The sequence below is a fragment of the Streptomyces manipurensis genome, assembly GCF_049570255.1.
GTDB classification, from domain to species: domain Bacteria; phylum Actinomycetota; class Actinomycetes; order Streptomycetales; family Streptomycetaceae; genus Streptomyces; species Streptomyces manipurensis.
In genome coordinates, this window is sequence record NZ_CP186950.1 from 3,262,827 (window position 1) to 4,163,462 (window position 900,636).

Below are 900,636 nucleotides of genomic sequence, written 5' to 3' on the forward strand. Positions count from 1 at the left end.
TCCGGCGGGTTGTCCGGGTCGGGGCCGCCGCAGTCGCCGACCTTCCAGGAGCTGGAGGTGTCGGAGGAGGACTCGGGGTTGCCGGGGTCCTTGGACGCCTTCGCCGAGGGCGAGGTGCCGGCGGAGACCGAGGAACCCTTGCCGTTGTCCTGGTCGTTCTTGTCGAGGATCCGGTAGGCGCCGACGATGCCGATGACGACCAGGACGACGACCAGGATGATGGGGAACTTGCCGCCGCTGCGCTGCGGGGGTGGCGGAGGCGTCACCTGGTACGGGTTTGCCATGCGCTTCTCTCCTGAAGGTGAGGGTGTGACGGGGGACGTGCGGGGGGGGCGGATCCGACGCGGGAACGGTGACGCGTCATGGACACCTCATGGTTCCACCCGGGACTGACACGCGGGGGGCGGTTCCGCCCGCCCGGCACGGGAGCGGCCGCGGCCCGGCAGTGCCTCCCCGCCGGGCCCGCCGACGGCCGACACGCCCAACCTCCGTGAACCCTGGCACGGTTGGCCGCCCGCGGCACTACCGTTCCGGGAGACCGGTGCCCACGCGGAGGGGGAAGCGTCATGGCCGTCCGATTCACGGGGAACTTCGCGACCGACGGGGTCTGGGACCGCGCGCGCCGGCAGCTGCGGGCGGTCGACCGGGCCGCGAACGAGTCCGACGCGCGCTGGCACCTGTGGCAGCAACCGGACTGGGCCCGCCTGGAACCCCTCCCCCAGGACGAGCTGGTCTCACCCCTGCTGGAGAAACTGGCCGCCGTCCCCCGCACCGACGTGGTCGTCACCGGGACCCACACGGGCCCGGCCGGCGGCGCCACCGCGCTCCTGGGGACCGCGGAGCCCGGCGCCGGACCCGAGGACATGACCCACTGGCCGGCCGACGACGTACGCGCCTGGTCGGCCCGGCACCCCGCGCGGCGGTTCACCCTCGCGGTCACCGTCGCCCTCGGCAAGGACCTGAGCCGGCCCGGCCGCATCGTGGAGATCCTGGTCCACGAGCTGGCGGCGCACGCCGAGCCCCTCGCCGACTTCCTGCGCGTGGAGGACGAGGTCCCGGGCCTGGGCGTGCTGACCACCGAAGCCGAACGGAACCGGCGGCTGCACACCGGCACCCCGCGCTACCAGCTGCTGGGGGCCTGCTACCTGGAGCAGTTCCCGCAGGAGGGCAACGGCCCGGAGTTCAGCGACCGGGCCGTCACCGACGCGGCGGCCGTCACCGACACGGCGGCCGACGCGGGACCGCCCTCCAACGTCGTCCGCCTCACCCCGGAACGCCACCGCAGGTACGACGAAAGCTGAGGGTGGCGGCGGCGCGCATGCACGCCCCGAGCGCGGCACGGCAGCCGCCACCCTGCGACCCGCACTCGTCAAGGCCTGCCTTGGCGTCCCCTCGCGTCGAATCGCTCCACACCAGGGTGATCAACTCGTGACGAACCGTCAACACCTCGTTAGAGGTACACGCGCGGTTCCCGCCCCGGAGTGTGAACTTCGGACGAGCAGCCCGGGGGGTCCGCGCAGGCGCCGCCCGTCGCGGCGTCCGAGGCCGCCTTCCGCTCACGGTCGATCTCGCACCAGATCCGTTTGCCCGCGCCCTCGCGCTGCCAGCCCCAGCGGTCCGCCAGACCGTCGACCAGCTCCAGACCGCGGCCGCCGGTGTCCTCGCCGCAGGCCTGCCGCCGGGCCGGAGCCCGGTCGCTCGCGTCGGCCACCTCGACCCGCACCCCGGGCCCGCCGAACAGCATCCGCAGCACGGCCGGACAGCCCGTGTGCACGACCGCGTTCGTGACGAGCTCCGAGATCAGCAGGATCAGCGTCTCGGCGAGCGGCTCGTCGTCTCCTATACCCGACCCCGCCAGCCTCGACCGGGCCCATCGGCGGGCCCGCCCGACCTCGGCGGGATCCGCGCCTACCTCCAGCTGAACCTGAAGCACCTGCACCGCTCACACCATCCGAACCGGCGGACACTTCGCCTCGCGACCGACGGGATCACCTGGGGGTACCACCGGGCCGTGACCCAGGGGCCGTGATCCCCTTCCGGAGCAGCATGGTTGACGTACAGTCACCACAACAAGCGCTTCGGGCATATTCCCGCGCGAAGGAGTAGGCGTGGTGCATACTGTGCGACGCTCACGCCGCTCAACCTCTCGCATTCCTCGGAGCGTACCGGAGTAGCCCCCCGACTCCGGGCTGTAACGAGGTGACCGTAGGACACAAACCGATATCAACTCTCCGTAATCGGACATGCGTCCCGCGCCGTTCCCGCCGTGCCCCCAGCACGTCCTCCCGCACCCGGCCGCAACCCGCCGGGACACCTCCCGCCCGACCGGGAGGCATCCCCTCGACGGTCACAGCCAGCCACCGGCCACCCGGCGCTCCCGCCACCCGCCGCGGCGGCCAGGACCCTCCCACCGGGCGGCTAGGACCCTCCCACCGGGCCGGGCCCCGCCGTCCGATCCGGCCCCGCGCCCCCCTCCGCAGCCACCGCGCCCTCCAGCAGGTCCCGCGCGAGCGACTCCTCCGCCTGCGCCGCCGTCCGCCACTGCTCGGCCCGCACCCAGGCCCGCTTCAGGTGCAGGTGCACGTCCGCCTCCCACGTGAAACCCATGCCGCCGTGCACCTGGAGGCAGTCCCGCGCATTGCCCACCGCCGCCCCGTCCGCCAGCAGCTTGGCCGCGACCGCCTCCCCCGCGTCCCCCGTCACCGCCGCCGCGCAGACCGCCGTACGGGCCACCTCCGCCCGCACCAGCATCTCCGCGCACAGGTGCGCCACCGCCTGGAACGCACCGACCGGCCGCCCGAACTGCTCGCGCTCCGCGGCGTACCGCACCGCCAGCTCCACCGTCCGCAGCGCACTGCCCACCTGCAGCGCCGCCGTCAGCAGCGCACCCTCCTTGCGGTGGCGCGCGGCGTCCCCGCGCTCCGCCACCCGGTGCAGCGGGGTCAGCGGGTCCACCGAGCGCACCGGGACCCCGGCCGGCAGCCCTCGCGCCCCCAGCACCGCGTCTGCACCGCCCAGGTGCGCCACCAGCGGGCCGTCCAGGTCGAACGCCGTCACCACCGCCGTCCCGTCCGCCGCTCCCGGCACGATCCCGGCCGCCAGGTGCGTCGCCACCAGCGGCCCCGGCACCAGGGCCCGCCCGGCCTCCTCGAAGACGAGCACCGCCTCCGGCAGCCCCAGCCCCACCCCGCCCTCGGACTCCGGGAGCCGCAGCGCGAAGAAGCCCGCCTCCCCCAGCTCCCGCCACAGCCCGCGGTCCACGGGGTCCCCGCCCGCGTCCACCGCGGCCCGCAGCGCCTCCCGCCCGAAACGGCCCGCCAGCAGGCCCCGTACCCCCGCCCGCAGATCGTGCTGCTCCTGCGTCGGCTGGAAGTCCACGCCCCTCACCGGCCCTTCGGGAGGCCGAGGATGCGCTCGGCGACGATGGTGCGCTGGATCTGGGAGGTGCCCGCCGCGATGGTGTACGAGAGGGACGAAAGCCGGTCCAGGGTCCACTCCTCCTCCAGCGACAGCGACGCGGAGCCCAGGACATCCGCGGCCGTGTCGTAGAGCTCCTGGCGGGCGTGCGAGTACGCCAGCTTGAAGACGGAACCGCCGGTCCCGGGCACTCCCCCGGACCGCTCCGACTCGCTGACGTTCCACTGGGTGAGCCGCCACAGCGCCCCGAACTCGCCGTGGAGCCGGCCCAGCCTGCGCCGCAGCACCGGATCGTCCCAGCGGCCGTTCGCCTTCGCCGCGCGCGCCAGCTCGCCCAGGGTGCGGCGGCAGGCGACCACCTCACCCACGAAGGCGGTGCCGCGCTCGAAGGACAGGGTGACCATCGTGACCCGCCAGCCGTCGTTCTCGGCCCCCACCCGGTGGGTGACCGGGACCCGCACCTCGTCGAGGAACACCTCGGCGAACTCGGTGGACCCGGCGAGGGTCCGCAGCGGCCGCACCGTCACCCCGGGCGCGTCCATCGGCATGGCCAGCCAGCTGATCCCGCGGTGCTTGGGCGCCCCGGGGTCCGTCCGTACGAGCAGCTCGCACCAGTCGGCGACCTCCGCGTGCGAGGTCCAGATCTTCGACCCGGTGACCACGTAGTCGTCGCCGTCGCGGACCGCGCGCGTGCGCAGGGAGGCCAGGTCGGAGCCGGCGCCGGGCTCGCTGAAGCCCTGGCACCACACCTCCTCGCCCCGCAGGACGGGCGGCAGCCAGCGCGCCCGCTGTTCGGCCGTGCCCTCGGCGGCGATGGTCGGACCGGCGTGCAGCAGCCCGACGAAGTTCGCGCCGACGTACGGGGCACCGGCCCGCTCGGTCTCCTCCAGGAAGATCAGGTGCTGGGTGGGGGTGGCGCCGCGGCCCCCCGCGTCGAGCGGCCAGTGCAGGCCCGCGTACCCGGCGTCGTGGAGGCGCCGTTGCCAGCCCAGGTCGTAGGCGCGGCGGCCCGGCCAGTCGGCCGGTGAGGGCTTGGCGGGCAGCCCGGGCAGGACCTTGGCGAGCCAGTCGCGCAGCCCGGCCCGGAACTCCTCCTCCTCCGGCGTGTACGTCAGGTCCATCAGCGGCCTTCGCGCGGGGCGGGGCCCGGGGCGGGGTTCCGGCGGAAGCCCAGGTCCCGGTCGAGGTCCCGGTCGAGGTCCAGGCCGAGCATGCGGATGGCGTTGCCGCGCATCAGCTTGTACACCGTCTCGTCGTCCAGGTCCCGTACGTGGTCGAGGGCGACCTCCTTGGTGCGCGGGAAGGTCGAGTCGACGTGCGGGTAGTCGGTCTCGAAGGTGGCGTTGTCCCGGCCGACGACGTCGAGCGAGGCGATGCCGTGCTTGTCGCGGAAGAAGCAGCAGTACATCTGCCGGTAGTAGTAGGTGGACGGCGGCTCGGGGATCAGCCCGCGCACCCCGCCCCAGGCCCGGTGCTCCCGCCATACGTCGTCGGCGCGTTCCAGGGCGTACGGGATCCAGCCCATCTGGCCCTCGCTGTAGGCGAGCTTCAGCGTCGGGAACTTCACGAGCACCCCGCTGAAGAGGAAGTCCATCATCGAGGCCATGGCGTTGTTGAAGCTGAGGGAGGCCTGGACGGCGGGCGGCGCGTCCGGGGAGGCGGCGGGCATCTGGGAGCTGGACCCGATGTGCATGTTGACCACCGTGCCGGTCTCCTGGCACACGGCGAAGAAGGGGTCCCAGTAGCCGGAGTGGATCGACGGGAGCCCCAGGTAGGTCGGGATCTCGGAGAAGGTCACGGCGCGCACGCCGCGGGCCGCGTTGCGCCGGATCTCCGCCACCGCGAGGTCGATGTCCCAGAGCGGGATGATGCACAACGGGATCAGCCGGCCGCCGCTGTCTCCGCACCACTCCTCGACCATCCAGTCGTTGTAGGCGCGCACGCAGGCGAGGGCCACCTCCTTGTCGTGGGCCTCGGCGAAGGTCTGACCGCAGAAGCGCGGGAAGGTGGGGAAGCAGAGGGACGCCTCGACGTGGTTGAGGTCCATGTCGGCGAGCCGCGCCTTGGGGTCCCAGCAGCCCTGGCGCATCTCCTCGCGGGTGATGCCCTCCAGGGTCATGTCGTCGCGGTCGAAGCCGACGGCCGCGATGTTGCGCTTGTACGGGAACTTCAGGTCCTCGTAGATCCACCAGTCGGTCGGGGGACCGTCGGGGTCCATGGAGATCACGTACTTGCCGCCGGTGTACTGCAGCTCGCCGATGCCGGCGGTGAGCGCCCTGGGCCCGCGGTCGCGGTACTTGGCGGGCAGCCAGACGTCGAACAGGTGCGCGGGCTCGATCACATGGTCGTCCACGCTGATGATCCGCGGCAGGTCCCGGTCCATGACAGCCTCCCCAATCTGATGGATCGTCAGAAACAAGCTAGCGGCGCCACCCCTGGACCGACAAGCGTCGGCGCCCTACGCTCTCCGCTTGATCTGACTAACCGTCAGTTGTCGGCTATGGGGAGGCCCGGGATGACGGACACCGCAACCGCGACAGAACTGAGCCGGTCCCGGACCCTCTGGGAACTCGTCGCCCGCCGGGCCGCACTCACCCCCGACACCACCGTCCTCCTCGAAGCCGCCGAAGACCCCGCCGCCGACCGCCGCCTCACCTTCCGCGAACTCCACGACCGCGCCGAACGCGTCGCAGCCGGCCTCCACGACATGGGCGTCCGCCCCGGCACCGTCGTCGCCTGGCAGCTCCCCACCCGCATCGAGACCGTGCTGCTCTCCATCGCCCTCGCCCGGCTCGGCGCCGTCCAGACCCCCGTCATCCCCTTCTACCGCGACCGCGAGGTCGGCTTCGCCCTGCGCGAGTCCAAGGCCGAGTTCTTCGCGACACCCGGAGTGTGGCGGGGCCACGACTATCCCGCCATGGCCCGCCGGCTCGGCGCCCGAGGCCTCTTCGACGCCTACGAGGACCTCCCCGACGGCGACCCCGGCACCCTCCCCCCACCGCCCGCCGACGGCACCGACGTGCGGTGGATCTACTGGACCTCCGGCACCACCTCCGACCCCAAGGGCGTCCTGCACACCGACCGGTCCCTGATCGCCGGCGGCTCCTGCCTCGCCCACGCCCTCCACCTCACCCCGGCCGACGTCGGCTCGATGGCCTTCCCCTTCGCGCACATCGCCGGCCCCGACTACACGGTGATGCTGCTGCTCTACGGCTTCCCCGCCGTCCTCTTCGAGAAGTTCGCCCTGCCCGACGCACTCGACGGCTACCGCCGCCACGGCGTCACCGTCGCCGGCGGATCGACGGCCTTCTACTCCATGTTCCTGACCGAGCAGCGCAAGGACCCCGCCACACCCCTCATCCCCACCCTCCGCCTCCTCGCGGGCGGCGGCGCCCCCAAACCGCCGGAGATCTACCACGCGGTCGTCCGCGAGATGGGCTGCCGGCTCACCCACGGCTACGGCATGACCGAGGTGCCCATGATCACCATGGGCGCCCCCGACGACACCGACGACCACCTCGCCACCACCGAGGGCCGCCCCCCGGAAGGCATGTCCATCCGCATCACCACCGCCGACGGCACCCCACTCCCGCCCGGCACGGACGGAGAGGTCCGGCTGCGCGGCGAAGCGGTCTGCCGGGGCTACCTCGACGCCGAACAGTCACGTGAAGCCTTCGACGCCGACGGCTACCTCATCACCGGCGACCTCGGCCACCTCACCCACGACGGCTACCTCGTCCTGACCGGCCGCAGCAAGGACGTCATCATCCGCAAGGGCGAGAACATCTCCGCCAAGGAGATCGAGAACCTCCTCCACCGCCTCCCCGGCATCGCGGACGTGGCCGTCATAGGCCTGCCCGACCCGGCCCGCGGCGAACGCGTCTGCGCGGTGGTCGAGCAACCCCCCGGAGCCACCCCCCTGACCCTCCCCCGGCTGACCGCCTACCTCCGCGCCGAAGGCCTGGCCACCCACAAACTCCCCGAACAACTGGAACTCCTGGACTCCCTCCCCCGCAACGAAGCCCTCCGCAAGGTCCTCAAATACAAACTCCGCGAACGCTTCGCGTAGCGGGGCGGGGGGTTCGGCGGGGCGTGGCGGGGCGGGGGCGAGGACGGGAGCCACCGGAACGGCATCAGGGCTGTCCTGGGGGTTTCCCGTCAGTCCCATCGTCTCTCCGTGTCGGGCCGGCCCCTCAAGGGCGCTCGTTCCTCGCGTCGCTTCGCGATGGCCTGCGGCCACCCTTGACCGACCGTCCCGCCCCGGAAAAACGAGGACAGCCGGGAAACCCCCAAAGGAACGGGCCGGGCGACAGGACCGAAGACGGGGAGTCGGAGAAGGCCGGGCCGAGCCCGGGGAACGCCCCGGATAGCTACGCGCTTCTCACGTCTCAGCGTCCGCAGGCCGTCTGTGGCGGGTGGACGCCCTCTCATCCGCAGGAGTGCGCGCCTTGTGCGACTGCGACCTCCGATGGCCGGGCACAAGCCGCCCACAACCGCTACGCGCTCCTCGGGGACGGCGACTGCGAGCCTCTTGGGCTCCCATTCCCGGGCGATGGGGTAAGTCGGGGGGATTGTTCGTGTCAGCCGAACTCAATCCAGGTCAGCGCGAGTCCGGCATCCCACCCACTTCCAGCCATCATTCGACTTCCGCAGCCAGCCTGCACGCGCCCGAAAGGGGGGTTCGGGAATTCCTGGGCTCCTGACTGCCCGCAGTCGCCGTCCCTGCGCCCACCCGACACTCATTGGCGGCCTGTACCTCAAAGCCAACGAGGTCAGCCCCCGACAACGACCCCACGCACGTGCGTCCGCGCCCGTCGCCCCGCCGACAGTTCCCGTCTCTGAGGAGCACTTGGCAATGCGTGACGGCCCCTGGGCAACCCAAGAGGCCCGCAGCCGCCATCGCAGGGGAGCGCGTAGCGATTGGTGGCGGCTTATGTCCAGCCCATGGGGCTCGCAGTCGCACAAGGCGGGCGACCCAGCGAGTGAGAGGGCGTCCACCGGCCACAGACGGGGGGCGGACGCTGAAACGTGAGGAGCGCGTAGCGATCTGGCGCGTTGCCGGGCCGGGGTCCGCCCGGACAGGACGCTCCCTCGCCTCTTGATGGAAGGTCGGGCCCGTTCCTTTGGGGGTTTCCCGGCTGTCCTCGTGTTTCCGTGGCGGGACGGTCGGTCAAGGGTGGCCGCAGGCCATCGCGAAGCGACGCGAGGAACGAGCGCCCTTGAGGGGCCGGCCCGACACGGAGAGACGATGGGACTGACGGGAAACCCCCAGAACGTCTCTGACCACCGGGTCCGCGGCTCCCGACGCCCCCACACCACCCCGACGCAGGGAGGTGGGTGGGCAGCCGCCGGCGCGGGGTGGTGGGGTCGCGGGGGTGAGTACGCCCCGTCGCCCCCGCCCCGTACCCCCTACAGCCGGCTCAGCGAAGCCGCCGCGAACAGGACGTCGCGGATGGCCTCGCGGTCACCGTGCTGGCCCACGGCCGCCTCCTCCGGGGAGATGTGCCCGGCGGCCAGCTGGCAGAACTCGATCCCGTCCAGGGCGATCTCCGCGACCGTGCGTTCCGGGGACGGCTTGGCTCCCGGCGAGTCCAGCGCGATGTCCCAGCCGCCGCCACCCGCACCCTCGATCTCCAGGTGCAGGGTCCGTCCCGGGGCTCCGGCCGCGACGAGGCCGCGGGCGGGAGCGGCGAGGCCCGCGCGGCGGCGCTGGGCCAAGGCGCCCGGCAGGAGTCGTGCCGCCAGGTCGATCATCCCGTGCAGGTGCGGGCCGGACGGCGGCTCGTACGGGTAGTCCACCGCGTCCGCGATGTCCCACGCGTGCACCCAGCACTCGAAGGCGCGCTCCAGGAAGGCGTCACCGAGCGGCAGGGCGAAGCCGCCGTAGTCCACAGTGAGCTCGGCGACGCCGCGGCCGGCGAAGGACACCGTACGGACGAGGGTGTGGGTCTGTTCCCGCCACGGATCGCGCACCTGACGCGTCGGCGGGTACGGGGAGGACTTCCAGTAGTACTCCGTCCGCGCGGTCGGGTCGCCGGGCGGCGCGTCCGGGCCCAGCGGGTCGTCGAGCCCCAGGGCGGTGGCGATCAGCCCGTCGACCGTCATCAGGTGCCCGATGACGCCCGCGACGGTGCTCCGCTGCGTGCGCAGCCGCTCCTCCTCGAACCACTTCAGCCGCACCGGGGTGTGCCACTCCGAGGCCCCGAAGTCCTGGAGCAGCGCGTCGAGCCGCGCGGTCTCGGTGTCGTACGGGCTCGCCCACGCGGGCACCGGGATCCGCGCGGGCCGCTTGCCCAGGCAGTCCTCCAGCACCCGGGAGCGCAGCAGCGGCTTGAGGTCGAGGGTCTCCTCGGGGTGCAGCAGTCCGACGGCGTCGCGCAGCCGCAGCGCCTCCTCCGCGCAGGGCGCGCACTCGGTGAGGTGGTCCTCGACGGCCCGGGTCTCCTCGGCGGAGCAGGCGGCCAGCGCCCACGCTCCCAGCAGGGACTTCAGCACGGCGTGCGAGGGCGGCGGGGTCGGTTCCGGCAGCACACGGGGCTTGGGCGGCACGGTCGGCTGCGGCGGCAGGTCGGACTGCGGCTGCGCGTCGGGTCCGGCGGGCGGCTGGGGGCGCGGGGCGTGCGAGGGGTCCAGGTCGTCGGCGGCGCCGCGGGGGCCCGGTATCCGCGCCTGGCCGCCGGGACGCTCGTATCCGTCGTCGGGCGACTGGGCAGGGCCGTTCATCGAGGTGTTCCGTATTCGCGCGGGCCGTAGCCGGACTGGGCGGTGTCCTCCTGCGGGAGGGTGTTGGCGGTCGACAGCAGCTGGAGTCCGAGCCTCAGCCGACGGCGTGCCTCGTCCTCGCTGATCTGGAGGTCCGCGGCGGCCTGCCGGTAGTCGCGGCGTTTGAAGTAGGCGAGTTCCAGTGCGGCGCGCAGCGGTGCGGGCATGGAGGTGACGATGTAGTCCGCGCGGGCGGCGGCGTTGGCGGTGCGCACCTTCTGCTCCAGCTCCTCGCGGGAGCCCCGCCCCAGCTCGGCCTGGCGCAGCCGGGCGACGGCCTGACCCTGGGTGATGCGGGCGACCCAGGAGCGCAGGGAGCCCTGTTTGGGGTCGTAGGCGTCCGGGTTCTCCCAGATGTAGCCGAAGACTTCGCGGGTGATGCGGTCCGCCGCCTTCTCGTCGCCCAGGACGCGGTGCGCCAGGCTGTGCACGAGCGAGGCGAAGCGGTCGTACAGCTCGCCGAGCGCGGCGGCCTCGCCGCGGGCCAGGCGCTGCTGCATGCGGCGGTCCCAGCGCGGTGGTACGTCCTTCGGCATAAGTGCCCCCAGCCGTGTGTCGACCCAACGAATGTAGTGGGCACTTGGCGTTTCGCGCCTGTTTTGGCAGAACCGGACTCCGTACGTGCATCCTCCGTGATAGGGGCGTCGCAGGGCGTGAACGGTGGTGAGGCGGAGGGCACATGAGCACACGTGTACGCGCCCCACCGCGCTCCCCGTGCGCGGGTTCGATGCGGCCGCCTCCTTGACCGCTTCGCTTAACGTGCAGGCCACATAGGGCTTACGCTCCTGCCTTGTCTTGAACTGAACCCCACGCACACGTGAAGGCGGAACGTCGCATATGGACAGCGCAGAATACGAGCGCAAGATCGCCGCCCGGTTCGCCACGTTCGACCAGGACGGGTCCGGGTACATCGACCGGGAGGACTTCAGCGCGGCCGCGAAGGCCGTCCTGGCCGAATTCGGCACCACGGCCCGGTCGGACAAGGGCCAGGCCGTCTTCGGCGGCGCCGAGGCCTTCTGGCAGGGCATGGCCGGCATCGCGGACGTCGACGGCGACCAGCGGGTGTCCCGCGACGAGTTCATCACGGGCGCGGCGAAGCGGCTGCGGGACAACCCGGACCGGTTCGCGGAGATCGCGCGGCCGTTCCTGCGGGCCGTGATCGCGGTGGCGGACGAGGACGGCGCGGGCGCGACGCCGACGGCCGCGGCCCGGGTGCTGCGCGTGCTGGGCACGGCTCCGGAGCTGGCCACGCAGGTGGCGCAGGCCCTGGACACGGACGGCGACGGCCGCATCTCGGAGGAGGAGATCCTCGCGGCGTTCGCGGGCTACTGCGGGGTGGAGGCCCCGGACGCGTGACGCGTCCGGCGAGCGCGTACGCCACGGTCCGGCCGTCCGGAGCCCCGCCGCCCGCACAGCGGTGACGGGCCGGTACGGCCGGTGACCGGCCGGGCGGCGGGACAGGGCCCCGGGCGGCGCGGCCCGCCCGGGCGGGCACTGCCGCGTCCCGGTCGCCGATCGGCCGGTGCGCCGTGGGAGGGTGCCGTCAGGCGAAGACCACCGTGCGGGAGCCGTTCAGCAGGACGCGGTGCTCGCTGTGCCACTTCACCGCGCGGGCCAGCGCCTGGCACTCCACGTCCCGGCCGACCGCCACCAGCTGGTCGGGGGTGAGGTCGTGGCCCACCCGCTCGACCTCCTGCTCGATGATCGGGCCTTCGTCGAGGTCGGCGGTCACGTAGTGCGCGGTGGCCCCGATCAGCTTCACGCCGCGCGCGTGCGCCTGGTGGTACGGCTTCGCGCCCTTGAAGCTGGGCAGGAAGGAGTGGTGGATGTTGATGATCCGCCCGCTCAGTTCCTTGCACAGGGTGTCCGACAGCACCTGCATGTACCGGGCCAGCACCACGAGCTCGACGTTCTCGGCGCGGACGAGCTCCAGCAGCTGCGCCTCCGCCGCGGCCTTGGTCTCCTTGGTCACGGGGATGTGGACGAAGGGGACGTCGTACGAGGCGACGAGTTCGGCGAAGTCGGTGTGGTTGGAGACCACGGCCGCGATCTCGACGGGCAGGGCGCCGATCCGCGACCGGAACAGCAGGTCGTTGAGGCAGTGCCCGAACTTCGAGACCATCAGGACGATCCGCATGCGCTCCTCGGAGCGGTGGATCTGCCAGTCCATCCTGAACGACTCGCCGATCGCGGCGAAGCTCGCGCGCAGCTTCTCCACGGTCACGGCCGGCTCGGCCTCGAAGTGCACCCGCATGAAGAAGAGGCCGGTCTCCCGGTCTCCGAACTGCTGGCTGTCCACGATGTTGCAGCCGGTCATGAACAGGTAGCTCGAAACAGCGTGCACGATGCCCTGCTTGTCGGGGCAGGACACGGTCAGGACGTACTGGGGCTGCTGCTGGGCCTGGGCCTCGTTGTGCGGGTCGCTCATGACCGCACAGCCTTTCACACCGCGCGGGTCAGGATCCTCAGCACTTCGAGCGAGGTCGGCCGCACGTCGGGGTCGTCGCCGTCGGCCTGTGCCATCCGTACGTGTGCGTCGCGTGCGGCGCGTACGGCCTCGGGCCAGGCGTGGTGCTCCAGGTAGGCGGAGACGGGGGCGTCGGGGCCGATCTGGTGGAGGATGCGCAGCACCCTGAGCACGGCGAGGTCGACGAGGGTGGCCTCCTGCGAGTCGCGGAAGATCGTGCCGACGTACTTCTCCGCCGACCAGCTGTCGAGCCAGGTGTCCTCGACGAGGCGGTACACGGCGTCGGTGACGTCCCCGTACCCCGCGGCGCCGGTCAGCCACGTGTCCTCGTGGAAGACCGGGTCGGAAAGCATGTGCAGCGCCGAGCGCACGTTGCTGCGCCAGCGCCACCACGGCATGTCGTTCAGGGGCATGCCGCCCATGGTGGAGGAGCGGCCGCCGCGTTTGGAAGAGTTCTTCGAACCTTGGGCGAATGTCACGCTTGCGATCGTACGTTCCTGTACGGGGCGATCTTGAAGGGCCCGTGGGTCGCTCCACCCCCGCAATTCACCTCGGTGTCACCGAATGTTGTGCCCATCTCGCTCGACAGTTACCTGGGGAGCGGAATGGTGCGTGGACATGACCAACTCGCGACGCGTCGCTCCGCTCTCCCGTACCTTCGTCGCCACCGCGATGGGTGCCTGTCTCGTCGCCGGCTGCGGGACGCTGCCCGGGGGCTCGGCGGGTTCCGGGGGGACCGTCACCGTCATGACGTTCGCCCCGGAGGGTACGAAAGCCACCAACATGCCCGGAATGACCGGGATGGCGAAGGCCTACGAGCGCTGGGTCAACGCCCAGGGAGGCCTCGGCGGGCGCCGGCTCAGGGTGCTGACCTGCAACGAGAAGAACACGCCGAGCGGTGCCGCGGACTGCGCCCGCAAGGCCGTCGCCGAGAAGGCCGTGGCCGTCGTCGGCTCCTACAGCCAGCACGGCCGCGCCTTCATGGCCCCGCTGGAGGTGGAGGGCATCCCCTTCATCGGCGGGTACGGGGTCTCCTCGGAGGAGTTCCAGTCGCCGCTGTCCTACCCGGTCAACGGCGGCCAGCCGGTGCTGATAGCGGGCGCCGGCCACCAGCTCAGCCGGGCCTGCGACCAGGTGGCGCTGGTCCGCCCGGACACCATCGCCGGGGACACCCTGCCGGTGCTGCTCAATGCGGGGCTGCGCGCCAACAAGATGGCCGACGCCTCCGACATCCGGGCCGCCGAGGACTCCGCGGACTTCAAGCCGCAGGCGAGCGAGGCCCTGGCGCACACCATCGGCAGCGGGAAGGAGAAGGAGAAGGAGAAGGGCTGCGTGACGGCGGTCCTCGGCGAGCGCACGGAGACGTTCTTCGACGCCTTCCGGCGGACCGACCCGCAGCGCAGGAAGCCGCAGATCTCGTCGGTGCTGGGCAGTGTCAGCCAGTCGCTGGTGGACCGTACGGGCGGGCGGGAGAGCCCCTTCGAGGGCGCCTACCTGACCAGCTGGTACCCGGTGTCCTCCGATCCGCTCTGGGAGCCGATGCGCAAGGTCGTCGCCGAGCACGCCTTCGGCGACGACACCGTCGACCCCGACGACAGCGGTGCGCAGACGACCTGGATCGCGTACACGGTGCTGAGCGAGGTCGTGAAGGGGTTCAAGGACGGCGAGCGCGTCGACGCCCGCACGGTGAAGCGGGCGCTGAACGAGTCCCGGCCGGTGAAGACCGGCGGCCTCACCCCGGACCTGAGCTGGCGCTACCAGGACATGCGGGCCATCGCCGGCTTCCCGCGCATCGTCAACGGCCGGGTGACCTTCCAGATCGTCCAGTCGGGCCGTCTCGTGGCGCAGCCGGGCGAGCAGTCCGTGGACATCACCGCGACGCTGGAGTCGGCCCCGCGCACGGCGTGACCCGGGGCCGGGTCAGAGCTGGGACTTGTCGCGCTTGGTGAGTCCGTACTTGGCCGCGATCGTGTTCCACAGGGTCGCGGCCGACTCCTTGGCCTTCGTCGCCTCGCCGCTGGACTTGTTGCCGTCGGCGGCGTTCTTGGTGTTCTTGGCCTTGCCGTCCTTGCACTTGTCGTCGTCGACGTCGTCGGCCCAGGCGGCGTAGCTGTTGTCGGCGTCGGCGGAGGCCTGCCAGGCCTTGGTCAGGGCCGCGGACAGCTTGGCGTGGTCCGGGAGCTTGTCCACCTTCAGCTCCTGCAGCCGGGTGATCAGCTCCTCGCGCTGGCGGGCGGCGTCGCGCAGGTCCGAGGCGGCCTGGTCGAGGTTGGAGCAGCCCTTGATGTCGTCGACGGCCTTGATCACCGAGGCGCGGCTGTCGTTGCTGTCGGCGAGGAGCTTGTCGAGCTGGACGGCCTGCGGGCGCGCCGGGTCGACGGGGGCCTCGCCGCCGGGCGCGGCGCTGGCGCCGCTCGCGGCGGGCGTTCCGGCGACGGCGCCGGGGTCGTTGTTCTGCGGCTTGCCGTCACCGAGCAGCGAGCCGACGCCGAGGCCGACGACGACCAGGCCGATGACGACGGCGGCGATGATCGCGGGCGAGACCTTCCGGGGGGCTTCCGGCGGGGGCGGGGGCGCGTACTGGTGCTGCTGCGGGTGCGGGTACTGCTGGTGCTGGGGATGCTGCGGGTGCTGCTGGGGCGCGCGCGGCGGGCGGGCGCGCGGGGGCTGCTGTCGCAGTACGGGCTCCTGGACGGGCGGCAGGTGCTGGGTGTGCCCGGCGGAGTCGTCCCCGCGGAACAGCCCGTCGAAGCCCTCGACGGGGGAGCCGGCCGCGGGGACCGGCGGGATGTACTGGGTGGCCGCCTCCTCGTGCGCGGGAACGGCCGGCCCGCCCGGCACGGGCGGGAGGTACTGCGTCGCCGCCTCCTCGTGCCCCGGACCCGCGGGAACCGGCGGGATGTACTGGGTGGCCGCCTCCTCGTGCGCGGGAGCGACCGGCCCGCCCGGCACGGGCGGGAGGTACTGCGTCGCCGCCTCCTCGTGCCCCGGACCCGCGGGAACCGGCGGGATGTACTGCGTGGCCGCCTCGGGCAGCGGCGGATAGCCGTAGCCGTGCGGCTGGCCCGGCCCGTCGTAGCCCGGCCCGACCACGTGCCCGGGCTCCGGGTAGGCCTGCGGATACCCGTAGGCGGCTCCGGGCTGGGCCTGCTGCGGCTGTTCGACCTGCTCGGGGTACACCGGATACCCGGACGCCGGGTCCGGACCCCACGGGCCACCCGGCTGGGGGGCGCCCCCCTGTCCGTTCTGCGTCACCGGGACTCCTCCTCCGACTCGCCCGCACGTACGGAACCGCCGGGCCACGCTACCCCGTCCCGCACCGCCGCCCCAGCCCCGCCCGATCCCCGCCGGCTCCCCCGCCGCCGGGCGGGGCGACCGGCAGCGGGGACCGGGAGGACACCGCGCCGCCGCTCCTACGCGACCCGCGCCTCCAGCCGGGCCCCGAACTCCCGTACCGACGCCTCCTCCCGGAACGGCTCCAGGCGCGTACGGAAGTCCTCCAGGTACTCCGCGCCGCGGTTCGACCTGAGCCCCTGCAGCAGTTCCGCCGCCCGCGTCGCCGTCAGGCAGGCCTGCTCCACCTCCCGCTGCTGCACCTGCGCCGCCGCCAGCAGCAGCAGCCCGATGGCCCGGCGGCGCGCCTTGCCCTCCGGGAGTCCCGCCAGCGCCTCCTCCGCCTGCCGGGCCGCCGCGTCCGCCTGCCCCAGGTCGCGGTGGCAGTGGGCCAGCTCGTCCGCGAGGTAGGCCGCGTCGAAGTGCCGGATCCACACCGGGTCGTCGCCGGACTCCGGCTCCGCCCGTTCCAGCGCGCTCACCGCCCGCGAGGACAGCACCGCCGTCGCCCGGGCGTCCCCGAGCAGCGCGTGCCCGCGCGCCTCGGCCGCGTAGTACATGGCCTCCACCCGCGGTGTGACCTGCCCCCGCGTTCCCTCCTGCGCGGCCCGCGCCAGCTGCGCGATCTCCCTCGGGTTCCCGAGCTCGGCCGCGAGGTGGCTCATGGACGCCGCCAGCACGTACCCGCCGTACGCCCGGTCGCCCGCCGCCTGCGCCAGCCGCAGCGCCTGGATGTAGTACCGCTGCGCGAGGCCCGGCTGGCCGGTGTCCACCGCCATGTAGCCCGCCAGCTCCGTCAGCCGGGCGACGGACGCGAACAGGGCCCGCCCGACCGGCTCCCGGTAGGAACCGCCGATCAGCCCCGAGACCACCGAGTTCAGGTAGTGCACCACCACCGGGCGGACATGACCGCTGCCGAAGCGGTGGTCGAGGTCCTTGAGGGCCTCGGTGGTCGCCCGTACGGCTTCCACGTCCGACATCCCGACCCGGGAGCCGCCGCTGCGCGCGACCTGGGAGTCCGCGCCCGTGATCAGCCAGTCCCGGCTCGGTTCGACGAGGGCCGAGGCGGCGACGCTGGAACCCGACAGGAAGTCCCGGCGGCCGACGTCGCTGCGCCACAGCTCGCAGACCTGCTCGATGGCGCCGACGACGGTCGGGGAGAACTGCAGGCCGACGCCGGAGGCGAGGTTCTTGCCGTTGGCCATGCCGATCTCGTCGATGGTGACGGTCCGGCCCAGTTTCCGCCCGAGCGCCTCGGCGATGATCCCGGGCGCGCGGCCGCGCGGCTGCTGCCCACGCAGCCACCGGGCCACGGAGGTCTTGTCGTAGCGCAGATCGAGGCCGTGTTCGGCCCCGCACATGTTCACGCGCCGGGCGAGCCCGGCATTGGAGCACCCGGCTTCCTGGATGAGCGCCTGCAGCCGTTCGTTCGGCTGGCGGGCGACGAGAGGCCTGGCTGCCATGAAAACCCCCTGCTGACCGCGGGTGATCCGTTGGAATGATCACTTCCCGCCTGATGTGCGGAGAATCTTCCGCTCTGCGTCGTGTCGCTACCCACCGACAGCGCCCCGGCCTCCTACGCGCCCCCGCACATGCATCAGTGCGCCCCGCGTGCAGGATCGATGCTCCGGGCGCCCGGGGGTTCACGCCCGTAACTCCGCCTGATCCGGGCAGTTGTGATGGGCGTGGAAGAGACCATCGGAGTCACGGAGACCGCACCCATCCCCAAGCAGCGCGGCGAGCAGCTGCTGGACCATGCCGTGCGGTACGCGGAAGAACGGCACTGGGATGTCTTCGCCGGCACCTGGCTGGAGCCCAAGGACGGCCGGGAACTGTGCTCCTGCGGCGCCGAAGACTGCCCCGCGCCCGGCGCGCACGCGGCCGTGAAGGACTGGGCGTCGCACGCCACCGGCAGCGCGGTGCAGGTCCGCCGCGTCTGGGCGCGGCAGCCGCAGGCCTCGATCCTGCTGCCGACCGGGCGGACCTTCGACGCCCTCGACGTGCCCGACTCCGCGGGCTTCCTGGCCCTGGCACGGCTGGAGCGCATGCAGCGCACCCTCGGGCCGGTCACGCTGACGCCCGACCACCGGATGCTGTTCTTCGTCCTGCCGGGCGCGGGCGTGAAGATGGCGGACCTGGTGCGCAAGCTCGGCTGGTCCCCGTCCTCGATCGACCTCGTCGCCCGGGGCGAGGGCGAGTACGTGGCCGCACCGCCCACCCGCTACGGCGGCCGGGGCTCCGTGCAGTGGGCGCGCCGCCCCACCCCCGCGAACCGGTGGTTGCCCGACACCGAGGAGCTCATCGACGCGCTCGCGTACGCGTGCGGCAGCGAGGCGGCGGCGGAGCGCCGGCGGCGCCAGAGCTGACCTCGGGCGGCACCGCCCGCCCCGCATCCCCCTCCAGGCACCCGCGCACCCCCGTCCCGCTCCGTCCGGCGGGTCGGCCCCGAAGTCATGACATAAGTAACTGCCGGTGCCGGTCGCCCTCCTCCTACGCTGAAGGAGGAACGACCAAGGGGGACGTGATGAGAGGCAACATGCCGGACCAGGGCGACGCAACGGGTGGAACGCAGGCGACGGACGGCGCGCGACCCGCGCCGCCCGCCGTGCGCATCGAAGGACTGTGGAAGCGCTTCGGCGACCAGGTGGCCGTCGGCGGGATCGATCTGGAGCTGCCCGCCGGCCAGTTCATCGGTCTCGTCGGCCCCAACGGCGCGGGCAAGACGACCACGCTGTCGATGGTGACCGGGCTGCTGCGCCCGGACATGGGACGGGTCGTCGTCGCCGGGCACGACGTGTGGGCGGACCCCACCGAGGTGAAGGCCCGGATCGGCGTCCTGCCCGAGGGGCTGCGGCTCTTCGAGCGGCTCTCCGGCCGCGAACTCCTCGGCTACATGGGCCGCATGCGCGGACTGCCGGGCGAGGAGACCGACAAGCGGGCCACGCAGCTGCTGGACGTCCTCGACCTGGCCGGCGCGCAGCACAAGCTCGTCGTCGACTACTCGACCGGCATGCGCAAGAAGATCGGCCTCGCCGCCGCCCTGCTGCACAACCCCGAGGTGCTCTTCCTCGACGAGCCCTTCGAGGGCGTCGACCCGGTGTCCGCCCAGACCATCCGCGGAGTGCTGGAGCGCTACACGGCGTCCGGTGCCACGGTCGTCTTCTCCTCCCACGTCATGGAGCTCGTCGAGTCGCTGTGCGACTGGGTGGCCGTCATGGCCGCCGGCCGCATCCGCGCCGCGGGCCCCCTGGCCGACGTACGGGGCTCCGCGCCCTCCCTCCAGGCCGCCTTCCTCGAACTCGTCGGCGCGCAGGGCCGCGGCGCGGCCGGGGACTCGCTGGACTGGCTCGGCGGCAACTCCGGGACGGTCGGGCGATGAGCGCGCCCGCCGCCCCCGTCGGCGCGGCAGGGGTCGCCGTGCACGGCACGGCCGCCGCACCGCCCTCGCTGACGACCGTCTTCGTCCGCCTCAAGCTGTCGCTGATGCGCAACGGGCTGAAGGGCTCCTCGAAGCGCAAGGCCGCCTACTTCTCCACGCTGGCCTTCGCGCTCGTCGTCGCCTTCTTCATGACCCTCGGCCTGGCCGTGCTGCACGGCAATGCGCACGCCGGCACCGTCGTCGTGCTGCTCGCCGGGATCCTCGCCGTCAGCTGGGCCTTCATGCCGCTGTTCTTCCCCACCGGCGACGAAACCCTCGACCCGAGCCGGCTGGTGATGCTGCCGCTGCGCCCGCGTCCCCTCGTACGGGCCCTGCTGGCGTCCTCGCTCGTCGGCATCGGGCCCCTGTTCACCCTGTGCCTGGCGATCGGCTCGGTGATCGCCGTCGCACGCGGCGCCGCCGGCGCCGTGGCCGCGGTGATCGGCGCGCCGCTCCTGCTGCTGGGCTGCGTGGCCCTCGCGCGGGCCGTGGCCACGGCCAACGTACGGCTCCTGACCAGCCGCAAGGGCCGTGACCTGGCGCTGCTCAGCGGTCTGCTGATCGCGGTGGGCGCGCAGCTGGCGAACTTCGCCAGCCAGCGGCTCTTCGAGGCGGGCGGCCTGGCCACCCTGGAACCCGTCGAAGCGGTCGTGCGCTGGCTGCCCCCGGCGACCGCCGTCGGCATGGTCGACTCGGTCGGCGAGGGCGCGTACCTGCGGGCCACCGCCCAACTCGCCCTCACCCTGGCGGCGCTGGCAGGCCTGCTGTGGTTCTGGGAGCGGAGCCTGACGAAGCTGATGGTCACCCCGGACGGGTCGACCATCGCCGCCTCCGGCCCGGCCAAGCAGCGCGGCGCGGGCGGCCTGTGGGCGCTGCTGCCGGAGGGGCGGACGGGCGCCGCGATGCAGCGCACGCTGCGCTACGCGGTGCGCGACCCGAAGACGAAGGCCTCGTTCGTGACCGCGCTGGCCGTCGGCCTGATCGTCCCCGTGTTCAACGCCCTCCAGGGCACCGGCTCGGTGTACCTCGCCTGTTTCGGCGCGGGCATGCTCGGCGTGCAGATGTACAACCAGTTCGGGCAGGACACCTCGGCGTTCTGGATGGTCGCGCAGACCATCTCGACCCCGCACGACGCCTATGTGGAACTGCGGGCCCGGGCCGCGGCGCTGGCCCTGGTCACCGTCCCGTACACGGTCCTGGTCACCGCGGTCACGGCGGCCCTGCTGGACGACTGGCGGGCCTTCCCGGCCGGTCTGGGCCTGTCGCTGGCCCTGGTGGGCTCGATGCTCTGCACGGGCGCCCTGGCCTCGGCCCGCTTCCCGTACTCCATCCCGACGGACGGCGCCTTCAAGAACGTCGCCCCGGGGCAGGGCGGCCTCGCCTGGGGCGGCATCCTCGGCGGCATGCTGGCGTCGGCCGTGGTCTCCGCCCCGGTCATCGCCCTGACCGTCTGGATCAAGGTGGCGGACCGGTACGACATGGCGTGGTTCGTGCTGCCGGTGGGCGTGGTCTGGGGTGCGCTCGCCACCTGGGCCGGTCTGCGGCTGGCGGCCCCCACGGTCGCCCGGAAGCTGCCGGAGATCCTGTGGGCGGTCAGCAAGGGCTGACCGCGGGAGGAACGCCGGGGCGGGTGCCCGTACGTCGTGGACGTACGGGCACCCGCCCCTTTTTCTCCGTCTGTCGCGCGGCCCCGGTGGCGGGGTGGGGTTCAGCGGGTGGCGAGGAGGACGAGGACGGCGGCGGAACCGGTGAACACCACGGCGTGGCGGAGGTTCTGGAGGTAGGGCATGACCCAGCGGGGGAAGCCCCGTTCGGCGGCACGGAGCATGGACCGGACGTCGATGCGGTGCAGTTCGGCGTCCTCGGACCGGGCGAAGGCGGCGGTGACGGAGGGCACGGCGGTCAGGTTCGAGTAGAGGATCACGCAGTTCACGAGGAGGACGAGGGGCTGGACGATCCAGGTGAGCGTGCCGGCCGAGGCGTTGCCGGTGAGGGCGAGGACGGCCGGGACCGCCAGGGCGGTCGCGATGCCGACCGGCGCCCAGGTCTCGTGACCGCCGGCGTCCAGGCGCATGCCGTTCTCGGCCATGACGGTGGTGCGCACGCCCTGGCGTCCGAGCTCGGCCTCGACGGCCGCCTGGGCGCGCCCGCCGTAGCGGGCGCGGACCAGCGGGATGCTCAGGAAGGCGGCGGCGATCAGGAGTTGCAGGGCGGCGACGGCGTTCATCGGGTCCTCGATTCTCGGGGCGGTGTCCTGGCGACGTCGAAACCATCGCCCCTGCCCCTGACACCCCCCGGACGCCCTGCTGACAAACCGCTGACAGCCCCTGAACCCCGCGTGCGCAGCCCCGCCGGGCGGCCTGGCCCCGCAGGGCAGCCTAGGACGCGTCCGCCAGGACGTCGTCCAGGAAGGGCTCCAGGACGTCGCGCCAGGCAGTCGGCTGGTCGTAGTGGAGGTAGTGGCCGGCGTCGGGGATCTCGGCGTAGCGGCCGGCCGGGAGGACGCGGACCATCTCCTGGGCCTCCGCCCGGCCCAGCTCGCCGTCGAGGCCGCGGACGACCAGGGTGGGGCAGCCGACCTGGGCCAGCTCCTCCCAGTGGGCGTCGTGGACCCAGGTCTCGCGGGCCGTCAGCATCTGGCGGCGGGAGAAGAGGGGGCGCCAGCCGTCCGGGGCCTCGTGCATGACCTCGGCGAAGAAGGCGCCGCGGCCGGGGTCGGGGCGCTCCACCCGCGGATCGTCCTCGCCGAACCAGCGGCGGGCCGCGTCCTGGGTGGGGAAGGGCAGCGGCCAATGGTGGAACCAGTCCTCCCAGTCGCGCTGGGAGGCCGCTCCGAGCGCGGAGGCGCGCATGTCGCAGATGACGAGGGCCGCGACCAGGTCCGGGCGGCGGGCCGCGAGCTGCCAGGCGGTCAGGGCGCCCATGGAATGGCCGATGAGGGTCACGGGCGCGAGGCCGAGCTGCTCGACGGCGGCCTCGGCGTCGGCCACGAAGGCCTCACGGCCGAGGGAGGCGTGCGGGGCGGGGGCGGCGGGGCCCGCGGGCGGGCGGGCGCTGTGGCCGTGACCCCGCTGGTCGAGGGCCACCACGCGGTGGCGCTCGCGCAGCCAGCGGGCGGTGCCGGCCCAGTGGGAGGCGCGGCCCATCAGGCCGTGCAGTAACAGCACGCCGGGGCCGCCGCGGCGGGAGGGTGTCTCGGCGGGGGTGTCGTGGAACTCCCAGGCGGCCAGGCGGACGCCTCCGGCCCCCGTCACATCGATGCGCTGTACCACCGCAGATGCACCCCCTTCGCTCCCCGCAAGACTATCGAACCCTCATTCGAAAACGGGGTTCTGGCCCACAACACCGCTCTTTCGAGTGACCTTGCTCAAGGATTGGCCGCCGCTGCCGATGGAGATCCTTTCCACAGGGAGGCGGGCCGATCGGGGAAGACGGTCCGAGGGGAAGACCTTGAGAGCTCGGGGCTCCAGGTCGCAAGGGGAGGATCGGTCCCGGCGCCGGGAGGCGCCGGGACCGCCCGACACCACGAGACCGATCCGCAGGGGTCCTACGGACACCGCGGACGCATCCGCACCGGCCCGGGGGCCGGCACGCACAGCACCGCGGCCACGGCGGCCGGCACGGCCACCGCGGGCGGGATCAGCGCTTCGCCACGAACACGTGGGAGGCGATCTCCGCCTCCAGCTCGGCGGCCTCGCCGCCGCTGCCGACCAGCACACCGCCCGGGGACTCGGTCACGCTCACCACCGAGCCGGGCTGCACGCCCGCCCGCCGCAGCGTGTACATCAGCTGGGCGTCCGTCTGGATCGGCTCCCCGATCCGGCGCACGACCACGGTCTTGCCCTCCGTACCCGGGTCGAGCTCGGACAGGCTGATCATCCCGTCCTCCAGGAACTGCTCCGCCTCGGCCTTCTCGCCCAGCTCCTCCAGCCCCGGGATCGGATTCCCGTACGGCGACTCCGTCGGGTGGCGCAGCAGCTCCAGCACCCGCCGTTCCACCGCCTCGCTCATCACGTGCTCCCACCGGCAGGCCTCGGCGTGGACCTGCTCCCACTCCAGGCCGATGACGTCGACGAGCAGACACTCCGCGAGCCGGTGCTTGCGCATCACGCGCGTCGCCAGCCGCCGGCCCTCCTCCGTCAGCTCCAGGTGCCGGTCGGTGGCCACGGCCACAAGCCCGTCCCGCTCCATCCGCGCCACCGTCTGGCTCACCGTCGGACCGCTCTGGTCGAGCCGTTCGGCGATGCGGGCGCGCATGGGGACCACACCTTCTTCTTCCAGCTCAAGGATGGTGCGGAGATACATCTCCGTGGTGTCGATCAGTCCGGACATTCGTGCCCCTCGGATTGCGTGCGCTGGCCCTGTCCCCAATTCTGACGCATCGGGCCGACAACCGTCCCGTGCCGACGGTCAAGAGCGCTCCCGGACATCTCCCGGACGCCCCTGCACGCACCCCCGCCCCTGCCGTCGCGCCGGCACCGCCCCGGCCGCGGCACGACCGCCCGTACGGGCTCCCGTACGGCTGCCCGTACGACCGCCCGCCGGGCCGCCGCCGCACGGCTCGGCCCGCCCCCGCGCACGGACCCCCGTACGGCTCCGGACGGATCTCCCGGCACGGTATTGACGCCCGTATTGACAGGCCCTTGGTCCAGACCGCACGGTGAGCGGCGGACACGGACGCACCCCATCTCTGGAAGGGCCATCGGCGTATGAGCGAGAGCAAGCTGGCCGGGCAGTTCTTCGACGCCGCCATCGGCCTGCTGGAGCGGGTGCGCGACGAGGAGGCCCCTCGCATCGCCGAGGCCGGCGCCCTCATCGCCGACGCCGTCGCCGCCGGAAACCGGCTCTTCGCCTTCGGCGCCGGACACTCCTCCCTGCCCGCCCAGGACGTCGTCTACCGCGCCGGCGGCCTGGCCCTCATGAACTTCCTCGCCGTCCCCGGCACCGCCGGAGTGGACGTCATGCCCGCCACCCTCGGCAGCGCCCTGGAACGGGTCGACGGCCTCGCCGGCGCCGTCCTCGACAGCAGCCCCGCCTCCGACGGCGACGTCCTCGTGATCATCTCCCTCTCCGGCCGCAACGCCCTGCCGGTCGAGATGGCCATGAACGCCCGCGCCATCGGCCTCAAGGTCATCGGCGTCACCTCGGTCGCCTACGCCACCGGCACCCGCTCGCGGCACGTCTCCGGCACCTTCCTCAAGGACCACTGCGACATCGTCCTCGACAGCAAGATCGCGGTCGGCGACGCCGAACTGAGCCTCGACGGCATCGACGCCCCCTTCGCCCCCGCCTCCACCGTCGTCACCAGCGCCGTCATGCAGGCCGTCATGGCCACCGCCGCCGGCGAGCTCGCCGCCCGCGGCCTGGAACCGCCCCTGCTGCGCTCCGGCAACGTCGACGGCGGCCACGAGTGGAACGGCCGCGTGATGCAGGAGTACGGCGACCGCATCTTCTTCCGTCACTGACCGGCCCCCGGGCGCGCCGCCAGATCCAGATCGGCGGCCACCCGCGCCGCCACCTCCTCCGCGTACGCGGCGTCCACCCGCTCGAACGCCGGCCGCGACGGCCCGCGCAGGAACGTCAGCGCGCCCAGCGTCCGCCCCCGGCTGCGCAGCACCGTGCACAGCACGTGCGCCGCGCTCTCCGGCCACTGGCGGACCCGCGCCCACTCGGCGTCTGCCTCCCCGCGCGGCGCGCTCGTCCGCACCGAGCCGATCCGGTCCAGGGCCTGGAGGACCGGATGCCCGTCCGGGTAGCGCATCGGGATCGAGCCGGGCCCCGGCAGCACCGGCGGCGACGCCGCGCACCGCACGAGCCTGCGCCGATCGGGGCCCGCCGCCGGATCCACCACGTCGAGCAGCGCCTGCTCGGCGAAGCCGGCCAGGGCGAAGTCCAGGCGTACGGAGGCCGCCTCGGCCGGGTCCTCGCACTCGGCGGCGGCCCGCCCCGCCCGGTGCAGCTGATGGGACCGGAACCGGGCCTGCGCGGTGTCCAGCTGCTCCTGGCGGGCGTCGGTGACGTCCTGGAGCAGCCAGCCCACCCCCAGCGGCACCGGTTCCTCCGCGAGCGGCGACGCCAGCCGCAGGAAACCGCACCGCCAGCATCTGCGCCGCACCCCCTCGGCCGTGCGCACCGACACCCACATCTCCACGGGCGCGGGCGGCGCCCCCTCGGCGAGCACGTGCTGGAGGGCGCCCTCCAGCTCCTCCACTCCCTGGGCCAGCAGCTCCCCGAGCGGGCGGCCCAGGAGCGCGGTGCGGCCGGTCCCGAAGGCCCGCGCGGCGTGCGCGTTGACCACGGCGGGCCGCAGGTCGACGTCGACGAGGACGACCCCCCACGAGGCGTCCTCCATCAGGGCCTCGCTGAGCGCGATGGACCGCTCCAGGTCGATCTGGGCGTGCACCTCGCTGAAGGCGCAGTACACGCCGGCGGGCTTCCCGTCGGCGCCCGGCACCCCGGCCGACTGCGTCCGCACCAGCACGCGCCCGCCGTCCTTGGTGAGCAGCGCGAACTCGTGCACGTGGCGGCCGGGCACCTGCTGGGCCGACAGCAGTCTGTCCTGCACGTCCTGCGCGTCGGCGGCGCGCACCGCCCACCCCTCGAACCCCTTGCGCCCCACCGCCTCGGCCGCGGACCAGCCGAGGATCCGCTCGGCCTCACGGTTCCAGTGGGTGATCACGCCGTCGGAGTCGAACGCGCACAGGGCGGCGTCCATCCCGTCCAGCAGGGCTGCGAGCAGATCGTCGGTGGTCTCGTTACGCCCGGAAGCAGTCACCTGGAACCCCCAGCAGGTGTTCGCGTATGCGGCACGTCAGATCATTGAACTCGAACGTGACGCAGCCCACACCGCTTTCGCCGGATTGGACCCGCGAAATCCGTCCGCCCGCCACGCCGCCCCGCCGGCTCGGGCCCCCGGGAGGACGCGAAAATAATCGGTTGTGGCCACCGGGGCGGATGCCTAGGCTCGGACGTACACGAGAAGGGAGGTGGTTCCCGCAATGTACGGAAACCGGACGCGTGAGGTGACTGCGGGCTAGGGCCCGTCGTCAGCAGCGCACCCAGTGCGGTGCCCGGCGGAATCGCCCGGCGCCAATCCCAAGCAGTCACCCGACCCGCGGGCTCGCCGGCACGTCCGGCCGGCTCCTCTCACTGCAGGAGAGGACCCGAGCCCGCGGGTCGTCTGCGTTCCGGCGGCCCCCGGCGCCGTTACGGGGCGAGGCGCTCCAGGCGCCAGGCGCCGCCGTCCAGGACGTAGCGCAGGCGGTCGTGGAGACGGTTCTCGTGGCCCTGCCAGAACTCCACCGCCTCCGGCACGACCCGGTAGCCGCCCCACTCCGGCGGGACCGGCACCTGCTCGCCCTCCGGGTGGCGCTCCTCCAGCTCCGCGTAGCGGCGGTCCAGCTCCGCGCGGGATCCGATCACCGTGGACTGCTCGCTCGCCCAGGCGCCCAGCTGCGAACCGTGCGGCCGGGAACGGAAGTACGCCGCCGTCTCGTCGCGGCCGATCCGGGCCGCCGTGCCGGTGACGATCACCTGGCGGGCGATGGGGTGCCAGGGGAACAGCAGCGCCACGTGCGGGTTCGCGCCGATCTCCCGGCCCTTGCGGGAGCCGTAGTTGGTGAAGAAGACGAAGCCCCGGCCGTCGAACTGCTTGAGCAGCACCGTGCGCGAACTGGGCCGTCCGTCGGGGGTCGCCGTCGAGACGACCATGGCGTTCGGTTCGAAGAGATGCGAGTCGGCGGCCTGCTGGAACCACCGGGCGAACTGCTCCATCGGGTCCTCGGCGAGGCTCTCCGCGTGGACGATCTCCGAGCGGTACTGCTTGCGCATCTGGGCGGGGTCAATGTCCTGATCGGTCACACCGGCCATCCTGCCGCAGCCGTACCGGCGATGGTGTGCCGTATGTCACGCTTCCGCAGTCGGGGCGGAGCGGCCAAAATCTTGGGGCCGGTCCGAAGGTCCCCGTACGGGTGACCGTCAGCCGTGCCGGGCATCAACGGGGATGACCGCGCCGGACCGCGAGTCACGCCGGGAGCCGCGCGTGTTCGCACTATCTGAGGAGCCGCCTGATGTCCGACTTCGTACCCGGGCTCGAAGGGGTCGTCGCGTTCGAGACCGAGATCGCCGAACCGGACAAGGAAGGCGGATCGCTCCGCTACCGGGGCGTCGACATCGAAGACCTCGTCGGCCACGTCTCCTTCGGGAACGTGTGGGGCCTGCTGGTCGACGGTGCCTTCAACCCCGGCCTGCCGGCCGCCGAGCCCTTCCCCATCCCCGTGCACTCCGGCGACATCCGCGTGGACGTGCAGTCCGCGCTCGCGATGCTCGCCCCGGTCTGGGGCCTGAAGCCGCTGCTCGACATCGACGTCGCGACCGCCCGCGACGACCTGGCGCGCGCGGCCGTGATGGCGCTGTCGTACGTCGCCCAGTCCGCCCGCGGCCAGGGCCTGCCCATGGTGCCGCAGCGGGAGATCGACAAGGCCGAGTCCGTCGTCGAACGGTTCATGATCCGCTGGCGCGGCGAGCCGGACCCCAAGCACGTCAAGGCCGTCGACGCCTACTGGACCTCCGCCGCCGAGCACGGCATGAACGCCTCCACCTTCACCGCCCGCGTGATCGCCTCCACCGGGGCCGACGTCGCCGCCGCCCTGTCCGGGGCCGTCGGCGCCATGTCGGGCCCGCTGCACGGCGGTGCGCCGTCCCGCGTGCTCGGCATGATCGAGGAGATCGAGCGCACCGGCGACGCCGTGGCGTACGTGAAGAAGGCCCTCGACAAGGGCGAACGGCTCATGGGCTTCGGGCACCGCGTCTACCGCGCCGAGGACCCGCGCGCCCGCGTCCTGCGCCGCACCGCCAAGGAGCTCGACGCCCCGCGCTACGAGGTGGCCGCCGCGCTGGAGAAGGCCGCCCTGGAGGAGCTGCACGCCCGCCGCCCCGACCGCGTCCTCGCCACCAACGTGGAGTTCTGGGCCGCGATCATGCTGGACTTCGCGGAGGTCCCGGCGCACATGTTCACCTCGATGTTCAGCTGCGCCCGCACCGCCGGCTGGTCCGCGCACATCCTGGAGCAGAAGCGCACCGGCCGCCTCGTGCGCCCGTCCGCCCGCTACACGGGACCGGGCCGGCGCAACCCGCAGGAGATCGAGGGCTACGCGGACATCGCCGCGACCGCGTGACGCGGTGATGTCGTGACGCCGTGACAGCAGTGGGCGCCGTACTCCCGGCCGGGGGTGCGGCGCCCGCTCGCTGTTCAGGCCAGGGTCGCGTCCAGGATCCGCGACCACTGCGCGACGACCCGGGCCCGGCGGGCCGCGTCGTCCGTGAGCACGTTCGCCAGCCCCAGACCCCGGGCCATGTCCAGGAGCCCCTGCACGGTCTCCCGTACGCCCGCGACGGACTCGTCGGCGCCCAGCAGCTCCACCGCGATGCGGTGGGTCTCCCGGCCGACGCGGGCCTCCAGCTCCGTCACCCGGGGGCGCAGCTGCTCCTCGTTCGAGGCGGCCACCCACAACTGCAGGGCGGCACGGAAGAGCGTGCCCGTGTAGAGGTCCACCAGGGCCTCGACGACCACCGGACGGGCGGCCGGCCCGGCCTGGAAGAGCTCGCGCAGGGCCGTGGAACGCTCCTCGGCGACGAACTCCACGGCCGCGGTGAACAGGTCCTCACGGGTCGGGAAGTGGTGCTGGGCGGCACCTCGCGAGACACCGGCCCGCTCGGCGACGACGGCGACGGTCGAACCGGCCCAGCCGTGCTCCGCCAGGCAGGCCACGGCCGCCTCCAGCAGGTGGCGGCGGGTCACCCGGCTGCGCGCCTGCTTGGGTCCGGTCACAGCGACCATGAGGGGTCCCTGCGCTCGAAGCGGGCGGTGATCCCCTCACGGGCCTCGGCGGAGGCGAAGTGTCGCGCGGACAGCTCCGTCAGCGCGGAACCGTCCTGCGCGAGCGCGGCCCGCACCGGGGCGCTCACCAGGCGCTTCGTCGCGGCCAGCGCCTCCGGACCGGCCTTGCGCAGGCCCGCGAGCACGGGGGCGAGGGCCTCGTCGACGTCGTCCCCGTGCAGGGTGAGCAGGCCGATCCGGGCGGCCTCGGCGGCGTCGAAGGCCTCGGCGGTCAGGAAGTACCGGGCCGCGGCGCGCGGGTCCAGGCGGGGCAGGAGCGGGGCGGAGATGACGGCCGGGACGACGCCGAGGTGGGTCTCGGTGAAGGCGTACGAGGACTTCGGCCCGGCGGCGGCGATGTCGCAGACCCCGAGCAGGCCGAGGCCTCCGGCCCGGACGTGGCCGGTGACCCGGGCGACGACGGGCTTGGACAGCCCGGCGATCTCCGCGAGCAGGGCCAGGAAGTCGGCCGGGTCGCACGGGGACTTGAGGTCGGCGCCGGAGCAGAACGTACTGCCGGTGTGGGTGAGGACCACGGCCCGCGCGGGGCCGTCCGCCGCGGCGGAGGCGAGGGCCTCGCGGAGCGCGGCGACGAGACCGGCGGAGAGTGCGTTGCGGTTGGCCGGGGAGTCGAGGGTGAGGGTGGTGACTCCGGACGCCGTTGTGGCGTGGACGGGTGTGGCCATGTCTCCTCCGGAGGGGTGCGCGGGATGGCGTGGGGTGTCCCTCGGGGGAGGGTATGCGGGTCCCCTGCGGGGTTGCTCCGCGGGTGGGGCGGCGGTTGCTGTGACGTGGGGTGACGCGGGGCGGGGTGTCGCGGGTGCGGGTCCCCTGCGGGGTTGCTCCGCGGGTGGGGCGGCGGTTGCTGTGACGTGGGGTGACGCGGGGCGGGGTGTCGCGGGTGCGGGTCCCCTGCGGGGTTGCTCCGCGGGTGGGGCGGCGGTTGCTGTGACGTGGGGTGACGCGGGGCGGGGTGTCGCGGGTGCGGTTCCGCTGCGGGGTTGCTCCGCGGGTGGGGCGGCGGTTGCTGTGACGTGGGGTGACGCGGGGCGGGGTGTCGCGGGTGCGGGGGCCCCTGCGGGGTTGCTCCGCGGGTGACGGCGGTTGCTGTGACGGTGGTGACGCGGGGCGGGGGTGTGGGGTGGGGACCCGGAGGAGGGTCTCCTCGGCTCGGCGCGTGCGGGTGTGTCGCGGCCAGGCGGCCTGGGTCGCGCGCTCGTCCTGCGGGGACCCTCCTCCGTGTCCCCACCCCACGGCCGACTCCGACCAGCCCGCACCCGCGGCCCAGTTGCCCCGCCGAGGCCCGCTGCCTTGCCATCCGGCAGAGCGGGAACGCGTCCGGCCGGGCGGGGAACACGGCTGCTGAGCGGGTCGGGCCGAGGGGGGCGGGGACGTGGCGGGGTGTCCCCGCAGGACGAGGCGCGACCACCGGGTGCCGCCGAGACGTGCCCGCACGCGCCGAGCCGAGGAGACACCCCGGCACGGCACCGACCCCCGACCCCTGACCGCCACCGCCCCGCCGACTCGCACCCGGACCAGCCGAGCAAGCCCGCAGGGCACCCCGCAGGGCACTAGTAGGACTTGGGGAGGCCCAGGGTTTGGTGGGAGACGAAGTTGAGGATCATTTCGCGGCTGACCGGGGCGATGCGGGCCACGCGGGCCGCGGTGATGAGGGAGGCCAGGCCGTATTCGCGGGTGAGGCCGTTGCCGCCGAGGGTGTGGACGGACTGGTCCACGGCCCGTACGCAGGCCTCCCCCGCCGCGTACTTGGCCATGTTCGCCGCCTCGCCCGCTCCCATGTCGTCGCCCGCGTCGTACAGGTGTGCCGCCTTCTGCATCATCAGGCGGGCCAGTTCGAGTTCGATGTGGGCCTGGGCCAGGGGGTGGGCGACCGCCTGGTGGCCGCCGATGGGCTCCTTCCACACCTGGCGGGACTTCGCGTAGTCGACGGCCTTGGCGAGGGCGTGGCGGCCCATTCCGATGGCGAAGGCGGCGGTCATGATGCGCTCGGGGTTGAGACCGGCGAAGAGCTGGAGCAGGCCGGCGTCCTCGTCGCCGACCAGGGCGGAGGAGGGGAGGCGGACGTCGTCCAGGGTGAGTTCGAACTGCTTCTCCGCGGCATGGAGTTCCATGTCCATGACCGTGCGGCCGAAGCCGGGGGCGTCGCGCGGGACGATGAACAGGCAGGGCTTGAGGCGTCCCGTACGGGCGTCCTCGGTGCGGCCGACGATCAGGGTGGCGTCGGCGATGTCGACGCCGGAGATGAAGACCTTGCGGCCGGTGAGGATCCAGTCGTCGCCGTCCCGGCGGGCGGTGGTGGTGATGCGGTGGGAGTTGGATCCGGCGTCGGGTTCGGTGATGCCGAAGGCCATGGTGCGGCTGCCGTCGGCGAGGCCGGGAAGCCAGGTCCGCTTCTGTTCGTCGGTGCCGAAGCGGGCGATGACCGTGCCGCAGATGGCGGGTGAGACGACCATCATGAGCAGGGGGCAGCCCGCGGCGCCGAGTTCTTCGAGGACGATGGAGAGTTCGGCGATGCCGCCGCCTCCGCCGCCGTACTCCTCGGGGAGGTTGACGCCGAGGTAGCCGAGTTTCGCGGCGTCGGCCCACAGCTCGTCGGGGTGGCCGCCCTCGCGGGCGACGCGGGCGAGGTAGTCGCGGCCGTAGCGTGCTCCCAGGGCGGCGACGGCCGCGCGCAGGGCCTGGTGTTCTTCGGTTTCGATGACGGGGCTCATGCGGGCTTTTCCTCCTGGACGACGGCGAGCAGGGCGCCGAATTCGACCTGTTGGCCGGTGGCGGCGTGGAGCGCGGTGAGCGTGCCGGAGGCCGGGGCGAGGATGCGGTGCTCCATCTTCATGGCTTCCAGCCAGAGCAGGGGCTGCCCGGCGGTGACGCGGCTGCCGGGGGCGAGGCCCTCGGCGACGCGGACGACGGTGCCGGGCATGGGGGCGAGCAGGGAGCCCGGTTCGGTCCGGTCCTGGGGGTCCGGGAAGCGGGGGACGGGGGTGAGGGTGTGGGATCCGAGGGCGGAGTCCACGTAGACCTCGGTCCCGTTGTGTTTCACGTGGAACATCCGCCGGATCCCGTCGACTTCGAGGGTGACGCGGTCGGGGGCGGCGGCCAGGACCACGATGCCGGGGTGGTCGACGAGCCGGGTGGTGCCGGTGCCGGTGGTGTAGCGGACCTCGTGCTCGGTGCCGCCCGCGGTGTAGCGGCGGGTCTGGGGCTGTGAGCGGAGGTTGCGCCAGCCGCCGATGCGGGCCGCGAGGGGTGCGCCGGGGGCGGGGGCCGCTGCGGCGAGGGCGGCCGCGACGGCGGCGGTGGTGGCGTCCGGGGTGTCCTCGGTGAGGGCGGTGAGGTGGCGGTCGTAGAAGCCGGTGTCGGGCTGCCCGGTGGCGAACTGCGGGTGCAGGAGGGACCGTACGAGGAGCTCGCGGTTGGTGGTGAGACCGTGGATGCGCGCTCCGGCGAGGGCGTGGGCGAGGACGCGGACGGCTTCGGCGCGGGTGGGGGCGTGGGCGACGACCTTGGCGAGCATGGGGTCGTAGTGGATGCCGACGGTGTCGCCGTCGGTGAAGCCGGTGTCGACGCGGACGGCTCCGGGGACGTGCAGGGTGTGCAGGACGCCGGTCTGCGGGCGCCAGTCCTGGGCGGGGTCCTCGGCGTAGAGGCGGGCCTCGACGGCGTGGCCGGTGGGCTCGGGGGGCGCCGGGGGCAGAGCCTCGCCCTCGGCGACGCGCAGTTGGAGGGCGACGAGGTCAAGGCCGAAGACGGCTTCGGTGACGGGGTGCTCGACCTGGAGGCGGGTGTTCATCTCCAGGAAGTAGGGGCGGCCGTCGGTGGTGACGAGGAATTCGACGGTGCCGGCTCCCCGGTAGGAGACGGCCCGGGCCGCGGCGACGGCGGCCGTGTGGAGGCTTTCGCGCAGGGTGTCCGACAGGCCCGGTGCGGGTGCCTCCTCGATGACCTTCTGGTGGCGGCGCTGGAGGGAGCAGTCGCGGGTGCCGAGCGCCCAGACGGTGCCGTGGGCGTCGGCGAGGATCTGCACCTCGACGTGGCGGCCGCGCTCCACGTAGGGCTCGGCGAAGACCTCGCCGTCCCCGAAGGCGGAGGCCGCTTCGGCGGAGGCGGCGCGCAGGGCTTCTCCGAGGGCGTCCAGGTCGCGGACCACCCGCATGCCGCGGCCGCCTCCGCCGGCGGCCGCCTTGAGCAGCAGGGGCAGGTCGGCGGGGGTGGCGGTGGCCGGGTCGACGGGGTCGAGGAGGGGGACGCCGGCGGCGCGCATCAGTTCCTTGGCCCGGGTCTTGGAGGCCATGGCCTCGATGGCCTCGGGGGGCGGGCCGATCCAGGTCAGGCCGGAGTCCTGGACCTGGCGGGCGAAGTCGGCGTTCTCGGAGAGGAAGCCGTAGCCGGGGTGGACGGCGTCGGCTCCGGCGGCGAGGGCGGCCTTGATGACCAGGTCGCCGCGCAGGTAGGTGTCGGCGGGGGTGGCGCCCGGCAGGCGTACGGCCGCGTCGGCGGAGCGGACGTGGAGGGCGTCGGCGTCCGGGTCGGAGTGGACGGCGACAGTGGCCAGGCCCAGGTCACGGGCGGTGCGGAAGATCCGTACAGCGATCTCGCCGCGGTTGGCGACGAGGAGGGAGGTCAGGTTCGTCATGTGCGGGCTCACATCCGGAAGACGCCGAAGCCGCCACGGGCGCCCTCGACGGGGGCGTTGTGGACGGCCGACAGGCACAGGCCGAGGACGGTGCGGGTGTCGCGCGGGTCGATGACGCCGTCGTCGTACAGCCGCCCGGACAGGAACATCGGGAGGGATTCGGACTCGATCTGCGCCTCCACGAAGGCGCGCATGCCGGCGTCCTGTTCCTCGTCGTACGGGAGGCCCTTCGCGGCGGCGGACTGCCGGGACACGATGGAGAGGACGCCGGCGAGCTGCTGGGGGCCCATGACGGCGGATTTGGCGCTGGGCCAGGCGAAGAGGAAGCGGGGCTCGTAGGCGCGGCCGCACATGCCGTAGTGACCGGCGCCGTAGCTCGCGCCGATGAGCACGGACAGGTGCGGGACCTTCGAGTTGGAGACGGCGTTGATCATCATCGAGCCGTGTTTGATGATGCCGCCCTGTTCGTACTCCTTGCCGACCATGTAGCCGGTGGTGTTGTGGAGGAAGAGGAGCGGGATGTCGCGCTGGTTGGCGAGCTGGATGAACTGCGCGGCCTTCTGGGACTCGGCGCTGAAGAGCACGCCCTGGGCGTTGGCGAGGATGCCGACCGGGTAGCCGTGGAGGGTGGCCCATCCGGTGACGAGGCTGGTGCCGTAGAGCGGTTTGAACTCGTCGAACGCGGAGCCGTCGACGATCCGGGCGACGACCTCGCGGGGGTCGAAGGGGGTCTTCAGGTCGGGCGGGACGATGCCGAGCAGTTCCTCCGGGTCGTGGAGGGGTTCCGCTGCCTGCGGCGGGTCCGCGTGCGGCTTGCGGTGGTTCAGGCGGGCCACGATGCGGCGGGCCTGGCGGAGGGCGTCGTGCTCGTCGAGGGCGTAGTGGTCGGCGAGGCCGGAGGTGCGGGCGTGCATGTCGGCGCCGCCTAGGGACTCGTCGTCGCTCTCCTCGCCGGTGGCCATCTTCACCAGGGGCGGTCCGCCGAGGAACACCTTGGACCGGTCCTTGATCATGACCGTGTGGTCGGACATGCCGGGGACGTACGCGCCTCCGGCGGTGGAGTTGCCGAAGACGACCGCGATGGTCGGGATGCCCTCGGCGGACAGCCGGGTGAGGTCGCGGAAGAGCGCGCCGCCCGGGATGAAGATCTCCTTCTGGGAGGGCAGGTCGGCGCCGCCGGACTCCACGAGGCTGATGACGGGCAGGCGGTTCTGCCGGGCGATCTCGTTGGCGCGCAGCGCCTTCTTCAGCGTCCACGGGTTGCTGGCCCCGCCGCGGACGGTGGGGTCGTTGGCGGTGATCAGGCATTCGACGCCCTCGACCGTGCCGATGCCGGTGACCATGGAGGCGCCCACGGGGTAGTCGCTTCCCCATCCGGCGAGCGGGGACAGCTCCAGGAACGGGGTGTCGGGGTCGAGGAGCAGCTCGACGCGTTCGCGGGCCAGCAGCTTGCCGCGCCCGCGGTGCCGGGCCGTGTACTTCTCCCCGCCGCCCTCGAGGGCCTTGGCGTGCTCGGCGTCGAGGGCGGCGAGGCGTTCCAGGGCGGCCGTACGGGCGCTGGTGTGCTCGGGGGCGTGCGGGTCGACGGTGGTGCGCAGGCGGGTCATGTGCCGGTCCCCTCCGGGGGCGGGAGCAGGTGGACGGGGATGTCGAGGTGCCGGGCGCGGAGCCATTCGCCGAGGGCCTTGGCCTGGGGGTCGAAGCGGTGGCCGGAGGCGACGCCGTCGCCGAGGATGCCGGTGACGGTGAAGTTCAGGGCGCGGAGGCCGGGGAGTTCGTGCCGGAGCACGGTGAGGCCGCGGGTCTCGGGGAGCAGGGACCGGAACAGCTCGACGGTGAGGGTGTCGCGCAGCCAGTCCCAGGCGGGGCCGGTGGCGACCCAGACGCCGACGTTGGCGTCGCCGCCCTTGTCGCCGCTGCGGGCCCCGGCGAGCAACCCGAGGGGGGCGCGGACGGTCTCCCGGGGGCCCGCCCCGGACACGGCGGGGGCTGCGCCCCCGACCCCTTCGGGGGCTCCGCCCCCGGACCCCCGCGCCTCAAACGCCGGCGAGGCTGAAGGCGCGGTGGGCTCCGCCGGACCGGCTGAAGGTGCGGCCGGCTCGCCCGGCCCGGTTGAAGGTGCGGTGGGCGGGGCGGGGATCTGGAGGTGGGTGCCGTCCGGGAGGACCGCGGTGTGGGGGACCTGCGTGGCCGGGACGGAGGTGGAGGCGAAGACCCCGTAGGGCTGGGCCGGGCCGGGTGGGGCGGTGACGTGGAAGCCGGGGTAGCTGCCGAGGGCCAGCTCGACCGCGGCCGAGGTGAGCGCCCGGCCGACCCGGTCCGCGGAGGGGTCGCGGAGCACGAGGCGCAGCAGGGCGCTCGCCGTCTCCTCCGTGTCGGCGTCCGCGTGGTCGGTGCGGGCCAGGGTCCAGCGTGCGTCGGCGACGCCTTCCAGGGCGTCGGCGAGCTGGGCGCGTACGAGTTCGGCCTTGGCCTCGACGTCCAGGCCCGTCAGGACGAAGACGACCTCGTTGCGCCAGCCGCCGATGCGGGTGACGCCCACCTTGAGGGTCGGCGGTGGTGCCTCGCCCCGCACTCCGCTGATGCGGACGCGGTCGGGGCCGTCGTCGGTGAGCCGGACGGTGTCCAGCCGGGCCGTGACGTCGGGGCCGAGGTAGCGGGGGCCCTGGGTCTCGTAGAGGAGCTGGGCGGTGACCGTGCCGGCCGAGACCACGCCGCCCGTCCCCGGGTGCTTGGTGATGACCGCCGAACCGTCCGGGGAGATCTCCGCGAGCGGGAAGCCGGGGCGGCGCACGTCGTGGGCGGTGAAGAAGGAGTAGTTCCCGCCGGTGGCCTGGGTGCCGCATTCCAGGACGTGGCCCGCGACCACCGCGCCCGCGAGCCGGTCGTGGTCCTCGGGGGACCAGTCGAACCACCAGGCCGCCGGACCGCTGACCAGCGCGGCGTCGGTGACCCTGCCGGTGACGACCACGTCCGCGCCGGCCCGCAGGCAGGCGGTGATGCCGGCGCCGCCGAGGTAGGCGTTGGCGGTGAGGGCTCCCTCGTGGCGGGCGGTGAGGTCGTCGCCCTCGACGTGGGCCACGGTGACGGGCACGCCCACCTTGGCCGCCAGCGCCCGAACGGCCGCGGCGAGTCCGGCCGGGTGCAGGCCGCCCGCGTTCGTGACGATCCGTACGCCCCGCTCGTGGGCCAGCCCGAGGCCTTCCTCCAGTTGGCGCAGGAAGGTTCTGGCGTAGCCGAGGTCCGGGTCCTTCAGCCGGTCGCGGCCGAGGATCAGCATGGTCAGTTCGGCGAGGTAGTCGCCGGTCAGCACGTCGAGCGGGCCGCCGGTGAGCATCTCGCGGACGGCGTCGGAGCGGTCCCCGTAGAAGCCGGACGCGTTGCCGATGCGCAGCGGGCGCCGGCTCACCGACCGGCCCCCGGGCCCCGGTCCCCCGCCGGCCCGGTGGGGCGCTCCCCCGAAGCCGGCTCCGGGGCCGCGGCCGGCCCGGACGCGCCGGCCTGTCCGGGCTGCCGTCCCTGGCCCGCCGGGCCGGCGAAGGCCTGGGCGATGTCCAGCCAGCGGTCGGCGTCGGGGCCGGTCGCATGCAGGGCCAGGTCGGCGCGGTGGGCGCGCTGGGTCACCAGGAGGCAGAAGTCGAACGCCGGGCCGGTGATCCGCTGCGCCGCGCCGGGCGGCCCGTACTCCCAGGTCCCGGATCCGTCGGGGGCGCTCAGCTCCACCCGGAACTCCTCGGCGGGTGCGGGCAGTCCGCGTACGGCGTGGGCGTAGTCCCTGGCCCGGACGCCGATCCGCGCCACGTGCCGCAGCCGCGCGGTCGGGGCGCGGCGCACTCCGAGGGCGTCCGCGACGTCCTGGCCGTGGGCCCAGGTCTCCATCAGGCGGGCGCTCGCCATCGAGGCGGCCTTCATCGCGGGCCCGTACCAGGGGAAGCGGGCGTCGGGCGAGGCCGCGGCCAGTGCCTCGTCGAGGGCGTGCCGGGTCGCGCGCCAGCGGGCGAGCAGTTCGGCCGGGTCCAGCCCGGCGCCCTCCTCGGCGCCCTCGTCCACGAAGGTGTCGGGGGCCTTGAGCGCCGCCTCGACCATGTGCCCGAAGCCCTCGGCGTCGGTGAGCGACAACAGCGAGGCCCGGTCCGTCCAGTGCAGGTGGGCGATCTGGTGGGCGATGCGCCAGCCGGGGGCGGGGGTGGGCCTGGCCCAGTCCGGTCCCTCCAACTCGGCCACGAGTCTGTCGAGTTCAGCACCCTCTTCCCTCAGATCGGCGAAGACGGTGACGGCGGACGGATCGGGCACGGTGCGCTCCCCTCTCGGCGTGAGGGGAAGACTGGCAGCCGCCAGGAAAACAATCAAGCACGCTTGCATGATTTTCTCGGGAGGCGACACCTTCCCGCCACCCGTACCAAACCGGCACAACAGAAGGGATGTTGTGCCCCGGCCGTCCGGGCCGCAGGTCTCGGGGCACACCCCGGCCGGAGCGCGCGGGAGGCGATTCAGGCCGTACGCCGGAAACCGGCAGAACATCACCGGATTGTCCCGTCGATACTGGGCGTTCCGCTCCGGGCCCGGGACGGGCGCACCACGTTCGTGTCACTCGACGACGAGGAGAACTGACGTGACCACAGCCGCCCGAACCCCCTCCTCCCTCTACCCCGAACTCGACGCGACCGCCCTCGGCGCCTTCGTCACCGCCCTGGAGAGCGGCGACGTCACCGGCCTCGCCCCCGCCCGCGCCGCCGAGATCGCCGAGCTGCGCTCCGTCGCCGCCTTCACCCGCGGCAAGGTGACCGGCGCCGACGGCGACCTGCTCGACGCCGCACTGTGGCGGCACCTCGGGACACGGCCGCGCCCCGTGATCGTCATGCCGTCCCCCTGGACCGGCCTGGGCTGGCTCGCGTACGCCGTCCAGGCCACCCTCTTCGCGGCGCGCGGCTACGACGTCCTCGCCTACTCCGCCCGCGGGTTCGCCGGCTCCGAGGGCCGGGTGGACGTCGCCGGGCCGCTGGACGTCGCCGACGGCAGCCGCGCCCTGGACCACCTCATCGAGCGCAGCACCGGCCCCGTGACACGGATCGGCTTCCTCGGGGACTCCTACGGCTCGGGCATCGCCCAGCTGGTCGCCGCGCACGACACGCGCGTCGACGCCGTCGTCGCGCTCAGCACCTGGGGCGACCTCGGGGAGGCCTTCTACGAGAACTCCACCCGCCACGTCGCCGCCGTACGGGCGCTGCTCGGCGCGGCCTCGAAGGCGCGGCTGAGCCCGCAGACGCAGAGCGTCTTCGACAACGTCCTCTCCGGCGGCGACGTCCGGGGCGCGCTGCGCTGGGCGGAGGTGCGCTCGCCGTTCACCCACATCAAGGAACTCAACCGCCGCCAGGTGCCCGTCTTCTTCGCGCACGCCTGGCACGAGACGCTCTTCCCGCCCAACCAGACGCTCCGGATGTTCAACGAGCTGACCGGCCCCAAACGCATCGTCCTCTCCGTCGGAGACCACTCGGGGCCCGAGATGTCCGGCATCCTCGGCCTGCCGAACCGGATCTGGACCGACGCCCACCGTTGGTTCGACCACCACCTGATGGGCGTCGACAACGGCATCGACACCGAGGACCAGGTGCTGTCCGAGGTCATGTGGAGCAAGACCCTCGAACCCCGCCCCACCTGGCCCTCCGTGACCGAACACGTGCAGCGGCTGCACCTGGCGGACGACGGGGAGCTCGGCGACGAACCGCGCACCGGCTGGACCTCGACCGTGCTGTGCGGAATGGACACCCCGGCCACCGTCGCCGACCGCATCGTGGAATCCGGCTACGCGGAGATCGCGGGCCGCCCGAAGGTCTACCCGACGGACGACATCGACCGGACCGTCGCGGCCGTGTGGACCGCCGACCCGGTGGCGGAGACCCTGCGGCTGCGCGGCACGCCGCGGCTGCGCGTGACGTACCGCGCGGCGAACCCCGGGTCCGCCTTCGTCGCCTACCTGCTGGACACGGCCCCGGACGGCTCCGCGCACATCGTCACGCACGCGCCGTTCACCGACCTCGGCTCGCCGCCGGACAGTCTCATCAGCGCGGACATCGAGCTCCAGGCGACGGCGTACGACGTCCCGCGCGGCCACCGCCTGATGCTGGTCGTCGACGCCCGCGACCCCTTCTACGCCGACGGGAACCTCCCCCGCGCCACGCTGGACTTCACCTCCCCGGAGTCCACACCGTCCTACCTGGACCTGCCGCTGGGGTGAGGCGGTACGCCCGCCCGGCCGGTCCCCCGCGGCCGGCCGGGCGGGCGCACGCTCCAGGAAGGACGCGGGGGGCGCGGCTGCGGTTTCGGGGGCGGAGCGGGGGTTTTTGTGGGGCGGGGGTAGGGGGCGGGAGCCGCTGGGGCCGCATCAGGGCTGTCCTGGGCAGCCGATGACGCGTACGTCCACACCTTCTACGCGTCGTGTGGCTTTTAGAGCCGCGCAGAAGGCTTCCGTCACTACATCGAACGCTGACCAGTGCCCGCTTCCACCGCGCCTTCAGGAGCGTTGGCATCGGCCCGGCCGAAGGGATCCCCACCTACCGACGAGGGCCGGACGCGGTCGCAGAGGAGCGCGTAGCGGTTGTGGGCGGCTTGTGCCCGGCCCACGAGGCTCGCGGACGCCGTCGGACAGGAGCGCGTAGCGATTCGTGGCGGCTTATGCCCAGCCAGTGGAGGTCACAGCCGCTCTGCTGGAGGAGCGCGTAGCGATCTGGGGCGCCCCGGGCCGGGCTCCGCCCGGCCCTCTCCGACTCCCCGTCTTCGGTCCTGTCGCCCGGCCCGTTCCTTTGGGGGTTTCCCGGCTGTCCTCGTTTTTCCGGGGCGGGACGGTCGGTCAAGGGTGGCCGCAGGCCATCGCGAAGCGACGCGAGGAACGAGCGCCCTTGAGGGGCCGGCCCGACACGGAGAGACGATGGGACTGACGGGAAACCCCCAGGACAGCCCTGATGCCGCTCCGGTGGCTCCCGCCCTCGCCCCCGCCCTTCAGCAGATCGGGCCCGGCGGTGCCTTGGCCGTGGCCTGGAGGAGGTCGCGCAGGAGGGGGAAGTCGATGCGGTCCGGGTGGCGGAAGCGCAGGCAGGCCTTGCCCATGTCGTGGGCGGCCAGGCGGTCCGCGAAGGCTTCCCGGACGTCCGTGCGCATCAGGTAGAACGAGATGTACTGCTTCTGGCTCGCCCAGGCGATCTCGCCCTCGGCCGCGCCCTGGCGTACGTACACCGGCATCCCGTACGCGATGCGTTCCTCGAAGTCCGGGAGCTCGGTCAGGCAGAGCTCGCGCAGGCGGGTGAGGGCCGGCCTGCGGGCCTCGGGCACGCCTTCGAGGTAGGCGGAGACGTCCATCAGCCGGCCTTCTTCCCGATCTGTGAGCGGACCGCGCCCATGCTGGCGGCGATCACGAGGGCGATGGCGAGCGCGTCCAGCGCGGACAGGGCCTGGTTCAGGACGAGGAATCCGGCGGTGGCCGCGATGGCCGGCTCCAGGCTCATCAGGATCGCGAAGGTGGGCGCCGGCATGCGCCGGAGGGCGAGCAGTTCGAGCGTGTACGGAAGGACGGAGGACAGCACGGCGACGCCGAGGCCCAGGGCGAGGGTGCTGGGGACGAGCAGGTCCGAGCCGGCCTCGACGATGCCGAGGGGCAGGGAGAGGACGGCGGCCGCGGCCATCGCGAGGGCCAGGCCGTCGGCCTGCGGGAAGCGGCGGCCGGTGCGCGCGCTGAACACGATGTACGCGGCCCACATCGCGCCCGCGCCGAGGGCGTAGGCGGCGCCCAGCGGATCGAGGGAGCCGAAGCCGAGGCCTCCGCCGCCGTGGCCGGACAGCAGGACGACACCGCCGAGGGCCAGTCCGGCCCAGAGGAGGTTGACCAGGCGCCGGGAGACGATGACGGACAGGGCGAGCGGTCCGAGGACTTCCAGGGTGACGGCCGGGCCGAGCGGGATGCGGTCGATGGCCTGGTAGAAGAGGCCGTTCATGCCCGCCATGGCGATGCCGAAGGCGGCGACGGTGCCCCAGTCGGAGCGGGTGTAGCCCCTCACCTTGGGCCGGCAGAGCAGGAGCAGCACGATCGCGGCGGCCGCGAGGCGCAGGGTGACCACGCCGGCGGCGCCCGCCCTCGGCATGATCATGACCGCGAGTGCGGCGCCGAACTGCACCGAGACGCCGGCCGAGATCACCAGCGCGACGGGCCCGAACCGGGAGCGGGTCCCCTCGGTGGGGAGGGGGGTGGCGGGGGTGGCCGTCGGGGACGCGTTCGGCGCGGCGGTTGGTGCGGGCATTTCTCCAGATTACGGGGTCGTAAGGAGTGATTCCACGTATGTCGCCTTACAGGTTCGCTACGGAAACGTGTCGTCACCGGTCGTCGGTCCCCGCCCCATCGGCCCGCGGCCCTTCCGGCCGTTCCATCCCCTCCACTCCTTCCAGCCCCTCCAGCCCCTCCAGCCCTTCCAGCCCCTCCAGCCCTTCCGCCAGGAGTTCCACCAGGTGGCGGGCCCTGGTCCCGGCGAGCTGGGCGATCTGTGTGCGGCAGGAGAACCCGTCGGCCTGGACGAGGGTGCCCTGCGGGGCCCCGCGCAGCGCCGGGAGGAGTTGTTCCTCCGCGCAGGCCACGGACACCTCGTGGTGTCCGGGCTCGAAGCCGAAGTTCCCGGCGAGGCCGCAGCAGCCTCCGCTGAGCTCGCCGGTGAGTCCGGCGCGTTCGCGCAGGCGGCGGTCCGCCGCGTCGCCGAGCACCGCGTGCTGGTGGCAGTGGGTCTGCCCGGCGACCGTGCGGTCGAGGCGGGGCGGCGCCCAGTGCGGGGCGTGCTGTTCCAGGGTTTCGGCGACGGTGCGGACGGCTGCCGCGAGCCGGGCGGCGCGCGGGTCGTCGGGGAGGAGGGCGGGGAGGTCGGTGCGCAGGGCCGCGGCGCAGCTGGGTTCGAGGACGGTGAGGGTGTGCGGCTGCCCGCTGCGCTCGACGGTGTCCAGCGTCCGCCGGAGCACGCTGCGGGCGCGGTCGAGGCGGCCGGTGGAGAGGTGGGTCAGGCCGCAGCACACCGGGCCGGCGGGGAGGCTCACCTGCAGCCCGGCGGCTTCGAGTACCGCGGTCGCGGCCCGGCCGACCTCGGGGGCGAGGTACTGCGTGAACGTGTCGGGCCACAGGGTCACGGGGGTCCCACCCACGGGCGGTGGGATCGCCCCTGCGGTCGCCCCTGCGGCCGCCCCCGCCGTCGTCCGGCCGCTCCGCTCCCACCAGCGCGTGAAGGGTTCGGCGGCGAGCGGGGGCAGCGGACGTTCGCGGGTCAGTCCCGGTACGGGCAGCAGGCGCGCGGCGGCGTTCACGGCGCGGGCGGCCCGCAGCCGGGCGATGAGGCGCAGCCACTGCGGGAGGCCGCCGAGCGTGTAGTGGGAGAGGGGCCGGATGCGGCCCTTCCAGTGCTGGTGGAGGAACTGGGACTTGTAGGTGGCCATGTCCACGCCGACCGGGCAGTCGCTGAGGCAGCCCTTGCAGCCGAGGCAGAGGTCGAGGGCTTCGGCGACCTCGGCGGAGCGCCAGCCGTCGGTGATCACTTCGCCCGCGAGCATTTCGTGGAGGAGCCGGGCGCGGCCGCGCGTGGAGTGCCGTTCCTCGCCGGTGACCCGGTAGGACGGGCACATCACCCCGGCGTCGGGTGCACCGGCCGCGCCCACCGTCGCGCCCACCGTCCCGGCCGCGCCCACCGTCCCGGCCGGGGCCGTGGTGCGGCATTTGGCGACGCCGACGCAGCGGGCGGCCTCGCGGGCGAGCGGCAGGTCGGGCAGGACGGCGAAGCGCAGGTTCTCGTCGATCCGGGCGGGCCGGACGAGCATGTCGGGGTTCATCCCGCCGGCCGGGTCCCACAGGTCCTTGTAGGCGCCGAACAGCCGGATGACGTCGGGTCCGTACATGCGCGGGAGCAGTTCGGCGCGGGCCTGCCCGTCGCCGTGTTCGCCGGACAGGGAGCCTCCGTGGGCGACGACGAGGTCGGCGAGGTCGCGGGAGAAGTCCCGGTAGCGGGCCACTCCGACGGGGGAGGCCAGGTCGAAGTCGATCCGTACGTGGACGCAGCCCTCGCCGAAGTGGCCGTACGGGGTGCCGCGCAGCCCATGGGAGGCGAGCAGCGCGCGGAACTCCCGCAGGTAGGCGCCGAGCCGGGCGGGCGGTACGGCGCAGTCCTCCCAGCCCGGCCAGGCCATGGTGCCGTCGGCGGCGCGGGTGGCGGTGCCGGCGGCGTCCTCGCGGATCCGCCACAGGGCGCGTTGGCCGGCGGGGTCGGTGACGACGAGGGCGTCGAGGGGGTCCGCGGCCCGGACGAGCGCGCGGGCGGCGGAGGCGTCGGGCATTTCCGCGAACAGCCAGGCCCGGCCGCGCGGCAGTGCGGCGGCGGCCGGGCCGGGGACGAGGTCCTCGGCCATGCCCTCGACGGTCAGCGGGCCGTGGCCGAGGAGTCCGGCGGCGGCGTCGGCCGCCGCGCTCTCGTCGGCGTAGCCGAGGACGGCGAGGGCGGGGGCGCGGGGCGGTTCGACGAGGCGGACGACGGCTTCGGTGACGACGGCGAGGGTGCCTTCGCTGCCGCAGAAGGCGCGGGCGACCTGGGTGCCGTGTTCGGGGAGCAGGGCGTCGAGGCCGCCGTAGCCGGAGATGCGGCGGGAGAAGCCGCCGGACATACCGGTGCGCAGTGTCGCCAGGTTGGCTTCGACGAGGCCGCGCAGGCCCGGTGGTGCTCCGGTCCAGCCGGTGCCGATCCGGTGGGGGGTGCCTCCGTAGGTGGTGACGGCCAGTTCGGTGACGTTGTCGGCGGTGGTGCCCCAGGCGACGGAGTGGGCGCCGCAGGCGTTGTTGCCGATCATGCCGCCGAGGGTGCAGCGGGAGTGGGTGGAGGGGTCGGGGCCGAAGGTCAGTCCGTGGGGGCGGGCGGCGTCGCGGAGCCGGTCGAGGACGAGGCCGGGCTGGACGACGGCGGTGCGGGTGGCGGGGTCGAGGGCGAGGAGGCGGTTCATGTGGCGGGTGAGGTCGAGGACGACGCCGGTGCCGGTGGCCTGTCCGGCGATGGAGGTGCCGCCGCCGCGCGGGACGACGGGGACGCCCGCGTCGGCGCAGATGCGCAGGGCCGCGGCCACGTCGTGGGCGTCGCGCGGGGTGACGACGCCGACGGGGACGCGGCGGTAGTTGGAGGCGTCCATGGTCATGAGGGCGCGGGCCGTCGCGCCGAAATCCACCTCGCCGCGCAGTTCCGCCCGCAGTGTCCGTTCGAGTTCGCTCGTGGTCTTCCCGGATGCCGTCACGGCGACCAGCCTCGCATCGGGACGGACCGTCTCACCGGGTGGACGCGCGTCCGGGGCGCGGACCGGGACCCGATACGCTCCGCTCGTGGCTGAGATCCAGATTCCCGCTGACATCAAGCCCGCCGACGGACGCTTCGGCGCGGGCCCCTCCAAGGTGCGGACCGAGGCGCTGGACGCCCTCGCCGCCACCGGTACCTCCCTGCTCGGAACCTCACACCGCCAGGCCCCGGTCAAGAACCTGGTCGGCTCGGTGCGCCAGGGCCTCCGGGACCTCTTCTCCCTCCCCGAGGGGTACGAGGTGATCCTGGGCAACGGCGGCTCCACCGCCTTCTGGGACATCGCGACCGCCGGTCTGATCGAGCGGAAGTCCCAGCACCTGACGTTCGGCGAGTTCTCGTCGAAGTTCGCCAAGGCCGCGAAGCTCGCGCCGTGGCTGGACGAGCCGTCGGTGATCTCCTCCGAGCCGGGCACGCACCCCGAGCCGGTGGCCGAGGCGGGCGTGGACGTGTACGCGTACACCCACAACGAGACCTCCACGGGTGTGGCGGCGCCGATCCGGCGCGTCGCGGGCGCGGACGCCGGTTCGCTCGTTCTGGTGGACGCGACCTCGGGTGCCGGCGGTCTGCCGGTGGACATCACCGAGACGGACGTCTACTACTTCGCGCCGCAGAAGTCCTTCGCCTCGGACGGCGGTCTGTGGCTGGCGGCGTTCTCCCCGGCGGCCCTGGAGCGCGCGGCGCGCGTCCACGCGTCCGGCCGGCACATCCCGGAGTTCTTCTCGCTGCCGACGGCGATCGACAACTCGCTGAAGAACCAGACGTACAACACCCCGGCGCTCGCGACGCTGTTCCTGCTGGACCAGCAGCTGGAGTGGATGAACGGCCAGGGCGGCCTGGAGTTCACCACGGGCCGTACGGCGGCCAGCGCGCGGAACCTGTACGGCTGGGCGGAGGCGTCGAAGTACGCCACCCCCTTCGTCCAGGACGCCGACAAGCGCTCCTCGGTCATCGGCACCATCGACTTCTCGGACGACATCGACGCGGCGGCCGTCGCGAAGGTGCTGCGCGCCAACGGGATCGTGGACACCGAGCCGTACCGCAAGCTCGGCCGCAACCAGCTGCGCATCGCGATGTTCCCGGCGATCGACCCGGCGGACGTGCAGGCGCTGACGGCCTGCGTCGACTACGTGATCGAGAAGCTGTAGCCGCCCCTGTCCCGGCATTACCGCGGGCCCCCGGTGACGTGTCGTCACCGGGGGCCCGTCGTGTTCGCGCACCTCACGGCCGGGGCGCGGCCCGGCACGCGATACCTTCAGGAGTTCCGGCGGCGAATTGTGGAGGCAGCGGCGTGAGCGTGCGAGTGACGGCGGCCCAGAGCGGTGTGGACCCCTTCGGCACGGCCCGGCTGCGGCGCGGGGTGCTGGACGCATGGGGCGCAGGCCCCGCCCGGTTCCGTGAGGACGCCAACGCCGAGGAGGACCTCGCGCTCGGCGGCTACCGGGACCGGCTGGTGGTGGAACTGGCGCAGAACGCCGCCGACGCGGCGGCCCGTGCCGGGGTCCCCGGCCGGCTGCGGCTGACCCTGCACGAGAACGCGGACGGGCCCGCCCTGCTGGCCGTCTCCAACACCGGCGCCCCGCTGGACGCGACGGGCGTGGAGTCGCTGAGCACCCTGCGCGCCTCCGCGAAGCGCGAGCCCTCCGGGGACAGCGTGGGCCGTTTCGGTGTCGGTTTCGCCGCCGTCCTGGCCGTCTCCGACGAGCCGGCGGTGCTGGGCCGCCACGGCGGCGTGCGCTGGTCCCTCGCCGAGGCCCGCGAGCTGGCCCGGGAGGCCGCCGTCGGCAGTCCCGGCCTCGGCGACGAGCTGCGCCGGCGGGACGGTCACGTGCCGCTGCTGCGCCTGCCGCTGCCCGCCGAGGGCACCGCGCCCGAGGGCTACGACACGGTGGTGGTGCTGCCGTTGCGCGACGCCGCCGCTGAGGACCTGGCGCAGCGGCTGCTGGCGGGCATCGACGACGCGCTGCTGCTGACGCTGCCCGGGCTGCGCGAGGTGGTCGTGGAGACCCCGGGCGCCTCCCGCACCCTGTACCGGCGCGAGGAGGGCCCGTACACGGTCGTCGAGGACACCACGGCCGCCGGTACGCGCACCAACCGCTGGCGCACCGTCCGTCACGGCGGCCCCATCGAGCGGGCGCTGCTCGCCGACCGGCCCGTCGAGGAACGGCTGCGGCCCGCCTGGACGGTGTCCTGGGCCGTGCCCGTCGACGCCGAGGGCTCCCCGCTGCGTCCGGACACCGCCCCGGTGGTGCACGCGCCGACCCCCACCGACGAGCCGCTGGGCATTCCCGCCCTGCTCATCGCGACGCTGCCGCTGGACACCACCCGGCGCCACCCGGCGCCGGGTCCGCTGCTCGACTTCCTCGTGGAGCGCGCGGCCGACGCGTACGCCGAACTCCTCGGCACCTGGGACCCGGTGGGCACGGGCCTGGTCGACCTGGTGCCCGGCCCGCTCGGCAAGGGCGAGCTGGACGGCGCCCTGCGCGCCGCCGTGCTGCGCCGGCTGCCCCGTACGGCCTTCCTGGCGCCCGCGGCCCCGCCCGAGCACGCGGAGGAGCGCGCCGCGCTGCGCCCCTTCGAGGCCGAGGTGGTGGAGGGCGCGGGCGCCGAGACCGTGCGCGTCCTCGCCGAGGTGCTGCCGACCCTGCTGCCGGCCGGCCTGGAGCGGCGTTCCGAGCTGCGCGCGCTGGGGGTGGGCCGGCTGCCGCTGGGCGACGCCATCGAGCGGATCGCGGGCATCGAGCGGACCCCGGAGTGGTGGCACCGGCTCTACGACAGCCTGGCCGGGGTGGACCCGGACCGGCTGTCCGGGCTGCCGGTGCCGCTCGCGGACGGCCGTACGACCATCGGCCCCCGCCACGTCCTGCTCCCGTACGAGGACACGCCCGCGGACCTGGCCCGGCTGGGGCTGAAGGTGGCGCATCCGGAGGCGGCGCACCCGCTGCTGGAGAAGCTGGGGGCGCTCCCGGCGACGGCGCGCGCGGTCCTGACGACCCCGCAGGTGCGGGCGGCGGTCGCCGCTTCCCTGGACGCCGGGGAGGTGTGGGACGAGGACGCGGACGCCCTGGACGCCGAGGAGCTGGCCGAGGTGGTGCTGGGGCTGGTCCGGGACGCGGAGCTGGCTCCGGGCGACGAGCCCTGGCTGGGTGCGCTGGCCCTCCCGGACGAGGACGGCGAGCCGACCCCGGCGGGTGAACTGCTGCTGCCCGGTTCGCCGCTGGCCTCGGTGATCCGCGAGGACGAGGTGCCGTACGTGGACGCCGAGCTGGCCGAGCGGTGGGGCGAGGGCCCGCTGACGGCCTGCGGGGTGCTGGCCACGTTCCAGCTGGTGCGTGCCGCGGACGTGGTGCTCGACCCGGACGAACTGGAGCCGCGGGACGGTGACTTCGCCGAGCCCGACGACGCGGGGCTGCTGGACGCCGTCGACGTGTGGTGCGAGGACCTGCTGGACCGGCTGCCGGAGCTGCCCGTGCCGCCGGTGGCCACCGAGCTGGTCGCGGTCCGCGATCTGGACCTCGTCGACGACGACTGCTGGCCGCAGGCCCTGGCCATGCTGGCACAGCCGCCGCTGCGGGACGCGCTGACGCAGCCGGTGCGGGTCCTGCTGCCGGACGGCACCACGCAGTCGGTGCGCCCGTACACGGCCTGGTGGCTGCGCGACCACCCGGTGCTGGAGGGGCGCCGTCCGGCGGGTCTGCGGGCGGCGGGCGGCGATCCGCTGCTGGAGGGGCTGTACACCCCGGCGGACGCGACCGGCTTCGAGGACGAGCAGGTGCTGCGGGCGCTCGGCGTCCGGACGTCCGTACCGGCGCTGCTGGACGAGCCGGGCGGCGCGGCCGAGCTGCTGGGCCGGCTCGCGGATCCGGAGCGGGAGGTGACGGACCGGCAGCTGTACGGCCTGTACGGGGCGCTGGCCGATCTCGACCCGGAGCAGGTGACCCTGCCGGACGAGCTGCGGGCGGTGGTGGACGGCGAGGTGGTCGTGGTGGACGCGGCCGACGCGGTCATCGCGGACGCCCCGGACCTGCTGCCTCTGGCGGCGGGCCTGCCGCTGCTGCCGGTGACCCCGTCGCGGGCGGCGGACCTCGCGGACCTGCTGCAGGTGCGGCGGCTGTCGGAGACGGTGCCGGCGGAGGTGACCACACCGGGCGAGGTGCACGAGGTCCCCGATGCGGTGCGGGTGCTGCTGGGCCCGGCGACACCGGTGACGTACGTGGAGCACGAGGAGCTGGTCGCGGGCGGTACGGAGCTGGACTGGCGGCTCACCGCGGACGGCACCCTGCACGCGTCGACGCTGGAGGGCGTGGCGGCGGGCCTGGCCTGGTCGGCGGGCCAGTGGCCGCGCCGCTTCGAGGTGGCGGCCCTCCTGGAGGACCCGTCCCGCACGGCGGAACTGGCCCGCGACCGCTGGTTCGACTAGGACCCGGTCGGCGGATCGGGGCCGGTGGGACCGCGGGCACGCGGCCGGGGTGCCCGCGGCCGGGGTGCCCGCGGCGGTCGGGCTCAGGGGCCGGCGGGGCCGGGGGCTGTGAGGGGGAGCAGGTCGGGGCGTTTGGCGGTCCGGCCGTCGCCGGAGGAGCGGCCGCGCAGGCGGCGGCCCAGCCAGGGGCCGAGGAACGCGGCCGCCCAGCGCAGCTCGGCCGCGACGGCCGCTCCGGGCGTGGCGACGGCCCGCGGCGGCAGCGGGTGCGTCCAGGTGTCGTCGCTGCCCGGCAGGCCGACGGCGTGGGCGAGGGCGGCGGCGATGCGTTCGTGTCCGAGGGAGCTGGCGTGGAGCCGGTCGTCGGTCCACATGCGCGGGTCGGCCACGGCCTCCGGCAGGGCGGTCTCGGCGACGGTGACCCCGTGCCGGGCGGCCGCGGCCCGGACGAGCCCGTTGAGTTCGGTCAGGCGGGGCGCGAGGGGCCGGGCGAGGGGCACGACCTTGCCGAGGTCGGGGAAGGTCACGGTCGCCACGTGCGTTCCGGCGTCCGTGAGGGCGGCGAAGACGGCCTCCAGGTGCCCGGCGACCTCTGCCGGGTCGAAGCGGGGCCGCAGCACGTCGTTGACGCCCGCGACGACGGTGGCGATGTCGGGGCGCAGGGCGAGGGCGGGGGCCAGCTGTTCGGCGCGGACCTGGGAGGCCAGCCGTCCCCGTACGGCGAGGTTGGCGTAGAGCAGGCCCGGGCGGGCGGCCTCCAGGTGGTCGGCGAACCGGTCGGCGAAGCCGCGCAGTCCGCGGACGTCGTCCCCGTCGCCGAGGCCTTCGGTCTGGCTGTCGCCGAGGGCGACGTAGCGCCGGTAGTCAGTGCTCTGCACGGGTGGTCGGCCTCTCTCGCAGGATGTCCGCGCTGCGGCGGCACCAGTCGCGGTGCCCTTCCTCGAAGGCGATGCCGCGCAGACCGGTCAGGTAGGCGCCGATGGCGTCGCCGTGGCGCAGGAAGTCCTCCTCGTCGAGGTCGCCGCGCATCTTGCGCAGCACCCGGCGGAGGAGGTCGATCTTGGCGTCGGCGGCGGTGGCGCGTTCCTCCAGCTGCCGGATCACCGGGGCGGTGCCGATCCGGTCGGCGTTCTGGACCTTGACGAGGAGGTCGTCGCGGATGACGGAGGGCTTGCAGGCGGCGGCCGCGAAGGCCTCCAGCTCGTCGCGGCCGGCGCCGGTGACCCGGAAGAGGCGTTTGTTGGGCCGGGTCTCCTGGACCACCTGCCGGCCTTCGACCAGGCCTTCCTTCTCCAGCCTGGCCAGCTCGGTGTAGAGCTGCTGGGGGGAGGCGTGCCAGAAGTTCGCGACGCCGATGTCGAAGGACTTCGCCAGTTCGTAGCCGCTGTACTCGCCGTCCAGCAGCGCCGCCAGTACGGCATGTCGCAAGGCCATCGCGGCTGCCCCTTCCCTTTTCCCGGTACTCCCCCGCATGATACGCACGAATCTGAGTAGTCAATTCCTTGAGTATGAGTCCAGGAGGAACCGTGGAGTCCGTCATGGAGACCGCCGAACGCTTCCGCACGGCCGTGGAGAAGCGCGACCTGTCCGCGCTGGAGGACCTGTTCACCGAGGACATCCGGTTCTACAGCCCCGTGAAGTTCCGCCCCTTCGAGGGCCGGCCGATGGTGCTGGGGCTCTTCGGGGTCCTGGTGCGGGTCCTCGGGGACCTTCGCTACGTCGGCCACTTCGAGGGCGCGGCCGGGACGAGCGCGGACGGCACGCAGGCCCCGGCGGCGGTCCTGCCGTTCCGGGCCACCGTGGACGGCAAGGACATTCACGGCATCGACATGCTGCACTTCGACGAGGCCGGCCGGATCAAGGAGTTCACGGTCATGCTCCGCCCCGCGTCCGCGGTGCACACCGTGGGCCAGGCCGTCCTGGAGGGACTCCGGGCGGACGGCCTGGCCTAGGCTCGTGTCGTCGAAGTCCCTTCGGATCAGGGCCCCGCGCCGAACCCCGTCACCCCCGGGTACGGCGCGGCCCTCAGGCCGGGAACCTGCGGTCGACCCAGCGAAAGGTGAACTCGATCAGGACCGCGGCGGCCGCCGCGATCGCCACCGCGATCCACGGCATGGTGGTGCCGACCAGCTTGAGCTGGAAGAACTCCTGGAGCCACGGCACGACCAGAACGATCAGGAAGGCCAGGCCCATCGCGCCCACCAGGGCGACCCGCCACCACGTGTACGGGCGGGCGATGATCGCCAGGACCCACATCGAGGTCAGGAACAGGGTGAGCGTGGCCGCGCTGGTCTCGGCGTTCAGGGCTTCCGGGCCGGTGTAGTGGTGGCGGGCGACCAGGTAGCTCACGAAGGTCGCCGTGGCCGCGACGACACCGCCGGGGATGGCGTACCGCATCACGCGTTTGACGAAGTGCGGCTTGGCCCGCTCCTTGTTCGGGGCCAGGGCCAGGAAGAAGGCCGGGATGCCGATGGTGAGGGTGGACAGCAGCGTCAGGTGGCGGGGCAGGAAGGGGTATTCGACCTGGGAGCAGACCACCAGGATGGCCAGCAGCACCGAGTAGACCGTCTTCGTGAGGAAGAGGGTGGCCACGCGCGTGATGTTGCCGATGACCCGGCGGCCCTCGGCGACCACGGACGGGAGCGTCGCGAAGCTGTTGTTCAGCAGGACGATCTGCGCGACGGCGCGGGTGGCCTCGGAGCCGGAGCCCATGCTGACGCCGATGTCGGCGTCCTTGAGGGCGAGCACGTCGTTGACGCCGTCGCCGGTCATCGCGACGGTGTGGCCCCGGGACTGGAGGGCGCCGACCATGTCCCGCTTCTGCTGCGGGGTGACCCGTCCGAAGACGGAGTTCGCGTCGAGGACCTCCGCCATCTCCTCCTGCCCGGTGGGCAGCTTGCGGGCGTCGACGGTGTTCTCGGCGCCGGGCAGGCCCAGTTTGCCGGCGACCGCGCCGACGGAGACGGCGTTGTCGCCGGAGATGACCTTGGCCTTGACGTTCTGGTCCTCGAAGTAGAGCAGCGTGTCGGCGGCGTCGGGGCGCAGCCGCTGCTCCAGGACGACCAGGGCGGTGGGTTTGACCCCGGTGGCCACGTCCTCGTCGTCCAGCTCGCGGGCGGAGCGGGCGAGCAGCAGGACCCGCAGGCCCTGTTCGTTGAGGTCGTTGATCTCGTCGAGGGCCGGGTCCCCGGCGGGCAGCAGCACGTCGGGGGCGCCGAGCAGCCAGGTGTTGTTCTCGCCGTCGCCCTCGCTGAAGCTGGCGCCGCTGTACTTGCGGGCGGAGGAGAAGGGCAGGGACTCGGTGCAGCGCCATTCGGCGCTGTCGGGGTAGGCGTCGATGATCGCCTGGAGGCTGGCGTTGGGCCGCGGGTCGGACTCGCCGAGGGCGCCGAGCACCTTCTTGACGTACGAGGGGTCCGCGCCGCCGAGCGGCCGCAGCTCGGTGACGTCCATGCCGCCCTCGGTGAGGGTGCCGGTCTTGTCCAGGCAGACGACGTCGACGCGGGCGAGGCCCTCGATGGCGGGGAGTTCCTGCACCAGGCACTGCTGGCGGCCGAGCCGGATCACGCCGATCGCGAAGGCGACGGAGGTGAGCAGGACGAGGCCCTCGGGGATCATCGGGACGATGCCGCCGACGGTGCGGGCGACGGAGTCCTTGAAGTTGTTCTCCTTGACGACGAGCTGGCTGATGATGAGCCCGATGGAGGTGGGGATCATCATCCAGGTGACGTACTTGAGGATCGTGGAGATGCCGGAGCGCAGCTCGGAGTGGACGAGCGTGAAGCGGGAGGCCTCCTCGGCCAGCTGGGCGGCGTAGGCCTCGCGGCCGACCTTGGTGGCGGTGAAGGCGCCGCCGCCGGCGACGACGAACGAGCCGGACATGACGGGGTCGCCGGGCTTCTTCAGGACGGGGTCGGCCTCGCCGGTGAGCAGGGACTCGTCGATCTCCAGGCCGTCGGCCTCGCCGACGGATCCGTCGACGACGACCTTGTCGCCGGGGCCGAGTTCGATGACGTCGCCGAGGACGATCTCGGAGGTGGAGATCTCCGCGGTGCGGCCGTCGCGGCGGACGCTCGGTTTGGCCTCGCCGATGACGGCGAGGCCGTCGAGGGTCTTCTTGGCGCGCAGTTCCTGGATGATGCCGATGCCGGTGTTCGCGATGATCACGAAGCCGAAGAGGCTGTCCTGGATCGGCGCGACGATCAGCATGATCAGCCACAGCACGCCGATGATCGCGTTGAAGCGGGTGAAGACGTTGGCGCGGACGATGTCGGCGGTCGAGCGCGAGGAGCGCACGGGGACGTCGTTGACGTCGCCGCGCGCGACGCGTTCGGCGACCTCGGCGGTGGTGAGCCCGCCCGGTTTGAACCGGGGCGCCGGCGGCCGTACCGGGTGTACCGGGTCCAGCTCCGCCCCGGCGTCGATGGCCGTGCCGGGACCGCCGGCCGGCTCCCGCCCGTCATGGTCGATCCTCGCCCGCTCCGTCATGGTTCCGACGGTAAGCGGGGTTGTCGGGCTTCACCCGCCGAGAAGTCGGAAGATGCGACTTCGGGATGACCCGAATCGTCCCCTGGTAGGGCCGGTGCCGGTGGGTCGGCCGTCGGCGGAGGGTCAGGCGGTGCCGGGCCGTCCGTCGCGCACGTCGGGTCCGTCGCCCCGCGCCTCGCCGTCGCCCTGCGCGGCCCGGGCCGCGGCGTGGCGCTTGAGGGCGGCGTCGCGGCCGCGGACGTACCAGATGCCGATGAGGCCGAGGAATCCGCCGGCCGCGCAGGTCCAGACCCACCACAGCTGGCCGCGGTCGGCGAACCACGAGTAGAAGGGCAGCTGGACCAGGAAGAGGGCGAACCACAGGATCGTGCCACCGGTGACGGTCGCGACGACGGGGCCCTCAAGGGGCTCGGGCGCCTCGTGCTTCGGAGTCCATTTGGCCATGCGGCAAGTTTAAGCGGGCCCCCGCGGGCGGGGTCGGCGCCCCGGCCTCCTGCTGTCTACGCGCGGAGATGGACGCCCTTTCTCTTATGTGTTCATACTGAAACGGTTTTGGGCGCGGCCCATTTTCTTCGTATGAACCACCCAATGAGGACCGTATGAGCACCCCGGCCCCCGCCCCCGCATCCCTCACCCCGGAGCCTTCCCCACAGGGGCCCTCCGGCGGACTGGACCGCTACTTCAAGATCTCCGAGCGCGGCTCGACCATCGCCCGCGAGGTCCGCGGCGGTTTCGCGACCTTCTTCGCGATGGCCTACATCATCGTGCTGAACCCGATCATCCTGGGCAGCGCGAAGGACATGTACGGCCACCAGCTGGACGGCGGCCAGCTCGTGACGGCCACCGTCCTGACGGCGGCCTTCACCACCCTCCTCATGGGCGTCATCGGCAACGTCCCGATCGCGCTCGCCGCCGGACTCGGCGTGAACACCGTCGTGGCCCTCCAGCTCGCCCCCCGCATGAGCTGGGCCGACGCGATGGGCATGGTGGTCCTGGCCGGCTTCGTGGTGATGCTGCTGGTGGCCACCGGGCTGCGCGAGCGCGTCATGAACGCCGTCCCGCTGGGGCTGCGCAAGGGCATCGCCATCGGCATCGGCCTGTTCATCATGCTGATCGGGCTGGTCGACTCCGGCTTCGTCTCGCGCATCCCGGACGCCGCGCACACCACGGTCCCGCTCCAGCTCGGCGGCACCGGTCACCTCGACGGCTGGCCGGTCCTGGTCTTCGTGGTGGGCGTGCTGCTCACGCTCGCGCTGCTGATCCGCAAGGTGCCGGGCGCGATCCTGATCTCCATCGTGGCGATGACCCTCGTCGCGGTCGTGGTGCAGCTCGTCGCCGACCTGCCCGACTCGGGCTGGGGCCTCACCGTCCCCGCCTGGCCGGGCAACCCGGTCGCGATGCCCGACTTCGGGCTCGTCGGCCAGGTCAGCCTCTTCGGCGGCTTCGGCAAGGTGGGGATGCTGACCGGCGTCCTGTTCGTGTTCACGGTCCTGCTGTCCTGCTTCTTCGACGCCATGGGCACCATCCTCGGCGTCGGCGACGAGGCGAAGCTGATCGACCGGACCACCGGCGAGTTCCCCGGCATCAACAAGGTCCTGCTGATCGACGGCCTGGCCGTCGCCTCGGGCGGCGCGACGTCCTCCTCGGCCACCACCTGCTTCGTGGAGTCCACGGCCGGCGTGGGCGAGGGCGCCCGTACGGGCCTGGCGAACGTCGTGACCGGCGGTCTCTTCGCCGTGGCGCTGTTCCTGACCCCGCTGGCCACCATGGTCCCGTCCCAGGCGGCCACGCCCGCCCTGGTGGCGGTCGGCTTCCTGATCCTGGCGGGCTCGATCCGGGACATCGACTGGAGCGACTTCACCATCGCCGTCCCGGCCTTCCTGGCCATGGTGATGATGCCCTTCACCTACTCGATCACCAACGGCATCGGCATCGGCTTCGTGAGCTTCTGCGCGCTGCGCCTGGCGACCGGCCGGGGACGCGAGGTCCCCACCGCCCTGTACGTGGTGTCGGCGGTGTTCGTCTTCTACTACGCGATGCCCGCCCTCGGCCTCGCGTAGGCACTGCCCGGAGAACGGGCCCGAGCCACCGGCTCAGGTCAGCCCGTAGAACTTCTCCGTCTCGTCGACGGCCGCCTTGAAGCGCTCGTCGAAGTCGTCGCGAATGAGCGTCCGGACCACATAGTCCTGGACGCTCATTCCGCGTTTGGCGGCATGGATCCGGAGCCTCTCGAGGAGCTCCCCGTCTATGCGCATGCTGAGCACATGTGTCCCCATGGCGAAAGAGTCGGGGCACGGGGTGCGCACGCGGGTCACTTTCGGCCGCCGACTCACCCGTACGAGTGATCTGGCACCTACCGCGTGCATGACCGCGGGCACGGCCGGGAAAACCCGGTGTTCTTTAGAGAGAGTAATGAGTTATTCTAAATACATGCCTGACCTCTCCCATGGCGACGATGCTGCCGCCGTGAACGACCTCCGCTCCGCCGTCATGCGGCTGGGGCGGCGCCTGAAGCACCAGCGCGTCGACGAGTCGCTGAGCCCGACCGAGATGTCGGTCCTCGGCACCCTGGCCCGCTGCGGCCAGGCCACCCCCGGCGAACTGGCCCGGCGCGAGCACGTCCAGCCGCCGTCGATGACCCGCATCGTCGCGTTGCTGGAGGCCAAGGGACTGGTCACGCTGGAACCGCACCCCGACGACCGCCGCCAGAAGGTGGTCCGCCAGACGGAGGAGGCCGAAGCGATGCTCGAGGAGAGTCGCCGCAAGCGCAACGCCTTCCTGGCCGGGCTCGCGGCCGAGCTGACCGAGGACGAATGGGCCAAGCTGCGCGCGGCCGCACCCGTCCTGGAGAAGCTCGCGCACCTGTAGGAACGACGCCAGGAGGCGAACGCTTTTGAGTACGGGAAACGGAGCAGACTCCGCACCCGGCCACATATCCACCACCACCAGCGCCGCGCACCCCGCGGCACGGGCGGGCAAGAACCTCGGGGCACCCCCCGGCGCGGGCCGGGGCGGGATGTTCAGCTCGCTGAGGATCCGGAACTACCGGCTCTTCGCCACCGGCCAGGTCGTGTCGAACACCGGTACCTGGATGCAGCGCATCGCCCAGGACTGGCTGGTCCTGTCCCTGACCGGCTCCGCCTCCGCCGTCGGCATCACCATCGCCCTGCAGTTCCTGCCGATGCTGATGTTCGGCCTCTACGGCGGCGTACTCGCCGACCGGCTGCCCAAGCGGCCGCTGCTCCTCGCCACCCAGAGCGCGATGGGCCTGACCGGCCTCGCGCTCGCCGCCCTCACCCTGGCCGGACAGGTCCAGGTGTGGCACGTCTACCTGGCCGCCTTCGCCCTCGGCCTCGTCACGGTCGTGGACAACCCCGCCCGGCAGACGTTCGTCCCCGAGATGGTCGGCAAGGACCAGGTCGCCAACGCGGTCAGCCTGAACTCGGCCAACTTCCAGTCCGCACGGCTCGTCGGCCCCGCCATCGCCGGTGTGCTGATCACCGCCGTCGGCTCCGGCTGGGCCTTCCTGCTCAACGGCCTGTCCTTCGCCGCGCCCATCGCCGGGCTGCTACTGATGCGGACCCACGAGCTGCACCCGGTCGAGCCCCGGCCCCGCGCCAAGGGCCAGCTGCGCGAGGGCCTGCGCTACGTCGCCGGCCGGCCCGAGCTGGTCTGGCCGATCGTCCTCGTCGGCTTCATCGGCACCTTCGGCTTCAACTTCCCGATCTGGCTGTCGGCCTTCGTCAGCGACGTCTTCCACGGCGACGCGGGCACCTACGGGCTCTTCAACACCCTGATCGCGGCCGGATCCCTCGCGGGCGCCCTGCTCGCCGCCCGCCGCGGCCAGTCCCGTCTGCGGGTGCTGGTGGCCGCCGCCGCCCTGTTCTCGGTGCTGCTGCTCGTGACGGCCTTCGCGCCCGGCTTCTGGCTGTTCGCCGCGCTGCTCGTGCCCATCGGCGTCTTCGGGCTGACCGTCAACGTCACCGCGAACTCCAGCGTGCAGATGGCCACCGCCCCCGAGATGCGGGGACGGGTCATGGCCCTGTTCATGATGGTGTTCACGGGCGGCACCCCGCTCGGCGCCCCGCTGCTGGGCTGGATCACCGACACCTACGGCGCCCGCATCGGCATGGCCTCCGGCGCCCTGATCTCCCTGGCCGCCTCCGTGGCGATCGCGGTGGTCCTCGCCCGGGTCGGGAACCTGCGGCTGCGCCTGGACCGCCGCGGCCTGACCTTCGTACCGGCCGTCGCGCACCGCCCCGAGCTGGTCAAGGTGGCCTGAAGCCCGCCGCCCCGGGGCGTGGAGCCCCGGGGCGCGGCGCGGCACCCGGCTACGCTCCCCGCATGAGACTGTTCGCCGCCGTCCTGCCGCCCGAGACGGCCGTCGCCGAGCTGGCCGCCGCCGTCGACCCCGTCCACGACGACCGGCTGACCTGGACCGCGCGGGCCGGCTGGCACTTCACCCTCGCCTTCATGGGCGAGGTACGGGAGGAGCTGCTCCCCGATCTGCACGCCCGCCTGGAGCGCGCCGCCCACCGTACGGCGCCCTTCGTGCTGCGCGTGCACGGCAGCGGCCACTTCGGGGACCGGGCCCTGTGGGCGGGCGCCGCCGGCGAGCTCCCGGCCCTGCGGATGCTCGCCGAGCGCGCCGACGCCGCCGCCCGGCGGGCCGGCGTCCCCATGGAGCAGCACCACCGGTACACCCCGCACCTCACCCTGGCCCGCAGCCGGCACGGCGCGACACCGCTGGAGCCGTACGTGGACGCCCTCGCCGGGTTCGAGGGCACGCCCTGGCAGGTGGACACCCTCAGCCTGGTCCGCAGCAACCTGCCGGTCGGCGGGGTGCGGGGCGAGCAGCCGCGGTACGAGACGGTGGGGGCCTGGCCGCTGACCGGCTGACCCGCCGGGGCCGCCGGGGCCGCCGGGGCCGCCGGGGCCGACAACGCCCGAAGCGGCCCGTCCTGACGGGGACGGGCCGCTTCACGGTGTCATGCCTTCACGATGTCGTACGGGTACGGCCGCGGGGGCCGGTGCGGGTGCCTACCAGCCGCCGGTGCCGATCTCCTTGCGGGCGCCCAGGCCGCCCGAGCCGGTGCCCGGGTAGAGGAAGAGCTTGCCGGTGGAGTTCTGGACGGCGATCAGGTCGTCCGACAGCTGCGAGTTCAGCAGGTCGCCGCCGATGAGGTCGGACATGCCGTTCCAGCCGCCCGAGCCGATCTCGATGCGCGGGCTCAGGTAGCCGCGGTCACCGGGGTACATGAACAGCTTGCCCGTGGACTTCTCCACCGCGACCAGGTCCTGCCGGCCTGAGTTGTTGAGGTCCATGCCGGTGAGGTTGGACATGCCGTTCCAGCCGCCGGAGCCGATCTCCTTGCGGGCGCCGAGGGCGCCGGTGGACGTGCCCGGGTAGAGGTACAGCTTGCCGGTGGCCTTCTCCACGCCCGCCAGGTCGGCGATCTTGTCGCCGTTGAGGTTGAGCGCGGTCAGGCTCTCCATGCCGTTCCAGCCACCGCTGCCGATCATGACGCGGGTGCTGCCCGAGGCGATCGTCGAGTTGTCGCCGCCCTTGTAGAGCCACAGCTTGCCGGTGGACTCCTCCACCGCGACGATGTCGTCCTTGCCGTCGCCGTTGAAGTCGCCGCCGGTCAGGTTGGTCATGCCGTTCCAGCCGCCCGCGCCGAGCAGGACGCGGTTGCCGCCGGAGGCGATCGTGCCGTTGGACGCGCCCTTGTAGAGCCACAGCTTGCCGGTCGCCACTTCCACCGCGGCGACGTCGACCACGTTGTCGCCGTTGAGGTCGGCGGAGGCCAGGTCGGTCATGCCGATCGGGTCCTCGGGGCCCGGCCCGGGGCCGATGGGCAGGGGCTCCGGCGTCTTGGTGGCGCAGTTCTTGCTGGTCAGCGACTTGGACCAGCGGCCGGATCCGTAGAAGGCGCTGCCGTTGAAGACCGTGCGCTGGTCGTCGCCCCAGTAGCGCTGCTCGTAGTGGAGGTGGGCGCCGGTGGAGTTGCCGGTGCTGCCGACGACGCCGATCTGCTGGCCGGCCTTGACGGTCGCGCCGTTGGAGATGTTGAAGCCGTTGAGGTGGGCGTAGACGGTGGTCCAGCCGCCGCCGTGGTTGATGGCGACGTACTTGCCGTAGCTGCGGTTGCCGAGGTCGACGACCTTGGCGACACCGTCGGCGCTGGCCACGACGGGCGAGTTGGCCGTCGAGCCGCCCTGGGTCCAGTCGAGGGCGTGGCGGCTGGGGCTGTGGCCGTCACGGGAGGCGCCCTGCCAGGTCTCGCCGCACTTGAACGGCATCTGGAAGTCGGGGCGCCCGTCGCCGCCCGCGGCCGCCATGGCCGACGGCTGCGGGCCCTCGGGCAGGCCGAGGTCGGTCGCCGTCAGCTCGGTCATGTCACCGTGCGGGTCCTCCGGGCCGCCGTCGGCGTTCGCACCGCCGGCCGAGAGGGCCACGGCGGCGACCGTGGCGCAGACCAGGCCGGTGGCGATGCGGACCCGGCGGGACATGAAGCGGGAGAGGGACGAGGTGGTCTCGACAGACATGGGAGTGCTTCCAAACCGGCACGAGCGTGCCAAAGAGGTGTCAGGGAAGGGGTGGTGCGAAGGAGAGCGGGGAGAGGTGGAGCAGCCGGGGCGGACGGGACGCAGGTCCCGTCCCCGCCGCGTGCTCCGGTCCGGCCGGGGCTACCAGCCGCCGGAGCCGATCTCCTTGCGCGCCCCCAGACCCGTGCCGGTGCCCGGGTAGAGGTAGAGCTTTCCGGTGGCGGTCTCGACGCCGACGAGGTCGTCGTTCGCGTTCGAGGTGAAGTCGCCGCCGGTGAGGTCGGTCATGCCGTTCCAGCCGCCCGAGCCGATCTCCGTACGGGAGTTCAGGCCGGTGCCGTCGCTGGTGTAGAGGAAGAGCTTGCCGGTGGAGCGCTCGACGCCGACGACGTCGGTCCGGCGGTCGTTGTTGATGTCCATGCCGACCAGGTCGTGCATGCCGTTCCAGCCGCCGCTGCCGATCATGACGCGGCTGCTGCCGCCGCCGACGGATCCGGCGCCGTTGCCCTTGTAGAGCCAGAGCTTGCCCGTGGACTTCTCGACGCCGACGACGTCGGCCTTGCCGTCGCCGTTGACGTCACCGCCCATGAGGTCGGTCATGCCGTTCCAGCCGCCCGAGCCGATCTCCTTGCGGGAGTTCAGGCCGCTGCCGTTGCCCGGGTAGAGGTACAGCTTCCCGCTGGCCTCCTCGACCGCGACGATGTCGTCCTTGCCGTCGCCGGTGTAGTCACCGCCGGCCAGGTTCGACATGCCGTTCCAGCCGCCGGAGCCGATCTCGACGCGGTTGCCGCCGGAGGCGATGGTGCCGTTGGATGCGCCCTTGTAGAGCCACAGCTTGCCGGTGGAGGCCTCGACGCCGACCACGTCGTCCACGGCGTCGCCGTTGAGGTTGACCGCGACGAGGTCGGTCATGCCGGGCGCGGGGGCCGGCGGGGTGGTCACGTCGTCGGCGATGTTCTTGTAGCGGACGGGCTGGTAGGGGCCGTAGCCCGGGTAGTACGGGTAGTCGTAGACGCGGTGGTGGACGCCGCTGGGGGTGAAGTCGAAGCCCCAGTACTGGGTGCGGTCGGAGTTGGCCCACTTCTCGAAGAGGACGATGTGGCCGCCCGCACCCGCGTCGTCGTCCAGGAGGGCGTCGCCCGGCTTGAGTTCGGACTTGGTGATCGACTCGGTGACGCCGCGGGAGGCGAAGGTGTTGGTGGCCGGCTGGAAGTCCAGGTCCCACGCCATGGAGACGAAGCCCGAGCAGTCCGTGCGGTATCCGCGGTGGTGGCCGTCCCAGTCGTAGTCGAGGCCTATCCCGACCCAGCTCTTGGCCCGGGCGATGACCGAACTCCGGCTGATCTTCGCGGAGGCGGCGGCGGCGAAGCCCGTGGCCCGGACCTCCTCGTCGACCGGTTGCTCGGGGCCCTGGCCGGGGCTGCCGAAGTCGGGGTTCGCGGCGGGCGTGGCGGTGACGGCCGCGGGGGCCGCGACGGCCGCGGAGTCGACGGCGACCACGGTGCCGGCGGCGACGGCTCCGGCGATCAGGGCGGCGACGGCCGCGTGGCGGGTCCTGGGCAGGGTTCGGGACATGGCGGTGCTCCGGTTCTGGTGGGTCGTGAGGTCTGGTGGCCGGGAGCGCGGGCTCGACCGGCGGTGGTGCGGGGTGCTGCGTGACGTTCGGGGTGGCGCGGACGGACAGCTGTCCTGCAGGTACAGCGGTCCCGGGGTACGGCGTCGGTACGGGGCGGCAGTGGTGCCGGGAGGCGGCGGGCGGGTCCCGGGTCACGGGTCCTCGCGGCGCGGCCGGAAAGGTCAGCGGGGGTTCGGCACCGCGGTGAGCGGGGGGCCCGCCGGACCGGCCGGGCCCGCCGTTCCGGCCACCGGTACGGGGTGGGCGGGGGCGTGGGCGGAGGCCATCGGTGCGACGGAGGTGATCCCGAGGGTGAGGGCGACGACCGCGGTGGCCCGGAGGATTCCAGTACGCATGGGAGTGGTTGTTCCTTCCGAATCGAAGAGGTGGGGTGGCTGTCCCCCGTCACCCGTGGACGTCCCGCGGTGGCGTCCGTTCTGGGCTTTCAGGGCTTGTCCCCGGCGGGCTTTCCCGGCGACAGGCAATAGATTCGCCGCTGGTCGGGGCGGGTGGAAGGGGTATCCGTTGGCCCGAAACGGACATGGCCGGTCCTGGCCACGGTGGCCCGATCCGGCCCTTGTCCCGAACCTCGTTCCGGCCCTTGTCCCGAACTTCGCCGCGGCCCTCGTCGCGGACCTCGTCGCGGACCGCCCACGAAAAAGGCCGCCCGGTGCGACCACTGTCGTGATCGCACCGGGCGGCCGTGTCCCCGTGACGGGACGCCGCGGGCGGCGCCTACGGGCGGGCGGGGAGCCAGCCCTCCTGGACCGCCCGCACGCCGGCCTCGAAGCGGCTGCGCGCCCCGAGGCGTTCCATCAGCTCGTTCGCGATGCGCCGGGCCGTGCGCGAGGACACCCCGAGCCGCTTGGCGATCGCCTCGTCCGTGTGACCCTCCGCCAGGAGCCGTACGGCGGTCGTCTGTTGCGCGGTCAGGCCGTCCGGCCCCAGGACGGCCACCTCGGCGAGCGGCTGCGCCGTCGCCCACGTCGACTCGAAGAGCGCGCACAGGGCGACGAGCATGCCGTGGCCCGTGAGGACGACGGCTCCCGCCGAGGAGTCGTCGCTCACCGGGATCAGCGCCGTGGAACGGTCCACGATGAGCATCCGCGTCGGGAGCGAGGCCACCGTACGGACCTGGCCGCCGAGCTCCGTCAGCCAGTTGGCGTGCTCGACGGAGGGGCGGCTGTTGCGCACGCTGTCCAGGTAGACCGTGCGCATCCGCACCCCGCGTTCGAGCAGCGTCCTGTTCAGCGGGCGGGAGGCGGTCAGAGCGGATTCGCTCAGCGTGGCGTCCGGGGAGAAGGCGAGCAGCTCGTCCTTCGTGTCCCGGGTGAGCGCGACGAGCCGGTCCCGGACGGCGTCGAGGCCGATGAGCTGCTCGACGCCGGGGTGCCGGTCGGCCGGGCGCAGCTGCGAGTACTCGGAGATCAGCCGGGCCGCGGCGGCCCGGGAGGCCTCCAGCCGCTGCTGCTGGGCGGCCAGCTCCGCCTGGCCCCGGGCCATGAGGATCTCCATCCCGATGTCCGGGGAGACCGCGCGCAGCCGGCCGCTGTCGTCGGCGGACGGCTGGACGAGCGCGAGTTCGCTGAGCAGGTCGAGGGCCTCGCGCACCTCGTCCTCCCCGACACCGAGGGTCGCGGCGAGGGCCGCGACTCCCGATCCGGGATCGATGAGCATGGCCCGGTAGACGTTTTCGGCTCTGGCATCGAGTCCGAGTTCGGTCAACATGTGGTTCCCCCCACCCCGTTGGTACTTCGATGGGAAAGATCATCTCAGAGACGGGCCCGGCTGGCCCGTTGTGTCCACGACCACAAACGGCCAGCGCGTCCGGTTTCCCGCCGGGGCCCGGAGGGGCCACGGTGGACCCATGTACCTCGTCCATGCCCGTCTGCGGACGGTCCCTCCGACGGAAGTCCCCGACGACCTGCGCGAAACGGCCCGCGCGGGCCTGAGCCCGGGGGACCGGGTCGAGCACCTCGCGGTGCATCCGCAGTCCGCCGAGCACTTCACGCTCGGCTTCTACCTGCTGTCCGATTCCCTGGAGGAGGCCGAGCTGCGGGCCGAGGCGGTGTGCCGCCGGATGCTCGGCGCGCGCGTGCTGCCGCGGGCGCGGCTGCTGGACGTCGGTGTGCCGCTGATGCCGCTGTCGCTGCTGGAGCAGCGCACGGGCTGACGGCTCGCCGGTGGACGCCCGTGCCGGACGTCCGGGAGACGGAGGGAGGCGTCGGAGAAGCGGACGGGAAGCGGGCGGGAGGCGGACGGAAAGGCTCCGGCCTCCGGCCGCCGGGACGGGTCCCTGTCCTCAACCGGACACGACCGGTTTGGGCCAGCCGAGACCCCTTCACCCCCCGCTGAGCTGCGGCTTAGCTATGTCTCACCGGAACGGGACAGCGCCACCGCGGGACGCTGGACCGACCGGGAACCCACCTCCAGCCTCAGGGCTCTCCGAAGGGAAACCGGACATCATGAGCATCACCCGTATCTTCCAGGCCGCCGCGGTCGTCGCCCTCACCGTCGTCCTCGGTGCCCCCGCCGTCGCCTCCGCGGCACCCCTGACCGCCGTCAAGCCGCCGGTCGCCGCCCAGAACGGCGACATGAGCTGGCAGTGACCGCTCCGCGCCGCCGCCCCCGGGCGGTGCGCCGTGACCCACGCCACGGCCCGTAGCGCACCCGAGCACGGCAACAGCCCCTGCGTCCACGATGCAGGGGCTGCCGCGTTAGGCTCGACGGGTGGATCCCAAGACCAGAAACCGTGTGATGGCCGGTGTGCTCGTGCTGATGTTCCTCGTCGTGGCCGTGGCGGCCGCCGTGGGCCAGTAGGACCCGCCGGCGGCCGGCCGGCTACCAGGCGAACGCCTCCGGGGACGCCCCCGGCCCGGGGAAGATCTCGTCGAGGCCCGTCAGGACCTCCTCGCCCAGCTCCAGCTCCACGGCGCGCAGCGCGCTGTCGAGCTGCTCCTGCGTACGCGGGCCCACGATCGGGCCGGTGACCCCGGGGCGGGTCAGGAGCCAGGCCAGCCCGGCCTCGCCCGGCTCCAGGCCGTGCTTGTCGAGCAGGTCCTCGTACGCCTGCACCTGCGCGCGGACGGTGCTGTTGGCGAGGGCGTCGGCGGACCGGCCGGAGGCCCGTCGCCCGCCCTCGACCTCCTTCTTGATGACCCCGCCCAGCAGGCCGCCGTGCAGCGGGGACCACGGGATGACGCCGAGCCCGTACTCCTGGGCGGCCGGGATGACCTCCATCTCGGCGCGCCGCTCGGCGAGGTTGTAGAGGCACTGCTCGCTGACCAGGCCGAGGCGGCCGTTACGGGCGGCGGTCTCGTTGGCCTGGGCGATCTTCCAGCCGGGGAAGTTGGAGGAGCCGGCGTAGAGGATCTTGCCCTGCTGGATCAGGACCTCGACGGCCTGCCAGATCTCCTCGAACGGGGTGTGCCGGTCGATGTGGTGGAACTGGTAGAGGTCGATGTAGTCGGTCTGGAGGCGCCGGAGGCTGGCGTCGACGGCCCGCCGGATGTTCAGCGCCGACAGGCGGTCGTAGTTGGGCCAGGTCTCCCCCTCGGGGGCCATGCTCGCGTAGACCTTGGTGGCGAGCACCGTCTTCTCGCGGCGGCGGCCGCCCTGGGCGAACCAGGTTCCGATGATCTCCTCGGTGCGGCCCTTGTTCTCGCCCCACCCGTACACGTTCGCGGTGTCGACGAAATTCAGGCCCGCGTCGAGGGCGGCGTCCAGGATGCCGTGGCTGGTCGGTTCGTCCGTCTGCGGGCCGAAGTTCATCGTGCCGAGCACGAGTCGGCTGACCTTGAGACCGGTGCGTCCGAGCTGTGTGTACTTCATGGGTCACCAGCCAACTGCTTCGAGGGGACTCCAGGCAAGACCCGTCCGTGAAGGTGGTGTTACGTGTCGCGGGCGGGGCGGTAGGGACCCGCGATGCCCCAGGCCTGGTGGAGGACCGCCGCGAACTCCCCCGCCAGCCGGTGTTCGCCGGAGGCGTTGGGGTGGGTGCCGTCGTAGGTGTCCCGGTGGATGTCGTACGCCTCCGGGCGCGCGGCCAGCAGGATCGGCGAGGCGTCGGTGGTGAGGTCGGCGACGGTCTTCGCGAGGAGCTCGTTGAAGCGGGCCACCTCGGCCGCGAAGGGTGCGTCCTCCTCGGCCCGGCTGTTGGGTATGACGGGCAGCAGCACCATGCGCAGGGCCGGTCCGGCCGCGCGGGCCGCCGCGACGAAGGCGCGGACGTTGGCGGCGGTCTGGTCGGCGTCGGTGTAGAAGCCGAGGTCGATCAGGCCCAGGGAGACCAGAAGGACGTCCGGGCGGTGGGCGGCGACGGCGTCGCCGATGACCGGGGCCATGTGCTGCCAGCCCTCGCCCCAGCCGGCCAGATGGCGGCGGGCGTGGCCGGGGAAACGGGGGTCGGCGTACGCGTGGCTGACGGCCGCGTCGGCGGCGGTGTCGTAGAGCTCGTGGCGCGGGCCGACGATCCGGTGGGGGCCGTCGGGGGCCGCGTCGAGGTGCTGCCACATCCGGTGGCGCCAGGTGTAGTCGCCGGCGCGTCCGATGGTCATGGAGTCGCCGACGAACATGAAACGCATCCGGTCATCATCGCGGATGGCACGACCGAAGCCCCTGTGACGCCGGACACGCGGCACGTACTGGCAGGCTGGGAGGATGCGCCTGCCCCTGCCGTCCGCCACCGCCGTCGCGGTCGCCGTCGTCCTCGCCGCGTCCGCCGGGCCGGCGGCCTTCGCCGCCGGGCCGCCCGCGCCGTCCTCGTTCACCCTCTCCGACCCGAGGATCAAGGAGTCGAGCGGGCTGGCGGCCAGCCGGATCCATCCGGGGGTCTACTGGACGCACAACGACAGCGAGGACGGCCCGTACGTCTACGCGGTGGACTCGGCGACGGGCCGGACGGTGGCCCGGGTGACGATGACCGGGGCGGGCACGCCGCGCGACGTCGAGGCGATCTCGCTGGGGCCGGACGGGCAGCTCTACGTCGGCGACATCGGGGACAACCGCGGCGGGACCTGGGACCACGTGTGGATCTACCGCTTCCAGGAGCCGAAGGAGCTGCGCGATGTCACGGTCAGGGCAACGCAGTTCACGGTCCGGTACGAGGACGGGCCGCGGGACGCCGAGTCCCTGATGGTCCATCCGGTGACCGGGCGGGTGTACATCGCGAGCAAGCACGAGAGCCGGGGCGGCCTGTACGAGGGTCCGGCCGAGCTGTCCACGGGCGCGGCGAACGTCTTCCGGCGGGTCGCCGACGTGCCCTGGGTGACGGACGGGGCGTTCTCGCCCGACGGCACCCGGCTGACCCTGCGGGGCTACTTCACGGCCCGGACCTGGCCGTGGAAGGACGGCCGTCCGGTGGGTGAGGGCGAGCGGGTGGACGCGCCCTGGCAGGGGCAGGCGGAGTCGGTGACGTACACCCCGGACGGCTCCACACTGATGTTCGGTTCGGAGGGTGCGAACAGCCGGGTCGTCGCCGTCCCGGTGCCCGCCGCCACGCCCCCGCCGGGGGCCGGCTCCCCGTCCGCGCAGCCGGGCGCGCCCGCGCAGGCCGACCCCGCGCCGGAACCGACGGGCGGCTTCGGCAAGGGCGCCCTGGTCCTGGCCGGGGGCCTGGTGCTGGTCCTCGGGGCGAAGCGGCTCCTGCGCCGCCGCGCCCGGGACTGACCGCGCGGCCCCGGCCCGGAAGGGGACCCTAGGAGTGGCCGAGGTCCGCGGCCTGGACGTCCGAGGCGGGGACGGAGCCGCTGTCGGCGGCCGGCCGCAGCACGAACTCGTCGGTCGCCATGGAGTCGAGGACCGGCGGGGCCGGGCGCGGCGGCGCCGGGACGACCGCGGCTTCCGAGTGGCCGCCGCAGCCGTAGGACAGCGACACCAGCCGCCCGTCGGCAGGGCTGAACTCGTTGGCGCAGACGCCGAAGGCCTGCCCGAGGGAGCCGCCGATGGCGACGAGGAACCCGCAGGAGACGCAGGAGGCCGGGGCGGCCTGCGCCATCGGGGTCTTGGCGCCGAAGGACTCGTCCCAGCGGTCGGCCGCGCCGTGCAGCCCGTACCGGGAGAGCACGCGCGCCCGGCGCATGCCGAGCTCCTCGGCGACCGAGGTGATGGAGCCGCGGGCGGGGACCGTCACCCGGTCGGTGACGTCGGCGTCCTCGGCCTCGACGAGTTCGGCCATCTCGGTGGAGACCGCGGAGTTCGGCGGCGGGGCGTCCTCGCCGGACCAGCCCGGCTCCAGGCGCAGGTCGTCGGCCTCGGTGGGCAGCAGGTCGCCGGGGCCCATGTCGCCGGGGCGCAGCCGCTCGCTCCACGGCACCCACTCGGGGGCGAGCAGCGCGTCCTCGCCGGGGAGCAGCACCGTTTCGTCGAGGGTGACGTTCTTCGCGCGGGAGGCGCGGGTCACGGTGACGGCCCAGCGCCAGCCGCGGTAGCCCGGTTCCTTGGACTCGAAGAAGTGGGTGACGACCCGGTCGCCCTCCGACACGGCGGAGACGTGCGCGCCCACCACTCCGGGGAAGGCGGCCTCCTCGGCTGCCGCGCGGGCGAGTTCCACCGCCTCGACGCACAGGCGGTCCGGGGTACGCGGGGTACGGCTTCGCGTCGTCGCAGCACTCACTGGTCTCGTTCTCTCCTACGCCGTCTCACGTGTGCGCCGTCCGTACTGTCGTCCACAACGACCCGTCGGTGCTGTCCGTACGTGGCGCGGGCGGAGCGGACCTGAGGGCCGCGTCGACGTCCGCACCCGATCGGACTCCGGGCGCACCCCACTGCGACCCATTCTGCGGGATCACGAAGAGGCGCGCGGCCAGGAGCAACCGCCGGTGGCGCGCTACGCACGCTACCTCCTCTCAAGCCCTGGGCACACATGCAAGGTCCGATTCGCGGACAAGCGGGCGGGTTCACCCGGGGCGGGCGACGCGCCGGGAGGCCCCGGCGGGCGGCCGGGTGGGGCACTATGTCGAGTGTGGCACCCGTACGGTCGTCCGACGACGGCTCGGGACCGGCCAGGCGGGCCGGCCGGGCTGTCGGCCGTGCCCTGCACCGTCCGATCACCGCTCCGGCGAAGGGGATCCGGCGGGCCACGCACGCGCACGGGGCGGGCGAGTCGGGCCTGGGCAGGCTGATCGAGCTCCACGCGATCAACGGCGCGGGCGACATGATGATCACGGTGGCGCTGGCGTCGACGGTGTTCTTCTCCGTGCCGACGGACGAGGCGCGGGGCCGGGTGGCCCTGTACCTGGCGATCACGATGGCGCCGTTCACGGTGCTGGCCCCGGTGATCGGGCCGCTCCTGGACCGGCTGCCGCACGGGCGGCGGGCCTCGATGGCCGCGGCGATGCTGGCGCGGGCGTTCCTCGCGGTGCTGATGTCGGGTGCGGTGGCCACGGGGGGACTGGAGCTGTATCCGGCGGCGCTCGGCGTGCTGGTGGCGTCCAAGTCGTACGGGGTGGTACGCAGTGCGGTGGTGCCCCGGCTGCTGCCGCCGAAGTTCTCACTCGTCAAGGCGAACTCGCGGGTCACGCTGGCCGGTCTGCTGGCGACGGGACTGGCGGCGCCACTGGCGGCCGGGCTCCACACGATCGGGCCCCAGTGGCCGCTGTACGGGGCCTGCGTCATCTTCCTGTGCGGGACGTTCGCGGCGTTCACGCTCCCGCACAAGGTGGACGACGCGAAGGGCGAGAGCCGGGCCCGGCTGTCCACGCACGAGGCGCACTCGAAGCGGCCGGGGCTGCGGACGGTGAGCCGTTCGGTGCTGTGCGGGCTGCTGGCGAACGCCGCGATGCGCGGGCTGTCCGGGTTCCTGATCTTCTTCCTGGCGTTCCTGCTGCGGGAGCATCCGCTGGCGGGGCAGAGCGCGGCGGTGTCGCTGGGGATCGTGGGCGTGTCGGCGGGTGCGGGCAATGCCTGCGGTACGGCGGTGGGGGCGTGGCTGCGCGCCCGCGCCCCGGAGGTGATCATCGCGTCGGTGCTGTGCCTGACGCTGGCCGTCGCGGTGCTGGCGGCGGTGTTCTTCAGCGGGCTGATGGTGGCGGTGCTGGGGGCCACGGCGGGCTTCTGCCAGGCGCTGGCGAAGCTGTCGCTGGACGCGACGATCCAGCGGGACGTGCCGGAGGCGGTGCGCACGTCGGCGTTCGCCCGTTCGGAGACCCTGTTGCAGGTGGCGTGGGTGATGGGCGGGGCGATCGGGATCGTGCTGCCGCTGAACGGGGTGCTGGGGATGTCGGTGGCGGCGCTGATCGTCGCGTCGGGTGCGGTGATGGGCGTCCGCGGCGCGCTCACGGCCCCGCGCCGGCAGCAGCAGCCGTCGTCCCGTCCCCGGGTGGCCTGACCTCCGCCCGTCCGGGGGAATCGGCGGGAGCGGGGCGGCGCGCCGCAGGTCGGCGGGACCCCGTGCGGCGGCGCGGCCCACCGGCCCGATAGCCTTCGGCTCATGACCGCACCGCTTTTCTCGGGTAGGGCCCGCCGCAGCGTCGCGGCCCTCGGAGCCGTGTCCGCCGGCCTCCTCCTCCTCTCCGCCTGCGACAAGCCGACACCGCTGGCCACCGTGACGGTCGGCACCTCGTCGGTGTCCGCCGAAGCCTCCTGCCAGAACGACGGCAAGGAGCTCTCCATGGACCAGGTCCAGGAGTGCCTCACCAACCTCAAGAACCCCAAGACCATCGAGTACGGGCGTGGCGAAACGCTGCGCCTCGGTGTCGAGCCGGACGTCGTCGAGGACGGCAAGCGCTGGTCGGCGGTCCTCGACGGGCAGCCGATCACCGAGCCGTCGTCGAACACGTACCGCAGCTTCCCGGGTGCCGACGTCTTCGCGACCGGCGGCCAGGGCGAGGCGCCCTCCTCGAAGAAGCTCGCGTTCCTGCAGACGAGCGAGGACGGCAAGCCGCTCGCCGTCTGGTCCTTCAACCTCAAGCTGAAGTAACCGGGCGGCACCCGTGCGCGCGCTCGTCGTGACCGCGGTGGCGGCGGAGGCCGACTCCGTCCTCGCCGGTCTGGCCGGTCCGGTCCCTCATCCGGATCCCGGTCCCGGGCCGCGCACCCTTCCCGGGGGGTACCAGGTCACCCGCCGGGACCTTCCGGGCATCGCCCTCGACGTGCTCGTCGGCGGTGTCGGCCCGGCGGCGGCCGCCGCGGCCACCGCCACCGCGCTGGCGCTCGGGGAGTACACGCTCGTGGTGTCCGCGGGCATCGGCGGCGGGTTCGCGCCCGCCGCCCCGCTCGGCTCCCTCGTCGTGGCCGACGCGATCGTCGCCGCCGACCTGGGCGCGCAGACACCGGAGGGCTTCGTCGACGTGGGCGCGCTCGGCTTCGGGCGCGCCGTCCACCTGCCCCCCGCCGAGCTGGCGGCCCGGGCGGCCGAGGCGACCGGGGCGCTGCTGGCGCCGGTGCTGACGGTGTCCACCGTCACCGGGACCGCCGAGCGGGCCGGCGAGCTGTCCGCGCGGCATCCGCTGGCGGGGTCCGAGGCCATGGAGGGTTTCGGCGTCGCGGAGGCGGCCGCCGGTCACGGGCTGCCCGTGCTGGAGGTCCGTGCCGTGTCCAACGCCGTGGGCCCGCGCGACCGTGACGCCTGGCGGATCGGGGACGCGCTGGCCGCGCTCACCGCGGGCTTCCGGGTGCTGGGGCCCGTACTCGCGAACTGGGGAGAACGCCATGAGCACGCACACCGGTGAACCGCTGAGGATCGCCTATTCGCCGTGCCCGAACGACACCTTCGTGTTCGACGCGTGGGCGCACGGCCGGGTCCCGGGCGCGCCCGCGCTCGACGTCACCTTCGCGGACATCGACGTCACCAACGGCATGGCCGAGCGCGGCGAACTGGACGTGCTGAAGGTGTCGTACGCGGTGCTGCCATGGGTGCTGGAGGAGTACGCCCTGCTGCCGTGCGGCGGGGCACTGGGCCGGGGCTGCGGGCCGCTGGTCCTGACCCGGGAGCCGGGCCTGGACCTCGCGGGGCGGACGGTGGCCGTGCCGAGCGAGCGTTCCACCGCCTACCTGCTGTTCCGGCTGTGGGCGGCGGACGTGCTGCCGGACGGCGTCGGCAAGGTGGTCGTGCTGCCGTTCCACGAGATCATGCCGGCGGTGCGGGACGGCCGGGTCGACGCCGGGCTGGTCATCCACGAGGCCCGGTTCACCTATCAGGACTACGGGCTGCACTGCCTGGCGGACATGGGCGAGCACTGGGAGTCCACGACCGGCCTGCCGATCCCGCTCGGCGCGATCATCGCGAGGCGCTCGCTGGGCGCGGAGCGGCTGCGCGCCCTGGCCGCGTCGGCCCATGCGTCGGTGCGGATGGCGTGGGACGACCCGCAGGCGTCCCGCCCGTACGTGCGCGCCCACGCGCAGGAACTGGACCCGGCCGTCGCCGACCAGCACATCGGGCTGTACGTCAACGAGTTCACGGCGGACCTCGGAGAGGCCGGCTACGCGGCGGTGCGCGGCCTGCTGACGCGCGCGGCGGCCGAGGGCCTGGTGCCGGCCGTCGCTCCGGGCGCGCTCGACTTCCCGTAGCGCGGCCCGCCGCGCACACGGCTGCGCCCCGCCGCTCTTTCGAGTGACGGGGCGCGGGCGCGGGTGTGCGCGGGGGCGTGCGGCGTACGGGAGTGCGGGTGTGCGGGCGGCTGATCAGACGTCGAGCTGGTCGGCCACCGCGCGCAGCAGCCCGGCGATCTTCGTGCCGTGGACCTTGTCGGGGTAGCGGCCGCGCTCCAGCATCGGGGTGATGTTCTCCAGCAGGGTCGTCAGGTCCTGCACGATCGACGCGAGCTCGTCGGGCTTGCGCCGCTGCGCCGCCGCGACGGAGGGCGCGGGATCCAGTACCGTCACGGAAAGCGCCTGGTCACCGCGCTGGCCGGCGACGACACCGAACTCGACCCGCTGGCCGGGCTTGAGGGAGTCGACCCCGGCAGGGAGCACCGACGAGTGGACGAAGACGTCGCCGCCGTCGTCGCGGGAGAGAAAGCCGAAGCCCTTCTCACTGTTGAACCACTTGACCTTGCCGGTAGGCACGTCCGTCCTCTGTCCTTGCTCGTCGGGGGTCCGGAGGGCCGTGGAACGGCTCCGGACAACAGCGCAGCGGGCCATGTGTGACCCGCCGCCTCAAGGCTAATGCTCAGGGGCCGGGTGACAAGACGTTCCCCGGTCCTTCGCCGTCGGCTGCCTTCGGCCAGGGAACTACCCTGGTGGGGTGACTGTTACTCCTCACTCCGACGAAGCGCGGCCCGGCGACGGACTGGTCAAGGCCGGCGGCATCGTGTTCATCGCGGGCGCCGTCGCCACCCTGGCCACGATGGCCCCGCTGTTCCTCGACATCGACCCGTTCCCCTCGTACGCGTGGGCCGTGTGCATGCTCATGGGCGTCGGCTTCGCGATCTCCGCGGCGGGCGTGCTCCGCTCGGCGGCGGCCCAGCGCCGCGCCGCCCGCGCCTCGCAGGCCTCCTAGCGCGCCGCCGGACCGGCGGCGGCGGACCTCAGGCGGTGGCCGGTTCGGCCGCCACGTACGCGGCCAGCCACCGGGGCAGGGCCGTGAGGTCCGGCAGGACCACTTCCGCGCCCGCCGCGCGCAGCTCCTCCTCCGGGCACGGGCCGGTCGGCACCGCCACGGACAGCGCGCCGGCCGTGCGGGCCCCGCGCACGTCGCCGACGTGGTCGCCGACGTAGACCTGCGCCCCGTACTCGCGCAGCGCGCCGGCCTTGGCCTCCGCCCAGAGCCAGCCGACGACCGCGTCCGGCTCGATGCCCAGGTGCTCCAGGTGCAGGCGGGCGTTGGGCTCGTGCTTGGCGGTGACGACGATCGCGCGCCCGCCGAGCGCCCGGACCGCCTCGACGGCCTCGCGGGCGCCGGGCATCGCCGGGGTGGGCGCGATGGCGTACGCGGGGTAGAGCTCGCGGTAACGGTCCGCCATGGCGGGGATCGCGGCCGCCGGGAACCAGTGCGCGAGCTCCTCCTCCAGCGGGGGTCCGAGCCGGGTGACGGCCGCGTCGGCGTCGATGTACGTGCCCGTCTCCGCCGACAGGGCCCGGTAGGCGGCGTGGATGCCGGGCCGGGAGTCGATGAGGGTCATGTCGAGGTCGAAGCCGACGGTGAGGTCCATGGGGGCCATTGTGCCGAAGCCGGGAGGACGGCCGCCGTCGGCGGGGGGAACCCCGGGGGACCGGACGCCGAACCCGGTGCGCGGGCGGGCGCGGCGGTGTCGGCGGGCGCGTCAGGTGCGGCGGGCCCGCCAGACCAGGTAGAGCACGGAGGCCAGTGCGGCGCCCCGCAGGAGCCACGGCCACATGCCCTGCACGGCGCCGCCGACCTGGTCGCCGGCCAGGCTCTCGCCCCACCGGCCGTCCGTGCGGCCCCACAGCCACACCGCCGCCCCGGCCAGGACGGCGCCGGGCGGGCCGAAGACGGCCCACTTGCGTTCGGCGGGCCGCAGCACCCGCGAGGCGTACGGCAGGAGCCAGCCGATGACCAGCAGCAGCCAGTAACCGCTCACCACGCCCGCGACGAGCACGGCGGCGGCCAGCAGCAGGAGGGCGTTGGGGCGCGGCCTGGCCGCCGCGGCCGGTGCGGCCCCGGGCTCCGCGGCGGCCGCCTTCGCGGCCTTCGCCGCGTCGGCCCGGGCACGCCGCCGCTCGCGCAGGAACCGTACGAGGGTCTGCTGCTCGCGTTCCGGGTCCGCGGCGGTACCGGCCGCCGCGGCCTTGGCCCGGGCCCCGTCCGCACCCACGTCCTCGTCCGGGTCCTCGCCGAAGCCCTCCGGGAACTCGATGCCGCCCGCGAACCCCTCGACCTGCGGGCCGCGCCCGTGGCCGCCGGGCGCCATGCGCCACCAGTCCGGTTCGACCCCGCCGGAGGGCCCCAGCTCGTCCAGTCCCGCCAGGTGCGGGGGGACGTTCTGCGGTTCGGCCGGCGGCCGCGGTGCGGGCGCGGCCGGGCGGCGCAGGCGGCCGGGCGCCCGCTGCACCGGCACCGACGCCCCGGTGTCCGCGGGCTGCGCCGGACCGGGGCGGGCGCCGAGGCCGTCCAGGACCTCCTCCGGCGTGCCGATGCGTTCCAGGATGCGGCGCACGGCCGCCGGGGTGTCCGGGTCGTACTTGGCGCGCCGACGGTCGATCTCGTCCCGCAGCCCCGCCACCAGCCGCATCCGGTCGCCCGAGGAGAGCTGCCTGCTCTGCGCCAAGTCCCCTACGCGGCTCAGATATTCGTAGACCAGGTGGTCGCTTTCGATCCCCACGCCCCGGCTCCTCCCGTCCGTCTCTCCCGAAGGTAGCGCGTGCGCCCGTGGAGCTGTCCGGGGCGCAGCGGATACCGTTGACCGGATGGGGACCGGCCGACGCGACCGGCCGACGCGACCGGGAGGCGACTGTGCCCGAGCCAAGCACTGCTGCGGGAGCTCCGGAGAACGGGGCCGGGGCGGGCGCTCCGCGTTCCCTCGCCGAGGCGCTGCGCGCCCGCGACGACGCCGCGCTCTCCACGCTGCTGCACGCCCGCCCGGACCTGCTCGGTCCGGTGCCCGGCGATCTGACCCAGCTGGCCACCCGGGCCGGGACGCGGGCGTCGGTGGTGCGGGCGCTGGAGCGGCTGGACCGGTTCACGCTGCAGACGGCCGAGGCCCTCGCCGTCGCCCCGGACCCGTGCCCGTACCCGGAGCTGGAGTCGCTGCTGACCGGCGGCGAGGACGAGCGGGCCCGCGCCGCGCTCCCCGGGGCCCTGGCCACCCTGCGCGACCAGGCCCTGGTGTGGGGCGGTGACGACCGGCTGCGACTGGTGCGCACCGCCCGCGAGTTGCTCGCGCCGACCGCGCAGCGGCCGTCGCCGACCGGGCTCGGGCCCACCGTGGCCGAGGCCACGGCCGGGATGTCGCCGACCCGGATCCAGGAGATCGTGGCGGCGGCCGGGCTGCCCGCCACGCACGACCCGGTGTCCGCGGTCGCGGCGCTGACCGCGCTGTTCACCGACCCGGAGCGGATGTCCGCGCTGCTGGACGAGGCGCCGGCCGAGGCCCACCAGGTGCTGGGGCGGCTGGTGTGGGGGCCGCCGTACGGGGAGGTGACCCCCCATCCGGCCCCGCCGGTGCGCTGGCTGCGCGACCGGGGGCTGCTGCTGCCCGCGACGGCCCGGACCGTGGTGCTGCCCCGGGAGGTGGCCCTGCACCTGCGCGGCGGGTTCGCGCACCGGGACACCGCGCCGGTGGCTCCGCCGGTGTCCGTGCAGCGCGAACACCGTCCACAGCTTGTGGACGCGAACGCGGCCGGGCAGGCGCTGGCCGCGCTGGCCACCGTCGAGGAGCTGGTGAAGTCCTGGGAGCACACCGGCCCGCTGGTGCTGCGGGCGGGCGGGCTGGCCGTACGGGACCTGAAGCGGACGGCCGCCGCCCTGGACACCACCGAGGCGTCGGCGGCGTTCTGGATCGAACTGGCCTACGCGGCGGGCCTGCTGGCCACGGACGGCGAGGCCGACGAGCGCTACGCGCCCACCCCCGCCTTCGACGACTGGCTCGAACTGCCGCCCGCCGAGCGGTGGTCGGCGCTGGCCACCGCCTGGCTGCCGGCCACCCGCACGCCCGGTCTGGTCGGCGAGCAGGACGCCAAGGCGCGCACGCTGTCGGCGCTCGGCCCCGACCTGGACCGCTCCCCCGCCCCCGAGGTGCGCCGGCGCGTCCTGGAGCTGCTGGCCGCCCTGCCCGAGGGCGGCTCCGGCGATCCGGAGGCGCTGCTGGCCCGGCTCGCGTGGGAGCGGCCCGTGCGCGGGGCGAGCGACCTGCGGGCCCGCCTCGCGCGCTGGGCGCTGACCGAGGCCGAGGTGCTGGGGGTGACCGGCCGGGGCGCCCTGTCCGGGCCCGGCCGGGCCCTGCTGGAGCACCGCGACCCGGCGCCGCTGCTGGCGCCGCTGCTGCCGGAGCCGGTGGACCACGTCCTGCTGCAGGCGGACCTGACAGCGGTGGCCCCGGGTCCGCTGCGCCGCCCGCTGGGGGACACCCTGGCGGTGCTGGCGGACGTGGAGTCCAAGGGCGGGGCGACGGTGTACCGCTTCACGCCCGGTTCGGTGCGCCGCGCCCTGGACGCCGGGCACGCCGCCGCCGACCTGCACGCGTTCCTGAAGGAGCACAGCCGTACGCCGGTGCCGCAGCCGCTGGCGTACCTGATCGACGACGTCGCCCGCCGGCACGGGCACCTGCGGGTGGGCGCGGCCTCCTCGTACGTGCGCTGCGACGACGACGCGATGCTGGGCGAGATCCTCGCCGACAAGCGTTCCGCCGGTCTGGGGCTGCGCCGGCTGGCGCCGACGGTGCTGGCCGCGCGGGCGGAACCGGGCGCGCTGCTGGAGGGGCTGCGGGCGATGGGGTACGCGCCGGCCGCGGAGTCGGGCAGCGGGGACGTCGTGGTGGCGCGGGCCGACGCGCACCGCACCCCGCCGCGTTCGGCGCCCGTGCCGGTTCCGGACGGTCCTCCGGTGCCGGACGCGACCCTGCTGGCGGCGGCCGTACGGGCGATCCGCGCGGGCGATCTGGCGGCGACGGCGGTGCGCAAGGAGCCCGCGCCGTCCGCCGGGGTGCCGGGCGACCTGCCGCGCACGAGTGCGGCGGAGACGCTGGCGACCGTGCAGGCGGCGGCGCTGACGGGGTCGGCGGTGTGGATCGGGTACGTGAACGCGGACGGGGCGGCGAGTCAGCGGGTCATCGCCCCGGTGCGGGTGGAGGGCGGCTTCGTCACCGGCTACGACCACACGGCGGACGAGGTGCGCACGTACGCCCTGCACCGGGTCACGGGGGTCGCGGAGCTGGCCGAGGACCAGGTGTAGCCGCCCGCCGAAAACGGCTGGCGGCGGCCAGGGCCGTTCCCGCAGGCTGAGGGGCATGTCCGAGGTACCCACGCGCCAGATCCGGGCGGCGCACACCCACAGCACGATCACCGTCTACCAGGCGTACGCGCCGCACCTGGGGCTCCCGGCGGCCCGTGACGGGCGCTTCCCGCCGGACTGGAAGCGGGAGCGGATGACGTGGGTCAAGCCGTCGTTCCTGTGGATGATGTACCGCTGCGGCTGGGCCACCAAGGCCGGCCAGGAGACCGTGCTGGCCGTCGAGATCGACCGGGCCGGCTTCGACGGGGCGCTGCGCGGGGCCTGCCTGTCGCACTACGCGTCCGGGGTGCACGCCGACCGGGCGTCGTGGAAGCGGTCCCTGGCGCGGTCCCCGGCCCGGGTCCAGTGGGACCCGGAGCGGGACCTGCACCTGAACCCGCTGCCGTACCGCTCGCTCCAGCTCGGGCTGTCGGGGACGGCCTCGGCCGCCTACGCGGACGAGTGGACGGTCTCCATCCGGGACGTGACGCCGCTGGTGCGGGAGATCCACGGCCTGGTGCGGTCGGGCGCGACGGAGGCGGCGCGGGCCCTGCTGCCCGTGGAGACCGTCTATCCGGCGGGGCCGCTGGACCACCTGCGGGCCTGACCCGCCCCGCCGCCGTATCCCGTGCCGCGCGGGATGCGGCCGCGCCGGGCCGGAACGGCCGCCCGGGAGGGGTCAGTCCCGGACGAGGAGCATGACGATCAGTCCGGCCAGCACGCCCGCCACGACCGCGAGCAGGGAGTACCGGGGCCGCGATTCGCGCAGCACCGGCAGGTGGTGGTCGACGGAGAACCGGCCCGGGCCGGTGAGGGTCAGCGCGACGACGGAAGCGAAGAGCACCGTCTCCAGTTCGACGCCCCGGGGCCCGAAGTAGACCTCCAGGCCGCGCACGTCGAGGATGTTGACGAAGACGCCGATCAGGGCGGCCCCGGCCAGCGGGGTCAGCAGGCCGAGGGCCAGGCCGAGACCGCCCAGGGTCTCGGAGAGTCCGGCGATGACGGCCATGGCGTCCCCGGCCGGGTAGCCGGCCATGGTGAAGCCCTTGCCGGTCGCGTCGAGTCCGGGGCCGCCGAACCAGCCGAAGAGCTTCATCGCGCCGTGGCAGGCCATGCTGAGGCCGACGACGAGCCGCAGCAGGAGCAGCCCGGCGTCGTGGGTGGTGGTCGCGGTGGGAGTGGGAACCGAGAGGGCACTGAAGAGCGCGCGGTCCCGTCGGTCTTGCGTCATGGGCATCCGTCCGTACGTCGCCTGCGAGCGACGGCCACCCTATGACGCGGGCCCGCGCCGGTCCGGCCGCAACGACGGCGGGGCCGGCCCTCGACCCGTTCGGCTCACCGGGCCGCCTAGTCGACCCGGTCGTCGTCGGCGCCGGGGGCGATGCTGCCGCTCCGGGCGGCGTGTTCCGTGCCCGCGCCCCGTACGGCACACTGGAGGTTTGACCTGAGTGAAACGGGGCGCCGCGCGTGAATGGTCCACTAATCGTCCAGAGCGACAAGACCCTCCTGCTCGAGGTCGACCACGAGCTCGCCGGAGCCGCGCGCCGCGCCATCGCTCCGTTCGCCGAGCTGGAACGGGCGCCCGAGCACATCCACACCTACCGCATCACCCCGCTCGGCCTGTGGAACGCCCGTGCCGCCGGGCACGACGCCGAGCAGGTCGTCGACGCGCTCGTCGAGTACTCCCGCTACCCGGTGCCGCACGCCCTGCTGGTCGACGTCGCCGAGACCATGGCCCGCTACGGCCGGCTCACCCTCTCCAAGCACCCCGTGCACGGGCTGGTCCTCACCAGCACCGACCGGCCCGTGCTGGAGGAGATCCTGCGCTCCAAGAAGATCGCCCCGCTGGTCGGGGCGCGGCTCGACCCCGACACCGTGGCCGTGCACCCCTCCGAGCGCGGGCAGATCAAGCAGACCCTGCTCAAGCTGGGCTGGCCCGCCGAGGACCTCGCCGGGTACGTCGACGGCGAGGCCCACCCGATCGACCTGGCCGAGGACGGCTGGGCCCTGCGCCCCTACCAGCAGCAGGCCGTCGAGGGCTTCTGGCACGGCGGCTCCGGCGTGGTCGTGCTGCCCTGCGGCGCCGGCAAGACCCTGGTCGGCGCGGGCGCGATGGCGAAGGCGAAGGCGACCACGCTGATCCTGGTGACCAACACCGTCTCGGCCCGCCAGTGGAAGCACGAGCTGGTCCGGCGGACCTCGCTGACCGAGGACGAGATCGGCGAGTACTCCGGCACCCGCAAGGAGATCCGGCCCGTCACGATCGCCACCTACCAGGTCCTGACGACGAAGCGGAAGGGCGTCTACCCGCACCTGGAGCTGTTCGACTCCCGGGACTGGGGCCTGATCGTCTACGACGAGGTGCACCTGCTGCCCGCGCCGGTCTTCAAGTTCACCGCCGACCTCCAGGCGCGGCGCCGGCTCGGCCTGACCGCGACGCTGGTGCGCGAGGACGGGCGGGAGTCGGACGTCTTCTCGCTCATCGGGCCCAAGCGCTTCGACGCCCCGTGGAAGGAGATCGAGGCGCAGGGCTACATCGCGCCCGCCGACTGTGTGGAGGTGCGCGTCAACCTGACCGAGTCGGAGCGGCTCGCCTACGCGACCGCCGAGACCGAGGAGAAGTACCGCTTCTGCGCGACGACCGCGACGAAGCGCAAGGTCACCGAGGCGCTGGTGCGCAAGCACCAGGGCGAGCAGACCCTCGTCATCGGCCAGTACATCGACCAGCTCGACGAGCTCGGCGAGCACCTCGACGCCCCCGTCATCAAGGGCGAGACCTCCAACGCGCAGCGCGAGAAGCTCTTCGACGCCTTCCGCGAGGGCGAGATCAGCGTGCTGGTCGTCTCGAAGGTCGCGAACTTCTCCATCGACCTGCCCGAGGCGACCGTCGCCATCCAGGTGTCGGGCACCTTCGGATCGCGCCAGGAGGAGGCACAGCGCCTGGGCCGGGTGCTGCGTCCGAAGGCGGACGGCCACGAGGCCCGCTTCTACTCGGTCGTCGCGCGCGACACCATCGACCAGGACTTCGCGGCGCACCGCCAGCGGTTCCTCGCCGAGCAGGGCTACGCCTACCGGATCATGGACGCCGACGAGCTGCTGGCGGGCGACTGACCCGGCGCTCGCGCAGCCGGGCGAGGAGCACGGCCAGGACCGGTACGCACCAGACCCACAGGCCGGGCCGGTCCGGCAGCAGGGCCGGCCCGGCGGCGGCCGGGTCCCCGGACCAGAAGGCGGCCGACTCCGCGGGCAGGACCAGCAGGCCGAGGAGGGTGGTGGCGCAGAAGGCGGCCAGGGCCGTCAGCGCCGCCGCCACCCGGCGGGTCGCCAGCAGGTACGGGACGAACAGCACCGGCGTGAGGGTGGCGCCGGCGGCGATGCCCAGCGCGAAGCCCTTGCCGAGGGCTGCGCCGGGCCGGCCGAGGTCCCACAGGACCAGGCAGGCGAGGGCGAGGGCGATCCGGCCGGGCAGGGGTGTCCGGAACAGCGGCTCCAGCCACATCCCGGCGATGGTGGCGGCGAGGACGGGCCCGGCCCGCACCGGCAGCCCGGCGACGCGGCAGGACAGGGTGATCAGCAGGGCGAGCAGGCCGGCGTTGCCGAGGACGAGCACGGCCTTGAGGGCGCCGGGCGGCAGCCAGGCGGCGGGCGTGAAGAGGATCGCCGCGAACGGCGGGTACGAGGCGGGCGGCCGCCAGTCGGCGGCGGAGAATCCGTCGAGCAGCGCATCGGCCATCGGGATGCGCAGGGCGATGCACAGGACGCCCAGCACGAGGAGCGAGCCCGTCGCCAGCGCACCGGCCGGGAACGACGGTGTGCGGCCGGGTGTGGGGCTCAGGGTCACGGCGCGACCCTAGTGGATCAGTGCGTCCGTCGCGCGGGGCGTCCGCTCCGCGTACGGCGGGCGGACGGTCAGCGGCGTATGACGCCCGCGTCCTCGGCGTACTCACCGAGGACGACGACGCTGACGGCGGCCGCGGCGAAGACCTTCGCGGCGTGCAGCACGTCGCCGAGGCGGTGGCGCGGAGGGGAGTCGGACAGGGCGGTGGCGCCGCTGGGGCGGCGTCCCCGGGTCGGGGTGAAGGTTGCGGTGCTCATGAATCCATGGTGCGTCCGCTGCGCCGTCCGCACATCGCCCCGGAGAGCGAACCGCCGGGGCTCCGGGGTCCTCCTCGCGTCTGATGCCGCCCCCCGCCCGTACTGCCTCAGGTCTGACACTCCCCGGTACGACACCCGTACGGGGGCACCCCGGGAGGCCCTTTTATCCGTTCGCGCCGCCCTGCTGCGGTGACTACAATCTCCGCTCTTGCCGCCTCCCACCGCCTCACCGGGGAGAGCCGCCCTCCGGCCGGAAACCGGCGGGCTTCTGTTCCGTACCAGCAGCTGGAGGCAGTCCCGTGCCCGCGCACGCCCCCGAGATCCCGTCCCCCGACGCGCCCGCGCCCGACCCGGCCGACCCGGCCGGCCCGCTCGGCCGTGAACGCGCCCACCTCGCTGCCTCCCGGTCCGCGCTGCGGGCCATGCGCGAGGACGCCGAGGCCCTCGACATCCGCGACGTCACCGCGAACTGGGTCAACGCGATCGTGCTGCGCGCCCAGATCGACGACCGCATCAAGGCCCTCGCCGACCTCGCCCACACCCCGCTGTTCTTCGGCCGGCTGGACTACCTGCACGCGCCCGGCGCCGACCTCGCCGAGGGGGCGGGCGGCGAGCAGTTCTACATCGGCCGCCGTCACGTGCACGACGCCGAGGGCGACCCGATGGTCATCGACTGGCGTGCGCCGGTCTCCCAGCCGTTCTACCGGGCCTCCAAGAAGGACCCGCAGGACATCGCCCTGCGCCGGCGCTTCGGCTACACCGGCGGCGAGCTGACCGCGTACGAGGACGAGCACCTGTCCGACCCGGCCGAGGCGGCAGCCGTCAGCAAGCTGCTCCAGCAGGAGATCGAGCGCCCGCGCGTCGGCCCCATGCGGGACATCGTGGCGACGATCCAGCCCGAGCAGGACGAGATCGTCCGCTCCGGCCTGTCCGGCTCCGTCTGCGTGCAGGGCGGCCCCGGCACCGGGAAGACGGCCGTCGGCCTGCACCGGGTGGCCTACCTGCTGTACGCCCACCGCGAGCGGCTCGCTCGCACCGGCACGCTCGTGATCGGGCCGAACCGCTCCTTCCTGCACTACATCGAGCAGGTGCTGCCGGCCCTGGGCGAGCTGGAGGTCAAGCAGGCCACCGTCGACGACCTGGTCGCCCGCGAGGGCCTGGAGGTGCGCGCCACCGAGCCGGCCGCGACCGCCGTCGTCAAGGGCGACGCCCGGATGGCGGAGGTGCTGCGCCGCGCGGTCCGCTCGCACGTGACGAAGCCCGCCGAGGCGCTGATGGTGGTGCGCGGCTCCCGCCGCTGGCGGGTGCCGGCGTACGAGCTGGAGGAGATGGTCGAGGAGCTGCAGAACCGCGACATCCGCTACGGCGCCGCCCGCGAGGCCCTCCCGCAGCGCATCGCGCACGCCGTCCTGGTCCGGATGGAGCAGGCGGGCGAGGCCCCGGACGACCGCGTCCAGGACGCGGTGGCCCGCAACGCGGCGGTGAAGGCCGCGGTCAAGGAGATCTGGCCGCCGGTCGAACCGGCGAAGCTGGTCCTGCGGCTGCTCTCCGACCCCGGCTTCCTGGCCGAGCACGCGCGGGACGTCCTGACGGCGGACGAGCAGAAGCTGCTGCTGTGGCCCAAGCCGTTCCGGAGCGTGAAGTCGGCGAAGTGGTCGGCGGCGGACCTGGTCCTGATCGACGAGGCGTCCGACCTGGTGGAGCGCACGCATTCGCTCGGCCACGTGGTCCTCGACGAGGCGCAGGACCTGTCGCCCATGCAGTACCGGGCGGTGGGCCGGCGCTGCACGACGGGCTCGGCGACGGTCCTGGGCGACCTCGCGCAGGGCACCACCCCGTGGGCCACCCGCAGCTGGGACGAGGCCCTGGAGCACCTGGGCAAGCCGCAGGCGGTGCTGGAGGAGCTGACGGCGGGCTTCCGCGTGCCGCGCGAGGTGATCGCGTACGCCTCCCGGCTGCTGCCGGAGATCTCCCCGGGCCTGGCCCCGGTCTCCTCGGTCCGGGAGACGCCGGGGTCCCTGCGGATCGCGGAGGTCGCGGAGGCGGCGGACCTCGACGCGGCGGTGCTGGAGGCCTGCCGTGCGTCCCTGGCGCACGAGGGCTCGACCGGCCTGATCGCGGCGGACGCCCGGATCCCGGTCCTGGCCGAGGCCCTGCTGGCGGCGGGCCTGCCGTACCTGTCCCCCGGCGAGGAGACGACCGCGCAGTCCCGCCTGACCCTCGTTCCGGCGTCGCTGGCGAAGGGCCTGGAGTACGACTACGTGGTCCTGGACGAGCCGGCGGCGATCGTGGACGGCGAACCGGACGAGCGGACCGGCCTGCGCCGCCTGTACGTGTGCCTCACCCGTGCCGTCTCGGGCCTGACGGCCCTCCACGCGTCCCCGCTGCCCGCCTCCCTGGCCTGACCGCGACGCCGGGCCCGCGGCACCGGCCCCCGCGGCCCGGACGCCGGCGGGGCCGGGGTGCCCGGCCCGTCCGGCGTCCGGGGGCGGTCAGTCCAGGGCGGCGCGCCACTCGGCGACGGCCGCCGCCGAGACGGGGCGGCCCCAGCCCTCGGGGCGGGCGGCCCCGCCGATGTGGAAGGCGTCGAGGCCGCCGGCGCGCAGGACGGGCACGTGGGCGAGGGTCAGCCCGCCGCCGACGAGGATCCGCGGCCCGTAGCCGGGCTCGCCGCCGCGGGCGGCCTCCGCGAGGAGCACCGGCAGGCCGTCGTCGACCCCGGCGGCGGACCCGGCCGTCAGGTAGGTGTCCAGGCCGGGCAGGTCGGCGAGGGTCTTGCGCAGCTGGTCCCGGTCCGCGGCGCGGTCGATCGCCCGGTGGAAGGTCCAGGCGCAGCCGTCGAGCTCGGCCACGACCGCCTCGACCGCGGCGAGGTCGGGGGTGCCGTCCGCGTGCAGGAAGCCGAGGACGAACGCGCGCGCGCCCTCCGCCCGCAGCTCCCGCGCGGTCGCGGCGAGGACGGCGACATCGCCGGCGTCGAAGCCCTCCGCCTTGCGGATCATCACGCGCAGCGGGATGTCCACCGCGTCCCTGATCGCGGCGAAGGTCGCGCGCGCCGGGGTGAGCCCGTCGGCGGCCATGTCGGTGACCAGCTCCAGTCGGTCGGCCCCACCGGCCTGGGCCGCGATCGCGTCCTCCGCGTCGAGGGCGATCACCTCCAGGAGCGCACGGTTGCTCATTCGATCCCATCCTTCGAGAAGGCACGCACAAATAGGTCTAGTCCAATATCCAGGGTACGGGCCCCCGGCCGCGCTCCACCAGCACAATCACGCCACCCCCACAATGTGCGCATGGACACAGGCACCCCGCACAGCGACACCACCGATCTCCGGGCCCGCTGGCACGCCGCGGTGACCGCCGCCGGCGCCCCCGCCGACCGCGATCCCGCCCCCTACGCCGACCGGCTCCTCGCCGCCTGGGCGGAGCCGGCCCGCCGCTACCACACCACCGCGCACCTGGCCGCCGTACTCGCGCACATCGACGTCCTCGCGCCGCACGCCGCCGACCCCGCCGCCGTGCGCCTCGCCGCCTGGTTCCACGACGCCGTCTACCGGCCCGACCGCTCCGAGAACGAGGAGCGCAGCGCCGCGATGGCCGAGCGGGCCCTGCCGGAGCTGGGCATATCCGAGGCCCGCACGGCCGAGGTGGCCCGGCTGGTCCGGCTCACCGTCACCCACGACCCGGCTCCCGGCGACACCGACGGCGAGGTGCTCTGCGACGCCGACCTGGCGGTCCTCGCCGGCCCTCCGCAGGCGTACGCGGCCTACACCGCCGCCGTCCGCGCCGAATACGCCTTCGTCCCCGACGACGCCTTCCGCACCGGCCGCGCCGCGGTGCTGCGCCGGCTCCTCGCCCTGCCCCGGCTCTTCCGCACCCCCCACGGCACGGCGCACTGGGAGGCGCCGGCGCGCGCGAACCTCGCGGCGGAGCTGGCCGCCCTGACCTCGGAGCCTTCACGGGAATGACACACGGGCGGGGAATTTGATCGCGTTCGCTCCGGTTGGTGACTGTCATGCCCGCAGAAGCCGCCCGCACCCGCATGCCCGTCGCCGTCTACGTCCTCGGACTCTCCGTCTTCGCGCTCGGCACCAGTGAGTTCATGCTCTCCGGGCTGCTGCCGCCCATCGCCGAGGACATGGGCGTCAGCATCCCGCAGGCCGGACTGCTCATATCCGCCTTCGCCATCGGCATGGTCGTCGGCGCGCCGCTGCTGGCCGTCGCCACCCTGCGCCTCCCGCGCCGCACCACCCTCGTCTCCCTCATCAGCCTCTTCGGGCTCGGGCAGGTCGCCGGCGCCCTCGCCCCCACCTACGAGCTCCTCTTCGCCTCCCGCGTGGTCTCCGCGCTCGCCTGCGCCGGCTTCTGGGCGGTCGGCGCTGCCGTCGCCATCGCGATGGTCGACAAGGACCAGCGGGCCCGCGCCATGGCCGTCATGATCGGCGGCCTGTCCATCGCCAACGTCCTCGGCGTCCCCGCCGGCGCCTTCCTGGGCGAGCACCTGGGCTGGCGCTCCGCCTTCTGGGCGGTCGGACTGGCCTCCGCGATCGCCCTCGCCGGCATCCTCGCGCTGATCCCCCGGATCCCGCTGCCCGCCGAGAAGCCGACGCTCCGGCGCGAGCTGCGCATCTACGGCGACCGCCAGGTGTGGCTCGCCATCGGCATCACCGCGCTCGGCGCCGGCGGTGTCTTCTGCGCCTTCAGCTACCTGTCCCCGCTGCTCACGGACGTGGCCGGACTGGACTCGCAGTGGGTCCCGTGGATCCTCGGCCTCTTCGGCATCGGCGCGCTGGTCGGCACCACCATCGGCGGCCGGGTAGCCGACGCGCACCTGTTCGGCGTGATGATCTGGGGCATCACCGCCTCCACCGTCTTCCTGACCGCCCTCGCCCTGCTGGCCTCGGCCGCGGCCGCCGCCATCGCGCTGTCCTTCCTGCTGGGCGTCTCGGCCTTCTTCACCGCCCCGGCGCTCAACGCCCGCATGTTCAACGTGGCCGGAGCCGCCCCGACCCTGGCCGGAGCCACCACCACGGCCGCGTTCAACCTCGGCAACACCGGCGGCCCCTGGCTCGGCGGCACCGTCATCGACGCGGGCCTGGGCTTCTCCGCCACCGCCTGGGCGGGCGCGGCCATGACCGTCACGGCGATCGCCCTCGCCCTCGTCGCCCTGCGCCTGGACCGCCGTACGCCGCCCGCGCCGGCCCGGGTCGTCGCCTCCGGCAGCCCGGCCGCGGCGCACACCGGGGAGCGGGCCGCGGCGCCCGCGCGCGCCTGAGCACTGCCGCGCACCGGACCGGGGGGTCCCCGGCCCGGTCGCCGCCCCGGAACCGGCTTCCTACGATGGGAAGGTCCGCTCGGGGACCTGAGGACCGCTCGGGGAACGCGTCAGAGGTGATCCTCCATGACCCGGTACCGGACGTCCGCCGTCCTGGCCGCAGCCACCCTGCTGCTGACCGCGCTGTGCGCCGGACAGGCCCCGGCGGCCGCCCCGCCAGGCCGGGTGGACATCGACCCCGCGATCGCCGAGGAACTCGACGACGCGATCACCGCCGCCATGCGCGAGGCCGCCATCCCCGGCGTCGGCATCGGCCTGTGGATCGACGGCGACGACTCCTACGTGCGCTCCTTCGGCACCTCCGACAAGACCACCGGCACGCCCATCAAGACCGACATGCACACCCGGATCGGCAGCGTCACCAAGACCTTCACCGTCACCGGGGTCCTCCAGCTCGTCGACGACGGCAAGGTGCGCCTCGACGCGCCGATATCGACCTACCTCGACGGGGTGCCCGGCGGCGGGAAGATCACCGTCCGGCAGCTCGCCGACATGCGCAGCGGTCTGTACAACTACACCGAGGACCCGCGCTGGCTGGCCACCTTCCAGGCCGACCCGTACCGCGCCTGGACCCCGCAGGAGCTGCTCGACATCGCCTTCCGGCACCCGGCCGACTTCCCGCCGGGCGCGCGCTGGGAGTACTCCAACACCAACACCGTGCTGCTCGGCCTCCTCGTGGAGAAGGTCAGCGGGCAGCCGCTGCACACCTACCTGGAGCAGAACGTCCTCGAACCGGCCGGCCTGGACGCGAGCTCGCTGCCGACCGGCGCCGAGATCACCAGCCCGTACGTGCACGGCTACACGAACTTCACGCAGGACGGGGCGACCGTGGACGCCTCCGGCTGGAACCCCTCCTGGGGCTGGGCGGCCGGCGCGATGATCTCCACCATCGACGACCTGCACGCCTGGGTGCCCACCCTGGTCGACGGCAGGCTGCCCGACGGCGAGCGCATGCTGGAGCCCGGCACCCAGGCCCAGCGGCTGCGGATGCTGCCCACCGGCCACGCCGAGGTGGACTACGGGCTCGGCATCGCCGAGATCGACGGCTGGATCGGCCACAACGGCGAGCTGCCCGGCTACGAGACCATCGCCGTCCGGCTGCCGCAGGCCCGCGCCACCCTGGTGATCGTGGTGAACTCCGACGTCGACGGGAAGTTCGGCAGCCTCAGCTCGCTCATCGCCAACAGGGTCACGAAGATCGTGACCCCGGAGCACGTCTGGTCGCTCCCGCCCGCGGCCCAGCCCAATGCCGTCCCGGAGTCGTCCGCACCGCCCGCGTCGCCGAAGCCCACGCCCTCCGGATAGGCAAGGCCCGGAGGGCCGTCCGCCGCCGCCCTTCGGCCCTGTCACGCGTGACCTGCGCGTTCCTAGGATCGGGGCATGATCATCAACAAGCCCCGCTTAGCGCGCACCCTGTCCGCCGCCACCGCCTGCCTGACGCTCGGCGCGCCGGCGCTGCTGCCGTCCGCCGCCCACGCCGCGCCGACGGCCTCCGCCACGACCGTGCTCTCCCCCGCCGGACACCGCTTCGCCGCCGTCGCCGAGGGGGCCGTCGTCCTCGAAGCCGGGCCGATCGTCGTCACCTGCACGACCTCCTCCACCCTCCCGGGCGCCGAAGGACGCAACACCCTTCCCGACGCCCCCGGACCGGCCGGCCCCGCGAGCGTCCGCATCAGCCCGCCCGTCTTCAAGGACTGCACCACCGACGCACCCGGCCTGCGCATCGCCGTGGACACCAACGAGCAGGCGGGCCCCTGGCAGGTCGTCCTGCGGCACGGCTCCCCCACCACGGCCCGGCTGTCCATCCCCACCGGCGGCTTCGTGCTGCGCACCAGCGGCCTGCTGGCCTGCACCGCGCTCGCCGCCCCCACCGCACCGGCCACCGCCGACGGCACCTGGGACGACCGGGCGGCCCCCGCGGACCCCGCGCTGGTCCTGGACCGGGCCCCGATCCCGGTGAAGGTGACGGGCTCCTTCTTCTGCGGCACCTCGGTCACCACCGCCACGATCACCGCGCACTACGCGGTCCACGACACCACCGACCCGGCCCGGCGCATCACGGTCACCGGATCCTGAGACCCGGACCGCTCCGGGGCCGGACGGACCCTGGCTCGTATCCCTAGGCGGCGGGCGCCGGACGGCCCTTCGGGCGGCGCAGCCCCGCCGCCGTGAGTCGGCGCACCAGCTCCTTGCTGCCGACCTCCACCGCGCCCGCCCCGACGGCGTCCGCGTACCGGTACGAGGGCACGTCGTAGTGGTCCCGCTCGAAGGCCCGCGCCGGGCATCCGATGGACGCCGCGAAGGCGTGCAGCTCCTCGTACGAGACGTCGCTGACCAGGTGCGACCACATGCGGCCGTGGCCGGGCCAGGTCGGCGGGTCGATGTAGACGGTCACCGGCCGCTCACCGCGCGCCGAGGACCGGGCCGAGCCCGCCGACCGCGGCCACTCTCACGCCCGCCTCCGAGCACACCCAGTGCGGGTCGGGTCCGAGCTCCGGCTCCACGTCCAGGGCGTGCGGATCGCCGTGGCTGCAGACCGGGCACAACGGCCAGCGGCCGTACTTCTCCAGCAGCGCGTCCTGCACGTCCTGGGCGACGAGCCCGGGCAGGTAGTCGACACCCTCGGGCCACTGCTCCACCCACCACCGGCGGTGCGTGACCGAGTCCTCGACGAGGGAGACGACGTCGGCATCCGCGACCTGACCGGCGGCGAGATCGGCGAGCACGAGTGCACGGGCGACGTGCAGCGCCTGTTCCAGGGGGGTCGTAGGGTCCATGGGGCCATTGTGGACCTGCCCGGCGCCGCTGACGAAGGCCCTCCTTCCCCGGGAACCCCGCCGGCCCCTCGTGAACCTTGTGGCGGATTGACCACCACCCCGCCCGAAAATAGCTTTTCAGGCGTGACCGAGGAGCCGAGGGAGACGTCCGGCCGCCCGGGCCGCCGTCCGCCCGGCGGCCCGCCCGCGACCCGCCGGAGGCACCGTCCATGACCGCGTACGCCGAACTCCGCGCCCAGCTCGACACCCTCACCACCGAGGCCTTCCGCCCCGAACTCGCCGAGATCGACCGGCTGTCCACGCTCGACCTCGCCCGCACCATGAACGCCGAGGACGCCACCGTCCCCGCCGCCGTCGCCGCGCAGCTCCCCCGCATCGCCGACGCGATCGACGCGATCGCCGCACGCATGGCCCGCGGCGGCCGGCTCGTCCACGCGGGCGCCGGCACCGCCGGCCGGATGGGCGTCCTCGACGCCAGCGAGTGCCCGCCCACCTTCAACACCGACCCGGCCGACGTCGTCGGCCTGATCGCGGGCGGCCCCTCCGCCATGTTCCGGGCCGTCGAAGGCGCCGAGGACTCCACCGAGCTGGCCCGCGAGGACCTCACCGCGCTGGCGATCGGCCCGGACGACACCGTGATCGGCATCTCCGCCTCCGGCCGCACCCCGTACGCCGTCGGCGCCGTCGCCTTCGCCCGCAGCCGCGGGGCGCTCACCGTCGGGCTGGCCTGCAACGCCGGATCCGCACTGGCCGCCGCGGCCGACCACGGCATCGAGGTCGTCGTCGGCCCCGAGCTGCTCACCGGATCCACCCGGCTGAAGGCCGGCACCGCGCAGAAGCTCGTCCTCAACCTCATCTCGACGATCACGATGATCCGCCTGGGCAAGACCTACGGGAACCTCATGGTCGACATGCGCTCCACCAACGACAAGCTGCGCGCCCGCGCCCGCCGCATCGTGGCCCTGGCCACCGGAGCCCCCGACGAGGAGATCGAGGCGGCGCTGGCCGCCACCGGCGGCGAGGTGAAGAACGCCATCCTCGTCGTCCTCGGCGGGGTCGACGGCCCCGAGGCCGCCCGGCTCCTCGCCGCCTCGCAGGGCCACCTGCGCCCGGCCCTCGCCGACGCCCGGACCCGCTGACCCCCACCCCCTACGGCAAGGCGACCCCATGTCCACTGACAAGCACCGCGCCACGGCCGCCGCGATCCTCCCCCTGGTCGGCGGTCCGGACAACATCGACTCCGTCACGCACTGCATGACCCGGCTGCGCATCGCGCTGCGCGACCGCTCGCTCGTCCGGGACGAGGCCCTCAGGGCCGTGCCGGGCGTCCTCGGCACCGTCGAGGACGACACCTACCAGATCGTGCTGGGGCCGGGCACGGTCGCCCGGGTGACCCCGGAGTTCGAGGCGCTGGTGGAGGAGGGCCGCACGGCCGCACGGGCCGCCGCCGGACCCGGTTCCGCAGCCGGACCCGCTCCCGCCGACGCCGACCCCGCCGGGCCGCGCCCCGCCGTCACCGCCGACGAACTGGCGGCGCAGGGAGCGGCGATGAAGGAGGCCCGCAAGGAACGCAACGCGACCCCCTTCAAACTCCTGCTGCGCCGGATCGCGAACGTCTTCGTCCCCCTGATCCCGGCGCTCATCGGCTGCGGCATCATCGCGGGCCTGAACGGCCTGCTGGCCAACCTGGGCTGGCTCCCCTCCGTCGTCCCCGCGCTCGCCGCGATCGCCTCCGGCTTCATGTCGCTGATCGCCGTGTTCGTCGGCCACAACACCGCCAAGGAGTTCGGCGGGACGCCGGTCATCGGCGGCGCGGTCGCCGCGATCATCGTCTTCCCCGGCGTTGCGAAGCTCACCGTCTTCGGGACGGAGCTCAGGCCCGGCCAGGGCGGCGTACTGGGCGCGCTGGCCGCCGCCCTGCTCGCCGTGTACGTGGAGAAGTGGTGCCGCACCTGGGTCCCCGAAGCCCTCGACGTCCTGGTCACCCCCACCCTGACCGTGCTCGTATCGGGCCTCGCGACCCTCTACGGGCTGATGTTCCTCGCCGGTGAGGCCTCCGCCGCCATCGGCACCTTCGCCGACGGGCTGCTTTCCACCGGCGGGGCCTTCGCCGGCCTGGTCCTCGGCGGGCTCTTCCTGCCGCTGGTGATGCTCGGCCTGCACCAGGCCCTGATCCCCATCCACACCACCCTCATCGAGCAGTCCGGCCACACCGTCCTGCTGCCCATCCTCGCCATGGCCGGCGCGGGCCAGGTCGGTGCGGCCATCGCCGTCTACTGCCGCCTCCCGCGCAACGGATCGCTGCGCGCCACCATCAGGTCGGCGCTCCCGGCCGGATTCCTCGGCATCGGCGAACCACTGATCTACGGCGTCTCCCTGCCCCTGGGCCGCCCGTTCGTCACCGCCTGCGTCGGCGGGGCGGCCGGCGGGGCCTTCGTCGGCCTCTTCAACCAGCTCGGCGTCTCCTTCGGCTCGACCGCCATCGGCCCGTCCGGCTGGGCCCTCTTCCCGCTCCTGGACGGCACCTCGGGCCTGGGCACCACCGTCGCGATCTACGCGGGCGGGCTGCTGGTCGGCTACCTCGCCGGCTTCGCCGCCACCTACTTCTTCGGCTTCACGCAGCTTCTCTGCACTTCACTCAATCAGCCTAGTGAAGAGGAGCAGTCCACTTCTGATGACCAGGTAACGAGTACAACAGCGGAAGAGGAAACAGTTCCCACGCGCTGAGCAAGTGGTGGCTGAGGCCGCCGGAGCATCGGCGCTGCGGCGGCCTCAGCCAGTAGATCCCCAGTTGCGCCGCTTCTTGACCTTCGGCACAGGCATGTCAGGATCCGTGAAGAGAGGCCCTTGCATGGTCTGCAGAATGATCACAGCATCGCTGGCGATGTCGGCGCGCGCATAGCCCGTAGCGGCGTCCAGGTGCAAAGTCGTTGCTCCCCGCACCGGCTCTTCTGCCTCCCGTACTTGCATCCGGCTCCAGTGAACCTGCGGCAGCCTCTCGGAGTCGGGCGTGAACTCGTAGACAGCGTGATCAAAGATCAGCAGTCCGTCGATCAGGGGCTCCCCCTCCTTGATCGGGTGCAGGATGCAGGCGAAGGCGATGGGCCGCTCCTGCCACCACCCGATGACGGTGCTGGATCGCTCCCAGCCTGAAGCGATGCGCTCATTCAGCAGTTTCGCAGTCCCCCATGCCCGGACCAGGCTGCCCCGAACACCATGCTGGGCCGCGAACTGATCGAGTGCCGTGCGGATCGCCTCCTGAATCTCGGCATCAAGCAGGTCAACCCCGCCGGCGTTGCGGCCAGCAATCGGCACAGAGTTGTTGTGAACAATCGCTACGTAGGCCACCTGCTCCCACGTCGCCGCAGGGGCGATCTGCGTAGTACGCAAGACGTCCAGGTGGCGACGTACCAGTGCCTGATAGAACCGCCTGGTTGTCCTCCTCCTGCCCGGCAGATCCGTGATCCAGTCCGGTCCAGTGCTCTTGCGTCGGCTAAACAAGGCCACGCTCGATCGCCTCCCCAGCTCTCAGCCCCACCCCCAGAGGCGTGTCGGCTGATTATGATCCTCTCGTTCACCGGCCCACAGAGCGGGGGCGCGGCAAGCCGAGATCCACCACGGTCCGCTGAGCAGTCCGAGCCGCCTCGGCCTGCTTGGTCCGCAGGAACATCAGCGTCATGTCGATTCCGTCGATCTCGCCGAGCCACTGCTCCTCTTCCGCCCTCTTACGGCGCAGAAGGAGGTCCTTCTCCAGCTCCACGAGCCGTGGCAGCATCTTGGGATTGATCTGGAGCATGGGGCAGCGGATGCAGGCGTGCTCGTGCTGGCAGGGCGTCCCGTAGGGACGCGCGCAGTTGCCCAGCTCGACCTTGCGCTTGTCGAAGTGCTCCTCGAACTCGTCCCATTCCTGTGGTGTGACCTCGCCGTATTCCGCCTCTGGCCTCAGAGATCGCCGGTGGTTCAGGAAGGCCTGGTAGTGGCCGACAACGTCCTCTGCGAACACCGCGACGTAACCCTGAGTCGTCTGCAGATTGAGGTGTCCGAGCAGGGCTGCGCCGATGTGGATCGGCAGGCCCCCGTTGACAACCTCGGTAGCGAACAGCCGACGGAAGTCATGCGGGGTGAACTTCAAGCCCTCGAAGGCCAGGTTGGTCTCGGCCAGCTCTTTGCAGCTGCGGCCAAGCATGTTCAGCACCGTTGCGCCAGACATGACTCCCATCGCGGTCCCTAGGTGTCGCTGCATGAGGAAGGGCATCGGTTCCGACCACGTCCGTTCGTGCGGGTCGTACCGGGTCACCAGGGGGACGATCCTGCCATTGCGTGTATGGCGGCGAAGGATTTGTGCAACAGCGTGGAACAGCTCGGCCGACATCGGAATCACCCGCTCACGCTCGCTCTTCGACGGCGCGACCACCAACAGGGCGATGACCTCGCCGTTCGGCCTTTGGTACTGCCGGATGCTCAGGTGCGTGAGCTCGCAGAGCTCCTCGACCCGGATGCCACTGTGTCGCAGCACCTCAACCGCTGCCCACTCCCAGAAGGCGGAGTCCTCAGCAACGGTCACGTTGATCCGCTCACCCGACTCTTCGTCCGTGATCCGCACAGCTGGCTCCGCCTCCATCGCGGCCATGCGCCGGTCATAGTCAGAATTTCGGCGCAGGTAGCGGCGCCCTTGGTGGATGAACTCCTCACCGAGCGCGATCGGGCGAGCGGCGTGCAGCAGGCCGGCGTAGAACTCGTGTCGTGCTTCGACGTGGGCCACCAGCGCGGGCAGCAGGGGCTGGCGGACCCTGACTCGGTCCGCCATTCGCCGGTTGATCTCCCGCCTGCGCTTCCCGAACCCCTTCAGATCCTGCGGACGGATGGGGCACGGAACGACCCACTGCGCCCACCGCTCCGGCTCTTCGACCGCCCAGCTGTGCAAGTCAACGTAGAGTCCGCGAACGGCAAGGAGGATGGACTCCGGATCCATACGCTTCCTCAGCTCCTGGCCACGACCCGTGGTGCACGTCTGCAGTTCAGCTCGCCACTGGTCGTAGAGGTCCGGGCCGAGGAGCAGGTCAGGGTGGCCGGGGCTTAGCTCCTCGATCTTGGCCCAGAAATGCTTCGCCAGATTCCGGGCGAGGCCCTCGATGGTGATGTAGTCCGTCTCCGCCCTCCTGCGGGTCAAATAGTCGATCAACAACTGCCGGACCGCGAGGCTTTGGATCGCGTAACGGTCCACCAGTTCCTCGATCGTCCGCTGGCCGCTGTACACAAACGTCCTGAGCGTCGGTGGCGTCTCAGCCGGGAAGTGCCCCATGGCGTGGAGCATCTGCCAGGCACCGAGGGCAGCGAAACGGTTGTGGTTCTTGTTGGCCCCGTGGGTCAGCCCGAGACGCTTCGACTCCAGCGAGTAGTGCAGCAGAGCCGCGGGCGTCAGATGTTGGAGTGCGATGCCCTGAGTCGTCAGCGCGCAGGTGAGATCGAACTTCGCACGTGCCTTGTGGACGTGTCCCATCGTGGGGTGTCCGTCAACGGCCTCGAAGAACCGGTCGAGGAGTGGGTCGTTCTGGATCTCCCGGAAGGGCTCGGCGTATCGCGTGAACTTGTTGGCTCGGAAGCCGGAGACCGACGGCTGGATCACCCGAAGACAGAAGGTCATCTTGGCGGCCGTGATCAGGTCAAAGCCGTCAAACTTAGATCCCTCGCGCGCGAGAATGTTGACCGAAGGTGCGTTCTCGCCGTCAAAGCCGCTGGCCTCCCACCGCTGCTGCCAGGTCTCCCCTGGCAGCGTCTCCAGGTGAGCGAGCAACATGCTCATCCCGCGCCGCCGCTTGTTCGCGTGGGAACGGTCCGAGCGGCCCTTGAGCGCTCCCGTCGCGATCTCCCGGACCTCCTCCAGCGTCGCCCGGGAGAGATCTCCGAACGGCGCCGGCGGGACCTCCGGCCTCGGTGCCGGTGCGGCCTTCACCGACGCGGTGGAGAAACGGCTCCTCGGTGCCTCCGGTCGTGCATCGTCTCGGTAAGTGGCGACTCGGCGATTGCGCGCCGTGTAGGTATCGGGAGTGTGACGGTTAGGCACCGAACACCGCCTTGAAGTCGTCCGCGTCGTATCCGGGCGCGATGCTGCGGACGACCTTGGGCCGGTTGTAATGCTCTTGCAGGGCATCGAAGAGGTCCTCGACGCGGGCGTTCAGGTAGCGGCCGGTGGTGGCCAGGTCCGCGTGTCGGAGGATCGCCCGCACCTCGGTCAAGGTCAGGTTGGGGTCGTTGGCCATGCGGCTGGCCGCCGTGTGGCGCAGATCGTGCAGCGTCCAGTTCGTGCCGATCTTCGTGTTCGCCCGCTGGATGACCCGCCGCATCGCCCAGTAGCTCAGTGGCTTGTCGGGGCCTCGGCGCGTCCGCAGCACGGGCTCGTGGGCGGCAGGCAGGCCGATGGAGTCGAGGTAGGCCGCGAGCACGATCAGGGCCTGCGGGCTGGCCGGTACTGGCTCCCGCTCCTTCGTCCCCTTTGAGATCACGTGGAAGACCTGCCCTGACCAGTCGATGTCAGCCGGAGTGACCCCTAGAAGCTCTTCGGCCCGAGCGCCACTGGAGACGTAGAGCAGGACGGCGGCCCGGTCCCGGTCATGGGTCATCGCTTCGAAGAACTCGTCCCACAGAGCATCCGGAATCGCCCTCGGATCGGTCTTCGGCACTCGCTGCCGCAGCCGTGCCCGCCGGAACGGCTGCGCCGGCTCGATCGGGCTTCGGTGTGCCAGCGCCCTGCGGCGCGCGAGGGACTCCGGAACGGGGTTCGTCAGCGGGCCGCGTCCGTAGTGGCGGTGGAAGGCGTAGAAGCTGCTGACCACGGTCAGGGCATGGTTGATTGTGCTCGGCGCATAGCCAGCCTGGAGGTACCGCTTACCCGTACGCGGGTTCGCCGACCCTGGCGGGGGCGATGCCGGGTTGGTCCGTCGCCGCTGCGGATTGGGCGCCGTACGGAGCCAGCCCACCAGGGCAGCGGCCTCCGCCTCGGACGCCTTGTCCCACGGCAGGTCGAGGAACCACAGCAGCCGGAACCAACGCAGCAGGTCATGCGCGTAGCTGCGGCCGGTCAGCGGGCTGTTGTCGCTGAGAGCCAGGTCGCGGAGGTACGAGAGCGCGGGCTCGACCACCTCCCCGGACGCGGTCAGGACGGCGTACGGCGGGTGCTGGGTCTCCAGCTTGGCCACCGACCCGAGGCGAGGCACATCGGCCCGGCCTTCGATCAGGTCGTGGTGGGGGTTCGGTTTCACGCGGGCTCTCCTTGAGCGGGGACACGTCGCCCTGCCCAACGAGCCGGAGAAGGTGCAGTTAACACACCAGATGCTGGCCGACCTCGACACCGGCCCGGACCCGACGCCACCCGCCCCGGCCACCCCCACGGACCCCGCCGACCCGGCGAAGACACCGGCCCTCACCTGAACCCCACCCGGCCGCCCGGGCCCGGACACCCGGTACCCGAGGCTGCATCTCCGTGAGGCCGCGGGCATGATCCACGGATGACCGACCCGATACCCGACGTGGTCCCCGCCGGGCGGATGTGCTCCGCCCCGCAGCCCGAACTCCCGCTCCCGGACGACACGGACGGCTGGCACGACGAGCACCTGCACGCCCGGCTCCGCACGGACTGACCCGCGGTCCGCGCACGGGGCGGGCCGCACCCTCAGGCGCCGTCCGCCCCCGCCCCCGCCGCCGTCCGCAGGACGGCGGTCAGGTCCTCCACCGAGTAGCCCACCTTCGGCCCGCGCTCCGCCGCCATCAGCAGCAACTGCCCGACGATCTCGGCACCCCAGCCGTCCGTACCGTCCGCCGACCACTCCCACAGCTCTTCCACGCACAGGTCGTTCATCAGCAGCCCGTGCTCCCCGCGCACCTCCGCGCACGTGGCGGCGACCGCGTCCAGCAGCCGCTCCCCCGGACGCTCGCAGCGCAGCCCGAAGCAGCCGTCGACGTCGTCGGCCACGCATCCCCGGGGCGGCCGCGCCCGGAGCGCCGCGTACCGCGGGTCCTCCCCGCCGGGCGGCCTGCCGTCCACAGGGTTGTGGACGAGGGTGAAGCGGTGCCACCCCGGCGGCGGAGGCGGCTGCGGCCGCCACCCCTTCACCCCGAACGCCTCCTGCACCAGCGCCGTCGCCTCGTCCGCCGTCTCCGCGGTCTCCCGCACCCGGGCCGTGCCGTCGTCACCGACCGCGTCCCACAGCCCGCTGCGCCCGTCCCGCGCCACCCGCACCGCCAGCCCCGCGCCGGGACGCCGCCACCCGGGCCGGACGAGCTCCTTCTCCAGCAGGCACAGCTTCCAGGCCAGCTCGAACTCCCAGCTGCGCGCCGCCTCGAAGAACCCCTCCAGCGCGGCCCCGACCCGGGGCCGGTCGCACTCGCTCACGGGCGGGCCCGCTCGTGCAGCACGGCGGCCAGCCGGAGGGCGGTGTCCAGGTTGCAGCGACCCAGGTCGACCAGCGGGAGGCCGTAGGTGCCGGCCGCGGAGACCCGTTCCACCCCCAGGGACGGGAAGGTCACGCCCACCCCGTCGAGCGCCGCCTTCAACTCCCGTACCGCCTCCTCGGCCGCCTGCATCCGTTCCGTGGGCGTGAGCACCATGACATGTCACCTTTCTACTCTGAGTGGTCGCGTTCTGCACACAGAGTGGCGAGGCGCTGGTTAGCCTTTCAAGGAAGCACCGAGAACAACCCCACCTGTTGGCCTTGGAGTTGCCGTGGCAGGTAAGAGCCTTGATCCCTCCTCCTCACCCCGCGCCCTCCTCGGCGCCGAACTGCGCGTCGCCCGCGAACGGGCCGGGCTGAGCCAGGCCGAACTCGGCGAACCGCTCTTCGTCAGCGGCTCGTTCATCGGCCAACTCGAAGCGGGCACCCGCCGGATGCACATCGAGTTCGCCCGCCAGATCGACGAGATCCTCGGCACGAACGGCTTCTTCGTCCGCAACTGCGGCGCGGCGGCCAAGTCGAAGTACCCGGACCACTTCGCGGCCGCGGCGGAGGCGGAGGCCCTCGCCACGGCGATCCGCGAGTACGCGCCCCAGCTGATCCCTGGGCTGCTGCAGACCGAGGCGTACGCGCGTGCCGTCTTCCGCGCCTACCAACCCACTGCACCGGCTCAGGTCATTGATGAGCTGGTCAAGAACCGGCTTGAGCGAGCGGCGCTGCTACTTGATCCAACAACCCCACTGTTTTGGTGTGTCCTGGACGAGGCGGTTCTCCGGAGGGCTGGGGGCGACAAAGCAGTGCTGGCGGAGGCCCTCCGACACGTTTCGTCCCTGATCCGCTCGCACCGGGTCATCGTGCAGGTGCTGTCCTTTCACGCAGGCCCACACGCCGCGATGGAAGGTTCGCTCAAGCTGATGTCCTTCCTTGATGCGCCCGCACTCGCCTACGTCCAAGGCATCGGAATGGGGCAGCTGTTCGACGATCCGGCCACGGTCGCTCACCACACGCTGGCCTACGATCTGCTCACAGCCAGCGCGCTCTCTCCACGCGAGTCGCTGTCCCTGATCGAGTCGGTGGCGGAGGAGTACGAGCATGACCAGCACGCCTGAATACGACCTGTCGACAGCCGTTTGGCACAAGTCCAGCTACAGCGGCGGTAGCGGCGGGGACTGCCTGGAGATGGCGACTTGGCGCAAGTCAACCTATAGCGGCGGAGACGGCGGCAACTGCGTCGAGGTGGCCGACGGGCGCCCCGGGGTCGTTCCCGTCCGGGACTCCAAGGTGCCGGACGGGCCCCACCTCGTCTTCGGCGGACCCGCCTGGACGGCGTTCCTCACCAGCCTCTGACCCGCGTCAGCGCCACGTACGACGGCAGTTCGCCCGCCGGGTCCAGGTTCACGAAGGTGTAGCCCTCCGTCCCGTCCGGGTAGATCTCGAACCGCCTGCCCAGCGGGACGTCCCGCAGGATCGTCGGCTCGGCCTTCGGCCTGCCCGTGTCCCCGGCCAGGTGCCACAGGTGCGTCCGTGCGGCGGTCGACGTCACGACGTCGACCCCGCCCGCGGCGCGGCCGCGCGCCAGGCCCAGGACGGTGGCCCCGTCGAGCGCGGCGTGCCACACCCGGCGGCCGTCCGTCAGGGAGTACGCGGAGACCCCCGGCACCTTCGACTTCACCGGGACGACCAGCAGGTCCCCGGCGACCACCGGTCCGGGGTCCGTCAGCAGGTCCTCCCGCGGGCCCGCCACCGGCACGGCCCCCCGTTCGCGTCCCGCGTCGTCGAACAGCAGCACCGACTCCCCCGCCCACAGCGCGAGCGGCCGTGCGGACAGCATCCGCAGGTCCGCCGACGGGCCCGTACGGAGCGGGGTGCGCCAGGCCGGGGTGCCGGTCCGGGCGTCCAGGGCGGTCAGGTGCGCCGACGGGCCGCCCGGGCAGTGCTCCACGTACAGGACGCGGTCGTCCGACGTGTCGAGGGCGTGGGCCCGGCAGCCGGCCGGCAGGGGGACCCGCCAGCGGTCGGCTCCGTCGCGCAGGCCGAGGCCGAGCAGGGCCCCGTCCGTGACGACCACGGCCGTGTCGGCGGCCACGGCGACGGGCGGGCTGCCGTCGACGGGAGCGGGAGCCGACGGGAACTCCTTGGCCCACAGCTCCTCGTTCTCCCGCGGGTCCACGGCCGACACCCGTGTCCCGCAGCCGCCCGGGGTGCGGGCGGCGGCCAGCAGGCCGGTGCCGTGGGAGAGGGTGCGGCTGAGCGCGCAGACGGCGGTGCCCTCGGCGGCCGCGATACCACCGGCCGTGCGGCCCTCGCCGTTGAAGCGGTACAGGCCGTCCGTGCGGGCCCGCACGAGGCCCGCACCCGGCAGCTGCCAGGCGCCGACGGGCCGGGCCGACTCCGGGTCCTCGCGCTGCCACCAGGTCCACGCGTACGCCTGCGGTCCGCGCATCGCCTCGTACGCCTGCCAGGCCGGCCACAGCGCGGCCAGCGCGAGGACGGCGGCCAGCCAGCCGGACAGCGCGCCCCGCGCGGCCCGGCGGCCGCGGGCCAGCAGGACGTACGCGAGCGGGACGAGGACGAGGGTGGCCGGCAGCAGCCGGTCCACCCCCCGGGTCCACTCGACGAACGCCATCCTGCCCAGCAGGACGAGGTACAGCGCGGCGACGGCGGCGACCGCGGCACCGCAGACGAACAGGGCGCGCGGCAGCCACCGGGCCCGCCCGGACGTGGAGTTGTGCATGATCGCCTCCTCGGGCGCAGCCTATGCGGCGCGCCCGAGGAGGGGCCGGCCGGTCAGAGGCCGCCGGTGAAGAGGAGCTTGTCGGGGCCGTTGTCGCTGAGGTTCTGGACGACGTCCTCCGTGGCCTCGTTCTTCAGGAAGTTCGCCACCTCGGCCGGACGGGCGCTGGGGTGCGCGGCCTTGTAGAGGGCGGCCACTCCGGTGACGTGCGGTGCGGCCATGGACGTGCCGTCGAGCGAGACGAGACCGCCGCCCAGCCGGGCGGAGACGATGTCCTGGCCGGGGGCGTAGAGGTCGAGCGCCTCGCCCCAGTTGGAGAAGTCGGTCTCCTGGTCGAAGCGGTTGGTGGCGCCGACCGTCACCGCGTTCGGGGTGGAGGCGGGCGAGACCAGGCGGGCGTCGCGGTTCTCGTTGCCGGCGGCGACGACCGGCAGCACGCCCCGGTCGAAGACGGCGGCGGTCGCGTTGTTGACCGCCTCGATGCGGTCACCGCCCAGGGAGGCGTTCAGCACGGCCGGCTGCCGGGCGTTCGTGGCCACCCAGTCCAGGCCCGCGATGATCCCCGACCAGGAGCCCCGGTTGTCGCAGCCCAGGACGCGGACGCTGACCAGGGTCACCTTGTGGGCGACACCGACGTTCGTGCCGCCGACCGTCCCGGCGACGTGCGTGCCGTGGCCGTGGCAGTCCTGGCCGTTGCGGCCGTCCCCGATGGCGTCGAAGCCGCGCAGGGCCCGGCCCGCGAACTCGGGGTGTGTGAAGTCGATGCCGCTGTCGACGATGAACGCCGCCACGCCCTGCCCGTTGGTGTTCGGGCTGTAGGCGTTGTCCAGGGGCAGCAGCCGCTGGTCGATGCGGTCCAGCCCCCAGGTGGTGGCGGGAGCCTTCGTCATGACCCCGTTCGCGGGGGCCGGCGGGCCGGTCACCATGGCGTCCTGCGTGACGGACTGCACGCCGCGGGTCTCCCGGACGGCCTTCAGCTGCCGGTCGGTGAGGGTGGCGGCGAAGCCGTTCAGGGCCGTCTCGTAGGTGAACTTCGCCCGCACCCCGACCGACTCCGCGATCTCCGCGGGGTCGGCCGACGCGGCCAGGGTGACGATGTAGCTGCCGGGAATGGCGTTGGCCGTGGTGACCAGCGGTGCCGGGGTCGGCTCCGGGGCGGCCGCGGCGGCCGTGCCGGCCGCGACCGGCGGGACGGTGAGCAGGGCCGCGGTGGCCAGGCGTGCGAGCAGGCGCATGGGGGAACTCCCTGACGGGCTTCGGACGATCGGTGGGGGGCGGCCGCACCCGCGGGGCGCCTTGGCGGGTGCGGCCTCTCCGTTCATCGGGGCGCCCTCCGGCGCGGCTTGAACGGACACCCCCGCCTGGCGGACCGTCGGGCACCCGGGCCGGTACGGCGTGGCGCACCACCGCAGAAAGGGTTGTCCCCCTGCACCGCCCGGCCCCGGCCCCGGCGGCGGGGGCGCCCGGAACCCGGACGAAGATCACCCGTACGGGCCCGGCCCGCCCCGGGGGCGCGCGGCGCAGTGCGCCCCCCGCGCCCCCGCCACACCCCCGGACCTCGTTGACCGGCACCCCGGCGCGTGATCACCTCCGGCCATGCGCACCCTTCCGACCAGGGCCCTTCCCTCGTCCCCCGTGTCCGTGGCCGTGGCCGCACTCGTCGCCGCCGCAGTCGTCGCCGTCCTGCCCGCGCCCGCCGCCACTGCCGCTGACGCTGACGCGCCGGAGCCCGTACGGCACGCGGCCCCCGCCGACCACGCCTCGTACATCGTCACCGTGCGCCGGGACCTCGACCCGGCCGCCGTGGCCCGCATGGTCGGCGCCGCCCCGCAGTACGTCTACCGGACCGCGCTGCACGGCTTCAGCGCCCGCCTCTCCCCCGGGCAGGTGGCGGCCCTGCGGGCGATGCCGGGCGTGGAGGCCGTCCGGGCGGACGGCCAGGTGTCCGGGTTCGGCACTTAGGGTGGTGCGGATCGGCTTGTCGGCCGGTGGTGGGGTGTGGTGGGGATCGGGTGGGTGTGGTGGGGGGCGTGTCCGGGGTGTTCGCGGGTGGGGTGTTCGAGCCGTTGCAGGGGGACGATCCTGCGGTGGTGGGGGGTTTCCGGCTGGTGGCGCGGCTGGGTGCGGGTGGTATGGGGCGGGTGTATCTGTCGCATACGGCCGGTGGGCGTCCGGTGGCGTTGAAGGTGGTGCGGGCGGAGCTGGCGGAGGACGTGTCGTTCCGGCGGCGGTTCCGGCGGGAGGTGGAGGCGGCGCGGCGGGTGCGGGGGGCGTACACGGCGGAGCTGATCGACGCGGACGCGGAGGGGGTGCCGCCGTGGCTGGCGACGGTGTACGTGCCGGGGCCGTCGTTGTCGGACGCGGTGGAGCGGCGGGGGCCGTTGCCGGTGGCGGCGGTGCTGTGGCTGATGGCGGGGGTGGCCGAGGCGTTGCAGGTGATCCATCGGGCGGGGGTGGTGCACCGGGATCTGAAGCCGTCGAACGTGCTGCTGGCGGCGGACGGGCCGCGGGTGATCGATTTCGGGATCTCGCTGGCGTCGGGGACGACGGCGGCGACCGCGACAGGTGATGCGATCGGCACGCCGCAGTACATGGCTCCGGAGCAGGCGCTGGCCGGGGAGACCTCGGCGGCCACGGACGTGTTCGCGCTGGGTCAGACGGCGGCGTACGCGTTGCTGGGGGAGGCGTTGTACGGGGGCGGGCCGGCGGTGGCGGTGCTGTTCCGGATCGTTCACGAGAGCCCGGACCTGACCCGGCTGCCCGCGCAGGTACGGCCGTTGATCGCCCGCTGCCTGGCCGCCGACCCCGCCGACCGGGCCACCCCCGCCGAGATCATCCGCTGGTGCCGACAGCAACTCGGCGAGGAGGTCCGCGCGGACGGCGGTCCGGCGGTGTGGCGGGAGGTGGCCGGACCCGAGGTGACCGTCCCGGCACCCCTCCCCGAACCCACCGCCGTCCACACGGTGTCCGTGCCCGCGCTGCCGGACTCCCCACGGGCCGCGGCGCCGTCGGCCCCAGCGCCGTCGGCCCCTGCGCGGCGGCGCGGGCGGCGCACCGCGCTGATCGCCGCGGCGGCGGTGGCCGTCGCCGCCCTCACCACGGCCGGACTCGTCCGCCACTTCGGCGGCTCCGGAGACGGCGGCGCGCAGGGCGGGCCCGCCGCGGCCTCGGCGCGGACCCCGGCCGCGTCGGCTCCGGGAACCACCGGCGCGGTGCGGGACGGGACCCGGCCCCAGGACGCCGCGGCCGCGCCCACCCCGGCCCCCACGGAGCCCAAGGCCGAACCGCAGCCCGGGCAGCGGCTGGACGAGGAGAACTCGATCGGTGTGACGGAGCCGGCCCTCCGCCGGGACCGCAGCGGCGAAGTGCTCATGGACTGCTCCGACCCCGGCTGCGCCCTGGTGAGCGAGACGAGCGTGATCACCCGGCTGAAGGGCGGCCCGCACGGCACCCTCGACGCCTGCCGGGCCTCCCTGGCCGGGGCCACCGCGCGGCGCGCCTCCCTGGCCACGGCCGAGGAGGGCAGCGAGTTCTGCGTCCGCACCCCGGCCGGGGACGTCGCCCTGCTCGCCGTCCAGGTCAAGGCGATCGTGAACCTGGCCGGCTGGCCCGACCGGGTCACCATGGACATGACCGTCTGGCGGAAGGCGGCCGCACCCCTGTGACGCCCCGGATCCGGGCCGCGGGACGCGGGCGCGGCCGATTCCGCGGCCGCCGCCCGTGAGCACGGAAAAACCGCTGGGAGCAAGGGCGTTCGCGACCCGGCATGGCCCGCCGTGCCTCACAACGAAGAGATCATCGAACAGGCCCTGGGTCACATCGACGCGGGCTACGTCTTCCCCGAACGGACCCCGGAGATCGGCTCCGCCCTCCGCGGCCACCTCGCCTCCGGCGCGTACGACGGCCTGAGCGGACCGGACCTGTGCCGGACCGTCACCGCGCACCTCCAGGAGGTGTGCCCGGACAAGCACCTGCGCCTCCTGTGGGTCGACGAGCCCCTCTCCCTGGAACCGGAGGACCAGGACGCCGGCCGGGCCGCGTTCCTCGCCCTGCTCCGCGAGGAGAACCAGGGCGTACGCCGCGTGGAACGCCTCGACGGCGGCGTGGCCCTCGTCGAGATCACCCGCATATCCACCGCGGACGAGGGCGCGGCGGCCGTCGGCGCCGCCATGCAGCTCGCCGTCAACAGCTCGGCCCTGGTGCTGGACCTGCGCTCCTGCCTCGGCGGGGCACCGGAGGGCGCCGCCATGTGGTGCAGCTACTTCTTCCCCGACGACCAGGTCCACCTCAACGACATCCACGACCGGACGACCGGGACCACCCGCCAGTACTGGACCTCGGCCCACCTGCCCGCGCCCCGCTACCTGGGCCGCCCCGTGTACCTGCTGACCGGCCCCACCACCTTCTCCGGGGGCGAGGACGTCGCCTACACCCTCCAGGCGCACGGCCGGGCCACCGTCGTCGGCGAGACCACCCGCGGCGGCGCCCACCCCACCATCCGGCACACCGTCACCGAGCACATCCAGGTGACCGTGCCGATCGCCCGCAGCATCAACACCGTGACCGGCGGCAACTGGGAAGGCGTCGGCGTCCTCCCCGACCTCCCCGTCCCCGCCGACCAGGCCCTCGAAGCGGCCCTGAAGGCACTGCGCAGCGCCGTCTGGCCCCTGTCCGGAACGCCTAGGCCGAGCGCGCCGCCTCGACGAAGGCGCGGATCAGCTCGGGGGACTTGATCCCGCGCTCCCGCTCGACACCGCTGGAGACGTCCACGCCCCAGGCGCCGGTCGTCTCCAGCGCCTCGCGCACATTGCCCGGATGCAGCCCGCCGGCCAGCAGCCACCGGCCCTCGGGCGCGGTGAACCCGGCCGCTCCCCAGTTCCAGGGCTTCCCCGAACCCGGGTCGGGAGCGTCCAGCAGCAGCAGGTCCTCGCCGTACTCGCCGCAGCGCTCCACCTGCCGCGCGGTGGCCCGCAGCAGGACCCGGCCCCCGGCACGCAGCGCGGCGAAGTCCTCGGGGCCCTCCTCACCGTGCAGCTGCACGGCCCGCACACCGCTCTCCTCCGCGAACCGGCGGACCTCCTCGACGGACTGCCCGCGGAACACCCCGACGGTCAGCACCGCCTGAGGCACCCGGGCCGCCAGCTCGCGCGCCGTGGCGGCGTCGACCGTACGGGGACTGCCGGGCGCGAACACGAACCCCACGGCATCGGCCCCGGCCGCCACCGCGGCGTCGACGTCGGGCGCGGTCCGCAGCCCGCAGATCTTGACGAAGGTATCGGCCATGCGACCAGCCTATGCGGCCGCGCCCGCGCACCCGCCCTCAGCGGCCGACCTGTACGGGCCCCAGCACCGCCCCGCCGACGACCGCGGCGAGATGCGCCGCACCGGCCTCGTCGTCGTACCGGAGGTGCACGTACACCGTGTGCCGGCCGTCGGGATGCTCCCCGTTCACGTCCAGCTCCACGCGCTGGTCGGTCGGGTCGCCGTTCGGCGAGTGCGACGGTATCCCGGGGACGTACGGCCAGGCCCCGTACCAGAGCAGCGTGGCCGCGCCCTCGCCCAGCGCCCGCAGGAGCGCCCCCTCCACCGGGCCCGGAGCCGCGTACGAGTCCACGGTCAGCGGCAGCACCGCCGCCAGCTCCCGGTCGTCGCCCGGCAGCGCGGCCCCCAGGTACCAGGTGTCCGCCGCCCAGTCGTACGACGGCTCGAACATGCCGGTCGGCAGGAGCACCCCGAGCGACCGCGCCTCCGCGACGGTGGTCGCCTGCGCGCACAGCCACATCTCCGGTTCGAGCGGCCGCATCCGCCCGCACAGCACCCGGGCCCGCCGGTACGCCTCGTCGAGGTCGTCCGTCCGGTACACCGGGTACGCCCGCGAACCCCCCACCCTCAGCAGCCCTGCTCCGGTCCGCCGAGCACGGCCCCGCCGATCGCGGCGGCGAGCCGCTCGGCCCGGCCGGGGTCGCCGTGCTTGGTGACGTGGACGTAGAGCGTGTGGACCCCGGTGACCGGCTCGTACCACTCGCACGAGTCGCTGTTCAGGACCAGCTGCACTCCGTCGTACGCGGGCGAGGGAAACGATCCCTGCTCGGGCTCGTCGGGCCAGCACCCCGACCACCTCACCGACGCCGGCCCGGCGCCCACGGCCCGTACGAAGTCCTCGTCCCCGGCCCCGTCCGGCAGTTGCTCCTGGTGGAACCAGAGCGGCATCTCCGCCGCCAGCTCCGCGTCGGAGGCCGTCCGCACGTCCAGGTCGAAGTGGCCGCCGCGGCTCTCCGCGTGGTCATGGAGCGCCCCCGGCACCACGACGGCCATCCGCCGCAGGTCCGCGACCGTCAGCAGCACGGCCCCGACGTACACGTCCGCGTACCGCGTGGCCAGCAGCCCGCACAGATGTCGCGCCTTCGCGTACGCCTCGGCGGGATCGGTGGTGCGCAGCACGGGATAAGCGACGGAGGTGCCCATAGCCGTACGTTCACACGCCCCCACCCACCCCGGCCAGCGGTTTTCCCCGGCCCGGGAACGCCCGAGGGCGGCACCCCCGTCGGGGTGCCGCCCTCGGTCGAGAACAGCCGATCAGCCAGGGGCCGATCAGAAGTCCATGTCACCGCCCGGCATGCCGCCCGGAGCGGCCGCGGCCTTCTCCGGCTTGTCGGCGATGACGGCCTCGGTGGTCAGGAACAGCGCGGCGATCGACGCGGCGTTCTGCAGCGCGGAGCGCGTGACCTTCGCCGGGTCGATGATGCCCTCGGCGATCATGTCGACGTACTCGCCGGACGCGGCGTTCAGGCCGTGGCCGATCGGAAGGTTGCGCACCTTCTCCACGACGACGCCACCCTCGAGACCACCGTTGACGGCGATCTGCTTGAGCGGGGCCTCCAGGGCGAGCTTCACGGCGTTGGCGCCGGTCGCCTCGTCACCCTCGAGCTCCAGCTTGTCGAAGACCGCGGAGGCCTGCAGCAGGGCCACGCCACCACCGGCGACGATGCCCTCCTCGACGGCCGCCTTCGCGTTGCGGACGGCGTCCTCGATGCGGTGCTTGCGCTCCTTGAGCTCGACCTCGGTCGCGGCGCCGGCCTTGATGACGGCCACGCCGCCGGCCAGCTTCGCGAGGCGCTCCTGGAGCTTCTCGCGGTCGTAGTCCGAGTCGGAGTTCTCGATCTCGGCGCGGATCTGGTTCACGCGGCCCTGGACCTGGTCGCTGTCACCGGCACCGTCGACGATGGTCGTCTCGTCCTTGGTGATGACGACCTTGCGGGCGCGGCCGAGCAGGTCGAGACCGGCGTTCTCCAGCTTGAGGCCGACCTCCTCGGAGATGACGGTGCCACCGGTGAGGATGGCGATGTCGCCGAGCATGGCCTTGCGGCGGTCACCGAAGCCCGGGGCCTTGACGGCGACGGACTTGAAGGTGCCACGGATCTTGTTGACGACCAGGGTCGACAGGGCCTCGCCCTCGACGTCCTCGGCGATGATCAGCAGCGGCTTGCCGGACTGCATGACCTTCTCCAGGAGCGGCAGCAGGTCCTTGACCGAGCCGATCTTGGAGTTGACGATCAGGATGTACGGGTCGTCGAGAGCCGACTCCATACGCTCCATGTCGGTGGCGAAGTACGCCGAGATGTAGCCCTTGTCGAAGCGCATGCCCTCGGTGAGCTCGAGCTCCAGACCGAAGGTCTGGGACTCCTCGACGGTGATGACGCCTTCCTTGCCGACCTTGTCCATGGCCTCGGCGATGAGCTCGCCGATCTGGGTGTCGGCGGCGGAGATGGAGGCCGTGGAAGCGATCTGCTCCTTGGTCTCGACATCCTTGGCCTGGGCGAGCAGGGCGGCGGAGACGGCCTCGACGGCCTTCTCGATACCACGCTTGAGGGCCATCGGGTTGGCACCGGCGGCCACGTTGCGCAGGCCCTCGCGGACGAGCGCCTGGGCGAGCACGGTGGCGGTGGTCGTACCGTCGCCGGCGACGTCGTCCGTCTTCTTGGCGACTTCCTTGACCAGCTCGGCGCCGATCTTCTCGTACGGGTCCTCGAGCTCGATCTCCTTGGCGATGGAGACACCGTCGTTGGTGATCGTGGGCGCGCCCCACTTCTTCTCAAGGACGACGTTGCGACCCTTGGGGCCAAGGGTGACCTTGACGGCGTCGGCGAGCTGGTTCATGCCACGCTCGAGACCGCGCCGGGCCTCCTCGTCGAACGCAATGATCTTGGCCATCTGAAGTGGTCCTCCCGGACAGCGGTGGATTGCTCCCAGGACCGCGCCCGCGCCCGCGACGGACGGCCTGCGTGCCCGGCGGTTCCTTCCCGCCGGACCCTGCGGGCCTCACCGACCCGGTCCTCGTTCAGTAGCACTCTCACTCGGAGAGTGCTAACGCCAATGATTAGCACTCGACCCCTCCGAGTGCAAGCGGCTCGGGGGAACGGCCCGGCGGTACCGGGCGCACGCACGAGGGGCCCACACCCTGTGTCCAGGATGTGGGCCCCTCGAAGGTCTTCCAGGTCTGTGGTGAAGACCGTGCGTCGGTGGTCGATGCTCCCAGGACTAGCCGAGCGCGAGCTTGACCATGTCCGCCTGCGGACCCTTCTGGCCCTGCGAGATCTCGAACTCGACCCGCTGACCCTCTTCAAGGGTGCGGTACCCGTCCATCTGGATGGCGCTGTAGTGGACGAACACATCCGCACCACCGTCGACCGCGATGAAGCCGTAGCCCTTCTCCGCGTTGAACCACTTGACGGTGCCCTGAGCCATGCCTAACTCCCCTATTACTGGCCCTTGCGCGGGAACGCACTTCGCGTTCCCGGGTCAGAACTTGCGTCGGAACGCTTCGACCGAGGCTGAATGTATCTGCGCGAGTGCTGTCTGCAACAGGTCAATCCGACGAGAAATCTGGACACCGAGAAACATTGAAATAGAGTGAAAATTTGGCATATTGGCGGGCAACTCGGGCCCGGCATATCTCGCCAAAGCCCCATACCGCGCCTGCACATTGACCCGATGTCGACCCTCACGCGACCCGTTCATATGCGGCGGGCAAGTCCAGCGGAGGGGACTTCCCCAACTCTACCGTGCCCAATCAAGCAGAATCGCCCCCTCCGCTTTTAGCGGAGGGGGCGATTCTGGTTTGCGCGTGTCACCCGTCGGGTGAAACGGAAAGGGTCAGCAGCCGCCCGCGACGGCCGGAATGATCGAAACTCCGGCGCCGTCCGGCGTCACCGTCTGCAGCCCGCCCTCGAAACGCACGTCGTCGTCGTTGACGTACACGTTCACGAAACGGCGCAGTTTGCCCTGGTCGTCCAGGACGCGCGCGGCGATGCCCGGGTGGTTCTTCTCCAGGGACTCGATGACCTCGGCGAGGGTCGCGCCCTCGGCCGGGACCTCGGCCTGACCGCCGGTGTAGGTGCGCAGGATGGTGGGAATGCGGACGTTGACGCTCATGGCGCTACTGCCTTTCCGGTAGTGAGGAGAAGAGGTCAGGCCAGGCCGGCGGCGCGGAACGCGTCCAGGCTGGGGCGGATGGTGGCGGTCTGCCCGCTGTCCGCGGCCACCGCCTCCAGGGTCTTGAGGCCGTCGCCGGTGTTGAGGACGACGGTGGTCAGGGTCGGGTCGAGCTGCCCGTTCTCGATGAGCTTCTTCGTCACGCCGACGGTCACGCCGCCCGCGGTCTCGGCGAAGATGCCCTCGGTCTGCGCGAGGATCTTGATGGCCTCGACGACCTGCTCGTCGTTCACGTCCTCGACGAAGCCGCCGGTGCGGCGCGCGATGTCCAGGACGTACGGGCCGTCCGCCGGGTTGCCGATCGCGAGGGACTTGGCGATGGTGTTCGGCTTCTGCGGGCGGACCACGTCGTGACCGGCCTTGAAGGCGGTCGACACCGGGGAGCAGCCCTCGGCCTGGGCACCGAAGATCTTGTACGGCTTGTCCTCGACCAGGCCGAGCCGGATCAGCTCCTGCAGACCCTTGTCGATCTTCGTCAGCTGCGAGCCGGACGCGATCGGGATGACGAGCTGGTCGGGCAGCTGCCAGCCGAGCTGCTCGCAGATCTCGTACGCCAGGGTCTTGGAGCCCTCGCCGTAGTAGGGGCGGAGGTTGACGTTGACGAAGCCCCAGCCCTCGCCCAGCGGGTCGCCGATGAGCTCGGAGCAGAAGCGGTTGACGTCGTCGTAGTTGCCCTCGATGCCGACGAGGTCACCGCCGTAGACGCCGGCCATGACGACCTTGCCCTGCTCCAGGTCGTGCGGGATGAACACGCAGGAGCGGAAGCCGGCCCGGGCGGCCGCGGCGCCGACGGCGCCGGCCAGGTTGCCGGTGGAGGAGCAGGACAGGGTGGTGAAGCCGAAGGCGCGGGCGGCCTCGACGGCGATGGCCACGACGCGGTCCTTGAAGGAGTGCGTCGGGTTGCCGGAGTCGTCCTTGACGTACAGCTTGCCGGTGACGCCCAGCTCCTTGGCCAGGTTGGCGGCGTCGACGAGCTTGGTGAAGCCCGGGTTCAGGCTCGGCTTGGAGGCCACGTCGGCGGGGACGGGCAGCAGCGGCGCGTAGCGCCAGATGTTGTTCGGTCCGGCCTCGATCGCGGCGCGCAGGGCTTCGGGGTCGCCGGCGGGGAGGTCGTACGCGACTTCCAGGGGTCCGAAGCACTCGGCGCACGCGAAGATGGGACCGAGCTCGAAGCGGGTACCGCACTCGCGACAGGAGAGTCCGGCGGCAGGTCCGAGATCGACAGAGGTGGCGACAGTCTGTGCAGCCATGATGGCGAGGCCCTTTCTCCTCATCTTCCCCATGGCGCGTTTCGCCATGAGACGGAATTGGCACCTTCCCTAGCCGGGGACCTCGTCGACGAGCGCTGCTGCGCGATCGCGAGAACCGACTGGAGGGTTGCCGGGGCTTCAACGGGCCGTGTCCCTCTGCCCCTCTGGATGAGCGGTATGGCACCGGCACACGCGCTCTGTGGCGCGCCGGTGCGTTTGTACGCGGGGACCCCGGCATGCGGTGGTCCTTCGCGTTGTTCAAGACTGTAACCGAAGGGCCGGGCGGTTGAGACAGCTGTCCGAACCGCGAGATGGATCATATAAGCGGCAATACCGCCGACACGCAGGGAGTGCTGAGGGTGCTGGAAGAGGTGGAGCGCTGGCTGGCCGACCGCTCCTGGTCCGCCGCCGACCGACCGCTCGACCAGCTGCTCGACCGGAAACGGGCGGCAGGGACCACGGTCAGCGTGGTGCTGCCCGCGCTGGACGAGGAGGCGACGGTCGGCGCGATCGTCGAGACGATCCGGCGGGAGCTGATGGAGGACCTGCCGGTCCCCCTCGTGGACGAGCTGGTGGTGGTCGACTCGGGCTCCGGCGACCGGACCGCCGAGGTCGCGGCGAAGGCCGGCGCGCGCGTGGTGCACCGCGACGAGATCCTGCCGCGGATCCCGGCCGTGCCCGGCAAGGGCGAGGTGCTGTGGCGGTCGCTGCTGGTCACCGGCGGGGACGTCGTCTGCTTCGTCGACGCCGACCTGCGGGACTTCTCCGCCTCCTTCGTCTCCGGCATCGTCGGCCCGCTGCTGACCGACCCGGACGTGCAGTTCGTGAAGGCCATGTACGACCGGCCGCTGGGGGACGCCCCCGGACAGGGCGGCCGGGTCACCGAACTCGTCGCCCGCCCGCTGCTGAACCTGCACTGGCCGCAGCTGGCCGGCTTCGTGCAGCCGCTCGGCGGCGAGTACGCCGTGCGCCGCTCCCTGCTGGAGCGGCTGCCGTTCCCCGTGGGCTACGGGGTGGAGCTGGGGCTGCTGGTGGACGCGCTGCACACGGTCGGACTGGACGCGCTCGCCCAGGTGGACGTGGGCGTGCGGCTCCACCGCCATCAGGGTGGTCAGGCGCTCGGCCGGATGGCCGCGGCGATCTACCGGACCGCGCAGGTGCGGCTCTCGCGCGGGCATCTCGTACGCCCGGAGCTGACCCAGTTCGAGCGGGGCCCGGAGGGGTTCGTGCCGCGGACGTACCCCGTGGACACCGAGGAGCGGCCGCCGATGGCGGACGTCGAGGAGTACGCCCTGCGCGACGTGGCGTGACGGCGGCCATGGTTTGAGGGTGAGCAGGCCGGGCTAGGTTCGCCGCATGGCTTCCCAGGTACTCGTAGCAGCTAACCGCGGCCCCCTCTCCTACGTCCTCGCCGATGACGGCACGCTCGGCGCACGGCGCGGCGGGGGCGGTCTGGTCTCCGGCCTGTCGGCGGCCCTCGCCGAGCAGCCGGGGGCGCTGTGGATCTGCGCGGCGCTGTCGGACGCGGACCGGGAGGCCGTGCGGCGCGGGGTGTCCGAGCCAGGGGTCCGGATGCTGGACATCGATCCCACGATGTACGACGACGCGTACAACGGCATCGCGAACTCGGTGCTGTGGTTCACCCACCACCACCTGTACGACGTGCCGCGCGAGCCGGTCTTCGACGCGGAGTTCCGGCGCCGCTGGGACTCCTACACGGCCTACAACGCGGCCTTCGCGCACGCCCTCGCCGAGGAGGCGGAGCAGGGCGCCCGGGTGCTGGTGCAGGACTACCACCTGGCCCTGGTCCCGGGGCAGCTGCGGGAGCTGCGGCCGGATCTGCGGATCGCCCACTTCACGCACACGCCCTGGGCCTCGCGGGAGTTCATGGGGATGCTCCCGGACGACATCGTGAGCCGGCTGACCTGGGGGATGCTGGGGGCGGACCGGCTGGGGTTCCACACGTGGGAGTGGGCCTCCCACTTCGCGGGCGGCGCCACCCGCGACGACGCTGCCGGCATCGCGGACTCCTTCTTCCCCCGCGACGGGGCGCCCGGGGTGAACCACCGGCGGCTGACCGGGGGCCGGTACGGGGAGAAGCGGTTCACGGAGGTGGCGCGGTACCCCCTGGGCGTGGACGCGGAGGAGCTGCGGGCGCTCGCGCACCGGCCCGAGGTGGACGAGAAGCTGGCCGAGCTGCGGGCGGAGGTCGCGGGCCGCCTGACGATCGCCCGGGTGGACCGGACCGAGCTGTCGAAGAACATCCTGCGCGGCCTGCTGGCCTACCGGGAGCTGCTGACGGTCCACCCCGAGTGGCGCGGCCGGGTGGTGCACCTGGCCTCGGCGTACCCGTCGCGGCAGGACCTGAAGGTGTACCGGGACTACACGGCCTCCGTGGCGGAGCTGGCCGCGGAGATCAACGCCGAGTTCGGCACCGACGACTGGCAGCCGGTGCTGGTGTCGGTGAAGGACGACTTCGCGCGGTCGCTGGCGGTCTACCGGATGGCGGACGTGGCGCTGGTGAACCCGGTGCGGGACGGGATGAACCTGGTCGCCAAGGAGATCCCGGTGGTGTCGGAGGCGGGCTGCGCGGTGGTGCTGTCGACGGGGGCGGGGGCGTACGAGGAGCTCCGCGGGGACGCGCTGACGGTGAACCCGTACGACGTGTCGGAGACGGCGGAGGCGCTGCACACGGCGCTCTCGATGCCGGCGGAGGAGCGCGCGGAGCGCACCAAGCGCCTGGCGGCGGCCGCGACGGCCCTTCCCCCGGCCCAGTGGTTCAGGGCCCAGCTCGAAGACCTGGGCTGACCCGCCGCCGGGGGCGGCGCCCCCGGCGGCGCGGGGTCAGCTCCGGAGGGCCCCGGCCAGGGCGGCCAGGAAGGCGGCCACGGAGCCCGGTCCGGGCAGGACCAGGTCGGCGCGGGCGGCCAGCTCGGGGACCTCCGCCGAGCCGCTGCACACCAGCAGCCCGGGCAGCCCGTCGGCCCGGCGCTTCTCGACGGCCGAGTAGGCGGCGAGGTCGCCCAGGTCGTCCCCGGCGTACAGCACCGTCTCCGCGTCCCGCTCCGCCAGGAACTCCGTCAGGGCGACGCCCTTGTCCATGCCCGGCGGCCGCAGTTCCAGGACGGCCCGTCCCGGCTCCACCATCAGCCCGTGCCGGGCGGCCAGGTCGGCCAGCGGCTCCCGCAGCGCGGCGAAGGCCGCCGCCGGGTCCTCGGCGCGCCGGGTGTGCACGGCCAGCGCCCGGCCCTTCTCCTCGATCCAGGTGCCCTGCCAGGCCCCGATGGAGTCCAGGAATCCCGGCAGCTCGGCCCGGACCGCCGCCACCCCGGGGTGTTCGGCGGGGGCGTGGACGGTCCCGGTCACGGCGTCCCAGCGTTCGGCCCCGTAGTGGCCGAGGACCACCAGGTGCTCCAGGCCGGGTGCGCCCGCGAAGCCGCCGTAGCGCACGGCGACGCCCGCGGGCCGTCCGGTGATCACCGCGACCGAGTCCACCCGGGGCGCGAGCGCCGACAGGGCGGGCAGGGCGTCGGGGTGGGCGCGGGCCTGGTCCGGGTCCGGGACGATGTCGGCGAGGGTGCCGTCGAAGTCGAGGGCGACCACGGAGCGGCGCGGCGCGCGCAGCAGGGCTTCGAGCCCCTCGCGTCCGGCTGCGGTGACGGGCATCGGCAGGTCGTGCGGATGGCTCCCCATACGCACGACCCTAACGGCCCTGCGCGGCGACGGCTATCGCCTGGCCCGCTGCGCTTCGCGGATGCGGCGCAGGCGGTTCACCGTGCCCGGGGCGTGCTCCAGTGCCCGCGGGTCGTCCATCAGCGCGTTGAGCAGCTGGTAGTAGCGGACGGGGGTCATCCCCAGCCCTTCCCTTATGGCCCGTTCCTTGGCGCCGGGCCCGGGCCAGGTGCGCGCCTCGTACGCGAGCACCGCGGCCTCCGTGGCCGTCAGCCGCCCCTCGTCCGTCATACCGCCAGATTAACGCCGTGGTCCGACAGCCGGCCGCGCCCGGCCGCCGCACGGGCGTCCGGGCGCGCGGCGGCCGGCGGCCGGGCCGGTCAGTGCTGGTCCGCGGCGCGGGCGCCCGCGGCGATGTCCTCCAGGACCTTCGCCGGCTGCCCGCCGGGCTGGACGGCCCTGCCGATGTTCTGCTTGATGTCCTCGCTGACGCCCGCCCAGGACTTCTTGCCGGCCGGGTACAGGCGCGAGCCGGGCAGGGCCGTCAGGAAGGGCTTGAGCTGCGCGGACGAGCCGCCGGTGGCGGCCTGCTTGGCCTGGTAGCCGGAGGTGGTCGCGGGCAGCAGGTCGTACTTGTCGGTGAAGGCCGTCACGTTCTTCGGCTGGTAGAGGAAGTCGAGGAACTTGCCGGACTGCTCGCGGTGGCCGTTCTTGAAGGCCATGATCCAGTCCGCGACGCCCATCGCGGGCTGCGGGGAGCCGTCGGAGGTGGGCAGCTGCACCATGCCGAACTTCACGCCCTTGGCCTCGGCCTGCTTCATCAGCGTGGGGTGGCCGTTGAGCATGCCTACCTCGCCCTTGGCGAAGGCGTCGAAGGCGGCCTGCCGGTCCAGCTTCCCCGGCTCGACGGGGCCGGTCAGACCCTGTCCGACCATCTTGTCGCGGAGGAACTCCAGCGTCTTGACGTTGTCGGCGGAGTCGAGGGACCAGCCCTCCTCGTTGTCGGTGTAGCCGCCGCCGCCCGCGAGCATCCACATCATCGTCTCGGCCTGGGCCTCCTCGCGGCCGAGCGGCAGCGCGAAGGGGGTGGCGACGCCCGCGCCCTTGAGCTTCTTGGCCGCGGCCTCCAGGTCCGCCCAGCTCTTGGGCTGCCAGCCCTTGGAGTCCTTGGGGATCACGCCCGCGTCGCCGAGGAGCTTCTCGTTGTAGAAGAGCAGCCGGGTGCTGGAGACGAAGGGCATGCCGAACTGGGTCTGCTTGACCTTGCCGGCGTCCGCGAGCGGGGCCAGGAAGTCGGCCTCGGTCTTCACGGAGAGCAGTTCGGCGGTGGAGTACAGCTTCCCGGCGGCGGCGTAGTCGGCGTAGGCGCCGATCTGCGCGATGTCGGGGGCCTTGCCGGCCTTGACCATCTCGGCGACCTTGGCGTCGACCTCGGACCAGGAGTAGACGCCGACCTCGACCTTGGTGCCCGGGTTCTCCTTCTGGAAGGCCTCTGCGAGGTCCTTCCAGTAGGCCGCGGAGGAGTTCTGCGGATTGTCCCCGTAGTCGGCCGCCACGACCCGCAGGGTCACCTCGTTGTCTCCGGTGAGTCCCTCGACGGCTCCGCAGCCCGTCAGCGTCACAGCGGTCAGGCACAGCGCGGCGCCGGACGCGGCCAGGCTCAGGTAACGGCCCTTCACAGGTATCGATCCACCCCTAGTTGTACGTACGATCCACGTAAGGTCTACACCACTTTGGCGGCTCGTCCACATCGGGCCCCCGACCGGGTGCCCGATTTTGTATGGCCACTCAACAATCCCCTCCAATGGACTAGACCTTTCCCCGCCGAGCACGCGAGACTGTCTCTGTGAAACCCGTGAAACACGTCATCGCCCTCGATGTGGGCGGCACCGGGATGAAGGCCGCCCTCGTCGCCGAGGACGGCACCCTGCTCCACGAAGCGCGCCGCGCCACCGGCCGCGAGCGGGGCCCCGACGCCGTCGTCGAGACGATCCAGGACTTCGCCGCCGAACTCCTCGCCACCGGCCGGGAGCGCTTCGGACGCGCCGCCTCGGCCGCCGGGGTCGCCGTCCCGGGCATCGTCGACGCCGACCACGGGATCGCCGTCTACGCGGCGAACCTCGGCTGGCGCGACGTACCGCTGCGCGCGCTGCTCGCCGCGCGCCTCGGCGGCATCCCCGTGGCCCTCGGCCACGACGTGCGCACGGGCGGACTCGCCGAGGGCCGCATCGGCGCCGGCCGGGGCGCCGACCGCTTCCTGTTCGTCCCGCTGGGCACCGGCATCGCCGGCGCCATCGGGATCGCCGGCCGCATCGAGGCCGGCGCCCACGGCTACGCGGGCGAGATCGGCCACATCGTGGTCCGGCCGGGCGGCCCGGCCTGCGGCTGCGGCCAGCACGGCTGCCTGGAGACCCTGGCCTCCGCCGCCGCCGTCAGCCGCGCCTGGGCGGCCGCCTCCGGGGATCCCGAGGCCGACGCCGCGGACTGCGCCAAGGCCGTCGCCTCCGGCGACGAGCGCGCCCGGGAGGTCTGGGCGGCCGCCGTCGGCGCCCTCGCCGACGGGCTGGTCACCGCGATCACCCTGCTGGACCCGCACACGCTGATCATCGGTGGTGGGCTCGCCGAGGCGGGGGAAACCTTGTTCACACCACTACGGAAGGCCGTGGAGGAGCGCGTGACGTTCCAGCGGCTCCCCCACATCGTGCCGGCGGCCCTCGGGGACACCGCCGGCTGCCTGGGCGCAGGGCTGCTCGCCTGGGACCTACTCGCCACGGAGGTACCGGCCTGATGTCCGGAAGCGCACACAGCACTGTTCTCTCCGGCGCCAGGGTGGTGCTGCCCACCGGGACCGTGGCGGGCGGCCGGGTCATCGTCGAGGGCGAACGCATCGCCGGCAGCGCGCACGAGGACGCCGCGATCACCGACCTGACCGGGCACTGGATCGTCCCCGGCTTCGTCGACATGCACAACCACGGCGGCGGCGGCGCCTCGTTCACCTCCGGCACCGCCGAGGACGTCCTGCGGGGCGTCCGCACGCACCGCGAGCACGGCACCACCACCCTGGTCGCCTCCACCGTCACCGGCGACCTGGACGAACTGGCCCGGCGGGCCGCCCTGCTCGCCGAGCTCACCCAGCAGGGCGACCTCGCCGGCATCCACTTCGAGGGGCCGTTCATCAACCCCTGCCGCAAGGGCGCCCACAAGGAGGACCTGCTCCGCGACCCCGACCCGGCCGAGGTCCGCAAGCTGGTCGACGCCGCCCACGGCACCGCCCGCATGGTCACCCTCGCCACCGAACTCCCGGGCGGCCTGGACTCCGTACGGCTGCTGGCCGAGCACGGCGTGATCGCCGCGATCGGGCACACCGACGCCTCGTACGAGCAGACGCGCGCCGCCATCGAGGCGGGCGCGACCGTGGCCACCCACCTCTTCAACGCCATGCCCGGCCTCGCCCACCGCGAGCCCGGCCCGATCGCGGCCCTGCTGGAGGACGAACGAATCACCGTCGAGCTCATCAACGACGGCACCCACCTGCACCCGGCGGCACTGGAACTGGCCTTCCACCACGCGGGCGCGCACCGCGTGGCCCTGATCACCGACGCGATGGACGCGGCCGGGTTCGGCGACGGGACCTACCACCTGGGCCCGTTGGAGGTCGAGGTCAAGGACGGCGTGGCCCGGCTCGTCGAAGGCGGCTCCATCGCGGGATCCACGCTCACCCTCGACACGGCCTTCCGGCGTTCGGTGACCCTCGACAAACTGCCGGTGGAGTCCGTGGTCCAGGCGATCTCGGCCAACCCGGCCAAACTGCTCGGCCTGTACGACGAGGTCGGCTCGCTGGAGCCGGGCAAGTACGCCGACCTGGTCGTCCTGGACGCCGGCTTCGAGGTCAAGGGCGTCATGCGGCGCGGCGAATGGATCGTCAGCCCCCTTCCCCACACGGCTTCCTGACGGCCGGGAGCCCGGCAGGAGCGAGGCGGCCGGCCCGCAGGACTGGGCCGACCGCCGTCTGTTTGGCATGATCCCGGCAGCAACAGACCCGGGGGTGCCCATGATCCTGACCGTGACGCTCAACACCGCGCTCGACGTCACCTATCGCGTGCCGCGGCTGCTCCCGCACGCCTCGCACCGGGTCTCGGCCGTCACCGAACGCGCCGGCGGCAAGGGGATCAACGTCGCCCGGGTGCTCGCGGCGCTCGGCCACGAGGTGACGGCGACCGGCTTCGCCGGCGGCCCGTCCGGCGCCCTCGTCCGCGAGCTGCTCGCGCGGACCCCCGGCGTGGTCGACGCCCTGCTCCCCTGCGCGGGCCCCACCCGCCGCACCGTCGCCGTGGTCGACGAAGCCTCCGGCGACACCACCCAGTTCAACGAACCCGGCCCGGCGATCTCCCCCGCCGAGTGGTCGCTGTTCCTCGCCCGCTACGAGGAGCTCGTCCGCGGGGCCCGCGCCGTCGCCCTGTGCGGGAGCCTCCCCCCGGGCGTACCGGTGGGCGCGTACGCGGCCCTCGTCCGGACGGCCCGGTCGGCCGGGATCCCGGTCCTGCTGGACACCGGCGGCGAGGCCCTGCGCCGCGGCGTCGCCGCCCGCCCCGAGATCATCAAGCCGAACGCCGCCGAGCTGGCCGAGCTCACCGGCTCCCGCGACCCGCTCCCCGCCACCCGCGACGCCCGCCGCCGGGGAGCCCACGCCGTGGTCACCTCCCTCGGCCCGGACGGGCTGCTCGCCGCCACCGCCGAGGGCGCCTGGCACGCCGCCCCGCCCCGCCCGTTGTCCGGCAACCCCACCGGAGCCGGCGACTCCGCCGTGGCGGGCCTGCTGTCGGCCCTCGCCGAGGGGCTGGACTGGCCGGACCGCCTCACCCGGGCCGTCGCCCTGTCGTCGGCCACGGTCCTCGCCCCGGCCGCGGGAGAGTTCGACCCCCGCACCTACGAGGAGGTACGGGGGTCGGTGACCGTGCGGCCCGCCTAGGACGGCCCGGACCGGGGAGCGGGGCCGGTCAGCCCTGCTCCAGCCAGAGCTGGTCCAGGACGACGTCGCACTGGTTGCCCGTCTCGCACGAGATCCTGATCGTGTTGGCACCCTGCTTCAGGTCGACCAGCGAGTAGGTGTTGGTCCAGCCCTTGGACCAGTCACCGGCGGGCGCCTTGGAGAAGTTCGCCATGTTGATCGGCCGGGTCTGCACCTCGCCGTTGATGGTCAGCGTGGTGTTGGCGTCCTTGCCCGGCACCCCGTAGGTCATCTTCAGCTTGTACTTGCCCGCCTTGGGCAGCTCCAGCGACCAGGTGGCGGCCGCGCCCGTCGCGTTGAGCCCGCCGACGTACTGGCCGTCCGCGCTCTTCGCCCCGGGGATGGTGTTCTGCAGGTTGGCGCCGCCGGTCAGGGACATGCCGCTGCCGCCGAAGTCGGCCTTCGGCAGCGGAGCCTCCGAGGGCTTCGTGCTCGGGGCGGGGCTCGACGGGTTCTGCGGGGCCGAGGACTGCTGGCCCGCGTTCGCCACGGGCTCCTGCTTGTCCTTGTCCTTGTCCTTGTCACCGAAGGCCAGGGCCGCGCCGATGCCGATCGCGACCGCGCCGACCACCGCGACCGCCGCGATCAGCAGACCGCGACGGCTGGAGCCGCCGCCACCGCCGTGACCGCCCGAACGCGAGATGGTCTGGGTCTGGTGCTGCGGGGGCTGCGCCTGCGGCGGCACACCGTAGCCGTTGGCCTGGAGCGCCTCGGGGGCCTGGTACTGGGCCTGGTAGCCGGGCTGCTGCCCGGGCCCCTGCTGCTGGGGAACCGGTCCGCGCTGGCCACCGCGCCGGTCGCCGACCGTGCGCACCTGGTGGTGCGAGGTACGGGGGACACCGGGCTGCGCACCGGGGTGACCGCCGGACGTGCCCCCCGGGTAGCCGTATCCACCGCCCGATGCGGGCGGTGCCGCTCCACCGGCCTGGCCGTCCGCGTAGAGATACCCGAACGGATCATCGTCCTCGGGCTTGTTCGCCCCACCGTGCGGGCCGTTGTTCGCGGGCGTCGTCATCGCAGGTCACTCCTTTCGACCCACGGGAGCCTACCCCGAACAGGTGCACCCACGGGTGGCAGACCGTCTCAGCCGGCCCTGCGGTGCGCCTTGGAGCGGGACCTCTTCTCGATGTACATCCGCTGGTCGGCGGAGCGCAGCACCTCGTCGGCGGACATCCCGCAGCTGGCCCAGCCGATGCCGAAACTGGCGCCCACCCGCACCGCACGGCCGTCCACCCGGATCGGCGGGATGATCGCGTTGCGCAGCCGGACGGCGAGGTCGGCGGCGTCCGCGGCGCCGAGCCCGTCGGCGAGAACGACGAATTCGTCACCACCCAGCCGGGCGACGGTGTCACCGTCCCTGACGCCCGTCGTCAGCCGCCGGGCGACCTCGATCAGGACCGCGTCGCCGGTGTGGTGCCCGAACCGGTCGTTGATCGACTTGAAGCCGTCGAGGTCGCAGAAGAGCACCGCGAGCCCCTTGGTCCCGTCGTCGACGTCGGCCGCGGGCGCCACGGTGTGCACGTGGTGGTCGTACGGCCCGTCGGCCGGGGCGGGCGGCGCGCCGGGGAAGTCGAAGGGGTCGGTGCCGGTGTAGCGGTCGGCGCCGTCGGGCCGGAAGCCGTGCTCGGCGCCGCCCGTCTCCGTCCGCACGGGGTGCCCGTCGCGCCCCTCGAAGGCGGCGTCGAGGGCCTCGATGGCGCTGGCCCGCGCGGACTGGGGTCTGCGGCACAGCCGCGCCCCGAGCCGGGCCTTCAGCTCGGCGCTGTTGGGCAGGCCGGTCAGCGCGTCGTGGCTGGCCCGGTGGGCGAGCTGCAGCTCGTGCCGCTTGCGCTCCTCGATGTCCTCGACGTGCGTGAGCAGGAAGCGCGGGCCGTCGGCGGCGTCGGCCACGACGGAGTTGCGCAGGGAGACCCAGACGTAGGTGCCGTCGCGGCGGCCGAGGCGCAGCTCGGCCCGGCCGCCCTCGGCGGAGGTGCGCAGCAGGGTGCCGATGTCCTCGGGGTGGACCAGGTCGGAGAAGGAGTAGCGGCGCAGCACGGAGGCGGGGCGGCCGAGCAGCCGGCACAGGGCGTCGTTGGTGCGCAGCAGCCGGCCGTGCTGGTCGCCTCCCATCTCGGCGATGGCCATGCCGCTGGGCGCGTACTCGAAGGCCTGGCGGAACGACTCTTCACTTGCGCGGAGCGCTTGTTGCTCCCTTTCCAGCCGCACCAGGGCGCGCTGCATGTTCGCCCGCAGCCTGGCATTGCTGATCGCAATGGCCGCCTGGAAGGCGTACATCTGGAGCGCTTCGCGTCCCCAGGCGCCGGGGCGGCGGCCGTTGCGCGGTCTGTCCACCGAAATGACACCCAGAAGTTCCCCGCCGGACGCATACATGGGGGCGTAGAGCCGGTCCTCGGGGTGCCACTCGTCCTCGAACCGCGGATCGGGTCCGTCGGTGTGCCACTGGGGGACGTCGTCCTCCAGGAGGACCCAGCCCTCGGTGTGCGGGATGAAGCGGAGTCCGTCCCAGCACTCGCCCATCGTCAGGCGGCGGTCCCAGGAGGCACGGGACCCCACGCGACCTGTGATGAGGGCCTCCGCGGCGGGGTCTCCGGCGAAGGCGGCGACGACCAGATCACCGTCCGGGCGAACGAGGTTGACACAGGCGAGCTCGTAGCCGAGGCCCACGACGATGCCGTCCACGACGGTCTGCAGAGTGTCCGCCAGGCTCCTGGCCGTGTTGAGATCGGCCACCACCCGGTGCAGCTGCCGCAGGGTCGCAAGACGGACGTACGGCTCCGACTCGGTCTCCATTGCTCGCTCTCCCCGAGACCTCGACAGCAACTCCAGTTTTGTCATCGGCGTTTCGTTGCGGTGTCCCGTCCACTGAATCACAGTGAGCTGTGCCGCCGGTACACAGGGTCAACAAATCTTGCCCTCTGTGACTCAAGTCACATGAGATGAATAACGGTGCACGCTGAGGCCGAAAACGACTGGGAGCGCTCCCTCGCCTTCCCGTGAGCAAACGATACGCCGGGACCTAGGACAAGGGGCGGGGGCACGACTCGGACCGGGGCCCGATGTGCGCCACGAGAGGGCGAGATTAGCGTTTCCCCGTGCTGAAGACGACCCCCGTACCCGCCCCGCACGCGGCGAGCCCGCATGCTGAAGGGGTGAGCAACGACGAGTTCCGTGCCGCCATGTCCCGGCTGGCCGCCGGCGTGTGCCTGATCACCGCGCACGAGACCCCGCTGACCGCGGACGGCCCGCGCGGCGAGGACGTGGGCATGACGGCGACCGCCTTCCTGTCCGTCTCCCTGGACCCGCCCCTGGTGCTGGTGAGCCTGCGCGAGGGCTCGCGGATGGACGACCTGCTGGCGGAACAGCCCTTGTGGGCCGTCTCGGTCCTCGCCGACCACCAGCTCCAGGTCGCGGGACGCTTCGCGATGAAGGGCCGCATCAGCGACCGGCTGCTCTTCGCGGACCTGCCGTACACCCGCGGCGAGGCCTCGGGCGCCCCCCTGCTGACCGGCGCCCTCGCCACCCTGGAATGCCGCACGGAGAACCGCGTCGAGGCCGGCGACCACACCCTGGTCGTGGGACGGGTCCTGACGGCGGCCCTGCCCGCCCCGGACGCCGCGCCGCTCACCTACTTCCGCGGCCGCTACCGGCACCTGCGCGTCTAGATCGTGTGGTCAAAGCCGTCTGGCCGGGCGTGGCTACCAGTCCCGGCCGGTACGGCCCCGCTTGGTCTCGCCCCTGGCCTTCTTCTCGCGCAGCCGCCGCTCGTTGATCCCGCGGGGGATCTTCGTCGGGCGGCGCTGCCGCGGCGGCGGAGCCGTCGCCTCGGCCAGCAGCGACGCCAGCCGGACCAGCGCCATCTCCCGGTTGCGCAGCTGGGAGCGGTGCTCGGAGGCCCGTACGGTCACCACCCCGCCCACCAGCCGGCCCGCGAGGCGCTCCAGCGCACGCTCCTTCCAGACCTCGGGCAGCGCCTTCGTCGCCGCCAGGTCGAAGAGCAGCTCCACGCGCGAGTCGGAGGTGTTCACGTGCTGGCCGCCCGGCCCGGAGGACCGCGAGAAACGCCAGGAGAGCTCTCCTTCGGGGAGCACGACCGCACCGCGGATGACATAGGGACCAGGCATGCCCCCTATGATCCGCGCCCGCCGGGCCGCCGTCACCCTCATTTGCGGCCAACCGGATTTCCTCGAGATTTCACGCCGGGAACCCGACAGGCCTCTCGGCGCGTTAGAGGGGGCAGCGGTAGTTTGACCGCCTGTACGTGCATGTTGGATGAGGAAAGGGACAATCCCATGGCTGTCAGCCTGTCCAAGGGCGGCAACGTCTCGCTCACGAAGGAGGCCCCGGGCCTCGCCGCCGTCACCGTCGGCCTCGGCTGGGACGTCCGGACCACGACCGGTGTCGACTTCGACCTCGACGCCTCCGCCATCGCCGTGAACGCGATGGGCAAGGTCGTCTCCGACAGCCACTTCGTCTTCTTCAACAACAAGTCCACCCCGGACCAGACCATCGTCCACACCGGTGACAACCGCACCGGCGAGGGCGCCGGCGACGACGAGGCCATCAACGTCAACCTCGCCGGCCTGCCGGCCGACGTGGACAAGATCGTCTTCCCGGTCTCCATCTACGACGCCGAGTCCCGCAGCCAGAACTTCGGCCAGGTCCGCAACGCCTACATCCGCGTCGTGAACCAGGCCGGCGGCACCGAGATCGCCCGCTACGACCTCTCCGAGGACGCGGCGACCGAGACCGCCATGGTCTTCGGCGAGCTCTACCGCAACGGCGCCGAGTGGAAGTTCCGCGCCGTCGGCCAGGGCTACGCCTCCGGCCTGACCGGCATCGCGCAGGACTTCGGCGTCAACGTCTGATCAGGCCGCCGGGTCCCCGCCGGGGACCCGAGCGCACGCGGGGCCCCCTCCCGGCCGTCCGGGGAGGGGGCCCCGCTCCGCTACCGTTCGCCGAGTGATCCTCCAACCGTTCGTCCCCGTGGACGGCGCCCTCCCGGGCCCGGTCCTCACCGAGATCGCCGCGCTGTACTCGACGAACCACGCGTTCTTCGAACTCAGCGGGGACTTCCCGGACCCGAACCGCATCACCGTCGAACAGGTCGCGAAGGCCCTCGCCGACGAACTCGCCCACGAGGGCGCCGAGATCCTCCTGGCCCGCTCCGCCGGACGCCTCGTCGGCCTCGCCGCCGTCCTGGACCCGGCCCCCGGCTCCGCCGACGGCCCCCAGGAGCCGTGGATCGGCCTGCTGCTCGTCGACGCCACCGCGCACCGCGCGGGACACGGCCGCGCCGTGGCCACGCTGGTCGAGGAACGGTTCCGCGCCGCCGGGCGCACCGCGGTGCAGATCGCCGTGCTCGACAACAACCCCGCCGCCTCCGCCTTCTGGCAGGCCCAGGGCTACACCCCCGTCCGGCAGGCGAAGGACCGCGAACGGGGCCGCGCCTGCACGGTGATGCGCAAGGCCCTCGCGGACGCCTGACCCCGCGCCCCTACACGGGCCGCTCCTCGCCGTACAGCCACACGTCCCACACCTTCTTCAGGTCGTGGCCCGTCCTCTCCTGCGCGTAGGCGGTGAAGTCGGCCGTGCTCGCGTTGCCGTGCCGGTGGTCGGCCGCCCAACCGCGCAGCAGCGCGAAGAACTTCGCGTCCCCCACCTCCTGGCGGATCCGGTGCAGGACCATCGCGCCGCGGTAGTACACCGGGTTCCCGGAGATGTGGTCCGGGCCGGGCGGCGCGGCGGGCGGGAAGGCGTCCCAGTCGGAGTCCGCGGCCCCGTCCACGTCCGTGTCACCGGCGAGGAACGCCCTGAACCGCTCCTCGGCCGTGGGCCCGCCGTGTTCCTCCGCCCACAGCCACTCGGCGTAGGTGGCGAACCCCTCGTTCAGCCACATGTCCTTCCAGGTCTTCGGCGACACCGAGTTGCCGAACCACTGGTGGGCCAGCTCGTGCAGGACCAGCTCCTCCGCGGGCGCGCCCGGATAGACCGGCTTGGTCTGCGTCTCCAGCGCGTAGCCGAGGGTCCCCGGGGGCAGCACCACCGCACCCGCCGTGCCGAAGGGGTACGGGCCGAACCGGCCGGCCGCCCACTCCAGCATCTCCGGCATCCTCGCGAGCGCGTCCGCGCTCCCGGCCTCCTCGCCCGGCGACACCGCGGTGTAGAGGGAGACGCCCGCCGGCGTCCGCCCCGTGCTCACCCCGTACGGGCCGATCACGGCGGTGGCCAGGTAGCTCGCCATCGGCTCGGGGCTGTGCCAGACGAACTCGGTGTGCCCGCCGGGCCGTTCGCCGCGGGAGCGCAGCTCGCCGTTCGACACGGCCTCGTAGCCCTTGGGGACGGTCAGCGTGATGTCGTAGGAGGCCTTGTCGCTCGGGTGGTGGTTGCCGGGGAACCAGGTCATGGAACCGACCGGTTCGCCGACGGCGACCGCCCCGCGCCCGGTGGTGATCCAGCCCTCCCTGGAGCCGTCCGGGTCCTCGAAGGCCTTGGGCCGGCCGCCGTACTCCACCTCGGTGCGGAAGACCTCGCCCTTCTTCAGGTCGTCGGCCGGGCGCACGGTCAGCTCGTTGCCCGTCCGGTTGAAGCGGGCGGGCTCGCCCTGCACGGTCACCCGCTCGACGTGCAGCCCGCTCAGGTCGAGGTTGAACGAGCTCAGCCCCTGCTCGGCGCGGGACGTGAGGACGGCGGTGCCCTGCAGCACCCCGTCGGCGGGGTCGTACTCCAGGTCCAGCCCGTAGTGCTCGACCTGGTAGCCGCCGTTGCCCGCCCTGGGGAAGTACGGATCGCGCAGCCCCGACGCGCCCGGCCGCCCCTGCACCGTGCTCCCCGTACACCCCGTGGTCAGGGCGAGCAGGGAGGCGACGGCGGGGGCGGCGAGGCGGGAGAGCGCGCGGAGGTCCACGTACCCGATCCTAGGTCGGGCGGCCCCGGCCCCCCGGACGTCCGGGGGGGGCGGCGCGGAGGCTACTTGCCGAGCGCGTCGACGCCGGCCTTCGCGTACTTCTCGTCCAGGTCGCCGCTCGGGGCGCCGGCCACGCCGATGCCCGCGACGGGGGCGCCGTTCGCCTGGACCGGGGTGCCGCCGCCGAGGAAGAGCGTGCCGGGGATGTCCTTCAGGTTCGGGGTCTGGGCCAGGCGGCCCGCGAGCACCGAGGTCGGGGCGTTCCAGGAGACGGCGGTGAAGGCCTTGCGCTGCGCCGACTCGTAGGACTGCGGGCCCGCGCCGTCGCCGCGCAGGGTGACGACGGTGTTGCCGTTGCGGTCCACGACGGCGACCGACACCTTCTGGTTCTCGGCGGCGGCGGCCCGCAGCGCGGCCTGGGCGGCCCGGGTGGCGGCGTCCACGGTGAGGTGCGTCGAGGTGGTGAAGTCCTTGTCGCCCGGACCGTCCTTCTTGCCCGCGACGGACGCCTGGGCGGTCTGCGCGGGGGTCGCGCTGGCGCTCACGGCACCGAAGGCTCCGGCGCCCAGGGCGACGGCGAGGGCGGTACCGGTGAGAACGCGGGTGCGGGTCTTCATCTCTGCTCCTGAGAACGGTGCCGCGGTGCGGCTGCGGATCGGTCGCTCGCTCCGGGACCGGCCGGACCGGTTCCCTTCGCTGCTCCAAGCCTCGGCCCGGACACCCCCGCCCCCGTCCCCGTACCGGCTCGGCCCGCCCACCGCACCGGCTGACCCGGGGGTCCACCGATCGGCTGATGCGCGCCGCCCGCGGCACGGGAAGCATCGGCCTGGGACGCACCCCCGCACCCCCGCAGCGGCGCCGCACCCGCAGACCCCACCGCCGCCCGGCACGGGCCCCCGCCACACCGAACGGCCCACCGCCGCCCGGCCCGGGCCACCGCCGCCCGGCGCGGGCCACGGCCGCACCGGGTGCCCCGGCCGACAATGGACGCATGCCCCCGACCGAGGAGCACCCTGTGACACCCGCCCCGCCGCGCGACGACACCCGGACGCTGGCGACGGTCGCCCACACCGCCTTCTTCCTGCTCCTCGGCGCGTCCATGGCCCGCTTCCTGCTGCGCCACCCCGGTGAACCCCGCACCCCGTGGGTCGTCGCCCTCGGCATCACCCTGGCCCTGCTCTACGTCCTCGGCCCCGCACTCGGCGCCGCCCCCACCCGCCGGCGCCTCCTCTGGCTCGGACTCGTCGTCACCACCTGGGTGGTCCTCGTCGTCCTGGCGCCCAGCTTCGCCTGGTGCGCCGTGCCCCTTTTCTTCACCGCCCTGCGCACCCTCCCCGCCCGCGCCGCCGTCGTCCTCGTCGCCCTGCTCACCGTCTTCGTGGTCACCGCCCAGCTGCAGCTGTCCTCGTCCTTCGACCCCAACCTGCTGCTGGCCCCGCCCGCCGTCGCCGCCCTCGCCACCGCCGTCTTCGTCCACATGGAACGCCAGGCGCAGGCCCAGCGGGCACTGATCGACGACCTGATCCGGACCCGCCGCGAACTGGCCGCGACGGAACGCCGCGAAGGCACCCTCGCGGAACGGCAGCGGCTCTCCATGGAGATCCACGACACCCTCGCCCAGAACCTCTCCAGCCAGCAGATGCTGCTGCAGGCCGCCGACCGCACCTGGGACACCGACCCGGCCACCGCCCGCGCGCACGTCCGTACCGCCACCGGCATCGCCGCGCACGGCCTCGCCGAGGCCCGCCGGCTCGTGCACGACCTCGCCCCCTCCGAGCTCGCCGACGGCGCCGGCCTCCCCGGGGCCCTGCGCGCCCTGGACGCCGGCCCCGACGTCGAGGTCCGCTTCCACCTCGAAGGCACCCCGTCCCCGCTCCCCGACCGCGTCCAGTCCGCGCTGCTGCGCATCGCCCAGGGCGCCCTCGCCAACGTCCGCGAACACTCCGGAGCCCGTACGGCCGCGCTCACCCTCAGCTTCCTCGGCGACCAGGTCGTCCTCGACATCGCCGACGACGGGCACGGCTTCACCGAGCCCCGCACCGGAGCCGCCGCAACCGCGGGAGCCACCGCAGGCACGGGGGCCGCCGGACGCGGTCACGGCCTCCCGGCGATGCGGGCCCGGGTCCGCCAGCTCGGCGGCGACCTGACGATCGAATCCACGCCGGGCGAGGGCACCGTCCTCTCCGCGGCCATCCCCCTGGAGCCCGCCCCATGACCACGATCCTGCTCTGCGACGACCACGTGGTGGTGCGCGCCGGACTGCTGGCCCTCCTCGGCAGCGAACCCGACATCGAGGTCCTCGGCGAGGCCGGCAGCGGCGAGGAGGCGGTCGCCCTCGCCACGAAGCTCCGCCCCGACGTGGTCCTCATGGACCTCCAGCTCGGCGAGGGCATCGACGGCGTCGAAGCCACCCGCCGCATCACCGCCCTGCCGCAGCCCCCGCACGTCCTGGTCCTGACCACCTACGACACGGACGCCGACATCACCCGGGCCATCGGCGCGGGTGCCACCGGCTACCTCCTCAAGGCCGAACGGCCCGAGGAGCTGTTCGCCGCCATCCACTCCGCCGCCCAGGGCCGCACCACCCTCTCCGCACCGGTCGCCAGCCGCGTCATGGCCCACATGCGCGGCGGCCGCCCCACCCTGACCGACCGCGAGCTCGACATCCTCGGCCAGCTGGCCCGCGGCCTGGGCAACCGCGACATCGCCCGCGCCCTGTTCATCAGCGAGGCCACCGTCAAGACCCACCTCGGCCGGATCTACGACAAGCTCGGCGTCGACACCCGCGCGGGCGCGGTGTCCGTCGCGAAGGAGCAGCGCCTCCTGCCCTCCTGACCGGCCCCGGCCACCGGTCCGGGGTGGGGGGCCCGCGGGACCCGTGACACCATCGGGTACGTGCTCGACATCGGCTACTCCCTCTCCCGGCGCTTCCCGGACCCCCCGCAGACCGACTACCGCTCGGCGGACGTCCACGCCCTGCGCCACGACCTGTTCTGCGGTGACGTCTACCTCGCCGACACCAAGGCGGACCGGGAGGTGTCCACGGCCTGGGGATGGGTGCCCGTGCTCGACTTCGCCTGGGCCCTGTGCGACATCGTCGAGCAGCTCGACCGGGACCCGCGCGGCAGCCGCTCGGCCCACCGCCAGTACGCCGAGATCGACTTCACCGAGTCCACGGACCGGATGCTGTTCGAGCGCCGCTTCGGCTGGGTCGACGTCGAGGCCGACTGGATGCCCGCCGAAGAGGCCCCGCTGACCTTCAGCCACCGCATGCTGCGCCGCGAGGCGCGCGACTTCCTGCACGACCTGATCGCGGACCTGATCGACATGCACGAGGGCCTCGGCGACAACCCGGCCGTGTGGACCCTCCAGGCCCGCTTCCCCCGCGTCCCCGCCTGACGCCCCGGGCCGGGGCCGCCGGCGTTTGAGGCGCGGGGTCCGGGGCAGCGCCCCGGCAACGGCGCCGCACGGCACCCGCAGCCCCGGCACCCGACGGCCCCGCTACGCCACCACCCGCACACCCAACTGCACCGCCAACGCCGGCGCCAGCTCGAACAGCTGGGCCGGGCTGATCACCACCCCCGCCAGGGACTCCACCCCCCGCGCGATGCCCAGCTCCGCCGCCTCCCGCAGGTCCACATCAGCCATCCGCACCCCGCTGAAGTCCACCCCGCGCAGCACGCAGTCGACGAACTGCACCCGCTCCAGCACCGCTCCCCCGAAGTCCGGCTCCACGAGCACGCACCCCTCGAAGACCACGTCCTTCAGCCGTGCCTTCCGCAGGTTCAGGAAGTCGATCTTGCCGCCGCGCACCACGACCCGTTCCAGCACGGCCCCGTGCATCTGCACCCCGCCGAGCCGCGCGTCGACCACCTCCACGTCCCGCAGCGCCGCCCCCGACAGGTCCGTCCCCACCCCGCGGACCCCCTCCAGGACCGAATCCAGGATCCGCGCCTTCGCCAGACCCGCCTCGTCCAGCGCGCAGCGCCGCACCGCGCAGTCCATGAAACGAGCCCCGAGGCCCTCCTGCCCCGCCAGGTCCAGGTCGGCGAACTCCACCCCGTCGTAGTCGCCGTCGGGCTCCAGCTCACCGCCCGCCCACGGCGCCAGCTCGGGCAGCCGCACCTCCGGCCTGCGTGCCGTCTTCACCGTCGGTCCGTTTCGCACCATGCCCCCATCGTGGCCCACCGCACCGACAACCCCGGCGGCCCCCTTGACCTCAAGTCCCCTTGAGGTCGCAGGCTCGTCCCATGACGACCCCGGACACCTCCACCACCATGAACGCCGTCCGCCTCCACGCCTTCGGCCCCGCCGAGAACCTCACCCACGAGCGCACCGCCCGCCCCGATCCGGCCCCCGGCCAGGTCCGCATCGCCGTCGCCGCCGCGGGCGTCCACCTGCTCGACACCAGCCTCCGCCGCGGCGTCGAGGGCCCGCCCGCCCCGCTGCCCGACCTCCCCACGATCCCCGGCCGCGAGGTCGCCGGCACCGTCGAGGCGCTCGGCCCCGGCACCGACCCCGCCTGGCTCGGCCGACGGGTGGTGGTCCACCTCGGTTTCGCGCCCGGCGGGTACGCCGAGTACGCCGTCGCCGACGCCGCCCGGCTGCACCCCGTACCCGACGGCCTCGACGCCGCCGAGGCCGTCGCCATGATCGGCACCGGCCGCACCACGCTGGGCATCCTCGGCTTCGCCGACCTCGGGCCGGACTCCGTCGCGCTCGTCCCCGCCGCCGCGGGAGGCATCGGCACGCTGCTCGTGCAGTACGCGAAGAACGCCGGCGCCCGTGTGGTCGCGCTCGCCGGAGGCCCCGAGAAGGCCGCCCTGGCCGCGGCGAACGGCGCCGACCTCGCCCTCGACTACACCGACCCCGGCTGGGCGGCGGCCGTACGCGCCCACCACCCGGGCGGAGCGACCGTCCTCTTCGACTCCGTCGGCGGGGACACCGCCCGCACCGCCCTCGGCCTGCTCGCCCCGGGCGGGCTCCACCTCGTCTTCGGCTGGTCCGGCGGCCCCCTCGTCCTCACCGACGCCGAACGGGCCGGCCTCGCCGCCCGGCGCATCACCACGCAGAACGTGCTCGGTCCGGCCATGCTCCGCCGGGCCGGCGGCGAGGACCCGCTGCGGCTGCTGGAGTCCCGCGCCCTCGCCGAGGCCGCCGCCCGCCGGCTGCGGCCCGCCGTGAGCCGCTACCCGCTGGCCCGGGCCGCCGCCGCCCACCGCGACCTGGAGAACAGGGCGACCACGGGCAAGGTCGTCCTGGAACCCTGACCGCCCCGGGCGGCGGCCCCCGGGCCTGGCGGCCCGCCGCCCCCGGTCAGCCCCCAGCCGACCCCCGGCCGACCCCCGGCCGACCCTCGGTCAGCCCTTGATCAGCAGCTCGGCCACCGCCAACTGCTCCTCGTCCAGCTCCCGTTCACCGTCCTCCACGTCCCACAGGCAGTTCTGCAGCACCCGGCCCAGGGTCCAGGCCCGCGCCCGCCCCCGGTCCAGCCCCGCCGCCTCCGTCAGCAGGTCGAACCGCCACAGGACGTCCTCGACGCGGAACTCGTTGATGATCGCCGGCATCAGTTCGAAGCCGGGGTCCCCGGCCAGCGGCTTCGGATCGATCGCCAGCCACGGTTCCCGGCCGCCCGCGAGGACGTTGCCGAAGTGCAGGTCCCAGTGCAGCAGCCGGTCCCCCGGCTCGTCCGCCACCTCCGCGACCGCGGCCGCGCAGTACCGCAGCAGCCGCCGGTCCCGCTCGTCCGCCAGCCGCGCCAGCGCCCGCGGTACGTCCTCCAGCATCCCGGCGGCCATCTCCCCGAGCCCCCGCAGCCCGGCCGGCGCCGGCGCCGCCGTCAGCCGGGACAACAGCTCCCCGACGACCCCGACCGCCTGCCGGGGGTCCCGCCGCGCGAGGTCCGTGAGGTCCCGGCCGCCGTCCAGCCGCTCCAGCAGCAGCGTCCCGGTGCCGGCGTCGTGCTCCAGCAGCAGGACGCAGCCCTTCCCGCCCCACGCGCGCAGCGCGTCCGGCTCTCCCGCGCACTCCTCGTCCGGCGCCACCAGCTTGAGCACGGCCGCACTGCCGTCGGCCCGCTCCACCGGCAGCACCAGTGCCGTCATCCCGTGCATCACCGGTCCGGTGCGCCGCAGTTCCCACCGCCGCAGGAACTCCGCCGCGCGGGCCGGCAGCCCCTCGATGAACGCCCGCCCCCCGGCCCCGTTGAACCCGATCTGCGCCCGGACCAACTCGTCCGGAATCTCCCCGATCTCGACCATGCCCCGACCGTATCTCCCCGGCCCGCGGCTCCCCCACGACCGCACCCCCGCACCGTCCCGCCCTACGGGCCCCGCCGGCCCTCCCGCATCGGCCACCCGGCCACCCGTACGCCCCCGAAACGCGACATCCCGTCCCTGGACACCCCCTCGGGACGAGGTGTAGCAACTCCCCCATGACGATCAACGGCGGCATCTCCTTCTGGTACGCGACCGACCGCGGCACCCCGGCCGCCCCACCCCGCGCCCCCCTCACCGCCCACGCCACGGCCGACGTCGTCATCGTCGGCGGCGGCTACACCGGCCTGTGGACGGCGTACTACCTCAAGCGGGCCGCCCCCGACCTGCGGATCACCGTCCTGGAGCAGAAGTTCTGCGGCTACGGCGCCTCCGGCCGCAACGGCGGCTGGCTCTACAACGGCATCGCCGGCCGCGACCGCTACGCCGCCGTCCACGGCCGGCAGGCCGCCCAGCGCCTCCAGCGCGCCATGAACGCGACCGTCACCGAGGTCATCGACGTCACCGCCGAGGAGGGCATCGACGCCGACGTCCGGCGCGGCGGCGTCCTGGAGGTCGCCCGCACCCCCGCCCAGCTCGCCCGGCTCAGGGCCTTCCACGCCGGTGAGCTGTCCTTCGGCGAGGACGACCGCGAGCTCCTGGACGCCACCGCCACCCGTGCCCGCCTCGACATCGCCGACGCCGTCGGCTCCAGCTGGAGCCCGCACGGCGCCCGCATCCACCCGTGGAAGCTGGTCACGGGCCTGGCCGCCGCCGTCGAGGCGCTCGGCGTTGTCATCCACGAGTCCACCCCCGTCACCGAGATCGCACCGCGCCGGGCCGTCACCCCCTACGGCACGGTTCGCGCGCCGTACGTCCTGCGCTGCACGGAGGGCTTCACCGCCGCCCTCAAGGGCCAGAAGCGCTCGTGGCTCCCCATGAACTCCTCGATGATCGTCACCGCTCCCCTGCCGGACGCGGCCTGGGACCGGCTGGGCTGGTCGGACGCCACCCTCCTGGGCGACATGGCGCACGCGTACATGTACGCCCAGCGCACCGCCGACGGCCGCATCGCGCTCGGCGGCCGCGGGATCCCGTACCGCTTCGGCTCCCGCACCGACAACGACGGCCGCACCCAGCCCGCCACCGTCGAGGCCCTGCGCGAGCTGCTCTTCTCCTTCTTCCCCGCCCTCACCGGCACGGAGATCACCCACGCCTGGTCGGGGGTGCTCGGCGTCCCGCGCGACTGGTGCGCCGGCGTCACCCTGGACCGCGCCTCGGGCCTGGGCTGGGCCGGCGGCTACGTCGGCTCGGGCGTCGCCACCGCCAACCTCGCCGCCCGCACCCTGCGCGACCTCGTCCTCGACGAGCCGACCGAGCTGACCACCCTGCCCTGGGTCGGCCACCGGGTCCGCCGCTGGGAGCCGGAACCGCTGCGCTGGCTCGGCGTCCACGCCCTCTACGCCGCCTACCGCACGGCGGACCGCCACGAGAGCACCACCCACCGCCCGACGACGACCCCCCTGGCCCACCTCGCCGACCGCATCTCCGGCCGCCACTGATCAGACGGCCGCGGTCAGCCCCTCGATCGCCGCCCGGGCCCATTCCTGCGCCCCCACCGCCGTCCCGGCCGCGACGGGCTCCAGGGCTTCCCCGAGCGCGCCCGGGGGGACGCCGAACCCTGCCCGCCTCCCCACCCGGCAGGACGGACCAGGACCCCGGACAACCCCGAAGGCCCCGCCGTCCGGGCGGACGACAGGGCCTCTGATGCACTTCTTCGGAGCCCCCTGTCGGATTCGAACCGACGACCTACGCATTACAAGTGCGTTGCTCTGGCCGGACTGAGCTAAGGAGGCGCGACCCCCACCCGCACACGGCGAGCGAAGCCGCCATCACTCTACACAGCCGTCCAGTGCGGCCGCGAAGAACTTTCGCCCCGGCCGACGGATCGCACAGAGTTCGAAGTCACGGCGGTGTGGTGCTGACAGCCGGGGCGGCTGCGGGTAGCGTCGGCCCCGGTCCGCTTTGCGGACCAGACCTTCCACTCGGATCGTCCGGCACGTTCCTGCCGGTAGAAGGGATTCATCACCATGGCTTCCGTCACCTTCGACAAGGCGACCCGCCTCTACCCGGGCGGCGACAAGCCCGCCGTCGACCAGCTGGAGCTGGAGATCGAGGACGGCGAGTTCCTCGTCCTCGTCGGCCCGTCCGGCTGCGGCAAGTCCACCTCGCTGCGCATGCTCGCCGGCCTGGAGGACGTCAACGGCGGCGCCATCCGCATCGGCGACCGCGACGTCACCCACCTGCCGCCCAAGGACCGGGACATCGCGATGGTGTTCCAGAACTACGCGCTCTACCCGCACATGACCGTCGCCGACAACATGGGCTTCGCGCTCAAGATCGCCGGTGAGGACAAGGCCACCATCCGCAGGAAGGTGGAGGACGCGGCGAAGATGCTCGACCTCACCCAGTACCTGGACCGCAAGCCGAAGGCGCTCTCCGGCGGCCAGCGCCAGCGCGTCGCCATGGGCCGCGCGATCGTGCGCAAGCCGCAGGTGTTCCTCATGGACGAGCCGCTGTCGAACCTCGACGCCAAGCTCCGCGTGTCGACGCGTACGCAGATCGCCGCCCTCCAGCGCGACCTCGGCATCACCACCGTCTACGTGACCCACGACCAGGTCGAGGCCATGACGATGGGCGACCGGGTGGCCGTGCTCAAGGACGGCCTGCTCCAGCAGGTGGACAGCCCGCGCAACATGTACGACCGCCCCGCGAACCTCTTCGTCGCCGGCTTCATCGGCTCGCCCGCCATGAACCTGGTCGAGGTCCCGATCACCGACGGCGGCGTGAAGTTCGGCGACAGTGTCGTCCCGGTGTCGCGCGAGGCGCTGTCGGCCGCGGCCGACGCGGGCGACCGCACCGTCACCGTCGGCGTGCGCCCGGAGCACTTCGACGTCGCCGAGAGCGGCGGCCTGACCATCGTCGTGAACGTCGTCGAGGAGCTCGGCGCGGACGGCTACGTCTACGGTTCCACCTCCTCCGCGGAGGGCACCCAGGACCTCGTGGTCCGCGTGGGCGGCCGCCAGGTGCCGGAGAAGGGCTCCAGCCTGCACGTGGTGCCGCGGGCCGGCGAGATCCACGTCTTCTCGACCTCCACCGGACAGCGCCTGTCCGACTGACGGCCGGGGTCGTGCGGCCCGTGCGGCCGCGGGTGTTGGAGGGGCGTCCCGTCAAGGGGCGCCCCTCCGGCGTCCGTTGCCCCTCCCCGCGTCCGTTCCACCCCCGTTCCGCACCCGCTCCGCACCCGACCGGCATCCCGGCCGACGACCCGCCCGGCGGTCCGCGCCCGCCGTCAGGAACCCCGGCAGACCCGGCCATTCGGGCGGAGCCGTCAACCCCGTATTCGAAAAACCACGTCGAACCATCCCCCGACAGAGTGACTGAATGTCTCCACATCTTCACCGAGCGCTACTCTCGCCCTCGTGACCCAATCTGCCCGCCGTATCGGCCGTTCCCTCGCCCTGGTCCTGCCCGTCGTCCTGGTCCTGTCCGGGACGCTCGCGGTCACGATGGTCCCCTGGGCGGACACTTCCTCCTCCCAGCTCGTGACCGCCTCCGCCGAGGGCGTCTCCGCCCCCGCCAAGCCGCTCGCCGCGCACGAGACGCTGCGCACGAAGCTGGTCGGCGAACTGCAGGAGGGACAGGCGCCGGACGACGTCCTGACCCACCTCCAGCAGGAGGTCAACCGCCGGCCCTCGCTCGCCGAGCACTGCGTGGGGATCGCCCGCGCCCTCGGCCGGGCCGCCGTCGAGGCCTACGGGCCCACGAAGGCACAGTCCTTCGCCCGCCCGGTCTGCGACACCTCGTACGCCTCCGGCGTCGCCTCCATGGGCTGACCCGAGCCGCGTCCCTACCCTGGCCGTCATGACCGACGACCACCGATCCGCCCCCTCCGCAGCCGCGTTCCCCGCCGCCCCCACCCAGGCAGTCGTCCTGGCGGGCGGCCAGGGTTCGCGGCTGCGTCCGTACACCGACGACCGCCCCAAGCCGATGGTCGAGATCCCGGGGACCGGGGTGCCGATCATCGGGCACCAGCTGGCCTGGCTGGCGGCCGAGGGAGTCACCGACGCGGTGGTGTCCTGCGGGCACCTGGCCGGCGTGCTCCAGGAGTGGCTGGCCGCTGCGCCGTTGCCGCTGCGCGTGACCACCGTCGTGGAGGAGGAGCCGCTGGGGCGCGGCGGCGGCCTCAAGTACGCCGCCCGCCACCTCCCGTCGCCCGGGGCGTCCTGGTACGCGACCAACGGCGACGTGTGGACCCGCTTCCCGCTCCGCGACATGGCGGCCTTCCACGCCGAACGCGGTGCGGTCGCGACGCTCGCGCTGGCCCGGCCGCGGATCCCCTGGGGGGTCGTGGAGACCAACGAGTTCGGCCAGGTGCTGGACTTCATCGAGGCCCCGCAGTCCCCCTACCCGGTCAACGCCGGAGTGTACGTCTTCGGACCCGAATTCGCGGCGATGCTGCCGGACTTCGGCGACCACGAACGCACCACCTTCCCGCGCCTCGCGCGGGAGCGCCGGCTCGCGGGCTTCCCGCTGCCCCAGGGGGCCTACTGGCGGGCCATCGACACCGCGAAGGACCTCACCGAGGCGGCGCGGGAGTTGGCCGCGCAGACGGGCGCCTGAGACCCCGAACGCCCCCGCTCCTCCGACGGCCCCGGCCGTCCCGGCCGTCCGGGAACGCCGAGGGGCCCGGTACGCCTGTGCGTACCGGGCCCCTGGGAACGGGCGGGCTCAGCCGCCGATGAGACCGCCGATCAGCCCGGGCTGCTTCGAGGCGGTGCCGCTGCCGCGGGTCCCGACGGACGAGGAGGACGGTGCCTTCGGTGCCGTGGACTGCCTCGGGGTGCTGCGGGGGGTCTGCTGGCCGCTCGTCGTGCCCCTAGTGGCCGACGGGGACTGCGACTTCGTACCGGAGGTCTCCTTCGAGGGCGATCCCGAGGCGGTCTTCCCGGACTTGGCGGCCGGCTCGGACGGGGACGCCGACGGGGAGGCCTGCCGGGTCGGCTGCTGCTGCTGGGGCTGTGCGGGCTGCTGCCGGGCGGGCGCCTGCGGCAGGGGACGGCCGGGCAGGTAGTTGCTCGGGGCCTCGCCGGGCCCGGGAACGGTGACCACGGTGCTGGAGCGGACGGCCCCGCCGAGGAGCGAGCCGACGAGCAGGGTGAGCCCGCAGACCACGGTGGCCATGACGGCCCCGCGCCGCAGCACGCGCCGCCGCAGCTCCCAGATCTCCGAACGCGGCCCGAGGGTCCGCCAGGCCTCGCCGGCGAGGCGCCCGTCCAGGGAGTAGACGGGGGCGCCCGCGATGATGAGCGGGCTCCAGGCGGCGAGGTAGATGATGTCGGGCGCGTCGTACGCCGGAACGGTCTTCCAGCTCACCGTCATCAGCAGCGCGGCGGACAGCAGCGCCCCGAAGCAGGCGGCGAACCGCTGCCACAGGCCGAACACCGTCAGCACGCCCACGATGACCTGGAGGAAGGCCACGCTCAGCCCCGCGCCCACCGGGTGCGCCAGCGCGAAGTCGCGCAGCGGCTCGGCGAGCGCCCAGGGGCTGAGGGTGTGCAGCCAGGTGACCATGGAGCCGCGCTCGCCGCCGTCGAAGTAGACGGGGTCGCACAGTTTGCCCATGCCGGCGTAGATCGAGATGAAGCCGAGGAAGACGCGCAGCGGGAGCAGCACGACGCCGAGGTTCATCCGGCGGCCGGGGTAGTAGGAGGCCTGCGCCTGCCCGCGCGGGTCGGCCCCGGGCCGCCGCGGGTCCGCGTCCGGTCCGGAACCGGGCGGTTCCTGGTACGGCAGGTCGCGTACGGCGGCCAGCGGGCGCGTCTCGGCGGGGTCGCCGTAGCTGCGCTGGCCGACGACGGTCGGCGTGGCCACGGTGTCCTCGGCGAGGTCGTGGGCCAGGTCGACGCGCGGGATGACCTGGGTGGCGCCGCCGTCGTGGGCGTCGTGGCCGCGGACGGCCTGGAGGAGGCCGCCCATGGCCGCGGCGTCGCCGGTGTCGGACTTGCCGCTCCAGACCACGGGGGCGCGGCGTCGGGTGGCCCCGGCGGCGGCCACCACGGCACCGCCCAGGACGGGCGCGCGGCCGGGGGCCTTCGCGGGCTTGGAACGCGCGCTCGGGCTCGGTGCGAGCCGCACGCGGAAGCTGGCGTGGTTGACGATGACCTGTGCGGGGTCGCACGGCACCTTGACCATGCTCAGCGCGGGCTGGTCGTCGAACCCTGACGTTCTGGTGTCCACACTCATCTAACCGAGTGATCAGTGTTTAGGACACTGCCTTGACATCAGGGATCTGTCCGAGACCCGTCAAGATCAAGCCACCCCGCCCGAAAGGGGCGGGGCAGCACGCTCACGGGTCACGTTCCGTGGGCCGTTCGGCAGAGCTCAGGTGCGCGGCTGCGCGGCCCGGCGGCGGGCCGCCTCGTACAGGACGACGCCCGCGGCGACACCGGCGTTGAGCGACTCGGCGCCGCCCGGCATCGGGATACGCACCAGGAAGTCGCAGTTCTCGCCCACGAGGCGGCCGAGGCCCTTGCCCTCGGAGCCGACGACGATGACGACCGGGCCGCCCAGCGCCTCCAGGTCCTGCACCTCGTGCGTGCCCTCGGCGGCGAGGCCGACGACGGCGATCCCGGCCTTCTTGTACTCCTGCAGGGCGCGGGTCAGGTTGGTGACGCGGGAGACCGGGGTGCGGGCGGCGGTGCCGGCCGAGGTCTTCCAGGCGCCGGCGGTCATGCCGGCGGCGCGGCGCTCGGGGATGACCACGCCGTGGCCGCCGAAGGCGGAGACGGAGCGGACGATCGCACCGAGGTTGCGCGGGTCGGTGACGCCGTCGAGGGCGACGATCAGCGGGTCCTCGCCGTTGTCGTAGGCGGCGTCGGTGAGGTCTTCGGGGTGCGCGTACTCGTACGGCGGCACCTGGAGGACCAGGCCCTGGTGGTTGAGCCCGTTGGTCATACGGTCGAGCTCGGGGCGCGGGGCCTCCATCAGGTTGATGTTGCCGCGCTCGCTCGCGAGCTGGAGGGCCTCGCGGACCCGCTCGTCGTTGTCGATGAACTGCTGCACGTAGAGGGTGGTGGCGGGCACGCCGTCGCGCAGCGCCTCGAAGACCGGGTTGCGGCCGACGACCATCTCGCTGGTGCCCTTGGGACCGCCGCGGCGCGGGGCCGGGCGGCGCTTGGCGGCCTGGCGCGCCATGGCGTTGGCGATGCGGTTCGCCTTGTGCTTCTTGCGGTCCTCCGCCTTGGGCGTGGGGCCCTTGCCTTCCAGGCCCTTGCGCCGCTGGCCACCGCTGCCGACCGTGGCGCCCTTCTTGTTGGACGTGCGGCGGTTCCTGCGCTGGCTGTTCCCGGCCATGACCTCTACCTGTTTCGTTGGTGCTGCGATATGTACGTATGAAGAGTGTGCCGCCCGGGAGGCCGGGCGGCACAGTCGGACTGCTCCGGGTGCCGGGGGCTCAGCGGGGGCCGAGCGTCCAGCGCGGCCCCGTCGGGCTGTCCTCGATGACCAGACCGGACTGCTGGAGCTGGTCGCGGATGGCGTCGGCGGTCGCCCAGTCCTTGCGGGCACGCGCGGACTCGCGCTGCTCCAGGACCAGGCGCACGAGGGTGTCCACGGCGCCGTGGAGGTCCTCGCCGCGGTCGGCCTCGCCGGCCCAGTGCGGGTCGAGCGGGTCCAGGCCGAGGACGCCCAGCATGGCGCGCACCTCGGACAGCCGGGCGATGGCCGCGTCCTTGTCGTCGGCCGCGAGCGCGCTGTTGCCCTGGCGCACCGTGGTGTGGACGATGGCGAGCGCCTGCGGGACGCCCAGGTCGTCGTCCATGGCCTCGGCGAAGGCCGGCGGGACCTCCGCGGCCGCCTCGACCGGGCCGCCCGCCTTCTCGACGACGCGCTGGCAGAAGCCCTCGATGCGGGCGAAGGCCGACTCGGCCTCGCGCAGCGCCTCCTCGCTGTACTCGATCATCGACCGGTAGTGCGGGGTGCCGAGGTAGTAGCGCAGGACGATCGGGCGCCACTGCTTGACCATCTCGGAAACGAGGACCGAGTTCCCGAGGGACTTGGACATCTTCTCGCCGGCCATGGTGACCCAGGCGTTGTGCACCCAGTAGTTCGCGAAGGCGTCCCCGAAGGCCTTGGCCTGCGCGATCTCGTTCTCGTGGTGCGGGAAGATCAGGTCCAGGCCGCCGCCGTGGATGTCGAAGGCCTCGCCGAGGTACTTGTGCGCCATGGCGGAGCATTCGAGGTGCCAGCCCGGACGGCCGCGGCCCCACGGGGTCTCCCAGGAGGGCTCGCCCGGCTTGGCGGACTTCCACATGGCGAAGTCGCGGGGGTCGCGCTTGCCCGTCTCGCCCTCGCCGGAGGGCTGGAGCAGGTTGTCGAGCTCCTGGTTGGACAGGCTCAGGTAGCCCGGGAACGAGCGCACGTCGAAGTAGACGTTCCCGTCGGACTCGTAGGCGTGGCCGCGCTCGATCAGGCCGCGCATCATCTCGATCATCTCGGGGACGTGGCCCGTGGCGCGCGGCTCGTAGGTGGGCCGCAGGCAGCCGAGGGCGTCGTACCCGTGGTTGAAGGCCTGCTCGTTGTCGTAGCCGATGGACCACCAGGGGCGGCCCTGCTCGGCCGACTTCGCGATGATCTTGTCGTCGATGTCGGTGACGTTCCGGACGAACGTGACGTCGTAGCCGCGGTACTCGAACCAGCGGCGCATCATGTCGAAGTTGAGGCCCGACCGGATGTGCCCGATGTGCGGGGCCGCCTGCACGGTGGCGCCACAGAGGTAGATCGAGACGCAGCCCGGAACGAGCGGGGTGAAGTCGCGGATCTGCCGGGCGCTGGTGTCGTACAGGCGAATAGTCACGGCATCCAGGGTAGTGGGCCCGTAGCAGTGCCCCGCGACCTTTGGCGGCGCGGGGCCGCTTTGTTCCCGAAGATGTGCCGTCCCCGGGGGCGTTCAGGCCCGGTTCGTCCGGTAGACGAGGGCCGTGGCGATCGCCGCGAGCCCCTCGGCCCGGCCGGTCAGACCCAGTCCGTCGGTGGTGGTGCCCGAGACGGAGACGGGGGCGCCCGCGGCGCCCGAGAGCGCCTTCTGCGCCTCTTCACGCCGCTTGCCGATCTTCGGGCGGACTCCGATCACCTGGATGGCGACGTTGCCGATCTCGAAGCCCTCGGCGCGGACGATACGGGCGGCCTCCGCGAGCAGGGTGGTGCCGGCGGCGCCGGACCACTCGGGGCGGGAGGTGCCGAAGTGGGCGCCGAGGTCGCCCACCCCGGCGGCGGAGAAGAGCGCGTCGCAGGCGGCGTGGGCGGCGACGTCGCCGTCGGAGTGGCCGGCGAGGCCGTCCTCCCCCTCCCACAGCAGGCCGGCGCACCACAGCTCGCGGCCGGCCTCGAAGGCGTGCACGTCGGTGCCGATGCCCACGAGCGGGATCAGCGGCGCGGCGGGGTCAGTAGGCATCGGTGGCCCTCCTGCGGGCGAGTACGGCCTCGGCGAGGACCAGGTCGAGCGGACGGGTGACCTTGAAGGCCTCTTCGTGGCCGGGGATCACCAGGACGGGCACCCCGAGACGTTCCACCATGCCCGCGTCGTCGGTCGCGCCCTCGCCGGCGACGGCGATCGCGGCGTGCGCCTCCCGCAGCGTGGCGAGGTCGAAGCCCTGCGGGGTCTGCACGGCGCGCAGCCGGGCGCGTTCGGGAGTGGCGACCACCGGCTCGGGCTCGCCGGGCCCGCCGGGCTCGACCTCCTTGACGGTGTCGGCCAGCGGGAGCGCCGGCACCACGGCGCGGGCGCCGTCACGCACGGCCTCGACGACGGAGTCCACGGTGTCGACCGGGACGAGCGGGCGGGCGGCGTCGTGGATGAGCACCGAGGTGACGTCCTGCGGCAGCGCGTCCAGTCCGGCCCGTACGGAGTCCTGGCGGGTGTCACCGCCCGGGACCACGAGCACCTCGGTCCGCTCGGGCAGCGCGTGCTCGCCCAGCAGCAGGCGTACCTCGGCCGCGTCGGCGGGCGGTGCGACGACCACGACGACGGAGACCGCCCGGGAACGGGCCATCGCGCGGACGGCGTGGACGAGCATGGGCGTGCCGCCGAGGCCGCGCAGGGCCTTGGGGGCACCGGGACCGAGGCGCACCCCCCGGCCGGCGGCCGGGATCACCGCGGCGGTGCGGTGGGGACGCGTTACGTCAGACATCAGTAGCTCCGAGCCAGGTTTGTGACTTCGGCCGACATGGGTATGGCCTGAAGGGTGCCGGGTGCGATGCCCTCGCCCCTTCCGTGACGACTGGTCGAGCAGGCGGCCCGGACCCGGCACGCCTGTAGGGCAGTGGGGTGGTTGCGCTCACGGCAGGGGGGTTACGGAGACAGACATGCCGCAGCGCCCGGCAACAGGCCTCCCGGAGAGGGAGACCGTGTCATCGGGCACCGCGGCAAGCTGTGCACATCGTGCACAAGGCCTCGCGTCAGGACGCGAGCACCTCGTCGAGGAGGGCCTCGGCCTTGTCCTCGTTCGTGTTCTCAGCGAGCGCGAGCTCGCTGACCAGGATCTGGCGCGCCTTCGCGAGCATGCGCTTCTCACCCGCGGAAAGCCCGCGCTCACGCTCACGACGCCACAGGTCACGCACCACTTCGGCGACCTTGATGACATCGCCAGAAGCGAGCTTCTCCAGATTTGCCTTGTAGCGCCGGGACCAGTTCGTCGGCTCTTCTGCATACGGTGCGCGAAGCACCTCGAAGACCCGGTCCAGCCCGTCCTGGCCGACTACGTCGCGAACGCCGACGAACTCCGCATTGTCCGCAGGCACACGAACCGTCAGGTCGCCCTGGGCGACCTTGAGCACCAAGTAGGTCTTGTCCACGCCTTTGATCTGACGAGTCTCAATGGCCTCGATCAGCGCGGCCCCGTGATGGGGATAGACCACGGTGTCGCCAACCTTGAACGTCATGTGACAGGTACCCCTTCCGTGGCTATCCAGGGTAACACGAGAACTGACTGTTATGAATGGCGTTTTCGCAGGTCAGGGCACATCTCGGGGCTTGACAACACGGACAGGAACGTGCTGCGGAAGGCTTGCGGAAGGGGGTATTCGCAGGTCGGGGGCGCTGCGCGGACCGGGCGAAAGGGCCACGCTACACCCACCCGGCTCCCCCATCGGTGTGACGTACGTCCCGTTTTGCCGGGTTGGGAGTCGCGAAACCGAACTGCTCCGTTCGGCTGGCGACCCCTCTCACGCAGCGGGTTCCGGCCCAATCCCGAATTGATCACGAAGTGGCGTTCGAGGGAATCCCGGAATTGATCAACAAGGGGCCCCGGAGACGATATGCGGGCGGCACATGATCGGCGAGGTGAACGCCGCGGGAACGGCCCGGTGGACCACCTCGCGAACCCCCTGGTGATCGCCGGCGGGGAGGACGGCCGCGACGGCGGGCCGCGGCGCGGACGGAATGCGGGATCCCAGGACGCCCCAGGGTGGCGGCAGCGCTGCGGAGGGTCGGGTGCGGGGGCGGGGCGGCGGCTCGGTAACCTAAGCCCGCTGACACACCCTTAGAGCGGCTTCACCTCGGCCGTTCCGGGGGAACCCACCCTCCCTTCCGTTCGTCCAAGGAGTTGCCGCCGCCGTGAGCCGCAGCCTTCGACGCGGCGCCCTCGCCGCCACCGCCGTCGTGTTCTCGATCGCCTCGCTGGCCGCATGCGGTGCGGGCAACGACGCGCAGACTCTCCAGATCAAGCCGGACAACGCCGCCGCCACCAAGGGCGACATCGAGATCCAGAACGCTCTGGTGATCACCCAGGGCGAGAAGGACAAGAAGGGCCCGGCCGTCGTGTCGGCGACCGTCTTCAACAACGGCAGCACGCCGCAGACCCTTGACGCCATCACCCTTGCGGATGGCAAGGGCAAGGTCCTGCTGAAGCCCGCCGAGGGCGGCTCCGGCAAGATCACCGTCCCGGCCGGCGGCTCCGTCGTCATCGGCGGCAAGGGCAACGCCTCCGCGCAGATCGAGAACGGCTCCGAGGCCGCGAAGAACGGCGACGTGCAGAAGGTCGTCTTCCAGCTGAGCAGCACCGGCGGCGTCGAGCTGCAGGCCTTCGTGGTCCCGGGCGCCGGCATGTACGCGGGCTTCGGCCCCTCCGCCGCCGCGTCCCCCGCCGTCGGCACCAGCCCCTCCGGCAGCCCGTCGGGCTCGCCGTCCGGCTCCCCGTCCGGCTCGCCCTCGGCCGGCCCCTCCGGTTCGCCCGCGGGTGCCGCCTCCGGCAGCCCCGCCGGTTCCCCGTCGGGCTCCGCCTCGCACGCCGCCGGTCACTGACCCCGGCTTCGCGGACCGTACGCGAACGCACACGGGAAGGGCCCCGTCCACAGCTGTGGACGGGGCCCTTCCCGTTGCGGCGGGCGGTGCGGCGGGCCGGCGGCCCGCCGCCGCGGGCGGCAGACGGGCCCACGGTGCCTACACGGCCTACGGCTCGAACTTGTAGCCGAGACCGCGCACCGTCACCAGGTAGCGCGGGGCTCCCGGGTCCGGCTCGATCTTGGCGCGCAGGCGCTTGACGTGGACGTCAAGGGTCTTGGTGTCACCGACGTAGTCGGCGCCCCACACCCGGTCGATCAGCTGCATGCGGGTCAGCACGCGGCCCGCGTTGCGCAGCAGCATCTCCAGCAGGTCGAACTCCTTCAGCGGGAGGTCGACCTTCCCGCCGGCGACGGTGACCACGTGCCGGTCCACGTCCATCCGTACGGGCCCTGCCTCCAGGGCCGCCGGGGTGACCTCCTCCGGCTCCCCGCGGCGGCGCAGGACCGCGCGGATGCGGGCGACCAGCTCGCGCGAGGAGAAGGGCTTCGTGACGTAGTCGTCCGCTCCTATCTCCAGCCCCACGACCTTGTCGATCTCGCTGTCCTTGGCCGTCACCATGATCACGGGGACGTTGGAGCGCCCGCGCAGCTGCCGGCAGACCTCCGTGCCGGGCAGCCCGGGGAGCATCAGGTCGAGGAGGACGAGGTCGGCGCCGTTGCGCTCGAACTCGTCCAGCCCGTCGGGCCCGGTCGCGGCGACGGCGACCTCGAAGCCCTCCTTGCGGAGCATGTAGGACAGGGCGTCGCTGAAGGATTCCTCATCCTCGACGACGAGCACTCGGGTCACGGAAGGACCTCCGGGGCAGGAATGGCTGGGGCGGTTCTGGATCAGGCGGGTGTCGGGTGGGGGCGGGAGGACGCGGTGGCACCGGGGGCGGCCGGTGCGGCGGCCTCGGGCAGCCGCAGGGTGAAGGTGGAGCCCTGGCCCTCCGAGCTCCAGACCGACACCTCCCCGCCGTGCGAGGCCGCCACGTGCTTCACGATCGCAAGGCCGAGGCCGGTGCCTCCCGTGGCGCGGGAGCGGGCCGGGTCCACGCGGTAGAAGCGCTCGAAGACGCGCTCGCGGTCCTTCTCCGGGATGCCGATGCCCTGGTCGGTCACGGCGATCTCGATCAGGTCCCCCCCGGGAGCCGTCACCCGGCGCGCGGCGATGCCGACGCGGGTGCGGGCGGGGCTGTAGTTGACGGCGTTCTCGACGAGGTTCCCGAGGGCGGCGGCGAGCTGCCCGCGGTGACCCCAGACGCGCAGGTCGGCGGTGCCGCCGGCGGCCATGGTGATCTGTTTGGCGGTGGCCGTGTGGCGGCAGCGGTCGATGGCCTCCGCCACCAGCGTGTCGACGCGCACGGGCTCGGCGTCCTCCAGCGCCTCGTCGTTCTGTACCCGGGAGAGGTCGATGAGCTCCTGCACGAGGTTGATCAGCCGGGTCGACTCGATCTGCATGCGGCCCGCGAAGCGGGTGACCGCCTCGGGGTCGTCGGCCGCGTCCATGACGGCCTCGGACAGCAGGGAGATCGCCCCGACCGGGGTCTTCAGCTCGTGGGAGACGTTGGCGACGAAGTCGCGGCGCACGGCCTCGATGCGGCGGGCCTCGGTGAGGTCCTCGACGAGGAGCAGCACCAGGCGGGAGCCGAGCGGGGCGACACGCGCGGAGACCGCGAGGGCCTCGCCGCGGCCGGTGCCGCGCCGGGGCAGGTCCAGCTCGACCTGCCGTATCTCCCCGTCGCGGCGGGTGTCGCGGGCCATGTGCAGCATGGGCTCCACCGCGAGCTTGCCGCCCCGTACGAGCCCGAGGGCGTACGCGGCGGACGAGGCCTTGACGACGGCGTCGCCCTCGTCGAGCACGACGGCGGAGGAGCGGAGCACGGACAGGACGGTGTCCACGCCGGGCGGGAGCACCGCGTTGATGTCGGGGCGCATGGAGCTCCGGGTGGGGCGGGCCTGGTCGCGCTCGCTCCAGCGGAACGCCAGCATGGCGATCACGCCGGTGCACAGACCGGCGATCGCTGCAGCTGCGGCGACCGCCGCGTTCACGTCCATGCATCCAGGTTAAGCAGGCACGACGACACTTCCACAGCCGTTCGGGTGGCACCTCGAACAGTCGTCGCCCAGAGTTCACCCTGGCGACGGGGTTGATTCACTTGTGGTGCCGGAGTCGGACGCGTTTGCGGCCGACCGTGTCACCGTGGGGCCGAAGGCCGCCCCCGGCCCGCCCCGGGCAGTACTGCACCACGTAGTAGTAGAGGTCGAGAGAGGGACACGAGACATGCGCGACGCGTACCACGAGGAACTGGACTCGATCGGAGAAGGCCTGGTCGAGATGGCCCGACTCGTCGGTTCCGCGATCGGGCGGGCCACGACGTCCATGCTCGACGCCGACCTGAAGCTCGCCGAGAGCGTCATCGCCGCCGACCAGAAGATCGACGACCTCCAGCACGACCTGGAGGCCCGCGCCATCGCGCTGCTGGCCCGCCAGCAGCCGGTCGCCACGGACCTGCGGATCGTCGTCACCTCCCTGCGAATGAGCGCCGACCTGGAGCGCAGCGGCGACCTGGCCCAGCACGTGGCGAAGCTCGCCCGGCTGCGCTTCCCGGACCGCGCCGTGCCGCGGGACCTGCACGCCACCATCCTGGAGATGGGGCAGCTGGCACAGCGCCTGATGGCGAAGGCGGCCGAGGTCATCATCACCAAGGACGTGGACCTCGCCCTGCAGCTGGAGCAGGACGACGACGAGATGGACCAGCTGCACCGCACCCTCTTCCAGCACCTGATGGACGACCGCTGGAAGCACGGCATCGAGACCGCCGTGGACGTGACGCTGCTCGGCCGCTACTACGAGCGCTTCGCCGACCACGCGGTGTCGGTCGCCAAGCGCGTGGTCTACCTGGTGACGGGCGAGCACGCGGACGACCTGCAGCAGCCGACGCAGGTCGAGGGCGTCTGACCGCGGGCGCGCCGCGGCACCGGCGGCGGCACCGGCGGCGGCACCGGCGGCGGCCGCCCGCGGCCGAGCTGCGTCGAGCTTCCGTGCGCCGTTGACGCGCCGGTGCCACTGGGCATGAATGAGGGCGAGGCGGTCCGACGTACGAGGTCCCGTATGCCGCCCACCGAGGAGGAACCATGCCCGATTCCCCCGTCCCCATCACCCCGGAGCAGGAGCAGCCACCGAAGCCGGAGCCACTGCGGCTGCCGCTGCTCGCGGCCTGCGGGTGCGGCTCCGGCTGCGGCTGCGGCTGCCAGTCCGGCGCTCCCTGCCAGTGCGGCGGCTGACCCGCGCGCACCCGGTACGAGGAGAAGCCCCCCGCCCGTGGAACTCCGCGGCGGGGGCTTCGCCAACTGGCCCCGGAGGAGGCCACGTCAAGGGTTGAATGCCCGCATGGACATAGTCGAAGGCGGCATCGCCGCCGTCGCCGCCGCCTTCAGCGGCTGGGCGGCGTACAGCGCCATGAAGGCCGCCCGATCGGCGGACCGCAACTCCCAGACCGCGAACCGGACGGCCGAACTCGCCCACCGGACCGCCGAATCCGTCGCACGCATCGAACGCGACCGCTGGCACCGCGAGCTGACCCCCGAGATCAGCTTCCGGCTCACCAAGGAACGCGGGCACGTGGAGCTCCTGGTCCGCTACGTGGGCCCGACGGCCCTGGGCCGGCTGCACCGGATGGAACTGCGCGTGCGCGACGACCGGGACCACACCAACGACCCGCTGCCGGCCGGCGGCCTGACCTCCGAGGAACACGGGCGGACGATCTGGGGCCCCTACCGCTTCGGACACCCGGCGAACGGCGCCGGGGAGACGGGCCGCGAGGTCGAACCGCTCTCGCTCCTCCCGGGCGAGGAACACCGCCTGCGCCTCGACCCGTCCCAGCCGCACCGGCTCTTCGGCGGCGGCTTCGAGCAGTGGGAGAAGGACTACCGCGAGGCGGACTTCCGCCTGTGGGTCGACTGCCACGTCGAGGGTCACCGGGACTGGAACCTCACCGCGGACGTCCCCCAGCGGCACGGGACCACCCCGTCGATCCGCGGCGTCCAGGCCCGCTGACCGCCCCGCCCGAAACGGCGACTTCCGTCCGCCGGACCCGGCGGACGGGGTCGCCCCCACGGTTGTGACCGCTCCTGGAGGCCGGTCGGCCGCCGGTCCCGGGGAGGCCGGGCCGGAAAGGCTGTCTCCGGCACCTGTAGGACCGGGCGGGCTGCCTGCCGTCGGCAAGAAGCCCAGGGGCCTCCGGGCAGAGGAACGCCCCCGCCCCGCACCGAGTGCGGGCCGGGGGCGCGATCGCTCTTCCTGCTACTTCTTGCCCTGGTTCTTGACGGCCTCGATGGCGGCCGCTGCGGCGGCGGGGTCGAGGTAGGTGCCGCCCGGGTTGAGGGGCTTGAAGTCCGCGTCCAGTTCGTAGACGAGCGGGATGCCGGTCGGGATGTTCAGGCCCGTGATGTCGGCGTCCGAGATGCTGTCGAGGTGCTTGACCAGACCGCGCAGGGAGTTGCCGTGCGCGGCCACCAGGACCGTGCGGCCCGCGAGCAGGTCCGGGACGATGCCGTCGTACCAGTACGGCAGCATGCGCTCGACGACGTCCTTGAGGCACTCGGTACGCGGACGCAGCTCGTTCGGGATCGACGCGTAGCGCGGGTCCTCGGACTGGGAGAACTCCGTGCCGTCCGCGAGGACCGGCGGCGGGGTGTCGTACGAGCGGCGCCACAGCATGAACTGCTCCTCGCCGAACTCGGCCAGGGTCTGCGCCTTGTCCTTGCCCTGGAGCGCGCCGTAGTGGCGCTCGTTCAGGCGCCAGGAGCGGTGCACCGGGATCCAGTGGCGGTCCGCGGACTCCAGCGCGAGCTGCGCGGTGCGGATGGCGCGCTTCTGCAGGGAGGTGTGCAGGACGTCGGGCAGCAGGCCGGCGTCCTTCAGCAGCTCACCGCCGCGGACCGCTTCCTTCTCGCCCTTTTCGGTGAGGTTGACGTCCACCCAGCCGGTGAACAGGTTCTTGGCGTTCCATTCGCTCTCGCCGTGGCGGAGCAGGATCAGCTTGTACGGTGCGTCGGCCATGCGTACGAGCCTAATGGACGCGCGGGCGCGCCCGCGCGCGGCGCCGGGTCCCGCGGATTGACGGCGGGCGTCAATCCGGTGGCGCGCACGACCCCCCTCCTCGTAATGTGCGGGAAGCCAGAACGACTCTTACAGCTTCGGGGGGAATTCCGTATGTCCGCTGCCAGTCTGAGACGGGCCGCACGGGAGAGCGTCTCGGGTCTGCCGCGGGCGTTCTGGTGGCTCTGGGCCAGCACCCTGGTCAACCGGCTCGGGGCCTTCGTCGCCACCTTCATGACCCTCTACCTGACCCTGGACCGCGGCTACTCCGCCTCGTTCGCGGGGCTCGTGGTGGCCCTCCACGGACTCGGCGGCGTGGTCTCCTCCCTCGTCGCGGGCGTGATGACCGACCGGCTGGGCCGGCGCCCCACCCTGCTCGCCGCGCAGGCCTCGACGGCGTTCTCGGTGGCGCTGCTCGGCTTCATGGAGCACCCGGCGGCGATCGCCGCGGTCGCGCTGCTGGTCGGCATGACCTCCAACGCCTCCCGCCCGGCGGTCGCGGCGATGATGGCGGACATCGTGCGCCCCGAGGACCGCGTACGGGCCTTCGCGCTGAACTACTGGGCCATCAACCTCGGCTTCGCGGTCAGCGCGGCCGCGGCCGGGCTGATCGCCGAGTACAGCTACCTCGCCGGCTTCCTGGGCGAAGCCGCGCTGACGCTGGCCTGCGCGGTGCTGGTGTACGTCAAGCTGCCCGAGTCCCGGCCGCAGCAGGACGGGCCGGGCACCGCGGGGGGCGCGGGATCCGGCGGGGACGCGGAGCGGACCGGGCTCGGGACCGTGCTGCGCGACGGGCGGTTCATGGGTGTGGTCGGGCTGTCGTTCCTGATCTCGCTGATCTTCACGCAGGGGTCGGTCGGGCTGCCGGTCGCGATGGGCGCCGCCGGCTTCTCGCCCGGGGACTACGGGCTGGTCATCGCCGTGAACGGGCTGCTGATCGTGGTGCTGCAGATCCCCGTCACCCGGTTCATCGAGCACCGGGACCCGCAGAAGCTGCTGGTGGTCTCGGCGCTGCTGGCCGGGTACGGCTTCGCGCTGACGGCCTTCGCCGGGCCGCTGTGGGCGTGGGCCCTGACCGTGTGCGTGTGGACGCTGGCGGAGATCGTGAACTCGCCGACGCAGATGAGCCTGGTCGTCCGGCTCTCGCCGGTGCACGGGCGCGGCCGCTACCAGGGCGTCTACTCGATGTCGTGGGCGGTGGCGGCGCTGGTGGCCCCGCTGATGGCGGGCTTCGTGATCGACCGCTTCGGGGCCGTCTGGCTGTGGGGGGCGACGGGCGTGCTGGGCACGGTGGCGGCGGTCGGCTACTGGCTGCTGATGCGGGGGCTGCCGCAGGCCGGAGGGGCTCCGGAGCCGGCCGCGTCCGGCGGCCCGGCGGCTGCCGGGAGCGCCGAGCCGGTGAAGACCGAGCCGGTGAAGACCGCCCCGGAGAAGGCCGCCCCGGAGAGGGCCGAGCCGCTCGCCGCGGGCTGACCGGCGGGGGCGGGACGGGCGCCGGACGGGCCGCGGTTCAGGCGAGGTGGCCGAAGACCGCGGCCAGGAGGACGCCCGCGGCGAGGAAGAGGAGCGTCAGGACCGCCATGGCGGTCTTCTGTTCCGCGGTCACCCCGGCCTCCGGCACGGCCGCCCCCGCGCCCCCGCCCGTCCCCATGTCCATGCCCCTGTCCGCACCCCTCCGCATGTCCGCGCCCGCGCCCCCGTGCGGGCCGGCCGCCCCCGGCAGGGGTTCGCCGCCCGCGCCCAGCGCCCGTACGGTGCCCATCCCGTGCTTGAGGTGGTTGGCGACCAGCCACACGTTGACCGGGTACGCGAAGGCCAGCCCGGCCAGCACCGCCAGCGAGAACGTCGCCCAGAAGCGGACGTCGCCCACGTCGCGGGCGCCCGGCACCTGGCTGCGGACGATGACGTTCACGGCGACCATCGCGCCCATCACGCAGTTCATCGACAGCCACTCCGCGTACACCGTCGAGCGGACGGCCCGTACGTAGCTCCCGCCGAGCATGTCGCGCATGAACAGGGCCTGGAAGACCAACAGCCCGAAGCCGAAGCCCACCGCGTACTCCAGCAGCGCGTCGGCCCACGGCGGGAGGCCGAGCAGCGAGGCGGCGACGGCCGCGACCATGATGCCGGTCGCGTCGCCGGCCACGCAGTGGATGGTCGAGCCGAGCGCCTGCTTCCACAGCGGCGCCACGAACCGCTCGTGGGTGCCCGGCCGCGGCTCCTTGCAGGACAGCACGTAGAGCGCGGCGCCGACCGGGCCGATGTAGAGGGTCACCAGCACCCAGCCCCACTTCATCACCGTGAGTTCGGGGTTGCGGGTGAAGGCGTCCCGGGCGACGTAGCCGGTGGACAGGAGGGCCAGGGCGAACCAGGCGTACATGACGGCTTCGGCCGCGGTCCCGCTCATCCCGCCACGGTGCGCCCGCGCGGGCGGTGGCAGGCGGGCCGACACGCCCGTGCGGCGGCGTTCGGTGCGGCGCGTCAGCCGATCGGACCGCCGGGACCGGACGCCGCCCCGGCCTGCCCGTCCTGTCCGGCCTGCCCGGTCTCCCCGTCCTGCCCGTTCTCCCCGTCCTGCCCGGCCTGCTCACCGCGGCCGCCGGAGGGAGCGCCGGGCCGCGTCAGGTGCTTGAACGCGTCCAGGTTGAAGGTCGGCTCGCCGCGGGAGACCCGCCACTCGTACTCGCGGCGGATGGCGCTCGCGAAGCCCAGCTCCAGCAGGGTGTTGAAGGAGCCGTCGGCGGCCTCCAGCACCGTGCCGAGCAGCCGGTCGAGCTCCTCGGGGGTGACGACGGACAGCGGCAGCCGGGCCGTCAGGTAGACGTCCCCGAGCCGGTCCACGGCGTACGCCATGCCGTACAGCTTGAGGTTGCGCTCGAGCAGCCAGCGGTGGACGCCCGCCTCGTTCTCGTCGGGGTGGCGGATCACGAAGGCGTTGACCGACAGCGAGTGCCGGCCGACCCGGATCGAGCAGGTGGTGCTCAGCTTGCGGGTGCCGGGGAGCGTGACGACGTAGGCGCCCGCCTCGGGGCTCTCCCAGCTCAGCTCGGCGCCGTCGAGCGCGCTCTCGATGATCGCTGCGGTGTCAGCCATGGTAGGAGCGTACGCGACGGCGCCTTTCCTGCACGGCGGCCGTGTACACGTCGGCCGTGGCGCTCGCCGCCGTGTCCCAGCCGAAGAACTGCGCGTGCCGCGCCGCAGCGGCGCCCATCCGCTGCGCGAGCCCGGGGTCGTCGACGAAGCGGCGCAGTTCGCGCGCGTAGTCCGCCGGGTCGTGCCCCGGTACGAGGATCCCCGTGACCCCGTCGTCGACGGCGACGGGCAGCCCGCCGACGGAGGCGGCGAGCACCGGGGTGCCGGCCGCCTGGGCCTCTATGGCGACGAGCCCGAAGGACTCGCTGTAGGAGGGCATGACCAGCACGGACGCCGCCCGGAACCAGTCCGCGAGGCCGTCCTGCGCGACGGGCGGATGGAAGTGGACGAGGTCGGCGATGCCCAGCTTCGCGGCGAGCTTCTGCAGGCCCTCCGGCTTGGCGAGACCGCTGCCGCTGGGGCCGCCGACGACGGGGACGAAGAGCCGCCTGCGCAGCGAGGGGTCCTGGTCGACGAGGACGGCGACGGCCCGCAGCAGGATGTCGGGGGCCTTCAGCGGCTGTATCCGCCCGGCGAAGAGCGGGATCACCGCATCCTGCGGGAGGCCGAGGCGGGCGCGGGCGGCGGCGCGGCCGTCGCCGACGGTGAAGCGGTCGAGGTTCACGCCGGGGTGGACGACGGCGACCTTGGCCGGATCGGCCTCGTAGTACCGCACGAGCTCGTCGGCCTCTTCGGCGGTGTTGGCGATGAGCCGGTCGGCTGCGGACACGATCTGGGTCTCGCCGATGACGCGGGCGGCGGGCTCGGGGGTGTCGCCCTCGGCCAGCGCCGCGTTCTTGACCTTGGCCATGGTGTGCATGGCGTGCACGAGCGGCACGCCCCAGCGTTCGGCGGCGAGCCAGCCCACGTGGCCGGAAAGCCAGTAGTGGGAGTGGACGAGGTCGTAGTAGCCGGGGCGGTGCCCGGCCCAGGCCTGCATCACCCCGTGGGTGAAGGCGCACAGCTGCGCCGGGAGCTCCTCCTTGGCGAGGCCCTCGTACGGGCCCGCGTCCACGTGCCGTACGAGGACGCCGGGGGCGAGCTCCACCACGGGCGGGAGGCCGCCGGTGGTGGCCCGGGTGAAGATCTCGACCTCGATGTTGATCGCGGCGAGCCGGCGGGCCAGCTCCACGATGTAGACGTTCATCCCGCCGGCGTCGCCGGTGCCGGGCTGGTGCAGCGGGGAGGTGTGGACGCTGAGCATGGCCACGCGCCGCGGCCTGCGGTGGTGGCCGGCCCCGGGCAGGCGCAGCCGGGGAGGGTCGTGGCGGGTGGCGCGGGCGGCGAGGCGCCCGCTGAGGCTGCCGCCGAGGCGGGACACGTACTGGCTCAAGGAAGCGGTTTCCTCTCGGCTCGGACGGTGCGCGGGCAACGCTCAGGCGGCACGGACGGATGGACGGCATGACGGTGAGGGCGCGGAGGGCGCCCTGCAAGGAGTGCAACCCGGATGGCCGTCCCCCGCATTCCGGGGTCTCCCGTTTTCCTGCCGGTTCCCGGGTTTCTTGGCCTTCTCTTGGGGCTTCGCCCGGGCCGGCGCCCGGATTTTCCCGCCGCGCGGGGCCTCCGCTTACTCTCGGCTCATGGCCTCCCGCACCACCCCGTCGCCCCGCCGCGCCCCCGGCCGCCCCGTGGGCACGGTGACGCGCGGCACGACGAACCCGAACCGGCTGCGCCGGATGGACCGCTGGATCGCGGCGGCCCACGGCGCCGCGCTGCGCCGTGCGGGCGATCCGGTGGCGGTGGACCTCGGCTACGGCGCGGCGCCCTGGACGGCGGTGGAGCTGCTGGCCCGGCTGCGGGAGGCGGCGCCGCGGGTGCGGGTGGTCGGCATCGAGATCGAGCCGGCCCGGGTGGCGGGCGCGAAGCCGTACGAGCGGGAGGGGCTGAGTTTCCGGCACGGCGGGTTCGAGGTGCCGCTGGACGGCGGGGAGCGGCCGGCCCTGATCCGCGCCGCGAACGTGCTGCGGCAGTACGACGAGGAGCAGGTCGCCCAGGTGTGGGAGCGGCTGTGCGCACGGCTGGCCCCGGACGGGCTGCTGGTCGAGGGGACCTGCGACGAGATCGGACGGCGGCACGTGTGGGTGGCGCTCGGGCCGGAGGGGCCGCGCTCGGTGACCTTCGCGACCCGGCTCGGTTCGCTGGAGCGGCCCTCGGACCTGGCGGAGCGGCTGCCGAAGGCGCTGATCCACCGGAACGTGCCGGGCGAACCGGTGCACGCGTTCCTGCGCGACTTCGACCGGGCGTGGGCGGCGGCGGCCCCGTACGCCTCGTACGGGGCGCGGCAGCGCTGGATCCGGACGGCGCGGGCGCTGTCCGCGGACTGGCCGCTGGCGGACGGGCCGGGCCGGTGGCGGCAGGGTGAACTGACCGTGCGCTGGGAGGCGTTGCGCCCCCTGGGGTGAAAGCCGCGCGGTGGGGAACCGGAGACGGGGGCGGACCGTTGGTCCGTGCGGGGCGGGGCACGGGGGCCGTTGGGGCGGACAAGATCCGAAAGCCATCCACAAGGGTGTCGGATTTCACGGTCTCGTGGCACCATCCCGTTGGCGGCGAGAAGTTACTGATGAATAGTCAGATCCGTTACGGGATCTGACTCGGGTGCCTGGGGGGACCATGGGGTCGGTCAAGGGACGGCGGGGCGCGAGCTCCCTCGTGCTGCTCTGCGCATTGGCGACGGTCACGACGTCCGCCCTCGCGGGCACGGCGCACGCGGCTCCGGCGGCCCCCGCGGCACCGGCCGCTCCGGGCGCGCCCGCGGCTCCCCTGCCCGAACCGGGCGGCAGATCGCTGGAGCAGGTCCGCAAGGACATCGAGGAGCTGTACCGGCAGGCCGGCGCCGCCACCGACGCCTACAACCTCGCCGAGGCCGAGACCAAGGCCCAGTCGGACAAGATCGTCGAGATCGCCAACCTGATCGTCGCCGGCAAGGAGCGGATCGCCACCCTGAAGAACCGCGCGGGCGCCGCCGCCCGCGCCCAGTACCGCTCGGGCGGCCTCCCGCCGGGCGCGCAACTGGCCCTCAGCGACGACCCGAACCAGTTCCTCGACGGCGCCGACCGGCTGCGCCAGGGCGAGAAGGCCACCTCGGACCTGATCTCCGAACTGGACCGCACCCAGACCGACTTGCAGCGCTACGCCGACGAGGCGGGCGAGCGCTGGAAGACGCTGGAGGAGAACCGGGTCAAGCAGGAGGCGGCCAAGAAGCAGGTCGAGGAGAAGATCAAGGCGGCCGAGGAGCTGGAGAGCAAGCTCGAGGCCGAGGAGAAGGCCCGGCTGATCCAGCTGGAGCAGGAGGCCCAGTACCGGGCGCAGACGGCCTGGCTGTCCTCGGGGGCGATGAAGGACGTCAACGGCAAGGCGACGGACGCCGGCAAGCGGGCCGTGCAGTTCGCCACGGCGCAGATAGGGAAGCCGTACAAGTGGGGCGCCGTGGGCCCCGACTCCTTCGACTGCTCCGGCCTCACCTCCCAGGCCTGGCGCGCGGCGGGACGCGGCATCCCGCGCACCTCGCAGGAGCAGCTGCGGCTGCTGCCGAAGATCGCGGTCAAGGACATGCGCCCGGGCGACCTGATCATCTACTTCGACGACGCGAGCCACGTCGGGATGTACGTGGGCGACGGCGCGATGGTGCACGCCCCCCGGCCCGGCCGGGACGTGACCATGGCGGGCGCGGGCTCGATGCCGATCAAGGCGGTCGTCCGCCCGGACGCCTGACCCTCACCGGGCCGGCGCGGCACACGCCCCGCCGGCCCCGCCGGTACGGCTGAGCCCGTACGGGCCCCGGGGACGGTCCACGGACCGGGACGGGGCAACCATCCGGCCGTCCCGGACGTCTCGCACACCGGGACCCACGTGGCCCCGCCGTGACCTTTGTCATCCAGCGAGGCCGCTTTTCCCCCGCGATAACGGCATATGCCCGAGGCCCCGGACCGGAACGGCATTCCATTCGCCGTGCCGGGACCGCTAGGGTCTGCCGGACGAGCGCACCCTCGGGGGGAGGGAAGGAACCGGAGACGATGCCCGTACCCGTACCGAGGCAGAGGGAGACCCCGGCCACGGAGAGCGGTCAGGCCGTTCTGCACACCGTCGCACCGCCGGCCCCCGTGGCCCTGGGTGCCGGCGTCGCACACGCGACCCCTCACGCGACCCCGCTGACCCTCCTGGTCATCGAGGACGACCCGGCCGGCGGGCTCACCGTTCCCGAGATCCTCGACGCCGACGGCCACCGCATCCGGCTGCGCACCGCCCGCAACCTCACCGAGGCCGAGCGCCTGCTCACGCCCGACGTGCACTGCATCCTCCTCGACCTGGACCTGCCGGGCAGCGGCCCGCGCACCGGCACCACCGGCGCCGGCACCGCCACCGCCGTGGAGCAGCTGTCCGCCCTCCACCAGGTGCTCCGCCTCGCCCCGCGCCACGCCGTCCTCGTCCTGACCGGGGAGGACGACGTGGAGCGCGCCGCCGAGGCCGTCCGGGTCGGCGCCCAGGACTTCCTCTTCCGCGACGAGCTGGACGGCCGGCTGCTGAGCCGGGCCATCCGCTACGCCGTGGAGAGAAAGCGGGCCGACATAGCCCAGTACAAGCTTGCAGAATCGAAACTGCGGGCCCAGGAGAACGCCCGCCTGGAGCGCGGTCTGCTCCCCACCCCCCTCCTGGAGGGCTCCGACCTCCGCTTCGCCGCCCGCTACCGCCCCGGCCGCAGCCGGGCCCTCCTCGGCGGCGACTTCTACGACGCCGTCCGCACCCCCGACGGCACCGTCCACGCGATGATCGGCGACGTCTGCGGCCACGGGCCCGACGAGGCCGCCCTCGGCGTCGAGCTGCGCATCGCCTGGCGCGCCCTCACCCTGGCCGGCCTGTGCGGCGACGACCTGCTGGCCACACTCCAGGAGGTCCTGGAGGTGGAGCGCCCCTGCGAGGAGATCTTCGCGACGCTCTGCACGGTCGACATCGCCCCGGACGGCCGCCGCGCCGGCCTCTGCCTCGCCGGCCACCCGGCCCCGCTGATCTCCCGGCCCGGCCGCCGCGCGCAGCTCCTGCCGTACGAGAACAGCGGGCCGGCCCTCGGGCTGCTGCCGCGGGCCCGGTGGCCGCGTCGGCAGGTGGAGCTCGGCGGCACCTGGAGCCTGATGCTCTACACCGACGGCCTGATCGAGGGCCGGATCGGCGAGGGCCGCGAACGGCTGGGCCAGGACGGCATGGTCGAGATGATCAACCGGCACCTGGACCGCGGGCTGAGCGGCGAGGAGCTCCTGGAGGCCTCCGTCACCGAGGCCCGCCGGCTCAACGGCGGCGAGCTCACCGACGACGTCGCCGTGGTCCTGCTCTCCCGCGCGGAGGGCTGACACGCCGATCGGCCGGTCCCGCGCGTCCGCGCGGCCGGCCGACCCCGTGAAGAGGCAGGACCTAGCGCCCGCCGTTGTACGGGCCGTAGGGTCCGTCGCTGCTGCTGCCGCCGCGGCGCCGGCCGCCGCCCGACACCTGCTTGAGCGCCGGGCGCACGTCGACGAAGAACACGATGGTCGCGACCAGGCCCGCGATCTGCAGGAACAGCATCCCGAGGAAGAAGTCCACGAGCACCGTGATGCCCAGGATGACCAGCCAGAAGGTCTTGCTCTGCTTGTCGGCCGCACGGTAGGCGTCCTCCCGCGCGAGCAGCGCGAAGACGAAGGCGACCACCGCGAGCGCCAGCATGGCGAGCCCGAGCATCGGGATCACCCCTCGATCGAACCCGTCCATCAACATCGCTTCGACCGCCTTCTCACGCTTGCGTTCCGCACTTCCGATGCCACCTCCACGCTACCGGCACACGCGCCCTCGTGAACCGCAACGGGCCGGGCACCTGAAGGGTGCCCGGCCCGACGCACGTCATGCCGTGCGGCTCAGCCCGCGTCGTCCGCGGTGACGGCGGCCTTCTTGGCCGCGGTCTTGCGCGCGCTCGTCTTGCGGGGGGCCGGCGGCTGCTCCGCGGCGGCCTCGGCCTTCACCTCGGGCTCGGGCTCCGGCTCGACGACCACGGCGATGTCGACGATCTCCTCGGAGACCTCGCCCCGCCAGGCGCGCACGGCCTGCTCGCCGTGCACGGCGACCTTGTCGTAGGTCTCCTTGGCCCGGACCGCGTACTCGGCGGCCACACCCACCCCGCGCAGCGCCAGGTCCTGGGCGGTCTCACCGATCTTCTTCGGGTCGATCGCGCCGAACACCTCGGCGACCTTGGCGGTGACGGCGTCCTGCACGGCCTTCGGGTCCGTGTTCTTCACGGCCTCGATGCGCGCGGGGGCCTCCGCCCGCAGCTGCTCGATCAGCTCCGGGACCTTCCGGGCCTGCTGGACGGCGAGATCGGCGGTGCCGGCGGCGAAGTAGAGGGGGGTGGGGTCGGTGAGGGTCTTCTTCAGGTCATCGGCGATGGCCATGGGCTGGGTCCTCCCGGATCGACATCAGTTCGTCTTCGGAGGCATCTCGTCGGCGGGCGCGTCGAGCGCGTTCTCCTTGCGGAACGACTCGTAGATCTGGAGCAGCACCTGCTTCTGCCGCTCGTTGATGGACGGGTCGGCGAGGATGACGGCGCGCGTCTCCACCTCGTCGCGGTCCCGCTCGTCCAGGATCCCGGCCTGCACGTACAGCGTCTCCGCGGAGATCCGCAGCGCCTTGGCCAGCTGCTGGAGGATTTCCGCGCTCGGCTTGCGCAGCCCGCGCTCGATCTGGCTCAGGTACGGATTCGACACTCCCGCCGCATCGGCGAGCTGCCGCAGCGAGAGCTGCGCCTGCCGCCGCTGTTCGCGGAGGTACTCGCCGAGGTTTCCGACGTTGAGCGATGCCATGCCGGGTATCCTGCCCGACCCTGCTAACTTTTGCAAGCAGACGCTTGCAGCAGCTCCCACCCCCGGTCGCGAGACGCTACGTTGGGGCCCCCGAGCAGAGGAGAGCCCCGTGGGCAAGGTGGTCATGTACGGCACGGTGTCGGTGGACGGCTTCATCGCGGACGAGGCCGACCGACCCGGACCCCTGTTCGACTGGCTGACCGGCGGCGACGTCCCGCTGGACGACAGCGGCCTGCTGAAGGTCTCGCAGGCCTCCTACGACCACACCCGCCCCTACTGGGACCGGATCGGGGTCACGATCGCCGGCCGCCACGTCTTCGACCTGACGGACGGCTGGGACGGGACGCCTCCGAGCGGGATCGACCACGTGGTCGTCGTGTCCCACCGGCCCGCGCCCGAGGGCTGGGACAAGGGCGCGCCCTTCCACTTCGTCACCGGGGTCGAGGCGGCCGTGGCCCGGGCCCAGAAGCTCGCGGGCGACCGCGTCGTCGAGGTGGCCGCCGGCGACGTCGGCGGCCAGGTGCTGGCCGCGGGCCTGGTCGACGAGGTGCGCATGGACGTCGCACCCGTCGTGCTCGGCTCCGGCAAGCGCTTCTTCGGGTCGGTCCGCGCCCAGCACCTGCTGGAGGACCCCGACGTGGTGGTCCAGGGCGACCGGGTACTCCACCTGAGCTACCGGGTGCGCCGCTGACCGCTCGCGGCAGGGACGCGAGAGGGGCCCGCCGCGGCGACCGGCGGGCCCCTCTCACCTCTGCGCGGTCACCCCCGCGGCCGGCTCACGCGGCCGTGCCGACGACCACCGTCGCGTACAGCTCCTCCGAGGTGACCGCCCGGACCGCCAGGCCCGCCGATGTCAGCGCCGAGGCCGTCGACGGGGACTGCCGGGCGCTGGTCTCGATGAGCAGCCGTCCGCCCGGCGCCAGCCAGGCCGGCGCGCCCGCCGCGACCCGCCGGTGGACGTCCAGCCCGTCCGCCCCGCCGTCGAGCGAGACCAGCGGCTCATGGTCGCGCGCCTCAGACGGCATCAGGCCGATCTCCTCCGTCGGCACGTACGGCGCGTTGACGACCAGGACGTCCACCCGCCCCCGCAGCTCGGCGGGCAGCGCCGCGTACAGGTCGCCCTCCCACACCCGGCCGCCGTACGGGGCCACGTTGCGGCGGGCGTACACCAGCGCCGCCGGATCGATGTCGGCGACGTGCAGCTCCACACCGCCCGGCGACTGCGCCGCCACCGCCGCGCCCAGCGCGCCGACCCCGCAGCACAGGTCCAGCACCACCGCCCCGGGCCGGGCCAGCGCCACCGCCTCCTGCACCAGGAACTCGGTGCGCCGGCGCGGCACGAAGGCCCCCGCGCCCACCTCCATCCGCAGCCCGCAGAACTCCGCCCAGCCCACCACGTGTTCCAGCGGTTCCCCGCCCACCCGGCGGGCCAGCAGCTCCGCCAGGTGCGCCTCGTCGCGGGCGGCGGCGCCGAGCAGCTGGGCCTCCTCCTCCGCGAACACGCAGCCGGCCGCGCGCAACGCCTCCACAAGTGACCTCACGAGCTCATTCCCCTGTCCGTACCGGTGTTCAGTGTGCCGCTCCCGCCGGTCAGAAGACGTCCGGGCACCACGGCGCGCGGGCGGTGCGGAACACCGCGTCCGCCAGCGCCGCCGCCCCGGGCCGCTCCTGCACCACCCGGCCGAGCGCGGCCAGCCGCACCGCGGAACGGCCGCCGAGGTACAGGGAGCCGAGCTCCGACACGTCCAGCCGCAGGTCGGCCGGCTCGTCCGTCCGCACGCAGACGCCGGCGCCCGCGTCCAGCCGGTAGCGGCCGGCCGCCGGACCCGTCCCGTCCACGACGTCCAGGACCAGCACCCCGGGCGTCTCGTACGTCCGCGCGCCGAGGGCCCGTTCGACGTCCAGCACCCGCACCCACAGGAAGTCGGCGGAGGTGACGACGGCGGCCGACCTCGGGTCGGGCAGCAGGTCCGGGAGCAGGTCGTCGGGCGCGCGGTAGCCGGTGCGGACCTTCAGCACCCAGTCGATGGAGCACAGGAAGTGCCACAGCGCCCGCTCCGCCTGCGGGGTGAGCGCCAGCAGGTCCCACACCTGCACGGTGTTCCGGGGGACCTTCGCGTCGGTCCAGTGGTCGTCGGCGGTGTAGACGGCCACACCGGCCACCTCGCCCTCCGCCGTCCGGTACACGGCGTGGAACTTCTCCTTGTACGGCCGGTGGGACATCTCCTCCACCCCGGTCGCCAGGTTCCACCAGCGGAGCCCCCGGTCCACGGCCCCCGGCCTGCCCGCCCGTACCCGGTCGTGCAGCACGGGACCGATCCGCCGGAACTCCGCCCGGTCCACCAGGTCGATCCGCCCGCCGTCCACGGGCGCCGGCAGCCGCCGGTCCAGCCCGGTGCGCGGTACGTCGACCTCCCATTCCGTGATCGAGGTCGCGGGCCCGAAGCCGTACCGGCCGTAGATCGGGTACTCGGCGGCAATCAGCGTCGCGAGGGCGTCGCCGCGGGCCCCGGCGGCGGCGAACTCGGCCTGCATCATGCGGGTCAGCAGGCCCTGCCGGCGGTGGGTGGGCAGCACGCCCACGTTGGAGATCGCGCTGACGGGGACGGCGGCCCCGCCGGGCACGGTCAACTGCTGCGCGAAGGAACGGAAGGCACCCACGCAGGCGCCCGTGTCGGTGTCGAAGGCGCCCTGCATCCGGGTGAGGTCGTTGTACGTGGCCCGCTGGGCGACATCGGAGTCGGTGACCCGGGTCGCGGTGAGGAAGCCGGTGTGGACGGCCCGCAGCCAGTCGGGGAGTTCGGATTCGGCGATCGGCCGGACGTCAGCACTCATGACCGGCCACGCTAATCGCCCGGCCGACGCGGGTCGCCTCAATTTCCCGGGGCCGCCCCGGCTACGCCAGCAGGTCGTCCACCTGCGCCTCGCCGTCCCGGTAGCGCCGGGTGATCTCGGCGCTGCACTCGTCGGCCGTGCGCTGGAGCTGCTGGCGGCGGCGCGAGACCTGCTGCTCGTAGCGCACCAGCCGGGCCATCGCGTCGTCCAGCTCGCCGTCCGTGCGGGCCTCCAGGTCGGACAGCTCGACGTCGGAGAGCATCTCCGCCGCCAGCAGCCGGTACTCCTCGCTCTGCGGGGTGCCGAGCGTGACGTGCCGGGCGGAGGCGCTGCGGCGGGAGGGCGCGTCGGCCAGGATCACCGAGAGCCGGTCCACCACCGGCGCCTCCGGGTCGGCCCGGCGGGCGACCTCGGCCCGCAGGATGTCGATGCGACCCTGGAGCAGCCTGCGCACGTAGCTGAGATCGGCCTCGTCGCGCTGGGCGTCGCGGCGCAGCGCCCGCAGCTCGGGCAGCCCGAGCGCCGCGCTCGGGGCCGCGACGGGCGCCGTGCCGGAGGCCGGGGGCCCGGACGTCTCGGCCGTGCGCTGCGCGGGCGGTCGTACCGCGGCAGCCGCGACGGAAGAGGGTGATGCAGGTACGGAGGTACCAGAAGTGTTCATCGTTCGGGTCCGTCCCCTCGACCGGTGCGGCGCGCCCGCACCGCCTGCGTGCATGGTGCCACTCTCCGTGGCCCCGGTGCAGTCCCACTGCACCCGATCGGCCCCGGACGGGTGCACGCCTGGTACACAGGTGGTATGCGAGCTGTGGTGCAGAGGGTGGACGGTGCGAGCGTCGTCGTCGGCGGCGAGACCGTGGGCGAGATCGTCGGCGAGGGGCTGTGCGTACTGGTGGGCGTGACCCACGACGACACGCCCGAGAAGGCGGCCCAGCTGGCCCGGAAGCTGTGGTCGGTGCGGATCCTGGAGGGCGAGAAGTCCTGCAGCGACAACGGCTCCCCGCTGCTGGTGATCTCCCAGTTCACGCTCTACGGCGACGCGCGCAAGGGCCGGCGGCCCACGTGGAACGCGGCGGCCCCCGGTCCGGTGGCCGAGCCGCTCGTCGACGAGGTCGTGGCGCAGCTGCGCGCGCTGGGCGCGACGGTGGCGACGGGCCGGTTCGGCGCGGACATGCGCGTCTCGCTCACCAACCACGGCCCGTTCACCATCGTCGTCGACGTGTAGGCCCGCGCCCGTCAGGGGGCGACGACGACCTCCTGGGCGGCGGCCGTCCCGCCCACCAGCAGCGGGGCGTCCACGGGGACGTTCCGCTTGACCAGCGCGAGGGCGATCGGGCCCAGCTCGTGGTGGCGTACGGCGGTGGTGACGAAGCCCAGCTGGCGGCCCTCCTCGCCGTCGGCGGCGAGCCGGACCGGGGCGCCGTGCGCCGGGAGGACCACCTCGGAGCCGTCCAGGTGCAGGAAGACCAGCCGGCGCGGGGGCTTGCCCAGGTTGTGGACGCGGGCCACCGTCTCCTGCCCGCGGTAGCAGCCCTTCTGCAGGTGCACCGCGACACCGATCAGCCCCAGCTCGTGCGGGATGGTGCGGTGGTCGGTCTCCAGGCCCAGCCGCGGCCGGTGCCCCTCGACGCGCAGGGCCTCGTACGCGAGGAGGCCCGCGGCCGGTCCGTGCGCGGCGGCGAAGGCCTCCAGCCCGTCGCGCGGCAGGAAGACGTCACGGCCGTGGGCGGTCTCCCGCACGACGTGCCGGTCGGCGACCTCGGCGATGGACCCGGCCGGCAGGTGCACGACCGCGAACTCCTCGGTGCGGTCGGCGACTTCGACGCGGTAGAAGAACTTCATGGACTCCAGGTAGGCGATCAGCTCGCCCTGGGTGCCCGGCTCCACGTGCACCCACGTGGTCTCACCGTCGTCGACGAGGTAGAGCGCGTGCTCGATATGGCCGTTGGCGGAGAGGATCAGCGCCTCGGTGGCCTGCCCGGCCGGCAGCCCGGTGACGTGCTGGGTGATCAGCAGGTGCAGCCAGCTCAGCCGCTCCGGGCCGGTGACGGTGACGACCCCCCGGTGGGAGAGGTCGACAAAACCACGTCCGTCCGCGAGCGCGCGCTGTTCGCCGTACAGCTCGCCGTAGTGGGCGGCGACGCCCTCGTCGCGGCCTTCGGCCTGCACGGCGCCGGGGAGATGGAGCAAGGGGCTGCTGGTCATGCGACCAAGCCTACGACCCCCCTACGCGGACGCGGCACGCTCCTTCGCCGCGCACTTCCTGCACAGCCCGAAGATCGCGAAGTGCTTCATGTCGGTCTCGAACCCGAAGGTGGTGCGGAGCTTCGCGGTGAACTCGGCCGCGATGTCCACGTCCGCCTCGATCACGTCGGCGCAGTCGCGGCACACCAGGTGGATGTGGTGGTGCCGGTCGGCGAGGTGGTAGGTCGGCGCACCGTGCCCGAGGTGGGCGTGCGAGACGAGGCCGAGCTCCTCCAGGAGCTCCAGCGTCCGGTAGACGGTGGAGATGTTCACACCGGAGGCGGTCCTGCGGACCTCGGCGAGGATCTCGTCCGGGCTGGCGTGCTCCAGCGCGTCGACGGCCTCCAGCACGAGCTGGCGCTGCGGGGTCAGCCGGTAGCCGCGCCGCCGCAGGTCGGTCTTCCAGTCGCCGCCCCCGGCGCCGCTGTCCGATCCGGCGGCGTTCCCCGTGTCATCGGTGCTCTCGGTGCTCACCACCCGGCCAGTGTAAGCGCGCGAAGGGGACCGCGGACGAGCCGCGGTCCCCTTCGTGGACGGTCCGTGGACGCGCCGGTCAGCGGAAGAAGGCGATGCCGTCGTCCGGCATGTCGGGGAGGTTGCGCGCCATCTCGGCGACCTCCTCGGGCGTGACGACCTTCTTCAGCTGGGCCGACATGTACGGGCGCAGCTCCACGTCCGGGGTGGCCTTCTCGCCGACCCACATGAGGTCGCTCTTCACGTAGCCGTAGAGCCGCTTGCCGCCGCTGTACGGGCCGGAGGCCGCGGTGCGGGCGACGGCGTCGGTCACCAGGTCGATCTGGGGCTTCTGGTCGGCGAGCTCGCCGTACCAGACCTCGACGACGCCCTGGTCGCGGACCATGACGATCTCGACCTTGCGGTCCTTGTCGATGCGCCAGTAGCCGGACTCGGACTCCAGCGGCCGCACCTTGTTGCCCTCGGCGTCGAGGACCCAGGTGTGGGAGGTGTACTCCAGGAAGTCCCGGCCGTCGTGGCTGAAGACGACCTCCTGGCCGAAGTTGCACTTCTCCTCGCCCGGGAAGTCGAAGACGCCCGCGCCCTCCCAGTTGCCGAGGAGGAAGGCGAGGGGGACGAGGCCCGGGTTCAGGTCGGACGGGATCTGGATCATGGGTGGCTGCTCAGGCGATCTGTGGGAAGGGTTCCGGGGCGGTCAGCTGGGCCGGAGCTCAGCGCTGACCCTGGTACAGCTTCTTGACGGCCAGGCCGGTGAAGGCCATGACGCCGACGCAGACCAGGACCAGCAGGGAGGTGAAGACTGCCTCAAGCACGGGGTGCTCCTCGGAATCGTTTCGGGGCTGTACGGGGCCGGTCCCCAAGCCTACTGGCCCGGGGACCGGCACACGCTGCGAGGTGGGCCGTACGGTCCGCCCGCGGGGGTCAGCCGAGCAGCTGGCTCTGCAGGATCACCGTCTGGTGGAAGGGGACGGACGGCACGTCCCCCTTGCGGGTCTGGACGACCATGCCGAGGACGTCACCCGTGCGGAGGCAGCCGACCTTGGTCTGCTCCGCGCCGGTGAGGGGCTTCATCTCGTGGTACACGCTGAGGTCGGTCCCGTCGAAGTGGGCGGCCCCCGGGAAGTCCAGCGCGGTGCTGTTCATCTGCGTGTTCTTGGCCTTGCTCCAGACGTCGTCCAGGTACAGGGCCGAGACGCCGTTCAGCTGGGCGTTGGTGTCGCAGCCCTTGAAGGCGTCGACGAAGCCCGACGAGTGGAAGCGCAGCAGGTACACGTGGGTGCGGGTGCCGTCGGACGTGGTCCAGCCGCGGCCGGCGATCTGCCGCAGCCCGTCCCATTCGAGGGACTCCTTCAGCTTCTCGCGGGCCTCGGGCGCGTACTCCTCCAGGAAGGAGTCGACCGGGACCAGGCCCTCCTTGTCCGCCTTGACGGCGGCGTCCGCCGTGGAGCCCTCGGGGGCGGGCAGGAGCAGTCCGGTGAGCGGCGCGTAGTGCGTGCCGTCCTTGTTGTCCGGCCCCTGGGCGACGGGGGCTCCCGGGGGCAGGGCGGGCGAGGACAGCTGCGGGAACGTCCAGCGGCCGTCGCCCTCGGTGGCCAGGCCGGGGACGTCGGTGCGGTCGGCCGCGGTGATCCCGTACGCGACCCCCGCGCCGACGGCGGCGAAGACGGCGACGGCCGCGGTCCAGCGCAGGGCGGCCCGCAGCACCCGCCGGTCCTTCGGCGCGACGGGCGGGGCCGTCACGGCGGCGGGTTCGGCGGCATCCGCCGCGGGGGCGGACTCCACGGAGGGAACGGGCTCCGCCGCGGGGACGGGCTCGGCGGCCGGGGCGGGCTGCGGTGCCGGTGCCGGTGCAGCCGCGGGCTCGGTGGCCGGTGCGGGCTCGGGCGCCGCGGCGGGCCCCGCCTCGGGGGCGGTGGTGGTCGGCTCGCTGCTCACGCGGACTCCCCGGGGGACTTGAGGTGGTCGAGTTGCTGCTTGAAGAGGCTCGCGGCGTCCTTCACCTCGAAGCCCTTGCTCCCGTACATGCGGAAGTTCACGAGGACGTCGCCTTCGACGGCCACGCAGTCGAGCGCCTCGATCTTCTGCTTCCCGTCCTCACCGCCGCTGATCGCGTCGACCCCGCACTTGGCCTGCGGGTATCCCTCCACCGCGGGCGCCTTGCGGCCGGCCGTGGTGAACTCCATGAACTTCTTCGCGAACTCGCCGAACTTGGCGAGCTGCTGCGGATCGGCCTGGAGCAGCGTGATCTCGGCGACCGAGGCGCCCCGGCCCTCGCCGCGGGCGTAGCTGCGCCCGGCGATGCCCTTGAGCTTCAGGTCGGCGAACATCTTGTCCCGCTCGGCGCGCTGGGAGGCGGACAGGCCCGTGCGGGCCTCCTTGAAGCTCTGCAGCGCCTTGTCCCGCGGGACGAAGAAGTCGTTCCCCTCCGCGTCGATGTCGGGGCCGGGCCAGTAGTTCGCGGGCAGCGGCATCAGCTTGCCGGTCAGCTCGTTCGGGGGAACGGACGGCGCCGGGGACGGCGAGCCCTTGGTGGTGTGGTCCTCGGCGACCCAGTACCGGGTCGGCGCGGTCCGCTCGGCACCCGCGAGCAGGGCCACGGCTCCGGCCGCGGCGCCCACGAGGACGACGGCGCCGACGGCCGCCGACACCACCTTGAGCTTCCTGCCGCCCGCGGCGCGGGCGGGGGCGTCCTGCTGCGGGGTCTGCGCCCCGGTGGCGTCCGGCGCGACGGCCGGCGCGGCCTCGGTCACGTTCTGCTGCTCGCTCACAGCCGCTCCATCTGTCGCTTCGCGAGCTCGACGAGGGCCTTCTCGTCCACGTCGCCGCGGTTGTTCGTCCACTGCACGGTCATCACGGTGTCGCCGCGGCGGACCAGCGCGTGGCCCTGCCGCACCGGCTCGTAGCCCGGCTGCCGGTGCGCCTTGGAGTCGATCCACAGGTGCCCGAAGTCCGCCGGCACACCGGGGAGCTCCTTGCCCGTGTTGCCGGCGTAGTCCTTCTCGGGCATGTACCCCTCGATGCCCGCCTGGAAGTCCTCGGCCCCGCTGCGGTCGCGGAACTGGAGCAGGTTGATCTCGATGAAGTTCCGGTCGTTCTCGGCCCAGGTCGCGGTGGCGACGTTCTTGATGCCGGACCGGATGACCTCCCCGACCGCCTCGGCGGGCTCGCGGTACCACTGCGCCGCGAAGACGTCCACGGAGACGGGCCCCGAGAAGCTGTCCCGCACGCCGCCGGGGACCTCCACCAGCTTCTTGGACAGGTCCTCGTCCGCCTTGTGCCAGCGGTTGGCGTTGATCGAGCGGCGGCTCGTCGTGTCGTTCACGGCGGCCGGCTTCGGCCCGTCCATCTTCTGCTGGGCCAGCGGCGGCAGCGGGGTGGGCTCGCGGTGGTACTGCACCGCGTAGCCGGTGACCGTGCCGGCGAGGACACCGAGCACGGCGGCGCCCGCGATCAGGAGCACGGTGCGACGGCCGCGGCGACGCGGTGCCGCCGTGTCCGAAGTGATCGGTTCCGGTGCGCTCTCCCCCTCTTTCTGCTGCTCAGGGACGGTCTGTTCGTGTTCCAAAAGGATCCCCCACAAAGCGGAAGCGCGGGCTGGTTACCCGCGCGTACCCGATGACCCGCAGCAGAGGGGAGCAGTTGTACGGAACGAGATCACGTTCTCGTCTCGCGGGGCGGTCAGTCCTCGTGGCGCCGCTTTCCGTCCAGTTCGTCCCACCATTCGTCGGACTTCGGATCACCCGAAGGGTCGTCCCACCAGCGGTCCTCCGGTCCGCGCCGGTTCGCGACCATCGCCGCGACGGGCGGGATGACCATGGCGACCACGCACATGGCCACGGCGGCCTCCACCGACCACAGGCGCACGAAGGCCCAGGCGGAGACGAAGAGGAACAGGCATCCGCCCATCATCAGGAAGTAGGCGCGCCGGCGCCGGGCGTACATGCCTCAAGCGTAGATCCGCGCGCGGACGGCGCGAAGGGCCGCACCCCGTTCCAGTGGCGTCCAACCCCCGGGGGTGCGGCCCTTCGGCCGGTCGATCAGGCGATCACATGTGCGGTGCTCAGACCGCGATCGCCACGTCCGTCACGCCGCCGGCCTCGGCGACGACGACGGCACGGTCCGCCTGGGCGCCCGGGACGAGCGCGCGCAGCGTCCAGGACCCGGTGGCGGCGTAGAAGCGGAACTGGCCGGTGGCCGAGGTCGGGACCTCGGCGGTGAACTCGCCGGTCGAGTCCAGCAGCCGCACGTAGCCGCTGACGGGCTCGCCGTCCTTGGTCACCTGGCCCTGGATCGCGGTCTCACCGGGCTTGAGCGTCGCGAGGTCGGGCCCGCCGATCTGTGCTCCACACATGTCTTTGTCCTGTCCTAGAGAGGTCGTACTACGAGGGCGTCGCGTGCCCGGGATTACTTGTTGGGGCCGAGCTCGATCGGCACGCCGACCAGCGAGCCGTACTCGGTCCACGAGCCGTCGTAGTTCTTGACGTTCTCCTGGCCCAGGAGCTCGTGCAGCACGAACCACGTGAGCGCGGAGCGCTCACCGATGCGGCAGTAGGCGATGGTGTCCTTCGCCAGGTCGACCTGCTCGGTCTCGTAGAGCGCCTTGAGCTCGTCGTCCGACTTGAAGGTGCCGTCGTCGTTGGCGTTCTTCGACCACGGGATGTTGCGGGCGCTCGGCACGTGGCCGGGACGCTGCGACTGCTCCTGGGGCAGGTGCGCCGGGGCGAGCAGCTTGCCGGAGAACTCGTCGGGGGAGCGGACGTCGACCAGGTTCAGCGAACCGATCGCGGCCACGACGTCGTCCCGGAAGGCGCGGATGGAGGTGTCCTGGGCCTTGGCCTTGTACTCGGTGGCCGGGCGGTTCGGGACGTCCTTGCCGTCGACCAGGTCGCGGGAGTCGAGCTCCCACTTCTTGCGGCCGCCGTCGAGGAGCTTGACGTCCTGGTGGCCGTAGAGCTTGAAGTACCAGTAGGCGTAGGACGCGAACCAGTTGTTGTTGCCGCCGTAGAGGACGACCGTGTCGTCGTTGGAGATGCCCTTGGCGGAGAGGAGCTTCTCGAAGCCCTCCTGGTCCACGAAGTCACGGCGGACCGGGTCCTGGAGGTCGGTCTTCCAGTCGATCCGGACCGCGTTGGTGATGTGGTTCTTGTCGTAGGCGGACGTGTCCTCGTCCACCTCGACGATGACGACGTTCGCGTCGTTCAGGTGGGCCTCGACCCAGTCGGCGTCTACGAGGACGTCGCTGCGGCTCATGGTGTTCTCCTCCGGGGCAGTGTGCGGCGGGGCGGTGCGGGTTGCGCTGTGCTGCGTGCCTGCGGGTGCGCTCGACTTCCTGCGCGGGGAGGCGTCAGGGGTCAGGAGGCGGGTGCGGTCACGCGGGGAAGGGCCGGTGGGGCCGTCGTCCGGCTGATGGAGCGGATGCGCTCACACGTCACATGGATCGACAGAGCATGGCGGCGACGCGACACAGGTCGACTGCCCGTCGCTTCGTGAGGTCCGCCTGCTGATGCTTCATAGCCATGGATCGTAGGGACGAATCGGCCGCCCTGTCACCGGTGTGTCATATTCCGAGACAGGATCGTCCGGATGCTGGGACTCAAACGCCTCCGACGGCTCCCGGAGCGGGCCGCGAAGGCGCCTTTCGGCCCGTCCTTCTGCGGATCGGACCGCACCGTCTCACGATCCGGCCAGCACCACGTCCGTGCCGTCCAGGGTGAGGTGCACGCCCGCCTCGTCCGCGGTCAGCGCCGACAGGCGCAGCCCCGTCGGCAGGCCGGTGTCCAGGCTGCGGTCGAAGTCGGTCTTGCGGCGGATCAGCTTCTCGACGCCGGGCACCCCGTCGCCCGGCACGGAGTCCGCCCGCACCCGGACGATCTTTCCGCCCTTGCCGTCCGCCGCGTCCTCCAGGGTGACCGTCGAGACCACGCTGTGCGTCAGCGTCCGGCCCAGGACGTCGATGGCCGCGGTGACCTTCACCTTGCCGGGCGCCCCGCCGTACGAGAGGGTCGCGCCGCTCTGCGAGGCCGCCGTCAGGTCCGCGTACGTGATCAGCCCGGTGCCCTCGGCCCGCCGGGCCCGGCCCCCGGTGTAGTCGCCGTTCAGCTCCACCTCGTGGAAGCTCGCGTCGAGCTCCGAGAGCCTCGTCCTGCGGCCCTCCGCGGTGAACTCGACGCCCCGGAGCCGGAGATCGACCCGTTCCAGGTCGTGGCTGAGGGCCTGGGTCAGGAACGGGAACCCGCGGATGTCCACCTCCGCGCTGCCCGCCAGGCCCTGCCGGGACTGTATTCGCTCCGCGAGCCGGTTCTCGGCGTACGAGACCGCCCACCGGTCCACGCCCGTGAACAGGACGCCCAGCACCACTCCGACGATCAGTACGACGCGCAGGATACGCACGTGCCACTCCCCCTACTTATCGGTACGTGCGGTCTAGTTGACCATGACGGCCCCCGGAGCGTCCGGCCCCGGAGACGGCAGGCGCCCGCGTCCCGCACCGGACGGCGCGGGACGCGGGCGCGGGAAAACGGACCCGGGGCGCGGATCAGCCCACCACCCGGCCGATCAGGTAGACGGCGGGCGCGGCGGCCGCGAGCGGCAGCGCGACACCGGCCGTCATGTGCACGAACTTCGACGGGTAGTCGTACGCCGCCACGCGCAGCCCGACCAGCGCGCACACCCCGGCTGCGAGCCCGACCAGCGCACCGCCGACACCGACGGAGGTCAGCCCGCCGACCGCGACGCCCGCGCCGGCGGCGGAGGCCAGCGAGACGCCCACGGAGGCGGGGGTGGGCAGCGGCAGGGCCCGGACGAAGACGGCGACCGCGACGGCGGCGGCGCCGACCGTGACCGCGGCGGAGTCGGCGGCCAGGAAGCCGGCGCAGATGATGGCGAGCGCTGCGGAGGCCACCGAGGCCATCAGCCCGTACATCCGCTCGTCGGGCTCGGCCCGGCTGCGCAGCTGGAGGACCAGGGTGATCAGCACCCAGGCGCCGAGGGTGCCGACGATCGCGCCGGCCCCGTACAGCGGGTCCACGGCGAGCACGGCCACGTCGGCGACCAGGGCTCCGGCGAAGGCGAGGGCGATGCCCTGGCGGGCCGGCCACATGCCGTTGAGCCGGAACCAGCCGGCCGCGGTGAGCGCCTGCAGGGCGATCAGCGGCACGAGCAGCGCGAACTGCCCGAGGGCGGCGGCCGCCGCGAGCAGCAGGCCGAGCGCGGCGGTCAGTATGGCCGGCTGCGGGCCGGGGTCGATGATCGGCGACCGGCCCTCGGCGCGGGCCTGGGCGGGGTCGACGGCGCGCAGGGTGTTCCCGCCGAGGGTCGGCGGCGACCAGGCGGCGTCCTCGTCGGCTGCGGGCTGCGGGGCCTGCGCGGCGGCGGAACCCTGCGGCGACTGCGCCTCCGGCCCGGGGACCGGCGGCAGGTAGGCGGTCTGCTCGGCGGCGGAACCCTGCTGCTGCGCCTCGGGACCCGGGAACGGGGGCAGGTACGCCGTCTGCTCGGCGGCGGAACCCTGCGGCTGCTGCTCAGGACCCGGGAAGGGCGGCAGGTACGCCGTCTGCTCCGCGGCGAGGTGCTGGGGCTCCTGACCCGCGGCCGGGTACGGCGCCGGACGGCCCGCCTCCGCGGCGGAACCCTGCTGCTGCGCCTCGGGACCCGGGAACGGGGGCAGGTACGCCGTCTGCTCGGCGGCGGAACCCTGCGGCTGCTGCTCAGGACCCGGGAAGGGCGGCAGGTACGCCGTCTGCTCCGCGGCGAGGTGCTGGGGCTCCTGACCCGCGGCCGGGTACGGCGCCGGACGGCCCGCCTCCGCGGCGGAACCCTGCTGCTGCGCCTCCGGGCCCGGGAACGGGGGCAGGTACGCGGTCTGCTCCGCGGCGGAACCCTGCGGCTGCTGCTCCCCCGCACCGGGGTAGGGCGGCAGGTACGCCGTCTGCTCGGCGGCGGGGGCCTGGGCCGGCTCCGCGCCGGGCCTGGGACCACCGAGCGACCAGTCCTGCGCCGGAGCCTGCGACGGCGACTGCGCCGGGACCTCGTCCCGGAACCACCCCTGCGGGGCCACAGCCTGCTGCTGCGCCTCCTGCGGGCCGGGGTAGGGCGGCAGGTAGGCCGTCTGCTCCGCGGCGGGGGCCTGGGCCGGCTCCGCGCCGGGCCCGGGAAGACCCTGACCACCGAGCGACCAGTCCTGCGCCGGAGCCTGCGACGGGACCTCGTCCCGGAACCACCCTTCCGGAGCCACGGCCTGCTGCTGCTCCTGCGCGGCCCCCCACGCGGGCTGCCCGGCCGGGGCCGCGGCCTGCGCCGGGTATCCGTAGGACGGGTAGGCCTCGGCAGCCTGCCCGGCGGCGGAGCCGTCCGGCCACGGGGCCGGCGCGCCGGCGGCCGCGGGCGCGGCGGGCGCGGCGGGCTCGTCGCGGAACCAGCCCTCGGGAGCCACCGGCTGCCCCGGAACGGCCCCCAGCGGCGGAAGGGCCGGCTGGTTGGTGGTGTCCCAGGTGTCGGCCTGCCAGGTCTGGGTCCCGTACGGGTCCACCGGCTCCTGCTGCGACTGCTGCTGCTGTTGTTGCGACTGCTGCTGGGCCGCGTACTGCCGGCGCTGCTGTTCCTCAGGCGTGCTCATCGGCTCCCGCTCACCCGCCCGCGAACGGCGGGAGCACCTCGACGGTGCCCCCCTCGGTCAGCAGCACGGAATCGTGCGGGCGCTTGCCCACAGGTTCGTCGTTCACGAGGAAGGAGCAGCGCAGCAGGACCCGGGTCAGCTCCCCGGGGTGGCGTTCCCGCACGCCGTCGAGCGCCTCGGCCAGTGTCCGCGCCGAGTACGGCTCCTCCGCCGTCTCGGCCGCGGCCTTGGCCGCCGCCCAGTAGCGGATGGTTCCGGTTGCCACTGCAGCTCCTATCGTCCGTCGGCTCTCTACCGTCGGCCTCCATGATGGCCCCTCCGGCGGGCGTCCCCCATGTGCCCCGACGCGCCGGGTGTGCGCCCCGGCCGCTCACCCCGGCCGTCCGGCGGTCCTGTGATCCGGTGAAACCGGTGCATAGACCGGGTGCGGGCGTGGCAGGAACCACAGGAAGGGAAACGGAAGAGCCTCGGCCGTGAACCGGCGGGTGGGCTATTCTGCTGGCGAGAGGATCCGGGCAATGTTGCCCCCGGGTCCTTTTGTGCTTTCAGAACGTTGAACGAACCGAGAACACCGGCAGCCGGCGGACCCGAGGGCGCGGGGACCGCGAGGAGGCCGGGACACCGTACGAAGCAGTACCGCGCATGTCCTCGACGGGACCGAGGAGGAACCGACGTGATGGACCAGCGAACCGTGCACCACCGTCCGGCCCGGGCAGGTGGTCGGTCATGAGCTCGCTCCTGCTGCTCACCAACGCCCTGCAGCCGTCCACCGAGGTGCTGCCCGCCCTCGGCCTGCTGCTCCACAGCGTCCGGGTGGCCCCGGCCGAGGGGCCCGCCCTCGTCGACACCCCGGGCGCCGACGTCATCCTGGTCGACGGCCGCCGCGACCTGCCCCAGGTGCGGTCGCTGTGCCAGCTGCTGCGCTCCACCGGGCCCGGCTGCCCGCTGATCCTCGTCGTCACCGAGGGCGGCCTGGCGGCCGTCACCGCCGACTGGGGCATCGACGACGTCCTCCTCGACACCGCAGGCCCGGCCGAGGTCGAGGCCCGCCTGCGGCTGGCCACGGGCCGCCGGCAGATCGGCGCGGACGACTCCCCCATGGAGATCCGCAACGGCGACCTGTCGGTGGACGAGGCCACGTACTCCGCCAAGCTCAAGGGCCGGGTGCTGGACCTCACCTTCAAGGAGTTCGAGCTGCTCAAGTACCTCGCGCAGCACCCGGGCCGGGTCTTCACCCGCGCCCAGCTGCTGCAGGAGGTCTGGGGCTACGACTACTTCGGCGGCACCCGCACGGTCGACGTGCACGTACGGCGGCTGCGCGCCAAGCTCGGCCCCGAGCACGAGTCGCTGATCGGCACGGTCCGCAACGTCGGCTACCGCTTCGTCACCCCGGAGAAGGTCGAGCGGGCGGCGGCGGAGGCCGCGGCCCAGGCGGCCGCCCAGGTCGCCGCGGAGGCCGCCGCGCAGCCGTCGGGGGCGTCCACCCGGACGGGCTAAGGCCCGCGGTCCGACCGGTTGGCGGGACGACCTGCCCAGACGGAGGTCACCCCGCGTAGACTGCCGCGCGTGGCCAAGGTGACGCGGGATGACGTAGCGCGACTTGCGGGTACTTCTACCGCCGTCGTGAGCTACGTCATCAACAACGGACCCCGGCCGGTCGCCCCGGCCACGCGCGAGCGTGTCCTCGCCGCGATCAAGGACCTGGGCTACCGCCCGGACCGGGTCGCCCAGGCGATGGCCTCGCGGCGCACCGACCTCATAGGCATGATCGTCCCGGACGCGCGCCAGCCCTTCTTCGCGGAGATGGCGCACGCGGTGGAGCAGGCCGCCGCCGAGCGCGGGAAGATGGTCCTGGTCGGCAACTCCGACTACCGCACCGAGCGCGAGGTCCACTACCTGCGGGCCTTCCTCGGGATGCGGGTCTCGGGCCTGATCCTGGTCAGCCAGGGCATGAGCGAGCAGGCCGCCAGCGAGATCGAGGCCTGGGACGCCCGGGTGGTGCTGCTGCACGAGCGCCCCGAGGCCATCGACGACGTCGCGGTCGTCACGGACGACATCGGCGGCGCCCAGCTCGCCACCCGCCACCTGCTGGAGCACGGGCACGAGTACGTCGCCTGCATCGGCGGCATCGAGAACACCCCGTCGGTCGGCGACCCCGTCGCCGACCACGTCGAGGGCTGGCGCCGGGCCATGGTGGAGGCCGGCCGTCCGGTCGAGGGCCGGCTCATCGAGGCCCCGTACAACCGCTACGACGCGTACACGGTGGCCCTGGAGGTCCTGGCCCGGCCGGACCGGCCCACGGCCATCTTCTGCGCCACCGACGACCAGGCGATCGGCGTGCTGCGCGCCGCGCGCGAGCTGCGCATCGACGTGCCCGGCGAGCTGGCGGTGGCCGGTTTCGACGACGTCAAGGAGGCGGCCCTCACCGACCCGCCGCTGACCACGATCGCCTCCGACCGCCCGGCGATGGCCCGTGCGGCCGTGGACCTGGTCCTGGACGACGGCCTGCGCGTGGCCGGCTCGCGCCGCGAGCGCCTCAAGCAGTTCCCCTCGGCCCTGGTGGTCCGCCGCTCCTGCGGCTGCCGCTGAGCGAGCAGCAGCCGGCGGGGCAGCGGGCGGCGCCCGGCCCGTCAGGCGTCCAGGGCGACCGGCATCAGCAGGGAGAAGACGTCCTCCACGTCGGGGTGGACGAGGACCAGCGGGGCCTTGGGGCCCAGGTACTCCAGCACCATCTCCTCGCCCGCGCCGGCGAGCGCGTCCAGCAGGTACCCCGGATTGACCCCCACCCGGTCGCCGGTGGACCCGCCGGCGGGCCCGGACGCGGCGGCCCGGTCGTCGGCCACCTCCACGGTGTCGGTGAGCACCAGCACGCACACGTCGCCGTCCTGCGCGCGCAGGGCCCGGCGCAGGACCGGAACGTCCACGGTGAGGCGGCGGCCCTCGGGCAGCCGGGTCAGGCGGCGGTGGTCGGGAAACTCCTCCCCGACCACCTGACCGGCCACCCGCCGGCCCTGCGTCTCCAGCTCCACCCCGTCCGCGCCGATCGTGAGGCGGACCGGGGCGTCGTCGGCGAGCAGGGCGCGCATGGCGTCCACGAGCGGGGTGGGCACCGTCGCCGCGGCCCGGTCGCCGTCGTGCCCGGTGGCGGCCGTGCGGGCGACGGCCATCCGGAAGCGGTCGGTGGCGACGAGGTGCAGGTCCGCCCCGTCCACGTCGAACAGGACTCCGGCAAGCACCGGGAGTTCCGGGTCGGCCGAGACGGCGAACCGTACGGCGTCCAGGGCGGCCGCGAGGTCCGCGGCGGGCAGGGTCAGCCGGGCGGCGGTGGTCGTGGCGTCGGTGGTCGTGGCGTCGGTGGTCGTGGCGGTGTTCAAGCTGTGCTCCTCGGCTCCGAGTCGGGCGCGTACCGCGGAGAGCGCGCCGCGCGCGTCGGCCAGCTCGCGTTCGAGCCGGCGCAGGTGCCCGTCCAGCAGGCGGGGCACCACACCGGTGTCCCCGGCGGACCAGCCCGCCAGGACGAGCCGGACGTCCACGAGCGGCATGCCGGCCTGCCGCAGCCGGGCCAGCAGCCGGGCCTCGTCGAGCTGTTCGGGCGCGTACCAGCGGTACCCGGTCGCCGGGTCCACCCGGGCGGGCACCAGGACGCCCGCGCGGTCGTAGAACCGCAGCGCGCTCACGCCCAGTCCGCTGTCACGGCCCATCTCGCCAATGCTGCGCATCTCGCTCTCCACACCCGTGACCCTGGGACCTCCACCAGGTCGAGGGTCAAGCGCGCCGCGGCCGGGCCGCACCCGGGGCGGCCTTACATCGGGCATACGCGGTTCTGTCGGGCTTCTCAGGTCGGACTCAGGAAGCTCTCATGATCGGGGACCACAGTCGTCACCATGACCGAGAGCTTCCGCCGCGAAGGCGGGTACCCGCAGGAGAACCACCCGACGCAGCAGACGCCCTACGGCGAGCACTGGCACCGGGGACCGGAGCGGACGGAGCAGGGGGCGGGGTCCGGGGCCTACCCGCCGCCGCCGGCCTACGAGCCCGCCGCCCCCGGCTGGTACGAGGCGCACCGGCCCGCGGTCTCCGCGGCGGAGCCGCTCCCCGGCGACGGCGAGCACGGCGGCCACGGAGGGTACGACGGTCAGGGCGGCCACGGGGGGTACGACGGCTCCGGGCCCGCGCCCGCCGCGCCCGCCCCGCGCGCCAAGCGGCCGGTGGCGCTGCTGACGGCCGTCGCGCTCGCCGCGGCCCTGGTCGGCGGCGGTACGGCGGTCGCCGTCGAGCAGCTGATGTTCCGCCAGTCCGGCGGCTTCGGCGGCGTGAACGGCACCACCGTCTCGCAGTCCAGCGCGGGCACCGTCTCCGGCATCGCCGAGCAGGTCAGCCCCTCGGTCGTCCGCATCGACGTCCGCACCGGCTCCGGCCAGGGCACCGGCTCGGGCATCGTGATCACCGCCGACGGCGAGATCGTCACCAACAACCACGTGGTCAGCGGCGCCTCGCAGATCCAGGTGACCATGAGCGACGGCAAGAAGCTCTCCGCCCGGATCGTCGGCACCGACCCGAACAAGGACCTGGCGCTGATCAAGCTCCAGGGCGCGGGAGGGCTCACGCCCGCCCGGCTCGGTGACTCCGGCGCCGTCAAGGTCGGCGACCAGGTGGTGGCCATCGGCTCGCCGGACGGTCTGACCGGCACGGTGACCAGCGGCATCGTCTCGGCGCTCAACCGCGAGGTGAACGTGCCCAAGTCGCAGTCCCGGTCCCCGCAGGGCGGCCGGCAGGGCGACGGCTGGCCGTTCTCCTTCGACGGCCGGCAGTTCAACGGGGACACCGGCTCGGACACCACCTCCTACAAGGCCATCCAGACCGACGCCTCCCTCAACCCCGGCAACTCCGGCGGCGCCCTCGTGAACATGAACGGCGAGATCGTGGGCATGCCCTCCGCGATCTACTCGCCCGCGTCCGGCGGCTCGGCCGCGGGCAGCGTCGGCCTCGGCTTCGCCATCCCGGTCAACACCGTCAAGGCCGACCTGCCCTCCCTGCGCCAGGGCGGCCCCGGCGGCAACGGCTCCTCCGGCTCTTCCGGTTCCTCCGCCGGCGGATCCACCGCGGACGGCTTCGGCACCTCCTTCTGACGCCCGCGTGCGAGGCTGGGAGGCGCCGTCATCCGCCGGCCCCCCGCGGCCGGCCACCACTTCTGGGAGAGCCATCCATGAATCCCGCCGAGGGCGAAGCCCGGATCCTCGTCGTCGACGACGAACCGGCCGTACGCGAGGCGCTGCGCCGCAGCCTCGCCTTCGAGGGGTACGCCGTGCAGACCGCCGTCGACGGGCTCGACGCCCTCGACAAGGCCGGCTCCTACGACCCCGGGCTGATCGTGCTGGACATCCAGATGCCGCGGATGGACGGCCTCACCGCCGCCCGGCGGCTGCGTGCCGCCGGCAGTGTCACCCCGATCCTGATGCTCACCGCCCGCGACACCGTCGGCGACCGGGTCACCGGCCTGGACGCGGGCGCCGACGACTACCTGGTCAAGCCCTTCGAGCTCGACGAGCTCTTCGCCCGGGTGCGCGCCCTGCTGCGGCGCAGCTCCTACGCCGCGCCGCGGCCCGGCGGCGAGGCCCCCGAGCACGCCCTGACCTTCGGCGACCTGCGCATGGACCTCGCGACCCGCGAGGTCACCCGGGGCGGGCGCCCGGTGGAGCTGACCCGTACCGAGTTCACCCTGCTGGAGATGTTCCTCGCGCATCCGCGGCAGGTCCTGACCCGCGAGCAGATCCTCAAGACCGTCTGGGGCTTCGACTTCGAGCCCAGCTCCAACTCTCTGGACGTGTACGTGATGTACCTGCGCCGCAAGACCGAGGCGGGCGGCGAGCCCCGCCTCGTGCACACCGTGCGCGGGGTGGGCTACGTCCTGCGCGCGGGAGAGGGCGGACCCGAGTGAGCCCCCTGGCCCGCTTCCGCGCCCTCCCCCTGCGCTCCCGGCTGGCCCTGCTGGTCACCGTGGCGGTGGCGGTGGCGGTGGCCACGGTGGCGGGGGTGTCCTGGGTGATGGTGCGGGCCCAACTACGCGATCAGCTCGACAGCTCGCTGCGCTCCACCAACGCGGAGGCGCAGGCCAACCAGGTCTACCGGTCGCTGGGCTGCGTGTCGGTCACCGGCACGCTGCCGGAGCGGCCCGCCAACAACCTCAGCGCACAGGTGCAGATCGTGCGCCCGGACGGCAGCCACTGCTGGGTGGACGGCCGCAGCACCCTGCGCATCAGCGACACCGACCTCGAGGTGGCCCAGCGACGGCGCGGCGCCACCCTCTACGACACGACCACCTCCGACGGCGTCGCCGTCCGGGTCTTCACGGAACCCGCGCTGCTCGACGGCCGGGCGGCCGCCCTGTCCGTGGCCAAGCCGCTCGCCGACATCGACAAGCCCCTGTCCACCCTGGCCTGGGTGTTGCTGCTGGTCTCCGGCATCGGGGTGGTGGGCGCGGGCGTGGCCGGGCTGTGGGTGGCCCGTACCGGTCTGCAGCCCGTGGACGAGCTGACCGACGCCGTCGAGCACATCGCCCGTACCGAGGACCTCACCGTGCGGATCCCCGACGAGGGCGACGACGAGATCGCCCGGCTGTCGCGGTCCTTCAACTCGATGACCGCGGCCCTCGCCTCCTCCCAGGAGCGGCAGGCCCAGCTGATCGCCGACGCCGGGCACGAGCTGCGGACACCTTTGACCTCGCTGCGGACCAACATCGAGCTGCTCGCCCGCAGCGAGGAGACCGGCCGGGCCATCCCGCCCGACGACCGCCGGGAGCTGCTGGCCTCGGTCAAGGCGCAGATGACGGAGCTGGCCGCGCTGATCGGGGACCTCCAGGAGCTGTCGCGGCCCGACGCGGCGGCCTCGGGCCGGCTCGGGGTGGTCGCCCTGCACGAGATCGCGGCGACCGCGCTGTCCCGGGCCCGGCTGCGCGGTCCGGAGCTGTCCTTCACCTCGGAGCTGGACCCCTGGTACGTCCGGGGCGAGGCGGCCGAGCTGGAGCGGGCGGTGGTCAACGTCCTGGACAACGCGGTGAAGTTCAGCCCGCCGGGCGGCGCGGTCGTCGTGACGCTGCGGGCGGGCGAGCTGACCGTACGGGACCACGGGCCGGGCATCCCCGCGGAGGACCTGCCGCACGTCTTCGAGCGGTTCTGGCGGTCCCCGTCGGCCAGGGCGCTGCCCGGCAGCGGGCTGGGCCTGTCGATCGTGGCCCGCACGGCGGCCCGGGCGGGCGGCAGCGCCGCTCTGCGGGCGGCGGCGGACGGCGGCCCGGGCACGGAGGCGGTGCTCCGCATCCCGGGGGCGCCGACCCCGCCTCCGTCGGACCCGTCAGTTGTGCCGGATCAGTGAGGCGACCAGGCCGGAGCGGGTGTTGGGAAAGTCCATCGGGACGATCCCGAGCCCGGTCCGGCCGGCCATCTCCCCGCCGTCGACGAAGCCGTGGACCTGCGGGTTGAGCCGGTCGGAGTTCCAGCGCGGCGGCATGTACGCGGCGGTGCTGACGTAGTTGACGAAGAGCTTCCCGGGCTGCTGGACGGCCTTGCGGAAGTGGTTCTCGATCCGGCCGCGCTTGGCGAAGGGCTCGGTGTTGTAGTCGTCCTGGATGTCGAAGACGTTGCCGTCGCCGTAGCGCAGGCCGGGCAGGCCGCCGTTGTCGGCGAGCAGGACCACCTTGCCGCGGGCCTGTCCGAGCGTGGGCAGGGTGTCGGCGATCCGGAAGAGGGAGCGCCAGCCGCGGTTGTTCAGGTAGTCGTCGAAGACGGCGCGGAAGGTGGCGTCGCTCTCCCCGGAGTACTCCTGCTTGACGCGCATCAGGACCGTCTCGGAGGGGTGCGCGGCGAGGAAGTTCGCGCAGGCGACGAGGACGTCGCCGAACATCAGGTCCTGGAAGAACGCCGCGTGGTGGATGGCGAAGGAGCCCCCGGTGACCCGGCAGCGGACGTCGAGGAAGCGGATGCCGGAGTCGAGCTGCTGGGCGATCGAGGTGTTCTGGCAGGCGACGTAGAGCCCGCCCTTGGTGGCGCCGGAATCGTGGGTGCCGGGGATGGTCATGCGCTGCAGGGCGGTGGTGTCCCCGAGGCCGGCCATCCAGTCCTGGGTCCCGAGGACCCGCGCCGAGGCGGGGGCGGCCCCCAGCCCAACGGCCGCTCCGAGGGCCAGCGCTCCGGCCAGGAAGCCCCGGCGGCCGAGGACCGCGGCCGTGCCGAACGCCGCGGGCGCGTCCGCCACCGCGCTTGGACCTGCCGTCGTGCCCGAACCCGTGCCCGTACCCGCGCGCCTGCCCGGTACCCCGCCCATGCCCGTCCCTTCGCCGTCCCGGTGTCGGTTGGGGATTATGGCGTGCGAACCGGCCCTTCACTACCCGTCGGTAGCGGTCACTTTTCGAGCAACTCCACCATGGAGCGCAGGCCTTGGAGGAGCTCGGCGCCGTCGGGGGCCTGCTCCGGGTCGGTCAGGGTCTGCACCATCACGCCGCTGAGCAGGGCGATGTGCAGCGATCCGAGGGCGCGTACGTCCGCCTCGGCGACCTCTTCCGGCGGCACCCCGCGCAGGGCGGCGGCAACCGTGCGCCGGTTGCGGCGCTGCCCCTCGGCGAGGATCGCCAGCAGCTCGGGCGAGGACTGCGCGTGAACGAAGGCCTCGACCGAGGCCAGCCAGAGCCAGCGCATCTCGCCGAAGTCGCGGATCTTGCGGTCCCAGGTGTCGGCGTAGCGCTCCCCCGCCGTCTCCCCCCGGCCCGCGAGCCGACCTGAGCCCGCGGCCCACTCCTCCATCGCGGCGAAGAGGGCCTGGTTGAGCAGGGCCTCGCGGGAGCCGTAGTGGTAGCCGATCGCCGCCATGCTCACGCCCGAGGCCGTGGCGATGTCGCGCACGGTCGTGCGCAGGTAGCCCTTCACCTCCAGGCAGCGCCGGGCTCCGGCCAGCAGGTCCTCGCGATTTCCCATGCCGGGATCGTATCCGCGCCCCGATTTGGGCAAGCGCGCAATACAAGCGTATTGCGCGCTTGCCCAAACACTGGCAGGGTGAGCCCATCGGCACGATCCACGGGCCCACGGGAGGCAGGAACATGCGCCACGAGCTGACGATCGACGACCGGACCCTCTCCTACCTGGACTTCGGCGGACCCGGCCGGCCGCTCCTCGCCCTGCACGGCGGCATGTCCGAGGCCCGCGCCTTCACCGGCCTCGCCGCCGCCCTCGGCGACACCTGGCGCGTCGTCGCCCCCGACCAGCGCGGCCACGGCGACTCCGGCCGGGCCCCCCACTACCGCCGCGAGGGCTACGTCGCCGACGCCGTCGCCCTCCTCGACCACCTCGGGATCGACACCCCGCCACCGCTCCTCGGCTACTCCCTCGGCGGGCTCAACGCCTACCACCTGGCCGCCGCCCACCCCGACCGGTTCTCCGCGCTCATCGGCGTCGACGCCACCGTCGAGATCCGCATCCCCGACGGCCCGAACTGGTTCGACTTCCTGGAGGGCATGCCCCACACCGCCCCCACCCGCGAGGAGCTCCTCGCCGCCGCCGGACCGGCCGCGCCCTTCGTCGCCGACGGGCTGCGCCCCCTCCCGGACGGCACCGGCTGGCGCCTGGCGTACCACCCGCAGGACATGCTCGACTCCCTCCACGCCTGCGCCGGCGACCACTGGGACACCTGGCTCGCGAGCACCTGCCCCGCCCTGCTGGTCCACGGCACCGACAGCGCGGCGCTGACCCGGAGCGTCGCCGACGCGATGGTCTCCCGGCGCCCGAAGACCGCGTACGCACCCCTGACCGGCGACCACTTCGTGCCCTTCACGGACCCGGACGGCTTCCACCGGGCGGTCGGAACCTTCCTCGCCGCCCTCTGACCCCGCCCTCCGACCCCGCGCCTCCCCGCGCCACGGGGGTGCCCGGGGAACGCCGAAGGGGCGGCGGGCCGGTGGGCCCGCCGCCCCTTCGGGCGCACTGTGCGCGGGTGTTACTTGACGATCGTGATCCGGTTCGCCGCCGGCGGGGCGATCGGCGAGGACTCCGAGGAGTTCTTCGTCAGGTACGCGTTGAAGCAGTCCAGGTCGGACACGCCGACCAGCTTGTTCTTGTGCTCCTTCAGGACGGTGAAGCCGTCACCGCCGCCCGCGAGGAACTCGTTCATCGCGACCCGGTAGGTCTTCGCGGGGTCGAGCGGGACACCGTTCAGCTTCACCGAGTCCACGACGATGCGGTCCGCACCGGCCTTCGTCATGTCGAGGGTGTACGTGAAGCCCTTCGACACCTGGAGGATCTTCGGGCTCGTGCCGTTCACCGGCCCGCTGACCTGCTGCTGGAGCGCGGTGATCAGCTGCGCGCCGGTCAGGTCCACGACGTTCATCATGTTGTTGAACGGCTGGACCGTGAAGGACTCGCCGTAGGTCACCACGCCGTCGCCCTCGGCGCCCGAGGCCTTGTACGCGAGGTCCGAGCGGATGCCGCCCGGGTTCATCAGGGCCAGCTGCGCGCCGCCCTTGTCCGCCGGGGCCAGCGCCTCCAGCTGCGCGTCGGCGATCAGGTTGCCGAGCGGCTTCTCCGGCTCCGCGGAGCCGCGGCCCGCGATGTCGGCCGAGATGAAGCCCTGCGGACGGTTGGCGATCGGGGCCGCGAGGGCGTTCCAGCGGCCGATCAGCTCGGTCATGTCCGGCGCCTTGGGCTGGTCGCGGTGGACGACCTTGTTGACCGGCTTCGGCGAGGAGACCGGCGTACGGACGATGTCCTTGGTCTGCCGGTCGTAGGTGAGGGTGGTCTCGGTGAACAGGCGGCCGATGGAGGCGGCCGAGGTCACCGCGCGCGGGTTGCCCGCCGGGTCCGGGATGTTGCAGGCGTACGCCTGGTGCGTGTGGCCGGTGACCAGCGCGTCGACCTTGGCGTCGACGTTCTTGGCGATGTCCACGATCGCGCCCGAGATGCCGGCGCCGGCGCCCGGGGTGTCGCAGTCGTAGTTGTACGCGCCGTTCGCGGGCAGGCCGCCCTCGTGGATCAGCGCCACGATCGACTTCACGCCCTGCTTGTTCAGCTCGGCCGCGTACTTGTTGATCGTCTCGATCTCGTCGCCGAACTTCAGGCCCTTGACGCCCTCGGCGGTCACGACGTCCGGAGTGCCCTCCAGGGTGACGCCGATGAAACCGATCTTCACGTCCCCCTTCTTCCAGACGTAGGTCGGCGACATCATCGGACGCTTGGTCTTCTCGTCCGTGACGTTCGCGGCCAGGTACTGGAACTGGGCGCCCGTGAAGTCCTTGCCGTACTCGAAGCAGCCCTCGACCGGGTGGCAGCCGCCGTACGCCATGCGGCGCAGCTCGGTCTTGCCCTCGTCGAACTCGTGGTTGCCGACGCTGGAGACGTTCAGGCCCAGCTTGTTCAGCGCCTCGATGCTCGGCTCGTCGTGGAAGAGCCCGGACAGCATCGGGCTGCCGCCGATCATGTCGCCGGCGGCGGCGGTGACGGAGTACTCGTGGCCCTTGCGGGCCTCGCGCAGGCTGGTCGCGAGGTACTCGACACCACCCGCGGGTATGGCCTTGGTGGTGCCGTCGGCCTGACGCTCGGTCACGGTGCCGGAGGAGCCCTGCGGGGGCTCCAGGGTGCCGTGGAAGTCGTTGAACGACAGCATCTGCACGTCGACGGTCCGGCTCTTGGCCGCACCGCCACCACTCGCGGCACCGGCCGGCAGTGCGGCCGCGACCATGGCCCCGGCGCCGGCCGTGACGGCGAGGGCGGCGAGGGTCAACCGGCGGTTTCGGCGGTGCCGTTGTGGCGTCGCTGACATTTGGTCCCCTTTGTGGACAGCGATAAAGCGTGGGAGGTCCGCCGCAGCCTATGGTCAACGCGCGTAGCTCTACCAGGGGGTAGCGGGTATCGAGCTGGTTACGCGCAGAAGACGGACCGACCCCGCGCCCGCACCCCGCCCGCCGGCCGGGACGGGTCGTAGGCTCGTTCCATGACTGACGCAGCAGCGGCCCCGGAGCCGGGACGGCAGATCCACACCCTCGACGAGCTGACGGCCGAACAGGCCGCCGCCGTCCTCGACCTCATCGAGGACGCCGCCCGCACGGACGGCACCACCGCCGTGTCCGAGCAGGGCAGGCTCCAGCTGCGCGGCGGACCGCGCGAGGGCATCCGGCACTTCCTGCTCACCGACGACGGCCGCCTCGCCGCGTACGGGCAACTGGAGGACACCGACCCGGTGGAGGCCCCCGCGGCCGAACTCCTCGTGCACCCCGCCCTGCGCGGCCGCGGCCACGGGCGCGCCATGGGCATGGCCCTGCTGGCCGCCTCCGGCAAGCGGCTGCGCGTATGGGCCCACGGCGGCAAGTCCGCCGCCCGCCACCTCGCTCAGGTCCTCGGCCTGACCCTCTTCCGCGAGCTGCGCCAGCTGCGCCGGCCGCTCGCCGACGGCACCCCGCTGCCCGACCCGGTGCTCCCGCCGGGCGTGACCGTACGGACCTTCGTGCCCGGCGCCGACGACACGGCCTGGCTCGCGGCGAACGCGGCCGCCTTCGCCCACCACCCCGAACAGGGCTCGCTCACCCAGCGCGACCTCGACGACCGCGTCGCGCAGCCCTGGTTCGACCCGAAGGGCTTCTTCCTCGCCGAACGCGACGGGGAGCTCGTCGGCTTCCACTGGACGAAGGTCCACGCGGCCGAGCAGCTCGGCGAGGTCTACGTGGTCGGCGTCCGCCCCGGCGCCCAGGGCGGCGGCCTCGGCAAGGCCCTCACCGCGATCGGCCTGCAGCACCTGGCCGCCCAGGGCCTGCCGACCGCGATGCTCTACGTCGACGCCGACAACCCGGCGGCGCTCGCCGTCTACGAGGGCCTCGGCTTCGCCACCCACGAGGTCGACCTGATGTACCGCACGGAGAGCTGACGGAACTCACCGGCGACCGGATACGCGCAACGTCCGAGGCTCCTGCCGAGTGGCACCCCGGCAGGAGCCTCGGTTCGCGTACGTCGGTCCCGACTCTCCCGCAGCCTGTCCTCCCTGGTCCTGACCACCCGCAACCGTTCCGGCCACTGCGAGGTCCACCGGTGCGTCCCGTACACCGGCCGCAGCACCCACAGGGCGCCACCGCGCACGTCCGTGACGATGCCCTGCCGGTCGGCGTCCTCGTCGTGCACCAGATCCCCGACCCACGCCCGCCGTTTCTCCCCGCCGCTCATGCGCGCCCCTTCCGGTACAGCTCCGCCCACACGCGCTTCCCCCACGGCAGCGGATCGGCTCCCCAGCACCCGGCCGCAACCACGTGGGCGCCACACGACGGAGGGATTCCAGCGTCTTGACGGCTCCGGCCGCGTCCCCGAGGTCCGTGTGCGCGCGAGCCACGTCCAGCAACAGCCAGGTGCGCCACGACGGCGGGGTGTCCTTGCCGAGCCGCATGCCCTTGGCGAGGTTCAGGGCTTCCTCGGGACGGCCGTACTGGACGGCCAGCCGCACGCGTTCGATGCGTACCGACGACGGACTGAACACGCTGACCATCCGGCTGTCGCTTCCCGCGGGCAGCTTCGCGACACGGGCCGCCTCGGCCTCGGCACCCTCCATGAGCCGGGCGGCCCGGTCGTAGTCGCCGCTCCGAGCGGCTGACGTGGCGGCACTCATCGTCAACCCGCCCCACACCTTCAAGCCGTCGGCGGTGCCGGTGTGCCCACCGTCCTCGACCGTCGCGGCGGCGTGCAGAGCCACGTGCAGCGCGTCCTGGAGCCGCCCCTGCCGCTGATAGGTCCATGCCACCGAGTTCACGATCATGGCTGGGAGCAGCGGATCGGCGGACTGCCCGGCGGCGTCCGTCGCGCGTTCCAGGGCCGTCAGGGCAAGGTCCGTCTTGCCCATGCGCACCGCGACGTGCCCGGCCAACTGGAGCGCCTTGGCCAGGGCCGCGTACCCGGCGGCGCGACGAAGCGCGGCCCGTCACTCTCGCCGGCGGTCACGGCCGGCGGGTCTCCCAGGAGGGTGGTCAGCTCGACCCCGAGACCGTTCGCCAGCGCGTGCAGCGTGGGCAGCCGCGCCGAGTGCTTCCGACGCTGTTCGAGCTGGCGGATCACGTCCACCGAAACGCCGGAGCGCTCGGCGAGCTCTTCCTGAGTGAGCGAGGCCAACCGACGCAGGCGCCGAAGGCTCTGCCCAAGATCTTGAGTAGCCACGCCGCCAAGCTACCCACCCACCCCCTGAAGGGACCCGCACCGGTCGCGAGCAGACTCACACATGCCCCGATCCCCTGTTCAATTCCGGCCCCGTGTGTCCCGCCCGGGGAAACCCCCGCACCGGGCCGCCACCGGATCCGCGCCCCCCGGGAAGGACTCGTGCGCCAGCCTGAGCCGGGATGCCATGCGTAATTCACCGGGCATTCAGACGCGCTTGCGACTCTCCCCCAATGCAGCCCCGACTCCGACTGACGGCCGACGCTTCCGACGCGCCTGTCCTGCCCCGTGCGCGGAACAATGGAGTCATGAGCCACCAGCCCAGCGCAGGCCCCACCGAGGTCCCCGCCCAGCACCCGTCTCAGAAGCCCGCCGCAGCCTCCGGCGCCACCGGCAAACCCGGGGGGAAGACCGCGGGCAGGAGTACGGACGGCAGCGGCACCCACGCCCGCATAGGCTCCATCGCGGCGCACCGCCTGCACGGCCTCGATCCCGACCTCGACGGCGACCTGGACGCCTACGAGGACAAGGACGGCGGCGAGCTGCCCCCGGACCGCTTCCTCGACCGGGAACGCAGCTGGCTCGCGTTCAACGAGCGCGTCCTGGAGCTGGCCGAGGACCCGACGACCCCGCTGCTGGAGCGCGCCAACTTCCTGGCGATCTTCGCGAGCAACCTCGACGAGTTCTTCATGGTGCGCGTCGCCGGCCTCAAACGGCGCATCGCGACGGGCGTCGCCACCCGTTCGGCCTCGGGCCTGCAGCCCCGCGAGGTGCTGGACCTCATCTGGACCCGCTCGCGCGAGCTCATGGCCCGCCACGCCGCCTGCTTCCAGCAGGACGTCTCCCCGGCCCTCGCCGAGGAGGGCATCCACCTGATCCGCTGGCCCGACCTCACCGAGAAGGAGCAGGCCCGCCTCTTCACCCTGTTCCGCAACCAGATCTTCCCGGTGCTGACCCCGCTGGCCGTGGACCCCGCGCACCCCTTCCCGTACATCTCCGGCCTCTCCCTCAACCTGGCCGTCGTCGTGCGCAACCCCGTCAGCGGCCACCGCCACTTCGCCCGGGTCAAGGTCCCGCCGCTGCTCTCCCGCTTCCTGGAGGCCTCCCCGCAGCGCTACGTCCCGCTGGAGGACGTCATCGCCGCGCACCTGGAGGAGCTGTTCCCCGGCATGGAGGTGCTCGCGCACCACATGTTCCGCGTGACCCGCAACGAGGACCTGGAGGTCGAGGAGGACGACGCCGAGAACCTCCTCCAGGCCCTGGAGAAGGAGCTCATGCGGCGCCGCTTCGGCCCGCCCGTGCGCCTGGAGGTCGAGGAGTCCATCGACCCGGGCGTCCTGGACCTGCTCGTGCAGGAGCTGAACGTCAACGCCTCCGAGGTCTACCCGCTGCCCGGTCCCCTGGACCTGACGGCCCTCTTCGGAACGGCCTCCCTGGACCGGCCCGAGCTGAAGTACCCCAAGTTCGTCGCCGGCACCCACCGCGACCTCGCCGAGGTCGAGTCCGCGCACGCCCCCGACATATTCGCCGCCCTCCGTGAGCGCGACGTCCTGCTGCACCACCCGTACGACTCCTTCTCCACCTCGGTGCAGGCCTTCCTGGAACAGGCCGCCGCCGACCCGGACGTCCTCGCGATCAAGCAGACCCTGTACCGCACCTCCGGCGACTCCCCGATCGTCGACGCCCTGATCGACGCCGCCGAGTCCGGCAAGCAGGTCCTGGTGCTCGTCGAGATCAAGGCCCGCTTCGACGAGCAGGCCAACATCAAATGGGCGCGCAAGCTGGAGGAGTCCGGCTGCCACGTCGTCTACGGCCTCGTCGGTCTCAAGACCCACTGCAAGCTGTCGCTCGTCGTCCGCCAGGAAGGCGACCAGCTGCGCCGCTACGCCCACGTCGGCACCGGCAACTACCACCCCAAGACCGCCCGGCTCTACGAGGACCTCGGCCTGCTCACCGCCGACCCGCAGGTCGGCGCCGACCTCTCCGACCTCTTCAACCGGCTGTCCGGCTACTCCCGCCGCGAGACCTACCGCCGTCTGCTGGTGGCCCCGCGCTCGCTGCGCGACGGGCTGATCGCCCGCATCGACAAGGAGGCCGCCCACCACCGGGCGGGCCGCCCCGCGTCCGTGCGCCTGAAGATGAACTCGATCGTCGACGAGGCCCTGATCGACGCGCTCTACCGGGCCTCCCAGGCCGGCGTGCCCGTCGACATCTGGGTCCGCGGCATCTGCGCGGTCCGCCCCGGCGTCCCCGGGCTCTCCGAGAACGTCCGGGTCCGCTCGATCCTCGGCCGCTTCCTCGAACACTCCCGGGTCTTCGCCTTCGGCAACGGCGGCGAGCCCGAGGTGTGGATCGGCAGCGCCGACATGATGCACCGCAACCTCGACCGCCGTATCGAGGCACTGGTCAGGGTCTCCGACCCGGCCCACCGCGCGGCACTGGACCGGCTGCTGGAAACCGGGATGTCGGACACCACCTCCTCCTGGCACCTCGGCCCGGACGGCGAATGGACCCGGCACAGCACGGACGCGGAAGGCCAGCCGCTGCGGCACGTACAGGAGATGCTCATAGACGCCCGGAGGCGCCGGCGTGGCTCAGCCAAACCTTGACCCGACGGCCGCCGACGCGGGGGACGTGCTCGGCACGTACCTCCGCGCCCAGGCCACCGCGTTCCTGCGCGCCCTGCGCCTGCACGAGGAGGGAGGGGGAACGGGCGCCGACGGCGGTGCGGCCGGCGGCGCCGCACGCACCCTGCGCGGCGCCGCGCGCCGCATCAGCGGGTCCCTGGCCACCTTCCGCGGGGTGACCGAGTCCGCGTGGGCCGACCGGCTGCGCACCGAGCTGGTGTGGCTCTCCTCGACGCTGGCAGACGAGCACGCGTACGCCGCCCGCCTGACCCGGCTCATGGACGCCCTGCACCGGCTGTCCGGCTCCCCGGAGGTCCCGGCCCCGCGCGGCACCGCCGGGGCGCTGACGGTCGGCTCGGCCCGGGCCGGGGCGCTGCTGGAGCGCCAGCTCACCCTGGCCCGGACCCGGGCCCACTCGGCCACGCTGCAGGCGCTCGGCTCGTCGCGCTTCCACGCGGTGGCCGACGCCGTCGCGGTACTGGCCTCGGAGGTCCCGCTGGACTCCGTCGCCGCCCGCGGCCGGGTCGCGGACGTCCTGGTGCCCCTGGCGGGCATGGCCGAAACCCGACTGTCGGCGGCGGTCGCCGCACTGCCCCCGATCGGCGGCCGCGAGACGGCGCCGAGCCCCTACGACGCCGACCACGACGCCCACTGGCACGAGGTGCGCCGCCTGCTGCGGGTCCACCGGTACGCGCGCGAGGCCCTCGGCGAGGACGTGTCCCGGCCCGCGGCCGCCGGTGAGGCCCTCGACCGCCACCGCGACGCCGCCGAGGCCGCGGCCGCCTCCGCCACGGCCGCCCGTACCCCCCGCATCGCCCCGGCCACGGCGTACGCCCTCGGCGTCCTGCACGCCGACCAGCGCCACGAGGTCGAGGCGGCACGGCTCGACTTCCACCGCGTCTGGCTCCGGGAGCCCGCGGTCACACCGCGATAACGACGGGATAACGGATGATGACACCTGTGTGCAGCCCGCTCGGAACGCACCGGGTCGTCCGCCACGGTTCACCGTCCGTTCACTCGGGCCGGTCGGCTGCTTCACCTGTTCTGCCTAATTTCAGTCGTGCACGGAAGAGAGCCGCTCGCGGAGCGGCTCCCCGCGCACCCGACGTAGTCCTCTTCGCACGCCGCCCCGAATCAGAAAGCGGCCGGCGGCTTCTGGAAGGAACACCCGAAAGTGAAGCTTCAGCGCAAGAGCATGCTTCGTGCCTCCGCCCTCGGGGCGCTCGTCGTGTCCGGCGCCCTGGTCCTCACGGCGTGCGGCTCGGACGACAACAGCAAGACCGGCGACGGCACCACGAAGCCCTCCGCCGCCGCCGCGGGCGACATCAAGTGCGACGGCGCCAAGGGCAAGCTGCTCGCCTCCGGCTCCTCCGCGCAGAAGAACGCGGTCGACCTGTGGGTGAAGAACTACATGGCCGCCTGCTCCGGCGTCGAGGTGAACTACAAGTCCTCCTCCTCCGGTGAGGGCATCGTCGCCTTCAACCAGGGCACCGTCGGCTTCGCCGGCTCCGACTCGGCGCTGAAGCCGGAGCAGGTCGAGGAGTCGAAGAAGATCTGCACCGGCGGCCAGGGCATCGACCTGCCCATGGTCGGCGGCCCGATCGCCCTCGGCTTCAACATCGCCGGCGTGGACAAGCTCAACCTGGACGCCCCCACGATCGCCAACATCTTCAACGACAAGATCAAGAAGTGGGACGACGAGGCGATCAAGAAGCTGAACCCCGGCGTCACGCTCCCCTCCACCGCGATCCAGCACTTCCACCGCTCCGAGGACTCGGGCACCACCGAGAACCTGGGCAAGTACCTCAAGGCCACCGCCGGTGACGCGTGGCCGCACGAGGCCGCGAAGAAGTGGCCCGCCCCGGGCGGCCTCGGCGCCTCCGGCTCCTCCGGCGTCGCGACCCAGGTCAAGCAGGTCGACGGCTCCATCGGCTACTTCGAGCTCTCGTACGCCACCTCGCAGAACATCAAGACGGTCGACCTGAACACGGGCGCCGCCGCCCCGGTCAAGGCCACCGGCGAGAACGCCTCCAAGGCCATCGCCGCCGCCAAGATCGCCGGCACCGGTTCCGACCTGGCCCTGAAGCTCGACTACACCACCAAGGCCGAGGGCGCGTACCCGATCGTCCTGGTCACCTACGAGGTCGTCTGCGACAAGGGCAACAAGCCCGAGACCCTGCCGACCGTGAAGTCCTTCCTGAACTACACCGCGTCCGACGCCGGCCAGAAGATCCTCCTGGAGAACGGCTACGCGCCGATCCCGGCCGAGATCAACGCCAAGGTCCGCGAGGTCGTCAACTCGCTGGGCTAGTCACGAACCCCGAGGTGCCGGCCACCCCCGTCCGGGACGCCGGCACCCCGGGACCCTCCCCCTCCACCCGGGGGGACATCCGGTGCACCGCCGCCAGGGGGCTCGCCCCCCACACAGACCGGAAAGACCATGGCTTCCACCACACCCACCCAGACAGTCACGCCTGCGCCTGTCTCCGCGAGCGGAAGGTCCACCGGCCGCGCCGGTGACAAGATCTTCGCCGGGCTCTCCAAGGGCTCCGGCATCCTGCTCCTGGTGATCATGGCGTCGATCGCCGTCTTCCTCACCTACCGGGCCTCGATCGCCCTGTCGAAGAACGAGGGCAACTTCCTCACCACCTTCGACTGGAACGCGTCGGCCAACCCCCCTGTCTTCGGCATAGCCGTCCTCCTCTTCGGCACCGTCGTCAGCTCGATCATCGCGATGGCCATCGCGGTCCCGATCGCCGTCGGCATCGCCCTCTTCATCTCGCACTACGCGCCGCGCAAGCTGGCCGCACCGCTCGCCTACGTCGTCGACCTGCTCGCCGCCGTGCCGTCGATCATCTACGGCATCTGGGGCGCGCTCTTCCTCGTGCCGCAGCTGAACGGGCTGAACCTCTGGCTCGACGAGTACATGGGCTGGACGTACGTCTTCGACAAGACGCAGGTCAGCGTCGCCCGCTCGCTCTTCACCGTCGGCATCCTGCTCGCGATCATGATCCTGCCGATCGTGACCAGCGTCAGCCGCGAGGTCTTCCTCCAGGTCCCGCGCATGAACGAGGAAGCCGCCCTGGCCCTCGGCGCGACCCGCTGGGAGGTCATCCGCATGTCGGTACTGCCCTTCGGCCGCTCCGGCGTCATCTCCGCCTCGATGCTCGGCCTCGGCCGCGCCCTCGGCGAGACCATGGCCGTCGCGACCGTCCTCTCCCCGAGCTTCCTCATCTCGCTGCACATCCTCGACCCGGGCGGCGGCACCTTCGCGCAGAACATCGCCGCGAAGTTCGACGAGGCCAACGAGTTCGGCCGGGACGCGCTGATCGCCTCCGGCCTGGTCCTCTTCCTGCTCACCCTGCTGGTCAACGGCGCAGCCCGCCTGATCATCGCTCGTCGCAAGGAATTCTCGGGGGCGAACGCCTGATGAGCCACGCACTCCAGGACCAGCGGCCCACCCGGGCCCCCAGGTCCACCGCATCCTCCGGCCTCACCCGGGGCGGCCTGCCCCGCTGGGCCCCCGCCGGCATCGCGGCCCTCTCCCTCGCCCTCGGCGTGGGCACCGGCCTCGCCCTCGGCCTCCAGAGCAAGGTCCAGTGGGGCCTGATCGCGGCACTGCTGTTCGTCGCCGTCACCTACACCGCCAGCGCGGTAGTCGAGAACCGCCGCCAGGCCAAGGACCGCGTCGCGACCTCCGTCGTGTGGGTCTGCTTCGTCCTCGCGGTCATCCCGCTGCTCTCGCTGATGTGGACCACCCTCAGCCGCGGCCTGGAAGTCCTCGACGGCGACTTCCTGAGCCACTCCATGAACGGCGTGACCAGCTTCGAGGAGGGCGGCGGCGTCTACCACGCACTGCTCGGCACCCTGGAGCAGGTCGCCCTGGCCACGCTGATCGCGGCCCCCATCGGCCTGCTGACCGCCGTCTACCTGGTCGAGTACGGCAAGGGCCGCCTCGCCAAGGCCGTGACCTTCTTCGTGGACGTCATGACCGGCATCCCCTCCATCGTCGCGGGCCTGTTCATCCTGACGACGTGGAACCTGATGCTCGGCTTCGGCCCCTCCGGCTTCGCCGGCGCGATGGCCCTGTCGATCCTGATGATGCCCGTCGTGGTGCGCTCCACCGAGGAGATGCTCAAGCTCGTCCCCAACGAGCTGCGCGAGGCCGCCCTGGCCCTCGGCGTGCCGAAGTGGCGCGTGATCCTCAAGGTCGTGCTCCCCACCGCCATCGGCGGCATCTCCACCGGCCTGATGCTGGCCGTCGCCCGCATCGCCGGCGAGACCGCCCCGATCATGCTGCTGGTCTTCGGCTCCCAGATGATCAACGGCAACCCCTTCGAAGGCGCCCAGTCCTCGCTCCCCCTCTACATCTGGGAGCAGTACAAGGTCGGCAGTGAAGCCTCCTACGACCGGGCCTGGGCCGCAGCGCTCGTCCTGATCGCCTTCGTCATGATCCTCAACCTGGTGGCCCGCGGCATCGCCCGCTGGAAGGCCCCGAAGACCGGTCGCTGACGCGACTGTATGAAAGCGAAGTGACCCCCATGGCGAAGCGAATCGACGTCAGCGGACTGTCCGCCTTCTACGGCACCCACAAGGCCATCGACGACATCTCGATGACCGTGGAACCCCGCTCCGTGACCGCCTTCATCGGCCCCTCCGGCTGCGGCAAGTCCACCTTCCTGCGCACCCTGAACCGCATGCACGAGGTCACCCCCGGCGGCCGCGTCGAGGGCAAGGTGCTGCTGGACGACGAGAACCTCTACGGCGCCGGCGTCGACCCGGTCGCGGTGCGCCGCACCGTCGGCATGGTCTTCCAGCGCCCGAACCCCTTCCCCACCATGTCGATCTTCGACAACGTGGCGGCGGGCCTGCGCCTGAACGGCAACGTCAAGAAGTCCGAGCTCGGCGACATCGTGGAGCGCTCCCTCAAGGGAGCCAACCTCTGGAACGAGGTCAAGGACCGCCTGAACAAGCCGGGCTCCGGCCTCTCCGGCGGCCAGCAGCAGCGCCTGTGCATCGCCCGCGCCATCGCGGTCGAGCCCGAGGTCCTGCTGATGGACGAGCCCTGCTCCGCCCTGGACCCGATCTCCACCCTGGCGATCGAGGACCTGATCGGCGAGCTGAAGGAGCGCTTCACGATCGTCATCGTGACGCACAACATGCAGCAGGCGGCCCGCGTCTCCGACCGCACCGCCTTCTTCAACCTGGCGGCCGTCGGTCAGCCCGGCAAGCTCATAGAGATCGACGACACGGACCGGATCTTCTCCAACCCCTCCGTGCAGGCGACCGAGGACTACATCTCCGGCCGCTTCGGCTAAAGAGATGTGCGAGACGTCCCCGGTGCTGCATGGCGGTGCCACCGCGGGACGGAAGAAAGAAAAGAGGGCCGGCTCCCCCTGGGTGGGGGGAGCCGGCCCGCTTTCGTACACCCGCGCCGCGGGCTTGGTCAGCCGAAGGCCAGGTGCACGACCCAGAAGCTGAGCGCCGCGACCAGCGCAGCGGCCGGCATCGTGATACTGCATCGCCCGGGGGATGACCCCCGGAACCCCCAGCAGGGAGCGGCAGCACCGTCAGCCGAAGGCCAGGTGCACGACCCAGAAGCTGAGCGCCGCGACCAGCGCAGCCGCCGGCATCGTGATACTGCATCGCCCGGGGGATGACCCCCGGAACCCCCAGCAGGGAGCGGCAGCACCGTCAGCCGAAGGCCAGGTGCACGACCCAGAAGCTGAGCGCCGCGACCAGCGCAGCCGCCGGCATCGTGATGAACCAGCCCAGGATGATGTTCTTGGCGACGCCCCAGCGGACCGCGTTGACCCGCTTCGTCGCGCCCACGCCCATGATCGCCGAGGTGATCACATGGGTGGTGGAGATCGGCGCGTGGAAGATGAACGCCGAGCCGAACATGATCGAGGCGCCGGTGGTCTCCGCCGCGAAGCCCTGCGGCGGGTCCAGCTCGATGATCTTGCGGCCGAGGGTGCGCATGATGCGCCAGCCGCCCGCGTACGTACCCAGCGACAGCATCACGGCACAGGCGATCTTGACCCAGACCGGGATCGCGTCACCCGCGGCCTGGACGTCGGCGATGACCAGCGCCATCACCACGATGCCCATCGTCTTCTGCGCGTCCTGCAGACCGTGTCCGAGCGCCATGGCGGCGGCCGACACCGTCTGCGCGATGCGGAAGCCGCGCTTGGCCTTGTGCGGGTTGGTACGGCGGAACATCCACAGGATGACCACCATCACCAGGTAGCCGGCGAGGAGGCCGACCACGGGCGAGACGAACATCGGGATGACGACCTTGTCGACCACGCCCGACCAGATCACCTCGGTCCCGCCGGCCAGCGCCGCGCCCACCATGCCGCCGAAGAGGGCGTGCGAGGAGGACGACGGGAGACCGAAGTACCAGGTGATCAGGTTCCAGACGATCGCGCCGATCAGCGCCGCGAAGAGGATCCACATCCCCGTACTGCCGTGCGGCGTCTCGATCAGGCCTTCACTGACCGTCTTGGCCACGCCGCTGCCCAGGAAGGCACCGGCGAGGTTCATCACCGCGGCCATCGCGAGGGCGGCGCGCGGGGTCAGCGCACGCGTCGAGACCGAGGTCGCGATCGCGTTCGCCGAGTCGTGGAAACCGTTCGTGTACGTGAAACCGAGCGCGACACCGATGGTCACGACCAGAGCGAAGGTGTCCACGAGGTTCAGGACTCCTTGACCGCGATGGTCTCCACCGTGTTCGCGACGTGCTCGAACGCGTCGGCCGCCTCTTCGAGCACGTCGACGATCTGCTTGAGCTTCAGCACCTCGATGGCGTCGTACTTGCCGTTGAAGAGGTGCGCGAGCAGCTTGCGGTGGATCTGGTCCGCCTGGTTCTCCAGCCGGTTGACCTCGATCCAGTACTCGGTGAGGTTGTCCATCGTCCGCAGGTGCGGCATGGCCTCGGCGGTCAGCTCGGCCGCCCGCGCCAGGACCTCGATCTGCTGCTCGACGCCCTTGGGGAGCTCTTCGACGTTGTAGAGGACGACCAGGTCGACGGCCTCCTCCATGAAGTCCATGATGTCGTCGAGCGACGACGCCAGGGAGTAGATGTCCTCGCGGTCGAACGGCGTGATGAACGAGGAGTTCAGCTGGTGGAAGATCGCGTGGGTCGCGTCGTCCCCCGCGTGCTCCGCCGCCCGCATCCGTTCCGCGATCTCGGCCCGGGCGGAGGTGTCCGCTCCGAGCAGTTCCATCAGGAGCTTGGAGCCCGTGACGATGTTGTCCGCGGATGCGGCGAACATGTCGTAGAAGCTCGTCTCCCTGGGGGTCAGACGAAATCGCACGTGAGGTCCTCGGGGTGCATCGGGTTCGGTCAGGCTGATGCTAGGCGCATCCCCCGGCCACGGCTAACCGGCCGTTCCCCAGTGTCCTCCATCAGGCAGAGTGAGGACCACGGGCCCCTGCCCCTCGGGCACGAGCCCGGTACCCTATACCCATGAGGGGTATCCAGCCCCCTCGTTCCGGACCACGGGAGGACCTATGACGACCATCGAGGCCGAGGGCTCCGGAGCCGCATCCGGCACGGCGGCCACCCCGGACACCTCCCACGCCACCGGGACCGACGCCGGGGCGGGGGCCGTCCACGGCTACCACCACCAGAAGGACGAGCACCTCAAGCGGCTGCGCCGGATCGAGGGGCAGATCCGCGGTCTCCAGCGCCTCGTCGACGAGGACGTCTACTGCATCGACATACTCACCCAGGTCTCGGCGAGCACGAAGGCACTGCAGTCCTTCGCGCTCCAGCTGCTGGAGGAGCACCTGCGGCACTGCGTCGCGGACGCCGCGGTCAAGGGCGGCGCCGAGATCGACGCCAAGGTCGAGGAGGCCACCAAGGCCATCGCGCGCCTCCTGCGCACCTGACGGCCCGGAAGCGCGCCGGCCGCCCCGGCGGCCCGCGGAGTCCTCAGCCGGACCAGATTCCCATCAGCACCTCGTCGATCCGGTCCTGGCTGAGCCGCTCCTCCGCCGCCGCGGAAGCGGCGATGATCAGCTCACCGCACAGTTCGATCTCGGCGAGTGCCACGTGGTCCTGCACCGTCGTACCGCCTGCGGGAGTCACGCGTGTCACCTCAATCTGCCACCGGCCACCGGCCGTCGTCGGTCGCGCCGCACCACCTGCCGGCGCCCGGCTCCTCAGCGTAGGGAGAGCGCCCCTCGCCCCGCATGACACGGATGGACCATTTCCGGATACCCGGCCATGGCCCGATCGCGCCGCCCTTCCCCGGCCCGCACGGCTAGTCGGCGATCTTCCCGGCGTAAATGTCCCTGCTCGCGGGGAGAACGACCGTCACCGGCGTCCCGAACCCGTACAGCAGCGTGGTCGACGAGACATCGATCACGCCATTGTTGACCCAGGTGAACCGGTGCCGGACCTTCCGCAGCCGCCCCTCCTCGTCCAGGTAGGCGTCGAAGGGCACCGTGTCCTTGCTGAACCCTTTCGCCGCCGCGGCGAGCGCTACCCGCAGCTCCGCCGAGGCGGCCTTCGCGGCCCGCCCGATGTCCGTCGTGCCCCGGTAGTGCCGCACCTTGGTGCCCGCCACGTCGGTCTCCCCCACGTACGTCACCTCCTGCGCGCCGCGCAGCAGCTCCGCCGCGACCAGCGGGTCGGTCGCCCCGCCCGTGACGAGGTTCCCGTCGGCGAGGGTCGTGGTGTCGATGCGCACCCACTTGTCGGCCGGGACGCCCGCCCCGCGGTTCTTCATGTAGAGCGCGCCCGGCACGAGCAGCTCGGTGATGGGCCGGTGCTCGTCCTCGCCCTTCACGTCCGCCGGGAGCATCACCAGGAGCTGCCCCATCCGCTTCCTGAAGTCGACGCCGCCCTCGCCGCGGATCGTGACCCGGGTCCCGCCCGTGGCCATCTCCATGGCCGTACGGGCCCGCGCGCTACCCGCCCCGGCCAGCGCGTCGGCGGCCCCGCGGACCACCGCCGCCGCGTCCGCCGCGCCCGCCGCGGACGCCGCCGCCCGGTCGTCGCTCCCGCCGTCGCCCGCGCATCCGCTCAGCGCCGTGACCGCGAGCGCGAGGCCGGCGGCGAGCGCCGCCTCACCCGCCCGCCCGAGCGGCCGCCTCTGCCGGTGACCCACCATCGCCTGCCAACCCCCAACGCATGACCGCTGCTTGCCCGAGGCCCCCACCCGCTCCGTTTAACGAGGTCCCGGGTTTCCCGTCACGGGGGCGCGGCCTCCCGGCGCGCCGCCCGCGCGGGTACCGTGGACCCGTGGAACCGCACACCGACGCGACCCAGGTCGCTCCGCTTGCCTCCGTGCCGCGGCCGCCCTCGCCGCCGCAGCCCGCCCACATCCCGTCCACCGCGGAACGCGGATCCTTCTGTCTGGCCGTCTGCTCCTGCGGCTGGAAGGGACCCGCACGCCGCTCCCGCGACCTGGCCCGCAAGGACGCCGCCCGCCACCAGTCCGAGCAGTGACCCGGGGGGCCCGGCCCACCGGCCGGGCGGACCGGCCCCGGGTGGCGTCCGCAGGGGTGTCTCGCCCGTTCGGACGGCCCGGCTGGCAGGGGGGCGCGCCAGCGGATGCCCTTGACTCATGCCAGGATCCGCAGCCCGTCTCACGGTCCTCCTCTGGGCCCTGCTCATCGCGTTCGCCCCGGCCGCCGCGGCCTGGGCCGGGCCCGTGGGCTCGGCGGACGGCCCGGCCGACGTGGCGCTGGCCATCGGCCTGACGTCCGCCGCCGCCGGGGCGACCGGCTGGTGGCTGCGCTCCCGCCACCGCCGCACAGGCGACACCGACGCGGGCGACCGCTGATGCCGCGGCCGCGCCCGCGGGCCGTCCGGCTGTGCTTCGGGGCGGCCGGGCTGTGCCTGCTGACGGCCGTCCTGCTCACCCTCTGGAACGCCTACGCGCCGCACTGAACCACCTACGGGGGCGGGGCGGGGGAGGGAGGGCACACGGGGCCGGGCCGGGGCCGCCGTCCGCGGCCTCCCGGGGGCCGTCAGGCGGCGAGGTCCTTGTCGTGCGCGGCCAGCCCGGCCGGCGGGGTCTGCGGCTGCGCGAGGCCGACGGGCCGGGCGAGGGCCCGCCCCCGGGCCCGTACGAGCCGGCCCGCGCGCGGGGAACGGGCGACCGCCCGGACCACGGGGGTCAGCAGCGCCATCGCGAGGGGCGCGAGGAGGAGGACCACCGCGGTGCCGAGGGCCAGGCCGCCGATCACGTCGGTCGGGTAGTTGACGCCCATGTAGACGCGGCAGAGGCCCTGGAGGAGGGCGAGCCCGATCCCCACGAGGCCCGCCTTGCGGCTCACGACGAACAGGCCCGCTCCCAGGGCCATCGCGAGGGTGGTGTGCCCGCTGACGAAGGAGAACTCCGCGTTCCCGAGCCCGGGCACGAATCCCGGGTCGAGCACCTGCAGTCCGTCGTGCTGGACGAACGGCCGCGGCCTGCCGACGAATTCCCGCAGGGGGACGTTCACCAGCAGCGCGAGCCCGGCGGCCAGGGGAGCCCAGACGAGCGCGGTGAACGACTCGACGGCGTCGGGCTCGTCCTGTCTGCGCGCACCGCGCCAGCACCACAGGACCAGGAGCACCAGGGCCAGCAGGATTCCGTACTCACCGGCCAGGCCGACGGCGGTGTCCACCCACTGCGGGGCCTGCCGCGCGGCTCCGTTGACCTCGTACAGCAGGCCGACGTCCACGTTCGGCCCACCCGTTGCGAGTCCAGCCATGGTGCGGCCCCTTGCCCTTGCCGTCGTTCCCCTGCCGGCGCACGCCTGTGTGCGCCTCTCGGACCCCCACTTGATCAGCTTCCGCGTTCATGGAACGCCCGTTCCGCGGTGCGGGTTCCACTCTCCACCGAATGATCACTGCAACGTTATCGAAGAGTGACTCGTCGTCGCAGCTCAGGGCCTTTGCCTCACAGGGAGTTACGAAGGCGTCCGACCTGCCCCGGAACGCTCCGGAAGCGCCTCCGCCCCATCCCTGGTCACGCGTGTCGCCCCGAAGTAGTCAGGTGTGTCGATCTTGTCGAAGCGGATGACCGCACCGGTGTACGGGGCGTTGATCATGTATCCGCCGCCGACGTACAGCCCGACGTGCCGGATTTCCCGGGAGTTCGTCAAATCATCGGAGAAGAAGACCAGATCACCGGGGAGCAGCTCGTCCCGCGACGGGTGCGAGCCCGCGTTGTACTGGTCGTTGGCCACGCGCGGCAGCGTGATCCCCACCGTCTCGTACGCGGCCTTGGTCAGTCCGGAGCAGTCGAACCGCCCGTCCTGGTCGGGCGTCCCGTTCCCGCCCCACAGGTAGGGCGTGCCCAGCTGCTTCTGCGCGAAGTAGATCGCCCCGGCCGCCTGTTGCGAGGGCGCCACCCGGCCGACCGGCCGCGCGAAGCTCTTCGCCAACGTCGTGATCGTCTTCACGTACCCCTGGGTCTCCTTGTACGGCGGCACCCCCCCGTACCTGATGACCGCGTAGGCACCCGCGTTGTAGGCGGCCAGCATGTTCGACGTCGCGTCACCGGGCACGCTCGCCACGTCCTTGGCCAGCTCGCAGTCGTACGAAGCCGCCGACGGGATGGCGTCGTTCGGGTCCCAGATGTCGCGGTCACCGTCCCGGTCCCCGTCGATGCCGTGCCCCGCCCACGTCCCCGGGATGAACTGCGCGATGCCGCGCGCGTCCGCCGGACTGACCGCGCTGGGGTTCCAGCCGCTCTCCGAGTACAGCTGCGCCGCGAGCAGCGCCGGGTTGATCGCGGGACAGAGGTTGCCCCACTTCTCCACCAGCGCCTGGTACTTCGCGGGCACGGCACCCTTCACCAGCGCCACGCGGCCGCCCGCCCCCGACCCGGCCCCCACGAGGCCGGCCGCCGCCGAGTACGTCCCCACGACGAGGAGCATGACGAAGGTCAGGCACAACCCGATCCCGATACCGCCGGCCATCCAGAATCTGCGCACCCGTCAACCCTCCCCCATCCCGGTCACTTGGACGTGCGATTCCGCCGTGTCGCATGTCCTACTACCCCACTTGGAAGCCGGAACAGGCAACTCCGGCCCGTCCCGCGCACCTCACGGCGGACCGCGGGGCGCGGCACACGGGGCTCGTGACCCCGGTGGAGCCATCCTCGGCGGGACGCGGGACCGCCGTCCAGTCCCCGGCCCCGGCGGACGGGCGCACGGCCCGCGCGCACCCCGCCGACGCCGCCCCGCACACGGAGCCGGGGAGCAGGGGAAGCCGGGGAAGCCGGGGAAGCCGGGGAAGCCGGGGAGCAGGGGAGCCAGGGAGCAGGGACGTCGGCAAGCAGGCGGGCCTGCGCCCTACCGGGGCGCGACGTACAGGCTCTGCGCGCTCCGCCCGATCGGGCCCTTCTCGTCGTGGAGCCGGGCGTCCGCCAGGCCGATCCCGGCCGCGTCCACATGCGTACGGGCCTCCACGCAGGCCCACTCGCCCACCGGATGCCGGTGCAGATGGACCGTCAGGTCGCCGTTGACGAACACGTAGCGCCCGAAGTCCATCACGGCGCTGATCCCGTTCCCCGAGTCGGCGGCGATCAGCACCCGGTCCAGCGGCCTGGTCACCTCCCCCGCGATCAGCGGCACCTTCATCCGCATCCAGCAGGTGCCCGGCCCCCGCTCCACGAACGCGCCCTCCGTGAACCGGGTCTCCATCGCCGAGTGGTAGCCCGTCTCCCACGGCACCGGGAAGAACGGCGTCACCCCCACCTCCCCGGGCGGCGGCAGCTCCGGCCCGCCCACCACCGCGGGCACCGACTCCTCCGCCACCCGGATCCGCAGCGCCCGCGCCAGCATCACGGGCGCGGCGCCGCCCGCCGGGGCGAGCGCCGCCTCGACGACCTCGGTACCGCGCCCCGCCCGCAGCACCGAGGTGGTGACCTCCAGCTCCCCGATCGGCACCGGCCGCAGGATGTCGTACGTGATCCGGGCGATCCGCATGTCCCCGCGCGCCCCCGGCCGCTCCTCGATCGCCCGGCCGAGCAGCGCGGCCGGCGGCCCGGCGTGCTGCGAGCCCGGGTCCCACGGCCCGCGCGTGCACTCCGTGGCCAGGAACCGCCCGGCACCGACCCGCTCGAAGAAGCCCTCGTACCCGTCGTGACCCTCGTACCCCTCGGCAGCGCCCATACCGCAACGCTACCGAGTGGTAACCACGGCCACCAGCCCCTGCCCGCGCCTCAGCGGGCGAAGCCCAGCCCCACCCCCAGCCCCACCAGCACCGACCCGATCGCCCGGTTCAGCGTCTTCTGCGCCCGCAGCATCCGCTCCCGCAGGCCCGACAGGGAGAAGAACACCGCCACCACCCCGAACCAGCCCAGGTGCGCCGCCGCCATGAACAGCCCGTAGCCCGCCTGCCGCCACAACGGCGTACCGGGGTCCACCACCTGCGTGAACGTCGACACCACGAACAGCGTCGTCTTCGGGTTCAGCACATTGGTCAGGAACCCCGAGCGCATCGCCCCCAGCCGGGTCAGCGCGGGCTTCGACTCCAGGTCCACGGTCACCTCCGCCCGCGCCCGGAAGGTCCGTATCCCGATCCACACCAGATACGCCGCACCCGCCAGCTTGATCACGGTGAACAGCGCGGTCGAGGAGGCGATCAGCAGACCGACCCCCAGCATCGTGTACGAAACGTGCACCAGCACCCCCGCCGCGACCCCCAGAGCGGCGAACACCCCGGTCGCCCGCCCGTACAGGTAACTGTTGCGGACGACCATGGCGAAGTCGGCTCCCGGACTGATCACGGCGAGCAGCGTGATGACGGCAACTGCGATCACTTCTGTCATGGGCCGATGTTCACTCCCCCGGCCCTCTGGTTCAACCGCCCTCCCCCTCACCACACTTGCGCCATGGACCGAACCCCCACCCCGGCACGCCTCGCCCTGCGCCCCTTCCGCCCCTCCGAGGACGCGGCCCTGCTCCGCTCCTGGGTGACCGGCCCCACCGCACTCATGACCTGGGCCGGCCCCCACCTCACCTGGCCCCTGGACGACGCCCAGCTCGCCGCCTACGCCGCCGAGCCCGGCCGCCGCACCTGGACCGCGGTGACCCCCGACGGGTGTGCCGTCGGACACGTCTCCCTCGCCGACGGCCGCCTCGGCCGCGTCCTGATCGCCCCCGCGGCCCGCGGCCGCGGCCTCGGCGAAGCCCTCGTCTCCCTCGTCGTCACCCACGCCTTCGACGAACTGGGCCTCCCCGAGATCCGCCTCGGCGTCTGGGCCCACAACACGGCCGCCCGACGCATCTACGCCCGGCTCGGCTTCCGCACCGAGCAGGTCCTCGAAGCCGTCGAGCACGTCGACGGCGAGCCCTGGAGCGTCCACCGGATGCGCCTCACCGCCCCCGGGCTGGGACAATGAGCCCGTGCCCCTGCATCTGCCCCTCCTGCAAGCCGACTGCGCGAACTGCTTCGCGCTCTGCTGCGTCGCCCTGCCCTTCGCCAAGTCCACCGACTTCGCCGTGAACAAGCCCGCCGGAACCCCCTGCAAGAACCTCCGCGAGGACTTCCGCTGCGGCATCCACACCCGGCTGCGCGACCAGGGCTTCCAGGGCTGCACCGTCTTCGACTGCTTCGGCGCCGGCCAGCAGGTCTCCCAGGTCACCTTCGAAGGCCGCGACTGGCGCGCCCACCCCGAGACCCGCGGCGAGATGTTCGACGTCTTCCCGGTGATGCGCCAGCTCCACGAACTCCTCTTCTACGTGGACCAGGCCCTCACCCTCACCGCCGCCGCACCCGTCCACGCGGACCTGCGCCGCGTCCTCGACGACACCGAACGCCACACCCGCGCCGACGCGCGGACCCTCAAGACCCTCGACGTCGGCGCGCTCCGCCAGGAGATCAACGCCCTCCTGCTGAAGACCAGCGAACTCGTCCGCGCCGAGGTCCCGGGCCGCAAGAAGAACCACCGCGGCGCCGACCTGATGGGAGCCCGCCTCTCCGGCGCCAACCTGCGCGGCGCGAACCTCCGCGGCGCCTACCTGATCGCCGCGAACCTCAGCGGCGCCGACCTGCGCACCGCGGACCTGATCGGCGCGGACCTGCGCGACACCGACCTCCGCGGAGCCGACCTGCGCGGGGCGATCTTCCTCACCCAGCCCCAGCTGAACGCGGCCCGCGGCAACCCCACCACCAAAATCCCCCCCACCCTCACCCACCCCACCCACTGGCTCTGACCCCGGGCACACGGCCACAGCACCCCCTCAACGGCAACGATCCCCCCGCGCGCGGGGGACCCGGTGCCCGAGCCACCGCAGCGCCCCGTGCCCGGCGACTTCCCCCAGCCAGCCCGCCAAGGCACGGCAGACACGACCCGCCCGACCCCTCGCCTCGGCAAAGACACCGTCCCGCGCGCGGCCCGGACCGCGGAAGCCCAGCTGCCCGGCCCGACACCGGCAGCAGGCGGGCCACCCCCGCGGACGCCGCCCAGCCGCGAGGGCCCGGAGCCCGCAGCGGCACCGCACCCGCCGGCACCCACCCCGCCCCGGGGCCCCGCCCGCGGGACGCGAGGTCCTGGGAGGCGCATCCCCCACCCGCCGACCCGCCGGGAAGGCCTCGGCTAGACCCGGGCCAGGAACGACCGCACCGCGGCGAAGTACCCCTCCGGATCCCCCATCCGCACCGCGTGCCCCGCCGGCAGCTCCACCAGCCGCACCCCGGGCCTGCGTACCGTCATCTCCCGCGCGTGCTCCGCCGACAGCACCCCGCTCCGGTCCCCCCGCACCAGCAGCGTCGGCCTCGACACCCGCAGCCAGTCCTCCCAGTGGTCGCCGTTCAGCCGCCGCTGGGACTCCACCATGTCCTCCACCTCGAACGCCGTCCCCCACCCGTCCGCACGCTCCCGTACCGCCCCCTCCAGGTACGGCGCGGCACTGCCCACCCCCGCGAGGAACGCCTCCCGCGTCGCGGCCCGCCCCGGCCACTGCCGCGCGTACGACAGGTCGCCGTCGACCACCGCCCCGATGTCCTCGACCACCACCGCCCGCACCAGGTCCGGCCGCCACGCGGCGAGCTGGTAGGCGTTCACCCCGCCCAGCGAATGCCCCAGCACCACCGCCGGCCCCAGCCCGACGTGCTCCAGCAGGGCCGCCGCGTCCCCCACGTACCCCTCGCGCGTGTACTCCCCCGCCCGGTCGGAGTCCCCGTGCCCCCGCTGGTCCAGAGTGATCACCCGCCACCGCGGGCCCACCTCCCGCGCGAGCCGTTCGAAGTCCGCCCCCTGACCGAAGTGCCCGTGCAGCGCGAGCAGCGGCGCCCCCGGCCCGCCGAAGTCCGTATGGGCCAGCCGCCGGCCGTCCCCCGTCACCAGCACCCCGGGCAGCGGTCCCAGCTTGTCGATGCCCCGCTGCCGCAGCAGCTGGTACTCCTCCCATCGCCGCTTCAGCCGCCCGCCCGGCCGCTGCACCACCCGCCCCGGCGTCACCGTCTCCCCGCGCCGGAACTGCTCCCGCGTGAGGTCGACGCGGATCCCCCCGGGCAGCTGGTTCCACCAGTGGTAGCCCTCCGGGCGGCCGCCGTGGAACACCTCGCCCAGCACCAGCTCCCCGCCCACGAGGTCCTGCACGAGCAGCGCCGTGATACCGCACTGCCCCCACGCCGGATTCTCCGCGGACCAGGACACCCCGCTGAGGCCGGCCGGCTCGCTCGTCTCGGCGGACCACCCCGCCCTGATGGCCGCCTCGAGGTCTGCGAGAGTCCAGGGATTCGTCATGCTCCCAGCCTGCCGCACCCCGCTGACAGCACCCCGGGCCGACGCCCCGCGCCGACGCCCGCGTCAACCCGGCGCCCCACTCCTCCTCCGTCCCCCCTCCGCCTCGCCGACACCACGGAGCTTCACCCGGAACCACGCCCACGAGCACGAGCACGGCACCTGACGGAATGTCCGACAAATGTAGGCGAGTCGGACCAACGACACGCCACACCACTGCTCCGAACGGCGGCGGCGCACGCCGCCCCCCGTACGCCGGGACGACAATCACCGCCCGGCGTCACCCCCCGTGATACACAGGGTGACCGCACCGTTTCCCGCCCGCGCACACCGACCCGGCCCAGGTCAGAGCACGGAGACGGGTCGCGGACCGCGAAGTCGGGTAAAGAGAGCCGACAAGTCGACGACGGCGGCGGTTTCATCAGCGAAGATAGTGCGAGACCCCTGCCGCCGGGCAGCGGGCATCCGGAACTACCCGTACAGGGGCGGTGAGTTACATGATCCTGGCAGCCGAAAAGGGCGACATCACCACCATCATCGGCGGAATCGCCCCCAACTGGGGGCCGTTCGGCAGTCTCGGCAACGAAGCGAAGGTCATGATCGAGGTGGTCATGGCCGTGGCGATCCTGCTGTGCCTCGGCATCGCCATCTGGGGCGCGGCCAAGCAGCGCATCGGCGCGACCGCCCTGCGCGACACGTTCAGCGCGGAACAGGGCAAGGGCCTGATCGTGGCCGGCCTCACGGGCGTCTTCATCATCGGCTCCCTCGGCACGCTCTTCACGATCGTCTACGGAATGGCCGTCTGACCGGACCGACCAGCGGTAGCCCCGACCTGATGAGGACTCACCACACCGCATCCACGCGGGAACCAGCGCTACCGTCGTACGACGCGGAGGGGGCGGAATCGGAATGAGCAACGACGACCAGTACGGCGGCGCCGGCTACGGCGAGGTCGGCGGCACGGGCCAGACCCGCACCCGCCTCCCCGACGCCCCCACCGACCCGTACGGCCCCACCCGCCGCACCAGCCGCACCCCCCGCAGCCTCGTCACGGTGGTCGGCGTCGTGGTCCTCCTCATCGCCGCGATCGCCTTCGCCAACCAGTCCCCGGACACCCCGGACGCCAAGCCCGCCGGCGACACCCCGTCCACCTCCACCACCGCCCCCACGGGCACCGACCCGGTCACGGGCAGAACCGCCGGCATCCCGAAGGGCTTCGCCCGCGACGAACAGGGAGCCCAGTCCGCGGCCGCCAACTACGCGGTGGCCCTCGGCTCCGACGGCATGTTCAAGAAGAGCACCCGGCACGCCCTCGTGGACGGCATCTACGCACCGGACGTCGCCGCGGGCATGAAGGGACCCCAGGACCAGGCCTACTCGCCCGAGTTCCTCGCCAAGCTGGGGCTCGACGCGAACGGAGCCCCACCGCAGGGCAGCACCTTCGTCACCCGCACCGTGCCGATCGGCACCCGTGTCGAGAGCTACACCCCGACGGCCGCCAAGGTCTCCGTCTGGTACACGGGCCTGATCGGCATGTCCGGCACCAAGTCCACCGACCCGGTCCGAACCCTCTGGAAGACCTGGACCTTCGAGCTGAGCTGGATCGGCGACGACTGGAAGGTCGTCGACGACACCCAGCAGGACGGACCCGCCCCGGTTCCCGGCGATGTCCCCGTGTCGACGTCCGACGACATGAGCAAGGCCATCAAGGAATTCGGAGGATTCACCTATGCCCGCTAGCCTCCGGCTTCCCGCCCGGCTGGGCGTGATCGCCTCCGCGCACGTAGCGCTCATGGCCCTGGCCACCCGCGCCCACGCCGCTCCCACACCCAGCCCGACGGCGACGCCATCCCCTTCGGCACCAGCAAACAAAGACTGCGATCTCCTGATCGGCTCGGCCAAGGACTACTGCCTCAGGGGCGACGGCGCAGCAACAGGTGAAACCTCCGGGAGAGGTCTCGACTCCACAAGCGGCGACGCCCTCAACCCCCTCGCCTCCCTCGCCAGAGGCTGCGCCGACGCCGCCGCCTGGATCGTCAACAAGCTCAGCGAAGCGGTCAACGGCAGCGCCGACGTCGACTTCACCAACGCCACCTTCCTCAAGCAGTACGCCGTCGTCTTCGCCGCCTCCACCATCCTCACGCTCGTCCTCTGGCTCTTCGCCGTCGCCAAGCGAGCCGTCCGCGGCGTCCCCCTCACCACCGCCCTCTCCGAAGCCATCGGCTTCCTCTGGCTCACCGTCCTCGCCTCCGCCTTCACCCCCCTGATCCTCTACACCGTCGTCTCCGCCACCGACGGCGTCACCGAGGTCATCGCCTCCGCCACCGGCGGCAAGACCGACGTCTTCTTCGGCTCCTTCTCCGAGGCCCTCAAGAAGGGCGACGACATCGGCGGCGGCCCGATCATGCTGATCGTCGTCTCCCTCGTCACCGTCCTCGCCGCCGGCATCCTCTTCCTGGAACTCTTCATCCGGGCCGCCCTCCTCTACGTCGGCGCCCTCCTCGGCGTCGTCGTCTACTCCGGGCTCGTCGACCGCAACCTCTGGGGCCACGTCCGCCGCTGGGCCGGCATCATGATCGCCGTCATCCTCGTGAAGCCGGTCATCGTGATCGTCCTCGGCCTCGCCGGCGCCCTCACCGGCGAGCAGGGCCCCAACGCCTTCTCCGCCGTCGTCACCGGCCTCTCGATCATCCTCCTGGCGATCTTCGCCTCCGCGATGATCTACCGCTTCGTACCCGGCTTCGGCGACGACATCGCCTCCGCCCGCGCAGGCCGCAGCAAGGCCACCGACGGCGCCCAGGCCGCAGCCGTCATCAGCTCCCCGGCCTCCCTCGTCTCCCAGGGCATCAAGACCCACAGCAGCCGCGGCGCCCACCGCGGAGGCGACGGCGGCAGCGCAGCGCCCCGCCCCGCCAACCCCCTCTCCGGAGGCGTGGCCGCCCACAGCAGCCGCCCCACCGGCGGCGGGGCCGGCGGTGGATCGGTCCCCTCCGCCGCACCCCCGCCCCGCACGAGCTCGAGCACGAGGAACACAGGAGGTGACGGGCGTTGACGACCCAGTCCCACCAGCTGCACCCGGTCGCGCCCCGCCGCACGTATCTCATCGGCCGCGCCCGGCCGAACGCGATCGTCGGCAAGAACCGCGAAACCGGCGAGATCGCCCTGATCATCACCGGGGCCTTCTTCGGCATGATGAGCGGACTGCTCGTCCCCGGCCTCACCCTGCGCATCGTCGCCCTCGTCGGCTTCCCCGTCCTCGCGCTCGCCGCCGTGTACGTCCCGTACAAGGGCCGCACCTTCTACCGCTGGTTCGAGATCAGCCGCAGCTACAAGCGCACCCTGCGCCGCGGCACCACCTACCGCTCCGGCGCCATGGAAGCCGGCGTCCGCGCCGCCGACGGCCGCGAGGTCGAGGTCGGCCCGCCCCCCGGCATCGGCCGCATCAGCTGGCTCGCCGCCCCCTTCGGCCCCGACGAGATCGCCGTACTCCTCCACGCCGACCGCCGCACCGTCACCGCCGCCATCGAGATCGAGGGCCCCGGCGTCGGCCTGCGCGACAGCGAGGACCAGGAAGCCCTCGTCGACCGCTTCGGCACCCTCCTCAAGCACGTCGCCAACGGCGACGGCTTCGTCACCCGCCTGCAGATGCTCGCCCGCACCCTGCCCGCCGACCCCGACGCCCACGCCAAGGACGTCGCCCAGCGCGGCGACACCCAGGCCCCCGTCTGGCTCCGCGACTCCTACGACCAGCTCCAGTCGATGGTGTCCACCTCCTCCGAGCAGCACCGCGCCTACCTCGTCGCCTGCATGCACTACACCCGCGACCTGGCCGCCGAGGCCGTCACCATCGCCCGCGCCGCCAGCCCCCGCAAGGGCCGCAAGCTCGACCGCGACTCCGGCCTCGCCATCGTCATGGCCCGCGAGCTCACCGACATCTGCGCCCGCCTCGCCGAAGCCGACATCCGCGTCCGCCAGCCCCTCGGCCAGGGCCGCCTCGCCTCCCTCGTGCACTCCATGTACGACCCGGACCACCCCATCGACCACATCCAGGCCATGACCAAGCGCAACGCCTGGCCCGCCGAACTCGACGCCGTCGAACCGACCTTCCTCCAGGCCAAGACCCGCGAGTCCTCCACCCGCGCCCCCTGGTGCCACGCCACCGCCTGGGTCAAGGAATGGCCCATGACCCCGGTCGGCGTGAACTTCCTCGCCCCCCTCCTCGTCCACACCCCCGACGTCATCCGCACCGTCGCCGTGACCATGGATCTGGAGCCCACCGAGGTCGCCATCGAGCGCATGCTCACCGAGAAGACCAACGACGAGGCCGACGCCTCCCGCGCCGCCAAGATGAACCGCACCGTCGACCCCCGCGACATCGCCGCCCACGGCCGGCTCGACCAGAGGGGTGAAGATCTCGCCAGCGGCGCTGCCGGAGTCAACCTGGTCGGGTACATCACGGTGTCCTCGCGTTCACCGGAGGCCCTCGCCCGCGACAAGCGCACCATCCGCGCCTCCGCCGGCAAGTCCTACCTGAAGCTCGAGTGGTGCGACCGCGAGCACCACCGCGCCTTCGTCAACACCCTGCCGTTCGCCACCGGCATCCGACGCTAGCTGGAGGGAAAGCCGCCCATGCGAGATCCCATGACAGCGCTGACGGACGCCTTCACCAGCTTCCTGTTCGGCAAGGTCGAAACCACGCGCCTGCCCGTCCGCACCTCCACCGGGCAGGCGCAGGCCGTCTACCTGCCCACCGCCGCCCCCGGTCTCGGCGACTCCGGCGTCATCATCGGCCGCGAGGTCTACAGCGGCAAGGGCTACATCTACGACCCCTTCCAGCTGTACGGCCAGCAGCTCCCGGCCCCCCACTGGCTCGTCCTCGGCGAATCCGGCAACGGCAAGTCCGCCCTGGAGAAGACCTACGTCCTGCGCCAGCTCCGCTTCAAGGACCGCCAGGTCGTCGTCCTCGACGCCCAGGGCGAGGACGGCGTCGGCGAATGGAACCTGATCGCCCAGCAGCTGGGGATAACCCCCATCCGCCTGGACCCGATCGCCGCCAACGACTCCGGGATCCGCCTCAACCCCCTCGACCCGGCCATCACCACCACCGGGCAGCTCGCGCTGCTCCGGACCATCATCGAAGTCGCCATGGGCCACGGCCTCGACGAACGCGCCGGCTTCGCCCTCAAGGTCGCCCACGCCTACGTCGTCGACACCATCCGGGACCGCCAGCCCGTCCTGACCGACATCGTGGAGCAGCTGCGCCACCCCGAGGCCGAATCCGCCCTCGCCATGAACGTCGACATAGACGACGTCCGGGCCTGGGGCCTCGACGTGGCGCTCGTCCTCGACCGCCTCGTCGACGGCGACCTGCGCGGCATGTTCGACGGCCCCACGACCGTCGGCATCGACCTCGACGCGCCCCTGATCGTCTTCGACCTCTCCCACATCGACCGCAACTCCATCGCCATGCCCATCCTCATGGCGATCGTCGGCGTGTGGCTGGAGCACACCTGGATCCGGCCCGACCGCAAGAAGCGCATCTTCCTCGTCGAAGAGGCCTGGCACATCATCAACAGCCCCTTCGTCGCCCAGCTCTTCCAGCGCCTCCTGAAGTTCGGCCGCCGCCTCGGCCTGTCCTTCGTCGCCGTCGTCCACCACCTCTCCGACGTCGTCGACGGCGCCGCCGCCCGCGAAGCCGCGGCCATCCTCAAGATGGCCTCCACCCGCACCATCTACGCCCAGAAGGCCGACGAGGCCCGCGCCACCGGCCGCGTACTCGGCCTGCCCCGCTGGGCGGTGGAGATCATCCCGACCCTCACCCCCGGCATCGCGGTCTGGGACGTCAACGGCAACGTCCAGGTGGTCAAACACCTGATCACCGAAGCCGAACGCCCCCTCGTCTTCACCGACCGCGCCATGACCGAGTCCTCCACCCCCAGCCGCCTCCCCGACGACCTCCTCGCCGCCGAACTCGAAGCGGAGGAACGCGCCCTGTCCATCGAACGCAGCCGCGGCAGCGGCAGCCCGGGATCCGCGACCACGGTGGCCTGACCATGCACGACGCGCCACGCGACCCGAGACGTACGCAGCCCACCGCGCAGGGAGGCGTCCCGGACGGCCTCCTGGTCGGCCTCCTGGCCTTCCTGCTCGGCGTGGCCGTCCTCGTCTGGACGGCCACCGGCCTGGCCGCCCTCTTCACCAAGGGCTCCTGGCCGGACACCGTCACCTTCACCCGCACCCCGACGGCCGTCCGCGCCCTGATAGCGCAGCCGCACGACATCCCGGGCGCCTGGCCGGACACCGCCCCCGAGGCACTCTCCGGCTGGGGACTGTTCTGGGGGCTGTTCATCGGCCAACTGCTGGTCATGTTCGTCCTGACCGTGTTCGTGATCGGCGTGGTGGCCCGCACCAAGTCCCGCCGCGCCCTCGCCAAACAGGCACCCGCCGCGGAGCCGGTCCAGCCGCACGAACCCCCGCACATCCCGGCTCCCGCACCCGTACCGGTCCCGGCCCGCCCCACCCCGCCGGCGACGGCCGATCCAGCCCCGCCGGCGTTTGAGGCGCGGCGGCCCGGGGGCAGCGCCCCCGCCACCCGCACCGGCCCGAACGACGAGGCGTACCGCTACGGCTTCGGCTACGCCCCCGGGCCGACCACCGCCACCGTCACCCCCACGCCGGCCCCGGCACCGGCCCCCGTCCACGACCCCGTCCTGCACGGAATCACGTACGCCGGCCCCGAAGACCGCCTGCGCGCCGCGGCGGCCCGCATCGCCGAGATCGAGGGGGCGGCTCTGGTCGTCACCTCCTCCCCCGCCCTCTGGGCCGAGACCAAGGACGCCCGCGCCAAGCTCGGCCCGGTCCTCCTCTACGATCCCCAGCACCTGTGCGACACCCCGGCCCGCATGCACTGGAACCCGGCCGAGGGCTGCGCCGACCGCGACACCGCCGCCACCCGCGCGATCGCCCTGCTGGCCCCCGTACGCCCCCAGGCCCGGATGGACGCGGCGGTGGCCGACACCGCCGAAACGCTCCTGCGGTCCTGGCTGCAGGCAGCCGCCCTGGACGGGCGCCCGTTCAAGCAGCTCCACCGCTGGTCCCAGGGCAACGGCGCACAGGAACCGGTACGCATCCTGCGCACCCACCCCGACGCCGCGGCGGGCGCCGCCGGCGAACTGGAGAGCGCCCTCACCGCCCACCCCGAACGCCGCGAGCTCGCCCAGAACCTGACGGCCCGTGCCCTCGGCTGCCTCAGCTCGATCCACATCCGCGAGGCCTGCAACCCGAATCGAACGGATTCGCTCACCCTGGCATCGTTCCTCGCCGAAGGGGGCAGCCTGTACGTGGTGGGTGAACCCCTGGAAGACCCCCGCACCCACCCGGGTGCCATGCCGTTGCTGACGGCACTGGCCTCACACGTGGTCGAGCACGGCCGCCGCATGGCCGCACGGTCATCCCACGGTCGGCTCGACCCACCACTGTCCCTGGTGCTGGAGGACGTGGCCGCGGTGGCCCCGGTCCCCCGGCTCCCGGACGTCCTGGACGAGGAGCTCCTGCCCGTCCTCGCCCTCTGTCGCAGCCGCGAACAGGCCCGCTCCCGCTGGCCCGACGCCCACTTCTAGGCCCCGGCGGGCCGCCTCAGGACGTACTCCAGCTCCTTCGCGTCCGTGGGCGCGCTCCCGGGGACGGGGACCACGGTGCCGCTGGCCTCGAACCCGTACCGCCGGTAGAACGCACCGGCCCGGGCATTGTCCTCGTGCACGAAGAGCCGTACGCGCTCCACCGCCGGCTCCTCGAGCCCCCACGCCCAGTCCAGCGCGGCGGCGAACAGGGCCTCGGTCAGCCCGGTCCCGCGCTGCTCGGTCCGCACGAACACCCCGACCACGTGGCCCTGCGTCCGCTCCACGGGCAGGTCGAAGAAGTCGGTGGTGCCGCCCTCCTCGACGAGCACGGTCACCGAGCCGTCCCACCGGCCGTCGGGCCCCTCCGCGACGAACTGCCGGGCGGCCCGCCCGTGCGAGGCCCCCCGGGCCCGCCCCTGCCAGAACTCGTCGGGGTGGCTCCGGGCCTGCTCCACGGTCTCCAGGAAGGCCACCGGCGCCGCCGGGTCCTCCAGGGCGGCGATCCGCAGGTCCCTGACCTTCTCCCACTCGTCACCGCGCACCGCACGTATCACGTACTGGCCTTGCTGACCTTGGCGGGCTTGCTGGACTTCGTTCATGAGCGGAGATCCTAACCAGCAGTCCGCGAGACTTCACTCATGATTCCGCACGTCAGAGCCCTCGAGCACGTCACCGCCCGGTCCTTCGGCGCCCCTTTGGACCCGGCCGTCGCGGTGACCTTGAACTTCCACCCCGACCGCTGGACCGGTGACCGCCCGATCCTCGCCGCGCTGGCCGAGGACGGGGTGTACCGCTCCCAGTTCGTCACGGGCACGAGCAACGGCGGCCTCACCGCCCGTCCGGGCGGCGCCCGCTGGCTGTGGGAGAGCCGCATATTCGGTGGGGCCTACGACGACGCCCCACCCGAAGCCCGCCCGGTGTACGGCGCCCTGAACTTCCGCGACCGCCCGGCCGGCGCGGCTCCCCGTTTCGGTTCGGCCCATTTCCGCCTCACGCCGGCCGCCCTGCGGAGAACCACCTTCTGCTACCCGGACAGCTACCTCGAACCGGAGTCGTTCGGTGTCGCGGACCGCATGTCCCTGATCGCCCTGGCCGAGGCGGACGACCAGGACGCCCTCGACGACTACATCGAAGCCCAGGTCCACACCCCGGTGCTGCTAGAACGCGATGTGGCCGCTCTCGTCCTGGACCCCAGCCACCGCGGCACTCCGGTCGAGGCCACAGCCGCCCGGCTCCCCTGCCCGACCGAATGGCACCCGGGCTTCGAGCTCACCGTCGAGGAACTCCGCCGCCACCCCGAATACCGCGGCCAGGAGTACGTCGACCTCGGCGTCGAAATCGCGGTGGCCGGCCGGCTGACGCCGCACATCCTCGGCGAAGCAGCCCGCACGGGCCGGTACGACGAACAGGCCCTCAAGCGGGTCTGGCACTACCTGGCCCGCTTCGGCATGCAACAGAAGGACCACAGGACCGCCCTGTAAACGCAGAAAAGCCCCGCACCAGAAGGTGCGGGGCTTTCCCACAATGATTGTTCGGCGGCGTCCTACTCTCCCACAGGGTCCCCCCTGCAGTACCATCGGCGCTGAAAGGCTTAGCTTCCGGGTTCGGAATGTAACCGGGCGTTTCCCTAACGCTATGACCACCGAAACACTATGAAATTTGAACGCTGGTGTTTTCACAGCCGTTCGTTATTTCAGAACTAACACAGTGGACGCGAGCAACTGAGGACAAGCCCTCGGCCTATTAGTACCAGTCAGCTTCACCCGTTACCGGGCTTCCACATCTGGCCTATCAACCCAGTCGTCTACTGGGAGCCTTACCCTCTCAAGGAGGTGGGAATACTCATCTTGAAGCAGGCTTCCCGCTTAGATGCTTTCAGCGGTTATCCCTCCCGAACGTAGCCAACCAGCCATGCCCTTGGCAGGACAACTGGCACACCAGAGGTTCGTCCGTCCCGGTCCTCTCGTACTAGGGACAGCCCTTCTCAATATTCCTACGCGCACAGCGGATAGGGACCGAACTGTCTCACGACGTTCTAAACCCAGCTCGCGTACCGCTTTAATGGGCGAACAGCCCAACCCTTGGGACCGACTCCAGCCCCAGGATGCGACGAGCCGACATCGAGGTGCCAAACCATCCCGTCGATATGGACTCTTGGGGAAGATCAGCCTGTTATCCCCGGGGTACCTTTTATCCGTTGAGCGACGGCGCTTCCACAAGCCACCGCCGGATCACTAGTCCCGACTTTCGTCCCTGCTCGACCCGTCGGTCTCACAGTCAAGCTCCCTTGTGCACTTACACTCAACACCTGATTGCCAACCAGGCTGAGGGAACCTTTGGGCGCCTCCGTTACCCTTTGGGAGGCAACCGCCCCAGTTAAACTACCCATCAGACACTGTCCCTGATCCGGATCACGGACCGAGGTTAGACATCCAGCACGACCAGAGTGGTATTTCAACGGCGACTCCACAACCACTGGCGTGGCTGCTTCAAAGTCTCCCACCTATCCTACACAAGCCGAACCGAACACCAATATCAAACTGTAGTAAAGGTCCCGGGGTCTTTCCGTCCTGCTGCGCGAAACGAGCATCTTTACTCGTAGTGCAATTTCACCGGGCCTATGGTTGAGACAGTCGAGAAGTCGTTACGCCATTCGTGCAGGTCGGAACTTACCCGACAAGGAATTTCGCTACCTTAGGATGGTTATAGTTACCACCGCCGTTTACTGGCGCTTAAGTTCTCAGCTTCGCAACCCCGAAAGGTCACTAACCGGTCCCCTTAACGTTCCAGCACCGGGCAGGCGTCAGTCCGTATACATCGCCTTACGGCTTCGCACGGACCTGTGTTTTTAGTAAACAGTCGCTTCTCGCTGGTCTCTGCGGCCACCCCCAGCTCACGGAGCAAGTCCGATCACCAGCGATGGCCCCCCTTCTCCCGAAGTTACGGGGGCATTTTGCCGAGTTCCTTAACCATAGTTCACCCGAACGCCTCGGTATTCTCTACCTGACCACCTGAGTCGGTTTAGGGTACGGGCCGCCATGAAACTCGCTAGAGGCTTTTCTCGACAGCATAGGATCATCCACTTCACCACAATCGGCTCGGCATCAGGTCTCAGCCTTGTATGAGGGACGGATTTGCCTACCCCTCGGCCTACACCCTTACCCCGGGACAACCACCGCCCGGGCTGGACTACCTTCCTGCGTCACCCCATCGCTTACCTACTACAAGTCTGGTTCGTCGGCTCCACCACTTTCCTTTCCCCGAAGGGTCCGGAACGGCTTCACGGACTTAGCATCGCCTGATTCGATATTGGGCGTTTCAAAGCGGGTACCGGAATATCAACCGGTTGTCCATCGACTACGCCTGTCGGCCTCGCCTTAGGTCCCGACTTACCCTGGGCAGATCAGCTTGACCCAGGAACCCTTAGTCAATCGGCGCACACGTTTCTCACGTGTGTATCGCTACTCATGCCTGCATTCTCACTCGTGAACCGTCCACAACTAGCTTCCGCTGCTGCTTCACCCGGCACACGACGCTCCCCTACCCATCACAGCCTCCGTTGGGAGTATTGCTGCAATGACACGACTTCGGCGGTACGCTTGAGCCCCGCTACATTGTCGGCGCGGAATCACTTGACCAGTGAGCTATTACGCACTCTTTCAAGGGTGGCTGCTTCTAAGCCAACCTCCTGGTTGTCTCTGCGACTCCACATCCTTTCCCACTTAGCGTACGCTTAGGGGCCTTAGTCGATGCTCTGGGCTGTTTCCCTCTCGACCATGGAGCTTATCCCCCACAGTCTCACTGCCGTGCTCTCACTTACCGGCATTCGGAGTTTGGCTAAGGTCAGTAACCCGGTAGGGCCCATCGCCTATCCAGTGCTCTACCTCCGGCAAGAAACACACGACGCTGCACCTAAATGCATTTCGGGGAGAACCAGCTATCACGGAGTTTGATTGGCCTTTCACCCCTAACCACAGGTCATCCCCCAGGTTTTCAACCCTGGTGGGTTCGGTCCTCCACGAAGTCTTACCTCCGCTTCAACCTGCCCATGGCTAGATCACTCCGCTTCGGGTCTAGAGCGTGCAACTCAATCGCCCTGTTCGGACTCGCTTTCGCTACGGCTTCCCCACACGGGTTAACCTCGCTACACACCGCTAACTCGCAGGCTCATTCTTCAAAAGGCACGCAGTCACGACCCATTGGGTAAACCCAATGAGCGACGCTCCCACGGCTTGTAGGCACACGGTTTCAGGTACTATTTCACTCCGCTCCCGCGGTACTTTTCACCATTCCCTCACGGTACTATCCGCTATCGGTCACCAGGGAATATTTAGGCTTAGCGGGTGGTCCCGCCAGATTCACACGGGATTTCTCGGGCCCCGTGCTACTTGGGAGATGAGCAAGCAAGCCGCTGATGTTTCGTCTACGGGGGTCTTACCCTCTACGCCGGACCTTTCGCATGTCCTTCGACTACATCAACGGTTTCTGACTCGCCCAGCCGCCGGCAGACGACTGAAGCTCATTCCCACAACCCCGCATGCGCAACCCCTGCCGGGTATCACACGCATACGGTTTGGCCTCATCCGGTTTCGCTCGCCACTACTCCCGGAATCACGGTTGTTTTCTCTTCCTGAGGGTACTGAGATGTTTCACTTCCCCTCGTTCCCTCCACACTGCCTATGTGTTCAGCAGTGGGTGACAGCCCATGACGACTGCCGGGTTTCCCCATTCGGACACCCCCGGATCAAAGCTCAGTTGGCAGCTCCCCGGGGCCTATCGCGGCCTCTCACGTCCTTCATCGGTTCCTGGTGCCAAGGCATCCACCGTGCGCCCTTAAAAACTTGGCCACAGATGCTCGCGTCCACTGTGTAGTTCTCAAACAACGACCAGCCACCCATCACCCTGCGCTCCGAAGAGCCCAAGTTCACTGGGGCCGGCACTGAAGAACAGCCATACGGCCGTACCTTCAGGACCCAACAACGTGCCAAGCACGATTCCGTCGACTTTCGCTGCGTTCCACGCCGAAGCAGTACTTGCAGGAAGTGTCAGAAACCGTGCCAACTAATCAACGTTCCACCCATGAGCTGACCGTGCAGAACGTTTGTCTGCAATCGGTACTGTGCTCCTTAGAAAGGAGGTGATCCAGCCGCACCTTCCGGTACGGCTACCTTGTTACGACTTCGTCCCAATCGCCAGTCCCACCTTCGACAGCTCCCTCCACAAGGGTTGGGCCACCGGCTTCGGGTGTTACCGACTTTCGTGACGTGACGGGCGGTGTGTACAAGGCCCGGGAACGTATTCACCGCAGCAATGCTGATCTGCGATTACTAGCGACTCCGACTTCATGGGGTCGAGTTGCAGACCCCAATCCGAACTGAGACCGGCTTTTTGAGATTCGCTCCACCTCACGGTATCGCAGCTCATTGTACCGGCCATTGTAGCACGTGTGCAGCCCAAGACATAAGGGGCATGATGACTTGACGTCGTCCCCACCTTCCTCCGAGTTGACCCCGGCGGTCTCCTGTGAGTCCCCATCACCCCGAAGGGCATGCTGGCAACACAGGACAAGGGTTGCGCTCGTTGCGGGACTTAACCCAACATCTCACGACACGAGCTGACGACAGCCATGCACCACCTGTATACCGACCACAAGGGGGGCACTATCTCTAATGCTTTCCGGTATATGTCAAGCCTTGGTAAGGTTCTTCGCGTTGCGTCGAATTAAGCCACATGCTCCGCCGCTTGTGCGGGCCCCCGTCAATTCCTTTGAGTTTTAGCCTTGCGGCCGTACTCCCCAGGCGGGGAACTTAATGCGTTAGCTGCGGCACCGACGACGTGGAATGTCGCCAACACCTAGTTCCCAACGTTTACGGCGTGGACTACCAGGGTATCTAATCCTGTTCGCTCCCCACGCTTTCGCTCCTCAGCGTCAGTAATGGCCCAGAGATCCGCCTTCGCCACCGGTGTTCCTCCTGATATCTGCGCATTTCACCGCTACACCAGGAATTCCGATCTCCCCTACCACACTCTAGCTAGCCCGTATCGAATGCAGACCCGAGGTTAAGCCTCGGGCTTTCACATCCGACGTGACAAGCCGCCTACGAGCTCTTTACGCCCAATAATTCCGGACAACGCTTGCGCCCTACGTATTACCGCGGCTGCTGGCACGTAGTTAGCCGGCGCTTCTTCTGCAGGTACCGTCACTTTCGCTTCTTCCCTGCTGAAAGAGGTTTACAACCCGAAGGCCGTCATCCCTCACGCGGCGTCGCTGCATCAGGCTTTCGCCCATTGTGCAATATTCCCCACTGCTGCCTCCCGTAGGAGTCTGGGCCGTGTCTCAGTCCCAGTGTGGCCGGTCGCCCTCTCAGGCCGGCTACCCGTCGTCGCCTTGGTGGGCCGTTACCCCACCAACAAGCTGATAGGCCGCGGGCTCATCCTTCACCGCCGGAGCTTTCAACCCCTGCCCATGCGGACAGGAGTGGTATCCGGTATTAGACCCCGTTTCCAGGGCTTGTCCCAGAGTGAAGGGCAGATTGCCCACGTGTTACTCACCCGTTCGCCACTAATCCACCCCGAAGGGCTTCATCGTTCGACTTGCATGTGTTAAGCACGCCGCCAGCGTTCGTCCTGAGCCAGGATCAAACTCTCCATGAATGTTTACCCGTAATCGGGTCCACACATCACGTTGAGCGGGCACGTCATGTCGGAATATGACCGACGTACCACTGCGTCCTCGCTGTGTTTGGTTGCCTGCAAGCATCACCCGAAGGCGACCTCACAGGTCTTTTTCAAAGGAACCTCATCCACCGAAGTGGACGGGGTATCAACTTCTGGCGTTGATTTTTGGCACGCTGTTGAGTTCTCAAGGAACGGACGCTTCCTTCGTACTCACCCTCTCGGGCTTTCCTCCGGGCTTTCGTTCTGTTGTCCTGCTGTGTTCTTGCGTTCCGACTCTATCAGACTCTTTCGTGTCCGACTTCCTCGGTGCTTTCCAGGTTTCCGCTTTCGCGTTTCCCTTTCCGGCGGTTCCGACTCTATCAGAGTTTTTCCACCGGATTTCCCCGGCTTCGAATCCCGAATGAAGAGTCGAGTGTCCCCACTCGAAAATGCATCCTTGTGGGGGTTGTCGCCGAGCGGTCTGCTCCAGGCAACTGCTCGACTCTACAACTGGGTATCTGCAGGGTCAAATCGGCGGCCAGGGTGTCGGATCGACCCGAGGTCAGTCCCTGGGCGTACCCTCCGGGATCGTCAGCACGACCGTCCGGCCGTCCGGGTCCGTCAGGGTGTGGAGACCCGGCTCCCCCACCGCCGGGACCGCGGCGGGCGCCGTCAGGCCGAGACGCAGGTAGCCCGTCGCGGGCCGGCGGGTGGCCGGGTACAGCTCGACGACGCCCCCGTCCGGGAGGGTCGCGGCGTAGTGGTCCGGCCCGGAGCCGTGCCGTTCCGGTACGAGGTCCAGGCCGAGGCCGGCGTAGAAGTCGCGGCACTCGTCGAGCCGCGTCGTGTAGATGACGAGCAGGTCCATGTTCACGAAGCCCCCTGGCAGTGCGCGCAGTACGTCGCGGTGTTCCCATCCCCGTCCCCGTCCCGGGTACGGGGACCGACGGTATGCCACAGAAGTGCATATCCGATGGGGTCGAGGAACAGGACCTCACCGACCGCAGCGAGCGGCCGGCACGGACGCGGCTCCTGCGGGGCCGCCGAGTGACGGCTCCCCGACGGCGATACTCGGTGGAGCGGGTCGGTCGAGCACCCCAGGATGTGGCCCATGAGTCTCCCGACCACCACGCACCGGGTGCAGTTCGTGCGCCACCCCCACCCCGGCTTTCCACACCTCACGGCCTGGGGCATCAGGATCGACGGCACAGACCTGCGCGCCCTGGTCGCGGAGGCGACCCGAGAGCTCTGGAGCCAGGAGCTCGACGGGGACGGAGGCAGGGACGACGACACCCAGGAGGAGCGGGAGGCGTTCCTGCTGGGACAGCACGCGCCTCTGCACCTGGACGACGACGCCGACGGCGCCCTGGTGCGCGCCCACTTCCTCGGAGACGCCCCACAGCATCTCCGCGACCACAACACCGGCGCCCTGTGCCTCCTGAGCTGCCCCTGCGGGATCGACGCCTGCTGGCCCCTGCTCGCCTCCGTCCGTGTCACGCCGACGGAAGTCACCTGGTCCGCCTTCCACCAGCCCCACCGGAAGCAGTGGGGCGAACTCCCCCTGGGCCCCTATGTGTTCTGCCGCCCTGCCTACGACGAGGCCCTGGCCACGCCGACCCACCTCGACCAGGACCCGCTCGCCGCGGTACCAGCCGAGGGCTAGGTGTATTGCCTCGGGAGGTTGTGGACGGGGTGATGCGGGTCTCGGTTCAGGTGTCTTGAACGGGTGAGGGCCTTCCGGGTTCGGTGTGGATTGCGACGTCTACACCGACCGAAAGGCCCTCGTGTCCCACCGTAATGCACCTCTGACCGAGACCGGTCGTCTGCGCCACGCCCGCTGTGTGGTCGTGGAGGGCTGGCCGCTTCGACGGGCAGCCGACCGCTTCCACGTTTCACCGACCACGGCCCAGCGGTGGGCCGACCGCTACCGCGATCACGGCGAGGCGGGCATGCGCGACAGGTCCTCGCGCCCGCATCACAGCCCACGCCGGACTCCGACCCGCACCGAGCGCCGGATCCTCAAGGTCCGCCTCGCCCGCCGGTGGGGGCCGGCCCGCATCGCCCACCTGCTTCGCCTGGTGCCCTCGACCGTGCACCGGGTCCTGACCCGCTTCGGACTGGCCCGGCTCTCCCATCTGGACCGGGCCACCGGCCGGGTCATACGCCGCTACGAACGCGACCGCCCGGGCGAACTGGTTCACGTGGACATCAAGAAGCTGGGCAACATCCCCGACCGCGGCGGCCACAAGACACTCGGCCGACAGGCCGGCCGCAAGAAGCGGCCCCGCCTGGGCTACAGCTACATCCACACCGCTGTCGACGACCACTCCCGCCTCGCCTACAGCGAGATCCTGGCCGACGAGAAGAAGGAGACCGCGACCGCCTTCTGGACCCGGGCTCAGACGTTCTTCACCAGCGCCGGGATCACCGTGGAACGGGTCCTGACCGACAACGGCGCCTGGCTACAAGCCTCACGCCTGGCGCGATGTCCTGGCGGAGGCCGGGATCACCCACAAGCGAACCCGGCCCTACCGGCCCCAGACCAACGGCAAGGCCGAACGCCTCAACCGCACCCCTGCTGGAGCAATGGGCTTACGCGAGGCCCTACCGGTCAGAGCAGGAACGACGCGATGCCTTCCCGCAGTGGCTCCATACCTACAATCACCACCGCGGCCACACCGCGCTCGCAGGCAAACCACCCGCCAGCTGCGTCCCCAACCTCACAGGGCAATACAGCTAGGACGTGCCGTTCGTCCCCCCGGTGCCGGCGGGAGCCCGGGCTCGTCCGGCGTACCCCGTCCACCCACCCGACCCGCACACCTCGGCTGAAGCGCCACCACAGCTCGGCGCGCGGATCCCGACCGTATGGGAGGCCACATGGTGCGACGGAAGAAGGAGAAGGGGCGGCGCCCCGTCTGGGGTGTCCCGAAGGGGATCGTCCTGCTGGCGACGCCGGACGGCTGGCGCACCGGCATCCTCACCATGGAGGGCGGCATGCTCTGCGGGCGCCTGGACGTACCCGTCCACACCGATCCCCAGGCCGCTCGGGCCGCAGCCGCCCGGATGGTGACCCGACTCGCGCGCGACTTCCACGACATCGACGTCGAGGTGAGCTGGGACGTGCCCGAGGAGCCCTGGTCGTGGACCGCTCGGATCACTCCGGCTCCGGACACCCGGACACCCGAGCTGCGCCACCCACCGCCGACGCATGAATGAACGGCCGGGTTCTGAGCGGTGGCACCCTGGGGTCATGCGCTCTTGGAACACGTCCGCCCAGAAGGACCTGCGCCGGCTGCTCAACGCGTGGGACCCCATCGGTGTCGCCGATGACGTCCAGGACGAGTACGACTGCCTGATCGGCCCCCTGTTCCGCATGCTCCACGAAGGCGCCGGCCAGCCGGAGATCGCTGACTTCCTCCGGCACGAGCTCGAGTCCCACCCCCTGAGGAGGTGGCCGCCCGCATCGTCACCTGGTGGACAGCACCTACTGCCGCCGACGCCACGAACCGCAGGTAGCCGTCCTCCCAACCACCCACGGTGGACTGCCCGTTCGGAGCCGGCGCACCACCCGAGGCCCGTGGTGGGGTGGAACCCCGTCAGGCAGTAGGGGTCTCACGTCCCCAGCGCACCTGCAGTACCTCGGACCAGTCTCCGTCGCCCGGAGCCGGGTCCGCCGGCGGTGGCACCGGGCCAGGAGCCGTCTCGATCAGGTGCACGAGCACCCAGGCCACCCCGTAGCAGTCATCGGGGCCGAAGCAGGTGGCCAGGGCGGCGGCCTCCTCCCGGGTGACAGGGCGGGAGATGGCCCTCAGCTGGCGTTCGCGACGGTCGATCTCCTCCTCGGTCCCGTCCCAGTCGGGGAGCGGTCCGTCGGCAACGAACGTCTGCACTTCGGTTCTCATGACCGCATGCTCACCTCCCCGCCGCTGTGGAACAAGCCGTCGGCTGCCGGCCGCCGGACAAGGCACGGTGCACACCGCGGTGGGGCCGACGTCAGAGGTTGACGCGCTTGAGGTAGACCCGGCTCCGGTGGGGGATGGTCTGGTACCAGACCATCAGGTGCTCGTCCTCGTACGTACGCAACCGCATCGGGTGCGGGTCCTCGTAGAGGCTGCCGTCCTTCGGGTCGATGGCCATGGCCGCCAGGTCGACCAGGCCGTCCATGACGGCCGCCACCAACTCCTGCTCGGCGTTCGGCATGTCCCCGAGGACCCACAGCCGGCCGGGGTCGCATTCCCAGGCCCAGCCGCTGTCGTTCTCCACGCCTTCGCCCCGAGGGGTCACTGACCGATCTCGCGCTGGGCCTCGGCGAGGATGCGGCTGCTCGTCTCCATGGCGGCGCGGAACTGCTCCTCCGTGGCACCCGGGTCTCCGGCGATGCGTTCTGCTTCGTGCAGCGCCGCCGATCGGGCCGGCCACCGGTGGATGGCCACGTGGGTGGCCCACTTGATCAGGAAGAAGCGCAGGGGGTTGATGGCCCCGGTCTCGGCGGCACGGTCGAAGGCCTCGTTGCACTCCTTGTCGAGCAGGGCCAGGCTGGCCATGTCGATCCGGCGCACGGCGTCCCGCAGGGCTTCCCGCGTCATCGCCGGCTGAGGGATGAGCGGCCCGCCGTCTTCCAACTGCTGTGCTGTCATCATGTCCTCCAGTGGAACGCGGCCCAGGATACCCAGCCGAGCGCCGAAACCTGCCCCGGAACGCAGAAAAGCCCCGCACCAGAAGGTGCGGGGCTTTCCCACAATGATTGTTCGGCGGCGTCCTACTCTCCCACAGGGTCCCCCCTGCAGTACCATCGGCGCTGAAAGGCTTAGCTTCCGGGTTCGGAATGTAACCGGGCGTTTCCCTAACGCTATGACCACCGAAACACTATGAAATTTGAACGCTGGTGTTTTCACAGCCGTTCGTTATTTCAGAACTAACACAGTGGACGCGAGCAACTGAGGACAAGCCCTCGGCCTATTAGTACCAGTCAGCTTCACCCGTTACCGGGCTTCCACATCTGGCCTATCAACCCAGTCGTCTACTGGGAGCCTTACCCTCTCAAGGAGGTGGGAATACTCATCTTGAAGCAGGCTTCCCGCTTAGATGCTTTCAGCGGTTATCCCTCCCGAACGTAGCCAACCAGCCATGCCCTTGGCAGGACAACTGGCACACCAGAGGTTCGTCCGTCCCGGTCCTCTCGTACTAGGGACAGCCCTTCTCAATATTCCTACGCGCACAGCGGATAGGGACCGAACTGTCTCACGACGTTCTAAACCCAGCTCGCGTACCGCTTTAATGGGCGAACAGCCCAACCCTTGGGACCGACTCCAGCCCCAGGATGCGACGAGCCGACATCGAGGTGCCAAACCATCCCGTCGATATGGACTCTTGGGGAAGATCAGCCTGTTATCCCCGGGGTACCTTTTATCCGTTGAGCGACGGCGCTTCCACAAGCCACCGCCGGATCACTAGTCCCGACTTTCGTCCCTGCTCGACCCGTCGGTCTCACAGTCAAGCTCCCTTGTGCACTTACACTCAACACCTGATTGCCAACCAGGCTGAGGGAACCTTTGGGCGCCTCCGTTACCCTTTGGGAGGCAACCGCCCCAGTTAAACTACCCATCAGACACTGTCCCTGATCCGGATCACGGACCGAGGTTAGACATCCAGCACGACCAGAGTGGTATTTCAACGGCGACTCCACAACCACTGGCGTGGCTGCTTCAAAGTCTCCCACCTATCCTACACAAGCCGAACCGAACACCAATATCAAACTGTAGTAAAGGTCCCGGGGTCTTTCCGTCCTGCTGCGCGAAACGAGCATCTTTACTCGTAGTGCAATTTCACCGGGCCTATGGTTGAGACAGTCGAGAAGTCGTTACGCCATTCGTGCAGGTCGGAACTTACCCGACAAGGAATTTCGCTACCTTAGGATGGTTATAGTTACCACCGCCGTTTACTGGCGCTTAAGTTCTCAGCTTCGCAACCCCGAAAGGTCACTAACCGGTCCCCTTAACGTTCCAGCACCGGGCAGGCGTCAGTCCGTATACATCGCCTTACGGCTTCGCACGGACCTGTGTTTTTAGTAAACAGTCGCTTCTCGCTGGTCTCTGCGGCCACCCCCAGCTCACGGAGCAAGTCCGATCACCAGTGATGGCCCCCCTTCTCCCGAAGTTACGGGGGCATTTTGCCGAGTTCCTTAACCATAGTTCACCCGAACGCCTCGGTATTCTCTACCTGACCACCTGAGTCGGTTTAGGGTACGGGCCGCCATGAAACTCGCTAGAGGCTTTTCTCGACAGCATAGGATCATCCACTTCACCACAATCGGCTCGGCATCAGGTCTCAGCCTTAATGAGGGACGGATTTGCCTACCCCTCGGCCTACACCCTTACCCCGGGACAACCACCGCCCGGGCTGGACTACCTTCCTGCGTCACCCCATCGCTTACCTACTACAAGTCTGGTTCGTCGGCTCCACCACTTTCCTTTCCCCGAAGGGTCCGGAACGGCTTCACGGACTTAGCATCGCCTGATTCGATATTGGGCGTTTCAAAGCGGGTACCGGAATATCAACCGGTTGTCCATCGACTACGCCTGTCGGCCTCGCCTTAGGTCCCGACTTACCCTGGGCAGATCAGCTTGACCCAGGAACCCTTAGTCAATCGGCGCACACGTTTCTCACGTGTGTATCGCTACTCATGCCTGCATTCTCACTCGTGAACCGTCCACAACTAGCTTCCGCTGCTGCTTCACCCGGCACACGACGCTCCCCTACCCATCACAGCCTCCGTTGGGAGTATTGCTGCAATGACACGACTTCGGCGGTACGCTTGAGCCCCGCTACATTGTCGGCGCGGAATCACTTGACCAGTGAGCTATTACGCACTCTTTCAAGGGTGGCTGCTTCTAAGCCAACCTCCTGGTTGTCTCTGCGACTCCACATCCTTTCCCACTTAGCGTACGCTTAGGGGCCTTAGTCGATGCTCTGGGCTGTTTCCCTCTCGACCATGGAGCTTATCCCCCACAGTCTCACTGCCGTGCTCTCACTTACCGGCATTCGGAGTTTGGCTAAGGTCAGTAACCCGGTAGGGCCCATCGCCTATCCAGTGCTCTACCTCCGGCAAGAAACACACGACGCTGCACCTAAATGCATTTCGGGGAGAACCAGCTATCACGGAGTTTGATTGGCCTTTCACCCCTAACCACAGGTCATCCCCCAGGTTTTCAACCCTGGTGGGTTCGGTCCTCCACGAAGTCTTACCTCCGCTTCAACCTGCCCATGGCTAGATCACTCCGCTTCGGGTCTAGAGCGTGCAACTCAATCGCCCTGTTCGGACTCGCTTTCGCTACGGCTTCCCCACACGGGTTAACCTCGCTACACACCGCTAACTCGCAGGCTCATTCTTCAAAAGGCACGCAGTCACGACCCATTGGGTAAACCCAATGAGCGACGCTCCCACGGCTTGTAGGCACACGGTTTCAGGTACTATTTCACTCCGCTCCCGCGGTACTTTTCACCATTCCCTCACGGTACTATCCGCTATCGGTCACCAGGGAATATTTAGGCTTAGCGGGTGGTCCCGCCAGATTCACACGGGATTTCTCGGGCCCCGTGCTACTTGGGAGATGAGCAAGCAAGCCGCTGATGTTTCGTCTACGGGGGTCTTACCCTCTACGCCGGACCTTTCGCATGTCCTTCGACTACATCAACGGTTTCTGACTCGCCCAGCCGCCGGCAGACGACTGAAGCTCATTCCCACAACCCCGCATGCGCAACCCCTGCCGGGTATCACACGCATACGGTTTGGCCTCATCCGGTTTCGCTCGCCACTACTCCCGGAATCACGGTTGTTTTCTCTTCCTGAGGGTACTGAGATGTTTCACTTCCCCTCGTTCCCTCCACACTGCCTATGTGTTCAGCAGTGGGTGACAGCCCATGACGACTGCCGGGTTTCCCCATTCGGACACCCCCGGATCAAAGCTCAGTTGGCAGCTCCCCGGGGCCTATCGCGGCCTCTCACGTCCTTCATCGGTTCCTGGTGCCAAGGCATCCACCGTGCGCCCTTAAAAACTTGGCCACAGATGCTCGCGTCCACTGTGTAGTTCTCAAACAACGACCAGCCACCCATCACCCTGCGCTCCGAAGAGCCCAAGTTCACTGGGGCCGGCACTGAAGAACAGCCATACGGCCGTACCTTCAGGACCCAACAACGTGCCAAGCACGATTCCGTCGACTCTCGCTGCGTTCCACGCCGAAGCAGTACTTGCAGGAAGTGTCAGAAACCGTGCCAACTAATCAACGTTCCACCCATGAGCTGACCGTGCAGAACGTTTGTCTGCAATCGGTACTGTGCTCCTTAGAAAGGAGGTGATCCAGCCGCACCTTCCGGTACGGCTACCTTGTTACGACTTCGTCCCAATCGCCAGTCCCACCTTCGACAGCTCCCTCCACAAGGGTTGGGCCACCGGCTTCGGGTGTTACCGACTTTCGTGACGTGACGGGCGGTGTGTACAAGGCCCGGGAACGTATTCACCGCAGCAATGCTGATCTGCGATTACTAGCGACTCCGACTTCATGGGGTCGAGTTGCAGACCCCAATCCGAACTGAGACCGGCTTTTTGAGATTCGCTCCACCTCACGGTATCGCAGCTCATTGTACCGGCCATTGTAGCACGTGTGCAGCCCAAGACATAAGGGGCATGATGACTTGACGTCGTCCCCACCTTCCTCCGAGTTGACCCCGGCGGTCTCCTGTGAGTCCCCATCACCCCGAAGGGCATGCTGGCAACACAGGACAAGGGTTGCGCTCGTTGCGGGACTTAACCCAACATCTCACGACACGAGCTGACGACAGCCATGCACCACCTGTATACCGACCACAAGGGGGGCACTATCTCTAATGCTTTCCGGTATATGTCAAGCCTTGGTAAGGTTCTTCGCGTTGCGTCGAATTAAGCCACATGCTCCGCCGCTTGTGCGGGCCCCCGTCAATTCCTTTGAGTTTTAGCCTTGCGGCCGTACTCCCCAGGCGGGGAACTTAATGCGTTAGCTGCGGCACCGACGACGTGGAATGTCGCCAACACCTAGTTCCCAACGTTTACGGCGTGGACTACCAGGGTATCTAATCCTGTTCGCTCCCCACGCTTTCGCTCCTCAGCGTCAGTAATGGCCCAGAGATCCGCCTTCGCCACCGGTGTTCCTCCTGATATCTGCGCATTTCACCGCTACACCAGGAATTCCGATCTCCCCTACCACACTCTAGCTAGCCCGTATCGAATGCAGACCCGAGGTTAAGCCTCGGGCTTTCACATCCGACGTGACAAGCCGCCTACGAGCTCTTTACGCCCAATAATTCCGGACAACGCTTGCGCCCTACGTATTACCGCGGCTGCTGGCACGTAGTTAGCCGGCGCTTCTTCTGCAGGTACCGTCACTTTCGCTTCTTCCCTGCTGAAAGAGGTTTACAACCCGAAGGCCGTCATCCCTCACGCGGCGTCGCTGCATCAGGCTTTCGCCCATTGTGCAATATTCCCCACTGCTGCCTCCCGTAGGAGTCTGGGCCGTGTCTCAGTCCCAGTGTGGCCGGTCGCCCTCTCAGGCCGGCTACCCGTCGTCGCCTTGGTGGGCCGTTACCCCACCAACAAGCTGATAGGCCGCGGGCTCATCCTTCACCGCCGGAGCTTTCAACCCCTGCCCATGCGGACAGGAGTGGTATCCGGTATTAGACCCCGTTTCCAGGGCTTGTCCCAGAGTGAAGGGCAGATTGCCCACGTGTTACTCACCCGTTCGCCACTAATCCACCCCGAAGGGCTTCATCGTTCGACTTGCATGTGTTAAGCACGCCGCCAGCGTTCGTCCTGAGCCAGGATCAAACTCTCCATGAATGTTTACCCGTAATCGGGTCCACACATCACGTTGAGCGGGCACGTCATGTCGGAATATGACCGACGTACCACTGCGTCCTCGCTGTGTTTGGTTGCCTGCAAGCATCACCCGAAGGCGACCTCACAGGTCTTTTTCAAAGGAACCTCATCCACCGAAGTGGACGGGGTATCAACTTTTGGCGTTGATTTTTGGCACGCTGTTGAGTTCTCAAGGAACGGACGCTTCCTTCGTACTCACCCTCTCGGGCTTTCCTCCGGGCTTTCGTTCTGTTGTCCTGCTGTGTTCTTGCGTTTCCGACTCTATCAGACTCTTTCGGGCCTGACCCCCAGTCAGCGGGGCTTGCCTTCCGGGCTGTTGGGCCCTTCCGACTCCCCAAACTCTAGTGGATTTCCCCGGCGATTCATAATCGGCGTTTCGGAAATGAATTCGGGCATGCCGAAATCGTTCCCGGTGGGAGATCGTGCAGAGTTGGGTGCCGCAACGAGGCGGCGGGATGTGTCGTCGCCGAAACCTTCCGGCTCCGGGGCAACTCGAAGAACCTTACGGACCCGTGGGGGATGTGTCAACCCTCTTGGTCAGCTGGGTGACTGGAGGTCTTCCACGCGGTCCAGCAGGCGCGTGAGCATCTCGCCCAGGACGCCGCGCTCCGCCGTGGAGAGGTCCTGGAGGAGCTCCTCCTCGAAGACCGTGGCAGCGCGCATCGCGTCGAGCCACTTGCTGCGGCCCTCGTCCGTGAGCTCCACGATCACGCGCACGCGGTTGGACTCGTCGCGCTCCCGGGTCACCAGACCCTCCGCCGTCATGCGGTCGATCCGGTGGGTCATCGCCGCCGGCGTGAGGCCCAGCTGCTTCGCCAGCTCGCTCGGTCCCATCCGGTACGGGGCGCCGGAGATGACGAGGGCCTTGAGGACCTCCCACTCTGCGTTGCTGATGCCCAGGGCCGCGGTCTGACGCCCGTACGCGACGTTCATGCGGCGGTTCAACCGGCTCAGGGCCGATACGACCTTCTCGACCTGGGGGTCCAGGTCTTGGAACTCGCGCTGGTAGACGGCGATCTGTTCGTCGAGGCTCGGCTCGGGGACGGACGTCGTGCCGTCGGCGGTGTCACCCATGGACCGAAGTATCGCACGGGCACGTTGGCATCTAACTCCTTCGATGTGTAGAGTTAAGCATCGAACTTTAGGCATGAAGTCTTCAGGCTTCAGTTATCTGGCAGGTGAGAAGTGACCAAGGTGATGGGCGCCGCGATGCGGCGGATCCAGGCCGGGAACGCGCTGACGGCGTTCGGCATCGGCTTCACGGTTCCGTTCCTCTACATCTACGTGGCGCAGGTGCGAGAACTGGGCTCCATGGCGGCCACGAGCGCCTTCGTGGCCTTCGCCCTGGGTGCCCTCGTCGCACTCCCCTTCACCGGACGGGTCATCGACCGGCGCGGTCCCGTGCCCGTGGTCATCGGCGCCGCCGTCGCCGCCTCCGCCGGTGCCCTCGCGCTCGGGCTCTCCACCGGAGTCGTGCCGATCCTGCTGTCGGCGCTGGCGCTCGGCGCCGGTCAGGCCGTCATGCAGCCAGCCCTGGCCACGATGATCGTGTGGTGCTCCACCCCGTCCACCCGGACGCGCGCCTTCGCCCTGCAGTTCTTCATGCAGAACCTGGGCCTCGGCATCGGCGGACTGCTGGGCGGTCAGATCGTGGACGAGAGCCGCCCCGGCAGCTTCACCCTGCTCTTCGGCATCGAGGCCGTGATGTTCCTGGTGCTGGCGGGCGTGATCGCCACCGTCCGGATGCCGCAGGCCCCGAGCATCAAGGGCGCCGTGCCCAAGGACCCGTCCCAGACGGGCGGCAGCGGCTGGAAGCGGCTGCTGCGGCACAAGGCCATGGTGCAGCTGAGCGTGCTGGGCTTCGTGGTGTTCTTCGCCTGCTACGGGCAGTTCGAGTCGGGTCTCGCCGCCTTCGGTACCGAGGCCGCCGGGATCTCCCCGTCCACGCTCGGTTTCGCGCTGGCCGCCAACACCGGTGCGATCGTCGTCGCGCAGTTCGTCGTGCTGCGGCTGGTGGAGAAGCGCCGCCGGTCCCGGGTGATCGCGCTCGTCGGGCTGATCTGGACCGCCGCGTGGCTGATCGCCGGGTTCTCGGGGCTCGGCCACGGCAGCGCGATGATGGCAGCCGCCGCGTTCATCACCACGTACGCGCTCTTCGGCATCGGCGAGGCGATGCTGTCGCCGACCCTGGCCCCGCTGGTCGCGGACCTGGCTCCCGAGGGCTCGGTCGGTCAGTACAACTCCGCCTTCGCGCTGGTCAAGCAGATGGCGCTGGCGCTCGGGCCGCTCGGGGTGCCGCTCGGTGCCGGTGTGCCGATGCTCTACATCGCGGTGTTCGTGCTCGTGTCGCTCGGGATCGCCGGCCTGGCGCTGCGGCTGGGCCGTCAGCTGACCCCGGTGCAGGACAACCCGTCGCTGGCGAGCCGGGTCGTGGCGCAGGGCGGGCCGGCCACGGCCGTCGCGGAGCGGTCCGAGGCGGCCGGCTCCGAGGCCCCCGGCGCGGAGCCCGTGCCCGTGCACGCGTAGCCCCGGAAGGTCACGACGCGGGTGGCCCCGGTCCCTTGTGGACCGGGGCCACCCGCGTCTTCGCGTGTCCTACGGCTGCTTGTCCGGGAGGGCGAACTCGCACCAGACGGCCTTGCCGCCGCCCGGCGTGCGGCGGGAGCCCCACGAGGAGGCGATGGTGGCGATGATCGAGATGCCGCGGCCCGTCTCGTCGGCCGGTTCGGCGCGGCGGCGGCGCGGCAGGTGGTCGTCCCCGTCGGTGACCTCGATGATCAGCCGGCGGTCGGTGCGGCGCAGGCGCAGCCGCATGGGCGGGGTGCCGTGCTGGAGGGAGTTCGCGACGAGCTCGCTGGCGGCGAGCACCCCGAGGTCGCAGAGCTCCACCGGGAAGCGCCAGGAGGCGAGGACCCCCTGGGCGAAGGCGCGGGCGCGCGGGGCGGCCTCGATGCCGCCGAGGAGTTCCAGGGCGGCGTTGTGGAAGAGCTCGGCGTCCGATCCGGTGCGGGCGGGCTGCTGGAGGACCATCACGGCCACGTCGTCGTCGTGGTCGGCGTCCACGCCGAGGGCGCGCATCAGGCGGTCGCAGATCACGGCCGGGGTGCCCTGGGCGCCGGCGAGGGCCCGCTCGAGGGCGGCGACGCCCTCGTCGATGTCCTCGCCGCGGCGCTCGACGAGGCCGTCGGTGTAGAGGACGGCCGTGGAGCCGGGGCCGAGCGCGATCGTGCCCGAGGTGTGCAGCCAGCCGCCGGTGCCCAGCGGCGGGCCGGTGGGGTCGGCGGCTCTGCGGACGGTGCCGTCCTCGTCGCGGACGAGGATCGGGAGGTGGCCGGCGGAGGCGTACGCGAGCAGGCCCTCGTTCGGGTCGTGGACGGCGTAGACGCAGGTGGCGATCTGGCTGGCGTCGATCTCGGCGGCGAGGCCGTCGAGCAGCTGGAGCACCTCGTGCGGGGGCAGGTCGAGGCGGGCGTAGGCGCGGACGGCGGTGCGCAGCTGGCCCATGACGGCGGCGGCGCGGACGCCGCGGCCCATGACGTCGCCGATGACGAGGGCGGTGCGTCCGGCGCCGAGGGTGATGACGTCGTACCAGTCGCCGCCGACGGCGGCTTCGGTGCCGCCGGGCTGGTAGGTGGCGGCGACGCGCAGGTCGTCGGGCTGTTCCAGTTCCTGCGGGAGGAGGGAGCGCTGGAGGGTGACGGCGGCCTCTCGCTGGCGGCGCTCACTGGCGCGGAGCCGCTCGACGGCTTCGGCGTGGTCGGTGACGTCGGCGAGGTGGATCAGGATGCCGTTGTGGGGTGCGTCGGGTGCGGGGGCGGCCGGTTCGGCGGTGCCGTCGGCGGTGGCGGGCTCGGGGAACGCCACCGGGGTGCAGGTCACCGTGTAGGAGCTGGTGCCGCCGGGCGCGGTGCGGTTCTTGGCGGTACGGGGCTTGCCGCTGCGCTGGACCTGGTCGAGGAGCGGGAGGAGGCCGAGCTCGCCCAGCTCGGGGAGGGCCTCGTGGGCGGGGCCGCCGGTGGTGCGGGCGCCGAAGCCGGCGGTGTAGGCGTCGTTGACGTAGGCGACGCGGTGCTCGGGGCCGTGGACGAGGGCGACCAGGGCCGGGAGCCGGCCGAGGACCTCGCGGGCGGAGAGCTCGTCGAGGGAGGGGACGGTGGTGAGGGTGCCCGGCTGGGTGAGGGCGGTGGCGGCGGTCCCCCGGCCGGGGCCCGTGCCCGTTCCCGTGCCGGTGACGGTGGGGTCGGCGGGGTGGCCGTCGGCGGTGGGCGTGGAGCGCTCCGCCGCGGGGTCGGTGCGGCTGCCGCGGGCTGCCGGGACCGCGCCCTCGCCGCGCTTGGCCTGGGCGGCGGCGTGTTCGTTCCGGGCTGCGGCGCGGCGCTGCGTTCCGGGGAACCGGGCGCTCCAGCGCGTGAAGTTCACTGCGTTCAAGCCTCGTGGTGTCGCGAGTGGTCGCTGTGTCGCTCGTGGGCGGTCGCGGACTGGACGATGTCACTCTGTGCAGGGGTGAGCCCACCTATGGTCACACGTCCAGTGTGGCCGACCGCACTGACAACGTCAGCCCTGGTCGTCCTTCGGGGGGTTGGGGGCGGGGGGCGGGGGTGGGGCCTTGGGCCCGCCTCCTGCCGCCAGTTCGAATTCTGCCCTGGGGTGTTCGAGGGAGCCCAGGGAGACGATCTCGCGCTTGAAGAGGCCGGACAAGGTCCATTCGGCGAGTACGCGCATTTTCCGGTTGAAGCTCGGGACGCGGCTGAGGTGGTATGCGCGGTGCATGAACCAGGCGGGGTAGCGCTTGAGCTTGCGTCCGTAGACGTGGGCGACGCCCTTGTGGAGGCCGAGGGAGGCGACGGAGCCCGCGTACTTGTGGGCGTACTCGGTCAGGACCTCTCCGCGCAGGGCGGCGACGAGGTTGTCGGCGAGGACCTTGGCCTGGCGGACGGCGTGCTGCGCGTTGGGGGCGCACTCGCGGCGGGGGCCCTCGGCGTCGGCGGGGGCGGTGATGTCGGGGACGGCCGCGGCGTCGCCGGCGGCCCAGGCGTGCTCGACCCCTTCGACGGTGAGGAAGGAGGTGCAGACGAGGCGGCCGCGCTCGTTCCTGGGGAGGTCGGTCGCGGCGAGGACCGGGTGGGGTTTGACGCCGGCGGTCCAGACGATGGTGCGGGTGGGGAAGCGGGCGCCGTCGCTGAGGACGGCCACGCGGTCCTCGCAGGAGTCGAGGCGGGTCTCCAGGCGGACGTCGATGTTGCGGCTGCGCAGTTCGCGGACGGTGTAGACGCCCATTTCGAGGCCGACCTCGGGGAGGATGCGGTCGCTGGCCTCGACGAGGACCCACTTCATGTCCTCGGGCTTGATGTTGTGGTAGTACCGCGCCGCGTAGCGGGCCATGTCCTCGAGTTCGCCGAGGGCCTCGACGCCCGCGAATCCGCCGCCGACGAAGACGAAGGTGAGGGCGGCGTCGCGGACGGCGGGGTCGCGGGTGGAGGACGCGATGTCCATCTGCTCGATGACGTGGTTGCGCAGGCCGATGGCCTCTTCGACGGTCTTGAAGCCGATGCCGTAGTCGGCGAGGCCGGGGACGGGGAGGGTGCGGGAGACGGAGCCGGGGGCGAGGACGAGTTCGTCGTACTCCATCGCGATCGGGCCGGTGCCCTCGTCGGCGGTGGCGAGGGTGGTGACGGTCGCGGTGCGCTTGGCGTGGTCGACGGCCTGGACCTGGCCGATGACGATGCGGCACTTGCCGAGGACGCGGCGCAGGGGGACCACGACGTGGCGGGGGGAGATGGCGCCCGCGGCGGCTTCCGGGAGGAAGGGCTGGTACGTCATGTAGGGCTCGGGGGTGACCACCGTGACCTCGGCCTCGTCGGCTCTCAGCTTTCGCTGGAGGCGGAGCGCCGTGTACATGCCGACGTAGCCGCCGCCGACGATCAGGATGCGCGTGCGGGGCGGGGTACCGGGGGCCGCGCCCCGGGAGTTAGCAGCCTTCACCATCCCATGACGCATCGTGGCCGGGAGTTTGTCCACAGGCCTGACAGATTGTGTGACCGGAGTGAGTACCGGGGCGGGGTGGCGCACGGGTTCCGCGAGTGGCGGAAGTTTGCAGGTCAGCGCGGCCGGAATGGCCGATTCCGGAGGTGCGGAACGGAAAAGTGGGGGTGAATGCTCCGATCGGGCGGTGGTCCGTCCGGGGCTGCCCCTTCTGAATTGAGTCTGGCTCAACTATGTTCGTTACTCGTCGAGCAGCCGGACCGTGCCTGAGACCGTGGCGCGGGCCCCTCGACGTGAAGGCGGGGAGTGTCTCCGGGGGGAGACAAATGATTACCGGGGGATACATATGAACATTTCCGATTTCCATGGTTCTGCGACCGCGCTCTCGGTCGAGAGCACCGGTCGCGCGCTCGCGGGCAGCACCACGCACGGCGTGGGGCGCTCCACGCCGCTGCGCGTCGACGCCCAGCGCAACCTGGAGCACGTGCTGCGCGCCGCCCGCGAGGTGTTCGGCGAGCTGGGCTACGGCGCTCCGATGGAGGACGTGGCCCGTCGCGCACGGGTCGGCGTCGGCACCGTGTACCGGCGGTTCCCGAGCAAGGACGTGCTGGTCCGGCGCATAGCCGAGGAGGAGACGGCCCGGCTGACCGAGCAGGCCAAGGCCGCCCTGGGCCAGGAGGAGGAGCCGTGGCAGGCGCTGTCGCGCTTCCTGCGCACCTCCGTGGCCTCGGGCGCGGGGCGGCTGCTGCCGCCGCAGGTGCTGCGGGTCGGCTCGACCGGCGAGGAGGCGGCCGAGGAGACGGAGGCGGCCCGGGTGCCGCACCAGCGCCAGGCGGCCGAGGACACCGCAGCCCCGGGGCTGCGGGTCGTGGGCGCCCGGGGCGCGGAGGACGAGCCCTCGGACGACGCGGGCGCGGGCGCGCTGCTGGAGGTCGTCGGCCGGCTGGTGCACCGTGCTCGGGAGGCCGGTGAGCTGCGCGCCGACGTCACGGTGGCCGACGTGCTGCTGGTGATAGCGACGGCCGCGCCGGCCCTGCCCGACCCGGCGCAGCAGGCGGCGGCCTCCACCCGGCTGCTGGACATCCTGCTGGAGGGGCTGCGGTCCCGGACGGCGTGACCTGCTCCGATCCGGTGCCGGCCACGTCGCCGGCCGGCACCGGACCGGCACGGTGTTCCGGCCCGTCTCGCACGGACGGGTGGAAGGCCCGGAAAGCGGTCCGGTGCCCGTCCGCCGTGTGACACGCTTGCTCGGTGTACCGGTTGAGTGTGTCGTGCGGGAGTTTCCGCGATGAGCGTTGACGGGCGTGAGGAACCGCTCGCCCGCGCCGGCAACGAGGTCGAGGCGGGCGGTCTGCCTGCCCGTCAGGTACCGGCGCAGCGCGGACCGGGTGGGTGGCACGGCCGTCCACCGGCCGGCGGGGGTGATCTCCCGCCCTCCGACGGTGAGTTGGTCGCCCGGATGCGGGGCGGTGACGACGGTGCCTACGAGGAGCTCTTCCGCCGTCACGCCGATGCCGTACGCCGCTACGCGCGGACCTGCTGCCGCGACGGGCACACCGCCGACGACCTGACCGCCGAGGTGTTCGCGCGGACGCTCCAGGCCGTACGGGGCGGGGCCGGGCCGGACCAGTCGGTGCGGGCCTATCTGCTGACCACGGTGCGCAGGGTGGCCGCGGCCTGGGCGAAGACGGCCCGGCGGGAGCACCTCGTCGAGGACTTCGCCCTGTTCGCGGAACAGGCCGCCGGGCGGGCGGACGGCGGCGGCGGCGGGATGGCCGGGCTGTCGGGGGACGACACGCTCGAACTGGGCGCGGACGTACGGGCCATGCACGTGGCCGAGCAGTCGCTGGCCCTGCAGGCCTTCCGGAGCCTGCCGGAGCGGTGGCAGGCCGTGCTGTGGCACACCACCGTCGAGGAGGAGTCTCCGAGCGCGATCGCGCCGTTGTTCGGGCTGAGCGCCAACGCGACGGCGGTGCTTGCCAGTCGTGCCCGCGAGGGGCTCAAGCAGGCCTATCTGCAGGCCCATGTGAGCTCGGCGCTGAGCGAGGGCGGCGACTGCGCGCGCCACGCGGACCGGTTGGGTGCCTACGCGCGCGGCGGCCTGCGGATGCGGGCCGAACGGGGGCTGCGCAAGCACCTGGAGGAGTGCGCGAAGTGCCGGCTGGCCGCCGGGGAGCTGCGGGACGTCAACGCGGGCATTCCCGCGCTGCTGCCGGTGGCGGTCATCGGGTGGTTCGCCGCCGGGTACGCGGCCAAGGCCGCCGGGGTGGTGGCCGGCGGGGCCGTCGCCGCGGGCGGGGCCGCCGTGGCGGCGGGGGCCGCGGGCGGGTCGGGAGCCGGGGCCGCGGGGACGGCCGGCGCCGCCGGTGGGGCCGGTGGCGGTACGGGCGGGGCCGGAGCCGGGGGCGCGCTGGCCTCCGAAGGACTGGGGCTGCCCGCCAAGGCCGCCATCGCGGCCGGCATCGCGGTGGCCGCGGCCGCCGGGGTGGTGTTCGCGCTGGCCGGTGACGATCCCGCACCGCAAGCCAGGGCCAGGCCGGCGCCCCCCGCCGTGGCGCCGGTGACCCCGGACGCCCCCGCCCCCGAACCCGCCCCGGCCGAGCCCGCTCCGCCCGCGCGGGAGCCCGCGGCCGCGCCGAGCCCCGTACCGGCGGAACCGGCTCCGGAGCCGACGCCGTCGGCGGCCGCCCCCGCGAAGCCGTCCCCCTCGCCCTCGCCCACCCCCGCGAAGCCGTCGCCCACGCCCTCCCCGAGCGCGTCCCCGGCGAAGCCGAGCCCGCCGCAGCCGACGCCCCCGCAGGCCTTCCGGCTGGCCTCGCTGCCCCACTCGGCCGGCGGGGACCACACCGGGCCCGAGCTGCAGACCTGGCGCAGCGGATGGGTGTGGCAGCGCCGGGGCCTGGAGGTGGGCGGCCTGTGGTTCGCGCACGGGATCACCGTGAACTCCCGTTCCTCGGTGGAGATCACGCTCAACCGCCGCTGCGAGTCCTTCTCGGCCCGGGCGGGGGTGGACGGCCTGTCGCTGTTCACGAACGGGCGGGTGCGGTTCTCCGTGTACGGGGACGGGGAACGGCTGTGGCGGTCCGCGTCACTCGGGCACGACGACCCGCCCGCCGCCGTCCAGGTCCCCCTTTCCGGGCGGACCTCCCTGCGGCTGGTGGTGGAGAAGGACGGGCCGGGCGCCCTGCCGACCCTGGCGAGCTGGGCGGACGCCGTGATCAGCTGCCGCTGAGCGCCTCGGCGAGCCCGGCCGGGGTGAGCGCGGCGCCCGCCGTCTCCTCCCCGGCCCGGCGGAGGGGCCCGAGCAGGGCGCCGGTCCGCTCCGGCAGCCCTTCCAGGACCCGCTGCTCGGGCACGGACCGGGGCAGGCCCGCACGCCAGGCCGTGGCCGCGGCCAGGACCCGTACGGACTCGGCGGGCCGGCCGGCGTCGGCCAGGAAGAGGGCGGCGGCCTCGGCCATGCCGGCCAGGAGCCGCTCGGCGCAGCGGGCGGTGACGGCGGCGGCGAAGGCGGGCCCGATCGTGGCCAGTGCGGCCTGCGGCCCGTGCTCGCGGGCGGTGAGGAAGGCGTCGACGGTGTCCAGTCCGGCGGTGAGCGGGGCGGGCACCGTGGTCCGTCCGGCCTGGGCGCGGGCCCGCTCGCAGGCTTCCCGGGCGCGGACCGCGTCGTCGCGTTCGAGGGCGAGGAAGGCTTCGAGGAGCCGGGCGTAGGCGCTCACGTCGTACACGCCGCCGTGCTGGTCGGCTTCCGCGTCGGCCTCGGCGAGGAGCCGTTCGGCCTCGTCGGCCTCGCCCGCGCAGTAGGCGGCCTCGGCGATCCGGGCGAGGGCGAACGGGGCCTCGACATGGGCGCCGACCTCGCGGGCCAGCCGCAGGCACTCCTCGAACGCGGTCCGGGCGTCGGCGTACCGGCCCTGGGACAGGGCGATCTCCCCGGCGGCGCTGGCCACCTGGGCGCGCGTCCAGCGGTCGCCGACACGTCGGGAGATCTCGTGCAGTTCGGCGAGGTCGGCATCGACGGTGGGCAGGCCGCCGCTGACGTCGATGGAGACGTGCGTGCGGAGCATGAGGACCACGCCCAGTTCCCAGTCCCCGGCGTGGCGGCGGCAGTTGGCGACGGAGAGGTCGAGGTCGGTGACGAAGTCGAGGGTTTCGCCGGTGAGGAAGGAGGTGGCCGGCCAGAGGAGCCCGGGGAAGGTGGCGGTCTCGGGGCGGCTCTGCCGGAAGGCCTCCTTGATGCGGCCGGCGAGCGCCCGGTGGGCGGGGGTGCGGAACTTCTCGGCGGAGTTGCTCTCCGCGAGCAGGAACATGTCGAGGACGCGCAGGCGCATGTGCCGCCAGTACGCGGGGGTGTCCGTGGGCGGTTCGGCGGGAGTGAGGGCGAGGGTGCGGGCGGTCCACAGGGCGCCCTCGGCGCGGTAGTTGCGCAGCCACCAGAACCAGCCGAGGGCGAAGACGAGGCGCTGGGCGGTCTCGGCGTCGGCTTCGGCTCCGGCCTGCGTGGTGGTGTGCAGGGCGGCGCGGAGGTTGTCGAGCTCCGTCTCGAGGCGCCGGATCCAGGGCAGCTGGGCGGCGGAGCGGATGAGCGGTTCGGCGGTCTCCGCGAAGGCGGCGTAGTGGGCGGCGTGGCGGCGGGCGGTGGCCCGGGCGTCGGCGGGGCGTTCGGCGGCCCGCTCGGCGGCGTACTCGTGGATGGTCTCGAGCATGCGGTAGCGCATGGTGCGGCCGTCGTACGGTTCGGCCAGGACGAGGGACTTGTCGACGAGGGAGCCGAGGACGTCGGCGGCGTCGAAACCGGCGCGGGCGCCCCCGTCGGCGGGGTCGGTGCAGACCGCTTCCGCGGCGGCGAGGTCACAGCCGCCCGCGAACACCGACAACCGGCCCAGGACCGTCCGCTCGGCCCCGTCCAGCAGGTCCCACGACCAGTCCACCACCGCGCGCAGCGTCTGCTGACGCGGCAGCACCGTACGGGAACCACTGGTCAGCAACCGGAACCGGTCGTCGAGCCGGTCCGCGATCTGCCGCGGGGTCAACAACCGCAACCGCGCCGCCGCCAGCTCGATCGCCAGCGGCAGCCCGTCCAGCCGCCGGCAGATCTCCGCGACGGCCGCCGGGTCCTCGTCGGGCGTGAATCCGGGGCGGGCGGCCGCCCCCCGGTCGGCGAAGAGCTGGTGGGCGGGGGCGGGCGGCAGCGGTTCCACGGGCCGGACGGTCTCGCCCGGGACGGCCAGCGGTTCGCGGCTCGTGGCCAGGATCCGTACGCCGGGGCAGTGCGTGAGGAGCCGCTCGGCCAGCTCGGCGGCGGCGCCGATGACGTGCTCGCAGTTGTCGAGGACGAGCAGCAGGGAGCGGTGCGCGCAGTACTCGACGAGCAGGGTGACGGGGTCGGTGTCCGCGGCCGGGGCGTCCCGTGCAACGAGGGAGTTCTCGCGCAGCCCGACGGCACTGAGGACGGCGCCGGGCACGGCGGAGGGGTGGTCGAGGCGGGCCAGCTCGACGAGCCGGCCGGGCTCGGGGTGGGCGGCCGCGGCCTGTTCGGCGAGGCGGGTCTTGCCGGAGCCGCCGGGGCCGGTGAGGGTGACGAGGCGGAGCCGGGCCAGGTCGTCGCGGAGCCCGGCCAGTTCGGCTTCGCGGCCGACGAAGGAGGTGAGCCGCCGGCGGAGGGTGCCGTGCGCCGCGTCGGGCAGGGGGTGCGGATCCGCTTCCCGGGCCGGGCCGGGGTCCGGAGCCCCGTGCGGCGGCGTGCCGCGGGGCGGGACCTGCGGGGCCGGCGGGTGGAGCAGCTCCGAGTGGAGGCCGGCCAGTTCGGGGCCGGGCCGGGTGCCGAGGGCCTCGGCGAGGGTACGGCGCGTGTCCTCGTACGCGGCGAGGGCGTCGGCGTGGCGGCCCGCGGCGCGCAGGGCCCGGAGCCGCTGGGCGTGCAGCGGTTCGTCGTACGGGGACTCCCGGAGCAGCGCCTCGATCTCCGGCAGGAGCGCGGCGGGGGCGGTGGCTCCGCCGCGCAGGTCGGCCTCGATGCGGTCGCGGAGGGCGGTGGCGCGACGGGCCTCGGGGGCGGCGGCGTGCGCGGTACGGGCGGGTTCGGGCAGGTCGGTGAGGGCGGGGCCGCGCCAGAGGGCGAGGGCGGCGCGCAGGGTGCGGGCGGCGGCCGCGGGGTCGGTGGCCAGCTGCCGCCCGCCTTCGGCCGCGAGCCGGGAGAAGCGGTGCAGGTCGACGTCGTCGGGGGAGGCGGCCAGGCGGTAGCCGGCGGCGGGGGCGAAGCCGACGGCCTCGTGTCCGCCGAGCGCGCGGCGCAGCCGGGCGACGAGTGCCTGGAGGGCGGCGGGGGCGTCCCGGGGCGGGTCGTCGCCCCAGACGTCGTCGACGAGTTCGGCGACGGGGACGTTCCGGCCGGCCCGCAGAGCGAGGGCGGCGAGGAGCGCGCGCAGCCGGGCGCCGCCCGTCGGGAGGGGGACACCGGCCTCGTCGCGCGCCTCGGTGACACCGAGGATCAGATACCGCACCCGGCAATTCTGCCCGGCCCGGGGGCGGGTGTTGCCGGGTGCCTTTGCGGCACCGGCCGCTGCCCCGGGGCGGCGGACCGCCGGATCCGCCCGCCCGGGCGTCGGGCGAGGGACGAGTCCCCACGGGCGTCCAGGAGGCTGTGCGGGGGCCGAACGGTCAGGACAGTGCCGGGCGGTGCACGGGCACGCCCTCCGGCACCGCGCGGCGGCGGGCCGCGGAGGTGCCCGTCCAGCACGTGCCGCGGCGCGCCAGCAGGCGGTGCAGCCAGAGCTCCATCGAGACGAGCTCCGCCAGCCCGTCCAGCGGCACCGGCCGGCCCTCCGCCGCGTCGAGCAGGGCCTGGCGCACGACGCGGGCCTCGATCAGCCCCGCGTCCGCGAGCAGCGGGGCGGCGAAGAGGTCCAGCAGCCCGTGCAGGGCGGCGCGCAGCCCCAGCCGGGTCGCGGTCTCGTTCGGCGTGTGCGCGGTGACCCCCCAGCCGGGCGGGAGTTCGCGCACTCCGGCGGAGGACAGGACGCTGCGCAGGATCGCGGCCCGGGCGCCGGGCTGGACCCGCAGGGACTCGGGCAGGGCGCGGGCGGCCCGTACGACCTGGTTGTCGAGGAACGGGGCGTGCAGGCGCTGGCTGCGGACCTCCACGGCCTGTTCGAAGACCCGGTGGTCGGCGGCGTGCCGGGCCAGCACCGAGCGGGCCCGGGCCTCGCCCGGCCGCAGCGACAGCGGCGGCCGCCCGGCGGCCGCGGCGAGCCGGATCGATACTTCCGCCAGCGCCTCTCCCGTGAGCCAGCCCGCCGCCGGACCCGGCCGCGCCCAGGTCAGCGCGGCGAGGGAGGCGTCCACCGGACCGGTCGCGCGGTCGGTGACCCCGCCCTCGCGGAGTCTGGCCGCGGCCGCCTCCATGCCGGCGCGGTAGGTCGTGCGGGCGAGTCTGCGGGCCGCCGCGTACACGGTGAGGGGGACCAGCAGGGACTCCCCGGCGGCTCCGGAGGCCGAGGCGGAACGGGCCAGCGCGGCGACCGGCCGCAGCATGTGCCGGCGGCGGCGGTCCATCAGCAGGTCGGCCAGCCGGGCCGGGTGGGCGTCGAGGACCTGGCGGGCGCCGTGGCCGGTGAAGTGGTCGGCCGAGCCCGCGGCGAGCCGGCGGCGTTCCCGGGCGGCGATCACGAGGGAGGGGCCCGGCTCGTCGGTCAGCGGGCCGTCCAGTTCGGCGTACGGCAGGGCCTCGTCGGCGGCGGCGACCACGACGTGGTGCAGGCGCGGGTCGGCCGCGATGGCGCGGGCCCGCTCCAGTTCCGGCTCGCGCCCCTGGGGGGTGGCGAGGTCGTTGAAGGTGACCGCGAGGAGTCGGGCTCCGGCCGGGCTGGTCAGGCTTCCGGGTGCGCCGGGCAGGCCGGCGGCGAGCAGCGCGAGGGTGGCGGAGGCGCTGCCGCCGGAGAGGTCGGCGCCCACTCCGGCGGCGGGGGCGCCGCGGGCGGCCCGCCGGTCGGCCGGTCCCATGCCGGGCACGGGGCCGGGATCGTACGGCGCCGGCGTCTCGGGAGCATGCCGGGGCGCCGTGAGCCGGGCGCGCACCGCGTCCACCAACGCTTCCCGCACGCCCTCCACCGCGCGCTCGGCGTCGGCCTCGGGTGCGGCCACGGCGAGCGAGGCGACCTGCTCGTAGCCGGTGATCTCGCGGGAGCCCTCGCGCAGGATCAGGGCGTGCCCGGGCGGGATCCGGCGGACGCCCGCGTACGGGGTGCCGTCGCCCAGGGCCTCCGGGCTGTCGGGGCAGGCGAGCAGGGCGGCGAGGTGGCCGATGTCGAGCTGCGCCTCGATGAGGTCGGCGAGGGGGAGGGCGGCGGTGGCGTACGCCGTGCCGCTCGCCCAGGGGGTGTAGAAGACGGGCCGGGCTCCGGCGAGGTCGCCGAGGACGGTGATGCGGCGGCCGGCCTGGACGACGGCGGTGTAGCTGCCGGACCACTGGGTGAGGTGGCGCAGCGCGCCGCCGCGGGCGGCGTAGAGGGCGCGGCGCAGTTCGGCGTCGGTGGCGCCGCAGCAGCCGAGGACGGCGAGGCGGGTGAAGGGGTCGGCGGGGTCGGCGGTGAGGGTGCGGATCTCGTCGGGGCGCCAGTCGCCGACGGCCCACAGCGGGTCGGGGTCCCCCCAGAGGAGCTGCGCGCCGACGGGGTGGACGGTCCGCTCGGCGTCCGCGCCGGGGTCGGCGGCGTGGGCGGCGTCCGCGATGCCGCCGCGCAGGTGGCCGCCCGGTCCACCGGTGCCGCCGGGTCCGGTGGAGCCGTACCCGTCGGGGCCGTGGCCGCGGCCCGGGACCCGGCCGACCGTGCCGAAGCTCGCGGCGATACTGCTCCAACCCACCAACCAGCGCACCGCCGCCTCCCCAGCCCGTGGGCACATGACCGGGGCACGGGCAGCACGGACGGCGCTGAGGGCGCGGCCGACGGAGCCCCGGTGGCTCGGGTCCATGCTGCCACGGGACAGGCGTGCGAGAGGCGTTAAAGGGGGCGCGCGGGCAAAGGAACACGCGCCGTCCACGCAGTATTTGACGTTCCGTTCCCACCGCCCCATAGGTCGCTTTCAGCCATTCTTCGGCCGCCCGGAGCGCGCTCGCGTGCCACCGGAGCACGGTGCACGGGCGCGGTCCGGGAGGCCGAATGCGCCCCCCGGACCGTTCCGCCACCCGCGGGGATTGAGGCAGCGGCATCCCCCGGCCCGCCCGTTCCGGGCAGCGGGCCGACCCACGCACGGCACATCGAATCGCCGGGTCACCGGCCCGGCCAGAGCGCACGGGCGGGCGCACGGCCACACGCACGGAGCACGCCGGGGGACGTGCGCCCCCGCCTCCGGGCCCGGGGCGGACTGTGCAAACGGACAACAATCCCGCCATAGGGAAGTAAGGGCCTTAACGCTTGGGAGGCGGGGAACTACGCTGGGTTTACGAAATGCCGGGCGCCTATGCCCCGGCGGCGTATGCGTTCCGCGTGTGACGAGGGGTGGCGCATGACCAGGGAGCTACGCGAGCCCAACGAGAAGCTCGGCGCCGTCCTCGCCCTCGCGGGCATCAGCAACGCCGGGCTGGCCCGGCGGGTCAACGACCTGGGCGCGCAGCGCGGGCTGACGCTCCGCTACGACAAGACGTCGGTGGCCCGGTGGGTGTCGAAGGGCATGGTGCCCCAGGGCGCCGCCCCGCACCTGATCGCCGCAGCCATCGGCGCGAAGTTAGGACGCCCGGTCCCGCTGCACGAGATCGGCCTGGCGGACGCGGACCCGGCGCCCGAGGTGGGCCTGGCCTTCCCGCGCGACGTGGGCGCGGCCGTGCGCTCCGCCACCGACCTCTACCGGCTGGACCTCGCCGGGCGGCGCGGCGGTGGCGGGATCTGGCAGTCCCTCGCGGGCTCCTTCTCCGTCGCGGCGTACGCGACGCCGGCGTCCCGCTGGCTGATATCTCCCGCGGACGGTTCGGTGGCGCGGGAACCGGCGGGCCCGGCCCACGACCCTCCGGCGGACCCGGGACCGGCCCGGGGCGCGACGGCACCCGGTACGGCGGCACCGGCCGCGACGGCACCCGGCGGCGCGGCAGCGGGCAGCGCGACCCCGGGCACGGCCTCGGGCGCGCCCGCACAGGGGAACGCGGCCCCCGCACCCCCCGCGGCAGGCCCGCGGACCACCCCGGACGGCCGGACGACCGGACCGGCGACCGGCCCGATGACCGGTCCGACGGCCGGACAGACGGCCGGGCAGTCGGCCCCGCCGTCCACCGTTGTGCCCGCGCAGCCCGGCACCGAAACGCCGCGCGACCACGGTCAGCGCGTCGGCCACAGCGACGTCACCAAGCTGCGCGAGGCGGCCGAGGACGCCCGCCGCTGGGACTCCAAGTACGGCGGCGGGGACTGGCGTTCGTCGATGGTGCCGGAGTGCCTGCGGGTGGACGCGGCACCGCTGCTGCTCGGCTCGTACACCGACGAGGTGGGCCGCGCCCTGTTCGGCGCGACCGCCGAACTGACCCGGCTGGCCGGGTGGATGGCCTTCGACACCGGCCAGCAGGAGGCCGCCCAGCGGTACTACATCCAGGCGCTGCGCCTGGCCCGCGCGGCCGCGGACGTACCGCTCGGCGGTTACGTCCTGGCCTCGATGTCCCTGCAGGCGACCTACCGGGACTTCCCCGACGAGGGCGTCGACCTCGCCCAGGCGGCCGTCGAGCGCAACCGCGGCCTGGCCACCTCCCGCACGATGAGCTTCTTCCGGCTGGTGGAGGCGCGGGCGCACGCGAAGGCGGGCGACTCCGCGGCGGCCGGGGCGGCGCTGCGGGCGTCGGAGGGCTGGCTGGAGCGGGCCCGCGCGGGCGACCCCGACCCGACCTGGCTGGGTTTCTACTCGTACGACCGTTTCGCGGCGGATGCGGCGGAATGCTACCGGGACCTCAAACTCCCCCGGCAGGTGCGGCGCTTCACCGAGCAGGCGCTGTCCCGGCCCACCGAGGAGTACGTGCGCTCCCACGGGCTGCGGCTGGTGGTGAGCGCGGTCGCCGAGCTGGAATCGGGAAACCTCGACGCGGCCTGCGCGGCGGGTACCCGGGCGGTGGAGGTGGCGGGCAGGATCTCCTCCGCGCGCACGACCGAATACGTACGGGACCTGCTGCACCGGCTGGAACCCTACGGGGACGAACCGCGCGTCGCGGAGCTCCGCGAACGGGCCCGGCCGCTGCTGGTGGCGCCGGCGTAGAGACCCGCGTCACCGGGCTGTCGGTGCGGGGGTGCAGTATGCAGGGGTGGGAGGTGTCAGCGTGGGCGGCGGCGTGGACTGCGATGTGCTGGTGATCGGTGGCGGGATCGTCGGCCTGTCGACGGCGCATGCCGTGTCGCGGCTGGCCCCGGGCACGCGGGTGGTGGTCCTGGAGAAGGAGTCCGGCCCGGCCCGGCACCAGACCGGGCGCAACAGCGGGGTGATCCACAGCGGGATCTACTACCGCCCGGGATCCCTCAAGGCCCGGTTCGCGGTGAGCGGCGCCGCCGAGATGGTCAAGTTCTGCGCGGAGCACGGCATCCCGCACGAGGTGACGGGCAAGCTGATCGTCGCCACCGAGCGCGAGGAGCTGCCGCGGCTGCACGCCCTGGTCCAGCGCGGCCGGGAGAACGGCATCCCGGTGCGCGAGCTGGGCCCCGCCCAGATCACGGAGTACGAGCCGCAGGTGCGGGGGCTGGCGGCGATCCACGTCGGCAGCACCGGGATCGTGGACTACGGCCGGGTGAGCTCCCAGCTCGCGGAGTCCTCGGGCGCGGAGATCGTCTACGGCGCCGAGGTGGACCTGATCTCCCGCCGGCCCTCCGCCGTGGCGGTCCGCACGACGTCCGGCCTGGTGGTCAGGGCCCGGGTCCTGGTGAACTGCGCCGGCCTGCACTGCGACCGGATCGCCCGCCTCGCCGGGGACGACCCGGGCATGCGGATCATCCCCTTCCGGGGCGAGTACTACGACCTGGCCCGCCCGGACCTGGTCCGCGGGCTGGTCTACCCGGTGCCCGACCCGGCGTTCCCCTTCCTCGGCGTGCACCTGACCCGTGGCATCGGCGGCGGCGTCCACGTCGGCCCCAACGCCGTGCCGGCCCTGGCCCGCGAGGGGTACGGCTGGTCGACGGTGCGTCCGCGCGACATCGCCGACGAGCTCGCCTGGCCGGGCGCCTGGCGGATGGCCTCCCGGCACTGGCGGTACGGCACGGGCGAGATCCACCGCTCGCTGTCGAAGCAGGCCTTCACCCGGGCGGTGCGCCGCCTCCTGCCCGCCGTCACCGCGGCGGACCTGCACCCGGCCGCGGCCGGGGTCCGCGCACAGGCCGTCCTGCGGGACGGCACCCTGGTGGACGACTTCCTGATCCGGGACGCCCCGCGCACGGTCCACGTCCTCAACGCCCCCTCCCCCGCCGCGACGGCCTCCCTGCCGATCGGCCGCGAGATCGCCACCCGGGTCCTGCGCACCCTCACCGGGGCATGAGCCCGCCGGGCGCAGCGGTGTTCCCGAGCCCGCCCGGGGCCTGAGCCGCCCGGGTCCGGATCCGGCCCCGGAGCGGCGGGACGCCGTCGGCCGTGCGGGACCGCGGGAACACCGCTGCGCCCGGCGGCGCACCGGCGGGGAGCACCGCCCCGTCGTAGAATCAGCGCATTGTGTCTGAGTCCCTGAACCCCACGCCGCCCGCCGTCCCGGACGCCGCCGTCGCCGAGCCCGTCGCCGACCCCGCGCCGGAGGCGAACTCGTACGTGCCGCCGAAGTGGCGCACCGAGCCCCGTTTCCCCGACGGACCCGCGCCCGACCCGGCCGGCTCGCACCACGAGCGGCGGATCCGGAGCTTCCAGCCGCGGCGCAGCCGTGTCACCACCGGCCAGGGCGAGGCGCTCAAGCGGCTCTGGGGCACCTGGGGCCTGGACATCGACGGCCACTCGGTCATCGACCTGAAGGAGCTCTTCGACGGCCTCCCCGTCGTCCTGGAGATCGGCTTCGGCATGGGCGAGGCCACCGCGCAGATGGCCGCCGCCGATCCCGCCATCGGCATCCTCGCCGCGGACGTGCACACTCCCGGTCAGGGCAATCTCCTCGCCCTCGCCGAGCGGGGCGGCCTCACCAACGTCCGCGTGGCCAACGGCGACGCCATCATCCTGCTCCGCGAGATGCTGCCGCCCGCCTCCCTGGACGGGATCCGGGTGTACTTCCCGGACCCCTGGCCCAAGGCCCGCCACCACAAGCGCCGGCTGATCCAGCCCGAGTTCCTCACGCTGGCCGCGACCCGCCTGGCACCCGGGGCCCTGCTGCACTGCGCGACCGACTGGGAGCCGTACGCCGAGCAGATGCTCGAAGTGCTCGGCGCCCACCCGGACTTCGAGAACACCCAGCCGGACGGCGGCTTCTCGCCCCGCCCGGACTTCCGGCCGCTCACCCGCTTCGAGGGGCAGGGGCTCGACAAGGGGCACGTCGTACACGACTTGCTGTTCCGGCGCAGGGAGAACTGACAACGTCACCGCGCGTGTCGGACCGGATCGCTAGGGTCATCATGTGTTCCGAGCGCTCCTCCCCCAGCCGGCGCCGGGCGGCACCACCGCCCGGCCCGCGCGCCCGTCCGGCACGGTCCGCACGTGTGTGCTCGTCGTCCTGCTCGCCGCCACCGGGATCGCCATCCTCGACATGGTGCGGGAGCAGACCGGCACCTCGGGTTTTTTCGTCGGCCTCGGTCTGGCCCTGCTGCCGGTGGCGCCGCTCATGGCGGCCTTCCGGTGGCTCGGCCGGGCCGCGCCCGCGCCCTGGGCGCAGCTGCTGTTCTGCTTCGCGTGGGGCGCCTGCACCGCGGCGCTGATCGCCATACTGGCCAACAACTTCGCCACCCAGTGGATAGCCGCGGCCACCGCCGACCCCTCGGACGCGGACCAGCTCGGCTCGGTCGCGATCGCCCCGGTGGTGGAGGAGAGCGCCAAGGCGGCGGCCCTGCTGATGGTGTTCGTCTTCCACAGACGTCATTTCACCGGTCCCGCCGACGGGTTCGTGGTGGCCGGCTTCACCGCCACCGGCTTCGCCTTCACCGAGAACATCCTCTACCTGGGCAACGCCTACGGGCAGGACCTCGCCTCGGACAGCGGTGTGCTGGACTCCCTGACGGCCGCGACCTTCTTCGTACGGGTCGTGCTGTCGCCGTTCGCGCACCCGCTGTTCACCGTGCTCACCGGGCTCGGTTTCGGCGCGGCCGCGCTCGCCGCGCGCCGCTCGCAGCGCGTCTGCCTGCCGCTGCTCGGCCTGGCGCTGGCGATGGGCATGCACGCGCTGTGGAACGGCTCCTCGCAGTTCGGGGACCACGGCTTCTACGCGGTCTACGGCAGCGTCATGGTCCCGTCCTTCGGGATGCTGGTGTGGCTGGCGGTGCGGATGCGGCGCAACCGTCTCCGGGCCGTCGCCGAGGAGCTGGCTCCGTACGCGGCCGCCGGGTGGTTCGGCCCCGCGGAGGTGCCCGCCCTGGCCTCCATGCCGGCCCGTGCGCTGGCCCGCGACCTGGCCCGGCACAGCGGCGGACGGGCCGCCGCCCGCGCGGTCGCCCGCTACGAGGCGGACGCGGCCGCCCTGGCCCTGCTGCGGCACCGGGCGCGGCGCGGCGGGCCGCTGCGGGAGCCGGACTTCGCCCGCCGGGAGCGGCAGTTGCTCCAGCGGCTGTGGCAGCGCCGGGCCACGGCGGCTCCGGCCCTGGCGCGCGCGGCGGTGCTGGAGGAGCTGCTGCCGCCGTCCTTCGACCCCTTGCCCGCCCCGGCCGTCCCGGTGGCCGATGCACCGGCGCCGCCCGTGGTGGCGGGGGCGGCGGCCGTGCCCGGGCCCCGGGAGGCGGGCCCCGGCCTCAGACGTTCAGGCCCTTGGACTCCAGCCAGGCCAGCGGGTCCACCGTCGAGCCGCCCTTGCGCACTTCCAGGTGGAGATGGGGGCCGGTGACGTTGCCGGTGGCGCCGACGCGGCCGATGGTGTCCCCGGCGCCGACCGATCCGGAGGTCACCGACATCGACGACAGGTGGCAGTACCAGACCTCCGTGCCGTCCTCCAGCTGAAGGACGATCCGGTAGCCGTACGCGCCGGACCAGCCCGCGGAGATGATCTTCCCGGCGGCGACGGCCTTGGCGGGCGTGCCGGTCGGGGCCGCGAAGTCGAGGCCGGTGTGGTGGCCGGAGGACCACATCGAACCGGAGACCCCGTAGTGCGAGGTGAGGGTGTAGGAGGAGGTCGGCAGGGAGTAGCCGCCCACCGAGGGGGCGGGGCGCTCCTGCGCGGCCTTGGCCTCGGCGGCCTTGCGGGCGGCCTCGGCCTCTTCGGCCGCCTTCGCCTCGGCCTGCGCCTTGGCTTCCTCCTCCGCCTTGCGGGCCGCTTCCCGCTTGTCCTTCGCCTCCTGGGCGGCGGCGTCCCGTGCGGCCTGCTCGGCCTGGGCGCGGGTCTGCGCCTCGGCGGCCTCGTGCTGGGACTCGGCCTGCTGCAGGATGCGGTTGCGCAGGACCTCGCCGGCGTCGGTGCCGCGTTCGGTCTGCTGGGCGATGATCCCGTTCGAGGCGTTCTGCGCGGAGGCCGAACCCCCGTCCTGCTGCTGCCCGTTGGCGCCGGTCACGAGGTCCGGGAGGGCCGGCATGGATATCGCGACCTGGGGGCGGTCCTGCGCCGTGGCGATGCCGCCGGCGCCGACCGCCGCGATGACGCCGACGCCGAGCACGGTCGAGCTGCGGGCGAGCCCTCCGCGCTGCTTGGCGACACGGTGCTTGCCGCGGACCGGGCGGACCGACTCCTCGGTGGGATTCCACTCGCCCCAGGCGCCGGCGGTGGGCGCCCCCTGGCTCTCGACGCCTTCGGGGGCAGGCAAGTTGGAGGCCACCGGGGCACTCTCCTCATTACGCGACCGCGCACGGCGCCGTCTCTTGCGACGACTGGGACGACCGCGCTGCGTTATCGAAAGGTAATAGACGCGGGGGAGTGATTCCAAGCTGTTGCGCTTGATCGTTCAGACCAATCGACCACGGGATGGCTTGCTTTGGCCACCCTTTACCGCAGCAAAGACACATCAACTAGGGCAAAACTCAAGCATATAGATCATCTCTTCAGCCACACCTGCCCCATGACGGGGCGTCAAGCCCTGTGCGGAGAGCACCGATGCAATGACGGAACGTCAGCACACCTCAGTGCCTCGCCACCCCGGCGGAACCCCCCGGAACCACCACCCGGCGCCGCACCGCCGGACCCGGCCGCACCGGCCGGCCGACCGCGAGCAGCGCCATGTCGTCCGCCGCACCACCGCCCGTGTGCCGGCGCACGTCGCCGCTGAGCGCGCTGAGCAGCGCCTGCGGCCCCGGCACCGGCCGCCCCCGCAGCCGCGCCGCCGGATCGTAGAAGTCGCCCGCCCGGTCCCGGGCCTCCGTCAGCCCGTCCGTGTAGAGCAGCAGCGTGGACCCGGGCGGGAAGGACCACTCCCGTACGCGGCCCTGGCGCCCGCCCAGGTCCGCCATACCGAGGGGCAGGGCCGGTTCGGCCGGGGCGAGCACCGCCAGCCGGCCGTCCCCGTGCAGCAGCAGCGGCTCCGGGTGGCCCCGGTTGAGCAGCCGCAGCAGGTCCGCGTCCGCCCGGATCTCCCCGAGCACGCACGTCGTGAACCCCTCGACCGCGTCCGGACCGGCCCGCCGCGCACCCTCGCGCTCCAGGGCCCGTTCCAGCCGCTGCGCCACCGCCTCCAGGGTCGGCTCGGTCTCCGCCGCCTCCCGGAAGGCGCCGAGGACCACCGCGACGGCCTCCACCGCGCCCAGCCCCTTGCCGCGTACGTCGCCCACCGCCAGCCGCACCCCGTACGGCGTGTCCTGGACGGCGTACAGGTCGCCGCCGATGCAGGCCCCGGCCTGGGCCGCCTCGTACCAGGCGGACACGTGCAGGCCACCGATGCGCTCGGCGGGCTTCGGGAGCACGGCCCGCTGCGCGGCCTCCGCGATCCCCCGGGCGGAGGCCAGCCGCTCACGGCTGCGCCGCACCACCCGGTTGATCAGCAGTGCCAGGCCGGCCACCGTGACGACCGTGGCCAGCTCGGTCAGGGCCCGCGCGCTCCAACCCGTCCCGTGGTGGACGTGCAGCAGGAAGACGGCGCACACCGCCAGGAGCCCGGTGAGGGCCGTGGCCCGCAGGGTGAGCAGCGGAGCCGCGATCAGCGGGGCCGCGGAGAAGCAGGGCGCTCCGGTGAAGTCCGTCGGTGCCCACAGGTCGAAGACCAGCCCGAGGGCGATCAGCGCGCCCGGCAGCGCCCGGAGCACCCGCCGGGCCCGGCCGGGCGCACCGCCCGGCGTACGTCCGGTGCCCGGCGTACGTCCGGTGCCGTGCGCGCGTCCGATGCCGTGCGCGCGTCCACCGTTGTCCTGTCGGCCCAGCCCCCACACGCGCCTCTCCCGCCACCGCCCGGTCCCGTCACCACGGGTGCGGGCCCGCCGCCGCGCCTCTCAAGGCTGGCGGTGTCCGCGGGCCCCGGCGACCCGGCGATGGCCGTACGGGTGAGGGGGAGCGGGGCGCGGGCGGCGCCGGACACGACGAAGGCCCGGTTCCCAAGGGAACCGGGCCTCGTACTGAGTAGCGGGGACAGGATTTGAACCTGCGACCTCTGGGTTATGAGCCCAGCGAGCTACCGAGCTGCTCCACCCCGCGTCGGTGAACACAACTCTACGCCATCCGGGAGGTTGCCTGCGCCAATTAACGGCCGAGCGCCTCACGAGCCCGGATCGCCGCAGGTCAAAGGCGGTATAGCGGCCAAAAGTGACCACCCTCCCCGAGGAAGATCATCTCTGTTGCCCTCCGGTGACACTGCGGGCATGGTTCCGCGATCGCATCCGGGTGAAGATTCTCCTGTCGCAGGGCGAGGGGGGACCACGCACCGGCCGGCGACACGACCACACCCACCGGCTCGGCGCTCCGCCGATGCCCCTGTGATTCCTCGGGGGGAGTCCACCATGTCCGTTCGCACCGCTGCCGCCATCGCAGTCGTCGCCGGCGTCGTCACCACTCTGCTGCCGCTCTCGGCCACTGCCGCGTCGGCCGCACCCGCCGGCGGCGACCACGCCGTACTGCGCACGGAGATGGGCACCCCGGTCCCGAACGGCCCGCTGACCCGCGGCGGCGCCACCGAGTCCTTCGACCTGACCGTGAAGAACCCGACCGGCAAGGCCGTCGAGTACAAGCCGTGGATGCTGCTCCACCCGAAGGGCCCGAGCCTGCTCCAGGAGAAGGACGTCGTCTTCAGGGTGGAGGCCGTGGACGCCCCGGCCACCACCTCCTCGGTGGGCCGCCAGGACGGCGAATGGCAGGGGACCTTCGCACCGTCGGCCGGTTCGGGCAGCTCCGCGAGCGGCTTCGACATCCCCGCGAACGGCAAGATGACCTGGAAGGTCACCATCGGTCTGGGGACGGACTACCCCACCAACAACGGGGACTTCACGCTCACCGCGACCAGCTACAACAACTCCGTGGCGGCCGGCGGATCGGACTCCCACCTCTTCACGGTCGACCCGAAGACGAAGACGGGCGAGCTGAAGACCTGGTTCAAGCAGGTCGGTTCCGGCAAGGACGGCCAGGAGCAGCGCGCCTACCTCGACCTGAACTACCAGGCGACCGGGGACGGCACGTTCGCCACCGCCCTCGCCACCAGCCTGAGCCTGTCCCACCCGGGCGAGCAGGCCGCGGACTTCCGCCTGCAGGGCCTGATCGACGGCCGCTGGCAGGACCTGCGCGCCGAGGACGGCCGCTACGAGCTGCCCCGGATCCCCAAGGGCTTCGGCGCCGCCTCCGGCGTCCACACCCTGCCGCTGCGGGTCAGCCTGGGCCTCGACACGAAGATCCCGGGGCGCACCCTCGTCACCATGACCGCCGAGGTCCGGCACGACGGGGGCAGCAGGCCGCTGCGGACCGCCACGCTGACGTTCCCGCTGGCCCCCATCGTCGAGCCGGTCACCACCCCGCCGGTCACCACGCCGACCACCCCGGTCACGCCCACCACGCCCACCACCCCGCCCGCCACCACCGCGCCGGTGCAGCAGGCCGTCGCCACCGGCACGGGCACGACCCCGGGCACGACCACGACCACCACCACGACGGGCTCCGGCGTGACCACCACGGGCTCCTCGGCCGGTTCCCTCGCCACCACCGGCGCCGGCTCCGCCACCGGCCTGTACGCCGCTCTCGCGGGCGCCCTGGTCGCGCTCGGCGCGGCCGCCGTGTGGATCGGCCGTCGCCGCCGCGTCGGAGCCTGATCCCCCGTACGCGGCGGCCGCCGGCCCCTGCTCAGCCCGCCGGGGCCGGGGCCGGCCGCACCACCCGGGTCAGGACCCGGGTGGTGCTCCCGTCGTCCTCCCGGAGGTCCCGTACGTGCGCGAAGCCGATCCGGCCCAGCAGGGCCAGGGAGGCGGTGTTCGGGGCGGCCACGGTGGCGTGCACCTCGGTCAGGCCGAGGTGTGCGGCACCGTACGCGACGAGCGCCTCCGCCAGCTCGGTGCCGAGCCCGGTTCCCCAGGCCTCGGGGGCCAGGGCGTAGACGATCTCGTGACCGCCGGTCTCCTCGGTCGGCTTGATCTCGGCGTGCCCGACGAACCGGCCGTCGCGGCGCACGGCCCACACGTCGAAGAGGTCCTGGGCGTAGACCCTGGTGAAGATCCGCTCGAACAGGGCCCGGTCCTCGGCCTCGGTGGCGGGGCCGTCCCCCATCCACCGCGACACCGCCGGGTCCTGGAAGAGGGCGACGAAGTCGTCCTCTTCGGCGGGGGTGTACGGATCGAGGTGCAGGCGTCCGGTGCGCAGAGCGGGAGTCACGCCGGCCGACGCTACCGAGTCCGGCCGGCCGGCTCATCCTCATTTCCCGGCCCCCCGACCACGAGAAGCGGCAGCACCGCAGTACACCCAGACGTCGAGGCCGCCTTCCGCCGCTTCCGCGCGCACACCGCCGCCCCGTCCTTCCGCGGCGCGCTGGCGACCGCGGCGGACGCCGGCCCCGTGGGCATCGCGTACGGGCGGCCGTCGGCGGCGGACACGAAGTGGTGGGAACCGCTCCACGACCGCACGACCGACGAGGACCGGCGCGAGGACGGCCGCCGCACCTTCGGGCTGATGGAACTGGCCGTACGGAAGGCCCACCGCAGGCGGGACGTCGCGCGCCGCCTGCACGACGCCCTGCTGTCCGGCACCGGGGCGGAGCGGGCGGTGCTGCACGTCCACGCCGCCAACACGGCGGCGGTGGCGGCGTACCGCGCCTGGGGCTACGAGGAACTCGCCACCACCCGCCCGTGGCCCGGCGCGGACCCGCACCACGTACTGCTGCTGCCCCTGCACTGACCCCACCCACGGCACCGCCGCTGCCCGGACACGGGGCGACCGGTTGCCCCGAAAACGGTGAAGCGCCCCGTCCGACGGTGTCGGACGGGGCGCTTCGGCGCAGGTCAGAGGAAGGTTCCTCCGCCTCGCGAGCGGTAGGCCATGTCGGACTCGAACCGACAACCAACGGATTAAAAGTCCGCTGCTCTGCCAATTGAGCTAATGGCCCTCCACCTGCTCACCCCAGAGCATAGCCGGACCGCGCCGGTCAGCCGATCGGGTATCGGCGGACCGGCCTGTCGTCGGCGTGCGGGGACGGTCCCGGCGCGGGTGCGCGAAGCCGTGGGCGGCCCGCCGTCTCCTCGCGCGCCGTCAACTCCCTGACCGCGCCCGGGGATCGCGCACCACGCACGACAGGGCCCCACGACCGTGGTCGTGGGGCCCTGTCGGTGGTTCGGGCTCAGCCCTGATCAGCCGTTGCGCTTCCAGCGGGGCTTGTCGTCGCGGCGGCCGCCGAAGGAACCGGTCGAGCCGGATCCGGACGGGCGGTGGTCGTCGCGGCGGCCGTACGGACGGTCACCGGCGCCGCCGGAGCGGAAGCCGCCGGAGGGACGGTCGTCGCGACGGAAACCACCACGGTCACCACCGCGGTCACCACGGTCGTCACGGTTGAAGCCACCGGACGGACGGTCGTCACGACGGAAACCACCCGACGGACGGTCATCGCGGCGGAAACCACCCGACGGACGGTCGTCACGACGGAAACCACCACGGTCACCACCGCGGTCACCACGGTCGTCACGGTTGAAGCCACCGGACGGACGGTCCTCACGACGGAAACCACCCGACGGACGGTCATCGCGGCGGAAACCACCCGACGGACGGTCGTCACGACGGAAACCACCACGGTCACCACCGCGGTCACCACGGTCGTCACGGTTGAAGCCACCGGACGGACGGTCCTCACGACGGAAACCACCCGACGGACGGTCATCGCGGCGGAAACCACCCGACGGACGGTCGTCACGACGGAAACCACCACGGTCACCACCGCGGTCACCACGGTCACCACGGTCGCCGCGGTATCCGCCACGGTCGCCACCGCGGTCACGGCGCTCGTAGTTGCCCCGCTCGTCGCGCTGCGGACGCTGCTCCTCACGGCGCTCCTGCGCGGCCAGTTCGGCGGCGGCGGCCGCTGCGGCAGCGGCGACCTCGGCCTCGGCGGCCTCCGCGACCTCGGCGACCGCGGCCTCCGGGTCCTCGCCGCGCTCGCGCGCGGAACGGGCGACCAGGCGGTCGGCCTCCTCGCGCAGCTCGGCGGCGCGGCGGGTCATGCGCTCCAGCTGCTTGGTGAGGTCGGCGACCTCGCGCTCGGCCTGCTTGGCCGCGTTGTTGGCGGAGTCGGCCTGGACCTCGGTGAGCGAGCGCGCACCGGTGATCTCGGCGACCTCCGGGTCGAACGCGCCCGCACCGCCGACGATGTGGCGCGAGGCGTCCACGCCGGCGTCCTCCATCAGGCGGAAGATCTGGCGGCGCTGGTGCGGCAGCGCCAGGGAGACCACGACACCGGACTTGCCGGCGCGTGCGGTACGGCCCGAGCGGTGCAGGTAGTCCTTGTGGTCGCCGGCCGGGTCCACGTTGAGGACCAGGTCGATGCCGTCGACGTGGATGCCGCGGGCGGCGACGTCGGTGGCGACGAGGGCGTTGACGTAGCCGTCCTTGAAGTCGGCGAGGACGCGGGTACGGGCACCCTGCGTCATGCCGCCGTGCAGCGCGTCGGCCTTCACGCCGGCCTCGACGAGCTGCTCGGCGATGCGGTCGGCGCCCAGCTGGGTGCGGACGAAGATGATGGTGCGGCCCTTGCGGGCGGCGATGGCGGCGGTGACCGGCGCCTTGTCCTTCGGCTTCACGACGAGCACGTGGTGCGTCATGGTCGTGACGTTGCCCTGCGCGCTGTCGACCTCGTGCGTGACGGGGTGGGACAGGTAGCGCTTGACCAGGGTGCCGATCTCGTTCTCCATGGTGGCGGAGAAGAGCATGCGCTGGCCGCCCTCGGGGATCTGGTCGAGCAGCTCGGTGACCTCGGGCAGGAAGCCCAGGTCGGCCATCTGGTCGGCCTCGTCGAGGACCGCGACCTGGACGTTCTCCAGGGAGCAGGCGCCGCGGTTGATGATGTCGCGCAGACGGCCGGGGGTGGCGACGAGGATGTCGACGCCGCGCTCCAGGGCGTAGATCTGGTTGCCCATGGAGGTACCGCCGCAGACGACCTTCATCTTCAGGCCGAGCACGTCGCCGTAGGGCTGGAGGGCGTCCGCGACCTGCATCGCGAGCTCACGGGTCGGCGTGAGGATGATCGCGCGGGGCTTCTTCTTCTCGGTGTGCCCGCCGGCCAGCGCGGCCAGGGTCGGGAGACCGAAGGAGAGGGTCTTGCCGGAGCCGGTGCGGCCGCGGCCGAGGATGTCCTTGCCGGCCAGGGCGTCCGGGATGGTCGCGGCCTGGATCGGGAAGGGGGTGGTGACACCGTTCTGGGCGAGCTTGCGCACGATGCCCTCGGGCAGACCGAGGTCGCCGAAGGTGATCGTGGGCTCGGCGTCGGCGCCGTCGGCGTCGAAGTCGTCGTCGGAGTCCGTGAAGGACTCGCCGTTCGTCACGTCGGCCTCGAGAGCCTCGATGATCTCGTTCGCCTCAGCGGCCTCGATGGCCTCGGTGACCACGAGGGCCTCGGCGTCGATGAGCTCGTTGGAGTCGTTCTCGGGCATGACGGAACGGTCAGAACTGGAAATGGACATGCGAAATGCGAAACCTTCCGGAGTCTCGGCACGCGCCCAAACTCCGTGAATCGCAAATCGACCGCCTCAATGCGGTCAGCCACGGCTAGGGAGAGTACGCGCCACACGGCGCTCTTCGGATTCGGCGCCGGGCAATGGGATCAAACGATCTATAACCATACGCACCCTCCCCCGGGTCTGGCAAGTCGCTCCCCCCGAATTGCCACTGACCTGCACGAACGTCCCCAGGGGCAGAGCGCGACCGGCCCGCGGGACCGGCGTGCGCGCCTACGTCTGCGGCCCCGGCTGCGTGCTGGGCTCCGGCTGCGGGATCGACGGTCCGGGCGTGGGTTCCGTCACAGGCGGCGTCGGGACGGGCGGCTCCGGCGTCGGACTGGCCGACTGCTGGCCCCCGCCCGGACCGCCGGCGCCGCCGCCCCCGGCGCTGCCCGTGCCCCCGGCCGGCGGCTGCTGCGGGCCCTGCCCGCCCGCCGCGCCGCCCGGCCCCGCCGACGGGCCGGGCGCACCGGGCCTGCCGCTCGGGGCGCCCGGGCTGGGCGAGGCCCCGGTCGCCCCGGAGGCCTTGCCGTCCTCCTTGCCCCGGCCGCCCTGGCCCGCGGCGGCGTCCTTCGCGCCCTGTCCGTTGCCGTGCACCCCGGAGCCGCGGCCGGAGACCGTCCCGGCCCCCGCCTCGGCGCCGCTGCGCCGGTCGGCCGCCGCGGAGGGGCCTGGCGTGGCCGCGTCCTCGCCGACGCTCATGCAGCCGGCCGTCGCCGCGACGGCGAGCGCGGTGACGGCGAGTCGGAGGGAAGCGGACAACTGGCGCACGGGGCACCTCCGGGAGCTGGGGATCGGTGTCCCGCAGCAGCGGGTCGATGTGCCCAACTCCCCGCGCCCCGTATGGGACACGCCCTCAGGCGAACAGGTGTCGCGCCACCTGCGAGCCCAGGTGCACGGCGCCGAGCCCGACCAGCACCGACACCGTCACGTTCGCCGCGGCGAGCAGACCCCAACCACGCTCGGCCAGCCGCAGGGTCTCGTAGGAGAACGTCGAGTAGGTGCTCAGCGCCCCGCACAGTCCGGGGCCCAGCGCCACCGCCACCCCGGCGGGCACGGCCCCGGCGAGCACCGCGCCGGTCAGCGCCCCAAGCACCAGACAGGCGGCCGTGTTCACCACGAGCGTGCCCCAGGGGAAGACCGAGTCGTGGCGCCGCTGCACCGCACGGTCCGTCAGGTAGCGCAGCGGAGCGCCCACGACGGCGCCGGCGACCACGAGGAGCCAGTTCACCGGCGCACCCCGGCGCAGCGCCGGGTGACGGCGGCGGCCAGCCACACCGCGCCCAGGGCCGCGACCACCGTCAGGGCGCCGTAGCCGAGCGCGAGGGCGGCCTCCCCCTCGTCCAGGAGGCGCGAGAAGTCCAGCGCGTAGGTGGAGAAGGTGGTGAAGCCGCCGAGCACGCCGACCCCGGCGAAGGGCCGCAGCAGCGGGTGGGGCGAGGTCCGGCCGCCCTCACCGATCAGCACCATCAGTACGCCGATCAGCGCGCACCCGGAGGCGTTGATCCACAGGGTCGCCCAGGGGAAGGCCCCGGGCGCGGCCGGCCAGAGCAGCGAGACGCCGTACCGGGCCGAGGCGCCGAGGGCGCCGCCCGCCGCGACGGCGGCCAGCACCCGGCCCTGCGGCTCGGCGGCCTGCGCGGGCACGTGCAGGTCGACGTCCGGGTCGATCGCCTCGCCGTCGGCAACCGGCTCGGTCACCCGTACCCCAGCTCGTGCAGCCGGTCGTCGTCGATCCCGAAGTGGTGGGCGATCTCGTGCACCACGGTGACCTCCGTCTCCGCGACCACGCTCTCCCGGTCCTCGCACATCCGCAAGGTGGGGTTGCGGTAGATGGTGATCCGGTCGGGCAGCACCCCGGCGTACCACTCACCGCGGTCGGTCAGCGGGGTCCCCTCGTACAGACCGAGGAGCTCGGGGTCGTCGGCGGGCGGCTCGTCCTCGACGAACACCGCCACGTTGTCCATCAGCCGCGTCAGCTCCGGCGGGATCCGGTCCAGGGCCTCTGCGACGAGCTCCTCGAACTCCTCGCGCGTCATCTCCAGCACGGGCCCATTGTCGCTCCGCCCGGGCCCGCTCCCACCTGCCGGGGGAAACCGTTTTGGCGATAGGTCCCCGCATCCCATATGCTTCTCACGTCCCCGACGCGCTGGAAAGCGCCCAGGCGGGCCATAAGCCCTCATCGTCTAGTGGCCCAGGACGCCGCCCTTTCAAGGCGGTAGCACGGGTTCGAATCCCGTTGGGGGTACGCATTACCGTGTGCAAGACTTCGGTCTCGCACACCGCAAGGTCCTGTGGAGCAGTTGGTTAGCTCGCCACCCTGTCAAGGTGGAGGTCGCGGGTTCAAGTCCCGTCAGGATCGCTGAGGCCGGAAACGGTCTCGTGGCTGGGTAGCTCAGTTGGTACGAGCGATCGCCTGAAAAGCGATAGGTCGCCGGTTCGACCCCGGCCCCAGCCACCATCAGGAAGGCCCCGTCCCTCGGACGGGGCCTTCCTCTGTTACTCCTCCTCGGCCGCCGCCCGCTCCCGGCGGCGCCACTGGGCCAGGCCGAAGGCGACCGCCGCCACGGCGACCAGCCCGAGCAGCGCCCCGTCCGGAACGGCGTCCGCCACCCCGCGCACCCACTGCTCGACCGCGTAGCTGTCGTCCACGTCCAGCAGCCCCGGCAGCGCGCTCGCGCCGTCGTAGACGAGGAACAGCACGCCCAGCGTGATGAAGAACAGCCCGGACAGCAGCGAGGTGGTGTGCAGCTCCAGGCGGCCCGCGCGCAGGACGCGGCCGCGCAGCCAGCGGCGCCGGCCCAGCTCGAACCGCTCCCACAGCAGCGCCAGCGCGAAGAGCGGTACGGCCATCCCCAGCGCGTACACGGCGAGCAGCAGCCCGCCGTAGACCGGGCTGCCGCTGACCGCCGCGACCGTCAGGACGCTCCCCAGGATCGGTCCGGCGCAGAAGCCGGCCAGCCCGTAGACCGCGCCCAGCGCGTACACCGACAGGGCCGTCGTGGGCCGGATCCTCCCGGAGAGCTCCGAGATCCGGCGGGAGGCGAAGCCGAGGCCGAGGATCTGGGCCACCCCGAGGGCGATGATCAGCCAGCCGCCGGCCAGGACGAGCTGGTCGCGGTTGCCGAGGAAGAAGCGCCCGGCGTACGAGCCAGCCGCACCCAGCGGGACGAGGGTGCTGGCGAGTCCCGCGTAGAAGATGCAGGTACGGGCCAGCAGGCGGGTGGGGGAGTCGATCGAGTACGCGAAGAAGGCCGGCAGGAGCAGCGCGCTGCAGGGGCTGAGCAGCGCGAGGAGGCCGCCCAGCAGGGCGGCCAGGTATCCGATGTCGGTCACTGCTTCGCCGCCGCCTCGGCCTGCGCGATGGCCGCGGTGAAGGCGTCGAGGGGCTGTGCGCCGGCGATCGGCTTGCCGTTGACCAGGAAGGACGGGGTGGAGGTGACGCCGATCCGGTAGCCCTCCTCCTGGTCCTTCTTCAGGGCCGCCGTCGCCTGCTCGCCGGCCATGTCGGCCTTGAAGCGCTCCAGGTCCGGGACCCCGGCCTCGCGGGCCAGCTCCAGCAGGCGCGGCTCGGCGAAGCCCTTCTCCTTGGAGCCGTCGGCGTACGCGGCCGCGTGGAAGGCCGCGAACCGGTCCTGCTGCCCGGCCGCCCAGGCGGCCCGGGCGGCCCCCTCGGACTCGGCGCCGAAGATCGGGAAGTTGCGCCACTCGATGCGCAGGGTGCCGTTCTCCACGTACTTCTTCACCAGCTCGGGCTCGGTGTCCCGGGCGAACTTGCCGCAGTAGCCGCACTTGAAGTCGGAGTACTCGATGAGTACGACGGGGGCGTCGGCGCGGCCCGCGGCCAGCTTGTCGCCGGGCTCGCGCCGGGCCAGCGCCTTCAGGGCCGCCGAGGTGTCGGTGCGGGGCGCGGCGGCCGGCAGGGAGCCGGAGGACCCCCGGTCCTCGGGGGCGGTGGCCTGCCAGGAGACCAGGCCGAGGGTGATCGCGGCGACGGCCACGCCCGCGGAGATCAGCAGGGGCTTGGCGGCGGACGTGGGGCGGCGGGTGGGAGAGGACATGCGGGTGCTCCGGTTCTGCGGGTGAGGGGTGTACGGGCCGGGCGGTTCTCGCGCGGCGGGGTGCGGCGGCGGTCCGGGCGCTCCGCGGATGCGGGGCGGGACGGGACCTTCGGGGCACCCCCTACACCCGCATCACGGACAGCTCCGACGGGCCGGGCGCGGGCCGGGCGGGGCCCCGTACGGGTGCCCGCACGGGCGGGTCGGCGTACGGGCGGGCCGCGGCGGGCGCCGTACGGCCGGGCGGGACCTGCGCGTGCTCGCCGCCGGCCCGGGACGGGGCGGCGGGCGTGCCGCCCCGGTCGGGGGCCGCGGGGGCGCAGGCGGGCCCGTCCCCGTCGGGGGCGGGGTCGGCGCGGGGCCGGTCGGGGCGCTCCGGCGCGGTCCGCGGGCCGGAGGGCGCGGTCCGCGGGGCGGGCCGGCCGGACGGCGCGGACGCCGGATGCGCGGAGTCCGACGGGAGCAGGACGGGGGCCGGACGGCCCGCCCCGTGCAGGAGCGTTACGGCAGCGGCGGGGGCCGCCGCGCCCACGAGCACCGCCAGGACCGCGAGCACGGCGCAGCCGAAGAGGCGCAGGCGGGACAAGGTGGGCTGCCTCTCACTCGTACGGCCGGGGGAGTCGTCCCGAAATGGTACGGGTCCACCCGACAAATGCGTTCGCCACCCGGAGGGCCCAGGTGAGATCCTCGATCAGGTATGTCTACTTCCTTCGCCGCCCTGCAGACGCTTCTCGGTGAGATCTCCCTCCGTGACGCGCACCGCCTCGGCCGCCGCCTCGAGGGCGCCCGCCGCATCCGCAAGCCCGAGGCCAAGCAGGCCGTGCTCGACGAGATCGCCGCGGAGGCCGCGAAGGCCGCCGAGCGACTGGCCGGCCGTGCCTCGCGGATGCCGGAGGTCACGTATCCCGAGAACCTGCCCGTCAGCCAGAAGAAGGACGAGATCGCCGAGGCGATACGCGACCACCAGGTCGTGATCGTCGCCGGTGAGACCGGTTCCGGCAAGACCACGCAGATCCCCAAGATCTGCATGGAGCTGGGCCGGGGCGTGCGGGGCATGATCGGGCACACCCAGCCCCGGCGGATCGCCGCCCGCACGGTGGCCGAGCGGATCGCCGAGGAGCTGAAGTCCGAGATCGGACAGACCGTCGGCTGGAAGGTCCGCTTCACCGACCAGGTGGACCAGGACGCCACCTTCGTGAAGCTGATGACGGACGGCATCCTGCTCGCCGAGATCCAGACGGACCGCGAGCTGCGCGCCTACGACACGATCATCATCGACGAGGCCCACGAGCGCTCGCTCAACATCGACTTCCTGCTCGGCTACCTGGCGACGCTGCTGCCGAAGCGCCCCGACCTGAAGGTCGTCATCACCTCGGCGACCATCGACCCGGAGCGCTTCTCCCGCCACTTCGGCGACGCCCCGATCGTCGAGGTCAGCGGGCGGACCTACCCGGTGGAGGTCCGCTACCGGCCGCTGCTGGAAGAGGACTCCGAGGACTCCGACCGCGACCAGATCACCGCGATCTGCGACGCCGTCGACGAGCTCCAGGCCGAGGGCCCCGGCGACATCCTGGTCTTCCTCTCCGGCGAGCGCGAGATCCGTGACACCGCGGACGCGCTGATCAAGAAGAAGCTGCGGTTCACCGAGGTCCTCCCCCTCTACGCCCGCCTCTCGCACGCGGAGCAGCACCGGGTCTTCCAGCCCCACACCGGGCGGCGGATCGTGCTCGCGACCAACGTCGCCGAGACCTCGCTGACCGTCCCCGGCATCAAGTACGTGATCGACCCGGGCACGGCCCGCATCTCCCGCTACAGCCACCGCACCAAGGTGCAGCGCCTGCCGATCGAGCGGATCTCGCAGGCCAGCGCCAACCAGCGCAAGGGCCGCTGCGGCCGTACCAGCGACGGCATCTGCATCCGGCTGTACTCCGAGGCCGACTTCGACGCCCGGCCCGAGTTCACCGACGCCGAGATCCTGCGCACGAACCTGGCCTCCGTCATCCTCCAGATGACCGCCGCCGGCCTCGGCGAGATCGAGAAGTTCCCCTTCATCGACCCGCCGGACCACCGCAACATCCGCGACGGCGTACAGCTGCTCCAGGAGCTCGGGGCGCTGGACCCGGCCGAGAAGGATCCGAAGAAGCGCCTGACGCAGATGGGCCGCCGGCTGTCCCAGCTGCCCGTCGACCCGCGGCTGGCCCGCATGGTCATCGAGGCCGACAAGAACAACTGCGTCCGCGAGGTCATGGTGATCGCGGCGGCCCTGTCCATCCAGGACCCGCGCGAGCGGCCCTCGGACAAGCAGACCCAGGCCGACCAGAACCACGCCCGGTTCAAGGACGAGACCAGCGACTTCCTGTCCTTCCTGAACATGTGGCGCTACGTCCGCGAGCAGCAGAAGGAGCGCGGTTCGTCCTCCTTCCGCCGGATGTGCAAGCAGGAGTACCTGAACTTCCTGCGGATCCGCGAGTGGCAGGACATCTACTCGCAGCTGCGCACGGTCGCCAAGACCATGGGCATCCACGTCAACGAGGCCGACGCCCCGGAGCAGGTCGTCCACGTGTCCCTGCTGGCCGGTCTGCTCTCGCACATCGGCCTCAAGGACACCGACAAGAACGAGTACCTCGGCGCGCGCAGCGCCAAGTTCGCGATCTTCCCGGGCTCGTCGCTGTTCAAGAAGCAGCCGAAGTTCGTGATGTCGGCCGAGCTGGTGGAGACCTCGCGGCTGTGGGCGCGGGTGAACGCCAAGGTGGAGCCCGAGTGGGTGGAGCCGCTGGCGCAGCACCTGGTCAAGCGCACCTACAGCGAGCCGCACTGGGAGAAGGACCAGGCCGCGGTGATGGCGTACGAGAAGGTGACGCTGTACGGCGTGCCGATCGTCGCCCAGCGGAAGATCAACTACGGCCGGATCGACCCCGAGGTCTCGCGCGAGCTGTTCATCCGCAACGCGCTGGTCGAGGGCGACTGGCGGACCCACCACAAGTTCTACGCCGACAACCGCAAGCTCCTCACCGAGGTGGAGGAGCTGGAGAACCGGGCCCGGCGCCGCGACATCGTGGTGGACGACGAGACCCTCTTCGACTTCTACGACCAGCGGATCCCCGAGCACGTGGTGTCCGGGGCGCACTTCGACTCCTGGTGGAAGCACAAGAAGCGGGACGAGCCGGAACTGCTCGACTTCGAGCGGGAGATGCTGCTCACGGAGAAGGCGGCCGGGGTCACCAAGGCCGACTATCCGGACTCCTGGCGGCAGGGGCAGCTGAAGTTCCGGGTGACCTACCAGTTCGAGCCGGGCGCGGACGCGGACGGCGTGACCGTCCACATCCCGCTCCAGGTGCTGAACCAGGTCACCGACGAGGGCTTCGACTGGCAGATCCCGGGCCTGCGCGAGGAGGTCGTCACCGAGCTGATCCGGTCGCTGCCCAAGCCGATCCGCCGGCACTACGTGCCCGCGCCGAACTACGCGGGCCGCTTCCTGGACACGGCCGTGCCGCTGCAGGAGCCGCTGCCGGTGACCCTGGCCCGCGAGCTCCAGCGGATGGTCGGCGTGCCGGTGTCGGCCGAGGACTTCGACCTGGGCCGGATCCCCGACCACCTCAAGATCACCTTCCGGATCGTCGACGAGCGGCGCCGCAAGATCGCCGAGGACAAGGACCTGGAGGCCCTGCGGCTCCGGCTGAAGCCGAAGGCCCGCCAGGCCCTCTCCAAGGCGGCCGCGGCCACCGCCGAGCGGGCGGGCGGGGAGTCGGTGGAGCGCACCGGCCTGACCGACTGGACCATCGGCACCCTCAGCAGGGTCTTCGAGACCCGGCGGGCGGGCCAGCCGGTGAAGGCCTACCCGGCGCTGGTCGACGAGGGCGCGAGCGTCTCCGTACGGCTCTTCGACACCGAGGCGGAACAGCAGCGGGCGATGTGGCTCGGCACCCGCCGGCTCATCCTGCTGAACATCCCGGTGAACCCGGCCAAGTTCGCCTCCGACCACCTCGGCAACCAGCAGAAGCTGGCCCTCTCCAGGAACCCGCACGGATCCGTCCAGGCGCTGTTCGACGACTGCGCCACCGCGGCGGCCGACAAGCTGATCGCCGACCACGGCGGCCCGGCGTGGGACGAGGCGGGCTTCCGAAAGCTCTACGAGGCCGTGCGCGCGGACCTGGTGGACACGACCGTGCGGGCCGTGAACCAGGTGCAGCAGGTGCTGGCCGCCTGGCAGGCCTGTGAGCGGCGCCTGAAGGCCACCTCCAGCCTCGCGCTGGTCGCCAACGTCCAGGACGTCAGGACGCAGCTGGCGGGCCTGGTCCCGGCCGGCTTCGTGACGCTCACCGGGCTGCGCAGACTGCCGGACCTGATGCGCTACCTGGTGGCGGCGGACCGGCGGCTCCAGCAGATGCCCACGGGTGTCCAGCGCGACACCACGCGCATGGAGAAGGTCCACGAGATGCAGGACGAATACGCCTGGCTGCTGGAGCAGCTCCCGAAGGGCCGGCCCGTCCCGTCCTCGGTGACCGACATCCGCTGGATGATCGAGGAACTGCGCGTCAGCTACTTCGCGCACGCGCTCGGGACGGCGTACCCGATCTCCGACAAGCGGATCGTGAAGGCGGTGGACGCAGCGGCCCCCTGATCGGTTCGACCGCACCCCCTGAGCTGCTGTACAGTCTGTTTCGCAGCCGCCTCCGGGGGGCCGCGAATCAAGGTCCTGTGGAGCAGTTGGTTAGCTCGCCACCCTGTCAAGGTGGAGGTCGCGGGTTCAAGTCCCGTCAGGATCGCAACAACGTCAGGGCCCGTATCCCCCAGGGGATACGGGCCCTGACGCATGAGCGGGTGCCGGCCGTGAACGGTGTTGGCGCCCCGGCGGGCGCCGCGCCGCCGTCCGCCACGTCGCGCCTCCGGCCGACCGCGCGCCTCGGGCCTCTCCGGCCGACCGCTCCGGCCGCTCCGGCGGCTCCCCGCCCCTTCGCGCCACTCCCGCGCGGCACCCGGAATCCGGCACGGAAGGCACGGGGAGCGGAATCCCCCGTTCGCATGATGCCCCGGTCGCGCACTTCCCCTTTACGGGGTGCATTACCGGATATACAAGAGTGATCATCTGTGACGGGAGTCACCGCACGAGTTTCTGAGACTCCTACTTTTATCGCATCCATACACCGGCTCGATTTAATATGTGCAATGGCACCTCCCCCGCGAGGGCCCGGCGCGACCCCGTGAACCGCCCCTGACCTGGGCATAAAAAAGATCGCGCTGGACCCGGCGGAGTCCAGCGCGATCGAAGGCCGGCGAACCTGTTGGGGCAGGTCGGGCCGATGAAGCACAGTGGGTTTTCATCGGATTGGGGGACCCGATGGAACCCGTCAAAGCGGGGTGTTAACGCGACCTCAGGCCTCGCTGCGCTGCTGCGGAATTCCCGCGAGCAGGGCGCGAACCTCGGCCTCGCGGTACCGGCGGTGTCCACCCAGGGTGCGGATGGACGTGAGCTTGCCAGCCTTGGCCCAGCGGGTGACCGTCTTCGGGTCCACGCGGAACATGGTGGCGACCTCAGCCGGGGTCAGCAGCGGCTCGGCATCAGGGGTGCGAGCGGTCATGAGCGGCCTCCTCGGGAGAACCGAACCATCTCGGTTCTTTCCTCTAAATTCTGCACCTTGGCCCGCGTTGCCCGAAATGGACATACGCGGGCCGAGTCGGTTATAGGACGAACGGCTTGTCCTCGGCACTACAACTACACCATCCGTCCAGCCTCGACGGCCAAACCGACGGAATTGCCCTCCGAGGTGTTCATCAGCGGCGGAAGCCGATGGACCGTCCCATAACGGACAGTCACCCCACTGTGACGATCAGTCACAGAGCGATCAGGAGCCGTCAGACCCCCCGTAGAGTGCAATGCCGAGCATTCCGCCCTTACTTGGACGGAAGGAACCCTCCCCGGACTCCTTGTCCTATTTTGGCACGAGGGTAGGGGAAGGGCGCAAGGGTGTGGTTAGTGCGGTCCGTCACGCTTGGGCCAATGGCCCGTATCGGGACGTAGGTCCCGGCACTACGTCCCAAATGCCACGATCAGGGCTCTGATCAGCCACTATTGACCGAACGACCGATACGCCACGGTCTGCCGGAACCCCTATCCTGCGAGATCCGGCCACACCGATCACTTTCGGCCTAATTCGCGAAAAGCCGCTCCCGGACCTCCCGCCAGCGCTCCGCAAGCCCTCCGTAGACCTCCGCCGCACCCGTCCCGTCACCCGCCCGCAGCGCCGCGAGTCCCGCCGCGAGGTCACCCGCGGACCGGTCCTCCGCCAGCCGGCCGGCCGGCAGCGCGTGCACCAGCCCGCCGTAGTCGAGCTCCACCATCGACTTCGGGTGGAACTCCTCCAGCCAGCCGCCCACCTCGACCAGGCCGTCGGCGAGCGTCACGTACCCCTCGGCGGCACGCAGCGTGCGCAGGGCCCGGGCCAGCCGCCGGCGCGCCTGGACCATCGGAGTCCGGTAGCGCAGCCGCACGCCCGGAACGTACTCCCGCTCACAGTCCTCCACCAGCACGAACCAGCGCAAGGGGATCTGCCACACACCGGTGCGGATCCACGGCCGCGCCTCCGGGTTGCGCGCGCGCCAGCGCTCGTGCTCCTGCGCCGCCCGCAGCCTCACCTCGGGCGGCAGGGCCGCGTCCAGCACCGGCCCGGGGAACTGGTCGACCAGCTCCTCCAGCGCCAGCCAGCCGCGCAGCCGGGTGCCCCACGGGCAGACCAGCAGCACCCCGTCGACCTCGGCCGTGAACGCGTCGGCGCTCTCGTCGTCGGGCACGCCCACCACGGGCACCCGCACCAAGTCCGCCAGCGAGCGGCGCAGTTCGTCCTGGGCCGTCGGGGTCCGCCCGCTCCGGGCGTAGTCGGCCCAGCGGGTGCGTTCGGGTTCGGTGAAGGCGGCCAGGGGCTCGTAGACGCGCAAGTAGGAGGCGTACGGAACGGCCGGCGCCGAGCGCGCGGAGGGCAGCAGGGGATCGGAGGATTCGGTCACCCTCTGGTCCTGCCCCTTTTCCGGCCTGCTCGCGCGCCCGCGGGGCCGCCGGTTGCGGGCCGGCGGGCGGCCCCGTGCTCCGGGAGTGTTCCGATCCACGGACAGGTCCCCTACGGACGGCCGACAGGTCTTACTCTGCTCCCAGCACGCCCTCCCCCACCCGCAGGGGGGCGTTTTCCCGCCGCATCTCTTCCATGGGAGTCACCACCGTGACCGAAATGACCGACGGCGTCCTGCACACCCTGTTCCGCACGGAGCAGGGCGGCCACGAGCAAGTCGTGCTGTGCCAGGACCGCGCCACCGGCCTGAAAGCCGTCATCGCCATCCACTCCACCGCCCTGGGCCCCGCCCTCGGCGGCACGCGCTTCCACGCCTACGCCTCCGACGAGGAGGCCGTCCAGGACGCGCTGAACCTCTCGCGCGGCATGTCCTACAAGAACGCCATGGCCGGTCTCGGCCTCGGCGGCGGCAAGGCCGTGATCATCGGCGACCCCGAGGTCATCAAGACCGAGGAACTCCTCGAGGCCTACGGCCGGTTCGTCGAGTCGCTCGGCGGCCGCTACGTGACGGCCTGCGACGTCGGCACCTACGTGGCGGACATGGACGTGGTCGCCCGCGAGACCCGCTGGGCCACCGGCCGCTCCCCGGAGAACGGCGGCGCCGGCGACTCCTCCGTCCTCACCGCCTACGGCGTCTTCCAGGGCATGCGCGCCTCCGCCCAGCACCTGTGGGGCGACCCGACCCTGCGCGGTCGCAAGGTCGGCGTGGCCGGTGTCGGCAAGGTCGGCCACTACCTGGTCGAGCACCTGCTGGAGGACGGCGCCGAGGTCGTGATCACCGACGTGCGCGCGGAGTCCGTCCAGCGGATCCTCGACAAGCACCCGGGCAAGGTCACCGCGGTCGCCGACACCGACGCGCTGATCCGCGTCGAGGGCCTGGACATCTACGCCCCCTGCGCGCTGGGCGGCGCCCTCAACGACGACACGGTGCCGGCGCTGACCGCCACGATCGTCTGCGGCGCGGCGAACAACCAGCTCGCCCACCCGGGCATCGAGAAGGACCTGCTGGACCGCGGGATCCTCTACGCCCCCGACTACGTGGTCAACGCGGGCGGGGTCATCCAGGTCGCCGACGAGCTGCACGGCTTCGACTTCGACCGGTGCAAGGTGCAGGCAACGAAGATCTTCGACACCACGCTGGAAATCTTCGCTCGTGCGAAGGCGGACGGCATTCCGCCGGCCGCCGCGGCCGACCGGATCGCCGAGCAGCGCATGGCGGACGGCCGGATCAACCTCCCGGTGACGACCGCGTAAGGCCCCCTTCGGGGCGCCCGGGTGCGCCCGCCGGGGTGCGGCGAGACGGAACTCACTGCACTTCGGCGGGTCGCCCGCTCGGAACGCGTTAAAATCGCAGCTGACCAGCCAGGACGGGGCGCCTTGCTGGTTCTGCACCGGGGCGCGTCATGCGGGCGGCGTACCGTATGGCCGCGGAAGCAGGTACCGTTAAACCCCTACGGACGGTCTCTCCACGGAGAGCCCGCTCCGAACCATGAACGCGTGTCAGACTCTGGGGCCGTCGAGCCCCGTCACCGAGGGGGTCGAGCCATGGGGCGCGGCCGGGCCAAGGCCAAGCAGACAAAGGTCGCCCGCCAGCTGAAGTACAACAGCGGCGGGACTGACCTCTCGCGTCTGGCCAATGAGCTGGGCGCATCGCCGACAGAGCCGCTGCAGATCAGCGAGCCGGTCGAAGTCGATGACGATCTGGACGACGACGACCCGTACGCCAAGTACGCGGATCTCTACAACAGCGATGACGACGACGAGGACGAAGAGTCCGGTCCGTCGACTCAGCGCCGCGGCGCTTGACGCCCTGAGGCGTCTGCACGACACAGCAAAGACCGAAACCCGGTCCAGGGCATAGCCCCGGGCCGGGTTTCGGTGCTGCTCAGCTCGCGTAGTCGCCGGTCAGGGTCGCGCCCTCGGTGCGGTCGCCGCGGTCCAGGATCTCTCCCGCGACCCAGGCGTCGACGCCCCGGTCGGCCAGCGCGGTCAGCGCCACGTCCACCGACTCGGCGGGCACGACGGCCATCATGCCGACGCCCATGTTCAGCGTCTTCTCCAGCTCCAGCCGCTCCACCTGCCCGGCCGTGCCGACCAGGTCGAAGATCGCACCGGGCGTCCAGGTCGAACGGTCGACCGTGGCGTGCAGGTGGTCCGGGATCACCCGGGCCAGGTTCGCCGCGAGGCCGCCACCGGTGATGTGCGAGTACGCGTGCACCTCGGCCGTGCGGGTGAGGGCCATGCAGTCCAGCGAGTAGATCTTGGTCGGCTCCAGGAGCTCCTCGCCGAGGGTCCGGCCGAGGTCCTCGACGTGGCGGTCCAGGGACATCCCGGCGCGGTCGAAGAGCACGTGGCGGACCAGCGAGTACCCGTTCGAGTGAAGGCCGGACGAAGCCATCGCGATGACGGCGTCACCCGTACGGATGCGATCCGCACCGAGCAGCCGGTCGTACTCCACGACACCGGTGCCGGCGCCCGCCACGTCGAAGTCGTCCGGGCCCAGCAGCCCGGGGTGCTCCGCGGTCTCCCCGCCGACCAGGGCGCAGCCGGCGAGGACACAGCCCTCGGCGATGCCCTTGACGATCGACGCGACACGCTCGGGGTGGACCTTGCCGACGCAGATGTAGTCGGTCATGAAGAGCGGCTCGGCTCCGCAGACCACGATGTCGTCCATGACCATCGCGACGAGGTCGTGGCCGATCGTGTCGTAGACGCCCATCTGGCGGGCGATGTCCACCTTGGTGCCGACACCGTCGGTGGCCGAGGCCAGCAGCGGGCGCTCGTACCGCTTGAGGGCGGAGGCGTCGAAGAGGCCGGCGAAGCCGCCGAGGCCGCCCAGGACCTCGGGGCGCTGGGTCTTCTTCACCCACTCCTTCATCAGCTCGACGGCGCGGTCCCCCGCTTCGATGTCGACGCCCGCGGCTGCGTAGCTGGCACCGGTGGTCTTCTCTGTCATGACAGGAGAGAGCTTTCGTGTCGTTACTGCGGTGGGTACGGGGCCCCGGGAAAAGCCGGAAAGACGGGGCCCGCGCAGGTCGAGCCGGGGCCCGGCGGGCCGCGGGGCCCGCCGGGGAGCGGGACCCTACGGGCGGCGGAGCGCGTCGGCGGCGTCCGTGCCGCCGGCCAGCTCGGTCTCCAGCAGCTGCTTGCCGAGGAGCTGCGGGTCGGGCAGCTCCATCGGGTACTCGCCGTCGAAGCAGGCACGGCAGAGGTTCGGCTTCTGGATGGTCGTCGCCTCGATCATCGAGTCGATCGAGATGTACGAGAGCGAGTCCGCGCCGAGGGAGGTGGCGATCTCGTCGACCGTCATCCCGTTGGCGATCAGCTCGGCCCGGGTGGCGAAGTCGATGCCGAAGAAGCACGGCCACTTCACCGGCGGCGAGGAGATCCGGATGTGGACCTCGGCCGCGCCGGCCTCGCGGAGCATCTTGACCAGGGCGCGCTGGGTGTTGCCGCGGACGATCGAGTCGTCGACGACCACCAGGCGCTTGCCGCGGATGACTTCCTTGAGCGGGTTGAGCTTCAGCCGGATGCCGAGCTGGCGGATCGTCTGCGAGGGCTGGATGAAGGTCCGGCCCACGTAGGCGTTCTTGACCAGTCCGGAGCCGTACGGGATCCCGCTGGCCTCGGCGTAGCCGACCGCGGCGGGCGTGCCGGATTCCGGCGTCGCTATCACCAGGTCGGCTTCGACCGGGGCTTCCTTGGCCAGGCGCCGGCCCATCTCGACACGCGAGAGGTAGACGTTCCGCCCGGCGATGTCGGTGTCCGGGCGCGCCAGGTAGACGTACTCGAAGACACAGCCCTTGGGCTTCGCTTCCGCGAATCGGGAGGTGCGCAGACCGTTCTCGTCGATCGCGATGAGCTCGCCCGGCTCGACCTCGCGGACGAAGCTGGCGCCGCAGATGTCGAGGGCGGCGGTCTCGCTCGCGACCACCCAGCCGCGCTCCAGGCGGCCGAGGACCAGCGGGCGGATGCCCTGCGGGTCACGGGCGGTGTAGAGGGTCCCCTCGTCCATGAACACCAGCGAGAAGGCGCCCTTGACCTGCGGGAGGACCTTGGCGGCCGACTCCTCGATCGTCAGGGGCCTGCCGTCCTCGTCGACCTGTCCGGCCAGCAGGGCCGTGACCAGGTCGGTGTCGTTGGTGGCCGCCACCTGGGTGGCACGGCCGTCCTGACGGGGGAGGTCCGCGACCATCTCGGCGAGCTCGGCGGTGTTCACCAGGTTGCCGTTGTGTCCCAGGGCCAGGGAGCCGTGGGCGGTCGCGCGGAAGGTGGGCTGCGCGTTCTCCCACACGGAGGCGCCGGTGGTCGAGTAGCGGGCGTGACCGACCGCGATATGACCTTGGAGCGAACCGAGGGAGGTTTCGTCGAAGACCTGGGAAACGAGGCCCATGTCCTTGAAGACGAGGATCTGGGAACCGTTGCTCACAGCGATTCCCGCGGACTCCTGTCCGCGGTGCTGCAATGCATACAGTCCGAAGTAGGTGAGCTTGGCGACCTCTTCACCCGGAGCCCAGACACCGAAGACGCCGCAAGCGTCCTGGGGGCCCTTCTCGCCGGGGAGCAGGTCGTGGTTGAGTCGTCCATCACCACGAGGCACGCTCCCGAGTGTAGGCGAGATCGACCACTGGTCCGAATTGGGGACGGCCGGGAAATGTCACAGCACAGAGGGTGACCGGACGCCCCCGTCTCGGTATTCGGATCACTTTGTTGACAGCTACGAGTGAATTCGTACAGGCTCTCGCTCCATGCAGCCTCTCGGTGACCGCACCGTCACCCTCGTCGAGCGCCGGCACGTGGACCTGGTCCGTGTCGCGAGCGCCATCTGTCGCTGTTTCGCGTAGCCACAACTCTTCTTCCTCCTTTCCCCTTTAGCCCCGCCCTGCCCCGACCCGCCGTGCCGCGTGCCGTCCCCGCGCGCACCGGGGACGGGGCGGCCGGGCCGCGCCCTGGAGTACCTGTGTCTTCGTCCGACAGCACCTTCTCCCGCCGTGCCTTCGCAGGCGCCGTCTCGGTCACCGCGGCGGCCGCCGCGGGCCTCGGCGCGAGCCCCGCCGCCGCCGCGGAGAGCCACGGCCGAACCCCCTCGGAACGCCCTTTCCGGGCGGCCGGGGACCGGCGCTCGCGCCGGCCGAACATCCTCTTCATCCTCGGTGACGACCTCGGCTGGGCGGATCTGTCCTCCTACGGGTCCCCGAACATCAGGACCCCGCACCTGGACGCCCTGGCCCGCCAGGGTGTCCGCTTCACCGACGCCTACTCGGGCTCGGCGACCTGCTCCCCGACCCGGTTCAGCCTCTACACCGGCCGCTACCCGGGCCGTACCCCCGGCGGCCTGGCCGAACCGATCGCGGACAGGACAGCGGGCCTGGACCCCACCCACCCGACCCTGGCCTCCCTGCTGAAGGAGGCCGGCTACGCCACCGCGCTGATCGGCAAGTGGCACGCGGGATACCTGCCCGACCACAGCCCCACCCGCTCCGGCTGGGACACCTTCTTCGGCAACTTCGGCGGCGCGCTGGAGTACTACTCCAAGCTGGGCCTGGGCGGCGAGTACGACCTCTACGAGGGCGACGCCACGTACAAGGACCTGCGCTACTACACGCGGATCATCACCGAGCGGGCGAGCGAGTACGTCACCCGCGACCACGGCGGGAAGCCCTGGCTGCTGAACCTCAACTTCACCACCCCGCACTGGCCGTGGATCGCGGACGGGGACACCGCGGAGAGCGCCGAGATCGTCCGGCGGATCAAGGCGGGCGACGGGCGCGCCCTGTGGCACCAGGACGGCGGCTCGATCGACAAGTACCGGGAGATGGTCGAGGACCTCGACCGCTCGGTCGGCGAGGTCCTCAGGGCCCTGAAGCGCTCCGGGCAGGAGAAGGACACCCTGGTGGTCTTCTCCAGCGACAACGGCGGCGAGCGCTTCTCCCACAACTGGCCGCTGTCGGGGAACAAGGCCTCCCTCCAGGAGGGCGGCATCCGCGTGCCGAACATCGTGCGCTGGCCCGCCCGGCTGGACGGCGGCCAGGTCAGCCGGGTCCCCGTGTTCAGCCCGGACTGGACGGCCACGCTCCTGGAGGTGGCCGGGACCAGGCCCCATCGCGCCTACCCGCTCGACGGGGTGAGCCTGGCCGGCTACCTGCTGCGCGGCGAGCGGCCCGCCGAGCGGGACCTGTTCTGGCGGGTCCGGGGCGAGCGGGCGCTGCGCCGCGGCAACTGGAAGTACTACCGCGGCAAGGCGGGCCGGGACCAGCTGTTCGACCTCGCCGGGGACGTCCGCGAGCAGGCCGACAAGGCGGCGGTCGAACCGGCCCGGCTGGCCGAGCTGCGGGCGGCGTGGGAGTCCGTGAACGCGGGGCTGCTGCCCTACCCGGGCTGAGCGGCGCACCCGGGGCGGGCGCGGACTACTCGACGGCGGTGGCCGCCTTCGCGGTCAGGCCCGTGCCGTCGGGGGCCTTCAGGGTGAGGTCGCGGCCCTGGATCTCCCACCGCAGCGGGGAGGCGGCGAACAGCGTGGTCAGCGCCTGCTCGACCTCGCCCACCGGCCCGGCGCAGGCCATGCGCGTGCTGGTGAGGGGGCCGAAGGTGACCTCCGCGCCGTCGCCCGTGGCCCGGGCGCTGAACCGGTTGCAGCCGAGGTTGCCGCTGACCGCGAGGTCGGCGGCGACCGTGAACCGGGCCTTGCCCGCGGCCTCCGCAGGCACCGAGGACACCGTCTCCCCGCTGATCAGCGACTCCACGATCCACTCGGTCGAGGTGAAGGGGGCGTCGGCCACCGGAGGCTTCGGGCTCATGGCGATGGTGCTCCCGTCGGAGGTCTTCAGCGTGAGCCGGTCCGGGCCCCGGTCGATCGTCAGCCGTCCCTTGAACAGCTTCGCGAAGGCCGTCTCGAACTCCATGTCCGGGCAGGCCATGGCCGTCCGCGGGCCGGGGGTGACGGTCACCGCGGCCGAACCGTCGTGGACGAGCGCCGCCTTGAGCCCGTTGCAGCCGTAGCTGCCGGTGGCCGCGGTCGCCCCGATGGTGAGGCGCGCGCTGTCGGGGGCGTGCAGGGTCCGGCCCTCGGTGGTCAGCGACTCGACGGCCCAGGAGCCCTCGACGTCGGGGAGCACGACGCTCCCGCTCTCCTGTTCCCGGCCGCAGCCGGCCAGGGCGAGTACGAGGACGAGGACCAGCCCCGCGGGGGTGTGGACGTGCCGGAAGGTACGCATGCCGGTGGGACGTACCGGACGCCTGTCCGGTTCCGCCGCGCCTGATCGCTGCCGCTGCCCCTGCCTCTGCCCCGCCGCTCAGCCCATCAGCGGGAGCAGCGCCGACAGGTCGGCCCGCTCCCCGGAGGCCCGTACCCGTGCCCCGTCCACCGCCTCGGCCCATCGCGTGCGGCCGGTCGCGAGCCGGATCCAGGTGAGCGCGTCCGTCTCGACGACGTTGGGCGGGGTGCCGCGGGTGTGGCGCGGCCCCGCGACGCACTGGACCACGGCGAACGGCGGGATCCGCACCTCGACCGAACCGCCCGGCGCCTTCAGCGCGAGCGCGTCGGCGAGCAGCCGGGTGCAGGCGGCCAGCGCCTGCCGCTCGATCGGGACGTCCAGTCCGGTGGCGCGGTTCAGGTCGTCGGTGTGGACCACCAGTTCCACGGTCCGGGTGACCAGGAAGTCGGCCAGGGTCATGTCCCCGATCCACAGGTCCAGCACCCGGTCCCCGCGGTGCTCGGCGAGCGCACCGGCCATGGCGGAGGCCGCCCGCTCGTACAGCTCGGGCAGCGGGGCCCCGGTCAGGGTCTCGCGGGCGGCCTCGGAGATCTTCCCGGCGAGGGAGGCCGTGGCGAAGGGCCATTCGACGGCCGTCAGCTCGGGAACGGCGGCCGGCGGCCGGGCGAGACACGCGGCCAGCGAATCGCCGATCCAGGCCATGTGCGCGGCGAGCTCGGCGACGCTCCACTCCCCGAGGCCGCTGGGCCGGTCCAGCTGATCCGGCGTCAGCCCGGCCACGGCGCGGGCGACGTGGCCGAACTGCGCGGTCACCGCCGCCTGGATCCGGGCGTGGTCGTACCTGCGGGTCTTGGGTGCCATGCGGGGAGTCTGCCCGATCAGTCGCCGCCCCCGCAGCCGCCCCCGCAACTGCTGCCGCAACTGCTCGAACCGCAGCCTCCGGAGGAGCCGCAGGAACTCCCCGACCCGTTCGACCGCTCGGCCGCGCGCTGCTTGCGCTGCTCCTCCTCGGCCCGCCGCCGGAGGGTGTACGAGGTGCCCGCCGGCCGCCAGGAGCGCAGCGCGTGCCGCCGGTAGGGCAGCAGGGGCGCGGCGTGGACCGCGTCCACGAGCGTGCCGCCGCGGTGGACGGCGTACCGCAGGACCACCTCGGCCCCAGCGCCGGGCGTCCTTGACGTGCCAGGGAGGGGCCGCCGCCGTCGGGTATCGCGGCGCCGGGCAGGTGCTTGACGATGCTCACGCGGTCAGTGTGCGGAGCGCCCGTGCGGGCGGGTACGGCCGTCCTGCCACGGAATCGCTACGGCCGCTTGCCGCCGCAGCGCGGCCGCCCGGCCGGCCGGCGGGCCCGACGGCCGGGGCCCCGCACGGTGGATCCGTGCGGGGCCCCGGGTCGCGCAGGGGTCGCCGATCAGGCCAGCAGGGCCGGGATCGTCGCCTCGTGGGCCTCGCGGAGCTCGGCCAGCGGGAGGGTGAACTCGCCCTGGATCTCGATCGCGTCGCCGTCCACCACGCCGATGCGGGTGGCCGGCAGGCCCCGCGCACCGCACATGTCGGTGAAGCGGAGCTCCTCGCTGCGCGGGACGGCCACGACGGCGCGGCCCGCGGACTCGGAGAAGAGGAACGTGAAGGCGTCCAGGCCCTCGGGGACCACGATCCGCGCACCGTTGCCGCCCTTGAGGCAGGACTCGGTCAGCGCCTGGATCGCTCCGCCGTCGGACAGGTCGTGCGCGGCGTCGATCATGCCGTCGCGCGACGCCGAGATCAGGATCTCGCCGAGCAGCTTCTCGCGGCCCAGGTCCACCTTGGGCGGCAGGCCGCCGAGGTGGTCGTGGACGACCTGCGACCACGCCGAGCCGCCGAACTCCTCGGCGGTGTCGCCGAGCAGGTACAGCAGCTGGCCGGCCTCCGCGAACGCCATCGGCGTACGGCGGTTGACGTCGTCGATCACGCCGAGCACGGCCACGACCGGAGTCGGGTGGATCGCGACGTCGCCGGTCTGGTTGTAGAGCGAGACGTTGCCGCCGGTCACCGGAGTGCCCAGCTCCAGGCAGCCGTCCGCGAGACCGCGGGTGGCCTCGGCGAACTGCCACATGACGCCCGGGTCCTCGGGGGAGCCGAAGTTGAGGCAGTCGGAGATCGCCAGGGGCTTGGCGCCGGTCGCGGCGACGTTGCGGTACGCCTCGGCCAGGGCCAGCTGCGCGCCCGTGTACGGGTCGAGCTTGGCGTAGCGGCCGTTGCCGTCGGTCGCCATGGCCACGCCGAGGTTGGACTCCTCGTCGATGCGGACCATGCCGGCGTCCTCGGGCTGCGCGAGGACGGTGTTGCCCTGCACGAAGCGGTCGTACTGGTCGGTGACCCAGGACTTCGAGGCCTGGTTCGGGGAGGAGACCAGGGCCAGGACCTGCGCGCGCAGCTCCTCGGAGGTCTGCGGGCGGGGCAGCTTGCCCGCGTCGTCGGCCTGGAGCGCGTCCTGCCACTCGGGGCGGGCGTAGGGGCGGTGGTAGACCGGACCCTCGTGGGCGACGGTGCCCGGGGGCACGTCCACGATCTGCTCGCCGTGCCAGAAGATCTCCAGGCGCTCGCCGTCGGTCACCTCACCGATGACGGTGGCGATGACGTCCCACTTCTCGCAGATCTCCATGAAGCGGTCGACGTGCTGCGGCTCGACGATCGCGCACATGCGCTCCTGCGACTCGCTCATGAGGATCTCCTCGGGCGAGAGCGTCGCGTCGCGCAGCGGCACGGTGTCGAGCTCGACGCGCATGCCGCCGGAGCCCGCGGAGGCCAGCTCGGAGGTGGCGCAGGACAGCCCGGCGCCGCCGAGGTCCTGGATGCCCGCGACGAGCTTCTCCTTGAAGATCTCCAGGGTGCACTCGATGAGGAGCTTCTCCTGGAAGGGGTCGCCGACCTGGACGGCGGGGCGCTTGGTGGGCTTGGTGTCGTCGAAGGTCTCGGACGCGAGGACCGAGACGCCGCCGATGCCGTCGCCGCCGGTGCGGGCGCCGTAGAGGATGACCTTGTTGCCGGGGCCGGAGGCCTTGGCGAGGTGGATGTCCTCGTGCTTCATCACGCCGATGCAGCCGGCGTTGACCAGCGGGTTGCCCTGGTAGCAGGCGTCGAAGACGACCTCGCCGCCGATGTTGGGCAGGCCCAGGCAGTTGCCGTAGCCGCCGATGCCCGCGACGACGCCCGGCAGGACGCGCTTGGTGTCGGGGTGGTCGGCCGCGCCGAAGCGCAGCGGGTCGACGACGGCGACCGGGCGGGCGCCCATGGCGAGGATGTCGCGGACGATGCCGCCGACGCCGGTGGCCGCGCCCTGGTAGGGCTCGATGTAGCTGGGGTGGTTGTGCGACTCCACCTTGAAGGTGACCGCGTAGCCCTGGCCGACGTCGACGACGCCGGCGTTCTCGCCGATGCCGACGAGCATGGCGTCGTTCTGCGGGGCCTTCTCGCCGAACTGCTTCAGGTGGACCTTGCTGCTCTTGTACGAGCAGTGCTCGGACCACATGACCGAGTACATGGCGAGCTCGGCGCCGGTCGGGCGGCGGCCGAGGATCTCCTTGATCCGGGCGTACTCGTCCTCCTTGAGGCCGAGCTCCTTCCAGGGCTGGGAGGCGTCCGGGGTTTCGGTGGCGTTCTTGACGGTGTCGAGGCTCATGCGCTGACCAGCTTCTTCAGGACCGACGTGAAGAACGGGAGGCCGTCGGTGCGGCCGGTCCCGATCAGCGGCTCGACCGCGTGCTCGGGGTGCGGCATCAGGCCGACGACGTTGCCCTCGGCGTTGGTGATGCCGGCGATGTCGCGGAGCGACCCGTTCGGGTTCACGTCCAGGTACCGGAAGGCCACTCGGCCCTCGGCCTCCAGTTCGTCGAGCGTGCGCTCGTCGGCGACGTACCGGCCGTCCATGTTCTTGAGCGGTACGGAGATCTCCTGGCCGGCGGTGTAGTCGCCGGTCCACGCGGTCTCCGCGTTCTCCACCCGCAGCTTCTGGTCGCGGCAGATGAAGTGCAGGTGGTTGTTGCGGAGCATCGCCCCCGGCAGCAGGTGGGCCTCGGTGAGGACCTGGAAGCCGTTGCAGATGCCGAGGACGGGCATGCCGGCCCTGGCCTGCTCGATGATGGTCTCCATCACCGGCGAGAAGCGGGAGATGGCCCCGGCGCGCAGGTAGTCCCCGTAGGAGAAGCCGCCCGCGAGGACGACCGCGTCGACCTGGTGCAGGTCCTTGTCGCGGTGCCAGAGCGAGACCGGCTCGGCCCCCGCGAGGCGGACGGCGCGCAGCGAGTCACGGTCGTCGAGCGTTCCGGGGAACGTGACGACACCGATGCGAGTGGTCACCGTCAGGCCTCGACCTTCACGGTGAAGTCTTCGATGACGGTGTTGGCGAGGAACGTTTCGGCCATCTTGTGGATGCGGTCGAGGGCGGCCTGGTCGACCGGACCCTCCACTTCCAGTTCGAAGCGCTTCCCCTGACGGACGTCGGCGATGCCCTCGAAGCCCAGGCGCGGCAGTGCACGCTGCACCGCCTGGCCCTGGGGGTCGAGGATCTCCGGCTTGAGCATGACGTCGACTACGACGCGTGCCACTGGCACTCCCGATGAGGTGGTTGGTGCAAGGCGGTTCCCTCAGCGTACCCGGCCGAAATTTCTACGCGGGTAGATATCGGGAGGGCGTGATCACCGACCCGTTTCGACTTCACCAACGCTTCGCAAAATCCCCAGGAAAACCACGCGCCCGGCATTGCGGCGGGACACGCGGAGAGAATTAACTGGGCTTCGCAATGCAATGGGAATCGGGGTACAAAGGAATCAACCGGGATTCCGGTCGAAAGATGCATTGCCCCTAAACATCCACACAGGCGACATCACCGCACGTCAACGCGTGGCGGCGTCGCACGAAGGGACCGATATCCGTGGCGCAGCGCGTGGTGGTCACCCTCTCCGACGACATCGACGGCGGAGAAGCGGCGGAAACGGTCGTGTTCGCTCTGGACGGTAAGTCGTACGAGATCGACCTCAATGCGGCCAACGCAAAGAAACTGCGGAAGGGGCTCGCCCCCTTCGTGGCCGCCGGCCGGCGGCAGTCGCGGTCGGGGAAGACCTTCAAGCACACCTCCGTGGCCCCCGACCCGGCGGTGGTCCGCGCCTGGGCCCGGTCCAACCAGCACGACGTCCCGCCCCGCGGCCGCATCCCCAAGCGGATCTACGAGGCCTACAACGCGGCCCACTGAGGGCCGATTTGCCATCCACCCCCTCCCTTCGGCTAATGTGTGGATCACGCCGAGGGGCGAGGCCGCAGGTCAGAGCCTCCGAGGTCGTGCGGGTGTAGTTCAGTAGCAGAACATCCCTCTTCCAGAGGGAAGGCGCAGTGTGCAATTCCTGTCACCCGCTCTGCATCGCTTACCTTCCACGTCAGTGGATCGGGTAGAGTGAGGCACGCATTGCCCCGGCAGTGCACAGCTTGCGGACGTAGCTCAGTTGGTAGAGCACCACCTTGCCAAGGTGGATGTCGCGCGTTCGAGTCGCGTCGTCCGCTCTGAAGGAGAAGGCCCCGGTCATCACGACCGGGGCCTTCTTCGTGTCCGCTCCACGGGCGGGCCTTCATTCACTCCGGGTCCGCCGACGGGCCACGGGCCGTGTGACACGGAACACCCTGACAAATGTCATCGGCGTTCACTGACGGCACGCACTGCCCGCCCGCCCCGCCGGCCGCGAGGCTCGGAACATGACTCACACCGTGATCGAGGCCCACGCACTGCGCCGCGGCTACTCCGGAGGGTTCGAAGCCGTCCGCGGCGTCTCCTTCTCCGTGGCGGAGGGCGAGGTCTTCGCCCTCCTCGGCACCAACGGCGCGGGCAAGACCTCCACCGTCGAACTGCTGGAGGGACTGGCCGCCCCGAGCGGCGGGCAGGTCCGCGTCTTCGGGCTCGATCCGTACGCGCGGCGGGCCGAGGTCCGCCCGCGCACCGGGGTGATGCTCCAGGAGGGCGGCTTCCCCTCCGACCTGTCGGTCACCGAGACCGTCCGGATGTGGGCCGGGGTCACCAGCGGGGCCCGCCCGGCGGCCGAGGTGCTGGAGCTGGTCGGCCTCGCCGCACGGGCCTCCGTACGGGTGAAGCAGCTCTCCGGCGGTGAACGCCGCCGCCTGGACCTGGCGCTGGCCCTGCTGGGCCGGCCCGAGGTGCTGTTCCTGGACGAGCCGACCACCGGCATGGACCCCGAGGGCCGCCGCGACACCTGGGCCCTGGTCCGGGAGCTGCGGGACCAGGGCACCACCGTGCTGCTGACCACGCACTACCTGGAGGAGGCCGAGGAGCTCGCCGACCGCCTCGCGATCCTCCACGAGGGCGAACTGGTCCTCTCCGGCACCCCCTCAGAGGTGACCGCCACCCGGCCGTCCCGGATCCGTTGCACCCTGCCCGACGGGGTGCCCGCCGCACGGCTGCCGCTGTCGCTGCGGGCGGCCGCCTTCGGGCAGCGCGTGGAGATCCGCACCGAACGGCTCCAGGAGGACCTCACCGGACTGCTCGGCTGGGCCCACGAGAACGGCGTGGTGCTCGACGCCCTAGACGCCCGGTCCGCCTCCCTGGAGGAGGCCTTCCTGGAGATCGCACAGGACCGGCGCGACGCCGGCGACCGCACCCACGACGACACGACGGCGGGGACCCGATGACCACGACCGCGTTCAGCCCGGGCCGGATGACCGCGCTCGGCCGCTCCGAACTCACCCTGCTGGTGCGCAACCGGGCCGCACTCGGCGTGGCCCTGCTCATGCCGCTGCTGATGGTGCTCGTCCTGCGGTCCACCCTCACCGGCAGCGAGGGCGCGGCGGCCGTCGGCGAGGCCACCCTGACCGGCGGCATCGGCATGGTGCTGCTCCTCGTCGTCTACATGAACCCGGTCTCCGCCTTCGTCGCCCGGCGCGAGGAGCTCGTCCTGAAGCGGCTGCGCACCGGCGAGGCCCGGGACCTGGAGATCCTGGCCGGGACCGCGCTGCCCGCCGCCTGCCTCGCGCTCGGGCAGGCCGCCGTCCTCGTGGTGGCCGGCGCGGCCGTCCTGGACGTGCGCACCCCGCGCGAACCGCTGCTGCTCGCGGCGGCCGTCCTCGCTGCGATCGTCCTGCTGGCCGCCCTGGCCGCGGCGACCAGCTCCGTGACCCGCACCGTGGAGACCGCGGGCCTCACCACGCTGCCGCTGTTCCTGGCGACCGCGCTCGGCTCGGGCCTGTTCGCGCCGGCGGACGCGCTGCCCGGCCCGGTCGCCGCCCTGTGCGAACTGCTCCCGCTGAGCGGTGTGATGACCCTCGTACGGGCCGGCTGGAGCGGCGGCGCCGAGGGCGGGGAGCTGCTGGGCGCGGGGCTGGGTGCGCTGGCCTGGATCGTGATCAGCGTGTTTGCTGTCCAGCGGTGGTTCCGCTGGGAACCGCGGCGCTAGGACGAGTCGGGGGACGGGAACCGTGTCGAAGCTGACCGGGTGGTGGAAGAACCGCAGCACCGCGGGGAAGGTCGAGCTGTACACCCGCGGGTCGTTCCTGCTGTTCGTGATCCTGGAGATCCTCTCCTTCGGGGCGACCCCGCTGGCCGCCGCGGGCTCCGCCGCGGCCGAGCGGAGCTCCTTCGCGGTCCCGCTCGCGCTCTTCCTGCTGATGTGCGCGCACGCGGCACTGTGCGGGGTGCTGACCTCCAAGGCCCTGCACTGGGTGGTGGGGCGGCGCGAACGCCCCACCCGGCTCGCGGTCGCCACCGCCGTCCTGACGGGGGTGTGCATCGTGGCCGTCCTCGCCCTCCGGGCGACGGGACACCTCTCCCACGCGACCGTGGCGCCGACCATCGTCGCGGGACTGGCCTGGTTCACCTCCGGATCGCTGGTGCTGTGCCTGAGGTCGGTGCGGCGGATGTGGTACGTCGCCGCGGCCGCGGCCCTCGCCACGGGGCTGTCCGCGCTCGGCCTCGGCATGTCGGGCGGCAAGGCGGTCGGGTACGGCGTGGGCGTGCTGCTCGGCGGGCTGTTCTTCGGCGCCACTTGCGGGTTCTCGGCCTGGCTGCTGAGGACCGTCTACGAGCTCGACCGCTCCCGGGAGGTCCAGGCCCGGCTGGCGGTGGCCGAGGAGCGGCTGCGCTTCGGCCGCGACCTGCACGACGTGATGGGCCGCAACCTGGCCGTGATCGCCCTCAAGAGCGAGCTGGCCGTCCAGTTGGCCCGGCGCGAACGCCCGGAAGCGGTGGAGCAGATGATCGAGGTGCAGCGGATCGCCCAAGAGTCCCAGCGGGAGGTGCGGGACGTGGTCCGCGGCTACCGCGAGGCCGACCTCGCGGTGGAGCTGGAAGGCGCGCGCGGGGTGCTGAACGCGGCCGGGATGGACTGCCGGGTCGACTTCCGGCCCGACCGCGAGCTGGCCTCCGAGGTCCAGTCGGCGCTCGGCTGGGTGGTCCGCGAGGCCACGACGAACGTGCTGCGGCACGGTGACGCCAAGCGCTGCCGGATCCGGCTGACCGCACCGGCGAGCGGCCCCGTGACGCTCGTGGTGGAGAACGACGGCGCGCCGGAGACCCCGGCCGGACAGCCCGGCTCGGGACTGGCCGGGCTGCGGGAACGGCTCGCCGTACTGGAAGGGACGCTGGAGGCGGGACTGGTCGGCGACGGCCGGTTCCGGCTGCGTGCGCAGATACCGGGCCGACGGCTCGACGGACTGGAGGTGGGGGCGTGAGCCCCGTACGCGTACTGCTCGCCGACGACGAGCACCTGATCCGCGGGGCGCTGGCCGCGCTCCTGGCACTGGAGGACGACCTGCTGGTCGTCGCGGAGGCGGCCTCCGGGCCCGAGGCCCTCGCGATGGCCCGGGCGCACCGCCCGGACGTGGCGGTGCTGGACCTGCAGATGCCGGGGGCGGACGGTGTGAGCGTCGCCACATCCCTGCGGGTCGAACTCCCCGACTGCAAGACGATGATCGTGACCAGTCACGGGCGTCCCGGACACCTGAAGCGGGCCCTGGCGGCGGGGGTGCGGGCCTTCGCGCCGAAGACCGTGTCGGCGCAGCGGCTGGCCGAGCTCATCCGCACCGTGCACGCCGGAGGCCGTTACGTGGACCCGGAGTTGGCGGCCGACGCGATCAGCGCGGGGGACTCCCCGCTGACCGCCCGGGAGGCCGAGGTGCTGGAACTGGCGGGCGACGGGGCACCGATCGCGGAGATCGCGGAGCGGGCCTCGCTGTCGCAGGGGACGGTGCGCAACTACCTCTCCTCGGCGGCCACGAAGCTGGGCGCCGAGAACCGGCACACGGCAGTGCGTCTCGCGAGGGAGCGGGGTTGGGTATAGTAGGTCTCGCCTTACGGCGCTTGCGGACATAGCTCAGTTGGTAGAGCACCACCTTGCCAAGGTGGATGTCGCGCGTTCGAGTCGCGTTGTCCGCTCTGTAGGGAAGAAGCCCCGGTCCTCGGACCGGGGCTTCTTCGTTCCCTACGACCAGTCCAGGCCGGTCAGCCGCTCGTACGCCTCGATGTACTTCGCGCGGGTCCGCTCGACGACCTCGGCGGGCAGGGCCGGCGGCGGCAGCTCGCCCTTGGGGTCCCAGCCGGAGGCCGGGGAGGCCAGCCAGTCGCGGACGTACTGCTTGTCGAACGAGGGCTGCGCACGGCCCGGCTGCCACTGGTCGGCCGGCCAGAAGCGCGAGGAGTCCGGCGTGAGCACCTCGTCCGCGGCGACGAGGGTGCCGTCCGCGGGGTCGAAGCCGAACTCGAACTTGGTGTCGGCCAGGATGATGCCGCGCTCGCGGGCGATGTCCCGGGCGCGGGAGTACACGGCGAGGGTGGTCTGGCGCAGCAGGGCGGCCGTCTCGACGCCGGTGGTGCGCGCGACCTCCTCGTAGGAGACGTTCTCGTCGTGCTCTCCGACCTCGGCCTTGGCGGCCGGGGTGAAGATCGGGCCGGGCAGCTCGGAACCGTCCACGAGGCCCTCGGGGAGCCCGAGTCCGCAGACCGTGCGGGTCTGCTTGTACTCGGCGAGGCCCGAACCGGTGAGGTAGCCGCGGGCCACGCACTCGACCGGGACCATGTCGAGGTTCTTGCAGATCAGGGTGCGGCCGGCCCAGTCGGCGGGGGCGCCGGCGGGCAGGTCGGTGGAGAGCACGTGGTTCGGGACGAGGTCCGCGAGCTGGTCGAACCACCACAGGGAGAGCTGGGTCAGGACGCGGCCCTTGTCGGGGATCTCCGTGGGCAGCACCCAGTCGAAGGCGGACATGCGGTCGCTGGCGACCATGACGAGGCGGCCGTCCTCGTCGCGGTAGAGGTCGCGCACCTTGCCGGTGTGGAGGTGGACGAGGCCCGGAACCTGAACCGGCTCGGGCTTTTCGACGAATCCGGACACGGGGTCTCCCTGTGGTTCTGTATGAAGCGCACCCCGATTCTCGCTCACCTCCGCCCGCTCCCGGGGACAGGGGGTGGGTCAGTCGCGCTTGCAGATCCGGTCGAGGAGGTTGGCTGTGGCACGCTGCACGCGCTCGTCGACGTGCCCGGGGCGGTCGAGCGCCGGGGACCACGCGAAGGTCCCGGAGGCGAACACCAGCGCCCCGCTGGGGGCCCGGTAGAGCGAGGTCTCCTGGTGGCGGCGGTGGCCCTCGGTGTCCGCGTACGGGGAGTGCGCCAGCAGGATCCGGTCCCGGTGCTCGGGGAGCTGGGTGCGCGGGAAGTACCGGTCGGCCTCGCCCGCCACCAGGCCGGGCAGTTCGTCGTTCTCGCCGGCGCCGGTCGCGTCCCACAGCCAGTGCGTGGCGTTGCGCACGATCAGCGGCGCGGGCTCGGGCACCCGGCCCGCGTACTGGATGCCGAGGAGCTGCTGTTCGGGGCGGTCGACCTCGCGCCAGAGGCTGGCCCGGCCCGGGCCGCGGCGCTTGCGGCAGGTCAGGAGCCGGTCGTCCACCCCGGACGGCGACGGCGAGAGCTCCACCTGCCAGTACATGGTGTTGGCGGAGAGGAAGACGAGGGAGGTGCCGTGGTCCCGGGCGCGCTCGACGGTGCGGCGCATCGGAGCCGACCAGTACTCGTCGTGGCCGGGGAAGACCAGGCCGCGGTAGCGGGTGGGGTCGACGCGGCCGGCGTGCAGGTCGCGGGTGTCGGCGTAGGCGAGGTCGTAGCCGTAGCGCTCGGCCCAGCGGATGAAGTCGTAGGCGTGGCCCACGTGCAGGGGCAGGCCGGCGCCCGCGTAGGGGCGGTCGAAGGAGACGGTGACCGCCGCGTCCTGCTCGCCGAGGAGCCGGCCGGCCTCGTCCCAGGCGTGGTAGAGGCTGGCGCCGGTCCGGCCGTCCTCCGGGTAGAGGTTGTACGCCTGCCAGGTGATGTCGGGCAGGAGGAGCAGGAGGTCGGCGGGGTGGTCGTCGCGGACCGTGAAGGGGATGTGCGAGCGGTAGCCGTCGGCGGTGGTCAGGACGGCGACGTAGGCGCCCACGCTCCAGTAGGACGGCACCTGGAGGCGCCAGGACATCCACCAGTGGTGGCAGGAGACGGTCCGGTCGGCGGTGAGGGGGGGCGGCTGGACGATGCCCGAGAGCCGGGGGCTGGTGGTGATCTTGGAGGCGCCGTCGCCGCCGTAGTGGCCGATCCGGTAGACGTCGACGGAGAACTGCTGGGGCGGGTCGACGGTGATGTGGAAGTCGATGGCCCCGCCGGGGGCGACGGCTCCGGTGGAGGCGAATCCCTTGATCTGGCGGTGCACGTCGTCGGCCGTGCGGGGCCCGCCGGTGCCGCGGGCGCGCGGGATCCGGCCGGAACCGGCCGTCGCGGCGGCCGGGTCCACGTACCAGGGCACCACGTGGCCGGTGTCGTCGAAGTACAGCTCGCTGCCGCGGAACCAGGGCAGGGGGCCCTGCCCGAAGGGGTCGTTCACCGCGTGCGCGAGCGCGCCCGACTCCCAACGCCGGATCTGGTCCGTACCCATGACCGCTCCCCTCCCTCGCTCCCCCGACCGGGCGTCCATCTGTGCGGTGTGCGGCGCCCTGTGCGCCGGGACGATGCTTCTCGGACATCCGCTCCCGGAACATCCAGCCGCCACCGGTCCCAGCACATCACATTACGCACGCACTCCGTCACCGTTCGTCGCGAATTGACGTGACCGGAACATTCGCATCCGCTTCCTCGGTGGTACGCCACCCCCCGCGATCCCGGCGGCGGGCCCGCTCAGACCAGCCGGACGGGCTTCTCCGGGCGGACCCCGAGCGCCGAGAGCCACTCCCGCAGGGGCGCGGGATCGCCGTCCTCGACCAGGCAGAGCACCCGGGGGGACAGATCGGCCCGGCGGTCGCCGCCGACCAGCAGGACCGGACCGTCGAGCCAGTCCATGCCCGGGGCGGCCCCCGCCGAGTCCACGGCGGCGCAGCACACCATCGCCGTCACGTGGTCGGCCAGCAGGTCCCGGGCACTGCGCGGCGGCTGGAGCGGGAACAGCGGCACGGCGTCGGCGGCGCGGGCCCTGTCCGCTCCGGCGCCGGTCCCGGCGGCCCGCTCCTCGCGGGCCACGCCGGCGCTGAGCAGTCCGGCCAGGGCCTCCCCGCGCGCGCCCTCTCCCGAGGGATCCGTGAGGTAGCCCAGCACCCGCTCCAGGGTGGGTCCGGCGAAGCCGTCGGCGGCGGGCGGGACGGAGTCGGCGGCCGCGATCGTGACGGGCCCCGCGGTGCCCGGAGCGCCGGAGGCGACCGGCCCGGAGGACGAGGCGCCGGCGGAGGCGGAGCGGGGACCGGAACCGGCTCCCGCTCCGGCGGGATGTACGGGTGCGGGGCCGTCCTCCCGGGACGGCGGGGCGGGATCGCCGCTCAGGCCCGCGGGGACGGACAGGGTGTCCAGCGCCGCGTGCAGGCGGGCCGCCTCCGACCGCCAGGTCCGGTCGACGACCTCCTCCGGATACGCCGCCCACTCCACCGGCGACCAGTCCGGCCCGGCCTCGGCCGGGCCCCCGTGGAAGAGCCGCGCGGCCAGCAGCGATGTCGCCTCGTCGACCTCTCCGGGCTGTTCCAGCAGGTCACAGGCGGGCCGCTCGCCGAGGCGCGAGGTGAAGCCCTCCGCGAGCCGGTCCCGGCGGGAGAGCTCGGTCAGGGCCGAGACCACTCCGGCGTCCAGGTGCGCCGGCCAGCGGCCCATCCGCCAGGCGGGCAGCGCGACCCGGGTCAGCAGCCGGTCCCAGCCGGCGTAGGCGAGGCCGACCTGCTCCTGGGCGACGATGCGCAGGCCGTAGTCCACACCCTGTGCACGGTCCGCCGCGGCGGCGGCCACCCCGCGCTCCATCTCGGCGGCGTCGGTCCGGCACAGCCGCAGCAGCAGCCGGGCCGGCGCGGCGATCCAGCCGAGGCCGCGGCGGCCGCCCACGGCCACGGCGGCGTCCAGGCCCCGCACGAAGCCGCGCGCGTCGGCTATGTCCGGGTGGGCAGAGGGGCCCGTACCGGCGACGACCGGCGCGAGCACGGCCCGCAGCTCCGCGACGCGCATCCACCACAGGAACGGCGAACCGATCACCAGCACGGGCGCCGCCCCGGGGGCGGACTGGGCGGATCCCGCCGCGCCCCTGCGGCGGTGCGCCGCGTGGGTGCGGTCCTCCAGCCAGCTGTCGCAGTCCGGCGTCAGGGCTATCGCGGAGGGCGCGGGGACGTCCATCCGGTCGGCCAGGTCCCGCACCAGGCGGTAGAGATCGGGAGCGGCGGCCTCCGACAGCGGCACGGTCGGCGTCACGGCGGGACCGGCCCGCAGCACCACGGCGGCGAAGGCCCCGCCGACGAGGAGCACCAGCACGGCCAGTGCGCACACGGCGATCGTCACCGCGGCCCAGGGCCCGCCCTCCAGCCGGCCGGTGGCGCGGGCGGTGACGAGCACCACCGCGAGGGCGGCGGGCAGCAGGACCACGGCCAGCGCCCGGCTGCGCACCCGCAGCACCGCCAGAGCGCGGGAACGCGCGGACGGCACACCGGCTTCCGCGATCGACACCATTCCGGACATGACCGGCCTCACCCCCTCTGCCCTGCGGCTGCGTTGCTCACTCCCCCACTGTGACACCCGCCACCGACATCGCAAGGTCGGTGGGCCAAGTGCCGGAATGCTTGCGCCGCACCCTAGTTGGGGCATGCCCGGCCGTCAGGCAGACAAGCTGACGATCACCCGATGGAATGGCTTTGGGTAAAGCTGGGTGCGTTCGAAGGAGGCCGGATGCACTCGCACGCGAACACGCCCGCGGGCCCGGGCGCACGAGGTGCGCACCGGGCCCGCGGGTCGGGGGAGCCGCTGGTCAGCCCTGCCCCGCCGCCTTGGCGGCGATGTCCGTACGGTGCTGCGAACCGTCCAGCGCGATCCGCGCGACCGCCTTATACGCCTTCTCGCGGGCCTGCGCCAGATCGGAACCGGTCGCCGTCACCGACAGCACGCGACCGCCCGCGCTGACGACCGCGTCGCCCTCGCGCCGGGTCCCCGCGTGCAGCACGTAGGCGTCGGGGCCGTCCTCGGCGGCCACCTCGGCGAGGCCCTCGATCGGGTCGCCGGTGCGGGGGGTGCCGGGGTAGTTGTGCGAGGCGATGACCACGGTCACGGCCGCATCGTCGCGCCACACGAGCGGCGGCTCGTCGGCCAGGGTGCCCCTGGCGGCATTCAGCAGCACGCTCGCGAGCGGGGTCCGCAGCCGGGCCAGGACCACCTGGGTCTCCGGGTCCCCGAAGCGGGCGTTGAACTCGATGACCCGGGTGCCGCGGCCGGTGATCGCGAGGCCGGCGTAGAGAAGTCCGGAGAAGGGGGTGCCGCGGCGGCGGAGCTCGTCGACGGTCGGCTGGAGCACGAGCTCCATGACCTCGTCCACCAGCTTCGGGTCGGCCCAGGGCAGCGGGGAGTACGCGCCCATGCCGCCGGTGTTGGGACCCTCGTCGCCGTCCAGGGCGCGCTTGAAGTCCTGCGCCGGCTGGAGCGGGACGACGGTGACGCCGTCGGTGATGGCGAAGAGGGAGACCTCGGGGCCGTCCAGGTACTCCTCGATGACCACGCGGTCGCAGCCCAGCGCGTGCGCGCGGGCCTCGGCCAGGTCACCGGTGACCACGACGCCCTTGCCCGCCGCCAGCCCGTCGTCCTTGACCACGTACGGGGCGCCGAAGGCGTCGAGGGCCGCGTCCACCTCCTCCGGGGTGGTGCAGACGTAGCTGCGGGCGGTCGGGACGCCGGCCGCGGCCATCACGTCCTTGGCGAACGCCTTGGAGCCCTCCAGCTGCGCCGCCTCGGCGGACGGGCCGAAGACGGGGATGCCCGCGGCGCGCACGGCGTCGCTGACGCCGGCGACCAGCGGGGCCTCCGGGCCGACGACGACCAGGTCGGCGCCGAGTTCCGTGGCGAGAGCGGCGACGGCCTCGCCGTCGAGGGCGTCGACCGGGCGGAGCTCGGCCACCTCGGCGATGCCGGCGTTGCCGGGGGCGCAGTAGAGCGCGGAGACGTCGGGGTCGAGGGACAGAGAGCGGCACAGGGCGTGTTCGCGGGCGCCGCCGCCGATGACGAGGACCTTCACGCTGCTCAGCCTAGCCCGGACGGCGGGCGCGGCTTCGTGCGGCCACCCAACTGCGCGCGCTCACTCGTTCGTATATTCCTCCACAACGGTGGCCCCGAGCTCCCTCACGATCAGGTCGTGGCCCGTCAGGGCGCTCTCGACCAGATCGGGGTCGTCGTCCTCGGCGAAGTCGTCCTCGGGGGCGACCGGCGGGGGCGCCTGCTGCACCGGCGGCTGCGGGGCGGGCGCGGACTGCTGGGGCGCCGGGGACTGCTGCTGCGGCTGGTACGACGGGGCGGGCGCCTGCGGAGCCGGGGCCGGCGGGGCGGCCGGCGGCGGGGTGTAGGCGGGCGCGGCGGGACCGCCGTACGGGGCCACGGGGGCCGGGGCTCCCGCGCCGACGACCGCGTCGATCTTCCAGTGGACCTGGAACTGCTCGGCGAGGACCGCCTTGAGCACGTCCTCGCTGCCGCTGCTCGCGAAGTTGTCGCGGGCGCCGACGTTGGGGAAGCCGAGCTGGAGGGTGGTCCCGTCGAAGCCGGTGACCTGCGCGTTCTGGCTGAGCAGGATCCAGGTGAAGCGGCGGCGGTTCTTGACGGCCTCCAGGACGTTCGGCCACATGGCCTGGACCTGTCCGGCACCCGCGGCCATGCCGGGGGAGGGGGCGGGCGCAGGGGCCGCGGCGGACGCGGGGGCGGAGACCGGGGCCGGGGCGGCGGGCTGGGCCGCGGGGGCGGGCACCCCCTGGCCCGGCGCGGCCGCACTGGGCCAGGCGCCGGGGGCGGGCGCGGTGGCGGCGGGCCGGGCCGCGGGGGCACCGCTGCCGGGCTGGGCGGCTCCGGGCCAGGCGCCGGGCACCGGGGCGGCCGGGGCCTGGGGCGCGGCGGGGGCGGGCGCCGCCTGGACGGGCTCGGGGGCCGCGGCCGGGGCGGGCGCCGGAGCGGACGCCGCGGGTGCGGGCGCAGGTGCGGAGGGCGCGGGCGCGGAGGGCGCCGGGGCCGGGGGCGCGGAGGGGGCGTTCACGGCGGCCCGCGCGGCGGCGGGGCCCCCGCCGGGACCGGCCGGCGCCATGGCGTGCGCCTCGGGCCCGGGGACGTAGCCCATGGCGGGGCCCGCCGGGGCCTGCGCCACGGCGGCGAAGGCCGCGGCGCCGCTGCGCTCCAGCCGGTCGAGCCGGGCCTGGACGGACCGCTCGTCGTCGAAGGCGGCGGGCAGCAGCACGCGGGCGCAGATCAGCTCCAGCTGCAGCCTCGGGGAGGTCGCGCCGCGCATCTCGGTGAGGCCCTCGTTGACCAGGTCGGCCGCGCGGGACAGCTCGGCGGCCCCGAACACCGAGGCCTGGGCCTGCATCCGCTCCACGACGTCGGCGGGGGCGTCGATCAGCCCCTTCTCCCCGGCGTCCGGGACGGCGGCCAGGATGACCAGGTCGCGCAGCCGCTCCAGCAGGTCGGCGACGAACCGGCGGGGGTCGTTGCCGCCCTCCACCACCCGGTCGACGACCCCGAAGGCGGCCGCGCCGTCCCCGGCGGCGAAGGCGTCGACGACGGAGTCGAGCAGCGAACCGTCGGTGTAGCCGAGCAGGGAGGTGGCCATGGCATACGTCACACCCTCCTCACCGGCACCGGCGAGAAGCTGGTCCATGACGGACATCGAGTCACGCACGGACCCGGCGCCGGCGCGGACGACGAGCGGCAGCACACCGTCCTCGACCCGGGCGCCCTCGCGTCCGCAGACCTCGCCCAGGTACTCCCGCAGGGTGCCGGGCGGAACCAGCCGGAAGGGGTAGTGGTGGGTCCTGGACCGGATGGTCCCGATCACCTTCTCCGGCTCGGTGGTGGCGAAGATGAACTTGAGGTGCTCCGGAGGCTCCTCGACCACCTTCAGCAGGGCGTTGAAGCCCGCCGAGGTGACCATGTGGGCCTCGTCGATGATGTAGATCTTGTAGCGGCTGGACGCGGGGCCGAAGAAGGCCTTCTCGCGCAGGTCGCGGGCGTCGTCCACACCACCGTGCGAGGCGGCGTCGATCTCGATGACGTCGATGGACCCCGGGCCGTTCCTGGCCAGGTCGCGGCAGGACTGGCACTCCCCGCAGGGCGTGGGAGTGGGACCCTGCTCACAGTTGAGGCAGCGCGCGAGGATGCGCGCGCTGGTGGTCTTTCCACACCCGCGCGGCCCGCTGAACAGGTACGCGTGATTGACCCGGTTGTTCCGCAGGGCCTGCATCAGGGGTGCAGTGACATGCTCCTGACCGATGACCTCGGCGAACGACTCGGGGCGGTAGCGGCGGTACAGCGCAAGGGACGACACGTCTACGAGGTTATCCGGGCCCGCCGACAACGGCGGCCCGCCGGCGCCACAGCACCCCGGAACGCAAAGGGCCCCCCACGCACCCGCCAGAGCCCACTTACCCTTGCTGCCTTCCGGCCCTGGGGGAGTTGGGTGAGATAGCGCCACGTGAGGGGCTGGGCTCCACCCTAGCGGATCCCGGCCCCCGGAATCGACCCCGCCCCCGCCCCGGCTCCCGCTCCGGACCCCGGCGGAACCCCTCCGGACGATCACGTTCGCGAGCACCCCTCGACGTCTTGTATTGTTTGCGGCGGAGGATTCGCCTAGAGGCCTAGGGCGCACGCTTGGAAAGCGTGTTGGGGGCAACCCCTCACGAGTTCGAATCTCGTATCCTCCGCAGCCGCCTGAACAGGCGAAACGAAGAACCCGGACCGCTTCAGCGGCCGGGTTCTTCGGCATGTTCTGCTCTCAGTTCCATTCTCGTTCATCTCGGGCATTCACGACATCTCGTACGGCGCGACAGGATCGCCCGCACTCCAGCCGCGTCGACAGCCCGCCCTCTGCGGGTGAACTCCCCACCGAGTGGCGACGATGGACCCATCGAATGCGCGAATCTTGGCTCCGCTCGGGGCCGCTCCGGTCCCCAGCCGTGCCTCCCGGCCTCGCGAGGTGTTCCCCCATGGCGTCCCGATCCACGCTGACGGCCTGGCTGGCCGGCCTCGACGCCCCACGGCTGTCGCGCGTACTCGGGATACGGAAGGACGCCGTGGCGCCACCGGAGCCACGTTCCATGGAGGAGTCGGCGGAACGTCTTCTGCGGCCCGGCTCGGTGGCGCTCGTCCTGCCACAGTTGCCGCTGCCCTGCCTCCAAGTGGCCGAGGCCCTGGCCGCCTTGGGAGCATCCCAGTCGCGCGGCGCTCTGGCGAGGGCACTGGGAGCGACGGCGCCCACTGCCGCTCGGGAACTGGACGCCGTGCTGGAGGCTCTGGCCGATCACGCACTGGTCTGGCCGGACGGCGACGGGAACCTCCACATGGCCGCCCCCTTGCGGCAGGCGTGGGACGCGCCTCTCGGGCTGGACGCACCGCTGGAGGAGCTGCTGGAAGGCGTGACCTCCGAGGAGCTGCGCGGCATGCTCGTGGCACTGGGCACCAAGCCGCCCGGCACCAGGCAGCAGCGCACGGCCGCCGTCCTGGAACACCATGGCGATCCGCAGCGCGTCGCCGCAGTGATCGCGAAGGCCCCTTCGGCCGCCCGGCAGCTGCTGGAGCGACGGGCGAAGTCCGCACCACACCACACGGAATTCGCCGTGTTCGAAGCCCCCACGGCCGATGTCCAGCCGGGTGAGCGATGGGCCCTGGACAGGGGGTTCCTGATCCGCAACCGCCACGGATACGGGCCCGCCCGCATGCCCGCCGAAGTGACGCTCGCGCTGCGCGGGCCGGACTGGCGTGCGCCGTTCGACCCCGTACCGCCGGTGGCGGAGCTGGTGCCCGTCCCCGCGGTGGAGGTGGAACGGGAAGCAGCAGCGGCGGCCACGGCGTTCGCCGCCCACGCCGCCTCGGTCCTGTCGGCCTGCTCGGCTGCTCCACCGGCCCGGCTGAAGTCCGGCGGGATCGGCGCGCGTGAACTGGGGCGGATCGGCAAAGCCGCGCAGGCCGATGACGCGGTGGTACGCATCACCCTGGAGAGCGCCCACTCGGTAGGGTTGCTGGCCGCCGACGGCGACCGCGTCGCACCCACCGCGGTATACGACACCTGGGTGGCGCAGGAACCGGCAGCGCAGTTCGCCGACCTGCTTCACGCATGGTGGAACCTGCAGTTCACTCCCTCGCAGTCCCGCGACGAGGACAACAAGTCGCTTCCTGCCGTGGCCGGAGCTCCTCGCTGCAGCGCCTGCCTGCAGGCCAGGCGCGGGCTGCTCGCAGCGGCGACCGCGCTTCCGGAGGGTCAGGGTGTGCAGGTCGGCACCGATCTGGGTCCGCTCGTCGCCTGGCACCGTCCGCTCGCTCATCTGTCCTTCCACGACAAGACGCCCTGCGCCGCAGCGGTCCGCGAGGCCGAGCTGACGGGCGTCTTCGCCCGAGGCGCACTCTCCCGGCTCGGTGCGGCCCTGGTGACCGGTGACCGGTGACCGGGAGGAACTGGCCGTCGCATGTCGACGGCTGCTGCCGGAGGCCACGAGAACGGCCCGGTTCGGTGGCGACCTCACCGCCATCGTCACCGGTACGCCCTCCGCACGCCTGGCCGAGCTCCTGGATTCGACCGCCGACCGGGAGACCAGCGGCACGGCCTCGGTATGGCGCTTCAGTGCCGACAGTGTCCGCCGCGCCCTGGACACCGGTCGCGCTTCGGACGAGATCTCGGCCGAGCTGACCGCCGTCGCCGACGGCCCCCTGCCGCAGCCCCTGTCCTATCTCATCGCCGACGCCGCCCGTCGTCACGGCCGTATGCGCATCGCCCCCGCCGCCTGCGTCATCCACAGCGCCGAGCCCGCGCTCCTGGCCGAGCTGGCCGCCCACCAGGCACTCGCGGCGCTCGGACTGCGGCAGCTCGCCCCGACGGTGCTCGTCAGCGGCAGCCCGCCCGACAAGACCCTCGCCGCGCTCCGGAACCAGGGCTATGCGCCCGTCGCCGAGGCCGCGGACGGAACCGTACGCATCGAGAAGGTGCCGCCTCGACGGGCCGCCGCCGTTCCTGCCCCTCGGAAGGCCACCACGAGGGCCGGCACCGGACGCTCAGCACACCGGACGGCGAAGGAGCCTGCCGCAGTCGGCTCGTTCGGCCTGGCGGTCCGGCTGCTGGCCACCCCGCCGACCGCTCCGAAGCCCGACCCGTCCGGCAACGGAGTCCCCTTCGGCACGGACACCGAGGAGATCGTCGCCGGATACGCAAAGCAGCTGACGTACACAGACGTCCGCCAGCTCGCCCACGCCATCGACACGGGCACGGCCATCGCCGTCGAGTACGTCGCCGCCTCGGGCAGCCGCACCGTGCGCACCCTCGGCCGCCTCGAACTCGACCCGCCCTACCTGGAAGCGTGGTGCCACCTGCGCGACGCCGAACGCGTCTTCACGCTTTCCCGTATCCACAGTGTCATGCCGGCGTAGGCAGACGACCTGGCGTACGCCCACGCCGAGGAGCGGCGGCATCACTTCCCGAGGAAAGCCGGGACACCAGTCATCCATCGAGATATATTTGATGGCACAGGTGATATCAGGAGGGATGCCCGATGAGTCGGACCGTGATCGACCTCGACGACGAGCTGCTGGCCGATGTCGCCCGAGCACTCGGCACCAGCACCAAGAAAGAGACGGTCAACACCGCGCTGCGCGAGGTACTCGAAAACCGGCGGAGGGCGCTCGCACTCGCCCGACTGCGCGCGGCCTCCGCCGACGGCGCCTTCGACCTGGAGCTCTTCCAGGAGAAGGGCGATTACCGTCGGTGAACGCCGCGCAGTTCCTGATCGACACCAGCGCCCTGGCACGCTTCATGCGCACCGACGCCGAGCAGTTCGGCTGGGACCAGGCAGCCGCCGCCGGGCTCATCGCGACGTGCCCGATCACGGAGCTCGAATTCTTCTACAGCGCCCGCTCCGCGGCAGACCGCGCCCAAGGCATCGAGGACATGCGCCTGCTGTTCGGATGGGTGCCGGTCGATGACCGCGCCTACGACCGCGCCTGGCAGGTACAGGAAGCGCTCACCAAGCGAGGACAGCACCGCAGCGCTGGAGCCGTGGATCTGGTCGTGGCCGCTACGGCGGAACTGCAAGGGCTGACGCTCCTGCACTGCGACCGCGACTTCGAATGCATCGCGGCGGTCACCGGCCAGGCCCTTCAGTGGTACGGACCGGACACCGGCAAGTAAGGCGGGAGGAGGCCGCGCTCTGCTCTGTTCGTAGTCTCACTTCTGGTCTCGTTCACACCTGTCCGGACCCGTCCGGACGGGGCTACCGCGAACGCTCCGCCGCAGTTCAGGACGTCTACGGCCCCCGCCGGACCCCCGTACGAACATGTGGAAAGCGTGTTGGGGGCAACCCCTCTGCCGGGGTCGGGCTCGGTACGCGGGTGAAGAGGCGGCCGGCCAGGTCGACGCCGGTCACCGCGCCGTCGCCGTCGCGGGTGAAGAAGCCGCGCTGCCCGCGCAGGCCGCCGCTGGTCACGATGTACTCGTCCCCGTCCCCCGGCAGCAGGCCGATGGACTCCGCCGGGTAGTCCGCGGGCATCTCGGTGTCCGAGGCCGCCCGGATCTCCGGCTTGATCCCGACCTCCAGCGTCATCCGCTCCTCGTCGGCGGCGATGACCAGCGTCAGCGCGTCGATGTCGTACCGGCCGGCGACCGCGGCGGACCGGGCCGGGTCGTGGGGCAGCGGCTCCGGGTCCCGGTCCACGAGGCCGGGACCGTGCTCCAGCGCCCAGCGGACGACCTCCTGGTTGAAGGGGCCGCCGTGCGGCGCGGAGTTGGCGAGTGTGACGACGGCGAAGTCGTGCTCCGGCACGATCAGCAGGTCGGCGAACTGCCCGTTCGCCGAACCGCCGTGCCCGACCGTCGCCGCGCCGTCCACCTCGCGCAGGAACCAGCAGATCCCGAAGGCGTCACCGAGCGCGCTCGCCCGCAGCGGGACCGTCGGCCGGCGCATCCGTTCCAGCTCTCCCGCGGGCAGGACGAGCTCGCCGCCCGGCGCGCGGCCGTCCCCGAGGTGGAAGCGGGCCCAGCGGAGCTGGTCGCGGACCGAGGACAGCAGACCGCCGCCCGGCCGGTCCCCGCGGCCGACCGCCCAGTCGTCCGCGGCGGCGGTCAGCGTGCCGTCCTCGGCCAGGTTGTGGCCGGTCGCCCGGCCGCCACCGCCCGGGCCGGCGAGGTCGAAGCCGGTGCGCGTCAGGCCCAGCGGGACGAGGACCAGCTCGGTCACCGCCTGCTCGTAGGGGAGGCCGGTCACCTTCTCGACGATCCTCCCGGCCAGGTTGAACCCCGCCTGGCTGTACGAGGCCCGGGCACCCGGCTCCCCGATCAGTGCCAGGTCCGCCATCCTCGCCACGAAGAGCGCCAGGGCGTCGTCGCCCGCGCCGGTGTCGGCGATGACGTTCCAGTCCAGGCCCGCGGTGTGGTTGAGCAGCTGCAGCACCGTGATCCCGGCCGCGGCCCGTTCGTCCGCGAGCACCAGTTCCGGCACGTAGCGGCGCACCGGCGCGTCCAGCTCCACCAGCCCGTCCGCGACCAGCTGCATCAGCGCGGTCGCCGTGTACGTCTTCGTGACGGACCCCACCTGGAACACCGTGTCCCGGTCCACCGGCCGCGGGTCGGCCCCGCCGGTCACGCCGTGGCAGGCGTGGAACTCCCGGCCGCCCGCCCACACCCCGACGGCGACCCCCGGGATCCCCAGCTCGGCGGCCCTGCCCGCGACGAACGCGGCCAGCGCCGCCTGGGTGATCCGGTTGCCGTTGCTGCTGCTCATGGGCCCCTCCTCGGGTCGTCGTCCTGCCGTCGCTCTCGACGGACAGGACGATGCCCGCACGGCCTGACACACCGCTGACACACCGCTGAGACCCGGCCCGGCATCCGGGCCGGGTCTCTGCCCCGCAGCCTCGCCGCGGCCGTGGCCGCGGCCGCGGCCGCCGTTCCTCAGCCGAAGGTCGGCATCTCGCCCGTGGTCGTCGACAGGTCGATCACCGCGAACGCCGCGCCCTGCTGGTCCGCGACCGCCGCGAAGCGGCCGAACGGGCTGTCCATCGGGCCGAAGTGCAGCTTGCCGCCGTGCTGCTGGGTCTTGGCGACCGCCTCGTCGCAGTCCGGGACCGCGAAGTAGACCTGGATGTACGGCGGCAGGTCCGGCGGGAAGTCGTCGTCCATCTTCATCCGCCCGAGCACCGGGTTGTCCGGGCCGCCGACGCTGAACACCTTGAAGTCCATGTCCGGCGCGTCCGGATCGCTGCCCGGCTCCATCTGCCGGGAGCCGTACGGGAAGACCTGCGGGAGGAAGGAGTCCGCCGCCGCCGGGTCACGGGTGAAGACCTCCGCCCAGGCGTACGCGCCGGCCTCGCCCGTCTTCTCGAAGCCCTTGTGCTCACCGGGCTGCCAGACCCCGAAGACCGCCCCGCTGGGCTCCTTCGCGATCAGCATCGTGCCGAAGGAGCCCACCTGCATCGGGCCCATCAGGACCTCGCCCCCGTGCGCGGTGACCTTGCCCGCCGTGGCCGCCGCGTCCGGCGAGGCGAAGTACAGGCACCACTGCGAGGGGGCGTCGGCCCCCGGCATCGGCGGGACGACGGCCGCGACGGCCTTGCCGTCCGAGTAGGCCTGCGTGTAGTTGCCGTACTCGCTGCTGGACTCTCCGAAGGTCCAGCCCAGCACGTCGCCGTAGAAGGTCTTGGCCGCCTCCACGTCCCGGAACATCGCGTCCACCCAGCACGGTGCGCCCTCGGGGAACTCCTGCATCGTCTATCGACTCCTCACGGCTGACCGGTTCGCACGAGTACGCGTACTCGTACTCGTACTCACGCTAGGTGCGCGGTGTGCCTCCCGCGCGGGGAGCGCACCCGCGCGGGAGGCTGGAGCCATGGACAAGGACATCACCATCCGGCTGGCCCAGCAGCCGGAGGCCGACGCTCTCCTCGGCCGGAGCCCGCTCGCCGCGCTGGTCGGGATGCTGCTGGACCAGCAGGTGCCGATGGAGTGGGCGTTCTCCGGGCCGTGGACGATCGCCCAACGGCTGGGCTCGGAGGACCTCGACGCGCACGCCATCGCCGCGTACGACCCGGAGGCCTTCGCCGCCCTGCTCTCCGAGAAGCCCGCCGTGCACCGCTATCCGGGGTCGATGGCCACCCGGATCCAGCAGCTGTGCGCCTACCTGGTGGAGCACTACGACGGCGACGCCGAGGCCGTCTGGGCCGACGCCGCGACCGGGAAGGAGCTGCTGAAGCGCCTCAAGGCACTGCCCGGCTTCGGCGAGCAGAAGGCCCAGATCTTCCTCGCCCTGCTGGGCAAGCGGTTCGGGGTGCGGCCGACGGGCTGGCGGGAGGCCGCGGGCGGCTACGGCCAGGCGAACGTCTACCGCTCGGCGGCGGACATCACCGGGCCGGAGTCCCTGGCCAAGGTGCGGGCCCACAAACAGGAGATGAAGGCGGCGGCGAAGGCCGCCAAGGCCGCGGGCAGCGGCTCCTGACCAGCGGTCCGACCGCGGATTGACCGGCCGTACCGGGCTCCGATTGACCCCTGCGACCGGTCTTTCGGGCTCCTAGGTTGGAGGACATGACAGAGATCGCGGTCCGCGCCGCCACCGCCGAAGCCGTGCAGGACGCCCCCGGCAGCCTGATCACGCTCCTCACCGACACCGCCGAGCTCACCTGCAACACCGCCGCCTTCGACGAGGGCGCGGCGGGCGCCCCGGTGCACTTCCACACCCGGGCCACCGAGTTCTTCCACGTCACCGCCGGCCGGCTCGACGTCCTCGTCGGCGACGAGATCCACACCCTGGGCACCGGCGACTTCATCGCCGTCCCGCCGGGCGTCACGCACGCCTTCGCCCCCGCGGCCGGGCACACCGCGAGCGTGTTCGTCAGCTTCACGCCCGGCATGGGCCGCTTCGACTACTACCGCCTGCTCGGCCGGGTCCACGCGGGCGAGGCCACCGTGCGGGACATCAGGGACAGCTCGGCGGCCTACGACAACCACTACGCCGAGAGCGCCGTCTGGAGCGGCCGCCGCCGCAGCGCGGAGCCGTAGACCATGTCCGCGTCCAGGCGGCGCAGCTCCTCGGCGATCAGTTCGACGCCGCTGCGGATCTTCAGGGCCACCTTGCGGTCGGGGCTGCCCGGCAGGCGCAGGGTGGCCAGCGACCCCCCGGGCCGGTCGACGCGGATCTCCCCGCCCGCGGTCTGCAGCCCCACCCCGGTGATCACGGGGCCCTCGGTCGCCACCCGGGCCACCGGGACGCCCAGCCGGTCCTCCAGCCAGCGCGCCAGCAGTTCGGCGCTGGGGTTCTCCGGCTCGCTCTCCACCGACGCCCCGGTCACCGGCAGCGGCAGCTGGTCGAGGGCCGCGGCCAGCAGCGCGCGCCACGGCGTCAGCCGGGTCCACGCCAGATCGGTGTCGCCGGGCTGGTAGCCCGCCGCCCGCTCGTCGAGGACGCCGATCGGGTCGAAGGCGGCGACCGCGTCGGTGATCCGGCGCTGCGCGAGGGCGCCCAGCGGGTCGCCCGCGAGGTCCGCGGGGGCGTCGGCCGGCCACCACGCCACGACGGGGGCGTCCGGCACCAGCAGCGGCAGGACGACCGACCCGGCCTGCTCGGTGAGCGCGCCGTGCAGGCGCAGCAGCACGAGCTCGCCGGCCCCGGCGTCCGAGCCGACCCGCAGTTCGGCGTCCACCCGGTCCTGGCGGAGCTTGTGCGGGCCGCGCGAGACCCGCTTGATGACCGCGATGATCCGGCAGGGGTGCTCGCGCGCGGCCTCGGAGGCGGCGCGCACGGCGTCGTAGGCGTTCTCCTCGTCGGTGACGACGACGAGCGTCAGGACGAGCCCCATCGTGGGGCTGCCTATGGCCCGGCGGGCTTGCAGCAGGGCCCGGTTGACCTTGCTGGACGTGGTGTCGGTGAGTTCGGTCCGCATGGGCCCGAGTCTGTCAGCGCCGCCTCCGGTCCGGGCACCCGGTGCGCTGGATTCCGCCTGGAGCGCGCGGCGTACGCGGTCCCGCGCCCCGGCACCGACCCGCGCCCCGGCACCGTCCCGCGAATCAGCGCCGCCGGCGGGCGGTACCGAAGATCGAGCGGGAGATCTCCCGGCCCAGCTGGGTCCCGATCGACCGGGCCAGCGAGCGGAACAGCCCGCTGCCCACCACCTGCTCCGCCAGCGACGGATCCGGCTTCGGGGCGCCGCGCGCCGCCCGCTCCGCCTCCTTCTGCTCCGCCTTGGCCCGCTTCTCCTCCTCGGCGGCCGCGGCGGCGGCCTCCGCCTCGGCCTCGGCCGCCGCCTGTTCGGCGCTGATCCTCTCGTACGCCGACTCGCGGTCGACCGGCTCCGCGTAGCGCGCGTACAACAGCGAGGACTTCACGGCGCGGTCCAGGTCGGGCTCCGGGATCGGCCCCATCAGCGACTGCGGGGCGCGCAGCCGGGTCGCCGCGACGGGGGTGGGGGCGCCGTTCTCGCTGAGGACGGTGACGACGGCCTCTCCGGTGCCCAGGCCGGTGAGGAGCTCCTCCAGGTCGTAGGCGGAGCGGGGGAAGGTCTTCACGGTGGCCTTCAGCGCCTTGGCGTCGTCGGGGGTGTAGGCGCGCAGCGCGTGCTGGACCCGGTTGCCGAGCTGGGCGAGCACGTCGGCGGGCACGTCCTTGGGGGTCTGCGTCACGAAGAAGACGCCGACGCCCTTGGAGCGGATCAGGCGCACGGTCTGGGTGATCGACGTGAGGAAGGCCTTGGAGGCGCCGTTGAAGAGCAGGTGGGCCTCGTCGAAGAAGAAGACGAGCTTGGGCTTGTCGAGGTCGCCGACCTCGGGCAGGTCGTTGTAGAGGTCGGCCAGCAGCCACATCAGGAAGGTGGAGAAGAGCTGCGGCTTGTCCTGCACGGCGGGCAGTTCGAGGAGGGAGACCACTCCGCGGCCGTCGGCGGCGGTCCGCAGGAACTCGCTGGTGTCGAATTCGGGCTCGCCGAAGAACTCCGCGGCCCCCTGGGTCTCGAAGGCGGTCAGCGCCCGCAGGATCACCCCGGCGGTCACGGTGGACAGCCCGCCGATGCCCTTGAGTTCGGGCTTGCCCCGGTCGGAGACGAGGAAGGCGACGACGGCCCGCAGGTCCTTGAGGTCGACCAGCTCCAGGCCCTTGGTGTCGGCGTAGTGGAAGATCAGGCCGAGGGACTGCTCCTGCGTCTGGTTGAGCTGGAGCACCTTCGACATCAGCACCGGGCCGAAGCTGGTGACGGTCGAGCGGACCGGGATGCCGGGGCCGATCCCGCCCAGCGAGTAGAACTCGCCGGGGCATCCGGCCGGCTCCCACTCCTGGGCCACGTCCCGGGCGCGCTGGGCGGTCTTCTCGCCGGGGGTGCCGGGGGCGGTGATCCCGGAGACGTCCCCCTTGACGTCGGCGAGGAAGACCGGGACGCCGTTCGCCGACAGCTGCTCGGCGATCAGCTGGAGCGTCTTGGTCTTCCCGGTGCCGGTGGCTCCGGCGACCAGTCCGTGCCGGTTCAGCATCGCGAGCGGAATGCGGATCTGACGGTCGGGCAGGCAGCTGCCGTCCCAGAGCAGGGCTCCCAGATCGAGCGCGGGGCCGGTGAAGGCGTACCCGGCGGCGATCTGCCCGGCGGGGTCCGCGGGGTCGACCGGGGCCGGGGTGGCGGTGGCGCCCGCCGCATCCGTCGCGGCCACCTCGCCCACCGTATCCGTCCGGAATGCGGCATCCGTACCGGTCTGCGGAACGGCAGGGTCCGTGCTCTCGCTCATGGATCACTCCCCAAATAGCACTGTTCGCCACTTTTGCACCGCCCGTACGAGGCTGCGCCCGCAGGCACGGGCCCGGTAGGCTTTCCGTGTGATCTTCAAGCGCATCGGAAGCGGGCGGCCGTACCCCGACCACGGCAGGGAAACCACCCGGCAGTGGGCGGACGTCGCGCCGCGCCCGGTCCGGCTCGACCAGCTCGTGACGACCAAGGGCCAGCTGGACCTCGAAACGCTGCTCGCCGAGGACTCCACCTTCTACGGCGACCTCTTCGCCCACGTCGTGAAGTGGCAGGGCGACCTCTACCTGGAGGACGGGCTGCACCGCGCCGTCCGCGCGGCCCTGCAGCAGCGCCAGGTGCTGCACGCCCGCGTCCTCGAGATGGACTGACGCTTCGCGTAGATTGCGCCTTTCGGGTCGCCATTGACCTATCAGCAGATCATTTAGTAGGCATCGCCACCGGGTCGCACTACGCTGCGCCCATGAGCATGCTCACTCCCCCCGGCATGGGCGGAAAGTACCGCGTCACGGGGACGGCCTACCCCCGCATGAGCCGTAAGCGGAGCCGGCCCCGGATCGTCCTCGCCGTGCTCGGCTCGGTCCTCGCCCTGGCCCTGGTCGGCTACGGGGCACTGCAGCTCATCGACGTGTTCCGGGGCGACGGCCCGAAACGGAACACGGCTGCGGGTGCCAAGGACTGCCCGACGAAAGCCCCCGACTCCGCCGCCAAGGGCGCCCCGGCCGCCGCCACGGCGTCCGCGGCCGCCAAACCGGCCGTGGTCCTGCCCGCGCCGGGCACGATCACGGTCAACGTCTACAACGCGACCGCCCGCGCGGGCCTGGCCAAGGCCGTCGGCGACGAGCTCGCCAAACGCGGCTTCGTCGTCGGCAAGGTCGGCAACGCGCCGCCGGACTTCGACAAGAAGGTCCCCGGCACGGGGATACTGCTGGGCTCCCCGGCCACCGACAAGGCCGCCTACGCCGTGCTCGGCACCCAGCTCCCCGGCACCACCCAGCAGACCGACACCCGCGAGACCGCGGACATCGACCTGATCCTGGGCGACGCCTTCAAGGAGCTCAGCACGAAGGAGGACGCGGACAAGGCGCTGGCCCTGCTGGCCAACCCCGCGCCCGCGCCCGCCGGCAAGTGCTGAACCCCCCGGCCTGAGCCCCCGGCCCGGCGGACGCGCCGGGCCGTCGGCGGCTACTCCGCCGAGCCGTACATCCGGTCACCCGCGTCGCCCAGGCCCGGCACGATGTAGCCGTGCTCGTTGAGCCGCTCGTCCACCGCGGCCGTCACGACCGTCACGGGCGTGCCCGCCAGGTCGCGCTCCATGACCTCGACGCCCTCGGGCGCGGCCAGCAGCACCACGGCCGTGACGTCGTCGGCGCCGCGCTTGATCAGTTCCTGGATCGCCGCGACCAGCGTGCCGCCGGTGGCGAGCATCGGGTCCACGACGTAGACCTGGCGGCCGGAGAGGTCCTCCGGCATGCGGGTCGCGTACGTGGAGGCCTCCAGGGTCTCCTCGTTGCGGACCATGCCCATGAAGCCCACCTCGGCGGTCGGCAGCAGCCGCACCATGCCGTCGAGCATGCCGAGGCCGGCCCGCAGGATCGGGACGATCAGCGGCCGGGGCGCCGAGAGCTTCACGCCCGTGGTCGGGGCCACCGGGGTCTCGATGTCGGCCTGCTCGGTGCGCACGTCCCGGGTGGCCTCGTACGCGAGCAGGGTCACCAGCTCGTCGGCCAGCCGCCGGAAGGTGGCGGAATCGGTGCGCTTGTCGCGCAGGGTGGTGAGTTTGTGCGCCACCAAGGGGTGATCGACGACCTGCAAACGCACAACATCCTCCAAAACTCAGCCTGCGACCGGCAAAAACGGCCGCACGACGCGACCTGCACCCAAAAGGCTACGCGCTGGAGCACCCCCCGCGCGTCCCCGGACCCGGCCACGCCCACGACCGTCCTGCGGATGCGCCCCGCGCGGACGCCCAGCACGCTGGACGGATGAGCCACGCACCGGTCATCGCAGCCGTCGACGGGTCCGAGCACAGCCTCAAGGCCCTGGAGTGGGCGAGCGCCGAGGCCGCACGGCACCGCACCGGACTGCTGGTCGCGCATGTGCTGCCCGACCACGCCCAGTTGTACGCGGGGCGCCGGGCCTCGTTGCACGACCGCACGGAGCCGGAGGAGATCGCCGACCCCGTGCACGCGTGGATCCGGACCGCGCTCGGCGGCGGCCGGGAACTGCCCGAGGGCGTGGTCTACGAGGCGCTGGAGGGATCGGTGCCCGAAGCCCTGCGCGTGATCGGCGCGCGCGGCCGGATGCTCGTGATGGGCTCACGGGGCCGCGGCGGCTTCAAGGCCCTGCTGCTCGGCTCGAACAGCAGGGCCGTCACGGCGACGGCGCCCTGCCCGGTGGTCGTCGTCCCGCACGCCGACCGCGGCGCCGGCGCGGACGCCGCCGAGGAGTCCGCCGGGCGCGTGGTGCTGGGGCTGCACGTCTCCGAGACCCCCGACGACGTGGTGGTCCACGCCTTCACCGAGGCGGCCGTGCGGGGGACCACCGTCCAGGTGGTGTCCGCGTACGCCGTCCCGCCCGCCCCGGCGCTGATGGTCGACACCCCCTTCGCGGTGATCCCGCCCGAGGGGCTCGCCGACGAGGGGGACGGGGTGCCCGCCGAACGGGAGATGCTGCGGGCCCAGACCCGGCGCCTGGCCCCGTTCCGCGGGCGGTATCCGGACGTGCCCGTCGAGCAGGCGGCGGTGCCCGGCGACGCGGCCGGCCGGCTGGTCACCGCCTCCGCCTCCGCGGCCCTGGTCGTCGTGGGCCGCCACCACCCCCGGCGGACCGCCATGTCGTTCCAGATCGGCTCCGTCGCCCACGCCGTCCTGCACCACGCGCACGGACCCGTGGCGATCGTCCCGACCCTGCGCGACGACGACTGACCGGCCCCGCTCGCATCCGCCCGCATCCGCCCCCGCCCGACCGCACCCGCCTGACCTGCAAGGGGGTGGCATCAAACGGTCCGTCCGAGGGAAGGTGGGTGCCAGGGGGAACGACCGACCAGCCCAGGGTGGTGGCTGATGCCCGACACGCAGCCGAGCGACGACGCTCCGGAGACTGCGGCGCAGCGCCGAGCGCGCCGCGCGCAGTTCCTCCGCGACCTGATGGAGGCGCGCGAGCTGCGCGACCGCGTACAGCCGCGCCGGGCCCGCGCGGCGCGTATGCGCCAGCAGATGCGCATGCGCACCTTCCGCTGGTGACACCTCTCTCCCCGCCGGCGGCACCCCGCCTCTCCGCCGCCCGGACCGCGCCGCGCGCGCCTCGCCGGCGGCCCGCACCACCACCCCGGCGGCACCCGTCCGCCACCGCGACACGAGCGGCCCGCAGGGCAACCGGCACGGCCCCCGCCACCGCGGAACGCCCCGTCGCCACAACCCCGTACCGGCCCCGGCGGAGGACGGCACGGCACGACGCAAGCGCGGAAGACCTCTCGCAAAGCCGCTGTTTCTGCCACGATGCCGATTGGGCGGGGCAGGGCGGCCAGCAGCACGGCCGTTCCGTCCCGACCTCCGGCCGGGGGGACCTCCAACCGGCACGCCTAAGACCAGTGGGAGAGTCACGGTGTATTTCGCCGCACTGCTCGCGCGCACCGAAGACGGGTGGGAAGCGAGCGACATGGAACTCGACGACGTCGAGTCCCTCAGTGATCTGATCGATCTCGCCCGGTCCGCCGCTGTCGACGACGACACGGTGGTCGCCCTCATCGAGCAGGAGGACGCCTGGTTCGGCGTCGTCCGCGTGGACGGCGAGGAGGACCCGCGGTACTTCGTGTCGAACGCCGCCGCGGCCGCCCGCAGCTCCTACGGCTCGATGCTGACCACAGAGCTGCTCGGCAGCGACGAGGAGGACGACGAACTCGACGAGCTGGACCTGGACGGCACCGAGGACGGCGAGGAGGAGGCCGCATCCGCCTACCACGACGAGGACGACGAGGGAGAGGGCGGGACCGGTACGGAACCGGCACCGGCCGGACCTCTCGGTGACCCCCGGCTGCTGGACGACCTCGGGGTGCCCAACCGACAACTGATGACACTGGACGGGGACGCCCTCTCGGAGATCGCCGAGTCCCTCGGCGCCACCGAGGTCCTGGAGGCCGTCCGCTAGTGCTCACCACGAACACCGGCGATCCCGTCGACCCCGTACGGGACCCGTGGCGGGACTCCATGCGCCTGGCGCTCCAGGAGGCCGCCCGGGCGGTGCCGGCCGGCGACGTGCCGGTCGGCGCCGTCGTGCTGGGCCCGGACGGGAAGCTCCTCGCCACCGGGCACAACGAACGCGAGGCGACCGGCGACCCCACCGCGCACGCCGAGGTGGTGGCACTGCGCCGGGCCGCCGCCAGGCTCGGGGAATGGCGGCTCCCGGGGTGCACCCTCGTGGTCACCCTGGAGCCGTGCGTGATGTGCGCGGGTGCGCTCGTGCAGTCACGGGTCGCGCGGGTCGTCTACGGGGCGGACGACGAGAAGGCGGGCGCGGCCGGATCGCTGTGGGACCTCGTACGGGACCGCCGGCTCAACCACCGGCCCGAGGTGGTGCGCGGCGTCCTCGGCGAGGAGTGCGCGCGGCAGCTGACGGACTTCTTCCGCGATCTCTGAGCAGGCGCCGGACGGCCGCGGGGCCTTGGGGGACACCCCTGCGGGCGCCGATTTCGGCGGATGGGGTTCCTTAGGCTAGGATCCATCTCGGTAGTGTGTCCGAGTGGCCGAAGGAGCTCGCCTCGAAAGCGAGTATGGGGCAACCCATCGGGGGTTCAAATCCCTCCACTACCGCTTCGACCGAGAGCCCCGCCCCGCAAGGGTCGGGGCTCTCGGCGTTCCCCTCGGAGGTCTCGGCTTCCCCCTCGCCTCTCCGGAGGACATCCGCGTGACCGCCCGCCCCCTCGGCCGTTGTCACGGCATGACCAAGACCCAGCGCATCCTCGCCGCCTTCGCCCTCGCGGGGGCCGCCGCGGGCCTCGCCGCGCCCGCCGCCTCGGCCGACACGGCACCGATCTCCCCGCTCACCCTCCCCGACCTGCCGGCGGCCGCGCCCGGAATGCCCGCCGGGGCCCAGCCCACCTCGGTCCAGGAGATCGGCTCGAAGCTCAGCGAGGGCGCGAACCAGCTCAACGCGCTGATGGAACTCCCCAACCAGCTGGCGCCCGTGATCGCGCCCGTACAGCCCATCGCCGACCTGGCCGGCGGCCTGGAATAGCCGAAAGGCCCCGACCGGGGTCGGAGCCTTCGAGCGTGGGGCGGGGGAAGCGACCACGGGGGGACACGGCCGCTTCCCCCGACGAGGACGGACCCGCCGGTCCGCGCCGCAGTCAGGGGGAAGCTCGCGGCCCGGACCCCGCAGTGAGGCCCTGTCCCTCACCCACCGGTTTCCTGCCAGAACCGGTGGGCTCCTCTCCATCCTGACCCCGGCCCGGCCTCCGACCGTGCGGCAAAAGGCCCGTAGGACCGGGTCATTGGTCCTTAAAGGTCAGGTGAGTGACCATTCCTGACCGGTTAGACTCACCCGACTTGCAAGGACCGGTTGGGGAGGCCGCCCGCACGTGGACACCAAGAAACTCATCACGGGTGCCCTCACCGTCTTCGCCCTCTTCGTGATCATCACCCAGCCGAAGCGGGCTGCCGAGATCGTGGAAATAGGCTTCCAGGGGATATCGGACGCGGCCTCCGGCATCGGCGAGTTCATAACCGAACTGGTGCGCTGACCCGTACGCCGAAGCGGTTCCGGACATCCGGCCCTCCACTCCGACGGGTGGGGGGCTTTTTGCGTACCCACCGCCAGGCATAATGCCCCGATATGCCCAACTTGCCCTCAACACGGAGCTATACGGTGCTTGCACACAGTGCGCATCTCTTGTGATGCTATGACCGCTTTTTACGGATGAGTTGACCGAAGGGGTGGCGTGACCGTGCCGGCCAGTACTGCACCTCAAGTGCCGCCCCAGCAGGACCCCCAGGTACCGACCCAGCAGGAGTCGCGCCAGAGCTCCCGCCGTACCTCCGGCCCGGCCGCCCGCGAGGCGTCGGACAGTGCCTCCGGCACCGGGTCCCACCCGGCGGGCGGTACGGCCGCCCGCGAGGCCCCCCTACCGGACCCCTCGCCCGCCGCACCCCATCAGGAGCCCGCCGAGCAGCCCCCCGCCGCCCCGCGACCCTCGAGCCGGGGTGCGGACACCCGGGCCCTCACGCAGGTGCTCTTCGGGCAGCTGAAGGACCTGGAGCCGGGCACCGGCGAGCACGCACGGGTGCGCGGCGCCCTCATCGAGGCCAACCTTCCCCTCGTCCGGTACGCGGCCGCCCGCTTCCGCAGCCGGAACGAGCCGATGGAGGACGTGGTCCAGGTCGGGACGATCGGCCTGATCAACGCGATCGACCGGTTCGACCCCGACCGCGGCGTGCAGTTCCCGACCTTCGCCATGCCGACCGTCGTCGGCGAGATCAAGCGGTACTTCCGCGACAACGTGCGCACCGTCCACGTGCCGCGCCGCCTGCACGAGCTGTGGGTGCAGGTCAACGCCGCCACCGAGGACCTGACCACCCTCCACGGCCGCACCCCGACCACCGCCGAGATCGCCGAGCGGCTGCGCATCACCGAGGACGAGGTGCTGTCCTGCATCGAGGCCGGGCGCAGCTACCACGCGACCTCACTGGAGGCCGCGCAGGAGGGCGACGGCATGCCCGGACTGCTGGACCGCCTCGGCTACGAGGACCCGGAGCTGGCCGGGGTCGAGCACCGCGACCTCGTGCGCCATCTCCTCGTACAACTGCCCGAGCGCGAGCAACGGATCCTGCTCCTGCGGTACTACAACAATCTGACGCAGTCGCAGATCAGCGCCGAGCTGGGGGTCTCCCAGATGCACGTCTCGCGACTCCTCGCCCGGAGCTTCGCCCGTCTGAGATCCGCAAACAGGATCGAGGCGTAACCGGATCGGGTGTAGATCAATCACGCGTTTCCCGACAGAACGGGCTGATCACGTTCTGCCCCCTTCTGTCGCCGGAGCTATATGTCGACATGGCGCTACAGCGTGTTGCCGACATGTGACATTCTGCGTGAACCGCGTTTGCCGCGGCCCCGCCTCCGGTATTCAGGTGGAAGCTGCGTTCCTCCGACGGGCGCGCCGTACGCGACCGTCCGCGACCTCAAGGGGGTGGCATGTCCGTAGACCAGGGCAGCTCCAAGGTGCTCACGCTCGTAAAGCCCGTGACGCCGCCGGCCGTGTCCGACCGCTCGGAAGCCATCGACACCCGCACCCTCTCCCGCTCGCTCTTCCAGCGACTTGCCACCCTGGACGCGGACAGCCCCGAACGGGCCTACGTACGCGACACCCTGATCGAGCTGAACCTCCCCCTCGTGCGCTACGCGGCCGCCCGCTTCCGCAGCCGCAACGAGCCCATGGAGGACATCGTCCAGGTCGGAACCATCGGCCTGATCAAGGCGATCGACCGCTTCGACTGCGAACGCGGCGTGGAGTTCCCGACGTTCGCCATGCCGACCGTCGTGGGCGAGATCAAACGATTCTTTAGGGACACCTCCTGGTCCGTGCGCGTCCCGCGCCGGCTCCAGGAACTGCGCCTGGCGCTCACCAAGGCCAGCGACGAGCTCGCCCAGAAGCTCGACCGCTCGCCGACCGTACCGGAGCTCGCCGCCGTGCTCGGGGTCTCGGAGGAGGACGTCGTCGACGGCCTCGCCGTCGGGAACGCCTACACCGCGTCCTCGCTCGACTCGCCCTCCCCCGAGGACGAGGGCGGCGAGGGCTCACTGGCGGACCGCCTCGGCTACGAGGACACCGCGCTGGAGGGCGTCGAGTACCGCGAGTCCCTGAAGCCGCTGCTCGCCAAACTCCCGCCCCGGGAGCGGCAGATCATCATGCTGCGCTTCTTCGCGAACATGACGCAGTCGCAGATCGGCGAGGAGGTCGGCATCTCCCAGATGCACGTCTCCCGGCTGCTGACCCGCACCCTGGCGCAGCTGCGCGTGGGCCTGATCGGGGACTGAGGCGGAGACCGGATCGCCCCGCCGGATCGCCCGCCGGGTCGCCCGCCGGGGCGATCCGGTGCCGGACGCTGCCGGACGCTTCCCAATTGACGGGCCGTCAGGAACACTGGCGCGATGCGAAAGGGATCGCGCGCGGCCACCGCTCTGCTCGCCCTGTGCTGCACGGCCACGGCCGGCCTCGTCGGCTGCGGCGGCCCGGCGCGCGAAGGGTACGCGGCCGCGGGAGCGGCGGCGCCCGGGCCCGAACGGGACGCGGGCGACAACGTCGCACCGCAGGCGGGCGTGGAGTTCCAGCAGCTCGGCGACCCGGCCGCGGCGGGCGGACCAGGTTCGTCCGGTACGTCGGCCGGCCCGCCGGGATCCGCACCCGCGGGCGGCCCCGCACCGGGCGGAGCGACGAGCACACCCCCCGGCGGCTCCGCGAACACCCCCGGGGCTCCGGCGGGAGCGGGCCGTACCACCCCGGGAGCACCCGGAACCCCTGGCGCTCCCGGCACTCCCGGCACACCGGGCACGTCCGGCCCGCCGACGGGCCCCACTGCCCCGGTGGACCCGACCGGACCTCCCACCGGCCCCGGCCCGGGCACGAAGCCCCCGGCCCCGCCGGCCACCCCGGCGCGGCTCACAGTGTCGGCGCCCACCCGGTCCGCCGCGGCCGACCGCTGGTGCGAGCGGGTCACCGTGACCTTCACCAACACCGGTACCACCGCGGCCCGTTCGGGCACGGTCAGCTTCGCCACCCACATCATCGGCGCCCTCGGCATCGACTGGGCGACGATCACCACGAGGCAGCCGCTCCCGGTCCCGCTCGCGGGCAGGGCCTCGAAGACGCAGACCTACACCGTGTGCGTGGAGGCCTGGCGAGTGCCGCTGGGCATGCACGTGGACACCCGCGCGGTCACCGCCACCTGGAGTTGAGGCCGCGCGGGGCGGGCCGTCAGGCGGATCGCAGGCAGGCCCGGGGCAGGCCGTCAGCGCAGGACGAGCCAGGCCGCCACGGCGATCACCAGCAGGAGCGCGACGGCCAGGCCGATCTTCGCGGCAGAGCCGGATCCCGTGGCCTGGCGCTCGGCGCGGCGCTGCTGCCGGGCCCCCGGGCCCGCCTGGCGGGCCGGCGCGGCCTCCTCGACGAACGCCCGGAACATCTGGGTGCTGCCCGCGGGGTCGTGGTTGCCCTCGGGGGTCTGTGCGTTGCGGTTGTCAGCCATGGAGCAGGACCCTAGCCGGTTTTCCGATTCCTTTACCGCCTCACCCCCTGGATTCGTTTGCCTGTAGCAACCATCGGATTCTATGGTTGCCTGAAGCAACGACATGGAGGGCTGCCCGGTGGTGCTCGCGCAGACGACTCGGACCACTCCGCACGAGGAGCTGGCCCGCCAGCTGACCGGGATCGGAGCGGTCAAGCGCGAGCTTGCCCGCCACCTCCCCCCGGAATGCCCGCCCGGCGCCGCCGCCGTCCTCACCGTGCTCGACCGGCACGGTGAGATGCGACTGAGCCGGCTGACCGAGCTGATGGCCATCGACATCTCCGTCACCAGCCGCCACGTCACGCACACCGCGGAACGCGGCTGGATCGAGCGGGAGCCCGACCCCGTCGACGGACGCTGCCGGATCCTGCGGCTCACCCCGGCCGGGCGGGCGCTGCTCGCCGAGATCGGGGCCCGCTACACGGCAGCCCTCGAAAGAGCCCTCCACGACTGGTCCGCCCAGGACGTGGACGTACTGAACACCCTGCTGGCCCGACTCCGATCGAGCTTCTAGAGGAAGGAAAGACATGGCCCAGTCGGAGACGACGAACCATGGGGCACCCCCGTCCGCGGACGGGACCGTGACCATGACCCACCCCCAGATCATGAAGGCGCTGTCCGGGCTCATGCTCGGGATGTTCGTGGCGATCCTCTCGTCCACGATCGTCTCGAACGCGCTGCCCCAGATCATCAGCGACCTCGGCGGCACGCAGTCGTCCTACACGTGGGTGGTGACCGCGGCCCTGCTGTCGATGACGGCCGCCACCCCGCTCTGGGGCAAGCTGTCCGACCTCTTCAGCAAGAAGCTGCTGGTCCAGATATCCCTGGTGATCTACGTCCTCGGCTCGGTGGTCGCGGGCCTGTCCCAGAACACCGGCACGCTCATCGCCTGCCGCGTGGTGCAGGGAATCGGCGTCGGCGGCCTCTCGGCCCTCGCCCAGATCGTCATGGCCGCGATGATCTCCCCCCGCGAGCGCGGGCGGTACAGCGGCTACCTCGGCGCCGTCTTCGCCGTCGCCACGGTCGGCGGCCCGCTGCTGGGTGGCGTCATCACCGACACCGAATGGCTGGGCTGGCGCTGGTGCTTCTACGTCGGCGTGCCGTTCGCGATCATCGCCCTGATCGTGCTCCAGCGGACCCTGCACCTGCCGGTGGTCCGGCGCGAGGTCAAGGTCGACTGGCTGGGCGCCTTCCTGATCAGCGGTGCCGTGTCCCTGCTGCTCATCTGGGTCACGCAGGCCGGCGACTCGTACGAGTGGATCTCCTGGCAGACCTGGGCCATGACGGGCGGCGCGGTCGTGCTCGGCCTGCTCTTCGTCCTCGTCGAGTCCCGCGCGAGCGACCCGATCATCCCGCTGCGCCTCTTCCGCAACAAGACCATCACCCTCGCGTCCGCCGCCTCGCTCTTCGTGGGCATCGCGATGTTCTCGGGGACCGTGTTCTTCAGCCAGTACTTCCAGCTCGCCCGCGGTGAGTCCCCCACGATGTCCGGCGTCCTCACGATCCCGATGATCGGCGGACTCTTCGTCTCCTCCACCGTTTCCGGCCAGGTCATCACCAAGACCGGCAAGTGGAAGGCCTGGCTCGTCTCCGGCGGCGTGCTGCTGACCGCCGGCATGGGCCTGCTGGGCACCCTGCGCTACGACACCCCGTACTGGCACATCGCCGTCTACATGGCGCTGACCGGCCTCGGCCTCGGCATGATGATGCAGAACCTGGTCCTCGCCACCCAGAACCAGGTGGCCCCCGAGGACCTCGGCGCGGCCAGCTCCGTCGTCACCTTCTTCCGCTCGCTCGGCGGCGCCATGGGCGTCTCGGCACTGGGCGCGGTCATGGCCCACCGGGTCACGCACTACGTCCAGGAGGGGCTCGCCGCCCTGGGCCCGAAGGCCGCGGCACTGGGCCACGGCGGCACCGCCGGGGGCGGGATCCCCGACCTGGACAAGCTGCCCGCGCCCTTCCGCGAGGTCATCGAGTCCGCGTACGGGCACGGCGTCGGCGACGTCTTCCTCTACGCCGCCCCGTTCGCCCTGCTCGGCCTTGTGCTGGTGGTGTTCATCAAGGAGGTCGCGCTGAAGTCGAAGCCCGCGGCCCACGCACCCGCCGCCGGTTCGGCCACCGCGGCGGCCCCGGCCGAGCCGTCGGCCGCCGGAGCGTCCCTGAAGGCCTGACGGCCCGATCCCCTGACGGCCTGTGCGCCGGCACCCGTCATCGCCAGAGCGCCGCGGCCCGGGCCCCTTCGGAGGTCCGGGCCGCGGCGCGTGCGGCGGTCTGCGCCCGCTCTCCGGTCAGGACACCGGGGCCGTCAGGTCGTACAGGGTGGTCCCGCCGACCGTGGACGGCATGAACGTGGCCTTGACCCAGGTCTCGATCTCCGAGCTGGTGCCTCCGCCGGGGCCCCCGCCACCGCGCGGACCGCCACCGCCCTGGCCTCCCGTGCCCTGGCCGCCGTCGCGTACGGCGCCGTCGGTGGCCTCGGGCCCGCCGGTGCCGCCGGCCCCGCCGATGAACCAGTGGATCTTCCCCTCCCGCACGTACTCCTTGAACTGTTCCAGGGTCGGCGAGGGGTCGCTGCCGTTGAAGCCGCCGATCGGCATGACGGGCGCCCCCGAGGCCAGCTGGTAACCGGCCGCGTTCTGCGATCCGACGGCCGCCGCCGCCCACGTGTACCGGTCGGCGTCGGCGGTGAGGGCCGCCTCGGCCTCGGCACTGACCTTGGCACCGTTCAGCAGCCCGCCGAACCCGCCCGGGCCTCCGCCGGCCCCGCGCTCGCCCCGGCCCTGCGGCATCCCGCCCGGGGGCATCGCGCCCGGGGGCATGCCGCCCTGCTGCCCGCCCGTGCCCCGCTGACCGAAGCCGTGCCGGAAGCCGCCCGGTGCCCCCTGACCGCCCTGGCCGTCCTGGCCGTCCGGGCCGTCCGGGCCGCCCTGGCGCATCTCACCCGCGCCGCCGGGACCCCCGGGCCCGCCCGCGATGCCGCCGGGGCCGCCCCGGCCTCCGGCCACCGCGGGCCCGGCGGTCACGATGGAACCGGTGTGCGCGGTGCTCACGGTGGTCATGCAGTAAGCGAACGGCCCGGCGAGAGCCGCGGCCACGCCCAGGGCCGCGGTGGCCCGCAGCGCCTGCCGGCCGGCCCGCGCCGCGAACGGCAGCGCGACCGCGGCGAGCAGACCGCCCACCAGCACCGCCCAGCGCAGCCACGGCAGGTACCCGGTGGCCCGGCCCAGCAGGACGAACGACCACACCGCGGTCAGGGCGAGGGTGCCGGACAGGGCGGCCGCGGCGGCCGCGGAGCCCCGCTCCTCCCACAGCACGGCGGTGCCCATGCCGATCAGCGCCGCCACGAAGGGCGCCAGCGCCACGGTGTAGTACTCGTGGAAGATGCCCTGCATGTAGCTGAAGACCAACGCGGTGATCAGGAGGGATCCGCCCCAGGCCAGGAAGGCCGCGCGCGCCATGCCCTCGACCGAGTCGGTGGCCCGGCGGGCCCGCCAGGTGATCACCAGTCCGGCGACGAGCAGGACCAGGGCGGCCGGCAGCAGCCAGGAGATCTGTCCGCCGATGTTCCCCGAGAAGAGCCGGTCGATGCCGGTCTCCCCCCAGCCGCCGCCCCCGGGACCTCCGCCACCGCCGACGCTGCCGGTCTCGTTGCCGTTGATCCGCCCGAGCCCGTTGTAGCCGAGGGTCAGTTCCAGGAAGGAGTTGTTCTGCGACCCGCCGATGTACGGGCGGGAGGACGCGGGCCACAGCTCCACCACGGCCACCCACCAGCCGCCGGACACCACCATCGCCACCCCGGCGAGCAGCAGCTGCCCCAGCCGCCTGCGCAGCCCGGTGGGCGCGCAGACCGCGTACAGCAGGGCGAGAGGCGGCAGGATCACGAAAGCCTGGAGGGTCTTGGTGAGGAAGGCCAGGCCGACCGCCGCGCCGGCCCACACCAGCCAGCGTGTGTGCGCCCCTTCGAGGGCCCGCAGCAGGCAGTACACCGTGACGGTCAGCAGCAGCGTCAGCAGCGCGTCCGGGTTGTTGAAGCGGAACATCAGCGCGGCGACGGGCGTCAGCGCGAAGGCGCCGCCGCTCAGCAGTGCGGCGCCCGGGCCGAACTGGCGGCGCACCGAGGCGTACAGCACGGCCGTGGTCGCGACGCCCATGAGGGCCTGGGGGACGAGGATCTGCCAGGCGCCCAGTCCGAAGAGCCGGACCGACAGCATCATCGGCCACAGGGAGGCCGGCGGCTTGTCGACGGTGATGGAGTTGCCGGCGTCCGAGGAGCCGAAGAAGAAGGCCTTCCAGCTCTCGCTGCCCGCCTGGACGGCCGCGGAGTAGAAGGAGTTGGCGTATCCGGAGGCGCCGAGGTCCCACAGGAGCAGGACGGCCGTGGCGACCAGCAGACCGGCGAAGGCGGGCCGCTCCCAGCGGGGGGCCGCGGTACGGGCTCCGGCCGCGGCGGCGGGGAAGAGGGGGAGTGCTGCCGTGGTCATCGGCCCTCCTTGGAGACAGGGGTCGGGGTCGGGACAGCCCGGGTGCCGCGCCGCTCGGGGAAGACCCAGGCGCGCAGCAGCAGGAAGCGCAGCACGGTGGCCGCGAGGTTGGCGGTGATCAGCACGGCAAGCTCGGTGCTGTGCGCGGGATCGGCCGTGGCCGCGCCGAGGGCGGCGAGGGAGCCGCTGGTGAGCGCCAGCCCGATGCCGAACACCACCAGCCCCTGCGCCTGGTGGCGTACGGCCCGCTCCCTGCCACGCACCCCGAAGGTGAGCCGGCGGTTCGCCGCGGTGTTGGCGACGGCCGAGAGCAGCAGGGCGGCGCCGTTGGCGAGCTGTGGGCCGGCCACGCCGCGGAACGCGGAGTACAGCAGCAGGTACAGGAGGGTGGACAGGACTCCGACGGTGCAGAAGCCGATGAGCTGGCGGGCCAGCCCGCCGTCCACGCCGGGTACGGCCGTGCGGTCGCGCGGGTCGTCGCCGAAGGGGCGGGCGAGCCGGTCGAGGGGGAGTGCTCCGACGGCCAGGGCCCGGCCCACGCGCCAGACGCCCTTCAGGTCCTCGGTGGCCGTGCGGACGATGTGCACCGTGGAGTCGGGGTCGTCGACCCAGTCCACCGGTACTTCGTGGATGCGCAGTCCGGCCCGCTCCGCGAGCACGAGCAGCTCGGTGTCGAAGAACCATCCGCTGTCCTCCACCAGCGGCAGCAGCCGCTCGGCCACCTCGCGCCGGATCGCCTTGAACCCGCACTGGGCGTCACTGAAGCGGGCGGCGAGGGAGGAACGCAGCAGGAGGTTGTAGGCGCGGGAGACGAACTCCCGCTTGGCCCCGCGCACGACCCGGGAGGAACGTGCCAGGCGGGTGCCGATGGCGAGGTCGGAGTGGCCGGAGATCAGCGGCGCGACCAGTGGCAGCAGGGCGTTGAGGTCGGTGGAGAGGTCGACGTCCATGTAGGCGAGGACGGGCGCGTCGGACCGGGACCAGACCGTGCGCAGTGCCCTGCCCCGGCCCTTCTCCTCCAGCCGGGTGCTGCGCACGCAGTCCAGTGCGGCGGCCAGGCCGGCCGCGACCTCGGGCGTGCGGTCGGTGCTCGCGTTGTCGGCGACCGTGATCCGGAAGGAGTAGGGGAAGGTGCGGCTGAGGTGTTCGTGCAGGCGCTGCACGCACGGGCCGAGGTCCTTCTCCTCGTTGAAGACCGGGATCACCACGTCGAGGACGGGCTCGCCGGGCACGGGCGCGAGGGGCGCCCGTGTCGGGAGGGCCCCGGGAGAGGTGTCGGTTGGCATGCTCCGACCTTCCCGGTGTGGCCTGTCACCTCAGTGTGGTGATCCTGTGGCCCGTCTGTGAGTCCAGCGCGGCGGACCCGGCGAACGGCAGGAGGACCTCGAAACGGGTCTGCCCCGGCTCGCTCGTCACGTCCACCCGCCCGCCGTGAGCCGTGACCAGGGCCTGGACGATGGCCAGCCCGAGGCCGGTGGAGCCCGCCGCGCGGGAGCGGGAGGCGTCGCCGCGGGCGAAGCGTTCGAAGACCCGGGGGAGCAGCTCGGGGGCGATTCCGGGCCCGTCGTCCTCGACGCGCAGCAGGACGGAGTCTGTTTCACGTGAAACATGGGCGGTGACGGTGGTGCCGGGCGGGGTGTGCGTACGGGCGTTTGCCAGCAGGTTGACCAGGATCTGCTGGATCCGGGCCGGGTCGGCGGCTACGGTCGCGGGCTCCTGGGGCAGGTTCAGCCGCCAGTGGTGCCCGGGACCGGCGGCGCGGGCGTCGCTGACGGCGTCGATGACGAGCGGCACGAGGTCGGATCCCGGACCGGGCTCGGCAGCGGCCCCCGACCGAGCACCGGATACGGCGCTGGCACCGGCACCGGCACCGGCACCGGGCGTAGTGGGCGCGAGCTGCTGCGCCGCGTCGAGCCGGGCCAGCAGGAGCAGGTCCTCCACCAGCCCGGTCATCCGGGTGGCCTCGGACTCGATGCGGGACAGCGCGTGCCGGGTGTCGGGCCCGGGCTCCTCCCGCCCGCGGCGGGTCAGCTCGGCGTACCCGCGGATGGAGGCCAGGGGGGTGCGCAGCTCGTGGCTGGCATCGGCGACGAACTGTCTGACCCTGGTCTCGCTCTGCTGGCGCGCCATGAGGGCGGAGGAGACGTGCCCGAGCATCCGGTTGAGGGCCGCGCCGACCTGACCCACCTCGGTACGGGGGTCGGCCTCGGTGTCCGGGACCCGCTCGTGCAGGGCCGGCTCGCCCTTGTGCAGGGGCAGTTCGGACACCCGGGTGGCCGTCGCGGCCACCCGGCGCAGCGGCCGCAGGGCCACCCCGACGAGGGCCTGCCCCGCGAGGGAGGCGGCGATCAGCCCGGCCAGGGTCACGCAGATCTCCACGACCACCAGGGTGCGCACGGTCGAGTCGACCTCCCGGAGGGGGAAGCCGAGGACGAGGGTGCCGTCGGGGGAGGCCCGCACCCGGTAGGCCCCGAGACCCGGGAGATCGGCGTCCACCGGGCGGGACGCGTCCCGGCCCGCCGCCCTGCCCGCCGCGGCGAGCGCCGCGGTCTGGGCCTCGGTGAGCAGCGGCAGCCGCTGCCCGGACGCCCAGCCCTCGACGGTCTCGTTGAGGGCGCTCCCGAGGACGGCGCCGTCCGCGTCCAGGTGGATCCCCGCGGCGTCCAGCGGGCTGCCGGGGGGCATGAAGAAGCCCGAGGCGTTCTCCCTGGCCTCCCTCGCTTCCCTGGCCGTCTTGCTGCCGCCGGAGAGCCGGGGGGCCGGTTTGAGGGCGCCGGTGAGCTGCTCGTCGGTCTGGGTGACCAGGTACGAGCGCAGGGCGAGGGTGGTGACCGTTCCGATGGCCGCGCCCACGACGGCGATCAGGGCCACCGCCGAGACGACGAGCCGGGTCCGCAGGGACCAGGGGCGGCGTGCGCGCGGTCGCCGCTTCCCCCGAAGGGCCACTACTCGGCCGGCTTGATCAGGTACCCGGCGCCGCGCCGGGTGTGGATCATCGGTGCCATGCCGATACCGCTCTCCAGCTTCCTGCGCAGGTAGGAGATGTAGAGCTCCACCACGTTGGCCTGCCCGCCGAAGTCGTAGGACCACACGCGGTCCAGGATCTGCGCCTTGCTCAGGACGCGCCGCGGGTTGCGCATCAGGTAGCGCAGCAGCTCGAACTCGGTGGCGGTCAGGTGGATGTCCCGGCCGCCCCGGACCACCTCGTGGCTGTCCTCGTCCAGCTGCAGGTCCCCGACGGCGAGCACCGAACCGCCGCGCGCGGCCTGGGCCGCCCCGGAACGCCGCACCAGGCCGCGCAGCCGGGCCACGACCTCCTCCAGGCTGAAGGGCTTGGTGACGTAGTCGTCGCCACCGGCCGTGAGCCCGGCGATCCGGTCCTCCACGGAGTCCTTGGCGGTCAGGAACAGCACGGGGACCTGGGGGATCTCCCGGCGCAGCCGCCCGAGGACGGCCAGGCCGTCCATGTCGGGGAGCATGACGTCGAGGACCACCACGTCGGGCCGGAACTCGCGCGCCGCCCGGACGGCCCCGGCGCCGTCACCGGCGCTGCGCACCTCGCAGCCCTCGTAGCGCAGGGCCATGGACAGCAGCTCGGAGAGCGAGGCCTCGTCGTCGACGACGAGGACCCGGCAGGGGCCGCCGTCGGGCCGGACCAGGGCGGAGGGGAGGCTGGCGGACGTGGACGCGTGAGAGGTGGTCGTCGCAGTCATACCCACCACGGTGTCCGGGGCCTCTGAGAGCGTTCTTGTCCCTCTCTGTGAATTTCCTGAGAAAGGAACGGGGTCGTCCGCCGGTCAGGTGCCGAGCCCGAACAGCCGGGCGCCGTTGTCGTGGCAGACCGCCCGCAGCCAGTCGTCGCCGAGGCCGAGGCGTTCGAGGGCGACGAGCTGGTGCTCGTAGGGGTAGGGGATGTTCGGGTAGTCGGTGCCGAGCAGGATCCGGTCGCCGAGGTCCGCGAGCCGGCCGAGATCTCCGGGCGGGAAGCCCCCGCCGAGCCGCGCCGAGAAGTCCGTGAACGCCATGGTGGTGTCCAGGCGCACCTCGGGGTGGTGGTCGGCGAGGTCGAGGAAGTCGGCGTACTCGGGCATGCCCATGTGGGCCACGATCAGCGGCAGCCTCGGATGGCGGGCCAGCAGACGGGCCACCGGGGCGGGACCGGTGTGTTTGCCGGGGGTGGGCCCCGAGCCGCAGTGGATCACGGTCGGTACGCCGGCCTCCGCGAGCAGTCCCCAGACGGCGTCGAGGCGGTCGTCGTTCGGGTCGTAGCCGCCGACCTGGAGGTGCGCCTTGAACACCCGGGCCCCGGCGGCGACGGCCTGGCCCACGTAGTCGACGGCCCCGTCCTCGGGGAAGAAGGTCGCCGTGTGCAGGCAGTCGGGCGTGCGGCCGGCGAAGTCGGCCGCCCAGGCGTTGAGCCAGGCACCCATCTGCGGTTTGTGCGGGTAGAGCATGGAGGTGAAGGCGCGGACGCCGAACTCCCGCAGGAGCGCGACGCGCTGCTCCTCCTCGTGCCGGTAGGTGATGGGCCATTCCACGCCGGTCAACGGACCGACCGCGTCGAAGTAGTCCCAGACCTTGTGCAGGACCCGCTCGGGCATGAAATGCGTGTGGACGTCGACCAGTCCGGGGATGCCGAGCCGCTCCCGGAAGGCGCGGACCGCCTCAGCCGTTGCGGACAAAGCCGTGGCTCCGCTCGACGGTGGCGACGTGCAGGGTGTAGCTCTCGTACCAGTCGGCACGGCCCTGGCCCATGGCCGCTCGGTGGTCGGCGTCCTCCCGCCACGCGGCCAGGGAGTCGTGGTCGCGGAAGTAGGCGACGGTGATGCCGAGACCGCCCGGGGTGCGCGCGGACTCGTAGCCGAGCAGCCCGGGATTGGCCCCCACGATCTCCTCCATCCGCGCGAGGGTCTCGGGGTATCCGGTCGCGTCGGCGGTCCGGACATTGCTGAAAACGGCCATGACATAGGGCGGTTCGAAGGCCGCCACCGGCTGAGTGGTCATGTCCACCACCCTCTGTGGAGCACCCCGCCGTGTCCACCGCGAACGGGCCCGGGAGCCCAAAGGGATCCAAGTCTTGACCATGGACCGCCGGGAACCGCCCCCGCGCGGCCCCCACCGCCCGCCCTTCCGCAGCCGTCCCGTCAGAACAGCCCGTCCTGTTCGGTGGCGGTACCGGCCGCGGCGGGGATCCTGACCACCGGCACGGAGGTCACCGCGTCCGGCTCGGGGACCGCGAGCTCCCAGCCGGCCAGCAGCCGGGTGTCGACCACGAGCCCGTCCGCGAGGTGGAGGTCGGGCCCCGCGGCGCCGACGAACCGCCCGACGACGGCGCCGCCCGCCACCATCTCCGCGACCACCCGCGCCGGAGCGGGCAGCCCCGCCCAGCCGTCCATCCCGAACGCCCTCGCGTGGTCGGTCACTTCGCACACGAGAGGCTCCAGCGAGTCCGGCCACCCGGCCAGCGCCGCCGCCCGGGCGTGCAACTCGGTAACCTCACGGGCCCGCTCCGGGGCGCCGGGCAGGTGCGCCCGTACGGCGCGCTTGCGGGCGTACGCGATCCGGTCGGGCACCCCGAGGGCGGCCCGCAGCAGTTCCTCGGTGCGCCGCGCGGCCATCAGCGGCCCGCGGCCCAGCCAGGCCCAGGCGACCGCGCCCTGTTCCAGCAGCCGGGCCGCACCGCGCTCCTCGGCGGTGATGCCGACCTTGACCATCCCGGGCCCGAACCAGGCCAGATAGACCCGATAGGTCCGCGGATCGGCCGCGTTGGTGTCGGCCGCCACGGAGAAGGAACGGTCGAGACGGGCGCAGGCGGGGCACTGGGCGTTGCCCGCGCGGCCGGGCACGGTGGCGGAGGTGGGGCAGGCCGTGTGCCTGCCGCCCCGCCACACGCCGAGGCAGTGCCGTTCCCCACGCGCGACGAAGGCCAGCCGCTGCCCGTGGACGAGCGCGCTCGCCCGCTCCGCCCGCCCGTCCCCGCACCATCCGATGGCGGGCCCGGCGTCCTTCCACCGCAGCCCGGTGCACCACCAGGTCACAGCGGCAGCGGCCGCTCGAAGAAGGTGTCCAGGACGACGGTGGCGTGCGTCCCGCTGACGCCGTCGATGGCGTAGAGGCGGCGCAGCACGTCCTGCAGCTGCTCCGTCGAGGCCGTGCGCACCTTGACCAGCACGGACGCGCTGCCCGCGATGATGTGCGCCTCCTGGATCTCGGGGATCGCGGCGAAGTCCCCGGCGGACTCTCCCATCCAGGCGTTGGAGTCGACCATCACGAAGGCGAGCACCCCGCTGCCGACGGCGGCCGGGTCGATGTCGACGGTTGTCCGGCGGATCACCCCGCGCTCCCGGAGTTTGCGTACGCGCTCGTGCGTGGCTCCGGCGGAAAGCCCGACGGCCGTGCCGAGAGCCGCGTACGACTGCCCGGCGTCCTGCTGCAGGCGCAGGACGAGCGCCCGGTCGATGTCGTCCACGCAATCTTCCTCTCATGGGCCTGACAACCCTTGCGAAGACGGTACCGGATCCTGCAATCTCACCATCAGACCGAAGATAATTCGGCAAGAGACTCTCAGGGAGAATCGTGTGCGGCATAGCCGACCTCGCTTTGTACGAGATCCTGGACGAGCGCTTCCGGACCGGCCGCTGTGCGAACGGCGATGCCCGGCTCGACCGCCTCTACGGCGACTGCCGCTGGGCCGAGGGCCCGCTGCACCTGCCGGCCTGGCGGCAGCTCGTGTGGAGCGACATCCCCAACGACCGGATGCTCCGCTGGGACGAGGCGACCGGCGCCGTCTCCGTCTTCCGCTCCTCGGCAGGCCACCCCAACGGCAACACCCTGGACCGGGAGGGCCGCCTGATCACCTGTGAACAGGGCACCCGCCGGGTGACCCGCACCGAACCGGACGGCCGCCTCACCGTCATCGCCGACCGCTTCGACGGCAAGCGCCTCAACAGCCCGAACGATGCCGTCGTCCGCTCGGACGGCTCCGTCTGGTTCTCCGACCCGGACTTCGGCATCACCAGCGACTACGAGGGCCACCGCGCGCCGAGCGAGATCGGCGCCTGCAACCTCTACCGGGCCGACCCCACGACCGGCACGGTCCGCCTGGTCGCCGACGGCTTCCTCGGCCCGAACGGCCTGGTCTTCTCCCCCGACGAGAGCGAGCTCTACGCGGCGGACACCAGAGCCGGCCACATCCGCGCCTTCACGGTGCGCGACGACGGCACGCTGACCGGCGACCGGGTCTTCGCCCCCTGCCCCGGCGTCGACAACATCCGCTTCGACGACGAGGGCCGGCTGTGGGCGGCCGCCCTGGAGGACGGCGTCCGGTGCCACGCTGCGGACGGCACCCTCATCGGCCGCCTCCGGGTCCCCGAACCGGTCTCGAACATCGCCTTCGGCGGCCCCAGGAACAACCGGCTCTTCATCACCGCCAGCACCTCCCTCTACTCCCTGGTGATGTCGGTGACCGGCCTCCCCCGGGTGCTCTGAGGGAGCGCAGCCCCCGCTACCGGGCGACGAACTGCGTCAGGATCGCCTGCAGCTCGTAGATGTCGACCCCCTTGGTGAAGGTCTTCTCGATCGGCGCCGGGTTCCCGGATATCCAGATCTTGAGCTCGGCGTCGAGATCGAAGTGGCCCGCGGTCTCCACGGAGAAGTGCGTGATGCTCCGGTACGGCACGGAGTGGTACTCCACCTTCTTGCCGGTGAGCCCCTGCTTGTCGACGAAGACCAGCCTCCGGTCGGTGAGCAGGATCGTGTCGCGGATCAGGACGTACGCGGCGTGCACCTGCTCCCCCGGCCCGAGCAGCCGCGCGTAGTCCCGCTGGGCCGACACGTGGTCGACGGTGTGTGCGTTCCCGAACAGTCCCATGAGTGCCCCCTTTTCCCGCTTCGGTCGATGTACAAGGACCGTAGCGAGGCGGGCGTGTGGCCGGCGTCCCCCGCAGGAGCCATCCCGCCCCTGACATCTCCCGGGGGACCCCCTCCCCACCGAGGAGGATCCGCCCACACCGGAAAACGCCAGAGGCCCCGGACTTTCGTCCGGGGCCTCTGGCCTGCTGTGCACTCGGCAGGATTCGAACCTGCAACCTTCTGATCCGTAGTCAGATGCTCTATCCGTTAAGCTACGAGTGCTTGGGCTTCCCGGGGTTTTTCGCCCCGTTGGCCTTGCGAGAACAACAATACATGGACCTCGCCGGGACGCGAAATCCATTAGCCAAACCCCTGCTGACCTGCGGAAACGCTCCGGACGTAGATCGTCCGGATGGATTCGCACAAAGGTCGGGCGGATGAGGACGCCCTCGGAACGGCGGCCTCGCGGACCGCACGTCCGGCGCCCGGAACACCCTCCGGCACGACACGGGACCCGGAACGCATCGAAGCCCCGGTCCTGACGGACCGGGGCTTCGATGAACTGCGGAGGCGGAGGGATTTGAACCCTCGATGGGGTGTAAGCCCCAAACCGCATTAGCAGTGCGGCGCCATAGACCGGACTAGGCGACGCCTCCAGCACACCCCCGCGTACGAAGGTGCGTGCAGATGATGACACAGGCGCAGGGCCCCTCACCAATCCGCTCCCACGGTACTAGGCGGGACGGGCCCAGGGCAAAGCCTTAAAGCCCCCGCCGCACGCAACATCGGCGCCCCCGCGTCGTTGGTCAGTCGTACGACGTACGGACGACCTGGAGTGCCCCATGCTGCGTCTCGCCGCCTTCGCCGTCACCTCGGCCCTGGCCACCGCGGCGGTCGGACCGCTGCCCCCGCTGCCCCTGGGACGGCTGCTGGCGACGCCCGACCGCCTCACCATGACCATGGCCGACACGGGCAACCGCCAGCTGGACCGCGAGTACCGCCTCGAGTGCGACCCGGCCGGCGGCGACCACCCCGAGGCGGAGGGCGCCTGCGCCCGGCTGGACCAGCTCGCCCGGGAGGGCCGGGACCCCTTCGCCCCCGTCCCCGCGGACCGGATCTGCACGAAGCAGTACGGAGGGCCGGCGACCGCGCGCATCACCGGAACGTGGAACGGGCAGAAGGTGAACGCCACCTTCCGCCGTACCGACGGATGCGAAATCAAGCGCTGGGACGAGTTGGAACCTCTGCTTCCGAGTGGGCGTTCCTGACCTGGGAGGATGCTCGGGAGGAGCGCGATCCGCCCCACATCGGCCACTGCGCCGCGGGGCTGTGGCCTTAGACTCCTCCCGTGACTTGCCGGTAGTCGTTGGTCAGGGAGGAAGCTCGTCGTGAGCAGCAGGCCATCCCGAGGCGCTGCTCGCCTCGCAGCAATACTCGACGCCCTTCCGGACGCGCTGTTGCTCGTCAACGCCAACGGCACGGTCGTCAACGCGAATTCGATCGCCCTCGAGGTGATGGAGAGCCCCGGCACCGGCCTCGTCGGCCGCGGCCTGCTGGACCTCCTGCCCGAGTTCGACTCCAAGCTGATCCCCGGCTCCATGCGCCGGCCCGGCGACGACGACGGCGGCCGCACCAAACCCAAACGGATGATCGCGCGCCGCACCGACGGCTCCGAGTTCCCCGTAGAGGTCACCAGCGCCCATCTCGACGGCCGCGACGCCTACCGCGAGCCGCAACCCGCCTACACCGGCGACGAGCTGCTGATGCTCGTGGTCCGGGACCTCTCGCAGACCGTGGACACCGAGGCCGAGCTGGCCCGCTCCCAGCGGCAGACCGAGATGATCCTGCGGGCCGCCGCCGAGGGCGTCGTGGGCACCGACACCGACGGCCGCGTGGTGCTGGTCAACCCGGCCGCCGCCCAGATCCTCGGCTACCGCGCCACCGACCTCGGCAACCGCGAACTGCACGGCCTGGTCCAGCACTCCCGCGCCGACGGCTCCCCCTTCCCCTTCGAGGAGTCCCCGCTCGCCGACACCCTGCGCAGCGGACGCAAGCACCGCGTCCGCAGTCAGGTGCTGTGGCACAAGTCCGGCCGGCCCGTGGCCGTCGACCTGACGACCTCCCCCGTCCGGGACGGCGAGCAGCTCGTCGGCGCCGTCATGACCTTCACCGACCGCCGGCCCTACGACGCCCTGGCCGCCCGGCACGCCCAGCTGCTGGCCGTCCTCGGCGAATCTCTGCGCGGCCCGCTGGACGAGCTGCGCGGCGAGCTGGCGACGCTGGCCGCCGACGACGCGGGACAGCTGTGGCCCGAGGCCAACCAGCTGCTGCACCACCTCGCCGCCGGGTACTCGCGGATGACCGCGCTGGTGGACAACGTGCTCGGCTTCCAGCGGCTGGACGCCGGCAGCGACAAGCTCTCCAAGAAGAAGGTGCTGATCAACGGCGTGGTCGCGGACGGCGTCGACGGCGCGGTCGAGCTGATCGGGCCGGGCCGGGCACAGTTCGCCGTCCACGCGCCCACCATCGAGGCCGAGGTGGACGCCGAGCGGATCGCGACCGCCCTCGCGCACCTGATCGCGGACGTCGCCGGGGTGGACGCCACCGGCAAGACCCGGCAGGGCAGCGGCTACAGCGACTCCACGATCGTGGTGGCCGCCGCGCAGCGCGGCGATGTCGTACGGATCGAGGTGCGCGGCCCGTACGAGGGCGGCAGCCCGGTCCACGAGCCGGTCGTACGGGGCATCGTGGCCGCGCACGGCGGCGTGCTGCAGACGGTGGAGGTGCCGGGCGCACCCGGCGGGGCCTACGTGCTGGAGCTGCCGCTCGGCTCGGGCGCGGGGACGGTGACCCTGCCCGACACGCCGGAGCCGGAACCGGCGCCGGACGGCGCGGACGGGGCCGGGACGGCTGCGGGCGCAGCGCCCGGCAAGGTGTCCGGCGGCCGCCGGGGCCGCCGCGGCGTGGACGCCTTCCTCGAGGACGAGGCCCCGGCGTCCGGGGCCGGCCAGGGCGGGGGCGCGCTGGCGCTGCCGTCCGGAAGGCGGCGCGCGGGCGAAGCCGGCCCGCCTCCCGCAGCCCCCGAACTCGCGCAGTCCCCGGTGAACCCGGCCGGGCTCGGCACCGGCCGCAGGCGCGGCCGGGCCGGCGACGGCAGCGGCGAGGGCGACCCCGAGGGCCGGGGCGCGGCCGGCCGTGCCGGGGAGCCGCAGGGCACCGCCATGCCCGCACTCCCGCCGGTCCCCGCGGTACCGGTGACCGAGCACCCCGCCGGGCGGCGGCGCGCGCTGGGCGCGGCCGGTCCGGCCCAGCCGGGCGGTCCCGTTCCGGCCACCGGGCTCGGGCCGACGCCCGTACCGGCACGGCCCGTCGCGCCCGAGGGCGGCTTCGCGCTTCCCGCGGGGCCGACTCCGGCTCCCGCAACCGCGCCGGTGCCCCCGACGGGCGGTTCCGCTTCTGCTTCTCCCGAGGCCCGGGACGAGTCCGACGCCGAGGCCGCGGCCGGGCGGCGGGGCCGCCGCGTGCTCGGAGCCCCGGGCGGCGAGCCCGAGCCGGCCGCCGCACAGCCGGACGCACCCGCCGAGAACCCGACGGGCCGCCGCCGTGCCCTGGCCGGGGCTCCGGCCTGGCCCGTGCCGGGGGCCCGTACCGCCACCGAGGACGAGGACACAGGCCAGCCCGCCGTACCCGGTGCGCGACAGCCGCAGGACCCCTCCCCGCAGGGGCAGGGGGCACAGCCGATCAGCGTGCGCGCGCTCGGCACCCTGGGTCAGGGCGTGTCGGTGGACCCGGCCGCCCAGGGCCCCGCTTCCGGTTCCGGTTCCGGCCGTCGCCGGCGGCTCGCCGAACCGGCGCCGCAGGGCCGGGCCTTCGCCATAGGGGCTCCGGAGGCCGGTGCCGACGAGGGCCCCGAGCCGCTGGACGGTCCGGGCGGCGCGGTCGAGGTGGTCAACCGGCCCGTGCCGCAGCCCGTGGACGACGAGCTCCCGCCGGAGCCCCTGGACAACCCGCGCCGGCTGCTGGTGTGGCCCGCGCCCGACGTGCAGACGCAGCAGGCGCTCAGCGACCGCGGCTACCGACCGGTGATCGTCCACTCCCGTGAGGAAGTGGACGCGCAGATCGCCGCGTTCCCCGCCGCGCTGTTCGTGGACCCGCTGACCGGGCCGATCACCCGGACCGCGCTCCAGTCCCTGCGGCAGGCCGCGGTGGCCGCGGAGGTGCCGGTGCTGGTCACGGCCGGGCTGGGGCACGCCACACGGGAGGCGGCGTACGGAGCCGACCCGGCGGTCCTGCTGAAGGCCCTGGCGCCGCGCGACAGCGAGCAGCACCCCTCCCGGGTGCTGCTGATCGAGGAACACGACGAGATCGCGACGGCGCTGACCGCCGCCCTGGAACGGCGCGGCATGCAGGTGGCCCGGGCGGGCGCGGACACCGACGCGGTGGAGCTGGCGACGCGCATGCGGCCCAACCTGGTGGTGATGGACCTGATGCAGGTGCGCCGCCGCCGGGCCGGGATCGTGGACTGGCTGCGCGCCAACGGGCAGCTGAACCGCACCCCGCTGGTCGTCTACACCGCGACCGGCATCGAAGCCGCCGAACTGCCGAAGCTGGCCTCGGGCGAGAGCGTGCTCTTCCTCGCCGAGCGGGCCACGACGGCCGATGTGCAGGGCCGCATCGTGGACCTGCTGGCCAAGATCGGAACCAACTAGTCATCCTGGCCGCATGGCCATCACCCGTACGAGCGAGCACACCGTCCCCGCCGACAACGGGGAGGTGAACCTGCTCATCGCGCGGCAGGTGGACCCGGGCCACGAGGAGACCTTCGAGGCCTGGGCCCACGGGATCCTGGAGACGGCCGCGGGTTTCCCGGACCACCTCGGCTACGGGCTCTTCCGCCCGGCGACGGAGGGCGGGCCCTGGTTCCTGGTGCACCGCTTCCGCAACCAGGCGGCCTTCCAGCGCTGGCAGGACTCCCCGGAGCGCGCGGAGTGGTTCTCCAACTGCCTCGGCCACCACCACACGGAGATAGCCCGGCGGGAACTGCACGGCATGGAGACCTGGTTCGCCAAGCCGGGGACGACCCGGCCCGCGCCGCCACGGTGGAAGATGGCGATCAGCTCGGGGCTGGCCATCTTCCCGATCTCGCTCGTGGGCAACGCGGTGCTCGGGCCGTATCTGGTGGATCTTCATTTCGTGCTCCGGACGGCGGCCTTCGCCGCCGTCTTCAGCACCCTGATGACCTACGTGGCCATGCCTGCCGTGAGCAGGCTCCTGCGGCCGTGGCTCACCCGGGGATGACGGGTCAGTCGAGCGTGGTCACGTCCAGCGCGCCGTCGGCGTACTGCCGGCGGATCACCTTCTTGTCGAACTTGCCGACGCTGGTCTTCGGGACGGCCTCGATGATCGTCCAGCGTTCCGGCAGCTGCCACTTGGCGATGGTCTGCGAGAGGAACTCGCGCAGAGCCACGTAGTCGGCGGTCGAGCCCTCCTTGAGCACGACGGTGGCCAGCGGACGTTCCCCCCACTTCTCGTCCGGGACGGCGACGACCGCCGCCTCGGCGACCTCCGGGTGCGCCATCAGGGCGTTCTCCAGCTCGACGCTGGAGATCCACTCGCCGCCGGACTTGATGACGTCCTTCGCCCGGTCGGTGAGGGTGAGGTAGCCGTCGGGGCTGATGACACCCACGTCGCCGGTCTTGAGCCAGCCGTCGGCGCTGAACTTGTCCTCGGGCGTGAAGGCTTCGCCGGACGCACCGCCGTAGTAGGCGCTCGCGATCCAGTTCCCGCGCACCTCCAGCTCACCGGCCGACTCCCCGTCCCAGGCCAGCAGGTCGCCGCCCGTTCCGACCAGACGGGCCTCGACACCGGCCGGGAAACGGCCCTGGGTGATCCGGTACGGCCACTCCTCCTCGGGGCCGAGGCCGGCGGGCGGGTGGGCCATCGTGCCCAGCGGGGAGGTCTCGGTCATGCCCCAGGCGTGACAGAGACGGACGCCGAGCTTGTCGTAGGCCTCCATGAGGGAGGGCGGACAGGCCGCGCCGCCGATGGTGACCTGCTTCATCGAGGTCAGGTCGCGGGGGTTGGCGGTGACCTCGGCCAGCAGCCCCTGCCAGATGGTCGGCACGGCAGCGGCGTGGGAGGGCTTCTCCTGCTCGATCATGTCGGCGAGCGGGGCGGGCTGCAGGAAGCGGTCCGGCATCAGCATGTTGATGCCGGTCATGAAGGTGGCGTGCGGCAGGCCCCAGGCGTTCACATGGAACTGCGGGACCACCACGAGGGTGGTGTCCTTGTCGGTCAGCCCCATCGACTCGGCCATGTTGACCTGCATGGAGTGCAGGTAGATGGAGCGGTGGGAGTAGACGACGCCCTTCGGGTCCCCGGTGGTGCCGGAGGTGTAGCACATCGCCGCGGCCTGGCGCTCGTCCAGCTCGGGCCAGTCGTAGCTGTCGGAGCGGCCTTCGAGCAGCTCCTCGTACTCGTGCACGCGCACGTTCAGGCCGTCGAGCAGCGAGCGGTCGCCGACCCCGGAGACCACGACGTGCTCGACGGTCGGGAGGTGCGGCAGCAGCGGGGCGAGCAGGGGCAGCAGGGTGCCGTTGGCCAGCACGACCCGGTCGGCGGCGTGGTTGACGATGAAGACCAGCTGCTCCGGGGGGAGCCGAAGGTTCAGCGTGTGCAGGACCGCGCCCATGGACGGGATCGCGAAGTAGGCCTCGACGTGCTCGGCGTTGTTCCACATCAGGGTGGCGACCCGCTCGTCCTGCTGTACACCGAGTTCGTCGCGCAGTGCGCCGGCGAGACGGGTGGCCCGGGTGCCGATTTCGGCGAAGCTGCGGCGGTGCGGCTCAGCCTCCCCGGTCCAGGTCGTGACCTGGGACTTCCCGTGGATCGTCATCCCGTGGCGGAGTATGCGGGTGACGAGGAGCGGTACGTCCTGCATGGTGCTGAGCAAAGCGTCCTCCCGGTGAGCGCTGCGGCGCTGCGGCGGCTACGGATGCAGCCGATTCTGCGCACGTACCGGTCGGCATGTCACTACCCGGGAGTAGAAACCACACTGCGTTTCACGTGAAACATGCTCTCGTTTCACGTGAAACAACGTGGATCTCAGCGCACGGGGGTCAGCTCCGGGTCTTCACGGAGCTTGCCGAGAGCACGGGAGACGGCGCTCTTGACCGTGCCGACCGAGACTCCCAGCAGCTCGGCCGTCTGCGCCTCGCTCAGGTCCTCGTAGTACCGCAGGACGACCATGGCCCGCTGCCGGTCGGGCAGACGGGTCACCGCGCGCCACATCGCGTCCCGGAGGGCCTGGGCCTCCGCGGGGTCGGCGGCCGGGGACTCCTCGGTCTCGGGCAGCTCGTCGCAGACGAACTCGTCGACCTTTCGCTTGCGCCACTGGGAGGTTCGGGTGTTGACGAGGGTCCGCCGGACGTAGCCGTCCAGAGCACGGTGATCCTCTATCCGGTCCCAGGCCACGTACGTCTTCGTGAGGGCGGTCTGGAGCAGGTCCTCCGCGTCGCACGGGTTGGAGGTGAGCGAGCGGGCGGTACGCAAGAGGACCGAGCCGCGGGTACGGACGTACGCCGAGAACGACGGGTACGGCGTCGGATTCGAGGCGAGCGTGCACACAGGCGGGGTCATGTCTCCACGCTAGGAGCGCCCGCTCGGCCTGGAATCGGCCGCAGGTGCCGATGGGGGATCCGTCTCAGGTTGTAGGTGTGGGGCTCTCCCCACCCCCTGAAGGTGGAGGGGTCGGACCGCGCTCTCAGCCGTCCGCGCCGAGGATCAGCCCGGAGGTCGGTACCCCGGTACCGGCCGTGACGAGAGCCCTGGCCGCCCCCGCCACCTGGTTGACCGAGGTGCCGCGCAGCTGGCGGACGGCCTCGGCGATGCCGTTCATGCCGTGCAGGTACGCCTCCCCGAGCTGGCCTCCGTGGGTGTTCAGCGGCAGGGCGTCCGCGGCGACGAAGTCGGCGGCTTCGCCGGGTCCGCAGAAGCCGAACTCCTCCAGCTGCATCAGCACGAAGGGGGTGAAGTGGTCGTAGAGGATGCCGACGTCGATGTCCGACGGGCGCAGTCCGCTGGTGCGCCAGAGCTGGCGGGCGACGACGTCCATCTCCGGCAGGCCGCTCAGGTCGTCACGGTAGAAGGAGGTCATGCCCTCCTGGCGGCGGCCGGCGCCCTGGGCGGCCGCGGTGATCACGGCGGGCGCCTGCCTCAGGTCGCGGGCGCGCTCGGTCGTGGTGACGACGATGGCCTGGCCGCCGTCGGTTTCCTGGCAGCAGTCCAGCAGTCGCAGCGGTTCGACGATCCAGCGCGAGGTCGCGTGTTCGGCGAGGGTGATGGGCCTGCCGTGGAAGTAGGCGGCCGGATTGTTCGCGGCATGGCGGCGGCCGGTGACGGCGACCTGTCCGAAGGCCTCCGGCGTGAGGCCGTGGGTGTGCAGGTAGCGCTGGGCGGCCATGGCCATCCAGGAGGCGGGGGTGAGCAGCCCCCAGGGCAGGGCCCAGCCGAGCGCCGCTCCCTCCGCCGAGGGCTCCCGCTGCTGGACCCCGGATCCGAAGCGCCGGCCGGACCGCTCGTTGAAGGCGCGGTAGCAGACGACGACCTCCGCGACACCGGTGGCCACGGCCAGGGCCGCCTGCTGGACGGTGGCGCACGCCGCACCGCCGCCGTAGTGGATGCGCGAGAAGAAGGAGAGTTCGCCGATGCCCGCCGCCTGCGCGACGGTGATCTCGGGGCTGGTGTCCATCGTGAAGGTGACCATGCCGTCCACGTCGGCCGGGGTGAGGCCGGCGTCGTCGAGAGCGGCGTGCACGGCCTCGACGGCGAGCTTGAGCTCGCTGCGGCCGGAGTCCTTGGAGAACTCGGTGGCTCCGATGCCGGCGACGGCGGCCCGCCCGCCGAGCCCGTCGCGGTTGCGGACGCTCATGCCGGGACCTCCGCGGTGACCGTGCCCGACACGTGGTGGCCCAGGCCGTTGACGCCGACGACGCGGATCTCGACCGTGGTCCCGAGCGCGGTGGTCGCGGCCACGGCGGTGACGGTGCCCGTGAGGGTCATGGTGTCCCCCGGACGGTTGGGGGCGCCCAGACGGATGGCCACCTTGCGCAGGACGGCCCGTGGCCCGAGGTGGTCGGTGACGTAGCGGCCGACCAGACCGTTGGTGGTCAGGATGTTCATGAAGATGTCCGGAGACCCCTTCTCCCGGGCGAGCACCGCGTCGTGGTGCACGTCCTGGTAGTCGCGGGAGGCGATCGCGCCCGCGACGATCAGGGTGCGGGTGACGGGGATCTCCAGCGGCGGCAGCGTGTCGCCGACGTTCATGCCTGTTCTCCCTCGGCTATCGAAGATCCGAGCTCGGCCAGCAGCTCGCTGCCGCAGCCCAGGTAGGCGTCGAGCTGGCGCCCCCACAGGAAATGCCGGTGCACCGGGTGGTCCAGGTCGGCGCCCGTGCCTCCGTGCAGGTGCTGGCCCGCGTGCACGACGCGCTTGCCGGCCTCCGAGGCCCACCAGGCCGCCGTGAGCGCGTGTTCCCGGGCCGGGAGGCCACGGTCGATGCGCCAGGCCGCTTCGTACGCGGTCACCCGGATCGCCTCGGTGTCCATGTACGCGTCGGCCGCCCGCAGCATGACCCCCTGGTTGGTGGAGAGGGGACGGCCGAACTGCTCCCGGGTGGAGGTGTGCTGCACCGCCCGGGCGAGGGAGCCCGCGCAGACCCCGGCCTGGAGACCGGCAAAGGCGGTGCGGGCGGCAGCGAGGACCTCCTCGTAGCCGCCGCCGGAACCGAGTGGTTCGGCCTCGGCCCCGGTGAGCTCCAGACGCCCCGCCGACCAGGGGGCGGTGGTCTCCACCGGGGACGTGCGGACCCCGGGCGCGTCCGTCCGTACGAGCCACAACGCCCGGTCCGTGTCCGGCACCAGCACATGGGTGGCGTCGCGCAGCCAGGGCACGGCCGCTGCGGTCCCGGTGAGACGGCCGCCGGCGGCGCCGATCCGGCCGCGCGCGGGGAAGACGCCCGTGGCCACGGCCTCACCCGAACCCAGGGGCGGAAGCAGACGGGCGCGCTGCTCGGCGCTGCCGTGCGCGGCCACGGCCAGGATCCCGTACACGCAGGTGGCGGCGTAGGGCACCTGCGCGGTGGTGCGGCCCTGCTCCTCCAGCAGGAGGACGAGCCCGAGCAGGCCGATCTCCTCGACGGCGGTGGTCAGCCCGGCCTCGGTGAGGGCCTTCCACAGTTCGGCGTCGCTGCCGGTGCCCGTGGCGACGAGGCGTTCGTGGGTGGCGAGATCGGAGAAGATCCGGGCCGCGAGACCGGCCGCGGCGGCCTGCTCCTCGGTGGGAAGGAAGTCCATCAGCCCTCGCTCCCGCGGAAGACGGGGAGTTCGAGGCCGTCGTCGACGCGCAGGAACTCCAGCCGGACGGGCATGCCGATGCGCACCTTGTCGTAGGGGACACCGGTGATGTTGCTGATCATGCGGACGCCTTCGGCGAGCTCGACGAGGGCGACGGCATAGGGCGGGTCGAAGGCCGGGAAGGGCGGGTGGTGCATGACGACGAAGCTGAACACCGTGCCGGCTCCGGAGGCCTCGACGGTGTCCCAGTCGGGCGAGGAACAGGCGTTGCAGCCCGGCAGCCAGGGGAAGCGGAGGGTGGTGCAGGCGGTGCAGCGCTGGATCAGGAGCCGGTGGTCGCGGACGCCGTCCCAGAACCCCTGGTTGTCGCGGTTGATCACGGGGCGGGGACGCAGCGGGGCGTCCTTCTTCTCGCGCCGGGTCGCGGGGGCGTACTTGAGGATGCGGAAGCGGTGGGTCCCGGCGAGCTCGCCGTCGGCGCGGACGTCCATGCGGGTGGTCACGAAGTGACCGGTGCCCAGCTTGGTGGTCTTGCGCGGCGACACGGACTCGATGACGGCGTCGAAGGTGATCGTGTCACCGGGCCGCAGGGGGCGCAGGTACTCCTGCTCGCAGTCGGTGGCCACGACGGAGGCGAATCCGGCGCCGTCGAGCAGGGAGAGCAGTTCGTCGTAGGCGGAGGAGCGGTCCGTGTGGCCGGAGAGTCCGCCCATCGTCCAGGCCTGGAGCATGGTGGGCGGGGCGACCGGGTCGGGGCCGGTGTAGGCGGGGTGGGTGTCGCCCATGGCCTCGCACCAGTGGCGGATCATCGGCTCGTTGACCGGGTCCTTGCCCCGGCCCCCGGTGGCGGCCGGACGTCCTTCGAAGGCTGCCAGCAGCCGGTGGAAGCGGGCCTCCTCCTCGGCCGCCGTGCCGGTGGCGTCCGCCGTCATCGCTTCCTCCCCTTCATGCCGAGCCGCATCATGGCGACGATCTCCCGTTGGACCTCGCTGACCCCGCCGCCGAAGGTGTTGATCTGCGCGGCCCGGTTCATCCGCTCCAGCTCGCCGCCCGCGAAGGCCCCGGGGCCCCGGACGAACGCCTCCTCGCCCACCACTTCCTGGCACATCCGGTAGACCTCGACGGCGGACTCGGTGCCGAGGAACTTCACGCCGCTGGCGTCACCGGGGGCGAGGCTCCCACTGCCCACGGCCTGGACGAGGCGCCAGTTGAGCAGCCGTACGGCGGCCAGCCGGGCGTGGGCCTCGGCGAGCCGGGAGCGCACCCAGGGCAGGTCGGCGGGGCGCTCCCCGGTGTCCGGGTCGGCGGTGCGGGCGTGGCGGAGGGCGTGCTCGTAGAAGTCCTCGGCCTGCATCCCGATGGCGGCGAGTGCCACGCGTTCGTGGTTGAGCTGGTTGGTGATCAGTCCCCAGCCGCCGTGTTCCGGGCCGACCAGGTGGCCCGCGGGCACGCGCACGGAGTCGTAGTAGGTGGCGGTGGTCGTGAGTCCGCCCACGGTGTCGATCGGTGTCCACGAGAAGCCGGGGTCGCTCGTCGGAACGAGGATGATCGAGATGCCCTTGTGCTTGGGGGCCTGCGGGTCGGTCCGGCAGGCGAGCCAGATCCAGTCTGCGTTCTGGGCGTTCGAGGTGAAGATCTTCTGTCCGTCGACGAGCCAGTCGGTGCCGTCGCGCACCGCTCGGGTGCGCAGGGAGGCCAGGTCGGTGCCGGCCTCCGGTTCGGAGTAGCCGATGGCGAAGACGATCTCCCCGCTGAGGATGCGGGGGAGGAAGTAGTCCTTCTGTTCCGCGGTGCCGTACTTCATGAGGGTGGGGCCCACGGTGTTGAGCGTGACCATCGAGACGGGGGCGCCCGCCCGGTAGGCCTCGTCGAAGAAGACGAACTGCTCGTCCGCGCCACGCCCTCGGCCGCCGTACTCCACGGGCCAGCCGAGGCCGAGGAGTCCGTCGGCGCCCATGCGGCGCAGGAGCTCGCGCTGGCGGACCGGGTCGTCGGGGACCCCGTCGGGCAGCAGGTCCTCGAAGTACGCGCGCAGTTCGGCACGGAGCCGCAGCTGGGCTTCGGTCGGGGCGAGGTGCACGGCGCAGGCCTCCCGGCATCGCATCGTCGAACTATCTGACTGTCCGTCAGATGCGCCCGCGGTGTCAAGGTCGGGAAAGGGATGGGTGGGGCACGGGGCGGGGGCACGGGGCGGCTCGCGCAGACGGGCGCACGCGCGAGGGCGCCCGCGCTACCGGACCCCAGCCGGTCCGGTCGCACGGGCACCCTCAGAGCGTCGAGCCGTTCACCCCGTCGCTACCACCAGGGGAAGAAGTTGACCGCCACGTTGGTGGTGTCCTGGTCGACGGCCGTGAAGGCCGAACCGTTCACCTGCGCGGTGTTGTTCTGATTGGACGCCCCCGGGCCGGTGGCCACCTGCTGCGAGGTGGCGGAGTTGCCGAGGTTGTCGCCGCCCACGCCGCTGCCGATGACGCCGGCGACGGTCGCGTTCGATCCGTCGATTCGCGAAGGCGTCGTTGTCTGCCGACGCCACACCGCCGAAGAGCGCGACGGCCAGCGGGAGAGCGGAGACGGCGGCGATGACGCGGGCGGTACGGATGCTTGCCATGTCTTGTGGTCCTCCGGATAACGAAGTGGGAATCGGTCCAAGGCAGTTGGCCGACCACCTCGGTCGTGGTGACGACGTCGCGAGACCAGAGTTGCCCACCGAATCCCCGGCGAACCACCCCGGAGCCACCGTTTCCCCCGCAAGCATGACCAACACCGGATAAACCCGCTTCACACCTCCTGAGCCCCAGGTCAGCGCCCCCTGCACTGCTGAAACCCGGGTCGCACAAGAGGCGAAGCGTTCCTCCAGACCGGCCTGCCGCGGACATGCCTCAAAGGGCCGCGCCTGTCCGGGAACCCCACCGTCTCCCGGCCCTGCGGCCCTGCAACGCCAAGCTCCGCGCCCTGTGCGCGCCCCCCGGCGCACGCCGGGGTGATCCGTCCGTGCCCGCTCCGGGGGCACTGCGCGGGCGCGATCCACGGTCGCGATCGACCGGGCTCCAGCGCCTGCACCCTCTTCGCCGCTCTGCCGACGGTCCCACCCGGGGTCCGCCCTGCGCGCGACCTGCTGTCCTACTTGCGGTACCGGCCTGCTGTCCGACCTGCCGTACTGGCCGGCTGTCCGACGTCCCGTACCGGCCTGCCGTGCTTCGTCGTGCGCGGCGCACCGCCGCGAGCGGATCTCGCGTCCGCTCCTGCTCCCACTGCCGCCCTGATGCCTGCCGACGACGCGTACGTCCGCGGGTACGAGGCCGGGGAGCCGTCAGGTGTACCGGCGCTATGCGGCGAGGTCGAGCGACTCGCGGGTGGTGGCTGCACGACGCGCTGCGGCGGTCTGGTGCGGAATGCGTCCCGCACGGCCCGGTACGACGACGGCTCCACCGGCTGCACCCGTACCCGAAGCCGATCCGGCACCCATGGCCGCGGCGGTGGTCGAACGGCGCACGGAGGGGGTCTTGCCATGGGCCTCGGCCCGGATCCGCTGCTTGATGGTGGGCGGGAGGGCACCTCCCCGCATCATCGCCCGCCAGCTCCGCCGTGCCGCGACGGACGGCCGGGCGGCGGGGGCCGGGGCGGCGGCCGGGGCAGCGGGAGCGGCGGCGGTCGCGACGACCGGAGCCGTCTTGCGGCCGAGGCCGAGGACGGAGAGCAGGGCCACCAGAGCGGCCAGGACCGAGGTCCAGATCGACGTGAGAACGGTGCGCTGAGCCATGACGGTTCGCCTCGATTCGTGATGTTCGGACGGACGGATCTGAATACATTCGTCATGATGTGGGGGGCAACCGCACGGCGTTCATCACACGCGCCGATCTTCCGACAAACACCACTCGGACGGAGCAGAGCGGCTGTGCGGAGCCCCCTCCCGCCTTCTCTCCCGACGCCCTCCGAGGGCCCCGGAGCCCAGGCCCCGCAAGGGTTCTGGACCCGGCACGCCCCCTCCCGGCCCGCAAGCCGAAAAATCGCGGCGCGCCTCAGCCGAGCGGGGACGCGGCGATCAGGTCCCGGATCCGGCGCCGGATCTCGTCACGGATGGGGCGGACCGCCTCGACCCCCTGGCCCGCCGGGTCCTGGAGCGTCCAGTCCAGGTGGCGCTTGCCGCAGAAGTACGGGCAGGCGTCCCCGCAGCCCATGGTGACCACCACGTCGGAGGCCCGGACGGCGTCCACGGTCAGGACCTTCGGGCTCTCTGCGGAGATGTCGACGCCGACCTCGGCCATCGCCTCGCCCACGGCCGGGTTCACCCGGTCCGCCGGGGCCGACCCGGCGGACCGGACCTCGATCCGGTCGCCGGCCAGGTGGGACAGGAACGCGGCGCCCTCGGCACCGCCGGGTTCACGCAGATCGAGATCACGCCGACCCATGCCGTCGCCGACGGCATGCACGCGGCCGTCGTCCGCGCCACCAAGCCGCCGGCGTCCGCGTCCTGCTGCGGTGTCAGCGCCTGCTGCGGCGAGGGCGACCACACGACGAAGGGTGCCTCCCGGTAAGAGGCACCCTTCCGGTCGGCATACCGGCCGACACACTGCGGTGGGTGTGGGATTTGAACCCACGGTGACATCGCTGCCACGACGGTTTTCAAGACCGTTCCCTTAGGCCGCTCGGGCAACCCACCTGGCCGGTACAGAGTACCGGCCGGGCGGGGGTGGCGGGGCGACTGGGAGGTCAGGACACCTGGGCCTTGTCGTAGGCCGCCTTCGCCTCGTTGCCGAGGTACGGGCCGAACATGCGGTTCGGGAAGAAGACGTAGCCGAAACTGTTCACCGAGACCTGCATGCCCAGGCCGGTGGCCTCGTTGAAGTCCTGGAACCAGGGGCCGCCGCTGGAGCCGCCCGTCATGTTGCAGCCCAGGCCGTGGTCCTTGGTCAGGAGGAAGTCCTTCCCACTGTTCCCGCTGCAGTAGACCAGCTTCGAGCCGTCGTACGGGGCCGCCGCGGGGAAGCCGAAGGAGTACATCTTCTTGTTGTAGCCGCCGTTGAAGAGGACTCCCTGGGCGCCGACGGCCTGGCTGAGGGTCTGCCCGTTCAGCGGGGCGACCACGGCGAGGCCGACGTCGTGGTTCATGTCCTCGCTCGCGGCCCACTGGTCGGTGGCGAAGGTCTTGGTGGCCGACCACTGGCCGTAGGGCGCGGAACCGTTGTTGTAGGCGGGGACGAAGACCCAGTTCGTGTGCCATGCGCCCTGGTACTTCACGCAGTGGCCGGCCGTCATGACCGTGCTGCCGTTGGCGCTCGTGATCGAGTTGCCGGAGCAGGAGGCGGTCCGGCCGCCCATCGTGAAGAAGACCCGGCCCGAGGTCTTCACCACCGCACCGCCGCCCGTCCAGGCACCGCCGGCCTGCGGGAAAGCGGTGGGCGACGCGGCGGCGGTGGGGGCGACGGCGGTCGGCGCCGCCGTCGTGGCCACCGGGGTACGGGAGGCACCGGGGGCGGCGGTCACGTCGAGCGGGGTGGCGCTCCGCATCCGCTCCGCGGTCCAGAAGCCCTGGGTCTGCTGCTGCCGGAAGGACGCCGGGGCGTCCGCCGCGATCGAGGGGGTGGCCGCCGTGAGGGCACCCGCCACCAGGGCACCCGCCGAGAGCAGGACGGACAAGGCCGTGCGATGACGATTCACGCATGACTCCTTCTGCCGTGCCCGGACCGGACGGAGCCGGGCAGGGTGGGGGTGAAGAGCGGTCGGTGCGGATCGGCTGTGCAGGGTGCGTCGCGCGTCGTGCGTGGTGCGCTCGCCGGGGCAGAGTGGCACGGCCCTGCGTCAATGTCAGCGGGCAGTATGAACGTTCGGTCGGTTCCGGCCAGGAATTGGCCAACTCCCGGCCGTTGCCCGGTCATACGGTCAGCATCACGCCCGCGTAGGAGGCTCCGGCCACGACCACCCACGCACCGAGGCCCAGAACGGCCGCCCGGCCGCCGGTACGGGCCAGCGAGGGCAGGTGCACCGCGCTTCCCAGCCCGAAGAGGGCGGCGGCCAGCAGCGCCTCCTGCGCGGTGTGCGCCCACTCCAGCGCCACGTCCGGCAGCACCCCGGTGGCGCGCACCGCGGCAGCGGCCAGGAACCCGGCGACGAACAGCGGAACCGGTGCCGGCCGGCGGCCCGAGGCGGTACGCACCCCGCGCCGGCGGGCCCGTACCGAGAAGGCCACGGCGGCCACCAGCGGCGCGAGCAGGGCCACCCGCATCAGCTTGACCAGGACGGCCTCACCCAGGGCGACCGGGCCGGCGGTCTGGGCCGTGGCCACCACCTGGCCGACGTCATGGACTCCGGCCCCGACCCACCGCCCGAAAGCGAGGTCGGACAGGCCCAGGGGGCCCTGCAGGAGGGGGAGCACGGCAATGGCGAGGGTTCCGCAGAGGGTGACCAGGGCCACGGAAGCGGCCACGTCCTCCTCGTCGCTGCCCGACACCTCGCTCACCGCGCCGATCGCCGACGCTCCGCAGATCGAGTAGCCGGTCGCTATCAACAGCGGCTGGTCCCGGGGCAGTCCGAGACGGCGGCCCAGCCAGACCGTGCCGAAGAAGGTGGCCGCGACCACACCGACCACCATGGCCACCGTGGCCCACCCCAGCCGGAGGACCTGGTCCAGGCCCAGGCCGAGGCCCAGCAGGACGATGCCCACGCGCATCAGCCGTCGGCCGGCCAGGGAGAGGCCCGGGCGGGCGGCTCCGCGCACGAAGGCCCGGGAGCCCGGCAGGTGCGCCACCGCGATGCCCAGCACCACCGATGCCGTCAGCATCGGCGCCGCGGGTATCAGCTGGTGGATGCCCCACGCCGCCAGTGCGCCGCCCGCGGCCATCGCCAGCCCTGGCCAGGACGTCGGTGTTCCACGTGAAACATTCCGGACGGCGGTGCTCTGGGGGCGGTGGAGGAGCGCCATCAGTCGACGGGGAGCGTGTAGACGCGGCGGATGCTGGTGCCCAGCCGGGACACGTCGGCTCCGTACACGTGGATGGATATCGCGGTGCCGCGACAGGAGTTGCGCACCTTGTGGATGTCTCCGGGCGGGGCGAATCCGCAGACCTCGCCCTGCGCGTTGACCACGTCCTCGGTCGGCACCAGGCGCGCGGGGCCGATGCCGGGGCCTCCCGGGGCGAGCCGGAAGCGGCGCTCGCTCTCCTCGCCCTGGTGCACCCCGGCCACGCACCAGGAGACGTGGTCGTGGATGCAGGTCTCCTGGCCGGGGAGCCACACCAGCGCCACCACCGAGAAGCTCCCGTCGGACTCCGCGTGCAGCACGTGCTGCCGGTAGCGCTCTGGGTCGCCCTCCTGCTGCGCCGGGGTGAGGAGGTCCGGGGCGCCCAGGTGAGGCGCGAGGCGTTCGCCCACCAGATAGGCCGTGAGGTCGGGAGCGAGCCCCCGCTCCACTACCGTGCGGATCTCACTGACGAGGGCGGCCATCCTCGTGGTGGTGCGGGCCGGCGTGGTGGTGGTCATATCGGCAGCGTGCTGCCGTCTTCCCATCACGTCCAACGACAGTTGTGACCCGAAATCCCAAGCAGAGCTTATGGATTGATCAGCAGCCGACCCGGTTCGCCGCGGCCTGCCGCAACGCGTCGAGCACCACGGCCGTCGCGGGGATGCGCAGGTGGTCGCGGTAGACGTAGGCCGCTATGTGGCGCCGGGCGGCGGGCTGGAGGGCCCGCCCGCACACCTTGCTCAGCGAGAGGGAGGGCAGGACCAGCGCGGGCATCATCGCCACGCCCAACCCCTGAGCGACCAGGCTCTGGACCACCAGGTTGTCGTCCGTCGCGAAGCGGATGTCGGGAACGAAGCCCAGCTCGGCGCATTCGTGGAGCAGGTTCGCACGGCAGCGGGGGCAGCCCGCGATCCACCGCTCCTCGGCGAGATCGGCCAGGTGGACGGCGCGGCGGCGGGCGAGCGGGTGGCCGGTCGGAAGGAGCACCGTCAGCTGGTCCTCCAGCAGCCTGATCTCGGCGACCTCCTCCGGCACCTCCTCGTGCAGGCCGGGATAGGTGAAGGCCAGCGTGATGTCGCATTCACCGCGCTCCAGGCGGCGGAGCGACTCGGGGGGCTCCCCCTCCAGCAGCTCGACCTGTATGCCCGGGTGGTCCTTGGCCAGGCTGCTGAGGGCTTCCGGGACGAGCGTGACGTTGGCGCTGGGGAAGCCGCAGAGTCTGACCCGGCCGGTCCGCAGGCGCGCGTACGCCCTCAGCTGGGCCTCGGCGGCGGAGAGGTTGCCCAGGATGGTCTCCGCGTGCCGCGAGAGGGACTCACCCGCCTCGGTGAGCTGCATCTTGCGGCCCATGCGGGTGAACAGCGGGGTGCCGACGGCCCGTTCGAGCGCCTTCATCTGCTGGGTGATGGCGGGCTGGGTGTACCCGAGCACGCGGGCGGCCGCCGAGTACGACCCGGCGGCGACGACCGCGTGAAACGTGCGTATGTGCCGAGAATCGAACACGAGCGAAGCATAAGCGGACGTTGGAGGGGCCGTAGGCGTAATCCGCCTACGGCCCCTCGCCGTCGGGCCACCGCCGTGGCCTCCGGGCTACTTGTCGCCGACCCGCGAGCCGAGCGTGATGTCCACGGTGGTCGGCTTGCCCGCGCGCAGGTAGGTGAGCTTCACGGTGTCACCGGGCTTGTACGTCCAGATCAGGCTGATCAGCGTCGGGCCGCTGTCGACCGGCTTGCCGCCGAAGTCGGTGATGATGTCGCCCGGCTTGAGGCCGGCCTTGCCGGCGGGGCCGTTCGGGTCGACGAGCTCGTTGGCCGCGGCACCCTGCTCGGAGATCTTGGCGCCCTCCGTCTTGGCCTGGAGGTCCACGGAGACCGAGATCACCGGGTAGACCGGCTTGCCCGTCTTGATCAGCGACTCGGCCACGTTCTTGGCCTGGTTGATCGGAATGGCGAAGCCGAGGCCGATGGAGCCGGCCTGGCCGCCGCCGAAGCCGCCGTTGCCCGCCGACTGGATGGCGGAGTTGATGCCGATGACCGCGCCGCGGCCGTCGAGCAGCGGGCCGCCGGAGTTGCCGGGGTTGATCGAGGCGTCCGTCTGGAGCGCGCTCATGTACGAGTTCTTGCTGCCGGTGCCGTCGCCGGAGGCCACGGGCCGGTTCTTGGCACTGATGATGCCGGTGGTCACCGTGTTCGACAGGCCGAAGGGGGCGCCGATCGCGATGGTCGAGTCGCCGACGGCGACCTTGTCGGAATCGCCGAGCGCCAGCGGCTTGAGGCCGGCCGGAGGGTTCTTCAGCTTGAGGACGGCGACGTCGTAGCCCTGGGCCCGGCCGACCACCTCCGCGTCGTACTTCTTGCCGTCGGAGAAGATCGCGAAGAGCTTGCCGCCGTTCGCGGCGGAGGCGACGACGTGGTTGTTGGTCAGGATGTGGCCCTGCTGGTCGTAGACGAACCCGGTGCCGGTACCGCCCTCGCCGTCGCCGGCCGAGGCCTCGATGGTGACCACGCTGGGCAGGGCGCCCGCGGCCAGACCCGCGATGGAGCCCGCCTCGCGCTTGAGGTCCTTCGGGGTGTTGGTGGCACTGATGGTCGTGGACCCGCTGCCGTTGTTGCTGCGTTCGGCGGCCCAGTAGCCGACGCCGCCGCCGATGCCGCCGGCCAGCAGCGCGGCCACGAGCACGGCCGCGATCAGACCGCCCTTGCCCTTCGGCTTGGGGGCGTGATGGCCGTCGCCGGCCGGGGGAGCGCCCCAGACGGGGCCGGCGGGGCCGCCCGCGCCGTACGCGGGCATCGCGGGCGGCGGCGGGGGCCAGCCCTCGGCGCCGTGGGCGGCCGGGGCGGGCGCCGTCCCGTACCCGGGGGCGGGCGCGGCCGGGGGGATCGGCTGGGTGGGCTCGGTGCCGGGCGCCGGCGGGATCTGCTGGGTCACGGCCTCACCGGCGGCGGGCGCCGGAGCAGGCGCGGAGGCCGGGGCCACCGGGGCCGGAGCGGCGTCCTGTGGGGCGCCGGCCGGCTGGGGGGCGGGCGCGGCGGCCGCCGCCTGCGTCTCGGAGGCCGGAGCAGGGGGTACGGACGGGGCCGCGGGGGGCGTGGGGGCCGCGGTGCCCTCGTTCTCGGTGCTCACAGCTCTCTCTCCTCGTCACACACGCTGCAGAAAATCTGGCGATCGGTCCGGCAGAACGTTCGACGTGCCGTACAAGTTCCTGGGCAAAGCCTTTCCCATGCCCCGTCAGAGCACTGTAAGCCGGACCTGTGCATCTCTCCCCATTCTTTATATCCGACATTTCGGTTGCACCCGCAGGCCGGACCCCGACGCCGGAGGGCCCCTCGGTGGCACCATGACCCGGTGACCCACGCAATGCCGCGCACCATCCAGGTCGTCGCCCACCGCGGCGCTTCGGAGGACGCCCCCGAGCACACCCTGGCCGCCTACCGCAAGGCCATCGAGGACGGGGCCGACGCCCTCGAATGCGATGTCCGGCTCACGGCCGACGGCCATCTGGTCCTGGTCCACGACCGCCGGGTGAACCGCACCTCGAACGGACGCGGCGCCGTCTCCGCCCTGGAGCTGGCCGACCTCGCGGCCCTCGACTTCGGCTCCTGGAAGGACCGGGAGGAGTCGCCCGACTGGGACGCCGATCCCGAACGGACCTCCGTCCTGACCCTGGAGCGCCTGCTGGAGCTGGTCGCGGACACCGGCCGGCCGGTGCAGCTGGCGATCGAGACGAAGCACCCGACGCGCTGGGCCGGACAGGTGGAGGAGCGGCTGATCCGGCTCCTCAGGCGCTTCGGCCTGGACGCGCCGCCCGCGGAGGGTCCGCATCCGATCCGGGTCATGAGCTTCTCCGCACGCTCCCTGCACCGCGTGCGGGCGGCCACCCCGACGATCCCCACGGTGTTCCTGATGCAGTTCATCTCGCCACGGATGCGCGACGGGCGGCTGCCGGCCGGTGTGACGATCGCCGGCCCCGGGATGCGGATCGTGCGCAACCACCCCGGCTACATCCGCAAGCTCCAGGGGGCGGGCCACTCCGTTCACGTATGGACAGTGAACGATCCCGAAGATGTTCAGCTCTGCGCCGATCTGGGCGTGGAAGCAATCATCACGAACAGACCCCGACAGGTTCTGTCCCAACTCGGGCGCTGACATCCCCTTTTGCACACCCGCCCCCACCACCCCTTCCGTTACGGGGTGTGCCCCGGCGCATCCGCTCCGCATTCGTTCGGCGCGAATGCGTCAGAGCGGCCCGCTTCGTCGGTTTCCGGTCCAGGCCATTGGGGCATCCAGACCATGCGTGGGGCTAAGGAGGTTCCGGGGGTGGCGTTGGTGGTGGCACAAGAAGTGCCCACGTCGTCGTGCATGGACGTACGCCATGGTCCTGCGGGCGTGGGTGAGGCGAGGCACCGCATGCGTGAACAATTGCGCATCAGCGGAGTGGCCGAAACGGTCGTGGACGATGCCGTACTGATCCTTTCCGAACTGCTCAGCAACGCTTGTCGACACGGCAGGCCACTGGGCGCTCGGGAGGTCGGGGACGGGGAGATTCGCGCCGCATGGCGCATCGACGGAACCGGGCGGCTGACGGTCGAGGTCACGGACGGGGGCGGGCCCACGCGCCCTGTTCCTTCCACGCCCTCGGTCACCGCTCGCGGCGGCCGGGGGCTGAACATCATCAGCGCCCTCGCACAGGACTGGGGTGTCCGGGACGGAGCGGCGGGTGAGGTCACCGTGTGGGTGGTCGTCGCCTGCGGGCCCCGGCACGAGGACTTCGCTACGCGCGTTGCGCCCCCGGCGATCGACTTCAGCACGGCCTTCGACGATCTGAGGCCCGGACACCGGGACTTCTGATCGCACAGGAGGTCCACCACAGCACAGCAGTACCGGTCATCCGCACAGGCGGCCGTCCGGGAGCGCACGCCGACCGTGCTCCCGGCCGCACCCCACCGGTTCCGGCGGTACGAACGGCTAGGCTCGCGCCCAGACACGACGCCGTACCGCCGCAACCGGGAGACACGCACGATGGCCAAGAAGCGCCCCGCAGCCAAGTCTGCGAAGCCGCAGCTCAACAACGGTGAGATCCCCGTTGTCGGAGCCCGCGAGCCCTGCCCCTGCGGATCCGGGCGCCGCTACAAGGCCTGCCACGGCGCGGCCGCCTCGCACGCGGTGACCCAGCACGTCCAGCGCCCGTTCGAAGGCCTGCCGGGCGAGTGCGACTGGGTCGCGCTGCGCGAGCTGGTGCCCGCGGCCACCGTTCCGCTGACCCTCAAGGGCGGCCTGCCCGAGGGCGTCCCCTCCGTCACGCTGGTGACCGTACTGCCGATGGCCTGGCCGGCGCTGCGCCGTGAGGACGGCTCCGTCCTGCTCGGCCTGCAGAACGAGACGTCCACGGGCGACCTGGGCCGCGACATGGCCGACACCCTGGAGCGTGCGCTCGCGACGGAGCCGGGCAATCCGGTGGCCGCGCGCCGGGTGCCCGCCGAGGGTCCCCGACTTCAGGATCTTCTGGACGCCGACGGCGGTTTCGAGCCGGTTGTGCACACCGGCTTCGAATTCTGGATTCCGGAATCCGAGAACGGCCAGAACGCCTCGCCGGAGATCGCCGCCTCGCTGGAGCGCGCCAACGCGGCCGCGATCCCCACCGTCAAGCTGACCGGCGTCGACGCCGCCTACTGGTGCGAGACCCCGGACAAGAACCACCTGCGCTGGGTCATGCCGCACGCCGAGGAGAAACTGCTCGACGCCCTCGCGCGCCTGCACGCGGCCGGCACCTCCTCGCTCGGCGAGGGCACGAAGCTCGTCGGCTCCTTCCGCGCCCACGGCCTGATGGTCCCGGTCTGGGACCTGCCGACCGGGGTCACGGCCGCCGATGTCGAGAAGCCCGCCGCGGAGTTCGCGGAGCGGCTCGCCAAGGCCCTGGCCACGGACGCCCCGCTCACCACGGAGGAGCGCCGGGCCCGCGGCGGACTCACCAACCGCCAGGTCACGCTGAGCTGACCCGGGCGGGACGAGCGGACGCGCGGGACCGGTGACCGGAGTCACAACTCCCGCTAATCGTCTGCAAATCGGTGTCTGAATATCAGAGATCGAATTTGCGAACAGGCGATCTCTTGTTACCGTTCTTGTAGCCCGGTCGCTGGTGCATCCCCCGTCGCCAGCGACCGGGCCCTTCCATTTAGGCGGTGATCAACCGTCACCCGGTGCCGGTGAGTTGCTCCCGGACCGGAGGAGGAGCTTCCCTTCATCATCCGGAACTGCAAACTCCGCTACGGCCGAGTAACCCTCCGGATCCCCGACCGAGTCCTCCCTCGGCGTCTCGCACAGACCCGGCTCGTCTCCTTCACCGACCGCACACCGGATCTGCACCGTGCGACCGGCCGGACCCATCGTCGTCAGCACGACGTCGAGAGCGCGACCACTCGTGTTTCTGTAGTAACTCCGGCCCCACGTCCGGCCTTCGGAGACCAGCACACAGGTCTGCGCCTCCACCCCATACGGAGCGGACAGTTCCGGCCCGCAGCGGGAGTCCGTGCGCGGCTGCTCGGCCGGACCCGGCCGCTCGCGCCCGACCACCGACTCCGGACGCGCCGGCGGCTCCGCGGGAGAGGTCCGCGGCTCCGAAAGGCCGAGCGCCGAGAACAGGCCGCCGCCTTTTCCGTCGTCGAGGCCCGCAAAGTCCGGCCCGGCGATCGCTCCGGCGAGCGGGAGCGACAAGATGACCAGCACACCGGCGCCGATACCGATCAGGCGGAGATTCATTCGCCGAAGATAGCGACGCGGGAAAGGGGCGCGGAGATCCCCGCGCCCAATTCCCTTGCAATCCGGCCCCGCTGGCACCCGTACGAGTGATCCCGCGGCACCCCACGGGGCCGTACGCGTCCCGCGGTTCCCACGCCCGCGCGGGTCAGTACGCCAGCCGGCTGCCGCCGCCCGGTGCACCACTGCTCGCCTCGACCAGTGCGTGCACGACCGCCTCGACCTCGGGCAGCCACAGCGCCGGATCCTGTGCGCCCGGCTCCCGCTCCCAGCGGACCAGGCCGCCGCTGGACGCGGCGGACGGCGGCATCAGCAGGTAGCCGCCCTCGCCGTGGAAGCGCAGCGAGGAGGGCACGTGGTCCTTGGTGTAGAGCAGTTCGCCGAGCCGCTCCAGCGAGTACGGGGCGACCAGGAACGCCCACCTCGTGGGCGTGGCCACGACCGGCCCGAGCCTCAGGCCCTGCGCGTCCAGCCGTACGAGGGCCCGTGCGGCGGCGCCGGCCGGGAGGCTCACCGCGCACGGGGCCCGCCCTCCGGTGGCCATCAGGACGGGCGCCGTGGGGCGGTTGGTCCACCACCAGGCCACCATGCGGGGGTCGGTGGTGGCCGCGAGCAGACCGGGATCGAAGGGGTGTGCGCCGGGAACGACGCAGTCGGGGTCGGGGCAGGCGCAGCGCGTGCCGTCGGTCCCGGACCGGCCGACGCCGGGCAGGACGGGCCACTGCCACGTGGTGGCACAGGTGAGCGCCGCGTCGAGGAGGGCGGAGGGGGCGCTGTTCCGTTCGGGGGCGGGGCGCAGGGACTGAAAGCGATCGCGGAGCCGCTGGAGACGCCTTCCGAGGATCTCGCGCATGAGCGCTCGTTCCTTTCCGTTGAACGCCGAGGGCCACATCACACCATGTAACCGGTGACTCACTGCACGTACGGTTCCGGCGACAGGGGCCGCCAGAGGCAGGTTCACACGGTTCGTGCAGTTCTCTTACGGGTCCATCCAACGTCCGGCGGGGGCGGAGCGCGACCCCTCGCCGACTGCCGGGACCGGTCGCCGCCACCTAGGACGACCACCCAGGACCGGGTGGTTCCCGGTACGCCAACTGCCCCCGGTCAACACCGAGTACGTACCCGACCCCCCTGCGGAGCTCGTCCAGTCGACCTCAAAAACCTACTGCTTCCAGCTTTTTCCGGCCAAGTTCTAGCCTTGGCTCGACGGTGAGTTGCCGTCTCACGGACACCAGGATTCCCACCTGGGCAATGCTGGACATGCATCCACGTGTGCGTGTAGATGTGGATTCCTTGATGGCGGCGCAGCACGATCTGGGGGTTTGCGATGCTATTCGGCGAATCGCACCAGGTGGAAAGGCGGACGCCATGAGCGCGCCGCATCTGCCGAAAGTGGCTGGAATCGATCCGGCAGTCAACGCGTCGACGCACACTGCGACGCCCACGGCTGCCCGCACCACCCCCGCTCCGGCCGCTCCGGCCGCCCCGGGCAGCGTCATCCAGGACCGGCTGGCCGGCATGGTCTCGGACCTGACCACCCTCCACGAGCTCACCGAACGGCTCGCCCGGGCCTCGGACCTCGCCTCCTCCCTCCACGAGTTCCTGCGCGCCGGCGCCGCCCTCGTCGGCGCCCGCCGCGGCCTGGTCGTCCTGGAGCCCTCCGACGGGCTCGGCCCCACCACCACGATCGGCCTCGGCCTCGGGCACGCCGAACTCGGGCACATCGAAACGGTCCCCCGCAGCGCGACCTCCTACGGGCGGATCCTCGACGGGCTGCCCGACGCCCAGGGCGGCTCCGACTTCCTCCCCGAACCGGACGCGGATCCGGGCACCGGCGGCTTCGCCGCGCCCGTCGACCCCCGCCACCGCGAGGTCGCCGCCCGCCTCGGCTACGCCGCCAGCTACGCCCTCCCGCTGACCGCCGAGGCCCCCGGCCGGCTCGGCGCGGCCGTCTGGCTCTACGACGAGCAGGCCGAGCCGAGCGACCGCCAGCGCGACCTCGTGGGCCTGTACGTACGCCACGCCGCCGAGCACCTAGCCCGGATGCTGGAGGTGGAACGGTCCCGCGCGCACCTGGCCACCGTCGCCGAGGAACTGCTGCCCAGCCGGCTCCCCCGGATCCCCGGGGTGCAGCTGGCCGCCCGCCACCACGCCGGACCGCTCGGCGGCGGCGACTGGTACGACGCCCTGCCGCTGCCCGAGGGCGCCCTCGGGCTCGCCGTCGGATCGGTGACCGGATCGGGGCCGAGCGCCGTCGCTGCCATGGGCAGACTGCGCGCGTCGCTGCGCGCCTACGCCGTCATGGAGGGCGAGGACCCGGTGGCGGTCCTGTCCGACCTCGAACTGCTGCTGCGGCTGACCGAGCCCGCACGGTCGGCCACCGCTCTCTTCGCCTTCTGCGAGCCCGCAGGGGGGCCGCAGGCCGACGGCCGGGGCCACAAGATCGTCCTGGCCGGCGCCGGGCACACCCCGCCGCTGCTCGTCGGCGAACGCCGCACCGAGTACGTGGAGACCTCCCTCTCCGCACCCCTGGGCATGCTGTCCTGCTGGGAGGCACCCAGCATGGAGATCGAACCCGCGCCCGGAGAAACGGTGCTGCTCTACACCGACGGGCTGCTGCACCACACCGGCGACCCGATGGACCGGGCCTACGCCCGGCTGCACGCGGCGGCCGCGGGAGCCCCCCGCAGCGCCCGCGAGGACCCGGCGGCCCTCTGCGACCACATCCTGCGCACCGTGCTGCCCGAGGGGAAGCCCGGCGACGCCCCGGAGGACATCGTGCTGCTGGCGGCGCGGTTCGAATGATCCACCGGGCCGGCGGCTCGGGCCCGCTCCCACGATTCCGAACACCCTGCTCCGTACACGCATACGATGGATGCGGTCCCCACCCCGGTCCGTACCGTCGTAGCTGAGGAGAAGACGTGGCTGACGAGCTCACCCCGGAGACCCCGGAAGAAGAGCAGCCCAAGAAGACGCACAAGCAGCGGAAGAACGGTCTGTACCCGGGCGTCAGCGACGAACTCGCCGAGAACATGCGCACCGGCTGGGCCGACACCGAGCTGCACGGACTGGAGCCGATCGCCCAGGCCGCGCACACCGCCGCCCGCCGTGCCGCGCTCTCCGAGCGTTTCCCCGGCGAGCGCCTGGTCGTCCCCGCGGGCCGCCTGAAGACCCGCTCCAACGACACCGAGTACCCCTTCCGCGCCTCGACCGAGTACGCGTACCTCACCGGCGACCAGACCGAGAACGGCGTCCTGGTCCTGGAGCCCACGGGGGACACCGGCCACACCGCGACCATCTATCTCCTGCCGCGCTCCGACCGTGAGAACGGCGAGTTCTGGCTGTCCGGCCAGGGCGAGCTGTGGGTGGGCCGCCGCCACTCGCTCGCCGAGGCCGAGCAGCTCCTGGGCCTGCCCGCCCAGGACGTCCGCGAGCTCGCCGCGGCCCTGACGGAGGCCGAGGGCCCCGTCCGCGCCGTGCGCGGCCACGACGCGCTGATCGAGTCCGCCCTCACCGACAAGGTGACCAAGGAGCGGGACGAGGAGCTGCGCGTCTACCTCTCCGAGGCGCGCGCGGTGAAGGACGAGTTCGAGATCGGCGAGCTACAGAAGGCCGTCGACTCCACCGTCCGCGGTTTCGAGGACGTGGTGAAGGTCCTCGACAAGGCCGAGGCCACCTCCGAGCGCTACATCGAGGGCACCTTCTTCCTGCGCGCCCGGGTCGAGGGCAACGACATCGGCTACGGCTCCATCTGCGCGGCCGGCGCCCACGCCTGCACCCTGCACTGGGTGCGCAACGACGGGGATGTCCGCTCCGGAGACCTGCTGCTGCTCGACGCCGGTGTGGAGACCCACTCCCTCTACACCGCCGACGTCACGCGCACGCTGCCGATCAGCGGCACGTACACCGACATCCAGCGCAAGATCTACGACGCCGTCTACGCGTCGCAGGAGGCCGGCATCGCCGCGGTGAAGCCGGGCGCCAAGTTCCGCGACTTCCACGACGCCTCCCAGCACGTGCTGGCCGAGAAGCTCGTCGAGTGGGGCCTGCTGGAGGGCCCGGTCGAACGTGTCCTGGAGCTGGGCCTGCAGCGCCGCTGGACCCTGCACGGCACCGGTCACATGCTCGGCATGGACGTCCACGACTGCGCCGCCGCGCGCACCGAGGCGTACGTCGAGGGGACCCTGGAGCCGGGCATGTGCCTGACCGTCGAGCCGGGGCTGTACTTCCAGGCCGACGACCTGACCGTGCCCGAGGAGTACCGCGGCATCGGCGTCCGGATCGAGGACGACATCCTCGTCACGGAGGACGGCAACCGGAACCTGTCGGCGGGGCTGCCCCGCCGCTCGACCGAGGTCGAGGCCTGGATGGCGCAGCTCAAGGGCTGACGCCCGCGGCGCCACGTGCGGATGGGCGGGATCCCCGGAGGGGTCCTGCCCATCGGCATTTCACGCCACCTCCTACGACACCTTCAACAGGGCGTCGTCGCGCCACTTCAGCACCTTGTCGAAGGTCACCACGGCTCCCCGGCCCGGCCGGTTGCGGAAGCGGACGTGGTCGGCGAGCTCCGCGATCATGTGCAGGCCCCGGCCGTGTTCGGCCAGGGAGGGTCTGCGGCGGGCCACCGTCGCGGGCGGGAAGCCCGGCCCCGAGTCGGTCACCTCGATGCGGCAGCAGTCCCCGTCCAGGTAGGCCGTGACGTGGTACGCCTCGGTCTCCTCCGGGACCCCGCCGCCCCCTCCGTGCTCCACCGCGTTCGCGCAGGCCTCGGTCAGCGCCACCGAGAGATCGAAGGAGATGTCCGGGTCCACCCCCGCGGTCTCCATCGTCCCCAGCAGCAACCGCCTGGCGAGCGACACGCTCGCGGCCTCGCGCCTCAAGTGGAGAGACCACCAGATGCTCATACCGATACCTATTGCCGTCCGCGAGCGACCGTAAGCGCGCTGCAACCGTCCGGAATGGCATTCCGTCCTTTCGGCGGACGCGGCCCGCGCGGAGCGCGGTGTAGACGTGGCCCTCCCCGCTCCGGCCGGACCGTCTTCGCAGAGTGGACTCATACGGATCTTCCGGACCTGCCGTATGGGCCGCATCAACGCAGTGCGATGATGACCCGGCCATGTCTGACCCCCACGCGACGCACGCCGGAGCCGGCCTCCGGCTGATCCGGGCCGCGGTGTTCACCGCGGTCTGCGTCGTGCTGTCCGGAGCCGGGCACGCCCTCGCTTCCTGCGCCACCGTGCCGTGGTGGTCCCTGTGCGTCGGCTTCCTGGCGGTCTTCGCCGTCGCGGCACCGCTCGCCGGACGCCGCCGGACCCTGCCCGGCCTGGCCGCCGCGCTCACCGCCGGTCAGCTCTCGCTGCACGCGCTGTTCGGCCTCGGCCAGCACAGCGACGCGGCCGCCCAGGCACCCTCGGGATCCGCCGACGGCTCGCTCGCGGATCTGGCCGCCCGGCTGGTGTGCGGGGGCAACTCCGTACCGCTGAGCCCGGCCGACGCCCGCCGCGTACTGGAGGCCGCCGGGCTGGATCCGGCAGCGCTGGCCCAGCAGGCGGCACAGGCCGGTCAGGCGGCGGCACCGGGCCACGGCACGCACGCCCACGCAGCCGGGGCCGCGCTCGCCCTGCCCGAGACCGGCCTCTTCAGCCCCGGGATGCTCGCCGGCCACCTGCTGGCCGCGCTCGCCGCGGGCTGGCTCCTGGGGCGCGGCGACGCCGCTCTCTTCCGCCTGGTCGAACTGTCCCGGCTGTCCGCAGCAGAGGCCACCGCCGTACGTCCGCTGCGCGCCGCGCTGGCCTTCGTACGCGCCCTCCGCGCCGGGCTCGGCACGCTCGTCCGGATCCCGCGGCCGGACCGCCGGACCGCGCACGACCCCGCCGCCCCCACGGGCCGGGAAGCACTCCAGCACACGGTGATCCGCCGCGGGCCGCCTGCGGCGCTCGCCCTCGCAGCCTGACGCGGCACCCCTCCCCGGGACACACCCGGAGCGGCCGGTGCCGCGAACTCCGCGCGCGCCCGTGCGCGGAGCCACCGTCACCCCTGCCTCCGTGGAGTCTCCCGCCATGAAGACCTCTCGTGTCTCCTTCGCCGCCGCCCTCGCCGCCGGCTCCGTCCTCGTCCTGTCGGGCACCGCGTTCGCGCACGTCGGCGTCCAGCCCGGCGAAGCCGCCAAGGGCGGCTACGCGACGATCAACTTCAAGGTCCCCAACGAGCGCGACAACGCGTCGACGACCCAGCTGGAGGTCAACTTCCCGACCGACCAGCCGCTCACCTCGGTCATGCCGCAGGACGTCCCCGGCTGGACCGTGACGGTCGAGAAGAGCAAGCTCGACAAGCCGCTCACCGTGCACGGCAAGCAGATCAACGAGGCCGTCACCAAGGTCACCTGGACCGGCGGCAAGATCGAGCCCGGCAAGTTCCAGCAGTTCCCGCTCTCCGTGGGCAAGCTGCCCGAGAACGCCGACCAGATGGTCTTCAAGTCCATCCAGACGTACGACAACGGCGAGGTCGTCCGCTGGATCGAGGAGCCCGTCGCAGGCACCGCCGAGCCGCAGAACCCGGCCCCCGTGCTGAAGCTGACCGCTCCGCAGGGCGACGACCACCACGGCGCCGCCAAGACCGACGAGGCGAAGAACACCGACAAGGGCGCCGAGCACGGACACGACCAGGCCGCCTCCGGCGGCTCCGACACCACCGCCCGGGCGCTCGGCATCGCCGGCATCGTCGTCGGCCTCGGCGGTGTCGCCTTCGGCATCGCCTCGCGCCGCCGCTCCGCCTGACGCACCACCGCCGACGCGCCGCGCGCCCGCGCGCGGCCGTGTCGCATTCCGCACATCCCCGATCCCAGGGACATCCCTCCATGCGCACCACACGTGTGACGGTCGCCGCGCTCCTCGCCGCGGCCGTACTCACCCTCACCGCCTGCGGCACCGAGCCCGCCAAGGACAGCGGGGTAACCCAGATCTCGGGTGGCCAGGACAAGACCCGGGCCGCGACCGTTCTGGACCGCCCCTTCCACAAGCCGGAACTCGTCCTGACGGACACCACCGGCAAGCCGTGGAACCTGCGTGAGCAGACCAAGGGCAAGCCGACGCTCGTCTACTTCGGCTACACCAACTGCCCCGACGTGTGCCCCCTGACGATGAGCAACATCGCCGTCGCCAAGAAGGCGCTCCCGGCAGCCGACCGGGACAACCTCCAGGTCGTCTTCGTCACCACGGACCCCGAACGGGACACTCCCGAATCCCTCGGCTCGTGGCTCAAGGCCCAGGACCCGGCCTTCGTGGGTCTCACCGGGGACTTCGCCACGATCCAGGCCGCGGCCCGCTCGCTGGGCATCGGCATCGACCCCGCGAAGAAGGAGGCGGACGGCAGCGTCGTCTCCATGCACGGCGCGCAGGTCATCGCGTTCTCGCCCAAGACCGACGAGGGCTACGTCCTCTACGGCGAGGGCACGACCGTCGACGACTACACCAAGGACCTGCCGAAGCTCGTCAAGGGGGAGAACCCGTGAACACCCGCACCACCCGTACCCTCGCCGCCGCCTTCTCCCTGACGGCAGCGCTCGCCATATCCGGCTGCTCCGGCGACAGCGAGCCCACGATGAGCGTCAGCGGCGCCTTCATGCCGCAGCCGGTCAGCGACAAGATGGCCGGCGGGTTCATGGTCATCAAGAACGGCTCCGGAGCTGCCGACAAGCTCACCGGTGCCACGTCCCCGCTCTCCGACGATCTCCAGATCCACGAGACCAAGGACCAGAAGATGCAGCAGGTCCCGGCGATGGACGTGCCGGCCAACGGCGAGCTCCGGCTCGAGCGCGGCGGCAACCACATCATGTTCATGGGCCTCAAGAACACGCCGAAGGTCGGTGACAAGGTCACCGTCGAGCTCCGGTTCAAGAAGGCCGGCCCGGTCAAGGTCGAGCTGGACGTGAAGGAACGCACGTACAACGCGCAGACCCCGACATCCACGGCTGGCAACGGCCACTGACGGACCGAGGAACCGACACGCCATGACGGCCACCGCCCCCGCCCCTTCCGCGGCCCGCGTCCACGCCACGGCATTCCTGCCGCGGCTCGCGCTGGTCCTCGCAGCCCTGCTGGCAACCCTGTTCGCCACGGCCGCTCCGGCCACGGCACACGCCGCACTCACCGCGAGCGACCCCTCGGACGGGGCGGTGGTCGCCACGGCGCCCGCCCAGGTCACGCTCTCCTTCTCGGAGCAGGTGGCCATGGGTGACGACTCGATCCGCGTCCTCGACCCGCAGGGCAGGCGGGTGGACACCGGCGAACTGCGCGACATGTGCAGCGGGAGCACCATCCGCTACGGCACCGCCCTGCACGCCGGTCTGCCCGACGGGACGTACACCGTCGCCTGGCAGGCGGTCTCGGCCGACAGCCACCCGATCTCCGGTGCGTTCACCTTCTCCATCGGCGCTCCCTCGGCCACCGACGTCACCCTGCCGAACGCCCAGGCGGGAGGCGGGCCCGTGGGCATCGCGTACGGGATCGCCCGCTACGCCGCCTACGCCGGGTTCACCGTCCTGGTGGGCGGTGCCGCCTTCATCCTGCTGTGCTGGCGCCGGGGGGCGGCCGAACGCCCGCTCCAGAAGCTGGTCGTGCGCGCCTGGGTGACCCTGACCACCGCCACCCTCGTGATGCTGGTGCTCCGCGCGCCCTACACCGGGTCCGGCCGGTTCGGCGACATGTTCGACCTGGACGGGCTCAGGGCGGTCCTGGAGACCAAGACGGGCGCCTCCCTGGTCTCCCGGCTGCTCCTGCTGGGTGCTGCCGCGCTCTTCGTCGCCGTGCTCTTCGGCGTGTACGCCCGCCGGGTGCAGGAGTCGCCGGAGGACGCGGGCACCTCGGACGGCACGGACCACGGAGAGACGGAGCGGCCGGAGGAGAGCGGGGCTCCAAAGGGGAGCAGCGAGACCAGCGACCTCACCTTCGGCCTGGTCATCGGCGGCGCCGTCGTGTCCGGTGGCATCGCAGCCACCTGGGCCCTGTCCGAGCACGCGTCGACCGGTATCCAGCCGGGCATCGCCATGCCGGCGGACATCCTGCACCTGATGGCCGTCGCCACCTGGCTGGGTGGACTCACTGCCCTGCTCGTCGCCCTCCACAAGGTGCCTTCGATCGAGCGCTCGGCCGTCCGGAAGTTCTCCACGGCCGCCTTCGTGAGCGTCGTGGTCCTCGCGATCACCGGCGTCTACCAGGCCTGGCGCCAGGTCGGGACCTGGTCTGCACTCACCGGGACCGCGTACGGGCGCCTGCTCCTGCTGAAGATCGCGCTCGTCGCGGTCCTGCTCGGTATCGCCTACCTGTCCCGGCGGTGGACCGCACGGCTGGCCGAGGCGGGCGACGTTTCACGTGAAACAGAGGGCGGCTCCTCCGAGCTCTCGGATGTTTCACGTGAAACGGAGGCCGTCACCGTCCCCGAGGACCCCCAGCGCGCCGCGCAGCTCGCGCGCCAGCGCGCAGCACGCGAGAGCGCCCGGGAGAAGCGGGTCCGTGATGCGGACCCCGGTCGCGCCGGTCTGCGCCGCTCCGTCCTCGCGGAGACCGCCGTCGCCGTCGTCCTGCTGGTCGTGACCACGGTGCTCACGAGCACGGAGCCCGGGCGCACGGTGGAGAAGGAGGCGGGACAGGCGGGCTCCACGGCGGTTCCGGCGCGCGCGGTCAAGATCACACTGCCGTTCGACACCAAGGGGCCGAACGGCCAGGGTTCCGTCCGGCTCGAACTCGACCCGGGCAGGGTCGGGGCGAACACCCTGCACCTGTGGGCCGAGACGGCCGACGGCGGCCCCTTCGCCCTCCCGGAGATCAAGGTGGCCTTCACCCTCCCGACCAAGGACATCGGCCCGCTGCCGGTGCTCCCCGACCCGGCCGGGCCCGGCCACTGGACGGCCTCGGGCGTCCAGCTCCCGCTCGCCGGGGAATGGCGCATCGACGTGACCGTCCGCACCTCCGACATCGACCAGACCACCGTCCAGAAGAACGTGAAGATCGGCTGACCAGCGTGACCGAGAGCAACCCCGACATCGAGATCTCCCGCCGCAGGCTGCTGGGCACCGTCGGCGCGGCGGGCGCCACCGGGCTCGCCCTCGGCGGCGCGGCCGGCGCGCTCACGCAGTCCGCGTTCACCGGGTCCGGCAGCGGCTCGGCCTCCGGCGCGGCCGGCAGCCTGACCTCCCTCGGCGCCACCCGGGTCGCCTTCGACGGGAGCCACCAGGCGGGGATCACCACACCGCTCCAGGCGAAGGGCCATCTGGTCGCCTTCGACCTGGCCGCGGGGGCGGGCCGGACCGAGGCGGCGGCGCTCATGCGGCGCTGGTCCGACACCGCCCGGCGGCTGATGGCCGGGGAGACCGCCCCGCACGCCGACAGCGGCATCGCCCTCGACGCCGGCCCCTCCTCCCTCACGGTCACCTTCGGCTTCGGGCACTCCTTCTTCGAACGCACCGGCCTCACGGCCCGCCGTCCGGCGGCCCTCGACCCGCTTCCCGACTTCTCCTCCGACCGGCTCGACGCCCAGCGCAGCAGCGGCGACCTGTGGGTCCAGATCGGTGCGAACGACGGGCTCGTCGCGTTCCACGCTCTGCGCGCCCTGCAGAAGGACGCGGGCGAGGCCGCGCGGATCCGCTGGCAGATGAACGGCTTCAACCGGTCTCCCGGCGCCACCAGCACGCCGATGACCGCCCGCAATCTGATGGGGCAGGTCGACGGGACGGGCAATCCGAAGCCCTCGGAGCCGGACTTCGACCGGCGGATCTTCGTGCCCGACGCGGGTCCCGGGCCGGCGGAGCACTCCTGGATGGGCGGGGGCTCGTACGCCGTCGTGCGGCGGATCCGGATGCTCCTCGACGACTGGGACAAGCAGTCCACGGCCCAGCAGGAGCAGGTGATCGGACGGACCAAGGCCGACGGCGCCCCGCTGACCGGCGGCAGCGAGACCACCGAGATGGATCTCGACAAGCTCGGCGCCGACGGCAAGCCGGTCATCGCGTCCAATGCCCATGCCCGGATCTCCGCCCCCGAGCAGAACGGCGGGGCGGCCATGCTGCGGCGTCCCTTCTCCTTCCACGACGGCATGGGGACCGACGGCGCACCCGACGCCGGGCTCCTCTTCGTCTGCTGGCAGGCCGACCCGCTGCGCGGCTTCGTGCCCGTGCAGCGCAAGCTCGACCGCGGCGACGCGCTCTCCGCGTTCATCCGGCACGAGTCCAGCGGCCTGTACGCGGTACCGCCCGGACCGCGCAGCGGCGAGTACGTGGGGCAGCGGCTGCTCGAAGGGTGAACAGGAACCCGGGGGGCAGGTCCCCGGCATTAGGCTGATCGCATGTCAGCCACCCGCTTCACGTATCTCGGGCCCGAGGGCACGTTCACCGAGGCCGCCCTGCGCACGCTGCCGGAAGCCGCGACCCGCGAGCTCGTCCCGATGGTGTCCGTCCCGGCAGCCCTGGACGCCGTGCGGTGCGGGGAGGCCGCGGCGGCGCTGGTCCCGATCGAGAACTCCGTGGAGGGCGGGGTCACCGCCACCCTCGACGAGCTGGCCTCGGGCGAACCGCTGATGATCTACCGCGAGGTGCTGCTGCCCATCGCGTTCGCCCTGCTGGTCCGTCCCGGGACCGCCCTGTCGGACGTCAAGACCGTCACCGGGCACCCGGTCGCCCAGCCCCAGGTCCGCAACTGGCTGCGGGCGAACCTGCCCGACGCGGTCTGGGAGTCCGCCGCCTCGAACGCCGACGGCGCCCGGCTGGTCCAGGAGGGCCGCTTCGACGCGGCCTTCGCGGGAGAGTTCGCGGCCGCCACCTACGGGCTGGTCCCGCTGGTGACGGAGATCCACGACGCGGAGAACGCCGAGACCAGGTTCGTGCTGGTCGGACGGCCGGCCCGGCCGGCGGCGCCCACCGGGGCGGACAAGACCTCCGTCGTCCTGTGGCTGGGCGACGACCACCCCGGCGCGCTGCTGGAGCTCCTCCAGGAGTTCGCGGTCCGCGGGGTGAACCTGATGCTGATCCAGTCCCGCCCCACCGGCCAGGGCATCGGCAACTACTGCTTCGCAGTCGACGCCGAGGGCCACATCTCGGACCGGCGGGTCAGCGAGGCCCTGATGGGCCTCAAGCGCACCTGTCCCCAGGTCCGCTTCCTCGGCTCCTACCCGCGCGCGGGTGTCGCGCAGAGTGACGTGGGGGCTCCGCGGGCCGGCACCTCCGACGGCGATTTCACGGCGGCCTCCGACTGGCTGGCGCGCTGCCTCGACGGCCGGGCGTAGCGGACCGACTTGTCCACAGAGTTATCCACAGGGCGAGAAAGGGGCCTGGGGACAAGTCGACAGAGTGGCCCGGCAAGGTCGACAAATCGGTCGCGCGGCCCAGGTTTCGCGCTGGCAAGCGGTGGGTGAACGCTGTCACCCCCGCATCGCCCGACAACTCTTTGGAGCGAGCCATACCCACCCGAATGAGCGTGTGAGGGTGGTTTGAACCCTGATTCGCCCCGGCCTTCCACCGATCAGGAATGATCTATTCCTGTATCCACAGATGCGCCGCACAGCCTGTGGATAAGCTGGGGACGAAGACAATTCCTGTGGACAAGAAGCCCCTCAAGCCCTGCTCAGGGCGGGCCCCGGCCGTCGGCATTGTGCCCCTTTCCGGGGAATGGGGCCACTTTTATTGACGCCCCGAGAAGGGTCGCTTCCGGTCAACGATCAAGACTTATCCATTCGTTGCAATTGGGGCATAGCGACACGCAGCGTGATATCGGTGTGATCCGAGGAAGCCCAGCCCGGTAGCCTGGAGGGGTGATTGACCTCCGGCTGCTCCGTGAAGACCCTGACCGTGTCCGCGCCTCGCAGCGCGCCCGTGGAGAGGACGTCGAGCTCGTCGACGCCCTGCTCTCCGCAGACGAGCGCCGCAGGTCCTCTGGCATGCGCTTCGACGAACTGCGCAACGAGCAGAAGTCGCTCGGCAAGCTCATCCCCAAGGCCTCCCCCGAGGAGCGGGCCGAGCTGCTGAAGAAGGCCGAGCAGCTCAAGCAGGACGTCAAGTCCGCCGAGGCGGAGCAGAACGAGGCCGACGAGGCCGCCAAGCAGCTCCTCCTCCAGCTGGGCAACATCGTCCACGAGGACGTGCCCGTGGGCGGCGAAGAGGACTTCACCGTCCTGGAGACGCACGGCACCATCCGCGACTTCGCGGCGGAGGGCTTCGAGGCCAAGGACCACCTGGAACTCGGCGAGCTGCTCGGCGCCATCGACGTCGAGCGCGGCGCGAAGGTCTCGGGCTCGCGCTTCTACTACCTGACCGGTGTCGGCGCCCTGCTGGAGCTCGCCCTGGTCAACGCCGCGATCGCCCAGGCCACCGAGGCCGGCTTCATCCCGATGCTGACCCCGGCGCTGGTCCGCCCGCGCGCCATGGAGGGGACGGGCTTCCTCGGCCAGGCCGCGGAGAACGTCTACCACCTGGAGAAGGACGACTACTACCTGGTCGGCACCTCCGAGGTCCCGCTCGCCGCCTACCACATGGACGAGATCCTCGAGGGGGACCGGCTGCCGCTGCGGTACGCGGGCTTCTCCCCGTGCTTCCGCCGCGAGGCCGGTACGTACGGCAAGGACACCCGCGGCATCTTCCGCGTCCACCAGTTCGACAAGGTCGAGATGTTCTCGTACGTCGCGCCGGAGGACGCCGAGGCCGAGCACCAGCGCCTCCTGGAGTGGGAGAAGCAGTGGCTCAACAGCCTGGAGCTGCCCTTCCAGGTGATCGACGTCGCCACCGGTGACCTGGGCGCCTCCGCCTCGCGCAAGTTCGACTGCGAGGCCTGGATCCCGACCCAGGGCAAGTACCGCGAGCTGACCTCCGCCTCGAACTGCGACAGCTTCCAGGCCCGCCGCCTGTCGGTCCGCTACCGCGACGGTAAGAAGACGCAGCCCCTCGCGACGCTGAACGGCACCCTGTGCGCCGTGCCCCGCACGATCGTCGCGCTCCTGGAGAACCACCAGCTGCCCGACGGTTCGGTCCGGGTGCCCGAGGCGCTCCGCCCGTACCTCGGCGGCCGCGAGGTGCTGGAGCCGATCGCCAAGTGAGCCCGGCCCCGTTCCCCTTCAAGCTCGTCGCCACCGATCTCGACGGCACGCTGCTGCGCGGCGACGACACCGTCTCGGAACGCACCCGTGAAGCGCTCGTCGCGGCCACCGCGGCGGGCGCGGCGCACATCATCGTCACCGGCCGTGCCGTGCCGTGGACGCGGCACGTGCTGGACGATCTCGGGTACAAGGGGATCGCCGTCTGCGGACAGGGCGCCCAGGTCTACGACGCGGGCGCCCACCGGCTGCTCACCTCGGTGACCCTGGACCGGCAGCTGGCCGGTCTGGCCCTGTCGAAGCTGGAGGCCGAGGTGGGCCCGCTGGCCCTGGCCGCCAGCCGGGACGGGGTGGACGGCGAGGTCCTCTTCGGCCCCGGGTACCAGGTTCAGGAGGGGCTCCCGGCCCTCTACCTGGAGGACACCGCGGCCGTGTGGACGGCCCCGCTCAACAAGCTCTACATCCAGCACCCGCAGCTGGGAGACGACGCCCTCGTCGAGGTGGCCCGCCGGACCGTGGGCAACCTGGTCGACGTGGTCATGGCCGGTCCCGGCATCGTCGAAATACTGCCGCTGGGCCTGACGAAGGCCACCGGGCTGTCGCTGGCCGCCCGCCGACTGGGCGTGAAGGCGGCGGACACCATCGCCTTCGGCGACATGCCGAACGACATCCCGATGTTCGGCTGGGCCGCGCACGGGGTGGCCATGGCGAACGCCCATGCCGAACTCAAGGCGGTGGCCGACGAGGTGACGACCTCCAACGAGGAGGACGGCATCGCCGTGGTCCTGGAGCGTCTGCTGGGCGCCGCATAGGGACGCAGGACGGACGTACGAGAGGTCCGGGACAGCCCGCGCCGGACGGCGCGCTCGAAGTGGCTGCCCCGGACCTTTTGTTGCTCCCCGCACGACTCACTCTGCCCCCGCCGGAGAGCACGTACCAGCGAATTTCGGCTTCTAGGCTCACCACAGACCGTCAACCACCGTGTCCTGTATGCCCCGTTGCTGGCGGCGGCCTCCACCGCCGGGATCCTCGGCACCCTGCTGGGCGCGCCCGCGAAGTGGCTGCTGGTCTGGGCCGGAGTCCTGCTCCTGCTGCTCGCCCTCGTGGTGCGCTGGTCTCCGGTGCGCCCGGCCGTGGTCGCGGGCGCCCTGGGCATGGTGGCGGTCTCGGCGTGGCCGGTTCCGCTGGTGTGGGAGTCCTCGTCGTGGCTGGAGATCTGCGGGGTGGTCGGGTTCTGGGTGATGCCCGCGGTCGGGGCCGCGCTGGCCGGTGGTCACCTGCGGCGCCAGGCCGGCAGGCTGGAGCAGGCCGTACTCACCCACGCCGAGATCGGGGCGGAGCTGTTCATCACGGCGGGCACGGCGAAGACCCACATCGCGAACGTGCAGGCCAAGCTCGGGGTCCGCAACCGGGTGGGCATCGCCTCATGGGCCTGGGAGCACGGGGTGGTCGGGGCGGAGGGCAGCCCCTGACGTTTCACGTGAAACAGGCTCACGTTTCACGTGAAACGACGTGGCGTGTGAGAGGCCAGGCCAGGAGTCCGACGGACAGCGCGATGGCGTGGCCGAGGTCGGTGAACGTTCCGCCCGTGGCGAGAGGGACCCCGAAGAAGGCCAGTGCTCCGGCCAGGTAGATCCATCTCCAGGGGCGGGGGATCCGGTAGGTGAGCACGCCGATGGAGGCCGCGAGCCCGTAGCTGACCCCGATGTCGACCACGTGCGCCATGCTGCGGGGGGCACGGTGGTCCTGGATGGCCGTCAGCAGGACCTTCTGGCTGATCAGTGTGGCGACCACATGGGCGCTCGCCACGATCACGAACCAGCGCAGGGTGCCGAGCCAGCGTTCCACGGGGGCGTGGAACAGTTCGAAGAGGACGGCGTAGAGGGCGAGCGAAGCCGGGTTCACGATCCAGAACGCGCTGCTGACCAGGGCCCGGACGGGATACCGCACGAGCTGGTGGATGTTGCTGCTGTTGCGGTGGAGCAGGACGCGTTCGATCTGGTCCGGCGCGATGGCGACGACGAGGCTCGTCACGGCGATGATCAGCAGCCAGATGTGGGTCCCGGGCGAAGAACGTATCCAGGACCTCAGGGGCCTGGACGGCTCCGGGTCGGGTTGCTCGATCATGCACCGATGATGACCCGCACGACAGTGCCCCGCCCGGCCGGTGGGCCGTGCGGGGCACTGTCTTCAGGGCTTCGTACCGCGGTGCCGCGGCCGGTCCTACTCCTCGCCCGCCAGGGTGAGGCGGCGCAGCTTCTGGCCGGCGTACACGGTCGCGCCGACGGTGACGGCGACGAGCAGGATCACCGCGGTGGGCAGTCCCACGGTCGCGTCGACGTAGCCGTCCCCGGCGACCTTCTCCGCGAGGGCGAGAGCCCACTGCTGGACGCTGAGCGTCTTGGCGCCGGAGACCAGGCTGCCGAAGAGCGACTCCCAGATGAGGGCGTAGACCAGGCCGAAGACGACCGCGTGGCGGCTGACGGTGCCGAGCAGCAGGAACAGCGCGCTGTAGGCGATGGAGGCCACGAGTGCGGCGATCGTGTAGGCGACGGCGATCTGCTGGCCGTTGCCGTTGAGGATGAACCCCGCGATCAGCGTCGGGATCGCCGAGAAGGCCATGGTGACGGCGACCGCGACGAAGAGCTTGGTCATGATGATCTTCGGGCGCTTCACCGGCTTGGCGAGCAGGTAGACGATCGACCCGTCGTCGATCTCGGGCCCGATGGCACCGGTACCCGCGATCACGCCGATCAGCGGCACCATAGTGGCCAGCGCGAACCCTCCGAGGAGGTCCGCCGCGACCTTGTCGTCCACGCCGACGAAGGCCCGGACGGTGAGGGAGATGACGATCAGCAGGGCGGGCAGGATGAAGAGGATCAGCGCGCGGCGCCGGCCCAGCAGGGCCCGGTAGGTGAGCCGGGCGACGGTGGGTTCGTACATGGTTGCCAGCTCCTTTCAGGCCGTGACGAGGTAGGAGAAGACCGACTCGAGGGACTCGTCCGAGGGCGAGACCGTCAGCAGTCGGATGCCGTGCCGGCGGGCCACGACGGGCAGCAGCTCGGTGAACCGGCCGAAGTCGACGGCCTGGATGCGCAGGGCGCCCTCCTTCAGGTCGACCTCGATTCCGGCCGTGGAGGGGTCGGCGATCAGGGCCGCCGCGAGTGCCCGGTCGTCTGAGGAGCGGACCAGGTAGCGGTGCGGGCGGTCCGTCATCAGGCGCCGGATCTTGCGGAAGTCGCCGGAGGCCGCGTGCCGTCCGGCCACGACCACCTCGATGTGCGAGGCGAGCTGCTCGACCTCCTCCAGGATGTGGGAGGAGAACAGGACCGTGCGTCCTTCGTCGCCCATGCGCCGCAGGAGGTCCATCAGCTGCATGCGCTGCCGCGGGTCCATGCCGTTGAAGGGCTCGTCCAGCAGGAGCACGGACGGGTCGTGGACGAGGGCCGAGGCCATCTTCACGCGCTGGCGCATGCCCTTGGAGTACGTGGAGATCTTGCGGTCCTGCGCGTACTCCATCTCGACGGTGGCGAGCGCGCGCTGGGCGGCCACGTCGTCGAGGCCGTGCAGCTCGGCGTTGGCGACGACGAACTCACGCCCGGTGAGGAAGTCGTACATCGCCTCGCGCTCGGGCACCACGCCCACCTGCTTGTAAATCTGCTCGTTGCGCCAGATCGGGGCGCCGTCGAGGGTGACCGTGCCCGTGGAGGGGGCGAGGAAGCCGCCCATCATGTTGATGAGGGTGGACTTGCCCGCGCCGTTGGGGCCCAGCAGGCCCGTCACGCCCGGGCCGATGGTCATCGTCACGTCGTTGACGGCGACGACGTTCCCGAACCAGCGGGACGTGTGGTCGATCTCGATGGTGCTCACAGCCCGGCCTTCCGGTAGCGGGCCATCAGGGCGGCGTAGGAGCCGGCGATCAGGCCGAGGACGACGAGCAGGTAGACGAAGCCGACACCGGCAGAGGGACCCTCACCGCCGGGGAAGGCGGTGGTGGCGCCGAGGAAGGCCGTCTGCACGCCGTCGATGAGGGTGACCGGCGAGAACAGGCCCATCCACTCGATGGCGCCGGCGTTGCCCGTGCTGTAGGCGATGCCCTGCACCGCGGTGACCGCGCCGAAGGGGATGAGGAGCACGGCGATGATCGCGGCGACACCGAAGCCGCGGCGCGGGGTGAGCGCGGCCATCACCAGGCCGATCCCGGAGAAGAGCAGCGACAGGAGCAGCACCGACACGAGTCCCTGCCCGAATCCCTTGGTCTGGTCGGAGAAGTCGAACTTGGCCAGGAGCGCGCCGATCCACATGATCAGCAGCGGGGTGGCGGTGAGGATGAACATGGCCGAGGCCATGGCCGCGTACTTGGCCACGACGTAGTCGACGCGTTCGATGGGCCGCGAGAAGTAGAGCGGCACGGTCTTGAAGCGCAGGTCCCGCGAGACGGACTGCGGAGCCTGGGATGCGAGGTACAGGCCGATGACCACCTGGGTCGTCAGCGCGTACGTCGTGTACTTGATCGGCAGGTCCGAGGAGCCGGGCACCGCGATGGCCACCGCCACGATGATCAGCGCCGGAACGCACATCACCGCGAAGAGGATCATCGGGAGGACCTTGGACTTGGCGGAGCGGCCCAGGCCGTAGGCGCCGCGCAGGGACTGCGAGAACAGCGACTTGCGGGCGTAGGCGCGGCCGAGCCGCGGTCCGTCGTAGGACCGGTAGCCGATGTTGTGGATCTGCGTGGACGATTCATGCGCCATCGGAACCGGCTCCCTTCTGCTGGGCGGCGTGCGCGTGCTGGTCGTTGTCGCGGAAGACCTCCGCGATGTGGTGGCGGCGCTGTTCCATCCGGACCAGGCCGAGGCCCAGCTCGGCAACGGTGTCGCGGATGGTGTCGTAGGTCTCCTCGCCGGTGGCCTCGACAAGCAGGATGTGGCCGGCGCCGGGCAGTCCCTGCTCCGTGCCCTGGTGCAGGCCGAGGCCCGCCTCGGCGAGCGCCTTGCGCAGGGCGGCGGAGCCGTCGGGGTGGGCGTCGGAGTCGGTGACCTCGACCGCGAGGGTCGTGGTGGTCTGGGTGAAGTCGCTGGTGGAACTGGAGCGCAGCAGCTTGCCGCCGTCGACGACCACGACGTGGTCGCAGGTCCGCTCCAGCTCGCCGAGCAGGTGGGAGGTGACCAGGACGGAGATGCCGAAGTCCGTGTAGACGCGGCGGATCAGCCCCAGCATCTCGTCGCGGCCGACCGGGTCCAGGCCGTTGGTCGGCTCGTCGAGGAGCACCAGCTGCGGGTCGTGGACCAGCGCCTGGGCGAGCTTGACGCGCTGCTTCATGCCGGTGGAGTAGCCGCCGATGGGGCGGTAGCGCTCCTCGTACAGGCCGACGTGGCGCAGGGTGTCGGCGGTGCGTTCCCGGGCGGCGGTCGGCGGCAGGCCCGACATGCGCGCCATGTGGACGACGAACTCGGTGGCCGAGACGTCGGGTGGCAGGCAGTCGTGCTCGGGCATGTAGCCGACGCGTTCGCGGATGGCACTGCCATGCGTACGGACGTCGAGGCCGAGCACGGCGGCGCTGCCCTCGGTGGCGGGGGACAGTCCCAGCAGGATTTTGATCAGCGTGGACTTGCCGGCTCCGTTGGCGCCCACGAGGCCGGTTACGCCGGGCCCGATGTCCAGGGAGAGCCGGTCGAGGGCGGTCACTCGGGGGTACCGCTTGCTCAGGCTTTCGGTCGCGATGACAGTCACGGGACCGACGTTAGTGGTGCTGCGCGGGGGAAGCGTCAGACCTTGAGCTGGATCCGGTCTCCGCCTTCAGGCGTACACGGCCGTACCGGAGGCTGATGTGACCCGGACAAGTTTGTCCACAGGTCGTGCACGGCCCTTGACGTGATCTCCGGTCATTGTCACATTCATCAGTGTCAACTTACGGGCGCGTACGGCTCTACGGATGGACGGGCTGAGATGGCTGGCGACACCGAGCAACGCACCGCGCGGCTCTCCGGGAGGGCGCCCGGGCGGCTCTCCGACGGTCTGAGCGGGTTCAGAGAGGTGCAGCGTCTCGCGTACGAGTGCGCCGAGGCGGTCGCGGCGCAGCTGCGCCCGGGGATGACCGAACGCGAGGCGGCCCGCATGCAGCGGGAGTGGCTGGGCGAGCGCGGCGTGCGGGACTGGTTCCACCTGCCCTTCGCCTGGTTCGGGGACCGCACCGCCTTCGCCGGCTTCCGGATCCCCCTGCAGTTCTTCCCGACCAACCGGAGGCTGGAGCCGGGGATGCCGTTCATCCTCGACATGGCTCCCGTCTTCAAGGGGTTCTCGGCCGACATCGGCTACTCGGGGAGCCTCGGTCTCAATCCGGTGCAGGACCGGCTGATGTCCGATCTGCAGGTGCACCGGGCGCTGATCCTGGAGCAGGTGCGGGAGGGGCGTTCCCTGCGGGAGATCTACGAGAACGTCGAGCGGCTGATGACCCGGCAGGGGTATGCCAACCGGCACCGCGCCTACCCCTTCGGCGTCATTGCCCACAAGATCGACCGGGTGAAGGAGCGGCGCTGGTCGCCGACCGCGTTCGGCTTCGGTACGCAGTCCCTCAAGGGCCTGGCGGGCGACGCCCTGCACGGGCACCGTGAGGGATGGTCGCCGCTGTGGAGTCCGTACCGCTTCTCCGACCACCCGCCGCAGCCCGGGCTGTGGGCGGTGGAACCGCACCTGGGGTTCCGGGGCACCGGCGCGAAATTCGAGGAGATCCTCGTCGTCACCGACTCGCGTGACTTCGGGGAGCGGGCGTTCTGGCTGGACGACGATCTGCCGCATGTGCGGCGCTGGGCCGAGGAGAGGGCAGCATGAGCACGAAGACGGGAACGACAGCGGGGGCGGCGGGTCCGGCCGGGGCGCGCGAGCGCCGGGTACGGACCGGCGGTGTCGACCTGTGTGTCGTCGAGATGGGCGACCCCGACCGCCCGACCGTGGTCCTGGTGCACGGCTACCCGGACAGCAAGGAGGTGTGGTCGGACGTCGCCGAGCGGCTGGCCGCCCGCTTCCACGTGGTGCTCTACGACGTGCGCGGCCACGGGCACTCCACGGCGCCGGAGCCCCTGCGCGGCGGCTTCACGCTGGAGAAGCTGACCGACGACTTCCTCGCGGTGGCGGACGCCGTCAGCCCGGACCGGCCCGTGCACCTGGTCGGGCATGACTGGGGTTCCGTACAGGGATGGGAGTTCGCGACCACGGGCCGCACCGAGGGCAGGATCGCGTCCTTCACCTCGATGTCGGGTCCCTCCCTGGACCACCTCGGCCACTGGATCAAGAAGCGGACGGCCCGGCCCACCCCGCGGGCCGTGGCCCAGCTCCTCGGTCAGGGCGCGAAGTCCTGGTACGTCTACGTGCTGCACACCCCGAGGCTTCCCGAGCTGGCCTGGCGGGGGCCGCTCGGCAAGCGGTGGCCGGACATGCTCCGGCGCGACGAGCAGATCCCGGACGGCCCTCACCCGGCGGCCTCCCTGGCCTCGGACGCGGCGAACGGTGCCTGGCTCTACCGCGACAACGTGCGCCCGCGGATGCGCAGGCCGCGTCCCGACGCGTACGCGCACGTACCGGTGCAGCTGATCGTCGCGACCGGGGACGTGTTCCTGTCCGAGCGGCTCTACGACGACCTGGAGCACTGGGCGCCCGACCTGGTGCGACGCACCCTGCCGGCGAAGCACTGGCTGCCTCGGACCAGGCCGGACCAGGTGTCGGCGTGGATCACCGAGTTCGTCACCGCCCGGGAGGAGCCGGCCCTGCGGACGCCGGAGCAGCGACCGCCGGCGAAGTACGCCGACCGCTTCGGCGGCCAGCTGGTCCTGGTCACCGGCGCGGCCAGCGGCATCGGCCGGGCCACGGCCTTCGCCTTCGCCGAGGCCGGGGCGCGGGTGGTTGCCGTGGACCGCGATGCCGAGGGCGCGGAGCGCACCGCCGACATGGCCCGCCTCGTCGGGGCCCCCGAGGCCTGGGCGGAGTGCGTGGACGTCGGCGACGAGCAGGCGATGGAGAAGCTCGCGGTGAAGGTCGCCGCCGAGTACGGGACCGTGGACGTCCTCGTCAACAACGCGGGCATCGGCCTGTCCGGAGCCTTCCTCGACACCACGGCCGAGGACTGGAAGAAGGTCCTGGACGTCAACCTGTGGGGGGTCATCCACGGGTGCCGTATCTTCGGCAAGCAGATGGCGGAGCGCGGCCAGGGCGGGCACATCGTCAACACCGCTTCCGCCGCGGCCTATCTGCCGTCCAGGACCCTGCCCGCCTACAGCACCTCGAAGGCGGCGGTGCTGATGCTCTCGGAATGCCTGCGCGCGGAGCTGGCGTCGAAGTCGATCGGCGTGTCCGCGATCTGTCCCGGCATCGTCAACACCAACATCACGGCCACCTCGCGGTTCGCAGGGGTGGACGAGGCGGAGGAGAAGCGGCGCCAGGAGCGCTCCTCCCGGCTGTACGGAATGCGCAACTTCCCGCCCGAGAAGGTCGCCGACGCTATCCTGCGGGCCGTCGTGCACAACGAGGCGGTCGTGCCGGTCACGCCCGAGTCCAAGGGCGCCCTGTGGATGTCGCGCTACGCCCCGCGCGCCCTGCGGCGCCTGGCGAGGATGGAGCCGAAGCTGTGAGCGGGGCGCCGCAGGACGGCGCTCCGCCGGGCGACCGGCCGTGCCCCGGCCCCCGGGCACGCCGGCGGGGGCCCGCCGGGCGCCGGCCCTCCGCGGGCAGAGAGCGCGGCACGGCCGTATCCGGCTCCCTCCGGCGGTCGTACCATCCCTCGCAGGAGGGCCCGCTGCGCAGGGCGGTCGGGCACCTTGCGGCCTCACCGGCCGTCCGGGCCGGGGCGGGCACGGTCGGCCGAGCCGCTACGTAGTAGGGAGCCGGGATTGTCCGATCAGTCGGTAGCCGAATACCGGATCGAGGATCTGGCACACCACAGCGGAGCGACGGTGCGCACCATCCGCGCGTACCAGGACCGCGGTCTGCTGCCGAAGCCCGAGCGCAGGGGCCGCTCCAACGTCTACCGCGACACCCATCTGGCGCGGCTGCGGCAGATCGCCGACCTGCTCGACCGGGGCTACACGCTGGCCTCCATCAAGGAACTGCTGGAGGCCTGGGACGCGGGACGCGGGCTGGGTGGCGTCCTGGGCCTGGTCGCCGAGGTGCACGGGCCGTGGACCGACGAGGAGGCGGCCCGGATCAGCCGGGAGGAGCTCGACGAGCGGTTCGGCGGCCTGCCGGACGACGCGGCGGTGGGGGAGGCCTGCGAACTGGGCGTGCTGGAGCGTATTCCGGGGCGCCCGGACCAGTTCCTGGTGCCGTCCCCGCAGGAGCTGGCGGTGGCCGCCGAGCTGTACGCGGCCGGGGTGCCGCTGACGGCCATCACCGGGCACCTGCGGGAACTGCGCGGCCAGGTCGAGCACATCGCCTCGCGCTTCCTGGAGTTCACCACCGAGCACGTCTTCGCGCGCTACCTCGGCCAGGTGCCGCCCACGGACGCGGACGCGGCGGAGGCGGCGACGCTGGTGCGGCGGTTGCGGCCGCTGGCCCAGCAGACGGTGGACGCGGAGCTGGCGCGCGCGATGCAGCTCTTCGCCACACGCCACCTGCAGCGGCACCTGGGGGCGGTCGGCGACGGCCGGCCCGAGGCCCCGTCCCCGGTGGCGCTGCCGGCCGGGACGGTGCGGGCGGTTCAGGATCTCGTGGGCGCCGAACACGTGGCGGACTTCGTCCGGGCCGCGACGGAGCGGGAGCTCCAGGCCCGGAGGATGAACGACCTGGCGCGCAGGGCGGACCGCTCGTAAGGCCGGAAGCAGTCCACAGGTTCCACAGGGCGGATCACGCGTTTACTGCCAAAACCCACCCAATCATCTGTGGACAAGTGGCGTTTCCCTGTGGGCAACCGGGGTGGCGTCTCAGCCGATGGTCCGATACTCGCCCCTGGCCAGGCTCGCCCCGTCCGCCGGGAGGGCGGTTTCGACCGCTGCCTGCCCCGTCGGCTTCGTCCCGGTGCCGCGTCCCGTCCCGAACAGGAGCGCCGCCAGGGCGAGTCCGAGGACGCCGCCAAGGAGCTGGGCGGCGACGAAGCCCGGCAGGGACGCGGGGGCGATGCCGGTGAAGGAGTCGGTGAAGCTGCGCCCCAGGGTTCCGGCCGGGTTCGCAAAGGCCCCGGAGGAGGTGAACCAGATCGCGGCGCCGATGTACGCCGCCACCGCCGCCGGAATCAGCCGGGGGCGCCCGACCCGTCCGAGCCCCTGGATCAGGAGGACGAGACCGGCGGTCGCGACCACCTCGCCGACGAGCAGGTGCCCGCCGTCGCGCACCTGGGTGGCGAAGGCCCCCGGGGTGCGGCCGAACATGACCTCCGCCAGCACGGCGCCGCCGACGGCCCCTGCGGCCTGGGCCGCGACGTAGACGAGCACCTCCCGGCCGCGGAGCCCGTCGCCGACGGTCCGCCCCGCCCACCAGGAGGTGAGGGTGACGACCGGGTTGAGGTGGGCGCCCGACAGCGGGCCGAAGAGGGTGATGATCAGCCCGAGGCCGATGGCGGAGGCGGCCGAGTTGGCGACAAGGGCGACTCCGGTGTCGGCGCTGAGGGCGGCCGCCTGCAGACCGGAGCCGACCACGACCACGAGCAGCGCGCCGGTGCCTATCAGCTCGGCGGCCGCACGGCATGGCAGAGAGGTGGGCGATGTCATGGTTTCTCCCCCTGGGCAGGCGTTCCAACGGAAAAGACATTCCGCATCTTGGAATAACGATAGGGCGTGTCCCCCGGGTGTCCACCCCTCCCGGGGCCGTGAAATTCGCTGTCGGAGGTCCCTACGAGCGGGCACCCTGGGCCCATGGATGAAAGACGCACCGTGAAGGTGTCGAAATACGTCTCGAAACACCTGCGACATCAGCCGGAACGGATCGGACTGGTGCTCGACCCCCACGGCTGGGTGGAGATCGACGACCTGCTGCACGCGGCCGCCTCCCACGGCTTCCCCATCAGCCGGGCCGAGCTCGACCACGTCGTCGCCGCGAACGACAAGCAGCGCTTCGCCGTCGACGGCACCCGGATCCGGGCCAGCCAGGGCCACACCGTCGCCGTCGACCTGGACCTGCCGGAGGCCGAGCCGCCCGCGTACCTCTACCACGGCACGGTGGCGGCCGCCCTGGGGCCGATCCGCGCCGAGGGGCTGCGCCCGATGGCCCGCCACCACGTGCACCTGTCCCCCGACCGGGAGACCGCAACAAGGGTGGGCGCACGACGCGGCCGGCCGGTCGTCCTCAGCGTGGACGCCGGGGCCATGCGCGCAGCCGGCCACGTCTTCCGGATCAGCGCCAACGGGGTGTGGCTGGTGAAAGCGGTACCGCCGGCCTTCCTCCGCTTTCCGTAGCCCCTCGGCCGACGAAGGACCGGGGCTTCCGCAGGGTCCGAATTGACGCGGAGATTGTCGGACCATCCGCTTAATCTGTGTCCCACTCCGGGATCCGTGAGGGGGGGACCTCGCGATCGCCGAACCATCCCAGCACGCACGCGAGGTGACGCCCCATGACGTCCACACCCCACAGTTTCCAGGTCGACCTGCGCGGTCTGGTCGACCTCCTCTCCCATCACCTCTACTCCAGCCCCCGCGTGTACGTCCGCGAGCTCCTGCAGAACGCGGTGGACGCGGTCACCGCGCGGCACGCCCTCGCCCCGGAGGCGGCGGTCCGCATCCGGCTGTCGGCGTCCGACGGCCGGGTGACCATCGAGGACAGCGGCATCGGCCTCACCGCGGACGAGGCCCACTCCCTCCTCGCCACCATCGGCCGCAGCTCCAAGCGGGGCGGGGAACACGGCCTGGAGGCGACCCGCCAGGAGTTCCTCGGGCAGTTCGGCATCGGCCTCCTCGCGTGCTTCGTCGTCGCCCGCCGGATCCGGGTCGTCACCCGCTCCGCCCGCGACCCGCAGGCCGCGCCCGTCGAATGGCTCGCCACGGACGACGGTTCGTACACGGTGCGCGAACTGCCCCACGAGGCACGCCCGGAACCCGGCACCACCGTCGTGCTGGAAGCCCGCCCGGGCGCCACCGAGTGGACCGTGCCCGCGAAGGTCGAGCAGCTCGCCCGCGACTACGGCTCCCTGCTGCCGTACGACATCACCTTCGACGACGGCCTGGGCGGTCCGCCGCGCCCCGTCACCGACCGTCCGGCCGTGTGGGAGCGCCCCTTCCCAACCCCCGGCGCGCGCCGCGCCGCACTCGCCGGGCACTGCTCCGGGCTCTTCGGCTTCACCCCCCTCGACAGCATCGACCTCGACCTGCCGGTCGCGGGGGTCCGCGGGGTGGCGTACGTCCTGCCCGAGCCGACCAGCCCCGCCCACCGGGCCGGACACCGTGTCCACCTCAAGGGCATGCTGCTGACCGACCGCGCCGACAACCTGCTGCCGGACTGGGCGTTCTTCGTCCGCGCCGTCATCGACACCGACACCCTGCGGCCCACCGCCTCGCGCGAGAACCTCTACGACGACGAGACCCTCTCGGCGGTGCGCGACGCCCTCGGCGCGCGCGTCCGCGGCTGGCTCGCCGAGCTCGCGGCGAGCGACCCGGAGCGGCTGGCCGCCTTCCTGAGCGTCCACCACCTCGGGGTGAAGTCCATGGCCCGGCACGACCCCGAGCTGCTCGGGCTGATGCTGCCGTGGCTGCCGTTCGAGACCAGCGCCGGTTCGATGAACCTCCAGGAGTTCGCGGCCGCCCACACCGACATCCACTTCACGCGCACCGTCGAGGAGTTCCGGCAGATCGCGCCGATCGCCGCGGCCCACGGTCTCGGCGTCATCAACGCCGGCTACACCTACGACGCGGACCTGCTGGCCCTGCTGCCCGCCGTACGCCCGGACCTGAAGGTGACCGAGCTGGACGCCGGAGCCGTCACCGAACGGCTCGACCCGGTACCCACCACCGCCGAACTGCAGCTCGCCCCCTTCCTGGCCACCGCCCGCACCCGCCTCGAAGCACAGGGCTGCGACGTGGTGCTGCGTGCCTTCCAGCCCGTGTCGGTCCCGGCGCTCTACCTCGACGACCGCCAGGCACGCCAGGAACGCGACCGCAGCGCGGCACTGGAGAGCGCCGACTCCCTGTGGACCGGCATCCTCGGCGCGCTGCGCGGATCCGCCCCGCGGGCCCGCCTGGTCCTCAACCACAACAACCCGCTGGTGCGCCGGATCGCGGCGCTCCACGACGAGACCCTGACCGGCACCGCCGTGGAGTCCCTCTACGGGCAGGCCCTGCTGATGTCCCAGCGGCCACTGCGCCCCGCCGACTCCACCCTGCTCAACCGGGCCTTCCTCGGGCTCCTGGAGTGGGCGACGCACCCGGCCCCGCACACCGACGGCCACGGCGCCGAGGAGGAGCAGAAGTGACCACCCTGACGCGCGAGGAGATCGTGCGGGGCCTGACGGAGAACCGCGAGGCACCGAACGGCGCCGCACGCAACGCCCACGCCGAGGCCCTGGCGGGCGCGGCGGAGGCGCACGGCGACCGGGAGCTGTTCCGCGAGGCCCTGGACAACCTCATCAACGCCTACCTCTACAGCGCCGAGTCCTCGAAGATGCTCGTTCCCTTCGCCCGGCTGCTGCAGGAGTACGACAAGGATCCGGCGGCCTTCTCCGAGTGGGACGCCCACTCGCTGTTCTGGCAGTTCAAGTGGGTGGCGTCGGCCATCTCGGACTCCCCCGGAATCCCCCTGGACTCGGCCACCGGCTGGCTGGAGGAGATGGAACGCCGCTACCGGATCGCCGGATACAGCGAGCGGCCCGTGCGCGAGGCCGAGATGTGGCTCGCCCACGCGACCGGCGACGACGCGCGCGCGGACCGGGCCTTCCGGCGCTGGCTGGAGGCGGAACGCGACGACATGAGCGACTGCCAGGCCTGCGAGCTCTGCGGGCAGGGCCAGTACGCCGTCCTGCACGGTGACGACGCCGAGGCCATGCAGCTGTGGCAGCCCGTCCTCGCCGGCGAGCTGACCTGCGCCGAGGAGCCGCACCGCGTCCTCGCCACCTCGCTCCTGCCGTTGCTGCGGCTCGGCCGGGCCGACGAGGCGCGCGCGAACCACCTGCGCGGCTACCGCATGGCACGCGGGAACGAGAGCCTGCTGCCCTCGGTCGGCCGGCACATCGAGTTCTGCGCCCTCACCGGCAACGAGTCCCGCGGGCTGGAGATCCTCGCCGAGCACGCCGCCCACGTGTCCCCGCTCGCGAACCTCGACGACCGCCTGGCCTTCCACGGCGGCATCCTCGTCCTGCTGCGCCGCCTGAGGGACCTCGGACACGGCTCCCTGCCGTCCGTCGCCTACGAGGGAACCCCGCGGACCGTGTCCGAGCTGTACGAGGTCCTGCACGCGGGATGCCTCGACATCGCCCGGCAGTTCGACGCGCGCAACGGCACCACCCGGACCTCGGACCGCTTCCTCGACCGTGTCGGCCGGCAGCCGCTGGTGGCAGGACTCCCGCTGGGGGTGCGCAGTGCGCAGCTTCCCCCGCCGGACGCCGCCCCCACCGGAGCCGGCACCGCCGCCGCGGTCGGCGCTGCCGACGACGCTCCGGCCGACGCGGCCTCCGACGGGTTCGACGCGCTGGTGGCACGGGCCAGGAAGGCCCGGGACCTCGGGCATCCCGGCGCGGACGCGCTCTGGGCCGAGGTCGCCGTACGGGTGGACGCCCGGCCGGCCGCCGCGCAGGAGCCCGACGCCCTGGTCCTCGCCGACCTCGCGGACCAGCGGGCGCTGGCCGCCGCGCGCGCCGGCGAGGCCGGCGCACAGGAACTCCTGGCAGCGGTCCGGGACCGCTACCGGGCGCTGGGCCGGGCCGAGCGGGCCGCGCTCGCGGAACTGCGGACGGCCGGCGCGGCCGCACAGTCCGGAGCCGCACCCGCGCAGGTCCGGGCCCTCTTCGCGGCTGCCCTCCGCGCCGCCGAGGCGCTGGACCCGGCCGAACCGCTGCGGGACCGGCGGATCGCCCTCGCGGAACTGTCGACGATCCGTGTGGAGTCGTACCTGCGCTCCCTGGAGGAGGCCGCCGGGGAGGAGCACGGCGGACACGACCACCACGGTCCCGGCGAGGACCACGGCCACGGTGAGCTCGTGGCCGAGCTCACCGCATTCATCGCGTCCCACGGGGACACGGCAGCGGACCTGGTGGCCGAGGCCGAGGAGATGCTGGGCAGGGTGGCGCTGGCCCAGGGCGACCCGGAGCGGGCCACGGCCCTGCTCGCCACCTGCGCCGACCGCGCGATCGGGGCCGGCCGCCCCTGGCAGGCGGTGGACCCTCTCGTGCTCCGGGCAGGGCTGCTGATGTCCCTGGACCGCGTCGAAGAGGCGGAGGCGGCGGCACGCTCCGCGCTGGATCACGCCGCCGAGGTCACCGACGCCGAGGCCCAGGGCGTCGTACGGCTGACCCTCGCCGACATCCTGCTGCGCCGGGGCGGCGCGGCGCCCGAGGCGGCGTCGCACGCTCTGGCGGCGACGCACTGGTTCGACCGGGCGGGGCTCGCGGCCGACGGCGGTGCGCAGGCGCGGTTGCTGCTGGCCCGCGCGTACACGGCCGACGGCCGCGCCGCCGAGGCCGCGGAGGTGCTCCAGTCGGCCCTACCGGACCTGCTGGAGCACGGGGACCAGCAGGCGGTGTTCGTACGGGAGTTCCTGGGCGACCTGCTGCGACGGCTGAACGAGCCGCGGCCCGCGGCGGAGCAGTACCTGCTGGCCGCAAAGCTGACGGAGGACTGGGACGACCCCCGCCCACAGGCCGGTCTGGCCCAGTCGGCGGCCGACGCCCTGTCCGACGCGGGGCTGCCCGAGGAGGCGGTCGCCGCCTACGAACGGGCGCTGGAACTGCACCGCCGGACGGGCGGTGCCCCGGTGGCCGAGGTACGGGTCCTGCGCTCGCTGGCGTGGCTCGGGCTGCGCGAGGAGGTCACCGCGGCGACGGTGGAGGAGGCCCGCGGCCGGATGGACGACGCGGCAGCCGCGCTGGAGGCAGCGCTGGCCACCGATCCGGAGGCGCCGGAGCTGCGGTCGGAACTCGCGCAGACCTGGCACCAGCTGGCCCAGGTGCTGGACCGGCACGTGTCGGCTAACCAGGACGACGAGGACGAGGGCGACGAGGGCGAGGGCGAGAACGCCGAGGACGGCGCGGACACCGCCCCCGGCCGGGGGGTGCGGCCGGCCCCGCTGGACCCCGCGACCGTGGACGCGTTGCGCCTGGAGGAAATCGACCTGTGGGACCGGGCGTCGCGGGTCTATGCGGAGCTGGGACCGGACCACCTGCGCGACCGTTTCCAGTGCCTGAACAACGCGGCCTGGACCGAGCACGAGCGCGACGACGCGGCGGCGGGTGCGGCCCGCTTCCGCGCGCTGATCGACGAGGCGCGGTCCCTGCCCGAGGACGAGGTCCCGGAGTGGCTGCTGCCCTCCGCGGAGCGCGTGATCGCGCAGCTGGAGGGCTAGGGGGCGGGGATGTCCGGCCGATCGGGTGCGGACATCCCCGGGACCCCGCCGGTCTGGTCGTCGCCGCTTCCTGGTGGAGGGGCGACGACCGGTCCTCAGCCGTCGAGCTGGGCCAGGGCTTCGGTAGCGATGCGTTCGAAGACGGCCTCGTCGGTGGCGAAGACGGAGTCGGGGACGGGAGCGTGGATCACCAGCTCCGTGAAGCCGAGCTCGCGGTGGCGGCCGGCGAAGTCCACGAACCGGTCCACGGACTCCAGGACGGTATTGGCCTCGGGCGTGAAACCGGTCAGAAGGATCTTCTCGACGGGCTCGGGGTCCCGGCCGATCTCCGCGAAGGCCTTGCCGAGCCGTTCGATCTGGCCGCCCAGAGCGGCCAGCGACTGCTCCGGGGTGCCCTCCTCGAAGAGCTTCGGGTCTCCGGTGGTCACCCACGCCTGACCGTGCCGGGCAGCAAGGCGCAGGCCCCGGGGCCCGGTGGCGGCGATCGCGAAAGGCAGCCGCGGCCCCTGCACACAGCCGGGGATGTTGCGGGCCTCGTCGGCGGAGTAGAAGGTGCCCTCGTGCGTCACCGCGTCCTCGGTCAGCAGCCGGTCCAGCAGCGGCACGAACTCGGCCAGGCGGTCCGCGCGCTCGCGCGGCGACCAGGGGTCCTGGCCCAGGGCGGTGGCGTCGAACCCGTTGCCGCCGGCGCCGATGCCGAGGGTGATGCGGCCATCCGACACGTCGTCCAGCGTGATCAGGTCCTTGGCGAGCGTCACGGGGTGGCGGAAGTTGGGCGAGGTGACGAGCGTGCCCAGGCGCATCCGTTCGGTGACGGCGGCCGCCGCGGTCAGCGTCGGCACCGCGCCGAACCACGGGCCGTCGCGGAAGGTCCGCCAGGACAGGTGGTCGTAGGTGTAGGCGGCGTGGAATCCGAGCCCTTCGGCCCGGAGCCACTGATCACGGCCGCCTCCGCTCCATCGACGCACCGGAAGGATCACCGTGCTCAGACGCAGACTCATGCGTCGAGCCTACGGCGGGCACACCGTTTCACGTGAAACGGCGCTGTTTCACGTGAAACGTCGCACGCCGCACACCTGGCTCGATCATGGTCCGGCTCTCGGCCTCCATGGGCGAAGATGGAGCCGTGACCTCGGCTCCTCAGCGCCCGGACGGGCCAACCCTCTCGCCTCGACTGATCGCCACCGACCTCGACGGCACCCTGCTGCGCGACGACAAGTCCGTGTCGCCACGCACCGTCGCCGCCCTCGCGGCAGCCGAGGAGGCGGGGATCGAGGTCTTCTTCGTCACCGGGCGCCCGGCCCGCTGGATGGACGTCGTGGCCGATCATGTCCACGGCCACGGCCTCGCGATCTGCGCGAACGGTGCGGCAGTCGTCGATCTCCACGCGGGCCGCGAGTTCGTGCAGGTCAGGTCCCTCCCGCGGGACGCGGCGCTCACCGTCGTACGGGCCCTGCGGGCAGCGGCACCCGGCACCTCCTTCGCCGTCGAGCTGACCACCGGCATCAACTACGAGCCCGCCTACCCGCCGTTCTTCAAGGACCCCGGCGCCACCCTCGCAACCGCCGAGAAGCTCCTGGCCGAGGGCATGGACGACAGCGCCGCCCCCGTGCTCAAGTTGCTGGCGCACCACGCCGAGATCGCCCCGGACGAGTTCCTGGCGCTGGCCCGCACCGTCGCGGGCGAGTACGCGTCGATCACCCGTTCCAGCCCCACCTCCCTGCTGGAGGTCAGCGGGCACGGCGTCTCCAAGGCCAGCACCCTGGCCCTGTGCTGCGCCGAGCGCGGGATCTCGCCGGCCGAGGTCGTCGCCTTCGGGGACATGCCGAACGACGTGGAGATGCTCAGCTGGGCCGGCACCTCCTACGCCATGGGCAACGCCCACCCTGACGTCATCGCGGCGGCTTCCGGCCGGACCGTCGCCAACAACGAGGACGGCGTCGCCCTCGTCATCGAGCGCATCCTGGCCGACCGCCTGGCCGGACGACAGGTGTAGGACCCCGGCTACTGCAGCGGGGCCTCCCACACCAGGGTGGTCCCGCCGCCGTCCTCCCCGAGGCCCGGCCCGTACGCACTCGTACCACCCAGCGACTCCGCCCGGCGGCGCAGGTTGCGCAGCCCGCTGCGCCTGCCGCTGTCGGGGATGCCCACACCGTCGTCGGCCACTTCGAGCCGGACCCCGGGCCGCCCGTCGGCGAGAGTGGCCGTGCAGTCCAGGACCACCTCGATCCGCGACGCGTCGGCGTGCCGGAAGGCATTGGACAGCGCTTCGCGCAGCGCGGCAATCAGGTTCTTGCCGACCAGCTCGCCGACGACCGTGTCGACCGGCCCCAGGAAGCGGTGCGCGGGCTTGAAGCCCAGCGGGACGGCAGCCATGTTGATCTCGCGCAGCACGCGCGTCCGCAGGCCGGCCGGAGCCTCCGCCGGCCCCTGCTGCAGGGCGAAGATCGCGGTACGGATCTCCTGGATCGTCACGTCCAGCTCGTCCACTGCCTTGCCCACCCCGTCCCTGACCTCGGGAACGATGGACCGGCGCTGCGCGCCCTCCAGCATCATCCCCGTGGCGAACAGCCGCTGGATCACCAGGTCGTGGAGGTCGCGGGCGATCCGGTCGCGGTCCTCGAAGACCGCCAGCCGCTCCCGGTCCCGCTGTGCCTCGGCCATCATCAGCGCGAGCGCCGCCTGGGAGGCGAACTGCGTGGCCAGCGTCCGTTCGGCCTCGCTGAACGGACGGCCGCCCCGGGCCCGGGGGGTGACCAGGGCGCCCAGCACCCGCCCACCGCTGTGCAGGGGGAGCATCATGCAGGGGCCGTAGGCGCTGGTGAGCCTGCCGCTCGTACGGGGGTCCGCGGAGGCGTCGTCCACGAAGACCGGCTCGCCCCGCAGCAACTGGTCGACCACCGGGCTCTCCGCCGGAATCACCACGCCGAGGGAGGTGGCCGCGTCCTCCGCCGAGACGGCGACGATCTCCATCCCGCCCTCCTCGGCCGGCAGCAGGACGATCCCGGCGGCGGAGTCCGCCAGACGGCGGGCCTGTTCGGCCACGACCGCGAGGGCGTCGTCGGCGTCCCCTCCGGACAGCAGGGCGGTGGTGACGGCCACCGAGCCGTCGATCCAGCGCTCGCGCTGGGTGGCGGCCTCGTACAGGCGGGCGTTGCCGATGGCGATGCCCGCCTCGGTCGCGAGCACCCTCACCATGTGGACGTCGTAGTCGTTGAACTCGCCGCCGCCGTTCTTCTCGGCGAGGTACAGGTTGCCGAAGATCTCCCCCTGCACCCGGATGGGGACGCCGAGGAAGGACTTCATGGGCGGGTGGTGCGGCGGGAACCCCGCCGAGCGCGGATCCTGGCTCAGGTCGGCGAGCCGGACGGTGTCGGGATGCGAGATCAGGGCTCCGAGCAGGCCCCGCTTCCCGTCCGGGCGGTGCCCGATCCGGTGGGCCTGCTCCGTGCTGATGCCGTGGGTGACGAAGTCGGAGAGCCCGCGGCCCTCGGTGTCGACGACGCCGATCGCGGCGTACCGGGCGTCCGCCAGCTCGGCCGCCGTCTCGCAGATCCGGTCCAGCGTGGAGTGCAGCTCCAGGCCGGTGCCGACCGACCGCATGGCCTCCAGCAGCTGCGGCACGCGGGCGGTGAGCTCCGTGGACAGCCCGTGCAGGCTCCGGGTGGCCAGATCGGCCGTCCCCGTCGGGTCCGGTGTTCCCCCTGATGATTCCGGTGACGGATCCGGTGATTCCTGCGGCGGCTGCGCTGACATGAGCGTGAGCCTAGTTAGTCCCCATTAGCCGCGAAAGTCGGCCAAAGTGCCCTCCGTTGCGCGCTCCCGCACCAGCATGTCCCGCAGCGGACCCTCGGCAGCGGCGAGCTCGGCGTACCCGCCGCGCTGCACGACCGCTCCGCGGTCCAGCACGAGGACCTCGTCGACCGCCTCCAGGCCGGCGAGCCGGTGTGTGATCAGCACGGTGGTCCGGCCCTCCGTCGCCGCCAGCAGGTCCGCCGTCAGCGCGTCCGCCGTGGCCAGGTCCAGGTGCTCGGCCGGCTCGTCCAGGACGAGGACGGGGAAGTCCGCGAGCAACACCCGGGCCAGCGCCAGGCGCTGGCGCTGGCCGCCCGAGATCCGCTCGCCGTGCTCGCCGACCAGGGTGTCCAGGCCGTCCGGAAGGGCCTGCGCCCAGTCCAGCAGTCGCGCCGCGGCCAGCGCGCCGTGCAGCTGCTCCTCGTCCGCTCCGGGCCGGGCAAGCCGGAGGTTCTCCCGGACGGAGCTGTCGAAGAGGTGGGCGTCCTGGGCGCACAGGCCCACGAAGGAGCGGACGTCGTCCCCGGCGAGCCGGCGGACGTCGGCGCCGCCCAGGCTGTAGCCGCCTTCGCTGGGGTCGAGGAACCGGAGCAGCACCTGCGCCAGTGTGGTCTTGCCCGAGCCCGAGGGGCCGACGACGGCGATGCGCCGGCCGGCCTCCAGGGTGAGGTCCAGTCCGTGCAGGGCGTCGTGTTCCTGACCCGGGTGGCGGGCGGCGAGACCGGTCAGCCTCAGCGGGAAGGGACTGGCGGGCGCCGCTTCTGCCTGCTCCGGCTCGGCGACCGGGACGGGAGCGTCGAGGACCTCGTACACCCGCTGGGCACTGCGGCGCACGCGCTGGCGGTACTGGACGGCGAGCGGAAGGCCGTTCACCGCCTCGAACGCGGCGAGGGGCGTCAGGACCGCGACGGCCATGGCCACCCCCGAAAGCCTGCCGTCGTGGACCGCGTCCGCGGCGACCGCCGCGGCGGCCACGACCGTGATGCCGCACACGAGCGCGGACAGTCCGCCGCCGAGGCCGCTCGCGGCCGCGCCCCGCGCGGCGATGCGCTTCAGCAGACCGTCGCTCTCCCGCGTCCGGTCCTTGCGGTCCTCCAGGGCTCCGGCCACGGTCAGCTCGGCGGTTCCGGTGAGGAGGTCGGCCACCCGGGTGGCGAGCTCACCGCGGGCCGGCGCGAGCCTGCGCTCGGCACGGCGGGCGACGGCTCCGCCGACGAGGGGCACGAGGATGCCGCTCGCGAGCAGGCCGACGGCGAGTACGGCGCCGGCCTCCGGCAGCAGCCAGGCGGTGAAGGCCACCGAGCCGGTACCGACGAGGACGGCCGTGCCGACCGGGAGCAGCCAGCGCAGCCAGTAGTCCTGGAGCGCGTCGGCGTCGGCCACCAGCCGGGCCAGCAGGTCGCCGCGCCGGTGCTCGCGCAGTCCGGCGGGGGCGATGCGCTCCAGCCGCCGGTAGACGGACACCCTCAGATCGGCCAGCATACGCAGCACGGCGTCGTGCGAGACCAGTCGCTCGGCGTACCGGAAGACGGCCCGGCCCATGCCGAAGGCCCGGGTGGCGGTGACCGCCACCATCAGGTGGAGGACGGGCGGCTGCTCGGAGGCCCGGGAGATCAGCCAGCCGGACACCGCCATCAGTCCGACGCTGCACCCCACGGCCAGCGCGCCGAGCAGCAGTCCCAGCCGGAAGCGCCCTCGCCAGGCCCTGGCCACAGCCCGCACCCGGCGCAGCGGGTCGGGTCCGCCGGAGTCGGCGCCGCCGGTGGGCAGTTCCCGCTCGGGCGCGTCGCCCAGGATCCATTCACCGGCGTCCTGGCCGCGCCCGGTGGGGGACGGGGCCCCGTCGGCTGGTACGGCGACCGGGACGGCGGCGGACCGGGGGAGGCGTCCCGGCAGCGGCTCGGCGGACGACGGCCCGGCTTCCAGGCGGACCACCCGGTCCGCCACGGCGAGCAGGGCGGGCCGGTGCACGACCAGCAGGACGGTCCGCCCGGCGGCGAGCCGCCGGACCGCGTCCACGATCCCCGCCTCGGTCTCTCCGTCCAGCGCCGCCGTGGGCTCGTCCAGCAGGAGCACGGGCCGGTCCGCCAGGAAGGCCCGGGCCAGGGCCAGGCGCTGGCGCTGGCCGGCGGAGAGCCCGACGCCTCCCTCGCCGAGCAGGGTTTCGGCCCCGCGCGGCAGGGCCGAGACGAACTCCCAGGCGCCGGCGTCCTTCAGTGCCGCCGTCACCTCGGCGTCGTCGGCCTGCGGACGGGCCAGGCGTACGTTCTCGGCGACCGTCCCGGCGAACAGGTGCGGGCGCTGGGGCACCCAGGCGATCTGGCGGCGCCAGTGCGCGGGGGAGAGGTCGGCCAGGTCCACCCCGGCGATCCGGACCTGTCCCGCGGTCGGCGGTACGAAGCCCAGCAGCACTTGGAGCAGGGTGGACTTGCCGGCCCCGCTCGGACCGGTGAGGGCCACGCACTCGCCCGGGCCGGCGGTCAGCGAGACCGGCCGGGGCGAGTCCTCGTCGCGGCCCTCGTGCCGGACCGCGAGAGCGTCGATCTCGATGCGCAGGGGTGCTCCGGGCGGGATCTCTGCCGCTCCGGAGGGGCCCGCGTCGGGTGTCTCCAGTACCTCGAAGATCTCCTCCGCTGCCGCCAGGCCCTCCGCGGCCGCGTGGTACTGCGCCCCCACCTGCCGCAGGGGCAGGTACGCCTCGGGCGCCAGGATCAGGATGACGAGCCCGGTGTAGAGGTCCAGCTCGCCGTGGACCAGCCGCATGCCGATGGTCACTGCCACCAGCGCGACCGACAGGGTGGCGAGCAGCTCCAGGGCGAAGGACGAGAGGAAGGCGATGCGCAGGGTGCGCATCGTGGCGCGCCGGTAGTCGTCGGTGATCTTGCGGATGGACTCGGCCTGGGCCTTGGCCCGGCCGAACACCTTGAGCGTGGGGAGCCCGGCCACCACGTCGAGGAAGTGTCCCGACAGCCGGGACAGCAGACGCCACTGGCGGTCCATCCGGGACTGGGTGGCCATGCCGATGAGGACCATGAACACCGGGATCAGGGGCAGGGTGACCACGATGATGGCCGCCGACACCCAGTCCTCGGTGACGATCCTGGCGAGGACCGCGACGGGGACCACGACCGCGAGCCCCAGCTGGGGCAGGTAGCGGGAGAAGTAGTCGTCGAGCGCGTCCACTCCCCGGGTGGCCAGCGCCACCATCGAGCCGGTGCTGCGGCCGCCCGGACGGCCGGGGCCCAGTTCGGCGGCCCGGGCCAGCAGCCGTCCGCGCAGCTCCGACTTGACCGCCGCACCCGCCCGGTGCGCGGCGAGCTCGGTCAGCCAGGCGATCAGTGCCCGCCCCACCGCCACCGCCGCGAGCAGCAGCAGTGGCGTGCGGAGCGCCGTGCCGTCGAGCCCCTTCTCGAACGCGCCGACCACGATCTCGGCGATCAGCATCGCCTGACCGACGACCAGGGCCGCCCCGGCCAGGCCCAGGGCCACCACGGCCCCCAGGAAGAGGCGGGTGGAACGGGCGTACCGGAGCAGACGCGGGTCGATCGGTTTCACGTGAAACATCCCCCTGGGGAGGGCAGGCCGGACGGAGCGGAGGGCATCGGACGGGACTCAGTGCGCGTCGGCGATGTGCTGCGTACCGATCCGCTTGCGGAACACCCAGTAGGTCCAGCCCTGGTAGAGCAGCACGAGCGGAGTGGCCACCGCCGCGCACCAGGTCATGATCTTCAAGGTGTACGGGCTGGACGAGGCGTTGGTGACCGTGAGGCTCCAGGCGTCGTCGAGCGAGGAGGGCATGACGTTCGGGAAGAGCGTCAGGAAGAACATCGCCACCACCGCGGCGATGGTGACCCCGGAGAGTGCGAACGACCATCCCTCGCGGCCCACCTGGTTGCAGGCGAGTGCCCCGAGCAGCGCCGCCACCGCGACGGCCATCGCGATCAGGCTCGTGCCGTCACCGCGCGAGAGCTGGGTCCAGGCCAGGAAACCCAGTGCCAGTACCGCGGTGAGCAGCCCCAGCACCTTGGCCAGCTTCCGCGAGCGCTCGCGGATGTCGCCGACCGTCTTCAGCGACACGAAGACGGCGCCGTGGAAGGTGAAGAGGCTCAGGGTGACCAGACCGCCGAGCAGCGAGTAGACGTTGAGCAGGTCGAGGAAGCTGCCCACGTACTCCTTGTCCCGGTCGATCGCCACGCCGCGCACGATGTTGGCGAAGGCCACGCCCCACAGGAAGGCGGGGATCAGCGAGGTCCAGAAGATCGCGTGTTCCCAGTTGGTCTGCCAGCGGTCCTCGGGACGCTTGTGCCGGTACTCGAAGGCGACGCCCCGGACGATGAGGCAGATCAGGATGACCAGGAGCGGCAGGTAGAAGCCGGAGAAGAGGGTGGCGTACCAGTCGGGGAAGGCGGCGAAGGTGGCGCCGCCCGCCGTCAGCAGCCAGACCTCGTTGCCGTCCCACACGGGTCCGATCGTGTTGATCAGGACCCGCTTCTCCCTGCGGTCACGGGCGAGCAGCTTGGTCAGGACGCCGACCCCGAAGTCGAAGCCCTCCAGGAAGAAGTAGCCGGTCCACAGGACCGCGATGAGCACGAACCAGACGTCGTGGAGTTGCATGCTGTGCGCTCCTCAGCCTCAGTACGAGAAGGCCATCGGCCGGTCGGAGTTCTTGTCGTCCCCGCCGATCCTGGTGGGCGGGTTGAGGTCGGCCTCGGTCAGCTCGGGCGGGCCGATCTTGACGTACTTGACCATGAGCCTGACCTCGATGACGGCCAGCACCGCGTAGAGCAGCGTGAAGCCGATCATGGAGGTGAGCACCTCGGCCTGCGTGACGTTCGGCGAGACCGCGTCCCGGGTGCGCAGGACCCCGTAGACGACCCACGGCTGGCGGCCCATCTCGGTGAAGATCCAGCCCCACGAGCTGGCGATCAGCGGGAAGCACATGGTCCAGAGGGCGACGACCCAGTACAGGTTGGCGAACTTCGGGCTCAGCGCCTCGCGGAAGAGCACCAGGTTCGGGACCTCGTCCTCACCGGTGCGCAGCCGGCGCGGCAGCAGGAACTTCCTGCGGGTCAGCCAGAGGCCCAGGACGCCGATGGAGAGCGAGGCCATGCCGAAGCCGATCATCCAGCGGAAGCCCCAGTAGGCCACCGGGATGTTGGGCCGGTAGTCGCCGGGTCCGTACTTCTCCTGCTCCGCCTTGTTGACGTCGTTGATGCCGGGGACGAAGGAGGTGAAGTCGCCGTTGGCCAGGAAGGAGAGCACGCCGGGGATCTCGATCGCGACCTTGTTGTGGCCCTTGTCGACGTCTCCGTAGGCGAAGACGGAGAAGGGCGCGGGCGCCTCGCCGTCCCAGAGCGCCTCGGCAGCCGCCATCTTCATGGGCTGCTGCTTGTACATGACCTTGCCGAGCATGTCACCGCTGATCGCGGTACCCAGACCAGCGATGATCATGACCACCAGGCCGAGCCGCAGCGAGCTGCGCATCACGGGGACGTGCTTCTTGCGGGCGAGGTGGTAGGCCGCGATGCCGGTCATGAACGCGCCGCCGACCAGGAAGGCGGCCGTGATGGTGTGGAAGAACTGCGTGAGCGCCGTGTTCTGGGTGAGCACCAGCCAGAAGTCGGTGAGCTCGGCCCGGCCGCGCTCCTCGTTGATCCGGTATCCGACCGGGTGCTGCATCCAGGAATTCGCCGCCAGGATGAAATAGGCGGACAGGACGGTGCCGAGGGAGACCATCCAGATGCAGGCGAGATGGATCTTCTTCGGCAGCTTGTCCCAGCCGAAGATCCACAGGCCGATGAAGGTCGATTCGAAGAAGAAGGCGATCAGCGCCTCGAAGGCCAGCGGCGCCCCGAAGACGTCACCGACGAACCGCGAGTAGTCGGACCAGTTCATGCCGAACTGGAACTCCTGGACGATGCCGGTGACGACACCCATCGCGATATTGATCAAGAAAAGCTTGCCCCAGAACTTCGTGGCCCTGAGGTACTTCTCCTTCTCGGTGCGCACCCATGCGGTCTGCAGCCCTGCCGTGAGTGCGGCGAGGGAGATCGTCAGAGGCACGAAGAGGAAGTGATAGACGGTGGTGATGCCGAACTGCCAGCGCGCCAGCGTCTCCGGCGCCAAAGCTAGGTCCACGTCCTCGTCTCCTTCATGTCGCCGTGGTCGCAGCGGCAGCCCGCCCGGACACTTCCCCCTATTACAGGAGGAAGCAGGCGCGCTTGTGAACGCGTTCACATTCACAAGCATTATGGACTACCGCTTTCGGCCAGCCGCAGCCGGGGTACCCCTCTAGCCAATCGATTCAACAGATTGTTGAATTCGGCTCATGAAGATTCGTGTCTCCTGGCCCGCGGGCCAGCTCACCGCAACGCTCGACGAGACCCCGACCAGCAAGGCGCTGGCCGAGGCCCTTCCGATTTCCGCCTCCGCGAACACCTGGGGCGAGGAGGTCTACTTCGACACCGGCGTCTCCGTGGCGCTCGAACACGACGCACGACAGGTCGTCGAGCCGGGCACGGTCGCCTTCTGGACCGAGGGGGACGCCCTCGCGCTCCCCTACGGCACCACACCGATCTCACGCGGGGGCGAGAGCCGCCTCGCGAGCCCGTGCAACGTGCTCGGCTCGTTCGACGGCGACCCCCGCCTGCTGTCCACCGTCCGCGACGGCGACCCCGTCCGCGTGGAACTGGTCTGACCGGCCCGCCGCGCGCGCCGGCCCTCCGGAGCCTCAGAGCTCCTTGAAGAACGCCCCCGCCGTGTGCAGGAAGAGGTCGTTCGCCTCGGGCTCACCGATCGTGACCCGCAGGCCCTCGCCCGCGAAGGGCCGGACCACCACACCGGCCTTCTCGCAGGCCGCGGCGAAGTCCGCCGTCCGCTCCCCCAGCCGCATCCACACGAAGTTCGCCTGGGTGTCCGGCACGGTCCAGCCCTGGGCGAGCAGCGTCTCGTGGACCCGCGCCCGCTCGCCCACCAGCGCCCCGACGCGCCCCATCAGCTCGTCCTCGGCTCGCAGCGAGGCCACCGCCGCGTCCTGCGCGAGCTGGCTCACGCCGAACGGCACCGCGGTCTTGCGCAGCGCCGCGGCCACCGGCTCGTGGGCCACCGCGAAGCCGACCCGCAGGCCGGCGAGCCCGTACGCCTTGGAGAAGGTACGCAGCACGGCGACGTTGGGGCGATCGCGGTACAGCTCGATGCCGTCCGGGACGTCGGTGTCGCGCACGAACTCGCGGTACGCCTCGTCGAGCACCACCAGGACGTCCGTGGGGACCCGGTCCAGGAAGCGCTCCAGCTCGGCCCGGCGCACCGCCGTGCCCGTGGGGTTGTTCGGGTTGCAGACGAAGATCAGCCGGGTCCGGTCGGTGATCGCCGCGGCCATCGCGTCCAGGTCGTGCACGTCCCCGTCGGTCAGCGGGACCTTCACCGAGGTCGCACCGGAGATCTGCGTGATGATCGGGTACGCCTCGAAGGAGCGCCAGGCGTACATGACCTCGTCGCCCGGGCCCGCCGTGGACTGGATCAGCGACTGGGCCACGCCCACCGAGCCGGTGCCCGTGGCCACGTGCTCGACCGGCACGCCGAACCGCTCGGCGAGCTCGTTCACCAGGCCGGTGCAGGCCATGTCGGGGTACCGGTTGAAGCTCCCCGCAGCCGCGACCGCGCTGTCCAGCACCCCGGGCAGCGGCGGGTACGGGTTCTCGTTCGAGGACAGCTTGTACGCGACGGGCCCGCCCGCGGCGGCCGGCTTGCCGGGCTTGTACGTCGGAATGCCGTCCAGCTCGGCGCGCAGCTTCGGGCTCTTCTCGCTCACCGCAGGTCCTCCTCGACCGTCCCGTCCGACGTCGCCGTCGACTCAATACTGCTCACCTTATGAGGATTCCGCTCTTCCGAGAATGGGGGCGCCTGGAATGAGGGGGAGCGCACGCATATATGCGCGCGCCGGTGGCCTGCGCCGTGGCGCGCATCCCTCGTGCAGGTGAGTTGAGATCGCTCCGAGGCGGGCTCGTTTTGGCATGCCCGGTCCCGACGACAAGCCCCACCTCTGGCCCCACCGACCAAATGCCTTCATTTCCAAGGTCATTGAGGATGGCGAACCATGCAGAAACGTGCCTGTCAACGCCTGCATATGCACCCGGACCACCCACCCCACCGAGCCCTACTATCGGCTCGCCATGACAGCAGCAGGGAAGCATCAGGTGAGCCGGACCGAGACCACCCGGCGGGCAGCCGGCCGACAGGGCAGGGCAGGCATCAGGGACGTGGCCGCCGCGGCGGGCGTCTCCATCACAACCGTCTCCGACGCGCTCAATGGCAAGGGACGGCTGCCCGACGCCACCCGCCGCCACGTTCGCGAAGTCGCCGACCGGCTCGGATACCGTCCGTCGGCCGCCGCACGCACCCTCCGTACCGGCAAGTCCGGCCTCATCGGCCTGACCGTGACCACGTACGGGGATGAACCTTTCACCTTCACCGAATTCGCCTACTTCGCCGAGATGGCGAGGGCCGCCACCTCGGCCGCGCTCGCCCGCGGCTACGCCCTCGTGATCCTCCCCGCCACCTCCCGCCACGACGTGTGGTCCAACGTGGCCCTCGACGGCACCGTCGTCATCGACCCCTCCGACCACGACCCCGTCGTCACCGAACTGGTCCGCCAGGGCCTGCCCGTGGTCTCGGACGGCCGCCCCGCGGGCTCCCTGCCCGTCACCGCCTGGGTGGACAACGACCACGAGGCCGCCGTGCTCGGCCTGCTCGACCACCTCGCCGCCGCCGGAGCCCGCCGGATCGGGCTGCTCACCGGCACGACCACGGACACCTACACCCGGCTCTCCACCACCGCCTACCTCAACTGGTGCGAACGCGTCGGCCAGGACCCCGTCTACGAGTCCTACCCCGCGCACGACCCGTGCGCGGGCGCCGTCGCCGCCGACCGGCTGCTCGCCCGCCCCGACCGCCCGGACGCCGTCTACGGCCTCTTCGACCCCAACGGCACCGACCTCCTCGCCGCCGCCCGGCGCTACGGCCTGCGCGTCCCCGAGGACCTGCTGCTCGTCTGCTGCAGCGAGTCCACCGTCTACGCCAACACCGAGCCCCCGATCACCACCCTGTCCCTCAAACCGCGCCGCATCGGCACCGCCGTCGTGCAGCTGCTCATCGACGCGATCGAGGGCGTGGACACCGGCCGGCCGGTCGAACAGGTGGTCCCCACCGAGCTGATCATCCGTACCTCTTCGCAGCGCCGGCAGCCCCGTACGACCGTCAGCCCGCCCCGATCTCCTGCCAAGGACTGACCGGCAGACCGTCCGGTCGGGCCGCAGCACCGACCGACCTCGGAACCCAGGTACGTCTATATCGGCAGAAATCGGTAGGAACGATACGCTCCGCAAAGGATTCACCACCCCTGGTGCGTCACACAGCGCGAGCCGCATTCCTATGATGGGCGCACGACATCACGGACCCTCCTCACCGGAGGTCAGGAGGGTCCGCAGGTGTACGGCAGCGCGACGGTGGTGGAGGGGTCGATGACTCAGGGGGCCGGTCAGGGACCCGCGATGCGGACGGAGACGCTGCGGGACTTCCGGGTGCCAGTCAGCGAACCCGCGCCGTACGCGCCCACCGGACTTCCCGGCGAGGGCTCCGCGTACGGCGAGGCCCCCGTGTACGGCGAGTACCCCGCCTACTACGAGGCGTCCACGCCCGCCGTCCCGCCGCAGCCCGGCTACGTCCCGGCGCCCGCGGCACCCCCGGCGGCACCGCCGCCCGCCCCGGACCACGCCCCGCACGTGCACGGACACCCCCAGGGCCCGCCCGCGCACGCGACCGCCCAGGCGCCCGAGGAGGACGAGCCCGAGGGGTACACGCCGACCTACCGCGACCTGCCCGTCATCGGCCGCGGCGCCCTCGGCGGTCCCGGCGACACCGTGCAGGTCCAGTACGTCCCGCAGGACACCGCGGCCTCCGGCCCCGGCCCCCTGTACGTCGTCGGCGACGTCCACGGCTATCTCGACGAGCTCGTCACCGAACTGCAGGCCCAGGGCCTGATCGACGCCGAGGGCCGCTGGTCCGCCGGCAACGCCCGGCTCTGGTTCCTCGGCGACTTCACCGACCGCGGCCCCGACGGCATCGGGGTCATCGACCTCGTCATGCGGCTGTCCGCCGAGGCCGCCGCGGCCGGCGGCTACTGCAAGGCCCTGATGGGCAATCACGAGCTGCTGCTCATCGGCGCCAAGCGGTTCGGCGACACCCCGGTCGTCTCCGGCGCCGGCACCGCCACCTTCCAGGCGGCCTGGCTCCTCAACGGCGGCCAGCGCACGGACATGGAGCGGCTGCAGGACGTGCACCTGCAGTGGATGTCCCGCCTGGACGCGGCGGTCCTGGAGGAGGGCCACCTGCTGCTGCACTCCGACACCACCGCCTACCTCGACTACGGCGACTCCGTCGAGGACGTCAACGACACCATCCACGAGCTCCTCAACCGCGGCGACGTCGACATCACCTGGGACCTGTTCCGCAAGTTCACCAAGCGGTTCGCCTTCCGCGACGAGGAGACGGGCCCGCAGGCCGTCCGCGAGCTGCTCGACACCTACGGCGGCAGCCGCGTCGTGCACGGCCACAGCCCCATCCCCTACCTGCTGGGCGAGGTGGGCACCGAGGACGGCGACGACTCCCGCGGCCGCGAGGCGGTGGACGGCCCCCACGTGTACGCCGAGGGGCTCGCCATCGCGATGGACGGCGGCGTGACGATGGACGGCAAGCTTCTCGTCGTACAACTCCCGCTGAGCGACTGAGGGCTCACGGAGAGGGGTATTTCCGGAAAGCCCCTGTCACGGCGTGGTGCGGGCGCTCTACCATCGCTCTGTCCATAGCAGGCTCTCCTCCGTTTCTGCCGGTCGCCCGGGTCTACGCGGGTACCGGCTTCCACGGAGCATCGGGGGATGCACATGACCAGCGCTCCGCACCTGCTGACCGAAGACCGACCGGAATTCGACCGGCTCCTCGACGAGGCACTGCGCGCGGCGGGCGAACGGCCCGAGCTCGCCACCCTCGGCGAGCGGCTGAACGCCGAACAGCTGCGCACCATGGCGCAGGGCGCCAGCGCCCTGCTGGTGGCCGCGGCGGCCGCCGAGTACGGGCACTACGTGAAGGTCCGCGAGGAGCGGCGTGACGGGCTGCTGTCCGCCCCCGCGGCAACGGGGGACGAGGACGACGACCACGAGGGCGGCAACGGCGCCGGAGTCAGCGCCGTGGTCGCGGTCCTGGCACCGGTGCTCGCCGGCACCGCCATGCTCATCTTCCTGCTCGTCGGCTACCTCCTGAAGCTGATCGAGCCCGAACCGGCCTTCGCCGAAACGATGCTGACGGCGGGTTGGCTCTTCGGCGGGCTCACCGCCGTCGCCCTGCTCTGCGCCGTCGTCGGACTGCTGGTGACGGCCGTCCGCAACGGTGCGACCGAGGTGGCGGCGGACGGGACCGAGGCGATACCCGACGAGGTGGCGCGGGCCCGCGAGGCCTGGCGTCACGCGCTGCTCGAACGCGGCATCATCCCGTTCCTGCGGGACGCCCTGGCCGATCCCAGCGCGGGACCCGGCTTCCCGACCCCGCGCACCCCGGGGGCCGGACGCATCCCGAGCCTGGGCTACACCCGGCCCGACTTCACCAGCCCCGGACCGCCCTCCGAGGGGCCCCGGCCCGGCTACACGCCGCCGGACTTCACCAGCCCGGACTTCGGCGGCCCGGAGCGCGAACCGCAGTGACCCGGGGGCGGCGGCCCGCAGGCCGCCGCTTCCCGCCCGAGGCGAGAGCGGCGGGCCCGCGACTCCCCCTCGGGTCGCGGGCCCGCCGCACGGCTCCCGTCGTCCGGCTCAGTCGGCCAGCGGCAGGTAGACGCGGTTGCCGGAGGCCGCGAACTCCGCGGACTTCTCGGCCATGCCGGCCTGGATCTCGTCCGCCTTCAGGTCACCGCCGTGCTCCCGGCGGATGTCCTGCGAGATCTTCATCGAGCAGAACTTCGGGCCGCACATCGAGCAGAAGTGCGCCGTCTTGGCCGGCTCGGCCGGGAGGGTCTCGTCGTGGAACTCGCGCGCCGTGTCCGGGTCGAGGGCCAGGTTGAACTGGTCCTCCCAGCGGAACTCGAACCGCGCGTCCGACAGCGCGTCGTCCCACTCCTGCGCGCCCGGGTGGCCCTTGGCCAGGTCCGCCGCGTGCGCCGCGATCTTGTAGGTGATCACGCCGGTCTTCACGTCGTCCCGGTTCGGCAGGCCCAGGTGCTCCTTGGGCGTGACGTAGCAGAGCATCGCCGTGCCCCACCAGGCGATCATCGCGGCGCCGATGCCCGAGGTGATGTGGTCGTACGCGGGCGCGACGTCCGTGGTCAGCGGGCCGAGGGTGTAGAACGGCGCCTCCTCGCAGATCTCCTGCTGGAGGTCGATGTTCTCCTTGATCTTGTGCATCGGGACGTGGCCCGGGCCCTCGATCATCGTCTGGACGTTGTGGCGCTTGGCGATGGTGTTCAGCTCGCCCAGCGTCTTCAGCTCGGCGAACTGCGCCGCGTCGTTGGCGTCCGCGATCGAACCGGGCCGCAGGCCGTCGCCGAGCGAGTACGTGACGTCGTACGTCGCGAGGATCTCGCAGAGCTCCTCGAAGTTCGTGTAGAGGAAGTTCTCCTTGTGGTGCGCGAGGCACCACGCGGCCATGATCGACCCGCCGCGCGAGACGATGCCGGTCTTGCGGCGGGCGGTCAGCGGCACGTACGGCAGCAGCACGCCGGCGTGGACCGTCATGTAGTCGACGCCCTGCTCGGCCTGCTCGATGACCGTGTCCTTGTAGATCTCCCAGGTCAGGTCCTCGGCCCGGCCGTCGACCTTCTCCAGCGCCTGGTAGAGCGGCACGGTGCCGATCGGGACGGGGGAGTTGCGCAGCACCCACTCGCGGGTGGTGTGGATGTTGCGGCCCGTGGAGAGGTCCATGACCGTGTCCGCGCCCCAGCGGGTCGCCCAGGTCATCTTCTCCACCTCCTCCTCGATGGAGGAGGTGACGGCGGAGTTGCCGATGTTGGCGTTGACCTTCACCAGGAACCTCTTGCCGATGATCATCGGCTCGATCTCCGGGTGGTTCACGTTCGCCGGGAGCACCGCGCGGCCTGCGGCGATCTCCTCGCGGACGACCTCGGGGGAGACGTTCTCCCGGATCGCGACGTACTCCATCTCCGGGGTGATCTCGCCCCGGCGGGCGTACGCGAGCTGCGTGACGGCGGCGCCGTCGCGGCCGCGGCGGGGCAGCCGCGGGCGGCCCGGGAAGACCGCGTCGAGGTTCTTGAGGCCACCGCGCGGCGAGGTGTGCTTGATGCCGTCGTCCTCGGGGCGCACGGGACGGCCCGCGTACTCCTCGGTGTCCCCGCGGCTGATGATCCAGTTCTCGCGCAGCGGGGCGAGGCCGCGCCGCACGTCGGTGTCGATCTGCGGATCGGTGTACGGACCGGACGTGTCGTAGAGCGTCACGTCCTTGCCGTTGGTGAGGTGGACCTGGCGGACCGGCACCCGGAGGTCGGGGCGGGAGCCCGCCACGTAGCCCTTGTGCCAGCCCGGCTTGCGCTCGGTCGAGCCGTCGGCGTCCTGGCTGACGGCAGGCGTGCGTGCGTCCTGAATGGTCATGAGACCTGATCTCCCTACGCCGGCATTACCCGGTAACAGGTTCGGCGGTCGACGCAGCCTCCTCCCGTACGCATCCGTGATGCTCGTACGGTGATCAGCGCCCTCTCAGCCCGGTGCTCCGAGCTCCCGCGTTGTGCAAAGTAGCCCCCACGCTAGCGTCATCCATGGCGTGCTGAACAGTGGGCCCCCTCATCTCTTGCGATGATCTGCTGGTGACGCCCTCCCCGCAGCCCCCCATCGAGCCCACGGAAAACAGCGACCACTCCGGTCACGCGTACGCGGGCCACGGGCCTTCCCCGGGCCACTCGCACGGCCACGGTCACGGCCACTCGCACGGCCACGGCCCCGCGGCCCCCGTCTCTAAGCACCTGCGCAAGGTGATCGCGGCCGTGCTGATCCCCTTCGCGACCGCCGTCTTCGTCGGCATGGCCGTGCTCTGGCCGGGGGGCGCCCCCGACCACGAGCGCACGGGGGTCGGCTTCGACCGGGAGACCCAGCAGGCCAGGGTGGTCTCCCTGGAGCAGGTCGACTGCAAATCGGTGAACGCCGCCCAGGTGCCGCCGACCGGCGAGGTCTCCACCCCGTCCGGCCGCGAGGCCCGGGCGGCACAGACCGGCGAGTGCAAGAAGGCCACGGTCGAGGTCGGCAGCGGCTCGGACAAGGGCCGCACCTTCGTGGAGATCGTCCAGCCCGGCGCACCGAGGCAGTTGGAGAACGGCCAGGAGGTGGTGGTCGCCTACGCCCCCGACGCGCCCCGCGACCTGCAGTACTCGGTCATCGACGTGAACCGGAAGCTGCCCCTGGCCGTCCTCGCCGGGATCTTCGCGCTGGCCGTCGTACTCGTCGGCCGGATGCGCGGCGTGTTCGCCCTGATCGCGCTGGTCGTCAGCTTCGGGGTGCTGACCCTCTTCATCCTCCCCGCCATCCTGCAGGGGTCGAACCCGCTGGTGGTGGCGGTGGTCGGGGCGAGCGCCATCATGCTGATCGCGCTCTACATGTGCCACGGCCTGACGGCCCGCACCTCGGTGGCGGTCCTCGGCACGCTCGTTTCGCTGCTGCTCATCGGGCTGTTGGGCTCGGTGTTCATCGACTGGGCGTTCCTCACCGGGAACACCGACGACAACACCGGCCTGATCCACGGGCTCTATCCGGAGATCGACATGAGCGGCCTGCTGCTCGCGGGCATCATCATCGGATCGCTGGGTGTGCTCGACGACGTGACGGTGACCCAGACCTCGGCCGTCTGGGAGCTGCACCAGGCCGATTCCACGCTGGGACCGCGCGGCCTGTACCGGGCGGCCATCAGGATCGGCCGCGACCACATCGCCTCGGTGGTCAACACCCTGGTGCTGGCGTACGCGGGCGCCGCCCTGCCCCTGCTCCTGCTGTTCACCATCGCCAACAGCAGCATGGGCGCGGTGGCCAACAGCGAGCTGGTCGCGGTCGAGATCGTACGCACCCTCGTGGGCTCGATCGGCCTGGTCGCCTCGGTCCCGGTGACCACGGCGCTCGCCGCACTGGTGGTCTCGGCCGACCGGCCGGACGCCGGGGCCGCCGCTCCGGCGTCGGGGCCGGTGCGCGGCGGCCGGGGCCGCCGCCGCAAGCGCTGACCGTTCGTCGCGGGTGTCTCAGCCGGCGTTCTGCTCGTTCTGCTGCGCCTCGGCGAGGATCTTGCCGAGGGCCTCGTCGAGGTGCTCCTCGAAGTCGCCCGTGTTCCGCTCCTGACCGAGCGGAACGATCCGGTCGGTGCGGTCGAGGAAGGCGACGAGCGGCGCCGCGCCGGCGCGGAACAGGGCCCGGTCGCTGCCGACCTGGAGCCGGATGTGGACGTCGGACAACTCCTCGGGCGTGGTGGGCGCGATGTGCACGTCGCCGTCGCCGCACGGCTTGTTGATGCCGTCGAGGAGGAGTTCTCTGCCGAACGCCCAGGTCACCGGGGCGTCTCCGGGAAGGTGGAAGGTCAGGCGGACTGCGTAGGGATCACGGGCGTCGTACCGGAGTTCCACCGGAATCCGGAACGAGAGCTCCTCGGAAACGAGGAAGCTCATCATGACTTCTGCCTGTACCGACTCGCGCATTGCCTACCCCGCTGTAGTGGAAGTGGCCAGGAATGATCCCCCAGGCTCCTCTTGACAAGAGTGGTGTAAGCGCTAGCAGATCACAAGGAGTGAGTTTTCAGATACTGATAGAGAAGGAGAGGGTGCTCAACAGCGCGCCTACTTCACTCCGTAGTCGATTGACTACATAGGGCAACCGGTCTTCTTGATGCAGGGGTAGGGAAATGGCCATGGTCGCGGCCACATCCCCGGCGGTGATGGGGATGGCGGCACATACCGTGCCGAGCGCATATTCCTGGCGTTCCGTCACCGTCTGCATTCGCCCCAGGGCACTGATCCGGCTTTCCAGGGCGTGCAGGTCCCGAACGGTGTGAGCGGTGATCGCCTCGACCGGGTACCGGTCCAGATGGTCCTTGCGCGCCTCCTCGTCGAGCTGGGCGAGCAGACACTGGCCGATGGCGTGCGCGTGGCCGGTCTCGCGGAAGTCGGCCCACTCCTCGCACGCCGGACTGGCGGTGGTGTCGGAGACCCCGACGACCTCGATCTCACCCTCGCGATAGACCGCGAAATAGACGGGCGCCCCGACGGCGTCCCGGAAGTGCGCGAGCGATTCGAGGATCATGCTGCGACGTTTCTGCTGCAGTCCCCCCTGGGCGAGCCTCGCCGCGGCGTCCCCCAGGACGAAGACTCCGCCCTCGCGTCGCAGATAACCCTCGTGGGTCAGGGTGCGCAGCAGGTGGTAGGCGGTGGGCAGCGGGAGGCCGGCCTCGCGTGCCAGCTGCTTCGCCGGGGCTCCCCCGGAGTGTGCCACCGCGGCTTCGAGCAGTCTCAGCGCTCTCTGCACCGAACCGATCAGGGTCGGCACACCGGCGTTGTGAAGAGAAGCCACAGCTCACCCCCAGGCATGACGGCGGGCTTCGGGGGAGGCCCGCCCTGCGGGGGCCGCCCCCGCGCGCACCGCGGGCTCCCGGGGTCGTACTCGGCGGGTCGTCAACGGCGCCGCAGCTCAGGGCGGACATCTACCGGCTTTCGGCGCCCAGGGGAGCGGCACGGATTGGCACTCTATCCGCCTGTTCGGGGGGTGTGAGCCGTTTGGAGTCCGGCCTTCCCTCACATGGCGCAACGGCCGGACGCCCCGCCCCGGACCGGTCCGGGGCGATCAGGGAGCTGTCCGGACCGGTCCGGACTACCAGTCGCCGGAGGAGGACTTCGTCCGGTCCCCGCGGACCTTCTTCACGAGGAAGACCAGGCCGCCGACCAGGGCGACGAAGAGGAGCAGCTTGAAGGCGAGCGAGATCAGTGCGCCCAGGACGCTGGTGATGACGCCGCCGAAGACGAACAGCGCGAGCAGGGGAACCGCGACCCACTTCACCCACCAGGGCATTCCCTCGAATATCTTCCGGATCCCGTCCATGTCCTCGACCTCTTCCTCGGCTTTCCGTCCGTGACTTCCTGCTCCCGATGCTAGGAGCCGGCAGGCACCGTCCGGGGTCCCGCGAGCCCCCGGAGTCCCCTGATCCGCCCCTTAGGGGGATCAGGGGCACGACCCTCATCCGACGGGCCGCTCAGGCCTCCGGCGGGGAGAACACCACCATCACCCTGAGGTCTTCGGTGATGTGGTGGAACTTGTGCGGGACGCCTGCCGGCACGTAGACGACGCTGCCGCGGGCCACGGTCGTGGTCTCCTCCCCGACCGTGATGGAGCCCCGGCCGCTGACGACGAAGTACACCTCGTCCTGGCGGTGGGGCTGCTGCGGATCGGTCTGCCCGGCATCGAGCGCGTACAGCCCGACCGACATGTTCCGTTCGCGCAGGAACTGCAGATAGGCGCCGTCGTTGGCGGCCCGTTCGGCCTCGAGCTCGTCAAGCCGGAACGCTTTCATCGTCGTTGTGCCCCTTGTACTCGATCGTGCCCTCACATCCGCCGGTACGCGGATGTCCCACCGGGATCTTCTCTGCCACGATCAGACACATGACGAATTTCGTAGTCAAGACGCTCGCCAACGCGGCCGCCCTGGCCGTCGCCATCTGGCTGGTCTCCGGGATCACCCTGGACGACGGCAGCAGTACGGGCCGCCGGACGCTGACCCTGATCCTGGTCGCCCTGCTCTTCGGTCTGGTCAATCTGATCGTCAAGCCGGTGGTGAAGCTGCTCTCCCTGCCGCTGTTCATCCTCACCCTCGGCCTGTTCACCCTCGTCGTGAACGCCCTGATGCTGTTGCTGACCTCGTGGCTGGCCGACAAGTTCGACCTCTCCTTCCACGTGGACGGATTCTGGGCGGCGCTCGTCGGCGGCCTGATCATCTCCATCGTCTCCTGGGCCGTGAACCTGGTCCTTCCCGACAACGACTGAGCGCGGCCGCACATGTACCGCGTCTGCTTCGTCTGCACCGGCAACATCTGCCGCTCCCCCATGGCCGAGTCCGTCTTCCGCGCCCACGTGTCGGACGCCGGACTGGACGCCCTGGTCGAGGTGGACAGCGCCGGGACCGGTGGCTGGCACGAGGGCGACGGCGCCGACCCGCGCGCCGTCTCCGTCCTGGAGGCCGCGGGCTACGAGCAGGACCACCGGGCCCGGCGGTTCCGGTCCTCCTGGTTCGAGCGCCTGGACCTCGTCATCGCCCTCGACTCCGGGCACCTGCGGGACCTCCGGGCCCTCGCCCCCACCCTGCAGGACGCCGCGAAGGTGCGGCTGCTGCGGTCCTACGACCCGTCGGCCACGGCCGCGGAAGCCGACGTACCGGACCCCTACTACGGGTCGCTCGAAGGCTTCGAGGAGTGCCTGGAGCTGGTCGAGGCGGCGAGCCCCGGCCTGCTGCAGGCCGTACGCGAGGCAGTGAAGGAGTCCACCACGTGAACGACCACGCCCCCGGTACCGGCCACGGGCCCGAGACCGCACCCACCGCCCGCACGGGCGAAGGCACCCGTGCCGTCCGCGCCGGGCTCCCCGAACCCGTCAAGAACGAACCACCGCTGCCCGGACCGGTCTTCGCCGCGCACTTCCACCTCCCGGGCGACGTCGAGGGCCCGTACGCCTACGGCCGCGACACCAACCCGACCTGGACCCTCCTGGAGCGGGCGATCGGGGAGCTGGAGGCCCCCGGGCAGGACGTGGACACCGTCGTCTTCGCGTCCGGCATGGCGGCGATCTCCGCGGTGCTGCTCTCCCAGGCGCGCAGCGGCGACACCGTCGTCCTGCCCGACGACGGCTACCAGGCGCTGCCGCTGGTCCGCGAGCAGCTCGAGGCGTACGGGGTCCGCGTACGCACCGCCCCGACCGGCGACGACGCCCAGCTCACCCGGCTCGACGGAGCCCGGCTGCTGTGGATCGAGACCCCGTCCAACCCCGGGCTCGACGTGTGCGACGTACGCCGCCTGGTGGCCGCCGCGCACGAGGGCGGGACCCTCGTCGCGGTCGACAACACCCTCGCCACCCCGCTCGGGCAGCGCCCCCTGGAGCTCGGCGCGGACTTCTCCGTGGCGAGCGGCACCAAGGGCCTCACCGGCCACGGCGACCTGCTGCTCGGGTACGTCGTCTGCCGCGATCCCGCCCTGGCGGCGCAGGTCCGCAGGTGGCGCAAGATCGTCGGTGCGATCCCGGGGCCCATGGAGGCCTGGCTCGCCCACCGTTCGCTGGCCACGATCCAGCTGCGCGCCGAGCGCCAGTGGACCAACGCGCTCGCCGTCGCCGAGGCGCTCGCGGGCCGCCGGGAGGTCACCGGGCTGCGTTACCCGGGGCTGGCCACGGACCCCTCGCACAAGACGGCCTCCCGCCAGATGCGGGGATTCGGCTCGGTGGTCTCCTTCACCCTGCCCGACCGCGCCCACGCGGAGCGCTTCATGGCCGCCCTGCACCTGGTCGAGGACGCCACCAGCTTCGGCGGGGTGCGCTCCACCGCCGAGCGGCGCGGGCGCTGGGGCGGCGATGCCGTGCCCGAGGGGTTCATCCGTTTCTCCGCCGGGGCCGAGGACACCGAAGACCTCGTGGCGGACGTCCTGCACGCCCTCGACACGGCCGGCTGATCCGTCACCGGCGGCCGCCGGACAGTAGGGCAGGGGCGACCGCCGGACGTGTGGCAGGGGCGGTCCGAGCCTCCCCCCAGATGGCTCGGCCCGCCCCGGGTTCCGCGCGAAGAACCACGCCACAAGGCTAATTGACTCTGCGTCAGAGTCCAATCACGGTAACGACAGGGACCTATCGGTAAATTTATAGTGGTAGGCCCCCACCGAGAGGTGCCTCGATGGACCTGGCCCTGCTGCGCACCTTCGTCACGGTCCACCGGGCCGGCTCGTTCACACGTGCCGCCGCCCTGCTCGGGCTCTCCCAGCCCGCCGTGACCTCCCAGATCCGCACGCTGGAGCGGCAGTTGGGACGCCCCCTCTTCCACCGCCGGGCCCGCGGTGTCACCCCCACGGCCGTCGGGGACGAGCTGGCGCACAAGGCGGCGCCCCACCTCGACGCCCTGCTGCGGATCACCGAGGCCGAACGGGAGGACGCCGGCGCGCTGCGCTCGCTCCACATCGCCGGTCCGCCCGAGATCCTGAGCCTGCGCGTGCTCCCGGCCCTGGCACCGCTGGTGGGCCAGGGGCACACCCTGCGGGCGACCCTGCAGAGCGACTCCGGCACGGCCCTCGACGGGCTCGCCTCCGGCCACCACGACCTGGTCGTGACCACCGCCCGCCCCCGTAGCGGCCCGTTCACCGCCACTGCCCTGTGCGACGAGGAGCACGTCCTGGTCGCCGCGCCCTACTGGGCCGCCCTCGTGGACACCGAACGGCTGCGGGAGAGCGGCCCCACGGCCCTGGAGGGCATCCCGCTCGTGGAGGTCCACGAGACCCTGCCGCTCGTGACCCGGTACTGGTGCGCCGTCTTCGACACCCCGCCGGACGCGAGGTCCCAGGCCGCCACCGTGGTCGCACCCGATCTCCGGGCCGTGCTGGAGTGCGTCCTCGCCGGCGCGGGGATCGCCGTACTGCCCCGCTACCTGTGCCAGGACCTGCTCGCCGCCGGCCGTATCGTGGCGCTCGCCGAGCCGCCCGTACCGCCGCTGCGCACCTGGTTCCTCGTGCTGCGGACCGGCAGCCCCGCCCTCGCCCACCTCGCCCGGGCACGCGACCGGCTGCTGAGCGCCGCCGCGCACTGGTGAGCCCCCGCTTTCCGGGCCGTGTCGCGTTTCAGAAGCGGAGCGGTGGGCCACTCTTCTCCCATGACCGAACGTCCCGTGGTCAAACGCACCGCCCGCGCGATCCTGCTCGACGGTGACGACCTGATCCTCATCAAGCGCACCAAGCCCGGCGTCGACCCGTACTGGGTCACCCCCGGCGGGGGAGTGGAGTCCTCGGACGCCACCGTCGTCGACGCCCTCCACCGAGAGGTCCACGAAGAACTCGGTGCGAAGATCACCGATGTCGTGCCCTGCTTCGTCGACACCATCGAGCACATCGCCGACCAGGGGGTGACCGGCGTGAAGGTGCAGCACTTCTTCGTCTGCCGCCTCGAATCGATGGACACGAGCCTGCGGCACGGGCCCGAGGTCGACGAGCCCGCGGGCGAGTACGAGATCGTCCGGGTGCCCTTCAGCCGGGTGGGCATCGCCGCCGTCCATCTCGTCCCGCTCTCCCTGCGGCACTACCTCGACGGCAACATCGAAGGCGTGCGCGCCATGCACGCGCCCGACCTGGGCTGAGGACCGTCCGGGCGCGGGAGCGCGGGAACAGGGCCGGGCGGAGGGGAGTCCCGGCCTTTCGGCGCGGGCAGGCACCGGCGGGAAGGTTCGGGTCGGCTCGGCCCGGTACAGGGGCTCGGCACAGGAGGGGCCCGGCAGGGGAGGCCGGCTGCTCAGCCCGCGATCCCGGCCAGTTCCTCCACGGCGTCGTGCCGGATCCGCTCCCCGGGGATGCCGATGCGCAGCAGCTCGTCGACGCCGTTGCGGATCATCGCCGGCGGCCCCGAGACGAAGGCGTCGTACGAGCTCCACGGGCCGTGCTCACCGACCGCGTGCGGCAGCTGCCCGGCCAGCCCGTCTCCGACCACCGGCCGCACCGACAGCCAGGGATGGGACCGCTGGAGGCCCAGCAGGGTGTCCTTGTCGTACAGGCCGCTGTCACTGCGCGCGCCGAAGAAGACCTCGACCGGCCGCCGCTCGCCGTGCTCGGCCACGTCCTCGATCAGGGCCTTGATCGGTGCGATGCCGGTGCCACCGCCCAGGCAGAGCATCCCGTTGTCCGTCGTGTGGTCCACCACCATCGACCCGGCGGGCGGGCCCAGGCGCAGGACGTCCCCCGGCCGGGCGTGGCGCACGAGCGCGTTGGAGACCCATCCCGCGGGGACGGCCTTGACGTGGAAGGAGAGCAGGCCGTCGGCGCGGGGCGCCGAGGCGAAGGAGTAGTGCCGCCACACCCGGGGCCACCACGGGGTCTCCAGGCTCGTGTACTGGCCCGCCACGAAAGCGTACGGCTGGTCGGGGCGGACCGTGATCACCGCGATGTCCGGAGTGCGCAGTTCGTGGGAGACGACCTCGGCGTGCCACCAGGCGGGCGCCCTGGCCTCGTCCTGCGCCGCCGCGTCGATCATGATCTGGGAGATGGCGGTGTACGCGCGGACCCAGGCGGCCTGGGTCTCCGGTCCCCAGGTCTCGCGGGCGAACCGGGCGAGCGCGCCGACCAGGGCCTCGCCGACCGCCGGGTAGTGGGCGGCCATGGTGCCGTACTTCCGGTGTCCCGCACCCAGCCGGCAGAGGTACGGGGTGAGCACGTCCGGATCGTCGATGTGCTCGGCGGCGGTGAGCAATGCTTTCAGCAGCCTGTCGCGCTGGGTGTCCATGGCCACGGGGAACATGCCCCGTACCTCGGGGTGGCCGGTGAACACCAGGGCGTAGAAGTACGAGGTCACCTTGTCGGCGACGGGGGCGATCTCCGCGAGGGTCCGGCGGATGAGCACGGCGTCCGGTGAGGGCTCGGTCGCACCGGCCTCGGACGGTATCCGGCCCGCGTCGCGTCTGGCCGGTCTGGTGGGCGGAGCGTCCATGCGGTGCCTCGCTTCGAGCATCTCGTCGGTCTGCACACGCCACGGCCTGTGAATCCGTGGTTCCAGGATTCACAGCGTGCCAGCCGCCCCAGAGGACTGCGGGGAAACGGGGAAAATCCGCGACTCGAACCCACTTTCCTCCTAAGATGCCTCAACTCCCGGGCGCGCCTACCCCAGGAGCTGGTATGCCTCGCGCAGGTCCCGCCCTTCGTAGACATGGGTCGCCCGCTCCGCCAGGTAGGGGCGCGCGTTGACCGCCACCGAGACCGCGACCGCCTCGAAGAGATGCGCGTCGGTCGCCGAGTCCCCGTAGGCGACGCAGTCGTCCCTGGTCACACCGAACCGTTCGCGGAGGCGCTCGGCCACCGTGACCTTGCCCTGGGGGGTGAGGATCCCGGCAGCTTCCACGGGACGGGTGAAGGGCACCTCGGGGAAGACCGAGCCGTGGGCGGCATCGGCGCCCCACTCGAGGAGCAGTTCCACGAAGAAGGACGGCGACAGGGAGATCACCGCGCAGTAGTCCCCGCGCCGACGGATCTCCTGCCAGACGTCCCGGATGCCCGCGAGCCAGGGCGCTCCGTCGAACGCCGCCCGGACGTGTGCGGGGGTGAGGCCCGACCACAGCTGGTGAACGGCCACCGAGAACTGGTGCGGGCCGATCTCCTGAGCGAGGAAGGAACGCTCCAGTTCGGCGAGTTCGGCGCTCAGGCCGAGCTGTCGGGAGATCTCCGCCGGCGACGAGGAGCCGTACATCAGGGTTCCGTCGAGATCGAAGAGGTGCAGGAGGGGCATAGCCCTGGAGGTTAGTGGTTCGGTTTCACGTGAAACAGCGCGTTTCACGTGAAACACCGATCACGGCCCAGGGCCGGGGCCTGCATGTTTCACGTGAAACATCCAGCCCCTAATCCTCTGGACGACTCCCGCTCCATGATCCAGTCTGGGCCGGTGACACCACCACACATCACCGATCTGCCGATCCGAGCGCTGACCGTGGACGATCTCCACTACTGCGCCGACCTGTCCGAAGATCGTGGCTGGCTCCGCGAGGACCACAAGTGGGGGCTGCTGCTCGCCGCCGGGCACGGATACGGCGTCGACGCCCCGGACGGACGGGGGCTCGCCGCCGCCTGCGTCGTCACCCGCTACGGGAGCGCCTCCGCCGGTCCTGAGCTCGCGGCCATCGGGATGGTCCTCGTGGCCGACCGCTACGCGCGCCAGGGCCTGGGCCGTGCCCTGATGGCCCACGTGTGCGACGACGTCCTGAAGGGACTCCCGCTCACCCTGCACGCCACCCCCTTCGGCCGCCCGCTCTACGAGGAGCTCGGATTCGAGGTGACGGGCCGCGCGGAGATGCTGATGGGCGCCTTCCGGCCGGAGGACACCCCGGCCGATCACGGCGCCGTCCGGGTCCGGCCCGCCGTCGCGGAGGACATCCCGCGCATCCTGCACCTGGACGCCGAGGTCTTCGGCGCCGACCGGACGCACATGATCACTCGGCTGCCCGCTTTCGCCGACCGGCTGGTCGTCGCGGAGGATCCTTCCGGAGACGGCACGCTGACCGGCTACGCCGCGGCGTGGCCCAATATGCACACCCACGTCATCGGCCCGCTGATCGCCCACGACACCGAGACCGCCCGGGCGCTCGTCACCGCGCTCGCCCTGACGACCGACCGGCCGCTGCGCACCGATGTCGACGTGCGCCACGAGGAACTCCTGGCCTGGCTCAAGGACCGCGGGCTGGAATCCGTGGCTTTCAACGCCGTCATGACGCGCAGCATCCCCGCCCTTCCCGGTGACTGGACACGGCGGTGGGCGCCCCTGACCGTGGCCGCGGGCTGAGAGAGGAACCCCTTCGTGACCGACACCACCGAGCTGACGATCCGGCCGGCCACCGAGGCCGACGTGCCCGCCATCGTCGCCCTGCTGGCCGACGACCCGCTGGGCGCCACCCGTGAGTCCCCGGACGACCTCACCCCCTACCTCGCGGCCCTCCGGCGCCTCGCCGCCGACCCGAACCAGCATCTGGTCGTGGCCGTCCGGGCCGGCCGGGTCGTGGGCACCCTCCAGCTGACGATCATTCCGGGACTCTCCCGCAAGGCGGCCACCCGCTCCGTGATCGAGGGGGTCCGTGTCCACGCGGACGAGCGTGGCAGCGGCCTGGGGACCCGGTTCGTCGAGTGGGCGGTCGAGAAGTCCCGCAGCGAGGACTGCTCGCTCGTCCAGCTGACCTCGGACGTGACACGGACGGACGCCCATCGCTTCTACGAGCGGCTCGGTTTCACCGCCTCACACGTCGGATTCAAACTCCAGCTCTGACCCGTCGTACAGAAGCCGGGCCGTACCGTCACGGCCCGGCCTACGATCGGCAGATGAGCCTCAGCCCGCCCCTCATCACCACCGCAGAGCGCCGCAACCGGCTCGGCCGACGCCACCGGCTGGCTCCTTCGGCCCGCGCGGGAACGGTCGCGGAGGCGGCCGACTCGGTCGTCGCCCTGCACGCCACCGATGCCGCGACCGTCTTCCTCTCCGCGCGCGCCCGGCTCACCGACTGCGGGCCCGAGGCGGTCGAGCGGGCGCTCTACGAGGACGTCGGCGTCGTACGGCTGCTCAGCATGCGCAACACCCTCTTCGCGGTCTCGGCCGAACTCGCCCCGTACGTGGACGCGTCGACCGCACGCGGAATCGCGCTGAAGGAGCGGCGCACCTTTCTCAAGCACCTGGACGAGGACGGACAGGGACTGGACGCCGCGTGGCTGGAGCGGGCGGAAACCTCCGCCCTCGCCGTCCTGGACGCGCAAGGACCGCTCACCGGGAGCCAGTTGTCCGCCGCCGTGCCGGACCTGCGCCGGAAGATCACCATCGGTCGGGGCAAGAAGTACGAGACACACACGGGTGTGGCCACCCGGGTGATCCGCCTCCTGGCGGCCGACGGCAGGATCCGGCGGGACCGTCCGCGCGGGTCGTGGACCTCCAGCCAGTTCCGCTGGGTCCACACGGCGCCCTGGCCGGCCGTTCCCGCCGCCGAGGCCCGTGCGGAGATCGCCCGCCGCTGGCTGCACGCGTACGGGCCGGCCACCGAGGCCGACCTCGCCTGGTGGACCGGCTGGACCCGCACGGACGTCCGCAAGGCCGTCGCGGCGGCCGGCGCCGAGGAGGTCCGGCTGGAGGACGGCGGCGCCGCTCTCGTCGCCCCGGGGGATGCCGCGCCGGAACCGACGCCGGAGCCCTGGGCCGCCCTGCTGCCCGCCCTGGACCCCGCGGGCATGGGCTGGGCCGACCGCGGCTTCCACCTGGACCCCGCGCACCGGCCCGCGCTCTTCGACTACGCGGGGAACATCGGCCCCACCGTGTGGTGGAACGGCGAGATCGTCGGCGGCTGGGCCCAGCGACCGGACGGCGAGATCGTGTGGCGGCTGCTGGCGGACTCCGGCCGCGCCGCCGAGGAGGCGGTCGCGGCCGAGGCCTCCCGGCTGGCCGCGTGGGTGGGCGACACCCGGATCACGCCGCGCTTCCGCACTCCTCTGGAGCGCGAGCTCGTCGCCTGAGCCGGTGGTCCCGGGCCGGGGGTCCGGGACCGTCGCCCCGCCGGTCAGCCGATGCCGCGCCAGCCCTGGGGGTCCACCCCGCCGGGCACCGGTGCCTGGGCGTCGTACGGCTCCCGCGTGAACACGAAGGACGCCAGGTCCAGGTGGCTCACCGAGCCGTCCTCACGGCGCACGGCCCGCAGGGTCTCGCCCGTGTAGTAGCCGGAGAGCCCGGTCCAGCTGCCGTCGGGCTCGGCACGGAAACGCGCCGTGCGTCCCATCGCGGCGACGGGGGCCAGTTCCAGCGACCCGTCCGCGATCAGCCGGACCACGTGGGCCGTAGTCCCCCAGTACCAGGGCCCGCACAGCTCCAGCGGCACCCGGTCGGCCTCCGCGAACGGCCGCCACGGCTGCGGGAACCGGGGCTCGGCATCCGCCACGATCGCGACGAGGTCGACGGCCACCGCCGAGGCCGGCAGCCCGGAGGTGCAGTTCGCCAGCACGACGGCCGCCAGGTCGTCCGCCTCGCTCAGCCACAGCCCCGCAACGAACCCCGGCAGCGAGCCGCTGTGCCCCACGAGCCGACGTTCGCCGTGGGCCGTCAGCTGCAGGCCCAGGGCGTAACCGAGGTCGGCGAAACCCGGCTCGGGCGGTGCGGCCGGCCGCCGCATCTCCCGGACCGACTCCGCGCTCAGCACCCGGTCGTCGCCGCGCAGCAGGAAGTCCGCGAAGCGGGCCAGGTCCCTGGTCGTGGACCACAGTTGGCCGGCGGGGGCCATGAGCCCCAGGTCCTCCAGGGGCTCGGGCATCATCACGTCCGCCCAGGGGTGCACCGCCCAGCCCCCGGCGTGGGGGGCCCGGGGCGAACCGCTCGTCCGGCCCAGACCCAGCGGCTCCAGCACCTCGGCCCGTAGGACCTCCTCCCAGGGCTTCCCGCGCAGCGCCTCCACCAGTGAACCCAGCAGGGTGTAGCCGGGGTTGGAGTAGTGGTGCCTGCTGCCCGGAGTGAGCTTGAAGGGCTCGTCACCCAGCACGTCGGCGAGTTCGGGACGCAGCGCACCGGGGGTCCGCTCCCACCAGGGTCCGGGGGTCTCCGCGGCCAGCCCGCCGGTGTGGGAGAGCAGCTGGGCGACGGTCACCCGGCCCGCGCCGGTCCCCGGGAGGTGGTCCTCCAGCGGGTCGTCGAGGCGCAGCAGCCCCTCGTCCCGCAGCCGCATCACCAGAACCGCGGTGAACGTCTTGCTGATCGACCCGATCCGGTACTGCACGTCCCCGTCCGGGCCGTGGCCTTCGACGGACGTCCGGGAGCCCTCCCAGACCACCTCGCCCCCGCGCAGCACGGCGGCCACCACCGACGGGGCGCGCCCCGCACTCTGCGCGACGGCGAGCCGGTGCCGGAGGGCACGCCGGGTCGCGGGAAGAAGTTCGAGGTCCTCGGCACGCTCGTCCATGGTGCTGTGGGTTCTCCAGTTGTCTGTGCTCTGCCGGCCGCCCGGACCTTACGTGTTGGCCATGTCCACGAACCGCGAGTAGTGGCCCTGGAAGGCGACGGTGATGGTGGCCGTGGGGCCGTTTCGGTGCTTGGCGACGATCAGGTCGGCCTCGCCGGCGCGCGGGGACTCCTTCTCGTAGGCGTCCTCGCGGTGCAGCAGGATCACCATGTCGGCGTCCTGCTCGATGGAGCCGGACTCACGCAGGTCGGAGACCATCGGCTTCTTGTCGGTGCGCTGTTCGGGACCACGGTTCAGCTGGGAGAGCGCGATCACGGGGACCTCGAGCTCCTTCGCCAGCAGCTTGAGGTTTCGGGACATGTCCGAGACCTCCTGCTGGCGGCTCTCGGGACGGCGCGAACCGCCCGACTGCATCAGCTGGAGGTAGTCGATGACCACCAGCGAGAGGTCGTTGCGCTGCTTGAGCCGGCGGCACTTCGCGCGGATCTCCATCATCGACAGGTTGGGGGAGTCGTCGATGTAGAGGGGGGCGGCGGACACGTCCGGCATCCGGCGCGCGAGCCGGGTCCAGTCGTCGTCGGTCATCGTGCCGGAGCGCATGTGATGCAGCGCCACCCGGGCCTCCGCCGAGAGCAGGCGCATCGCGATCTCGTTGCGCCCCATTTCGAGGGAGAAGATCACACTCGGCAGGTTGCTCTTGATGGAGCAGGCGCGGGCGAAGTCCAGCGCGAGTGTGGACTTGCCCATCGCGGGACGGGCGGCGATGACGATCATCTGGCCGGGGTGCAGGCCGTTGGTCAGCGAGTCGAGGTCGGTGAAGCCCGTCGGGACGCCGGACATCTGTCCGCTGCGCGAACCGATCGCCTCGATCTCGTCGAGCGCACCCTCCATGATGTCGCCGAGCGGCAGGTAGTCCTCGGAGGTCCGCTGCTCGGTGACGGCGTAGATCTCGGCCTGGGCGCTGTTGACGATCTCGTCGACGTCGCCGTCGGCGGCGTATCCCATCTGCGTGATCTTCGTGCCGGCGGCGACGAGGCGGCGCAGCACGGCCCGCTCGTGGACGATCTCCGCGTAGTACTCGGCGTTCGCGGCGGTGGGCACGGACTGCACCAGGGTGTGCAGGTACGAGGCCCCGCCGACCTTCCCGATCTCCCCGCGCCGGGTGAGCTCGGCGCCCACCGTGATCGGGTCGGCCGGCTCCCCCTTGGCGTACAGGTCGAGGATGGCCTGGTAGATCGTCTCGTGCGAGGGACGGTAGAAGTCGTGTCCCTTGATGACCTCGACGACGTCGGCGATGGCGTCCTTCGAGAGCAGCATGCCGCCGAGGACCGACTGCTCGGCGTCGAGATCCTGCGGGGGAACGCGCTCGAAGCCTCCCTCGGCGCCCTCCCAGGAGCCGCCTTCACGGCCGCGGTCGCGCTGGTCGTCCCCGCCGCGGCCGCGGCCCTCGCCGTTGCGGCGCGGACGGGCGGGCAGACGGTCGCTCGGACCGCTGTCGGCCCAGGGGTCGTCCATGGGCTCGGGCATGCTCACCGGGCCGCCTCCTCCCGTCCGCAACGCGGACCTCGCCGTGTCACTCTTTCTACGACACGGCTCTGACATATGGGGCACCCGAATCGGCTCACGGCGAGTCGGGCAACGCACCACGGTAGGGCCGCGGGCGGCGTCAGCCAATCTTGTTATCCACAGGGTCTGTGGATGAGATGTGGATGACGGCGCCAATGCTGTGGGTAAGTCCCCGGAAGCTGTGCACGGACCGGGGGACGACGCTGTGGACAAAATCACCCGCGCCACCCCGTCACCCCATCTGACCTGCGACTTCACCATTCAGGACCGAGGGGGAAGAAATTTCTTCACCCGGGTTCCGAGATCGCCTCCAACGAGGTGGGAAGAACGCGCAAGTCAGCGCGACGGTAAGGATTCAAACACGGTTGCATCTCTTACCTGTGGAAGATTAGATTGAGCACATGACACAGGCTCTCGCAGCACCCCCCGCGGGGCCGAGACGGCACGACCGGGAGATCTTCGCCCTCGCCGTCCCCGCCTTCGCTGCCCTCGTGGCCGAGCCCCTCTTCGTCATGGCCGACAGCGCCATCGTGGGGCACCTCGGGACCCCGCAGCTGGCCGGACTCGGCATCGCCGCCGCCCTGCTCACCACCGCCGTGAGCGTCTTCGTCTTCCTCGCCTACGCGACGACCGCCGCCGTGGCCCGCCGGGTCGGTGCGGGCGACCTGCCGGCCGCCATCCGCCAGGGCATGGACGGCATCTGGCTGGCGCTCCTGCTGGGCGCGGGCGTGGTCGCGGTGGTGCTGCCGGCCGCGCCGTGGCTGGTCTCCCTGTTCGGCGCCTCCGACGCCGTGGTCTCGCACGCGATCACCTACCTGCGGATCTCGACGCTCGGCATCCCCGCCATGCTCGTGGTCCTGGCCGCCACCGGTGTCATCCGCGGCCTCCAGGACACCCGTACCCCGCTCTACGTGGCCATCGGGGGGTTCACCCTCAACGGCGCGCTGAACGTCGCCCTCGTCTACGGCGCGGGCTTCGGCATCGCCGGCTCTGCCTGGGGCACGGTCATCGCCCAGTGCGCCATGGCGGCCGCCTATCTCTTCGTCGTCATCCGGGGGGCCCGGCGCCACGGCGCCTCCCTCCGTCCGGACGCGGCCGGCATCCGGGCCTGTGCCCAGGCCGGCGCACCCCTGCTGGTCCGCACCCTGTCCTTGCGGGCCATCCTGATGATCGCGACCGCCGTCGCGGCCCGGCTCGGCGACGCCGATATCGCCGCCCACCAGATCCTGCTCTCCCTGTGGAGCCTGCTGGCCTTCGCCCTGGACGCCATCGCGATCGCCGGGCAGGCGATCATCGGCCGCTACCTCGGGTCGGGCGACACCGACGGGGCCAAGGCCGTCTGCCGCCGCATGGTCCAGTGGGGGATCGTCACCGGCCTCGTCCTCGGTCTGCTCGTGGTCCTGGCCCGCCCCGTCTTCATCCCGTTGTTCACCAGCGATCCGGCGGTCGAGGACGCCCTGCTGCCCGCCCTGCTCGTCGTGGCGCTCTCCCAGCCCGTCTCGGGAATCGTCTTCGTGCTGGACGGGGTCCTCATGGGAGCGGGCGACGGCCCCTACCTCGCGCGGGCGATGATCGTGACGCTCGCCGCCTTCACCCCGGCCGCCCTGCTCGTCCCCGCCATGGGCGGAGGCCTGACGGCCCTGTGGTGGGCCATGACGCTGATGATGCTGGTCCGGATGGTCACCCTCCAGCTGCGCGCCCGGTCGGGCCGGTGGGCCGTCACGGGAGCCACCCGCTAGCCGTTTCACGTGAAACACCCCGCGGCTCAGGAAAGACCCCACGTATCTGGGCCGCGTTTCACGTGAAACAGCCCCCGGGAACGACGAAGGGCCGCACCCCGGAGGGTGCGGCCCTTCGCAGTGCAGCCCTTAGGCGGCGACGACCTCGATGCCCACGTTCGCGGCCACGTCGGAGTGCAGACGCACGGAGACCTGGTACGAACCGAGGGTCTTGATCGGCGAGCCCAGCTCGACGCGACGCTTGTCGACCTTCGGGCCACCCGAAGCCTCGATCGCCGTGGCGATGTCGGCCGGGGTCACGGAACCGAAGAGACGACCGGCGTCACCCGCGCGGGTGGCCAGACGGACCTTCACGCCCTCGAGCTTGGCCTTGACCTCATTGGCCTGCTCGATGGTCGCGATCTCGTGGATCTTGCGGGCGCGGCGGATCTGCGCCACGTCCTTCTCGCCGCCCTTGGTCCAGCGGATCGCGAAACCACGCGGGACCAGGTAGTTGCGAGCGTAGCCGTCCTTGACGTCGACGACATCGCCGGCGGCACCGAGGCCAGAGACCTCGTGGGTCAGGATGATCTTCATTGGTCGGTCACCCTTTCCTTATCGCGCGGTGGACGTGTAGGGCAGCAGCGCCATCTCACGGCTGTTCTTCACGGCCGTGGCGACGTCACGCTGGTGCTGCGTGCAGTTGCCGGTGACGCGGCGGGCACGGATCTTGCCGCGGTCGGAAATGAACTTCCGCAGCATGTTCGTGTCCTTGTAGTCCACGTACGCGGTCTTGTCCTTGCAGAACGCGCAGACCTTCTTCTTAGGCTTGCGCACAGGCGGCTTCGCCATTGTGTCTCTCCTGTGTGATCAAGAAGTTTGGATGGAGCTGCCCTAGAAGGGCGGCTCGTCCGAGTAGCCACCGCCGGAGCCGCCGGAGCTTCCGCCCCAGCCGCCCCCGCCGCCGCCCTGCTGCTGGCCGCCGGCCGGTGCGCTGGACGCCCACGGGTCGTCGGAGGGAGCTCCGCCGCCCTGCTGGCCGCCGCCGGAGCTTCCGCCCCAGCCACCGCCGCCGCCCTGCTGCTGACCGCCGCCGCCGTACCCGCCCTGGCCACCGCGACCGGTGGTCTTGGCGACCTTGGCCGTGGCGTTCTTCAGGCTGGGGCCGACTTCCTCGACGTCCAGCTCGTAGACCGTGCGCTTGACACCCTCACGGTCCTCGTACGACCGCTGCCTCAGCCGGCCCTGCACGATGACGCGCATGCCCCGCTGAAGGGACTCGGCGACGTTCTCCGCCGCCTGCCGCCACACCGAGCAGGTCAGGAACAGGCTCTCGCCGTCCTTCCACTCGTTGGTCTGACGGTCGAAGGTGCGGGGGGTGGACGCGACACGGAACTTCGCGACCGCCGCACCCGAGGGGGTGAAACGCAGCTCGGGGTCGTCGACGAGATTGCCGACGACCGTGATGACGGTCTCGCCTGCCATGGATGAACCTCTCGGCGGGGATTGCTGCTGGGCTGCTGTGCTACTCGATCCCGATTACCGCTGAACCGGAGTTCAGTGGGTCTCGGGGCGAAGGACCTTGGTCCGGAGAACCGACTCGTTCAGGTTCATCTGTCGGTCAAGCTCCTTGACGACCGCGGGCTCGGCCTGCAGGTCGATGACCGAGTAGATGCCCTCGGGCTTCTTCTTGATCTCGTAAGCGAGACGACGACGGCCCCAGGTGTCGACCTTCTCGACCTTTCCGTTGCCCTCACGGACGACGGAGAGGAAGTTCTCGATCAGCGGGGAGACAGCGCGCTCCTCGAGATCGGGGTCGAGGATGACCATCACTTCGTAGTGACGCATGTGGAACCCACCTCCTTTGGACTCAGCGGCCACGGTCGTTCCGTGGCAGGAGGGTCGTGATGCGTGAGCACGGTGTCAGCAGAGCAGACACCGCGCAGCTGTACAGACTACCTGCTCGACTCCTTCCGGTTGAAATCCGACGGGAGGGGGACACAATCTGTATCCATCGGGTGTGCTCGGTGTGCTAAGTCCCCGGCTCCGTCGGAGGCGGCCCCGCAGCACCGCTCCGCTTCACCCAGGAGGTGCCTTCCGATGGCACAGGCAAAGGCATTGCGGTCCCAGGCCTCGATCTCTCTCCTCGCGACCGACGGCAAGCCCCATCCGCTGCAGGACGCCCTGATGGTGGCCACCGTCGTCCTCGGCGCCGTGGCGTTCGTCACGGCTTTCTTCCACAACCTCCACCTGCTCACCTCGTGGGCGGGGCTGATCGGGATCCTCACCGGCGCGTACGGACAGTTCATCTCCGTCACGACACGCGAGCGCTTCGCGCTGATCATCGGCCTTGGCGCGTCTGCCATCGGCTTCTACCTCGGCATGGCGCACGGCGGCCTCTTCGGCGGCTGGGCGGGCTGACCGGGGCACCTCCGCGACAGGGCGCCGGTCCCGCACCGGCCCGGGCCCACGGCCCGTCCCCCAGAAGGGTGGCGCCCTTGTCGCAGTAGGCTTCGCGCCATAGCCAGCGAAGCCGCCGGAGGAGACGCCCCGCATGAGCCTGTCCCTGAGGACCATCAGCCGAGAGCAGCATCTGGGTTACCTCCAGAGCCTGCCCTCGGCGAGCCACTGCCAGGTCCCGGCGTGGGCCGACGTGAAGAACGAGTGGCGCTCCGAGAACCTCGGATGGTTCAACGAGTCCGACGAACTGGTCGGCGCGGCCCTCGTGCTGTACCGGCAGCTGCCCAAGGTGAAGCGGTACCTCGCGTACCTCCCCGAGGGCCCGGTCATCAACTGGTACGCCCCCAACCTCGAGGAATGGCTCCAGCCGATGCTGGCCCACCTCAAGCAGCAGGGTGCCTTCACCGTGAAGATGGGTCCGCCCGTCGTCATCCGGCGCTGGAACTCGGCCGCCATCAAGGCCGGCATCCAGGACCCCAACGTCAAGCGCCTGCGCGACGTGGAGGCCTCGGTCATCGAGCCCCGCGCGTTCGAGGTGTCCGACAAGCTGCGCCGCATGGGCTGGCAGCAGGCCGAGGACGGCGGCGCCGGCTTCGGCGACGTGCAGCCCCGCTACGTCTTCCAGGTGCCGCTGGCCAACCGTTCGCTCGACGACGTCCTCAAGGGCTTCAACCAGCTGTGGCGCCGCAACATCAAGAAGGCCGAGAAGGCCGGCGTCGAGGTCGTCCAGGGCGGCTACGAGGACCTGCCGACCTGGCAGCACCTGTACGAGATCACGGCAGAGCGCGACAAGTTCCGCCCGCGCCCCCTCAGCTACTTCCAGCGCCAGTGGACGGCCCTCAACGCCGAGGACCCGAACCGGATGCGCCTCTACATCGCCACGCACGAGGGCGAACCGCTGGCGGCGGCCACGATGCTCACCGTCGGCCAGCACGTCTGGTACTCCTACGGCGCCTCCGCCAACCACAAGCGCGAGGTGCGTCCCTCGAACGCGATGCAGTGGCGGATGCTGCGCGACGCCTACGCGCTGGGCGCCGGCGTCTACGACCTCCGCGGAATCTCTGACACGCTGGACGAGAACGATCACCTGTTCGGTCTGATCCAGTTCAAGGTCGGCACGGGCGGCGAAGCCGTGGAGTACGTCGGCGAGTGGGACTTCCCGCTCAACAAGATGCTGCACAAGGCGCTCGACATCTACATGTCGCGTCGCTGACCCACCGATCACCCCGCACCCCCACACAGCCCCGCTGCACCACGCAGCTCCACAGGAGAGGTTCCGGACGGGCATGGCGCTCACGCTCTACGTCGACTCCGCGCGCTGGCGTGCGCACCAGAAGCAGGTTCAGGACCAGTTCCCCGGGATGATCCCGGTCTGCAAGGGCAACGGCTACGGCTTCGGGCACGAGCGGCTGTGCGAGGAGGCGACCCGCATGGGCGCCGACGTGCTCGCCGTCGGGACGACGTACGAGGCCGCGCGCATCAAGGACTGGTTCAGCGGCGACCTGCTCGTCCTCACCCCGTTCCGCCGGGGCGAGGAGCCGGTCCCGCTGCCGGACCGGGTGATCCGCTCGGTGTCCTCGCTGGAGGGTGTCCGCAGCCTGGTCGGCGCGCGCGTGGTCATCGAGTGCATGAGCTCGATGCGCCGCCACGGGATCTCCGAGCAGGACCTCGGCCAGTTGCAGGGGGCGATCGAGGACGTCCGGCTGGAGGGCTTCGCCCTGCACCTGCCGCTGGACCGCCCCGACGGCTCGGACGCCGTCGAGGAGGTCATCGGCTGGATGGACCGGCTGCGCGCGGCCCGGCTGCCGCTGCACACCATGTTCGTCAGCCACCTGCGCGCCGAGGAGCTGACCCGGCTCCAGCAGCAGTTCCCGCAGACCCGGTTTCGGGCCCGCATCGGCACCCGGCTGTGGCTGGGCGACCACGAGGCGACCGAGTACCGCGGCTCGGTGCTCGACGTCACCCGCGTGGCCAAGGGCGACCGGTTCGGCTACCGCCAGCAGAAGGCCGCGTCCGACGGCTGGCTGGTCGTGGTCGCGGGCGGTACCTCCCACGGTGTGGGCCTGGAGGCTCCCAAGGCGCTCCACGGCGTGATGCCGCGGGCCAAGGGCGTCGCCCGGGCCGGCCTGGCCACGGTCAACCGGAACCTTTCTCCGTTCGTGTGGGCGGGCAAGCAGCGCTGGTTCGCGGAGCCGCCCCACATGCAGGTGTCGATCCTGTTCGTGCCCTCGGACGCGACCGAGCCGAAGGTGGGCGACGAGCTCGTGGCGCACCTGCGGCACACCACCACCCAGTTCGACCGGCTGCTGGACTCCTGACCCGGAGCGGTCAGTCCCGGGGCCCGGTGCCCCAGTCGACCCGCTGTCCTTCCGAGGGCGCCGCTTCCCGCGGCGCCCTCGCCGCGTCCGACAGCACGAACACGTCCTCGGCCCCGTCCAGGACGCCTCCGGAGGGGTCGTCCGAGCCGTCCCGGCGGACGACGTCGTGCTCGGGCAGCAGCACGTCCCGCACGACGACGGCGCAGAGGTACAGGGTGGTCAGCAGGTGGGCGGCGATCGCCACCTGGTAGCCCTCCACGGGCAGGCCCTGGTGCTTGTCGCCGCTGTTGATGTAGGCGAGGTAGAACCAGATCCCGAGGAAGTAGACGACCTCGCCGGCCTGCCAGATCAGGAAGTCCCGCCAGCGCGGCCGGGCGAGCGCGGCGAGCGGGATCAGCCACAGCACGTACTGCGGCGAGTAGACCTTGTTGCACAGGATGAAGGCGGCGACGACCAGGAAGGCCAGCTGGGCGAAGCGGGGGCGCCGGGGGGCCGTCAGGGCCAGCAGGCCGATGGCCCCGCACAGCAGCAGCGTCAGGCCGGTCGCGTAGGTGTTGGCGTCGTGCAGCGGATTGCCGGAGCGCTGGGAGATCAGCAGCCAGACGGAGCCGAAGTCGATCGGCCGCTCCTGGCTGAAGGTGTAGAACTTCGACCAGCCCTCCCAGGCCAGGACCATGACCGGCAGGTTCGCCACGAGCCAGGCACCGGCGGCGCCCAGGACCGCACCGCCGAAGGCCCGCCACTTCCCGGCCCGCCAGCAGAGCACGAACAGGACCCCGAGCAGTAGCACCGGGTAGAGCTTCGCGGCGGTGGCGAGGCCGATGAGGACGCCGAACAGGACGGTCCGGCCGCGGGACCACATGAGCATTCCGGCGGCCGTCAGGGCGATCGCCAGCAGGTCCCAGTTGATCGTCGCCGTCAGGGCGAAGGCCGGGGCGAGGGCGAAGAGCAGGGCGTCCCAGGGACGGCGGCGGTGGGTGCGCGCGACGCACACGGCGATCACCGCGGCGCAGGCCATCAGCATGCCGGCGTTGACCATCCAGTACATCTGCTCGCGGTGCTGCATGGTGCCGCTGCCCGGTGTGAGCCAGGAGGCGATCTCCATGAAGAGCCCGGTGAGCACCGGGTACTCCAGGTACTCCATGTCGCCGGGGATCCGGTCGAAGTAGGGCGTCAGGTTGTCGGCGAAGCCGCGTACGGCGTACAGGTGCGGGATGTCGGAGTAGCAGGCGTGGGTGTACTGGGAGGTCGCACCCTGGAACCACGCCCACTCGTAGCAGGGCAGCTTCTGCACCATGCCGAGCGCGAACATGCCGATGGCGACGAGGGCCACGACACGGACCGGCCCGAGCCAGTGGCCGCCGAGCCGGGCGTAGCGGCCGAGCGGGCCGCCGATGAGCTCACTGCCCGCTGCGGCGACCTCGTCCTGCTGGGTGGGCAGTACGGGGCGGTCCTCGTGCACCTTCGTCATGGGGGTCATCCTGCCGTACGGGGCCCGGCACGCGGGAAGGCCGCCGCACGACGTGTGCGACGGCCTTCCTCGGTTCAGCGGGCCAGGGGGCGGGTCACTCGCTGTCGGAACCGGTGAACCCTCCGGTGATCCCTCCGGGGCGGCCCGGACGGCCGGTGCCGGACGGGGACGGCGAGGGGCTGGATCCGCCGGTCGTGCCGGTGATGGTGCCCGAGTTCGCGCCTCCGTCGTTGCCGCCGTTGGTGTTCCCGCGCACGGTCTCCGGGTCGCAGTAGAGCTCCCACGGCTTGCAGGACGGCTTGCCGCCCCGCGAGGGGCTCGGCGACGGCGGAGGGGTGGTCGGCGGGAGCGTCGACGGGGACGGGGACGGGGAGGCGGGCGCCGCGGGGCTGGGGGAGGGGGCGCCGGCGCCGTCGGCGACGACTCCGAGGTCCTCCGGCACCGGGAACTTCGAGACCGGGACGTCCTTGAGCGCCTCGCGCATGTACTCGGTCCAGATCTCCGCCGGGATGTCACCACCGTGGATGGACGGGATGCCGCCCACGCCCTTCATGGAGATCAGCTTCTTGTCCGCCGAGTTGGGGTCGGTGCGGAAGAGACCCACGGCGGTGGACAGCTCGGGGGTGTAGCCGACGTACCACGCCGACTTGTTCTCGTCCGTGGTGCCGGTCTTGCCGGCGGCCGGCCGGCCCAGCTTCTTGACCTTGGTCGCGGTGCCGTTCTGAACGACGTTCTGCAGGACCTTGGTGATGTTGTCCGCGACGGCGTTGTCCATCGCCCGCTGCTCCTTGGGCTGCTCGAAGCCGGGCAGCTTGTCCCCGTCCTTGGCGACCTGGGTCACCGAGAAGGGCTCGCGGTGCGTGCCGGAGGCGGCGAAGGTCGCGTAGGAGTCGGCCATGCGGATGGCGCTGGGGGTGGAGGTGCCGAGGGCGAAGGAGGCGTCGTTGTTCGGGTTCAGGGACTCCTCCAGCAGGCCCGTGGACTTGGCCACGGTGCGCACCTTGTCGTGGCCCACGTCGAAGACGAGCTGGGCGAACGGCACGTTGATGGACTTCTCCATCGCCTCGTTGAGGGTCACGTACCCGAAGGGGGTGGGGCTCTCGTTCTTCTGCTGGAACGGCTTGCCCGAGGCGTCGCGCAGCGGCTTGCCGTCCCGGTTGTTGATCACGGTGAGGTCGTTCGCCATGTACTTGCTGTCGACCGAGATGCCCTTGCCGTTGGAGTTCTGCGTGCCGTACTCCATCGCCGCCGCCAGGACGTAGGGCTTCCAGGTCGAGCCGACCGGGACTCCGCTGGTGTTGGCGTTGTTGCTGAAGTACTTCTTGTCCCAGCCCGGGCCGCCGTACAGGGCGACGAGCGCGCCGGTCTTGACGTCCACGGAGGCCGCGCCGAACTGGACGAAGGTGTCGGTGTCGGGGCGCTTCTTCTCGTCGAGGAACCCGTCGCGGGTGTCCTCGACCGCCTTGGCCAGCGCGTCCACCCGGGGCTTCTGGAACGTGGTCCTGATCTGGTAGCCGCCGAGCGCCATCTGCTCGACGGTGATGCCCGCGGTCTTCATCACGTACGCCTTGGCCGTGTCGACCAGGTAGCCGATCTGGCCCGTCATACCGCGGGCCTGCGCCGACTCGACCCGCTGCGGGAAGTCGGTGTCCTTGTACTTCGCCCGCTCGGCCTCGGTCATGCGGCCGACCTCGACCTGGCGGTCCAGGACCCAGGCCCAGCGCTCCTTGGCCCGCTTCTCGTTCAGCTCGGGGGTGGCCGCGGCGCCGATGCCGCCGTCCGGGTTGTAGAGGTTGGGGCCCTTGAGCACGGCCGCCAGGAAGGCGCATTCGGAGGGGTTCAGGTCCTGGCTGTCCTTGCCGAAGTAGGCACGGGCGGCGGCCTGGATCCCGTAGGCGTCACGGCCGTAGTAGGCGGTGTTGAGGTAGCCCGCGAGGACGGTGTCCTTCTCCTCGGAGACGCCCAGCCTTATCGCGATGAAGAGCTCGGTGGCCTTCCGCTTCAGGGTCTGGTCGGAGTCGAGGTAGGTGTTCTTCACGTACTGCTGGGTGATGGTCGAGCCGCCCTGGGTGGAGCCGCCCGTCGCCATATTCCACACGGCGCGGGCGATGCCCATCGGGTCCACGCCCTTGTCGGTCTCGAAGGACTCGTTCTCCGCCGCGATGACGGCGTCCCTCATCGACCGCGGGATGTTGGAGATGGGCACGATCTGCCGGTTCATCGAACCGCCCGTGGCCACCATCTGCGAGCCGTCGGCCCAGTAGAAGACGTTGTTCTGGGCCTGCGCCGCTTTGTTCGGGTCCGGCGTGCCCACCATGGCGATGCCGATGCCGGCGCCCGCGATGATCACCGCGAAGAAGCCGAGCGCCGTGCCGGCGACGAACTTCCAGGACGGTACGAAGCGCTGCCAGCCGTCCTTGTCGGACCGCGGGTAGTTGATGAGCCGCTTGTCCGGGCGGCCGGTCCCCCTGCCACGGCCCGGTGCGCCCCGCTGGGCGGCCCGGCGGGCATCGGCTCGGCTTCCGTGGCCGGGCTGCGGTGTGTAGGGGCCGCTGTGGGACGCGGTGGGGACGTCACGTCCGGCCGGCGCGCCCCGGTGGGGGCGCTGCTGGGCGGCGCGGCGGGCCGATGCCCGCCCGCCGTCCTGGGGCTGCGGCGGTTTGCGGCGATGCTCGCTCATCGAACGACTACTCCTCGGGCAGGCGAGTGGCCTGGAAGCGGCAAATGAATTCCGGTTCCCCCCGGTGTCATGGCGCACAGACTACGCACGCTCAAAACCCGCCCAGTGCCGAAGTTCACCCCAAATCAGGCAACCTGCCTGGTGCGAATCGGTGATGTGACGCCGGTCACCACGTCTCCCCTTGTCGATGATGACCACCCGTTCTATCGTCTGGATGTATCGAGTCGATACATCAGCTCGGCATAAAGACCCAGGGGCGGAGGCGAGGCAGGCGATGAGCAGACGCTCGGGCATCCTCGAGTTCGCCGTCCTCGGCCTGCTCCGGGAATCCCCCATGCACGGCTACGAGCTGCGCAAGCGGCTCAACACCTCGCTGGGAGTCTTCAGGGCCTTCAGCTACGGGACGCTCTACCCCTGCCTCAAGACGCTGGTCGCCAACGGCTGGTTGATCGAAGAACCGGGCAGCGCCCCGGAAGACGCTCTCGCCGCTTCACTCGCAGGGCGCCGCGCCAAGATCGTCTACCGGTTGACGGCCGCGGGGAAGGAGCACTTCGAAGAGCTCCTCTCCCACACGGGCCCCGAGACCTGGGAGGACGAGTCCTTCGCCGCCCGCTTCGCCTTCTTCGGCCAGACCGAGCGAGAGGTGCGGATGAGGGTGCTGGAGGGCCGCCGCAGCCGGCTGGAGGAGCGTCTGGAGAAGATGCGCGCCTCCCTCACCCGGACGCGGGAGCGCCTCGACGACTACACGCTCGAGCTGCAACGGCACGGCATGGAGTCCGTGGAGCGCGAAGTCCGCTGGCTGAACGAGCTCATCGAGAGTGAGCGGGCGGGACGGGATCTGAGACGACCCGGTCCGTCCGACGAAACCGAAAAATGAGGGCTGCGTCGTGCAGACCTCGTCCGAGAACAAACAGGGAGCAACCGGAATGGGTTCGGTTCGCGTAGCCATCGTAGGCGTGGGCAACTGCGCCGCCTCGCTGGTGCAGGGCGTCGAGTACTACAAGGACGCCGACCCGGCGTCCAAGGTCCCCGGGCTGATGCACGTCCAGTTCGGCGACTACCACGTGCGTGACATCGAGTTCGTCGCCGCGTTCGACGTCGACGCGAAGAAGGTCGGCCTCGACCTTTCGGACGCCATCGGCGCCAGCGAGAACAACACCATCAAGATCTGCGACGTCCCGAACGCCGGTGTGACCGTCCAGCGCGGCCACACCTACGACGGTCTGGGCAAGTACTACCGCCAGACGATCGAGGAGTCCTCCGAGGCCCCGGTCGACATCGTCCAGGTCCTCAAGGACCGCGAGGTCGACGTCCTGATCTGCTACCTGCCGGTCGGCTCCGAGGACGCGGCGAAGTTCTACGCCCAGTGCGCCATCGACGCCAAGGTCGCCTTCGTCAACGCCCTCCCGGTCTTCATCGCCGGCACCAAGGAGTGGGCCGACAAGTTCACCGAGGCCGGTGTCCCGATCGTCGGCGACGACATCAAGTCCCAGGTCGGCGCCACCATCACGCACCGCGTGATGGCGAAGCTGTTCGAGGACCGCGGCGTCCGTCTCGAGCGCACCATGCAGCTCAACGTCGGCGGCAACATGGACTTCAAGAACATGCTCGAGCGCGACCGCCTCGAGTCGAAGAAGATCTCGAAGACCCAGGCCGTCACCTCGCAGATCCCCGACCGCGAGCTGGGCGAGAAGAACGTCCACATCGGCCCGTCCGACTACGTCGCGTGGCTCGACGACCGCAAGTGGGCCTACGTACGCCTCGAGGGCCGCGCCTTCGGTGACGTCCCGCTGAACCTCGAGTACAAGCTCGAGGTGTGGGACTCCCCGAACTCCGCGGGTGTCATCATCGACGCCCTGCGCGCGGCGAAGATCGCCAAGGACCGCGGCATCGGCGGCCCGATCCTGTCGGCGTCCAGCTACTTCATGAAGTCCCCGCCGGTCCAGTACTTCGACGACGAGGCCCTGGCCAACGTCGAGAAGTTCATCAAGGGCGAGGTCGAGCGCTAGACCGGAACCCAGGGGTCCTGACAACACCTGGACTTCGGCTGTTCTTCCGCGGAGGGTCCCCGGGCAATGTGCCCGGGGACCCTCCGCGTATGTGACCCTTGCCCTCATGCCTGTCGTAGGTGATCTGCGCGTACTCCTGCGCCTGAGGGACTTCCGCAACCTGCTCGCCGTACGGCTGCTCTCCCAGGCCGCCGACGGCGTCTACCAGGTAGCGCTGGCCACCTATGTCGTCTTCTCCCCGGAGAAGCAGACCTCGCCGGCCGCCATCGCCTCCGCCATGGCCGTCCTGCTGCTGCCCTACTCGGTGGTCGGCCCGTTCGCCGGCGTGCTGCTCGACCGCTGGCGGCGCCGGCAGGTGTTCCTCTACGGCAATCTGCTGCGGGCCTTCCTCGCCTGCATCACCGGGATGCTGATCGTCGCGCACGTCCCCGACTGGCTGTTCTACGCCTCGGCGCTGTCCGTGACCGCCGTCAACCGCTTCGTGCTGGCAGGGCTGTCCGCGTCACTGCCGCACGTCGTCGGCCCCGGGCAGCTCGTCACCGCCAACGCGCTGTCCCCCACCGCCGGCACCCTCGCCGCGGTGGCCGGCGGCGGGCTGGCCTTCCTGGTCCGGATCCTGGGCTCCGGCTCCAACGCCCTGGTGGTGCTGCTCGGCGCCGGGCTCTACCTGGGGGGCGCCCTCGTCTCGCTGCGGCTGGCGATCGGCCTCCTCGGGCCCGACCACCCGCCGGGCGGAGACCGCCCCTCGATCGCCGAAGGCGTCGCCCTCACCGTGCGCGGCATGGCCGAGGGCCTGCGCCACCTGGCCTCCCGGCGCGAGGCGGCCCGGGCGCTCACCGCGATGACGATGATGCGCTTCTGCTACGGGGCCCTGTTCGTCATGCTGCTGATGCTCTGCCGCTACTCCTGGTCGGACAACGAGGCCGAGGGGCTGGCGCTGCTGGGCATCGCCGTCGGCGCATCCGGGGCGGGCTTCTTCGCGGCCGCCGTCGTGACCCCCTGGATGGCGGGGCGGCTGGGCACCCTCGGCTGGATCACCGCCTGCGCCGGAGGTGCCGCGGTCCTGGTCCCGGCGCTCGGTCTGTTCTTCACCCCGGGGCCGATGCTGGTCGCGGCCTTCGTGCTCGGCATGGCCACCCAGGGCGCCAAGATCTCCACCGACACGGAAGTGCAGTCCCAGGTGGACGACGACTACCGGGGGCGGGTGTTCTCCGTCTACGACGTGCTGTTCAACGTGGCCTTCGTCGGTGCGGCCGCGGTGGCCGCCCTGGTGCTCCCCGCCGACGGCCGGTCCGTGGTCCTGCTGGTCTGCGTCTCCGCCCTCTACGCCGCCACCGCCGTGCTGCTCGGCCGGCACCGGCGGGTGTTTCACGTGAAACACCGCCCCTGAGCGCTCGGCCGGTGCCGCTGTTTCACGTGAAACAGCGGCACCGGCCGAGCGGTACCTCAGGCCTGTGCGGCCCACCACTCCTTGAGCGCGGCGACAGCGGCCTCGTGCCCCATCGGCCCGTGCTCCAGCCGCTGGTCCAGCAGGAAGGCGTAGGCCTTGCCGATCACCGGGCCCGGCCCGACGTCCAGGACCCGCATGATCTCGTTGCCGTCGAGGTCGGGCCGGATCGCGTCCAGCTCCTCCTGCTCCTGGAGCTGCGCGATCCGCAGCTCCAGCCCGTCGTAGGTCCGGGACAGCGCGTTGGCCTTGCGCTTGTTGCGCGTGGTGCAGTCGGACCGGGTCAGCTTGTGCAGGCGGTCCAGCAGGGGACCGGCGTCCCGTACGTAGCGACGCACCGCGGAGTCGGTCCACTCCCCGTCTCCGTAGCCGTGGAAGCGCAGGTGCAGTTCCACCAGCCGGGACACGTCCTTGATCATGTCGTTGGAGTACTTCAGAGCGGTCAGCCGCTTCTTGGTCATCTTCGCGCCCACCACCTCGTGGTGGTGGAAGGAGACCCTGCCGTCGCTCTCGAAGCGGCGGGTGCGGGGCTTGCCGATGTCGTGCAGCAGGGCGGCGAGCCGCAGCACGAGGTCCGGCCCGTCCTGCTCCAGGGCGATCGCCTGCTCCAGCACGATCAGCGAGTGGTCGTAGACGTCCTTGTGGCGGTGGTGCTCGTCACTCTCCAGCCGCAGCGCCGGCAGCTCCGGCAGCACCCGGTCGGCCAGCCCGGTGTCCACGAGCAGGCCCAGACCGCGGCGCGGGTTGGCGGAGAGGATCAGCTTGTTCAGCTCACCCTGCACCCGCTCCGCCGAGACGATCTCGATCCGGTCGGACATGGCCTTCATGGCCGCCACGACCTCCGGGGCCACCTCGAAGTCCAGCTGCGCCGAGAACCGCGCGGCCCGCAGCATCCGCAGCGGGTCGTCCGAGAAGGATTCCTCCGGGGTGCCGGGCGTGCGCAGCAGGCCGGCGTCCAGGTCCTCCAGGCCGCCGTGCGGATCGATGAACCGCTGCTCGGGCAGGGCCAGGGCCATGGCGTTGACCGTGAAGTCACGCCGCACGAGGTCCTCGTCGATCGAGTCGCCGTAGGAGACCTCCGGCTTGCGGGAGGTGCGGTCGTAGGCCTCCGAGCGGTACGTCGTGACCTCGATCTGGAAGGTCCGGTCGGTGTCGCCGACCCGGGCGCTCTTCTGGGCCCCGACGGTGCCGAAGGCGATGCCGACGTCCCAGACCGAGTCGGCCCACGGCCGGACGATCTTCAGGACGTCCTCGGGGCGGGCGTCGGTGGTGAAGTCGAGGTCGTTGCCGAGACGCCCGAGCAGCGCATCGCGGACCGACCCGCCGACCAGGGCGAGGCTGAAGCCCGCCTCCTGGAACCGGCGGCCGAGCTCGTCGGCGACAGGAGCCACCCGCAGCAGGTCACTGACCGCGCGGAGCTGCACCTGACTCAGGGCACTGGGGTTGTCTTCGTTGGCGTTCGGCACAACAGAAAAGGGTACGTGCCCAGCCCGGCGGGAGCCGCCCCGTTTAACGGCCACCCCGGGAGACGGCCGCCCCGGGGTGGAGCCGATCATGTGGACCAAGGTGCGGCACTCGCACACAGCGCACCTCGTTACCATGCGTGGACGCAGAAAAGACGACCACTGACACTTCTAGGGACGGGCTAGCGCGTGGCCGAGGCGGCAGACATCCAGGGGGCTTCACCTGCTCCTGTCCGGCGCCGGTGGCTGAGGCGTGCGATCGTCCTGCTCGCCGGGACCCCGGTACTGGCCGGTCTCGTGTACGCCCCCGCCCCGGAGGCGGAGGCCGCCCCGGCCTCCTCCGCCGACGTCCAGCTGATCTCCATGGCTCCCGCCGCCCCGGTGAAGGGCGACACCCTCACCATCGAGGGCACCGTGCGCAACACGGGACCCGAGACGATCAACGACGCCCACGTGGGCCTGCGGGTCGGCCCCGCCCTCGCCGACCGCTCATCCATCGACGAGGCGGCGGAACGCAGCGGCTTCCGGGCCGGCGCGGACCCCGGCGAGATCGATCCGGCCTACGCCGTGAAGATCGACTCCCTGCCGTCGAAGGCCAGCAAGCCCTTCACGCTCTCCGTCCCGGTGAACAAGCTCGAACTGGACAAGGACGGCGTCTACCAGCTTGGTGTCTCGCTGTCCGGGTCCACCGAGAGCCGCCCGTCCGAGCAGGTGCTCGGCATCAAGCGGACCTTCCTGCCCTGGCAGCCCGAGGCCGCCTCCAAGCGCTCCCAGCTGACGTACGCCTGGCCCCTGATCTCGAGCACCCGCGTCACGGCGGAGACCGGCTCCGACGAGCTGCAGACCCCCGTGTTCCTCAACGACTCCCTCGCCCAGGAGCTCGCGCCGGGCGGTCGCCTGGAGCAGATGGTCACCCTCGGCCGGGACCTGCCGATCACCTGGGTCATCGATCCCGACCTGCTCTACACGGTCGACGCGATGACCAAGGGCTACCGGGTCCGCGGTCCGAACGGGAAGACCGTCCAGGGCAAGAACAAGGCCGTCGCCGAGCAGTGGCTGAACTCACTGGAGGCAGCGGTCCAGGGCAAGAAGGTCGTCGCCCTGCCCTTCGGCGACCCCGACCTCGCCTCCCTCGCGCACCACGGCAAGGACGTCTCCGGCACCCTGGGCCAGCTGCGGCCCGCCACCGACAAGGCCCGGCAGGCCGTCGAGACGGTCCTGCACGTCCCCGCGTCCACCGACTTCTCCTGGCCCGTGGACGGCGCCATCGACCCCTCGATCGTGAACGTCGCCACCTCGGCCGGTGCGCACAACGTGCTCACCCGCAGTGACAGCCTCGTGGAGACCGGAGCCCTCGGCTACACGCCCTCGGCCGCCCGGCCCATCGGAGCCGGCACCACGGCCGTGGTGGCGGACGCGGACCTGTCCACGGCATTCGAGGGCGACATGCTGCACGCCGGCAGCTCCACGCTCGCCGTGCAGAAGTTCCTCGCCGACACCCTCGCGCTCAACCTGCAGAAGACCGACGAGCAGCGCAGCTTCGTCGTCACCCCGCAGCGGACCCCCACGGTCAGCCAGGCCCGGACGATGGCCTCCGCCCTGCGCGGCCTCCAGGCGGGCCGCTGGACGCAGCCCTCGGACCTCGAGGCCGCCGCCGCGGCGAAGCCCGACCCCGGTGCCGCGACCCAGGTGCCCGGAGCCGGCCAGTACCCCGAGGACCTGCGCAAGCAGGAGCTGCCGGTGGCCGCCTTCGAGAAGATCCGCACCACCCAGAACACGCTGGACCGCTTCAAGGTCATCCTCGCCGCGCCCGACCGCGTCGAGATCCCCTTCGGGAACACGATCAACCGCGAGATGTCGACCTCGTGGCGGGGCCGCCCCGAGGAGGCGCGCCTCTACCGGGACGAGGTGCAGGACTACCTGACGGGCCTCACCGAGAAGGTCAAGGTCGTCCCCAAGTCCGACGCGACCCTGTCCGGGCACAGCGCCACCATCCCGGTCAGCGTCCAGAACAGCCTCGTGCAGGACGTCCACGGGCTGGTCCTGCGGGTGAAGTCCAGCAACCAGACGCGCCTGATGTTCAGCGAGAGCGAGCAGCCGGTCACCGTGCAGGGCGACCACACGCAGACGGTGAAGTTCACGGCCAACGCCACGGCGAGCGGCCCCGTGGAGGTCACGGCGCAGCTGTACACCAAGGACGGCGTCCCCTACGGCAAGAAGCGCACCTTCACCGTGGAGGCCACCGAGGTCACCCCCACGGTCATGCTCGTCATCGCCGGCGGCGTGCTGCTGCTGGTGCTGGCGGGGATCAAGATGTACGCGAGCCGCAAGCGCGTCGCCGCCCGCGCCGCCGCCGAGGAGAGCACGCAGCCGAGTGACGAGTCCCCGGACACCGGACCGCAAAGCACCGAGGGGTCCGGCACGAGTGAGACAGTGGACCGTTGAGCGATGCCGTGGCCGGTCGGCCTGGGGACGATGAGGTGGGGTTTCGATGAACGCGCCGTACGACGGTGACCGCGCGCAGGGCACTGGCGGGCCCACGCCCGCCCAGGGCGCTGCCCCGGGCGCCCCGGTGCCCGGGCAGGTTCCCGCGCCTGCGCCCGCGCCGGACCACGACCCGTATGTCCAGGACGCCTACGAATACGACCCGTACCGGTCCCAGGACCTGTCGGCGCAGGACCCCGTGGCAGAGGTCCTCTACGACCGCGCCGCGCACCCGCCGCCGCCGCCCGGCACCTACCAGGAGCCCGGTCCGCTCTACGCGGCGCCGGCCGCGCCCGCCTACTCCCCCGACCCTCGCGTGTGGGCCCAGACCCCGCCGCCCGAGCCGGACGGTCCGTCGCGTCACCTGCCGTACGGCGACACCGCGGCGACCACCGAGTTCGTCGGCGTGGACTCGCTCGTCACCCGGGCCTCGGAGGAGGAGCCCGAGCCGGACGCGTTCGCGCACCTCTACCGGGACCAGGAGGCGGCCCCCCGCACCCCGGTCGAGGACGTCCCCGTCGCCGCTCCGGCACCGGCCAAGCCGGCCGGACGCGCCGCGAGCCTGCTGAAGTCCAGCGCGCTCATGGCAGCGGGCACGATCGTCTCCCGCATCACCGGCTTCCTCAGGACCCTGGTGATCGCCGGTGCGATCGGTGTCGGCACCTTCAACGACACCTACCAGATCGCCAACACGCTGCCCACGATGATCTACGTGCTGGTCGGCGGCGGCGCCCTGAACGCCGTCTTCATCCCGCAGCTGGTCCGGGCCATGAAGAACGACAGCGACGGGGGCGAGGCCTACGCCAACCGGCTGCTGACCCTCGTCGTCGTCCTGCTCGCCGGCATCACCACCATCTGTGTGCTGGCGGCGCCGGTGTTCATCACCATGATGTCGCCGAAGATCGCCTCCGACCCGCAGCAGATGGAGGTGGCGGTCGCCTTCGCCCGCTACTGCCTGCCCACGATGTTCTTCATGGGCATCCACGTGGTGCTCGGTCAGATCCTCAACGCCCGCGGCCGGTTCGGCGCGATGATGTGGACCCCCGTCCTCAACAACATCGTGGTCATCGCCACGTTCGGCGCCTTCATCTGGGCCTTCGGCGGCTTCACCACCTCCGGCGTCAACGCCGGCACCGTCACCGCCGAGGGCGTGCGCCTGCTGGGTCTGGGCACCCTGCTCGGCCTCACCGTCCAGGCCCTGGCCATGCTGCCGTACCTGCGCGACGCGGGCTTCACTCCGCGCCTGCGCTTCGACTGGAAGGGTCACGGCCTCGGCAAGGCCGCCCGTCTGGCGAAGTGGACGTTCTTCTTCGTCCTCGCCAACCAGGTCGGTCTGGTCATCGTCACCCAGCTCGCCACCTGGGCCGGTGCCGTCGCCGAGAAGCAGGGCCACTCCGGTACGGGCATCACCGCCTACAACTACGCGCTGCTCCTGTGGCAGATGCCGCAGGCCATCATCACCGTCTCCGTCATGACGGCCGTCCTGCCCCGCATTTCGCGCTCCGCCCACGACGGGGACGCCGCCGCGGTGCGCGACGACATCTCCTACGGGCTGCGCACCTCGGCCGTCGCGATCGTGCCGTGCGCCTTTGCGTTCCTGGCGCTGGGCGTCCCGATGGCCACCCTGCTCTACGCAGGCTCCGGCGCAGGCGCCCAGAACATCGGCTACGTCCTGATGGCCTTCGGCCTCGGACTCATCCCGTACTCCGTCCAGTACGTCGTCCTGCGCGGCTTCTACGCCTACGAGGACACCCGTACGCCGTTCTACAACACCGTCATCGTGGCCGCGGTCAACGCCTCCGCCTCCGTTGCCGCGTTCTTCGTCCTGCCGGCGCGCTGGGCGGTCGTCGGCATGGCCGCCGCCTACGGGCTGGGCTACGCCGTCGGTGTCGGCGTGGCCTGGCGCCGGCTGCGCACCCGGCTCGGCGGCGACCTCGACGGCGCCCACGTGATGCGCACCTACGCCCGCCTCACCGGTGCCTGCGTCCCCGCCGCCGCCGTCGCGGGCGGCGCGGCCTACGGGGTCACCCAGTGGCTCGGCAGTGGAGTCCTCGGTTCCGCCAGTGCCCTCCTCGCCGGAGCGATCGCCCTGGCGGCCGTGTTCCTCATCGCTGCCAAGCGCATGCGGATCGAAGAGCTCAACGCGATGGTCGGGATGGTCCGCGGGCGTTTGGGGCGCTGATGCGCACAACCGTCGCCCCCTTTCGTGTGTCGTGCATAGCGTCGGACTGTGGGCACAATTGGCTTGGCTTCGCAGACTGGCCTGGAGCGCGCAACGGATGGGGAGGCAGGAACGACGGTGGCGGAACGTAGCACGGCTGCCGTCGACGTGGCCGACAACAGCGGCGACAAGCCGCTGGCCGCACAGGCGGCACAGGCCACGTCCGACGGGGTGGACACCCAGAACGGACGAGCCGCGGACGGACCCATGCCCGACAAGGACGGCGAAGGCAAGAACGCGGCCCCCGCGGCCGCGCCCGAACTCCACAGCGGGCACAAGCTCGCCCGGCGCTACCGGCTGGAAGAGTGCGTCACCCGTGTGGACGGATTCAGCAGCTGGCGCGCCATGGACGAGAAGCTGCGCCGGGCCGTGGGCGTCCACCTGATGCCCGCGGACCACGCACGGGCCCGCTCCGTCCTGGCGGCCGCCCGCTCCTCCGCCCTGCTCGGCGACCCGCGCTTCGTCCAGGTGCTCGACGCCGTGGAGGAGAACGACCTCGTCTACGTGGTGCACGAGTGGCTGCCGGACGCCACCGAGCTCACCGCCCTGCTCGCCCTCGGCCCGCTGGAGGCCCACGAGGCCTACCAGCTGGTCAGCCAGGTCTCCCAGGCGATGGCCGCCGCGCACCGCGAGGGCCTCGCCCATCTGCGACTGACACCCAGCGCCATACTGCGCACGTCGACCGGCCAGTACCGGATCCGCGGCCTCGCCGTGAACGCCGCCCTGCGCGGCATCACCAGCGAGACCCCGCAGCGTGCCGACACCGAGGCCATCGGCGCCCTCCTGTACGCCGCCCTCACCCAGCGCTGGCCGTACGAGAGCGACGCGTACGGCCTGACCGGCCTGCCCAAGGGCGTGGGCCTGATCGCCCCCGACCAGGTCCGCGCGGGTGTCCACCGCGGTCTGGGCGAACTGGCGATGCGCGCGCTCGCCAACGACGGGGCCACCGCGTCCCGTCAGGAGCCGGCCTGCACCACCCCCGACGAGCTGGCCAAGGCCGTGGCGGCGATGCCCCGCATCCGGCCGCCGGAGCCCGCGTTCGCGGCCCCTCCGGAGTACCAGCACACGACCTACCAGCAGGGCAGCTACGGCCGGCTCGCCCAGCCCGGTACGGCCACCGTGCAGAGCCGTCCCGTCCCGCCTCCGCCGCCACCCCTGCAGAGCCGCACCGGCCGGGTCCTGAAGTGGGGCGTCGCCGCGCTGCTCATCGCCGCTCTCGGACTGGGCAGCTGGCAGCTGGCCGACACCCTGCTGGACCGCGGCAGCCAGAAGGGCAACAGCGGTACCAACAACACCACCACGCCCGGCCCCGAGGACAACCCGAAGGATCCCGAGCGCACCCCGGTGTCCATCAAGGGAGCCGCCGAGTACTACCCGGACGGCAACCCCCAGAACATCGACGGGGTCCCCAACAGCTACGACGACGACCCCAAGTCGTTCTGGCGGACCTACTCGTTCGAAGACGGTCCGGTCATGGGCTCCTACAAGCAGGGCCTGGGGCTGGTCTTCGACCTCGGCGAGGAACAGGACGTGAGCGCGGCCTCGATAGCGCTCACGTACGCCGGCGATCGCACCACGGTGACGCTCTACGCGGCACCGAGCCTGTCCTCCTCGACCCCGCTCACGAACATGCAGAAGATCGCTGACGGGACGACAACGAAGAAACAGCTGGACATCGTCGCCGAGAAGCCGGTCAAGGCCCGCTACGTGGTCCTGTGGATCACCGCCATGCCCAAGGCCCCTCCGTCGGATTTCAGCCGGGCCGGCTTCAAGCAGGGCATCTCCAACGTGGTCTTCTCCCGGAACTCCTGACGCTTCCCGTCGCGCCCGGCCGGGCAGGTGGCATGCGGGGGCTCCGCCCCCGCGGACCCGCGGCCCCGGCCGTGCGGTCCGCTTCCGGGACGGCCCCGGGACCACTTGTGCACGGCTCCCGACAGGAGGGGAATGATGAGGCCCGCGGCTGACGAACCCGCTCCCGCCTCGGACCGGGAACTCCTGGCCCGGCACGTCGGCGGGGACACCGAGGCCTTCGGTGAGATCGTGCGGCGCCACCGGGACCGCTTGTGGGCCGTGGCACTGCGGACCCTCGGGGACCGCGAGGAGGCCGCCGATGCGGTGCAGGACGCCCTGGTCTCCGCGTACCGGGCCGCGGGCTCCTTCCGCGGTGAGTCCGCCGTCACCACCTGGCTGCACCGCATCACCGTCAACGCCTGCCTCGACCGCGCCCGCAAGGCCTCCTCCCGCCGGACGGCGCCCCTCGACGACACGGAGCGCCTGGAGACCCTCCTGGAGCCTCATGAGTCCGCCGAGGCTCCCGCGGAGCGCGAGGAGCTCCACCGCCAGCTCCTGGCCGCCCTGAGCACGCTGCCGGCCGACCAGCGGGCCGCGCTCGTCCTCGTCGACATGCAGGGGTACCCGGTGGCCGAGGCCGCCCGGATCCTCGACGTGCCCACCGGCACCGTGAAGAGCCGCTGTGCCCGTGGCCGGGCGAAACTCGCGCCGATGCTCACTCATCTGCGCTCGAATGCCGGGGATAACCCCGCCGTGGAGCGGGGAAGGAACCGGACGCCGGGGACATCCGTCCCACCAGCGGCAGACCCCAGACATCCAGACCCAGACGCAGTGAAGGGCGGAGGTGGACGCACATGACCCCGGCGACCGGCACGCACGGCACGATCCGGCACCCGGACGTCTCCGAGATCTCCGACCTGACCGAAGGACTCCTCTCCCCGTCCCGGACCGCCGAAATCCGTCGGCACCTCGACGACTGCACCCTGTGCTCCGACGTCCGGACCTCCCTGGAGGAGATCCGCGGCCTGCTCGGCACCCTGCCGGGCCCGGCCCGGATGCCCTCCGACATCGCCGGCCGCATCGACGCCGCCCTCGCCGCCGAGGCGCTCCTCGACGCGACCCAGCCGGAGACCTCTGCGGCTCCCGAGGCTCCGGTCCGCGCGACGGGGCGCGCCGTTTCACGTGAAACATCGCCCGCGGGTCACCCGACCGGCCCAACCGGACCCGGCCGGCGCCGCGCCCGACGCCGCATCGCGGTGCTCGGCGGTCTGATCGGCGCCGGGGCCTGTGCCCTGGGCCTCTTCCTGTTCGGGGACTTCTCCGGGAGCCCGGCCCACGACAGCGCTGCCCGTACCGAGGCCCCCTCCTCCGCCGACCAGCCCTCCGTCAGTGCGGCCGGCGGCCCGGACTACACGGGACAGGGACTGCGGGAGGGAGTCGACCGGCTCGTGGCCCTCGCTCCTGGTGCCCGCAACGTCCCCGGTGAGGAGAACAGCACCCTCGGCGCGGACGACACCCCCGGCAACGTTCCCGGGGCCGTACCGGGCGACAAGGTCGCTCCGCCGAACCTCCCCGCCTGTGTCCGGGAGGCGACCGGCCGCACGGAGTCACCGCTCGGCGCCGAGCGCGGCACCTATCGGAGCACCGGTGTCTACCTCGTCGTCCTGCCGCACCCGAACGACTCCTCCCGCATCGACGCGTACGTCGTCGACAGCGGGTGTGAGAAGGCCGGCTCGACAACCCCCGGAAAGGTGCTCGTGAAGAACACCTTCCCCCGAAGCTGACCCGATCGGGGCGGCACCCGGCCGGGCGGGGAATGCATGCGCCGTAGGATCCGTTGGGTGGGGTGAGAGTCCGCACCGGCCCCCGGTAGGCAGCACGCAGTCCGCAGAGACGAGGAAGAAACCCGTGAGCGACGTTCGAAACGTGATCATCATCGGCTCCGGGCCGGCCGGTTACACGGCCGCCCTGTACACCGCACGCGCTTCGCTCAAGCCGCTGGTCTTCGAAGGTGCCGTCACCGCCGGTGGCGCCCTGATGAACACCACCGACGTGGAGAACTTCCCGGGCTTCCAGGACGGCATCATGGGCCCGGACCTCATGGACAACATGCGTGCGCAGGCCGAGCGCTTCGGTGCCGAACTGGTCCCGGACGACATCGTGTCGGTGGACCTCACCGGTGAGATCAAGACCGTCACCGACACCGCCGGGACCGTGCACCGCGCCAAGGCCGTCATCGTGACCACCGGCTCGCAGCACCGCAAGCTCGGTCTGCCCAACGAGGACGCGCTCTCCGGCCGCGGCGTCTCCTGGTGCGCCACCTGCGACGGGTTCTTCTTCAAGGACCACGACATCGCCGTGGTCGGTGGCGGCGACACCGCGATCGAGGAGGCGACCTTCCTCTCCCGCTTCGCCAAGTCCGTCACGATCGTCCACCGCCGTGACAGCCTGCGCGCCTCCAAGGCGATGCAGGACCGCGCCTTCGCCGACCCGAAGATCACGTTCGCCTGGGACAGCGAGGTCTCCGAGATCCACGGCGAGCAGAAGCTCTCCGGCCTCACCCTGCGCAACACCAAGACCGGTGAGACCAGCCAGCTGCCCGTGACCGGCCTCTTCATCGCCGTCGGCCACGACCCGCGCACCGAGCTCTTCAAGGACCAGCTGGACCTCGACGACGAGGGCTACCTCAAGGTCGAGGCTCCCTCCACCCGGACCAGCGTCACCGGTGTCTTCGGCGCCGGCGACGTCGTGGACCACACGTACCGTCAGGCCATCACCGCCGCCGGCACCGGCTGCTCGGCCGCTCTGGACGCCGAGCGCTTCCTCGCCGCCCTCGCGGACGCCGAGAAGGCCCACGCAGCGGTCTGACCGGTCTGACCCCCCGCACCAGCCCTACACCCCACCCCGCAGGAAGAAGGAGGCCGCTGTGGCCGGCACCCTCAAGAACGTGACCGACGCCGACTTCGAGGCCGAGGTCCTGAAGAACGACAAGCCCGTACTGGTGGACTTCTGGGCCGCCTGGTGCGGACCGTGCCGCCAGATCGCGCCGTCCCTCGAGGCCATCGCCGCCGAGTACGGCGACCAGATCGAGATCGTCAAGCTCAACATCGACGAGAACCCGGCCACGGCCGCCAAGTACGGCGTCATGTCCATTCCGACGCTGAACGTCTACCAGGGCGGCGAGGTCGCCAAGACCATCGTCGGCGCGAAGCCGAAGGCCGCCATCCTGCGCGACCTCTCCGACTTCGTCGAGGTCAAGTCCGCCTGACGGCAGTTCTGTTCCAGGTGAAACGGGCCCGCCCCCGCATGGGGCGGGCCCGTTTCGCTGTGTCGGCTCAGAGCGGGCGCAAGGCCGGCTCCTTGCGCGCTCCGCCCAGCAGCCGGTCCAGCGCCAGCTCCACGTCTTCCTTCCACGACAGGGTGGATCGCAGCTCCAGCCGCAGCCGGGGGTGCACCGGATGCGGCCGGACGGTCTTGAAGCCCACCGCCAGGAGATGGTCCGCGGGGAGCAGACACGCCGGCCCCTCCCACCGCGCGTCCCCGAAGGCCTCGATCGCGCGGAAACCCCTCCGCAGCAGGTCCTTCGCCACCGTCTGCACCATGACCCGCCCCAGGCCCTGCCCCTGATAGCCGGGCGTGATCCACGCCGTGATCAGCTGCACGGCGTCGGGGGACACGGGACTGGTGGGAAAGGCGGTCGCCCGGGGCACGTAGGCCGGCGGTGCGTAGAGCACGAAGCCCACCGGGACCTCGTCGACGTAGACCACCCGGCCGCAGGACCCCCACTCCAGGAGGACGGCGGAGATCCACGCCTCCTTCTCCGTCGCCGGGGTGCCCGCCTTGACGGCGGCCTCACCACTGACCGGGTCCAGTTCCCAGAAGACGCAGGACCGGCAACGTCGGGGCAGATCCTGGAGGTTGTCCAGCGTGAGCGGTACCAGCCGACGACCCATGACCGCATCGTATCCACTGCCCCATCGTTCTTCGACAGCAAAGCGAAGGGGCGGACCGTGCCGGTTTCGCACCGGCACGGTCCGCCCCTCGCCAGACCCGGGGATCAGTCCCCGGACGGTCACTGCTCCAGGACGCGGCCCTCACCCGGAGCCAGCGTGCCCAGGATGCGCTCCAGATCCTCCATCGAGGCGAACTCGACGGTGATCTTGCCCTTCTTCTGTCCCAGGTCGACCTTCACACGGGTCTCGAACCGGTCCGACAGCCTGGTCGCCAGCTCGCTCAGCGCCGGCGAGACCCGCGCTCCCGCACGCGGCCCCTTCGGCTTCACGCTGCTCGTGGGCTCCGAAGCCATCAGCGTCACGATCTCCTCGACCGCGCGCACCGACAGCCCCTCGGCCACGATCCGGTGGGCCAGCCGGTCCTGCTCGGCGGAGTCCTCCACCGAGAGCAGCGCCCGCGCGTGCCCCGCCGAGAGCACCCCGGCGGCCACCCGGCGCTGCACCGGCGGCGACAGCTTCAGCAGGCGCAGGGTGTTCGACACCTGGGGACGCGAGCGGCCGATCCGGTCGGCCAGCTGGTCGTGGGTGCAGTTGAAGTCCTGGAGGAGCTGGTCGTAGGCCGCAGCCTCTTCCAGCGGGTTGAGCTGCGCCCGGTGGAGGTTCTCCAGGAGAGCGTCCAGCAGCAGCTTCTCGTCGTCCGTCGCGCGGATGATCGCGGGGATGGCGTCGAGCCCGGCCTCACGGCAGGCCCGCCAGCGCCGCTCACCCATGATCAGCTCATAGCGGCCGGGAGCCACCTGACGCACCACGACCGGCTGGAGCAGACCCACCTCCTGGATGGAGGTCACCAGCTCGGCAAGTGCGTCCTCGTCGAACACCTCGCGGGGCTGCCGCGGGTTGGGCGTGATCGCTTCCATCGGAAGCTCGGCGAAACGGGCCCCCGCCACGTCGTCGGCCTCCGGAGCCGGCTCCGGCTCGACCTCCGGAACCACCGCCAGCGGCGTTTCACGTGAAACATCGGCCTGCGTCAGCGACGCGAGCTTGGCCGCCGCGACACCCCGCTCCGAAGGCAGTACCGGAACCGCCGCCGGCGAGGCCGACCCGGCGCTGACCACCGGGGGCACCTTCTCCTGCGCGGCCGCAGGGATCAGCGCAGCGAGCCCCCGCCCCAGACCTCTACGTCGATCGCTCACTGGATCCCCTCCGCCACACTCTGCGTGCTGTTCATGCCCGAGCCCAGATGGGCGTGCCGGGCCTCGTACTGCATTCCGACCCCCCGGAACGCGATCTCTCGCGCCGCCTCCAGATAGGAGAGGGAACCACTGGAACCCGGGTCATAGGTGAGCACCGTCTGCCCGTAGCTCGGAGCCTCGGAGATGCGCACCGACCGGGGGATGCTCGTGCGCAGCACCTCCTTGCCGAAGTGGCTGCGCACCTCCTCGGCCACCTGCGAGGCCAGCCGGGTCCTGCCGTCGTACATCGTCAGCAGGATGGTGGACACGTGGAGCGCCGGGTTGAGGTGGGCCCGCACCAGATCGACGTTGCGCAGGAGCTGGCCCAGCCCCTCCAGTGCGTAGTACTCGCACTGGATCGGGATCAGCACCTCGGCGCCCGCCACCATCGCGTTCACGGTCAGGAGACCGAGCGAGGGCGGGCAGTCGATCAGGATGTAGTCGAGGGGCTGGTCGTACGCCTGGATCGCCCGCTGAAGACGGCTCTCCCTGGCCACCAGCGACACCAACTCGATCTCCGCACCCGCCAGGTCGATCGTGGCAGGGGCGCAGAAGAGGCCTTCCACGTCCACCACGGGCTGGACGACCTCCATCAGGGGCCGACTGTCCACGAGCACGTCGTAGATCGACGGCACCTCGGCGTGGTGGTCGATGCCCAGAGCGGTGGAGGCGTTGCCCTGCGGGTCGAGGTCGACAACGAGCACACGTGCCCCGTGCAGGGCCAGGGAGGCCGCCAGGTTCACGGTCGTGGTGGTCTTGCCCACGCCGCCCTTCTGGTTGGCGACCACCATGATGCGGGTCTGCTCCGGCCGAGGCAGTGCCTCGGAACGCCCCAGGGCCTCGACCGCCAGGTGGGCGGCTCGTTCGATGGGGGTCTCGTTGTCCACTAGGGGTGGGGGCGATGTTTCACGTGAAACATCGTCGCCCGCCGATTCAGAGCGGGGACCGGGGACCGGGTCGGCCATCGGCCCCGCGAGGTTGGCGTCGGACCGCACGGTGTCACTCTCCTCGACATCAGGCTCGCGATGAACAGAGCCTGCCATGTCACCCGGGTCGCGAACCAGCGGGGCCCGTACTCCTGTGGATGAATCCACCGATGTGGACAACTCCGTCCCCCTTGCTTCCTTGCGCTGGAGGGGGGACGCAGCCGCGCGGCCGCGGCTGATGATTCCGTGCAGCAGAGAGCGACGTTTCACGTGAAACACGATGCACGGACGGAGTCTTCAGCCCTCTTCGACACTCCGAAATCCCTACCTGGAGGGCCCAACGCGGACGAAATCCCCGTCGGGCCCTCAGGACACCGGACCCGTCAACGACGGCGGCGGGTCCGTCCAACCCTGGCCGCCTTAGCCCGCTTGGCCGCGAACCTCACCCCACCGGGGCTTTCTCCGACCTCGACCCGGACCACCGTCGACAGCGGGTCCACCAGGCCCTCGCCCACCTGCAGTACCGAGGTCTTCACCACGCCCAGCTTCGTCAGCGCGGTCTTCGCCGTGACCAGCTCTTCCTCCGCGGTGTCGCCCTTCAGCGCCAGCATCTCCCCGTAGGGGCGCAGCAGGGGCACGCCCCAGCCGGCCAGCCGGTCCAGCGGCGCCACCGCCCGGGCCGTCACCACGTGCACCGGCTGCATCTTGCCCAGGACCTCCTCGGCACGGCCGCGCACCACGGTGACGTGGTCCAGGCCCAGCAGCTCCACGGCCTCCTGGAGGAAGGTCGTCCTCCGCAGCAGCGGCTCCAGCAGAGTGATCTTCAGGTCCCTGCGCACCAGCGCCAGCGGGATACCGGGCAGACCCGCACCCGAGCCCACGTCGCAGACGCTGACGTTCTGGGGAACCACTTCCGACAGGACCGCGCAGTTCAACAGGTGCCGCTCCCACAGCCGGGGCACCTCGCGCGGGCCGATCAAGCCTCGCTTGACTCCCGCGTCCGCCAGCAGCTCCGCATACCGCACCGCCTCGGGGAAAAACTCACCGAACACCGCGCGTGCCTCTTCGGGCGCCGGGGGAAGCTCAGCTGCCTCCGTCACGGGGACCGTCCTTCCGTACCTCGTGGCTCCGAGGAACAGGTCCTCGGAGTACCGCGTCGTTCACATGCCAGGCTGACAAACATCGGCCCCGCCTGCGATACAGACGGGGCCGAATACTCATGCGTGCGATCAGGCAGGGAGCACAACGACGAAGCGCTGCGGCTCCTCGCCCTCGGACTCGCTCCGCAGACCCGCGGCCGCCACGGCGTCGTGGACGACCTTCCGCTCGAACGGGGTCATCGGGTCGAGCTTCAGGGGCTCGCCCGACGCCTTCACGTCCGCCGCGGCCTTGGCTCCCAGTGCCGCCAGCTCCTCGCGCTTCTTCGCACGGAACCCGGCGATGTCCAGCATCAGCCGGCTGCGGTCCCCGGTCTCCCGGTGGACGGCGAGACGGGTCAGCTCCTGCAGGGCCTCCAGGACCTCACCGTCGCGGCCCACGAGCTTCTGCAGGTCGCGGCCGGCGGAGTCACTGACGATCGACACCGCGGCACGGTCGGCCTCGACGTCCATGTCGATGTCCCCGTCCAGGTCTGCGATGTCGAGCAGACCCTCCAGGTAGTCGGCCGCGATCTCACCCTCCTGCTCGAGGCGGGTCAGGGTGTCGCCACTCTCAGCGGCGGCGGTGGTGGTGCCTTCCGTCACGGGAGGGACTCCTTCTTACTTCTTGGAAGAGGGCTTGCTGGGCGTCTGACGCTGCGACTTGCTCTGCCGCTTCGGCTGCTGCCGCTTCGCGGCACCGCCGCTCGCCGCATCCGAGTCTGCCGTGGCCTCGGCGCTCTTGATCACGGAGCCGTCGGCCTGTGCGGCCAGGCCCTGCTTCGTGAGAGCCGCGATGAACTTGCGCTCGTTGTCGTTGCGGTCCGGGCCCTTGGCGACGATCGCCGCGACGACCTTCTTCTTGCCCCGGCCCTTGACCTCGCCGTGCGAGCTGACGTGCTTCAGCAGACGGGTCAGGTACTGGTCCTGCGCCTTGCTGCCCGGGGTCGGGTTCTGGTTGATCACGTACATCTGCTGACCCATGGTCCAGACGTTCGTGGTGAGCCAGTACACGAGGACACCGACGGGGAAGTTGATGCCCATGACCGCGAAGATCACCGGGAAGATGTACATCAGCATCTTCTGCTGCTGCATGAACGGCGTCTTGACCGAGAGGTCGACGTTCTTCTGCATCAGCTGACGCTGGGTGTAGAACTGCGACAGCGACATCAGGACGATCATGACGGCGGTCACGACGCGGACGTCGGTGATCGACGCGCCGAGCGCCGCGACCTTCTCCGAGCTGTCCATGAACTTGGCGGCGATGGGCGCGCCGAAGATCTTGGCTTCACGGGCGCTGTCGACGAGCTGCTGGTTCAGCACACCGATGGTCTTGCCGTCGGCGATGTTCGCCAGCACGTGGTACAGCGCGAAGAAGAACGGGGACTGCGCCAGGATGGGAAGGCACGAGGAGAGCGGGTTGGTACCCGTCTCCTTGTACAGCTTCATCATCTCTTCGGACTGACGCTGCTTGTCGTTCTTGTAGCGCTCCTGGATCGCCTTCATCTTCGGCTGGAGCGCCTGCATGCCACGCGTCGCCTTGATCTGCTTCACGAAGAGCGGGATCAGGCAGATACGGATCAAGATCACCAGGGACACGATGGACAGGCCCCAGGCCCACCCACTGTCCGCACCGAAGATCGCGCCGTACAGGCTGTGGAACTGGACGATGATCCACGAGACGGGTGTGGTGATAAAGCTGAACAGACTGGCAATCGTGTCCACTAATCAGGCTCCTTGAGCATTGCGAGATCTACGCAACGCACTGCGCAGCTGCTCGTGCCAACGCGGGCGTTTACGAGGTGGGACATGGTCCACACCACCCGGGGACCACGGGTTGCACCGCAGGATCCGCCAGGCGGTCAGTGCTGTCCCCTTCACCGCACCATGCCGGTCGATGGCCGTGTACCCGTAGTGCGAACACGAGGGGTAGTAACGGCACACCGGGCCGAGCAGCGGACTGATCGTCCACTGGTACAGCTTGATCAAAGCGAGCAGCGGGTACTTCATCGAGCCACGCCTCCCAGGAGCCGCGCCAGAGCGGCGTCCAGGTCCCGGGCCAGTTCTTCGGGGCCGGCATCGCCCGCTCCGGGCAACGCGCGTACCACCACCAGGCTACCGGCGGGCAGCTGTGCGAGCCGCTCGCGGACCAGATGGCGCAGGCGGCGCTTGACCCGGTTGCGCACGACGGCGTTGCCGACGGCCTTGCTGACGACGAAACCCGCACGCGACGAGGGAGCTGTCTCCCCCGACTCGTGCGGGTCCGTTGCACCGCTTGTACGTAGGTGGACGACGAGGAGTGGGCGCCCGGCCCGACGTCCTCGACGCACCGCGGCCGCGAAGTCCTCGCGCCGCCTCAGCCGATTCTCGGGAGACAGCACGACGTCACGACCTGCGTGTTGTTACGCGGAAAGGGCGGCGCGGCCCTTGGAACGGCGGTTCGCCAGGATCGCGCGACCGGCACGGGTACGCATCCGCAGGCGGAAGCCGTGGGTCTTGGCGCGACGGCGGTTGTTCGGCTGGAAGGTGCGCTTGCTCACTCGGGGGCTCCAGAGAATGAATCGTTGTGGCGGGACATCGCCTGGCTGTCACCGTGCGCCCACGAGGAAACTCGCGTGTTCGCCCGAGTGGCACCGCTAAATGATCACTATCAGTGACCTTCGCCCATCGGTAGGCAGGCGGCAGCAGCCATCGACAACTCGACCTCGTTACGGTACGCGCGGCTACGCCATCCGGTCAAACCGAGCCGACCCGGCCCACACTGTGCACAGGCTGTGGACAACGACTTGAACCGCAGCCTCCGGCCTGACTACCGTTGCCTGACCCTGGATTTTTTGTCCCGACCGTCCCAAAGAACCACACATTCGTGGGACCCCTGTGAGAGAGCGTGCCCTGTGGCTGACGTACCTGCCGATCTTGCCGCAGTGTGGCCAAGGGTGCTCGAGAAGCTCCTCGGAGAGGGACAGCCGGGCATCGAGCCCAAGGACAAGCAGTGGGTCGAGCGGTGCCAGCCCCTGGCGCTGGTCGCCGACACCGCCCTGCTCGCCGTCCCCAATGAATGGGGCAAGCGCGTGCTGGAGGGCCGGCTGGCCCCGCTGATCAGCGACGCGCTGAGCAGGGAGTGCGGCCGCCCCATCAGGATCGCGATCACCGTGGACGACTCCGCCGGTGAGCCCGCGCCCCCGGCCCCGGCCGCCCCGCAGCCGGGCGGCTACGAGCCGTACGGCGGCCAGCGCCACGGCGGCGGCCCGTCCGAGGAGCAGCTCCCCGCGGCCCGTCCCGCCTACCCGGACTACCAGCAGCCGCGCTCCGAGCCCGGCGCCTGGCCCCGCGGCGGACAGCAGGACGACTACGGCTGGCAGCAGCCCCGCCTCGGCGGCTTCCCCGAGCGCGACCCCTACGCCTCCCCCCAGCCGGGCTACCTCCAGCAGTCCGAGCCCTCGGGCTACGACCAGGGGGCCTACGAGCAGAACTCCTACGACCAGCAGCAGTACGAGCAGAAGCCGTACGAGTCGCAGCAGTCCCACCAGCCGCACCAGTACGAGCAGCAGTCCTACGAGCAGTCCGCGCCGCGCCCCGCGCCGGGCCGGCCCGCGGCCGCGCCGCCGGTCCCCTCCGGCGGTTCCACCTCGGGCCCGCTGGAGCCGACCGCCCGGCTGAATCCCAAGTACCTCTTCGACACCTTCGTCATCGGGGCCTCCAACCGCTTCGCGCACGCGGCGGCGGTGGCCGTGGCGGAGGCGCCGGCGAAGGCCTACAACCCGCTCTTCGTCTACGGGGAGTCCGGGCTCGGCAAGACGCACCTGCTGCACGCCATCGGGCACTACGCGCGCAGCCTCTACCCGGGCACCCGCGTGCGGTACGTGAGCTCGGAGGAGTTCACCAACGAGTTCATCAACTCGATCCGCGACGGCAAGGGCGACGCCTTCCGCAAGCGCTACCGCGAGATGGACATCCTGCTCGTCGACGACATCCAGTTCCTCGCGAGCAAGGAGTCGACGCAGGAGGAGTTCTTCCACACCTTCAACACGCTCCACAACGCCAACAAGCAGATCGTCCTCTCCTCGGACCGGCCGCCCAAGCAGCTCGTCACCCTGGAGGACCGGCTCCGCAACCGCTTCGAGTGGGGCCTGATCACCGACGTCCAGCCGCCCGAGCTGGAGACCCGTATCGCGATCCTGCGCAAGAAGGCGGTCCAGGAGCAGCTCAACGCCCCCCCGGAGGTACTGGAGTTCATCGCCTCCCGGATCTCGCGCAACATCCGCGAGCTGGAGGGGGCGCTGATCCGGGTCACGGCCTTCGCGAGCCTCAACCGGCAGCCGGTCGACCTCGGGCTGACCGAGGACGTCCTGAAGAACCTGATCCCGGGCGGCGAGGACAGCGCACCGGAGATCACCGCCTCGGACATCATGGCGGCGACGGCCGACTACTTCGGGCTCACGGTGGACGACCTGTGCGGCTCCTCGCGCAGCCGGGTCCTGGTGACCGCGCGGCAGATCGCGATGTACCTGTGCCGGGAGCTCACCGACCTGTCGCTGCCGAAGATCGGGGCCCAGTTCGGCGGCCGCGACCACACGACGGTGATGCACGCCGACCGGAAGATCCGCGCGCTGATGGCCGAGCGGCGTTCCATCTACAACCAGGTCACCGAGCTCACCAACCGCATCAAGAACGGCTGACGCGCCCGCTGCGTGAAGGGGCCCCGGGGCCGTCCCAGGCCCGCCCCGGGGCCCCTTCACGCAGCCTTGGCACTGCCGCCGAACGCCCTCGGCGCTGCCTCCGCGCACCCCTTCGCGCTGCCTTCGCGCACGCCTTCAAACGCATTCAGAGGGCGCTCCCGGTCCACAACGGGGGCGCCCTCTTTTGCTCGTGCGCCCCTTCACTGTTCGAATACGCCCCCTGAGGAGCAACTCATCCACAGATTCGGGGACTTTCTTCCGTCCACACCCTGGGGACCGCCCGCGTCGCCCACAATCTGTCCACAGGGCTGCCTGTTGAGTACTCATCAGCCCAGGTCAGCACCCTGTGGATTTGTGCACAAACGCTATCCACAGGCTGTGGACAAAATCTTCGTCCACACCCCTGTCCACGACGTTGTCCACCGCCGACCCACAGGTTCCCGCATCCTGTGCACAGGTTCTGCAGGGTTCTCCACACCCTTGTCCACTGTTCGGCAACGCGCCACCCCCGCTCACCGCCCGGAGTGAAAGCCGTCACACGGATGTAGACGTTTGGGCTGTGGAGTACCGGGGGAAAGCTGGGGACACACCTGTGGAGTAATCGGGGTCCCCTGGGGACAGCCTGTGCAGAACTTTTGTTTCTCCACAGGTACCCCGTGTTGTCCACGGGCTCCATGCACAGGGTCGGTGGATAAAAAACGCGGCCTGACCTGCGACGACGGGCTTATCCACCGTTTCCACAGGCCCTACTACTACCCCCATGGAGAGTTAGGCCGGTTTCGGTTTTCAAGCGGGTCCTGTGCACAACTCGTCGATCGGCCGCCCCGGCGCCTCGCTCCCGACTTGACCGCCGGCCGCACCGAGTGTCGGCGCCGTACGTCAGACTGGTCCCCGGCATCGGTCGAGGCATCGACGAGCCGACGACGAAGGCCGGCAGACGAGCGAGCAACAGCAGGAGGCGGTTCCGGTGAAGATCCGGGTGGAGCGCGACGTACTCGCGGAGGCGGTGGCCTGGGCGGCCCGCAGCCTCCCGGCCCGGCCGCCGGTGCCCGTTCTCGCGGGCCTGCTGCTCAAGGCCGAGGACGGCACCCTGAGCCTGTCCGGCTTCGACTACGAGGTCTCCGCACGGGTCTCCGTCGAGGCGGACGTGGAGGAGGACGGCACCGTCCTGGTCTCCGGCAGGCTGCTCGCCGACATCTGCCGCGCCCTCCCCAACCGCCCGGTGGAGATTTCCACAGACGGTGTACGGGCGACCGTGGTCTGCGGCTCCTCCCGGTTCACCCTCCACACCCTGCCTGTGGAGGAGTACCCGGCCCTGCCGCAGATGCCGACCGCGACCGGCACCGTGCCCGGCGAGGTCTTCGCCGCCGCCGCCAAGCAGGTGGCCACCGCCGCCGGCCGTGACGACACGCTCCCGGTGCTGACCGGTGTCCGCATCGAGATCGAGGGCGACCGCGTCACCCTGGCCTCCACCGACCGCTACCGCTTCGCGGTCCGCGAGTTCCTGTGGAAGCCGGAGAACCCGGAGGCGTCGGCCGTGGCCCTGGTGCCCGCCAAGACCCTCCAGGAGATCGCCAACTCGCTGACCAGCGGTGACACGGTCACCCTGGCGCTCTCCGGCTCCGGTGCCGGCGAGGGCCTGATCGGCTTCGAGGGCGCGGGCCGCCGCACCACCACCCGGCTGCTCGAGGGCGACCTGCCGAAGTACCGCACGCTGTTCCCGACCGAGTTCAACTCCGTCGCCGTGATCGAGACGGCGCCGTTCGTCGAGGCCGTCAAGCGCGTCGCCCTGGTGGCCGAGCGCAACACCCCGGTCCGCCTCAGCTTCGAGCAGGGCGTGCTGATCCTGGAGGCCGGCTCCTCCGACGACGCACAGGCTGTGGAAAGGGTCGACGCCCAGCTGGAGGGCGACGACATCTCCATCGCCTTCAACCCGACCTTCCTGCTGGACGGCCTGAGCGCGATCGCCTCCCCGGTCGCCCAGCTGAGCTTCACCACGTCGACCAAGCCCGCGCTGCTCAGCGGCCGGCCCGCGGTCGACGCGGAGGCGGACGAGGCCTACAAGTACCTGATCATGCCGGTTCGGCTGTCCGGCTGACGCGTCGCCTCATGACGTCGGGCCCGGTCTCGCGCGCTGCGGGGCCGGGCCCGACGCCGTCCACAGCCCTGGGGAAACCCGGGAACCGCCGAAAGCGGGGCGCCCCGCCGTGGAGCGCCCGCGAGGCCCGCCGCCGCGGCCCGGCGTAGGCTCGGATCCGGTGGGCGACCCCGCCGCGTCCCTGGGGACACGGCCGCGGGAGCCCAGGCAAAGACGGCCACAACGCTTAAGGAACCACCTGATGGAGCTTGGTCTCGTCGGTCTCGGCAAGATGGGCGGCAACATGCGCGAGCGCATCCGCCGCGCAGGCCACACCGTCATCGGATACGACCGCAACCCGGACCTCGCCGATGTCCACAGCCTGCGGGAACTTGTGGACAGCCTGCCGGCCCCCCGCGTCGTGTGGGTCATGGTCCCCGCCGGCGCCGCGACGCAGTCCACCATCGACGAGCTCGGCGAGCTGCTCTCGATCGGCGACGTCGTCGTCGACGGCGGCAACTCCCGCTGGACGGACGACGAGAAGCACGCCGAGGAGCTGGCGGCCAAGGGCATCGGCTTCGTCGACTGCGGTGTCTCCGGCGGCGTCTGGGGCCTGGAGAACGGCTACGCGCTGATGTACGGCGGCGCCAAGGACCACGTCACGCGCGTCCAGCCGATCTTCGACGCCCTCAAGCCCGAGGGCGAGTTCGGCGCCGTGCACGCCGGCAAGGTCGGTGCGGGCCACTTCGCGAAGATGGTCCACAACGGCATCGAGTACGCCATGATGCAGGCCTACGCCGAGGGCTGGGAGCTCCTGGAGAAGGTGGACTCGGTCACCGACGTCCGCGAGGTCTTCCGCTCCTGGCAGGAAGGGACCGTCATCCGTTCCTGGCTGCTGGACCTGGCCGTGAACGCCCTCGACGAGGACGAGCACCTGGAGCGGCTCAAGGGCTTCGCGCAGGACTCCGGCGAGGGACGCTGGACGGTGGAGGCGGCGATCGACAACGCTGTACCGCTGCCCGCGATCACCGCGTCGCTGTTCGCGCGGTTCGCCTCGCGCCAGGAGGACTCCCCGCAGATGAAGATGATCGCCGCACTGCGCAACCAGTTCGGCGGCCACGCGGTCGAGAAGGCCTGAGCATCCGCAGCAGGCAGCAGCACATCAGTACGAAAGAGCAGTGGTAAGCCGGGGGAGGTCGGCGCCGTATGCATGTCTCGCATCTCTCGTTGGCCGACTTCCGCTCGTACGCCCGGGCCGAGGTTCCCCTCGACCCGGGCGTCACCGCTTTCGTGGGCCCGAACGGCCAGGGCAAGACCAACCTCGTCGAGGCGGTCGGTTACCTGGCCACGCTGGGCAGCCACCGGGTCTCCTCGGACGCCCCGCTCGTCCGCATGGGCGCGGAGCGGGCCGTGATCCGCGCTGCCGTCACCCAGGGCGAGCGCCGGCAGCTGGTCGAGCTGGAGCTGAACCCCGGACGCGCCAACCGGGCCCGGATCAACAGGTCCTCGCAGGTCAGGCCCCGTGACGTCCTGGGGATCGTCCGTACGGTGCTGTTCGCGCCGGAGGACCTGGCCCTGGTCAAGGGCGACCCGGGGGAGCGGCGCACGTTCCTCGACGAGCTGGTCACGGCGCGCTCGCCGCGCATGGCCGGGGTGCGCTCGGACTACGAGCGTGTCCTCAAGCAGCGCAACACCCTGCTGAAGTCCGCGGCCATGGCCCGCCGGCACGGCGGCCGCTCGATGGACCTGTCCACGCTCGACGTGTGGGACCAGCACCTCGCACGGGCCGGGGCCGAGCTGCTGGCGCAGCGCCTCGACCTGATCGCGACGCTGCTGCCGCTCGCGGACAAGGCGTACGAGCAGCTCGCGCCCGGCGGCGGCCCGCTGGGGCTGGCGTACAAGAGCTCGGCCGGCGAGCGCGTGGACAGTGGCGAGGCCCGTACCCGCGAAGCCCTCTACGAGGTGCTGCTGGCCGCCCTCGGCGAGGTGCGCAAGCAGGAGATCGAGCGGGGGGTCACGCTGGTCGGCCCGCACCGCGACGACGTGCTGTTGCGGCTGGGGGAGCTCCCGGCGAAGGGGTACGCGAGCCACGGCGAGTCCTGGTCGTACGCGCTGGCGCTGCGGCTGGCCTCCTACGAGCTGCTGCGCTCGGAGGGCAGCGAGCCCGTGCTGGTCCTGGACGACGTGTTCGCGGAGCTGGACGCGAGGCGCCGGGAACGGCTGGCCGAGCTGGTGGCGCCGGGCGAGCAGGTGCTCGTCACGGCGGCGGTGGACGACGACGTGCCCGGCGTGCTGGTGGGAGCACGGTACGGGGTGTCCGGCGGTGAGGTGACCCGGCTGTGAACGACCAGGGCAAGGACCCCCAGCAGGGGCGCAGGGCCCCCGAGGCGTCGGGCGTGGACCTGGCCCGCCAGGCCCTCGCGGCGGCCCGGGAGCAGGCACGGGCCCGCGGCAACGCGGCGAGCGCGCGCAAGGGCCGGCAGCCGGGGCTGCGCTCGGGCGCCCGCGCGGACGGCCGGGATCCGATGCCGCTGATGGCGGCGCTGGACCGGCTGCGCACCGAGCACGGCTGGGAGATGCCGATGGCGGTGGCGGGCGTGATGGAGCGCTGGCCGGAGATCGTCGGCCCGGAGATCGCGACGCACTGTGAACCGCAGCGCTACGAGAACCGTGAACTGGTCGTGCGGTGCGACTCCTCGGCGTGGGCGGCGCAGCTGAAGCTGCTGGCCCCGCAGCTGGTGGCACGGCTGAACGCGGATCTGGGGCAGGGCACGGTACGGCTGATCAAGGTCCAGGGACCGGGCGGGCGCCCGAAGGGCTACGGCCCCTGGCGGGCTCCGGGGAGCACCGGACCCGGCGATACCTACGGGTGAGTAGCCCCCGCGGGCGGGTGCCGGCGGGTGGCGTCCCTCACGGTAGCCGGAGGTTGACAGCCCGAAGCGCTGGATGCCCGTGTGAGCCTCTTTGAGCCCCTCCCCGGATGTGGGGAGTCGGAGAGAGGAGGTTCAGGGCGGCACATGCGGACTCAGGTACCGGCAAACCCCCATGAGTGTCAGTGGTACCGGTAGACTGGAAGCAAATCCCGCCCGTTCGGGGGATCAGGCAGACAACGCAGATCGACGCGGCCGCTCCCGCCGGTGCACTTGCTGGTCCGGAGTACGGGCTGCGCTGTGCCAGAAAGGGCGCTTCGTGGCCGATTCCGGCGACTCCAACGAGAAGAATTACGACGCCAGTGCGATCCAGGTCCTCGAGGGCCTGGACGCGGTGCGCAAGCGGCCGGGTATGTACATCGGCTCGACGGGCGAGCGTGGTCTGCACCACCTCGTCTACGAGGTCGTCGACAACTCGGTCGACGAGGCGCTGGCCGGGCACGCGGACACCATCGACGTGACGATCCTCGCCGACGGCGGGGTGCGCGTGGTCGACAACGGGCGAGGCATCCCGGTCGGCATCGTCCCGTCCGAGGGGAAGCCGGCCGTCGAGGTCGTCCTGACGGTCCTGCACGCCGGAGGCAAGTTCGGCGGCGGCGGCTACGCGGTCTCCGGCGGTCTGCACGGCGTCGGCGTCTCCGTCGTGAACGCCCTGTCGACCAAGGTCGCGGTCGAGGTCAAGACGGACGGGCACCGCTGGACCCAGGACTACAAGCTGGGCGTGCCGACGGCTCCGCTGGCCAAGAACGAGGAGACGGCCGAGACCGGCACCTCGGTCACCTTCTGGGCCGACGGCGACATCTTCGAGACCACCGAGTACTCCTTCGAGACGCTCTCGCGGCGCTTCCAGGAGATGGCCTTCCTGAACAAGGGCCTGACCCTGTCGCTGACGGACGAGCGCGAGTCGGCGAAGGCGACGGCGGGCGCGGACGACCCGGACGCGGACACGGCCGAGCCCCAGGCGCGCAAGGTGAAGTACCACTACGAGGGCGGCATCGTCGACTTCGTGAAGTACCTCAACTCGCGCAAGGGCGAGCTGATCCACCCGACCGTCATCGACGTCGAGGCCGAGGACAAGGAGCGCATGCTCTCGGTCGAGATCGCGATGCAGTGGAACTCGCAGTACACCGAGGGTGTCTACTCCTTCGCGAACACGATCCACACGCACGAGGGCGGCACCCACGAGGAGGGCTTCCGCGCGGCGCTGACCGGTCTGGTCAACCGCTACGCGCGGGACAAGAAGCTGCTCCGGGAGAAGGACGACAACCTCGCCGGCGAGGACATCCGCGAGGGTCTGACGGCGATCATCTCCGTCAAGCTGGGCGAGCCGCAGTTCGAGGGCCAGACGAAGACCAAGCTGGGCAACACGGAGGCCAAGACCTTCGTGCAGAAGGTCGTCCACGAGCACCTGAACGACTGGTTCGACCGCAACCCGGTCGAGGCCGCGGACATCATCCGCAAGTCGATCCAGGCGGCCACCGCGCGCGTCGCGGCCCGCAAGGCCCGCGACCTGACGCGCCGCAAGGGCCTGCTGGAGAGCGCGTCCCTGCCGGGCAAGCTGTCCGACTGCCAGTCGAACGACCCGACCAAGTGCGAGATCTTCATCGTCGAGGGCGACTCCGCCGGCGGCTCGGCGAAGTCCGGCCGCAACCCGATGTACCAGGCCATCCTGCCCATCCGCGGCAAGATCCTGAACGTCGAGAAGGCGCGCATCGACAAGATCCTCCAGAACACCGAGGTCCAGGCGCTGATCAGCGCCTTCGGCACCGGCGTGCACGAGGACTTCGACATCGAGAAGCTGCGCTATCACAAGATCATCCTGATGGCGGACGCCGACGTCGACGGCCAGCACATCAACACCCTGCTGCTCACCTTCCTCTTCCGCTTCATGCGCCCGCTGGTCGAGGCCGGCCACGTGTACCTGTCCCGCCCGCCGCTCTACAAGATCAAGTGGGGCCGCGACGACTTCGAGTACGCGTACTCGGACCGCGAGCGCGACGCCCTGGTGGAGCTCGGCAAGCAGAACGGCAAGCGGATCAAGGAAGACTCGATCCAGCGCTTCAAGGGTCTGGGCGAGATGAACGCCGAGGAGCTGCGCGTCACGACCATGGACGTGGACCACCGCGTGCTCGGCCAGGTCACCCTCGACGACGCGGCGCAGGCCGACGACCTGTTCTCGGTGCTGATGGGTGAGGACGTCGAGGCCCGGCGCTCCTTCATCCAGCGCAACGCCAAGGACGTCCGCTTCCTCGACATCTGAGTCGGCCCGACGCTGACCGCCGCCTGAAAGGATTTCTGACCAGCAATGGCCGACGAAACCACCCCCACCGCCGAGAACCCCGCGGAAGAGGAGCAGCCGCAGCTGCGCATCGAGCCCGTCGGGCTCGAGACGGAGATGCAGCGCTCCTACCTCGACTACGCGATGTCCGTCATCGTCTCGCGCGCGCTGCCCGACGTACGGGACGGCCTCAAGCCGGTCCACCGTCGTGTGCTGTACGCGATGTACGACGGCGGCTACCGGCCCGAGAAGGGCTTCTACAAGTGCGCCCGCGTCGTCGGCGACGTCATGGGCACCTACCACCCGCACGGTGACAGCTCGATCTACGACGCCCTGGTCCGCCTGGCCCAGCCGTGGTCGATGCGCATGCCGCTGGTGGACTCCAACGGCAACTTCGGCTCCCCGGGCAACGACCCGGCGGCCGCCATGCGCTACACCGAGTGCAAGCTGATGCCGCTGGCCATGGAGATGCTCCGGGACATCGACGAGGAGACCGTCGACTTCCAGGACAACTACGACGGCCGCAACCAGGAGCCGACGGTCCTCCCGGCCCGCTTCCCGAACCTGCTGGTCAACGGCAGCGCCGGCATCGCGGTCGGCATGGCGACCAACATCCCGCCGCACAACCTGCGCGAGGTCGCTGCCGGTGCCCAGTGGGCGCTGGAGCACCCGGACGCGACGCACGAGGAGCTTCAGGACGCGCTCATCGAGCGCATCAAGGGCCCGGACTTCCCGACCGGCGCCCTCGTCGTGGGACGCAAGGGCATCGAGGAGGCGTACCGCACCGGGCGCGGCTCCATCACGATGCGCGCGGTGGTCGAGGTCGAGGAGATCCAGAACCGCCAGTGCCTGGTGGTCACGGAGCTTCCGTACCAGACCAACCCGGACAACCTCGCCCAGAAGATTGCCGACCTGGTCAAGGACGGCAGGATCGGCGGCATCGCCGACGTCCGCGACGAGACCTCCTCGCGGACCGGTCAGCGCCTGGTGATCGTGCTCAAGCGCGACGCCGTCGCCAAGGTCGTGCTGAACAACCTCTACAAGCACACCGACCTGCAGACGAACTTCGGCGCGAACATGCTGGCGCTGGTGGACGGGGTGCCGCGCACCCTGTCGATCGACGCCTTCATCCGCCACTGGGTGGCGCACCAGATCGAGGTCATCGTCCGGCGCACGCGCTTCCGCCTGCGCAAGGCGGAGGAGCGCGCCCACATCCTGCGCGGTCTGCTCAAGGCGCTGGACGCGATCGACGAGGTCATCGCGCTGATCCGGCGCAGCAACACGGTCGAGATCGCGCGCGAGGGCCTGATGGGCCTGCTGGAGATCGACGAGATCCAGGCGAACGCGATCCTGGAGATGCAGCTGCGCCGCCTCGCCGCCCTGGAGCGGCAGAAGATCGTCGCCGAGCACGACGAGCTCCAGGCCCGGATCAACGAGTACAACGCGATCCTGGCCTCCGAGGCCCGCCAGCGGTCCATCGTCAGCGAGGAACTGGCCGCGCTCGTCGAGAAGTTCGGCGACGACCGGCGCTCCAAGCTGGTGCCCTTCGACGGTGACATGTCCATCGAGGACCTGATCGCCGAAGAGGACATCGTCGTCACCATCACGCACGGCGGTTACGTCAAGCGCACCAAGACCGAGGACTACCGCTCGCAGAAGCGCGGCGGCAAGGGCGTGCGCGGCACGAAGCTGAAGCAGGACGACCTGGTCGACCACTTCTTCGTGTCCACCACGCACCACTGGCTGCTGTTCTTCACGAACAAGGGCCGGGTCTACCGGTCCAAGGCCTACGAGCTGCCGGACGCCGGCCGGGACGCGCGCGGGCAGCACGTGGCGAACCTGCTGGCCTTCCAGCCGGACGAGAAGATCGCCCAGATCCTCGCGATCCGCGACTACGAGGCGGCTCCCTACCTGATCCTGGCCACCAAGGGCGGCCTGGTGAAGAAGACGGCGCTCAAGGACTACGACTCGCCCCGCTCCGGCGGCGTCATCGCGATCAACCTCCGGGAGACCGAGGACGGCAGCGACGACGAGCTGATCGGTGCCGAGCTGGTCTCCGCCGAGGACGACCTGCTGCTGATCAGCAAGAAGGCGCAGTCGATCCGCTTCACGGCGACCGACGACGCGCTGCGCCCGATGGGCCGCGCGACCTCCGGTGTGAAGGGCATGAGTTTCCGTGAAGGGGACGAGCTGCTCTCGATGAGCGTCGTCCGGCCCGGTACGTTCGTCTTCACCGCGACCGACGGCGGCTACGCCAAGCGGACGGCGGTCGACGAGTACCGCGTCCAGGGTCGCGGCGGTCTGGGCATCAAGGCCGCCAAGATCGTGGAGGACCGCGGGTCCCTCGTCGGGGCGCTCGTGGTGGACGAAACGGACGAGATTCTCGCCATCACGCTCGGCGGTGGTGTGATTCGTACGCGCGTCAATGAAGTCAGGGAGACCGGCCGTGACACCATGGGCGTCCAGCTGATCAACCTGGGCAAGCGCGATGCCGTGGTCGGCATCGCCCGCAACGCCGAAGCCGGTCAGGAGGCCGACGAGGTGGACGCGGACGAGATCGAGACCGAGGGGGCCGACGCACCGGCCGCCGAGGCCGCCGAGGGCACGCAGCCTTCGGCCGGGGAGCACGAGGAGTAAGTCGTGAGTGGAGCCACGGGCGCCGGACCGGCCAAGACTGGAGCGAACGGTGCCCGTGGCCCCGCCGCGGACTCCCAGGGGGGAACCGTGACGGACACCCGAGGACCGAAGGCGAAGGCGTCGGCGCAGGCGGACGCCGCCCAGGACCGTCCCGCCGAGCCGTACCAGCCGCCGCAGGCCTACGCCGCGCCGGCGGGTTCGGCGGCACCCCGGGGCGCCGGGACGGGCGGTACGCAGCGCAAGCCGCGTACGCCGGTCCGTACGGCCCCCCGTACGCGCAAGGCGCGGCTGCGGGTGGCCAAGGCCGACCCGTGGTCGGTGATGAAGGTCAGCTTCCTGCTGTCGATCGCGCTCGGCATCTGCACGGTCGTCGCCGCGGCGGTGCTGTGGATGGTCATGGACGCGATGGGCGTCTTCTCGACCGTCGGCGGCACCATCAGCGAGGCCACCGGGTCGAACGAGGGCAACGGCTTTGACCTGCAGTCGTTCATGTCGCTGCCGCGCGTGCTCGTCTTCACGTCGGTCATCGCGGTCATCGACGTGGTGCTGGCCACGGCACTGGCGACGCTGGGCGCGTTCATCTACAACCTGTCGGCGGGATTCGTCGGCGGCGTGGAGCTGACCCTCGCCGAGGACGAGTAGGTCCTGCTGGGTCCTGCCGGGCGGCGTCCGCGACGGGTCGGATGACCTGCGCAGACGCCCCCGGGGAACCGATTTTGGCCTGACCGGGTCTGTGCGCTAATCTTCAGGAGTCAGCGCGCAGCGCGGAGGGGCTATAGCTCAGTTGGTTAGAGCGCATCCCTGATAAGGATGAGGCCACAGGTTCAAATCCTGTTAGCCCCACAGTGAGAAGGGCCCCGACCGGGAAACCGGTCGGGGCCCTTCTGCGTGCGGTGCACGGCGCCGCCGGACGTGCTGTCAGACGCGGTGGCCGGGGTCGGCCTCGGCCTCCAGGTGCAGGCCGTGGCAGAGCGCCCAGACGACGAAGATGTTGACGGCGATGAGCGTCAGGGCCCAGAGCGGGTAGTACGGGAGCCACAGGAAGTTGGCGATGGCGCCCAGGCTCGCGACCATGATGCCGAAGTAGCGGGCCCACAGGGCCCCGCTGAGCACGGCGCAGCCGGCCAGGATGATGACGATGCCCAGGATCAGGTGGATCCAGCCCCAGCCGGTCAGGCTGAACTCGAACACGTAGTGCCGCGTGGCGAGGAAGACGTCGTCCTTGGCGAGGGCCGAGATGCCCTCGAAGACCGCCATGAGCCCGCCGAAGATCATCAGGCAGGCGGCGAACAGCGTGGTGCCCGACGTGGGGCCGTGGTGCGGGCGCGTGGCGGCGGGTGATCCGGGGCGGGTGGCGTCACTGGCCATTCCGGCCTCCTCGTGGTGACGGGACGATCCGGCCGACCGGGCGTGCCGGACGGGCGCGGCCCCCCGCCCTCAGCGTGGCACGGGGGTCCGGGCTCGGCATTCCGGCGGCGGTGGACGCTGCGCCGTGCGGGTGCCACCGCTGTTGGTCCCCCCGTGTCGCGGACCCGCGGTGCGAAGGGCCGCGGGCGGCCGCCGTTGGGCCGGCCGGGCGACCGCCAGGTCACCGATCGGTATCGGTCGGTGTGTATTGTTGGGCGACAGAAGTCCCCCTACGTCAACGAAAGACGAGGTCGCGCGGTGAAGAAGCTGCTCCTGGTCGCACTGGCCGCCATCGGCGGGCTCCTCGTGTACCGCCAGATCCAGGCGGACCGCGCCGAGCAGGACCTGTGGACGGAGGCTACCGACTCCGTGCCCTCTGGTTCCGGTGTGTGAGACCGAAGGCTGAGTTCATGAAGCCCCGGCTGCCGCTGCGGCCGGGGCTTCGTGCTGTTCTGTGGCGATAAATTCCGTTATGCAAAGATTTGGCTTGCGTTAGCAACTCGGGGTGGGCGTGATGGGGCGGGTACGGACGACGGCGTGTGCGGCGGCCCTCGCACTGGTGGCGGGACTGCCCGCGGCCGCCCACGCCGAGGGGAACGCGCCGCAGCCCGCGCCCGCCTACCGGGCGGCCGACGGGGCCCGGGCGGTGCAGGGCAGGCCCTCCACCGCGGACGCCCCGCTGGTCGAGGCCGGGCACACCTACGAGGACACCATCGGTCCCGGGGACCGCTTCTACCGCCTCGTCCTGGAGAAGGACGGCTCCAACGCCTACGTCTCGGCCGTCGTCCGCCCGCCTGCGGGCGCCAAGGTCTCCGGCAGCGACGGGATCGAGGTGGAGCTGCTGACCACCGCGGGCACGTCCTGCGACGGCAGCCTCGGCCGGTCGAACTTCGGCTACGACGCCGTCCCGCTCGCCGCCGCCGGCGTCCGCAGGGGCGACGAGGACGCCATGTGCGCACCCGCCGGCGTCTACTACGCCAAGGTGACCCGGACGGTGGCCAGGGACTCCGACGCGAGCCCGTGGCCCCTGGAGCTCAGGGTGCAGCGCGAACCCGGGCGCGGTCCGGGCCTGCCCACCACCGCGCCGAGCGCCTGGCCCTCCGGGAAGCCGGTGCTGCCGGGGACCGAACCGGTGGGCCGGACCGGCGGAACGGGCTTCAACGACGCCCGCGCCCTCGGCGCCGGGGTGTGGCGCGACGCGATGCGGCCCGGCCAGACCCTCTGGTACCGGGTGCCGCTGGACTGGGGGCAGCAGCTGGGCGTGGGCGCCGAGCTCTCCGCCGCCCGGATGACCAAGAAGTACGCCTCCGCCTCGGGCGGACTGGCCGTCACCCTCTACAACCCCTACCGGGGCCAGGTCTCCGGCGAGGACACCTCGTACGACGGGGTGCAGGCGGGCGTGACCCTCGGGAAGACCCCGCCCGTCGGCTACGAGAACCGCTTCTCCGGGGACCGCGAGGTCCGGCCGGCGGCCGTCGCCGGCTGGTACTACGTCGCCGTGACCATGGGCGGGAAGGTCGCCGACTTCACCGAGGACGCCGTGCCCGTCCCCCTGACCCTGCGGCTGGAGGTCACGGGGAAACCGGCCGCGGCGCCCGCCTACACGGAGGACCCGGCCGCGGGCGGCTTCGCCGTCGGCGCCGACGACCGTACGGCGGCCCGGGACGGGCTCACCGCCCCGGAGGCGGCCGAGGCCGCCGGGACCCGGGCGGTGATGAGGATCGTGGCGGGCGCGGGCCTCGGCACCGGGACGCTGCTGCTGCTCGTGCTGGGCGGCTGGATCGCGCTCGGCCGCAGGGGGCGCGGCGCTACATCCGCGTGAGGGCCCAGACCCCGACCGCGAAGCAGACGAACGCCGCGGCGAGCAGCGCGGCGACCGCCTTCGGCGGGGGCGGGGCGATCCTCCCGGCGGGCCGGACGGCCGTCGTGGCCGAGGTGCCCGTGCCGGCCGCGGCGCCTGCCGCCGCCGGCGGGGACAGGTGGAAGCTGCCGGTCTCCGAGGCCCCGGGAGCGGGCCCGAAGGAGCCCGCCGGGGGCGCCTGCGGCGGGACGGGGCGCGCCGCGGCCGCCGCCGCCCCGCGCGGATCGGTACGGGTGGGCTCCGCGGCCACGGTCACGGACGCGGCCGCCGCCGCGGCGGTCGGTGCGCTGCCCGGCGGTGCGGCGGCCGGCGGCTCCGGGGCCGCCGCGGGCCGTGCGGGAGGCATCGCGGCCGGGGGCGCCTGCGCCGCGCCGAGGGGCCCCTGCGGGCCGTAACCGGCGGGCAGCGGGCCGAGTTGGTCGAAGACCTCCACCGGGGGTTCGTCCGCGGGAGGTGCCGGCAGCAGCTCCACCGCCTCGGCAAGGGCCCTGCGCGCCCCTGTGGCGGTCCGGAACCGGCTGTCGGGGTCGGGCTGCAGGAGCGTGGCGACGACGTCCCACAGCGGGGCGGGCACGCCCTCGGGGGCGGCCGGGGTCCCGTGGGCGCGGAAATGGGCCACCAGCGCCGCGGAGTCGGGCTTGGCGCCCCTGAGGAGGTACAGGGCGACCAGTCCGACGGCGAACAGGTCGGCGGGGAAGTCCGGTTCGGCACCGGTGAGCTGCTCGGGCGCGAAATAGCCCGGCGTGCCGACCACGAAGTCGGTCTCGGTCAGCCGGGGCTCGTCCTTGCGCATGGAGATGCCGAAGTCGGACAGCCGCAGGTGCGGCCGCCCGGTTCCGGTGGCCTCCATCAGGATGTTGGCCGGCTTGATGTCGCGGTGGACGACGCCCTCCGCGTGGACCGCCGCCAGTCCCGACAGGAGCTGGTCGAGCAGCGTGCACACGAACCGCGGCGGAAGGGGGCCGTAGTCCCCGATCACGTGGGCGAGCGAGCCGCCGGAGACCAGGTCCATGGTGAACAGGACCTTGTCGTCGTCGGCCGCCCAGCTGGCGGGAGCCAGGACGTGGGGGTGGTCGATGCGCAGCGCCTGCTCCCGTACGAACCGCAGCAGCATGTGCGCGTCGCCCTGGAGGAGGACCTTCGCCGCGACGTAGCGGCGGCGGCGGTGGTCCCAGGCCCGCCAGACCGCACCCGCGCCACCGCGTCCGACCGGATCGACCAGTTCGTACCGGCCGGCGAAGACCTCACCCATCGCTGCGCCCGTCCCCCGTCACCCTCGGCTCGCCTTCCGGCGTCTCAGTTCTGGTGCGCCTCGTAGTGGGCGACCGCGTCGGCGGTCCGGCCCGCTCCGTACACCTTGAGGAACTCTGCCAGTTCCGGATGGGTGGGGGCGAGCGTGTTCGCCGCGTCGATGATGTCGCCGGCCGCCGAGACCGAACGCAGCAGGGACTGGATCTCGCGCACGACCCGCTTGACGGTCGGTGCGCCGGAACCGACGGCGGTCTGGCCGCTGTTGCTCAGGACGGAGCCCCCCTGGGTCCTCTTGATCTCGTCCATCCGGTCGGTGGCCTCCACCGCGCTGACGCTTCCGTCGGCCACCTGGCCCGCGAGGTCCTGGAGGGCCTGGACGCGCTGCACCACGGCAGGGTTGCCGATCTTGGCGCGCTGGCCGCTCATCAGCTGGGACAGCATGGGCGCCGACAGTCCGAGGACGGCAGCGAGACGGGCCTGGTTCAGGCCGAGATCATCTATGAGCCGGCGGAAGAGGGCTCCCAGGGGCTCCCCGTACCAACTGCGCTGGAGCTCTCTGGCTCTCGCGGTGGCCTCTTGCTGGACTGCGTCCACTCGTCCTACTCCCCTTCGCTGGTGCGAACCTCGCGAGCATCTTACGGAGAGTGGTCGCGGGGCGGGAGTCCCTATCATTTTGCGAGATGAGGGGGTACACCCGGTACTCTGTTCTGCGGAACGACCACCTCTCCTCCAGGGGACGGGTGCGTCCGGTTCCACGGGGCCTTAGCTCAGTTGGTAGAGCGCTGCCTTTGCAAGGCAGATGTCAGGAGTTCGAATCTCCTAGGCTCCACAGCACATACCCTCCGACCTGCGAAAACGCGGGGCGGGGGGTATTTTCGTGCGCCTCCGGGGCGCTCATCTGTATGGTGACTACATCTATGCATCGGGGGGTGCGCCGTGATGTACGTCCACAACCGGGCCGGGGGGAAGCCCTGTTGGTCGGCCGGGTCCGCGCGCGGCGCGGAAGGTCCGGCGGGGCCGCGCGCGGAGCGGTGACGTTGGTTCCGTTAGTCCCTGGGCGGTGCGCCCGGCCTTGGGCGGAAGGTCTTTCCGGGGCATTCCGGAACGGCGTGCGAGCGGATGGGTCTCGTCCGCTCCCGATACAAAGTGTTAACAGTGGGCCCGTTGCCGGAGTGGCGTACGCCACGGTGGCAGGGCACTCAATCAAGGTACGGTCGCATGCGTACCTCCGTTCGGAGGCGTACCTGCATGCAAGAGGGGGAACTCAGCCATGTCCGCGATCCTGGACACCGAACTCAGCTACTCGAGCACCGTGACACGAGCCCTCGTCCACCGCGCGGCGGTCTGTGAGGTCTTCCTCACCGACTCCGTGCGGCTGGCCGAGGACGAATACCTCATCGCCGCCCAGCTCCCGCGCGTCCACAGCTACTACAGCGACCAGATCGCCACACCCGCCGTCTACGACCCGCTGCTCCTCGTCGAGGTGTTCCGCCAGGCCTCGATCTACACCGCGCACACCTTCCTCGACGCCGCGGTCGACGAGAAGTTCATCTTCAACAGCGGCGAGATGCTCGTCACCGACGCGGACGCGCTGCAGATCGGGGCACGGCCGGGACACGCGCAGATCCATGCCCGGCAGGCGGGGCTGAAGCACCGCGACGGGGTCGTCACCGGCAGCACGCTCGACATGGTCCTCACGGTCGACGGGCGCGAGGCCGCCACCATGCGCACCACCTGCCAGTGGATGCCGGGCGGTGCCTGGAACCGGATGCGCGAGAGGGGCCGGGCCGCCCTGCCCCCGGCCGCGGCCCGTCCGCACCAGAGCGGACGCCGGGTCGCCCCCGGAGCCGTGGGCCGGATCTCCCCGCACAACGTCGTGCTGTCGGAGACCGAGGTCCGTGAGCACGAGGTGCTGACGCAGGTCGTCGTCGACCAGGCCAACCCCGCGCTCTTCGACCACCCGCTGGACCACATCCCGGGCGCCCTGATCTTCGAGGCGTTCCGCCAGTCCGCGGTGCACGCGGCGCACGAGCTGTTCGGCCTCTCCCCGCAGGGGCTCCTGCTCACCCGCGTCGAGACGGACTTCACGCGCTTCGGCGAGTTCGAGCTGCCCACCGACTGCCTGGTGCGCGTGGTGGAGTCGCCGACCCCGGACTCGGTGGCCTTCGAGATCTCCATGAGCCAGGAGGAGCCGATCGCCCGCGCGCAGGTCCACCTCGCGCTGACCAGCCCCATCGGCGGAGCGCTGCTGAACCGCCTCTCGCTCGCCGACGCCGGTGCCTGAGCACCCGTACCCCCGCATCCGGGCCACCCGAGGAGACGCAGCAGTGCCCCAGCCCATGATCTGGTTCGACTTCGGCGGTGTGCTCTCGCCGCCGCTCGACGACCTGTTCGACGCGTACCACGAGCGTGCGGGCATCAGCCCGCGGCAGATGAAGACCGCCCTCGCCGCCGTTGCCGCGGAGTTGGGCCACGAACCCCTCGCCCCCCTCGAACTGGCCCTGCTCACCGAGGCCGAGTGGGGCGGTGCCATGGCCCGGGTCCTGCGGGAGGCCAACCCCGGCATCGACCTGTCGCGGGCGCGCCTGCAGAGCTTCGGCGAGCAGTGGTTCGAAGGTGTCCGGGCCAATCCGGTCATGGTCTCGACGGCCCGGCACGCCAAGGAACACGGCTACCGGGTGGGCATCCTCAGCAACAACGTCGTCGAGTGGGAGGCCCACTGGCACGCGATCGTCGCGCCCGTCGGCGAGGTCGACTGCATCGTCGACTCCTGCAAGGTCGGCGTCCGCAAGCCCGATCCGGACATTTTCCGGCGGGCCGAGAAGGAGGCGGGGGTGCCGGCCGCGGAGTGCGTCCTGGTCGACGACCTCGCCGAGAACTGCGAGGCCGCCCGCTCCGTCGGATGGCGCGCCGTCCACTTCCGGAACAACGCCCAGGCGGTACGCGACCTGGCCGGCCTGACCGGGCTGCCCGCCCTCGTCTGACGCACCTCACATCCCCAACGGAGCACATATGACCAGCACCGCCACACCCACGGCCGTCACCGTCGCGGACATACCCCGTCTCGACCCCGTCCCGGCCTTCACCCTGCTCGACGAGCGCGGACCGGGCGGCGTCCCGCTGATCCGGCTGCCGAGCGGCCACAAGGTCGCCCGCCTGACCCGCTACGCCGACGTGCACAAGGTGCTCACGGACCCGGCATCGGGCCGGACCGACACCAACGTCGAGGACGGGCCGAGCTTCCTGCCGACCGTGATGCCGAAGGAACTCCTGCTCAACCTGGACGCCCCGCACCACGCCCGGGTCCGTGGCTTCGTCGCCGCCGACTACAGCGCCGCGGGGACCGAGCGGCTGCGCCCCTTCCTCGACCGGGTGGTGGACGAGGGCATCGCGCGGCTTCGCTCGTCCGCCGCCCCCGATCTCTTCACCGACCTGGTCGACCGGGTTCCGGTCGCCGTGAACTGCGAGTTCCTCGGGGTTCCGGTCGAGGATGTGCCGTACTTCCGGCCGTCGGCGCGGATCGTGCAGATCGCCTCCCACGAGAACGTCCCTGACCTGGTCGAGCACTTCTACCAGGTGTACGGCTACGTCCAGGACCTGGTGACCGGCGTCCGGCCCGTGGTGCCCGGCGGGCTGATCGACCGCTTCCGGGCCGGCCGGGACCGGGCCGAGCCGCCGCTGGACGACGCCGAACTGACCGGCATCTTCTTCGGCTCGCTGCTGGGCGCGGACCAGAACGTGGTGTCCGTCCTGACGAAGTCCCTCTACGCACTGCTCGCGGCGCCCGCACTGTGGCGCCGGCTCGCCGAGGACCCGGGCATCGCCCCGCGCCTCGCCGAGGAGCTGATCCGCCTGATCCCGCTGGGCACGATCTCGGCGTTCCCCCGCATCGCCGGCCGTGACCTGGAGACCAGCGAGGGGACCGTGCCGGCGGGCAGCGTGGTCTACCCGGACGCCTTCGCCGCGAACCGCGACCCCGAGGCCTTCCCGGACCCGCTGTCCATCGATCCCGACCGCGCGCCGGGCAAGCGGCACCTGCAGTTCGGCTACGGCATGCACCACTGCATGGGGGCGGCGCTCGCCCGCATGGAGATCGTGACCGTACTGACGCGCCTGGCACAGGAGTTCCCCGGTCTGGCGCTGGCCGTCGACCCGGCCGAGGTGCCCTGGGACGAGGGCACGGTGCTGCGCCGGCCCACCTCGCTGCCCGTGCGCTGGTGACGTCCCGCCGCGGGGTGCCGCGCCGCCGGTGAGCGGAGAGGGGCGTGCTCCTGCGGGCGCTGCGGCGCATGCGGGAAGGGCGGGTCCGGTGCTGCCGGGCCCGCCCTCCGGTGTGTCCGGCCTCTGCCGGCGGCCGTCAGCGGGCCTCGCCGAACCACTGGCGCAGGGCGTCGGCCAGCGGGCCCCCGTCCGAGTCCCAGGCCACGTAGCCGTCGGGCCGGACGAGCACCGCCTCCCAGGGCAGCGGGGTGGCGGACGCGGCGGTCACCGTGTGCAGGACGTGGGCCCAGCCGGCGGCGTCGGCGCGGTGGCCGGCCCCGGTCCCGTTCCCGGACGCGTCCTCGCCCAGCAGCAGGAGGAGGGGGCGGCCGGGCAGCAGCAGCCGGGTGAGGTCGGTCGGGCCGTCCCGCGTGGTCAGCGGCAGGTTCGGCAGGAACCGGCCCTCCCAGGTGGAGCCGGGTGCGGTGCGGGCCGGGTACGCCGTCTCCTGGGCACTGATCATGTGGCCGAGGCGGGTGTTGACCTCCTCCAGCCCGAGGAGTTCGGTGACGAGGTCGCGCAAGGGATCGAGGCCCGGGTCCGGCCGCATCAGGGCGAGCTGGGCCCGGGTGTTGTCGATGACACGCCGTCCGGCGGGGCGCCGTTCCGTGTCGTAGGTGTCGAGCAGGTCCTTTCCCGCGGTTCCCGCGAGGACGTGGGCGAGCTTCCAGGAGAGGTTGAGGGCGTCCTGGAGCCCGAGGTTGAGCCCCTGCCCGCCCACCGGGAAGTGGACGTGGGCGGCGTCGCCGGCGAGGAACACCCGGCCCTTGCGGTAGTCGCGCACCAGGCGGGCGAAGTCGCTGAAGCGGGAGAAGAAGACGGGGTCGGTCATCGGTACGGCGTGGCCGAGGATGCGTTCGCCCTCGCGGCTCAGCTCCCCGACGGTGGGTTCGGCGTGCCGGTCCGGGTGCGGGCCGCGGAAGTCGATGGTGATGAAACGGCTGTGCCCGTACGGGTTGACGCCCGCGACCGTCCAGCCGCGCGGTGTGCGGTGCCAGCCGTGGGGCACGGAGTCGGGGTCGGTCAGCCGGACGAGTCCCAGCAGGGCGGAGACCGTGGCCGGGTGGGTGTCTTCGGCGAAGCCGAGCAGTTCGCGGACGGTGCTCCGGGCGCCGTCCGCGCCGACGGCGTATTCGGCGGTGAAGTGCCGTGTGCCGTCGGGCCCCTGAGCGGTGACCTCCACCCGCTCGGGTCCCTGGGTGACGGCGGTGACCCGGTGTCCGCGCAGAACGGTGACGCCCCGGGCGCGGGCCAGGCGTTCGAAGTCCCTTTCCAGGTCTGCCTGGGACCGGCCGACGATGGGGCCGGGCTCGGTCGCGGGGGCGGTGATGACGAGCCCCGGCATGCCCGCGAAGTGGAAGGCGTCGGCGGAACTGCGCCGCAGCCGTTCCGGGGTCGCGGGACGGGCCTGCAGATGGCCGCGCCGGGCGAGGCCCTGCACGGTGCGGGCGTGCAGCGTGCCCGCCTTGGGCTGGTCCACGGTGTGCGGCGCGGCTTCGAGGACGACGGTGTCGATGCCGTGGTGGCCGAGCTCTGCGGCGACGAGCATGCCGACGGGCCCGCCCCCCACGACCAGTACCTGGGCGTGGGAGGGGCGGGAGCCGTCGTCGGGGAGGCGGTCCATGGGGCGCGGGTCCTTTCCAGGGGGCTCCCCGGCCGGTCGGGCCGCGCGGGCCGCGGGGGCCGCGGCGGTGCCGGCGCGGGGGGACGCGGGTGGCCCGGCGCCACGGGGGAAGGGGGCGCCGGGCCGGTCTCGGGTGGTGTCGCACGGGCCGGCCGGGGTGCACGGTGGGTGCGGCCCGGGCCCGCGGGGCCGTCAGGCCGCGGGCTTGGCGGCCCCGCCGCGCAGCAGGGCGGCGACCACGCCGCACAGCACGACGCAGACGGCCGCGAGCGCCCACAGGACGGTGTGGAAGGCGGAGTCGTAGGACTGCGCGAGGAAGTGGGTGAAGCCCTCGGTGTCCACGGCGCCGGACAGTTCGGTGGCCCGGGCGAAGTCGCCGCCCGCGGCCTGGTCGGCGACCTGGTCGGCGTGCGCGGCGCCGGCGTGCTCGCCGATGCCGTCGTCGATCCGGTTGCCCAGCACGGTCGCGAGGGCCGAGCCGTACACGGCGACGGCGATGGCCTCGCTGCCGAGCCGCAGCGTATTGAGGAAGCCGGCCGCCATGCCCGCCTTGGCCGGGTCGATCAGCTCCAGGGCCTGTCCGTCGACGAGTCCTGCCGACAGGCCCATGCCGGCGCCGGTGACGAGCATCGGGAGGGCGACGACGAGGATCTTCACGTCGGGGGAGAAGAGCGTGAGGGCCAGGTCGCCGACGACGAGGCAGGCGAGGCTGACGTAGATGAGGGTGAGCGCGGAGATTCCGCGGGTGACCAGCTTCGCGGCGAGCATGGGGCAGACGAGCACGGGCGCGGTGAGCAGCAGCATGGTCAGACCCGCGGTACCGCTGTTGCGCCCGGTGACCGCGGTCAGGTAGCTGGGCAGGTAGGTGAGCATGGTGACGAAGCCGAAGGACGCGGCGACCGGCACCAGGCAGAGGCCGACGAAGCGCCGGTTGCGCAGCACGCTCAGGTCCAGCATGGGGTGTTCGCGTCGGTTCTCGACCACGGCGAAGAGGGCGAGGACGACGACCGCGCCCGCGAAGAGCGCCAGGACACCGGCGCTGCCCCAGCCCCACTGGGATCCCTGCACGATGGCCGTGGTCAGGAGCACCATGGCGACGACGAAGAGCGCGCTGCCCGGTACGTCGATCCGGGCTCCGCTCCCGGCGTCGGACGGCATGGCCTTGGCGATGGCCGGTACGGCGAGCAGGACGAGCAGCAGGGCGGCGGCGTGGACCGCGAACACCCAGCGCCAGCCGAGGCCCTGGACGAGCACGCCTGCCAGGGAGGGGCCGATGGCCACACCGACGCCCGCGACGGTGCCGAAGAGGGCGAAGGCCTTGGCGCGCGCCGGGCCGTCGAAGACCGTCGCGACGATCGCGGCGCCGCAGGAGAAGATCGCCGCTCCGCCGATGCCGGCGAGGGCACGGGCGGCGTCCAGCCACAGCACGTCGGTGGCGATCGCGCTGGCCAGCGACGCCACGGCGTAGACGGCGGCGCCGGCCGCGAAGGCCTTGACGCGGCCGATGATGTCGGCGACCGAGCCCCAGACGAGGGTGAAGCAGGCGAAGGCGACGTTGAAGGCATTGACCACCCACTGGAGGGGGGCGAGGCCGGCGGCGGTGTCGGCGCCGATGTCGGGCAGGGCGACGGCGGTACCGGAGATCGACATGGGGACGACGAACACCGCGAGGAGCACGGCGGCCAGGGTCAGATTGCGGCCCGGCTGCCCTTCCGCCTGCACAGGTGGTGCGGCCGACGACGTGGTCTGCGTACTCATGGGGGCACTACTCCAGGCTCTGTCCGGCCGACTGGCGACCAGGTACGGTTTCCGTCGAACCTAAAGCTGGCACAGGACAGAGGTATGATGCAACCCGTACCTCAGGAAGGAGGGCGAGGATGCCCGACGAGGATGGCCACCCCTCGGTCGAGGAGATGAGCCTGTTGACCGTACTGAGCGCGCTCTCCGACCCCTTGCGCTACTCCGTCGTCTCCGCGCTGGTCAGGGAACCGGAGGGCACGGCGCGCACCTGCGCCTCCTTCAACCTGCCGGTCTCGAAGTCGACGATCACCCACCACTTCCGGATCCTGCGCGAGGCCGGCTTGGTGCGCCAGGTGGACCGCGGGAACAGCAGGGCCGCGACCCTGCGCCGGGAGGACCTCGACGAGCGCTTCCCCGGTCTGCTCGACCTGATCCGCGCCCACGACTGATCTTCCCGCGCGACGGAGCGCGGCGCAGCGACCGCGACAGAACGAGCCGCAGAACGCGGAAGACCCCTTCCTGCCCGTGCGAACCGGGCCGGAAGGGGTCTTCGCCGTGTCGTGCGCGGCTCAGCGGTCACGCAGCTCCAGCGTGCAGCACTTGACGCTGCCGCCGGCCTTCAGCAGCTCGGACAGCTCGACGCCGATCGGCTCGAACCCGCGCGCCCGCAGCTTCGCGTGCAGGCCGGTGGCCGCGGCGGGCAGGAGCACGTGGCGGCCGTCGGAGAAGGCGTTGAGCCCGAAGACGGCCGCGTCCTCCGCACAGGCCAGGATCGCGTCGGGGAAGAGGGTCCGCAGCACGGCCTGGCTGCCCTGGGAGAAGGCCGCCGGGTAGTACATGACCTCGTCGTCCGACAGCACGGCCAGCGCCGTGTCCAGGTGGTAGTAGTCCGGGTTGACCAGGGTCAGCGAGGTGACGGGCAGTCCGAAGAACTCCTGCGCCTCCGCGTGCGACCGCGGGTCGGTGCGGAAGCCCGTTCCGGCCAGCAGGCGCCGGCCGACGGTGAGGATGTCGCCCTCGCCCTCGTTGACGAACTCCGGCCACAGCGTGTCCGTGTAGCCGCGGCCCTCCAGCCACCGCAGGTACGCGGGCCCCTCGGCGGTGCGCTCCGCGTGGCGGAAGCGGGCGCCGTAGACCTTGCCGTCCACGACGGTGGCGCCGTTGGCCGCGAACACCATGTCGGGCAGGCCCTCCAGTGGGTCTATCTCCTCCACCACGTGGCCGAGTTCGAGGTACAGGTCGCGCAGGCCCTCCCACTGCCGGACGGCGAGCGCGTTGTCCGTGCTGTGCTGCGGGTTCATCCACGGGTTGATCGAGTACGTCACGTCGTAGTGGCGGGGCCGGCACATCAGCAGGCGGCGGCGCGTGGCGACGCGGGCGGTGCTCTCGGAACGGTGCAGGGCGCCGGCGGGGGTGATGGGCTCGGTGAGCGGCACGGAGGGCTCCTTCTCATGGGGTGGCGATGGAAGCCCGGCGGCCGGGGGATGGCCCGGCCCGCCGGATGCGGGTGACGCAACTGATCACGTGGGTCAACTGATCACTTCCCCCCATGGAAAGGCCGCTCCGCATTGACCGGAAGGCCCCGGGAGCACCGGCCAATCAACCGCCCGGCCAGGTGGGCGGCCGAGTTGATTGTCCGTGCCGGTGATGTGTTCCGGGCAATCGCACCGGCCCGTGGAATGAGGTCATCAACCGGTTTCGCAAGGCAAGAAACGGACGCCGCACAACGGCCCGCACCGTCCTGCCCGACCGTACCAACCTGTCCACCTGTTCCATCTGGAGGTACTTCCATGGCGCATCGCAACGTCGAACTGCTCGCAGTCGGTGCAGGTCCGGCGAACCTCGCGCTGGCGATCGCCGTCGAGGAGCTCGCCCCCGAGCTGGCCGGCGACACCCTGCTCATCGAGCGCGAGCACGACATCGTGTGGCAGCGCGGAATGCTCCTGCCCGACGCCCTCAGCCAGGTCTCCTTCCTCAAGGACCTGGTCACCCTGCGCAATCCGACCAGCCGCTTCTCCTTCGTCAACTTCCTCCATTCCCAGGAGCGCCTGGACGCCTTCGTCAACCTCGCCAGTTTCGTGCCCTATCGCAGTGAGATATCCGAGTACCTGCAATGGGTGGCGAACGAACTCGACACCGTGAAGGTCGAATACGGCCGTGAATGCACGTCCGTCGAGCCGGTCACCGGCGAGGACGGAGAGCTCTCCGGATGGGTGGTCACCCTGGCCGACGGCGAGACCATCGGCTGCCGCTACCTGGTCATCGGCGCGGGCCGCGACGCCCACGTCCCCGAGGTCTTCGCCGGTCTGCCGGCCGACCGGGTCATCCACAGCACGCAGTACAGCCAGCGGATCGGCGAGGTGCGCAAGGACCTGCCGCACCGGGTCGCGGTCGTCGGCGGCGCGCAGAGCGCGGCCGAGCTGTTCGGCGCCGCGCTGCGGGACCTGCCCGAGTGCAAGCCCACGATGATCATGCGGTCCATCGGCCTGAACGGCTACGAGAGCAGCAAGTTCACCAACGAGCTCTACTACTCGTCCTTCATCGACGAGTTCTACGAGTCCTCGCCCGAGGCCCGCCAGCAGCTGCTCGGCGAGATGTACCGCTCCAACTACGGCGGCCTGGCCCCGGCCACCCTCGACGGCCTCTACCGGCAGTTCTACCAGGACCGCCGCAGCGGCGGGGAGCGCCTGGGCATGCAGCCCATGACCGACGTGGCCGCCGCGCGGATGGACGGCGAGGAGGTCGTCCTGACCCTCGTCGACCGCAAGTCGGGCACCGAGCGCGAGATGCGCACCGACCTGGTGCTGCTGGGCACCGGCTTCGTCCGCGCGATGCCGTGGGCCGTCAAGGCCCTCGCCTCGGCGATCGGGCTCGACGAGATCAACGTCAGCCGGAACTACCGGCTCGACCTCGGCCGCCCCGCGACCGCCGCGGTCTACCTGCAGGGCGTCAACGAGGCCACCCACGGCATCGCCGACTCGCTGCTCAGCGTGCTTGCCGGCCGCTCCGCCGAGATCACCCAGGACATCCTCGCCCACCGCCGCTCCCGGTCGGTGGAGTTCCCCGCCGAGGAGCGTGAGCTCGCCCTCGCCGGCGCGGTCTGAGGACCGCACCCCCCACGAGCCGACACCGCATGACGAGGAGAGACCGAACCACATGCTCACCAAGCAACTCGACCGCGACGGACTGACGCACGAGAACGGCCTGGACGCCCAGCGCCTGCTGCCCTGGCCCGAACTCAACGCCCCCTTCGAGGGCTCCTGGTGCGTGATCCGCCCCGGAACCGCCTCGACGGCCCACGCCCACCACGAGTACGAGATCTTCATCGCCGTCGCCGGCTCCGCGGTCCTGGAGTCGGAGGGCGTCCGCAAGCCCTTCGTGACGGGGGACATCGTCCACTTCACCCCCGGCACCCCCCACCGCGTGATCAACGAGTCCGACGCGGACTTCGAGATGTATTCGGTCTGGTGGGACCTCGACATGACGCAGCGGTTCGCAGCACGCCACGAAGGAGCCCAGGCATGACACCCCGTACGGTCATCATCGCCCCGCCGCCCACCCCCAACGGGGACCTGCACACCGGGCACCTGGCGGGCCCGTACATCGCGGGTGACGTCCACGCCCGCTACCTGCGGGCCTCCGGCCGCCCGGTGATCTTCACCAGCGGCACCGACGACAGCCAGACCTACGTGGTCTCCAGCGCCGCCCGCGCCGGCCTGACCCCGGAGGAGCTGGCGCTGCGCTCGGCGACCCAGATCCGCGCCACCCTGGAGGCGGCCGGCATCTCCGTCGACGGCTTCGCGCCCTTCGACAAGGGCTACCGGCAGACCGTCATCGACTTCGTCACCGACCTCCACACCGACGGCGCCTTCCGGCTGAAGACCGTGCGGCTGCCCTACGTGGAGGCGACCGGCGAGTTCCTCATGGAGGGCCTCGTCGCGGGCGACTGCCCGGTCTGCCTGGTGGAGAGCCGGGGCGGGCTGTGCGAGTCCTGCGGCCACCCCAACAACTTCGACGAGCTGCTGCGCCCGCGCTCCACCGTCGACCCGGACGCCGTCGTCACCCACCACGAGGCGCAGATCCTGGTGCTGCCGATGGAGGAGTACCGCGACCGGCTCGCCGACTACTACGTCCGCCACCGCGACGTCCTGCGCCCGCACACCGCGCAGCTCGTCCGCGAGGCCCTGGACCGGCCGCTGCCGGACTTCCCCATCACCTACCCGACCGGCTGGGGCATCCCGGCCCCGTTCAGCGAGACGCCGGGCCAGGTCCTCAACGCCTGGGCCGAGGGCATGGCCGCCTCGATGTACTGCACCTGGTGGGCCGCCGAGCAGCTCGGTGAGCACGCCGACCGCTACGACGAGCACTGGCTGTCCGAGCACGGCATCGAACTCGTCTACTTCCTCGGATTCGACAACGTCTACTTCTGGGGAATGACGCACCTGGCGCTGCTGATGGCGCACGGGGACCGGTACGTCGAGCCGCACGCCATCGTCTCGAACGAGTTCTACGAGCTGGAGAACCAGAAGTTCTCCACGAGCAAGGGCCACGTGGTCTGGGCCGCCGACCTGGTGGCCGAGGTCCCGCGCGACCTGGTCCGCTTCTACCTGGCGCTGACCGCCCCGGAGCACTCCCGCACCAACTTCAGCCGCGAGGCGCTGGAGCAGCTGTCGGCCGACCGCCTGGTCGAGCCGTGGAACCGGCTCGCCGGCCGCCTGGAGGAGATGCTCGCCGGCGTACCGGCCGACGCGGCCCTCCCGGTGTCCGCGACCGGCGCCGAGCACGCGGCCATCGTCGTCGAGCGCTTCCGCTCGCACTACGAGCTGGAGAGCTTCAGCCTGCACCGGGCCGCGGACCTGCTGGTCGTGCACCTGGACCGGCTCCTGAAGCAGGCCGACCGCGTCGCCGTGGACGTGCCCACCGACCTCGGCGACCTGGTCCTGGCCGTCAGGACCCTCATCGCGTGCGGCGCCCCGCTGCTCGTCGACCTCGCGGCCCGTGCCGAGCGGGCCGGCGCCGATCTGAGCCTCCCGGCCGGTCCGATCACGGCCACCAGCACCCTGCCCCTGCGACTCCCCCTCCTGTCCACCGCCGTGGGGGCCTTCGAGCCCCTGTCCGTGCCGGTCGACGTCCGCGCCTGACCCCCCCCCGAGGAGCATCCGTGTCCACCATTGCCGCGCCCCGCCCCAATCGGGCCGAGCGTCTGCTCATCCCCGCCACCTTCATCACCAATCTCGGCAACGGCATCCAGCTGACCGCCGCCTCGTACCTGGTGTTCACCGAGGCCAACACCATGCTCGCGGTGAGCTGGCTGATGATCGCCGTCACCATCCCGCAGGTGGCGCTGTCCCTCTTCTTCGGCAAGCTCGCCGACCGTTTCGACCGCCGCACCCTGGCGATGATCTCCGACCTGGCCAGCGCGGCCGCCGCGATCGGCCTGCCGGTCTGGCTGGCTCTCGGCGGCGACCCGTCCACCGTCAGCTACGTCGCCAGCTTCATCCTGTCGATCTCCGCGGCCCTCTTCTTCCCGGCCAGCAACGCCCTGATCAAGGAGCGCATCCCGGAGTCCCGGCTCGCCCAGTTCAACGGCAACGCCGAGATCGCGATCCAGGCAGGAACGCTCGCCTCCGCGGCCCTCGGCGGCTGGGTGATCGTCTGGGTCGGCACCACGTCGCTCTTCTACTTCAACGCGATCACGTTCCTGGTCTCCGCCGTCCTGCTGTTCCTCATGGGCCGCCGCCCGGCCGGTACGGGCACCAGCGCCCCGGAGGCCGCCGCCAAGGCCGCCGCCGCGGTCGCCGCGACGGGCACCCGTCCGCCGCTGGCCCGTCTGGCGCTGCTCTACATCATCGGCAACATCGTGATCATCGTCGGCAACAGCATCATGCTGGTCCTGGTCATCGACGGCTTCAAGTCCAACGCCGGCTACCTCGGCATCGTCGACGCCCTGTTCGGCATCGGTGCGCTCTTCGCGGCCTGGGCCTTCAAGAAGATCAGCTCCAAGGCGACCGTGCTGAAGACGGCCCTGATCGGCTACCTCGCCTTCGCGGTGCTGCTCTCCCTGGAGTCGATCCACCTCTACGCGATGATGGCCGTCATCCCCTTCGCCGCCATCGCCTTCTGCGTGGCGCGCATCTCGGCCCGTACCGCCCTCATGAGCGCCGCCCCCGAGGAGAAGACCGGCTTCGTCTTCGGTGCCACCAACGCCTTCGGCCTCGCGGCCGGCACCGCCGCCGTCGTCCTGATCTCGCTCCTGGTCGACTCCACCAACGTCAAGAACGGCTTCTACGCCCTCTCCGCCCTGGTCGTCGTCATCGCCTCCCTCACCATCCTGTCGCTGCGCAAGCACGACCGTGAGGTCGCCGCCGCCGAGGCCGCCGAGGCCGCCGAGCAGTCCGTCTCCGTCGCCCCGGCCGCGTCCGCCACCGAGGTCACCGAGCCCGCCGCGGCCGGTACCGAGGCCCGCGAGTCCGTCCCGGCCAAGGTCTGAGGGGAGAAGCCGACATGAAGCTGCTCGCCATCGAGGCCAGCCAGAACGCCACCTACTACATCTCCCGCTACCAGCAGATCGAGGAGCGCGGCGCCGAGGTCTTCGTCCTCAACGGCATCGGCACCGAGGACTTCTGGGCCGCGGACCGCTACCGGATCGCCGGCTCCAAGCACATCGAGGACATCGTCACCGCCGCCAAGCAGTGGCACGCGGAGGAGGAGTTCGAGGGGGTCCTGACCTTCTCGGAGTCCGGGGTCGTCACCGTGGCCGTCGTCGCCGAGGCGCTCGGGCTGCCGAGCATCGGCTTCGAGGCCGCCCGCACCAGCCGCAACAAGCTGCTCATGCGCCAGGCGCACGAGCGGGGCGGCGCGGCCCACCCCGGCTTCCGCCACGCCCCCGACGTCGAGGCGGCCCTGGCCGCCGGCGAGGAGCTCGGCTACCCCCTGATCCTCAAGCCGACCCTCGGCGCCGCCAGCAACTTCGTCTTCAAGGTGGACGACCCGCAGGAGATGCGCGCCCGCTTCGCGGACGCCACCTCGGGCATCGAGACCATGACCTGGGCCCTGATGGAGGCCGACGGCCTCGACCTCGGCCCGAACGGGATCATCGTCGAGGGCTACCTGGACGGGCACGAGCACCTGATCGAGGCGCTGGCCTGGGACGAGGAGGTGTACCTCGGGTCCGTCGTGGACCGGATCACCGTCGAGAGCGGCACCTTCGACGACGACGTCCACCACGCGCCGAGCTCCCTGACCGCCGAGCAGATCGCCGCCGTCCACGAGGTGGTCCGGGACGCGGCCCACGCGCAGGGACTGCGCCGGTCCGTGCTGCACGCCGAGGTCCGCTTCCACCAGGGCAGGCCGTTCATCCTGGAGATCGCGATCCGCCCCGGCGGCGGCGGGCTCGACCACATGGCGCGCATCAGCGCCGGCCACGACCCCATCCAGTGCGTCTCGGACGTGGCCCGCGGCCTGCGGCCCGACGTCTCGCACTACTCCCCGACCGAGGTGCACACCGCGGCGATGTGCCTGATCAGCGGGGCCGGCACGGTCGAGTCGATCGAGGTGCCCACCGAGGTCTCCGAGGACCCGGCGCTGTTCTTCCTCAAGATCACCGCCACTCCGGGCAGCGTCATCAAGCGCCCGCCCGCCGGCAACAACATCCTCGGCTTCATCGGGGCCACCGGCACCTCCCTGACCGAGGCGCTGACCACCGCGCACGTCGCCGCCGGCCGCATCCGCACCGAGATGAGGCCGGAGCATGCCTGAGACCGTCCGGCGCACCGCCACCAGGCGCCACTACCTGATGTGCCGGCCCACCCACTTCGAGGTGAGCTACGCGATCAACCCGTGGATGGACCCGGACAAGCCGATGGACGCCGATCTGGCGCTGGCCCAGTGGGAGCGGGTCCGGGACCTGTTCGTCGGCCTCGGCCACGAGGTCTCGTACATCGACCCGGTGCCGGGCCTGCCGGACATGGTCTTCTCGGCCAACGGCGCCACCGTGGTCGACGGGAAGGTCCTGATCGCGAAGTTCCGCCACCGGGAGCGGGCGGCCGAGGCCGACGCCTACCGGGCCTGGTTCGAGGAGCACGGCTACACCGACATCAGGGTCCCGGAGTACGTCAACGAGGGCGAGGGCGACTTCGCCCCCGCGGGCCGGCGGATCCTCGCCGGCGCGGGATTCCGCAGCGACCCCGGCGCGTTCGAGGAGCTTCGCGCGTTCTTCGGGCTGCCGGTGGTCGGCCTGACCCTGACCGACCCCCGCTTCTACCACCTGGACACCGCACTGTGCGTCCTCGACGACGACCTGGTGATGTACTACCCCGCTGCCTTCTCCGACGAGAGCCGGGCCGTGCTGCGGGAGCTGTACCCGGACGCGATCCTCGCCACCCGGGAGGACGCCGAGGCCTTCGGCCTGAACGCGGTGAGCGACGGACTGAACGTGGTCCTGACGGAGACCGCGACCGACCTGATCGAAGCGCTGCGGGCGCGCGGATTCGAGCCGCACGGCGTGGACATGTCGGAGCTGCTGAAGGCCGGCGGCGCGGTCAAATGCTGCAGTCAGGAGATACGAGACACGTGATCGACTACGACGGCAAGAGTTTCCGCAACACCGGTTACCCCAAGGGCGAGGACGCCCCCGTCGGCCACTACCGCCAGGAAGGCGACCTGCTCTGGGCCGACTTCGACGGGGGCCCCGTCCGCCGCGGCTCGCTCAACGGCCGCGTCGAGCCCGACGGGAACCTCGAGTTCGCCTACACGATGGTCCTCGCCAGCGGCGAGGTGATCGCCGGGAGGTGCTGGAGCACCCCCGAGTTCCTCGACGACGGACGGATCCGGCTCAACGAGCGCTGGGAGCGCTACGGAGACCACTCGGACAGCGGTGTATCCGCATTGGAGGAGGTACGGACATGACCCCGCCCACGACCCCGCTCCGCGGGGGGAGCGTGACCTGGGCCTGCACCAGCGGGTTCAGCCCGGTCTTCATCTTCCCCTTCACCCCCGGCGAGTACTACGGGGTGGCCAACCTGCACGAGTTCCAGACCCTGATGTACCGCCCGCTCTACTGGTACGGCTCCGGCGGCCAGCCGACGGTCGACTACGAGCGCAGCCTCGCCGAGCCGCCGGTGTGGAGCGAGGACGGGCTCACGGCGACGATCACCGTCAAGCCCTACCGGTGGTCGAACGGCGAGACCGTCAACGCCGACAACGTGATGCTGTGGATGCACCTGCTGGAGGCGGAGAAGGACAGCTTCGGCGGTTACACGCCGGGCTTCTTCCCGGACAACCTGACCGGCTACGAGAAGGTCGCCGAGGACAAGGTGAGCTTCACCTTCGACCGCGCCTACTCCCACAACTGGGTGCTGATGAACCAGTTCAGCACCATCACCCCGCTGCCGAAGGCCTGGGACCGCACCGGCGACGACCGGCCGGCCGACGCCACCCACGACCCGTCCCAGGCCTCGGCGGTCTACGCCTACCTGCGGGCCTGCAACGACGAACGCAAGAGCTGGGACACCAGCCCCGTCTGGAGTGTTGTCAACGGCCCCTGGAAGCTGACCAGTTACACCATCGACGGGGTCTCGGGCGAAGCCGTCCTGACCCCCAACGAGAGCTACTCCGGCCCCAACAAGCCCTACCTGGACGAGTTCCGGCTGATACCCACCGGCTCGGACACCGAGCAGTACGAGATGCTGCGGCGCGGCCCCGAGGCCGTCGACGGGGTGCAGGTCGGCTTCCTGCCCTTCGACGAGGTCACCGAACCGGCCGAGGACCTCATGGCCGGCGGGCCGAACCCGCTCGGCGAGCACTACGACCTCGTGCCCCAGCTCACTTACAAAATCCACTACTTCCCGATCAACTTCAACAACCCCACCGTTGCCGGAAAGATCTTCAAGCAGCTCTACTTCCGCCAGGCACTGCAGTCCTGCCTCGACTCCCGGGGCGCCATCCGCGACGTCTACAAGGGCTACGGCTATCCGACCACCGGGCCCATCCCGGCCCTGCCCGACAGCCCGCTGCTCTCCCCCGCCGCGCACGAGGACCCGTACCCCTTCGACGTCGAGGCGGCCCGCACCTACCTGACCGACAACGGCTGGGACATCTCCTCCACGCCGGGCGTCTGCGTCCGCGAGGGCACCGGCCCCGGTGAGGCGGGCGAGGGCATCCCGGCAGGGACCCCGCTGCGGTTCTCGATGCGCTACGCCGCGGGACACGAGACGCTGACCGAGGTCATGCGGAAGTTCGCCGCCGACGCCGCCCGGGCCGGCATCGAGATCGAGCTGACCGAGGTGGAGGCCAGCGTCCTGGTCCTGGAGGACACCACCTGCACCCCCGGCCCCGACAGCCCCTGCCTGTGGCAGTTCAGCGACTGGAACGGCGGCTGGGGCTACGGCCCGGGCTTCTACCCCACCGGTGAGGCCCTCTACTCCAGCGGCTCCTCCGTCAACTTCGGCAGCTACAGCGACCCGAAGGCGGACGAGCTGATCGCCCGGACCGTGGTCAGCGACGACCTGGAGGACCTGTACGCCTACCAGGACTACATCGCGCAGCAGGTCCCGGTGATCTGGATGCCCAACTTCCCCTTCCGTCTGCTGGAGGTCGCCAAGGACCTCCGGGGCGTCGCCCCGATCAACCCCTTCGGACTGATCAACCCCGAGGACTGGCACTACGTCGGCACGGCCGCGGAAGAGGCGGAGGCTCACTGATGTACCGGACGCTGCTCGACCTGCTCGATCTGCACCAGGCCCGATACCGCCTGATCGACCACCCGGCGGAGGGCCGCACGGACCTCGCCAGCATCCTGCGCGGCCACCCGCTGGACCAGGCCGCCAAGTGCATCATCGTCCGCGTCAGCATCACCAAGCGGGTCGGCAAGTACGTGCTCGCGGTGGTGCCCGGAGACCGCCAGGTCGACCTGGCGGCGGTCGCCGCACTGTTCGGCGGGGGCCGTACCGCCTTCGCCACCCCCGAGATCGCCGAACGGCTGGCCGGCAGCGTCTGCGGCACCGTGATGCCGCTCAGTTTCCACCCGGACCTGGAACTCGTCTTCGACGAGGGCCTGGCCCTCACCGAAGAGATCTACTTCAACGCGGCCCGCCTGGACCGCTCCGTGGCCCTGTCCACCTCCGACTACCTCGCCATCGCCCAGCCCCGGCTGGCCGCGATCGCGACGGCCGGGGACCGGGTCCTGACCAACTCCGCGAGGTGACGAACATGACCGATGACACGACCGACGACGGCGTGGTGATCCTGGTCGGCAGCGGACAGCGCGCCTACCGCGAGTACCTGCTCGCCGGCGCCGCCCGCCGCCGCCCGATCTGGATCCTGGACGCGGCCGAACCGACCTGGCAGCTCGACCACGTACGGGGCTCCACCACGGTGGAACTGCTCGACCGCGAACGCCTCGTGCCCGACACCGAAGGGCTGATCGCGGCTGCCGAGGCGGTCGCCGCCGCACACCGGGTGGTCGGCGTCTTCAGCTACGACGAGACGCTCGTGGTGACCACCGCCCTCATGGCCGAGCGGCTGGGCCTGCCCGGACTGACCTTCCGGGGCGCCGACAACTGCCGCAACAAGCACAACACCCGCCGGCTGCTGACCGCCGCCGGCCTGCCCCAGCCGCAGTTCGCCTACGTCACCGGCGCCGACGAGGCGCTCGCGACCGCCGACTCCTTCGGCTACCCGGTCGTCCTCAAGCCCCGCGGCATGGGCGCCAGCATCGGCGTCATCAAGGTCGACGGCCCCGAGGGGGTGCGCGCGGCCTTCGAGGTCGCGGACGCCGCCAGCCGGGGCGGGAACAGCGACTACGAGGGCGGCGTGCTGGTCGAGGAATGCGTCATGGGCCCCGAGATCAGCATCGACGGCACCGTCTTCGACGGCGACTGGAACCCGCTCTTCCTGGCCCGCAAGGAGGTGGGCCTCGCGCCCTACTTCGAGGAGACCGGGCACACGGTCAGCGCCACCGACCCGCTCCTCGCCGACCCGGAACTGCTGCGCGTCCTCAAGGCCGCCCACCGGGAGCTGGGGATCGGCCACGGCATCACGCACACGGAGGTGAAGCTGACCGCCCGCGGCCCCGTGATCATCGAGGTGAACGCCCGCCTGGGCGGCGACCTCATCCCCTACCTGGGCAGCCTCGCCACCGGCGTGGAACCGGGTGAACTGGCCGCGGAGATCGCCGCGGGGACCCTGCCCAGCCCGGAGCCCACGCTCTCGCGCACGGTCGGCATCCGCTTCCTCTACCCGGAGCGCAACGGCACGGTGCGGTCGGTCGACGTGCCCGCCCCGACGGACGTCCCGGGGCTGCTGGAGGCCAACGTGATGGTGCCCGCCGGCACCACGCTGCTGCTGCCGCCGGACGGCTACCTCAGCCGCTACGCCAACCTGATCTGCGCCGGCGAGTCCTTCCTGGCCTGCGAGGAGTCCCTCGCCAAGGCCGAGGCGCTGACCACGATCGTCCTCGACAGCTGACGCGTCGGGGACCGCACACGGAAAGGAGGTCGGATGATGTCGGCGAGAGTAACGGTAGTGGGCGCGGGCGTGATCGCGCTGCTGACGGCGGTCGAGTGCGTGCTCGACGGACACCGGGTCACGGTCGTCGACCAGGGGCCCATCCCGCACAGCCGGGCCACCTCTTTCGACCAGCACCGGATCCTGCGGGCCCTGCACCCCGCCGATCCGCGGACCACCCGGGCGGCGCTGCGGGCGCACCGGCGCTGGATCGAGCTGGAAGAGCTCTTCCTGACGCGCTTCTACGAGCAGGTCGGCTCCCTCACCGTCCTGCCGCCCGCGGCGGCCGCGGAGGGCACGGCCCTGCTCACCGCGGCCGGGGGCCGGGCCACGGAGCTGACCGCGGCCGGCCTCGCCGACCGCTATCCGCACCTGCGCGTGGACGGCGGCCTCGGCGCGGTGCTGGAGACCGAGGCGGGCGTGCTGCTCGCCGAACGGGTCCTCGCCGCCTGCGTCGGATGGCTGAAATGGCAGCGGGGCACCGAGCTGATCGAGCACCGGGCCGTGACCGCCGTCGACGCCGAGAGCGGCACCGTACGGCTGGTGGACGGGCAGGTCCTGCACGGCGACGCGGTGCTCATGGCGGTCGGCCCCTGGTCCCGGGACCTGCTCCCGGCGAGCATGTCCGACCGGCTCACGCTGTACCGGCAGTCCCTCCTGTACTGCAGGGTGCCCCGGCAGCAGGCGGCCGCGTGGGCGGCCACCCCGGCCGTCCCGGCGCTCGGCACGAGCGGCGGCGCCTGGCTGATCCCGCCCGTCGCGGGCACGGCCCTCAAGCTCACCTCGGCCACGGCCTGCCGGGTCGTGGACGGGATCACCGACCACGCCACCGACCCCTACTGGCAGCGCAAGCTGGAGAAGGAGTTCGGGGACGTCCTGCCCGGCTTCGGCCCGGCCTGGGTCACCGACGCCAAGGACGCCTACTACTCGGCGTTCGCCCCGACCGGCGGTCCGCTCGTGGTCGCCCTCGGCGGTGCGGGATACGCGTACGCGGCCTGCGGTGGGACATCCTTCAAGTTCGCGCCGCTCATCGCGCGGTCGCTCGCCGACCGGCTGGGCGGCCGCAGCCCCGAGCCGATCGGCATCGGCGCGCTCGACGGGCCGCTGGACGTCCGTGCCCCGCAGCTCGCGGGCCTGTGAGCGGGGGCCGGGCATGCGGGCGGAGGAGCGGGCAGTGGTCACGGTGGACGACGTACGGAGGCTGGCGACGGCCCTGCCGCGGACGGAGGAGCACCTCGTCCGGGACCGGGTGAAGTTCCGCATCGGCAAGATCGTCTATCTCGCGCTCTCCCGGGACGAGAGCGAGCTGGGCTTCGCCTTCCCCAAGGAGGAGCGGGCGGCGCTGGTGGCCGCGGAGCCGGAGAAGTTCTTCCTGCCGCGGGAGTCGGACCTGCGCTTCCACTGGGCGGAGGCCCGGCTCGCGGCCCTGGACCTCGACGAGCTGACGGAACTGGTCACCGAGGCCTGGCGGATGGTGGTGCCGGCGAGGGTGGCCCGCGAGCACCTCGACGGGCCCGCGGCGCAGTCCCCGGCGCCGATCCGGGCGCGCACCCGGGCGGACGACCGGTCAGGGACCCGGGCGGGGACCCCGGCCGGCCCGCCGCCGCTCCCGCCCGCACCCGGACTGGCCGGGCTGCACGCCACGGCGGAGGTGTTCAACGGCTTCCCGGGAGTGGACCGCAGCTGGCTGGCGCTGCGCGCCGCGACCGGCACCCTCGACCTCTCCGTCCCCGCGCACCGCGACGCCCTGCACCGCTGGCTCAACTCCTGGGGATGCCGCATCCGTTACCCGCGCGAGGGCGAGCCCGACGCCTTCGGAGCGGGACTCGCGGCCTGGTGGGAACGCCACCACGCGCTGCCCGACGCCCCGCTGGCCGCGCTCGGCCCCCGCGAGGTGTCCCGGCTCGCCAAGGCCTACGCGGAGCTCGCGGCCGTGCCGGTCGGCCGGCGCAGCCTCGGCCCCACCGCCGCCTCCAAGGCGCTGTACGCGCTGCGCCCCGCCTCGGTCATGCCGTGGGACGCGGCCATCGCCGACCGGCTCCACGGCGCCCGCGACGGCGCCGCCTTCGCCCGCCACCTGCGGACCGGGGGAGCCTGGGCGCGCGCCGTGCTCGCCGAGGCCGGAGGCCTCCACGAGGCGGCGCTCTGCGCCGAACTGGGCAGGCCGGAGGTGTCCCTGGCCAAGATCCTCGACGAGTACCTGTACGTCACGATCACCTACGGCGCCCGGATCCCGCCCGGGCAGGCTCCCCCGCAGGACGCTTCCTAGCGCGCCGCCCGCGCGGGCACCTGGGCGGCCGGCCGCTGCGCCCCGGCCGTGGACTCGTCCGTCGGGTCCGGCTGGGTCAGCGCGAACGCCCGGGCCATCGGCGTCAGCCCGTACTGCCCGGGCACGTCCGAGTGGTCGAGGAGACCCGCGTCCAGGAGGCGTTCGAGAAGGTCCTCGACCGGCTGCGCGGAGCGCTCCACCAGGACGGCGAGCGCGTCCGCGGACTCGTACACGACGTTGTCCACCGACGGCGGGCCGTCGGATCCGGCGAACTGCCGCAGGACCAGGCGGGCCCACGGGGTCAGCTGCCGGTAGGCGCTGTCCAGGCGGGCGGCGAGGGCGTCGTCCCCCACCTGCAGCCGGCCCAGGAAGCGGCCCGGGTCCCGCGGTCCTGCGCCGATCAGGTCGGCCACCGCGTCCTGGAGCATCCACTCCGGGCGGGCCGCGAGCCGCCGCCCGGCCAGGTTCAGGGCCAGCGGCAGGTCCCCGCAGGCGTCGGCGAGGAGCAGGCAGGCGCGCGGCTCGGTGCCGACCCGGTCGCCGCCCAGCAGCTGGGCGAGCAGTTCCATGGACTCGTCGCGGTCCAGGGCCGGTACGCGCAGCCGGCAGACCCCGTCGAGGCCGAGCAGCCGGGAGCGGCTGGTGATGACGATGCGGCTCTCGGGCGCGGCCGTCAGCAGCTCCCGCACCTGGCGCTCGTGCTGCACGTTGTCGAGCACCACGAGGAGCCTGCGGCGGTTCAGGAGAGACCTGTACAAGCCAATTCTCTGACCGGGGTCGTTCGGGATCCGGTCGGCCGGGATGCCCAGGGCCTCCAGGAATCCGCCGGCGATTCCGGCGGCGTCCTTGCGGCCGTCCGCGGCCGGGTCGAGGTTCGCGTAGAGCTGTCCGTCGGGCAGGCTCGTCGCCAGCTCGTGGGCCAGCCGCAGGGCCAGGGCGGACTTGCCCGCGCCGACCTGACCACTGATCACCAGGGGTGCGGCGGGCCGCTGGTCACCGCTGTTCGGCGCGGTCAGCGACCTGGCCAGCCGGAGCAGCGCGGCCCGCCCCACCAGGGCGCGGGGCTCCATCGGCAGCTGGGCGGGAGGGGGCAGTACGGCTCGTACGTCGGCGGCGCGCAGTTCGTTCTCCTGGTGCTGCTGTACGGCCTTGGCCGCAGGTCGGGGGGTGCCGTCCTCGGGTTCGGCGCGGGCCGCCTCGTGCCAGCGGCGCTCCCAGGTGGCGCGGTCACCGCCGCAGGCCTCGGCGAAGGCGAGGGCCACCTGGAGGGTGGGGAGCCGGTATCCGGCGGCCGCGTCGGACAGCACCGACGCGGAGAACATGGCCCGCGTGGCCATGTCGCGGTAGCCGGGGCTGCCCGCTGCGGTCCGCAGCCTGCGCAATTCCCGGGCGAACGCGGTGACCGGTCCGGCATCGGGGGCCAGCGGTCGCTCCAGTCTTCCCACACCCGTCTCCTTAGGCACTCGCTCTGTCCGCGGCCCGGTGAGGCCTGCCCATGAACTGTCCGTGTCGTGCTTCCCGATCTGCTACCGGATGCTTACCGCCAGCGAGGATGACCCCCTATGATCCGGTTGACATGGCCTGGCCAGGGGTCTGTTTATGGGGGGTGGATGTCCGATGCCGGGGGCGGATGCGGAGTCCGGGGAGAGACGTACGAAGGGGTCGGAGGGGGCTCGGCCACGGTTCAACGTGCTGGGGTCCCTGGAGGGATGGTCCGGACCGGCGAGGCTGAGGCTGGGGGGAGCGATTCAGGAACGCGTCCTCTGCATGCTGCTGCTGGAATCCGGCCGGGTGGTGCCGGTGGGACGGCTCGTCGAGGCGACCTGGGAGAAGGATCCGCCGGTGACCGCGGCGCACCAGGTGCGCAAGGCCGTCGCGGACCTGCGCCGGCGCATACCGGCGGGAACCGAGGTCATCGCGACCGACGGGCCCGGCTACCGGGTGGTGGTGACGGATGACCAGGTCGACCTCCTGGAGTTCGACGCACTGACCAGGAAGGCGGCCCAGGACCTGCGCGAGGGCAGGCGCCAGGCGGCCGCCGAGGCGCTGCGCGGCGCCCTCGCGCTGTGGCGGGGCTCGGTCCTGTCCGGCATGGGCGGACGGGTGATCGAGGCGGCGGCCACCGCTCTGGAGGAGCGCAGGCTCGCCGCGGCGGAGCAGTTCTTCGAACTCAGCCTCGTCCTGGGGGAGTCCGGGGACCTCATCTCCGGCCTGCGCGCGCTCATCACGCAGCACCCGCTGCGGGAGACGCTGCGCGGCCAGCTCATGCTGGCCCTGTACCGGTCGGGCCGGCAGGCGGAGGCGCTCAAGGAGTACGGGGAGGTCCGCGGGCTGCTCGTCGACGAGCTCGGCATCGACCCGGGCCCGCGGCTGTCCAGGCTGTACGAGGCGATCCTGCGGGACAGCCCCGAACTGGCCGCGCCCGAACGGCCGGCCGCCGAGCCCGCCGCGGAGCACGCGGCACCCGTACCGCCGGGGGCGGAGGAGGCGACCGCGGTGCCGGCCGTGCCCGAAGGGGCCCCGGCCGTGCGGGACGATCCCACGCCGCCGCGCTCCGCGGCACGGGTTCCCGAACAGCCGCAGCCGCCACCGGCACCGCATTCCGCCGGGACCTCGCAGGAGGTCCCCTGCACCCTTCCGTACGACCTGCCGGACTTCACCGGCCGCGCCCGGGAGCTGGCGGAGCTCTTCGACTACGTCCGCGGTCCCGGACGCGGCGGCGACCGGCACGCCCGGATCGTCGCCATCGACGGCATGGGCGGCATGGGCAAGACCACCCTGGCGGTACGGGCGGCCCACCAGCTGGCCGACCGTTACCCCGACGGGCAGCTCCACATCGACCTGCACGGTTTCACCCCGGGCGGCCGGCCCGTCACGGCGGCCGCCGCGCTCGACAGCCTGCTGCGGGCCCTCGGCACACCGGGCGACCGCATCCCCGAGGACCTGGAGGGGCGCACCGCCCTGTGGCGGTCCCGGCTGGACGGGCGCCGGGTGCTGCTCCTGCTCGACAACGCGGTCGACGCCACGCAGATCCGGCCGCTGCTGCCGGCCGCGCCGGGCTGCCTCGCGCTGATCACGAGCCGCGGGCGGCTGCTGGACCTGGACGGCGTCGAGTGGGTGTCCATCGGGATGATGGAGCCCGAGGACAGCACCGTCCTGATGACCGAGACCCTCGGCGGGAGCAGGGTGGCGGCCGAGCCGGAGGCCTCCGCGGAGCTGGCGGAGCTCTGCGGCCATCTGCCGCTCGCCCTGCGCATCGCGACGGCGCGGCTGCGCAACAGGCCGCGCTGGACGGTGCGTTACCTCGTCGAGCGGCTGCGCGACGAGACGCGCCGGATGGACGAGCTGAGTTCCGGCGAGCGCAGTGTCGCGGCGACCCTGCGCCTGTCGTACCTGGCGATGGACGAGGAGTACCGGACGGCGTTCCGCATCCTCAGCCTGTACCCGTGCGCCGGGATCGACGTGCACTCGGCGGCCGCGCTCCTCGGCACCTCGGTCCGCGACGCCGAGGACGCGCTGGAGTTCCTGCTCGACGTCCATCTCGTGCAGCAGCCCGACATCGGCCTCTACACCTTCCACGACCTGGTGCGCAGCTTCGCGCAGAGCCTGCGGGGGCGGGCGACGGCCGAGGACGACGCGGCGGCCGTCGAGCGGCTGCTCGGCTACTACATGACCACCTCCGACGCGGCCTGCGAGGTGCTGTTCCCGGGCCGGGAGAAGCGCCCCACCGGCATCGCCCCGTACGAGGGGGAGCGGCCGGCCTTCCGGGACGCCGACCAGGCCGCGGCCTGGTTCGACCGGGAGCAGGCCGGGCTGCTGGCGACCGCCGCCCTCGCCGAGCGGTGCGGGCACGACCGGTACGCGGCCTGTCTCAGCCGCAACGTCGGCTTCCACCTGCACGCGCAGGGCCAGCTCGACGAGTTCTGGAGCATCGGACGGCTGGCGGTGGCCGCCGCCCGCCGTCTCGACGATCCGGCGCTGCTGGGCATCAGCCTGGCCAACCTGGGGGCCGCCTGCTGGAAGCTCGGCCGCTTCGAGGAGGGGCTGGAGGTGGCCAAGGAGGCGCGTGACACCGCGGTGCGCGCCGGGGACCGGCACACCGAGGCGCACAGCGAGTCGACCATCGGTCTGCTGATGTCGATGCTGGGCAGGTACGGGGAGGCGCTGCCGCTGCTGGAGCTGTCCGTGGCCATGGCCACGGAGCTGGGCAACCCGCGCGCGGAGGCGGAGAGCCTCAGCACCCTCAGCACCCTGTACGAGCGCTGGGGGCGCTATCCGGAGGCGGCGGCCGCGGCCCGCCGGGCCATCGAGATAGACCGCGAGCTCGGCTACCGCAGCAACGAGATCACGGCGCTCACCGATCTGGCCTTCGCCCAGGTGGGGCTGTACGAGTACGCGGACGCGGACGCCAGCCTCAAACGGGCCCGGGACCTGTGCGACGAGACCAGGTCCCCGGGCGACGTGGCCCTGGTGCTGGCGCTGTCCGCCCGGGTGGCCCAGGAGCGCGGGGACGCCGGGGCGGCCCGGTCCTTCGCCGAGCGGGCCCTGGTCCTCGGGCGGGCGAGCGGGGCCCCGATCCGGCTGGCCAAGGTGGAGAACGTGCTCGGGCAGCTCTACACGATCCGGGGGGAGCACGAAGCGGCCCTGGCCCTGCACACCCACGCGCACCGGATCGCGTCGCCCATGAGCTTCCGGGCCGAGGAGGCGTCCGCGCTGCTGGGCCTCGCCCGGGCGGCGGAGGCGCTGGGGGACCTCACCGCGGCGGCCGGGCACCGGGCGCAGGCCGAGACGTTGTTCGAGTTCATGGGGCTGCCGGCGCACCGCCGGACCTACTGACCCGTACACGGCCCGACCGCACACGACCGTGCCCGCACCGGATCTCCGGTGCGGGCACGGTCGTGTCGTGCGGGGTCGGTGTGCTACTTGCCGGTCGGACCCGGGGAGGGGGCGCCGGGGCCCTTGTCGTCCGCGAGCACCTGGTACCCGGAGGGCTGACCGGCGTCCGCCGTCTGGACCGTCACACCGGCTCCGATCACCAGGGCCGCCGCGATGATTCCGATCAGTCCGACCAGCTTGCTGCGCATGTTCTGAACCCCCTGGTGTGTGGTGCCCGGTGAGCGGTTCCCGCTGTGGTGCGGTGGCCGCTCTCGACGACTCAAAGAATCCTCGAGTCCCTTACCGGTCCGTTCCCCTCTCGATACCGCTCGTGACGGATGCGCGGGAACGGCCGTTCCCGTGCCGTTCCCGGTCCGGTTCGGTGGCCGCCGCGATCCGCGATCCCCGGGCTCCGACCAGCACGTCCGTCCTGGTCGTGCCCCGTTCGTACCCGGCCAGGTCGAGCAGGGCGCGCACGGTGGCGCGGATGCCCGCCTGTTCCCGGTCGGCCAGGGGCGCCGCGTTCTCCTCGGGGGTGATGGCGGCGACGAGGTGCATGCCGTCGACCGTCAGGGTGTCCACCCGGAACCTGGCGCCCGTCAGGAGCTCTTCGACGAGGTACGGGGCCGAGTGCCGTGCGGTGACGGCCTGTTCGGCCCACTGGTCGAGGCCGGAGCGGTCGTGGACCGGCACGGTCCACCAACACCCCGACTTGTCGGCCGACTTGATGACCACCGGCAGGGGGAAGTCCTCGGCCAGGGCGCACGCCTCGGCGACGGACCCGGCCTCCTCGGCGCGCACCGCGGAGGTCCGGCTCTGGTTGAGGATGCGCCGCACGGTCACCGCGTCCGGCAGCCGGCCGGCCGGGCGCCCGGGGTCCGCCGAGAGCTCCCGCAGCACGTCCTCGGCCGCCGCCGAGACACCGCTCGCGAGGCCCCGCTCCAGGTCGCCCGCGAGGTACAGGACGTGGCCGATCCCGTGCTCGGCGACCGTCCTCGTCAGCAGGGACCGCAGCGCCGCCGGGTCGTCGAAGTCCGCCCGCAGGAGCCGTTGCGGCGGCAGGCCGGAGGGGGGTTCCGCACCCGGGGGCCAGGCCCCGGTGTCCGACACCACCCAGACGTCCAGGCCCGCCACGACCGCGGCGTCCAGGAGCCCGGGTCCGGGCCTGACCAGCACTACCCGCTCCGCGGCCTGTCTGATGATCACAGAATTCTCCTCCATCGTGTCCCACGATGTTCCCGGCGTGCCTTCCCGGTCCCTTCCCGGCGTGTTCCCATGAAGGTGTACGGGCCCACGTCCCCCGGACGGACCGGCCACGGGGCCGCCCGGCGCCCGGTGGCAGAGAGTGGGGAAGGGCACCGAACCAGGGGGGACCAGCACGCCGGAGGCGTATGCACATGGGACTCTTCGACTTCCTGAAGTCCGACAGGCACGGCGCGGACGAGGCCGCCGCGAAGGCGCGGGAGCAGGGCGGGCGGCCCGACCCGGAGCCGTCGGCCGCCGCGGGCTCGGCGGCCGACGCGGCGGCGGCCACCAGGGCCGCCGCGGAGCGCGCGGCCGCCGCCCCGCCGAGGCCGGCCCCCGCGACCCCGACGCCCCACTCGGCGGCTCACAAGGCCGTACCGGCCGCTCCCCGGCCGGCCGCGCGGCCCAGGCCGGAGCCGCTCTCGACGGCGCGCGGGGCCGCGCACACCCCCACGCCGCACTCGGCCGCGCACAAGGCCGTGCCCGCGGCCCCCGTGGCCAGGCCGCCGGTGTCCGCGAAGAACCGCACGTACACCGTCCGCGCCGGTGACTCGCTGGCCGAGATCGCCCGCCGCGAGCTCGGCAACGAGGCCCGCTGGCGCGAGCTCTACGCGATGAACCGGGGGGTGGTCGGCGACAGCCCCGACCTCGTCCGCCCGGGCATGGTGCTGACCCTCCCCACCTGAGACCCGCCGGGGACACGTGAAGGGGCGGGGCCCCGGACCTCGGTCCGGGGCCCCGCCCCTTCACCCGCGCGCGACGGCGGCCGCTAGGCGATCGGGTCGTTGCCCGACTCGGCCTCGCGCTCCTTCGCCGCCAGCTCGTCGTCGAAGCTCGCCGGTGCGGCCTCGCGGTCCGGCAGCTCGGTGGCGGCCGGCGGCTCCACCAGCCAGTCCGGGTTCGACTGCTGGTCCCACCACTTCCAGGCCAGGAAGGCACCGACCGCCAGCACGCCCACCAGGGCGGCGCCGCGCAGCACCTTGCCGCGGCGCTCGCGCCGCTCGTGGCGGCGCACCAGCTTCTGCACCTCCTTGGCGGTCACCTGGCCGCGCAGGGCCGCCAGGGCCGCGACGGACCGGGACGCGGCCTCCTCGGCCACCGGGGTGGCGACGGCGAGGGCGCTCTCGATCCGCGGCTGGGTGTACTCGGCGGCCTGCCGGGCCGCGTGGCGGGTCTGCTTGACCGCGTTCGTGGCCGCCCGGTCCACGTTCGGGGGAACGTGGGCCCGCGCCGCCTTGAGCCGCGGGTGCAGGTGGCAGTCGTAGGTCGTCCTGGCCTGGCGCGCGGCACCGTGCGCCGCACTCGAGACCAGGGGCGTGAATCGTTCGTTGGCCTCGTGCGCGTAGTGCACCGCGGCGTCCCTGGCGGATTCCGCGTACGGCGCCACCACTTCCGCCGCGTGCCGCACACTCTCCCTGGCGCTCTCGGCTGCCAGGCGCGCACTGTCCTTGCCGGTCACGGGATCCTCCTCCTCGGTGGCGGACACAGTTCACCTTTCCACCCTTTGTCGGATCATGCATGCCGCCTCGCCACCGGGCATGCGTGACAGGGCATACGGGTGGACGAATTTCAGTGCGGCGGAGCGCTCCGTGCGACCATCTGGACCGACAGTGATGACTGATGGAAGGCAGACCCAGTGGCCGAGAAGCTCTACGCCACCCTGAAGACCACCCACGGCGACATCGAGATCGAGCTGCTGGAGAACTTCGCGCCGAAGACCGTACGGAACTTCGTCGAGCTCGCCACGGGCGCCCGCGAGTGGACCCGTCCCACGGACGGCCAGAAGACCACGGAGCCGCTGTACGACGGCACCGTCTTCCACCGCGTCATCAGCGGCTTCATGATCCAGGGCGGCGACCCGCTCGGCAACGGCACCGGCGGCCCCGGCTACCGGTTCGCGGACGAGTTCCACCCCGACCTGTCCTTCACCAAGCCCTACCTGCTCGCCATGGCCAACGCCGGGCCGGGCACCAACGGGTCGCAGTTCTTCATCACCGTCGCGCCCACGGCCTGGCTGACCCGCAAGCACACCATCTTCGGAGAGGTCACCGACCCGGCTTCCCAGAAGACCGTCGACGCGATCGCCGGCGGCGCCACCAACCCGCGCACCGAGCGCCCGCTGGAGGACGTGATCATCCAGTCGGTCGTCATCGAGCGCCGCTGACCGCCCCCCGCGGCCCGACCACCGCGGCCGGACCCCCACGGCCCGGCCGCGCCCGTTCCCGCCCGGGAACCTTTCCGCCCCGCCCGTCCGTACTGGATGTGTATCCGGACCGGCGGGGTGCCCCGCCCGCCCTGCCGCTGACCGAGGGGACCGATGGACCCGATGGACACCGACCGTCTGCCGGGCTGCTACCGCCACCCGGACCGCGACACGGGGATCAGCTGCACCCGCTGCGAGCGCCCCATCTGCCCCGAGTGCATGATCAGTGCCTCGGTCGGCTTCCAGTGCCCGGAATGCGTCCGGGCCGGTTCCGGCACCGGGCACCGGCCCGCCGCGAACGCCCCGCGCACCGTCGCCGGCGGGGTGGTGGCCGCCGATCCGCACCTCGTCACCAAGATCCTCATCGGCATCAACGCCGCGGTCTTCCTCGTCGGCCTGCTGGCCCCGGCGCTGGTGGTGCAGCTGGAGCTGCTCGGCCGCTACGTCGACTACCTCGGCGGCCCCGTCCAGGGCGTGTCCACGGGCGAGTACTACCGCCTGCTGACCTCGGTGTTCCTGCACGCCGAGTGGTGGCACATCGCCGGGAACATGCTCGGCCTGTGGGTGATCGGCGGCCCGCTGGAGGCGGCCCTGGGCCGCGCCCGCTACCTGGCCGTGTACCTGCTCTCCGGCCTGGGGGGCAGCGCCCTCGTCTACCTGCTGACCGAGCCGAACACCCCGACCCTGGGCGCCTCCGGTGCCGTCTTCGGCCTGCTGGGCGCGACGGTGGTGCTGGCACGCCGGCTGCGGTACGAGATGCGGCCCGTGATCGTCATGGTCGTGCTGATGCTGGTGCTGACCTTCGTGCCCTTCGGCGGCACGCTGAACGTCTCCTGGCAGGCCCACGTGGGCGGCCTGGTCACGGGCGCGCTGGTGGCCGTGGGCCTGCTCACCCCCACCGCCGCCAGGAATCGCGCGCTCGTCCAGTGGGGTACCTGTGCGGTGGTGTTCCTGCTGGCAGGAGCGTTGATCGTGCTCCGTACGGCGGAACTCACCTGATCACACCGGCGTCAACTCTCCACAGAGTTATCCACAGATCTTCTGTCTTTTCCTCAGGTGTGGATGACGCTGTGGATAACTCCTGGGGAGAGCTTCCGTCAGAGGCTTTCAGGTGCTACTTCCACTGCGTGGAAACGCCGAATCCCGCCGCGATGAACCCGAAACCGACCACAATGTTCCAATTGCCGAGGGCTTCGATCGGAAGCTGGGTTTCGGTCACGTAGAAGACGACAATCCACGCGAGGCCGATCAGGAAGAACGCCAGCATGACCGGGGCGACCCAGCTGCGGTTCGTCAGCCGGATGTTCTGCGGCTGCCGCGTCGGCGGCGGCGTGTAGTCGTCCTTCTTGCGGATACGTGACTTCGGCACGAGGGGCTCTCCTGTCGATGCGCTGGGGACCTTGCCTGCCCCGGGCGTCCGTTAGCGTAGTGGACCTGTGGCGTTGAAGGAGAAGGGTACGTTGAGCAATTCCGACGACTCCTCCAAGGGTCCCCGTCGCCGGGCCAGGCCGGTCCGGCTGCTGACGGCGGCCGTCTTCGCCCTGGCCGGGCTGCTCTTCGTCACCAGTTTCAACACCTCCAAGGGTACGAACATCAGGACGGACGCCTCCCTCCTGAAGCTGTCCGACCTCATCAAGGAGCGCAGCGACGACAACGCCGAGCTGGAGGCGAGCACCGGAGCGGCGCGCCGCCGGGTGGAGGCCCTCGCCGACCGCGACGACGGCAGCACCCGCGCCGAGGACGCCGCGCTCGCCGCGCTCCGCGCCGCCTCCGGCACCCAGGAGCTGTCCGGCAAGGGGCTGACGGTCACCCTCAACGACGCCCCGCCGAACGCCACCGCCCGCATCCCCAACGTGCCCGAGCCCCAGCCCAACGACCTGGTGATCCACCAGCAGGACCTGCAGGCCGTGGTGAACGCGCTCTGGCAGGGCGGCGCCCAGGGCATCCAGGTCATGGACCAGCGGCTCATCTCCACCAGCGCCGTGCGCTGCGTGGGCAACACCCTGATCCTCCAGGGCCGGGTCTACTCCCCGCCCTACAAGATCTCCGCCGTCGGCGACCCGGCCGCGCTGAAGAAGGCCCTCGCCGCCTCCCCCGCCCTGCAGAACTACCAGATGTACGTGAACGCGTACGGGCTCGGCTGGAAAGTGGACGAGCACAAGGCGCTGACACTTCCCGCCTACTCCGGCACAGTGGACCTCCACTATGCGAAGCCGGTGGGCGCCACCTCCACTCCGTGACCGGGCCCGGCCCGGGGCCGTGCTGCGGCTGCTGGTGCGGACGCTCAGCGAGGCGTGCCTGACCGTCGGCACGCTCATCGTGCTGTTCGTCGCCTACGTGCTGCTGTGGACCGGGGTCAAGGCCGACCGGGCCATGGACGGCGAGCGCGCCCGGCTGCGCGACGACTGGGCGGCCGCCACCCCGGCCGCCCCCGCTCCCGGCGCCCCCGCCGCCGGACCGTCCGCGACGGCCCCGCCGCCCGCCGCCGGGGCCGCCCCGCAGGAACCGCCGCCCCTGCCGGCCGGCCGGCCCTTCGCCGAGATGTACGTACCGCGCTTCGGCCCCGACTGGGTCAAGCCCGTCCTGGAGGGCACGGACGCCGAGCTGCTGAAGAAGGGCCTCGGCCACTACGCGGGCACCGCCCGCCCCGGCGCGGTCGGCAACTTCTCCGTGGCCGGCCACCGGCGCACGTACGGGGACCCCTTCAAGGACTTCCCGCGGCTGCGCGCCGGCGACGAGGTGATCGTCCAGGACGCGGCCGCCCGGTACACGTACACGGTCCGGGGCGGGCCGCTGCGCACGCTCCCGACCGACGTCGCCGTGGTCGACCCGGTCCCGCCGAAGTCGCCGTTCACCGTCCCCGGCCGGTATCTGACCCTCACCACCTGCGACCCGGAGTGGGGGCACAGCCACCGGCTGGTCGTCTGGGCGGAGCTGACCGGGACCCGCCCGGTGCCGCAGGGCGGACGGGGGCGTTCGTCCGGGTGACCCTCCCGGCGGGGCCGCTGCCTTTAGTCTGTTCGCGTACCGCCTCCGCGGTGCGTCGAACGAAAGTGGACGAAAAGGAATCAGGCGGCATGTACGGCTGGATCTGGCGGCATCTGCCGGGCAACGCGTGGGTACGCGCGCTGATCTCACTCGTACTGGTCCTCGCGGTGGTCTTCGTGCTCTTCCAGTACGTCTTCCCCTGGGCCGAGCCCCTCCTTCCGTTCAACGATGTGACGGTGGACGAGGGATCGGGAGCCACTCCGTGAGCGCACGCATTCTTGTGGTGGACAACTACGACAGTTTCGTCTTCAACCTGGTCCAGTACCTCTACCAGCTCGGCGCCGAGTGCGAGGTGCTGCGCAACGACGAGGTCGCCCTGGCCCACGCCCAGGACGGCTTCGACGGCGTCCTGCTCTCCCCCGGGCCGGGCACGCCGGAGGAGGCGGGCGTCTGCGTCGACATGGTCCGCCACTGCGCCTCCACGGGCGTCCCCGTCTTCGGCGTCTGCCTCGGCATGCAGTCGATGGCGGTCGCCTACGGCGGGGTCGTGGACCGGGCCCCCGAGCTGTTGCACGGCAAGACCTCGCCCGTGGTCCACGAGGGCCGGGGCGTCTTCGAGGGACTGCCCTCGCCCTTCACCGCGACCCGCTACCACTCCCTCGCGGCCGAGCCCGGCACGCTGCCCGACGTCCTGGAGGTCACGGCGCGCACCGAGGACGGGATCATCATGGGCCTGCGCCACCGGGAGCACGACGTCGAGGGCGTGCAGTTCCACCCCGAGTCGGTGCTGACCGAGTGGGGACACCGGATGCTGGCGAACTGGCTGGTCCGCTGCGGCGACGCGGGCGCGGTGGAGCGTTCGGCGGGGCTGGCCCCGGTGGTGGGCAAGGCCCTCGCGTGACCGCGGTCGCGCCGTCCGCGCCCACGGAGGGCCGGGCCGCGCGACGCAGGGCCGCCCAGGAGGCCGCGAAACGCGCGGCCAGGCGGTCCGGGAGGCGGGGCGGACGGCGCCGCAAACGGCCCGCGTCCGGAGGCCCGGTGGTCGTCCTGAGCCGGCTCGGCGGGGAACTGTTCATCACGATCGGCCTCGTGATGCTGCTCTTCGTCGCCTACCAGCTCTGGTACACCAACCTCCTGGCGGAGCGGGCGGCGAACGGTGCCGCGGGCTCGCTGCTGCAGACCTGGGAACGCCAGTCCGGCCAGGGCGGTCCGGGCGCGGCCGCCGCGCCCCCCGTGACGGCCTTCGAACCGGGCCAGGGCTTCGCCCTCCTGCACATCCCGAAGCTGGACGTGAAGGTCCCGGTGGCCGAGGGCATCAGCAAGCCGAAGGTGCTGGACAAGGGCATGGTCGGCCACTACGCCGAGGGCGCCCTGAAGAGCGCGATGCCGTCCGACCCGCAGGGCAACTTCGCGGTGGCCGGACACCGCAACACCCACGGCGAGCCGTTCCGCTACATCAACCGGCTGGTCCCCGGCGACCCCGTCGTGGTCGAGACCCGGGACGCGTACTACACGTACGAGACGACCTCCTCGCTGGCGCAGACGCCCCCGACGAACGTCGCGGTCATCAAGCCGGTGCCGGAGGGCTCGGGATTCACCGCACCGGGCCGCTACATCACCCTGACCACCTGCACGCCCGAGTTCACCAGCACCTACCGGTTGATCGTATGGGGCAGGATGACCGAGGAACGCCCCCGCAGCCAGGGCCCACCGCCCGCGCTGACCAGCTAAGGACGAATCAGCAGTGTCACGTGCCCACCGCCGCGCCGCGGCCCCGCCCGCCGGCAGCCGCAGCCTGCTCGCCGGGTTCCTGAGCCTGCTGGGCGAGCTCCTGATCACCCTGGGCCTGGTCCTCGGCCTCTTCGTCGCCTACTCGCTGTGGTGGACGAACGTGCTCGCCGACCGGGACGCGGCCGCCCGCGGCGACGCGGTCCGCCGGGAGTGGCTGGCGCCGGCGCCGGGGCAGGCCGCGGGGCCCGGCGCCCTCGACACCCGGGGCGGCGTCGGCTTCCTGCACGTGCCGGCGATGAAGAACGGCGAGGTGCTCGTCAAGGCGGGTACGGATCCGGACGTCCTCGACGACGGCGTGGCCGGCTACTACACGGAGCCGGTGAAGTCGGCCCTGCCGTGGGACGAGAAGGGGAACTTCACGCTGGCCGCGCACCGCGACGGCCACGGCGCCAAGTTCCACAACATCGACAAGGTGCGCAGCGGCGACGCGATCGTCTTCGAGACCCGCGACACCTGGTACGTCTACAAGGTCTTCGCGGAGCTGCGCCAGACGTCGAAGTACAACACCGACGTGATCAACCCGGTGCCGAAGGAGTCGGGGAAGACAGCTCCGGGCCGGTACATCACGCTGACCACCTGCACGCCCGTCTACACCTCCAAGTACCGCTACATCGTGTGGGGCGAGCTGGTCCGCACGGAGAAGGTGGACGCGAAGCGCACGCCCCCCGCCGAGCTGCGCTGAGCCCCTGCCGCGTCCGGCCCGCCCAGGGCCCGCGTGGAGCTCTTGCGGGGCAGCCGGTGCGACGGAGTCCGGTGGGGCCGTCCACGGCCCGCAGCGGGGCGTACAGAGACGCCGAGAGCACGAGGGCGGGCCCCTCTCTCCGTGGAGAGAGGGGCCCGCCCTCGTGTACGTGCCGGGTCCGCCGACCTAGCGGCGTCCGCCGGTCAGGCCGCCGAAGAAGCCCCCGTTCCCGTTCCCGTTCCCGCCGTCCTGTTGACCGCCCTGCTGGGTGATCAGGTCGACGGGCTGCCCGGAGGCGAGGGGCGTGCCCGGGGGCGGGTTGGTACCGACCACGATCGCGTTGTCGTCCGACGGCCCGGCGACGATGCCGATCCGCAGGTTGGCCCGCTGCAGGTCTTCCTTGTACTGCTTCACGGTGCGGCCCGCGAAGTTCGGCACCGCGGACTGCGTCGAGGCCTTCGCGATGCTGATGCTGACGGTCTTGTTGACCTCCAGCTGCTGGCCGGCCGCGATCTGCTGGGAGACGACCGTGCCCGGTACGGCACCGGGGGACTCGGTCTCGGTCACGCTGCCGAGCTTGAGGTTGACGGCCTTGAGGGCCTTCTCGGCGTCGTCCCTGGTCTTGCCCTTGAGGTCGGGGACCTCCGCCTTGGCGATCTCCTTGGCGACGGTCAGCACGACCGTGGAGTTCCGCTCGGCCTCACCGCCCTTGGGGGTCTGGTCGAGCACCGTGCCGGGCGTCCGGGAGGACTCCTGCTGCTTGCGGTCGACCTGGAAGCCCTTCTCCTTCAGCGCCTTCTCGGCTTCCTCGAAGCTGAGGTTGACGACGTTCGGCACGGCTTCCTTCGGCGCGCCCGAGGAGACCGTCACGGTGACCGTGGAGCCCTCGTCGGCCTTGACGCCCTCGGCCGGGTTCTGCTTGCAGACGTTGCCCTTGGGCTGGTCGGCGCAGGGCTCGTCGGCGCCCTTGACGACCTTGAGCCCGACGTTGTCGCCGCTCTTCGTCGCCTGTTCGAGGGTCTGGCCCACGAGCTTCGGCACGGAGGGGCGGTTGTCGGCCTGGTCGCCGAGGAGGGCCCGGCCGATCAGGATCGCGCCCACGAGGACGAGGACGCCGGCCGCGACGAGCAGCACCGTGGAGGCCTTGCTCTTCTTCTGCTGGCGCCGCGGGCCCTGGTCGTAGCCGCCGTGGCCCTGGTCGCCGTAGCCGTAGCCGCCGTCGCCCGGGGGCATCGGCGGCATCATCGACGTCTGGGCGCCGGGGTCCGCCGTGCGCAGGGCGGTGGTCGGCTGGTCGTAGCCCTGGGGGCCGTAGCCGTGACCCTGGTCGGGGTAGCCGTAGCCGGCCGCGCCCATGGTCGCCGCGGCCGCCACCGGTTGGCCGTCGAGGCAGGCCTCGATGTCGGCGCGCATCTCGTCGGCCGACTGGTAGCGGTAGTCGGGGTCCTTGACCAGGGCCTTGAGGACGATGGCGTCCATCTCGGGCGTGATCTCGGGGTCGAAGTTCGACGGCGGCTGCGGCTCTTCCCGTACGTGCTGGTAGGCGACGGCCACCGGGGAGTCGCCGACGAACGGGGGCCGGACGCAGAGGAGCTCGTAGAGCAGGCAGCCCGCGGAGTACAGGTCGGAGCGCGCGTCGACCTGCTCGCCCTTGGCCTGCTCCGGGGAGAGGTACTGGGCGGTGCCGATGACGGCGGCCGTCTGCGTCATGGTCATGCCGGAGTCGCCCATGGCGCGGGCGATGCCGAAGTCCATGACCTTGACCTGGCCGGTGCGGGTCAGCATCACGTTGGCGGGCTTGATGTCGCGGTGCACGATGCCGGCGCGGTGCGAGTACTCCAGCGCCTGGAGGATGCCGATGCACATCTCCAGGGTCCGCTCGGGCAGCAGCTTGCGGCCCGAGTGCAGCAGCTCGCGCAGCGTGGAACCGTCGACGTACTCCATCACGATGTACGGGATGGAGATGTTGTCGACGTAGTCCTCGCCGGTGTCGTAGACGGCGACGATCGCCGGGTGGTTCAGGGACGCGGCCGACTGGGCCTCGCGCCGGAACCGGGCCTGGAAGGACGGATCACGGGCGAGGTCGGCACGCAGGGTCTTGACGGCGACGGTACGGCCGAGCCGGGTGTCGTGGGCGAGGTACACCTCGGCCATGCCACCGCGGCCGAGCACGTGGCTCAGCTCGTACCGGCCGCCGAGGCGACGCGGCTCTTCCATAACGTTCCAGCCCTCTCCGTCGGTCCCGACCGCACCTGTGTGTGGTCCGGCGGTGTGCTGTTCGCGCAAAGGCTACCGGCCGATCGTCCGTGATCGGTTCGCGGCCACAGGCTGATACTGGACCGGTACCGTACGCGCGGATCCGGCCGGTGCGGAGTGATGTGGATCACTCTCCCGGCCGGTGGTCCTCGGTCACCCCTGGCCCTTGAGCACCGCTTCCATGACCGCCTTGGCGACGGGGGCGGCCAGACCGCCACCGCTGATGTCGTCGCGCGCGGTCCCCTCGCTGTCCTCGATCACGACGGCGACGGCGACGGGCGAGCTGCCGTCCGGGTTCTCGGCGTAGGAGATGAACCAGGCGTACGGGCGCTTCTTGTTGCCCTCGCCGTGCTGGGCGGTACCGGTCTTGCCGCCGACCTTGGTGCCCTTGATCTTGGCCTTCTCGCCGGTGCCGCTCTCGACGACGTTGACCATCATCTCCTGCACCTTCTGCGCGTTGGCGGCAGAGAGCGGCCGGCTCATCTCGGCCGGCTCGTGCTTCTCGATGATGTCCAGGTTCGGGGCGGTCAGGTGGTCGACCATGTACGGCTTCATCAGCTTGCCGTCGTTGGCGATGCCCGCGGTGACCATCGCCATCTGCAGCGGGGTGGCCGCGGTGTTGAACTGGCCGATGGAGCTCTGCGCGTTGCCGTCCCGGCCCATCTTCTTGTCGTAGATGCTGGCGAAGGCGCGGACCGGAACGTCGATCTTGTCGTTGTTGAAGCCGAACTTCTCCGACGTCTCGACCATCTTGTCGCGGGTGACCTTGTCGCCGAGGTTCGCGAAGACGGAGTTGCAGGAGATCCGCAGCGCCTCGTTCAGGCTGGCCTTCTCACAGCCCGTGTGCGAGTTCGGCAGCTGCGTCTTGGTGCCGGGGAGGATGTACGGCTCCGGCGTGTCCGTCGGGTCGTTGATCTCCTTGACCACGCCGTGCTCCAGCGCGGCCGCGGCGGTGACCACCTTGAAGGTGGAGCCCGGCGGGTAGGTCTCGCGCAGGGCGCGGTTGACGAGCTTCTTGTCCTCGCTGTCCTTCAGCTCGACCCAGGCCTTCTCGTCGTCCTTGGAGTTGCCCGCGAAGCGGGACGGGTCGTACGAGGGGGTGGAGACCAGGGCGAGGATGGCACCGGTGCGCGGGTCGATCGCGGCGACCGCGCCCTTCTTGGTGCCGAGCTTCTCGAAGGCGGCCCGCTGCGCGTCCGGGTTGAGCGTGGTGACGACGTTGCCGCCCTGCTTCTTCTCCCCGGTGAACATGCCGATGGTGCGGTCGAAGAACAGCCGGTCGTCGTTGCCGGTGAGGATCCCGTCCTCCAGCGACTCGAGCTGGGTCGCGCCGAACGCCTGCGAGGCGTATCCGGTGACCGGCGCCCACAGCTCGCCGTCCTTGTAGGTGCGCTTGAACTTGTAGTCGCTGCCGTTGGTGACCGCCGAGCCGGTGATCGGCTCGCCCTTGACGATGATGTTGCCGCGCTCGGTGGCGTACTGGGCGATCTGGACCCGTCGGTTCTCCTTGCGCGTGCTGAGCTCCTCGGCCTGGACGTACTGGATCCAGTTGGTGCGGACCAGCAGGGCGAGGACGAGCAGCCCGCAGAACAGCGAGATGCGGCGCAGGGGCTTGTTCATGACGGGCGGACCACCTGGGTCATCTCGGAGTCGGGGGACGGGGCGGGGGCCGGCGCGGGGCGGCGTGCGGTGTCGCTGATCCGGATGAGGACGGCGATGAGGATCCAGTTCGCGAGGACGGAGGAACCACCGGACGCGAGGAAGGGCATCGTCATGCCGGTGAGGGGGATGAGGCCCATGACGCCGCCGGCGACGACGAAGATCTGGAGCGCGAAGGCGCCGGAGAGGCCGATGGCGAACAGCTTGCCGAAGGGGTCGCGGGCGGCGAGCGCCGTGCGGACGCCCCGCTCGATGATGAGCCCGTAGACCAGCAGGAAGGCCATCACACCGGCGAGGCCGAGCTCTTCGCCGACGGTGGAGAAGATGAAGTCGGAGTTCGCGGCGAAGCCGATCAGGTCGGAGTTGCCCTGGCCCCAGCCGGCGCCGAGGACGCCGCCGGAACCGAAGCTCATGATCGACTGGCCGACCTGCTCGCAGGCCCCGGAGGTGGCGTAGCAGCCGAAGGGGTCGAGCCAGGCGTTGACGCGGGCCTGCACGTGGCTGGCGAAGCTGGCCACGACCACGGCGCCGCCGACCGACATCAGCAGGCCGATGACGATCCAGCTGGTGCGCTCGGTGGCCACGTACAGCATGATCACGAACATGCCGAAGAACAGCAGCGAGGTGCCGAGGTCGTTCTCGAAGACCAGGACGAGCAGGCTCATCGCCCAGATCATCAGGATCGGGCCGAGGTCGCGGCCGCGCGGCAGGTAGAGCCCCATGAAGCGGCGGCTGGCCAGCGCCAGCGCGTCCCGCTTCACCATCAGGTAGCCCGCGAAGAAGATCGCGATGACGATCTTTGCGAACTCACCGGGCTGGATGGAGAAACCGCCGACGCTGATCCAGATCTTGGCGCCGAAGACGTCCGCGCCGAGGCCCGGGACGACCGGCAGGATCAGCAGGACCAGGGCGCCCGCCATGGAGATGTACGTGAACCGCTGCAGGACGCGGTGGTCCTTGAGGATGAGCAGCACCGCGGCGAACAGGGCGATGGCCAGCGCCGTGTACATCATCTGCCGGGGCGCGGAGGGGGAGAACGCGCCGAACGACCGCTTGGCCAGGTTCTGCAGGCGCTCGGACTGGTCCAGGCGCCAGATCAGCACGAGGCCCAGCCCGTTGAGGAGGGTGGCCAGCGGCAGCAGCAGCGGGTCCGAGTACTTGGCGTACCGGCGCACGACGAAGTGCGCGACCCCGGCCAGGGCGCCCAGGCCGAGGCCGTAGAGCACCATGCCGGGCGGCAGGGAGCCGTTGATCGCGAGACCCACGTTGGCGTAGGCGAACATCGGGATGACCACGGCGAAGGCGAGCAGCATCAGCTCGGTGTTCCGCCGGCTCGGCAGCTCGATGGCGCCGATGGTGGTCGTGTTGGTGACAACGCTCATGGTGTGGCAGGCCCCCTGCGCCCGCGGGCTACTTTCCGCACAGGCCGACCAGCTGCTGCTCCTCGGCAGTCAGGCTGGGGCCGGGTGTCTGGCTGTTCTGGGCCTCGGCGCTCCGGCGCTCCTCGTCCTTCTTGCACGCGGAGACCTGGACGCCGAGGTCGTCCAGCTTCTTGCGGGCCCCGTCGAGGGTGCCCTCGCTGATGGTGGCCTCGACGAGCTTCCGCTTGAAGGGCGGCAGGTACTTCAGTTCGATGTCGGGGCGGTCGGTCTCCACCTTGGAGAGTTCCAGCGGTCCGAGCTTCGGGCTGATGCCGCGGAAGAGCGCCACGTGCTCGCCCTTCACGCCGACGTAGAACTGGGTCTGGGTCCAGCGCCAGCCGGCGTAGAGCCCGCCGCCGATGACGCCGGCGACGATGAGCAGGGTCAGGGTGCGGGTGGCCCACTTGCGCCCTTTGCCGCGGCGCCTGCGGGGGTGGTCGTAGGTGTCCTCGTAGCCGCCGTCGTAGCCGTCGGCCTCGCCGAAGGAGCCGTAACCGCCGCCGCCCTGGCCCTGGTCGCCGTACCCGTAGGCACCCGCGTCGCCGCTCCCGGGCGGCCCGAAGGAGCCGGCGGGGGGCGGGGCCTGGCGGCCGAGTCCGGAGGCGCGGCCGGCCGCGGACTGCATGGCGTTGCCGCCGTCGAAGAGCTGGTGCTGGTTCTCGGCGACCGCGCCGACGACCACCGGGGTGTCGCTGACCTGGGCGGCGAGGGTGTCGCCGCTGTCGGTGTCGAGCACGTCGGCGACGATGCAGGTGATGTTGTCGGGACCGCCGCCGCGCAGGGCGAGCTGGATCAGCGACTGCACGGTCTCGCGGGGGCCGTGGTAGTCGGCGAGGGTCTCCTCCAGGGTCTGGTGGGAGACGACGCCGGAGAGCCCGTCGGAGCAGATCAGGTAGCGGTCGCCGGCGCGGACCTCGCGGATGGAGAGGTCGGGCTCGACGATGTCGCCGCTGCCCAGCGCGCGCATCAGCAGGGAGCGCTGCGGGTGGGTGGTGGCCTCTTCCTCCGTGATGCGTCCCTCGTCCACGAGGCGCTGCACCCAGGTGTGGTCCTGGGTGATCTGCGTGAGGACGCCGTCGCGGAGCAGGTAGGCGCGGGAGTCGCCGACGTGGACGAGACCGAGGCGCTGGCCGGTCCACAGCAGGGCGGTGAGGGTGGTGCCCATGCCCTCGAGCTGGGGGTCCTCCTCGACCATGACGCGCAGCTGGTCGTTGGCCCGCTGCACGGCGCTGGCCAGGGCGGTGAGGATGTCGGAGCCCGGGACGTCGTCGTCGAGCTGCACCAGGGTGGAGATCACCTCGGAGCTCGCGACCTCGCCGGCGGCCTGGCCTCCCATGCCGTCGGCGATCGCCAGGAGACGCGGACCGGCGTAGCCGGAGTCCTCGTTCCCCTCGCGGATCATGCCCTTGTGGGAGCCGGCTGCGAACCGCAGGGACAGACTCATGCGCACCTGCCCTGTCGACGAAGCTTCCTCCGGGTACAACCGGTCTCGAGCCACACTGCCCACCCTCCGGTCGGGAGCGCGCTCGGGTCCGTGTCCTCGGTGGGACGGATCGCCGCCGCGCGCTCGCTCCGCTCGCTCATTCTCGTACTACTTCCGCAGCTCGATGACGGTCTTGCCGATGCGGATCGGCGCGCCCGGCGGAATGGGCGTCGGCGTGGTCAGCCGGGTCCGGTCGAGGTACGTGCCGTTGGTGGATCCGAGATCCTCGACGATCCACTGGCCGTCACGGTCGGGGTAGATCCTGGCATGGCGGCTGGACGCGTAGTCGTCGTCCAGCACGATCGTGGAGTCGTGGGCCCGGCCCAGCGTGATCGTCTGGCCGGCGAGGGCCACAGTGGTCCCCGTGAGGATGCCCTCGGAGACCACGAGCTTGGTGGGCGCCCCGCGGCGCTGGCGCTGCTGCGGGGGCGAGGCCTGCCGGCCGCCCTGCTGCGGCGTGCCGCCGGTGTTCCCCCCACGGCGGGAGGAGCCGCGCTGGGTCACCCTCGTGCCGAAGAGATCGCTGCGGATGACCTGGACGGCCACGATGACGAACAGCCACAGAACGGCCAGGAAACCCAACCGCATGACCGTCAGGGTCAGCTCTGACATTGCCCCCGCTTCACCCTTCGGCTTGCCGGTAAATGATGGTGGTGCTGCCCACGACGATCCGCGAGCCGTCGCGGAGCGTAGCGCGGGTGGTGTGCTGCCCGTCCACCACGATGCCGTTGGTGGACCCGAGATCCTGGATCGTCGAGGGCGTTCCGGTCCGGATCTCACAGTGCCGGCGCGAGACGCCGGGGTCGTCGATCCGCACGTCGGCTTCGGTGCTGCGGCCGAGTACGAGCGTGGGGCGCGAGATCTGGTGGCGGGTGCCGTTGATCTCGATCCAGTGGCGCCGGGCTCCGCCCGGGCCGGCCGCGGGGGCCGCTCCGCCGGGACCCGGTGCGGGCCGGCGCGCGCCGGGTCCGCCCGGGGGCGGGGCGCTGGGCATGGGAGGGGCGCCGGCCGGCGGGTAGCCGTAGCCGCCCTGCGGGGTCGGCTGTGCCTGGGAGGTGCTGGAGGCGAGGGTGCGGCTGCGGACGCGGTAGAGACCGGTGTCCAGGTCCTCGGCCTTCTCCAGGTGGACCTTGATGGGCCCCATGAAGCTGTAGCGCTGCTGCTTGGCGTAGTCGCGGACGAGGCCCGCGAGCTCGTCGCCGAGCTGGCCCGAGTAGGGGCTCAGGCGGTCGTAGTCGCCGGCGCTGAGCTCCACGATGAAGTCGTTGGGGACGACGGTCCGCTCGCGGTTCCAGATGGTGGCGTTGTTGTCGCACTCCCGCTGGAGGGCGCCGGCGATCTCCACCGGCTGGACCTCGGACTTGAACACCTTGGCGAAGGTGCCGTTCACCAGACCTTCGAGTCGCTGCTCGAACCGCTTCAGAACTCCCATGGGGCACCTCCTCCGTCGCTGTCGCCCTGTACTGCTTACTGATCGTATCCACGCGTGGCGGATTCGGGTGGTTCCCCATCGCTCCTGTGAGGACGAGTGTTGGTCCTCACAGGGGATCGTAGGGGCGCTTCGGGAACAGTGTCCCGCACCCGGAGCGGAGTGCGGGAGGGGCCGTCCGCCCGGGGGCGTATGCCCCCCGGGAAAGCGATGTGAACCCACCCCGTTCTACGTGCTAATGTTTCGACGTCGCCAGGGGAACGGCCCGAAAGGGAAGACCACTGGGACGCTGCTCGGGCGAGTGGCGGAACGGCAGACGCGCTGGCTTCAGGTGCCAGTGTCCTTCGGGACGTGGGGGTTCAAATCCCCCCTCGCCCACATCGACGAAACGGTCGGCATCGTAATCACGGTGCCGGCCGTTTCGCTGTGCCCCGCACCCGGTGTGGGATTCCCCTCCGTGACCTCCCTCCGGGGCGGCCCGCCGCGGACGGTGTGGCGTCGGTCACTTCCCTCCCGTTCCGCCCCCGCCGCCGCCCCCGTCCGTGCCTCCGGTCACTTCTCGTCCCCGCGGCAGCGACTTTGGTCGAGCGGGCCGAGACGAAAGGGGGAGGGCGGCCGCGGGAGCGAGTGTCTAGGGTCGGTCGCGTGGATGCGAAGGCGAAGACGCGGGCGGGCTGGAACTGGCTGACGGGGCCCGAGCCGTGGACCCGGCGGAGGCTGGCCGGCGACCTGGCCGTCGCCGCGGTGCTGGCCATCCTCGGCCTGGGCGTCGTGGAGCTGGACCGCGGGTCGGGCCGGGCGATGCTCGGCGGAGCCGTGGTCGTGCTGGTGCTCACCCTGCTGCGCAGGCGGCTGCCCGCCACCACCCTGGTGGTCGGCACGGCCCTGGGCTCGGTCCTGCCCGGGGTGATCTTCATCCTGCCCCTGCTCGGCTGGTCGGCCGGGCGGCGGATCGTCGGGGTGGGACGGGCCCTGGGCGCCTTCACGCTGGCCTTCGTCGCGTCGCTCGGCTTCAGCGTCCTGGACCAGTGGACGCAGATGCGGCCGCTGCTGGTGATCGTGTTCTCCACGCTGATGTTCCTGGCGATGACGGTGATGCCGGGCCTCGCCAGCCGCTACTGGTACCAGCGCCGCACCCTGCTGGCCGCCCTTCACGAGCGCAACGGACAGCTGCTGCGGGAGCGGGCCATGGTCGCCGGCCAGGCGCGGCTGCGCGAGCGGCAGCGCATCGCCCAGGACATGCACGACAGCCTCGGCCACCAGCTGGCGCTGATCTCCGTGCACACCGGGGCCCTGGAGGTGGACCCGGAACTCACCGACCGTCAGCGCGAGGCGGTGGGCGTGCTGCGGCAGGCCTCGGTCTCCGCGATGCACGAACTGCGCGAGGTCGTGGGCATCCTGCGCGACGGCGTGGAGGCCCCGGCGCCGGTGGAGGAGGCCCAGCCCGCGGCGCGCGGGGTGGCCGGCATCCCGGCGGTCGTGCAGGCGGCCCGGGGCGCGGGGACCGACGTACGGCTGACCACGTCGGGGCGGCCGAGGCCGCTGGTGGCGGCCTGCGACCACGCCGCCTACCGGATCGTGCAGGAGGCCCTGACGAACGCGTACAAGCACGCTCCGGGGGCGCCCATCACGGTGGAGCTGCGCTACGAGGACGACTCGCTGGTGGTGGAGATCGCCAACGGGCCGTCGAACGGGCCGGATCCGGACGAGGTCGTCTCGGGCGGGCAGGGCCTGACGGGGCTGCGCGAGCGGGCGCGGCTGGTCGGCGGGATGGTGCACGCGGGCCCCGCCGACGGCGGAGGCTTCCGGGTGGCGGGGGTCCTGCCGTACGGGACGGAGCCGGCCGGAGTGGCGGACGTGGCCGACGACTTCGGGCAGCAGGCGCAGGCGCAGAAGCTCACGCAGCCCCGGCCGCTGCGCGGCCGGGGGGCCGAGCAGCCCATGGACTGGGCGGCGGTGGACCGGGAGCTGGCGGTGCGGGTGCGCAGCCGCAGCACGGGTGTCGCGGTGGGCTGCGGGATCGCGGTCGCCGCCGTGGTGCTGCTGCTGATCGCCTTCATTGCGGCGGCGCTCCTGCTGATGGACTCGGCGAGCGAATCGATCATCGACCGGGACGACTACGACGCCGTGCACGTGGGTGAGACGGAGAAGTCCGTGCGGGACCGGCTGCCCGCCGGGGGAAGCTTCATGACGGCGGGCGCGGAGCGGAAGGGACCGCCCCGGCCGGAGGACTCCGAGTGCCTGGTGCTCCTGTCGGACGACCAGACCGGCGCATGGGACACGGACATGGTTTTCCGGTTCTGCTTCAAGGACGGCAAGCTCGTGGACAAGCAGGCGTACGAGGTCAAGCAGTAGGAGCACGGTGTGACAGCCGAAGTGATCAGAGTGGTGATCGCAGACGACGAACCGCTGATCCGGGCCGGGATCAGGATGATCCTGACCTCCGCGCCGGACATCGAGGTCGTCGCCGAGGCGGGGAACGGGCGGGAGGCCGTGGACCTGGCGCGCTCGCACGCCCCCGACGTGATGCTGCTGGACATCCAGATGCCGCTGATGGACGGGCTGAGCGCGCTGGCGGAACTGCGGCGGGCCGCACCGGAGGTGCGGGCGCTGATCCTGACCACCTTCGGGGAGAAGGAGAACGTCCTGCGCGCGCTGGGCGAGGGCGGTGCGGGCTTCCTGCTGAAGGACTCGGCTCCGGGCGAGCTGATCGGCGCGGTCCGGGCGGCCGCGGCCGGGGACGCCTACCTCTCGCCGGGCGCGACCCGGCACGTGGTGGACCAGCTGACCTCCGGCCGGGCCGCCACGCGCGGTGAGGAGGCCCGCCGCCGCGTGGACGGGCTGAGCGAGCGGGAGCGGGGCGTCCTCGCGCTGCTGGGGGAGGGGCTGTCCAACGCGGACGCGGGCCGCCGGCTGCACATGAGCGAGGCCACGGTGAAGACGTACGTGAGCCGGATCCTGGCCAAGCTGGACTGCGAGAACAGGGTGCAGGCGGCACTGCTGGCCAGGGACGCCGGGCTGTAGGTACGGTCAGCCCGTTCTGGAAGCGATCAGCGAACGGGTGGGGGCGGCGTCGATGGCGGCGGTAGCGAAGCAGCGGATTCCTGATGTGGCGGGGTTCGCCCCGCGCGTGCCGGCCGGCTCTCCCAAGGAGCAGGGGAAGGCCTTGCGGGCCCGCCTGCCGCGGGCGGCGCACGCGGGCTTCGAGGCGCCGGCCGACCGGCCGGACGCCCTGCGGGCGGTGGAGGAGTCCAACGCGGGGCGGGTGCCCGAACTGAGCCCGATACGGGTGGGCCGGATGGCGGCCAACCCCTTCGCGTTCCTGCGCGGGGCGGCCGGGCTGATGGCGCACGACCTCTCCGGCGGCCCGGTGACCGGCGTCGGCGCGCAGATCTGCGGTGACGCCCACGCGGCGAACTTCGGTCTGTACGGGGACGCGCGCGGCCGGCTGGTGATCGACCTGAACGACTTCGACGAGACCGTGTTCGGCCCCTGGGAATGGGACGTGAAGCGGCTCGCGACCTCGCTGGTGCTGGCCGGCCGGGTGGCCGGCGCGGACGAGGACACCTGCCGGGCCGCCGCCCTGGACTCGGTGGGCGCCTACCGGCGCACGATGCGGCTGCTGGCCAAGCTGCCGGCGCTCGACGCCTGGAACGCCATCGCGGACGAGGAGCTCGTCTCCCACACCGACGCCCGCGACCTGCTGGGCACGCTGGAGCGGGTGTCGGAGAAGGCCCGCAACAACACCTCCGCACGCTTCGCGGCGCGCTCGACGGAGATAGGACCCGACGGCGGGCGCCGGTTCGTCGACGCGCTGCCCGTGCTGCGCCGGGTCGGGGACGAGGAGGCGGCCGCCGTGGCGGCCTCACTCGGCACCTACCTGCACACCCTCCAGGGCGACCGGCTGCCGCTGCTCGCGCGCTACGCGATCCAGGACGTGGCCTTCCGCGTCGTGGGCACCGGGAGCGTCGGCACCCGGTCCTACGTGGTGCTGCTGCTCGACCACCGGGGCGAGCCGCTGGTCCTCCAGGTGAAGGAGGCGCGTCCCTCGGTGCTGCTGCCCCACCTGCCGGCCCTGGGCTTCGTCGCGCCGCCGGTGGAGCACGAGGGCCTGCGCGTGGTGGCCGGGCAGAAGCGGATGCAGGTGGTCTCGGACATCATGCTGGGCTGGACCACGGTGCAGGGGCGGCCCTTCCAGGTCCGGCAGTTCCGCAACCGCAAGGGCAGCGTCGACCCGGCGGCCCTGGCCGTCGACCAGATCGACGACTACGGCCGGATGACCGGAGCCCTGCTGGCCCGTGCGCACGCGCACAGCGCCGACCCGCGGCTGCTCGCCGGCTACTGCGGCAAGAACGAGGAGCTGGACGAGGCGATGGCGGCGTTCGCCGTGGCGTACGCGGACCGGACGGAGGCCGACCACGCCGACCTGGTCGCGGCGATCCGGGCCGGCCGGATCGCCGCCGAGCTCGGCATATAGCCCCGGAGCCCCGCCGGGGACGACCGGCGCCGACGCGGGCGCCGGGGGGATCCGTACGGTGCGCAGCGGCGCCGCGGCGGTGCGTCGCGGGCGGTGTTCCACGTGAAACACCGCCCGCGCGGACGGGCCGTACCCTGGGCCGGGTGAGCGAGCAGACCGAGCATCCTGAGCAGACAGTCCCCGGTGGTCCCGGCGACGACTCCGTCACCGGTGAGGAGCGTCCCGAGGCGCGCCTGGAGCGGGCCGTGAAGGCCGCCGAGCAGGCGCTGATCGAGTTCGAGATCGCGGTGGAGACCTTCCGCGTCGAGGTGGAGAACTTCTCCCGCCTGCACCACCAGAAGCTCGGCCCCATGTACACGAGGCTGGACGAGCTGGACGCCCTGATCGCCGAGGCGAAGGCGGCCCGCAGCGGGGACGCCGAGGACCTGCGGCGGGCCCGGGAGGCGCGGTCGCTGGTCATGCCGATGCCGGGCGTGGACGAGCTCTTCCACGACTGGCTGGGCTCGGACGGGATCTCCGACGACGCCGGCGCCATGCTCACCGACCGGCCCGTGCGGCCCCCGGAGCGGGTGCGACCCTCGGAGGAGGTCCGCCGCCTCTACCGCGAACTGGTCCGCCAGGCCCATCCGGACCTGGCCCAGGACGAGGAGGAGCGCACCCGCCGCGACGCGTTCATCGCGCGGGTCAACACCGCCTACGGCCGGGGCGACGAGGGCATGCTCCGCGAGCTCGCCGAGGAGTGGGCGGCCGGACCGGCGCCGGCCCAGGAGCGGCTGAGCGAGAGCGAGGAGCTGTACGAGCGGCTGGAGTTCCTGGCCCGGCGCAAGGAGCTGCTGACGCTGGTGGCCAAGGAGCTGGAGGAGAGCGCGATCGGGTCCATGCTGCGGATGGCTCCGGAGGACCCCGACCGGCTCCTGGAGGAGATCGCGGAGCAGCTGCTCGCGCAGGTGTCCGAGCGTGAGGCGGAGCTGGCCGAGGCACTCGCCGCCGAGTGAGGCGGGCCCGGTCCGTGCGGGCCGCCGCGCGTGCCGGGTCGGATAGGTTGGCGGCATACCCGTGAAGAGAGAAGGCGACAGCTATGAACTTCGGACCGCTCCCCTCGGTCGACGCCGCCGCGGTGCCCTCCGAAGGCTTCGTCCTGGACGTCCGTGAGGACGACGAATGGGCGGCCGGTCACGTCGAGGGCGCGCTGCACATCCCGATGAGCGACTTCGTCGCCCGCTTCGGCGAGCTGACGGAGGCCGTCGAGGACGGCCGCCGCGTGTACGTGATGTGCCGGGTCGGCGGGCGTTCCGCACAGGTCACCCAGTACCTGGTGCGCCAGGACATCGACGCGGTGAACGTCGACGGCGGGATGCAGGCCTGGGACGGAGCCGGGCGCCCGATGGTGACGGACAGCGGGAACCCGGCCTTCGTCCTCTAGTCCCCCGGACCCGGGCGGTTCGGGAGGCTCGGGCGGTTCTCGGAGGCCTCAGGCGAGGGGATGGGCGGCCAGCAGGTCGCCCAGGGCCTCCTCGTGCGCGGCCGCGGGGCCGAGCTGGAGCTCCAGCTGCTTGGCCCAGGCGTGGTAGCGGTGCAGCGCGTAGTCGGTGTCGGCGCCGAAGCCCCCGTGCAGGTGCTGGGCGGTCTGCACCACCCTGCGCACCCCCTCCGAGGCCCAGATCTTCGCCACGGCGACGTCCCCCGCGCTCGGCAGCGGCCCGCCGGCGCCGCCCGTGGCCGCGTCGAGGCGCCAGGCTGCCTGCCACAGGGTGACCTCCATGGCGCGCAGGTCGATGTAGCGGTCGGCGGCCTGCACGGCGACGGCCTGGAAGGTGGCCACCGGGAAGCCGAACTGCTCGCGCTTGCCGGTGTACTGACCGGTCATGGTGAGCACGGCCTCGCCGACCCCGAGCGCGAGGGCGCAGGTCCCGGTGGCGAGGAGCTGGCGGAGCCGCTCCCACGCGGCGGGGTCGTCGATCAGGTGCGTCGGGGCCACCCGGACCCCGTCCAGGGCGAGTTCGGCGTAGCGCTCGCCGTTCGTGGAGACCTGCTCGGCGAGGGCGAGGCCCTCGGCGCCGCGCGGGACGAGCGCGAGCACGGCGTCCCCCTCGCCGGTGTGGGCCGGTACGGCGATCCAGTCGGCGCCGTGCGCCCAGGCCACCGCGGTCTGGGTGCCCTCCAGGGTCCAGGTGTCGCCGTCCGGGCGGGCCACGACGGCCAGTTCGGCCGGGTCGTGGCCGGAGCGGCCGTGCGCGGCGGCGGTGAGCACGAGGTCGCCGCGCGCCGCGCCGGGCAGCAGGTCGGCGGCCAGCTCGGGGCTGCCGTGGGCCTGGACCGCCATGGCGGTGGCGCAGTGCTCCAGCAGGGGGACCCGGGCGAGCACCTTCGAGGCCTCGCGCAGCACGAGGCACAGGGCGATGGCGTCCAGCCCGGATCCGCCGTGCTCCTCGGCGAGGACGAGGCCGAGGAGGTCGGACGCGGCGAGCCGGGACCACAGCGCGCGGTCGAAGTCGTCGGCGACGGCCCCCGGGGTGAGGGCGGGGCTGGGCACGTCGTCGGGGGCGACGTCCGCGAAAACGGCCCGGGCCGCCTCGACGGCGGCCCGCTGCTCCTCGGTGAAGGTGAAGTCCACTGCCTGTCCTCCCGGTCCGACCTGACGGTGCGTCAAGATAGAACACGTTCCCGTAAATGGACAGGGCCGGTCGGGGCCGGGTACGCAAACGGGGCGGAGAGCGAACGGGGACGGGCAGGGAGCCGGGGGCAGGGACCCGAGGGGCCGGGGACCTGGGCAGGACCCGCCGGCCCGGCCCCTCGGCCCCTCGGGGCACGTACTCCTAGCGGTCGAAGTCGATCTCGACTTCCTCCGTCACCGGATGCGACTGGCAGGCCAGGACGAATCCGGCGTCGGTCTCCTCCGCCTCCAGGGCGAAGTTGCGGTCCATCCGGACCTCGCCCGAGACCACGAAGGCCCGGCAGGTGCCGCAGACGCCGCCCTTGCAGGCGTACGGGGCGTCGGCGCGGTTGCGGAGCACCGCGTCCAGCAGGGACTCCCCGTCCTGGACCGGCCAGGTGCCGGAGCGCCCGTCGAGCCGGGCGGTGACCCGGCCGTGCGAGGCGGCCGCCGACGCGGCCGCGCGGGCCGGGGCGGGGGCGTCCTCGACGTGGAAGATCTCCTCGTGCACCCGGGTCCGGGCCACGCCGAGCGAGCCCAGCGCCCGCTCCGCACCCTGCACCAGGCCGTACGGGCCGCACAGGAACCAGCCCGTGACCTCCGCCACCGGCAGCAGCGCGGGCAGCAGGGCCACCAGTCGCTCCTCGTCGAGCCGTCCCGAGGGCAGGCCCGCCTCCTGCTCCTCGCGGGAGAGGACCGTCACCAGCTGGAAGCGCGACGGATAGCGGTCCTTGAGGTCGGCGACCTCCTCCAGGAACATCGTGGAGGCCGCCGTCCGATCGCTGCGCACCAGGCAGAAGCGGGCGTCGGGCCGGGCGGCCAGCAGGCTCGCCGCGATCGACAGCACCGGGGTGATCCCGCTGCCGCCGACGATCGCGGCGTAGTGCCCGGAGGAGGGGGCCGCGGAGGGCTCCAGCACGAAGCGTCCCGCCGGGACCATCACGTCCAGGACGTCCCCGGCGGCGATCTCCTTGTGCGCGAACGTGGAGAACTCGCCGCCCTCCACCAGGCGCACCCCCACCCGCAGCTGCGCGGGGCCGGGGCCGTCGGCCGTGGGCGCGGGCGAGCAGATCGAGTAGGTGCGGCGGACCTCCGTGCCGCCCTCGGGGGCGGTACGGCGCAGGGTCAGGTGCTGTCCGGGGGCGTGCCGGTAGTCCTCGCGCAGCTCCTCGGGGACCCGGAGGGTCAGCGCCACCGAGTCGTCGGTGAGCCGGTCGACGGCCGCCACCGTCAGCGGGTGGAACGCGCCGTGGCGGGGGGCGGCCATCTACAGCTCCTTGAAGTGGTCGAACGGTTCGCGGCAGGCCGTGCAGCGGCGCAGCGCCTTGCACGCGGTCGACGAGAACCGGCTGAGCAGTTCGGTGTCGGTCGATCCGCAGTGGGGGCAGCGGACGGACAGCGTCACCGGGACCGGCCCGCCCGCGGCGTGCGGCCGCGGCGGGGCGATGCCGAACTCGGCGAGCTTGCGCCGGCCCTCGGCGCTGATGTCGTCGGTCGACCAGGCCGGGGCCAGCACCGTGGTCACCCGCACCTCGGGGATGCCGTGACCGGTCAGGGCCCGCTCGATGTCGGCCGACATGGCCTCGATGGCGGGGCAGCCGGTGTAGGTGGGCGTGAGGGTGACCTCGGCGTGCCCGTCGTCGTGCATCCGCACCCCGCGGACCACGCCGAGCTCCCCGAGGGTGAGCACGGGAAGCTCCGGGTCCGGCACGGATCCGGCCAGCTCGGCCAGCTCCGCCTCCAGGCGGGTCAGGGTGGTGGTGTCGCCGTCGTTCACCATGACGCCCCCGGGTGGCTGCGGTGCAGGTGCTGCATCTCGGCGAGCATCCGGCCGAAGGACTCGGTGTGCAGGCCCTGACGGCCGGCCCCGGCGGTCCAGGCGCCGGTGCGCGGCCCCTCGGGCAGGGCGAGGCCGGCGCGCTCCAGCACGTCGGTCAGCGCGGCCAGCCAGCGGCCCTCCAGGGCCGTCCAGTCCACGCCGTCCAGGCCCTCCACCGGCTGGAACAGCTCGCCGGTGAACTTCCACAGCGCCTGCAGAGCGGTCCGCATGCGGGCCCGGCTCTCCTCGGTGCCGTCGCCGAGCCGCAGGGTCCACTGCTCGGCGTGGTCGCGGTGGTAGGCCGTCTCCTTGACTGCCTTGGCCGCGAGCGGGGCGAAGGGGCCGTCACCGGCGGCGAGCTCCGCGTAGAGCGCGTGCTGGTGCAGCGAGAAGTAGAGCTGGCGGGCGATGGTGTGGGCGAAGTCGCCGTTCGGCTGCTCCACCAGCTGGAGGTTGCGGAAGGAACGCTCCTCGCGCAGGAAGGCCAGCTCGTCCTCGTCGCCCACCATGGACAGCAGGATGCGGGCCTGGCCGAGGAGGTCGAGCGCGATGTTGGCGAGGGCGACCTCCTCCTCCAGGACGGGGGCGTGCCCGGCCCATTCGCCGAGGCGGTGGGAGAGGATCAGCGCGTCGTCGCCGAGCGCGAGGGCCGCCGCGGCGGCCGTGGTGTCGGTGGCGGTCACAGGTGGCTCACCCCCTCCGGGATGTCGTAGAAGGTCGGGTGCCGGTAGGGCTTGTCGGCGGACGGGGAGAAGAAGGGGTCCCGCTCGTCCGGCGAGGACGCGGTGATCGCCGCGGAGGGCACCACCCAGATCGAGATGCCCTCGTTGCGCCGGGTGTAGAGATCGCGGGCGTTGCGCAGGGCCATCTCCGCGTCGGGGGCGTGCAGGCTTCCCGCGTGCGTGTGCGAGAGGCCGCGGCGCGAGCGCACGAACACCTCCCACAGGGGCCAGTTCTGCGTCATACCCGTGCCTCCTCGTTCTGTCCGGCGAGCTCCGCCGCTTGCTGTGCCGCCTGCTTCCGCGCGTACGCGGCGGCCGCGTCGCGCACCCAGGCGCCTTCCTCGTGGGCCGTGCGCCGCTGTGCGATCCGCTGCTCGTTGCAGGGGCCGTTGCCCTTGAGGACGTTCCAGAACTCGGCCCAGTCGATGGCGCCGAAGTCGTGGTGCCCGCGCTCCTCGTTCCACTTGAGGTCCGGGTCGGGCAGGGTCAGGCCGAGGGCCTCGGCCTGCGGTACGGCGATGTCGACGAACCGCTGGCGCAGCTCGTCGTTCGAGTGGCGCTTGATGCGCCAGGCCATCGACTGCGCCGAGTGCGCCGACTCGTCGTCCGGCGGGCCGAACATCATCAGCGAGGGCCACCACCAGCGGTCGACCGCGTCCTGCGCCATGGCGTGCTGCTCCGCGGTGCCCTTGGAGAGGGTCATGAGCAGCTCGAAGCCCTGGCGCTGGTGGAAGGACTCCTCCTTGCAGATACGGACCATGGCGCGGGCGTACGGCCCGTAGGAGCAGCGGCAGATCGGCACCTGGTTGGTGATCGCCGCGCCGTCCACGAGCCAGCCGATGGCGCCGACGTCCGCCCAGGTCAGGGTCGGGTAGTTGAAGATCGAGGAGTACTTCTGCTTGCCCGAGTGGAGCTTGTCGAGCAGCTCGTCGCGGCTGGTGCCCAGGGTCTCCGCGGCGCTGTAGAGGTAGAGGCCGTGGCCGGCCTCGTCCTGCACCTTCGCCATCAGGATCGCCTTGCGGCGCAGCGAGGGCGCGCGGGTGATCCAGTTGGCCTCGGGCTGCATGCCGATGATCTCGGAGTGGGCGTGCTGGGCCATCTGGCGGACCAGGGAGGCGCGGTACTCCTCGGGCATCCAGTCGCGCGGCTCCACGCGCTCGTCCGCCGCCACGGCGGCGTCGAACGCTGCCGCGAGCTGTGCGCCCAGGTCAGCCGTCATGTCCGTCCCGTCCGTCCCGGGGGCCGCGCCCGGGCCCGTTTCCGGGGTCACTGCCACCATTGCCGGCCCCTTGTCTGAAAGTCCTGCCGTCCGACCGACCGACCGATCGTTCGGTTCATCCTCTTCAATGGTGAGACGGCGGCCCGTAGGGTGTCAACCTCTGTGGTCAACCCTGTGGACGCCGGAGGATCGGGGCGGGATGGATTCGAACGGGCACGAGCGCGCCGAGGAGGCCGCTCCGCCACCCCCGAGAGCGCCCGGAATCGCCGGCCTGTCCACCCCGTACAAGGTCGTGGCCGCCCTCGCGGCGGTGGTCGTGGCCCTCGCGGCCTGCCTCCACCTCGGGCTCGTCTTCCTGCACGTGGCCCCGTCCAACACGCTGAGCAAGCAGCACGCGGAGACCGTGGACGGCTGGATCTACCCCGAATTCGAACAGAACTGGAAGCTCTTCGCGCCCAACCCGCTCCAGCAGAACATCGCCGTGGAGGCGCGCGCCGAGGTGCGGACCGCCGCGGGCGAGCTCGTCACCACCGGCTGGCTGGACCTCAGCGCCCAGGACGCCGCCGAGATCCGGCACAACCTGCTGCCGAGCCACACGCAGCAGAACGAGCTGCGCCGGGCCTGGGACTTCTTCACCGGTTCCCACGACGAGGACAACGCGCCGACGGGCGAGCGCGGCGAGCTGTCCGAGGAGTACCTGCGCCGGATCGCCGTCGGCCGGCTCGCGCCCGAGCACCCCGGCGGACGCCTGCTGCGGGTCCAGCTGCGCTCGGCGACCACCGCCGTGCCCGCGCCGACGTGGAGCACCGAGACCACCGACACCGAGACCTACTACCGGGAGCTGCCGTGGTGGAAGGTGTGAGGCGGGCCCGGGCGGCGTTCGGGCGGGCGGCCGCGCAGGCCACCGGGCAGGCGCTGGGCCCCCACCAGAGCGCCGTGGTCCGCATCGGCTTCGCCGCCACCTGGCTCTTCTTCCTGCTGCGGGAGTTCCCCCACCGGGCCGAGCTGTACGGCCCGGACGGTCCGTGGAGCTGGGACCTGGCGCAGCGGCTGACCTCGTCGAACGGCGCGTTCACGGTCCTGATGTGGTCCGACGCGACCTGGTGGTTCGAGACCGTCTACGCGGTGTCCGTGCTGGCGAGCGTGGGCCTGCTGCTGGGCTGGCGGACCCGGGCGACGTCCGTGGTGTTCATGGTCGGCGTGCTCTCCCTGCAGAACCGCAGCGTCTTCATGGGCGACGGCGGGGACAACGTCATCCACCTCGTGGCGATCTACCTGGTCCTCACCCGGTGCGCCCAGGTCTGGTCGCTGGACGCGCACCGGGCGCGCAGGCTCGGCTCGGCGGCGGCCGGGGCGGCCGGACCGGTGCTGTGGGCAGTGCTCGGCGCCGTGCTCGTCTTCGGCGCAGCGACGGACCGCTTCGGCTTCGGCTGGCTGACGGCCTTCGGTGCGGTGTGGGTGGGCTGCGGGCTGTGGTGGCTGGCCGACCGCCACGAACCGGAGGGCGAGGGCCGGGCCGTGCTCGACGTCCTGGCGAACCTGCTGCACAACGCGGGACTGCTGGTGATCATGGCGGAGGTCTGCCTGATCTACGCGACGGCCGGCTGGTACAAGATCCAGGGGTCCCGGTGGCAGGACGGCACGGCCCTGTACTACCCGCTGGCGCTGGACTACTTCACCCCCTGGCCGGCCCTCTCGGCGCTGGTCGCGGGCAGCGGGACGCTGGTCATGCTGCTGTCGTACGGGACGGTGGCGGTCCAGGTGGCGTTCCCGTTCACGCTGTTCAACCGGCGGATCAAGAACGTGCTGCTGGGCGTGATGATGCTGGAGCACGTGGGGATCGCGGTGCTGCTGGGGCTGCCGTTCTTCTCCATGGCGATGATCGCCGCGGACGCGGTGTTCCTGCCGACGGCGTTCCTGGTGTGGACCGGCGCCCGGGTGCGGGCGGCCCGGCGACAGGTGACGGGGCGGGGGGCCGGCTCCTCCCGCCCGGACACCGGGGCGCAGGACACCGGGGCGAAGGACACCGAAGCGGTGGACGACGCCGTACCGGGCGCCGCCGTGCCGGGCGCCCGCTCGGTGCCGGGCGCCCGTTCCGAGCCGCTGCCCGGGGGACCGGCCGGCACGGGGGCGCAGGGCCGGGGCACGTAGGGTCGGGGCATGAACGAGGACGAGGAGCGGGGCGCGGGACGGATCGCGCAGGAGTGGCGTGCGGCCTCGGAGCGCGGGGACCTCGCCCTGCTCGACGGGTTCCACGCGCTGAAGCACGCCCTGCGGTTCGGGGCCGACGTGCGCATGGCCGTCGCCGACGATCCGGACGCCCTGCGGGCCCTGGCACGCGAGCTGGCACCGGACGTGGAGGCCCAGGTGGCCCGGCTGGCGCGGCCGGCCGTCCTGCGGGAGCTGCTGCCCCGCGTCCACCCCACCGGGGTCGCGGCCCTCGCCGTACGCCCCGACCGGGCGGCGGGCGTCGCCGGGCTCGGGCGACTGCCCCGGCCCGCTCCGGTCGTGGTCCTCGACAACCCCCGCAACCTCGGCAACGTCGGAGCGGTCGTCCGTCTCGCCGCCGGCTTCGGCGCCACCGGGGTGGTGACCCGCGGCGACCTCGACCCCTGGCATCCGAACGTGGTCCGGGCCGGGGCGGGCCTGCACTACGCCACCACCGTCGAACGTCTCGGGCTCGACGAGCTGCCGCCCGGCCCGCTGTACGCGCTCGACCCGGAGGGCGAGGACATCCGTGCCCTCACCCTCCCGGACGACGCCCTGCTGGCCTTCGGCTCGGAGCGCCACGGGATCTCCCCCGAGCTGCGCGCCCGGGCGGACCACCTGGTGTCGCTGCCTATGCGCCCGCAGGTCTCCAGCTACAACCTGGCGACCAGCGTCGCCATGACCCTCTTCCACTGGGGCGGTCCCCCGGCGGACGGGCCCGGCGCCGGGGACCTTTGGAGCCCGTAGGCCCGGCGTCCGCGGCGCCGTGCGGGGTCACGCCTGGCGGCGGACCTCCACCACCCGGAAGCGGTGGGAGACGAACGCGCCGTCGCACAGCGCGGCATTGGCGGCCGGGTTGCCGCCGGAGCCGTGGAAGTCCGAGAACGCCGCGGTCTGGTTGACGTACACCCCGCCCGTCAGGTTGAGGGAGAGCTGCGCGGACTCCTCCAGGCAGACCTCCTCGAGGGCCCGCTCGGTGTCCGGGGAGGTGGTGTAGGCGCCCACCGTCATGGCGCCCTTCTCCCGGACGGTACGGCGCAGCAGCTCCAGGGCGTCGGCGGTGGAGTCCACGGCCACGGCGAAGGAGACCGGGCCGAAGCACTCCGAGAGGTAGGGCGCGGAGTCGTCCGGCTTGGCGGCGTCCAGCTTGACCATCACCGGGGTGCGGACCACCGCGTCCGGGAACTCCGGGTTCGCGACCTCGCGGGAGGCCAGCGCGACCTCGCCGAGCGAGGCCGCCGCCTCCAGGCGGGTCTTCACGTCCGGGTTGACCAGGGCGCCGAGCAGGGCGTTGGCCCGGGCGTCGTCGCCGAGCAGACCGCCGACCGAGGCCGCGAGGTCGGCGACGACCTCGTCGTAGGTCTTGTGGCCGGCGTCCGTGGCGATGCCGTCGCGCGGGATCAGCAGGTTCTGCGGGGTGGTGCACATCTGGCCGCTGTACAGCGACAGGGAGAAGGCCAGGTTCGCCAGCATCCCCTTGTAGTTGTCGGTGGAGTCCAGGACGACGGTGTTGACGCCCGCCTTCTCCGTGTAGACCTGCGCCTGGCGGGCGTTGGCCTCCAGCCAGTCGCCGAACTCGGTGGACCCGGTGTAGTCGATCAGCTTGATCTCGGGGCGGACGGCGAGGTCCTTGGCGATGCCCTCGCCCGGACGCTCGACGGCGAGCGCCACCAGGTTCGGGTCGAAGCCCGCCTCCGTGAGCACCTCGCGCGCCACCTGCACGGTCAGCGCGAGCGGCAGCACGGCCCGCGGGTGCGGCTTGACCAGCACGGCGTTGCCGGTGGCCAGGGACGCGAAGAGGCCCGGGTAGCCGTTCCAGGTGGGGAAGGTGTTGCAGCCGATCATGAGGGCGATGCCGCGCGGGACCGCCGTGAAGGTCTTGTCGAGCTCCAGCGGGTCCTTCTTGCCCTGCGGCTTCGACCAGTCGGCCTGCCCGGGGACGCGGGTCTGCTCCTCGTAGGCGTAGGCGACGGCCTCCAGGCCGCGGTCCTGCGCGTGGGGGCCGCCCGCCTGGAACGCCATCATGAAGGCCTGGCCGCTGGTGTGCATGACCGCGTGCGCGAACTCGTGGGTGCGGGCGGAGATCCGGGCCAGGATCTCGATGCAGACCAGGGCGCGCGCCTCCGGTCCGGCGTCGCGCCAGGCGCCCATGCCGGCCTTCATGGCGGGCAGCAGCACGTCCGCGTCCACGTGGGGGTACTCGACGTTCAGCGCGGGACCGTACGGCGAGACCTCGGAGCCCGTCCAGCCGTCGGTGCCGGGCTGTCCCAGGTCCAGCCGCGTGCCGCGGACCGCCTCGAAGGCGGCCAGGCCGTCGGCCGGGGCCGTCTCGCCGTACGCCTTGGGGTGTTCGGGGTGCGGGGACCAGTAGGCACGGCTGCGGATCGCCGACAGGGCCTGGTCCAGGGTGGGCCGGTGCTTGGCGGACAGCTGGGGGACGGTGAGCTCGGCGGCCATCAGGGACCAACTCCTCGTTGAGCCGGGCGAAGGAGAGCAGACTGGAGTTAGAGTAACCGAACGATCGGTCGGGACAAGAGGGCCCGGCGGACCTGTGGACAAGTCGGTGCGGGAGGATCAGTACATGACAGCAATCGAGCGGTCCCGCACTGTGGCGGTCGTCGGCGCGGGCACCATGGGCCAGGGAATCGCCCAGGTCGCCCTTCTCGCAGGTCACAGCGTGCTCCTCTACGACATCGACGCCACCCTCGCCGCCGACGGCGTCGGCATCGTGCAGGACCGCGTCGAGCGCATGGCCGCGAAGAGCCGCATCGAGCGCGCCGACGCCGAGGACGCGGTCGGCCGGATCTCCGCGGCGGCCGCCCTCGCGGACCTCGCCCCGGCCGCGCTCGTGATCGAGGCCGTGGTCGAGAACGTCGCCGTCAAGCAGGCCCTTTTCACCGCCCTCGAGGAGGTGGTCGCGCCGGACGCCCTGCTCGCCACCAACACCTCCTCCCTCTCCGTGACCGAGCTCGCCGCCGGGCTCGCGCACCCCGGCCGCTTCCTCGGCCTGCACTTCTTCAACCCCGCGCCGCTGCTCCCGCTGGTCGAGGTGGTCAGCGGGTTCGCGACCGACCCGGCCGCCGCCGAGCGCGCGTACCGCACGGTCCTGGACTGGGGCAAGACGCCGGTGCGCTGCGCCGACACCCCCGGCTTCATCGTCAACCGGATCGCCCGCCCCTTCTACGCCGAGGCCTTCGCGGTGTACGAGGAGCAGGGCGCCGACCCGGCCACCGTCGACGCCGTGCTCCGCGAGAGCGGCGGCTTCAAGATGGGCCCCTTCGCGCTGACCGACCTGATCGGCCAGGACGTGAACGAGGCCGTGACGCGCTCCGTCTGGGAGTCCTTCTTCCACAGCCCCAAGTTCACCCCGTCCCTCGCGCAGCGCCGGCTGGTCCAGTCGGGCCGCCTGGGCCGCAAGTCGGGCCACGGCTGGTTCCCGTACGGCCCGGACGCGGTCGTCGCGCAGCCGCACACCGCCGGCCCCGAGGAGGCCCCGGCCAAGGTCACCGTCGTCGGCGACCTCGGGCCCGCGGCGGACCTCGTCGACCTCCTGGAGGAGGCCGGGATCGCGGTCTCGGCCACCGGGCACGGGGGCCCGTACATCCAGCTGCCCGGCGAGGGCCAGCTGGTCCTCGCGGACGGGAAGACCTCCGTCGAGTTCTCCGACGTCGTCTACTTCGACCTCGCCCTGGACTACCGGGGGGCGACTCGGATCGCGCTCTCCGCCAGCGAGGACACCAGCGAGCGGACCCTCTCCGAGGCGATCGGGCTGTTCCAGAAGCTGGGCAAGCAGGTCTCCGTGATCGGCGACGTCCCCGGCATGATCGTCGCCCGCACCGTGGCCATGCTGATCGACCTCGCCGCCGACGCCGTCGCCCGCGGCGCGGCCACCGCCGAGGACGTCGACACCGCGATGCGCCTGGGCACCAACTACCCCCTCGGGCCGCTCGAATGGCACGAGCGCCTCGGCCGGGACTGGGCCTACGACCTCCTGCACCACCTCGACGAACGCTGTCCCGGCGGCCGCTACGCGCCCTCGCTGGCGCTGTTCAGGCTGGGCTACGCCGCGGACGCCGAGGAGGACACGGAATGACCACCGTCAAGCGGGACACCTACACCCCGGAGACGCTGCTGTCCGTGGCCGTGCAGGTCTTCAACGAGCGCGGCTACGACGGCACCTCGATGGAGCACCTGTCCAAGGCCGCGGGCATCTCCAAGTCCTCGATCTACCACCACGTCACCGGCAAGGAGGAACTGCTGCGCCGGGCCGTCAGCCGTGCCCTCGACGGTCTCTTCGCGGTGCTGGAGGAGCCCGGAGCGGTCCGCGGCCGGGCCGTCGAGCGCGTCGAGTACGTCACGCGCCGCACGGTCGAGGTGCTGGTCGGCGAGCTGCCGTACGTGACGCTGCTGCTGCGCGTGCGGGGCAACACCCGGACCGAGCGGTGGGCGCTGGAGCGCCGCCGCGAGTTCGACCACCAGGTCGCGGAGCTGCTCAAGGCGGCGGCCGCGGACGGCGACCTGCGGGCGGACGTGGACATCCGGCTCGCCACCCGGCTGCTCTTCGGGATGGTGAACTCCCTCGTCGAGTGGTACCGCCCGCACTCGGGCACGGCCCCGGAGCAGCTCGCGGACGCGGTCGTCCACATGGCCTTCGACGGCCTGCGCACGACCCGCTGAGCCGGTCCCGGCGACCCCGCCGCCGGGACGGGGTCCGGTCCGCCGGACGGGCCCCGGGCCGCCTCGGGAAGGGGCGGCCTACTCCTCGGTGATCTCCGGGAGGGTTCCGAGGGCTCCCGGGCCGGGTCCGGGGCCGGGGTCCAGGAGGTCCGTCTCCTCGAAGACGAGCAGGGTGCGGGTCGAGAGGACCTCCGGGATGGCCTGGAGGCGGGTCAGGACCAGCTCGCGCAGGGTCCGGTTGTCCGGGGTGTGGACCAGCAGCAGGACGTCGAAATCTCCGCTGACCAGCGCGATGTGCGCGGCGCCCGGGAGCTCGCGGAGCTGTTCGCGGACCGTGCGCCAGGAGTTCTGGACGATCTTCAGGGTGATGTAGGCGGACGCCCCCTGTCCGGCGCGCTCGTGGTTGACCCGGGCCGTGAACCCGCGGATCACCCCGTCGTCGATCAGCCGGTTGATGCGCGCGTAGGCGTTCGCGCGGGAGACGTGCACCTGCTCCGCCACCGAGCGTATGGACGCCCGGCCGTCCGCCTGGAGCAGCCGCATGATCGAGCGGTCGATCGGGTCCAGGGGCCGCGGTGCGGCGGGTGGGGCCGCAGGGGCCCCTGGTGCGCCCGCCGGTGCAGCCGGTGCGGAACCCGGTCCGGCCATTTGTTCATCCGGCATTGGCCGATGCCTCCCTCTCCTGGACGTCCTGCGTCCATCCCAAGTCCCCGGCGCCCGTTTGTCCACAGCCTGGAGCCGCCTGTAGCCAAATTGCGCGGACAACCGAACAATCGGTAGGTGAGGGGCCTCACACCCGGGGCACCCCCTGCCCGCTTCCCACGAGGAGGTGTACGCCGCCATGACGGTCCAAGAGCTGCCCGGTGCCGGTGCGTCCCACCGATCCACCCCGCCGCCCGCCTGGAGGCCCCGTACGGACGCCGCTCCGCTGCTCCCGGACGCCGAGCCCTACCGGGTGCTGGGCACCGAGGCGGCCGACCGCCTCGACCCCGCGCTGATGCGCCGCTGCTACGCCGAACTGGTGCGCGGCCGTCGCTACAACGCCCAGGCCACCGCGCTGACCAAGCAGGGCAGGCTCGCCGTCTACCCCTCCACCGTCGGCCAGGAGGCCTGCGAGATCGCGGCCGCGCTGGTGCTGGAGGAGCAGGACTGGCTCTTCCCCAGCTACCGCGACACCCTGGCGGCCGTGGCCCGCGGACTGGACCCGGTGCAGGCGCTCACCCTGCTGCGCGGCGACTGGCACACCGGGTACGACCCCCGCGAACACCGCATAGCGCCGCTGTGCACCCCGCTGGCCACCCAGCTGCCGCACGCGGTGGGCCTGGCGCACGCGGCCCGGCTGCGCGGCGACGACGTCGTCGCCCTGGCGATGATCGGCGACGGCGGCACCAGCGAGGGCGACTTCCACGAGGCCCTGAACTTCGCCGCCGTCTGGCAGGCCCCGGTGGTCTTCCTGGTGCAGAACAACGGCTTCGCCATCTCCGTCCCGCTCGCCAAGCAGACCGCCGCCCCGAGTCTGGCCCACAAGGCCGTCGGCTACGGCATGCCCGGCCGGCTGGTCGACGGCAACGACATCGCCGCCGTCCACGAGGTGCTGGCCGAGGCGATGCGCAGGGCCCGCTCCGGCGGCGGCCCGACCCTGATCGAGGCCGTCACGTACCGCATGGAGGCCCACACCAACGCCGACGACGCGACCCGCTACCGCGGGGACGCCGAGGTCGAGGCGTGGAAGGCGCACGACCCGATCGACCTGCTGGAGCGCGAGCTGACCGCCCGCGGCATCCTCGACGAGGAGGCCGTCGCGGCCGCCCGCGAGGAGGCCGAGGAGATGGCGGCGGCCCTGCGCGAAGGAATGAACGCGGACCCGGTCCTGGACCCGATGGACCTGTTCGCGCACGTGTACGCGGAGCAGACCGGCCGACTGCGCGAGCAGGCCGCCGTGCTCCGGGCCGAGCTGGAAGCCGAGGACCAGGCGTGACGACGGTGGCGGCGAAGTCCGCGAAGACGGGGGCCAAGCCCGCGACGATGGCCCAGGCCCTGACGCGCGCGATGCGCGACGCCATGGCCGAGGACCCGACGGTCCACGTCATGGGCGAGGACGTCGGCACCCTGGGCGGTGTCTTCCGGATCACCGACGGGCTCGCGAAGGAGTTCGGCGAGGACCGCTGCACGGACACCCCGCTCGCGGAGGCCGGCATCCTGGGCGCCGCCGTCGGCATGGCCATGTACGGCCTGCGCCCGGTGGTGGAGATGCAGTTCGACGCCTTCGCCTACCCGGCGTTCGAGCAGCTCATCTCGCACGTGGCCAAGATGCGCAACCGCACCCGCGGCGCGATGCCGCTCCCGATCACCATCCGGGTGCCGTACGGCGGCGGCATCGGCGGCGTCGAGCACCACTGCGACTCCTCCGAGGCGTACTACGTGGCGACCCCGGGCCTGACGGTGGTCACCCCGGCGACGGTCGAGGACGCCTACGGGCTGCTGCGCGAGTCGATCGCCAGCGACGACCCGGTGGTCTTCCTGGAGCCCAAGCGGCTGTACTGGTCGAAGGCCGACTGGTCGGCGGAGGCGCCGGCGGCCGTGCCCGGCATCGGCAGGGCGCTGGTCCGCCGGACGGGCACCAGCGCCACCCTGATCACCTACGGCCCGTCGCTCCCGGTCTGCCTGGAGGCCGCCGAGGCCGCGCGCGAGGAGGGCTGGGACCTGGAGGTCGTGGACCTGCGCTCGCTGGTCCCCTTCGACGAGGACACCGTCGTGGAGTCCGTACGCCGCACCGGTCGCGCCGTGGTCGTCCACGAGGCCGGCGGCTTCGGCGGGCCGGGCGCGGAGATCGCGGCCCGCGTCACGGAGCGCTGCTTCCACCACCTGGAGGCCCCGGTGTTGCGCGTGACGGGCTTCGACATCCCCTACCCGCCGCCGATGCTGGAGAAGTACCACCTGCCCGGGGTGGAACGCATCCTGGACGCCGTGGCGCGCCTGCAGTGGGAGAACTGATGCCGCAGGTCATGGAATTCAAGCTGCCGGACCTCGGTGAGGGCCTCACCGAGGCGGAGATCGTGCGGTGGCTGGTGGCGGTGGGCGACGTCGTCGCCATCGACCAGCCGGTCGTCGAGGTCGAGACGGCCAAGGCGATGGTGGAGGTCCCCTGCCCGTACGGCGGCGTGGTCACCGCGCGGTTCGGCGAGGAGGGACAGGAGCTGCCGGTGGGCGCGCCGCTGATCACCGTGGCGGTGGGCGCGCAGTCGGTCCCGGAGGCCGCCGAGGCCCCGGCGGCCGAGGCCGAGGGCGCCGCCGCCGCGCCCCGGCCCCTGATCGGCTACGGCTCGGACCACTCGCGCCCTGCGCGTCGGCGGCGGGTGCGACCCGTCACCGCCGCGGTCTCGGCTCCCGTGGCACCGGCCGCCGCCGCTCCGGCGCCCGTGGCGGCTCCTGCCCCTGCCCCCGTGCCCGTCGCCGTCCCGGCCGGTCCCGTTCCGGTGATCTCGCCGCTGGTGCGCAAGCTCGCCAGGGACAACGGGGTCGACATGCGCGCGCTGCACGGGTCCGGGCCCGAGGGCCTGATCCTGCGGGCCGACGTCGAGGCGGCCCTGGCGGCCCTGCGGGCGCCCGAGGCGGCCCCGGCCGTCCCCGCCGCCCCGGCGGTGGCCGTGCAGGGCGAGCGGATCCCCCTCAAGGGACTGCGCGGGGCGGTCGCGGAGAAGCTGTCGCGCAGCCGCCGGGAGATCCCGGACGCCACCTGCTGGGTCGACGCCGACGCCACCGAGCTGATGGCCGCCCGGGCCGCGATGAACGCCGTGGGCGGACCGAAGATCTCGGTGCTCGCGCTGCTGGCCCGGATCTGCACGGCCGCCCTGGCCCGGTACCCGGAGCTGAACTCCACCGTGGACCTCGCGGCCAAGGAGATCGTCCGGCTCCCGTCGGTGCACCTGGGCTTCGCCGCCCAGACCGAGCGGGGCCTGGTGGTCCCGGTGGTCCGGGACGCCCAGGGGATGAACCCGGAGTCCCTGTCGGCGGAGTTCGCCCGGCTGACCGAGCTCGCCCGCTCCGGGAAGCTGGCCCCGTCGGACCTGACGGGCGGCACCTTCACCCTGAACAACTACGGGGTGTTCGGGGTCGACGGCTCCACGCCGATCGTCAACCACCCCGAGGCGGCGATGCTCGGCGTCGGCCGGATCATCGACAAGCCGTGGGTCCACGAGGGGCAGCTGGCGGTCCGCAAGGTCGTCCAGCTGTCGCTGACCTTCGACCACCGGGTCTGCGACGGCGGCACGGCGGGCGGCTTCCTGCGCTACGTCGCGGACTGCGTGGAGTCCCCGGCGGTCCTGCTCCGCACGCTGTAGCCGGCACGGCTTCCCGGGGCCCTGCCCCGGCCCCGGGAAGCCCGCGCTCACACCGTGAGCAGCAGTTTGCCCACGTGCGCACCGGACTCCAGGACGCGGTGGGCCTCGGCGGCCCGCGCCATCGGGAACGTCGCGTGGACCACCGGCCGGACCCGGCCCGTGGCCACGAGCGGCCACACGTGCTCCCGCACGGCCGCGACGATCGCGGCCTTCTCCTCCAGGGGGCGGGCCCGCAGGGACGTGGCGGTGATCGCCGCGCGCTTGGCCAGCAGCGCGCCGAGGTTCAGTTCGGCCTTCACCCCGCCCTGGAGCCCGATCACCGCGAGCCGGCCGTTCACGGCCAGGGCGTCCACGTTCCGGGAGAGGTACTTGGCTCCCATGATGTCCAGGATCACGTCCGCGCCGGCCCCGCCCGTCGCCTCGCGCAGCGCGGCGACGAAGTCCTGCTCGCGGTAGTCGATCAGGATGTCCGCGCCCAGCTCCTTGCAGCGCGCCAGCTTCTCCGGGCCGCCGGCCGTGACGGCCACCGTCGCCCCCACCGCCTTGCCCAGCTGGACGGCCATGGTCCCGATCCCGCTGGAACCGCCGTGCACCAGCAGGGTCTCGCCGGGGCGGAGCCCGGCCACCATGAACACGTTGGACCACACCGTCGTGGCGACCTCCGGTAGCGCGGCAGCCGTCACCAGGTCCAGGCCGTCCGGCACCGGCAGCAGCTGGCCGGCCGGCACCGCCACCCGTTCCGCGTAGCCGCCTCCGGCGAGCAGGGCGCACACCTCGTCGCCCACCGACCAGCCGGAGACCCCGGGGCCGAGGGCCGTGATCCGTCCGGAGCACTCCAGCCCGGGGTGGGGCGAGGCGCCGGGCGGCGGATCGTAGAACCCCTGGCGCTGGAGGACGTCGGCGCGGTTCACGGCGCTCGCCGCGACCTCGACGAGGACCTCGCCCTCGCCCGGTACGGGATCGGGCGCGTCCGTCCAGACCAGGGCCTCGGGGCCGCCGGGCTGCTCGATGGTGATCGCATGCATGGCCCGGAGGCTACGGCACGGCGCGGCTACTCGGCAGGACCCAGCGTGACCTTCGAGGCGGGCGGGTTCGCCCGGACGATGGTGATGAGACGGTCCGTCAGCTGGAGCGGGCTCGCGTGCGGGTCGTCGTAGGGGAGCAGCCGGTGGCCGCGCAGCACGTTCACCACCAGGTCGTCGGCATCGCGCACCGACTTGCCCACCTCGGCCTTGCGGACGGGCCGTTCGATGAGGTCCAGGCCGCTGCCCTGCTGGATCAGGTCCTCCATCACGGTGCCGGCGCTCGGGCTGAGCACCGAGAGGCCCAGCAGCCGGCCCGCGGCGCTCGCGCTGGTGATGACCGCGTCGGCGCCGGACTGACGCAGCAGCGGGGCGTTCTCCTCCTCGCGGACCGCGGCGACGATCTTCGCCCCGCGGTTGAGCTGGCGGGCCGTCAGCGTGACCAGGACCGCGGTGTCGTCGCGCTGGGTGGCGATGATGATCTGACGGGCCTTCTGCACCTCCGCGCGCAGCAGGACGTCGGACCGGGTGGCGTCACCGACCACGCCGGTGAACCCTTCGGAGTTGGCCGTGTCGATCACCTTGGTGCTGGGGTCCACGATGACGACCTGTTCCCTGGAGAGGCCCCTGGCCAGCAGGGTCTGGAGGGCGGAGCGGCCCTTCGTCCCGAAGCCGACGACGACCGTGTGCTCGCGCAAGTTCTTCCTCCAGCGCTTCAGCCGCCACTCTTCCCTCGTGCGCTCCGTGAGGACTTCGAGGGTGGTGCCGACCAGGATGATCAGGAACAGCACGCGCAGCGGCGTGATCAGCAGGATGTTGATCAGTCGTGCGCTGTCGCTGTACGGGACGATGTCGCCGTATCCGGTCGTCGACAGCGTCACGGTGGCGTAGTAGAAGCAGTCGAGCAGGTCGACCTGCTCGTTGGCGTTGTCGTGGTAGCCGTCGCGGTCCAGCCACACGATGAACACCGTCAGGAAGAGCACGAACAAGGCCATCAGCAGGCGCTTGGCGACCTGCCGCAGGGGATGCTCGACGATGCGTTTGGGCAGCTTGATGCGCCGCGAGACGAGCTTCTCGTCGGCCGCGCGGGCCATGGCGTCCTGTCCGGGCAGTTTCACGTGAAACATCCTCCCGAGACCCACGGCAGATCGAGGATCTCCAGCTCCTGCCCCGACCGGGCACCCCGGGGCGGTACGACGGCCAGGGCGTCGGCGGCCGCCACGCCCCGCAGCATCGCCGGGCCGTGGTAGCGCAGCGGTACCGCGTGCTCGTCGTCGAGCACGACGGGGACGAGCCGGGTGTCGTACGGATGGCCCGGGACGTCCGACTGCACCGGCGCGGTGTACCGGGGCCGGGGCCGGCGCCCGGCGAGGGCGCGCAGCAGGGGTTCGGCGAGGGTCAGCAGCCCGGACACCGCGGCGAGGGGGTTGCCGGGCAGTCCGACGACGTGCCGCCCGTCCGCCCGGTCTCCGACGCGGGCCAGCAGCATCGGGTGGCCCGGCCGTACCGCCACGCCGTCGACCAGCAGTCCGGCCCCCGCCTGTTCCAGCACGGGGCGGACGTGGTCCACGGGGCCGGAGGCGGTGCCGCCGGTGGTGACGAGGACGTCGGCGGTGGAGGTGGTGACCGCGTCCAGCAGTGCCTTCGCGCCGGCCGGGTCGTCGCCGAGCCGCCGGGTGCCGATGACCTCGGCGCCCAGCCGGGTCAGCCAGGGGCCGAGCATGGGGCTGAGGGCGTCACGGATCAGACCGTCGTGGGGGCGGCCCTCGGTGAGCAGTTCGTCGCCGAGCACCAGGATCTCCACGCGGGGGCGGGGCCGGGTGCTCAGCTCGTCGTACCCGGCGGCCGCGGCCAGTCCGAGGACGGCCGGGGTGACCAGGGAGCCGGGGGGCAGCAGGAGGTCGCCCGAGCGGCACTCCTGGCCGCGCGGCCGGATGTCCTGACCGGTCAGGACGGGCCGGTCCGCGTAGAGCTGGCCGCCGCTCTCGCGGCAGTGCTCGCTGCGGATGACGGCGGTGGTGTCCGCGGGGATCCGTGCCCCCGTCGCGATCCGTACGGCCTCGCCGTCCGTGAGCGGCCCTGGGGGCTCTGCCCCCGCCAGCACCCCGTCCCCGTCCCGTACGCTCCACGGCCCCGGCCCGGCGACGGCCCAGCCGTCCATGGCCGAGGTGTCGAAGGACGGCAGGTCGGTCAGGGCGTCGAGCGGTTCGTCCAGCACCTCGCCGAGGGCGTCGGCGAGGGGCACGCGGTGGGTACGGGCCTTGGCGCCGGCTCCCGCGTGGAGGGCGAGTTCGCGGGCCCTGTGCCAGGCGGCGGCCCGGTGGCCGCCCGTGCCGTCACCTGTCGCGCCGTCGCCCGCCGGGGTGCGGCTGACCAGGGCCAGGGCCTCTTCCAGGTCCTGCTCGGCGGAGTTCGTGGGGGTCATGCCGCGCCGTTCCGTCCCGTGTCGGCGTCGCCGTCCGCTTCCGCGGCCCAGCGCAGGGCCAGGTCGGCGGCCTTGCGGGAGGCTTCGGAGACGGCCCGGGCGGGGTCGGCACCCGCGGCGGCGGCCTGGGCGGCCGCGTAGCCGACCAGGAAGGTGGTCAGGGGCGCGGCGGGCCGGGCGACGCCGTGGGCGGCGTCCCGGGCGAGGTCGAGCAGGGTCGTGGTGTCGACGTCGAGGTCGATGCCCAGCTCGTTCTTGGCGGCGGTGATCCATTGGTCCAGCACGGTTCCATGCTCCCTGATCCGGGCGCGGGCGGCTGCGAGATCCTCCCAGGTGTCGCAGTCGAAGGCGGCCAGGGCCCCGGCCCCGACGGGGGTGAGGCGCAGTTCGGCGGTGAGGGCGCGGAGCGGGAGCCCCGCGAGGCCGCCGTGTTCGGCGGCGAGCAGGGCGATCTCGCGGCGCAGGGGTTCGGCCCGGTACGCGGCGACCAGCGGCTGGTCCCGGCCGGCCCCGTCGCGCAGCAGGGCCCCCTCCGTGCCGTCCTCGGCGGCGGTGTCCAGCAGCGACCGCACGGTGTCCCGGTCGAGGAAGGGCAGGTCGGCGGAGAGGACGAGGACCAGCCCGGCGGCGGTCGCCCGCAGTCCGGCGTCCAGCGCGGCCACCGGTCCGCCTCCGGGCGGTTCCTCGCGGGTCCAGCGGACCGGGCGGGCGGTGGGCCGGCGGGCGCCCACCACGACCGTGGTGCGGGCGTCCGGGCAGGCGTCGAGGACGCGGTCGAGGAGGGCGCGCCCGCCGACGCTCAGCGCGGGCTTGTCCGCCCCGCCCAGTCGCCGCGCGGCGCCGCCGGCCAGCACGATCGCGTCGTAGCTCATGCCCATGAGTATGCGCGGCCCGTGTGCCCGCGGGGGAGGCGCGTTCCCCGAGGGCCGGGACGGGCCTCGCGGGGCGGGGAAATGCGGTGGGCCCGTCCCGCGCGGTCGGCGCGGGACGGGCCCCTGAAGAGGAACGGCGGAGGGGGGAACCTAGAGGTAGGGGCCCGAGCGGACCGGGCCGTGGCCGCCGTCCTCGTCGTCGTCGTGCGGCCCGCCCGGCGGGAGGGCGCGGCGCATCTGCTCCAACTGGGCCCGCGCTGCCATCTGCTGGGCGAACAGGGCCGTCTGGATGCCGTGGAAGAGGCCTTCGAGCCAGCCCACCAACTGGGCCTGCGCGATCCGCAGTTCGGCCTCGGAGGGAATGGCCTCCTCGGTGAACGGGAGGGACAGGCGCTCCAGTTCCTCCACGAGCTCGGGAGCCAGGCCGTCCTCCAGCTCCTTCACCGAGGCCGCGTGGATGTCCTTGAGCCTGACCCTGCTCGCCTCGTCGAGAGGCGCGGCGCGTACCTCTTCCAGGAGTTGCTTGATCATGCTGCCGATCCGCATGACCTTGGCGGGCTGTTCGACCATTTCCGTCACCGGGACCTCGCGCGACTCGTCATCGGCGTCGCCGACCGCCGACCCGTCCTGTCCCACGATCAGGACGTGCGGGGGACTGTCCTGCGACCGTTCACTCCTCGGCATCTCCATGCCGTCATTCTCTCGCACACCTTCGCTCTCACTCGGTGTGCCCCCGTACAGGCGTGATCCACCCTGTACGGGGGCACCGGCTCAGCCCGCGGCCCGGCGGGCCAGCGCGCCGCTGGAGCGGGTCACGAGGGCCGCCAGCAGGGCCGCGCCCAGCGGCACCACGACGAGGAGCTGGAGCAGGGTCGCCCACGGCACGTCGATCGGCACGTACGGCACGGCGTCCCCGACCCTCTCGTACCCCTCCGCCAGCGCGCGCCGGGACAGCTCGTCCAGCTCCCGCCGCTCCGCCAGCCGCAGGCCGACCGCGGGCAGGATCCCGGCCGCCGAGCCCAGGACGACGCCCATCAGGGCCACCACCCCGCACTGGAAGCCGCTCAGCGTCCGCCGCACCCGCGGTGCGGCGCCCACCGCCGCCAGGGTCTTCAGGTCGGCCTCGGCGTCGGCCTGGGCGAGCCCGGTGGCGATGCCGGCGGCGCCGATGGTGACGAGCCCGGCGAAGACGGTCAGGGCGAGCAGGGCCAGGCTGTCGTTGCCCTGGTAGCCCTCCTCGATCCGCAGGGACACCTCCACGCCCATCCGGTCGATGTCCCCGGCGATCCGCTGCCGTTGCTCGGACGTCGCCTTCCCGTCGAGGGAGAAGTACGAGCCGAGCGGGGCCGTGGTCAGCCCCGCGGCCTTGACGGCCGCGGGCGGCAGGACCAGGTCCAGACCCCAGCTCTCGGTGCCCTCGGGGGCCACGTGGACGGGAACGGTCTTGTCCACCCCGACCGGATCCGCCGACGGTCCGACGGGCCCGGAGGCGCCGTCCGGGCCGGAGACGAGCCGCAGGGTGAGCTTGCCGTCCTTGACCTGGCGCTTGTCGAAGGCGACCGCGCGGCCGCCCTTGAGGGCCGCCACGGAGCCCGGGTCGGTCACGGCGAGCACGGCCAGCAGCTTCTCGTCGGCGACGACCGTGGAGTGCTGCGTGCCGCGCGTGGGGCCCGTGCAGCGCCAGTCCCGGCGCAGTTCACGGGCCTGCGCCTCGGTGAAGGCGTCCGGGCCCTGCGGGGACTCGTACAGGGGGCAGCGCTGGTCCTTGGGCGTGATGATCTCGGCGCGGCCGCAGGCGGGGTCCTCGGAGTAGGTGTCGCAGCCGGGCTTGCCGACGACCAGCCGGTCCACGTCCGCGCGCCGGTCCAGCGGGAGTTGCCTGGCGAGGTTCTCGCGCAGGGCGGGCACCTCCTTGTAGGCGCTGTTCTCCTCGGTCGCCAGCAGGCCGGTGCCGTGCGGCAGGTCGGCGATGTACTCGTGCCGGCTCTGGAGCTCGCTGCTGTGCTGGTAGGTGGCCACCGCGACGGTGCCGGCGACGGCGGCCAGGACGGCCGCCACGGCGGGGGCCGTACGGCCCCGGTTGCGCACGGCGTCGCGCAGCGCGAGCCGCGGGGACAGGGGAAGCCAGCGTCCCAGCCGTCCGAAGAAGCCGACGAGGACCGGGGTGAGGGCGACGATGCCGAGCTCGGCGAGGGCGCTGCCGCCCGCCACGACGGCGGAGCCCATGTCCGACGCGGTGCCGTACAGGGCGATCGCGGCGCCGGCCGCGATCGCGACGAGGCCGACGACGGGCAGCACCCGGCTGGCGCGGCGCACGCCGCGGCGGCCGGTCAGCGAGGCCAGGACCGTCTGCCGGGAGGCGGTGACGGCCGGGACGATGGCGGACAGCAGTCCGGTCACGACGGCGAGCAGGGCGATCCCGGCCAGTTCCAGCGGCCGGAAGTCGAGGCTGCCGAACCGGCTGCCGAGCTGGCCCTCCAGCACCGGCCGGAGCGCGACGGTCAGCGTGATGCCGAGCGCGGTGCCCACGACGGCGGCCACGGCGCCGATGACCAGACCGCCGGAGAGCACGATCGAGCGGATGTGGCGGCGATCGCCGCCGTTGGCGCCGACCAGGCCGAGCTGGCGGCGGGAGCGGCGGGCGCCGACCGCGAAGGCCGGTCCGGCCAGCAGGCAGATCTCCAGCATGGCGAGGCCCACGACGGTGGCCAGGATGGCCATCTGGGTGGTGCTGCCGGCGTTCTGCTCGAACTGGGCCTTGGGCTCCTGCCGGTAGAGCGGCACGTCAGCGTCGGCGGGCGGGTCGACGGCGACGGCCCGGGAGACGACAACCATGGACTTGGCGTTGGCCGCCTTGACCATGTTCCACGTGAAACCGTCACCGCCGATCGTGACCAGGTAGGTCTCGTCGGGGTGCACCCCGGTGCTTCCGGCGGCCTGCAGCGCCTTGTCGAGCGGGGCGATCAGGCTTCCGGGATGAGCGGTGATCTGATCCTTGCCCAGGTGGTCCGGCAGCTCGTACGCGCCCACGATCCGGTAGGACGAGGAGCTGCCGCGCGGGGTGACGGAAGAGCCGACGAACAGGCCGGAGTTCTCCAGGAAGGCGGTGGTGGCGACGATCTCGCCCGCCCGCTCCGGCAGCCGTCCCCGGTCGAGCGTGACCAGGCCCTTCGCCAGTGGGCTGCGCAGGTCGATCTCGCGCAGTTCGGTCTCGAGCAGTCCGTGCTGGGTGCGGACCTTGCCGTAGCCGGTGGTGTCCTTCAGGAGCTGCGCACCGGCGGGCAGCGCGGCGGCGGCGACGGCCGCGGGGTCGGTCTCCGGCGTGGACCTGGGCGGGGCGACCAGGTTGTCGTAGCCGCCGGCGGGGACGTAGGAGGAGCCGTCGGGCACCTGGAACAGCGGGCCGTTCAGGGGCGAGACGCTGATCCGGGCGTCGGCGGCCCCCACCTTGCGGCTGACGGCCTGGTCGGGCGAGAGCTCGGCGCTGCGCAGGGTCAGGTCGGCGGCGCTGACGCCGACGATGGGCAGCGCGATCATGGCGAGGACCAGGGTGCTCCTGCCCTTGGCGCGCCAGGCGTCGCGGCGGGCGATGCGCAGGGCCGCGACCCAGGAGTGGTACCAGCCGTGGAGCGAGGGGGTCACTGTGCGGCCGCCTGCCCGGAGAGCAGTGAGTCGGCGTGGCTGCGCAGGGTCTCGTCGACCACGCTGCCGTCGCGTAGGAAGACCACGCGGTCGGCCCAGGCGGCGAACCGCGGTTCGTGCGTGACCAGGACCCCGGCCGCTCCCGCGTCGCAGCGGGAGCGCAGCAGGGCCAGGACGGACTCGCCGGTCTCGGAGTCGAGGGCGCCGGTGGGCTCGTCGGCGAGGACGAGGCGCCGGTCGCCGACCAGGGCGCGGGCGATGGCGACGCGCTGCTGCTGGCCGCCTGACATCTCGTCGGGGAAGCGGTCGGCGAGGACGCCGAGGTTCATCTCGGTCAGGGCGGCGAGGGCCGCGACGCGGGCCTTGCGGGCGGAGGTCCCGTCCAGTTCGAGCGGCAGGGCCACGTTCTCGGCGGCGGTGAGGGCCGGGATCAGGTTGTAGTCCTGGAAGACGTAGCCGATGCTGCGGCGGCGCAGCGCGGCCAGCTGCTTGCGGCTCGCGGTGGTGATGTCGGTGCCCTCGACGAGCACCCGGCCGCTGCTGGGCGTGTCGAGGCCTCCGGCGAGGGTGAGCAGCGTGGACTTGCCGGAGCCCGAGGGCCCCATGACGGCGACGAGTTCGCCGGGGTGCACGGAGAGGTCGATTCCGCGCAGGGCGTGCACCTCGGTGGCGCCGCTGCCGTGGGTGCGGACGAGCCGCTCCAGCTGCAGGACGGGTTGCCGGGTCTGGGGCCGGCGCTGATCAGGCATGAGGGGTCCCCCCTGGAACGGTGCTTCAGCTCCGCCGTATGCGGGCGGTACGGGGTCGGTCGGTGGTGGTCGGGGCCGGCGTGCCGGCGGAGGCCTGGGGCGGTTCGGGCGCGTCGGCTCTCCGGTCGGCCGGCAGGGAGAGCCGGACGAGCCGGGCTTCGCAGTGGTCGAGCCACCGGGCCTCGGCCTCGGTCTGGAAGATGAGCTGTTCCAGGACCAGCAGCCAGGCGATGTCGTCGCGTTCACCGGACCGTCCGCTCTCGACCGCGGCGAGTGCGGTGGCCTTGAGGCGGGTGTAGTCCTGCATCGCGCGGATGGTGGCGTGCCGCTGGGACTGGATGACGGCGCGGATGTCCACGCCGGGGGCGCCCACGGCCATGGCGAGCTTGATGGACAGCTCGTCGCGGGGCGGGTTGGCACGGTCGACCGGGCGCTCGTACCACTCGTGCAGTTCGGTGCGTCCGGTGTCGGTGATCGCGTACAGGGTGTGGCCGGCGGCGTCCTCGCCGTCGGGGGCGACGAGGCCGTCGCGTTCGAGGCGGGCGAGGGTCGTGTAGACCTGCCCGACGTTGAGCGGCCAGGTGGAGCCCGTGCGGGATTCGAATTCGGTGCGGAGCTGGGAGCCGTACCGAGGACCCCGTTCCAGCAGGGCGAGCAGGCCGTGGCGGATCGACATACCGAGTATGTATACCGAGTATGTTCACGCAGGGCAACCATCCTCGGGCCTACGCCGGAAGGGGGATCCCGGGGCCGCGGCCGCCGGCCGGGACGCTCAGGCGCCGCGGCGCAGCCGTACGCCCATGTAGCCCAGCCCGAGCCCCATCAGGGCGAATCCCGTGCCCAGCGGCAGTATGTGCGCGGCGAGATCGGCGGCCCGGTCGTTCGGGGCGGTGCCGAGCGAGGTGCCCTCCTCGGTCGGCGTGGGCACCGGCGCCGCCACGGTCGGCGGGGGCGGCGTGGGCTCGGTGCGCGGGCGGACGGGAAGGGGCCGGGAGGCGATCACCAGCTCCGGGTCGGCGGGCTCCCCGGCGGGCCGTCCGGGCCGCTCCCGGCCCGCCCCTGCGGCGCTGCCGGCCAGGTCCCCGCCGTCGTGGCCGGCGCCGCCCGCGCGGGCCGCGTACGGGGCCGAGGCGGGAGGCCCGGAGCGGTGGGCGGTGACGGGGGTGAGGGGGCCCGCGTACGCGGAGGCGGCGGGGGCGAGCGCGGTGGCGGCGAGGACGGCACAGGCCGACCAGTGCGACGGTCGGAAGCCTCGGATCACGGGGTGCCCCTCCCGTCCCTGGGGATGCCCCGGACGGGGTCCGGGGGTGTCGAGCCGCACGCGCGTCGGTGAGGTGCGCCCAGAATCACATAGTGGGGCAAAAGCGGCATCCCGGGCGCCCGCTGGGGGTGCCCGGGATGCCGGTGTGTCGTGCGTGCGCCGTTCGGACCCGCCGGGGACCGCCTCGGCCCCGGGCCGCGGAACCCGCCGCGGCCCCGTCCGGACGCTGCTGTCCGGCGCCCCTACTCGGGGTTGCCGGTCGACACGGTCAGCGTGTACTCCACGCCTTCCTTGCCGACCTTCTCGCCCGCCGCCGGGGACTGGGTGAGCACGGTGTCCTTGCCGTACACCGCCTCGTCCTTGGTGACGATCGTGTACTTGCCGCCCGAGGCCTGGATGCACTCCTTGACCGACAGCAGGTTCTTGTACTTGAAGTCCGGCGCCGAGTACTTGCCGGCCTCGCTGTAGTGCTTGACCGGCTCGGTGCACTTCTTCGGGTCGATCGTGCGCGTCACGTCGGGGCCCTTGAAGCCGGGCTTGGCGGACGCGGTGGCGGCCGTGGAGGCCCCCGGGTCGGCCGCCTCGTCCTTGCCCTTGTCGCCGTTCGACGCGATCGCCGCGATCAGGCCGCCGACGGCCAGCAGGGCCACCACGATCGCGCCGATCACCACCGGGTTCCGCTTGCCGCCGGAGGGGCCGGAGCCGCCCGACGAGCCCGTCGGGGAGATGGTGTACGGCGGCGGGGTCGGCGGCGCGTACTGCTGCGGCGGGGGCGTCTGCGGGTAGGCGTAGCCGCCCTGCCCGTGCTGCTGGGGGGCCGGCGTCGGCGCGTACGGGGCCGGCGTCGGGGTGTGCGGGGAGGCGTACGGCTGCTGCAGTGACTGCGGCGGCGCCTGGAAGCCGGAGTCCACCGGCGGGAACACGGCCGACGCCACGCCCGCGCCGCTGCTCAGGGGCCCGTGGCCCTGCACGATGACCGGCGCGCCGGTCTGCCCGGAGCCGAGCACCCGCGCGACCTCGTCGCCCATGGCGGCGGCCGTGGGGAAGCGCTCGTTCGGGTTCTTCTTCAGCGCCCGGGCCACCAGGGCGTCCATCGCAGGGGTCACCGCGCGGTTGATGGAGGACGGAGCCACCGGCTCCTCCTGCACGTGGGCGTACGCGATGGCCAGCGGCGAGTCCGCGTCGAAGGGGATCCGCCCGGTCAGCAGCTGGAAGAGCATGATGCCGACCGAGTACAGGTCGGACCGGGCGTCGACGCCGCGGCCCAGGGCCTGCTCGGGCGACAGGTACTGCGGGGTGCCCACGACCATGCCGGTCTGCGTCATCGAGGTGACCCCCGACTGCATGGCGCGGGCGATGCCGAAGTCCATCACCTTCACGACGCCGCGCTTGTTCACCATCACGTTGCCGGGCTTGATGTCGCGGTGGACGAGCCCCATCTCGTGGCTGGTCTCCAGGGCGGCCAGCACGTCGGCCGTCACCTTCAGCGCCTTGTCCGCCGGCATCGCCCCGAACTGCCGGATGTCCGCTTCGAGGACCGAGCCGAGCGGCTTGCCCTCCACGTACTCCATGACGATGTACGGCATGACCGCGCCGTCGCCCGCGCGGCCGTCGAAGGCGACCTCGCCCTCACCGGTGTCGAAGACCGAGACGATGTTCGTGTGCGACAGTTTGGCAACAGCCTGCGCCTCACGGCGGAACCGCTCGCGGAAGGACTGTTCCCGGCCGAGGTCGCTGTGGAGGGTCTTGATGGCGACCTGCCGGTCGAGCGCGGAGTCGTACGCCAGGTACACGGAGGCCATGCCGCCGGCCCCCAGCAAGTCCCTTAGCTGGTAACGGCCACCGGCCAGAGAGCCGCCTGCGTACTGGCCCTGAGTGCCGTCCTGGCTCATGACTGTTGCTTCCCCTCGGGCTGTGTCCAGGCGCCTCCGGCCGGGCGCATGTGGCGCCCAGTCTGCCCCAGGGCAAGCACACGTCAAGCCAGGTGCCCGTTCCGTGACCACACGTGCACAGGGTGGCCTTGTCCGAACGGTGACCGGTTCCGAGGCTGTAGCGTTCACCGGAGCACAAAGAAAAAGGACTACCGCTGAGCGGCGGCCGAGAGAGACGACGGCGAGGACTGATGGCACCCGAACCCGAGGGAAACGGCGCCGGGATGACCGACGGTCCTGAGCACTGGGGCGACGGTGGCCTGGTGGGCGACGGCCGTTACCGGCTGACGCACCGGCTGGGCCGCGGCGGCATGGCGGAGGTCTTCGCCGCCGAGGACGTGCGGCTCGGCCGCACCGTCGCCGTGAAGCTGCTGCGCGCGGACCTGGCCGAGGACCCGGTGTCCAAGGCCCGCTTCACCCGCGAGGCGCAGTCCGTCGCCGGGCTCAACCACCACGCCGTCGTCGCCGTGTACGACTCGGGCGAGGACCGGGTCGGCCCGAACACGGTCCCGTACATCGTCATGGAGCTGGTCGAGGGACGCACCATCCGCGACCTGCTGATCAGTGCCGAGGCCCCCGGTCCCGAGCAGGCGCTCATCATCACCTCGGGCGTGCTCGAGGCCCTCGCGTACTCGCACCAGCACGGCATCGTGCACCGCGACATCAAGCCGGCGAACGTCATCATCACGGACGCCGGCGCCGTGAAGGTGATGGACTTCGGCATCGCCCGCGCCCTGCACGGCGCGCAGTCGACGATGACCCAGACCGGCATGGTCATGGGCACCCCGCAGTACCTGTCGCCCGAGCAGGCCCTCGGCAAGGCCGTGGACCACCGCTCCGACCTGTACGCCACCGGCTGCCTGCTCTACGAACTGCTCGCGCTGCGACCCCCGTTCACCGGCGAGACCCCGCTCTCGGTGGTCTACCAGCACGTCCAGGACGCTCCCGTCCCGCCCTCCCAGCTGCCCGAGGGCCACCACATCCCGCAGGAGCTCGACGGTCTCGTCATGCGGGCCCTGGCCAAGGACCCGGACGACCGTTTCCAGAGCGCCGAGGAGATGCGCGGGCTGGTCCAGTACGCGCTCCAGATGCTGCACGACCAGGGGCCGAACACCGGCACCTGGAACACCGGCCCGGTCACCATGGCCCTCCCGCACGGCCGGGGCGGGGTCGCGGCGACCACGGCCATGCCGGTGGGCGGCACCGGCGGGCAGCAGGGCTACCCGGCGCACGCGTCGACCTCGCAGTTCCAGGCGCCGATGGTGCCGGCGCTGAACCCGGACGACGGCTCGGCCTTCCCCGGCGGTCCGGCGGGCCGCAACGGGGGCTACAACGGCTACGACGGTTATGACGACCGCGGCGGGAGCCGCTGGAAGATGTGGCTGTTCGCGGTGCTCGCGATCGTCGCGATCGCCGGCGGCGTGGCCTACGCCGTCAGCAGCGTGGGCGGCGGGGGCGGCGGCGACCAGAAGCAGACGCCGGGCGTCAGCCAGAGCCCGGCCAGCGCCAAGCCGAGCTCGGCCGACTCGCCGAACCCGCAGCAGTCGCAGCAGACCCAGGACAACACCCCGTCGAACAACGACAGCCAGCCGACGGCGACCCGTAGCCGGACGCAGAGCAGCAGCCCGTCGCCGACCGCGACGGCGACGCACTCCCCGACCGCGACGACCAGCCCGACGGCGACGAAGTCCCAGTCGGCGCCGCCGACGAAGTCGCAGCCGCCCACGTCGTCCACGCCGGCGCCGACGAAGTCGGGCGACACGGGCACCAGCAGCTTCGAGGAGTGATCACGACGCGCGCGGACGGGCCCGGCGGAGACAATTCCGCCGGGCCCGTCCCGTGTGCGCGACCGGTCGCGCAAACGCCGGACCGGAGTTCCGTTCGGGACTGGAGTTCGATTCGCGCGGCGCGGGCGGGCCGGGGAATCGGGAGGCGGAACGAAGACTTCCGCGCATACGGTCCCGGCGGGCCTAGCTGTTCTGTCCAGGGAGGTTGTGGCCGGGTGATGCAGGTCTCGGCTGAGGGATCTTGAATGGGTGAGGGCCTTCCGGGTTCGGTGTGGATTGCGACGTCTACACCAACCGGCAGAAGGCCCTCATGCCCCACCGTAATGCACCCCTGACCGAGACCGGACGACTGCGCCTGGCCCGCTGCGTGGTCGAAGACGGCTGGCCGCTGCGACGCGCGGCCGACCGGTTCCAGGTCTCGCCCACCACTGCCCAGCGGTGGGCCGCCCGCTACCGGACCCTGGGCGAGGCCGGCATGTACGACCGGTCCTCCCGCCCGCACCACAGCCCGCGCCGCACCCTGACCCGCACCGAACGCCGGATCATCAAGGTCCGCGTCCTGCGCCGGTGGGGACCCGCCCGCATCGCCCACCTGCTCGGCCTGGTGCCCTCCACCGTGCACCGAGTGCTGACCCGGTTCGGCCTGGCCCGCCTGTCTCACCTGGACCGGGCCACCGGCCGGCCCATACGACGCTACGAACGCGACAAGCCCGGCGAACTCGTCCACGTCGACATCAAGAAGCTCGGCAACATCCCCGACGGCGGCGGTCACAAGGCCCTCGGCCGACAGGCCGGCCGCAAGACCAGGTCCGGCACGGGCTACAGCTACATCCACACCGCCGTCGACGACCACTCCCGCCTCGCTTACAGCGAGATCCACACCGACGAGAAGAAGGAGACCGCCACCGCGTTCTGGGCCCGGGCACAGGCCTACTTCACCAGCGTCGGGATCACCGTCGAACGCGTCCTGACGGACAACGGCGCCTGCTACAAGTCCCACGCCTGGCGCGACACCCTGGCGGCGGCCGGGATCACCCACAAACGAACCCGGCCCTACCGGCCCCAGACCAACGGCAAAGTCGAACGCCTCAACCGCACCCTGCTCGACGAATGGGCCTACGCCCGCCCCTACCAGTCAGAGCAGGAACGACGTGACGCGTTCCCCGGCTGGCTGCACTCCTACAATCACCACCGCGGACACACCGCGCTCGCAGGCAAACCACCCGCCAGCCGCGTCCCCAACCTCACAGGGCAATACACCTAGCGCTTCTCGGCCTGCAGCCGGGCCACGTAGGCGGCGGCCTGCGACCGGCGCTCCATGCCCAGCTTCGAGAGCAGGCTGGACACGTAGTTCTTGATCGTCTTTTCGGCCAGGTGCAGCCGCTCGCCGATGACGCGGTTGGTCAGACCCTCGCCGATCAGGTCGAGGATCTTGCGCTCCTGCTCGGTGAGGTGGGCGAGGCGGTCGTCGCCCCGGCCCCTCTTGCCGTCCCGCAGCCGCTCCAGCACGCGGGCGGTGGCGACCGGGTCCAGCAGGGACTTCCCGGCGGCCACGTCCCGTACGGCGCCGAGCAGCTCGTTCCCGCGGATGGCCTTGAGCACGTACCCCGAGGCGCCGGCCATGATCGCGTCGAACAGGGCCTCGTCGTCCGCGAACGAGGTCAGCATCAGGCACTTGACGTCCTCGTCCTGCGACCGGACCTCGCGGCACACCTCCACGCCGCTGCCGTCCGGCAGGCGTACGTCCAGCACCGCGACGTCGGGGCGCGTGGCCGGAATGCGCACGAGGGCGTCCGCCGCGGTACCCGCCTCGCCCACGATCTCGATGTCCTCTTCGACCGACAAGAGCTCGTGGACGCCCCGACGCACCACTTCGTGATCGTCCAGGAGGAATACCTTGATTTTTCCGTCTTCGCGCACGAAGTCAGTTTCACACACTCACCCCTTCCCTGCCGGAGTTACCCGGGATAACGTGCCGTTGTTCCCGGCCCCTGCAAGGCTGTGACCAGTGGTTGTTCCCGTCCCGGCGGATTTACTTGGAAATCCAAGCAAAAACGCAGGTCAAACGGGGTTTCGCAGTTATGCGGCGCACTGGGTAACGTGCATTGCGCAGGGCACTCGCCGGGACGCCTGTCACGCCTGAATCCCGACTGCGACGCGCACCCACCCCGTGCGCTCGTCACGGACGCAGGTGAGCCGCACTGGACCCCGGAGAACCCGGGTGCCGGACCGACGGAGGAGCACAAGTGACCGTGGAGAGCACTGCCGCGCGCAAGCCGCGACGCAGCAGCGGCACCAAGCGGGCGGCAGGTGCGGCGAGCGCCGCCAAGCCCGCCGCTGCCACCGCGCAGACGCAGGACGCTGAACCTCAGCTCGTACAGCTGCTGACGCCCGAAGGGGACCGGGTCGACAACGCGGAGAACGCGGAGTTCGCCCCCTTCGTCGCAGACATCACCACCGATGACCTGCGCGGGCTGTACCGCGACATGGTCATGACCCGCCGGTTCGACGGCGAGGCGACCGCCCTGCAGCGCCAGGGCGAGCTGGGCCTGTGGGCCTCGCTCCTCGGGCAGGAGGCCGCGCAGATCGGCTCCGGCCGGGCGCTGAACGACGCGGACTACGTCTTCCCGACCTACCGCGAGCACGGCGTGGCCTGGTGCCGCGGCGTCGACCCGACCAACCTGCTCGGCATGTTCCGCGGCGTGAACCACGGCGGCTGGGACCCCAACAGCAACAACTTCCACCTCTACACGATCGTCATCGGCTCGCAGACGCTGCACGCGACCGGTTACGCGATGGGCGTGGCCAAGGACGGCGCCGACGCGGCCGTCATCGCCTACTTCGGCGACGGCGCGTCCAGCCAGGGCGACGTGATGGAGGCCTTCAACTTCTCCGCCGTCTACAACTCCCCCGTGGTGTTCTTCTGCCAGAACAACCAGTGGGCGATCTCCGAGCCGACCGAGCGCCAGATGCGCGTGCCGCTCTACCAGCGCGCCCAGGGCTTCGGCTTCCCCGGCGTCCGCGTCGACGGCAACGACGTCCTGGCCTGCCTGGCCGTGACCCGCTGGGCGCTGGACCGCGCCCGCCGCGGCGAGGGCCCGACCCTGGTCGAGGCGTTCACGTACCGCATGGGCGCGCACACCACCTCCGACGACCCGACGAAGTACCGGCGGGACGAGGAGACGGCGGCCTGGGAGTCCAAGGACCCGATCCAGCGCCTGAAGGCCCACCTGCTGGCCACCGGGGGCGCCGACGAGGCGTTCTTCGCGGAGCTGGAGGCCGAGAGCGAGGCCATGGGCAAGCGCGTGCGCGAGGCCGTGCGCGCCATGCCCGACCCGGACACCATGGCGATCTTCGAGAACGTCTACGCGGACGGGCACGCGCTCGTCGACGAGGAGCGCGCACAGTTCGCCGCCTACCTCGCGTCCTTCGAGTCGGCCGAGGAGGGTCACTGATGGCTGTCGAGAAGATGTCGATCGCGAAGGCGCTCAACGAGTCGCTGCGCAAGGCCCTGGAGCAGGACCCCAAGGTCCTGATCATGGGTGAGGACGTCGGCAAGCTGGGCGGTGTCTTCCGGATCACCGACGGCCTGCAGAAGGACTTCGGCGAGGAGCGGGTCATCGACACCCCGCTCGCCGAGTCCGGCATCGTCGGCACCGCGATCGGTCTGGCACTGCGCGGCTACCGGCCGGTCGTGGAGATCCAGTTCGACGGGTTCGTCTTCCCCGCGTACGACCAGATCGTCACGCAGCTCGCGAAGATGCACGCGCGCGCCCTGGGCAAGGTCAAGATGCCCGTCGTCGTGCGCATCCCCTACGGCGGCGCCATCGGCGCGGTCGAGCACCACTCGGAGTCCCCGGAGGCGCTCTTCGCGCACGTCCCGGGCCTGAAGGTTGTCTCCCCGTCGAACGCCACCGACGCCTACTGGATGCTCCAGCAGGCCATCCTCAGCGACGACCCGGTGATCTTCTTCGAGCCGAAGCGCCGCTACTGGGACAAGGGCGAGGTCGACACCGAGGCCATCCCCGGCGAGCTGCACAAGGCGCGCGTGGTGCGCGAGGGCTCCGACCTCACCCTGGCCGCCTACGGCCCGATGGTGAAGGTCTGCCTGGAGGCGGCCGCCGCGGCCGCCGAGGAGGGCAAGTCGGTCGAGGTCCTGGACCTGCGCTCGATGTCCCCGGTCGACTTCGACGGGATCCAGGCGTCGGTGGAGAGGACCCGCCGGCTCGTGGTCGTCCACGAGGCGCCCGTCTTCCTCGGCGTGGGCTCCGAGATCGCCGCCCGCATCACGGAACGGTGCTTCTACCACCTGGAGGCGCCGGTGCTGCGCGTGGGCGGCTTCCACGCCCCCTACCCGCCGGCCCGCCTGGAGGACGAGTACCTGCCGGGCCTGGACCGGGTGCTCGACGCCGTCGACCGCTCGCTGGCGTACTGAGGAGCCACGTTCCATGACCATCCGCGAATTCAAGATGCCCGACGTGGGCGAGGGCCTCACCGAGGCCGAGATCCTCAAGTGGTACGTCCAGCCCGGTGACACCGTCACCGACGGCCAGGTCGTCTGCGAGGTCGAGACGGCCAAGGCCGCCGTGGAGCTGCCGATCCCGTTCGACGGCGTCGTGCACGCCCTGCTCTTCGACGAGGGCACCACGGTCGACGTCGGCCAGGTGATCATCTCGGTGCAGACCGGTGACGCCGGCGCCGCGGCCCCGGCCGTCGCCGAGGCCGCTGCCGCCGCGCCGGCCGCGCCCGCCGCCGAGGAGGCCGCCCCGGCCCGCCAGCCCGTCCTGGTCGGCTACGGCGTCTCCGAGTCCTCCACCAAGCGCCGCCCCCGCAAGGCCGCTCCCGCGCCCGCCGTGGCCGCGCAGAACGGCACCGCGGCCCCGGTGGCGGCTCCCGCCCCGGCCGCGCCGGTGCTGCCCGCGGTCCCGGCGCAGCCGGCCGGCGAGCGGCCGCTGGCCAAGCCGCCGGTGCGCAAGCTGGCCAAGGACCTCGGCATCGACCTGGCCTCGGTGGTCCCCACCGGTGACGGCGGGGTCGTGACCCGGGAGGACGTCCACGCGGCGGCCGCCGCGGCCATCGCCCCGCAGACGGTGCCCGCCGCCGTTCCGGCCGCCCCGGCACCGGTCGCCGAGGCCGCCGCGGTGTCCGCGGTCCCGGCGGGCGAGCCGTCGGCGCGCGAGACCCGTATCCCGGTCAAGGGCGTCCGCAAGGTCACCGCCCAGGCCATGGTCGGCTCGGCCTTCACCGCCCCGCACGTCACCGAGTTCATCACCCTCGACGTGACGCGCACGATGAAGCTGGTCCAGGAGCTCAAGGACGACCCGGACCTCGCCGGTCTGCGGATCAACCCGCTGCTCCTGATCGCCAAGGCCGTCCTGGTGGCCATCCGCCGCAACCCGGACGTCAACGCGTCCTGGGACGAGGCGGCCCAGGAGATCGTGCTCAAGCACTACGTCAACCTGGGCATCGCGGCGGCCACCCCGCGCGGGCTGATCGTCCCGAACATCAAGGACGCGCACGCCAAGACCCTGGGCGAGCTGTCGGAGTCGCTGTCCTCGCTGGTCGCCACGGCCCGCGACGGCAAGACCTCCCCGGCCGACATGCAGAACGGCACCATCACCATCACCAACGTCGGCGTCTTCGGCGTCGACACCGGTACGCCCATCCTGAACCCGGGCGAGTCCGCGATCCTCGCGGTCGGCGCGATCAAGCTCCAGCCGTGGGTCCACAAGGGCAAGGTGAAGCCGCGTCAGGTCACCACGCTGGCGCTGTCGTTCGACCACCGCCTCATCGACGGTGAGCTCGGCTCCAAGTTCCTCGCCGACATCGCGGCGGTCCTGGAACACCCGCGCCGTCTGGTCACCTGGTCGTAGCGGAATCCCGTACGAAACCGGCGGCCGGTCTCCCCCGTGGAGGCCGGCCGTCGGCCTTCCGGGCGCGGCGGGAAACCCGTGGTCCACGCCGCGCGACCCGTGTGTTCATCTGCGGATGCTCTTTCGCCCCGCCACCGCGGACCGCAACGTCGGCTACCTGGGCGTCGTCCCGGAGCAGCGCGGCCGGGGACTGATCGACGAGATCCTCGCCGAGATCACCCGCGCTTCCACGCGGCCGAGGGCGCCGAGCGGATCACCGCGACCACCGACACCCTCAACGTCCCGATGGCCGCGGCCTTCGACCGCGCCGGCCACGAGGTCACGGAGATCCGCCTCGTGCCGGAGGCCCCCGGCCGCCGAGACCGGACCGGCGCCGCCCCCGGGAGGTAACCTGCCGCCCGGGGAAGGGGGTCGGGTGTCCATCGCCGAGCTGCAGGTGTACTCCGTGGAGGAGGCCGATGTCACGGGCGGGGTGTGCGTGGTCCGCTGCGTCGGCGGGACTGCCCGGGCCGGGCAGGTCTACGCCGTCGGCGAGTCCCGGCTGGGCCTGCGCCGCATCGAGAGACACGGCCGGCCCGTCGGCTCCTTCGGTGCCGGGCACACCGCGAGGGTGCACTTCACGGGGGCCATGGTCGCGCTGCTCTCCCGGGGGCAGGTGCTGACGGCGGTGCCTCCCGCCGGGCACGCGCTGGCGGACCTGGAGGCCTGGCTGGCCACCGGGCCGCCACTGGACGACGAACCGCAGCCGCGGACCCTGCGCGTGCTGGCGGGGGTGCGGATGCGCGACGACCGGCTCCCGGACGCCGTCCGCCTGCGCTGGGGACGGGTGGCGCTCGCCGCCACCCACCGCTGCGCACGCGCCGAAGCCCTGCCCGATCTGGTGCGGGCGCCCGAACTGGCCTGCGTACAGGTGTACTTGATCCAGCAATTCGGGCCCGGCCCGGGCGGCGACCCGGCGGAGCTGTGCGGCACGCTGCTGGCCCTGATCGACCTCAGCCCGGAACAGGCCGCCGCCCAGGGCGGGGCCTGGCGCGACCTGCCGCACCACCGCATCCGCCACCTGCGCCGCATCAAGGGCCTCATCCCGTGGCTGGCGGCCCTGCGCCCCCACCTGGCGGCCGGCTCGCCGCAGGCGACCCGGGTCGACGCGTGGACGCGGGTCAGGAACCTGCTCCCGTAGGGCCCGGGCCGGTCACTTCCAGGGGATGTTCAGCCAGGGGCTGGCCGGGTCGGTGGTCAGCGTGACGTGGGCGGCGAGGGCGCCGGTGTACCAGGTGCCGAACTCCTCCTCGTCGAAGTGCAGGCACCGGCCCAGGACGTACCCGGCGGAGAACTCCGCCCACGACCGGTACGTCCCCCGGGCCGCCTCCCCGGCGCGCAGGACGGCCTGCTCCGCCTCCTGGAGGGTGCCGTAGCGGCAGCCGACGCCCCACCGGGCCATCTGGGAGGCCCGGCCGATGTCCCAGGCCTCCACGGAACGCACCCAGCCGTCCTCGGGGAGCAGCCCGTCGGCCCGGAAGCGCTGCTCGTAGCGGGCGATCCGGCCGATGAGCCGCCCGACACCGGCGATCTCGCCCTCCACCTCGGCGGCGGGCCGGGGCCGGGCCGCGGTGACCCCGTCGGGGGTGAGCTGCGGCTCCGCGGCACGCTCGGCGTTGCGGCGCAGGGTGGCCTCGGCGGTGTGCCGCCAGTGCTCCACCTCCACGGGGCCCGCGAAGTCGGAGGCCAGCGCCCGGCGTACGCGCAGCGCGAACTCCCAGACGGGGCTGACCATTTCGGCGCTCAGGAGGGTCTCCAGGGTGGAGAGCCAGTCGCCGCGGTCGGTGATGCTCCAGCTCTTCGCCACGCGGCGGCGCTCGTGCTGGTAGCCGCCGCCGTGGTAGGCGAGCGCGTTCCAGAACTCGCCGTTCGTGACGGCGAGATGCCCGCCCACGGCGAGGCCGTGGGCGATGTCCCCGTGCAGCGGGCCGCCGGTGAACAGGGCGTGGACCCTGCCGTCGGGCAGGCCGTAGGAGGGCGCCGCGTCGGCGTGCGCCCGCCAGCGGGCCAGGTCGGCGGGGGTGGTGGTGAGGTACGCCTCGGCGGGGGAGCCCGGGTTCACCGCGAGGAACGCCGGATCGTCGGCGGCCCACACGGTGGAGAACCAGCCCAGGCTCCGGGACTCGAAGACCGTCTCGGGCGTGGGGGCGGGCAGCATGCCGGCGGTGTGCACGACGAGCATGCGGTCCGGGGTGGCGTGGAAGAAGACCGAGTCGGGGTGGGCGTCGGACTGGGCGCGGTGCTGCACCAGGTAGAGCGGGACACGGGCGAGCACGTCGAAGTACGCGGCCCAGTCACCGGCGTTCTTCGCCCCGTACAGCTCTCTCTCGATGACGCTCGGCGCGATCCAGGTCCCGGTCCCCATACGGGCGACCCTAATACGGGCGCGGCGTGCCGCCCCGCCCGGGCCGGTCGCCCCGGCGCCCCCTCGTGCCCCCGCGCGACCGTGCGGACCCCCTTGACGCCCCCTGGGACCGGGGGGACGCTCGCGGGTCTCGCTCGAATCCGCACGGTTGCAGCCGGGGGGCCGCTATGCCGCAGGAATCCTTTCAGTCGGCCGGGGAGTTGCGCGCGCGGCTGCGCGCGCGGGGGGCCCGGTGGTCGGTACTGGAGCACCTGGCCGACGAGGAGCCGCTGCCGCGGCCCTCGCTCGGCCTGGAGCCGGGGACGAACCTGACGACGGCCGCGGAGGCGGGCGAGGTCGACCTGCGGGAGATCGTCGGGCACGCCAGCGGCAACCCCCACCTCACCCGCCGCCGGGCCGCCCACGGCCTGCTGGCCGCCGGGACGGCGCCGGTGACGGCCGGTGCCCGCCCCGCCGCGGTGGACTGGCGCAACCGCTGGGGCCGGCCGTGGATCACCAAGGTGAAGGACCAGAACCCGTGCGGGTCCTGCTGGGCGTTCGGCGCGGCCGGGCTGGTGGAGTCCATGACCCGCATCGAGCACGACGTCTGGGCGGAACGCTCCGAGGGGGACGTCCACGACGGCCTGCGCTTCAGCTGCGGGCAGGGCAGCAACCCCGAGACCGCCCTGGACTGGATCCGGGCCAACGGCGGTCTCGCCGACCCGGACTGCTGGCCGTACAGCATCCCGCCCGCCGGGCTGCCGGCCGCCCGCCGCGACGCCTGGCGCGCCGAGTACACGCCGAGCTGGGACCGGTCCGGCCGTACGGTCCGGATCCCCGCCCACGTCCCGCTCGGCGACGTGGAGCAGCAGAAGGTTTGGCTGGACACCGTCGGCCCGCTCACCGCCTGCTTCGACGTGTACGAGGACTTCTTCGGCCTGGGGGCGGGCGTCTACCACCGCACCAGCGACCGGCCGGCGGGCGGCCACTGCGTGCTCGTGGTCGGCTACGACGACGCGGCGGGCTGCTGGCTGTTCAAGAACTCCTGGGGGACGGGCTACCACGTCGGCGGCTACGGCCGGATCGCCTACGGCGAGGTGAACATCGACCACTGGGCCAAGTGCGGCCTGCGCGGCACCAATCCGGACCCGTGGACCAAGCGCCGCCTGCACACCGGGAACGTCTACGAGAGCGGCAACGGCCGCGCCCACCGCAACTTCGAGCTCCTCGCCACCACCACCGGCGGCCGCCTCCAGCACTGGTGGCGCGAGGGCGACGCACCCTTCGCGTGGTCCCGCGCGGGCGTCTTCGCCGCCGACGCCTCCGGCCAGCCCGCTTTCACCGGGACCACCTACAACCGCAACATGGAGTCCCTGCACGTCACCACGGGCGGCCGGCTGCGCCACTGGTACTACGAACAGTCCGCCGCGGTGTGGCGCGACGGCGGCGTCTTCGGGCCCGGCGACGCGGCCGTCGGAGCGACCCCGGCGTTCATCCAGAGCGACTACGGCAAGCCCGGCAACTTCGAGGTGGTCGTGCGCACCGCCGACGGCCGCCTCAACCACTGGTGGCGGATCAACGGCGCCCCCTGGACCTGGAACGACGGGGGCCGCTTCGGCTCCGGCATCGCCCACTACGGGCCGGCGCTGGTGCAGACCCGCTCCCGCCACCTCGACCTCGTCGCCGCCCGTACCGACGGCCGCATGCAGCTGTGGTGGCGCGACGACCCGAACGGCTTCGTCTGGCGCGCGGGGGAGGTCTTCGGCAGCGGTACCCCGGCCACCTCCGCGCCCTGCATGGTCGAGGGCCAGAACGGGGCCGCCGACGAGGACACCGCCGGGAACTACGAACTGTGCGTGGCCGTCGCCGGCGGGCAGGTCGAGCACTGGTGGCGCGGGAACGCGGGCGGCACCCCCTGGCGGCGCGGAGCGGTCTTCGGCCACGACGTCGCCGCGGTCACCGGGATGCTCCAGGGCAGCTTCGGGTTCAACCTGGAAGTCGTCGTCCTGCGCACCGACCGCCGTCTGCAGCACTACTGGCGGGACGGGGCGGGCTGGCACGAGGGGCCGGTGATCGGCCCCGTCTGAGAGGACCGGACGGGCGTGGAGGTACGGAGTGTCGTGCTGAGACCCGGTGAGCCGTACGAGCTGCGGCTCACCGGGCGCGGGGCGCGCGGGTACGTGTGGACCTGGCGGGTGACGGGCGACGAGGACGTGGTGTCGGTGACGCCGGGCCCGTCCGCCGCGGGGGCCGGCCCGCCGGGGGCCGCGGTGGAGCTGGTGTACGTCGTACGGGCCCGGCCCCCGGGCGGGGGCCGGGCCAGGATCCGGTTCGCGCAGGTCAGGCAGCCCTACCCGGAGGAGGCCCCGTACGACGAGTTCGTGCTCGACGTGGAGGTCACCGGCGGCGGGGGCTGAGCGCGGCGTGCTGCAGGGCCTCCAGGGGGCCGCGGTCGAAGCGGCGCAGCCACAGCACCGACCCGGCGGCCAGGACCGCGCTGACGCCCGCCCACAGCCCCATCACCCACCAGGGGCCGCTGCCGCCCAGTCGCTCGGCGAGGCCCAGGCCGATGCCGTAGCAGAGCAGCATGCAGAGCAGGTTCTGGGCGACGTAGCAGGACAGGGCCGTGCGGCCGACGGAGCCGAGGGCGGTGGTCGCGGACGCGGGCATCCACCGCCGGTCCAGGACGATCCCGACCAGGCCGATGTAGCCGAGGGCGACCAGCGGCGCCGCGCCGTAGCGGCCCAGCAGGTAGAAGTCGCCGCCGCCGAGCGTCGTCGCGGCGTTGAGGGGCAGTCCGAGGCCCAGGCCCCAGACGGCCAGCCGGGTGCGGATGCGGCGGCCCTCCGCGGTGTCGGTGAAGGCACCCGCGCGGTGCAGCCGGACCCCGAGGAGGAAGAGGAGGACGAGCAGCCCGAAGGAGAAGACCGGCTCGATCCGCAGGGCCGCGAAGTTCTCCAGGCGGAAGGCGATCTGCTCGGGCCAGCTCCCGCGGGCGTAGAGCTCCACCGCCGCCGGGTCGGGGGCCTTCGGCGCCCCCTCCGGCCGGGACACCGCGTCCAGGGTCAGCAGGCCGACCAGGGCCAGGTGCAGCCCGCCGGCCGCCCACATGGCCACGCGCCGCACCCTCTCGGAGCGGGCCAGCAGCCAGGCGACGAGCAGGGCGGTCACGGCGTACCCCATGAGCACGTCCCAGGCGAAGACGAGCACGAAGTGGACGGTGCCCTCCAGGAAGAGGAAGGCGGCGCGGCGGGGGTAGCGGCCGGGCCAGGGCTCGCCGCGGCGGGCGGCGGAGTCGAACTGGATGGCCAGGCCGACACCGAACAGGACCGTCAGCAGGGACAGGAACTTGCCGTCCGCGAGGAAGCGGAAGACGCTCTCGGCGAGGTGGGCGGCGGACGGGTCGGAGAGCACGTCGGGCACCGCCATGCCGCCCTGGAGCACGCTCCACTCGGAGCCGGGGGAGGCGAAGATCCACACGTTGGTCATGAGGGTGCCGAGGATCGCGGCACCGCGCAGCACGTCCAGGAGGGGGAGCCGGGTGGTCGTACGGGCCACCGGGGCGAGGGTGTCGGCCATGCCTCCAGCCTTCCGGCGGGCGCGGCCGGGTACGTCCTGCCGGTGGACGAAGCCCCGCTACATCCTTCGATGCAGGGCCGGCGGCTGGGGGGAGGAGCGGGCGGCCGCAGGGGCGGCCGCGAGGAGGATGGCGCTCGGCGGGCACGCCTGCGGGGGTGGGGAGTGGGCGGGGCGGGCGGGGTCCACATTCCGGACGGGGGCGAGGCATGCACCCCTGTTGTATCTATGCTGTGCCCATGCCAGCCGCCACCCCCGTCGCCACCGCCGCCGACCGCGTCTACCGGCACGTCAAGGACGGTGTCCTCGACCGCCGCTACGAGGGCGGCACCCTCCTCACCGAGGGCGAACTCGCCGACGCCGTCGGGGTGTCCAGGACGCCGGTGCGCGAGGCGCTGCTGCGGCTGGAGACCGAGGGACTGCTCAAGCTGTACCCGAAGAAGGGCGCACTGGTCCTGCCCGTCTCCGCGCAGGAGATCGACGACGTCCTCGAAACCCGGCTGCTGGTCGAGGAGTTCACCGTCCGCCGGTCCGTACCGGCACCGCCCGGACTGCTGGACCGGCTCGCCGCCCTGCTGGAGGAGCAGCGCGCCCACGCCCGCGCGGGCGACCTCGCCGCGATGATGGCCGCCGACCGCTGTTTCCACGCCGAGATCGTGCGCAACGCCGGCAACCAGATCCTCTGCCGCCTCTACGACCAACTCCGCGACCGGCAGCTGCGGATGGGCGTCGCCCTGCTGCACGCCCACCCCGACCGGCTGGAACGCACCCTGGCCGAGCACGCCGAGATCCTGGCCGCGCTGCGTGCCGGGGACGCGGAGACCGCCGCGGCCGCCGTCCGCGGCCACATCGGACGCGTCGACGCGCTGCTGCGGGGACCGGGCCGGTGACCGCCGCGACCACACCCGGCGGGAGCGGAACCGGAACCGGGAGCGGCAAGGAGAGCGGGACCGCGGTCGGTGCGGCCCGAGCCCCGCAGGAACCGCTGGGCGGAGCAAGGGCCTTCGCCGTCTGGGGCATCGGCGTCGCCGTCTACTTCGTCGCGGTGATCTTCCGCACCAGCCTGGGCGTCGCCGGACTCGACGCCGCCGACCGCTTCCACGTGGGCGCCTCCGCGCTCGCCACCTTCTCCCTCCTCCAGCTCCTCGTCTACGCCGGCATGCAGATACCGGTGGGCCTCATGGTCGACCGGCTCGGCACCAAGAAGGTCCTCACCCTGGGCGCCGTGCTCTTCACCGCCGGACAGCTCGGCTTCGCCCTCTCCCCCTCCTACGGGATGGCCCTCGCCGCCCGCGCCCTGCTCGGCTGCGGCGACGCGATGACCTTCATCTCGGTCCTGCGCCTGGGCACCCGCTGGTTCCCGGCCCGGCGCGGACCCCTCATGGCACAGCTCGCCGGACTGGTCGGCATGGCCGGGAACCTCGTCTCCACGCTCGTCCTCGCCCCCGTCCTGCACGGCATCGGCTGGACGGCCGCCTTCGCCGGGAGCGCGGTGGCCGGACTGGTCGTGCTGGTCCCGCTGGTGCTGTTCCTGCGCGACAACCCGGAGGGCCACGAGCCCTCCGGGGAACCCTCACCCCCCGCGGCCCCCGGCGGCTTCGTCCGCTTCGTACGCCGCCAGATCCGCGAGTCCTGGAGCGAACCGGGCACCCGGCTCGGCCTGTGGGTGCACTTCACCACCCAGTTCCCCGCGATGGTGTTCCTGCTCCTGTGGGGCATGCCCTTCCTGATCGAGGCGCAGGGGCTGACGCGGGGCACCGCCGGCACCCTGCTGACGCTGGTCGTCGCCTCCAACATGGTGCTCGGGCTGGTCTACGGCCAGATCGTCGGGCGCCGCCAGTCCTCGCGGATTCCGCTCGCCCTCGGCACCGTCGCCGCCACGGCCCTGCTCTGGGGCGCCGTGCTCGCCCACCCCGGCCGGGCCCCGATGTGGCTGCTGGTCACCCTGTGCCTGGTCCTCGGCGGCTGCGGACCCGCCTCGATGATCGGCTTCGACTTCTCCCGCCCCGCCAACCCGCCCGAACGCCAGGGCACCGCCTCCGGCATCACGAACATGGGCGGCTTCCTCGCCTCCATGACCACGCTGCTCGCGGTCGGCGTGCTCCTCGACGCCACCGGTGACGACTACCGCATCGCCCTCTCGACGGTCTTCGTCCTGGAGGCGCTGGGCGTCGTACAGATCCTGCGCCTGCGCCCCCGCGCCCTGGCCCGCGAGGCGGCCCGCACCCGGATCACGATCCCGGCCCCCGCCGTCCCGCCGCCCGTGACGACCACGCCCGCCGTCCCGCCGCCCGCGACCGCCCCGGAGCCGCCGGCGGCGTCCGGGGCGTGCCCGCTGCCCGGCGCGGCCGACCGCGAGACCCGCTAGGTCCTGCCGCCGGATCGCCGCCGCCGGGGCAGGGACCTACGGGGTCACCGAGAACTGCGTCAGGATCGCCTCCGCCAGCTGCGCGTCGCCCTCCACCTTCACGCGGTCGGCGACCGCGTGCGCCCGTACCCGACCCGCCGCCAGCCGTACGTACGTCTCCCAGTCCAGCGTCAGCGTCACCGCCGGGCCCAGCGAAGGCGACTTCTCCACCGTCCCGCGGCCGTCCGCGTCCACCCGGACCGTCCGCATGAACTCCAGCTGCCCGTGCACGTCGAGAACCACCGCCGAGTTCGCCGGCGCGCCCGCCCGCTTCGCCACCACCTTCGCCAGCCCGGACAGCAGCACGTCCTGCGCCACATGGGCGCCCGGCGAGTCCCAGTTGCCCGGCACGCCCAGCGCCGCCCGCAGGTCCTGCTCGTGGACCCACACGTCGAACGCCCGCAGCCGCAGCGCCTGCTCCAGCGTCACCTGGTCGCCGAGCGGCCCGCGCACCATGGTCTGCGGGTCCCGCTTCTCGTTGCGCAGCTGCCGCGCCCGGCGGATGACCGTGTACTCCAGCTCCGAGGTCATCTCCGGCGCGGTGTGGTGCCGCCGGACGTCGACCTGCACCTCCATGTACCGGCTGAACTCGTCCACCACGTGCCGCAGGTCCCGTGCCACGGTGTGGATCGGCCGCGGATCGCCGAGCTGCTCGCACTCGATGCCGATGATGTGGGAGACCACGTCGCGGACCGACCAGCCCGGGCACGGGGTCGCCCTGTTCCACTCGCCCTCCGTCAAGGGCAGGACCAGCTCGGATATGGCCTCGATGGAGTGGGTCCACGCGTCGGCATAGGGCTGAAGACTGGGATGCGGATGGACGGTCAACGGGACCCCTCGCGGTGCTGTTCAGTGGCGTCGTTCAGTGGCGCGTTTCGGAAGCGGTGGACTCAGTTTCCAAAACTACGCTGCCGGTGAGCACCCCGGCAGTGCTTTCGTGTGACGATTCATGGGCCCGAGTTGACGGCTTGAACGCCAGGACGGTGGTAATGTGCGCGCCTCGCTGATCCAAATCGCAGTGAACGAGGGCGAGTCGGTGTCTTCCCGACGCGCCCGCGTGGCCGATCTCGTACGGGAGCAGGACGAGTCCGACCTCGTCGTGCTGCCCGAGCTGTGGACGGTCGGGGCCTTCGCCTACGAGCAGTTCGAGACCGAGGCCGAACCCCTGGACGGCCCGACCTACGAGGTCATGTCGAAGGCCGCGCGCGACGCCGGGGTGTGGCTGCACGCGGGCTCGGTCGTCGAGCGGGCCGGCGACGGCTCCCTCTACAACACCGCGCTCGTCCTCTCCCCCGAGGGCGAACTGGCCGCGACCTACCGCAAGATCCACCGCTTCGGCTTCGACCAGGGCGAGGCCGTCCTGATGTCGCCCGGCGACTCCCTCACCACCGTGACCCTGCCCGAGCAGACCCTGGGCATCGCCACCTGCTACGACCTGCGCTTCCCCGAGCTGTTCCGCGGCCTGGTCGACGCCGGATCCACCACCATGGTCGTCGTCGCCGGCTGGCCCGCGCGCCGCCGCGCGCACTGGACGCTGCTGAACCGGGCGCGCGCCGTGGAGGACCAGTCCTACGTCCTCGGATGCGGCCTGGCCGGCACCCACGCGGGCGTCGAGCAGGCCGGGCACAGCCTGGTGGTGGACCCGTGGGGCGAGGTCCTGGCGGAGGCCGGCCCCGGCGAGGAGGTCCTCACGGTGGACCTCGACCCGGACAAGGTCCAGGAGACCCGCGACCAGTTCCCCGCCCTCAAGGACCGCCGCCTCCGCCACTGACGCCCCCGGCCCCGCCGTCACGCCCCCGACACCCCCCAGAGCCAGACCGCGAGCCCGGCCGGGACCGGGCAGGCGAGCGTGCCGAGGAGGAGCATCCGGGCCGACCCGGCCAGGGCGCGCACCCGGGGGGCGCGGGCCAGGGCCACGAGCGCGGCCGCGCCCGCCGGGATCGGCAGGAGCAGCAGGAGGATCCCGCCGACCGGCCCGCCGGCCCCGGCGGTCCAGAACAGCGCGACGCAGCCGAGGCCTCCGACGAAGGACACCGAGAGGGCGGTGACCGCCCAGACGAGGACCGCGAGCAGGACGACGGCGGGCCGCTCCGCGCGGGCGGCCGCCGTCGCCCTGCTCGCGGTCGCGGGCCACAACGGTCCGTACGGGGCGGTGGGGGCGTCGGGGTTCACGGCGGGCTTCCTTCCGTCGCGTGCGAGAGGGGGACGAGCCCATCCTCGGCTGCGGTCCGCGGCCCGGCATGAGCACCCGTGCCCAGCCTCCCCCGGGCCGCGTACTCAGTCCGGGGCGGAGTCCTCCCGCTCCTTCTCCGCCATCCTGATCACGCACACCGCCACCGCGACCAGCAGGGCCGCGTCCGCGTCCTCCCGGACCACGTCCACCGCGTACGTCTCGCGCACCCGGTACCACTGCCGCGAGACCAGCGCGAGCAGCTCGCCGTCGTACTCGACCTTGAACTCGCGGTCCAGGATCCGCCCGCTCACGTCGAGCTCCGTGCCCTCGACCAGCGTCACGCGGAAGTGGTTGCGCAGCAGCGAGAAGCGCTTCCTGCGGATCACCGCGAGCTGCCGCTCGTCCCGTTCCAGCGTCATGGCGTCGCGGAAGCCGAACAGCTTCTCCCGCAGGGTGATGCGGATGCGTCCGTCGGGGTCCTTCAGCTCCAGGGTGTCCCGGAAGCGCAGGGCCTTCCCGTAGGCGAGGAAGGCGTGCCGCCCGTCCTCGTCCTCGATCACGCTGTCGTCGCCGATGGCCAGCATTTTGTCCCGAACGAGGTATTTCATGCGCTGATCAGTGCCCGCGATAGGTTTCCGCCATGCCCCTCCTCTACGTGACCGACCTGGCCTACCCGGCGCGCGGCCGCCGCTACTGCGACGAGGACATATTCCTCACCTCCCGCCTGCGGGAGCACTTCGAGCTCGCGCTGTGCCACCCGGCCGACGCCCGCGCCCTGATGCCCGCCTTCGACGCCGTGATCGTCCGCAACAGCGGCCCCGTCCTGCACTACCAGGCGTCCTACGACGCCTTCCGCGCCGCCGCCCTCGCCGCCGGCACCCGCGTGTACAACCCCCTCACCGGCCGCGCCGACATGGCCGGCAAGCAGTACCTCCTCGACCTCACCGCGGCCGGCCTCCCCGTCATCCCGACGATCGACGACCCGGCCCGCCTCGCCGAGCTCCCCCAGGTGCCGCAGTACGCGGTCAAACCGAAGCAGGGCGCCGACTCCATCGGCCTCACCTTCACCGCGACCCCGGACGGCCCCGCCGGGGGGGTGCTGATCCAGCCCCGCATCGACTTCGCGTACGAGGTGTCCTTCTACTTCGTGGACGACGCCTTCCAGTACGCCCTCCACGCCCCCGACCCGGCCCGCCGCTGGGAGCTGAGCCCCTACGAACCGACCGCCGCGGACCTGGCCTTCGCCCGCACCTTCATCGAGTGGAACACCCTCGACCACGGCATCCAGCGGGTGGACGCCTGCCGGGCCCCGTCGGGCGAACTCCTGCTGGTGGAGCTGGAGGACCTCAACCCCTACCTCTCCCTCGACCTCCTGCCGGCCGCCGTCCGGGACGGCTTCGTGGACGCGTTCGTGGCCTCCCTGCGCTCCTTCCTCGGCTGAGGCCCGATGTCAGACCCGGCTGTCAGGCTCTGCGCATGGACAAGCAGACCTTCTGGAAGCTGATCGGGACGGCCCGCGAGCAGGTGGAGCCGGACGCGGTGGCGCGCCGCGCCGCGGAGCTGCTCTCGGGCCTGCCGGAGGCGGAGGTGGCCGCGGCGCAGCAGGTGCTGTGGGACCTGCTGGCCGACTCCTACCGCAGCCCGCTCTGGGCCGCGGCCTACGTGATCAACGGCGGCTGCTCGGACGACGGCTTCGACTACTTCCGGGGCTGGCTCCTCACCCAGGGCCGGGAGACCTTCGAGGGAGCCCTGGCCGACCCGGACTCCCTCGCGGACAACACCGCGGTCCGCGAGGCGGCCCGGGAGGGCCTGGAGCTGTGGGACGAGGAGGCCCTGTCGATCGCCTGGACCGCCTACGGCACGGCGACCGGACGGGAGCTCCCGTCGGACTCCTTCACGATCCGCTACCCGCCGCTGGACCCGTCCTGGGACTTCGACTTCGACGACACCGACCGCCTCCGCCCCCGCCTGCCCCGCCTGACCACCCTCTTCGCCCTGCCGTGACGGGGCCCGCGCCCCGGGCCGTACCCGGTGAGGGGAAGTCGCCGACCTGGTGCTCCACACGGTGGCGGATGTACTCGTCCGGATGGGACCGGGCCAGCCGCGTCGCCGTGTCCACCAGGGCGTGCAACTCCGGCGGGTAGGCGGACTTCCGGAGCGAGAGCCCCGGCAGGATGGTGATCCGGTGTTCATGGGCCAATGGCAAGCTTGAAACATGAACGATGCTGCCCCTGCGCCCACCCCCGCGCCCGCACCCCGCAAGCGTGCCCGTGTCCGTGCCCCCGAGCTGATCGGCAAGGGCGGCTGGCTCAACACCGGCGGGAAGGAGCTCACCCTCGCCGACCTGCGAGGTAAGTGCGTTGTTGTTGATTTTTGGACCTTCTGCTGCATCAACTGCCTGCACGTCCTCGACGAGCTGCGCGAGCTGGAGGAGAAGCACCGCGACACCGTCGTGATCATCGGCGTGCACTCGCCGAAGTTCGTGCACGAGGCCGAGCACGCCGCCGTGGTCGACGCCGTCGAGCGCTACGAGGTCCAACACCCCGTCCTGGACGACCCCGAGCTGGCCACCTGGAAGCAGTACGCCGTCCGCGCCTGGCCCACGCTCGTGGTGATCGACCCCGAGGGGTACGTCGTCGCCCAGCACGCGGGCGAGGGGCACGCGCACGCCATCGCCCGGCTCGTCGAGGAGCTGGAGGCCGAGCACGAGGCCAAGGGGACCCTGCGGCGCGGGGACGGCCCGTACGTGGCGCCCGAGCCCGTCGCCACCGACCTGCGCTTCCCGGGCAAGGCGCTGCAGCTGCCCGGCGGGACCTTCCTGGTGTCCGACACCACCCGCCACCAGCTCGTGGAGCTGGCCGCCGACGGCGAGAGCGTGGTGCGCCGCATCGGCAGCGGCGAGCGCGGCTTCGGCCCGGACGCGTTCAGCGAGCCGCAGGGGCTGGCGCTGCTCCCCGACGGCCGGGTGGTCGTCGCCGACAGCGTCAACCACGCCCTGCGCACGTACGACCCGGCCACGGGCCTGGTGGAGACCGTCGCCGGCACCGGCCGGCAGTGGTGGCAGGGCTCGCCGACCTCCGGCCCCGCGCTGGAGACGGACCTGTCCTCGCCGTGGGACGTGGCCTGGTGGGAGGGCCGGGTCTGGATCGCCATGGCCGGTGTGCACCAGCTGTGGACCTGGGACCCGGAGACGGGCACGGTCGAGGTCGCGGCCGGCACCACCAACGAGGGCCTGGTGGACGGGCCCGCCGCGGAGGCGTGGTTCGCCCAGCCGTCCGGCCTCGCCGCCGCCGGGGACCGCCTGTGGATCGCCGACTCCGAGACCAGCGCCCTGCGGTACGTGCTGGCCACCCCCGAGGGGTACGTGGTCGAGTCCGCCGTCGGCACCGGCCTGTTCGACTTCGGGCACCGGGACGGCGACGCCGGTCAGGCCCTGCTCCAGCACCCGCTCGGCGTCACGGCCCTGCCCGACGGCTCGGTCGCGGTGTGCGACACGTACAACCACGCGCTGCGCCGCTACGACCCCGCCACCGGGCAGGTCACGACCCTGGCGACCGACCTGCGCGAGCCCAGCGACGCCGTGCTGGCCGGTGACGACATCGTGGTGGTCGAGTCGGCCCGGCACCGGCTGACCCGGCTGCGGCTGCCGGAGGAGGCGGTACGGGTGGACGCGGTCGCGCACCGCACCCAGCGGGCCGCGACCGAGGTCGCCCCCGGCACGCTCCGGCTCGACGTGGTCTTCCGGGCCCCGAGCGGGCAGAAGCTGGACACCCGCTACGGGCCCTCCACCCGGCTGCTGGTCTCCTCCACCCCGCCGGAGCTGCTGGCGGGCGGCGAGGGGGCCGGGACGGACCTCTTCCGGGAGCTGGCGCTGAACCCGGACGTCACCGAAGGGGTGCTGCACGTCTCGGCGATGGCGGCGTCCTGCGACGACGACCCGGCCAACGAGTACCCGGCCTGCCACGTCCACCAGCAGGACTGGGGCGTGCCCGTCCGCGTCACCGCCGACGGCGCCGCCCGCCTGCCCCTCGTCCTCGCGGGCATGGACGACGAGGGGTAGCCGGCCCGCGGGCCTTCCTGGCGGGTCAGCCCTCCAGGAAGGCCACCAGGGCGTTGGCGAGGAGGTACGGGTCCTCCGCGCCGCACAGTTCGCGGGCGCTGTGCATGGACAGGATCGCCACGCCGATGTCCACGGTCTGGATGCCGTGCCGGGCGGCGGTGATCGGGCCGATCGTCGTACCGCACGGCATCGCGTTGTTGGAGACGAAGGTCTGCCAGGGCACGCCGGCGCGCTCGCAGGCGGCGGCGAACACCGCGCGGCCGCTGCCGTCGGTGGCGTAGCGCTGGTTGACGTTGACCTTCAGGATGGGGCCGCCGTTGGCCCGCGGGTGGTGCGTGGGGTCGTGCCGTTCGCCGTAGTTGGGGTGGACGGCGTGCCCGGTGTCCGAGGACAGGCAGATGGTGCCGGCGAAGGCGCGGGCGCGGTCCTCGTAGCTGCCGCCGCGGGCGAAGACTGAACGTTCCAGCACGTTGCCGAGGAGCGGGCCGTCCGCGCCGGTGTCCGACTGGGAGCCGTTCTCCTCGTGGTCGAAGGCGGCCAGCACGGGGATGTGATCGAGCTTCTCGGCACCGGAGACGGCCGCGAGCGCCGCGACGCCGGCGTGCACGGACAGCAGGTTGTCCATCCGGGGCCCGGCGACGAGTTCGCGGTCGCGGCCGAGGTAGGAGGGCGGCTCGATGGAGTGCACCATCAGGTCCCAGCCGGCCACCGAGCCCTGGGGCAGGCCCTCTTCCTCCTCCAGGAAGGCGATGAGGTCGCCCTCGTGGGGGTCGCCGAGGCCCCAGATCGGCTGCATGTGGCGCTGCTTGTCGAGCTTGAGGCCGTCGGTGTTCACCGACCGGTCCAGGTGCACGGCGAGTTGGGGCACGCGCAGCAGCGCGCGGTCGATGTTGACGAGGCGGTCGGTGCCGTCGCGCAGGGTCAGCCGGCCGGCCAGGCCCAGGTCGCGGTCGAGCCAGGTGTTGAGCAGGGTCCCGCCGTAGATCTCGACCGCGATCTGCCGCCAGCCCTGTGAGCCCGTGTCGGGGAGCGGCTTGACCCGGAGGTTGGGCGAGTCGGTGTGGGCTCCGACGATGCGGAACGGGGTGTGCGCCGCGGCGCCTTCGGGGACGTACCAGGCGATGAGCGCGCCGCCGCGGAGCACGAACCTGCCCCCGGTGCCCGCATCCCAGGCGTCCGTCTCCGACAACTGCCTGAAACCTGCCTTCTCCAGCCGCTCGGCCGCGTTGGCCACGGCGTGGTACGGCGACGGACTGGCCGTCAGGAAGGTCATCAGATCGTCGGTGTGGCCGCGATCGAAGCGGGCGGGAGAGCTCATCGTATTTCCCTTGTGTGGAAGCCCCCGGCTGCAGCCGGGTGAGGAAACGTAGTTCCGGCTCGGAGCCTCGCTGCGGCGGTCTGCCGCAGCGTGAGGCTGTGACCTGTGCTTGTGTTCGGATCGTGCCCGACCCTAGCGTCCGGGGAGTGGGGATTCCTTCTGTGAAGCGGTCGTTCAAGTACCGTTTCTATCCGACGCACGCGCAGGCCGTGGAACTGTCCCGGACGTTCGGCTGCGTGCGGAAGGTGTACAACCTCGCCCTCGCCGCCCGTACGGATGCCTGGCGGCGCCGTGACGTCCTGCACCGGCTGACCACTCGACTCGCGCGCGAGAACCCAACGCTCGTGACCGAGGATCCTGCGGTCTCCCACATGCTGTGCCACCGCGGCCCGGCGCGCGCGATCAGTGATGCCGGGTGGCGGGAGCTGCGGTCGATGCTGGAGTACAAGGCGGCCCGGTACGGCCGGGAGCTGGTGGTGGTCGACCGGTGGTTCCCCGGTTCCAAGCTGTGCTCGGTCTGCGGCGAGCTCGCGGGCGCGATGCTGCTGAGCCTGCGGGAGTGGACCTGTGAGGGGTGCGGCAGCGTCCACGACCGGGACGGGAACGCCGCGCTGAATCCGCCGACCGCCGGGCCGGCGGTCGTTGCCTGTGGAGCGGATGTGAGACCTCATCGGGAGTCCTCCTCTCGGGCGGGGCGGTCCGTGGCGAAACAGGAATTCCCACACGTGAGTGTGGGAATCCCCTCCCGCTGAGGAGGGGAGGAGGCCAAGTGGTTCACCTTAACGAGGGCAGGATTCCCGTTCGTCATGGCCGGAGCAGGCGGGTCGTCGCCGGGCAGGCGGTGGTGAGTCCGCGCGGGTCCGCGGTCCCGTTGGTTCTCAGCCCGGCGGACGCTCGAATCGGCGTTGCAGTTGTCTGCGCTCGCCCCGGCGGATGCGCGGGAGCATCTCCGGGGTCTGCGGGGAGCGCTGCGCGCGTCTTCTGCGTCCGGCGCAGAAGATACAGGCCTCACCGGGAGGCGCGTCGGGGTCGATCGGTGCGCCGGGGTGTTCGGAGCAGCCCGAGGCGTTGCGCGGGCGGGACAGTTCGCGGGCCACGATGAAGGCGCGGTGGAGGTCGTCGGCGATGCGGACGTAGTCCTCCGCGGCCGAGGAGAGGCTCAGGTGGAAGCGCTGGTCCTCGATGGTCCGCAGGTAGCGGTGGAGCATCTGCAGGCTGTACGGGCCGTCGGGGACCGGGTAGCCGAGGCGGCGCTGTTCGCCGGCGGGGGCAGCGGCCGGTCCGCCGTGCCGGCGGCTTCCGAGGCGGCGGCGGTCGTTGCAGATCAGGCAGCGGCCCCAGCCTTCGGGGGCCTCGGGGTCGAGGGCGCCGTTGGGGTGCTCGGGGCAGCCGGTGTAGCTCTTGGCGGGGGCGAGCCCGGCGGCCGTCCGGAAGGCCACGTACAGGGCGTCGGCGACGGTCTCGTACTCGGCGGGGTGGGCGCCTTCGTAGAGCTCGCGCAGGTGGTCGCCGAGGCTGCCCAGGGTCGCCTGCAGCTCCTTGAGGGCGTACGGGCGCCCGGTGGGGACGGAGTACCCCCTGCTGCCGTGCTGATCCTGTGGGCTCATGCCTACGAGCGTCCCATGAACGACTGACATCGGGGAAAGCCGCAGTACAGGGCCCCGGTGTCGGCCGTTCCGGGGTCCGTGCACGCGGCAGCGGCCGGGTCCCTGTGCGGGGGGCCCGGCCGCTGTGCGGGTGGTGCGGCGCGGCGCTTGCCGCGGGAGGGGCGGGCGCCTTAGAAGGCGGCCTCGTCGAGCTCCATGAGGGAGTTGTCGACGGCCTCGGCCAGCTGGCGCTGGACCGCGACGCCCGGGAGGACCTCCGCGGCGAAGAACTTCGCGGCGGCGATCTTGCCGGTGTAGAAGGGGACGTCCTTCGCGGAGGCCGTCGGCAGCTTCCGGGCGGCCACGGCGGCACCCTTGAGCAGCAGGTATCCGACGACCACGTCGCCGGAGGCCATCAGCAGGCGAGTGGTGTTCTGGCCGACCTTGTAGATGTTCTTGACGTCCTCGCCGGTGGCGGTGAGGTCGACGATCATCTGGCCGACGATGGCCTCCAGGTCCACGGCGGCCTTGGCGAGCGCGTCGCGGGCGCCGGCCAGCTCTTCTCCGCCGTCGGCCTCGGCCAGGAACTTCTTGATCGTCTCGGAGAGGATGTTCAGCGAGGCGCCCTGGTCGCGGACGATCTTCCGGAAGAAGAAGTCCTGGCCCTGGATGGCCGTGGTGCCCTCGTAGAGGGTGTCGATCTTGGCGTCGCGGATGTACTGCTCGATCGGGTACTCCTGCAGGTAGCCGGAGCCGCCGAAGGTCTGCAGGGACTGGGCGAGCTGCTCGTAGGACTTCTCCGAGCCGTAGCCCTTCACGATCGGCAGGAGCAGGTCGTTCAGGCCGACGAGGGCTGAAGCGTCCTCGCCCGCGGCCTGCTTGACCTGGATCTCGTCCTGGACGGTCGCGGTGTACAGGACGAGCGCGCGCATGCCCTCGGCGTACGCCTTCTGCGTCATCAGCGAGCGGCGCACGTCCGGGTGGTGCGTGATGGTGACCTTGGGCGCGGTCTTGTCCATGAAGTTCGCGAGGTCCGGGCCCTGCACGCGCTCCTTGGCGTACTCCAGCGCGTTCAGGTAGCCGGTGGAGAGGGTGGCGATGGCCTTCGTGCCGACCATCATGCGCGCGAACTCGATGATCATGAACATCTGGCGGATGCCGTCGTGCTTGTCACCGATCAGCCAGCCCTTGGCGGGGTGCTGGTCGCCGAAGGTCATCTCGCACGTGTTGGAGGCCTTAAGGCCCATCTTGTGCTCGACGTTCGTGGCGTAGACGCCGTTGCGCTCGCCCAGCTCGCCGGTCTCCCAGTCGAAGTGGAACTTCGGGACGAGGAAGAGCGACAGGCCCTTGGTGCCCGGGCCGTGGCCCTCGGGGCGCGCGAGGACGTAGTGGAGGATGTTCTCCTCCATGTCGTGCTCGCCGGACGTGATGAAGCGCTTCACGCCCTCGATGTGCCAGGAGCCGTCCTCCTGCTGGATCGCCTTGGTGCGGCCGGCGCCCACGTCCGAGCCGGCGTCCGGCTCGGTGAGGACCATGGTGGAGCCCCAGCGCTTCTCGACGGCTATCTGCGCGATCTTCTTCTGCGCCTCGTTGCCCTCCTCGTGGAGGACGCCGGCGAAGGCCGGGCCGGAGGAGTACATCCACACGGCCGGGTTCGAGCCGAGCAGGAGCTCCGCGTAGGACCAGACGAGCGAGCGCGGGGAGACGGTGCCGCCGATCTCCTCCGGGATGCCGAGGCGCCAGTACTCCGAGTCCATGAAGGCCTTGTAGCTCTTCTTGAAGGAGGCCGGGACCGGGGCGGTGTTGGTCTCCGGGTCGAAGACCGGCGGGTTGCGGTCGGCGTCCGCGAAGGACTCGGCCAGCTCGTTCTCGGCGAGGCGGGCGATCTCGGACAGGATGTTCTTCGCGGTCTCCGCGTCCATCTCCTCGAACGGACCGGTGCCGTACTGCTGGTCGCGGCCGAGCACCTCGAAGAGGTTGAACTCGATGTCGCGGAGATTCGACTTGTAGTGCCCCATGGCGACGGCTCCGTTAAGGCTCGGGGAGACAGGTTCCTCGTACATACCAATCGGTAACAACATGATGCTACCCGCCGGTAATAACAGCAACCCTTGCGCGCCGACTGTGACCAGGGTCAAAGCTCGCACCAGATCGTCTTCGTCCGGGCGCCCCGCGTGACCCCCCACCTGGCGGCCAGCGCGTCCACCAGGGCCAGCCCCCGCCCGGACTCCTCGCCCCCGGCCGCCTCCCGCCGTACGGGCCGGACGCCCGGCGCGGGATCGGTGAGCTCGACCCGCGTGCGGGCTGCCCTTCCGGTCCCGGTGACGCGCAGGGTGACGGGCGTGCCCTCACCGACGTGCCGGACGACGTTGGCCAGCAGCTCGGTGACGCACAGCTCGGCGTCGCCGGATCCCGGGCCGAGGTGCTCCCGCACGGCGTGCCGCAGCATCGGGGCCGCCTGCGGGGTGGCGAGCAGCCGGATCGTGAGCGCGTTCACGGCTGCGCCAGCGCGGCGGCGATCCGCTGCGCGGTGGCGGCGCTGCAGTTGCCGAGCGTGATCAGCGGCGGGGAGCCGTGGTGCCCGGCGTAGGAGGGCAGGTGCAGGTCCAGCGAGGGCAGGGTGATCCCGTGCGCGGCGAGCGCGGCGCGCAGTGCGGTGAGGGCCTCGATCGAGACGCGGTCGTTGACGTGGTCGCTCATGGGGGGGCCGTTCCTGTGCGGAGTGTGACGAAGCCCTCACAGGCTGGCGCCTGGCTGCGTACCGTGGGAAGGGTTTCCGGTCCACAGTGCGGAGTGTGGAAGGCAGGCCGATCGTGGCTGCGCGTAAGGACATTGACGGCTCTGAGAGCGTTCCCGCCTTCTACGGCAAGGAGCTGCGCTGGAGGCGGGAGGAAGCGGGCCGCACGCTTCAGGAGACGGTGGAGGGGAGCTTCTACGCGGCTACCTACCTGAGCGAGATCGAGCGCGGCCAGCGGCGCATGCCGGTGGACCTGGCCTGTCATGTCGACCGGGTGCTCAGGACCGACGGCTTCTTCGAGCGGCGTTGCGAGGATGTTCGCAAGGCCCGGAGCGTCGGTCACGCCAGGTACGCCGAGCGGATTCTCGAGGCGGAGAGGCTCGCGGAAACCATCGAGGAGTGGAGCCCGACGGCGCTTCCCGGCCTGCTGCAGACGGAAGCGTACGCACGGGCCCTCGCCGCGGCCGAACGCCCTTTGGAGCCGAGGGAGGAGACCGACGTCAAGATCGAGGCCAGGCTGGCGAGGGCTGCCGCCCTCTTCGAGGGCGCGCAGGCGGCGCCCGAGTACTGGGTGATCCTGCACGAGTCGTTGCTGCGGCTGCCGATCCTTCCGCCCCAGCAGATGGCGGACCAGTTCGACCATGTCGCGGCCCTGGTACGGCGCAAGCGGATCGTTCCACAGATCGTCCCGTGGAACGCCGGAGCGCACCCGTTCATGGCGGCGGGAACCGTCCTCATCCTGACGTTCGGCAACGCGCCGCCCCTGGTCTACACGGAGTCCCTGCACAGCGGTGTCACCATCGACGATCCAGCCCTCGTGAAGCGTTACCGAAGGTCGTACGATCTGCTGAGGGCCGCCGCGCTACCGCCGAAGGCGACCCTCGCCATGATCGAGGCGGCCGTAGAGGACTACCGAAATGGCAAGCAGCCGAACTGACTTGAACGCAGCGCGGTGGCGCACCAGCAGCTACACCAACAGCGACGGGGGTACCTGCGTCGAGGTGGCTGACGGCGTAGCAGGACTCGTGCCCGTGCGGGATTCCAAGCGGCCCGACGGTGGGGTGGTCGTGGTCGGTGCCGCGGCCTGGGGGCCCTTCGTGGCCGCGCTGAAGGGCTGCTGACCGCACCCCGCAGGGGAGCCGCAGGGGATCGGTGGCCGGTACCGGCCGGTACGGCCGCAGGCGCTCGGTAGGCTTCGGCCCATGTACGGCTATGACCAGAACCCGGGTGCCCAGCAGCAGTACGCCCCCCAGCAGCCCCCGCAGGGGTACGGGCAGGCGCCGCTGTACCCGGAGCCGTCCCCTCCGTCCCTCGCCGACGCCGTGCGGGCCTTCACCACCGGGTCGCTGTCGGCCGAGGACTTCCAGCAGGTCTTCGCCACCTCGAAGGTCTACTGCCCGCGCGGTGACACCCCCGGGTTCCTGGCGCTGCACAACACGCAACAGCCGGTGATCCCGATGTTCACCACGCTCAAGGAGCTGCGCCGGTACGCCGGCAAGGAGTCCAAGTACTTCGTCATCACCGGTGCCGAGGTGATCGACCTGCTGCCGACCGGCTACGGCTTCGTCCTCGACATGGAGGGCGACCACCGGATGGTCTTCGACGCGAAGGCGGTCGAGCAGATGGTCGACTTCGCCATGCGCCGCATGTACGGCTAGACGCCGTACGCCGTAGCCGCACGGGGGGCGGGGGCCATGCTGAGGGTGCACTTCACGGCGGAGGACCTGTTCCACGTCACCTTCGCGGACGGCCCGCTGCCGATGGTCGAGCTGGCCATGGCGGTGGTCGCCTGGCAGCGCACCGACGAGGCGGCCGTCTTCGGCCCCTGGCGGGGCCGCGTGGGCCGCGAACTTCCGGGCCGGGTGCGCCCCCTGCTGGACCTGCTGCGCCCCGACGGTGACAACCCGCCGTTCGTGGAGCCGTACGCGGCCACCCTGGAGGAGGGCCTTGCCGCCGTCCGGGAGGCGGCGCCGGGGCTGACCGGCGAGCAGCTGGCGCGGGCCGCCGCCCGGGCGCCCGGGCCGGATTCCTGGCTGCGGGCGCTGTGGCGCCGCGACCGTGGGGCCTGGGACCAGCTGGAGGCGGCGCTGACCGCCGCCCACGCGAGCGTGGTGGCGCCGCACTGGGCCCGGATCCGGCAGTCCTTCCAGGCCGACGTCGCCTGGCGCACCCGGCTGCTGGCCTCGCACGGGATCAGGACCTGCCTGGCCAGTACGCACCCGGCGGCGGCCTGGTCGGGCACCGTCCTGGAGATCGACCGGCCGCCGCACTACGAGGTCCGGCTCGGCGGGCGCGGGCTGCTGCTGATGCCCTCGCCGTTCTGGACGGGGCGCCCGCTGGTGGCCGAGCACCCGGAGGGGCCGTACGTCCTGCTCTATCCCGCGATGACCCCGCTGCCGCTGGTCGGCCCCGGTCCCGCGGCGGGCGCGCTGGACGCGCTGCTGGGCCGGACGCGGGCGGCCGTCCTGCAGCAGCTGGTGCAGCGGCGTACGACGAGCGAGCTGGCCCGGGACCTCGACATCAGCCTCCCCTCCGTCTCGGAGCACACCCGGACCCTGCGCGCGGCCGGTCTGATCACCACGGAACGGGACGGGCGGGCGGTCCTGCACGCGGTGACGGGCCTGGGTGCGGACCTCCTGCGCAGCGGCGCCTGAGGCACGCTTCGGCCCTGCCCGAAAGGATCGCGGGCCGCGCCCCCGCTGCCCGAGCATCGGTGCGGCGGGGGGAGTCCCGCACCGACGGAAGGGAGAGCGTGATGGCACGCAGGTCCTTGCGGACGAAGCTGGCGGCACTGGGGGCAACGGGGGTGATGGCGCTGGGTACGGGGGTCCTGGCGGCGTCTCCGGCCGAGGCGGCGGTCGCCTGCCCGTACGAGTACTTCTGCGCGTACCCGCAGCCCGGATACGGGGGCACGCCCATCATGGTCCGGAACTGCAACGACGTCCGCTACGTCCCCTGGACCGGGGGCAACGGGTCGTGGATCAACAACCAGACGCCGGGCACGCGGGCGCGGTTCGTCCTGACCGGCGGACGGCCCGACGCCTACACGTACGGGGCGTACTCCGCCGTGGCGGGGGGTGTCGACTGGAACTCCGTCCTGTACATCGACCCGTGCTGACCTGCGGGTGAGCGGCCGGCGGGCTCCCGGGAATGGTTTCCGGGGGCCCGCTGTTCCTTGCGGGTGTGGCAGAAAGTTCGAGTTTCAACTAAACTCGGACGTAGAAGGAGGTCCTGACCATGCCCGCAGTGACTGTTGAGAACCCGTTGACGCTTCCGCGCGTGGCCCAGCCCCAGGCGGCCGTCCCGCGCAAGGTGCTGGCCGTCGTCACGGCACCGAGTGGGTTCGAGGGTGAGGGATTCCCGGTGCGCCGCGCGTTCGCCGGGATCAACTACCAGTACCTGGACCCGTTCATCATGATGGACCAGATGGGCGAGGTGGAGTACGCGCCCGGCGAGCCCAAGGGAACCCCCTGGCACCCGCACCGCGGCTTCGAGACCGTCACGTACCTGATCGACGGAACCTTCGTCCACCAGGACACCAACGGCGGCGGCGGAGTCATCAACGGCGGCGACACCCAGTGGATGACCGCCGGTTCGGGCCTCCTGCACATCGAGGCGCCGCCGGAGGCCCTCGTCGTGTCCGGCGGGCTCTTCCACGGCCTCCAGCTGTGGGTGAACCTCCCCGCCGCGGACAAGATGATGCCCCCGCGCTACCAGGACATCGGCGGCGGCAAGGTCACCCTGCTGACCACGCCGGACGGCGGTGCGCTGCTCCGCGTCATCGCGGGTGAGATCGACGGCCACGACGGCCCCGGCATCACCCACACGCCCATCACGATGATCCACGCGACCGTCGCGCCGGGAGCGCAGATCACCCTGCCGTGGCGCGAGGACTTCAACGCCCTCGCGTATGTGATGGCCGGGCGCGGCTCGGTCGGCGAGGACCGCCGCCCGCTGCACACCGGGCAGACGGCCGTCTTCGGCGAGGGCGGATCGATCACCGTGCGTGCGGACGAGTCCCAGGACTCCAACGCCCAGGGGCTGGACGTCGTCCTCCTCGGCGGGCGCCCGATCCGGGAGCCGATGGCGCACTACGGGCCGTTCGTCATGAACAGCAAGCACGAGCTCCAGCAGGCCTTCGACGACTTCCAGGCCGGCCGGCTGGGCCGCATCCCCACCACCGAGCGCACCGGCCTCGGCCACCGCGGCACGGGCGAGGCGGCGGAGGACTGAGCGCGCCGTCCGCCCGGGGAGGCCGTCCGGCCTCCCCGGGCGGACGCGCTACTTCGCGGACGGCTGCGGGGCGGTGTCCGCGGGCCCGGGCGGCGCGTCGGCCGTGTAGCGGGCCCGGAGCTCCGAGATCACGCCGAACACCGCCGCGGTCAGCGGCACGGCCAGCAGCATGCCCAGGATCCCGGCGACGCTCGCGCCGGCGGTGATGGCCAGCATCACCACGGCCGGGTGCATCTGCACGGTGCGGCTCTGGACGACCGGCTGGAGCACGTACCCCTCGATCATCTGCACCAGCAGCACCAGGCCGAGCGCCCACAGGCCGATCACCCAGCCCCGGTCGGCGAAGGCCACGAGGACGGCGACGGCGCCCGACAGGATGGCGCCGAGGTAGGGGATGTAGGCGGTCACGAAGACCAGCGCGGCCAGCCCCAGGGCGCCCGGGACGTCCAGGATCAGCAGGCCCACACCGATCAGCACGCCGTCGACCAGGGCCACGAAGGTGGTCCCGCGCATGAAGCCCTCGACAGCCTCGAAGGCCCGCCGGCCCATGGCCTCCATCAGGTCGCCGGAGCGCTCCGGCACCAGCGAGCGCAGGGTGCCCACGGCCCGGTCGGAGTCCCGCAGGAAGAAGAAGATCAGCACCATCGCGAGCAGGACCATCGCGAGCATCGACCCGACCACGCTGATGCCGGTGACGACGCCCGACGCGGCCGTGCCGCCGAACTTCGCCAGCAGGTCCTTGGAGTTGGCGGTGAGGTCCTCCAGCGAGGTGCCGACGGCCCCGAAGTGCTCCGCGAGCGAGGTGCCGGCCCGGCGCAGCGCGTCGATGATCTGGTTGCCGGTCTCCATCAGCGCGGCGACGACGATGTACGTGGCCCCGCCCACGACGGCCACGACGGCGAGGCAGGTCAGCGCCGCGGCCAGCGACCGGTTCACCCCCATCCCGACCAGGCGCCGGTGCATCGGCCCGAGCAGGGCCGTGCCGAGCACGGCCAGCAGGACGGGCGTGACCACGGTCTGGAGGACGGTGCACAGCCACACGCCGACGGCGAGGACCGCGGTGGCCAGCAGGACGACGGCGCACCAGGCGGCGAGCCGGCGTACGGGATCCGGGAGCAGGGTGTTCGGCACGCCGTCATCCAACCATGCGGCCCAACGGGGTCCCGGGCACCGCTGCGCGGGCTCCTGCTCCGGGCCCCGCCGACGGCCCGGCTCCGGGTACGGCTCAGGGACCCGTCACGCGTCCGGCCGCTTCGACTGCTCGCGCAGCTCGAACCAGATCGACTTGCCCTCGCCGCGCGGGTCCACGCCCCACGCGTCGGCCAGCAACTCCATCAGCAGCACCCCGCGCCCACTGGACGCCATCTCGCCCGGATGCCGCTTGTGCGGCAGCTCGTCGCTCGCGTCCGCGACCTCCACCCGCAGCCGGCGCCCGCCGAGTTCGCCCACCGCCTCCGCCACCAGCACCGCGTCGCCGTCGGTGTGCACCAGCACGTTCGTCACCATCTCGGAGACCATCAGCACCACCGAGTCCACCTGCTCCTCGTCGGCCCAGTCGTGCAGCAGCTCGCGGATCTGCTGCCGGGCGCCCTTGATCCGTTCCGGCTCGGCCTGGGCCACGGTCAGCATGGTGCGCCGGGCCGGCCGGGCCGGGTGCTCCAGCGGGGTGCCGCAGTCGCAGAGCCCGCCCTCGCGGCACAGCAGGACGACGGCTATGTCGTCCTCGCGCCGGTCGGCCAGCGGACCGGTCGTGTGGTGCGAGGACGGTCCGTGCACGGCCTGGACCAGCAGGTCGGCCAGGGCCTCCAGGTGCCCGGGCGCATGGCCGCCGGACGCGGGGGCGTCGGCCTCCAGGACCGCGCGCAGCCGCGCCCAGCCGGTGTCCAGGTCGTGCCCGCCGGTCTCGATCAGCCCGTCGGTGCAGAGCATCATCGTCTCGCCCGGCTCCAGCGTGAACCGTGTGGTCGGGTAGTCGGTGTCGGGGACGATCCCGAGGGGGAGACCGCCCGCGGTGGGCCGCATCAGGACCGTGCCGTCCGTCATCCGCACCGCCGGGTCGGGGTGGCCGGCGCGGGCCACCTCCAGCATGCCGGTCCGCGGGTCGCACTCCACGTACAGGCAGGTCGCGAAGCGCGGGCTCTGCGCGTCCGGGTCCCCGTCCCCCGGGGACTCCTGGGAGGCGCCCAGCCCGGCGAGGAAGCGGGAGGCGCGCGAGAGGACCGCGTCGGGCCGGTGCCCCTCCGAGGCGTAGGCCCGTACGGCGATCCGCAGCTGGCCCATCAGCCCGGCCGCCCGGACGTCGTGGCCCTGCACGTCGCCGATGACCAGGGCGAACCGGCCCGACGGCAGCGGGATCATGTCGTACCAGTCGCCGCCGACCTGGAGCCCGCCGCCCGTGGGCACGTAGCGGGCGGCGATCTGCATGCCGGGGATCTCGGGGCCGAGCTGCGGCATCATCGAGCGCTGCAGGCCCGTGGTGAGCTCCCGCTCGGACTCGGCCACGCCCGCGCGCTGGAGCGCCTGGGCGAGCATCCGGGCCACCGTCGTCAGGACGGACCGCTCGTCGGGGGAGAAGGACGCCGGCCGTTTGAAGGCGGCCATCCACGCGCCCATGGTCCGGCCGGCCACGATCAGGGGCAGGAACGCCCAGGACACCCGGTCGAAGCGCTGCGCGAGCGGCCAGGTGGCCGGGAAGCGCCGCTTGTAGTCCTCGGGGGAGGCCAGATAGATCGCCCGGCCGGTACGGACCACCTCCGCGGCCGGGTAGTCCGTCTCCAGCAGCATCTCCGTGAACGGGCCCTCGTCCCCGGCGTCGTGCCCGTGGTGCCCGATCACCGACAGCCGGTCCCCGGCCACTCCGAAGACGGCCAGCCCGTCGGGGCTGAACCCGGGCATGGACAGCGAGGCCGCGACCCGCAGCACCTCCGCGGTGGACCGGGCCTCCGCCAGCGCCCGCCCGGCGTCCAGCAGGAACGCCTCGCGGGAGCGGCGCCAGTCGCCGGTGATCGGGGTGTGCGCGGCCGTGGTGCCCGGCTGCGGCTCGGCGATCTCCTGGATGGTGCCGATCAGCTCGTAGTCGACGCGGCCGTCGTACGACCGGCTCTCCACCGGCTTGGAGCGGCTGCGCACCGTCCGCAGGACCCGGCCGTCCACGTCCATGATCCGCAGCCGGGCCTCGGCGAGGGTCCCCTCGGCGACGGCCAGGCTCACGATCCCGTTGACCTCGTTCCAGTCCACCGGGTGGAAGCGGGAGCGGACGGCCGCCTCGGGCAGCACCGCCGGTTCCGCGGGCAGCCCGAGCAGCCGGGCGGCCTCGCCGTCGAGGGAGACCGTCCCGGAGGCGTTGTCCCATCTCCACAGACCGGTCGCGACGGCGGCCAGGACATCCTCGGTGCGCACCCGGTCATCTTTACAGGTCATATCCGTTACGTGCCCGTTCGCCGGGTTGCCGGGCGCATTTCCGCAGGCAGAAGGGAGTGCCCGCCCCGTCACCCTCCCGGACGGTAACCTTGGGACGGTTGAATCCACCCTGGTATCGCGTAGAACTGGATGACTGATGCATCGGTACAGGTCCCACACCTGCGGCGAGCTCCGCGCCTCTGACGTCGCCGCCGACGTCCGACTGAGCGGCTGGCTGCACAACCGTCGAGACCTGGGCGGCATCCTCTTCATCGATCTGCGGGACCACTACGGCATCACGCAGCTCGTCGCGCGCCCCGGCACCGCCGCGAACGAGGCCCTGAGCAGCGTCTCCAAGGAGACCGTCGTCCGCATCGACGGCAAGGTCGTCTCCCGCGGCGCCGACAACGTCAACCCCGAGCTGCCCACCGGCGAGATCGAGATCGAGGTCTCCGAGGTCGAGGTGCTCGGCGCGGCCGCCCCGCTGCCCTTCACCATCAACACCGACGACGGTGTGAACGAGGAGCGGCGCCTGGAGTACCGCTTCCTCGACCTGCGCCGCGAGCGCATGCACCGCAACATCATGCTGCGCTCGGCGGTCATCGCCTCGATCCGCTCCAAGATGGTGGCCCTCGGCTTCAACGAGATGGCGACCCCGATCCTCACCGCGACCTCCCCCGAGGGCGCCCGTGACTTCGTGGTGCCCTCCCGCCTGAACCCGGGCAAGTTCTACGCCCTGCCGCAGGCCCCGCAGCAGTTCAAGCAGCTGCTGATGATCTCCGGCTTCGACCGGTACTTCCAGATCGCGCCCTGCTTCCGCGACGAGGACGCCCGCGCCGACCGCTCGCCCGGCGAGTTCTACCAGCTCGACGTCGAGATGTCCTTCGTCGAGCAGGAGGACGTCTTCCAGCCGATCGAGCGCCTGATGACCGAGCTCTTCACCGAGTTCGGCAACGGCCGCGAGGTCACCTCCCCCTTCCCGCGGATCCCGTTCCGCGAGTCGATGCTGAAGTACGGCAACGACAAGCCCGACCTGCGCGCCAAGCTGGAGCTCGTCGACATCACCGACGTCTTCGAGAGCTCGGAGTTCAAGGCGTTCGCCGGCAAGCACGTGCGCGCCCTGGCCGTCCCGGACACCGCCGCCCAGCCGCGCAAGTTCTTCGACGGCCTCGGCGACTACGCGGTCTCGCTCGGCGCGAAGGGCCTGGCCTGGGTGCGCGTGGGCGAGGACGGCTCGCTGTCCGGCCCGATCGCCAAGTTCCTCACCGAGGAGAACGTCAAGGTCCTCACCGAGCGCCTGGGCCTGGTCCCCGGCCACGCCGTGTTCTTCGGCGCCGGCGAGTTCGACGAGGTCTCCAAGATCATGGGCCCGGTCCGGGTCGAGGCCGCCAAGCGCGCCGGCCACTTCGAGGAGAACGTCTTCCGCTTCTGCTGGATCGTCGACTTCCCGATGTACGAGAAGGACGAGGAGACCGGCAAGATCGACTTCTCCCACAACCCCTTCTCCATGCCCCAGGGCGGCATGAAGGACCTGGAGGAGAAGGACCCGCTCGACATCCTGGCCTGGCAGTACGACATCGTCTGCAACGGCATCGAGCTGTCCTCCGGCGCCATCCGCAACCACGAGCCCGAGGTCATGCTGAAGGCCTTCGAGATCGCCGGCTACGAGGCCGAGACGGTCGAGCGGGAGTTCGCGGGCATGCTGCGCGCGTTCCGCCTCGGCGCCCCGCCGCACGGTGGCATCGCCCCGGGCGTGGACCGCATCGTGATGCTCCTCGCCGACGAGCCGAACATCCGCGAGACCATCGCCTTCCCGCTCAACGGCAACGCCCAGGACCTGATGATGGGCGCGCCGACGGTGCTGGAGGAGGCCCGCCTGCGCGAGCTGAACATCGCGCTGCGCAAGCCGGTCGAGACGAAGGCGGCCGACGCCAAGCCGGTCGCGGAGTCCGTGCACCCGGACGCCGCGCGCTAGGCGGCAGGCAGCAGGCATGAGGAAGGGCCCGGGGTCGACGACCCCGGGCCCTTCCTCATGCTGCGGCTAGAAGTCGCCCAGGACGCCCTTGAGGAGGGCGGAGGAGGACAGTTCGGCGGGGGCCGGGCCGGCGTGGAAGAAGCCGGCGTTCTCGGCGTCCAGCTTGCGCAGGAAGTCGAAGGCCTTGGAGTCGTGGTCGCCGAAGGCGACGAACTGCCAGTGGACGCCGGGGGCCGTGGCCGCGGCGTCGGCCAGCGCCTGCCGGGCGGGCTGGCGGTTGTCCGGGGCGCCGTCGGTCTGGAAGACGACCAGGGCCGGGCCCTCGCCGCCGTCCTTGCCGTACTGCGCGAGGACGGCCTCCACGGCCGCGTGGTAGCTGGTGCGGCCCATCCGGCCGAGCTCGGCGTGGCGGCCCTCGACCCAGGAGCCGTAGTGGGTGTCGAGGGTCAGCTCGGCCGTGCCGTCCACCTCCGTGGAGAAGAACACGGTGTGCACGGTCGCCTCCTCGTCGAGGTGCGCGGCGAGGGCGAGCGCGTGGTCGGCGAGGTGCTGGGCGCTGCCGTCCTTGTAGAACGGCCGCATCGAACCGGAGCGGTCCAGGACGAGGTAGACCTTGGCGCGGGCGCCGGCCTTCCCCTTGGCGCGGAGCACCGGGCCGGCGGCCTTGTACGCCGCGGACACCCCGGCGGCCCGCCGCCGCACGACGGCGGCGCTGTACGCGGGCCGGGCGACTGCGTCGGGCTCGGCGGGTACGTCGGCCTGCGGCGCGGCGGCTGCGACGGGCTCGGCCGGAGCCTGCGGCTCCGCGGCCTCCGGGGCGTCGTCCTGCGCCTGTGGCGCGACTGCTTCGGCCTCGGCCGGGGCCTGCACCTCGGCGGGGGCCGCGTCCTGCGGGGCGACGGTGTCCGCTGCCGTGACGACTGCGTCGTCCTGCGCCTGCGGCTCGGCGGCCGCTTCGGGCTCGGCCGGAGCCTGCGGCTCCTGGGCCTGAGGGGCCTCGTCCTGCGCCTGCGGCGCCACTGCGTCGGCCTCGGCCTGAACCACGGCGGCCGGAGCGTCGGGCTGCGGGGCAGCCCCCGTGACGACTGCGTCGTCCTGCGCCTGCGGCGCGACTGTGTCGGCCTCGGCCTGCGCCGGGTTCTCCGGCTCGGCGGAGGCAGCAGGGGTCTCGGCCGGGGCGGGGGGCTCGGCCTCAGGGGCTTCGGCCTGCGCCGGGGATTCCGGCTCGGCGGCGGTGGCATCGGCCTGCGGCGCCTCGGCCTCGGCTTCGGCCTGCGGGGCCTTCGCTTCGGCTTCGGGCTGCTCGGCGGGAGGGGTGTGCGTATCGGCGGGACCCGTGGCAGCGGCGGCCGGAGCCGCCGGGGGCGGGGTCGGCAGAGGGCGGCGGGCCTCCGGGACCGTGGGGTCCGAGGACTGTGCCGGCGCCGCCAGGACCGCAGCCGCATCGCGGTCCCGGGGAGGGGACTGCGGCGGCACGGTCGGGTTGTCGAACGACGCCGCCACGAGATCGGCGGCCGCATCCATAGGGGTGCGTTCCGTCTGATTCGGGACAGCCGCCGAAGGGGAGTCAGGAGTCTCCGGAACCGGTTCCGCAGACCGTCCGAACACCTTGCGCAACAAGCTCCGAATACCCATGGGCCAGGCCTTTCGCATGAGTGCGTGCGTCATATGTCCGTGCTGCGCGGTTGATCCCTGCCCAGAGTGGACACGTAAGGTTATCGGCCGCCCGGCTGGATCTTCGGCAGGGGCGCCTTTCGTGGCGTCCGGCTCCCAAAGGCACCCACATCGCTCCTGAACTGCCGCTCCGACGTGCCGGGTTCACCGACCGTTCATCCCCGCGCCGCCGCTTCGGCGCAACCCGGGCCTACCGTCGCGGCTGGATTCGTTCCGACACGTTGTCGGCGCCCACGCAGCCTCGGAGGACACTCGTGCGCAAGCTTCTGCCGTTCATCGGCAACCCGCATGGGAGCGGCCGGTCCGCTCTCACCTGTCGTTACCGCTGTGGTGACGCCTGCTTCCACGAGGTGCCGAACACGAGCGACAACGAGTACGCGGGCGACGTCATAGCCCGCGCCTACTCCCGCCGCTCGATGCTGCGCTCCGCCGCCGTCGTGACGGTCGCCACCGCCGCCGGCTCCGCCGTGGCGCTCAGCGCCCCGGGGCAGACCGCCAACGCCGCCCCCGCCGAAGGCGCCACGGCCGCCGGTGCGGGCAAGGGCGGCGAGGCCGCCCGCGGCCTGCGCTTCAAGCCCGTCGCGCCGAACACCGACGACAAGGTCACCATCCCCGAGGGCCACGAGCAGAACGTCGTGATCCGCTGGGGCGACCCGATCGTCAAGGGCGCCCCGGGCTTCAACGCCGACAAGCAGACGGCCGCGGCGCAGGCAGGCCAGTTCGGCTACAACAACGACTTCCTCAGCCTCCTGCCGCTCGGCGGGGACTACGAGCGCCAGCAGCTGCTCGTGGCCAACCACGAGTACACGGACGAAGTCCTGATGTTCAAGGGCTACGACCCGGCCAACCCGACCCGCGAGCAGGTCGAGATCGCCTGGGCCGCGCACGGCCTGTCCGTGGTCGTCGTGCAGGAGGACCACCGCAGCGGCAAGCTGACCGCGGTCACGCGCCACCAGCTCAACCGCCGCCTCACCGCCACCAGCGAGTTCCGGATGACCGGTCCGGCCGCCGGCGGGGCCCTGCTGCGGACCTCCGTCGACCCCACCGGCACCAAGGTGCTCGGCACCCTCAACAACTGCGCGGGCGGCACCACCCCGTGGGGCACCACCCTGCACGGCGAGGAGAACTTCAACCAGTACTTCGGCAACGCCGGCCAGGTCACCGATCCCACCGCCGCGGCCCGCCTGAAGCGCTACGGCGTGACCACCGGCGCGACCGAGCGCAAGTGGGAGCGCTTCGACAAGCGCTTCGACGTCGCCCAGGAGCCCAACGAGTCGCACCGCTTCGGCTGGGTCGTCGAGCTTGACCCGTACGACCCGCACTCCGTGCCGCGCAAGCGCACCGCGCTGGGCCGCTTCAAGCACGAGGCCGCGCAGCCCCGGCTGACCGAGGACGGCCGTCCGGTCGTCTACATGGGCGACGACGAGCGCTTCGACTACTTCTACAAGTTCGTCTCCTCGAAGCAGATGAAGAAGGGCAATTCGCGCGCCGCGAAGGAACACAACCTCACGCTGCTCGACGAGGGCACCCTCTACGTCGCCAAGCTCACCGGCGACTCCCCGGCCGCCGAGCTCGACGGCACCGGCAAGCTGCCCTCCGACGGCGAGTTCGACGGCTCCGGCGTCTGGATCAAGCTCGCCACCGGCAACGTCTCGCACGTCGAGGGCATGACCGCCGAGGAGGTGTACGTCTTCACGCGGCAGGCCGCCGACAAGGTGGGCGCCACCAAGATGGACCGCCCCGAGGACGTCGAGCCCTCCCCGCGCACCGGCCGCGTCTACGTCGCGCTGACGAACAACACCGACCGTGGCAAGCCCGGCAAGGAGGGCGCCACCGAGGCGAACCCGCGCAATCTGAACAAGCACGGGCAGATCCTGGAGCTCGCCGAGAACTTCGACGACCCGGCCGGCGACGGCTTCGCCTGGCGGCTGTTCCTGGTCGCCGGCGACCCGAACGACCCGGCGACGTACTTCGCGGGCTTCCCCAAGGACAAGGTCAGCCCGATCTCCTGCCCGGACAACGTGGCCTTCGACCCGCACGGCAACCTGTGGATCTCCACCGACGGCAACCAGCTCGGCTCCCACGACGGCCTGTTCGGCGTCGCGACCGCGGGCGAGCGCCGCGGTGAGCTGAAGCAGTTCCTCACCGTGCCGCGCGGCGCCGAGACCTGCGGTCCGCTGATCCAGGACAAGCGCGTCCTGGTGGCCGTGCAGCACCCGGGCGAGATCGACGGCGCGTCCGTCGAGAAGCCGCAGTCGGTGTGGCCCGACGGCCCCGGCAGGATCGTCCGCCCGGCCGTCGTCTCGGTCTGGCGCAAGGACGGCAAGAACATCGGCGTCTGACGGGCCCGGCGGGCCGCCGCGACCGCGGCGGCCCGCCCGCGGTCAACTTCCCTCCGGCAGCCGCCCGACGGGCAGCCGGAGGGTCGTCAGCGCGCCCCCCTCAGGGGCGTTGGAGAAGCTGAGCCGGATCTCCAGGACCGCCGCCTGTCCCGCCGCGATCGTCAGGCCCAGCCCGTGGCCGCGGCCGCGCCCCGGGTCCCCGGTGCGGAACGGCTGCGGGCCGTGCTCGATCAACTCGGGCGGGTAGCCCGGCCCGTGGTCGCGGACGGTGACCACCGGCCCCTCCACCGTGACCTCCACCGGTGGGAGCCCGTGCTTGTGTGCGTTGACCAGCAGGTTCGCCAGGATCCGGTCGAGGCGTCGGCGGTCCGTGAGCACCATGGTGTCGCGGACCACCCGTACCGTCGCGGTGGTTCCGGCCGCTTCGACGGCCCGCTCCACGGCCCGGCCGAGCTCCACCATGGCGAGGTCGGCCCGCTCGACGCCCGAGTCGAGCCGGGAGATCTCCAGGAGGTCCTCGGTCAGCAGGTGCATGGCCTTCAGCCGGTTGTTGATCATCTCCTTGGGGCGGCCCTCGGGCAGCAGCGCCGCCGCGGCCAGGGAGCCCGTGAGCGGGGTGCGCAGCTCGTGCGCCACGTCGGCCGTGAACCGCTTCTCCGCCTCCAGGCGCTCCTGGAGCGAGGCCGCCATGGTGTCCAGGGCCCGCGCCACGTCCCGTACCTCGTCCCGGGAGCGGCCCGGCCCCTCGGCGTCCCCGGCGGGGAAGCCGACCCGGGCGTCGAGGTCGCCGGCGCTGATCCGGCGGGCGACGGCGGCGGTGGTCGCGAGCCGACGGCTGATCCGGTCGGCGAGGAAGAGCCCGGCGAGGGCCACCGCTCCGGCGGCGAGTCCGGCCGAGGCGAGGATCGCCGTGTCGATGTCCCGCAGCCGGTCACGGGTGCTGCCGAAGGGGATCCAGACCGCCAGGGCCTTGCCGTCGGCCGGGCCCGCCGCCCACATGACCGGTTTGCCGTCCTGCTCGCCGACCATGCTGCCGGTCTGCCCGCGGCCGACGAGGGCGCGCAGGGCGCCGGGCAGGCCGGGTGGGTCGACGGAGGAGTTCACGTCGCCGTGCGCGGTGCCGTACTCGTAGTGGCCGAGGGCGTGGTCCAGTTCCGCGTCGGCGGCCTTGCGGACCTCGCCGACGATCTGCCGGGCGACCACGTTGTGCACCAGGATGCCCAGCACGGCGGCGACGGCGCAGCACACGGCCGTGGTGGTCAGGGCGATCTTCCAGCGCAGGCTGCTCAGCGCGTGCATCGGGTGCCGTTCCCGCTCGACGGGGCCGCGGTGCTGTTCGGGCATTCGTCGAGGGTGAGCTGGGCCAGGTTCATGATCCGGGCCTTCGGGTCCCACACGTAGTCGGAGACGGCGACGTACTCGGGGTTGGTGGTCGGTTCCCGGACGGCCAGGTGCTCGGCGGCCACCTCCACGCCCTCCAGGACCGCGCGCCGGGACAGGATCCGGGCGATGCGCCCGTCGTCCTGGACGGTGTAGACGCGCAGTTCGCTGAGCCGGCCGTCGAGGTCGACGGCGGTGATGAGCTCGTCGCGGCCGTTGCCGGTGAGGTCGTGCAGGACCGGGGGGCGCACCGGGCAGTCGGGGCCGCCGCCCGCTGCCTCCGTGCACAGGGCGACCCGCTGCGGGGCCCGGGGGTCGACGAGCCGCCCGGTGCCGCCGTCCTGGGCGGCGGCGGAGGTGACGTCGGCGCGCACGACGTCGACGGGGTTCACCTCGCCCATGCTCAGCTGCGGCACCTTGGGCAGGCCGGGGACCACGGCGGCCGTGCCCGGTTCCTGGTCCGGGGCGGGCGGGGACGGGCGGATGTGCTCCCACAGGGTCCGCGGGGCGTGCACGGTGCCGCGGTCGCCCTCGCTCTGGAGCCCTTCCACGTCGGCGCACCCCGTCGCCGCCAGGAGGACGGCGAGGGCGGTGACGGCCCGGGCGCGGTGCATGCTCCGATGCTCTCCCCTCCGGCCCGGCCCGGCCCGGGCGGCGGCCCATTCGGGGGACCGGCGGGCGGCGGGGCGGGCCGGCCGGGTCAGGTCTCCTCGGGCCGGGTCATGCAGCGGGCCGCCGCGACCTCCTGCCGTACGGGCGCGAGCACACTTGCCGCGTCTCCCTCCGGCTCCCCCTCGACCCGCACGGGGACGGTGCTGCTGCGCACCCGGCCGGCCAGTTCGTGCAGCTGCCGGGCGAGGGACTCGACCTCGTCGGCGGCGGGCGGCGCCGCGCCGTGGTTGACCTTGACCCGGGCCGCCGTGGTGGCGTCCACGATGCGCTCCACGGCGACGACCAGCGGCCACCAGGCGGCTGCCCGGGTGCCGGTGGGCGGCGGTTCGGTCAGGGCCCGCTGGAACTCGCTGCGCACACCGGACAGGTCGCGGTAGATGCGCCGCCGGGCCTGGAGGCGGGCGGTCCGGGCGGCGGCGTGCGCGGCCTCGTCCACGACGGGGGCGAAGGCACGCTCCAGGTAGCGGGCGGTGTCGTCCACGGTGTCGGCGAGCCGGTCCCCGATGCGGGTGTGCCAGCTCTCGGGCCAGAGAAGGTAGCCGGCGACGAGGGTGATGGCGCAGCCGATGAGGCTGTCGATCAGCCGGGGGCGGATCAGGTCGAAGCCCTGGTGGTTGAGGAGGTCCGAGAGCAGCAGGATCACCGGGGTGATCGCTGCGGTCTGGAAGGCGTACCCCTTGGCGGAGAACACCGGGATGAGCGCGCCGAGCACCATGATCACCGGTACGTCCCACCAGCCGCGGGGCACCTCGGCGAGCACGGCGGCCGCGACGACCAGGCCGAGCGCGGTGCCGACGGCGCGCAGCACGGCCCGGGAGAACACCGAGCCGAAGTCGGGCTTGAGGACGAAGGTGACGGTGAGCGCGATCCAGTAGGAGCGTTCGAGCTCGACGACCGATACGAGGGCCTGCGCGAGTCCGATGCACAGCGCGAGCCGCAGCCCGTACCGCCAGGAGGCCTCGGACAGCACCATGCCGCGCACGGCCCGCCGGGTCCGCACGCGCAGGGCGGCGGGCCGGCCGAGGCGGTCGTCGACGTTGTACGGGTCCGGTGCGGCGAGCGGAACGATCCTGGCGGCGTGGCGCAGGGCGGCGTCGACGGCCCGTTCGGCGGGGGTGTGCGGGGGCGGCAGGTCCAGCTCGGGGGCGGTGGTGCGGCCGTCCTCGACGGCGGCGGCCAGCTCCCGGACGGCGGCCGGGACGGCGGGTGGCAGCGGCCGGCCGCGCAGGTGGGCGGCGGGTGCGGCCTCGACGAGCGGGATCACCACGTTGAGCTGGGACAGCATCCGCACCAGGGAGGGGCTGCGGCCGTGCACGCGGGCCCGGCGGCCCAGGATCAGGTCGTAGGCCTGGTTCAGGGCCTGGGTGACCTGCCGGCGGCGTTCGTCGTAGACGTCGGCGGGGCCCCCGGCGGCCTCGTAGGCGGCGGCGAGGGCCCGGTAGGTGGCGGCGACGGCGGCGCGTTCGGGCTGCCGGCCGCGCAGGGGCCAGGCCAGCAGTGACAGGGCGAGGACGAACAGACCGCCCGCGCTCAGCAGCAGCGGTGCCGTCCACCAGGGCTGCGGCATGGGGAGTCCGGCGCCGACGACGGCGTTGAGCAGGAGCAGCAGTCCGGACACGGAGGCGACCGTGCCGATGGAGGAGATCATCCCGGAGACGAGGGCGATGAGGGTGAGGACGCCGACGGCCAGCCAGCCGTGGCCGTAGACCAGGGTGCCGAGGGCCACCCCGACCGCGCCGAAGAACTGCGGGACGGCGATGTTGAGGACGCGCATCCGGTAGGCGTCGGCGGTGTCGCCGATGACCCCGGACAGGGCGCCCATGGAGGCGAGGGCGCCGTACTCGGGCTCGTCCAGGGCGAAGCCGACGGCGAGCGGCACGGCCAGTGCGACGGCCGCGCGTCCCGCGGCGGCCCAGGGGACCGGTGCGGTGGTCGGCTTCAGTCCCTGCAACAGCCAGGCGGGCGGCGCCAGCGGGTGGTGCCGGGCTCGCCGCGACGCCGGGTGTTCGGTGCGTTCGGTGCTCATTCCCGCTTCCGTGCGGCCGCTCGCGTATCGGTTCTTCTGGGCTCTTCTGCGTCGTTCTGCGCGTGTTCGTACGGTCCGAGCTTATGGGGTGCCGCTTCCCGGGGTGCGGCGCACCCGCCCCGTCACCCACGCGGCCAGGGCGACGGCGAGCCCGGCCACCAGCACCACCCAGGCGGTGGTGCGCAGGAACGCGGTGAGGGCGTCGTAGACGGCGCCGGCCGCGGCCCGGTCGATGTCGGGGGGCAGGTCGTCCAGGGTCAGCCTGCGGCAGACCGCCACGGTGATCCACAACAGGGCGGCCCCGACGGCGAGTCCGAGCCCCGTGGCCAGGACCGCGCGCCGCCGGTGGACGGCGGTCGCGATGGCCGCCACGGCCAGCAGCAGGGCCAGTGCGGGGAGCCAGGCGCCGGCGATCTGGAGCATGCGGAAGCCTTTCCGGAGGGCGCCGAGGTTGTCGTACTCCATGACCTCCACGGACACCCGGGTCACCGGGATGCGGTCCGCGAAGGGCACCTCGTCGGCGACGAGCTCGCTCTTGATGCTGGCCACGACGGGGGCCAGGTCGACGGTGACGGCGTTGCCGTGGCCGGTGGTGAGGGCGTCGAGGAAGGCGGCGTGGGCGGCCCGGTTGGCGGCCTCCCAGGCGGTCCGGTAGGCGGGGGTGCCGGCGAAGGAGTGCAGGGCCTCGCCGAGCAGGGCGTCCACGCCGGGCTGGAAGGGGCCCGCGTCGATCTGGCCGGCGAGGGCGCGGGTGGTCTGGGTGACGACGACCTGCTGGACGGCCGGGTCGTCGGCGAGGGGGGCCATGGCCGCCGTGTAGCGGTCGGCGTCTCCCAGCTCGCGGTCGGCCCAGTACGCGACGGCGCTCGCGGGCACGAGCAGGGTCACGAGCACGATGAGTACCGCCGACAGGAAGGTGCGCACGTCACCAGGGGAAGCGGGCGGGGGCGCGGGCGCGAGCGGTGTTGCTGCGGGCGGGTGGGTGACGCGTCCGAAGGGGGGAGCCGGGACGGTGCCTGGACGGAGGCCGTGCGGAGGGCGCGCGCCGGCCCGTGCCGTCCCGAATTCCCTTGCCTTCCATAATCTGGATATCTAATATCCAGATTATGAGGATGAGCGAGGGCGTCGAGTGGGCGCTGCACAGCTGCGTCAACCTGGCCTGGAGCGGGCCGGACCGGGCCGTCTCCGCGGCACGGCTCGCCGCCTGGCACGACCTGCCCGCGGCGTACCTCAACAAGCAGCTCCAGGCCCTGGCCCGGGCGGGCATCCTCACCTCCAGCCCCGGCCCGCGCGGGGGCTTCCGGCTGGCCCGCCCGCTCGCTGCCATCTCGCTCATGGACGTGGTCGCCGCCGTCGAGGGGCCCGAAGAGGCCTTCCGGTGCACGGAGATCCGCCGGCAGGGACCCGGCGCGGGCGACCGGGAGACGGACGCCGCGGGCGCCGGCGCGGCGGACTGCGCCATCGCCCACGCCATGACCCGGGCGGAGCTGGCCTGGCGCCGGGCGCTGGCGGAGCAGGACCTCGACGGGATCAGGCAGCAGGCCGAACGGCAGGCCCCCGGGGCCCCGGACCGGCTGCGCGCCTGGCTCGCCGCGCAGTAGCGCACGGACGCACACGACACCGCACGGACACGGAAACAGGGAGCTCGGCATGACGCGCAGCATCATCAACCCGGCAGGTCTCCACACCCCGACCGACTACGGCTACAGCCACGTCGTCTCCGCCCCCGGCGAGCAGGTCTTCATAGCCGGGCAGTACGGCTCCGACGAGAGCGGCCACGTCGTCTCGGAGGAGTTCGCGGACCAGGTCGCGCAGGCCTTCGCCAACCTCCGCACCGCCCTCGGCGCGGCCGGCCTCTCCCCCGCCGACGTGGTCCGCATCGGCACCTACGTCGTGGACCACGACCAGGCGAGGCTGGAGGTGCTCCTGAAGCACCTGCACGCCACCTGGGGCACCGAACTCCCGGCGCAGACCCTGATCGGGGTGGCCGCGCTCGCCCTGCCCGGAATGCTCTTCGAGATCGACGCCGTGGCGGTCCGCGCCCCCGGCCACGGCTGATCCACTTGCCGCCCGGGGGCGGCGGGTGTGCCCTGGATGATGGGAGAGAGGAGCCCGCCATGGCACATGCGGCACCCGCTGCCCCCGGGCGGCACCGGCAGTCGGCGGACATGACCCACCTGAGCAAGGGCGCCTACGTCAGGCCACTGCTCCTCGGGCTGGTCTACGGGGTCTGGGCCGCCTTCCTCGAACGCCAGATGGGCCCGGTCGACGCGGCCAACGTCTTCTACGGCATCCTGTGCGGCCTGGTCTTCGCCGGGATCATGTTCGCCCTGGCCCGGATCGGCCCGCGGATGATGCGCGAGGTCCACGCCGCGGCCTACGGAGCCTTCGGCGGCATCGCCGTCGGCTACCTGCACAGCCTGACGAACGAGTCCGTCCTCAGGTCCGTCGTGATCGGTCTGGCGGTGGCCGTGGGCGTCGGCGCCGTCGCCTTCTACCGCTACTACACCCACGAGGAGTGAGCGGCCGACGGAAACCGGCCCGGCGCCGTGGAGGCCCGCCCCGCGAGGGGCGGGCCTCCGGCCGTCAGGCCGCCGAGTCCGCGGAGGTGCGGGCGGCCGCGGACCGGGCGCGGACCGGCTGCGCCGCGGCCGCGCCGTGCTGGGGTTCGCCGTCGTCCTCTGCGGACGCATCGGGGATCTTGGCCGTGGCGGCGGGCTCGGGCTGGCGGACGGGCGGGGCGAAGCGGGCGGCCTCGGCGCGGAGCATGGCGTTCAGTGCGGCGTACGGGTCGATGGGCATGACGGAACCTCACGGGTGCTCAAGGGGGTGTGGGGGCTGCGCGGGAGGGACCGGCCCCCGTTCTCCGGGCCGGGTCCCGGGGCCGCTCAGCAGCGCAGGACCACACTCCGTACCGCCCGCGGGGACGCCGCCGGGGCGCCCGCCTCCGCGGGACGCCCGTGCCGCGGGCCGTCCTCGTGCACCGTGCGGCACGCCGCGCGCGGGACACGTCGTACGGAGGCCGTCGCGCGGGCCGCCCGTACGGCCGCCCGGGCCTCGGGGTCGGTCGCCGGGTCGGCCGGTCCTTCGGCGGGCTCCGCCGGTTCGGCGGGCGCGGTCGGCGCGGCCGGTCCCTGCGGCACCGCGGGAGAGACGGGGGCGGGCCGGTGCTCGGCGGCGGCGGCGCCGGCCGGACCGGCGCCGAACACGCACAGCAGCACGACGCAGGCCGCGGTGAGCGCCCTGGTCAGTGCCGTGCGTGCGGATCGCCTCCAGGTCATGCGGGGGGTGTGCCCCGCCGTGCCGCGCGACTCTCCGGCGGACCGCGAGAAGCCCCCGACCGGCGGACGAAGACACCCCCGACGGCTGACAGCCCGTCACGGCGTCCGGGGGACGCCCGCCCGGCCGCGTCAGCCGGTCACGCGGTGCCCGGTCAGCCGGGCCAGTACGGCGCTCTCCCCGCCGATCAGCCGCAGGTGGGCCCGTCCGGCGGACTCCTCGTGGGCCGCCGCCGGCCCGGGGGCCACCCGTACGACCGTGAACACGGCCGTCCGGTGGTCCGCGCGGGGGACCTCGATCGTCCGGCCCCGCCGCAGCGCGCCGAGCGGAAGGCCGTCCCCGGTGAGCACCGCCGTCCCCGCCGCGCCCGGTGCGGGGCCGGAGGAGTCCCACGACACCTCCTCGTCCGCGCCGCCCAGGGGTACGTCGACCCCGAGGCTGGGGATGCGCAGCCGCAGCGGCCGCGCGGACCGCAGCGGCCCGCTGACCGTCCGCAGCGGGCCCGCGGCACCGCGCGGCGAACGGGCGGCCCGGGCCCGCTCCTGCTCGCCCAGCTCCAGCTCCCGGACCAGCCGGCGGTGCCCCGACAGGCCCAGGGCCCGGGAGGGGAGCGCGTCGTCGGTGGTCGCGGCGGCGGGCCCGGCCCCTTCCGTCCGCTGCAACGCCACGACGGTGGTGGCCAGCAGAGCCACCGTCAGCGAGGCGACGACCCACGGGGCGCGGGGCATGGGATTCCCTCCTGTCCGGCCCGGGCGGCCGGTTCATGTGAGCAGTGGACACCTCCTCTGCCCATCGGCATCCCGTGAAACACGGGGGAGGGCCCCCGGGACACGGGGGACGTGCTCGCACGATCGGGGCGTCTTCCCAGCTCGCGGCGGGTCCGCGGGGCGCCGCTCAGCGGCCGCCCCGATACGCCCGAACGGGTGAGGCGGGCGGGCTCACATGACGACGGCGGCCGTGCCCGCCCCCATCAGGACGGCGGCGAGGTGTACGGCCGGGTGGCCGTAGTCGCCGTACCAGAGGTGGCGGGCCAGCCCGCCCAGGGCGGCGAGGGCGGCGATGACGCCGATCTGGCCGAACAGGGTGACGGCGCAGCAGGGGGCCAGGAGCAGCAGGAACGAGTTCAGCCAGAACGGGGCGGCACCCGTCCAGCCCCGCCATTCCCTGATCGCCGTCGCCATGGACTACCGGCCCCCTCTGTCTCAACTGGTGGGCTGCACAGCCTCCTTGGGTGCGGGATGGGGCACAAGGGCCCGTTCGGCTAGAAAACCGAAGACCAGGCCGAAAGTCGCCCACAGGACGGTCTGGACGGCCAGGGACGCGAGGCGGAACTCCCAGAGCAGCGAGGCCGGGAAGCCCGCCGGGACCTCGTCGATGCCGGGCAGCAGGGCGGACGCGACGGTGAGGGCGGCGACGAAGGCGGCACCGGCGGCGGCCGACGCGCTCCCGTTGCCGACCGCGGCGGGTGCGGCCGTCGTGGGCGCGGCGGCTCCAGAGGGAACACGCGTCCCGGTCAGTGGTGCTCGCGACGACGGTGGCGGGTCTGACTCGCCTCCCCCGCGGGGGAGGTCTCACAGTGGCGCGACCGTGCCGGAGTTGCACCGGGCTTCCGTCGTGCCGTCGTCATGCAGTTGTCTCGCCGTGACCGTACCGCGCTTACGCTCCCCTCATGCAGACCCCGTTGGTACGTGTCCACCTCGTCCGGCCCCCACTGGACGCAGCCGCCCGCCAGGGCCGATTCGGCCCCGTGAGGCCCTGCCCGGACCACGACGGGCTGCGCGGCCCGGACCACGGCGCGTGGACGGGGCGGACCCTGGAGGAGGTGGCGGCGCAGGACCCGGAGGGGCTGCACGCCTGGCTGACCGATCCCGCCCACGTCCCGCCGGGCGGGGAGTCGGTGGCGGCGCTGATCGACCGGGTCGGGGCGGAGCTGGCCGGGCTGCCCGCCGGCACCCACCGGCTCGTGGTCGAGCAGGCCGTCGTACGGGCCGCGGTGGTGCACGCCCTGGAGCTTCCGGCGGCCGCGTTCTGGCGGCTCGACGTGCGCCCCGGGTCGGTGACCACCCTCACCGGGCGCTCCGGCCGCTGGAACCTGCTGGTGGGCCGCCCCGAGGAGGAGCCCACGACCTAGGGGCGCGGCCGCCGGGCCCGGACCCCGCGACGAGGTCCGGGCCCGGCGCACGTCCGGCGCCCTCGGGTCAGGCCGTGATCCAGTCGGACGTCGCGATCACCGGCTGCACGCCGTCCCGGTGGACGGTGCCCTCGATCAGGCCGTACATGCGGTCCGCGGCGAAGTAGACCTCGTTGTCGTTCTTGAGGCCGAAGGGCTCCAGGTCGACGAGGAAATGGTGCTTGTTGGGGAGGTTGAGGCGCACCTCGTTGACCCGGGGGCAGTGGTCGAGCACGCGCTCGGCCATCTGGTTCAGGGTCTGCTGCAGCGAGTAGGAGTACGTCTCGGCGAAGGCCTCCAGCATGTGCTTGCGGACCTTCTTGTACGACTGGTCCCAGTCGTGTGAGCTATCGTCCGCAGCGAGCGCGGAGTGCGCCCAGCGCGCCGTGACCTTGGTCGCCAGGATGCGGTCGTACGCCTCCTTGAGCGTCGTGTACGTGTCCTTGATGTACCCGTGGAACTCGGAGTTGGTCGAGTTCATCACCGTCAGGTCCTTCAGGCCCGAGACGACCTGGAGCCCGGTGGTCTCGCTGTAGGTGATCTGCGCGGTGCGCACCTCCTGGCCCTTGCGGACGAAGGAGTGCTGCTCCTTGCGGGTCGGGACGGGGATCCGCTCCCAGGCGAACTCCTCGATGCGGATCTGCGCCTCGCGGATGGGCGCCTGCGAGGAGACGAAGTGCTTGGCGAGGAGGATGCCGAAGGCCTCCGGCGACTCGATGCCGTGCTCCTTGCCGAAGGCGTAGACCGTGTTCTTGGTGGTGTCGGTCGGCAGGCAGTTGGCGTTGTCGCCGGTCAGGTGGACGTCGCGGAACTCACCGCGGAGCGCGACCGAGACGTTGAGGTCGCGGATCTCGTGCCAGGAGCCGTCGCTGCCCTTGCGGGTCACCTTCACGATGCGGTTCTCGGCCTTGCCGTACTGGTTCTGCGCCAGGACGTGCTTGCTCATGCTGTCTTCCTTCGGGTACTCGGGAACACGGAGTCCGGTCGTCTGGATCCCGTACGCCCGGCGTCCAGCGGTCCGCTCCGTCGAGTGGAGCCCGCCCCCCGCCGTTCGACCCCGAAGGGCCGCCCCGGGACTGACGTGCATCCCGGTCCGTAGGTGCTTGGCCTGATCGGTGCCACGGCCTGCACGGATTGCAGCACGCGCACGCCGGGTTGACCACGGCACCGATCATCCGAACACCGGCACCCACGTCTTGGGCGACCCCACAGATCAGCAGGTCAGACGGTGTGTGCGTCCGCCACCGTCAGGGCCTCGTCGAGGATCGCGAGACCCTTGGCCACGTCCTGCGCCGCGATGTTGCAGGGCGGCGCGACGTGGATCCGGTTGCCCGCGAGGAGCGGCCACAGCCCGCCCTTGCGGCACGCCGAGCCGAACTCCGCCATCGGGGCGTTGTCGGCGCCGGAGGCGTTGTACGGGACCAGCGGCTCGCGGGTCCGCCGGTCCCGCACGAGCTCCAGGGCCCAGAACGTGCCGAGGCCGCGGACCTCGCCGACGGAGGGGTGCCGCTCGGCGAGCGCGCGCAGCCCGGGGCCGAGGAGCTCGGTGCCGGTGCGGGCCGACTGCTCGACGACGCCCTCCTCCTCCATCACGTTGATCGTGGCGACGGCGGCGGCGCAGGCCAGCACGTGCCCGGAGTACGTCAGACCGCCGGGGTAGGGCCGGCGGGCGAAGGTCGCCGCGATGGCGGCGGAGATGGCGACACCGCCGAGCGGCACGTAGCCGCTGGTCACGCCCTTGGCGAAGCAGAGCAGGTCGGGGGTGACGTCCCAGTGCTCGGCCGCGAACCACCTGCCGGTGCGGCCGAAGCCGACCATCACCTCGTCGAAGATCAGGACGATGCCGTGGCGGTCGCAGATCTCCCGGACGCCGGGCAGGTAGCCGTCCGGGTGCACGAGCACGCCGGGGGCCCCGCCCACGGTCTCCAGGATGACCGCCGCGATGGACTGCGGGCCCTCGAAGACGATGGTGTCCTCGAGGTGGCGCAGCGCCCGCTCGCACTCCTCGGCCTCGTTCGCCGCGTAGAAGGGCGACCGGTAGGCGAACGGGCCCCAGAAGTGGACGACGCCGGCGGTCGCGGAGTCGTTGCCGAAGCGGCGGGCGTCACCGGTCAGGTTGATCGCGGTGGAGGTGGCGCCGTGGTACGAGCGGTAGGCGGACAGGACCTTCGGGCGGCCGGTGTGCAGCCGCGCCATGCGGACCGCGTTCTCCACGGCCTCGGCGCCGGCGTTGGTGAAGAAGATCTTGTCGAGGTCACCGGGGGTGCGCTCGGCGATCAGCCGGGCGGCCTCGGACCGCACGTCGACGGCGAAGCCGGGCGCGACGGTGTTCAGCCGGGCAGCCTGCTCCTGGACGGCCGCGGTGACCTTGGGGTGCTGGTAGCCGATGTTGGTGTAGACGAGGGCGCTGGAGAAGTCGAGGTAGCGGTTGCCCTGGTAGTCCCAGAAGTACGATCCCTCGGCGCCGGCCACGGCGAGCGGGTCGATGAGCTCCTGCGCCGACCAGGAGTGGAAGACGTGCTTCCGGTCAGCGTCTTTCACGGCGGCGAGGGCGTCGGCTTCTGCGTTCATGAAACGAGAGTAGTCGTCCGGCATGTGGACACGGCCGGGGTGCGGACGCCCCTGATCCGGACCCGGATCCCCGCCCCCTTCCACCCCGGGTCCGGCCCCGTGCCTCGCCCGGTCAGCCGCCCAGCACGGCCCGCGCGAGCTCCCGTACGGCCTCCGGGCCGTACGCGGCCGCCTCCGGTGTCCCGTCGGCCTCTCGTGTCCCGAGGGCCGCCCGCACCGCGTCCGTCACCCGTGCCGCGTCCTCGTGTGCGTGGTCCGGGCCGCCGCGCACGGCCGTGGCCGCGGCCAGCAGCCCGGCCGCCTCCCGCGGCCGGTCCAGCCGCAGCGCGTGGTCCGCGACCCCGACCAGCACCTGGGCCAGCGTCGGCGCGTGCGCGCAGTCCAGGGCCAGGCCGAGGGCCTCGGCCCGGTGTGCGCGGGCGCTCTCCAGCGCGCCGCCGGCCGCGTCCAGGTGGCCGATCGAGTCCAGCAGCGCCGCGCGGAACACCGGATGCACGGCCACCCCGCGGACCGCCTCCCGGGAGCGCGCCAGTTCCGCCCGGGCGAGGTCCGGCTCGCCGGCCCAGCGCGCCAGGTCCGCCTTGCCGTGCGCCACCATCGCCAGCGCCTCGGGCAGGCCCGACGCCCGCGCGTGCCGCTCGGCCAGCGCCATCGCCGCGGCGCCGGCCTCCGGGTCCCCGGAGCGCAGCAGCAGCTGGGCCCGGCGGACCCACGCGTAGAGCCTGTCCTCGGTGCCACCCAGTTCCCCGACGACGGCGACGGCCTCCTCGTAGTGGCCGACGGCCGCCGCGTGATCGCCGCGCCGGGCCACCAGGTCGGCCAGCAGGATCAGCGCGAAGGAGGTCCCCCAGCGCTCCCCCAGCCCGCGGAACCCGGCCAGGGCCGTCCCGATCGCGGCCTCCGCCCGCTCCGGTGGCCCGCCGGCCCCGAGCAGCGTCTTGGCCCCCTCCAGCAGGGCCTGCGCCCGTACCCACGGGTCCTCGTCGGCGCGCAGCCCGTCCCAGGCGTCCACCGGTGCGGCTCCGCCCCGGCCCGCGCCGCGCAGGATCCGGTCGAGGGGTTCCAGGAAGCGGACCACGGGGTGGCGGCTGCCCGTCCGTGCGGCGAGCGCCACCCCCTCCCGGAGCAGCTCCGCGGTCTGCCGGTCGTCGCCGAGGCCGGCGGTGGCGAACAGCACCGCCAGCGCGCAGGCCACGGCCCGGTCCTCGTCCCCGGGAGGTGTGCCGCCGTCGGGCCCCGGCAGGGCCAGGGCCCGCGCCGCCAGTTCGGCGCCCTCGGCCTTGTGCCCGCTCAGCCACCAGTACCAGCCCGCGGCCGCCACCAGGCCCACGGCCGCCGGCCCGTCGCCCGCGGCGATCGCGCCCCGCAGCGCCGCCGACAGGTTGTCGTGCTCGGCGCCCAGCCGCCCCAGCCAGTCCAGCTGTTCGGCCCGGCGCAGGTACGGGTCGGCCGTCCGGGCCAGTGCGGTGAAGTACGCGGCGTGCGCCCGGCGGACCGCCTCCCGCTCACCGGCCTCGTCGAGCCTCTCCAGACCGTAGGCCCGGATCGTCTCCAGCATCCGGTAGCGCCCGTCCCCGGCCGCCACCAGCAGGGACTTGTCGGCCAGCGACGTGACGAGGTCCAGCACGTCGTACGCCTCGACGGGGCCGCCCGCGCAGACGGCCTCGGCGGCCTCCACGGTGGCGCCGCCGGGGAAGGCGGCCAGCCGGCGCAGCAGTGCGCGTTCGGGCCCGGTCAGCAGCTCCCAGCTCCAGTCGACGACCGCGCGCAGGGTCCGGTGCTGGCGCGGGGCCGAGCGGGCGCCGCTCGTCAGCAGCCGGAAGCGGTCGTCGAGCCGGGCCGCGAGCTGCTCGGCGGTCATCGTGCGCAGCCGGGCCGCGGCCAGTTCGATGGCCAGCGGCATCCCGTCCAGGGCCCGGCAGATCCGGATCACCGCCCCGGCGCTCTCCCCGGTGACGGCGAAGCCGGGGCGGGCCGCCGCGGCGCGGTCGGCGAGCAGGCGCACCGCGGAGTACGACAGGGCCCGCGCGGGGTCGGCGTCGAGCGGCGGCAGGCCGAGGGGGCGGACGGGCCACAGGGCCTCGCCGGTCAGACCTAGCGGTTCCCGGCTGGTCGCGAGGACGCGCAGTCCCGGGCACGCGCCGAGCAGCCGGTCCGCCGTCGCGGCGACGCTGTCGATCAGGTGCTCGCAGTTGTCGAGGACGAGCAGGGCGGTACGGGTGCGCAGCGCGGCGGTGAGGCGGTCCGTCGGGTCCTCCGCGGCTGCTCCGTTCTCGCGCAGGTTCAGGGCGTTCAGGACGGCCGACGCCACGTCGGCGTCTGCGCCGAGCGGCGCCAGTTCCACCAGCCACACGCCGTCGGGGAAGCGTTCCAGCAGGGGTGCGGCGCTCCGGACGGCCAGCCGGGTCTTCCCGGCGCCGCCGGGTCCGGTGAGCGTGGTGAGCCGGAACTCGCCTATGAGGGAGGCGACATGGGCGAGGTCCTCGTCGCGTCCGACAAAACTGGCCAGCTCCGCCCGGAGGTTGGTGGGCGCCGGACTGTCCGGGGCGCGCGGGGCGGGCGGTTGCGCGGGAGGCGCGGAGGGAGCGGAGGGAGCGGGCGGTGCAAGCGGCGCGGAGGCCACCTCCCCGCGCAGTACGGCGGTGTGCAGGTCGGACAGTTCCGGCGAGGGATCGGCCCCGAGCTCCTCGGCGAGGGCCTCGCGCGCGTCCGCGTACGCGGTGAGGGCCTCGGCGGGCCGGCCGGCGGCGACCAGGGCCCGCATCAGGGCGCCGACGAGCCCTTCGCGCAAGGGGTGTTCGGCCACGAGGGAGGCCAGCTCGCCGGCCATCTCCCGGCCGCGCCCCAGTCGCAGGTCGGCCTCGATCCGGTCCTCCAGGGCCGCCATGCGCAGTTCGGTCAGCCGGGTGACCGGCGCCCGGAAGGACGCGGAGCCCGCCACGTCGAGCAGGGCCGGGCCGCGCCACAGCTCCAGCGCATCGCGCAGGGTGCGGGCGGCCGTCGCGGGGTCGCGGTCGAGGGCGGCGCGGCCCGCGGAGGCCAGCCGGGCGAAGCGGACCGCGTCCACCGCGTCCGGGGCGACGTCGAGGCGGTAGCCGGCCGGGTGCGAGGCGACCGCGTCGCCGGGCAGGGCCCGCCGCAGCCGGGAGACCAGTGCCTGGAGCGCGTTGGCGGCGCCCGCGGGCGGGTCCTGCGCCCAGATCCCGTCCACCAGCAGCTCGGAGGCGACGACCCGCCCCGGTTCGAGGGCCAGCAGGATCAGCAGGGTCCGCAGCCGCGCGCCCCCGATCCCGATGCCGCTTCCGTCGTCGGCCCGTACGTCCAGGGCCCCCAGCACCGAGATCTGCATGGCGCCATTGTGCGCGGGCGCCCCGGACGACTGCCACGGGGTTCCCGCCGGGCGGGGCGGTCCCGCCGGCCGTCCCGCAGGGGGTGCGGCCGGCGGGCGGGGCTCATTTGTCGGAGTAGCTGAAGTCCCCGACGGTCCAGGCGTCCACGTCCGCCAGCGCGATCCGGTACATCCCGCCGGTCTCGGGGATGCCCAGGGTGCCCTGGAGGATGCGCGCCACGTGGAAGTGCAGGTGGGAGGGGGGTCCGGTGGGCGGTCTGGTGCCGTGCTCCGGGGAGCTGAACACCTTGGCGAACGGCCCGAGCCGGTCCGAGTCCCGCAGGACCTCGGCCACCCGCTGGCGCCACACGCTCTCGGGGGCGAGCCGGCCGGTGATGACGGCGCCGTGGACGACGACGGTCAGGGACATCTGATTGGTCTGCTCCGACTCGACCGTGGTGGCGAGATCGACGAGCAGGTCGTCAGGGATCGACATGGGCAGGGACTCTAGCAAGCAGGGTCGGGCCCCGGCGGTGGTTGCGCGTACGACGGCCGGGGTTCTTCCCCACCGCGACGCGCGAGGGGCCGGGGCCCGCACGCGTGGGTGCGGGCCCCGGCCCCGTGCCGTGCGCGGACGGCGCCGGGTCGTCGGCGCCGGGCGTCGGGCGGTCGGGCGGTCGGGGCGGTCCGGCCCCGGGCCGTCGACGGTCGGGCTGCGGACCGTCAGGCGGGAACGATGTTCTCGGCCTGCGGGCCCTTGTGGCCCTGCGTCACGTCGAAGGTGACCTTCTGGCCCTCCTGGAGCTCGCGGTAGCCGGAAGTGGCGATGTTGGAGTAGTGGGCGAAGACGTCAGCGCCGCCGCCCTCCTGCTCGATGAAGCCGAAGCCCTTTTCCGCGTTGAACCACTTCACGGTTCCGGATGCCATGCGTGTTCTCCTTTGGGGCAGTGCCCGGGCCGCACTGTGCGGCCCGGTGTCGCCGAGATGATGGCCCGACCGGAAATACACCGGAAATGAAAAGTGCGCCCACCGGCTCATTCGGTGAGAGCACCTGTAAGTTTTCTGGGACCACAACTGCAACGGGCGTCACCGTAGCACAGGGGAAAGCGGCGTTCGTGGAACTCTTTCCGTGCCGATAATGGCCTCTCGGGTAATGGGTATATCCGAGTGGGAAATCATATGAACGGCAGTGTCGGGGTCCGGAAATTCAGCTGCCGATGCGCACCAGCGCCAGGGTGATGTTGTCCGGTCCGCCCGCGTCGATCGCCGCCTTCCACAGCTCGAAGGCGGCCCTGCCGTCGTCGTGGGTCCGCAGCAGGTCCGCGATCACCCCGTCGGGCACCGGATCGGTCAGCCCGTCGCTGCACACCAGGTAGCGGTCGCCCTCGGACAGCGCGAAGGCCTCGACGTGCGGGGTGATCGGGCGGTGGCCGCGGCTGCCGCCCAGGGTCTGGGTGACGGCCGACGTCGTACGGTGCCCGGGCGCCGGCGGCGGGCTGTCGTCCACGCTCAGCTGCCGCAGCCCGTCCCGCGCCGCGTGGAACACCTTGCTGTCGCCGACGTTGAAGGCCAGCAGCGACTGCGCGAGCACGAGGGCCCCCGCGACGGTGGTCCCCATCGTGGCCAGGTCGGGCCGGCCCTCGGCGGCCGAGTAGACGGCGTCGTTGCAGAGGTTCAGCGCGTCGCCCACGGCGTCCGCGCCGTCCAGCGAGGGGCCGAGCGAGGACAGCTGACGCACCACGAGCTCACTGGCCACCTCCCCGGCCGGCTGGCCGCCGAGCCCGTCCGCGACCGCGACCAGCAGCGGCCGGCCGAAGGGGAACACCAGCGTCTGCGGATTCTGGGTCACCGTCCCGCACAGCGTCCACGGCCCCACGGCGAGGCTGTCCTCGTTGTGCGCGCGGACCAGCCCGACGTGGCTCAGCGCGGTCACAGCTATGTACGGCACCTCGACGTACCGCCTCTCCGCAACGGCAGACGCGTCCCCGCCACCATTGTCGCGCCGTCCCGGCATGCGCCGCGCGGCCTGCCGGAGGACGCTGGTCGTGAAGCCGCCCGTCCCCCGACCGGCGGCCCGGCCGAGGGAAGGAAGGCCGCCGATGTTCGCACGGCTGAGCACCTACCAGGGATCCCCGGTCCCCGCCGAGGGGGACCTGAGCACGCACTCGCAGGAGATCGTCCGGCAGGTGCAGGACGTGCCCGGCTTCCGGGGCGTCTACTACCTCGTCGACCGGGCCACGGGAGAGGCCAGGTCACTGACCCTGTGGGAGGACGAGGCGGCCATGCTGGCGAGCGAGGAGGAGGGGACCCGGATCCGCGAGGAGACGGCCCGGCGGGAGGGGCAGAGCATCGTCTCGGTCGAGCGATTCGAGGTCGGCTTCAGCCACCTCGCGCCCTAGCGGGGGCGGGGGGACCGGTACGAGTACGAGGAGCGATGGCCATGGGCAAGCTCGCGATCGACGGGTTGCGCGAACGGGTACGCGGGGCGGTCGTCACGCCCGGGGACGACTCCTACGACGAGGCCCGCTCGGTCCACAACGCCATGATCGACAAGAAGCCGGCCGCCGTCGTGCGCTGCGCCAACGCCGGCGACGTGATGGCCACGGTCGACTTCGCCCGGGAGAACGGACTGGACCTGGCGGTGCGGGGCGGCGGCCACAGCGTGCCCGGCTTCGGCACCTGCGACGACGGCGTGGTGGCCGACCTCTCCGGGATGCGCGGGGTCCGCGTCGACCCCGCGGGCCGGACGGCGCGGGCCGAGGGCGGCGCCACCTGGGGAGACTTCAACGCGGCGACGTACGCCTTCGGCCTGGCCACCACCGGCGGCATCATCTCCACGACCGGCGTCGGCGGGCTCACCCTCGGCGGCGGCATCGGATACCTGTGCCGCGGCCTGGGCCTGAGCTGCGACAACCTGGTCTCGGCCGACGTGGTGACCGCGGACGGCCGGATGGTGGTCGCGAGCGAGGAGGAGAACGCCGACCTCTTCTGGGCGCTGCGCGGAGGCGGGGGCAACTTCGGCGCGGTGACCTCGTTCGAGTTCCGGCTCAGCCCGGTCAAGGACGTCTACGGCGGACCGATGCTCTTCGAGCTGGAGGACGCCGCCACGGTCCTGCGCTCCTTCGCGGAGTACATCGCCGACGCCCCGGAGCAGCTGGGCGGCTTCCCGGCCTTCCAGCTGGCCCCGCCGCTCCCCTTCATCCCCGAGGACCGCCACGGCCAGCCCTTCGCCCTCGTCGTGGGCTGCTGGTCCGGGCCGCTGGAGCAGGGCGAGGAGGCCTTCCGGGCCTTCCACGACTTCGCCCCGGTGGTCGCCGAGCACGTGGGGCCGATGCCGTACCCGGCACTCAACAGCGCCTTCGACGCGCTCGTCCCGCCGGGCCTCCAGCACTACTGGAAGGCCAACTTCGTGACGGAGCTGAGCGACGCCGCGATCGAGGCGCACCTGGTGCACGGACCCCGGCTGCCCGTGGTCAACTCCACGGTGCACATCTACCCGATCAACGGGGCCTGCCACCGGGTCGCACCGGACGCGACGGCCTTCGCCTACCGGGACGCCTCGTTCGCGACGGTCCTCGCCGGGATGTGGCCCGACGCCGCCGACAACGAGGCGAACACCGCCTGGGTCCGCGACTACTACGAGGCGGTCGCCCCGCATTCGGAGGAGGGCGGCTACATCAACTTCATGGCCGAGGACGACCAGAGCCGCATCCGGGCCAACTACAAGGGCAACTACGACCGTCTGGCGCAGGTCAAGCGGACGTACGACCCCGGCAACCTCTTCCACATGAACCAGAACGTCAAGCCCGCCGCCTGACCGGGCGGACCGGAGCCGGCTGCCGTGCGGCAGCCGGCTCCGGCGCGTTCCGGCGCGGGGTCACGGGCCGCGACCATGCGGATGCGGAATGTTCCTGTATCTGCATATTTTGGGTTGTAGTACCGGAAGATCCCGTACGTCTGTTCCTGTCTGAACGAGGAAGGTCCCCATGAAGCGTTTGCCGGTGATCGGTGTGCTCTGCGTCAGTGCGGTGTTCGCCCTCGGCGCCTGCTCCGACGACAGCACGTCCCCCGCCGAGGAGGCCACCGAGGCCGCGGCCGACCTCTGCACCGACCTGAACTCCCTCAAGGCCGACAACGCCAAGCTGAAGGCCCTCAACCCCGCCAACGCGACGAAGGACCAGATCAAGGACGCCGTCGACGCAGTCCAGCAGGACTGGGAGAACGTCAAGGAGAACACCGGCAAGATGAAGGACGCCGAGCGCGAGGCGGTCCAGCAGGCCGCGGAGAACCTGAAGAAGGGTTACGAGGGCCTGCCCGGCGACACCACCGGCAAGGACGCGCTCACCCAGCTCCAGCCGCAGATCCAGCAGCTGGAGGACGCCACGACGACCGCGTCCACCGGGCTCAAGTGCTGACCTGGACCCGGACGCCCCGGCCCATGGACTGACGGACCGCCATCCGGCGCCCGTCGCGGCGGCGCCGCGCGTCCCCTCAGGGGCGCGCGGCCGGCGCGGCGGGCGCCGGCGGCGCGCCGGACACCGCCGGCACCGTCGGGCCGCCGGGCAGCAGTTCGGTCACCACGAACGACACCACGGCGGCCAGGATCACCACCGGGACCATCGCGGAACCGCCGAGCACCACCACCACGAGCACCACCGAGCTCACCGGGAGCCGCATCGCGGCCGCCGCGGTCGCCGCCATGCACGCCGCGAGCGACGGGACGAGTCCGAGGCCCGGCAGCGGGGCGAGGAGCACGCCCGCCATGCCGCCGAGGCACAGCGCGGGGAAGATCGGTCCGCCCCGCATGCTGCCCAGGCAGAGGGCGTAGGCGGCCCCCTTGAAGAGCAGCACGGCGATCAGCGCGCCCACGCCCCAGGCGCCCGGGTCCTTCGTCAGCTCGGCGAGGGTCTCCTGCCCGGAGCCGGCGGCCTCGGCCGGGTTCCGGCCGGTGATCAGCGCGTACAGGGAGATGCAGACGGCCGCCGCCAGGGCGCACTGCACGGTCCGCACGAGCGGCCGCGCGAGGACGTACCGGGCGACGACCCGCGCGCCGTGCATGACGGGGTGCAGGGCGAGGGCCACGGCCGCCCCGATGAGCAGGGCCCAGCCGACGTCGGCGGCGTCCAGATGCGGCACGGGGGCGGAGACCTTCATGGTGAGCTCCCCCGTGTGCAGCCCCGTCCACCGCCCCAGGCCCGTGAACACCAGCGATCCGACGCCGGTGGACAGCAGCGCCGGCAGCATGACCGCGAACAGCTGCGGCCCGCCCACCCCCGCGACCTCGATCAGCAGGACCGCGGCGATCAGGGGGCTGCCGAAGATGACGGCGATGGCCGCTCCGGCGCCGGCCGCGCCGACGAGCGCGGTGCTCTGCGGGGTGGCCGGGATCTGTGCGATGTCCCGCAGCAGCAGGGCCAGTCCGCCGCCCAGGGCGATCAGCGGCGCCTCGGGTCCCAGCACGGCGCCCAGCGGCAGGCTGGCCGCGGCCGCGATGATCACTCCGGGGAGCGCGGCGGAGGAGGCACCCCCGGTCTGCATGCCGCCCGCGGGGATGTGGCCGCCGGCGCCGCGCAGGTGCGTGACGACCAGCCCGACCACGATGCCGCCGACCAGCAGCAGCGGAAGGGGCCACCACCAGGGCGGGACGTCCCACCCGAGGGACTTGGGCAGGTCCGTCCACAGCGAGGTCTCCATCCGGCGGATCAGGACGAGGAACCAGAACGCGGCGAGGGAGACCGGGATGCCGAGGAGGGCGCTCAGGCAGAGCAGTTTGAGGTAGCCGGGGCTGCGGAGCAGCTGCCGCAGGACGTTCGCCTCCTGCGGCTGCTCCTGGCCCGCGGATGCCTCGGGGCCGGGTCGCGACTGCGGCATGGCTCACTTCCTTTCCGCTCCCTCGATGTTCCACCCGGTCGGCCCGCTCCGCCGCCGGGCCGCCGCTCAGGGATCGTCCTCGGGGAGCCGGGAGACCCCCGCCCGCCTGCGCATTCCGACCTTCATGGCGCCGAAGAGAGCCTTGGCGATCACGCCCACCACGACCAGGTCGGCGCCCATCTGCAGGGTGACCAGCACCCGCCCCGTCTCGGAGGTCGCGGCGATGTCGCCGAAGCCGACAGTGGCGAACACGGTCATCGTGAAGTACATGGCGTCGGTGCGGTTCAGCGGCTCGTTGAACGAGGACGGCACGTTGGCGGCGAGCACGTAGTACGTCGAGGAGAACAGGACCAGGAACAGCGGCACGGCCGTGCACAGGGCTTCCAGGGCGCGCAGCCGCGGGTACTCCGCACGGGTGATGGCCCCGGCCTGCCAGAGCGCCAGGAGGCCGAAGGCGACCAGGCCGAGCAGGAGCGTCAGGACGGTCAGCGCGCCGAACCCGTGGTCCAGGGGCGCCCGATAGTACGCCGTCGTGATCAGGGCCACCGCGGCCGCCGAGCGCAGCAGGTGCCCCGCCAGGACGCGTCGGTGGTGCCAGCGGCCGGTGCGTTCCATGTCTTCAGGAGAACGGTCCCGGGCGCATCCGGCGAGCGGAGCTCTGTTCGCGCGGGGGCGTCACCGGCTCGGCATGCGGACTTCCACCGGCGCCTGTATCAATGGATTACCAGGTGCATGATCGGAGTCGAGCATGGACGACTATCCACTCCTCAACCTCTTCTGGACGATGCTGTGGTTCTTCCTGTGGGTCATGTGGTTCTTCCTCCTTTTCAAGATCATCACGGATATCTTCCGTGACCACACCTTGCACGGCTGGGGGAAGGCGGGATGGCTCATCCTCGTTCTGCTGCTGCCGTTCCTCGGCGTGTTCATCTACGTCATCGTGCGCGGCCACAGCATGCACGAACGGGACGCGAAGCAGTACAAGGAGAACCAGGAGGCATTCCGGTCGTACGTCCAGCAGGCGGCCGGTACCGGTGGAGGCTCGGCGGAGGAGCTCAGCAAACTCGCCGCGCTGAAGGACAAGGGCGATATCAGCCAGGAGGAGTTCGAGCGCGCCAAGGCCCGGATCCTGGCCTGACGGCCACCGGCGACGGCCCCGCCCAGCCCGGGCGGGGCCGTCGCCGGACGTCGGACGGCGGCGGGCGTCGGGCGGGGCCGGGCCTCGGGCGGCGGCGCGCGTCAGGTGCCGGCGGGAGTCAGGCCGGGGCGGTCGCGAGGCCGGTCCGCAGCCGGGCCAGCAGCGCGGCGGCCGCCGGCCCGGTCGGCCCGGCCGTGCGCCAGGCCGGCACGATGCGGGCCCGCGGGACCGGTGCGGCGAAGGGCAGCACGAGCAGGCCGGACCCGGCGGTGACGGACTCCGCCGGCCGCGGCACCACCGCCACCCCCAGTCCCCGCCCGGCGAGCTGGGCCAGGAAGCGCGGGTCGGCCGCCTCGAAGACCACGCGCGGACGGAATCCCGCCCGCGCGCACGCGCGTTCCAGCACTCCCCGGGTGCCCGTGCCGCGCGGCAGGCTGATCAGGGGGAGCCCGCGCAGCGCCTCCAGCGGCAGGCCGCCCACACCGGACGCCGCCCCCGTACCGGCTCCCGCGGCGGCGGCCCCCGTACCGCCGGCCAGGGGATGGTCCGGCGCCACGGCCGCCACCAGCGGCTCGTCGACCAGGACCCGGAAGGAGACACCGGGTACGGGATCCTCCTGCGCCGGCCCCACCAGGGCGATGTCTCCCCCTCCTGCAGCGCGGCCAGCATGCGGTCCGAGGACCCCTCGGTCAGGGCGACCGCATGGGAAACAGCACGTACCGCCCCACCGCGTCCGCGCAGGAGGTCACCGCGGCGATCGCCGCCGAACGCCGCGAGCTGGCCGACCTGTTGGACACCCTCCCCGCGGAGAGCTGGGACGCCCCCAGCCTGTGCCGGGGCTGGCGGGTCCGCGAGGTCGCCGCCCACATGACCCTGGGATTCCGGTACTCGACGGCCCGTACCGCCCTCGAACTCCTCCGTGCCGGCGGCCGCCTCCACCGGATGACCGACCGGTGCGCCCGCCGGGACGCGGCCCGCCACCCCGAGCGCGCACTCGCCGCGTTCCTGCGCGACCACGCCCACCACCCGTGGACACCGCCCGTCGGCGGCGCCGCCGCTGCCCTCGCCCACGACGTCGTGCACGGCCTGGACATCACCGTCGCGCTCGGCCTCGGCCGCCGGGTGCCCGAGGACCGCCTGCGGATCCTCCTGGACACCGTCCGCCCCATGACCCTGCGCTTCTTCCGTGCCGGCCTCGACGGGGTCTCCCTGCACGCCACCGACCTCGACTGGTCCTACGGCACCGGCCGCCCCCTGCACGCCACCGCCCAGGAGCTCCTGCTGCTCGCCCACGGCCGCCGCCTCCCGCCGCCCGCGCCGGCCCCCGGCGCCTGATCCGCCGCTCCGCCCCGCTACGCCCGTCCGACGGCGGCAGCCCCCCTGCCGCCCGGGGGACGTCAGGTGACCGGTGCCGGGACCCCTCGTTGGCTGTCGTAAGCGATCACGATGTGGAGGCCGGCAGTGGGCGGACAGCAGACGAGCAGGACCAAGGAGCAGCCGGTCCTGGGGGACGCCGAGGACGTACGGGCCGCGGCCGAGGCCCTCGCGGACGGCTGCCCGGTGGTGCACGGTTTCGGCAACCTGTACGCCGTCACCGCGCGCGCCGACCGGGCCGCCGTCGAGCGGGTGAACCGGATGAAGGGCCGCCCTCCGGCCCAGGCCGGCAGCGTCACCACGGTCCGCGGCCGGGTGGCCTCGCTCTTCGACTGGAGCCGGCTCCCGGAGCGCATGCCGCGCCGGCAGATCGAGGAACTGGTCGAAGAGCTCTTCCTGCTCGGCCCGTTCGGCTTCCGCGGGCCGGCCGCCGCGCACCTGCCCCCGCACCTGACCTCCGTCCAGGACGGGGTCTCCACGGTCCAGCTGATCGGACCGGGCTACCGCTGCCCGTCCAACGCCTTTCTCGCCGAGGCCCTGGACCGTACCGCCGGCACCTTCCTGTCGATCACCTCGGTCAACCGCTCGCGGCACCTGACCGGCGCCGACCACGAACCGGCGCACTGGCGCGCCGAGGGCGCCGCCGCCGACTTCGGGCACGAGGACGACGTCCGCATCCTCGCCCACGACGACGAGGCCGCGGCCCGCCTGCGCCACCCCCACCACGCGCCGGTCCCGACCACGGTGCTCTCCTTCCACCACAGCGCCGGCAACGGCCGCTCGGGCCTGCCCGCGCTCACCCTGGAGCGGCACGGTTCCCTCTCGGCGGACCACACCCGCGCGGTGGCCGCGAACCACGGCTTCGCCCTCGCCGTCTCCCCGCACGCCGCCCACCGCCTCATCCCCGGCGCCTACCGCGACTGACCCCCGGGCGGGGCTCCGCCCGAGTACGCGCGGCCGCACAGGATGAGTAGGCGTACTCAGGCGGCGATCCCCGGCAGCTTCGAGACTCGGCGCAGGTCGAACGAAGCGGAACGGAAGGGAACGGGGAACGGCATGGTGCGGCGCTGGTCGAAGCCTGAGATGTGGGTGCCCGGTGGATACCTGGCGCTGGTGGCCGCGATGCTGGTCTACGTCGCCGTCGGCAGCCGCACCGGGGACATCGGCTTCTTCGGGGTCTGGCCGATCCTGGCCACCGCACCGGTCAGCGTCCTGCTGCTGAGCACCTTCGGCCCCGCGGCGGCCGCCCCGGACGAGCCGTCCCCGGCCGACGGCCCGATCCACGAAGGCCCGGTGCCGCCTCCGGAGCCGCCCACGGAGTTCATACCGGAGTCCGCCCCGCGTCCCTCGGACTGGGTCGCGGACACCTCCACCGACTCCAAGTTCGACATGCTGTCCGAGTTCGGCTTCTACGGCGCGGTCCTCGCCGGCGCCCTGGTCAACGCCACGGCCATCTGGGCCCTGCTCCGCTACGCAGCCCACCGCCGCACCGCCGCCAGGACCCGGGCCTAGCCCACCCGCTCCGTAAACCGACGACGGCCCGGTCAGGCACCGGGCCCTCGTTCACGAGCGGATCACGCGCTGAGCAGCTCCTGCACCGCGGAGCGGATGTCCTCGTCCTGGGTGAAGGCCCGCCAGCTGCCGTCGGACCGCAACCGCCGGTCGCAGGCGGGTATGACGCGCAGGAGCTCCGCGGCAGGTCCGGCAGCGTGCCCGATCCGGGCCAGGTGCCGCACCGCGGGGAGCATGACCGGCACGTGCGTTCCCTCGGGCAGCTCGCGTACGACCGCTGTCAGCACGGGAACGGTGTTCTCCGTGTCGCCGGTGGCGGCCCACAGCGCGTGTGCCGCCTCGACGCGGATCCAGGGGTCGATGTCCGAGGTCATCGCTCTCAGCCGGTCCGCATGGGGTGCGGCATGCGAGCCCAGACCGGCGAGCCTGCGCAGCTCCGGATGCCGGATCCGCTGCTCGGCGAGGCTGCGGCCGAGAAGCTCCAGGACCGGTCCTGGGTCGTCGCAGACCCTCCAGTACGCCCACGCCGCGAGCTCTCCGTGCGGTCCGCCCGCGCCCGCTCGGGACAGCAACAGATCCCCTGCGTCGGCCCCGCCCCTTCCGATCCCGGCCAGGGCCGTCGCCGCCGCGTTCCAGGTCCGGTCGTCCTCCAGCAGGCCGAGCAGCCGTGGAACGGCCTCCTCCGCCGCCGGTCCCCACGCGGCGAGCACCTCGCAGAGCTGGTGGAGCCTGCGGTCGTCCGCGAGGGTGCCGATCCGGTCGCAGACCGCGGGGAGGAGCGGGGCAGCGTGGTCCGGGAGCCGACGCAGCATCTCGGGGAGCGAGGGGAGGACGACGTGGTGCCAGTCGGCGGCAGGGTAGTGGCCGGAGAGCGAAGCGAAGCCGGACCGTTCTCCGGCGATGAGTTCGGTCAGGCCCGGCAGGCAGCGTGGATCGTTCATCCGGACCAGCGCCCACAGGGCGGCCTCCTTCACACGCTGCCCCACTCGCGTGGCGCGGGCCGCACCATCGGTCAGCAGGGAGGCGGCCTCGTCCGCGTGGACAGCGGCCGCCGGGCCGAGGCAGGCCAGCAGCTCGACGGCCCGGAACCGGGCCTCGGTGGCGGGATCGTCCAGCCGCCCGAGGAGACGCGGCAGCAGGGTCGCGGCCGGTGAGCGCCACCGGGACAGCAGTCCGCCCGCCTGGGCCAGGGCGGCGATCCGCTGTTCGGCGTCGTCGTGGTCCGCCAGCACGCCGAGCGTGAAACCGGGGTCCGGCCCGTCGAAAAGTCCCGAGGTCCAGCGGTGCACACCCCGCACCCCGGCATGCACCGAACCGGTGCGGCTCCACAGCTCGACACCCGGGTCCCGCACCGCTTCGAGCACGTCGGCCAGCCGACGGGCGGGAAGACCGGGGTCGCTCGGGGCCAGCGCGTGCACCGCCGCCAGGCGGACCTGCGGCTGAGGGGAGCCGAGCAGTCCGTGAAGAAGGCCGAAGGCCTCGGTACCGTGCACGCCTGCCGGGGCACGCAGGACGGCACGCCCCAGGGCGAGGACCAGATCCAGGCGGGTCGCCGGATCGGCCTCCGCCTCCCAGGATCGGAGCAGCCCGGGAAGGACCAGCTCACCGGGGCTGCCGCAGACCCCGAGCACATCGACTGCCGCTCGCCGGATCTCCGGCTCGGGAGCGTCCAGCAGCCTCAGCACCTCGGGCAGGGCCCGCTCCCACGCCGGCACCCAGGCCGGATCGAGGAGCCGGTCCTCGACGCGTCCGGCTTCCGCCGCCAGCGAGGCGACCAGTTCCAGCATCGCGCAGCGACTCGGCACCTGCGGTGTCGCTGCCAGGCGCAGTACGAAGGGCAGCGCGGCCGATGCGGCGGAACAGATCCAACCACCCTGGTGAAACAGCACGTTGAGCAACTCGGACGAGGCCTCGTAGGCATCGTCCCGATCCGGACCGGCACACCGCCCAAGCAGTCCCGGCACATCCTCGGCGGAACCGTAGTTGTGCTCCAGCCCCGCCCAGTCGACCGCATCCCATCCCGCCCACATGCGCGCGACCCTACCGACCCCGCCCACGCACGGAGAGCGGAGGCAGAACGGAGGACGGGAAGGGAACCGGCGCCATAAGCTTGGGAATCCATCGCGCGGAGCACGCCTTGCACCGGACCTGAACTGCGTGAACAAGCGTTGCCAGACCCCTCTGGGGAGCCCTTCGGGGTCCGCAAGGGACCGCTGTCGACCCTCTTCGAGGGCATGGTTGGGGCACGTCCTACCGGGACGCCGACGAGCAAGGAGACAGACCGGAATGAAGGAACGAGTCCGCGCCGTCCTCGTCACCGCTGACGACACGATGCTGGTCATCCGCCGCACGAAGCCCGGCGTCCCCGCGTACTGGGTGCTTCCCGGAGGCGGCGTCGAGCCCGGCGACGAGTCCCGGGAGGCCGCCCTCCACAGGGAGATCCACGAGGAGATCGCGGGGAAGGCCGACATCATCCGCCTCCTCCACACGACGGAGTCCGACGAGGAGCGTCAGCTCTTCTACCTCGCCCGCATCACGACCTGGTCCTTCGACGACCGCACCGGTCCCGAGTTCAGCGCCGAGGGCTGCGGCGAATACGCGCTGGAGGAGATCCCGCTGACCGCGGAGGGGCTCGACGGCATCGACCTCAAGCCCGAGGAGATCGCCCATGTCCTGCGGGGCGCCATCAGCGCCGGAAGCCTCGCAGGCGAGGCAACGCACTGAGCCTTCGACGCGTGAACACGTCGCCGGGGCCGGCACCGGACGATCCGGCCCGGCCCGGCCGGCATGCCCCTCGTCGCAGGCCGCGGACCTCTCGGGAGAGACGATCTTCACGCGGGGGCGCCACAACAACCTGACGCTCCATCAGGGAAGGTGTGGCACCGACCTCCGTCAGCCGCGCCACTCGCACAGGACGAGCGTGGCGTCGTCCGAGGTGGTGTCGCCGCGGGCCCGTTTGAGGGTGTGGGACAGCTCCCGGGCCACGGTGCGGATCCCGTGGTCGGCCTCTTCCAGCCGGTTCACCCAGTCGATCAGCTGCTCCTCGCCGAACTGCTGCTGCCCGTCGGTGTGTTCCTCGACGAGGCCGTCGGTGAAGCAGAGGACGCGGTCGCCCGGCTCCAGTGTCACCGAGCTGACCTGTGGCTGGTCCCCTCCGAAGCCGACGGGGAGGGTCGTGGGGCTCTCCAGGCGGCCGACGACGCGGTGCGCGCGGACCAGCATCGGTGCCGGGTGTCCCGCGTTGACCCACTGGAGGCGGCCGGTGTCCGTGTCCAGGCGCATCATCTGGGCGGTCACGAAATGGTCCGGATCGAACTGCTCGGCGACGGCCCGGTCCATGAAGAGGTAGATCTCCGACAGCTCGATGCTGATCCGGCGGGCGTGGCGGTACGCGCCGATGGCCACCGTGGCCATGGTGGCCGCGTCCAGACCGTGCCCCATGGCGTCGATCATGGCGAGGTGCAGGACGTCGCCGTTCAGGGCGTAGTCGAAGCTGTCCCCGGCCACGTCGTAGGCGGGCTCCAGGACTCCGGCCACCGCGACGTGCGGCATCACCATCGACAGCGGGGGCAGCAGGGACCACTGGATCTCCGCGGCCACGCTCATCGGTTCGCTGCGCCGCGTCCGGAAGAAGAGGTCGGTGTAGCCGTTCTTGGTCTGCATCATGTCGGCCGTGAGGCCCGCGATCCTGCGCAGGATGCGGCGCTCGTCGCGGCCGACGCTGTCGAGGGTGACGGAGAGGACCCCCACCTGGTCGCCGCCGTCCAGCAGGGGCAGGTGGACCCGTACGCCGTCGGCCGCCGGGATTTCCAGGGGGCAGGACTCCAGGAAGCACCGGCCGGCATCGGACCGGTCGATGGGCTGCGGCCCCCCGGCCCCGGCTCCCGTGCCGGGCAGGGAGACCAGGTTCTGCTGGCCGTAGTCCTGGAGCAGGATCTGGAGATCGCGACCGCCCAGCCGGGCGACCGTCTCCGCGACGAGCGGGGCGACCTGGTGCGGAGGCAGCCCGTGCGCCCGGTCAAGGAGCATCCCGAGCAGTCCCTCCCCGAAGCTCTCGGAGCGGTCCGGGGCCGCGCGACCTCCGACGGCCATCCTGGTGCCTCCAACCGGGCCGGGCGCGAGGTCCGGCCGCACGGGCGGTGTGGCCTACAGGATCCCCTCGGGCGGCCGGGCACGCCACACGAGCGGATCCCGCAGGGCGGGGCCGACGGCGCTCGGTATCCAGGACGAGGTGGAGTCCGGTGCCGCCGTCCCGGCCCCCGGCTGCACGTCCTTCACGCGTGCGAGGGGCGTCAGCCGTGTTCTTCCTCCTCGGCCTCCATGTGCCGGATGCCCTCGTGGGTGAGGGTGACCATCGCGGGGGTGTTGCCGGGTTCCCAGTCGACGGTGATCAGTCCTTCGCCGGCCAGGTAGGTGCAGGCGGCGGCGAGGTCCTGTTCCGGTACGTGGAGGTCGCGCCGCAGCTGTGTTCCGGTGATGCCGAGGAGGCGGTTGCCCTCGACGGCTTCGTACAGGACCCGGAGCACCTGTGCGCGGTAGGTCCGGCGTTCGCGCAGGGTGGCCATGACCGCGTCCTTTCGTGTGCGGGCTCCTGGGCCCGTCGGGGCTCTCAGGTCTCGTCGGGGTGGGCGCCGGTGCCGACGGAGCTCCGGCTTGCGGCCAGCCAGGAGCGGGCGGGGCCGGCGGGTGTGGCCGTGTCCACGGTGAGGTGGAGGCGGGTGTCGCCGTCGAGGCCGGGGTAGCTGCGCTGTTCCGTTGCGGCGAAGCAGCCGCGGAGGGATTCCGCGACCGCCCGTGCGGCTTCGGGGGTGTGCGCGATGATCCGTACCTCGGCGTGTCCGGGCGACGGCAGGGTCTGGGTCTCGATGTACTTCACGTGGGCGTGTCCCTTGTCGGAGTGGGCGGGAAGCCGACGGGTGGGGCGCCGTGGCGCCCCACCCGCTGCCCCGGGCCGGAGGAAAGGTCTGCTGCTCACCGGTGGGGGTGCGGGCGGTGGGCCCGGCGGCCGGTGTCGTCCGGCAGGCCGGGAGGTCGCGGCAGGGGGTCGCTGAAGCGGTAGGCCTCGATCCGGGCGTCGTGCTGGGCGTTCAGCAGATGGATCCAGCGCATTCCGACGGCGATCGCAACGATGATCACTGCGATGAGGACGGTGGTCTCCACGGAGCTCACCTCCAGCCGTTTCCGGGCAGCGGCAGGGTGCTCCGGCCCATCAGATGCCCGAAGGGGGACATGCAGGCCCCGCCTTCGCCGTCCCAGGTGGCTTCCTGGCGCCTGGTGTCGCGGATACCGCGCCCTATGACGGTCTCGTTGGCCATGAGGACGCCTGCCGTCAGGTCGCTGCCCGGTATCGCGGCGGCGGCCATCAGGCGGGCCGCGGCTGCGGGCTCTGTCTCCGGCGGGATGACCAGGAGGTCCCAGCGCCCGACGGTGTAGGAGAGCAGGATGAGCTTGTCGGCGTGCTGCTCGGTGAACCATCCCACGTGGACGGTGTGCCCGGCGACGGGCACCCGGTGCGGGATGACGGGCCAGCGGGTGGGGTTCACAGTGACCCGGGTGATGCGCCCCCAGGGCTCGTCGAGTGCGGCCGCGAGGGGCGGGAGTTCGACGGTCAGGTCACGGGAGTAGGGCCACCAGGCCCCGTCCAGCTGGCCTGCGAGGGTGGTCTTCGGGGTGAGCGAGAGACGTGCCGGGAAGTCCGTGGCGAGGTCGCGGGGTGCGGTCCGGTCGGTGGTGGTGGTCATGGTGCGGACCTGCCCCCGGGCCACCCGTCGGTGGCCCGGTTTGTCGTGTTCGCCGGAAACGACACCCGCGTGGGAGCCGGTGTGCGAAGTGCTCCCGGTACTTCCACCGTACGCCTGTCCGACGGACTCTGACCCGCCGCTACCAGGCATTTTTCCGTATCTGGGCGCATGCCCGCCCGACTGGTAGGTCTGGACGCCTCCGCCTGGAACGGCCTGCCGACCGCCTGGTCGCCGACGGCCGTGTCGTCCACCTCGACTCCGACCCCGTCGGCGACGACACCGTCCTCGTCACCCGCGGCGACAGGGGCCACTTCGCCCTCCTGGTGGTTCCGAGCGGGGGGAGCCGACATGATTCGGACGGCGGACGTCCGTGAGTGGCGCACCCGGGCCAGGAGGTCGCGGGAGGCGTCGACGCGCGGGTCCGCGCGGGCGAGGAGGCGGGAGCCGAACGGAGGCCGCGCCCCGCACGGGAAGCCTGACGGAAACACGCCGACGGGCGGGGACGACCTTCGGGTTGTCCCCGCCCGTCGCGGGCAGCACGGCTTCCCCTCTCGATCATCTGAGTCTGAACCGCGGAAACCTACTCGGGGCGGCGTTTCTCGCCGATCCCGGGACGCCCGTGTCCGTGAACGGGTCCGGCGTGCCGTGACCGGGCACGGTGGTCCTACAGCTTGCTCATCTTGGCGTAAGGACTCACGATCCGCTCCTGCGTCGAGCCGAAATCCACGACCGCCGCTATTCCGTCCTCGATACCGGTGACCCGGCCGAGGCCGTGCACGTCGTGTGTGACCTGGTCGCCTACGGCGAACTGCTTGGGAGGCAGCGCGACCGGGACTTTGAAGGGGCTGGTGGGCAAATAGCGCTTCGGTGCACTGTGCTTTGTCATTGCTGCCAGTATGCGCCCACGCGCCTCCGCCATGGCGTTCACGTCCGCCGGCTGCCGACCCCCGGTCAGACGGTCGGGGAGCCGAGCAACGCGGAAGCGTGCTGGAGGGGGTCGAGGCCGCGGGCGGGCTCGGTGTTCCGCGGGAGGCTGCGGCAGGTGAAGCCGAGCTTGGCCATGGCGCGCAGGACTTCACCGGTGCTGAAGTCACGGCGGTCCTGGCGGGTGATGACCTGGCCGACCTGCTTGGCGGGGTAGGTGCGGCGGCCGATGACCACGGTCTCGCCGACGGCCGGCTCGGGCTTGACGCCCTGCATGGACTGCAGGACGCCGTTCTTGGTGAGGTCGAAGGGGAAGCGGGCGATGACGCAGCGCATGGTGCCTCACAGGAAGGAGGAGGGTGGGTACTGCCGTGGTGAGGCGGTTCAGCGGGTCAGGTCGAGGACGCCCAGGGCGCTGCCTTGTTCGTCGATGACGGGCAGCACGTCGAGCCGGCGGTGGCGCATCGCGCGTTCGGCTTCGGCCGTCGTGGTCAGGGGCGAGGTGAAGAACCCGCGGTCGCCGGGTACGGCACGCAACCGGATCCGGTCGCTGTAGGCGGCGCCGTCGCGGACGGCGATGAGCTGGGCCCGAGTGACGAGCCCGGTGCACAGGCCGTGCTCGTCGCAGACGAGGAGACGGTCGGTGCGCGCACCGGCCATGACGGCCAGGGCCACTTCGACGGTCATGTCATCGCAGACCTGTGGCCCGGCCACCTCCATGACCTCGTTGACCGTCTGGGGTCCCGTACTGGTGCTCGTCGAGTCGGGCTGCATCCGGACCAGCGTCACAATTTGCCTCCTGCACAGATGGGCGAGTCTCCGGATCACGTGGTTCTCAGGCCGCCGCCGCGGCGGAGGCGGGCCGACGGGAACCGGTGCGCCGGGCGTCCGGGGCGGGGCCGCGGCGGCCGCGGGAGGAGGATGTGCTGCGCTTGGGGCGCTCGGGCGCCGGAGCCTTGATGGTGACCGGGATGCCAGAGGGGGCCTGGGCACCGGTGATCCGGATCAGCTCTGCCTCACCCGGGCGGACCGGGTTGGTCTCGGGCACGATGCCTGCGTCCTGCAGGAGACGGTTCATGCCGCGGCGCTGCTGGGGCGTGACGAGGGTGACGACGCTGCCGGACTCGCCGGCCCGGGCGGTGCGGCCGCCGCGGTGGAGGTAGTCCTTGTGGTCGGTCGGCGGATCCACGTTGACGACGAGGTCGAGGTTGTCGACGTGGATGCCGCGGGCCGCGACGTTCGTGGCGACCAGCACGGTGACGTGTCCGGTCTTGAACCAGCCCAGGGTGCGTGCCCGCTGCGGTTGCGTCTTCCCGCCGTGCAGGGCGGCGGCCCGCACGCCGCTGCCGAGGAGCTCTTCGGTGAGGCGGTCCACGGCGTGCTTGGTGTCCAGGAACATGATCACCCGGCCGTCGCGCGCCGCGATCTCCGTGGTCAGCCGCTGCTTGTCGGCGCCGTGCACGTGCAGGACGTGGTGCGCCATCGTCGTGACCGCGCCCCGGGAGGGGTCCACGGAGTGGACGACGGGGTCGGTGAGGTAGCGGCGGACCAGGAGGTCGACGTTGCGGTCCAGGGTCGCGGAGAACAGCATCCGCTGGCCCTCGGGCCTGACCTGGTTGAGCAGTGCGGTGACCTGCGGCATGAAGCCCATGTCGGCCATCTGGTCGGCCTCGTCCAGGACGGTGATCCCGACCTGGTTCAGCCGGCAGTCGCCGCGCTCGATGAGGTCCTTGAGGCGCCCGGGGGTGGCCACGACGACCTCGACGCCGCTGCGCAGCGCGTTCGCCTGCCGGCCGATCGGCATGCCCCCGACGACCGTGGCCAGGCGCAGCTTCACGGCGCGGGCGTACGGGGTGAGGGCATCCGTGACCTGCTGGGCGAGCTCCCGTGTCGGGACCAGGACCAGGGCCAGCGGCTGACGGGGCTCGGCGAACTGTCCAGAGGTGCGGGCGAGCAGCGCCAAGCCGAAGGCGAGGGTCTTTCCGGAGCCGGTCCGGCCGCGGCCGAGGACGTCACGGCCGGCCAGGGAGTTGGGCAGCGTCGCCCCCTGGATGGGGAACGGCACGGTCACGCCCTGCGCGCCGAGCGCGGCCAGCAGGGTCTTCGGCATGTCGAGATCGGCGAACGCCTCGACGGCGGGCAGCGCCGGAGTGATCGTCTTCGGCGGGGCGAACTCGCCCTGCACCGGTGCGGGCCGTCGGCCCTGACCTCCCGAGAGGCGGGGAGCACCAGAACGGCTCGGGGCGGACGACGCACCGAAGCGGCTGCCCCGGGTCGAACCGGAGGGGGAGCCGAAGGCGGGAGCGCCGGTGCGGCGGGTGCGGGAAGAGCGGCTGCTCGTACGTGTGGGGTTCATGAAGAACCTTCCTTGATACGGCACGCATCGAGGAGTTCCGCACCATGGGAGCAGCATGCGGAATCACAGGTACGGACCGAATGGAATGAGAGAAGCGGCAGCGAACGGGATGCCCGATAAATTCGATGCGACGCATGCGGAAAAAGAATGCGCGAAAAAGCGAATCCGAGGCGTCGAGGGGTACGGCTCCCGATGGGGGTTGCGTACCTTGAGGCTGTGTCCCGGCAGGAGAAATCGCTGCGGAAATGAATGCAGCTGGGGCCCGCACCCCGAGGGATGCGGGCCCCAGCTGCAAGATGCGCGTCAGCGTCAGACGGTGACGATGTTCTCGGCCGTCGGGCCCTTCTGGCCCTGCGCGATGTCGAAGGTGACCTTCTGGCCCTCCTGCAGCTCGCGGAAGCCCGAGGCGGCGATGTTCGAGAAGTGGGCGAACACGTCAGCGCCGCCACCGTCCTGCTCGATGAAGCCGAAACCCTTTTCCGCGTTGAACCACTTCACGGTGCCACTGGCCATGTCATATCTCCTTGGGGCAGTACGCCGGCACCCGTACCGTACGGAAGCCGTGTCGCCGCGATGATGCCCTGCCCGGAAATGACCGGAAATACAGAGCGCTTCCGTGCGGCACGGGTGCCGGCGGGAGCGCTCGAAGTTTTCGGGTACCAAAACTGCAACTGGGATAGACGATAGCACGTCCCCGCAGTATTTGTGCGTCGAACATTTCCCCTGGGTGCCGCCGGTAAAAACCCTCTCTGTGGCAACAGTTAAAATCTCAGACCGCGAGCACAGGTATTCATGCACTTTGAATGGGGTGGTCCGGAAGGGGCGGTCGGCTGCAGGCGGCCGTCGACGCCTGGAGGCAGGCAGGCGCGTCAGGCCTCTGGTGGAGACGGTTCCCTGGTTGAAAACCCATCTACCAGAGGCTTCGCCACGTTGTCAGCCCAAATGACGAACCCCGGAAGCAGGTCGGAGAAGGCTCGGTGGTTGACGGTCGCGGGTGCAGTGGAGCCTGCCGGTCGGCAGTACCGCCCACTGGGTGGTCGTCACGTTGCAGCTGGTGGATCGGACGCCTCGGCGGCGCGGCGGTATTCGGCGTTGATGCGCTGGGCCTCTTCGAGCTGGTCTTCGAGGATGATGATGCGGCAGGCGGCCTCGATGGGGGTGCCCTGGTCGACGAGTTCGCGGGCGCGGGCGGCGATGCGCAGTTGGTAGCGGGAGTAGCGGCGGTGGCCGCCCTCGGAGCGGAGCGGGGTGATGAGGCGGGCTTCGCCGATGGCGCGGAGGAAGCCCTGGGTGGTGCCGAGCATGGCGGCGGCCCGGCCCATGGTGTAGGCGGGGTAGTCGTCGTCGTCGAGGCGATCGTCGAACGAGTCGTGTGCTGTCATCTGCACCTCTCTCTGGAACGCGTGGAGGGGCCCTGGTGCCGAACGGCACCAGGGCCCCGAAGGAACTGCTACACCATCCGCCGACCCTAGTACTGCGTCGGCCTTCTGTTTCCGCGGACCCTGCCTGAACTCGGCCGGGGTCGCGGGGATCGCGGTTGCTTGACCGGAGACCACCTCACTATCGATGTCCTGCGGTACCCGGGTTCCGTCCTTCGCCCCGGGCGATCCTGATGGCGGTCAACTCCTCCGTTCTTCCCTCTGAATCGATCACTTGCCAAGCGGGGGACTTCGTACTGCTGGTCATACGAACTGCACTGTGGCCTGTGACAGCACCACCGCCGGCAGCCGGCCCTGTTGCACGTCCTGCACCTGTTGTGGCTCGGAGCGCCACTGCCGAACTGCTCGGTACGCGCGCCCGCAGCCGACGCCTTTACCGAGGTACCGCTCACTGACTGCACTGCTGTCGCTGCGAACTGCACTTGCTGGACTGGTACTGCGTTACTGCCGACGGCGGCCCCTGTACTGCGGCCACCCGGTCCGCCGGCCAGCCCCGTCACCGTCCTGCCTGCGCACTGCGTGTACTGCTGCCCGGCAGTTCGTCCCTCCGGGCCTTGCTCGATCTCGGCTACGTGAGAAACCATAGCTGTCCCGGCATCGAATGTCTACTTCGGCCGCGATAGATTTTCGTGTGTTCAGTGGGGAGGTAATCGGGTTCGAACGCGACCTGGTCGGGGTGTGGCCGGCCGGGGAGCCGTTGCCTTGCGAGGTTGTCCCGGCGCATCGGCATCGCTCGTCACCTCCGCGGGAGGGGGAGGGGCGGAGAGAGGGTGGCGGAGGACGGGGTGCCGGAGGGGGATCGGGTTCCGCGTCCTCCGCCGCTGGTGCCGGCCGGGTCAGCCGGAGATCTGCTTGCGGTCGGCGTTGCCGCCGATGGTGATCTTCCGCGGCTTGGCGCGCTCGGAGATCGGGATCCGCAGAGTCAGCACACCGGCTTCGTAGTCGGCTTCGATGTGCTCGGTGTCGAGGGTGTCGGCCAGCATGACCTGCCGGGAGAAGACCCCGAGGGGCCGCTCGGAGAGCTCCATCTGCACGTCGTCGCCCCTGGCCGCGGGCCGGCGCTCGGCCTTGACGGTGAGCATGTTCCGTTCGACGTCGATGTCGATCGCCTCGGGGCTCACTCCGGGGAGGTCGAAGGCGACGACGTATGCGCCGCCCTGCCTGTAGGCGTCCATCGGCATCACGGACGGCTTCGACCACGTACCGGACGTGCCGGAGAGCTGCTGGACGATGCGGTCCATCTCGCGGAACGGGTCGGTGCGCATCAACATCGCGAAACACCTCCAGCTGGTTCAGGCAGAAACTGCCAATGCGCTTCAACGTGCCTCCGTTGTAACATGTCATCCAAACGATGACAAGCAAGAAGTCATCCGGAGGACGACAGAACGCGGAGACCGCCATGGCCGAGGCCGCAGAGCCGACCGCACCCGTCCCCTTCCTCGCCGCCGCCGCGGCACTGGAGACCGTCAACCAGGCCGTCAAGGACGCGTGGAAAGCTCCCACGGGCACGCCGACAGCCTCGTCCGCACCGGCCGCGGGCCCGCGCCCGGCCCTGGCTGCGCTGTTGATGCTCCGCGAGGTCCGCGAACAGCTCGCCGGCTGGGAAGCCGGCCTGATCGAGAACGCCCGCGGCCAGGGGGCCGGTTGGGCCTACCTCGCCGGCGCCCTCGGAGTCCCGGCGCCCCACGGTGCAGGAGAGCAGGATCAGCTTGTCGGGGTCCTGTTCGGTGAACCAGCCCACGTGCAGCGCGCGCCCGGCCATGGGCACGGTGTGCGGTACGACGGGCCGACGGGTGGGGTTCACGCTGACGCGGGTGACGCGGCCCCAGGGCGCTGGCGAGCGGCGGGAGCTCTGCTGCGAGGTCGGGGGGCGCGGTCCGGTCGAGGGTGGTGGTCATGATGCGGACCTGCCCCCGGACTGCCCGTCGGCAGTAATTCCGGTGCTTTAACCGTACGTCTGTTCGATGGATTATGGTCGGCCTGACCAGGCATTTTCCGGCGGAGGCTCTGTGCAGAGCGGTGGTGCGAACGGCGGGAGTACCGTGAAACGACGGCGGGCTCGTGTACGTCGCAGTCGGTACCGGTGCCGACCTGCGTTCAGGCACGGCCGCACCCAGTAGACGGGCGGACCCCCATGGCTGACCCCGACATCCCCCGCACACCCCCGCTGCTCCTGCCGAATGCGATCCACCAGGCGATCAAACCGGGTGCGGCCCTGTTGCGGCTGGAGACCACGCAGTCCCGGGAGGGGCTCCTGGACGGCGCGTGGTGGCCGCGCACACGCGACATCGAGACCGAGCTGCCCGCGCTGATCAGCGCGTTGACCGAGCACCTCGGGCCCATCACCCGGGTCGGCGTGGACGCATCCGCCTGGAACGTCCTCCCCACCCGCCTGGTCATCGACGATCGGATCGTGCACTTGGACTCCGACCCGGTCGGCGACGACACCGTCCTCATCACGCGCGGCCACAACGACCACTTCGCCCTGCTGGTGGTCCCCCCGGACACCGCCGCCGACGCCGCTCGCGAAGCGATGGCCCGCGCCGTCCGCGCCGACAACATCACCCAGGCCGCTCAGATCCTCATCACCACCACACCAGATGCAACAGACACGAGCCCTGGACCGGCAGCGAAATCCAGCTGAAGGCGCACCGCGATGCACTGAATACCGCGCTCCGGCCGGGCGATTTCCGTCGTTTATTTATTGCAACCGGAAAATATGGTCAGCCAGGTGAGATGCGAAAAGAAGTTCGGGTCGCTCTGCGCCCGGCGCGAATCACCGTGCATGACGTGGAGCAGGCGGATCCAGCCGCCCTGGCCGTGGCAGTCTTCTCGTCAGCGCAAGGTTCTTGGAGTGGAGGTATGCGCCCCGTGAGTGTCACTGTCAATCCCACCGTCAGCAGGCGCCGACTGGGGTCGGAGCTACGTCGGCTCCGGGAGATCAGCGGTATGACGACGCAGCAGGTGGCGGCACGCCTGTTGATTTCCCAGCCCAAGATCAGTCTGCTGGAGAACGGCCGCCGCATCATCAAGCCACGCGATGTGCGAGATCTCTGCGGGCTGTACGGAGTCCGGGATCAGCGGCGGGTTGACGATTTGATGCAGATGGCCAGGGAATCGGGCGGGCAGGGCTGGTGGAACGCCTACGACGACATCCCGTACGGCGCCTACATCGGCCTGGAGACCGAGGCGGCTGCGGTCCGGTGCTACGAGCCCCTGGTGATTCCCGGCCTGCTGCAGACCTCCGCCTACGCACGGGCGGTCATCGCAGGAACGATCCCTCATGCCACTGCCGAACAGGCGGCCACACACCGCGAGGTGCGGATGCGGCGCCAGGACCGGCTGCGTGCCCCGGGCAACCTCCTGCGCTTATGGGTCGTGCTGGACGCATCGGCGCTGTGGCGCGTCGTGGGCAGCCGCGAGGTCATGCGCGACCAGCTGGAGCATCTGACCCACCTCAGCGCCCAGCCGCATATCACCGTGCAGGTTCTCCCTCACGATGTGGGTGCGCACCCGGGTGTCTCGGGACAGTTCACGCTGCTCGAGTTCGCCGAGGCCACCGATGGCAGCGTGGTGTATCTGGAGAGGTTCACCAGCGACCTCTATCTGGAGAAACGATCCGACGTGCGACGCTACAGCGACATGTACGCGCACTTGCAGGCCCAGGCGCTGAGCCCGGACGGTACCCGGAGTTTCATCGAGGAGGCCATCAAGGCGTACGCCGGCCCAGAATCGTCGCCCGATGCCCACGCGCTGACCCTGCCGAGCCGGTGAGCGCCGTGCGATACAAGCCCCTCCGGGTGCCGGGTCGGCTGCCCCCGTGCAAGCCGGACCCGCTGGCGGGTGGGTCCGTGACCACTCGCGAGCGCCACTGAACCCCCGGACGATGTGTCGTGGGGCTCAGCCGCCGAACGCGGACCGGACGGCCTGTGTGGTTGATCGAGCTTCAGCCCCTGCCTGTCATGGGCAGGCCCTTGTCGGGCGGTATGTGACAGGGCCCGGCCGGGTGACTGCGGACCGGCGGCCGGGCCCTGGGAGTGTGCGCGTGGTCTTCTGGTCAGAGGTTCTCGTCGTGCAGGTCCTCTTCGCGCAGCAGGTCGTCCTCGCGGCGGCGCGGGGCCTCCTTCTGGTTCTGCTTCTGGCCCTGCTTGCGGGATGACTTGCCCGGCTGGGGGTGAGCGGGGTCTCCGGAGCGATGGTGCTCCTGCGCCTTGCTGCCCCTGCCCGGTTCCTTGCGCTTGTCCTGCGTACCGCCCATGACGGTGACTCCTCTTGATGGGTACGGATTCCTCTCGGACGACGCTGACATGCACCGTTACGGTCTGCATCATTTCGACTGCGAAGCGAGGCACGCGGGTGATGCCTGTCCCCGATGTGGCGGCGTCGGGAGGCGGGCCGGCTGATCGGTGCCGAGGATGGGCGCGATTCCCACCTGCCCCCTGCTGTCAGGAGCCCGTTTCATGCTGGAGCGCACGCTGCACGAGGACCGCATGGAAGTCACCTTCGTACTGCCCGCCGACACCCCGCTCGGCGCGGTCAGCGTGGTGGGCGACTTCAACGACTGGCAGCCGGGTGCCCACACCCTGCGGCCGCGCAAGGACGGGAAGCGGGCCGTCACGGTCGAGCTGCCGAGCGGGAGCACGCATTCCTTCCGGTACCTGGCCGCCGGTGACTACTGGTTCAACGACGAGAGCACCGGAGATAAGGACGGCCCCAACAGCCGTCTGCACACGTGATGGACCGGTGACGGCCCCTCATTCCGGGCTTGGGGCCAGGGGCCGCTGTCGCCCGCGCAGGCCAGATGCTGCCTGGCATACCCATCCTTTGTGGTCCGCGTGGCTGCTCAGCTCTGCTCGGACGCGAGCCCGGTGGCCAGCGTGGTGTCCTTCTGTGCAGGGGCGGCTCGATGCTTGGTGCCGGGTACGCAGGACCTGCCCTGTGGAGGTACGGTTCCGAATCCCGCTGCTCGACCGGGTGCCGGTCGCCGCATCCCTGTGCGCTGTGTTGCGCGTCGCCACAGGCGAGGCAGGAAGGTGTAGAAGCGGTCGGGAAGGAACACGGCGTCCGCCACGATCATCGCCCCGGAGAACAGGGGCAGTCCCAGGAGCACTGCGATACCGATGTGCATGCCCAGCAGCACCGTCAGGACGGGGTACTTGAGCCTGCCGAAGAGCACGAACGGGAAGGCGACCTGCAGGAGTACCGTCAGGTAGCTGGCGATCGCGATCACCATCGGGTACTCGTCCACGAGGTGGGAGAGCGCGGGCCAGGGCTGGAACAGCTCGAGGTTCAGTGCGTAGTGGAGAGCGGTGCCGCCGCCCCAGGTCGGGCCCTGGATCTTGTACAGGCCGGCCGATCCGTAGAGGATGCAGACTTGCGCCGCGATGACGAGGATGCCGCAGTTGTGCACCACCGTGGTCAAGGTGGCACGGGCATCGTGGAGTTGTTGTGCGGAGAAGCTCCTCACCGGCTTCGGCCCGTCGCATGCACGGGCTGTCTTGAGTCGGTTCCTGCGTGCGTCCAGGGACCAGCGCCGGCCGCACGCGGTGAGGACGAGGTAGAGGGCCATCAGCAGGATCAGGTTGTCGCCCCCGTCCGTCATGAAGATCGATCTGGCATGGAACGAGGTCACCACGACGGCGAAGAGGACGGACATGGCCCGGGTCCGCCAGCCCAGCATGAACAGCGTGGACGTGACGAGGGCCGCCATGTAGCAGAGTTCGAAGTAGGCACGGCTGTCGGACAGGATCAGGATGCTGTTCCAGCCCGTCTGGCCGAAGAGCTGCTGTGCCAGTGCCGGTGTCCAGGGGGAGCCGGGGCCCCAGATCTCGTCACGGTGCGGGAACTCGCGCAGCAGGAAGACCAGGTAGAGCAGCCCGTAGCCGATGCGCAGAACCGACGCGGCGTACAGGGAGATCGGCCGGTCGGTGAGAAGCGCCCACAGAGCGCTGATCCGGTCGAGGAGCCACCGGTGGGCCGCGTCGGCGATCGAAGTCTCCTGGACCGGAGGCGGGTGCGGCGTCGCTGCCACGGAAGGGGGCTGGGGAATCTGCTCATTTCCCATGGGAGGTCACCTTCCACCAGGGCAGGAGCCGGTCCTCGGTGGGTGCCGGCGGTTGGTTACCGGCCGGTGCGCCGGCCGCGGCGACGGGCAGTGTGACGACCCGGAGCTGAATGAAGTCGAAAGTGCCGCCGTCGTTGTGGGCGGCGACGCGGTCCGCGGCGATGTTGCGCAGGTACGTCTGCAGCATCACGGCGCGTTCCGAGCGTGCCGTGTCGCTTCCTCCGTGTGTCTCGACATAAGAGGTCCAGGCGCGGCGCAGGAGGTTCTGGGACGTATGGCTCGGAAATACATTGTGGTCGACCGCGGAATGGTCGACGGCAGCCAGGTCGAACCAGGGGGTCACCTGCACCGAACCCTTGGAGTCGGTGTGTGCGGTCCTCGCCAGGATCTTTCGGTTGAAGGAGTCGGGGTCCGGGGCGAAGAGCCGCCAGTTCTGTTCGAAGAGCGGGTACACCCATCCGTTGACCTGTGAGGCGTATCGCTTCGATACAGGGTTGGACGGTGCCACATGAAGGAACACCAGCACGACATGGACCAGAGCCGTCACCAGGCAGAGGGCCACGGCGGTGCGCAGCGCTGCTCTCAGCGTACGAACACCCGCGGGCCGCTTACCCGGTCCGACCGCTTCGTCACGGCACTCCTGGGGGGCAGGACCGGAATCGGACTGATGAAGTTCCTTCACGTCCGCAGATTCAATTCTGCTCGACACCGCCCACCCGGTCCTTCTCATGTCTGCTGTTCGCCTGAGGTCTGCGACTCACCGACGGCGCGCGGCGGATTCGATGAGGATTCCGCCGCGCGCCGTCATCCGATGAACGGGCTCCGTGCCGCCTGCTGCCTAGCCCTCGTGGCCCGCGGGCTTGTTGCCGTAGCCGTAGTGGTCGCCGTGCTTCCCGTCGTGGCCGTGGCCGTGGCCGTGGTCCGGCTTACCGGGTCCCTCGTCGTGTCCGTTGCCCGGCCCGCCGTGCTCCGGCCCGCCGTGCTCCGGGCCGCCATTGTCCGGTCCGCCGTGGTCCGGTCCGCCGGGCAGACCGCCGTGCCCGCCGGTGACGTTGCCCCCGGTGATGGTCCCGCCAGTCGTGTTGCCACCGGTCGTGTTGCCGCCGGTCGTGTTCCCGGCCGTGTTGCCCGCGGTGTTTCCGGAGGTGTTGCCGGAGATGTTCCCCGAGGTTCCGCCCGACACGAGGTCGACGATCGGTCCGCCCAGGAGGCCACCACCGATCAGACCCACGGTCGTACCGGTCGTCGACCCGCCGGTCGGCGTTCCGGCAGTCGTGCCCGTGGTCGTGCCGGTCGTCGTGCCCGTGGTCGTGCCCGTGGTCGTGCCGGTGGTCGTTCCGCCGGTGGCGCACCCGCCCAGGAAGATCCTGTTGGTGTCGAGCGTCACGGCACCGTTACGGGCCAGCGCCCGGCCCTCGATGTTCGTCCCCGTGGTAGCGCTGATCGAGGTCAGAGCCATGATGGTGCCCACGAAGGTGGAGGTGGTGCCGAGGGTGGCAGAACTCCCGATCTGCCAGTACACGTTGCACGCCGAAGCGCCGTTCGTGAGGAGCACCCGGCTATTGGATGCCGTCGTCAGGGCTTCAGGGATCTGGAACACCCAGACGGCATTGGGGTCTCCTCCGGCGTCCAGGATCAGGTCACCGGTGAGCCCGACACCGGCGACAGCGGTGTGGACGCCCGGAAGCAGCGTCTGGCCGGCGCCGATTCCCGCAGCGAGCGCGAAGTCCGTGGCCTGCCCCGCAGCGTTGTTGTACGCCTGGACCAGGTCGGACTTGGCCTGAAGCGCCACAGCGTCGGCAGCGTGCACGGCGCCGAGCACCAAGCCGGGCGGGAATCCGGAGATGGCAGGGTTCGGGTGTGTCCCAAGGTCGTGACTGATCACGGAGGGGCCGGTGTTGGTAACGCCCTGACCTGCCAGAACGGAAAGCTGGCGGCCGTGGCCAGAGGCACGGGTGTCGCGATGGCCATTGCCTGCGTCGGCGATCCGGCGACCATGACAGCGGCAACCGTTACGGCGACGGCCGAGGACAGCCAGCCGGACAGAGTGCGGCGCCGAGCCGCCTGGATTTTCAGCTTCATCAAGAGGCCATTTCCTGTGGGGGGCCGTGGCGTACCGGGCCCTACCGTTCGCCCGGGAAGCCCTGGTGTGTCGCTGCCGCATATTACGCAGGAAATTTCGCGCACCTACAATGAGTAAGGTGCGGAGGAGGATTAATACAAACACATTCCACGGCGGTAATTGTGCTGAAAATACTCAGACTCGCATTGTCGATCATTCGACATTCCCCCCGAATGGGCAGAGGTCGATTAACTCGCAAGAGGTAGCGCCGCACACTTGCCCAAATAAATCCAACCGCCGCACACGGAGATGTGCCGCCGGTCAGGTGATCCAGCGAACCCGCAGGGGCGGGCGTGGCGGCCGGTTCATCTCCTATCCGCTTGGCTCTGGCAGCGCTGTGGGGTGCATTCGGGATCGGACCGGCCAGGGAAACAAGCAAGGCGTCACCCCTTACCCGCTTGGGTGAGCGGGACGCCTGTGGTGGTCAATCGGCCGTGAGCGGGTCGTCGACGCCGACCGGGAGGCCCTGCCCTTCACTGTCCACATCATGTGTATGGACGGTCGGGAGGCAGGGATCCTGGCCCAAGCCGTGGTCGACGCCGGGGGCCGTTCCTCGGCGGCAGCGAGGCAGGATCAGGCGGCAAACCGGGCCGCCCGCTCGCGGAGATCTTGGGCCTCCGGGACTCCGCTGTAGCGGCGCAGGCGCACGCGCATGTCCTGGAGGGCGGCCTGGACCTTCACAGAGCGGATGCCCTCGGCGCAATCCAGGAAGTCGCGCCAGGTGGGCATGGCGCCGTGGCGCAGGCGGACGCCGCCGAGGTCGGCGAGGACGATGGCGTGGGTGTGTCGGCGGTCGAGACCGTGGATGTCGAGGGCGAGGTGGAGGTGCCCTTCGGCAGTGTCGAGATCACCGAGGCGGGAGAGGATCATGTCGGATTCGTGGGCCCAGCGGCCGGGGGAGTAGTGGCCGGTGCAGCTCCGCCCGGCATCTGCCCGTCATGATCGTGATCTCGTCGCTGTCCACCAAGTACGCCCAGTCCGGGCCCGGCTCGTCGGCGTGCTCGTGGATGGCCTCCTCGGCGATGCCCAGGGCGGAGTCCGCCTCCCGCGCGTTTCCCCAGGTGGCTTGCTGCCATGCCAGCCTGCCCGCCGGCAATGCCCGCACGACGGGTGCCGTCCCCGACCCGAGTGCCTCGTACGCGGCCGTGGCGAACCTGATGCCGGAGCCGCCGCCCACCGTCCACTCCAGGTATGCCTGGAAGGCCAGCGAGTTGCCTTCCAGGGAGCTGTCCTCGGCGGCGCGTGACGCGGCTGAGGCGGTCGTGTAATGACCGCGGGCCTCGTCGTAGTTCCCCGCGTCGTAGGCCGCCCAGCCGGCGAGCTGCTCCTGTCGGCGAAGGCGCCGTGCGAGAGCCACGGCCCGGCGCAGTTCCTCCTCCGGTACGCCGAACTCCGCAGCCGGCAAAGCCCGCGAAGCCGGGTCCGGCAGCCGCTCGGCCGAGAGGACGATCGGGATCGCCTTCGGCACGGTCGCGTTGATCACGTCCTTGCGGGCGTCGTCGAGGCCGAAGCGGAATCCGCCTCCCCTGTGGAGTCACTGGACGTCGTCGCACGGATGCTCAGGGACCGCCTGAACGCTGCTGTGGTCTCGTTCCTGATCGTCGACTTCACCGGGTCGTCAGTGGTGCGGCTCGGGGCAGCCGACAGCGTCGAGTCCGACGAGCCCCCTGAGCGCGTCACCCTGCCCGGCACCCTCTACGCGGACGCGTTGCGCACACAGCGGCCGGCCCTCCAGCGAGAGGGCAACAGCTGGGTCAGGGTCGTGGCGCCCGTCACCGACCGCGGCGACGCCATCGGCCTGCTCGAACTCTTCCTGCCGGAGCACCCCGACGACTTCGCGATGAGGCAGATCGGCGCGCTGAACCTGGCCGCCGAGATCCAGCACCGACTCCTGCCCACCTCACTGGCGTGTGAGGCAGCCCAGTTCACGGTCGCCGGAGCGCTGGAACCGGCCACGCACGTCGGCGGTGACACCTTCGACTACGTCGTCGACCGCGACACCATGCAACTCTCCGTCACCGATGCCATGGGCCACGACGTGGAAGCCGCGCTACTCGCCACCCTCGCAGTGTGCGCCCTTCGCAGGCCTAGGCGTGCCGGCGCCGAGCTCGAAGTACGGGCCTTGGAGGCCGACCGGGCCGTCATCGACCATGGCAGGCGGGGCTTCGTCACCGGGCAGCTGCTGCGCATCAGCCTGCTCGACGGGACCACCCAGTTCGTCAACGCCGGGCATCCCTGGCCGCTGCGCCTCAGGCGGGAAAGGGTCGAGCAGATGGTTCCCGAGGTCGATCTCCCCTTCGGTATCCAGCCACGTACCGCCTATCGGGTGCAGCGGCTGGACCTGCAGCCGGGTGACCGCCTCGTGATGCTCACCGACGGCATGCTCGAGCGCCGCGCTGTAGAGGTCGATCTGCCCTCCCCGGTCGTGCGCAGGGGCGATCTCCACCTCCGCGAGGCCTCCCGCGCTCTGGTCGCCGAGATCCTGCGCGCGCATGGCGGCCGTCTCCAGGACGAGGCGGCGGTCATGTGCCTGGACTGGCACGGTACCCACCAGGTCACACGCAGCGCTGACGCCGGGGCGGACCTGGCGGAGGCGTCCGCACCCGAGTGGCACTCCTTCGACGACCGAGGCCGCCGATCCCGACGGGCACAGTCGGGTCAGGTTGAGGACGGCGACGCGGATGATTCGGCGGCGCGGCGGTATTCGGCGTTGATGCGCTGGGCCTCTTCGAGCTGGTCTTCGAGGATGATGATGCGGCAGGCGGCCTCGATGGGGGTGCCCTGGTCGACGAGTTCGCGGGCGCGGGCGGCGATGCGCAGTTGGTAGCGGGAGTAGCGGCGGTGGCCGCCCTCGGAGCGGAGCGGGGTGATGAGGCGGGCTTCGCCGATGGCGCGGAGGAAGCCCTGGGTGGTGCCGATCATCTCGGCGGCCCGGCCCATCGTGTAGGCGGGGTAGTCGTCATCGTCGAGACGGCCGAACGAGTCGTCTGCTGTCATTGAACCTCTCTCTGGAACGCGTGGAGGGGCCCTGGTGCCGTACGGCACCAGGGCCCCGAAGGAACTACTACACCATCTGTCGGCCCTGATACTGCGCCGACCCTGTGTTTCCGCCGACCCGGCCGACACGCTGCCGGGAGTGCGGGGATCGCGGTTGCTTGACCGGAGACCACCTCACTATCGATGTCCTGCGGTACCCGGGCTCAAGGCTTCCGCCCGGGCGATCCTGATGGTGCTCGGCTCCTCCGTTCTTCCCTCGGTGATCAACTGCTTACTGCTGATACTGCTGGTACTGCGTACTGCTCAGTGGCCTGTGTCAGCGCCACTCTTCGGCAGCCAGCCCCGTTGCCCATCTTGCGTCTGCTCTGGCTTAGAACCCCACTGCCGAACTTCCCGGTGCGCGCGTCCGCAGCCGACGCCTTCACCGAGGTGCTGCTCACTTACTTCACTGCTGGGTACTTCGAACTGCACTTACAGGTACTGCCACTGCGTTAACTGCTGGTACTGCTCACGGCGGCCCCTGATGACTGCGGGCCACCCGGTCCGGTAGTCAGTCCCGTCGCCGTCCTGCGACAACCCTGGCTTCGGAACTCCACCACCGCACCGTCCTGCGCACTGCAACTGCGGGTACTGCTGCCCGGCAGTTCGTCTCTGCCAGGCCCTGCTGTCTCTCTGGGCTACGAGAGAAACCATAACCACGCCACAGCCCAATGTCTACTCCGGCCGGCATAGATTTTCGCGCCCGTCGAGGAGAGCTAGACCTCTGCGGTGGGACCAGATGTGCAGAGCATCCTGCACAGCAGGTCAGGGGCTCGGACGCCCTGTCCTGTACGGCCGCCGTACCGGTGGATTCGGCTGGCCCATGGCCACCGCAGCGCCCGAGCAACCGGTGTCACCCGTCGTCCCTCCGGCGGGAAGACGGTGAGTGCTCTTCTCGACCGGTAGTCCTCCCCGTCGAGAGAACGGGACGACCGGTGCATAGACTCGGCTCCCATGTCGAAGCCTGACGAGCTGCTCGTTGACGTTGCCACCCTGGTGGAGTCCGGGCAGAGCAATCAGATGTCCCTGACCGTTGTCACCGGTGGCACTGTCATCACCGGTCGGCTGGCACCCGAAGCCGTGTGGAGGCAGCGGGTGTCGGAGGTCCTGACGGATTCCGCCCGCCTGGGCGAGTTCGCCGCCATCTTCACCGCCACGACACCCCACGAGGGGCCGCCCACTCATCTGCACTTCCATGTGGCCCGCATCCTTCAGGGCACGGTGGGGATCCCGGAGACGGGTGGGATGTACCGCGTCTCGATCGCGGATGTCAGCGCCTGGACCATGGGCGACTTCAGCTACTCCGACCACTGACCGACATCGCGTAAGAACCCCTGGGTACGCGGGAGGGCCCGACCGGCGTGTGCCGGTCGGGCCCTCCTCGCTGTTCGGGTGTCGGCTCGCGCCGGTCCTGTCCGTCAGACGGTCACCGGGATGCCGAGCATCGCGGAAGCCTGCTGGAGCGGGCTGAGGACGCGCCTGGGCGCGGCGGCCCTCGGGAGGCCGCGGCAGGTGAACCCGAGCTGGGTCATGGCCCGGAGGACTTCACCGGCGCTGAAGTCGCGGCGGTCCTGGCGCGTGATGACCTGACCGACCTGCTTGACGGGGTAGGTACGGCGCCCGATGATCACGGACTCGCCGACGACCTGCTCGGGCTTGACGCCCTTCATCGACTCCAGGACACCGCTCTTGGTCAGGTCGAACGGGAAACGGGCGATGACACAGCGCATGTTGCCTCACAGGAAGAAGAAAGGGGGACGGTCGTGCCGTGGTGAGGCGGTTCAGCGGGCAAGGGCGAGGACGCCCAGAGCACTGCCCTGCTCGTCGACGACCGGCAGGGCATCGAGCCGGCGATAGCGCATCGCGTGCTCGGCTTCGGCCATCGTGGTTGCGGGTGAGGCAACCGGCCCGCGGTCCCCCAGCAGGTCGCGGAGACGGACCCGGTCGGTGTACGCCGCGCTGTCGTGGACAGCGGTGAGCTGGGCCTGCGTGACCAGCCCGGTGCACAGGCCGTCCTCGTCGCAGACGAGCAGATGACCCGCGCGGGCACTGGCCATGACGGCCAGGGCCACCTCGACCGTCATGTCGTCACAGACCTGTGGACCGGCCGCCTCCATCGCGTCATCCACCGTCCGGTGCACAGGGTTGGCGTGCGTCGAGCGGGGCTGCATCTGGACCAGCGTCAAAACGTGCCTCCTACAGAGATGGGTCAGTTTCCTGATCACGTGCTTCTCAGGCCGCCGCATCGAAGGCGGACTGCCGCACGCTCACGCGCCGGACCGTCGAAGCGGGCCGTCGCCTGCCGCGGGAGGCCGTGCTGCGCTTGGCGCGTTCGACGACGGGTGCGGTGATGACGACGGGGATGCCGGAGGGGGCTTGGGCGCCGGTGATCCGGTTCAGTGCCTCTTCGCCGGAGCGGACCTGGGTGGTCCGCGGTGTGATGCCGGCGGCCTGCATGAGGCGGGTCATGTCGCGGCGCTGGTTGGGAGTGACGAGGGTGACGACGCTGCCGGACTCGCCGGCGCGGGCGGTGCGGCCGCCGCGGTGGAGGTAGTCCTTGTGGTCGGTGGGCGGGTCGACGTTGACGACGAGGTCGAGGTGGTCGACGTGGATGCCGCGCGCCGCCACGTTCGTCGCGACCAGTACGGTCACGTGTCCGGTCTTGAACTGGGCGAGGGTGCGCGTGCGCTGGGGCTGCGACTTCCCGCCGTGCAGGGCGGCGGCCCGGACACCGCTGTTCAGCAGGTCCTGGGTCAGCCGGTCGACGGCGTGCTTGGTGTCCAGGAACATCATCACCCGGCCCTCGCGCGCCGCGATCTCCGTCGTCGTCCGGTGCTTGTCGGCGCCGTGGACGTGCAACACGTGGTGCTCCATCGTCGTCACCGCACCGGCCGAGGGGTCCACCGAGTGCACGACGGGGTCGGTCAGGTAGCGGCGCACCAGCAGGTCGACGTTGCGGTCGAGGGTGGCGGAGAAAAGCATCCGCTGCCCCTCGGGACGCACCTGGTCCAGGAGGGCGGTGACCTGCGGCATGAAGCCCATGTCGGCCATCTGGTCGGCCTCGTCCAGGACGGTGATCGCGACCTGGTTAAGCCGGCATTCGCCACGGTCAATGAGGTCCTTCAACCGGCCGGGCGTAGCCACGACGACCTCGGCGCCTCCGCGCAGCACTCCGGCCTGCTTGCCGATCGACATGCCGCCGACGACCGTGGTCAGGCGCAGCTTCACGGCGCGGGCGTACGGGGTGAGGGCGTCGGTCACCTGCTGTGCCAGCTCGCGGGTGGGGACGAGGATCAGGGCGAGGGGCTGGCGGGGCTCGGCGCGCTGCCCGGCGGTGCGGGCCAGCAGGGCGAGGCCGAAGGCGAGGGTCTTACCGGAGCCGGTCCGTCCGCGGCCGAGGACGTCGCGGCCTGCGAGGGTGTTGGGCAGGGTGGCTCCCTGGATCGGGAACGGCACGCTCAGGCCCTGCGCGCCGAGGGCAGCAAGCAGCTCCGCCGGCATGTCGAGGTCGGCGAAGGCCTCGACGGCGGGCAGCGCGGGAGTGATGGTCTTCGGCGGAGCGAACTCGCCCTGTACCGCTGCGGGTCGGCGGCCGTAGCCGCCCGAGCGGCGCGGACCTCCGGAACGGCTCGGGGCCGACGAGCTGAAGCGGCTGCCCCGCTCCGAACCGGCGGCAGCGCCGAAAGCGGGGCTGCCGGTGCGGCTGCGGGTGCGAGAGGAACGGTCGTTCGTACGTGTGCGGTTCATGCAGAACCTTCCTTGATGCGGCGCGTATCAAGGAATTCCCGCTGCGAAACGCAGCGCAGGGAATCACAAGAACGGGCCGAATGGAATGCGAAAGCGGCTTTGGCCGACAGAGATTCTGTACGGGCGCATGCGCTGAGATGAGGTGGCGTCACGGGGACGCGAAATCAAGAAGTCGAGTGGGGTGAAGCGCCGAGCAGGCTGTAACCCTGAAATACTTCATCCCGCAGGTGACACCACTGCGGGAAATGCGTGCAGCTGGGGCCCGCACCCCGAGGGATGCGGGCCCCAGCTACGAAATGCGCGTCAGCGTCAGGCGGGAACGATGTTCTCGGCCGTCGGGCCCTTCTGGCCCTGCGCGATGTCGAAGGTGACCTTCTGGCCTTCCAGCAGCTCGCGGAAGCCCTGGGTGGCGATGTTCGAGAAGTGGGCGAATACGTCGTCGCCGCCACCGTCCTGCTCGATGAAGCCGAAGCCCTTGGCCGCGTTGAACCACTTCACGGTGCCAGATGCCATGTCATATCTCCTTTGGGGCAGTACACCAGCATCCGCACCATACGGACACCGTGTCGCCGCGATGATGCCCCGCCGGAAAATGACCGGAAATATGAAGCACTCGAATGTGGCGCGGAGGCGACTGGAGCGCTTGAAGTTTTTGGGTACCAAAACTGCAACCGAGACCGACAGTAGCACGCTGCAGCGGTTCGTGTGCGTTAAATATCTCCATCGTGTGCGGTGCGGAAAAACTCTCCCTGCGGGGTCCATTAAACTCTCTGACCGCGGGGATAGATATTGATTCCCCCCGGGTGCAGCGTTTCGCGAGCAAGGGCGTCCGCCAGTTGCGACGTGCAGTCCAGGGGACGTGAGCCTGCGGGGTGGGTCCGCAGCGCCCTCCGAAGGGATCAGCAGCTCGCAGGGCTCCATGGCGGCCTCGGGGGCGTCCACGGCAGGGCGGCGCGGCCAGCCCCGCTCTCGCTACACGTCTGTTCCGCAGCGCCTGACGGTCACTGCGGTCGTTCGCGAAGCCGCTCCCGCAGGTGGAGGAGGACCTCGGTGTCGGTGATGTCGACCAAGGCTGCCCACAGGATCCGGATACGAACGTCATCGCCATGGTGCACGGCCCGCACGATGGCCTCGACGGTGGCGGCCGCTTCTGCGGGAAGGCATGGTGGACTGGCCGTGGCCCACACATGAACGGAAGGACCAGCCGTGTCCGGACGCTCTGCCGGAGTATCCCGCTCAGGGTCACTGGCGTCATCCACCGGCACCCGTGGGAACCTCCTGACGAGATGGTCGGCTCAACGGTGATCTCACTGGCACGGCTGGACCAGGCCGCCCCCGAGCCCCGGTGCGCCGCTCGCCGGTGTGTGGAGCCCGTCCCGCTGAGAGGCGTGGCACTCTCGTCGCGAGCACCGTTGGCGGGGAAGGTGATGGCTGAGCTGAAGTTCGAAACCGTCGCGTGCCCGCACTGCGCGGCCTGCCCGGCCACTGGGCAGGCTCGTACCATCGCCGCCGACCGGTGCCGGGTGACGGTGACGTGGCACCTTCCTTCCTGCCCGCACTACGCCGCCGATCGCGTGTTGGCGGGAAGGGAGGACTAGGCAGACCCGTCGAGGGTCTGAGTCAACCCCTCCGACCAACCGCCCCTTTTGGAAAGCGAATTCACGCGACGGAGACAGCGGTGTGACGCAGGTCGTCGAGGACGTGTCTCGCGACGCGAGATCGGCGGGGGCTCGTGTGAGGTCTAGACAATGACGAAGGCCCAGGTCTGTGACCTGTGCCTTCGTCGAAGAGCGGACGACGGGAATCGAACCCGCGCTATAAGCTTGGGAATCACTCGGCACTGAGAGCACGGTAGGCGGTTGACCTGAGTAAACGTGGCTTCTCGGGGTGCCGGCGGGGATGTCGGGTGGTCCGCTGTTGACCGCTGCTCACCGCCCTGACTGGCACGTAGGGGCACGCGCCGCCGGCACCGCACCCATCACATGGCCTGCGCACCGCGAGGGAAGGGCTGGTGCAGGGTTGCGGCCGAGAGGTGACCGGCGGCGTGCGGGAGCATGTTCGGTCAGCGGATTCCGGAGTCGGGATGTTCGGCATCCCATTCCCGGCGCGCCTGGGCAATGGGGTCACGGTGTTGCGCTGACCAGTCGGCGAGCGCTTTCACGAGATGCGTCAGGCTGCGGCCCATCGGTGTGAGCGCGTATTCGACCTGGGGTGGCACCGTGGGGTAGATGGTCCGGGAGACCAGTCCATCGCGCTCCAATCGGCGCACCGTCAGTGTCAGCATCCGCTGTGAGATGCCGGGGACGGCGCGCTGGAGTTGCCGGAAACGGCGTATCCCTTGGGCCAGTTCGACAACGACCAGGACCGACCATTTGTCCCCGATCCGGTCGAGCACCTCGCGGATCCCGCAGTCCTCGTGCTTCTCCCCGCAACTGACGACGGGTTCGACGTCTCCGTCCGTGGTTACTTCCGTGTGCCTCACCCACATCGAAGTGCCTCCTTACGCCCCCCGGCGCCACACCGCAGGCTGATCCCGGTTGCCGAAGAGAACCTATCCGAACAGGGAGAACCTGATGATCCTGGTCACTGGCGCCGCCGGCGCTCTGGGCACGCTTGTCGCCGAGCGGCTGGCGGACCGCGGCGACACTGTCCTCGGCACTCGCGATCCCCGGCAGATCCAGGCTCCATTGCCCGTCCGCCGCATCGACTTCGACGATCCCGACGGCCTCTCCCAGGGTTTCGCGGGCGTGGACGTGCTGCTGATGATCTCCGCGGGCCATGGCGAGGACGACACCGTCATGGCCCGGCACGGCGCCGCCGTCGACGCCGCCCAGAAGGCCGGTGTCGGCCATGTCGTCTATACGAGCCTGACCGCCGCCGGTGATCACCTCCCGTACGCCCTGCCGCACCGCTGGACCGAGCGCCGGCTCCGGGAGAGCGGCATGGACTGGTCGATCCTGCGCAACGGCCTCTACGCGGAGCTGCTGGCCGGACTCGCGGCGCCGTCGGCGGACGGGCGGATCACCGCCCCGTTCGGTGACGGCAGGCTGGCCGCCGTCGCGCGCGCGGATCTCGCCGAAGCCGCAGCACGGGTGGCAGTGGAGGCCCCCGCCCATGCGGGGCGCGTCTACGAACTCGTCGGCGAGCAGACCATCGGCGGCGCCGACCTGGCGCGAGCACACGGAGCCCACGCCACCTACGAGCCGGAGACACTCGCCCAGGCCCGCACGCGCATCGCCGCCTCCGGTGCCGAGCCGTTCCAGGTGCCGATGGTGATCGGCACCTGCTCAGCCATCGCTGCCGGCTTCATGGCGGGTACCGGTGGCGATCTGCGTCAGCTGCTGGGACGCGAACCCCGCTCACCGCTCGCAGCGGCTGTCGCGTAGCGCATCAGCAGGGCAAACGGTCCGACCAGCCGGACCTCACCCTCGCGGTGGGACGATCATGGCTGCGAGGTCAGAAGATTTCGCGTTCTGGAGGGGGAGACACAGTGGTCCTGGGAACAGTGGCTGTCACCGGTGCGGCAGGAAACATCGGCTCCGTGGTGCGGGCAGCGCTGCGGCACGAGGCGACCCGCCTGGTTCTGCTCGACCGTGTTCCACTACGGCAGGAGGCGGCCAACGAGGAAGTGCACACCGTCGACCTGCGCGATGCGGTGGCCGTGGAGTCGGCCCTCTCGGGGGTGGACTGCGTGCTCCACCTGGGCGGCCTGCCGGATGAGGCGCCCCTCGGCGAGCTGCTGGAAGCGAACGTACTGGGCACCCACAACGTCCTGGAGGCCGCCAGGTGCAACGGGATCGAGCGGGTCGTGCTGGCCAGCAGCAACCGCGTGACCGGCTTCTACCCCACCGGGCACCTCACCGGCCCACAGGAGCCAGTGCGACCGGACGGCCTGTACGGGGTCAGCAAGGTGGCAGTCGAGGCCCTTGGGCAGTTGTACGCGGACAAGTTCGGGCTGTCGGTCATCTGCCTGCGCATCGGCAGCTTCGAGCAGACACCCACCGAGCCCCGACACCTCGCGACGTGGCTGAGTCCACGCGACACCATCGGCTACGTCAAAGCCGCGCTCACGGCCCCGACCACCACCCGCTTCACCACGGTGTACGCCGTCTCCGCCAACGCCCGCCGCTTCTGGGAGTTGCCCGCGCAGGCAGAGCTGGACTACACGCCCGTCGACGACGCCGAAACGCGCGCTGTACACATCCCAGGCGCCGGCACTCCTGCCGACCCCTCGGCGCCACAGGCCGGCCCCTATGCCACGCCGGAGTTCACCCTGAAGCATCTGCGGCCTTGAGAGGCCTAGGCAACACAAAAGCCCCAGGTCGTTGACCTGGGGCTTTGTCATGGAGCGGATGACGGGAATCGAACCCGCGCTACAAGCTTGGGAATCTATGGTGCGCAGGCCGCCCATATGGCATCTGACCTGCGGAAACAGTCTGCCGAAAGAGCTGTCTCGAGGGTTCGCCCGTACCCGTATTGACCGCTGTTCGCCGCTCCGAAGGGCACGGATGGGGCACGCGTCCGTTGGTCTGGGTCGTGCGGCACGTCCCTGCCTCGATAGTTGCGTCTTGCCTCCTGGTTTCGTGAGGCTTGACGCAAGGCGATCTGGGTAGGAGACTGCTTGCGTGTTCCCTCCTGATTTCATGAGGGGAGGCGCAAGGAGATGGTCATGGAACTGCTGTCGGTGAAAGAGGCTGCGGCCCTGCTCGGGGTGGATGATTCCCGGGTCCGTCAGTTGCTGCATGACGGGAAGCTCCAAGGGCAGCGAGTCGGTGGTCGTTGGCTGGTTGCCGGGGACAGTGTCCGGGATCGCAAGGACCGGGGCCCTCGTTCGCGGAGACCGCTGTCGGCCCGCAATGCATGGGGCGTTCTGGCGGTGCTGGACGGCCATCAGCCGGTGAGTCTGTCCGATGCCGAGAAGTCCCGGGTGAGGATGCGGTTGCGGAATCTCCTTGCCCACGGGCAGCTGGCTCCGGCTCTGCTCCAGGAGCTTCTTGCCGCCCGCGCCGAGGTTCGCTCGTACCGCGTTCATTCAGGCGTACTGCCGGTCCTGCTCGCTGCTCAGGATGTGGTGAGGGGGGGAGTGAGCGCCGCGTCGCAGGCGGGGGCGGACTACATCGCTCTCGGTCGTGCGGAGATCTACGTACATCCCGACAGGGTCGACAAGCTGGAAGCCGAGTTCGGCATGGTCCGTGATGAAGAGCGGGGCAATGTCGCGGTCCGAATTCCCCCGGCGGAGATGTGGTCGTTCCTGACCTCAAGGTCTGAAGCGCCTGGGCAGGGCCGCCACGCCCCCGCGTCAGTGGTGGCGGCCGACTTGCTGGACCGCCACGAGGGCCGAGCCGACGCTGCCGCAGCCGGGTTGCTTGAGCCTCTGCTGACTCGCTACGCACAGCCTCGGAGGGTGTGATCATGGCGGCTGAATTGCCCGACGTGCGACTGGAGTCGGACCTGTTCACCGGGCCGCTGGTGGAGTTGTGGGGCGTGCTGTTCGACCTTTCGGAGCAGGTGCCGGATGCCTGGTCGCTGATCGGTGGGCAGATGGTGCTCCTGCACGGTCTGGAGCACGGTCGGACCCCGCCGGCGGCGAGCGCCGACCTTGATGTCCTGGCTGACGTGTCGGACCAGCAGAGCTTGCGCCGTTTGGTTGCGGCGCTGGAACGGCTCGGATTCTCCCCCGCCGGCATGTCGCCGCAGGGCAACCTGCTGCACCGCTATCAGCGCGGTGTGGAGCCGCAGCGGTTGGTGGTGGATCTGTTGGCGCCCGACAACCTCGGCCCCCGTGCAGACCTCACAACGACGCCGCCCGGCCGCACGCTGGAGGTGCCGGGCGGCCGACAGGCTGCGCAGAGAACCGAGTCCGTGAGTGTGCAACTGGGGCTGCGGACCGGCCGGATCCGTCGCCCCAGCCTGTTGGGGGCGATCGTGGCGAAGGCTGCAGCGGTGAGCATCAAGACCGCTTCACCGGAGCGGCACTACCGCGATCTGGCGTTCTTGCTCTCGTTGCCCGCCAATCCGCTGCAACTCAGAGATCAGCTCGACAAGGGCGACCGCAAGAAGCTCGCGTTCGCGAAAGCTCTGCACGATCCGCAGCATGCCGCGTGGCGTCAACTACCCGACGAGGGCGGGAAGGCTGACGGCCAGGCCATGTACGCATTCTTGTCTCCGCCTGCGTGACGTGAGGCCGGCCGAGCGCGCGTGACCTTGTCGCCGTCGAGGTGGTGCGCAAGTGGCGCGGGACTCCCGAATAGGTCTAGACGACGAAGAAGGCCCAGGTCGCTGACCTGGGCCTTCTTGTAAGAGCGGATGACGGGAATCGAACCCGCGCTATAAGCTTGGGAATCACCCGGTACTTGCGTAGCGAAATGGCCTCTGACCTGCGGGAATGCTCCCTGATGGAGACGTTCCATCCGCTCCGGTGCGAACCCCTTTTGACTGCTGTTTACCGCCCCTACTGGCACGTTATGGCACGCCGGGAACGCCCCGCTGACGCAGGAGGCGACGCCGTGCGCCTGGGGCTGGCGAACGGGCCTGGCGCCCCCTGAGGGCGCTTGACGAGTAGGAGTCGAGCGCTATCAGTCTGGGTCTACGGAGCTCCGCCGCTGTTCTGCCTGAAGGCTGCGTACGCCTGGCCGATCGCATGGAGCTTCCCGGTGAACAGAGCACCGAGGAAAGCGGCGAGGCCGAACACGGCGAAAGCAAGGGGGATGGCGGCCATCAGGTCCGCGCCGCCCATCGTCCCGACCGTGAATACGCCGAGCGCAGCAAGGCCCGCGCCGACGAAGACCTTTCGCACCCCGCGAAGGTCTGGCACCTCCGGTCCCGGCTCCGCTGGCAATGCCTCCGCGTCCAGCAAGGCCCCGTACGCGGACTGGGCCTGCCGGGTGGCCACGCTCAACGCCATCGCGCCGAGGGCACGTGCAGTGGCTTCCCGGTCCTCGACCAGCCCGCCGAGCTTGTCGGCGAACGCCGTCCGAACCTTCTGGCCGTGTTCTTTTAGACGGCCCCTGTCACCTGCATACCCGGGGATTCCGGCCGCCGACTTCGAGCTGTCCGTCACGGCCGTCATGAGCGCCGAAGTCTTCTCATGGGCGGTTGCGAGTGCCTCGGCACGCTGCCTCCCGACTGGGGCTCCCACCACGGCGGCGAGTGCCGGCAACACTTCAAGTGCTTCCGTCACGACTTCTTCGCCCTCTTCGGCGTACCCCTTCACCATCTTGCGCCAGTGATCACTTATGCCACGCCAGCTGGACACGAGGAGGACGGTGCCCGCAAGCCCGACGCCGAAGAAGGCCAACTCCTTCTTTTCCTGGTGTGTAAGTCCGGCATCCGCTGCGGTGGCCGCTGCCGTCTTCTGTGCCGAGGGTGCCGTCTTGGCGGCTTTTGCCCGATTGTCCTTGTCGATGGACAGCCCCGCTGTCAACAGCATGAAGCCGAGGAATCCAATGACGAACGCTGCACCGATCGCGTTGCCCACGATGCCGCCGATCACCGTCGTGTACGACTTCCTGGGCGACCGGGGTGGCCGTGTGTAGACGGCCCGCATGTCGTCCCACGGCACGGGGCCGGTGTACCCAAGCTCGGTGGCGGCGATCCGTGCTCTGTCGATGCGTTCCTCGGCAGCTGTGGCGTAGCGGGCACGCAGGCGGTCACGGTAGCCGGGCTGGGGTATGGCCGTTGGCGGTATCGAAAGCGTGGGCGGGGCCTCAGTGGCGGTCGGCGCGGTCAAGGCCGTGGTCCTCTCTCTTCGGCATACCCGGGGACACGCCAGGTGCGGGCCGCCGGTTGCATTCGGATCCGTAGCGCCTAACGCTCAGCCCCCGCTGTGCACACCACTAAGGTATGGGCAGCAGGGGATCAAGGGGGCCGGCAGCGTGGGACCAGGGGCAGAGACGGCCGCCAAGCGGTTTCACAATGCCCTGCTGGGCCTTTACACGCAGGCCGGCAAGCCCGCCTACCCAGAGTTGGTGTCCCTGGGCAAAAGGCGGCACCCCCAGATCACGCTGAATAAGTCCTCCCTCGGCGATTGGCTCAGCGGTCACACGGTACCTGCCGACAGTAAAGCCTTTACCTGCCTCGTAGCCTGCCTACAGAAGATGGCAGTGGATCGAGGCCGAACGGTTGCCCCCATCCCATGGGAGGACCTTCGCGCAGCAGCACGCCGAGAGAAAGCCCTCAATAGGGTGCATCGAAAGCCTTCAAGTGCGACTTGGCATGCGGATGAGGTTCTACGAACAGAGGCCATCGGCGCACTGAGGCCAGTCGATGCACTTAGGTACGAGGTGCACGCGTCGTTCAAGGTCGATACAAGCGAGTCACACGCGTCGGACCTCACGGCCTATCTACCCCGACCAGTCACTCTCGACGGTCCACTGCGCGAGGCAATTGCTAGCGCCACCCAGTCCAATCAGCTAGTCATCCTCGTAGGGGGATCTTCCACGGGAAAGACGCGAGCATGCTGGGAAGCAGTGCATGCAGTCTTGCCGGATTGGAAGATATGGCACCCGCTTGCTCCCGATCGCCCCCAGGCTGTAATCGAAGCACTACGCAACAAGCACCTGAAGCCCTACAGCATTGTTTGGCTCAATGAAATGCAGCAATACCTGCTTCCGCAGCCAGACGGGCCGAAGGCGGCCGCTGCACTTCAAAACCTCCTAGCCGATATATCCGAGGGCCCGATCCTCCTACTCGGAACAATGTGGCCAGACTACTGGGAGCTTTTGGCCCCCGGAGCCGATGGCGAGGGTGGGCTGGAGCTTGCTGTAGCCAACGGAGCGGTTGGGCAGCTCCTGGAACAGGCCATCACGATCACCGTGCCGGAGGCCTTTACGCCGACAGAGCTGGACGCTGTTGCCCACCTGGTCAGAGAAGATCCCAGACTCGCTCTCGCGCGGCAGCGGGCCAGCAATGGGCAGATCACACAGTTCCTGGCAGGCGCACCCACTCTCTGGCGTCGCTACGAACAGGCGGATGCGCCCTCGCAAGCGATTCTCCACGCAGCCATTGATGCTCGACGCTTTGGGCATGGCCGTCTACTCACTGAGGGGTTCCTCAAGGAGGCCGCTTCCGGATACTGCAAAAACATCTGGGACAGCCTCTCGGATAATTGGTTCGAGCTCTCGCTGAATAAGCTCGCGAGGAATTACAGGCGACTCCCTGGGCCATTGATTCGATATAGGGTGCGACCCGACGAGCAGCCCGTCACCGGCGACTCCCTCTATTATCTCGCGGACTACCTAGAGGAAAAGGGTCGAATCGAACGTCAAAAGATTCCACCCGAACAGTCCCTCTGGGTTGCCTCGGCGCGATATTCGCTGCACCCTACGGACCTGATTCAGCTTGCCAGGTCTGCGCAAAAGCTGAAGAACGAACATTGTGTCGACCTCTATGTGCGAGCATCCGAGTGTGGAGACGCCGCAGGAATCCACTGGCTAATTCGTACCAAAATCGGTCGAAGGCGACTTGTGCGCGCGGAAACTTTGATTGATGACCACGCTCCTTCGGGGCGCCTCTTTGCAGAACTTTCCGCTGCGGCGTCTACTAGTGGTTTGGTTCTCGATGCAGAGCGTTTCGCCAAGAGGGCTTTTCTTCTTAGTGACCCAACTGGATTGCGTCGCCTTGCCTACGACTTCGCAGCCTCAGGCCAAGAAGAGACTGCAGAGCGCTTGTACAACTGGGGTGCCGCATCTAACGACATGGTCGCCATTAGCTGGCTTACGCGCCGCCGGCTAGCTCAGGGACGCCGCCAAGAGGCAAGGCGCTTTGCGGAAGCGGCACTCTCGCTCGGTTTCCCCGCGTCCCTGATGCAGGTGGCGCACGACTACCTATCGAGCGACGATGCCGCCGAAGCCGACCACCTCTATCGGAAGGTCGCTGAACTTGGCCACGTCGGCGCGCTCCGGCGGGAAGCTGAGGAAGTCTCACGCTATCGGCAACACAGGACGGCGCTCCACCTGTACCGGGTTGCAGCCCGAGCGGGCGACCCTCTTGCCCTTCAGTGGCTGTCGTGGCACCACGAAGGCAGAGGTGAGCATCTTCGTGCGGAGGAGCTGGCACACTCCGCGGCACGGCTCGGCAACGCTCATGCACTTCACGGCCTGGCCCACCTTCGGCTCGGCGCAGGCTGCCAGGACGAGGCCCGGCGGCTGAACCTCTTGGCGGCGAGCATGGGCGACACCAACGCCCGTGACTGGCTGGCCAGGAACTCGTCTTCCCCGTCCGATTCGGACGATACTCGGATGCCACTCCCATCCTCCTGACCTGCGTCGTTTAAGACGACGCAGGCCAGACCGATCGCCGGATACCCCTCGGACGAGGTTCCGTGCCTCCACGAAACAGGCCTCGGTCACGGGGCCTCTACGAAGGGGACGGCATGGAAAACCAGGCGAGCTACAAGCCGGCGACAGCACGATGGCATCGGATGGTCCGGCGCGTGGCACAGACCATCGGCTTCGGCCTCCTGCGGGGGGTAGCGACGGGCCTCGGCGCACTGCTCACTCCGCCGATCGCTGGGTGGCTCCATGGGTTTTGGGGTTGAGTCGGTGGGGGGCCTCACGAGCGCCCGACGGCCTGGCCGCCCGGGCCGCCGAGGTGCAGGCGTACGCGAACGCTGGCGTCGGCACGCTCGGCAAGTATCCCGGCGACCGGGGGCTCGGCGGCACGAGGAAAGTGTCGAGGAACACCAGCTACAGCTCCCGAAGCGCAGTCAGAACCTGCCCCAGTAGGAGTGGGGTCGTATGTCGACCACCAGATGATTCGCTGACACCGCACGAGGGCCGTGCCGGCACCTCGGCCCAGACGAACTTGCCAGGGTGTGGACGACGGGGGTGGTAGCCCCAGCGGGTGGCCATGGTGGCGGTGAGCAGGAGTCCGCGGCCACCCAGGGCGCTGTCACTGGGCGACTGGGGCGTGGGCGGGCGAGGGTCGTTGTCGCCGACCTGCAGGACGACGCCCGTCGGGGTCGGCCAGAGCCGCAGAAGGATCACGCCCGGAGCGGGCTGTGTGGCCTCTGGCGACCCCAGCGGACGTGCGTGCTCGATCGCGTTGGTGGCGAGCTCCGAGACGAGAAGGCGGGCCACTTCGGTGCCTTCGGCGGGGAAGTCCCAGCGGCGGAGTACGTCGACGGTGTGGCAGCGGGCCCAGAAGGCGGCGCTCGGGATGGCTGCGAGTGAGAGGTCGCTTACGAGAGGGACGGGCTGGCTCATGCGGGTGGCTTCCTCGGCGGCGTGGCCAGGTGGCAGGCGGTGTGCCGTGGCTGAGGAGGCGGCCCCCGGGCGGCGGGAGGGGTGCCTCCCAGGGGCTCGCCGGCTCTCGTGGGCTACTTCGTTGCGATCACGTAGACGCTGCCCCAGCGGCGCTTCGGGTTGGCCATGGCGGAGTCGAAGGTCCACGGCTCGGCGGTGGTGAAGCCGGCCTCGGTGAAGAGCTGGACGAGCTTCTCGTGGTCGTAGGCCCACAGGTGCTGGGTGTACGTGGGGTCGTCGTCCTGGTCGCGGAAGACGAGGTTGACGAGGTCGAGCTGGGTGTTGATGTCGTCGAGGCAGGTCCGCTTGGCGTACCAACGCTCGATCATCTCGGCGGAGGTGTCGAGGGAGCCGGGGTAGCGGCTGAGGGCGAAGGCGGCGTCGGGAACGCCCGTAATGATCTGGCCGCCGGGGACGAGGACGCGGTGGGCCTCGATGACGTACTGCTTGGCCGAGCGGGGGTAGTCGATGTGCTCCAGGAAGTGCTCGGAGAACAGCGTCTGGACGGTGTTGTCGTGCAGGGGGATGCCCTCGCGGACGTCCCACAGGAGGTCGGCCGGCGGGACGGCGTCGATATTGAAGAAGCCGTCGATCCGGTGGGCTCCGCCGCCGATCTGGACCTTGGCGGGCGTGTCGTCGATGCGGCCGTTGGGCCAGGCACGCCGGCTGGTGTGGTGGTAGCGGTGGAGTTCGATCTCGCGGGCGGCGGCGCGGAGGCCGCGGGCCAGCCCGTGGGTGGTGGCCGGGTCGCCGAGGAGGGAGGCGATCTGCTCGCCTAGGAGGTCGGCCGAGGGCATGCCGGAGGTGCTCATGACAGGACTCCTGATCATGAAGGGGGTGAGGTGAGGTGGTGCTGTGGGGGAGGTGGTGGGTTATGCGGCGCTGGGTGCCGGAGCGGTCCACTGCTTGTTGCGCATCAGCGTGTACTTGATGTCCACCAGGCGCGGGGCGATGGTGAGGGAGAGCTCCTCGGCCGGGTGGAGGTGGCCGGTGTCGTCCTGCTCGGCGCGCCAGATGCGGTAGGCCAGGTTGGGGTAGGCCGGGTTGATGCCGATCTCGCCCTTGGGCATCGTGCCGTTGAACGGGGCGACGATGTCCATGTGGTTCCAGTAGTTCCAGGCTTGCAGCGCCTTGTACTGGTCGAAGTAGAAGTAGAAGTCGGGATAGCGGCCGAAGGTGCGCAGTTCCCGGTGGATGAGGTGGCCCAGGAGCGGGCCGAGCTGGGTGGCGAGGGCGTCGAACTCCCAGCGGGTGTGGTGCCAGGCTTCGGGGACCTCGCCGGGGGTGAAGAGCCGCGCGGCCACGAGGTGGCTGATGCGGTCGACGAGGTACGTGGCGGCGTGCTCGGGGTCGATGGCGGGATCGACACGGCGGAGGAGCGCGGCCAGCTCGTCGGGCCGGGGGCGGAACTTCGCGAGGTCGAACTTGCCGGACAGGGCCGGGAAGGAGGCGAACAGCAGCTCTTTGTAGAGCCAGTTGTTCAGCTCCCCCAGTTCCGCCAGGCGGCGGGTGTGGCGCGAGGTGGAGTGGAGCATCAGGTACTCCGCCACGGTCTCGAAGTAGAGGTAGCCGAGGATCGGCAGGCGGGGGATCGTCTCGTCGAGCTGTTGGAGGAACGCCTTCGGGGCGATAACGGTGCCCTGGTAGGCCACGGTGGCGGCGGTGGCGAGGAAGGCGGCCGAGTTCTTGACGCGGGCCACGACGGTCTCGCGGAGCTGGTGCCGCTCGTTCTTGCTGAGCAGGTACTCGAGGTGGCTGTAGATCTGCAGATGGATGAGGCCCAGCCTGAGGTAGTCGATGCCGGCCAGCCCCCGGTACGACTCCGGCGGTGTGTCGATCTCGATGATCAGTGGGGTGGGCCTGCGGTCGGTGATGCCGAGCTTGGCCAGGAAGGCCGGCGCCTCTCTGGTCAGGACGTACGAGGCCAGGTTGTGCATGCGGAAGCCCTGCTCGGTGGGGGTGAGCGGTGCGCAGTAGATGCTTCCGACGAGGCAGCCGCCGGAGGGGTAGAGCATGCCCTCCTGGCTGATCTCCTCCAGTGCGTGGGTGACGTGGAGGAGGTGGAGCTTGCCTTCGCCGCTCAGGGCGTCGAAGAGGGCGTTGCGGCGCAGCAGCCGGCCGTTCGGGGTGCCCTCCGCAAGGCGCTGGTCCCATGCGGCGGCCTGGGCCGTGAGCGGGTCGACGGGATCGGCGGGGCTGGGGATCAGGCCGCTGCCGTAGAAGGCATGGGCATCGGCCCACAGGTGGTAGGCGTCCAGGAAGTCCATGGTCACACCAGCCCCGCCTCGGCCAGCGCGAAGCGGACGGCCTCAGGGCTGCTGGCCCCCGCCAGGTGGGCCTTCTCGGAGGTGAGGACCAGGTCGAAGGCCAGGCCGCGGTACCGGTCGAAGGCCGGCTCGCGGACGTGCCGGGCGTCCGGCCACCACGTGGCCTTCGGGAGCCGGTACCGGTCGAGGGCGTCGGCGGCCTTCAAGATGTCCGCCAGCGACTCCGCCTTCGCGTGGTCGTGCCAGTCGTCCGCAGTGAAGGCGTCGTACGGGACGTCGTGCAGGCGGACGGCGGTCGCCGCCTGCACGATCCGGCGGGGGGTGGCCATGAGGCCGAAGTGGCTCCACACGGTGTCTGCGTTCGCGGCGAGCCAGATGGCCGCCCGGGCGCCGTGCCCCTGGTCTTCCTTGTCGTGACGGCGCTGGCAGTCGTGGACGGCCGCGGCCACGACCACCGTGGCCGTGTTGGCGTCGTCGAGCTCGTGGCTGCCAGCGAGGACGGCAGCCAGCGCGGCCGTACGCATGCTGTGACGGACGCCGTGGATCGAGGTGTACAGACGAGGCGTCGCCATCCAGGCGGCCGGCAACGCGGACTGCTTCAGCAGACTCCGCGCAGCCGAAGCCAAGACCGGTTGCGCTGTCGGCGTGAGGTCGGGCCGGTTCTCATCGATCCACTCGACGGTGGCCCGGTCCATGTACTGGTGAAGCGGCAGCTGCCGACGGGCAGCCTGGTCGATCAGGGTTGCGGTTGCTGGGGTCGTGCTCATCTGTGCCCACCCCCTTGGTGGTCTCCGCGGTGACGTGCTCCTACCTGAGCGGCGCGGCCTCCTGCTCGCGCTCCTTGCGCTCCTGCTCGGCGGTCTCGAAGGCTGCGGTGAAGTCGGCCAGCTCCTGCTCGGTCATCAGCGTGACGCCCAGCTCCGCCGCCACATCCATGATCTTGGCCGTTGCCTCGTCGCGGGCGGCGTCCGAGGCGGCGTCGTCGAGCAGCAGCTCGAACTCGGCGTGGTAGCCCCACGCCTCGCTCCACTTGACCGCGATCTCGACGCCGTCGAACCGGTAGTTGTGCCGGAAGTTGAACGCCTTGTGCATGGCGGCCTCGAAGCCGAGGCCGTTGAACACCTTCACCGCGGCAGGCACGTCGGCGGGGGCGATCGCGAACTCCGTCTCCGCGAAGGCGGAGCCCTGTCCGATCTTGCTCCCCTTGAGGGTGACCTTGGCGGTGCCGGCGGTGGTGTTGTCGGTGACCTTCAGCAGCTGGTCGGGCAGCACGTAGAAGTAGATGTGCTTGTCGTCGTTGCCCAGGTCCTCGCCGTCCGCCTTGAGGCGGGCGACCAGCTGGTCGTGGGCGTCCTTGGGGAAGCGGGCCCGCATCTCGATCTCGATGGGCACGGGGTGGTGTCTCCTCGTTTCAGGCATGGCGAAGCCAGCCGGACCCTGGCGTGGGGCCCTGTCCGGTTGGCCAGGCGCTATGGAATTGGTGCTCGGAATGGGGGTGGGGCGAGCGGTGCGGCCGGGCCGGGGCCCCGCCGCACCGTTCGTGGAGCTCTGATGCGTCAGCCCAGGTCGCCGAAGCGGGCCTGGACCACACCGGAGTGCAGGTACGTGGGCAGCTGGACGCCACCCACCGACGGGCGGCTCGTGGCGACCTGCTCCTCCGTCTCGCTGGGGAAGCCCTCCAGGAGACGCAGGCACTGCTGGACCCACTCCCGGGACGCGGGCCAGTTGCCCAGGTCGCGGTGGCGTACTGCCAGGGCGTAGGAGGTCTCGGTCGCCGCCCAGCGGTCGCTCACCAGCTCACGCTGGAAGATCGACTCCAGCTCGTCGGTGGAGGCCAAGCGGGTCTGGTTGGTCATGGTGCCCTCTCAGATCAGACGGTCGTACCCCAGTGGTGTTCAACGCGTCGGCGTCCCACCGGTGACGCCGCACCCCGCCGTCAGTACGTGAAGATCTCGGCCAGCGTCTTGTAGTCCTGCAGCTCGTCCTTGTCGAACCACAGCTCCACCTCCTGCTTGGCCTCCTCCGCGTTGCCGGAGGCGTGCACGAGGTTGGCGACCGCCTTGCCGGAGGCGATGCTGGCCGCGGCGCTGTAGTGCGAGAGATCGCCTCGCACGGTGCCGGCGGGCGCCTGGTTCGGGTAGGTGCTTCCCACGATCTTGCGGACCGTGGCGATGGCGTCGTAGCCCTCCAGCACCAGGGCGATTACCGGCCCCTGCTGCATGAAAGTGGAGGTGACGTTGTAGACCTCCGCCCCGAGACGCTCTTCCAGGTCGAAGTAGTGGCGGCGAGTGAATTCGGCGTCCATCCACTTCATCTTCGTTCCGACGATCTTCAGCGCGGCGTCCTCGAATCGCGTGATGATCCTGCCTGCCAGGCCACGCGCCAGCGCATCGGGCTTCAGCAGGACGAGCGTGCGCTCCACGGTGTGTGCCTGATCCTCGGGCATTGTCTCCCTTTCGCCTTGCTGACAACCGGAGATGACGGGCAATCAGCCGTCACCTGCTGAGGTTACCGGCGTCGGCGAAGGGGCCAGGACGAGCAGCAGTGTCTCGTGTCGATCGGAGGTGGATGTGGCCTCTGCGGAGACTGGATCAAGGAATCGAATTCAGCCAACTTCCCTGTCCCTCCTATCCGAAGCGAGCGCACATCTAAAATCTCCCTGTGGTCGTCCGGCGCCTCTGCGCCTCTCGATAGGGCCCCGGATCCGGAACGTCGATCAGGTGATTCCTTGCCCTGGTGACTCTGATTCTTCCGGGGCGCGCGCCGCGCGACCATGAAGCGCCAGTGCACTTGGAGTGCACCTTCGGCACGCGGGTTCCTGCATCGAGAGCGGCGAGGACGAAGGGGCGGCGTGTGGAGGTCATCGAGCTCTGGAGCGGGCGGTACGCGTGCATCCTCCAGTCCGCGCTCAGGCTCACTAACGAGCAGTTCGCTGCCCAGCTCGGCATCGCCGTCCGAACCGTCGCGGCCTGGCACGCCGACCCCGCCGTCGTGCCGCGCAAGGAGATGCAGCAGCTCCTCGACGCAGCACACGAGCAGGCTCCGCGCACGGCCCGCCAGCGGTTCGACCTGCTGGTGGCGAATGAGCGCCGCCCTGAGGTGGCCGGTCCAGCTGGCGCCCAGGCTCTCCGGGTCGCCATCGCCGTCGTCGCTCGCGACGATCAGGTCCTGTTGGTGTGCCGGCGGCATGACGACACGTCCGGGATCACCTGGCAGTTCCCCGCTGGCGTGATCAAGCCGGGCGGCAAGGCCGAGACCACCACGGTGCGGGAAACCCTGGACGAGACAGGGGTCCACTGCGCCGTACGTGAGAACCTCGGCAGCCGCCTACACCCGGTGACCGGAGTGCTCTGCGACTACTTCCTATGCGAGTACCTGGCAGGCGAGGCAGCCAACGCCGACGCCGAGGAGAACGCGGACGTCATGTGGGTTCCGAAAAACTTCCTCACCCGATTCATCCCCGTCGATACGATCTTCCCACCCATCCTGGCAGTCCTGGAGGAGTAGACGTGACGCAGCAGAACGCTGAGGAGCGACCGGGCATCGCTGCAGCCATCGTGGTCCAAGAGGGACGCGTACTCATGGTGCGGCGCCGGGTCAGCGAGGGCCAGCTCTCCTGGCAGTTCCCTGCCGGTGAGGTCGAGCCCGGCGAGTCCCGCGAGGACGCCGCCGTTCGCGAAACCCAGGAGGAGACAGGCCTGACCGTGAAGGCCGTCAAGCTCCTCGGCGAACGGGTCCACCCGGCCACCGGCCGACTGATGTCCTACACCGCCTGCGAGGTGATCGGCGGCCACGCACACGTCGCGGACACCGAAGAACTGGCCGAGCTTGAATGGGTCACCCACGCAGAGATCCCGCAGTACGTCCCCTACGGCCTGTTCGAGCCGGTGCAAGAGCACCTCGATGCGGCCCTGCACCGCTGACGAAGGCCGTCGAGGTGAGTAGCGTCGCCAAGGACTGGCTGCTGCACTGAGACCGGCAGCAAGCAAGGAGGTGGAGAGACATGATCGAACGAGTCCGCGCCGTCCTCGTCACCGCTGACGACACGATGTTGGTCATCCGCCGCACCAAGCCCGGCATCCCTAAGTACTGGGTGCTTCCTGGCGGAGGCGTCGAGGCCAGCGACGAGTCCCGGGAGGCTGCCCTCCACCGGGAGATCCACGAGGAGATCGCTGGGAAGGCCGACATCGTCCGTCTCCTCCACACGATGGAGTCAGAAGAGGAGCGTCAGCTCTTCTATCTCGCCCGCATCGCGACCTGGTCCTTCGACGACCGCACCGGTCCCGAGTTCAGCGCCGAGGGTCGCAGCGAATACGCGCTGGAGGAGATCCCGCTGACCGCGGAAGGGCTCGACCGCATCGACCTCCAGCCCGAGGAGATCGCCCATGTCCTGCGGGGCGCTATCAGCGCCGGAGGCCTCGCAGGCGAGGCAACGCACTGAGCCTTCGACGCGTCAACACATCGCCAGGGCCGGCACTGAGATGAGCCGGCCCTGGTGGCCTGCCCCTCGTTGCTGGCCTCGCCCGCGGTTTCTGACACCGAGCGGCGGCCGCTACTGAACCAGCCGGAGCACCGGCCTCTGTTCCTGGACGCCCAGCAGGTCCCGCACCCTCTTGCTCGTCCAGGCCAGTTCATGAGCCAGTTGAGCGACAGAGAGTCCCGCTTCCTTCGCAGCCAGGTCGAAGGCCTGTCCGAGCAGCGAAGGCTGTTCACCCGGGAAGCTCGATACCGATTCCGCGGTGAACCCCGGCTGACCATCGAGAGCGCGTAGGCGCTGGTAGGTCCTGCTGGCCGTGGCGTCGGAGATCAGTCCCAGCTCGCGGCAGCGGTAGACGAGCGAGTGTAGGGAGACTCCCCAGACCCCTCGGAGCTCGGCCAGTCGTGCAAAATCCATTCGCCGTGGCAGGAGCGGCAGGATGCTGTCCTGAGGGGTCAGGAACTCGGCCGCGAAGGCGTCGGCCTCCTTTTCCTGGCGGCTGTCACCGGTGGCATCGCCGTGAAGCACCAGGTGGCCCAGTTCATGGGCGGCAGTGAACCGGTGCCGGTAGATGTCGTCGGCCCGGTTGGCCGTTAGTACGACGAGTGGACGCGCTGCCCGGGTGGAGAAAGCATCCACACTGGCAGCGGAAGGATCACTGGCAGGCGGCATGACCACCACGATCCCGTGGGATTCCATCCGCCTCACCAGATGCGTGACAGGTCCGTCACCGAGGCCCCAGCGCCTACGCAACTCGCGGGCGGCGGATGCGGGGTCGGTGGACAGCTCCTCGCCGGGGTGGACCTCGCCGCCGGCGAAACCGGGGAGATCGACCAGAGGCAACTGGATCCGCTGCTCCAGTGCGTACGTGAGCTCCCAGACTTGCTCGGCAAAGGCGAGCGCACGCTCCCGTTGGGACTTCGGAGTGCTGCGCAGGCTCCGAAAGTGCGCCATGGATGCGTCCAGCCGATTGGCGGGTCTTCCCAGCAGGAAGAACGTCGCAGGAACCCCGAGGATCTCGGCGAGCCGGGGGATCAAGTCAGGTCGTGGCTTCGACACCCCAGTCTCGTACTGACCCACCGCGGCAGGCGTCACCCCGAGCTGCGCCGCCACGTCCTTCTTCGTCATCTCCGCCAGCCGACGGGCTTGTGTCAGCCGGGTGGGATCGAAGGCGTCGGAGACAGCACGTGGCGTGGCGCCTCGTTCTTCCGTACCGGGAATGAGGTCTTGCTTAATGGGTCGCATCGTCTTCGCTGGTCTGGTCCTCGACAGGTTCTGCCTCGGTCTGCACGGGCACGTGCAGGGCCTGGTCCGAGGCGGTACGAGAGGACAGCGTAAGGGTGGGCTCGGTTCCGTCGGCGAAGCTGGTGTGTGCCGTGGTCGGGTTCGGAATGCTGACTGGCTGCAGCGTGTACGAGGTGACCGAGTGCGGCAGGTGGAGCGGCTCGGGATCGGTGGTCCATTCCAGCCGCCGGTTCATCCCGAGGGCCGCGATGCCCCAGTACGCCTCGAGGAGCTCTGAGGCGTTGCAGGCGAAGGGCACCAGGATCAACTGGGTGCCCTGCGGGACGGTCGCCAGAGCGCCGCGCGGTTCGGCGGTCGGAACGGTCGGCCCGAAGTCGAGGTCGAACGGGTCCTGGGTGTGCTTCGGAGCCGGGGCGAAGGTGAAGAGTTCCTGCACCAGCCGGGACTGGCTGGGGATGCGTGCGCTGCGTACGTCCGACTTCGTCTTGGAGTACCGGAACGGGTAGAGCAGCCCGTTGCCGATGAGCATCAGCTCGTAGGAGAACCCGAACGGCTGGATCGCGCGGGCGCCGGGGAGGCCCTTGAGTTCGTCCTGCAGTCGCTCGTACTGGTTCTCGTACCGGCTGGTGCCGTAGCTGCGTGTGGTGCGGGACGCCGTTTGCTCCTGTGCGGCCTGTGCGTTGGCCTGCATGTTGCGAAGGCCCTGCCCGACGGCGAGGCGTACAGCTGCTGCTTGGTTGCCGAACACGTCGGTCGTCCACGACGACGAAGGCATACTCATGCGGACGACTCCTCGGGTCGGACTACGCATCGAAGCATTCCAGTGCGCTGCTGACTTTAGTTGATGTCGAAGATTTTGCACAACTGCTTCGGTGTTCGGCGTGTTCGTCGCGCAGGGGTCGACTCGGCAACGTTCTCTTCGACGGCTACGGCGCAGCAACGGGGCCAAAACCGTGATGCGTTGGCCCCGTAGGGCTTCACTGGGGTGGGGTGTTCGCGCTCAGCGAGTGCGGCGCTGCTGGGTGGGTCGGGCTGACTGGGCTGGCGGCGGAGTGGGTGCCGGCTTCCTCGGGGCGGGTTGTAGCGGAAGGTTCGCGAGGCGGCGTAGGCGCCACACCAGTACTTCGCTGACGGACGTGGCGGTGCCCAGCTCCCTTTGGGCGGCCGCCTCGGCGAGTGCGGCAACTGCGTCACGACCGGCGCCTTCGGCGTCGGCGAGGCTGGCGGCGAGGGCAGGCCAGGCGGGCTCGGTGAGGATCTGCTCGGCCAGGTCCGGTAGTGCTTGGCGGACGAGTGCGGCCTGTCGCTGCTGGACCGTGACGGTCAGGCGCAGGCCGCGCTGGTGGATCACGGTCAGGGGCTGGATGGCGGCGGCCTCGTAGGTAGCGTGCAGGTGTTCGGCTGCTTGGCGGGCGGCTTCGGCTTGCTGGTCGTGGTGCCGGGTGTGGTGCCAGTGCTGGGCTGCGACGACGGCCAGGAGCACGGCGTCGAGGAGGATCGCGAGGAGTGCTCCGTCCTTGGGCGCGGGTTCACGCACAATCGCCTTGATGGCGCGCCGTGTGGCCTGGGCCTGCTGGTGGTGGGCGCGGATGCGGGAGCGGCTGGCCCGCTCGAATGCGGCCGCTGCCTGGGCCAGCTGGGGCCGGTGGCTGGCGGGGGCGATGAGGGGGAGGGCGTCGAGGGTCTCGGCGAGCACGGTGATGTGCGCCTGGCCCACGACGTCGTCGGCCTGCTCGAGAACATCGGGGATCCGTTCGACGCCATCGGTGACCTGCTGCCATGCCGTAAGCGGACGGCCAGAGTGCTGGCCCATGGGGGCGGGTTCGGTGGGTGCGAGGCGCTCGCTGATCTTGGGGTAGGACAGGTCGGGGCCGAGGGCGGAGCCTGAGAACCACACCGGCTCGCCCTTGGCGTTCGTGTCGCCGGGGAGGGCGACTTTGTAGCTGCGGATGTCGCCGGAGGGGAAGTGCTGGATGTCCACCAGCACGCCCGCGTTGCGGAGGATGGTGAAGAACTCCTCGGTGTCCGTGGCAGCGGCCACGGTCGTGCGGACGGTGGTGCGCAGCCTCTCCCTGGGCGTGGCGGTGTGCCCGGCGCGCAGGGCCTTCTCCTTCTCGGCGCGGGTGGGGCGTTTGGCGGCGGTGTGGTCGCCGCGTACGACCTGGCGCAGTCCGTACTGCTTCTCGATCGCGGCGCACTCTTTGTCGGCGCGCGGGTAGTCGTTCCAGTTACGGGGTGGGGTGAGGTCGCCGCGGACCTTGGTGGCGACGATGTGGATGTGATCGTCGGCGTGGCGGACCGCGACCCAGCGGCATGCGTCCGGGTCGCCGGCGGGAGCGATGCCGGTGGCGTTCAGGATCCGGCGGGCGATCGTCGCCCACTCGTCATCCGTCAGGATCCGGTCCTCGGGTGCGGCTCGGACCGAGCAGTGCCACACGTGGGCCTTGGGTGCGCGGTCGCCGGCCTGTTTCACGCGCAGGTCGAGGACGGTGGCGAGCTGGGCGAGGGTGGCGGTCTCGTCGCGGCCGGGGTCGGGGGCGAAGCCGTCCCAGGAGGCGACCAGGTGGGGGTCGGAGTGCTCGTTGGCGCGACCGGACCCGTAGAGGTAGCGCAGGACGCCGTGCGTGTTGGCGCCGGCCTTGCCGATGTTCGTGATCAATCAGGCCGCCGCCTTCGATGTGGCGGCGTTGTCCGACGCCACATCGATCGACGTGACGGCATCACGGGCCACGACCAGGACACGTCCTGCTTCCGCGAGGAGGGCTGTGTCCCCAAGCTGTGGATGGCCGCCGGAGTTCAGCTTGCGGGCGATCTGGTTGACGTTGGTGCCGATCCTGGCGACTTCGGTCCGCAGGGCGGCGAGCTCGTCGATCAGGTCATCGTGGGAGGTCCGTTGGCCAGGCAGCGCAAGGTCGCCGTTCAGGTGGGCCGCGACGATGGCGCCGATGAGGTGTGCGCCGGCCAGGTTCAGGCGGTGGGCCTCGGCGAGGATCGCCTGCTTCTCGGCGACGCTGTAGCGGACGTCGACGCGCTCCTTGCGCTGCACCCTTTTGCGGGCGCGACGGTGGGCGACCCGGTACAGCGCGGCCTCGTCGGCGGCCCGCACGACGACGGGCAGCCCGGGGTCGGCGGTACCGGCCGCTTCCTGCCCCGGTGCGCCCTCGCGCCGGGGTTCTACCTCCGCCACCCCCGGGGCGGAGGCTGCGTTGGACCGGCCCTTGGACGGTCCAACGCCATACCTTGCTGCCTGGTCTGGAGCCGAAGTGGTCTGCCCCTTCAGGCTGTTGTCGGCGGGGTTCGACGGGGTCGAGATCGCCGCCGAGGTGCTTGTGTGCTGAGTTTCGAAGGGCATGACGACTCCTGCGGGGTGAAGTATGAATTGGCTGCCTGACGGTCCCGAGGCGGGCGGCTGCTGGCAGGCGAGGGGGACTGTCCGGTCCCGGTCCCGGTCGGCAGGTGGGCGCGGTCCCCATGGAGGTCCGGCGAGGGGACCGCGCCAGGGGCGAGATGGGGACCGGCGGGTCGGGGCTATGTCCGACTGGGAGCGGGGACGTGGACCGGGACCGTGTCGGCGGTCTGGTCCGGGACCGTCAGGTTTCGGGGACCGGGTCGCGGCTGCCGTTGTCCGGGACAACAGCGCGTTGACCTGCGGTGATTATCGGTCATTGTCCGGTTGAGGTTTCGGTGGGGGACTGTGCGCGGTGCTCGATGAGGCGCTTCTGCAGTATCCCGAGGCGCTCGTTGCTTACGGTGTGGTCCGCTTCCTTGAGGGCCTTGCGCATGGTGCTCAGCGATGGCTTCCCGTCGAGCGTGGCCACGACGGCCAGGAGTTCGTCCTCCTCACCGGTTTTCGGTCGGCCGACCTTGCGTGTGGGTGCCAGCGGGGATTCCGGCTCTCGGGGACCGTCGGCGGCAGGCACGCGTGGGGCGTCGTGGTTCGGGGGATCCACCAGCTGCTGGAGTCCAGGGTCGGGGTGAGGTCCGCGGACCGGAGCGTCGTCCTGAGGGCGAGATGCGGCGACCGAAGTGGGTTGGCCTTCTCCGGTGTTGGGCGTGCACCGGTGTGCGTGTTCGGGGTCGACGAGGCGCTGGTGGATCTGGCGCATGAGGGCGCCGAAGGCGACAAGGGCGGCTGCCGGGGGTATCGCGGCGACCACGTAGTCCAGTGTCGGGACACTGCCGGTGCCGTGTGCGCCGCTCACGCCTGCGACGTTCAGGGCGATCGAGCCGAGGGAGCCGGCGGCGGTCAGCACGATGGCCCACCAGTCCGTGGTCCGGCGCAGGCCGGCCCGCAGCATCAGTAGCTCGCCGGAGACGATGAACGCGTCGAGCGTGGCGGGCCATGCCCACTTCCTGGCAGGCGAGGCGTCCAGGCCGTGTTGTCCGGCGACCTCGGCGAGGTGGGCGTAGGAGAGCCAGAACCCTGTGGCGGTCAGGGCGACAATCACGCATCCGGCGACGGCCAGCACGTACTGGTCGGCGGTACGGCTGCCGGATGCGGGGGCGGCAGGTGCGGGCAAAGCGGGTGCACTCCATGGGTGGGAAGGCGGCGGCCGACTGGGGCCGCCGTGGATGGGTGGGAACTCGTCCCACTCGTCTCGTGCCTGGTCAGGGCAGGTACGGGTGACGTGGGGATACGGGTTGGACTCGTCCCGGTCCGGCGACCGGTACCCGTGCTGACCTCGTCCGGTACGAGTGGGACGGGTCAACGAGCGTCCGGCGCGGCAGCGGGTCCTCAGGCGCAGGGCGGCTTGGCGTAGGCGCTGGTACGGATTGATCCGTCCCGACCTCGCGAGCCGTACCCGCCCTGACCTGCACTGATACGAGTGGGACGGGTCTATGCGGATCAAGCCCCGGGGCCCGGAGCGACGCCGTGCGGCCATAACGGCCGTCTGCGCGCTGCGACCCTTGTCGCCCTGGGACGGGTGGGACGAGTGGGGACGGTCAGGTCCCGGAGGGCTCCGATGGGGTTTCCGGCGGGCAGTACCGGTCCCAGGCGTCGGTGAACTGGGCGCGGGTGAAGCCCTTGGCCTGGGTTCCCTCGGGGAAGCGGCGCGTGGAGGAGCCGATGTCGTAGGGCTTCAGCAGCACCTGCAGACGACGCGGGCCCAGGCCCTTGGCGCCGTCGTCGGCCCACGGCGCTTCCTCGTCGCGGTTGAGCATGGCGAGGATCGTCCTGGTGGGCAGGGCAGCCGGATTGCCGCAGGTGGCGAAGACGCGGCGGATGTCGACCAGGATGCGGGTGTGCAGGGAGTTGTCCTGATCGCGGGCCGCCTCGTGTGCGGTCATCACCCGGCATGCGGTGCGGGCCCGCTCAGGCCAGTCCCCTCCGGCGAGGTCCGCGACGATGACCAGCGCCTCCCAAGTGTCCGCAGCCCGGTCCTCCACCGGCATGGAAACGGGCATGAGCCCGGTGGCCTCCTTCCCGCGCGGGCGCAGCCACGCGGCGAGGCGGTTGCGTACGGCGTGCAGGGCGGGGGTGTCGCGGAAGGCGCGGAACTCCGAGACGGTCTCGCCGTTCCTGCGACGCCGCATCCGCATGACCACGGACCGGTCCATGATCGTGTCGGGCAGATCGCCGATGCCGGCGAGGGCGGCCATCGCGAAGGTGTGGAAGCGCACCACCTCGTGGTTCGGTCCGGCGACGCGCAGCGTGTAACGGCTCTTCTGGAAGCCTGCGTTGAGCAGGCCTCGAAGCTCCTCGTTCTTTTCCGCGACCTTCGCCGAGCCGAAGATCGTGTCGACCTCGTCCACCAGTAGGGTCGGCGGATCCGACTCGCCGATCGACCGGAAGATCGCCGCAGCCGAGGCGTTCACGGTGATCAGCGGATCGTGGACGGTCTCGGTGATCACGTCCAGGAGGCGCGACTTGCCGCACCGCTTCGCCGGACCCACCACTGCCAGGCGAGGCGCGTGCTGCCAGACCGTCTGCAGGTGCGTGGCTGCCACCCACAGGGTCACGGCAGTGAGCGCCTCGGGGCTCGGCAGCACCACGTACTGCTGGATCTGCGCGGCCAGGTCGACCAGCGCCTGGTCTCCTTGCGAACGGGGGCCGATCGGCGTGGAGCCGGGCTGGGAGGGGGAGGTCTGCGGCTCGGCTACTGCGTCCTCCTGGGCCGTGCGGACGGCATCAGGCTGGCCAGGGACCGCCACCGGCGGCCAGAGCGCCTTCGTGGGCGCGGCGGCGGGGTCGGGGGTGTTGGGCATCAAGGGGGCGGCTCCTTTGCTGGCGGCCGGGTCGGCGGCCGCCTCTCGGAAATTGGGCGGGAAATCCGGCTGGGCCGGGGTGCGTGGACAAGACAGCCACACCCCAGGTCCAAAAGTCCAGGGATTGCTCTAACACTCCTGAAAACTTTTTCGGCCCCATAACCGTAGACCCGGAATCCCGGTCGCCGAAATCGCCGCCGATGGTCGGTGCATCGCTCACGGCAGACAGGGAAAGGGTTCCCCAAGGTCCGCAGCGGAAGCTACAACACAGCAATGCCACCGCGATCTCTTGAAATCGGACCCGCAGGCCGCGCCGCCGACCAGGCAATCGAGCGCACCCGTGTCGCCCTCGGCTACTCCCAGCGCCAGCTCGCCGCCCGCGTCCGCGCCCTCGGCCGGCCCATGACCTTCACCGCGCTCTCGCACCTGGAACGCACCGTCCGGCGCTGCGATGTCGACGATCTCGTCGCCATCGCCGCCGCCCTCGGAACCCCGCCCCAGACCCTCCTCGGGAACCTGCCTGCGGCCGGAGTGGGCGAAATATAGCCGACGATCCCCGGTTTCCCAAACCGGGGATTCTCCAGACCATTGGTGTTCCCGGTACGCCTGTCGTCCCGTTCCTAGCCACACCCCTGCCCATTTCACGAGAGGACACTCTTGCGTCGATCGTCGATAACCCCTGCCCGAAAAATCCTCGCCGCCGATGGAGCGGGCGGGAAGAGTCGGACATCAATTGCCGAGGAATTCAGTGCCGTGAAGGAGGTGACGACAAACGACCGTCTGCTCACGGTCGAAGAAGCCGCAGAGCGCCTGGGTACCGGCGTGCGCTTTATCCGCCGCCTCATCGCCGAGCGGCGCATCCGCTACGTCAAGCTCGGCAAGCACGTCCGCATCGCTGACAGCGTGCTGGCCGCCTACATCGCCGAGCGGACCGTCGGGCCCGTCCGCGCCGGCTATGGGCTGGTGGTCTGAGTGGCGCGCTCCCGCAGAAGGGCCCCGCGCCGCAGCTTCGGCGCGATCCGCACCCTCCCCTCGGGCCGCTACCAAGCCCGCTACCCCGGCACGGACGGCGTGCTGCGACCCGCCCCGCAGACGTACGAGAGCAAGCGGGAAGCGGAGCTGTTCCTCGCCCAGATTCAGGCCGACCAGGCCCGTGGCGACTGGATCGACCCGACCGCCGGCGAGGTGCTGTTCGCCGAGTACGCCCTGCGTTGGATCGAGGAGCGGGGCATCGCGGCCACCACCGAGGAGCTGTACCGACGGCTCCTGCGCCTCCACCTGGAGCCGTCCTTCGGAGAGGCGTACGTCAACGCCATCAGCCCCGCCAAGGTCAGGACCTGGCGCGCGGAACGGCTGAAGGCGACTGGCAAGACCACGACGGCCAAGTCCTACCGGCTGTTGAAGGCGATCATGCAGACGGCGGTCGAGGACGAGCTGATCCGGCGCAACCCGTGTTCGATCCGCGGTGCGGGGCGCGAAGACGCCGACGAACGGCCCGTGGCCACCGTCGAGCAGGTCTTCGCGCTCGCCGAGGCCATCGGGATCCGCTGGCGGCTGATGGTCCTGCTGGGGGCCTTCGCCTCCATGCGGCCGGAGGAACTGGCCGAGTTGCGACGCGCCGACGTCGATCTCGACGCGGGCTCGGTTCGCGTACGCAGGGCCGCCCCGGAGCTGAACACGGGCCGCAGGGTGATCGGGGATCCCAAGTCCCGTGCGGGCAAGCGGGAGATCATGCTGCCCAGCTTCGTCCTCCTGGACGTCCGCCGGCATCTGGAGTGGTTCGCGCAGGACGGACCCGAGGGTCTCGTCTTCGTGGGGGAGAAGGGCGCACCCCTGCGAGGTACGTCCTTCGGCCGCAAGTGGCGCAAGGCCCGCGATGCGGTCGCCATGCCGAAGGAGTTCCGCTTCTACGACCTGCGCCACACCGGAAACACCCTCGCCGCCGACACTGGCGCCAAGCTGAAGGACCTCATGGTCCGTGCGGGCCAGTCCTCGGAGCGGGCCCAGCTGATCTATCAGCACTCCACCAAGGAGCACCAGCGCAGGCTCGCCGCCGACATCGATGCCACCGTCCGCAGCGAGAGAGCGAGAGGGGCTATTGGAGGAGCCGGGAGCGTTGCCTCGAACAGGTCGCCTTTGTCTGCCAAGCCGCCTCCTTCGGATCTTGCCGGTTGAGCGTGCCTTGTCCCGGCACTGAGCAAAGGAGCGAGACTCACGATTGCTGGGCGTGCCTACGTGCCTCGCCAAGGCGGCGAGATGCGATGCCGGATGGCGCGGGACAAGCAGGGGATCCAGAGGAGCTCGCCAAGTTCCGGCGGATATCCACCCCGAGGCCTGGCCAGGTCACCGCGCCTTTTCCACAGCCATGCGGGCGAGGAGCTTGACCACGGGTAGGTCGGCGGCCACCGCGTCCACGCTGGGCCCGAGGTCGTTCAGGATCAGGTCTTGCTTCCCGTGGCCCAGCCCGTTGCGGAGAGCGTAGAGGTGTTTGGGGGCGTCGATCGCTGCGGTCCGGAGCGCTTCGATCCCTCCAAGTGCCCGTTCTCGGAGGGTCTCGAACACGTCGATCGGGTCCTCGGTCTTGTTCAGCGGGAAGTCTGACTTGAACGTCTGCAAGGATCCTTCTCTGAACTACGCGTCCTGCGCCGCTCTTGCCCGTGAGCTAATGGCCTTTCAGACGCAGCACGGGCAAGTCCCAGAGACCTTCGTGGATGTCACCGAGGAGATCCGGCGGGATGCTCTCGCCTCGGCTGGCTAGGTTCTGTCACGTCCCCGCCGGCGGCGCGGTCGGGTGAACGTAGTCGTCGAGTGACTTGGCCTGTGGGGGCATGTAGCCCGGCGGGCACCAGGCAGCCTGATACGGGCGTTCCCAGCCGAGAGGCAGCTCCGGCGTGAGATTGCCCTTGATCTCGGGCGGGTTCCGCAAGGTGAAGTAGCGCTTCAGGACGTCGCCCACGGTGTTCAGTGCGGTGTCCAGGTCGACCCACGGCAAGGTGATCTTTTCGTGCTTGTGGTCTCTGTGGGCGACGATCTTGTTGGTGTAGTGCCGGGTCGTCTTCGCTGCGTCCCGCAGCCTGTCGACGTCCTTCTGGACCTTGTCACGATCGATCTCCGGAGACTGCCCGGAGGCAGCGAACTCGTCGAACTTCGACTTCTGGATGCTCTTGGCCGCGGCGGGGATTGCGGGGTGTGCCTCCACGCTGGCGTCGAACCTGCTGCGGTTCGCCATCTCGGGGAACTTGATCAGTTCCTGCAGGCAGTTCTGCAGGCTGGAGGTGCTGGTGTCGGCGTCGCATTCGCGCCGGATGCCTGTGCACTGCGTGGTGACGTAGAGGTTGATGTGCCAGTTCAGGGTGAGGGTGTTGAGCTCGATGGCGTCGGCGTTCTTCTCCCACATCTCGGTGATCGAGAGCCAGATGTGGCGGTTGAGGAACAGCGTGCGAATGTCGCGTTCCGCGGCGTCGAAGCGCTCGCACCAGCGCGCCCAGCGTTCATCCAGGTCCATGTTCATGGCCGGAGGTTAGCCCCGCGATCAGGCCGCCGGCGTTGACGTGCAGAAGGTCGACCGTCCGGGCCTGGCCCCGGGATTCCGGGGCCAGGTGAAGGGCGGGCTGCTGGGGTTCGAGCTGTCTCAAGACTCGATGATGCTGTTGAGGAACATGACGGTTCCGGCGAAGGAGACCACTGCAGTACCGGCAGCGACGCCGGGATCGAAGCGCCAGGTCCAGATGCCGGCCGCAGCCGCGACGATCACGCCGCCGAAGAGGATGAGGGCGGCTCGCAGGGACACGATCGGCCCACCAGGTGTGGTCACGCGGCGGCTCCCGGGTTCTGCCCGGGGGCCGGCCGCATCCAGTCCACGAGGTCGTACTTGTGGACTCGGGTGTATCCCAGCGGGGAGAGTGGCTCCGACCTGAAGGTCTCCTCGCGCGCCACCAGGCCGAGGGCGAGGATCTGCTGCAGGCCCCGCTCGGTGGTGTCCGCGGACCAGCCGTACCAGTCCGGCGCCTTCTCCGCGGGGAAGTCCTTCCACGGCTTCTCGCGGGCGACGGCGAGAAGCATCGCCAACCCCGGCAGGTCGACCTTCTGGTCGAAGCCCTCGTCCCAGAAGGCGTGGGGCAGCTTCAGGAAGCGCTCGGCTTCCGAGGCGCCCTTGGGTCGGGTGTAGGGCTCCCCGCTGCCGTCCTCCCGCAGCAGGGTCACCGAGATGTACTGGCTCCCGCGAGCCCGGTCGACGGTGAGGAGACGGCGGGCCTCAAGCCACTCGAAGGTGCGGGTGACCGCGGTGCCCGGCGACTTGTTCGAGTCCGGGATGCCGATCAGGCGGGCCCATGCCGCGCTGTGCAGCCGGGTGGGCTGCCCGTCGTCGGCGTAGGAGGCCAGCGTCATCAAGTAGGCATCCAGGCCGCGCCTGTTGCGCTTGACGATGAAGTCCTTGAGGGGCGCGTGCCGGCACTCCTTGCCCCGCTCCGCCTGGACGAAGGTCTTCCTGATCGGCACGAAGGTCCGCTTCACCCGCTTGAACAGCGCCAGTCGGGCGTCGCGGGTGTTGGTCTTCGGAGGCACGGTTGCCTCTTCCGGGTTCGTATCTTCCATGTCGTCAGGTATAGCGATGTCAGCCCTCGATCCTCAACTGACTTGGTCGGACGTGTCCGTACTCGCCAGCGGGTATATGAGAGAGCCTGATAGTTCCGGATGCGAGTTACCTGGAAGAACCTGTGAGTGAGTCATAGTTACGTGGGGGTGGCCGTGACACGACAGCGGGCGAATGCGCATGGCGTGGCATCGCCTCCGGCGGCAGGTCGAGCCGCAGGGGCACCCGCTTCACCGGCAGCATCAATGTGTGACGCAAGTCACTTCGCCCTCGGGGGTCTCGCGGATCACGCGGTGGGGCTCCCCGCGCCGCCGGGGCGGACGGCCGTCTTGCCGAAGGCGGGCATGCCGAGGTCGACCACCGCCGTCCTGCGGGCCTCTTCCGCGTCGAGCTGGGAGTTTGCCGTCGGCGCCCGAGAGGCTGATCTGGAGCCCTTCCAGTTCGCCGAGCCAGCTCTCCCGTTCCGCCTCCGCGATGCGGTCGAGGAGGTTGTCCCGGATCTCGACCAGTCGCTGCCGCTGGGAGCCAGCTGTAGAACAGCGAGCCGGTCCTGGCGGACGACTTGCAGTTCTTCTGTGCGTCGCGGAACTCCAGGCAATCGCCGACCGTGATCTCGCGGACGGTGCCGCCTTTGGCGGCGAGGATGCGGGCGATGGCGCCCCGGGCGTCGCAGCCGGGACGCGAATCCCAGACTTCAGGGCCGGCGGCCGCGGCGAGCTCGGCGTACCCGCTCGGGTCGCGGAGTTCGGCCATCATCTCGCGCAGCCGCCGGGACCGGCGCGCGATCAGCCAGTCCAGGTCCGGCCTGATCACGTCCAGACTGAGGAGGGTGAGCATCCCCGCCAAGAGCTCCTGCTTCCGGCTGACCCGGCTCATCCCGGTCCGGCTCCACCCGGTGATCTCGTCCAGCCAGCCCGAGCCGGCCTGCTGCCGCGGTGCTGGGCGGGTCAGCCAGCGGTCTTGCCAGGTGGCGCCGGGGAACGTCTTCACAGTGTGTCCCGCCCACCGTCGCCCCCTGCCCCGTCAACGCGGAGCACTTCGGGGTTCAAGAGGTCCAGTGGGACGGCAACCGCCGTCTCATACGCGTCCGCCTGCTGCGCTACAAGTTCACAGCGCGATGGACCACTCGTCATGGCGCCCTCCCCCGGACCGTCTGCCGTGCAGAGGCGGCGTCAGGGGGTGAATGCGCATCCCGTGGCAGGGCCGCGTCGTGGGCTGTTCGCGGAAGGCCCTCCATCTGACGCCCCGTTAGAGCCGTTATGGCACGCGAATGGCACGCGGGCCCAGATGGGTCTAGACAACAAACAAGCCCCAGGTCTCTGACCTGGGGCTTTGCTATGGAGCGGATGACGGGAATCGAACCCGCGCTATAAGCTTGGGAAGCTCATGTTCTACCATTAAACTACATCCGCGCAGGGGATCAGCTGCCTGAATCCCTACCGTGGCACACTCTACCTCATGATCGACCCCCGGTGCATGCGTCGCGGGGTCGTCGTCGTGTGGGGTGTGCACCGAGGCGTGTGGGGGCGGGAGTTGGGGCGTACCGTGTGATGCGGAGCGGCGGCTGGAGCGAGTCGGGCTCATCCCCTAATGTGGCGATTCGTCGCAGTACGGTTCGTGGGGAAAGGGACTCGATGGAGCACACCGTCGTCCGTTGTGCCGAAGGGCACGTATTCAGCACCGCCTCCTTCCCGCTGCAGCACCTCGGTGCCGGCCGGATCGGGCCCGGGCGGCTGCTGCGGTGTCCGCGGTGCGCGCGCCTGCGCCAGGCGGTGCCCGTCGGTGGTGCGGTCAAGCGCTAGACGTACGGCCGGGCGCGCGGGCCACCCCCTCTCGATTGGGGGAGGCCCGCGCGCTCTGCGTATCCTCGGGACGTGCTTCTCTCAGACAAAGACATCCGGGCCGAGATCGACAGCGGACGGGTTCGCATCGACCCGTTCGAGGAATCGATGGTGCAGCCCTCCAGCATCGATGTGCGGCTCGACCGGTACTTCCGGGTCTTCGAGAACCACCGCTACGCCCATATCGACCCCGCGATCGAGCAGCCGGATCTGACCCGGATGGTCGAGCCGGAGGGGGACGAGGCGTTCATCCTGCACCCGGGCGAGTTCGTCCTCGCCTCGACCTACGAGGTCGTTTCGCTGCCCGACGACATCGCCTCCCGCCTGGAGGGGAAGTCCAGCCTGGGCCGCCTCGGTCTCGTGACCCATTCGACCGCCGGGTTCATCGACCCCGGGTTCTCCGGGCACGTGACCCTCGAGCTGTCGAACCTCGCCACGCTGCCGATCAAGCTGTGGCCGGGGATGAAGATCGGGCAGCTGTGCATGTTCCGGCTCAGCTCGCCCGCGGAGTTCCCGTACGGCAGCGAACGGTACGGCTCCAGGTATCAGGGGCAGCGCGGGCCGACCGCCTCGCGCTCCTTCCAGAACTTCCACCGCACCCAGGTGAGGCACGAGGCATGAGCGCAGTACGCGAGAACCTGACTTACGAGGCCTTCGGCAGCGCCGTGCGGGAGCTGGCGCAGACGATCGCCGACGACGGCTACGAGCCGGACATCATCCTGAGCATCGCGCGCGGCGGCGTCTTCGTCGCGGGCGGTCTGGCCTACGCCCTGGACTGCAAGAACATCCACCTCGTGAACGTGGAGTTCTACACCGGCGTCGGCACCACGCTGGAGATGCCCGTCATGCTGGCGCCCGTTCCCGAGGCGATCGACTTCACCGACAAGAAGGTGCTGATCGCGGACGACGTCGCCGACACCGGCAAGACGCTGAAGCTGGTCCACGACTTCTGCCTCGGGCACGTCGCCGAGGTCCGTTCCGCGGTCATCTACGAGAAGTCCCACTCCCTCGTGAAGTGCGAGTACGTGTGGAAGAAGACCGACGACTGGATCGAGTTCCCCTGGTCCACCGAACCGCCGGTCGTCGTGCGCGAGGGCCAGATCCTCGACGCCTGACCATTGCGCGAGCCGCCGCGTGCGGCGCGCTGCGCGACGTGAAGGGGCCCCCGGCAGCAGCCGGGGGCCCCTTCACGTACGTCGTCCGCGGTGCCGGCGCCTAGATGGTGCCCAGCTTGATGATCGACAGCAGCGCGATCAGCTGGATCGCGGACGCGCCGAGGGCCTTCGGCCACGGCAGGTCGTGCGACTTGCTGATCAGCGAGGTGAAGAGGGCGCCGGCGGCCACCCAGGTGGCCCAGCCGAGGATCTGGACGAACATGTTGTCGCCGCCGAGGAACACGGCGAACACCAGGCGCGGCGCGTCCGTGATGGACATGACCAGCATCGACAGGCCGATGGTCGGCTGCCAGGTGCCGTCGCCGCCCATCTGGCGGGCCAGGGTGTGGGTGACCGCGCCGAGCAGCAGGCCGCAGATGACGAACGCCACACCGGCCGAGAGGACGATCGGGATCGCCTTCGGCACGGTCGCGTTGATCACGTCCTTGCGGGCGTCGTCGAGGCCGAAGACCGCGAGGAGGCCGTAGAGGAAGGTCACGATCAGCGCGGGGCCCCACACGGGGTAGTCGCGCATCTGCAGGAAGGTCTGCCCCGGCCGCGTCACGATGCCGCGGAGCAGTTCCTTCCACGGCAGCCGCGGGCCGGCCGGCGCCGCCGCGGCACCCGCCTGATAGGTCGCGCCGTGACCGTAGGGGTCCTCGCCGACGGCGAAGACCTGGGTGTGGCCAGGGTTGTCGTTCGTGGAGCCCCCGGCGCCGCCGCCGTGGCCGTACGGCGGCTGCTGCGGCGGGTGGGCCTGCGGGTGCTGATGCCCGTACGGGTCGAAGTACTCCGGCTCGCCGTGGCCCCCGGCGCCCTGCTGCGGCCACTGCTGCTGCGGGGGCGGGCCGCCGGCGGGCGGGTAGGGCTGCTGGCCGTACGGCGGCGGTTGATGCTGCTGACCGTACGACTGCTGCTGCTGCGGGGGTTGTTGCGGAGGACGGTTGTTGTCCCGGCCGCGTCCGATCCTGAATCCAGCCACGTGATCGAACGTACCTGGTCCGGCGGGCTCCGGTGACCGGGCGGCCGGAAGAAGCGTCCTTTGCGGCTGACCTGTGACATCCCCTAGGGGATCCCGGTGGGGCTGCCCCCACCCCCGCGCGAGGTCCGTGCCGGGCCGGAATCGCGCCCGTTCCACGCCCGTTCCGTGCGCGTTTTACTCGGCTGCGTGGGCTTCTGTGGGTGTTCGTTACATTACCTATGGATTACTCACATATCGGACACGTAGCTTCGTGTTCGACCGAGCGAACGAGCACGAGGAAGAGCCCCATCATGCGCAGCACTCGCCGTACCCTCCGCACCGCCGCCGTCCTCGCCGGGGCGGCCACCGTCCTGGCCCTGCCCATCGGCACTGCCTTCGCGGCCTCCCCGGGAGCGCCGGGGGCGGAGGCGAGGCCCGAGCGCGCGGTGCGCGTCCACGTCACCGACGTGAAGCTGGCCGACGGATCCGTCGCGAAGGTCTACCGGACCGGCTCCCACCGCTTCGAGGCGGACATATTCTCCGGCGCGACCAGGCTGGACACCCTGGTCAGCGCGGGCGGCGGGGTGGCGTACGGCCGGGACAACGGCCTGCACGTGGTCCTGCACACGAACGGCACCGTCACCTCGTGGACGGAGGGCGCGCCGAAGCCCGCGCCGAAGCCCGAGTCCCGGCCGGAGTCCGACGTCACGGCGCGGATCGTCCTGCCGGACGGGCACGTCGCCCGGCTCGCGGACGGCCGGAACGGCAAGAGCGCCGAGATCCTGCTGCCCGGCGGCAAGGTCCTCGGCAGGATCGACCTGAAGCACCCGCGCGTGCAGCACGCGGGCTGGACGTACGAGCTCGTGCGGGACGGCGGGAGCGTGAAGTTCGTCGTGGTCGACGGCAAGGGCGGCGGCGCGAGCCGGGTGTACGACTTCGGCGGCAAGCTGATCGAGATGTACGCGGTCGCCGGGCGGTAGGCCCCGGGAACGGCGGAGCGGCCGGCCCCCTCTCGGGGACCGGCCGCTCCGTGGTCGTGCTGCCCGCCTACTTGGCGTCCTCGGCCTCGGCCTTGGGCTCGGCTGCGTCGTCCGCCGCCTTGGCCTTGGTCGCGTCGTCCGCCGTCTTGGCCTCGGGCTCCTCGGCCTTCTCGGCCTCGGGGGCCTCGACCTCGGGCTCGGCGTCGGCCGTCACCTCGGCCTCCGCCTCGGTCGCGGCCTCCGCCTCTGCGGCCGCCTCGGCCTCGGCCTCCGCCTTCGCAGCAGCTTCCGCCTCCGCCTTCGCAGCAGCCTCGGCCTCAGCCTTGGCCTTCGCCTCCGCCTCAGCGGCGGCAGCCGCCTCCGCCTCCGCCGCGGCGGCCGCGAGTTCCGCCTCCGTCGGGCCCGGGGTCTTCACCGACTCCAGCAGCAGCTGGGCCACGTCCACGACCTGGACGGACTCCTTCGCCTTGCCGTCGTTCTTCTTGCCGTTGACCGAGTCGGTCAGCATGACGAGGCAGAACGGGCAGGCGGTCGAGACGATGTCCGGGTTCAGCGAGAGGGCCTCGTCGACGCGCTCGTTGTTGATGCGCTTGCCGATCCGCTCCTCCATCCACATCCGCGCGCCACCGGCGCCGCAGCAGAAGCCCCGCTCCTTGTGGCGGTGCATCTCCTGCTGCCGCAGGCCCGGAACGGCCGACATGATCTCGCGCGGCGGCGTGTAGACCTTGTTGTGCCGACCCAGGTAGCACGGGTCGTGGTACGTGATCAGACCGTCGACCGGCGTCACCGGCGTCAGCCGGCCCTCGTCGATCAGGTGCTGGAGCAGCTGCGTGTGGTGGATGACCTCGTACTCGCCGCCCAGCTGCGGGTACTCGTTCGCGATGGTGTTGAAGCAGTGCGGGCAGGTCGAGACGATCCGCTTCGCCGACTTCGGCTTCTTCGTCTCCGGGTCGTCGTCGTCCTCGCCGAAGGCCATGTTCAGCATGGCCACGTTCTCCTGGCCCAGCTGCTGGAACAGCGGCTCGTTGCCCAGGCGGCGCGGCGAGTCACCGGTGCACTTCTCGTCGCCGCCCATGATCGCGAACTTGACGCCCGCCATGTTCAGCAGCTCCGCGAAGGCCTTGGTGGTCTTCTTGGCCCGGTCCTCCAGCGCGCCGGCGCAGCCGACCCAGTAGAGGTAGTCGAACTCGGAGAGGTCCTCCGCGTCCTTGCCGATGATCGGGACCTCGAAGTCGACCTCCTTCGTCCACTCGACGCGCTGCTTCTTCGCCAGGCCCCAGGGGTTGCCCTTCTTCTCCAGGTTCTTGAGCATCGTGCCCGCCTCGGACGGGAACGCGGACTCGATCATCACCTGGTAGCGGCGCATGTCGACGATGTGGTCGATGTGCTCGATGTCGACCGGGCACTGCTCCACGCACGCACCGCAGGTGGTGCAGGACCACAGCACGTCCGGGTCGATGACGCCGTTCTCCTCGGCGGTGCCGATCAGCGGGCGCTCGGCCTCCGCGAGAGCGGCGGCCGGCACGCCGGCGAGCTGCTCCTCGGAGGCCTTCTCCTCGCCCTCCATGGTCTTGCCGCCGCCGGCCAGCAGGTACGGGGCCTTGGCGTGCGCGTGGTCGCGCAGCGACATGATCAGCAGCTTCGGGGAGAGCGGCTTGCCGGTGTTCCAGGCGGGGCACTGCGACTGGCAGCGGCCGCACTCGGTGCACGTGGAGAAGTCGAGGATGCCCTTCCAGGAGAACTGCTCGACCTGGGAGACGCCGAAGTTGTCGTCCTCGCCCGGGTCCTCGAAGTCGATCTCCTTGCCGCCGCTCGTCATCGGCTGGAGCGCGCCGAGCGCGGTGGCGCCGTCGGCGTTGCGCTTGAACCAGATGTTCGGGAAGCCGAGGAAGCGGTGCCAGGCGACACCCATGTTGGTGTTCAGTGAGACCACGATCATCCAGATCAGCGAGGTGCCGATCTTGATCATCGCGGTGAAGTAGATGGCGTTCTGCAGCGCGCTCGCCGAGAGCCCGTCGAAGGCCATGACCAGCGGGTACGAGATGAAGTACGCCGGCTCCCAGCCGTCCACGTGGTGGATGGCGCCCTCGAGGCCGCGCAGGCACAGGATCGCGAGGCCGATGGTCAGGATGATGTACTCGACGAAGTAGGCCTGCCAGGCCTTGGAGCCGGCGAAGCGCGACTTGCGGCCGGCCCGCGAGGGCAGGCTGAGCAGGCGGATCGCGATCAGCACCAGGATGCCGAGGACCGTCATCAGGCCGATGAACTCGATGTAGAGCTCGAACGGCAGGAAGCCGCCCAGGACGGGCAGCGTCCAGTCGGCCTGGAAGAGCTGGCCGTAGGCCTGCGCCAGCGTCGGCGGCAGCGTCAGGAAGCCGATCGCGACGAACCAGTGCGCGAAGCCGACGATGCCCCAGCGGTTCATGCGGCTGTGGCCGAGGAACTCCCGGACGAGGGTCACCGTCCGGGCCTTCGGGTCGTCCGTGCGGCTGCCCGCCGGCACGGGCTGCCCGATCTTCACGAAACGGTAGATCTGCGCCACGGCTCGTGCGAGCAGCGCGACGCCGACCACGGTCAGGACCAGCGACACGATGATCGCGGCGAGTTGCATGGGAGGGCTCCTCGGGCGGCACTTACTAAGCGGTAACTTATGAAGTCAAGGCTTGAGGTTACCCATTCCCGACGCCGCAATGTAGCCGAGCGTGCGGTGATCTGTGTCGCTCAGGCGAGCCTTTGTCGGTAGGCCGCCCGCGGGGTCTGAGCAAGGATCGCGAGGTCCATCCCGAGCCAGTGGTTCTCCACATAATGCCGGTCGAGCAGGGCCATCTCCTCCCAGGGGAGGTCCGAGCGCGCGCTGACCTGCCACAACCCGGTCATACCGGGACGTACGAGAAGTCGTTCGGGGTGGTCGGTGCGGGCCTGGGGTCGCGGCCCCACCAGCGACATCTCGCCGCGGACCACGTTCAGCAGCTGCGGGAGCCCGTCGAGGGCGCAGCGCTCCACCGCGGCGCCGGCCCATCCGGCCCCGGCCGTGTCGAAGCGCCAGGTCCGGAACGGCCGCCCGCCCAGGCCGGCCGCCGGCTGCCGTACGAGGACCCGCGCCCGCGGCGTCGCGCAGAGCAGCCCGGCGGCCAGGGCGAGCGGGGCGGCACAGAGGGCCAGCAGGAGGACGGCCCCGAGGAGGTCGAGCACCCGTTTGGCCGGCGGGGCGGCCGGTACCCGTACCCGCGGAGCGGTGAGAGTGAGGGGCGTGAGGGGCATGTCAGCACGCTGCCCCATGCCCGGGGCGGTGCCGTGGCGCCGCGCGGCCGGGTGCCCCGTTCGGCCGTCCCCGGCCGCGTGGGCCGTCCGCGGCCCGGGCCCCCGCGGCCGGCGCTGCGCGGGAGCCGTCCGGGTTGCGCGTAAGAGCCACCTAAAGGTTGAGTCGACTCGACTCAGCTCTGTTGACGGAAGCGCGGCGATGGGGCATGGTTGAGTCTGTTCCACTCAAGTCAGCTGGAGGAATCGAAATGGCACGTGCGGTCGGCATCGACCTGGGCACCACTAACTCCGTCGTCAGCGTTCTGGAAGGCGGCGAGCCCACCGTCATCACCAACGCCGAGGGCGCCAGGACCACGCCGTCCGTCGTCGCCTTCGCCAAGAACGGCGAGGTCCTCGTCGGCGAGGTCGCCAAGCGCCAGGCGGTCACCAACGTCGACCGGACGATCCGCTCCGTCAAGCGCCACATGGGCACTGACTGGAAGATCAACCTGGACGGCAAGGACTTCAACCCGCAGCAGATGAGCGCCTTCATCCTGCAGAAGCTGAAGCGCGACGCCGAGGCCTACCTGGGTGAGAAGGTCACGGACGCGGTCATCACCGTCCCGGCCTACTTCAACGACTCCGAGCGTCAGGCGACGAAGGAGGCCGGTGAGATCGCGGGTCTGAACGTCCTGCGCATCGTCAACGAGCCCACCGCCGCGGCCCTGGCCTACGGTCTCGACAAGGACGACCAGACCATTCTCGTCTTCGACCTCGGTGGCGGCACCTTCGACGTGTCGCTCCTGGAGATCGGCGACGGCGTCGTCGAGGTGAAGGCCACCAACGGTGACAACCACCTCGGTGGTGACGACTGGGACCAGCGCGTCGTCGACTACCTGGTGAAGCAGTTCGCCAACGGCCACGGCGTCGACCTGTCCAAGGACAAGATGGCGCTCCAGCGTCTGCGCGAGGCCGCCGAGAAGGCGAAGATCGAGCTGTCCTCCTCGACGGAGACCACGATCAACCTGCCCTACATCACGGCTTCCGCCGAGGGCCCGCTGCACCTGGACGAGAAGCTCACCCGCGCCCAGTTCCAGCAGCTGACCGCGGACCTCCTGGAGCGCTGCAAGACCCCGTTCCACAACGTCATCAAGGACGCCGGCATCGCGCTGTCCGAGATCGACCACGTGGTCCTGGTCGGCGGCTCCACCCGCATGCCGGCCGTCGCCGAGCTCGTCAAGGAGCTCACCGGCGGTCAGGACGCCAACAAGGGCGTCAACCCGGACGAGGTCGTCGCCATCGGCGCCACCCTCCAGGCCGGTGTCCTCAAGGGTGAGGTCAAGGACGTCCTGCTCCTCGACGTGACCCCGCTGTCCCTCGGCATCGAGACCAAGGGCGGCATCATGACCAAGCTCATCGAGCGCAACACCACGATCCCGACCAAGCGGTCGGAGATCTTCACGACGGCCGAGGACAACCAGCCGTCCGTGCAGATCCAGGTCTACCAGGGTGAGCGCGAGATCGCGGCGTACAACAAGAAGCTCGGCATGTTCGAGCTGACCGGCCTGCCGCCGGCCCCGCGTGGCGTCCCGCAGATCGAGGTCTCCTTCGACATCGACGCGAACGGCATCATGCACGTGACCGCGAAGGACCTCGGCACGGGCAAGGAGCAGAAGATGACCGTCACCGGCGGCTCTTCGCTCGGCAAGGACGAGGTCGACCGCATGCGCCAGGAGGCGGAGCAGTACGCGGACGAGGACCTGCGCCGCAAGGAGGCCGCCGAGTCCCGCAACCAGGGCGAGCAGCTCGTCTACCAGACGGAGAAGTTCGTCAAGGACAACGAGGACAAGGTCCCGGCCGAGGTCAAGACCGAGGTCGAGACGGCCGTCGCCGAGCTGAAGGAGAAGCTCAAGGGCGAGGACACGGCCGAGATCCGCACCGCGACCGAGAAGCTCGCCGCGGTCAGCCAGAAGCTCGGCCAGGCGATCTACGCCGACGCCCAGGCCGCCCAGGGTGCCGCCGGCGCCGCGGGTGACGCGGGCCAGGCCAAGGCCGACGACGACGTCGTCGACGCCGAGATCGTCGACGACGAGAAGCCGAAGGGCGGCGCTGCCTGATGCCGGAGGAGACCCCGGGCTTCGACGAGAAGCCCGAAGTCCCCGCCGACGCCGCTTCGGACGACGCCGAGCCGAAGGCCGCCGACTCCTCCACGGAGGGTGAGGCGGCCCCGGCCGGGGACGCACAGGACACGGCCCTCCTGGCGCAGCTGGACCAGGCCCGCACCGCGCTCAACGAGCGCACCGCGGACCTCCAGCGGCTCCAGGCGGAGTACCAGAACTACCGCCGCCGGGTGGAGCGGGACCGGATCACCGTCAAGGAGATCGCGGTCGCGTCCCTCCTGACGGAGCTGCTGCCGACGCTCGACGACATCGGCCGGGCGCGGGAGCACGGCGAGCTGGTCGGCGGCTTCAAGTCGGTGGCCGAATCGCTGGAGACCGTCGCCGCCAAGATGGGCCTGCAGCAGTTCGGCAAGGAGGGCGAGCCCTTCGACCCGACGGTCCACGAGGCCCTGATGCACTCGTACGCGCCGGACGTCACCGAGACGACCTGCGTGGCGATCCTGCAGCCCGGGTACCGGATCGGCGAGCGTACGATCCGTCCCGCGCGGGTCGCGGTGGCCGAGCCCCAGCCGGGCGCGGCCCCCAAGTCCGAGTCCGCGGAGGGCGAGACGCCGTCGGACAAGGACGCGGATGCCCCCGACAAGGGCTGATGCACCACACGTAGAGGCACGGGAGGAGGGACACCGGGGATGAGCACGAAGGACTTCGTCGAGAAGGACTACTACAAGGTCCTCGGTGTCCCGAAGGACGCCACCGAGGCCGAGATCAAGAAGGCGTACCGGAAGCTCGCGCGCGAGTTCCACCCGGACGCCAACAAGGGCGACGCCTCCGCCGAGGAGCGCTTCAAGGAGATCTCCGAGGCGAACGACGTCCTCGGCGACCCCAAGCGGCGCAAGGAGTACGACGAGGCGCGCGCGCTGTTCGGCAACGGTGGCTTCCGCCCCGGGCCGGGCGGCGGCGGCTCGTTCAACTTCGACCTGGGCGACCTCTTCGGCGGCACCCAGCAGGGCGGTCAGGCCGGCGGCTTCGGCGGCGGCCTGGGCGACGTCTTCGGCGGCCTCTTCAACCGCGGCGCCGGCCCCGGTGCGGGCACCCGCGCCCAGCCGCGCCGCGGCCAGGACGTCGAGTCGGAGGTCACCCTCTCCTTCACGGAGGCGGTGGACGGTGCCACCGTCCCGCTGCGGATGTCCTCGCAGGCCCCCTGCAAGGCCTGTTCGGGCACCGGCGACAAGAACGGCACCCCCCGGGTGTGCCCGACCTGCGTCGGCACCGGCCAGGTCTCGCGCGGCAGCGGCGGCGGCTTCTCGCTGACCGACCCCTGCGCGGACTGCAAGGGCCGCGGGCTGATCGCGGAGACCCCCTGCGACATCTGCAAGGGAAGCGGCCGGGCCCGCAGCTCCCGCACCATGCAGGTCAGGATCCCGGCGGGCGTCTCCGACGGCCAGCGGATCCGGCTGCGCGGCAAGGGCGCTCCGGGCGAGCGCGGCGGTCCGGCCGGCGACCTCTACGTGGTCGTGCACGTCGACTCGCACCCGGTGTTCGGCCGCAAGGACGACAACCTGACGGTGACCGTCCCGGTCACCTTCGCGGAGGCCGCCCTCGGTGCCGACATCAGGGTCCCGACCCTGAACGGCCCGTCCGTCACGCTGAAACTTCCCCCGGGTACCCCGAACGGGCGTACGATGCGGGCTCGCGGCAAGGGGGCGGTCCGCAAGGACGGCACCCGCGGCGACCTGCTGGTCACCGTGGAGGTGGCGGTTCCGACGGAGCTGTCGGACAAGGCCCGCGAGGCGCTGGAGATGTACCGCGAGGCGACGGAGTCGCAGGACCCGCGCTCCGCGCTGTTCGAGTCCGCGAAGGGAGCATGACATGGACGGCCGCCGACGACAGTCCCGTTCCGGCACTGGTGCCTACCCACTGACCGACGAGACCCCGGTCTACGTGATCTCGGTGGCCGCCCAGCTCTCCGGTCTGCATCCGCAGACCCTGCGTCAGTACGACCGCCTCGGCCTGGTCTCCCCGGACCGTACGGCCGGCCGCGGCCGGCGCTACTCGGCCCGCGACATCGAGCTGCTCCGCACGGTGCAGGCGCTGTCGCAGGACGAGGGCATCAACCTGGCCGGCATCAAGCGGATCATCGAACTGGAGAACCAGGTGGCCGCGCTCCAGCAGCGCGTCGCCGAGCTCTCCGCCGCGGTGGACGGTGCTGCCGCCACCCTGCGGGCCCGCGAGGCCCAGGTGCACGCCTCGTACCGGCGCGACCTGGTCCCGTACCAGCCGCCGCAGCCGGGCAGCGCCCTGGTGGTCTGGCGGCCGAGCCCCAAGCGCCCGCTGGACTGACCGGCCGGCCCTCGCGCCCCGTTCGTGACGCCCTCAGGCCCCGCCCCTCCCGGGGCGGGGCCTGAGGGCGTCCTAGAGGTCCTCGGGGCCGGGGCCGGACGCGTGGGGCCCGTGCTCCGGTTCGCACAGCGACGGGGCAGAGGGGCGGCCCAGGATGCCCGACTGGGCGATGAGGTAGCCGAGCTGGGCCCGGCTGCCGCTGCCGAGTGTCGTCGCGAGCTTGGCGATGTGGGCCCGGCAGGTGCGCACGTTCATGCCGAGGCGGCGGGCGATGGCCTCGTCGACGTGGCCCTCGATGAGGAGCTGGGCGATGCTGCGCTGCACGCCGGTGATGCCGCCGGGGGTGCTGCGGTAGGTCACTTCCTCCTGGAGGGGCACGGCGCGGTGCCACAGCTGCTCGAACACCTTGATGAGGTAGTCGACCAGGCCCGGGTGGCGCAGCTCCAGGGCGACCCGGCGGTCGTCGCTGACCGGGATGAAGGCCACGGTGCGGTCGAAGATGATGAGGCGCTCTATCAGCTCCTCGAGGGTGCGGATCTCCACCTTCCCGGTGGATATCCGGTCCACGTAGGCGAGCGTGCCCTGACTGTGCCGTGCGGTGTGCTGGTACAGGGTCCGTATGCTGACCCCACGGTCGATCAACGGCTGGTCGCGTTCCAGGGCCTGGGTGAGGGCCTCGGAGGGCCGCGCTCCGCCGGGCTGGACCGTCAGGACCTCCGTATGACATTCGGCCGTCGCCAGGTTGAGTGCGGCGTTGATCCTTTCGAAACCCTCCAGCACCGTGATGGCATGGGTGTCGGCCGGGCTCTGCGCGCTGATGGCGAGGAAAGGCTCGAAAGTGTCGGTGAGATCTACAGCGCTGCGTCGGCGGTCCTGGATCTCGCGTTCAATCGGATGGAGCCGCTGGGCCAGTGCGACGGACGGGGGAACCGGTCGCAGCTGGTTCGCGTCGTCCGGGTCGGGCTGCAGAAGAGCGAGTTCCAGCAGGCAGGGGGCGTTTTTGATCTCGCCCCGGGCGATCCGGCCGGTGCTCAGCGCGGCCGCGTAGAGCCGCGTCCCCTCGGCGCACATGGACGTGACGGGGTGGGGATGTGTCGCCATTGTCCGGTTATGCGTCAAATCTCCACCCCCCAGGGTCCTGAACATGCAAGAACATGATGCATCGTCCCCATGGCATTGACGTGCCTGAATGAGCCATCGTCTGACACGCGGGGGAGAGGATTCCATCAAGTGAGGACGAAGCCGACCATGTACAAGAGAATGCTTCGCTCGGTGCTTGCCATAGGTTTCTCCGCCGTTGCGGTTTTTGGGGCAGTCAGCGCCGTCGAAAGTGACGCGGGGAGCGCTAGGGACGGTCGGGGTACGACCCTGACGAGCACGGAGTTCGACACCGGCTGGACCACGGCACCCGTGGGCAAGTACGCGGACACCGGCTGGACCAGTGCCGAGCTGGGCGGCAAGGGCGATACCGGCTGGACCGAGGCTCCTGTGACGGTGTCCGCATGACCCCCGACGACCGCGGCTTCCGCCGCGAGATGGCGTCGGCCTACCGCTCCGGCTGGCAGTTCATCGACCTCGCGACCGCCGTCCCCCACCCCGGCGACTCGCTGATGGTCACCCTGTTCGGCCAGCCGATCGTCATCGTGCGCGAGGAGGACGAGGACGTACGTGCCTACCGGTGCCTGCGCCGCCCGCGCGGCGCACCGCAGCCCGTCCGCTGCGAGGTGCGCTACGGGATGGTCTTCGTCAATCTCGACCAGCGCGACCACCAGCTCTTCGAACCCGACATCACCACCGCCACCCCCCGCAGTGCCTGAAGCGATTCCCCCGTCGTTGCAGATCGCTCAGGTGCTACCCCCACACAACGGCGCCATCGTGGACCTGACCACGATGGCGCCGTTGTGATGTGCGCGTCCAGTGCCTGATCCGGACAAGATGAAGGATCAACGGATCGCGCGGGACCCCATGGTCCGGTCCACGGCGATCTCCATGACGACCCGGTCGGGATTGGGCGAGGGCGTCCGCCCGTACCGCTCGGCGTAACGCGCCACCGCGTCGGCGACCGACGCCTCGTCCGTGCGGATCACCGCGCGGCCCTCCAGCGTGGCCCAGCGCCGCCCCTCCATCTGGCACACCGCCACCCGCGCCCCGCCCTCCGGGCCGGACTGCGCCGCCAGGACGTTGCGGACCTTCTTGCTGTGCCGATTGCTGATCACCCGGGCCAGGCCGGCCTCCGGGTCGTAGGTCACGCCCACCGGCACCACGTGCGGGGTCCCGTCGGGCCGCGGGGTGGTCAGCGTGCAGACGTGCCGCTCCCGCCAGAAGGCGAGGTACTCGGGCGTCGGGTTGAGTACGTCATGGGACATGGCCGAAGCGTACGGCGCCGGGCCGGAATGTTTCGCCGGAGTTGGCCCCTCAGATGTCTTGAGTGGAATAGACTCAACTTTGCATACGCTGACTCTGTCAGACTGTGCACAACCCTCCGGGAGAGGAGATACGGCAGTGGACGCCGAGCTGACCAACAAGAGCCGGGACGCGCTGAACGCGGCCACCGGCAGGGCCGTGAAGGACGGCCACGCGGACCTGACCCCCGCGCACCTGCTGCTGGCCCTGCTCGCCGGCGAGGACAACGAGAACGTCGTCGACCTCCTGATCGCCACGGACGCCGACCAGGCCGCCGTCCGGGCCGGCGCCGAGCGCATCCTCGCCGCGCTGCCCAGCGTCACCGGCTCCACGGTCGCGCCCCCGCAGCCCACCCGCGAGCTGCTCGCCGTACTCGCCGAGGCCGACGCCGAGGCGGGCAAGCTCGGCGACGAGTACCTGTCCACCGAACACCTCCTCATCGCCATCGCCGCCAAGGGCGGCGCGGCCGGTGAGGTCCTTTCCGCCCAGGGCGCGACGGCGAAGAAGCTGCTGGACGCCTTCCAGAACGCACGAGGAGCACGGCGGGTGACCACCCCCGACCCCGAGGGCCAGTACAAGGCCCTGGAGAAGTTCGGCACCGATTTCACGGCCGCCGCGCGCGACGGCAAGCTCGACCCCGTCATCGGCCGCGACCACGAGATCCGCCGCGTCGTGCAGGTGCTCTCGCGGCGCACCAAGAACAACCCGGTGCTGATCGGCGAGCCCGGCGTCGGCAAGACCGCCGTCGTCGAGGGGCTCGCCCAGCGCATCGTCAAGGGCGACGTCCCCGAGTCCCTCAAGAACAAGCGGCTGGTCTCCCTCGACCTCGGCGCGATGGTCGCGGGCGCCAAGTACCGCGGCGAGTTCGAGGAGCGCCTGAAGACCGTCCTCGCAGAGATCAAGTCCAGCGACGGCCAGATCATCACCTTCATCGACGAGCTGCACACGGTCGTCGGCGCGGGCGCCGGCGGCGACTCCGCCATGGACGCGGGCAACATGCTCAAGCCCATGCTCGCCCGCGGCGAACTGCGCATGGTCGGCGCGACCACCCTCGACGAGTACCGCGAGCGCATCGAGAAGGACCCGGCGCTGGAGCGGCGCTTCCAGCAGGTGCTGGTCGCCGAGCCCTCCGTCGAGGACACCATCGCCATCCTGCGCGGACTCAAGGGCCGCTACGAGGCCCACCACAAGGTCGTCATCAACGACAGCGCGCTGGTGGCGGCGGCGACCCTCTCCGACCGCTACATCACCTCCCGCTTCCTGCCCGACAAGGCCATCGACCTCGTCGACGAGGCCGCGTCCCGGCTCCGCATGGAGATCGACTCCTCGCCCGTCGAGATCGACGAGCTCCAGCGCTCCGTGGACCGGCTGCGCATGGAGGAGCTCGCGCTCAAGAACGAGTCCGACCCGGCCTCCCGCGAGCGGCTGGAGAAGCTGCGCAAGGACCTCGCCGACCGCGAGGAGGACCTGCGCGGCCTGACCGCCCGCTGGGAGAAGGAGAAGCAGTCCCTCAACCGGGTCGGCGAGCTCAAGGAGCGCCTGGACGACCTGCGCGGCCAGGCCGAGCGCGCCCAGCGCGACGGCGACTTCGACTCCGCCTCCAAGCTGCTCTACGGGGAGATCCCGGCCCTGGAGCGCGAGCTCGCCGAGGCCACGGAGGAGGAGGCCGAGGCCTCCAAGGCCGGCAGCTCGAAGGACACCATGGTCAAGGACGAGGTCGGACCGGACGACATCGCGGACGTGGTGGGCGCCTGGACCGGCATCCCCGCCGGCCGGCTGCTGGAGGGCGAGACCCAGAAGCTGCTCCGCATGGAGGACGAGCTGGGCCGCCGCCTGATCGGCCAGACCGAGGCCGTGCGGGCCGTCTCCGACGCCGTGCGCCGCACCCGCGCCGGCATCGCCGACCCGGACCGGCCGACCGGCTCGTTCCTCTTCCTCGGCCCGACGGGCGTCGGCAAGACCGAGCTGGCCAAGGCGCTCGCCGACTTCCTCTTCGACGACGAGCGGGCCATGGTCCGCATCGACATGTCGGAGTACTCCGAGAAGCACAGCGTGGCCCGGCTCGTCGGCGCCCCGCCCGGCTACGTCGGCTACGAGGAGGGCGGCCAGCTCACCGAGGCCGTCCGCCGCCGCCCGTACAGCGTGGTGCTCCTGGACGAGGTGGAGAAGGCCCACCCGGAGGTCTTCGACATCCTGCTCCAGGTCCTCGACGACGGCCGCCTCACGGACGGCCAGGGCCGTACGGTCGACTTCCGCAACACCATCCTCATCCTGACCTCCAACCTGGGCAGCCAGTTCCTGATGGACCCGGCCACCCCCGCCGAACGGAAGAAGCAGCAGGTCCTGGACGTGGTCCGGGCGAGCTTCAAGCCGGAGTTCCTCAACCGCCTGGACGACCTGGTGGTCTTCTCCGCCCTGAGCGGGGACGAGCTGGCGCACATCGCCGAGCTGCAGATCGGCCGCCTGGCCCGCCGGCTCGCCGACCGGCGCCTCACCCTGGACGTCACCCCGGCCGCCCTGGCCTGGCTGGCCGAGCAGGGCAACGACCCGGCGTACGGAGCGCGCCCGCTGCGCCGCCTGATCCAGACGGCCATCGGGGACCGCCTGGCGAAGGAGATCCTCTCCGGCGAGGTCCGCGACGGGGACACCGTCCGGGTCGACGTGGCGGACGGGGACCTGCTGGTCGGCAAGGCCCTCTGAGCATCCCCGCGGCAGGGCGCCGCCGGTGCACCCCGCGTACAGGAACGTGCGCGGGGTGCACCCCTGTCCGCCCGGAGCGGATCCGGGGCCGTCGGGCTGGACACGGGGTGGGCGGGATGGGGGAGGATGCAGGTATCCGCACGAAGGGAAATACACGGTGAGCATCGACCCGGCCTCGATTCCGAACTTCGGAGGGCAGCAGCCCGATCCGCAGGCCACAGGACCGGCGGGCCCCGTCGTCCCCGACCAGGATCTGGTCAAGCAGCTGCTCGAGCAGATGGAGCTCAAGTACGTCGTCGACGACGAGGGTGACCTCGCGGCGCCGTGGGAGGAGTTCCGTACGTACTTCATGTTCCGCGGTGAGGCGGAGCAGCAGGTCTTCTCGGTGCGGACCTTCTATGACCGTCCGCACAAGATCGAGGAGAAGCCCCAGCTCCTCGAGTCGATCGACGACTGGAACCGCCGCACCCTGTGGCCCAAGGTCTACAGCCACACCCACGACGACGGCTCGGTCCGCCTGATCGGCGAGGCGCAGATGCTGATCGGCACCGGCGTGAACCTGGAGCACTTCGTGTCCTCCACGGTCAGCTGGGTCCGTGCCTCCATCGAGTTCGACAAGTGGCTCACGGAGCAGCTCGGCCTCGAGCAGGACATCGACTCGGGCGACGGCGAGGACAAGGACGGCGGGGACAACTGACCCCCGCCCGCGCCGCCGTCACAGGGGCATCTTGGCGATGACCAGGAGGTACACCCCGTAGGCGTACGAGAGCCCGGCCAGCCCCGCGGTCACCACGACCGCGGAGCGGGGCCGGGCTCTTGCCATGACGGCCGCCAGCGGCAGCAGCAGCGGGAACGCCGGGAGCAGGAAGCGCGGCTTGGACTCGAAGTAGCCCGCCCCGCCGATGCCGATCACCAGCAGTACGGCGGTGTAGACGAGCAGCGGCAGCGGCAGAGCGGGCCGCCGCACCAGCAGCAGCACCGCGAGCAGCAGGGCCGCCCCGAGCAGTGCCGCGGTGACGGCGGTGGCGAGCGCGACGGGGCCGCCGCTCAGCACCCGCCAGACCTGGTTCAGCACGTAGCCGCCCCCGTCGAAGCGGGAGCCCCACTGGCGCTGGACGTCGAAGTAGCCGGCCGGGTCGCGGCGGTGCACCCCGACGGCCGCCACGTACGCAAGCCAGCCCGCCGGGGCGAGCACCCCGGCCGCCCACACGGCGGGCCCCCGGGATCTTCGGGTGAGGAGGGCGTGCAGGGCGGTGACGGACACGGCCGCGGCCACGGCGATCCCGGTCGGGCGGGTCAGCCCGGCGACGGAGGCCAGCAGGGCCGCCACCGTCCAGCGCTCGCGCAGCAGCGCGTACAGCGACCAGGCGGCGAGAGCGACGAGCAGCGGCTCCGTGTAGGCCAGGGTGAGCACCACCGCGTGCGGGACCACCGACCACAGGGCGACCAGCAGCACCCCCACCCTCCGCCCGGCCACCAGCTCGCCGACCCGGTACACGCCGACCGCGGCCACGGCGGCGGCGGTCCAGGAGACGAACAGCGCCCCCCACTCGCCGCCGCCGGTCAGCCGCACCAGCAGCGGATAGAGCGGGAAGAAGGCGTAGTCGCTCTGCACCAGCCCGGTGACCGGCCACATCTGCGTGCGGCCGTAGCCATGCCGGGCGATGGCGAGGTACCAGACGGAGTCCCAGGAGTGCCCCAGCACCCGCACGGGGCTGCGGCCGGCCCAGAGCGCGGCGCCGGCCAGCACCACCGCCCCGGCCAGCCGGACGGCCGCGAACACCCCGAGCGCGATCACGGCGGCGGGCACGCCGGCGGTCCGGAGGTACTGCGGCCGCGGCCGCACGGAAACCGGTGCACTGCCCGTCGCCGTCATCTCCCCCGACTTTCCCGCGCTGTCCATGAACACCCGTCCGGATCCGGAGCACCCCGGGCACCATAGATCGCCGGGCGTCCCGCCGGGGGTGAATGACCCCGGAACCTCCGGTGAAATCGAACACTCCGGGTGAGCGGGCGGGCACGCGCGGCTGCACCTCAGAGCCGCTGCAGCCGGTCCGCGGCCTCCTGGAGGACCTCCGCCTTCTTGCAGAACGCCCAGCGGACCTGGGTGGCGCCGGCGGACTTGTCGTCGTAGAAGACCTGGTTGGGAATGGCGACCACCCCGCAGCGCTCCGGCAGGGCGCGGCAGAAGGCGAGCCCGTCCTTCTCGCCGAGCGGGGTGATGTCGGTGGTGATGAAGTACGTGCCCTGGGGGCGGTAGACCTCGAACCCGGCCGCGGCCAGGCCGTCCGCGAGGACGTCGCGCTTGGCGGCCAGGTCGGCGCGGAAGGCGTCGTAGTAGTCGTCGGGCAGCCGCAGGGCCTCGGCGATGGCGTACTGGAAGGGGCCGGAGGAGACGTAGGTGAGGAACTGCTTCGCGGAGCGGACCGCCGCGACGAGCTCCGCCGGGGCGGTGATCCAGCCGACCTTCCAGCCGGTGAACGAGAAGGTCTTGCCGGCCGAGGAGATGGTGACCGTGCGGTCGCGCATGCCCGGGAAGCCGGCCAGGGGCAGGTGGGAGCCCTCGAAGACCAGGTGCTCGTACACCTCGTCCGTGACCACCAGCAGGTCGCGCTCCACCGCGAGGGCGGCGATGGCCGTCAGCTCGTCCGCGGTCAGGACGGTGCCCGTCGGGTTGTGCGGGGTGTTCAGCAGGAGCAGCCGGGTGCGCGGGGTGACGGCGGCCCGCAGCTCGTCCAGGTCGAGGACGAAGCGCCCGCCGTCGGGGCGCAGGGTGACGGGCACGCGGGTGGCGCCGGCCATCGCGATGCAGGCGGCGTAGGAGTCGTAGTACGGCTCCAGGGCGATGACCTCGTCGCCCGGTTCCAGGAGGGCCAGCAGGGAGGCGGCGATGGCCTCCGTGGCGCCCGCGGTGACCAGGACCTCGGTGTCGGGGTCGTGCTCCAGGCCGTAGAAGCGCTGCTGGTGCGCGGCGATCGCGGTGCGCAGCTCCGGGACGCCCGGGCCGGGCGGGTACTGGTTGCCGAGGCCCGTCAGGACCGCGCGGGAGGCCGCCTCGGCGATCTGCGCGGGGCCGTCGGTGTCGGGGAACCCCTGGCCGAGGTTGATCGAACCGGTGCGTGCGGCCAGCGCCGACATCTCCGCGAAGATCGTCGTGCCGAAGGACGCCAGACGGCGGTTGAGGAAGGGGCGGTCGCTGCTCACAGGTGCGCTCATGGGCGTCATCCTGCGGGCAACCTCTGGACTTGCTCAAGTGTGCTTTGGGCCGTGCGGGCCCCGGGAATCCCCACTCCACGCGGGACGCGGGGATCCCGCTCCCCGGGAGGACCGGGGCGTGAGAGAGGGGCGGACATGACGTTCGTCTTGGTGGCACTCGTCGTGGTTCCGGTGGGCCTGCTGGCCGTCTTCGCCCTGAGCCGGCTGGTCCGGTCCCGGGCCGGCCGGGCGGGCTCGCGTCCGCACCGTTCGCGCAGGCGCAGCTCCGGCTCCGGCTCCAGCTGGTGGGCGGGCGACGGGGGATCCTCGGGGGGCTGCGGCTCCTCGTCGTCCTGCGGGTCGTCCTCCTCCTGCGGGGGCGGCGGAGGGTGCGGCGGTTCCAGCTGACACGTCGGCGGCGGGAGCCGCCGCCGACCGGGGCGCCCGACGGCCGTTGCGCCGTCCGGCGCCCTCTCTTCTGCCCGTGCATCCCGACGCGCGGGAAGCGCCGTGTTGAACACGTGAACTGCCGAGCCCCCGGGGGGATGTAAACCCCGTCAAGTTGGGTAAAAACGAGGGGAGCGCCGTGCATTTCATGATTCCCTCGGTTGAGTAGACCAGTCCCCGGACCTCCCGGGACTTCCTGTGGACCCGTGCCGGATTCCCCCCACCCGTGCTTGCTACCGCTGGCGGGCCCGGCCCCTCTCCCTCGCGCGTTTGCGGAGCCGACTCATGCTCACGACCCTCCAGACCTCCTACACCGACACGCGTGCAGCCGACCTCGCCTGGGCCCTGGGTCGGGACCGGCTGCCCGCCCTGGCCGTACTGAACCTCGAACTCTCGGGTGCGAAGGTCGAGCTGCGCCTGCTCGGGGCCTCCCACCAGGTGCTGCTGGAGGAACGGGACGTGCTCTGCTCGGAGACGGTCGCCTGTATGCCGGGGAGCAGCACGCCGCTGCCGCTCGGCGTCGCGAAGCAGGTGGGCGACTGGGAGTACGAGTTCGCCGCGCGGGTGGAGACGCTGTCGCGCGGGTCCTTCGCGGGACGGGCGCAGGAGCTGCTCGCCCTGGTCGCGGACCACCCGAACGGGCTGGCGGGCACCTTTCCCGGGAGCCCGCACGCCTTCACGGCCATGCTCGCGCAGCGCCACGAGGGCCAGGTGCGCTGGCGCACCTGGCACGCGTACCCGCAGGAGGGCCAGCTGGTGGCCACCCGGACCCGGGTGGGGGCGGCGCGGGCGGACGCGGTGGCCCCGGCGGCGCGGGAGACGCCCGCGCTGCTGTAGGAGGCGGGTGGTGTCCCGGGGGTCCGCGCGGGGCGCGGACCTGCGGTGCGGTTACTCCAACTGGTGGGATCGGTACGTCAGTTGCACCCATGTGGGTGACCGGATGTACGTGGGCGGTGACGTACGGTTCGCTGCATGATCGACCGTTCCGTCCCGCGCCGGGTGCTCCCGTCCCCCGAGCCGCGGGGCGCCGCGACCGTCCCGGCCGCCCTGCCCGTACGGCCCCGGACCGGCCGGCTCCTGGTCCTGGCCACCGTGTTCGTCTGTGCCGCCTGCGGGCTCGTGTACGAGCTGGAGCTCCTCGCCCTCGGCGCGTACCTCGTCGGGGACTCCGTCACCCAGTCGTCGGTCGTGCTGTCCGTCATGGTCTTCGCCATGGGCGTCGGGTCGCTGCTCGCCAAGCGCCTGCGGCACCGGCCCGCCTTCGGATTCGCCGCCGTCGAGGCCGGGCTCGCCCTGCTCGGCGGCCTGTCCGCCATGGCGCTGTACGCGAGCTTCGCCTGGCTGGGGGAGTCCCGCCCGGTCCTCATCGCGTTCTCGTTCGCCATCGGGGTGCTCATCGGGGCGGAGATCCCGCTGCTGATGTCCCTCATCCAGCGCATCCGCAGGCAGGACGCGGGCGGCGCGGTCGCCGACCTGTTCGCCGCCGACTACGTCGGCGCCCTCATCGGCGGCCTCGCCTTCCCGTTCCTGCTGCTGCCGGTGCTCGGGCAGCTCACCGGCGCCATGCTGACCGGCACCGTCAACGCGATCGCCGGGGGCGGGCTGGTCCTGTGGCTCTTCCACGGCGACCTGAGCCGCCGCTGCCGCCGGCTGCTGATCGTGGTGAACCTCGCCGTCCTCGCCGTCCTGGCCTCCGCGACCGTCCTCGCCGACGACTTCGAGCGGATGGCCCGGCGCGCCGTCTACGGCGGGGAGGTGCGGGTCGCCGTCCGGACCGGCGTGCAGGAGCTGGTCCTCACCGGTCCCGCGACCGGCTCCCCGCGCTCGCTCGACCTCTACCTCGACGGGCGCCTGCGGGTCAGCGGCTACAACGAGTACCGCTACCACGAGGCGCTGGTCCATCCGGCCATGACCGGACGGCGCACCCGGGTCCTGGTCCTCGGCGGCGGCGACGGGCTCGCCGCCCGCGAGGTGCTCCGCTACCGGGACGTCGCCGACGTCACCGTCGTGGAGCTCGACCCCGGCGTGGTCCGCGTCGCCCGCACCGACCCGATGCTCTCCGCGCTCAACGCCCGCGCCTACGAGGACCCGCGGCTGGCCGTCGTCACCGAGGACGCCTTCCACTGGCTGCGGGGCCCGGCCGCCCGCGAGCGGTACGACGTCATCGTCTCCGACCTCCCCGACCCGGGCATCACCCCCAGCACCAAGCTGTACTCGCAGGAGTTCTACGGGCTGGCCGCGCGGGCCCTGGCCCCCGGGGGCCGGATGGCCGTGCACGCCGGACCTCTGACCACGCGCCCGCGCACGTACTGGACCGTCGACTCCACCCTCCGCGCCGCCGGTCTGCACACCGCCCCCTACAGCGCGGGCGGCCGGCTCACCGGCTTCGCCGCCGGACCCGACCGCAGCCCCCTCGGGGCGATCGCCACACCGCCGCAGGACTGGGGCTTCGTCCTGGCCGCCCGCGACGCCGTCCCCCCGCTGCGCGTCGACCGCGCCGCTCCCGTACTGCTTTCGCTGTCGACCGGATCCCTCCAGGACGCGGCGCGCGACGCGGAACGCACCCGCCTCGGGGGACTTCCCCCCTCGACGCTGCCGCACCCGCGGTATTCGTGACCCCGTGCGCTCCAGGCCGTAGGCTCGACCGCATGGAGCATCAGGTGTTCGTTCCGGTACCGGCAGAAGACCTCCGCGCCGTGCTGCGCGACCCCGCCCGGGCCGCCCGGTGCGTGCCCGGGATCCAGCAGGACGCCGACGCCGGGAGCGGGCCGTTCGCCGGCCGGCTCAAGGTGCGGGTCGGCGCGAGCACCGTGACCTACCGGGGCACCGCGGACGTCACCGAACAGGACCCGGAGCACTTCACCCTTGAGGGTGAGGGCACGGAGGTGCGGGGCAGCGGGACCGTGAAGTTCTCCCTGGAACTGCGGCTGACCCCGGCCGAGGGCGGGACCCGGCTGGACTTCACCGGCGCGGCCACCGCGGACGGCCGCGCCGCCGCCTTCACCCCCGAGGCCGCGGCCACCGCCGTGCAGCGGCTCCTCGACCGGGCCGCCGACCGGCTGGCCGCCGGGGCCACCGCCGGATCCGCCTCACCTGCCGCCGGCTCCGCGTCCGGGGTCGACGACCCGGTGGCGGAGGGCGAGGCGGCCGAGGAGGCCGAGCGCGCGGAGGACGGGCGGGGCACCGAGGGGCCCGCCGGGGGCGAGGAGGACGGCGGCCGTCCCGAGGCCGGCGCCTCCCTCTTCGAGACCGAGGTGCCGCCCCCGTCCCTGGACCCCTCCGTCGACCCCTTCCTGGCCGGCGGGTTCGAGGAGCTCGACCGGGCCGGTGCCGGCAGCGGCGGCACCACCCCGCGGCCTCCGGCCGAGGCGGCCCACGCCCGCCGGACGATGATCGGCCGCAGCGCGGAGGAGGTGGACCACGCGCCCCCGCGCGGCCGCTACGCGCCCGTCCCCGCCCCGGCCGCGGCGGTCTCCGGCGACAGCATGCGGTGGATCGCCCCGGCCGCGGCCCTCGCCATCGCGTCGGCCGTCGTCATCGGGCGGGCCCTGCGCCGCCGTCGCTGACCGCCGCCGCCGGGACCGGCCCGGGTGTCCGCCCGGCCGGACGGTCCGGCCGGTGCCGCCACCTGCGCGAGTACACCCCGGCCCACCGGCCGGGCAGCCCTTAGGGTCGACCGCATGAGTACGCAACTGAGCGCCGGCGGCGCCGAGGTGACGGTCGACCAGGAGAACGGCTGCCGGATCGGCAGCCTGAGGATCGACGGGACGGAACTGCTGCGGCAGGGACCCCGGTTCGGGGCCTTCCCGATGGTCCCCTGGTGCGGCCGGATGGAGAACGGCCGCTTCCGCGACGGCGGGACCGTCCACCAGATGCCGCTCAACCACCCGCCGCACGCGCTGCACGGGTTCGGCCGCGACGCGCCCTGGCGGCCCGCCGGATCCACCGCCACCCAGGCGGCCTTCACCTACGACCTGGTCGACCCGTGGCCCTACCCGGGCCGGGTCACCCAGGTCTTCGAGCTCTCCCCCGACGCGCTGACCCTCACCATGGGCGTCGAGACGTACGAGGACTCCTTCCCGGCGCAGGTCGGCTGGCACCCCTGGTTCCGGCGCAACCTCGGCGCCGGGGGCGAGGACGCCCGGCTCGACTTCTCCCCCGCGTGGCAGGAGGAACGGGGCGAGGACCACCTTCCGAACGGACGGCGGATCGACCCGAAGCCCGGGCCCTGGGACGACTGCTTCGGCATGCCCGACGGGGTCGACGCCAGGCTCACCTGGCCGGGCGAGCTCGAACTGCGCGTGACCAGCCGCGCCGAGTGGGTGGTCGTCTACGACGAGGAGGCCGAAGCCGTCTGCGTGGAGCCGCAGTCCGGCCCGCCGAACGGCCTCAACACCCTCCCGCGCCTGGTCACGCCCGTGGACCCGCTGGAGGTCTCCACCACCTGGACCTGGCGGCGGCTCGGCTAGGCCGTCTCTTGCGGATCGTGCCGGGCCCGCCCGGTCGGCCCGGCCGGACACCCGCCGGGCCGTTCCGCCGGGGTCCGGCCGGGGCCCTAAGCTCGTCGGTATGAGTGACGTACGCGATGAGCTTCTGCAGCAGATCAAGGACAAGGCCGTCGTGCACGGCAAGGTGATCCTCTCCTCCGGCCGCGAGGCCGACTACTACATCGACCTCCGCCGGATCACCCTCGACGGCGAGGCGGCCCCGCTGGTCGGCCAGGTCATGCTCGACCTCACCGCCGAGCTCGACTACGAGTGCGTCGGCGGTCTGACCCTGGGCGCCGACCCGGTCGCGACCTCGATGCTGCACGCCTCCGCCGCGCGCGGTGAGCGCCTCGACGCCTTCGTCGTCCGCAAGGCCCAGAAGGCCCACGGCATGCAGCGCCGTATCGAGGGCACCGACGTGAAGGGCAAGCGCTGCCTGGTCGTCGAGGACACCTCGACGACCGGCGGTTCCCCGCTGACCGCCGTCGAGGCGGTCCGCGAGGCGGGCGGCGAGGTCGTCGCCGTCGCCACGATCGTCGACCGCGGTGCGGCCGACGCGATCGCCGAGGCCGGCCTGCCGTACCTCACCGGCTACCGCCTCGGGGACCTCGGCCTGTCCTAGGCACTGTTCGCAGGCCCTGTCCGCGGGGGCGTCCACCGGCTACCGGCCAGTGCGACAACGGGGGACGAACGGTCCCGCACACCCCTGAGGAGCGGCCTGACCTGCCCTTTCCCGAACGCCCGGGATGTTCCACGTGAAACGTCCCGGGCCGTTCGCCCACGACGTGAGACCGGTGGGCTGGACCCTCGCGCGGAGTCTGGAAAGATAGGCGCGACGATGACGTCGCCCCCAGGTCAGGGCCCGCAAGAAGCACACTCCCCGCACAACCAAGGAGCGGACAGATGCCCATCGCAACCCCCGAGGTCTACAACGAGATGCTCGACCGGGCGAAGGCAGGCAAGTTCGCCTACCCGGCCATCAACGTGACCTCGTCCCAGACCCTGCACGCTGCACTGCGCGGCTTCGCGGAGGCCGAGAGCGACGGCATCATCCAGATCTCCACCGGCGGTGCGGAGTTCCTGGGTGGCCAGCACAACAAGGACATGGTCACCGGCGCCGTCGCCCTGGCCGAGTTCGCCCACATCGTCGCGGCCAAGTACGACATCACCGTCGCGCTGCACACGGACCACTGCCCCAAGGACAAGCTGGACGGCTACGTCCGTCCGCTCCTGGACATCTCCGCCGAGCGCGTGTCCCGCGGCCTGAACCCCCTCTTCCAGTCGCACATGTGGGACGGCTCCGCCGAGACCCTGGCCGACAACCTGGCCATCGGTCAGGAGCTGCTCGCCAAGGCCGTCGCGGCGAAGATCATCCTCGAGGTCGAGATCACCCCGACCGGCGGCGAGGAGGACGGCGTCAGCCACGAGATCAACGACGAGCTGTACACCACCGTCGAGGACGCCATCCGCACCGCCGAGGCCCTGGGCCTGGGCGAGAAGGGCCGCTACCTGCTGGCCGCGTCCTTCGGCAACGTGCACGGTGTCTACAAGCCGGGCAACGTCGTCCTGCGTCCCGAGCTGCTCAAGGACCTCCAGGCGGGCGTCGGCGAGAAGTACGGCAAGGCCTCGCCGTTCGACTTCGTCTTCCACGGCGGCTCCGGCTCCACCGCCGAGGAGATCGCGACCGCGCTCGACAACGGCGTCGTCAAGATGAACCTGGACACCGACACCCAGTACGCCTTCACCCGCCCGGTCGTGGACCACATGTTCAGCAACTACGCCGGTGTGCTGAAGGTCGACGGCGAGGTCGGCATCAAGTCGAAGTACGACCCGCGCACCTGGGGCAAGGCCGCCGAGGCCGGCATGGCCGCGCGCGTCGCCGAGGCCTGCGCGAACCTGCGCTCCACCGGCACCCGGCTGAAGTAGCCGGTCGGCCCCGGAGGGCCCGGCCCGCCGTCCTCTGACGGTGGGCCGGGCCCTCCGGCGTTCCCGCCGGGCCGTCCTCGGGGCCGCGGCCGGGAGGTGATCGACGGAGCACCGCGCCGCTCCCGGCACACTGGGTGCATGTCCATTCACCAGAACCTGCTCGGGGGTCCCGCCCCCACCCACCTCCCCGACGAGCCGGGCCGGGCGGCCATCGCCGCCGGCACCCCCGCCGTCGAGGTGGCCGCCGCGCACCCCACCTCCTCCCTCGCCTGGGCGGTCCTCGCCGACGAGGCCTTCGCCGCCGACCGCACGGTGGAGTCGTACGCCTACGCCCGCACCGGCTACCACCGCGGTCTCGACGCGCTGCGCCGGGCCGGCTGGAAGGGCCACGGCCCGGTGCCGTGGGAGCACGAGCCGAACCGCGGCTTCCTGCGCGCCCTGAACGCCCTGGCCCGGGCGGCCGGGGCGATCGGCGAGAAGGAGGAGTTCGAGCGCTGCACGACCTTCCTGCGGGACTCCTCCCCGACGGCGGCCGACACGCTGGGCGCCTGACCCCGTACGGCGGGGAGCGGCGCACCGACACCACGTGTGGTCTGCGTCACTCCCCGCTGGAGCGGATGCGCGGGGGCGTCCTATGATGCGGGCAGGGGACCGGGGCTCCACTCACCTCACGGAAGGAGCGGACCGCTACCCGGAAGCACGCGTCGAGGAGACAGAAATGTCGAACGCCCTTGATGCCTCCGGAGTCGGCGGGTCGGACACCCCGAACCTCGACTTCGACGGCACCACCCCCTACGAGGACTACGTCCAGGCGGACGTCCTCACCCACCTCCAGCAGCTGCGCTCGGACGACCCGGGCGAGATGGTCTTCCTGGTCACGACCCAGGTCATGGAGCTGTGGTTCACCGTCATCGTCCACGAGTGGGAGACGGCGGCCAACGCCCTCAGCGAGGACCGCATCCCGGTGGCCATGGACGCGCTGAAACGTTCACTCCGCGAGCTGGAGGCCCTCAACGCCTCCTGGCGCCCGCTGGCGCAGCTCACCCCGGCACAGTTCAACGCCTACCGCGGCGCCCTCGGCGAGGGCTCCGGCTTCCAGTCGGCGATGTACCGCCGGATGGAGTTCCTGCTCGGCGAGAAGTCCTCCTCCATGCTCGTCCCGCACCGCGGCGCCCCGCGCGTCCACGCGGAGCTGGAGAAGGCCCTGCACGAGCCCAGCCTCTACGACGAGGTGCTGCGGCTGCTGGCCCGCCGCGGCCTGCCCGTCCCCGAATCCGTCCTCCAGCGCGACCTGTCGCTGCGCTACGAGGCCTCCCCCGAGGTCGAGGCCGTCTGGACCGGCCTGTACGCCGCCCCGGACGAGCACCACGACCTGCACCGCCTCGGCGAGGTGCTCACCGACGTCGCCGAACTGGTCTGGCGCTGGCGCAACGACCACCTCACGGCCACCCGCCGCGCGATGGGCGCCAAGACCGGCACCGGCGGTTCCGCCGGGGTGACCTGGCTGGAGAAGCGCGCCACGAAGAACGTCTTCCCCGAGCTCTGGACGGCCCGCAGCCATGTCTGACACCACGGCCGACCTGCGCGCACGCGCTGCCGAACTCGACGCCGCCGACAAACTCGCCACGCTGCGCGAGCGCTTCACCCTGCCCGACGGGGTGGTCTACCTGGACGGCAACTCGCTGGGAGCCCTCCCCGCCAACGTCGCCGGGACCACCGCCGACGTCGTCACCCGCCAGTGGGGCGAGCTGCTGATCCGCTCCTGGGACGAGAGCGGCTGGTGGACCGCGCCCGAGCGGATCGGCGACAAGATCGCCCCGATCGTCGGCGCCTCCCCCGGCCAGGTGGTCGTCGGTGACTCCACCAGCGTCAACCTCTTCAAGGCCCTGGTCGGCGCCGCCCGCCTCTCGGCGCCGGGCCGGACCAGGCTGCTGGTCGACTCCGCCACCTTCCCCACCGACGGGTACATAGCCCGCTCGGCGGCCCGGATGGCGGGTCTGACGGTCGTCCCCGTGGACCCGTCGGACGCCGCCGCGGCGATGGACGACGACACCGCCGTCGTCCTGCTCAACCACGTCGACTACCGCAGCGGCCGGCTCCACGACCTGCCCGGGCTCACGGCGGCGGCCCGCGCCGCCGGTGCCGTCGTCGTCTGGGACCTCTGCCACTCCGCCGGAGCCCTCCCCGTGGGCCTTGACGCGCACGCGGTGGACCTGGCGGTCGGCTGCACGTACAAGTACCTCAACGGGGGCCCCGGCGCCCCCGCGTACCTCTACATCGCCGCCCGCCACCAGGCCGCGTTCGACTCCCCGCTGCCCGGCTGGAACGGTCACGCGGACCCCTTCGCGATGACCCCCGAGTACGAGGCGGCCGAGGACGTGCGCCGCGGCCGCGTCGGCACCCCGGACATCCTGTCCATGCTGGCCCTGGAGGCGGCGCTCGACGCCTGGGACGGGGTCGCCGTCGAGGACGTACGGGCCAAGTCCCTGGACCTGACCGACTTCTTCCTCGACTGCGTGGCGGCGTACGTCCCGCAGGGCCGGGTCGAGTCGGTCACCCCGGTCGAGCACGACCACCGCGGCAGCCAGGTCTCGCTGCGGACCGACGACGCCCGCGAGGTCATGCGCGAGCTCGTGTCCCGGGGCGTGATCGGGGACTTCCGCGCGCCCGACGTCCTGCGCTTCGGCTTCACCCCGCTCTACGTCGGTTTCGCCGACGCCGAGCGCGCGGCGCGCACCCTGGGTCACGTTTTCGGGTGACCCGGTAGCGAAACGTCACATCGCGGGGCGGACGGGGCAGTGGCTCCGTCCGCCCCGGCATATTTCGGGCTCCGCACGGAAGTTCCCCTTCCGGACTGATACGGTCCCGCTCTGCCGAGACACCGGAACACCTGTCCCCGCTGTCCCACGCGTTACCGAAAGGTTGACCCGATGACGGACCCCGCCGCCGTGGAACGGGACGCCGCCGAGGCCGCCTCGGCCTTCGCCCACCCGGCGGTCGCGCCGGACGTGACGGCCGCCTACGGCGAACACCCCGACCACGTCGTCGACTTCTACGCCCCGCGCGGCGAACCCCGCGGCCCGGTGCCGCTGGTGGTCGTCCTGCACGGCGGCGCGTGGCGGGCCCCGTACGACCGGCAGCACGTCACCCCCTTCGCGGACTTCCTCGCCCGGCGCGGTTTTGCCGTGGCCAACGTCGAATACCGGCGCGGGAGTTCGCTGCCGCACCAGAACTCCGGCGGCCCGGTCGCCGGCCGCTGGCCGGAGACCTTCGACGACGTCGCCGCCGCCATGGACGCCCTCCCCTCGCTCGCCGCGACGGCCCTCCCGCAGGCCGACCTCCGCCGCACCGTCGTCACCGGCCACTCCGCCGGCGGCCACCTCGCGCTGTGGGCCGCTGCCCGGCACGTCCTCCCGTACGGTTCCCCGTGGCGGCTGCCCGCCCCGCCGGAACTGCGCGGCGTGGTGGCGCTCGCCCCCATCGCCGACTTCGCGGTGGCCGAGGAGCTGGAGGTGTGCGGCGGCGCGAGCGCCCAGCTGCTCGGCGGCCCCGAGCACTGGGACGAGCGGCTCCCGTCGGCGGATCCGGCGTCGCTGCTGCCGACGGGGATCGCCACCGCGGTGGTCCAGGGCCGCGACGACATCGTGGTCCCGCAGCAGGTCGCCGAGGCGTACGTGGCGGCGGCCGCGAAGGCGGGCGAGATGGTGGGGCTCACCCTCCTGGACGGCGTCGGCCACTTCCCGCTGATCGACCCGGCGGCGGACGCGTGCGCGGTGGTCGCCGAGGAGATCTCACAGCTGGCCTGGTAGCCGCCGCGGCCCTGGTGCTGCGGCCTCGCTCAGGGCCGCGGCCCTGGTGCGGCGGCCCTGCTCACGGCCCGTCCGCGACGGCGCGGCTCACAGGTCCGGGCCGCTGCGGCCCGGGGAGAGGTGCTCCACGAGTTCGGCCAGGTCCTCACAGACCTGCTCGATCTTGATGCGGATGTTGTTGTGCTCGGTGACGAGGGCGGACAGCAGCAGTCCGGTCAGCGCGGCCGCTCCGTTGAGGGCCTGGAGGTTGACCATGACCTCCAGCAGGCTGTGGTCGGCGAACCGGCCGGCCTGGTCCGTCGCCGCCGAGATCGCCAGCACGGACACGATCAGGGTGCACGGCGCGCTCCCGGCGAGCTGGAAGCGCACGGCCGCCCAGATCAGCACCGGGAAGACGAGGAAGAGCAGCGAGAGGGTGCTGCGCGTCACGACGAGCGAGACGATGATGCACGTGGCCATGAGGGCCGCCGCCTCCGCGGCCCGGTAGATGTCCCGGGACACGTGGAACCGGGGCAGGACCAGCAGCACCGGCGTCCCCACCAGCACGCCCATCGCGTCCCCCGCCCACCAGGCCGCCCACACCGGCCAGAACTCGGACGAGGGCAGGTCCCCGGTGAGGACGAGCGTCCAGGTGCCGGCCGTCGCGCTGATCAGCATCGGCAGCAGGCCGCCGAGGAACACCAGCGCCAGCCCGTCCCGCAGCCGGTCCACCTCCGTGCGGAAACCGACCTTGCGCAGCATCAGGTACGCGCACACCGGCGCCAGGGTGTTGCCCGCGGCGATCCCCAGGTCGGCCAGGTCGAACGTGCTGATGTGCTCGATCGCGAGGAAGGTGCCGAGGGCGATCCCGGGCCAGGCCGGCAGGCCCAGCCAGAGCAGCGCGGCGAGGGCGATCCCGGTGGGCAGCCACAGCGGCGTGACCTCGGCGCCCTCGACGACCACGCGCTGGTGCAGGCCGATCCATCCGGCGAGGTAGTAGGCGAAGGCGACGCCGAGGATCGCGGCAAGGGCCGCGGGCAGACGTCGCCATTCCTCGATGCGCACCACAGCATCAGACAACAGGCGAGTGCCCGGCCGGGGCATGACACGCGCGAGCCGGGCCCGGGTGCGCCCTGCCGGTCACGCCGGGTCCGCGTGCTCCCGCGGTCCGTCGCGCGCCGGATCCGCGTGCTCCCGGCCCGCGTGCGGTGCGTTCGGCGGGCCCTGGGGCGGGGAGACGGTCGCCTCGTGGCTGAGGACGAGCACCGCGGCGTCGTCGGCATGACCGGTGGAGTCCGCCACCTTCATCACCTCGGCGGCCAGCTCGTCCGGGTCGGTGCCCGCGCCCTCCCGGACGACGGCGGCCACCCGCTCCAGTCCCGTCTCGATCGGGAACCGGGGCCCCTCCACCACCCCGTCCGTGAGCAGCACGATCGACCCCGCCTTGGTGAGCCGGCGGCGGGTCACCGCGTACGCCGCGCCGGGGCGCACGTTCAGCGGCGGGCCGCCGTCGTCGTCGGTGATGCCGTACTCCCCGTCGACGGTGGCCCAGACGGAGGGCACGTGACCGGCCCGGGCGGTCTCCAGCTCCTGGGTCCGCGGGTCGAAGCGCAGCAGGCTGCACGTCGCGAAGAGCTCCCGGTCCATGGAGAGCAGCACCTCGTTGGCCCTGCTCAGGACCTCACCGGGGTCCCGGACCACGGCGGCGACGGCCCGCAGGCAGATCCGGACCTGCCCCATGAAGGACGCCGCCTCCACGTCGTGTCCCTGGACGTCGCCTATGCAGAAGGCCAGACCGCCCTCGGCCAGCGCGAAGCCGTCGTACCAGTCACCGCCGATGTCGAGGCCGTGCCGGGCGGGCGCGTACCGGGCCGCGGAGCGCAGGCCCGGCAGCATGGGCAGGGCGGCGGGCAGCATCTCGCGCTGCAGGGCCTCGGCCAGCTCCACCCTGGCCTGCTGCAGCTCCACCCCCTGGCGTGCCTGGGCGGTCAGCCGTCCGAGCATGCTCAGCAGGTCGGCGCTGTCCGCCCGCGGATGGCGACGGGGGGTCACGGAAACCTCCGATGATCGTCCATCCGTCTCTGCTCCCGCTCCGCGAAGGCCCGTGGACATCATATTTCCGGGCCCCGCAAGCCGCCCCCCGAGCCGCCTCCGAGCCGCCCCCCAGCCGCTCCGCGTCCGTCAGGCCCACTGCTCGTCGGCCAGGGAGGCGACCGGCTGCGGCTTGCCGATCACCGCCAGCGCCATGAAGAAGGAGATCTGCCCGATCGCGATGGTGAGGGTCGCGAGGGCCTTCTCGTCGTAGTGCTCCGCCACCTCGGCGTACAGCGCGTCGGTGACCCGCTCGCGGCCGTACGGGGCCGGCTGGAGGGTGGCCTCCGCCAGGGCGAGCGCGGCGCGCTCGGCGTCGGTGAAGCAGTGGGCGTCCTGCCACGAGGACACGGCGGTGATGCGCTCCTCGGTCTCGCCGGCCTTGCGCAGGAAGCCGGTGTTCAGGACGGTCAGGTAGGTGTTGCCGGCGATCTGCCCGGCGCGCAGGTGGACCAGGCTGATCGTGGTGCGCGGGACGGAGCGGTTCCCGGTCGCCCGGAAGAGGGCGGCGCTGACGTCGTTCAGCTCGGGGACGAGGTCGGACGGGTTCGGCATGCGGGAGATCGGGGTGTTCGTCATGGCTGCTGTCTCCTCGGAATCGGTGTCTGCACAGCACTGACGGACGGGCCCGCGCGGATGTGACCGCGTGTGGCAAATCTTTTTCCGCGGCCCGCGGCCCGCGGCCCGCTACCCGCGGTCGGCCGGGATCCCGGGGCGGGTACGCAGGAGGGGGCGGTGCGCCGTCCGGCGCGCCGCCCCCTCCGGGCCGCGAGTCCTCAGCCCCCGGTCCTCAGTCCTAGAGGAAGGAGTTGATCTCGATGGTCTCGGTGCGGCCGGGGCCGACGCCGATCGCGGAGATCGGCGCGCCCGACATCTCCTCCAGCGCCTTCACGTAGTTCTGCGCGTTCTTCGGCAGGTCGGCGAAGGTCTTGGCCTTGGTGATGTCCTCGGACCAGCCGGGGAGGGTTTCGTAGATCGGCTTCGCGTGGTGGAAGTCGGTCTGCGAGTAGGGCAGCTCCTCGACGCGCTTGCCGTCGATCTCGTACGCGACGCAGACCGGGATCTCCTCCCAGCCGGTCAGCACGTCCAGCTTGGTGAGGAAGAAGTCGGTGAGGCCGTTCACGCGGGTGGCGTAGCGGGCGATCGGGGCGTCGAACCAGCCGCAGCGGCGGTCACGGCCGGTGGTCACGCCGCGCTCGCCGCCGATGCGGCGCAGCGCCTCGCCGTCCTCGTCGAACAGCTCGGTCGGGAACGGGCCCGCTCCGACGCGCGTGGTGTAGGCCTTGAGGATGCCGATGACGCGGCTGATCTTCGTCGGGCCGACGCCGGTACCGGTGCAGGCGCCGCCCGCGGTCGGGTTCGACGAGGTGACGAAGGGGTACGTGCCGTGGTCGACGTCGAGCAGGGTGCCCTGGCCGCCCTCGAACAGCACCACCTTGTCCTCGTCCAGCGCGTTGTTGAGGATCAGGGTGGTGTCGGCGACGTACGGCTTGATCTGCTCCGCGTACTGGAGCATCTCCTCGACGATCGCCGCGGACTCGATGGCGCGGCGGTTGTACAGCTTCGCGAGGAGCTGGTTCTTGCCCTCCAGCGCCGCCTCGACCTTCTGGGTGAGGATCGACTCGTCGTAGAGGTCCTGGACGCGGATGCCGACGCGGTTGATCTTGTCCGCGTACGTCGGGCCGATGCCGCGGCCGGTGGTGCCGATCTTGCGCTTGCCGAGGAAACGCTCGCCGACCTTGTCGAGGGTGACGTTGTACGGCGTGATCAGGTGCGCGTTGCCGCTGATGAGCAGCTTGGAGGTGTCGATGCCGCGCTCGTTGAGCCCGCGCAGCTCGGAAAGCAGGACGGCCGGGTCGACGACGACGCCGTTACCGATCACCGGGGTGCATCCGGGGGAGAGGATGCCGGAAGGGAGAAGGTGGAGCGCGTACTTCTGGTCGCCTACGACGACCGTGTGGCCGGCGTTGTTGCCGCCCTGGTAGCGCACCACATAGTCAACGGATCCACCGAGCAGGTCGGTGGCCTTTCCCTTGCCCTCGTCACCCCACTGAGCTCCGAGCAGCACAAGAGCGGGCACAGGCGTACACCTCTTCCGGATGGGGCATGTCCAAGGTCAGGGGGGCGTACGACGATGTACGCGGGCTGAGCCGTCGGACCGGTTGCCCCGGAATAGACGAAGGCCCTGGCGCAATAGCGCAAGGGCCTCTTGCACAAAGATGCTACCCGAGGAAGGACCGAGGTGTCGGCTCCAGAGCCCACCATGAGCCACGCGGGCGCGCCGGTCGGCGGCCTGCTCGTCCTGGTCGACCCGGTCGCCCGCCGTCTTGACGGCGAGTCCGTGCGGATCGCGAAGGATGTTCTGTCAGCGGGCGCGGTGGCGAAAATCTGCCTCCCGGACTCGGCGGAGGAGTTCGCGCGGGCGCTCGCCCGCAGGGGCCATCGGCAGCCGGTGATCGTGGGGGACGACCGGGCGCTGGTCCGCGCGGTGGGGCTGCTGCACCGGGAGCGGGGGCTGGGCGACGGTGCCCTGGCGCTCGTCCCGGTGGGGCCGGTGGGGTCTCTGGGACTGGCGAGGTCCCTCGGTGTTCCGCAGACGGCCGTCGCCGCGGCCCGGGCGGTGCTCGACGGCACGGCGCGCACGTACGACCTGCTGGTCGACGACAGCGACGGGGTGGTGCTGGGCGCGCTGCGGATCCCGCCGGTGCGCGGGCCCGGACGGGGCTCGGTACGGCAGGTGGGGCCGTCGGTGTGGAGCGCGTACCGCTCGCTGGTGCGCACGCTCGTCCGCCCGGCCGCCGCGGCGGGAGGGGTGGGCGGCGCGGGCGGGCAGCACCACCGGCTGCGGGTGGAGGCCGACGGGGTGCTGCTGGCCGATGTGGACCGGCCCGTCGCGGACGTCTCGGTGTCCGCGGGCGGTGACGGCGACCCGATGGAGGTCGTCGTGCGGACGGGCGGCGGCTTCGCCGCGACGACGGTCACGGCCCGCGCCGAGACGGTCACGGTGTCGGGCACGGACTTCCGCTACCGCGCCGACGGTGCGATGAGCGGTCCCGTCCGCCGCCGTACGTGGACCCTGCGCCCCGGGGCCTGGACGCTCGTACTGCCGCGGTGACGGAGCCGCCTGGGGCGGGGGCGGTGCGGTGCGCGCTGGAGGACTGGCGGCGTGACGGGCTGCTGCTGTGCCTGCTCCCGGTGTTCTGCTGGCCGGCGCTGGTCGCGGCCGTGCTGACCCTGCCGGTGATGCTGGCCGTTCTGCTGAGCCCGGTGGTGCTCGGGGTGCGCGAGCTGCGGGCCGTACGCCGGGCGCGGTGCGTGCTGCGGGACCCGGCGCTGCGCTGGGTCCCGTACGAGGCCGAGGTGGTGCGGCCCCGGCTGAGTCCGCCGGCTGTGCTCGTCGGGCGGCCGCCCCGGCGCCTGACCCTGGGAGTGCTGGGCCGCCGGGCCCTGCCGCCGTGCCCGTGGCCCCGTACCGGCCCGGTCCCCTCCCCGGAGGTGCGGACCCTCCTGCTGGCCGGGGATCCGGCCGCGGGCGGGGTGCTGTGGGTGCCCGACGCGGGCCGGCTGGCTCTTGCCCGGCCGGTGCGCCGGCGGGGGACGGGCCGCCGGCCGGGGCCGGGGGGCTCCGGCTAGAACTCCACCAGGAGGCTTTTCAGCCCCCGGATGACATAGCCCTCCTGCCACTGCGGCTCCTCGACGAGCCGCATCGGCGGGACCCCGTCCGCCAGCAGCGCGCCGAACGATGCCTCCAGCTCCCGCCGGGCCAGCGGGGCACCCAGGCAGTAGTGGATCCCGGCCCCGAAACTCAGGTGCGGATTGTCCGTCCGCCCCAGATCCAGCGTGTCGGGATCCGCGAAGCGCGCGGGGTCCCGGTTCGCGGAGCCGAACAGCAGCGCCACCTCGGCCCCGCGGGGGACGGTCGTGTCCCCGACCTGGATGTCGTCCAGCACCCAGCGCTCGAACATCTGCAGAGGCGTGTCGTACCGCATCAGTTCGTCCACAGCTGTGGACAACTTTTCCGGATCGCGGCTTGCCCGGAGCGCCGCGAGCTGTCCGGGATTGCGGAACAGCGCCCACCAGCCGTTGACGGTGGTGTTGACGGTCGCCTCGTGGCCGGCGTTCAGCAGCAGCACGCAGGTGGAGATCATCTCCTGCTCGCTGAGCCGCCCCTCCTCGTCGTGGGCGGCGATCAGGCCGGAGATCAGATCGTCGCCGGGGCTGGTGCGCCGCTCCTCGATCAGCCCCCGCAGGTAGGCGCTGAACTCCACGCTCGCCCGCACGGCGCGCCGCGCCGTCTCCTCGTCCGGCCGGAGCTCGAACATCCCGCAGATGTCCGCCGACCACGGCCGCAGCGGCCCCCGGTCCGACTCCGGAACACCCAGCAGCTCCGCGATCACGGCCACCGGCAGCGGCTCCGCGACGGTGGACAGCAGATCCCCGCCGCCGTCCGCGAGCAGCCGGTCCACGAGCTCCCCGGCCATCCGCTGCACGGCCGGCACCAGCCGCTCCACCGTCCGCGGGGTGAACGCCTTAGCCACCAGCCGCCGCACCCGCGCGTGCGCCGGATCCTCCAGGTCGAGCAGGCCGTTGCCGTTGAGCACGTGGAACGGCTCGTGCTCCGGCGGTGGGGCCTCCCGCCCGAACTCCTCGTGCGAGAAGCGGTGGAGGTAGGTCCGCCCCAGCCGCCGGTCCCGCAGCAGCGCACTCACATCGGCGTAGTGCGGCACCAGCCACTGCCCGGTGGCCTCCCACCACACGGCCCGCCCCTGCTCGCGCAACTCCCGGTACGCCGGATACGGATCGGCGACGAACTCGGCATCCCACGGATCAAAGCCCATTCCCGCACCCTAGGCCGTCTCCCGACGCCGAGCCGGTAAAGCGGGCAGTGCGGCCGGTTCCGGTCAGGCCGGCGTCACCAGCCGGGTCTCCCAGGCGAACACCGCGGCCTGGGTCCGGTCCCGCAGCCCCAGCTTCACCAGGATCCGGCTCACATGGGTCTTGATCGTGGACTCCGCGACGATCAGCCGGGTCGCTATCTCCCCGTTGGAGAGTCCCTGCGCGATCAGGATCAGCACCTCCGTCTCCCGCTCGGTCAACTCGCCCACCCCCGCCGGATCCGCGAGCTTGCGCGCCTCGGATATCTTCGAGAACTCGGCGATCAGCCGCTTCGTCACCGACGGCGCCAGCAGGGCCTCGCCCGCCGCCACCACCCTTACCCCGTCGGCCAGCTGACGGGCCGACGCGTCCTTCAGCAGGAACCCGGAGGCCCCGGCCCGCAGTGCCTGGTACACGTACTCGTCGAGGTCGAAGGTCGTCAGGACCAGCACCTTCGCGTCCGTGTCCGCGGCCACGATCTCCCGTGTCGCCTCCAGGCCGTTCATCTGCGGCATCCGGATGTCCATCAGGACCACGTCCGGCCGCAGCGCCGCGACCTGCGCGACGGCCTGCCGGCCGTCGACCGCCTCGCCCACCACCTCGATGCCGTCCATGGCGTTCAGCAGGACCGAGAAGCCCTCGCGCACCATCATCTGGTCGTCGACGATCAGCACTCTGATCGTCATACCGCCGCCTCCCTCGCCTCCGGCTCCGTGCGCCCGCGCACCGGGATGAACACCGCCACCTCGTACCCGCCCGACTCCGTCTCGGCTGCCGTCATCTCCCCCTCCAGCATCGCCACCCGCTCCCGCATCCCGGTGATCCCGTGACCGGCGCCGGGCGAGGGGCGCACGTCCCCGGTGGGGGCCTCGTTGACGACGCGGATCCCCAGGCCGCCCAGCACGTACGACACCTCCACCCCGGCCGCCGCACCCGGCGCGTGCCGCAGGGTGTTGCTCAGCGCCTCCTGGATGATCCGGTACGCCGACAGCTCCACCCCCTGGGGCAGCTCGCGCACGGCACCCGTGACCGTCTTCTCCACGCTCAGCCCGGTCCCGCGGACATTGGCCAGCAGACCGTCCAGCGAGGCGAGCGTCGGCTGCGGGGCGTCCGGGGCCTCGTAGTCCGCGGAGCGCACCACACCCAGCACCCGGCGCAGCTCGGTCAGGGCCGCCACCGCGTTCTCCCGGATGGTGGCGAACGCCGCCTCCAGCTCCGGCGGCGGGTTCTTCACCCGGTAGGGGGCGGCCTCGGCCTGGATGGCCACCACCGACATGTGGTGCGCCACCACGTCGTGCAGCTCCCGGGCGATCGTGGTCCGCTCCTCCAGGAGGGTCCGCTTGTCCCGCTCCACGGCCGTGACCTCCTGCTGCGCGGTCACCTCCGCCTTCGCGGCCCGCCGTATCTGGACGCTGCCGGCGATCACCAGGGCGAAGGCCGAGGTCACCGCCATCTCCGGCAGGTTGGAGCCCCACTGGCCGTTGAACACCAGGGAGATCGCGGAGCCCAGCGCGAGCGTGAGGGCCCACATCCAGGCCGCCACCCGGGGGCCGGTCCGCAGGGTGACGAGGACCATCACCGCGATGTGCGCGAAGAAGGCCGCCGGCGGCCAGGGCCAGTAGTCGCCCCCGCCGAACGCCATCAGCACCACCGTCATCGCGACGGACGCCCACCACGCGCCCACCGGCCGCACCAGCGTCATCAGGATCGGCGCCGCGGCGACGAGCCCCATGATGAGCTGACCGACGTCACCGAGGTACCCCGCGTTCATCTGGGTCGCGTACAGCACCGCCACGAAGGCCAGCACACCCACCGCCGCGTGCCGCCGCCACGGGGAGTACGGGCGTATCGCCTTGGGCAGCAGCCGCGCGAAGCGGCCGGGTGTCTGCTCCAGTGGCAGCGGCCGGTAGGCGAACGCATCGGTCAGGAGGTCCTCGCGAAGGGTCGCGATCACATCCGACGCCAATCGGAACTCAGGAGCCCGGGCTGTCCCCCCGGTGGTGGTCTCGGTCATACACACACCGTAGGTCTGCGCCCTCGTGGTCCGCGTCGGCACCGATGGGGATTTCCCGGGGTCCCTCTCAGGTACTACACGCGCCCCTCAGTAGCCCGCCGGACGGACCAGGCCCGTCTCGTACGCGAACACTGCGGCCTGGGTCCGGTCCCGCAGGCCCAGCTTGACCAGGATCCGGCTCACATGGGTCTTCACCGTCTGCTCGGCGAGAACCAGGTGCGCGGAGATCTCCGCGTTCGACAGCCCCTGCGCGATCAGGGACAGCACCTCCGTCTCCCGCTCGGTCAGTGCGTCGATCCGGGCCCGCGACGGCGCCCGGGGCGCCCCCAGCCGGGAGAACTCCGTGATCAGACGCTTCGTGATGTTCGGCGACAGCAGCGCCTCGCCCGCCGCCACCACCCGCACCGCCTCCGCCAGCTGTTCCGCGGACGCGTCCTTGAGCAGGAAGCCGGAGGCCCCGGCCCGCAGCGCCTCGTACACGTACTCGTCAAGGTCGAAGGTGGTCAGCACCAGCACCTTCGCCGAGCAGTCCGGGGCGGCCGTGATGAGGGATGTCGCCTCGATGCCGCCCATCCCCGGCATGCGGATGTCCATCAGCACCACGTCCGGGTCCAGTTCGGCCACCTTCGCCACCGCGTCGGCCCCGTCCACCGCCTGTCCCACGACCTCGATGTCGGGCTGGGTGTCGAGGAGCACGGTGAAGCCCTGCCGGACCATCATCTGGTCGTCGGCGATCATCACCTTGATCGGGGTGTTCATCAGACCTTCTTCGTCTCGGGAGCAGGGCCGGCCGACAGGTCCTGCGGGCCCAGCGGGAGCACGGCACTGACCTCGTAACCGCCGTCGGGACGCGGACCGGCGGCCAGCTCACCCCCCAGCATGCCCGCCCGCTCCCGCATCCCCAGCAGCCCGTGCCCCGCTCCGGGCGAGCCCGGCACCGGCCGGGTCGGCGCCGAGTTCGCGATGCACAGGTGCAGGTCGCGAGGGCCGTACGCGATGCCGACCTCGACGCGGGAACCGGGCGCGTGGCGCAGGCAGTTGCTCAGGGCCTCCTGCACGATCCGGTACGCGGTGAGCTCCGCGCCCGGCGACAGCGTCCGCCGGATCCCCGAGACCGCGGTGGTCACCTCCAGGCCCGCACCCCGGACGTTGGCCACCAGCGCGTCCAGCTCGGACAGGGTCGGCTGGGGGTGCTGGGGCGCGGCGGGATCGTCGGGGTGCTCGGAGCGCAGCACCCCGAGCACGCGCCGGAGCTCGGTCAGGGCCTCCAGGGCGTTCTCCCTGATGCCGGCCAGGTTCTCCCTGAGCTCCTCGGAAGGGTTCTCCACGAGGTGCGGCGCCACCTGCGCCTGGATGGAGATCACCGACATGTGGTGGGCGACGACGTCGTGCAGTTCCCGGGCGATCCGGCTGCGTTCCTCCAGCACGGTGCGCCGGGCCCGCTCCTCCGCGGTGAGCGTCTCCTGCTCCACCAGCTCGCCGCGGGCCAGCCGCAGCGCGCGCAGGGCGTACCCGAGCAGCCCCACGAAGCCGAAGAGGAGCGCCACCTCCAGGACCGTGGTCGAACTGCCGGCGGGCCGGAATCCCAGCTCTGCCAGCCCGGTGCAGGCGACGGAGATGCCCACGACCCAGACGGTCACCCGGGGCGGCACCCGGAGGGCGACGAGGAGGACCAGCGGCGCGAACGCGAACATCCCGCCGGGTGTCCAGGGCCAGGTCTGGCCCTGCCCCACGTCGGCGTGGATCGACAAGGCGACCAGGGCGGCGGTCAGCAGGCCGAGCCACCACGCGAGGACCGGACGGAACATCCCGAGGCCGATGGAGATGCCGGTCATCAGCGCCAGGACCAGCGGCCCGCCACCCGTGACGTGGTAGTGGTCCTGGAGCTGTTCCGTGGTCAGGAAGCCGAAGAACACGGCCGCGTAGAGCACGGCCACGTGCGGCAGCCGGGCCAGCCACCGGGGCCGGGCCAGCGGCGGCAGCGGGTCCCGTCGAGGGGAGCACAGCTCCAGGACCAGCGAGCGGCGCCAGAACCGGGCCACCTCCGGTCCGGCGGGCTCCGGCGCCGACTCGGTCAGGGGCGGACGCTGCTCGTTCACGCCGGTCAGCCTATGCATGGGTGCTCTCCTTGGCGGAAGTGCGGTGAGGGACTGCGGAGTTCGGCACGATCGAGGACCCGCGGCGACGCACACCCGACTGCTCGTGGAAGCGGAACGCTGCCCAGCAGAGCCCCAGTACGGCCGCGAACACCGGCAGCCACAGCAGCCGGGCCGCCACCCAGCCGGCCGAGACCGGCGCCGTGTGGAGCCCGGGCAGGTCGGCCGACACCAGCAGCCCGAGCGCGGTCACGGCCATCAGAGCCGTCTGGTGCCACAGGAACAGGGTCATGGCGGAGAGGTTCACCAGCGTCACCGGGGTCCGGACGGCCTGTCGGCGCATGGCCCACTCCAGCCGCGGCACAGCCAGCAGGGCCAGAGCGCACTGGGCGAGCCCGAAGGTGACGGCGGCGAGCGTGGGCGGGTTCAGATTCGAGACGGCGGCTCCCGGGACACCCACCATGGACGCCGGGTACCCGCCGACCAGGACCAGCGCGACGGTGGCCGCCGCGGCCGTCACCGCCAGGACCACGAGGCGGCCGCGCCGGACGAAGCCCCCGCGGGCCCGGGCGGCGCCGAGGGCGAAGGGCACGAGCCAGCCGGCAGCCACGTTGACCCAGCCGAGCCACTCGGGCCCTCCGAGGCCGAACCGCCACAGATCGACGCCGGCCACGACGGCCAGCGGCCACAGCGGTGACATCCGCGCCACCAGCGGGGTCGCGGCGGTGAGGGCCGCGAACACCAGCAGGAACCACAAGGGCGACAGGACCAGACGGACCAGGGTCCGGACGGTGTCCCACTCGGCGCCGCCCACGAGCATCCCGCCCGCGACCACGGTCCACAGGGCCAGCACCGCGGCGACCGGACCGAACAGCCGCCGCAGCCGCAGCCCCACCCAGGTGCGGTACGGGACGCCGCGCCGCCGCGCCGACGCGTACCCGGTGGCGGCGACCCGGCCGCCGACCAGGAAGAAGACGGCCAAGGTCTGGAACACCCAGGAGACCGGCGTCAGCCAGGGCAGGTGGGCCAGCGGGCTCACCGCGCTCAGGCCGCCGTCGTGCCAGGTCAGCGCGGTGACCAGCCAGTGTCCGAGCACCACGCCGAGGACCGCCAGGGCCCGCAGGGCGTCCACCGCCAGGTCCCGGCCGGGCGGTAGGGCCGCGTCCAGGCCCGATGCCGGCGCGGACCGGCGGTCGGGCCGCTCAGCCATGGGAGGCCCCCGCCGCGCCGGCGGCGCCGAGGACGATGGCCGCCAGGCTGTCCAGGGACCGGCTGCCCGGCGCGAGATAGCCGCTGTGGCCGGCGTCCCCTGCCGCGAAGGGCCGCGCCCCGAAGGCGGGGTCGACCGGATCGGTGCCGAAGCCGACTCCTGCGAGACGGACGTGCGGCACCCTCGCTATCCAGTCGGCGCTGCCGCGCCCGGCCCACACCCGGGCGCCGGATGCCAGCTCCCGGACGGAACCGGCCCCCGTGCCCGGACTTCCGTAGAGCACCACATCGCTGACGCCCGGGCCCGTCGCGGTCCGGGCGCAGACCACGGAACCGTACGAATGGCACAGGAGGGAGAGCCGGGCGTCCGGCCCTGCCATGCTCCGCAACCGCTCCAGGAACGGCCCCAGTTCGGCGGCGGCCTCGTCGGCACGGCCGGCGGTCAGGACGGTCGTACTGACCGTGCCCGGAGTGTCGTACCCGAGCCAGGCCACCACGGCGGATCGGCCGTACTCGGCGCGCAGGCGCTCCTGCAGTGCGACGGCCCCGGCGCGGAACCTGGCGTAGGTGTCGAGGGTGGTGTCCGAGCCGGGCACCAGGACGGCGACCCGGTCGGCGCTCTCCAGCTCGCCGAACACCTCCACCGCCCGGCCGCCGCCCCGGCCGTCGAAGCCGAGGAACTGCGCGCTGCCGTCGGCGGCCAGGGCCCGCAGCCGGTCCGCCCGCCCGGTCCGGCCGGCCTCCTCGGCCGCGTCGGCCGCCGGCACCATCGCGGTCCGGTTGGCGGCGTACCGCTCCCGGGGCGCGGCGCCGTCCGCGAAGGCCACGGGGGCCGGCGCCTGGACCTCCGCGGAGGCCGCCGCCGAGACGGGGAACACCACCGACGCGGCCACCAGAGAGGCCAGCAGCGTCCGCCGCAGCCGGCCGCCACCGCCCCCGGAGTCGGCAGCCCCCACCCTTGCCCCCGCCGCGGCCCCCGCCCCAGCCCCTGCCGTCGCTTCTGCCGTCCTCGTCGCTTCTGCCGTCCTTGTCGCCACTGTCCGTCCCCCGGTTCTGCCACGAAGGACCCTCAGCGCCCTTCTCCTCCACCGAAGTTAGGAATCCGGGTCCATGGTCGGCGTCCCGCCCGGGAGCGGTGTCCGCGCGTAGCTCTCAGGTATGCGGCGTCATACCTGAGAGCCACGCCACGGCCCCGACACCCCTTCTCCACAGCCCGGTTACAGTCCACGGATGCCCGACATCGAAGACGACTGGCGCAGCGACCGCATCGGCAGCGCGCACCGCGGGACCAACCCCACCGTGCTCCGCCGCCTCGGAGCGGGCTTCGCGGCCATCGGGGACCGGCAGTTCCTGCCCGGCTACTGCGTCCTCCTGACCGACGACCCGGCCGTCACCAGGCTCTCCGACCTGCCGCGCGCCCGCAGGACGGCGTACCTCGCGGACGCGGAACGGCTCGCCGAGGCCGTCGAGCGCGCCTGCGCCGAGCTGGACCCGGCCTTCCGCCGGGTCAACATCGAGATCCTCGGCAACACGGACCCCTACCTCCACACCCACGTCTGGCCCCGCTACGACTGGGAGCCGGCCGACCGGGTCCGCCGTCCCGTCTGGCTGTACGAGGAGGAGTACTGGCGCGGCGAGCGTCACGCGCTCGGCACCCGCCACGACCCCCTCCGGGCCGCCATCGGCCGCGAACTGGACCGGCTCGCCGCGACGGCCTGAGCGGCAGCCCGGCCCGCCCGCCACCGCTGGTTGCAGTCCCGCCCCGCCCCAGGTCAGGACAGGTTCAGTCGGCCACCAGGGGCTCGACGAAGCCGGCCCGCCAGCGGGGTGCGGGGTCCTGGCCGGGGCTGGTCCAGTACTCCCTCGCCCCCACGACCTCCCCGTCGCGCACCGTCCACAGGGAGACCGCCCGGTAGACGACGTGGTCCTGGGACATCTCCACCTCCGTGACGACGTGCTCCCCGTCCGTCAGGACCCGCAGCACCTCCACGGGCCGTTCGTCGGAGTAGTCGTCGTCGCTGTTCACGGCGATGAAGTTGGCGCGCCCCACGATGCGTTCACCGCTCACGGGCCATTCGATGACGGCGTCCTCGGCGACCAGCCCGGCCACGCCGTCCCAGTCGCGTGCCCCGATCCGCTCCCACAGTCGTGCCACTACCTCCACCGGCTCCATGTGCCGCAGTGTCGGACAGCGCCGCAATTCGCAACAACCTCTCCTTGCAGGCTTATTGACTTCGACACAATCGGTTGCGCGTCACGCTCTGGTGTAGTCGAGCGCCGGTGCGCCACCGCTCACCGGCTCCCTCCGCAGGGTTCCGTCGGGCCGCAGCAGCAGCCGGCTCCGCACCCCGGGCGTGCAGGTCGGCGGGGCGCCGGAGGTGACGGTCGAGGCGTCGAGCTCCACGGGGCCGGAGGCGCTGAGCAGCGGTGCGGTCCAGGCACAGGTGAACCCGGGGTCCTCGACGGTGAGTGCCATCACCCGCTCGCCGGGCGAGCCCGGGGTGAGGGTGAGCCGCCAGGTCTGGGTGCCCCGGACGGCCTGCCAACTGCCGAGGTACGCGCCGGGCAGCGTGCCGGCCGGGCCGCTCGGGTCCGCCGGGACGGCTGCCACGGACGGGGCGGCCACGCCCGGCGACGAGGTCGGCGACGTGGTCGGCTTGCGCGCGCTGCTCTCGGGAGGCCGGGGATCCTGGGACCCGTTCATCACCGCGTCCACCGTGCCGGCCGAGAGGACGGCGACCACCGCGGCCACCGCCAGCAGCACCGCCGTGGACGCCGTCCGCGAAGGCCCGGCGGTAGATTCCGCTTCCGGTGCGGGGGATACGGAGTACGAGGGCGGTACGGCCGGTGGCTGCGGCGGTGCGGGGCGGTCCGGGCCGGCGTCCTCGCGGTCGAGCAGCCGCACGGCGTGGCGGCCGAGCTGCGCCACCAGAGGCGGTGGAAGCCAGGGCTCCAGGGCCCGTCCGTCGGCCACGGCCTTCGAAGCACCGATCCGTTCCAGCACCTCTTCGGGCTGCGGCCGCGCTCCGGGATCCAGGTCCAGGCAGTCCCGTACGAGGGCGTACAGGTCCGGAGGCAAGCGGGCCAGGTCCCGTTCCGTTTCCGTGCCGCGGAGCAGGAGGGCGGGCGGGCTCCCGGGCTCCGGCACCTCGCCGGAGGGCAGTCGCCCGGTGGCGGCGTACGCGAGGACCGCGCCGAGCCGGAACACGTCGCCCGCGGCGGTCGCCGGCCCACCGCGGAGCTGCTCGGGGGCCGTGAACCCGGGGGACGGGAGGGCGGGCGAGTCGGTGGCGGCGCGGGAGATGCCGAAGTCGACGACGCGCGGGCCGTCGAGGGAGAGCAGCACGTGCGAGGGCCGCAGGGCCCGGTGCACGAGTCCCGCGCGGTGGACGTCCCGCAGGGCGTACGCGAGGCCCGCGGCCAGGACCCGTACGGAGGGGGCCGGCAGCGGGCCGAAGTCGTGGGCCACGACCTGATGCAGGCTCGGCCCGGCGACGTGCGCGGTCGCCACCCAGGGGGCGGCGGTCTCGGTGTCCGCGGCGAGGACCGGTGCGGTCCACGCGCCGCCTGCGCGGCGGACCGCGGCCACCTCCTGGCGGAGGCGGGCGCGGAACTCCTCGCGGGCGCCCAGGCCGTGGTGCACCAGCTTCACCGCGACGGTACGGCCCCGGTCGCCGCGGGCGAGGTAGACCTGGCCCGTGCTGCCCGCCCCGAGACGGGACAACAGGCGGTAGGTGCCTATGCGGTGCGGGTCGTACGGGTGCAGTCGCTCCATGGCCGGGTGATCCCTCCCCCTGCTGCCGAACAGCTCCGCAGGGGAAGACGGGAGGCGTCCCGGGCCGGTTGCCTCCCGGCGGGGTGACGGATCGCGGCCGCCCGCCGGACGCGGGTGCGAGGGCGCCCGGCGGGCGGTGCCGAGGAGCTCCCGGTCCGGCCGGGGACCGTCACCGGGCCCCGTCCGGACCGGCCCGCCCGCCTCAGGCCGCCGGGGTTCCCGTGGGGCCCTCCGGGTGCGGGAGGGTGTCCAGGGCCTCGGCCAGGCGTTCCAGTACGCGGACCGTTTCGGCGAAGGCGCTGTCGCCCAGTTCCGCCGCGAGCCGGGCCGCCATGGCCGCGTGGCCGGGGCCGATGCGGTCCACCGCCGAGCGGCCCTCCTCCGTCGGCCGCAGCAGCTTCGCCCTGCGGTGGGCCGGGTTCGGGACGTACTCCGCGAGGTCCTTCTCCACCAGCAGGTCCGCGATGCGCTGGACGCTCTGCCGGGTGATGCCCATGGTGCGGGCTATCCCCGCGACGGGCAGCGGCTCCCGCAGGACCGCGCCGAGCACCTGCCACCAGGCCGCGGTCAGCCCCGCGGGCCGGGCCAGCTCCTCGGAGAGCGAGAGGAACTGGCCGTTCAGCCGGAACACCCCGAGCGCCGTCCGGCTCAGCAGGTCCTGCCGGATCGCCGGGTCCGGCAGGATCCCGGCGGCCGCCGGGCCGCCGCCGAAACCGGTGCCGGCCGCCGCCCCGTCACCCGCGCCGCCGTCTATCACCAGGCCACCCCCGCCCGCTGCCCCGGCCCGCTCACGCATCGCCCGCCGCCGAGGCCGCCATCAGGACCGGGTAGGCCTCCGGGTCGGAGTCGTGGAAGAGCCCGTACCAGGCGTCGAGGACGTCCGGCTTGTAGACGTCGAGGCGGGCGAAGACCTCGCGGGCGAAGGCGACCGGCTCGGTCGGCCCCGCCGTGATCAGGTCGCCGTCGGTCACCGCGTCGGTCTCGACGTAGTGCGCGGCCCCGCCGTAGCCGGGCTGCTCGGCCAGGTAGAAGGAGACGGCGCTGGTGTGGGCCCGCCCGTCCAGCAGGCCTTCGCGGGCCAGGCCGGCGGTGGCTCCGCAGATCGCCGCGACCGGGACCCCGGCCGCCAGGAATTCCCTCGCCTTCGCCGCGAACGGCGCCAGCGCGTCGCCCTCGTCCCACAGTGCGGCGCCGGTGAGGATCAGCAGTGAGGAGTCCTCGGGTCGCAGGTCGGCGAGGCTCAGGTCAGGCTGGATGCGCAGGCCGCCCATGGTGGTGACGGGTGTGCCGGCGGTGAGGCCGACCGTCCGGACGACGTGGCCGCGCTGGGTGAGGTGAGCGGTCGTGTGGCCCGTCTCCCAGTCCGCGTACGTGTCGTAGACGGCGAGGTGGACGGGCTTGCGCGGGGTCTCGCTCATGGTGCTTCGCCTCCAGCGACGAATCGGGCCGGTCGGCTTTCCGGGGGCCGGGGCCACCCCGTCGGGGACGGGGATTCCACGAAAAGCTCTATGACAAGAGACTGTCATATCGACAGGATGCTGTCAAGGTGGGGACGCGTCGCGCGCGGTGGCGCAGACAGACTGCCGAGACCGGCCCGCCACCCCCATACAGTCCGCCGATATCCCTCCCCACCTGCGCACTTCTAGCGTGTCGACATGACCCCTCATGTCACCCCGCACACCCTCGCCGCCGTGAAGGACGCAGACCGGAAGCATGTCTTCCACTCGTGGTCGGCCCAGGCCCTGATCGACCCGCTCGCCGTGGCGGGGGCCGAGGGCTCGTACTTCTGGGACTACGACGGCAAGCGCTACCTCGACTTCTCCTCCCAGCTGGTGAACACCAACATCGGCCACCAGCACCCCAAGGTCGTCGCCGCGATCCAGGAGCAGGCCGCCCGGCTCTGCACCCTCGCGCCCGGCTTCGCCGTCGACGTGCGCTCCGAGGCCGCGCGCCTCATCGCGGAGCGCACCCCCGGCGACCTGGACAAGATCTTCTTCACCAACGGCGGCGCGGAGGCTGTCGAGAACGCCGTCCGCATGGCCCGTCTGCACACGGGCCGCGCCAAGGTGCTCTCCACCTACCGCTCGTACCACGGGGCCACCGCCGCCGCGATCAACCTGACCGGCGACCCGCGCCGCTGGCCCTCCGACACCGCCGCCGCGGGCGTCGTGCACTTCTGGGGCCCGTACCTCTACCGCTCCGCCTTCCATGCCACCACCGAGGCCGAGGAGTGCGAGCGCGCGCTCGCCCACCTCGCCGACACCATCGCCTTCGAGGGCCCGCAGTCCATCGCCGCGATCATCCTGGAGACCGTGCCCGGCACCGCGGGGATCATGGTCCCGCCCGCCGGCTACCTCGCGGGCGTCCGCGAGCTCTGCGACCGCCACGGCATCGTCTTCATCCTCGACGAGGTCATGGCCGGCTTCGGCCGCACGGGCACGTGGTTCGCCGCCGAGCACTGGGGCGTCACCCCCGACCTGATCACCTTCGCCAAGGGTGTGAACAGCGGCTACGTGCCGCTCGGCGGCGTGGCGATCTCGGGAGCCATCGCCGAGACGTTCGCGACCCGCCCCTACCCGGGCGGCCTGACGTACTCCGGCCACCCCCTGGCCTGTGCGGCCGCCGTCGCCACGATCAACGCGATGGAGGAGGAGGACGTCGTCGGGCACGCCGCCCGCCTCGGCGAGCACGTGCTGGGCCCCGGCCTGGCCGAACTCGCCGAGCGCCACCCCTCGGTCGGCGAGGTCCGCGGCCTCGGCGCCTTCTGGGCCCTGGAGCTCGTACGGGACAAGGAGACGCGCGAGCCGCTCGTCCCGTACAACGCGGCCGGCGAGGCGAACGCGCCGATGGCCGAGTTCGCGGCGGCCTGCAAGGCGTCCGGCCTGTGGCCCTTCGTGAACATGAACCGCACCCACGTGGTCCCGCCGTGCACGGTCACGGAGGCGGAGGCCAAGGAGGGCCTGGCCCTGCTCGACGAGGCGCTGACGGTCGCCGACCGCCACACCACCGCCTGAGCCGCCCGAGCCGCCCGACGGCCCGGACGTCCGCATAACGATCACAAACCGCTCGGTTTCAGCCTCGCTGTCTGGCCGTATGGTGTCCGGAGCTCTACGACAGGAGACGGACCCCTATGCCAGGCAGCGGAGCTGTCACCCGCAACACACTTCGCCAGCAGATCGCGGACGCGCTGCGGGACGAGGTGCTCGCGGGACGCCTGCCGCCGGGGACCGAGTTCACCGTCAAGCAGATCGCCGAGCAGTACGAGGTGTCCGCCACCCCCGTGCGCGAGGCCCTCGTCGACCTCTCCGCGCAGGGGCTGCTCGAACTCGTCCAGCACCGCGGCTTCCGGGTCCGCGTCCTGTCCGTCGACGACTTCCGCGGAATGATCGAGGCCCGCGCCCTCGTCGTCGACGGCCTCTTCCGCAGGCTCGCCGAGTGCGGGGTCGCCCCCGGATCCGGCGAGATGCTGGTTTCCGTGCGCCGCCGCGCCGAGGAGGCGCGGCGGGCCGCCGAGAGCGGTTCGCTGGAGGTGCTGATCGGCTACGACCTGCGCTTCTGGCGGGAGCTGAGCGGTCTGGTCGCCAACTCCTACATCACCGAGTTCCTGCACCGCATCCGCGTGCAGTGCTGGGTGTTCGCCGTCCCGCACCTCCAGCGCGAACCGCAGCTGCGGGACGCCCTGTGGGACGGCCACAGCGAGCTGGTCGACGCCGTGACCCTGGCCGACGCCGAATCGGTCCGCCGCATCGTCCATGGCTGCAACGAGCACGCCCTGGCCTGGGCCGCCCGCCTCTGAGGGGTGGGGGAGCCGCCGAGGTTCTGCGCACCCCTTCGCGGAGGGTGTCCGGCCCACTACCCTGGCCGGATCGGCGGCAACGACTGATCGGAGGCCGTGTGGCCTGTGACCTGTGGCTGGTCCCCCTTGTCGACGTGCTGTGCCACAGCCCCGACAACCCCTTCGCGGAAGAGATCGCCTCGTACGACAAGGTGCTGGGCGCGGCCGGGCTGCCGTCCGTGCCCGTGTTCCCGTACATGCCGGGTCTGAGCGGGGACGTCGCCCCGGTCGCCGGTTTCGACTACGACGCCCTGCATTTCCTGCGGCGGGCGTACCTGCTCCAGATCTGCGGGCTGCCGGTGACCCCGGTGGACGAGCTGGGCGGGGACTACGAGCAGCTGCTGGAGATGTTCGAGCCGACGGCGCAGCAGTCGCACCTGGTGTGGCACTACGACCATGCGGGGGCCTACGTCCCGGTGGACTTCCCGGCGCCGCTGGCGAACGAGGAGCTGCTGGCCGGCGGCGGGCCGCTGGGGTCCGCCCAGGGGCTGCTGCGGGAGCTGGTGTTCGTCGCCCCGACCATCGGGATAGACCCGGGGAACCCGCCCGCGGCCCCTGCGCCGCCGGGGCGGCCCACCTCGCTGGAGGAGTCCGCGGGGCCCATTCCGCACGACGACAGCCCCTTCGCGCGGGAGCGGCACGTGTGGCTCGGGCTGCACGCCGCGGCCACGCGGAGCCTGGGCCAGGGATCGATGATCATCTTCAGCTGACGGGCCGCGGACGCCCCGGCCCGCCCCCGTCGGCAGGCCGGGACGCGCCGCTCAGCGGGGCTGCTCCGGAGGGCGCTGGCGGGGCATGTTCGGGCGGGTGCCCGGCGGCATCGGGAAGCGGGCCGGCGGGACGTACGCGTCCGGCCGCGCCGCGGAGGCACCCAGCGACTGCATCACCAGCGGCGCCGGCCCGGCGCGGAACTCCACCATCCAGTCCGCCGTCTCGGACCGCACCAGCTCCGTGATGTCCTCCGAGAAGCGGCGCAGCACCGTCAGGCAGCGTTCGGCGGCCTCGCTGGCGGTGCCCTCGGTGGGGCCGAGCACCTCGCGCACGTTCTCCGAGGCCCAGTCGAACTGCAGCGTCTGGAGCCGCCTCTGCACCGCCTGCGCCGTCGCCACGTCGCGCATCCACCCGGACGTCAGCCCGAAGAAGCGGTCGCAGGCCAGCGCCGCCGCGCCCAGCAGCAGCGCCAGGTAGCCGTACGTGGACCCGCCCGGCGCCGAGCCCGTCAGCTCCAGCACCGGCATCGCGGCGCCCGTGACGGCCCCCAGGGCGGCGCCGACGCGCAGGATGCGGGCCCCGCGGCGCTTCCACGCCCGGTCGGACAGGTACCACTCGGCGGTGCGCAGGGCGTCCGCCTCGACCCGCCGGTAGAGCTCGTCGAGCCGCTCGGCGGGCTCGCCCCAGTCGCCGAGGGGGAACGGCCGGCCGGTCAGATCCCCCGCCGCCATCGGTACGCCGCCTTCCTCCCGGGCATCCCGGGGGTCCCGGGCCGGCCCCTCGGGCTGCATCTCCGGCTGGCTCACCCGGCACTCCCTCTGCCTGCGCTGACGTGTGGTGGTGCGCGTGTGCGCAATGATGCGCATGCCCTTCCTACCTTCGAATGACGGGCGATGGACAACGAATCCCGCCTTTTCCGCTCGCAAGGAGGGCTCCATCAGGTACGCGCACGCCCCGCCTCTCACTCGAAAGAGTTGGTCCTCTCGGCGTAGGGCGCGGCGCCCGGGGAGCACGTAGGCTCGGATTGACCAAGCGTTCCGAAGGTCGCGGAGATCGCGCCGGACTTCCAGGGCCGGCGGGCTCCGGACCGCGACGGCATCGACACAGGAGTGAGTGCCCAGTGATTCCCGGTGGTGGCCAGCCCAACATGCAGCAGCTGCTCCAGCAGGCCCAGAAGATGCAGCAGGATCTCGCGGCCGCGCAGGAGGAGCTGGCGCGGACCGAGGTCGAGGGGCAGGCGGGCGGCGGCCTGGTCAGGGCGACCGTCACCGGCTCCGGAGACCTGCGCGCCCTGGTGATCGACCCGAAGGCCGTGGACCCCGAGGACACGGAGACCCTCGCCGACCTCGTGGTGGCGGCCGTCCAGGCCGCCAACGAGAATGCCCAGGCGCTCCAGCAGCAGAAGCTGGGCCCCCTCGCCCAGGGCCTGGGCGGCGGCAGCGGAATTCCCGGCCTGCCGTTCTAGTGCGCGCGCGGGTGCGTGCGTACGCTTCCGCGCACGCACGCGGTTCCCGCCGCACCCGATCCCCATCCGACGAAAGAAGGCAGTCCGTTGTACGAAGGCGTGGTCCAGGACCTGATCGACGAACTGGGCAGGCTGCCCGGCGTCGGGCCCAAGAGCGCGCAGCGGATCGCCTTCCACATCCTGCAGGCCGAGCCCACCGACGTCCGGCGGCTCGCCCACGCGCTGCTGGAGGTCAAGGACAAGGTCCGCTTCTGCGCCGTGTGCGGGAACGTGGCGCAGGAGGAGCGGTGCGGCATCTGCCGCGACCCGCGCCGGGACGCCGCGGTCATCTGTGTCGTCGAGGAACCGAAGGACGTCGTCGCGATCGAGCGCACCCGCGAGTTCCGGGGGAAGTACCACGTCCTCGGCGGTGCGATCAGTCCGATCGAGGGCGTCGGCCCGGACGACCTGCGCATCCGCGAGCTGCTCGCACGCCTGGCGGACGGCGAGGTGACCGAGCTGATCCTCGCCACCGACCCGAACCTGGAGGGCGAGGCCACCGCCACCTACCTCGCCCGCATGATCAAGCCCATGGGCCTGAAGGTCACCCGCCTGGCCAGCGGGCTCCCCGTCGGGGGAGATCTGGAGTACGCGGACGAGGTCACGCTGGGGCGGGCCTTTGAAGGAAGGCGACTTCTCGATGTCTGACGCAACGCTGCACGCTCTCGGCCAGGATCCGGACGACTTCGCCGCCTCGATCGCGGACCAGATCGAGTCGTTCATCGTCGCGGTCACCGAGGTGGCCAAGGGAGAGGACCCGGACAGCGCGGTGCCCTTCCTCCTCCTGGAGGTGTCCCAGCTGCTGCTCGCGGGCGGCCGGCTGGGCGCGTACCAGGACGTGCTGCCCGACGAGCGTTACGAGCCGGACCTCGGCCCGGAGCCGGACGTCGACGAGCTGCGCGAGCGCTTCGCGATCATGCTGGAGCCGGTCGACGTCTACTCCGAGGTCTTCGACCCCTACGAGCCGCGCAAGGCCCCGGTGGCGCACCGGATCTCCGACGACCTGGCGGACGTCGTCGCCGACCTGCGGCACGGGCTCATCCACCACCAGGCCGGCCGGGTCACCGAGGCGCTGTGGTGGTGGCAGTTCTCGTACTTCACCAACTGGGGTCCGACGGCCTCGGCGACCCTGCGGGCCCTCCAGTCGCTGATCTCGCACGTGCGCCTGGACCAGCCGCTGGCCGCCCTGGACGGCCTCGACACGGACGAGGACCTGACCGAGGAGGACCTCGCGGAGCAGGCCGGACAGGTGATGGCGCAGGAGCTCGGAGGTCTCGGCCGCGCCTGAGCGCGCCCGCCGAGGGAACCCGGGATCTCATCTTTTCGTCTCATGATGTGGCACGAGGCGGTCGGATCCCGGTCGCTCGTTAGACTGCACCCGCAATGAGACGGACTGAGCGAGGAGCGCACGTGGGCCTTGTCGTGCAGAAGTACGGAGGCTCCTCCGTAGCCGATGCCGAGGGCATCAAGCGCGTCGCCAAGCGGATCGTGGACGCCAAGAAGAACGGCCACCAAGTGGTCGTCGTGGTGTCCGCGATGGGCGACACGACGGACGAGCTGATCGATCTCGCCGAGCAGGTTTCCCCGATGCCTGCCGGGCGCGAATTCGACATGCTGCTGACCGCCGGAGAGCGGATCTCCATGGCCCTGCTGGCCATGGCGATCAAAAACCTGGGCCACGAGGCCCAGTCGTTCACCGGCAGCCAGGCAGGCGTCATCACCGACTCGGTCCACAACAAAGCGCGCATCATCGATGTCACGCCGGGCCGAATCCGCACCGCGCTGGACGAGGGCAACATCGCCATCGTCGCGGGCTTCCAGGGGGTGTCCGCGGACTCCAAGGACATCACCACCCTCGGCCGAGGCGGCTCGGACACCACCGCCGTGGCGCTCGCCGCGGCGCTGGACGCCGAGGTCTGCGAGATCTACACCGACGTCGACGGCGTCTTCACCGCGGACCCCCGCGTCGTGAAGAAGGCCCGTAAGATCGACTGGATCTCCTCCGAGGACATGCTGGAACTGGCGGCTTCCGGCTCCAAGGTGCTGCTGCACCGCTGTGTCGAGTACGCACGCCGATACAACATCCCGATCCACGTCCGCTCGTCCTTCTCGGGACTGCCGGGCACCTGGGTCAGCAACGAGAATCCGCAAGGGGACCAGCAGGTGGAGCACGCCATCATCTCCGGAGTCGCCCACGACGTCTCCGAAGCAAAGATCACGGTCGTCGGCGTCCCGGACAAGCCGGGCGAGGCCGCGGCGATCTTCCGCGCCATCGCGGACGCCGAGATCAACATCGACATGATCGTGCAGAACGTCTCCGCGGCCTCCACGGGCCTCACCGACATCTCCTTCACCCTCCCCAAGGCCGAGGGCCACAAGGCCATCGACGCCCTGGAGAAGGCGAAGGGCGCGATCGGCTTCGACTCCCTGCGCTACGACGACCAGATCGGCAAGATCTCCCTGGTCGGCGCCGGCATGAAGACGAACCCGGGCGTCACCGCCTCCTTCTTCCAGGCCCTGTCCGACGCGGGCGTCAACATCGAGCTGATCTCCACCTCGGAGATCCGCATCTCGGTCGTGACCCGCCAGGACGACGTCAACGAAGCGGTCCGCGCCGTGCACACGGCCTTCGGCCTCGACTCCGACAGCGACGAGGCCGTCGTCTACGGAGGCACCGGACGATGACGCCCGCCCGGTCGACCCCGGCTCCGGCACTCGCCGTCGTCGGGGCGACCGGGGCGGTCGGTTCGGTCCTGCTCCGGATGCTGTCCGAGCGGGCCGACGTCTGGGGCGACATCCGCCTGATCGCCTCCGCGCGCTCGGCCGGCCGCATGCTGGCCGTGCGCGCGCAGGAGTGCGAGGTGCTCGCGCTCACCGAGGACGCCTTCGACGGCCTCGGGCCGGGCGACGTCGCGCTCTTCCTCACCCCGGCGGAGGTCTCCGCCCGATGGGCCCCCGTCGTCACCGCGCGCGGCGCGGTCGTCGTCGACCAGTCGGCCGCCTTCCGGGAGGACCCCGGGGTGCCGCTGGTGGTGCCCGAGATCAACGCCCACGCCGTACGGAACCGGCCGCGCGGGATCGTCGCCGCCCCGGACACCGTCACCGCGGCCATGATCACCTCGCTCGGCGCGCTGCACGCCGAGTACGGCCTGACCGAGCTGGCCGTCTCCACGTACCAGGCGGCGAGCGCCGCCGGACGGGCCGGCTCCGAGACCCTGCGCCGCCAACTGTCGCTGGTCGCCGGGACCTCGCTGGGCGAGCAGCCCGGCGACGTCCGCCGCGCCGTCGGCGAGGACACGGGCCCCTTCGCGGGCCCGCTCGCCCTCAACGTCGTGCCCTGGTGCGGAGAGCTGCGCGAGGACGGCTGGTCCTCGCAGGAGCTGGCCGTACGGGCGCAGACCCGCCGCATCCTGCAACTGGAGCGGCTCCCGGTCTCGGTGACCTGCGTGCAGGTGCCGGTGCTGACGGGGGAGTCCCTGACCGTACGGGCCCGTTTTGCGAATCCCGTGAAGGCCGCGCAGGCCCGCGAGGTCCTGGAGGCCGCGCCCGGCGTGGTGCTCGTGGACGACCCGGCGGCGGGCGAGTTCCCCACCCCGGTGGACGCCGCGGGAACGGATCCTGCCTGGGTGGGACGGGTGCGGGCCTCCCTGGACGACCCGTACGCGCTGGAGTTCTTCGTGTGCGCCGACAACCTGCGCAAGGGTGCCGCTCTGAATGCCACGCAGATCGCGGAACTGATCGCAGGTGAAACTGCGTAATTCGCTTTGTAGGATCGGTGCCGATCCCTTGATCAAGGTGATGGCCCGAATGCCGTCTCGACAGGACGGGGCAATCGGGAAGAGCGGGTACGCATGAGCGCAAGAGGGATTCTGCATGGGGGGCTGCCGCACGCGTACAACCCTGACGGGGGGACGCGTGTCCTACAGGCGTGGCAGAGGCACTCCTCGAACTCGCCGTCCCACCGGTGCGCACCGGGACCATCCCGTCGCAGCGGGGCTTCCGTGCGTCCGGCGGCGGTCTTCCCGTGATCGTTCCGGTCCCCCCGCCGACGGAGCCCACGCGGGCGCCCGCGCGGCCCGCCGTACCGATCCGGAGCGGCCTCGTGCCCGCGCAGCGCGACGGCGCTGAGGCGGACGGGAGCGGCACGGACGAGACGTCCGGGGCGGCCGGAACGCCGCCCGGCGCGGAGGCGGTGTCCGAGGCCTCCGTGGAAGCGCCGCCCGAGGCCGACGCGCAGGCGGCCGCCGAGACCGCCGTCGAGACCGTCGCGGAGGCAGCCACCGAGGCCGCTGTCGCGGCGGCGCCCGAGCTCGTCGCCGAGGCGGTGCCGGACGCCGTGCCCGAGGTCGTCGCCGGCACCACCGTCGACCACCTCACGGCGACCTACCAGGCCCACTACCGCTCGCTCCTCGGCCTGGCGGCCCTGCTCCTGGACGACACCGCCTCCTGCGAGGACGTGGTCCAGGAAGCCTTCATCCGCGTGCACTCGGCCCGCAACCGGGTCCGGGACCGCGAGAAGACCCTGGCCTACCTGCGTCAGACCGTCGTCAACCTCTCCCGGTCGGCCCTGCGCCGGCGCATCCTCGGCCTCAAGCTGCTGTCGAAGCCGATGCCCGACATGGCCAGCGCCGAAGAGGGCGCGTACGACCAGCTGGAGCGCGACGACCTGATCAAGGCGATGCGGGGGCTCCAGCGCCGCCAGCGCGAGGTGCTGGTGCTGCGCTACTTCGCGGACATGACGGAATCCCAGGTCGCGGAGACGCTCGGAATATCGCTCGGCTCGGTCAAGGCGTACGGATCGCGGGGCATTGCCGCGCTGAGGGTGGCGATGGAGGCTGCGCAGTCATGAGGGACCAGACCACACCGTCCGCCGGAGCCGGCGGCGAGGACGAACTGCGCATCCTCCTGCGCGGGGCCGTGGAGGGCCTGGAGCCTTCCGAGGGTGCGCTGGAGCGGCTGCGCTGCGCCGTCCCCGCGCGCCGGGCCCGCAGGCGCCGGGCCCTGATCGGCGCCGCCGCGGCGGTGCTGATCGCCGGCGGGGCCGTCCCGGCCGGCCTGCACCTGGCGGACGGCGGGGACCCGGACGCGGACCGTCCGGCGATGGCCGGGCACGGCACGCACGCCGGTGACGAGGCCGGCCCCGGCTCCTCGGACCCGCACCAGAACGGATTCGGGGCCTACCCCAAGGCCACCGGCTCCCCGGCGCCTCCGACGGCGGGAGGCGCCACCGGGCAGCCGGACACCCCGCCGGGCGGACTCCCGAGCGGCGGCCTGACCGTCGGCCCGTCGGCCGGCATCCCCGGCACCTCCGCCGCCACCGGCGGCTCCGTGGTGGGGCCCCTGCCGCCCGTGGCCGCGCCGGGCGTGCCCGGGTGCGGGGCAGAACAGCTCGGAGTGGTGGGCTTCGCCCGCGCTCCCGAGACCGACGGCAAGGTGTACGGGGGCTTCCGGGTCACCAACGTCTCGGGCCAGGGCTGCGCCGTGGCCGGCCGGGACGCCGTCACCGCCGCCTCCGCGTCGAGCGCGTCGCTGGCCCCGGGCCCGTCCGTGGCCGTGGTCGGCCACACGAGCGGGGACCCCGCGAGCGGACTGCTCGGCGACACCTCCTCCGAGTCCCCGGTGGTGGTCCTCCCGCCGAACAAGTCCTACGAGGTCCGCTTCGCCTGGGTGCCGCCGGGCGAGCCGTGCACGGCGGCCGCCGACACCGGCGGCAAGCCTCCGCAGAACGGGTCCGAGGGGACCTCGGGAGCCCTGGGCAGCGGGGTGGCCTCCGACCCGCAGAGCGGGGCCGGTCCGGCGCCCACGAACGTCGAGGTGTCCCACACGCCCCAGACCGCGGGCGGGCCGACCACCCGGGCGACGATCCTCGACGCGTGCGGGGGAACGGTCTACCGGACGGGCGCGATCCCGCTCGCCGACTGATCGTCCTGCGGGGCGGGGGCCTCCAGCAGCCCCGCCTCGGCGTCGCGCAGGGTCTCCACCTCGCGGCGGTAGAGCCGGAACCACATGAAGAGCACGAAGGCGGCGAAGACGAACCACTCGCCGGTGTAGCCGAGGTTCTGGAAGGCCTTCAGGTCGAGCCCTGTGTTGCTCGGCGCCTGGGCGGGGACGGGCTTCATCCCGTCGGCCGGGGTCTGGACGGTCAGCCAGGCGTCGTACAGGTCGTACGGGACCAGGTTGACCAGCGAGGCCGCGCCGATCATCCCGAGCTGACCCGCGGGCAGCCCGCCCTGGGAGTGGACCCCCTTCGTGCCCGAGTTCTCGGAGGACTGCAGGGCCCCCGTGACCTCGACCCGGCCCGTCGGCGGTGCCGGGGCCTTCGCGGGGTCCGCCGGGCCCGGCAGCCAGCCCCGGACCACGGGGACGACCTTGCCGGAGTCGGTCTTCAGCAGGGTCAGCACGTAGAAACCGGACGCGCCGTCGAGCCGCCGCTCGGGCACCAGCATCTGCTCGGCGTACTCGCCGGCCGTGGAGGCGAGCCGTCCGGAGGTCCTCTTGTCGACCGGGAGCAGCGCGTCCAGCGGCTCGGCCGCCAGGTCGGCGGGCCGTTCGGCCTTCGCCTCCCGGTGGGTGTCGACACGGTCCTCGAACCGGCCGAGCTGCCAGGTCCCCATGAACAGGCAGAAGGGGACGCCGAGCACGACGAAGACGTTGATCCCCCACCACCGCGGGGTCAGGAGAAACCGGTGCACCCCACCACCGTACGGGGGGTGCACCGGGCGACGTCTCTTGGGGCGTCCTTTACCTCCGGCCGGTCAGCGCGGCAGGTGCTTCAGGGCGAACTCCAGCTCCATCCTGACCTGCTTGATCCGTTCCTCCACCACCAGCGAACCGTGCCCCGCGTCATAGCGGTACACCTCGTGCACGGCGCCGCGCGCGGCGAGCCGGTCCACATAGTTGTCGATCTGCCGGATCGGGCAGCGCGGGTCGTTGACGCCCGCCGCGATGTGGACGGGTGCCGTCACCCGGTCCACGTGGGTCAGCGGCGAGGACGCCTCGAAGCGCTCGGGAACCTCCTCGGGAGTACCGCCGAAGAGGGTCCGGTCCAGCGCCTTCAGGGCCTCCATCTCGTCGTGGTAGGCCGTCACGTAGTCGGCGACCGGCACGGCCGCCAGGCCCACCGCCCAGGCCTCAGGCTGCGTGCCCAGGCCCAGCAGGGTCAGGTAGCCGCCCCAGGATCCGCCCGACAGCACCAGGCGCGCCGGGTCGGCGACGCCCGAGGACACCGCCCACTCGCGGACCGCCGCGATGTCCTCCAGCTCGATCAGGCCGACCCGGTGCTTCAGGGCGTCCGTCCACGCGCGGCCGTACCCGGTCGAGCCGCGGTAGTTGACCCGCACCACGGCGAAACCGTGGTCCAGCCAGGCCGCCGGGGCCGCCGCGAAGGCGTCGCTGTCGTGCCAGGTCGGCCCGCCGTGGATCTCGAAGACCGTCGGGAAGGGGCCGGCGCCGTGGCCCACCGGGCGCTGCACGAGCGCGTGGATCCGGCCGCCCGGACCCTCCACCCAGGCGTCCTCCACCGGCACGGAGCCCGGGGGCCGCAGGCCCGGCGGGTCCAGGACGATCCCGCCCGCGGTGGACCGTACGGTGGCGGGCTCGGCGGCCGAGGACCACAGGTACTCCACGGTCCCGTCGGGGCGCGCCGTGGCCCCCGACACCGACCCCGGGGGCGTGTCCACGCGGACGAGCTCCCGCGCGGCCAGGTCGTAGCGCCACAGCTCGCTGCGGGCCTCGAAGCTGTGCGCGAGCAGCAGCGCGGAGCCGTCCGGATACCACTCGGCGCTCACGTCGCCGGGCAGGTCGATCGCGAGCTCCTCCTCGGTGCCGGCCACCACGTCCCACACCAGGGGCTCCCAGCGGCCGCGCCGCTGGTGGCCGATCAGCAGCCGGGTGTCGCCCTCGACCGGGGCGAAGCCCAGCACCTCCAGGCCCAGCTCCTCGGTCCCGCCGCGCGAGTCGTCCAGGTCGGCGACCGCGGTGCCGTCGAGGGTGAGGACGCGCAGCGCGGAGTGCATCGCGTCGCCGTGCTCGGTGTGCTCGATCGCCACCAGGGTGCCGTCGCGGGACAGGTCGCCGACGCCCGCCGACTCCCGGTGCCGGTAGATCACGGTCGGCGCGGAGCCGTCCGGGCGGACCACGTGCACCGTCGAGCCGTCCTCGTCGGTGGAGCGGCCGACGACCGCGGTGCCGTCGCGCCCGATGGCGAGCCCGGCCGGGTACGAGGGCTCCAGGCCCGGGGTGGCCGGCTCGTCGGGGCCGCCCGCGAAGGGCTGGCGCACCCAGGTGCCGAACTCGTCGCCGTCGGTGTCCGAGAACCACCAGATCCACTCGCCGTCGGGGGAGAGGGTGCCGTCGGTGGTGCCGTTGGGACGGTCGGTCGCCTGCCGCTGCGTGCCGGTGGCGCGGTCCCAGGCGTAGATCTCGAAGGTCCCGGTCGCGTTGGAGACGAAGAGCGAACGGTCCGGGGCGTCCTCGGCCCAGTCGGGCAGCCCGACGCGGGGCGCCCTGAACCGCTTCTCCCAGTCGGGCATCCCGTCGGTGGTGGTCTCGCTGTCGCTGGTCATGCGCCCATTGTTGCCGCAGCGGCCGCCGGGATGCCGACTGCTCCGAACGGGCGCACAGTGGAAGCCGTAGCCCAAGGAGGACGATCATGGCCAGGAAGGCCCGCACCGGCCACCACCGGCACCAGGACTCCGAACGCGCCCTGGCGAAGAACACGGCTGCCGAGGCCCGCGCCAAGGCCGCCGTCAAGGACATCCACTCGATCTCCGCGAAGACGCGCGGCATGCAGCAGAAGGCCCAGGCCAAGCGCGGCTGACGCGCGGACGTCGGGGCCGTCCGGAGGGCCGCGCGGCGCCCGCCGGACGTACGCTGGCGCCATGCGGATGATCGTCCGGGGCGCCCGGCTGCTGCACGTCTCAGGCCTGTCCGACGTGGAGGTCGGGGAGGACGGCCGCATCGCGCGGGTCGTCCCGTACGACGACCAGAAGGAGCCGCCGGCCACGGGCGTCCTGATCGAGGCGCACGGCGACCTGCTCATCGCGCCCTTCGTCGAACCGCACATCCACCTCGACACCGCGTTGACCGCGGGCGAGCCGCGCCCCAACACCTCCGGCACCCTGTGGGAGGGCATCGCCTGCTGGAGCGAACGCAAGCGGACCCTGACCCGCGAGGACGTCATCGCCCGCGCCACCGAGGTGCTGCGCTGGCAGGCCGCCCAGGGCGTGCTGCACGTGCGCACCCACTGCGACACCACCGACCCGGCGCTCACCGCGCTCGACGCGCTCCTCGAAGTCCGCGACCGGGTGCGGGACGTCATGAGCCTGCAGATCGTCGCCTTCCCGCAGGAGGGCATCGCCTCCTTCCCCGACGGCGAGGCACTGCTGCGCGAGGCGGTCGCCCGCGGTGCGGACGTGGTCGGCGCGATCCCGCACTTCGAGGACACCCGCGAGGACGGCGTCGCCTCGCTGCGGACCGCCTTCGCGCTCGCCGAGGAACACGGCCTGCGCGTGGACGCGCACTGCGACGAGATCGACGACGAGCAGTCCCGCTTCGTGGAGGTCCTCGCCACCCTCGCCCTGCGGACGGGCCTGCGTGAGCGCGCCACGGCCTCGCACACCACCGCCATGGGCTCCTACAACGGCGCCTACAGCTTCAAGCTCCAGCGGCTGCTGTCCCGCTCCGGCATCAACCTGGTCGCCAACCCCTTCGCCAACCTCAACCTCCAGGGACGCTTCGACGCCTACCCCAAGCGCCGCGGCCTCACCCAAGTCAAGGAGATGCTGGCGGCCGGGGTGAACGTCGCCTTCGGCCACGACGACGTGATGGACCCGTGGAACGCGCTGGGCACCGCCAACCCGCTCCAGACCGCCCTCGTCGGCCTGTACGCCGCCCAGCTCACCGGCGCCGACGACATCCCGGTGGCCTTCTCGATGGTGACGGACCGTGCGGCGCGGGTCCTCGGCCTCGGCGCCGACGAGTACGGCATCACCCCCGGCGCGCCCGCCTCCTTCGTCCTGCTGCCCGCGCCCTCGCCCGAGGAGGCGATCCGCCGCCAGGTGCGCCCGCGGTACGTGGTCTCGCGCGGCTCCGTCCTCGCCGAGACCCCGCCCGCCCCCACCCGGCTGTCCTGGCCGGGGGAGGCCCCCTCGGACGTCGACTTCCGCCGCCGCCTAGGCTGACGTGCCATGACGTGGACGCTCGACACCGCATCGGCCCGTGCCGCCCTGGAGATCGCATCCGAGTACGCGGACGCGGAACTGCTCCACCACTCCGTACGCTCCTACGCCTTCGGAGCCGCGTACGCGGACCGGCACGGCCTGGAGTACGACCGGGAGCTGTTCTACGTCGCGGCCCTGCTGCACGACCTGGGCCTGACCGCCCCGTTCGACAGCCACACCCTTCCCTTCGAGGAGGCGGGCGGCCACGTCGCCCGCGTCCTGACGGCCGGACTCGGCTGGCCCGCCGCCCGGCGGGCCCGCGCCGCGGAGGTGATCGTCCTGCACATGCGGGACGACGTGACGGCGGCCGAGGACGTGGAGAGCCACCTGCTGCAGGTCGGCACCAGCGCCGACGTGTCGGGGCTGCGCGTCGCGGAGTTCGACCCCTCCTTCACCGCCGCTCTGCTCGCCGCACACCCGCGCGGCGGCTTCGGCGCCGGGTTCCTCGCCCTGATGGAGGACCAGGCGGTCCGCAAGCCGCACTGCGCCGCGGCGGCCTACGTGGCCGGCGGCGCCGCCTCCCGCATCGCCGCCAACCCGCTGGACGCCGTCTGACGTCACGGGGATCCGCCGCCGCTTCGGATAGCGTGCCCGCATGTCGTGGGACGAGGACGGAACACCGCACCCGCTCGCACTGCGCCGCACCGGCCGCAGCGAACTGGAACCGGACCGGCTGCCCGAGATCAGGGAGCTGGAGGTGCTCGGCTGGGAGCCGGCCCCCGAGGACCTGCGCTGGGTGTTCCTCCCGTACGTCTGGCCCCCGGCGGCCCGCACCTGGATCCCCGACCGCTCCACCCACTGGGCGGTGGACACCGCGCTCGACGGCCACGGCCACATCACCGGGGTGGAGTGCGCCCCGCTTCCCGAGCGCGACGTACGGGGCCTGGACCGCGAGGCGGACGAGGTCCTGGCCGCCCTCGGGCTCCCGCCCCGGCCCGGCGGCCGGCTCTGGCTGCTCCGCCCGGTCGGCCCCTTCACCACGGTCGGGGCGCTCCTCGCCCACCTCGACGCGCTCGCCGCCGGCCGCGCGCCGACGGACGGACCGTCCACCGCCCTCCTGGACCTGACCCGCACGGAACTGGCCTCCCTGGCCGGGCCCGGAGCCTGAGGCCCGCCCGGCGCCGCGGCGTCGCGGTGGCTACGCTGGACGGAGGGGCACGGCCGGAGGGGCGTTCCGGGAGGCGATCTCATGAGGCGGCGGCACCACTTCCACATCGACCACGCCGGGCACTCGGTCAGCGCCACCGTCGAGACCGGCCGCACCGCGGTCGTGGCGGTCCTGGTCGACGGCAAGGAGACGGGCTTCGCCACGACGCACCACGACCACCCGGTGACGGTCCACGTCGAACTGCCGACCGACCCGCCGACCGAGGCCTCGGTCCGCGCGACCCCCGGTCCGGGCCTCCCGCGCTGCGTCTTCGAGACCCCGTCGACGCAGCCGCACATCATGTCGCCGCGCCCGTACTGAGCGACGGAGCGTTCACCTCCAATCCATTGCAACGCAGGCTGCCGATTCATTGCGTTCCCCGCAGCCCAGTTGCAACGATTTATCCACTCCCACCTGCGAAAATGCATCCATCGCGCAACAAGCATGTTGCCTCTCTCGAAAACGCAACTTAGCGTTTCTCTTGTCGGAAACACCGACGGCAGCGAGGGAACGCGGGAGTTCACGATGCAGGAGTTCACGATGGAGCAGTTCGCCACGCCGGCCCCGATCGCCGTGGTCCTGGGTGTCCCGGCGGGCCGGATCCGCCTGATCGCGGCGGACCGGGAGGACACGGTGGTGGAGGTGCTCCCGGCGGACCGGTCCAAGGGCCGCGACGCGGAGGCGGCCCGCAGGGCGCTGGTCTCGTACGAGGCGGGGGTCCTGCGGGTGGAGATCCCTGAGGGGAAGCGGAGCGGGCTGATCGGCGGGTCGGCCGGTGCGGTGGAGGTGACGGTGCGGACGCCGGCGGGTTCCCGCGTGGAGGCGGTCGTGGCGGATGCCGAGTTCCGGGGGGTCGGCCGGCTGGGCGAGGTCGTCCTGGAGGCGGCCCGTGCGGCGGTGAAGCTGGACGAGGCGGAGGGCGCGCGGCTGACGCTCCAGGCGGGCGACGTGGCGGTGGGACGCCTGGGCGGCCCGGCGCGGATCGGCACGCAGAAGGGCGACGTACGGATCGCCGAGGCGGTGGGCGGCGAGGTCGCCCTGGAGACCGGGTACGGGGAGATCGTGGTGGGCGTCGCCCGCGGGGTTTCGGCCTCCCTGGACGCGGGCACTGGCCACGGCCGGGTCCGCAACTCCCTGAACAACACCGCGGGCCCGTCCCCCGACCTCAGCCTCCGGGCGACCACGGGGTACGGCGACATCACCGCCCACAGCCTCTGACCCGCCCGAACCCGCCCCCGGGGCAATCTGCCTGACCACCGGTCAGCACGGCCGGCCTCGTCGGCCGGGCCGGCTCCGACGGCCCCAACCAGAAGATCTTCCGACTCGTCGTGCACTCCGGTACGGCCGTGACCGAAGCGGCCTACCGGAAGCAGATCCGGCCCGTGATCCAGGCGGGGGCGACTGCCACGGACGAGATCTTGAGGGTCGATCCGAGACCGTAGTCACTCAACAGAAACAGGTCGGCCAGGTACTGAATTCAGTACCTGGCCGACCTGGTCCTACTCTGTCGGGGTGGCGGGATTTGAACCCACGACCTCTTCGTCCCGAATGAGGTCCATCCAAGATCCCCACCTGCGCGAACGACGTTTCCCCTGGTCAACGCCGTGGCCTCGAACGGTCTGGGGGAGCCTCAAGGGGCCTCGGGGAGCAGAACGGCTCCCAGCTGGCTCCCCGCAGCGCGGCTTGCCCGGGTCCCCCAGAGGGGTGATCTTCGGCCCTGCCGTGAACCGGCGGAGCGGCCCAAGACGTGTTGTGGGCCGACACAGGCTGTGTTGGGCAGCGGTTCCCGGTTTGCATCATCTCCCCCACGGACGAGGACTTCACATGACGATCGAGATCGGAACCACAGGCTCCAGGGAGACAGAAGAGGAGAGCGTTCAGGCGGTGCCTGCACCTCCCGCAATTCCCACGGACACCGAGGACGGGCGCGGCCTCGTCACCATCTCGTCGTCGGAGTACGAGCGGATCCAGGCCGCCGCCGAGCTCTACCTCTTCGCCGAGCGGCGGGGGCTGCGGCTCGTACGTGCCGACAGCCCTAACGGACATCTGCTGTCACAGGCGCTGGTACTCGACAACGTGATTCTGCTCCCACCTGGCCGCCACCCGAGGGATGTGCTGCGTGATGTCGGCGCCGGCTCAGGGGCGAACCACTGATCCATATCCACCGACGCATCGGCGTCAAACGAATGGCTGACTCGGAGCGGTTCGGTGTGTGGCGGCCTCTGCAATCATGATCACGTGTCAGGGGGGCCTGGTGCTAGAGATTGCTGCCAGGGGGGATGATGAGGTCATCACGCATTGCCGCCACTGCGCTGCTGGGGCTGGTTTCGCTTTTGGCAGGGTGTGGAACCAGCGCCGAGGCGGAGAAGTCCATCGCCGACGTCCGGACATCGGTGGACCGAATCCAGGACGAGATGAAACTGGAGTCCAAGGCGGTCGCTGCCCGTGACGCGAGGACTGAGGTTGAGAGCGTGCAGCTCGTGGCGCAGCTCGAAGCGGAGAACCTCAAGAAGTACGCATCTCGTGCCCCCGCCGAAACCCAGGAGTTCGCGGATGCCGCGCAGACCTGGGCCGCGGCCGTGGCGACCTCACGTGCAGCGATTATCGGGCGAGCGCCGGAGGCCACATCGACCGCGGCAATGCTGAATGTCCGGCTCAGTGCGAAGAGGATGGATGAAGAGGCCGAAGAGCTTGGCGTCGAGCCCTGGTTGAAGCTGGATGAGTACTGACCGACAGGCGTCCTGACCTGCGGCAGTGGGATCACCGACTGGGCTACGGACGAGGTTGGACGATCCCGAATGAGACCCGAACTGAGACCAGGTGGCAAGGCTGGAGCTGGGTCTGGGATGCCGTAGGGGGCTTCGTAAGATCAACGGATGACAGCAGCACCCAAGCCAGCGGCCCGCGTCGAGCAGAAGTGGGGCTTTGGCATGGCTCCGATCAAGCCGAATGTGCAGGCAGAGCGCATCCGGGCAGCCCATACCGTGCTTGCAACCCTGGTGGATGGTCGTACGGCTGCCCTGGGGCGACTCGATGATCTCTCCGTGATCAAAGGCTTGTTCACCCGGACCTACAAGAAGGACCAATGGGACTGGTTCACGGTGTGGAGTCAGCTCGGCTTTCCGCCCTACCGGCCAGCCAGGGGTGTCTCCGGCGACCTACTGGCCCTGCGCAGGGCGATACAGGACTGCGACACCACAGCCACGTCTCGCCTGATCGCTGCGCTCGCCACTCGTGATCTGGTTGCGACTCTCCAGCGGTTCATCGAAGGCACGCCCCTGCGCAAGGCGGACCACGGCTTCATCTACGTCCTGTCGACACGGGAGATGCCGGGCATCCTCAAGGTGGGCTACACGGACCGAGACGTGGCGACACGGGCGAGGGAGATCAGCTCCTCGACAGGCGTCCCTATCCCCTACGGGGCACGAGGCGCGTGGATGGTTCCACACGCTCGCCGCGTGGAAGGCGATCTTCACGCGCTACTTGCCGAGTATCGGCTTCGGGGCGATCGCGAGTTCTTCCGTATGGACTACGGGCAGGCGCCCACGATCATCGACGCGTACGTCAAGACTCTGTAACCCCGGCTGTCAGGGGAGGTGCGGCTCCGCCCCCGCGTGCCACCCAATCCACCCCGTCCGCTCACGCAATGCCGTCGCCCCGTACAGTCGGGCTGAGCTGCTTCTGGAGCTCCTCGATCCGGCTGCTCGTGGCAGCAGCACGCTGCTGCTGGCGCCGGAACTGCTCCTTCGCCTTGGTCAACTCGGCAGCGAGACGTGCCTGCTCAATCTCACTCCGGGCGGCCTCCACGCCACCGTCCGTATATGCGGGCCCGAGCCGCTTGCTCTCGACAACCCCGCGTCGCGTCTGACACTCAGGACAGTCGACCACTCGCCGGACGTAGGTGTTCTCCCGGTGCTGGATGAAAGTGGTCACGTGATCGCAGGTGAGGATCAGCTCCCAGGCGTCCAGGTCCTTCTTGCGTTCCTCAGCAGAGGGAAAGGTCTGAAAAAGCCGAGTTAGTTTCTCGATCTGCGCCGGCCCCACCGGTGGTGGCGGACAGCACAGACAGCAGTGCCTCACGCGCGACCCGCCTGTGCCCCAGCGGCCGCTCTTGCAGTCTGGGTGCAGCTGCCGGAACCGCGCTTCCATGGCCTCGTAGTCGCGCTTCTCCTCTTCGGTGAGGTACATGAGCCCCGGCCAGCTGCCCAAGCCGTCATACATGGGTTCGCCACAGCCCCGACATGGCACCCCGACGTTGTACTCGTCCCAGGTGAGCCGTGTACCTTCACGTGCCCATGCTTCACGCCGCTCCGTGTCCCGGCGATCCTTCTCCTCTGCGGCAAGGGCCTCACGGCGGGCTCGCGCGGCTGCACGCTTCGCCTTCTGCTCCTCAGTGAGCTTGGCCATCGATTCCCCTCGGAGGATCAGAAGCGTACGGGGGCTGCAAAGCTGGTGCGCCTACGCGGCCGACGGGGAAGCTACAGGACCGACGGCGCAACCCGGGACGCAACGCTTGGCCCTTCACCCTAAAGCGTGATCCGACTGCCCATCAGGCCCGTACTGCGACCTCGCAGAGAACCATCCACCACAGAACATCGGTGAAGGAGGCCCAACGGTGGACCCCACGGAACGTTCGCTTCGCAGTCGCCTCGCTGCCCACATCAGCTGGGCAAACACGGCGGACCGCCCCGCCCGCACCAAGGCGGCACGCAAAGCGAGTGAGTCCCGATTTCTAAGCGACGCTCGAAAGCTCCACCCCACGGGTACGTCCAAGCAGATCGAAGACGCCGCCCAGTCGCTGCGCAAGGCGCACTTCGCGAGGCTCGCACTTCTGTCCGCGCAAGCCAGACGCGCCAGGAGGACGACCAGTGGGAAGTGAAAAGGAGAGGGACGTGCCGGAACGCGGCCCGAATCGGCGCTACACCTACCCCGAGGCGGCCGAGGTCCTCCGGGTCAAGGAACGGTGGCTCCGCGACAACATCAAGCAGCTTCCTCACTCAAGGAAAGGCGTCACTGTGACGTTCTCTGAGGCCGATCTCGACGCCATCGATACCATGTTCCACCACCTCCCTGTCGCGGCCGTTGCCTCTGCACACCCGTACAGCAGCCACCCACTGTCTGCCATCAAGCCCAGCGGGTCCCGAAGGCGCAGGTCATAACTGCGCCTTCAATGTCGCCCACGACTCTATGCATACTCCGGTGGGCACCAGAGGCCCCAAAAACCAAGCGCCACACGCTCCAGGGACCTACCGTCGGCACTGCTGGCCGGCGGCATCAGGATCTCAGTCCTGCCCATATACGCCGGTCTCCTCCTCGTCGGAATGCCAGGGCCGAGCGGCGGCCCAGATCGGCCGACGCGCTCCTCGAAGGCAGGTGCGGTCAGGCCCCTGTTTCCGGCGACTGTCCGTGTTCCAGGTAGGCGGTCAGGCCGTTCGTTCGGGCCTGGATGCCAGCGACGATTCGGCGTGCGAGGCGGGGGATGGTGAGGTCTGGCACCTGTTCGGCGCCGTGGAAGTCGTAGCCACGGAGCTCGTCCGCTTGCAGTGCGATCTGCTGGCGGTGGTCTGCGCTAAGACGGCCGCCGTCGAAGAGGTAGAGGACCTTGTCGCCCTCTCCTGGGTTCGGTGCCCAGTCGACGACGAGGAGGCGGCCGATGTGCGGCTCGATGCCCAATTCCTCCTGGACCTCACGCACACAGGCTTGTCGAGGCGACTCACCTTCCTCGACGTAGCCTCCGGGGATATCTCGATAGTCCTTGTACGACGGCTCGACGAGCAGGACTCGATCAGCTTCGTCGAAGAAGAGGGCGCCAGCCGCCATGCGGGGGTGGGCCATCTTCGCTTCATGCTCGTTCTCGCTCACGGATTCGACTCTAGCCGCCTGCCACGATGTGGAGCCTTCGGGCCAGGTCTGCCACGGGATGGGACGGCCGGCCTCTGGTACCGCGTATCCAGCCGATGACCAGCTCTCGACTCATGTAGTGGTGGCGGACCTGTTCGGGGGCGGCCTGTTCGGCTGCCAGCAGGACGGCCAGGGCTTCGTCGGTCCGGTTCCAGGCACTCAGCGCCCTGGCGACTTCGAGGCTGTGCCGCACACGCCGTTCCACTGGCATACCGCTGGTGTCGATGCGCGCGCCGAGGTCCGCAGCAATCTGAATGTCACCGAGTTCGCCGGCGGTGGCTACGCAGTGGATCGCCACGTTCGTCGGACCGAAGGCTGTCCACATGTGATTGGCATCGGCGCCGAGTCGCTGCGCGGTCTCGTCGGCCTCTCGGAGGAAAGTCTGCGTAGCTGCCCGGTCCTCTGCTCGTGCAGCGGCCATTGCGCCGGTGAGGAACAACGTGCCGTACACCGAGAGGTACTCGTCGTCTGCAGTGCCCAGTTCCGGCTGCATGACGGCTGCCGCGTCGTTCACGAGCTGGACCGCTGCCGTGAAGCGGCCGGTGGCCAGGAGACAGTGCGTGACCGCGCGGAAGAGCGAACCTGTGACCTGGCTTCGGCCGCTGTGCTGCGCGGCTGCCAGACCGCGGTCAGCTGCGATCCATGCCAGCTCGGACTCACCAACCTTGCCCAGCACCATGGCTGCGCCGTGGTAGGCCAGGGCGAGTAGCGCATGGGATTCCTCCCTCTCATGCCCCGAGTAAGCGCGAGATGCGGCGAGGGCGTCTGTCAGGAGGAGGGGAAGACGTCGAGTGGCGAATCCGTAGCGGGACGCCTGATAGGCGTCGAGGACCTCCCTCACGTTGGAACGAAGGTCCTGTAGGGCAGGTGGCTCGTCATCGGGTGCAGGCCCCAGCAGGGGCGTGAGCTGCTTGTAGTCCATGAGCGCTTCGCGCAACGCTGGGACTGTGCGGTGGCCGCTGTCGGCCGACCACTCCATGAGTGTCGGCTCGGCGAGCAGGTCTCCAAGGGAGACATCGAGGGCCTCGGCGAGTGAGGTGATCACCGAGAGGCGATCAAGCTCGATCCGATTGTTCTCCGCTTTGCTCAGCCAGTCAGTGGTGCGGCCGACAAGGCCGGCCAGCACCTCTTGGGAGAGGCCGCGCCGCCGCCGGTACCAGGCGACGCGCTCGCCGATGGTCAGGTTCTCTGTCATCCCTCGCATGTCCTGATCATCACCTCGTGGCCGAAGTGGACCCCGGAAGGATTTTCCGGGGTGTCGTGGGGCGCCCTGGCTACTGTCGCAACAGACCGAGAAAGCCGCCGGGAGATGCAAGCAACTCGGCTTGCAAAACCCGGCTTTGGCCAATGACGCACGTTCGCCGCACCCGTGAGAGGCCACCTCATCAGTGAGGTCGGAAGAGGGCATGTCCGTCGATCGGTGCATGCAGCAGGCAGTTCAGCAAGAGGCGATCACCACTGCGGCGATCGACGTCCGGTCTACTTCGGAACGGCTCCGAACAGTGACAGCACGAGTGGGAGTGACGCGGATGAAAACCGACTCTCGAACGTCTCGGACAACAACGGTCTCGGTCCCCAGGCCGCCGACCCTCCGCTGTGTCGAGGATCCGCTGGGGCGGGCTTCCGCTCGTGATGTCCGCCCTGGTGCTCGTCGGCGCAACCTCGTCGTGGTCGGTTTCGACGAGATCGTCGCCAACAAGTACCTGCCCTGCATCAGGGAGGCCATCGAAGCCGGCCACGTCGACTCGTATTCCGTCATCGATCTGGAATCGGAGAGGTCGACGATCGAGGAACGCATACAGGGTGTCGCCCTGAAGCCTCGGGAGGTCGTCTACCTTCCGGGCAGCGGCGCGGCCACACAGCAGACACAGCCGGAGCTGATCGGAGCCGCCCTCAGGCAGCTCCGTCTGCCCGACCTGCCGATGAAGGTGTACATCGCGACCGAGGTGCGGGCGCACGAAGCCTATCTGCGCTACTGCGTCGAGAACGGCATCGATTCGCTGGTGGAGAAGCCGGTCTTGGCTCCGCTGGTGGACGGCCAGTTCGCACCGTCCCGGATCACCGAGGTGATGCAGGAGCTCATCGGTCAGGCCGGCCGTACCGGCGCCAAGCACTCCGTGATGACGCTGAGCCGGTATCACCGCATCTACAACGGGGAGTTACTCCGCTCGCTCGAAGAGCGGGTGCGGGACTGGCAGGCCCCCGTCACGTCCTTCCACCTGCGAGCCGCCGGCGGCGTGTGGAACCTCCAGCACGAGTACGAGTCGCGGGACGATCACCCCTACCGGTACGGCTACGGGATGGTGATGCACGGCGCCTACCACTACATCGATCTCGCCGTGCAGTGCCTGTCCCTCAACAAGCTCGTGTTTCCCGACCGCCGCTTCAGGCTCGAAGTCAGCTCGTTCGGTGCCTTCCCGACCGACCAGCACCTCCGGATCCCGAATCCGGCCGCCAGCCGGTTCGAGGACGGCCACTCGCGCTGGCCGGACGCCGAGAGCCTGGCGCATTCCTTCGGCGAGACGGACATCACCGCCACGTTCCGGCTGGTCGACGTCGAGTCGGATCGGACACTGACCGTCGGAACGCTGTCCTTCGAGCAGACGACGCCGTCCATCCGCAGCTGGCAGGACCTCCCGGATGACGTCTACAACAAGAACGGGCGCACTTCCAGCGTCGACCTCGAAGCGCAGCTGTCGACCCTCTACTCCGCACACGTCCACTGCTACGACGTGCCCCGCGGGCACAACGCGGACAAGATCGACGCCTTCGCTCGGCTGACCACGAGGGCGAACGCCTCTTTGCTGCCGGAGGAGCGGTACACGTCGGTCAAGATGTTCGACGGGTTGTTCCACAGCGACAGCAACAGGCAGCTCATGGAGAACTGGCTGCGGGGGACCGAGAACAGGAGCTCGCTCTCGGCCCACCTGCTGCCGATGAAGGTCACCGAGGCGTTGGCGTCCTCTCTGCGCACGCCTGGCCGGGCCGTCGAGATCGCCGAGTTCTAGGTACCTGTCCTCGCTCATCCCTCCAGCCCCAGGTGGTGCCCCTTGCCTGTACAGCACTCGAAGGCGTCCCTCCACGCCTTCTACGCAGACGCGTTACGGAACGGCCGGAGCACCGGCGAAAAGCTGCGCGCACCCGTTCCGGCGCGATTCCTCACCCTGCTGGCTTCCGTCCCCGCCGACACTCCGCGTCGCGCTCTGGACCTCGGGTACGGCGCCGGGGCGTACACCATCGCCCTGGCCGAGGCCGGGTTCACCGTTGTCGCGGTGGACCAGGCCCCGGCCGAGCTGCTGCTTCAGCGGCTCTCGGAGTACGAGGACCTGGCGGAGCGGGTCACGGTGGTGGAGTCCCTCATCGAGCAGTACGCCGTCCAGGAGGACTTCGGCGCGCTCGTCGCCAAGGACGTTCTCCACTACCTGTCACAGCACGACGTCGAAGCTCTGCTCACCCAGGCTGTGCGGAGTTCCCGTTCGGTCAACCTGCACTATCTGGAGGTCTTCACCGAGATCTTCCGGATAGACGCCCACGGCGTTCAGATCCACATCGAGGGCGAGGCCCGGTACACGCGGGAGTCATTCAGCCGCGCGCTGGAGCAGATCTACGAGGGCTGGGACGTCACCGTGAGCTGGGACGACCACACCGAGCAGGACACGCGCTCACGGCGCACCTACTTCAAAGCGGCTCGCGCGACCGTCATAGCGGCGCGCAGGTGCCCGGCTCCAGTCGGCACCGCGGCCATGAGCGGAAGGGAGGCAGCGTGACCATCGCGGATTCTGGAGGCATCAGCTTCGTTGTCCCCTGCCACAACGCGGGCGACTATCTCATCGAGGCCGTGAAGTCCGTCGTCGAGCAGCCGCTTCGGCGTCCGCACGAAGTAGTGATCGTGGACGACGGGTCGGATGACGACACGACCCTCAAGGCCATCGACACCTGCGCCGATCTGCCCGGCGTACGCGTCGTCCGGCTCGAACAGCGCCAAGGGCACCACGTGGCCAGGAACGCCGGTGTGGCAGCCGCGCGGATGGAGTACGTGATGCAGGTGGACGCCGATGACCGGCTGGCCACCGACCCGCATCTCCTCAGGGAAGGGTCCTACCCGGACAGGGCGGTGGAGGCCCTCGAGTCCGATGCCGATACGGCCTTCGTTCACACGATGTCGTGGATGATCGGTGCCTTCGAGGGGTTCACCATCTCCTCGTACCCGTGCCGCGAGGATCTGGTGGCGCGCAAGCACCACGTTCCGACGTCGATAGTCTGCCGGCGGACAGACGCTCTCGAATGCGGGCTGTACGACCCGAAGGTGCTCAAGTGGGGTGACTGGGCTTTCGCGGTCAACCTGCTGGCCAGCCGGTACAGGCGAGGGGCGGGCAACAACATCCACTGCGTCGCCGGTCCCTTCTACGAGTACCGAGTGCACTCTCGGTGCGATCGAGTGTCCGATGCCGAGATCTCGGAGCTCGACATGACTCTCCTCGTCGTCCAGAAGAACCTGGACTTCTTCCAGGACCGACTGGACCGGAGAGACGGGGCTGCCGAGATCGCCCTCGACCTGCTGGGTCAGAAGCCGACGCGCCTCGACGACCTCCTGCACATGGCGAAGTTCGATCTCCACCAGGCCCAGATCGTCGCCGAGCAACGCGAGTTCTCTCTGTCGAGCCCGTACGAGACGCTGCGCATTCCGTAGGCTTCACCGCCGAGAGCCCGAGTCAGAGGGTGTCCGAGGCCGAAGAACCCGAAGGGGGCCCAGACCACGTGGTCTGGGCCCCCTCGGCGTGTTCCGACTCCTACTGCGGCGGCAGCTTGTCCAGCTGGGCCTGGAGCCGGGCGATGTCCGACTCGGCCTTGGCGAGCCGGCCCTTGATCTTGTCCACGACGTTGTCGGGGGCCTTGGCGATGAACGCCTCGTTCCCGAGCTTGGCCTCGGCCTGCTGCTTCTCCTTCTCGGCGGCGGCCAGGTCCTTGCTCAGCCGCTTGCGCTCGGCCGCCACATCGATGGTGCCCGACAGGTCGAGCGAGACCGTGGCGCCGGCCACCGGCAGGGAGGCGGTGGCGGCGAAGCCCTCGCCCTCCGGCTGGAGGCGCAGCACCTGGCGGATGGCCGCCTCGTGCGGGGCCAGCGCCGTGCCGTCGAGCTCCAGGCGGGCCGGGACCTTCTGGCCCGGCTGCAGGCCCTGGTCCGAGCGGAAGCGACGGACCTCCGTAACGACCTGCTGGACCAGCTCGATCTCCTGCTCCGCGGCCTCGTCGCGGAACCCGGAGTCCTTCGGCCACTCGGCGATGACGACCGACTCGCCGCCCGTGAGCGTGGTCCACAGGGTGTCCGTGACGAACGGCACGATCGGGTGGAGCAGCCGCAAGGTGACGTCGAGGACTTCGCCCAGGACGCGCGCAGAGACCTTGGCCTGGTCGCCCTCCTCGAAGAACGTCGTCTTCGACAGCTCGACGTACCAGTCGAAGACCTCGTCCCACGCGAAGTGGTACAGGGCGTCCGCGAGCTTGGCGAACTGGTAGTCCTCGTAGTACGCATCCGCCTCGGCGACGACCTTGTTCAGCCGCGACAGGATCCAGCGGTCAGTCGCCGACAGCTGCTCGACCGGCGGCAGGTCGCCCTCGACCGTGGCGCCGTTCATGAGCGCGAAGCGCGTCGCGTTCCAGATCTTGTTGGCGAAGTTGCGGGACGCCTGGACCCAGTCCTCGCCGATCGGCACGTCGACGCCCGGGTTGGCGCCCTTGGCGAGGGTGAAGCGCAGGGCGTCGGAGCCGTACTTGTCCATCCAGTCCAGCGGGTTGACCGTGTTCCCGAACGACTTCGACATCTTCTTGCCGAACTCGTCGCGGACCATGCCGTGGAACGCGATCGTGCGGAACGGCGGCTGGCCGTCCATCGCGTACAGACCGAACATCATCATCCGGGCGACCCAGAAGAACATCAGGTCGTAGCCGGTGACCAGGACGGAGTTCGGGTAGAACTTCTCCAGGTCCGGCGTCTGCTCGGGCCAGCCGAGCGTGGAGAACGGCCACAGACCGGACGAGAACCACGTGTCGAGGACGTCGGTGTCCTGCGTCCAGCCTTCGCCGGTCGGCGGCTCGTCTTCGGGGCCGACGCAGACCAGTTCGCCGTTCGGGCCGTGCCAGACCGGGATGCGGTGGCCCCACCACAGCTGGCGCGAGATGCACCAGTCGTTGAGGTTGTCGACCCAGTCGAAGTACCGCTGCGACATGTCGGCGGGGTGGATGTCGACCCGGCCGTCGCGGACCGCGTCGCCGGCGGCCTTGGCGAGGGTCTCGACCTTGACCCACCACTGCAGCGACAGGCGGGGTTCCAGCGTCGTCTTGCAGCGTGAGCAGTGGCCCACGGAGTGGACGTAGGGGCGCTTCTCAGCGACGATCCGGCCCTCGGCGCGCAGGGCGGCGACGATCGCGGAGCGCGCCTCGAAGCGGTCCAGGCCCTGGAAGGGGCCGTGGACGGTGATGATGCCGCGCTCGTCGAGGACCTCGATGGATTCGAGGTTGTGGCGCTGGCCGATGGCGAAGTCGTTCGGGTCGTGCGCCGGGGTCACCTTGACGGCGCCGGTGCCGAACTCCGGGTCGACGTGCGTGTCAGCGACGACCGGAATGGACCGGTCGGTCAGCGGCAGCTTGATCTGCTTCCCGATCAAGCGGGCGTATCGCTCGTCGTCGGGGTGGACGGCGACGGCGGTGTCGCCGAGCATCGTCTCCGCGCGGGTGGTGGCGACGACGATGGTGTCCTCGCCCTCGCCGTACTTCATGGAGACGAGCTCGCCGTCGTCGTCCTGGTAATCGACCTCGATGTCGGAGATGGCCGTCAGACAGCGGGGGCACCAGTTGATGATGCGCTCGGCGCGGTAGATCAGCCCGTCGTCGAACATCTTCTTGAAGACGGTCTGGACGGCCCGGGACAGACCCTCGTCCATGGTGAAGCGGTCCCGGCTCCAGGCCAGCCCCTCGCCGAGGCGCTGCATCTGGCCGGCGATCTGCCCGCCGGATTCGGCCTTCCACTCCCACACGCGCTCGACGAAGGCTTCGCGGCCCAGGTCGTGGCGGGACTTGCCCTCCTTGGCGAGCTCGCGCTCGACGACGTTCTGGGTGGCGATGCCAGCGTGGTCCATGCCGGGCTGCCACAGCGTCTCGTAGCCCTGCATGCGCTTGCGGCGGGTGAGGGCGTCGATCAGCGTGTGCTCGAAGGCGTGGCCCAGGTGAAGCGAGCCTGTGACGTTCGGCGGCGGGATGACGATCGTGTACGCCGGCTTCTCGCTCTTCGCGTCGGCCTCGAAGTACCCGCGCTCTACCCAACGCTCGTACAGCGCCCCCTCTACCTCAGCCGGCGCGTACTGGGTCGGCAGCTCATGGGTAGGCGTCGGCCCACTGTTGGGGCTCTGTGGAGTGTTGTCGGTCACGACGGTCATTCTAGGCCCGTGGCACCTCTGGCTTCGCCTGACTTTCCCCGGGCGAGCGGGCTGTCACCGGGACACAAAGGTGGCCGCACGGATGAGATTCAAGTGTGACCAAGAACACGCCCGTGCGGCCGATGTTCATCGTACCCCGCCCGGCCGACGGCCCAGTACGGAGAGGTGTCCGCAGCCCGAACCACCTCACCCCCTGATCACCGCGTTACGTACCGCTGTCCCCGCGGACCTGGCGGCGGGGACAGCGGCATCGGGGTGTGCTCAGTAGCGGGTCGAGGGGCCACGAACGCCCGCAACGGCACGGCGCCGGGCCTGGCCCGCCTGGGCTGCCCGCAGCAAAGAGAGGCGTGAGTCGCATCAGAGGTCGCCTCTATCGAAGCGGTCGCCCTCTTCCTTGAGATGGCTCGTCTGGGTCGCCCCAAGGGATGACTTCCTGACCATGGCTGCGGAGTCGGTAGATCAATTCATCGGGGTGGCGGGTAACGCGGGCCAGTCGCCATGCAGCGTCGTACGGCATGCGACCGTGGGCTTGAGCTCGCAGGCGCAGAGCAAGGAGGCTTGTGGCTGGGTCCAGGGCGCATCGCCACAGGGATAATCTCACTCCTGCTCCCCTGTGGCATTGATGAGTGCTTGTGCTGTCTTCTCGTCACCGTGCACCTTGACGGCCTTGGCCAGGATGGTCAGGAGTTCCTTGCGGCCCTCCTCCGTGAGGCCAGCCACGAAGTCGTGGAGCAATTGGGCGACGACCACCCATCGTGCCTGCGGTTCCCATTGCTGAACTTCGCGTACCAAGTCCGGAAGGCTCGTGCCAGCAGGAGGACCACCTAGCCGCGGCCAGTGCTCCGAATAGCGCTCCAGCAGCGTGTAAAGGCGGGCGGAGGCAGGGTCGGCGAGTATCTCGGTGCGGAGGAAGTCCGCACGCGCTCGTGCTTGTCTGCGGGCCAGCGCGTCCAGCTCGTACTCGAGGCGAAGCTGCCCTTCCACACGAGCATGTTCCTCACGCTGTTGGGCCTCTTCCCGCTCCTGTTCCTGGCGTCGGCGAGTCTCCTCGAGGGCGTAGCCCTGGCGCATTCGCTCCGCCAGAAGAGCAGCCCTCTGAGTAGAGTCATCGATCGTCAGGCGGACCTGGCTGTCCAGGACCTCGACGCCGTACCCGATCAGCGGCAGTTGCGCTCGCAAGGCCGCGTTGATGTCTTGCTCGGCAGCGTCACGTCGTAATACCTCACATGATTCTGCGGCCTTGTCCACGACGTCCCGGACGAGACGCGCTGCGTCATGCGGGCTGCCGGCGGTGCCACTCTGCTCCGCTCGCCAGGTCGTGTGTACCTGCGCGGTGAACCGCAGGGTGGGATCACCGCTGGCCGGCCGGTCGGTGAATGTATAAGTCCAAGTGGGCGGCGGGGCCGGTGGTTCTTCTGCTGGTGTGCTCCGTCGCGGCCAGGGAAGGATTCGCCTCACGTGGTGCCGGTCCCCTTGAAGCTGGTGCCGTCCCCGCTAGGGTCCTCATGCTCCTGCACTGCGGTGTACAGGTCCTCATCGAGGAGGGAGCCCAGTTCCTGACGCACGGCCTCCCTTTCTTCGGAGAACGGGCGGTCTTTGCCTTGAACCCAGCCGTGCGCGCAGGCGCGTAACGTCTCGCGCAGAACTCGCCCTTCCTCCGTACCACGTACGTCAACGGCCTTCCGCAGGGAATGGAGGATGAGGTCCTTCAGGGGGCCGTGCCGCAGGGCGGCGTCCAGCCAAAGGAACACCGCCGTGTCTACCTGCCTGGTCCCGGTTGGCCCGGGTCCTTCCCGTAGCAAGGTTCGCCAGCCTTGAACCAGATCCTCTGACGATGGTCGGAACTCCTCCTCGTCTCCACCGTCGGAATTGTCGAGGATGAGTGGAATGTCGAGGCTGCCCGGCCCTGCGATTGTCGCCAGAGCGGCGAACGTCTGGCGACCCACGGTGTCCTTGATCTTGTCGTTTCCACACCAGTCGACGATGTCCTTGAACAGCAGCGGCCGCACGGAAACATCTGCCCAGAGAGTGCGCACGGCGTCTTGCAACGCGTTGGCTACTTCGGGAAACTCCGACTCTGCGGCGTGCCGCAGGCGCCGGAGCGCCTTGCCTGTGTGAGTGCGGCCGAATTTCCCGGCGCAGACAGAAACGACTGCCAACGGCAGGGCAGCGTCGGTTTTGCGGCTCGCCCAAGCCAGCAGCATGGTGTGGATGTACGGAGCGCTGGCTGGGTGAACGGCCGCTTCGTCCAAGAGTGTTGTAGCCATGGGCCACAGCCCCTTCTTGGAAGCCTTGTGCCACGCCGTGACGATCTCCTCCAGGGGCTCCTGGCGGCGGTGGCGGACTGCCCAGCGGACAGCAAAATCTCCGACCCTCTCGGCTAGCGCTCGCCGCGAGTCAAGGCCGACGCTCTCCATGGCCAGCTTCGGTTCGTCTAGGGGAGCCTGCGCCAACCACTGCAGGAACCGTACTCGGGCCAGCGGACGGTCGGTCCAGAAGTATTCCAAAGCGGCGTCGTCCCAGTGTGGACGCCGGAAGTTGAGTACGCCTTCCTTTGTGCGGTCCGCGTGGATTTCCCGGGTCATAGCGATCACTCCGGGTGCCTTCTGCCCTGTGACCTCGACCTCGTCGCCTTCAAGCATCTTGGTGAGATCGGCCGACTTGGCGTAGATGTGGCCGGCAGGTGCTCCGCGTAGCACGGCGGCGGTCACCAGGAAATTGCGTTGGAAACTGGTTCGACCCGGCTTCTCGTGCCACTGATGGAGGTCGTCCTCCCAGTTGGCGCGAGCGGCTGCGACATCGGCTACTTGCTCGGCAATGGCCGCATCGGAATCGGCCGCAGCTTCGGCGCGACGACGCTGCAATGCATCGAGACCCACGGAGGCTTCAGCGATGTCCCGCAAGGCACTCCGTCGGGCCTCCCGCATGAGTTCCACGATGCGCAGAACCTCGGTCGGGCTCTGTCCCTCCAGGAGGGCTTTCATCGTCGGCTGCCTGAGCCAGCCAGCCACCGGAAAGTCCCGATCCTCGGCGTGCAGCCATCGCTCCGCGACGTCAGCGGGCCGCGCCGCACCAAGGTCAGGGGCTACACCTTCCGGAGCGCCGCGACCTATGCGACGCCACTGGTCTGGAGAAGTGATCACAATGAGACGACTGTGGCGGGGGCCGAGGTGCTCTCGGACGACCTTCAGGTTCGCGCCGAACGAGTCGTGGATCTCGAAGTCGTCCTCATCAGAGGGCAGTTCGAGCACGTAGCCACGGTGGTGTTCACGAGGCAGCCGCTTGGCAGGAAAGATCGAAGCACTTCCGAAGGAGAGCGGCCAGACTTCCTTGATGAGCCCGTCCTCCATGAGGCGGGACATGAGCGCGTAGGCAGTGATGTTTCGACTCGTACCAGGCGGCCTGCTGAGGACCAGGACAGCCCCCGCCGGTTCCAGAAGTGAGTAGGCATCGCTGAAGGTACTGCGCTCGGCTCCTGTGAAGTAGTCGCCGGCCTGCTTTACGTGAAGCTCGGCGTATACCTCGCGGACGACGTCAAGGTACTCAGCAGAAATTGGTGCGTGGGTATCGAGCGTCTGCTCGAAGACGTTCTTCACGGCGATCATCTCGCCGTTGTTGATCAGAGCGCGCTGAAGGAGTGAGGCCTGGCGGAAGGCTTCGACCGTGGCGGGGTCTGGCGTGTGTCGCAGGGACGCGCCATCTGACGGGTCCTCTGGCGGCATGGCGGCGGTAGAGGGCGTGTTCGGCGGAGCCGAGCCTTCGACACCGGATGACTCGGTGGGGGAAGGGCCACGGTTCGGATCCCAATCCACCGTTGCTGCATCGCGCTCATCCCGGTGGACGCTGCGGCTTTCGTGTAATGCCTGCGACGGTAGCTCTGAGCCCTCGATGGCCTCTGTCTCCACGCTTGGAGAGGCCGGGGCTGGGGTCTCCTCCGCCTCGTCGCCGGAGTCGCCCCGTGGCGCCGGGATATCCGTCCGCGGATCCTCGTGCGGTAACGGCCCGGAGGCTAAGGTTGCCCCGTCTTGGGCTGGCCGAATAGCGCCAGGTAAATCTGTGGGCCTGTCGGTGACCTGTGCGGTTGGCTCGTCACCCGACGGCACCGGGTGATCTATGTGGTCTGGCGACTCCACTGCGGAACCCCAGTGACGATCTGCTGGATCCACCGTCGGGCCCTCTGGCGAGGGAGTAGGCGAGTCTTCGGCTGTATAGGGCGTTGGCGGCTGTCCACCGAGTCGTCCGTAGGGATCGGCTCCTTGTGCGCCCGGCCGGGAGTTGTCGTTCTCGAAGCTCATGGATGTCTAGCCTCAGCCGATCGGTCCATCGAAGTGCAGCCCGACCTGTTCGCCCGTCTCCGTGATGGTCTTGGCGGTCTGCACAACCCGGGCTCGACCCTGAGCTGTCATTCCCTGCGCGCGGATGCCCACCCGCTGACCTGAAATCTCGTCGGCGTGCTGGGACACCTCCGCACCTGGGCGAGGGCGCTGCTCATCTCCGAACGGGAGGCCGCAGCCGTACACCTCTTCGAGGTCTCGCCGTAACTGACCGAGGAGCTCACGAACCCCCTCGTCATCGCCCTGGAGCAGATCCGGGCGGGACAGATAGACCCGGAGGGCACCTTGGGCCTGGCTGATGCGCTCGACGCGGACGTCTGTGAGTTCCGCGGTGCGCACCCGGAGAGTGTCGGACCGTCCCGCCACGCGGTCCGGTTCGTCGATCGGTACACGCCCGGCCCGCCTGTCGAGCACGGCACTCGCACGATCGAACAGGAACTTGACTGCTTCGGTTAAGACCGCTCCGACAAGCATTGGAAACCCCAGCGGATCCATGATGCGCCCCTCCCCCGTTCCCCCATCGCACCCTGACGCGGCGCAGGAGCGCGCAACGCCGGGTCGACGGCAAAAGTGTGACTCACAGTATGGACTTGATCACGGGGGCGGAAGACCCAATCACGCCAGTATCGGGCTCTGGATCGTCTGTGAGTCGCTCGACGGCTCTGCGCCAACGCGTGTCTAGAGCTCCCGCAGCGCCGTAGGCACTCGTGCTCGCACGAGCGGGTTCGCATGCGTGCTTCGTCCCGGCGGACGGCCTGGTAGCGGTGCACCACAACGGCTGGCAGGGCTGTCCTTTCGGTGCGGGACCCTGCCGAAGGACAGGGTGCGGGGCATCGAGGACGGCGCCCTGGAGGTCAGCGTCGTGGGCGCTTCGGCGGTGCCGCAGGCGGCTGCGTGCCGTGTCCCGGCTGGCTAGTCCACGATGCCGTTGTGCGTCGGCGGGCGGCTTCGGCGCGGGGGTTGGGGCTGGGGTTGCGGCTGGTGTGCTGGAGGCGGGCGATCAGGACGCGGGCGGGTTGGCGGGCTGTGCCCAGTTCGCGCTGGGCTGCGGCCTCCTTGAGGATTTGGTGGGGTTGGTGACCTCGAGCCTCCGCGTCGGCCAAGAGAGCGGCGAGGGCGGGCCAGCTGGGGTCGGTGAGGACCCGGTCGGCCTGGTCAGGGATGGCGGCGCGTACGTCATGGGCGAGGGTGCGGCGGGTTTCCTCCCTCGGCTGACGCTGTTCGAGTACGACGAGCGTGGGTGTGAGGGCCTGCTCGGCGGCTGCCTGCAGGTGGTGGAGGGCTTGGCGGGCGGCGTCGGCCTGGTGGGCGTGACCCTTGGCCTCATGCCAACGGCCAGCGATGAGCCCGGCCCACAGGAGGGCTGCGATGAGGGCGGCGAGGGCGCTGCCGTCGGGGCCGGTGGTTGTGTGCACGATGTCGCGGGCTGCGTTCCGCATGGTGTGGGCCGCGCGGTCTTCCGCCCGGATCTGTGAGCGCTGGGCGCGTGCGAACGCCTTCGCTGCGGTCTGGAGTTCGGCTCGGAGGTGGGTAGGAGCTTTCTGTGCGGTGGCTTCGAGGAGTTCACCGAGGGCGGTGATGTGTGCCTGGGCGTGGGTGTCGTCGGCGAGGTCTGTGCGGAAGGCGTCGAGGGCTTCGGTGGCCCTGTGCCAGGGGGTGGTGGGCTGGTTGCGGCGGGCGGTGGGATGTTCCTCGGGCTGGCCGGCTTCGAGGCGGGCTTGGAGTTTGGGGAGGGTGAGGTCGGGGGCGATCTTCCCGCCGGGGTGGAAGACCTGTTCGCCGTCCTTGTCGAGGTCGCCGGGGCGGCCTGCGGCGTAGCCGAGGAGGTCTCCGGAGGGGCCGCGTCGGGCCTTGACCGCGATGCCGTCGGCTTCGAGGTAGGCGAGGAGTTCCTCGGCCGTGCGGGCGTGGGGGATGGCGGCGCGGATGCGGTCCTGGAGCCATTCGCGGCTCGTCTGTTCCCAGCCGAGGCGCTGGGCCTTGTGCATCTCGGCCTGGGTGGGGGCGCGGGTGCCGGTGCGGTCGCCCTTCTTGAGGCGGCGTAGGCCGTAGTCCTTCTCGATCTGGCGGCAGGCGTCGCCGACGCGGATGCCGCTGTCGTGGAGCTTGGGGCGGCGGCCGTCCTCGCGGACGGTGGTGGCGAGGATGTGGATGTGGTCGTCGGCGTGGCGTACGGCGATCCAGCGGCAGGCCAGGTCGTCGCCTTCGGGGGCGATGCCGGCCGCGGCGACGATGCGCTGGGCGATCTCGCTCCACTCGGCGTCGGAGAGGTGGCGGTCCTCGGGGGCTGCGCGGACGGGGCAGTGCCAGACGTGGTCGGTGATCTTCTTGCCGAACTCGCTATTGCGGAGCCGGACGGGTTCGTCGAGATAGCGGGCGAGCTGAGTGAGGGTGGCGTTCTCGTCGCGGCCGGGGTCAGGCATGGCGAGCATGGCGAAGCCGGCCACGATGTGCGGGTCGGTGTGCTCGTCGTGGCGGCCGGGGCCGTAGAGGTAGGCGAGCAGGCCACGGGTGTTGGCGCCGGAGGGCTTGATGGCGGCGATCACGAGGGTCAGACCTCCCTCGGGTCGGCGGGCTCTAGCAGGGCCTCGGCGATCAGGACGAGCAGGTCGTGGAGCTCGTCGAGGCGTTGGCGTATGTCTGGCGGGGTGAGGTCAGTGTTCAGGGCGCGGGCGATCTGGTTGATGTTGACGCCGATGCGGTTGCACTGGCGCAGGACCTGGGCGCGGAACACGTGCGTACGGCGCCGGTCCTCGGATAGCGGGAGGTTGGCGGTGAACCGCCCGTAGATGAAGGCGAGGACGATGTCGGCGGCGAAGCCGGATACGCCCTTGTAGCCGTGCTCGGCTGCGGCCTCTTGGAGGCGAGGATGTTCGTCGTCGGTGAAGCGCAGGGGGCCGACACGATCGGACCGCTTGTTGCCGGTGAAGCGGCGGATCGTGGGCTGGACGCTCTTCACCGTCGGCTCGCCGGCGGCAGGCTCGGCGCTGCGTACGGCGTGGAGGATCTCGCGCTGGACGGCGAGGAGCGTCTCCTGGTCGGGGCCGCCTTCGGACCCGACTTCCTGGTCCGGCGCCCCCTGGCGCGGGGCCGTCTCCGCCACCCCCGGGGCGGAGCTCCCCGAAGGCCGACCTTGAGTCGGACTCGGGGTACTACTGGCTCCGCCAGGAGCCGTCCTACCGAACGCGCGCCGCCAACGGTCGGTCAGCGTAGACGACTTTGATGACGGCGAGGGTGTGTCGCCGACGTGCTGCGAGGCGGGTGTCACGGGTGGTTCTCCTGCAGGGTGAGGTGAGAGGGCGATCGCCTCGCGGTTCCGAGCAGGCATGTGCCGGGACGGGATGCGGGAGGCTGTCCGGTCCCCGGTCCCCGGATCGCGTGGTGGCGGGCGTGGTCCCCCGAAGGCGTTTGGGGAAGGGGTCAGGGAATTGGGGATCACTGCAGCAAGGCGAATCGGGGACCGTCCGGAACAGGGGGGCGGCGGGGATCGGCGCGTTGGGGACTCGGGCGAGCTGTGTGCGGGGCGCGGCGGGGAAGCTCGGGGACCGAATGGGACGGTCCCCGTGGTCACTGGTGAGGGGACCGGTCCCCTTCGGTCCCGAGATCCGATGACCTGACGGTCCCCAATGGAATCTGGGGACGGTCCCCAGATGGCGGGACGTCCCGACGGTCCCCTACGCGGTGATGCCGGGCGGTCACCAGGACCGAGTCTGCTTATCGGCCGTTTGACCTGCGGAAAGGATTCGGGACCGTCTCGATGCAGAGATCGGTCCCCGCGCCGTTCTCCGGGGCAGGTGCTGGTTGCGGGGACGGTCCCCGTTTGCAAGCGGCGATCCGCGACGGTCCCCGATCGACTGTGTGTTTGGGGACGGTCCCGTTCCGTACGGGACCGAGGGGTGTGTCTTGGGGACGGTCCCCTCTCAGCGGGGACCGGGGACCGGGGTGTGGTTTTGGGGACGGTCCCCGAATGTTCCGGGTTGGTGGCTCGGTCCCCGATGCGTAGGGGACCGTGGAGGTCAGGAGTCCGACGGCTGGGTGCGGCGGCGGTCTGGGCCGGTGAGGATGACGCGGGTGGTCATCTCCGCCAGCCGGGATGCGACGCGGTCCCCGACGGCTCCGCGTAGCTCGGCGATGGGGAGGTTGGTGGTGATGAGCGTCGGGAGCATCTCGGTGTAGCGGCGGTTGATCAGCCGGTACGTCAGTTCCTCGGTCCACTCGGACTGCTTGGCCGCGCCGAGGTCGTCGAGGATCAGCAGCGGGCATCTGCCGAGTTCCTGGATCTCCCGCTCGGGGTCGTGGTTGGGGCGCGGGCGGAACTGGGCGTGCAGGTCTGCGGAGGTGACCGCCTGCCAGCGGAGCCGGACACCTGCCATGAGCAGGGAGCGGAGTGCTCCGTACGCCTGGTGGGTCTTGCCGCTGCCGGTGGGGCCGGCGATCAGCAGTGAGGGCCCGTACGAGATGCCCCGCGTGCCGCCGGGGCCCACCCGGCCCATGCCGGTGACCTCCTCGGCCCAGGTGCGTACGCCGGAGTCCGTGGCGGTGGCCTCCCGGTAGCGGGGCGGGATCCGCCGGTCGGCCAGTTCCAGTGCGGTCACCGGCTCCGCTACCGGCTGGGCGGGGGCCGCGTCGGGGTCGATGCCCTTGGCGGCGAGGATCGCGTTCAGACGGGCAGCCAGAAGCCCGGCGCGCTGCGGTTCACGGGTCGCTGTGGTCACAGGGCACCTCCGTAGGCGGCTTCGGCGTTGGCGGGGTTGGCGTAGGGCCGGTGGCCCCGGAGCGCGGTGGTGGTCTGCGGCGGGTTCATGGCCTCGTTGACCAGGCTGGGCAGCACGCTGGGGTGCAGGGCCCTCTCCCGAAGTCGCGCCAGCCCGGTGCGGATGTGGGCCGGGTCGATGCCCTCGGAGAGCAGCTTGTCGACGGTCTTGCCGAGCTGGCCCAGTACGGCGGCGGGCGGTCGGTTGGGGCACGCGGAGGCGTACTCGGCGACGAGTTGGGAGGGGGAGACGGTGTCGTGTGCTGGGGCGCTCGCGCCCCCCAACGGAGTTGATCCTAGATCCACGTTCCTAGGTCCTAGATCCGGACCGTGAGGGCTCACCGCGGGCTCCCGGACGCCTCCCTGCGTGCTCCCGGAGGGATCACTGAATCCGCTCTGACCTGCGGATATATGGATCGGTGAGGGTTCGTTCCGTTCGGGGGAGGGCTCGGCGAGGGGTGCGTGATCCTGCATGGTGCCCTCACGGAGACCTCCGTGCGTCGGCAGTGAATTCGCAGGGACTCGACCGCCTTCGTGGCGGGGGCAGGCCGGATGGCGGCTACCGCTCGGCCGGTTGACCTTCTGGTGCATGGAGAAGGTGACGATGTGCAGGTACCGCTTGCCGTCGTCGCCCTCGTACCGGCAGATGAGCTCGGCAGTGTCGAGCTGGTTGAGGTCGTCCTCGACCTCCAGCGCGCCGTGCTCCGGGCGCAGCGACCACAGGGCTCCGGCGATGACGGCGGCCTGGTCGCGAAAGCGCCCGTGGTCGTCGGCTTGGGTGAGCAGGCCGAAGAAGGTCCGCTCGGCGGCGATGCCGACCTTGGCGAGCGACTCGGAGATGAACGCCTCCGGCTTGATGGTGCGGATGCGCGCCATGCCTATCGCCCCGCCTTCGAGCTGAAGGTGGATGAGGTCCTGGGGACCGGCAGGGGGGCGCGGACGGCCACTTGGGCCGTGCGGTGGGGCACAGATGTTCCTCTCGATCGTCCAGCGGGGAGCGGCAGTTCGGTGGGGGCTCGGATGGTCCGCAGTGCATTGCACCGGAGGCCGAATCAATTCCCGAACCGGGCGCGTGGACAACATAGCCACACCCACTTCGGACAAGTCCAGCGATTCCGGTTACGAAGCAGCACCAGTCGAAATGGCGCAGGGGGAATGCCATAACGGTAGGGCTGGATCCCCGGTTGACCAAAAAGCCGGCGCCGAATGCGGAGCGGGAAAGATCGCACCGCGAAATCCTTGACCGCTGCCGCTAGTGCCGTCTATGTTGCCGCCCGCTCCCACGTCAGACACCGTGCGGCCTGTACATGTTGTCCGTCTGGGCGCATGGCGCCGGATGTCCGAATCACCTGGACGCAGTCGGTCGCCGACCTCCTCCGCAAAGTCATGGACCCTCATTAAGTCCTGCGCGAAATGAAGCGGCGGGGCTTTATACCCCACGATCCCCGGTCACCCAAACCGGGGAATCGGAGTTACAACAGACGCATGCCCAAACACCCCGCGAAAATCAGTCCTGACCTGCCCCGCCTGTACCGCCCCGAGGAGATCGCCGCAGCTCTCGGCTGCTCCGTCTGGTGGGTCAAGGACCGGGCCAGTCGGACGCTCATCCCCTGCTCGCGAGTCGGCCGCTCGTATCGCTTCACCGCCGAGCACCTCGCCGAGATCGTCCGTCTGCACGAAGTACGGCCGGCCCAGCGCGCAGAACCCATCGGATCAGCCGCCGCTCCTGCCGCCCCACGTACCAGGCCGGTCCCGACGGTGGCCCGCCTCCGCGCCCGCCCGCCGCGCAGGACCCGGCAGGACGAGTTCGACACCACCGCGTAGTAGAGGGATCCGAAGGGGGAGGGAAAGTTGGGTTTCGCGGAGAAGCGCGGAAACTACTGGCGCGGTCGGTACAAGACCGAGCCCGGCAAGCACAACACGGTCGTCGACCACACCGGCGCGACGATCAAGTTCGCCACCAAGCGCGAGGCCAAGCGGGCAGCGGACGAAGCGGAAGTCGGCTTCCGCCGCGGCGACGTACGCGATCCGTCACTGGGGAAGGAGACCTTCGCGGAGTACGCGAGCCGCTGGTACGAGGCCCAGGACCTGGCCGCGTCCACGATGCAGAACTACCGTCGCCACATCGAGGAGCACCTGCTCCCTGACTTCGAGGACAAGGCCCTCGCCGGTATCCTCCGCACCGACGTCGCGCTGTGGGAGAAGAAGGAACGGGCCTCCTACGCCGCCTCCAGCGTCAAGACCTGGCGGGCCACGCTCCACCTCATCCTCGCTGACGCCGTGGACGAGGGGCTCATCGACGCGAACCCCGCCGCCAAACGCCGAGGTAGGGGCAAGCGGGCTGGCCGCTCCGCCGACCGCGGCCCGGAGAAGGTCGTCACCGACGCGCTCGGAGCCCTGCTGATCGCCGAGCGGGCTGCCCTGCTGTCCGGCCGGGACGACGAGTTCGTGGCCGTGGTCCTCAAGGCGTACACCGGCATGCGCTGGGGTGAAGTCGTCGGTCTGGAGACCGAGTTCGCCCGCCGGGGCTCGGTACGTGTCGAGTGGCAGCTGTACGAGCTCGACTCGGGTGTGATGGTCCGCTGCCCGCCCAAGGACGACAGCTACCGCACCATCGACGCCCCCGACTGGCTCTCGGCCCTCGTGGCCGACCACGTCGCCCGCACCAAGCCGACGCCGTGCCCATGCCACGGCAGGACGTACGTCTTCCAAGGCCAGGGCACCGCCCGCACCGGAGGCCACCAAGGCGCGAAGCTGGTCGACGTAGCCCGCCGCGCCGGTGTCTCCACGGGCACGGTGTCCAACGTCCTGAACCACCCCGACCGCGTGCGCGAGGCCACCCGTACCCGCGTCGAACTCGCCATCACCGAGCTGGGCTTCGTACGAGGCGGCGCACCCTCGGAACATGCCGCCCACTGGCGCCGCAACGGCTTCGCCACCTGGCTCTTCCACCCGGCGACGACGGGTTGGTATCCGAAGAAGGCGCCGCAGGAGCCCCGTCCCGTTCCGCTCCTCGGGGACCCGTTCCCGGGCATACCTGTCCGGGGTCGCAACGCCCAGGGTCGCGCCGACGCCTGCTGGACGGCTATCGCCAGGGGCCTCACCCCGCATGGCCTGCGCCATTCCCACCGCACGCACATGGAGGACCTCGGCACGGAGAAGGTCCTCATGGACGAGCGGATGGGGCACATCGACGGATCGGTCTCCGCGCGCTACGCCCATGTCACCCCGGGCATGCGCCAACGCCTCATGGCCGGCCTCACTCAGCAATGGGAGGCAGCGCTCGACGCCCGCTTGGAGATGTACCGGTGCTCACCGGTGCAGGCCCTTGATGAACTGCTGCAGGCACGGCTCGCCGCCAAGAGCTAGCGGGCGCAGCTCAGCGGGTGACCTCCTTGATGGCCTGGAGGGCCAGCTCCGGGACGATCTGGACCGCATTCTTGAGGAGCTTCTCGATGGGGACGGCGAAGGTACTGCTGTCTACATCGATGTGCTGGGCCCATTCGGCCGGTTGATATCGCACAAGCACGGACAGCGCGTGCAGCACTGCCCACCAGGCCATGATCGGATGCATGGTCTGCTGGGCACCCGCGACCTGGGGGAAGAGGTACCAGCCTCGGCGGGATACACGAGTGGCGGAAGCAAGGTGTCCCAGCCGGTGTTCCGCATCGTCAGGAAGGTCGGCCGGGAACTCCCAGACCAGCTCGATTTCACCCCCACCGCCCTTGTGGCGGGTGTAGGCAGGCACTGATCCGCCGAAGGTGGTGCATTCGAATCGGACTCCCCTCGCCCCCGGGTAGTCGTGGAGGTAGGTGGCCAGCGCCTGTGCGGGCTTTTCCGCAGCGATCAGCCAGTCGGGGAACCGGTAGGCCGGCACCTTCAGCAGGCCGTTCGGTTCGCCGTCTTCGAGGTTGCGGTACTCGACTTGGAGCGGCACCCGTCGATCTGTTCCAGCGTCGCGAAGGGGCGACTCGGCATTTTCGGGGATCATGTCCCACAGCTTGTTGAGTGTGACCGGGTTCTTCTCCCACACCGCAGAGCCCAGGATCTGCGAGAGCCGGGTGAAGCTGCCCTTGTTGTCGGCCCGGTCCGTGACGAGACCGACCTCTGGCATCGGTCCGTACTCGTTGCGAGCGGAGATGCCGTGGCCCTCGAGCCGCCACGCGTCCCCTGGCGCGTTCTGCGCGGCGGCCGCAATCGCCCGGCCGGCCTGGCTCAGCCCGTAGAAGAGGATCAGTGGTCGTGTCGCGGGGCCCACCGCGGTGGCTGATCGGAAGAGTTGCTCCGCCTGTTCGAGCGCGGACACGTAAGTCCTTCGCCGACGTCCCCTCTCGGAGGCCGCGCCTGGGGGATTGGAGCGGGTGGCGCGCAGCGCCTCCCAAACAGCCTCGGACTCGTCTCCTTGCATGGCAGCACGATAGGTACGAGTCCACACACTCGGGAGCCGGATTCCGAGATCGGATCCCCGTTGGCTCCCAAGGCAGGGGCAAACGCCACCGTTCCCCTGCCCCAGTCCGCCGGCTAGGTACCCGCACGCCGACTGCCCTGAGCCTACGTGCGGGTTGTGCCCTGGGGCCGTTGCTTGCGGTAGATCACGGAAGGGCTGGGGGCCGATTCCGAAGTCGGCTCCCCGGCGAGATCTTGTTGATGGGCATCCGGCGGCGCCGTCGACCTGGCTCAATGGGGACATGGAGATCGGGGAGTGCTGGGCCTATCGGGCCAAGCCGAAGGAACTGGGCGGCGCCCTGCGCCAGGTGGAGATCGTCCGAGTGGGCGCCTCCGGCAGGTCAGGAATCCACGTGCGGTTCCTCGACGGTGATGAGGCCGGACTGCAGGAGTGGGTCAGCGCCGGCAGTCTGCTCGCACTCTGGGCTGACGCCGACGCCTTCCGCGCGGATGACACAGCGGAGCTCGCCCTGGCCGAGGCATCGAGGGAGGTCCGGGGGAGTGCCGAGTTCGAGGCGGCCCGGATGATCCTCGGCTTCGTCCGCCCCAAGGGACGGCTCCGGCTGCGCAAGGCGGTTGCCGACGCGGGCGTACTGGAGCTCGGCCAGCTCGACGAGACGGCGCCGATGGTTGGCATGGAGCCTGCCGATCTGCGGGGTGACGCCATGGTCCACGAGGACCGCAGCGGCCTTTGCCTGGCCGGCTGGCCGGTCGCCCAGCGGATCGCGCGGCAGGTGGCCCAGCGCCTGGCCGAGGAGGTCCTGCCGGAGGTGGACCGCCGTCAGCAGGCCGTGGACGAGGAGCGCGCCCGGCCCTCCTGGCACTCGTACCACCGTCGGGACGACCGCAAGCTGGACGCGGAAGCGGCCGCCCTGCGCACGGTCCGGGAGTGGTGCGGGGAGGAGAAGGCCGAGCGCTACGACGAGCTCGTCGCCCTACGCGCCGAGGTACTGCGCCTCGGTGAACTGGTGGAGCAGGCCGTGAAGGCGCTCCGGGACCGTGGGCACGGCGTCATCGCCTCCACCATTGAGCGCGGCCTTGGGGTCCATATCTCCAGCCTTGGTCCTGACGTACGTCGTTGAAGCCGTCCCGCCACCGCTCGGGCTCCGGCTTGGGCGGTGTGGGCTCCGCCGGTGGCTTCACCTTCTCCGGGCGGTGCGGGTGCCAGCCGTCGAGGAACGGCCGCAAGTCGTCCCCCGTCGGCTCCGCGTGGAAGTTGCGGGCACCGAGACCCTGCCCGTTCAAGGTGGGGTCCAGGCGGTCGGCCTCCGTCCTGCCCCACGCTGACCACTCCCGGAGACGCTCGGTCTCGAAGGGGTCCTCCGTCTGGGCGGCGGCCTCGTCCAGCGCGTCGCAGAAGGTTCGGATCTCTCCTGCGGCTCGCCACTGTTCTAGCGCGGTGCCGAAACGCTCGGCCCGAGCGGCGTCCACCGCCTTGATCGAAGCCACGCCGACTGCGGCCTCCCACTCCCGCTGGGCGCGTTCCTGCCGCTCGGCCTCCAGCCGGCGGTTCTCAGCTGCCTGCCGTTCCCGCTCGTCCTGCTGCCGGCGCTGTTCGGCCTCTTGCTCCAGCCGGGCCCGCTCCTGCTCATCGGCCCGGGCTCTCAGCGCCCGAAGTACCGAACCGATCTGATCCTCAAGAGGCTTCTTCTCGGTGTCGGCCCACTCCTTCTTCCAGCCGTACTGGTAGCCCTGTTGCTGGGCGAGGACCATCTCCAGTTCCCCGGACGGCTCGAACCGCTGTGCTGGCACGACCCGCTGCCAGTCGTATGTGCGGCGGCCCTCAGGCTTCGGCACGTACCGGACCTGCTTCTGCCGTTCCTTGAAGGTGATCTCGTACGTCCGGCCATGGATCGTGAGCAGTGGCCTCGCCTGCCTGCGCTTCTTGGACACCGCGACCTCTCCGTGGAGAGGGAGGGCCTGCTCAGCGATGAGGCGGAGCAGGGACAGCACGCGGGGAAGTACCCCGTCGGAGATCTCGAAGGCGCTGTGGTCCGCGGTCACGGCAGCGAGGACGTCGTTCACGTCGGTGATCACACGACTGCGAGCCAGGCGAATCCGGTTCCACTCCGTGTCGTCCTCGCCGGTCACCCGGAGCAGCCCCAGGAAGAAGTCGCCCTTGGTCCGCCCGCTGTACTTCAGGTGGTACCCGGCCGGCGCACACTGGCGAGCCGCGTCGAATGCCCTGCGGTAGCGGGCTCGCTCCGCCTCGTCCGGGTCGGGGACTCGGAGGAAACGGCCGGCCTGCTCCACCTCGGTGATCAGAGCCCGTCCGATATCGGCCGGAGAAGGCCGTGGAGTCCTAGCGACGCGCTGTACCGGGGGCTTCTGCTCGGCAGCGGCCTTCTGCTCGGTGGCGCGGTCGGACTCCTGCTTCTCGGGTCCGGGTCTTGTAGCCGGGCGGGCCTTCCGTGGTGCCGGATCAGGCCGGTCGGGGTGATGGCCGTGCTGGAGGTAGAAGCGCCCGACCTCGGTGATCTCTGCCTGCCATCTCCCGCCCTCCTTGGGCATGGTGATGTGGCCCCGCTCCTTCAGGGCTCTGGCGGTGAGGGCGAGTTCGGGGGTGTCCGACGTGACAAGTTCGACGCCCTCGCCGATCCGGGTCAGGAGGGCGAGCTGGCGATCGTTGAGGGGTGACCAACGGTGCATGTGATCGTCGTACCGTCGGGGCTCGGGCCGGCACAAGCCATGCGGTGAGCTTTCCAAGCGGGCGGGCGCTCGGCCCGGCTCCCCAGGGGAGCCGGATTCCGAGGTCGGCTCCCCGATGGCTCCCAAGACAGGCCCGTAAACCACTCAAGGGCCTGACCCGCGATGCGGATCAAGCCCTTGACCTGGTCTTACGAAGTCGGGGTGGCGGGATTTGAACCCACGACCTCTTCGTCCCGAACGAAGCGCGCTGCCAAGCTGCGCTACACCCCGATCGTCGCCCCGCAGCAGTTGCTGTCCTGGCGACATCGATTACTTTAGCGGACCTCTCGCCGGAGACGAAATCCGGTTTTCGCGGGGCGGGCCCTAGGCCTTCGGGGTCAGGGTCAGGAGGGTCGCCTCCGGGGGGCAGGCGAAGCGGACCGGGGTGTAGCGGTTGGTGCCGCAGCCCGCCGAGACGTGGAGGTACGAGCGGTGGCCGGCGCTCTCGTGGGTCGACAGGCCCTTCACCCGCTCGGTGTCCAGGTCACAGTTGGTGACCAGTGCCCCGTAGAAGGGGATGCACAGCTGTCCGCCGTGGGTGTGGCCCGCGAGGATCAGCGGGTAGCGGTCGGCGGTGAAGGATTCGAGGACGCGCAGGTAGGGGGCGTGCACCACCGCCAGCGAGAAGTCCGCGTCCGTCTCCGGGCCGCCGGCGACGGCGTCGTAGCGGTCCCGCTTGATGTGCGGGTCGTCGAGGCCGGTGAAGGCCAGCTCCAGGCCGTCCAGCTTCATCCGGGCCCTGGTGTTGGTGAGGTTCAGCCAGCCCGCGGCGTCGAAGCCGTCCCGCAGCTCCTCCCACGGGTTGTGCACGGCGCCGACGACCGGCTTGTTGCCGTTCAGCCCGTGGCGGCCCTGGACCTTCTCGATCAGGTAGCGCCCGGGGTTGCGCAGCCGCGGCCCGTAGTAGTCGTTCGACCCGAAGACGTACACGCCGGGGAAGGACATCAGCGGTCCCAGGGCGTCCAGGACCTCGGGGACGCCCTCGGTGTCGGAGAGGTTGTCGCCGGTGTTCACGACGAAGTCGGGGCGCAGCCCGGCGAGGGACTGGAGCCAGGCCCGCTTCTTGCGCTGTCCGCCGACCATGTGGATGTCGGAGACCTGGAGCACGCGCAGCGGCCGCATCCCCGGGGGGAGGACCGGAACCGTCACCCGGCGCAGGCGGAAGGACCGCGCCTCGAAACCGGCGGCATAAGCCACACCTGCGGCCCCCACCGCAGCGATTCCGGCAGCCGCTTTCAGGGGTACTCCGTAACGCGCACGCATGGACCCATCGTCGCAGACCGGAAAACGGGTGGGCGCCACCGTCCCCGCACCTGGCACACTCACCTGCATGACCACGCTCAAGGCCAAGCTCCAGGAAGACCTCACGACCGCCATCAAGGCGCGCGACGAGCTGCACTCGTCCACGCTGCGACTGACCCTCGCCGCCATCACCAAGGAGGAGGTCGCGGGCAAGGAAGCCCGTGTGCTCTCCGACGACGAGGTCCTCAAGGTGATCGCGAAGGAGGCGAAGAAGCGCCGCGAGGCGGCGGACGCCTTCGCCCAGGGCGGCCGTGCCGAGCAGGCCGCGCGCGAGACCGCGGAGGGCGAGTTCCTCGACACCTACCTGCCCAAGCAGCTCAGTGACGAGGAGCTCGACGGGATCGTGGCGGAGGCCGTCGAGGAGGCCCGGGCGGCCGGCGCCGAGGGCCCGCGGGCCATGGGCGCCGTCATGAAGATCGTGAACCCGAAGGTCGCCGGGCTGGCCGAGGGCGGGCGCGTCGCCGCCGCCGTCAAGCGCCGGCTCTCGTAGGCCCGCGGGCGCGGAGCACGCGCACGCACACGCGGAGGACGTGAACGGGGGAGGGCCCCGGCCGTGGACACGGCCGGGGCCCTCCCCCGTTCGATGACGTCCCGCTACTGGTCGTCGCGGCCGCCGATCACGCCGCCGGGGAAGCCCGGGATCGGGGTGCCGGAGTCGCCGCCGCCCGTGGCTCCTCCGGTGACGCCGCCCGTTCCGCCGTCGGCGCCGCCGGTCTGACCGGCCGTCTGGCCGGCGTTCTGGCCGCCGGGACGCCCGCCGGGCTTGTTGTCGCCGCCGGGCTTGCCGGGCCGGTTCGGGGTGGTGGTGGGGGGCTTGTTGCCGCGGGGGCCGCCCGCGGCAGGGACGTTCGGCTCCGCGATGTGGACCGTGTTGAAGTTCAGGACCTCACGGCCGGACAGCGCGCCGGAGACGGCGTCCTTCCAGATCGGGCCGGGCAGCCCGCCGCCGAAGACCTTGTCGTAGCCCCGGCCGCCGATGGTGATGTTCTCCATCGTGATCTTCTTGGCGCCGCCCGAGCCGACCCACACCGCGCCGGAGATGTTCGGGGTGTAGCCCACGAACCAGGCGTTGTAGCGGTTGTCGGTGGTACCGGTCTTGCCCGCGCTGTCGCGGTTGGACAGGCCGGCCCGCTCACCGGTGCCGGAGTCGACCACGCCGAGGAGCAGGGTGTTGACGGTGTCGGCGGTGGTCTGCGACATCGCCCGCTCGCACTTGCTCTTCGGCACCGAGAGCGCCTTGCCGTGCGCGTCGGTGATCGACTCGATGGCCACGGGGGTGCAGTAGACGCCGCGGTTGGCGAAGGTCGCGTACGCGTTCGCCATCGTCAGCGGGGACATCTCCTCCGAGCCGAGCGCGATGGCGGGGCCGTCGGCCAGCTTCGCGCCGCTCGCCGGGACGACGCCGAGCTTCTGCGCCATCTCGGTGACCGGGCACAGGCCGATCTCGGAGATCATCTCGACGAAGTAGGTGTTGATCGACTTCTCCATCGCGGTCCGCAGCGCGTAGGGGCCGATCTCGTCCTCGGTCTCGTTCTCCGCCGCCTCGCTGCGGGTGTTGACGTACTGCGAGCCGTCACAGCGGGAGATCGGGCTCGGGTAGTCCATCTTGTTCGGGGCCTGGTAGACCTTCGTCGGCGGCATGCCGCGCTCCAGGGCCGCGGCCGCGATGAAGGGCTTGAAGGTGGAGCCGACCTGGAAGCCGAAGTTCGAGCCGCCCATCCGCTTGTCCACGGAGTAGTTGATCTGCGTCTCGTTCTTCCCGAAGCCGTACGGCTTGGACTGGCCCATCGCCAGCACCCGGCCGGTGCCCGGCTGGACCATGGTCACAGCCGTCGCGATCGAGTCCTCCTGGTAGACGTGGTCCTTGATCGACTCGTTGGCCGCGTCCTGGGACTGGGGGTCCAGGGTGGTGCGCACGGTCAGGCCGCCCTGGTTCCAGACCTTCGCCCGGTCCTCGCGCGTCTTGCCGAAGACGGGGTCGGTCAGGAAGGAGTTGCGCACGTAGTCGCAGAAGAAGCCCGCGCCCTTCACGGCGGTGATGCAGCCGTTCTTGGGCTTGGTGACCTTCAGGGTGACCGGCTTGGCCTTCGCCGCGTCGGCCTCGGCCTGCGAGATGTCGCGGGTGTCGGCCATCCGCTGCAGCACGATGTTGCGCCGCTTCATGGCCTCCTGCGCGTCGTTCACCGGGTCGTACCGGCTGGGCGACTGCACGACGCCCGCCAGCAGTGCGGACTCCTCCAGGGCGAGGTCCTTGGCCGGCTTGCTGAAGTAGCGCTGGGCCGCGGACTCGATCCCGTAGGCCTGCTGGCCGAAGTAGGTGATGTTGAGGTAGTTCTCGAGGATCTTCTTCTTCCCGAGCTCCTCCTCGACCTGGATCGCGTACTTGAGCTCGCGGATCTTGCGGCCGAGGCTCTTCTCCTGGGCCTCGCGCACCTTGGTCTCGTCGTCGCCGGCCTCTTCGACGAAGACGTTCTTCACGTACTGCTGGGTGAGGGTGGAGGCGCCCTGCGCCGCGCCGCCCTCCTGCGCGTTGCGGTTGACCGCGCGCAGGATGCCCTTGAGGTCGACGGCGCCGTGCTCGTAGAAGCGCGAGTCCTCGATGGCGACGATGGCCTTCTGCATGTACGGGGAGATCGCCGTGAGCGGGACCACCTGCCGGTCGCGCGAGTACACGGTGGCGATCAGACCGCCCTCGGCGTCGAGGATCGTGGTCCGCTGGCTCAGCGGTGGCGTCTTGAGGTTGGCTGGGATCTCGTCGAACCCCTCGACCGTGCCCTTGGCCGCCAGCCCCAGAGCTCCTGCGGCCGGAATCGCCATGCCGGCGAGCACAACTCCGGAGAGTACGGACACACCGAGGAACTTGGCGGCCTGCTGGCTCCCCGTGAGCCCGCCGCCCGAGCGCTTCTTTCCCATGGACGGAAGCCTAATCCGTCGCCGGTGGCATTCTGCGGGAGCGGGGGCCTCTCGGGAGGTTCGCGTACGAGACCGTGACATCCGCGGCCGGCCTGCCCGGGGCGCTCCCGGCGGCCGGATGGCCTGGACCCGCCGCACCGCACGGCACCCGAGCCTTGATCCGGCGCTCTCGCGCGGGCCCGCGTCTGGCGCAAACCCATGGCCCCGGCGCTTTTCGTGATCACGGCCTGCCCGCGGGTCCGGCTGCCGGACCTGACGGCACGACGGCGGCGCGACAAAGGGAGTGCCTACGTTCTCATTCGCCGGACACACACGAATGCCTTGGCCTAAGCTGTCCTCAACTGTCACAGCAGTCCGGTGCGACATCAACCCCTCGGCTTGATTTTCACCCTTCCCGAATGGGGTGGACTGATGTCCGAATATCGCCCCCCTGTTGACGCCGATCCGCCGATTGGCCCCGAATAGTCGGAATGATCACGCATGTCGTTCGATCACTCCGTCGGGTGATCTGCCGCTTACCCATAGTCCGTTCGGACCATTCAAGATTGGGCCCGTCGGGGGTGTTGCGCCGTGCTCGCCTTCCGTAACGTCCTCAACTGGCAGCGGTGAATATGCCGCTACCGCCGTGGGGGAGCCTCGATTCGGGAGAGGACGGCGCCGGGATGGGCTGGGTTACCGACTGGAGTGCGCAGGCAGCCTGCCGCACTACCGATCCGGATGAACTGTTCGTACAAGGAGCGGCACAGAACAGGGCCAAGGCGGTGTGCACCGGATGCCCGGTGCGGACCGAATGCCTGGCCGATGCGCTCGACAATCGCGTCGAATTCGGCGTGTGGGGCGGAATGACCGAGCGGGAACGACGTGCGCTGTTGCGCCGGCGTCCCACCGTCACCTCGTGGCGACGGCTGCTCGAGACCGCCCGCACGGAGTACGAGCGCAGCACGGGCATCCTCACCATGGATGCAGACGCGGAGATCGACGTTCCGTACGAGACGTACGCGGCGGCCGGGTAACACGCGGCCACCACGACGTACGAACGCCTACGCTCCGGCCGGCACCCCGGCCGCGAGTCGTTCTCCGACGGCCCGAAGCCCGGCGAGGTCGTGCACATCGCCGGGCAGGGCGGCCACTTCGGCCACCGCCACCTCGGGATGCAGTGAGGTGAAGCGGTCACGCGTGCGTCGTTCGCGCGCGATCACCTGCATGCGTTCGGCGTGCAGGCGCAGCAGTCCTGCCGTGATCCGGTCGACGACAGCGGTGTCGCCGCCGCTCGCGGTGTCGTGCGGGGGCGTGCTCTCCGCGGTCGGTGTGGCTTCCGTGGTTCCCGCGGTGCCTTCGGCCTTCCGGGCGATCTTGCGTCCGGCCTTGCACTCGGCGTTGCGTTCGGCTCGGTCCTCGGCGCCGGGGGGTTCGGCGGCCGCGTCACGAAGTCCAGCTTTCCCGGACTCCTGATCGACAATGCCGCCTTCTTCAAGATTCTCTGCGGCGGCCAACGCCCGTTCCGCGGACAGCCGGTCGGCGCCGCTGCCGTGCACCCGGTTCAGCACCAGCCCGGCCAGCGGCATCTTCTCCGCGGCCAGCCGCTCCACGAAGTACGCCGCCTCGCGCAGGGCGTCCGGTTCGGGTGCCGCGACCACCAGGAAGGCCGTACCGGGGGCCTGCAGCAGCCGGAAGGTCGCGTCGGCGCGCGTGCGGAACCCGCCGAACATGGTGTCCATGGCCGCCACGAAGGTCTGCACGTCCTTCAGCAGCGATGCCCCCATCAGCTTGCTGAGGGTGCCGGTCATCATCGACATGCCGACGTTGAGGAACTTCATCCCGGCCCGCCCGCCGACCTTCGCGGGGGCCATCAGCACCCGGATGAACTTCCCGTCCAGGAAGGACCCGAGGCGCTTCGGGGCGTCCAGGAAGTCCAGCGCGGACCGGCTCGGCGGGGTGTCCACGATGATCAGGTCCCAGTCGTCCCGGGCCCGCAGCTGCCCCAGCTTCTCCATCGCCATGTACTCCTGCGTGCCCGCGAAGCCGGCCGACAGCGACTGGTAGAAGGGGTTGGCGAGGATGGCCCGGGCCCGCTCGGCGTCCGCGTGCGCCTCGACGATCTCGTCGAAGGTCCGCTTCATGTCCAGCATCATGGCGTGCAGTTCGCCGCCGCCCTCCCCGGCGGACGCCACCTTGCGCGGGGTGTTGTCCAGCGAGTCGATGCCCATCGACTGCGCGAGCCGCCGGGCCGGGTCGATGGTCAGCACGACCGCCTTCCGGCCGCGCGCGGCCGCCCGTACGCCGAGTGCCGCGGCCGTGGTGGTCTTGCCGACCCCGCCCGCCCCGCAGCACACGATGATCCGGGTCTGCCGGTCGTCCAGCAGCCGGTCGACCGCCAGCCGCGGCGGAGTGTCCAGGCCCACGGTGTCCACCCCCTCGCTCATTCGGCCACCGACTGCTTGCGCAGTTCCTTGGCCAGCTCGTACAGCCCGGCCAGATCCATCCCCGCGCCCAGCAGCGGGAGTTCGTACGCGGGCAGGTCCAGTTCCGCCAGGACGGCGCGCTGGGCGCGCTCCAGCTCCACCCGGCCGGCGTGCTCGGCGGCCTGCTCCAGCAGGGGGTCCACCAGCCGCTCGGCCAGTCCGCCGCGGCGGGCGCCGCCGAGGCCCGCCCGGGACAGCGCCCGGGCCACCTCGGCACGGTGCTCGGCGGCCGCGGCGCGCAGCGTGTCCTCGTCGAGGTGGTGCGGCCGGACCATGTTGACGACGACGCGCCCGACGGGCAGCCCGGCCTCCCGCAGCTCCGCGATGCCGTCCGCGGTCTCCTGGACGGGCATCTCCTCCAGCAGCGTGACCAGGTGCACCGCGGTCTCGGGGGACTTGAGCACCTTCATGACGGCCTGCGCCTGGTTGTGGATCGGCCCGAACCGGGCCAGGCCCGCCACCTCGTCGTTGACGTTCAGGAAGCGGGTGATCCGCCCGGTCGGGGGAGCGTCCATGATCACGTGGTCGTAGACGTACCGGCCGGACCGGTCCTTGCGCCGCACCGCCTCGCACGCCTTGCCGGTCAGCAGCACGTCGCGCAGCCCGGGGGCGATCGTCGTCGCGAAGTCGATCGCGCCGAGCTTCTTGAGGGCGCGCCCGGCCGAGCCGAGCTTGTAGAACATCTGGAGGTAGTCCAGGAGCGCCCGCTCCGCGTCGATGGCGAGCGCGAAGACCTCGCCGCCGCCCGGGGCCACGGCGATCTTCCGCTCCTCGTACGGGAGCGCCTCGGCGCCGAAGAGCTGCGCGAGTCCCTGCCTGCCCTCGACCTCCACGAGAAGAGTCCGTCCGCCCTCGCGCGCGAGGGCGAGCGCGAGTGCCGCGGCGACCGTGGTCTTGCCGGTGCCGCCCTTGCCGCTGACCACCTGGAGCCTGCTCACATCGCCCGAGCCTAATTCCTCCCCCGCCGGTGCCGCACGGCCGGTCGGCCCCGGGCGCGCGCATGAGCCCCGCACGGCAGGCACTACCCTCGCTCCCATGACCAAGAAGTTCGAATACGCGACGGTCCCCCTGCTGGTCCACGCCACCAAGCAGATCCTGGACACCTGGGGCGAGGACGGCTGGGAGCTCGTCCAGGTCGTGCCCGGCCCGAACAACCCCGAGCAGCTGGTGGCCTACCTCAAGCGGGAGAAGGCATGAGCGGCGTCGTCGACGCGAAGCTGGCCGAGCTCGGCCTGACCCTGCCCGAGGTCGTCCCGCCGCTGGCCACCTACCAGCCGGCCGTGCGGTCGGGCGTGTACGTCTACACCGCCGGCCAGCTCCCGATGGTCAAGGGCAGCCTGCCCGTCACCGGCAAGGTCGGTGCCGAGGTCTCGCCCGAGCAGGCCAAGGAACTGGCCGCGACCTGCGCGCTGAACGCCCTGGCCGCCGTGAAGTCCCTGGTCGGCGACCTGGACAAGATCGCGCGTGTCGTGAAGGTCGTCGGCTTCGTCGCCTCGGCCCCCGACTTCACGGGCCAGCCGGGCGTGCTGAACGGCGCGAGCGAGCTGCTCGGCGCCGTCCTCGGCGACAAGGGCGTCCACGCCCGCAGCGCCGTCGGTGTGGCGGTCCTGCCGCTGGACGCGCCCGTCGAGGTCGAGATCCAGGTCGAGCTGGTCGCCGGAGCCTGATTTCCGCCGGGCCGCAGAGCCGCAGGGAGGGCCGTACGGATCGCCGTGCGGCCCTTTGCTCGTGGCCCGTCCCCGGGGCCCTTGCCCGGGCTCCTTTTCCGTGCCCGGCCCCGGTCCCGCCCCGGCGCGCGCCGGCCGCCGCGCAGGTGGCCCTCGAACATCGGGCCGGATGGTCGTAGCATCCGGCCATGCCGAATGGTCAGCAACAGCCCTCCGCCGGAGGCCAGTGGTACCCGCCCGAATGGCCGGACCGCATCCGCGCCCTCGCGGACGGCTCCCTCACCCCGGTCGCGCCGCGGCTCGCCGCCACGGTGATGCTCCTGCGGGACACCGACACCGGACCGGTGGTGCACATGCTGCGCCGCAAGGCCTCCATGGCCTTCGCGGGCGGCGCGTACGCCTACCCCGGGGGCGGCGTCGATCCCCGGGACGAGGAGCACCGGGTCGGCTGGGCGGGCCCCTCGCAGGCGGAGTGGGCGGCCCGGCTCGGGACCGACGCCCTTACCGCGCAGGCCATCGTCTGCGGCGCCGTACGGGAGACCTTCGAGGAGGCGGGCGTCCTGCTCGCGGGACGGACCGCGGACACCGTCGTCGGGGACACCACCGGCGACGACTGGGAGGCCGACCGGCAGGCCCTCGTCGCGCGGGAGACGTCCTTCGCGGACTTCCTCGACCGTCGCGGCCTTCTGCTGCGCTCCGACCTCCTCGGCGCGTGGGCGCGCTGGATCACCCCCGAGTTCGAGCCCCGGCGCTACGACACCTGGTTCTTCGTGGCCGCCCTGCCCGAGGGGCAGCGCACCCGCAACGCCTCCACCGAGGCCGACCGGACCGTGTGGATCCGCCCGTCCGACGCCGCCGACGGCTACGACAAGGGCGAGCTGCTGATGATGCCGCCGACCATCTCCACGCTGCGCTCCCTGGAGCCCTACGGCAGTGCCGCCGACGCGCTCGCCGCCGCCGGCGGCCAGGACCTCGCCCCGGTGCTCGCCCAGGCCGTCCTGGAGGACGGCGAGCTGGTGCTCAGCTGGCCGGGCCACGACGAGTTCACCAAGCGGGTCCGCCCCGGAGGCCCCTCGTGACCGACGCCGCGGCACTTCCCGGACAGCCCCGCGGCGTGGTGGCCTCGGGGCGGGCGACCGCGCGCGCGGTGAACGTCCTCGCCCCCAACCCCTCCGCCATGACGCTGGACGGCACCAACACCTGGCTGGTGGCCGAGCCCGACTCCGACCTCGCCGTCGTCATCGACCCCGGGCCCCTGGACGAGGGACACCTCCGGGAGGTCGTGGCCACCGCCGAGCGGGCCGGCAAGCGCATCGCCCTCACCCTGCTCACGCACGGCCACCCCGACCACGCCGAGGGCGCCGGCCGCTTCGCCGAGCTCACCGGTACGAAGGTGCGCGCACTGGACCCGGCCCTGCGCCTCGGCGACGAGGGCCTGGCCGCCGGTGACGTGATCCGGACCGGCGGGCTGGAGCTGCGCGTGGTCCCCACGCCCGGCCACACCAGTGACTCGCTCTGCTTCCACCTGCCTGCCGACCGGGCCGTGCTGACCGGCGACACCATCCTCGGGCGCGGCACCACGGTGGTCGCGCATCCCGACGGCCGGCTCGGCGACTACCTGGACTCCCTGCGCCGGCTGCGGTCGCTGACGGTGGACGACGGCGTGCACACGGTCCTGCCGGGCCACGGGCCGGTGCTGGAGGACGCGCAGGGCGCCGTCGAGTACTACCTGGCGCACCGGGCCCACCGGCTCGCCCAGGTCGAGACGGCCGTCGAGGACGGCTTCACCACCCCGGAGGCGGTCGTCGCCCACGTCTACGCGGACGTGGACCGCTCGCTGTGGCCGGCTGCGGCGTGGTCCGTGCGGGCGCAGCTGGAGTACCTCCGGGACCACGGACTGATCCCCGGGGGTCCCGAGTGAACACCGTCTTCCTGCTGGTCGTGCTCGTCGCCACGGCCGGGTGGATCACCTCGACCGTGACGCTGCGGGTGCAGGGCCTGCAGCTGAAGGCGGACCGGATGGAGCGCCGTCTGGCACTGGTGCTGGACCACTTCGGGATCGAGGAGCCGGAGCCCGCCGGCATGGACGAGGTGCGGGCGCTGATCCGTGAGGACCGGCTGATCTCGGCGGTCAAGGCCTACCGCCGGATCACCGGGGCCGGGCCGGCCGAGGCGAAGCTGGCCGTGGACGAGCTGGCGGCCGCCGCCGGACGGGCCGCGGACCGGCCGCGGTCGGACTAGAGGCGGGGGCCGGACGGCTGCCGTCGGACTAGACGCAGGGCGCCGTCGGCCGGGCCGCGGATCCGCGCGGCGCCCTGGTGCCGTGCCGGGCGGTGTACTCGTCGGCGAGCCACGGTCCGAGGTCCTCGACGTACGAGCGCAGCACCTCCGGGTCCGCGACGGGGTCCAGGGCCACGGCGGCGGCCGCCCGCATCTGCGTGGCGCGCTCCGGGTAGTACGTGCCGAAGACCTCGGCGGCCTCGGTGAGGTCGCCGGTCCAGCCGCCCCAGCGGGGCATCACCAGCGTGAAACCGGTACGGACGAGGTGCCGCGCGAAGGCGCGGCCCAGCCGGCGGTACTCGTCCGGGGCGGACGCCTCCCGGATCCTGCCGCGCCACTGCGGCAGGAGCGCGGCGAGGTCTCCGTGGGTCTCCCGGGCCAGCAGGCTGTCCGGCCGGTAGCGCGGCAGGTGCTCGGCCAGGTCGGCGCCGAGCAGCGGGGTGCTCAGGCAGGCCAGGAACCAGCCCAGGTCGAATCGTTCCGCCTCGCTGAGCACGGCGTGCTTGTCGTGGAGCAGGAGGTCCACGCCGTCGATCCGGTCGAAGTCATCGTCGAGGCCGCGGGCGAGGACCTCGGCGGTGTCGTGGTCCTCGGGGGCGGGCGGGTGGTGGAGGACGAGGAGCAGGCCGAGGTCGGAGTGTCCGGGGCGGGCGGTGCCGCGCGGCACGGAGCCGTGCAGGTAGGCGCTGTGCAGGCGGCGTCCGTACGCCTCGGCGGTCCGCTCGCGGGCCGCCGCGACGACGGCCCTGAACTCGTCCTGGACGAGCCCGAGCGAGCCCTCCCGCTCGAAGTACCCGTACGCGTCGAGGCCTCTGTGCTCCATGCCTCCACTGTGCACACGTCCGCCCCGCCGGTGTGCGAGGCGCGGGCGGCGGGTGTGCGGGAGGGGCCGGGCGGCGGCGCGGCGGGAAACGCGAAGGGCCCTGCCACGCGGGCAGGACCCTTCGTCCGTACGGGCCGGGAAGGCGGCGTCAGCGGGAGCGCTTCGCGAGGCGCTCCACGTCCAGCAGGATCACCGCGCGGGCCTCCAGGCGGAGCCAGCCGCGGCCCGCGAAGTCGGCCAGGGCCTTGTTCACGGTCTCGCGCGAGGCGCCGACGAGCTGTGCGAGCTCCTCCTGCGTGAGGTCGTGCACCACGTGGATGCCTTCCTCCGACTGCACGCCGAAGCGGCGCGACAGGTCGAGGAGGGCGCGGGCCACGCGGCCGGGAACGTCGGAGAAGACCAGGTCGGACATCTGGTCGTTGGTCTTGCGCAGGCGGCGGGCCACGGCGCGCAGCAGCGCGGTCGCGACCTCGGGCCGGGCGTTGAGCCAGGGCTGCAGGTCGCCGTGGCCGAGGCCGAGCAGCTTGACCTCGGTCAGCGCGGTGGCGGTGGCGGTGCGCGGGCCCGGGTCGAAGAGCGACAGCTCGCCGATCAGCTCGCCGGGGCCGAGGACGGCCAGCATGTTCTCGCGGCCGTCGGGGGAGGTGCGGTGCAGCTTCACCTTGCCCTCGGTCACGACATACAGCCGGTCACCGGGGTCGCCCTCGTGGAACAGGGCGTCGCCGCGTGCGAGGGTCACCTCGCCCATGGAGGCGCGGAGCTCCGCGGCCTGCTCGTCATCGAGCGCCGCGAACAGCGGGGCGCGCCGCAGAACGTCGTCCACGAGTCTCTCTCCTATGTCGACCAGCTCAGGGGACCGTGTCCCCATTCTGCCGGACGGCTCAAACAGTGCGATCAATCACAAGGATGCCGGACGGACGGGCGTGCTGTGCGGCGAGAGGCCAATCGGGGTGGTGTTACCTGAGGTCCGGACGGGTGTCGGCGCCCGGCCTTAGGCTGGCCGGGTGTCCAATAAGCCGGTGAGAGCACAGGCCAAGGGGTCCGTAGGAGTGACGAAGAGGCAGAATTCAGCCGTGGGCGAACAAGCTCGCGCGAAGCCGCCTGCGAAGGCCGACGCCGCCCCTCAGGGCAAAGTTTCGGCCAAGAAACCGAAGGCGGCCAAGCCGGAATCGCGGCTGGCCATGGTGCGCCGGGCGCGCCGCATCAACCGCGAGCTGGCCGAGATCTATCCGTACGCCCATCCGGAGCTCGACTTCCGCAACCCCTTCGAGCTGCTGGTCGCCACGGTGCTGTCCGCGCAGACCACCGACCTGCGCGTGAACCAGACGACCCCGGCCCTGTTCGCCGCCTACCCGACCCCCGAGGACATGGCGGCGGCCGCCCCGGAGGACCTGGAGGAGCTGATCCGCCCGACCGGGTTCTTCCGGGCCAAGTCCCGGTCGCTGCTCGGACTCTCCCAGGCCCTGCGGGACCGCTTCGACGGGGAGGTGCCGGGCCGGATCGAGGACCTGGTCACGCTGCCCGGAGTGGGCCGCAAGACCGCCAACGTCGTCCTCGGGAACGCCTTCGGGGTCCCCGGGATCACCGTGGACACCCACTTCGGCCGGCTGGTGCGCCGCTGGAAGTGGACCGAGCAGGAGGACCCGGAGAAGGTCGAGGCGGAGATCTGCGCGATCTTCCCCAAGAGCGAGTGGACGATGCTCTCGCACCGGGTCGTCTTCCACGGGCGCCGCATCTGCCACGCCCGCAAGCCGGCCTGCGGGGCCTGCCCGATCGCCCCCCTCTGCCCGGCGTACGGGGAGGGCGAGACGGACCCGGACAAGGCCCGCAAGCTGCTCAAGTACGAGAAGGGCGGACAGCCGGGCCAGCGGCTCAGCCCGCCCCCGGACTACCCGGGCCTGCCCGCGGCGCCCCTGGGCGGAGCGGCCCCGGACGCCGCCGCGCGGCAACCGTAGGAACGAATCGGTACCCGTGCCGCGTTCGCGGTACGGGAAGGACGGACAGGGGTGCCAATGACGCGCGGTACACGGGACGAGACCGAGACCACGACGGGGGTCCGCGAGGACCGTGGACCGGTGGTGTCCAGCGCCGGGCTGCCCGAGTGGCTCGATCCGGTCGTCAGGGCCTCCCGGTCCGTCGAGCCGCGGCAGCTGAGCCGGTTCCTGCCGCCCGAGGACGGCCGCGGGCGGCAGTCGGCCGTGCTGATCCTCTTCGGCGAGGGGGCCCGCGGCCCCGAGCTGCTGCTGATGGAGCGGGCGGGCACCCTGAGGTCGCACGCCGGCCAGCCCTCCTTCCCCGGCGGCGCGCTGGACCCCGAGGACGGCGACCCGCAGACTCACGGCCCGCTGCGGGCCGCGCTGCGCGAGGCCGAGGAGGAGACCGGCCTGGACCCCTCCGGTGTCCAGCTCTTCGGGGTGCTGCCCCGGCTCTACATCCCGGTCAGCGAGTTCGTCGTCACCCCGGTCCTCGGCTGGTGGCACACCCCCACCCCCGTCGGCGCCGTGGACCCGGCCGAGACGGCCCGGGTCTTCACGGTCCCGGTGGCCGACCTCGCGGATCCCGCGCACCGGGTCACGACGGTCCACCCCCGCGGCCACCTCGGCCCCGGATTCACCGTCGAATCCGCGCTCGTCTGGGGCTTCACGGCCGGGGTCATCGACCGGATCCTGCACTTCTCCGGATGGGAACGGCCGTGGGACCGATCACGCGAGGTCCCGCTCGACTGGCACGCATGAGACGGTGGCCCACGTGAACGTGCTGGACATCCTGTTGTTGCTCGCGGCCGTGTGGTTCGCGATCGTCGGCTACCGCCAGGGCTTCGTCGTCGGCATCCTGTCGGTGATCGGCTTCCTCGGCGGTGGCCTCGTCGCGGTGTCCCTGCTCCCACTGGTCTGGGACCGGATGACCGACGACGGCACCAAGGTGTCCACCACGGTGGTCGTCATCACCGTCGTCGCGATCATCGTCTGCGCCTCGATCGGCCAGGCGCTGACCACCCATCTCGGGAGCAGACTCAGGCGCCAGATCACCTGGTCGCCGGCGCGCGCGCTCGACGCCACCGGCGGCGCCCTGGTGAACGTGGTCGCGATGCTGCTGGTCGCCTGGATGATCGGACTCCTGCTCGCCCAGACCTCGTTGCCCTCGGTGGCCAAGGAGGTCCGTAACTCCCGGGTGCTCCTGGGGGTCTCGCGGGTGCTGCCCGACCAGGCCGAGGGCTGGTTCTCGGACTTCACCTCCTCCCTGGAGCGCAACGGCTTCCCGCAGGTGTTCAGCCCGTTCTCCAACGAGCCCATCACCGAGGTCAAGGCGCCCGATCCGGCGCTCGCCACGAGCCCGGTCGCCGACCGGGCCAAGGCCTCGATCGTGAAGGTCGTCGGGACGGCTCCCAGCTGCAGCAAGGTGCTGGAGGGCACGGGCTTCGTGTTCGCGCCCGGCAAGGTGATGACCAACGCGCACGTGGTCGGCGGCGTCGGCGAGCCGACCGTGCAGGTCGGCGGCGAGGGCAAGCTGTACGACGGCAAGGTGGTGCTCTACGACTGGGAGCGCGACATCGCCGTCCTGGACGTGCCCAAGCTGAAGGCCCCGCCGCTGGAGTTCACCGACAAGGACGCGGTGAGCGGCAGTGACGCGATCGTCGCCGGCTTCCCGGAGAACGGCGCGTACGACGTCCGCTCGGCCCGCGTCCGCGGCCGGATCAACGCCAACGGGCCGGACATCTACCACCGCGGCACCGTCCGGCGAGACGTGTACTCGCTCTTCGCGACGGTGCGCCAGGGCAACTCCGGAGGTCCGCTCCTGACGCCCGACGGCAAGGTCTACGGGGTGGTCTTCGCGAAGTCCCTCGACGACCCGAACACCGGGTACGCGCTGACCGTGGACGAGATCCGCGAGGACATCCGGATCGGAAGGACCGCCGAGCAGCGGGTGCACAGCCAGGGCTGCGCCCTCTGAGACCGCCCGCCCGCCGGGTCCCTACGTCCGTGGATGCCGCAGGCGCGCGGAGACCCAGCGGGCCCGGCGGCGCAGGATGAGGGAGATCCCGAGGCGTGGGTCGTGGCCGTGCCGGCCGGCCCTGCCGTGCGTGCCCGGCGCCGTTGCCGAGCCGTGTTCGTGTGCGGTGTCACCGTAGTCGTGCGTCCAGCTCATACTCCGAGCTGTGCCCGGCCCCCAAGGTCGGTAACCCCGTCCCGGGCCGCCAATTGGCCTATGCGCCGGGCAATTGAACGACCGTCGGATGATCGGACCGTCCAACTGCCCTCTCCGCGAGGCCCGGAGGGAAGCCGCTACACCGGACGGCTTCGCGGGGGCCGGGCCCTGCTCAGCGGTCGGGCTCGGGGTCCTTCAGCCAGTTGACCAGCTCGGTCGAGAAGGCGACGGGGTCCTCCTCATGCGGGAAGTGCCCGAGCCCGTCGAACAGCCGCCACCGGTAGGGCGCTTCGACGTACTCGCCGGATCCGGCGGCGCTGCGCGTGCGCATCACCGGGTCGAGCGATCCGTGCAGGTGCAGGGTGGGGACGCGGACCGGCCGCTTCATCCGCCGGTTGAACTGCAGCCCGTCGGGGCGGGCCATCGACCGCATCATCCAGCGGTACGGCTCGATCGAGCAGTGCGCGGTGGACGGGATGCACATGGCCCGCCGGTACACGGCGAGGTCCTCCTCCTCCGGCGGCCGGGGCCCGGACCAGTCGCGGATCAGGTCGCCCACGAGGGCGCCGTCGTCGGCGACGAGCTGCCGTTCGGGGACGAAGGGCCGCTGGAAGCCCCAGATGTGTGAACTCGCCCGGGTCTGACCGAAGTCCGAGAGCATGGCCGAGCGCCAGCGCCTCGGGTGCGGCATGGACGAGACGACGAGGCGCCGCACCAGCTTCGGCCGCATCACGGCCGCCGTCCACGCGAGGTACCCGCCGAGGTCGTGCCCGACGAGGGCGGCGTCCGGCTCGCCGAGGGAGCGTACGACGCCGGTGATGTCGAGGGCCAGGTTGGCGGGGTTGTAGCCGCGCGGGGTGCGGTCGCTGCCGCCGACCCCGCGCAGGTCCATCGCGACGGCCCGGTACCCGGCGTCGGCGAGCGCGGTCAGCTGGTGCCGCCACGTCCACCAGAACTGCGGGAAGCCGTGCAGCAGCAGCACCAGCGGTCCGTCACCGAGCTCGGCGACGTGAAAGCGGGCGCCGTTGGCGGCCACGTCCCGGTGCGTCACCGCTTCCCCGCCGGGGAGGCCGAGCCGTACGGCTGTGGCGGCCGTGGGCGGAATGCTGGGGTCCGGCGTGGGCGCTGTCATGAGGACGAGCGTGCCACACCCACGGCCTTGTCACTGACGGGCCGCGGGTGCGGCTTGACGGTCCCGACCACTGCGGCGGTCTGCTTCACCGAGGCGATCGACTTCTCCGGCGGCTTGACCTTCTTGAACTTCCGTACGGCGATCAGCACGAGCACACCCGCGATCAGCAGGAAGGCGCTGCCGACGATCAGGAAGGACCAGGCGAGCCCGAGCCCCAGGTTGTGGATCCCGTAGGCCGCGGCGAAGGTCAGCACCGGCAGGGAGAAGACGGCGAGCACACCCGCCGCGATGAGCGAGGCGCTGCCGCTGCCCACGCGCCTGACGTCCTCGCGCAGCTCCGCCTTGGCCAGGGCGATCTCGTCGTGAACCAGGGCGGACATCTCGGCGGTGGCCGAGGCGACCAGCTGGCCGAGTGTGCGCTCGGCTCCCTGCGCCTCTTGGTCCACTGCGCTCATCGCTCTCTCCCTCTGTCGTCCGCCGCCGCCTGGCGGCTGTCGTGCGGCTGTCGTGCGTCTGTCCCCGCGTCGTCAGTCAGATCATGCCGGACGGTCGGGCTCGGTGGTGGACCCGGCCGGGCTTTGGAGCGCGGCGGCGGCCGCCTCGTCGGCCTTGCGGCGGTGCTCCGCGGCCCGCTCCTCGTAGATCCGGGCCATCCGCAGGTGGAACTCGGGATTGTCCTCCTCGTAGACGTCGGGGATGCCGTCGAGGTCGTCGTCGCGTTCCTCCGCCTGGATGAGGGCCCGGTACCTGCGGTCGCGGAGCTTGAGCATGACGCACGCGATCACGGCGGCGATGAAGGAGCCGAAGAGGACGGCGGCCTTGATCTCGTCGGTGAGGACGGCGTCGCCCGCGAAGGCGAGTTCGCCGATGAGCAGGGAGACGGTGAAGCCGATGCCGGCGAGGGAGGCCACGGCCAGGACGTCGGGCCAGGCGAGGTCCTCGTTCAGTTCGGCCCTGGTGAAGCGGGCCGCCAGCCAGGTGCCGCCGAAGATGCCCACCGTCTTGCCGACGACGAGGCCGAGCACCACACCGAGGGTCTCGGGGCGGGTGAAGACCTGTGCGATGGCCTCGTCGGAGAGGGAGACGCCCGCGGAGAGCAGGGCGAAGAGGGGCACGGCCAGGCCGGCCGAGATCGGGCGGACCAGGTGTTCGATGTGCTCGCCGGGGGAGGAGTCCTCGCCCTCGGCGCGGGTGCAGCGGAGCATCAGGCCCATGGCGACACCGGCGATGGTGGCGTGGACGCCGCTGTTGTACATCAGGCCCCAGATCACCAGGGCGAGCGGGACGTAGACGTACCAGCCGCGGACGCCCCGGCGGAGCATGAACCAGAAGAGGACCAGTCCCACGAGTGCGCCGCCGAGCGCCAGGAAGTCGATCTCGCTGGTGAAGAAGACGGCGATGATCAGGATGGCGAAGAGGTCGTCGACGACGGCGAGGGTCAGCAGGAAGGCGCGCAGCGCCGAGGGCAGCGAGGTGCCGATCACGGCGAGGACGGCCAGGGCGAAGGCGATGTCGGTGGCCGTCGGGACCGCCCAGCCGTCGAGCGAGCCGCCGCCGACGGTGTTGACCACCGCGTAGACGACGGCCGGCACGGCCATGCCGCAGAGGGCGGCGATCACCGGGAGCGCGGCCGCCTTGGGGTCGCGCAGATCGCCCGCGACGAGCTCACGCTTGAGTTCGATGCCGGCGACGAAGAAGAAGATCGCCAGGAGGCCGTCGGCGGCCCAGTGCTGGAGCGAGAGGTCCAGGCCGAGGGAGGCCGGGCCGATGTGGAAGCTGCGGACGGTGTCGTAGCTCGCCGAGAGGGCGGGGATGTTCGCCCACAGCAGGGCGGCGATCGCGGCCACGAGGAGCAGGACGCCACCGACCGTCTCGGTGCGCAGGGCGTCGGCGATGTAGCGGCTCTCGGGCAGCGAGAGGCGGCCGAGCAGCTTGCGGCGCGAACGGTCGGTGGGGCTGGGCGCGGCCACGAGGGAGACCTCCGGGGGGCGGTTGGACGGCATGGCGGAACGATTTGCCGACCAGACTTCCCGGCGCACCCTGTGGTCTTTCTTTACGCTTTCAAGACTTTACAGGGTGTGCGCAGGGGCGTATCCGGCGATCATCACTTTATGTGCGAAAGGGGCACCCGGCGCGCCGCGCCGGATGCCCCTCTCCCGTGTCGCCTTCCCAGTCCTCTGCTCAGTCCTCGCTGCCGGCGGACGGCAGCTTGGTCTGGATCAGGTCCATGACCGAGGAGTCGGCGAGCGTGGTCACGTCGCCGACGGCGCGGTTCTCCGCCACGTCGCGCAGCAGACGGCGCATGATCTTGCCGGAACGGGTCTTCGGCAGCTCCTGGACCGGCAGGATCCGCTTGGGCTTGGCGATCGGGCCGAGGGTGCCGCCCACGTGGTTGCGCAGGTCCGCGACGAGGTCCGCGCTCTCGGAGGCGCTGCCGCGCAGGATGACGAAGGCCACGATGGCCTGGCCGGTGGTCTCGTCGTTGGCGCCGACCACGGCGGCCTCGGCGACCGCGGGGTGCGAGACGAGGGCCGACTCCACCTCGGTGGTGGAGATGTTGTGGCCGGACACCAGCATCACGTCGTCCACGCGGCCGAGCAGCCAGATGTCGCCGTCGTCGTCCTTCTTGGCGCCGTCGCCCGCGAAGTACTTGCCCTCGAAGCGGGACCAGTAGGTGTCGATGAAGCGCTGGTCGTCGCCCCAGATGGTGCGCAGCATCGACGGCCACGGCTCGGTGAGGACCAGGTAGCCGCCTCCGCCGTTCGGGACCTCGTGCGCCTCGTCGTCCACGACGGTGGCGGAGATTCCGGGCAGGGCGCGCTGGGCGGAGCCCGGCTTGGTGTGCGTGACGCCCGGCAGTGGGGAGATCATCATCGCGCCGGTCTCGGTCTGCCACCAGGTGTCCACGATCGGGCAGCGGTCGCCGCCGATGTGCTTGCGGTACCAGACCCAGGCCTCGGGGTTGATCGGCTCGCCGACGGATCCCAGCACGCGCAGGCTCGACAGGTCGAACTTCGCGGGGATGTCGTCGCCCCACTTCATGAAGGTGCGGATGGCCGTGGGCGCCGTGTAGAGGATGGTGACGCCGTACTTCTGCACGACCTCCCAGAAGCGGCCCTGGTGCGGGGTGTCCGGGGTGCCCTCGTACATGACCTGTGTGGCGCCGTTGGCGAGCGGGCCGTAGACGATGTAGGAGTGCCCGGTCACCCAGCCGATGTCGGCGGTGCACCAGTAGACGTCGGACTCCGGCTTCAGGTCGAACACCGCGTGGTGGGTGTACGCGGCCTGCGTGAGGTAGCCGCCGGAGGTGTGCAGGATGCCCTTCGGCTTCCCCGTGGTCCCCGAGGTGTAGAGGATGAACAGCGGGTGCTCGGCGTCGAAGGCCTGCGGCGCGTGCTCGGCGGACTGGCGGCCGACCAGCTCGTGCCACCACACGTCGCGGCCCTCGGTGAAGGCCGTGTCCTGGCCCGTGCGGCGCACGACGAGCACGTGCTCCACCTGCGGACACTTGGCGACGGCCTCGTCGATCGCGGGCTTCAGGGCGCTGGGCTTGCCGCGCCGGTAGCCGCCGTCGGCGGTGATGACCAGCTTGGCGTCGGCGTCCTGGATGCGGGAGGCGACGGCGTCCGCGGAGAAACCGCCGAAGACCACGGAGTGGGCGGCGCCGATGCGCGCGCAGGCGAGCATCGCGACGACGGCCTCGGGGATCATCGGCAGGTAGACGGCCACGCGGTCGCCCGCCCGGACGCCCAGCTCGGTCAGGGCGTTGGCCGCCCGGGACACCTCGTCCTTGAGCTCGGCGTAGGTGATCGCCCGGCTGTCACCGGGCTCGCCCTCGAAGTGGAGGGCGACGCGCTCGCCGTTGCCCGCCTCGACGTGGCGGTCCACGCAGTTGTAGGCGACGTTCAGCCGGCCGTCCGCGAACCACTTCGCGAAGGGCGGGTTCGTCCAGTCGAGCGTCTCGGCCGGCTCGGTCTCCCAGGTCAGCCGCCGGGCCTGCTCGGCCCAGAAGCCCAGCCGGTCCGCGTCGGCCTGTGCGTACGCAGCCTCTTTCACATTGGCGGCGGCGGCCAGATCGGCAGGCGGTGCGAACCGCCGCTCCTCCTTGAGCAGATTGGCCAGGCTCTCATTGCTCACGACATCTCCCTTTCCCAGGGTGTCCGTTGTGTCCCCGGGCATAGCTCATCAGTCAGCGGCCCAGGTGACAAGGGGTAGCCGAGAATTGGTTTAGACCTATATCACGGCCTGGCCCGCGGAAGAACGGCGTGCGAACGGCCCCTCTCCGCCGCGGCGGGCGGTAAGGGGCCGAACATGGGCACGGATACGGGAGGGTATCGGTTCAGGCGTGCTGTCCCACGGTGTCGAAGACCCGGCAGTCGAAGAAGTCCTCGCCCTCGGAGAGCAGGTAGGCCTGGGCCTCGCCCACGTGGAAGTACATCCCGTGCAGCTCCAGCGTGCCCTCGGCGAGCCGCCTGGCCACCGACTCGTGGGCCTTCAGGTGCTCCAGCTGCTGCACCACGTTGGTCAGGCACAGCTGCTCCACGGCGTCCGCCGGGAGCCGGCCCGCGATCCTGGCCCAGGCGTGGTGGCGGCTGGCCATCCGCTCCAGACTGGGCAGCCCGTGCCGCAGCCACCGGCGCAGCGGGGTCACCGGGGCCGCGGGGGACGAAGTGAGCAGGGCCTGCATCGCGCCGCAGCCGGAGTGCCCGCAGACCGTGATGCTGTCCACCTCCAGCACGTCCACCGCGTACTCGATGGCGGCCGCCACGGAATCGTCCGTGGACTCGGCGCCGGGCAGCGGGACCAGGTTGCCGACATTGCGGACGGTGAACAGGTCACCGGGGCCGCTCGCCGTGATCATGCTGGTGACCAGGCGGGAGTCCGCGCAGGTGAGGAAGAGCTGCGAGGGCCGCTGGCCCTCCCGGGCCAGCCGGGCCAGTTCCTCCCGCACATGCGGGGCCGTGTCGCGCTGGAAGGCGGTGATGCCGCTGGCCAGCTGGCCCGCGCCACGCCGCCGGGCCGGCTCCCCGCCGGTGTCGCCCGTGGCCACGGTCCCGGACTCCGCGGCCGCGGCTGCCGCCGCCGACGCCGTGGTGGCCGTACGGGAGGTGGTGCTGCGGTGGTCGCAGTGGTTCTGCCAGGGCGTCCAGGGGCGGCAGCACTGGTGGGTGCCGCGCCGGTCCCGCCGCGACCGTTCGGCGTGGTGGCCTCCGTCGCCCGGGCGGCCCGAACGCGTGCCGGCCGGTGCCGGGTCCGCGGCGGTACCGGGCGTCCCGCCCTCCCCGTCCTGCCCGGCGGGTTCCCCGTCGGCGTCCGTGAAGCGTGCCGCCTGGCCCGAGCGGCCGGCGATCTCCACGGAACCCCCGTGCGCGAGGTGGGACTGCCGCCAGTCGTGGAGCGTCTCGTAGGCGGCGTGGTCCATGAACGAGCCGTCGAGCTCGATCACGGCGGGAGCGTCGTGCGGGATCTGGTTCAGCACGCGGCTCAGCCGCGGCACCGCGAGGAAGGTCAACTGACCGCGGGCCCGCACCCGGTGGACGCCGCTGTCCAGCCGCTCCAGGGTGATCCGGGTCCGGGCGAGCCGGTGCAGGGCCAGGGCGACGGCCACCGCGATGCCGATCGCCACGCCCTCCAGCACCCCGCCGAGGACCACGGCCACGATGGTGGTGCCGTAGACGAGGATCTCCCGGTGCCGCGTGATGTTGCGCATGTGGGTGATGCTGACCATCTGCACGCCCACGGCCATCACCAGGGCGGCCAGTGTGGCCAGCGGGATCAGGTCGAGGAGCGGGACCAGCAGGAACGCGGCGAGCAGCACCCACAGTCCGTGCATCATGGACGACTTCCGGCTGGCCGCACCGGACTTGACGTTCGCCACGCTGCGGACGGCCACGCCCGTGATGGGCAGTCCGCCCAGCGCGCCGGAGACGATGTTCGCCGCGCCCTGCCCGCGCAGCTCGCGGTCGAGGTCGGCCCGGGGCGGGCGGTTGTCGGTGCCCCGCTCGGAGGCGATCAGCTTGTCGGTCGCGACGGCCGAGAGCAGGGACTCCACGCTGCCGACGAGGGTGATGGTCAGTACGGCGGCGATGAGGCCCAGCACCGGCCCCTCGGGCATCTCCGGCAGGGCGTGGCTGCGCCAGGAGGGCAGGTCCACCCGGGGCAGGCTGAGCCCGGCCAGCGCGGCGACGGCGGTGGCGAGGGCCACGGAGGCGAGGGCCGCCGGGACCTTGCGCAGGGCGGTGCCCACCCGGCCGGGCAGCCGCGGCCAGCCCAGCAGGACCACGAGGGTCAGGGCGCTGACCCCCAGCGCCACGGGGTGCAGATTGGCCAACTGCGCGGGCAGACCCAGCACGTTGGCGACGGCGGAGCTCTGCGGCATGCCGCCGAGCACGATGTGCAGCTGGGCCAGCGCGATCGTCACGCCGATGCCCGCGAGCATGCCGTGCACGATCGCCGGGCTGACCATGAGCGCCGACCGGGCGGTGCGCAGCGCGGCCAGGCCGAGCTGGCAGATGCCGGCGAGCACGGTGATGGCGCACGTGGTGCGCCATCCGTAGCGCTGGATCAGCTCGGCCGTGACGACGGTGAGTCCGGCGGCCGGACCGCTCACCTGGAGCGGGGCGCCGCCGAGCCGCCCGGCGACGATTCCGCCGACGGCGGCGGCCACCAGGCCGGCCTGGAGGGGGGCTCCCGTGGCCAGGGCGATGCCGAGGGAGAGCGGGATGGCGATGAGGAAGACGGTGATGGAGGCGGAGAGGTCCGCGGGGAGGTCCTTGCGGATCTTCTCGGTCCTGCGGGTGGGGGAAGAGGTCGTCATGGGTTCCCGTCTCCTCTGGAGTGAGGGTCGAAGCGGCGGGATTCTCAACAGTCAGTAAACGAACGGTAATGGAGGGTAAAGCTGAACGGTAGACAATTCGGGCAAATGGTCTATGAATTAGCACTGGCGGGTGATTAAGCATTTTGTCCGGCTTGTCATACCTCCCTCTCGGCGGACCGCATGGGACGTTGCGGCGCGGAAGCACTGCGACGGAACTGCGAGGGAGAGGTGGGGCGGATGATCGCCGCCACGAAGAAGATCGCCGGCGGCCTGGTCGCCACTGCGCTGGTGCTGGGGGCGGCGGGCTGCAGCTCCTCGGAGACGGCCACGTCCCCGGCCGCCGGAGGCCCGAACGCGCGCAAGGGGGCCGTCGAGGCGCCCGGCAGCGTCAACCGGCCCATCGGCGACGGCTCGACCGCGTACACCGGCCCGCAGCCGAACGTACAGAAGCCGCAGAAGCTCAAGCCGGGCGAGAAGCCGCCGCAGTTCGTGGTGTTCTCCTGGGACGGCGCCGGCGAGGACAGCCAGAAGCTGTTCTCCCACTTCCGTGAGGTCGGCAAGCAGTACAACGCCCGCATGACGTACTTCCTCAGCGGCGTGTACATGCTCCCGGAGGAGAAGCGTTCCCTCTACACCGCTCCCCAGCACGGTCCCGGCCGGTCCGACATCGGCTTCGGAGACCTCAAGGGGATCAGGGACACCGCCGACCAGGTCCGTCTCGCCTGGCTGGAGGGCAACGAGATCGGCACCCACTTCAACGGGCACTTCTGCGGACCCGAGGGCGGCGTCGGCACCTGGTCCGTGGAGGAGTGGAAGAGCGAGATCGACCAGGCCAAGTCCTTCGTCAAGAGCTGGCGGACCAACGCTGGCCTGAAGGACGTCCAGGCGCTCCCCTTCGACTACGACAAGGAGCTCATCGGCGCCCGCACCCCCTGCCTCGAGGGCCAGAAGAACTTCATGCTGGCGGCCAAGGGGATGGGCTTCCGCTACGACTCCAGCGGGATCAGCAAGCAGATCTGGCCCAAGAAGACGGACGGCCTCTGGGACATCCCGCTGCAGCTGGTGCCCATGCCCGGACGTGCCTTCGACACGCTGAGCATGGACTACAACTACATGGTCAACCAGTCCGGGACGACCTCGCAGGGCGACCCCTCGCAGCACGCGTACTGGGGCGAGCAGATGCGCGACGGCCTCCGGCAGGCCTTCGACCGGGTCTACCAGGGCAACCGCGCTCCGCTGATCATCGGCAACCACTTCGAGTCGTGGAACGGCGGCACCTACATGCGCGCCGTCGAGGACTCCATCAAGACCATGTGCACCAAGCCCGAGGTCCGCTGCGTGCCCTTCCGGGAGCTGGTGGACTGGCTGGACGTCCAGGACCCGAAGGCCCTGGAGTGGATGCGCACCCTCGACGTCGGCGAGGCGCCGAAGGAGGGCTGGGCGAAGTTCCTGACCGCGGGGCCGCCGGCGCCGCCGACCGCCCCCGCGGGCGTCAAGCCGGCTGCGGGGCAGGCCGATGGGGCTGCTGACGAGGGCTGACCAGCGCCTCGTCGCCGCCGGTCCCCTCGGGGCCGGGAGCGTCCGCGTCGTCCGCCCCCTCGCGCAGGACGAAGCCGGGATCGACCTGCTCCGCCAGGTCGGTCCCGGTCTTGGCGTTGCCCCAGCTCGCGGCGTTCTTGAGGTGGAAGCGCACCATCTGCTCGGTGTACCGGTCCCAGTCGCGGTGGGCGTAGGAGTCGTCGGCGGCGTCCTGGAGGGTCTGGAGGGCGAACCGGTTGGTCGCCTCCAGTAGCTCGAAGGCCGCCGGACGGCCCTTCTCCATCGCCCGCACCCAGTCGGAGTGCCCGACGGTGACCAGGAGGTCCTCGCCCACCTCGTCCTGGAGGAACTCGATGTCCTCGGGCCCCTGCACCTTGTTGCCGACCACCTTCAGCGTGACCCCGAAGTCCCGCGCGTACTCCTTGTACTGGCGGTAGACGGACACGCCCTTGCGGGTCGGTTCGGCGACCAGGAAGGTCACGTCGAAGCGCGTGAACATCCCCGAGGCGAAGGAGTCGGAGCCCGCGGTCATGTCGACGACCACGTACTCCTCCGGGCCGTCGACGAGGTGGTTCAGGCACAGCTCGACGGCGCCGACCTTGGAGTGGTAGCAGGCCACGCCCAGGTCGGCCTCGGTGAACGGCCCGGTGGCCATGAGGCGTACGGGCTCCCCGTCGAGCAGGAGCGTGCGCGCGCAGGCCTCGTACACGGGGTTGTCCTCGGTGACCCGCAGGAGGCGCGATCCGCGGCCGGGCGGGGTGGTCTTGATCATCGAATCGGCCGAGGCGATGCGGGGGTTGGAGCCCCGCAGGTACTCCTTGATCAGGGGCAGGTGCGAGCCCAGTGCGGGCAGCGCGGCGGCCTCGTCCTCGCCGAGCCCCAGGGCCGCGCCGAGGTGCTGGTTGATGTCGGCGTCCACCGCGACGACGGGGGCCTCATTGGACGCGAGGTGGCGGATGAAGAGGGAGGACAGGGTCGTCTTGCCGCTGCCGCCCTTTCCCACGAAAGCGATCTTCATGTTCACCAAGCGTAGTGGGTCGATAGCTTGGAGTTGTCAAAGTGCGTGAAGAAGACCACTCCAAGGAGGGGTCGGAGACGGGGGTGCGCAGTGCGTAGGCTCCCTACTTATGAGTAGCGCTTCTGACCCGCTGGTCGCACTGGCCGGGCTGCCGGGTGTCGCCGAGTCCGTGGAGTCCGTACGCAAGGCCGTGGACCGGGTCTACGGGCACCGGGTGATGCGCCGCCGCAGCGGTGAGATCACCTCGGAGGCCGCCCTGCGCGGGGCCCGCGCCAGCGCGGCACTGTCCGGTGCGGACTGGGCGCTGGAGGAGGTCCGCCGGCGGACCGACTTCGGCTCGGAGCCGGAGGCGCTGACGGTCGGTGCGGCGCTCCGGCTCACCGCGGAGGCCGGTCAGCTGCTGAGCATCTGGCGCCAGTCGCCCCTGCGCGTCCTCGCCCGCCTGCACCTCGTGGCGGTCGGGTCGACGGCGGCCGGTGACGTGGTGGGCCGTCCGCGGCTGGCCGGCGAGCCGGTGGACGAGCCGCTGGTGGACGCGCCCCTGCCGGACGCGGACGAGGTCGCGGGACGGCTCGACGGGCTCTCCCGGCTGATCATCGCGGGCGGCTCCGCCCCGGCCCTGGTCACGGCCGCCGTGGTGCACGGCGAGCTGCTGGCCCTGCGGCCCTTCGCCTCGTACAACGGACTGGTCGCGCGGGCGGCCGAGCGCATCGTCCTGATCAACAGCGGCCTGGACCCGAAGGCGATCTGCCCGGCGGAGGTGGGCCACGCGGAAGCGGGGTCCGCGGCCTATCTGGAGGCCTTCGCGGGCTACGTCTCCGGCACCGCCGAGGGCATGTCCGCCTGGATCGCCCACTGCGGCCGCTCGGTCGAGCTCGGCGTGCGCGAGTCGACGGCGGTCTGCGAGGCCCTGCAGCGGGGCGCTGCCTGACCGGGCGAGGATCGGGGTGCGGCTGCCACCGGGCGGCGCCCCGACATGGGTTGCGGCGACACCGTCTTGCTGTGGTGTCGCCGCTGGCATTCACGCCCAGTTACCAAGCGTCCTCGAAATGTTGCCCATCAGGTCGGGTTCTTTGCCCGTCACCTGGTGCGGCTGGCCCGTAATCGACGGGTCGACGTCGCGTGGGTGCTCGGCGTTCATGCTTCGGTCCGTGGGCCTTACTGCGTTTTAAAGATGATCCTCTCGGATGTTCTTCGGTCTCGCGGGCCGTTGCTTTATTTGTACTCCGCTCCGCTGCCATGCGAAACCCCTGGCTCCACTTTTTACTTTCCGGGATGAGTGAGGCCGAACCGGACACCCTGAAATGAGCCAGGCCGGGACATTCAGGCGGATGAAGCCGTCAGTGCGTGGGCCCGGCGGCGGCTCGCGTACCAGACCAGTCCCGCCGTGGCCGCCGCGGCGCCCACCGCCGCGGCGGCGACCAGTGCGGGGCGGGCGGGCATCGACAGCCCGGGCAGCCGCTGCTTCAGCCGCACCGGACGGTTGAAGACAAGGACCGGCCACTCGCGCGCCACGGCCTCCCGGCGCAGCGCGCGGTCGGGGTTGACCGCGTGCGGGTGTCCGACCGCCTCGAGCATCGGGATGTCGGTCACCGAGTCGCTGTACGCGTAGCAGCGGCTCAGGTCGTAGCCCTCGGACTCGGCCAGCTCGCGGACCGCTTCCGCCTTGGTGGGACCGTACGCGTAGTACTCGATCTCGCCGGTGAAGCAGCCGTCCTCGCCCACGACCATGCGCGTGGCGACGACGCGGTCGGCGCCGAGCATGTCCCCGATCGGCTCGACCACCTCGGCTCCGGAGGTGGACACGATGACCACATCGCGGCCGGCCGTGTGGTGGGCCTCGATCAGGGACGCGGCCTCGTCGTAGATGATCGGGTCGATGAGGTCGTGCAGGGTCTCCGCGACGATCTCGCGCACCTGCTGGACGTTCCACCCCTTGCACAGGGCGGACAGGTACTCCCGCATCCGTTCCATCTGGTCGTGGTCGGCGCCGCCGGCCAGGAAGATGAACTGGGTGTACGCGGTGCGCAACACGGCTCGCCGGTTGATCAGGCCGCCTTGGTAGAAGGACTTGCTGAACGTCAAGGTGCTCGACTTCGCAATGACCGTCTTGTCCAGGTCGAAGAAGGCTGCGGTGCGAGGCGAGGAGTGCGGCAAGGGCTGATTTTCCACTCTCCGAGCATATGCGCCCACCATTCGGCGTAAGGTGTGGCGCGTGGGTTTGCTTGAGAAGGCTCTCGGGTACACCATGGAAGTCACGGATCGTTCGCGACCGTGCTAACCCGGTCTGGCTCCTCCCCCCCCGAGTCGGACCGTGGGGACGACCCCCGCTCTCCCCCCCGGCGGGGGTCGTCGCATGTCCGGACGCGGTTCGCGTCCCCGGATCGGTTGCAGCGCGACCATCTCTCGGCTCCTTCCTCTTGTGCGGCGCCCGTGCGGCGCAGGCCGCGGCGAGCTCGGTTCCGTCACTCAGCGTAGCGGTTTCGCCGCGCTCCGGAACTCACCTGTGAGGGTGACCGGGTTATTCACAATCGATGGGTTGTCCACAGTTATCGAGCAAGATCCACTTGTTTTTCCCGATCGCTGCACGGTGATTCCAGCCGCGAAGTCCGCGGTGCTGGATTTGCAGTGAGAAGGGGGCGGAGATCGTGGCTCGATCGAAGTCGTGCGAAACGCCGAAGGCCGCGGCGACCGGAAGGCCGGCCGGAACGGGTGCGGGCGCCGCGGGCCCGTCCGGAGCGCCGCCGGCCGGCGGGCGCCCGCTGATCGTCACCGAGGATCCCGTGCTGCTCGACGACCTGCTGCGGCTGTGCGCGGCGGCGGGCGACGAGCCGCACGTGCATCACGCGGTACCGGAGCCCGGCGGGGGCGGCGAGGAAGCGGAGGCAGGCCCCGGTGCCGCCGCCGCAGCCGGATTCGATGCATCAACTAGCCTTGCTCAAAGCGAAGTTGGCTGGGATTCGGCGCCGCTCGTCCTTGTCGGGGACGACGCCGCCGGACGGGTGCGCGGCGCACCGCGCCGCCGCCCCGGAGTCCTCCTCGTCGGCCGGGACCTGGACGACCCCCTCGTCTGGCAACGCGCGGTGGAGATCGGCGCCGAGGAGGTGTTGCGCCTGCCCGACGCCGAACACCGCCTGGTGGACCGCATCGCCGACGTCGTGGAAGGGGTCGGGCGGCCCGCCCTCGCCGTCGGCGTGATCGGCGGCAGCGGCGGCGCCGGGGCGTCGACCCTCGCCTGCGCGCTCGCCGTCCGGGCCGCCCGGGCCGGTGAGCGGACGATCCTCATCGACGGAGACCCGCTGGGCGGGGGCATGGACGTCCTGCTCGGCGGCGAGGGTGCCGAAGGCCTGCGCTGGCCCGACTTCGCGGCCTCCAGGGGCCGGGTCGGAGCCGGGGCCCTGGAGGAGGCGCTGCCCGAGCTGCACGCGCTGCGGGTGCTCAGCTGGGACCGGGGCGACCGGACTGTCGTGCCGCCCGCTGCGACCCGGTCGGTGCTGGCCGCGGCACGCCGCCGGGGCGGCGTCGTGGTGGTCGACCTTCCGCGCAGGGTGGACGAAGCCGTGGCCGAGGTGCTGGCGCAGCTCGACCTGGTGCTGATGGTGGTCCCGGGAGAGCTGCGTTCCGTGGCCGCCGCCGGCCGGGTCGCCGCCGGTGTGCGGATGGTGGCGCGGGACGTGCGCGTCGTCGTACGGGGCCGGTACCCGGGCGGTCTCGAACCGGACTCGGTGGCGGACCTGTTGGGCGCTCCGCTCGCCGGTGAGGTGCCGTTCGAGGTGGGGCTCCCCGGCCGGGTTGCCGAGGGGGAGGCGCCGGGTGCGCAGGGCCGCAGCCCGCTGGCCCGCTTCTGCGACGGCTTCTGGCAGCGGGCCCTCGGACCCGCCCAGGGGGTGCCGGCATGAGTGCGGTCCTGCTGGACGCGGTGCGGCGGCGTCTCGCCGAGAGCGGCGCGGAACCGACCCCGGCGCGGGTGGCGGCGGCCCTGCGCGCCCAGGGGCGGTTGCTGGGTGACGCGGAAGTGCTGGGCGTGGCTGCGGAGTTGCGCTCCGAACTGGTTGGCGCGGGACCGCTGGAGGCGTTGCTCTCCGATCCCGGGGTCACCGATGTGCTCGTGGCGGCGCCGGACCGGGTGTGGGTGGACCGTGGCGGCGGCCTGGAGCTGACAGGGGTGACCTTCGCCGACGCCGAGGCCGTGCGCAGGCTCGCGCAGCGCCTGGCCGCCGTCGCCGGGCGGCGCCTGGACGACGCGAGGCCCTGGGTGGACGCCCGCCTGCCCGACGGCACCCGGCTGCACGCCGTGCTGCCCCCGGTCGCGGTCGGCTCGGCCTGTCTCTCCCTGCGGGTGGTCCGTCCGCGGGCCTTCACGCTGGAGGAACTCGTCGCGGCGGGCACGCTCCCTCCCGGAGGGCACCGGCTGCTGCGCGACCTGGTCGAGGCCCGGCTGTCCTTCCTCGTCTCCGGCGGTACGGGAACCGGGAAGACGACCTTGCTCAGCGCCCTGCTGGGGCTGGTCGGACCGGGCGAGCGGATCGTCCTGGCCGAGGACTCGGCCGAGCTGCGGCCCGACCATCCGCACGTGGTGCGGCTGGAGACCCGCCCGGCCAACCAGGAGGGGGCGGGCCTGGTCACCCTGGCCGACCTCGTCCGGCAGGCCCTGCGGATGCGGCCCGACCGGCTGGTCGTCGGGGAGGTGCGGGGTGCGGAGGTGGCCGATCTGCTCGCGGCGCTGAACACCGGCCACGAGGGGGGATGTGGCACCGTCCACGCGAACGCCGCCGCCCATGTCCCGGCCCGGCTGGAGGCGCTGGGGACGGCCGCCGGGCTCGACCGGGGCGCTCTGCACAGCCAGTTGGCCGCGGCGCTGACCGTGGTGCTGCACCTGGTGCGGGACCGGGAGGGCAGGCGCCGGGTCGCCGAGGTGCATGTGCTGGAGCGCGACGCCGCCGGGCTGGTGGTCACCGTTCCGGCGCTGCGCTGGGCGGCCCGGGGCTTCGTACGGGAGCAGGGCTGGGACCGGCTGCGTCCGCTGCTGCGGGGTGCCCGGTGAACGGGGTGGCGGCGCTGCCGCTCCCGCTGTTCGCGGGGATGTTGTGCGCGGCCACCGCCGCATGGGGACTGTCCGGCGGCGACCGGGCCTCCCGGCGGGTACGCCTGGTGCTCGCCGGCGGCGGGCCGTTGGCCGTCCGCACCCCGTCCGGCAGGGAGCGGCTGGCGGCCGCCCTGCGGGTGCGGGCGGCACGGTGGCGGGAGTGGGCCTGCCCGGGCGCCGGGATCGCGCTCGCGCTGCTGGGCGGTTCGGTGCTCCCCCTGCTGGCGGGAGCGGCCGCGCTGCCTCTGGTGCGGCGCTGGCTGCGGGGGCGGGCCCGCGAGCGGGCCCGCACGGCCAGGGAGGCGGAGGTGGTGGCGCTGTGCGGCGCCGTGGTGGGGGAGTTGCGGGCCGGGGCCCAGCCCGGTCAGGCGCTCACGGCGGCGATGCGGCGGACGGTCGCCGGCCCGGGCGGGCCGGGAGCGGAGGCCGCGGGGATCCTGGCCGCCGCCGCGTTCGGCGGTGACGTGCCCGGGGCGCTGCGCCAGGCCGCCCGGGAGTCCGGAGCGGAGGGGCTGGCCGGGATGGCCGCCTGCTGGCGGGTGTCCGTGGGTGGCGGCGCGGGGCTCGCCGCGGGGCTGGACCGGCTGGAGGGCGCGCTGCGGGCCGACCGGGACCGGCGGGAGTCGCTGCGGGCCCAGCTTGCGGGCGCGCGGTCGACGGTGGTGGTGCTGGCCCTGCTGCCCCTCGTGGGGCTGCTCATCGGTACGGGTCTGGGCGCGGATCCGCTGCGGGTCCTGCTGCACACCCCGTTGGGCTGGGGCTGTCTGGTGGCGGGCCTGGTGCTGGAAGCGCTGGGGCTGCTGTGGTGCCGGCGGATCGTCGGGGCGGGGGAGCGGTGATGGGCGGCTCCGTCGTCCACAGGCTGGGGATCGTCGTGTGCCTCGCGGCGGCCGTGCTGTGGACGGTGCCGGCGCTGGCCTCGCGAGCCCGCGTACGGGCGGCCCGGCGCCGGACGGCCGCGGTGCTCGGGCGGGCGTCGCCCGGGCCGCGCCGGGCGGTGCTCGGCGCGAGGACGCGGGCTGTGTCGGTGCAGTGGGCGGGGCCCGCGGGGGCGGTGCTGGCGGGGTGGGTGTTGCTCGGCGGGGTGACCGGTGCGGCCGTCGGCTGTGCGGCCGCGTTCGGGGTGTGGAGGTGGCAGTCCCGGCCCCGGCCGCCGGCCGGTGTGGACGAGAAGGAGGCCGAGCGCCAACTGCCGTTCGCGGCGGACCTGCTGGCCGCGTGTCTGGCGGCCGGTGCCGGCCCCGTGGAGGCTGCGGAGGTGGTGGGCGAGTCGCTCGGCGGCCCCGTGGGGGAGCGGCTCGCGAGCGCGGCGGCGGAGCTGCGGCTCGGCGGCGACCCGGGCGCCGGGTGGGGGAGGCTCGCGGAGATACCGGGTGCCAGGGGGCTCGCCGCGTGCCTGGAACGGGCCGCGCGGACGGGCGCGCCCGCAGCGGAGCCGGTGTCCCGGCTCGCCTCGGGCCTTCGCGAGGACCGGGCCCGCCTGGCGGGTGCGCGGGCGCAGCGGGCGGCGGTGCTCGTCACCGCACCGGTGGGGCTGTGTTTCCTCCCGGCCTTTCTTTCGATCGGGGTCGCTCCGGTGGTGATCGGCATGGCCTCAGGACTTCTCTCCGGCACCTGAAGTCGCATTGACAACACATCAAGAACGCAAATTCACAGGAGGTTGCCATGAGGATCATCTGGTTTCGTGTGCGGGCGGCGCTGGTGGCCCGCGGGAGTGATGCGGGGATGTCCACCTCGGAATACGCCATGGGCACGATCGCGGCCTGCGCATTCGCGGCCGTCCTCTACAAGGTGGTGACGAGCGAAGTCGTCGCGACGGCCCTTCAGTCGACCATCGGGAAGGCTCTCGATGTGCCTTTCTGACGGTCGGTCCGCAGGCTCCCGCGCGAACGGAGACCGCGGATATGTGACGGCGGAGGCCGCCCTGGTCATTCCGGCCCTGGTGCTCTTCGCGGCGCTGCTGGTGTGGGCGCTCATGGCGGCCGCGGCGCAGATCCGGTGCGTGGACGCGGCCCGGGCGGGCGCGCGGGCCGCCGCCCGCTCGGAAGCGGTGGAGGTGGCGCGGGCAGCGGCTCGCGAGGCCGCACCACAGGGAGCCCGGGTCGAGCTGGAGCGGGAGGGCGACCTCTGGCGGGTCCGCGTGGAGGCGCCGGCACCGGGCCCCGCGGGACTGCCGGTACGGCTCGGTGCCCGGGCGGTGGCCCTCGCCGAGGACAGTGTGGGGCCGCCGCCATGAGCCGGGACCGGGGCTCCGCCACGGTCTGGGCGGCCCTGACGGCGACGGTGCTGGGCGCGGTGTTCGCCGGGGTGCTGCTGCTCGGACAGGCCGTCGTGACCCGGCACCGGGCGGCGGCCGCCGCCGACCTGGCGGCCCTCGCGGCGGCGGCGACCTGGGCGCACGGGCCCGAGACGGCCTGTGCCACGGCGCTGCGCGTGGCCCGGGCGCAGGGGGCCGAGCTCACCGGATGCAGGCTGGGCGGAGAGATCGCCGAGGTCGGTGCGCGGGTCGCGGCGGGTCCCTTCGCCCCCGCGGTAAGGGCCCGTGCGGGGCCGCCGCGCCCCCGGGAGGATCCCCGCCCGTCCGGACCGGCACCCGGGGAGGGCGGGGCCGCCCGGGGCCCGCACGCGGCGTCTGGCGGACACGGGGCCGTGGCACCGCAGGCCGGCCCCCTGAGGGCCGGGGACGCCCGCGCGGCGGCCAGGGCGGCGTCCCGGAGCCGGTCAGGGCTGCGGCGGGGCCTCGGACAGCAGACGGGTGAGCAGGCGGACGGCGCCGCGCTTGTGCAGGGGGTCGTTGCCGTTGCCGCACTTGGGGGACTGGATGCAGGACGGGCAGCCGGCGTCGCACTCGCAGGCGGCGATGGCGTCGCGGGTGGCCGCCAGCCAGGCGCGGGCCGTGTGGAAGGCGCGCTCCGCGAAGCCGGCGCCGCCCGGGTGGCCGTCGTAGACGAAGACCGTGGGGAGGAGGGTGTCGGGATGCAGCGGCACGGAGACGCCGCCGATGTCCCAGCGGTCGCACGTGGCGAACAGCGGCAGCATGCCGATGGAGGCGTGCTCGGCGGCGTGCAGGGCGCCGCCGAGGATCTCCGGGGTGATCCGGGCCTCGTCGAGCTGGTCCTCGGTCACCGTCCACCACACGGCCCTGGTGCGCAGGGTGCGGGGCGGCAGGTCCAGCTTCGCCTCGCCCAGCACCTCGCCCGTGATCAGCTTGCGGCGCAGGTAGGAGACGACCTGGTTGGTGACCTCGACGGAGCCGAAGCAGAGCCGGGCCGAGCCCCACGGGATCTCGGTCTCGGTCTCCAGGACGGAGATGGAGGTGGTGTCCCGGGCGGTGGTGGAGAAGGGCGGGTCCGCGGCCTCGACCAGGGCCGCCGAGCCCTCCAGGTCCAGGTGGCGGACCAGGTAGGTGCGGCCCTGGTGGAGGTGGACGGCACCCTCGTGGACGGCGGTGTGGGCGGCCGACTCGTCGACCGTGCCCAGCAGCCGGCCGGTGGAGGCCTCCACGATCTGCACCGGCCGCCCGCCGCCGCCCCGGATGTCGGCCAGGTCCGAGGCCCGTTCCCGGCGGGTCCAGTGCCAGCCCGCCGCCCGGCGGCGCAGCAGCCGGGCCGCTTCCAGCTGGGGCAGGAGCTCTCCGGTCGCGGGCCCGAAGAGCTCCAGGTCCGCCTCGGTCAGCGGGAGCTCCTCGGCCGCCGCGCACAGGTGGGGGGCGAGGACGTACGGGTTGTCGGGGTCCAGGACGGTGGCTTCCACCGGCTGGCGGAACAGGGCCTCGGGATGGTGGACGAGATACGTGTCCAGCGGATCGTCGCGGGCGACCAGCACGGCGAGGGCGCCCTGCCCGGAGCGCCCGGCCCGGCCCGCCTGCTGCCACAGGGACGCCCGGGTGCCCGGATAGCCGGTGATCAGCACGGCGTCCAGGCCCGAGACGTCCACGCCCAGCTCCAGGGCGGTGGTGGCGGCCAGCCCCAGCAGCTCGCCCGAGTGCAGGGCCCGTTCCAGGGCGCGGCGCTCCTCGGGGAGATAGCCGCCCCGGTAGGCCGCGACCCGCCGGGGCAGGGAGCGGTCCACCTCGGCGAGCCGCTCCTGGGTGATCACGGAGATCAGCTCGGCGCCGCGCCGGGAGCGCACGAAGGCCACCGTACGGACCCCCTGGACGACCAGGTCGGTCAGCAGGTCGGCGGTCTCGGCCGTGGCCGTCCGGCGCACGGGGGCGCCCCGCTCGCCCCGCAGTTCGGTGAGCAGGGGCGGCTCCCACAGCGCGAACACCACCTCGCCGCGCGGGGAGGCGTCGTCGGTGATCTCCGTCACCCGTACGCCCGTCAGCCGGGACGCGGCGGCCGCCGGATCGCTCGCGGTGGCGGAGGCCAGCAGGAAGACCGGCTGCGCGCCGTAGCGGGCGCACAGCCGCCGCAGCCGGCGCAGTACCTGGGCCACGTGCGAGCCGAAGACGCCGCGGTAGGTGTGGCACTCGTCGACGACGACGTAGCGCAGCGCCCGCAGGAAGGAGGACCAGCGCGGGTGGGCGGGCAGGATCCCGCGGTGGAGCATGTCGGGGTTGGTCAGGACGTAGTTCGCGTACTGGCGCACCCATTCGCGCTCCTCGACGGGGGTGTCCCCGTCGTAGACGGCGGCGCGCACGGCGTTGCCCAGCGGGGCGGCCAGGTCCCGTACGGAGCGCCGCTGGTCGGCGGCCAGCGCCTTGGTGGGAGCCATGTACAGGGCGGTCGCGCCCCTGCCGTTGGGTGCCCGGGAGCCGTCGGCGAGGGCCGAGAGGACGGGTGCCAGGTAGGCCAGGGACTTGCCCGAGGCGGTGCCGGTGGCGACGACCACGGACTCGCCGTCCAGGGCGTGCTCGGCGGCCGCGGCCTGGTGTTCCCACGGATGGTCGATCCCGGCGTCCCGGATCGCGGCTACTACATCCGCTCGGATGCGATCGGGCCAGACTGCATGACGACCCGCCCGAGGGGGCAAGTGCTCCGTATGGGTGATGCGCGCAGACCGGAAAGGCCCCCGTGACAGGCGGTCCAGGACCGTTCCGGGGGTGGGTCGTGGGTCCGCGGGTGCCGTGGGCCGACCGGGACCTTGAGTGTTGGCCATCGGAACCGAGTGTGTCACCGGCGTGCGGGACAATGGTCCGAAGGCGTCGTGCGCGCCTGCCGGTAAGTGATTGAATGCCATCGCGGCAGCCAATCCCTCACCTACCTTCGGGTGGGGAGGCCCCTGGGGGGCGCCGCTCGATAGCAAGGTGCTGGAGGATCCGTGGACCTGTCCCTGTCGACTCGCACTGTCGGCGACCGTACGGTCGTGGAGGTCGGTGGCGAGATTGATGTGTATACCGCGCCCAAGCTGCGCGAGCAGTTGGTCGAGTTGGTGAACGACGGCAGCTACCACCTGGTCGTCGACATGGAGCGAGTGGACTTTCTCGACTCCACCGGACTCGGTGTGCTGGTGGGAGGTCTCAAGCGCGTCCGCGCGCACGAGGGATCGCTCCGCCTGGTCTGCAACCAGGAGCGCATTCTGAAGATCTTCCGCATCACCGGTCTGACCAAGGTCTTCCCGATCCACACCACGGTGGAAGACGCCGTCAACGCCACCGACTGACGGCTCCTGGCATGGCTCCCGGCAGCCTCCGGCGGGCGGGAGCAGGCGAGGACAGCAGGGGTACCCGGGCCGTCGAGGCCCGGGCCCCTGGCAAGGCACGCCCGTAGTCCGAGGGGGACGCGCATGGCCACCGTTGAACTGCGCTTCAGCGCCCAGCCCGAACACGTCCGGACGGCCCGCCTGGTCGCGGCCGCGGTGGCGCGACGGGCCGGTGTGGAGGAGGCTGTCCTCGACGAGGTCCGCCTCGCCGTGGGCGAAGCCTGTTCGCGTGCCGTCGGGCTCCACCGCGGCATCGGGCTGACCGCGCCCGTCCGGGTGGTGCTGACCGAGGAGGACAAGACGTTCTCCATCGAGGTCGGCGACGAGGTGCCCGTGGCGGGCACCGCCGCGGGCGACGCCGCGGCCGGCGGTGGCGCGGCCGCGGACTCCGACGTGGACACCGAGGACGAGATGGGCCTGGCCGTGATCAGCGGGCTCGTCGACGACCTCGAGGTGACCAGTGGTGAATCGGGCGGGACCATCCGGATGAGCTGGCCCGTGTCCGGCTCCTCCGATCTCCCTTAGGGATCACCGAGGAAGATTCCCTCGTATCTTCCGATCTTTATCAAGGCCCTGCTGAGCAGGGCCTTTTTCGTTTCCCCGGAGCAATGACCGGGCGTCAATGCCTTTGCCCCATTACCACTTTCGAGGGTAATGGAGTGACGCGATCTATTGCTGGGGAGCAAGAGCACGCCAATTGCGTTTCATGCGCACTGTTTTGATCGGGGTGCGCTCCCTACAATCCGTCCACATCTTGAGCTCATCACGTCAAGGAGGACGAATGACGGGGCTCTTCACCCCTATGGCGCCGGGTCGCTCTGCCGATCTGGCATCCGCAGTACTCACCGATGACAATCGGCTCATCGTGATGGTCATCGCGGCCGTGGCAATCGCCGCACTCGTCGTCGCGCAGATCCTGGTCCGCCAGGTCCTCGCCGCCGACGAGGGCACCGACGGCATGAAGAAGATCGCCGCGGCCGTCCAGGAAGGCGCCAACGCCTACCTCGGCCGTCAGCTGCGCACGCTCGGCATCTTCGCCGTCGTGGTGTTCTTCCTGCTCTTCCTGCTCCCGGCCGACGACTGGTCGCAGCGGGCGGGCCGCTCCGCCTTCTTCCTCGTCGGCGCGCTCTTCTCGGCCGCCACCGGCTACATCGGCATGCGTCTCGCGGTCCGCGCCAACGTCCGCGTCGCCGCCGCCGCGCGCGAGGCCACCCCGGCCGAGGGGGAGCCCGCCAAGGACCTGACCGAGGTCGCCCACAAGGCGATGCGGATCGCCTTCCGCACGGGCGGCGTCGTCGGCATGTTCACCGTCGGCCTCGGCCTGCTCGGCGCCTCCTGCGTCGTGCTGGTCTACGCCGCCGACGCGCCCAAGGTCCTGGAGGGCTTCGGCCTCGGCGCCGCCCTGATCGCGATGTTCATGCGCGTGGGCGGCGGAATCTTCACCAAGGCCGCCGACGTCGGCGCCGACCTGGTCGGCAAGGTCGAACAGGGCATTCCGGAGGACGACCCGCGCAATGCCGCGACCATCGCCGACAACGTGGGCGACAACGTCGGAGACTGCGCCGGAATGGCGGCCGACCTCTTCGAGTCCTACGCCGTCACCCTGGTGGCCGCACTCATCCTCGGCAAGGCCGCCTTCGGCGACCTCGGCCTCGCCTTCCCGCTGATCGTCCCCGCGATCGGCGTGGTCACCGCGATGATCGGCATCTTCGCCGTGTCCCCGCGGCGCAGCGACCGCAGCGGGATGACCGCCATCAACCGCGGCTTCTTCATCTCCGCGGTGATCTCCCTGGTGCTGGTCGGCATCGCCGTCTACGCCTACCTCCCGGCCACCTACAAGGAGCTCGTCGGCGTCGAGAACCCGGCGATCAGCAACCACTCCGGCGACCCGCGCGTCCTGGCCGTCGTCGCCGTGGCCATCGGCATCGTGCTGGCGGCCCTGATCCAGCAGCTGACCGGCTACTTCACCGAGACCAACCGCCGCCCCGTCCGGGACATCGGCAAGTCCTCCCTGACCGGCGCCGCCACCGTCGTCCTCGCCGGCATCTCCATCGGCCTGGAGTCCGCTGTCTACACGGCGCTTCTCATCGGCCTCGGCGTGTACGGGGCGTTCCTCCTCGGCGGTACGTCGATCATGCTGGCCCTGTTCGCGGTGGCACTGGCCGGCACCGGCCTGCTCACCACGGTCGGCGTCATCGTGGCCATGGACACCTTCGGTCCCGTCTCCGACAACGCCCAGGGCATCGCCGAGATGTCCGGCGACGTCGAGGGCGCGGGCGCGCAGGTCCTGACCGACCTGGACGCCGTCGGCAACACCACCAAGGCCATCACCAAGGGCATCGCCATCGCCACGGCCGTGCTCGCCGCGGCCGCGCTGTTCGGCTCGTACAGCGACGCGATCGCCACCGCGGTCAAGGAGGTCGGCGCCAAGGCCGGGGAGATGAACCTCAGCCTGGACATCGCGCAGCCGAACAACCTGGTCGGGCTGATCCTCGGCGCGGCCGTGGTGTTCCTGTTCTCCGGCCTCGCGATCAACGCGGTGTCCCGTTCGGCGGGCGCCGTGGTCTACGAGGTGCGCCGGCAGTTCCGGGAGCACCCCGGGATCATGGACTACACGGAGAAGCCCGAGTACGGGCGCGTCGTCGACATCTGCACCAAGGACGCGCTGCGCGAGCTCGCCACGCCCGGCCTGCTCGCGGTGCTGACGCCGATCGCCGTGGGCTTCACCCTCGGCGTGGGCGCGCTCGGCTCCTTCCTGGCCGGAGCCATCGGCACCGGCACGCTGATGGCGGTGTTCCTCGCCAACTCCGGTGGCGCGTGGGACAACGCGAAGAAGCTGGTGGAGGACGGTCACCACGGCGGCAAGGGCAGCGAGGCCCACGAGGCGGTCGTGATCGGGGACACGGTCGGCGACCCCTTCAAGGACACCGCCGGTCCCGCGATCAACCCGCTGCTCAAGGTCATGAACCTGGTGGCGCTGCTGATCGCCCCGGCCGTCGTGCAGTTCAGCTACGGCCCGGACAGCAGCGCGACGGTGCGCGCGATCGTCGCCGTCCTCGCGATCGGTGTGATCATCGGCGCGGTGTACATCTCCAAGCGTCGCGGCATCGCCGTCGGCGACGACACCGACGGCGGAGCCGCCGAGCGGGTGGCGGGACCGGCCGATCCCGCGACGGTCACCTGACCGAGGTCCCGCGGGGCAGGGCGGGCGGGCCGGGCAGGGTCGGCGGTGCGCCCGAACGGCGGACGGGCGGCGCGGACTGACGCGCCGTCCGTCCGCCTTTGCGCATGCCCCCGGGGGAGCCGTGTATCTTCCGGGCCGAGAGCCTTCGAAGGGACCAATCCGGTGAACAAGAAGCTTGCGGCCGCGTTGTCGGGCGGTGCGGTGCTGATGCTCGTCCTGTCCGGCTGCGGCGGGGACGACGGCCAGGAGAAGGCGAACGCCTGGGCCAAGAAGGTCTGCGACCAGTGGCAGCCCGAACTGAAGAAGATCGAGGCGGCCAACGCCGACATCAAGCGGGTGGCGACGGAGAGCGTCAAGTCCGACGAGGTCAAGCAGACGGACGCGGCGGCCTTCGCCACGATGTCCGAGTCCTACAAGACGATGGGTTCGGCCCTCCAGCAGGCGGGCGTCCCGCCGGTCAAGGACGGGGCCGCGACCCAGGCGGCGGCGGTCAAGGGCTTCGAGGAGACCTCGAAGGGCTACGCCGACCTGAAGGCGAAGATGGACGCCCTCGACCCCGCGGACAAGACCAAGTTCGCCGACGGCCTGAAGGAGGTCGCCGGCGGCCTGCAGACGGCGACGAAGGGCGGTCAGGACGCGCTGACGACGCTCAACTCGGGCGGCCTGGACAAGGCCATCAACAGCCAGAAGGGTTGCCAGATCGCCGCGCCCACGGCTTCGGCCCAGTGACGCCGAACGCCGGGCGCCACAGGCCGTAGGCCGTACGCCGACCGGGCGGCCGGGCTCCCGCGAGGGGGCCGGGGCCGCCCTTCGGCGCATCCGGGCCCGGGGTTGAGCGGCAGGACGGGCCCCAGCGGACACAATGGACCGGTGAGTACCACCAGCCTCCCCACGCCCGCACACGCCGCCGAACTCCGCAGCGCCCTGCTCGCCGCCGGTTTCACCGCCGACGGCCTGCTCGACCTGCTCGGCGCCCCCGCCTACGCCGCCCTGGCCCGCAGTGAGACGGTGCCCGCCCTGCGCGCCACCCGCGCGGGCGGTGACGGCCCGCTCGCGAGCCTGGTCCGGCTGTTCCTGCTCCAGCAGCCCGTGCCGTACGCGCACGCCGAGCGGGCGCTGCCCGTCGAGGCGGCCCTCGCCGACGGCTGGCTTCGGCGCGACGGCGACGAGCTGCGCGCCACCGTGGACGTCCGCCCGTACGGCGGCCCGGACGGCGAGGACTGGTTCATCGTCTCCGACCTCGGCTGCGCCGTCGGCGGGGCCGGCGGGATCGGCAGCCGGGAGGAAGGGGTGGTCCTCGGTGTCGGGGGCGCCTCCACCACCCTGGCCGGGATCACCGTCCGCACCCCGGTCGGCTCCGCCCTCGACGTCGGCACCGGATCCGGCATCCAGGCGCTGCACGCCGCCCAGCACGCGACGCGGGTCACCGCGACCGACGTCAACCCCAGGGCGCTGGAGTTCACCCGTCTGACGCTTGCGCTCTCCGGGGCCCAGCAGGCCGAGCTGCTCACCGGCTCCCTCTTCGAGCCGGTCGGCGCGGCGACGTACGACCTGATCGTGTCGAACCCGCCCTTCGTGATCTCCCCCGGCGCCCGGCTGACGTACCGGGACGGCGGCATGGGCGGCGACGACCTGTGCCGGACGCTGGTGCAGCAGGCCGGGGACCGGCTGAACCCCGGCGGGTACGCGCAGTTCCTGGGCAACTGGCAGCACGTGGAGGGCGAGGACTGGCGCGACCGCCTCCGCTCCTGGGTGCCCCGCGGCTGCGACGCCTGGATCGTCCAGCGCGACGTGCAGGACGTCACCCAGTACGCGGAGCTGTGGCTGCGCGACGCGGGGGACCACCGCACCGACCCCGCCGAGTACGCCCGCCGGTACGAGGAGTGGCTCGACGAGTTCGAGGCGCGGGGGACCAAGTCCGTCGGCTTCGGGTGGATCACCCTGCGCAGGACGGACGCCGCCGAGCCGTCGATCGTGATCGAGGAGTGGCCGCACACGGTGGAACAGCCGCTCGGCGACGCGGTCCTGGCCCACTTCGCCCGCCAGGACTACCTGCGCGAACACGACGACGCCGCGCTGCTGGAGGCGCACTTCGTCCTCGCGGCGGAAGTGGTCCAGGAGCAGGTCGGCGCGCCCGGCGCGGAGGACCCGGAGCACGTCGTGCTCCGCCAGAACCGCGGGATGATGCGCGCCACCAAGGTCGACACGGTCGGCGCCGGCTTCGCCGGGGTGTGTGACGGCTCACTCAGCGCGGGCCGGATCCTCGACGCGATCGCCCAGCTGATGCAGGAGGACGCCGTCGTGCTGCGCGACCGTACGCCGGAGGCCATCCGCATGCTCGTGGAGCAGGGCTTCCTGGAGCCCGTGGCCCGGCCGGCGCAGTAGGCCGGCGCCAGGATGTAACCCGTGGTTCGCCCGCCGTATCCCGGGGTCCGGCAGTCTTCTGCGCAGCGGGGATCCGGGGGGAGCCCGCGAGCGGCCCGGGGGTCGGGTGAGCGGCACGGGAAGGGTCCGGCGATCTTCGCGGCGGCCGTGTTCCTGCTGCTCGGGGCCGCTCCGCACGCCTGGACGGGAGCGCGCGCCGGCCACCGCGCGCCGGTGGCACAGGGCGCGCGCCCCGTCGAGGCCACACGTGCGCTCCGTCCTGGGGCGGGTCCGGCCCGGGACCGCCGGGTGCGGCGCCCCGCACGGCCGCGTGCCGCGCCCGGGCGAGCCGTCGGACGGCCGGTCGGCCCGGCGGTGAAAACACGACGTGGGACGGGGTGCGGGGGCGGGGCCAGACGGCCCCCGCACCACTCGGCCCGGTGACCGGGAAGGGTCCGGCGCGGCATCCGGGCGGCAGAAACGGCACTTGTCGGGTTACCGTTCGAGTGGCCGTTGCGGGCTTGTGCCGTTTGACACGGGGGCGGGTTGTACCGTCACACTCCGCAGCGTCGCCACGTACTGCGACCGAGTGCCGACCGGAGAGAAGAGCCAAGTTGTCCCCGACTAGCGAGACCGCAAAGGGCGGCCGCCGACTCGTCATCGTCGAGTCCCCTGCCAAGGCGAAGACGATCAAGGGCTACCTCGGCCCGGGATACGTCGTCGAGGCGAGCGTCGGGCACATCCGCGACCTCCCGAACGGCGCGGCCGAGGTTCCCGACAAGTACACCGGCGAGGTCCGCCGCCTCGGCGTGGACGTCGAGCACGACTTCCAGCCGATCTACGTCGTCAACGCCGACAAGAAGGCCCAGGTCCGCAAGCTCAAGGAGCTGCTGGCCGAGTCCGACGAACTCTTCCTCGCCACCGATGAGGACCGCGAGGGCGAAGCCATCGCGTGGCACCTGCAGGAAGTCCTCAAGCCCAAGGTCCCCGTCCACCGGATGGTCTTCCACGAGATCACCAAGGACGCGATCCGCGACGCCGTCGCCAACCCGCGCGAGCTGAACCAGCGCATGGTCGACGCCCAGGAGACCCGCCGCATCCTCGACCGCCTCTACGGCTACGAGGTCTCGCCGGTCCTGTGGAAGAAGGTCATGCCGCGCCTGTCGGCCGGCCGCGTCCAGTCGGTGGCCACCCGCCTCGTCGTCGAGCGGGAGCGCGAGCGCATCGCCTTCCGCTCCGCCGAGTACTGGGACCTGACCGGCACCTTCTCCACCGGCCGCGCCGGGGACCCGTCCGACCCGTCCTCGCTGGTCGCCCGCCTGAACACGGTGGACGGCAAGCGCGTCGCGCAGGGCCGCGACTTCGGTGCGAACGGGCAGCTCAAGAGCGAGGTGCTGCACCTCGACGAGGCGAACGCCAGGGCCCTGGCCGCCGCGCTCGCGGACACGGCCTTCGCCGTCCGGTCGGTCGAGTCCAAGCCGTACCGCCGCTCCCCGTACGCGCCCTTCCGTACGACGACGCTCCAGCAGGAGGCCTCGCGCAAGCTCGGCTTCGGTGCGAAGGCGACCATGCAGGTGGCGCAGAAGCTGTACGAGAACGGCTTCATCACCTACATGCGTACGGACTCCACCACGCTGTCCGACACCGCCGTCACGGCCGCCCGCGCCCAGGTCACCCAGCTGTACGGGGCCGACTACCTGCCGGAGAAGCCGCGCGTCTACGCGGGCAAGGTCAAGAACGCGCAGGAGGCGCACGAGGCGATCCGCCCCTCGGGTGATCGTTTCCGCACCCCGGCGGAGACCGGTCTGACCGGCGACCAGTTCCGTCTCTACGAGCTGATCTGGAAGCGGACCGTCGCCTCCCAGATGAAGGACGCGACCGGCAACAGCGTCACCGTGAAGATCGGCGGCCGCGCCGCGGACGGACGCGACGCCGAGTTCAGCGCCTCCGGCAAGACGATCACCTTCCACGGCTTCATGAAGGCGTACGTCGAGGGCGCGGACGACCCGAACGCCGAGCTCGACGACCGCGAGCGGCGCCTGCCGCAGGTCGCCGAGGGCGACGCCCTCGCCGCCGAGGAGATCACGGCGGACGGGCACGCGACCAAGCCGCCGGCCCGGTACACCGAGGCCTCGCTGGTCAAGGAGCTCGAAGAGCGCGAGATCGGCCGCCCGTCGACGTACGCGTCGATCATCGGCACGATCCTCGACCGCGGCTACGTCTTCAAGAAGGGCACGGCGCTCGTCCCCTCCTTCCTGTCGTTCGCCGTGGTGAACCTCCTGGAGAAGCACTTCGGGCGGCTCGTCGACTACGACTTCACCGCGAAGATGGAGGACGACCTCGACCGCATCGCGCGCGGCGAGGCCCAGTCCGTGCCGTGGCTGAAGCGCTTCTACTTCGGCTCCGAGGACGCCACCGAGGTCGTGCCGGCCGACGGCGACCACCTCGGCGGCCTGAAGGAGCTGGTCACGGACCTCGGCGCGATCGACGCCCGGGAGATCTCCTCCTTCCCGGTCGGCGACGGCATCGTGCTGCGCGTCGGCCGCTACGGGCCGTACGTCGAACGGGGCGAGAAGGACTCCGAGGGCCACCAGCGCGCCGACATCCCCGACGACATGGCGCCGGACGAGCTGACGGTCGCCTACGCGGAGGAGCTCTTCGCGAAGCCGAGCGGCGAGTTCCAGCTCGGCAAGGACCCCGTCAGTGGCAACGAGATCGTCGCCAAGGACGGCCGCTACGGGCCGTACGTGACGGAGATCCTGCCCGAGGGCACGCCGAAGACCGGCAAGAACGCGGTCAAGGCGCGCACCGCCTCGCTGTTCAAGACGATGAGCCTGGACACGGTCACCCTCGACGAGGCCCTGAAGCTGATGTCGCTGCCGCGCGTCGTCGGCGCGGACGCCGAGGGCGTGGAGATCACCGCCCAGAACGGTCGCTACGGCCCGTACCTGAAGAAGGGCACGGACTCGCGGTCCCTGGAGACCGAGGACCAGCTCTTCTCGATCACGCTGGACGAGGCGCTCGCGATCTACGCGCAGCCCAAGCAGCGGGGCCGGGCCGCGGCCAAGCCGCCGCTGAAGGAGCTGGGCACCGACCCGGTCAGCGAGAAGCCGGTGGTGGTCAAGGACGGCCGCTTCGGCCCGTACGTGACGGACGGCGAGACGAACGCGACGCTGCGGCGGGACGACGACGTCGAGACGATCACGCCGGAGCGGGGCTACGAGCTGCTCGCCGAGAAGCGGGCCAAGGGCCCGGCCAAGAAGACGGCCAAGAAGGCCGTCAAGAAGGCACCGGCGAAGAAGGCCACGGCCGCGAAGAAGACCACGACGGCGAAGAAGACCACCGCTGCGAAGAAGACGACGGCCGCCAAGACGACGGCCGCGAAGAAGACGACGACGGCCAAGAAGACGGTCGCGAAGAAGGCGGCGGCCGCTCCGGCGGACGAGTAACACCCGCTTGCGTGAGCCCCGTGCCGGACCGGCGCGGGGCTCACGTGCGTCCGGGCTCGTGCCCGGCACGGGTTTTCGCGCGGCGGGGCTCGCGCGGGACCGGGGGCGGGGTCGGCGGACAAGTGGGTCCCGGGTCACACCCGGGCTCGTCCACAGGCCTCCGCGCCCGTCAGGCGCAACGGATAGGCTGGGCGGATGACGCGAGCCGAGCAGCCGGCGGTCGTGACCGCCCCGGCGAACCCCACCTACGACGAAGCCCTAGCCGCGGATTCCCGCGAGCGAGCGGTGCGCGCGCTGCTGCGCACCCCCAGGCTGCGGCGGCTGTGGAGCGCCCAGTTGGTGAGCGGCATCGGTGACGCCCTCGCGCTGCTGGTGCTGGTGCTGCTGGCCCTTCAGGCCGCCGTGTCCGAAGGGGCCTTCGGCGGCGGGTACCGCGGCGCGGCCGTCGCCGTCGCCGTCGTCTTCGGCGTCCGGATCCTCGCCACCCTCCTCTTCGGCGCCGTCCTCCTCGGGCCGCTCGCCGGGCTCGTCGGCGCCGGCGGCAAGCTGGACCGCCGCTGGACCATGGTCGGCGCGGACGGCATCCGCATGGCGCTCTTCGTCGTCGCGCCGCTGTGGCTGGACTGGATCCCGGCCCATGCGCTCACCGCCCTGCTGGCCACCGTCTTCGTCGCCGGCGCCGCCGAGCGGCTGTGGACGCTGGCCAAGGAGAGCGCGGCGCCCACCCTGCTGCCCGCGCCGCCGCCGGAGGGGGCGACCGTACGGCCCCTGCCGGACCACATGGACGCCCTGCGGCGGCTGACCCTGCGCACCTCCTTCGCCGCGCTCCCCGCGGCCGCCACCGCGCTGCTCGCCGCGACCCTGGTCGGCAAGGCCCTCGGCCTTGGCGTGGACTGGTTCGCTGCGAACCAGGCCGCCCTCGGCTCGTACGTGGCCGCCGGCCTCTTCGCCGCCTCGGTCTCCCTGCTGCTGCCGCTGGTGCTGCCCACCGGGACGACCCCGCGCCCCCGCTCCCCGCTGGAGGGGCTGCGCACCCCCAAGACCGGTGACCGCCCGGACAAGGGCCGTACGGGTGCCATTCCGGTGCTGGTCCTGAGCTGCGCCGCGGTCGCCGGAGCGGTGGCCTGCGCCGTCGCCGTGTCCGTCCTGCACGCCTTCGACCTCGGCGGCGGCCCGGCGTCCTTCGCGCTGCTCGTTCTCGCGCTCGTCGGCGGCACCGCCGTCGGGATCCGCGCCAACCAGGCCGGAAAGGTGCTGCCCGGCCTGTCCCGGCGCCGGCTGCTGGCCCTCGCCATCGCCGTGACCGGCCTCGCGCTGCTGCTGGCCGGTCTGGTGCCCGACACGGCGACCGTCCTCTTCCTCTCGCTGATCGCCGGCACCGCCGCGGGCGTCGCCGCCAACACCGGGCACACCCTGCTGGACCAGGAGACCGAGGAGTTCCGCCGGGCCCGGGTCACCGAGCACCTCCAGGCCGTCGTCCGAGTGGCCATCGCCATCGGCGCCGTCGCCGCCCCGCTCCTGGCCGCGGCGATCGGCCCGCACCGGCTCACCGGTGCCGAGGTCGTCCTCTCGCACGGCGGGGCCGCGTTCACCCTGATGCTGGTCGGCGCGCTGCTGCTGCCCGTCGCCGTCCTGGTGCTCACCAAGGCCGACGACCGCAGCGGCGTACCGCTGCGCCGCGACCTGCGCGACGCGCTGCGCGGCGGCGAGCCCGACCAGGCGCCCTCCACGACCGGGTTCTTCATCGCCCTGGAGGGCGGCGACGGCGCCGGCAAGTCCACCCAGGTCAAGGCGCTCGCCGACTGGATACGGGGCAAGGGCCACGAGGTCGTCGTCACCCGCGAGCCCGGGGCCACCCCCGTCGGCAAGCGGCTCCGCTCGATCCTCCTCGACGTCTCCTCGGCGGGACTGTCGAACCGCGCCGAGGCCCTGCTGTACGCCGCCGACCGGGCGGAACACGTCGACACGGTCGTCCGCCCCGCCCTGGAGCGCGGCGCCGTCGTCATCTCCGACCGCTACATCGACTCCTCGGTCGCCTACCAGGGCGCCGGCCGTGACCTGTCCCCGACGGAGATCGCCCGGATCTCGCGCTGGGCCACCGACGGCCTCGTGCCGAACCTGACCGTGCTCCTCGACGTGTCGCCGGAGGCGGCGCGGGAGCGGTTCACGGAGGCACCGGACCGGCTGGAGTCGGAGCCGGCGGAATTCCACCAGCGGGTGCGCTCGGGCTTCCTGACCCTCGCGGCGGCCGACCCCGGCCGCTACCTGGTGGTCGACGCCGGGCAGGACCCCGATTCGGTGACCACCGTCGTACGGCACCGGCTGGACCGGATGCTCCCGCTCTCCGAGGCGGAGGTGGCCGCCCAGGCGGAGGCCCGGCGCCTCGCCGAGGAGGAGGCCCGCCGCAAGGCCGAGGAAGAGGCCGCGCGCAAGGCGGAGGAAGCACGGCTGCGTGCCGAGGAGGAGGCCCGCAAGGCCCGCGAGGCCGAGGAGGCCCGGGTCAAGGCCGAGGCCGAGGCCGCCCGCCGGGCGGAGGAGGAGCGGCTGCGCGCCGAGGAGGAGGCCCGCGCCCGGGCCGAGGCCGAACGGTTGCGCGCGGAGGCCGAGGAGAAGGCGCGCGCCGCGGAGGCCGAGCGGCTGCGCAAGCAGGCGGAGGAGGAGGCCCGGCTGCGCGCCGAGGCCGAGGAACGCCGGCGGGAGAAGCAGCGGCGGGCCGAGGAGGCCCTGGTGAAGGCCGAGGAGGCGCGCCGGCTGGTCGAGGCCCAGGCGGCCGAGGCCGCGGCGAAGGCGGCGGCCGCCGCCGCGGCGGCAGAGGCGGCTGCTGCGGCGGCCGCGGCCACGCCCGCTGCTCCGCCGGCACCCGCAGCCGCGCCGTCCCGGGCTTCGGAGACATCCGGCGCCACGCCTTCGGCTCCGAAGGTCCCGATGACCAAGGAGCCGTACCCGGACGACGCGGTCACGGTCGAGACGCCCGTGGTCAAGCGGGTGCTCCGGCCGGACGACGTCACCGAGACCGTGCCGGTGCCGAAGGTTGACCCGGCGTCGGTGGAGGAGACCGCGGTACTGCCGCCGGTCCGCTCCGTCGACGAGACGGCGGTGCTCCCGCCCGTGCGCCCGGACGGCCCGCAGGACGCGGACTCCGGCAGCGGTGCGGGCAGCGGCAGCGGCAGCGGGTACCGGTCCGCCACGCGGCCGACGGCCCGCCGCACCGAGGAGGACCCGGCCGAGCGGGTGCCGTCGGGCATCTTCCGGGACTCCGGCAACGACCGGACCAGGGAGCTGCCCGTCCTCGACGAGGACGGCCGGCCGCGCCGGCCCCGGCCGGACTGGGCCGAGGAGACCCCGCTGGACGACCTGCCCACGCTGGCGGACGAGCTCCTGGGCCGCCACCGCGACGACGAGGACGGCCAGGACGGCGACGACGAGGGCGAGCGGCGGCCGCGCCGCCGCCGCTGACGGGGCTCCGCCGCCGGGCGGCGTACGGGATTGTCGGTGGCGCCCGCCACAATGGGTGCACGGAGAGTGAGAGGTGGTGGGTGGGATGCCCGTATGGGACGACCTGGTGGGACAGGAGCGGGTCCACACGCAGCTGGCTGCCGCCGCCCGCGACGCCGACGCGCTGGTCACGGCGGCGGCCGGCGGCGGCGAGCCGCCCGCCGCGTCGAAGATGACCCACGCCTGGCTCTTCACCGGCCCGCCGGGATCCGGGCGGGCCACCGCCGCCCGGGCCTTCGCCGCCGCCCTGCAGTGCACCAGCCCCGACCGCGCGCTGGGCGGTGAGCCCGGCTGCGGCTTCTGCGAGGGCTGCCACACCACCATGGTCGGCACCCACGCCGACGTGGAGATCGTCCGCACCGACCTCCTGTCGATCGGTGTGAAGGAGACCCGGGACCTGGTCCGCCGTGCCCAGCTCTCCCCGGCCGTCGGCCGCTGGCAGGTCATCGTCCTGGAGGACGCCGACCGCCTCACCGAAGGCGCCGGCAACGTCCTGCTCAAGGCCGTCGAGGAGCCCGCCCCCCGGACGGTGTGGCTGCTGTGCGCGCCTTCCCTGGAGGACGTGCTGCCGACGATCCGCTCCCGCTGCCGCCACCTGACCCTGCGCACCCCGGCCGTCGCCGCCGTCGCCGACCTGCTGGTCCGGCGCGACGGCATCGAGCCCGAGGTCGCCGAGGCGGCCGCCCGCGCCACCCAGGGGCACATCGACCGGGCCCGCCGGCTCGCCACCGACCCCACCGCCCGGGCCCGCCGGGCCTCCGTCCTCAAGCTCCCGCTGCGCGTGGACGACGTGGGCGGCTGCCTCAAGGCCGCGCAGGAGCTGGTCGACGCCGCCGCGGACGACGCCAAGCAGGTCGCCGAGGAGGTCGACACCAAGGAGACCGAGGAGCTGCGGGCCGCGCTCGGCGCCGGGGCGGGCGCGGGCAGCAGGATGCCGCGCGGCACGGCGGGCGTGATGAAGGAGCTGGAGGACCGGCAGAAGCGCCGCCGCACCCGGACCCAGCGCGACACCCTCGACCTCGCGCTCACCGACCTGACCGGCTTCTACCGCGACGTCCTGGCCCTGCAGCTGGGCTCGTCCGTGGCCATCGCGAACGAGGAGATACGGCCGGACCTCGACCGGATCGCCCGGGCCTCGAGCCCCGAGCGGACCCTGCGCCGGATCGAGGCGATCATCGCCTGCCGGGAGGCCCTCGACCGCAACGTCGCCCCGCTGCTGGCGGTGGAGGCGATGACGATGGCGCTCCGCGCGGGCTGACCGGGGGCCGGACGGCCCCGGGCTGCGTCCCGGGTCCTCCCGGGCCGCTCCCTGGCACGTGACGCCGCCGCGCACGGGTGACCGGATGCGCGTCCGCTTGACGGGGCTCACCCGTGCGGGCGAACCGGCCGCGGGGCCCCCGGAGGCGCCCCGGACCCCGTCGTGCCCGGTCCGGGCCACGGAAGGCGTGCGGCCGTCCCGTGCGGACGACCGCCCTGCACCGCTCCGGTACGACGTAGGCTCCGAGGATGGACACCAGTCGCCTGCTGCGAACCACCACGACCGTGATCGCAGCCGCCGGGCTGCTGCTGACCGGGTGCACCACCGGTGGGTCGGGGAAGCTCCAGACCGCCGCCTCCTCGGCGCAGCCGTCACCCGATCCCGCGGCGCTGCGCCCGTACTACGAGCAGAAGCTGACCTGGCGCGAGTGCGGTGTCCCGGGCTTCCAGTGCTCCACCATGAAGGCCCCGCTGGACTACGCGAACCCCGGCTCCGGCCAGGACGTGGACATCGCCGTCTCGCGGCGCGTGGCCACCGGCCCCGGCAAGAAGCTCGGCTCGCTCGTGGTCAACCCGGGCGGCCCCGGTGGTTCCGGCATCGGCTACCTCCAGGCGTACGCGGGCATCGGCTACCCGGCGCCCGTGCGCGCCCGCTACGACATGGTCTCCTTCGACCCGCGCGGCGTGCAGCGCAGCAGCCCCGTCGAATGCCTGACCGGCCCCGAGATGGACAAGTACACCCAGGTGGACCAGACGCCGGACGACGCTGCGGAGCGGGCCGAGCTGGTGGCGGCGTTCAAGGAGTTCGCGGCGGGCTGCCGGGCCCGCTCGGAGCGGGTGCTGCCGCACGTCTCCACCGTCGACGCGGCCCGCGACATGGACCTGCTGCGCGGTGTCCTCGGCGACGAGAAGCTCAACTACGTCGGCGCCTCGTACGGCACCTTCCTGGGCGCCACCTACGCAGACCTCTTCCCCGGCCGGGTCGGCCGGCTGGTCCTGGACGGGGCCATGGACCCGGCCCGGCCCTCCCTCGACCTCAACCGGGACCAGACGGCGGGCTTCGACACCGCCTTCACCTCCTTCGCCAAGGACTGCGCCAAGCAGCCCGACTGCCCGCTCGGCAACGGCAGCCCGGAGGAGGTGGGCGAACGCCTGAAGGACTTCTTCCGCAAGCTCGACGCCCAGCCCGTGGCCTCCGGTGACCCGGCCCGCCCGCTGGGCGAGGCCCTGGCCACGACCGGGGTGATCGCCGCGCTGTACGACGAGAGCGCCTGGCCGCAGCTGCGCGAGGCCCTGAGGTCGGCGATGAACGGCGACGGGGCGGGCCTGCTGGCCCTCGCGGACAGCTACTACGAGCGCGGCGCGGACGGCAAGTACGCGAACCTGATGTTCGCGAACGCCGCCGTCAACTGCCTGGACCAGCCGCCGGCCTTCAGCGGTCCGGACGCGGTCGACTCCGCCCTGCCCTCCTTCGAGAAGGCCTCCCCGGTCTTCGGCGCCGGGCTGGCCTGGGCCGCGCTGAACTGCGCGTACTGGCCGGTGAAGGCCACCGGCACGGCGAAGGAGCTGGTGGCGAAGGGCGCCCCGCCGATCGTGGTGGTGGGCACCACCCGGGACCCGGCGACCCCGTACAAGTGGGCGCAGGCCCTGGCGGGCCAGCTGGACTCGGGCACCCTCCTCACCTACGACGGCGACGGCCACACCGCGTACGGGCGGGGCAGCGACTGCATCGACAGCGCGATCAACCGCTACCTGCTGGAGGGCAAGCCCCCGCAGGACGGCACGAAGTGCTGACCGCCCGGACCCCGCTCCCGGGGCCCGCGGCCCGGCCTCGGACAACCTGGTTCGGGGCACCCTCGGACACCCTGTAGACTTGGCGCCGCTGCTGATGAGCGCTCCCTCACGAGGGAATTCTTGTCGGACCAGCGGTGCCGCCTTAGCTCAGTTGGCCAGAGCAACGCACTCGTAATGCGTAGGTCTCGGGTTCGAATCCCGAAGGCGGCTCAGAAGAACCCCAGGTCGGAGGAATCCGGCCTGGGGTTTTCTGTTGCCCGGGGCATGCGGCGTCACTCGGCGGTCGGCGGTCGTTTCCTCGGCCTGCCGGCGCGGCACGGCACCGCCGCGGCCGCTACCGCCGTCGTCGCGCCGTACTCCGCGGGAACGGGCCGTCCGTGAGGGATCCGGGCCCCGAGGGGCTCCTGCACGGTCCTGCGTGGCTCTCGATCGTCGCGCTGCGGTCCCGGGCCGGCCGCACGGCGCGGGACCCCGTACCGGCGGGCCGGTCCACCTGCGCCGCGCCCTCCGCGCGGGCGAGGCCGCCTCTTGAAGAAGTCGCAGGTCAGCGGCCTGGGCCTGGGGCGTTGCCGTGGTTCCTTCAGCGGCCCGGAAGTGGGTGCAGGAAGCTGAACCGCGCATACAGGAAGCTGAACGCCTTTTCCCCGCTGAGGGGCTCTCCGGGACGGCAGAGTTGTCCTCGTCGAGAAGGAAACGACACCGACCAGGGGGAAACGAAATGACGAAGTCTGCCACTGCCAAGGAACGTTCGAAGAAGCGCTCGGTCTACGCATTCACCGCACTGGGGCTGGTCGCCGGAATCGCTGTCGCGACCCTGACCAATTCGGGTGACTCGGACGACCGTTCCGCCGCGCCGGCCGGTGTTCACCAGGTCGCCGCGACCGCCCTCACGGTGGCCGACGAGACGTCCGGCGGGCCGACGGAGTCGCAGGTCACGCTCGTTTCGATCCCGGGCTGGCAGAGCCCCACCCCCGAGATCCCGGGCTGGCAGAGCCCCACTCCGGAGATCCCGGGCTGGCAGAGCCCGTCGGCGGTCTCCGGTCCCGCGACGCAGAGCATCTGAGGCCGGCCACCCGATGTCGACCACATTCGCTCCCGTCGATCTCGACGGAGTTCCGGCGGTGGAATCCTTTCTCGGCCGCATGGGATTCGGCCGCTTCGACAGGAATTCGGTCTCCGCGCCGATAGGCCGCAACGAAATATGGGCCGGCAGCACGGAAAGCGGCCGCGAGGTCTTCGTCAAACGGCTCGTCGGAACCGGCGACGACGTCCGCGACCGGATGCGGCGCCTGCTCGCCTTCGAGCGGTTCGCCGTCACCCTCCCGCCCCACGCACTGCGCGGCCCGGTCTTCCTGGGCAACGACACCCCTGAACGGCTGGTCGCCTTCACCTACCTCGACGGCGCCCGCAGCGGTGCCGAGCTGATGGTGGACGAGAGCTTCGACGACGAGCTGGCCGGCCAGGTCGGCCGCGCCATCGGGCTCCTGCACGGCGCGGAGCACCCCGGCCCCGAGGAGCTGGACACCACTCCGCCGGCGCTGCCCTCCCTGGGCTTCCTCCAGGGTCTGCCTCCGGGCATGTTCGACAACCTGGGCTTCGCCGAACTCCAGGCATGGCGCCTGATGCAGAGCGACGCACAGCTGGTCGAGGCACTGACGCGACTGCGCGCCGCCGAGGCCGCCGCGCCCAAGGTCCCCTCCCACTGCGACTTCCGCGTCGACCAGCTCCTGCTCACCGACGAGGGCCTGTACGTGGCGGACTGGGAGGAGTTCCGGCTCGCCGACCCCGCCCGCGACGTGGGCAGCTTCGCCGGCGAGTGGCTCTACCGCTCCATCCTCGACGTGGTCACCACCCGTGGCGACGAAGAGGGCAGCGGGCCCGAGGAGTACGAGCTCACCCACGAGGCGATCCTCAGCCGCGGCGTGGCCAAGATCGAACGCCTGAGGCCCAAGATCCGGCACTTCTGGCGGGAGTACGCCGCCGTACGCCCCGACATGGACCCCGGACTCCCCGAGCGGGCCGCAGCCTTCGCCGGCTGGCACATGCTCGACCGCCTGATCGCAGGCAGCGCGCAGCGGATGCGCCTGTCCGGCATCGAGCGGGCGGCCGCCGGCATCGGCCGCAACATCCTGCTCCACCCCCAGAAGTTCGTCACCGCACTCGGATTGGAGGTAACCCCGTGAGCACGGGAACGAGAACAAGAACGAGCACCAGCACCAGCACGTGCATCGGCACCAGCGCCGTCACCGAGGCCCCGCCCGCCGCGCTGCTCCAGGCCCTGGAACGCGTCCGCATCGCCGACGACCGCCTCTCCGCGACCGTCGCGGGCCGCGAACTGACCGCGGACAGCCCCGGCGAACTCAAGACCCTCCTGGGCACCGCCCTGTACGAGACCCTGCACTCCGGCCAGGACGAGTCGGCCTCCAAGCTGCCGCGGATCCTGCGCGACACCGACTTCGAGCGGCGCCTCGGCGAGGCCGTACCGCACCGCACCGTGACCGCCTCGGCCGTGGTGCTTCCCCAGCCGGCCGGCACCCCCGCCGACGCCGCCGACGTGCTCGTCCTGCGGGACGGCGTCCGGACCTGGGCCCCCCGGCGGACCATGAGCGTCACCGATCCGGCACCCGGCACCGTCGTCGAACTCGGCGTGCCCGCCGCGCGGCCCGCGCTCTCCCCCGGTTTCTTCGTGGTCACCGGCCCGGTCAACCGGGGCGCCTCGGCCGAACTGCTGCGCGTCTACCTGAACCTGAGCGACCCCCAGGCCGCCCCGCACGCCTGGCGGGCCGTCCTGACCCGGCTCAACGAGCTGGAGATCGCCTACCAGGCCAAGGTCCTCTCCTGCCTGCCGCTCTACCCGCGGCGCGACGCCCTCGTCGTCTACCTCCAGCCCGACGCCTGGCACGCCGTTCCGGTCCTCGCCGAACTGGCGCCGTCCCTGCCCGGACTGGGCGGCGAGACCTCGCACTTCGTCCACCGCGTCGCTCCCGGCGTCGGCGTGGCCTTCGAGCCCGCGGACCACCGGCCGGCCATGCGCGGCCTCAGCTTCGGGCAGCACCGCGCCGGAGCCGTCGCCGAAGCCCTGCTCGACCGGGCCCGGCACGGCACCCCGCTGGCAGAGGCGCTCACCGCCCGCTTCACCCAGGCCGGCATCGACCCGCACCGTCCGGCGCGCAACCTCACCTCGCCGGAACTCCCCGCACCCGCGACCCCGGGCGCGACCGGCACCGTCCCGGCGGCTGCCGCGGCCTGAGGGGGCTGCAGGGCGTGAGTGCCCGCGCACCTGCTCCCTGCTTCCACCTCAGTACGTACCGCACGTGCACCACGTACGGCACACCTCTCAGGTGCCCGCCGGGCACCCATCCACAAGGAGAAGAACCATGGACAACGCTTCGATGATGGACCTCGTCGCCGGCTACAACACCTACGCCGAGGCCTCGGAGCTGGGCATCCAGGCGGTCGCCGACGCCCCCGCCACCACCCCGGTCTGCGCCGCGACCATCGCCGCGTCCGCCGCGTCCTCCGGCTGGTGCGCCTCGGCCGCCGCCTCCGCCGCCGGTGGTGCCACCTACAAGCTCGGCTGCTGATCCCCGCGGGATTCCCGCAGCCGCCGTCCCCCCGTACGCAACGAGCCGACGAAGGGAGGTGAACCACATGTCCCACGACCAGAACACCCTCGAGGAGCTGGTGACGGGTTACGAGTCCTACGCCGACGCCGACGAGATCGAGGTCGACGCGGTGACCGGCGCCCCGGCCACCACCCCGTTCTGCGGTGCCGCCGCGAGCTTCATGCTCAGCTACGTCACCACCAACGGACCCGGCTAAGCCGGAGCCTCACCCCAACTCACCATCCATACACACCACGTGAAAGGAGGCGAACACCATGCGCAACGACCAGAGCACGCTCGAGGACCTGGTGACGGGCTACGAGTCCTACGCCGAGGCCGACGAGATCGAGGTCGACGCGGTGACCGGCGCCCCGGCCACCACCCCGTTCTGCGGCGCCGTCGCGAGCTTCGCGCTCAGCTACGTCACCACCAACGGGCCGGGCTAGAAAGCCCGCGGCGGGTGCCCGACTCCGGGCACCCGCCGCCCCCCGGGGCCCCACGGCCCCGCGCCCACCCCGGGCCCCCGCGCCCGCACCTGACTTCCGGGCACCGTGCCCGCCCCACTTCCGGGCCCCGTGCCCATCGACCCCCTCACCTCCACAACGGGAAGCCCAGGCGAATGACCGACAACAGCGCACACACCCAGACCCTCCTCGACATGTCCGACCTCCTCAAGCCCAACGCCGTCCGCGTGGCCGCCACCCTCGGCATCGCCGACCTGGTGGCTGAGGGAGGCGGCACCGCCGCGGCGCTGGCCAAACGGGCCGGCGCGCACCCCGAGGTGTTCGCGAAGCTCCTGCGCTACCTCGTGGAACTGGGGCTGTTCACGGTCGACGCCGACGGCGTCCACGCCCTCACCGACCTCTCCCGCCCCCTGCTGCGCACCAACGAGCCGAGCCTCGCCCAGTACCTCAGCATGGAGGGCCTGTTCGGTCGGGTCTCCCTCGGACTGGTGGGGCTGCTGCACACCGTGCGGACCGGCGAGGCCTCCCACGCAGCCGTGTTCGGCCGCGACTACTGGGACGAGATCAACACCGACCCGGTCTACGTCAGAGCCCTGGAGGCCGAGGGGCCGACCGAGGCCGGCTGGGACGCCGACGCCGTCATCCGCGCGTACGACTGGTCGGCGGTCCGCAGCGTCGCCGACGTCGGCGGCAACAACGGCACCCTGCTCATCGAGCTGCTGCGCGCCCACCCGCACCTGCGGGGCACCGTCATCGACCTGCCCAACGTCGCGGGGATCGCCGCCCGCCGCATCGAGGAGGCGGGCCTGGCCGACCGCGGCACCGCCGTCGCCGCCAGCTTCTTCGAGGAACTGCCCGGGGGACACGACGTCTACCTGCTGTCGGGGATCCTCGCCGACTGGAGCGACGAGAAGTCCGTGGCCATCCTGCGCCGCGTCGCCGAGGCCGCCGGCCCCGACGGGCGGGTGCTCCTCGCCGAGATCAACCTGCCGGAGATGGGCACGGGCCTGGCCGCCGCCGACGCCGCGCTGCGCGTCGCCGCCACCGTCCCGGTCCCCGCCCGGACCGTGGAGGCCGTCAAGGACCTGGCCGAGCGGGCCGGTCTCACCCCGACCTGGCAGGGTCCGGTCACCCCGGTGCGGTCCGTCATCGAGTTCTCCCCGGCCGTCGCCGGGGACCGCGTCCTGGAGGTGGCCAGTGCTTGAGTTCGACGCTCTCACCAAGGGGTTCGGCGACAAGAAGGTCCTGCGCGGACTGTCCTTCCAGGTCCGCCCCGGTGAGCTGTACGGGTTCTGCGGAGCCAACGGCGCCGGCAAGACCACCGCCATGCGCATCGCGCTCGGCATGCTGGCCGCCGACACCGGCGAGGTCCGCTTCGAGGGCCGCCCCGTCGACAGCGCAGGCCGCCGCCTCATCGGCTACATGCCCGAGGAGCGGGGCCTGTACGGCAAGATGCGCCCCCGCGACCAGCTCGTCTACTTCGCCCGGCTCAGCGGCATGGGGGCCCGTGAGGCCAGGACCCGGGCCGACGAGTGGATCGAGCGCCTCGGGGTCAAGATGGGCCCCAAGGACGTGCTGGACAAGCTGTCGCTGGGCAATCAGCAGAAGGTCCAGCTGATCGCCGCCCTGATCCACCGCCCGGGTGTGCTGATCCTGGACGAGCCGTTCTCCGGCCTCGACCCGGTCGCCTCCGACGCGATGGCGCAGGCGCTGACCGAGTTCACCCGCGACGGCGTCCCCGTCGTCTTCTCCAGCCACCAGCTCGACCTGGTGGAGCGGCTGTGCGACCGGGTGGGCATCGTCCGCGACGGCGCCCTGGTCGCCGAGGGGACGGTGGAGGAACTGCGCGGCAGGAACACCCGTCGCCTGGAGATCGCCCTGGAGGGCGCCCCGGCCGGGTGGGCGTCGGCCGTTGCCGGCACCCGCGTCGTCGAGACGCGCCACGACCGCTACACGCTGGAGGTCGAGGAGCAGGTCCCCGTACGGGAGATCCTCTCGGCCGCCCAGACCCACGGCGACATCGTCCACTTCGCCTGGCGCGAGTCGTCCCTGACCGAAATCTTCCGCGAGGCGGTGGCAGCATGAACCGGAACACCCCGCACGGGCCGCTCACCCTCGTCGGCCTCGTCGCATGGCGCGAGATCGTCACGCAGTTCCAGCGCAAGGAACTGTGGGCCTCCCTCGTCATGATGATCCTGGTGTTCTGCGGTGCCCTCGGGCTGCAGAAGGTCTTCACCGGCGCCGCGGACCGTCCGGTCCTCGCCGTCGTCGGTGAACACCGGGACCTGACCGAATCGCTGCGCGCGCAGACCGCCGGGGCATCCGGCGACGGTGGCGCGCGCGGCGTGGAGGTCGTCTCCTACGAGAACGAGGCGGACGCGGAGGCCGCCGTACGGGCGGAGAAGGCCGACGCCGCGCTGGTCGGCGACGGCCGGGTCCTGGTCCGCGAGAAGCTGCCCGAGCCGCTGGCCGGCCCGCTGTACGAGGCCCACCGCACGGCGCAGACCACCGAACGGCTGCGGGACGGCGGACTGACCGACCCCGCCATCGCCCGGGCCCTGGCCGTACAGCCGCTGACCGTGTCCGCGCTCGACCCGGACGCGGACCGTACGACCGAGCGGACGATGACCGCCGCGATCGGCGTGATGGCCCTGTTCTTCCTGACCTTCATGTTCGGCCAGGGCATCGCCCAGGGCGTCCTGGAGGAGAAGTCCAGCCGCATCGTGGAAGTGCTGCTGGCCAAGGTGCACGCCTGGCAGCTGCTGGCCGGCAAGGTGCTCGGCATCGGGCTCGTGGCGTTCGTGCAGATCAGCGCCATGGCGGCGGGCGGTGTCACGGTCGCCATCGCCGCCGACCTGGTGGACGCGCCGGCCGACGCGATCGGTACCAGCGTGTCCGTGGTGCTCTGGTTCATCCCCGGCTTCCTGGGCTTCGCCGCCCTGTGGGCCGTCGCGGGGGCCCTGGCCTCCCGGGCCGAGGACCTCCAGCACGCGGCCGGCCCGGTCAGCATGCTCCAGACCCTGAGCCTGATGGCCGCGCTGGCCCCCTTCACCGGGATCAGCGACACCCTCACCCGGGTGCTCTCCCTCGTGCCGGGCCTGTCCTCGGCCGTCATGCCGGTCCGGATGGCGAGCGAGAACGTGCCGTGGTGGGAGGTCGCCCTGGCCGCCGTCCTGCTGCTCGGTTCGATCGCCGCGCTGCTGCGCGTCGGCGGCCGGATCTACATCGGCGGCCTGCTCCAGCACGGAGGCATCGTCAAGGCCCGGACCGCCCTGCGCAACGCCCGACTGGGGGGAATGTCATGACCGTCACCACCACGACCGAGGCGGCCGACGAACGCGCCGCCGACTCCTGGGACGGCGAACTGCGCATCCTGCGCGAGCTGTTCCGGCCCGGCAACCGGCTCCAGATGGCCGTGATCGCCCTGCTCGCGGCGGTCTCCGCCGCCGCCACCCTCGCCCTGCCGCTGGTCGTCGCCGAGCTGGTCCAGCAGGTCCAGCAGGGCCGGGGACTCACCCGGGCCGCCCTGCTGATGATCGGCACCGGACTGGGCTCCGCCCTGGCGGGCGCGCTCGCCGCGTTCCTGCTGTCCCGCCTCGGCGAGCAGCTCGTCCGCCGGCTGCGCATCACCACGATGCGGCGCGGCCTGGCCATGCGGCTGTCCGACGCCAAGACGGTGGGCAGCGGCGACCTCGCCACCCGGCTGACCGCCGACGCCATGCAGCTCAAGGGGGCCATCAACATCGGGCCGATCCAGCTCCCGATGGCCGCGATCACCCTGCTCGGCACCATCGTCATCATGGGCGTCCTGGACTGGGTGCTGCTGCTGATCACCCTCGCCGGATTCGTGTGCGCCCTGGCCATCGTCGCCGTCGTGATCCGCGGGCTGCGGCGCACGTACCAGAACATGCAGGACGACATCGGCACGCTGACCCACCAGTTCATCACCGCGCTCGACGCCCTCGTCGTCATCAAGGCGTACCGGGCGGAGGAGCGGGTCGGCCGCACCCTGGACGGTCACGCCCGGCGGCTGGAGAAGCTCGGCGTCGACGCGGCGCGCATGGAGTCGCTGGTCGTCCCCGTGATCAACCTGGGCCAGCAGATCGCCCTGCTGACCGTGCTGCTCGGCGGCGGCGCCCGGCTCGTCTCCGGTGACCTCGCCCTCCCCGACTTCGTCGCCTTCCTCCTCTACCTGCTCCAGCTCACCGCTCCGCTGATCATGGCGGCCTCCGGTGCCGCGCAGATCCAGGCCGGGCTCACCTCCCGGCAGCGGTTCAACGACGTCTTCGCCCTGCCGGTGGAGGACCTGGCGCCCGGCACGGCGGAGCGGGCCCGGACCGCGGGAGGCCGGAACACCCCCGGTCCGGCCCCCGCCGTCCGCTTCGAGGACGTGACCTTCGGCTACGGCGACGAACCCGTCCTGCGTGGCGTGGACTTCGAGGTGCCCGCCCAGGGTCTGACGGCCGTCGTCGGTCTCTCCGGCGCCGGCAAGTCCACCGCGCTCGCCCTCATCGAACGGTTCATGGAGCCGCAGTCGGGCCGTGTTCACCTGTTCGGCGAGGAGGCCGCGAGCCTGCCGCTGAACGAGCTGCGCGGCCGGATCGCCTTCGTCGACCAGGCGTTCACCCTGCTCGGCGACACCGTACGGGCCAACCTGAGCCTGGGCCTGGCCGCCGTACCGACCGACGAGGAGCTGTACGCGGCACTCGCCGCGGTCGGCCTCGACGCCCCCGTCCGGGCGCTGCCCGACGGCCTGGACACCGTCCTCGGCGGCGCCAACGACCTCTCCGGCGGTCAGCGTCAGCGGGTCGCCCTGGCCCGCGCGGTGCTGGCGGACAGCAGCCTGGTCCTCCTCGACGAGCCGTCCTCGCAACTCGACAGCGTCAACGAGCAGCGGCTGCGGCAGATCGTCGACACCCTCGCCGAGGACCGTGCGGTCCTGGTGGTGGCGCACCGCCTGTCCACCGTCCGGCACGCGGCGAAGGTCGTCGTCATGGACCGCGGCCGGGTCATCGCCGAGGGCACGCACGACGAACTGCTCGACTCCAGCCCCGCCTACATCGAACTGGTCAGCGCCCAGTTGCTCAGCGGCGCCGCCACCCCGGCGGCCCGGTCCACGAAGGAAGTCACGGCATGACCAAGTACTCGATCATGATGCCGTTCATGCCGACCCGGCACGAGCAGGCGCTCCCGCTGGCCGCGCTGGTCGCCTCCGGCGCCGCGGACCGGCTGTGGCAGGGCCAGGCCCTGATGGCCGAGCCGTACCAGACCTTCACGTACGCGGCGGCCTCCGGATTCCGGATCCCGGTCGGCACGGCGGTCACGCTGATGCCCTTCCGGCACCCGATCGAGGCCGCGCTCCAGGCCAAGTCCCTCGCGGTGACCACCGGCCACCCGGTGGTCGCGGGCATCGGACCGGGCGCGGCGATCCTCCAGAAGAACGTGCTGGGCGCGCCCTACCGCAGCCAGCTGGGCGCGGTGCGCGAGTACTTCACCATCATGGGCGGCCTGCTGGCCGGCCGCGAGGTCGAACTGCGGGGCGAGTACTTCGACTGCCGCATCGGGCTGCCGTCCCTCCCGGGACCGCGCGTCGAGCTCGGCGCCGGCGTGCTGCGGCCGAAGATGGCCCGGCTGGCCGGCGAGGTGGCGGACGTGGCCATCACGTGGCTGACCCCGCCGAAGTACCTGCGGGACGTCATCGTTCCCGAGCTCCGGGCCGGGGCCGAGGCCGCGGGCCGGCCGATGCCGCGCCTGGTGGCGATGGTGCCGGTGGCGCTGACCGCGCCCGACCGGGACCCGGCGAAGCTGGTCCTGGCCGGCAACACCGGCCACCTGTCGATGCCGCACTACCAGGACATGCTGCGCCGCTCGGGCATCGACGTCGACCAGCCCGACCCGATGTCCGTCGCGAAGGCCGTGATCGAGGGCGGCGCGTTCGTCCACGGTGACATCAGCGAGGTGCGGGACCGGCTCGTGGAGTACGCGGCGGTGGGCGTCGACGAGATCGCGCTGAACCTGACCGGTGTGTGCCAGGTGGAGGGGCTGCCCTCCGCGCTGGCGGACCTGCGGGCGATGCTGCCGGAGCTGACGCGGTGAGCGCGGGTACGCAGGCCGTCGCGACCCCGGTCGCGCCGGCCCCGGCGGCCGTTACGGCGGCTGTTACGGCGGCGGGCGCCGCGCAGGCCGCCCCCGGGTCCGCGGCCGCCGCACCGGAGCCCGCGCTGGGGATCTCGCGGCTGCTGCTCGTGGTGACCGGGGCCGTGGCTGCCGCCGAACTGCCTTACTGGCTGGGCTGGTTGCGCAGCACGTATCCGAATCTGGAGCTGCGGATCGGGGTGACGGCGAGCGCCGAACGGTTCGTCAGCCGGGTCACGCTCGCCGGGCACAGCGGCGCCGAGGTCCTGCCGGACCGCTGGGCCGAGGACGAGGTGCACGCGCGGCACGTGCTGTGGACCGAGTGGGCCGAGGCCGTGGTCGTCGCCCCCGCCACCCTGCACTTCATGGCGCGCCTGGCCCTCGGGCTGGCCGACAGCCCCGCGCTGCTGGCCGCGCAGTGCACCACCGCCCCGGTGGTGCTGCTGCCCGCGCTGCCGCCGGGCGGGCTGCACAGCGCCGCCTACCGGGCCCATCACGCGGCGCTGGCCGCCCGGCCCAACGTGGCCGTGCTGCCGCCGCGGCCCGGGCTCTCCATGACCACGGGCCGCGAGGACGCCTGGGCGCCCGCGCCGCTGCCGGACGCGCTCGCGATGGTCGAGCAGCGCCGCCGCGAACTGGCCGCCGCCGTGTCCGTGCCCCTCCCGCCGTCGGTGAGCACGCTGTGACCACCGCCACCGCCACCGCCACCGCCGTCAGGGAGGTCGCCGAGGACGTCGGCGGCGGTCCGGTCCGCTTCGGGACCGGGCTGCTGCGCACGACCGTCCACGGCGGCCTGTGGATCCGCGAGCCCGGACCGCTCGCCCCCGCCGGCTTCCACCCGCTCCCGACCCGGCTTCCCGAAACCCCCCGGACCCCGGGCGTGCGCCTGGTCTACGGGGAGGAGCTGCCCGGCGGCGCGCGCGCCTACCGCGGCCTGTCCGGGGACGAGTCCGTGGCCGGCCACCTGCTGCGGCACGGCCCGCACCCCGGGCTGCGCCCGGCCCTGCACGCCCTCGGCCGCGCCCTCGCCGCCCTGCACACCGCCCCGGTCCCGGCGCCCGTCCCGGCCCGCGGGCCGGCCGCGGCCGCCGCCTCGCGCGGCTGGGCCCGGCTCGACGCGTGGCTCGCCGGCCGCGCGCCGGAGGTCTGGGCCGCGCAGGCCGCGTCCGTACTGCGCGAGCGGCTCGGCCCCGAGCGCTGGCACCGGCTGCGCGACTGGACCGCCGAACTCGCCGCCGACCCGGCCCTCGTCGTCTCCCACGGCGCGCCCGGCCTCGGCTCGCTCGTCGCCGCCCCCGCGTCCGACCCCGCCGCCGACGGCCCCGTGGAGCTGCTGGCCGGCGAGGACCTGTGCCTCGCCCCCTGGTACTCCGACGTGGGCTGGGCCGTCGGCGAGCTCACCGAGCTCGCCTGGCAGCTCGGCGGCGACAGCCACGCCTGGCAGTCCCTCGTCGACGCCGTCGAGGAGGGGTACGGGCGCCCCCTCGGCCCGCTGCGCCCGCGGCTGGCGGCCCTGCGCATCGCCCTGCACCTGCACGACTACACCGCCTACGTCGGCTGGCAGCCGGAGACCGTCGAACGCTTCGCCGGCTTCCTCGGCTACCTCACCGGCTTCGGCGGTCCCACCGCACCAGGAGACCACTGATGCACCGGTTCACCCTGCCCAACGGGCTCCGGGTGGTGCTCGCCCCCTCCCACGGCCATCCCCGGGTGGCGGTGGCCGTGCACTACGGGGTCGGATTCCGGTCCGAACCCCCCGGCCGCGAGGGCTTCGCGCACCTCTTCGAGCACCTCATGTTCCAGGGCAGCGCCCAGCTGGCCGGGGGCGAGTTCTACGACCGGATCCACCGGCTCGGCGGATCCGCGAACGGCACCACGCACCAGGACTACACGGACTACTACCAGGCCGTGCCCGCCTCCGCCCTCGACGGGGCGCTGTTCGCCGAAGCCGACCGGATGCGGGCGCCGCTCTTCACCGAGGAGGCCCTCGCGGAGCAGCTGGAGGGAGTCGCCCTGGAGATCCGCGGGACGACCGTGGAGCGCCCGTACGGCGGCTTCCCCTGGCCGCTGCTGCCCGCCGTGCTCTACCGCTCGTACGCCAACGCGCACGACGGGTACGGGGACGCGGAGCGGCTGCGCGCGGCGACCGTCGCCGACTGTCGGGCCTTCTTCGCCGAGCACTACGCGCCCGGCAACGCCGTGCTGACGCTCGTCGGCGGGTTCGACGCGGCCGAGGCCCGCGCTCTGGTCGAGCGGCACTTCGGGGACATCCCGGGGCGGCCCGTGCCCGCCCGCCCGGACCTGCACGAGCGGGCACCGGAGGCGGACCGGTGGGCGTACGGCACCGAACCGGGCGTGTCCGCGACCGCCGTGGCGCTCGGCCACCGGCTGCCGGACCCCGCCCGCGACCTGGCCGGGTACCTCGCGCACACCGTGCTGGCCCGGCTGCTGCGCTCCACCGGCGCGCAGGGCGCTGGCGGTCCCGTGGAGACGAGCTGCGGCTTCTTCGGGCCGCTCGACGCCCTGGCCCCCGAAACCCTGGTGGTCACCGGTCTGCTGCCGCCGGACACCCCGCCCGAGCGGTTCGTGGAACGGGTCGACGCGGGGCTGGCGCACTGGGCGGAGCCGGGGTCGCCGGGCCACGGCGAGGCGGTCCGCACGGCCGTCCGCGACCTGGCCCTGGACCACGTGCGCCGCCACGACGACCTGCAGACCCGGGCCCGCGCGCTGGGCCGGCTGGAGCTGCTCTTCGGCCGCCCCGGGCTCCTCGCCGAGCTGCCGGACCTGCTGGCCGATGTCGGCCCCGCCGAAGTGGCCGGGGCGGCAAGGGCATTGCTCGGGTCCGCGCGGGCCGTGCTGGTGCTGACGCCGGGCCCGGAGCGCACGCGCCCGGCGCCGTACGAGGCCCCGGCCGTCCCGGTCCGGTCCGCGCGCGCCACCGGCGAGCCGGTGGTGCCCGCGTGGGCCGAGACCCTCACCCCGGCCGGCACCCGCGTGCTCTGCTACCGGGACGGGCGGACCCCGCTCGCCGAGCTGCGGATCAAGGCACCGCTCGGTCCGGACGGCTGGCGGGCCCCGGGCCGGGTCCGGCGGCTGGCGTACGAGGCCCAGCTGCGGGCGGGCGCCGCCTGGCGGGCCACGGGACACTTCGGCACCGTCCAGGTGACCACGGACGACCAGTGGCTGGAAGTGAGCGGTCACGCGCCGGCCGAGCGGGCCGGGGACTGGCTGCGTACGGTCGTCAAAACGGTCCTGGCCGCCGGTACGGGCGGGGCGGGCGCCCCGCACGGGTCCGCGCAGGCGGCTCTGCCGGCCGCTCCGGCCGCGACCGCGCTCCAGCGGGCCGCCGACGCCGCACTGCGTTCGCGGCTGCTCCCGGCGGCGGGCGACGCCGCCGCACTGCCCGGACCCGCGGGCGCCGTCGTCGTGGTGACGGGTCCCGGCGACCCGGACGCCACGGTCGCCCTCGTGACCCGTACCCTCGCCGGGTGGAGCGCCGCCGACGCCGTCACCCCCGAGGGAGCGGCTCCGGGGCCCGGAGACGCCTACGGGGAGGACACCGTGCTGACGCTGCGACGGCCGGGTGCCGCCGAGGCGCACGTGACCCTCTGCACGCCCGCGGCGATGAGCACCGCGACCGAGGCCGCGGACTACCTGGCCACGGCCGCGCTGGGCGGCTGGTTCGGCTCCCGGCTGGCCGTCGACCGCACCCCGGGCCTGACCGTGGTCATCGGCCGCGACGCGGTCGCCGCGGGCCACCGGGCCTACCTCCGGGCCTGGTACGAGGGCCCGCACCGGCCGCATACAGTAAGGGAGTTGCGCGAGCGGGTGCGCCGGATGGTGCGCGAGCCGTTCACGGCGGCCGAGACGGACGCCACGCGGATGTTCTGCGCGGGCCAGGTGCTGAGCGTGTTCGACACACAGGAGACCCTTGCGGACATGCTCTGTCAGACCGCCGCCTACGGGCACGACGCGACCTGGCTCATGCGCCTGCCCCGGGCGCTGCGCGAGGCCCCGCTCGCCGATGTCTCCCGGGCCGCTGTACGGATGTTCGCGGAGCGCCCGCTGACGGCCCTGGCCGTGCAGACGGACGCGACGGACCTGACGGGGACGGCCGACCCGGCGGACACGGACGAGGCGGCGCGGGCCCTGCCGGGCGGGCGGGCGGCATGACCGACGGTTCTCACCGGCCCGCCCCGCGGGACACCGGTGCGCTGACCTTCCTGCGCGTCCTGGTGATGCCGTCCCCGGCGGCGTTCTCCGGCGCCCCGGGCCACGAGCGGCCCGGGGCGCCGGAGACCACGGCGGTGCGGGTGTCGTCCCTGCTGCCGTCGGGATGGCGAGGAACGGTGCAGTTCTTCGCCGTCGGCTTCTCGCTCGCGGTCGTCCTGCCGCGGGCGACGGCCGCCGAGGCCGTCACCGAGGAGCTGCGAAGGCTGTGGCAGGACCCGGGGCTGGCCGGCTGGGAGTGGCTGCTCGACCCCGAGGACGCCCCGGGCCGCTGACGCGGCCGGGGGTCCCTGCCCCACGGGGTCCGGGGCCGGTCAGATCCAGCCGCGGTCGCGGGCCAGCAGCGCCGCCTGGAAGCGGTTGGCAGCGTCCAGCCGGCCCATGAGCGCGGCCACGTACTTGCGGTAGGTGCGGACGGACACGCCGACCTCGCGCGCGCCGATCTCGTCCTTGTCGACCATCTGCATGGTGGCGAGGATCTGCCGTTCCAGCTCGGACAGTCCGCCCTCGAGGCCCTCGCCCTCCGCAGGGCTGCCGACGACCTCGTCGAGTTCGCGGCTCTCGGCCCAGATCCGGTCGAAGAGCGAGATCATGCCGCCGACGAGACCCGGCTCGCGGACGGCGACCGCGCCCAGCGTCGAGTCGTTCGGGTCGATGGGCGCCAGTGCGGTCTGCCGGTCGAAGATCAGCAGCCGTTCGGCGGTCCGTTCCACGACCCGGATCCGTACCCCCTTGGTCGTGAGCTCCTGCAGGTAGGCGGCGGTGGCCAGGTCCGCGACGGCGCCGCTCTCCACGATGGTGCGCATCGCGACCCCGCGCCGCAGCAGCTGCTCGGTCAGCGGCCGGGCGGCGGCGATGTTGTCCTTCGTCATGGGGCCGCCCGGCTGGGTGGCGAGCAGTTCCGTCCGGCAGAAGAACGACAGCTCGTCGAGTTTCTCGCGGACTTTGACCAGGCCTTCGAGCCGTTCGATGAGCGGCGCGTCGGTCTGGGCGTCGCCGTACGGGCCCCCGTTGTCGAATTCCTGTTCGCGCAGCAGGGATTCGAGCAGGTCCCGGGTCTCCGAGACGTGCCGCATTTCTTCGTGGAGGGCCTTGAGTCGCCGCTCGACGAGCCGGGCGACCACCGTGCTCGGCGCGACCGGCCGGTAGGCGTCCGTCCCGTCCGCGGTGGCCATGCCCATGGCCACGAGCGTGTTCAACACGGATTCCACGGCCTCGGCGTCGTCACGGCCGAGGTGTACCGCCAGGGTGTGGGGCGTGGCCCGTGTACAGCGCAACAGGCCTCTGTATGCCTGCTCTTGCTTTTCCTCTACTCCGAGCCGACCCAAATGGTGATGCATGTGATCCCCCCGCATCGCTTTCACCTGGGCTTCTGGTCAAGCCCAGGCAAAATCGGATGATAGTGCGGTGATCGTTCCACGGCTATGCTCTCGGCTTTCGGCCAGCCTTTTCACGCCACGGTTCCGCCCCCGACCGATGCGCGCCCGGAAAGGACCCGGCCGGCAGGAACTCGGAAGTGAGTCCCGGGGGGGAAAGCACCCGCATCCGCCTACGGGCTGGCGGAGATGGCGCATCCTGCGGTGGCGTACCACGGCCGCCGGGCTCTGCCGGAAGTGGTCGCGGAGGGGCTGGAGTTAGCCTGGCAGGGCCGTTCGCCTACCCTGAAGGGGAACCAGTTCCACCGCGCCCGCCGGTGCGGTGACCGCGATCGGCGGCTCCTCCGGACCGGGAAAGACCACGGTGTTCTCTCTGATCCGGTGCTGCGGCGAGAGCGACGTGGGCAGCATCCGTCCCACAGGGCTCCCGGACGGGCCCGACACCGAGGCGGGCAACCGCGGCCTCGCCCTCTCCGGCAGCGAGCGCCGACGCCGCGCCAACGCCAGGGCGCTGCTGCCGGACGAGGTCACGGCCCATCCGGACGGGCCCGGCGGGATCGCCCCGCGCAGGACGGCCGAGCAGTCCGCCGAGAACGCCGGCCCCACCCGTACCGAAGGACCTGACCTTGAACGACGCAGACCGGAACCCGACCCCGATCGAGGACACCCGCTTCGGCGGCATCACCGTCCGCCAGGACGGCCAGCTCCGTCTGGAGGTCGACGGCGAGGGGATCCCCGCCGTGCTTCTGGAGCGGGACCCGGCCTCCGAGGCGGACGCGCAGATCGCCATCGGCACCCGCGACGCCGCCTTCCTCACCCTCCGGATCGACGGCCGGGAGGCGGAGCTGAAGCCGGCCAAGGCCGGTCTGAGCAGGCGGTCGTACCGGGTGGACGTGGAGTTCGAGGGGGTGCGCTACCGGCTCGTCCCGGACTCCGTCCCCAGCAGCAGGCTGACCCGCGACGGCGCGCACATCGGTGACTTCTCCTCCGACGGCGACGAGCTGGTCCTCGCGGAGTGGCGGGAGGGCGCGGAGGTCCGGCCGCTGGACGCGTCGGTCGGCTACGCGCTGGCCTCGGCGTTCGGCACCGGCGGCCAGCCCATGTGGATGATGATCGTGGACGGTGTGAGCAGCGCGCTGCCGTAGTCGCCGCCCGGTCCACGCGGGGCGGGGTGGCCGACCCCATGGCTTCCCCGGCGGAGGGTCCTCCCGGAGAGCGAACCCCGCCTCCTCGACGAGGCGGCGCGGGCCCGCCTCCTCGAGGGCTGACCCGCGTTCCGGGCCGGGTCGCCGGGCCCGGAGTGCGGCGTTAGCTTGGAATTCCGGGCCCCGTCCCGGTGCGCAAGGAGGCCGGACATGACGACACACCGGCGCGGTGCGGCCGTGGCCGCCGCGATCCTCCTGCTCCTCGCCTCGCCCCCGGCGGCCGGGGCGGCGTACGCGTCGGACGCGGCGGCCCCCGCCCGCGCGGCCGCGCAGGCCCCCGACCCCGCCCCCACCCCGGCGTCCGACGGGTTCGCGGAGCTGACCCCGGCCGTGGCGCGGGAGCTGGACGCCGCGATCCGGAAGGTGATGGCCGAGGCGAAGGTGCCCGGGGTGACCGTGGCCCTGTCGGCGCCCGGCAAGGGCGAGTACGTGCGCTCGTTCGGCGTCGCCGACAAGGCGACGGGCGCGCCCATGACACCCGGGCTGTACATGCGCATCGGCAGCGAGACGAAGACCTTCACGGTGACGGCGCTGCTCCAGCTGGTCGACGACGGGCTGGTGCGCCTGGACGACCCGATCGGAAAGTACGTCGACGGGGTGCCGGGCGGCGACCGGATCACCCTGCGCGAGCTGGCCGCCATGCGCAGCGGCCTCTTCAACTACTCCGAGGACGAGGACTTCTTCAAGGCGCTGACGAGCGATCCCCAGCGGCCCTTCACCCCGCGGCAGTTGCTCGACTACTCCTTCAAGCACCCGGTGCTGTTCCCGCCCGGTGAGGAGTTCTCCTACTGCAACACCAACCTGATCCTCCTCGGCCTGGTGGTGGAGAAGGTCACCGGCCGGCCCCTCGACGACTACGTCAACGACCGGGTCGTCGCCGAGGCCGGGCTGAAGCACACCCTGTTCCCCCGGGGCGCCGAGTTCCCCAGCCCGCACGCGCAGGGCTACACGGACCAGACGGCCACGGGGCGCACGGAGGTCTCCACCAACTGGAACCCCTCCTGGGCCTGGGCGGCGGGCGCGATGATCTCCGACCTGACCGACCTGCGCAGCTGGGCCAGGACGCTGGCGACCGGAACCCTGCTGGAGCCGGCCACCCAGGCGGAACGGCTCAAGGTGTACCCGTCGACCGTTCCGGGCGCCGGCTACGGACTGGGCATCTTCAACGTCCAGGGCTGGATCGGACACAACGGCTCGCTGCCCGGCTACGGCTCGCTGACCGTCTACCTGCCGCAGGCCCGGGCCACGATGGTCGTCCTGCTGAACACCGACATCGGCTACGAGGGCAACGAGCCCAGCACCCTCTTCGGCCGGGCCGTCACCGAGATCGTCTCCCCCGGCCACGTCTTCGACCTGCCCGCCCAGCCCGTTTCCGGACAGTGACCGCCACGGCCGCGAATTCCCGTCGTAGCGTTGGCCCTTCGCGGTGAGATCCGCCGCGTACGAGGACCAGGGGAGACGCACATGAACGGTCGGTCGGCACACGAGGGTCCGCACTCCGCGGTGGCGGTCCGCGTCGCGGGCGAGGCGGACGTCGACACGGCGGCCGCGCTCTTCCGCGGCTACCTGGACTTCTACGAGGTGGCGCCCGCGGACCCGGACGCCCCGCGCGCCTTCCTCGCGGAGCGCATCGCCAAGGACGAGTCGCTGGTCCTGCTCGCCGACGTGCCCGGCGCCGGGACGGTCGGCTTCGCGCAGGTCTACCGCACCTTCTCCTCCCTGTCGCTGAAGGCGGGCTGGGTCCTCAACGACCTGTACGTGGCGCCCTCCGGCCGCCGCACCGGCGCCGGGCGCGCCCTGCTGCACGAGGTGCTGCGCCGGGCCCGTGAGGCGGGTGTGGCGGGCGTTCAGCTGGAGACGGCGTACGACAACGCGGTCGCCCAGTCGCTGTACGAGAGCGAGGGGTTCGTCCGCGAGGAGTTCCACGTGTACTTCCACGACCTGGGCGCAGAGGATTCCGCAGGGGAGTGAAACACTTCCGGCCCCCCGGCGCGTCTGTGGAGGGGGAAGGACGCGAGGGGGAGCGGATGCGGCAGGGGCGCGGGGACGGGTTCCGCGAGTTCGCGGAGGGCCGCGCCGGCCCTCTGTACCGGTCGGCGTGCCTCCTGACCAGCGGGGACACCCACCTCGCGGAGGACCTCGTCCAGGAGACCCTGGGGCGGATGTACGTGAAGTGGGGGCGGATCTCCCGTATCGACAATCCGGCCGCGTACGCGCAGGCCGTGCTGGTACGGGCCTTCCTCACGCACCGGCGGCGCCGCTCGGCGGGGGAGCGCCCGGTCGGGGGGTTCCCCGAGCCGGGCACCGCCGCGGCGGGCGGCGCCGCCACCGATCCCGAGCTGCGGCTGACCCTGCTCCAGGCGCTGGGCAGGCTGCCGCCGAAGGACCGTGCGGTGCTGGTGCTGCGGTACTGGGAGGACCGCAGCGTCGAGGAGACCGCCGACGCGATGAACGTCAGCCCGGCGGCGGTCCGCACCCGGACCACCCGGGCGCTCGCCCGGCTGCGCGAGCAACTGGGCGGCAGCCCGGCCGCCTTCGCGGAGCTCTGAGGCTCGGCCCCCGGCCTCCCCGCGCCCGCCCCCGCGCCTGTGGTCCTCCGCTGCCCTTCCCGCTGTCCGTGCCCCCTCCGCACCCCTCCGAACGGAAGGCCTCGTGCCCCATGTCCTTCGAAGACGAACTCGGCGCGGCCCTGCGGCGCGCCGGTGACGGGTTCACCCCCGACCGGCCGTCCCTCGTCGACGCCGGGGAGCTCCGGGGCCGGCGGCTGCTGGCGCGCCGCCGGGCCACCCTGACCGGCGGTTCCGTACTGGCCCTGGCCCTGGTCGCGCTGGCGGGCGCCTGGTCCGGCGGGCTGCTCGGCGGTCCGGCGGCGGGCGCCGCCGCCGCCGGACCGCCGACCCCCGCGGCCGGGAGGAGCGGGAGCGGCGCGGGGGACGGCGGCGAGAAGACCGTGCCGACCGGCACCGGCGCCGTCGGCGCCGACCTGATGGTCGCCAAGCTGCAGGCACTCCTGCCGGGCGGAAGTCTGGGCGACACCACGGCGCGCGGCACCGAGCACGAGCTCGGCCCGCTGGTCCACGCCGTGTACGACGACGGGAAGGGCGCGGCGGCCCTCTCCCTCGTGCTCGCCCGCGTCGACCCGCAGGGCGCCACCGCCCGCGACCAGACCGGGTGCGGGGACAAGGAGCTCCAGGGCTACGACGACTGCCGCACCGAGCAGCTCGCCGACGGCTCCCGGCTGATGCTGTACCAGGGCTACGAGTACCCGGACCGGCGCGCGGACACCAGGACCTGGCGGGCCGTGCTCGTGACGCCGCAGGGCTTCATGGTCTCCGCGGCCGAGTGGAACTCCCCCGCGGAGAAGGGGGCACCGGTCACCCGGGCCGTCCCGCCGCTGACCACCGCGCAGTTGAAGGACCTGGTGACCTCGCCGACCTGGCTCCCGGCGCTGAACGACCTGCCGCCCGCCGCGCCGGAGGAGCCGCACCCCGGGGAGGGGACACCCGGCCGCCCGGCCGGCCCGGTCCTGGTGGGCCTCCTCGCCGGGTACGGGATCCCGGTCGCCTCCAGCGGCGGGGAGGACGACTACGGCTACGCCGTGCTCGACGACGGCCGGGGCCGGTCCCTGGTCCAGGTCAACGCCGAGCGGGCCGGGCCCGGTACGGAGCTCACGGGCGACGAGGTCATCACCCTGCCCGACGGCACCCGCATGAGGATCCGGCAGGGCCCCGGGGAGAAGGACCCGGGCGTGGTCCGGTGGACCGTGGAGACCCGGCGCGCGAACGGTGTCCGGGTGACGGTCTCCGCCTTCGGCGCCGCGGGCCAGTACGGTCCGGCCACGCGCACGGCGCCCGCGCTGACCGTCGAGCAGCTGAAGGAACTGGCCCTGGCGCCGGACTGGAGCCGCCGCTGACCGGCCCGGCCGGGCCCGCCCCGGCGGTCCGGCTCCGGCCGCTCACTTGGCGTCCGCGTAGCACTCCACCACCGCCGTGGTGAAGGGGAACCGGACGGGGGTGTCGCCGAAGGCGATCCGGCCGGCCAGGTCGCCGGCGGCGCGGACGGCCTCGGCGACCGCCTCGGCCTCCTCGGCGGGACAGTGCACGATCACCTCGTCGTGCTGGAAGAAGACCAGCTCCGCGCGCATCCCGGCGGTGGCCTGCCGCAGCGCCGCGAGCAGCAGCAGCGCCCAGTCGGCGGCGCTGCCCTGGACGACGAAGTTCCGGGTGAACCGGCCGCGCGCCCGGGTGTCGGCCGAGCCGTGCCCCGGGGTCCGGCCGTCCTCGCGCTCCGGCCCGTCACCGGACCCGCCGTCCCCCTCGCCGGGGTCCACCCCGCCGTCGCCGGCCTCGTACCCCTCGCCGGAGCCCGCGGCCGGCGGGCAGGTGCGGCCCAGCCAGGTCCGCACCAGGCGCCCCTCCTCGCCGGCCTTCGCCGCGTCGTCCACGTAGGCCACGGCCCGGGGGAAGCGGCGGCGCAGCGCCGCCAGGTTCTTCAGGCCGTCGCCGGAGGTCTGGCCGTAGACGGCACCGAGGACGGCCAGCTTCGCCTTCTCCCGGTCGCCGGAAAAACCGTGGCGGGAGACGGCCGTGTAGAGGTCCTCGGGCCGCCCGGCCACCTCCATGAAGGCCGGGTCGCGGGAGATGGCGGCGAGCACGCGCGGTTCCATCTGGTCGGCGTCGGCGACGACGAGCCGCCAGCCGGGGTCGGCCACCACGGCCCGGCGGATCACCTTGGGGATCTGCAGGGCACCGCCGCCGTTGCTCACCCAGCGGCCGGTCAGGGTGCCGCCGGGGACGAACTCCGGGCGGAAGCGGCCGTCGTGGACCCAGTCGGCGAGCCAGGACCAGCCGTGGGCGGTGTAGATCCGGTAGAGCTTCTTGTACTCGATCAACGGCTCCACCGCGGGATGGTCCAGCTCCTGGATCTCCCACCGGCGGGTGGACCGCAGCCTGATCCCGTCCTTGGCGAAGGCCTTGACGACGTCGGCGGGCAGGTCGGGACGCACGCGTCTGCCGAAGGCCGCCGAGACCCGGTCGGCCAGCTCGGCCAGGCGCCGGGGCTCCCCGCCGCCCCCGTAGCGCTCGCCGAGCAGTTCGGTCAGCAGGGCCCGGTGCACGTCGGCCCGCCAGGGCAGCCCGGCGCGGTTCATCTCGGCGGCGACGAGGAAGGCCGCGGACTCGGTGGCCGTCAGCAGCCGCATCCGGTCCGGGTGGGCGGTGGCCCCGATCCGGGCGGCCTGGTCGGCGTGGACGGCGAGCAGGGCCTCCAGCGGCACGGGCACGGTCTGCGGCTCGAACAGCGGGTCCTGGGCACGGGGTCCCGCGGCGCGCTGCCGAGGATCGGGCGGCACGGGGCCGCCGGTGAGCCGGGCCCACGCGGCGGCGGCCGAGCGGGGCTCGCCGGCCCGGCCCTCGTGCCCGAGGAGCAGCAGCTCGGAGGCCTCGATGTCGTGGCACCGCTCGACACGGACCCCGGCGGCGAGGAGGCGCGGGTACACGGCGGCGGTCGACGCCCACACCCAGCGGGTGCCGGGCGGGGCCGCGCGGACGGCCTCGGCGGGGTCGCGGACGCGCAGCCGGACTCCGTCGGCGGGGTCCACGGGCGCTGCCTGCCACCAGCCGTCGCCGTCCTCGGCGAGGGCCCACCGGGACGTGCGGTCGCTCATGGGTGCGAGTGTCCCACCGGGGTCCGACAGCCGGCCCGCGGCGGGGCCGCCTCCGGGGCGTGCCAAGCTGAAGGACGTGAGAGACCTTCCCGAGACCGTCGACCGGGCCTTCGCCGCCGCCCTCCACGCCCAGGACGACGCCGGGCTGGACACCGGGGCGTCGCTGCTCGTCGCGGAGCACGGGCAGTGGGCCGGGGTGGGCCGGGAGCTGCTCGCGCGCGGGGAGGACCACCTCCGCCGGAGCTGGGAGCGCGGCTGGCGTCCCGCCGACCTCCTGCGGCTCGTCCGCCGCGACCTCGACGAACGGCACGTGCGGATCGCCGGGGACCTGATCGCGGCCGAGGCGCGCCGCTACGCCCGCCTCCCGGCCCGCTGGGACGCGGGCGAGGTGTGGTGGAAGGGCGACGACGCGTACGCCGAGGCACTCGCCGCGCGGGAACGCGCCGACCGCTTCACCCTCGCCACCGCCTTCCTGGAGGTCCTGCGGCTGCTGGTCCGGCTGCCCTCGATCGAACCGGTGGGTCCGCTGCCCGGTGACCCGGTCGACGCCCTCGCCGACCACGCCCACATCGAGCCGCGCATGCTGGCCCGCATCCGGGCGCTGCTGGCCAAGGCCGAGGCGACCACCTACCCCGACGAGGCGGAGGCGCTCAGTGCCAAGGCGCAGGAGCTGATGGTCCGCCACACCGTGGACGAGGCGCTGCTGGCCGCGAGCGGCAAGGGCCCGCGGCAGGTCCCCGGCGCCTGCCGGATCGGCGTGGAGCCGCCGTACGAGGAGGCCAAGGCGGTCCTGCTGGACGCGGTGGCCACCGCGAACCGCTGCCGGGCCGTGTGGAACGGCGCCTTCGGGTTCTCCACCGTGGTGGGTTTCGAGAGCGACCTGGAGGCGGTGGAGCTGCTCCACACCTCGCTCCTGGTGCAGGGCATGGCCGCCATGACCCGGGCGGAGGCCGCCCAGCGCTCCGGGGGCCGCAAGCGCACCAAGACCTTCCGGCAGTCGTTCCTCCTCGCCTACGCCAGCCGCCTGGGCCGGCGCCTCGCCGAGACCGCCGAGCACACGGCCGCGGAGGCCGCGGACAACCTGCCGGCCCTGGTGGCGCGCGACGTCGCCGTCACCTCCCGCGCCGAGGAGATGTTCCCGCGCACGACCACGACCCGGCTGCGCGGGGCCACCGACCACGCGGGCTGGGAGGACGGCACGGCCGCCGCCGACCGCGCCCACATGGGCGGCCGCCGCCCGGGCCTGCCGGGCCGCTGACCCAGGCGGTCCGCCGGACCGCCGGGGTCAGGCCGCCGGCCCGCCGCCCTGCGGCCGGCCGCCGTCGTCCGCGCGCAGCGCCTGCGCCTCGGACTTCAGGATGCGCATCGACCGGCCCAGCGAGCGGGCCATGTCGGGCAGCCTCTTGGAGCCGAACACGAGCAGGCAGACCACCAGGACGATGAGCAGGTGCCACGGCTGGACGGCGTTGCGGAACACGGGCGTTCCCCTTTCGGACGAGCCGGCTTGTCTTGCGGGTCCTACGGACGACCGGGCCATGGAACAGGCCGGGGCACGAGAAGGACAAATCTGAAGAAATCCTGAAAGCCGTGAGCCGTTACGCTCGGCGCCGTGAGCTGGTCGCGGGCAGTGAAGGAAGCCGCCCGCTCCGGCATGGCGATCGAGCGGACCCGCCTGGAACCCCTCGTCGCCCTGCGCGCCACCGCCGGCCTGGCGATCGCCATCGCCGCCTTCGGGGCCTTCATGGCCGCCGTCGCCACCTTCCAGCAGAGCTGGCGTCCCCGGCCCGTGCTCGCGCTGGCACGGGCGCTGCGCGACGCGACCGAGGAAGGGGCCCGGGCGGTGCGGCGCTGCGCCCCTGAACGCGGACCTGTCAGTGATCAACGCACCACCCCGCGTGCACGTGCATCTGCGCATGCATACTGCTGCTGAACACAGCTATGATCCGGTGGAGTTGACATCTGCACTATCGGGGGCTTCCTGTGGACCACGCGTACAACGGGATGGCAGCTGCAGAACTCGCTTCCCTGTTTGAGCTGACGTGGCAGAAGAGCAGACACAGCAACTCGCAGGGTTCCTGCGTGGAGTTCGCGAAGCTGCCCGGAGGCGACGTCGCCATGCGCAATTCGCGTTTCCCGGACGGGCCTGCGCTCGTCTACACACCGGCCGAGATCCAGGCCCTGCTGCTGGGCGTCAAGGACGGCGAGTTCGATCATCTGATCGGCTGACGGAACGGCGCACCGGGCGTCATGATCACGCCATGCACGTGCACTGGCCGGGACCGATCGCAGTGATCGGTCCCGGCCAGTCGTCCGGTTTCGGGCGCTCCGCCGCTCAGTCGTGGAGCAGGAACAGCGCCCAGACCACCTTGCCCGTCAGCCGCCCCGCGAGCGGGTGCCAGCCCCAGCTGTCGCTGTAGGAGTCCACCAGGAACAGTCCGCGGCCGGACTCCAGGTCGAAGTTCTCCTCGGTCCGCTCCGGTGAGAAGGCGCCGCCGGGCCGGTCCTCGCTGGGGTCGCGCACCGCGCACACCAGCCGGGTGCTCCACCGCATCAGGTGCAGGCGCACCGGAGGCTCCGGCTCGGCGCCCGTACACCGCGACTCGTCCGGCAGGGCATGGCGCAGCGCGTTGGTGACGAGTTCGGACACGACCAGCGACACGTCGTCGAAGCGGTCGTCGAGGCCCCACTGGGACAGCGTCGAGCGGGTGAAAGTGCGTGCGCCCCGCACCGCGTCGAACCGAGCGGGCAGAGCGCACGAGGCGGACCCGGAGACAGCCGTGGGGTCGACCGGGGGAAGCCCCTGCCGTAACGGCTCGAGCATGGTCGATCCATTCGTCCCCATGCGAGGCACTCCCGGGATTCGCGGACGAAGCGGTGGCTCTGTCCAAAGAGAACTGCGGGGTGGGTCCCGCGCCGGCGCGAAGAGCACGCAGGTGCGCGGGGACCATCGTTCCGAATGCTCGGGCCGGATGCAAGGGCAGATGCACGTGCACGCGCCGGACCTGTCCACTCCCGTGATGGTTCTTGCTCATTTCTTCCTACGCATACTTACGGACTTCTTCTGCTGCGCCAGGGATTCCGTTACAGAACGAGTACGGGCCGATGCGTTTTGGTGGCAGACTGCGGCCTCTGGGGTACGGGGGCCCCGAGACGCCGCGCACACCACGCGCACGCCAATGCGATGGGGAGGGCAGTACTAGTGACCGCAGAAACCAGCGGTTCTGTGGTGCGCCGCATCCTCCTGGGCTCACAACTCAGGCGACTCCGAGAATCCCGCGGCATCACCCGTGAGGCGGCCGGCTACTCGATCCGCGCATCCGAATCGAAGATCAGCCGCTTGGAGTTGGGAAGGGTGAGCTTCAAGGCCAGGGACGTGGAGGACCTCCTCACGCTCTACGGAGTCACGGACAGCACCGAGCGCGAGTCCCTGCTGGGGCTGGTCCGCGAGGCCAACGCGACCGGCTGGTGGCACAGTTACGGCGACGTGCTGCCCGGGTGGTTCCAGACGTACATCGGCCTGGAGGGCGCCGCCTCGCTCATCCGCATCTACGAGGTGCAGTTCGTGCACGGCCTCCTGCAGACCGAGGCCTACGCCCACGCCGTCGTCAGCCGCGGCATGCCCGACGCCACCGCCGCCGAGATCGACCGCCGCGTCGCGCTGCGCCTGGAGCGCCAGAAGGTCCTGGTCTCCGAGAGCGCCCCCGTCTTCCACGCCGTGCTCGACGAGGCCGCGCTGCGCCGCCCGTACGGGGACCGCGACGTCATGCGCGGCCAGCTGGAGCACCTCATCGAGATTTCCGAGCGGCCCAACGTGCAGCTCCAGGTCATGCCCTTCTCCTTCGGCGGCCACGCGGGCGAGAGCGGGGCCTTCACCCTGCTGCGCTTCCCCGAGTCCGACCTCCAGGACATCGTCTATCTGGAACAGCTCACCAGCGCCCTCTACCTGGACAAGGACGAGGAAGTGGGGCAGTACGAGCGGGCGATGGAGCGGCTCCAGGCGGATTGCCCCGATCCCGACCGGACCCGGGATCTTCTTCGCGGCCTCCTCCAACTGTCTTGATTCGCACGTAGTATGACGTCTGATCAGTGCATGATGACCGATCGGTCTCCGGTGCAGCGCAAGGGTGCGCGCTCGCAGTAAGGGATGGCATGTCCATATTCAGCGACCTCGCTCACCAGTACATCGACGGCGAATGGCTGGCCGGCAACGGTTCCTGGGACATCATCGACGTCAACCCGTACAACGGCGAGAAGCTCGCGGCCATCACGGTCGCCACCGTCGAGCAGGTGGACCAGGCCTACCGCGGCGCCGAGCGCGCCCAGCGCGAATGGGCCGCCACCAGCCCGTACGTCAGACGCACCGTCCTGGAACGCGCCCTGCGGGTCACCGAGGAGCGCGAGAAGGAGATCGTCGAGGCGATGATCGACGAGCTCGGTGGGACCCGTCCCAAGGCCGAGTACGAGGTCCACCTCGCCAAGGAGTTCCTCCGCGAGTCCCTCCAGCTCGCCGTCCGCCCCGAGGGACGGATCCTGGCCTCGCCGGTCGAGGGCAAGGAGAACCGGGTCCAGCGGCTGCCCGTCGGTGTCGTCACCGTGATCAGCCCCTTCAACTTCCCCTTCCTGGTGGCCCTGAAGTCGGTCGCCCCGGCCCTGGCCCTGGGCAACGCGGTGGTCATCAAGCCCAACCAGAACGCCCCGGTCGTGGGCGGCGGGGTCATCGCCAAGATCTTCGAGGACGCGGGGCTGCCCGCCGGCCTGCTGAACGTCCTGGTCACCGACATCGCCGAGATAGGCGACGCGCTCCTGACCCACCCCGTCCCCAAGGTGATCTCCTTCGCGGGGTCCGACCGGGTCGGCCGGCACGTCGGAGCGGTCGCGGCCCGCCACTTCAAGCGGACCGTCCTGGAGCTCAGCGGCAACAGCGCGCTCGTCGTCCTCGACGACGCCGACCTCGACTACGCGGTGGACGCGGCCGTCTTCAGCCGCTTCGTCTACCAGGGCCAGGTCTGCATGGCCGCCAACCGCATCCTCGTCGACGCCTCCGTCGCGGAGGAGTTCACCGAGAAGTTCACCGCCCGCGTGCGGGGCCTGAGGACCGGCGACCCGCACGAGGCCGACACCCACATCGGCCCGCTGATCAACTCCTTCCAGGCCGACGCGCTGACCGCGCTCGTGGACCAGGCCGTGGAGTCCGGCGCGCAGGCCCTCGTGCGGGGTTCCACGCGCGGCAACCTGGTCGAGCCGACCGTGCTCGCCGGGATCCCCGAGGACTCCCCGCTGCTGGGCCAGGAGATCTTCGGCCCCGTGGCCCTGCTGGTGGTCTTCGACGGCGAGGACGAGGCCGTACGGCTGACCAACGCGACCCCCTACGGGCTCAGCGGCGCCGTGCACACCCGGGACGTGGAGCGGGGCGTCCGCTTCGCGCAGCGGATCGAGACGGGGATGATCCACGTCAACGACTCCACGATCGGGGACGAGCCGCTCGCCGCATTCGGAGGGGAGAAGGCCTCCGGCCTGGGCAGGCTGAACGGCGAGGCCACGGTGGAGGCGTTCACGACGCAGAAGTGGATCTCCGTTCAGCACGGGCGGACGGCGTTCCCCTTCTAGGTCACTAGACTCGGCCGGGCGTAGGCAGCCGCCCGGGGGAGATCCTGTTGAGCAACATTCCGGAGACCGGCCGGACCCCTCGGGTCCAGAACCGGCTCGTCGTCATCCAGGTCGTGGTCTTCTCACTCCTGCTCACGCTCGGCGGACGGCTCTGGTACCTCCAGATACGCAATGGCCAGGAGTACACGGACGAGGCGAAGAACAACCACGTCCAGCAGGTGGTCCAGCCCGCCGTGCGCGGGTCGATCCTCGACTCGCGCGGTGTGCCGCTCGCCGACAACGCCACCCACCTCGTGGTCTCCGCGAGCCGCACCGAGCTGCTGAAGATGAAGGACAAGGGCAGGTCCGTCCTGACCCGGCTCGCCGGAGTCCTGGGCACGGACCCCCAGGAGGTCATCGACAAGGTCCGGCTCTGCGACTCCAAGACCAAGCAGCCCTGCTGGAACGGCTCGCCCTACCAGCCGATCCCGGTCAGCAACGAGGCCACCACCGAGCAGGCCCTGCAGATCCGCGAGCACCCCGAGGACTTCCCGGGCATCACCGCCGAGGCGACCGCGCTGCGCCGCTACGCCGCCCCGGACCAGGCCAACACCTCGCAGGTCCTCGGCTACCTCTCGCCGGTCACCGACGAGGAGATCGCCAAGGCGAAGAAGTCCGACTCGCCGTACCTGCGCTCCGACCAGGTGGGCCGCTCCGGCCTGGAGCGCACGTACGACAAGGAGCTGCGCGGCAAGGCGGGCGTCACCCGCTACGAGGTGGACAACCTCGGCCGGGTCATCGGCCAGGGTGTGACGGACCCGGCGCAGCCCGGGGCGAACGTCGTGACCTCGATCGACGCCCGGGTGCAGGCCGTGGCCGAGCGCGAGCTGAACAACGCGATGATCGACGCCCGCAAGGTCCACGACAGGAACACCGGCCGCAACTACGAGGCCGACTCGGGCGCGGTCGTCGTGATGGAGACCAAGACGGGGCGGATCGTGGCCATGGCCTCGAACCCGACCTACGACCCGAACGCCTGGGTGGGCGGCATCTCCGCCAAGGACTACGCCTCCCTCACCGACAAGGACTCCAACTACCCCCTGCTGAACCGGGCGATCCAGGGCCAGGCGGCCCCCGGCTCGGTCTTCAAGGTGGTCACCTCGACCGCCGCGGTCAACGCCGGCTACCCGTTCAACAGCCGCTACCCCTGCCCCAGCTCCTACTCGGTGGGCAACCAGACCTTCACCAACTTCGAGTCGCAGGGCCACGGCGACATCACCATCGGCCGGGCCCTGGAGGTCTCCTGCGACACGGTCTACTACCTGCTCGCCGACCAGGAGTGGAAGAAGGACGGGGGCATCAAGCCCAAGAAGGACCCGAAGGACTGGTTCTTCAAGACCGCCCACGAGTTCGGCCTGGGCAAGCGGACCGGGATCGACCTGCCCAACGAGGTCCCCGGCCGGGTCCCCGACCGCAAGTGGAAGCAGGACTTCTTCGACGCGAACAAGGACGCCTGGTGCCGGGACGGCAAGAAGAACGGCAGCTTCGCCGAGAAGATCGCCTACGAGAACTGCCGCCAGGGCAACCAGCTGCGTGAGGGCGACGCGATCAACTACTCCATCGGCCAGGGCGACACGCTCGTCACCCCGCTCCAGATGGCGTCCGTGTACGCGGCCATCGCCAACGGCGGCACCCTGCACCAGCCGAGCGTCGGCAAGGCGATCGTCAGCGCCGACGGCACCTCGGTGAAGGAGATCGCCCCCAAGGAGACGGGCCGGCTCCCGATGGACGCGAAGACCCGCGACAACATCGACGCGGCCCTCGCCGGCGTGGCCACCGACGGCAGCGCCGCCTGGCGCTTCGGCGGCTGGCCGCAGAAGCAGATCCCGATGCACGCAAAGACCGGTACGGCCGAGGTCCAGGGCAAGCAGACCACCTCGTGGTTCGCCTCCTACACCGAGGACTACGCGATCGTGATGACGATCTCCCAGGGCGGCACCGGCTCCGGGGCCTCGGGACCGGCCGTCCGCAAGATCTACGAGGCGATGTACGGGCTCGACCCGACGGGCAGGCAGGACCTCTCCAAGGCCCTGCTGCCCAAGCCGGCCACCGGACTGCCGGCGATCCGCCCGGACGCGGAGACCCCCGCGAACTGAGGCGGCATTGCGGACAGCAGCTGACCGCAATGCTCCGTAGCGTGGGGCGTGTCGGAGGGAGGAACCCCCGGCACGGTCCACGCAGAGGCGGTTGGTCATGGTCCAGATTTCCACCGAGGTTCCCGGCGACGAGCGCGGCACGCTCCTGGCCTTCGTCGAGTCCCAGCGCGCGGCGATCCGCGAGACGCTGGACGGGCTCGACGAGGAGCGGGCGGCGAGCCGGCCCAGCGCCAGCGAGCTGAGCCTGTCCGGACTGCTCAAGCACGTGGCCGAGTGCGAGCTGGGCTGGCTGCGCATGGCCCAGCAGCGGCCCAACGAGCGGCTGCGCGACGAGACCTCCTACGGGGACAGCTTCCGGCTCGTCGAGGGCGAGTCGATCCCGTCGGTGCTGGCCTTCTGGGACGGGGTGCGCAAGGAGACGGAGGCCTTCGTCGCCGAGGTCCCGAGCCTGGACCAGACCTTCCCGCTGCCGCCGGCGCCGTGGTTCCCGCAGGACGCGCAGGTGTCGGTCCGCTGGATGCTGCTGCACCTGGTGGAGGAGTTCGCCCGGCACGCGGGCCACGCGGACATCGTGCGCGAGACCATCGACGGCACCAAGGCGATGGGTTAGGGCGGCCGCTCTTCCGGACCGTGCCGGTCCGCGAGGGCCGGGGCCGGGCGGGGGCCGGACGGCCGGGGGCCAGGGCCTAGCCTGGCCCCATGTCTGCGATCCGGCTTCTTGTCCTCGGCGCCGTCCGCCAGCACGGGCGGGCCCACGGCTACCAGGTGCGCAACGACCTGGAGTACTGGGGCGCCCACGAGTGGTCGAACACCAAGCCGGGGTCGATCTACCACGCCCTGAAGCAGATGGCGAAGCAGGGCGTCCTGCACGCCCACGAGGTGGCTCCGAGTGCGGCGGGCGGGCCGCCGCGCACCGAGTACGAGGTGACGGACGCCGGCCGTGAGGAGTACTTCCGGCTGCTGCGCCAGGCGCTCGCGGCGCACGACCAGAAGGCGGACCTGCTGTCGGCGGCGATCGGTTTCATGGTCGACCTGCCGCGCGAGGAGGTCCTCGGGCTGCTGCGGCAGCGGCTGGCGGGGCTCGCGGGCTGGCGGTCCGCGGTGACCGACCACTACACGCCGGAGGGCGGCCCGGAAGCGCTGGGCCACATCGGCGAGATCATGCACCGGTGGGTCCACTCCGCGGACGCGGAGGCGGAGTGGACGCGCGGGCTGATCGCCCGGATCGAGGGGGGCGCGTACTCCTTCGCGGGCGAGGGCGGCGCACCGTTCGTGGGGGTGCTGGCGGAGGGCCAGGAGAACCCCTACGCCTAATCAAGTTTGACTAGCCCGAGACCGGGCATGACCGTGACCGGCCGCAGTATTCAAGTTTGACTAATAAGGAGGAGTCTTGGCGATCTCCGTCGAAGGTGTCCACAAGCGCTACGGCGGCAAACAGGCCCTGGCGGGCCTCGATCTGGAGGTGGCACCCGGCACGGTGCACGCCGTGCTCGGCCCCAACGGCGCCGGCAAGACCACGGCGGTCCGCATCATGAGCACGCTGCTGCGGCACGACGAGGGCGTGGTCCGGGTCGCGGGCCACGACGTCCGCGCGGACCCGGCGGCCGTCCGCGCCCGCATCGGGCTGCTCGGCCAGCACGCGGCGCTCGACGAGGAGCTGGGCGGACGGCAGAACCTGGAGATGTTCGGCCGCCTGCACCACCTGGGCGCCCGGCGCGCCGGCCTGCGGGCGGACGAACTGCTGGAGCGCTTCGGCCTCGCGGACACCGGCCGCAAGCCGGTGAAGCAGTACAGCGGCGGCATGCGCCGCCGGCTCGACCTCGCCGCGTCCCTGATCACCGACCCGGAGGTGCTCTTCCTCGACGAGCCGACCACCGGCCTCGACCCGCGCGGCCGGACCGAGGTGTGGACCGCGGTCCGCTCGCTGGTGGGCGGCGGCACGACCGTCCTGCTCACCACCCAGTACCTGGAGGAGGCCGACCAACTGGCCGACCGCATCGCCCTGGTCGACGCGGGCCGGGTGTCGGCGGAGGGGACCGCCGACGAACTGAAGGCCCGCGTCGGGGCGGACCGGATCGTCGTCGTCCTGCGGGACCCGGCGCGGCTCGCGCACGCGGCGGCGCTGCTGCCCGGGCCCGCCGTGGACCCGGACGCCGCGACCCTGAGCTTCCCGGTGGAGGACCGCATGGCGGGCCTCGCCCGGACCCTGCGGGTGCTGGAGGAGGCGGGCATCGGGGCGGCGGACGTCTCCGTCCGCCGGCCCACGCTCGACGAGGTCTTCCTGCACCTGACCGACGGCAAGGACACCGAGGGGACCGCCGCATGAGCACGGGTACGCGCACGAGTACGGGCACGGGCGGCGGCACGGGAACGGCCGCCGGGACGGCCACGACGGGCGGGGCCGCGGGCCCCTCGGCGGGTCCGCGCGTCCCCTGGGCCCTGGTGGACGCCTGGACCATGACCCGGCGCGAGCTCGCGCACTGGGCGAGGCAGCCGGTCCAGGTGGTCGTCGGCCTGGTCTTCCCGGTGATGCTGCTGCTGATGTTCGGCTTCCTGGTCGGCGGCGGACGCGGCGTCGACGGGGAGTACGTCGAGTTCCTGGTGCCCGGGATGCTGACGCTGACCATGGCCTTCGGGCTGGAGTCGACGATGACCGCGGTCACCCAGGACCTCGGCAAGGGGGTGATCGACCGCTTCCGCGCCATGCCGATGTCCTCCTCGGCGGTCCTGGTCGGCCGCTGCGCGGCGGACATGCTCCAGTCGGCGGTCGGGCTCGCGGTCCTGGCGGGCGTCGGCCTGCTGCTCGGCTGGCGCTGGCACGGTTCCGCGGCCTCGGCGCTCCTCGCCTTCGGGCTGCTCCTGCTGCTGCGGCTGGCCATGCTGTGGATCGGGATCCACCTCGGCATGCTCGCCGGGCGGCCGGAGATGGTGCAGGCGGTGCAGATCCTGGTGTGGCCGGTCGGCTTCCTCTCCAACGCCTTCGCCTCACCGGAGTCGATGCCGGGCTGGCTGGGCGCGGTGGTGGAATGGAACCCGATGTCGGCGACGGCGACGGCGGTCCGCGAGCTGTTCGGCAACGCGGGTCCCTCCTGGGCCGCCGACCACGCCGGGCTGCTCGCCGTCGTGTGGCCGCTCGCGCTGCTGGCGGTCTTCTTCCCGCTGGCGGTGGCCCGGTTCCGGGGTCTCGACAGGTAACCGGCTCGGAGGACTTGCACCTCACGCCGCGTGAGGGACCACAGTGAAGGGCGTACCCAACCAGAGGGCGGAAGAGATGAGCTACTCCGTGGGCCAGGTCGCCGGTTTCGCCGGAGTCACGGTGCGCGCGCTGCACCACTACGACGGCATCGGCCTGCTCTCCCCGAGCGGCCGCAGCACCGCGGGGCACCGGCGTTACGACGACGGTGACCTCGACCGGCTGCAGCGGATCCTGTTCTACCGGGAGCTCGGCTTCCCCCTCGACGAGGTCGCGGTCCTGCTGGACGACCCGGAGACGGATCCACGGGAGCATCTGCGCCGGCAGCACACCCTGCTGACCGACCGGATCGACCGGCTCCAGCAGATGGCCAAGGCCGTCGAGCACGCCTTGGAGGCGAAGAAGATGGGAATCAACCTCACGCCCGAAGAGAAGTTCGAGGTGTTCGGGGACTTCGACCCCGACGAGCACGCCGAGGAGGTGGAGCAGCGATGGGGCGATACGGACGCGTACCGGGAATCGGCCCGCCGGACCGCCTCGTACACCAAGGAGGACTGGAAGCGGATCCAGGACCTGGCCGAGGGCATCAACCAGCGGTTCGCCGCACTGATGGACTCCGGCGCACCCGCGGACGGCGAGGCGGCCATGGACCTGGCCGAGGAGCACCGCGGCTGGATCGACGGCAGCTACTACTCCTGCGGCCACGAGATGCACACCTGTCTCGGTGAGATGTACGTCGCGGACGAGCGGTTCAAGGCCTTCTACGACGCGGTTCGGCCCGGTCTGGCCGTCTTCGTCCGGGACGCCATCCTGGCGAACGCGGTCCGCGCGGTGTGAGCCGATGAACACCCGTACGGCCCCCTCCGGTACCTGGAACCGGGCGGGGGTCGTGTGCGTTGATAATTGAAGCTGCTCCCGCCACAGTACGTCCCCCGATTCCAGGAGAGCCCGGAACCCGTGTATACGCTTGCGCTCGGCCCTGAGTGGCTGTCCCCGGACTACCTGATCTCGCACTTCGGCTTGATCGGCATCCTGGTCATCGTCTTCGCCGAATCGGGTCTCTTCGCCTTCCTCCCCGGCGACTCCCTGCTGTTCACGGCGGGTCTGCTGGTCGCGGACGGGCAGTACATCAAGCAGCCGCTGTGGCTGGTCTGCACCCTGATCGTCGCCGCGGCGATCATCGGTGACCAGGTCGGTTACATGATCGGCAAGTACTTCGGGCCGAAGCTCTTCAACCGGCCGAACTCCAAGCTCTTCAAGCGGGAGAACCTGGACAAGGCGCACGAGTTCATGGACAAGCACGGCCCCAAGGCCATCGTGCTCGCCCGCTTCGTGCCGATCATCCGCACCTTCGCCCCGATGGTCGCGGGCGCCGGTTCGATGAAGTACCGCACCTTCCTCACCTACAACGTCATCGGCGGCATCAGCTGGGGCGCGGGCGTCACCGTCGCGGGCTACTGGCTCGGCCAGATCGAGTTCATCAAGGCGAACGTCGAGCCCATCCTGGTCGGCATCGTCCTGGTGTCGGTGATCCCGGTCGTCTTCGAGGTCCTCAAGGCCCGCAAGGAGGGCAAGGCGGCCGCCGCCCAGGCGCCGGCGGAGTTCCCCGCCGACGGCTCCGCCCCCCAGACGCAGGGCCAGCGCGGCCGCCACGCCAAGCGCTGACCGGCCCCCTCCCCGAAGGGCCGCCGCCCGCCTCCAGAGGCCGGCAGAGCGGCCCTTCGCCGTGTCCGGCTCCGGGCGCGGTCTGCGCCGTACGGGTCCTAGTAGCCGCGGGTCCGCTTCGCCGCCGAGCGTTTGGCGGCGCTCGCGGCCCCCGGGATGCGCATGAACAGCCGGGAGGTCTCCGACCCCAGGTTGACGCCGATGGCGATGGCGAGGGCGATGGCCGCCGCGTTGACCAGGGAGCCCAGCCCCTCGTTGAGCCGGTTCTCGGCGATCAGCAGCAGCCCGTAGTACGTCGCCGAGCCGGGCAGCAGCGGGCCGATCGCGGCCGTCACGTACGGCAGGGCGGAGGCGAAGCGGTAGCGGGAGAACAGCTGGCCGAAGAGGCCCACCAGCCCGGCCGCGACGGCGGTGGAGGGCACGGGCGGGATGCCGCCCGCGTAGTGCAGGGCCCCGAAGGTCACCCAGGCGACGGCCCCGTTGAGGGTCACGATCCACACCGTCGCGCGTTCCTGCTGGAGCAGGATCGCGAACGTGAACACCAGCGCCATCGAGGCGGCGATCTGCACCAGCGGCCGCTGGGTGATCTGGAGGACCTCTTCCGGTTTGGGCGAGGCACCCAGCTGGAGCCCGAGGTAGAGCACCACGAGCACGCCCATGATGATGCCGATGAAGAGGTACATGACCTCCAGCAGGCGGGCCGAAGCGGTGATGTAGTAGCCGGTCAGGCCGTCCTGCACGGCCGCGACCAGGGCCCGTCCGGGCAGCAGCGCGAACAGCCCGCCGGTGATGACGGCGGAGGCCTTGATGTCCTCGATCTCCGCGAGCTTGAGCGCCACCCCGAAGGCCGCGGGCGGCATCGCCGCCACCACGAACTGATAGAACTCGGGCAGTCCGCGCCCGGCGCACAGCCACGCCAGCCGGTCACCGAGGACCGCGCCGAGTGCGGCTGCGAAGAACACCAGCACACCGCCGCCGACGAGCACCGAGGCGGCCCCGGCGAGCAGCCCGGCGGCCGCCGTGAGCACCCAGGTGGGGTACGGGTGCCGGTTGCGCCGGATCTCGGCCAGCCGGCGGTAGGCCTCCTCCAGGGAGACGTCCACCTCGGGCGTGCTGATGTCCGCCACCAGCTTGAACACGGCCGCCAGCCGCGTGTAGTCCGTGCCCCGGCGGCGCACGGTCCGGTTCACCGACACCGGGTGGTCGACGAGGGACGGCTGGTGGCTGATCGACAGCAGGGTGAAGGTGACCGTCGGTTCGCAGCGGTCCAGCCCGTAGGAGTGGGCCACCGCGAACATCGCGGCCTCCACGTCCTCGGAGCCCTCGCCGCCGGCCAGCAGCAGCTCGCCGATGCGCAGGGTCAGGTCCAGCACGCGGCCCACGGCGGGAGCGTGCTCGCTGGGCCGCTGCACGAGCTCCGGTACGGGCCGCACGTCCGCCGGCATGCGCAGCATCGTCCGCATCCGGTCCTGCCAGGGCGACTCCGTGATCCGGGCGACGGGGAAGCCGTGGCCGGGCGTGTAGGCGGGCGGGGAGTGCGCGGCGCTGTAGGTGGCAGGGGTGGCGAACGCCGAGCCCTCGGGCTCGGGCTGGGCCGGCTCGGTGCCCGCCGGAAGGGCGAATTCGGAGGTGGGCTGGTCCTCGTCGAGGACCTCCGGTTCCATGCCGGGCGGAACCGTGAAGGCGCTGTGCGCTTCGTCGGACTGGGGCTTCTTGTCCTCCGCCCCGTCGGCCTCCGCCACGCGTCCTCCCGTTCGTGATCACCCGGAGTATCAGTATGCGGAATCGTTTCGTCCCCGCGCACGCCCGGACCCGCCACCCGCACCGGCGCCCGGCGGCGGACGCGCGAACGGGCGGCACCCCCGGAGGGATGCCGCCCGCTGTGTCACGACGGGCCGGGGGAGTCCCCCGGCCCGTCACCGCCGAGCGCGAGCTCAGTGGTGGCCGCCCTGCGCCTGCAGGCGCTTGTAGGAGGCCTCGATCTCGGCCTCGGCCTCGGTGCGGCCGACCCAGTTCGCGCCCTCGACCGACTTGCCCGGCTCCAGGTCCTTGTAGACCTCGAAGAAGTGCTGGATCTCGAGGCGGTCGAACTCCGAGATGTGGTGGATGTCGCGCAGGTGCTCGACACGCGGGTCCGAGGCCGGGACGCACAGCAGCTTGTCGTCGCCGCCCGCCTCGTCGGTCATGCGGAACATGCCGATGGCGCGGCACTTGATCAGGCAGCCCGGGAAGGTGGGCTCGTCCAGGATGACCAGCGCGTCCAGCGGGTCGCCGTCCTCGCCGAGGGTGTTCTCGACGAAGCCGTAGTCCGTCGGGTAGCTGGTCGAGGTGAAGAGGCGACGGTCCAGGCGGATCCGGCCGGTCTCGTGGTCCACCTCGTACTTGTTCCGCGAACCCTTGGGGATCTCGATGGTGACGTCGAACTCCACGTCCTGCTCCTCCATGATCAGCCCCGGCCCTGTGCCGGGGCTTGATGTGCTCCGAGTGGTAGCGCGTCCGGCCAAGCCCTCCCGGGTACCGCTGGGAGGTACCCCCAGCCGGGTGGGGTGCCATGCTCGCGGCAAGACGCAGTGGTTAAGTGTCCCTCACGCATATGTGTGATCGCGAAAGGGGCTGGTCCGAGGTGCCTTCGGTCAAGACCTGGCAGCTCATCGCGGGTGCGGCCGCCGCCGGCCTCGCCCTGTCGGTGGCAACGGTGGCCGCCGCCGGTCCCTGGGACTCCGGCCAGCGTAAGGCCGAGCGGGACAGGGCTGCCTCCTGGGGCCTCACGGGTGGCGCAGATCACGGCGCAGACCCCGGCTCGGGCCCCCTCCCGCAGGCCGCGCCCAGCGCCCCCGGCGTGCTGGACGCCACCGGCCCCGGCGCCGCGCCGGGCCAGGCGCCCGCCGCCGCGGGCGGCGCGGGACTCGCCGCCACGCTCGGCCCCCTGCTGGCCGATCCCGCCCTCGGCACCGCCCGTTCCGCCTCCGTCGTCGACACCGCCACCGGGCAGGTGCTGTTCGAGTCCGGGGCGCGCAACGCGATGACCCCCGCCTCCACCGTCAAGATCGCCACGGCGGCGGCCGCACTGGCCGCCCTCGGACCCGAGCACCGGATCAGGACCACCGTGGTGCCCGGCGCCACCCCCGGACAGGTCGTCCTGGTCGGCGGCGGGGACCCCTCCCTCACCGCCAAGCGCAAGAGCCCGGCCGGATCCGGCGGCAGCCTCGTCGCGCTGGCCGCCGACGCCGCACAGGCCCTCAAGGCCGCCGGCACCGCCACCGTGACCCTCGGCTACGACGACTCGCTCTACACCGGACCCGCCCGCCACCCGATCGGCGTCAACCCCAACATCGCGCCCGTGACCGCCCTGGCGGCCGACGAGGGCCGCCCCGACGACTCCGCCTCCGGGCCCGTGGACCGCTCCGACGACCCGGCCCGGGACGCCGCCCTCGCCTTCCGCGACCTGCTGGCCGACCGCGGCATCACCGTCACCGGCGAACCCGCACGGACCAAGCCCGCCGCGGGAGTCCAGCCGCTGGCCGTCACCCTCTCCACCCCCGTCTCCGGACTCGTCGAGCGGATGCTGACCAACAGCGACAACGACATCGCCGAGGCCCTCGCCCGCCAGACCGCCCTCGCCTCCGGGCAGCCCGCCGGCTTCGAGGGCGCCGAGAAGGCCGTCACCGCCCGGCTCGCCGGCCTCGGCCTCGACGTCAGCGGCTCCCGCTTCGCCGACGGCAGCGGCCTCAACCGCGCCGACCGGGTCACCGCCGGGCTGCTCACCGGCCTCCTCGCCAAGGCGGCCGACCCGCGCCACCCCGAGCTGAAGCCGGTCCTCACCGGCCTGCCCGTCGCCGGCTTCACCGGGACCCTGCGCGCCCGCAACGCCGGCACCTCCCCGGCCGCCGGCCTGCTCCGCGCCAAGACCGGCACCCTCAGCGGCGTCAACTCCCTCTCCGGGACCGTGGTCGACTCCTCCGGCCGCCTCCTCGCCTTCGCCTTCCTCGCGGGGAACACCCCGGGCCCCGAGGGCGCCGAGAAGGCCCTCGACAAGCTCGCCGCGGCCGTCGCCGCCGCTTCGTAGGGGGTCCGCCGGAAGGCTCGTCCACGTACCGTTGACGCATGACGAGCATCAGTGGTGCGGAGATGGTCGACTGGAATCTCGCGGTGGCGACCGCGACCCGACTGGTACGCCCCGGGCCGGAGGTCACCCGGGGCGAGGCGCGGGCCGTCGTCGCCGAGCTGCGCGGGCACGCCAGGACCTCGGAACGGCACGTGCGCGAGTTCACGCGGATGGCCACCCTGCTCCCCGAAGGGGTGGCCGTCCCCGACACGCCCGTCCTGGTCGTCGACCGGGCCGGCTGGGTCAAGGCGAACGTCGCGGGCTTCCGGGCCCTGCTGACGCCCCTCCTCGGCAAGATGCAGGACCGCCGCGCCGGCGCCCCGGGCGGAGCCGTCCTCGGCGCGGTCGGCGGCAAGGTGACCGGCGTCGAGCTCGGGATGCTGCTGAGCTTCCTGGCCTCCCGGGTGCTGGGGCAGTACGAGACCTTCGCCCCGGTCTCCCGCGACCTCCCGGCCTCCCCGGCGGGCGGCAGGCTGCTGCTCGTCGCCCCGAACATCGTGCACGTCGAGCGCGAGCTGGAGGTGAACCCGCACGACTTCCGGCTCTGGGTCTGCCTGCACGAGGAGACGCACCGTACCCAGTTCACCGCCGTCCCCTGGCTGCGCGACCACCTCGAAGGCGAAATCCAGACGTTCCTGGGCGCCACCGAGATGGACCCGATGACCGTGCTGGAACGCGTCCGGGAAGCCGCCCAGTCCTTCTCCGGGGCCCGCCCGGACGCCGAGCGCGGCGAAGAGGGCCGCTCCCTGGTCGAACTGGTGCAGACCCCCGAACAGCGCGAGATCCTCGGCCGCCTCACGGCCGTCATGTCCCTGCTGGAGGGCCACGCCGACTTCGTCATGGACGGCGTCGGCCCCCAGGTGGTGCCCTCCGTCGCCGAGATCCGCGAGAAGTTCCAGCAACGCCGCGCCAGCGGGGCCGGCCGCCTCGACGCCGCCCTGCGCAAGCTGCTCGGCCTCGACGCCAAACTGCGCCAGTACCGCGACGGCGAGCGCTTCGTCCGCGCCGTCGTCGGCCAGGTCGGCATGGACGGCTTCAACCGGGTCTGGACCTCGCCGAACACGCTGCCCACCAAGGCGGAGATCGACCGGCCCGCCGACTGGGTGGCCCGCGTCCACCGCAAGGCCGGCGAAGGGAGCCACGAAGCGTGACGCACGGGCGCGCGAGCCGTCCCGCCCGCCCGGGACGGCCACCGCGGGCCCCACTGGTTCACTCGCGTCACATGTGCCGTAGAGGCCTAAACATGTCTCACCGGGGGAAGCAGCGTCACCCGTCCGAGGGACCGTGAGGCCGAGAAGGGCGTGCAATGCTCGGGGAACGGTTCGACTCTGTCACCATCGACGCACTCTGAGTGACATCCTCCCGTCCGCGGGGGCAGCCGGGCAGCACACCCCCATCGCACCACCCCGAAGCCTCCGAGGCATCCGAACTCCACCGAAGGGCACCGGACATGGGTCCCCATCCTGCGGTCGCGGCGATACGCCTGGCGGTCCGCCGCGTACTCCACGACGTCCTCACCGAGCTGACCGTCCCCCGGACCCCGTCCGGCACGGTCCCGCGCGCGGCCCGCCGCACCGGGGCGGGCGCACCGCCGCTCGTCCTCGTCGCCTGTTCCGGCGGCGCCGACTCCATGGCGCTCGCCTCCGCCCTCGCCTTCGAGGCCCCCAAACTCGGCATCCGGGCCGGCGGCATCACCGTCGACCACGGCCTCCAGGCCGGCTCCGACCTGCGCGCCGCCGAGGTCGTCAGCCGCATGACCGCCCTCGGCCTCGACCCGGTGGAGTCCGTCGCCGTGCGCGTCGGCCGCGACGGCGGCCCCGAGGCCGCCGCCCGCGACGCCCGCTACGGAGCCCTGGACGAGGCCGCCGACCGCCTCGGCGCGGCCGCCGTCCTGCTCGGCCACACCCGGGACGATCAAGCGGAAACCGTCCTGCTGGGACTGGCCCGAGGCTCCGGCATCCGCTCGCTCTCCGGCATGCCCGAGGTCTCGGGAGGCCCCGGCGGCCCCGGCCGTCCCGGCCGCAGCCACCGCTACCGGCGCCCCTTCCTCCAGGTCGACCGGCAGACCGCCCGCAAGGCGTGCATGGTCCAGTCCCTGGCCGTCTGGGACGACCCGCACAACATGGACCCCGCCTACACCCGCTCGCGCCTGCGCCACGAAGGACTCCCCGCCCTGGAGAAGGCGCTCGGCAAGGGCGTCGTCGAGGCCCTCGCCCGCACCGCCCAGCTCTCCCGTGACGACGCCGACGCCCTGGACTCCTGGGCCGCCGAGGCGGAGCACGGAGTCCGCGACGAGGACGGCCGCCTGGAGTGCGCCAAGCTCTACGCCCTGCCCCCCGCCGTCCGCCGCCGCGTACTGCGCAGGGCCGTGGTCGCCGCGGGTTCCCCGGCCGGCTCCCTCTTCGCCCGCCACATCGAGGAAGTCGACCGGCTCATCACCGGATGGCGCGGTCAGGGCGCCATCAACCTGCCCGGCCGGGTCGAGGCCCAGCGGCAGGGTGGCAGACTTGTCATCCGGCAGGGCTGATTGGTGCTGAAACACGGCTGAGTCCTCCGGGGGACACCCCGGAGCCCCGGCCGACAACGAAAGTGATGCGGGTGGACGAGAAGGACATGGGCAGCGACCTCCAGTCGGTGCTCATCACCAAGGAAGAGATCGACGCGAAGCTGGCCGAGCTGGCCGCGAAGATCGACGCGGAGTACGCGGGCAAGGACCTGCTCATCGTCGGTGTGCTCAAGGGCGCCGTGATGGTGATGGCGGACCTGGCGCGCGCCTTGTCCACCCCGCTCACGATGGACTGGATGGCGGTGTCCTCGTACGGCGCCGGGACCCAGTCCTCCGGTGTGGTGCGGATCCTCAAGGACCTGGACACGGACATCAAGGACAAGCACGTCCTGATCGTCGAGGACATCATCGACTCGGGCCTGACCCTGTCCTGGCTCCTGTCGAACCTGGGCTCCCGCCAGCCGGCCTCCCTGGAGGTCGTCACGCTGCTGCGCAAGCCCGAGGCGGCGAAGGTCGCGATCGACGTCAAGTGGGTCGGCTTCGACATCCCCAACGAGTTCGTCGTCGGCTACGGCCTCGACTACGCCGAGAAGTACCGCAACCTGCCCTTCGTCGGCACGCTCGCCCCGCACGTCTACGGCGGCTGATCACCCCTCCGTCCCCCCGGGGTCCCCGCGAGGAGCACACCCGCTCCGGGGAACCTGGGGGCGATTCCCCCCGTTGAAGCAGGGGAAGGCGGGTCTGTCAGCCGTCCCACGGGACCGCGGGCGACAATTCAGGGGTACATTCCGAAGAACAGTCTTTACTCACAGCAGCATTTACCTACGGGCAGGAGGGACGGGGTGCCCGGCACCCCGTATGGATGGACGTGAAGCGATACTTCCGTGGGCCGGTCATGTGGATCGTGCTGGCCGTCCTCGCCGTGGTCGTGTTGATGAATGTCGTCGGCTCCGGCGGCGGCTACAAGTCGGTGGACACCAGCGAGGTCATCAAGGCGATCAACACTGGTCAGGTGGAGACAGCCAAGCTGACCACCGGCGACAGCCAGATGATCAAGATTGAGCTCAAGCAAGGCCAGAAGCTCGGCAAGCACGACGGCACCAAGTTCCAGGCCAACTACATCGGGGATCAGGGCGTCCAGCTCGCCCAGACCCTCCAGACCAAGTACGACGCCGGTCAGATCCCGGACGGCTACTCCGTCACGCCGGACAAGACCAGCCCGTTCCTGAGCGTGCTGCTCTCGCTCCTGCCCTTCGTCCTCATCGTCGTTGTCTTCCTGTTCCTGATGAACCAGATGCAGGGCGGCGGCTCCCGGGTCATGAACTTCGGGAAGTCCAAGGCCAAGCTCATCACCAAGGACACCCCGAAGACGACGTTCGCCGATGTCGCGGGCTCGGACGAGGCCGTCGAGGAGCTCCACGAGATCAAGGAGTTCCTCCAGGAGCCGGCGAAGTTCCAGGCCGTCGGCGCCAAGATCCCCAAGGGCGTGCTGCTGTACGGCCCGCCCGGCACCGGCAAGACCCTGCTGGCGCGCGCCGTCGCGGGCGAGGCCGGCGTTCCCTTCTACTCGATCTCCGGATCCGACTTCGTCGAGATGTTCGTCGGTGTCGGTGCCTCGCGTGTCCGCGACCTGTTCGAACAGGCCAAGGCCAACGCCCCGGCGATCGTCTTCGTCGACGAGATCGACGCCGTCGGCCGGCACCGCGGTGCGGGCCTCGGCGGCGGCCACGACGAGCGCGAGCAGACCCTCAACCAGCTGCTCGTCGAGATGGACGGCTTCGACGTGAAGGGCGGCGTCATCCTGATCGCCGCCACGAACCGCCCCGACATCCTCGACCCGGCGCTGCTGCGCCCGGGCCGTTTCGACCGGCAGATCGCGGTCGACCGTCCCGACATGCAGGGCCGTCTGGAGATCCTCAAGGTCCACCAGAAGGGCAAGCCGGTCGCTCCGGACGTCGACCTCTCGGCCGTCGCCCGTCGCACCCCCGGCTTCACCGGTGCCGATCTCTCCAACGTCCTGAACGAGGCCGCGCTCCTCACGGCCCGCTCGGACAAGAAGCTGATCGACAACCACATGCTGGACGAGGCGATCGACCGCGTCGTGGCGGGCCCGCAGAAGCGGACCCGGATCATGTCGGACCGCGAGAAGAAGATCACCGCGTACCACGAGGGCGGACACGCCCTGGTCGCGGCGGCCTCGCCGAACTCCGACCCGGTCCACAAGATCACGATCCTGTCCCGCGGCCGGGCCCTGGGCTACACGATGGTCCTGCCCGACGAGGACAAGTACTCCACCACGCGCAACGAGATGCTCGACCAGCTCGCCTACATGCTGGGCGGGCGCGCGGCAGAGGAGCTCGTCTTCCACGACCCGACCACGGGCGCGGCGAACGACATCGAGAAGGCCACGGCCACGGCGCGAGCCATGGTCACGCAGTACGGCATGACCGAGCGTCTCGGCGCGATCAAGTTCGGCGGCGACAACACCGAGCCGTTCCTGGGCCGCGAGATGTCGCACCCGCGGGACTACTCGGAAGAGGTCGCGGCGCTGGTCGACGAAGAGGTCAAGAAGCTCATCGAGACCGCGCACAACGAGGCCTGGGAGATCCTCGTCGAGAACCGCGACGTCCTCGACAACCTCGTCCTCGCGCTGCTGGAGAAGGAGACGCTGGGCAAGGAGGAGATCGCCGAGATCTTCTCGACCATTGTCAAGCGCCCGGCCCGCCCCGCGTGGACCGGCTCCTCCCGCCGCACCCCCTCCACCCGTCCGCCGGTGCTCTCTCCCAAGGAGCTCCAGCTGACGAACGCGGCGAACGGCACCTCCGCCGCCACGCCGGTCTCCACGGAGAAGGGCATCGAGGTGGCTCCGGAGGACCGCCCCGAGTAGCCAGGGGCTCGCCCCACCCGGAATGGAAGCCGCGCCCCCCAGGTTCTAGCCTGGGGGGCGCGGCACATTTGTACGACCGCGTGTGCGGACAGGAACGAGGATGAGATGACCGACCCAGTGACCCTGACCGGTGACGAGGGCAGGATCGGCGAGTTCGACGAGAAGCGCGCGGAGGCAGCGGTCCGCGAACTCCTGATCGCGGTCGGCGAGGACCCGGACCGCGAAGGCCTCCTGGAAACCCCGGCGCGCGTGGCGCGCGCCTACCGGGAGATCCTGGCCGGGCTGTGGCAGAAGCCGGAGGACGTGCTGACGACCGTGTTCGACCTCGGCCACGACGAGATGGTCCTGGTGAAGGACATCGAGATCGTTTCCCTGTGTGAACATCATCTTTTGCCATTCCACGGTGTCGCGCACGTCGGCTACATCCCGGCGGAGAACGGCAAGATCACGGGCCTGTCGAAGCTCGCCCGCCTCGTGGAGGTCTACGCCCGCCGCCCGCAGGTGCAGGAACGCCTCACGACCCAGATAGCGGACTCCCTGATGGAGATCCTCGACGCGCGCGGCGCCATCGTCGTGGTCGAGGCCGAGCACATGTGCATGTCGGTCCGCGGCATCCGCAAGCCGGGCGCCAAGACCACCACGTCCGCCGTCCGCGGCCAGCTCCGCGCCACGGCCACCCGCGCCGAGGCGATGAGCCTGATCATGGCGCGCTAGCCGCGTTGTCGGTGCTGTCCGCTACGGTGCCCCTCCGTGACTCCAGTGCGCGGAGGGGCACCGATGGTGTGGGGCGTGCCGAGCAGGCAGACGGTGAATGCGGTCGGCGGGCGGCTGCGGGCGCGAGACGTCCGCCCGGGAGACCGCTTGTGGACCTTGCGGGGAGGCCGAACCGAACCGACCGAGGTCACCGACGTACGCGTGGCCAGGACGCGTGCGCTCGTCGACGTCACCACGGACCACGCGACCTTCACCGTGGCCCCCGACCAGCTGCTGTGGACTCCCGACGGATGGACGCACGCGCGGGACGCCGTCGGCACCGTGGTGGCCTGGTCGCAGGCTCGCAAACTGCGGCGGGGAAGGTTTTCGGTCCAGCCCGGCTATGAGTTCGGCTACCTGGTGGGGGCTACCTGCTCCGACGGCACGGTGGGCAAGAACTACGTGTCCCTCGTGGTCAACGACGAGGCGTTCGCCGCGAAGTACGCGGATTCGCTGACTCTCGTCACAGGCCTGGCCGCGCGGCTGGAAGCCGTGACGAGACCCTCCGGCTACCTCGGCCGGGACGTACCCGGCTTTCGGGTCCGTGTCGTCTCTTCCTACCTCGCCGACCTCATGCGGCAGTACGTGGGCGGTGACCCCCACCACCTGCGCCAGCGCTTTCCCCGCGTCGTACTCAGGGACGCGGCGACCTTCGACGGGTTCCTGGACGGATACGAGGACGGTGACGGGTACAGGGTCACCCGATGGCCGGCCAGGGTGCTCATCAGCTCGAACGTGCCGTTCCTGGCTGAGCTCGCCACGATCGTGGGCGCGCGGTTCACGCCACGGGCGAAGGGCCTGGCGTCGCGGCTCGTCGTCGCCGACAGCTGGCCGACGCGCGGGACGTTCCGGGCGGAGGAGCACGCCCTCGACCTCGACGAGTCGAACTGGGTCGAGGTCAGGGCCGTCACAGCACGGGCACCGAGCACCAAGCCGTCCACGGTGTACGGCTTCCGGCTCGCACCGCACCCCGGCTTCCTGGTGAACGGGCACCTCGTGCGGGCCCCAGGCTGAGGCTCAGGCCCGGGCCGGGGATTCCGGGGTCGGGGTGTCGTCGTCGTCCTCCGGGAGTTTCAGGACGTGCTCCAGGAAGAGGGCCGCGGCGATGACCGCGATGCCCGCCAGGACGGAGAAGCCGGCGTACCAGGCCTGGTCGCGGCGGGCCGGGACGTCCAGGGCGTCGGTCAGCAGGAAGACGCCGACCCCGCCGTACATGCCCGCCACCAGGGCCGCCACGAGGGCGCTGGCCTGCCCGAAGACCAGTGCCCGGGCCGCCATCAGCGGCTCCACGCCCTTGGCGCCCGGCCGCCGCTCCCGCTGGGCCTTCAGGCGGGCCCGCAGGGACAGGGCGGTGGCCAGCAGCACGACGGCGATGACGCCGAGGACGATCGGGGCGGCCAGCGGGACCCCGGGCAGGGTGCCGTAGGCGTTCCACAGCCGGGCCCCGGCCCAGGACAGGATCCCGGCGACGGCGAAGATCCCCGCCAGGACCGCCGGCCTCAGTTGCTTCACGTGCCCGTTCCCCGCTCTCTGCTTGCTGCGCCGTCCCCGGCAGTCCACAAACTAACGGCTATTCGGGGAGGTGGAGTTCCAGATCGGGGCGCGGCGTCACACCGGTGAGGCCGATTCCGGCCAGCAGCGCCGAGACCGCTCCGTGGCCCGGCAGCTGGGCCTCGGGGTCGATGTCGTTCCAGGGCGCCAGGACGAACGCGCGCTGGTGGGCGCGCGGGTGCGGGAGGGTGAGGGCCGGGTCGTCGGAGACGGTGTCCGCGTAGGCGACGATGTCGACGTCGATGGTGCGGGGGCCCCAACGCTCCTCGCGGACGCGGTCGAAGGCCTCTTCGATGGCGTGGCCGCGCTCCAGCAGGGAGGACGGGGGCAGGGTGGTCTTCACGGCGACGACCGCGTTGAGGTACGAGGGCTGCGAGCCCGGCTCGACGCCCCACGGCTCCGTCTCGTACACGGGGGAGACGGCCTTGACCCGCATGCCCGGGGTGTCTCCGAGGGCGTCGACGGCGCCCTGGAGGGTCTCCAGGCGGTTGCCCAGGTTCGCGCCGAGCGCGAGCACGGCCCATTTGGGGTTGGACAGGGTCACGTCCGCCGCGTCGACCGTCTCCACGACGGAGGCGGGCACCGGCTGGACGGTGGGGTCGCTCGGGGCGTTCAGTCCGTGGTTCATGCGCGGCTCCGGGTGATCGTGATGGTCACGTCGTCGAAGGGGACGGTGATGGGTGCGTCCGGCTTGTGGACGACGACCTCCACCTGCGCCACCGCTTCGTGCTTGAGGCACTGCTGGGCGATTCGCTCCGCGAGGGTTTCGATCAGGTCCACGGGCTCGCCCTGGACCACGTCGACGACCTCCTCGGCGACGACCCCGTAGTGCACGGTCTTCGCCAGGTCGTCCCCGGCCGCCGCGGGGCGGGTGTCGAGGTGCAGCACGAGGTCGACGATGAAGGTCTGGCCCTCCTCGCGTTCCCGGGGGAAGACGCCGTGGTGCCCGCGGGCCTTGAGGCCGCGCAGTGCGACACGATCCACGCGAATCACTCCTGCTTTCGTAGGTTCTTCCGGTCCCGGGGGCTTCCCGGGGCCATGGGCCTACGCCGAGTGCGGTCGGCGTCGTCCGTCTTCGAATTTACCTGCGAAATACTCCGGCCCCCGCCGTCGGGGTCAGGAGGCGTCCTCCTCGTCCTCGTCCTCGGACTCCGTGAGCACCGGAGAACCGTGGTGGGACCACAGGCGCCAGCCCTCCGATGTGCGTCGGAACACATTCGTGGCGACGACCAGCTGGCCGACGAGCGGGCCGAGCTCCCCGCCGTCCTCGGCGGGCCCGCCGCTGAGGATGTTCTCCGTGCAGGTGACCAGTGCCGAGTCGCCCACGACGGCCACTTTGGTGTCGGTGAGGAAGAACTGGATGTACTCGGTGTGGGACATGATCAGCGCGTACGAGCGGAGCACCTCGCCGCGGCCCGACAGCACCGGCCAGCCGGGGTGCACGCAGGAGATCTCGTCCTCGAGCCACAGCGCCGACAGAGCGTCGAAGTCCCCCCGCTCCATTGCCTCGTAGAAGGCCGTGTTGACCTCTTCGACCGCTTCGATGTCGGTTCTGCTCACAGTGCTCCTTGGCGGTCGCGGGCGTCGAGGTTCAGAGTGCCCCTTCCACGGCACGGGCCACCCGAACCGCGTCCGCGCTCGCCCGTACCTCGTGGACCCGTACGGCCCAGGCGCCGTGGTGGGCGGCGATCGCGGAGACGGCGGCCGTGGCGGCGTCGCGTTCGCGGGCGGGGGGCGGGGTGCCCTCGCCGCTGCCGGCCAGCACCCGGCCGAGAAAGCGCTTGCGGGAGGCGGCGACCAGCAGCGGGAAGCCCAGGGCGCGCAGCTCGGCGAGGTGCGCGACGAGGGCCAGGTCGTGCTCGGCGTTCTTGGCGAAGCCGAGGCCGGGGTCGACGAGGAGGCGTTCGGGGGCGATGCCGCCGCCCACGACCGCGTCGATCCTGGTGCGCAGTTCGGAGGTGACCTCGGCGAGGACGTCCTCGTAGACGGCGAGGCCGTTCATGCCGGCGCTGAAGCCGCGCCAGTGCATGACGACGAAGGGCACCTCGGCCGCGGCGACGGCCGGGATCATGCCGGGGTCGGCCAGTCCGCCGCTGACGTCGTTGACCAGGGTGGCGCCGGCCTCGACGGCGCGGGCGGCGACGGCGGCGCGCATGGTGTCCACGGAGACGGTGACGCCCTCGGAGGCCAGGCCGCGGACCACGGGTATGACCCGGCGCAGTTCCTCGTCCTCGTCGACGCGGGAGGCTCCGGGCCGGGTGGACTCGCCGCCGACGTCGACGAGGTCGGCGCCCTGCGCGACGAGGTCGAGGCCCCGCTTGACGGCCGCGGTGGTGTCGAACCAGCGGCCGCCGTCGGAGAAGGAGTCGGGGGTGACGTTCACGACGCCCATGACCGCGCAGCGGTCCCACTCCGGCAGACCTTCGACCCGGCCCCGGCCGGTGGCTCCACGCTTCGTGTTCATGGGTCCAGGGTAGGCCTGACCTGGACACGGCAGGGTCCGGGCCGTGGCGGTACGGGGTGACGGGCGCCGGGGAGGGCGGGCCGGCCCGTGGCAGCGCGAAGGCCCGGCCGGGGGTGCCGGCCGGGCCTTCGGAGGAGCGGTGTGCGCCCTGGTGCGGTGTCGCTGTCCGGGCTCAGGCCGCCTGGACCTCGCGCTCGCGCTGCTGGGGCACGGTCGCCACCAGGTTGTGGGTGCAGGTGCGGACCGGCTTGGGACGGCGGCGGCTGGCGAACAGCCGGGGCAGGGCCAGGGTGACGAAGCCCTCGGCCTGCATCGCGGCGAAGCCGATGCGGGGCAGGTCCCGGGTGGTGCGGAAGACCACGAAGCGGGGCTCCCAGCGGGGCCGGAACTTGGCGTTGAACTTGTAGAGCGACTCGATCTGGAACCAGCGGGAGAGGAAGACCAGCAGGTTGCGCCACATCCGCAGGACCGGGCCGGCGCCGATCTTCTCACCGCGGGCCAGGGCCGAGCGGAACATCGCGAAGTTCAGCGAGACGCGCTCGATGCCCAGCGACGGGGCGGCCTCCAGGGAGGCGACGATCAGCAGCTCGTTCATGCCCGGGTCGGCGCCGCGGTCGCGTCGCATCAGTTCGAGCGACATGCCGTCCTTGCCCCACGGCACGAAGTGCTGGATGGCCTTCAGGTCGCCGAAGGGGCTGGTGTCGCCCTCCTCGACGCGGTGGGCCGTGGCGATGAAGCAGTCGCCGTCGCCCGGGTCGCCGACCCGGCCCAGCGCCATCGAGAAGCCGCGCTCGGTGTCGGTGCCGCGCCAGGCCTCGGCGGCGCCGCGGACCTGCTCCAGCTCCTCCTGGGTCAGCTCGCTGACCCGGCGGACCTTGGTGGTGTAGCCGTTGCGCTCGATGCGCTTCACCATCTGGCGGACGTTGCGCATGGCCCGGCCGGAAAGGGAGAAGTCTTTGACATCGACAATCGCCTCGTCACCCAGCTCCAGGGCGTCCAGGCCGGTCTCGCGGGTCCAGACCTCGCCGCCGGTCTCGCTGCAGCCCATGACGGCCGGGGTCCAGGAGTGGGCCTTGGCCTCCTCCATGAAGCGCTCGATCGCGCCGGGCCACGCCTCGACGTCGCCGATCGGGTCGCCGGAGGCGAGCATCACGCCGGAGACGACGCGGTAGGTGACGGCCGCCTTGCCGCTGGGGGAGAAGACGACGGCCTTGTCGCGGCGGAGCGCGAAGTGGCCGAGGGAGTCGCGGCCGCCGTGCCGGGCGAGCAGCTCGCGCAGCCGGCCCTCGTCGTCGGCGGTGAGCCGGGCGGCGGGGTGCTCGGGGCGGAAGGCGAGGTAGATGGTGGTGAGGGCGGTCAGCATGCCGAGGGCGCCGAGGGAGTAGCCGACGGTCCAGGACACCCGGCCCGCGTAGTCGACGGGGCCCTCGAAGCCGAAGAGGCCGTAGACGACGTGGGTGATCTGCTCGTAGAGGCTCGGGTTGCCGACGACCTTGCCCGGGTGCACGTTCACGATGACCAGGCCGAGGCCGATGGAGCCGGCGCTCATCAGGACGAAGTTCGCGAGCGCCTTCCAGCGGCTGCGCGGGTCGGGCAGCGCCCGGAACTCCTTGTGGTGGACGAGGAGCAGGGTGAGCAGCACCGCCGCGATGATCACGCCGATGACCGAGTGGCGGTAGATGAACTGGGCGGCGGCGCCCGCGGGCAGCAGCACGACGGCGGCACGCCAGGCGCGGCGCTTGTGGCGCTTGAGACCGTGGGCGAGCAGCAGCAGCAGTACGCCGGCGCTGATGGAGAGGGCCGCGGCGAAGGGGCCCAGCGAGCCGGGCAGCACCTCGGTGACCGCGTGGATCCGGCTGTGCCGGAAGCGCGGGAACACCCCCGCCGCGATGTCCAGAAGGCCGACGATCATGACGGCCGTACCTACCAGGCCGGGCACCGACTCCGGCTGTGGACCTCGGAGGATTCGGCGGACCCTGCTCGGAACCTGTCCCGACTTATCGCCATCTATCCTGCTAGACATCGCTTCCCGTTGCTCCGCGAGAGATCATGTGGCCGAAGGCCGCGACAGCCTCCGGTGTGTGGTGCGTCCCTTAGGACGACATCGACGCGAAGCGGGTTCACTCTTCCGTCGGAAATTTCCAGTCCTGCCATCAGAAAGTCGACTGACTGCTCATGGGTCTCACCAGTAATACGGTTCTGGCGCTGGCCGTCCTCGCCGGTGTGCTGCTGTTCGCAGCCACGGTGTGGTTCTGGCCGAAGCTGTCGGGCCGCACCTGGCGCGCGTTCACCGGCCGGATCGGTCTGCTGCTGGCGACGCAGCTGGCGCTGTTCTCCGCTGTGGGGCTCGCGGCCAACAAGTCCTTCCTGTTCTACGGTTCCTGGGCCGACCTGCTGGGCCGGGAGACCTCCATGGGCAAGGTCGTCGACCACTCGATGAGCAGTAAGGACATCAAGGTCGTCGACAAGCAGAAGCTGGACGTGCCCGGCGGCGCGAAGCCCCAGGTGGGCGGTCAGATCCTGAAGGTGGCCATATCCGGGCAGAAGTCGAAGATAACGAGCCCGGGCTACGTGTGGCTCCCGCCGGAGTACTTCCAGCCGCAGCACAAGGACGAGAACTTCCCGGCGTCCATCGTCCTGACCGGCTACCCGGGCACGGCCGAGAACCTGATCAAAGGGCTCGACTACCCCATGAAGGCCTTCAGCCTGTCCAAGGCGGGCAAGATGAAGCCGATGATCCTGGTCATGCTCCGGCCGACGGTCGCACCGCCGCGTGACACCGAGTGCGTGGACGTCCCCGACGGTCCGCAGACCGAGACCTTCTTCGGCGTGGACCTCCCGCAGGCCATCACCGACACCTTCCGGGTGGGCAAGAAGCCCGAGAACATGGGCTTCATCGGCAACTCCACGGGCGGCTACTGCGCCCTGAAGATCGCCACGCACTACCCGCAGACCTTCGGTGCCGCCGCGGGTCTGTCCGCGTACTACGAGGCGCCGGACGACCCGACGACCGGTGACCTCTTCCACGGCGACGAGAAGCTGAAGAAGCGCGCGGACGTCCTGCACAGCATCGCGAACAAGAAGCCGACCGGTACGTCCTACCTCGTCACCAGCAGCGAGAAGGGCGAGCCGAACCTCGTCGACACCCGCAAGTTCATCAAGAAGGTGCAGGGTCCGGACCGGGTCTCGTCGATCATCCTCGACAGCGGCGGCCACAACTTCAACACGTGGCGGCGCGAGATCCCGCCCATGCTGGTGTGGATGAGCGGACGCATCCAGGCCTGACGGCCGTGCGGTGGGACGCCGGGAGCAGGGGCCCGACCGAGAGGTCGGGCCCCTTTTTCATGCCTCCTGTTTTCATGCCTCCTGCAGCTCGGCCCGCCGCAGCGCCCGGTGCACGCCCTGCGGGGTCAGGACACCGGCCGGGGTCCCCGTCTCCGGGTCCGTCACCGCGATCCGGCCCGAGTCCTCCTGCAGCAGCGCGGCCAGGGCCTCGCGCAGCGACGCGCCCAGCTCCACCGAGACCCCCGGGGCGGGGTCCCCGGCCGGCTCCAGGTCGGCCTCGGTGACGGCCGTGACCGCGAGCCGTTTCAGCCCCCGGTCGGAGCCGACGAAGGAGGCCACGTACGGGGTGGCCGGGGCGCTCAGCAGCGCCGCCGGGCGGGCGAACTGCTCGATGGTGCCGGTGCCGTACACCGCGATGCGGTCGCCGAGCCGGATCGCCTCCTCCAGGTCGTGGGTGACCAGCAGGATGGTCTTGCGCACCGTCTTCTGGAGCGTCAGGAACTCGTTCTGCAGCCGCTCGCGCACCACCGGGTCCACCGCCCCGAAGGGTTCGTCCATCAGCAGCACCGGCGGATCGGCGGCCAGGGCGCGGGCCACGCCGACGCGCTGGCGCTGGCCGCCCGAGAGCTGGTGCGGATAGCGGCTCCCGTGCACGGCCGGGTCCAGGCCGACCAGTTCGAGCAGTTCGGCGGCCCGTGCGCGGGCCGCGGCCTTCGGGGTGCCGACCAGCTGCGGCACGGTCGCGGTGTTCTCCAGGACCGTCCGGTGCGGGAACAGTCCCACCTGCTGGATGACGTAGCCGATCCGGCGGCGCAGTGCGACGGGATCGGCCCCGGCGATGTCCTCGCCGTTCACCAGGACGCGGCCCGAGGTCGGGTCGATCAGCCGGTTGACCATCTTCATGGTGGTCGTCTTGCCGCAGCCGGACGGTCCCACGAGTGCGACCAGCTCGCCCTCCGCCACCTCGAAGGACAGATCCTCGACGGCCGTCGTCCCGTCGGGGTAGCGCTTGGTCACCTGCTCGAATCGGATCATCCGTCCATCCTTCCCCATGCCCGCCGCCCGAATGTGAAGGCGGTGTTGCTCCCGTGCGAAGGATTCCGGCCACCGGCGGCCTTGCGGGTTAGGGTCGTTTCAGGGGCGTGCGATCGGGCATGCGTACGTTTTCGCGACGGGGGGTGAGGGGCTTGTCCGGGCAGGGCTGCCTGGTGGCGAACGACTGGATCTGCTGGGAGTACGTCACCTCCCGGTCCCAGGAGCTCACCGACGCCACCCTCGAACACGTCTGGATCACCGGCTCGTCCGTGCTGATCGGACTCGCCGTGGCCCTGCCGCTGGCCCTGCTCGCCCGTCGCGGCCGGCACTGGGCCGCACCCGTGCTGACCTTCACCACCCTGCTCTACACGGTCCCCTCGCTGGCGATGTTCTCGCTGCTGCTGCCCTTCTTCGGCCTGTCGGCGGCCCTGGTGGTGACCGGGCTCGTGCTCTACTCGCTGACCATCCTGGTCCGCAACGCGCTGGCCGGCCTGGAGGCCGTTCCCGAGGAGGTACGGGAGGCCGCGCGCGGCCTGGGCTACGGGCCCGTCCGGCTGCTGTGGCAGGTCGAACTGCCCCTGGCGCTGCCCGCGCTGCTCGCCGGCGTGCGGATCGCCACCGTCTCCACGGTCGCGCTGACCACCGTCGGTTCGATCGTCGGCAAGGGCGGCCTCGGCAACCTCATCGCCCCCGCGGTGAACAGTTCGTTCAAGGCCCAGGTGTTCACCGCCTCGCTGCTGTGCGTGCTGCTCGCGCTCGCCGCCGACCTGCTGCTGCTCGGCCTGCAGCGGCTGCTCACCCCGTGGACCCGGGGTGCGGACCGGTCCGCGACCCGGCCCGCCGTCCCCGGAAAGGGGGCCTGAGGCCGTGGGCGTGCTGGGAGGGGCCTGGGACTGGCTCGCGGACGGCGCCAACTGGTCCGGGGAGAGCGGTGTGTGGCACCGGCTCGCCGAACACGTCTACGTCAGCGGGCTCGCGCTCGCGATCGCCTGCGCGGTGGCGCTGCCGGTCGGCCTGTACCTGGGCCACCTCGGCCGGGGCGGCGCCCTCGCCGTCAACCTGTCCAACATCGGGCGGGCCGTGCCGGTCTTCGCGGTGCTGGCGTTGTTCATGGTCTCCCCGCTGCGCAACGCGGGCTACCTGCCCACCGTGGCCGCCCTCGTGCTGTTCGCCGTACCGCCGCTGCTGACCAACGCGTACGTCGGCATGCGGGAGGTGGACCGCTCCGTGGTGGAGGCCGCCCGCGGGATGGGCATGTCCGGCGCGCAGCTCTTCTGGCGGGTCGAGCTCCCGCTCGCGCGCGGTCTGCTGATGACCGGGCTGCGCTCGGGCGCCGTCCAGGTCGTGGCGACGGCCACGATCGCCGCGATGGTCGGCCAGGGCGGCCTCGGCCGGATCATCACCGCCGGTTTCAACACGTACGACACCCCGCAGGTCGTCGCCGGGGCCCTGCTGGTGGCCGCGCTCGCCCTGCTGGTCGAGGGGGTCCTGGTGGCGGCGGACCGGCTGCTGCCCCGGCCCGCCGCGGAGCGCTGACCCCGTCCCTCCCCCCGTCCCCGTCCACCGCCTCGATCGGAGTACCCCCATGACCAAGACCACGCGCGTCCTCGGCGCGTCCCTGGGCGCCCTCGCCCTCACCGTGTCGCTGGCCGCGTGCGGCGGCGACAGCCTGGAGCAGAGCAAGGAGGCCGGCGGCTCCGCCGAGCCGGGCTCCGGCGGCAAGGGCACCCTGGTGATCGGAGCGGCCGGCTTCACCGAGTCCAACGTCCTGGCGGAGCTGTACGCGCAGATCCTCGGGGACGCCGGCTACGGCACCTCGGTCAAGACGGTCAACAACCGCGAGCTGTACGAACCGTCGCTGGAGAAGGGCGAGATCGACGTCGTCCCCGAGTACGCGGCGACGCTGGCGGAGTTCCTCAACGCCAAGGTGAACGGCCCGAAGGCGCCGGAGGAGAAGCCGGTGGCGTCGAGCGACGTCGCGGCGACGGTCGCGGGGCTGGAGCGGCTCGCGGGGCCGCTGGGTCTGAAGGTGCTGCCCGCGGGCGCGGCCGTGGACCAGAACGCATTCGCGGTGACCAAGGAATTCGCCCGGAAGAACAACCTCAAGACGCTTTCCGATCTTGGTAAGTCGGGGCTGAAGGTGAAGATCGCGGCGGGTGACGAATGCTCCGTCCGTCCCTTCTGCGCACCGGGGTTGACCGGGACGTACGGAATTCAGGTTTCCGGTGTGGACCCGAAGGGCGTCGGCACGCCCCAGGCCAAGCAGGCGGTCAAGGACGGGGTCGACCAGCTGGTCCTCACGACCACCACTGACGCCACCCTCGACACCTTCGACCTGGTGCTGCTGGAGGACGACAAGAAGCTCCAGAACGCCGACAACGTCCTGCCCGTGGTCAACGCCAAGGACGCCGGGGCCCCCGAGATCGCGGCCGCGCTCGACCGGCTGACCAAGGTGCTCACCACGGCCGACCTGATCGAACTGAACCGCAAGGTGGACGCGGAGCGGGCGAAGCCGGCGGACGCGGCGAAGGCCTACCTGGAGTCCAAGGGCCTTCTGAAGAAGTAGGGAGCGGCGGCCGGAGGCGAATTGCGGGGTAACTGCCCGGGAACAGATTGCCGGGTGGGTATCCCGCACGACCTCGACGCCCTGTAAATTTCAGGCCATGCCTCGTGGACGCCACCGCAATCCCGAACCCCTGCACCGGCTGCTCACGCCGACGGCCGTCGCCGGTGTGTCCGTCGCGAGCGCCGGCGCGGCCTGGCTGCCCGCGGGCCCCGACGGCACCGCCCTGAGACTGCTCGTCACGCTCGCCGCCGCCGCCGGGATCGCCGGCGCCGTGGTGATGCGGGCCTGGGACCGGGCGGCGGGCCGCCGGGTCGCGGAGCTCGCCCGCGAGCGGGTCAAGGACGAGTGGCGCACGGACGAGCGGATCGCCGAGCTGGAGTCCGACCTCGAGGAGGCGCGCGTGCTGCGCGCCCGCCTCGACGCCAAGCTGCGGGCCAAGCGGGTCGAACTGGCGGGCCTGCGGGGCGAGCACGCCGCTCTGCTGCGCCGGTACGCGACCGCCGAGACGGAGCGCGCCAGCGCCCTGGAGGGCCGCCGGCTGCTGGCCATCGAGGCCTCGGCGACCCCGGGGTCCGCGCCGAAGGAGCTCCCGGCCGTGTCCGAGGAGCGCACCTCGGCGGGCGCGCCCACCGCGGTCGGGTACGCCCGGGCGCACGCGGCGATGGCCGCGCTGGCGCGCAAGGCGCAGGAGCGGGAGCTGCCCGCGGCCCCGCAGGCGCGTTCGCTTCCGGCGGCCGCCCCCGGTGGTGGCGCCGCGCTGCCCGCGACCGCCGCGACTCCGGCGTCCGCGCCGGTGCCCCCCGCTCCGTCCGTGCCCGCCCCGTCGGTGCCCGCGCGCCGTCCGGCCGCCGCGGTCGCCCCGTACGCGGCCCAGCGGCGTACGGCGTCCCGGGTCGAGGGCGGCTTCGACTTCTTCGGCACGAAGAACGCGGCGCAGGCCCGTGCGGCGATCGAGGCGGTCCAGAACGAGGACCTGGCCGACGTGGTGGGCGCCGAGGCCCTCGCCGTGCACAAGGCCGAGGTGGCCCAGGAGTCCGCGCAGGAGCCGGCGGGGGAGCCCGCGCCGGAGGGCGCCGACCCGGAGTTCAAGCCGGCGACCGACGAGACCCGCGCGGTGGGTCAGGTCATCGACCTGACCGAGCACGACGAGACCGAGCCGATCGACGTGGTCCGGCTGCGGACCGCGATCTCCTAGCGGCCCGCTCCTGGCGGCCCGCTCCTAGCGGGGGGCGTACGAGGCGACGAGCCGGGCCAGGTGGCGGCCCGCCACCAGCAGGGGAGTGCGGCTCTGGGTGACCTGCGAGGTCATCTCCGCGCCCTCCAGGGTGTTGACCACGGTGATCGCCAGATCGTGGGCCTCCTCCTCCGGGTAGCCGGAGTCCAGGAGCTTAGCGGCCACCAGCTGCTGCCAGTGCGCGAAGGCGAGGGCGCAGGCGGCCTGCAGATCGGGCAGGCGGCCGACGGTCTCCAGGGCGGTGGCCGTCACCGGGCAGCCGTCCCGCCAGTCGGAGGCCTCCAGGGCCTCGGCCAGCAGAGCGGTGACGGCCTCCAGCGCCTCGGCCGGGTCCTGGCGGGCGGCGAGTCCGGTGCGCAGGAGCGCGGCGAACTCCTCGTCGCCGTAGTGGATCGCGGCCACCGCGAGTTCCTGCTTGCCGCCCGGGAAGAAGTGGTACAGCGAGCCGAGGGTGGCTTCCGCCTCGCGGACGAGCTGCTTGACCGGGGTGTTCTCGTAGCCGCCGTGCTGCATGAGGCGGGAGGCGGTGCGGACCAGCCGCTCGCGGGTCCCCTGGGCGGTCTTCGTGCCTGTCGCTGCTGCCATGGCCGGATCCTACCCGGAGAATGGATAGAGCGCTCGTTCCAATCCGAGGCGGCCGGTCCCACGCCTCAGAACAGCGGCAGCTGCCCCGGCATGTCGGGCAGGACAAAACCGTCCAGGGTGGGCGCGGCGGCGCCGAGCACCACCCGGGCCCGGGAGCCCGGACAGGACACCAGGTCCCCGCGGGTGGCGGGCGGGTCGTGGCGGGCGATGCGGCCCGCGGTGACGGCGCAGTCGCGGCCGCAGGAGGGGCAGGCCCGGCGGGGGGAGTGGGACATGCCGCCAAGTCTGCCCTGCCGCGCCGACATTCAGTCCCGGGCCGGCTCCGCGTCGGCCCGCTGCCGCTCCAGCCAGGCCTCGTGCGTGCGCTCCACACCGGCCCACAGCGCGGCGCGGTCCGCGGGGCCCAGGTCGTCGAGGTTCCGCCCGAAGAGCCCGCCCAGGACGGCGAACAGCTCCTCCGGCCCGGACAGCACCCGCTCCTGCGTCCGCTCCCCGCGCTCGGTGCGGGTCAGGACCCTGCCGCGCAGGCCGTCCGTACCCTCCGCGTCGCGCCGGAACACCGCGAAGGTCCGCACGAAGGGCGACTCCTCGTCCGTGGACAGCCACGCGTGCATGTCCTCGAAGTCGGCCGTCCGCGCCGGGGCGTCGCGGAAGTTCATCCGCCGGGCACCCCCGGCGGAGGGGAAGAAGGCCCAGCCCGGCCCCTCGCCCTCCAGCGGATCGAGCCGTTCCAGGCGGTAGGTGAAACCGTTCCGCTCGTACGTGCCCGCGCGCAGCGGCAGCGGCTCGTGCGGGCCCATGTCCCCGAGCCCGGCGTCCACCCAGAACTCCTCGCCCCCGGCCCGGACGGTCAGGACGAGGTGGTCGCCCCGGACCCCGCGCGACTCCGCGTCCGCGCTCACGCCCCCGAGGTGCCGGGTGACCTCGTAGCCGAGGGACTCCAGGAGCGCCGCGAAGGCGCCGTTCAGGTGGAAGCAGTAGCCGCCCCGCCCGTCGGTGAACCGGCTCACCGACAGCGCGGGATCGATCCCCGGCGGCCGGCCGAGCCGGATGTCCACGTTCTCGTACGGGACGCGCTCCAGGTGCGCGCGCTGCAGCGCGAACAGCCCCTCGACGCTCGGTCCGCCCGGGGCGGTCACACCGAGCCGGCGCAGGTAGCCGTCGAACGGATCAGGGTTCATCGGGCCACCCTAAGCCGCCCCGACTCCCCCCGGAGCGGGGTTATTTGTCGATGTCCCCGACCACGAAGAACAGCGAGCCCAGGATCGAGACCATGTCCGCGACCAGCTGCCCGGGCAGCAGCACGGCCAGCGCCTGGATGTTGTTGTAGGAGGCGCTGCGCAGCTTCAGCCGGTACGGGGTCTTCTCGCCCTTGGAGACCAGGTAGTAGCCGTTGATCCCCAGCGGGTTCTCGGTCCAGGCGTAGGTGTGGCCCTCGGGCGCCTTGAGGACCTTGGGCAGCCGCTGGTTGACCGGGCCGGGCGGCAGCTCGGCCATCCGGTCCAGGCAGGCCACGGCCAGGTCGAGGGCGTTGTGGGTCTGGTCCAGCAGGCACTCGAAGCGGGCCAGGCAGTCGCCCTCGGTGCGGGTGACCACCTTCAGGACGTCCTGGAGCTCGCCGTAGGCCAGGTACGGCTCGTCGCGGCGCAGGTCGAAGTCGACGCCGGAGGCGCGGGCGATCGGGCCGGAGACCCCGTACGCGTGCACCGCCTCGGCGGACAACACCCCGACGCCGCGGGTGCGGCCGCGGAAGATCTCGTTGCCGTGGACCAGCTTGTCGTAGACGTCCATCCGGGTGCGGACGTCCGCGATCGCGGCGCGGGCCCGGCCGAGCCAGCCGGCCGGGAGGTCCTCCTTGAGGCCGCCCACGCGGTTGAACATGTAGTGCATGCGGCCGCCGGAGATCTCCTCCATGACGGCCTGGAGCTCCTCGCGCTCCCGGAACGCGTGGAAGATCGGGGTGATGCCACCCAGTTCGAGCGGGTACGACCCGAGGAACATCAGGTGGTTCAGCACCCGGTTCAGCTCGGCCAGCAGCGTCCGCATCCACACGGCCCGCTCGGGGACCTCCATGCCGAGCATCCGCTCGACCGCCATGACCACGCCCAGCTCGTTCGAGAACGCCGACAGCCAGTCGTGGCGGTTCGCGAGCATCACGATCTGGCGGTAGTCGCGGGCCTCGAAGAGCTTCTCGGCACCCCGGTGCATGTAGCCGACCACCGGCTCGGCGCTGGCGATCCGCTCGCCGTCCAGGACGAGGCGAAGGCGCAGCACACCGTGCGTGGAGGGGTGCTGGGGCCCGATGTTGAGCACCATGTCGGTGCTCTCCGCCGCTCCGCCGATACCGACCGTGGTCTCCGTCATGCGGGCATTCTCCCACCCTAGGGTGGGGGCATGGATACGGGGACGAAGGGTGAGACGGGGGCCCCGCAGTGGGTGGGGCTGCCGGGCGGCCTGCTCACCATGCGGCGGACGCTGCTGGCGTTCTGGGCGGGCCTGCTGACGGTCGCGACCGGGCTGCTGCTCGGTCTGCTGGTGGGTCCGCCGTGGGCGGCCGCGGCCGCGTTCTGGCCGGCCGCCCTCGGGTGGGGCTGGGTGCTCCTCGGCCGGAACTGGCGGTCCTGGCGCTACGCGGAGCGCGCCGACGACCTGCTGATCAGCCGCGGGGTGCTGTGGCGGGAGCAGACGGTGGTCCCGTACGGGCGGATGCAGCTGGTCGAGGTCACCTCCGGCCCGGTGGAACGCCGCTTCGGGCTGGCCTCGCTCCAGCTGCACACCGCGGCGGCCGCCACCGACGCCCGGATCCCCGGGCTGGCACCGGCCGAGGCCGAGCGGCTGCGCGACCGGCTCACCGCCCTCGGCGAGGCAAGGTCGGCGGGCCTGTGACCCCCGCCCCGGCGGGCGAGGACCCGGTGGCTCCCGATCCGGCTCCGGCTCCCGCTGCCGCGCCCGCGCCCGCTCCCGGTTCCGCGGCGGCCGAGCGCCGGCTGCACCCCTTCACCCCGCTGCGCCGCGCCTGGGTGCCGATCGCCGCGACCGTCGGCATCCTCGCCCAGCAGGGCGACCGGGCGGTGCGGTGGGTGGTGGACCTGTCCGCGCTCCTGCGGGTGGCGACCCTGGCGGGAGTGATCGTCCTCTTCGGCGTGTACGGCTTCCTGAGCTGGTGGTTCACCCACTACGCCGTGACCGACACCGAACTGCGCATCCGCACCGGCCTGCTCTTCCGCCGCACCGCCCACATCCGGCTCGACCGGCTCCAGGCGGTGGACGTGTCCCGGCCCCTGCTGGCCCGGCTGACCGGCGTCGCCAGCCTGCGGCTCGACGTGATCGGCACCGAGGAGAGGGACCAGCTGTCCTTCCTGGGCGAGAAGGAGGCCGTCGCCCTGCGCGCCGAGCTGCTCGCCCGGGCGGCCGGCTTCGCGCCGGAGGAGGCGGTGCGGCTCGGCGAGGCCCCGCAGCAGGAACTGCTCCGGGTGGGCCCGCGCGAGCTCGCCGCGTCCCTGCTGCTCAGCCTCGGCGTCTGGGCGGCCCTGGCCGGGGGCCTGGTGGCACCGGCAGTGGTGTGGTGGTTCAGCTCCAGCCCCTGGGTCGCGGTCGTGACCCTGCTGCCCATGCTGGGCGCGGTGTGGGCCGGCACCGTCGGGCGCTTCCTCGCCGAGTACGACTGGCGGGTCGCCGACTCCCCGGACGGGCTGCGCCTGGACCACGGCATGCTGGACCGCGCCCACGAGACCGTGCCGCCGGGGCGCGTGCAGACCGTACGGATCGTGGAGCCGCTGCTGTGGCGGGGGCGCGGCCTGGTCCGGGTGGAACTGGCCGTGGCCGGATCGAAGAACGACGTGCTGGTCCCCGTGGCCTCCCGGGCCGCCGCCCACGCGGTGATCGCCCGGGTCCTGCCCGGGGTGGACCTGGACGCGCTGTCCTTCTCGGGCTCCCCGGGCCGCGGCGCGCGCTGGGTGGTGCCGGTGTGGTGGAAGGGCTACGCCCTGGCGGTGTCCCCGCAGGTGTTCGCGGCCCGGCACGGCCGGCTGTGCCGCCGTACGGAGGTGGTCCCGCACGCCAAGGTGCAGAGCGTCCGGCTCACGCAGGGCCCGTGGGCCCGTGCCCGCCGGGTGGCCGACGTCCACGTGGACACCGGGGCGAACGCCACGGTCACGGCCCGGCTGCGGCCGGCGTCCGGGGCCGCGGAGCTGCTGTACGAGCAGGCGGCCCGCTCGCACACCTCGCGCAAGTCGGCCCGGCCCGACCGCTGGATGACGGAAGCGGACCCGCAGCCCTGACGCGGGCGCCCGGACCCCGGCGCGGCCGGGGCCCGGGCGGTGGGGCTAGCCTGCGCCGCCGCCCGCGCGCACCAGGCCCGTCTCGTACGCCAGGACCACCACCTGGACCCGGTCGCGCAGGCCCAGCTTGGTCAGGATGCGGCCCACGTGGGTCTTCACCGTCGCCTCCGACAGGACCAGCCGGCCCGCGATCTCGCCGTTCGACAGACCCTGGGCCACGAGCATCATGACCTCGCGCTCGCGGTCCGTGAGCCGCTCGATCTCCTTGTTCTGCGGCTCCTGCGTGGTCGTCGGGAGCATCGGCGCGAAACGGTCCAGCAGGCGCCGCGTGGTGGAGGGGGCGACCACCGCGTCGCCGCTGTGCACCGAGCGGATGGCCGCCAGCAGCTCGCCCGGCGGCACGTCCTTCAGCATGAACCCGCTGGCCCCCGCCTTCAGGCCGGAGAAGGCGTACTCGTCCAGGTCGAAGGTGGTCAGGATGATCACCTTCGGGTGCTCCTCCGGCTCGCAGATCCGCCGCGTCGCCTCGACGCCGTCGAGCCGCGGCATGCGGACGTCCATCAGCACCACGTCCACCTTCGTGGCCCGCAGCACCTCCAGCGCCTCCAGGCCGTCGCCCGCCTCGGCGACGACCTCCATGTCCGGCTGGGCGGCGAGCACCATCCGGAAGCCGGTGCGCAGCAGCACCTGGTCGTCGACCAGCATCACTCGGATGGACATCGGTTACCTCGTCCTCGTCATTTCTTCTTCAGGGGGAGCAGTGCGCTGATCCGGAAGCCGCCGCCGGGCCGCGGCCCCGCGTCCAGGGTCCCGCCGACCATACCGATCCGCTCGCGCATGCCGATCAGTCCGTGCCCGGCCCCGTCCGCGCCGCCGTCCTCGTACAACTCGTGGGCCGCGCCCCGGCCGTCGTCCTCCACCAGCAGGCCGAGCCCGTCGTCGAAGTAGACCAGCCGCACGCTGGCCCGCGCTTCGGGGCCGCCGTGCTTGCGGGTGTTGGTCAGCGCCTCCTGCACGATCCGGTACGCCGTGAGCTCGACGCCGGTGGGCAGGCGGCGCGGTGCGCCCTCGACCTCGAAGTCCACCGTCAGCCCCGCCGCCCGCACCTGCTCGACCAGGACCTCGATCTGCTCGACGTCCGGCTGCGGCACGTAGTCCTCGGACTCCTGGGGCTCGCCGGTGCGCAGGACGCCCAGCAGCCGGCGCATCTCGGCGAGGGCCTGGCGGCCGGTGCCGGAGATGGTCTGGAGGGCCTCCTTGGCCTGCTCGGGGGCCACGTCCATGACGTAGGCGGCGCCGTCCGCCTGGACCACCATCACCGAGACGTTGTGCGCGACGACGTCGTGCAGCTCGCGGGCGATGCGGGCGCGCTCGGCCGCCACCGCCACCTTCGACTGCGCCTCGCGCTCCTTCTCCAGCCGCTGGTTGCGTTCGACCAGCTGGGCGTAGTAGGCGCGCCGGGTGCGCAGGGAGTCGCCCAGCACCCAGGCGAGGGCGAAGGGGACGATCATGAACACGGCGAACAGGACGTTGTCGACCGTGTTGGCGCCCTTGTCCACGCCGTAGCGCAGGAAGTACAGCGGTGCGGCGGCGAGACCCCAGCCCAGCGCGGTGCGCGACACCCAGCGCGGGACGTCGCTCGCGGCGACCGTGAAGAGGATCACGAACATCGCGATGTCCCAGAACCCGGCCGTGATGCCGAGGGCCAGCTGGTAGACGCCGGCGCCCAGGGTGAGCCAGAACATCGCCTGGGTCCACTTGCGGCGCAGGGCCACGGCCGTGCTGAGCGCGAGGACCACGGGGACCGCCGCGAACTTCAGGCCGGTGCTGAGGGCGGACTCCTCGGAGACGTTCAGCATCGACACACCGAAGAAGAGGACAGCCCAGAAGCTGTCGACGCCCGTCGGGTGTCTGCGGAGGAAGTCGTAGAGGCGCTGCACGTCACCCAGCGTAGGGAACGGAGATAGGTGCTGGAGTCAACCAGAGGGCCGAACCTGGCCCCCGGGGCGTACTCCCCAAGGTGGAGGGTGAGCATAGCCTTCGGTGATGAGCACTGACGGCGGTTCGCCCGACCCGGTCCGGTGGCGCGCCGCGATGGAGAACGCGCTGTACGGGCCCGGCGGCTTCTACGTGCGCCCGGGCGGCCCCGGCCCCGCCGGCCACTTCCGTACCTCCGTGCACGCCTCGGGGCTCTACGCGGCGGCCGTGGCCCGTCTGCTGGAGCAGGTGGACGCCCGGCTCGGGCACCCGGACCGGCTCGACCTCGTCGACGTGGGGGCCGGCCGCGGGGAGCTGCTGACCGGGGTCCTCGGGGCGCTGGACCCGGGGACGGCGGCGCGGGTGCGCCCGTACGCGGTGGAGCGCGCGGAGCGGCCCGCCGGCCTGGACCCGCGGATCCGCTGGGTCCCGGAAGCGCCGGCCGGGACCACCGGCCTGCTCTTCGCGAACGAGTGGCTGGACAACGTGCCCCTGGAGATCGCCGAGGACGGGCGGTACGTCCTGGTCGCGCCCGACGGCACGGAGAGCCCGGGCGGCCCCCTGGAGCAGGCCGACGCGGCCTGGCTGGAGCGGTGGTGGCCCGGCGGCGGGCGCGCCGAGATCGGGCGGCCGCGCGACGAGGCCTGGGCGGCCGCCACCGCCACCGTGGAGCGGGGCCTGGCCGTCGCGGTGGACTACGCCCACACGCGCGCGGCGCGGCCGCCGTACGGCACCCTGACGGGCTTCCGCGCCGGCCGGGAGGTGCCGCCGGTGCCGGACGGCAGCTGCGACGTCACCGCCCACGTGGCCCTGGACGCGTGCGCGGGGCCGGGCGCGGTCCTGCTGACGCAGGCCCGGGCGCTGGGCGTCCTCGGGGTCTCGGGGGCCCGGCCCCCGCTGGCCCTGGCCTCCTCGGACCCGGTGGCCTACGTCCGGGCGCTGGCGGCGGCGGGCGAGGCCGCGGAGCTGACCGCGCGGTCCGGCCTGGGGGCCTTCGGCTGGCTGGTCCAGCCGGTGGGCATCCGCCCGTGGCCGGACCCGGACCCGGACCCGGAATCGGATCCGGAGCCGGCTCCGGATCCCGTCTGACGGCGCGGGGCCGGACCCCCGGTCGGGGATCCGGCCCTGCGCGAGCGGCGGGTGCCGCAGGCTACTGCGTGACCTCGTCGTGGCCCTGGTGCAGGCCGCCGCCGCCACCGCTGCCACCGGGGGTCGGCGTGGAGACCACCGGCTTGGCCAGCGGCGCGAGGTCCCAGGCGTAGTGGCCGACCGCGTCCGCGATGACGTCGACGTTGATGTCGAGCGCCTTCTGGTCGATGTTGGTGATGTCGTCACCCGCGCCGTGGTAGTTCACGTCGTAGGCGACGCCGGCCTGGCCGCCGAACTTCACGGCCTCGTCGGCCGTCTTGATGCCCTCGGCGCCCGTGAAGGTGCCGCCGGAGGGGATGCCGACCTCGATGAACGGGCCGTAGTCCGAACGGCCGGAGAAGTCCGTGCCCGCGTGCGGGATCTTCTTCGAGTCGAGGAAGTCGGTGATCCCCTTCTCGATCTGGGCGGAGCCCTCCGGGCCGGGGCCCGAACCGACGCCGTCGGAGTCGTCGCCGTCGTAGACGAAGTACGCGGCGTTCGGCGAGGCGATCATGTCGAAGTTGAGGTAGAGCTTGATCTGCTTCTTCTGGGCGTCCGTCAGCCCGCCGACGTACGCCTCCGATCCGAGCAGGCCGAACTCCTCCGCCGACCACCAGGCGAACTTGACCTTGTTCTTGATCTTCTTCTGCTCGCTCGCGAGCCGCTGGGCGACCTGGAGGATGCCGGCGGAACCGGATCCGTTGTCGTTGATGCCCGGGCCGGCTGCGACCGAGTCGAGGTGCGCGCCGAGGAAGACGGTGTTGTCCGCGTCGCCGCCCCTGGTCTCGGCGATGACGTTGAAGGTCTTGCGGTTCTCCCGCAGTTCGCGGATGTCGAGGGTGAGTTCGACCGGTCCGGCGGCGGCCTCGGCGGCCAGCTTCTCGCCGTCCGCCTGGGTGATGCCGCCCGTCGGGACCTTGCCCGCGGTCGGGTCGCCGATGGTGCCGTTCAGGGCGCCCGCGGTGTTGTTGTAGATGACCGCGCCGACCGCGCCGGCCGCCGCCGCGTTCTGCTGCTTGACCGCGAAGGTGCAGCCGCCGCGCTTGACCAGGGCGATCTTGCCGGTGAAGGCGCCGGCGGCGAAGTCGCCTGGCTCGCAGCCGTTGGTCCCGTCCGCGTCCACCGGGGCGACGGCGACCGGGGCCGTCACACCGCCCTCGGGGGAGTTCGCCGTATAGGTCATCAGGTGGATCGGGACGTCACGCCCGTTCGCGCCGTTGACCGTGAGCTTCTCCTCGAGGGTCTCGACGTAGACGAAGTCGAACTCGTTGCGGGTGACCGTGTACCCGGCCGCCTTCATCACGGCCTCGACGTACTTGGCCGACTGCTCGTGGCCCTTCGAACCGGCCGCCCGGTTGCCGTTGTTGTAGTCGGCGATCGACTGCAGGACCTTGAGGTGGCTGAAGGCTCCCTTGCCGGTCGCGTCCTTGACCAGTTTGCGGGCCAGGGCGTCGCCCCGGGCGGCGTCGCTCTGCGGGCTGCCGGTGGCACCGGCCGGCCCGGCGAGCAGCAGGGGGGAGACGAGGGCCGCGGCTGCCAGGGCGGCGGTTGCTGCGGCTATACGGCGTGAGGGCATGAAGGTCCTTCCACGACAAAGGCGAGCAGGGCTGGGCGGAGCGGGCACGACGGGGCGCGGTACGGCGGGAGGCGGCCCGTCGGTCTTGCGGAAGCGGTGCGCGTTACGTGGGGGAACGGTGGACGCACGTTAGACAGCAAGTGGCCATGATGGCCAGAGTTTTCGCTGATTCCGGTTTATGAATTCCGTATATCGGAGAAGCCACGCCGGCGGGAACGAGCCGTCCACCTGCGGATCCGTCCTACCGGAGGACCCCTTCGATGAAGTCCGACCCGATGCGCGCCACCGCTCCCAGATCCAACTGGTGCTGCGCATAACGGCCTTGCCTTCGCGTATGCATCAGACCCGCCTTTTTCAGCACGGACAGATGCCGCGACACCTCCGGCGCGGTGATCCCGTGGACGGTCGCCAGTTCGCCCGTCGTGTAGGGGGCCCGGGCCAGGCTCCGGCACAGCATCATCCGCATCGGGTGCGCCAGCGCCTCCATCCGCCGCTGCAGCAGCTCCACCGAGCCCGGCGAGGAGGCCGGGCCGGGGGTGCCGAGCGGATAGTGGACCACCGGACGCCAGCCCGGCGCGTGCAGCACCAGCAGATGCGGCCAGCCGAAGTCGGTCGGCACGAAGACGAGGCCGTCGCCTATTCGGTGGTCGGTGGCCGTCGTCGTCCCGTGGAGCATCTTGTCGGCCGTGATGGTGGTGAGGCCCTCGTCGACCGCCAGCGCCGCCGAGACGTCCTTCAGCGCGGCCGGAAGGCCCTTGCGGCGCAGCAGCTCGCCCTTGTGCCGGGCGTCGGCGCTCTGCCCCGGCTCCAGCCGCTTCCAGGTCTCCGCGAAGAACGCCTCCTCGCAGTCCTCCAGCAGCCGCCGCAGCCACGTCCGCACCGCGGCGGTGTCGTCCAGCAGCCGCAGCGAGAACTCCAGCTGCCGCGGCCCGCGCGCGGCGGCCGCCTCCAGGGCCCGGGACCGCGCCCCCGCGTCGCGCAGCGGCGAGGGGTAGCCACCCTGGTCATAGAGGGCGAGCCAGCAGTGCTCCAGCGCGGCCGCCACGAAGCGTTCGTCGTCCATCCGGTCGAGGACGTCGAGCTCCTCGGCCAGCGTCGCGGCGGGCCGCCCGGTCCCGCCGGGCACCCCGGCGAAGGCCATGAAGACGTCGGAGAACGAGCTGCGCCACATGAACTCGGCCTCCAGCAGCCGGTCCGCGAGGCACGGGTCGAGCGCGGCCGAGGTGGCGGCGGTCCAGGAGGCGAGCCGCGGGTGGTGCGCGGGCTGGGAGAGCGCGTGCAGGGCCATGCAGAGCTCGGCGAGCGGGGAGGGCGCGAAAACGATCCGTTCGTGGGGCAGCCCGGCGATGTCGATGGTGACGCTCATCGGGCCATTCTGTCCGTTCCCGCACGTCGAGGGCGTACGGCCCGGTCGCCGGACGCCTGCCGTACGGGTGCCGCGGGAGGCCGCGCGAGGGCGGCCGAGCGGGTGATCGGGAGGGCTCCGGGGGCGACGCGGAGCGGGTCGATTGACGGAGAACGTCAACCGTCGTGCGGGATGCCGCCGACGGGGTGAGGGTGAAGGCATGACAGCGATCGAGCAGTACCTCATCGACACCTGGAGGGCCTCCCAGCACGGGGACCCGATGCCTCCGCCGCCCGGCCGCGACGACGTCGCCGTCCTGCGCGAGGTCCGCTCCGACCAGCAGTTCCGGGCCGTCCTGGACGGCGGCGAGGCCCGCCACCCCTGGCGGGCGGCCCTGCGCCGGATGTTCCACCGCCCCCGCCCGTGCTGACGGCCCGGCCGCGGGCCGCCTCCGGGGGTGCGGCGCGGCCCCCGTCCCGCCGCTGAGAGCGGGTACGGGGACCGGGCCGCCGCTCAGGTCGTGTCGTCGAAGTCCCTCCCCCAGCTACCGCTGGGAGGTGCCCCGACCCCGCCCTTCGGGCGGCCGACGCCACTTTTTTGACGACACTCCCTACGCGAAGTTCGGCGCGTTGCGCTCGTACACCAGTCGCAGACCGATCAGGGTCAGCCACGGCTCGTGGTCGTCGATCACCGACGACTCGCCGAGCACCATCGGCGCGAGTCCGCCCGTCGCGATGACGCGCACGTCGTCCGGATCGCCGGCCGGCCCCGCCAGCTCCTTGGCCATCCGGGCCACGACCCCGTCGACCTGGCCCGCGAAGCCGTAGATCACGCCGGACTGCATGGCCTCGACCGTGGACTTGCCGATCACGTGGCGCGGCCGGGCCAGTTCGATCTTGCGGAGCTGGGCGCCCCGCACCCCGAGGGCCTCCATCGAGATCTCGATCCCGGGGGAGATCACCCCGCCCACGTACTCGCCCTTCGCGGACACCGCGTCGAAGGTGGTCGCCGTCCCGAAGTCGACCACGATCGCCGGGCCGCCGTAGAGCTCGACCGCCGCGACCGCGTTGATGATGCGGTCCGCGCCGACCTCCTTGGGGTTGTCCATCAGGATCGGCACGCCCGTCCTGATGCCGGGCTCGACCAGCACCGCCGGCACGTCGCCGTAGTAGCGCCGGGTGACCTCGCGCAGCTCGTGCAGGACGGACGGCACCGTCGAGCAGATCGCGATGCCGTGGATGCCGTCGCCGAGCTCGCTCCCCAGCATCGGGTGCGTGCCCATCAGGCCCTGCATCAGCACGGCCATCTCGTCGGCCGTGCGCCGCGGATCGGTCGAGATGCGCCAGTGCTCGACGATCTCGTCCCCGTCGAACAGGCCCAGGACCGTGTGGGTGTTGCCCACGTCGATGGTGAGGAGCACGGCGTTACACCGCCTCGCGCAGGTCGAGACCGATGTCGAGGATCGGCGAGGAGTGCGTCAGCGCGCCGACCGCCAGGTAGTCCACACCGGTCTCGGCGTACGCCCGGGCGGTCTCCAGCGTCAGCCGGCCCGAGGACTCCAGCACCGCGCGCCCGGCCACCAGGGCCACGGCCTGCTCGGTCTCCGGCACGGTGAAGTTGTCCAGCAGGATCAGGTCGGCCCCCGCCTCCAGGACCTCGCGGACCTGGTCCACGGTGTCGACCTCGACCTCGATCGGGACCTCGGGGAAGGCCTCGCGCACCGCCGTGAAGGCCTGCGCGACACCGCCCGCCGCCACCACGTGGTTGTCCTTGACCAGGGCCGCGTCCGACAGCGACATCCGGTGGTTGACGCCGCCGCCGCAGCGCACCGCGTACTTCTCCAGCGAGCGCAGGCCCGGCGTGGTCTTGCGGGTGTCGCGGACCTTCGCCTTCGTGCCCTCCAGCACGTCCGCCCAGCGGCGGGTGGCCGTCGCGATGCCGGACAGGCGGCACAGGATGTTCAGGGCGCTGCGCTCGGCCGTCAGCAGGTCACGGGTGCGGGAGCGCACCGACAGCAGCAGGTCGCCGGCCTTGACGGAGTCGCCGTCCTCCGCGTGCCGCTCCACCTCGAAGGCCTCCGTGCACACCACGGAGAACACCGCCTCGGCGATGCGCAGGCCCGCCACGACCCCGTCCTCGCGGGCCACGAAGTCCGCGACGGCCTCGGCGTCCTCGGCCACCGTGGCCACGGTGGTCACGTCGACCCCGCCGTCCAGGTCCTCGGAGAGCGCCATGTGGGCGATGTCCTCGACCTCGATCGGGTCCAGGCCCGCCTCCTCCAGGAGCTGCGCGAGCGCCGGGTCCAGTCCGGTCTCCTCGCCGTCGCCGCATGCGCAGTCGTCGCCGCAGCCGCCGTCGTTCTGGTCGATCAGGGGAAGTTCGGGGGTGCTCACGGTCACTGCTCCAGGCTCGGGGTGCTCAGGGGGTGCACGGACGGGAAGTCCGCGGAATCGGTCGGTACGACGACCAGCGCCCGCTTCTCGGTGGCCGAGAGCCGGACGACGAGATGGCGGCGCCACCGGGCATCGTCCCGGTCCGGGTGGTCCTCGCGCCAGTGGCAGCCGCGGGTCTCCTCCCGCCGCTGCGCCGCGGCGACCAGGACCCGCGCCACGCACAGCAGGTTGGTGGCCTCCCAGGTGTCCACACCCGGTTCGGCGGTCTTGCCGTGCGCTTCGAGGTCGTTCAGGGCGGTGGCGTACAGGCCTTCGAGGGCCTCGGCCGCCGCGGCCAGCGACGCGGCCGAGCGCAGCACGCCCGCGCCGTCCGTCATGATCCGCTGGACCTCGTACCGGGCCCCGGCGGGCTGCAGCGGGCCGGTCGAGGGCACCGGTATGCCGGGCCCGCCGCCGGTACGGGCCTGCGCCGTGATGTCGTCGGCGATCCGCTCCGCGAACACCAGCCCCTCCAGCAGGGAGTTGGAGGCCAGCCGGTTCGCGCCGTGCACGCCGGTGCAGGCGACCTCGCCGCACGCGTACAGGCCGGGCACGGTGGTCCGGCCGTGCAGGTCGGTGCGGACGCCGCCGGAGGCGTAGTGCGCGGCGGGCGCCACCGGGATCGGCTCGGTCACCGGGTCGATGCCGTGGGAACGGCAGGCCGCCAGGATCGTGGGGAAGCGCTGCTCCCACATCTCGGCGCCGAAGTGCCGCGCGTCCAGGTACATGTGCTGCGCGTCCTGCTCCTGCATGCGGCGCATGATGCCCTTGGCGACGATGTCGCGCGGTGCCAGCTCGGCCAGCTCGTGCTGGCCGACCATGAAGCGCACGCCGTCGGCGTCGACGAGGTGGGCGCCCTCGCCGCGGACGGCCTCCGACACCAGCGGCTGCTGGCCCTCGGCGTCCGGGCCGAGGAACAGCACCGTCGGGTGGAACTGCACGAACTCCAGGTCGGAGACCTCCGCGCCGGCGCGCAGCGCGAGCGCCACCCCGTCACCGGTGGACACCGACGGGTTGGTCGTCGCGGAGAACACCTGGCCCATGCCGCCGGTCGCGAGGATCACGGCGGGCGCGTGCACGGCGCCCACCCCGTCGTGCTGGCCCTCGCCCATGACGTGCAGGGTGACCCCGGCCGTACGGCCCTGAGCGTCCTGGAGCAGGTCCAGGACGAGCGCGTTCTCCACGGTCTCGATGCCCGCGGCGTGTACGGCCTCGACGAGCGCGCGGGAGATCTCGGCGCCGGTGGCGTCACCGCCCGCGTGCGCGATCCGTCGGCGGTGGTGTCCGCCCTCGCGGGTCAGCTCGATCTCCCCGGTCTCCGCCGAGGTGTCGAACACGGCGCCGGTCGCGATCAGCCGGCGCACCGCGTCGGGCCCCTCGGTGACGAGCAGCCGCACGGCCTCCTCGTCGCACAGGCCCGCGCCCGCGACCAGGGTGTCGTCGAGGTGCTGCTCGGGGCTGTCGCCCTCGCCGAGCGCCGCGGCGATGCCGCCCTGCGCCCAGCGGGTGGACCCGTCGTCGAGCCGAGCCTTGGTGACCACGACGGTACGGCGGCCCGCGGCGGCGCAGCGCAGCGCGGCGGTCAGCCCTGCCACGCCGGAGCCGACGACCACGACATCGGCGTCGAGGGACCAGCCGGGGGCCGGCGCGTGCAGCCGTATGCCGGTACCGCCCGACGGGATGCCTCTGCCCGGTGTGCTCACGAGTGTGCTCCGAATTCCAATGGGATGTTGTCGATCAGCCGGGTCGTGCCCACCTTCGCGGCGACGGCCAGCACGGCCTGCCCGGTGAACTCGGGACCGGCCTCGGTGAAGTTCTGCGGGTCCACCAGCGCCAGGTAGTCCAGCACGAGCGGCGGCTCCGAGCGGGCCGCGTCGTCCAGCACATGGCGCGCGGCGGCCCGGACGGCGTCCGGCAGGCCCCCGCACGCCACCGAGACGGCATGGGCGTCGGCCGAGGCGCGGATCTCGCCCAGCCGGGCCAGGGCGGTGGCCCGCTCGTCCGTGGCGGGGGCGGCCTCGGCGCGGGCGCGCAGCGCCGCTTGGGCGGCGAGCCGGTCGCGTCCGGCGAACAGCGCCCGCGACAGGGCCAGGGCGGTGGTGCGCTCCGCGGCGGAGAGGTAGCGGTTGCGGGAGGACAGCGCCAGGCCGTCCTCCTCGCGGACGGTCGGTACGCCGACCACCTCCACCGGGAAGTTCAGGTCGGTCACCATCCGCCGGATCAGCGCCAGTTGCTGCGCGTCCTTCTGGCCGAAGAGGGCCAGGTCGGGGCGGGTGAGGTGGAGCAGCTTGGCGACGACGGTCAGCATTCCGTCGAAGTGCCCGGGCCGGGTGGCCCCTTCGAGGCGCCCGCCCATGGGCCCGGCGCTGACGCGCACCTGCGGGTCCCCGCCCGGGTAGACCTCGTCCACGGCGGGGGCGAACACCACGTCGGCGCCCGCGTCACGGGCGATCACCAGGTCGGCGTCGAGGGTGCGCGGGTAGCGGTCGAGGTCCTCGCCTGCCCCGAACTGCAGCGGGTTGACGAAGACGGTGACGACGACCTGCCCCGCGGGCCCGGCCAGTTCGCGGGCGGTGCGGACCAGCGTGGCGTGGCCCTCGTGGAGCGCGCCCATGGTCATCACCACGGCCCGGCGGCCGGCCCGCTCCAGCCGGTGCAGTGCGTCGGCGGTGTGCAGCAGCTCGGTCACCGGTCGCCCCCGTCGGGATCCGTGTCGGCCAGGACACCGAGCAGGTCCTCGGCGAGTTCGGGCTTGAGCAGACCGTGCGCGAGGGCCCGGTCGGCGGTGGTGCGGGCCATGGCCAGGTAGCCGGAGACGGTGCCGGGCGCGTGCTTGCGCAGCTCCGCCACGTGCGCGGCGACCGTGCCGGCGTCCCCGCGGGCCACCGGCCCGGTCAGCGCGGCGTCACCGGAGCGCAGGGCGTTGTCGAGGGCCGCGCCGAGCAGCGGGCCGAGCATCCGGTCCGGGTGCCCCACTCCGGCCTTGCGCAGCAGCTCCAGGGACTGCGCCACCAGCGTGACCAGGTGGTTCGCGCCGAGGGCGAGGGCCGCGTGGTAGAGCGCGCGGTTCTCCTCGGCGATCCACTCGGGCTCCCCGCCCATCTCGATGACCAGCGCCTCCGCGGCCAGCCGCAGTTCGTCCGGGGCGGTGACGCCGAAGGAGCAGCCGGCGAGCCGCTGCACGTCGACCTCGGTCCCGGTGAACGTCATCGCCGGGTGCAGGGCCAGCGGCAGGGCGCCCGCGCGGCGCGCCGGGTCGAGCACGGCCGTCCCGTACCGGCCGGAGGTGTGCACCAGCAGCTGCCCGGGCCGGACCGCGCCGGTCTCGGCGAGCCCCTCCACCAGGGACGGCAGCGCGTCGTCGGGGACGGTGAGCAGTACCAGGTCGGCGAGCTCCAGCACCTGCCCGGGCGGCACCAGCGGCACGTCGGGCAGCATGCGCGCGGCCCGCCGAACGGACGCGTCGGAGACTCCGGACACGGCGACCGGCCGGTGCCCGGCCTGCTGGAGCGCGCGGGCCAGTGCGGGGCCGACCCGGCCGGCACCGACGACACCGACGGCGAGCCGGGCAGGGCGGGGCTGCTGTGATGGATTCACGCGGGGAATGCCTTCCGTTCCAGTCCGCGGGGGTACCGGACGATACGCCGTCATGCTAGCTCCTGGGCTCTTGGCCGGCCGGGGAGCAGGGGGCGAGGATCGGACACCATGAGCGACAGCGACGACGAAGCAGAACGCACCGCACGGCTGGTGGAGGCCTGGCGCGCGGCGGACCGGACCCTGACCCGCAGCCTGCGCGAACCCACGCTCGGCGAGCTGCTCGCCGGGCTGTCCGACGCCCCGTACGACCCGGACGGGCCGGCCGACGTCTACGGCGACGGGATCGTCGCCGAGCTGGAGCGGCGGGTCGCCGGTCTGCTCGGCACCCAGGACGCGGCGTTCTTCCCCAGCGGCACGATGGCCCAGCAGATCGCGCTGCGCTGCTGGGCGGGCCGCACCGGCAACCCGGTGGTCGCCCTGCACCCGATGAGCCACCCCGAGAGGTGGGAGGGCGGGGCCCTGTCCACGGTCTCCGGGCTGCGGGTGGTGCACCCGACGACGGAGCCGCGCCAGCCCACCCCCGAGGAGGTCGAGGCGGTGGGGGAGCCCTTCGGCACGCTGATGCTGGAGCTGCCACTGCGCGACGCGGGCTTCCTGCTGCCCGGCTGGGAGGAGCTGGAGGCCCTGGTCGGCGCGGCCCGCGAGCGGGAGGCGGTGGTCCACTTCGACGGCGCCCGGCTGTGGGAGTCCACCGTCCACTTCGGCCGCGGCCTGCCGGAGATCGCCGCGCTCGCCGACTCCGTGTACGTCTCGTTCTACAAGTCCCTCGGCGGCCTCAGCGGGGCGGCCCTGGCCGGTCCGCGGGAGTTCGTGGAGGAGACCCGGGTCTGGCGCCACCGCTACGGCGGCCAGGTCTTCCGGCAGTTCCCCCAGGCCCTGTCCGCGCTGGCCGGGCTGGACCGGCGGCTGCCCCGGCTGCCCGCGTACGTGGAGCAGGCGCGCCGGGTGGCGGCGGGCCTGCACGCGGGCTTCGAGGAGGCGGGACTGCCGTGGTTCCGGGTCCATCCGGAGGTGCCGCACACCCACCAGTTCCAGGTGTGGCTGCCGTACGGGGCGGAGCGGCTGACGGACGCGGGGCTGCGCCAGGCCGAGGAGACGGGCACGGTCCTCTTCCGCCGCTGGTCCGCGGACGGTCCGCCGGGACTGGCGATGACCGAGGTGGACGTCACCGAGCCGGGCCTGTCCTGGACGGAAACGGACGTGAAGGATGCGGTTTCGGCCTTTGTCGCCCGCCTCTAGCAACCCCGGGCGTCCGGCCGGACGTCTTCCGGGGAGCAGGGAGGAAACGCCGAATTGCGGGAAAGCGACCGGCGCGGAACGGCCACGGCGTTACCGTCCCTTGACAGCCAGTACCGGCCACAGGCCCACAGGAGACACCATGACCGCTCAGCCCGCGTGGCAGAAGTCCTCGTTCTGTGGCGAGGGCGACGCCTGCGTCTACGTCGCCAGCGCCCCCGGCGCCCTGGTGAAGGTCGCCGACCGCGTCGACCCGGCCCACCTCGTCCTCGCCACGACCCAGGCGGCCTGGGCCGACTTCCTGCGCGCGGTCAAGGAGAGCGGCTGAGCCGGGCGCCGCGGCGCGCCACGGCCACGCACCTTAAGGGTGTTTTGTCCGATTAGCGCGTATCTTCGGCCCCATGCCCACGCCCTACGGATCCCGCGGCGGCATGGCGTTCAGCGCTGCTGAGCTGCACGTGCTCAGGCGTTCGCTCGCCCACGCCCTTCAGTCCTCCTCGGCCCCCCTGGCGGCCGAGGAGGTCCAGGACTGCCTGCGCCTCGCGCAGTCGGTGGACGACGCGGTCCGGGAGGCGGGCCGCCTCAGAGCCTTCCTCCTCGACGATCTCGCCCGCTACCGGGCCGCCCTCCCGGGCAGCCTCACCGGCTATCTGGAGCTCCTGCGCGACGCCCTCGCCGCGGGCTACGAGCCGACGCCCGACGACCTCGCCGCCCTGCGCGCGCTGCGGGCGAACCGCGCCGCCGCCGCGCTGCTGGAGCGGGCCCGCGAGGTCGCCGGGCGCTCCGTGCGCCGCAGGCTGACGACCACCCCCGCGCCCCGCACCCGGCTGATGGCCCTCGCGGGCGGCCGCGAGGAGCCGCGCAAGCCCGCGCCGGCGCCCGAGCAGCCGCCCAGGCCCGAGCGGCCGGTACCGACGCCCGGGGAGGTCTTCCCGCCCCGCCGCAAGCCCACCCCGCCCCCGGCGGCCGGGCGCGCCGCCGGATAGCTAGGCTGGGTGCCATGGACTACGTCTCCGCGCTCGTGCCCCCCTTCGTGATGGCCGCGTTCTTCATCGCCCTCGTCGTGACGATCGTGAAGAGCCAGGGCGGCGCCAACAAGGCCAAGGAGGACGAGGCGGTCGACGCCGTCCTCGCCCGCGCCGAGTCGGCCCGCCAGACCGACCGCCAGGCCTAGCAGCTCCGCCTGCCCCTCCGGGACGGGCGCACGGCCCATCGGCCGTGCGCCCGATTTTGTTGCGCGTTGCCGGGTGAATGGCCGGGCAATTCCGTACAACCCGCACTATCGTGCTGTTCGTGCCTCGCCCCTTGGGAGAACTCGAAGACGCCGTGATGACGCGGGTGTGGCAGTGGAACCGCCCGGTCACCGTTCGCGAAGTCCTGGAAGACCTCCAGCAGGAACGGTCCATCGCGTACACCACGGTCATGACCGTTATGGACAATCTCCATCAGAAGGGCTGGGTCCGCCGGGAAGCCGAAGGCCGCGCCTATCGATATACGGCGGTCTCCACCCGCGCCGCCTACTCGGCCGCACTGATGAACGAAGCCTGGTCGACGAGCGACAACCCCGCCGCCGCCCTCGTGGCCTTCTTCGGCATGATGTCCGCGGAACAGCGCGAGGCACTGCGCGACGCCGTCCGGATCGTCCAGCACGACGACGAGTCCGCAGCCGAATCCGCCGCCGGTTCCGCCGCCGCGTCCGCAGCCGAATCCGCGCCCGCGTCGGCTGCCGGTCCGGACCCCGGATCCGAACCCGGCGAGGCCGCCGGCCCTCCGGCCGCGCCGGAAGAGGACTCCGGCGAGCACCCGGGGCAGCCGGGGCGATAGCGTCCGCAGCCATGGGAGAGTTTTCCTCTGCACATGCAGAAACAGTGACGATCCGTCGTGCCCGCACAGGCGATGTTCCCGCGCTGCGCCGCCTCCTCGACCAGTACGTGCAGCAGCGGATCCTGCTCGACAAAGCACCGGTCGTCCTTTACGAGGACATCCAGGAGTTCTGGGTCGCGGAACGCGACTCCGACGCACAGGTGGTGGGCTGCGGCGCTCTCCACGTGATGTGGGAGGACCTGGCCGAAGTGCGCACTCTCGCCGTCGACCGCGACTTGAAGGGCGCCGGCGTCGGGCATCAGGTGCTGGCGCAGTTGTTGCGCACGGCTCGTACGCTCGGGGTGAGCCGGGTTTTCTGCCTCACCTTCGAAGTCGAGTTCTTCGCGAAGCACGGCTTCGTCGAGATCGGCGAGACCCCCGTCGACACCGATGTGTACATGGAGCTCCTGCGTTCCTATGACGAGGGCGTCGCGGAGTTCCTCGGTCTCGAACGAGTGAAGCCGAACACCTTGGGCAACAGTCGGATGCTTCTGCACCTCTGATCGATGGCCCCAGCTTTTCCGGCGCTCAGCGCACCTGTGGCCTATGTCCGAATCGCGCACGTTTCCCGCCTCGTTGCGGTCCTGAACCTCTCCCGGGGGGTTTGTGTTTTCCAGGCAAAAGCGGTTTCCTTTCCGCGTACTGCTTTTCGATGAAAGGAAATCCCGGTGGCACAGAAGGTTCAGGTCCTTCTTGTCGACGACCTCGACGGTGGCGAGGCGGACGAGACGGTGACGTTCGCTCTGGATGGCAAGACCTACGAGATCGACCTCACCACCGCCAACGCTGAAAAGCTCCGCGGTCTGCTCGACCCGTACACCAAGGGCGGCCGCCGCACCGGTGGCCGTGCCACCGCCGCCCGCGCCAAGGGCCGCGCCGCGGCGACGACCGGCAACCCGGACACGGCCGAGATCCGCGCCTGGGCCAAGGTGAACGGCTACAACGTCAACGACCGCGGCCGCGTCCCGGCCGAGATCCGTGAGGCCTACGAAAAGGCCAAGGGCTGACGGACCCCGTTCGTACGCCGCGCCAGGCGCGCCCGGTGGCATTCCGTCGCCGCGGCCGCCACCAGGCGTACGAGATCGGGCCCGCGACCGGGTCCGGCGGCCCGCCCGGGACCGGGCAGGGCCGGCAGCAGTGCCTCGCACCCCCGCTCGGGGGGCCGCAGCCACACGGCGGCCTCCCGCGGGGGCAGCCCCGGAGGAGCCGGGGCGGTGATCCGGCCCCCCGCACCCAGGGCGGCCAGGTCGAGGGCGATCCCGCCCCACTCCAGCCAGTCGAGCAGCCCGTCGAGCTCGTCGGCGCCGCCCGCGGCCACCAGGAACCGCATCCGGCGCCCCGCCAGGGCCACCGGGCCCGTGGCGGCCGGCCCGCGCAGTACCGCCGCTCCCGCGTCGGAGGGCAGGTCCAGCACGTCGAAGCGGATCCCGGTCGCGAGCTGCACGGGCGGCCCGCCCGTGACGGTCCAGCCGAGCACCCTTCCGTACCAGGCGGCGTACAGGTCCTCCTCGGGCGCGACGCGGGGCTGCGGGACGGTCGGCGGGACGGTTGCGGCCATGTCCGGAGCAACTGCCGAATCGCCCCCGGGTTACGGTGGACGTGACGTTCCGCATCCGTCCGCGTGCGGAACGTGAACCTCCGCGAGGGTGCCGTCCCACATTCGGGACGGAACCGTGTTCGCCCTTAGCTGAGGGATCCGGTGAAACCGGCATGGAGTGTCAGCCCTTACGGGTAAGACATTCCTAGTGGATCGGGGCGACACGCTGATTTGACGGGCTTCCGTTCGCCGTCGGCGTACACGCATGACGGGTATCTGCCTGGCCTGCGGGAACATCGTCTCGCACCATCGAGTTGGAGCAGTTGTCGGCTGTTCAAGCCGGTTTTCCCCGACTGATGCAGGGGTGAGCCGTGGACGGATGTCGGCAGTTGGAATGAGCTGTCCCGCCCCACGGGACTAGCATGCGGAAGGACAGGGCGGGGACCGACCCCGAACTGCCCGACCGCTCTGAGGAGCGATAAACGATGTTCGAGAGGTTCACCGACCGCGCGCGGCGGGTTGTCGTCCTGGCTCAGGAAGAAGCCCGGATGCTCAACCACAACTACATCGGCACCGAGCACATCCTCCTGGGCTTGATCCACGAGGGTGAGGGTGTCGCCGCTAAGGCCCTGGAGAGCCTCGGGATTTCGCTCGAGGCCGTTCGCCAGCAGGTTGAGGAGATCATCGGCCAGGGGCAGCAGGCCCCGTCCGGCCACATCCCCTTCACCCCGCGGGCGAAGAAGGTCCTGGAGCTTTCGCTCCGCGAGGCCCTCCAGCTCGGCCACAACTACATCGGCACCGAGCACATCCTGCTCGGCCTGATCCGCGAGGGCGAGGGCGTCGCGGCCCAGGTCCTCGTGAAGCTGGGCGCCGATCTCAACCGAGTCCGGCAGCAGGTCATCCAGCTGCTCTCCGGCTACACCGGCGGGGGCAAGGAGTCGGCCACGGCCGGCGGGCCGGCCGAGGGCACGCCCTCGACCTCGCTCGTCCTGGACCAGTTCGGCCGCAACCTCACCCAGGCGGCCCGCGAATCCAAGCTCGACCCGGTCATCGGGCGCGAGAAGGAGATCGAGCGGGTCATGCAGGTGCTGTCCCGCCGTACGAAGAACAACCCGGTCCTCATCGGCGAGCCCGGCGTCGGCAAGACCGCCGTCGTCGAGGGCCTGGCGCAGGCGATCGTCAAGGGCGAGGTGCCCGAGACCCTCAAGGACAAGCACCTCTACACCCTCGACCTGGGTGCCCTGGTCGCCGGTTCCCGCTACCGCGGTGACTTCGAGGAGCGCCTGAAGAAGGTCCTCAAGGAGATCCGCACCCGCGGCGACATCATCCTGTTCATCGACGAGCTCCACACCCTCGTGGGTGCCGGCGCCGCCGAGGGCGCGATCGACGCCGCGAGCATCCTCAAGCCGATGCTGGCCCGTGGTGAGCTGCAGACCATCGGTGCCACGACGCTCGACGAGTACCGCAAGCACCTCGAGAAGGACGCGGCCCTCGAGCGCCGCTTCCAGCCGATCCAGGTGGCGGAGCCTTCCCTCCCCCACACGATCGAGATCCTCAAGGGGCTGCGCGACCGCTACGAGGCCCACCACCGCGTCTCCATCACGGACGAGGCCCTCGTCCAGGCGGCGACGCTGGCGGACCGCTACATCTCGGACCGCTTCCTCCCGGACAAGGCGATCGACCTGATCGACGAGGCCGGCTCCCGGATGCGCATCCGCCGGATGACCGCGCCGCCGGACCTCCGCGAGTTCGACGAGAAGATCGCGGGCGTGCGCCGGGACAAGGAGTCGGCCATCGACTCCCAGGACTTCGAGAAGGCCGCTTCCCTCCGCGACAAGGAGAAGCAGCTGCTCGCGGCGAAGACCAAGCGCGAGAAGGAATGGAAGGCCGGCGACATGGACGTCGTCGCCGAGGTCGACGGCGAGCTCATCGCCGAGGTCCTCGCGACCGCGACCGGCATTCCCGTCTTCAAGCTCACCGAGGAGGAGTCCTCGCGACTGCTCCGCATGGAGGACGAGCTCCACCGTCGGGTCATCGGCCAGAAGGACGCCATCAAGGCGCTCTCCCAGGCGATCCGCCGTACCCGTGCGGGTCTGAAGGACCCGAAGCGCCCGGGTGGCTCGTTCATCTTCGCCGGCCCGTCCGGTGTCGGTAAGACCGAGCTCTCCAAGACGCTCGCCGAATTCCTCTTCGGCGACGAGGACGCGCTGATCTCCCTCGACATGTCGGAGTTCAGCGAGAAGCACACGGTTTCCCGCCTCTTCGGTTCGCCCCCCGGCTACGTGGGCTACGAAGAGGGCGGCCAGCTCACCGAGAAGGTGCGCCGGAAGCCGTTCTCCGTCGTCCTCTTCGACGAGGTCGAGAAGGCCCACCCGGATATCTTCAATTCCCTTCTCCAGATCCTGGAGGACGGTCGCCTGACCGACTCCCAGGGCCGGGTCGTGGACTTCAAGAACACGGTCATCATCATGACGACCAACCTGGGTACCCGGGACATCTCGAAGGGCTTCAACCTGGGCTTCGCGGCGCAGGGCGACACGAAGACCGGCTACGAGCGGATGAAGGCGAAGGTCAACGAAGAGCTCAAGCAGCACTTCCGGCCCGAGTTCCTGAACCGTGTCGACGACACGGTCGTCTTCCACCAGCTCACCGAGGAAGACATCATCCAGATCGTCGACCTGATGATCGCGAAGGTCGACGAGCGCCTGAAGGACCGCGACATGGGCATCGAGCTGAGCGGCGACGCCAAGCTCCTGCTCGCCAAGCGCGGCTACGACCCGATCCTGGGTGCCCGGCCGCTGCGCCGGACCATCCAGCGCGAGATCGAGGACGTCCTGTCGGAGAAGATCCTCTTCGGCGAGCTGCGTCCCGGTCACATCGTGGTCGTCGGCAAGGAGGGTGAGGGCGAGGAAGCCAAGTTCACCTTCCGCGGCGAGGAGAAGTCGGCCCTGCCCGACCTCCCCCCGATCGAGGCAACGGGCTCCGGCCCGGACCTGTCGAAGGGCGCGTGACGCGTAGGTGCCACCGCGCACCGCACAGGGGCGGCCCCGGAACCTCACGGTTCCGGGGCCGCCCCTTTTGCGCGGCTCACGGGCTCACTGCTCGAACACCGTCACGTAGGGCTCGATCCCGGCGCCGGGGAAGCGCAGCGACAGCCGCTCCTCCAGCTCGGGCGTCAGCTCGTCCTCCCCGTGCAGCCGCAGGGTCCGCAGGGCCGGGAGCCGGGTGTGCGCGAGGAGGCCCTCCAGTGCCGCGTCGTGGACGGCGAGCTCTTCCAGCCGCTCCAGCCGGGTCAGCTCCTCCCAGGCCTGTGGGCCCGCGGGACGCCAGTCGTGGCCCAGTTCGAGCCGGACCAGGGCGCATTGCCGGCCCAGCCCCGCCAGGTCCCCGGGGGCGTCCTCCACCGCGAGCTCCCGGAGCCGGGCGTCCGGGTGCAGCCGGTGGAAGGACCACGGGCCGGCGCCCTCCGTCAGCGTCAGGGTGCGCAGTCGGGCCCAGGTCACGGTGGCCGCACCCACGTCCATGCCGTCCCCGGGGGAGAGGTGCACCTCCTCCAGCGGGAGTCCGTGCAGCGCGTCCAGGTCGCGCAGGCCCGGCCAGCTGCGGAGCGTGAGCCGCCGCAGCGTGGTGTGGTCGCGCAGGAACCCGACGTCGCCCCCGCCGTCGAAGCCGTCCAGGAGCAGCTCCGCCACCGGCTGCCGGCGCAGGAAGGACGCCAGCGCCGTACGGGACACGCCGTGGCGGACGACCAGCCCCGGAGGGCCGGTGAAGGCGGCCAGCGCGGCCAGCCGCTCGTCGGACTCGACGGCCAGCCACCGGGGCGGCGGGGTCATGCGGGCGAGCACCTCCTGCGCGTACTCCCCGGCGGCGAAACGCGGCCACAGGTGGCACAGCTCCTCCTGGACGGCGGGCGAGGGGTGGTTCGCGTACCGGGCGAGGAAGGGGATCGCCCGGTCGGAGCCGACGCCTCCGGCGGCGATCACCGTGAGCCGGGCCTGTTCGTGGGAGGTGACGTCACCGGGACCGGGCAGTACCTCCAGGATCAGCGGGCCCACCCGGCCCAGGGCCGTGGCGGCCGGCCCCCTGGTCGGCGGGACGAGGGTGCGCGCGGCCGCCAGCACGTCCTCGCGCAGCTCCGGCTCCAGCTCGGCCGCCTCCTCCAGGCAGGCGTAGGCGAGCAGCAGGGAGCGGTGGGAGCCCCGCACCAGCAGGTCGCCGAGGATCGCGGTGCGTTCGCGGGGCCGGCCCAGGGCCACCGCCATGCGGATGACGTCCTCCCACTGGTCGTCGTCCGCGTGCCGGGTCAGCTCGCCGAGGCCGCCCTCGTCCAGGGCGGAGCGTGCTCCCAGGTAGTCCTGGAAGGTGCGGTGGACGAACTCGACGGTCCCGACCGTGGGGGCCCGCAGCAGGCCGGTGCGCTCCAGGAAGTGCTGGTACACCTCGCGGGCCCCGCCCAGTACGCGCGCGGCCGGTACGGCGGGCAGCGCGTTGTCGATGAGGGACTCGGCCCGGGAGCGGTCCATCTCGGTGCGCCCGTTGCGGTTGAGCCAGTGGGCGAGGCGCTGGAGCAGCTGGAGCTGGGGCTCCTCGGCCAGGGACGGCAGGCGCAGGCCGCGTTCCCGGTCGCGGCGGTCCAGCAGCATGGTGAGGGCGGCCGCGTACAGCTCCTTGCGGCCGGTGGGCAGGAATCCCCGGCGCTCGCGGTGCAGGGCGCAGATCATGCCGCAGAGCAGCGGGTTGCCGGCGAGGCGGGCCAGGTCGGGCTTGGACCGCAGGGAGTCCAGCAGCCGCCGGGCGTGGTCCGGCGGGGCTTCGGCGGCGGTGTGCCAGCGCTCGACGAAGGTCCGTACGCTCTCCCGGTTCATCGGGGTCAGGGTGACCTCGGCGAAGCCCTCGCCGGCCAGCCAGTCGTGGCGGACGGCCGAGGGACGGGAGGTCACCAGCCAGCGGTTGCCGGGGAACGCGGTGATCAGGCCGACGAGCCAGTCCCGGGCGGCGGCCCGTTCGGCCTCGGGGACCTCGTCGATGCCGTCGACCAGCAGCAGGGCGCGCCCGTCGCGCAGCACCCGGCCCTCCCAGCCCTCGGGAGCCTCTCCGGCGAGCGGGGAGCCGGTCGAGGCGAGGAAGGCCCCGGGGGCGGGCAGCCGTTCCCCGTGCCGGGTGAGGGTGCGCAGGGGCAGGACGTAGGGGACGGGGCCGCCGGCGCCCCGGGCGGCGGTGACGGCCAGCCACTGGATCAGGGTGGTCTTGCCCGATCCTGCCTCGCCGCGCAGCAGGGTGCGGGGGTGGTCGGCCAGGAGCCGGTCGGCGGGCAGGGAGTACGCGGTGGGCGTGGCGGCCATGCCGGCCGGGCCGGTGGCCGGGGCGGGCGCGGCGGCCTCCAGGCTCACGTACGCGGCGTCGAGCGGCCAGCTGGCGGAGTCCGGCGGGAGGTCCAGGCCGAAGATGGTGAGGGCGCCGTGCCGGAGGGCGAGGTAGGTGACGTAGCGCTCCTCGAAGGAGGTGTCCCGGGCGTCCTGACGGGGCAGGCGGGTCAGGAGTTCGTCCACCTTGGCGATGGTCTCGGCGTGCAGCCGGCTCTGCTCGACCAGGGTGGCCGCCACGAAGGTGGAGCGCTGGGTGAAGAAGTTCAGGACGTGCAGGCAGGCGAGGTCGACCAGGCGGTTGTGGAAGAGGGCGGCGTCCCGGGAGAGGCCCGGGTCCGGGGCGGCGGCCCGCAGCCGGCGGGCGAAGGCGGCGGGGCCGAGGCGGACGGCCTCCAGGTCGGAGAGGTCGAGGTCGCCGAGGGCGTGCAGGGTGGCGGCGAGGGCTGCGGCCACCCCGGCCTCCTCGCCCGGCGGGAGGGGCCGCTCGCCGGGGGCCCGCAGGGCCTCCCGCACCAGGTTGTCGGCGAGCCCGCGCAGGTCGGCGGCGTCGAGGCCGCGTTTTTCGCGCAGGGCCACGTAGGCGGAGATGCGCTGCGGGCGGTCCACCAGTCCCGCGCCCGCGCCCTCCGTCCGTAAGAGCTTCTTGATCAGGGGCGCCACGACCCCCGAGGCCAGCCGGATCCCCACCACGGATGCGTCCACGAGCCCGGAGCGTAGCGCCGGTCACATCCGGGCGGATCCGAACGCGGCGATCACGGTGGGGCCCGGTGACAAGCCGCACAGGACGAATCGGACATACTAGGGGGTTTCGTAGATCAAACAGGGGTGTCCGGAGGGGTTTCGCCCCTGGGGGATCCCGTCAACGGGGCGCGTCACGCCCGGGGCGCTACGAGTCGCGGTAGTAAACCGGGACGTTTGGGGAAGTCCGGGGACACGGGTTACCAAAGATGAGCCAACCCGGCACACGCCAAACGTGCCGGGTCACTTCATGCCCCTGACGGGCGTGATCCGTCCTTGTTCCCGACCCCGGAGGTCTGCTTCATGTCCGCGAAGCGCGTCAGCAACCGTTCTACCCGTATCGCCGTCGGCGCAACCGCTCTCGGTGCCGTTCTCGCACTCGGGGCCGGGACGACCGCCGCCTTCGCCGCATCCCCGCAGACGGCCCCGGCCGCCACCGCCGACGTCGCCGCCGCGGCGAAGAAGACCGGCCTGTGGGACAAGCCGCTGGAGAAGTACACGCTGTCCGCGACCTTCGGCAAGGGCGGCACCATGTGGTCCCACAAGCACTCGGGCCAGGACTTCGCCGTCCCGGTCGGCACCCCGGTCAAGGCCGCTGCCGCCGGCGTCGTCGTCAAGGCCGGCCCGAACGGCGGCGGTGACGGCCCCGCCTACGGCAACGCCATCGTGATCAAGCACGCGAACAACACGTACTCCCAGTACGCGCACCTGTCGAAGATCCAGGTCAAGATCGGCCAGAAGGTCGCCGTCAAGCAGCGCATCG

Annotated in this window: 824 protein-coding genes, 21 tRNA genes, 6 rRNA genes, 1 other RNA gene, 13 pseudogenes and 1 riboswitch (2 of these 866 running past the window's edge); of the genes and pseudogenes, 436 read left to right on the top strand and 429 right to left on the bottom strand. The window is 72.0% G+C overall.

Annotated features, from left to right (window positions below):
- Positions 1-284, bottom strand: partial view of a hypothetical protein gene (locus ACPU2J_RS14975; protein WP_420080467.1) — the 5' end (the start) only. It extends 421 nt beyond the left edge of the window; 284 of the gene's 705 nt are visible here — the first part of the coding sequence; its start codon is at positions 282-284; its stop codon lies beyond the left edge, outside the window.
- 282 nt (positions 285-566) lie between these two features.
- Here ACPU2J_RS14975 and ACPU2J_RS14980 point away from each other — a divergent pair, with 282 nt between their 5' ends.
- Positions 567-1,301: a hypothetical protein gene (locus tag ACPU2J_RS14980; RefSeq protein ID WP_420080466.1), complete on the top strand. Its 735-nt coding sequence runs from the start codon at positions 567-569 to the stop codon at positions 1,299-1,301.
- A gap of 149 nt (positions 1,302-1,450) precedes the next feature.
- Here the strand turns inward: ACPU2J_RS14980 and ACPU2J_RS14985 are convergent, their stop codons facing one another.
- The 4 genes from ACPU2J_RS14985 to ACPU2J_RS15000 form a co-directional block, all read right to left on the bottom strand.
- Positions 1,451-1,939 (bottom strand): ATP-binding protein, encoded by a 489-nt coding sequence (locus ACPU2J_RS14985; RefSeq protein ID WP_361603730.1) that lies wholly within the window; start codon positions 1,937-1,939, stop codon positions 1,451-1,453.
- A 479-nt stretch (positions 1,940-2,418) separates the two neighbouring features.
- On the bottom strand, positions 2,419-3,378 hold the full coding sequence (locus ACPU2J_RS14990) for an acyl-CoA dehydrogenase family protein (protein WP_420080465.1): 960 nt from the start codon (positions 3,376-3,378) through the stop codon (positions 2,419-2,421).
- Between the two features lie 5 nt (positions 3,379-3,383).
- On the bottom strand, positions 3,384-4,538 hold the full coding sequence (locus ACPU2J_RS14995; protein ID WP_423833434.1) for an acyl-CoA dehydrogenase: 1,155 nt from the start codon (positions 4,536-4,538) through the stop codon (positions 3,384-3,386).
- Complete coding sequence (locus ACPU2J_RS15000; RefSeq protein WP_423833435.1) at positions 4,538-5,800, bottom strand: amidohydrolase family protein; 1,263 nt, start codon at positions 5,798-5,800, stop codon at positions 4,538-4,540. Before ACPU2J_RS15000 ends, ACPU2J_RS14995 begins: the two co-directional genes overlap by 1 nt.
- A 132-nt stretch (positions 5,801-5,932) precedes the next feature.
- Here ACPU2J_RS15000 and ACPU2J_RS15005 point away from each other — a divergent pair, with 132 nt between their 5' ends.
- On the top strand, positions 5,933-7,486 hold the full coding sequence (locus tag ACPU2J_RS15005) for an AMP-binding protein (protein WP_420080463.1): 1,554 nt from the start codon (positions 5,933-5,935) through the stop codon (positions 7,484-7,486).
- A 1,340-nt stretch (positions 7,487-8,826) separates the two neighbouring features.
- On the opposite strand, the gene ACPU2J_RS15010 is transcribed toward ACPU2J_RS15005, so the two are convergent.
- Positions 8,827-10,140, bottom strand: a complete 1,314-nt coding sequence (locus tag ACPU2J_RS15010) for a maleylpyruvate isomerase N-terminal domain-containing protein (RefSeq protein ID WP_399820166.1) — start codon at positions 10,138-10,140, stop codon at positions 8,827-8,829.
- Positions 10,137-10,715 carry a sigma-70 family RNA polymerase sigma factor gene (locus ACPU2J_RS15015; RefSeq protein ID WP_361603712.1) on the bottom strand — a complete coding sequence of 193 codons (579 nt, stop codon included), beginning with the start codon at positions 10,713-10,715 and terminating at the stop codon, positions 10,137-10,139. The genes ACPU2J_RS15010 and ACPU2J_RS15015 overlap by 4 nt, the downstream gene beginning before the upstream one ends.
- A 301-nt stretch (positions 10,716-11,016) precedes the next feature.
- On the opposite strand from ACPU2J_RS15015, the gene ACPU2J_RS15020 reads away from it, so the two are divergent.
- A complete protein-coding gene (locus tag ACPU2J_RS15020) occupies positions 11,017-11,535 on the top strand; it encodes an EF-hand domain-containing protein (protein WP_365082191.1) in 519 nt (172 codons plus the stop codon).
- 187 nt (positions 11,536-11,722) lie between these two features.
- Here the strand turns inward: ACPU2J_RS15020 and purU are convergent, their stop codons facing one another.
- Together purU and ACPU2J_RS15030 are read right to left on the bottom strand one after the other, a co-directional pair.
- Positions 11,723-12,607, bottom strand: a complete 885-nt coding sequence (gene purU / locus ACPU2J_RS15025) for a formyltetrahydrofolate deformylase (RefSeq protein ID WP_361603706.1) — start codon at positions 12,605-12,607, stop codon at positions 11,723-11,725.
- A 14-nt stretch (positions 12,608-12,621) separates the two neighbouring features.
- Positions 12,622-13,068, bottom strand: coding sequence for an SCO4402 family protein (locus ACPU2J_RS15030; protein ID WP_361603742.1), 447 nt, complete (start codon positions 13,066-13,068; stop codon positions 12,622-12,624).
- Between the two features lie 196 nt (positions 13,069-13,264).
- On the opposite strand from ACPU2J_RS15030, the gene ACPU2J_RS15035 reads away from it, so the two are divergent.
- Positions 13,265-14,554, top strand: a complete 1,290-nt coding sequence (locus tag ACPU2J_RS15035) for an ABC transporter substrate-binding protein (protein ID WP_361603703.1) — start codon at positions 13,265-13,267, stop codon at positions 14,552-14,554.
- A 12-nt stretch (positions 14,555-14,566) separates the two neighbouring features.
- Here ACPU2J_RS15035 and ACPU2J_RS15040 read toward each other — a convergent pair whose 3' ends face one another.
- Both ACPU2J_RS15040 and ACPU2J_RS15045 read right to left on the bottom strand, forming a co-directional pair.
- The gene (locus ACPU2J_RS15040) at positions 14,567-15,901 is read right to left on the bottom strand and encodes a hypothetical protein (RefSeq protein WP_423833436.1); all 1,335 of its coding nucleotides are present in this window, start codon (positions 15,899-15,901) and stop codon (positions 14,567-14,569) included.
- 158 nt (positions 15,902-16,059) lie between these two features.
- The gene (locus ACPU2J_RS15045) at positions 16,060-17,442 is read right to left on the bottom strand and encodes a transcriptional regulator (RefSeq protein ID WP_361603697.1); all 1,383 of its coding nucleotides are present in this window, start codon (positions 17,440-17,442) and stop codon (positions 16,060-16,062) included.
- Positions 17,443-17,658: 216 nt separating this feature from the next.
- On the opposite strand from ACPU2J_RS15045, the gene ACPU2J_RS15050 reads away from it, so the two are divergent.
- The 3 genes from ACPU2J_RS15050 to ACPU2J_RS15060 all read left to right on the top strand — a co-directional run bounded on the left by ACPU2J_RS15050 (position 17,659) and on the right by ACPU2J_RS15060 (position 21,004).
- The gene (locus ACPU2J_RS15050) at positions 17,659-18,345 is read left to right on the top strand and encodes a bifunctional DNA primase/polymerase (RefSeq protein WP_423833437.1); all 687 of its coding nucleotides are present in this window, start codon (positions 17,659-17,661) and stop codon (positions 18,343-18,345) included.
- 170 nt (positions 18,346-18,515) lie between these two features.
- Positions 18,516-19,358: an ABC transporter ATP-binding protein gene (locus ACPU2J_RS15055; protein WP_420082411.1), complete on the top strand. Its 843-nt coding sequence runs from the start codon at positions 18,516-18,518 to the stop codon at positions 19,356-19,358.
- A complete protein-coding gene (locus tag ACPU2J_RS15060; protein ID WP_423833438.1) occupies positions 19,355-21,004 on the top strand; it encodes a transporter in 1,650 nt (549 codons plus the stop codon). The genes ACPU2J_RS15055 and ACPU2J_RS15060 overlap by 4 nt, the downstream gene beginning before the upstream one ends.
- Before the next feature lie 101 nt (positions 21,005-21,105).
- Here the strand turns inward: ACPU2J_RS15060 and ACPU2J_RS15065 are convergent, their stop codons facing one another.
- From ACPU2J_RS15065 to ACPU2J_RS15075, 3 genes are all read right to left on the bottom strand, one after another.
- Entirely contained in the window at positions 21,106-21,624 is a 519-nt protein-coding gene (locus tag ACPU2J_RS15065) for a hypothetical protein (RefSeq protein WP_423833439.1), read from the bottom strand.
- Between the two features lie 151 nt (positions 21,625-21,775).
- Entirely contained in the window at positions 21,776-22,669 is an 894-nt protein-coding gene (locus ACPU2J_RS15070; RefSeq protein WP_420080457.1) for an alpha/beta fold hydrolase, read from the bottom strand.
- Positions 22,670-23,036: 367 nt separating this feature from the next.
- A complete protein-coding gene (locus ACPU2J_RS15075) occupies positions 23,037-23,729 on the bottom strand; it encodes a metal-dependent transcriptional regulator (protein WP_361603682.1) in 693 nt (230 codons plus the stop codon).
- 377 nt (positions 23,730-24,106) lie between these two features.
- Between ACPU2J_RS15075 and ACPU2J_RS15080 the strand changes: the two genes are divergently transcribed.
- On the top strand, positions 24,107-24,862 hold the full coding sequence (locus ACPU2J_RS15080; protein ID WP_361603679.1) for an SIS domain-containing protein: 756 nt from the start codon (positions 24,107-24,109) through the stop codon (positions 24,860-24,862).
- Here the strand turns inward: ACPU2J_RS15080 and ACPU2J_RS15085 are convergent.
- Together ACPU2J_RS15085 and pdxH are read right to left on the bottom strand one after the other, a co-directional pair.
- Entirely contained in the window at positions 24,856-26,172 is a 1,317-nt protein-coding gene (locus tag ACPU2J_RS15085) for a PAS domain-containing protein (RefSeq protein WP_420080456.1), read from the bottom strand. The two genes, ACPU2J_RS15080 and ACPU2J_RS15085, sit on opposite strands and share 7 nt — an antisense overlap.
- Before the next feature lie 431 nt (positions 26,173-26,603).
- Positions 26,604-27,266, bottom strand: coding sequence for a pyridoxamine 5'-phosphate oxidase (pdxH, locus tag ACPU2J_RS15090; RefSeq protein WP_420080455.1), 663 nt, complete (start codon positions 27,264-27,266; stop codon positions 26,604-26,606).
- A gap of 200 nt (positions 27,267-27,466) precedes the next feature.
- Between pdxH and ACPU2J_RS15095 the strand changes: the two genes are divergently transcribed.
- A complete protein-coding gene (locus tag ACPU2J_RS15095) occupies positions 27,467-28,573 on the top strand; it encodes a citrate synthase 2 (RefSeq protein WP_361603667.1) in 1,107 nt (368 codons plus the stop codon).
- Positions 28,574-28,647: 74 nt separating this feature from the next.
- Here the strand turns inward: ACPU2J_RS15095 and ACPU2J_RS15100 are convergent, their stop codons facing one another.
- From ACPU2J_RS15100 to ACPU2J_RS15130, 7 genes are all read right to left on the bottom strand, one after another.
- Positions 28,648-29,235, bottom strand: a complete 588-nt coding sequence (locus ACPU2J_RS15100; protein WP_361603664.1) for a TetR/AcrR family transcriptional regulator — start codon at positions 29,233-29,235, stop codon at positions 28,648-28,650.
- Positions 29,223-29,960 carry an enoyl-CoA hydratase family protein gene (locus ACPU2J_RS15105; protein ID WP_420080454.1) on the bottom strand — a complete coding sequence of 246 codons (738 nt, stop codon included), beginning with the start codon at positions 29,958-29,960 and terminating at the stop codon, positions 29,223-29,225. Before ACPU2J_RS15105 ends, ACPU2J_RS15100 begins: the two co-directional genes overlap by 13 nt.
- Positions 29,961-30,845: 885 nt before the next feature.
- Positions 30,846-32,006, bottom strand: a complete 1,161-nt coding sequence (locus ACPU2J_RS15110) for an acyl-CoA dehydrogenase family protein (protein WP_420080453.1) — start codon at positions 32,004-32,006, stop codon at positions 30,846-30,848.
- A complete protein-coding gene (locus ACPU2J_RS15115; protein WP_423833440.1) occupies positions 32,003-33,928 on the bottom strand; it encodes an acetyl/propionyl/methylcrotonyl-CoA carboxylase subunit alpha in 1,926 nt (641 codons plus the stop codon). The genes ACPU2J_RS15110 and ACPU2J_RS15115 overlap by 4 nt, the downstream gene beginning before the upstream one ends.
- A gap of 8 nt (positions 33,929-33,936) precedes the next feature.
- Entirely contained in the window at positions 33,937-35,535 is a 1,599-nt protein-coding gene (locus ACPU2J_RS15120; protein WP_420080451.1) for an acyl-CoA carboxylase subunit beta, read from the bottom strand.
- Positions 35,532-37,265, bottom strand: a complete 1,734-nt coding sequence (locus ACPU2J_RS15125) for an acyclic terpene utilization AtuA family protein (RefSeq protein WP_423834969.1) — start codon at positions 37,263-37,265, stop codon at positions 35,532-35,534. Before ACPU2J_RS15125 ends, ACPU2J_RS15120 begins: the two co-directional genes overlap by 4 nt.
- Positions 37,266-37,333: 68 nt before the next feature.
- Positions 37,334-38,221, bottom strand: a complete 888-nt coding sequence (locus ACPU2J_RS15130) for a TIGR03084 family metal-binding protein (RefSeq protein WP_423833441.1) — start codon at positions 38,219-38,221, stop codon at positions 37,334-37,336.
- A gap of 319 nt (positions 38,222-38,540) precedes the next feature.
- On the opposite strand from ACPU2J_RS15130, the gene ACPU2J_RS15135 reads away from it, so the two are divergent.
- Positions 38,541-40,163: an alpha/beta fold hydrolase gene (locus ACPU2J_RS15135; RefSeq protein WP_423833442.1), complete on the top strand. Its 1,623-nt coding sequence runs from the start codon at positions 38,541-38,543 to the stop codon at positions 40,161-40,163.
- Positions 40,164-40,924: 761 nt separating this feature from the next.
- Here the strand turns inward: ACPU2J_RS15135 and ACPU2J_RS15140 are convergent.
- From ACPU2J_RS15140 to ACPU2J_RS15150, 3 genes are all read right to left on the bottom strand, one after another.
- On the bottom strand, positions 40,925-41,281 hold the full coding sequence (locus ACPU2J_RS15140; RefSeq protein WP_365499148.1) for a DUF1801 domain-containing protein: 357 nt from the start codon (positions 41,279-41,281) through the stop codon (positions 40,925-40,927).
- Entirely contained in the window at positions 41,281-42,216 is a 936-nt protein-coding gene (locus ACPU2J_RS15145) for an EamA family transporter (protein ID WP_423833443.1), read from the bottom strand. The genes ACPU2J_RS15140 and ACPU2J_RS15145 overlap by 1 nt, the downstream gene beginning before the upstream one ends.
- 73 nt (positions 42,217-42,289) lie before the next feature.
- On the bottom strand, positions 42,290-45,334 hold the full coding sequence (locus ACPU2J_RS15150; RefSeq protein WP_423833444.1) for an FAD-binding and (Fe-S)-binding domain-containing protein: 3,045 nt from the start codon (positions 45,332-45,334) through the stop codon (positions 42,290-42,292).
- On the opposite strand from ACPU2J_RS15150, the gene serC reads away from it, so the two are divergent.
- Both serC and ACPU2J_RS15160 read left to right on the top strand, forming a co-directional pair.
- Positions 45,306-46,424 (top strand): phosphoserine transaminase, encoded by a 1,119-nt coding sequence (gene serC / locus ACPU2J_RS15155; RefSeq protein ID WP_361596071.1) that lies wholly within the window; start codon positions 45,306-45,308, stop codon positions 46,422-46,424. The two genes, ACPU2J_RS15150 and serC, sit on opposite strands and share 29 nt — an antisense overlap.
- A gap of 143 nt (positions 46,425-46,567) precedes the next feature.
- Complete coding sequence (locus ACPU2J_RS15160; protein WP_420080445.1) at positions 46,568-49,696, top strand: sacsin N-terminal ATP-binding-like domain-containing protein; 3,129 nt, start codon at positions 46,568-46,570, stop codon at positions 49,694-49,696.
- A gap of 83 nt (positions 49,697-49,779) precedes the next feature.
- On the opposite strand, the gene ACPU2J_RS15165 is transcribed toward ACPU2J_RS15160, so the two are convergent.
- Both ACPU2J_RS15165 and ACPU2J_RS15170 read right to left on the bottom strand, forming a co-directional pair.
- Positions 49,780-50,574, bottom strand: coding sequence for an SGNH/GDSL hydrolase family protein (locus ACPU2J_RS15165; RefSeq protein WP_365499136.1), 795 nt, complete (start codon positions 50,572-50,574; stop codon positions 49,780-49,782).
- Entirely contained in the window at positions 50,561-51,130 is a 570-nt protein-coding gene (locus ACPU2J_RS15170) for a PadR family transcriptional regulator (protein WP_389079354.1), read from the bottom strand. The genes ACPU2J_RS15165 and ACPU2J_RS15170 overlap by 14 nt, the downstream gene beginning before the upstream one ends.
- A 104-nt stretch (positions 51,131-51,234) precedes the next feature.
- Between ACPU2J_RS15170 and ACPU2J_RS15175 the strand changes: the two genes are divergently transcribed.
- Positions 51,235-51,648 (top strand): nuclear transport factor 2 family protein, encoded by a 414-nt coding sequence (locus ACPU2J_RS15175; protein ID WP_361596107.1) that lies wholly within the window; start codon positions 51,235-51,237, stop codon positions 51,646-51,648.
- 73 nt (positions 51,649-51,721) lie between these two features.
- Here ACPU2J_RS15175 and ACPU2J_RS15180 read toward each other — a convergent pair whose 3' ends face one another.
- Complete coding sequence (locus ACPU2J_RS15180) at positions 51,722-54,184, bottom strand: cation-translocating P-type ATPase (RefSeq protein WP_420080443.1); 2,463 nt, start codon at positions 54,182-54,184, stop codon at positions 51,722-51,724.
- Positions 54,185-54,307: 123 nt separating this feature from the next.
- Positions 54,308-54,628, bottom strand: a complete 321-nt coding sequence (locus ACPU2J_RS15185) for a DUF2530 domain-containing protein (RefSeq protein WP_420080442.1) — start codon at positions 54,626-54,628, stop codon at positions 54,308-54,310.
- Between the two features lie 155 nt (positions 54,629-54,783).
- On the opposite strand from ACPU2J_RS15185, the gene ACPU2J_RS15190 reads away from it, so the two are divergent.
- A complete protein-coding gene (locus ACPU2J_RS15190) occupies positions 54,784-56,244 on the top strand; it encodes an NCS2 family permease (protein ID WP_420080441.1) in 1,461 nt (486 codons plus the stop codon).
- A gap of 33 nt (positions 56,245-56,277) precedes the next feature.
- Here ACPU2J_RS15190 and ACPU2J_RS15195 read toward each other — a convergent pair whose 3' ends face one another.
- A complete protein-coding gene (locus ACPU2J_RS15195; protein ID WP_183067875.1) occupies positions 56,278-56,460 on the bottom strand; it encodes a ribbon-helix-helix protein, CopG family in 183 nt (60 codons plus the stop codon).
- Positions 56,461-56,614: 154 nt separating this feature from the next.
- Here ACPU2J_RS15195 and ACPU2J_RS15200 point away from each other — a divergent pair, with 154 nt between their 5' ends.
- The 3 genes from ACPU2J_RS15200 (at position 56,615) to thpR (ending at position 59,083) form a co-directional block, all read left to right on the top strand.
- Positions 56,615-57,052, top strand: a complete 438-nt coding sequence (locus ACPU2J_RS15200) for a MarR family winged helix-turn-helix transcriptional regulator (RefSeq protein WP_030662370.1) — start codon at positions 56,615-56,617, stop codon at positions 57,050-57,052.
- Positions 57,053-57,077: 25 nt separating this feature from the next.
- A complete protein-coding gene (locus ACPU2J_RS15205; RefSeq protein ID WP_420080440.1) occupies positions 57,078-58,466 on the top strand; it encodes an MFS transporter in 1,389 nt (462 codons plus the stop codon).
- 62 nt (positions 58,467-58,528) lie between these two features.
- Positions 58,529-59,083 carry an RNA 2',3'-cyclic phosphodiesterase gene (thpR, locus tag ACPU2J_RS15210; protein ID WP_420080439.1) on the top strand — a complete coding sequence of 185 codons (555 nt, stop codon included), beginning with the start codon at positions 58,529-58,531 and terminating at the stop codon, positions 59,081-59,083.
- A 141-nt stretch (positions 59,084-59,224) separates the two neighbouring features.
- On the opposite strand, the gene ACPU2J_RS15215 is transcribed toward thpR, so the two are convergent.
- The 4 genes from ACPU2J_RS15215 to ACPU2J_RS15230 form a co-directional block, all read right to left on the bottom strand.
- Positions 59,225-60,733, bottom strand: a complete 1,509-nt coding sequence (locus tag ACPU2J_RS15215) for a peptidoglycan DD-metalloendopeptidase family protein (RefSeq protein ID WP_420080438.1) — start codon at positions 60,731-60,733, stop codon at positions 59,225-59,227.
- A 141-nt stretch (positions 60,734-60,874) separates the two neighbouring features.
- Positions 60,875-62,308: an FG-GAP-like repeat-containing protein gene (locus tag ACPU2J_RS15220; RefSeq protein ID WP_423833445.1), complete on the bottom strand. Its 1,434-nt coding sequence runs from the start codon at positions 62,306-62,308 to the stop codon at positions 60,875-60,877.
- Between the two features lie 222 nt (positions 62,309-62,530).
- On the bottom strand, positions 62,531-62,704 hold the full coding sequence (locus ACPU2J_RS15225; protein ID WP_365083018.1) for a hypothetical protein: 174 nt from the start codon (positions 62,702-62,704) through the stop codon (positions 62,531-62,533).
- Between the two features lie 379 nt (positions 62,705-63,083).
- Positions 63,084-64,076: a helix-turn-helix domain-containing protein gene (locus ACPU2J_RS15230; protein WP_420080436.1), complete on the bottom strand. Its 993-nt coding sequence runs from the start codon at positions 64,074-64,076 to the stop codon at positions 63,084-63,086.
- A gap of 139 nt (positions 64,077-64,215) precedes the next feature.
- Between ACPU2J_RS15230 and ACPU2J_RS15235 the strand changes: the two genes are divergently transcribed.
- Positions 64,216-64,521 carry a hypothetical protein gene (locus tag ACPU2J_RS15235; protein ID WP_361596032.1) on the top strand — a complete coding sequence of 102 codons (306 nt, stop codon included), beginning with the start codon at positions 64,216-64,218 and terminating at the stop codon, positions 64,519-64,521.
- A gap of 292 nt (positions 64,522-64,813) precedes the next feature.
- Positions 64,814-64,957 (top strand): hypothetical protein, encoded by a 144-nt coding sequence (locus tag ACPU2J_RS15240; protein WP_420080435.1) that lies wholly within the window; start codon positions 64,814-64,816, stop codon positions 64,955-64,957.
- Positions 64,958-65,189: 232 nt separating this feature from the next.
- Here ACPU2J_RS15240 and ACPU2J_RS15245 read toward each other — a convergent pair whose 3' ends face one another.
- Both ACPU2J_RS15245 and ACPU2J_RS15250 read right to left on the bottom strand, forming a co-directional pair.
- A complete protein-coding gene (locus tag ACPU2J_RS15245; protein ID WP_361596026.1) occupies positions 65,190-66,179 on the bottom strand; it encodes an aldo/keto reductase in 990 nt (329 codons plus the stop codon).
- Positions 66,180-66,238: 59 nt separating this feature from the next.
- Complete coding sequence (locus ACPU2J_RS15250; RefSeq protein ID WP_361596023.1) at positions 66,239-66,931, bottom strand: GDSL-type esterase/lipase family protein; 693 nt, start codon at positions 66,929-66,931, stop codon at positions 66,239-66,241.
- A 76-nt stretch (positions 66,932-67,007) separates the two neighbouring features.
- Here ACPU2J_RS15250 and ACPU2J_RS15255 point away from each other — a divergent pair, with 76 nt between their 5' ends.
- Positions 67,008-68,015, top strand: coding sequence for a WD40 repeat domain-containing protein (locus tag ACPU2J_RS15255; protein ID WP_423833446.1), 1,008 nt, complete (start codon positions 67,008-67,010; stop codon positions 68,013-68,015).
- Between the two features lie 28 nt (positions 68,016-68,043).
- Here ACPU2J_RS15255 and ACPU2J_RS15260 read toward each other — a convergent pair whose 3' ends face one another.
- Positions 68,044-68,961: a DUF3027 domain-containing protein gene (locus ACPU2J_RS15260; protein ID WP_423833447.1), complete on the bottom strand. Its 918-nt coding sequence runs from the start codon at positions 68,959-68,961 to the stop codon at positions 68,044-68,046.
- A gap of 339 nt (positions 68,962-69,300) precedes the next feature.
- Between ACPU2J_RS15260 and ACPU2J_RS15265 the strand changes: the two genes are divergently transcribed.
- From ACPU2J_RS15265 to ACPU2J_RS15280, 4 genes are all read left to right on the top strand, one after another.
- Complete coding sequence (locus ACPU2J_RS15265; RefSeq protein ID WP_420080432.1) at positions 69,301-70,674, top strand: MFS transporter; 1,374 nt, start codon at positions 69,301-69,303, stop codon at positions 70,672-70,674.
- 102 nt (positions 70,675-70,776) lie between these two features.
- The gene (locus ACPU2J_RS15270; RefSeq protein ID WP_361596011.1) at positions 70,777-71,265 is read left to right on the top strand and encodes a DUF2771 domain-containing protein; all 489 of its coding nucleotides are present in this window, start codon (positions 70,777-70,779) and stop codon (positions 71,263-71,265) included.
- 13 nt (positions 71,266-71,278) lie between these two features.
- Positions 71,279-72,016, top strand: coding sequence for a futalosine hydrolase (locus tag ACPU2J_RS15275; RefSeq protein ID WP_420080431.1), 738 nt, complete (start codon positions 71,279-71,281; stop codon positions 72,014-72,016).
- Positions 71,997-72,854, top strand: coding sequence for a 1,4-dihydroxy-6-naphthoate synthase (locus ACPU2J_RS15280; RefSeq protein ID WP_423833448.1), 858 nt, complete (start codon positions 71,997-71,999; stop codon positions 72,852-72,854). The genes ACPU2J_RS15275 and ACPU2J_RS15280 overlap by 20 nt, the downstream gene beginning before the upstream one ends.
- 114 nt (positions 72,855-72,968) lie before the next feature.
- On the opposite strand, the gene ACPU2J_RS15285 is transcribed toward ACPU2J_RS15280, so the two are convergent.
- A complete protein-coding gene (locus ACPU2J_RS15285) occupies positions 72,969-73,352 on the bottom strand; it encodes a cold-shock protein (protein WP_322975534.1) in 384 nt (127 codons plus the stop codon).
- Between the two features lie 178 nt (positions 73,353-73,530).
- Between ACPU2J_RS15285 and ACPU2J_RS15290 the strand changes: the two genes are divergently transcribed.
- Positions 73,531-73,785, top strand: a complete 255-nt coding sequence (locus ACPU2J_RS15290; protein WP_361596002.1) for a hypothetical protein — start codon at positions 73,531-73,533, stop codon at positions 73,783-73,785.
- Positions 73,786-73,813: 28 nt separating this feature from the next.
- Here the strand turns inward: ACPU2J_RS15290 and ACPU2J_RS15295 are convergent, their stop codons facing one another.
- Together ACPU2J_RS15295 and ACPU2J_RS15300 are read right to left on the bottom strand one after the other, a co-directional pair.
- Entirely contained in the window at positions 73,814-74,446 is a 633-nt protein-coding gene (locus ACPU2J_RS15295; protein ID WP_423833449.1) for an HAD family hydrolase, read from the bottom strand.
- 102 nt (positions 74,447-74,548) lie between these two features.
- A complete protein-coding gene (locus ACPU2J_RS15300; protein ID WP_420080429.1) occupies positions 74,549-75,568 on the bottom strand; it encodes a hypothetical protein in 1,020 nt (339 codons plus the stop codon).
- 131 nt (positions 75,569-75,699) lie between these two features.
- Between ACPU2J_RS15300 and ACPU2J_RS15305 the strand changes: the two genes are divergently transcribed.
- Both ACPU2J_RS15305 and ACPU2J_RS15310 read left to right on the top strand, forming a co-directional pair.
- The gene (locus ACPU2J_RS15305; protein WP_420080428.1) at positions 75,700-78,135 is read left to right on the top strand and encodes a helicase-associated domain-containing protein; all 2,436 of its coding nucleotides are present in this window, start codon (positions 75,700-75,702) and stop codon (positions 78,133-78,135) included.
- A gap of 55 nt (positions 78,136-78,190) precedes the next feature.
- Complete coding sequence (locus tag ACPU2J_RS15310) at positions 78,191-78,781, top strand: DUF4291 domain-containing protein (protein ID WP_420080427.1); 591 nt, start codon at positions 78,191-78,193, stop codon at positions 78,779-78,781.
- A 72-nt stretch (positions 78,782-78,853) separates the two neighbouring features.
- Here ACPU2J_RS15310 and ACPU2J_RS15315 read toward each other — a convergent pair whose 3' ends face one another.
- Entirely contained in the window at positions 78,854-79,405 is a 552-nt protein-coding gene (locus ACPU2J_RS15315; RefSeq protein WP_365083057.1) for a DoxX family protein, read from the bottom strand.
- A gap of 236 nt (positions 79,406-79,641) precedes the next feature.
- Between ACPU2J_RS15315 and ACPU2J_RS15320 the strand changes: the two genes are divergently transcribed.
- A complete protein-coding gene (locus ACPU2J_RS15320) occupies positions 79,642-81,285 on the top strand; it encodes a DNA repair helicase XPB (protein WP_361595984.1) in 1,644 nt (547 codons plus the stop codon).
- Here the strand turns inward: ACPU2J_RS15320 and ACPU2J_RS15325 are convergent.
- A complete protein-coding gene (locus tag ACPU2J_RS15325) occupies positions 81,251-82,015 on the bottom strand; it encodes a glycosyltransferase 87 family protein (protein WP_423833450.1) in 765 nt (254 codons plus the stop codon). The genes ACPU2J_RS15320 and ACPU2J_RS15325 overlap by 35 nt on opposite strands.
- 68 nt (positions 82,016-82,083) lie before the next feature.
- On the bottom strand, positions 82,084-82,269 hold the full coding sequence (locus ACPU2J_RS15330) for a hypothetical protein (RefSeq protein ID WP_420080422.1): 186 nt from the start codon (positions 82,267-82,269) through the stop codon (positions 82,084-82,086).
- A gap of 299 nt (positions 82,270-82,568) precedes the next feature.
- On the opposite strand from ACPU2J_RS15330, the gene ACPU2J_RS15335 reads away from it, so the two are divergent.
- A complete protein-coding gene (locus ACPU2J_RS15335; protein WP_423833451.1) occupies positions 82,569-84,674 on the top strand; it encodes a HelD family protein in 2,106 nt (701 codons plus the stop codon).
- Positions 84,675-84,761: 87 nt separating this feature from the next.
- Here the strand turns inward: ACPU2J_RS15335 and ACPU2J_RS15340 are convergent, their stop codons facing one another.
- A complete protein-coding gene (locus ACPU2J_RS15340) occupies positions 84,762-85,448 on the bottom strand; it encodes a copper homeostasis protein CutC (RefSeq protein ID WP_420080420.1) in 687 nt (228 codons plus the stop codon).
- A 111-nt stretch (positions 85,449-85,559) separates the two neighbouring features.
- Between ACPU2J_RS15340 and ACPU2J_RS15345 the strand changes: the two genes are divergently transcribed.
- The 4 genes from ACPU2J_RS15345 to ACPU2J_RS15360 all read left to right on the top strand — a co-directional run bounded on the left by ACPU2J_RS15345 (position 85,560) and on the right by ACPU2J_RS15360 (position 89,677).
- The gene (locus ACPU2J_RS15345; protein ID WP_423833452.1) at positions 85,560-86,234 is read left to right on the top strand and encodes a hypothetical protein; all 675 of its coding nucleotides are present in this window, start codon (positions 85,560-85,562) and stop codon (positions 86,232-86,234) included.
- 74 nt (positions 86,235-86,308) lie between these two features.
- Positions 86,309-87,541, top strand: coding sequence for a Cmx/CmrA family chloramphenicol efflux MFS transporter (locus ACPU2J_RS15350; RefSeq protein WP_361596098.1), 1,233 nt, complete (start codon positions 86,309-86,311; stop codon positions 87,539-87,541).
- A gap of 126 nt (positions 87,542-87,667) precedes the next feature.
- Positions 87,668-88,906: a serine hydrolase domain-containing protein gene (locus ACPU2J_RS15355; RefSeq protein ID WP_420080418.1), complete on the top strand. Its 1,239-nt coding sequence runs from the start codon at positions 87,668-87,670 to the stop codon at positions 88,904-88,906.
- A 75-nt stretch (positions 88,907-88,981) separates the two neighbouring features.
- Positions 88,982-89,677 (top strand): hypothetical protein, encoded by a 696-nt coding sequence (locus ACPU2J_RS15360; protein WP_423833453.1) that lies wholly within the window; start codon positions 88,982-88,984, stop codon positions 89,675-89,677.
- A 43-nt stretch (positions 89,678-89,720) separates the two neighbouring features.
- Here ACPU2J_RS15360 and ACPU2J_RS15365 read toward each other — a convergent pair whose 3' ends face one another.
- On the bottom strand, positions 89,721-89,996 hold the full coding sequence (locus ACPU2J_RS15365) for a DUF4031 domain-containing protein (protein ID WP_365083075.1): 276 nt from the start codon (positions 89,994-89,996) through the stop codon (positions 89,721-89,723).
- Between the two features lie 7 nt (positions 89,997-90,003).
- Positions 90,004-90,378: a hypothetical protein gene (locus tag ACPU2J_RS15370; protein ID WP_420080416.1), complete on the bottom strand. Its 375-nt coding sequence runs from the start codon at positions 90,376-90,378 to the stop codon at positions 90,004-90,006.
- A 209-nt stretch (positions 90,379-90,587) separates the two neighbouring features.
- Between ACPU2J_RS15370 and murQ the strand changes: the two genes are divergently transcribed.
- Both murQ and ACPU2J_RS15380 read left to right on the top strand, forming a co-directional pair.
- A complete protein-coding gene (gene murQ, locus ACPU2J_RS15375) occupies positions 90,588-91,517 on the top strand; it encodes an N-acetylmuramic acid 6-phosphate etherase (protein WP_420080415.1) in 930 nt (309 codons plus the stop codon).
- Positions 91,518-91,545: 28 nt separating this feature from the next.
- Positions 91,546-93,105 (top strand): PTS transporter subunit EIIC, encoded by a 1,560-nt coding sequence (locus tag ACPU2J_RS15380; protein WP_423833454.1) that lies wholly within the window; start codon positions 91,546-91,548, stop codon positions 93,103-93,105.
- A gap of 45 nt (positions 93,106-93,150) precedes the next feature.
- On the opposite strand, the gene ACPU2J_RS15385 is transcribed toward ACPU2J_RS15380, so the two are convergent.
- The 3 genes from ACPU2J_RS15385 to ACPU2J_RS15395 all read right to left on the bottom strand — a co-directional run bounded on the left by ACPU2J_RS15385 (position 93,151) and on the right by ACPU2J_RS15395 (position 97,637).
- Positions 93,151-93,885, bottom strand: coding sequence for a hypothetical protein (locus ACPU2J_RS15385; RefSeq protein ID WP_423833455.1), 735 nt, complete (start codon positions 93,883-93,885; stop codon positions 93,151-93,153).
- A 67-nt stretch (positions 93,886-93,952) separates the two neighbouring features.
- Positions 93,953-96,331 carry a site-specific integrase gene (locus tag ACPU2J_RS15390; protein WP_423833456.1) on the bottom strand — a complete coding sequence of 793 codons (2,379 nt, stop codon included), beginning with the start codon at positions 96,329-96,331 and terminating at the stop codon, positions 93,953-93,955.
- Positions 96,332-96,434: 103 nt separating this feature from the next.
- Complete coding sequence (locus tag ACPU2J_RS15395; RefSeq protein ID WP_423833457.1) at positions 96,435-97,637, bottom strand: tyrosine-type recombinase/integrase; 1,203 nt, start codon at positions 97,635-97,637, stop codon at positions 96,435-96,437.
- A gap of 246 nt (positions 97,638-97,883) precedes the next feature.
- Here ACPU2J_RS15395 and ACPU2J_RS15400 point away from each other — a divergent pair, with 246 nt between their 5' ends.
- The gene (locus ACPU2J_RS15400) at positions 97,884-98,015 is read left to right on the top strand and encodes a hypothetical protein (protein ID WP_423833458.1); all 132 of its coding nucleotides are present in this window, start codon (positions 97,884-97,886) and stop codon (positions 98,013-98,015) included.
- A gap of 32 nt (positions 98,016-98,047) precedes the next feature.
- Here ACPU2J_RS15400 and ACPU2J_RS15405 read toward each other — a convergent pair whose 3' ends face one another.
- Positions 98,048-98,767 carry a hypothetical protein gene (locus ACPU2J_RS15405; RefSeq protein WP_420080412.1) on the bottom strand — a complete coding sequence of 240 codons (720 nt, stop codon included), beginning with the start codon at positions 98,765-98,767 and terminating at the stop codon, positions 98,048-98,050.
- Positions 98,764-98,982, bottom strand: coding sequence for a hypothetical protein (locus ACPU2J_RS15410; protein WP_361595945.1), 219 nt, complete (start codon positions 98,980-98,982; stop codon positions 98,764-98,766). Before ACPU2J_RS15410 ends, ACPU2J_RS15405 begins: the two co-directional genes overlap by 4 nt.
- A 115-nt stretch (positions 98,983-99,097) precedes the next feature.
- Here ACPU2J_RS15410 and ACPU2J_RS15415 point away from each other — a divergent pair, with 115 nt between their 5' ends.
- Together ACPU2J_RS15415 and ACPU2J_RS15420 are read left to right on the top strand one after the other, a co-directional pair.
- Positions 99,098-99,934 (top strand): helix-turn-helix domain-containing protein, encoded by an 837-nt coding sequence (locus tag ACPU2J_RS15415; protein WP_423833459.1) that lies wholly within the window; start codon positions 99,098-99,100, stop codon positions 99,932-99,934.
- Entirely contained in the window at positions 99,918-100,172 is a 255-nt protein-coding gene (locus ACPU2J_RS15420) for a DUF397 domain-containing protein (RefSeq protein WP_423833460.1), read from the top strand. The genes ACPU2J_RS15415 and ACPU2J_RS15420 overlap by 17 nt, the downstream gene beginning before the upstream one ends.
- Here ACPU2J_RS15420 and ACPU2J_RS15425 read toward each other — a convergent pair.
- Positions 100,159-101,559, bottom strand: coding sequence for a PQQ-binding-like beta-propeller repeat protein (locus ACPU2J_RS15425; RefSeq protein ID WP_423833461.1), 1,401 nt, complete (start codon positions 101,557-101,559; stop codon positions 100,159-100,161). The genes ACPU2J_RS15420 and ACPU2J_RS15425 overlap by 14 nt on opposite strands.
- 53 nt (positions 101,560-101,612) lie before the next feature.
- On the bottom strand, positions 101,613-102,794 hold the full coding sequence (locus ACPU2J_RS15430; RefSeq protein WP_420080408.1) for a S8 family peptidase: 1,182 nt from the start codon (positions 102,792-102,794) through the stop codon (positions 101,613-101,615).
- 361 nt (positions 102,795-103,155) lie between these two features.
- Here ACPU2J_RS15430 and ACPU2J_RS15435 point away from each other — a divergent pair, with 361 nt between their 5' ends.
- The 3 genes from ACPU2J_RS15435 (at position 103,156) to ACPU2J_RS15445 (ending at position 106,292) form a co-directional block, all read left to right on the top strand.
- Positions 103,156-103,521 carry a protease inhibitor I9 family protein gene (locus tag ACPU2J_RS15435; protein ID WP_420080407.1) on the top strand — a complete coding sequence of 122 codons (366 nt, stop codon included), beginning with the start codon at positions 103,156-103,158 and terminating at the stop codon, positions 103,519-103,521.
- A gap of 77 nt (positions 103,522-103,598) precedes the next feature.
- Positions 103,599-105,224 carry a serine/threonine-protein kinase gene (locus ACPU2J_RS15440; protein WP_423834970.1) on the top strand — a complete coding sequence of 542 codons (1,626 nt, stop codon included), beginning with the start codon at positions 103,599-103,601 and terminating at the stop codon, positions 105,222-105,224.
- A gap of 111 nt (positions 105,225-105,335) precedes the next feature.
- Complete coding sequence (locus ACPU2J_RS15445) at positions 105,336-106,292, top strand: S41 family peptidase (protein WP_423833462.1); 957 nt, start codon at positions 105,336-105,338, stop codon at positions 106,290-106,292.
- On the opposite strand, the gene ACPU2J_RS15450 is transcribed toward ACPU2J_RS15445, so the two are convergent.
- From ACPU2J_RS15450 to thrC, 7 genes are all read right to left on the bottom strand, one after another.
- Positions 106,240-106,842 (bottom strand): phosphoribosylanthranilate isomerase, encoded by a 603-nt coding sequence (locus tag ACPU2J_RS15450; RefSeq protein WP_389078344.1) that lies wholly within the window; start codon positions 106,840-106,842, stop codon positions 106,240-106,242. The two genes, ACPU2J_RS15445 and ACPU2J_RS15450, sit on opposite strands and share 53 nt — an antisense overlap.
- Positions 106,843-106,879: 37 nt before the next feature.
- Positions 106,880-107,422: a hypothetical protein gene (locus ACPU2J_RS15455; RefSeq protein ID WP_423833463.1), complete on the bottom strand. Its 543-nt coding sequence runs from the start codon at positions 107,420-107,422 to the stop codon at positions 106,880-106,882.
- A gap of 26 nt (positions 107,423-107,448) precedes the next feature.
- Complete coding sequence (locus ACPU2J_RS15460) at positions 107,449-108,024, bottom strand: hypothetical protein (RefSeq protein WP_423833464.1); 576 nt, start codon at positions 108,022-108,024, stop codon at positions 107,449-107,451.
- Between the two features lie 126 nt (positions 108,025-108,150).
- Positions 108,151-109,770: a chaperonin GroEL gene (gene groL / locus ACPU2J_RS15465; RefSeq protein WP_420080402.1), complete on the bottom strand. Its 1,620-nt coding sequence runs from the start codon at positions 109,768-109,770 to the stop codon at positions 108,151-108,153.
- 327 nt (positions 109,771-110,097) lie between these two features.
- Positions 110,098-110,304: a cold-shock protein gene (locus ACPU2J_RS15470; protein WP_030009783.1), complete on the bottom strand. Its 207-nt coding sequence runs from the start codon at positions 110,302-110,304 to the stop codon at positions 110,098-110,100.
- 408 nt (positions 110,305-110,712) lie between these two features.
- Positions 110,713-110,991 carry a MoaD/ThiS family protein gene (locus ACPU2J_RS15475; protein ID WP_361595909.1) on the bottom strand — a complete coding sequence of 93 codons (279 nt, stop codon included), beginning with the start codon at positions 110,989-110,991 and terminating at the stop codon, positions 110,713-110,715.
- A 35-nt stretch (positions 110,992-111,026) separates the two neighbouring features.
- Positions 111,027-112,301 carry a threonine synthase gene (gene thrC, locus ACPU2J_RS15480; RefSeq protein ID WP_420080401.1) on the bottom strand — a complete coding sequence of 425 codons (1,275 nt, stop codon included), beginning with the start codon at positions 112,299-112,301 and terminating at the stop codon, positions 111,027-111,029.
- Between the two features lie 17 nt (positions 112,302-112,318).
- Positions 112,319-112,476: riboswitch (SAM riboswitch) on the bottom strand.
- A gap of 184 nt (positions 112,477-112,660) precedes the next feature.
- On the opposite strand from thrC, the gene ACPU2J_RS15485 reads away from it, so the two are divergent.
- Both ACPU2J_RS15485 and ACPU2J_RS15490 read left to right on the top strand, forming a co-directional pair.
- Positions 112,661-113,611 (top strand): glucosyl-3-phosphoglycerate synthase, encoded by a 951-nt coding sequence (locus ACPU2J_RS15485; RefSeq protein WP_361596092.1) that lies wholly within the window; start codon positions 112,661-112,663, stop codon positions 113,609-113,611.
- A 46-nt stretch (positions 113,612-113,657) separates the two neighbouring features.
- Positions 113,658-115,109, top strand: a complete 1,452-nt coding sequence (locus ACPU2J_RS15490; protein WP_420080400.1) for an alpha,alpha-trehalose-phosphate synthase (UDP-forming) — start codon at positions 113,658-113,660, stop codon at positions 115,107-115,109.
- A 36-nt stretch (positions 115,110-115,145) separates the two neighbouring features.
- On the opposite strand, the gene otsB is transcribed toward ACPU2J_RS15490, so the two are convergent.
- The 3 genes from otsB to ACPU2J_RS15505 all read right to left on the bottom strand — a co-directional run bounded on the left by otsB (position 115,146) and on the right by ACPU2J_RS15505 (position 117,652).
- Entirely contained in the window at positions 115,146-115,994 is an 849-nt protein-coding gene (gene otsB / locus ACPU2J_RS15495) for a trehalose-phosphatase (RefSeq protein WP_423833465.1), read from the bottom strand.
- Between the two features lie 33 nt (positions 115,995-116,027).
- Positions 116,028-116,264, bottom strand: coding sequence for a DUF3263 domain-containing protein (locus tag ACPU2J_RS15500; RefSeq protein WP_361595898.1), 237 nt, complete (start codon positions 116,262-116,264; stop codon positions 116,028-116,030).
- Between the two features lie 89 nt (positions 116,265-116,353).
- Positions 116,354-117,652, bottom strand: coding sequence for an extracellular solute-binding protein (locus ACPU2J_RS15505; protein WP_420080399.1), 1,299 nt, complete (start codon positions 117,650-117,652; stop codon positions 116,354-116,356).
- A gap of 176 nt (positions 117,653-117,828) precedes the next feature.
- Between ACPU2J_RS15505 and ACPU2J_RS15510 the strand changes: the two genes are divergently transcribed.
- From ACPU2J_RS15510 to ACPU2J_RS15520, 3 genes are all read left to right on the top strand, one after another.
- Positions 117,829-118,761, top strand: a complete 933-nt coding sequence (locus tag ACPU2J_RS15510) for an ROK family protein (RefSeq protein WP_420082408.1) — start codon at positions 117,829-117,831, stop codon at positions 118,759-118,761.
- Positions 118,761-119,924: an N-acetylglucosamine-6-phosphate deacetylase gene (gene nagA, locus ACPU2J_RS15515; protein WP_420080398.1), complete on the top strand. Its 1,164-nt coding sequence runs from the start codon at positions 118,761-118,763 to the stop codon at positions 119,922-119,924. The genes ACPU2J_RS15510 and nagA overlap by 1 nt, the downstream gene beginning before the upstream one ends.
- Positions 119,925-120,024: 100 nt before the next feature.
- Entirely contained in the window at positions 120,025-120,942 is a 918-nt protein-coding gene (locus ACPU2J_RS15520) for a 1-phosphofructokinase family hexose kinase (RefSeq protein ID WP_365141731.1), read from the top strand.
- A 28-nt stretch (positions 120,943-120,970) separates the two neighbouring features.
- Here the strand turns inward: ACPU2J_RS15520 and ACPU2J_RS15525 are convergent, their stop codons facing one another.
- Both ACPU2J_RS15525 and cdgB read right to left on the bottom strand, forming a co-directional pair.
- A complete protein-coding gene (locus ACPU2J_RS15525) occupies positions 120,971-121,996 on the bottom strand; it encodes a CBM35 domain-containing protein (RefSeq protein WP_420080397.1) in 1,026 nt (341 codons plus the stop codon).
- A 68-nt stretch (positions 121,997-122,064) separates the two neighbouring features.
- The gene (cdgB, locus tag ACPU2J_RS15530; protein WP_361595883.1) at positions 122,065-123,774 is read right to left on the bottom strand and encodes a diguanylate cyclase CdgB; all 1,710 of its coding nucleotides are present in this window, start codon (positions 123,772-123,774) and stop codon (positions 122,065-122,067) included.
- A 302-nt stretch (positions 123,775-124,076) separates the two neighbouring features.
- On the opposite strand from cdgB, the gene ACPU2J_RS15535 reads away from it, so the two are divergent.
- Complete coding sequence (locus ACPU2J_RS15535) at positions 124,077-124,646, top strand: flavin reductase family protein (RefSeq protein ID WP_420080396.1); 570 nt, start codon at positions 124,077-124,079, stop codon at positions 124,644-124,646.
- Between the two features lie 33 nt (positions 124,647-124,679).
- On the opposite strand, the gene arfB is transcribed toward ACPU2J_RS15535, so the two are convergent.
- The gene (gene arfB, locus ACPU2J_RS15540) at positions 124,680-125,105 is read right to left on the bottom strand and encodes an alternative ribosome rescue aminoacyl-tRNA hydrolase ArfB (RefSeq protein ID WP_361595877.1); all 426 of its coding nucleotides are present in this window, start codon (positions 125,103-125,105) and stop codon (positions 124,680-124,682) included.
- Positions 125,106-125,273: 168 nt separating this feature from the next.
- On the opposite strand from arfB, the gene ACPU2J_RS15545 reads away from it, so the two are divergent.
- On the top strand, positions 125,274-125,849 hold the full coding sequence (locus ACPU2J_RS15545) for a TerD family protein (RefSeq protein WP_361595874.1): 576 nt from the start codon (positions 125,274-125,276) through the stop codon (positions 125,847-125,849).
- A gap of 94 nt (positions 125,850-125,943) precedes the next feature.
- On the top strand, positions 125,944-126,468 hold the full coding sequence (locus ACPU2J_RS15550; protein WP_420080395.1) for a GNAT family N-acetyltransferase: 525 nt from the start codon (positions 125,944-125,946) through the stop codon (positions 126,466-126,468).
- A gap of 10 nt (positions 126,469-126,478) precedes the next feature.
- Here ACPU2J_RS15550 and ACPU2J_RS15555 read toward each other — a convergent pair whose 3' ends face one another.
- The gene (locus ACPU2J_RS15555; protein WP_423833466.1) at positions 126,479-127,888 is read right to left on the bottom strand and encodes a M1 family metallopeptidase; all 1,410 of its coding nucleotides are present in this window, start codon (positions 127,886-127,888) and stop codon (positions 126,479-126,481) included.
- Between the two features lie 62 nt (positions 127,889-127,950).
- On the bottom strand, positions 127,951-128,505 hold the full coding sequence (locus tag ACPU2J_RS15560; RefSeq protein ID WP_389078366.1) for a GlcG/HbpS family heme-binding protein: 555 nt from the start codon (positions 128,503-128,505) through the stop codon (positions 127,951-127,953).
- Positions 128,506-128,879: 374 nt separating this feature from the next.
- Here ACPU2J_RS15560 and ACPU2J_RS15565 point away from each other — a divergent pair, with 374 nt between their 5' ends.
- From ACPU2J_RS15565 to ACPU2J_RS15575, 3 genes are read left to right on the top strand one after another with little or no spacing between them, the layout of a single operon-like run.
- On the top strand, positions 128,880-130,103 hold the full coding sequence (locus ACPU2J_RS15565; protein ID WP_423833467.1) for a sensor histidine kinase: 1,224 nt from the start codon (positions 128,880-128,882) through the stop codon (positions 130,101-130,103).
- Positions 130,100-130,723 (top strand): response regulator transcription factor, encoded by a 624-nt coding sequence (locus ACPU2J_RS15570; protein ID WP_361595859.1) that lies wholly within the window; start codon positions 130,100-130,102, stop codon positions 130,721-130,723. Before ACPU2J_RS15565 ends, ACPU2J_RS15570 begins: the two co-directional genes overlap by 4 nt.
- Before the next feature lie 60 nt (positions 130,724-130,783).
- The gene (locus tag ACPU2J_RS15575) at positions 130,784-131,287 is read left to right on the top strand and encodes a hypothetical protein (RefSeq protein WP_361595856.1); all 504 of its coding nucleotides are present in this window, start codon (positions 130,784-130,786) and stop codon (positions 131,285-131,287) included.
- A 102-nt stretch (positions 131,288-131,389) separates the two neighbouring features.
- On the opposite strand, the gene ACPU2J_RS15580 is transcribed toward ACPU2J_RS15575, so the two are convergent.
- A complete protein-coding gene (locus ACPU2J_RS15580; RefSeq protein ID WP_423833468.1) occupies positions 131,390-132,058 on the bottom strand; it encodes a pentapeptide repeat-containing protein in 669 nt (222 codons plus the stop codon).
- Between the two features lie 107 nt (positions 132,059-132,165).
- On the opposite strand from ACPU2J_RS15580, the gene ACPU2J_RS15585 reads away from it, so the two are divergent.
- The gene (locus ACPU2J_RS15585; protein ID WP_423834971.1) at positions 132,166-133,158 is read left to right on the top strand and encodes a zinc-binding dehydrogenase; all 993 of its coding nucleotides are present in this window, start codon (positions 132,166-132,168) and stop codon (positions 133,156-133,158) included.
- 90 nt (positions 133,159-133,248) lie between these two features.
- Here ACPU2J_RS15585 and ACPU2J_RS15590 read toward each other — a convergent pair whose 3' ends face one another.
- The gene (locus ACPU2J_RS15590) at positions 133,249-134,148 is read right to left on the bottom strand and encodes an aminoglycoside phosphotransferase family protein (protein ID WP_420080392.1); all 900 of its coding nucleotides are present in this window, start codon (positions 134,146-134,148) and stop codon (positions 133,249-133,251) included.
- A gap of 173 nt (positions 134,149-134,321) precedes the next feature.
- Between ACPU2J_RS15590 and ACPU2J_RS15595 the strand changes: the two genes are divergently transcribed.
- On the top strand, positions 134,322-135,704 hold the full coding sequence (locus tag ACPU2J_RS15595) for an NAD(P)/FAD-dependent oxidoreductase (RefSeq protein WP_420080391.1): 1,383 nt from the start codon (positions 134,322-134,324) through the stop codon (positions 135,702-135,704).
- 219 nt (positions 135,705-135,923) lie between these two features.
- On the opposite strand, the gene ACPU2J_RS15600 is transcribed toward ACPU2J_RS15595, so the two are convergent.
- A tRNA-Thr gene (locus tag ACPU2J_RS15600) sits at positions 135,924-135,998 on the bottom strand.
- A 234-nt stretch (positions 135,999-136,232) separates the two neighbouring features.
- Between ACPU2J_RS15600 and ACPU2J_RS15605 the strand changes: the two genes are divergently transcribed.
- The 3 genes from ACPU2J_RS15605 to ACPU2J_RS15615 all read left to right on the top strand — a co-directional run bounded on the left by ACPU2J_RS15605 (position 136,233) and on the right by ACPU2J_RS15615 (position 138,825).
- Positions 136,233-137,321 carry an ABC transporter ATP-binding protein gene (locus ACPU2J_RS15605; RefSeq protein WP_420080390.1) on the top strand — a complete coding sequence of 363 codons (1,089 nt, stop codon included), beginning with the start codon at positions 136,233-136,235 and terminating at the stop codon, positions 137,319-137,321.
- A 303-nt stretch (positions 137,322-137,624) separates the two neighbouring features.
- Positions 137,625-138,038 carry a hypothetical protein gene (locus ACPU2J_RS15610; RefSeq protein WP_360871119.1) on the top strand — a complete coding sequence of 138 codons (414 nt, stop codon included), beginning with the start codon at positions 137,625-137,627 and terminating at the stop codon, positions 138,036-138,038.
- A 28-nt stretch (positions 138,039-138,066) separates the two neighbouring features.
- Positions 138,067-138,825 (top strand): nucleotidyltransferase family protein, encoded by a 759-nt coding sequence (locus ACPU2J_RS15615; RefSeq protein ID WP_365081514.1) that lies wholly within the window; start codon positions 138,067-138,069, stop codon positions 138,823-138,825.
- 108 nt (positions 138,826-138,933) lie between these two features.
- Here ACPU2J_RS15615 and ACPU2J_RS15620 read toward each other — a convergent pair whose 3' ends face one another.
- The 6 genes from ACPU2J_RS15620 to ACPU2J_RS15645 form a co-directional block, all read right to left on the bottom strand.
- The gene (locus ACPU2J_RS15620; protein WP_361597047.1) at positions 138,934-140,448 is read right to left on the bottom strand and encodes a DoxX family protein; all 1,515 of its coding nucleotides are present in this window, start codon (positions 140,446-140,448) and stop codon (positions 138,934-138,936) included.
- Between the two features lie 138 nt (positions 140,449-140,586).
- On the bottom strand, positions 140,587-141,558 hold the full coding sequence (gene rlmB / locus ACPU2J_RS15625) for a 23S rRNA (guanosine(2251)-2'-O)-methyltransferase RlmB (RefSeq protein ID WP_361597044.1): 972 nt from the start codon (positions 141,556-141,558) through the stop codon (positions 140,587-140,589).
- A 100-nt stretch (positions 141,559-141,658) separates the two neighbouring features.
- On the bottom strand, positions 141,659-143,059 hold the full coding sequence (gene cysS / locus ACPU2J_RS15630) for a cysteine--tRNA ligase (RefSeq protein WP_361597041.1): 1,401 nt from the start codon (positions 143,057-143,059) through the stop codon (positions 141,659-141,661).
- A gap of 93 nt (positions 143,060-143,152) precedes the next feature.
- Complete coding sequence (gene ispF, locus ACPU2J_RS15635) at positions 143,153-143,656, bottom strand: 2-C-methyl-D-erythritol 2,4-cyclodiphosphate synthase (protein ID WP_420080389.1); 504 nt, start codon at positions 143,654-143,656, stop codon at positions 143,153-143,155.
- On the bottom strand, positions 143,646-144,392 hold the full coding sequence (ispD, locus tag ACPU2J_RS15640) for a 2-C-methyl-D-erythritol 4-phosphate cytidylyltransferase (protein WP_361597035.1): 747 nt from the start codon (positions 144,390-144,392) through the stop codon (positions 143,646-143,648). Before ispD ends, ispF begins: the two co-directional genes overlap by 11 nt.
- 268 nt (positions 144,393-144,660) lie before the next feature.
- Positions 144,661-145,143: a CarD family transcriptional regulator gene (locus tag ACPU2J_RS15645; protein ID WP_003953493.1), complete on the bottom strand. Its 483-nt coding sequence runs from the start codon at positions 145,141-145,143 to the stop codon at positions 144,661-144,663.
- Positions 145,144-145,816: 673 nt separating this feature from the next.
- Here ACPU2J_RS15645 and ACPU2J_RS15650 point away from each other — a divergent pair.
- Positions 145,817-146,503 carry a DUF461 domain-containing protein gene (locus ACPU2J_RS15650; protein WP_420080388.1) on the top strand — a complete coding sequence of 229 codons (687 nt, stop codon included), beginning with the start codon at positions 145,817-145,819 and terminating at the stop codon, positions 146,501-146,503.
- Positions 146,504-146,650: 147 nt separating this feature from the next.
- Here the strand turns inward: ACPU2J_RS15650 and ACPU2J_RS15655 are convergent, their stop codons facing one another.
- Together ACPU2J_RS15655 and ACPU2J_RS15660 are read right to left on the bottom strand one after the other, a co-directional pair.
- On the bottom strand, positions 146,651-147,331 hold the full coding sequence (locus tag ACPU2J_RS15655) for a response regulator transcription factor (RefSeq protein ID WP_015035162.1): 681 nt from the start codon (positions 147,329-147,331) through the stop codon (positions 146,651-146,653).
- A gap of 41 nt (positions 147,332-147,372) precedes the next feature.
- Complete coding sequence (locus ACPU2J_RS15660; protein ID WP_361597029.1) at positions 147,373-148,581, bottom strand: sensor histidine kinase; 1,209 nt, start codon at positions 148,579-148,581, stop codon at positions 147,373-147,375.
- A gap of 226 nt (positions 148,582-148,807) precedes the next feature.
- Between ACPU2J_RS15660 and phoU the strand changes: the two genes are divergently transcribed.
- The 3 genes from phoU (at position 148,808) to ACPU2J_RS15675 (ending at position 150,583) form a co-directional block, all read left to right on the top strand.
- A complete protein-coding gene (gene phoU, locus ACPU2J_RS15665) occupies positions 148,808-149,485 on the top strand; it encodes a phosphate signaling complex protein PhoU (protein WP_360871146.1) in 678 nt (225 codons plus the stop codon).
- Between the two features lie 176 nt (positions 149,486-149,661).
- Positions 149,662-149,811: a hypothetical protein gene (locus tag ACPU2J_RS15670; protein ID WP_167350612.1), complete on the top strand. Its 150-nt coding sequence runs from the start codon at positions 149,662-149,664 to the stop codon at positions 149,809-149,811.
- A gap of 106 nt (positions 149,812-149,917) precedes the next feature.
- On the top strand, positions 149,918-150,583 hold the full coding sequence (locus tag ACPU2J_RS15675; protein ID WP_420080387.1) for a hypothetical protein: 666 nt from the start codon (positions 149,918-149,920) through the stop codon (positions 150,581-150,583).
- 246 nt (positions 150,584-150,829) lie between these two features.
- On the opposite strand, the gene ACPU2J_RS15680 is transcribed toward ACPU2J_RS15675, so the two are convergent.
- Entirely contained in the window at positions 150,830-151,588 is a 759-nt protein-coding gene (locus ACPU2J_RS15680; RefSeq protein WP_399823241.1) for a phosphoglyceromutase, read from the bottom strand.
- 153 nt (positions 151,589-151,741) lie between these two features.
- On the opposite strand from ACPU2J_RS15680, the gene ACPU2J_RS15685 reads away from it, so the two are divergent.
- The gene (locus ACPU2J_RS15685; protein ID WP_423833469.1) at positions 151,742-153,100 is read left to right on the top strand and encodes an MDR family MFS transporter; all 1,359 of its coding nucleotides are present in this window, start codon (positions 151,742-151,744) and stop codon (positions 153,098-153,100) included.
- Between the two features lie 37 nt (positions 153,101-153,137).
- Here ACPU2J_RS15685 and ACPU2J_RS15690 read toward each other — a convergent pair whose 3' ends face one another.
- From ACPU2J_RS15690 to mshA, 3 genes and pseudogenes are all read right to left on the bottom strand, one after another.
- Positions 153,138-154,034 (bottom strand): DUF4396 domain-containing protein, encoded by an 897-nt coding sequence (locus ACPU2J_RS15690; RefSeq protein ID WP_420080385.1) that lies wholly within the window; start codon positions 154,032-154,034, stop codon positions 153,138-153,140.
- 203 nt (positions 154,035-154,237) lie between these two features.
- A pseudogene (locus tag ACPU2J_RS15695) lies at positions 154,238-154,720 on the bottom strand (YbjN domain-containing protein); the annotation flags it as partial.
- On the bottom strand, positions 154,713-156,092 hold the full coding sequence (gene mshA, locus ACPU2J_RS15700; RefSeq protein WP_423833470.1) for a D-inositol-3-phosphate glycosyltransferase: 1,380 nt from the start codon (positions 156,090-156,092) through the stop codon (positions 154,713-154,715). The gene mshA and the pseudogene ACPU2J_RS15695, both read right to left, overlap by 8 nt.
- Positions 156,093-156,339: 247 nt before the next feature.
- On the opposite strand from mshA, the gene ACPU2J_RS15705 reads away from it, so the two are divergent.
- The 3 genes from ACPU2J_RS15705 (at position 156,340) to ACPU2J_RS15715 (ending at position 160,101) form a co-directional block, all read left to right on the top strand.
- A complete protein-coding gene (locus ACPU2J_RS15705) occupies positions 156,340-157,161 on the top strand; it encodes a class I SAM-dependent methyltransferase (protein WP_361597011.1) in 822 nt (273 codons plus the stop codon).
- 208 nt (positions 157,162-157,369) lie between these two features.
- Positions 157,370-158,470, top strand: coding sequence for a C40 family peptidase (locus tag ACPU2J_RS15710; RefSeq protein ID WP_365081547.1), 1,101 nt, complete (start codon positions 157,370-157,372; stop codon positions 158,468-158,470).
- Between the two features lie 149 nt (positions 158,471-158,619).
- Complete coding sequence (locus tag ACPU2J_RS15715) at positions 158,620-160,101, top strand: PP2C family protein-serine/threonine phosphatase (RefSeq protein WP_420080383.1); 1,482 nt, start codon at positions 158,620-158,622, stop codon at positions 160,099-160,101.
- A gap of 61 nt (positions 160,102-160,162) precedes the next feature.
- Here ACPU2J_RS15715 and ACPU2J_RS15720 read toward each other — a convergent pair whose 3' ends face one another.
- The 3 genes from ACPU2J_RS15720 to ACPU2J_RS15730 all read right to left on the bottom strand — a co-directional run bounded on the left by ACPU2J_RS15720 (position 160,163) and on the right by ACPU2J_RS15730 (position 161,577).
- Entirely contained in the window at positions 160,163-160,501 is a 339-nt protein-coding gene (locus ACPU2J_RS15720; RefSeq protein ID WP_361597002.1) for a DUF2516 family protein, read from the bottom strand.
- A 137-nt stretch (positions 160,502-160,638) separates the two neighbouring features.
- Complete coding sequence (locus ACPU2J_RS15725) at positions 160,639-161,169, bottom strand: hypothetical protein (RefSeq protein ID WP_361596999.1); 531 nt, start codon at positions 161,167-161,169, stop codon at positions 160,639-160,641.
- A 24-nt stretch (positions 161,170-161,193) separates the two neighbouring features.
- Positions 161,194-161,577 carry a helix-turn-helix domain-containing protein gene (locus ACPU2J_RS15730; protein ID WP_361596996.1) on the bottom strand — a complete coding sequence of 128 codons (384 nt, stop codon included), beginning with the start codon at positions 161,575-161,577 and terminating at the stop codon, positions 161,194-161,196.
- Between the two features lie 109 nt (positions 161,578-161,686).
- On the opposite strand from ACPU2J_RS15730, the gene ACPU2J_RS15735 reads away from it, so the two are divergent.
- The gene (locus ACPU2J_RS15735) at positions 161,687-162,268 is read left to right on the top strand and encodes a dihydrofolate reductase family protein (protein WP_420080381.1); all 582 of its coding nucleotides are present in this window, start codon (positions 161,687-161,689) and stop codon (positions 162,266-162,268) included.
- Positions 162,269-162,353: 85 nt separating this feature from the next.
- Here the strand turns inward: ACPU2J_RS15735 and ACPU2J_RS15740 are convergent, their stop codons facing one another.
- The 3 genes from ACPU2J_RS15740 to ACPU2J_RS15750 all read right to left on the bottom strand — a co-directional run bounded on the left by ACPU2J_RS15740 (position 162,354) and on the right by ACPU2J_RS15750 (position 165,073).
- Positions 162,354-163,118 (bottom strand): putative protein N(5)-glutamine methyltransferase, encoded by a 765-nt coding sequence (locus tag ACPU2J_RS15740; RefSeq protein WP_423833471.1) that lies wholly within the window; start codon positions 163,116-163,118, stop codon positions 162,354-162,356.
- A 49-nt stretch (positions 163,119-163,167) separates the two neighbouring features.
- Positions 163,168-164,412, bottom strand: a complete 1,245-nt coding sequence (locus ACPU2J_RS15745) for a GNAT family N-acetyltransferase (RefSeq protein WP_399823256.1) — start codon at positions 164,410-164,412, stop codon at positions 163,168-163,170.
- 61 nt (positions 164,413-164,473) lie between these two features.
- The gene (locus ACPU2J_RS15750) at positions 164,474-165,073 is read right to left on the bottom strand and encodes an AmfC protein (protein ID WP_399823258.1); all 600 of its coding nucleotides are present in this window, start codon (positions 165,071-165,073) and stop codon (positions 164,474-164,476) included.
- Between the two features lie 135 nt (positions 165,074-165,208).
- Between ACPU2J_RS15750 and dtd the strand changes: the two genes are divergently transcribed.
- Positions 165,209-165,634 carry a D-aminoacyl-tRNA deacylase gene (gene dtd / locus ACPU2J_RS15755; RefSeq protein WP_399823260.1) on the top strand — a complete coding sequence of 142 codons (426 nt, stop codon included), beginning with the start codon at positions 165,209-165,211 and terminating at the stop codon, positions 165,632-165,634.
- Between the two features lie 11 nt (positions 165,635-165,645).
- On the opposite strand, the gene ACPU2J_RS15760 is transcribed toward dtd, so the two are convergent.
- The 13 genes from ACPU2J_RS15760 to ACPU2J_RS15820 all read right to left on the bottom strand — a co-directional run bounded on the left by ACPU2J_RS15760 (position 165,646) and on the right by ACPU2J_RS15820 (position 176,006).
- Complete coding sequence (locus ACPU2J_RS15760) at positions 165,646-166,614, bottom strand: YgfZ/GcvT domain-containing protein (protein WP_365497872.1); 969 nt, start codon at positions 166,612-166,614, stop codon at positions 165,646-165,648.
- A gap of 21 nt (positions 166,615-166,635) precedes the next feature.
- Positions 166,636-167,046 (bottom strand): Fur family transcriptional regulator, encoded by a 411-nt coding sequence (locus ACPU2J_RS15765; RefSeq protein ID WP_361597075.1) that lies wholly within the window; start codon positions 167,044-167,046, stop codon positions 166,636-166,638.
- 160 nt (positions 167,047-167,206) lie between these two features.
- Entirely contained in the window at positions 167,207-167,779 is a 573-nt protein-coding gene (locus tag ACPU2J_RS15770; protein ID WP_030659031.1) for an FABP family protein, read from the bottom strand.
- Positions 167,780-168,048: 269 nt separating this feature from the next.
- The gene (locus tag ACPU2J_RS15775) at positions 168,049-169,062 is read right to left on the bottom strand and encodes a hypothetical protein (RefSeq protein WP_423833472.1); all 1,014 of its coding nucleotides are present in this window, start codon (positions 169,060-169,062) and stop codon (positions 168,049-168,051) included.
- Entirely contained in the window at positions 169,059-169,895 is an 837-nt protein-coding gene (locus tag ACPU2J_RS15780; protein ID WP_423833473.1) for a hypothetical protein, read from the bottom strand. Before ACPU2J_RS15780 ends, ACPU2J_RS15775 begins: the two co-directional genes overlap by 4 nt.
- On the bottom strand, positions 169,892-170,587 hold the full coding sequence (locus ACPU2J_RS15785; RefSeq protein WP_423833474.1) for a hypothetical protein: 696 nt from the start codon (positions 170,585-170,587) through the stop codon (positions 169,892-169,894). The genes ACPU2J_RS15780 and ACPU2J_RS15785 overlap by 4 nt, the downstream gene beginning before the upstream one ends.
- A gap of 218 nt (positions 170,588-170,805) precedes the next feature.
- Complete coding sequence (locus ACPU2J_RS15790; RefSeq protein ID WP_361596969.1) at positions 170,806-171,069, bottom strand: DUF3099 domain-containing protein; 264 nt, start codon at positions 171,067-171,069, stop codon at positions 170,806-170,808.
- A 118-nt stretch (positions 171,070-171,187) separates the two neighbouring features.
- Complete coding sequence (locus tag ACPU2J_RS15795) at positions 171,188-171,478, bottom strand: DUF1416 domain-containing protein (protein ID WP_030030422.1); 291 nt, start codon at positions 171,476-171,478, stop codon at positions 171,188-171,190.
- 53 nt (positions 171,479-171,531) lie between these two features.
- On the bottom strand, positions 171,532-172,377 hold the full coding sequence (locus tag ACPU2J_RS15800) for a sulfurtransferase (protein ID WP_389078423.1): 846 nt from the start codon (positions 172,375-172,377) through the stop codon (positions 171,532-171,534).
- 178 nt (positions 172,378-172,555) lie between these two features.
- On the bottom strand, positions 172,556-172,645 hold the full coding sequence (locus tag ACPU2J_RS15805; RefSeq protein WP_350875872.1) for an Ms5788A family Cys-rich leader peptide: 90 nt from the start codon (positions 172,643-172,645) through the stop codon (positions 172,556-172,558).
- A 155-nt stretch (positions 172,646-172,800) separates the two neighbouring features.
- Complete coding sequence (locus ACPU2J_RS15810; protein ID WP_423833475.1) at positions 172,801-173,517, bottom strand: DUF2993 domain-containing protein; 717 nt, start codon at positions 173,515-173,517, stop codon at positions 172,801-172,803.
- Positions 173,518-173,662: 145 nt separating this feature from the next.
- On the bottom strand, positions 173,663-174,979 hold the full coding sequence (locus tag ACPU2J_RS15815; protein ID WP_423834972.1) for a hypothetical protein: 1,317 nt from the start codon (positions 174,977-174,979) through the stop codon (positions 173,663-173,665).
- A 772-nt stretch (positions 174,980-175,751) separates the two neighbouring features.
- Positions 175,752-176,006 carry a MoaD/ThiS family protein gene (locus tag ACPU2J_RS15820; RefSeq protein WP_361596957.1) on the bottom strand — a complete coding sequence of 85 codons (255 nt, stop codon included), beginning with the start codon at positions 176,004-176,006 and terminating at the stop codon, positions 175,752-175,754.
- A gap of 461 nt (positions 176,007-176,467) precedes the next feature.
- On the opposite strand from ACPU2J_RS15820, the gene ACPU2J_RS15825 reads away from it, so the two are divergent.
- Positions 176,468-177,238 (top strand): response regulator transcription factor, encoded by a 771-nt coding sequence (locus tag ACPU2J_RS15825; protein ID WP_361596954.1) that lies wholly within the window; start codon positions 176,468-176,470, stop codon positions 177,236-177,238.
- A gap of 69 nt (positions 177,239-177,307) precedes the next feature.
- Positions 177,308-178,330 carry a LacI family DNA-binding transcriptional regulator gene (locus ACPU2J_RS15830; RefSeq protein WP_361596951.1) on the top strand — a complete coding sequence of 341 codons (1,023 nt, stop codon included), beginning with the start codon at positions 177,308-177,310 and terminating at the stop codon, positions 178,328-178,330.
- A 41-nt stretch (positions 178,331-178,371) separates the two neighbouring features.
- Here the strand turns inward: ACPU2J_RS15830 and ACPU2J_RS15835 are convergent, their stop codons facing one another.
- Positions 178,372-179,460: a MerR family transcriptional regulator gene (locus tag ACPU2J_RS15835; protein WP_423833476.1), complete on the bottom strand. Its 1,089-nt coding sequence runs from the start codon at positions 179,458-179,460 to the stop codon at positions 178,372-178,374.
- Between the two features lie 165 nt (positions 179,461-179,625).
- Between ACPU2J_RS15835 and ACPU2J_RS15840 the strand changes: the two genes are divergently transcribed.
- From ACPU2J_RS15840 to ACPU2J_RS15850, 3 genes are all read left to right on the top strand, one after another.
- Positions 179,626-180,870, top strand: coding sequence for a S1C family serine protease (locus tag ACPU2J_RS15840; protein WP_420080373.1), 1,245 nt, complete (start codon positions 179,626-179,628; stop codon positions 180,868-180,870).
- A gap of 77 nt (positions 180,871-180,947) precedes the next feature.
- Positions 180,948-181,679 (top strand): response regulator transcription factor, encoded by a 732-nt coding sequence (locus tag ACPU2J_RS15845; RefSeq protein WP_420080372.1) that lies wholly within the window; start codon positions 180,948-180,950, stop codon positions 181,677-181,679.
- On the top strand, positions 181,676-183,112 hold the full coding sequence (locus ACPU2J_RS15850; protein WP_423833477.1) for a sensor histidine kinase: 1,437 nt from the start codon (positions 181,676-181,678) through the stop codon (positions 183,110-183,112). The genes ACPU2J_RS15845 and ACPU2J_RS15850 overlap by 4 nt, the downstream gene beginning before the upstream one ends.
- Here ACPU2J_RS15850 and ACPU2J_RS15855 read toward each other — a convergent pair.
- Entirely contained in the window at positions 183,092-183,991 is a 900-nt protein-coding gene (locus ACPU2J_RS15855; protein ID WP_423833478.1) for a phosphatidylinositol-specific phospholipase C, read from the bottom strand. The genes ACPU2J_RS15850 and ACPU2J_RS15855 overlap by 21 nt on opposite strands.
- Positions 183,992-184,137: 146 nt before the next feature.
- Complete coding sequence (locus tag ACPU2J_RS15860) at positions 184,138-184,707, bottom strand: TetR/AcrR family transcriptional regulator (RefSeq protein ID WP_420080369.1); 570 nt, start codon at positions 184,705-184,707, stop codon at positions 184,138-184,140.
- Positions 184,708-184,829: 122 nt separating this feature from the next.
- Between ACPU2J_RS15860 and ACPU2J_RS15865 the strand changes: the two genes are divergently transcribed.
- A complete protein-coding gene (locus tag ACPU2J_RS15865) occupies positions 184,830-185,612 on the top strand; it encodes an alpha/beta fold hydrolase (RefSeq protein ID WP_423833479.1) in 783 nt (260 codons plus the stop codon).
- A gap of 110 nt (positions 185,613-185,722) precedes the next feature.
- Here ACPU2J_RS15865 and ACPU2J_RS15870 read toward each other — a convergent pair whose 3' ends face one another.
- The gene (locus tag ACPU2J_RS15870) at positions 185,723-187,540 is read right to left on the bottom strand and encodes a bifunctional metallophosphatase/5'-nucleotidase (protein ID WP_389078441.1); all 1,818 of its coding nucleotides are present in this window, start codon (positions 187,538-187,540) and stop codon (positions 185,723-185,725) included.
- A 171-nt stretch (positions 187,541-187,711) separates the two neighbouring features.
- Here ACPU2J_RS15870 and mshD point away from each other — a divergent pair, with 171 nt between their 5' ends.
- Positions 187,712-188,638, top strand: coding sequence for a mycothiol synthase (gene mshD / locus ACPU2J_RS15875; RefSeq protein ID WP_361596924.1), 927 nt, complete (start codon positions 187,712-187,714; stop codon positions 188,636-188,638).
- Between the two features lie 366 nt (positions 188,639-189,004).
- On the opposite strand, the pseudogene ACPU2J_RS15880 reads toward mshD, so the two are convergent.
- A pseudogene (locus tag ACPU2J_RS15880) lies at positions 189,005-189,909 on the bottom strand (helix-turn-helix domain-containing protein); the annotation flags it as partial.
- A gap of 305 nt (positions 189,910-190,214) precedes the next feature.
- Between ACPU2J_RS15880 and ACPU2J_RS15885 the strand changes: the two are divergent.
- From ACPU2J_RS15885 to pstB, 6 genes are all read left to right on the top strand, one after another.
- Positions 190,215-192,515 (top strand): RNA degradosome polyphosphate kinase, encoded by a 2,301-nt coding sequence (locus ACPU2J_RS15885; protein ID WP_420080366.1) that lies wholly within the window; start codon positions 190,215-190,217, stop codon positions 192,513-192,515.
- Positions 192,496-193,467 carry a CHAD domain-containing protein gene (locus ACPU2J_RS15890; protein ID WP_423833480.1) on the top strand — a complete coding sequence of 324 codons (972 nt, stop codon included), beginning with the start codon at positions 192,496-192,498 and terminating at the stop codon, positions 193,465-193,467. Before ACPU2J_RS15885 ends, ACPU2J_RS15890 begins: the two co-directional genes overlap by 20 nt.
- Before the next feature lie 240 nt (positions 193,468-193,707).
- Positions 193,708-194,844, top strand: a complete 1,137-nt coding sequence (gene pstS, locus ACPU2J_RS15895; protein WP_361596915.1) for a phosphate ABC transporter substrate-binding protein PstS — start codon at positions 193,708-193,710, stop codon at positions 194,842-194,844.
- A gap of 129 nt (positions 194,845-194,973) precedes the next feature.
- Positions 194,974-195,963, top strand: a complete 990-nt coding sequence (gene pstC, locus ACPU2J_RS15900; RefSeq protein ID WP_420080363.1) for a phosphate ABC transporter permease subunit PstC — start codon at positions 194,974-194,976, stop codon at positions 195,961-195,963.
- Positions 195,963-197,045 carry a phosphate ABC transporter permease PstA gene (pstA, locus tag ACPU2J_RS15905; protein WP_389078450.1) on the top strand — a complete coding sequence of 361 codons (1,083 nt, stop codon included), beginning with the start codon at positions 195,963-195,965 and terminating at the stop codon, positions 197,043-197,045. The genes pstC and pstA overlap by 1 nt, the downstream gene beginning before the upstream one ends.
- 29 nt (positions 197,046-197,074) lie before the next feature.
- Positions 197,075-197,851: a phosphate ABC transporter ATP-binding protein PstB gene (pstB, locus tag ACPU2J_RS15910; RefSeq protein ID WP_365081627.1), complete on the top strand. Its 777-nt coding sequence runs from the start codon at positions 197,075-197,077 to the stop codon at positions 197,849-197,851.
- Between the two features lie 376 nt (positions 197,852-198,227).
- Here the strand turns inward: pstB and ACPU2J_RS15915 are convergent, their stop codons facing one another.
- Together ACPU2J_RS15915 and ACPU2J_RS15920 are read right to left on the bottom strand one after the other, a co-directional pair.
- On the bottom strand, positions 198,228-199,226 hold the full coding sequence (locus tag ACPU2J_RS15915; RefSeq protein ID WP_389078453.1) for an inorganic phosphate transporter: 999 nt from the start codon (positions 199,224-199,226) through the stop codon (positions 198,228-198,230).
- Positions 199,227-199,231: 5 nt separating this feature from the next.
- Complete coding sequence (locus ACPU2J_RS15920; protein WP_031154207.1) at positions 199,232-199,852, bottom strand: DUF47 domain-containing protein; 621 nt, start codon at positions 199,850-199,852, stop codon at positions 199,232-199,234.
- 196 nt (positions 199,853-200,048) lie between these two features.
- Here ACPU2J_RS15920 and ACPU2J_RS15925 point away from each other — a divergent pair, with 196 nt between their 5' ends.
- Complete coding sequence (locus ACPU2J_RS15925; RefSeq protein WP_420080360.1) at positions 200,049-200,429, top strand: metal-sensitive transcriptional regulator; 381 nt, start codon at positions 200,049-200,051, stop codon at positions 200,427-200,429.
- A 43-nt stretch (positions 200,430-200,472) separates the two neighbouring features.
- Here ACPU2J_RS15925 and ACPU2J_RS15930 read toward each other — a convergent pair whose 3' ends face one another.
- Positions 200,473-200,628 carry a hypothetical protein gene (locus tag ACPU2J_RS15930; RefSeq protein WP_199808149.1) on the bottom strand — a complete coding sequence of 52 codons (156 nt, stop codon included), beginning with the start codon at positions 200,626-200,628 and terminating at the stop codon, positions 200,473-200,475.
- Positions 200,629-200,803: 175 nt separating this feature from the next.
- Positions 200,804-201,655, bottom strand: a complete 852-nt coding sequence (locus ACPU2J_RS15935) for a hypothetical protein (protein WP_423833481.1) — start codon at positions 201,653-201,655, stop codon at positions 200,804-200,806.
- Positions 201,656-201,786: 131 nt separating this feature from the next.
- Here ACPU2J_RS15935 and ACPU2J_RS15940 point away from each other — a divergent pair, with 131 nt between their 5' ends.
- Together ACPU2J_RS15940 and ACPU2J_RS15945 are read left to right on the top strand one after the other, a co-directional pair.
- Positions 201,787-201,993: a hypothetical protein gene (locus ACPU2J_RS15940; protein ID WP_420080358.1), complete on the top strand. Its 207-nt coding sequence runs from the start codon at positions 201,787-201,789 to the stop codon at positions 201,991-201,993.
- Between the two features lie 118 nt (positions 201,994-202,111).
- Positions 202,112-202,330, top strand: coding sequence for a hypothetical protein (locus tag ACPU2J_RS15945; RefSeq protein WP_399312065.1), 219 nt, complete (start codon positions 202,112-202,114; stop codon positions 202,328-202,330).
- A gap of 187 nt (positions 202,331-202,517) precedes the next feature.
- On the opposite strand, the gene ACPU2J_RS15950 is transcribed toward ACPU2J_RS15945, so the two are convergent.
- The 4 genes from ACPU2J_RS15950 to ACPU2J_RS15965 all read right to left on the bottom strand — a co-directional run bounded on the left by ACPU2J_RS15950 (position 202,518) and on the right by ACPU2J_RS15965 (position 206,314).
- Positions 202,518-203,246 (bottom strand): phosphatase PAP2 family protein, encoded by a 729-nt coding sequence (locus ACPU2J_RS15950; protein ID WP_365081637.1) that lies wholly within the window; start codon positions 203,244-203,246, stop codon positions 202,518-202,520.
- Positions 203,247-203,444: 198 nt separating this feature from the next.
- Positions 203,445-204,458, bottom strand: a complete 1,014-nt coding sequence (locus ACPU2J_RS15955) for a bifunctional lytic transglycosylase/C40 family peptidase (RefSeq protein WP_361597071.1) — start codon at positions 204,456-204,458, stop codon at positions 203,445-203,447.
- Positions 204,459-204,833: 375 nt separating this feature from the next.
- Entirely contained in the window at positions 204,834-205,655 is an 822-nt protein-coding gene (locus ACPU2J_RS15960) for a thioesterase family protein (RefSeq protein WP_423833482.1), read from the bottom strand.
- Between the two features lie 50 nt (positions 205,656-205,705).
- Positions 205,706-206,314, bottom strand: coding sequence for a LysE family transporter (locus tag ACPU2J_RS15965; RefSeq protein WP_361596885.1), 609 nt, complete (start codon positions 206,312-206,314; stop codon positions 205,706-205,708).
- Between the two features lie 63 nt (positions 206,315-206,377).
- Here ACPU2J_RS15965 and ACPU2J_RS15970 point away from each other — a divergent pair, with 63 nt between their 5' ends.
- Together ACPU2J_RS15970 and ACPU2J_RS15975 are read left to right on the top strand one after the other, a co-directional pair.
- On the top strand, positions 206,378-206,887 hold the full coding sequence (locus ACPU2J_RS15970) for a GNAT family N-acetyltransferase (RefSeq protein ID WP_420080356.1): 510 nt from the start codon (positions 206,378-206,380) through the stop codon (positions 206,885-206,887).
- Between the two features lie 4 nt (positions 206,888-206,891).
- Positions 206,892-207,701 (top strand): pentapeptide repeat-containing protein, encoded by an 810-nt coding sequence (locus tag ACPU2J_RS15975; protein ID WP_420080355.1) that lies wholly within the window; start codon positions 206,892-206,894, stop codon positions 207,699-207,701.
- Between the two features lie 383 nt (positions 207,702-208,084).
- Here ACPU2J_RS15975 and ACPU2J_RS15980 read toward each other — a convergent pair whose 3' ends face one another.
- A complete protein-coding gene (locus tag ACPU2J_RS15980) occupies positions 208,085-209,236 on the bottom strand; it encodes an alpha/beta fold hydrolase (protein ID WP_423833483.1) in 1,152 nt (383 codons plus the stop codon).
- Positions 209,237-209,730: 494 nt separating this feature from the next.
- Between ACPU2J_RS15980 and ACPU2J_RS15985 the strand changes: the two genes are divergently transcribed.
- The 6 genes from ACPU2J_RS15985 (at position 209,731) to ACPU2J_RS16010 (ending at position 216,852) form a co-directional block, all read left to right on the top strand.
- Positions 209,731-210,039 carry a hypothetical protein gene (locus ACPU2J_RS15985; RefSeq protein WP_008742356.1) on the top strand — a complete coding sequence of 103 codons (309 nt, stop codon included), beginning with the start codon at positions 209,731-209,733 and terminating at the stop codon, positions 210,037-210,039.
- A 103-nt stretch (positions 210,040-210,142) separates the two neighbouring features.
- Complete coding sequence (locus ACPU2J_RS15990; RefSeq protein ID WP_420080353.1) at positions 210,143-210,973, top strand: hypothetical protein; 831 nt, start codon at positions 210,143-210,145, stop codon at positions 210,971-210,973.
- The gene (locus ACPU2J_RS15995) at positions 210,963-212,285 is read left to right on the top strand and encodes a hypothetical protein (RefSeq protein ID WP_423833484.1); all 1,323 of its coding nucleotides are present in this window, start codon (positions 210,963-210,965) and stop codon (positions 212,283-212,285) included. Before ACPU2J_RS15990 ends, ACPU2J_RS15995 begins: the two co-directional genes overlap by 11 nt.
- Positions 212,282-213,844: an SCO6880 family protein gene (locus ACPU2J_RS16000; RefSeq protein ID WP_361596867.1), complete on the top strand. Its 1,563-nt coding sequence runs from the start codon at positions 212,282-212,284 to the stop codon at positions 213,842-213,844. Before ACPU2J_RS15995 ends, ACPU2J_RS16000 begins: the two co-directional genes overlap by 4 nt.
- 18 nt (positions 213,845-213,862) lie before the next feature.
- Positions 213,863-215,284 (top strand): ATP-binding protein, encoded by a 1,422-nt coding sequence (locus ACPU2J_RS16005; RefSeq protein ID WP_386428791.1) that lies wholly within the window; start codon positions 213,863-213,865, stop codon positions 215,282-215,284.
- Between the two features lie 2 nt (positions 215,285-215,286).
- On the top strand, positions 215,287-216,852 hold the full coding sequence (locus ACPU2J_RS16010) for a type VI secretion protein (RefSeq protein WP_423833485.1): 1,566 nt from the start codon (positions 215,287-215,289) through the stop codon (positions 216,850-216,852).
- Here ACPU2J_RS16010 and ACPU2J_RS16015 read toward each other — a convergent pair.
- On the bottom strand, positions 216,849-217,451 hold the full coding sequence (locus tag ACPU2J_RS16015) for a GNAT family N-acetyltransferase (RefSeq protein WP_423833486.1): 603 nt from the start codon (positions 217,449-217,451) through the stop codon (positions 216,849-216,851). The two genes, ACPU2J_RS16010 and ACPU2J_RS16015, sit on opposite strands and share 4 nt — an antisense overlap.
- Before the next feature lie 39 nt (positions 217,452-217,490).
- On the opposite strand from ACPU2J_RS16015, the gene ACPU2J_RS16020 reads away from it, so the two are divergent.
- The gene (locus ACPU2J_RS16020) at positions 217,491-218,333 is read left to right on the top strand and encodes a DUF3626 domain-containing protein (RefSeq protein ID WP_423833487.1); all 843 of its coding nucleotides are present in this window, start codon (positions 217,491-217,493) and stop codon (positions 218,331-218,333) included.
- A gap of 49 nt (positions 218,334-218,382) precedes the next feature.
- Here ACPU2J_RS16020 and rrf (ACPU2J_RS16025) read toward each other — a convergent pair.
- The 4 genes from rrf (ACPU2J_RS16025) to ACPU2J_RS16040 all read right to left on the bottom strand — a co-directional run bounded on the left by rrf (ACPU2J_RS16025) (position 218,383) and on the right by ACPU2J_RS16040 (position 224,377).
- A 5S ribosomal RNA gene (rrf, locus tag ACPU2J_RS16025) occupies positions 218,383-218,499 on the bottom strand.
- A gap of 76 nt (positions 218,500-218,575) precedes the next feature.
- Positions 218,576-221,699: ribosomal RNA gene (locus tag ACPU2J_RS16030) — 23S ribosomal RNA — on the bottom strand.
- A gap of 283 nt (positions 221,700-221,982) precedes the next feature.
- Positions 221,983-223,506, bottom strand: a 16S ribosomal RNA gene (locus ACPU2J_RS16035).
- Together the 16S, 23S and 5S rRNA genes form the textbook arrangement of a ribosomal RNA operon.
- A 565-nt stretch (positions 223,507-224,071) precedes the next feature.
- Positions 224,072-224,377, bottom strand: coding sequence for a VOC family protein (locus ACPU2J_RS16040; protein ID WP_420082405.1), 306 nt, complete (start codon positions 224,375-224,377; stop codon positions 224,072-224,074).
- 243 nt (positions 224,378-224,620) lie between these two features.
- On the opposite strand from ACPU2J_RS16040, the gene ACPU2J_RS16045 reads away from it, so the two are divergent.
- The 3 genes and pseudogenes from ACPU2J_RS16045 (at position 224,621) to ACPU2J_RS16055 (ending at position 226,725) form a co-directional block, all read left to right on the top strand.
- Positions 224,621-225,172, top strand: a complete 552-nt coding sequence (locus tag ACPU2J_RS16045) for a hypothetical protein (RefSeq protein ID WP_423833488.1) — start codon at positions 224,621-224,623, stop codon at positions 225,170-225,172.
- 121 nt (positions 225,173-225,293) lie between these two features.
- Positions 225,294-226,249: pseudogene (locus ACPU2J_RS16050) on the top strand (IS481 family transposase).
- Positions 226,250-226,386: 137 nt separating this feature from the next.
- Positions 226,387-226,725: a hypothetical protein gene (locus ACPU2J_RS16055; RefSeq protein WP_423833489.1), complete on the top strand. Its 339-nt coding sequence runs from the start codon at positions 226,387-226,389 to the stop codon at positions 226,723-226,725.
- 380 nt (positions 226,726-227,105) lie between these two features.
- Here the strand turns inward: ACPU2J_RS16055 and ACPU2J_RS16060 are convergent, their stop codons facing one another.
- The 7 genes from ACPU2J_RS16060 to ACPU2J_RS16090 all read right to left on the bottom strand — a co-directional run bounded on the left by ACPU2J_RS16060 (position 227,106) and on the right by ACPU2J_RS16090 (position 234,491).
- Positions 227,106-227,411, bottom strand: coding sequence for a hypothetical protein (locus ACPU2J_RS16060; protein ID WP_391349012.1), 306 nt, complete (start codon positions 227,409-227,411; stop codon positions 227,106-227,108).
- A 91-nt stretch (positions 227,412-227,502) separates the two neighbouring features.
- Positions 227,503-227,772 (bottom strand): hypothetical protein, encoded by a 270-nt coding sequence (locus ACPU2J_RS16065; protein WP_365083846.1) that lies wholly within the window; start codon positions 227,770-227,772, stop codon positions 227,503-227,505.
- 17 nt (positions 227,773-227,789) lie between these two features.
- Positions 227,790-228,149 (bottom strand): hypothetical protein, encoded by a 360-nt coding sequence (locus ACPU2J_RS16070; RefSeq protein ID WP_420080344.1) that lies wholly within the window; start codon positions 228,147-228,149, stop codon positions 227,790-227,792.
- Between the two features lie 106 nt (positions 228,150-228,255).
- A 5S ribosomal RNA gene (gene rrf / locus ACPU2J_RS16075) occupies positions 228,256-228,372 on the bottom strand.
- A gap of 76 nt (positions 228,373-228,448) precedes the next feature.
- Positions 228,449-231,571: ribosomal RNA gene (locus ACPU2J_RS16080) — 23S ribosomal RNA — on the bottom strand.
- A gap of 283 nt (positions 231,572-231,854) precedes the next feature.
- Positions 231,855-233,378 (bottom strand): 16S ribosomal RNA (locus tag ACPU2J_RS16085).
- Between the two features lie 576 nt (positions 233,379-233,954).
- Positions 233,955-234,491, bottom strand: a complete 537-nt coding sequence (locus ACPU2J_RS16090) for a MarR family winged helix-turn-helix transcriptional regulator (RefSeq protein WP_361590265.1) — start codon at positions 234,489-234,491, stop codon at positions 233,955-233,957.
- 111 nt (positions 234,492-234,602) lie between these two features.
- On the opposite strand from ACPU2J_RS16090, the gene ACPU2J_RS16095 reads away from it, so the two are divergent.
- Positions 234,603-235,943, top strand: a complete 1,341-nt coding sequence (locus ACPU2J_RS16095) for an MFS transporter (protein WP_423833490.1) — start codon at positions 234,603-234,605, stop codon at positions 235,941-235,943.
- A gap of 69 nt (positions 235,944-236,012) precedes the next feature.
- On the opposite strand, the gene ACPU2J_RS16100 is transcribed toward ACPU2J_RS16095, so the two are convergent.
- Both ACPU2J_RS16100 and ACPU2J_RS16105 read right to left on the bottom strand, forming a co-directional pair.
- Positions 236,013-237,836, bottom strand: a complete 1,824-nt coding sequence (locus ACPU2J_RS16100; RefSeq protein WP_420082404.1) for an ATP-binding SpoIIE family protein phosphatase — start codon at positions 237,834-237,836, stop codon at positions 236,013-236,015.
- Between the two features lie 135 nt (positions 237,837-237,971).
- A complete protein-coding gene (locus ACPU2J_RS16105) occupies positions 237,972-239,402 on the bottom strand; it encodes an NAD(P)/FAD-dependent oxidoreductase (RefSeq protein WP_361590259.1) in 1,431 nt (476 codons plus the stop codon).
- Between the two features lie 343 nt (positions 239,403-239,745).
- Here ACPU2J_RS16105 and ACPU2J_RS16110 point away from each other — a divergent pair, with 343 nt between their 5' ends.
- Together ACPU2J_RS16110 and ACPU2J_RS16115 are read left to right on the top strand one after the other, a co-directional pair.
- Positions 239,746-240,516 carry a TetR/AcrR family transcriptional regulator gene (locus ACPU2J_RS16110; protein WP_361590256.1) on the top strand — a complete coding sequence of 257 codons (771 nt, stop codon included), beginning with the start codon at positions 239,746-239,748 and terminating at the stop codon, positions 240,514-240,516.
- 171 nt (positions 240,517-240,687) lie between these two features.
- Positions 240,688-242,631 carry a sigma-70 family RNA polymerase sigma factor gene (locus ACPU2J_RS16115; protein ID WP_423833491.1) on the top strand — a complete coding sequence of 648 codons (1,944 nt, stop codon included), beginning with the start codon at positions 240,688-240,690 and terminating at the stop codon, positions 242,629-242,631.
- Here ACPU2J_RS16115 and ACPU2J_RS16120 read toward each other — a convergent pair.
- Both ACPU2J_RS16120 and ACPU2J_RS16125 read right to left on the bottom strand, forming a co-directional pair.
- Positions 242,618-245,902, bottom strand: coding sequence for a BTAD domain-containing putative transcriptional regulator (locus ACPU2J_RS16120; protein ID WP_423833492.1), 3,285 nt, complete (start codon positions 245,900-245,902; stop codon positions 242,618-242,620). The two genes, ACPU2J_RS16115 and ACPU2J_RS16120, sit on opposite strands and share 14 nt — an antisense overlap.
- Before the next feature lie 157 nt (positions 245,903-246,059).
- Positions 246,060-248,273, bottom strand: coding sequence for an asparagine synthase-related protein (locus tag ACPU2J_RS16125; protein WP_423833493.1), 2,214 nt, complete (start codon positions 248,271-248,273; stop codon positions 246,060-246,062).
- Between the two features lie 630 nt (positions 248,274-248,903).
- Here ACPU2J_RS16125 and ACPU2J_RS16130 point away from each other — a divergent pair.
- From ACPU2J_RS16130 to ACPU2J_RS16145, 4 genes are all read left to right on the top strand, one after another.
- The gene (locus ACPU2J_RS16130; RefSeq protein WP_423833494.1) at positions 248,904-250,625 is read left to right on the top strand and encodes a sporulation protein; all 1,722 of its coding nucleotides are present in this window, start codon (positions 248,904-248,906) and stop codon (positions 250,623-250,625) included.
- A gap of 31 nt (positions 250,626-250,656) precedes the next feature.
- The gene (gene lhgO / locus ACPU2J_RS16135; RefSeq protein WP_361590243.1) at positions 250,657-251,889 is read left to right on the top strand and encodes an L-2-hydroxyglutarate oxidase; all 1,233 of its coding nucleotides are present in this window, start codon (positions 250,657-250,659) and stop codon (positions 251,887-251,889) included.
- Between the two features lie 170 nt (positions 251,890-252,059).
- Positions 252,060-252,899 carry a tRNA (guanosine(46)-N7)-methyltransferase TrmB gene (trmB, locus tag ACPU2J_RS16140; RefSeq protein WP_391346519.1) on the top strand — a complete coding sequence of 280 codons (840 nt, stop codon included), beginning with the start codon at positions 252,060-252,062 and terminating at the stop codon, positions 252,897-252,899.
- A 43-nt stretch (positions 252,900-252,942) separates the two neighbouring features.
- The gene (locus ACPU2J_RS16145) at positions 252,943-254,355 is read left to right on the top strand and encodes a PrsW family intramembrane metalloprotease (RefSeq protein WP_399815884.1); all 1,413 of its coding nucleotides are present in this window, start codon (positions 252,943-252,945) and stop codon (positions 254,353-254,355) included.
- Here the strand turns inward: ACPU2J_RS16145 and ACPU2J_RS16150 are convergent.
- The 3 genes from ACPU2J_RS16150 to ACPU2J_RS16160 form a co-directional block, all read right to left on the bottom strand.
- A complete protein-coding gene (locus ACPU2J_RS16150) occupies positions 254,264-255,277 on the bottom strand; it encodes a M23 family metallopeptidase (protein WP_423833495.1) in 1,014 nt (337 codons plus the stop codon). The two genes, ACPU2J_RS16145 and ACPU2J_RS16150, sit on opposite strands and share 92 nt — an antisense overlap.
- A 301-nt stretch (positions 255,278-255,578) precedes the next feature.
- Positions 255,579-256,772, bottom strand: a complete 1,194-nt coding sequence (locus ACPU2J_RS16155; RefSeq protein WP_423834973.1) for a PP2C family protein-serine/threonine phosphatase — start codon at positions 256,770-256,772, stop codon at positions 255,579-255,581.
- A gap of 233 nt (positions 256,773-257,005) precedes the next feature.
- Positions 257,006-257,079, bottom strand: a tRNA-Met gene (locus tag ACPU2J_RS16160).
- Between the two features lie 302 nt (positions 257,080-257,381).
- Here ACPU2J_RS16160 and ACPU2J_RS16165 point away from each other — a divergent pair.
- Entirely contained in the window at positions 257,382-258,677 is a 1,296-nt protein-coding gene (locus ACPU2J_RS16165) for a hypothetical protein (protein WP_423833496.1), read from the top strand.
- Between the two features lie 31 nt (positions 258,678-258,708).
- Here ACPU2J_RS16165 and ACPU2J_RS16170 read toward each other — a convergent pair whose 3' ends face one another.
- Entirely contained in the window at positions 258,709-259,233 is a 525-nt protein-coding gene (locus tag ACPU2J_RS16170) for a GNAT family N-acetyltransferase (RefSeq protein WP_423833497.1), read from the bottom strand.
- 180 nt (positions 259,234-259,413) lie between these two features.
- Here ACPU2J_RS16170 and ACPU2J_RS16175 point away from each other — a divergent pair, with 180 nt between their 5' ends.
- A complete protein-coding gene (locus tag ACPU2J_RS16175) occupies positions 259,414-259,752 on the top strand; it encodes a GNAT family N-acetyltransferase (RefSeq protein ID WP_423833498.1) in 339 nt (112 codons plus the stop codon).
- 135 nt (positions 259,753-259,887) lie between these two features.
- On the opposite strand, the gene ACPU2J_RS16180 is transcribed toward ACPU2J_RS16175, so the two are convergent.
- The 6 genes from ACPU2J_RS16180 to ACPU2J_RS16205 form a co-directional block, all read right to left on the bottom strand.
- A tRNA-Lys gene (locus ACPU2J_RS16180) sits at positions 259,888-259,960 on the bottom strand.
- 241 nt (positions 259,961-260,201) lie between these two features.
- The gene (locus ACPU2J_RS16185; RefSeq protein ID WP_423833499.1) at positions 260,202-262,490 is read right to left on the bottom strand and encodes a DEAD/DEAH box helicase; all 2,289 of its coding nucleotides are present in this window, start codon (positions 262,488-262,490) and stop codon (positions 260,202-260,204) included.
- 297 nt (positions 262,491-262,787) lie between these two features.
- Positions 262,788-263,327: a hypothetical protein gene (locus ACPU2J_RS16190; protein WP_423833500.1), complete on the bottom strand. Its 540-nt coding sequence runs from the start codon at positions 263,325-263,327 to the stop codon at positions 262,788-262,790.
- Between the two features lie 85 nt (positions 263,328-263,412).
- Positions 263,413-263,787: a fluoride efflux transporter FluC gene (locus ACPU2J_RS16195; RefSeq protein WP_389075724.1), complete on the bottom strand. Its 375-nt coding sequence runs from the start codon at positions 263,785-263,787 to the stop codon at positions 263,413-263,415.
- Entirely contained in the window at positions 263,784-264,257 is a 474-nt protein-coding gene (locus ACPU2J_RS16200; protein WP_361590217.1) for a fluoride efflux transporter FluC, read from the bottom strand. The genes ACPU2J_RS16195 and ACPU2J_RS16200 overlap by 4 nt, the downstream gene beginning before the upstream one ends.
- Complete coding sequence (locus ACPU2J_RS16205; RefSeq protein WP_266935388.1) at positions 264,254-264,604, bottom strand: metallopeptidase family protein; 351 nt, start codon at positions 264,602-264,604, stop codon at positions 264,254-264,256. The genes ACPU2J_RS16200 and ACPU2J_RS16205 overlap by 4 nt, the downstream gene beginning before the upstream one ends.
- 127 nt (positions 264,605-264,731) lie before the next feature.
- On the opposite strand from ACPU2J_RS16205, the gene ACPU2J_RS16210 reads away from it, so the two are divergent.
- The 3 genes from ACPU2J_RS16210 (at position 264,732) to ACPU2J_RS16220 (ending at position 265,017) form a co-directional block, all read left to right on the top strand.
- A tRNA-Glu gene (locus tag ACPU2J_RS16210) sits at positions 264,732-264,804 on the top strand.
- Positions 264,805-264,844: 40 nt separating this feature from the next.
- A tRNA-Asp gene (locus tag ACPU2J_RS16215) sits at positions 264,845-264,918 on the top strand.
- Positions 264,919-264,940: 22 nt separating this feature from the next.
- Positions 264,941-265,017: transfer RNA gene (locus ACPU2J_RS16220), tRNA-Phe, on the top strand.
- Positions 265,018-265,055: 38 nt separating this feature from the next.
- Here the strand turns inward: ACPU2J_RS16220 and ACPU2J_RS16225 are convergent.
- From ACPU2J_RS16225 to ACPU2J_RS16235, 3 genes are all read right to left on the bottom strand, one after another.
- Positions 265,056-265,892 carry a cytochrome c biogenesis CcdA family protein gene (locus ACPU2J_RS16225; protein ID WP_389075729.1) on the bottom strand — a complete coding sequence of 279 codons (837 nt, stop codon included), beginning with the start codon at positions 265,890-265,892 and terminating at the stop codon, positions 265,056-265,058.
- Positions 265,889-266,617: a DsbA family protein gene (locus ACPU2J_RS16230; protein WP_361590211.1), complete on the bottom strand. Its 729-nt coding sequence runs from the start codon at positions 266,615-266,617 to the stop codon at positions 265,889-265,891. Before ACPU2J_RS16230 ends, ACPU2J_RS16225 begins: the two co-directional genes overlap by 4 nt.
- A 121-nt stretch (positions 266,618-266,738) precedes the next feature.
- Positions 266,739-267,200: a hypothetical protein gene (locus ACPU2J_RS16235; RefSeq protein ID WP_423833501.1), complete on the bottom strand. Its 462-nt coding sequence runs from the start codon at positions 267,198-267,200 to the stop codon at positions 266,739-266,741.
- Positions 267,201-267,311: 111 nt separating this feature from the next.
- Between ACPU2J_RS16235 and hrpA the strand changes: the two genes are divergently transcribed.
- Complete coding sequence (gene hrpA / locus ACPU2J_RS16240; RefSeq protein ID WP_423833502.1) at positions 267,312-271,235, top strand: ATP-dependent RNA helicase HrpA; 3,924 nt, start codon at positions 267,312-267,314, stop codon at positions 271,233-271,235.
- A gap of 71 nt (positions 271,236-271,306) precedes the next feature.
- Positions 271,307-271,380: transfer RNA gene (locus ACPU2J_RS16245), tRNA-Asp, on the top strand.
- A gap of 606 nt (positions 271,381-271,986) precedes the next feature.
- Here ACPU2J_RS16245 and bldC read toward each other — a convergent pair.
- Both bldC and ACPU2J_RS16255 read right to left on the bottom strand, forming a co-directional pair.
- Entirely contained in the window at positions 271,987-272,193 is a 207-nt protein-coding gene (bldC, locus tag ACPU2J_RS16250) for a developmental transcriptional regulator BldC (RefSeq protein WP_003949541.1), read from the bottom strand.
- A 568-nt stretch (positions 272,194-272,761) separates the two neighbouring features.
- Positions 272,762-273,616: a hypothetical protein gene (locus ACPU2J_RS16255; protein ID WP_420080327.1), complete on the bottom strand. Its 855-nt coding sequence runs from the start codon at positions 273,614-273,616 to the stop codon at positions 272,762-272,764.
- A 209-nt stretch (positions 273,617-273,825) separates the two neighbouring features.
- Here ACPU2J_RS16255 and ACPU2J_RS16260 point away from each other — a divergent pair, with 209 nt between their 5' ends.
- Both ACPU2J_RS16260 and ACPU2J_RS16265 read left to right on the top strand, forming a co-directional pair.
- On the top strand, positions 273,826-274,929 hold the full coding sequence (locus ACPU2J_RS16260; RefSeq protein ID WP_361590201.1) for a Leu/Phe/Val dehydrogenase: 1,104 nt from the start codon (positions 273,826-273,828) through the stop codon (positions 274,927-274,929).
- Positions 274,930-275,220: 291 nt separating this feature from the next.
- Positions 275,221-275,481: a DUF3073 domain-containing protein gene (locus ACPU2J_RS16265; RefSeq protein ID WP_360877265.1), complete on the top strand. Its 261-nt coding sequence runs from the start codon at positions 275,221-275,223 to the stop codon at positions 275,479-275,481.
- 79 nt (positions 275,482-275,560) lie between these two features.
- Here ACPU2J_RS16265 and purM read toward each other — a convergent pair whose 3' ends face one another.
- On the bottom strand, positions 275,561-276,631 hold the full coding sequence (gene purM, locus ACPU2J_RS16270) for a phosphoribosylformylglycinamidine cyclo-ligase (RefSeq protein ID WP_420080326.1): 1,071 nt from the start codon (positions 276,629-276,631) through the stop codon (positions 275,561-275,563).
- Positions 276,632-276,757: 126 nt separating this feature from the next.
- Entirely contained in the window at positions 276,758-278,275 is a 1,518-nt protein-coding gene (gene purF / locus ACPU2J_RS16275) for an amidophosphoribosyltransferase (RefSeq protein ID WP_361590197.1), read from the bottom strand.
- A 148-nt stretch (positions 278,276-278,423) separates the two neighbouring features.
- Between purF and ACPU2J_RS16280 the strand changes: the two genes are divergently transcribed.
- Together ACPU2J_RS16280 and ACPU2J_RS16285 are read left to right on the top strand one after the other, a co-directional pair.
- Positions 278,424-278,519 (top strand): putative leader peptide, encoded by a 96-nt coding sequence (locus ACPU2J_RS16280; protein WP_361590194.1) that lies wholly within the window; start codon positions 278,424-278,426, stop codon positions 278,517-278,519.
- A gap of 116 nt (positions 278,520-278,635) precedes the next feature.
- Complete coding sequence (locus ACPU2J_RS16285) at positions 278,636-280,057, top strand: sulfatase family protein (protein WP_420080325.1); 1,422 nt, start codon at positions 278,636-278,638, stop codon at positions 280,055-280,057.
- Between the two features lie 25 nt (positions 280,058-280,082).
- On the opposite strand, the gene ACPU2J_RS16290 is transcribed toward ACPU2J_RS16285, so the two are convergent.
- From ACPU2J_RS16290 to purS, 6 genes are all read right to left on the bottom strand, one after another.
- Positions 280,083-280,889 carry an META domain-containing protein gene (locus ACPU2J_RS16290; protein WP_423833504.1) on the bottom strand — a complete coding sequence of 269 codons (807 nt, stop codon included), beginning with the start codon at positions 280,887-280,889 and terminating at the stop codon, positions 280,083-280,085.
- A 78-nt stretch (positions 280,890-280,967) separates the two neighbouring features.
- Positions 280,968-281,750 carry a maleylpyruvate isomerase family mycothiol-dependent enzyme gene (locus ACPU2J_RS16295; protein ID WP_420080323.1) on the bottom strand — a complete coding sequence of 261 codons (783 nt, stop codon included), beginning with the start codon at positions 281,748-281,750 and terminating at the stop codon, positions 280,968-280,970.
- A gap of 17 nt (positions 281,751-281,767) precedes the next feature.
- Positions 281,768-282,037, bottom strand: coding sequence for a hypothetical protein (locus tag ACPU2J_RS16300; protein ID WP_420080322.1), 270 nt, complete (start codon positions 282,035-282,037; stop codon positions 281,768-281,770).
- 260 nt (positions 282,038-282,297) lie between these two features.
- On the bottom strand, positions 282,298-284,547 hold the full coding sequence (gene purL, locus ACPU2J_RS16305) for a phosphoribosylformylglycinamidine synthase subunit PurL (protein ID WP_365076789.1): 2,250 nt from the start codon (positions 284,545-284,547) through the stop codon (positions 282,298-282,300).
- Positions 284,544-285,224: a phosphoribosylformylglycinamidine synthase subunit PurQ gene (purQ, locus tag ACPU2J_RS16310; protein ID WP_031156354.1), complete on the bottom strand. Its 681-nt coding sequence runs from the start codon at positions 285,222-285,224 to the stop codon at positions 284,544-284,546. The genes purL and purQ overlap by 4 nt, the downstream gene beginning before the upstream one ends.
- Positions 285,225-285,226: 2 nt before the next feature.
- Positions 285,227-285,478, bottom strand: a complete 252-nt coding sequence (purS, locus tag ACPU2J_RS16315; protein WP_008740952.1) for a phosphoribosylformylglycinamidine synthase subunit PurS — start codon at positions 285,476-285,478, stop codon at positions 285,227-285,229.
- 320 nt (positions 285,479-285,798) lie between these two features.
- Between purS and ACPU2J_RS16320 the strand changes: the two genes are divergently transcribed.
- From ACPU2J_RS16320 to ACPU2J_RS16355, 8 genes are all read left to right on the top strand, one after another.
- Positions 285,799-286,116 carry a histone-like nucleoid-structuring protein Lsr2 gene (locus ACPU2J_RS16320; protein WP_361590176.1) on the top strand — a complete coding sequence of 106 codons (318 nt, stop codon included), beginning with the start codon at positions 285,799-285,801 and terminating at the stop codon, positions 286,114-286,116.
- A gap of 88 nt (positions 286,117-286,204) precedes the next feature.
- A tRNA-Gly gene (locus ACPU2J_RS16325) sits at positions 286,205-286,276 on the top strand.
- 72 nt (positions 286,277-286,348) lie between these two features.
- Positions 286,349-286,421: transfer RNA gene (locus ACPU2J_RS16330), tRNA-Gly, on the top strand.
- A 189-nt stretch (positions 286,422-286,610) separates the two neighbouring features.
- Entirely contained in the window at positions 286,611-287,558 is a 948-nt protein-coding gene (locus ACPU2J_RS16335) for an ABC transporter ATP-binding protein (RefSeq protein WP_423833505.1), read from the top strand.
- A complete protein-coding gene (locus tag ACPU2J_RS16340) occupies positions 287,555-288,319 on the top strand; it encodes an ABC transporter permease (RefSeq protein ID WP_423833506.1) in 765 nt (254 codons plus the stop codon). The genes ACPU2J_RS16335 and ACPU2J_RS16340 overlap by 4 nt, the downstream gene beginning before the upstream one ends.
- 22 nt (positions 288,320-288,341) lie before the next feature.
- Entirely contained in the window at positions 288,342-289,592 is a 1,251-nt protein-coding gene (locus tag ACPU2J_RS16345) for a sensor histidine kinase (protein ID WP_420080318.1), read from the top strand.
- Positions 289,589-290,200, top strand: coding sequence for a response regulator (locus ACPU2J_RS16350; protein WP_420080317.1), 612 nt, complete (start codon positions 289,589-289,591; stop codon positions 290,198-290,200). Before ACPU2J_RS16345 ends, ACPU2J_RS16350 begins: the two co-directional genes overlap by 4 nt.
- Before the next feature lie 22 nt (positions 290,201-290,222).
- Positions 290,223-290,295: transfer RNA gene (locus tag ACPU2J_RS16355), tRNA-Gly, on the top strand.
- A gap of 46 nt (positions 290,296-290,341) precedes the next feature.
- On the opposite strand, the gene ACPU2J_RS16360 is transcribed toward ACPU2J_RS16355, so the two are convergent.
- The 6 genes from ACPU2J_RS16360 to ffs all read right to left on the bottom strand — a co-directional run bounded on the left by ACPU2J_RS16360 (position 290,342) and on the right by ffs (position 298,843).
- Complete coding sequence (locus ACPU2J_RS16360; protein WP_420080316.1) at positions 290,342-291,247, bottom strand: phosphoribosylaminoimidazolesuccinocarboxamide synthase; 906 nt, start codon at positions 291,245-291,247, stop codon at positions 290,342-290,344.
- A 78-nt stretch (positions 291,248-291,325) separates the two neighbouring features.
- Positions 291,326-292,813, bottom strand: a complete 1,488-nt coding sequence (locus tag ACPU2J_RS16365; protein WP_420080315.1) for a N,N-dimethylformamidase beta subunit family domain-containing protein — start codon at positions 292,811-292,813, stop codon at positions 291,326-291,328.
- Positions 292,814-293,052: 239 nt separating this feature from the next.
- Positions 293,053-294,858 (bottom strand): hypothetical protein, encoded by a 1,806-nt coding sequence (locus tag ACPU2J_RS16370; RefSeq protein ID WP_423833507.1) that lies wholly within the window; start codon positions 294,856-294,858, stop codon positions 293,053-293,055.
- A 286-nt stretch (positions 294,859-295,144) separates the two neighbouring features.
- Positions 295,145-296,398: a phosphoribosylamine--glycine ligase gene (gene purD / locus ACPU2J_RS16375; RefSeq protein ID WP_399815927.1), complete on the bottom strand. Its 1,254-nt coding sequence runs from the start codon at positions 296,396-296,398 to the stop codon at positions 295,145-295,147.
- A 60-nt stretch (positions 296,399-296,458) separates the two neighbouring features.
- Positions 296,459-298,684 carry a DNA polymerase III subunit gamma and tau gene (locus ACPU2J_RS16380; protein WP_420080313.1) on the bottom strand — a complete coding sequence of 742 codons (2,226 nt, stop codon included), beginning with the start codon at positions 298,682-298,684 and terminating at the stop codon, positions 296,459-296,461.
- Between the two features lie 64 nt (positions 298,685-298,748).
- Positions 298,749-298,843, bottom strand: an RNA gene (ffs, locus tag ACPU2J_RS16385) — signal recognition particle sRNA small type.
- A 132-nt stretch (positions 298,844-298,975) separates the two neighbouring features.
- Between ffs and ACPU2J_RS16390 the strand changes: the two genes are divergently transcribed.
- From ACPU2J_RS16390 to ACPU2J_RS16410, 5 genes are all read left to right on the top strand, one after another.
- Positions 298,976-299,060, top strand: a tRNA-Ser gene (locus ACPU2J_RS16390).
- Positions 299,061-299,342: 282 nt separating this feature from the next.
- Positions 299,343-300,797 carry a hypothetical protein gene (locus tag ACPU2J_RS16395; protein WP_423833508.1) on the top strand — a complete coding sequence of 485 codons (1,455 nt, stop codon included), beginning with the start codon at positions 299,343-299,345 and terminating at the stop codon, positions 300,795-300,797.
- Positions 300,787-301,773 carry a helicase-associated domain-containing protein gene (locus ACPU2J_RS16400; protein WP_423833509.1) on the top strand — a complete coding sequence of 329 codons (987 nt, stop codon included), beginning with the start codon at positions 300,787-300,789 and terminating at the stop codon, positions 301,771-301,773. The genes ACPU2J_RS16395 and ACPU2J_RS16400 overlap by 11 nt, the downstream gene beginning before the upstream one ends.
- 122 nt (positions 301,774-301,895) lie before the next feature.
- Complete coding sequence (locus tag ACPU2J_RS16405; protein WP_046777527.1) at positions 301,896-302,111, top strand: type II toxin-antitoxin system VapB family antitoxin; 216 nt, start codon at positions 301,896-301,898, stop codon at positions 302,109-302,111.
- Positions 302,108-302,530: a PIN domain nuclease gene (locus ACPU2J_RS16410; protein WP_046777528.1), complete on the top strand. Its 423-nt coding sequence runs from the start codon at positions 302,108-302,110 to the stop codon at positions 302,528-302,530. The genes ACPU2J_RS16405 and ACPU2J_RS16410 overlap by 4 nt, the downstream gene beginning before the upstream one ends.
- Positions 302,531-302,645: 115 nt before the next feature.
- On the opposite strand, the gene ACPU2J_RS16415 is transcribed toward ACPU2J_RS16410, so the two are convergent.
- Both ACPU2J_RS16415 and ACPU2J_RS16420 read right to left on the bottom strand, forming a co-directional pair.
- Positions 302,646-304,118: a serine hydrolase domain-containing protein gene (locus ACPU2J_RS16415; protein ID WP_423833510.1), complete on the bottom strand. Its 1,473-nt coding sequence runs from the start codon at positions 304,116-304,118 to the stop codon at positions 302,646-302,648.
- Between the two features lie 167 nt (positions 304,119-304,285).
- The gene (locus tag ACPU2J_RS16420; protein ID WP_420080309.1) at positions 304,286-305,098 is read right to left on the bottom strand and encodes a VOC family protein; all 813 of its coding nucleotides are present in this window, start codon (positions 305,096-305,098) and stop codon (positions 304,286-304,288) included.
- A 121-nt stretch (positions 305,099-305,219) separates the two neighbouring features.
- On the opposite strand from ACPU2J_RS16420, the gene ACPU2J_RS16425 reads away from it, so the two are divergent.
- Both ACPU2J_RS16425 and ACPU2J_RS16430 read left to right on the top strand, forming a co-directional pair.
- Positions 305,220-305,825 carry an HhH-GPD-type base excision DNA repair protein gene (locus ACPU2J_RS16425; RefSeq protein WP_365076759.1) on the top strand — a complete coding sequence of 202 codons (606 nt, stop codon included), beginning with the start codon at positions 305,220-305,222 and terminating at the stop codon, positions 305,823-305,825.
- An 86-nt stretch (positions 305,826-305,911) separates the two neighbouring features.
- Complete coding sequence (locus ACPU2J_RS16430; protein WP_423833511.1) at positions 305,912-306,385, top strand: cupin domain-containing protein; 474 nt, start codon at positions 305,912-305,914, stop codon at positions 306,383-306,385.
- Here ACPU2J_RS16430 and opcA read toward each other — a convergent pair.
- A complete protein-coding gene (gene opcA, locus ACPU2J_RS16435; RefSeq protein ID WP_423833512.1) occupies positions 306,334-307,266 on the bottom strand; it encodes a glucose-6-phosphate dehydrogenase assembly protein OpcA in 933 nt (310 codons plus the stop codon). The genes ACPU2J_RS16430 and opcA overlap by 52 nt on opposite strands.
- Positions 307,267-307,390: 124 nt before the next feature.
- Positions 307,391-309,091, bottom strand: coding sequence for a helicase HerA-like domain-containing protein (locus ACPU2J_RS16440; RefSeq protein WP_423833513.1), 1,701 nt, complete (start codon positions 309,089-309,091; stop codon positions 307,391-307,393).
- Positions 309,092-309,179: 88 nt separating this feature from the next.
- On the opposite strand from ACPU2J_RS16440, the gene ACPU2J_RS16445 reads away from it, so the two are divergent.
- Both ACPU2J_RS16445 and ACPU2J_RS16450 read left to right on the top strand, forming a co-directional pair.
- Positions 309,180-309,476 (top strand): type II toxin-antitoxin system VapB family antitoxin, encoded by a 297-nt coding sequence (locus ACPU2J_RS16445; protein ID WP_008740979.1) that lies wholly within the window; start codon positions 309,180-309,182, stop codon positions 309,474-309,476.
- Between the two features lie 92 nt (positions 309,477-309,568).
- Positions 309,569-310,240: a LytR C-terminal domain-containing protein gene (locus tag ACPU2J_RS16450; RefSeq protein ID WP_423833514.1), complete on the top strand. Its 672-nt coding sequence runs from the start codon at positions 309,569-309,571 to the stop codon at positions 310,238-310,240.
- 50 nt (positions 310,241-310,290) lie between these two features.
- Here ACPU2J_RS16450 and upp read toward each other — a convergent pair whose 3' ends face one another.
- Positions 310,291-310,926 (bottom strand): uracil phosphoribosyltransferase, encoded by a 636-nt coding sequence (gene upp / locus ACPU2J_RS16455; RefSeq protein ID WP_030647077.1) that lies wholly within the window; start codon positions 310,924-310,926, stop codon positions 310,291-310,293.
- A 164-nt stretch (positions 310,927-311,090) separates the two neighbouring features.
- On the opposite strand from upp, the gene ACPU2J_RS16460 reads away from it, so the two are divergent.
- The 10 genes from ACPU2J_RS16460 (at position 311,091) to ACPU2J_RS16505 (ending at position 318,054) form a co-directional block, all read left to right on the top strand.
- Positions 311,091-312,032 carry a universal stress protein gene (locus tag ACPU2J_RS16460; protein WP_423833515.1) on the top strand — a complete coding sequence of 314 codons (942 nt, stop codon included), beginning with the start codon at positions 311,091-311,093 and terminating at the stop codon, positions 312,030-312,032.
- Between the two features lie 138 nt (positions 312,033-312,170).
- Positions 312,171-312,350: a hypothetical protein gene (locus tag ACPU2J_RS16465; RefSeq protein WP_361590131.1), complete on the top strand. Its 180-nt coding sequence runs from the start codon at positions 312,171-312,173 to the stop codon at positions 312,348-312,350.
- 361 nt (positions 312,351-312,711) lie between these two features.
- The gene (locus ACPU2J_RS16470; protein ID WP_361590128.1) at positions 312,712-313,254 is read left to right on the top strand and encodes a hypothetical protein; all 543 of its coding nucleotides are present in this window, start codon (positions 312,712-312,714) and stop codon (positions 313,252-313,254) included.
- Between the two features lie 59 nt (positions 313,255-313,313).
- On the top strand, positions 313,314-313,742 hold the full coding sequence (gene tadA, locus ACPU2J_RS16475) for a tRNA adenosine(34) deaminase TadA (RefSeq protein ID WP_423834974.1): 429 nt from the start codon (positions 313,314-313,316) through the stop codon (positions 313,740-313,742).
- A gap of 89 nt (positions 313,743-313,831) precedes the next feature.
- Positions 313,832-313,916 (top strand) — tRNA-Ser (locus ACPU2J_RS16480).
- A gap of 94 nt (positions 313,917-314,010) precedes the next feature.
- Entirely contained in the window at positions 314,011-314,340 is a 330-nt protein-coding gene (locus ACPU2J_RS16485; RefSeq protein ID WP_365076744.1) for a hypothetical protein, read from the top strand.
- Between the two features lie 343 nt (positions 314,341-314,683).
- The gene (locus ACPU2J_RS16490; protein WP_167344740.1) at positions 314,684-314,845 is read left to right on the top strand and encodes a hypothetical protein; all 162 of its coding nucleotides are present in this window, start codon (positions 314,684-314,686) and stop codon (positions 314,843-314,845) included.
- 228 nt (positions 314,846-315,073) lie between these two features.
- On the top strand, positions 315,074-316,063 hold the full coding sequence (locus ACPU2J_RS16495; protein ID WP_423833516.1) for a SigB/SigF/SigG family RNA polymerase sigma factor: 990 nt from the start codon (positions 315,074-315,076) through the stop codon (positions 316,061-316,063).
- Between the two features lie 230 nt (positions 316,064-316,293).
- Entirely contained in the window at positions 316,294-317,136 is an 843-nt protein-coding gene (locus ACPU2J_RS16500; protein ID WP_361590122.1) for an RNA polymerase sigma factor SigF, read from the top strand.
- Between the two features lie 114 nt (positions 317,137-317,250).
- Positions 317,251-318,054, top strand: coding sequence for a hypothetical protein (locus tag ACPU2J_RS16505; RefSeq protein WP_423833517.1), 804 nt, complete (start codon positions 317,251-317,253; stop codon positions 318,052-318,054).
- Positions 318,055-318,107: 53 nt separating this feature from the next.
- Here ACPU2J_RS16505 and ACPU2J_RS16510 read toward each other — a convergent pair whose 3' ends face one another.
- Positions 318,108-318,344 carry a hypothetical protein gene (locus ACPU2J_RS16510; protein WP_420080301.1) on the bottom strand — a complete coding sequence of 79 codons (237 nt, stop codon included), beginning with the start codon at positions 318,342-318,344 and terminating at the stop codon, positions 318,108-318,110.
- A gap of 103 nt (positions 318,345-318,447) precedes the next feature.
- On the opposite strand from ACPU2J_RS16510, the gene ACPU2J_RS16515 reads away from it, so the two are divergent.
- On the top strand, positions 318,448-318,897 hold the full coding sequence (locus tag ACPU2J_RS16515) for a MarR family winged helix-turn-helix transcriptional regulator (RefSeq protein ID WP_420080300.1): 450 nt from the start codon (positions 318,448-318,450) through the stop codon (positions 318,895-318,897).
- A 13-nt stretch (positions 318,898-318,910) separates the two neighbouring features.
- Positions 318,911-320,554 (top strand): MDR family MFS transporter, encoded by a 1,644-nt coding sequence (locus tag ACPU2J_RS16520; RefSeq protein WP_420080299.1) that lies wholly within the window; start codon positions 318,911-318,913, stop codon positions 320,552-320,554.
- A gap of 117 nt (positions 320,555-320,671) precedes the next feature.
- Here ACPU2J_RS16520 and ACPU2J_RS16525 read toward each other — a convergent pair whose 3' ends face one another.
- The 8 genes from ACPU2J_RS16525 to ACPU2J_RS16560 form a co-directional block, all read right to left on the bottom strand.
- On the bottom strand, positions 320,672-322,864 hold the full coding sequence (locus tag ACPU2J_RS16525) for an ArnT family glycosyltransferase (protein ID WP_423833518.1): 2,193 nt from the start codon (positions 322,862-322,864) through the stop codon (positions 320,672-320,674).
- Positions 322,861-324,150 (bottom strand): glycosyltransferase, encoded by a 1,290-nt coding sequence (locus ACPU2J_RS16530; RefSeq protein ID WP_420080297.1) that lies wholly within the window; start codon positions 324,148-324,150, stop codon positions 322,861-322,863. Before ACPU2J_RS16530 ends, ACPU2J_RS16525 begins: the two co-directional genes overlap by 4 nt.
- Before the next feature lie 25 nt (positions 324,151-324,175).
- Positions 324,176-325,810 carry a sensor histidine kinase gene (locus ACPU2J_RS16535; RefSeq protein WP_420080296.1) on the bottom strand — a complete coding sequence of 545 codons (1,635 nt, stop codon included), beginning with the start codon at positions 325,808-325,810 and terminating at the stop codon, positions 324,176-324,178.
- Positions 325,810-326,577: a response regulator transcription factor gene (locus ACPU2J_RS16540; RefSeq protein ID WP_420080295.1), complete on the bottom strand. Its 768-nt coding sequence runs from the start codon at positions 326,575-326,577 to the stop codon at positions 325,810-325,812. The genes ACPU2J_RS16535 and ACPU2J_RS16540 overlap by 1 nt, the downstream gene beginning before the upstream one ends.
- Before the next feature lie 84 nt (positions 326,578-326,661).
- Positions 326,662-327,546, bottom strand: a complete 885-nt coding sequence (locus tag ACPU2J_RS16545) for an amidohydrolase family protein (RefSeq protein ID WP_423833519.1) — start codon at positions 327,544-327,546, stop codon at positions 326,662-326,664.
- The gene (locus tag ACPU2J_RS16550) at positions 327,530-327,868 is read right to left on the bottom strand and encodes an antibiotic biosynthesis monooxygenase family protein (protein ID WP_423833520.1); all 339 of its coding nucleotides are present in this window, start codon (positions 327,866-327,868) and stop codon (positions 327,530-327,532) included. Before ACPU2J_RS16550 ends, ACPU2J_RS16545 begins: the two co-directional genes overlap by 17 nt.
- 140 nt (positions 327,869-328,008) lie before the next feature.
- Complete coding sequence (locus ACPU2J_RS16555; RefSeq protein ID WP_423833521.1) at positions 328,009-328,902, bottom strand: DUF2797 domain-containing protein; 894 nt, start codon at positions 328,900-328,902, stop codon at positions 328,009-328,011.
- On the bottom strand, positions 328,899-329,333 hold the full coding sequence (locus tag ACPU2J_RS16560; protein ID WP_361590089.1) for an Lrp/AsnC family transcriptional regulator: 435 nt from the start codon (positions 329,331-329,333) through the stop codon (positions 328,899-328,901). Before ACPU2J_RS16560 ends, ACPU2J_RS16555 begins: the two co-directional genes overlap by 4 nt.
- A 107-nt stretch (positions 329,334-329,440) precedes the next feature.
- On the opposite strand from ACPU2J_RS16560, the gene ACPU2J_RS16565 reads away from it, so the two are divergent.
- A complete protein-coding gene (locus ACPU2J_RS16565; RefSeq protein ID WP_423833522.1) occupies positions 329,441-330,352 on the top strand; it encodes an SMP-30/gluconolactonase/LRE family protein in 912 nt (303 codons plus the stop codon).
- Positions 330,353-330,368: 16 nt separating this feature from the next.
- Here ACPU2J_RS16565 and ACPU2J_RS16570 read toward each other — a convergent pair whose 3' ends face one another.
- The 3 genes from ACPU2J_RS16570 to ACPU2J_RS16580 all read right to left on the bottom strand — a co-directional run bounded on the left by ACPU2J_RS16570 (position 330,369) and on the right by ACPU2J_RS16580 (position 331,371).
- The gene (locus ACPU2J_RS16570) at positions 330,369-330,734 is read right to left on the bottom strand and encodes a PH domain-containing protein (RefSeq protein ID WP_361590083.1); all 366 of its coding nucleotides are present in this window, start codon (positions 330,732-330,734) and stop codon (positions 330,369-330,371) included.
- A 190-nt stretch (positions 330,735-330,924) separates the two neighbouring features.
- A tRNA-Arg gene (locus tag ACPU2J_RS16575) sits at positions 330,925-330,997 on the bottom strand.
- Between the two features lie 283 nt (positions 330,998-331,280).
- Positions 331,281-331,371, bottom strand: a tRNA-Ser gene (locus ACPU2J_RS16580).
- Positions 331,372-331,557: 186 nt separating this feature from the next.
- Between ACPU2J_RS16580 and ACPU2J_RS16585 the strand changes: the two genes are divergently transcribed.
- The 3 genes from ACPU2J_RS16585 (at position 331,558) to ACPU2J_RS16595 (ending at position 336,013) form a co-directional block, all read left to right on the top strand.
- On the top strand, positions 331,558-331,983 hold the full coding sequence (locus ACPU2J_RS16585; RefSeq protein ID WP_361590080.1) for an SSI family serine proteinase inhibitor: 426 nt from the start codon (positions 331,558-331,560) through the stop codon (positions 331,981-331,983).
- Between the two features lie 120 nt (positions 331,984-332,103).
- On the top strand, positions 332,104-335,424 hold the full coding sequence (locus ACPU2J_RS16590) for a PAS domain-containing protein (RefSeq protein WP_423833523.1): 3,321 nt from the start codon (positions 332,104-332,106) through the stop codon (positions 335,422-335,424).
- Between the two features lie 13 nt (positions 335,425-335,437).
- Positions 335,438-336,013 (top strand): antibiotic biosynthesis monooxygenase, encoded by a 576-nt coding sequence (locus ACPU2J_RS16595; RefSeq protein WP_420080289.1) that lies wholly within the window; start codon positions 335,438-335,440, stop codon positions 336,011-336,013.
- 4 nt (positions 336,014-336,017) lie between these two features.
- On the opposite strand, the gene ACPU2J_RS16600 is transcribed toward ACPU2J_RS16595, so the two are convergent.
- The 16 genes and pseudogenes from ACPU2J_RS16600 to ACPU2J_RS16675 all read right to left on the bottom strand — a co-directional run bounded on the left by ACPU2J_RS16600 (position 336,018) and on the right by ACPU2J_RS16675 (position 351,148).
- Positions 336,018-337,667 (bottom strand): long-chain fatty acid--CoA ligase, encoded by a 1,650-nt coding sequence (locus ACPU2J_RS16600; protein ID WP_423833524.1) that lies wholly within the window; start codon positions 337,665-337,667, stop codon positions 336,018-336,020.
- Positions 337,668-337,819: 152 nt separating this feature from the next.
- On the bottom strand, positions 337,820-338,353 hold the full coding sequence (locus ACPU2J_RS16605) for a SigE family RNA polymerase sigma factor (RefSeq protein ID WP_361590069.1): 534 nt from the start codon (positions 338,351-338,353) through the stop codon (positions 337,820-337,822).
- A gap of 124 nt (positions 338,354-338,477) precedes the next feature.
- Entirely contained in the window at positions 338,478-339,644 is a 1,167-nt protein-coding gene (locus ACPU2J_RS16610) for a lipid-transfer protein (protein ID WP_423833525.1), read from the bottom strand.
- Positions 339,641-340,039, bottom strand: coding sequence for a MaoC/PaaZ C-terminal domain-containing protein (locus tag ACPU2J_RS16615; RefSeq protein ID WP_423833526.1), 399 nt, complete (start codon positions 340,037-340,039; stop codon positions 339,641-339,643). The genes ACPU2J_RS16610 and ACPU2J_RS16615 overlap by 4 nt, the downstream gene beginning before the upstream one ends.
- The gene (locus tag ACPU2J_RS16620) at positions 340,036-341,067 is read right to left on the bottom strand and encodes an acyl-CoA dehydrogenase family protein (RefSeq protein WP_423833527.1); all 1,032 of its coding nucleotides are present in this window, start codon (positions 341,065-341,067) and stop codon (positions 340,036-340,038) included. Before ACPU2J_RS16620 ends, ACPU2J_RS16615 begins: the two co-directional genes overlap by 4 nt.
- Positions 341,067-341,999 (bottom strand): bifunctional MaoC family dehydratase N-terminal/OB-fold nucleic acid binding domain-containing protein, encoded by a 933-nt coding sequence (locus ACPU2J_RS16625; protein ID WP_423833528.1) that lies wholly within the window; start codon positions 341,997-341,999, stop codon positions 341,067-341,069. The genes ACPU2J_RS16620 and ACPU2J_RS16625 overlap by 1 nt, the downstream gene beginning before the upstream one ends.
- Positions 341,996-343,147: an acyl-CoA dehydrogenase family protein gene (locus ACPU2J_RS16630; protein ID WP_420082401.1), complete on the bottom strand. Its 1,152-nt coding sequence runs from the start codon at positions 343,145-343,147 to the stop codon at positions 341,996-341,998. The genes ACPU2J_RS16625 and ACPU2J_RS16630 overlap by 4 nt, the downstream gene beginning before the upstream one ends.
- 215 nt (positions 343,148-343,362) lie before the next feature.
- Positions 343,363-343,675, bottom strand: a pseudogene (locus ACPU2J_RS16635) (hypothetical protein).
- A gap of 717 nt (positions 343,676-344,392) precedes the next feature.
- A complete protein-coding gene (locus tag ACPU2J_RS16640; RefSeq protein WP_420080284.1) occupies positions 344,393-344,827 on the bottom strand; it encodes a DUF6344 domain-containing protein in 435 nt (144 codons plus the stop codon).
- A 259-nt stretch (positions 344,828-345,086) separates the two neighbouring features.
- The gene (locus ACPU2J_RS16645; RefSeq protein WP_423834975.1) at positions 345,087-345,476 is read right to left on the bottom strand and encodes a phosphotyrosine protein phosphatase; all 390 of its coding nucleotides are present in this window, start codon (positions 345,474-345,476) and stop codon (positions 345,087-345,089) included.
- A gap of 164 nt (positions 345,477-345,640) precedes the next feature.
- Positions 345,641-345,727: transfer RNA gene (locus tag ACPU2J_RS16650), tRNA-Ser, on the bottom strand.
- Positions 345,728-345,777: 50 nt separating this feature from the next.
- Positions 345,778-346,725, bottom strand: a complete 948-nt coding sequence (locus ACPU2J_RS16655; RefSeq protein WP_399311530.1) for a trypsin-like serine peptidase — start codon at positions 346,723-346,725, stop codon at positions 345,778-345,780.
- Between the two features lie 214 nt (positions 346,726-346,939).
- Complete coding sequence (locus tag ACPU2J_RS16660; RefSeq protein WP_420080283.1) at positions 346,940-347,986, bottom strand: YeiH family protein; 1,047 nt, start codon at positions 347,984-347,986, stop codon at positions 346,940-346,942.
- Positions 347,986-348,543, bottom strand: a complete 558-nt coding sequence (locus ACPU2J_RS16665; protein ID WP_361590044.1) for a cysteine dioxygenase family protein — start codon at positions 348,541-348,543, stop codon at positions 347,986-347,988. Before ACPU2J_RS16665 ends, ACPU2J_RS16660 begins: the two co-directional genes overlap by 1 nt.
- Positions 348,544-348,622: 79 nt before the next feature.
- Complete coding sequence (locus ACPU2J_RS16670; protein ID WP_420080282.1) at positions 348,623-349,528, bottom strand: LysR family transcriptional regulator; 906 nt, start codon at positions 349,526-349,528, stop codon at positions 348,623-348,625.
- An 87-nt stretch (positions 349,529-349,615) separates the two neighbouring features.
- A complete protein-coding gene (locus tag ACPU2J_RS16675) occupies positions 349,616-351,148 on the bottom strand; it encodes a S1C family serine protease (protein ID WP_423833530.1) in 1,533 nt (510 codons plus the stop codon).
- A 234-nt stretch (positions 351,149-351,382) separates the two neighbouring features.
- On the opposite strand from ACPU2J_RS16675, the gene ACPU2J_RS16680 reads away from it, so the two are divergent.
- The 3 genes and pseudogenes from ACPU2J_RS16680 to ACPU2J_RS16690 all read left to right on the top strand — a co-directional run bounded on the left by ACPU2J_RS16680 (position 351,383) and on the right by ACPU2J_RS16690 (position 354,019).
- The gene (locus tag ACPU2J_RS16680; RefSeq protein WP_420082400.1) at positions 351,383-352,171 is read left to right on the top strand and encodes a glycerophosphodiester phosphodiesterase; all 789 of its coding nucleotides are present in this window, start codon (positions 351,383-351,385) and stop codon (positions 352,169-352,171) included.
- Positions 352,172-352,256: 85 nt separating this feature from the next.
- Positions 352,257-352,873, top strand: a pseudogene (locus ACPU2J_RS16685) (ATP-binding protein).
- Between the two features lie 171 nt (positions 352,874-353,044).
- Positions 353,045-354,019 carry a DUF5926 family protein gene (locus ACPU2J_RS16690; protein WP_423833531.1) on the top strand — a complete coding sequence of 325 codons (975 nt, stop codon included), beginning with the start codon at positions 353,045-353,047 and terminating at the stop codon, positions 354,017-354,019.
- Positions 354,020-354,208: 189 nt separating this feature from the next.
- On the opposite strand, the gene ACPU2J_RS16695 is transcribed toward ACPU2J_RS16690, so the two are convergent.
- Complete coding sequence (locus ACPU2J_RS16695) at positions 354,209-354,781, bottom strand: hypothetical protein (RefSeq protein ID WP_423833533.1); 573 nt, start codon at positions 354,779-354,781, stop codon at positions 354,209-354,211.
- A 145-nt stretch (positions 354,782-354,926) separates the two neighbouring features.
- Complete coding sequence (locus ACPU2J_RS16700) at positions 354,927-355,631, bottom strand: bifunctional DNA primase/polymerase (protein WP_365076653.1); 705 nt, start codon at positions 355,629-355,631, stop codon at positions 354,927-354,929.
- Between the two features lie 398 nt (positions 355,632-356,029).
- On the opposite strand from ACPU2J_RS16700, the gene ACPU2J_RS16705 reads away from it, so the two are divergent.
- The gene (locus ACPU2J_RS16705) at positions 356,030-357,583 is read left to right on the top strand and encodes a PP2C family protein-serine/threonine phosphatase (protein WP_365496605.1); all 1,554 of its coding nucleotides are present in this window, start codon (positions 356,030-356,032) and stop codon (positions 357,581-357,583) included.
- A 116-nt stretch (positions 357,584-357,699) separates the two neighbouring features.
- Positions 357,700-359,166, top strand: a complete 1,467-nt coding sequence (locus ACPU2J_RS16710; protein WP_365133461.1) for an aminopeptidase P family protein — start codon at positions 357,700-357,702, stop codon at positions 359,164-359,166.
- A gap of 72 nt (positions 359,167-359,238) precedes the next feature.
- Here the strand turns inward: ACPU2J_RS16710 and ACPU2J_RS16715 are convergent, their stop codons facing one another.
- Positions 359,239-359,682: an ATP-binding protein gene (locus ACPU2J_RS16715; protein WP_420080279.1), complete on the bottom strand. Its 444-nt coding sequence runs from the start codon at positions 359,680-359,682 to the stop codon at positions 359,239-359,241.
- Positions 359,683-359,894: 212 nt separating this feature from the next.
- On the opposite strand from ACPU2J_RS16715, the gene ACPU2J_RS16720 reads away from it, so the two are divergent.
- The 10 genes and pseudogenes from ACPU2J_RS16720 to ACPU2J_RS16765 form a co-directional block, all read left to right on the top strand.
- Positions 359,895-360,731, top strand: coding sequence for a hypothetical protein (locus ACPU2J_RS16720; protein WP_423833534.1), 837 nt, complete (start codon positions 359,895-359,897; stop codon positions 360,729-360,731).
- Positions 360,732-360,837: 106 nt separating this feature from the next.
- The gene (locus ACPU2J_RS16725; protein WP_420080277.1) at positions 360,838-361,554 is read left to right on the top strand and encodes a YcnI family protein; all 717 of its coding nucleotides are present in this window, start codon (positions 360,838-360,840) and stop codon (positions 361,552-361,554) included.
- Positions 361,555-361,634: 80 nt separating this feature from the next.
- A complete protein-coding gene (locus tag ACPU2J_RS16730) occupies positions 361,635-362,288 on the top strand; it encodes an SCO family protein (RefSeq protein WP_423833535.1) in 654 nt (217 codons plus the stop codon).
- Positions 362,285-362,764 carry a copper chaperone PCu(A)C gene (locus ACPU2J_RS16735; protein WP_420080275.1) on the top strand — a complete coding sequence of 160 codons (480 nt, stop codon included), beginning with the start codon at positions 362,285-362,287 and terminating at the stop codon, positions 362,762-362,764. The genes ACPU2J_RS16730 and ACPU2J_RS16735 overlap by 4 nt, the downstream gene beginning before the upstream one ends.
- A 22-nt stretch (positions 362,765-362,786) precedes the next feature.
- Positions 362,787-364,790, top strand: a complete 2,004-nt coding sequence (locus ACPU2J_RS16740) for a copper resistance CopC/CopD family protein (protein WP_423833536.1) — start codon at positions 362,787-362,789, stop codon at positions 364,788-364,790.
- The gene (gene efeB, locus ACPU2J_RS16745) at positions 364,787-366,073 is read left to right on the top strand and encodes an iron uptake transporter deferrochelatase/peroxidase subunit (RefSeq protein ID WP_423834976.1); all 1,287 of its coding nucleotides are present in this window, start codon (positions 364,787-364,789) and stop codon (positions 366,071-366,073) included. The genes ACPU2J_RS16740 and efeB overlap by 4 nt, the downstream gene beginning before the upstream one ends.
- 42 nt (positions 366,074-366,115) lie before the next feature.
- Positions 366,116-367,051, top strand: coding sequence for a prephenate dehydratase (gene pheA, locus ACPU2J_RS16750; protein ID WP_361590003.1), 936 nt, complete (start codon positions 366,116-366,118; stop codon positions 367,049-367,051).
- Between the two features lie 525 nt (positions 367,052-367,576).
- Positions 367,577-368,854 carry a serine--tRNA ligase gene (gene serS, locus ACPU2J_RS16755; protein ID WP_365133449.1) on the top strand — a complete coding sequence of 426 codons (1,278 nt, stop codon included), beginning with the start codon at positions 367,577-367,579 and terminating at the stop codon, positions 368,852-368,854.
- Complete coding sequence (locus ACPU2J_RS16760; protein WP_420080273.1) at positions 368,851-369,663, top strand: HAD family hydrolase; 813 nt, start codon at positions 368,851-368,853, stop codon at positions 369,661-369,663. The genes serS and ACPU2J_RS16760 overlap by 4 nt, the downstream gene beginning before the upstream one ends.
- Positions 369,664-370,164: 501 nt before the next feature.
- A pseudogene (locus ACPU2J_RS16765) lies at positions 370,165-370,323 on the top strand (response regulator transcription factor); the annotation flags it as partial.
- Between the two features lie 19 nt (positions 370,324-370,342).
- Here ACPU2J_RS16765 and ACPU2J_RS16770 read toward each other — a convergent pair.
- The 5 genes from ACPU2J_RS16770 to ACPU2J_RS16790 all read right to left on the bottom strand — a co-directional run bounded on the left by ACPU2J_RS16770 (position 370,343) and on the right by ACPU2J_RS16790 (position 374,584).
- On the bottom strand, positions 370,343-370,978 hold the full coding sequence (locus tag ACPU2J_RS16770) for a rhomboid-like protein (protein ID WP_361589992.1): 636 nt from the start codon (positions 370,976-370,978) through the stop codon (positions 370,343-370,345).
- 96 nt (positions 370,979-371,074) lie between these two features.
- Complete coding sequence (locus ACPU2J_RS16775) at positions 371,075-371,794, bottom strand: ABC transporter permease (protein WP_361589990.1); 720 nt, start codon at positions 371,792-371,794, stop codon at positions 371,075-371,077.
- A gap of 15 nt (positions 371,795-371,809) precedes the next feature.
- Positions 371,810-372,721, bottom strand: a complete 912-nt coding sequence (locus tag ACPU2J_RS16780; RefSeq protein WP_420080272.1) for an ABC transporter ATP-binding protein — start codon at positions 372,719-372,721, stop codon at positions 371,810-371,812.
- Positions 372,718-373,605, bottom strand: a complete 888-nt coding sequence (locus ACPU2J_RS16785) for an ABC transporter permease (RefSeq protein ID WP_365133441.1) — start codon at positions 373,603-373,605, stop codon at positions 372,718-372,720. The genes ACPU2J_RS16780 and ACPU2J_RS16785 overlap by 4 nt, the downstream gene beginning before the upstream one ends.
- Positions 373,595-374,584, bottom strand: a complete 990-nt coding sequence (locus ACPU2J_RS16790) for an ABC transporter ATP-binding protein (protein ID WP_361589982.1) — start codon at positions 374,582-374,584, stop codon at positions 373,595-373,597. Before ACPU2J_RS16790 ends, ACPU2J_RS16785 begins: the two co-directional genes overlap by 11 nt.
- A 216-nt stretch (positions 374,585-374,800) precedes the next feature.
- Here ACPU2J_RS16790 and ACPU2J_RS16795 point away from each other — a divergent pair, with 216 nt between their 5' ends.
- From ACPU2J_RS16795 to ACPU2J_RS16805, 3 genes are all read left to right on the top strand, one after another.
- Positions 374,801-375,682: a M24 family metallopeptidase gene (locus ACPU2J_RS16795; protein ID WP_420080271.1), complete on the top strand. Its 882-nt coding sequence runs from the start codon at positions 374,801-374,803 to the stop codon at positions 375,680-375,682.
- On the top strand, positions 375,679-377,475 hold the full coding sequence (locus ACPU2J_RS16800) for an SDR family oxidoreductase (RefSeq protein ID WP_361589976.1): 1,797 nt from the start codon (positions 375,679-375,681) through the stop codon (positions 377,473-377,475). Before ACPU2J_RS16795 ends, ACPU2J_RS16800 begins: the two co-directional genes overlap by 4 nt.
- Positions 377,476-377,733: 258 nt before the next feature.
- Positions 377,734-378,651 (top strand): MerR family transcriptional regulator, encoded by a 918-nt coding sequence (locus ACPU2J_RS16805; protein WP_420080270.1) that lies wholly within the window; start codon positions 377,734-377,736, stop codon positions 378,649-378,651.
- Between the two features lie 111 nt (positions 378,652-378,762).
- Here the strand turns inward: ACPU2J_RS16805 and ACPU2J_RS16810 are convergent, their stop codons facing one another.
- On the bottom strand, positions 378,763-379,545 hold the full coding sequence (locus ACPU2J_RS16810; RefSeq protein ID WP_420080269.1) for an aquaporin: 783 nt from the start codon (positions 379,543-379,545) through the stop codon (positions 378,763-378,765).
- A 144-nt stretch (positions 379,546-379,689) separates the two neighbouring features.
- Between ACPU2J_RS16810 and ACPU2J_RS16815 the strand changes: the two genes are divergently transcribed.
- From ACPU2J_RS16815 to ACPU2J_RS16825, 3 genes are all read left to right on the top strand, one after another.
- Positions 379,690-380,229, top strand: a complete 540-nt coding sequence (locus ACPU2J_RS16815) for an RNA 2'-phosphotransferase (RefSeq protein ID WP_420080268.1) — start codon at positions 379,690-379,692, stop codon at positions 380,227-380,229.
- Between the two features lie 155 nt (positions 380,230-380,384).
- Positions 380,385-382,235: an HSP90 family protein gene (locus ACPU2J_RS16820; protein ID WP_420080267.1), complete on the top strand. Its 1,851-nt coding sequence runs from the start codon at positions 380,385-380,387 to the stop codon at positions 382,233-382,235.
- The gene (locus ACPU2J_RS16825) at positions 382,232-385,315 is read left to right on the top strand and encodes a tetratricopeptide repeat protein (protein ID WP_423833538.1); all 3,084 of its coding nucleotides are present in this window, start codon (positions 382,232-382,234) and stop codon (positions 385,313-385,315) included. The genes ACPU2J_RS16820 and ACPU2J_RS16825 overlap by 4 nt, the downstream gene beginning before the upstream one ends.
- Positions 385,316-385,410: 95 nt before the next feature.
- Here the strand turns inward: ACPU2J_RS16825 and ACPU2J_RS16830 are convergent, their stop codons facing one another.
- A complete protein-coding gene (locus ACPU2J_RS16830) occupies positions 385,411-386,316 on the bottom strand; it encodes an LLM class flavin-dependent oxidoreductase (RefSeq protein ID WP_420080265.1) in 906 nt (301 codons plus the stop codon).
- Positions 386,317-386,423: 107 nt separating this feature from the next.
- Here ACPU2J_RS16830 and ACPU2J_RS16835 point away from each other — a divergent pair, with 107 nt between their 5' ends.
- Entirely contained in the window at positions 386,424-387,311 is an 888-nt protein-coding gene (locus tag ACPU2J_RS16835; protein WP_420080264.1) for a Cof-type HAD-IIB family hydrolase, read from the top strand.
- Between the two features lie 8 nt (positions 387,312-387,319).
- Here the strand turns inward: ACPU2J_RS16835 and ACPU2J_RS16840 are convergent, their stop codons facing one another.
- From ACPU2J_RS16840 to ACPU2J_RS16855, 4 genes are read right to left on the bottom strand one after another with little or no spacing between them, the layout of a single operon-like run.
- Complete coding sequence (locus tag ACPU2J_RS16840) at positions 387,320-389,071, bottom strand: GAF domain-containing sensor histidine kinase (RefSeq protein ID WP_423833539.1); 1,752 nt, start codon at positions 389,069-389,071, stop codon at positions 387,320-387,322.
- 24 nt (positions 389,072-389,095) lie between these two features.
- On the bottom strand, positions 389,096-392,665 hold the full coding sequence (cydD, locus tag ACPU2J_RS16845) for a thiol reductant ABC exporter subunit CydD (RefSeq protein ID WP_423833540.1): 3,570 nt from the start codon (positions 392,663-392,665) through the stop codon (positions 389,096-389,098).
- A gap of 57 nt (positions 392,666-392,722) precedes the next feature.
- Positions 392,723-393,724, bottom strand: coding sequence for a cytochrome d ubiquinol oxidase subunit II (gene cydB, locus ACPU2J_RS16850; protein WP_420080261.1), 1,002 nt, complete (start codon positions 393,722-393,724; stop codon positions 392,723-392,725).
- An 18-nt stretch (positions 393,725-393,742) separates the two neighbouring features.
- Positions 393,743-395,248, bottom strand: a complete 1,506-nt coding sequence (locus ACPU2J_RS16855) for a cytochrome ubiquinol oxidase subunit I (RefSeq protein ID WP_423833541.1) — start codon at positions 395,246-395,248, stop codon at positions 393,743-393,745.
- 190 nt (positions 395,249-395,438) lie between these two features.
- Here ACPU2J_RS16855 and ACPU2J_RS16860 point away from each other — a divergent pair, with 190 nt between their 5' ends.
- The gene (locus ACPU2J_RS16860) at positions 395,439-395,807 is read left to right on the top strand and encodes a cyclophilin-like fold protein (protein WP_420080260.1); all 369 of its coding nucleotides are present in this window, start codon (positions 395,439-395,441) and stop codon (positions 395,805-395,807) included.
- Between the two features lie 33 nt (positions 395,808-395,840).
- On the opposite strand, the gene hisC is transcribed toward ACPU2J_RS16860, so the two are convergent.
- Positions 395,841-396,920 (bottom strand): histidinol-phosphate transaminase, encoded by a 1,080-nt coding sequence (gene hisC, locus ACPU2J_RS16865; protein WP_361589942.1) that lies wholly within the window; start codon positions 396,918-396,920, stop codon positions 395,841-395,843.
- Between the two features lie 361 nt (positions 396,921-397,281).
- On the opposite strand from hisC, the gene ACPU2J_RS16870 reads away from it, so the two are divergent.
- The 3 genes from ACPU2J_RS16870 to ACPU2J_RS16880 all read left to right on the top strand — a co-directional run bounded on the left by ACPU2J_RS16870 (position 397,282) and on the right by ACPU2J_RS16880 (position 400,860).
- A complete protein-coding gene (locus ACPU2J_RS16870) occupies positions 397,282-398,397 on the top strand; it encodes a LacI family DNA-binding transcriptional regulator (RefSeq protein WP_327414982.1) in 1,116 nt (371 codons plus the stop codon).
- 231 nt (positions 398,398-398,628) lie between these two features.
- Positions 398,629-399,894: a metallophosphoesterase gene (locus ACPU2J_RS16875; protein ID WP_420080258.1), complete on the top strand. Its 1,266-nt coding sequence runs from the start codon at positions 398,629-398,631 to the stop codon at positions 399,892-399,894.
- A gap of 147 nt (positions 399,895-400,041) precedes the next feature.
- A complete protein-coding gene (locus ACPU2J_RS16880) occupies positions 400,042-400,860 on the top strand; it encodes a hypothetical protein (RefSeq protein WP_423833542.1) in 819 nt (272 codons plus the stop codon).
- Positions 400,861-400,968: 108 nt separating this feature from the next.
- On the opposite strand, the gene thiC is transcribed toward ACPU2J_RS16880, so the two are convergent.
- Positions 400,969-402,756: a phosphomethylpyrimidine synthase ThiC gene (thiC, locus tag ACPU2J_RS16885; RefSeq protein ID WP_361589932.1), complete on the bottom strand. Its 1,788-nt coding sequence runs from the start codon at positions 402,754-402,756 to the stop codon at positions 400,969-400,971.
- Between the two features lie 212 nt (positions 402,757-402,968).
- Between thiC and ACPU2J_RS16890 the strand changes: the two genes are divergently transcribed.
- A complete protein-coding gene (locus tag ACPU2J_RS16890) occupies positions 402,969-404,366 on the top strand; it encodes a YibE/F family protein (protein ID WP_423833543.1) in 1,398 nt (465 codons plus the stop codon).
- 18 nt (positions 404,367-404,384) lie between these two features.
- On the opposite strand, the gene ACPU2J_RS16895 is transcribed toward ACPU2J_RS16890, so the two are convergent.
- From ACPU2J_RS16895 to ACPU2J_RS16910, 4 genes are all read right to left on the bottom strand, one after another.
- Positions 404,385-404,834 carry an SsgA family sporulation/cell division regulator gene (locus ACPU2J_RS16895; protein ID WP_361589927.1) on the bottom strand — a complete coding sequence of 150 codons (450 nt, stop codon included), beginning with the start codon at positions 404,832-404,834 and terminating at the stop codon, positions 404,385-404,387.
- A gap of 97 nt (positions 404,835-404,931) precedes the next feature.
- On the bottom strand, positions 404,932-405,669 hold the full coding sequence (locus tag ACPU2J_RS16900) for an IclR family transcriptional regulator (protein WP_420082398.1): 738 nt from the start codon (positions 405,667-405,669) through the stop codon (positions 404,932-404,934).
- Between the two features lie 330 nt (positions 405,670-405,999).
- Positions 406,000-406,227 (bottom strand): DUF5326 family protein, encoded by a 228-nt coding sequence (locus tag ACPU2J_RS16905; protein WP_361589925.1) that lies wholly within the window; start codon positions 406,225-406,227, stop codon positions 406,000-406,002.
- A gap of 151 nt (positions 406,228-406,378) precedes the next feature.
- Positions 406,379-406,696: a cupin domain-containing protein gene (locus tag ACPU2J_RS16910; RefSeq protein ID WP_361589923.1), complete on the bottom strand. Its 318-nt coding sequence runs from the start codon at positions 406,694-406,696 to the stop codon at positions 406,379-406,381.
- 89 nt (positions 406,697-406,785) lie between these two features.
- Here ACPU2J_RS16910 and ACPU2J_RS16915 point away from each other — a divergent pair, with 89 nt between their 5' ends.
- The 5 genes from ACPU2J_RS16915 (at position 406,786) to ACPU2J_RS16935 (ending at position 410,500) form a co-directional block, all read left to right on the top strand.
- A complete protein-coding gene (locus tag ACPU2J_RS16915) occupies positions 406,786-407,166 on the top strand; it encodes a phage holin family protein (RefSeq protein ID WP_361589920.1) in 381 nt (126 codons plus the stop codon).
- Positions 407,167-407,178: 12 nt separating this feature from the next.
- Positions 407,179-407,670: a low molecular weight protein-tyrosine-phosphatase gene (locus ACPU2J_RS16920; RefSeq protein WP_423833544.1), complete on the top strand. Its 492-nt coding sequence runs from the start codon at positions 407,179-407,181 to the stop codon at positions 407,668-407,670.
- Entirely contained in the window at positions 407,667-408,836 is a 1,170-nt protein-coding gene (locus tag ACPU2J_RS16925; protein WP_423833545.1) for a cystathionine gamma-lyase, read from the top strand. The genes ACPU2J_RS16920 and ACPU2J_RS16925 overlap by 4 nt, the downstream gene beginning before the upstream one ends.
- Positions 408,837-409,054: 218 nt before the next feature.
- Positions 409,055-409,960 (top strand): LysR family transcriptional regulator, encoded by a 906-nt coding sequence (locus tag ACPU2J_RS16930; RefSeq protein WP_361589912.1) that lies wholly within the window; start codon positions 409,055-409,057, stop codon positions 409,958-409,960.
- Between the two features lie 60 nt (positions 409,961-410,020).
- Positions 410,021-410,500 carry an NUDIX domain-containing protein gene (locus ACPU2J_RS16935; protein WP_420080254.1) on the top strand — a complete coding sequence of 160 codons (480 nt, stop codon included), beginning with the start codon at positions 410,021-410,023 and terminating at the stop codon, positions 410,498-410,500.
- A 152-nt stretch (positions 410,501-410,652) separates the two neighbouring features.
- Here the strand turns inward: ACPU2J_RS16935 and ACPU2J_RS16940 are convergent, their stop codons facing one another.
- On the bottom strand, positions 410,653-411,861 hold the full coding sequence (locus tag ACPU2J_RS16940; RefSeq protein ID WP_420080253.1) for a globin domain-containing protein: 1,209 nt from the start codon (positions 411,859-411,861) through the stop codon (positions 410,653-410,655).
- Positions 411,862-412,008: 147 nt separating this feature from the next.
- Positions 412,009-412,632, bottom strand: coding sequence for an HAD family hydrolase (locus ACPU2J_RS16945; protein WP_365491783.1), 624 nt, complete (start codon positions 412,630-412,632; stop codon positions 412,009-412,011).
- 135 nt (positions 412,633-412,767) lie between these two features.
- Here ACPU2J_RS16945 and ACPU2J_RS16950 point away from each other — a divergent pair, with 135 nt between their 5' ends.
- The 3 genes from ACPU2J_RS16950 to ACPU2J_RS16960 are packed head-to-tail and all read left to right on the top strand — an operon-like array spanning position 412,768 to position 415,385.
- Positions 412,768-413,679, top strand: coding sequence for a GNAT family N-acetyltransferase (locus ACPU2J_RS16950; protein WP_420080252.1), 912 nt, complete (start codon positions 412,768-412,770; stop codon positions 413,677-413,679).
- A 15-nt stretch (positions 413,680-413,694) separates the two neighbouring features.
- Complete coding sequence (locus ACPU2J_RS16955; protein ID WP_420080251.1) at positions 413,695-414,156, top strand: GNAT family N-acetyltransferase; 462 nt, start codon at positions 413,695-413,697, stop codon at positions 414,154-414,156.
- A 53-nt stretch (positions 414,157-414,209) separates the two neighbouring features.
- Entirely contained in the window at positions 414,210-415,385 is a 1,176-nt protein-coding gene (locus tag ACPU2J_RS16960; protein WP_420080250.1) for a winged helix DNA-binding domain-containing protein, read from the top strand.
- Positions 415,386-415,429: 44 nt separating this feature from the next.
- On the opposite strand, the gene ACPU2J_RS16965 is transcribed toward ACPU2J_RS16960, so the two are convergent.
- Both ACPU2J_RS16965 and dnaB read right to left on the bottom strand, forming a co-directional pair.
- Positions 415,430-416,815: a serine hydrolase domain-containing protein gene (locus tag ACPU2J_RS16965; protein WP_420080249.1), complete on the bottom strand. Its 1,386-nt coding sequence runs from the start codon at positions 416,813-416,815 to the stop codon at positions 415,430-415,432.
- Between the two features lie 48 nt (positions 416,816-416,863).
- Positions 416,864-418,330, bottom strand: coding sequence for a replicative DNA helicase (gene dnaB / locus ACPU2J_RS16970; RefSeq protein ID WP_423834977.1), 1,467 nt, complete (start codon positions 418,328-418,330; stop codon positions 416,864-416,866).
- Between the two features lie 452 nt (positions 418,331-418,782).
- Here dnaB and ACPU2J_RS16975 point away from each other — a divergent pair, with 452 nt between their 5' ends.
- Positions 418,783-420,120, top strand: a complete 1,338-nt coding sequence (locus ACPU2J_RS16975) for an MATE family efflux transporter (RefSeq protein ID WP_423833546.1) — start codon at positions 418,783-418,785, stop codon at positions 420,118-420,120.
- A gap of 129 nt (positions 420,121-420,249) precedes the next feature.
- On the opposite strand, the gene rplI is transcribed toward ACPU2J_RS16975, so the two are convergent.
- The 4 genes from rplI to rpsF all read right to left on the bottom strand — a co-directional run bounded on the left by rplI (position 420,250) and on the right by rpsF (position 421,947).
- Positions 420,250-420,696, bottom strand: a complete 447-nt coding sequence (gene rplI, locus ACPU2J_RS16980) for a 50S ribosomal protein L9 (RefSeq protein WP_030956813.1) — start codon at positions 420,694-420,696, stop codon at positions 420,250-420,252.
- A gap of 18 nt (positions 420,697-420,714) precedes the next feature.
- Positions 420,715-420,951, bottom strand: coding sequence for a 30S ribosomal protein S18 (gene rpsR, locus ACPU2J_RS16985; protein WP_005315025.1), 237 nt, complete (start codon positions 420,949-420,951; stop codon positions 420,715-420,717).
- A gap of 42 nt (positions 420,952-420,993) precedes the next feature.
- The gene (locus tag ACPU2J_RS16990; protein WP_423833547.1) at positions 420,994-421,584 is read right to left on the bottom strand and encodes a single-stranded DNA-binding protein; all 591 of its coding nucleotides are present in this window, start codon (positions 421,582-421,584) and stop codon (positions 420,994-420,996) included.
- Positions 421,585-421,656: 72 nt separating this feature from the next.
- Positions 421,657-421,947, bottom strand: a complete 291-nt coding sequence (rpsF, locus tag ACPU2J_RS16995; protein ID WP_004950685.1) for a 30S ribosomal protein S6 — start codon at positions 421,945-421,947, stop codon at positions 421,657-421,659.
- 252 nt (positions 421,948-422,199) lie between these two features.
- Here rpsF and ACPU2J_RS17000 point away from each other — a divergent pair, with 252 nt between their 5' ends.
- The 3 genes from ACPU2J_RS17000 (at position 422,200) to ACPU2J_RS17010 (ending at position 424,877) form a co-directional block, all read left to right on the top strand.
- Positions 422,200-422,520, top strand: coding sequence for a hypothetical protein (locus ACPU2J_RS17000; RefSeq protein WP_420080247.1), 321 nt, complete (start codon positions 422,200-422,202; stop codon positions 422,518-422,520).
- Between the two features lie 133 nt (positions 422,521-422,653).
- Positions 422,654-423,772 carry a lipid II:glycine glycyltransferase FemX gene (locus tag ACPU2J_RS17005; protein ID WP_361589879.1) on the top strand — a complete coding sequence of 373 codons (1,119 nt, stop codon included), beginning with the start codon at positions 422,654-422,656 and terminating at the stop codon, positions 423,770-423,772.
- A 73-nt stretch (positions 423,773-423,845) separates the two neighbouring features.
- Positions 423,846-424,877: an alanine racemase gene (locus ACPU2J_RS17010; RefSeq protein ID WP_361589877.1), complete on the top strand. Its 1,032-nt coding sequence runs from the start codon at positions 423,846-423,848 to the stop codon at positions 424,875-424,877.
- Between the two features lie 10 nt (positions 424,878-424,887).
- Here the strand turns inward: ACPU2J_RS17010 and ACPU2J_RS17015 are convergent, their stop codons facing one another.
- Together ACPU2J_RS17015 and ACPU2J_RS17020 are read right to left on the bottom strand one after the other, a co-directional pair.
- A complete protein-coding gene (locus tag ACPU2J_RS17015; RefSeq protein ID WP_420080246.1) occupies positions 424,888-426,348 on the bottom strand; it encodes a glycosyltransferase family 87 protein in 1,461 nt (486 codons plus the stop codon).
- A 94-nt stretch (positions 426,349-426,442) separates the two neighbouring features.
- Complete coding sequence (locus ACPU2J_RS17020) at positions 426,443-429,028, bottom strand: transglycosylase domain-containing protein (RefSeq protein WP_423833548.1); 2,586 nt, start codon at positions 429,026-429,028, stop codon at positions 426,443-426,445.
- Positions 429,029-429,302: 274 nt separating this feature from the next.
- Between ACPU2J_RS17020 and ACPU2J_RS17025 the strand changes: the two genes are divergently transcribed.
- The 3 genes from ACPU2J_RS17025 to ACPU2J_RS17035 all read left to right on the top strand — a co-directional run bounded on the left by ACPU2J_RS17025 (position 429,303) and on the right by ACPU2J_RS17035 (position 432,427).
- Positions 429,303-429,905, top strand: coding sequence for a PadR family transcriptional regulator (locus tag ACPU2J_RS17025; RefSeq protein WP_360865436.1), 603 nt, complete (start codon positions 429,303-429,305; stop codon positions 429,903-429,905).
- Positions 429,906-429,954: 49 nt separating this feature from the next.
- Positions 429,955-431,037, top strand: coding sequence for an inositol-3-phosphate synthase (locus ACPU2J_RS17030; RefSeq protein ID WP_361589868.1), 1,083 nt, complete (start codon positions 429,955-429,957; stop codon positions 431,035-431,037).
- 106 nt (positions 431,038-431,143) lie between these two features.
- Entirely contained in the window at positions 431,144-432,427 is a 1,284-nt protein-coding gene (locus ACPU2J_RS17035) for an MFS transporter (RefSeq protein WP_423833549.1), read from the top strand.
- A 56-nt stretch (positions 432,428-432,483) separates the two neighbouring features.
- Here ACPU2J_RS17035 and ACPU2J_RS17040 read toward each other — a convergent pair whose 3' ends face one another.
- Complete coding sequence (locus ACPU2J_RS17040; protein WP_420080243.1) at positions 432,484-433,950, bottom strand: CCA tRNA nucleotidyltransferase; 1,467 nt, start codon at positions 433,948-433,950, stop codon at positions 432,484-432,486.
- A gap of 186 nt (positions 433,951-434,136) precedes the next feature.
- Between ACPU2J_RS17040 and ACPU2J_RS17045 the strand changes: the two genes are divergently transcribed.
- From ACPU2J_RS17045 to trxA, 7 genes are all read left to right on the top strand, one after another.
- The gene (locus ACPU2J_RS17045) at positions 434,137-436,392 is read left to right on the top strand and encodes a DUF6049 family protein (RefSeq protein ID WP_423833550.1); all 2,256 of its coding nucleotides are present in this window, start codon (positions 434,137-434,139) and stop codon (positions 436,390-436,392) included.
- Positions 436,393-436,438: 46 nt separating this feature from the next.
- Positions 436,439-438,613 (top strand): murein biosynthesis integral membrane protein MurJ, encoded by a 2,175-nt coding sequence (murJ, locus tag ACPU2J_RS17050; RefSeq protein ID WP_423833551.1) that lies wholly within the window; start codon positions 436,439-436,441, stop codon positions 438,611-438,613.
- 117 nt (positions 438,614-438,730) lie between these two features.
- On the top strand, positions 438,731-440,464 hold the full coding sequence (locus ACPU2J_RS17055) for a protein kinase family protein (RefSeq protein WP_423833552.1): 1,734 nt from the start codon (positions 438,731-438,733) through the stop codon (positions 440,462-440,464).
- Positions 440,465-440,599: 135 nt separating this feature from the next.
- The gene (sigM, locus tag ACPU2J_RS17060; RefSeq protein ID WP_420080241.1) at positions 440,600-441,301 is read left to right on the top strand and encodes an RNA polymerase sigma factor SigM; all 702 of its coding nucleotides are present in this window, start codon (positions 440,600-440,602) and stop codon (positions 441,299-441,301) included.
- Positions 441,298-442,227: a hypothetical protein gene (locus ACPU2J_RS17065; protein WP_399816070.1), complete on the top strand. Its 930-nt coding sequence runs from the start codon at positions 441,298-441,300 to the stop codon at positions 442,225-442,227. Before sigM ends, ACPU2J_RS17065 begins: the two co-directional genes overlap by 4 nt.
- Positions 442,228-442,351: 124 nt before the next feature.
- The gene (trxB, locus tag ACPU2J_RS17070) at positions 442,352-443,311 is read left to right on the top strand and encodes a thioredoxin-disulfide reductase (protein ID WP_365076507.1); all 960 of its coding nucleotides are present in this window, start codon (positions 442,352-442,354) and stop codon (positions 443,309-443,311) included.
- A gap of 58 nt (positions 443,312-443,369) precedes the next feature.
- Entirely contained in the window at positions 443,370-443,711 is a 342-nt protein-coding gene (gene trxA / locus ACPU2J_RS17075) for a thioredoxin (RefSeq protein ID WP_361589845.1), read from the top strand.
- A gap of 67 nt (positions 443,712-443,778) precedes the next feature.
- Here the strand turns inward: trxA and ACPU2J_RS17080 are convergent, their stop codons facing one another.
- The 9 genes from ACPU2J_RS17080 to rpmH form a co-directional block, all read right to left on the bottom strand.
- Positions 443,779-444,396 (bottom strand): GNAT family N-acetyltransferase, encoded by a 618-nt coding sequence (locus tag ACPU2J_RS17080; RefSeq protein ID WP_361589842.1) that lies wholly within the window; start codon positions 444,394-444,396, stop codon positions 443,779-443,781.
- Positions 444,397-444,515: 119 nt separating this feature from the next.
- Positions 444,516-445,589: a ParB/RepB/Spo0J family partition protein gene (locus ACPU2J_RS17085; protein ID WP_399816075.1), complete on the bottom strand. Its 1,074-nt coding sequence runs from the start codon at positions 445,587-445,589 to the stop codon at positions 444,516-444,518.
- The gene (locus ACPU2J_RS17090) at positions 445,586-446,671 is read right to left on the bottom strand and encodes a ParA family protein (RefSeq protein WP_361589837.1); all 1,086 of its coding nucleotides are present in this window, start codon (positions 446,669-446,671) and stop codon (positions 445,586-445,588) included. The genes ACPU2J_RS17085 and ACPU2J_RS17090 overlap by 4 nt, the downstream gene beginning before the upstream one ends.
- Positions 446,672-446,937: 266 nt before the next feature.
- On the bottom strand, positions 446,938-447,654 hold the full coding sequence (gene rsmG, locus ACPU2J_RS17095; RefSeq protein WP_361589834.1) for a 16S rRNA (guanine(527)-N(7))-methyltransferase RsmG: 717 nt from the start codon (positions 447,652-447,654) through the stop codon (positions 446,938-446,940).
- 129 nt (positions 447,655-447,783) lie between these two features.
- The gene (locus ACPU2J_RS17100) at positions 447,784-448,296 is read right to left on the bottom strand and encodes a protein jag (RefSeq protein WP_399816077.1); all 513 of its coding nucleotides are present in this window, start codon (positions 448,294-448,296) and stop codon (positions 447,784-447,786) included.
- A 15-nt stretch (positions 448,297-448,311) separates the two neighbouring features.
- On the bottom strand, positions 448,312-449,415 hold the full coding sequence (gene yidC, locus ACPU2J_RS17105) for a membrane protein insertase YidC (RefSeq protein ID WP_365076500.1): 1,104 nt from the start codon (positions 449,413-449,415) through the stop codon (positions 448,312-448,314).
- Between the two features lie 3 nt (positions 449,416-449,418).
- Positions 449,419-449,700, bottom strand: a complete 282-nt coding sequence (gene yidD / locus ACPU2J_RS17110) for a membrane protein insertion efficiency factor YidD (protein ID WP_076043740.1) — start codon at positions 449,698-449,700, stop codon at positions 449,419-449,421.
- Entirely contained in the window at positions 449,697-450,071 is a 375-nt protein-coding gene (gene rnpA, locus ACPU2J_RS17115; protein WP_365491734.1) for a ribonuclease P protein component, read from the bottom strand. Before rnpA ends, yidD begins: the two co-directional genes overlap by 4 nt.
- A 21-nt stretch (positions 450,072-450,092) precedes the next feature.
- Positions 450,093-450,230: a 50S ribosomal protein L34 gene (gene rpmH / locus ACPU2J_RS17120; protein ID WP_018547628.1), complete on the bottom strand. Its 138-nt coding sequence runs from the start codon at positions 450,228-450,230 to the stop codon at positions 450,093-450,095.
- 354 nt (positions 450,231-450,584) lie between these two features.
- Here rpmH and dnaA point away from each other — a divergent pair, with 354 nt between their 5' ends.
- The 9 genes from dnaA to ACPU2J_RS17165 all read left to right on the top strand — a co-directional run bounded on the left by dnaA (position 450,585) and on the right by ACPU2J_RS17165 (position 463,134).
- Complete coding sequence (dnaA, locus tag ACPU2J_RS17125; protein WP_423833553.1) at positions 450,585-452,369, top strand: chromosomal replication initiator protein DnaA; 1,785 nt, start codon at positions 450,585-450,587, stop codon at positions 452,367-452,369.
- 967 nt (positions 452,370-453,336) lie between these two features.
- Entirely contained in the window at positions 453,337-454,467 is a 1,131-nt protein-coding gene (gene dnaN / locus ACPU2J_RS17130) for a DNA polymerase III subunit beta (RefSeq protein WP_361589820.1), read from the top strand.
- Positions 454,468-454,648: 181 nt separating this feature from the next.
- Positions 454,649-455,584, top strand: a complete 936-nt coding sequence (gene gnd / locus ACPU2J_RS17135; RefSeq protein ID WP_420082397.1) for a phosphogluconate dehydrogenase (NAD(+)-dependent, decarboxylating) — start codon at positions 454,649-454,651, stop codon at positions 455,582-455,584.
- Positions 455,585-455,652: 68 nt separating this feature from the next.
- Complete coding sequence (gene recF / locus ACPU2J_RS17140) at positions 455,653-456,789, top strand: DNA replication/repair protein RecF (protein WP_399311609.1); 1,137 nt, start codon at positions 455,653-455,655, stop codon at positions 456,787-456,789.
- The gene (locus ACPU2J_RS17145; RefSeq protein WP_423833554.1) at positions 456,786-457,319 is read left to right on the top strand and encodes a DUF721 domain-containing protein; all 534 of its coding nucleotides are present in this window, start codon (positions 456,786-456,788) and stop codon (positions 457,317-457,319) included. The genes recF and ACPU2J_RS17145 overlap by 4 nt, the downstream gene beginning before the upstream one ends.
- A gap of 295 nt (positions 457,320-457,614) precedes the next feature.
- Positions 457,615-459,636 (top strand): DNA topoisomerase (ATP-hydrolyzing) subunit B, encoded by a 2,022-nt coding sequence (gene gyrB / locus ACPU2J_RS17150; protein WP_420082396.1) that lies wholly within the window; start codon positions 457,615-457,617, stop codon positions 459,634-459,636.
- 45 nt (positions 459,637-459,681) lie between these two features.
- Entirely contained in the window at positions 459,682-462,291 is a 2,610-nt protein-coding gene (gene gyrA / locus ACPU2J_RS17155; RefSeq protein WP_420080237.1) for a DNA gyrase subunit A, read from the top strand.
- A 3-nt stretch (positions 462,292-462,294) separates the two neighbouring features.
- Entirely contained in the window at positions 462,295-462,933 is a 639-nt protein-coding gene (locus ACPU2J_RS17160; protein ID WP_423833555.1) for a DUF3566 domain-containing protein, read from the top strand.
- A gap of 127 nt (positions 462,934-463,060) precedes the next feature.
- A tRNA-Ile gene (locus ACPU2J_RS17165) sits at positions 463,061-463,134 on the top strand.
- A gap of 75 nt (positions 463,135-463,209) precedes the next feature.
- Here ACPU2J_RS17165 and ACPU2J_RS17170 read toward each other — a convergent pair.
- On the bottom strand, positions 463,210-463,659 hold the full coding sequence (locus ACPU2J_RS17170) for a DUF7144 family membrane protein (RefSeq protein WP_361589803.1): 450 nt from the start codon (positions 463,657-463,659) through the stop codon (positions 463,210-463,212).
- Between the two features lie 297 nt (positions 463,660-463,956).
- On the opposite strand from ACPU2J_RS17170, the gene ACPU2J_RS17175 reads away from it, so the two are divergent.
- Positions 463,957-464,091: a DLW-39 family protein gene (locus ACPU2J_RS17175; RefSeq protein WP_208809277.1), complete on the top strand. Its 135-nt coding sequence runs from the start codon at positions 463,957-463,959 to the stop codon at positions 464,089-464,091.
- A gap of 121 nt (positions 464,092-464,212) precedes the next feature.
- Positions 464,213-465,520, top strand: coding sequence for a hypothetical protein (locus ACPU2J_RS17180; RefSeq protein ID WP_420080235.1), 1,308 nt, complete (start codon positions 464,213-464,215; stop codon positions 465,518-465,520).
- Here the strand turns inward: ACPU2J_RS17180 and ACPU2J_RS17185 are convergent.
- Both ACPU2J_RS17185 and ACPU2J_RS17190 read right to left on the bottom strand, forming a co-directional pair.
- Positions 465,507-466,811: a serine/threonine-protein kinase gene (locus ACPU2J_RS17185; protein WP_420080234.1), complete on the bottom strand. Its 1,305-nt coding sequence runs from the start codon at positions 466,809-466,811 to the stop codon at positions 465,507-465,509. The two genes, ACPU2J_RS17180 and ACPU2J_RS17185, sit on opposite strands and share 14 nt — an antisense overlap.
- A 44-nt stretch (positions 466,812-466,855) precedes the next feature.
- Positions 466,856-467,404 carry a DNA-binding protein gene (locus tag ACPU2J_RS17190; RefSeq protein ID WP_361589795.1) on the bottom strand — a complete coding sequence of 183 codons (549 nt, stop codon included), beginning with the start codon at positions 467,402-467,404 and terminating at the stop codon, positions 466,856-466,858.
- 162 nt (positions 467,405-467,566) lie between these two features.
- Between ACPU2J_RS17190 and ACPU2J_RS17195 the strand changes: the two genes are divergently transcribed.
- The 4 genes from ACPU2J_RS17195 to ACPU2J_RS17210 all read left to right on the top strand — a co-directional run bounded on the left by ACPU2J_RS17195 (position 467,567) and on the right by ACPU2J_RS17210 (position 471,031).
- Positions 467,567-467,639, top strand: a tRNA-Ala gene (locus tag ACPU2J_RS17195).
- 441 nt (positions 467,640-468,080) lie between these two features.
- Complete coding sequence (locus ACPU2J_RS17200; protein WP_420080233.1) at positions 468,081-469,094, top strand: ScbA/BarX family gamma-butyrolactone biosynthesis protein; 1,014 nt, start codon at positions 468,081-468,083, stop codon at positions 469,092-469,094.
- A 43-nt stretch (positions 469,095-469,137) separates the two neighbouring features.
- Entirely contained in the window at positions 469,138-469,794 is a 657-nt protein-coding gene (locus ACPU2J_RS17205; RefSeq protein ID WP_365491716.1) for an HAD family hydrolase, read from the top strand.
- 28 nt (positions 469,795-469,822) lie between these two features.
- On the top strand, positions 469,823-471,031 hold the full coding sequence (locus ACPU2J_RS17210) for a cytochrome P450 (protein ID WP_420080232.1): 1,209 nt from the start codon (positions 469,823-469,825) through the stop codon (positions 471,029-471,031).
- Between the two features lie 136 nt (positions 471,032-471,167).
- Here the strand turns inward: ACPU2J_RS17210 and ACPU2J_RS17215 are convergent, their stop codons facing one another.
- Both ACPU2J_RS17215 and ACPU2J_RS17220 read right to left on the bottom strand, forming a co-directional pair.
- Positions 471,168-472,694, bottom strand: coding sequence for an FAD-dependent monooxygenase (locus tag ACPU2J_RS17215; RefSeq protein ID WP_420080231.1), 1,527 nt, complete (start codon positions 472,692-472,694; stop codon positions 471,168-471,170).
- Between the two features lie 192 nt (positions 472,695-472,886).
- Positions 472,887-474,452 (bottom strand): MFS transporter, encoded by a 1,566-nt coding sequence (locus tag ACPU2J_RS17220; RefSeq protein ID WP_423833556.1) that lies wholly within the window; start codon positions 474,450-474,452, stop codon positions 472,887-472,889.
- Positions 474,453-474,571: 119 nt separating this feature from the next.
- Between ACPU2J_RS17220 and ACPU2J_RS17225 the strand changes: the two genes are divergently transcribed.
- Positions 474,572-474,883: an ArsR/SmtB family transcription factor gene (locus tag ACPU2J_RS17225; protein WP_365491704.1), complete on the top strand. Its 312-nt coding sequence runs from the start codon at positions 474,572-474,574 to the stop codon at positions 474,881-474,883.
- Positions 474,884-475,003: 120 nt separating this feature from the next.
- Here the strand turns inward: ACPU2J_RS17225 and ddaH (ACPU2J_RS17230) are convergent, their stop codons facing one another.
- On the bottom strand, positions 475,004-475,870 hold the full coding sequence (gene ddaH, locus ACPU2J_RS17230; RefSeq protein WP_361589792.1) for a dimethylargininase: 867 nt from the start codon (positions 475,868-475,870) through the stop codon (positions 475,004-475,006).
- Positions 475,871-476,224: 354 nt separating this feature from the next.
- Between ddaH (ACPU2J_RS17230) and ACPU2J_RS17235 the strand changes: the two genes are divergently transcribed.
- Genes ACPU2J_RS17235 through ACPU2J_RS17290 form a run of 12 tightly spaced genes read left to right on the top strand, consistent with a single transcriptional unit; the run spans position 476,225 to position 489,207 of the window.
- Positions 476,225-477,538, top strand: coding sequence for a lysine N(6)-hydroxylase/L-ornithine N(5)-oxygenase family protein (locus tag ACPU2J_RS17235; RefSeq protein WP_361589789.1), 1,314 nt, complete (start codon positions 476,225-476,227; stop codon positions 477,536-477,538).
- Between the two features lie 52 nt (positions 477,539-477,590).
- On the top strand, positions 477,591-477,959 hold the full coding sequence (locus ACPU2J_RS17240) for a cupin domain-containing protein (RefSeq protein WP_399816101.1): 369 nt from the start codon (positions 477,591-477,593) through the stop codon (positions 477,957-477,959).
- Complete coding sequence (locus tag ACPU2J_RS17245) at positions 477,956-479,575, top strand: class I tRNA ligase family protein (protein ID WP_420080228.1); 1,620 nt, start codon at positions 477,956-477,958, stop codon at positions 479,573-479,575. Before ACPU2J_RS17240 ends, ACPU2J_RS17245 begins: the two co-directional genes overlap by 4 nt.
- 20 nt (positions 479,576-479,595) lie before the next feature.
- Positions 479,596-480,924 carry an MFS transporter gene (locus ACPU2J_RS17250; protein ID WP_420080227.1) on the top strand — a complete coding sequence of 443 codons (1,329 nt, stop codon included), beginning with the start codon at positions 479,596-479,598 and terminating at the stop codon, positions 480,922-480,924.
- A 14-nt stretch (positions 480,925-480,938) separates the two neighbouring features.
- Positions 480,939-482,192 carry an ATP-grasp domain-containing protein gene (locus ACPU2J_RS17255; protein ID WP_361589780.1) on the top strand — a complete coding sequence of 418 codons (1,254 nt, stop codon included), beginning with the start codon at positions 480,939-480,941 and terminating at the stop codon, positions 482,190-482,192.
- Entirely contained in the window at positions 482,185-483,009 is an 825-nt protein-coding gene (gene ddaH, locus ACPU2J_RS17260; RefSeq protein ID WP_420080226.1) for a dimethylargininase, read from the top strand. The genes ACPU2J_RS17255 and ddaH (ACPU2J_RS17260) overlap by 8 nt, the downstream gene beginning before the upstream one ends.
- Positions 483,006-483,341, top strand: a complete 336-nt coding sequence (locus tag ACPU2J_RS17265) for a hypothetical protein (protein ID WP_420080225.1) — start codon at positions 483,006-483,008, stop codon at positions 483,339-483,341. The genes ddaH (ACPU2J_RS17260) and ACPU2J_RS17265 overlap by 4 nt, the downstream gene beginning before the upstream one ends.
- Positions 483,338-485,134, top strand: a complete 1,797-nt coding sequence (locus tag ACPU2J_RS17270) for an ABC transporter substrate-binding protein (RefSeq protein ID WP_420080224.1) — start codon at positions 483,338-483,340, stop codon at positions 485,132-485,134. The genes ACPU2J_RS17265 and ACPU2J_RS17270 overlap by 4 nt, the downstream gene beginning before the upstream one ends.
- Entirely contained in the window at positions 485,134-485,637 is a 504-nt protein-coding gene (locus ACPU2J_RS17275; protein ID WP_399816110.1) for a YbaK/EbsC family protein, read from the top strand. Before ACPU2J_RS17270 ends, ACPU2J_RS17275 begins: the two co-directional genes overlap by 1 nt.
- A gap of 5 nt (positions 485,638-485,642) precedes the next feature.
- A complete protein-coding gene (locus ACPU2J_RS17280; RefSeq protein ID WP_423833557.1) occupies positions 485,643-486,899 on the top strand; it encodes an ATP-grasp domain-containing protein in 1,257 nt (418 codons plus the stop codon).
- Positions 486,900-486,935: 36 nt separating this feature from the next.
- Positions 486,936-488,078, top strand: coding sequence for an NAD(P)/FAD-dependent oxidoreductase (locus ACPU2J_RS17285; protein ID WP_423833558.1), 1,143 nt, complete (start codon positions 486,936-486,938; stop codon positions 488,076-488,078).
- 34 nt (positions 488,079-488,112) lie between these two features.
- A complete protein-coding gene (locus ACPU2J_RS17290; RefSeq protein WP_423833559.1) occupies positions 488,113-489,207 on the top strand; it encodes an MmcQ/YjbR family DNA-binding protein in 1,095 nt (364 codons plus the stop codon).
- Here ACPU2J_RS17290 and ACPU2J_RS17295 read toward each other — a convergent pair.
- Positions 489,204-490,652 carry an NB-ARC domain-containing protein gene (locus tag ACPU2J_RS17295; RefSeq protein ID WP_420080221.1) on the bottom strand — a complete coding sequence of 483 codons (1,449 nt, stop codon included), beginning with the start codon at positions 490,650-490,652 and terminating at the stop codon, positions 489,204-489,206. The genes ACPU2J_RS17290 and ACPU2J_RS17295 overlap by 4 nt on opposite strands.
- A gap of 322 nt (positions 490,653-490,974) precedes the next feature.
- Here ACPU2J_RS17295 and ACPU2J_RS17300 point away from each other — a divergent pair, with 322 nt between their 5' ends.
- Entirely contained in the window at positions 490,975-494,043 is a 3,069-nt protein-coding gene (locus ACPU2J_RS17300; protein ID WP_423833560.1) for an AfsR/SARP family transcriptional regulator, read from the top strand.
- 83 nt (positions 494,044-494,126) lie between these two features.
- Here the strand turns inward: ACPU2J_RS17300 and ACPU2J_RS17305 are convergent, their stop codons facing one another.
- Together ACPU2J_RS17305 and ACPU2J_RS17310 are read right to left on the bottom strand one after the other, a co-directional pair.
- Positions 494,127-494,291 carry a hypothetical protein gene (locus ACPU2J_RS17305; protein WP_360865587.1) on the bottom strand — a complete coding sequence of 55 codons (165 nt, stop codon included), beginning with the start codon at positions 494,289-494,291 and terminating at the stop codon, positions 494,127-494,129.
- A gap of 91 nt (positions 494,292-494,382) precedes the next feature.
- The gene (locus tag ACPU2J_RS17310; protein WP_420080219.1) at positions 494,383-495,288 is read right to left on the bottom strand and encodes a hypothetical protein; all 906 of its coding nucleotides are present in this window, start codon (positions 495,286-495,288) and stop codon (positions 494,383-494,385) included.
- 191 nt (positions 495,289-495,479) lie between these two features.
- Here ACPU2J_RS17310 and ACPU2J_RS17315 point away from each other — a divergent pair, with 191 nt between their 5' ends.
- The gene (locus tag ACPU2J_RS17315; protein ID WP_420080218.1) at positions 495,480-496,013 is read left to right on the top strand and encodes a LysM peptidoglycan-binding domain-containing protein; all 534 of its coding nucleotides are present in this window, start codon (positions 495,480-495,482) and stop codon (positions 496,011-496,013) included.
- A gap of 83 nt (positions 496,014-496,096) precedes the next feature.
- Here ACPU2J_RS17315 and ACPU2J_RS17320 read toward each other — a convergent pair whose 3' ends face one another.
- The gene (locus ACPU2J_RS17320; protein WP_423833561.1) at positions 496,097-496,786 is read right to left on the bottom strand and encodes a DUF5324 family protein; all 690 of its coding nucleotides are present in this window, start codon (positions 496,784-496,786) and stop codon (positions 496,097-496,099) included.
- Between the two features lie 177 nt (positions 496,787-496,963).
- Between ACPU2J_RS17320 and ACPU2J_RS17325 the strand changes: the two genes are divergently transcribed.
- Together ACPU2J_RS17325 and ACPU2J_RS17330 are read left to right on the top strand one after the other, a co-directional pair.
- On the top strand, positions 496,964-497,491 hold the full coding sequence (locus ACPU2J_RS17325) for a peptidylprolyl isomerase (RefSeq protein WP_361589744.1): 528 nt from the start codon (positions 496,964-496,966) through the stop codon (positions 497,489-497,491).
- Positions 497,492-497,653: 162 nt separating this feature from the next.
- Positions 497,654-498,529 (top strand): rhomboid family intramembrane serine protease, encoded by an 876-nt coding sequence (locus tag ACPU2J_RS17330; RefSeq protein ID WP_423833562.1) that lies wholly within the window; start codon positions 497,654-497,656, stop codon positions 498,527-498,529.
- Positions 498,530-498,644: 115 nt separating this feature from the next.
- Here the strand turns inward: ACPU2J_RS17330 and crgA are convergent, their stop codons facing one another.
- The gene (gene crgA / locus ACPU2J_RS17335) at positions 498,645-498,899 is read right to left on the bottom strand and encodes a cell division protein CrgA (protein ID WP_030031168.1); all 255 of its coding nucleotides are present in this window, start codon (positions 498,897-498,899) and stop codon (positions 498,645-498,647) included.
- A 91-nt stretch (positions 498,900-498,990) separates the two neighbouring features.
- On the opposite strand from crgA, the gene ACPU2J_RS17340 reads away from it, so the two are divergent.
- The 6 genes and pseudogenes from ACPU2J_RS17340 to ACPU2J_RS17365 all read left to right on the top strand — a co-directional run bounded on the left by ACPU2J_RS17340 (position 498,991) and on the right by ACPU2J_RS17365 (position 502,991).
- Entirely contained in the window at positions 498,991-499,770 is a 780-nt protein-coding gene (locus ACPU2J_RS17340) for a DUF881 domain-containing protein (RefSeq protein WP_361589737.1), read from the top strand.
- Positions 499,736-500,518, top strand: coding sequence for a class E sortase (locus tag ACPU2J_RS17345; protein WP_420080216.1), 783 nt, complete (start codon positions 499,736-499,738; stop codon positions 500,516-500,518). Before ACPU2J_RS17340 ends, ACPU2J_RS17345 begins: the two co-directional genes overlap by 35 nt.
- Positions 500,519-500,607: 89 nt before the next feature.
- Positions 500,608-500,784 (top strand): hypothetical protein, encoded by a 177-nt coding sequence (locus ACPU2J_RS17350; protein ID WP_030011120.1) that lies wholly within the window; start codon positions 500,608-500,610, stop codon positions 500,782-500,784.
- Positions 500,781-501,419 (top strand): aminodeoxychorismate/anthranilate synthase component II, encoded by a 639-nt coding sequence (locus ACPU2J_RS17355; RefSeq protein WP_361589731.1) that lies wholly within the window; start codon positions 500,781-500,783, stop codon positions 501,417-501,419. Before ACPU2J_RS17350 ends, ACPU2J_RS17355 begins: the two co-directional genes overlap by 4 nt.
- 134 nt (positions 501,420-501,553) lie before the next feature.
- Positions 501,554-502,249, top strand: a pseudogene (locus ACPU2J_RS17360) (class E sortase); the annotation flags it as partial.
- 13 nt (positions 502,250-502,262) lie between these two features.
- Positions 502,263-502,991 (top strand): class E sortase, encoded by a 729-nt coding sequence (locus ACPU2J_RS17365; RefSeq protein WP_420080215.1) that lies wholly within the window; start codon positions 502,263-502,265, stop codon positions 502,989-502,991.
- 186 nt (positions 502,992-503,177) lie between these two features.
- Here the strand turns inward: ACPU2J_RS17365 and pknB are convergent, their stop codons facing one another.
- The 6 genes from pknB to ACPU2J_RS17395 form a co-directional block, all read right to left on the bottom strand.
- Positions 503,178-505,208 (bottom strand): Stk1 family PASTA domain-containing Ser/Thr kinase, encoded by a 2,031-nt coding sequence (gene pknB / locus ACPU2J_RS17370; RefSeq protein WP_420080214.1) that lies wholly within the window; start codon positions 505,206-505,208, stop codon positions 503,178-503,180.
- 192 nt (positions 505,209-505,400) lie between these two features.
- The gene (locus ACPU2J_RS17375; protein ID WP_420080213.1) at positions 505,401-506,867 is read right to left on the bottom strand and encodes a peptidoglycan D,D-transpeptidase FtsI family protein; all 1,467 of its coding nucleotides are present in this window, start codon (positions 506,865-506,867) and stop codon (positions 505,401-505,403) included.
- Positions 506,864-508,288, bottom strand: a complete 1,425-nt coding sequence (locus tag ACPU2J_RS17380; protein WP_361589721.1) for an FtsW/RodA/SpoVE family cell cycle protein — start codon at positions 508,286-508,288, stop codon at positions 506,864-506,866. The genes ACPU2J_RS17375 and ACPU2J_RS17380 overlap by 4 nt, the downstream gene beginning before the upstream one ends.
- 28 nt (positions 508,289-508,316) lie before the next feature.
- Positions 508,317-509,771, bottom strand: a complete 1,455-nt coding sequence (locus ACPU2J_RS17385) for a PP2C family protein-serine/threonine phosphatase (RefSeq protein WP_420080212.1) — start codon at positions 509,769-509,771, stop codon at positions 508,317-508,319.
- 147 nt (positions 509,772-509,918) lie between these two features.
- Positions 509,919-510,422, bottom strand: a complete 504-nt coding sequence (locus ACPU2J_RS17390; RefSeq protein WP_361589716.1) for an FHA domain-containing protein FhaB/FipA — start codon at positions 510,420-510,422, stop codon at positions 509,919-509,921.
- A 10-nt stretch (positions 510,423-510,432) separates the two neighbouring features.
- Positions 510,433-511,242 (bottom strand): DUF3662 and FHA domain-containing protein, encoded by an 810-nt coding sequence (locus tag ACPU2J_RS17395; RefSeq protein WP_361589713.1) that lies wholly within the window; start codon positions 511,240-511,242, stop codon positions 510,433-510,435.
- A 292-nt stretch (positions 511,243-511,534) separates the two neighbouring features.
- Between ACPU2J_RS17395 and ACPU2J_RS17400 the strand changes: the two genes are divergently transcribed.
- The 6 genes from ACPU2J_RS17400 to ACPU2J_RS17425 all read left to right on the top strand — a co-directional run bounded on the left by ACPU2J_RS17400 (position 511,535) and on the right by ACPU2J_RS17425 (position 517,139).
- Positions 511,535-511,617, top strand: a tRNA-Leu gene (locus tag ACPU2J_RS17400).
- 267 nt (positions 511,618-511,884) lie between these two features.
- Positions 511,885-513,594 (top strand): sensor histidine kinase, encoded by a 1,710-nt coding sequence (locus tag ACPU2J_RS17405; RefSeq protein WP_420080211.1) that lies wholly within the window; start codon positions 511,885-511,887, stop codon positions 513,592-513,594.
- Between the two features lie 21 nt (positions 513,595-513,615).
- Entirely contained in the window at positions 513,616-514,263 is a 648-nt protein-coding gene (locus ACPU2J_RS17410; protein ID WP_361590283.1) for a response regulator transcription factor, read from the top strand.
- Between the two features lie 52 nt (positions 514,264-514,315).
- Entirely contained in the window at positions 514,316-515,716 is a 1,401-nt protein-coding gene (locus ACPU2J_RS17415; RefSeq protein WP_420080210.1) for a DUF2252 domain-containing protein, read from the top strand.
- Positions 515,717-515,949: 233 nt separating this feature from the next.
- Positions 515,950-516,711, top strand: a complete 762-nt coding sequence (locus ACPU2J_RS17420) for a J domain-containing protein (protein ID WP_420082395.1) — start codon at positions 515,950-515,952, stop codon at positions 516,709-516,711.
- 83 nt (positions 516,712-516,794) lie between these two features.
- Positions 516,795-517,139, top strand: coding sequence for a rhodanese-like domain-containing protein (locus tag ACPU2J_RS17425; protein ID WP_030647619.1), 345 nt, complete (start codon positions 516,795-516,797; stop codon positions 517,137-517,139).
- A 48-nt stretch (positions 517,140-517,187) separates the two neighbouring features.
- Here the strand turns inward: ACPU2J_RS17425 and ACPU2J_RS17430 are convergent, their stop codons facing one another.
- The 6 genes from ACPU2J_RS17430 to paaA form a co-directional block, all read right to left on the bottom strand.
- Positions 517,188-518,330, bottom strand: coding sequence for an acyl-CoA dehydrogenase family protein (locus tag ACPU2J_RS17430; RefSeq protein WP_420080209.1), 1,143 nt, complete (start codon positions 518,328-518,330; stop codon positions 517,188-517,190).
- A 202-nt stretch (positions 518,331-518,532) separates the two neighbouring features.
- Entirely contained in the window at positions 518,533-519,636 is a 1,104-nt protein-coding gene (paaE, locus tag ACPU2J_RS17435) for a 1,2-phenylacetyl-CoA epoxidase subunit PaaE (RefSeq protein ID WP_420080208.1), read from the bottom strand.
- Positions 519,637-520,149 (bottom strand): 1,2-phenylacetyl-CoA epoxidase subunit PaaD, encoded by a 513-nt coding sequence (paaD, locus tag ACPU2J_RS17440; RefSeq protein ID WP_423833563.1) that lies wholly within the window; start codon positions 520,147-520,149, stop codon positions 519,637-519,639. It abuts the gene before it with no gap.
- Positions 520,143-520,871 (bottom strand): 1,2-phenylacetyl-CoA epoxidase subunit PaaC, encoded by a 729-nt coding sequence (gene paaC, locus ACPU2J_RS17445; RefSeq protein ID WP_361589697.1) that lies wholly within the window; start codon positions 520,869-520,871, stop codon positions 520,143-520,145. The genes paaD and paaC overlap by 7 nt, the downstream gene beginning before the upstream one ends.
- Positions 520,868-521,152, bottom strand: a complete 285-nt coding sequence (gene paaB, locus ACPU2J_RS17450; protein WP_361589695.1) for a 1,2-phenylacetyl-CoA epoxidase subunit PaaB — start codon at positions 521,150-521,152, stop codon at positions 520,868-520,870. The genes paaC and paaB overlap by 4 nt, the downstream gene beginning before the upstream one ends.
- Positions 521,149-522,129: a 1,2-phenylacetyl-CoA epoxidase subunit PaaA gene (paaA, locus tag ACPU2J_RS17455; protein WP_399816147.1), complete on the bottom strand. Its 981-nt coding sequence runs from the start codon at positions 522,127-522,129 to the stop codon at positions 521,149-521,151. Before paaA ends, paaB begins: the two co-directional genes overlap by 4 nt.
- 199 nt (positions 522,130-522,328) lie before the next feature.
- Between paaA and ACPU2J_RS17460 the strand changes: the two genes are divergently transcribed.
- The 3 genes from ACPU2J_RS17460 to ACPU2J_RS17470 are packed head-to-tail and all read left to right on the top strand — an operon-like array spanning position 522,329 to position 525,084.
- The gene (locus ACPU2J_RS17460; protein WP_423833564.1) at positions 522,329-522,991 is read left to right on the top strand and encodes a DUF5819 family protein; all 663 of its coding nucleotides are present in this window, start codon (positions 522,329-522,331) and stop codon (positions 522,989-522,991) included.
- Entirely contained in the window at positions 522,976-524,280 is a 1,305-nt protein-coding gene (locus ACPU2J_RS17465) for an HTTM domain-containing protein (RefSeq protein ID WP_420080206.1), read from the top strand. Before ACPU2J_RS17460 ends, ACPU2J_RS17465 begins: the two co-directional genes overlap by 16 nt.
- Before the next feature lie 9 nt (positions 524,281-524,289).
- Positions 524,290-525,084 carry a TrmH family RNA methyltransferase gene (locus ACPU2J_RS17470; protein WP_423833565.1) on the top strand — a complete coding sequence of 265 codons (795 nt, stop codon included), beginning with the start codon at positions 524,290-524,292 and terminating at the stop codon, positions 525,082-525,084.
- Positions 525,085-525,111: 27 nt separating this feature from the next.
- On the opposite strand, the gene paaN is transcribed toward ACPU2J_RS17470, so the two are convergent.
- Positions 525,112-526,794 (bottom strand): phenylacetic acid degradation protein PaaN, encoded by a 1,683-nt coding sequence (gene paaN, locus ACPU2J_RS17475; protein WP_420080204.1) that lies wholly within the window; start codon positions 526,792-526,794, stop codon positions 525,112-525,114.
- A 124-nt stretch (positions 526,795-526,918) separates the two neighbouring features.
- On the opposite strand from paaN, the gene ACPU2J_RS17480 reads away from it, so the two are divergent.
- Positions 526,919-528,430 (top strand): 3-hydroxyacyl-CoA dehydrogenase, encoded by a 1,512-nt coding sequence (locus ACPU2J_RS17480; RefSeq protein ID WP_423833566.1) that lies wholly within the window; start codon positions 526,919-526,921, stop codon positions 528,428-528,430.
- Entirely contained in the window at positions 528,427-529,014 is a 588-nt protein-coding gene (locus tag ACPU2J_RS17485) for a TetR/AcrR family transcriptional regulator (protein ID WP_365076390.1), read from the top strand. The genes ACPU2J_RS17480 and ACPU2J_RS17485 overlap by 4 nt, the downstream gene beginning before the upstream one ends.
- Before the next feature lie 78 nt (positions 529,015-529,092).
- Here the strand turns inward: ACPU2J_RS17485 and ACPU2J_RS17490 are convergent, their stop codons facing one another.
- Positions 529,093-529,677: an Lrp/AsnC family transcriptional regulator gene (locus ACPU2J_RS17490; RefSeq protein WP_365133333.1), complete on the bottom strand. Its 585-nt coding sequence runs from the start codon at positions 529,675-529,677 to the stop codon at positions 529,093-529,095.
- A gap of 178 nt (positions 529,678-529,855) precedes the next feature.
- On the opposite strand from ACPU2J_RS17490, the gene pdhA (ACPU2J_RS17495) reads away from it, so the two are divergent.
- The 3 genes from pdhA (ACPU2J_RS17495) to ACPU2J_RS17505 are packed head-to-tail and all read left to right on the top strand — an operon-like array spanning position 529,856 to position 533,354.
- Positions 529,856-530,992 (top strand): pyruvate dehydrogenase (acetyl-transferring) E1 component subunit alpha, encoded by a 1,137-nt coding sequence (gene pdhA, locus ACPU2J_RS17495; protein WP_420080202.1) that lies wholly within the window; start codon positions 529,856-529,858, stop codon positions 530,990-530,992.
- Positions 530,993-531,039: 47 nt separating this feature from the next.
- The gene (locus ACPU2J_RS17500; RefSeq protein ID WP_361590274.1) at positions 531,040-532,008 is read left to right on the top strand and encodes an alpha-ketoacid dehydrogenase subunit beta; all 969 of its coding nucleotides are present in this window, start codon (positions 531,040-531,042) and stop codon (positions 532,006-532,008) included.
- Entirely contained in the window at positions 532,008-533,354 is a 1,347-nt protein-coding gene (locus ACPU2J_RS17505; RefSeq protein WP_423833567.1) for a dihydrolipoamide acetyltransferase family protein, read from the top strand. The genes ACPU2J_RS17500 and ACPU2J_RS17505 overlap by 1 nt, the downstream gene beginning before the upstream one ends.
- A 47-nt stretch (positions 533,355-533,401) precedes the next feature.
- On the opposite strand, the gene ACPU2J_RS17510 is transcribed toward ACPU2J_RS17505, so the two are convergent.
- From ACPU2J_RS17510 to ACPU2J_RS17555, 10 genes are all read right to left on the bottom strand, one after another.
- The gene (locus ACPU2J_RS17510) at positions 533,402-534,379 is read right to left on the bottom strand and encodes an NAD(P)H-quinone oxidoreductase (RefSeq protein WP_365076381.1); all 978 of its coding nucleotides are present in this window, start codon (positions 534,377-534,379) and stop codon (positions 533,402-533,404) included.
- A 26-nt stretch (positions 534,380-534,405) separates the two neighbouring features.
- Positions 534,406-535,503, bottom strand: coding sequence for a potassium channel family protein (locus ACPU2J_RS17515; protein ID WP_420080200.1), 1,098 nt, complete (start codon positions 535,501-535,503; stop codon positions 534,406-534,408).
- Positions 535,491-536,801 (bottom strand): molybdopterin molybdotransferase MoeA, encoded by a 1,311-nt coding sequence (locus tag ACPU2J_RS17520; RefSeq protein WP_420080199.1) that lies wholly within the window; start codon positions 536,799-536,801, stop codon positions 535,491-535,493. The genes ACPU2J_RS17515 and ACPU2J_RS17520 overlap by 13 nt, the downstream gene beginning before the upstream one ends.
- On the bottom strand, positions 536,798-537,673 hold the full coding sequence (locus tag ACPU2J_RS17525) for an NTP transferase domain-containing protein (protein ID WP_423833568.1): 876 nt from the start codon (positions 537,671-537,673) through the stop codon (positions 536,798-536,800). The genes ACPU2J_RS17520 and ACPU2J_RS17525 overlap by 4 nt, the downstream gene beginning before the upstream one ends.
- 150 nt (positions 537,674-537,823) lie before the next feature.
- Positions 537,824-538,363 carry a bacterial proteasome activator family protein gene (locus ACPU2J_RS17530; protein ID WP_399816165.1) on the bottom strand — a complete coding sequence of 180 codons (540 nt, stop codon included), beginning with the start codon at positions 538,361-538,363 and terminating at the stop codon, positions 537,824-537,826.
- Between the two features lie 81 nt (positions 538,364-538,444).
- Positions 538,445-541,210, bottom strand: a complete 2,766-nt coding sequence (locus tag ACPU2J_RS17535) for an ABC transporter permease (protein ID WP_420082394.1) — start codon at positions 541,208-541,210, stop codon at positions 538,445-538,447.
- Positions 541,211-541,311: 101 nt separating this feature from the next.
- Positions 541,312-542,064, bottom strand: coding sequence for an ABC transporter ATP-binding protein (locus tag ACPU2J_RS17540; RefSeq protein WP_423833569.1), 753 nt, complete (start codon positions 542,062-542,064; stop codon positions 541,312-541,314).
- Positions 542,065-542,089: 25 nt separating this feature from the next.
- Positions 542,090-542,740 (bottom strand): PadR family transcriptional regulator, encoded by a 651-nt coding sequence (locus tag ACPU2J_RS17545; protein ID WP_361589650.1) that lies wholly within the window; start codon positions 542,738-542,740, stop codon positions 542,090-542,092.
- Positions 542,741-542,836: 96 nt separating this feature from the next.
- Positions 542,837-543,325: a hypothetical protein gene (locus ACPU2J_RS17550; protein ID WP_423833570.1), complete on the bottom strand. Its 489-nt coding sequence runs from the start codon at positions 543,323-543,325 to the stop codon at positions 542,837-542,839.
- 242 nt (positions 543,326-543,567) lie between these two features.
- Complete coding sequence (locus ACPU2J_RS17555) at positions 543,568-545,217, bottom strand: protein kinase domain-containing protein (RefSeq protein ID WP_420080196.1); 1,650 nt, start codon at positions 545,215-545,217, stop codon at positions 543,568-543,570.
- A 230-nt stretch (positions 545,218-545,447) separates the two neighbouring features.
- Between ACPU2J_RS17555 and ACPU2J_RS17560 the strand changes: the two genes are divergently transcribed.
- Both ACPU2J_RS17560 and ACPU2J_RS17565 read left to right on the top strand, forming a co-directional pair.
- On the top strand, positions 545,448-547,043 hold the full coding sequence (locus ACPU2J_RS17560) for a protein kinase domain-containing protein (RefSeq protein ID WP_423833571.1): 1,596 nt from the start codon (positions 545,448-545,450) through the stop codon (positions 547,041-547,043).
- 310 nt (positions 547,044-547,353) lie between these two features.
- Positions 547,354-548,307, top strand: a complete 954-nt coding sequence (locus tag ACPU2J_RS17565; RefSeq protein ID WP_420079920.1) for an IS481 family transposase — start codon at positions 547,354-547,356, stop codon at positions 548,305-548,307.
- On the opposite strand, the gene ACPU2J_RS17570 is transcribed toward ACPU2J_RS17565, so the two are convergent.
- Positions 548,304-548,963 carry a response regulator transcription factor gene (locus ACPU2J_RS17570; protein WP_361596354.1) on the bottom strand — a complete coding sequence of 220 codons (660 nt, stop codon included), beginning with the start codon at positions 548,961-548,963 and terminating at the stop codon, positions 548,304-548,306. The genes ACPU2J_RS17565 and ACPU2J_RS17570 overlap by 4 nt on opposite strands.
- Positions 548,964-549,289: 326 nt before the next feature.
- Between ACPU2J_RS17570 and pdhA (ACPU2J_RS17575) the strand changes: the two genes are divergently transcribed.
- The 5 genes and pseudogenes from pdhA (ACPU2J_RS17575) to ACPU2J_RS17595 all read left to right on the top strand — a co-directional run bounded on the left by pdhA (ACPU2J_RS17575) (position 549,290) and on the right by ACPU2J_RS17595 (position 554,096).
- On the top strand, positions 549,290-550,498 hold the full coding sequence (gene pdhA, locus ACPU2J_RS17575) for a pyruvate dehydrogenase (acetyl-transferring) E1 component subunit alpha (RefSeq protein WP_420080194.1): 1,209 nt from the start codon (positions 549,290-549,292) through the stop codon (positions 550,496-550,498).
- Entirely contained in the window at positions 550,498-551,478 is a 981-nt protein-coding gene (locus ACPU2J_RS17580; protein ID WP_420080193.1) for an alpha-ketoacid dehydrogenase subunit beta, read from the top strand. Before pdhA (ACPU2J_RS17575) ends, ACPU2J_RS17580 begins: the two co-directional genes overlap by 1 nt.
- A gap of 13 nt (positions 551,479-551,491) precedes the next feature.
- On the top strand, positions 551,492-552,916 hold the full coding sequence (locus ACPU2J_RS17585) for a dihydrolipoamide acetyltransferase family protein (protein WP_423833572.1): 1,425 nt from the start codon (positions 551,492-551,494) through the stop codon (positions 552,914-552,916).
- 139 nt (positions 552,917-553,055) lie between these two features.
- A pseudogene (locus ACPU2J_RS17590) lies at positions 553,056-553,306 on the top strand (GNAT family N-acetyltransferase); the annotation flags it as partial.
- 25 nt (positions 553,307-553,331) lie between these two features.
- On the top strand, positions 553,332-554,096 hold the full coding sequence (locus tag ACPU2J_RS17595; RefSeq protein ID WP_420080192.1) for a hypothetical protein: 765 nt from the start codon (positions 553,332-553,334) through the stop codon (positions 554,094-554,096).
- 12 nt (positions 554,097-554,108) lie between these two features.
- On the opposite strand, the gene ACPU2J_RS17600 is transcribed toward ACPU2J_RS17595, so the two are convergent.
- Positions 554,109-555,320, bottom strand: coding sequence for a DUF1266 domain-containing protein (locus ACPU2J_RS17600; RefSeq protein WP_399311680.1), 1,212 nt, complete (start codon positions 555,318-555,320; stop codon positions 554,109-554,111).
- 167 nt (positions 555,321-555,487) lie between these two features.
- Here ACPU2J_RS17600 and ACPU2J_RS17605 point away from each other — a divergent pair, with 167 nt between their 5' ends.
- Both ACPU2J_RS17605 and ACPU2J_RS17610 read left to right on the top strand, forming a co-directional pair.
- Positions 555,488-557,386, top strand: coding sequence for a C1 family peptidase (locus tag ACPU2J_RS17605; protein ID WP_420080191.1), 1,899 nt, complete (start codon positions 555,488-555,490; stop codon positions 557,384-557,386).
- 33 nt (positions 557,387-557,419) lie between these two features.
- Positions 557,420-557,716, top strand: a complete 297-nt coding sequence (locus ACPU2J_RS17610; RefSeq protein ID WP_420080190.1) for a hypothetical protein — start codon at positions 557,420-557,422, stop codon at positions 557,714-557,716.
- Here the strand turns inward: ACPU2J_RS17610 and ACPU2J_RS17615 are convergent.
- Positions 557,697-558,878 carry a DUF418 domain-containing protein gene (locus tag ACPU2J_RS17615; protein WP_423833573.1) on the bottom strand — a complete coding sequence of 394 codons (1,182 nt, stop codon included), beginning with the start codon at positions 558,876-558,878 and terminating at the stop codon, positions 557,697-557,699. The two genes, ACPU2J_RS17610 and ACPU2J_RS17615, sit on opposite strands and share 20 nt — an antisense overlap.
- Positions 558,879-559,114: 236 nt before the next feature.
- On the opposite strand from ACPU2J_RS17615, the gene ACPU2J_RS17620 reads away from it, so the two are divergent.
- Entirely contained in the window at positions 559,115-559,765 is a 651-nt protein-coding gene (locus ACPU2J_RS17620; protein WP_420080188.1) for a GntR family transcriptional regulator, read from the top strand.
- Between the two features lie 95 nt (positions 559,766-559,860).
- Positions 559,861-561,243 carry an MFS transporter gene (locus ACPU2J_RS17625; protein WP_420082393.1) on the top strand — a complete coding sequence of 461 codons (1,383 nt, stop codon included), beginning with the start codon at positions 559,861-559,863 and terminating at the stop codon, positions 561,241-561,243.
- A gap of 36 nt (positions 561,244-561,279) precedes the next feature.
- Here ACPU2J_RS17625 and ACPU2J_RS17630 read toward each other — a convergent pair whose 3' ends face one another.
- Positions 561,280-562,110, bottom strand: a complete 831-nt coding sequence (locus ACPU2J_RS17630; protein ID WP_423833574.1) for a maleylpyruvate isomerase family mycothiol-dependent enzyme — start codon at positions 562,108-562,110, stop codon at positions 561,280-561,282.
- Between the two features lie 163 nt (positions 562,111-562,273).
- Here ACPU2J_RS17630 and ACPU2J_RS17635 point away from each other — a divergent pair, with 163 nt between their 5' ends.
- Entirely contained in the window at positions 562,274-563,053 is a 780-nt protein-coding gene (locus ACPU2J_RS17635) for a carbon-nitrogen family hydrolase (protein ID WP_399816196.1), read from the top strand.
- A gap of 17 nt (positions 563,054-563,070) precedes the next feature.
- On the opposite strand, the gene ACPU2J_RS17640 is transcribed toward ACPU2J_RS17635, so the two are convergent.
- Positions 563,071-563,454 (bottom strand): hypothetical protein, encoded by a 384-nt coding sequence (locus tag ACPU2J_RS17640; protein ID WP_420080187.1) that lies wholly within the window; start codon positions 563,452-563,454, stop codon positions 563,071-563,073.
- A 105-nt stretch (positions 563,455-563,559) separates the two neighbouring features.
- Entirely contained in the window at positions 563,560-564,063 is a 504-nt protein-coding gene (locus ACPU2J_RS17645; RefSeq protein WP_423833575.1) for an LURP-one-related/scramblase family protein, read from the bottom strand.
- A gap of 32 nt (positions 564,064-564,095) precedes the next feature.
- Here ACPU2J_RS17645 and ACPU2J_RS17650 point away from each other — a divergent pair, with 32 nt between their 5' ends.
- The 3 genes from ACPU2J_RS17650 to ACPU2J_RS17660 all read left to right on the top strand — a co-directional run bounded on the left by ACPU2J_RS17650 (position 564,096) and on the right by ACPU2J_RS17660 (position 567,515).
- Positions 564,096-564,896 (top strand): hypothetical protein, encoded by an 801-nt coding sequence (locus ACPU2J_RS17650; protein ID WP_423833576.1) that lies wholly within the window; start codon positions 564,096-564,098, stop codon positions 564,894-564,896.
- A 35-nt stretch (positions 564,897-564,931) separates the two neighbouring features.
- Positions 564,932-565,459, top strand: a complete 528-nt coding sequence (locus ACPU2J_RS17655) for a DUF4240 domain-containing protein (protein WP_420080184.1) — start codon at positions 564,932-564,934, stop codon at positions 565,457-565,459.
- A gap of 211 nt (positions 565,460-565,670) precedes the next feature.
- Positions 565,671-567,515, top strand: coding sequence for an NHL domain-containing thioredoxin family protein (locus tag ACPU2J_RS17660; RefSeq protein WP_423833577.1), 1,845 nt, complete (start codon positions 565,671-565,673; stop codon positions 567,513-567,515).
- Positions 567,516-567,540: 25 nt separating this feature from the next.
- Here the strand turns inward: ACPU2J_RS17660 and ACPU2J_RS17665 are convergent, their stop codons facing one another.
- Complete coding sequence (locus tag ACPU2J_RS17665; protein WP_420080182.1) at positions 567,541-568,833, bottom strand: M18 family aminopeptidase; 1,293 nt, start codon at positions 568,831-568,833, stop codon at positions 567,541-567,543.
- Between the two features lie 161 nt (positions 568,834-568,994).
- Between ACPU2J_RS17665 and ACPU2J_RS17670 the strand changes: the two genes are divergently transcribed.
- Positions 568,995-569,585: a transposase gene (locus ACPU2J_RS17670; protein ID WP_423834978.1), complete on the top strand. Its 591-nt coding sequence runs from the start codon at positions 568,995-568,997 to the stop codon at positions 569,583-569,585.
- 126 nt (positions 569,586-569,711) lie between these two features.
- Here ACPU2J_RS17670 and ACPU2J_RS17675 read toward each other — a convergent pair whose 3' ends face one another.
- From ACPU2J_RS17675 to ACPU2J_RS17690, 4 genes are all read right to left on the bottom strand, one after another.
- A complete protein-coding gene (locus tag ACPU2J_RS17675; RefSeq protein ID WP_423833578.1) occupies positions 569,712-570,440 on the bottom strand; it encodes a hypothetical protein in 729 nt (242 codons plus the stop codon).
- A gap of 170 nt (positions 570,441-570,610) precedes the next feature.
- Complete coding sequence (locus ACPU2J_RS17680) at positions 570,611-572,437, bottom strand: acyl-CoA dehydrogenase (RefSeq protein ID WP_420080179.1); 1,827 nt, start codon at positions 572,435-572,437, stop codon at positions 570,611-570,613.
- 116 nt (positions 572,438-572,553) lie between these two features.
- A complete protein-coding gene (locus ACPU2J_RS17685) occupies positions 572,554-572,916 on the bottom strand; it encodes an ATP-binding protein (protein ID WP_423833579.1) in 363 nt (120 codons plus the stop codon).
- Positions 572,913-573,119, bottom strand: a complete 207-nt coding sequence (locus ACPU2J_RS17690) for a hypothetical protein (RefSeq protein ID WP_423833580.1) — start codon at positions 573,117-573,119, stop codon at positions 572,913-572,915. Before ACPU2J_RS17690 ends, ACPU2J_RS17685 begins: the two co-directional genes overlap by 4 nt.
- A gap of 113 nt (positions 573,120-573,232) precedes the next feature.
- On the opposite strand from ACPU2J_RS17690, the gene ACPU2J_RS17695 reads away from it, so the two are divergent.
- From ACPU2J_RS17695 to ACPU2J_RS17720, 6 genes are all read left to right on the top strand, one after another.
- Complete coding sequence (locus ACPU2J_RS17695; RefSeq protein ID WP_423833581.1) at positions 573,233-574,093, top strand: Scr1 family TA system antitoxin-like transcriptional regulator; 861 nt, start codon at positions 573,233-573,235, stop codon at positions 574,091-574,093.
- A gap of 1 nt (position 574,094) precedes the next feature.
- Complete coding sequence (locus ACPU2J_RS17700) at positions 574,095-574,277, top strand: DUF397 domain-containing protein (RefSeq protein WP_391346820.1); 183 nt, start codon at positions 574,095-574,097, stop codon at positions 574,275-574,277.
- A gap of 81 nt (positions 574,278-574,358) precedes the next feature.
- Positions 574,359-574,814 (top strand): SseB family protein, encoded by a 456-nt coding sequence (locus ACPU2J_RS17705; protein WP_361596268.1) that lies wholly within the window; start codon positions 574,359-574,361, stop codon positions 574,812-574,814.
- A gap of 36 nt (positions 574,815-574,850) precedes the next feature.
- Positions 574,851-575,810, top strand: a complete 960-nt coding sequence (locus ACPU2J_RS17710) for a DUF5937 family protein (protein ID WP_423833582.1) — start codon at positions 574,851-574,853, stop codon at positions 575,808-575,810.
- Positions 575,811-575,911: 101 nt separating this feature from the next.
- Positions 575,912-576,274 (top strand): peptidase inhibitor family I36 protein, encoded by a 363-nt coding sequence (locus tag ACPU2J_RS17715; RefSeq protein ID WP_365491558.1) that lies wholly within the window; start codon positions 575,912-575,914, stop codon positions 576,272-576,274.
- Between the two features lie 119 nt (positions 576,275-576,393).
- On the top strand, positions 576,394-577,389 hold the full coding sequence (locus ACPU2J_RS17720) for a pirin family protein (protein WP_361596259.1): 996 nt from the start codon (positions 576,394-576,396) through the stop codon (positions 577,387-577,389).
- 48 nt (positions 577,390-577,437) lie between these two features.
- Here the strand turns inward: ACPU2J_RS17720 and ACPU2J_RS17725 are convergent, their stop codons facing one another.
- Both ACPU2J_RS17725 and ACPU2J_RS17730 read right to left on the bottom strand, forming a co-directional pair.
- Positions 577,438-578,520: an AI-2E family transporter gene (locus ACPU2J_RS17725; RefSeq protein ID WP_420080175.1), complete on the bottom strand. Its 1,083-nt coding sequence runs from the start codon at positions 578,518-578,520 to the stop codon at positions 577,438-577,440.
- 105 nt (positions 578,521-578,625) lie between these two features.
- On the bottom strand, positions 578,626-580,788 hold the full coding sequence (locus tag ACPU2J_RS17730; protein ID WP_423833583.1) for a SpoIIE family protein phosphatase: 2,163 nt from the start codon (positions 580,786-580,788) through the stop codon (positions 578,626-578,628).
- Positions 580,789-580,945: 157 nt separating this feature from the next.
- Here ACPU2J_RS17730 and aspS point away from each other — a divergent pair, with 157 nt between their 5' ends.
- The gene (gene aspS, locus ACPU2J_RS17735) at positions 580,946-582,763 is read left to right on the top strand and encodes an aspartate--tRNA ligase (protein WP_420080173.1); all 1,818 of its coding nucleotides are present in this window, start codon (positions 580,946-580,948) and stop codon (positions 582,761-582,763) included.
- Positions 582,764-582,829: 66 nt separating this feature from the next.
- Here the strand turns inward: aspS and ACPU2J_RS17740 are convergent, their stop codons facing one another.
- Positions 582,830-584,287, bottom strand: coding sequence for a VWA domain-containing protein (locus ACPU2J_RS17740; protein WP_423833584.1), 1,458 nt, complete (start codon positions 584,285-584,287; stop codon positions 582,830-582,832).
- 404 nt (positions 584,288-584,691) lie between these two features.
- Here ACPU2J_RS17740 and ACPU2J_RS17745 point away from each other — a divergent pair, with 404 nt between their 5' ends.
- Positions 584,692-586,779: a PhoX family protein gene (locus tag ACPU2J_RS17745; RefSeq protein WP_420080171.1), complete on the top strand. Its 2,088-nt coding sequence runs from the start codon at positions 584,692-584,694 to the stop codon at positions 586,777-586,779.
- A gap of 42 nt (positions 586,780-586,821) precedes the next feature.
- On the opposite strand, the gene ACPU2J_RS17750 is transcribed toward ACPU2J_RS17745, so the two are convergent.
- The 4 genes from ACPU2J_RS17750 to ACPU2J_RS17765 all read right to left on the bottom strand — a co-directional run bounded on the left by ACPU2J_RS17750 (position 586,822) and on the right by ACPU2J_RS17765 (position 591,781).
- Positions 586,822-588,123 (bottom strand): sensor histidine kinase, encoded by a 1,302-nt coding sequence (locus tag ACPU2J_RS17750; protein WP_423833585.1) that lies wholly within the window; start codon positions 588,121-588,123, stop codon positions 586,822-586,824.
- Positions 588,066-588,773: a hypothetical protein gene (locus ACPU2J_RS17755; protein WP_361596238.1), complete on the bottom strand. Its 708-nt coding sequence runs from the start codon at positions 588,771-588,773 to the stop codon at positions 588,066-588,068. The genes ACPU2J_RS17750 and ACPU2J_RS17755 overlap by 58 nt, the downstream gene beginning before the upstream one ends.
- Before the next feature lie 86 nt (positions 588,774-588,859).
- Positions 588,860-590,857, bottom strand: a complete 1,998-nt coding sequence (locus ACPU2J_RS17760; protein ID WP_423833586.1) for an FUSC family protein — start codon at positions 590,855-590,857, stop codon at positions 588,860-588,862.
- Positions 590,858-590,938: 81 nt separating this feature from the next.
- On the bottom strand, positions 590,939-591,781 hold the full coding sequence (locus tag ACPU2J_RS17765) for a hypothetical protein (RefSeq protein WP_423833587.1): 843 nt from the start codon (positions 591,779-591,781) through the stop codon (positions 590,939-590,941).
- 188 nt (positions 591,782-591,969) lie between these two features.
- Here ACPU2J_RS17765 and ACPU2J_RS17770 point away from each other — a divergent pair, with 188 nt between their 5' ends.
- Genes ACPU2J_RS17770 through ACPU2J_RS17780 form a run of 3 tightly spaced genes read left to right on the top strand, consistent with a single transcriptional unit; the run spans position 591,970 to position 593,379 of the window.
- Positions 591,970-592,458, top strand: coding sequence for an RrF2 family transcriptional regulator (locus ACPU2J_RS17770; protein WP_420080167.1), 489 nt, complete (start codon positions 591,970-591,972; stop codon positions 592,456-592,458).
- A gap of 49 nt (positions 592,459-592,507) precedes the next feature.
- On the top strand, positions 592,508-592,915 hold the full coding sequence (locus ACPU2J_RS17775) for a RidA family protein (RefSeq protein ID WP_420080166.1): 408 nt from the start codon (positions 592,508-592,510) through the stop codon (positions 592,913-592,915).
- Between the two features lie 59 nt (positions 592,916-592,974).
- Positions 592,975-593,379 carry a hypothetical protein gene (locus ACPU2J_RS17780; protein ID WP_365491531.1) on the top strand — a complete coding sequence of 135 codons (405 nt, stop codon included), beginning with the start codon at positions 592,975-592,977 and terminating at the stop codon, positions 593,377-593,379.
- A 64-nt stretch (positions 593,380-593,443) separates the two neighbouring features.
- Here the strand turns inward: ACPU2J_RS17780 and ACPU2J_RS17785 are convergent, their stop codons facing one another.
- From ACPU2J_RS17785 to ACPU2J_RS17805, 5 genes are all read right to left on the bottom strand, one after another.
- Entirely contained in the window at positions 593,444-593,659 is a 216-nt protein-coding gene (locus ACPU2J_RS17785; protein WP_361596223.1) for a hypothetical protein, read from the bottom strand.
- 86 nt (positions 593,660-593,745) lie between these two features.
- Positions 593,746-594,138: a hypothetical protein gene (locus ACPU2J_RS17790; protein WP_420080165.1), complete on the bottom strand. Its 393-nt coding sequence runs from the start codon at positions 594,136-594,138 to the stop codon at positions 593,746-593,748.
- A 129-nt stretch (positions 594,139-594,267) separates the two neighbouring features.
- Entirely contained in the window at positions 594,268-594,864 is a 597-nt protein-coding gene (locus ACPU2J_RS17795) for a hypothetical protein (RefSeq protein ID WP_423833588.1), read from the bottom strand.
- Between the two features lie 210 nt (positions 594,865-595,074).
- On the bottom strand, positions 595,075-595,317 hold the full coding sequence (locus ACPU2J_RS17800) for a hypothetical protein (protein ID WP_361596214.1): 243 nt from the start codon (positions 595,315-595,317) through the stop codon (positions 595,075-595,077).
- A 21-nt stretch (positions 595,318-595,338) separates the two neighbouring features.
- Positions 595,339-595,653, bottom strand: a complete 315-nt coding sequence (locus ACPU2J_RS17805; protein WP_423834979.1) for a CbtA family protein — start codon at positions 595,651-595,653, stop codon at positions 595,339-595,341.
- A gap of 152 nt (positions 595,654-595,805) precedes the next feature.
- Between ACPU2J_RS17805 and ACPU2J_RS17810 the strand changes: the two genes are divergently transcribed.
- Positions 595,806-596,267, top strand: coding sequence for a histidine phosphatase family protein (locus ACPU2J_RS17810; RefSeq protein WP_420080163.1), 462 nt, complete (start codon positions 595,806-595,808; stop codon positions 596,265-596,267).
- A 67-nt stretch (positions 596,268-596,334) separates the two neighbouring features.
- On the opposite strand, the gene pucL is transcribed toward ACPU2J_RS17810, so the two are convergent.
- From pucL to ACPU2J_RS17840, 6 genes are all read right to left on the bottom strand, one after another.
- Positions 596,335-597,252 carry a factor-independent urate hydroxylase gene (gene pucL / locus ACPU2J_RS17815; protein WP_420080162.1) on the bottom strand — a complete coding sequence of 306 codons (918 nt, stop codon included), beginning with the start codon at positions 597,250-597,252 and terminating at the stop codon, positions 596,335-596,337.
- A gap of 275 nt (positions 597,253-597,527) precedes the next feature.
- The gene (locus ACPU2J_RS17820; RefSeq protein WP_423833589.1) at positions 597,528-598,877 is read right to left on the bottom strand and encodes an aspartate aminotransferase family protein; all 1,350 of its coding nucleotides are present in this window, start codon (positions 598,875-598,877) and stop codon (positions 597,528-597,530) included.
- A 112-nt stretch (positions 598,878-598,989) separates the two neighbouring features.
- Positions 598,990-602,226, bottom strand: coding sequence for a BTAD domain-containing putative transcriptional regulator (locus ACPU2J_RS17825; RefSeq protein WP_423833590.1), 3,237 nt, complete (start codon positions 602,224-602,226; stop codon positions 598,990-598,992).
- Positions 602,227-602,329: 103 nt separating this feature from the next.
- A complete protein-coding gene (locus tag ACPU2J_RS17830; RefSeq protein WP_365076242.1) occupies positions 602,330-602,701 on the bottom strand; it encodes a hypothetical protein in 372 nt (123 codons plus the stop codon).
- A 227-nt stretch (positions 602,702-602,928) separates the two neighbouring features.
- A complete protein-coding gene (locus tag ACPU2J_RS17835; RefSeq protein WP_360863789.1) occupies positions 602,929-603,132 on the bottom strand; it encodes a cold-shock protein in 204 nt (67 codons plus the stop codon).
- Between the two features lie 280 nt (positions 603,133-603,412).
- The gene (locus ACPU2J_RS17840; RefSeq protein WP_365491504.1) at positions 603,413-604,153 is read right to left on the bottom strand and encodes a PP2C family protein-serine/threonine phosphatase; all 741 of its coding nucleotides are present in this window, start codon (positions 604,151-604,153) and stop codon (positions 603,413-603,415) included.
- 151 nt (positions 604,154-604,304) lie between these two features.
- Here ACPU2J_RS17840 and ACPU2J_RS17845 point away from each other — a divergent pair, with 151 nt between their 5' ends.
- From ACPU2J_RS17845 to ACPU2J_RS17855, 3 genes are all read left to right on the top strand, one after another.
- Complete coding sequence (locus ACPU2J_RS17845; RefSeq protein WP_420080159.1) at positions 604,305-604,604, top strand: antibiotic biosynthesis monooxygenase; 300 nt, start codon at positions 604,305-604,307, stop codon at positions 604,602-604,604.
- A 41-nt stretch (positions 604,605-604,645) separates the two neighbouring features.
- Positions 604,646-606,022 (top strand): FAD-binding oxidoreductase, encoded by a 1,377-nt coding sequence (locus ACPU2J_RS17850; RefSeq protein WP_420080158.1) that lies wholly within the window; start codon positions 604,646-604,648, stop codon positions 606,020-606,022.
- Positions 606,023-606,191: 169 nt separating this feature from the next.
- The gene (locus tag ACPU2J_RS17855) at positions 606,192-606,620 is read left to right on the top strand and encodes a hypothetical protein (protein WP_420080157.1); all 429 of its coding nucleotides are present in this window, start codon (positions 606,192-606,194) and stop codon (positions 606,618-606,620) included.
- 76 nt (positions 606,621-606,696) lie between these two features.
- Here the strand turns inward: ACPU2J_RS17855 and ACPU2J_RS17860 are convergent, their stop codons facing one another.
- Positions 606,697-608,076, bottom strand: a complete 1,380-nt coding sequence (locus tag ACPU2J_RS17860) for a chloride channel protein (RefSeq protein WP_423833591.1) — start codon at positions 608,074-608,076, stop codon at positions 606,697-606,699.
- A gap of 66 nt (positions 608,077-608,142) precedes the next feature.
- Entirely contained in the window at positions 608,143-608,691 is a 549-nt protein-coding gene (locus ACPU2J_RS17865; RefSeq protein WP_420080155.1) for a potassium channel family protein, read from the bottom strand.
- A 133-nt stretch (positions 608,692-608,824) separates the two neighbouring features.
- Between ACPU2J_RS17865 and ACPU2J_RS17870 the strand changes: the two genes are divergently transcribed.
- Complete coding sequence (locus tag ACPU2J_RS17870; protein WP_361596172.1) at positions 608,825-609,214, top strand: SHOCT domain-containing protein; 390 nt, start codon at positions 608,825-608,827, stop codon at positions 609,212-609,214.
- Between the two features lie 118 nt (positions 609,215-609,332).
- On the opposite strand, the gene ACPU2J_RS17875 is transcribed toward ACPU2J_RS17870, so the two are convergent.
- Positions 609,333-609,845 carry a LysR family transcriptional regulator substrate-binding protein gene (locus ACPU2J_RS17875; protein WP_423833592.1) on the bottom strand — a complete coding sequence of 171 codons (513 nt, stop codon included), beginning with the start codon at positions 609,843-609,845 and terminating at the stop codon, positions 609,333-609,335.
- A 71-nt stretch (positions 609,846-609,916) separates the two neighbouring features.
- Between ACPU2J_RS17875 and ACPU2J_RS17880 the strand changes: the two genes are divergently transcribed.
- The 3 genes from ACPU2J_RS17880 to ACPU2J_RS17890 all read left to right on the top strand — a co-directional run bounded on the left by ACPU2J_RS17880 (position 609,917) and on the right by ACPU2J_RS17890 (position 612,100).
- Positions 609,917-610,549 carry a maleylpyruvate isomerase family mycothiol-dependent enzyme gene (locus tag ACPU2J_RS17880; RefSeq protein WP_423833593.1) on the top strand — a complete coding sequence of 211 codons (633 nt, stop codon included), beginning with the start codon at positions 609,917-609,919 and terminating at the stop codon, positions 610,547-610,549.
- A 126-nt stretch (positions 610,550-610,675) separates the two neighbouring features.
- Positions 610,676-611,512 (top strand): hypothetical protein, encoded by an 837-nt coding sequence (locus ACPU2J_RS17885; protein ID WP_420080152.1) that lies wholly within the window; start codon positions 610,676-610,678, stop codon positions 611,510-611,512.
- A gap of 132 nt (positions 611,513-611,644) precedes the next feature.
- Complete coding sequence (locus tag ACPU2J_RS17890) at positions 611,645-612,100, top strand: SCO4225 family membrane protein (protein WP_423833594.1); 456 nt, start codon at positions 611,645-611,647, stop codon at positions 612,098-612,100.
- 62 nt (positions 612,101-612,162) lie between these two features.
- Here ACPU2J_RS17890 and ACPU2J_RS17895 read toward each other — a convergent pair whose 3' ends face one another.
- Positions 612,163-613,989 (bottom strand): hypothetical protein, encoded by a 1,827-nt coding sequence (locus ACPU2J_RS17895; RefSeq protein WP_423833595.1) that lies wholly within the window; start codon positions 613,987-613,989, stop codon positions 612,163-612,165.
- Positions 613,990-614,386: 397 nt separating this feature from the next.
- Between ACPU2J_RS17895 and ACPU2J_RS17900 the strand changes: the two genes are divergently transcribed.
- Positions 614,387-614,824, top strand: coding sequence for an NUDIX hydrolase (locus ACPU2J_RS17900; protein ID WP_420080149.1), 438 nt, complete (start codon positions 614,387-614,389; stop codon positions 614,822-614,824).
- Between the two features lie 168 nt (positions 614,825-614,992).
- Here ACPU2J_RS17900 and ACPU2J_RS17905 read toward each other — a convergent pair whose 3' ends face one another.
- The 5 genes from ACPU2J_RS17905 to ACPU2J_RS17925 form a co-directional block, all read right to left on the bottom strand.
- Entirely contained in the window at positions 614,993-616,192 is a 1,200-nt protein-coding gene (locus tag ACPU2J_RS17905; RefSeq protein WP_420080148.1) for a PP2C family protein-serine/threonine phosphatase, read from the bottom strand.
- A gap of 200 nt (positions 616,193-616,392) precedes the next feature.
- Positions 616,393-616,665, bottom strand: a complete 273-nt coding sequence (locus ACPU2J_RS17910) for a hypothetical protein (RefSeq protein WP_420080146.1) — start codon at positions 616,663-616,665, stop codon at positions 616,393-616,395.
- A gap of 44 nt (positions 616,666-616,709) precedes the next feature.
- The gene (locus tag ACPU2J_RS17915; RefSeq protein WP_420080145.1) at positions 616,710-616,976 is read right to left on the bottom strand and encodes a hypothetical protein; all 267 of its coding nucleotides are present in this window, start codon (positions 616,974-616,976) and stop codon (positions 616,710-616,712) included.
- A 95-nt stretch (positions 616,977-617,071) separates the two neighbouring features.
- Positions 617,072-617,260, bottom strand: coding sequence for a hypothetical protein (locus ACPU2J_RS17920; protein ID WP_420080144.1), 189 nt, complete (start codon positions 617,258-617,260; stop codon positions 617,072-617,074).
- Positions 617,261-617,265: 5 nt separating this feature from the next.
- Complete coding sequence (locus tag ACPU2J_RS17925) at positions 617,266-617,841, bottom strand: DUF5994 family protein (RefSeq protein WP_420080143.1); 576 nt, start codon at positions 617,839-617,841, stop codon at positions 617,266-617,268.
- Positions 617,842-618,012: 171 nt separating this feature from the next.
- Between ACPU2J_RS17925 and ACPU2J_RS17930 the strand changes: the two are divergent.
- Positions 618,013-618,173 (top strand): annotated as a pseudogene (locus tag ACPU2J_RS17930) (DUF5994 family protein); the annotation flags it as partial.
- A 332-nt stretch (positions 618,174-618,505) separates the two neighbouring features.
- Here ACPU2J_RS17930 and ACPU2J_RS17935 read toward each other — a convergent pair.
- From ACPU2J_RS17935 to ACPU2J_RS17970, 8 genes are all read right to left on the bottom strand, one after another.
- Positions 618,506-618,727 (bottom strand): CarD family transcriptional regulator, encoded by a 222-nt coding sequence (locus ACPU2J_RS17935; protein WP_420080142.1) that lies wholly within the window; start codon positions 618,725-618,727, stop codon positions 618,506-618,508.
- A 65-nt stretch (positions 618,728-618,792) separates the two neighbouring features.
- The gene (locus tag ACPU2J_RS17940) at positions 618,793-619,101 is read right to left on the bottom strand and encodes an SCO5918 family protein (protein ID WP_420080141.1); all 309 of its coding nucleotides are present in this window, start codon (positions 619,099-619,101) and stop codon (positions 618,793-618,795) included.
- A gap of 48 nt (positions 619,102-619,149) precedes the next feature.
- Entirely contained in the window at positions 619,150-619,554 is a 405-nt protein-coding gene (locus ACPU2J_RS17945; RefSeq protein WP_420080140.1) for a CBS domain-containing protein, read from the bottom strand.
- Between the two features lie 46 nt (positions 619,555-619,600).
- On the bottom strand, positions 619,601-621,121 hold the full coding sequence (locus tag ACPU2J_RS17950) for a DEAD/DEAH box helicase (RefSeq protein ID WP_420080139.1): 1,521 nt from the start codon (positions 621,119-621,121) through the stop codon (positions 619,601-619,603).
- A gap of 309 nt (positions 621,122-621,430) precedes the next feature.
- Positions 621,431-621,634 (bottom strand): cold-shock protein, encoded by a 204-nt coding sequence (locus ACPU2J_RS17955; protein ID WP_399816266.1) that lies wholly within the window; start codon positions 621,632-621,634, stop codon positions 621,431-621,433.
- A 527-nt stretch (positions 621,635-622,161) separates the two neighbouring features.
- Positions 622,162-622,503 (bottom strand): MerR family transcriptional regulator, encoded by a 342-nt coding sequence (locus ACPU2J_RS17960; RefSeq protein ID WP_226731640.1) that lies wholly within the window; start codon positions 622,501-622,503, stop codon positions 622,162-622,164.
- 893 nt (positions 622,504-623,396) lie between these two features.
- A complete protein-coding gene (locus ACPU2J_RS17965) occupies positions 623,397-623,831 on the bottom strand; it encodes an Hsp20/alpha crystallin family protein (protein ID WP_423833596.1) in 435 nt (144 codons plus the stop codon).
- A gap of 95 nt (positions 623,832-623,926) precedes the next feature.
- Positions 623,927-624,364, bottom strand: a complete 438-nt coding sequence (locus tag ACPU2J_RS17970) for a hypothetical protein (protein WP_423833597.1) — start codon at positions 624,362-624,364, stop codon at positions 623,927-623,929.
- Positions 624,365-624,694: 330 nt separating this feature from the next.
- Between ACPU2J_RS17970 and ACPU2J_RS17975 the strand changes: the two genes are divergently transcribed.
- The gene (locus tag ACPU2J_RS17975; RefSeq protein ID WP_423833598.1) at positions 624,695-625,204 is read left to right on the top strand and encodes a DUF5994 family protein; all 510 of its coding nucleotides are present in this window, start codon (positions 624,695-624,697) and stop codon (positions 625,202-625,204) included.
- A gap of 227 nt (positions 625,205-625,431) precedes the next feature.
- On the top strand, positions 625,432-626,334 hold the full coding sequence (locus tag ACPU2J_RS17980) for a helix-turn-helix domain-containing protein (RefSeq protein WP_423833599.1): 903 nt from the start codon (positions 625,432-625,434) through the stop codon (positions 626,332-626,334).
- Positions 626,335-626,617: 283 nt separating this feature from the next.
- On the opposite strand, the gene ACPU2J_RS17985 is transcribed toward ACPU2J_RS17980, so the two are convergent.
- Positions 626,618-626,818 (bottom strand): hypothetical protein, encoded by a 201-nt coding sequence (locus ACPU2J_RS17985; RefSeq protein WP_423833600.1) that lies wholly within the window; start codon positions 626,816-626,818, stop codon positions 626,618-626,620.
- A 202-nt stretch (positions 626,819-627,020) separates the two neighbouring features.
- Between ACPU2J_RS17985 and ACPU2J_RS17990 the strand changes: the two genes are divergently transcribed.
- On the top strand, positions 627,021-627,296 hold the full coding sequence (locus tag ACPU2J_RS17990) for an isoamylase early set domain-containing protein (protein WP_423833601.1): 276 nt from the start codon (positions 627,021-627,023) through the stop codon (positions 627,294-627,296).
- A 107-nt stretch (positions 627,297-627,403) separates the two neighbouring features.
- Here ACPU2J_RS17990 and ACPU2J_RS17995 read toward each other — a convergent pair whose 3' ends face one another.
- The 6 genes from ACPU2J_RS17995 to ACPU2J_RS18020 form a co-directional block, all read right to left on the bottom strand.
- Positions 627,404-628,624 carry an HTTM domain-containing protein gene (locus tag ACPU2J_RS17995; RefSeq protein ID WP_423833602.1) on the bottom strand — a complete coding sequence of 407 codons (1,221 nt, stop codon included), beginning with the start codon at positions 628,622-628,624 and terminating at the stop codon, positions 627,404-627,406.
- Positions 628,614-629,354 (bottom strand): DUF5819 family protein, encoded by a 741-nt coding sequence (locus ACPU2J_RS18000; protein ID WP_423833603.1) that lies wholly within the window; start codon positions 629,352-629,354, stop codon positions 628,614-628,616. The genes ACPU2J_RS17995 and ACPU2J_RS18000 overlap by 11 nt, the downstream gene beginning before the upstream one ends.
- A gap of 108 nt (positions 629,355-629,462) precedes the next feature.
- Positions 629,463-630,509 (bottom strand): ice-binding family protein, encoded by a 1,047-nt coding sequence (locus ACPU2J_RS18005; protein WP_423833604.1) that lies wholly within the window; start codon positions 630,507-630,509, stop codon positions 629,463-629,465.
- Positions 630,506-630,706, bottom strand: a complete 201-nt coding sequence (locus ACPU2J_RS18010) for a hypothetical protein (protein ID WP_423833605.1) — start codon at positions 630,704-630,706, stop codon at positions 630,506-630,508. The genes ACPU2J_RS18005 and ACPU2J_RS18010 overlap by 4 nt, the downstream gene beginning before the upstream one ends.
- A gap of 613 nt (positions 630,707-631,319) precedes the next feature.
- A complete protein-coding gene (locus ACPU2J_RS18015; protein WP_423833606.1) occupies positions 631,320-631,616 on the bottom strand; it encodes a hypothetical protein in 297 nt (98 codons plus the stop codon).
- Entirely contained in the window at positions 631,594-632,229 is a 636-nt protein-coding gene (locus ACPU2J_RS18020; RefSeq protein ID WP_423833607.1) for a hypothetical protein, read from the bottom strand. The genes ACPU2J_RS18015 and ACPU2J_RS18020 overlap by 23 nt, the downstream gene beginning before the upstream one ends.
- 45 nt (positions 632,230-632,274) lie before the next feature.
- On the opposite strand from ACPU2J_RS18020, the pseudogene ACPU2J_RS18025 reads away from it, so the two are divergent.
- Positions 632,275-633,351: pseudogene (locus ACPU2J_RS18025) on the top strand (PP2C family protein-serine/threonine phosphatase); the annotation flags it as partial.
- A gap of 53 nt (positions 633,352-633,404) precedes the next feature.
- On the opposite strand, the gene ACPU2J_RS18030 reads toward ACPU2J_RS18025, so the two are convergent.
- Positions 633,405-633,743 (bottom strand): MerR family transcriptional regulator, encoded by a 339-nt coding sequence (locus ACPU2J_RS18030; protein ID WP_423833608.1) that lies wholly within the window; start codon positions 633,741-633,743, stop codon positions 633,405-633,407.
- A 993-nt stretch (positions 633,744-634,736) separates the two neighbouring features.
- On the opposite strand from ACPU2J_RS18030, the gene ACPU2J_RS18035 reads away from it, so the two are divergent.
- Entirely contained in the window at positions 634,737-635,096 is a 360-nt protein-coding gene (locus ACPU2J_RS18035) for a hypothetical protein (RefSeq protein ID WP_420080138.1), read from the top strand.
- Between the two features lie 104 nt (positions 635,097-635,200).
- Here ACPU2J_RS18035 and ACPU2J_RS18040 read toward each other — a convergent pair whose 3' ends face one another.
- From ACPU2J_RS18040 to ACPU2J_RS18060, 5 genes are all read right to left on the bottom strand, one after another.
- Positions 635,201-635,512 carry an SCO5918 family protein gene (locus ACPU2J_RS18040; protein WP_189743750.1) on the bottom strand — a complete coding sequence of 104 codons (312 nt, stop codon included), beginning with the start codon at positions 635,510-635,512 and terminating at the stop codon, positions 635,201-635,203.
- Positions 635,513-635,563: 51 nt separating this feature from the next.
- Positions 635,564-635,968 carry a CBS domain-containing protein gene (locus tag ACPU2J_RS18045; protein WP_420080137.1) on the bottom strand — a complete coding sequence of 135 codons (405 nt, stop codon included), beginning with the start codon at positions 635,966-635,968 and terminating at the stop codon, positions 635,564-635,566.
- A gap of 46 nt (positions 635,969-636,014) precedes the next feature.
- Positions 636,015-637,529: a DEAD/DEAH box helicase gene (locus ACPU2J_RS18050; protein ID WP_420080136.1), complete on the bottom strand. Its 1,515-nt coding sequence runs from the start codon at positions 637,527-637,529 to the stop codon at positions 636,015-636,017.
- A 309-nt stretch (positions 637,530-637,838) separates the two neighbouring features.
- The gene (locus tag ACPU2J_RS18055; RefSeq protein ID WP_030228768.1) at positions 637,839-638,042 is read right to left on the bottom strand and encodes a cold-shock protein; all 204 of its coding nucleotides are present in this window, start codon (positions 638,040-638,042) and stop codon (positions 637,839-637,841) included.
- 1,549 nt (positions 638,043-639,591) lie between these two features.
- Complete coding sequence (locus tag ACPU2J_RS18060; protein WP_423833609.1) at positions 639,592-640,017, bottom strand: winged helix-turn-helix transcriptional regulator; 426 nt, start codon at positions 640,015-640,017, stop codon at positions 639,592-639,594.
- Between the two features lie 85 nt (positions 640,018-640,102).
- On the opposite strand from ACPU2J_RS18060, the gene ACPU2J_RS18065 reads away from it, so the two are divergent.
- The 4 genes from ACPU2J_RS18065 to ACPU2J_RS18080 all read left to right on the top strand — a co-directional run bounded on the left by ACPU2J_RS18065 (position 640,103) and on the right by ACPU2J_RS18080 (position 643,706).
- On the top strand, positions 640,103-640,915 hold the full coding sequence (locus ACPU2J_RS18065) for an NAD(P)H-binding protein (RefSeq protein ID WP_420080134.1): 813 nt from the start codon (positions 640,103-640,105) through the stop codon (positions 640,913-640,915).
- A 104-nt stretch (positions 640,916-641,019) separates the two neighbouring features.
- A complete protein-coding gene (locus ACPU2J_RS18070) occupies positions 641,020-641,823 on the top strand; it encodes an NAD-dependent epimerase/dehydratase family protein (RefSeq protein ID WP_423833610.1) in 804 nt (267 codons plus the stop codon).
- 375 nt (positions 641,824-642,198) lie between these two features.
- Entirely contained in the window at positions 642,199-642,939 is a 741-nt protein-coding gene (locus ACPU2J_RS18075) for a helix-turn-helix domain-containing protein (RefSeq protein WP_250748702.1), read from the top strand.
- Between the two features lie 2 nt (positions 642,940-642,941).
- Positions 642,942-643,706 (top strand): hypothetical protein, encoded by a 765-nt coding sequence (locus tag ACPU2J_RS18080; protein ID WP_423833611.1) that lies wholly within the window; start codon positions 642,942-642,944, stop codon positions 643,704-643,706.
- A gap of 409 nt (positions 643,707-644,115) precedes the next feature.
- Here the strand turns inward: ACPU2J_RS18080 and ACPU2J_RS18085 are convergent, their stop codons facing one another.
- Positions 644,116-645,258 (bottom strand): hypothetical protein, encoded by a 1,143-nt coding sequence (locus ACPU2J_RS18085; RefSeq protein ID WP_423833612.1) that lies wholly within the window; start codon positions 645,256-645,258, stop codon positions 644,116-644,118.
- Positions 645,259-645,997: 739 nt separating this feature from the next.
- On the opposite strand from ACPU2J_RS18085, the gene ACPU2J_RS18090 reads away from it, so the two are divergent.
- On the top strand, positions 645,998-647,788 hold the full coding sequence (locus ACPU2J_RS18090) for a hypothetical protein (RefSeq protein WP_423833613.1): 1,791 nt from the start codon (positions 645,998-646,000) through the stop codon (positions 647,786-647,788).
- 426 nt (positions 647,789-648,214) lie between these two features.
- Here the strand turns inward: ACPU2J_RS18090 and ACPU2J_RS18095 are convergent, their stop codons facing one another.
- The 7 genes from ACPU2J_RS18095 to ACPU2J_RS18125 all read right to left on the bottom strand — a co-directional run bounded on the left by ACPU2J_RS18095 (position 648,215) and on the right by ACPU2J_RS18125 (position 653,485).
- Complete coding sequence (locus ACPU2J_RS18095; RefSeq protein ID WP_423833614.1) at positions 648,215-648,733, bottom strand: ATP-binding protein; 519 nt, start codon at positions 648,731-648,733, stop codon at positions 648,215-648,217.
- 113 nt (positions 648,734-648,846) lie between these two features.
- A complete protein-coding gene (locus tag ACPU2J_RS18100) occupies positions 648,847-649,584 on the bottom strand; it encodes a class I SAM-dependent methyltransferase (RefSeq protein ID WP_423833615.1) in 738 nt (245 codons plus the stop codon).
- A gap of 60 nt (positions 649,585-649,644) precedes the next feature.
- Positions 649,645-651,039: a hypothetical protein gene (locus ACPU2J_RS18105; protein WP_423834980.1), complete on the bottom strand. Its 1,395-nt coding sequence runs from the start codon at positions 651,037-651,039 to the stop codon at positions 649,645-649,647.
- A 2-nt stretch (positions 651,040-651,041) separates the two neighbouring features.
- On the bottom strand, positions 651,042-651,806 hold the full coding sequence (locus tag ACPU2J_RS18110) for a hypothetical protein (RefSeq protein WP_423833616.1): 765 nt from the start codon (positions 651,804-651,806) through the stop codon (positions 651,042-651,044).
- A gap of 40 nt (positions 651,807-651,846) precedes the next feature.
- Positions 651,847-652,431 (bottom strand): CYTH domain-containing protein, encoded by a 585-nt coding sequence (locus ACPU2J_RS18115; protein WP_423833617.1) that lies wholly within the window; start codon positions 652,429-652,431, stop codon positions 651,847-651,849.
- 164 nt (positions 652,432-652,595) lie between these two features.
- Positions 652,596-652,895 carry a hypothetical protein gene (locus ACPU2J_RS18120; protein WP_423833618.1) on the bottom strand — a complete coding sequence of 100 codons (300 nt, stop codon included), beginning with the start codon at positions 652,893-652,895 and terminating at the stop codon, positions 652,596-652,598.
- A gap of 80 nt (positions 652,896-652,975) precedes the next feature.
- A complete protein-coding gene (locus tag ACPU2J_RS18125) occupies positions 652,976-653,485 on the bottom strand; it encodes a nucleoside-diphosphate kinase (protein ID WP_423833619.1) in 510 nt (169 codons plus the stop codon).
- Positions 653,486-653,892: 407 nt separating this feature from the next.
- On the opposite strand from ACPU2J_RS18125, the gene ACPU2J_RS18130 reads away from it, so the two are divergent.
- The 3 genes from ACPU2J_RS18130 to ACPU2J_RS18140 all read left to right on the top strand — a co-directional run bounded on the left by ACPU2J_RS18130 (position 653,893) and on the right by ACPU2J_RS18140 (position 655,480).
- Positions 653,893-654,546, top strand: coding sequence for an NUDIX hydrolase (locus ACPU2J_RS18130; RefSeq protein WP_423833620.1), 654 nt, complete (start codon positions 653,893-653,895; stop codon positions 654,544-654,546).
- Positions 654,547-654,548: 2 nt separating this feature from the next.
- Positions 654,549-654,962 (top strand): NUDIX hydrolase, encoded by a 414-nt coding sequence (locus ACPU2J_RS18135; RefSeq protein WP_423833621.1) that lies wholly within the window; start codon positions 654,549-654,551, stop codon positions 654,960-654,962.
- 80 nt (positions 654,963-655,042) lie between these two features.
- A complete protein-coding gene (locus tag ACPU2J_RS18140) occupies positions 655,043-655,480 on the top strand; it encodes an NUDIX hydrolase (RefSeq protein ID WP_423833622.1) in 438 nt (145 codons plus the stop codon).
- A gap of 111 nt (positions 655,481-655,591) precedes the next feature.
- On the opposite strand, the gene ACPU2J_RS18145 is transcribed toward ACPU2J_RS18140, so the two are convergent.
- The 6 genes from ACPU2J_RS18145 to ACPU2J_RS18170 all read right to left on the bottom strand — a co-directional run bounded on the left by ACPU2J_RS18145 (position 655,592) and on the right by ACPU2J_RS18170 (position 662,968).
- Positions 655,592-656,761, bottom strand: coding sequence for a helix-turn-helix domain-containing protein (locus tag ACPU2J_RS18145; RefSeq protein WP_423833623.1), 1,170 nt, complete (start codon positions 656,759-656,761; stop codon positions 655,592-655,594).
- On the bottom strand, positions 656,748-657,542 hold the full coding sequence (locus ACPU2J_RS18150; protein ID WP_423833624.1) for a hypothetical protein: 795 nt from the start codon (positions 657,540-657,542) through the stop codon (positions 656,748-656,750). Before ACPU2J_RS18150 ends, ACPU2J_RS18145 begins: the two co-directional genes overlap by 14 nt.
- Positions 657,543-657,761: 219 nt before the next feature.
- Positions 657,762-659,420, bottom strand: coding sequence for a relaxase/mobilization nuclease domain-containing protein (locus ACPU2J_RS18155; protein ID WP_423833625.1), 1,659 nt, complete (start codon positions 659,418-659,420; stop codon positions 657,762-657,764).
- Positions 659,421-660,113 carry a plasmid mobilization relaxosome protein MobC gene (mobC, locus tag ACPU2J_RS18160; protein WP_423833626.1) on the bottom strand — a complete coding sequence of 231 codons (693 nt, stop codon included), beginning with the start codon at positions 660,111-660,113 and terminating at the stop codon, positions 659,421-659,423.
- A gap of 310 nt (positions 660,114-660,423) precedes the next feature.
- Complete coding sequence (locus ACPU2J_RS18165; protein WP_423833627.1) at positions 660,424-661,281, bottom strand: DUF2637 domain-containing protein; 858 nt, start codon at positions 661,279-661,281, stop codon at positions 660,424-660,426.
- Positions 661,282-661,705: 424 nt separating this feature from the next.
- On the bottom strand, positions 661,706-662,968 hold the full coding sequence (locus ACPU2J_RS18170) for a DUF3631 domain-containing protein (protein ID WP_423833628.1): 1,263 nt from the start codon (positions 662,966-662,968) through the stop codon (positions 661,706-661,708).
- A gap of 273 nt (positions 662,969-663,241) precedes the next feature.
- Between ACPU2J_RS18170 and ACPU2J_RS18175 the strand changes: the two genes are divergently transcribed.
- From ACPU2J_RS18175 to ACPU2J_RS18185, 3 genes are all read left to right on the top strand, one after another.
- Positions 663,242-663,514, top strand: a complete 273-nt coding sequence (locus tag ACPU2J_RS18175) for a helix-turn-helix domain-containing protein (RefSeq protein ID WP_423833629.1) — start codon at positions 663,242-663,244, stop codon at positions 663,512-663,514.
- Positions 663,515-663,730: 216 nt separating this feature from the next.
- Complete coding sequence (locus tag ACPU2J_RS18180) at positions 663,731-663,940, top strand: excisionase family DNA-binding protein (protein ID WP_423834981.1); 210 nt, start codon at positions 663,731-663,733, stop codon at positions 663,938-663,940.
- A complete protein-coding gene (locus tag ACPU2J_RS18185; protein WP_423833630.1) occupies positions 663,941-665,143 on the top strand; it encodes a tyrosine-type recombinase/integrase in 1,203 nt (400 codons plus the stop codon).
- Between the two features lie 168 nt (positions 665,144-665,311).
- On the opposite strand, the gene ACPU2J_RS18190 is transcribed toward ACPU2J_RS18185, so the two are convergent.
- From ACPU2J_RS18190 to ACPU2J_RS18210, 5 genes are all read right to left on the bottom strand, one after another.
- The gene (locus tag ACPU2J_RS18190; protein WP_423833631.1) at positions 665,312-665,584 is read right to left on the bottom strand and encodes a hypothetical protein; all 273 of its coding nucleotides are present in this window, start codon (positions 665,582-665,584) and stop codon (positions 665,312-665,314) included.
- Positions 665,585-665,732: 148 nt separating this feature from the next.
- Positions 665,733-666,479, bottom strand: a complete 747-nt coding sequence (locus ACPU2J_RS18195; RefSeq protein ID WP_382589186.1) for a hypothetical protein — start codon at positions 666,477-666,479, stop codon at positions 665,733-665,735.
- A gap of 120 nt (positions 666,480-666,599) precedes the next feature.
- Positions 666,600-666,782 (bottom strand): hypothetical protein, encoded by a 183-nt coding sequence (locus ACPU2J_RS18200; RefSeq protein WP_365603901.1) that lies wholly within the window; start codon positions 666,780-666,782, stop codon positions 666,600-666,602.
- Entirely contained in the window at positions 666,779-667,564 is a 786-nt protein-coding gene (locus ACPU2J_RS18205) for a hypothetical protein (RefSeq protein ID WP_382589189.1), read from the bottom strand. The genes ACPU2J_RS18200 and ACPU2J_RS18205 overlap by 4 nt, the downstream gene beginning before the upstream one ends.
- Before the next feature lie 1,336 nt (positions 667,565-668,900).
- A tRNA-Gly gene (locus ACPU2J_RS18210) sits at positions 668,901-668,974 on the bottom strand.
- 462 nt (positions 668,975-669,436) lie between these two features.
- On the opposite strand from ACPU2J_RS18210, the gene dcd reads away from it, so the two are divergent.
- A complete protein-coding gene (dcd, locus tag ACPU2J_RS18215) occupies positions 669,437-670,024 on the top strand; it encodes a dCTP deaminase (RefSeq protein ID WP_361596129.1) in 588 nt (195 codons plus the stop codon).
- Positions 670,021-670,518: a phosphoribosyltransferase gene (locus ACPU2J_RS18220; protein ID WP_360863821.1), complete on the top strand. Its 498-nt coding sequence runs from the start codon at positions 670,021-670,023 to the stop codon at positions 670,516-670,518. The genes dcd and ACPU2J_RS18220 overlap by 4 nt, the downstream gene beginning before the upstream one ends.
- A 100-nt stretch (positions 670,519-670,618) precedes the next feature.
- Here ACPU2J_RS18220 and ACPU2J_RS18225 read toward each other — a convergent pair whose 3' ends face one another.
- Positions 670,619-671,539: a Yip1 family protein gene (locus ACPU2J_RS18225; protein WP_420080116.1), complete on the bottom strand. Its 921-nt coding sequence runs from the start codon at positions 671,537-671,539 to the stop codon at positions 670,619-670,621.
- Positions 671,540-671,829: 290 nt separating this feature from the next.
- Here ACPU2J_RS18225 and ACPU2J_RS18230 point away from each other — a divergent pair, with 290 nt between their 5' ends.
- Complete coding sequence (locus ACPU2J_RS18230; RefSeq protein ID WP_423833632.1) at positions 671,830-672,498, top strand: hypothetical protein; 669 nt, start codon at positions 671,830-671,832, stop codon at positions 672,496-672,498.
- Positions 672,499-672,565: 67 nt separating this feature from the next.
- On the opposite strand, the gene ACPU2J_RS18235 is transcribed toward ACPU2J_RS18230, so the two are convergent.
- Together ACPU2J_RS18235 and ACPU2J_RS18240 are read right to left on the bottom strand one after the other, a co-directional pair.
- Positions 672,566-675,109: a (Fe-S)-binding protein gene (locus ACPU2J_RS18235; protein ID WP_423833633.1), complete on the bottom strand. Its 2,544-nt coding sequence runs from the start codon at positions 675,107-675,109 to the stop codon at positions 672,566-672,568.
- A gap of 110 nt (positions 675,110-675,219) precedes the next feature.
- Positions 675,220-675,759 carry a sugar transferase gene (locus ACPU2J_RS18240; RefSeq protein ID WP_420080113.1) on the bottom strand — a complete coding sequence of 180 codons (540 nt, stop codon included), beginning with the start codon at positions 675,757-675,759 and terminating at the stop codon, positions 675,220-675,222.
- 248 nt (positions 675,760-676,007) lie between these two features.
- On the opposite strand from ACPU2J_RS18240, the gene dnaK reads away from it, so the two are divergent.
- The 4 genes from dnaK to ACPU2J_RS18260 are packed head-to-tail and all read left to right on the top strand — an operon-like array spanning position 676,008 to position 680,198.
- The gene (gene dnaK, locus ACPU2J_RS18245) at positions 676,008-677,855 is read left to right on the top strand and encodes a molecular chaperone DnaK (protein ID WP_361593615.1); all 1,848 of its coding nucleotides are present in this window, start codon (positions 676,008-676,010) and stop codon (positions 677,853-677,855) included.
- A complete protein-coding gene (gene grpE, locus ACPU2J_RS18250) occupies positions 677,855-678,508 on the top strand; it encodes a nucleotide exchange factor GrpE (RefSeq protein WP_361593613.1) in 654 nt (217 codons plus the stop codon). Before dnaK ends, grpE begins: the two co-directional genes overlap by 1 nt.
- Positions 678,509-678,547: 39 nt before the next feature.
- Positions 678,548-679,726: a molecular chaperone DnaJ gene (dnaJ, locus tag ACPU2J_RS18255; protein ID WP_361593611.1), complete on the top strand. Its 1,179-nt coding sequence runs from the start codon at positions 678,548-678,550 to the stop codon at positions 679,724-679,726.
- A gap of 1 nt (position 679,727) precedes the next feature.
- On the top strand, positions 679,728-680,198 hold the full coding sequence (locus tag ACPU2J_RS18260) for a heat shock protein transcriptional repressor HspR (RefSeq protein WP_423833634.1): 471 nt from the start codon (positions 679,728-679,730) through the stop codon (positions 680,196-680,198).
- Between the two features lie 72 nt (positions 680,199-680,270).
- Here the strand turns inward: ACPU2J_RS18260 and ACPU2J_RS18265 are convergent, their stop codons facing one another.
- A complete protein-coding gene (locus ACPU2J_RS18265) occupies positions 680,271-681,344 on the bottom strand; it encodes a helix-turn-helix transcriptional regulator (protein ID WP_361593607.1) in 1,074 nt (357 codons plus the stop codon).
- Between the two features lie 84 nt (positions 681,345-681,428).
- Between ACPU2J_RS18265 and ACPU2J_RS18270 the strand changes: the two genes are divergently transcribed.
- Together ACPU2J_RS18270 and ACPU2J_RS18275 are read left to right on the top strand one after the other, a co-directional pair.
- Positions 681,429-681,704 carry a hypothetical protein gene (locus tag ACPU2J_RS18270; protein ID WP_420080111.1) on the top strand — a complete coding sequence of 92 codons (276 nt, stop codon included), beginning with the start codon at positions 681,429-681,431 and terminating at the stop codon, positions 681,702-681,704.
- Positions 681,701-682,015 (top strand): (2Fe-2S)-binding protein, encoded by a 315-nt coding sequence (locus tag ACPU2J_RS18275; RefSeq protein WP_361593605.1) that lies wholly within the window; start codon positions 681,701-681,703, stop codon positions 682,013-682,015. The genes ACPU2J_RS18270 and ACPU2J_RS18275 overlap by 4 nt, the downstream gene beginning before the upstream one ends.
- Positions 682,016-682,141: 126 nt before the next feature.
- On the opposite strand, the gene ACPU2J_RS18280 is transcribed toward ACPU2J_RS18275, so the two are convergent.
- On the bottom strand, positions 682,142-682,564 hold the full coding sequence (locus tag ACPU2J_RS18280; protein WP_361593603.1) for a pyridoxamine 5'-phosphate oxidase family protein: 423 nt from the start codon (positions 682,562-682,564) through the stop codon (positions 682,142-682,144).
- A 136-nt stretch (positions 682,565-682,700) separates the two neighbouring features.
- Between ACPU2J_RS18280 and clpB the strand changes: the two genes are divergently transcribed.
- Together clpB and ACPU2J_RS18290 are read left to right on the top strand one after the other, a co-directional pair.
- Complete coding sequence (gene clpB, locus ACPU2J_RS18285) at positions 682,701-685,301, top strand: ATP-dependent chaperone ClpB (protein WP_423833635.1); 2,601 nt, start codon at positions 682,701-682,703, stop codon at positions 685,299-685,301.
- Between the two features lie 157 nt (positions 685,302-685,458).
- Positions 685,459-685,998: a YbjN domain-containing protein gene (locus ACPU2J_RS18290; RefSeq protein WP_361593599.1), complete on the top strand. Its 540-nt coding sequence runs from the start codon at positions 685,459-685,461 to the stop codon at positions 685,996-685,998.
- Positions 685,999-686,016: 18 nt separating this feature from the next.
- Here ACPU2J_RS18290 and ACPU2J_RS18295 read toward each other — a convergent pair whose 3' ends face one another.
- Entirely contained in the window at positions 686,017-687,111 is a 1,095-nt protein-coding gene (locus tag ACPU2J_RS18295) for a glycosyltransferase family 39 protein (RefSeq protein WP_423833636.1), read from the bottom strand.
- 224 nt (positions 687,112-687,335) lie between these two features.
- Positions 687,336-688,526, bottom strand: a complete 1,191-nt coding sequence (locus ACPU2J_RS18300; RefSeq protein WP_423833637.1) for a pyridoxal phosphate-dependent aminotransferase — start codon at positions 688,524-688,526, stop codon at positions 687,336-687,338.
- Positions 688,527-688,652: 126 nt separating this feature from the next.
- Between ACPU2J_RS18300 and ACPU2J_RS18305 the strand changes: the two genes are divergently transcribed.
- From ACPU2J_RS18305 to ACPU2J_RS18355, 11 genes are all read left to right on the top strand, one after another.
- The gene (locus ACPU2J_RS18305) at positions 688,653-688,904 is read left to right on the top strand and encodes a hypothetical protein (protein WP_361593591.1); all 252 of its coding nucleotides are present in this window, start codon (positions 688,653-688,655) and stop codon (positions 688,902-688,904) included.
- 324 nt (positions 688,905-689,228) lie between these two features.
- Positions 689,229-689,780 carry a DUF2617 family protein gene (locus ACPU2J_RS18310; protein WP_420080107.1) on the top strand — a complete coding sequence of 184 codons (552 nt, stop codon included), beginning with the start codon at positions 689,229-689,231 and terminating at the stop codon, positions 689,778-689,780.
- 135 nt (positions 689,781-689,915) lie between these two features.
- Positions 689,916-691,559 carry a polyamine aminopropyltransferase gene (locus tag ACPU2J_RS18315; protein WP_423833638.1) on the top strand — a complete coding sequence of 548 codons (1,644 nt, stop codon included), beginning with the start codon at positions 689,916-689,918 and terminating at the stop codon, positions 691,557-691,559.
- 32 nt (positions 691,560-691,591) lie between these two features.
- A complete protein-coding gene (locus ACPU2J_RS18320; protein ID WP_423833639.1) occupies positions 691,592-692,509 on the top strand; it encodes a CoxG family protein in 918 nt (305 codons plus the stop codon).
- 114 nt (positions 692,510-692,623) lie between these two features.
- On the top strand, positions 692,624-693,412 hold the full coding sequence (locus ACPU2J_RS18325) for an aldose 1-epimerase (RefSeq protein ID WP_361593583.1): 789 nt from the start codon (positions 692,624-692,626) through the stop codon (positions 693,410-693,412).
- A gap of 100 nt (positions 693,413-693,512) precedes the next feature.
- Entirely contained in the window at positions 693,513-694,052 is a 540-nt protein-coding gene (pyrE, locus tag ACPU2J_RS18330; protein ID WP_420080104.1) for an orotate phosphoribosyltransferase, read from the top strand.
- A gap of 281 nt (positions 694,053-694,333) precedes the next feature.
- Positions 694,334-695,356 (top strand): class II fructose-bisphosphate aldolase, encoded by a 1,023-nt coding sequence (fbaA, locus tag ACPU2J_RS18335; protein WP_420080103.1) that lies wholly within the window; start codon positions 694,334-694,336, stop codon positions 695,354-695,356.
- Between the two features lie 138 nt (positions 695,357-695,494).
- Positions 695,495-695,908: a DUF3151 domain-containing protein gene (locus ACPU2J_RS18340; protein ID WP_365076173.1), complete on the top strand. Its 414-nt coding sequence runs from the start codon at positions 695,495-695,497 to the stop codon at positions 695,906-695,908.
- A 166-nt stretch (positions 695,909-696,074) separates the two neighbouring features.
- Positions 696,075-696,923 carry a tryptophan 2,3-dioxygenase family protein gene (locus ACPU2J_RS18345; RefSeq protein ID WP_361593575.1) on the top strand — a complete coding sequence of 283 codons (849 nt, stop codon included), beginning with the start codon at positions 696,075-696,077 and terminating at the stop codon, positions 696,921-696,923.
- Positions 696,916-698,115, top strand: a complete 1,200-nt coding sequence (gene kynU, locus ACPU2J_RS18350; protein ID WP_423833640.1) for a kynureninase — start codon at positions 696,916-696,918, stop codon at positions 698,113-698,115. The genes ACPU2J_RS18345 and kynU overlap by 8 nt, the downstream gene beginning before the upstream one ends.
- 171 nt (positions 698,116-698,286) lie before the next feature.
- Positions 698,287-699,165 (top strand): alpha/beta hydrolase family protein, encoded by an 879-nt coding sequence (locus ACPU2J_RS18355; RefSeq protein ID WP_420080101.1) that lies wholly within the window; start codon positions 698,287-698,289, stop codon positions 699,163-699,165.
- 87 nt (positions 699,166-699,252) lie between these two features.
- On the opposite strand, the gene ACPU2J_RS18360 is transcribed toward ACPU2J_RS18355, so the two are convergent.
- From ACPU2J_RS18360 to ACPU2J_RS18375, 4 genes are all read right to left on the bottom strand, one after another.
- Positions 699,253-700,212: an MASE1 domain-containing protein gene (locus ACPU2J_RS18360; RefSeq protein WP_365491366.1), complete on the bottom strand. Its 960-nt coding sequence runs from the start codon at positions 700,210-700,212 to the stop codon at positions 699,253-699,255.
- Between the two features lie 72 nt (positions 700,213-700,284).
- Positions 700,285-701,196, bottom strand: a complete 912-nt coding sequence (locus ACPU2J_RS18365) for a PP2C family protein-serine/threonine phosphatase (RefSeq protein ID WP_423833641.1) — start codon at positions 701,194-701,196, stop codon at positions 700,285-700,287.
- A 129-nt stretch (positions 701,197-701,325) separates the two neighbouring features.
- Positions 701,326-701,814 (bottom strand): carboxymuconolactone decarboxylase family protein, encoded by a 489-nt coding sequence (locus ACPU2J_RS18370; RefSeq protein ID WP_420080099.1) that lies wholly within the window; start codon positions 701,812-701,814, stop codon positions 701,326-701,328.
- A 217-nt stretch (positions 701,815-702,031) separates the two neighbouring features.
- Positions 702,032-703,315, bottom strand: a complete 1,284-nt coding sequence (locus ACPU2J_RS18375) for an adenylosuccinate synthase (protein WP_361593563.1) — start codon at positions 703,313-703,315, stop codon at positions 702,032-702,034.
- A gap of 183 nt (positions 703,316-703,498) precedes the next feature.
- On the opposite strand from ACPU2J_RS18375, the gene ACPU2J_RS18380 reads away from it, so the two are divergent.
- Entirely contained in the window at positions 703,499-704,350 is an 852-nt protein-coding gene (locus ACPU2J_RS18380; RefSeq protein ID WP_361593651.1) for a diacylglycerol kinase, read from the top strand.
- The gene (locus tag ACPU2J_RS18385; protein ID WP_423833642.1) at positions 704,347-704,868 is read left to right on the top strand and encodes a hypothetical protein; all 522 of its coding nucleotides are present in this window, start codon (positions 704,347-704,349) and stop codon (positions 704,866-704,868) included. Before ACPU2J_RS18380 ends, ACPU2J_RS18385 begins: the two co-directional genes overlap by 4 nt.
- Here the strand turns inward: ACPU2J_RS18385 and ACPU2J_RS18390 are convergent.
- The 7 genes from ACPU2J_RS18390 to ACPU2J_RS18420 form a co-directional block, all read right to left on the bottom strand.
- Complete coding sequence (locus tag ACPU2J_RS18390; RefSeq protein WP_361593559.1) at positions 704,865-706,073, bottom strand: cytochrome P450; 1,209 nt, start codon at positions 706,071-706,073, stop codon at positions 704,865-704,867. The genes ACPU2J_RS18385 and ACPU2J_RS18390 overlap by 4 nt on opposite strands.
- 63 nt (positions 706,074-706,136) lie before the next feature.
- A complete protein-coding gene (locus tag ACPU2J_RS18395) occupies positions 706,137-706,796 on the bottom strand; it encodes a response regulator (protein ID WP_420080096.1) in 660 nt (219 codons plus the stop codon).
- Positions 706,793-708,124, bottom strand: coding sequence for a sensor histidine kinase (locus tag ACPU2J_RS18400; protein WP_420080095.1), 1,332 nt, complete (start codon positions 708,122-708,124; stop codon positions 706,793-706,795). Before ACPU2J_RS18400 ends, ACPU2J_RS18395 begins: the two co-directional genes overlap by 4 nt.
- Positions 708,125-708,211: 87 nt before the next feature.
- Positions 708,212-708,883, bottom strand: a complete 672-nt coding sequence (locus ACPU2J_RS18405) for a response regulator (protein ID WP_420080094.1) — start codon at positions 708,881-708,883, stop codon at positions 708,212-708,214.
- Positions 708,883-710,241: a histidine kinase gene (locus tag ACPU2J_RS18410; protein WP_423833643.1), complete on the bottom strand. Its 1,359-nt coding sequence runs from the start codon at positions 710,239-710,241 to the stop codon at positions 708,883-708,885. The genes ACPU2J_RS18405 and ACPU2J_RS18410 overlap by 1 nt, the downstream gene beginning before the upstream one ends.
- Positions 710,234-711,430 carry an acyltransferase family protein gene (locus ACPU2J_RS18415; RefSeq protein ID WP_420080092.1) on the bottom strand — a complete coding sequence of 399 codons (1,197 nt, stop codon included), beginning with the start codon at positions 711,428-711,430 and terminating at the stop codon, positions 710,234-710,236. Before ACPU2J_RS18415 ends, ACPU2J_RS18410 begins: the two co-directional genes overlap by 8 nt.
- Positions 711,423-712,385: an alpha/beta hydrolase gene (locus tag ACPU2J_RS18420; protein ID WP_420080091.1), complete on the bottom strand. Its 963-nt coding sequence runs from the start codon at positions 712,383-712,385 to the stop codon at positions 711,423-711,425. Before ACPU2J_RS18420 ends, ACPU2J_RS18415 begins: the two co-directional genes overlap by 8 nt.
- Positions 712,386-712,659: 274 nt before the next feature.
- On the opposite strand from ACPU2J_RS18420, the gene ACPU2J_RS18425 reads away from it, so the two are divergent.
- Complete coding sequence (locus tag ACPU2J_RS18425; RefSeq protein WP_420080090.1) at positions 712,660-713,148, top strand: HIT family protein; 489 nt, start codon at positions 712,660-712,662, stop codon at positions 713,146-713,148.
- 64 nt (positions 713,149-713,212) lie between these two features.
- On the opposite strand, the gene ACPU2J_RS18430 is transcribed toward ACPU2J_RS18425, so the two are convergent.
- The 4 genes from ACPU2J_RS18430 to ACPU2J_RS18445 form a co-directional block, all read right to left on the bottom strand.
- Complete coding sequence (locus ACPU2J_RS18430) at positions 713,213-713,602, bottom strand: nuclear transport factor 2 family protein (protein ID WP_361593543.1); 390 nt, start codon at positions 713,600-713,602, stop codon at positions 713,213-713,215.
- Positions 713,603-713,683: 81 nt separating this feature from the next.
- Positions 713,684-715,204 carry a serine/threonine-protein kinase gene (locus ACPU2J_RS18435; protein ID WP_420080089.1) on the bottom strand — a complete coding sequence of 507 codons (1,521 nt, stop codon included), beginning with the start codon at positions 715,202-715,204 and terminating at the stop codon, positions 713,684-713,686.
- 202 nt (positions 715,205-715,406) lie between these two features.
- Positions 715,407-715,886: a MarR family winged helix-turn-helix transcriptional regulator gene (locus ACPU2J_RS18440; protein WP_420082387.1), complete on the bottom strand. Its 480-nt coding sequence runs from the start codon at positions 715,884-715,886 to the stop codon at positions 715,407-715,409.
- Between the two features lie 106 nt (positions 715,887-715,992).
- Entirely contained in the window at positions 715,993-716,622 is a 630-nt protein-coding gene (locus ACPU2J_RS18445) for a type 1 glutamine amidotransferase family protein (protein ID WP_365076127.1), read from the bottom strand.
- Between the two features lie 237 nt (positions 716,623-716,859).
- Between ACPU2J_RS18445 and ACPU2J_RS18450 the strand changes: the two genes are divergently transcribed.
- The 3 genes from ACPU2J_RS18450 to ACPU2J_RS18460 all read left to right on the top strand — a co-directional run bounded on the left by ACPU2J_RS18450 (position 716,860) and on the right by ACPU2J_RS18460 (position 719,749).
- On the top strand, positions 716,860-718,218 hold the full coding sequence (locus ACPU2J_RS18450) for an aspartate aminotransferase family protein (RefSeq protein ID WP_365076124.1): 1,359 nt from the start codon (positions 716,860-716,862) through the stop codon (positions 718,216-718,218).
- 116 nt (positions 718,219-718,334) lie between these two features.
- Positions 718,335-719,000: a GntR family transcriptional regulator gene (locus tag ACPU2J_RS18455; protein WP_423833644.1), complete on the top strand. Its 666-nt coding sequence runs from the start codon at positions 718,335-718,337 to the stop codon at positions 718,998-719,000.
- A gap of 98 nt (positions 719,001-719,098) precedes the next feature.
- Complete coding sequence (locus tag ACPU2J_RS18460; protein WP_361593531.1) at positions 719,099-719,749, top strand: hypothetical protein; 651 nt, start codon at positions 719,099-719,101, stop codon at positions 719,747-719,749.
- A gap of 51 nt (positions 719,750-719,800) precedes the next feature.
- Here ACPU2J_RS18460 and ACPU2J_RS18465 read toward each other — a convergent pair whose 3' ends face one another.
- Entirely contained in the window at positions 719,801-720,556 is a 756-nt protein-coding gene (locus ACPU2J_RS18465) for an SLATT domain-containing protein (RefSeq protein ID WP_361593529.1), read from the bottom strand.
- Positions 720,557-720,870: 314 nt separating this feature from the next.
- Between ACPU2J_RS18465 and ACPU2J_RS18470 the strand changes: the two genes are divergently transcribed.
- The 7 genes from ACPU2J_RS18470 to ACPU2J_RS18500 all read left to right on the top strand — a co-directional run bounded on the left by ACPU2J_RS18470 (position 720,871) and on the right by ACPU2J_RS18500 (position 727,176).
- Positions 720,871-721,215 (top strand): YbaB/EbfC family nucleoid-associated protein, encoded by a 345-nt coding sequence (locus ACPU2J_RS18470; protein WP_361593527.1) that lies wholly within the window; start codon positions 720,871-720,873, stop codon positions 721,213-721,215.
- 87 nt (positions 721,216-721,302) lie between these two features.
- Positions 721,303-721,902, top strand: a complete 600-nt coding sequence (recR, locus tag ACPU2J_RS18475; protein ID WP_361593525.1) for a recombination mediator RecR — start codon at positions 721,303-721,305, stop codon at positions 721,900-721,902.
- Positions 721,895-722,542, top strand: coding sequence for a DUF5063 domain-containing protein (locus tag ACPU2J_RS18480; RefSeq protein ID WP_361593523.1), 648 nt, complete (start codon positions 721,895-721,897; stop codon positions 722,540-722,542). The genes recR and ACPU2J_RS18480 overlap by 8 nt, the downstream gene beginning before the upstream one ends.
- Before the next feature lie 122 nt (positions 722,543-722,664).
- Positions 722,665-723,939, top strand: a complete 1,275-nt coding sequence (locus tag ACPU2J_RS18485) for an aspartate kinase (protein WP_361593521.1) — start codon at positions 722,665-722,667, stop codon at positions 723,937-723,939.
- Positions 723,936-725,012 carry an aspartate-semialdehyde dehydrogenase gene (locus ACPU2J_RS18490; protein ID WP_365076113.1) on the top strand — a complete coding sequence of 359 codons (1,077 nt, stop codon included), beginning with the start codon at positions 723,936-723,938 and terminating at the stop codon, positions 725,010-725,012. The genes ACPU2J_RS18485 and ACPU2J_RS18490 overlap by 4 nt, the downstream gene beginning before the upstream one ends.
- 566 nt (positions 725,013-725,578) lie before the next feature.
- Positions 725,579-726,103: a SigE family RNA polymerase sigma factor gene (locus ACPU2J_RS18495; RefSeq protein ID WP_361593649.1), complete on the top strand. Its 525-nt coding sequence runs from the start codon at positions 725,579-725,581 to the stop codon at positions 726,101-726,103.
- Complete coding sequence (locus ACPU2J_RS18500; RefSeq protein WP_423833645.1) at positions 726,100-727,176, top strand: hypothetical protein; 1,077 nt, start codon at positions 726,100-726,102, stop codon at positions 727,174-727,176. The genes ACPU2J_RS18495 and ACPU2J_RS18500 overlap by 4 nt, the downstream gene beginning before the upstream one ends.
- Here the strand turns inward: ACPU2J_RS18500 and ACPU2J_RS18505 are convergent.
- Both ACPU2J_RS18505 and ACPU2J_RS18510 read right to left on the bottom strand, forming a co-directional pair.
- Complete coding sequence (locus ACPU2J_RS18505) at positions 727,143-727,946, bottom strand: SURF1 family protein (RefSeq protein ID WP_423833646.1); 804 nt, start codon at positions 727,944-727,946, stop codon at positions 727,143-727,145. The two genes, ACPU2J_RS18500 and ACPU2J_RS18505, sit on opposite strands and share 34 nt — an antisense overlap.
- Before the next feature lie 63 nt (positions 727,947-728,009).
- Entirely contained in the window at positions 728,010-729,818 is a 1,809-nt protein-coding gene (locus tag ACPU2J_RS18510) for a prolyl oligopeptidase family serine peptidase (RefSeq protein ID WP_423833647.1), read from the bottom strand.
- 86 nt (positions 729,819-729,904) lie between these two features.
- Between ACPU2J_RS18510 and ACPU2J_RS18515 the strand changes: the two genes are divergently transcribed.
- From ACPU2J_RS18515 to ACPU2J_RS18555, 9 genes are all read left to right on the top strand, one after another.
- Positions 729,905-730,072, top strand: a complete 168-nt coding sequence (locus ACPU2J_RS18515) for a hypothetical protein (protein ID WP_420080082.1) — start codon at positions 729,905-729,907, stop codon at positions 730,070-730,072.
- 61 nt (positions 730,073-730,133) lie between these two features.
- On the top strand, positions 730,134-731,435 hold the full coding sequence (gene codA / locus ACPU2J_RS18520) for a cytosine deaminase (RefSeq protein WP_423833648.1): 1,302 nt from the start codon (positions 730,134-730,136) through the stop codon (positions 731,433-731,435).
- A gap of 6 nt (positions 731,436-731,441) precedes the next feature.
- The gene (locus ACPU2J_RS18525) at positions 731,442-732,029 is read left to right on the top strand and encodes an HD domain-containing protein (RefSeq protein ID WP_420080080.1); all 588 of its coding nucleotides are present in this window, start codon (positions 731,442-731,444) and stop codon (positions 732,027-732,029) included.
- Positions 732,030-732,069: 40 nt separating this feature from the next.
- Positions 732,070-732,582 carry a DUF5956 family protein gene (locus ACPU2J_RS18530; protein ID WP_423833649.1) on the top strand — a complete coding sequence of 171 codons (513 nt, stop codon included), beginning with the start codon at positions 732,070-732,072 and terminating at the stop codon, positions 732,580-732,582.
- 81 nt (positions 732,583-732,663) lie between these two features.
- Entirely contained in the window at positions 732,664-732,942 is a 279-nt protein-coding gene (locus tag ACPU2J_RS18535) for a hypothetical protein (protein ID WP_361593503.1), read from the top strand.
- A gap of 219 nt (positions 732,943-733,161) precedes the next feature.
- On the top strand, positions 733,162-733,839 hold the full coding sequence (locus ACPU2J_RS18540) for a hypothetical protein (protein ID WP_420082386.1): 678 nt from the start codon (positions 733,162-733,164) through the stop codon (positions 733,837-733,839).
- A gap of 606 nt (positions 733,840-734,445) precedes the next feature.
- On the top strand, positions 734,446-734,775 hold the full coding sequence (locus ACPU2J_RS18545) for a hypothetical protein (protein WP_423833650.1): 330 nt from the start codon (positions 734,446-734,448) through the stop codon (positions 734,773-734,775).
- A 128-nt stretch (positions 734,776-734,903) separates the two neighbouring features.
- Complete coding sequence (locus ACPU2J_RS18550; protein WP_423833651.1) at positions 734,904-735,350, top strand: hypothetical protein; 447 nt, start codon at positions 734,904-734,906, stop codon at positions 735,348-735,350.
- Between the two features lie 147 nt (positions 735,351-735,497).
- Positions 735,498-736,199 (top strand): GIY-YIG nuclease family protein, encoded by a 702-nt coding sequence (locus ACPU2J_RS18555; RefSeq protein WP_423833652.1) that lies wholly within the window; start codon positions 735,498-735,500, stop codon positions 736,197-736,199.
- Positions 736,200-736,260: 61 nt separating this feature from the next.
- On the opposite strand, the gene ACPU2J_RS18560 is transcribed toward ACPU2J_RS18555, so the two are convergent.
- The 3 genes from ACPU2J_RS18560 to ACPU2J_RS18570 form a co-directional block, all read right to left on the bottom strand.
- On the bottom strand, positions 736,261-737,028 hold the full coding sequence (locus ACPU2J_RS18560) for a hypothetical protein (protein ID WP_423833653.1): 768 nt from the start codon (positions 737,026-737,028) through the stop codon (positions 736,261-736,263).
- A 972-nt stretch (positions 737,029-738,000) separates the two neighbouring features.
- Entirely contained in the window at positions 738,001-738,483 is a 483-nt protein-coding gene (locus ACPU2J_RS18565; protein WP_423833654.1) for an NUDIX domain-containing protein, read from the bottom strand.
- Between the two features lie 10 nt (positions 738,484-738,493).
- Positions 738,494-739,717 (bottom strand): helix-turn-helix domain-containing protein, encoded by a 1,224-nt coding sequence (locus ACPU2J_RS18570; protein WP_423833655.1) that lies wholly within the window; start codon positions 739,715-739,717, stop codon positions 738,494-738,496.
- A 472-nt stretch (positions 739,718-740,189) separates the two neighbouring features.
- Here ACPU2J_RS18570 and ACPU2J_RS18575 point away from each other — a divergent pair, with 472 nt between their 5' ends.
- From ACPU2J_RS18575 to ACPU2J_RS18585, 3 genes are read left to right on the top strand one after another with little or no spacing between them, the layout of a single operon-like run.
- On the top strand, positions 740,190-741,530 hold the full coding sequence (locus ACPU2J_RS18575) for a hypothetical protein (protein WP_423833656.1): 1,341 nt from the start codon (positions 740,190-740,192) through the stop codon (positions 741,528-741,530).
- Between the two features lie 42 nt (positions 741,531-741,572).
- Complete coding sequence (locus tag ACPU2J_RS18580) at positions 741,573-742,289, top strand: class I SAM-dependent methyltransferase (protein ID WP_423833657.1); 717 nt, start codon at positions 741,573-741,575, stop codon at positions 742,287-742,289.
- The gene (locus tag ACPU2J_RS18585) at positions 742,286-743,212 is read left to right on the top strand and encodes a glycosyltransferase family 2 protein (RefSeq protein ID WP_423833658.1); all 927 of its coding nucleotides are present in this window, start codon (positions 742,286-742,288) and stop codon (positions 743,210-743,212) included. The genes ACPU2J_RS18580 and ACPU2J_RS18585 overlap by 4 nt, the downstream gene beginning before the upstream one ends.
- Positions 743,213-743,312: 100 nt before the next feature.
- Here ACPU2J_RS18585 and ACPU2J_RS18590 read toward each other — a convergent pair whose 3' ends face one another.
- From ACPU2J_RS18590 to ACPU2J_RS18625, 8 genes are all read right to left on the bottom strand, one after another.
- Positions 743,313-745,946 (bottom strand): valine--tRNA ligase, encoded by a 2,634-nt coding sequence (locus tag ACPU2J_RS18590; RefSeq protein WP_423833659.1) that lies wholly within the window; start codon positions 745,944-745,946, stop codon positions 743,313-743,315.
- A 606-nt stretch (positions 745,947-746,552) separates the two neighbouring features.
- On the bottom strand, positions 746,553-747,203 hold the full coding sequence (locus ACPU2J_RS18595) for a hypothetical protein (protein ID WP_423833660.1): 651 nt from the start codon (positions 747,201-747,203) through the stop codon (positions 746,553-746,555).
- Positions 747,204-747,409: 206 nt separating this feature from the next.
- On the bottom strand, positions 747,410-749,860 hold the full coding sequence (locus ACPU2J_RS18600) for a hypothetical protein (protein WP_423833661.1): 2,451 nt from the start codon (positions 749,858-749,860) through the stop codon (positions 747,410-747,412).
- 402 nt (positions 749,861-750,262) lie between these two features.
- Positions 750,263-750,784 carry a hypothetical protein gene (locus ACPU2J_RS18605; protein WP_423833662.1) on the bottom strand — a complete coding sequence of 174 codons (522 nt, stop codon included), beginning with the start codon at positions 750,782-750,784 and terminating at the stop codon, positions 750,263-750,265.
- Positions 750,785-751,143: 359 nt separating this feature from the next.
- Complete coding sequence (locus tag ACPU2J_RS18610) at positions 751,144-752,835, bottom strand: relaxase/mobilization nuclease domain-containing protein (protein WP_423833663.1); 1,692 nt, start codon at positions 752,833-752,835, stop codon at positions 751,144-751,146.
- A 5-nt stretch (positions 752,836-752,840) separates the two neighbouring features.
- Positions 752,841-753,392: a MobC family plasmid mobilization relaxosome protein gene (locus ACPU2J_RS18615; RefSeq protein ID WP_423833664.1), complete on the bottom strand. Its 552-nt coding sequence runs from the start codon at positions 753,390-753,392 to the stop codon at positions 752,841-752,843.
- Positions 753,393-754,305: 913 nt separating this feature from the next.
- On the bottom strand, positions 754,306-755,004 hold the full coding sequence (locus ACPU2J_RS18620; RefSeq protein ID WP_423833665.1) for an ATP-binding protein: 699 nt from the start codon (positions 755,002-755,004) through the stop codon (positions 754,306-754,308).
- The gene (locus ACPU2J_RS18625; RefSeq protein WP_423833666.1) at positions 755,001-755,918 is read right to left on the bottom strand and encodes a hypothetical protein; all 918 of its coding nucleotides are present in this window, start codon (positions 755,916-755,918) and stop codon (positions 755,001-755,003) included. Before ACPU2J_RS18625 ends, ACPU2J_RS18620 begins: the two co-directional genes overlap by 4 nt.
- Positions 755,919-756,527: 609 nt before the next feature.
- Between ACPU2J_RS18625 and ACPU2J_RS18630 the strand changes: the two genes are divergently transcribed.
- Positions 756,528-756,866: a DNA-binding protein gene (locus ACPU2J_RS18630; RefSeq protein ID WP_423833667.1), complete on the top strand. Its 339-nt coding sequence runs from the start codon at positions 756,528-756,530 to the stop codon at positions 756,864-756,866.
- Between the two features lie 27 nt (positions 756,867-756,893).
- Entirely contained in the window at positions 756,894-758,411 is a 1,518-nt protein-coding gene (locus ACPU2J_RS18635) for a LacI family DNA-binding transcriptional regulator (RefSeq protein ID WP_423833668.1), read from the top strand.
- A gap of 10 nt (positions 758,412-758,421) precedes the next feature.
- Here the strand turns inward: ACPU2J_RS18635 and ACPU2J_RS18640 are convergent, their stop codons facing one another.
- Positions 758,422-759,732 carry a YaaC family protein gene (locus ACPU2J_RS18640; protein WP_423833669.1) on the bottom strand — a complete coding sequence of 437 codons (1,311 nt, stop codon included), beginning with the start codon at positions 759,730-759,732 and terminating at the stop codon, positions 758,422-758,424.
- Here ACPU2J_RS18640 and ACPU2J_RS18645 point away from each other — a divergent pair.
- Positions 759,731-760,570: a PE-PGRS family protein gene (locus tag ACPU2J_RS18645; protein ID WP_423833670.1), complete on the top strand. Its 840-nt coding sequence runs from the start codon at positions 759,731-759,733 to the stop codon at positions 760,568-760,570. The genes ACPU2J_RS18640 and ACPU2J_RS18645 overlap by 2 nt on opposite strands.
- On the opposite strand, the gene ACPU2J_RS18650 is transcribed toward ACPU2J_RS18645, so the two are convergent.
- From ACPU2J_RS18650 to ACPU2J_RS18660, 3 genes are all read right to left on the bottom strand, one after another.
- Entirely contained in the window at positions 760,500-762,137 is a 1,638-nt protein-coding gene (locus tag ACPU2J_RS18650) for a PE-PGRS family protein (RefSeq protein WP_423833671.1), read from the bottom strand. The two genes, ACPU2J_RS18645 and ACPU2J_RS18650, sit on opposite strands and share 71 nt — an antisense overlap.
- Positions 762,138-762,333: 196 nt before the next feature.
- A tRNA-Pro gene (locus ACPU2J_RS18655) sits at positions 762,334-762,407 on the bottom strand.
- A gap of 93 nt (positions 762,408-762,500) precedes the next feature.
- Positions 762,501-763,439 (bottom strand): metallophosphoesterase, encoded by a 939-nt coding sequence (locus tag ACPU2J_RS18660; RefSeq protein WP_361605557.1) that lies wholly within the window; start codon positions 763,437-763,439, stop codon positions 762,501-762,503.
- Positions 763,440-763,506: 67 nt separating this feature from the next.
- Between ACPU2J_RS18660 and ACPU2J_RS18665 the strand changes: the two genes are divergently transcribed.
- On the top strand, positions 763,507-763,968 hold the full coding sequence (locus ACPU2J_RS18665; RefSeq protein ID WP_365076088.1) for a GatB/YqeY domain-containing protein: 462 nt from the start codon (positions 763,507-763,509) through the stop codon (positions 763,966-763,968).
- 104 nt (positions 763,969-764,072) lie between these two features.
- On the opposite strand, the gene ACPU2J_RS18670 is transcribed toward ACPU2J_RS18665, so the two are convergent.
- Complete coding sequence (locus ACPU2J_RS18670) at positions 764,073-766,391, bottom strand: transglycosylase domain-containing protein (protein WP_361605563.1); 2,319 nt, start codon at positions 766,389-766,391, stop codon at positions 764,073-764,075.
- A 662-nt stretch (positions 766,392-767,053) separates the two neighbouring features.
- On the opposite strand from ACPU2J_RS18670, the gene ACPU2J_RS18675 reads away from it, so the two are divergent.
- The gene (locus ACPU2J_RS18675; protein WP_030648100.1) at positions 767,054-767,404 is read left to right on the top strand and encodes a WhiB family transcriptional regulator; all 351 of its coding nucleotides are present in this window, start codon (positions 767,054-767,056) and stop codon (positions 767,402-767,404) included.
- 27 nt (positions 767,405-767,431) lie between these two features.
- Here ACPU2J_RS18675 and ACPU2J_RS18680 read toward each other — a convergent pair whose 3' ends face one another.
- Positions 767,432-768,814 (bottom strand): ArsA family ATPase, encoded by a 1,383-nt coding sequence (locus ACPU2J_RS18680; protein ID WP_420080077.1) that lies wholly within the window; start codon positions 768,812-768,814, stop codon positions 767,432-767,434.
- A complete protein-coding gene (locus ACPU2J_RS18685; protein ID WP_365076082.1) occupies positions 768,811-769,791 on the bottom strand; it encodes an ArsA family ATPase in 981 nt (326 codons plus the stop codon). Before ACPU2J_RS18685 ends, ACPU2J_RS18680 begins: the two co-directional genes overlap by 4 nt.
- Before the next feature lie 97 nt (positions 769,792-769,888).
- Between ACPU2J_RS18685 and ACPU2J_RS18690 the strand changes: the two genes are divergently transcribed.
- The 5 genes from ACPU2J_RS18690 (at position 769,889) to ACPU2J_RS18710 (ending at position 772,761) form a co-directional block, all read left to right on the top strand.
- Positions 769,889-770,050: a DUF4177 domain-containing protein gene (locus ACPU2J_RS18690; protein ID WP_007264966.1), complete on the top strand. Its 162-nt coding sequence runs from the start codon at positions 769,889-769,891 to the stop codon at positions 770,048-770,050.
- A complete protein-coding gene (locus ACPU2J_RS18695) occupies positions 770,047-770,520 on the top strand; it encodes a RidA family protein (RefSeq protein ID WP_361605572.1) in 474 nt (157 codons plus the stop codon). The genes ACPU2J_RS18690 and ACPU2J_RS18695 overlap by 4 nt, the downstream gene beginning before the upstream one ends.
- 188 nt (positions 770,521-770,708) lie before the next feature.
- Positions 770,709-771,599 (top strand): NUDIX hydrolase, encoded by an 891-nt coding sequence (locus tag ACPU2J_RS18700; RefSeq protein WP_420080075.1) that lies wholly within the window; start codon positions 770,709-770,711, stop codon positions 771,597-771,599.
- Positions 771,596-772,441, top strand: a complete 846-nt coding sequence (locus tag ACPU2J_RS18705) for an MBL fold metallo-hydrolase (RefSeq protein ID WP_361605578.1) — start codon at positions 771,596-771,598, stop codon at positions 772,439-772,441. Before ACPU2J_RS18700 ends, ACPU2J_RS18705 begins: the two co-directional genes overlap by 4 nt.
- Positions 772,438-772,761, top strand: coding sequence for a hypothetical protein (locus ACPU2J_RS18710; protein ID WP_420080073.1), 324 nt, complete (start codon positions 772,438-772,440; stop codon positions 772,759-772,761). Before ACPU2J_RS18705 ends, ACPU2J_RS18710 begins: the two co-directional genes overlap by 4 nt.
- Before the next feature lie 28 nt (positions 772,762-772,789).
- Here the strand turns inward: ACPU2J_RS18710 and ACPU2J_RS18715 are convergent, their stop codons facing one another.
- On the bottom strand, positions 772,790-773,623 hold the full coding sequence (locus ACPU2J_RS18715) for a nucleotidyltransferase (protein WP_423833672.1): 834 nt from the start codon (positions 773,621-773,623) through the stop codon (positions 772,790-772,792).
- A gap of 148 nt (positions 773,624-773,771) precedes the next feature.
- Complete coding sequence (locus ACPU2J_RS18720) at positions 773,772-774,446, bottom strand: Crp/Fnr family transcriptional regulator (RefSeq protein WP_003981529.1); 675 nt, start codon at positions 774,444-774,446, stop codon at positions 773,772-773,774.
- A 358-nt stretch (positions 774,447-774,804) separates the two neighbouring features.
- On the opposite strand from ACPU2J_RS18720, the gene nth reads away from it, so the two are divergent.
- Genes nth through ACPU2J_RS18735 form a run of 3 tightly spaced genes read left to right on the top strand, consistent with a single transcriptional unit; the run spans position 774,805 to position 777,574 of the window.
- The gene (nth, locus tag ACPU2J_RS18725; protein ID WP_365491195.1) at positions 774,805-775,578 is read left to right on the top strand and encodes an endonuclease III; all 774 of its coding nucleotides are present in this window, start codon (positions 774,805-774,807) and stop codon (positions 775,576-775,578) included.
- A 57-nt stretch (positions 775,579-775,635) separates the two neighbouring features.
- Positions 775,636-776,358 carry an NUDIX hydrolase gene (locus tag ACPU2J_RS18730; protein WP_361605590.1) on the top strand — a complete coding sequence of 241 codons (723 nt, stop codon included), beginning with the start codon at positions 775,636-775,638 and terminating at the stop codon, positions 776,356-776,358.
- A 13-nt stretch (positions 776,359-776,371) separates the two neighbouring features.
- Positions 776,372-777,574 carry a MarP family serine protease gene (locus ACPU2J_RS18735; protein ID WP_365076063.1) on the top strand — a complete coding sequence of 401 codons (1,203 nt, stop codon included), beginning with the start codon at positions 776,372-776,374 and terminating at the stop codon, positions 777,572-777,574.
- Between the two features lie 367 nt (positions 777,575-777,941).
- Here ACPU2J_RS18735 and ACPU2J_RS18740 read toward each other — a convergent pair whose 3' ends face one another.
- The 5 genes from ACPU2J_RS18740 to ACPU2J_RS18760 form a co-directional block, all read right to left on the bottom strand.
- Positions 777,942-778,901 carry an alpha/beta fold hydrolase gene (locus ACPU2J_RS18740; RefSeq protein WP_423833673.1) on the bottom strand — a complete coding sequence of 320 codons (960 nt, stop codon included), beginning with the start codon at positions 778,899-778,901 and terminating at the stop codon, positions 777,942-777,944.
- The gene (locus ACPU2J_RS18745; protein WP_361605602.1) at positions 778,898-779,356 is read right to left on the bottom strand and encodes a phage holin family protein; all 459 of its coding nucleotides are present in this window, start codon (positions 779,354-779,356) and stop codon (positions 778,898-778,900) included. Before ACPU2J_RS18745 ends, ACPU2J_RS18740 begins: the two co-directional genes overlap by 4 nt.
- Before the next feature lie 81 nt (positions 779,357-779,437).
- A complete protein-coding gene (gene nhaA, locus ACPU2J_RS18750; RefSeq protein WP_420080071.1) occupies positions 779,438-780,904 on the bottom strand; it encodes a Na+/H+ antiporter NhaA in 1,467 nt (488 codons plus the stop codon).
- A gap of 178 nt (positions 780,905-781,082) precedes the next feature.
- The gene (gene acs, locus ACPU2J_RS18755) at positions 781,083-783,080 is read right to left on the bottom strand and encodes an acetate--CoA ligase (RefSeq protein ID WP_423833674.1); all 1,998 of its coding nucleotides are present in this window, start codon (positions 783,078-783,080) and stop codon (positions 781,083-781,085) included.
- A 160-nt stretch (positions 783,081-783,240) separates the two neighbouring features.
- Positions 783,241-785,718 (bottom strand): SulP family inorganic anion transporter, encoded by a 2,478-nt coding sequence (locus tag ACPU2J_RS18760; protein ID WP_423833675.1) that lies wholly within the window; start codon positions 785,716-785,718, stop codon positions 783,241-783,243.
- A 237-nt stretch (positions 785,719-785,955) separates the two neighbouring features.
- Here ACPU2J_RS18760 and ACPU2J_RS18765 point away from each other — a divergent pair, with 237 nt between their 5' ends.
- Positions 785,956-787,257 (top strand): hypothetical protein, encoded by a 1,302-nt coding sequence (locus tag ACPU2J_RS18765; RefSeq protein ID WP_420080068.1) that lies wholly within the window; start codon positions 785,956-785,958, stop codon positions 787,255-787,257.
- Here the strand turns inward: ACPU2J_RS18765 and ACPU2J_RS18770 are convergent.
- Complete coding sequence (locus ACPU2J_RS18770; RefSeq protein WP_420080067.1) at positions 787,211-788,275, bottom strand: ATP-binding protein; 1,065 nt, start codon at positions 788,273-788,275, stop codon at positions 787,211-787,213. The two genes, ACPU2J_RS18765 and ACPU2J_RS18770, sit on opposite strands and share 47 nt — an antisense overlap.
- Positions 788,276-788,384: 109 nt before the next feature.
- Here ACPU2J_RS18770 and ACPU2J_RS18775 point away from each other — a divergent pair, with 109 nt between their 5' ends.
- Positions 788,385-789,206 carry an oxidoreductase gene (locus ACPU2J_RS18775; protein ID WP_361592715.1) on the top strand — a complete coding sequence of 274 codons (822 nt, stop codon included), beginning with the start codon at positions 788,385-788,387 and terminating at the stop codon, positions 789,204-789,206.
- Positions 789,207-789,598: 392 nt separating this feature from the next.
- On the opposite strand, the gene ACPU2J_RS18780 is transcribed toward ACPU2J_RS18775, so the two are convergent.
- Complete coding sequence (locus ACPU2J_RS18780) at positions 789,599-790,471, bottom strand: HAD family hydrolase (RefSeq protein WP_420080066.1); 873 nt, start codon at positions 790,469-790,471, stop codon at positions 789,599-789,601.
- A 566-nt stretch (positions 790,472-791,037) separates the two neighbouring features.
- Here ACPU2J_RS18780 and ssd point away from each other — a divergent pair.
- The 7 genes and pseudogenes from ssd to ACPU2J_RS18815 form a co-directional block, all read left to right on the top strand.
- Positions 791,038-792,174 (top strand): septum site-determining protein Ssd, encoded by a 1,137-nt coding sequence (gene ssd / locus ACPU2J_RS18785; protein ID WP_423834982.1) that lies wholly within the window; start codon positions 791,038-791,040, stop codon positions 792,172-792,174.
- Positions 792,171-793,319 (top strand): TadA family conjugal transfer-associated ATPase, encoded by a 1,149-nt coding sequence (locus ACPU2J_RS18790; protein ID WP_361592709.1) that lies wholly within the window; start codon positions 792,171-792,173, stop codon positions 793,317-793,319. The genes ssd and ACPU2J_RS18790 overlap by 4 nt, the downstream gene beginning before the upstream one ends.
- Before the next feature lie 38 nt (positions 793,320-793,357).
- Positions 793,358-794,200 carry a type II secretion system F family protein gene (locus ACPU2J_RS18795; protein WP_423834983.1) on the top strand — a complete coding sequence of 281 codons (843 nt, stop codon included), beginning with the start codon at positions 793,358-793,360 and terminating at the stop codon, positions 794,198-794,200.
- Complete coding sequence (locus ACPU2J_RS18800; RefSeq protein ID WP_423833676.1) at positions 794,200-794,979, top strand: type II secretion system F family protein; 780 nt, start codon at positions 794,200-794,202, stop codon at positions 794,977-794,979. Before ACPU2J_RS18795 ends, ACPU2J_RS18800 begins: the two co-directional genes overlap by 1 nt.
- A gap of 47 nt (positions 794,980-795,026) precedes the next feature.
- Entirely contained in the window at positions 795,027-795,224 is a 198-nt protein-coding gene (locus tag ACPU2J_RS18805) for a DUF4244 domain-containing protein (protein WP_361592703.1), read from the top strand.
- A complete protein-coding gene (locus ACPU2J_RS18810) occupies positions 795,211-795,597 on the top strand; it encodes a TadE family type IV pilus minor pilin (protein ID WP_389076704.1) in 387 nt (128 codons plus the stop codon). The genes ACPU2J_RS18805 and ACPU2J_RS18810 overlap by 14 nt, the downstream gene beginning before the upstream one ends.
- A pseudogene (locus ACPU2J_RS18815) lies at positions 795,594-795,854 on the top strand (Rv3654c family TadE-like protein); the annotation flags it as partial. The gene ACPU2J_RS18810 and the pseudogene ACPU2J_RS18815, both read left to right, overlap by 4 nt.
- 228 nt (positions 795,855-796,082) lie before the next feature.
- Here ACPU2J_RS18815 and ACPU2J_RS18820 read toward each other — a convergent pair.
- Positions 796,083-798,542, bottom strand: coding sequence for a DEAD/DEAH box helicase (locus tag ACPU2J_RS18820; RefSeq protein WP_423833677.1), 2,460 nt, complete (start codon positions 798,540-798,542; stop codon positions 796,083-796,085).
- A gap of 81 nt (positions 798,543-798,623) precedes the next feature.
- On the opposite strand from ACPU2J_RS18820, the gene bldG reads away from it, so the two are divergent.
- From bldG to ACPU2J_RS18945, 25 genes are all read left to right on the top strand, one after another.
- The gene (bldG, locus tag ACPU2J_RS18825; RefSeq protein WP_008743037.1) at positions 798,624-798,965 is read left to right on the top strand and encodes an anti-sigma factor antagonist BldG; all 342 of its coding nucleotides are present in this window, start codon (positions 798,624-798,626) and stop codon (positions 798,963-798,965) included.
- 123 nt (positions 798,966-799,088) lie between these two features.
- The gene (locus tag ACPU2J_RS18830) at positions 799,089-799,529 is read left to right on the top strand and encodes an ATP-binding protein (protein WP_423833678.1); all 441 of its coding nucleotides are present in this window, start codon (positions 799,089-799,091) and stop codon (positions 799,527-799,529) included.
- A gap of 256 nt (positions 799,530-799,785) precedes the next feature.
- Complete coding sequence (locus ACPU2J_RS18835) at positions 799,786-802,188, top strand: sodium-translocating pyrophosphatase (RefSeq protein ID WP_420080063.1); 2,403 nt, start codon at positions 799,786-799,788, stop codon at positions 802,186-802,188.
- A gap of 162 nt (positions 802,189-802,350) precedes the next feature.
- The gene (locus ACPU2J_RS18840; RefSeq protein WP_361592688.1) at positions 802,351-802,917 is read left to right on the top strand and encodes a small secreted protein; all 567 of its coding nucleotides are present in this window, start codon (positions 802,351-802,353) and stop codon (positions 802,915-802,917) included.
- 141 nt (positions 802,918-803,058) lie between these two features.
- A complete protein-coding gene (locus ACPU2J_RS18845) occupies positions 803,059-804,573 on the top strand; it encodes a DUF7059 domain-containing protein (RefSeq protein WP_423833679.1) in 1,515 nt (504 codons plus the stop codon).
- Between the two features lie 593 nt (positions 804,574-805,166).
- Positions 805,167-808,001, top strand: a complete 2,835-nt coding sequence (gene topA / locus ACPU2J_RS18850; protein WP_423833680.1) for a type I DNA topoisomerase — start codon at positions 805,167-805,169, stop codon at positions 807,999-808,001.
- A gap of 195 nt (positions 808,002-808,196) precedes the next feature.
- Positions 808,197-811,457, top strand: coding sequence for a dTMP kinase (gene tmk, locus ACPU2J_RS18855; RefSeq protein WP_423833681.1), 3,261 nt, complete (start codon positions 808,197-808,199; stop codon positions 811,455-811,457).
- A gap of 85 nt (positions 811,458-811,542) precedes the next feature.
- Positions 811,543-812,754 carry a DNA polymerase III subunit delta' gene (locus tag ACPU2J_RS18860; protein ID WP_423833682.1) on the top strand — a complete coding sequence of 404 codons (1,212 nt, stop codon included), beginning with the start codon at positions 811,543-811,545 and terminating at the stop codon, positions 812,752-812,754.
- A 248-nt stretch (positions 812,755-813,002) separates the two neighbouring features.
- The gene (locus ACPU2J_RS18865) at positions 813,003-814,547 is read left to right on the top strand and encodes an alpha/beta hydrolase (protein ID WP_365078891.1); all 1,545 of its coding nucleotides are present in this window, start codon (positions 813,003-813,005) and stop codon (positions 814,545-814,547) included.
- Positions 814,548-814,683: 136 nt separating this feature from the next.
- A tRNA-Thr gene (locus ACPU2J_RS18870) sits at positions 814,684-814,757 on the top strand.
- A gap of 508 nt (positions 814,758-815,265) precedes the next feature.
- The gene (locus ACPU2J_RS18875; protein ID WP_365496969.1) at positions 815,266-815,610 is read left to right on the top strand and encodes a hypothetical protein; all 345 of its coding nucleotides are present in this window, start codon (positions 815,266-815,268) and stop codon (positions 815,608-815,610) included.
- 58 nt (positions 815,611-815,668) lie between these two features.
- Positions 815,669-816,730 carry a class V lanthionine synthetase subunit LxmK gene (gene lxmK / locus ACPU2J_RS18880; protein WP_361592670.1) on the top strand — a complete coding sequence of 354 codons (1,062 nt, stop codon included), beginning with the start codon at positions 815,669-815,671 and terminating at the stop codon, positions 816,728-816,730.
- Positions 816,727-817,797 carry a T3SS effector HopA1 family protein gene (locus ACPU2J_RS18885; RefSeq protein WP_423833683.1) on the top strand — a complete coding sequence of 357 codons (1,071 nt, stop codon included), beginning with the start codon at positions 816,727-816,729 and terminating at the stop codon, positions 817,795-817,797. The genes lxmK and ACPU2J_RS18885 overlap by 4 nt, the downstream gene beginning before the upstream one ends.
- Before the next feature lie 127 nt (positions 817,798-817,924).
- Positions 817,925-818,131: an LxmA leader domain family RiPP gene (locus ACPU2J_RS18890; protein ID WP_361592664.1), complete on the top strand. Its 207-nt coding sequence runs from the start codon at positions 817,925-817,927 to the stop codon at positions 818,129-818,131.
- A gap of 67 nt (positions 818,132-818,198) precedes the next feature.
- Positions 818,199-818,369, top strand: coding sequence for an LxmA leader domain family RiPP (locus tag ACPU2J_RS18895; RefSeq protein WP_158717266.1), 171 nt, complete (start codon positions 818,199-818,201; stop codon positions 818,367-818,369).
- A gap of 58 nt (positions 818,370-818,427) precedes the next feature.
- On the top strand, positions 818,428-818,598 hold the full coding sequence (locus tag ACPU2J_RS18900; protein ID WP_361592662.1) for an LxmA leader domain family RiPP: 171 nt from the start codon (positions 818,428-818,430) through the stop codon (positions 818,596-818,598).
- 173 nt (positions 818,599-818,771) lie between these two features.
- Positions 818,772-819,821 carry a methyltransferase gene (locus tag ACPU2J_RS18905; protein WP_423833685.1) on the top strand — a complete coding sequence of 350 codons (1,050 nt, stop codon included), beginning with the start codon at positions 818,772-818,774 and terminating at the stop codon, positions 819,819-819,821.
- Complete coding sequence (locus ACPU2J_RS18910; protein WP_361592656.1) at positions 819,814-820,701, top strand: ABC transporter ATP-binding protein; 888 nt, start codon at positions 819,814-819,816, stop codon at positions 820,699-820,701. The genes ACPU2J_RS18905 and ACPU2J_RS18910 overlap by 8 nt, the downstream gene beginning before the upstream one ends.
- Positions 820,698-821,921 carry an ABC transporter permease gene (locus tag ACPU2J_RS18915; RefSeq protein WP_399816410.1) on the top strand — a complete coding sequence of 408 codons (1,224 nt, stop codon included), beginning with the start codon at positions 820,698-820,700 and terminating at the stop codon, positions 821,919-821,921. The genes ACPU2J_RS18910 and ACPU2J_RS18915 overlap by 4 nt, the downstream gene beginning before the upstream one ends.
- Entirely contained in the window at positions 821,918-823,753 is a 1,836-nt protein-coding gene (locus ACPU2J_RS18920; protein WP_420080039.1) for an ABC transporter ATP-binding protein, read from the top strand. Before ACPU2J_RS18915 ends, ACPU2J_RS18920 begins: the two co-directional genes overlap by 4 nt.
- Entirely contained in the window at positions 823,750-824,712 is a 963-nt protein-coding gene (locus ACPU2J_RS18925; RefSeq protein WP_401169869.1) for an LLM class flavin-dependent oxidoreductase, read from the top strand. The genes ACPU2J_RS18920 and ACPU2J_RS18925 overlap by 4 nt, the downstream gene beginning before the upstream one ends.
- Entirely contained in the window at positions 824,709-825,437 is a 729-nt protein-coding gene (locus tag ACPU2J_RS18930) for a flavoprotein (protein ID WP_420080038.1), read from the top strand. Before ACPU2J_RS18925 ends, ACPU2J_RS18930 begins: the two co-directional genes overlap by 4 nt.
- The gene (locus ACPU2J_RS18935) at positions 825,434-826,396 is read left to right on the top strand and encodes a hypothetical protein (RefSeq protein ID WP_423833686.1); all 963 of its coding nucleotides are present in this window, start codon (positions 825,434-825,436) and stop codon (positions 826,394-826,396) included. Before ACPU2J_RS18930 ends, ACPU2J_RS18935 begins: the two co-directional genes overlap by 4 nt.
- The gene (locus ACPU2J_RS18940; RefSeq protein WP_423833687.1) at positions 826,396-828,924 is read left to right on the top strand and encodes an insulinase family protein; all 2,529 of its coding nucleotides are present in this window, start codon (positions 826,396-826,398) and stop codon (positions 828,922-828,924) included. Before ACPU2J_RS18935 ends, ACPU2J_RS18940 begins: the two co-directional genes overlap by 1 nt.
- Positions 828,921-829,256, top strand: coding sequence for a hypothetical protein (locus ACPU2J_RS18945; protein WP_420080035.1), 336 nt, complete (start codon positions 828,921-828,923; stop codon positions 829,254-829,256). Before ACPU2J_RS18940 ends, ACPU2J_RS18945 begins: the two co-directional genes overlap by 4 nt.
- A 39-nt stretch (positions 829,257-829,295) precedes the next feature.
- On the opposite strand, the gene ACPU2J_RS18950 is transcribed toward ACPU2J_RS18945, so the two are convergent.
- A complete protein-coding gene (locus ACPU2J_RS18950) occupies positions 829,296-830,180 on the bottom strand; it encodes a helix-turn-helix transcriptional regulator (protein ID WP_420080034.1) in 885 nt (294 codons plus the stop codon).
- An 803-nt stretch (positions 830,181-830,983) separates the two neighbouring features.
- Here ACPU2J_RS18950 and ACPU2J_RS18955 point away from each other — a divergent pair.
- The 5 genes from ACPU2J_RS18955 to ACPU2J_RS18975 all read left to right on the top strand — a co-directional run bounded on the left by ACPU2J_RS18955 (position 830,984) and on the right by ACPU2J_RS18975 (position 835,475).
- Positions 830,984-831,502, top strand: a complete 519-nt coding sequence (locus tag ACPU2J_RS18955; RefSeq protein ID WP_420080033.1) for a hypothetical protein — start codon at positions 830,984-830,986, stop codon at positions 831,500-831,502.
- Positions 831,503-831,712: 210 nt separating this feature from the next.
- Positions 831,713-832,945, top strand: a complete 1,233-nt coding sequence (locus ACPU2J_RS18960; RefSeq protein ID WP_423833688.1) for a serine hydrolase domain-containing protein — start codon at positions 831,713-831,715, stop codon at positions 832,943-832,945.
- A gap of 81 nt (positions 832,946-833,026) precedes the next feature.
- Positions 833,027-833,533 (top strand): GNAT family N-acetyltransferase, encoded by a 507-nt coding sequence (locus tag ACPU2J_RS18965; RefSeq protein WP_365496913.1) that lies wholly within the window; start codon positions 833,027-833,029, stop codon positions 833,531-833,533.
- A 56-nt stretch (positions 833,534-833,589) separates the two neighbouring features.
- Complete coding sequence (locus tag ACPU2J_RS18970; RefSeq protein ID WP_420080032.1) at positions 833,590-834,111, top strand: SigE family RNA polymerase sigma factor; 522 nt, start codon at positions 833,590-833,592, stop codon at positions 834,109-834,111.
- 110 nt (positions 834,112-834,221) lie between these two features.
- Entirely contained in the window at positions 834,222-835,475 is a 1,254-nt protein-coding gene (locus ACPU2J_RS18975; RefSeq protein ID WP_420080031.1) for a hypothetical protein, read from the top strand.
- Between the two features lie 42 nt (positions 835,476-835,517).
- On the opposite strand, the gene ACPU2J_RS18980 is transcribed toward ACPU2J_RS18975, so the two are convergent.
- Positions 835,518-837,227, bottom strand: coding sequence for a bifunctional 3'-5' exonuclease/DNA polymerase (locus tag ACPU2J_RS18980; protein WP_365079059.1), 1,710 nt, complete (start codon positions 837,225-837,227; stop codon positions 835,518-835,520).
- A gap of 76 nt (positions 837,228-837,303) precedes the next feature.
- Between ACPU2J_RS18980 and ACPU2J_RS18985 the strand changes: the two genes are divergently transcribed.
- Entirely contained in the window at positions 837,304-838,485 is a 1,182-nt protein-coding gene (locus ACPU2J_RS18985; protein ID WP_365079062.1) for a DUF2786 domain-containing protein, read from the top strand.
- Positions 838,486-838,512: 27 nt separating this feature from the next.
- Here the strand turns inward: ACPU2J_RS18985 and tatA are convergent, their stop codons facing one another.
- Positions 838,513-838,704 (bottom strand): Sec-independent protein translocase subunit TatA, encoded by a 192-nt coding sequence (gene tatA / locus ACPU2J_RS18990; protein ID WP_365137495.1) that lies wholly within the window; start codon positions 838,702-838,704, stop codon positions 838,513-838,515.
- A gap of 132 nt (positions 838,705-838,836) precedes the next feature.
- Between tatA and ACPU2J_RS18995 the strand changes: the two are divergent.
- Both ACPU2J_RS18995 and ACPU2J_RS19000 read left to right on the top strand, forming a co-directional pair.
- Positions 838,837-839,025, top strand: a pseudogene (locus ACPU2J_RS18995) (hypothetical protein); the annotation flags it as partial.
- Positions 839,026-839,207: 182 nt separating this feature from the next.
- The gene (locus ACPU2J_RS19000; RefSeq protein ID WP_350989850.1) at positions 839,208-839,453 is read left to right on the top strand and encodes a DUF397 domain-containing protein; all 246 of its coding nucleotides are present in this window, start codon (positions 839,208-839,210) and stop codon (positions 839,451-839,453) included.
- Positions 839,454-839,559: 106 nt separating this feature from the next.
- Here the strand turns inward: ACPU2J_RS19000 and ACPU2J_RS19005 are convergent, their stop codons facing one another.
- A complete protein-coding gene (locus ACPU2J_RS19005; RefSeq protein WP_361592554.1) occupies positions 839,560-840,069 on the bottom strand; it encodes an ATP-binding protein in 510 nt (169 codons plus the stop codon).
- A 339-nt stretch (positions 840,070-840,408) separates the two neighbouring features.
- On the opposite strand from ACPU2J_RS19005, the gene ACPU2J_RS19010 reads away from it, so the two are divergent.
- From ACPU2J_RS19010 to ACPU2J_RS19050, 9 genes and pseudogenes are all read left to right on the top strand, one after another.
- Positions 840,409-841,287 carry a helix-turn-helix domain-containing protein gene (locus ACPU2J_RS19010; RefSeq protein ID WP_365079071.1) on the top strand — a complete coding sequence of 293 codons (879 nt, stop codon included), beginning with the start codon at positions 840,409-840,411 and terminating at the stop codon, positions 841,285-841,287.
- An 89-nt stretch (positions 841,288-841,376) separates the two neighbouring features.
- Positions 841,377-842,834 (top strand): aldehyde dehydrogenase family protein, encoded by a 1,458-nt coding sequence (locus ACPU2J_RS19015; protein WP_420080029.1) that lies wholly within the window; start codon positions 841,377-841,379, stop codon positions 842,832-842,834.
- Between the two features lie 47 nt (positions 842,835-842,881).
- Complete coding sequence (gene mrdA / locus ACPU2J_RS19020) at positions 842,882-844,969, top strand: penicillin-binding protein 2 (protein ID WP_423833689.1); 2,088 nt, start codon at positions 842,882-842,884, stop codon at positions 844,967-844,969.
- Positions 844,970-845,066: 97 nt separating this feature from the next.
- Positions 845,067-845,579 (top strand): DinB family protein, encoded by a 513-nt coding sequence (locus ACPU2J_RS19025; protein ID WP_423833690.1) that lies wholly within the window; start codon positions 845,067-845,069, stop codon positions 845,577-845,579.
- Between the two features lie 89 nt (positions 845,580-845,668).
- The gene (locus ACPU2J_RS19030; RefSeq protein WP_361592542.1) at positions 845,669-846,283 is read left to right on the top strand and encodes a PadR family transcriptional regulator; all 615 of its coding nucleotides are present in this window, start codon (positions 845,669-845,671) and stop codon (positions 846,281-846,283) included.
- 76 nt (positions 846,284-846,359) lie between these two features.
- Complete coding sequence (locus tag ACPU2J_RS19035; RefSeq protein WP_423833691.1) at positions 846,360-847,295, top strand: ATP-binding cassette domain-containing protein; 936 nt, start codon at positions 846,360-846,362, stop codon at positions 847,293-847,295.
- On the top strand, positions 847,292-848,164 hold the full coding sequence (locus ACPU2J_RS19040; protein WP_423833693.1) for an ABC transporter permease: 873 nt from the start codon (positions 847,292-847,294) through the stop codon (positions 848,162-848,164). The genes ACPU2J_RS19035 and ACPU2J_RS19040 overlap by 4 nt, the downstream gene beginning before the upstream one ends.
- Before the next feature lie 76 nt (positions 848,165-848,240).
- Positions 848,241-848,999: a MerR family transcriptional regulator gene (locus ACPU2J_RS19045; protein ID WP_423833694.1), complete on the top strand. Its 759-nt coding sequence runs from the start codon at positions 848,241-848,243 to the stop codon at positions 848,997-848,999.
- A 120-nt stretch (positions 849,000-849,119) separates the two neighbouring features.
- A pseudogene (locus ACPU2J_RS19050) lies at positions 849,120-849,791 on the top strand (DedA family protein); the annotation flags it as partial.
- 134 nt (positions 849,792-849,925) lie between these two features.
- On the opposite strand, the gene ACPU2J_RS19055 reads toward ACPU2J_RS19050, so the two are convergent.
- Positions 849,926-851,569, bottom strand: coding sequence for a threonine/serine ThrE exporter family protein (locus tag ACPU2J_RS19055; protein WP_365079085.1), 1,644 nt, complete (start codon positions 851,567-851,569; stop codon positions 849,926-849,928).
- Positions 851,570-851,761: 192 nt separating this feature from the next.
- Positions 851,762-852,256, bottom strand: coding sequence for an inorganic diphosphatase (locus ACPU2J_RS19060; RefSeq protein ID WP_360874330.1), 495 nt, complete (start codon positions 852,254-852,256; stop codon positions 851,762-851,764).
- 194 nt (positions 852,257-852,450) lie between these two features.
- On the opposite strand from ACPU2J_RS19060, the gene dacB reads away from it, so the two are divergent.
- The 7 genes from dacB to ACPU2J_RS19095 all read left to right on the top strand — a co-directional run bounded on the left by dacB (position 852,451) and on the right by ACPU2J_RS19095 (position 861,092).
- On the top strand, positions 852,451-853,893 hold the full coding sequence (dacB, locus tag ACPU2J_RS19065) for a D-alanyl-D-alanine carboxypeptidase/D-alanyl-D-alanine endopeptidase (protein ID WP_423833695.1): 1,443 nt from the start codon (positions 852,451-852,453) through the stop codon (positions 853,891-853,893).
- 38 nt (positions 853,894-853,931) lie between these two features.
- Positions 853,932-855,083, top strand: a complete 1,152-nt coding sequence (locus tag ACPU2J_RS19070; RefSeq protein ID WP_361592529.1) for a zinc-dependent metalloprotease — start codon at positions 853,932-853,934, stop codon at positions 855,081-855,083.
- 299 nt (positions 855,084-855,382) lie between these two features.
- Positions 855,383-856,459, top strand: a complete 1,077-nt coding sequence (tilS, locus tag ACPU2J_RS19075; RefSeq protein ID WP_361592526.1) for a tRNA lysidine(34) synthetase TilS — start codon at positions 855,383-855,385, stop codon at positions 856,457-856,459.
- A 65-nt stretch (positions 856,460-856,524) separates the two neighbouring features.
- The gene (gene hpt, locus ACPU2J_RS19080; protein WP_030228417.1) at positions 856,525-857,085 is read left to right on the top strand and encodes a hypoxanthine phosphoribosyltransferase; all 561 of its coding nucleotides are present in this window, start codon (positions 856,525-856,527) and stop codon (positions 857,083-857,085) included.
- Between the two features lie 215 nt (positions 857,086-857,300).
- On the top strand, positions 857,301-859,325 hold the full coding sequence (gene ftsH, locus ACPU2J_RS19085) for an ATP-dependent zinc metalloprotease FtsH (protein ID WP_361592523.1): 2,025 nt from the start codon (positions 857,301-857,303) through the stop codon (positions 859,323-859,325).
- A 105-nt stretch (positions 859,326-859,430) separates the two neighbouring features.
- Positions 859,431-860,039 (top strand): GTP cyclohydrolase I FolE, encoded by a 609-nt coding sequence (folE, locus tag ACPU2J_RS19090; RefSeq protein ID WP_361592520.1) that lies wholly within the window; start codon positions 859,431-859,433, stop codon positions 860,037-860,039.
- Positions 860,040-860,240: 201 nt separating this feature from the next.
- Positions 860,241-861,092 (top strand): hypothetical protein, encoded by an 852-nt coding sequence (locus ACPU2J_RS19095; RefSeq protein ID WP_423833697.1) that lies wholly within the window; start codon positions 860,241-860,243, stop codon positions 861,090-861,092.
- Positions 861,093-861,095: 3 nt separating this feature from the next.
- Here the strand turns inward: ACPU2J_RS19095 and ACPU2J_RS19100 are convergent, their stop codons facing one another.
- From ACPU2J_RS19100 to ACPU2J_RS19125, 6 genes are all read right to left on the bottom strand, one after another.
- On the bottom strand, positions 861,096-861,590 hold the full coding sequence (locus ACPU2J_RS19100) for a DUF3180 domain-containing protein (protein WP_399816494.1): 495 nt from the start codon (positions 861,588-861,590) through the stop codon (positions 861,096-861,098).
- 58 nt (positions 861,591-861,648) lie between these two features.
- Complete coding sequence (gene folK, locus ACPU2J_RS19105) at positions 861,649-862,257, bottom strand: 2-amino-4-hydroxy-6-hydroxymethyldihydropteridine diphosphokinase (protein ID WP_423833698.1); 609 nt, start codon at positions 862,255-862,257, stop codon at positions 861,649-861,651.
- Positions 862,254-862,613, bottom strand: a complete 360-nt coding sequence (gene folB, locus ACPU2J_RS19110) for a dihydroneopterin aldolase (protein WP_030010912.1) — start codon at positions 862,611-862,613, stop codon at positions 862,254-862,256. Before folB ends, folK begins: the two co-directional genes overlap by 4 nt.
- A 132-nt stretch (positions 862,614-862,745) precedes the next feature.
- Complete coding sequence (locus ACPU2J_RS19115) at positions 862,746-863,189, bottom strand: nuclear transport factor 2 family protein (RefSeq protein ID WP_423833699.1); 444 nt, start codon at positions 863,187-863,189, stop codon at positions 862,746-862,748.
- A gap of 31 nt (positions 863,190-863,220) precedes the next feature.
- Entirely contained in the window at positions 863,221-864,093 is an 873-nt protein-coding gene (gene folP / locus ACPU2J_RS19120) for a dihydropteroate synthase (protein WP_361592507.1), read from the bottom strand.
- 172 nt (positions 864,094-864,265) lie between these two features.
- Positions 864,266-866,116 (bottom strand): phosphatidylglycerol lysyltransferase domain-containing protein, encoded by a 1,851-nt coding sequence (locus tag ACPU2J_RS19125; RefSeq protein WP_361592504.1) that lies wholly within the window; start codon positions 866,114-866,116, stop codon positions 864,266-864,268.
- Between the two features lie 152 nt (positions 866,117-866,268).
- On the opposite strand from ACPU2J_RS19125, the gene ACPU2J_RS19130 reads away from it, so the two are divergent.
- Positions 866,269-867,378 carry an alpha/beta hydrolase gene (locus ACPU2J_RS19130; RefSeq protein WP_361592501.1) on the top strand — a complete coding sequence of 370 codons (1,110 nt, stop codon included), beginning with the start codon at positions 866,269-866,271 and terminating at the stop codon, positions 867,376-867,378.
- A 72-nt stretch (positions 867,379-867,450) separates the two neighbouring features.
- Here the strand turns inward: ACPU2J_RS19130 and ACPU2J_RS19135 are convergent, their stop codons facing one another.
- On the bottom strand, positions 867,451-868,413 hold the full coding sequence (locus ACPU2J_RS19135; RefSeq protein WP_420080020.1) for an ABC transporter ATP-binding protein: 963 nt from the start codon (positions 868,411-868,413) through the stop codon (positions 867,451-867,453).
- A 152-nt stretch (positions 868,414-868,565) separates the two neighbouring features.
- Between ACPU2J_RS19135 and ACPU2J_RS19140 the strand changes: the two genes are divergently transcribed.
- From ACPU2J_RS19140 to ACPU2J_RS19155, 4 genes are all read left to right on the top strand, one after another.
- Complete coding sequence (locus ACPU2J_RS19140; protein WP_423833700.1) at positions 868,566-869,276, top strand: ABC transporter permease; 711 nt, start codon at positions 868,566-868,568, stop codon at positions 869,274-869,276.
- Between the two features lie 4 nt (positions 869,277-869,280).
- Positions 869,281-869,949 carry an ABC transporter permease gene (locus tag ACPU2J_RS19145; protein WP_423833701.1) on the top strand — a complete coding sequence of 223 codons (669 nt, stop codon included), beginning with the start codon at positions 869,281-869,283 and terminating at the stop codon, positions 869,947-869,949.
- Positions 869,950-869,998: 49 nt separating this feature from the next.
- Positions 869,999-870,979, top strand: a complete 981-nt coding sequence (locus ACPU2J_RS19150; protein ID WP_365496879.1) for an ABC transporter substrate-binding protein — start codon at positions 869,999-870,001, stop codon at positions 870,977-870,979.
- Between the two features lie 97 nt (positions 870,980-871,076).
- A complete protein-coding gene (locus ACPU2J_RS19155) occupies positions 871,077-872,174 on the top strand; it encodes a hypothetical protein (protein WP_361592487.1) in 1,098 nt (365 codons plus the stop codon).
- 24 nt (positions 872,175-872,198) lie between these two features.
- Here ACPU2J_RS19155 and ACPU2J_RS19160 read toward each other — a convergent pair whose 3' ends face one another.
- From ACPU2J_RS19160 to ACPU2J_RS19175, 4 genes are all read right to left on the bottom strand, one after another.
- Positions 872,199-872,798, bottom strand: coding sequence for a TetR/AcrR family transcriptional regulator (locus ACPU2J_RS19160; protein ID WP_361592484.1), 600 nt, complete (start codon positions 872,796-872,798; stop codon positions 872,199-872,201).
- A 65-nt stretch (positions 872,799-872,863) separates the two neighbouring features.
- Positions 872,864-873,073 (bottom strand): hypothetical protein, encoded by a 210-nt coding sequence (locus ACPU2J_RS19165; protein WP_361592481.1) that lies wholly within the window; start codon positions 873,071-873,073, stop codon positions 872,864-872,866.
- A 30-nt stretch (positions 873,074-873,103) separates the two neighbouring features.
- Positions 873,104-873,979, bottom strand: a complete 876-nt coding sequence (locus ACPU2J_RS19170; protein ID WP_423833702.1) for an arylamine N-acetyltransferase family protein — start codon at positions 873,977-873,979, stop codon at positions 873,104-873,106.
- A 40-nt stretch (positions 873,980-874,019) separates the two neighbouring features.
- Positions 874,020-875,162 (bottom strand): NADH-quinone oxidoreductase subunit D, encoded by a 1,143-nt coding sequence (locus tag ACPU2J_RS19175; protein WP_361592475.1) that lies wholly within the window; start codon positions 875,160-875,162, stop codon positions 874,020-874,022.
- Positions 875,163-875,192: 30 nt separating this feature from the next.
- Here ACPU2J_RS19175 and ACPU2J_RS19180 point away from each other — a divergent pair, with 30 nt between their 5' ends.
- Together ACPU2J_RS19180 and ACPU2J_RS19185 are read left to right on the top strand one after the other, a co-directional pair.
- Positions 875,193-875,684, top strand: coding sequence for a PH domain-containing protein (locus tag ACPU2J_RS19180; protein WP_361592472.1), 492 nt, complete (start codon positions 875,193-875,195; stop codon positions 875,682-875,684).
- Positions 875,681-877,078 carry a PH domain-containing protein gene (locus tag ACPU2J_RS19185; RefSeq protein ID WP_423833703.1) on the top strand — a complete coding sequence of 466 codons (1,398 nt, stop codon included), beginning with the start codon at positions 875,681-875,683 and terminating at the stop codon, positions 877,076-877,078. The genes ACPU2J_RS19180 and ACPU2J_RS19185 overlap by 4 nt, the downstream gene beginning before the upstream one ends.
- Before the next feature lie 45 nt (positions 877,079-877,123).
- Here ACPU2J_RS19185 and ACPU2J_RS19190 read toward each other — a convergent pair whose 3' ends face one another.
- Entirely contained in the window at positions 877,124-877,798 is a 675-nt protein-coding gene (locus ACPU2J_RS19190; protein ID WP_361592469.1) for a response regulator transcription factor, read from the bottom strand.
- 17 nt (positions 877,799-877,815) lie between these two features.
- On the bottom strand, positions 877,816-879,018 hold the full coding sequence (locus ACPU2J_RS19195; protein WP_420080015.1) for a sensor histidine kinase: 1,203 nt from the start codon (positions 879,016-879,018) through the stop codon (positions 877,816-877,818).
- Between the two features lie 106 nt (positions 879,019-879,124).
- Here ACPU2J_RS19195 and ACPU2J_RS19200 point away from each other — a divergent pair, with 106 nt between their 5' ends.
- Positions 879,125-880,144, top strand: coding sequence for an SAM-dependent methyltransferase (locus ACPU2J_RS19200; RefSeq protein WP_423833704.1), 1,020 nt, complete (start codon positions 879,125-879,127; stop codon positions 880,142-880,144).
- A gap of 61 nt (positions 880,145-880,205) precedes the next feature.
- Here ACPU2J_RS19200 and ACPU2J_RS19205 read toward each other — a convergent pair whose 3' ends face one another.
- Complete coding sequence (locus ACPU2J_RS19205) at positions 880,206-881,759, bottom strand: M28 family metallopeptidase (protein ID WP_420080013.1); 1,554 nt, start codon at positions 881,757-881,759, stop codon at positions 880,206-880,208.
- 241 nt (positions 881,760-882,000) lie between these two features.
- Entirely contained in the window at positions 882,001-883,125 is a 1,125-nt protein-coding gene (locus ACPU2J_RS19210; RefSeq protein ID WP_420080012.1) for a DUF5937 family protein, read from the bottom strand.
- Positions 883,126-883,324: 199 nt separating this feature from the next.
- Here ACPU2J_RS19210 and ACPU2J_RS19215 point away from each other — a divergent pair, with 199 nt between their 5' ends.
- Complete coding sequence (locus ACPU2J_RS19215) at positions 883,325-883,534, top strand: hypothetical protein (protein ID WP_361592454.1); 210 nt, start codon at positions 883,325-883,327, stop codon at positions 883,532-883,534.
- 180 nt (positions 883,535-883,714) lie between these two features.
- On the opposite strand, the gene ACPU2J_RS19220 is transcribed toward ACPU2J_RS19215, so the two are convergent.
- Genes ACPU2J_RS19220 through ACPU2J_RS19240 form a run of 5 tightly spaced genes read right to left on the bottom strand, consistent with a single transcriptional unit; the run spans position 883,715 to position 889,187 of the window.
- Positions 883,715-884,524 carry a type III pantothenate kinase gene (locus ACPU2J_RS19220; RefSeq protein ID WP_361592451.1) on the bottom strand — a complete coding sequence of 270 codons (810 nt, stop codon included), beginning with the start codon at positions 884,522-884,524 and terminating at the stop codon, positions 883,715-883,717.
- A 4-nt stretch (positions 884,525-884,528) separates the two neighbouring features.
- Positions 884,529-885,497 carry a carboxylating nicotinate-nucleotide diphosphorylase gene (gene nadC / locus ACPU2J_RS19225; RefSeq protein ID WP_361592448.1) on the bottom strand — a complete coding sequence of 323 codons (969 nt, stop codon included), beginning with the start codon at positions 885,495-885,497 and terminating at the stop codon, positions 884,529-884,531.
- A 2-nt stretch (positions 885,498-885,499) separates the two neighbouring features.
- On the bottom strand, positions 885,500-887,239 hold the full coding sequence (locus ACPU2J_RS19230; protein WP_423833705.1) for an L-aspartate oxidase: 1,740 nt from the start codon (positions 887,237-887,239) through the stop codon (positions 885,500-885,502).
- Positions 887,236-888,225 carry a pantoate--beta-alanine ligase gene (panC, locus tag ACPU2J_RS19235; RefSeq protein ID WP_423833706.1) on the bottom strand — a complete coding sequence of 330 codons (990 nt, stop codon included), beginning with the start codon at positions 888,223-888,225 and terminating at the stop codon, positions 887,236-887,238. Before panC ends, ACPU2J_RS19230 begins: the two co-directional genes overlap by 4 nt.
- A complete protein-coding gene (locus tag ACPU2J_RS19240; protein WP_389076913.1) occupies positions 888,222-889,187 on the bottom strand; it encodes a Rossmann-like and DUF2520 domain-containing protein in 966 nt (321 codons plus the stop codon). The genes panC and ACPU2J_RS19240 overlap by 4 nt, the downstream gene beginning before the upstream one ends.
- A 54-nt stretch (positions 889,188-889,241) precedes the next feature.
- Between ACPU2J_RS19240 and ACPU2J_RS19245 the strand changes: the two genes are divergently transcribed.
- From ACPU2J_RS19245 to ACPU2J_RS19275, 7 genes are all read left to right on the top strand, one after another.
- Positions 889,242-890,372: a threonine aldolase family protein gene (locus ACPU2J_RS19245; RefSeq protein WP_423833707.1), complete on the top strand. Its 1,131-nt coding sequence runs from the start codon at positions 889,242-889,244 to the stop codon at positions 890,370-890,372.
- Between the two features lie 139 nt (positions 890,373-890,511).
- Positions 890,512-890,697: a DUF397 domain-containing protein gene (locus tag ACPU2J_RS19250; protein WP_361592436.1), complete on the top strand. Its 186-nt coding sequence runs from the start codon at positions 890,512-890,514 to the stop codon at positions 890,695-890,697.
- Positions 890,698-890,770: 73 nt separating this feature from the next.
- Complete coding sequence (locus tag ACPU2J_RS19255; RefSeq protein ID WP_361592433.1) at positions 890,771-891,355, top strand: hypothetical protein; 585 nt, start codon at positions 890,771-890,773, stop codon at positions 891,353-891,355.
- A 14-nt stretch (positions 891,356-891,369) separates the two neighbouring features.
- Complete coding sequence (locus tag ACPU2J_RS19260) at positions 891,370-891,543, top strand: hypothetical protein (protein WP_420080008.1); 174 nt, start codon at positions 891,370-891,372, stop codon at positions 891,541-891,543.
- Positions 891,544-891,662: 119 nt separating this feature from the next.
- Positions 891,663-892,193 (top strand): BlaI/MecI/CopY family transcriptional regulator, encoded by a 531-nt coding sequence (locus ACPU2J_RS19265; protein ID WP_420080007.1) that lies wholly within the window; start codon positions 891,663-891,665, stop codon positions 892,191-892,193.
- Between the two features lie 11 nt (positions 892,194-892,204).
- Positions 892,205-892,735, top strand: coding sequence for an amino-acid N-acetyltransferase (locus ACPU2J_RS19270; RefSeq protein ID WP_420080006.1), 531 nt, complete (start codon positions 892,205-892,207; stop codon positions 892,733-892,735).
- A gap of 165 nt (positions 892,736-892,900) precedes the next feature.
- Positions 892,901-893,239 carry a histone-like nucleoid-structuring protein Lsr2 gene (locus ACPU2J_RS19275; protein WP_361592421.1) on the top strand — a complete coding sequence of 113 codons (339 nt, stop codon included), beginning with the start codon at positions 892,901-892,903 and terminating at the stop codon, positions 893,237-893,239.
- Here ACPU2J_RS19275 and ACPU2J_RS19280 read toward each other — a convergent pair.
- A complete protein-coding gene (locus ACPU2J_RS19280; protein WP_423833708.1) occupies positions 893,218-893,790 on the bottom strand; it encodes an SCO3374 family protein in 573 nt (190 codons plus the stop codon). The two genes, ACPU2J_RS19275 and ACPU2J_RS19280, sit on opposite strands and share 22 nt — an antisense overlap.
- Before the next feature lie 464 nt (positions 893,791-894,254).
- Here ACPU2J_RS19280 and ACPU2J_RS19285 point away from each other — a divergent pair, with 464 nt between their 5' ends.
- Positions 894,255-896,780 carry an ATP-dependent Clp protease ATP-binding subunit gene (locus ACPU2J_RS19285; RefSeq protein ID WP_350989765.1) on the top strand — a complete coding sequence of 842 codons (2,526 nt, stop codon included), beginning with the start codon at positions 894,255-894,257 and terminating at the stop codon, positions 896,778-896,780.
- An 84-nt stretch (positions 896,781-896,864) separates the two neighbouring features.
- Here the strand turns inward: ACPU2J_RS19285 and ACPU2J_RS19290 are convergent, their stop codons facing one another.
- Positions 896,865-899,837, bottom strand: coding sequence for an NACHT domain-containing protein (locus tag ACPU2J_RS19290; RefSeq protein WP_423833709.1), 2,973 nt, complete (start codon positions 899,835-899,837; stop codon positions 896,865-896,867).
- Between the two features lie 339 nt (positions 899,838-900,176).
- On the opposite strand from ACPU2J_RS19290, the gene ACPU2J_RS19295 reads away from it, so the two are divergent.
- Positions 900,177-900,636 carry the 5' portion of a M23 family metallopeptidase gene (locus ACPU2J_RS19295; RefSeq protein WP_420080003.1) on the top strand. Its footprint extends 125 nt past the window's final position, so only the first 460 of its 585 coding nucleotides appear in the window; it begins with the start codon at positions 900,177-900,179; its stop codon lies beyond the right edge, outside the window.

What these genes read in the sequence shown, in the direction of transcription:
- ACPU2J_RS18740 (WP_423833673.1), bottom strand. Translation starts at nt 778,901, where the DNA reads ATGACAGCGCCCACGCCGGACCCCAGCATTCCGCCCACGGCCGCCACA.
- ACPU2J_RS14995 (WP_423833434.1), bottom strand. Translation starts at nt 4,538, where the DNA reads ATGGACCTGACGTACACGCCGGAGGAGGAGGAGTTCCGGGCCGGGCTG.
- ACPU2J_RS16610 (WP_423833525.1), bottom strand. Translation starts at nt 339,644, where the DNA reads ATGAGCGTCCGCAACCGCGACGGGCTCGGCGGGCGGGCCGCCGTCGCC.
- ACPU2J_RS16815 (WP_420080268.1), top strand. Translation starts at nt 379,690, where the DNA reads ATGGATGAAAGACGCACCGTGAAGGTGTCGAAATACGTCTCGAAACAC.
- ACPU2J_RS16040 (WP_420082405.1), bottom strand. Translation starts at nt 224,377, where the DNA reads ATGGACCTGCTCGTCATCTACACGACGCGGCTCGACGAGTGCCGCGAC.
- ACPU2J_RS16505 (WP_423833517.1), top strand. Translation starts at nt 317,251, where the DNA reads ATGCGAAAGGGATCGCGCGCGGCCACCGCTCTGCTCGCCCTGTGCTGC.
- ACPU2J_RS18690 (WP_007264966.1), top strand. Translation starts at nt 769,889, where the DNA reads ATGACCAAGAAGTTCGAATACGCGACGGTCCCCCTGCTGGTCCACGCC.
- gyrA (WP_420080237.1), top strand. Translation starts at nt 459,682, where the DNA reads ATGGCCGACGAAACCACCCCCACCGCCGAGAACCCCGCGGAAGAGGAG.
- ACPU2J_RS17965 (WP_423833596.1), bottom strand. Translation starts at nt 623,831, where the DNA reads ATGTTGATGCGCACCGACCCGTTCCGCGAGATGGACCGCATCGTCCAG.
- ACPU2J_RS17180 (WP_420080235.1), top strand. Translation starts at nt 464,213, where the DNA reads ATGGGGCGGGTACGGACGACGGCGTGTGCGGCGGCCCTCGCACTGGTG.
- ACPU2J_RS17680 (WP_420080179.1), bottom strand. Translation starts at nt 572,437, where the DNA reads ATGGGGCACTACAAGTCGAATCTCCGCGACATCGAGTTCAACCTCTTC.
- thrC (WP_420080401.1), bottom strand. Translation starts at nt 112,301, where the DNA reads ATGGCTGCACAGACTGTCGCCACCTCTGTCGATCTCGGACCTGCCGCC.
- ACPU2J_RS17955 (WP_399816266.1), bottom strand. Translation starts at nt 621,634, where the DNA reads ATGGCCAGTGGCACCGTGAAGTGGTTCAACGCGGAAAAGGGTTTCGGC.
- ACPU2J_RS19260 (WP_420080008.1), top strand. Translation starts at nt 891,370, where the DNA reads ATGGACTACGTCTCCGCGCTCGTGCCCCCCTTCGTGATGGCCGCGTTC.
- ACPU2J_RS15245 (WP_361596026.1), bottom strand. Translation starts at nt 66,179, where the DNA reads ATGAAGTACACACAGCTCGGACGCACCGGTCTCAAGGTCAGCCGACTC.
- ACPU2J_RS15955 (WP_361597071.1), bottom strand. Translation starts at nt 204,458, where the DNA reads ATGGCCGGCGGTATCGGGATCGGGTTGTGCCTGACCTTCGTCATGCTC.
- ACPU2J_RS15795 (WP_030030422.1), bottom strand. Translation starts at nt 171,478, where the DNA reads ATGTGTGGAGCACAGATCGGCGGGCCCGACCTCGCGACGCTCAAGCCC.
- pstB (WP_365081627.1), top strand. Translation starts at nt 197,075, where the DNA reads ATGGCGAAGCGAATCGACGTCAGCGGACTGTCCGCCTTCTACGGCACC.
- ACPU2J_RS17535 (WP_420082394.1), bottom strand. Translation starts at nt 541,210, where the DNA reads ATGATCGCGCTGCCCATCGTCGGCGTCAGCGCCGCCGACCTGACCCTG.
- ACPU2J_RS18500 (WP_423833645.1), top strand. Translation starts at nt 726,100, where the DNA reads ATGAGGGACCAGACCACACCGTCCGCCGGAGCCGGCGGCGAGGACGAA.
- murQ (WP_420080415.1), top strand. Translation starts at nt 90,588, where the DNA reads ATGACCGCGTACGCCGAACTCCGCGCCCAGCTCGACACCCTCACCACC.
- ACPU2J_RS18640 (WP_423833669.1), bottom strand. Translation starts at nt 759,732, where the DNA reads ATGTCCCCATTGAGCCAGGTCGACGGCGCCGCCGGATGCCCATCAACA.
- ACPU2J_RS19245 (WP_423833707.1), top strand. Translation starts at nt 889,242, where the DNA reads ATGAGCGACAGCGACGACGAAGCAGAACGCACCGCACGGCTGGTGGAG.
- ACPU2J_RS16440 (WP_423833513.1), bottom strand. Translation starts at nt 309,091, where the DNA reads ATGAGCGAGAGCACGGACCCTGCCGTTCCGCAGACCGGTACGGATGCC.
- ACPU2J_RS18875 (WP_365496969.1), top strand. Translation starts at nt 815,266, where the DNA reads ATGACGAAGTCTGCCACTGCCAAGGAACGTTCGAAGAAGCGCTCGGTC.
- ACPU2J_RS16960 (WP_420080250.1), top strand. Translation starts at nt 414,210, where the DNA reads ATGAGCCTCAGCCCGCCCCTCATCACCACCGCAGAGCGCCGCAACCGG.
- mobC (WP_423833626.1), bottom strand. Translation starts at nt 660,113, where the DNA reads ATGCCCTTCGAAACTCAGCACACAAGCACCTCGGCGGCGATCTCGACC.
- pdhA (WP_420080202.1), top strand. Translation starts at nt 529,856, where the DNA reads ATGACGGTCCAAGAGCTGCCCGGTGCCGGTGCGTCCCACCGATCCACC.
- ACPU2J_RS15460 (WP_423833464.1), bottom strand. Translation starts at nt 108,024, where the DNA reads ATGGGCACCTCCGTCGCTTATCCCGTGCTGCGCACCACCGATCCCGCC.
- ACPU2J_RS16950 (WP_420080252.1), top strand. Translation starts at nt 412,768, where the DNA reads ATGATCCAGTCTGGGCCGGTGACACCACCACACATCACCGATCTGCCG.
- ACPU2J_RS15985 (WP_008742356.1), top strand. Translation starts at nt 209,731, where the DNA reads ATGATCCTGGCAGCCGAAAAGGGCGACATCACCACCATCATCGGCGGA.
- ACPU2J_RS18265 (WP_361593607.1), bottom strand. Translation starts at nt 681,344, where the DNA reads ATGTTCAGGACCCTGGGGGGTGGAGATTTGACGCATAACCGGACAATG.
- ACPU2J_RS16895 (WP_361589927.1), bottom strand. Translation starts at nt 404,834, where the DNA reads ATGCGCGAGTCGGTACAGGCAGAAGTCATGATGAGCTTCCTCGTTTCC.
- ACPU2J_RS17185 (WP_420080234.1), bottom strand. Translation starts at nt 466,811, where the DNA reads ATGGGTGAGGTCTTCGCCGGCCGGTACGAACTGGTCGATCCGGTCGGA.
- ACPU2J_RS16775 (WP_361589990.1), bottom strand. Translation starts at nt 371,794, where the DNA reads ATGTACGAACCCACCGTCGCCCGGCTCACCTACCGGGCCCTGCTGGGC.
- ACPU2J_RS18370 (WP_420080099.1), bottom strand. Translation starts at nt 701,814, where the DNA reads ATGACGAACACCCCGATCTCCCGCATGCCGAACCCGTCCGACCTCGTC.
- ACPU2J_RS17860 (WP_423833591.1), bottom strand. Translation starts at nt 608,076, where the DNA reads ATGCCGCAGTCGCGACCCGGCCCCGAGGCATCCGCGGGCCAGGAGCAG.
- acs (WP_423833674.1), bottom strand. Translation starts at nt 783,080, where the DNA reads ATGCCCGGGGACACAACGGACACCCTGGGAAAGGGAGATGTCGTGAGC.
- phoU (WP_360871146.1), top strand. Translation starts at nt 148,808, where the DNA reads ATGCGCGACGCGTACCACGAGGAACTGGACTCGATCGGAGAAGGCCTG.
- ACPU2J_RS17850 (WP_420080158.1), top strand. Translation starts at nt 604,646, where the DNA reads ATGGGCAAGCTCGCGATCGACGGGTTGCGCGAACGGGTACGCGGGGCG.
- ACPU2J_RS16795 (WP_420080271.1), top strand. Translation starts at nt 374,801, where the DNA reads ATGGCTGGCGACACCGAGCAACGCACCGCGCGGCTCTCCGGGAGGGCG.
- ACPU2J_RS16165 (WP_423833496.1), top strand. Translation starts at nt 257,382, where the DNA reads ATGTCCGTTCGCACCGCTGCCGCCATCGCAGTCGTCGCCGGCGTCGTC.
- ACPU2J_RS18260 (WP_423833634.1), top strand. Translation starts at nt 679,728, where the DNA reads ATGGACGGCCGCCGACGACAGTCCCGTTCCGGCACTGGTGCCTACCCA.
- ACPU2J_RS17795 (WP_423833588.1), bottom strand. Translation starts at nt 594,864, where the DNA reads ATGCCCCGCGCCCCGTGGGTCGTCGCCTCGCTGACGGTGGCTCTGCTG.
- ACPU2J_RS18060 (WP_423833609.1), bottom strand. Translation starts at nt 640,017, where the DNA reads ATGTGGGTGAGGCACACGGAAGTAACCACGGACGGAGACGTCGAACCC.
- kynU (WP_423833640.1), top strand. Translation starts at nt 696,916, where the DNA reads ATGTCTGACACCACGGCCGACCTGCGCGCACGCGCTGCCGAACTCGAC.
- ACPU2J_RS19240 (WP_389076913.1), bottom strand. Translation starts at nt 889,187, where the DNA reads ATGACGGCGTATCGTCCGGTACCCCCGCGGACTGGAACGGAAGGCATT.
- ACPU2J_RS18795 (WP_423834983.1), top strand. Translation starts at nt 793,358, where the DNA reads ATGTTGTGCGCGGCCACCGCCGCATGGGGACTGTCCGGCGGCGACCGG.
- ACPU2J_RS18310 (WP_420080107.1), top strand. Translation starts at nt 689,229, where the DNA reads ATGCTCACGACCCTCCAGACCTCCTACACCGACACGCGTGCAGCCGAC.
- ACPU2J_RS15790 (WP_361596969.1), bottom strand. Translation starts at nt 171,069, where the DNA reads ATGTACGCCCGGCGCCGGCGCGCCTACTTCCTGATGATGGGCGGATGC.
- paaE (WP_420080208.1), bottom strand. Translation starts at nt 519,636, where the DNA reads ATGGCCGCCCCCCGCCACGGCGCGTTCCACCCGCTGACGGTGGCGGCC.
- ACPU2J_RS16905 (WP_361589925.1), bottom strand. Translation starts at nt 406,227, where the DNA reads ATGGACGGGATCCGGAAGATATTCGAGGGAATGCCCTGGTGGGTGAAG.
- ACPU2J_RS15865 (WP_423833479.1), top strand. Translation starts at nt 184,830, where the DNA reads ATGCGCCACGAGCTGACGATCGACGACCGGACCCTCTCCTACCTGGAC.
- bldC (WP_003949541.1), bottom strand. Translation starts at nt 272,193, where the DNA reads ATGACCGCTCGCACCCCTGATGCCGAGCCGCTGCTGACCCCGGCTGAG.
- ACPU2J_RS18860 (WP_423833682.1), top strand. Translation starts at nt 811,543, where the DNA reads ATGCCCGTATGGGACGACCTGGTGGGACAGGAGCGGGTCCACACGCAG.
- ACPU2J_RS18650 (WP_423833671.1), bottom strand. Translation starts at nt 762,137, where the DNA reads ATGCACCGTTGGTCACCCCTCAACGATCGCCAGCTCGCCCTCCTGACC.
- ACPU2J_RS17510 (WP_365076381.1), bottom strand. Translation starts at nt 534,379, where the DNA reads ATGCATGCGATCACCATCGAGCAGCCCGGCGGCCCCGAGGCCCTGGTC.
- dnaJ (WP_361593611.1), top strand. Translation starts at nt 678,548, where the DNA reads ATGAGCACGAAGGACTTCGTCGAGAAGGACTACTACAAGGTCCTCGGT.
- ACPU2J_RS17245 (WP_420080228.1), top strand. Translation starts at nt 477,956, where the DNA reads ATGACACCCCGTACGGTCATCATCGCCCCGCCGCCCACCCCCAACGGG.
- ACPU2J_RS18490 (WP_365076113.1), top strand. Translation starts at nt 723,936, where the DNA reads ATGACGCCCGCCCGGTCGACCCCGGCTCCGGCACTCGCCGTCGTCGGG.
- thiC (WP_361589932.1), bottom strand. Translation starts at nt 402,756, where the DNA reads ATGACCATTCAGGACGCACGCACGCCTGCCGTCAGCCAGGACGCCGAC.
- ACPU2J_RS19270 (WP_420080006.1), top strand. Translation starts at nt 892,205, where the DNA reads ATGGGAGAGTTTTCCTCTGCACATGCAGAAACAGTGACGATCCGTCGT.
- ACPU2J_RS17210 (WP_420080232.1), top strand. Translation starts at nt 469,823, where the DNA reads ATGACCAGCACCGCCACACCCACGGCCGTCACCGTCGCGGACATACCC.
- ACPU2J_RS18000 (WP_423833603.1), bottom strand. Translation starts at nt 629,354, where the DNA reads ATGAGAAGGACCGGGTGGGCGGTGTCGAGCAGAATTGAATCTGCGGAC.
- sigM (WP_420080241.1), top strand. Translation starts at nt 440,600, where the DNA reads ATGAGGCCCGCGGCTGACGAACCCGCTCCCGCCTCGGACCGGGAACTC.
- dnaK (WP_361593615.1), top strand. Translation starts at nt 676,008, where the DNA reads ATGGCACGTGCGGTCGGCATCGACCTGGGCACCACTAACTCCGTCGTC.
- nhaA (WP_420080071.1), bottom strand. Translation starts at nt 780,904, where the DNA reads ATGCCGTCCAACCGCCCCCCGGAGGTCTCCCTCGTGGCCGCGCCCAGC.
- ACPU2J_RS16015 (WP_423833486.1), bottom strand. Translation starts at nt 217,451, where the DNA reads ATGAACGAAGTCCAGCAAGCCCGCCAAGGTCAGCAAGGCCAGTACGTG.
- ACPU2J_RS17925 (WP_420080143.1), bottom strand. Translation starts at nt 617,841, where the DNA reads ATGACCACCACCACCGACCGGACCGCACCCCGCGACCTCGCCACGGAC.
- ACPU2J_RS15725 (WP_361596999.1), bottom strand. Translation starts at nt 161,169, where the DNA reads ATGGCCATCGCCGATGACCTGAAGAAGACCCTCACCGACCCCACCCCC.
- ACPU2J_RS18040 (WP_189743750.1), bottom strand. Translation starts at nt 635,512, where the DNA reads ATGCGCTGTGTCATCGCCCGTTTCCCGTTCGACCTGACCAAGAGCGGT.
- ACPU2J_RS15805 (WP_350875872.1), bottom strand. Translation starts at nt 172,645, where the DNA reads ATGGCTATGAAGCATCAGCAGGCGGACCTCACGAAGCGACGGGCAGTC.
- ACPU2J_RS17000 (WP_420080247.1), top strand. Translation starts at nt 422,200, where the DNA reads ATGGCACAGGCAAAGGCATTGCGGTCCCAGGCCTCGATCTCTCTCCTC.
- ACPU2J_RS17900 (WP_420080149.1), top strand. Translation starts at nt 614,387, where the DNA reads ATGAAGGAACGAGTCCGCGCCGTCCTCGTCACCGCTGACGACACGATG.
- ACPU2J_RS17480 (WP_423833566.1), top strand. Translation starts at nt 526,919, where the DNA reads ATGACAGCAATCGAGCGGTCCCGCACTGTGGCGGTCGTCGGCGCGGGC.
- ACPU2J_RS19025 (WP_423833690.1), top strand. Translation starts at nt 845,067, where the DNA reads ATGGTCCAGATTTCCACCGAGGTTCCCGGCGACGAGCGCGGCACGCTC.
- ACPU2J_RS18535 (WP_361593503.1), top strand. Translation starts at nt 732,664, where the DNA reads ATGAGGCGGCGGCACCACTTCCACATCGACCACGCCGGGCACTCGGTC.
- dnaB (WP_423834977.1), bottom strand. Translation starts at nt 418,330, where the DNA reads ATGGACGACCCCTGGGCCGACAGCGGTCCGAGCGACCGTCTGCCCGCC.
- ACPU2J_RS17385 (WP_420080212.1), bottom strand. Translation starts at nt 509,771, where the DNA reads ATGAGTCTGTCCCTGCGGTTCGCAGCCGGCTCCCACAAGGGCATGATC.
- ACPU2J_RS17215 (WP_420080231.1), bottom strand. Translation starts at nt 472,694, where the DNA reads ATGGACCGCCTCCCCGACGACGGCTCCCGCCCCTCCCACGCCCAGGTA.
- ACPU2J_RS17235 (WP_361589789.1), top strand. Translation starts at nt 476,225, where the DNA reads ATGGCGCATCGCAACGTCGAACTGCTCGCAGTCGGTGCAGGTCCGGCG.
- ACPU2J_RS16010 (WP_423833485.1), top strand. Translation starts at nt 215,287, where the DNA reads ATGCACGACGCGCCACGCGACCCGAGACGTACGCAGCCCACCGCGCAG.
- ACPU2J_RS15995 (WP_423833484.1), top strand. Translation starts at nt 210,963, where the DNA reads ATGCCCGCTAGCCTCCGGCTTCCCGCCCGGCTGGGCGTGATCGCCTCC.
- ACPU2J_RS15030 (WP_361603742.1), bottom strand. Translation starts at nt 13,068, where the DNA reads ATGGGCGGCATGCCCCTGAACGACATGCCGTGGTGGCGCTGGCGCAGC.
- ACPU2J_RS19210 (WP_420080012.1), bottom strand. Translation starts at nt 883,125, where the DNA reads ATGAGCGTCACCATCGACATCGCCGGGCTGCCCCACGAACGGATCGTT.
- nagA (WP_420080398.1), top strand. Translation starts at nt 118,761, where the DNA reads ATGTCCGGAAGCGCACACAGCACTGTTCTCTCCGGCGCCAGGGTGGTG.
- ACPU2J_RS15010 (WP_399820166.1), bottom strand. Translation starts at nt 10,140, where the DNA reads ATGAACGGCCCTGCCCAGTCGCCCGACGACGGATACGAGCGTCCCGGC.
- otsB (WP_423833465.1), bottom strand. Translation starts at nt 115,994, where the DNA reads ATGGGGAGCCATCCGCACGACCTGCCGATGCCCGTCACCGCAGCCGGA.
- ACPU2J_RS17080 (WP_361589842.1), bottom strand. Translation starts at nt 444,396, where the DNA reads ATGGGTCGTCGGCTGGTACCGCTCACGCTGGACAACCTCCAGGATCTG.
- paaB (WP_361589695.1), bottom strand. Translation starts at nt 521,152, where the DNA reads ATGACGCAGAACTGGCCCCTGTGGGAGGTGTTCGTGCGCTCGCGCCGC.
- ACPU2J_RS16810 (WP_420080269.1), bottom strand. Translation starts at nt 379,545, where the DNA reads ATGACATCGCCCACCTCTCTGCCATGCCGTGCGGCCGCCGAGCTGATA.
- ACPU2J_RS17960 (WP_226731640.1), bottom strand. Translation starts at nt 622,503, where the DNA reads ATGACAGCACACGACTCGTTCGACGATCGCCTCGACGACGACGACTAC.
- ACPU2J_RS18555 (WP_423833652.1), top strand. Translation starts at nt 735,498, where the DNA reads ATGACAGCAGCACCCAAGCCAGCGGCCCGCGTCGAGCAGAAGTGGGGC.
- ACPU2J_RS18570 (WP_423833655.1), bottom strand. Translation starts at nt 739,717, where the DNA reads ATGACAGAGAACCTGACCATCGGCGAGCGCGTCGCCTGGTACCGGCGG.
- ACPU2J_RS17760 (WP_423833586.1), bottom strand. Translation starts at nt 590,857, where the DNA reads ATGAGCACCGAACGCACCGAACACCCGGCGTCGCGGCGAGCCCGGCAC.
- fbaA (WP_420080103.1), top strand. Translation starts at nt 694,334, where the DNA reads ATGCCCATCGCAACCCCCGAGGTCTACAACGAGATGCTCGACCGGGCG.
- ACPU2J_RS16460 (WP_423833515.1), top strand. Translation starts at nt 311,091, where the DNA reads ATGAGCCACGCACCGGTCATCGCAGCCGTCGACGGGTCCGAGCACAGC.
- ACPU2J_RS17530 (WP_399816165.1), bottom strand. Translation starts at nt 538,363, where the DNA reads ATGGAGATGCCGAGGAGTGAACGGTCGCAGGACAGTCCCCCGCACGTC.
- ACPU2J_RS15020 (WP_365082191.1), top strand. Translation starts at nt 11,017, where the DNA reads ATGGACAGCGCAGAATACGAGCGCAAGATCGCCGCCCGGTTCGCCACG.
- ACPU2J_RS15885 (WP_420080366.1), top strand. Translation starts at nt 190,215, where the DNA reads ATGAGCCACCAGCCCAGCGCAGGCCCCACCGAGGTCCCCGCCCAGCAC.
- ACPU2J_RS18540 (WP_420082386.1), top strand. Translation starts at nt 733,162, where the DNA reads ATGGAGCAGTTCGCCACGCCGGCCCCGATCGCCGTGGTCCTGGGTGTC.
- ACPU2J_RS17990 (WP_423833601.1), top strand. Translation starts at nt 627,021, where the DNA reads ATGCTGGAGCGCACGCTGCACGAGGACCGCATGGAAGTCACCTTCGTA.
- ACPU2J_RS16695 (WP_423833533.1), bottom strand. Translation starts at nt 354,781, where the DNA reads ATGAATCTCCGCCTGATCGGTATCGGCGCCGGTGTGCTGGTCATCTTG.
- ACPU2J_RS15860 (WP_420080369.1), bottom strand. Translation starts at nt 184,707, where the DNA reads ATGGGAAATCGCGAGGACCTGCTGGCCGGAGCCCGGCGCTGCCTGGAG.
- ACPU2J_RS17865 (WP_420080155.1), bottom strand. Translation starts at nt 608,691, where the DNA reads ATGGAACGCACCGGCCGCTGGCACCACCGACGCGTCCTGGCGGGGCAC.
- ACPU2J_RS15660 (WP_361597029.1), bottom strand. Translation starts at nt 148,581, where the DNA reads ATGGACGTGAACGCGGCGGTCGCCGCAGCTGCAGCGATCGCCGGTCTG.
- ACPU2J_RS18390 (WP_361593559.1), bottom strand. Translation starts at nt 706,073, where the DNA reads ATGGGCTTTGATCCGTGGGATGCCGAGTTCGTCGCCGATCCGTATCCG.
- ACPU2J_RS17810 (WP_420080163.1), top strand. Translation starts at nt 595,806, where the DNA reads ATGCAGACCCCGTTGGTACGTGTCCACCTCGTCCGGCCCCCACTGGAC.
- ACPU2J_RS15195 (WP_183067875.1), bottom strand. Translation starts at nt 56,460, where the DNA reads ATGGGGACACATGTGCTCAGCATGCGCATAGACGGGGAGCTCCTCGAG.
- ACPU2J_RS19205 (WP_420080013.1), bottom strand. Translation starts at nt 881,759, where the DNA reads ATGCCCTCACGCCGTATAGCCGCAGCAACCGCCGCCCTGGCAGCCGCG.
- ACPU2J_RS19215 (WP_361592454.1), top strand. Translation starts at nt 883,325, where the DNA reads ATGACAGCGATCGAGCAGTACCTCATCGACACCTGGAGGGCCTCCCAG.
- ACPU2J_RS15095 (WP_361603667.1), top strand. Translation starts at nt 27,467, where the DNA reads ATGTCCGACTTCGTACCCGGGCTCGAAGGGGTCGTCGCGTTCGAGACC.
- ACPU2J_RS16680 (WP_420082400.1), top strand. Translation starts at nt 351,383, where the DNA reads ATGCCGCGCACCATCCAGGTCGTCGCCCACCGCGGCGCTTCGGAGGAC.
- murJ (WP_423833551.1), top strand. Translation starts at nt 436,439, where the DNA reads ATGAACGCGCCGTACGACGGTGACCGCGCGCAGGGCACTGGCGGGCCC.
- ACPU2J_RS18095 (WP_423833614.1), bottom strand. Translation starts at nt 648,733, where the DNA reads ATGAGCCAGCCCGTCCCTCTCGTAAGCGACCTCTCACTCGCAGCCATC.
- ACPU2J_RS18030 (WP_423833608.1), bottom strand. Translation starts at nt 633,743, where the DNA reads ATGACAGCAGACGACTCGTTCGGCCGTCTCGACGATGACGACTACCCC.
- paaD (WP_423833563.1), bottom strand. Translation starts at nt 520,149, where the DNA reads ATGGTGAACGACGGCGACACCACCACCCTGACCCGCCTGGAGGCGGAG.
- ACPU2J_RS17345 (WP_420080216.1), top strand. Translation starts at nt 499,736, where the DNA reads ATGCGAAGCCGGTGGGCGCCACCTCCACTCCGTGACCGGGCCCGGCCC.
- ACPU2J_RS19130 (WP_361592501.1), top strand. Translation starts at nt 866,269, where the DNA reads ATGGGTCTCACCAGTAATACGGTTCTGGCGCTGGCCGTCCTCGCCGGT.
- ACPU2J_RS16975 (WP_423833546.1), top strand. Translation starts at nt 418,783, where the DNA reads ATGACACAGGCTCTCGCAGCACCCCCCGCGGGGCCGAGACGGCACGAC.
- ACPU2J_RS16965 (WP_420080249.1), bottom strand. Translation starts at nt 416,815, where the DNA reads ATGGACGAGCGTGCCGAGGACCTCGAACTTCTTCCCGCGACCCGGCGT.
- ACPU2J_RS18970 (WP_420080032.1), top strand. Translation starts at nt 833,590, where the DNA reads ATGCGGCAGGGGCGCGGGGACGGGTTCCGCGAGTTCGCGGAGGGCCGC.
- ACPU2J_RS19015 (WP_420080029.1), top strand. Translation starts at nt 841,377, where the DNA reads ATGTCCATATTCAGCGACCTCGCTCACCAGTACATCGACGGCGAATGG.
- ACPU2J_RS15825 (WP_361596954.1), top strand. Translation starts at nt 176,468, where the DNA reads ATGAGCTCGCTCCTGCTGCTCACCAACGCCCTGCAGCCGTCCACCGAG.
- ACPU2J_RS17705 (WP_361596268.1), top strand. Translation starts at nt 574,359, where the DNA reads ATGTACGGCTATGACCAGAACCCGGGTGCCCAGCAGCAGTACGCCCCC.
- ACPU2J_RS18900 (WP_361592662.1), top strand. Translation starts at nt 818,428, where the DNA reads ATGCGCAACGACCAGAGCACGCTCGAGGACCTGGTGACGGGCTACGAG.
- ACPU2J_RS17660 (WP_423833577.1), top strand. Translation starts at nt 565,671, where the DNA reads ATGAACGATGCTGCCCCTGCGCCCACCCCCGCGCCCGCACCCCGCAAG.
- ACPU2J_RS17870 (WP_361596172.1), top strand. Translation starts at nt 608,825, where the DNA reads ATGGACGACTATCCACTCCTCAACCTCTTCTGGACGATGCTGTGGTTC.
- ACPU2J_RS18010 (WP_423833605.1), bottom strand. Translation starts at nt 630,706, where the DNA reads ATGAAGCTGAAAATCCAGGCGGCTCGGCGCCGCACTCTGTCCGGCTGG.
- ACPU2J_RS16770 (WP_361589992.1), bottom strand. Translation starts at nt 370,978, where the DNA reads ATGATCGAGCAACCCGACCCGGAGCCGTCCAGGCCCCTGAGGTCCTGG.
- ACPU2J_RS16230 (WP_361590211.1), bottom strand. Translation starts at nt 266,617, where the DNA reads ATGTCCTCTCCCACCCGCCGCCCCACGTCCGCCGCCAAGCCCCTGCTG.
- ACPU2J_RS15065 (WP_423833439.1), bottom strand. Translation starts at nt 21,624, where the DNA reads ATGAACGCCGTCGCCGCCCTGCAACTCCTGATCGCCGCCGCCTTCCTG.
- ACPU2J_RS15235 (WP_361596032.1), top strand. Translation starts at nt 64,216, where the DNA reads ATGTACCTCGTCCATGCCCGTCTGCGGACGGTCCCTCCGACGGAAGTC.
- ACPU2J_RS16370 (WP_423833507.1), bottom strand. Translation starts at nt 294,858, where the DNA reads ATGTCCGGAATGGTGTCGATCGCGGAAGCCGGTGTGCCGTCCGCGCGT.
- ACPU2J_RS16870 (WP_327414982.1), top strand. Translation starts at nt 397,282, where the DNA reads ATGACAGCAGCAGGGAAGCATCAGGTGAGCCGGACCGAGACCACCCGG.
- ACPU2J_RS16500 (WP_361590122.1), top strand. Translation starts at nt 316,294, where the DNA reads ATGTCCGTAGACCAGGGCAGCTCCAAGGTGCTCACGCTCGTAAAGCCC.
- ACPU2J_RS15690 (WP_420080385.1), bottom strand. Translation starts at nt 154,034, where the DNA reads ATGAGCGGGACCGCGGCCGAAGCCGTCATGTACGCCTGGTTCGCCCTG.
- mshD (WP_361596924.1), top strand. Translation starts at nt 187,712, where the DNA reads ATGACTGACGCAGCAGCGGCCCCGGAGCCGGGACGGCAGATCCACACC.
- ACPU2J_RS19040 (WP_423833693.1), top strand. Translation starts at nt 847,292, where the DNA reads ATGAGCACGGGTACGCGCACGAGTACGGGCACGGGCGGCGGCACGGGA.
- ACPU2J_RS18715 (WP_423833672.1), bottom strand. Translation starts at nt 773,623, where the DNA reads ATGGAGCACAGAGGCCTCGACGCGTACGGGTACTTCGAGCGGGAGGGC.
- folP (WP_361592507.1), bottom strand. Translation starts at nt 864,093, where the DNA reads ATGAACACGAAGCGTGGAGCCACCGGCCGGGGCCGGGTCGAAGGTCTG.
- ACPU2J_RS18235 (WP_423833633.1), bottom strand. Translation starts at nt 675,109, where the DNA reads ATGCAACTCGCCGCGATCATCGTGTCGCTGGTCCTGACCGTGGTCGGC.
- ACPU2J_RS17740 (WP_423833584.1), bottom strand. Translation starts at nt 584,287, where the DNA reads ATGGATGCGGCCGCCGATCTCGTGGCGGCGTCGTTCGACAACCCGACC.
- ACPU2J_RS18545 (WP_423833650.1), top strand. Translation starts at nt 734,446, where the DNA reads ATGACGATCGAGATCGGAACCACAGGCTCCAGGGAGACAGAAGAGGAG.
- ACPU2J_RS17505 (WP_423833567.1), top strand. Translation starts at nt 532,008, where the DNA reads ATGCCGCAGGTCATGGAATTCAAGCTGCCGGACCTCGGTGAGGGCCTC.
- ACPU2J_RS17415 (WP_420080210.1), top strand. Translation starts at nt 514,316, where the DNA reads ATGGCGGCGGTAGCGAAGCAGCGGATTCCTGATGTGGCGGGGTTCGCC.
- hrpA (WP_423833502.1), top strand. Translation starts at nt 267,312, where the DNA reads ATGTCTACTTCCTTCGCCGCCCTGCAGACGCTTCTCGGTGAGATCTCC.
- ACPU2J_RS18075 (WP_250748702.1), top strand. Translation starts at nt 642,199, where the DNA reads ATGGAACTGCTGTCGGTGAAAGAGGCTGCGGCCCTGCTCGGGGTGGAT.
- ACPU2J_RS17275 (WP_399816110.1), top strand. Translation starts at nt 485,134, where the DNA reads ATGTACCGGACGCTGCTCGACCTGCTCGATCTGCACCAGGCCCGATAC.
- ACPU2J_RS16645 (WP_423834975.1), bottom strand. Translation starts at nt 345,476, where the DNA reads ATGGGTCGGCGTGATCTCGATCTGCGTGAACCCGGCGGTGCCGAGGGC.
- ACPU2J_RS16620 (WP_423833527.1), bottom strand. Translation starts at nt 341,067, where the DNA reads ATGGACTTCCTTCCCACCGAGGAGCAGGCCGCCGCGGCCGGTCTCGCG.
- ACPU2J_RS15380 (WP_423833454.1), top strand. Translation starts at nt 91,546, where the DNA reads ATGTCCACTGACAAGCACCGCGCCACGGCCGCCGCGATCCTCCCCCTG.
- ACPU2J_RS18170 (WP_423833628.1), bottom strand. Translation starts at nt 662,968, where the DNA reads ATGCCCAACACCCCCGACCCCGCCGCCGCGCCCACGAAGGCGCTCTGG.
- ACPU2J_RS17715 (WP_365491558.1), top strand. Translation starts at nt 575,912, where the DNA reads ATGGCACGCAGGTCCTTGCGGACGAAGCTGGCGGCACTGGGGGCAACG.
- ACPU2J_RS19190 (WP_361592469.1), bottom strand. Translation starts at nt 877,798, where the DNA reads ATGTCCATCCGAGTGATGCTGGTCGACGACCAGGTGCTGCTGCGCACC.
- ACPU2J_RS17285 (WP_423833558.1), top strand. Translation starts at nt 486,936, where the DNA reads ATGTCGGCGAGAGTAACGGTAGTGGGCGCGGGCGTGATCGCGCTGCTG.
- ACPU2J_RS15340 (WP_420080420.1), bottom strand. Translation starts at nt 85,448, where the DNA reads ATGAGCAACCGTGCGCTCCTGGAGGTGATCGCCCTCGACGCGGAGGAC.
- ACPU2J_RS17350 (WP_030011120.1), top strand. Translation starts at nt 500,608, where the DNA reads ATGTACGGCTGGATCTGGCGGCATCTGCCGGGCAACGCGTGGGTACGC.
- ACPU2J_RS15760 (WP_365497872.1), bottom strand. Translation starts at nt 166,614, where the DNA reads ATGACCAGCAGCCCCTTGCTCCATCTCCCCGGCGCCGTGCAGGCCGAA.
- ACPU2J_RS16940 (WP_420080253.1), bottom strand. Translation starts at nt 411,861, where the DNA reads ATGCTCGAAGCGAGGCACCGCATGGACGCTCCGCCCACCAGACCGGCC.
- pyrE (WP_420080104.1), top strand. Translation starts at nt 693,513, where the DNA reads ATGAGTGACGTACGCGATGAGCTTCTGCAGCAGATCAAGGACAAGGCC.
- ACPU2J_RS18625 (WP_423833666.1), bottom strand. Translation starts at nt 755,918, where the DNA reads ATGGCGCGCATCCGCACCATCAAGCCGGAGGCGTTCATCTCCGAGTCG.
- ACPU2J_RS19160 (WP_361592484.1), bottom strand. Translation starts at nt 872,798, where the DNA reads ATGGCAGCAGCGACAGGCACGAAGACCGCCCAGGGGACCCGCGAGCGG.
- ACPU2J_RS18100 (WP_423833615.1), bottom strand. Translation starts at nt 649,584, where the DNA reads ATGAGCACCTCCGGCATGCCCTCGGCCGACCTCCTAGGCGAGCAGATC.
- ACPU2J_RS16690 (WP_423833531.1), top strand. Translation starts at nt 353,045, where the DNA reads ATGGCCAAGAAGCGCCCCGCAGCCAAGTCTGCGAAGCCGCAGCTCAAC.
- ACPU2J_RS16625 (WP_423833528.1), bottom strand. Translation starts at nt 341,999, where the DNA reads ATGACGGCGGACGCCACCGGCACGGCGGCCGAGGAGGAGGCCCGCTTC.
- ACPU2J_RS15870 (WP_389078441.1), bottom strand. Translation starts at nt 187,540, where the DNA reads ATGTCAGCGACGCCACAACGGCACCGCCGAAACCGCCGGTTGACCCTC.
- ACPU2J_RS18415 (WP_420080092.1), bottom strand. Translation starts at nt 711,430, where the DNA reads ATGGCTGAGCGGCCCGACCGCCGGTCCGCGCCGGCATCGGGCCTGGAC.
- ACPU2J_RS18560 (WP_423833653.1), bottom strand. Translation starts at nt 737,028, where the DNA reads ATGGCCAAGCTCACTGAGGAGCAGAAGGCGAAGCGTGCAGCCGCGCGA.
- ACPU2J_RS17330 (WP_423833562.1), top strand. Translation starts at nt 497,654, where the DNA reads ATGGACACCGACCGTCTGCCGGGCTGCTACCGCCACCCGGACCGCGAC.
- ACPU2J_RS15185 (WP_420080442.1), bottom strand. Translation starts at nt 54,628, where the DNA reads ATGGCCAAATGGACTCCGAAGCACGAGGCGCCCGAGCCCCTTGAGGGC.
- ACPU2J_RS17240 (WP_399816101.1), top strand. Translation starts at nt 477,591, where the DNA reads ATGCTCACCAAGCAACTCGACCGCGACGGACTGACGCACGAGAACGGC.
- ACPU2J_RS15355 (WP_420080418.1), top strand. Translation starts at nt 87,668, where the DNA reads ATGACCCGGTACCGGACGTCCGCCGTCCTGGCCGCAGCCACCCTGCTG.
- ACPU2J_RS17720 (WP_361596259.1), top strand. Translation starts at nt 576,394, where the DNA reads ATGCCCGCAGTGACTGTTGAGAACCCGTTGACGCTTCCGCGCGTGGCC.
- ACPU2J_RS18925 (WP_401169869.1), top strand. Translation starts at nt 823,750, where the DNA reads ATGACCAAGTACTCGATCATGATGCCGTTCATGCCGACCCGGCACGAG.
- ACPU2J_RS18550 (WP_423833651.1), top strand. Translation starts at nt 734,904, where the DNA reads ATGAGGTCATCACGCATTGCCGCCACTGCGCTGCTGGGGCTGGTTTCG.
- ACPU2J_RS16550 (WP_423833520.1), bottom strand. Translation starts at nt 327,868, where the DNA reads ATGACCACTCAGCCGGTGGCGGCCTTCGAACCGCCCTATGTCATGGCC.
- ACPU2J_RS16665 (WP_361590044.1), bottom strand. Translation starts at nt 348,543, where the DNA reads ATGACCACCACCACGCCGGCCCGCACCACCACGAGGATGGCCGCCCTC.
- ACPU2J_RS16785 (WP_365133441.1), bottom strand. Translation starts at nt 373,605, where the DNA reads ATGGCGCATGAATCGTCCACGCAGATCCACAACATCGGCTACCGGTCC.
- pknB (WP_420080214.1), bottom strand. Translation starts at nt 505,208, where the DNA reads ATGGAAGAGCCGCGTCGCCTCGGCGGCCGGTACGAGCTGAGCCACGTG.
- ACPU2J_RS15720 (WP_361597002.1), bottom strand. Translation starts at nt 160,501, where the DNA reads ATGTTGATGGACGGGTTCGATCGAGGGGTGATCCCGATGCTCGGGCTC.
- ACPU2J_RS17280 (WP_423833557.1), top strand. Translation starts at nt 485,643, where the DNA reads ATGACCGATGACACGACCGACGACGGCGTGGTGATCCTGGTCGGCAGC.
- ACPU2J_RS17975 (WP_423833598.1), top strand. Translation starts at nt 624,695, where the DNA reads ATGGCTGACCCCGACATCCCCCGCACACCCCCGCTGCTCCTGCCGAAT.
- nth (WP_365491195.1), top strand. Translation starts at nt 774,805, where the DNA reads ATGGTGCGCCGGGCGCGCCGCATCAACCGCGAGCTGGCCGAGATCTAT.
- ACPU2J_RS18380 (WP_361593651.1), top strand. Translation starts at nt 703,499, where the DNA reads ATGAGCCACGCGGGCGCGCCGGTCGGCGGCCTGCTCGTCCTGGTCGAC.
- ACPU2J_RS18700 (WP_420080075.1), top strand. Translation starts at nt 770,709, where the DNA reads ATGCCGAATGGTCAGCAACAGCCCTCCGCCGGAGGCCAGTGGTACCCG.
- ACPU2J_RS17775 (WP_420080166.1), top strand. Translation starts at nt 592,508, where the DNA reads ATGACGCGCAGCATCATCAACCCGGCAGGTCTCCACACCCCGACCGAC.
- ACPU2J_RS18790 (WP_361592709.1), top strand. Translation starts at nt 792,171, where the DNA reads ATGAGTGCGGTCCTGCTGGACGCGGTGCGGCGGCGTCTCGCCGAGAGC.
- ACPU2J_RS18920 (WP_420080039.1), top strand. Translation starts at nt 821,918, where the DNA reads ATGACCGTCACCACCACGACCGAGGCGGCCGACGAACGCGCCGCCGAC.
- ACPU2J_RS18820 (WP_423833677.1), bottom strand. Translation starts at nt 798,542, where the DNA reads ATGGCATTCAATCACTTACCGGCAGGCGCGCACGACGCCTTCGGACCA.
- ACPU2J_RS15545 (WP_361595874.1), top strand. Translation starts at nt 125,274, where the DNA reads ATGGCTGTCAGCCTGTCCAAGGGCGGCAACGTCTCGCTCACGAAGGAG.
- ACPU2J_RS18630 (WP_423833667.1), top strand. Translation starts at nt 756,528, where the DNA reads ATGCCCAAACACCCCGCGAAAATCAGTCCTGACCTGCCCCGCCTGTAC.
- ACPU2J_RS17790 (WP_420080165.1), bottom strand. Translation starts at nt 594,138, where the DNA reads ATGACCTGGAGGCGATCCGCACGCACGGCACTGACCAGGGCGCTCACC.
- ACPU2J_RS17985 (WP_423833600.1), bottom strand. Translation starts at nt 626,818, where the DNA reads ATGGGCGGTACGCAGGACAAGCGCAAGGAACCGGGCAGGGGCAGCAAG.
- ACPU2J_RS15350 (WP_361596098.1), top strand. Translation starts at nt 86,309, where the DNA reads ATGCCCGTCGCCGTCTACGTCCTCGGACTCTCCGTCTTCGCGCTCGGC.
- ACPU2J_RS18080 (WP_423833611.1), top strand. Translation starts at nt 642,942, where the DNA reads ATGGCGGCTGAATTGCCCGACGTGCGACTGGAGTCGGACCTGTTCACC.
- ACPU2J_RS15675 (WP_420080387.1), top strand. Translation starts at nt 149,918, where the DNA reads ATGGACATAGTCGAAGGCGGCATCGCCGCCGTCGCCGCCGCCTTCAGC.
- ACPU2J_RS16070 (WP_420080344.1), bottom strand. Translation starts at nt 228,149, where the DNA reads ATGATGACAGCACAGCAGTTGGAAGACGGCGGGCCGCTCATCCCTCAG.
- ACPU2J_RS15425 (WP_423833461.1), bottom strand. Translation starts at nt 101,559, where the DNA reads ATGCACAACTCCACGTCCGGGCGGGCCCGGTGGCTGCCGCGCGCCCTG.
- ACPU2J_RS16570 (WP_361590083.1), bottom strand. Translation starts at nt 330,734, where the DNA reads ATGGGACTGTTCGGGAACGCACACACCGTCGACCACGTGTCGGCCCAG.
- ACPU2J_RS15950 (WP_365081637.1), bottom strand. Translation starts at nt 203,246, where the DNA reads ATGGCTGGACTCGCAACGGGTGGGCCGAACGTGGACGTCGGCCTGCTG.
- ACPU2J_RS16615 (WP_423833526.1), bottom strand. Translation starts at nt 340,039, where the DNA reads ATGAACGTCGGCGACACGCTGCCGCCGCTGGAGATCCCCGTCACCCGC.
- ispD (WP_361597035.1), bottom strand. Translation starts at nt 144,392, where the DNA reads ATGTCTGACGTAACGCGTCCCCACCGCACCGCCGCGGTGATCCCGGCC.
- ACPU2J_RS18050 (WP_420080136.1), bottom strand. Translation starts at nt 637,529, where the DNA reads ATGAACCGCACACGTACGAACGACCGTTCCTCTCGCACCCGCAGCCGC.
- ACPU2J_RS18450 (WP_365076124.1), top strand. Translation starts at nt 716,860, where the DNA reads ATGACCCCTCATGTCACCCCGCACACCCTCGCCGCCGTGAAGGACGCA.
- ACPU2J_RS18835 (WP_420080063.1), top strand. Translation starts at nt 799,786, where the DNA reads ATGACGGGGCTCTTCACCCCTATGGCGCCGGGTCGCTCTGCCGATCTG.
- ACPU2J_RS18525 (WP_420080080.1), top strand. Translation starts at nt 731,442, where the DNA reads ATGACGTGGACGCTCGACACCGCATCGGCCCGTGCCGCCCTGGAGATC.
- ACPU2J_RS16060 (WP_391349012.1), bottom strand. Translation starts at nt 227,411, where the DNA reads ATGAGAACCGAAGTGCAGACGTTCGTTGCCGACGGACCGCTCCCCGAC.
- ACPU2J_RS18760 (WP_423833675.1), bottom strand. Translation starts at nt 785,718, where the DNA reads ATGACGACCTCTTCCCCCACCCGCAGGACCGAGAAGATCCGCAAGGAC.
- ACPU2J_RS17800 (WP_361596214.1), bottom strand. Translation starts at nt 595,317, where the DNA reads ATGGCGACGGCGATCAGGGAATGGCGGGGCTGGACGGGTGCCGCCCCG.
- ACPU2J_RS16820 (WP_420080267.1), top strand. Translation starts at nt 380,385, where the DNA reads ATGACGTCCACACCCCACAGTTTCCAGGTCGACCTGCGCGGTCTGGTC.
- ACPU2J_RS16660 (WP_420080283.1), bottom strand. Translation starts at nt 347,986, where the DNA reads ATGGCGCTCCTCCACCGCCCCCAGAGCACCGCCGTCCGGAATGTTTCA.
- ACPU2J_RS15595 (WP_420080391.1), top strand. Translation starts at nt 134,322, where the DNA reads ATGACGATCAACGGCGGCATCTCCTTCTGGTACGCGACCGACCGCGGC.
- ACPU2J_RS16530 (WP_420080297.1), bottom strand. Translation starts at nt 324,150, where the DNA reads ATGCCAACCGACACCTCTCCCGGGGCCCTCCCGACACGGGCGCCCCTC.
- ACPU2J_RS16465 (WP_361590131.1), top strand. Translation starts at nt 312,171, where the DNA reads ATGCCCGACACGCAGCCGAGCGACGACGCTCCGGAGACTGCGGCGCAG.
- ACPU2J_RS17910 (WP_420080146.1), bottom strand. Translation starts at nt 616,665, where the DNA reads ATGGCCACCCTGCGCGAACGCCGGACCTACCGCGCACAGGTGCTCCGG.
- ACPU2J_RS16265 (WP_360877265.1), top strand. Translation starts at nt 275,221, where the DNA reads ATGGGGCGCGGCCGGGCCAAGGCCAAGCAGACAAAGGTCGCCCGCCAG.
- ACPU2J_RS18430 (WP_361593543.1), bottom strand. Translation starts at nt 713,602, where the DNA reads ATGGAGCCGGTGGAGGTAGTGGCACGACTGTGGGAGCGGATCGGGGCA.
- ACPU2J_RS15360 (WP_423833453.1), top strand. Translation starts at nt 88,982, where the DNA reads ATGATCATCAACAAGCCCCGCTTAGCGCGCACCCTGTCCGCCGCCACC.
- ACPU2J_RS19030 (WP_361592542.1), top strand. Translation starts at nt 845,669, where the DNA reads ATGTCTGCGATCCGGCTTCTTGTCCTCGGCGCCGTCCGCCAGCACGGG.
- ACPU2J_RS16915 (WP_361589920.1), top strand. Translation starts at nt 406,786, where the DNA reads ATGACGAATTTCGTAGTCAAGACGCTCGCCAACGCGGCCGCCCTGGCC.
- ACPU2J_RS15005 (WP_420080463.1), top strand. Translation starts at nt 5,933, where the DNA reads ATGACGGACACCGCAACCGCGACAGAACTGAGCCGGTCCCGGACCCTC.
- ACPU2J_RS15490 (WP_420080400.1), top strand. Translation starts at nt 113,658, where the DNA reads ATGGCTTCCCAGGTACTCGTAGCAGCTAACCGCGGCCCCCTCTCCTAC.
- ACPU2J_RS18280 (WP_361593603.1), bottom strand. Translation starts at nt 682,564, where the DNA reads ATGTCCCATGACGTACTCAACCCGACGCCCGAGTACCTCGCCTTCTGG.
- ACPU2J_RS15420 (WP_423833460.1), top strand. Translation starts at nt 99,918, where the DNA reads ATGACCAGCACGCCTGAATACGACCTGTCGACAGCCGTTTGGCACAAG.
- ACPU2J_RS17315 (WP_420080218.1), top strand. Translation starts at nt 495,480, where the DNA reads ATGGGACTCTTCGACTTCCTGAAGTCCGACAGGCACGGCGCGGACGAG.
- ACPU2J_RS16730 (WP_423833535.1), top strand. Translation starts at nt 361,635, where the DNA reads ATGCGCACCACACGTGTGACGGTCGCCGCGCTCCTCGCCGCGGCCGTA.
- ACPU2J_RS15925 (WP_420080360.1), top strand. Translation starts at nt 200,049, where the DNA reads ATGACGACCATCGAGGCCGAGGGCTCCGGAGCCGCATCCGGCACGGCG.
- ACPU2J_RS15295 (WP_423833449.1), bottom strand. Translation starts at nt 74,446, where the DNA reads ATGGCCCCCATGGACCTCACCGTCGGCTTCGACCTCGACATGACCCTC.
- ACPU2J_RS16880 (WP_423833542.1), top strand. Translation starts at nt 400,042, where the DNA reads ATGCACATGACCAGCGCTCCGCACCTGCTGACCGAAGACCGACCGGAA.
- ACPU2J_RS15590 (WP_420080392.1), bottom strand. Translation starts at nt 134,148, where the DNA reads ATGGTCGAGATCGGGGAGATTCCGGACGAGTTGGTCCGGGCGCAGATC.
- ACPU2J_RS15685 (WP_423833469.1), top strand. Translation starts at nt 151,742, where the DNA reads ATGTCCGCTGCCAGTCTGAGACGGGCCGCACGGGAGAGCGTCTCGGGT.
- ACPU2J_RS15750 (WP_399823258.1), bottom strand. Translation starts at nt 165,073, where the DNA reads ATGAACACTTCTGGTACCTCCGTACCTGCATCACCCTCTTCCGTCGCG.
- ACPU2J_RS18425 (WP_420080090.1), top strand. Translation starts at nt 712,660, where the DNA reads ATGCCCGACATCGAAGACGACTGGCGCAGCGACCGCATCGGCAGCGCG.
- ACPU2J_RS17995 (WP_423833602.1), bottom strand. Translation starts at nt 628,624, where the DNA reads ATGGGAAATGAGCAGATTCCCCAGCCCCCTTCCGTGGCAGCGACGCCG.
- ACPU2J_RS18945 (WP_420080035.1), top strand. Translation starts at nt 828,921, where the DNA reads ATGACCGACGGTTCTCACCGGCCCGCCCCGCGGGACACCGGTGCGCTG.
- ACPU2J_RS19180 (WP_361592472.1), top strand. Translation starts at nt 875,193, where the DNA reads ATGGATACGGGGACGAAGGGTGAGACGGGGGCCCCGCAGTGGGTGGGG.
- ACPU2J_RS18110 (WP_423833616.1), bottom strand. Translation starts at nt 651,806, where the DNA reads ATGAGCACGACCCCAGCAACCGCAACCCTGATCGACCAGGCTGCCCGT.
- hpt (WP_030228417.1), top strand. Translation starts at nt 856,525, where the DNA reads ATGCGGGTGGACGAGAAGGACATGGGCAGCGACCTCCAGTCGGTGCTC.
- ACPU2J_RS15315 (WP_365083057.1), bottom strand. Translation starts at nt 79,405, where the DNA reads ATGACGCAAGACCGACGGGACCGCGCGCTCTTCAGTGCCCTCTCGGTT.
- ACPU2J_RS17490 (WP_365133333.1), bottom strand. Translation starts at nt 529,677, where the DNA reads ATGCCGGATGAACAAATGGCCGGACCGGGTTCCGCACCGGCTGCACCG.
- ACPU2J_RS15115 (WP_423833440.1), bottom strand. Translation starts at nt 33,928, where the DNA reads ATGACGAACCTGACCTCCCTCCTCGTCGCCAACCGCGGCGAGATCGCT.
- ACPU2J_RS15980 (WP_423833483.1), bottom strand. Translation starts at nt 209,236, where the DNA reads ATGACGAATCCCTGGACTCTCGCAGACCTCGAGGCGGCCATCAGGGCG.
- aspS (WP_420080173.1), top strand. Translation starts at nt 580,946, where the DNA reads ATGCATCGGTACAGGTCCCACACCTGCGGCGAGCTCCGCGCCTCTGAC.
- ACPU2J_RS15410 (WP_361595945.1), bottom strand. Translation starts at nt 98,982, where the DNA reads ATGGTGCTCACGCCCACGGAACGGATGCAGGCGGCCGAGGAGGCGGTA.
- ACPU2J_RS15370 (WP_420080416.1), bottom strand. Translation starts at nt 90,378, where the DNA reads ATGGACCCTACGACCCCCCTGGAACAGGCGCTGCACGTCGCCCGTGCA.
- ACPU2J_RS18015 (WP_423833606.1), bottom strand. Translation starts at nt 631,616, where the DNA reads ATGATCCTCTCCCGCCTCGGTGATCTCGACACTGCCGAAGGGCACCTC.
- ACPU2J_RS19170 (WP_423833702.1), bottom strand. Translation starts at nt 873,979, where the DNA reads ATGAACCCTGATCCGTTCGACGGCTACCTGCGCCGGCTCGGTGTGACC.
- ACPU2J_RS15525 (WP_420080397.1), bottom strand. Translation starts at nt 121,996, where the DNA reads ATGACGACGCCCGCGAACAACGGCCCGCACGGTGGGGCGAACAAGCCC.
- pstA (WP_389078450.1), top strand. Translation starts at nt 195,963, where the DNA reads ATGAGCCACGCACTCCAGGACCAGCGGCCCACCCGGGCCCCCAGGTCC.
- ACPU2J_RS15500 (WP_361595898.1), bottom strand. Translation starts at nt 116,264, where the DNA reads ATGACGGACGAGGGGCGGCTGACGGCCACGGAGGCCGCGGTGCTCGCG.
- ACPU2J_RS19250 (WP_361592436.1), top strand. Translation starts at nt 890,512, where the DNA reads ATGACCGCTCAGCCCGCGTGGCAGAAGTCCTCGTTCTGTGGCGAGGGC.
- ACPU2J_RS18670 (WP_361605563.1), bottom strand. Translation starts at nt 766,391, where the DNA reads ATGGGAAAGAAGCGCTCGGGCGGCGGGCTCACGGGGAGCCAGCAGGCC.
- ACPU2J_RS16515 (WP_420080300.1), top strand. Translation starts at nt 318,448, where the DNA reads ATGGAGGGCTGCCCGGTGGTGCTCGCGCAGACGACTCGGACCACTCCG.
- tilS (WP_361592526.1), top strand. Translation starts at nt 855,383, where the DNA reads ATGGGTCCCCATCCTGCGGTCGCGGCGATACGCCTGGCGGTCCGCCGC.
- ACPU2J_RS16395 (WP_423833508.1), top strand. Translation starts at nt 299,343, where the DNA reads ATGGCGTCCCGATCCACGCTGACGGCCTGGCTGGCCGGCCTCGACGCC.
- ACPU2J_RS17015 (WP_420080246.1), bottom strand. Translation starts at nt 426,348, where the DNA reads ATGACGAAGGTGCACGAGGACCGCCCCGTACTGCCCACCCAGCAGGAC.
- ACPU2J_RS15800 (WP_389078423.1), bottom strand. Translation starts at nt 172,377, where the DNA reads ATGAGCCGCAGCGACGTCCTCGTAGACGCCGACTGGGTCGAGGCCCAC.
- ACPU2J_RS15670 (WP_167350612.1), top strand. Translation starts at nt 149,662, where the DNA reads ATGCCCGATTCCCCCGTCCCCATCACCCCGGAGCAGGAGCAGCCACCG.
- ACPU2J_RS17675 (WP_423833578.1), bottom strand. Translation starts at nt 570,440, where the DNA reads ATGAGCCCACAGGATCAGCACGGCAGCAGGGGGTACTCCGTCCCCACC.
- ACPU2J_RS18055 (WP_030228768.1), bottom strand. Translation starts at nt 638,042, where the DNA reads ATGGCATCTGGCACCGTGAAGTGGTTCAACGCGGCCAAGGGCTTCGGC.
- ACPU2J_RS15710 (WP_365081547.1), top strand. Translation starts at nt 157,370, where the DNA reads ATGGGGTCGGTCAAGGGACGGCGGGGCGCGAGCTCCCTCGTGCTGCTC.
- ACPU2J_RS15840 (WP_420080373.1), top strand. Translation starts at nt 179,626, where the DNA reads ATGACCGAGAGCTTCCGCCGCGAAGGCGGGTACCCGCAGGAGAACCAC.
- ACPU2J_RS16005 (WP_386428791.1), top strand. Translation starts at nt 213,863, where the DNA reads ATGCGAGATCCCATGACAGCGCTGACGGACGCCTTCACCAGCTTCCTG.
- ACPU2J_RS18675 (WP_030648100.1), top strand. Translation starts at nt 767,054, where the DNA reads ATGGGCTGGGTTACCGACTGGAGTGCGCAGGCAGCCTGCCGCACTACC.
- ACPU2J_RS15770 (WP_030659031.1), bottom strand. Translation starts at nt 167,779, where the DNA reads ATGATCCAGATCCCGTCCGACCTGAACCCGGGCCTCGTCCCCCTCGCC.
- ACPU2J_RS19150 (WP_365496879.1), top strand. Translation starts at nt 869,999, where the DNA reads ATGACCAAGACCACGCGCGTCCTCGGCGCGTCCCTGGGCGCCCTCGCC.
- ACPU2J_RS15180 (WP_420080443.1), bottom strand. Translation starts at nt 54,184, where the DNA reads ATGACGGAGCGGGCGAGGATCGACCATGACGGGCGGGAGCCGGCCGGC.
- ACPU2J_RS15225 (WP_365083018.1), bottom strand. Translation starts at nt 62,704, where the DNA reads ATGCGTACTGGAATCCTCCGGGCCACCGCGGTCGTCGCCCTCACCCTC.
- ACPU2J_RS17200 (WP_420080233.1), top strand. Translation starts at nt 468,081, where the DNA reads ATGTCCGCGATCCTGGACACCGAACTCAGCTACTCGAGCACCGTGACA.
- ACPU2J_RS17520 (WP_420080199.1), bottom strand. Translation starts at nt 536,801, where the DNA reads ATGACCCCCACGAACTCCGCCGAGCAGGACCTGGAAGAGGCCCTGGCC.
- ACPU2J_RS16540 (WP_420080295.1), bottom strand. Translation starts at nt 326,577, where the DNA reads ATGACTGCGACGACCACCTCTCACGCGTCCACGTCCGCCAGCCTCCCC.
- ACPU2J_RS17905 (WP_420080148.1), bottom strand. Translation starts at nt 616,192, where the DNA reads ATGGCCGTCGGAGGTCGCGCGGCCCCGGACCGCTCCGAGAGCTTCGGG.
- ACPU2J_RS16945 (WP_365491783.1), bottom strand. Translation starts at nt 412,632, where the DNA reads ATGCCCCTCCTGCACCTCTTCGATCTCGACGGAACCCTGATGTACGGC.
- ACPU2J_RS19200 (WP_423833704.1), top strand. Translation starts at nt 879,125, where the DNA reads ATGAGCACTGACGGCGGTTCGCCCGACCCGGTCCGGTGGCGCGCCGCG.
- ACPU2J_RS16715 (WP_420080279.1), bottom strand. Translation starts at nt 359,682, where the DNA reads ATGAGCATCTGGTGGTCTCTCCACTTGAGGCGCGAGGCCGCGAGCGTG.
- ACPU2J_RS17665 (WP_420080182.1), bottom strand. Translation starts at nt 568,833, where the DNA reads ATGAGCTCTCCCGCCCGCTTCGATCGCGGCCACACCGACGATCTGATG.
- ACPU2J_RS16835 (WP_420080264.1), top strand. Translation starts at nt 386,424, where the DNA reads ATGGGCGAAGATGGAGCCGTGACCTCGGCTCCTCAGCGCCCGGACGGG.
- ACPU2J_RS15270 (WP_361596011.1), top strand. Translation starts at nt 70,777, where the DNA reads ATGACCGCACCGCTTTTCTCGGGTAGGGCCCGCCGCAGCGTCGCGGCC.
- ACPU2J_RS17090 (WP_361589837.1), bottom strand. Translation starts at nt 446,671, where the DNA reads ATGGCAGGCTCTGTTCATCGCGAGCCTGATGTCGAGGAGAGTGACACC.
- ACPU2J_RS19125 (WP_361592504.1), bottom strand. Translation starts at nt 866,116, where the DNA reads ATGTCTAGCAGGATAGATGGCGATAAGTCGGGACAGGTTCCGAGCAGG.
- ACPU2J_RS15230 (WP_420080436.1), bottom strand. Translation starts at nt 64,076, where the DNA reads ATGTTGACCGAACTCGGACTCGATGCCAGAGCCGAAAACGTCTACCGG.
- ACPU2J_RS17390 (WP_361589716.1), bottom strand. Translation starts at nt 510,422, where the DNA reads ATGTCAGAGCTGACCCTGACGGTCATGCGGTTGGGTTTCCTGGCCGTT.
- ACPU2J_RS18775 (WP_361592715.1), top strand. Translation starts at nt 788,385, where the DNA reads ATGAGTAGCGCTTCTGACCCGCTGGTCGCACTGGCCGGGCTGCCGGGT.
- ACPU2J_RS16605 (WP_361590069.1), bottom strand. Translation starts at nt 338,353, where the DNA reads ATGACCCCGCCTGTGTGCACGCTCGCCTCGAATCCGACGCCGTACCCG.
- ACPU2J_RS18395 (WP_420080096.1), bottom strand. Translation starts at nt 706,796, where the DNA reads ATGACGATCAGAGTGCTGATCGTCGACGACCAGATGATGGTGCGCGAG.
- ACPU2J_RS15255 (WP_423833446.1), top strand. Translation starts at nt 67,008, where the DNA reads ATGCGCCTGCCCCTGCCGTCCGCCACCGCCGTCGCGGTCGCCGTCGTC.
- ACPU2J_RS18230 (WP_423833632.1), top strand. Translation starts at nt 671,830, where the DNA reads ATGCGCAGCACTCGCCGTACCCTCCGCACCGCCGCCGTCCTCGCCGGG.
- rplI (WP_030956813.1), bottom strand. Translation starts at nt 420,696, where the DNA reads ATGAAGATCATCCTGACCCACGAGGTCTCTGGCCTCGGTGCCGCCGGC.
- ACPU2J_RS15060 (WP_423833438.1), top strand. Translation starts at nt 19,355, where the DNA reads ATGAGCGCGCCCGCCGCCCCCGTCGGCGCGGCAGGGGTCGCCGTGCAC.
- ACPU2J_RS18960 (WP_423833688.1), top strand. Translation starts at nt 831,713, where the DNA reads ATGACGACACACCGGCGCGGTGCGGCCGTGGCCGCCGCGATCCTCCTG.
- ACPU2J_RS18730 (WP_361605590.1), top strand. Translation starts at nt 775,636, where the DNA reads ATGACGCGCGGTACACGGGACGAGACCGAGACCACGACGGGGGTCCGC.
- ACPU2J_RS15265 (WP_420080432.1), top strand. Translation starts at nt 69,301, where the DNA reads ATGTCGAGTGTGGCACCCGTACGGTCGTCCGACGACGGCTCGGGACCG.
- ACPU2J_RS15345 (WP_423833452.1), top strand. Translation starts at nt 85,560, where the DNA reads ATGGACACAGGCACCCCGCACAGCGACACCACCGATCTCCGGGCCCGC.
- ACPU2J_RS15035 (WP_361603703.1), top strand. Translation starts at nt 13,265, where the DNA reads ATGACCAACTCGCGACGCGTCGCTCCGCTCTCCCGTACCTTCGTCGCC.
- ACPU2J_RS17025 (WP_360865436.1), top strand. Translation starts at nt 429,303, where the DNA reads ATGAGCAGACGCTCGGGCATCCTCGAGTTCGCCGTCCTCGGCCTGCTC.
- ACPU2J_RS16920 (WP_423833544.1), top strand. Translation starts at nt 407,179, where the DNA reads ATGTACCGCGTCTGCTTCGTCTGCACCGGCAACATCTGCCGCTCCCCC.
- ACPU2J_RS17585 (WP_423833572.1), top strand. Translation starts at nt 551,492, where the DNA reads ATGACCATCCGCGAATTCAAGATGCCCGACGTGGGCGAGGGCCTCACC.
- purL (WP_365076789.1), bottom strand. Translation starts at nt 284,547, where the DNA reads ATGAGCCTCGACACCGTCAAGAACGCCACCGAAACCCCGGACGCCTCC.
- ACPU2J_RS16045 (WP_423833488.1), top strand. Translation starts at nt 224,621, where the DNA reads ATGAGTCTCCCGACCACCACGCACCGGGTGCAGTTCGTGCGCCACCCC.
- ACPU2J_RS18355 (WP_420080101.1), top strand. Translation starts at nt 698,287, where the DNA reads ATGACGGACCCCGCCGCCGTGGAACGGGACGCCGCCGAGGCCGCCTCG.
- ACPU2J_RS17500 (WP_361590274.1), top strand. Translation starts at nt 531,040, where the DNA reads ATGGCCCAGGCCCTGACGCGCGCGATGCGCGACGCCATGGCCGAGGAC.
- ACPU2J_RS17460 (WP_423833564.1), top strand. Translation starts at nt 522,329, where the DNA reads ATGGATTCGAACGGGCACGAGCGCGCCGAGGAGGCCGCTCCGCCACCC.
- ACPU2J_RS17750 (WP_423833585.1), bottom strand. Translation starts at nt 588,123, where the DNA reads ATGCCCGAACAGCACCGCGGCCCCGTCGAGCGGGAACGGCACCCGATG.
- ACPU2J_RS17020 (WP_423833548.1), bottom strand. Translation starts at nt 429,028, where the DNA reads ATGAGCGAGCATCGCCGCAAACCGCCGCAGCCCCAGGACGGCGGGCGG.
- ACPU2J_RS17770 (WP_420080167.1), top strand. Translation starts at nt 591,970, where the DNA reads ATGAGCGAGGGCGTCGAGTGGGCGCTGCACAGCTGCGTCAACCTGGCC.
- yidD (WP_076043740.1), bottom strand. Translation starts at nt 449,700, where the DNA reads ATGAAGTACCCGCTGCTCGCTTTGATCAAGCTGTACCAGTGGACGATC.
- ACPU2J_RS18780 (WP_420080066.1), bottom strand. Translation starts at nt 790,471, where the DNA reads ATGGTGGGCGCATATGCTCGGAGAGTGGAAAATCAGCCCTTGCCGCAC.
- ACPU2J_RS16130 (WP_423833494.1), top strand. Translation starts at nt 248,904, where the DNA reads ATGACCAGGGAGCTACGCGAGCCCAACGAGAAGCTCGGCGCCGTCCTC.
- ACPU2J_RS16295 (WP_420080323.1), bottom strand. Translation starts at nt 281,750, where the DNA reads ATGGCACCCAAGACCCGCAGGTACGACCACGCCCGGATCCAGGCGGCG.
- codA (WP_423833648.1), top strand. Translation starts at nt 730,134, where the DNA reads ATGCGGATGATCGTCCGGGGCGCCCGGCTGCTGCACGTCTCAGGCCTG.
- ACPU2J_RS16280 (WP_361590194.1), top strand. Translation starts at nt 278,424, where the DNA reads ATGCAGCCTCTCGGTGACCGCACCGTCACCCTCGTCGAGCGCCGGCAC.
- ACPU2J_RS18680 (WP_420080077.1), bottom strand. Translation starts at nt 768,814, where the DNA reads ATGAGCGAGGGGGTGGACACCGTGGGCCTGGACACTCCGCCGCGGCTG.
- ACPU2J_RS15935 (WP_423833481.1), bottom strand. Translation starts at nt 201,655, where the DNA reads ATGGTGGGTCACCGGCAGAGGCGGCCGCTCGGGCGGGCGGGTGAGGCG.
- ACPU2J_RS17785 (WP_361596223.1), bottom strand. Translation starts at nt 593,659, where the DNA reads ATGCCCATCGACCCGTACGCCGCACTGAACGCCATGCTCCGCGCCGAG.
- ACPU2J_RS19280 (WP_423833708.1), bottom strand. Translation starts at nt 893,790, where the DNA reads ATGGCCGCAACCGTCCCGCCGACCGTCCCGCAGCCCCGCGTCGCGCCC.
- ACPU2J_RS18895 (WP_158717266.1), top strand. Translation starts at nt 818,199, where the DNA reads ATGTCCCACGACCAGAACACCCTCGAGGAGCTGGTGACGGGTTACGAG.
- ACPU2J_RS19070 (WP_361592529.1), top strand. Translation starts at nt 853,932, where the DNA reads ATGACGAGCATCAGTGGTGCGGAGATGGTCGACTGGAATCTCGCGGTG.
- ACPU2J_RS16930 (WP_361589912.1), top strand. Translation starts at nt 409,055, where the DNA reads ATGGACCTGGCCCTGCTGCGCACCTTCGTCACGGTCCACCGGGCCGGC.
- ACPU2J_RS16420 (WP_420080309.1), bottom strand. Translation starts at nt 305,098, where the DNA reads ATGCAGGAGTTCCCCGAGGGCGCACCGTGCTGGGTGGACGCGATGTTC.
- ACPU2J_RS15310 (WP_420080427.1), top strand. Translation starts at nt 78,191, where the DNA reads ATGTCCGAGGTACCCACGCGCCAGATCCGGGCGGCGCACACCCACAGC.
- ACPU2J_RS16110 (WP_361590256.1), top strand. Translation starts at nt 239,746, where the DNA reads ATGAACATTTCCGATTTCCATGGTTCTGCGACCGCGCTCTCGGTCGAG.
- pdxH (WP_420080455.1), bottom strand. Translation starts at nt 27,266, where the DNA reads ATGGCCGGTGTGACCGATCAGGACATTGACCCCGCCCAGATGCGCAAG.
- ACPU2J_RS17255 (WP_361589780.1), top strand. Translation starts at nt 480,939, where the DNA reads ATGAAGCTGCTCGCCATCGAGGCCAGCCAGAACGCCACCTACTACATC.
- rpsR (WP_005315025.1), bottom strand. Translation starts at nt 420,951, where the DNA reads ATGGCGAAGCCGCCTGTGCGCAAGCCTAAGAAGAAGGTCTGCGCGTTC.
- ACPU2J_RS16105 (WP_361590259.1), bottom strand. Translation starts at nt 239,402, where the DNA reads ATGGTGAAGGCTGCTAACTCCCGGGGCGCGGCCCCCGGTACCCCGCCC.
- ACPU2J_RS17845 (WP_420080159.1), top strand. Translation starts at nt 604,305, where the DNA reads ATGTTCGCACGGCTGAGCACCTACCAGGGATCCCCGGTCCCCGCCGAG.
- ACPU2J_RS15015 (WP_361603712.1), bottom strand. Translation starts at nt 10,715, where the DNA reads ATGCCGAAGGACGTACCACCGCGCTGGGACCGCCGCATGCAGCAGCGC.
- ACPU2J_RS16705 (WP_365496605.1), top strand. Translation starts at nt 356,030, where the DNA reads ATGCTGGACATGCATCCACGTGTGCGTGTAGATGTGGATTCCTTGATG.
- ACPU2J_RS15240 (WP_420080435.1), top strand. Translation starts at nt 64,814, where the DNA reads ATGAGCATCACCCGTATCTTCCAGGCCGCCGCGGTCGTCGCCCTCACC.
- ACPU2J_RS16720 (WP_423833534.1), top strand. Translation starts at nt 359,895, where the DNA reads ATGTCTGACCCCCACGCGACGCACGCCGGAGCCGGCCTCCGGCTGATC.
- ACPU2J_RS18205 (WP_382589189.1), bottom strand. Translation starts at nt 667,564, where the DNA reads ATGGAAGATACGAACCCGGAAGAGGCAACCGTGCCTCCGAAGACCAAC.
- purM (WP_420080326.1), bottom strand. Translation starts at nt 276,631, where the DNA reads ATGACAGAGAAGACCACCGGTGCCAGCTACGCAGCCGCGGGCGTCGAC.
- ACPU2J_RS17940 (WP_420080141.1), bottom strand. Translation starts at nt 619,101, where the DNA reads ATGCGCTGCGTCATCGCCCGCTTCCCCTTCGACCTCACCAAGAACGGC.
- ACPU2J_RS15250 (WP_361596023.1), bottom strand. Translation starts at nt 66,931, where the DNA reads ATGCGTTTCATGTTCGTCGGCGACTCCATGACCATCGGACGCGCCGGC.
- ACPU2J_RS17525 (WP_423833568.1), bottom strand. Translation starts at nt 537,673, where the DNA reads ATGAGCTACGACGCGATCGTGCTGGCCGGCGGCGCCGCGCGGCGACTG.
- ACPU2J_RS18240 (WP_420080113.1), bottom strand. Translation starts at nt 675,759, where the DNA reads ATGCCCCTCACGCCCCTCACTCTCACCGCTCCGCGGGTACGGGTACCG.
- ACPU2J_RS15565 (WP_423833467.1), top strand. Translation starts at nt 128,880, where the DNA reads ATGCCCCCGACCGAGGAGCACCCTGTGACACCCGCCCCGCCGCGCGAC.
- ACPU2J_RS18905 (WP_423833685.1), top strand. Translation starts at nt 818,772, where the DNA reads ATGACCGACAACAGCGCACACACCCAGACCCTCCTCGACATGTCCGAC.
- ACPU2J_RS15960 (WP_423833482.1), bottom strand. Translation starts at nt 205,655, where the DNA reads ATGGGCGCTGCCGAGGGGTACGAGGGTCACGACGGGTACGAGGGCTTC.
- ACPU2J_RS16020 (WP_423833487.1), top strand. Translation starts at nt 217,491, where the DNA reads ATGATTCCGCACGTCAGAGCCCTCGAGCACGTCACCGCCCGGTCCTTC.
- folK (WP_423833698.1), bottom strand. Translation starts at nt 862,257, where the DNA reads ATGAACCACGGACTGAACGCCCCGAGCGACCCCACCGTCCAGCCGGTG.
- pheA (WP_361590003.1), top strand. Translation starts at nt 366,116, where the DNA reads ATGTCAGCCACCCGCTTCACGTATCTCGGGCCCGAGGGCACGTTCACC.
- ACPU2J_RS17270 (WP_420080224.1), top strand. Translation starts at nt 483,338, where the DNA reads ATGACCCCGCCCACGACCCCGCTCCGCGGGGGGAGCGTGACCTGGGCC.
- ACPU2J_RS18320 (WP_423833639.1), top strand. Translation starts at nt 691,592, where the DNA reads ATGGAGCATCAGGTGTTCGTTCCGGTACCGGCAGAAGACCTCCGCGCC.
- ACPU2J_RS18770 (WP_420080067.1), bottom strand. Translation starts at nt 788,275, where the DNA reads ATGAAGATCGCTTTCGTGGGAAAGGGCGGCAGCGGCAAGACGACCCTG.
- ACPU2J_RS16290 (WP_423833504.1), bottom strand. Translation starts at nt 280,889, where the DNA reads ATGCGTACCTTCCGGCACGTCCACACCCCCGCGGGGCTGGTCCTCGTC.
- ACPU2J_RS18435 (WP_420080089.1), bottom strand. Translation starts at nt 715,204, where the DNA reads ATGGAGCGACTGCACCCGTACGACCCGCACCGCATAGGCACCTACCGC.
- ACPU2J_RS17830 (WP_365076242.1), bottom strand. Translation starts at nt 602,701, where the DNA reads ATGTCGATCCCTGACGACCTGCTCGTCGATCTCGCCACCACGGTCGAG.
- ACPU2J_RS16740 (WP_423833536.1), top strand. Translation starts at nt 362,787, where the DNA reads ATGACGGCCACCGCCCCCGCCCCTTCCGCGGCCCGCGTCCACGCCACG.
- ACPU2J_RS16830 (WP_420080265.1), bottom strand. Translation starts at nt 386,316, where the DNA reads ATGAGTCTGCGTCTGAGCACGGTGATCCTTCCGGTGCGTCGATGGAGC.
- ACPU2J_RS16840 (WP_423833539.1), bottom strand. Translation starts at nt 389,071, where the DNA reads ATGTCAGCGCAGCCGCCGCAGGAATCACCGGATCCGTCACCGGAATCA.
- dtd (WP_399823260.1), top strand. Translation starts at nt 165,209, where the DNA reads ATGCGAGCTGTGGTGCAGAGGGTGGACGGTGCGAGCGTCGTCGTCGGC.
- ACPU2J_RS19155 (WP_361592487.1), top strand. Translation starts at nt 871,077, where the DNA reads ATGCCTCGTGGACGCCACCGCAATCCCGAACCCCTGCACCGGCTGCTC.
- ACPU2J_RS19045 (WP_423833694.1), top strand. Translation starts at nt 848,241, where the DNA reads ATGAGCTACTCCGTGGGCCAGGTCGCCGGTTTCGCCGGAGTCACGGTG.
- ACPU2J_RS17650 (WP_423833576.1), top strand. Translation starts at nt 564,096, where the DNA reads ATGCCCCTCCTCTACGTGACCGACCTGGCCTACCCGGCGCGCGGCCGC.
- ACPU2J_RS15045 (WP_361603697.1), bottom strand. Translation starts at nt 17,442, where the DNA reads ATGGCAGCCAGGCCTCTCGTCGCCCGCCAGCCGAACGAACGGCTGCAG.
- ACPU2J_RS15330 (WP_420080422.1), bottom strand. Translation starts at nt 82,269, where the DNA reads ATGAGCACCGCAACCTTCACCCCGACCCGGGGACGCCGCCCCAGCGGC.
- ACPU2J_RS18915 (WP_399816410.1), top strand. Translation starts at nt 820,698, where the DNA reads ATGAACCGGAACACCCCGCACGGGCCGCTCACCCTCGTCGGCCTCGTC.
- opcA (WP_423833512.1), bottom strand. Translation starts at nt 307,266, where the DNA reads ATGCGGACCGAACTCACCGACACCACGTCCAGCAAGGTCAACCGGGCC.
- ACPU2J_RS15400 (WP_423833458.1), top strand. Translation starts at nt 97,884, where the DNA reads ATGACCGACCCGATACCCGACGTGGTCCCCGCCGGGCGGATGTGCTCC.
- ACPU2J_RS17470 (WP_423833565.1), top strand. Translation starts at nt 524,290, where the DNA reads ATGAACGAGGACGAGGAGCGGGGCGCGGGACGGATCGCGCAGGAGTGG.
- ACPU2J_RS15450 (WP_389078344.1), bottom strand. Translation starts at nt 106,842, where the DNA reads ATGGCCGATACCTTCGTCAAGATCTGCGGGCTGCGGACCGCGCCCGAC.
- ACPU2J_RS17425 (WP_030647619.1), top strand. Translation starts at nt 516,795, where the DNA reads ATGAACTTCGGACCGCTCCCCTCGGTCGACGCCGCCGCGGTGCCCTCC.
- ACPU2J_RS19135 (WP_420080020.1), bottom strand. Translation starts at nt 868,413, where the DNA reads ATGATCCGATTCGAGCAGGTGACCAAGCGCTACCCCGACGGGACGACG.
- ACPU2J_RS15150 (WP_423833444.1), bottom strand. Translation starts at nt 45,334, where the DNA reads ATGTCAGCGGGAATCTGGATCTCAGCCACGAGCGGAGCGTATCGGGTC.
- ACPU2J_RS18965 (WP_365496913.1), top strand. Translation starts at nt 833,027, where the DNA reads ATGAACGGTCGGTCGGCACACGAGGGTCCGCACTCCGCGGTGGCGGTC.
- ACPU2J_RS17035 (WP_423833549.1), top strand. Translation starts at nt 431,144, where the DNA reads ATGCCTGTCGTAGGTGATCTGCGCGTACTCCTGCGCCTGAGGGACTTC.
- ACPU2J_RS18275 (WP_361593605.1), top strand. Translation starts at nt 681,701, where the DNA reads ATGACCCCCGACGACCGCGGCTTCCGCCGCGAGATGGCGTCGGCCTAC.
- ACPU2J_RS15615 (WP_365081514.1), top strand. Translation starts at nt 138,067, where the DNA reads ATGACCGACGACCACCGATCCGCCCCCTCCGCAGCCGCGTTCCCCGCC.
- ACPU2J_RS17825 (WP_423833590.1), bottom strand. Translation starts at nt 602,226, where the DNA reads ATGCAGATCTCGGTGCTGGGGGCCCTGGACGTACGGGCCGACGACGGA.
- ACPU2J_RS17605 (WP_420080191.1), top strand. Translation starts at nt 555,488, where the DNA reads ATGCCGCAGGAATCCTTTCAGTCGGCCGGGGAGTTGCGCGCGCGGCTG.
- ACPU2J_RS16365 (WP_420080315.1), bottom strand. Translation starts at nt 292,813, where the DNA reads ATGGGTACGGACCAGATCCGGCGTTGGGAGTCGGGCGCGCTCGCGCAC.
- groL (WP_420080402.1), bottom strand. Translation starts at nt 109,770, where the DNA reads ATGGCCAAGATCATTGCGTTCGACGAGGAGGCCCGGCGCGGTCTCGAG.
- ACPU2J_RS15970 (WP_420080356.1), top strand. Translation starts at nt 206,378, where the DNA reads ATGGACCGAACCCCCACCCCGGCACGCCTCGCCCTGCGCCCCTTCCGC.
- ACPU2J_RS16585 (WP_361590080.1), top strand. Translation starts at nt 331,558, where the DNA reads ATGCTGCGTCTCGCCGCCTTCGCCGTCACCTCGGCCCTGGCCACCGCG.
- folE (WP_361592520.1), top strand. Translation starts at nt 859,431, where the DNA reads ATGACCGACCCAGTGACCCTGACCGGTGACGAGGGCAGGATCGGCGAG.
- ACPU2J_RS15475 (WP_361595909.1), bottom strand. Translation starts at nt 110,991, where the DNA reads ATGAGCGTCAACGTCCGCATTCCCACCATCCTGCGCACCTACACCGGC.
- ACPU2J_RS18980 (WP_365079059.1), bottom strand. Translation starts at nt 837,227, where the DNA reads ATGAGCGACCGCACGTCCCGGTGGGCCCTCGCCGAGGACGGCGACGGC.
- arfB (WP_361595877.1), bottom strand. Translation starts at nt 125,105, where the DNA reads ATGCCTGGTCCCTATGTCATCCGCGGTGCGGTCGTGCTCCCCGAAGGA.
- ACPU2J_RS15835 (WP_423833476.1), bottom strand. Translation starts at nt 179,460, where the DNA reads ATGCGCAGCATTGGCGAGATGGGCCGTGACAGCGGACTGGGCGTGAGC.
- ACPU2J_RS17755 (WP_361596238.1), bottom strand. Translation starts at nt 588,773, where the DNA reads ATGCACCGCGCCCGGGCCGTCACCGCCCTCGCCGTCCTCCTGGCGGCG.
- ACPU2J_RS17655 (WP_420080184.1), top strand. Translation starts at nt 564,932, where the DNA reads ATGGACAAGCAGACCTTCTGGAAGCTGATCGGGACGGCCCGCGAGCAG.
- ACPU2J_RS15125 (WP_423834969.1), bottom strand. Translation starts at nt 37,265, where the DNA reads ATGCTCACCGGCGGCCCGCTCGACGTGCTGACCGGCGACTACCTCGCC.
- ACPU2J_RS17305 (WP_360865587.1), bottom strand. Translation starts at nt 494,291, where the DNA reads ATGCGCAGCAAGCTGGTCGGACTGATCGGAATCATCGCGGCGGCCCTG.
- ACPU2J_RS16430 (WP_423833511.1), top strand. Translation starts at nt 305,912, where the DNA reads ATGACAGAGATCGCGGTCCGCGCCGCCACCGCCGAAGCCGTGCAGGAC.
- ACPU2J_RS18605 (WP_423833662.1), bottom strand. Translation starts at nt 750,784, where the DNA reads ATGGATCCGCTGGGGTTTCCAATGCTTGTCGGAGCGGTCTTAACCGAA.
- ACPU2J_RS15200 (WP_030662370.1), top strand. Translation starts at nt 56,615, where the DNA reads ATGCCTGACCTCTCCCATGGCGACGATGCTGCCGCCGTGAACGACCTC.
- ACPU2J_RS18340 (WP_365076173.1), top strand. Translation starts at nt 695,495, where the DNA reads ATGTCCATTCACCAGAACCTGCTCGGGGGTCCCGCCCCCACCCACCTC.
- ACPU2J_RS17485 (WP_365076390.1), top strand. Translation starts at nt 528,427, where the DNA reads ATGACCACCGTCAAGCGGGACACCTACACCCCGGAGACGCTGCTGTCC.
- ACPU2J_RS15990 (WP_420080353.1), top strand. Translation starts at nt 210,143, where the DNA reads ATGAGCAACGACGACCAGTACGGCGGCGCCGGCTACGGCGAGGTCGGC.
- pucL (WP_420080162.1), bottom strand. Translation starts at nt 597,252, where the DNA reads ATGAGCAAGCACGTCCTGGCGCAGAACCAGTACGGCAAGGCCGAGAAC.
- ACPU2J_RS15605 (WP_420080390.1), top strand. Translation starts at nt 136,233, where the DNA reads ATGGCTTCCGTCACCTTCGACAAGGCGACCCGCCTCTACCCGGGCGGC.
- ACPU2J_RS17560 (WP_423833571.1), top strand. Translation starts at nt 545,448, where the DNA reads ATGGCACCCGAACCCGAGGGAAACGGCGCCGGGATGACCGACGGTCCT.
- ACPU2J_RS15140 (WP_365499148.1), bottom strand. Translation starts at nt 41,281, where the DNA reads ATGGACGTCTCCGCCTACCTCGAAGGCGTGCCCGAGGCCCGCAGGCCG.
- ACPU2J_RS14980 (WP_420080466.1), top strand. Translation starts at nt 567, where the DNA reads ATGGCCGTCCGATTCACGGGGAACTTCGCGACCGACGGGGTCTGGGAC.
- ACPU2J_RS16185 (WP_423833499.1), bottom strand. Translation starts at nt 262,490, where the DNA reads ATGCCCGAGAACGACTCCAACGAGCTCATCGACGCCGAGGCCCTCGTG.
- ACPU2J_RS18140 (WP_423833622.1), top strand. Translation starts at nt 655,043, where the DNA reads ATGATCGAACGAGTCCGCGCCGTCCTCGTCACCGCTGACGACACGATG.
- ACPU2J_RS17545 (WP_361589650.1), bottom strand. Translation starts at nt 542,740, where the DNA reads ATGTCGATCCGCCACGGCCTGCTCGCCCTGCTGGAACGGGGTCCTCGG.
- ACPU2J_RS16910 (WP_361589923.1), bottom strand. Translation starts at nt 406,696, where the DNA reads ATGAAAGCGTTCCGGCTTGACGAGCTCGAGGCCGAACGGGCCGCCAAC.
- ACPU2J_RS18515 (WP_420080082.1), top strand. Translation starts at nt 729,905, where the DNA reads ATGGCCAGGAAGGCCCGCACCGGCCACCACCGGCACCAGGACTCCGAA.
- cydB (WP_420080261.1), bottom strand. Translation starts at nt 393,724, where the DNA reads ATGCAACTCCACGACGTCTGGTTCGTGCTCATCGCGGTCCTGTGGACC.
- tmk (WP_423833681.1), top strand. Translation starts at nt 808,197, where the DNA reads ATGACGCGAGCCGAGCAGCCGGCGGTCGTGACCGCCCCGGCGAACCCC.
- recF (WP_399311609.1), top strand. Translation starts at nt 455,653, where the DNA reads ATGCATGTCTCGCATCTCTCGTTGGCCGACTTCCGCTCGTACGCCCGG.
- ACPU2J_RS18445 (WP_365076127.1), bottom strand. Translation starts at nt 716,622, where the DNA reads ATGAGCGAGACCCCGCGCAAGCCCGTCCACCTCGCCGTCTACGACACG.
- ACPU2J_RS16115 (WP_423833491.1), top strand. Translation starts at nt 240,688, where the DNA reads ATGAGCGTTGACGGGCGTGAGGAACCGCTCGCCCGCGCCGGCAACGAG.
- ACPU2J_RS15080 (WP_361603679.1), top strand. Translation starts at nt 24,107, where the DNA reads ATGAGCGAGAGCAAGCTGGCCGGGCAGTTCTTCGACGCCGCCATCGGC.
- ACPU2J_RS18940 (WP_423833687.1), top strand. Translation starts at nt 826,396, where the DNA reads ATGCACCGGTTCACCCTGCCCAACGGGCTCCGGGTGGTGCTCGCCCCC.
- ACPU2J_RS17380 (WP_361589721.1), bottom strand. Translation starts at nt 508,288, where the DNA reads ATGAGCGTTGTCACCAACACGACCACCATCGGCGCCATCGAGCTGCCG.
- ACPU2J_RS17835 (WP_360863789.1), bottom strand. Translation starts at nt 603,132, where the DNA reads ATGGCATCCGGAACCGTGAAGTGGTTCAACGCGGAAAAGGGCTTCGGC.
- ACPU2J_RS17065 (WP_399816070.1), top strand. Translation starts at nt 441,298, where the DNA reads ATGACCCCGGCGACCGGCACGCACGGCACGATCCGGCACCCGGACGTC.
- ACPU2J_RS16510 (WP_420080301.1), bottom strand. Translation starts at nt 318,344, where the DNA reads ATGGCTGACAACCGCAACGCACAGACCCCCGAGGGCAACCACGACCCC.
- grpE (WP_361593613.1), top strand. Translation starts at nt 677,855, where the DNA reads ATGCCGGAGGAGACCCCGGGCTTCGACGAGAAGCCCGAAGTCCCCGCC.
- ACPU2J_RS18345 (WP_361593575.1), top strand. Translation starts at nt 696,075, where the DNA reads ATGTCGAACGCCCTTGATGCCTCCGGAGTCGGCGGGTCGGACACCCCG.
- ACPU2J_RS15470 (WP_030009783.1), bottom strand. Translation starts at nt 110,304, where the DNA reads ATGGCTCAGGGCACCGTCAAGTGGTTCAACGCGGAGAAGGGCTACGGC.
- ddaH (WP_420080226.1), top strand. Translation starts at nt 482,185, where the DNA reads ATGCCTGAGACCGTCCGGCGCACCGCCACCAGGCGCCACTACCTGATG.
- ACPU2J_RS18315 (WP_423833638.1), top strand. Translation starts at nt 689,916, where the DNA reads ATGATCGACCGTTCCGTCCCGCGCCGGGTGCTCCCGTCCCCCGAGCCG.
- ACPU2J_RS16425 (WP_365076759.1), top strand. Translation starts at nt 305,220, where the DNA reads ATGGACAAGGACATCACCATCCGGCTGGCCCAGCAGCCGGAGGCCGAC.
- ACPU2J_RS18455 (WP_423833644.1), top strand. Translation starts at nt 718,335, where the DNA reads ATGCCAGGCAGCGGAGCTGTCACCCGCAACACACTTCGCCAGCAGATC.
- ACPU2J_RS15175 (WP_361596107.1), top strand. Translation starts at nt 51,235, where the DNA reads ATGGAGACCGCCGAACGCTTCCGCACGGCCGTGGAGAAGCGCGACCTG.
- ACPU2J_RS17780 (WP_365491531.1), top strand. Translation starts at nt 592,975, where the DNA reads ATGGCACATGCGGCACCCGCTGCCCCCGGGCGGCACCGGCAGTCGGCG.
- ACPU2J_RS18975 (WP_420080031.1), top strand. Translation starts at nt 834,222, where the DNA reads ATGTCCTTCGAAGACGAACTCGGCGCGGCCCTGCGGCGCGCCGGTGAC.
- ACPU2J_RS15280 (WP_423833448.1), top strand. Translation starts at nt 71,997, where the DNA reads ATGAGCACGCACACCGGTGAACCGCTGAGGATCGCCTATTCGCCGTGC.
- ACPU2J_RS16725 (WP_420080277.1), top strand. Translation starts at nt 360,838, where the DNA reads ATGAAGACCTCTCGTGTCTCCTTCGCCGCCGCCCTCGCCGCCGGCTCC.
- ACPU2J_RS19005 (WP_361592554.1), bottom strand. Translation starts at nt 840,069, where the DNA reads ATGGGGACGAATGGATCGACCATGCTCGAGCCGTTACGGCAGGGGCTT.
- ACPU2J_RS15520 (WP_365141731.1), top strand. Translation starts at nt 120,025, where the DNA reads ATGATCCTGACCGTGACGCTCAACACCGCGCTCGACGTCACCTATCGC.
- ACPU2J_RS17935 (WP_420080142.1), bottom strand. Translation starts at nt 618,727, where the DNA reads ATGACAAAGCACAGTGCACCGAAGCGCTATTTGCCCACCAGCCCCTTC.
- ACPU2J_RS18405 (WP_420080094.1), bottom strand. Translation starts at nt 708,883, where the DNA reads ATGAACACCCCGATCAAGGTGATGATCGCCGACGACCAGATGATGGTC.
- ACPU2J_RS18830 (WP_423833678.1), top strand. Translation starts at nt 799,089, where the DNA reads ATGGCCACCGTTGAACTGCGCTTCAGCGCCCAGCCCGAACACGTCCGG.
- purU (WP_361603706.1), bottom strand. Translation starts at nt 12,607, where the DNA reads ATGAGCGACCCGCACAACGAGGCCCAGGCCCAGCAGCAGCCCCAGTAC.
- ACPU2J_RS17555 (WP_420080196.1), bottom strand. Translation starts at nt 545,217, where the DNA reads ATGAGCCAGGACGGCACTCAGGGCCAGTACGCAGGCGGCTCTCTGGCC.
- ACPU2J_RS17225 (WP_365491704.1), top strand. Translation starts at nt 474,572, where the DNA reads ATGCCCGACGAGGATGGCCACCCCTCGGTCGAGGAGATGAGCCTGTTG.
- ACPU2J_RS18765 (WP_420080068.1), top strand. Translation starts at nt 785,956, where the DNA reads ATGATCGCCGCCACGAAGAAGATCGCCGGCGGCCTGGTCGCCACTGCG.
- ACPU2J_RS16800 (WP_361589976.1), top strand. Translation starts at nt 375,679, where the DNA reads ATGAGCACGAAGACGGGAACGACAGCGGGGGCGGCGGGTCCGGCCGGG.
- thpR (WP_420080439.1), top strand. Translation starts at nt 58,529, where the DNA reads ATGAGACTGTTCGCCGCCGTCCTGCCGCCCGAGACGGCCGTCGCCGAG.
- ACPU2J_RS19175 (WP_361592475.1), bottom strand. Translation starts at nt 875,162, where the DNA reads ATGACGGAGACCACGGTCGGTATCGGCGGAGCGGCGGAGAGCACCGAC.
- ACPU2J_RS15100 (WP_361603664.1), bottom strand. Translation starts at nt 29,235, where the DNA reads ATGGTCGCTGTGACCGGACCCAAGCAGGCGCGCAGCCGGGTGACCCGC.
- ACPU2J_RS17855 (WP_420080157.1), top strand. Translation starts at nt 606,192, where the DNA reads ATGAAGCGTTTGCCGGTGATCGGTGTGCTCTGCGTCAGTGCGGTGTTC.
- ACPU2J_RS18510 (WP_423833647.1), bottom strand. Translation starts at nt 729,818, where the DNA reads ATGACCAGCGACAGCGAGACCACCACCGACGGGATGCCCGACTGGGAG.
- ACPU2J_RS18400 (WP_420080095.1), bottom strand. Translation starts at nt 708,124, where the DNA reads ATGACCGAGACCACCACCGGGGGGACAGCCCGGGCTCCTGAGTTCCGA.
- ACPU2J_RS19010 (WP_365079071.1), top strand. Translation starts at nt 840,409, where the DNA reads ATGGGGAGGGCAGTACTAGTGACCGCAGAAACCAGCGGTTCTGTGGTG.
- ACPU2J_RS17540 (WP_423833569.1), bottom strand. Translation starts at nt 542,064, where the DNA reads ATGCCTGATCAGCGCCGGCCCCAGACCCGGCAACCCGTCCTGCAGCTG.
- ACPU2J_RS17880 (WP_423833593.1), top strand. Translation starts at nt 609,917, where the DNA reads ATGGGAAACAGCACGTACCGCCCCACCGCGTCCGCGCAGGAGGTCACC.
- rlmB (WP_361597044.1), bottom strand. Translation starts at nt 141,558, where the DNA reads ATGGCCGGGAACAGCCAGCGCAGGAACCGCCGCACGTCCAACAAGAAG.
- ACPU2J_RS15120 (WP_420080451.1), bottom strand. Translation starts at nt 35,535, where the DNA reads ATGACCCGCCTGCGCACCACCGTCGACCCGCACGCCCCCGAGCACACC.
- ACPU2J_RS18480 (WP_361593523.1), top strand. Translation starts at nt 721,895, where the DNA reads ATGTCTGACGCAACGCTGCACGCTCTCGGCCAGGATCCGGACGACTTC.
- ACPU2J_RS17950 (WP_420080139.1), bottom strand. Translation starts at nt 621,121, where the DNA reads ATGAACCCCACACGTACGAGCAGCCGCTCTTCCCGCACCCGCCGCACC.
- ACPU2J_RS17565 (WP_420079920.1), top strand. Translation starts at nt 547,354, where the DNA reads ATGCCCCACCGTAATGCACCCCTGACCGAGACCGGACGACTGCGCCTG.
- ACPU2J_RS18325 (WP_361593583.1), top strand. Translation starts at nt 692,624, where the DNA reads ATGAGTACGCAACTGAGCGCCGGCGGCGCCGAGGTGACGGTCGACCAG.
- ACPU2J_RS16700 (WP_365076653.1), bottom strand. Translation starts at nt 355,631, where the DNA reads ATGCGCGAGATCCTCGGAAGGCGTCTCCAGCGGCTCCGCGATCGCTTT.
- ACPU2J_RS17645 (WP_423833575.1), bottom strand. Translation starts at nt 564,063, where the DNA reads ATGAAATACCTCGTTCGGGACAAAATGCTGGCCATCGGCGACGACAGC.
- ACPU2J_RS15945 (WP_399312065.1), top strand. Translation starts at nt 202,112, where the DNA reads ATGCCAGGATCCGCAGCCCGTCTCACGGTCCTCCTCTGGGCCCTGCTC.
- ACPU2J_RS15560 (WP_389078366.1), bottom strand. Translation starts at nt 128,505, where the DNA reads ATGAAGACCCGCACCCGCGTTCTCACCGGTACCGCCCTCGCCGTCGCC.
- ACPU2J_RS18745 (WP_361605602.1), bottom strand. Translation starts at nt 779,356, where the DNA reads ATGAGCGCAGTGGACCAAGAGGCGCAGGGAGCCGAGCGCACACTCGGC.
- ACPU2J_RS16935 (WP_420080254.1), top strand. Translation starts at nt 410,021, where the DNA reads ATGACCGAACGTCCCGTGGTCAAACGCACCGCCCGCGCGATCCTGCTC.
- ACPU2J_RS17580 (WP_420080193.1), top strand. Translation starts at nt 550,498, where the DNA reads ATGGCTGTCGAGAAGATGTCGATCGCGAAGGCGCTCAACGAGTCGCTG.
- ACPU2J_RS18125 (WP_423833619.1), bottom strand. Translation starts at nt 653,485, where the DNA reads ATGCCCGAGGATCAGGCACACACCGTGGAGCGCACGCTCGTCCTGCTG.
- ACPU2J_RS18665 (WP_365076088.1), top strand. Translation starts at nt 763,507, where the DNA reads ATGACCACGCTCAAGGCCAAGCTCCAGGAAGACCTCACGACCGCCATC.
- ACPU2J_RS15000 (WP_423833435.1), bottom strand. Translation starts at nt 5,800, where the DNA reads ATGGACCGGGACCTGCCGCGGATCATCAGCGTGGACGACCATGTGATC.
- ACPU2J_RS15580 (WP_423833468.1), bottom strand. Translation starts at nt 132,058, where the DNA reads ATGGTGCGAAACGGACCGACGGTGAAGACGGCACGCAGGCCGGAGGTG.
- ACPU2J_RS18145 (WP_423833623.1), bottom strand. Translation starts at nt 656,761, where the DNA reads ATGCGACCCATTAAGCAAGACCTCATTCCCGGTACGGAAGAACGAGGC.
- ACPU2J_RS18660 (WP_361605557.1), bottom strand. Translation starts at nt 763,439, where the DNA reads ATGCGTGCGCGTTACGGAGTACCCCTGAAAGCGGCTGCCGGAATCGCT.
- ACPU2J_RS15145 (WP_423833443.1), bottom strand. Translation starts at nt 42,216, where the DNA reads ATGCCCGCACCAACCGCCGCGCCGAACGCGTCCCCGACGGCCACCCCC.
- ACPU2J_RS16450 (WP_423833514.1), top strand. Translation starts at nt 309,569, where the DNA reads ATGAGCATGCTCACTCCCCCCGGCATGGGCGGAAAGTACCGCGTCACG.
- ACPU2J_RS18105 (WP_423834980.1), bottom strand. Translation starts at nt 651,039, where the DNA reads ATGGACTTCCTGGACGCCTACCACCTGTGGGCCGATGCCCATGCCTTC.
- ftsH (WP_361592523.1), top strand. Translation starts at nt 857,301, where the DNA reads ATGGACGTGAAGCGATACTTCCGTGGGCCGGTCATGTGGATCGTGCTG.
- ACPU2J_RS17010 (WP_361589877.1), top strand. Translation starts at nt 423,846, where the DNA reads ATGGCGCTCACGCTCTACGTCGACTCCGCGCGCTGGCGTGCGCACCAG.
- ACPU2J_RS15190 (WP_420080441.1), top strand. Translation starts at nt 54,784, where the DNA reads ATGAGCACCCCGGCCCCCGCCCCCGCATCCCTCACCCCGGAGCCTTCC.
- ACPU2J_RS17170 (WP_361589803.1), bottom strand. Translation starts at nt 463,659, where the DNA reads ATGGCCAGTGACGCCACCCGCCCCGGATCACCCGCCGCCACGCGCCCG.
- ACPU2J_RS15705 (WP_361597011.1), top strand. Translation starts at nt 156,340, where the DNA reads ATGGCCTCCCGCACCACCCCGTCGCCCCGCCGCGCCCCCGGCCGCCCC.
- ACPU2J_RS15745 (WP_399823256.1), bottom strand. Translation starts at nt 164,412, where the DNA reads ATGAGTGCTGACGTCCGGCCGATCGCCGAATCCGAACTCCCCGACTGG.
- ACPU2J_RS15215 (WP_420080438.1), bottom strand. Translation starts at nt 60,733, where the DNA reads ATGTCTGTCGAGACCACCTCGTCCCTCTCCCGCTTCATGTCCCGCCGG.
- ACPU2J_RS15965 (WP_361596885.1), bottom strand. Translation starts at nt 206,314, where the DNA reads ATGACAGAAGTGATCGCAGTTGCCGTCATCACGCTGCTCGCCGTGATC.
- ACPU2J_RS18805 (WP_361592703.1), top strand. Translation starts at nt 795,027, where the DNA reads ATGAGGATCATCTGGTTTCGTGTGCGGGCGGCGCTGGTGGCCCGCGGG.
- ACPU2J_RS18800 (WP_423833676.1), top strand. Translation starts at nt 794,200, where the DNA reads ATGGGCGGCTCCGTCGTCCACAGGCTGGGGATCGTCGTGTGCCTCGCG.
- ACPU2J_RS17600 (WP_399311680.1), bottom strand. Translation starts at nt 555,320, where the DNA reads ATGGGGACCGGGACCTGGATCGCGCCGAGCGTCATCGAGAGAGAGCTG.
- ACPU2J_RS15730 (WP_361596996.1), bottom strand. Translation starts at nt 161,577, where the DNA reads ATGGCATCGCTCAACGTCGGAAACCTCGGCGAGTACCTCCGCGAACAG.
- ACPU2J_RS18195 (WP_382589186.1), bottom strand. Translation starts at nt 666,479, where the DNA reads ATGAACATGGACCTGGATGAACGCTGGGCGCGCTGGTGCGAGCGCTTC.
- ACPU2J_RS15110 (WP_420080453.1), bottom strand. Translation starts at nt 32,006, where the DNA reads ATGAGCCCCGTCATCGAAACCGAAGAACACCAGGCCCTGCGCGCGGCC.
- ACPU2J_RS15570 (WP_361595859.1), top strand. Translation starts at nt 130,100, where the DNA reads ATGACCACGATCCTGCTCTGCGACGACCACGTGGTGGTGCGCGCCGGA.
- ACPU2J_RS15845 (WP_420080372.1), top strand. Translation starts at nt 180,948, where the DNA reads ATGAATCCCGCCGAGGGCGAAGCCCGGATCCTCGTCGTCGACGACGAA.
- ACPU2J_RS16415 (WP_423833510.1), bottom strand. Translation starts at nt 304,118, where the DNA reads ATGAGCAGCAGCAACGGCAACCGGATCACCCAGGCGGCGCTGGCCGCG.
- ACPU2J_RS18220 (WP_360863821.1), top strand. Translation starts at nt 670,021, where the DNA reads ATGAGCGCAGTACGCGAGAACCTGACTTACGAGGCCTTCGGCAGCGCC.
- ACPU2J_RS15645 (WP_003953493.1), bottom strand. Translation starts at nt 145,143, where the DNA reads ATGACGTTCAAGGTTGGCGACACCGTGGTCTATCCCCATCACGGGGCC.
- ACPU2J_RS16860 (WP_420080260.1), top strand. Translation starts at nt 395,439, where the DNA reads ATGAAGATTCGTGTCTCCTGGCCCGCGGGCCAGCTCACCGCAACGCTC.
- ACPU2J_RS18645 (WP_423833670.1), top strand. Translation starts at nt 759,731, where the DNA reads ATGGAGATCGGGGAGTGCTGGGCCTATCGGGCCAAGCCGAAGGAACTG.
- pstC (WP_420080363.1), top strand. Translation starts at nt 194,974, where the DNA reads ATGGCTTCCACCACACCCACCCAGACAGTCACGCCTGCGCCTGTCTCC.
- ispF (WP_420080389.1), bottom strand. Translation starts at nt 143,656, where the DNA reads ATGCCTACTGACCCCGCCGCGCCGCTGATCCCGCTCGTGGGCATCGGC.
- ACPU2J_RS15430 (WP_420080408.1), bottom strand. Translation starts at nt 102,794, where the DNA reads ATGCGCCTGCTCGCACGCCTGGCCACCGCGGCCCTGCTCACCGTCCCG.
- ACPU2J_RS16640 (WP_420080284.1), bottom strand. Translation starts at nt 344,827, where the DNA reads ATGGCTCAGCGCACCGTTCTCACGTCGATCTGGACCTCGGTCCTGGCC.
- ACPU2J_RS17820 (WP_423833589.1), bottom strand. Translation starts at nt 598,877, where the DNA reads ATGAACGCAGAAGCCGACGCCCTCGCCGCCGTGAAAGACGCTGACCGG.
- ACPU2J_RS18065 (WP_420080134.1), top strand. Translation starts at nt 640,103, where the DNA reads ATGATCCTGGTCACTGGCGCCGCCGGCGCTCTGGGCACGCTTGTCGCC.
- ACPU2J_RS16055 (WP_423833489.1), top strand. Translation starts at nt 226,387, where the DNA reads ATGGTGCGACGGAAGAAGGAGAAGGGGCGGCGCCCCGTCTGGGGTGTC.
- ACPU2J_RS16875 (WP_420080258.1), top strand. Translation starts at nt 398,629, where the DNA reads ATGACTCAGGGGGCCGGTCAGGGACCCGCGATGCGGACGGAGACGCTG.
- ACPU2J_RS19285 (WP_350989765.1), top strand. Translation starts at nt 894,255, where the DNA reads ATGTTCGAGAGGTTCACCGACCGCGCGCGGCGGGTTGTCGTCCTGGCT.
- ACPU2J_RS17615 (WP_423833573.1), bottom strand. Translation starts at nt 558,878, where the DNA reads ATGGCCGACACCCTCGCCCCGGTGGCCCGTACGACCACCCGGCTCCCC.
- ACPU2J_RS18410 (WP_423833643.1), bottom strand. Translation starts at nt 710,241, where the DNA reads ATGCATAGGCTGACCGGCGTGAACGAGCAGCGTCCGCCCCTGACCGAG.
- ACPU2J_RS16525 (WP_423833518.1), bottom strand. Translation starts at nt 322,864, where the DNA reads ATGACCACGGCAGCACTCCCCCTCTTCCCCGCCGCCGCGGCCGGAGCC.
- ACPU2J_RS18035 (WP_420080138.1), top strand. Translation starts at nt 634,737, where the DNA reads ATGTCGAAGCCTGACGAGCTGCTCGTTGACGTTGCCACCCTGGTGGAG.
- ACPU2J_RS16405 (WP_046777527.1), top strand. Translation starts at nt 301,896, where the DNA reads ATGAGTCGGACCGTGATCGACCTCGACGACGAGCTGCTGGCCGATGTC.
- ACPU2J_RS15055 (WP_420082411.1), top strand. Translation starts at nt 18,516, where the DNA reads ATGCCGGACCAGGGCGACGCAACGGGTGGAACGCAGGCGACGGACGGC.
- ACPU2J_RS18305 (WP_361593591.1), top strand. Translation starts at nt 688,653, where the DNA reads ATGACGTTCGTCTTGGTGGCACTCGTCGTGGTTCCGGTGGGCCTGCTG.
- ACPU2J_RS18530 (WP_423833649.1), top strand. Translation starts at nt 732,070, where the DNA reads ATGTCGTGGGACGAGGACGGAACACCGCACCCGCTCGCACTGCGCCGC.
- ACPU2J_RS15220 (WP_423833445.1), bottom strand. Translation starts at nt 62,308, where the DNA reads ATGTCCCGAACCCTGCCCAGGACCCGCCACGCGGCCGTCGCCGCCCTG.
- paaN (WP_420080204.1), bottom strand. Translation starts at nt 526,794, where the DNA reads ATGGCCGCCGAGCTCACCGTCCCCCAGCTGTCCGCCAAGCACCGGCCC.
- ACPU2J_RS18175 (WP_423833629.1), top strand. Translation starts at nt 663,242, where the DNA reads ATGCCACCGCGATCTCTTGAAATCGGACCCGCAGGCCGCGCCGCCGAC.
- ACPU2J_RS18890 (WP_361592664.1), top strand. Translation starts at nt 817,925, where the DNA reads ATGGACAACGCTTCGATGATGGACCTCGTCGCCGGCTACAACACCTAC.
- cdgB (WP_361595883.1), bottom strand. Translation starts at nt 123,774, where the DNA reads ATGGAGACCGAGTCGGAGCCGTACGTCCGTCTTGCGACCCTGCGGCAG.
- rpsF (WP_004950685.1), bottom strand. Translation starts at nt 421,947, where the DNA reads ATGCGTCACTACGAAGTGATGGTCATCCTCGACCCCGATCTCGAGGAG.
- paaA (WP_399816147.1), bottom strand. Translation starts at nt 522,129, where the DNA reads ATGACGGCTGACCTGGGCGCACAGCTCGCGGCAGCGTTCGACGCCGCC.
- ACPU2J_RS19165 (WP_361592481.1), bottom strand. Translation starts at nt 873,073, where the DNA reads ATGTCCCACTCCCCCCGCCGGGCCTGCCCCTCCTGCGGCCGCGACTGC.
- ACPU2J_RS15435 (WP_420080407.1), top strand. Translation starts at nt 103,156, where the DNA reads ATGCGCACCCTTCCGACCAGGGCCCTTCCCTCGTCCCCCGTGTCCGTG.
- ACPU2J_RS17005 (WP_361589879.1), top strand. Translation starts at nt 422,654, where the DNA reads ATGAGCCTGTCCCTGAGGACCATCAGCCGAGAGCAGCATCTGGGTTAC.
- ACPU2J_RS15585 (WP_423834971.1), top strand. Translation starts at nt 132,166, where the DNA reads ATGAACGCCGTCCGCCTCCACGCCTTCGGCCCCGCCGAGAACCTCACC.
- ACPU2J_RS19255 (WP_361592433.1), top strand. Translation starts at nt 890,771, where the DNA reads ATGCCCACGCCCTACGGATCCCGCGGCGGCATGGCGTTCAGCGCTGCT.
- ACPU2J_RS15075 (WP_361603682.1), bottom strand. Translation starts at nt 23,729, where the DNA reads ATGTCCGGACTGATCGACACCACGGAGATGTATCTCCGCACCATCCTT.
- ACPU2J_RS18810 (WP_389076704.1), top strand. Translation starts at nt 795,211, where the DNA reads ATGTGCCTTTCTGACGGTCGGTCCGCAGGCTCCCGCGCGAACGGAGAC.
- ACPU2J_RS16340 (WP_423833506.1), top strand. Translation starts at nt 287,555, where the DNA reads ATGACCACGACCGCGTTCAGCCCGGGCCGGATGACCGCGCTCGGCCGC.
- ACPU2J_RS18300 (WP_423833637.1), bottom strand. Translation starts at nt 688,526, where the DNA reads ATGACGCCCATGAGCGCACCTGTGAGCAGCGACCGCCCCTTCCTCAAC.
- ACPU2J_RS18865 (WP_365078891.1), top strand. Translation starts at nt 813,003, where the DNA reads ATGGACACCAGTCGCCTGCTGCGAACCACCACGACCGTGATCGCAGCC.
- ACPU2J_RS17300 (WP_423833560.1), top strand. Translation starts at nt 490,975, where the DNA reads ATGCTGCTGCTGGAATCCGGCCGGGTGGTGCCGGTGGGACGGCTCGTC.
- ACPU2J_RS16990 (WP_423833547.1), bottom strand. Translation starts at nt 421,584, where the DNA reads ATGGCAGGCGAGACCGTCATCACGGTCGTCGGCAATCTCGTCGACGAC.
- ACPU2J_RS17690 (WP_423833580.1), bottom strand. Translation starts at nt 573,119, where the DNA reads ATGAGCGACCACGTCAACGACCGCGTCTCGATCGAGGCCCTCACCGCA.
- ACPU2J_RS16595 (WP_420080289.1), top strand. Translation starts at nt 335,438, where the DNA reads ATGGCCATCACCCGTACGAGCGAGCACACCGTCCCCGCCGACAACGGG.
- ACPU2J_RS15680 (WP_399823241.1), bottom strand. Translation starts at nt 151,588, where the DNA reads ATGGCCGACGCACCGTACAAGCTGATCCTGCTCCGCCACGGCGAGAGC.
- ACPU2J_RS17220 (WP_423833556.1), bottom strand. Translation starts at nt 474,452, where the DNA reads ATGAGTACGCAGACCACGTCGTCGGCCGCACCACCTGTGCAGGCGGAA.
- ACPU2J_RS16335 (WP_423833505.1), top strand. Translation starts at nt 286,611, where the DNA reads ATGACTCACACCGTGATCGAGGCCCACGCACTGCGCCGCGGCTACTCC.
- ACPU2J_RS17395 (WP_361589713.1), bottom strand. Translation starts at nt 511,242, where the DNA reads ATGGGAGTTCTGAAGCGGTTCGAGCAGCGACTCGAAGGTCTGGTGAAC.
- ACPU2J_RS17890 (WP_423833594.1), top strand. Translation starts at nt 611,645, where the DNA reads ATGGTGCGGCGCTGGTCGAAGCCTGAGATGTGGGTGCCCGGTGGATAC.
- ACPU2J_RS15620 (WP_361597047.1), bottom strand. Translation starts at nt 140,448, where the DNA reads ATGAGTGTGGACACCAGAACGTCAGGGTTCGACGACCAGCCCGCGCTG.
- ACPU2J_RS15170 (WP_389079354.1), bottom strand. Translation starts at nt 51,130, where the DNA reads ATGGCCTTGCGACATGCCGTACTGGCGGCGCTGCTGGACGGCGAGTAC.
- ACPU2J_RS18695 (WP_361605572.1), top strand. Translation starts at nt 770,047, where the DNA reads ATGAGCGGCGTCGTCGACGCGAAGCTGGCCGAGCTCGGCCTGACCCTG.
- ACPU2J_RS17620 (WP_420080188.1), top strand. Translation starts at nt 559,115, where the DNA reads ATGCCAGCCGCCACCCCCGTCGCCACCGCCGCCGACCGCGTCTACCGG.
- ACPU2J_RS18150 (WP_423833624.1), bottom strand. Translation starts at nt 657,542, where the DNA reads ATGAGTATGCCTTCGTCGTCGTGGACGACCGACGTGTTCGGCAACCAA.
- tadA (WP_423834974.1), top strand. Translation starts at nt 313,314, where the DNA reads ATGCGCCTGGCGCTCCAGGAGGCCGCCCGGGCGGTGCCGGCCGGCGAC.
- ACPU2J_RS18120 (WP_423833618.1), bottom strand. Translation starts at nt 652,895, where the DNA reads ATGACCAACCAGACCCGCTTGGCCTCCACCGACGAGCTGGAGTCGATC.
- ACPU2J_RS15105 (WP_420080454.1), bottom strand. Translation starts at nt 29,960, where the DNA reads ATGGCCACACCCGTCCACGCCACAACGGCGTCCGGAGTCACCACCCTC.
- ACPU2J_RS16520 (WP_420080299.1), top strand. Translation starts at nt 318,911, where the DNA reads ATGGCCCAGTCGGAGACGACGAACCATGGGGCACCCCCGTCCGCGGAC.
- ACPU2J_RS16090 (WP_361590265.1), bottom strand. Translation starts at nt 234,491, where the DNA reads ATGGGTGACACCGCCGACGGCACGACGTCCGTCCCCGAGCCGAGCCTC.
- ACPU2J_RS17375 (WP_420080213.1), bottom strand. Translation starts at nt 506,867, where the DNA reads ATGAACAAGCCCCTGCGCCGCATCTCGCTGTTCTGCGGGCTGCTCGTC.
- ACPU2J_RS17030 (WP_361589868.1), top strand. Translation starts at nt 429,955, where the DNA reads ATGGGTTCGGTTCGCGTAGCCATCGTAGGCGTGGGCAACTGCGCCGCC.
- ACPU2J_RS17710 (WP_423833582.1), top strand. Translation starts at nt 574,851, where the DNA reads ATGCTGAGGGTGCACTTCACGGCGGAGGACCTGTTCCACGTCACCTTC.
- ACPU2J_RS17515 (WP_420080200.1), bottom strand. Translation starts at nt 535,503, where the DNA reads ATGTTTCACGTGAAACTGCCCGGACAGGACGCCATGGCCCGCGCGGCC.
- ACPU2J_RS15050 (WP_423833437.1), top strand. Translation starts at nt 17,659, where the DNA reads ATGGGCGTGGAAGAGACCATCGGAGTCACGGAGACCGCACCCATCCCC.